A 922,746-nucleotide genomic window follows, 5' to 3' on the forward strand; every position below is an offset into this window, starting at 1 on the left:
TTATGAAAAAATTAATTTCATCATTATTTATTATAACATTTTTGAGTATAAATGCATTTGCTCAGCATGGAGGTGGAGTTGCTTTATTTGTGCCATTAACAGGAAGTTTTGCCTTTGCTGATGTGAGAGGATTGGATAATAAAAAAGTTGATATATTAAAAAGCAGCAGTTCATTTGATTTTGGTGTATTGCTTCAGCCTGGATATTTTTATGATTTCGGGGGATTATTGGGTATTGATGTATTAGCTGATATAGGATATTACAGAAGTTCTTATAAATATATAAATTCTCAGGAAGGTAAAATAGTTTCTTATGCATTTGACACTTTAAATACAGGTGCTATGTTTAGAGTTACTTTTTTGGTATTATCTTTAGGTATAGGGGCAGGAGCAAAAATACCATTGGCAGCTAATTTGAATGATGGTAATTATAGTGCTAAATTAAATTATGATGAAATAAAAAAGTCATTTACATCTGCAGTGATACCATATCTTAAATTTACTATAGATTTTAAATATAATTTAAGCAGTTTTGCCGCTGTTGCAGCAGGTTTATATTTCAATTATGATTTTGCTATGAATTATAAGCATCCTAGTTATTCAAGATATAATATACATTCTTTTGATTTCGGAGTACAAATAGGTACTTATTTAGTTGGAACTAGTTATTAATTTATTGTCAAAATTTTATATTATAATACATAGGGTATAAATATGCTGAAAGAGCTTTTACAGCCTGAGATTGAAGATTTGATAGAAGAAAAAGAATGGGAAGCATTAAGCGATATACTTCCTCTATGGCAGGAGGTAGAAACTGCTAATCTTATAACTTCATTAAAAAATGATGATAAATATAAAGTTTTTAGCATATTACCAAAAGATTATTATTATAAAGTATTTCCAGAACTTGCTCCTGTAGATCAGCAGAGAATCATAGATAATATGCAGGAAGCAGATATTAAAGACTTGCTAGAAAATATCAATCCTGATGACAGAACATATTTTTTAGCATCTATTCCTGAAACTATGTCCGAAAGTATATTAAAACTTTTGGGAAGTGAAGAAAGAGAAATAGCTTCATGGCTTTTAGCATATCCGGAAGGAAGTATAGGACGTTTAATGACTCCAGAATATATAAGCATTAAACCGGATTGGACTGTAAGCGAAGCATTTGAGTATGTTAGAAGTAATATAGAAGAATCAGAAACCTATACCACTTTATATGTTACAGATGCAAGAAGAACATTGATTGGCTCTATTGCTTTAAGAAAATTATTTTTTACTGATAAAAATACATTAATATCAGAAATAACTAATAATTGTCCTTATATATCAGCTTATGAAGATCAGGAGAATGCTATTGATATAATAAAAAAATATAATCTCCATTCTCTTGCCGTTGTTGATGATAGGCATTCTATGATAGGAATTGTTACAGTAGATGATATAATGGATATAGCAGAAGAAGAGTATACTGATGATTTTCACAAAATGGCAGGTATAACATCTAGTGAGGATCAGTTTGATGATAATTTAAAAATTACTCCAATATCTACTCTTTATAAGCAGAGGATATTATGGCTTTTAATATTGGTATTTATTAATATATTTTCAGGAGGTGTTATAGGAATATTTCAAAATACTCTTCAGAAGCATATAGTTTTGGTTGTTTTTTTGCCTTTGCTTATAGGAAGCGGAGGAAATGCAGGAAGCCAGTCAGCTACTCTTGTGATAAGATCTTTGGCTATTGGAGATGTTGTATTAAAAGATTGGTTTTATATGCTTTCAAAAGAGTTGTTGGTAGCATCTATGTTGGGTTTGAGTATGGCAGTTGGTGCTTATTTGTTAGGTATAATAAGGGGAGGATTAGAAATAGCGGCTATTGTGTCTATATCAATGTTTAGTATAGTTTTTATTGGAAGTGTTATAGGGCTTTGTCTGCCTTTTATACTTACAAAATTTAATATAGATCCTGCTATAAGCGGTGCACCAATGCTTACTTCTATATGTGATATAGTTGGAACAGCTTTGTACTGTTCTATAGCTACATTGGCTTTTATAATATTTTTTTGATTTTTTTTAAATAATTGTTAAATTATCATTAATATGTTATATTATACAAATAAAATATGTTTGACTATTTATGCTTTTATATTACATTTAATATATAATATGAGGTTTATTATTTATGAGAGAAATTGAGATTGAATTACATGAGGCTTCTGCAAAGAATAATGTATTAGCAGTTGAAATATTATTAAAAAATAAAGATATAGATGTTAATTTAAGTAATATATTAGGATTAACTCCATTAACACATGCCTGTAAAGCAGGATATAAAGAGATAGTTGAATTACTATTGAAAGCAGGAGCAGATCCTAATAAGGCAGATCAATTATATATAACACCTTTGATGAATGCGTGTGCAAATGGGCATAAAGATATAGCCGAAATATTAATCAAAAATGGTGCTTTGGTAAATTTGAGTAACTGCAATAATGAAACTCCTTTACATTATTCTTGTTCTGAAAATCATTTTGATATTATAAAACTTCTTGTGGAAAATGGTGCTGATGTTAATGCTAAAACAGATATTAATATAACCCCTTTAATGTATTCATGCCAGAAATCAAATTTTGAAGCTGTTAAATTTTTAATAGATAATCATGCTAATTTAAATGATGTAGATATATACGAAGAAACTGTATTATCCTATGCTATATCAAGCGGCAATATAGATATAGTGGAATATATATTAAATAAGGGTGATATAGAAATACCTAAATATTCTTTAACAATAGCAGCAATTAGCGGCAATTTGTCATTAGTTCATTATATACATTCGAAATTAGGCGGAAATAAGCATAATGTATTTTCAAGTGCTTTCATATCTGCAGCTTATAATGGGCATTTAGATGTTGTAAGATACTTCTTTGATAATTCCAAGAAAAAAGCTCCTAAAGCATTGGCTATAGCAGCATCAGCCGGACATAAGGATATTGTTAAGTATTTTCTTATGAATAAAGTACAGCCGGATGGCGTTACTGATAATGGAAAATCTGCTTTGATATTGGCTATAGAAATTGAAAATAAAGAAATTATAGACTTATTAATAAAGCATAATGTTAATGTAAATCAGGCAGATGATGATTATGTTACTCCTCTTATGTATGCATGTTATATTGGAAATATTGAGATAGTAAAGACTTTACTTGATAATAATGCAGATATTTCTTCTGTAGATAGTATAGAAAGAAATGCAATTATTCATGCCATTATAGCAGGTAATATAGATATAGTTGAACTTCTTTTAATGCATGGAATGAGTTTAAAAGGAGACGGAGAATCTATAACACCTTTAATGTGGGCTGTTATATATGATAATTTAAAGTCTGTAAAGTATTTGATACAAAAAGGAATAGATATTTATCAAACAGATATTAATGGCTGGAATTGCTTTATGTTTGCATGTGCTAAAGGTTATGATGATATTGTTAAATACATTTTAGAACTATATCCTGATATAATTGATAATAAGAATAAATTAGGTGAAACAGCCTTAATGATAGCTGCTGATAATGGAAAAATAGAAATAGTAGATTATCTTCTAAAAAATAATGCTTCTATAAAAGAACAGAATGTTAATGGAGATACTGCTTTATATATAGCTTCTTCAAAAGGCTATTTTGAAATATGCGAGCAATTAGTTAAATATTATGAGATAAATGATTTTAGCGGAAAAGAATATGATGTTGCTAAAGAAAAAGGATACAGCAGTATTATCAATTTATTCAATAATAAACTTAAATCATAATTTAATTAATATATTTTGACATTTTAATCTAAATATTATATTATCTAATACTAATAAATTTAATTATTAGGTTAGTAGTATATGGCTAATAAAGAAAGATTAGGAACTATAGGAATATTTTTGACAGCATTAATTTGGGGATATAGTTTTGTTGCTGTTAAGGTTGTAGTTAGAGAAATAGAACCTTTTTACCTTGTAGGAATAAGAAATTTTGCCGGAGGAATTTTTCTATCTCTCGTATTTTTCAAAAGAATGAAGAATATTTCAAAAAAGGATATTATATTATCAATACCTGTTGGAATAGCATTATTTTTAGGATTCTTTTTGCAGACTATGAGTTCTAAATTTATAACAGCTTCAAAGGTGGCATTTTTTACAGGTTCTTATGTTATATTTATACCATTTTTTTCTTGGATAGTATATAAAAAAAGCCCTCATATTTCAGCATTTATAGCAGCAGTGATTACAGTTTTGGGTTTATATTTATTGAGTTCTTTCGATGGGTTTTCAGGAATAGAGATTGGTGATTTATTTGCATTGATTTGTGCTGTTGTATTTGCTGTACATTTAATGCTTATAGATAAAATGCTTGAATATGTAGACGGTGTTATAATGGCGGCTCTTCAACTTATTATAGCTGGAATAGTTTCTCTTTCTGTAGGGGTGGTGACTTCTACTCCTTTCAATTTTAATGTTTCTAGTGAGGCTATTTACTCACTTATTTATTTAGCCATAGGAGCTACAGGTATTGCTTATTTGCTTCAAACAGTATCTCAAAAGTATGTAAATCCTAGTAAGGCTGGAATTATACTCAGTTTAGAGTCTTTTTTGGGAGCATTAGGAGGAGTGATTTTTATGAAAGATCCAGTTACAATAAATTTTGTTATAGGCGGTGCTTGCATGATTGCTGCTGTATTTATATGTGAGATAGGAAGCAGCGTGAAAAAAGATGCATAAATTAGTCTATATAATCATTACAACTAAATTAATTTTTATATTTAATTCTGACTATTTAAGATTATATAAAAATGTTAATCCTTTATATGCTTAGCTCTTAATAAATTTATTATGCAGAATTTTTTATTTATATTATTTTTCAATAGGTTTAGAATATCATAAAAACTATATATTGTTATCAATAGTATAATTTTTAGTATTGTTTTTTTAGATTTTGATACTAGTATATACATTTTTTATTTATGTTTTTGTATTATATATAAATTTTGTTTATAAAATATTTCAGTATGTGGATATTATAATACTAATTCAGACTATTATATTATATATAACATATATTTTGCTTATAGGCTACTACTTTAAAATATTTAAATGTATTAAATTAAAGCCTAGTCGGGTATGCTATTTATACAGCAAAAAAACTTTAAAATTAAAATTACATATTTAGATAGTAATAAAATATTGATTGTATATTAATTAAAATTAATTATTTTTCATAAAAATTATACTTATGCCTAGTATATGTTTGCAAAATTCTAATTTATGTATTAAAATATATAGATAGTAATTTATTTTTTAAGAGGTTTTTATTATGGCATCATTTATGGATAATTTAAAAGAAAAAGTAAAATCTAATCCAAAAACTATAATCTTAGCAGAAGGATATGATGAAAGACATGTTAAGGCTACTGTTATATTAAAAAAAGAACAGTTAGTTAAAGGAATCATATTAGTAGGAGATACTGCTAAAATAGAAAGTCTAGCTAAAGAAAATGATTTAAAATTAGACGATGGTTTTGCAAGAATTTTTGATCCAAAAAAAGAAGCTAAATCAGAAGAATATATTGAAATGCTTTTCAAAGCTAGAGAAAAGAAAGGTATGACTAAAGATCATGCTAGAGATTTAATTACAAATCATTCTATATACGCAGCCGCTGCAATGATAGCTGATAATGATGCTGACGGTATGGTAGGCGGTGCTGTTTATTCTACAGGTGAAATGCTTAGAGCTGCTTTATTCTTAATAGGCTTAAAACCAGGAATTAGAACTTTATCATCTACATTCTTCCTTGAAAGCCCTGATAAGTCTTTATTTACAAATGGTATATCATGTTTTGCTGACTGTGCGGTTATACCTGAACCTACACCTCAACAGCTTGCTGATATTGCTAAAGCTACAGCTGAATCTTATAGGAATATGACAGGTAATGAACCTAAAGTTGCTTTACTTTCATTCTCTACTAAAGGTTCTGCTGAACATGAATCAATTGAGAGAGTTAGAGAAGCTAAAAAGATTTTGGATTCTCAAGAAGTTGATTTTGTTTATGACGGCGAAATGCAGCTTGATGCAGCTATGATTGAAAAAGTTGCTGCTCAAAAAGCTCCTGGTTCTCCTATTAAAGGTGATGCTAACGTATTTATATTCCCAGAATTAAACTCAGGAAATATCGGACACAAAATAGCTCAGAGAGTTGGTAAATGTACAGCTATAGGTCCTATGCTTCAAGGTATTGCTAAACCTGCTAATGACCTTTCAAGAGGATGTTCTGCTCAGGATATTGCTGATTTAGCTGTTATAACTTCTTTACAAGCTAAATAATTATAAATAAAACTTTATTTAAATAATAATATTATTTAAGGCTGTCAATTATTTATTGGCAGCCTTTATTTTTATATTAAAATAAATTTTTTTATATTGATATGATGTTTAAGATTAAAAAAATAGATTAATGCAGTATTACCTTATTTCTTCCAAGGTGTTTTGCTTCATACATTGCAGTATCCGCATTTTTTATTGTTTCTGCTATAGGTTTTTTAGATGTTCCTTTGTGTTCTGCAATACCAACACTTACTGTTACATTTATGATAGTAGATTCATAACTAAATCTTTTCTTTTCTACAGTTTTTCTTATTCTTTCAGCTACTATATAGGCTTGCTCTTTTTTAGTATTAGGACATATAACTATAAATTCTTCACCGCCGTAACGAATAGCTATATCACTTTTTCTAAGCATATTAATATTCTCAGATGTGTTACTTAATAATCTTCCTATTTCATGAAGAACAACATTGCCACAATCATGACCATATATATCATTAATATCTTTGAAATGGTCAAGGTCCATAAATATAATAGATATACTGTATTTATATCTTTTAGCTCTTTCTACTTCTTCTTCTATAATTTTATTGAAATATCTTACATTAAACAATCCTGTTAAAGGATCTATAGTAGATTGAGCATGCAAAGTATCTATTTCTTTCATTAATTTTTTTATTACTTTGTCTTTTTCTATAGAAGATTTCTTTTCTACCTCATTGATAGCTAAATTCATATTGCGCATTCGTATTTTTATTATTGTTTCATATATATCATATATATTAATAATTCCAATAGGGTAATGATCATTATTTACTATTACTAAATAATCTATTTTATTTTCTTTCATTATATCAAAAGCAACTGATATATCGTCTTCAGGATGCGCTATTACAAGGTTTTTATTCATAAAAGTTGATATTGCTTTATTAAAAATATTTTTTGAATCTTTTTTATTAATATTTTTTAATATATTTACTAATAATTCATTATAGTTAATTATTCCAACTATTTTATCAGAATCATTAATAACAGCTAATATCTTATTAGAAGATTTAGATACAAGAGAAGCTACCTCTACTAAAGTAGAGTCTTTCTTTATTACTTCGATTTTGTTTTCCATTATCGATTTGATAATACTTCTATACATCAAAAAAGCCTTGGCTAAGATATAAAATATATCTTATATTAACATATATATCCTTTTTTTTCAATCTATTTTTTGTATATATTAGTTATATATTAAAATAGTAAAATTATATTTTTTATCTTGATTTTTTTATTTTATAAAGTATCATATTAAAAAAGTTTTCATAATTTTTGAGATTTGAATGAAAAAAATAAATATTCTTATAGTGTTAGTTTTTATATATTCAAAGATTGTTTTTGCAGATATAAATACTATTTTTAATATGGATATATATGAAAGGAATTTACCAATTAATACTAATACAGGTATTTATAGTAATGAACTTTTTATAGAACAAACTGCTTTGGGGGGATTTAATTATATAAGATTTAATTTAGAGACTAGACTATATTATAGATTATATTTTTATAAAAATGCAACAAATTTTTTATTTAAAAATACGAAAGCTGATTTTGGCATAGAGAATAATTTTTCATTATCTTCCGATATGGTTGGAGTATATGTAGATATTAAACCATTATCATTTTTAGGTATCAGAGTAAGCGGATATGCAGACTTTATGTTTAATGCTATGAATTTTGGTTATGCAGGATTTGATAGTAAAGATGTAAGTTATTCTTTCAATGAATTATATGCTATGGAAAAGGGTAATGCATTTGGGTATATAATAAATGTTGCACCATATTTTATATTTAAATTTAATAATTTTATTTTAATAAATAATCTAAATATGTCTTATGTTAATGTTGGGGATAAAAAATATTATTATGATCCTAGAACTTCAATATTACATGCAAAAAGTGAGTTTGAATTGATTAATGATTTTTATCTTTTGGGAAAGATAAGCATGTTCTATATAGGCGGATATTACGGGCTTACTTACCTAATTAATTCAAAACATTTATCTCATAAATTTGGTATAGCTGGTATTATAAATTTCAATTTTTTGAAAGAAACTTTAATTTTTAATATTGGGGCTTCGGCAGGACTGCATGTCGGACTTCCTCATTATAATAATACGACATTTATAGAATTAAAAATGTCATTAGGTTATAAGATACTATAAGATAGAAGAGTGTTATGATAAATAGAAAATTGTTTCCTGATAAATATTTATTAATAATATATATAGCTTTACTTGTAGCTGGATTAGTTGCTATATATGGGGCGCAAACAATACATGAGCCTAATACAGCATATTTTTCTAATCATTTGAAATTATTATCATTTATGCTTATTTTTACTATTATTATGATGATAATTCCGGATTTCTTTACATTTTTGGATAAAATGGTTCCTTTAATTTTACTTTTTACATTACTGCTTCTTGCATCTGTATGTTTATTTGGTATAACTGTTGCAGGAAGTTATGCAAGAAGATGGCTTCTTCTTCCATTTGGAATTACAATACAGCCTTCAGAAATAGCAAAGATAACTTGCAGTATATATTTTGCAAGTGTTTTAAGTAAGAAAGGAGAGAAATTAATTGATATAAAAAGAGGGTTATTTCCTCCGTTATTAATTTTAATAATAGTTTCAGGACTTATTTTAGTAGAGCCTGATTCCGGTACTGCACTTCTATTTTCTATAGTTGGTTTTGCTATATTCTTTTATGGAGGCATACCTTTAAGATCAATACTTCTTTCAGGTATTTTGTTATTAATTCTTTTTGCTATATTTATTTTTAATACCCCTTATATGAAAAGCAGAGTTGTATCATTTTTAGATCCTCAGAGTCAGCCTGAAGAAGAGGTTTATCAAATTAGAAGGGCAAAATTAGCATTTAATTATGGGGGCGTTACAGGAATTCCAGATGAATATATAGCTGATGTTAGTACGCATTTGCCTGCTGCTTTAACTGACTTTATATATGCTTCTGTTTCTCAAAGATATGGATTGGTTGGGAATTTGATTATATTACTTTTATTTTTATCATTTACTATTAGGGGATTTATAATATCGTCGCGTACTAATGATCTGTTTTTGAAAAATCTTTCATTTGCCATTACCATGTTCATTAGTGTGCAGGCATATTTAAATATAATGGTAGCTACTCTTATGCTGCCTACTACAGGTATGACGCTTCCTATCATTAGTTATGGAAGAAATGCTTTAGTTGTTAATATGATAATGATAGGTATCTTATTAAAAATAACTCAAAGGAGAGAACAATGAATGTAATTTTATGCGGCGGAGGAACTGCCGGACACATAACTCCTGCTATTTCTATATATGATTATATGAAAAAAGGAGGGCATAAACCAAGACTTGTTGTTGCTCAAAAAGATTATCCATTGATACCGAGCAATTATGATTTTAATACTATAGATATTAATTCTCCAGGAAATTTTTTAAAGAAAATAGTATTTATATTAAAATTTATACCAGCTTTGATGAAATCATATAGTATAATAAAAAGGCATAAGCCTGATTGTGTAATAGGTATGGGAGGATTTGTATCATTTCCTATGCTTTATGCAGCAAAGAGTAAGAATATACCTATATTTTTATGCGAACAGAATTCAATACCTGGTAAGGTTAATAGAATATTCTATAAAGATGCTAAAAGAGCATATTTAACTTTTTCAAAGACTTTAGAGTTTATGCCTAATGGAAAAGTTTTTGGAAACCCTGTTAGAAATGATTTCTTTGTGGTTCATAGAGAAAGTGCAAGAACTGTTATGAAATTAAAAGAAGATGATAAACTTTTAGTTGTTATGGGAGGATCGCAGGGTGCTTTAAAATTGAATGAATTATTTTTTGAATGCATAAAAGATATAAAAGAAAAAGTTAATAATTTATATATAGTATGGCTTGCAGGTCCTAAATGGGCTAATGATATAATTGCTAAAGTGAATAATGCCAAATTTGAAAATGTTTTTGTACATAGTTATTATAGAGATATGGCAAATTTACTACATGCAGCAGATTTTGTTATATCTAGAGCAGGAAGCAGTTCTATCAGTGAAATATTAGCTGTAAATGTTCCTTCATTATTAGTACCTTTTCCTTATGCAACAGATAATCATCAATATTTTAATGCTTTAGATTTGCTTAATAAAGATATGGCATATTTGATAGAAGAATCTGATTTGGATAAGGAAAAATTGGAGAATATTGTTGTGAATAATTTGAATAATGAAGACAGATTAAAAAAGATGAGAGATAATATTAAAAATAATTGGAGTGCTAGAGCTGTATCTTCAATAGTTGATGATATAACTGGAATTCTAGAACAAAATAATTAATCAAAAAATAATGAAAAATTGAGGAATATATGTTTACAAAGAGAAAAGAAAAGATACATTTTATAGGAATCGGCGGAATTGGAATGAGTGCTATAGCAAGTGTATTAAATGCTATAGGTTTTACTATAACAGGAAGTGATTTAGCTAAAACAGCAAAAACAGAATCTTTAGAATCTTCAGGAATAAAAGTTTATTATGGGCATAAAGCACAAAATATTGAAGATGATGTTACAGCAGTAGTAACTTCATCGGCTATAAGTCCAACTAATGAAGAAATTATAGAAGCGAAATCAAAAAAGATAACAGTTATATCAAGAGGTGAAATGCTTGCTGAACTTATGCGTTTAAGATATGGTATAGCTATATCAGGTTCGCATGGTAAAACTACAACAACATCTCTTATAAGTCAGATAATGATGCATGCCGGACTCAATCCTGTTTGTATAATAGGAGGAAATCATTTTAATTTGAAAAGCAATGCTGCTTGCAATGATTTAAGCAGTGAGTATATGGTATGTGAGGCAGATGAGAGTGACGGAAGTTTTTTAAGGCTTTCACCTGTTATTAATGTAGTTACTAATATTGATAATGATCATTTGGATTATTATGGAAATGTAGAGGCTTTAAGAGTTGCTTTTTTAGAGTTTATAAATAAAGTACCTTTTTACGGCTGTTCATTTTTATGTTTTGAAGATAATGTGGTAAAAGATTTATCAAAGAGTGCTAATAAAAAATATTATTCTTATGGTTTTTCAAAAGATTATGATTTTTACGTTGATAGAGATTCTATTAGAGTGGAAGCGCCTATAACTTATTTTACTGCTTATCATAATAGTGAATGTTTAGGAGAGTTTTCTGTTCCTCTTATAGGAATTCATAATGTATTGAATTCTTTAGCTTCTATAGGGGTTGGTATTCATTTAGGTATAGATATTGCTGATATAAAAGAAGGATTAAAAACTTTTGAAGGCGTTGGAAGGAGATTAAATAAGCTTTACGATAAAGAGATAACTTTATTTGATGATTATGCTCATCACCCTACAGAGATAAAAGCTACACTTTCATCTGTAAGAAATGCTTATAAAAATAGAAGAATAATAGCTGTATTTCAGCCTCATAGATACAGCAGGACAGAACTTCTTCTTAATGATTTTGAATCTGCATTTAATGATGCTGACGAAGTTATTATTAGTGATATTTATGCTGCAGGAGAATCACCTATACCTGGAATAAGCGGCGAGATTATATGTGATGTTGTTAGAAAACAGAATAATCATGTAAGATATGTTCCAAATATAGAAGATGTATTGCCTGTACTTGATGATATAAAAAAAGATGGCGATATAATATTGACTTTGGGAGCAGGCAATATAGTAAGGATTAGTAATGAATATGCAAGAAAATTACAAAATGGTTGAGAACTTTCTCAAAGAAAGAAATATAGAATATTATATAAATCAAGCTTTTAGTAAATTCAGCAGTTTTTATGTAGGCGGAAATATTGATTTGTATATCATTGTTAAAAAAATATCTGATTTTTTAGATCTTGCTAATTTTTTATATAAGAATTTTATTGATTATTTTGTTATGGGTGATACTAGTAAGGTTATAGTTTCTGATAATGGGTATAATGGTATAATAGTTTCATTGGAAGGGGAGTTTGAATCTTTTGAGTTTTTGGAAGATGGTGTTTTGAAATCTAATAGTTCTGCTATTTTAGAGAGACTTTCTCATGAATCGAGAATTAGAAATTTTTCAGGATTAGAATTTGTGGCTTTAGTTAATACTAGAATAGGGGCTGCTATATATGATAAATTGGAATCTTTTGGAATATCTTTGCTTAATTTTGTTAAATCTGTAACATTGTTTAATAAACAGGATTGTACTGTAACAGAACTAAGTAAAGATGAATATTTAGCTTTAACTGATAAGGAGAAAAGATTTATAATTATATTATCAGCTGTATTGGTATTAGAAAAAGATAGTCCTGAAAGTATTGATAATAGAATAGATTGGTTTAGATATATAAGAGGTTCTGTTGCTCCTACAGAGGCCAGCATAGGTCCTGTATTTGAAGATTTTTATGATATTAAGGCTTATGAGATGGTAGAGAGGGTAGGCGGACTTGATATGCAGTTTGGGGCTATGAAATGGCATAAGCGATTTCCTAATTATATTATTAATGAATCTTTATATAATTCTGAAACTGAATGCAGGGCTGAAGATGTTATTAATTTAATAGAAGATACTAGAAAAAAAATAGAACAGCATTATGCTTTTAATCCAAAAATTAATATTGTTTTACTTAGTTAATAATTGAACTATTTAGATTAAAAAATAAAAGGGCTTAAAAAATAAGCCCTTTTTTTATTGTTTATAATTATTATTTATTATTATTTTTTATGCCAATGTATAGAATTCACATATAGTACAGATAAATTTGTCAAATCTTTATCATCTTCTATTTTTGCAGATAAAGTATAATATATATCATCTACTTTCCACAAAGTAAATTTTTCATTTAATGAAGTTACATTATATTCTACATCTATTTTGTATTCATTTTCCGTAAAATTTTTATTTGTATTATTTTGATAATCTCCGTAAAGCGATAGTAATGCTTCTTTATCTTTTGATGCTCTGTATACATAAGCATTATTCATATAATCGAATGTAGATTCAGCAATATTTTTGTTTACTATGAAATATTTTCCATTTTGTCCATGTTCAGGAGGTGCAACTGTTATGCCTATTCCCAAAGGGGCAAATGAATTTGGAGAATCAACTTGAACATAATCTAATACGCTTTCAGATGTATTAGCTTTTTTTTTATCAGTATTATTTGAATTATTAGAGCATGAAATACTGAATAAGATAATAAATAGAATTGTAATTAAATGTTTAGTTATCATATGTTATCCTTTTTCTAATTTAGTGTTTATTAATTGAAAGTTTTCATATCTGATAAATAATTTTTGAAAATTGAAAATATTATATAATCTATTTTTACTTCATCTTTCAAAAAGTTATCATACATATAATCTACTATTTCTAAATCAGTATTGATTTCATTTATACAAATATCATGTTTATATTTTAGAAAATCATATAAATCTAATATTTCTATAATTTTAACAGGATAGTATATAAAAGCTGTGAAATTAAATATATCTTTAGAATCAAAACTTATTAAATATGGATATTCAAAATGAGGTCTTTTAGATTTCATAGCTTCACATAATGTTATTGAAAGTCCATGTCCGTATCCATAGTATTCATGATGAACTCCAACAGCTAAGTTTATATCCTGATTATTAGATATAGAGTATTTTATATAGTTATATGATTTAATAGAATGTGAATATAATTCATTATTTATGTTAATATTTTCTGTAGGTAAATAATTAATTATTTCTGTTAATGTAATATCATGAAGAAGTGCTGCAATAGACATATTTACAATTTCGCTATAATCAAATTGTCTTATTCCTAATTTGAATATATTATCTAATTTTGAAATGTCTTTTATAAATTTATTTTTCTTTGATATTTTTATATAATAAGGCATATAATCGTTTTTCCATTTAGCTCTTATTTTTGAAAGCATTCCCATACTTATATTCTTATTATAGAATATCATAAATTCTATTGTATTAATAAATAATCTATTGCTGTGATCTATTATATTACATCCTGTGAATCCAATTACATCAGAGAACATATCTTCTTTTTCATAATTTTTATTTAGTAATACGAAAGCACTTTCAGCAATACTCTTCATTAATTCTTCATAGTTTGTATTATATTTCTTACTTTCATAAATATTCCTATGACTTTCAGTATTTTCAGATATATTTCCTATTACATTTATTCTTATCATAAGACCTAATCTTATTAATATTTCTCCTACAAGTTTTGCAGCTTTGCAGGTGAATTTATCTCTATTTTCTTCTATTTCTAGTTCTATTATTAAATTTTTTATATTTTCAACTCTTTGGTATTCATTCATAGATAATATATTTTCGAGTATAGCTTCCTGAGCTTTTTCTGTATTTTCTATAGGATCTTTACAATTTGTAAAAATAGAGTAGAAATAGTCTTTACTATTTAATTCATTAGGATCAATGAAGAATTCTATCATATCTAAATAAGATTTATATATATAATATTTGGATCCGGCAAATAAAGTATTTTTTTCTAAATTATTATTAAACAAATAATCAATTTTATTATATGGTATAACATTAACTACACCATTTTCATTTTTAGAAATAATTTATATTTTATCTTTTAGTATTACTTCTTTATAATCTTTTATTTTTTCTAATGGTATTGTTACATAGTTATCTAAATTAATTTCCATTTAATTACCTATATTAATTATTATTCATTATTATTATACATATATAAAATAATAAAACAAATATTTTGGTGAAAAAAATTTGGAAAATGCAAAAAAATTATTATATTATAACAGTATTATTTATTATTAATAAAAATTGGAGAAGCAATGTATAATTATATATACACTCAAGAAGATTTCAGCATATTAAATAGTTATAAAAATATTTCTATATCATTAGGTAAATATCTTGGTGATAATGTTGAAATAGTGATATATTCTTTTGAAAATGATGATTGTCCTATAGTTTTTATAGTTAATGAATATTTGCATAATAAAAACATTGGCGATGCTATTTCCGATAAAGACAGAAGCATATTAAATGAAATGCTTGATAAAAATAATAATAAATTTTTTAAAAATAATTTTATTGAAACTGTTACAGGTGAATGTCATAAAATAAATTATACAGTTATAGAAAATTCTAATGGTATTCCTATAGCTATGATGGTTATAAGTTGGAAATTTGATATTTCTTTGGTTAATACATTAAAAGTGTTTATACCTGATAATATTAATTCAGATGTAAAAGATACTAAAAAAAGTAAGTCAGAAGATATTATTGTAGACTCTCTTAAAAAAGTTATAGGAACAGTAGATAAAGATGAAGTAGGTCCTTCCGTTTATAATAAAACAATAATAAAAAAATTATATGCACAGGGTATATTTGAGTTTAAAGAGTCAGTTCAATTAGTAGCAAATTATTTGAATATTTCGCATCATACGGTGTATTTGCATCTTAGAAGTATAAAGAGATCTAAAAAAAATAGCAAATAATTTTTATTAAAAATAAAAAATATATGAATATATCTTTTATATATTATTTTATTATTAAAAAAATATTTAAAATAAAAATTTTAATTATTAGAATGAGGATGAAATTTATTATATACTTCAAATAATCTCGAATTTGTAACATGAGTATATCTTTGTGTGGTGGCTATTGTTTCATGTCCCAATAATTCCTGAACTCCTCTGATTTCAGCATCATTATTAAGTAAATGAGTAGCGAAAGTATGTCTTAATGTATGAGGTGAAAAATCTATAGATATATTTGCATTTCTTATTAAGCGTTTCATAGATGTTCTTATGCTTCTGTCGCTTATAGGCTTTCCGAATCTGTTTATAAATATATAATCATTATTTTCAGAATATTCTCTTTGTATTATTCTTCTTTTTTCCATATATACATCCCAATTTTCATATATTATAGGAAGTATTGGTATATCTCTTACTTTTGATCCTTTACCGCATATTCTTAATGTTTCTGAGCCTTTTTTTATCATGCTTAGTTTTAATGAGGCTAGTTCTGATACTCTTAATCCTATTGCATACATAAATAAGGCCATCATTTTATCTCTGATAAGTGTAAAATCCCCTCCATCATCTATAGCTAATATGTTGTCTATATCATCTATAGATAAAAATTTAGCTATATGTTCCTCCCTTTTCGGACTTTTCATATCTACTATTCTGTTCTTATCTGAATATCCATTTCTTATTAAATATTTATAAAATTTTTTTATTGATGATAAATGCCTTGACATAGTGGAGTTAGTTAGAGATTTTTCTTTTAAAAATGTTAAATAATCTCTTACTGTATAATGATTAGCCTCATCTAATGGAATGTTTTTATTATGTAAGAATTGAAAATATTCTTTTAAATCTTTGTTATAACTATTGATAGTATGAGCAGCGAAATTTAAAGTTTGCAAATAATCACTGAATTCTTCCAACAAAACATATATTTTTTCATCATTGAAAACATAATCATTTTGCATATTCATAATAAAAACCCCATAAAAATATATCTTTTAAGTTATTATCGAAAGTTTAAATTATAAATTTATGAAGTATGTTAACTTGATATAAAAAAATTATTGATAATCATATTATTATTAAAAAATAAAATTAGGTTAATTTATATGTTTTGATATAAAATTATAAGTATTTATATTAAAGTAAAAAAAATCATTTTTTGATTGCTTTTTTTATAAAAAAAATTGATTTTAGTTAGTTAGTTTACTATACTAATTAATATACAAAATAATATACGAGGTATTTTATTATGATAAATTTAGAAAAAAAGTTAATGGAATTTTCTCTTAAATTGATAGATGAAAAAAAAGCTAAAATCATTGTACCTGTAACACCAGAAACAGGATATTGGTTTGGCGGCGGAAATATGATAGAAGATAAAGAAGGTAATTTATATATTTCAGGAAGATACAGAAATTCTGGAGATTCAAGAACAGGTTTGGATTTAGGAGATAGGGGAGCTGAATTAGCAATATTTAAATCTTCAGACAAAGGAAATACTTGGACAAAAATAAAAAGTATATTAAAAAAAGAACTTCCTAGAGGTGTTTTATCTATAGAGGGTACTGCTTTAAGATTCAACAAAGATAATGAAGTTGAGCTTTATATTTCTTCCGAGAAATCTGAAAATAAGTATCCTGATCATCTTAAAGAGTATTTAAAACCAGGCACTGGTGTATGGGATATTGATGTTATAGTAGCTGATAAAATAGAAAATTTAAGTGCTTCTAATGTAAAAGAACTTATTAAAGGTGAAGATTCAAGATTTATACATTTGAAAGATCCTTTTGTATATGATAGTTATAATGGTGAAAAATATTTAATGTTCTGTACACATCCTTATAACTGGACTAGTTCAAATACAGGCTATATGTTAAGAAGAGGTGAGAAACTTAATTTTGAGGCACCTGTATTCTATTTCTTTGAAAAAGGTCATACTTGGGATATTGCTATGACTAGAGGAACTTGTGTTGTTGATATGCCTCAGATTGGAGTATTAAAAAACAAAAGAATAAGTTTATTTTTCTATGACGGCGGAGAATGTGTTAGAAATTTAGATGAGCATGAAAAAGCTGTAAAAAGACCTAGAGGATATTCATGTGAAGAATTAGGCGGAGTTGCTTATATAGAAAACGGATCATTCTCACATATTGAAAGAATAAGTAAAGAACTTCCTCTATTTGTAAGCCCTTATGGTACAGGATGTTCAAGATATGTAGATGTACTAAGAACTAAAGATGGTATGTATGCAACTTGGCAGCAGTCTCAGGATAATAAATCTCAGCCTTTAGTTATGAATTTCTTAAGCAATGCTGAAATAGAAGATATATTGAAATAATAATTATAATTTATTATGGAGTAATATTATGAAAAAAGTTTTATTAGCTGTAACATTTATTTTTATATTTAGTTTTTTAATATCATGCGGTAAGAAAACAAATGAAAATGCAGGTAAAATAAGAGTAGCATATCACCCAAATGTAGGAGGAGCTTCTGCAATAATTACAGGTATACAGCAGAATTATTTTAAAGATGAAGGTTTGGATATAGAACTTGTTAAATTTACAAGCGGACCTACAGAAATAGCAGCTATGGTTTCAGGAGATATACAAATAGGTTATATAGGTTTTGGAGCACATACATTGGCAGCAGAAGGAAAAGTTCAAATAATAGCTACTGACGGAATAGCTGTTGTAGAAGGTATTAGAACATTAAAAACTTCAGGCATAAACTCTGTTGAAAAATTAAAAGGCAGAAGTTTAATAACTCAATTAGGTACATCAGGAGAAACTATTATAGATCAGGTATTAGCAGGAACAGGAGTTAATAAAACAGATATAAATATACTTAATGCTGAAGTTTCAAGTGCTGTTGCATCATTCTTGGCTAATAAAGTTGATGCTATATCTGTATGGCCTCCTTATACTGTTGAAATAGATAATAGAATTGGTATAGAGAATTTGTATATTATAAAACCTCAGGATGTAGGAGTTGATTCTACTGCAAGCTGGATAGTAACTCCTAACTATTTGGAAGCTAATACTGATACAGTTATAAAATTCACAAGAGCATTATATAAATCAATGGATTATAGAAAATCACATTTAGATGAAGCTATTACAAATGTATCAAATCTTATAGGTTTAGATATAGCTACAGTTTCACAAGAGAAATACAGTTCTGACTGGATGGATTCTCAAACAATGAAAAGCAGAATAAATGACGGAAGCATAAGTAATATTTATAAAAAACAAATAGACTATTTTGTACAGAATAATAGATTAAATTCTGAGCCTGTTCCTGTAGACAAATATGTAAGAATCGACATTATAGAAAAAGCATTAAATTGATTAATTAATGGTAAAGTTTATAGTTAAAATATGTGTATTTTAACTATAAACTATTAAATTTTGAATAATTTTATTTTATATATGATATAGTTTTTATTATATATTAAGAGGTATAAAAATGAATAGCAAACCTATGGGTAAAAAGAAATATATATTTACCGCTGCTTCTATTATTATAGCTTTATTGATATGGCAGTTAGTATCTTCTTCTGTGGCAGGGGCAGTTATTGCAAGTCCTGCTGATGTATTAAAATCATTTGTAAGAGAAATTAGCAATGGTAAATTGTTGAATCATATAGGTATAAGTTTATTTAGAGTATTGTCCGGTTTCGGATTAGCTTTCGTTGTATCAATACCTATAGCATTTTTAATGGGTTGGTATCAGCCTGTTCAATTATTAATAGAACCTGTAATACAATTTGTTAGGAATATACCTGCTTTGGCATATATACCTTTAGTTGTAGTTGCTCAGGGAGTTGGAGAAAGTGCTAAAATAACAGTTATATTTATATCTACTTTTTTGGTAATGATTGTAACAGTTTATCAAGGTGTAAGAGAGGTTGATCAAACTTTAATAAAAGCTGCCAGAGTTCTTGGAGCAAAAGATAAAGATATTTTCTTAAAAGTTGTAATACCCGCTTCAGTACCATATATATTAGTTGGTATGCGTTTAGGATTAGGTGCTTCCCTTACAACTCTTATTGCTGCTGAATTAACAGGATCTAGTTCAGGATTAGGCCAGATGATTCAGGAAGCAAGTCTTTACTTTAGAATGGATATAGTTATGCTTGGAATAATACTTATTGGTATTACAGGTTTAATATTAAATTTTATAGTAAGTTTAATAGAAAACAAGTTAACTATATGGCAGGAAAAGAAAAAAAGATAATAATTAAAAAATTTATATATTAAAAAAATTATATAAAAGAGATTATAATATGTCAAATAAAGAAGTAAAAGTAAAAATTTCTAATGTTAGCAAAATATATAAAGGAACTTCTAAAGATGTTCATGCTTTAGATAATGTAAATTTAGATATATATAAAAATGAATTTGTATGTGTAATAGGTTCTTCCGGATGCGGAAAAAGTACATTGCTTAATATACTTGCAGGACTTGATACACCAAATTCTGGAAGCATAGAAATAGATGGAAAACCTATAGAAGGTACAGGAGTTGACAGGGGTGTAGTATTTCAGCAGTATGCATTATTTCCTTGGCTTACCGTTGGAAAGAATGTTGCTTTTGGATTGGAATTGCAAAAGAGATCAAAGTCAGAGATAAATGATATAGTTGACCATTATTTGAAGGCTGTTGGTTTAATAGATTTTAAAAATTCATATCCTAAAGAACTTTCCGGAGGTATGAAGCAGCGTGTAGCTATAGCTAGGGCTTATGCTGTCAATCCAAATATACTTCTTATGGATGAACCTTTTGGAGCATTAGATGCGCAGACAAGAGCACAATTACAAACAGAGCTTTTAAATACTTGGGATAATGAAAAGAAAACTTGTTTCTTTATTACTCATGATGTAGATGAAGCTGTATTTTTGGCTCAAAGAGTTGTTATAATGAGTCCAAGGCCTGGAAGAATTAAGAGTATAGTAGAAGTACCTATTGCCTATCCTAGAGTACCTGAAACTAAATTATCTGCAGAATTTAATGATATTAAAAATCAATTATGGCAATTAGTATATCAGGAATATTTAGAAGCTAAAAAATAAAGGAATAATATAAAATGAAAAGGATATTTGAATTAAATTATACTGATACATTCAATATGGATACAAATACATTGATAGAAACTATTAGGAATTCTGAAGGCAGAACATTAATGGCTGAATCTTTAATATATAAAAGACCATTAATAGAAAGAGTTACTGATCCTGAAATCTTGGCTGCTATGGGAGTTGATTTAATTACATTAAACATATTTGATTTACTTAATCCTTTTATATATGATTTGGATGAAGTTGAAGCTGATGAATCTATGCCTTTAGTTGAAAGAACTTTTAAAGGACAGCTTAAATTATATGAATCTTCAAGAAAGAAAAATGATCATATACAAAGAATAAAAAAATATACAGGAAGATTTATAGGAATCAATCTGGAACCTGTTGGAGAAGGCGTTGATTATCCTGAAGGTTTAAAAGCTACTAAAGATAATTATAAAAGAGCATTAGATTTTGGAATTGATTATATAGTATTGACAGGCAATCCGCATACTAAAGTATCTATGGATACAATAGCAAAAGCAACAGAGGAATTGGCTTCTATTGCTAAGGGTAAAATGATGATTGTTGCTGGTAAAATGCATGGAGCAGGAGCCGGAAATACTGATACATTGGCTACAGTAAAACAAATTGCTGATGCTGGTGCTGATGTAATAATGTTTGGAGCACCTGGAACTTTGCCTGGTTATACTGTGGAAAAAGTTCATGAATTAATAGATGAAGCTAAAAGATTAGGAATGCTTACAAAAACTGCTATAGGAACTGCTCAGGAAGGTGCTCCTATAGATACAATAAAACAGATTGCATTAATGTCAAAGATGGCAGGTGCTGATATAATGCATATAGGTGATGCAGGAGTGGGAGGAATATCAAGTCCTATGAATGCTATGGCTATATCATTAGTATTAAGAGGAGAGGTACATACATATAGAAGAATGGCTTTAAGAAGATAATAAAATTATATTATTAACAATAAATTCTTTTTTATACGAATAAGTTTTAAAAAAATAATTAGAAGGAGAATAAAAATGAAAAAAACTATGTTTATTTCTATTTTATCAATGGCAGTGATATCTTTAATAATATCCTGTTCAGGAGGAAATAAAGCTCCTGCTGCTTCAGCAGATGGTACACTTGATAAAATAAGAGTTGCTTATCTTGCAGATTTTGCAGGAACTTCTTCTGTTGCTATAGCTCAGGAAAAAGGTTTTTTTAAAGAAGAAAATTTAGATGTTGAATTAGTTAAATTTTTAAATGGACCTTCTGAAGTTGCTGCTATGCTCTCTGGAGATATACAATTTGCATATATAGGACATGGTGCACATTCTCTAGCTATTCAAGGTAAAGTTAATGTATTATTCCCTAATGGTTTAGGTAAATCTGAAGAAATTATAGTTGGTAAATGGGCCAATGTTAATGATTTAGCAGGATTAAAAGGAAAAACTATAGGTACTCAGCTTGGTACTTCTGGAGATATAGTATTGGATATTGCATTAAGAAAAGTTGGACTTTCCAAAGAAGATGTTAATGTTGTCAATATGGATGTAAGCGGAATAGTATCTTCTATGATTGGTAAAAAAGTAGATGCAGTTTCTTTATGGGCTCCTTATACTTTTGAAATAACTAAACAGCTTGGAGATGAAGCTGTTGTAATTGCTTCTATTACAAATTATTTAGATGAAGCTGTATTTCCTAGCAGTTGGATAGTTACTCCTGATTATCAAAATAATAATCAAGACATAGTGAATAGATTCTCTAAAGCTATATTTAAAGCTATGGATTATAGAAGTGAGAATATGGATGAGGCTGTTGAAATTGTAGCTAAATTAAATGGAACTCCTGTTGATTCTGTTGCTTTAGAAAAAGAAACTGCTATATGGCTTACTTCTTCTGATATAAAAAATTCTTATACTGATGGAACAGCTGCTAAATGGTATCAAGCTCAGCAGAAAATATTTTTAAACTCAGAAGTAGTTACTGAAGAAGTAGATGTTAATAATTATGTACAGATAAATTATATAATTGATAATGTGCTTAAATAAAAAAATATTTTTCATATTTTCATATTGAAATTTTTTATAATTAATAAAGAATATATAATAAATTTTTTATTGATATAAGGTGGTCTGCAATATGAATAAGAAGAACATTATATTATTATTATCTATTATTATGATGCTGATTGTATCATGTGAGGAAAAAACAGAAAGTACTGTGCCAATACAAAAATATCCAATAAGAGTTGGATATATGCCAGATTTTTCTGGAAGTTCTGCTGTTGCTATAGCAAAAGAAAAGGGTTATTTTGATGAAGAAAATTTAGATGTTACATTGGTTGAGTTTTTAGATGGTCCTTCTGAAGTAGAGGAGATGCTTTTAAAAAATTTAGAATTTGCTTATATAGGACATGGTGCACATGCTTTAGCTATTGAAGGTAAAGTTAATGTATTATTTCCTAATGGTTTAAGCAGATCTGAACAAATTATAGTAAGAAATGCTTCTCAAATAGAATCTATTAAAGATTTAAGAGGTAAAAAAGTTGGAACACAATTAGGAACTTCTTCAGAAATTTTACTTTATTTGGCTCTTCAGTCATTAGGTATTAAAGCAGAAGAAGTAGATATTATAAATATGGATGGAAATACTATAGTATCATCTATAGCTGATGGTACTATTGATGCTGCTTCAGTGCAAGCTCCATATACTTTTGAAATATTAAATAATACTGAAAACAATGTAAAGTCTATAGCTACAACTGTTGATTATTCTGATGTAGGTTCTTTTCCTAGCAGCTGGATAGTTACACCTTCTTATCAAAGTAATAATACAGATATAGTTAATAGATTTTCAAGAGCTATACTTAAAGCTATGGACTATAGACAACTTAATATGAGTGAAGCTGTGCAATTGGTTGCTAACATGAATAGTAAAACAGTTGAAGAAGTTGATTTAGAAAGAGAAACAGGAGTATGGTTTTCTGGTAATGAGATAAAGCAAGCATATATTAATGGTGATGCTGGTAAATGGTATAAAACACAGCAGAATATATTTATTTATACTAAAACTATTACAAATAATATTGATATTAATAATTATGTGCAGTTAAAATACATGGTTGATAATGTATTTAATGAATAAATAGTTTTTATATTAAATTTATAAGCGGTGTATAATTAAATATGCATCGCTTTTTTTTAATGCTATTGTAAAATATAACTTTATATAAAGATAAAAAATGAAAAGATTAAAAGCAAAGAATTTAAAAGAACAAAATTATATTGATATAGTAAAATTATTAAAAATAGGAAATTATTCAAGAGCTGATTTAGCTTATAATTTGGAATTAAGCAAAGCAAGTATATCTGTATTAGTAGAGGATTTAATTAATATGGGTATAATATATGAGAAATGTGATGGAGAATCATCTTCTCTTGGCGGTAAAAAACCTATATTATTAGATATAAATAAAAACATAGGATATTTTATAGCAATTCATTTTAGGAGAGAATTTTGTAATATTGCTATAGTTAATTTAGAAAATGAAATTATAGAAGAATGTTCATTAAATGTAAATATAAATGATGATTATAAAATAACATTTAATCCAATAATTAAAAAGATTAAAGAATTAAAAAATAAATATAAAAACAAAAAAATATTTTCTATAGGAATATCTGTACCTGGTAAAATAAGTAAAAAAAATAATAATATGCTCGTAGATTGTATGGGAATACCTGAATGGAAAAATATACCATTAAAAGAATATATAGAACAAAATACTGATATAGATGTTATAATAGATAGATATGCATGTGCTATGCTAACATACGGTATGCTTGAAGAGATGAAAAAATCTATGCCTATACAAACTTCTTCCGTATATGTTTATTTGGGAAATTGGATTGGTGTATCTGTTTCTAATAATGGATCAATTTTATACGGAACTCATGATACAGCTGCTAACTATTCTCATACTATAGTAACTGATTCTAATTATATTTGTATGTGCGGTAAAAAAGGCTGTTGGGAATCTGTTGCTAGTATAAATGCTTTTATGAAAGAACTTCAAAGTAAAAGCAATAAATATAAAAATGTAAGTTATGAAGAAATTATTAAAAATCATATTAATGATGATATTGTAATTGAAACTTATAAGAAATTTTCGGCTTATTGGGTATCAATAGGAATATATAATATAGTTAATACTTTTGACCCTGAGACTATATTTATAGGCGGAGAAATGCTTTATTTAGGTGATGATTTTATCAATGAAATAAAAAATAATATTAAAAATAAATACAATTCATATAACTTCCTTACAGAAATAAATTTTATCAATAATTTTAAAGATATAGAAATATATGCAGCTGCTTCTGTAGCTATATATGATTTTTATAATTATAATCTTTATAAATATTTATCTAAGTAATATATTTTTTATATAATATTGATATTTTCTCTGTATTATGTTAATATTATTATGTAAACTATATTATGATAATAAGATTATGATAACTAATACTGAAGAAAATATTAAAGATAAATATTTAAAAGAAAATTTGATAGCATATATTGGAAATAAGAGAAGACTGCTTTCATTTATAGAAAATACTATTTCTGGAATTTTAGAAGAGGATGGTAATATAAAAACTGCATTGGATTTATTTGCAGGAAGCGGAAGTGTTTCAAGACTTTTAAAAACTTTAGATTTAGAAGTTTATTCTAATGATTGGGAATATTATTCTTATATTTTAAACTATGCTCATTTATCGATTAATGAAGAAGAGCTCTCTAATATGTTTATTCATACAGGCGGGGCAGAGAATACAATAAATATGATTAATAATATTAAATATATAGATGATGATGACAGATATATATCAAAATATTATGCTCCTTCAAATGATGAAAATCCTGATTTAATAAATGAAAGACTTTTTTATACTCATTACAATGCTGAAAGAATTGATATTATAAGACATAATATAGAAATGCTTTATAAAAATAAAGTAATAAATCAAAAAGAATATTATTATTTGATAGCTTCAATTATATATGAATCAGCTACGCATACAAATACTTCAGGAGTTTTTAAAGCATTTCATGCAGGTTTCGGAGGAAGGAATAAAGATGCATTGCATAGAATAATGGCTCCTATATCATTAAAGCCAATACCTTTATATAATGGCAAAAAATGTTATGTAAGTATGGAAGATGCAAATAAGTTTGTTATTAAAAATAAAGATAAGCATTTTGATTTGGTATATTTAGATCCTCCATATAATCAGCATCAATATGGAAGTAATTATCATTTACTTAATACTATAGCTTTATGGGATAAGCCTGCAATTAATAAGAATATATATATAAACGGTAAAAAAACAGATAAAGGCGGAATTAGAAAAGATTGGGTAAAAACTAAATCAATGTACTGTTATAAAAAAACAGCAAAGGATACTTTAATAAATTTATTAGATAATATAGATTCTAAGCATATAGTTATGAGTTATTCTACTGACGGAATAATAGAGTATGATGATTTAATTTCAATACTTGAAAATAGAGGTAAATTAGATATTGTTACTTCTGAATATACTAAATACAGAGGTGCTAAAAGATCTATAGTTAATAAAACCAAAAATATAGAATATTTATTTGTATTAGATACTTCAAAAACAAATTACAGCAGTGTTAATAAAAAATTAAGATACATAGACAATATAAGATTGAAAATGGACAGTCCTTTGGATTGTTCTAAAGATAATCTAATATTTGATTATGATAAAGATGATGTTATAGTATTAAATTTAAAATATTCTGTTCATATAATAAATAAAGATGAGATATGTGATAAACTTAAAAATAAAAGTTTAGAATATATAAAAATGTTTTCTATTTTTTTGGATAAATACATTAAAGAAGATAATATCAGTGCATTGAAGATTTATTTTTATCATATTAATGCAGCCATACTTGCTAATGATATAAGGCTTATAAAATATTTTGGTGAATATATATTGCAAGTTTACAGCAGATTATGTTCAAGAAAATCAAATGAATATATTATTGATATTACAAATAGTATTTTAGATATTTTATCATATTCAAATGATGAAATAAGCATTATTTCTAGAATAAAACAGAGAATTATTTATAATATAAAACATTCTAATATTTCCGAAATTAATAAAAATAAATTACTTATTAGACTTGAAAAATAATGAAAAAATATTATATTTATTCATATAGAATAAGGTTTTATGGAAATATAATTTTTTTTAATAGTAAAGTAAAAATATATGAATAATATTTTAATAAATGTAATTATTATCATCATATGCAGTTTTAATTTTTTACTTGCACAAAATTATAATGATGATATTAATTCTATGCTGAGAATATTTAATGAAATAAGGGATAATGAGAATTTATACTCATTTGAAATTGATGATAGATTAAACAGTATTGCTGATACTAGATCAAAAGAGCTTGCTATCAATTTTTCACATATAAGACCTAATAATACAAAGTATGATGAATTGCTTTATGAAAATAGGATAATTGTTTTTTCATCTGATGAAAATATAGCTTACAGATTTAAAAATGCTGAAACAGTTGCTAGTTATTGGATGAATTCTAATAAATATAAGGTTAATATCTTAAGCAATAAATTTACCCATATAGGAGTGGCTCATTATGCTATTAATGGAGAGGATTTTTGGGTAGTTATATTTGCTCAATTGAGAAGGTAATTTAATTATTATTTAATTCTAATATAGTGTCTAGTATTTTCTTTCTTAATAATTCTATATTTGTATTATTTTTTGCACTTATAAAAATTGCATCATCATAAGAAGTTAATATTTTATTTTTTTGTACTTCATCTATGCTGTCAGATTTATTAAATATCACTATTCTTTTTATATGAGAAGCATCTATTTCTTTTATTATGCTTTCTACATGCAAAAGCTTTTCTTCTATATTTTCATCGCTTGCATCTGATAAATGCAGAAGTAAATCCGCTTCAACAACTTCGGATAATGTAGATTTAAATGAAGCAACTAAAGTATGCGGAAGTCTGTCTATGAATCCTACAGTATCGCTTATTATAACTTCAACAGGAGTATCATCTGTTAAATATAATTTTCTAGTATGGGTATCTAATGTTGCAAATAATTTATCTTCAACATAAACAGATTCTTTGCAAAGCAGATTAAATAATGTACTTTTTCCTGCATTAGTGTATCCAACTATTGCTATTCTAAAAGTATTTTCTCTTCCTTTTCTTCCTGTACTTGCAGATTTTTCTACTTTGCTTAATTGAGATTTTAATTTATGTATACGCTCTCTTGCTCTTCTTCTGTCATATTCAAGCTGTTTTTCTCCGGCTCCGCCTCTTAATCCTATACCTCCTTTTATTTGGCTTAGATTAGTTCTTTTACCTTTTAATCTTGGATATTCAAATTCTAAAAAAGCTAATTCCACCTGCATCTTTGCTGTCATAGTTTTAGCACGTAATGCAAATATTTCTAATATTATTTCTGTTCTTGTGAGAGCCGTTATATTAGAGCCTTCTTCTATAGCATTTACCTGAGAACCGCTAAGCTCATTATCAAATATAAAATATTCTACATTATCAATGGTGGCACTTTCTTTTAAACTTTCCAATTTTCCTGTGCCAATATAAGTTCCTGCTGTTATTTTAGGCTGTATGAATGAATATTTATTTACAACTTCATAACCAGCAGTATCGCATAGCATAGCAAGTTCATTTAGAATATTATCTATATTTATTTTGCTGTTTCTATATTGTCTGCTGTCTGTTACAAATATTATATACGCTTTTTTTAGATTATCATTATTCATAAAAAATTACCTAATACCATTATTTAATAACTAATGAATTATAAAGTTCTATTGTTTTATCTGATAAATACTGTTTTTTACTCAAAACAAAATTTATAGATTCCAACACCACTTCTAAAAATGCATTATCAAAATCAGTAAAAATTTTCTCTCTTATTTTATCAGCAGCAGGTATATTTCTTGTGGGCTCAAGATAATCGGATGCATATATTATCTTTTCAAGCATAGTCATATTTCCATGTCCTACTGTATGACTTTCTATTGCATCTAAAATTTCCCTGTCATTTATTGAGAATTCTTTTTCAGTGATTATAGAACTTACTCTTGCATGAAGCAAAGCACCTGTTATATAATTAGGATATTCTTTATTATCATTTTCAAGTATTATTTTACGCATTTCATCATCTTTATATCTTTTTCCCAAATCATGGCATAATGCAGCGATAGAGGCTTTATTTGTATCAACATTATATTTTTCTGCTATTTGAATGGAAAGATCTCTTGTAGAAAATATATGTTTTGATCTGAATGGTAAATATTTTTCTATATATTCAGCTATTTTTTTTTCCTGATCATTGTATTCTTTCATAATAATTTATTCCTGTTTATGATTAATTATTTTTTATTATACTGAAATTATTTTGTAATTTCAATATTATTTACTCTGCAAATAGGCATGAAACAGAATGATTTTCTGAAATCTTTTTAGTATTTGGAATATTGTTTTTGCATTCTTCTTTTGCATATATGCATCTTGTATGGAATCTGCATCCTGAAGGAATATCTGATGCATTAGGAATTTCTCCTTTGATAGGAAGTTCTTTTATTATATTAACTCTTCCTGAAGAAGCATCTGGTACTGCCGCAATTAAAGCCTTTGTATAAGGATGTTTAGGATTATCTATTATTTCATCAGCGTCTCCAATTTCTACAATATTACCTAAATACATAACTGCTATTCTATCTGCAAAATATCTTGCTGTTGATAAATCATGAGTAATGTATATATAGCTTAAATTCTTTTCTGTTTGAAGTTCTTTCATCATATAAAGTATTTCAGCTCTTGTAGACAAATCTATCATAGAAACAGGCTCATCAGCAACAACTAGTTTAGGATTAAGTATCAAAGCTCTAGCAGTTGCTATTCTTTGACGCTGTCCACCTGAAAGCATATGAGGGTATCTTTCCATAAACTCTTCCGGAGGATTAATCTTTACATCTTTCAAAGCCTTTATAACCATTTCATCATAAACCTTTTCATCTCCCTCAATATTATGAATATATAAAGGCTCTTTTAATACATCTTTTATTTTAAATCTTGGATTCATAGAGGCATAAGGATCCTGGAATATCATCTGAACATTTCTTCTGTATTTAGCTGTTTCTTCTTTATTAAAGTTATTAATATTTTCATTTTCAAATATAATATTTCCTGAAGTAGGGTTTATCAATTTCATTACAAGCTTACCTATAGTAGTTTTTCCGCTTCCGGATTCTCCTATTATGGCAAGTATTTCTCCTCTTTTTACTTCTATACTTATATCATCAACTGCTTTTATTTCCTTTGATTTTTTAATCAAGCTTTCCACTATATTAGTACGAGGATAAAAATATTTTTTTACATTTTCAAGTTTTAATATTATATCATTCATAATTTTTCTTCTTTTTTATTATTAATTATATTTAGTTATTAATAAGATGGCATGCACATAAATGTCCGTTTCCTATATCTTTTAATATAGGCTCTTCATTTTTGCATTTATCTATTCTTTCTTTACATCTGTCATAAAACATACAGCCTTTAGGAGGATTAAGTAAATCCGGAGGAGTACCTTCTATAAACTCCAATTTGCTTACAGCTTTATTTAGTCTAGGAGTAGCAGCTAAAAGTCTTTTTGTATATGGATGTTTAGCATTTTTATATATATCTTCATTGCTTGCAAGCTCTGCAATCTTTCCTCCGTACATAACGCATACCTTATCTGAAATTTCAGCTTCTAATGCCAAATCATGCGTTATAAAAATAAATGACAAATCAAAATCTTTCTTTAATTTTTTTAATAAGTTTATAATCTGTGCCTGCACTATAACATCTAATGCAGTAGTAGGTTCATCAAGTATAATTAGTTTAGGTTTCAAAAATAGGGCAGTAGCTATAACAACTCTTTGCTTCATACCTCCTGAAAGTTCATGCGGATATCTCTTTGCAACATCAGCATGAAGTCCTACATATCCTAAATATTCTTCTATAAGTTTACTAGCCTCTGATTTGCTCATATCAATATGTCTGTTTATAGTTTCTATCATTTGGTTTTCTATAGTGTATACAGGAGTGAGGGAATTCATTGCACCTTGAAAAACCATAGATATTTTAGTCCATCTTATATTTTTTCTTACATACTCTTCTTTAAGCGGAATAATATCTTCATTATCGAGTATTATTCTTCCTCCTTCATATTTACCAGGTATAGAAGGCATTCTTAAAAGAGATGTTCCAAGACTAGTTTTACCGCATCCTGATTCACCTACAATACCTAAAGTTTCACCTTTCTTTATTTTAAAACTGATATCATTAATAGCCTTTACTAAACCTTTTGAGGTATGATAGTACATTTTTAAATTTTCTACTTCTAGTATATTTTCCATTGATAGTCCTATTTACAATAACATATTATGTTAATTATAATATAATATTAATATTTTTACAATTGACTTTTATTAAAATGAATTATTAATAAATCATATAATGAAAATGTACTCCGTTTTCTTCCTGAATATCATTATATAATTCTACGAATCCTAATTTTTTATAGAATTCACATGCATAATGACTAGATTTTACTGTGTACTTATCTGAATTTAAAATATTTTTTGCTTCTTCAAATAAACTGCTGGCTATACCCAATTTGAAATATTTGTCGTCCACAAAAAAAAGAGAAATATGATCGAAATCAGTTATTTCAAGCATTCCTACTATTATATCATTTTCATTTTTAGCAATGAGCATCAAAGAGCCTTGCATAAAAAATCTTAGCCTCATATTGTTAGTTGATATAAAAGTTAATACATTATTAATACCTTCATTGGTATCTAAATTGGAATTGTATTTTAAGTATATATTTTTGGCGAGAAGAGAAATATCATCAAGATTTTCAATTCCCGCCTTCTCAATTTTAAACATTGTATTTTTTATTGAAATGCTTTTATTAATCTTTGGAAAGGTAAATGATTAGTATCTTTTACAAATGAGCCATTTTTATAATATCTTAAATAAGGTATTAAATCATTGCCCCATACTGTTTCTTTGAAATTCATAAAAGGTTCATATAAAGGACTTTCATTATACATACAAATAAAAATAGTTATATCAATATCAGCATTATCTTTATTTGCATTTAATTCTCTTTGTAAGCCTTTCCAATCTCCGCACCAATCCTGAGTGAATATAGCCAAAACATTTTCTGAAGATTTTTTTATATCATCGCTTACTTCTTTAGTATCCATTATATGCTGCATTTCTTTATCATCAATGGTTTTAAAAGTTAACATTAGTTTCTCCTTAAAATATAAGTAATCTAATAATAATACAGTAAAATATATTTTTTATCAAGGAAATATTTCTAATTACGATATTTTATTCAATAGGGGGATTTTTATGAAAAAAATTATTATATCTATTATTGTTTTAAATATGATTAATTCTTTTTTATTTGCTGGAGATTTTCTCGATGATCAAAAAAGATATAATAGAGTTAGAACTGCCATAAAAGAAAAAGATAATATTGTAAAAAATACATTAAAAAATAATAATATAAAATTAGAAGAATTAAATATATTGATAACTGTATATAAGCAGGAAGATATACTTGAAATATATGCTAAAAATAAATCTGACAGTACATATAAAAAAATAGCTTCATATAATGTAGCAGCAAAATCAGGTATATTAGGTCCCAAGAGAATGGAAGGAGATTTGCAGGTTCCTGAAGGTTTTTATTATATAGACAGATTCAATCCTGCAAGCAGCTATTATCTATCATTAGGTATTAATTATCCAAATGAATCCGACAAAAAGAAAAGTAATGCATCAAGATTAGGAGGAGATATATTTATTCATGGTGCTAATGTTACAATAGGATGCATGCCTATGACTGATGATAAAATAAAGGAAATATATTTATATGCAGTTTATGCAAAAGATAATGGTCAAAATAAAATACCTGTTTATATATTTCCTTTTCAAATGACAGACAGAAATTTTGATTATTATAAAAAATATTATAATGAATCTTTAATTAATTTTTGGGATAATATAAAAAAAGGATATGATATATTCCAAAATTCAAAAAAAGAATTAAATATAAAAATAGATTCTAATGGAAACTATGTATTTTAAATTCTTGCAATTTTTCTATAAAAATATTACTATATAACAGATAATAATTATATAATAGCGAATGATTTAAATGAATAAAAATACTTCTTTTGTAGGTGCATATAGTTTCTGGTCATACTTACTGATTGCCATTGTATTTTTTAACTATTTGTTTTTTAGAACTTTAGTAATTGATAATAATTCTTTTATATATCTATTTACATTTATTTTAAATTATATTGTATTAATATCTTTTTTTCTTTTGGTATTTTATAAATTTTATAATTGTATATTTAATTCAGAGGTTTTTTTAGCTGTATTTGGTATATTGTTTCTAATATCAGGTACTTTAAGACTTTATGCCATAGAAATTAGTATTTATAATTATATAGAATTATTATATTTTTTATCAATATTGATTCTTACAATAAAAATTTTACTTACTATAATAAAATCAAATAATATAATGGAATTAGATAGGGGAATATATGTTTTTATACTTGTTTCATTATCTTCATCTAATATTAATTATATTTTAATATCAGCTAATAAAATAATAGATACAGATATTTTTCATTATATATCTACTTTTATATCAGCTTATATGAGTAAATTATCATCTTTCTCCTTTCTGGTATTAATGATAGCTTATATATTGATTTTTATAAAGAAAGTTGTTATGAAAAATATTAATAAATCATTCTTTTTTATTATCATGATGGTGATATTATCAATAATAGCAATATTAGTATTTGGTAATTCATTCTTTTTAATTATAGTATCTTTTTTTGGTGCATTAGGTATCGTTATGTATTTGCCTTTTACTATTTATCTTGTAGTAATTATAATGTTTTTAATGACTTTATTTACATCTTTTATGAGTTCTTTGGTATCTAAATATTATTATCCTTCATTGATAATATTTACTTTATTTATGCTTGCAGGACTTGATATAAGTAATTTTTCATTAAGATTAATTTCTATATTTGCCATTATGGAAATGCTTAGTATGTGTAAAGATAAAAAAGATGATACTGAATATTTGACAAATAATACTCTATAATATATTATTTCTATAATTTTAAAATTATGATTTTGGAATATAAAACTATTGAATATGAAAAAAGAGATTATTAAAGAAGAAAAAAATATAAGTCTTGATGATATAGAAAAAATTGCTGAATTTTTTAAGAGTGTATTAAAAGACGGTGATATAGTTATAATGGAAGGAAATCTTGGATTCGGTAAAACTACATTTGTAAGAATATTATCAAGATTAATGGAAAGTGAAGATATTGTCAGCAGTCCTTCATTTACTTTGATAAACGAGTATGATATAATTTTGAATGGCGAAGAAAGTATTTTGAGGCATGTTGATTTATATAGACTTGAAAAAGAAGATGAGCTTGATGATATAGGTTTTAAAGATAAAATAAGAGAGAATGGCATTACTATGATAGAATGGGGTAATAAGTTTAAAGATTACTTTGAGGCTCCATATTATTTATTTGAGATAGAAATGTATGAAGAAAATAATAGATTATATAGGATTAGTTTAATTTCATGAAAAAATCATTTATATTATTCATAATGATATTTACTTTATTAATATCTTGTTCTAAAAAAGTAGATAAGAATGTTATAGTAAATGCTGTAAGTACTATTTCATCTGTTAATGTTGTTATTGGAAATACTATAGATTATGAAGTTCGTATACTTTCTAAAAATAATATAGAATATAATTTTGAGGATTTATCATTTGATGACAGAGATAATAAATGCAGAATTATATCTGTTGAAAATAAAACTAGAGATTCAGGAGAATATAAAGAGAGAATCATAAAATATAAATTAGGTTTTTATGATGTAGGACAATTTGTAGTATATCCATTTAAGATTTCATATAATTATAATAATGAATATAAAGAACTTAACGGCGAAGATATAACTATATTGGTATATCCTTTCTCTGACGGAGAGACTTTACCTCCTATGAAAGGTACTATTGGTATACCTATGCCTAAATATGTATGGGGATTTGCTGTACTTATAGTTTTTGCTATTATTGGAATAATAATATTAATTTTTGCTGTAGTAAAATATATAGAAAGAAAATTCAATGAAAAAGTAAATATAAAAGAAGATACAGAAGCATTGAATGCATTAAAAGTAATTGACTGCAATACCTACTATAATGAAAATAAATATGCAGAATATTATTTTGAATTAACCTTTATATTTAAAAGGTATCTTACAAAAAGATTCAGATTCAATATAGAAGACATGACTACTAGTGAGATTAATCAATTATTTAAGGAAAATGTATTTAATGAAAGCGAATATATAATAAAAATGTTTGAAGAATCTGATTATGTGAAATTTGCAAGACAAATTCCTGAACTTCAAATAATGCAGAAAGATTATGATTTCTGTGTTGATTATATAGTAAAAAACGGTAATTTATATACCGCATTAAAATTAGAAGAAAAAGAAAATAAGAAGTTAAGAAAAGAAGAAAAGAAAAGATTAAGAAAAGAGTTAAAAGAGCAGAAAAAACTTCAAAAGAAAATGGATCATCTGCCTGAAAATAGTTAAGAGTAAAATATGAATGAATATGATATAAAAGATACTATAGCGGCATTATCAACTCCATATTCAAAGAGTGCATTGGCTATAATAAGAATGTCAGGAAGTAAGGCATTAGAGATAGCATCAAAAATATGTTTCTACGCTAATAATGAAAATAAGAATATAAATAATTTTGAACATAGAAAAAGTTATTATGCTTTAATAAAAGATGAAAATAATATACCTGTTGATGAGGTTATAGTATTATCTTCTTTATCTCCAAATACTTTCACATCTGAAGACACAATAGAATTTATATCACATGGAAGTATTGTTGTAATAGATGCTCTTATGAATCTTTTAATAAAAAATGGAGCTAGGGCAGCTAATAGAGGAGAGTTTACATATAGAGCTTATATTAATGGAAGAATAGGAATAAGTGAGGCTGAGGCTATACATGATTTGATAGATTCTAATAATAAACTTATGGCTGAAGCAAGTATATATAAAATGAGAGGCAGGCTTACAAGAGAGATAGATAAACTTAGAGAAAATATCAAAAATTCTCTTATGCTTGTTTATGGAGAATTAGATTTTCCTGAAGATGAAACAGAAAGTTTTTCTTATGATAAGCTTATAGAAAATTTTGAGATTATAAAAAAAGATATAGAAAATATTTTATCAAATTCTAAAAGAGTTGAAAATCTTATTAATGGAATAAAGGTTGCTATATTAGGCAGAGTTAATGCTGGTAAAAGCAGTATATTTAATATGATATTGGATAGAGAAAGGGCTATTGTTTCAAATATTGCAGGGACTACAAGAGATTTTTTAAGTGAAAATATCTATATTGAGAATATCCCTTTTTATTTGATGGATACTGCTGGATTTCATAAAAAGGCTGATAATGATATTGAACTTGAAGGCATTGAGAGGGCAAAAAAATGTGCTTATGAATCTGATATTATACTTGCAGTTTTTGACGGAAGCGATATAGAAAATGAAGATGATATTAATTTAATAGAGTTCTTAAATACATTAGAAAATAAAAATATTATATATATACTCAATAAAAGCGATGAAGATAAAAAATTTAATAAAGAAATAGATAATGCTAATATCATTAATATAAGTACAAAAACAAAAGATGGAAAAGATAAGTTAATATCGGCTTTGAAGGATTATATTTCTGATTCTGATATAGATATATTTAATAAAGAAACTTATGTCAATAATAGAGAAAGATGCTATTTAGAAAATGGACTTAAACAGATTGATATATGTATAAAAAAATCATTGGAGTCTTATTCATTGGATGAAGTTGCTGAAGAGATGAATATATTGAATAATATACTTGGAAATGTAAGCGGTAAAGTTGATGCTGAAGAAGTAATTAATGAAATATTTGCTAATTTCTGTATAGGTAAATAATAATATGGTATAATATAAAATAAGTAATTATTTACGATAATATATATAATCATATTTGATAAATTTCAAAAAAAATGTATATTTAAATTGATAATAATATCATAATGAAATACTTACAAGGAGTTTAGTTGCCAATATGAAGAAATTGTTATTAATTATAAGTATTTTTATATCGATTAATTTATCACTTTTGGCAGCAAGCGGATTTGAAGCAATTATAAATATACCTTCCGGTTTATCTGTGGGAATACCTATGGGAGACAAGGAACGTGAAGTAGGCGTAGGATTTGATATAGGAATCACAGCTCAGTTTGGATATGTAATAGATTTTAAAAATAATATAGGGCTTAGTATATTAGCAGAAACAGGATATAGTTATGATACTTATTCATATTCAATATCTTCTGATAGTACAAAAAAAATTGTTAATAATTCTGGCTTTCATAGTTTTCAAATAGGTTTTTTACCAAAAGTAAATATTCAAGATTTTTCTATAGGTGTTGGAGCAGGATTAAAAATACCTATAGCTGGTGTTGAAGAATTAAAAACAGTCACACATGGTACTAATTATACTATAGTTGGAAGTACAGTAAATATGGTAGATATAGTTAATAAATATGATAAGATGAATGTAATACCTTATATTAAATTAACATTGGATTATTCTGTATTTAATAATTATAATATAGGCGCCAATTTTGGTTTATATTTTGATTATGAATTTGGTGTAAGGCAAAAAATTGATGAAAAAAAATATATATCTACAGATTCATTTGGTCTTGGTTTACAGGTAGGATTAAGATTTAGTCCTTTTAATGGACATCAAGTTAGCTTAAATCAAAAAGATAAAGAAGAGTAAACACATTATATTATATAATCATCAGCAATTTTTCTAAGTCTTTTGTTTCCAAGCACATGGAAATGTCTTAACTTTCTTAGAGTTTCACTTGAAAATGTTGTAAGAGGAACATAAACTATTTCAACAGAATTCTTTTTGGCAAATTCTTTTAATATGCTTGAAGGAGGAGTAGGGGCAACATATCCTAAATATTTATCAACAGAATATATTATGGCAGTATATAGAAGTAAGTCAGCATAATTTCTAACTATTCCCTCTTTTTTTAATTGAGGATATATTCTCCAAACATCATGAGGAGCCTGAGGAGGCATCAAAGAAGCATAACCTCCAAAATAACATTTAGATATTCCAGGTCCTACTAAAGTGTTTCCTGGTTCAGTAGAGTATAATATTAAATCACTGTCATCATGTGCTTCACTATACCAAACTATATTCCAATCATAATCTTCATCATGTTCATCATCGAATATTACAACCATATGTCCTATATTTCCTTTTATTTTTGGAATTTCTTTGACATATATTTCATTTTTATAATAGTTCCTTATAGTTTCACGCATATCAATACCGTCTTTAATGCTTACAGTAAAAGGTTCTATTCTAGCTTTATCCTCTGTAAGCATATTTCTTATTTTATCTCTAAGTATATTCATATGCTTTTCCATAAGTATATCTTCAGGTACATGTGATAAAAGATTTGTTCTTCTATTCCAAACATCTTCCCATTCGCCTTCATATTTTTCACTAGGACGAGTTGTAACATTTACTTTCTTGAAAGATGTTTTCCATATATTATCATACTTATGGAGTTTTATCTTTTTATCTTTAAGCATTCCTTCCATGCCATTTGTGCTTGGATCTCTATTTAATTTAATAGTAGGATAGTTTTCATCTTCTTCAGTATAATGCGGATAATATTCCATACCTTCCATTACTTCCAAGGCATAATCATTGTTAATCATACATTTTGCTGCTGTAAGCATATCTATATAGTCTGGTATGATATAATTATCAAGAAGACATAAGTTTCTTAAATACTTCATCATGTTTTTTTGCTGAAGTAATGATATAGGAAGTTTATATCTCATCTTTGCTTCTTTGAATATTGTTTCTATTATATTAATTTTATCAAAATTTTCTAATTCTCCGTTTCTATATAATTCATACATATAAGTTGTGAACGGAAACTCTCCAAGCATTTTATTTAATGATTCTTTATGTACATTATATATTTTAGGTTCTGAATATATATATTCTTCATCATCTTCTGAAAATTTTTTATTTATTATTTCTTCTTTTGCTTTATTATCTAATTTTTCATCGTCTAGTTTTTGTAATATAGATACAATATTTTCCCAATGAGACATTCCTATAACTAGAAGAATTTTATTATATTTTTTAGATAGTTCATAAAGATTTTTAGCCATGAATATTTCTCTCTCTTCATCTGTTTCATCTTTATGAAATATATAATTTGATTTTACTTCGGTATAGAATTTCTCAATGCCTATATTTTTCATAACATAATCATCAGGCATAAGATAATGTGAATTTGTATTTATTGAAGTGATATCTTTATCTATTGGGAAGAATGGTATTTCTTCATCAATAGCTAAACGAACAGCCTCTATTATGGAATCACATGGATCTATAGGTATATAAACAGCTTCATTTTCTATTTCTCTTATTATCAAACTTACAAATGGAAGTCTGCTCACGGCTTCTCTCAAAGAATCAGCAAAATTGGCAGGATGTTCTACCGCTACAATATCCGGTTTAAATTTTTCAAAAGCCTCTCTTACAGCTAAAGAAAAATAAACCCTTGAATGTATAGAAGGGATTGCCAATATATTTTTATACCTTAAAGCCTTAGAATCTATATTATCTATTATTTTTTTATCCATTCATATTCCTTTAATAATTAAGGAATGAATCTATTATACTATCAAGTTCATTAGAATCTTCCAAATAATGAGAACATACATTACAAGTTTCAGTAGGTACTTTATCACTTACAAATAAATCTGTTTGGAAAGAATAGCATGAAGGACCCGGTAATTTTCCGCTTATAGCACAAACCTGCATACTTATAACATTTTCAGGCCTTGTATACCAAGTAGGCTTAACTTCTTTCAATGCTTCTACCATATACTTACCCCATATAGGAGCAGCAACTCTACCGCCAACCTGATTATTTCCTAAAGAGTATTTAAATGAGTCGAATCCAATCCATATACCTGTAGCAAGTTCAGGAGTATATCCTACAAACCAAGCATCTTTCCAGTCATTAGAAGTACCTGTTTTTCCGGCACCTCTTCTTGTGAATTTAGCTTCATACATAGCACTTGTAGCAGTACCGCCTCTTAATACTCCCATTAATATATCACTTATAATGTATGCAACTTCTTTGCTTACAACTTGTTTAGGACCGCCTCTCAATGTTATTTTTTTCTTTAAGTCATCTTCGAAATTATCCATAACTATTCCGTATCTGTCAGTAACATATCTTATAAGTATAGGATTAACTTCTTTTCCTTCGTTAGCAAATTCAGCAAATCCTGTTGTAAGTTCTAATGGTGTGAATAATCCTGTACCTAAACTTAATGTTAAATCAGGATTAAACATTCTTTTAGATTTATCAGAATCAGGTTCAGCTTTAAATATAGGCTCTACATATCTTATAGTGTTTGTTATTCCTACATAATTGAGTACATTAACAGTAGCTATATTTAATGATGCAGACAATGCATATCTTAAACTTACATCACCTTTGAAATTTCCTGAATAGTTTTTAGGTATCCAAACTTCTCCGTCTTCTCCTTCTTCAGGCACAAAACCTATAGGAGCATCACTAACAATAGTTGAAGGGCTATAATTAGTAACATCCATTGAGGCAGCATATACGAAAGGCTTGAAAGCACTTCCGGCCTGTCTTCTTGCCTGAGTAGCTCTGTTGAATTGGTTTCTTGCTGTAAATCCTGAACCTCCAACCATTGAAACAATATATCCGTTTCTAGGGTCTATTGAAACTAAAGCTCCTTCAATTTGTCTTGAAAGTTCTGCTTCATCAGCTTTCATTACTTCCATAGTAATGTCATTAACTTCTTCCATTCCAAATATATCAGACATCAATGCCAAAGGTAAAGTAGTATATTTATTTAAAGTATCTCTTACTGCAATATTAAATTTATTATAAGCTGTATTTTCAGGAAGATTAAATAATATAGAAATCATTTTCATTTTATCTATAGTTTCTCTATTATATAGATTAACTATATCCATAGAACCGCCTTCATATTTATTATTATATTCTGTAAGTGCCTCTGTTAATAATTTCTGAGCAGCTTCCTGTTTTTCTATATCTATAGTTGTGTATATTTTAAGTCCGTCTTCTTTTAATGCTTTTTCTCCATATCTATCTACTAATTGTCTTCTAACATATTCAGTAACATAAGGAGCTCTGTCTATTGATGCACTATAAGCTGTTGAACCTCTTCTTCCGATTTTTCCTGTATATGATTCCCAGAATTCTTTATGTGCCTGCTTAGCTTCATCTCTAGTTATGAATTTTAAATCAGCCATTCTATTAAGAACAACTTTATGTCTAGCTATTGATATATTAGGGTTATTGATAGGGGAGTATGCATTCGGAGCAGGTGGAAGTGTGGCTAGCATTGCACATTCTGCTAAATCTAAATTTTGTACATCTTTGTTAAAATAAAATCTGCTTGCTGCCTGAACTCCGTATACAGAGTGTCCGAAATATATTTGATTGAAATATAAAGTAACTATTTCTTCTTTAGTAAGTCTTTTTTCTATTTGGAAAGTAACCCATATTTCTTTTAATTTTCTTGTTATTGTTCTTTCTGTAGATTTTAATACAATGTTTCTAGCAACCTGCTGAGTTAATGTACTTGCACCTCTTGCTCTTCTTCCAGTTAATATGTTTCCTATTGTACCTCTGAATATTCCTATAATATCTATTCCGAAATGCGACATAAAATTATTATCTTCCATAGATATTATTGCTTCTATTAATTGAGGAGGTAAATCTTTATATTCTACTAATGCTCTTTGCTCTGTGAAAAATTCTGATATTACTTCACCTTTTATATCATAAATTTTTGTAGGTATTGTAGGCTTGTACAATTCTACGGCTTGAACATCAGGCTGCAGAACTATGTCAGCAACCAAAATAGAAAATATGACAGTTATTATTAAAAATATTAATGTCATTGATACTATATAAAATTTTTTAAATTGTTCTATATTTATACTATTATATTTATCAGATATTTTTTTTAATATTTTTTTCAATTTACTTATCCTAATATATATTTATGATATTATACAAATAATTATTTAATTAATCAACATATTTTTTTATCATATTTTTATAAAAAAACACTCTATGAAATTTGAGTTCATAGAGTGAAAGTAATGGGTTTGTATATATATCTTAAGAGCGCAACAAATGACGTTTGTAGCTATACTATATATAACATAATAAATAAGAAACAGTAAAAATATATTTAATTTACCATGTTAAAAAGTAATATATCATCATCAGATGTTTTTAAGCATAAAGTATTATTGTTATAAGATATATAATTAGCTTTATTAAGAAGTTTTAAATATTCATCTTCAGCTTGCATATCAGCTTCAGGACCTGCCATTAAAGTTGATATTCCTGTTTTACTCATTGTTATTTTACCATCTTTTATTTCAAATGGTATATTGTAGTTATTAACTCCAGATTTTCCAACAAATGAATTATTAGTTATAGATAAAGTGATTTCTGTGCCTTCAAGCATATTTGATAATTTGAATTCTTTTCCTGAATACTCATTAACGTCAAAATAATCTTCTACGAATCTTAATATTGTAGCGTCATTAGCTATTATAATAAGTTCTTTTCCTTTTAAGTACATATATTTAGCATTCTCCATATATTTTGAGAAATCTGCTTCAGCATTCATATTTTCTTCAGGGCCTGCCATTCTAGTTGTAGCTAAACCATTAAATTTAACTTCGCTACCGTTTATATTAGTGTATGAAGTTTTGTAAGTATTAACACCAGAAAAACCATTTACTTGATTCTCTTTACCATAAAAAGACATAGTTATTTCAACATTAGGGTATTTATAGAAATTTCTCAATAAAAATGTTCTTCCTAATAATTTATTGCCTGATATAGAATCATCTTTGAATATTAATTTTTCACCTGATTTTGTAGTTATTTCTAAATTTGTTATTGATAATGTAATATTAGATGCTTCTGAAATTAATTTTGAGAATTCTTGTTCAGCTTTCATATTTTCTTCAGGACCTGCCATCATAGTAGAGCCTAATGCACCTATTGATATTACATTATTGTTAGTTAAGGTATATCCTGCAAAGTATCTATTAACACCAGAAAAACCATAAACTTTATTAGTGTCAAATCCTATTGTTATTCCAATTTCTGGGTATTTATTTTCAAGTATAAATTCTCTGCCGTATAAATCATTATAATTTAGACTTCTTTTTGTAAAAGTTAATTCTTTATTTTCAGTAGTTTTTATTGTTAATTTATCATTTTCCAATGAAACAGAATTAGCTTTTCCTAAATCACTTAAAAATTCAGATTCATTTTTCATATCTTCTTCATTTCCAGCCATTAAAGTAGCTCCTATATTTGTACCTAAAATTATTTGATTATTGCTTATAGTAAATGATGTAAAATATCTGTTTATGCTAGCATTTCCATAAACATTGCAGTTTTCAAATCCTATCGTTATTTTAGGATTGCTTGTAAGATAGTATTCATTACCGTTTAATGCTTCAAATATATTTGTATTTTTACTATTTTTTTGAGAGCATGATAGTAATAAGAAAAGAGATGATAGTAATAATAATAGTGTTTTTTTCATTTTAGTATCCTTATAATTTGTATTATAAAAAAAAGTTATCATAAAATAAAACAATGGGCTTATGATTAGGAAAATCACAAGCCCATCAATAATAGTGTTAGGAGTCTGATAATAATGAATAATTGCTTTATTAAATAATAACTTATTTTTTCTCCATTAGTAAAACAACTTATAATAAAAATACATATATAATTATTATAACCAAGTATAATAACTATAGTAAAATAAGTTGTATTAATTATTAAAAAAAATATATTTATGTATTTTCCTGATATATTAAAAATAATATAAAATTATAAAAAATTAATTGAAAAATAAGAAAAAATAAGTTATCATATTACAGTTTACATAATAAAATCCGATAATTAATATTGCAGGTGTTTATGTGTAATATAAGAGAAGCACATATAGAAGATGCTGAAAATGTTGTAAAATATATTGTAAAAGTGTCTGAAGAAACGAATTTTATGATGTCTGATTCTACAGAAATAGAATTAGACGTAAAAAAAGAGGAGGAATTTTTACAAAATATACAAAAAAGCATAATAACCAAGATGTTTTTATATGAAATTGACGGTGAAATTGTCGGTATATGTAACTTAAAGGGTATTGATAGAAAAAAAGTAAAGCATAGAGTGAATTTAGGTATAAGCGTGTTAAAAAAGCATTGGGGCGAGGGAATAGCTAAGAAACTTATTAATTATGCTGTAGACTATGCTAAAAAAAATTCTATAAAAAAAATAGAATTAACAGTAAGAATTGATAATGAAAGAGCTTTGAAACTTTATAAATCTCTTGGTTTTTTTATAGAAGGTGAGATAAAAGACTTTTTTTGTATTGATAATGTTTATTATAATTGCTATATGATGGGGTTATTTATTTAGTTTGATACTGTATAAAAAAATTTGTACACTGTATTGATACTGTAAATAATATGCGATTGATAAAATTTATTATAATGGATTGTAAATTAGTTAACATAATACTTGACTATTTTATAATAATATGTTAACTTTATTGAAGTCTTAAATATTATCGTTTTTAGAAGAAAAAAGATTAGGAAAAAATTTATAAGATTGGAGTTCTCAAGATGCGAAAGTTTCTAATGGTATTTTTGGTATTATGTTTACTTATACCTGCGGCAGCTTACGCTCAAGATAATACCCAGATACCAATACCTACAATAGGATTAAATGTTACTCAGGCTCAAACACCTCAGCAAGTTAGCTTGGGACTTCAGATATTATTTCTTTTAACAATATTGTCGTTATCTCCATCTATAATAATAATGACAACAAGTTTTATAAGAGTTTCAATAGTATTAAGTTTTGTTCAAAGAGCATTGTCATTACAAGAAACACCCCCTAGAGCTTTAATAATGGGGCTTTCTTTGTTTTTGACATTTTTTATAATGATGCCTACTTTAACGCAGGTAAATAATGAGGCTCTTCAGCCTTATTTGAATGGTACTATAGGAGTTAATGAATTATACAGCAGAGGTATACAGCCTATAAGAATGTTTATGTTTAATTCTTTACGCGGTGAGAATGGTATGAAAAGTTTGGATTTGTTCTTGAGTATAAGTAATACAGATATAAGACTTAGAGAGATTCAGACAGTTGATGATTTAAATAGAATACCAACTATAGTGGTTGTACCCGCGTTCATTATTAATGAACTTACAATAGCATTTAAGATGGGAATATATTTATTTATTCCATTTATAGTTATAGATTTGGTAGTTGCTTCCATACTTATGGCAATGGGTATGATAATGCTTCCGCCTATTATGATATCTTTACCGCTTAAAATAATTTTATTTGTTGCGGTAGACGGATGGAAACTTTTGATACTTCAGATAGTACAGAGTTTCCAATAATATAGAAATATATTTTGCTGCTTTATATAGTTAATAAATTTAAGGAAATTTTATGAGCGATACTTCAATTATTGTTTTAGTGCAGGAAACTTTATGGGTATTTATGCTATTATCAGCTCCTGTATTGGGTGTATCAATTATTGTTGGATTGATAATTTCAATACTTCAAGCTACTACAAGTATTCAGGAGCAGACTTTAACATTTGTACCTAAGATGATAGCTATGTTGGCAGTTATATATATGCTAGCTTCTTGGATGTTGAATTATACAAGTGCGTTTACAGTTAGACTATTCAGTATACTTCCATCTATAGCTAGATAATTTTTATTTGGTGTAGAAAATAGTTTAGAGAATCGATTAGGAATTAATAATGGATAATTTTGTGAATTTCTTTCAAATTTACCTACTCATTATGGTAAGATTTGTAGCTATACTTATGGTAGCTCCATTATTTTCTTCTAATGTTATTCCTAATACTATAAAAATGGCTTTGGCTTTTATTGCTACAGCTGCTATATTTCCATTAGTTGCTAATGTTAATGTTCAGGCAGCTCCTACTTTTGTTGAATACTTTTTAACATTGGTAAATGAAGCATTAATAGGAATATTGATAGGATTTTTAATGTCAATAATATTTGCCGCTTATCAAGTTATGGCAAATTTCTTTGAAATACAAATGGGATTCGGTATATCAGAAACTGTTGATCCTATATCTCAGGTTACAGTACCGGTATTAGGACAATTACAGTCTTTAGTTGTTATATTATTATTTATAGCTATAGACGGACCTAGCTGGGTTATTAGAACTTTATTCTATAGTTTTAAGGCTATGCCTATATTAAGTGAAGCTTCAAAAGCAGTATTCACTTCATCATTTAATGGCGTTATAGACAGAATGATATATTATATGAGTTCTTTATTTTCTGTGGCTCTTTCTTTAGCTTTGCCTATAATGCTTACTCTGTTTTTATTGTCATTAAGTTTGGGATTATTAGCTAAGGCGGCACCTCAGATGAATATTTTAATGTTAGGTTTTCCTATGCAGATAGCTGTTGGTGTGGCTGCTTATTATATTTTGATACCAGTACTAGTTTCTAACTTTATGAAAGTATTGGAAACTACTATAGCAGATGTTAATAATATAATAACTTTCTTATCCGGAGGAACAGTATGATTAAAAAAATACTTTCTTCTATATTTGAATTGTTCATTATATTCAAAGCTAAGCTATACAGAAAATATTTGCGTCTTACAGGAAAAGGATATGTATTGACATTATTTGCTGCTCCTGAAGATGAAGGAAGAACAGAACTTCCTACAGAAAGAAAGAAAAGAAAAGCTAGAGAGGAAGAGGGACGTGTTGTTAACTCTGCTGAAATAAATCAGACTTTAGTTTTAGCTGTTTCAATAGCTGTAATAGCTTTATTAACTACATATTTTACTCATACAGTAGCACAGTTTTTTATCACTGTATTGAATAAAATTTCTAATGCTGATGCTTCAATAAATAATACAGCTTACACAGATATGTTATTAGAGATATTCGTTCTTCTAGCAAAAACTGCAGGTATAATTATGGCAGTTGCTTTAGTAGTTGGTGTAGGTGTTAATTTAGCTCAGACTCAGTTCTTATTTACTACAAAGAAGTTAAAGCCTAATTTCAAAAGAATAGCACCTACTTGGTCTAACTTCAAAGAAAGAGTATTTATATCATCTCAAAACTTGATGAATTTGGCTAAAATACTTTTCAAAATGATAGTAATATCTCTTCTCACTTTTACTACTATATATGGAAAACGTACAGAATTATTTAATATGATTAATATGGGTTTAAGTCAGGCTATGAATTTATTTTTCTTCATAGTTTTAGAGATGCTTGCTAAGGTAATTATATTTATGATAATAGTTTCTGCTTTTGACTATTTCTTCCAAAAAAGACAATACATTAATAGTTTGAAAATGACAAAGCATGAAATGAAAGAAGAGTTCAAAGAAATGGAAGGAGATCCTTTGGTAAAAAGTCAATTGCAGGAGATGGCTAGAAAGATAGTAAGCAGAACAATGCTTAAATCAGTACCTGAAGCGGATGTAGTTATTACAAACCCAACTCACTTTGCAGTTGCTTTGAAATATGAGAATGGAGATTATGCCCCTATAGTAACAGCTAAGGGAGCAGATCATATAGCATTAAAAATAAAAGAAATAGCTAGACAAAATGATGTTCAAATAGTTGAGAATAAACCTTTAGCCCGTGAATTATATTATAATGTTGAATTAGGACAATATATACCTGAAAAGCTATTTCATGTTGTGTCAAGGATACTTGGCGAGGTATATAGAATACGTAATGAAAAAATGGCAAGGGCTATATAGGAGGAATAAAAAGTGGCGACAATGAATGGTACTAAATCAATTTTAGATAATATAAAACTTCCTGCAAATTTGAGCAGACATAGCGATATCATGTTTGCTATAGGTGCAGTTATGGTAATTATGATGCTTATCATACCATTACCATCATTAATATTGGATTTCTTACTTATAATAAATATTATAGTATCATTATTAATATTACTTATGGTGCTTAGTATAAGAAGTGCAAATGATTTCAGTGTATTTCCTTCAGTGCTTCTTGTTATGACAGCATTCAGACTTGCTTTAAACGTATCTACAACTAGAGCTATTCTTACTGAAGGAGCTAATTTTGGAGGTAAGGTAATAACTTCATTTGCTGACTTCGTAGTGGGCGGAAATATTGTTGTAGGTGTTGTAATATTTATCATTCTTATAATAGTACAATTTGTTGTAATCACTAAAGGTGCTACAAGAGTATCAGAAGTAGCAGCAAGATTCGCATTAGATAGTATGCCTTCAAAGATGATGGCTGTTGAAAGCGAACTTCAGGCAGGAGCTATCACAGATAAAGAGGCAGAAGAAAAGAGAAAAAAGATTAGAGGTGAAAGTGATTTTTACGGTACTATGGACGGTGCTTCAAAGTTCGTACAAGGAGACGTTATAGCCGGTATAATAATCACTGTTATAAATATAGTAGGCGGACTTGTTATTGGTATGACAATGAGAGGAGAGCCTTTCACTCAGGCAGTTAATGCTTATACTCGTTTCACTGTTGGTGATGGTTTAGTAAGTCAGATACCTTCATTCTTTATGAGTTTCGCTACTGGTTTATTAGTAACTAGAAGCAGCAGTGAGGATAATTTGTCTACTCAGATTGCAGTTCAGGTATTTGCTAAACCTAAGAACTTATTCATTGGTGCTGGTTTTGCATTCTTCCTAATGCTTTTACCTGGATTCCCAAAAATAGCATTATTTATAATAGCTTTAGCTTTATTCCTAGCAGGATATGCTTTAAAGAAAGAACAGCAGGAGCTTGGACTTAATGAAGACGGTACAAAAACAGATGCCGGAGAACAGGTACATCAAGGTCCTTTAGATGTTACTCCTTTCTTGAAAGTAGAGAAGATAGAGCTTTCGGTTGGTGCTTCACTTATTCCTTTGGCATTAGAATCTGAAGGCGGTGATTTAATAAATAGAATAAGTCAGATTCGTAGGGAGCTTGCTTTAGAGGTTGGGCTTGTAGTTCCTCCTGTTCGTATTGTGGATAACAGTGTAATTGAACCTGATGAATATACAGTAAGTATTAATGGTACAGAAATGGCAAAAGGATTCGTTCGTCCTAATATGCTTTTAGCTTTGAATGCCAATTCTCCTGATGGTCCTTCTCCGGACTGTGAGAAAGTAAGAGAGCCAGCATTTGGACTTCCTGCTTATTGGATTAAAGTTGATGAAAAAGATATGGCTGAGAAAAAAGGCTTTATGTTGTTCCAGCCTACATCAGTTATTGCTACTCACTTCAGTGAAACTATTAAGAGAAATGCTAATCTTCTTATTGGACGTGAAGAAGTACAGAATATGCTTGATCTTATTAAAGATGATCATAAAGCTCTTGTATCTGAAGTACTTGCTGCTAAACCTCATAATGAAAGTCCTCTTGGATATATACAGAAGGTATTGCAGAATCTTCTTCAAGAGGAAGTGCCTATCAGAAACAGTGTTGCTATATTAGAGGGTGTTGCTGATGCTATATCAATTATGGGCAGCGAGCAGGCTACTGAATTAGTAAGAAGCAGATTGGCATCTCAAATATCTCAGATGGTTGCTGATCAGGATAGAAATATAAGAGTTATTACTTTAAGTCAGCAGCTACAAAATAATATAGCTCAAAACCTTGCTAATACAGGCAATTTACAGGGTTCACAGATGATAGCTATGAGTTTTGAAAGTATGCAGAACTTAATTAAAAATATAAAAGATGCTGTTAAACTTGTAAGCGATTCAGGGGTTGATGATATAGTATTTTTAACTTCTCCTATTATTAGAAGACCTTTGTATCAGTTTATAGCAAAAAATGTTGGTAAGTATAAAGTTATAGCAACTACCGAAATAGCACAAGGATATAATGTACAGGGTATTGCTAGTATAAAATAATGAATGATGAATGCCTTATTGGGCGATTAAGATATAAATAATATATTACTTGGAGTTATAAAATGAAAACTATTAAAATTTTTGGAAAAAACAGAGAAGAAATTGAAAAACAGGCTAGAGATAAGTATGGCGAGAGTTATTTCATAATTAGTGTAAGAGAGAGCAAAAGAAAAAACATATTTGGAATGATTAAAAAAGAGTTTGAAGTTTCTATCGGTATATTGGAACAATATTAATAAATTGTTTAAATATGAATAGAGGAGATATAAAATGGTAGATATACGCACTATTAGAGGGAAGGATAAAACAGATGCTTTTGCCAAAGCTAGAGTTGAATACGGCGGTAATTTTGTTATTTTAACTAGTAAAGATGTGAAAGTGGGCGGATTTTTAGGGCTTGGAATGAAAACAGAGCATGAACTTAGAATAATGCTTAATAATTCTATTTACGATAGAAAAAATAATTCTATGAATGAAGATAAAGATTCTTATTCAGAAGATGAAGATGAAATGCATAGAAGTAAACTTTTAAGCGATAGAATAGAAATGAAAAAACATTCATCTGAAACTATAGATGCAAGCGAAATGGCAGATAGAATAGTTTCTATAACTAAGGCTTTAAAGGAAAAGAGTGCAAATAGAAATAACAGTTTTTCTAATAATAATACATCTCGTCCTAGTGTTCAGGAAAATTCTTATAATACAGAAAAAGATGATATACCTGAAGAACTTTTAAATGATAATAGCACTAATAATAGTTCAAAGTCCAATGTTATTGAAGAAAAAATAGAAGATAATAATATCAGAGAAAAAAGTGTTGATACTTTTATTCCATTGCCTAATTTTAGTAATAATCAATATTCTAATTTTCAAGGTTCAACATTTGCAAATATGAGAAATCCTATACTTTCGGATTATTCTAATAACAATAGTTTTTCTCCTATTAATAATTACAGCAATTTTGCAAATAACAATATTCTTAATAATAGTGTTCCTAATAATAATAACAATAATAATAGCTTTATGAATAACTTTAATAGTAATGCTATATATAATAATCCTAATACATCAAATAATAATCAGAATAATATTAATAATCAAAATAATATAAATAACCAAAACAATATTAATAATTCTGTAGATGATAATGTAAAAAAATTAGTTCAGGAACAAATAAGAGATATAATAAAAGAGTATCTTGAAACTAATATTCCTAATATAAATTTAAATAAAAATAACTCCAATAATTCTAATATAAATAATGAAGATTCAAAATATCAAAATAAAACTTCCTATTCATCTGATTCTGAAGATGAAATAAAAAATGCTATAGAAGAAATAAAAGAATCAAGAAGAGAATATAGTGAGTATATAGATAATAGAGCTCATAAATATAATAGAGAAGAAAATAGCATAAGAGAGAGAAAAAATAATATTAGAGATTATTTTGAAGATGAAAGCAAAGATATAGATTATGATGTTTCAAATGATGATGTTGAAGATAATTCTGATGTAAATGTTGCTGATGGAATGGAAGAAAGCTTCAATTATTTAAGAGACAGAGAGTTTCCAGAAGAAATATTACTTGAATTAAGAGAATATTTACTTACTTCAAGTAATGCTAGATTCTTCCAATCTAAAGATGTTATCAGAGAAGAGGTAGAAAAATATTTTGCTGAAAGGTTAATACTTTCTAATGGTATAGAAGTAGGAGCAAAAAAGAAAATTATAGTATTTGTAGGACCTACAGGTGTAGGAAAAACTACTACAATACCTAAAATAGCAGCACAGTATTTAAAGTCTGGTAAAAAAGTTTCTTTTGTAACTATAGATAATTACAGAATAGCAGCAGTTGATCAGCTTCAGAGATACGCAAGTATAATGAAAGTACCGTTTACAAGTGCAAGTACTCCTGAAGCTTTGAGAGCAGAGATTAGAAAGATGGATAATTCTTCTCTTTTATTTATAGATACTATGGGACGCTCTCCTAAGGGTGCTGAAGATATAGTTGCTATGTCAAAATATTTCACAACAGTTGGAAGATTTGATATGGATATTCAGCTTGTTATGAGTGCTACTGCAAAATATAAAGATGCTTTGAAAATATTGAATGGATTTAAGCCTACAAATTATAAAGGAGTAATACTTACAAAGGTTGATGAAACCGATTATTTAGCTTCTTCAATTTGTGCAATTACAAAGAAAAAACTTCCTATTACTTATATAACTCATGGACAGGGTGTTCCTAAGGATATATCTACTGCAAAAAAATATGGTTATAAAATAATGGAAGGTTTATTCGGACATTAAATAAAATTTAATAAAAAAAATAAAAAATAATTAGGAAAATTGTAATATATTATGAAAGATCAAGCTGATGAATTAAGAAAAATGATGAGTGTAAAAGATAGACGCCCTCAGCGTATAATAAGCATAGCCAGCGGTAAGGGCGGAGTAGGTAAAACTAATATAGCAATTAATTTATCCATAGCATTGCAGCAGCTTGGACAAAATGTAATTTTAGTTGATGCAGATCTTGGACTTGGTAATGTTAATGTTATACTTGGAAATATGCCTGAATATAATTTGTATCATGTTATTAAAGGTGTAAAAAAGATACATGAGATTATAATTGAAACAGATTATGGCATAAGATATATAGCAGGAGCTTCCGGATTTTCTTCTTTGGCTAATCTTTCCGGAAGAGCTTTAACTAAATTAGTTAATAGCATGGATTCTTTGAATGATGCTGATATAATAATAGTTGATACAGGTGCAGGAATTTCTGATAATGTTTTGTATTTCTTGCTTTCTTCAGATGAAAGTATAGTAGTTACAACTCCTGAACTTACAGCTATATTAGATGCTTATGGTGTAATAAAGTCTATTGCTCCTGAAAATGCTAATGCAGATATAAAAATATTGGTTAATAGGGTTACTAAGGCTTCTGAAGGTAAAGAAGTAAGCGATAAGATTATTATAACTAGTAAAAAATATTTAGATATGGATGTTAAATATTTGGGACATGTTATGGAAGATAAAACAATTCCTTATGCAGTTTCTCAACAGCTTCCATTCTATCAATATGATAATAAATGTCAGGCTTCTATGTCAATACATAATATAGCTAAAAGAATAATTGATATGGAATATGATGACGGAAGAGAGACAAAAGGTTTTGGTGGATTTATGGAATCTTTATTGTCTTTTGTAAGTAAGAAATGATAAAATGAACAACTCAATATTTGCAGAGGGAATTTATGAACAATATAGTAGAAAAAATTAAACAGTATTTTTCATCTAATTTTGGAAAATTGGATGGTATAATATCTATTTTATCATTTGTTATAACACTTATATTATCTATACTATATAAAAATAGAATAGATATATCTTTATTTAAAGCTTTATTGGCAGGTATTATAACTTTAGTAATATTGTTTTTTATAGGAATATTATTGAAAAGATACTTGGGAGATATTATAGAAAGCAGTAATGTTAATACTGGTATTGATATGGATTATAATGCAATAGATGATAATTCTGTTATTAATAATACAAATGATAATCCTCTTGATACTAATCTAGATGCTATTAATAATATTGATAGTTCTAGCGGAGATTTTAATCCAGACAATATAACAATATCTCCAAATTCTATAAATGTTGATAGAAAACCTAAAGTAAATACTAGTAGTTCAGGTGATGATATAGGAGATATAGTATTTGGAAAACCAGCTGCAAGCAGCAGTACAAGTTACAGCAGTTCAAGCAGCAGTATGTTTCCTGATAAAAAAGTTTCAGATAGTGAAATGTTAAAAGAAGTTCAAGAGGATCCTGAAAAAGTTGCTAAAGCTGTTAGAACTATGATGGCTAAAGATGAAAAAGATGATAAGTAAAAATATGATAAGTAATTAAGTAAAAAATAAAAAATTTAATAGTTAGAGTGAATATTATGAAGATGAATAAAAAAGACAAAGATAAAATACCAAATATTACTAATGAGAATGAGCAGGAATATTGGCTTGAGTTTAAAAAGACTCTATCGCCTTATATAAGAGAAGCTCTAATTATTAAATATTCTCCTTTAGTAAAATATGTGGCAAGTAAGATATCTGTTAATATGGGTTCTCATAAACATATTGAATTTCAGGATTTAGTAGGATTCGGCTCTTTTGGACTTATGGATGCAATTGATAAATATAATCCTAACAGGGATATTAAGTTTAAAACTTATGCTGTTACTAGAATCAGAGGGGCTATATATGATGAGCTTAGAAAATTAGACTATCTTCCTAGATCAATTCGTAAAGATGTTAAAGAAATAGAAAAAGCAAGAGAAATACTAGAAGCAAGACTAAGCAGAAATATAAAGCCTCAGGAAATAGCAGATATGCTTGGAATACCAATAAGCAAATATAATGAGACTATGAAAAGATATATAGAAGCTTCTCCTACTTCATTAAGCGATGTTTGGTATGTTGGAGACGATTCTGATGAAATATCTGTAATAGATACATTAAAATCTAATGATAAAACTAATCCGGAATATTTAGCAGAGAGAGAAGATGTTAAAAATAAAATAATAGCTGCTTTGAAAAAACTTCCGGAGAAAGAACAACAGGTTCTAATATTATATTATTATGACGATCTTACTTTAAAAGAGATAGGCAAAGTTTTAGAGGTATCAGAAAGCAGAATATCTCAGCTTCATACAAAAGCTATACAGCAGTTAAGATATAGTCTTTCTGAGATAAAAAAACAATTATTATAAGAATAGGTGATTTTTATGAATGAATTAAAAAGAAAAATATTGCAAAGTGATTTTTATAAAAATATTTATAATAATAAAAATACTCGTTCTGTAGAATTATCAGTTGTTTCTTTAGAAAGAGGAATGCAGGAAGCAGCTGCTATATTTCAATGTCCTATTTATGAATTAAGTTATAAAGTTCTTGAGGACGGAAGCAAGGGATTTTTTAATATAGGTGCTAAGCCTTTTTTAGTAAGATATACTCATATTACTTATGATAAATCTGATATAGGAGTTTCTACTTCTAATAATTATGATGATTCATATTTAGAAGGAAATGTACAGAAAAAAGTAGTATTTAATAAAGATACTGAAGTAATTGTAAGAGTTAAGAGAGACGGAGTATTCTTAAAAGTTAATCCTCCTGCAGGTGATGGAAAGAGAATAGAAGATATTACATTATTGGAAGAAAAACTTATAGATGCTGGTATAAAAGAATATGATTCTCATTTAGCTAAAAAAATGTTAGATGAGCAGACAGGACAATATGAAAAAATAGCTGAATGGGATATAGGTAAATCTGCAAATAATGCCAAAATTAGCTATACAATAACAGAAGATAAAATGCGTGCTTATGTTACTGTTACTAAGCCTAACAAAGGCGGAAGAGAAATGGATTTGCAGGATGTTAAAGAACTTCTTGAAAACAGCGGCGTAACTTTTGGATTCCAAGATGAAAATGTATCTAAATGTTTAGAAGAAGGTACTTTTAATATTCCTATACTTGCTGCAGAAGGACGTCAGCCTGTAAATGGACAGAATGCAAAAATAGAATATTTAGTAAATGTGAATAAAAAAGTTATACCTAAATTTATAGGTGAAGATCAAAGTATAGATTATAAAGATTTAACTATTGTTGAGAATGTAGAACAGGGTCAGAAATTAGCTAGAAAGATTCCTGCTACGGACGGAGAAGTTGGAAGAACTGTATTGGGTGTTAAAATAGAAACTAAGAGCGGAAAAGATATCGAAATTAAAGAAATAGTTGGTGATAATGTAGAGATGTCAGAGGATGGAGAGTATGTAATAGCATCTATAAGCGGACAAGTTGCTCTTAGAGGAAAATTATTAAGTGTAGAACCAATATTTGAAGTATCAGGAGATGTAGGTCCTGAAACAGGAAATATTAACTTTATAGGAAGTGTTGTTGTTAAAGGAAGTGTAAGCGATAATTATTCTATCAAAGCTGAAGGTAATATTGATGTTCATGGAACTGTTGGAAAATGCGATCTTGAAGCTAAGGGCGATATTATGGTTAAACTTGGTATTCAAGGAAATGAAAACAGCCATGTAAAAGCTGGAGGAGATGTTATTGCCAAGTTTATACAGTTCTCTAATATTGAAGCAGGAAATAATGTTGTAGTTACTGAGGCTATACTTAATTCAAATATCGATGCTGATAATAGAATAATACTTATAGGTAAGAGAGCTTCAGCAAGCGGAGGAAGATTAAGAGCTTTGAGAGAGGTTAATGGTAAGGTATTAGGTTCTCAAGCAGGAGCTAAAACATTCATAGAAACTGGAATAAGTCCTGCAAAAAGACGTGCAATAGATGATTTAGATAAAGAAAAAGAAGAGTTAGATATCTCTATAGAAGAAACTGAAAGAAATATTAAATCTCTTGAACAGGCTGGAAAGCTTAAAAAACTTGATGATGATAAAAAAGAACAGCTTCAAAGTTATAAAGAGCAGTTAGAACAGGCTAATACTAGAAGAGAAGAAATAGTATTAAATAGAGAAGCTTTAATTCAGGAAATGGAAATAGAAAAAGTTGAATCTACTGTAAGTGCCGGTAAAGAGATGCTTCCTGGCGTAGAACTTGTTATAGGAAGTGCTGAGTTCTCTATAAGACAAAGTTATAAAGCTATTACATTCTTTGAGCAAGATGGTATGATTCAGACTGAAAAATATAGAGGCGAACCTAAGAATGAAAAAAAGATAGATGATGAGTAATGATAATTAGGAGATAATATGGCTTTAAAAATAAATGATTTTTACAGAGCCGCTATAGATTGTGCAATTGATGTTGATCCTAGAGGAAGGGAAGCTGTAGAAAAAGAACTTAATAGTATAAAAAAATCTTATGATAAATTAGATGATAAAAAGAAAGAATATTTTGATAAAGATACATTATTTAATCCTTATTCTGATACTAGGATTTTAAATATTGCAGAAGATAAAGATATAAAGAAAATTATCTGCGGTATAGATATGCAGACATCTGAATTATTACTTGCAGATAGATTGAATGAAAAAAACTACAATATAGATTTAGTTATAACACATCATCCAAATGGATACGGATTTGTTAATTTTTATGATGTTATAGCTATGCAGTCTGAAAAAAATGCTTTGCATGATGTAACTATAAATGTTTCTGAAAGGTTAACTAATAAAAGACTCAATGAAGTAAGCCGTTCTGTTTTTGCTTCTAATCATTATAGAGATGTAGACTCAGCAAGACTTCTTAAATTGAATTATATGTGTATGCATACTGTTGCTGATAATTTTGTTGAATCTTTTTTAACTGAAAATATTAAAAAAGAAAATCCATATACATTATCAGATATTATTGATTTATTATACACAATAGATGAGTATAAAATATCTGCAAAAAGATATAATCCGCCTAAAATTTTTAATGGTTCTAATAAATCTAAAGTTGGAAAATTTATAGTAGATATGACAGGTGGAGCTTCTTTTGATGTTGGTATGATTGAAGCTTTATCAAAAGCCGGAGTAAGTACTATTGTTATGATGAATATATCTGACAGACTTTTAGATGAATGTAAAAAATATTATATTAATATTGTATGTGCTGGTCATATATCAAGCGATAGTTTGGGAATCAATTTATTATTCAAAGCTATAAAAAATAAAACTAAAGAAAATTTTGAAATTATACCTGCTTCAGGATATATTTTTGTAGAGCGATAGACTCTATATTATAAAGCGAGTCATTATGCCAAGATATATTAATGTATTATTTGATCTTGATGGTACAATTACAGATTCAGCACCTGGTATAACAAATGCTGTTTTATATGGAATAAAGAAAATAAATGAAGTATACAATTCAAATATAGATATTCCGGATTATTCTATTTTAAGAAAATTTATTGGTCCTCCTCTTGATGTTAGTTTTAGAAAATATTGTTTAGATGATGAAAAATTATCTTTTGATTTTATAAAATTTTACAGAGAGGATTATAATGGTAATGAGGGATTATTTAACTGCATACTTTATGATGGTATATACGATTTGATTAAAACTCTTTCTGAAAATAATTATAAAGTTTTTTTAGCTACTGCTAAACCTAAAGAATCAGCTTTAAAAATAATAGAACATTTTTCTATGACAAAATTTTTTACTGATTTTTATGCTCCTATACTTGGAGGAAAGATTAAAAATAAATCAGATGTATTAAAAGAAGCATTGGAAAAAGAACATTTTGATAAAGATAAAACTATAATGATAGGTGATAGAATCGATGATATAGATGCTGCTAAAAACATAGGTATAGATTCTATTGCTGTTAAATATGGTTTTGGAAATGATGAAGAGTTTAAAAATGCTTCATATATAGTTAATAATACAAAAGAAATATTTGACATATTAAGTAAGTAATATTTCTTCTAATACAGACTGGCTTTTTATTGTTCTGTTTATATGATTGAATATTGATTTATTCATTATGTATTTTACATTATCTATTGAATCATTATATATTTTTTTTAAATCTTCATTTTTTATTATTTCTATTAATGATGTATGCTTTATAATCCTCATAAATGCTATATCATAATCCATTATATTTATAGAGTCTTTAATTAGATTTCTGCATTTTTGACATATTAATCCTCCTTCCAATATAGAATAGTACGATATATCATTATTATTTCCGCATATTGTACATTTATCTAAATGAGGAGATATACCTGCTATATGTAGAGTTTTCATTTCAAATGCTCTTATTAAAATATTGATATATATTTTTTTTATTTTATCATCATTATAATGTTCTTCTAAACTTTCTAATGCATCTAATGTTTTTTCCATTAAAACAAAATATCTATTGTCAAAATCTTTAGCACAGTACAATAATACTTCTCTAATATAAAACACTGCTAGAGATGAGTATATTGATTTTTCTAGTATTTTATAATTCTTTATAATAGAGGATTCTTTTAATATTGATAGCTGATTTTCTTTTTTTTCGTATATATTTATATTTAATTTTGATATGCTTTCCAAATCTGAACCGAATGCTTTTGAATTATTTTTTGCTTTATGACATATTGCTTGCATTATTGAATTTTCTGTAAGAAAAGATGCTATTATAGAAGAAGTTTTATATTGATTATATGATAATATAAAAGCATTAGTATTTTTTATCAATATTATTCCTTAATTATTAAAAAAATAGGGCAGGCTTTAATATTATTAAAACCCGCCCCGCTATGCCATCAGCAGCAATTAAGCTGGATTTATAGCATTGCTTGGACAAACAGCTTCACAAGCAGCACAATCAGTGCATTTGTCTGGATCAATCACATAGATATTTCCTTCACTAATAGCATCGAATGCACACTCAGGAAGGCATGATCCGCAAGCTACACAATCGTTATTTATAACACGTGGCATAATTGACCTCCAAAAAATTAAACTGTGAAATAATTATAACATAAATTAATAATGAAATCAATATCTATTATTTATTAAAAAATTAGAAAAAATATTATATTCTTCTATTTTATTACTTTTAATATATCTATATAATGTGAACTATGTTTTTATTTGCATATATTTTTATACATACTAGTTTTTATACTAATTAAAATTACTGATATGTATTGTAAATTTTTTCAATAGATGTTATAATATAACTTAATACAGTAATATCGTAATTAGAAATTCTTATAAAACTACAATATTACTATCTTTGTAATAATTTAAGGTTAATTTTATTTAAACAAATTTATATTTAATCAATTTTAAGGAGTTAAAAATGGACAAGAAAAAAGAATTTAAAGTGGCAGTTGCAGGATACGGACATGTTGGAAAGGATACTGTAAAAACTATTATAGAGAATAATTCTATAATGGAAAAAAGAACCGGAATAAAATTAACCATTAAAACCATTTTTAGCAGAAATATAGATAAAGTAAAAGATGATAAGTTTTTGGATAAAGTGGAAATAAAAACAAAAGATTTGAATGATATTTTGAATGATGATGATATTGATATAGTTATAGAAGTACTTGGAGGAATGGACACAGCAAAAGAGCTTCTTATGAAAACAAAAAAGCCTGTAGTTACAGCTAATAAGGCATTGCTAGCTAATTGTTTTGGCGAGCTTATAAAAGACAGAAAAACTGATATAGCTTTTGAGGCTTCTGTTGCTGGTGCTATACCTATAATAAAAGCTATGAAAGAGAGTTTGGTTTCTGATAGAATGGAAAATGTTTACGGAATATTAAATGGAACTTGTAATTATATTTTAACTAATATGACAAAAAACAATTTAGATTTTAAAGATGTTCTTAAAGATGCTCAGGATAAAGGATATGCTGAGGCTGATCCTACATTTGATATTGACGGAATAGATACAGCTCATAAATTATGCATACTTTCATCTATAGCTTTCTGCAATGTTATAAGTTTTGATAAGATCTTTATAAGAGGTATAAGAAATATTATATTAGATGATATTGTATTTGCTTCAGAGATGGGGCTTACTATAAAATTAATAGCTGAAGCTGCTTTGGATGAAAATAACAATGCATACATATATGTTATACCTACATTGCTTAATGATGATAATATGCTTTCTAAAGTTGATTATGCTTTTAATGCTATAACTGTAGTAGGGGATCGTTCTGGAGATACTGTTTTCTATGGTTCTGGTGCTGGCGGAAGACCTACAAGCAGTGCTATAGTTTCTGATGCTGTTACTTTAGCCAGAAATAGTTTAATTACAGATGAGCTTAGAATACCTATACTTGGATTTGTGGAAGAAAATAGAGCTCTTAAAGTAAAAGATTTTAAATATAAAAATGAAACTTTCTATGTAAGATTCAAATCAAATAATAATAATTTGCTTGCATTCAATGAAGCTTTTTATGATATCAATATAGAGAAAAGTATGGAGAGAAATGGAAACTTCATGTTTGTACTTAAAAATGTAAATATTAATTCTATAATTGAATCTATAGAAAAAGTGGAAAAGATAGATGATATATTTATTGCTAAAATAAAATAATTAAAAAATAATATTAATAAACAAATAATGTAATATATAATTATTTTTTATATATGCATTATTTGTTTTTTATTTTTTAAAATTATTTTGAAAAACCCGCCCTTTATACTTTTTTATTTTTAACAGAAAATAAAATGCTTATTGTTTTTTTACTTTCTCTATAAAAAGCATACCCACCCAAATTTTTATTAACTTTTTAATTTTTTTAACGCACGTTAAACGAATCTATATTTATAATTTAAATTGCAATTATTATTGAGCTATATTTATAATTTTGCTTACCGTGCGGTGATAAAAATAATGAAGTTAAAAAAATTGGGTGGGCAGCTAAAATATGAATAGAAATTCAAAAGAAAAATAATACTAAAATGACAGGATATAGTAAAAAGCATATAGGGTGGGATTATAGAATAATTCAATAAGGAAGTTTTTAGCTTATTTGTGTATACTTGTATAGGGTTTTTTAAATTATTGTTATAAAAAATTGACATAAAACAAAAACTAATATATCATATCAAAATATATGGAGGCAGATGAGTCCCGGTGGGCTCCGCGCTCTTCAAAAGCGTTGGACGTTATAACAACGTCGGCAGGTTCAACTCCTGCCTCTTCCGATAAAATTACAAATCATTTCGGAATAATTATGAATAATAAATTTAATCTAATACAAACTAATGCTGTATTAGAAGATGAATCTATAAAACCATATTATAAAATTATTTCTCGCCCAATTGCAGCAGATATTATAAGAGAAACATTAGAAAAATTAAGAACTCAATTAAAAAATAATCCTGAATTACAATATGATAAGAAAGATATAATTAAGTTATGTGAAATTGAAATAAAAAAGAAAGCAAATCTGCCAATAAAAAAAGTTATAAATGCTACTGGAACTATAATGCATACAAATTTAGGAAGATCCCCAATAGATGCAGAAGTTTGGGATAGCGTAAGAGAATTAAATATTAACAGTAATAATCTTGAATATAATATTAATAATGAAGCAAGAGGAATAAGAGGAGAATTTGTATACTCTCTTTTAAGTAAATTAACAGGTGCAGAAGATGCTTTGGTAGTTAATAATAATGCTGCTGCAGTATTTTTAATATTAAAAACTTTAGCAAGTAATAAAGAAGTAATAGTATCAAGAGGCGAACAGGTACAAATAGGCGGAGGCTTTAGAATACCTGATATATTAAAGGAAGCATCAGCAAAACTTATAGAAGTCGGCACTACTAATATAGTGGATATTAAAGATTATGAAGAAGCTATAACAGAAAATACTGCTATGATACTTAAAGTGCATACTTCAAATTTTAAAATAAGAGGCTTTGTAAAATATCCTTCATTAAAAAAGTTAAGAGAAACTATACCTGATAATATAGCATTAGTTTATGATGAGGGAGCCGGAATATTTGATGAAAGTATGAGCGAAGAGGAACATGTAAAATCTGCATTAAAAAGCGGTGCTGATTTGGTATGCTTTTCAGGCGATAAAATGTTTTCAAGTGTTCAGGCTGGAATCATAGTAGGAAAGAAAAAATATATAGAAAAAATATACAAACATCCTTTAATGAGAGCTTTCAGATGCGGAAAAACAGTACTGTCAATATTAGAAAAAAGTATCATAAAAAGATTGAATACTGAAGCTAATTTCAAAGGATACTGTGAAACTTTATTGAGTATAGATAAAGAAATAATAAAACAAAAGGCTTTAAAAATTATAGAAAATATTGACGGCTTTGAAGTTGTTGAAGAATATATAGAAACAGGAGGCGGTGCTATGCCTGATAATTTTTATCCGTCTTATGCGATAAGTTTTAAGCCTAAAAATATAAAGTCTGTAATTAAATTTATGCATAATTTAGATGTACCTATTATACCAAAAGTAAAAAAGGATTCAGTGCTTATATATATAATAACTATAAATGATGAAGATATAAATTACATAAAAGAAGTTTTAATAAAAATAAAAGATAATTATTTTTAAAGTTAGTTAGCTAGTAATAAATAAAAAACTAATATAATTCTTGGTATAAAGTACATATGTGTTTGCTGATTATTTATAATAAGGATATAAAAGAGATATATGAAAAAGAGATTTATTTTAATAACTTTGATATTTATTAATATCATTAGCTGTAATGACAGTAAAAATAAAAAAGATGTGTATAGTTCAGAAATTAATAATTCAGTAACTAACAATATAGAAACCAATTATATCATTGATAATACTTCTAGTGATAATAAAAATATTTTAGAAACTAATAATTTATATACAGATGATATTTATGATGGATATGCATCTAATGAAGATGATATATATGAATTACTTACAAAATTAAATGAATATGAATTACTTGCTATTGAAGAACTTGAATCTGTAAAAGATACAGATTCTTTAGATGCTTGGCAGTCAGAATATACTAAGGAATCGCCATTAATATTTGCATGTCAATATTTTCCTACAGAAGAAAAGGCCATTGAATTGATTTCTTACGGAGCAGATATAGATGAACGTGCTGATTATGGATATACTCCATTAATGGAGGCTTCTTCTAGAGGATATTTAAAACTTGTAAAAGAATTAATAAAAAATGGTGCTGATGTTAATATAATGCGCTATGAACAAGATGATGCTTTATCATGTGCTGTACTTTCTACTAATAAAAACAGTACAAAAATAGTTGAGGAATTGCTAAATGCTGGTGCTGTTGCTTACAGAGATTATCCCATTCCAGATAGCGAAGATGAAACAGTAACTATAATAGATAAGTTCTTTGATTATAGTTGTGATGCAGAAAAGTTTAAACTTCTTGCAGAGGCTGGTGCTGATATTGAAAACTCTTATTTTGGTATACCAGTAATAGCTATGGCTGTTCAAAAGGATTGTATTGATATAGTAAAATATTTAGTATCTAAAGGTATTGATCCTGCTATGAATTATACGGATTATAGAAATATAGAATTTTCATTGCTTAATGAAACATTTGATAATAAAACTACTGATATAGCTGAATATTTAATAAAGAATGGAGCTGATGTAAATTCTCAAAGTACAATGGATCCTTACAGCAAAGAAACTCAAAACTTAATATTTACCGCTATTGAAGAAGATAATATAGAATTGGTAAAATTACTTATAGAATATGGAGCAGATACTTCAGCAGTAAACAAAGAAGGTAAAACTATTTTTGATATAGCTAAAGAAAAAGGTTATAATGAAATAGAGCAGCTTAAAAAATAGTAAAAATAAGAATTGTTTCTAAGTTATAAATTATTAGCTTATAACTGATGAAGTAAGTTTTTATCTATTTATATGTGATTTTTTCCATTATCAATAATAAGTAATTTTTTATATTAGAATGATAAATATGAAAATTGTGAGCGTCTAAACAATAAATAGTGAACAATTTTTATTAATAACAATAAAATGAGAATATAGCAATAAAAAGTGAGCAATAAATTTATTTATTCACTCTACTCAGGCGAGGCGAATATAACAATAATAGGAATTATATTATGAATAAAATAATAGGAACTGCTGGGCATGTTGATCATGGTAAATCAGAATTAATAAAGGCTTTAACTGGAATTTCTATGATGAGGCTTCCTGAAGAACAGAAAAGGGAAATGACTATTGATTTGGGATTCGGTTTTTTCAAGCCTAATGATGATATTACAATAGGTGTAATAGATGTACCCGGACATGAGAGATTCATAAGAAATATGGTTGCTGGTATGTGGAGCTTGGACTTAGTTATGCTTGTAGTTTGTGCTAATGAAGGCTGGATGAATATGACTGAAGAGCATGCTAAAGTGGCTTTATCTCTTGGCATAAGAAATATAATATGCGTAATTAATAAAATTGATTTGGTTGATGATGATAAATTAAAAGAAAGCGAAGAAGATATTAAAAAAAATCTGTATAGAATATTCAATAAAGATATAGAAATAGTAAAAGTATCAGCCTTAAATAGTATTAATATAGACTTTTTAAAAGATAGAATAACTGATATATTATCAAATGAAAAATATGAAGATGATATAAAAACTCATATTTATGTAGACAGAGTATTTTCTATAAAAGGAGCAGGACTCACAGTTACAGGAAGTCTTAGAGGCGGTAATATAAAAAGAGATGATACTTTGATACATTATCCAAGCAAAAAAGAAATTTCAATAAGAAATATTCAGTCATACCATGAAGATAAAGAAATTGTTTACTCCGCTTCAAGAATAGCTATTAATATAAAAAATATAAAGAAAGAAGAAATAAGAAGAGGGCATTTATTATGCTGTAAGGAAGAAAAAGTATTTTCAACAGATGAAATAATATTAGAGCTTATAAATACAAACGATGCAGAATATCTTAAAAAAATAAAGAACGCTGAATTTGCTGTAGGTACAGAATGCTTGATTGCTCAAATACTTCCTATTTACAAAAACAAAACATATTCTGATAAAGATAATAAAAATAATAAAGAAATAGATAATAGATTCATAAGGTTAAAATTTAATGAGCCTATATCAGTGTTTTGGAAAGAACGCGGTATATTAATAAGCCATGGCGGAAGCAGTATAATAGCAGCAGGCAACGTATTTTGGGGAGAAAAAACTAATCCTTTCATAAGAAAAAGAATAATTGATAATGCCGGCAAGTTTTTGGGAGAAGTAAAAATAGAAAAGTATAATGATTTATTTATGTCAGTGAATGGTTATACTGAAGCTAATGGAGAGATTCCTGATTATACTATTAAAGTTGCAAATTTCTTTGTTAAAAAAGATTATTTAAATAGTTTATTAGAAAGATTAAAAAATCTAATAGAAAATAAAAAAGAAGGCATAAGTTTTGAAGATATAAGAAATTATTTAAATATTAATAATGCATTTACAAAAGTATTTATAGATTATTCAGTTGAAAATCAAATATTAATGCCTTTTAATAATATATACAAAAAATATAATGAAGAAATTACTTTAAATAATTCCCAAAAAATATTGTTAGAAAAATTAAAAAAAGAAGATTTAAACGGATTAGATGAAAAAACTATAAGAACATTTACTAATGGTATGAAAGATATAAAAGTATTATCAGCATCAAAAAAGGCTATGTATCTTGATGAAGGAATATATTATCATATAGATGTTTATAATAGAATAAAAAAACTTATTCTGCAAAATACAAAAACTAATGATATTATCACTATAGCAGCAGTAAGAGATAAAACGGGACTTTCTAGAAAATATGTACTTCCTATATTAAATGCATTTGAAAGAGAAAAATTAGTGAGAAGAGAAGGCAGCGAAAGAATAGTTCTTTGATATTTATTTTATGTTTCATTTATTAATAGTATATACCTAAACAACCGTATTTTGTCAATTTTTTATTGTTCTTTTTCCTGCCGCACGCCACAGGCGGACTTCGTCAAAGAACCATACTAAGTACGCCTGCGGCGAAAGTGCAAATGTAAAATTAGTACTAAATCATACTGACTTTGTTTTACATGTAATATAAATTATTAATTTAAGATAAAATATAGCCCTTTTGCTTCTTTGTGGCAACAAAAGAAGTGGGGGTGTGGGGGCTAGTCCCCACAAATAATAAAACTAAGAAAATAATTTTGACAAAATATAGTTGTTTAGGTATATATTAAAACTTATTAGAATGCACTTTAAAAAAATTTTCTAATGACATAAAATATATAAAAATATTTCGGAGATTAAAATGGATATTAAAGATGAAATAAAATCTGAATCTAATTTTGATAATTTTTTGGCATTAGATATTAGAACAGGTACTATAATAGAAGCAGAAGATTTTCCAAAAGCTAAAAGACCAGCATACAAATTAAAAATTGATTTTGGTAAATTGGGTATAAAGGTTTCATCAGCACAAATAACTAAATTATATAAAAAAGAAGATTTGATAGGAAGACGCATAATTGCTGTAGTTAATTTTCCAAAAAAACAGATAGCTAACTTTTTTTCGGAGTGTTTAGTTTTAGGTGCTGTAAAAGATAATGGAGAAGTTGTATTATTAACTACAAAAGAAGAATGTGAAAACGGTACGGTTATAGGATAATATTGTTTATACTAAAATTGTCTTACATATAAGATAATTTATTAAATTCAAGTTCAAATGTAGCCTTTTTGCTTCTTTGTGGCAACAAAAGAAGTGGGGTTTGGTGCAAAGCCCCAAATATAAAAACAAAAATATAAATTTATTTTTGACAAAATATAGTTGTTTAGGGATATATAAATTATAATATGGAGAATATATATGGGCTTGCTTAATAGAGAAGATATTGAAACATTACAATCATTTAATACAGACGGCGGCGGGTATTTCTATAAAATGCTGAATTATCTGGAAGAGTTTATTGAAAATGGTATAAAAGAAAATAAGTTCACATTAGAAGAGTCTAGGGAAGATTTAGATATTGCTTTATGGTATTCTTATGCCTGTAACAATATAGGTGATTATGAGCATTATTATATGTCTAAAGAGTTTATGAAATACTCTGAGAAAAATGCTAAAGGATGCGGAACTTGGTATTATAGGCATGCTGTGGCGTTGATTTACTGCGGAAAATTGGAAGATGCATTAAAATACTCTGAGCAAGGTGTTATTGAAGAGCCTGATTATCCTTGGGGCTGGCTTGAGCTTGCTAAATTAAGACTTCATTTCGGAAATAAAGAAGGTGCTGTTGAAGCTAATAATAAGGGATTAGAGCTCGTACCAGGTGATTATGAGTTTTTAAGACAGGCTGAAGAAATAGAAAATTATTATTCTATAGAAGCATTAGAGTATCATTACATTAATGAAGAGAGCGATAAAAATTTACTCAAAGGACTTGATTATGGCGAAGAGAAATTAAACGCTATAGCCTATATATTATGCGATGAGGAAAAATTGCAGGCTATTAAAGATATTATTAATCCTATAGATTGGGAAGCTGATCATCCTTATTGTACTTTTAAATTTTATGTTGCTGATGATTTGGTTGATGGTGTATTTTTAATGAATGAAGCTGCTATATCAAAATTGAATAAAGAATTAATAAAACAATCTATAGAAGAATTAAGAGATGTAAAAGAAAAAATAAAAAATGAAGAAAATTCTAAATTAATATTTGTAAAATTTAATATTGATTATACTATTGAGGCAGGATTTAAAAACGAAGAAACAGATAAAACTTTTTCAATTAGAAAAATGTTTAATAAAGATTCTGAATATAAAAAAGTTGCAGATGAAATTTTTGATTCTTATGGTATGCCTTTAGAGCCTTATTTAGAGGAGCTTCCTAATATTGTTACTTTGTATAAAAAAGAATATGGATTTTTATATTATGCTGAATGCTGGATAAATGAAGATAATATAGTAAAGCATACTGGAATAGTTGGAAGCAGCGGAGAGGTTAAAGAATATGAATGCAGTAATCCAAGAGAATATAAAAATTTTTTAGATGATTTTTATAAAGAGTATGATGATTATAAAGTAATTGATAATGAAGATTTATATTATTTGATTTTGCAATTTGAAATAGAACCTTTTGAAAATGAGTTACCTGAAAAATATGCTAATGTTTTAAATAAAATAGGAAATGTTTTAAATTCAGTTTTGAGCTGGAATGGTCTTGGTTCTTTAGATTCTTGGAATGCCGGAGAAACTGAAAATATAAAAGGAAAATATGTTATTAATTTCTTTTCTGTAGTTGTAGATGTTGATATTGCATTCAGACTCATATTAAACGAAGTTGTAGAAGAAATTAAAGATGATATAAATTGCGATCATATAAAAATGGCATATGTACCTTATATAGATAATGGAGAAGACTTTACTTTGATATATTCATCAGATGACAGCACAGATTTTTCTATTTGATTTGAATTTTTAATAAAAATTAAGTATAAAATTTTTTACTATTATGATGAAAAATTTTATACTTTATTATTATTTAGTTTGTATATACTAAAAATTTTTAAGTTTGTCAACTGATGTACTTTATATAAATGTTATCTACTTTTTTGTCGCACATACTCTGCGGACTTCGTCAAAGAATCTTATATCTTCGATAAACTTGGATACACTTTGCAAAAGTGCAAGTATAAAATTAATACTAAATTATTTATTAGTAGTTATACTTGATTATAGTAATAAAATTATTTTTTACGCTTTCCATTTGGATTTTTGGAAGTTACATTTTTATGAACATTTTTCTTTTGAGGCTTTAATTGTTTTAATTGGTTTATTTTTTCTCTTATTTCAATAGCCTTTTCAAATTCTAAGCTGTCTGATGCTTTTTTCATTTCTTTTTCAAGCTCTTTTATATAATCATCGCTTTTCTGTTCAGGGTCAATTTTTACTCTTTCATTAAATCTTCTAAAGTCGAAATGAAGCTCATAAGATGTTTCAACTTTCTCCTCACGTTCAATGATATCCTGTATTTTTTTGATGATTGTTTTAGGAGTGATATTATGTTCTTTATTATACTCCATCTGTATTGTTCTTCTTCTTTCAGTTTCTTCTATAGCAACTTTCATAGCATCGCTTATAGAGTCTGCAAACATTATAACTCTTCCGTTAGCATTTCTAGCTGCGCGTCCTATAGTCTGTATTAGAGTAGTGGTATTTCTTAAAAATCCTGTTTTATCTGCATCAAGAATTAATATTAATGATACTTCAGGTACATCAAGCCCCTCTCTTAAAAGGTTAATACCTACAAGTACATCAAAAGCACCAAGTCTTAAATCTCTTATTATTTCAACGCGTTCTACAGTTTGAATATCTGAATGAAGATAACGAGTTCTTACTCCATTTTCATTTAAATATTTTGTAAGGTCTTCAGCCATTTTTTTTGTAAGTGTAGTTATGAATATTCTTTCATTGTTTGATACAGTCTTTTTTATTTCTTCAAGTATTCTGTCTATTTGTCCGTCAATAGGGTATACTTCAATTATAGGATCAAGCAATCCTGTAGGACGAATTATTTGTTCTACAACCTGAGAGCTTTTCTTTAATTCATATTCTGCCGGTGTGGCACTGATATATATTGTATCATGAGTAAGTTTTTCAAATTCTTCAAAATATAAAGGTCTGTTGTCTAGAGCTGAAGGAAGTCTGAATCCATACTTTACTAAAGTCTCTTTTCTGCTTCTGTCTCCAAAAAACATTCCTCTAATCTGAGGTACACTCACATGCGATTCATCTATAATAGTTAAAAAGTCTTCAGGAAAATAGTCTATTAAACAAGCAGGTCTGTCTCCTTCTTTTCTTCCAGATAATGGACGTGAATAATTTTCTATTCCTGCACAGTATCCTACTTCTTTAAGCATTTCTAAATCATATTTTGTTCTTCCGTATATTCTTTCTGCTTCTACTAATTTTCCTTCTGATTTAAATTTATTATACTGCTCATCAAGTTCTTCTTCTATTAATTTTATACCTGCAGCTAATTTATCTCCTCCTGTAACGAAGTGCTTTGCGGGATATATTACAACTCTGTCTTGTTCTGCTAGTTTCTGTCTTGTAATTGGATTGATTTTTATTATACGCTCAACAGTATCACCGAAAAATTCTACTCTTATAACCTCGTCAGAATAAGCACTCATTATTTCTATAGTATCGCCTATAACTTTGAATCTTGCTCTCTCAAGTACATCTTTAACACGTTCATATTGTATAGATACTAATTTTTCAATTATTTCATCTCTGTCATATTCACCGTCTTTTTCTATGGCAATGTATAATTTTCTATAATCTTCAGGAGATCCCAAACCGTATATACAAGAAACAGAAGCCACTATTATAACATCTCTCCTTTCAAGAAGCGAAGTTGTTGCTTTAAGTCTTAATCTGTCAATTTCATCATTAACAGAAGCATCTTTGTCTATATATAAATCTTTTGCAGGAACATAGGCTTCAGGCTGATAATAATCGTAATATGAAACAAAGTATTCAACAGCATTATTAGGAAAAAAATCTTTAAGCTCTCTGTAAAGCTGTGCTGCCAAAGTTTTATTGTGAGACATTACTAAAGTAGGGCGGTTAGCTTTTTCTATAACATTTGCTATAGTAAATGTTTTTCCGCTTGCTGTAACTCCAAGAAGAGTTTGATATTTATTATTATTTTCAAGTCCTTTAACTAAGGAATCTATTGCTGTTACTTGATCGCCTGAAGGCTTGAAATTTGATTCTAATTTGAAATCCATATATTAATTATACTATATTTTATATATTTAGTAAATTATTTAAAAAATTTTTTAAATTTAGATTTAAAAACATTAAATTCTCTGTATATATTTATATAATAAGGGTTAAAGTTTAAATCTTTATTTAAAGAAAGTTTTTTAATATATAATTTAGACCAAACAATAAAATGTAATGAGTGAAATCTTATTTTTTTATTTATATTATCATTATGGTAATTGCAAAATGGAATATTATTTTCAAAGAATATTTTCTTCATTTCGTATCTATTTTTTTTAAGCATTTCAAAATCAGGCCCTCCATAAACAATAGCAGAATCAAATATTGAATCATTTTCTATTTCTGATAGATCTCCAATAGGTAATTGATAATTTGAAAAAAATTCTCTTGAAAGATCCATATCTGAAATACTTCCTGCAACGCCATTATTTACTCTGTTTGGATCATCATAATACATGCTTTTTAATTTATTTATTTCTTTTTCATCAGTATATTTAAATAATAAATACTTTGAAAACTCTTCTAATACTTTTATATCTTTTATATACATTGTTAAAGCTAAATTATGTGCTAAAGATACATCATATTTTAGAAATGGTTTTAAAGCTTCATTTAAATCAGAAAAAAGTAATATATCACTATCAATATGAAAGCATTCTGTTAAATTATATTCTTTCATAAAATCTTTTAATATAATCCATCTTTGCATACAGAACATTTCATAATTAGGATTACTTTTACCAAGATGTATATATTTATTTTGAAAATTTATAGATTCTTCTTTTTTAACTTTTTCTACATCTACAAAAGTTGAATATTTAGAATATTCTTTATACTTTCTATCTGATATTAAAAATACATTTGCATTTTTATTTGTTTCTTTTATTTTTCTTAATGTATATACTAGATATTTAGCGAATCCCGTATGTATTATAACTATATTCATAATAGAAATAGCCTTTTAATAGAAATTAACAGTTCTGGTAAGTACAACAGTTTTATTATCAAAGTCTGTAACTTCAGCCTTAAATGTATATTTTCCTCTTTTAGGAACAAAGACTCCGCCTCTATAGAAATGCGAATCTACTCCATACACTTCTTCAAAAGTATAATTCGGAGATATATAATATACATTATCTCTTTTTATGAAGTATGTAAAATCATAATCTCTTACTAAATCTTCATTCATAAATATTTTAACTCTTTTAAGTCCCATAGGTATTCCGCCTAATAAGTCATAAGCTTTAACGAATAATTTTATTTCACCGTTATAACTCATAGGCATTTTATCTTTTATTTGTATGAGTCTGTTTTCTGTTCTTAAATATATACCATGAATCAATGGTGCCTGAGTAGAGCCTTTATCTATACTTAAATATTCTAATGGGTCAACTACTAATCCTTCTTTCATGTTTTCTATAGTTAAATGTAAATGTGCTCCTCCAGATCTTCCGCTGTTTCCTGTAAGAGCCACAACATCTTTTTCTGTAACTTTAGCATAAGATTTTTCTATAGTGCCAGGTTCTATATGGTAATAATAACTTCTTAAATTATCAGGGTGTTCTATCATAAGTACATTTCCTACACCATAAAGAGGGCGTGTAGGATCTTCATCTTCATCTATATAATAAACTATCTCTCCGTCTTTTACAGGGTATATTTCCATTTTATGTCCGCCGAAATCTACTCCGTTATGAAAATGGTCTGTTCTAAACTCTCCGAATGTGCTTGTTATTCTTATTCTGTTAGGATCAATAGGAACCCTTGCAAATAAGAATGAAGATATCACAAATAATAATAATATATATTTTTTCATAGTTTAACCCTTTTGTATGTATAAATCATTTTGTCTGTTACAATCATATATTCATTTTCTAAATTTGATATATCAAGATTGTATACCCAACCATCTAAATATTTTTCAAATACAATTTCTTTTGTATGATTATCATATATTAAAACTATACTTTTAGCATCTTTTGAAACGCTCATAATAGTAGTATTAGTTTCGCCATTTAATTTCATGTTGATAGCATTTTGCATATCATATTTTTCTAAATTAATTCTTTTTATTTCATTACCTTTGTTTAATGAATATAATATGATATCTCTATCAGCAAGCATGAATGCTGTCATTGATTTTTCACTTATATAACTAGATACATGCCTTCTTCTATTAAGTCCTGTATCCAAATACCACATAGTATTGCCATTAGCATCGTAAAGTGTAATATATTCAGGTCTTATTCCGCTTACAGCTAATGCGAAACTTCCGTATTCGCTTATTGCTACAGATTTTACTATGTTTATTTCACTTAGAATAGTTGATATTGCAAAAGATAATTCTCCGTTTCTATTTATGTATGCTATATCTCCGCTTGAAAAACCTGCTATATAATCACCTGTATACAAAGCGAAAGCACCATCTGTGATTATTTCACCATATTGTATATGTTTGCTCAATGGGTTATTATTAAAATCGAACATTTGTATTTTTGAATTGTCGCTTGAATGATATATTATTCTTTGAGCATAAGGAGCTATTTCCGGATAAATAGAAGTATTAGTACGCCATATAATACCGCCCATATTATTATAGGCATCTATATAATTTCCATATCTTTTATATATAATAAAATTTTGATTATTTAAAGTAGCCAATTCACCTCTTGATAGATTAGTGCTGTATATAGTATCTCCATTAAAATCAAAATAATGAATTATACCTTCAGGTTTTGTAAAAAAGTTATGTTTGAATATACCATCTATATAAAAATTTTCATCATGTGAAGGAGTATCCAAAGAGTCACTTTTTTTACTCCAAACATTTACTGTATTGTATTCTTCATTGAGTCTATTAGTACCAAAGAAAAATATAAATAGAACTATTAATATTAAAGCACTTATTATAGTAAGATATCTAATTAATAATGGTTCTATCTTATGTATATTTTCTGATTCTATTATTGATTTCTCTTTTATTTTCATCTATTACAACAGCTCTCTAATTATTAATTATAAATATAGTCTTTATTTTATTTGAGTAAGTACTTTAGTATTAAATGAAACAGGTTTTTCTAGAATACTTAGAGGATCAAATGTCATATTTCCTGCTCTCATTTCCCAATGACAATGAGGACCTGTAGACATTCCTGTAGAACCTATTAATCCTATTACTTCGCCTTTTTTTACATACTGTCCTTCTTTTGCTATTAATTTGGACATATGGAAATATGAGCTGTATACTCCTTCGCCATGATCTATAACCACACAGTTTCCTCTAACAAATAATTCTCTAGATACTCTTACAACGCCATTATTGGCAGCTATTATAGGAGTTCCGTTTGTATTAGCTATGTCGAATCCCTGATGATATCTTGCATAGTCTTTAGTATATCCTCTGAAGGCACCGAAGCCTGATGAATATCTTCCCTGAGAAGGCATTATATAAACTTTATCTGCATAATTAGTAGGGGTATAACTTATATAAACTTTACCGTTTAATAATTCTTTTTCCTCTCTGGATTTTTGAGGATTGCTTATAATATTTTTCATAGTAGAAGTTACACCCGGTATTTGTTTTGGTTTTGGTGGGGGAGGAGTAAAGTCTAATTTTATATCTATTGCTACATTTAATACAGTGTTATCTTTTAATTTTATATCAGATATAAATTGATATTTTTTATCCTGAGCACCTACATATATACCGAATACACTTTTATAAACTTTCATGTTTCTATCAGCATCTTTTACTTCAAAAAACTTTACTATAGGTCTTGCACTGCCCATAAGTTTTGAGTTTTCTATTTTTACTTCATCTTTGGAAGCTATGAATATAGTTGACACTTTACCAGCATAGAATGGGAAAGGATCTGCATATATTTTTATATCATTATCATATTTCTTAAAATCTTCCAAAGAATCAAAGGCATTATTATTTCTAGAATACATAGCTCCGCTTATTAATACAGCATTATTATTGCTTACTTTAATTTTTGTATTTGGAGCAAGATAATAATATTTATTTCCTAATTTTATTTCAGCAAATGCATTTTTTTCAGTTTCTATAATATCATTTGCTAATATTTCATTAGAAGTTTTTATATCAATATTTTTGCCGCCTCTGCTTAGAGAAGTATTACCTAAATATTGAATTGTATTTTGAGAGTATAAAGATAATGAAATTAAAAATATTATGCTGATAATATATTTCATAAAACCTCCGAGATTATTATTATATATTAAGTTATTTATTTTATATAGTTATTTTTTATATGAAGACTTATCTAATTTTAATAGATGTTCTTTTATATCTCTATTAGTAGGGGCAAGCTCAAAAGCCTTTGTTAAAAATTCTTTAGCTCTTTCAAAATCATTTTTTTTGAGGAAAGCCCAGCCTAATGAATCCAAATAAGCAGGATTATTAGGATCTATTGATAATGCTTTTCTAATTTCTTCTATTCCTTCCTCTATATTTGTTTCTGTATCTGCTAAAATAAAACCTAAAGAGTTTCTTGCATTAGCACTGTTAGGATCGAGATTAACAGCTTTTTTCAAATGATCTATAGCTTTTCTTATATTGCCTTTCTTATAATAAACATATCCTAATGCAGCATGTATCTGAGTATTTTCAACACCGGAAGATAAAGCATCTATAAGTTCAAATTCGGCTAAATCATACATTTCCTTAACAGCATATATATATCCTACTATTATATGAGCCTGCATAAGTCTTAGAGGATTATCCAATCTTCTCATTATTTTATCAAATACCTGCAGAGTATTATCATAATCTTGAATTTGGGCATAGGCTAATGCTAGATGGTATCCGGATTCAACATCATTTTTTTCTGAGAATATTTTTTCTAAAGAGTCTATTGCTTCTTTATAATTTTCATTTCTAAAAAATTTTATTCCGTCTTCTAATTTGCTTCTGCTAGAGCCTATACTCATATATAATCCCTCATATATATTTGATTGTTGCTATATTGTATATTTATAATGTAAAAATCTCAATATATTTTAACTAAAACTTTAATAAAAAAATTATGTAAAGTTGTATAGTATGATTATGAAAAAAATTACATATATTTTTCTATATTTTTATGCGGAGTATTATATTAAAAATCTATTATTTTTAAAGTTTAAAACTTCATTACATATGCCCGCCCTTTTTTTTATGGCTTTAATATGTATTCTAATCTTTATTATTTTACAGCTTAAATAGTATTGTTAATAACCCGCCCTTGCTTTTTATAGAATTGCATATTTATTAACACGCGGTAAACAAGTACTACTTTATAAGTATTTTTTATAATATAACTAGTTTTTATTTTTTATTTTACTCTGCGCGTGCTGTATATATCTATTTTTAAAATAGTATTTATTTTTAAGTTATCTATTATTATTAGTTGTTATCATTTAGTTTTAAGCTGTCTATTGCTTTATTTAGTTTCTTTTTGAGTTTTTTTCTTTTTATCTCATTATAATTTTCAGACATATAAAGATTATTATTATTTTCTAGATTTTCTATTTGAGTTTTTCCCATTTTAAATATTTCTTTAAGCATATTTTTGGCATCATTGTAGCCTTCTTTAATACGCATTTTAGCGCCTTCAAGTGAAAAATCCATAGCTCCGTTAAAGAAGTTACCTATATCATTACTTGGTACGATTTCATAAACTTTGCAATTACTGAATTTCTCTCTTGTACTTTCTTTGTATAAATTAATAGCAATTATCTCATCGCAATTTTCTTCATAAAGAGGTTTTAAAGGCAGATTATTGCCTTTTAATATTTCAACTCCTCCGTCTATATAATCAACACCTTCTATAGTCTGCCTTCCAAATATTACAGGTATTGCACTTGTAGCCATCATTATTTCTTTTATTTCTTTTGCTGATTTGTTATTTAATTTGAAATATTCAGCATCGATACTTTTTAAACTTACAGCTGTAGCATATATTGGATATTCATAATTTATGATGATATCTATATTTAAATATTTTTCTATTATTTCTATTAATCCTTTTCTGCTGAATATACCGTTTGAAGATATGTAATTATTATTTATATCCATCTTCTTTTTTGAGAGTATTTTATCTTCTATTTCATTAGTCCAAATATATTCTGCTATATCATAATTATTTTGTGCTATAAGGCATGCATTAAGAACGCCTACAGAAGTTCCGGATATTGCTTTAATCATTTTATCTATTTCATATTCTCTTAAAGCTTTCCATACACCTATTTGATAGCTTCCAAGTCCTCCGCCTCCGCCTAAAACTAAACCTAATTTTTTCATAAAATCTCCAAAATATAAAAATTAAATTTTACTTAGATATACTCCCCAAAAATCATTTATAAACTCTAAATAATCTCTTTTATTTTTATCAGTAATTTTTTCAAGTTTTTTATTCGTTTTGTCTTCATATTCCTTTATTTTTTTATATTGGAATTGAAGTTTTTCTTTGTATTTAAATATTTCTTTATTTGATGAATATGAATCAAAATATTTATTTAAATATTTTAATGTGTTCTCATAATCTCTCTTTATTAGATATATTTTGGCTATTTCTTTATAACATAAAGGTGCTTCAAAATTTCTTACTTCTTTTATTAAAATTTTGTATAAACTTTCTATTTTTATATGACGTGCCTCTTTATTATTTTTATCCTTGTATAATATAGAATCGCATTCTGTCATCGCTTTTTTATATTTTTTTTGTTCAAAATATTCTCTGGCTAATTCTATGGATTTTTTTGAATCTGAATATTTTATTGGAGCATTAATATTTTTTGATATCATTTTTAATTCATTAATAATAAGTATAATAATATCATAATTTGTAATTTCAGCATTATAATCAAAATTTGATATATTCATTCCATATTCATTTATTAAGTCTATTTTTATATCTTTTATGTTTATTTGAGGATTTATTTTTATTATTGAGTTTATTATATAACTTTCTTCTTTATCTAATTTTTCTATCTTTTTTATTCCGCTTAATATTGGTATAATATATTCATAAGTTTTAATGCTGCTTTGAGTATTCAAAAAAATCTTATTTATAAAGTTAGGTTTTTCTAGTAATTTGCAGTATATATCATTTACTCTTATCTTTTGATTTATATCCACATTAAAATCAAATAATATGGATTTTATCATATAAATATTTTCTTTTGGTATATTATTATCTGTATTATTTATACTAGAAATTTTTGTAAATAAATCATTGCTCAGACATATAATTTTTTCTATATTATCCATATCAATGTATTTTATATTATCAAATTCTAGGATATTTGAAGCAGCTTTGAATTCCAGTAATTGAACTTTTTTTTCTAATGAGTCTATTCTGTTTGATTCTTTATTAATTTTATTTAATATAACATTGAATGATTCTCTTACATTATTACATATTGCTATTAATTCTTCTTCAATGTTTTTTTCTATATTATTTAATTTGTTATTTAGATATATAAGTCCCTCATAAGTAATTTTATTCTGATTTGCCAAGTATTCTATCATTTTTAATGAGGCATTTTTTACTATTGCATAATTATAATCTATTTCACCTCTTATTTTTCTATTTTGTCCTGTTATGGAATTAAATATATTTTGTAAAAAACCTTGTTTAGCTAGATATTCTGTTCTGGATTTTCCGGCGCTTAAAGATGATACAGCCTCTATAATAAGTTCTGTTAATTTAGTTGAATTATTTTCATAATCCTTTATATTATTGAGTATATATTCTTGTATTATAGTTTTATCTTTTTCATCTATTTCATTTTCATAAGGTATAGTAAAATCCATAATATCTCCGACTATATAGTATCATTATATATTATACAATTTATTTCATTTTAGTACAATTATTAAACTTTTATTTTATAATATATTTTGTTTTTCATGTTTTATATTGATTAGTATTATGGCAGATATATAGAATTATATTAATTTAATAATACTGATTTTTTATTTAATTAATTAAATAATTTTAATATAAAAATAGTTTTAAATTAAAATATATGTTAGTATTAGTTTGAATAATTTAAATTTTTTTATTAAATATTATTCGTTACTTTATAGTTAGATAATATCTTATTTGTATTATGAATACTTAAATTCCAGTTTTCATCTGAATTATTTAGTTCATATAAATGTATATCATCATTGAAATTTTTAAAAATAATATCATTTTCAAATGAAAAATTATGTTTTATATATAGAATATATATATTATCATTATTATATATCATCCTTATTTGTTTTAGCAGATTAAAAATTTCTTTTATATCAAAAATACCAGAATTCAATAAATTTGATTCTATATATACTAATAATATTTTATTATTTTTTGAAGATAATAAATCTATTAATCTATTTATTCTTCTATCATATTTTTCTTTTAATCTTATATACTCATCATTAAAATCTTTTGATTCTATAAAATCATGATAAAAGTGCAGTAAATTTTTCGAATTAGCATATGATACATTATTATTTGTTGATTTTGCTAGATAATGGAAATCTTCTTTACTAAAAAAGTTATCAAATTTATTTATTATTATTTTTAAATTATTTATAACATTATTAATAGACCATTCTGGACCTGGTGTAAGCCAGTCAAAAGGTGACGAAAATTGTCTTAGATTATTTTCTTTTAACATTTGAGCACAAAAACAATTTTCACCTATACTTATAATATAATCATATTGGTAAATTTTATTATAGTTTATTATTTTATAATTATTTTTTGCTAAATAGTTTTCTAATATTGTTAAATCAGACTTTATAGACTTAGTTTCATCTTTTATTTTATTAATTTCTATTATATTGTATGCTAGTAACCTTATAAAATCTCTCAGTGATCTAAATGGTATCCACCAAATGATTTTATCTATAATCTTTTTTTCATAATTTTGCATATATATATATCCTATATATAAAAAATACCTATATTGTTTAATAAACAATATAGGTATTTTCCATTTTTAAATAAAAAAAGTTTAGTGTTGTGTTGTGTTGTGTTGTGTTGTGTTGTGTTGTGTTGTGTTGTGTTGTGTTGTGTTGTGTTGTGTTGTGTTGTGTTGTGTTGTGTTGTGTTGTGTTGTGTTGTCATTCTATATTCCATATTAGATTTATTATAATATAACATATAAATTTTAATAATGCAATTTTACTTTACCCACTTTTCTATTTTTATAACCCAAGCATTAGTTTGATTTGCTGCTTTAAGTCCTACTTCACTGTCTTCAAATATAATGCTTTCTTTTTCTTTTATATTAAAATGCTCCATACATTTATAAAATATTTCAGGATCCGGTTTCTTTTTTTCCACATCATTGCCTGTTAAAACTAAATTAAATAATTTTTCAAGATTGAACTCTTTTAATATGCCGTAAACTCCATTTGGAGATGCTGTTGTTGCTAAGGCAGTGTATTTTTTATTTTCTTTTTTATTATAGTTATCAATTAAAGTTTCTAATATGAATGGGTGAATTTGTATGAGATTAAGATTTTCTAAATATATATTTTCTTTTAAATCATGTACGGATTCTATTAATTCATTATTTTTATTTTCATCGTTTGTTATTTTATTATTTAATTCTAAAATATTTTTTGTAAATACTTTATAATGAAGTCCGAAACATTTGTTATAGTAATAATCTTTATCTAATTCTATATTAAATTCTTTAAATGCATTGTAATAGGAATAATAATTTAAATTTGCACTATCTATTATAGTACCGTCCATATCAAATATAAGTAATTTTATGCAGTTATTATCAAACATTTCTAAAACCTTTTATATAAATATTTTTTATTATAACATATAAAATAAGGAATTCCAATTTATACTAAAAATGATATAATATTTTTATTAGTTTACTACTAAAAGTAAGGATAAAGTAATTTTAAGAGTAATATATATTTATGAAAAATACAAAATCTAGAATCGAAAAAATTATTAAACTTCTTTCCGAAGGTCTTTATGAAAGGGAAGAAATTGTATCTTTGACTTTACTCAGTGCAATAGCAGGAAAGCCGATATTTTTGTATGGTCCTCCTGGAACTGCAAAAAGTTTTATAGCGAAAAGAGTATCATCTGCATTTAAAAATTCAAAATATTTCGGTTATTTAATGCAGAGATTTTCTACACCTGAAGATATATTCGGTCCTATTAGTTTGGAAGAATTAAAGAATGATAAATATATAAGAAAAATTGAAGGATATTTGCCTGATGCTGATTTTGCATTTTTAGATGAAATATGGAAAAGCACGCCTGCAATACTTAATACTCTTTTAACTATAATAAATGAAAGAGTTTTTAAAAATGGAAGTGAAGAAGTAAAAGTACCATTGAAAGCATTGATTTCAGCAAGTAATGAAACTCCTCCTGAAGGTCAAGGACTTGAAGCATTATATGACAGATTTATCGTTCGCTTAATAGTTAATAATATAAAAAATAGAGATAATTTTGAAAAGATACTTGAAAATACTCAATTAGATTCTTATATAGATATAGATGATGATTTGAAAATATCTGCTGATGAATGGATAAATATAAGGAAAGAAGTAAATAATATAAAACTTTCAAAATCAGTTATTGATATAATTCATAATATAAAACTTTCTATAGAAAAATTTAATGAGGATAATAGAGATATAGCAATATATGTCTCAGATAGAAGATGGCAGCATATTTCATATTTACTTAAAACTGCTGCATATTTAAATGATAAAAATGAAGTTGATATTTATGAAACTATTTTAATTTATAATTGTTTATGGAGTTTGGAAGAGCATATTGAAGTAGTAAAAAAAATAGTAGAGAATGCTATAAGCTTATGCTATGATTTGAATAATCAGAATATTAATGAGTGGAGAGAGAATTTTAAGAGTGTTCAGAAAAATATAGATGATGAGTTTTATAATTTAGAAAAAACTTATGATACAGAAAATATTGATGATAAGCCTCATATGGCAAAAACTTTATCTATCAATATTGATGAATATGGCAATAAGGGTGAAACTATTATTTATATACCAATAAAACAATTAGGTAAAAAAGGTTATTTTTATCCTTTAGACATAGGAAGAAATCAAACAAGAAAATTTAGATGCAATTTTAACGGCACTGATAAATGTACTATTGAAATAAATTCTGCAACTGCATCGAATGGATTTGTATCAGGTATGCTTTCTAAAAATTATGAGTTTCTTGCTGAGGCTGAGCCTGATTTTTATATGAAAAAAGTCAGTCCTAAAAAACTTGAAAAAGAAAAAAAAGATGCCTATTTAAAATTAATAAAGTCTTTAATATCTACTATTGAAAATATTATAGTTAATTTTAAAAATGATTTTAATAAAAATAAATATTCAAATAAAAGTATATTTATATCAGATGATAGCTTCAATTTTTTTACAGAGATGTTTAATTCTTATATAGAAAATCTTGAAAGTGAAAAATTAGATGCTGAAAGACTTAAAAGTGAAATAGAACAGCATGAAACAATTTAATAATGATTCTTATAAAGATGAAATAAAGAAAACAGAAATAATGGCTAAAGGAGTTTTTAATACTGCTTTCAATAATATTGATAATGATCAAAGACTATCAGAAGAATTAGAAATAAAAATTACTAAATGGAAAAAAGATTTAAATGTATTTATAAATGATAATAATCCATACCATGATAATAAAACAGAATTGAATATTGCATTAAAAAAATTAAAAAATAGTAATATTAGCAGAGAAGATATATTTAATGATTTAAATAGCTTAAATGCTTTATCAATTGATACTAATTTTTGGAAAGAAAGATTATTAAATTCAGATAATCTAAATATTTTAAAAAAGAATATCATTTCTGTATGGGAAAAAACTTATAATAAAAAAAATAATGATTGGCTTGTTTCTACTGTAAAAGATAGAAGAGATAAATTTATTTCTGATATAGAATCATGGATTAATTTGCTTAAAAAATTAAAGTATATGTCAAATATATTAAGGATAAAAACAGGAGTATTATGGGATTTTAGAGTAGGGGAGCTTGAAGAAGCAGATATATCATTACTTAAAAGATGGGTTGATTTTATAAATGAATATAAGGATATAGAAGTCATTTGCGATAGTATAGGCAGGAGAATTGATATAGAAAAGTCATTAAAGAATGTTGAGTTTAAAAACACTTACAGCAATACAAATAAAAAAATAAGTTCCAAAGAAGAGATAGTTGGAATATACTTTGCTAAAGATATAGAAAATGTTATACCTGAAGAACTTTCTTTATTATGCAATGAAGAAAGCGAAAAATTATTCAAATTAAAATATATAGAAAATAGACTTATGTGCTTTGATAAAAGTGCTTATGTGTTTAATGATGAGAGAGATAATATTGTAAAGGCAGGATATAGAGAAGGTAAAGGAGATATGATTATATGCATAGACACAAGCGGTTCTATGAAAGGTATTAATGAATATATTGCTAAGGCTACTATGTTTAAAATGGTTATGCAGGCTTTATCTGAAAATAGAAATGCTTATCTTATTAATTTCAGCACTGAGATATATACATGCAAATTTACTAAAGAAAATGGAATTGAAGATTTAATAAAATTCTTGAAGCTAAGTTATCATGGAGGTTCTGATATATACAAGGCTCTTTATGAGGCAAACAGAATGATGAATACATCTAGTTTCAGAAATGCTGATGTGTTAGTGTTATCCGATTTTATAATGGAAGATATACCTAATAATTTAGTAACTATGTGCAGCAAACAAAAAAATAACGGCAATAAATATTTTGCTGTATCTATAGGAAAATTTCCATTTGGATATTCGTATAGAAAAGTATTCAATAGACATTGGATATTTGATATAGATAATGGTTTAAAATCTATATATTAAATAATTATTTTATTCTTGTCCAATTACTCATAATAAAAACATTATCTTTTATATTATAATGTTCTATATAATTGAAGTTCTTTTCAAAATTAGCATTAGGGTCTGGATTTGCTGTTACAATAACATCCACGCCTTTACTGTCTTTAGGATAATTAGTTATTATTTGTCCTGTAAATGGATTTTTAGGATTATCTAAATGCTTAGCAGCTAAATATGGAACATCTGCTATAGTCATAAATGTGTTATTAGATACTATATTTCCTTTTGAGTTGAAATCCTTAAAATAAAGCATAGAATTAAATGCTTTAAATCCTGTCATATTATTTTTATCAAATTCAGATGGAGAGAAATATCCTGAATGATCAGAAACTATTATTATTTTTGTATTATCATATATATTATTTTCTTTTAAATATTTAAAGAAATTTGAGAGTTCTCTAAAAGAAGCAACTGTAGAATAATAACTTCTTGCTGAAAAATCACTTCCAAAATATTTCATATCTTCATCTGGAATATCTTGAATATTTAATGAAGGTATAAAATTAGTATTATAATTAAAAGGTTCATGTGTTGTATCACTATGTATAATAGTAAAATAATTACCTTCTTCATTTATTTTAGTTAAATTTGTTAAAGCTTGTAATAGAGCATATTCCTGTATGCTTTTGCCAACTACAGCTAAATTTCTTCCTGCATTAGGTATAAACCAATCATTTTTTGAATATAATTTATCTCTCAAAAATACTGGAAGCATTCTAAATAATGAAAATCTTACAGCCCTATTTTTATTATTTTTTATGATATCATTAGTATTTATATTATTATTTAAATTATCGTTAAGCAAATTATTTAATTCTTTTTCTATCATATTATTATTTTGATTATATGCTTTTATGTTTGTATAATTCTTGAATATAGTAAGATCAGGAATCCAAGAGAAATTTGCAAAACATGGATCAAATGTTACAGAATCATAACCAGCATCATAAAATAATTGAGGCATCATGAGAAGTGCTTCATTATGTTTATCTTTAAGATTATATTTTCCATCCAATTCAAATGGGGCATATTCATATCCTCCATATAATGCTTGTATGCTTCCAAAAGTTGCAGCTCCAAAAGCAGTGGTATTTGGATACCATATAAAGCCATCAAATTCATCTTTTATATCATTAAATCTTTCGAATACTATATTTCCAAATTCAGGATTTCCTCTATCTAGTATTATAATAAATATATTAGTTCCTGTTTTAGAAAAATTGAATATATTATCATTGTTATTTAAATTATTATTTATAGATGATATTTCTAATAATTTTTTCTGTTCATTATTTATTTTTACAAAATCAAATAATGATACAGCAAATAAACTTATTGTTATAATTATTAATATATTAAACATTAAATTTATTAATTTCTTTTTTATTATTATAAATGTTAAAAACAAAGCTAATAATATAAAAGCGATATTTATAATTATTTGTTTTAAATTTGGTATGAGTAAATATTCCAATTCAAATTTAAAATTGCTAGATATATTTCCATAGTCCATTACCATTACAAAAGTATTAATCAATGATATTAATACTATAAATATTGAAATAAAAGTTATATTGTTTTTAAATTTTTCAGAAAATAAAAAATATATGAATATTGGGTATACAATAAATATACCTGCATATTTAAAAAATACATTAAATATTATAGTAAATGGATTTTCAAATTCCTGTCCTGAAGATGCTATTAAAGAAGTCAAAATAAATAAACCGGATAATGTTGTTATGGTTATAAGTGATGATATAAATATTTTTAATCTTAATTTGCTTTCTATTTTTATAAAATCTAATATATTTTTTTTATTTATTAATATCAGTAATATTATAATTGAAATAATAAACCATATAAGCAGCAAATCTTTATAAGTTTTAACATGTATAATAAATAGTTTTAAGAAAGGATATTCGGTTGCTGACTTAACTATTAATGTATTCCTTAAAAAATATAGAATAGTCATTATTAATATAAAAATAGTATATAGAGAATATATTATCTTAGCAGATAAAATAAATATTTTATTATTTGATATACTGCTTATTATATTTTTTATTTTTTCAATATTTATCAAAACTATATTTTTAAAAAATGAGAATGCACAGTTTATAGTCCAATATAATAAAAGTATTGCCGGAGAACTATATAAAAATACTAAAAAGAATAAACTCATTAAAAATATCGGTATTGATTCTTTGAATGTTAATTTTTTTGAGTATATAAATGTAGATGCTAATGAAAAGGCAGTCATTATAAACGGAAGTAAATTTATATAATAATTTCCAATATGTATAATTTTATCAGCTTCTCCTAGGCTTTTAATGAGAAAAAAACTCTCGGTTTCAGCTCCTGTAAGACTAGTAAAAAAATTATATCCTGCTAAAAAGAATGGTATTTGTATTAATAAACCTAATACTCCTCTGAAGGCATATATTGTTTTGTATCCATTTATTCGCTGACAAGTTCTAATTAATAAATAAGCCTGATCTCCTTTATATACAGCTTTAATATTATTTATCATAGGCTTCATTTTCGCCTGCATATCTCTTTCTTTCTGCTGCCATTTTTCTGCTATATTGTATAATGGAAGAGACAATATATTTATAATTAAGCTTACCAATATTACGCTTACAGTATAACTGCTTTGTGTTTCTACCTTAAAGTAATAGAATATTGTTTCTAATATAAATTCAATAGGGTATATAGTTAAACTGTAAAGTATATCAGAAAACATTAAAATGCTCCGTAAAAATTAATTTTTTTGAGTTTATGATAGTTTTTACCAAGAAATGAAAAATGAGTGTATGTATTGTTATACTTGTTTTTGAATAATACATAGAATATATAGTATCACACTATGAAATAAAGTCAATAATTATAAATCTACATATTTTATACTATAATTTTTATAAGTATCTTTTGGAAGCAGCATATTTATTAATTTATTTATCTTTTCTGATTTTTCTGTGGAAAATATAATTGTTTTAGAATTTTCTATTTTGTTATCAGATAATAAATTATTATTTTTTAAATATTCTTTGGCTGATATTGCTGTATGATATGAAGGATCTATTATATTATTTATAGAATTTATAATACCATTTTCTAATAATTTTTTTATATCATTAATTATATGAGGATAATGAGTGCATCCTAATATTAAAGTATCTGAATTTTTATCTATATTTTCTAAGTAGTTTTTTAATATTTCTAATCTGTTTTCATAACTATACCAATCATTTTCTATCATAGGACATAAGTCTTTGCATGCTGTTTGAGTGACTTTTGCTTGTTTATTAAATTCTATTATTTTATTTTTATATATATTAGAATTAACTGTAAACTCTGTAGCCATTATTGATATATTATTGTTTTTTGTTTTATCCAATGCATCTATTACAGCATTTGATATAACTTCAATTACAGGTATATGATATTTTTGTTTTAAAATATCATAAGAGCAAGCTGTTATAGTATTGCATGCTATAATAATCATTTTGCATTTTTGCTCAACTAAAAAGTCAGTCATTTTTAATGTTAGGTTTATTATTTCTTCTTTAGATTTATCACCATATGGTATATTGGCATTATCACCTATATATACATAATTTTCATTAGGCATCATTTCAATTAATTTTTTTAAAACAGTTAAACCTCCTAATCCTGAATCAAAAACTGCTATAGGCATATTTGATGAAAGAGAATCAATATTCATAGTCTTATCCTCAAAATTTATTTAGTAAATTATAATTATTATATATAGTATTTCTATAAAGTCAAATATATTGTGATATTATATCTATATTTTGTAATAAATTTACTTGTATATAAGTAAAAAATAATGTATAATGAAAGAATTAAAATTCATAAAGAATAGGAGTGTTTTGATGAATAGTAGTATTATAGAAGCTTTGCAAATAATGCTCATAGGTATGGGTGTTGTTGTATTGTTTTTAATTATATTAGTTTTCGTTATGAAATTTGTCGCTGGTATAGTAGCACAAGTAGATAAATTAATGCCTCCTCCTAAGGAAGAAATATCTGCTGCTCCACCAGTTATATCATCAAGCAATGATAAAATGGTAGCTATTGCCATTGCTTTAGCACATGTTCATAGCAGTAAATCTAAATAATTAAATTGTAATTTTTTTATCAAGTTATAAGGAGAAATAATAATGGCTAAAAAAGAAATAAAATTTATGCTAACAGCATTCAGAGACGGTTTCCAATCCGTTTATGGTGCTAGAGTATTATCTAAAGATTTTATGCCGGCTGTAGAAGCATTCGTTAAAGCCGGAGTTACATATTTTGAATCAGGCGGCGGTGCAACATTCCAAAGTGCATTCTTTTACAATAATGAAAATGCTTTTGATGTAATGGATACTTTCAGAAAAACTGTAGGTCCTGATGTAAACTTACAAACTTTAGCAAGAGGTGTTAACGTTGTAGGTTTGGAATCTCAGCCTAGAGAAATGATTAAACTTCATGCTGATTTATTCAAAAAGCATGGTATTACAACTATTAGAAACTTTGACGCTTTAAATGATGTTAATAACCTTATTTTCAGCGGTAAATGTATTAAAGAAGCAGGACTTAAACACCAAGTATGTGTTAGTATGATGGCTCTTCCTCCTGGATGTGAAGGTGCACATGATGCTGAATTCTATGGAAAAGTATTAACTCAAATTAAAGATAAAGTAGACTTTGATTCTGTATGTTTCAAAGATGCTTCAGGAACAACAACTCCTCAGGTAGTTTATGATACTATTAAAGAGGCTAGAAGAATATTAGGTAAAGATGTACATATACAAATGCATAGCCATGAAACTGCAGGTATAGGCGCTGTTCAGTACAGAGCTGCTTTAGATGCTGGTGCTGATTGTATAGACCTTTCAGCTGCTCCTGTATCAGGCGGTACTTGTCAAACAGACTTAATAGTTATGTGGCATGCTTTAAGAGGTACTGAATATACTCTTAATGTAGATATAGATAAAATCAGAGAAGCTGAAGAAGTATTCAAAGATTGTATGAAAGATTATTTCTTACCACCTGAAAGTAGAACAGTAGAGCCTATGATTCCATTTGCTCCTATGCCTGGTGGTGCTTTAACAGCTAATACTCAAATGATGAGAGATATTAATGTTATGAACAGATTCCCTGAAGTTATTAAAGCCATGACAGAAGTTGTTAAAAAAGGAGGTTTTGGTACTTCAGTAACTCCTGTATCTCAGTTCTATTTCCAACAAGCATTCAACAATGTAATGCAAGGTGAATGGAAAAAAATTGCTGATGGTTATGGAAAAATGGTATTAGGTTATTTCGGTAAAACACCTTCTACTCCAGACCCAGAAATCGTCAAAATAGCTAGTGAGCAATTAGGTTTACAGCCTACTACTGAACTTGCTATGGATATAGATGATAAAAACCCTAAAAAAGGTAGAAAAGCTGCTGAGCAGGCTTTAAAAGATGCAGGTATCACAGATCTTTCTGATGAAAATGTATTCATTGCTGCTGCTTGTAAAGAAAAAGGTATTCAATTCCTTAAAGGCGAAGCTAAACTTGGTATTAGAAAGAATGCCGGCAGTGCTTCTGAAGGTGTTAAAGCTACAAGTAATGAAGTTACTGTTACAGTTGGCGGTTCAAGCTATGGTGTAAAAATAGAAAATGGAAAAGCTATAGTTGATGGTGTAAGCTATGATTATACTATTAAAGACGGTATAGTTGCTGGTGCTGCTCAATCTGCTGCTCCTGCTTCTGGCGGTGCTGCTACTCCTGTTACTGCTGGTTTACCTGGTACAGTATTAAAAATAGTTGCTCCTGTTGGAACACAAGTTCAAGACGGAACTACTATATTAATAGTAGAAGCTATGAAAATGGAAGTTGAAATAAAATCTTCTGCAAGCGGAGTAGTTAAGGAAGTTAAAGTTAAACCGGGTGATGCTGTAGTTGCAGGTCAGGAATTGGCTATAGTTGGCTAATATATAGATGCTGATTTTAAGGAGATAAAAATAATGAGAAAAATATTTTTAGTATTTGCACTTATCTTTATGACAGCATCTGTGGTGCTTCCTCAAGAAAGTGCTCAAGAACCTCTTAATATAAAAGATTCGCTTATTTCTTTAGTGAGAAATACTGCTTTCGGAGGTTTATTTCCTAGAAGCGAAAAAGAAATGGCAGAAGCTCAGGCTAAAGCTGAAAAGAGTAAACAAGAAAAATATCAAACTAAATTAAATGATATTAAAGTAAAATCTGCTCCATTATGGCAGAATGCTATAATGATTTGTGTGGGCTTACTTTTAGTTTATCTTGCTATAGCTAAAGGTTTTGAGCCACTTCTTCTTATCCCTATAGGTATGGGAGGAATTTTAGCTAATATTCCTATTGCAAATATTGCTGCTTTGCCTATAGTAGAGATTATGAATGGTATACCTGTTACTATAAGCAGCGGAGGTTTTTTAGGTCAGATATATACTTTTGGTATCGAATCTGGTTTATTCCCATTATTCATATTCATTGGTGTTGGAGCTATGACAGACTTTGGTCCGCTTATCGCTAACCCTAAAACTGCTTTATTAGGTGCTGCTGCTCAAATAGGTATATTTGGTACTTTATTAGGTGCTATGATAATATCTACATACATACCAGTAATTTCTTTCACATTGAAAGATGCTGCTTCAATAGGTATTATCGGTGGTGCTGACGGTCCTACTGCTATATTTACAGCTTCAAGACTTTCTCCTGGATTATTAGGAGCTATTGCTGTTGCTGCTTATTCATATATGGCTTTGGTACCTATAATACAGCCTCCTATTATGAAATGGCTTACTACTGAAAATGAAAGAAAAATTGAAATGAAACAGCTTCGTCCTGTTAGTAAAAGAGAAAAAATCATTTTCCCTCTTACTGTTATAATACTTGTTGCTTTATTATTACCAGATGCTGCTCCTTTAATTGGTGCTTTAATGTTTGGTAATTTGATTAAAGAATCTGGTGTTACTGAAAGACTTTCTAAAACTGCCCAAAATGAGTTAATTAACATAGTTACAATAATGTTAGGTTTATCTGTTGGTAGTAAATTAGCTGCTGATAAATTCTTACGTTTTGAAACATTGGGTATATTAGTATTAGGTTTAGTAGCATTCTCAATGGGTACAGCAGGCGGAGTACTTCTTGCTAAATTAATGAACTTATTCAGCAAAGACAAAATCAATCCTCTTATCGGAGCTGCTGGAGTATCAGCTGTTCCTATGGCTGCAAGAGTTGCTAACAAAGTTGGACAGGAATCTAACCCTCATAACTTCTTACTTATGCATGCTATGGGTCCAAACGTTTCAGGAGTAATTGGTTCTGCAGTTGCTGCTGGTGTACTTTTGGCTATATTAGGTTAATAAGTATATCTAAATAAATGAAAGGAAGCTCAATTATTTGGGCTTCCTTTTTTATTGCAAATTATAAATTGAGTGTATATTTTTATTAGAATTCTGTACAGAAACCTTTATATTTCTCTATATATCCTACAGGGTTATAAGACATCTTTGCTTTTCTAAGTCCTAAATCTCCTACATCTTGTTCTCTATTTACAAATTTAAATCTTTCATAATCATTTATATTGTCTTTTAAATTTTCTAAGAACATTCTGTTTATTGCTTGATATGTACCTTTATAATTTCTATCTCCTCTTTCAGAATGAACTACTATAGTATCTCTCATACTTAAATCAGCTATTGTGTATGCTACTATTTTATTATCTATATAAATGGCTCCTCCAGATATATTATTTATTATATCCCAATTACCAAGTAAAGTTTTTATCATTATAGTATCAGCTTCGGCTCTTACTTCATGGGTTAATAGTTTAGTACTGTCAAAAGTTTCACATTCTTCTGCATTATTTTCATTTAAAGCTGCATTGTTTTTTTTCTCTTCTTCTTCCCATTTAGCCTCAAAGTCAAGTATATCATTTATTACAGTTTTATTATCTATTGTAACATATTTGAATTCATTTTTAAGAAATTGATTATATAAATTTTTCTTATTATGAAATTTTTTACCAGGTAATGTTACTAATTCATTAAAATCATATAAGTATTCCCATTCATCTCTAGTTTCTTTTACTTTTATTTTAGTTGTTTTCTCCCAAAATAAAGCAAGTTCTTTAGGTATTCTTATTATAGTTTCGCCTGAAATTTCACAAGGGCTAAAATCAGTGCAGAAGTTTGTATTAAACCAATCGCCTACAGGAGCCCAATATATAGTATAAGGTGATTTTTGTCTTATCCAAACTAGCTTTTCTGTAAATGCCCATTCAAGCATATATATATCTTTTAATCCTAACAAATTCATAAATGTATAATCAGCAGATTGCTCCGGAGTGATAGAAAAATATTTATGATAAAGTTCCTGTTTTTCTAATGAAATAGGTTCAAAATTAATCATGTATTAAAAATCCTTATTTTATAAATTTATTGACTATAAATTATATATTAAAATGAATTAATGTAAATGATTTAAATTATAGCTTTTCCCATTTCAAATGCCTTATTTAAAAACTCTTTTTTTTCTTTGATATCACCTATATTAAATACTCCTCCTGCAATTAAATAACCTAAATCTTTCCAGCCTAAATAATTTAATAGATATTTATAATATTCTATAACAGGTTTAGAATTATTATCATCATTTCCTTCTGCTGCCATAAGCATAATGCATTCTTTATATGGTGTTTTATAATTTGGATCTATTTCAGTAACAGCGAATATTCTATCTATAAAGATTTTTAATTGAGCAGAAAAAGCCCAATAATACATAGGGGAAGCTAATATTAATATATCGGCTTCTTTATAATGAGGGTATATTTTATCCATATCATCTTTCTGAGAGCATGGGCTATCAGGGTTTTTACCTCCTTTTAAACAGCCTTTACAGCAATGTATATTCATTCTATCTAAATCGAATTTTATTATATCATTTCCATTAAGTTTTGCTCCTTTAGTAAATTCCTCTATCAAAGCAGAAGTATTGCCGTTTAATCTAGGGCTTCCATTTAAAATTAATATTTTTTTCATTTTTTAACTCCTATATAGTAAATTATTATTGATATTATTATTTTAGTATTATATATTATAATTATCAAGTACTAACAAAAATGTTATATACTAACTAAAAGTAAAGTATAAAATTATAATAAAGGATAATATATGAAAAAAGATAATAACAAACTGAAAGAAAAATATATGGAAGATACAGGTTTTGCTTATACTATGTCATTGATATCAGGTAAATATAAAATGATAATATTATATATATTGTCAGAATTAAATGTTGTAAGATATAATGAATTGAAGCGAATTATATCAAACATTTCTCATAAAACATTAAGTTTAACTTTAAAAGAATTAGAAAAAGATGATTTAATTACTAGAAAAGAATACCCTCAAATACCTCCTAAAGTAGAATATAGCTTATCTAAAAGAGGAAAATCATTAATACCAATATTAGATGCTATATGCGTATGGGGAGAGAAAAACAGAAAATAATAATTTTTATGTCATATAAAACTACAAAAAATAAAGGAATTTATTTTCTTTCTTTTTTTATTTGTAGAATTTCATTGAAATAATTATAAATATAATGTACTATTATGTTAAGTTAATTATGTTAATTATGTGATAAATTCAAAGGATTTTTCTATGGCTTCAGTTGTTACTTTCGGAGAAATAATGCTTAGGCTTTCTCCTCCTTCAAATTTAAGATTCGTGCAAACCAATTCATTTGATGTGAGATTTGGAGGCGGTGAAGCAAATGTTTCTTTTGCTTTGTCTAATTTCGGAGTTGATACTTCATTTGTTACCAAACTCCCTAATAATGATATAGGGCAGGCATGTATTAATGAACTTAGACGATATGGTGTGGATGTATCAAATATAGTTTTAGGCGGAGATAGAATAGGTATATATTTTCTTGAAAAAGGGGCAAGTCAGAGAGGTTCAAAAGTAATATATGACAGATCTAATTCTTCAATATCTCAATGCACTAAAGAAGATTTTGATTGGGATAAGATTTTTGAAGGAGCCAAATGGTTTCATCTTACAGGTATAACCCCTGCTCTTGGTAAAAATGTTGCTGAAGTCTGTATAGAGGCATGTAAGAAAGCTAAAGAAAAAAATATTACTATTAGTTTAGATTTAAATTATAGAAAGAAATTATGGACATCAAAAGAAGCTAATGAAACTATGAGTAAATTAATGCCTTATGTTGATATATGTGTAGCAAATGAAGAAGATGCTGAAAAAGTATTTGGTATTAAAGCAAAAGACAGTAATATTATAGAAGGTAAATTATCTCATGAAGGTTATAAAGAGGTTGCTAAAGAATTATTAGATAGATTCAAAGTAAAAAAAGTTGGAATAGCTCTTAGGGGTTCTATATCAGCAAGTGAAAATCTATGGTCTTGTATGTTATATAATGGAAAAGATTATTTCTTTTCAAAAGAGTATTTAATAAAAATAGTAGATAGAGTAGGAGGCGGAGATAGTTTTGCTGCCGGACTTATATATTCACTTTTAAATGGTAAAGATGACAGAGAGGCATTAGAATTTGCTTCTGCTGCCAGCTGTTTGAAACATTCTATTGATGGTGATTTTAATGTTGTTAGCGTTGATGAGGTTATGACTGTTTATAATGGAGATGCATCTGGAAGAATACAAAGATAAATTAACAAAGCTCAATAATTATTGACTTATCTAAATAATTAGAATTAATATTATTTATGTCTGTTGTGAAAAAATATAAATTATTATCTTTGTTTTTTATAGATGCATTTTGATAGCACATTTTTAAATTTTCATTATAAGTCTTATTATATAATTCCATAATATCTCCAAATTCTATCATTATATCTATATTGTATTTTGAGTTTATTGTGTCTTGATTAAGATCACAATATTTGAAATTTTTTAATTTGGTATTTATTTCTGATATTAATTTTTTTATCATATAACCTCCATATGTTTCATATATTTAAAAGATAAGAATATTTTTTGTATTTACAATATGTAATTATCATATTTTTTATTATAAATTTTTATCTTATTAAAGAATTATCTTTATTCTTGACAATTTATATTATTGTACTAAAATAGGATTATAAATATAATTAGGAGTATTAAAATGAAAGAAGCAGTTATAGCTATAGATATTGGCGGTACCTCTATGAAAGGTGCTGTTATAGAGGAAAACGGCAATATTTTATATAAAGATAATTTTGATGTAAATCCTAGTCATACAACAGAAGAACATAAAAAGATTATTACAGAATTTGTAGAGAAATTGAAAAGTAATATGCCTGATGGTTATAAAGCAGTTGGTTTAGGAATAGACTGTCCTGGGGTTATGAATAGAGAAACACTTCATATGGGGGGAGCTGAAAATATACCTGGACTTAAAGGATTAAAATTTTCTGATATAGGTAATAAATTTAATATTCCTACAAAGACAGCTAATGATGCGAGTATGGCAGCTTTAGGTGAGGCAAAATATGGAAGCGGTAAAGAAAAAGATTATCAGTCTGTAATGTTTGTCACACTTGGAACAGGTGTTGGAGGCGGATTTGTACTTAATGGAAAATTATTTACTGGTTCTTTGGGAGGAGCCGGAGAGATTGGGCATGTATTTGTAGTGCCTGACGGTGATAAATGTAATTGCGGATCAAGCGGATGTATAGAAAGATATGCTTCAGCTACAGGTTTCATTGCTATGGCTAAGCAGAAAATACATAAAGGAGTTATTCCTACTACTTTAACTTATGAAGAATTAGATAAAGGTAAGGCTAAGGCTTTATTTGATGCTGCCAAAAAAGGCGATGCATTAGCTAAAGAAACTATAGCAGAATGTTCTTATTATTTGGGAATGTCTATAGCACAGGCTTTGAATATGCTTGATTTGGATTTGGTTCTTATAGGAGGCGGACTCTGTAAAGATTTTGATATGATGATAGAGCATATTAATAGAGGCGTGAGAAATTATGGACTTAGAATGATGGTTAATAATCTTGAAATAAAGCCTGCTTCTTTAGGAAATGATGCCGGCGTTTTAGGCTGTGCTGCTTTATTTTTCAGAAATAATTAATATTTATAATTGACTTTTTTTCATATTATGTTATTATAAATTAAACCGATTATATTGGTAAACTTTTCCATAATAGCAAAATGTTCTTAATTATTCTTTTTAGAATATAGAAAAGACATTGTTACTAATTTAGTAATCAAAGCGTTATGATTTTTATAATACTAATGTTTATATATGAAATTTATGGATAGGGTGCCTTAATCGGTACTCTATTTTTATTTTAAAGGATATGATTATGTCATTACCAGTTATGAAAGACCTTTTAGAGGCAGGCGTACATTTCGGACACCCAACTAGAAAATGGGATCCTAGAATGAAACCTTTTATTTTCCAAGAGAGAAATGATATCTATATCATTGACCTTATGAAAACTTTAACTTATGTTAAAAAAGCTCATGAAGCAGTAAAAGAAATGGCTAGAAACGGCGGAAATGTTCTTTTCGTTGGTACTAAAAAACAAGCATCTCAAAGCATAAAAGAAGCTGCTGAAAAATGCGATATGTACTATGTTAATAATCGCTGGTTAGGCGGTATGCTTACAAATTTTGCTACTATTAAAAAGAGTATTGCAAGACTCAAAAAGATAGAAAAAGAAGAAGTTGATGGTACTTTTGATAAACTTCCTAAAAAAGAGGTTATACTTCTTCTTAAAGAAAAAGAAAGATTAGAGAAAAACTTTGCAGGTATTAAAGATATGGAAAATTTACCTGATATGCTTTTCGTAATAGACCCAATGCAGGAAGCTATTGCTGTAAGCGAAGCTAGAAAATTAGGAATACCTGTTGTAGCAGTTGTTGATACTAACTGTAACCCTGAAGTTATAGATCACCCAATACCTGGTAACGATGATGCTATAAGAGCTATCAGCTTATTTGCAGGTGTTGTTGCTTCTGCTGTTATAGAAGGACAAAATGAAGCAGGAAAAGAAACATTAGCTAAGCATGACAGTTCTTCTGATGAATCTTCTGAAGAAGTTTATGATAATAGTGCTACAGAAGCTGCTGAGGCTGTTGCTGAAAAATATGGTGTTTCTCAAGAAGATGATCAGTAATTAATATAAATTGTTAATAATAAAATATTTAATATAAAAGGAAAAATTAATGGCAAATATTAGTATGGATACTATTAAAGAGCTTAGAGAACGTACAGGCGTAGGTATAATGGACTGTAAAAAAGCTCTTCAAGAAACTGACGGCGATATGGATAAAGCTATTCGCCTTCTTAAAGAAAAAGGTGCGGCTGTTGCTGCTAAAAAGAATGAACGTACTGTTAAAGAGGGTTCTATAGGTTTTTGCGTTAATGATGATAAAACAAAAGTTGCTTGTATAGAACTTCAGTGTGAAACTGACTTCGTTGCTAAAAATGAATTATTCATCAATTTAGCTAAAGAAATTGCTAATACCGCTATGGGATTAGATGATGTTTCAGTAGAAACAGTTTTAAATGCTAAAGGTTCTAATGGCGATACTATTCAAGGTATGATAAATGAAGGCATACAGAAATGGGGTGAGAAAACTGTACTTGCTGAGGCTAAAGTTGTAAAAACAGATGGTTTCTTCGGTACTTATGCACACTTCAATAATAAACTTGTTGCTATAGTAGAATTTGATGTAAAACCTAAAGGTAAATGTCAGGAAATAGCAGATCAAATAGCTATGCATGTTGCTAGTGAAAGACCTTTGGCTTTGAATAGGGAAGGAATAGATCCTAATGCTGTAAAAGAGCAGAGAGAAATATTTGAAAAACAAGTTAGAGATGCTGGAAAACCTGAAAATATGATAGAAAAAATTGTTGAAGGTAAAATGAGCTCTTGGTACTCTGAATCTGTTCTTATAGATCAAAAATTATTTACTGATAACAAAATATCTATTAAAAGTTTAATAGATGAAGTTTCTAAAGAAGCAGGTTCTACTGCAACTATTAAAAACTTTGTAATTGTTTCATTAGGTTTATAATTAAATAATTACTAAAAATAAAAAATTAAGCGGATTGTTATTTTTATAGCAGTCCGCTTTTATTTTATATAATAATTAGTTTTAAACCAAAAATAAAAAAGGTTATGATAAAAATCATAACCTTTTTTAATAGAGTATAATAAATGAGTTATTAATTCATTAATCGCTGAATGATATAACACCTTCAATAATAGCCTCAAATCTTTCAGGTTCGATGATCATTACTGTATCATCTACTTTCAAGTTAGGTGCAAAGTCTCCTATACTTATTAAGAAAGAGTGAGCACTCTTATATTGTCTTGCATATTCCATAAACTGATCAACAGTTTCCTGTCTCATAGGATATCCTGAAGTATCTAATGCAAATGTACTCTTATATGACTGACCTTCAGAACCAAATTTCTTAATTGTTACAAAGAATACTAATGTATCAGATTTTTTAGTATGATCTGTAACTACATATCCGTTCAATGTCAATATTCTATAGAAGTATTTTTCTAGATATTCTATAATATCCATTTCCAATGCAGTTCTGAATGCATTATTAGCAATAATAGAACTATATGTTTTTAACTTCTGATCAACATCTAAATATATATTTCTTATAGACTTAATTATTTCCCATTGTTTAACGGCAGCTTCAAACTGTTTATTTTTTACCAAAGTTTCAGCATATCTATATCTTTCATCTACAACTTTTTCACTTGCTATATTTTCTTTAGTTAAAACTTGTCCGTAATATTCTCTAGCTTTACTATAATTGCCAAGTTCATAATAAGAATTAGCAAGATTCAAAGATATTGCATCTTTATCTGATATTTCATTACTTTCATAAGCTATTTCCAATTCTTTTATTGCATTTTGGAAATCTCTGCTTGAAGATAATATTTCACCTAAAAGTAAATGGTATTCAGGGTTTGTATTATCCAAAGCTATAGCTTTTTCTATTTGCTGCTGAGCTGCATGATATGAACGAATCTTATAAAAACAAAAAGATAGCATATATAATAATTGAGGATTACTATCATTTTGTGCTACAGCTAATGAAAAATATTTTTGAGCTTGTACCCATTCTCCATAATTATAACATACAAGTCCAGCTTTATATAATGAATCATAATCCTGATCTCTAATTTTAGTTATCATATCATATTCATCTATAGCTTTTTTACTGTTTCCTGTTTGTTCATATATTTTTGCTAAGAATTCTCTTACAGCTAATTCACTTAATTCTTTAGTAAAATAAGCCCCATCTATCATATTCTGCAATGCTGCCATAGCCAATATATATTGCTGCTGTTTATAATACATATTAGCAGTCATCCATAATATATTAGCATCTTTTTTATATTTAGGGTCTAAAGTATTAATCTCTCTCATGGCTACATCATAATTTTGTTCATTATAAGCCTGAACGATTTTTTTCAGTTTAATAGGGTATGATCCGCTCTTAATAACATACTGAGTGGCAAAACCTAATAAAACAATTAAGACTAATATTACAATTAATGAAGCTTCCACGGTTCTTATCCCTTTTATTCATAATATATAACTGGACTTCCAGTTTCTTCTGATTCATTTAAAGCATCTTTGATTTTCTTCATCATAGTGTCTTTTACAACAAATACAGATATTTTATTTGACATATTATTAGAAAAATCAAATCCGCTAACAGCCATAGATACGTTAATATCTACAGATTCATCATTGTATTCAAAATTATAATTTTTTAACGCTTTAAAATATCTTTTTGTAGCTTTCCAAGCCTCTTCTTCATTTGCAAAAATCACAGAATATATGATGCCTTCATAAAGTAAGCATTGATTTTCACCTATTCTGGCATTTTTCTTTATGGCTTTTATAAGTTCATCTTCTAATTTTTTATAAGCAGCATTTCCATATTCTTCTCTTATAGAACTGCCGTTTGATATTTTAAAAGCTATTATTCCTATAGCATGTTTATATCTTTGTGAAAATGCTATTATATTTTTTATAGTGCTTGAAAATATTTCATATTCTGATTTATTTATTCTAACAATTTCATTATCATTATTTTCATAATTATCATCATTATTTTCTTGTACTATATTATCCTCTATAGTATATCCTAAATTATATAATATAGTTTTATACATAAATATCATAAGTTTTTTTAAATTATATGATAATTGTATTGATATAAAGAATAATCCTATAGCTAATATACTGCTGTAAAATGTATAATCTCTCTTGTATAATAATTTTTGTATTTCAGGAACATAGCTTAATGATAATATTAATATTATAGAAGTAACGGCAAAGAAAAGTAAATTTTCTATTGTTCTAGAAACTCCGGTATAACTTTTAGTAGGCTGCATTAATACTATTATAAAAGCATATAATATAGAAATTCCAATCCATATCCATACCCAAACATCAAGAGCATATAATAAATATACAAAGAAATTTTGAGTATTAGGAGATATCAATAATATGTATATAGGTATAATTACAGCACTATATATTAAAGTACATATCATAGCAGCAAAGAAGCCGTATATATATGATTTAGATAAGTTTATTTGTTTATCTTCCATAATAGTTCCTAATTTTTGCGCCATATTGCATTATTAAATTTAAGTTTTGGCTGTCCAAAAACTTTCATCATTTTCTCTAATTCTAATTTATTAGAATAGATAGCATATTCAAGTCCTTTTCTGCCTTTACTTATAGCTGCAATAAAACTTTCTTCTGTTATAGAAACGGCATTAGCTCCCAACATGAAATATTTAAACACATCTGTTCCATATCTAGGAGATTCTGCAAGCCATAATAATTGCATTTTATGACTATTATGCAAATTACAAGCCACTCTGTTAATAGTATCGGCAACTTTTTCCATACCTTTTAATGCATACTTATTATTATTTGAAAAATATACAGCATTTGCATGGGCAGAATTAATATTATGTATATCATTTTCATTAGATATTCCTTTAATTATTATAGGTATATCTATTTCTTTTATCATTTTTGATAATTCTTTTTCACTTCTTACATATATTTTGTCATTTGAATTTATATTATAGCAATATGAGAAATCTATTCCTACAGCACAAGCACCATTCTTTTCAGATTCTCTTAATCTTTGAAGTATAATATCCTGACTATTATTACCATCAATCATGATAATACCTCTTTTTTTTCCTTTAACAGTTTTTACTGACAATTCAAATAACTCCTCATTATTAAAGTCATTCAATATAGCTAATATTTCGCAATTAGAAGCACTATCCATTACTGTTTCATAATATTCTCTTATATCCATTATACCATCTATTACTTCTGATAAATTATGTATAGTGTCTATTATCACAGGCTGAGAAACATGCATGTTAAATAAAGTTGTTTCTAATTTTACTTCTTTTTCCTCATGTATAATACTTGGATTAAATGAATAATTAGAAAGTCCTGTTTTTTCATCTATATTATCTTTGAATAGGTAATTGACATTATGTTTTGATGCTAATTTTTCCTGAGCTATTCTTTTTATTTCTTCTACAGTTATGCTTTTTTCATCTGTAAGTCTAAAATGAACTGCATTTATAGCTTTATTTGCTATTGCCACAGCCTCATCTCTTGTTTTTCCTACAGTTATAACATTACCAGCTTTCTCTAAATTGTTTGTAGGTGTTACTAATATATCTCCTGCTTTGGTTTTTATGAATACTTCTTTCACACCTTCTATTTTTTTAGCATTTTCTACACCATCAATAGATTCTATTATTCCTATACCTGGAAGAAATGCTTTTTCAACAGAAACTTTATCCCATTTAGGTTTTAAATCACTTGGAGGATTACCTAATGCTATTTCTATAGCATTTTTTATTAGATTTACACCTGTAGCAAGAGGGTAGGTATAAGCACTCATAAATCCGCCTGATAATCTTGCCGCAATTTCTCCAACCATAGCACCATTTTTTGTTACTTTTATATCACCTTTAGCAGCACCTATTTTTAAATTTAATGCTTTTATACCAGCTTTCATAACATTGATTGCATCATCTATCTTTTCTTTTTCTAATGCAGAAGGCATAATATGACCTGTTTCTATAAAAAATGGTGGAAATTCTATTATTCTATCAGCAACTCCTGTAACATGTATTTCATCATTATATATAAGCATATCGATAGATAATTCAGGTCCATCCATAAACTCTTCCATTATTACTTCTCCTGAAGGCGAAGCACTTTTTGCCCTATTAAATGCACTTAATATGTCACTTTCATTAGACACTTTCATTACACCGCGGGCTCCCATATTATCAGCAGGTTTAACAACAACAGGAGTATTTAAATGTTTATATGCTTCCATTGCTTCTTCATAATTCCATACAGGAAAGAAATTCGGCTGAGGCACATTATTTTTTTTGAATCTTTCACGCATTCTTATCTTGTTTGAAGCAGCATAAGCATCTTCAAATCTATTTCCAGGAAGTCCTAAGGCATTAGCTACAGCAGCTACAGTAGTAGAAGCATCTGTACCTACCGTAATAACACCATGTATTTCCATTTTCTGACTTAAATCTCTCGCAGCTCTTACACTTCCATCAACATCTCTTGTGGATACTACCATAGGATAATCTGCTATTTTCATACCATGTGCATCTTTATTATAATCGAATACTATTGTATAAAGTCCCATTTCCTGAGCTATTTGTATTGCTGGTACTTGAAGAAGTCCTGCACCTATTATTATTATACGTTTGCCTTTCATATCAATATTGCCTTTTATAATTAATTTAAAATATTCCTATATAGTGTTATTAGTATCGAAATTTTAATACCAAACTAGAGGATTTTTAATTATATAATATAAATATTATTGAACTATATACAATTAATGATATAATTTTTTGAGGTCGTATTTTCAGCAAAGGCTGTTTTTATAATGATTAAAAAAATATATTATTATTTTATTTTCTTTGACAGTTTCATGTAATAATAAAATTACAAATCACTAGTTATTAATTATTTTATTTATAATAAATTAATACATTTTCTTATTAATTATACTTTATAATTAAAAAACTATATAATCATTAATGACATTATTCATTATAAAATAAAAATATTTGATAAAAAAATTGACAATGAATTATTTATTTACTATACTATAATTATATATGTTACAGTACACGCAACTATAAAAGAGATTTAAATTTATGAATAGTAAAAAACCAAATATAATATTAATCACAGCAGATCAAATGCGTGCTGATTCTATAGAATATATCAATGATGAGGTAAAGACTCCCGTATTAAATGAATTAGCAGAAAATGGAAGCGTATTTACCAATTCTTTTTGTACAAGTCCTGTATGTACTCCTTCAAGAGCTTCTATTTTTACAGGAAGATATCCCATGAATATAGGAGCTTGGAATATAGGAACAGAATTAAATGAAGATGAAGTAACTTTAGCAGACTATTTAAAAGAAGATAATTATTTCAATGTTGCTTCAGGTAAAATGCATTTCAGACCTCAGCTTAAAAATCTAAATTGGGAATTTGAGGATGTACCAAAAAGAGATAGAGTAAGAGAAAGAGATAAAACATATTATGGATTTGATATAACGCATATAACAGAAGATGATAAGCAGGGAGAATATTTAGATTTTGCTAATAGTCATGGATGCAATTTAGAAATAGGTAAAGGAATAGATGGAATCAATCCTATACCAGAAGAATTGCATCAAACTTATTGGACAGCACAGAAAGCTATTGATGAGATAGATAATTTTAATTTTGATAAACCATTATTTATGTGGGTAAGTTTTGTAGATCCTCATCATCCATTTGATCCTATAAAGAAATATTATGATATTTATAAAGATATTAAACCAAAAGAACTTAATAGTAAATTAAAATTAGATAAAAAAAGACCAGAGCATTTGACTAAACAGGGTGATAGAGGATATTGGCCAGGAGGCGGAGAAGAACATCATTATAGTGAAGAAGAAATAAAAGAAATAAAAAAACTTTATTATGGAATGATAAGTTTTATAGATTCTCAGATAGGAAGGATAATAGATAAATTAAAAGAGAAAAATGAATTTGATAATACAATAATAATATTTACAAGTGATCATGGAGAATATTTAGGAGATTATGGTCTTTTGAAAAAGGGACCTTTTATGTATGATTGCTTGATAAAGGTACCATTATTATTTTATGGTAAAGGTATAGTAAAAAATAGAAGTGATGAAATAATAGAAAATATTGATATACTGCCAACAATATTAGATATGTTAGGAAAAGAAATTCCTTATGGTATACAAGGTCATAGCATAAAGAATATTTTAATAGGTGAAGATAAAAATAAAACATATAAAAAAGGTGCTGTAATTACTTATGATGCTCATGATAGGGGTATATTTATAAAGACATACAGAACTAAACAATATAAACTTTCAATATTTTTAGATGAAGAATATGGAGAGTTTTATGATTTAGAAAAAGATCCTAATGAAGAAAATAATTTATTTTTTAATAAAGAATATGATGAAATAAAGAATAAATTATTATTAGAGATGTGTCATAAGATGATAGAATGCAGCGATCCATTGAACAGAAGATATGCTAGTTGGTAATTCTTTTATTTATAATAAATTAATAATTTTAAGGAGATATCAAAATGAGAAAAACAGTGAAAATTATTACTTCATTAGTTTTAATTGCATGTTTGTTTTTATTAGCTTCATGTGCTAATAAGGGATCATCATCTTCTGGTGATGCAACAACATTGAAAGTGGCTGTAATGCCATTTTTAAACTCTGTACCTATTGAGTATATGATTAATAACAAATTAGATGAAAAATATGGTTTTAAAATTGAAACTGTATATTTCCCATCAGGCGGTCCTATGAATGAAGCATTAGGTGCTGGTTTATGGGAAGTTGGTACATTAAGTGCTGCTTCTGTATATTCTTTGGCTAATTATAATGCTCATGTTGTAGCTGATATAGGACACTCTGAAGGCGGTATAGAAGTATTAGTTAATCCTGATTCTGATATATTAACAGTTAAGGGCGTTAATAAAGATTTTCCAGAAGTTTATGGAGATGCTGCTACTTTAAAAGGAAAAACTATAGCCGTACCTACTGGAACAATATCTCATTTAAATGTTATACATTGGCTTAGAGCTATAAATGTTGATCCTAATACAGTTAATATAGTTCATATGGAATTCCCTCAGGCATATCAAGCTTTAAAAGCTAAAAAAATAGATGCTGCTGCTTTGAATCCTCCAACTTCTTTCTCTGCTGAAGCTGATGGAATGAAAATAGTTTCAAGTTTAACTACATTAAATATACCTCAGTACGATTCAATAATAGTATCTGATGAAGCTTTCAATAATAAAAAAGATACTATAGTGTTATATATTAAAGCATTCTTAGAAGCATGCGATGCATTACAGGCTGATCCTAATATGGCTGCTCAAGAATTATTAAATTGGTATACAAAAAATGGATCTACTTCTACTTTAGAAGCTTGTCAGTCTGAAGTTCAAACTCGTCCTTTTGTTACAACAGAAGAAATCAAAAATATAAAAACAGGTGATTCTGTAAGAATAACAGCTGACTTCTTTGCAAGCCAGTCTTTAATAACAGAGGATAAATTAACTGTTGTTGACCAAAATGTAGATACTGAATTATTAGGTAAAGCATTAAATTGAACAATAATTACTTAAATTAATTAATAAAAAAGGACTATGTATATGGAAGAGAATATAGAAAATATTTCATTAAAAGAAAAAGAAAAAATCGTCATAGCCAATAAAAAGAAAGAGAAAAGCAAATTTTTTATTATATCTGTAATATCTGTTGTAGTATTTCTTATAATATGGCAGTTAATAACAGATGTATTTAAATTATTTCCTTCATATTCTCTTCCAAGTCCTTATACAGTTTTTAAATCTTTTATTTATAAACTTACAAATAAAGCACCTGATAATGGTACATTGTTTCAGCATATATTAGCATCTTTGCAAGTGGCATTAACCGGTTATTTTTTAGGAGCTGCTATAGGAATACCTCTTGGAATATGTATGGCTTGGTTCAAAAAATTTAATTTAGTAGCAACTCCATTATTCGACCTTATAAGACCAATACCAACTATAGCATGGATACCTATGATGATATTATGGTTTGGAATAGGATTAGGAGCAAAATCAGCAATAGTATTTATGTCAGCATTTGTACCTTGTGTAATTAATACTTATAGCGGAATAAAAGCAACTACTCAAGTACATTTATGGGTAGCACAAACTTTTGGAGCTTCAAGAAGACAAATGCTTAAAGAAGTTGCCATACCAACAGCTTTACCTTATATATTTACAGGACTTAGAGTATCTCTAGGTTCTTCTTGGACTTCTTTATGTGCAGCTGAAATGCTTGCAGCAAGCAGAGGTTTAGGTTTTATGATACAGTTAAACAGACAGTTAGCAAGAGCAGATTTAATAATAGTGGGTATGCTTACAATAGGAGCTGTAGGAGCAATTTTATCTGTTGGATTAGGCTATTTAGAAAAAAAATATGTTAAAAGATAATTAGGGGTAATTTATGAAAAATAAAGAAAAAAAGAGATTAAAATTATCTGATTTTGAAAAAACTATTTGGGCTGTTATATCTATAATAGGATTTTTAATTGTATGGCAATTATTAACAACTTATACTCCTATAAAAATTACCACACCTAAACCATTAGAGGTATTTAAATTTTTAGTATGGAGTTTAACTCATAATATAGGTCAGCAAACTATATTGGGACATATATTAATAAGTATATTCAGAGTATTAACAGGTTTTGCTATAGGTGCTGTAACAGGTATAATATTAGGAATATCTATGGGTGTTAATAAATATGCAAGAGCAATAATAAGACCATTCTTTGAAGTGTTCAGACAAATTCCTCCTATAGCTTGGATACCTATGGCTATACTTTGGTTTGGAATAGGCGAAGTACCTAAAGTATTTATAATATTTATTGGTACTTTTGTTAATGTTACTTTGAATGCTTATGCAGGAAGTTCTCAGGTTAATCCTACTTTAATAGGAGCTGCTAAAATGCTTGGCTCTAATGAGAGAGATATATTTTTGCATGTTATACTTCCGGCTTCTGTACCTCAAATATTCAATGGTATGCAGGTAGGTTTTTCAGTAAGCTGGATGGGTGTATTAGCAGCTGAAATGGTTAGTTCTTTTGCTGGTGTAGGTTGGGTTATAATAAGAGGTTCTGATACGGCAAATATACCTCAAGTTTTAGCTGGTATGATAGCTATAGGTATAGTTGGTTTATTATTATCTTCTTTAATGAGATATATAGAAAAGAGATTAACTATTTGGAATTCTACTGGTATATAATAATTAATTTGAGGCGTCAATATGGAAAATAAAACTATTATAAAAATGAATCATGTTAATAAAGTCTTTTTCAGTGAGCATGGATATAAAGAAGTTATAAAAGATATAAGTCTTGAAGTGAAGGAAAATGAATTTGTTGTATTATTCGGACCTGGTCAATGCGGAAAGACAACATTGATAAATTTAATAGCAGGACTTGAAACAGCAGAAAATTCTGATATAGAAGTTAATGGTAAAAAGGTAACTGAACCTCATCCGGAAAGGGGAGTTGTATATCAAACTACTGCTTTATTTCCTTTTTTGACTGTTATGGAAAATGTAGAGTTTGGGCCTAGAGCAAGGGGAATACCAAAGAAAGAGAGAAGAGATAAAGCAAAATATTATATAGATTTAGTAGGACTTAATGGATTTGAAAATAGTTATCCGAATCAATTATCCGGAGGTATGAGGCAGAGGGTAGGAATAGCCAGAGCTTATTGCAATGAACCTGTTGTTATGCTTCTTGATGAGCCTTTCGGACATTTGGATGCACAAACTAGGTATATGATGGAAGAAGAAATTGAAAAGATTTGGCAGAAAGAAAAAAGAACTGTTGTATTTGTTACTAACAATATAGAAGAAGCTGTTTATTTGGGTGACAGAATAATACTTCTTACAAACTGTCCTACGGTTGTAAAAAAAGAATATATTATAGATTTGCCTAGACCTAGAAGATTAACTGATCCTAATTTCCTTAAAATTAGAAATGAAATAAATGATAATATGGATATAACTTTATAACATAAAAAGGATATATTTATGACAAATGATACTAGAGAAGTAAAAGTAAAAGTTTCAAGATTAACAAAAAAATTCGGTGATTTATTGGTTTTAAATGATATATCATTTAATGTTATGAAAGGTGAGTTTTTATGCATAGTAGGACCTACTGGCTGCGGTAAAACTACATTTTTAAATAGCCTTACAAAGTTATACAAACCAACTTACGGAGCCATACAGATAGACGGCGAACATGTTGACTTAAAAAAACATGATATAGCATATATATTTCAGGAATATTCCACTATGCCTTGGCTTAAAGTAGAGGAGAATGTTAAGTTCGGATTAAAAATAAAAAAACTTCCTCAAGATGTTATCGAAGAGAGGGCAGACAGAGTAATAAAAATGGTTGGGCTTGAGAAGTTTAAAAACTTTTATCCAAGCGAGCTTTCTGCTAGTATGCTTCAAAGGGTAGTTATAGCTAAGGCATTTGCTGTGGAGCCTGAATTGCTTTTGATGGATGAACCTTATGGGCAATTAGATGTTTCTTTGAGATTTAAATTAGAAGATGAGCTTTTAAATATATGGAAAACTTTGGGTACTACAATTATATTTATTACTCATAATATAGAAGAAGCTGTTTATTTAGGTGAAAGAGTTTTAGTGTTGACTAATAAGCCAACTTCTATAAAAAAAGAAATACATATAGATTTGGAACATCCTAGAAATATAGCAGATCCTAAATTTGTTGAATATAGAGAAGAAATAACAGAACTTATAAAATGGTGGTAATACAGATAAATTTCATTATAAATTTATCTAATTAAATAATAAAATTGAAAAATAGAGTAGGGTAGAGTTACAATAAATTTTCTCTAAATATTACTTGTGTTTCTATATAGGTATATCTTTTATCAGGTATAGTTTTTGTAAGTAAATATTCAAATAAAACTTTTATTGCTCTGTATCCTTGCTCTTTTGGATTTTGTGTTATTGAAGCAACTATACCTCTGTCTAAAAGTCCTTCTTTTACAACATCTGAACAGTCATAAGTTATGATTTTTATTTTATTATATAAACCTAATTCTTTAATAGCATTAATAACATATTTACTAGTTTCTGCACCAGGGCATATAACAACATCGGTATCCATATGTTTTAATAAGTTATTTTTACTTTTATCAAAATTAAGATTATTATCTTTTTCCATTTCTATTATTGATTGTACATTTACATTTTTATAATCAGAATTAAGTCTGCTTACTAAACTGTCAACACGCTTTTTATTTCCAAGCATTTTATTGAAATTATTAGAAAAAACTAGTAAATTAATGTTGTTTCCATTTGATATAATATTTAAAAGTGAAGCGGCTATTTCTCCGGCTAGATCATAATTGCATCCTACATAAGCTATGCAGTCTTTACTATCAACAAAAGAATTTAAAAGCACTATTGGAAAATTATTATTATAAAGTTCAGATATTTTATTTTTTACTCTCTCATCATTTATGGCAACTATAGCCATAGCATTAGCTCCTTCATTAATAGCTTCTTCAATGAGTTCTAATTGATTATCAGCATCAAAGTCTTTACATCTTTTTATAATAATAGACATTCCAAATTCTTCTATCTCTTTTCCAGCTATTTCTATACCTCTAATGACATCTTCAAAAAATAAATTATTATAAGTATTAAGAACTGCAGCTATTTTAAATTTCTTCTTTCTAATGGCTAATGATTTGGCTATTTTATCTGGTTTATAATTTAATGACTTGGCAATATCCAATATTTTTTGCTCTACGTCATGATCTATGCGTCCTCTGTTATTTAAAGCTCTGTCAACTGTTCCTATTGAAACTCCTGCTAATTTTGCTATTTCTCTTATGGTAGCCATTTAAATTCCTTTTTATTGTATAATAAAATAATAAATATTTTTATTTTATATGTCAAATATTTTATTAAAAAAATAATTGTTGTAAGTATAATATTTTTATAGTATATTATATATTATAAATAGATAATTCGGAGTTATAAAAAATGCTTGCTTCAGAAAATGATAAGGATATAAAAAAAGAATTATGGGCTGCTTCTGATAAATTAAGAGGTAATATAGACGCTTCGGAATATAAGTATGTAATACTTGGACTTGTATTTTTGAAATATATATCTGATAAATTTGAAATAAGATATAATGAGCTTGTAAAAGAAGGCTTTGATATGCAAGATGAAATAGCAGCATACAGAGAAAAAAATATATTCTATTTGCCTGAGGAGTCAAGATTCAATTATATATCATCACATGCACGTTCTGATGAGATAGGTGCTATTATAGATGAGGCTATGCTTAAAATTGAAGAAAATAATACAAAATTGAAAGGCATACTTCCCAAAAATTACAGCCGTCCTGAACTTGATAAAAGAAGGCTAGGGGAGATAATAGATTTATTTTCTAATATAAAAATAGCCAATAAAAATAAAAAAGATATATTGGGAAATGTGTATGAATATTTTTTATCGCAATTTGCAACTGCCGAAGGAAAAAGAGGCGGAGAGTTCTATACGCCATCGCCAATAGTTAAACTTTTAGTTGAAATATTAGAACCATATAAAGGTAGAATATATGACCCTTGCTGCGGAAGCGGAGGAATGTTCGTACAGAGTGCAAAGTTTTTGGAGGCACATTCTGAAAGCGTAAATAATATATCAGTATACGGACAGGAAAGCAACCCTACAACTTGGAAGCTATGTAATATGAATGTAGCAATACATGGAATAGACGGCAATTTGGGAAGGAATAATGCGGATACTTTTTTTGAAGATTTGCATAAAAATTTGAAAGCGGATTATATATTAGCGAATCCTCCTTTTAATATGTCAGATTGGGGAGCAGATGCTTTAAAAGATGATTATCGCTGGAAATGGGGCATTCCTCCAAATGGAAATGCGAATTACGGCTGGCTTTCTCATATAGCGTCAAAATTATCAGAAAGCGGTAAAGCTGGTGTGGTATTAGCAAACGGCTCTCTTTCTACTCAAACATCAGGCGAGGGTTTAATAAGACAGAATATGATAAAAGATGATTTGATAGAATGCATAATATCTCTTCCTACTCAATTATTTATATCAACTCAAATACCTGTTTCATTATGGTTTTTGAATAAGGATAAAAAGCAGAAAGGACATATACTTTTTATAGATGCAAGAAATTACGGTAGAATGGAGAGCAGGGTTCAGAGGGTTTTAGATGATGATGATATAGAAGCAATAGCAAAAACTGTTCATAGCTGGCAGAAAGGCAAAGGCTATAAAGATATAAAAGGATACTGCAAAAGTGCTTCTTTGGAAGAGATATCAAAAGAAGATTATATACTTACAACAGGCAGATATGTAGGGCTTGAAGAAGAGGATAATAAGGAAGAAGATTTTGATGCGAAGATGAAAGTTTTAACAGAAGAATTGGGCGAATGTTTTAAAGAAAGCAGGAAATTGGAAAAGATAATAAAGGATAATTTAGAGGAAATAGGCTATAGTATTAAATAATTTATAGCAGTTATATGAATATAGGATTTATTATGCCATTAAATGTTGAAACTTTAGAAAAATCTATAAAAGCATTAGAAAAATCTATTAATGTATATTACAGCTATAAAGAAGATGAAAATAAAGATTTGATAGATACAATATCGTTAGGAGTAATACATAATTTTAAAATAGCTTATGAGAACAGCTGGAAATTAATGGCTAGATGGCTTGATGAAAATATTTCAGCTGATACATCACATAAAACTACAAAAAAGGGATTATTCAGCCTTGCAGGCGAATATTTTTTAATAGATGATGTAAATATGTGGATAGAATTTCATAATGCTAGAAATAATACATCGCATAGATATTATGGGATTTTATCTCATGAAGTTTTAGAGTATGCATTAAAATTTCCAAGTTATGCAGAATATCTTTTAAATAATTTAAAGGAAAAAGTATAATGCTATCAATACCATATAATGATATAGAAATAATAAATAAAATTTTATCTTATAATATAAAGTCTGGTAAAGTTTATGCTTTTGGTTCGAGATATAAGTGTACTAATAGAAAATTTTCGGATTTGGATTTAGCTATTGATTTAAATAGGAAGATGAGTATAAATGAAATAGAGAATTTGAAATATGATTTTGAAGAAAGCGATTTAAGTTATAGGGTAGATATTATAGACTATAATAATATAAGCGAAGAGTTTAAGCAAATAATAGACTCAGGCAGCGAAATAATTTATAGCAGGAGTTTTTTATAATAATGAAAGAATTAAAAGAAGATTGGCAGGAAGTCAGGCTAGGTGATTTGGGTGAGATTGTAACAGGTAATACTCCACCAACAAAGAATACAGAATATTTTGGAAACGATTATAATTTTGTAACACCAAGTGATTATAAAAATTTAAATAAATATATTTCTCATACTGAAAGAGGAATTTCAAAATTAGGGGAAAATAAATTTAAAAATAAAATGCTTCCACCTAATTCAATAATGGTAACTTGTATCGGTTCAGATATGGGGAGAATATTAATTAATAAAAATAGAGTATTAACTAATCAGCAAATAAATTCTATTATTGTTAATCCTGATAAATATTTTTATGATTTTATATATTATATGTTGGTTAATAATTCTAGTATTATTAAAGCTTCTGTAAGTGGAACTGCTGTACCAATTTTAAATAAATCTGATTTTTCAAATTTAGAATTTAAAATACCTAATTTAGAAAAACAGAAGAAAATCGCCTCTATACTCTCATCGCTTGACGATAAAATAGAACTCAATAATCGTATGAATAAAATACTAGAAGAAACGGCACAGACTATTTTTAAGGAATGGTTTATTAATTTCAATTTTCCTAATGAAGAAGGTAAACCCTATAAAAAGAGCGGCGGCAAGATGATAGAAAGCGAGCTAGGGGAGATACCGGAGGGTTGGGAGGTTACTACATTAGAAAATATATTAAAAGTAATAAAAGGCAAAAAACCAAAGGAAACTCATATAAAAAAAACTGACTTATTAAATTCTCAATATCTTACAATAGATTGTTATAATAATTCAAATATAGAATATACTGAATATGTAGAAAAAATGTATGTTGATAAATTGGATATAATAATGGTAATGGATGGTGCAAGTTCAGGAAAATTATTTTATGGTAAAAATGGTATATTATCGTCTACAATGGCTAAATTTTATGTTGAAAATAAAAATATTAATGAAATTGTTTTTTTCTTTCTAAAAAAAATTGAAAATGAAATAATGTATCATACAACAGGTTCAGCAATACCTCATGCTAATAAACAGTTTATATTGAATAAAAAAATAGTTTTACCTCCAAAACAACTATTGAATCTAACAAATTATATTAAAACAATAAGAGAAAAAATCATTAGTAATATAGAAGAAAACAAAAAACTTGCCTCTATTCGTGATAGTATTCTGCCTAAACTTATGAGCGGGGAAATTCGTATAAAATAGGAACTTTATTTTACATAAAATGCTATAATTATTTGACTTTATACAAAATAAATATACACTATATAATATAGCTGTTAAAAAATTATTTTGAATATAAAAAATCTGCTAATATTATACTGCCTTTTAGTATAAAAATGCAGTCTTTTTGCTTCTTTGGGACACCAAAAGAAGTGGGGGGCGGGGCAAAGCCCTGCAATTATACCAAATTTAAAAAATTACTTTTTATAAATTAAATAATTTTCAGCATATATCGGAGTTTATTTATGAAGTATATATATGAGTCGGATTTTGAAGAAAATATTATAGACATGATTAAAAATCTTGGCTTTGAATATTATTCAGGCAGTGAGATACGAGAACAATTCCAATCTATGAATAGCAATAGAAATGTTGTTATTACCGAAATTTTATATAAAGCCCTTAGAAAAATTAATACTAAAGCTAATGATAAAGCCATTGATGAGGCTGTGAAATCTATTCTCGATCTTAAGGAATTAAATTATATAGATAAAAATAAAACCTTTCAAAAATATCTTTCTTTCGGAATTGAAGTTAATTATTTTGATAATGAAAATAAATCCACTTATATAAAATTAGTTGACTATAAAAATATAGATAATAATTATTTTTGGGTTGTAAATCAGCTTTCTATTAAAGATGTTGAAGATAAAAGACCTGATGTGATAATATATTTGAATGGGCTTCCTGTTGTGTTTATGGAGCTTAAAAATCCTGTGAAAGATGATGAAACTATAGATGAGGCATATACTCAAATAAAAAATTATATGGAGAATTGGATATCTAATCTTTTCTATTATAATGCTTTTTGTGTTATCACTGACGGAGTGCATGCTGAAGTGGGTACTATAACGGCAGATAAAACAAGGTTTATAGCTTGGAAAAGAGAAAGCGAAGATATTGATGTTATAAAGAAAAATTCAGATATAAATCAGCAGTATAAAACCTTAATAAATGGAATGCTTCAAAAGGAAAGATTTTTGAATATTCTTCATTATTTTGTTTTTTATATAGAGAGCAATGAAAAAGCAAAAATAAAAATATTAGCAGCTTATCATCAGTATTTCGCTGTTAATAAAGCAGTTGAAAAGATAAAAGAAGCTTATAATAAAAAGTCAAGGAAAGCTGGTATAGTTTGGCATACTACAGGCTCTGGAAAATCTTTTACTATGCTTATGGCAGCAAAGGTTATATCTCAAAATTTGGACAATCCTACGATAGTTATAATTACAGACAGAACAGATTTGGACGATCAATTATTTTTAACATTTTCAAGTGCTAGAAGTACATATTTAAATAATACACCTGAAAAAATAGAATCGAGACAAGATTTAATAAAAAGATTAAAGGGTATTAATTCAGGCGGTATAATATTTACAACACTTCAAAAATTTGAGCAGTATGACGAGGCATTATCCGAGAGAAGCAATATTGTATTGATGGTAGATGAGGCACATCGCTCGCATGACCTTGAAAAGTCCAAAATAAAAGACGGACAAATAAAATACAATATGTCTAAATATATTAATGATGCTTTCCCAAATGCTATAAAAATAGGCTTTACAGGAACTCCTATAGAATCAGATGACAGAAACACAAAAGATGTATTCGGTGATTATATAGATTGTTATGATATGACGCAGGCGGTTGAAGATGATGTTACAGTGCCTATATATTATGAGGGTAGGGTGAATCATTTAAAACTTGATGAAGAGATGTTAAAAAAAGCTGATGAAGAATACACGATGATGCTTGAAAATAATGAAGCCACTGAGGAGGCTATAGAAAAATCCAAAAAAGAACTTTCAAAAATGGATGCTATACTCGGTGCTGATGATGTTATAGATTCTTTATGCAAGGATATAATAGCACATTATGAAAAAAGGAAAAATGTTTTAATAGGAAAGGCATTTATTGTGGCATATTCTCGTCCTATAGGAATAAAAATATATAAAAAGATATTAGAACTTAAACCTGATTGGGAGAATATGATAAAGCCTGTAATGACAACATCAAATAAAGATCCAGTAGAGTGGGGGAAAATGCTCGGAAGTAAATCGCATAGGGATAATTTAGCAAAAGAGTTTAAAGATAAAACTTCAAACTTTAAAATAGCTGTTGTTGTTAGTATGTGGCTTACAGGTTTTGATGTTCCGCCGCTTGACACGATGTACATATACAAGCCTATAGCAAATCATGATCTTATGCAGACAATTTCTAGAGTTAATAGAGTTTGTAAGGATAAAGATGCAGGACTTTTAGTTGATTATATTGGTATAGCTGATAATCTTAAAAAAGCTATGAAAGATTATACTAAAAGAGATATAGATAATTACGGTGATATGGATATAGCCAAAATGGCATTGCCTAAGTTTAAAGAAGCTCTTGAGTATATAAGAAACATTTTCAAAGATATAGATTATTCCAGCTTTTATACTTGTTCAAGCAGCGAAAGAATGGATATTATACTAAAATTATCTGATCATATATCATCACTTGAAGAAGCAGGAAAGAATGATTTTTTTGATAAGGCTGTACAATTAATGAAGGCTGAAAAATTATGCAGAAGTATAATAACAAGAGAAGAATCTGTTGAAACGGCATTATATGAGTCTGTTAAAGTTATAATAAATAAAATTGAAAATCATCAAAAACTATCAATAAAAGATATTAATCAAAGAATAAATAAAATACTTGAAAACAGCATACAAAGCGAAGGTATTATGAATATATTTGAAGGCAATGAAGATTCTAAAGAGTTTTCATTGTTTGATAAAAAATATTTAAAATCAATAGCAAACATGAAGTATAAAAATATAGCATTGGAAGTATTGAATAAATTATTGAATGATAAAATAAAGGCCACTTTAAAAGTAAACATAATACAATCCGGAATATTTTCTGACAGAATTAAAAAGATAATGGAAAGATACAATAATAATGCTATAGATAATATTGAGGTAATAGATGAGCTTTTGAATCTTTCTGATGATTTGGATAATATAGAAAAAGAGGCAAATGATTTAGGGCTTACAAATGAAGAAAAGGCTATATATGATGCTATGCTTATTCCTATAAATTCTGATTATAATAAGGAAGAAATTAAAACAATGGCTAAAGAATTGGCTGTTATAATAGAAAAGAACTCTGAAGATATAGATTGGCAAAGCAAGGAATCCACAAGATCCAAAATGAAAATGGATATAAAGAGATTTTTGAAAATGCATAAATATCCTAAGGAGTTTGAAAATACAGCCTTAGATAATATATTAAGACAGGCAGAGAATTACGAGATATTAAAGTATAGCTAATAAGGTATAGTATTATGGGTAAATTTCAATAATTAAAAAGCATATATAAATGTATCCAAAAATAGTAAAAATACTGTTAATTTACAAGCTATAATATATAAGAACTATAATATATATAATTATTATATGATTTTGATTATAAATTAAAACTTATAAGTATATGAATATTATTGGTATTATTTTTGACAGAGTTTTTATATAGAATATAATAGATTTGATTTTTAGTGTGTATAGCTTAATATGCATGGTTTAAATAGTTTAATTAATAATAAGTTTATAATATAGAGCTATTATTATATATACTAATAATAGCGCATAGAATAGTAATATAGTTATAATGTAATAGTATAACTTATCAAAATAATCAAAAATTATATATCTAATAATAAATACCCCGGAAAAACAATAAATTTATATTCCGATAATGTGTATTATGTTAACTTATATATATTATTTTTTTATTGTATATGATAATACATTATATACCAAATATATATACGTTTATATGAGATATTAATATTATTGATGTATGGTAAATTTTAGTTTGACATAGCTCATATATTTTGATAATAATTTTATTAGTAATAAATTGAAGTTTTTTATTTTTTATAGTATAATCTAGCATTAATATATAAAATAATAATACGGATATGTACTAATGAAGAAAATAATACTTTTTTTAATATTAAGTTTAATGATTATATCATGCAAGAATGACGGCGGTTCTATATATGCTATGGAACAAAGATATAGAAATTTTTTGAATATACTTCCTGATGATGTAAAGAATGATTATACTTTAAACTCCGACAAATACGGTAACATGTATAAAGAATGGATTAATGAGTTTAATACTTGGACTGATAATATACTTAATGAAGAAGCTAAAAGAGAACAAGAAATATCAGCAAGAATAACACCTGATAAAATAGAATATGCTCTTGAAACTTTAACTAGTAAAGACTATGAAAGAAATTTACCTGTAGATCTTATGGCTAAAGTAAAAGCTCATACAGATCAATTATCTTTGAAAATAGACGAATTACAAAAAGATGAGGCTTTCTCAAATTCTATGATTAAATTAAAAAAAGATGAAGCTGTAGAGAATTTTACAACAGAAGATACTATATTCTATTATGTTTGGAATTATTTAATAACAATAGAAAGACCAAGACGATTTCAGTAATTATTATTTATTTTTATTTTCTTCTATAATATGCAGTATTTATATTAGTCTGAATACTTACTTTATTATTTAAAATAAATTTATCAAATTTAGTTAGAATGAATATTATATATTGATTAAATATTTTATAATTTTTATTTCCTAATAGGAATTCTAATTTTACTTTATATATAAAAAATCTAAAAAATTTTGTCTGCCCTAGCCTATTTTTATTATATAGATAATAAGTAATATTAAGAATATCCTAAAAAGCTGCTTCCAATTCTTATCATATTAGATCCATGTTTTATTGCAAGTTCATAATCAGATGACATTCCCATAGAAAGTATTGATAAAGGATTATTATATTGATTATTAATAGATTTATATATAGTATTTAGCTTTTCAAATTCTTCTTCAATAAGTAGTGAATTCTCACTATCTTTGCCTATACCCATTAATCCTTTAATAGATATATTAGACATTTTTATAATATTTTTATATACATCTAAATAATCGTTCAAATTAAATCCGCCTTTCTGATCTTCATCACTTATATTAAATTGTAATAATATATCCTGAATCTTATTATTTTTTAATGCTTCTTTATTTATACATTCAGCTATTTCAATAGAATCTACACTCTGTATTAAATCAGCGTATCTTACTATATATTTTACTTTATTTGATTGTATTCGTCCTATAAAATGCCATTTAACATTATTTTTAAATTGGGCAATCTCCCCTGCTCTATCTCTCAAGCTTTGAGCCTTACTTTCTCCAAGCGGTAAATCTATATCTAATGATAAAAATTCTTTTATGGTGTCAATAGAAGAATATTTACTAACAGCTATTATATTTATATCATATTCTATATTATATTTTTGCTTCGCTATATTAATATTATTTGATATTTGATTGTATCTTTCTAAAATTTCATTTCTATTCATAGTTACTTCCTTAAAGTCTTATTATATTATAAAACTTTTAATTTTTTTTTCAATTAATCGACTGAAAAGGAAAAATAAAGTAATAAAGTAAAATAGTAAAAATACGATTTATTATATGTTGTATATATTGAAATTTTATCTGATTCATGTTAAGTTAACATAATATATTAACAAAAATAAATTATGGAGAAAAAATAATGAGAGTTCAGGAAAGAAGAAATAGAGAAATGAATTTAAACAGTCTATTAATGACATCTCAGGATGCTTCTATGAAGGTAGCTGTTTCATCGTCTCCATTTGCTGCAATGCTCGAAGAAGAAAAGGAAATTAAAAGATATTCTTATGAATTAGATGAATTAAAAAGACAGATATATGATGCCGGAAATATGCTTGAAAAAAGTGCAAATATGAAAGATTTCCAGAAATTTAGAGATTTAATAAGATCATTAACAGATAAATTAGTAAAAGATGCCTACAGAATAAGAATTGTATCTTCATACATGAGAAGAGGACGTGAATATCAAGTGGTTTCTAAGATAAATGAAGAACTTGATTCATTGTATAGATTAATAATGTCAGAACAAAAAAACCATATAGCTATAGCAAATAAGGTTATGAGACTTAAAGGTTTAGTATTAGATTTAATGTCATGAATATATTAGCATTTGATACAGTATCCAGCAGTTTTTCAATAGCCTTGCAAAAAGATGATAATTCTATTATTGAATACAATAAAGAAGATGTAAGAAATCATAATGAGGAAATACTTCCTGTCTTAAATAACTTTCTAAAAGAAAATAATATCTCACTTAATAAAATTGATTATATAGTACTAGGAATTGGTCCTGGATCTTTCACAGCATTAAGAATAGCATTTGCAACGGTAAAAACCATTTGTTATGCTAAAAATATACCAATTATAGGAATTTCAAGTTTAGATACACTGTATGAAAATATAAAAGATTATGATGGAATAAAGGCTAGTATGATAGATGCCAGAAAAGGAAGTATTTATACAGACATATATTCTGGAAATAAAAAAATAAAAGAAAATTTAGATTTAACTTATGATGAATTTATAAATATAATTAATTCTATAGAAAATGATAATAAAATTCTTACTTTATGCGGTGACGGATTTTATAAAAATAGAGATTATTTTTTAGATAAATTAATAAATTATAAAATAAATGATTTAGATAAATCTTTTAATATAATAAAAGCTTCCAACAGTATAAAATTATCAATTCCCAAAATAAAATCAAATAATTTTGATAATATTTTCAATTTATTGCCTCTTTATTTGAGAAATAGTGAAGCTGAAAATAAAAAAATAAATGAAAAGTAATATAAAAATTATCTAATTATTAAAAATATATAAAAAATATCCGATAATTATTAAGATATATGAAAAATATATCTTGACTTCATAAAAAATATTGTTATTATATATATGAATTATAATATATTTGTAAAATAATTGTTGGAGTTTGAAAGTGAGAAAATTGCAATCCTTGAAAGTTAAAATCCCGTTCTTTGTAATGCTGCTTGTTACTATTATGACAATAATATTAGTAACATTAATAATCAATATAGGCTCTCAAGGAATAAGAAGTTCAGCTATATTTGGCTTTGAATCTACTACAAAAGTTTATTCAAGAATGATTAATGTATGGTTAGCACAAAACATATATCTTTCTGAATCAATAGCTGGAAGTTTCCCAGAATTTAGAAATTATATAGTATCAAGAACACCTGAAAATAAAGCTATAGTTGATGCCACATTAGTAAATGTTGTTAATAATAACCCTAGCATTGAAGGTATGGTATTATTAGACGGACAGGGTAATGTTATAGCTGATAGCTTAGGCGGTCAGATAATGAGTGTAGCTAGAAATTTCAGCGGAACAGAGTTATGGCAGAAAATTATGGCAGGAGAATCTTCAATGCATTATACAGTAGATCAGTCTCCAGCAGATTCTACTAAATGGGTTATTAAAATATTCTCTCCTTTAAAAGATGGAACAGGAAATATTATTGGTGCTTTATCAATTATGGTTGATTGGCTTAAGTTTATAGATAAAGAATTAAATTTGGTTAAATTAGGAAATACAGGGCACCCATTCATCGTAGATAAAGACAGATGGGTAATTGCTGACCCTATTCCTTCACATGTTAGAAGTGAAGTTTTAAGAAATGCTGATTATATTAAATATGCTGTAGAAAATGAATCGGGATATTATGAATTTAAATCTCCTTTTAATGATAAGGATTCAATAGCTACTTTCTATAAAGAGCCTATATCCGGCTGGTCTGTTGTTATGAGTATAGAATCAGCAGAATTATTTGCCCATATTACTTCAATGAAAAGATATGCTATTATTGGAACTATTGTTATATTAATAGTAGCTTCATTCTTTATAACTTTCTATATAGGCAGAATAACAAAAATATTGCATTTGTTAGCTGTTGATTTGAGCAGATTATCAACAGGAGATTTGACAATAAGTGCTCCTCCTGGATTTGAAAAGAGAAAAGATGAATGGGGTGAAATTGCAATAGCCATAAATGAAATTACTGATCAATTAAATGAAAAAGTAAGAATAGTATATGACGGAGCTTATACAGTAAAAGCATCTGCTAATGAGGTTGCTCAAGGTAATATAGACTTATCAAATAGAACAGAAAATCAGGCTTCAGGACTTGAAGAAACTGCTTCTTCTATGGAAGAGATTGCTTCTACAATTAAATCATCTGCTGAACATACTTTAGAAGGTAATAATATGATGATTAATTCTAAAAAAGCTATTGAAGAAGCTGGAAGAATCATAGAAGAAAGTACTCAAAATATTGAAGCTGTATATGAATCAAGTTCTAAAATTAGCGCCATAACTAAAATAATTGAAGATATAGCATTCCAAACTAATATACTTGCTCTCAATGCTGCAGTTGAAGCTGCACGTGCCGGAGAACAAGGAAGAGGTTTTGCAGTTGTTGCTTCTGAGGTTAGAAATCTAGCTCAAACAACTCAGACTTCTGTTAAAGATATTACTACTTTGGTAGCAGATTCTGAAGAAAAAATTGCAGCTGCTACAGAAACTGCAAGAGAATCTAAAGAAATATTCCAAAATTTAAGAGTTCAAATAGAAGAAACTGCAAAAATTATGCAGGATTTAAGTTCTACTGCTATGGAACAGCAGGCAGGAGTTGATCAAGTTAATATTGCTATTACTCAAATGGATATGACTACTCAGCAAAATGCTGCTTTAGTAGAAGAAGCTACAGCTGCTTCTGAAGCTTTATTCTCTCAAGCTGAAGAATTATTATCTGCTATGGAATTCTTCAAATTAAGAGGTTCTAATTATAAAAAGAATATAGCTAAAGTTGAAAGAAAAAAAGCTTCACCTACTACAGATTCAAAAGCAGTTCAAGAAAATAAACCTGCTACAAAATCTGAATTCAAAAAACCAGAATTAAAAAGTCCTATAAAAAAACATCATGAAGAAAAAATGCCTGCTCCAACTCCAGCTAAAACAGTAAAAGATAATGAGTTTGGCAACACATTTGATACTTCTAAAGATACTTCAGATGGTTTTGAATCATTTTAATCTTTATTAAATAATAAATAAAAAAGCGATAGAGTTTATTCTCTATCGCTTTTTTTATTTGCACTATATCATTTTTATATTTCTCTTATAATAGATTGAACTATGTTATCAAAATTATTATCTGTACATTTAATTGATACTAATTTATTTTCATTGATACTGAGTTTATATGCCTTATCATAATAGTAAAGCATATTAAGCACACATTCATATATATTTCCATTATCAAGTAATTCTAAAGATTCTTTTAATCTTTCTCCGCCTAAACGTTTTTTTATTTTTAGAATAGATTCTTTCAAATCATCAATACTATATTTTCCATATGTATTAACAATATATTCTGCTCTGCATTCTTTAGGAATGTCTAAATATATAATTTTTTCTGCTTCCCTCATTTTATTAAATAAAGATTTAGGTATTGCCCTTCTTCCTATAAGCAAGCTTTCATCTTCAAACCAAAGAGTAGAATCAATATCATATTTTAATAGTTCATAAGATAGATTATTTTCGAATTGCTCTTGAGAAGGCTGTTCTCCTTCATTTATCCAGCCAAAAGCAGAGCCTTTATGTTTAGCTATTTGTTCTAAATCTATTACATTATATCCTATAGATTTTAATTTATTTAATATTAATGTTTTTCCGCTTCCTGTTCTGCCTGTAAGTAAATATATTTTATAATCTCTTTCAAATGAATCTAATACATAATTCCTATATCTTTTATACCCGCCTTTTAATACATAAACTTCATATCCATAACTTGAACAAAGCCAAGCTGTTGATTCGCTGCGCATTCCGCCTCTAAAACAATGCATGAGTATTTTATTAGTAGAATTATATTTCTTAGCTATTTCATCAATAGTTTTTAATATACTAGTCATTCTAACAGATACATATTCTAATCCTTTTAATATCGCTTCTTTCCTTCCTATTTGTTTGTATATGGTGCCTACATCTTTTCTTTCTTCATCATTGAATAAATATACATTATGAGCATTTGGAATATGGGCATGATTATATTCTATTGGAGAGCGTACATCTATTATTGGTAATTCATCATAATTTGCAAATTTCAAAAATTCTTCTATATCAATAACTTTAACCATAATAACCTCTTATATAATTATGATAAATATAATATAGAAAAACTTAAAAAAGTAAAGACATTAATTTATAACATAGCTATATAAAAACCAATAATGGCAAAAAGATCCCATCAATACAAATATATGGAAAATATCATGAGTGAATTGCTTAGTTTTATCATTGCATTTTTTACCTAAAGCATATAAGAAAGCACCTATAGTATAAAATATTCCTCCCCATATAAGCCAATTTAAATGCAAAATATCGAATCTATTCATTAATGGTTCGAAGGCAAATATGATTATCCAGCCCATTAATATATATAAAACCAGTCTTAAAACTATATTTTTATATTTCATTACTGTATTAGATAATATTCCTATTAAAGCACATGACCATATAACTGATAGTATTAATATTCCTACATTTCTAGGAAGTGAAAATATACAAACAGGAGTATATGTTGCGGCTATGAATATGTATATTCCTATATGATCAAATTTTCTAAATATCTGTTTGACTTTACCATCAGGAAAGAAATGATATAAAGAGCTAAATGTATATAAAAATATTATACCAAGACCATAAATAATTATAGGTATAGAATTAACTTTTGTCTTTACAAGCATAAGAACAAGTCCTGCAATACCAAGTAAAGCTCCTATGCCATGGGATATTGCTGAGTATAGCTCCCCTATCTTTTTTGATTTATTAGATTTGTTTTGTATATCTATATAAAAAGCACTTTTCTCCATTTATATTCTCCTATACTTATAATATTAATCAATAAATAAAAAATATGAATGGAAAAAAATAACTATATTATTATATTATTAATAGCATATTATAACTATATAATAAAATTAATAATACATTTATTACATGTCTTAGAATAATTTTCCTATAATTTCTAACTCATTCCAATCGATTTCATGTTCTGTAGGTACAGGGTAAGAATTCCAATCTACATTTATGGCTGGTATCCATTCTTTGCCTGTGCCATAGCCATTTTTTCTAAGCCAATGCGATAATCTATCTTTATAATCTTCTCCATAGGTTTTTGCTATATATAAATTACCGTCTTTAAATGCCAAACCTATAGGAAGATAAATACTTGTATCAGAGAAAGTAGTTCTATTAAAATAATTATTCATATATAATGTAGAATAATCTTTTTTGTTTAAAGCATCTTCGTATAAATTAAATGAAGGTAAGCTTTCTATAATATAAGTTTTCAATGTAACATTTTTGTAATAAAATGCTTCATTAGATTCTTTCATTAAGAATAATTTATATTTTATTTTAGATTTATAACCATAAACAATATAATCCATATCTGCATTTTTATCAAATCTATAAATGTTTTGATAAATATCAGATGCTGATTTATTGGCTACATACTCTCTCCAATATATTACATTATTATTTAAATAAATTTCTGGTACAGTTAAACATGATAACATAAAAAAAAATAATGGAGACAATAAAAATAATTTCATAATCAACTGCAAATATTACATTATTAAGATATTATATGATATACTATATGAAATATTTATCAACTAATTTTATAATTTAATAATACATATTTTTTTTATGTCATTTTATTAAAAATAATACTTGCAATAATATCAACTTAAAAATAAAATATAGTAACTTTAATTATTATAATAATTTATCAGTAATGAAGCGGAGAGTATATAATGATAAAAAATATAGCTCATATAAAGTTCAGGGGATCTAATATTGGAAAATTTGAACATTTACATATAGAAAATATTAAAATAAAGGATGCTTGCGTTATAGAAACAGATGAAGGTATAGAAATAGGACATGTACTTAATTTTGAAGATATAGATGTAGATTTATTGGAAGAAGATAATAATAATTCAAATTCTGAAAGTACTGCAGAAAATAATGATGATATACAAGAAGATAATGAAGCTATTAATGAAGAGGAAATATCTGAAGAATTAAAAGACATTGCTGCAGAAGAAGAAAATAACAATATAAAAACTAAGAATAATAAAAATAAAATATTTAATATCCTAAGAATAGCAGATGATAAAGATTTAGAGCAGTACAAAACTAATATGGAAGATGCTGCTGAAGCTTTTAAGATATGTAAGGAAAAAGTAAATAATCATAATTTGGATTTAAAATTAATAAGTTCTTATTATTTTTTGGACAGAGCCAAACTTTTATTTGAATTTATAGCTGAGGAAAGAATAGATTTTAGGGAATTAGTTAAAGATTTAGCAGCACATTTCAAAACTAGAATAGAATTAAGACAGATAGGTGTAAGAGATGAAGCAAGATCTATAGGCGGATGCGGAATATGCGGAAGAGAATTATGCTGTAAAGTAATAAAGGGTAAATTTGAGACTATAACAATAAAAATGGCAAAAGAACAAGGTATGCTTTTAAACACAATGAAAATATCTGGACAATGCGGAAGACTTATGTGCTGTCTTGCTCATGAATATAAAGCTTATTGTGCTCTTAAAAAAGATTTGCCTAAAGTTGGTACAAAATTAGTATTTAACAATGTACCAGCTGTAATAAAAGAATTGAATCCTTTAAATAAAAAGCTGTTAATAGAAACAGAGGATAAAAGGCTTATATATATTAGTGTAAGCGATTTAAAAACAAATGAGGAAGGTTTTTTAATAGCTAATATAAAAGCAGAATAAATATTAGAGTATTTAGAATTTTGATTATATATAGGCATTGATTTTAATTTATTAATTCAAGCCTGAATATAGCAATAATGAAAAAAATTAAATGGAGCTAAAATATGTCAAAAAAAGTTATGTTAAGCGGAATACAGCCAACTGGTTCTCTTCATATTGGGAATTATCTTGGAGCTTTGAAGAATTGGGCTGATATACTTAATGATTATTATGGATTTTTTTGTATTGTTGATTATCATGCTATAACTGTTGAATATGATGTTACTCAAATGCAAAAAAGAATAATGGATGCAGCAGTTGAATATTTAGCATGCGGTTTAGATCCTAATAAATGTTCTATATTTGTTCAGTCAGATGTTAGAGCACATACAGAATTAGCTTGGATATTTAATTCTATTATACCTGTAGCTGAACTTGAAAGAATGACTCAGTACAAAGACAAATCAAGAAAGAATGTTGAAAATATTAATGCAGCACTTCTAACCTACCCTTCTTTAATGGCTGCTGATATTTTACTTTATCATCCTGATATAGTGCCTGTAGGAGAAGATCAGGAGCAGCATGTAGAGCTTACAAGAATGATAGTAAGAAAGTTTAATAATAGATATGGAGAATATTTCAAAGAACCAGATACTTATCATGGAAAAGTTTTGAGAATATTAGGTTTGGACGGACAAAATAAAATGAGTAAGTCTTTGAATAACCATATAGCATTATCTTTAACTGCTGAAGAAACAGAAAAATTAATAATGCAAAAGGCTATGACAGATACGAATAGAAAACTTAAAACAGATCCTGGTAATCCTGATATATGTAATGTTTATAGCTATCATAAAATATTTTCAAGTGAAGATGAGCAGAAAGAAGTTTGCGAGGGCTGTAAAAATGCTTCTATAGGATGCGTACAATGTAAGAGAATGCTTGCAAAAAATATCAATAATGAATTGGCACCTATAAGAGAAAATATCAATAAATACTCTAATGATAAAGATTATGTTTATGATGTACTTAAAGAAGGTGCAAAAAAAGCTTCTGAAGTAGCTGAAAAAACATTATATGAAGTAAGAAATTTAATGGGTTTAGTTGATTATAAAAGAAAATAAATAAAAATGTAGGGGGTTATATAAAGCCCCTTTTTATAAACTTAATTATTAATTTTGTATTATCTAATTACTATCAATTATTTTTTGAAAATATATCTATTAATATTTTCCACATGTTCTTCGTAAGTAACAGAAAATGCATGTTTTCCTGTTCCGTCTGCCACAAAGAAAATATAATCAGTATCTGCAGGGTTCAACGCTGCTTCTATAGCCTTAGCACCAGATGAACATATAGGTCCTGGAGGAAGTCCTGTGTTTTTATATGTATTATAAGGGTGTTCCATTCTTAAATCAGCATATTTTAGATTTGGTTTTTCTATATAATCACCTTTTACCAAAGTCATGGCATATATTGTTGTAGGATCAGCCTCCAATCTTTTATCTATTTTCAAACGATTATAATAAGCAGATGATATTAATCTAGGATCATCAAGAGGTCCCATCTCTTTTTCTACTATTGAAGCCATAGTAAGTATTTCATGTACATTTCTTCCCATTTTTTTAGCTCTTTCCTCTAAATCAGGAAATTGCTTAAAAAGTGAGTCTATCATATGCATAACTAATACTTTAGTTGGATTGCCTTTAACTATATAATAAGTGGAAGGGAATATATAACCTTCTATACTATCAGAAGGAATATTATATTTTTTTAATATCTCTTTATCATGACAAACTTCTAAGAACTCTTTTTTAGTAGTAAAGCCTTGAGATTCTAAATAAGTACCTATCTCATAAATATTTTTTCCTTCAGCAATAGTAAGTCTTACCATAGCCTGTTTTCCGCTATTAAGATGCTTCATGATATCTATCATATTCATGTTTCTGCTGACTTCATAATATCCGCTTAAAAGTTTTCTATCATATTTTAAATATTTAGCAAAAACAAGAAAGATTTTAGAATTTCTTATTAATCCTTGAAGTTCTAATTTTTTTGCTATACTGGAAGCACCTTCGCCTTGTTTTATTTCAAAGTATACTTTTTCATTATCTCCCCCAACAGGGCTAATCATATACTGAATGAATGCCACAGATGAAGCAGACACTATAGCAGCAAGGATAATTAATATAATAAATAGTTTTTTCATAATTTTCTCATTTTCTATTATGTAATTGTTTTTAGATAAAACAAATGATAATACAATATGTAATAATTTTTGACATAATTATTTTTCTATATTTTTATGTATATCATTTATAGATATTTCTTTTTCTTCTCCGCTGTCCATGTTTTTTAATTTGCACATACCTCTTTTGAATTCATCTTCTCCAAGTACAACGGCATATTTAGCATTTCTCTTATTAGCAGATTTAAATTGACTCTTAATTGATTTTACAGCAAAATCATAATCACAGCTTATATTATTAGCTCTTAAAGTCTGCATTATTTTTAACACTTCATTTTCAGTTTCTTTAAATGCTACAATAAAGGCATCAAGTCTATCATTTATTATATTGTTCTGATTTTCTAGTACAAGAAGCAGTCTTTCAATACCCATAGCACTTCCAACAGCAGGTACATCTTTTCCATTATTGAAGATTCCGATCAAATTATCATATCTTCCGCCTCCAAGTATGGCACTTTGAGCTCCTAAAGCATTTGTCTGAACTTCAAAAGCAGTTTTTGTATAATAATCTAATCCCCTAACAAGCATAGGATCAACAGTGAAATTCTGTCCTATTCTTGTAAGCTCTTCACATAATCTATCAAAATGCTCTTTACATTCATCGCATACATAATCATAGAATTTTGGTATGTCTTTTATAGTTTCTTTACATTTTTCATTTTTACAGTCTAATATTCTAAGTATATTACCCTCATATCTTTTCTGACATGTTTCGCAAAGTTCTTCTTTTCTGCTTCCAATAGCCTCTTTTAAAGCATTATTATAAGAAGGCTTACATTTAGAGCATCCTACAGTATTTATTAGCAGATTAACATTGTCAATACCAAATTCCTTTAATACATTTATATTTAGAAGTATGATTTCAGCATCTATCAAAGGAGATGAATTTCCTATACATTCAACCCCAAACTGATTAAATTCTCTATATCTTCCCTTTTGAGGACGTTCTGCCCTATACATAGTACCCAAATAAAATAACTTATTTATAGCAAACTCATTTTGCATAGAGTTTTCAACATAAGCACGAGCCACAGAAGCAGTACCTTCAGGTCTTAAAGTAAGAGATCTTCCGCCTCTATCCTCAAAAGTGAACATCTCTTTTCCTACTATATCAGTACCCTCTCCTATTCCTCTAGTAAAAAGGTCTGTATACTCAAATAAAGGCGTTCTTATTCTGCCATATCCATAAAGTTTTACTATATTTTTTATTTTATTTTCTATATATTCGAGTCTTTTTGAAGAATCATAGAAAAAATCATTTGTACCTCTAGGTTTTTTGATATCCAACATATTTACTAGTCCTAATTATTTAATTTTTTAATTTAAAACTTCTTGAGTTTTGCTGCTTCCTGCCTTAGATGTACTCTTTGGAGGATCATATATAGGTTTTGAGTTTTTTACAGCTCTAATACCTGTTATTTTTTCTTCATAAGAAGGCATAGCTGATAAATCTTTAAACATCGTAGAAGAATAATCTAATATTTGAGTATTTCCTGCCTTTGATGAAAGTGTTTTTGAGAATTCATCTAATTTAGCAGTATCTGCTACTCCTATTCTGCTTCTCCAATAAAGAACAGTAGGATAATATCTATGATCTTCAGCTAAAGATGCTCCAACCTCAGCGAACATCTTATCTGCCTCATATAAATCATTATAAGCAAATAGGTTGACAGCACCTAAATAAAGTCTTGTTCTCATCAAAAGGTTAGAATTATCTTTCTTATTATAAGCAAATGTTAAATCTGATTTAGCCTGAGCTGCGAATTCTGATGACTTTCTTCCCTCATTTAAAAATCTTGAATAATATGAAACTCCTCTGTAATATGTATATTCTTCTACGGATATTCCCATATATTCATTATAAGGATTTGTATTAAACCATTCTGTTGCCACTTTTGAAGGTCTTGATAATACATCTCTTATTATATTTCTAGTATTTTCTGCATTTCCATCATATTTATTAGCAGGAACATTTTCTTTTCCTACTGTTAATGAAACATCTTCTTTTTTTTCTTCATTATCCAATAAATCTTCTTCTATAGGTTCTATATTTTCTACTGTTTCATTTGTAGGAGCAGTTTGATCCTGTATTATTATAGAAAATAGATTATATTTGTCTTTTTCAACCTTTACAGCATTAGTATACAGTTTGTCTCCGAAAGATATATAAGCTTCATACATTCCTTCAGAAACTTCTATAACAAAATTGGTAGAAACTTCTGTATTAAATGAATAATCCTCTATATCTACTCCTATAGGTCCGTTATTAGGATTTTTATCTATTAATATTGTTAATGGATATAAAGGTTTATCTTCTATTTCTGTCTCTATATTTGTAGGCTGAGGTATATCTTTCTGTTCCTTTGTACCTCTTAATATATTTGTTTTATATTCAATAGTTTTAGGGTCATCTATAACTATTTCATCAACTATTTCTTTTTCTATAGAAGGTATTCTTCTATTTGAAACATTTTCAGGAGTTTTTTCTCTTTTAGCTATATTCTGAAGCTCATCTAATTCTTCTTTTTCTTCAGGTGCTATTTCTGTATTTACTAAATCTTCATCTTTTTCTATTTCTTCTTCTATTTCATCTATTTTTTTAGTAGGAGAATATCTTTCAAAAGTATCAAATTTTTGTGCTGTAAACACAGAAAGTCCGTCTTCTTCTGGAAGTATAGGAATAGAATTTGTTATTAATGTATAAACGTCCATATTGGAAGTAGTCCATTCATAAACTTTCTGAGTCATATTTTCAGGAGATTTCAATTTTTTCATCATTTCATTTATAGTTTTATTTTCACCTGTAAAATAATCATATATTTTATTATTAGGATTCTTTGATAAAATATTCAAAGTTTCATAGTAACTTTCATAAACCATAGGAGTAATATAACTTAAATACATACTCCAATATATTGCTGTAGGATAATTAGGGTTTGAAGTTTTACAATTATCAGCATAATATTTAAATATTCTTGCTGGAAGTTCCTTATCTCCTGGTAATATTGTAAGTATTCCGCCCAAATATAGGAAAGCTCTATCATTGTAAGAATATACAGGGTCATTAGGAAGTTCTAAAGCTTTTCTAAAATCACTTGCTGCCCTATTAACTTCTGTTCTAGCACTTCCAAATTTAACAAATGATAAATATCTGCTTACTCCTCTGTAAAAATCAAATACATATTCATTTACACCATATTCATCAGAATATGAATTTTTCTTAAACCAATCTATAGATTTTTTAGGAGATTTGTTTTGTAAATCTTCTATATAATCTGGAAATGTTATGCTATTTTGAGAAAATAAAGGGAAATATAGTAGCAATATAAATGCAATAACTTTTTTCATTGTTATCTCCGAATATTTTTTAACTATTCTTTAAAATATCGACATCTGTTAAAAAACTTAACTTATTTTACTATAAAAAAATATAATATCAAGTATAATAAAATATTTTTGTGTGCTATTAAATTAAATATTATTAATTGTTGTTATTATCAATAAACTGCTAAAAAATAGCTGATAACTTTCTTTTTTTACTGTTAACTGCTAGTTTATGGATTTAAAAAATTAATTATATTATTAAATAGTATCAAAACATTTTTAATGTATATAATTATATATTCTAATATTTTATCATATATTTGCAATATTCATTAGTTTTATAATTGTTAATATTATGTATATATTATAAAAAATTAATGGAATTTTGTAGTTTACATAAGAAAATATTATGATAATATATAAAAAATCTGAATTTTAAGAGAATTTTACCATCCTGAGAAATTAAAACATTTAAATACTATTGACATATACATTAACATAATATAGAATTATGTTAATATACTATATTTACGGAGTTTTTTTATGACCCCTGTTCTTCAATTAATACTAACATTCGTTGTTCCTCTATTACTTATCGGTATATACGGCGTAATCAATAGAAAAAAAAATTACGGCAATAATGATTTTAATGAAATGTTTGCTGAAGAAAAAGCTGTTTTGGAAGGTATTGTAGAAGAAAAGATTTCTGAAGTTAGAGATAATGCTATAGATCTGGAAATAGCTGTTAAGAAAGCTGGATTTATAAGCAAGTCTATGGAAGAGGATCTGGCTAAATTAAATAAAAGGATTGAGTCATATAAAGACTATAAAGCTGCAGTATCGCAATATCAAGAGCAGGTTGATTCTCTTGAGGAAGCTTATTTGGAAATACTAAATAAAGTGGATACTGTATTAAAAGAACGTAATACTATAGAAAAGACTTATAAAAGAATATCCGATGTTAAGGCTAAAATGACAGAATTGGAAAAGAATGTCGGATCTATACAGGATAAATTGATAGAATCTTATAATTCTAAATTAAATGAGTTTGAAAGCGAGCTTTATAAGAGATTTGATGCTCTTACAACTAATCTTTTAGCCCGTGATGCTCATTACAGCACTATGGCAGAACAGGAAAAAGAGAAAATATCTGCTCTTACTGAAGAATTCAAACTTCATGTTGCTAAAAAAGAAGAATTATTTACAAATCAGCTTACTCAGCTTGCTGAAAGAACAGCCCGTCATAATATAGAACAATTGGCTGAACTATTTGAGAAAGGCAGAGATGAGCTTATAAACAAATATTCATCATTCGCTGATGAGATAGATGTTAAATCTAAAGATATAGAAAATCGTTATGAGACTTTAAGTCAATCTAAAGATGGACTTGAAACAGAATTAAATAATTTAAGAGATACTATACATGACAGACTTAATTCTATAACTGAATCAAGCGTATTAGAGTTCAAAGATGAAATGGAAAAAACTAAAGAGATGCTCTACTCTACTCTTAAAGAAGGACTTGAGAAAATAAGTCAGGATAAAGAGGAGTTTTTAGATTCTATAGAGCAGAAAGCACATTCTTTAGAGAAGTCTATAGATGATATAAAAGATAAAGCAGATTATATAAGCAAAGATTATGCAGAAAAAGCACATCAATTAGAAAGCGAGTTCTCTGTATTAAAAGATGATATAAATAACAGATTTATAGCTGAAGTAGAAAATTTCTCTAATCATATCAAGAATGTACTTGAAAATGAAGATGACGGAGTAATAACTCTTTACAGAAATAAAACTAAAGAACTTAATGATTTAATCATATCTATAGATGGTATGAGTGAAGAAACTATGCTTAAAGCTGAAAGCAGATTTGAGGATATAGTTAATGATATAGATAAGTTGAAAGATGATATATTAACTAGAGCTCAAGATGATATGGAGTACTCTATAGATAAAGCAAGAAGTTCTTTAATAGCTGAAATCAATGAGCTTAGAAATGATGTTGAAACTGAAACTAATCTATTAAAAGACAAAATAGATGAAACTCATTATCAAACTTCTGAGATAATATCTATACTTAATAATAAGCAGGAAGAAATACTTGATTCTTTAAACTTACAAAAAGAATATTTATATAAAGATTTAGAAACTCAAGCTAATGAAAGAGTTAATGAAATAGAAAAATTATTCTCTTCTGTAAAAAGTGAATTAGAACAGAATATTGATTCATATATTAAAAACACTTCTTCTGATTTGACTGCTATTGATGAGAAGTTGTCTAATTTAAAAGAACAGTATGATAAAGCTTCTTCTGATATAGATACTCTAAGTAAAGATACAGAATACAATATAAAAGAAAATTTAGAAAAACGTTTAGAGATATTAGAAAAATCTTCTGTTGAGATTAATGGATTAGTAAGCAGAGCTAATGAAAAATTGGATACAGGAATAAAAGATACTGAAGAAAAAATAGATGATATAAAGAAAGAAATTTCTAGTTATAGTGATGCTTATATAGAAAGCTTAAAATCTCACTTGAAAAATGTTTTAGATGATTATGAACAAACAAAAATGAAAGCTATAACAGACAGTATTGATTCTGTTATAAATCAGGTTGATGAAAGCGAAAAAAGACATGATGAATTAATAAGCAATATAGAAAATTCTATTGATGATTTCAAAAATAAAATGGATTTGGCTATAAATGAAAATGTCAAATTCAATGAAGAAAGCAAGAAAGAAGTTGTTGATATGCTTCATAACGAACTTCGTCAGGCTACAGATGCATTCGATACTCTTTTGAATGAAAAAAGAGATAGCATGAACAAGATAAAAGATGAAATTGAAGATATAATGCATAGAGTAGAAAACGGCAGAGATACTTTTGAGCGCACTATAAATAAAGTATATGAGAATGCTGAAGATAAAGAAAAAGCATTAATGTCTGATATAGAAGATAAATATAACTCATTAGATAAGAAAATAGATGGCGTATTAGATGAGAGAAGAGCTGATTTGAATGCTATCAGTGCTGAATACAATGCTATGCTTGAAAAGTATTCTAATAACTTAAAAGATGACTATGAGGAATTAAAACACCATGCATCTTTAATGAGCGATGAATATAAAATCCGCATAGAGAATTTAGGTGAAAGAATTAATGAGATAATAGATAATGCTAATAATATGCAGTCTATCATTGATTCTAAAGCTTCAGAAATAGATTCTTATATAGTTTCTAAAAAAGAAGAAATAGATAGAAAGAGCGGTGATATATTTGCTGGTGTAGAAGAAAATGCATCTAAAAAATTAGATGAGCTTAGAGAATTAATAGATAATGCTATAAACAGATATCAAGATGAAATAAAAGAAATAGAAACATACAGACTTGATGAAAAACAGAATATCATTGAGGATATAGAAAATATTGGAATTAACATAAGAAAAGATTATGAGGAATATACTAATCTTCTTGAAGACTTCTATAATAAAGAAAAAGATTCATTGAATGATTATGCCAATAGCTTAAAAGATGAAATAGAAAAAGCTAGAGAAGAATCTGAAGCTAAACATCTTACTAATGAAGCTAATTATATAGATGAATATTTGAATAAAACATCTTCAAAAATAGATGAAGAAGTTAATCGTTTGAATGAAGAATTGAATAGTTCATTTAATACTTTATATAGCGGATTTTCTAAAATATTAGCTAAAATAAGAAAATCTAACACTAAAAAATTATTGCAGTATATTGCTAAAATCAAAAGACATGCTAATAAAGTTATATCTAATACAGCAGCAGAAGTTAGAGATAGTCTTGGCTTAACATTGGAAGATTTGAGAAATGAGTTTATATCATTGAAAGACAATGTTGATGAGAGATTAAGAGAAGAAGCTGATAAATTAATTTCTAATAATGAAAATGTACTTGCTATATTAGATGATCATAACAATAGATTAGAACAGATTAATGATTTAAGCAATACTATAGAAAATATTAAAGAAACTTTATTAGAGCAGATTAATGACTTAAATTCTCATTTGTCTGACACTAATGAAAACTTCAATAATATAATAGACAATATAAAATCTTCTATAATAGACAGAGATGAATTGATTGAACTTCAGAACAGTGAAAAAGAGTTCTTGAAAAATCAAATAGATGATATTAAAGAAGAATTTGAACTTTTCAAAGATCAAATGTTAAGAACTAATGAAGTAGAAATACCTGCATTATTCGATGAAGAAAAAGAAAGAATAGAGAATATGTTTGATGAGTTCAGCAAAAATTTACTTATGAGACTCACAGACAATGAAAGTGATATACATTATATAAAAGATGTTTTATCTGAAGAGAGAAGTCATTTAATATCTCAAATAGAAATTTTAAGAAAAGATGTTGATGATATTAAAGATGATAATAGAGTTACAGTTTTATCAGAAGAAAAGGCTGTACTTGAAAATTCATTAACTGCTTTAAGAGATGACTTTGATAAAATAATCGATTTAGAAAATGATTTCGTTACTCTTAAAAATAGAATGGAAGGAATAGACAGCGGATTAAAAGACGATGTTAAAGACTTATCAGATAAATTAAGAGATTTGAAAAATAATTTAGAGGAAAAAATAGAAAAAGACTCTAATGGATTATATAGAGACTTAGAATCTCTTAATAATGATTTTGAAACTGTAAGAAAGAATATGTCTTCATTCTTTAATAAAGATGAAATAGAAGAAATGCTTAATAATGAAAAAAGCAGATTAGATTCTATATTCGAAAGCTTAACTTCTAATAACGAAAACTTTAAAGATAGATTAGAAAAACGTATAGCTTATTTTGAAGATATGTGGTCTGATAATACAAGAATAAAAGCTATATATGCTTCTGATATAAGAGAAGAAGTTGAAAATATAAGAAAAGAAGCTGATATTAAATATGACAATCATATTGCTGACTTGAAACAAAAAATGCAGTTAATAGAACAAGATATATATGATTGGAAGAACGGCAATTTAAATACTTTACTTGCTCAGTTAGATGAAGCTAAAAAAGGAATAGAAGAATTTATCAATACTTCAGAAGGAAAGAAAAATCAATTCCTTATTGATATGGTTAATGATATAGAGAAGAAAGAAAATGAAATTTATTCACGCATAGATAATAAAATTTTAGAAGCTGAAAATAAACTTTCTTCTATAGATGAAAAACTAAACAAAGCTATAGGAAATAGTTTAGAAGAGATACATAATAGAATAAATGAGTCTGTTGCAAAATATGATGAAGAAATCAAAAGAATTGAACATCATAGAGAAACTGAAACTGAAAATATAATATCTGATATGGAAGATTTAGGCAACAGCATAAGAGAAGATTATGAAGAATATTCTATTATGATAGATAAGATATATGAAGATGCTGTGTCTGAATTAGAAATACATCTTGATAATATTAAGAAAGAGATAGAAAGAGCAAGAGCCGAATCTGAAGAAAAACATCTAAGTAATGAGAAAAATTATATAGATGATTATTTATTAGATTATTCAGAAAAAATTGAATCAAAAGTTAATGATAAGTTGAATATATTAACAGAAAGCAAGGCTCAATTAGATGATATGGTAAAAGAGTCTTTCAATGCTCTTAACACTAACTTGAATGATGTTATAAATAGATTCAATGAAGAAGCTAATAATCAAATACATTCTGTTATAGATAGATTAGAGCAAGAAGCTGCAGAAAGATTGCATAATGAACAGAAGTATATAGCTGAATTGGAAGAACAGTTGAGAGCTATTAGTGTTAAAATAGATAATGAGCTTTACAATATTTCTTCAAAATTAGATAATGAAATATCTGATGTTAAAACAAAATATAAAGATTTGAGTAATGATTTTGATGAAGCATTAGATACTATAAAAGCTTCTATATTTGATAGAGATGAGCTTATAGAATTACAGAATTCAGAAAAAGAGATGTTAGCTGAGCAAATTGAAACTTTGAAAACAGAATTTGATTCTTTCAAAGATGAACTTTTGAAAGCTAATGAGGAAGATATACCTGCTCTATTTGAAGAAGAAAAACAAAAGATAGAAAAAGCATTTGAAGATTTTACATCTAATGTTTTAGAGAGAATGAATAATTCTGAAAATGATATGAATTATGTTAAGGATGTTATAGTTGAAAATAGAAATACATTCTTAGAAAAGATTGATAATATAAAAAGAGATATAGAATCTATCAAAGAGGATAATACTATAGCACAATTAGCTTTAGATAAACAGTCATTAGAAGATTCTTTCAATACTATCAAAGATGATTTTGGTAAATTAGCTGATTTAGAAAATGCTTTGTCTCAATTGAGAGATAATGTTGAAGATATAGATTTGAATTTCAAAGATGATATAAAAATCTTATCTGAAAGATTTGAAGAATTTGAGAATAAAGCTGTAACTGATGAGAGATTTGATAATTTATCTTATAATATAGATGAAATTAGAGATAATTTAAAAGATTCTATAAATAAATCTTCTGAATTAGAAAATAAATTCTCATCTATAAAAGAAAATCTTTTGAATGCATTAACTAAAAATGAGAATATAGAAAATCTATTTGCTGATGAAGTAAAAAAATTAGATTCTTTATTTAATAATATAAAAACAGATAATGCAGAGTTTAGAGAGAGATTAGAAAAACGTATCGACTATTTTGAAGATACTTGGTCTGACAGCGGAAGAATTAGAAGTCTTTATGCTGCTGATTTGAGAGATGAATTAGAAATAATAAAATCAGAAACAGATATAAAATTAGAAAATTATGTTAATGATTTAAAATCTCAAATAGAGGCTGTTAATAATGATGCTTCTGCTTGGAGAGATGAGTATATTAATAACTTAAAAGAGAAAATCGATTCTATGGATAAAGATATATCCAGTTGGAAAGATGAACGTATCAATGAGTTATTGGATCAATTATCTAATGCTAAAGAAAGTATAAAAGATTATTTAGAATCTTCTGAAGGTAAAAAAGAAGAATTCCTTTCTGATATACTTGCAAAAATAGAGGATAAAGAAAATTCTATATATAACAAAATAGATGCTAAAATAGAAGATATAGAAAGCAGATTATCTGCTATTGACGGAAAAGTATCTGATGATATATCAAGAGGTTTAGAAGAAGTAGAAAATATAGTAAATAAAGCTATAAATAAATATGATGAAGAGATAAAAAATATTGAACATCATAGAGCTGAAGAAAGCAGTAAATTATTAGATGATATACAATCAGGATATGATTATTATTCTAAACTTATAAATACTACATATAAAGATTCATTATCATCTTTAGCAGATTATACTAATAGAATAAAAGCTGATATAGAAAAAGCTAGAAAAGAGGCTGAAAATAAACATTTAAATAATGAGAAAAATTATATAGATCAGTATTTGAAAGAGTATTCTGCTAAAATAGATGATAGAGTTAATGAAAAAATTAATGTATTAAATGACAGCAAAAATAAATTAGATGATATGATAAAAGAGTCATTCAATACTCTTAATGTTAATTTAAATGATGCTATAGCAAGATTCAATGAGGAAGCTGATTCAAAAATCAATAGCACTATTGAAAAATTAGAAAAAGATGCATCTGAAAGATTCTTTAGTTACAAAAATTATCTATCTGAATTAGAAGATAATTTAAGAGCCATCAATGCAAAAATAGATAATGAAATATATAATGTATCTTCAAAATTTGATAATGATATATCTGATTTGAAAAACAAATATAAAGAATTAAATATAGATTTTGAAGAATCATTAGATATGATAAAAAGTTCTATACTTGACAGAGATGAACTTATAGAGCTTCAGACTTCTGAAAAAGAGCTTTTAGTAGAAAGAATAGATGAGCTTAAAAATGATTTTGAAAGCTTCAAAGATGAGGTATTAGCAGCAAACAGAGATGATATACCTACTCTATTCGATGAAGAAAAAGAAAGAATAGAAAAAGCATTTGAAGAGCTTACTAATACTTTATTGGATAGAATGAATGATTCTGAAAGAGATGTCAATTATATTAAGGATGTAATTTCTGAAGATAAGCTTACTTTATTAGAAAAAATAGATAATTTGAAATCAGAGATTAATGCTTTAAAAGAAGATGATACTATAACTCAATTAGCTTTAGAGAAACAGGCTTTAGAGGATTCATTCAATTCTATAAAAAATGATTTCTCAAGATTAGAAGAATTGGAGAATCATTTATCTCAATTGAAAAATAGCATGAATAATGTTGATTTAGATTTAAAAGATGAAGTTAAAAGTTTAGCTAATAAATTTGATTCTTTTGAAAATAAAATCAGAGAAAATGTGAACAATATAAACGATAATATTGGAGATTTAAATTCTGATATTAATGTAATTAGAAATGCTATAAATGATTCTATAAATAAATCATCTCAATTAGAAAATTCTATATTAAGAGATAAAGAAGCATTAGAAAATAGATTGTCTTCTATAAAAGAAAATTTGATGTCAATATCATCTGATAATAAAGTTTCAGATACTTTATTTAATGATGAAGTGAAAAAGTTAGAAAATCTATTTAATAATTTCAAAAATGACAGTATAGAATTCAGAGACAGATTAGTTAAGCGTATAGAGTATTTTGAGGATACTTGGTCAGATAATGCTAAAATCAGAAGTTTATATGCTGCTGAGATGAGAAATGAATTAGAAGAAGTTAAGAAAGAAACAGAATTAAAATTTGAAAATTATCTAAATGACTTACTTAATAGAATAGAAACTATTGATGAAAATATTTCTAGCTGGAAAGACGGCAGAATTAATGAACTTCTTTCAGAGTTGGAATTAGCTAAAAATAATATATCAAGTTATTTAGAATCAACAGAGGATAGAAAAGAAGAATTAATTTCTGGTGTTCTTTCTAAAATAGAAGAAAAAGAGAATGCTATATATAATAAAATAGATTCTAAAATATCAGATATAGAAAATAAATTATCAGTTTTAGATGATAAAGTATCTAATGACACAGCTAATAAATTAGAAGAAGTAAAAGAAATAGTAGATAATGCTATAAATAAATATAATGATGATATTAAAAATATTGAGCATTATAGAACTGAAGAAGGAAATAAACTTTTAGAAGATATAAAATCAGGATATGATTATTATTCTAAATTGATAAATTCCGTTTATAAAGATTCTTTAGCTTCTTTGGCAGAGTATACAAATAGAATAAAAACTGAAATAGAAGATGCTAGAAAAGAAACAGTATATGGCAGCAATATAGATAAAAACTATATAGATGAGTATTTGAAGGATTATTCTGATAAATTAGAAAGCCAGATTGCAGATAAAATAAATATATTAAATGAAAGCAAGAATCAATTAGATGATATGATGAGAGATTCATTTGCTACATTGAACAGCAATTTGAATGATGCTATAGCTAGAATAAATGAAAATGCTGACAACAAAGTAAATGCTGTAATAAGAAAACTAGAATCAGAAACATCAGAAAGATTGCTTGATTACAAAGAATATATTGAAGAATTGGAGAATCATTTAGCTTCAATAAATAGCAAAATAGATAATGAAATATATAATGTATCTTCTAAATTAGACAGTGAAATATCAGATCTAAAAAACAAGTACGATGCTTTGAATGTGGATTTTGAAGAAACATTAGATTTGATTAAGAGTTCTATTTTAGATAGAGATGAGCTTATAGAACTTCATAATTCTGAAAAAGAACTTCTAGCAAATAGAATATATGAACTTAAAGAAGAATTTGATAATTTCAAAAAAGAAGCTTTGAATGCTAATAAAGAGGATATCCCTGCTCTATTTGAAGAAGAAAAACAAAGAATTGAAAATGCATTTGAAGAGTTTACAAATAATCTATTAGAGAGAGTAAATATTTCAGAAAGCGATATAAACTATATAAAAGATGTTATTTCTGAAGATAAAATTACTTTATTAGAACAAATAGATAATTTGAAAGCTGATATAGATTCATTAAAAGAAGATGATGTATTCACTCAATTAAGTTTAGAAAAAGAAGCATTAGAACAGTCATTTAATTCTATAAAAAATGATTTTGCAAAATTAGAGGATTTGGAAAAGCATTTATATGAATTAAGAGATAATATGGAAGATGCTGATGTTAATTTAAAAGATGAAGTATCTAGCTTGTCTTCTAAATTTGAAGATTTAGAAAATGCCATAAAAGAAGATAGAGAAAATATAGAAAAAGAATTTACTTCAAGCTTAAATAATGTTAATGCTGATATAGATAATATTAAGAATGATATAATTAATTCTATAAATAAATCATCAGAATTAGAAAGCACTATATTGAAAGACAAAGAGGAATTAGAAAATAAATTATCTGCTATAAAAGATAATTTACTTTCAATGACTGGAAGAAGCGAAACTATAGAAACATTGTTTAATGAGGAAGTTTCTAAATTAGAAGAATTATTTGATAAAGTTCATAATGGAAATATAGAGTTCAGAGACAGATTAGAGAAACGTATAACTTATTTTGAAGATACTTGGTCAGATAGTACAAAGATAAGAAGTTTATATGCTTCTGAAATGAGAAATGAGTTAGAGGAAATTAAGAAAGAAACTGAAATCAAGTTTGAAAATTATCTAAATGATTTGAATAATAAGATAGATGCTATAAATGATGATATATCTATCTGGAAGGAAAATAATATTAATGATCTATTAGCACAATTAGAAAGTGCCAAAGAAGATATTTCTGCTTATTTGGATACAACAGAAGATAAGAAGAATAAACTTATCACAGCAGTTTTATCAAAAATTGAAGAAAGAGAAAATGCTGTTTACAGTAAATTAGATGAAAAAATAGCAGAAATAGAAAATAGATTATCAGAAACAAATTCAAAACTTAATGATGATATAGCAGTAAACTTGGATAATCTTAATAATATGATTAATGATGCTATGGCTAAATATAATGAAGAGATAAAGAATATAGAAAATTATAGAGCTATAGAATCTGATAAATTATTAGAAGATTCCAAAAAACTCATTGAGGATATAAAAAATGGTTATGAGCATTATTCTAATTTAATAAATGAAGCTTATAATAATTCTGTTAATTCTTTGACAGATTACTCTAATTCAGTTAAAGCTGAAATAGAAAAATCAAGAGAAGAATCAGAATCTAAACATTTAGCTAATGAGAAAAATTATATAGATGAGTATTTGAAGAACTATTCTGACAAATTAGATAGCAAAGTATCAGAAAAAATTGATAGCTTCAATACTGCTAAAGATAGTTTGGATAGATTAATAAGAAAATCATTCCATAAGTTAGAATCAAATGTTCAAGATGCTATATCTAAATTTGAAAAAGAATCTAATAGCAAAGTTTTAGAAGTTATTAAGAGATTAGAAAAAGATGCTAAAACAGTTGTATTTGATAAAAATGAATATAGCGTTTATCTAACAGAACAATTAGGTATCATATACAAAAAGATAGAAGATGAAGTATCTAAAATCAATGAAAAAATAGACAGTAATTTGTCAACTGTTACAGAAAAGTTTGATTCTAATATAGTTTCATTGAATAATTCTATTTATGATGATATTAATTCTATAATTGAGAAATATGAATCTTTGAGTAAAGATTTTGATTCTTCATTAGAAGTATTAAAAGACTCAATATTAGATAGAAATGAATTATTAGAAACACAGTCTTCAGAGAAAGAGCTTTTAGTTTCAAAAGTAGATGAAATTAAAAAAGAATTTGAAAGCTTCAAAGAAGATATACTAAATACTAATAAAGAATCTATTCCTGCTCTATTCGATGAAGAGAAGCAGAAAATTGAAAATGCTTTTGAAGAGTTTAGTGAAGCATTATTAGACAGAGTAAACAATTCAGAAAGCGATATCAATTATATTAAAGATATAATATACGAAGATAAGTCTTACATCTTAGATAGAATAGACAATTTGAAAAAGGAATTATATTCTTTAAGAGATGATGATACTATCAATAGATTGACTTTAGAAAAGAATGCTTTAGAAGAATCATTTAATTCTATAAAAGATAATTTCTCTAAATTAGAGGATCTTGAAAATAATTTATATCAATTAAGAGATGATATGGCAGATGTTGATATAAACTTAAAAGATGAAGTTAAAAATTTAGTTTCAAAGGTAGAAGAACTTGATTCTAAAATAAGAGAGGATGTTTCAAGAGATTTAGAAGATTATTCAAATGATTTGAGTATGCTTAATACTAATGTAAGCACATTAAATGATTATATAGAATCTATCAAATCTAATATGCAGGATTCTTTGAATAGAGCTTCTGAGATAGAAAATAGTATATTGAAAGATAAAGAAGAATTAGAAAATAAATTATCTGCTATAAAAGATAATTTACTTTCTGTATCTGGAAAGAATGATAGTATAGAATCATTATTTAATGATGAGCTTCAAAAGCTAGAAGGTCTTTTTGATAAAGTAAGAAACGATAATATAGAGTTTAGAGAAAGACTTGAAAAGCGTATAGAATATTTTGAAGATTCTTGGTCTGACAGTGCTAGAATAAGAGGATTATTCTCTTCTGATATAAGAGATGAAATAGAGAATGTTAAGTCATACACAGAATTAAAATTTGAAAATTCTATTAATGAATTAAAAGAAAAAATGGATTCTATGAATGACGACATCGCTGTTTGGAAAGATGAACATATTAATGATATGAATGCTAAGATGGAATCTATAAATGCTGACTTGGCTTCATTTAAAGATGAATATTTGAATGAGCTTAAATCAAAAATAGATTCTATGGATAGCGATATATTAAGCTGGAAAGATGGAAGAATCAATGAATTATTAGCTCAGTTAGAAGAGGCTAAAAATAACATTGAAAATTATATAGATAATTCAAATGTTAAAGCTGAAAAATTATTATCTGATATTTTATCAAAAATAGAAGAGAAAGAATCTCATATCTATAATAAATTAGATGAAAAGATATCTGATATAGAAAGCAGACTATCTGATACAGATTCAAAACTTAATAATGAAATAAGCAGTAATTTAAATAATCTATATAATACTCTAAATGAGGCTAAAGCAAAATATGATGAAGAAATAAAGAATATAGAAAATTACAGAACAGATGAAAACAGTAAATTATTGGAAGATTATCAAAAGCTTATTGATGAGATAAAATCAGGTTATGAGCATTATTCTAATTTGATAAATGAAACTTATAATAATTCTTTGAATTCTTTGACAGACTACTCTAATTTGGTAAAAGAAGAGATAGAAAAAGCTAGAGAAGAATCAGAATCTAAGCATTTGAATAATGAGAAAAACTATATAGATAATTATCTAAAAGAATATTCTGATAAATTAAATAATGAAATATCAGAAAAGATCAATATGCTCACAGAAGCTAAAGAACAATTAGATAATATGGTAAAAGAATCTTTTGATAATTTAGAAAATAGCTTTAATGATGCTGTAATTAGATTTGAAGAAGAAACAAGCAATAAAGTTCTAGAAGCTATTGATAAATTAGAGCAAGAGACAGAAGCTGTACTATTCAAAAAATATATGTCAGCTTTAGATGAGAAGATACATTCTGTAAATGAAAAATTAGATAATGAAACTTCTAATTTAAAAGAAAAATATGAAGCTTTAAGCTCTGATTTTGATGATGCTGTTGATATTATAAAGAATTCTATAATAGACAGAGATGAATTGATATCATTACATAATGAAGAAAGAAATGCTATCATAGAAAAATTCGAAAATCTTAAAAATGATTTTGAATCTTTCAAAGAATCATCATTAAAATTTGATAATGAAGATGTACCTGCTTTATTTGAGAATAAGAAAAAAGAGATAGAGCATATATTTGAAGAGTTTACAAGTGCTGTAGTTGAGAGAGTTGATATAACTGATGATGAAGTTAATAAATTAAAAGATGCTATTGTTTCTGATAAATTAGATTTATTAGAAAAGATGGATAATTTAGAAGTTGAAATAGAATCAGTTAAGAAAGATAATACAGTAGAACAGTTAGCTTTAGAAAAGAAAGCTTTGGAAGATTCTTTCAATGCTATAAAAGCAGATTTTGCTAAACTAGAAAATTTAGAAAATAACTTGTATCAATTAAAAGAAAATATGTCAGATGTTGATGTATTGTTAAAAGATGAAGTTAAAGCTCTATCAAGCAGATTATCAGATTTTGAAGAGAGAATAAAAGATGATATAGTAAGAGATTTAGATGAATATTCTATAGAATTAAATAATCTTACTGATAATGTAGGAAAATTAAATTCAAGAATAGATGATGTTAAATCACAAATAGAAGATAGCATTAATAAATCTTCTGAATTGGAAACTCTTATTTCTAGTGAAAAAGAAGAATTAGATAATAAACTATCTACTATTAAGGATGAGTTAGTATCTAAGTCTGAAAATGATGATACTATAGAGAAATTATTCACTCAAGAAAAAGAAAAATTAAATGAACTTTTCAATCAAATAAAAGATGATAATAAAGAGTTCAGATATAGATTAGAGAAACGTGTTGCTTATTTTGAGGACACTTGGTCAGACAGCAGCAGATTGAAAAATATTTTCTCAACTGATATAAGAGAACAATTGGATAATATCAGAAATGATAATGAGATTAAATTTGAAAATTCTATAAATTATTTGAAAGATAAAGTAGAATCTATAGATAATGATATATCTAATTGGAAAGAAAACACTGTTGATGAATTAGTTAAACAATTAGGTGAAGCTAGAGAAAGCATATCTAATTATTTGAATGATTCAGAGATAAAAGGAAAAGAATTAGTAGATAATCTTTTATCTAAAATAGATGAAAAAGAAAATAGCATGTATCAGACTTTAGAAGATAAAGAGAAAAACATGTATCAAACTTTAGATGATAAAGAAAAGAGTATGTATCAAACTCTAGATGATAGAGCAAGAAACATGTATAAATCTTTAGATGAAAAAGAAAAGTCTATATATGAAATCTTAGATAATAAAGTACAGGAAATAGAAAGCAGATTATCTCTTATTGATTCTAAATTGAATGATGATATAACTTCTAACTTAGAAAATCTATATGATATGCTAAATGAAGCAGTAGCTAAATATGATGAAGAGATAAAAAATATTGAGCATTATAGATTAGATGAGAATAATAAGATTTTAGATGATATTGATAATGTAGGAAAAGAAATAAGATCTTCTTATGAAAATTATTCTAAGCTTATAGAAGAGGTTTATAATAATTCTCTTAATTCATTAAAAGATTATTCTAATTCTATTAAAGATGAGATAGAAAAATCAAGAGAAGAAACAGAAGAAAGACACTTGTCTAGTGAGAGAGAATATATTGATGAGTATTTGAAAGGATATTCAGAAAAATTAGAATCTCAAGTATCTGATAAGATAAATATATTGAATAATGCTAAAACTGATTTAGATAATATGTTAAAATCTTCTTTTGATGATTTAGAAGCAAGATTTAATGAATCTATGACTAAGTTTGAAGAATCTTCAAATAACAGAGTATTCAAAACTTTACAAGATATAGAGAAAAAAGCTGATGATGTAATTTATGGAAACAATTATATCTACAAGATAGAAGATAAAGTAAAAGACTTCTATGGTAAAATAGATACTAAACTACTTCATTTTGCTGATAGATATGATACTTTAGAGAAAAAGATATATGATTTAGAGAGCAATCAAAATTATATATTCAGACTCGAAGATAAAATTAGAGATTTGAATGAAAAGCTAGATGATAGAATAACAAATGTTAATGAAAGATATGATAATTTAAGAAAATCTTTTGATGATAAATTTGTTCATATAGAAAGTGCTGTATTGAATAATGAGCAAGTTCAGAAATTGAGAGATGATTTCATTATTTTCAAAGATGATGTATTGAAAGCTAATAGAGATAATATACCAGAGCTATTCAATAAAGAAAAAGAAAAATTTGAAGAGTTATTTAATTCGTTCGCTAATGATATAATATCTAAATTAGATACTTCTAATGCTAATATAGAAGAGTTCAAAAATACTATGTATGATGAAAAGAATTCTATATTAGAAAATATGGAATCATTTAGATATGAGTTAGATGAATTAAAGAACAATGATTCTATTGAAGCTTTAGAAGCTGAGAAAGCTAGATTAGAAGATACTTTCAATTCTTTCAGAGAAGAATTTGAAAGACTTTATGATTTGGAAAGTGAAGTTTATAATTTGAAAAGTAATTTAGATGGTGTTGATTCTAATTTAAGAAGCGATGTTGATAAATTATTTGATGAAGTTTCTGAGTTTAAATATGCTTTAGAAGAAAAAATAGATATTTTAGAAGATAATACAGTTTCTAGAGATTTATTTGATGATGACAGAGAAAAATTATATTCTTTATATGATGAACTTGAAGCAGGAAATAAAGACTTTAAAGATTTAATGGATAAGAGAATAAGTTATTTTGAAGATACTTGGTCTGATCCTAATAAGGCTTTAAAACTTTATGAAAATGCTTTAACACCTGAAGTAGATAATTTGAAATCTGAAATACTTTCTAATGTAAAAGATCAAGTAAATGAAATAGAAAAGAACTTATCTGTTTGGAAAGATGATAATTTGTCTCTTCTTTTAGAGCAATTAAAAGAGGCTAAAGAAAATATCGATAACTTTATAGAAAGTTCTAAAGACAAGAAGAATGGTATTATTGCCAAAATGATATCTTCTATAAAAGAGGAAATATTAGGCAAAGAAAGTGAGATAAATACTCGTCTTGAAGAAAAACTTTCTTCTGTTAATGAAAGAATTGCTGATTTAGAAAATAGATTAACTTCTGATGTTAGCAGATTTAATAATATGATATCTGAAGCAGTTGATAAATATGAAGATGAGCTTAAGAATATAGAATCTTATAGATTAGAAGAAAATGAATCTATAATGAGAAATTTGGAAGATATTGGAAGAAATATAATTTCAAATTATGATAATTATTCTAAAATGCTAGATTCTGTTTATGAGAATAATAAAAATGCTTTAGATGAGTATTCAAACAGCTTAAGAATAGAAATAGAAAAAGCTAGAGTTGATACTAATAAAGGTTATATAGATGAATATTTGAGTGAATATTCTTCTAAAGTAGAGGCTGATATAAAAGAAAGACTAGAAGAGCTTGAGAAAAATAAATATAATTTAGATGTTATGATAAATGATTCATTTAATAATTTGAATCAAAGTATTAATAATGCAGTATCTAAAATGATAGAAGATTCTGATTCTAAATTAAGAGATGTTATAGATAATTTAGAAGTTCAGATAAATGATCTTATAGCTAATAAAGAAGAAGAAATAGTTAGCAGAATATCAGCTTATGAAACAGATCTAAAAAATGAACAGTATTCTTCACTTGAAGATATTAAAAATGAGTTATTAGGTCTTTATAATGAGTTTAAAGAGAATGTTAATTATGATAATTTGAAAGATATATCTGAAAAATTAGATAGTATAGAAACTTCATTGTTAGAAGTTAATACTCAATTAGAAAATAAAGCTAAAGATATTTCTGATAGAATAGATTTAGAAAAAGAAGAATTATATGCTTCTGTTAATAAATTGTCTTCAGAATTTGAAGATTTCAAATCAAATATAGATGACAGATTCAAAACTCAAGTAAGCGATTTTGTATCTAATAATGAGCATATATTATCACTCTTTGGTGAATATAGTGAGAAAATTTCTTCTGTAACTAATATATTGGAAGACATAGAAAATGTTAAAGTATCTTTAATTGAAGAAATAAATAAAGTAAAAGAAGAAATAGATAATAAATATTCAAGTCTTACTAAAGATTTTGATAAATCAATAGATGATATAAAAGATGCTGTATTAGATAAGAATAATATACTTCAATATTATATAAATGAAAAAGAATTGTTATGGAAAGAGATTGATGCTTTGAAAGCTACTTTTGCTTCAATGAAAGATAATATATTGAATGCTAATGAAGCAGTTGCTAAATATGCTCCTTCTATCATTGATAGTGAGAAAGTTCGTATACAGTCTGTTATAGACGATGTATTTGAAACTTTAAGTGCTAAAATAAATAATAATGAAGACAGTATTTCTAATTTAGAATCTTCTTTCTCTGAATATAAATCTCTTATATCAGATGCTATAGACGGATTTAAAGATGAAATTTCTTCTATAAGAAATAGTAATAACTATGATGATTTAATTGAAGAGAGAAATAGATTGGAAGAATCATTTAATTCTCTTAAAGATGATTTCTCAAAAATAGAAGATTTGGAAAAAGATTTACATCTTGTTAAAGCTAAGTTAAAAGGTGATGACAGCAGCTTGATTGATGAAGTTATGAGACTTTCTGATGAGCTTGAAATCTTGAAAGATAATGTATCAAATATGAATAATACAGATAATAATGTAAATGATAATAATGATATTGATGCTATTTATGAAGATTTCAAACAGTTAAATGAAAGTTTAGAATCATTCAAAGAAACTGTTATTCCTCAATTATCTACTTTTAGTAAATTGGAAGATAAGATATCAGAAAATAGAGAGGAAATCTATAAATATATCAATAGTATAATGTATTCTTTACCTGAAGCTTATATAAGCAGAGAAGAGATATCTAATTTAGAAAATAAATTATATGATATATTTAATAACTTCAATGACGGCATAGTATCTATAAAGAATGATTTAGTCTCTAATATAGAGAAAGACACTAAAGATTTCAAAGATAGAATAGAAAAGAGAATAGAGTTCTTTGAAGATGCATGGTCTAGTGAAGAAAAATTAGTAGAATTATACGGCAATATAATAGCTGATAATTTTGATGTATTAAAACAAGGTTTAGAATCACAATTCAATGATTCATTTGCTGAGTTCAAAGACAAAATAGATAATATGCAAAATGATTTGAATAGCTGGAAGTCTTCTAATCTTGATGCTATAACAGAGACATTGGATAATGCTAAAGATATAGCTGCTGACAATACTGATTATTCTGAAATCAAGTCTATGATAGAAACATTGAAAGAGGATATATATAATAAACAATTAGAGTTAGAAAATGACTTTAATACTAAATTAGAAGAAGGTATTTCAAATATAGAATTACAGATAAATACATTCGATGATAGAATTAAAGATTTAGAGTATAGTCAGGATACATTAGGTTCTGATTTAGCTCTATACAAAGAAAAATTGGATTCTATATTAAATGATTATGAGGACAAAGTAAAATCTAAAGTTATTAATCTTCAAAATAGTTTGAAAACAGAAGAGAAAAATACTATAGATTATATAGAAAATAATATAAGTTCTATAAAAGATGATATTAACAGTTCTAGCAAAGGAGTAGAATTAAAAATAAAAGCTTTAGAATCTTATATAAGTAAAATAAATAATGATCTTAATACTAATACATTGAAACTTTCTAATGAATTAGCTAAGGATAAAAAAGATCTGCTTGATACTATAGATGGTTTGAGAAAAGAGGTTTATAATAAAATAACCGAGGAAGTATCAAATAAAGATTCAGAGCTTTTGAAAGACTTCGAAGAGTTTAAAAATGAAATAATAAATGCAGTTCCTAATATGGATGAGCTTGCAGAACTTTTCGTATCTGAAAAAGAAGATATAACAAATGAGTTTGAGGAGTTAAAAAATGAGCTTCTCAGCACTCAATCTGACAATAAAAATTTTGCTCAAATGTTTGAAGAAGAAAAAGCAAAATTGATAGATGAGCTTGATCATTTCAAATCAGCTGTAAGAGTTGAGTATATATCTGCTGAGGAAAGATTCGAAGCACTTAAGAAAGATTATATGAATAACTTGAATAATCTTTTAGATGTTGAAAAAGCAGATTTGGAATCTTCATTTGAAGAGATAAGAAAAGAACTTAATAATATAAAAGACAGTTCTTTATCAAAAGAAGAAATAGAGAAACTTATAGATAGCTATAAGAATGAAATAAGTTCTTCTATTAATAATAAAAAAGTTGAAGTTTCTGAAAATGTAGAAGCTGGAAATGTTGATACTTCTTATGTAGAAAAATTGATAGAAGATGAAAGAGCTAGAATAAATGAAACATTAGAATCATTTAGAAAAAATATAGAGGAAAACTACTCTACTGTTGAAGCAGTTGCTGAAGTTCTTTCTAAAGAGCAGGATGCTGTTGAAGCTAAGTTATTGGGTATGAAAGAAGATATACTTAGCGAAATGCCTACTTTAGAAAATATAAGTCAGATATTTGTAGATGAGAAAGAGAATCTAAAAGAAGAACTTAGAGATGAATTTGTATCTTTAAGAGATGAAATATTAGGTTCTGTTCCTACTAATAATGATTTAGCTAATATGGCTCAGCAGTACGGTGCTAAAATTAGAGATGACTTCCAAATATTAGAGCAGGATTTCTCTGAAAGCATAAAAAGATACAAAGAAAATTTATCTAATGAAATGCTTGGATTTAGAAATGAGTTTAATGACAGAATAGCTAATATCAGAGATTTGGCAGAGGCTTTACAGGCTGAAAGAGATAGATTGATGGCTGAAATAGATGATATTAAACTTAAATATGAAAGCGGAAGCATATATTCTAGTGAGGCTTTAAATAACATAGAGGGCGACAGAGATAGACTTGTAAATGAATTTATAAACTTTAGAAAATCCATAGTTGAACTTATCAAAGAACAAGATGAAACTATGTCTATGTTTAATAAAGAGAAAATTAATATCATTGACAGTATAGAAGCTTTGAAAAATCAAATTTCATTTGATACTATAAGCAGAGATGATGTTGCTGCTATGATTGAAGAAGAAAGAAGACAGGTTACTGAAATGTTTGAAAGCATACAAAATGATTCTATAGATACTGATTTGAGATATCTTACAGATTCATTCAGAGATGATATCATAAAAGTATTTGAAGAATCTAATGATGAGTTCAGAAAACGTGTAGAAGCTAGAATAGTTCATTTTGAAGATGCTTATGCTTCACCTGATAGAATAAAAGAATTCTATAAAGATGCTATACTTTCTGAAGTAGACAGCTTGAGAAGTGATGCAGAACAGATACTTATAGATTTAAATGATAAGGTAGAAAATGCAAAAGAACAGATAAATGTATTAGAAAATGATAGAGTAAAAGACATAATCAATAAAATAGATGAAGCAGAAAATGATATTAATTCTTTAATAAATACTATAAAAGCTAATATTAAAGAACAAGAAAATGAGCTTAGAATGTTGAGCCAATCTCAGAAACATATATCTCAGGAAGTAGAGACTGTTCGCAGAGAGAGAGAAGCTCTTATGGATATGGTTAAAAACTCTGATATAAACATAAGAAACAAGCTCGACAGTTTAACAAGTGCTGTAGCAGAAGCAGCAGAGATTGCTTCATCTAAGATAGCTGAAAAAGAAGCAGCATTCAGCAGTAAAGTAAAAGAAGCTGAAGAATATATTAATTCATTGTCTGATAAAATTACATTAGAAAATAACAGTGCTTTAGATAAAGCTAGAGAAGATATTAATAATTTAGTTGCTTCTTTCAATGAATCAGTTATAAAAGAGACTAATGATTTGGCACCTCATATAACTAATACAGTTCAGAATTTCATTAATAATGAAATGAAAAAATTTGATAAATTCTCAGATGTTAGAAGTGCTATAGAAGGCATTGAGAATGATATTAATAACAAGATAACTGAAGCATTCAATAATATGAACAAAGAACTTGAAGATAATATTGTTGAATTTAGAAAGAAAATAGATACATATCAGGAAGAGTTTATCAGTGAATTAAAGATGTCTGTAAATGTAGAGGGTGAAAAAGCTGTTGATGAAATTAAGTCTTTACATAATGATGAAGTTGCTAAATTAAAAGAGATGTATTTAACTACTGAAAAATTCTATACAGATAGACAAGAGAAAAACCATGAAGACTTCTCAAAATTATTTGAAGAAACTTATAAAGACTATAATGAAAAAATAGAATCATTATATGCTCAATTAGATGATACTAAACTTCAAATAAGTACTTCTGTTGAAGATGTTGTTGCTGATTTGAAACAGGCTTTAAGCATAAAAGATGAGTTCTTAACTTCAGTTGAAAATAATAAAGAAAAACTTGAAGCTGTTGAAGAGCAAATGAATAATTTACAGAATGAATTTGCTCCTTCAGTAGAAAAATTGAAAGACATAATAGAAGAAAAGGCATTAGAATTACAAGAGAAAATCAATGAATACTCTCAAGATATAGAACTTCAAGGAGATAAGTTCAATTCTAGATTGGAAGAGTTATCTAATAATGCTAAATCTACTATAGAAGATAAGGTAACTGAATTTGATTCTATAATAGAAAATATTTCTAATAAAATGGATACTTTATTAGAAGAAAAGAATTCAGAGTTCGATGCATTAAAAGCACATTATGAAGGACTTTCAGAATCATTGACAGCATTGAAAGATACTATATCAGAAGCAGTTAATGAAAGAATAGAAGAAGCAAATAGCATTATAGAGGAAAATGTTCAGACTATAGAAGAATCAGCTAATGAAAAATATGAAAAATACATAGCAAGACTTAATTCTAATTTAGAACAAACATTGTCTCTTTTAATGAACGATGCTAAAGAACATATACAGAAAGCTAAAGATGAAATAATTAAAGCTCATACTGATAATTTAGATGAGTATGATCAGAGAATTACAAATATGAAAGATATTGTTTCAGCTTTAGAAGAAGATATAACTAAATATTCTTCTGAGATAGATGCAAGACTTGAAAGTATTAATTTAAGCTATGATGAAAAAACAAATGTTATACTTAAAGATTTTGAAAATAGAACTGATGATTTGAAATTGAAATTAAATGATGCATCTGAATCTATTGACAAAATGCTTGATTTAAAAACTAATGATATTTCTTTAGAGTATGAGGCTATGAAATCAAAAATAGATGATATAGCTAAAGATATAGAAAAATACATGAATACTGTTAAAGTATTTGATAATGCTAAAGAAATGGCAGATTCTATAAGAGATGATGTTTCTAAGTTGAATGCTTTGGTTGAGGATACTAAAGCTACAACAATTGAAATGAATAAGACTATGTCCGAATTTGACAGTTTAAAGAAAATGCATCAGGAAATATTAGGATATGCAGAAAGTCTTAGAAAGGAAAAAGACAGCTTGAAAGATACTCAGGAAAAAGTAAATATGTTAATGGAAATGTCTGGTGAAATTCAAGAGAGATTCGTTAATATAGCAGAAAATAATGCTATGATAGAGCATGCTGAGGAAGGAATACAGGTTGTTATAGATATAGCATCTCAAATAGAAAATAAACTTTCATTCATTAAGGATAAGGAAGAGTATGCAGATGATATATTACAGCAAATAAGAAAAGCTGAAGTAGAAACCGAAACTATTTTAGAAAGAGTAGATAGTATAAAAGAAGCTATGGTTGAAGTTGAAGATACTAGAAAGAACTTTATGGATAAGATTTATTCTTTAGAAAGAGATATGGCTAAAATAGATAAGAATGATAAAAAAGTTCAGTTGTTTATTTCTAAATTAGAAGAGATAAATGATATAATAGATGCCATACAGGATCAAAGAGAAAATCTTGTTCGTATGAAGAATCAGTATGATGATTATGATAAGAACATAGTTAAGAATTTGGAAAGAGCTGAATATTTTGTAAGATATTTAGAGACTTTACTAGATAATGCTGATAAATATATGTCTGATAAAGGTTCTAAGACTTCTAAAAAAGGAACAGCTGCTAAAATAGATAGTAAGAAAGAAGAGTTTATAATTAGAATGTATAAAGAAGGTTGGAAACCAGATGAGATAGTTAAAAATAGTTCATATTCAAGAGATGAAGTTGAAAGAACTATAAAAGCATGGAAAGATAAGCAATCCAGAGGATAATTTTAAATGGTTTGATTGTTCTCCTTCTAAAAATTAGAGTCTATAGGTTATTACTTATAGACTCTATTTTGTATATTATTATAAAATATAAACTTTATATATTTATATTTTAATTTATGATATGATTAATAATAATTTTTTTAGACTATATAAGATTATAAAAGATATATAATACTAGTTAGTAAATTAAGAATTAATTATATTCCCCACCACTTGGAAGCATCTGCTTGATATGCCCATTGATAAGAATTGCCTGATCTAATCCAAATTTTTGCTAATCCATTTCCGCCTGTTTGTTTAAATATATAAAGTCCATTAACAGAATATACGGCTTCAGTATCAAATGAAGCATCTGTATAATTTGTAACCACTACTACAGCATTAAAATTAGTTTGATATCCAAAATATTGAACGCCCCACCCTCCTGCTGCAGTAACTTTTCCACCAGCAACATTTCCTACAGTTGCTGTATCAGCTGTTAATGTTGTTCCATTTCCATTTCCTTCAGGTCTTGGTACAACAGGCAATGCTGAATAAATTTTAGTTTCTATATATTTTTTATCAACTAAATCGTTAGTACCATACGCAGTAACAGCTACATAGTATAATGTACCATTATTAAATGTGTAATTTGGAATTTCTATTACATAATTTGTTCTTGTGTGGTTAGATCCTGCTACTGTTGGATATGCTCCAGAAGAATTTTTTATAGCATTATCAGGCTGAGTAAAACTAGCAGAATTACCAGCATATATATTGAATCCTGCAAAATCAGAAGCTATTACCCCTGACCAGAAGCTTATACTTACTTTATTATTACCAGGTATGGCAGAAACACTGTATGGAGAATTATATTCATCCACTATAGTGATAAGTTCTTCATTACAAGAAATAAATAAAAAAATTGCTATTATATTAAATATAAATATTTTTTTCATAATTAGTAACTTAGTATGTTGGCACTAGTTTGTCTGCAATAATCAACTGTTATACTGCTAGTACCATTTACACTCCTTACATATATTTTACCATAATAGGCATTATTTCCGTCTGTTATTTTTATCAAATAAAGTCTGTTGGCTTTTACTTGTAAATCAACGTTTCCATATCCATTTTCAGGGGGAATAACAACATCATTCAAAGAATTACCAGATACTGCCATCATACTTGTACCACCAACATTTTGAAAATATAAATTTCCGCCGCTAACAATTAATCTGGCTAAATCTCTACCTTCCATACTTATATTATTATTTGGGGTAACTGTTTGATTTAATGCTTCAGGTCTAGGTGTACCCATCTTAACAAAATTATCATAGTAATAGTAGCTTTCTAATTGAGGAGTTATTTGATAAGCTGATACCCAAACATATACTGGTATTCCGTTGTTTAGATCAGATTCTTTTAATGTATATACATCTGTACCATTGGTTGAAAAATATGAACCTACTTTAATGGTAAATGAATATTTTTTTATAACAGTAGATGTTTTATCTGATATTGTAGGCAATGCTTTTTGCTGATTATACAATCTGTATTTTCTAGGATCTGTACTGTCTCCAAAATATATATTATATCCGCTGAATGAAGGTTCATTGTTTTGAGCTTCAAATTCAACAGTTAATTGATTATTTCCTGGTATAACTTTTGTTATATAAGGCTGATTTAATTCAAGAGTTATACCTGTAACATCTGGAAGTCCGCATGAAATTATTGGAAATGATAATAATATAGTAAATAAAAATAATTTTAATATATTCATTTATACATTATACACTAAAATATAAATTATATCAATATTTGTTTGCTTATTTATTTGTACTTCCAAATCCGCCTTCACCTCTTTGAGTATCAGAAAGAGAATCTACTTCTTCAAAAGATACTTTCTCAACTTTAGCAAAAACCATTTGAGCTATTCTGTCACCATGATTTATTGTAAATGGAATATCAGTTAAAGATGCTAATATTATTTTTAATTCTCCCCTATAATCGCTGTCTATTGTTGCTGGTGAGTTTAAACAAAATATGCCGTTTTTTAATGCCAAAGAACTTCTGCTTCTAATTTGTGCTTCATAACCTTCTGGTATTTCTATGAAAAGTCCTGTTGGTACTAATACTATATCATTTTTATTTAAAGTAATTGGATTATCTATATTCGCATGTAAATCAAGCCCAGATGAACCAACTGTTTGATACTTAGGCAAAGGGTTTGATGATTTATTAATAATTTTTATTTTAAGCATAATTTTCTCCAAAATGATCTAAATTAGAAATGGCTTATTATAATATTATTATCTGAACAAAAAAGCAAGTATCATTATAATAATTAATGCTGTAATACCCTGTACAAAAGTTGCCAAAGTTCTAGCTTTATATGCATCATTTATTTTTAAGCCGGATAATTCAACAACTATCCAGAAATAACTATCATTGGCATGTGAGGCTATCATAGAACCTGCACCTATTGACATCAATACTAATATCTGAGATATAGGAGTATTAAATCCCAATGTACCTAATAAAGGAGCAAAAAGTGATGCTACAGTAACTACTGCTATTGTAGAAGAACCTAACATTATTTTTAATGCTGATGCCATAATAAATGGTAATATTAGTCCCATATTTAATGATCCGAATATATGTCCTAATTCTGGTATTATTTTAGCTAGTTCAGTAGATTTTAATACTTCTGCAAAAGCGCCGCTGGCACCAACTATAGCCAATATACTTCCTGATGATCTTATACCATCACCTATCCACATAGATATTTCTTCTTTATTAAATTTATGAGTTAATAAAAGTGAGAATAGAAAACCTATGAATAATGCCATAGATGGTTCACCCAAAAATATAAATATGTTTTTGATGATTCCGCTGCCTACTCTGAAAGAATCAAATCTAACTATACTTCCTATAGCCATTAACAATATTGGTACTACTATAGGAGCTAAAGCTTTCCAAGTAGGAGGAAGTCCTCCAATATCGCTTATTAGAGTCTCATAAGTAGGTGATTTATCCGGATAATTAGGTTTTTTTATATATTTTGATATAAATATTCCGTATATTGCACCAACTAAAGAGGTTGGAATGGCAACTATTAAACCAACTATAATGATTGTTAATAAATGAGCCTCAAGTCCGAATAGATTTACAACTGCAGCAGGTCCTGGAGTTGGAGGAATTAAAGCATGAGAAGCGTAAAGTCCTGTAGATAAAGCTACAGATAAAGCCACAGGAGAAGCACCGCTTTTTTTAGCAACTGCTTTTCTTAAAGGTGTAAGTATTAAGTATCCTGAATCACAGAATACAGGTATTGATACTATGAAACCCAATATATTCATAGCCAATGCAGGATGAGAATTTCCTACTATTCTTAATACTATTTCTCCTAATTTTAAAGCAGCTCCTGACATTTCTAATATATTACCTATTACACTGCCCAAAACTATTATTATACCAACACTTGCAAGAGCATTACCAAAACCCTTTCCTATTAAAGCGGATATTTCTGTTATGTAATTAGTATCATTATTAGATGGAACATGAAGTGTAAAAGCTAGAAATATCGCCACTAACAGCATAGCTATAAATGGATGAATCTTAAATTTAATCGTTAAAACCATAACGACAATAATAGATATTGCCAACATAGCTATTACAAAATAACTAATCATTAGATATCCTTATGTTTGGTTTTTTTATATGAAAAAATATTAATCATCTTCTGGAACTTCAGCGTGAATATATCCTTCTTCAAAGAAATATACTAATTCTTTTTCTGCTTGTTTAGCTGTTTCTTCCATTCCATCTTCATATTCTATTTCTAAAATTAGATTTGCACCCTGAAATGCTCCAAGTCCCATAATATTAAATACACTTTTAGCATCAGCCCTTACACCATTATAAAGTAAAAATATTCCTATATTTGAATATTCATTTTTACTTGATATTTGTGATAAAACTCCTGCTGGTCTTAAATGCATTCCGTTTTTGCTTTTGATTGTAACTACATTTGTTAATGTCATTAGATATCCTGAAATTTATTATATTACTATTATAGTATATTTAGTTATATTTTTCAAGATTTTTTTATATACTGAATAATTATTTAGTAATAAATTAGGAATAAAATTTATTTATAATTCCCGCCCTCTATATTTTTTACCTATTATAAAATAATAATTTAATAATCTTTTTTACTATTATTTATTAAAAATATAGCACCCACCCTAGTTTTTATTAAATTTATGATCTTCTTGACGCACGGTGAATAGGCTATTATAGTTTAGCAAAATTTGAATTATAAATCAGCTTTATTTTTTAGATTCATTCTGCGTGCGGTGAATAAATTTTTAAGTTTTATTTTATAGTAAAAATTCTAAATTTAAAAATCGCTTGGGAGGGCATGCTTTTTCTTTTGTAGCTTTAAAGAATAAGAGAATTTTATGTTCAAATTGAAACAGAAATATTAAAGGGCGGGGAATATAAGAAAATTTGTTTATTAATATTAAATATTGATAAAGTCTTTTTTTATATAGAATTCATGTTATAATATTTTAACTTTTTTGTAAGGATTTTTTATGGCTAATAATTCTATAGAAATAAGAGGTGCTAAAGAGCATAACCTTAAAAATGTATCACTTTCAATACCTCATAAAACCCTAACTACTTTAACAGGAGTATCAGGAAGCGGAAAAAGTTCTCTCGCATTCGATACTATTTTTAAAGAGGGACAAAGAAGATATTTAGAATCATTATCAGCTTATGCAAGACAGTTTTTAGGCGTTATGGCTAAGGCTGATGTTGAACATATTGAAGGACTATCCCCTACTATTTCTATAGACCAAAAAAGCGTAAATAAAAATCCTCGTTCTACTGTAGGTACAGTTACAGAAATCTATGACTTTTTTAGACTTCTTTTTGCAAGACTTGGGGTCCCTTACTGCTCTAAATGCGGACATAAAATTTCTAAACAAAGCGAAGACCAAATTGCACAAAGCGTATTAAGAGAATTTGCAGAGAAAAGAATTTTAGTGCTTGCCCCCATTGTAAGAGATAGAAAGGGAGAGTATAGAAAAGAAATTGAAGAAGTTAAACTTGCAGGATATCCTAGAATAAGAATTGATAATATAGTTTATAAATTCGATGAAGATGAAATTCCTGAATTAAAAAGATATGAGAAACATACTTTAGAAATAGTTATTGATAGAATAAAAGTTGAAGATAAATACTTGTCAAGAATTACTGATGATATTGAAAGAGCTATAAGAATAACAAAGGGGTTAGTAGCATTCTATGAAGAACATGAAAAAAGTGAGGAAGTACTAGAAACACAAACTCCTGAGAGTACTGAAGAAGATACAAAAACAAAAAAGAAAAAAATCAAAATGAGTAAACAGTTTGAAATAGATAAATATTATAAATTGTACACAACTGAAAGATCTTGTGCAAATTGCGGACACTCTATTGCAGATATTGAACCTAATTTATTTTCATTTAATAACCCTATGGGAGCATGTACAGTTTGCGGAGGTCTTGGAGTTGAGCATGTATTTACAGAGAAGCATATTGTAAAAGATGAGAATTTAAATATTTATGAAGGTGCTTTATCATGTTTTGTAGATGATCATATCGGTTTTGATATGGAATATGGTACTGATGAACTTGAAGTTATTGCTAAGACTTATAAAATAGATTTAAAAAAGTCTTGGAAAGATTTAACTAAAACAGAAAAGAAATATTTACTTTATGGTACTGATAAAGAAGTAAAATGGAGAAAAAGATTCTGGTATCATAGCAAACTTGTTGAAGAAAGAGTTCCCGGAATTTTAGACAGATTAAAATACGATTATGAAACTTATAAAAATAGTTATTATGCTAATTTTATGGACGAAGTTCAATGCCCTAAATGTAAAGGTAAAAGAATTAATGAAGATGCTTTGTCAGTAAAATTCAATGGAAAAACTATAGCTGATTTTTCTTCAATGACTATAGAAGATTTATATGATTATTTCACTAAATTAAAATTAAAACCAAATGAGGAAGTTATAGGTGCTCCTATAGTAAAAGAAATTATTTATAGATTAACATTTTTGGTTAAAGTTGGATTAACCTATTTAACAATAGAGCGTTCCTCTCCTACTCTTTCAGGAGGGGAATCTCAAAGAATAAGATTAGCCTCACAAATAGGAAGCGGGCTTGAAGGTGTATTATATGTACTTGATGAGCCTTCAATAGGTTTGCATCAATCAGACAATAAAAAATTAATTGAATCGTTAAAAACGTTAAGAGATAAAAATAATACTGTCATAGTTGTAGAGCATGATAAAGAAACTATGGAGGAATCAGATTATTTAATTGATATAGGTCCTAATGCCGGTGTTAATGGAGGTGAGGTTGTTGGCATTGGTGATTATGAAGAGTTTATAAAATCGGATAGATCTTACACTGCTAAATATTTACGCGGCGATGATGATATAGAAATTCCTAAACAAAGACGCGAAGGAAACGGAAAGTTTTTAAAAGTAATTGGAGCTAATCAATTTAATCTTAAGAATATAGATGTTCAATTTCCTTTGGGGGTATTTATTGTAGTTACAGGACTTTCTGGAAGCGGTAAATCTACTTTAGTTGAAAATATTTTAATGCGTGCTTTGCATAATCATTTTTATGGTAAGACTCTAACTCCGGGAAGTCATGAAAGAATAGAAGGACTTGAAAATATTGATAAGGTTATAGAAGTTGATCAATCTCCTATAGGAAGAACTCCAAGAAGCAACCCAGCAACTTATACAAAAGTTTTATCGCCTATAAGGGATTTATTTGCTGCTACTAAACTTGCCAAAATGAGAGGATATGATAAAGGAAGATTTTCATTCAATGTTAAAACAGGAAGATGTCCTACTTGTGAAGGTGCAGGAGTTATAGAATTAGAAATGCAGTTTCTTTCCAATGTATTAGTGCCTTGTGAAGAATGCGGCGGAAAGAGATTCAATGCAGAAACTTTAGATGTTAAATATAAAGACAAAACTATTTATGATGTTCTTGAAATGAGTGTCTCAGAAGCGATTGCTTTTTTTGACGGTATAACTTCTATTACAAGAATATTAAAAATAATGGAAGATATAGGACTTGGATATATAAAATTAGGTCAGCCATCAACTACTCTTTCAGGTGGTGAAGCTCAAAGGATAAAACTTGCAAGCGAACTTCATAAAATATCTACTGGAAACACTTTATATATATTAGATGAACCTACTACAGGACTTCATTTTGAAGATATAAAGAAATTATTAAAAGCATTAGATGGGCTTGTTGAAAAAGGCAATACTGTTTTAGTTGTAGAGCATAATTTGGACGTTATTAAATGTGCGGATCATATTATAGATATGGGGCCTTTAAGCGGAGATAAGGGAGGCAGAGTCGTTGCTGAGGGTAAGCCTGAAGATATAATTAATGTAAAAGAATCTCTCACAGCAAAAGAACTCAAAGAAATATTAAAGCCTTCAAAAAAGAAAAAAGAGAATATCAAAACAGAAGAAACAAAAAAAGAAGAAAATACTTCATTAATAATAAAAGGTGCTAATAAGCATAATCTTAAAAACATAAGTTTAACACTTCCTAAAAACCAAATCAATGTTATTACAGGAGTATCTGGAAGCGGAAAAACTTCTCTTGCATTCGATACTATATTTAAAGAAGGTCAAAGAAGATTTGTTGAATCGCTTTCTACTTATGCAAGAAGATTTTTAGGAAGATTTGAAGATGCTAATGTTGAAAAAATTGAAGGATTAGCTCCAGCCATTGCAATTGATCAGAAGAATGTAAGCAGGAATCCTCGCTCTACTGTGGCTACCGTTACAGAGATTTATGATTATTTCAGACTTATTTTTGCAAGGCTTGCTAAACCTCATTGTCCGCATTGTAATGATAAAGATACTTTAAAAGCTGAAACTCCTTCTATACTTGCAACTGAAATTATTGATACTATGGATTTGCATAAACTTGTTATAATATCACCTTTATATCATAGTTCATTTAATCATAGATTTACTTTTGATGATAATGATGCAAAAGATATTAAAAAGATTATAGAAAAAACCAGAGAAGCTGGATATGTAAGAATGCAGATCAACAATAATGATTATGTTATAGATGATATTACAGAAGAAGATATTAAAGAATTATCTAAAGAAGAAATATATTCTGTAGGTATAGTAATTGATAGAATTGTTGTTGGAAAGGATAAAAGAGCTAGGATTGCAGATGCTATTGACAGAGCAATGGATTTATCAAATGGAGTAGCACATATAAAGGCATCTCATGGAATAATAGTAAAAGAAAGTTTCCATACAAAATTTCCGGCCTGTTTGCTTCATGGAATTTTATTTGATTTTGAAGTTACGCCAAGACATTTTTCATTTAATTCACATTGGGGATATTGTGAGGAATGTAAAGGACTTGGAAGCAAACCTACATTTAGTATAGATTTAGCAATAAAAGACAGTACAAAACCATTATTTGATGGTGCATTAGATACTGCTATTCATAATATGTTTTCTACTCCGGGAAAGCATTATACAGATTCTTTAATGAGATTTTTAAGAAGAAATGGAATAACAAAAAAAGATTTATATTATACTCCTTTCAATGAATTAGATCAAAAAGTTATTGATATATTCTTTTTTGGAGGCGATTATTCTGTAGGAAATATCATAACTTCATGGCATTCTAATAATGATGTTACAAGTGATGATTATTCAGAATGGAAGGATAAATCACTTGGTAAATTTTTTATTGATGAGGAATGCGATTCATGTCATGGAGAAAGGTTAAATGAAATAATAAGATCTTACACTATAGAAAATAAAAATATAAGCCAAGTATGTGCAATGACAGTTGAAGAAGCTATTCATTTCTTTGATGAACTTCCAAATCTTTTAAGCGAGAGAGAAAATACTATATCAAAAGAAGCAATAAAAGAAATTAGAACAAGATTAAGTTTCTTAGATAAAGTAGGACTAGGATATTTATTCTTAAGCAGAAAATATGCAACACTTTCAGGCGGCGAGGCACAGAGAATAAGACTTGCTAGTCAATTAGGTTCTAAACTTACAGGGGTACTTTATGTATTAGATGAACCTACTGTAGGACTTCACCCAAGAGATACGAATCATTTGCTTGATACTTTAAAAGAATTAAGAGATTTAAAAAATACTCTTGTAATAGTAGAGCATGACAGGGATACTATGAAGGCTGCTGATAATATTGTAGATATGGGGCCTTATGCTGGTGCTTTTGGAGGCGAAGTAGTTTTCCAAGGTAAATACGATGATATATTAAAAGATGATAATTCACTTACAGGAAATTATTTAAGTGAGAGAAAAAAAGTATTTGAGAAAACTGCTGTAAGAAATGAAGAAACTGAATGCATAAAATTAAAAAATGTTTCAACAAACAATTTAAAAAATATTGATGTTGATATACCACTAAAAAAAATAGTAGTTGTTACAGGAGTATCAGGAAGCGGTAAGTCATCATTAATAATAGACACTCTCTACCCTGCTCTAAAAAAACGAAGACTTAATCAATATTCAAAATTTGAAAGCGTTGAAATACCTAGCATCGTTTCAGACACTATATTAGTTGATCAAATTTCAATAGTTGGTTCTATTAGAAGTACATTGGTAAGTTATAGTAAAGTGTTTGATAAAATAAGAAATATATTTGCTAAAACTCCTACAGCAAAAGCAAAGGCATTCGCACCTGGAAGATTTTCATATAACGGCAAAGAAGGAAGATGTAATATTTGCGAAGGTAAAGGAATAAGAAAAATTGCAATGCACTTCTTATCTGATATGGAGATTGTTTGTGAGGCTTGCGGAGGTAAAAGATACAATGACGAAACTTTATCTGTAAGATTCAAATCTTTAAACATAGCCGAAGTATTAGAATTAACAGTTGATGAGGCAATAGAGTTTTTTGACTTTGACAAATCAGTAACAAAAACACTTTCTATAATGAGTGAGGTTGGACTTGGTTATATAAAACTTTCTCAAAGGCTTGATACTTTCTCAGGCGGTGAATTACAGCGTTTGAAACTTGCTACAGAGTTAGCTAAAAAACAAGGCGATGAGCATATAGTATACATTTTAGATGAACCTACAACAGGGCTTCATTTTGATGATGTTAATAAACTTCTCATAGCTTTAAATAAATTAGTAGAGAAAGGACACAGTGTTATAATAATAGAACATAATCCTGATGTTATAAAAGCTGCCGACTATATAATCGATTTAGGATTAGAAGGCGGTAGTAATGGAGGAGAAATCATTGCTAAAGGTACTGTTGAAGAAATTCTAGAAATGAAAAAAGGCTACACTTGGAAGTATATTTAATTATTATATAGTGTATAATTAACAAATTTAGTAAGCATGTAAAGCTACATATATAAAAACAAAAAGTATTTGTTTCAGTATCATTTAAGTTTTATAAATTTCAATTCCTAAAATCAATTACTTTAAACTTAAAAGAGGATAGTTAAATTAATAACTACCCTCTTATTAAAATTACACAAATATTTTTATTATTCAAATATAGTTTTGTATTCGTCTTTCAAATAAGGTTTGATTTCTTCTGTTGGTATTAATACTCTAGTCTCACCTATTGCATAAGGTCCGATTTCGTATATTCCCCAAGTAAATACTAAACCTTTTGATGTCAAATAGAAATTGTTATTTTCTAATGAAAGTTCATCTAATCCGGAATAAGAATTAGCATCTCTTCCTTCCATTTTAACAAGTTTGTCTTTTACTAAATTGATTAAGTCAGTATTTTTTAAGTCTGTTATTAAATCTGCTATTTTTAATTGATTTCCTGTATCTAATGAATATACACTGTTTACTGTAGCATAGTTTCCATGAGCACCGCCTGTGTATTCATAAACCATTTTATTTATAGATACAACTTTTTCGCTTAAATAGTCTATGCCGTATTGAGAAGAATAATTTTCTATATGTGATATATAATCAGATTTTACCCACTCATCATATATAGGAGTCATTTTATTGCTTATTAAACTTTGAGCTGTTAATAATTTACCCAAATCATTGAAAGTGCTTGCATCAGTTATTCCAAAATCTTTGTTAATGTCTAAATTAATTTTATCTATATTTGCAGATTTGCTGTCATTTTTTAAAGCAAATATTGCTGTTTTAAATTGGAAGAATCTTTGACCATTAGTTGATGATTCGGGAGAAACATTTGAATAACTATATTCAATTATTCTAGCACCTGTTACAGGAGTTTTTGCTGCTTTAAAAGTCATTTCTTTTCCGTCTATTTTAGCAACAAAAGGATATGCAGTGCTTGGGAAATTTCCTTCTAATGTTTTATTGTCATAAGAAGTTGCTGATATATTTCCTTCATCAAGCTCGCCTGCTTTTGTAACATTGAATGTGTTTAAATTTTGATTGATGTCTCTGTAATATACTACTCCAAAATTTCCGCTTTCATTCTGTGCTATTTCAGAGTTGATATATTCTCCGGTATCAGCTACTAAATATACAACTTCATAATTATTAGCTTTTTCATTTTCACTAAGCTGTAATGGTGTAATTTCTGCAGTATTGTTCTCAGTTGCTGTTTCTTGTTTAGCATTATTAGAATTACCGCATGAAACAAAAATAAATAAAGTACATAATGCTGTTAAAAAAATTGCTTTCATTTTTACCCTCTTTTTTACATATTACTCCCAAAAATATATTATATGTAATAACAAAAAATATAATTTTTAGTAAAATAATATTTTGAAAATAATTGCTCGTAATTTTTATAATTGTTTGGAATATTAGATAAAAGCTCAATGATTCGCTAAAATAAATGAAATTAATGTTTATACTTTTTATTTTTTATAATATAAATATTTATAACAATAAAAAATTACTAAATAATTGAGACTATCCTAAAAATATAGTTTATAATATATTGGAATTAATTTAAAATTAAATAATATTAACTTTTTAAATATTTTATTATAAAATATTTAATTGAAAAAACTTCAATAAATATTATTATAGCTAATAAACTTCTGCTATTAACATAGTTTCCACTATAGCTGTTTGTTCGTTAGGTTTAACAATTTTAAATTTATATCCTAAATTTAAATTATCTATCATAGGTTTTATATCAAAAAAGTCAGAATAATTATGATATATACTTATCAATAATACAGGTTTTTGTTTCTTTATTGTATTTATAGCGCCTTTTAAAAATGGCTGTTCAAAACCTTCTAAATCAGTTTTTATTAATCCAATTTCTAGATTATTTTCTTCAACATAACTATCTAAACTAATTATATTAATAGTTTCATCAACTTTATTATAACCCTGAACTTCTTTAGTATTATTTAATGAAATACCTGTAGTTACTGTTTCAATATGAGATATTTCTATTTTATCATTATTTTCACCTAAAGCTAAATTTACAGGTATAATATTTTTTTTATTATTTAGTTTTATAGTTTTTAACATTAATTCATAGTTTATTTTAATTGGTTCAAAACTATATACATTTTTATTTGTATATTCAGAAAGAACTATTGCAGAATCTCCAATAAAAGCTCCAGCATCTATTATATTTTTTTCTTTTACATTATTAATATTTTTAATTATTTCTATTCCATGTTTATCATAAAATACGCATATTTCAAAATGATTAATTGGAAGTAAATAATTTTTATATATATAACACTCATCATCTATTTTATTTGTCATATTTTGCATATATCTAATAATATTTACACAGTTTTTAGCATCATTTCCAGTTAAATATACTTTATCATTAATATTTTCAAATTTTTTTATGCGATCAAAAATGATTTTATGAACTATTTCTATACTTTCATCATCTAATTTATGAATTAAATTTATATATTTATTCCAAAAATTTTTATCATTTATTATTTCTTCTCTGAATATTTTTACTATATTTTCATCCCATGTTTCTAATGAATTATCAATATTATTTTCACATATAGAATTAAGACATAATTTAATATTATTCCTTAATTTTTTAAAAGGAATCCACCATACTATTTCATCTATCACTTTTCTATTCATATATAAACTCCAAGTAAAAAATTGCAATAAAGATACCCTATCAATAGAGATAGGGTTAAATATATTATTAAAATTATATTATTTTTATTATTTAGAATATTGGCTTGGCTTGGCTTGGCTTGGCTTGGCTTGGCTTGGCTTGGCTTGGCTTGTAGGAATAAGCCTATTGTTACAATAGGATCGATTAACATATTGCTATTATATACTAATAACTTAAAATATCAAGTTAATAAATTTCAGCTATTAAAGTAGTTTCTAATATAATGGTATTATCTATAGGTTTTACTATTTTAAATTTATAACCTAAATTTAAATCTTCTATCATTGGTTTTATATCAAAAAAATCAGAATAATTATGATATATACTTATTAGTAATACGGGTTTATGCTTTTTTATTGTATTTATAGCACCTTTTAAAAATTCTTGCTCAAAGCCTTCTAAATCGGTTTTTATTAATCCAACTTCTAAGTTATTTTTATATACAAATTCATCTAGCGTAATCATATTTATAATCTCTTCATTAGTGTAAACATCATTATTGTTATTAATTAATGAGTTGCATCCATTTACAGCATTTTGAGGGTCATAAAATGATGTTATTTTACTATTTTCATTACCTAAAGCCAAATTCACAGGTACTATATTTTTTATATTATTTAATTCTATCGTTTTTAACATTATATCATATGTATTTTTAAATGGTTCAAAACAATAAACATTTTTGTTTGTATATTTAGACAACATTATACCTGAATCACCAATAAATGCTCCAGCATCTATTATATCACGATTTTTTATATTATGTAAATTATTTATATATTCAATACTCAATTTACTGTAAAAAATACACTTTTCAAATTTATTAACTGGTAATACATAATCTTCATAAAGATAACATTCATCATTTATTTTTATAATTTTTGATAAATATTCATTATACATTTTGACAACAGATTTCAATTCTTCCCCATTGATAATTGACTTATAACTATCAATATTATTAATTATTTTGAATACCTTAATTATTATATTTGATATAGTTTCTATACTATCTTTATCTAGATTTTTCATAAGAATTTTATATTTTTTTATAAAATTTTTATCTTCTTTTAATGATTTTATAAATTTTTTTACCCATTCTATATCATATGCTTCCATTGGATCATCGTCTAATTTATTATTCAGATATATTCTAATATTATTTCTTAATTTTTTAAAAGGTATCCACCATACTATTTCATCTATCACTTTTCTATTCATATATAAACTCCAAGTAAAAAATTGCAATAAAGATACCCTACCAATAGAGATAGGGTTAAATATATTATTAAAATTATATTATTTTTATTATTTAGAATATTGGCTTGGCTTGGCTTGGCTTGGCTTGGCTTGGCTTGGCTTGGCTTGGCTTGGAATAAGCCTATATTTAATGAGTTAAAAATTATTACCATATATTTATTATATATAATAATATAAAAAATATCAAATTAATAATTTTTATATGATATATTAAATATATTCATCTATATTTTTACTAGAAGTTTTCCATGGTATTTCATATTTTCTATTTTTTATATCACAATATTTACATAATGGTATTGGTTTAGCAATAAAATTTAATAATTCATCATAACTATTTGCCTTATGTATATCAATATTATCATTTTCCATTGTAGATATATTTTTTTAAAAAATTATTGAAATAATTAATATAACATGCTATTGGATAGGTAAAAAGTTTATTCATAAATAATGTTTTATTATTCATACTATAAATTTAAATTGATTTGATTATTACTCCTACTTGTTGATGATTGGATATTGCTATATATTCATATGTAATATTATATTTTTCACAAAATTCCTTAAAAGCTTTATATTCATGATTTTGCCAATTTGGATAATTAAAATATTCATCAAAAATTATTATTGTACCAACAATAATTCTATCATATATATTATCAAAAATTATTTTTGTGGAGGAATATAAATCACAATCTATATGTATGAATATGATTTTTTCTTGATGTTCTTTTAAAAAATCAGGTAAAGTTTTATCAAAATAGCCTTTCACTAAACAAACATTATCATTGACTTTTGGCATATTTCCACTTAAATCAAAATATCCTTTATTAAAAGTCCAACCTTCCCAGTTATTTGGTAACCCTTCAAATGAATCAAAACCATAAAATTTATTTTTTTCCATAATTGATGATAATCTATTTATTGAAGTTCCATTAAAAACTCCAAATTCTAAAAAAAGATAATTAGTATTTTTGTATTGAAACAAATAATTATAGAATATATGTTCATACATATTAACAATATTATCAAAAAGAATAGCATTTAATGCATATTTTTTTATATAATGTATTGTTTCTAATGTAGCCTCTTTTTTTAAATTGTATATAATTTCTGTATTTTCTTCTGTTATTTTAATTTTATTATCTTTATCTATAAGATAATTCAGATATATTCTAATATTATTTCTTAATTTTTTAAAAGGTATCCACCATACTATTTCATCTATCACTTTTCTATTCATATATAAACTCCAAGTAAAAAATTGCAATAAAGATACCCTACCAATAGAGATAGGGTTAAATATATTATTAAAATTATATTATTTTTATTATTTAGAATATTGGCTTGGCTTGGCTTGGCTTGGCTTGGCTTGGCTTGGCTTGGCTTGGCTTGGCTTGGAATAAGCCTATATTTAATGAGTTAAAAATTATTACCATATATTTATTATATATAATAATATAAAAAATATCAAATTAATAATTTTTATATGATATATTAAATATATTCATCTATATTTTTACTAGAAGTTTTCCATGGTATTTCATATTTTCTATTTTTTATATCACAATATTTACATAATGGTATTGGTTTAGCAATAAAATTTAATAATTCATCATAACTATTTGCCTTATGTATATCAATATAATCATTTTCCGTTGTAGGTATATTTTTTCCAAAAAATTTATTGAAATGATTAATATAACATGCTATTGGACAGGTAAAAAGTTTTCCATTTTTTAAAGAAGGACATGAATTAGCAAACCAACAAGTTACAAAACTTTCTAAAGCATCTTGTTTACCATCTACATCAATAGTATATTTATAACTAGTTTTTATTATATCTTTACCTTCTCCATTTGAAACATTTATTTTTACATTATAATTATTACATAATTCTATTATTTTATCCCAGTCTATTTTTATAGGATATTTTGTAGCTTCAATTACAATATTATTTTCTTTTAATGATTTCCAAAAATTATCGTCTTTATTTACTAGTAATACAGCATTTGTAACTAATTGTATTTCAGAATCTTTAAAATATTTTCTAGACATAGTAAAAAAATCAGGACAATTTGGATGTAATAAAGGTTCTCCACCCATTAATCTTATTCTTTCTATGTTTCCATTTGTTAATGAAGATAATTGTTTTATATCTTTTTCAAAGATTTCAATATCTAAAAATTCCTTTTCTGCAATTTGTGAAAAATGTGTACATGATTGACAATTTAAATTACAATGTTCTACAAGATGGATTTCTACTCTATGAAATTTTATTCTAGGTGTAACTCTTCTAAACATGTTCATTATTTCATCTTTTGTATAAAACTCTGTATTTAATAATCTAGATACATCCTCCAAAAAATATCTTATAGGTCCTCTCCATTTTTTAAAAGGTATCCACCATACTATTTCATCTATGATTTTTTTATCCATTTTATATTACCCTCTCCATAAAAAATTGCAATAAAGATACCCTACCAATAGAGATAGGGTTAAACATATTATTAAAATTATATTATTTTTATTATTTAGAATATTGGCTTGGCTTGGCTTGGCTTGGCTTGGCTTGGCTTGGCTTGGCTTGGCTTGGCTTGGCTTGGCTTGGAATAAGCCTAATTTAATCTTGTTAAATGTTACTATCATATGTCCAATTTTATATCATAATAAAATAATATACAACTAAAATATATTATTTATTACCAAATACCTATTTTTTTTCTAATGTCATCTCTTTTTTTTCTTCCAGGAATCCACCATAAAATTAAATTAATAGCATTTCTTATAACGGGTAATAGTTTATCACAAGTAGAAACTTTTCTTTCTATGTATCTTAACCTATTTTCAAGATCATATTTTTCATCTTGGCATGTTGATATTGGAAATACATCTGGAAATAATTTTTCATAATAAGTTTTTATTACTTTAAATAGATCCCTATTTTCTTCTCTCTGTACTAAAAAAGATAAATGCACCATAGGAATTTCAGATACTATAATTTTTTTATTGTTTTTTCTTGAATAATCAAAACAATAAAATTCGTCATGGGCTTTCCATTTATCTTTTAAAGATTTATCTTCTATATCATTCCAAAAATTCTTTTTAAATAAAATACAATTAATAGAGAACTGCTGAGTATTGTCTGCTTCATAATATTTGTTAGTATTGCAGCTTGCAATATATTTATCATATTGCAAAGTTGTTTTTATATGAATCCATCTAGCTATATAAGCAAATTCTATTGGAGAAGCAAAAACTGTATCTTTTATTTCATCTTTTTTATTAACTAAAAAGGTTTCCATATTATTTTTAATATCATAAGATAAATTATCAGCATTATATTCTCTATCTGAATAATATTTTTTAGCAAAATAATTTCTAGCATATAGTTTATGATACTCTTCTTCTAAATCCATATTTTTAATAATTCTTTTAAATCCAAATGGATTATTATTAACTAATGAAGAAACATAAGCTAAGTTATCTTTATATTTATTATAAGAATCATTATAACAGTCTAATAATTTTTCTAGCCAATTTTTTGTAAGCGGAAATACATCATCATCCATTTTACATACATATTCATAATTTTCTAATTCTTTACTATTTATTAAATCTTTTATTCCATAATATGCTCTTTGCGCTCCATATGGTCCTATGACTTTAAAATTGTTAGGATATAATCTTTCATACCTTTCTGCTACCATTAAAGTTCTTTCACAATCATATGATTCCCATCCATTCATTAAAATAAAAATTTTATAATTTTCAGACATGAATCTTGAATGCATATATAAAGCAATTTCAAGAGATTCATAATCCCAACATGCTAATACAATTATTGCTGTTTTTTCTACATAATTATTTTCCATTTTATTATATTCTCCAGCATAAATTAAAATTTAAAATTATCCATAAAATTTAATACTCTTTCTACGGCATTATCCATATTATAATATTTATAATCACCCAATCTTCCAAGAATATATACATTATTTAATTTATTTATTTCAGTTAAATATTTATTATATAAATTTCTATTTATGTCATTTTCAATTGGATAATATCTATCGTTTCTATTTATATCAAACATTTCAGAATATTCTATTGAGATAATAGTTTTATTAGAATATTCATCCAAGAAATGCTTATGCTCTATTATCCTAGTAAAATCATAATTATTTGGGTAATTAATAACTGATGTCTCTTGATAATATTCTTTATTTATAGTGATATTTTCAAAATATATAGATCTATAAGGTAATATCCCATATTTATAATTAAAAAAATCATCTATCGAGCCAGTATAAAATATATATTGAAAATCTTTATTTTTTATATCAGAAAAATTAGTATTTAGATTTATATGTATATTTTCATGATCTATTAATTTTTCTATTAATTTAGTATACCCATTTGATGGTATTCCTTGATATATGTCCTGAAAATATCTATCGTCATTTGAAATATATATTGGTACCCTAGAAATTACAGAAGCATCAATATCATTAGGAGATATCCCCCATTGTTTAATAGTGTAATTTTCAAATATGTTTTTATATACATATTGGTAAATAAATTTTATATCTTTATCATCATTTTCTTTAAAATCTAAAATAGATATTTTTGAACCATATTCATATTTATCCAATAATTTTGATATTATTCTGTTAGATATATTATGTGGAAATATTTCTTCTATAGTTTTTAAATTAAAAGGAATTGTTACTTTACTACCTTCTACTACAGCTTTAACTTTATGGAAGTAATAATTCCAAGATGTATATTTAGATAAATAATCCCATACTTTTTTATTATTTGTATGAAAAATATGGGCTCCATATTTATGAATAGTTATACCAATTTCGTTTTTGTAATCGTAACAATTACCAGCTATATGATTTCTTTTGTCTATTAAAAGTACATTTTTATTATAACAATTTGCTAGTATGTTTGCAAGGCATGATCCTGTTATTCCAGCTCCCACTACTAAACAATCATAATGCATATATTTACCTATAATTATAATTAAGTTTATTAATTATAATTTAATTTTTAAAAAAAGTCAATTATATTGATATATACATAAATAATATACTATTAATTAACTATATTATTTATAAAAAATATATCAATCAAATAATAAAAGATGTAATTTTTTAATAATTATTAACATAATTATAATTATTGGAAATTGATTAAATATATGGAGATATTGTGTATATGAATAGAGAAATGCATATATGTACTATAGCTAGCGGACACAATTTTGCAATATATGCTGCTACATTATTAGTATCTATACTTGAAAATTCTGATAAAGATGATTTTTTTATTTTTCATATAATTACTGCAGATATAAGTGAAGATGATAAGAATAAAATAATTGAACTAAAAAATATTAAAAATTGTGATATAATTTTTCATTATATAACAAATATAGAAAAGTATAAAAAATGGGTAAATGATTCCAATGGATGTGTATTAGAAAGATGGTCATATCATATATTTTTTAAATTAGAAATAATGAATGTTCTTTCAGATTTAGATAAAGTGCTATTTTTAGATGCAGATACTATAGTTCTTAGGAATCTTAGAGATATATTCAAAATTGATATAGAAAATTACTATATTGCTACAGTTTGCGGTATAGAATTATCTGTTATCAATTATATAGGTGAAGAGGGTTATATAATAAAAAATGGACATAGTACAGTTGAAAATTTTAAGGAAAATATGCATATTAATAATGATTCATCAATACAAAGAAATGTTAAACATAAAAACGTAGAAACTTGGTTTAGTACAGGATTTATGTATATGAATTTAAAATATTTAAGAAATATTTTAAATGAAAATAAAATTGAAGAATTAATAACAAATTGTATTAATAGTGGAGAAATTTTTGGAGATGAAGTAATATTTAATTATTTTATAGAAGATGATAAAATATTAAAGTTGAATGATAATTATCATGTAACAAATGCAATATGGTTAAAAGAAGATTGTTTAGATATATATGTTGCTCATTTTGCTCCAAAAATGTTTAACTTATTTAATATGCCAAAAACAAAAAATCAAATATATTTAAAAGCATTAAAATATTTTTCACAAACTCTTTGGTTTAAAGAAGATCCTATTTACTATATTAATATGCTGTTAGAAGAAAAAAGTAATTACTATGAAAAATTATTTGATATAAAATTATTTGCTATAATTGATATGATAGTATGGTTTATACCGTTTAGAAAAAAAAGAGATGAAATAAGGAAAAAAATGGTAGATAAAATAAAAAACATAAAATATTTAATAAATTAATTTAACTATAATATTCAATCTAATATGCTAAATATTATATTAACAGATTAGATTGAATATTATTTATATTAAAATTTAAAATATGATACTTCATTAACTATATTTTCTGTTTTTTCAAGTATATTTTTACTTTCATTTACTCCCTGTTCTGCTATATTAGAATTTGTATAATTAATATTATTAAGATTATTAACAGCTGTATTTATTTGGGACATACTTTCTTCTTCATTTTTTATTGCCTTTAATATATCAATTAATATACCAGATATTTCATTTGCAAAATTTTCTATTTCATCTAAAGCATTTGAAGATTCTCTTACAGTAGTTTCTCCTATCTCTATTTTTTTTGTAGTTTCATTTACTATACTGCTTATATCTTTTGCTGCATTACTAACATTAGTGGATAAATTTCTTACCTCTGAAGCAACAACTGCAAATCCTTTACCCTGATCACCAGCACGTGCTGCCTCTACAGAAGCATTAAGTGCCAATATATTAGTTTGAAAAGCAATGGATTCTATTATAGAAGTTATATTTGCTATTTTTTTACTATATTCAGCTACTTCTATAACATTTTTAGATGTGTTTTTTATAGCATTAACTCCTTTCATTGTTGATTCCATCATATTATCGCTCATTTTTTTAGCATTGTCTGTATTTACTACCGTTTCTTTAATAGATGAAAATACAAATTCTATAGAACTTGTTAATTCTTTCAAAGATGAAGATTGTGCTGTAACCCTTTGAGATAAGTTTTCATTTCCATCAGCTATTATTTCCATAGAACTATTAATACTATTTATTTCTTTTGTCATACTATGAATTGTGCTTCCTAATTTATTTTGCATAGTTTTTATTGCTCTTACTAAACTTCCTGTTTCATTTTTCTTTTCTAATTCTTTTTTATTGAATGAAGCATTGAAATTACCTTCTGACATAGATTCTATAATATTTATAGTATTGTTTAAAGTTGTTGATATAGGTTTGGCTATTATAGTGACAAGTATAGATTCTATAGATATTAAAAATAAAAAACCTACTATCATTACAATTATAAGTCTTAGAACATTCCATTCTAAAATATCTATATCACCTTCTGCTATTAAATACCATGGTGTATTTTTTATATTTGTAGTAATATATATTTTTTTATTTTTAATGAATGAAAATGAATCAGTGCCTAATATATCATCTTTATAGTTTGCAAATATTTCTTTATTAAAAATATTTTCTTTCAATATTGCATTTTTATCTTTATGATAAAAGTAAATTCCTTCTCCATTTATTAAACTTATATTATAATTATATAACATAGCATTTGATAAAGTATCATTCGCTATTTCATTAAATATTATATCTACACCTAATATACCTCGTACACTTCTATCAGGATTATAAATAGTTTTACTAAATGCTATTGCTAATGATTCAGTAACAACATCAATATATGGATTTGATATAAATATATTTGTGGTTTCTAATGCTTTTATAAACCATTCTCTTGTGGTCTGATCATAATCTGATGGTAAAGGTGCACTATTAAACATTACTCCGCCGTCTTTATATGGAACAGTTGTGGCAAAATATATATTTGCTATATTACTATCTCTTCTAACAATATTAGACATTATAGTAGGAAAATTATTTGTATAATATTCTGCTTCCAAATATGAAGAGAATATTTCCATTTGTTTTTTTATAGCGTACATATTGTTATCCAATATATTTGATAATAATTTTGCATTATCTTTTGATACTGTAATAAACTCACTTTTATATTTTGGTATATATAAACTTAAAACTACTATAAATATAACCATTATAGAAATTGCATATGGTATTATGAAGCTCAAAATTAACTTATTTTTTTTATATATTTTTGTCATAAAAAATCCTTAAATTAGTGATATTTAAAATAATAAATAAGATATATGGGTACAATAATTGAATGTTGTAATCATAATAAAATATATTTATATACATAATTTGAGTATACTATAATGATTATATTTGTCAATGTTAATAATCATTTTTTTATTATTAACATTAACAATATTTTGATTATAAAATTATAAAAACTTGTTATATTTATATTTTTATATTAGAATAGATAAAATATAGTTTTTATATAAAATTGGAGCATAAATAATGAATAATACTAAAGAAAAATTGAAGGATCTTATAAAAAAACAATATTTAATAATAGATGGTGCAACAGGTACAGAACTTCAAAAAAAAGAAATAAAGAAAGAATCTTGGATTATAAATGGAAATAATATAGAAGGCTGTAACGAAATATTAAATATAACCGCTCCAAATATCATGAAAGAAATACATATAGATTATTTGAATTCTAATGCTAATATAACAAAAACTAATAGTTTTGGTGCTATACCTTGGGTTTTAAGCGAGTATGATATTGCCGATAAAGCCTATGATCTAGCAAAAAGTGCTGCATTAATAGCTAATGAGGCAAAAGAAGAATATTTAAAAAATCCAAATTCAAAAGGAGATTTAAATAGAGATATATTTATTGCAGGCAGTTTAGGACCTGGAGTAAAACTTCCAAGTTTAGGACAAATTAGTTTCGATGAAATGTATAATGGATATATAGAAGCTGTAAGAGGTTTAATAGACGGAGGAGTTGATATAATACTTCTTGAAACTGCACAAGATGTTTTGCAATTAAAAGCTGCAATACTTGCAGTTAATGATACAGCTAAAAAAATGGATAAAGAAATTCCAATAATGGTTTCTGTGACTATAGAAAAAGAAGGCACTATGCTTTTAGGTACAGATATAGAAACAGCATATACTATACTTTCAAATTTAGATATTTTTTCTATAGGTATGAATTGCGGTACTGGACCTGATATGGCAATGCGTCATATAAAAAGACTTTCAGAAATATCCTGTATTCCAATATCAATACATAGTAATGCAGGACTTCCGGAAAACAGAGGCGGAAAAGCATATTATAGTATGACGCCGGAAGAGTTTGCTGATATTAACAGTAAGTTTTTTGAGTTAGACGGACTTGCATTTATAGGAGGATGCTGCGGTACTACCCCATTTCATATAAATGCATTAGCAAATAAAGTAAAAGGAATAAAGCCTAAAAAGCCGGCATTAGAAAAACAAAGACCTTATATAGCTAGTTTATTTAATGTAGTAAGCATAAAACAAAATCCTGCACCTTTAATGATTGGTGAAAGAAGTAATGCTACAGGAAGTAAAATATTTAGAGAGCTTATGATTGCAGGAGATATGGATGGTATGCTTGATGTTGGTATAAAACAGGTAAAAGCAGGAAGCCATGCAATAGATGTAAATGCTGCTTGGGCTGGACGTGATGAAGTAGAAGATATTACAAAAATTATTTCTGCTTATGTTAAACAAATTTCTTTGCCTTTAGTTATTGATGCAATAAAACCTAATGTTATAGAAGCTGCTTTAAAAGTATATGGTGGAAAACCAATAATAAATTCTGCTAATATGGAGCAAGGTGAAGAAAAATTTGATGCTATATGTTCATTGGCTAAAAGATATGGTGCCTCTATTATGCTTCTTACTATAGATGAAAAATCAATGGCCTTAACTTGTAAAGATAAATTGAGAATGGCTGAAAGAATGTATGACAGGGCTGTAAATATACATAAAATACTTCCTCATGATATAATATTTGATCCTCTTACATTTACACTTGCTAGCGGTGATGAAAATAGTTTTATGGCAGGAGTTGAAACTTTAAATGCTATAAAAGAATTATCAAATAAATATCCTGAATGTTCTATAAGTTTGGGAGTATCAAATATATCTTTCGGACTTAAAGAAGAAGCAAGAAAGATAATGAATTCGGTATTTTTGTATGAAGCCATTAATCATGGGCTTACTACTGCAATCGTCAATGTGGCTCAAATACTTCCGCTTTCAAAAATAGATGAAAAAGAAATAGAATTAGCAAGAGAATTAATATATAATAAAAACAATACTAAAGAACCTTTAATAAATTATATAAATCATTTCTCTGATAAAAAAGAAAAGAAAGAACTTAATAAAGAAGAAAATGTAAAAAAGCCTATAAGGGAAGCTATAAGAGATGCTATGCTTGACGGAGAATGGAAAGATATGCAAAACTTACTCAATGAGGTAAAGGAAAATAGCGAAGAGTTTGGCGGTGAAAAGAAATTTGCACAAGCTATAATTGATGAAATACTTCTTCCTACTATGGCTGATATTGGAGTAAAATTTGGTGAAGGAACTATACAGCTTCCTTTTGTACTTGGATCTGCTGAAGTAATGAAAAAGAGTGTTGACTTTTTATCTGAATTTTTAGAGAAAAAGAAACAGGAAAAAACTGCCAAAATAATACTTGGTACTGTTGCAGGAGATGTGCATGATGTTGGTAAAAATCTAGTTGAAATCATTATAAAAAATAATGGATTTGAAACTGTTAATATTGGTACTAAAGTGCCTATAGAAAAATTTTTGGAAGCCTATCAGGAACATAATGCAGACTGTATAGGGATGTCAGGACTTTTAGTAAAATCTACAGAAGTGATGAAGGATAATCTAGCCTATATAAGAGAGAAAGGATTAAAAATACCAATTATACTTGGAGGAGCTGCACTAACAAAAGATTTTGTTGAAAATGACTGCAAAAAAGTTTACGGAGATACTGCTAAAATATTTTATTGTAAAGACGGATTCGATGATATTTTAGCAATAAAAGAGATAATAGCTGACAGAGATAAAGAAAATAATAATTAAAGGACACTAAAAGCAATGCCTGAAATAAATCATAAAACTCATGAACATTATATAAATAAACCTCCATTTTATGGAAGAAAAGTTTTTGAATTTAATAAAGAAATAGAAAAAGAAGCTTTTGATATGATTAATAAAGTTAGACTTTTCAGAGCTGGTTTTGGTTATTCTGCTAAGAACCAGGATATGGAAAAGTATAATGAGATGATTAAAACAAAAGTAGAACCTAAATACGAAGAGATGAAAAACAATATCATAGATAATAATTTAATAGAACCTGTTATGATTTACGGATTTTATAAAACTATTACAGAAAATGATAAATTATATATATATGATGTTGATTTTTATACTAATGAATTAAAAAATGAAAAGATAGAAATTCCTTTAGAGCGTATGGAAAATGAGCCTTACAATTCAATAGTAGATTTTTTTGATAAAGAAGAAGATACTATAGGTTTTACTCTTGTAAGTCTTGGAGCTAAATTTCATCAATTTTTGAAAGGCTTATATGATAATGATGAATATAAAGAATATTATTTTTATAATGCAATAGGAACAAATATTATAGAAAATTATGTTGATATACTTCAAGAACACATGGATAATTTGCTTAATTTAAAAAACAACAGCAAAAGAAAACATGTAGGATGCAGATATTCTTTCGGATATAAAGCACTTACAAATATGTACGGCAATAGGATAATATTCAATCAATTAAAACCTGAAGAATTCAATGTTACTCTTACAGAAAGCTACATGATGGATCCGGAGCTTAGTACTTGTGCAATAGTATCATTTTGTGAGGATTCTTATTATTTTGCCAATTAATCTATTTGATATTTTTTAATAAATTAACAACAAAATCATAATTATTCATACTCATTATATGCATTTTTTTATGTTTCTTAAGCATGTTATGAAACAAATCGGATGATAATTTTACAGCAACTCTTTTTTCTTCTTCAGGAGATTTATTACTTGCTTTTTTTAATTTATTAAGCCAATCTTCCGGTATATAAGCACCTGGAAGTTTATAGTATATAAAGTATGCTGTTTTATAGGTTAATACAGGGAAGAAACCAGGTACCAATATAGGTTTATTTTTTAGAGGAAGCTCATCTATCCATTCCAATAGAAGTTCTAATCTCTCAGCTTCATATATAGGCTGAGTGAAGATAGCCTTTACTCCTGAATTTGCTTTTTTAGCAAGTCTAACTTTCAAACTGTCATTATTTTTTGCATAGCTGTTTATTACGCAAAAAGAATATATAGGTTTTAATGGTTCTTTAAAAGCAAACTCTCCTAAACTTTTTCCTTTATTTAAATCTTTTATTATAGCTATAAGTAATTCAGAATTTCCCTCAAATACTGATTTAGCCTGTTTTTGATTTCCTCCATTAATAGGATCTCCTGTAACAGCAAGAACCATTCTTATATCAAAATAATTTGCCCCTATTAAATCATTTTGCAAAGCTATAGAATTTTTATCTCTCATAGTTTGAGTTGCTATGAAAGGTTTATTATTATTAAGTCTTTGCTGCAATTGCAATGCGGCCAGTATAGATGATATTTTTAAGTTAGCAAATGGGGAATCAGTTACAACAAAAGCATCTATATAATCTGAAATTTTAGCATCATCAATTTTATCTTTTATATAACCCAAATCAAATTTAGCCTGCGGAGATATTTCTAATGTAAATGTATATTCATCTTTATTTTCTAGTTTATCTATGAAATTTTCTACACTATTATCACTCATACTGCAATCCTCTATATTATGTTAATATCGTACTAAAAAAATAAAAAAAGTCAAATAAAAAAATCATATTGAAGTTATATAAAAAAGTTATATACTATGCATAATTAGATTTTTTAGGATATAATATGAACGTAAGTGATGATGCAACTTTAAAAGAAACTGAAAGACAAAATAGAAAGTTTAAAGAATTAACAGAATCAAGAGTTGAATTTTTAGTTATAAAGTTGGGCATACCTACAATTATTAGTATGCTTACAACATCTTTTTATAATATGGCAGATACATTTTTTGTAAGCAAGATAAATACTCAATCAACCGCTGCTGTTGGAATAGTATTTTCTATGATGGCAATAATACAGGCTGTAGGATTTTTTTTCGGACATGGATCAGGTAATTATATATCTATAAAATTAGGGGCAAAGGAAACAGAAGAAGCTTCAAAAATGGCTGCTACTGGTTTTTTATCAGCTATGATAGCAGGTTTTATTATATTAATATTTGGAATAATTTTTATTAAGCCATTAGCCTATATATTAGGATCAACAGAAACTATACTTCCATATTCAATAAGTTATATGAAATATATTTTAATAGGTGCTCCATATATGACTGCTTCATTAGTTTTGAATAATCAATTAAGACTTCAGGGTAATGCCTTATTTGCTATGATAGGTTTAATAACAGGAGCTATTTTGAATATAATACTTGATCCTATATTAATATTCCATTTTTCTATGGGTGTAAAAGGTGCTGCCATAGCAACTATAATAAGTCAATTTTGCGGTTTTTGTGTACTTTTGGTTGGTACTAATGTTTGGGGATCTTTGCCTATAAAATTAAGAGATTTTTCACCTAGTTTACAAAAATACAAAGCTATCATAGTAGGAGGACTTCCTAGTCTTTGCAGACAGAGTATATCTAGTTTTGCAACAGCATTCTTGAATATAGCTGCTGGTCAATTTGGTGATGCTGCTATAGCTGGTATGTCTATAGTAAACAGAGTTTCTATATTTGCTAATTCTGCAATCATAGGTTTTGGTCAGGGTTTTCAGCCCGTATGCGGATTTAATTATGGAGCAAAAAAATATGATAGAGTTATAAATGCATTTTTTTTCTGCATCAAAATATCTACATTAGTGCTTTTCATTTTTGCTGTTATAATATTTGTAAATTCATCTCAAATAGTTCATTTATTTAATGATAAAGATATTTCTTTATTTAATGTAGCAAAAGATGCTTTACATTATCAGGCATTAAGCTTACCTTTATGGGGAGTTATAACATTATCAAGTATGATGCTTCAAACTACTAGAAAAACTATAAGGGCTTCTCTTTTAGCTTTGGCAAAACAAGGAATATTCTTTATACCAATAATATATATATTTCCTAGAATATTTGGAATAACAGGTATAGAAATTGCTCAGCCTTTTTCTGATTTTCTTACTTTTTTATTAGCAATACCTCTTGCTTATAGTATAATAAAAGAAATGAAATCAGAATTATTAAAATTAAAAGATACAAACACAAATTAACATAAAATTAATGCTTGCAGTTTTCTATTATCAGTATATAATGTAGACTATGGAAATAAAAGATTCTACAAGAAGTGCTTTAGTTAGAAAAGGTAATGAACTTTTTAATCAAAAAGATATAGAAGGCGCTTACCGATGCTATCTTACAGCTTCCTATTATGGAGGCATAGAAAAAGTTGCTGATTATTATAACTTTGAAAAGAAAAATATAATAAAAGCTATGCAGCTTTATAAATTCATTATGAAAGAAGATTCTAATCTTGGCGGAAATGTAAGAGCTAAGCAAAAGCTAGATAAATTGGCAGAATCTGTTGCTAAGGTTCTTAGAAAATGGCTGAAAGAAGATGAAACTTTCAATAAAGATAATAATAATGATAAATTAGAATTAGACAGTAAAAATGTATTTCTTCCTAACAATTACAAAAAAAATAGTTTAGAAGATATTCTAAAAGCAAAAGAAAAAATAGATTCTAAAAATAATGATTTACAAGTTAATGATAAAACTGTAAATTCCGATTTCTATTCTAAAAACATCAACATAAAAAAACCTGTATTTGAACAAATATATACAAATAAACAAAATAAAAAATAAACATTATAATTAGGAGTTACCTATGGAAAAAAATGTAGTTGAAATTGAGAATGCTCTTGCTTCGTTGTCATCTAAGTTTTCAAAAAATGATACATTAGTGATAATATTAGCTGCTGGTCATGGTAAAAGAATAAGAAGTTCTACTTCTAAAATGCTTCATACCATATGGGGAGTTCCTAGTATTGAAAGAGTTAGACTTGCTGTAAAAAATGGTATGCCTAAAAGCAATATTACTATAGTTGTTGGAATAAAGGCTCTTGATGTTGCTAATGCAGTTGGAAAGCAGGCTAACACTAATTTTGCTTATCAGGAAGAACAAAGAGGTACAGGTCATGCTGTAAAAGTTGGTCTTGATAAGAGTGATTTAAAGAATATAAAATATTGTTATGTAATATATGCTGATATGGGACTTATTGACTCTGAAACTATGAAAGAATTTCATGAAGAATTTTTGAAATCTAAAACTGATATGATAGTTATGACTGCTATGTATGATGGTCCTAAAGGAAGCAACTATTATGGAAGAATACTAAGAAGCAGAGGTCTTACTTACGATGGTAAAAAAAGTAAGTACAGACAAGGCTCTCAAGGTAATGTTATAGGTGTTATTGAATATAAAGATATACTTGCAATGAAAGATGAAGATAAGCTTTTCAAAGTTTATAAAGATGAAAAATTCTCTTATGAAAAAGATGAGTTATTAGATAATTTTAATGAGTATGTTGCTGGTATATATGGTTTTAAAATGAAGCCTTTAGAGGAACTCATACAAAAATTAGAATCTAATAATGCACAAAATGAATTATATCTTACAGATTTAATAGAAATTTTTATTAATAATAATTTATCAATATCTACTTATATGCCTAAAGACAGCAGAGTAGTTTTAGGATTTAATGATAAAACAGTTCTTAAAGAGATGGAATCAATAGCCAGATCTAATGTTTATAATAAACTAAAAAATATAATCACTATATATGATGGAGAAGACTTCTTTATAGATGATAGTGTTGTAGATCAGATATTGGAAATAGATAAAGATGAAAAACCTCTCGATATATATATAGGAAAAGGTGCTTATATAGGTAAAGGGGTTAAAGTTAATTATGGAGTTACAATATCACATGGGGCAAAAATAGAAGGTAATGTATATCTTGGAGAACATGCCTATATAGGAGATAATGTATTACTTTCTTGTTTAGAGAATCAGAAACTTATATTAGATGATAATGTTAAGATATACTCTGGAAATCAGATTAAGGGTAATGTATATATAGGAAAAAATACTACTTTAGAAAGAGGTGTTAATGTTACAGGAAGCGATAATCACCCTGTTAATATTGGTACTAATGTTCTTATTAAAGGAGTAAGCTATTTATACGGCTCTATTGTTGATGATAATGCTTATATAGAACATTGTATATTTTATTATTCACATATAAAAGCTTTACTTGATGATAAAGGTAATGTAATAAAATGCAGATTTATAAGACCTAAAGAAGAAGGACTTGAAGCTGTAAGCAAAATAGAAGATGCTAAGAAATCTAAAAAGAAATAGTGTATTAATATTTGTTATAATAATACTGTTATTTGCAAGTTTAAATGCACAATATCAAAAAGAAATAAAAAAAGATGCTCCTCCCCTTACAGAGCATTATGTTAGAATGAGCGGATTTGAATCGCTTTATACTTGGTCTATAGCTTCTTTAAGGGAGGAACCATATATTAGTGAGTTATTTATAGATGGATACAATAATGTGCATTTTGCTTACTATGATAATATTCTCAATACTGCTGTATATGTTACAGGAAAAGAAGGAAATTTCAGCAGAACTATATTAGATAATAATAGAGATCTTGGTAATTTGATAAGTATAGCATTGAACAATAGTCATGTACATGTTTCATATAATAAAGCAAACAAATTATTATATGTTAATAATAATTCCGGAACTTTCAATAATTATACTATGGATATAAGGCAAAATAGAAAAATTGTTGATTTAAAATTAGTTATGTCAGCATTCAATTATCCTACCCTATTTTTTGTAGATAATAGAGGCATATTATCTGTATCAAGATTTTATAGAGATAATTTCTTTTCAGACTTCATTTATACAAATAGAATAGTAGACAGTGTTTATCCTGTTGCAGAAAAAGATGGTTATGCACTTTATATGCATGAATATCAAACAGGAAATATATTATATGGCTCTAGAAAAACTAATACAGCATTTAAATTCTTTGATGACAGAGCAATAGTAACTAATTCTAGTATTTATTCAGTTGCATATGAGGAACATAACAGATTTAATATAGTTTATATAACCAAAGATAATCCTCAAACTATTAATTATACTAGATTTTATGATGGAGTATTTACTAATGGTACAATAGTTACTGAAGATGAAAATATAATTTCATTGGATTCAGCATTGGATTATGCAGCGCAGATAATGGTTTTATATACTAAAGAAAATGGAAATAAATATCTATTTATGGACAATAGAGTCATAGATTTATCTGTTTTGGGAACAAGTATAGGAAATGTAAGACTAAAATCTGCCCAATATCCATATTTTTATATACTATATTATAATGATATATTTGATGAACTTAGAATTACTAAGATCAATATAAGTGATATTGAAAAATTAAAATAAACCGATAATTGATTTAACATTTTTATATTATAAATGTTATAAAAATAAGTATATAATAGGATTTTTTTATGAGTGATGAGCAACCAAAAGTATCGTTTATAGAGAAAAACCCAAGAACTTGTCCTGTATGTAGGAATGAATTTTATCATGAAATGCTTCTTACAGGCGGTGGAAGGTTAATTGCTGGAAAATTAAGAAATGATTTAAGAAGAACTTATGAAAAAAGTAAAAAATATGGTACAGTTTACCCTTTAATATATGTAGTAGTAGTTTGTCCTCATTGTTTATACGCGGCTTTTCAAGAGGATTTTAATTTAATAGATCATAAAAAAGTAGAAGAAGCAGCAGATACAACAAGACAAAGAGCTTCATATATGAAAGAATTTTTTGGAAATGATGTAGACTTTACAAAACATAGAACACTTTTGGAAGGTGCGGCTAGCTATTTTTTAGCTTTAGATGGATATCGTTATCATGGAAAAGATACTGCTCCTACTTTGAAAAAGGCGTTATGTTCATTGAGATTAAGCTGGACTTTAGAAGATTTAGCAAATGTTTATCCTAATGAAAATTACGATAGACTTATTCCTTTCTTCCAATATAAAGCTAGTGAACTATACTCTGCTTCTATAGAATGTATGCAAAATGGAAAAGAGAATTTTGAAAAATTAAAATCATTTGGTCCGGATATAGATAATAATTTTGGATATGAAGGTATGCTTTATATGGCAGCATTGCTTGGAATGGATGCTTCTAAATTTATACCAGATCCTAAAGTTAAAGCTGAAACTCTTGTACAAGCTAAAAGAAAAATAAGTAAAATATTTGGATCTGGAAAGAGCAGTAAATCAAAACCTTCTGCTTTACTTGAAAAAATAAAAGAACTTCATGTTGCTATTACTGAAGAATTAAATCATCTTAATGAAGAATATGGTATAGATGTAAGTTAATGAAAAAATTAAATGCTTATTTATTAAAAGAATTCCTATCTTTCTTTTTTGGTTCTTTGCTGCTTTTTGTTGTATTGGTTACAATAGCAGACTTAAGCAGCAGATTATCTTTTTATACAGAACATCCTGAATTAATTAATTATTTTATTACTTACCATTTAGCCAGAGCTCCGCATAATACATATTATATATTCCCTGTTGCTTTGATGTTTTCTTCTACTTATGTATTAGGTACATTTGTAAAAAACAAGGAAATGCTTGCTATTGAAAACTCCGGTATTAGTTTATTTAAATTTTCTATGCCTATGTTTATTATTGTAATTGGGCTATGTTTGTTTCTGGTATTTTTCTGGGAATTTGTAGCAGCTCCATTAAATAAAGTATCTTTTGCAGCAAATGATGCTATGCGAGGTCGTGAACAAGTATCTAAAAGCGGACCTTGGCAGCTTTTTGGTGGTAATAATCATCTATATTTTATAGAAACTTATTTTTATAAAGAACAATATATGCAAAATACTATTATAGTAAAACTAGATGATGACGGCGGAATTCAATTCAGAGTATCTAGTCCTCATATACAATGGAATAATGAGGATAGAAAATGGTATGTAATGGATGGGATATTGACTACATTTAGCGAAAATAAAGAAATAAAAGTAGAAAAAGTAAATAATTATCCATTAGATCTCTTAGAAAGACCGGAACATTTTTATGGAAGACCGCCTTTAGATGCTATGAGTTTGAGTGAAGAATCACATATAATAAAACTTCAAAAAGAAGTTAATATGAATACTTCAAAATTAGAAACTGATTTGCATTATAGAATATCATATTGTTTTTCTGGTTTTATTATTGTTCTACTTGCATCATTATTCTCTAAATTTTCAACTCAAAGTGTTTTAGTTGTAAGTTTAGTTATGGTTATAATAGTTGCTTTGTTATATTATTCTATACTTATGGTTTTCAGATCTATGGGAGAAGCAGGTGATATTAATGCATTCATTGCTGCTTGGATGCCAAATATTATATTCGCTATACTTTGTATATTAGCATTTAAAAAATTCCATTAATACAAATTACAAATCATTTAATTTATTTTCATTTCCATAATAACAGCATTAAATTGATTATTATAATATTTTTTTCTAACAGCTATTTCTTTAAATCCGTTTTTTAAATAAAACTTTTTAGCATTTATATTATTTTCATGTAAATCTAATTTTATACTTTTTATATTGTTTTTTTTAGAATCATTAAACATATATGATAATAATTTATTACCATAGCCATTATTATTTGGATATGTTGCTATAAATATTATATCAATATCTGGCTCTAATAAAAAATAAATTAAAAAACCAGTTATTTGATTACTATCTTTTATAATAATTACTTTATGATATTTATCTTCTATATACTGTTTTATATAATCTTTAGATAGATGTATATATTCGCTTTTTGAAGATATAAAAAAAATTGAATCAATTATATTATCATCGATATTATCTACGATTTCTATATTTTCCATTTTTATTAATAAAATAAAAAATGAATAAGAGAGTAAATTACTCCCCTATTCATTTTACTATATTGATTTATTATAATCTGCTATTTATTTCATTGAATAATTCTTGTTTTTTTGTTTTTACGTATTCAATTATATCTTCAACTTTCACTTCAACACTTTCCTGTGATTTTCTAAGTTTGAATTCAACTACTCCTTTTTGAAGTGATTTTTTACCTACTATTATTCTTATAGGAATACCAATCAAATCGCAGTCATTAAGTTTAACGCCAAGTCTTTCTTTTCTATCATCAAACATAGTTTCAACACCAATAGAATTTAAAGTATTGTATATTTCTTCTGCTTTTTTGAATGAATCTTCAGTTTCTTTATCAATAGCAACAACTATAGCCTCATAAGGGGCAACACTTATAGGGAATATTATACCTTTATCATCATAATTTTGTTCTATAACAGAAGCCAAAGCTCTATTAACTCCAATACCATAACATCCCATTATAGGAGTAATCTCTTTATTATTTTCATCTAATACTTTGAAATTAAAAGCCTCAGTATATTTATCTCCAAGTTTGAAAATATGTCCTAACTCTAAACCTTTTTTCTGATAAAGAGTTTCTCCGCATTGAGGACATCTATCACCTTCTTTAGCTGTTCTAAAATCCCCCCACACATCGATATTAAAATCTCTTTCTATATTAACATTTTTTATATGGGTATCATCTTTATTTCCACCTACTATTGCATCGGCTACTGATTTTATAGAGTTATCAGCAAATATTCTAATTTTCTTTTTTAATCCTATAGGAGAAGCAAAACCTACTCTAGCACCTGTAACTTCTTTTACAGTTTCTTCATCAGAAAGTTCTATATCTAGTCCTCCTAATGCATTAGATAATTTAGTTTCATTAATTTCTAAATCGCCTCTTATAGCAACTAGTATTATTTCATCTTCTTCAGTTTTATAAATTATACTTTTAATAAAATTCTTTGAAGATGTATTAAAGAATTTTTCTAAATCATTTATAGTTTTTATATCAGGAGTATGAACTTCTTCTAATGCTTTATCTGTATAAGATTTAGCAGCTTCCTCTTCTTTTACATTAGCTTTTTCAACATTAGCTCTGTAATCGCATTTAGAACAGAAAATTATTGTTTCCTCACCTACTTCACTTAATACCATAAACTCTTCGCTTCCTTCTCCGCCCATTGCACCGCTGTCTGCTTTTACGCTTACAGTATCGAGTCCCATTCTTTTGAAAATTTTTGTATAAGCACCGCTCATATCATTATAAGTTTTATCAAGACATTCTTTAGTGATATGAAATGAATAAGCATCTTTCATTGTGAATTCTTTAGAGCGTATAACTCCGAATCTTGGTCTTATTTCATCTCTGAATTTAGTATGTATTTGATATAAAGTTAGAGGAAAATCTTTATATGACTGTATTTCATTTTGAGCTGTTATAGTGAAAGCCTCTTCATGAGTAGGGCCCATTGCCATATCAACATCATTTCTATCTTTTAATCTGAATAATTCTTTTTTAAATCTTTCCCATCTTCCTGAAGGTGTTAATAATTCTTTTGAAACAAGTATGGGCATTATGCATTCATTAGAACCTATTGCATCCATTTCCTCTCTTATTATATTAGATATTTTATTCAATACTCTAACTCCAAGAGGTAAATACGAATAAAGTCCATTTGATATTTTTCTTGCAAGTGCTGCTCTTAACATTAATTTATTTGAAGCTATTATTGCATCACTAGGTGCTTCTTTCAATGTAGGCATAAATAATTTTGATAAACGCATAATATTTCCCTTAAAAGATTAAAAATTTTTTATTAATGATATATTATAAAATTAAAATTATCAACTATAGTATATATTTTATTTAGACATTGAATTAATTATCCAAGCTGTTTCTTTTCTTATTTCACTATCCATATTAATAATATTATCTATAGTTAATGGAACATTAATTTTTCTGTCGCATACTTTTGATACTATATTAAATATATCAGTGAAACCTATTTTCTTTTGTAAGAATGAATACACACATATTTCGTTAGCGGCATTTAAAACACAAGGATAAAGTCCGCCTTTCTTTCCGCATTCATAAGCCAATCTAAGCATTATAAATTTATCAAAATCCATTTTATAAAAATTGATTTCTGAATGTTCATATAGTTTTAATTTTTCAAAAGGTGTGTTTCTAATTTCAGGATAAGTTAATGCATGCTGTATAGGAAGACGCATATCATTCTTACCAATCTGGGCATAAATTTCTCCGTCATTCATTTCTATCATAGAATGTATTAAACTTTGAGGGTGAATGATTGTCTCTATTTTATCATAATCCAAATTAAATAAATGATGAGCCTCTATAACTTCAAAGCCCTTATTCATCATAGTAGCACTGTCTATTGTTATTTTACTTCCCATAGCCCAAGTTGGATGTTTTAAAGCCATTTCAACTGTAACATTTTTTAATTCTTCTTTTGGAGTTCTGAAAAAAGGACCTCCTGAAGCTGTTATTATTACTTTTGAAAGCGATGTTTTAGGAAAATGTCTTAACATTTGAAATATCGCTGAATGTTCGCTGTCTATGGGTATTAAGCTAGAATTATATTCTTTTAATAATTGATTTATTATATCTCCGCCTACAACTAGAGTTTCTTTATTTGCTAATGCGATTGTTTTTCCTTTCTTTATTGCTTCTACTGTAGGTAAAAATCCAGCATATCCTGTAAGAGCATTAACTAATATATCGAAATCAGTATGCTTTACAAAGTCAGCTATAGTTCCCTCATATATATTTAGATCTTTTGCACAGTCATAATCTTTAAAAATATTCTCTGCATTCTTATCAGATATATTTACAGTTTTAGGTTTGAACTCTGCACATAAATTGTTTAATATATCTATTTTACTATTTGCAGACATTCCTACTATTTCAAAGTCATTATTAAACTCTCTCACAACAGAACATGTATTTGTACCAATAGAACCTGTGGCTCCTAACAAAAGAATTCTTTTTTTCATAATACTCCCAAATATTATAATAATAGTATAATATTCTATACTATTATTATAAATTAATAAATAGCTCTAATAATTAAAAAATATTGTTTTATGTATTTTTTTTAATAGCCGATAATATACCAGAATAAGTATAACTAAACATAACTATTGAAATTTATCATTAATTATATATAATATTTATTCAAATTAATTGAAATTTTTAAAAAACGGATTATTACTAAATGTCAAATAAGAAATTTAATTTAAAAATAGTTACATTAGCTTCTTGGGTATTATTATTTTTTGCTTGGATTTTCTTTTATGCCGTAACCCAAACTCCTACCCCTGTTTTTTGGGGAGTATTAGCATTTACTTCTATAATAACTATTATAACATTAATAGTAGATAGGAAACAGATAGTATCCTTTTTAAAGATGCGATTTGTTCATAAAGCTTTTTTTGGAATACTATCGTTAATAATAATTCTTGCTATACTTGTAGGTTTATATATTATAAGTATAAACTTCCCTATAAGATTTGACTTGACACAAAATAAATCATATACAGTATCTCAGCAAACTATGGATGTTCTATCAAGAATAGACAGTCCTCTTTCAATAGTAGTTTTAAGATCTCCTAGTACAGATCCAACTTCAGCAGATTGGAGAGCTGATTTATTATTGGAACAGTATAAAAGAATAAATAAACATATAAGTGTTGAATATATTAACCCTATAGAAAAACCTTCTGCTAAAAGTAAATATCAAATGACTCAGGTTGGGGAAATAGTATTTACTTACGGACAAGGTAAACAAGTTAGAGTATATAGAAAAGATTTAACAACTCAGTCAAAAGTAACTTCCGATCCTTTATTCGTTGGAGAAGAAAAATTTACTCAGTCTATATACACTTTACTTGATACAGAATCTTATACTGTTTACTTCACTGTAGGACATGGTGAAAGACAGATTCAAGATAGAGGCGGTGAAGGTTTATCTTATGTAAAAACTTATTTGGAAAATGAAAATTACAAAGTTAAAGAATTAAATATAATACTTGAAAATATTCCTACAGATGCATCACTTATAGTAATAGCAGCACCTGTTGAAACATTCAGTGATTTTGAAATAGAAAAATTAAATAACTATGTAAAAACAGGTGGAAAACTTCTTGTATTATATGATAGTTTTATGGATAGAAGTAAATTTAACAGCAATTTAGGTAATTTCTTATCTGATTGGGGATTCAAAACTAAAAATGACTATATAATAGATCCTGCTTCAAGTGTTGTTATACCTGTTAATATAGTACCTCAATATACTTCTCATCCTATAACTCAAACATTAAAAGAAGGAAATGTATTTGCTTGTTTGGTTGTTGCTAGAAGTATATTAAGCGGTGAAAATAAATATAACGGCAGCTTTGAAAATATAATAACAACTACTCCTCAAGGTTATGGAAAAGAAGAAGCTACTTTTGATTTATCAAGAGCTAGATTCAATCCTAGAACAGATATACAAGGACCTGTGCCTTTGGCTATAAGCGGTACTTATGAGATAGAAGGAAGAAAAGATCCTGCAAGAATAGTAGTATTTGGTGATGCTACATTTGCATTGAATGCATATATCAATCCTGAACAAGGACAGTCTGTAGATATTGCTTTTGCCGGAAATAAAGACTTATTTATGAATACTGTTGCTTATCTATTAGAAGCTAGACAGAAAATTACTATAAGACCTAAAGAAGCAAGTATTAAAAATCTTACTCTTACAACAACTCAAACTAACTTTATCAGATATGTTGCTCAAATAGGTTTGCCTTGTTTGTTCGGTATACTTGGTATATTAATATGGTTCTTTAGAAGAAGATAAAATAATATATTACAATGAAGGCTATGCATAAGTTAATATAGTATGAATAATATAAAACTTTTATACAAAAAATATTCATATTATATTAACTATGCTTTATTAGTATTTATAAATGGCATTGCAAGTGTATTAAATTATGTATCTTCAATATATGTAAACAGAAGTTTATCAATATCTGATTTTGCACATTATAACGGTATTATCAATATATATTCAATAATAGTTCTAACAGTATCAAGCTTTAGTTATTATATTATGCATCATTATAAAGATGATGAAGATGCTAAAGTTTATTGGGCTTACGGCTACATTATAGCATTTATAATATCTTTATTATATATATTATCAATACCATTAATAGATATACTATTTAATATAAAAAGCTACCCATCTCTTTTTATAATATCAATTGGAATATTCGCAACGATTTTAGGTATAGTTTCTCAGTCAATATTAAAAATTAATAACTATATAGCCTATGACTATACAGCAAGTTTAATAGCAATATTAATATCCAAAATTTTATTATTAGCATATTTTATTATTACAGGATTGACATTATTCAAATCTATTATAACAGTTACTTTATTCTGCGTACTATATTTAATAATCAATTTAATAGAATTGAAAAAAGTTAATCTACCCTATTTTATACCATTAAATAAAATAAAAATGTATTTCTCTAAACAAAATCTATCAGTATTTTTAAGCTATATAATACATATTGTAATAATAAATTTTATATTCAATTGGATATCATTAAGCGATGTACTTATGGCAAACAGATATTTGGATAAAACAAGTGCAGGCTACTACTCTACTATATCATTAATAATAAAAATGTTTTTCTATATAGGAACTCCTGTTGCATCAGTTATGTTTTCTTATATTTTAATAGCTAAAAAGGATAATAATAAAAATAAAGAAAGAAAGATAGTTTATTATTCCATTGCACTTTTTGTATTTGCATCTATTTGTTTATCAGCATTTTTAATTATATTTGCAAAACAAATAGTATTAATACAATTTACAAATAGATATGAAGCCATTATTCCATTGATTCCGCAGGCTGTAATATTTGGATTTTCCTTAGGATTTACAGTTATTGCCTTCAATTACGGACTTGCTTATAAACTTTTCGCACCATTTTACGGATACTTAATTATATTTGCTTATGTATATTTTTCATTAAGAAACGGACTTAGAACCTTTGAAAATTTCATGTTCATAATGAAAATATTTTTTATAGCATTACTTATATATAATATCTTAATCATATTAATACATAGAATAATATTAAGAACTAATGAAAACTAAAATAGTAATTAAAAAATATTATAAAGCTAGTTATAAAAATTATTTTTAGAATCTACCACCTTTTTCAGAAATCAACTTCGTTATTTTACTATTATTTTTAGTTATTGCATAATATAATGCTGTGTTTACATCTTTATCTTTAGCATTAAGATCAGCTCCAGCTTCTATCAATAACTCAGCTAATTCTGTATTATAATCAAAAATTACCCACATTAAAGTAGTAATATTTTCTAATTGTATATTTCTTGAATCATCTTTTATAGATAATCTAGTATTAACATTAGCACCAGCTTTTATTAATAATTCAGCTACTTCTTTATCTACATTAAATGTCAAAGGAGTAAAATCTTTTAAATATAATCCATCTGTCTTGAATGATACTTTTGTATTTACATCAGATTTTCTTTTTATAAGCATTTTTGATAAATCTGTTTTCTCACGCTGTATAGCATGTATTAAAGCTGTAAATCCCGAATTGTCTTTTATATTAACATTAGCACCTTTTTCTATAAGTAACTCTGCTATTTCATATCATTCATAAATAATAGATAAAATTAAAGGTGTAGCACTGCTTTCTTTCTCTTTTTTATTGAGATCTGCACCTTTTTCTATTAGCAGCTTTGCTATTTCATCTTGCTTATAAATGATAGATAACATCAAAGGTGTAGCACCATCAATAATATCTAAATTTATATTGACTTTTTTATTATTTAAAAAATCTAAAACTTCTTCTTTATTACCATTCGCTATATATGATACAAATTCTTTTTTATCTTTACTAAGTTCTGGATACAGTGCATTGAAGCTAAATAAAGTATACAATATTGCCATCAATACAATTTTTTTCATATAAACCTCTTTTTAAATTATATACAAAATATACTAATTACATTGTTTTGTCAATTATATACTTCATTATGGTATGTAATTTTACAATGATCACATTTAATTATTTAGGCTATTTTAATAGTAGTAATATTTGTATATTTAACTTTTTAATGATTTACAAATAAAAAATCTCTATCAGCTTTAGCTCATAGAGATTTTAAAACTATATATTTTTTATTATTTAGCACCTTTGGTTATAAGTAACTGCTCTATTTTAGCATTATTTTTCTCTTTCGCATAATCTAATGCTGTTTTTCTGCTTTTATCTTTAGCATTTATGTCAGCTCCGGATTCTATCAATAACTTAGCTATTTCAGAATTATCATTAAAAATAAACCACATTAAAGGTGTAGCATTTTCTAATTTTATATTTTTTCCAGCATGTTGAAAAGAGAATTTAATATTAATGTCTGCACCAGCATTTACTAATGATTGAGCTACTTCTTTATTTTCATTAAGTATTAAAGGAGTAACGTTTTTCATATATACCACATTTTCATTTAATGATACTTTTGTATTTACATCAGCTTTTTTTTCTATAAGTATTTTTGATATTTCTATTCTATTATACATTATAGAATATATTAAAGCTGTGAATCCTGACTTGTCTTTGATATTAAGATCTGCACCTTTTCCTATAAGCATTTTTGCAATTTCATCTTGCTTAAAAATAATGGAAAATATTAATGGTGTAGCACTATTTTCTATCCTGGCATTTATATTAATTTTCTTATTATCTATAAAATTTGAAACTTCTTCAATATCACCGGATGCTATATACGATAAAAACAGTGATTCATCTTCAGAGTTTGCTGGATACAATGCATTAAAACTAAATAAAGTATACAATATTGCCATCAATACAATTTTTTTCATATAAACCTCTTTTTAAAAATATTGGAAAAATATATATTGTTATATTATTTTGTCAATATGATTATTTGAAATTGAATAATTTTAATATTTTAAAACAATAAAAAAGCTGACAACTTATTGTTATCAGCTTTTAAATAATTTTATTATTAATAATAAAAATTATGATTTCTTTCTCTTTAAATCGATTTGTCTTTGAATCTCTTTTAAGTTCTTAACATATATGGTATTAGTTCTTATATCAATTTTACCTGTTTTTACCAATGTGTTTAAAACTTTCTGTACATCAACTACTTTTACACCGCACCAATTCGCTATATCATTTATAGTAGCATTTAATTCCTGAGGTTCATAATAATGATCTCTAGGTATGTTTTGAAGTTCTGCTAAAAGTAAAAGACAATCATAAACTCTCAAATCAGTTTCATTTAATTGAAGTATTAAAAGTCTTCTTTTAGCATCGAATATTCTCTTAGCGAATGTTTTTGAAAGTTTTAATGCCATTATAGTATTATTAGCCAATATGCTTTGGAAGTTTTCTTTTCTCAACTCTAAAAGTACTGTTGGTTCATTAGCTATAGCTGATGCACTTCTTGTAGTATCTTCTAATATAGCCATTTCACCAAAGAATTCTCCTGCATAAACTATGTCTAATAATTTTTCAACATCTTTTATAACTTTGGTAATTTTTACAGAACCGCTTTGAACTAAATAGAATTTATCACCTTTTTCATATTCAAGAAATATGACATCATCAGTATTATATTTTTTAGTATGAGAACTTAAATTATTGTCCATATTTGTTCCTTAATTTCTTTTTATATAAGATTATAGTCTTGAAATACTAGCATTTGCTTCTTTTGAAAAATTATCCATAGGAGGCATTGAAATAACTTTCTGATAATAAGCTTTTGCTTTCGTTTTATTTCCGCTTGCTTCGCAGCTTTTAGCCAAAAATAGTATAGCCTCTTTAACATTTGAAGATTTAGGATATTTTTTTATCGCTGATAATAATACAGTAGAAGCATTGTCGTATTTATTTATATTATAATAGCATTTACCCATATAAAATATTGAATTTTCAGCAACAGCAGTATCCGAACTTTTAATTAAATTATTGAATGCCTTTAATGAATTAACATAATCATTATTGTTATATAATTCAACAGCTTTATTATATGCAGGATCATTAATTGTAGCTTTAGTCTGAGCTTTAGCATTTGAAACAGGTGCATTTGAAACAGGAGGTGCTATATCACTATCATCTGTAATATCTAATTCATCTTTACATTCTTCGATTTTTTCTTTTACAGTATTATAAAATGCTGAATCTTCATCTGCATATTGTATATATCTTTTATATGCATAAAGAGCATTTCTGTATTTTTTATTTTTGAAATAGAACTCACCTATTCCATATAATCCTTCTAAAGGATCCTGTCCCTCTTCACTTATATCATTTTCAACAAGTTCTCTTACTCTTTTATTGATTCTTCTAAGCTGATTTGAAAATACCTTTAACATTTTTATAATGATTGGTTTATTTTTTTCAACCAAACTTTCAAATTCTTCATAAGTAATGATAATAACAACACAGTCTGTTAAGCACTGAACAGTATCTTCCTGCGGATATGTACCAAGTATACTTTTTACCCCAAAAAACTCGCCTATATTAATAAGTTCCCTAGTTTCATAACCTGTTTCTTCTGATAAAAATATACTTTGAGCCTGACCTTGTTTCAAAATATAAACTCTGTCTGAGGTATCGCCTGTAAAATATACTATAGAACCTGCTTTATATACTCTTGTTTGCATTAACTTTTTTCCTCAACTAATAATTTAATTATATCTAAAGTTTTTTAGAATAAAAAAAGATTATTTTATTATTTTATTCTATCACTTATAATACTTTTTTCAAGTTATTTTTTTTATTTTCTTAGCTTATTTGTCATATCTACTGTTTCAATATCTATGTCTTTTGATCTAATATTTAGATCATCTATTATAATTTTTATTTCTTCATCAGGCATATTCTGCCCAAATTTAGCTTTTGCCGTAATATTTTTAACTTTTATAACTCCTATAAGCATATTATTTTGAGCATAATCAAACATTTTATTATCTATAGATAAATTATCATTATTAGGCTCATATTTTTTTACTATTTCATATAAAATTTCTTTTCTTCTTGATATATCATCTATAGTTTCAAATTTGCCTTCTATAAAAACTGAAAAGAAAAACTGTGTAGGTATCATTTTTCCATTCAAAAATTCGGAAGGTATATAAGAATATGGTTTAGAAGCAGTAAAAGATACTTCAGGATTATTTTTTAAAATTTCATATTTCCTTCCGGCCATAGCTCCATGAAAATATATTTCATTATTTTTATAGCAAAAACTTATAGGTACAGCATAAGGTATATTGTCAGGAAGAGCCATAACTCCGAATTCTATACTATTAAGCATGCTATATATCTCTTCTTTATCTTCAAATATAAAATCTTTTCTTCTCATATACAAATTACCAAAGCATAACCTTTTATAATATAAATTATAATTGTAGACTAAATTAATAATTTTTATTATAATATATATAACGGTTTATTATGTTTTTTCTTTATAATTTAATTAATATAATTACAATTGGAGTTCATTTACTATGAAAATAGCTGTTTCACAATTAGAGATAATACCATCCATGCCTTGCGATAATACAGTAAGAATCATAAGTTTTATAAGTAAAGCCAAAAAAGAGAATGCTGATATAGTAATATTTCCAGAATTATGCATTTCAGGATATATGATTGGAGATATGTTTGAAAGCGAGGGATTTATAAGAGAATGCGAAGAACTTGGTGAAGAGATAATAAAATCTTCAAATGGAATATATGTTATTTTTGGAAATGTTGCTTCTGATAGGAAAAAAAAGAATTTTGATGGAAGAATAAGAAAATATAATGCTATGTTTGTAGCTAAAGACGGTAAATTAATACATAATAATACCACTGAATACCCTTTTATAATAAAGTCATTACTGCCTAATTATAAAGAATTTGAGGATCCTAGACACTTTTTCAGTTTAAAAGACTTGGCTTTTGAGAATAATACTGATATAAAAAATTATTTAAAGCCATTAGAAATAGAATGCAATGGTGAAAAAATTAAATTAGGTTTAACTATATGTGAAGATGCTTGGAGCAAAAACTATTTATTTTCTCCAATGGATATTATTAATACTAATAAAGATGTAGATTTATTTATCAATATATCAAGCTCTCCTTATACTTTGGTTAAAGATGCTAAAAGACATAGCATGTATGGAGAAATTGCAAGTAAACATAATACTCCTCTTGTATATACTAATAATGTAGGAATACAAAATAATGGAAAAACAGTATATACATTTGACGGAGGAAGCTCTGTTTATGATAATAATGGTAATTTACTATTAACAGGAAAAAGATATGAAGAAGATTTGTATTTCATTGATATAGATGTGAAAAATAAATCATTTGGAAAAACTATAGAGATAAAAGAAGAAAATGAATATAAATTAATATATGATACTGTTATTTATGGAATAAGGAAATTTATGAAGTCCATAGGAATTAATAAGGTTGTTATAGGAGTATCTGGGGGTATTGATTCTGCATTATCATCTGCAATGTATGTAAATGCAATTGGAAAAGATAATGTATTACTTGTTAATATGCCTAGTAAATTTAATTCTAATACAACTAAAAACCTTGCTAAGACTTTATCTGATAATTTAGGTTGTGCTTATATGGTTGTTCCTATACAAGAGTCTGTAGATTATACTGTAAAACAATTAGAGACCTCCCCTATTATAAAAGAAGGTAAAGAAGATCATCTAAAATTATCATCTTTTGTTATAGAGAATATACAGGCAAGAGACAGATCTTCGAGAGTATTATCTGCTATAGCAGCTAGTTTTGGAGGCGTATTTACATGCAATGCTAATAAAACAGAGACTATGGTTGGATATTCAACTATGTATGGAGATGGTGCTGGATTTTTTGCTTGCTTAGCTGATTTATGGAAATATCAAATATACGGATTAGCTAATTATGTTAATAAAGAAGTATTTAAAAAGGAAATTATCCCTGAAGGTACTATAAATATTGTTCCAAGTGCTGAACTTTCAACTGCTCAGGCTGTAGATGAAGGTAAAGGAGATCCTATAAAATATGATTATCATGATTATTTATTTAAATTTTTAATGGAATCTTGGAACAGAGCAATATTAGAAGATATACTAGAATTTTATATAGAAGGAAATTTGGAAGAAAAAATAGGATGCCAAAAAGGAATATTAAAAAAATATTTCAAAAGCGGTGCCGAATTTGTAGACGATTTAGAAAGATGGTGGAAGCAATACATGGGAATGGGTATATCTAAAAGGATACAAGCTCCTCCGATACTTGCTGTAAGCAGAAGAAGTTTCGGATTTGGAAATAGAGAATCTCAAAACAGGATATATTATACAGCAAAATATCTGTCCTTAAAAAACAAAATTTTTGAAATTAATTAAAAAAACTTTAATTAAATATATTTTTACTGTAAAATTATTGTGTAATAAAAATTTTACTTGCAAAAAGCAATAATAAATGTTATATTTATATCGTAATATATAATTTTTTAGAATGTTGGGAAATTATAAAAAGTGGCTACAACTATTATAGACAATAACATAAGGCAGGACATCCTCGACTATTCTGCAATATTAGAAACAACTGTAAAAGATATTCATTCCTTCCTTGAAGAAGTTGGAAGAGTATATAGCTTTATAGGTGAAAAGTTTCCTATGATTGAACAGGAAATGAAAAATGAAAAATGAAAACGAAAAAGCTAATAAGCTGCTTTCATATTTTACCAACAAAGAAAAAGGCGAAAAAAACTTTTCAAATGATTTAGATGAAAACCAGGAAGACTTTTTTAGATCATTTGACAGAATGCAAAGCTTTATATCACAGGATAATGAACTTTCCGACTCATTAGTTGAAGACGTTGGCAGAACAAGTAATATTATGGATTCCATAGAACAAATTAGGATGCTTGCTGACCAGATTAAAGTTTATTCATTAAATGCTATCATCATATCTTCTAAATATGGTGCAGGCGGTAAAGCTTTTGGAGAAATATCCAAAAACATAATAAAAATGTCTGAAACATCAAATGAACAAGCAGATCAAATGAACAGAATCGGTAAGGAATTATTTGTAAGGTTTGAATCATTTAAAACTGAAATATTGAAAACAAATGAATTGCAAAGACAAAATTTTACCATTATGAGAGAGCAGCTCGATAAAGAGCATAATAATATGGTTAATTCCTTTGCAGTATTTTCTAATATAATATCAGATATAATATCAAGAGTTGATAACACTTATGATTTTATATTTGAAGTAATGATGGTGCTTCCTCGTGAAGATATAGTAAGACAGCAGACAGAACACATAATAGAATCTATGAATTCTATAGTTTATGAAAATAGAAATTTCATTGAGTATTATGGAAAAGAAGTAGAAACTATGGATGCTGCCGATCTTGAAAAAGAAGAAAATCAAACATTGGAGCATAAACTCCTAGATTTGCTTACTTTTGACGATGTAGTTTTAACTTTAATTATAGAAAACTTTAAATCTATACATGAGGAAATCGATCTTACTAACTCAGATATTTATAAAAGCCTAAAAGGTTTAAAAGATGCTTTAACAGATATTACATTAGATAGAACTACTATAGTGGAATATATGATTGGAGGCGAAAGCGGAAAATCAGAATTCCCATTCACAGTTTCAGAATCATTATTTAATGAATATATGGGTTTTATAAAACTCTATTTAGAAAACTTTAAATTATTTCTGACCAATAAATATAGAATATCTGATAGTAATATAGCCATAATAGACTCAATAGAAGAATTGGAAAGTATGTTCTTAGAAACAAAAAACATTGCCAAAACTTTTAACTCTATTAACTTTTTAGCTAAAATAGAACTTGAAAAGAATAGTAATATATTTAATAATTCTCAAACTTTCTCTATAGAAAGTGTGGAATCAATAGCTACTAACATTACAGATACAGTAGACGGATGTTTAGAGCAATTCCATAATATTAAATCTGCTATTTTTAGTTCTATTAATAAGTTTAAATCCAATATTAATCAGCAGTCAAGCGAACATTCTTTTATAGAATCTATGACAGACAGCGTAAGTAAACGTTTGGATGAATCTAAATATATTATTAATAATAACATAAAAAGATTAGATAGTTATGCTGATGAATTATTTGGACTTATAGATAAAACGCTAATAGATTTAAGCTCTTTAAGTACATTGCTTACAAAAATTAATGAAATAATAGAAATTTTTAATAGTATGAGAAATGTTATAAGAGATAAAAAGAATGAATATTACAATTTGTTGGGTATAGAAAATTGGAAAATAGAAAGTGATAAATATTTGGATATAGTTAATTCTTATACAATCAAAAAAGAAAGAGCTATTGCTAATAGTATTTTATCTGGAGAAGATGCGCCAAATGTCGATATAAGTATAGATGTAGGTGCTGATAGCGGTGACTTTACTATGTTTTAATAAAAGTAATGGAGGTATTTATTTATGTCAGTTATAGAGATAAATGATAATCTTAATATAAGAACTATGAGTAAATATTTTAAGAATGTCATAAAAAGTGCTAATTATAACGAAGATATGACTGTAAAGTTTAATTGTGAGGGTGAGGCTCATGTGGATTTAGCAGGACTTCAAATACTATATGCTATGAAAAAAGAGCTTGCTAAAAATCAAAAAAACCTTATAGTAGAAGGTATGGATAATTTATTTGTAGAATATTTAAATATAATTAATGATAAAAATAATTAATGATTAAGAGGTTAAATCTATGGCTAAAACAATACTAATTGTAGACGATTCTAATACAGCTAGAGCATCTGTTGAATATACTTTGAAGAAAGGCAGCTATACTGTGGTGTCTGCAGATGATGGTACTACAGGATTGGAGGTTCTTGGTAAAACACCAAATGTTGATATGATAATAACAGACCTCAATATGCCAAAAATGGACGGTATAGAATTTATTAAGCATGTGAGAAAGGTAGATCAGCATAAATATACCCCTATTCTAATGCTTACAACAGAATCTCAAGATGAGAAAAAAATGGAGGGTAAAGCTGCAGGTGCTAGTGGTTGGCTAGTAAAGCCATTTAACCCAACTCAGCTTTTAGATGTAGTAAAACGTTTTTTAAATTGATTTCTAACCATCTTATTATATAATAAGGATTTTACAAAGGTAGAGGTGCTATATGTTTGATAGTGATGAATTTATTTCGATATTCTTAAGTGAAGCCAATGAAATTGTAGAAGGTCTTGAAAACGATCTTGTTTTGTTGGAAGATAATAAAAGTGATGAAGATCTTTTGAATAAAATATTTAGAAGTGCTCACACTCTTAAATCTTCAGCAGGTACAGTTGGTTTTACAATTATGAGTGAGTTAAACCACGTCGCTGAAAACTTGCTAGAAAAAGTTAGAAGCGGTAAATTGGATGTTACTCCTCAAATGATTACAGTATTACTAGAATTCTTGGATACTGTAAAATTAATGCTGCAAAATATTGTAGATGGTAAAAGTGAAACTGAAGGTGTTACCAATATAGATTCACTAAAAGCTAAAATAAAAGCTATAGCTGATGGTAATGATGTAAGCACAGCTGCAGCTACACCAAAAGCATCTCCTGAACCTAAAAAAGAAGAACCTGCAAAAGAAGAAGCTAAAACTGAAGAAAAAAAAGAAGATACAAAAACTGAATTACCTGCTTCTTCAGGCGGTGAAAATTCATTCCATATCGAAATGGGATTTAAAGCTACTATTTTTGATAATGGTATAGACCCTCTAATGTTCTTAAATGACCTTAGAGCTATAGGTACTATAAGCAACTTAAGAATAGAATGTAATAGCTTACCTACTATCTTAAATCTTGAAGATCCTTATGTTTGTTATACTCAATTCTCTTTGGATTTTGAAACTAATGCTCCTGAAGAACAAGTTCAGAACATTTTCTTATTTGTAATAGATGATAATGATATTAATATTATAAATACAAAAGCTGATATAAAAGATGATGAGGAAGCAAATAAACCAGCAGAATCTAAAAAAGAAGAACCAGCAAAAGAAGAGGCTAAAGAAAATACAGCTGCCAAAACAGAAGAAAAACCGGCTGAAACATCTGCAGCTGCTAGTAAACCTGCAGCCGCTCCTAAAGCAGGTACAAAAGTTCAGGCTCCTTCAACAGTAAGGGTTGATACAAGAAAATTAGATAGCTTAATGAACTTAATCGGAGAGCTTGTTATAGCTCAATCAAGAATAATGCAGCTTACTCAAAGTTTGGATATAGATAATGGATTAAAAGAGGCTGTAAGTTCAATGGATAGAACTTCCAGACAAATACAAGAAGAAGTTATGAACATCCGAATGATGCCTATTGGTCCTATATTCACTCAGTTCCACAGATATGTTAGGGACTTGAACTTAGAATTAAATAAAGAAGTAAAATTAGTTCTTAAAGGTGAAACTACAGAGATAGATAAAAATATGTTAGAGCAGTTATCTGACCCTCTTAAACACATTATAAGAAACTCTATGGACCACGGTATAGAAAAAACAAAAGAAGAAAGAATAGCCAGAGGTAAACCTGAATATGGTACAATAACAATGTCTGCTGCTCACCAAGAAGGACATGTTGTTATAGAAGTATCAGATGATGGTAATGGATTAAATAAAGAAAAAATCTTTAATAAAGCTGTTGAAAAAGGACTTCTTTCAAGAGACGGTAAATATTCTGATATAGAAATATACAGAACTATTTTCTCTCCTGGACTTTCAACTGCTGAAAAAATAACAGACATATCAGGAAGAGGTGTTGGTATGGATGTTGTTAGAGCTAATGTTGAAAAAATGAAAGGTAAAATAGAAATTAAATCTACTGAGGGACAAGGCAGTACATTTATAATTAAACTTCCTTTAACATTGGCTATTATTGAAGGTATTACTTTTGCTTTAGGTAAGCAAATATATATTATGCCTTTGATTTCTATTATAGAACAAATAAAAGTAAAAAATGAACAGGTAAAACCTTTTGAAGGCAAAGGTGAAATGATAAAAATAAGAGATGAATATTTGCCTTTAATTAGATTGCATAAAGTATTTGAAATAGATACACAAGTTGATAATATAGATGATGGTATAGTTGTTGTTGTTGAAGCTGGATATAGAAAATGTGCTATATTTGTTGATGAGCTTTTGGATCAGCAGCAAGTAGTTATTAAATCTTTAGATTCAGCATTCAGTAAACATGCAGGAATAGCCGGAGGTACTATACTTGGAGACGGAAGAATAGCCCTTATTATAGATATACAAGGACTAGTAAATATGTCTTTACAAGGAAAAATAAATAACGGCGTAAAATAAAGGATTTTAATATGTTAGATAATCAAAAAATTAATGCAGCTAATATACCTCAGGTTGGAGGTACATCTTTAGAACATGATGAAAACATTTCTATTGAACCTAGTCAGCAATTTTTAGTGTTTAAAATTGACAATGAGGAGTATGCTCTTGATGTATTAAGCATTGAAGGTATTGTAGGTGTAACTAATATAACTCCTGTTCCTGGAAGTCCTAAATTTATGAGAGGACTTATGAATTTAAGAGGTAATATTCTTCATATAGTTGATATAAGAATAAGATTTGGCTTGGATAGAAGAGATGATCATTCTATTGAAGACGATGTTATTATAGTTATATCTACTACTAATAGAAAATTTGGTATATTGGCAGATATGGTAAGTGATGTTATTACAGTTTATGAAAGCCAGATGACAGAAACTCCTATTGATAATATGAGAGGACTTCAAATTTCTAATGTTATTAGATTAGAAAATAAGATTATTATGGTTCTTCCTATAGAAGAAATAATAAAATCTAATGAACCAACAAATCAAACAGTATAATATCATTGAGGTATAAAAATGGAAGATATGAATGAGCATATGCCGGCTCTGAGTGATGCTGAGTTTAATGAATTAGTTAAAATTATTTATGACAAAACTAGAATACAAATGACTAGTCATAAAAGAGCTTTAGTAACTTCTAGATTAAGTAAGAGACTAAGAGCTTTAAAAATGGATTCTTTCAGAGAGTATATAGATTTTGTCAAAAATGCTAAAGATGAAGAATTAACTAATTTTGTTAATGCCGTTACTACAAATAAAACTGACTTTTTTAGAGAAAATAAACATTTCGAGTATATGAAAAGTACATTTCTTCCAGATTGGGAAAAGAATTTTAAAGCTGGTAAAGTAAAAAATCTTAGAATATGGTCAGCAGCATGCTCAACAGGAGAAGAGCCCTACACTATACAAATGACTTTGCATGAATATTTTGGTGCTAATTATGATAAATATGATATAAAAGTTTTAGCTAGTGATATAGATACCAATGTATTAGCACATGGAAGAGCAGGCATCTATAAAGAAGAAGCTGTTGAACCTATACAAGATAATATACTTAGAAAATATTTTTTAAAAGGCACAGGTGATAAAGAAGGATTATTTAGAGTTAAAGATATATTAAAAAAGAATTTATTTTTTAGACAGTTAAATTTTAAAGATGAAGATTTTGATATTCATACTCAATTCGATTTAATATTTTGCAGGAATGTTATTATTTATTTTGATAAAGAATTCCAAAAGGAATTATTTAATAAATTTCATAAATATTTGAAAGAAGACAGTTTAGTATTTATAGGACACTCAGAAACATTATTTGGTGTGTCTGATAAATTTAAATATGTAGCAAGCAATATTTATAAAAAGATTTAACTAGGGGTGTGTAATAATGATTGATTTTCCAGCAGCAGCCAATAGCAATTTTAAAAGAATCACAATATATATAGGTGGTTATTATGCTTCAAAAGAACCTGCTGTAATAAAAACAGTTCTAGGCAGTTGTATATCAGTATGCCTGTTTGAGAATAAATTAAAATTTGGAGGTATGAATCACTTTATGCTTCCTGAAATGAGAGAATGGGAAAATCCTGCTGAAGATTATAATAATACTAGATATGGTGTTTTTGCTATGGAGGTTCTTATAAACGAAATCATTAAATTAGGGGGAAAAAAGGAAAACCTTACAGCTAAAATATTTGGAGGCGGGCATGTACTTTCAGGTATGACTAGTAATATTCTTCAGGTACCTGATAAAAATATACAGTTCGCTAAGAAATTTTTGGCAGATGAAAAAATACCTATAGTAAGTGAAGATATAGGCGGTTCTTGGCCTAGAAAAGTATTTTTCTTTAATACTGAGAATAGAGTTCTTATGAAAAAATTAGAAGGTAAAACTAAAGAATTCTCAGCTGAACAAGAAATTAAATATTCTAAAAATTTACAGCATAAACTTGAAGAAAAATCAGACATTACATTGTTTTAATATATTAATAATTAAGGATTTTTTATGGCTACAAAAATTAAAGTATTAGCTATTGACGATAGCGCATTAATAAGACAATTACTTACTAAAATTGTAAATTCAGATCCTGCTTTGGAAATGGTGGGAACTGCTGCAAATCCAATTTTAGCTGAAAATAAGGTCAAAAATCTTAAGCCTGACATTATTACTTTAGATATTGAAATGCCGGAAATGGATGGTATTACATATCTTAAAAAGCTTATGCTTAATAATCCTATTCCTGTAATAATGTTTAGCTCGCTTTTAGATAAACATAGAGAATTAGCTTTAGATGCTTTAAATATTGGAGCTTTTGATTATGTAATAAAACCTTCCGCAAACGTTAGAGATGGTGTAGAAGAATTAGCTACAGACTTAGTTGAAAAAATAAAGAATGCTTATGCAAACAGAGCTAAGTTTTATAGAAAACATGGTGTTAATGTTCCAACAGAACCTGCTGCTGCAGCTACAGAAAGAAGTTCTATTAGTTTAGAAGCACCAAAAACCGCTGGTTTTAAAGTTTATCAAAAAAATACTGCCGATATTATACTTCCTCTTACACCTTCAAGAGAAACTCCTATGGATAAAATAATTCTTATAGGTTCATCAACAGGCGGTACAGAGGCTTTAATAGAATGTCTTAAAAATGTTACCCCTTCTGCTCCTCCTATAGTTATTGCTCAGCACATGCCTGAACACTTTACTACTTCATTTGCTAAAAGATTAAATAGTATTCTTAAAATCGATGTATTTGAATCTGAAGATGGTATGAGTATAGGAAGAGGACAAGCTGTACTAGCAAGAGGTGCTAAACATACTATGATTAAAGTTAGAGGCGGTAAGTATTATATAGAAGTAAGAGACGGAGAACCTGTTACAAGACATAAACCTTCTGTAGATGTACTTTTCAGAAGCGGTGCTGTATATGCTAAAAACAAAGCTATAGGTATAATACTTACAGGTATGGGTGATGATGGTGCTAATGGTATGAAAGAAATGAAAGATGCCGGTGCTTACAATATAGCTCAGAACGAAGAAACTTGTACTGTTTTTGGAATGCCTAGAGAAGCAATTGCAAGAGGCGGTGTTGATGAAGTTTTACCATTAGATAAAATACTTGCTGCTGCTCTAAAAAGAGTATAAATAAAAATGAACACAAATATAGATTTATATGAATATATAAATAAATGGGTAAGCGGTTCTACAGCTTACCCATATTATAAAATAGAAAAAAAAATTGATTTTATATCCAAGTTAATATCATCTCATAAACAATTTAATAATATTTCTATTATTCCTACTGGTTCAAAAAGAAATAGGACTGATGTAACTTATATGGAATATCTTAATATATTTCTAATATTAGATAATAATGATGCATTAGATACTAGAAAATTTAAATCTTCTATCTTAGAATTAATAAAAAATAATGATTTATATTCAAATAAAGTTAATGTTACATCATCATCTTTAATTCTAGAATATGAAAATGAAAAAATAGTATTGATACCTTCATTTAAAAACTTGGATAATAATGTTGAAGGTGCTTTAGTAACTGACTCTAATGGGAAAAATGAAATATTTTATCCTAAATTAGACAATAAAAATTTTGATAAGAAAGAACATGATTGCGGATCTAATTTTATCAATTTGGTAAAATTATTTAAACATTTATTTTTAACTTTTTCTTCTGAAATTAAATATATTAATGAATTAACTCCTACTATAACAGAAGCTCTTATATGGAATTTACCAAATGAATACTTTAATTTTAAAGATTATGATGATGCTATATTAAAATCTATTGAATATATTTATCAAAGAATAGCTAGTGATGATTATATGTCGCTTTCTGAAATTAATGATATAAAAGTTTTATTTTCATCTAGAAATAATATTGATAGAAAAGAATTATTAAAAGCATTGTACAAATTAAAACAATTTATACATGAAAATATATAAAATTTTAATTTTTTTCTTATAACTTCTAATAGTAATATTGAATTAATTTAAACTAATGATATAATAATTGCGTTTAATTATAATTTTTTTTATAATAAATTTCTTAGGAGAAATATATAAAATGAAAAAAATACCAGAAATTTTTGGTAGTATGGTTTTTAATGACAATGTTATGAAGGATAAACTTCCTAAAGACATTTATAAAAAACTTATAAAGACCATAAAAAATGGAGAGCGTTTAAATTTAGAAGTTGCCAATGTTGTAGCTCATGCTATGAAAGAATGGGCTATAGAAAAAGGTGCTACTCATTTCACTCATTGGTTTCAGCCTATGACAGGAATAACAGCTGAGAAACATACAAGCTTTATTACTCAAACCGATGACGGATCCATTCGTATGGAGTTCACAGGTAAAGAATTAGTTCAGGGAGAACCTGATGCTTCTAGTTTTCCTTCAGGCGGACTAAGAGCTACTTTTGAAGCTAGAGGATATACTGCTTGGGATCCTACATCTTATGCATTTATAAAAGACGACACATTATGCATACCTAGTGCCTTTTGTTCATATAGCGGAGAATCTTTAGATAAGAAGACTCCCCTACTTCGCTCTATGGAAGTTATAGAAAAAGAAGCTAAAAGAATATTAAAGTTATTCGGACATAATGATGTTAATCGAGTATTCACTACAGTAGGTGCTGAACAAGAATATTTTTTAATAGACAGAGATTTGTATTTACAAAGACCTGATTTAAGATATTGTAAAAGAACATTATTCGGTGCTTGTCCTCCTAAAGGTCAGGAATTAGAAGATCATTATTTCGGTGCTATTAAACCTAGAGTACTTGCATTTATGAAGGAACTCGATAATGAGCTTTGGAAGCTTGGAATAGTTGCTAAAACTGAACATAATGAAGCTGCACCTGGACAATATGAATTAGCTCCTGAATTTACACTTACAAATATGGCAACAGATCAAAATCAGATTACTATGGAGCTTATGAAAGTAATAGCTGAAAAACATAATTTAGCTTGTATACTTCATGAAAAACCTTTCACAGGAGTAAATGGAAGCGGAAAACATAATAACTGGTCTATTGCTACAGATACAGGTATAAATCTATTAGATCCAGGAGACAATCCTTCTAAAAATAAAAGATTCTTATTATTCTTAATTGCTATAATAAAAGCTGTTGATGAATATCAGGATCTTTTAAGAATAACTACTGCAAGTGCTAGTAATGATCATAGACTTGGTGCTGCTGAAGCTCCTCCTGCTATCATATCTATATTTCTTGGAGATGAGCTTACAGAAATACTTGAATATATGGAAAGCTCTAAAAAATATAAAGGAAAAGAAAGAGTTGAAATGGAAATGGGTGTTAATTCATTAGCAAGACTCACTAAAGATACAACTGACAGAAACAGAACTTCTCCTTTAGCATTTACTGGAAATAAATTTGAATTTAGAATGGTTGGATCTAGTCTTTCAGTATCTGGTCCTAATATCATTTTGAATACTATAGTAGCTGAAGCATTATCACAGTTTGCTGATATTTTAGAAAAATCTTCAAATTTTGATAAAGATGTTGAAGAACTAATAAGAGAAACTTTTAGAAAACATAAAAGAATAATATATAATGGAAACAATTATTCTAATGATTGGGTTAAAGAAGCTGAAAAAAGAGGCTTGTTTAATTTAAAAACAACTCCTGAAGCATTACCTCATTTCATATCTAAAAAGAATATTGAAGTATTAACAAAACATAAAGTTTTAACAGAAGCAGAAATACATTCAAGATATGAAATAAGTATGGAAGAGTATATTAAAGAAATTAATATAGAAGCTCTAACATTAATAGATATGGTACATAAGCAAATACTTCCATACTCAATGGAATATGTAGGCGAGCTTGCAAATACAGCTGATAAAAAAAGAAATTTAAAATTAAAATTTGATGTTGAAAAAAAATTGATTAATAAACTCAATGATTTAATCAAAGATCTTGATTCTAAATTAGAAAAATTAGAAGGATACACTCTAGAATCTAAGAAAATTAATGATATAGCCAAATCAGCCAAATTCTCAAGAGATAAAATATTCGCTTGTTTAGAAGATATGAGAGTTACAATAGATGAATTAGAAAGAACTGTATCAAAAAAATATTGGAAACTCCCAACTTACGGCGATATGTTATATAGTTTATCATAAACTAATAAAGGGCATAGATTATATAATTTATGCCCTTTTATTTTTTACTTTATTCGTTCATAATAGATAATGAATTATTTAAATGATCTATAAATTCTTTATTAAAATTCTTAGGAGATATTATCTTAAAAGAACCAAGCCAAGGACTTAAAAATATTCTAAGCTCTGTAAAAGATGAGAAATCAAAATTAATAATTATAGAACCATCATCTAATATTTTTTTTATCTTTTGATTGAATCCATAATCTCTATTTTTAAAATAGTGTGCAACATCTGAATTGAAATGAACTGTTGTTCTAGTTAATTTATTATCACTCCAGTATATACTTCTTTTCTTCTCTATCAATTTAATTAATTTTTCTCTATTATTAATTCTGTATTTATGTTCTTTATCATATTCTTCTTTTTCTCTATTATTATTAAATTTTAATTTCTGAATTATTTCAATATCAGATATATTGCTAATAGAATATGTTTTTATCTTTTTATATTTATGATCATAAGCGACTAAATACCATATACCTTGAAAATAATAAATAAGATATGCTATAGCTTTAACTTTATAATTAATATTACCGCTTTGAATATAATAATTAAAACTAATATCATTTAAATCTTTAACACAATAAAGCAATTTTTCTATATTTTCACTATTGCCTGATATATTATTTATTTCATTATTTGAAATTATAATAACATCATAATATTCATGATCTACATTCTGCGGAAGTAATTTTGATATAGTTGAATGAGGTATGAGAGATAAATTTGAACTCACTTTTTTCATAAATACAGAAAATAATATATCTACATTTTTTTTAAGATCATCATTATCAAAATTTAGTCCTCTTCTTAATTTTTTTAAATCTTCTTTTTTTACTATATATCTGTCATTTTCTAAAATTAAATCTATTTGTAAATATCTTTGTATTTCTTCTATATCTCTCTGCACAGTTCTCAAAGACATATTATTATGATGCATAAGCTTATTTTTATCTACAAAGCCATCTAATAATAATGAAGTATATAATTGAAATAATCTCTCAAATTTTTTCTTATCAGGCATATAATATTCCTTTTAAAATACGCTATGTACAAATTCTTTAACAGCATTACCATTAATATTAAATTGTTCATTATTGATAGTAAAATATCCGTCTAATACACCTTTAGTAGTTTCCATATCTATCCTACTAAAGCTGCCAAAAGATTCATATAGATAATTTCCTGTAACTGTAAATACAAAACTAAAGCCTTCTTCTTTAGAATAATAATCTATAACGTCTTTATACTCATGAGATTCAAAATTCTTATATACATACCATTTATTATTAAATAAAAATTTAATCATCCTAGAATTTTGCGACTCAGGTTTAGAATCATAAATAAATACAGGAATAGGTTCAGTAGTATAAGAAGTATAAACTAAAGCTGATATTATATTATGTGTATATCTGGAAGGATTTTCTCCTACTGTGTTAATAGCTATAACTGAACTTGTATCTGTTATAGCATTTTCACTTCCAGGAACAATTAAATATCCGCTTGGAAGACCATAATAAAATGCTGTATATAATGCTTTATTATATTTCCAATTTACCATAGATGATGAAAAATTAGTGAATTTGAATGAAAACTTTGCATTAATCAAATTGCTTATAGAAGATTTTATATTTATTTTAGTATTATAAAAATTAGGAATTTCAATATCTAATTCACCAACATTTTTTCTAAATTGAGCCCTTACAAAATTATCATAAAAATCCAAAAAGTCTTTTTCATTTTCTTTTATAATAAAAGACTGAGAATCTCCATCAAGTATATTAAAGGCATAATAAGAAAAATATCTTTTCAATCCGTACTTATAAAGCTTCCAAAATATTATATGATTATCATGAAACAAATACAAATATAAATTTTCTACCATATTATCATTTATATGTATAGATTTTGGAATATTAGTAAAATCCCCGGTATAATATACACCATTATTATTAGTAATAGTAAGCACATTACCATCGAGTACGGGAGTATCATTTCTCATATATGATTTTGAAGGCACTACTCTATAATTAACATGTATGAATATAACTACAAATAATAAAATAAATAAAGCCGCAGCTATAAAAACAATATATTTTCTTATATAGCTTGAAGAATATTCATAATAATTATCATTTGCTATAAGCCTCTTTTTTATACGCATAATTTTTCTTCTGTTGCATTATCTTTTATATTATCATTAATTTCTAAAGCCTTTTTAATATCGGCTTGAACTTCTTCTTCTGTTCTATTTTCTATAGATGTATCTAATAATTTACTTAAAGCGAATAATGCAACTTCTATCTCATCATCTTGCGGTCTTCTAGTAGTTATTTTCTGAAGAGCCAAACCAGGAAGTATTGCAAGTCTCATAAGAGGAAAATTATAAAATTTAAATCCTAATTTTAGTATTTCATAAGATATACCGGAAACTATAGGAAGTAAAATTATATTAATAGCTAAAACAGTTAAATTTCCTATTATTTTAGGCGGAGTATATGAAGCATATATATATGTATATACAAAATAGCTTGTAAACATATAAAGTAATATAGATACAGTTAATACTAAAAACATAAATGTAGTACCGCATCTAGGGTGTATAGTTGTATAATCTCTAATATTTCCAGTATCAGGATCAAGCCCATGCTCATAGGCATTAACAACCATATGTTCTGCTCCATGATACTCAAATACTCTTTTTATATCCTTAAAGAAAGATATTATAAGAAGATATAAAACAAATATTGATAGTTTTATACATCCTCTTACTAAATTAAATACTACAAAGTTACTTTTCTCATCTATACCTATAAGAGTAGTGATAAAATAAGGCAAAGCTATAAAAAGCCCTACAGCAAATGCTAAAGATACAAGCATGCTCAAAGTCATAGCTATACTATCACTTTTTTCTGATTTAGGCTTATTATCTTTTTTATTATTTTCTTCTTCAATACCAGCTGTATTTGCAGAAAATACCAAAGTCTTATAACCTAATTTCATCATATCTACAAAATTTACAATACCTCTGATAAAAGGCATTTTACTTAATTTATTTTTATTTTCAGGTATAGAAGCTTTTATAAAATCTATCTGTTTATCAGGTTTTCTAACAGCAACTACATAATGACTTCTATTTCTAAGCATTATACCTTCTATAACAGCCTGTCCACCTACTCCTTCCTTAATTCTATTTTCATCTAATTTTTTACTCAAATTATACACCTCATCTATTTTAAAGTTAAAGTAAGATATATAATATACTAAATATGATATTCTTTCAAGCATAAAAAAATATTGAATTTGTAAAAATAATTTATATATTATATAATATGAAACTCTTACTAATATTAATTATTAATTTTATTATACTAGCTTTTATTTCTTGTAAAAGTACAGATATGCAAATGAAAGAAGTAGTAGAATATCATAATAAAAAAACTGTAGAAGTAGAAAAACCAAAAGTAACTACTTTAAAAGATAGAGCAGGATACTATAAAAGTAAAAGTCCATATTTCACATTTGATGCAGATTTAAAAGAAAATGGATATGCTTATGTAGTATTAAAAGGCTGGATGGTTTATAGAGGCTATGTGAAAGTTGGGGATCCATCATCTGAAGCAACAAAGTTTAGACTAGATATTGATAATGTTACTTATGTACTGTTAGAGTTTAAAGATTTAAACAATGCTAAAGCTTCTATAGTATTAGAAAATGTAGTTCAGCAAGTACTCCCAATGACAAAGATACAGCAATAATAATATTAAAAAAATCCTTCACTTTTAGCATCTTTGCTCATAAGTTCTGTTAATGTATCTTGTATATTCGCATCATTAAAAAGTATATTGTATATTGCTTCAGTTATAGGCATATAAATATTGTTTTTCTGAGCATACTCATAAGCTGCAGTAGTAGCATATACTCCTTCGGCAACCTGACCATGATTTTCAGATATTACATCTTGATATTTTTTTCCCTTGGCAAGTTCTCTTCCTAATCTATTGTTTCTACTAAGTCCGCTTGAACATGTTACTATTAAATCGCCTATTCCAGAAAGTCCGTACATAGTATCTATTCTAGCACCTTTACTCAATGCAAATCTTACTATCTCATGCAAACCTCTTGTTATAAGAGCCGCTTTTGTATTATCGCCAAGTTTAAGCCCATCAACTATACCGCCGGCAATAGCTATTATATTTTTTAAAGCTCCGCCTATTTCAACACCTTTTTGATCTGTAGAGTTATATATTCTAAATTTAGGAGGTACTGTCAATGTATCTCTTACATATTCGGAAACACCTTTCTCACCTCCTACAACAACTGCAGTAGGTACTCCTTTTGCAGCCTCTTCTGCATGAGAAGGTCCTGAAAGAGTTAATATAGATAAATCACCTGATATTATGCTTCTTGCTACCTCACTCATAGTTTTTCCTGTTTTTCTATCAAGCCCCTTAGTTGCAGATACTAATATTTGATCATTACTTATATAAGGCTCTATATTTATACAAGCATCAGCAAAAGCAAATGACGGAGTTACTATTATAACTATTTCACTGTCATTTACAGCTTCTCCTACATCTGTTGTAAATTTTATACTCTTATTTAATTGTATATTTTCTAAATAATTATCATTTCTATATGAAGTGCTTAATAATTTGTAACTGCTCTCACTATGCACCCATACTTTAACATTATGCTTTTCTGAAAATATATTAGCAAGTGCAAGTCCCCATCCGCCGGCACCTATGATTCCAACATTTATCATAATATACCCCATAATCCATTTTTATAATATAGTATATATAAAAAATAACTATTATCAATATATAATTGTAAAAATATTATGTAAACTATTTATTTAAATGATTTTTCAAGTAAAATGCATATATTATTAAGTAAATCTTCTTTTTATTTATCTTATTATTATCCTTAACCCAGCAGAATATAACAGAAACTAAAGCACCTGAAAAAAATTGGGAAGTTATTTTTGTATTTTCAATATTATCTTCTTTCATAGTTTCACCTAAATAGTCTATAAATATTTTATGTAATGATGAAACAAATAAAATAGTATTATTATGATCTATTAATGATACATTGAAATATTGTTTATTATCATCAAAGTAATTAAGAACTTTTTCTAATATCTTTCTATAATTTTTTTTGAAATCGTATATTGAATTGTCTTTTTTTAATTCTTTTATGATATCTTGTTTTATATCTTCTATGATTGAATTTAATAATTCTTCTTTATTATTAAAATGATCATAAAATGTAACCCTATTTATCATAGCATTATCGCATATTTCTGTTACACTTATATCTTTTAATGAATTAGTTTTTAAAAGTTCAAGCAGAGATTCTTTTAATAATTTTTCTGTTTTTAATATTCTTAAATCTTTTCTTACATTTTTCATAAATAATAAAAATATATTTTATCTATTAATTTAATAATACAATAAAAATAAACTTTGTCAAAAGTATAAAAAATAACCTTGCATATAAATAATATATGCAAGGCTCTAATATGATAATAAAAATTTATATGAAGGACAAATGTCAAATTAATTGTTATATAATACTATAGACTCATAAGGTTTTAAATTTAAAGTATTATTAAGTTCTGCATCATCATAATTTGAAAGAATGCATTTTGAACTCTTTATATCAAAATCAATATTGCTTAAATCTATAGTGCACTCATTACCATAAAAATTATTTATTACTAAAAGTTTTTCATTGTTATATTCTCTTATAAAAGCAAATACATTTTTATCATCTTTTAATATAGGTATAGTTTTGCCTTCTGAAATAACTTTATAATCTTTTCTTAATTTTATTAATTTTTTATAATGATTAAATATAGAGTTTTCATCTTTAATATTATTGTCTGCATTAATCTCTTTATAATTATAAATAACTTCTATCCAAGGCTTAGCATTTGAAAATCCTGCATTCTCTTTGTCATTCCATTGCATAGGAGTTCTAGAATTATCTCTTGATCTACTTTGAAGTATTTTATATATTTCTTTTTCTTCTATACCATTATTTTTAAGTATATTAAAATAGTTTATTGATTCAACATCTTTATATTGATTGATATTATCAAAATAAGCATTAGTCATACCTATTTCTTCACCTTGATAAATATAAGGAGTACCTCTCAAACAATGCATAACTGTAGCTAGCATTTTAGCAGATTCTTTATGATATTTTTTGTCATCGCCGAATCTTGATACTATTCTAGGCTGATCATGATTGCACCAAAATAAAGCTGACCATGCATTATTATCCTGCATTCCTTCCTGCCAAGTAAATAAAAGATTTTTTAACTCTTGAAAATCAAAATCCATTAACTGCCATTTATCATTATTTTTATAATCAACTTTCAAATGATGAAAACTAAATACCATACTAAGTTCATTTTCTTTTTCACCTGAATATTTAATGCAGTTTTCTATACTTGTTGATGACATCTCACCTACAGTGATAGCATTATCATATTTTCCGAAAGTATTTTTATTTAACTCTTTTAAATATTTATGTATATTTATTCCGTCAGTATAGAGACGTCTTCCGTCACCTTTAAAATCATCTTCAAAAACTTTAGGCTTTGATATAAGGTTTATAACATCAAATCTGAATCCGTAAACTCCTTTTTTTATCCAGAAGTTAACTATATCAAAAAGTTCTTTTCTTACTTCTTCATTATCCCAATTCAAATCAGCTTGACTAACATCGAATAAATGCAAATAATATTCATCAAATTTTTCTACATATTGCCAAGCATTGCCTCCGAATTTAGATACCCAATTTGTAGGAGGTTCTTTTTTTCCGTTAACTACTCTGCCCTTTTTGAAAATATAATAGTTTTTATATTTTTCTTCTCCATTCATAGCCTTCTTAAACCATTCATGCTCTGTAGAAGTATGATTGAATACCATATCAAACATTATATCTATATTTCTTTTTTTAGCTTCTTTTATAAGTTCTTCAACATCTTCTATAGTTCCATAAGAAGGATCTATATTATAATAATCAGCAACATCGTATCCATTATCTTTTTGAGGAGAAACAAAGAAAGGAGTACTCCAAATAATATCTACTCCTAAATTTTGTAAATAGTCCAATTTTGATATTATTCCTTTTATATCTCCTAGTCCGTCATTATTACTGTCCATAAAAGATTTCGGATATATTTGATAAACAACTTTATTTTTAAAATTCATAATTCATTCCTGTTTTAATTAGATTTATAATAAATTCTTGAGTTATACCTAAACAATTACATTTTGTCACAAATAAATTTATATTTTTGTTTTTATATCTGGGGCTTTGCCCCAGACCCCAGTTCTTTTATTGGTATAAAAGAACCAAAAGAACTGCATTTTTATAGGTTATACCCTATATTTAATAAGCATGTTTTTAATATAAAGCTCTAGCAATTGCGTTTTTTGCTACTTTTTTGTGCGGCAAAAAAGTAGATAAAATTTATATAAAGTGCATCAGTTGACAAACTTAAAAATTTTGGGTATATACTAAGAATTTTAAGTTTATCAATTTTTTTATTGTTCTTTTTCCCGCCGCACGCCACAGGCGGACAGAGTCAAAGAACCTTATATCCTCGATAAACTCGGATACGCTTCGCGAAAGTGCAAGTATAAAATAGTACTAAATAATACTAAAATTATACTATATGCAAGATAATTTATTAATTTAGAGTAAAATATAAATCTATTTTTTACAAAATATAATTGTTTAGATTATAACGGCAGCTAAGTAACATAATATTTAACTGCCGTATATATAATAAAAACCTATAAATATTTACCCCGCTTTGTTATTTTATTTCTATAATTTTTCCTTCACCGTTTTTTATTATAGTATTTTCCTTTAATAAATTAATTTTAGTTCCGTCTGTGAACACTACAGGAGACACTAAAGATTTTCCATGATTTTTTACGTATTCTAAATCAACTTTAGCTAATTTGTCTCCTTTTTTTATTTTATCTCCAACTTTTACAAAAGATTCAAAACCTTCTCCATTAAGCTCTACAGTATCCATACCTATATGAATAAGTATTTCATTTCCATCTGCTGTTTCTATACCATAAGCATGTTTTGTAGGGAAAGCAGCTATTATTTCACCATCGCAAGGAGAAGTTACCATACCATCAGCTAATTCTATTGCAAAACCTTCACCCATGGCACCGCTTGAAAATGCTTCATCTGCTATATCTGATAATTTATAAACTTTTCCATTCATAGGTGAAACAAAATTATCATCATCTAAAGTTATACTTTCTGTAGTTGATGCATTATCTGAAACAGTTTCTGAAATATCTGTATTATCAGTTAAATCTTCTGGTTTTAATTTTTTCTTTCCTACTATAAGTGTTAATACTAATGGTATAGCTATAGCAAAAATCATAGCAACAGCAAACATTAACATATGCTTTGGCTGTATTGAAAGTATTCCCGGTATTCCGCCAATACCAATAGATGTAGCCATAACCTTAGAACCAACTGATATAATTGCAGCTACACAAGAACCTATTAAACCGCATATAAACGGAAAACCATATTTTAAGTTTACACCGAATAATGCAGGCTCTGTAACTCCTAAATAACATGATATAAATGCCGGTATATTTATTTGTTTAGCCTTGTTATTTCTTTTCTGAAGTATAGACATAGCAACTACTGCAGAACCTTGAGCTATATTTGATAAAGCTATCATAGGCCATAACATAGTGCCGCCGAACTGACTCATAAGCTGTAAGTCAATAGCATTAGACATGTGATGAAGTCCTGTTATTACTAAAGGAGCATAGAAAAATCCAAATACACCAGCAAATAAAACTCCAAACTTTGATGTTAAGCCAGTATATACAACATAAGAAACAGCCTCACCTATTTTCCAACCTATAGGACCAACAACAGAGTGTGCTATAATAACTGTTGGTATCAATGAAGCAAAAGGTATTATAACCATAGAAACATATTCAGGTACAATCTTTCTCCAAAACTTCTCTAAATAAACTAAAATAAATCCTGCCATTATAGCCGGTATAACCTGAGCCTGATAACCAACCATAGGCATTTTAAAAATTCCGAAGTCATAAAATTTAGGGTCAACAGTACCAACTAAATAAGCATTAACAAGCTGAGGAGAAACCAATGTTATACCTAAAACAATACCCAAGATTTGAGTAGTACCCATTTTTCTAGTAATAGACCATGTGATACCTACAGGAAGGAAATGGAAAATTGCTTCACCTATTAACCATAAAAAATCATTTGTTCCAGACCAGAACTGAGATATTTGAGTTAAACTCTTTGTACCCTCTTCAAAAAATTTTATATCTGATATTACGCTTCTAAAACCTAATATAAAACCTCCACATATAATAGCTGGAATAAGAGGTGAAAATATTTCGGCTATGTTAGACATTAAACGCTGCAAGAATGTTTGATTGCCTTTAGCTGATTCTTTTACAGCATCTTTGCTCACTCCTTCTATTCCTGAAATCTTAACAAATTCATTATAATATTCTGAAACCTCATTACCTATTATAACTTGAAATTGTCCTGATTGAGTGAAAGTACCTTTAGTAGATTTTAAATTTTCAATAGCTTTAATATCTGCCTTTTTAGTATCTACCAAGACAAAACGCATTCTTGTAACACAATGAGTTATTGCTTTAACGTTTTCTTTACCGCCAACATATTTTAATAATAAGGTGGCGTCTTCGGTGAATTTTCCCATAATATGCCTCCATAGCTTTTATATATTTATATCATCATTAACTTGTACGTACATACTAACATATACGTACAAGTTTGTCAATTATCTTTTTTATATTTTTTATTAATTTTAATAATTGATAAATACTTTTAGAAGATTATAATTACATCATAAGGCATGGTAATTATGGGATTATTAAATGATTTCACTAAAAAACTTATTCCTAATTTTTTATATACCTAAACTACTAAATTTTTGTTTTTATATTTTGGGCTTTGCTGCGAAGCACACAGTCGTGCCAAACCCCACTTCTTTTGGTGCTACAAAGAAGCAAAAATGCTACATTTGGGCTTTATTTAATAAATTATATTACATGTAATACGATTTTAGTATGATTTAGTACTAATTTTACACTTGCACTTTCGCGTAGCGTATCCGAGTTTATCGAGGATATAGGTTCTTTGACTCTGTCCGCCTGTGGCGTGCGGCGGGAAAAAGAACAATAAAAAATTGACAAACTTAAAAATTTTAAGTATATAATATATTTTCAAGAAATTATCTTCTTGCAAAATCTCTGAATTTAAATTTATCTGGTCTATGTCTTGCCGATGTTAGCTGAAAAACTCTGGTATCAGATAAAAATGTTCTAGATTCTACATTTATTATCATATCATAATCTTTTAAATCTAAAAGTTTTTTATCATTATTATTTATTTTTTCACATGATATTTCTCTTTCAGCATAGGATATCTTTAATTGAAGATTTTTTTCTATATGCTCGTATAAAGAATCTTTTAAAATATTTTCATCTATAAATGGTATAATCGATGCATTGATAAAGTCTATATCAAGTATAATATTTTCTCCGTCTATATTTCTTATTCTCTCTATAGCCCATACTTTATCATCATCATTTAATTTTAAAGCAGTTTTCACTAATGAATCAGGTTTTATGCATTCACATCTATGCACTATAGTTTCTACTTTACCATACATTTTTGAAGCAACTTCTTTAAAACTGAATATTCCTCCGAATTCAAAATTGTATATATTTGAATTAATTACTATAGAACCTTTGCCTTTATGTTTTTGAATGCATCCATTATTAGATAATAGCTGCAATGACTTTCTTATAGTGTCCCTTGAAGCATCATATTCTTTCATCAAATCATATTCGCTTGGAAGTATATCACCTTTTTTATAGTATCCAAATCTTATTTTATCTAGCAAACTATTGTAAATCTCTTCGTACTTAGATGCCATAACAACCTCTATTTTCAATTGAAATATTATAATATAAAAACTTATGTTTGTAAATATATGTTTTCATAGCCTTAATTTACAAAAAATAAAAAATGTAGTTTATCATACAATAGTAATTTTATTGTACTTGATAAAAAAAACAAAAATAATAAAATATATACAATATTTTTAATAGGTGTTAGAAAGTGTTAAGGAAATTGATATATATTATTTTTTTGCATTCAATTCTTTTTAATTTTTTTATTTTTGCACAAACTAATGAATCAGCTATATTAAATTACACTCAATATATGGAAAGAATAAAATCCATAATACCAGAAATGAAATTAACTGCATCTCAAGAAAGCAATGCCTATAATAATTTAACAAAAGCAAAAAGCTCCGGAGACGTTAAATTTGATTTGCAGGCTGGTGCTATAGGAATGCAAAGCCATTTTGATGAATACAATTTTTTACCAACATCAGATTTTAATTATAATGGGTTTAGAATAGGTGCAGGATTCAGCGGACTTGTACCATACTCTGGAACTAGATGGTCTGTAGAAATTAAACATGACAGTTTTTTCGGCGACTTTAATACAGGAGATATTTCATTACCGGTTGATACGCCTCTAGGTACAATAAATGGAAAACTTCCAAATTTAAGTACTAATGATTTTAAATACTATTATCCAAGCATAAAAATTCAAATAGCTCAGCCTATTTTAAGGGATTTTTTTGGTAAATTGGATAGATACCCTATAAAAGATGCAGAATATCAGCTTACCATAGCAAAATTAAAAAGAATAATAGACGACAACAGCGTATTAACATCTTATCAGAAAATTTATTATCAATGGATAATGGCAAGAAAATTAATAGATTTATATGATGATATGATAAGAGAAGCAAGAAGTTTTGAAAATCAAGTATACAGAAGATATACAAGCGGAGTTATAGATAATGACTCATATCAGAATGCAAAAAGACAAACATTAAAATATATAGAAGCAAGAGATAAATCTGAATTAATGCTTAAAAAAATAATGAGAAATATTCAATTCTTTATACCTGAAGAAAATATACAGCCAAATGAAGATGATTGGAATCAGACATTAGAAACCTCTATAAATGCTAAAATAGATATAGTACCATTTTTAGAAAGTGCTCAGGGACAAATGGCTTATCAATTAAAATTAAGAAGCGAATATGCTATTTCAGTAATGAAAAATAATGCTCTGCCTGATTTATCTATAGTAGGAAGCGTATCATTATCAAGTTTAGATGACAGCGGATATTTTAAATCTTTTTCTACCATGACTAATGTTGATTATTTTGTAGGGCTTATGTTTTCCTACCCCATAGGCGGACGTGATGCTAAAGCTAAAATGGAAGATGCTTATGCTGCTTTGAATGCTGTTACGGCTGATTTTGATAGGGGAACAGAGATTTTGACGTTCAGATAGGTACTTATTATGATGAGTTTGAGGCATACAAAAAAATGCTAGAAAATAAAAAATTGGAAGTTAATGCTATAGTATCAAGAATAAATACGCAAAATGCTAAATTCAGACAAGGAAGACTCCCTATAGATGAAATAATAAATGCAAGGCTTGATTTAGCACAGGCAAGAGCAGAACTTCTTAATTTGCAGTATTTAATAATAAGCACTGTTATGGATTATAATTCTCTGGTGCTGCTTAACAATTAATATTTTTTATTGGAATTAGAATATGGATAGAATAATAGAACTATTTGCAAAAAACAGATTATTAGTTAATGTTATTATTTTGGTTACTTTAGCTGTTGGAATATACTCTTATCTTAATATAGAGAAAGAAGCTTTTCCATCAACTAACTTTGATGTTATGATAGTTCAGGTTATATATCCGGGTGCTTCTCCGGAAGACGTTGAGCAATATGCAATGATTCCATTAGAAGATGAACTTCAGACTATAGCAGGTATTGATGAGTTTTATTCTATAATGATAGAAAATGCAGGAATACTTACTATAAGAATAGACATGAATCTTAAAGACTCAAGAGCTGTAAAAGATGAAATATTCAGACGGCTTCAGAATGCTCCTAATGTATCTAAAGATGTTCAGGAGATAAAAATTTTTGAAGCTAATGCAAACAGACTTCCTATATATAATTTGGGAATAAGATTCAAGAAAGGAATGGAAGGAAGCGAAAAAGAACTTTATGATATATCCAAAAGATTTGAAAAAGAATTAAAATATGTAGACGGAGTTGCAAATATTGAAGTTTACGGAAGAACAGATCCAGAAATTCAAATATTAGCAGATCCTCATAAATTAAGCGAATATTATACTTCATTATCAGAAATCATACAGGCATTATCTTTGAGAAATATACGTTCTACAAGCGGAAGTATGAAGCCTGATGAAAATGCTGATTTAGAAGAAAAGAACAAATTACTTGTAACTACAGGACAATTTCAAGATCCTCTGACTATTACAAATGTTATTATACGATCTATATTTAATGGTCAGCCTATAAGAATCGGAGATGTTGCAAGAGTTGAAGAATTATTCGTAGATAAAAGCGTATATATGAGAGTTAATAGTCAGCATGGATATTCCATAAACATAATAAAAAGAGAAGATGCTGATATATTAAAAACTATAGATAATGTTAATAAATATTTTGAGAATAACAAAGCAACAATACCAAACAATATTGAAATAGTTCCTATGGCTGATAATTCAAGAACTATTAATGATTTACTTAATGCAGTTTCTTCAAATATCATAACAGGATTCATAATAATATTTATAATACTTATAATATTTTTGGATTTTAAAAGTGCTATATTTACTTCACTTGGAATGCTTATAGTTATTGCTGTTTCTCTTATTTATATGACATACTTTGGAATAACTTTCAATATAATTTCTTTAGGCGGAATTATAACAGTTTTAGGTATGATAGTTGACAACTCAATAGTAGTTTCAGAAAATATTTTTAATTATCATCAAAGAGGAATAAAAGGACTTAATGCCACAAAAAGTGCTGTAGGGGAAGTATTTATGCCTATGCTTGTTTCTACTCTTACAACGGTTGCATCTTTTGCTCCTATAATATTCGTTACAGGAACTATGGGAAGATTAATCAATCAATATCCTAGAGTTGTTATAGTAGCATTAGTTGTAAGTATATTTCAGGCTGTTTTACTTCTTCCTAATAACTTAATTACAAAAGAAGAACTTACAGGAGAACATAAAAGAAAAAGATTTAATTTCAAAAATCCTCTTGATTTTGATAAGGATAAATTATTCGATAAATTAAAAATACCTTTTGTTAAATTTTTAAGATTAACATTAAAATTTAGATATATTGTATTAATGTTTTTTGTAGTTACATTGCTTATAACATTAGCTATAGCTAAAGTAATATTTGCTAAGTTTACTTTAGTTTATGATACTAGTGCTGACGTTATAGTTGTTAATATTGATTCAGGAATTGGAAGCTCTCTATACAAAACAGAAAAATATCTTCAGCAGGTAGAAAATATTATTTATGATACAATAGATACTAATGATATAATAGCAGTATACAGTTTATTAGGTAAGCAATTAGATAAAAACACTGTAGAAGTGTCCGAAGAAATGGATAATCTTGCGGGAATTATGATATATTTAGTTCCTGCTAATAACAGAAAAAAAATTGCTTATGATATAGCAGATGATTTAACTCTTGCCATAGAAAAAAGCGGAATAAAAGATGAATTGGAATTAATCACAGTAAATACTAAACTTCCTATAAACCCAGGAAAAGCAGTAGATATAAAAATAATAGGCAATGATACTGCTATGGTTAAAGAAGTAAAAGATAAAATGAAAGAACATCTTTTAAGTTTAAATGGAATAATAAACTATGATGATGATGATAAAATCGGACAGGAAGAATTAAGAGTAATATTTGATTATGACAGAATGGGAGAACTAGGTGTTAATGTTGCTTATGCTGCAAGAGAATTAAGAGCGGCTTATGCTGGAATAGTAGCTACTTCAATTCAGCAGTTTGAAAATAAATTAGACTTCAGAGTAAGATTAGATAAAAAATATACTTATGATACAAATGTACTTAATAATCTTTATATACCAAATACATATAACAGACTTATACAATTAAAAGATATAGCACATATATATATTACAAACAATCAATCAAGCATAAGACATTATAACGGTAAAAAATCTATAACGATGACAGCAGATATTGAACAGGGAAAAAATACTGCCATACAAGTAACATATGCAATGCAGAATTATTTTAATTCTATATCAAAAGATTATCCTAATATAAGCGTAGAGTTTGCAGGAGAGGTAAAAGAGACTAGAGGCTCTATAATAGGTATTGCTTGGGGATATGTTGTTGCTATCATTGCAATATATGTAATACTTCTTCTTCAATTTAATAAATTTGTTCAGCCTTTCATGATTTTGGGTATAATACCATTTGGAATAATAGGAGTTATACTAGGATTTGCAGCACATAGAATGCCTATGTCTTTTGTTGGTGCTGTAGGTATAGTTGGGCTTGCAGGTGTAGTTGTAAATAATGGTATTATAATGGTGGACTTAATAAACAGAATACTTGAACAAGGAAACATACATACAAAAGAAGATGTACTCAATGCTGTAGTAGAAGGTGCAGGCGACAGATTCAGAGCAATATTTCTAACAACAGTTACTACAATATTCGGACTTCTTCCAACTGTTTATGGTATAGGCGGAAGTGCTGATTTGATAGTACCTATGGTTATGGCTATGGCTTACGGACTTTTATTTGCTGCACTTTTGACATTGATATTTTTACCTTGTCTATTTATGATATCAGCGGATTTGAAACTTATAAAAATAAATTATAAAAACTGATTGAATATTTATAGTTTTATAGTATATACCTAAACAATTATATTTTGTCAAAAATAAATTTATGTTTTATTTTTATATTTGGGGCTTTGCCCCAAACCCTACTTCTTTTGTTGCCACAAAAAAGCAAAAAGGCTATATTTTAGTTTTAAATCAACATTTTATCTTACATATAAGATAAATCATTAATTTTGTACAATAATAAGTAATCAACTGCCCATATAGTTGGCGTTTGGTAATATCAATTAATACCGTGTGTAAAGGTGCTGCAGTTTACGGTTGACAAAATATAATTGTTTAGGTATATACAATTAAAAAATGAGTTTGCTCATATTAATATAAGCAAAATTATTAATATTATTTAATACTCTAGTAAATTGCTATTAAGTATTGCTCCGAGTTCATATCTGTTATTGTCGCTGCTGTAATTATATATATAAAATGTTAAATAATCATATTTATAATCAGCCATTTTTTGCCCTACATATAAAAGTCCATTAGCAGGTATGGAACTTAATATATGAACTTCTTCTAAATTTTTATATTTTAAAATGTCATCAAAAATTTCATCTATCTTTTTAGTAAAAATATAATAACATCTTTTATTCACCAAACTTTTATGAGAATTCTCTTCCAATATAACTTGATGCGTTATTGTGATGATATTGCTGTATGAATAATCGAATCCTTTATTAAGAATAAGATTTTTATCATCTTTATAAACTTGTTCTATATCATTAATATTTGATTGTCCTGATAGTATCATACCTATTGGGTGATTAATATTATCTATTCTCAGAACATTTGATTTACTTTCTATAAAACTTTTTAATTCAGGCTCATCTATTTCTACATCTTTGAATCCCCAAGATAATGAGTCTTTTGGCTTTGGGAGAAAAACAAAATTATATCCGTATTTCTCTAATATATAAGCAATAGAAACAAGTATGCTGTTAGGAGCTATTGCATAAAGAACTATTTGATAATCTTTAGTTATATTTTTTTCTTTAAACTTTGATAATATAATATTTTTTAATTTCTTTATAACATTATCTATTTTATTTTCTTTTTCATTTTTGTATTCTTTATATTCTTTATCTAAATCTATTTCCAAATCAATAGGAGGCATTTCTCCGAAGTTCTGAGCATTTCCTCTTATAGAATGAAATATTTTCACTCTTTTAATATTATCATCTTCAGTCATATAATCAAAAATTTTATTATTATCTTTCATGCTTTACTCTCTATACATGTTTTATAAATTAATCAAAATAAACTATTTACAAATAATATAAAAAAATATATATTATAGAAACATTTTCGTAATAATTTTAACATAAAATAGAATAAATTGATATTGGAGATAAAATGAAAATATTAGGTATAGACACTTCATGCGATGATACTTCTGCTGCTATAGTTGAGGACGGAAAAAATGTACTTTCTTCAGTATTAAGCTCATCAATAGATGCACATAAAGAATTTCAAGGAGTAGTTCCTGAAATTGCCGCAAGAAAACATTTGGAAGCCATACTCTATGTAATAGATAAAGCATTAAAAGATGCAAATACCACTTTAGATGATATAGATTTATTTGCAGTTACAAACAGACCGGGACTTTTAGGATCTTTGCTTGTTGGAGTAGCAAGTGCAAAATCATTAGCATTTTCTTTAAACAAACCCTTGCTGGCTTTGGATCATATAGCTGCACATATTTACTCGCCTCATCTTACTAATGATATAGAGTTTCCTTATATAGCATTGGTTGTATCCGGAGGGCATACTATAATAACAGAAGTGCATGATTACGGTGAATATAAAGTTGTAGGCACTACTTTAGATGATGCTGTGGGCGAAGCTTATGATAAAGTTTCAAAATTTTTAAATCTAGGATATCCGGGCGGACCTATAATAGACAGATTAGCTAAAGAAGGAAACAAAGAAGCAATAAAATATCCTATTGTATTATTAAACGGCATAGATGAATTTAACTTCTCATACAGCGGACTTAAAACTGCATGCGTTTATTCTACAAAAAAATATCTTAAAGAAGGATACGAAGCAACTAATGAAAATATAGCTGCTGCATTTCAAATAAGTGCAATAGAGCCTTTATATATCAAAACTTTGAAATATGTTGAAAAAAGCGGTATTAAAAGAGTTACATTATCCGGCGGAGTGGCATGCAATAGTTATTTAAGAGAGAGATTTGGAAACTCTAAAGACTTTGAATGTTATCTGCCTGCTTTAAAATACACAACAGACAATGCTGCTATGGTTGCAGGGCTTGCTTATCATATGAAAGATAAACAGGATTTTGCTGATTATAATTTAGATTGTTTTTCAAGAGTTTTGAATAAAAAATATAATAAAAACAAAAGTGCAAAATAAAATTATAATTAACTAGAATTTATTTACTAGCTTTATTATAAAATAGACTTATTTAAAAACTATTTATAAATAATTTTTTAAGTTTGTCAACTGATTCACTTTATGTAGAATTATCAACTTTTTTGCGGGCTTCGCCAAAATTGCTGACGACACCTGCCGCAGGCACGCTTTGCGAGGTGGACTTCGTAGGCATGCTTCGCGAAAACGCAATTACTAGAACTTTATATTTTAATGATGTTTATTAAATGTATGATATATACTAAAAATTTTTAACTTTGTCAAAATTAGTTTTTATATTGCTATTATTTTCGGGGGCTAGCCCCCGACCCACCCAGTTCTTTTGTTGACACAGGCGAAGCCCGCCTACGGCGAGAACCAAAAAGACTGCATTTTTAACATAATTTTTAGGTATTACCATACATTTAATATATATTGTAATAATATAAGGTTTTAGCACTTGCGTTTTCGCGAAGCGTACCTGCGGCAGCAACTTTTTTGTGCGACAAAAAAGTTGATAATACATTTACAAAATATAAAAATTGACAAAATATAGTTGTTTAGTTATACACTGATTATACTAATAATTATATAACTAATTTTATAAATAAGTTTTGAAACAAGTCTAATAATTAAAATTTATGCAATAAAAAAGAATGATAACTAATTATTATATAATCAATTATCATTCTTTTATTTTATTTAATTAAAATTATATTCCGAATCTTTTCATTATAACATCAATATTTCTTAGATAGTATGCATAGTCAAAGCAGTCATCAATTTCCTGAGAGCTTAAATATTTTGTAATATCCTCATCTTTGTGAATATTCTCTCTAAAATCTTCGTTATTGAGCCATCTTTTCATTGCATTTCTTTGTACCCATCTGTAAGCATTATCTCTATCAATGCCTTTATTAACTAAACTTATTAAAATTCTTTGACTGAAAATTAAACCGCCTGTCTTTTCAATATTTGCTTTCATAGCTTCAGGATAAATTAAAAGCTTATCTACTATATCAATGAATTTATTAATAGCATAATCAACAGCAATAGTAGAATCTGGAAGTATAACTCTTTCTACTGATGAATGGCTTATATCTCTCTCATGCCAAAGTGTAATGTCTTCCATAGAAGCTAATGCATTACCTCTTACTATTCTTGCTAAACCTGATATTCTTTCGCAAGTGATAGGGTTTCTTTTATGAGGCATAGCAGATGAACCTTTTTGCTTTTCACTGAAATATTCTTCTGCTTCTCTTATATCTGTTCTTTGTAAGTTTCTAATCTCTGTAGCAAATTTCTCTAATGAACTAGCAACTATTGCTAAAGTTGTAAGATACTGTGCATGTCTGTCTCTTTGTATTATTTGAGTAGAAACTTTATCAGCTTCTATACCTAATTTTTTACAAACTATTTCTTCTATTCTAGGATCAATATTACTATAAGTACCAACTGCACCGGAAAGCTTACCAACTGAAACCTGTTTTTTAGCTTCCTCTACCCTTTTTATATTTCTTTCATTTTCATCATACCATAAAATGAATTTTAACCCTAATGTCATAGGCTCAGCATGTATACCATGAGTACGTCCTATACAAGGAGTATATTTATGTTCTTTTGCTCTTCTTAATAAAACTTCTGATAATCTTTTTAAGTCATCTAATATTATTTCAGCAGATCTTTTCATCATAACAGCCAATGCAGTATCTTTTACATCGCTTGAAGTCAAACCTTTATGTATATATTGTCCGCCCTCTCCTACATTTTCCTGAACAGCAGTTACAAATGATATTATATCATGATTAGTTTCTTTCTCTATTTCAGCAATTCTCTCTACTGTGAAAGTTGCTTTTTCTTTAATATTTTTTACTGCTTCTTGAGGAATCTCTCCTATTTCAGCCATAGCCTCACAAGCAGCAATTTCAACATCAAGCATAACCTGAAACTCATTTTGCAAGCTCCAAAGTTCGCCCATCTCTTTTCTAGTATATCTCTTTATCATAAATTATTATCCTTAATATAAAATATTGAATTATTATAGATAGAATTATAAATTATTTCAATTATTTTTTAATAGTTGTAATTTATAAAAAAAGAATTAAAATTATTGCATCAAAAATATGTTTTTAATATATGGAGTAATTAAAAATGGAAATTTATGATTTAAGAAGCGATACCATTACAAAACCAAGCGAAGAAATGCGTAAAGCAATATATAATGCTGAATGCGGTGATGATGTGTATATGGAAGATCCTACAGTAAATAAAATTCAGGAAATGGCAGCAGATATTACAGGAAAAGAAAAAGCAATATTTGTTTCTAGCGGTACTATGGGTAATTTAATACCTATGATGGTATTAGGAAGAAAAACAAAGCAGATACTTTTAGAGGAACAATCTCATATAATACATTATGAAGTTGGAGGAGTTTCTTCTTTAGCAGGCTTAATACCATTACCTGTTAAAGCTGATAAAGGAATATTAACTAAAGATATTATAAAAAATTATTTGAATAATCAAGCTACTTATGCAACAACAGTTAATATAGTAGAGATAGAAAATACTCATAACAGACATGGCGGAAGTGTTTATCCTATAGAAGTATTAAAAGAACTGCATGATTTAACTAAATCAAAAAATGTTCATCTTCATATGGATGGAGCTAGAGTTTTTAATGCCTCTATAGCAAGTAAAGTATCAGTAAAAGAAATATCATCACATACAGACTCAATTACTTTCTGTTTATCTAAAGGTTTGGGAGCTCCAATGGGTGCTATGATATGTGCAGATAAAGATTTCATTGATGAAGCTTTCAGAATGAGAAAATTAATAGGCGGAGGTATGAGACAAATTGGACTTATGGCTGCTGCCGGAATATATGCATTAGAAAATAATATACCTTCATTGGAAGAGGATCATCAAAAAGCAAAAAAAATAGCAAAAGCAATATTAGAATCTGGAATGGGAACATTAAATTTAGAAGATGTAGAAACTAATATAGTTATAACTAATACAAAAAAACTATCCGCAGAAATATTACCAAAACTTTTAGAAAAAGGTATTAAAGCAAATTCTTTTGGTGATTATAAAATAAGATTTGTTACACATAGAGATATAAGTATGAAAAAAATAGATGAAGTCTGCGAGATTATAAAAAATTTAAAAATATAATTAATAAATAAAAAAGAGTATGACTAATATAAATAGCATACTCTTTTTATATTATTTATTTAAAATTCTCATCTAATTTAAAATATTCTAATTCAGATGATAAATTATTAGTTCCATTAACAACATCTTTTCCAAGTAATGAACTGTCATTAACCAATTCAGCATTTTCCTGAGTAATTTTATTTAATTCATTCATAGCCATATTAATTTGTCTTACACTTTCTTCTTCTTCGGCTGTAGCTTCATATATATGAACTAATATATCCGAAACTTCTTTTGCAGAATTTTCTATCGCTATAAGTATATCTAAAGATCTTTTTACAGACTCATATCCAATTTCTATTTTAGATACAGTATTTTCTATTATGCTGGTAATACTTCCTGCTGCTTCATTAACATTCTGAGCTAAACTTCTTATTTCTGAAGCTACAACAGCAAATCCTCTGCCCTGTTCTCCAGCTCTTGCTGCCTCTACAGCTGCATTAAGTGCTAATATATTTGTTTGGAAAGCTATAGATTGTATTAACTTAGTAATATTTGATATTTCCTTACTAGATTCTGAAATTTCAGTCATATTATTAGATATTTCATTAACTGCTGATACACCGCTTTGTGTAGATTCAGTAACTTTAGAACTCATATTCTTAGCATCATAAGAGTTTTTTGATGTATTTGAAATAGCCGTAAGTAAATTTTCTATAGAACTAGTTATTTCTTCAACAGCCGCAGCCTGAGAAGATGTTCTGTCGGATAAATTATCTATACCTCTTGATATTTTTTCAGATGAATTATTAATTAATAATATATTTTGCTTTAATTCAGAAACTATTGTAAACATAATATGCTGCATATCATTAATTGAATTTGCCAAAGTACCTGAAACATCTTTTCTTTTTAAATCTTTCTCCTCAAATTGGCTGTCAAATCTTCCGTCCTGCATTAATGTCATTATTGTAATAGCCTGATATAAATTATTTGATAATGGTATTACTATTCTAGCAACCAAAAGGAATTCTAATACTATAAGTAAGAATATACATAAGAAGAAACTTAACATAAGGAATCTAAATTGAGAATAAAATATTTCAGCGCTTCCTTTAAATACTAGTATCCAAGGAGCATTATCTGTTTTTTTAATAGAATACCATTCATTACCTATTATATCTAAATCACCTATATGAGATGATAAATTATTTTTAAAATCGGCAAATATAGAATATGTAAATAAATTATTAGTTTCATTTAGGATATAATTTTTATTATCATGGGTCATAAAAATACCCTTATCAGAAACTATATAAATTTCATCTTCAAAATTTTTTTTTAAGCTTTCAGTAATTGTATTTATATTTGCAAAATCTATTGCACATACACCTTTTAAACTGCCATTAGTATAAACAGCCTTTCCAAATGTAACTGTAAGCTTATTAACAGCAAAATCAATATAAGGGTCACTAATCATTATATTATTAGTGGCAACAGAATCTTTATACCAATCCCTAGAAGTTTGATCATAAGTAAGAGGATAAACTTCCAAGGTATTCATAAAGACCCCGCCTTGAGGATATGGTGTACTATTTCCAAAATATACATTCAAATAACCTTCATTAAGTTTCTGAACGTTAGTAATAAAATTACCAAATTCTACCCAATTAGGGTTGGATGATAAATAAGCATCCATAACATAAATAGTATTTTTTAACTCTTCAACATACCCTTCTGTTCTAGTTTTAGCCTCTAATGCTTGAAGATTTTTTTCTTTTAAAAACCTAGATTTATACAAAGGCTTATAAAAAATATATATAAGAACAAATAAAAACAGAAGAAATATTATAAAAGGAGCTAAAAATTTGATCATTAATTTATTTTTCATAATGGTAACCTTTATAGAAATTTAGTGTCCATTTTAAATATATAAAATAATGTCCTTAAAGTCAAAAATAATGATAATTTTTTGTACAAAATTCTTCAATTTTAACGATTTGATATTACTCTTATGTTTTCTCCATAAGACCATATGTTATTATTATCTTTATAATCAACAAATACCAATTTTGGAGAAATAAGCATATTTAAAGCAAAAAGAGAAAAAGAAAAAATATTATTTATATTAGGCAAACTTCCCTCTAATATATTTGCTCTAAGCATTTCATTATTTACAGGAAGTTTATAATTACTGTAATTAAATTCTATAATATTTAATCCTGCTTTTTCTATAAATTTTATAAGATTATTCATATTAAAGTTAACAATATGTTCAGTAGATAAATATCTCATAAGCATATCATAGCTACATTGATCTTTCATAGGAGAATTAGGTACTTCAATATATAGATAGCCATTAGGTTTGAGCATATCCTTAATTTTTAATAATATTTCTGAAGGATTTTTAAAATGCTCTATTACATGTGAAAGCATTATGATATCATATTTATCTTCACTTTCTAAAAAGTTTGGCTTTAAATCAATATTATATTTATTTTTAGCATAAAGTCTGGCATTATCATTAAGTTCATATCCATAAACATCACAGCCATATTTTTTGAATATATTTAATAATAATCCGTCAAAAGCACCTATCTCACAAACTTTTTTGTTTATACAATCAATATTATTTCTTACAAAATTAAATTGAGATAGGCTTCTAGCATAACGCATTTTGCTTTTAGCTTTTTCAAATAATTTATTTTTTATATTATTATGATATTCATTTTTATATAGAAGATATATTTCTTCATCTGTGGGCTGTTCTATAAAATAAAGTCCGCAATCACTGCATTGATAAACTCTTTTATCATTCTTCCATACATTATTTATGATGCCTATTTCAGTATAATTATTACCGCCGCAAACCTCACATATCATAAAAACATACTCTATTATTCAAAAGAAAGCTCAATTCCGCATTTAGGACATTTAGTCATATCTTCTGTAATGCTGGATCCGCAGTTAGGACATTCATAAACTTCTATCTCTTCAACAACCTCTTCAGAAGTAGTTTCATATTCATCATCAGAAGCCTCTACAACTTCAACAACATCTTTCATTACAAGCATTAAATTATCAACAATATCTCTTTCAAGATTAGTTTTTTCCATAATATCTTCAACAGACATATTATATAACTCTTCTATAGAATTTATATTATTATCTATAAGAGTTTTTATAATTGCTTCATCAATACCCTGTAATGAATATAAATTACTTTCAAATACTTCTGCTGTTTCTAATTCTTCATCAGCAGCCTGAACTTCTTCTGTATTATCTGAGAATATTTGATTTAATGGAACTATATCTTTCAATAATTCAGGATTTTCTTTAATATCTGTTTCTGTTTTTATATCGAAATAATATCCTGTAAGCTGAGAAGCTAATTTCACATTATATCCGCTTTTACCCAAAGCAAGAGAAAGCTGCTCATCTGGTATAATAATCATAGCTTCCTTTTTTTCTGGGTCTGTAATAATGATTCTAATAGGCTTAGCAGGAGTAATAGCTTCAGCAATATACTCTCTTATATCTTTAGACCATTTTACAACATCTATCTTTTCGCCTTCTATTTCCTTAATGATAGATTGTATACGAATACCTTTCTGACCAATACAAGCTCCTATAGGATCTACTTCAGGTTTATTTGAAGCAACTGCTACTTTTATTTTTAACCCAGGCTGCCTTACTACATTTTTAATTTCTATAGTACCGTCAGCAATTTCAGGTATTTCTAATTCAAACAATTTCTTTATAAAATCAGGTTTTGTTCTAGTAAGAAGTATTTTAGTATGAATTTCCTTACCTTTTTCATCTTTACCGCCCTGAACTTTATATATGTATGCTCTTATTCTATCTCCAACTGTATAATGTTCTCTAGGAGACTGATCTTTTTTCTGTAATTCGCCTTCTGTTTTTCCTAAATTTATATAGATAGTTCCTCTATGTTCTCTTTGGAAATATCCATTTACAAGCTGATTTTCTCTTCTTTTAAACTCATTGTATATAATATTTTTCTCAAGTTCAGAAATCTTTTGGAAGAATGCTGTTCTAGCTACTGTACTTTCTATTCTTCCGAATGCTTCAACTTGGTCAACAAGTATTAAAACTTCATCGCCCAAATTAATATCCTGATCTAATTTCTTAGCCTCTTCTAAAGATATTTCTTTATTTTTGTTTCTAACTTCTTCTACAACACTAGCACCCTTATATACTGTAGGATTGTTTTTATTGTCAAAATGAATATGGAATTTTATATCATCTCCGTATTTCTTCTTTAAAGCTAATTCCATGGTAGATGCTATAACTTCTTTTAAAAGCTCTACACTAATATCTTTTTCATCAGAAAGCTGCTGTAAATAAGTTCCAACATTTTCAAACATTTTGACTTCTCCATTTTTTATTTTTTACTAAGCATGTTATAGTATATAAATATTAACAATTTAATCTTGCTTTTATGATATCTTTTTTTAATATTTTTATATTTTTTTCATTAATAATATTATCTTCATCAGTTACAGTTATAATAATGTAGTCATCTTCAGACTTTTTCAACATTGCATAAGCAGTAATAAACTCCTCACCGCTTCTGTATTTTATTTTTATAGGCATATCCTCAAATAATTCATATCTATCATTGAATTTCCATCTGAATCCGGCAGAAGAAACTGTTATAGTATAATCACCCTCATCATAACCATTAGATTTTATACAATCCTGAATCTTTCTAGTAGTTTCTATACAATGAGTATGAGATACACTTTCCTTTTTCTTGAAAATAACAGCATATACTTTTTTATTATCAGAAATAGCTCTTACTTTCAAATCAAGCAGATATATATTATTTTCCTCTAAAACATCTTTTATACCATTAAATAATAAAGCTTCATCTATGATATTATTATCTATTTTTTTATTTGATTTTTCTTTATTTTTTAATTTCTTTTTCTTAGGCTCTCTGCCATATTCTTTTTGTTTTTGAGGTTTAGTTTTATTATTATTCATACAAATGCTGTTTATTATTATTTTCCTAAATATAAAAAAAGAGTGTCAGTTTTTGCTGCCAAAAACCAACGCCCTTCATTACAAATATTTTCGGAAGTAATCTTATTTTACCCTACTAATGATTTTTGTCAAGTATTTTAATAAAATTTATTATTATGTTAATATTAATTAATTGACTTTTATTATTTTCTATTTTATTATAAAGAAATAAACTATGAATAGAATTATTAAATAATTGGTAAAAGATGGTATTTTATATATTAACAATTATATTCTTTTTGTATGTGGTATCTATAGCTATAAAAATGCTGCTAGAGAATAGACCTCCATATTCATTTATAGCTTGGCTTACTGTTTTAGTATTTTTGCCTTATGTAGGAGTAATATTTTATATATTTCTTGGAATGGATTGGAAAAAATCAAAAAAGAAAATTTCAGCTAAACTTCCTGAAGATATGATAAAAAATTATTTTTCTTCACTTCTAAAAGAACAAATGAAAATACTAGATAATATGCAGGGTAATTACAGCAAACATATAAATTTAGTTAAACTCGCAATAAAAAGCGGATATTCCCCTATTACAGTTCAAAATGAAGTTTATGTATTTGATGAAGGAGAAAAACTATTCGATGCTATAATTCAAGATTTAAAATTAGCAGAAAAAACTATACACATGGAATATTTTATATGGAGAAGTGATGAACTTGGAAATAGAATAAAAGATGTTCTAATAAAAAAAGCAAAGCAAGGGGTTGAAATAAGGCTTATATTTGACGGAGTTGGATCATTAAAGAGAATAAGCAAAAAATACAGAAGAGAATTGAAAAAAAATGGAATAAAATTTTTATATTATCATGATCCTTTTTCTATATTATGGACTAGATTTGTAAATTACAGAAATCATAGAAAAATAGTTGTAGTTGATGGTGTTGTTGCCTATATGGGAGGAATGAATTTAGGACAAGAATATATAGACGGAGGAAAACATTTCAATTCATGGAAAGATGTGCATATGAGAATAGTTGGAGATTCATGCAATCTTATACAGAATGTTTTTGTATGCGATTGGTATAATGCAGGAGGAAGAGACTTAGAAATTTTCAATGTAGAAGAAAATAAACATAAACATTTAAGAAGAATAAAATATGCTAATAAAGAGTTAAACGAGGAAAAAGTTTCAATTATAAGAAAAGATTTATTTCCTCAGTCTTTTACAGATAAATTTCTGCCTGTTCAAATAATAACATCTGGTGCAGATTCAAAATGGGATAGCATACAAAAAGTTTATTCTAAAATGATAGAAGAAGCTAAAGAAAGTATTTATATAGAAAGTCCTTACTTTGTACCTGATGATGGATTTTTAAGGACTTTAGAGAATGCTGCATTATCCGAAGTAAATGTAAACCTTATGATAACAGGAAATCCTGATAAGTTAGTTGCATGGTGGGTAGCTCAGACATATTTTGAAACTTTACTCAATGCAGGCGTAAATATCTATTTATATGAAAAAGGTTTCTTGCATAGTAAATTCTGTGTAATGGACGGAAGAATAGTATCATGCGGAACTTGCAATATGGATATAAGAAGCTTTTATTTACATTATGAAATGAATGCTGTTATATATGATATTGATATAGCTAAAAAATTTGAGGATATATTTAAAAAAGATGTGCTCGATTCTCATAAAATAACGATAGAAGAATATTCTAAACAGCCTATGCTTGTAAGACTTAGAAATTCAGCTTGCAGAATTATAGCTCCTGTTTTATAATATGGCATATTTTTTATACGGTAAATAATTATGATGAAGAAAATAAAAATATCAGAATTAGATAATCAAGCTCTTTTTGAATTGGGACTTTCAAAAGAGAGACATATTCTTTTTGTAGATGATATAGGTATAAAAAAGGATAATATACCAGCTCTAAATGAACTTCTAAAAACTAGACAAGATTTCTTTATTAACATATCATCAGAGAAAGATGAAAGCAATAAAAATTATATAAGCGGTAATGATCTTCTTACAGCTTTGTCTGAAATGAGAAACCTTATATATCATGCATCTCTAAAATATCCTCTAAAAAATATTTCTATATTTGCTAAGCTTATCAATTTGAGAAGTTTGCATCTATACGGTGATTTGCCTAAAGATATGGAATTAAAGCCTCTTGATAATATAGAAAATTTAGAAAGTATTTATATAGAAAATGGACTTACATTAAGACAAGATGTTTATTTATCTATGAAAAGCACAATAAGAGAAATAGGTGCCGGAATATTCAGAATGGAATCTTTTGACAAGAATCCTAATCTTAAAAAAATAGCAGTTCTTACAGGAGTTTCTCATGAAGAAGAAATGCCTAAGAAACTTCCTGAACTAGAAGAGCTTTATATTGAAAAAGGGAAGAATATAAGATCATTTAATTTTATATCAGAAATGAAAACACTTAAAACTTTGGAATTAAATAATATACCTACATTAAAAGAAATTCCTGATTTAAGTAATTTAGAAGATTTAACAAAGGTTATTTTAACTAATCTCAGAAGTCTTGAAAATATGGATGCTATATTAAATCACCCTAGAATAAGAACTTTAATATTAGAAAATATAAAATGCTTTAATATAGACATGCTTTCAAAAGAAACAGCTCCTAGATTAAAATATATATCAGTTGTCAGCGATGATAAAAATTGGGATAAAAGAACAAAAAAGCTTCTAGAAGAAAAAGGATATAAGGACTATAATGATAATTAGTGCCTTTGAATTTGATATACAAAAAGATAAATATAAAAATTTAGAAATAATAAATAATCATTTAAAAAATATAAAAGAAAAATCTGATTTAATAGTACTTCCTGAACTTTCATCTAACGGTTATTTATTTGAAAATAGAGATGAATTAAAAAATACTGCTGAAAATATAAAATACGGTATATTCATAAATAATTTATCTGAAATATCAAAAAAATATGATACTTCTATAATTGCCGGATTTGCAGAAAAATATGAAGATAAAATTTATAATTCTGCTGTGATAATAGATAAAGGAAATATTAAAGGTGTATACAGAAAAATACATTTATCCGATTTTGAAAAAAGATTCTTTGACTCTGGAGATATAAATAACGCGGATTTAATTTTTAATATAAACGGTGTTAATATATCGGTACAAATATGCTTTGATTTATGGTTTAATGAAATATCAAGAAGGCAAATATTAAATGGAATTAATTTAATATGCGTACTTGGTAATTTCGGCTCTAATACTACTTTTGAAATAGCTAGAATAAGAGCCATAGAAAACTTAACTCCTATAGTATTATGCAATCGCATAGGCATAGAAAAAAATTCTATTATGGAAGCATCTTTCATAGGAAAAAGTTTTGTATGCGATGAAACAGGAAAATTACTCACAAATATAAACGAAAATCAAAACAATAAAATAATAACTGCTGAAATAGAAATAAAAAACAAAAGACAAAATATAATATGCTCTGATTTTATAGAAGAAATAAAAAGACATTATTAAAAAAGAATGAGCCTGATTTTATATAATCAAGCTCATCCAATAAATAAATTTTGAATCTTTTAGAATATTATAATTTGAAATAACTTACAACATCTATTAACTTTTGGGCTTCACTGCTTAATGTTATGCTGGCTTCTTTTGACTGCTCTACCAAACTAGCATTTTCCTGTGTACTTTCATCCATTTTTAGTACTGCCTGATTAACCTGATCAACACCGCTTTGCTGTTCCACTGCTGTTGTAGAAATGTCTTTCATTATATTAGCTGTATTTTCTATTTTATCTTTTATATCCACAAATATTTCTTGAGATTTTCTTGCTGCTTCTGTTGCTACTCTTATTTTCTCATCTGAATCAGCTATCAAAGAAGTAATATCTTTAACCGAAGTCTGAGTATTTTGTGCTAAAGTTCTAACCTCAGAAGCTACAACAGAGAAACCTCTGCCCTGCTCTCCTGCACGTGCTGCTTCAACTGATGCATTAAGTGCTAATATATTAGTTTGAAAAGCAATATCTTCTATCAATTTTGTTATATTAGTTATCTTTCTGCTTGCTTCATAAACGTCTTCCATACTTTTTGTTGTGCTGTCTATTATTACTCCTGCTTCTTCTACGGATCTTTTAGAATCATTCATCATATTATTTCCTATTACAGATTTTTCTGCAGAATTTTTTATTGTAGATGCCATTTGCTCCATAGAACTAGCTGTCTGCTCTAATGATGATGATTGAGATTGAGTTCTTAAAGCCAAATCATTATTTCCGCTTGCTAATTCTTTTGATGTTAATTCTATATTATTAGAAGAATCAATTATATTACATACTATATGTTTTAATTTTTCTATAGTATTATTAAATCCATTAGCTATTATTCCAAATTCATGATTTTGATATTTGTTAGCCAAAAATTTACTTGGTGCTGATACTGTTAAATCTCCGTTTCCAAGTCTGTTCAAATCGCTTGCTATTCTAGACAATACTCTGGATATATTCTTATTAACATACATTATAACTATAAATGATGTAATAAGAAGTAATAATATACTTAATACAATAGTTATCATTATAAGAGTATTTCTATCAGAATAAAATTCACTGTCAAGCATAGTAACACATAGTATCCAATCCATATTATCTAGTCTTGAAAAAGCCATTATTTTTTTACCTTCATCCTCATAATGTAAAGCACCTTTTCTCTGTGAAGCTGCTGCTGATAAAGCGTTTTTAGATCCTATAGATATAGTATTAACTTTTTTCACTTCTTTATGAGCTACTCTTCTTCCTTCTTCATTAACTATGTATATATTACCTGTTTTTCCTATAGTAATTTCAGAAAAATATTTTTGAACAAAAGAATCCCATCTTAATTCAGCATATAAAACTCCAGCAGGTCTTTCATTAGTATCAAATACTCCTGCCAACACACCTATAACATAATTTCCTGTAACTGATGACAAATAAATCTCATCTTCAATAGCATACCTATAATTATTATTTTTAAGCTCTTTCCATATAGTTTTTTGACTTACAGTATTCAAATGTTCATTAGAAGCAGTATCCAAAACAACTCTTCCATTTAAGTCTATTAAAGCAAAAGCTGAAAAATGAGATTCTAATTCTTTTAAAAGTTCTGTGAATTCAGCATTTGCTATAGATAAAGTATCCTGATTCGGATTCTCAAAATAATCTAAAAATTCAGATTCTTTTGATATAACAGAAGTTAAATCTGCCTGATCCCCAATCCATATAGAAACTAAATCTCTATATCCGTCAGCTGTTTCCATAAATCCGCTTATGGCAGTTCTCTCCATAAATATTGCCGAAGCAGATATTATTACTATCATAAGCACTATAAGCATTATAGCTACAGAGGATATAATAGTAAAAGGCATTTTAAATTTCAAAGTTTGCATAAATTTCATAAAATAACCCCCATATATAACTCAATTATTATAATAATAGTATATGATATTTTTTTAAAAAAATCTATATTATTGTAAATATTTTTTACTAAAAACTTTAAAAAACTATTATTTTTTACATAAAAAGTAAATATTTAGTAAATTTATATAATATTTGTAAATTATTTTTATTTTTATTTTTTATATTTTTCTTTGACAAAATTGATATAATTGTATATCATAAGAGTATTATCAAAATTAAGGATTCAATATGTATAATATCAGCCAATTAAAAGATTTTTTAAAAGAAAAAAAAATGGATGAAAAATTTTCTTCTATTTATGGAGGTGATGCATACAGTATATCTGAAGCATACAGCAGATTAAGTGATACAATAAAACATTTTGAAAGCATAGAAAAATCTCAAGAAATATACGTATTTAGTGCTTCAGGAAGAACTGAGCTTTCAGGTAATCATACAGACCATAATAATGGATGTGTATTAACAGCATCTATAAATTTGGATAAATTGGCAGTAGTTTCAAAGAGAGATGACAATAAAATAGTAGTTTATACTGATTATTCTAATACTCCTGATATAATAGATATTAACGATTTAAACATAAATAAAGATGAGTACGGAAAATCTAATGCTTTAACTAGAGGCGTTTGTGCAGGAATAAAAAATAAAGGCGGCAATATAGGCGGATGTACAGTAACTTTAAATAATAAAGTTCTTATAGGAAGCGGATTAAGCAGTTCAGCAAGCTTTGAATCTTTGATTGGTGAAATACAGAATGCTCTATATAATGAAGATAAAATAAGTAAAGTTGATATAGCAAAAATTGGGCAGTATGCTGAAAATGTTTATTTTGGAAAGCCTTGCGGACTTATGGATCAAATGGGATGTTCTGTAGGCGGTATTATGTCTATAGATTTCAAAGATAATGATAATCCTATAATAGAAAAAGTTGAATATGATTTTGAGAGCAAGGGATATGCTCTTATGATAGTTGATGCTAAAGGAGATCATAGCGGACTTACAAATGAATATGCTGCTATAAGAGAAGAAATGAATGCTGTTGCAAATTATTTCGGAAAAAAAGTATGCAGAGAGATAACTAAAAAAGAATTGATTGATAATGCTTCTAAATTAAGAGCAGAAGTTGGAGACAGAGCTGTAATGAGAGCTTATCACTTCTTAGAGGAAAATGAAAGAGTAATTAATCAAATAAATGCACTTAAAAAAGATGATATAAATACATATATAAAACTCATGAATGAATCAGGACTTTCAAGCTTTATGTATTTACAAAACTGCTATTCTGTTACAAGTTCAAAAAATATGGGAGTAGCTTTAGGACTTACTCTAACAAAAGACTTCTTAAAAGGAGAAGGTGCTTGCCGTGTACATGGAGGCGGATTTGCTGGAACTATACAGGCTTTAATACCTGTAAATAAATTTGAAGAATATAAAAAATATATGAATTCAATATTCGGAGAAGGAAGTGCCGTAAAAATAAGAGTAAGACAATCTCCTGTTTGTGAAATCTAAAAAATCATAACTGATAATTATAACTAATAAGACAAGGCTAATTTTCTAGTCTTGTCTTTTTTATATAATTAATTTCTAATTCAAAATTAATTTTTCCAAGGAACTGTATTGTTTAGCCAGCCTCTATCATTCCAATAATTAAAATCATTCTCAGTGAAATTTTTCTTTTTATGCAATGATTTTATTATTTTAAAAAATATCTTAGTCTTTATAGAAGGCTTAACTTTACCATATTCTCTTTTTATTTTTTCTGCAGCTAAATCCATCTTTTTTGCAATAGAATCTTTTATTTCATCTTTGACATTATTCCAAGTAACTTCTCTCACTGCAAATCCATAACTATATGTTTTTGCTACTCCCCAAAAGAAAGTACTATCAGCCATATCTTTACAAGTATTTTTCATTCCTCCGCCAGCAGCAGTAGAAATACATATAGCCTGTTTTTTGAACATTGATTCATTTGGTCTATGCACAATCCATCTATAACCATAATGATCCAAAAAAGCCTTCATAGCACCTGTTACATGATAAACATACACAGGACTTGCCAATATGATTATATCAGCATTATCCATAGAATCTGTAATAGGTTTAAGTTTTTCATAATGAGGACATAAAGTTTCAGATTTTATAAAACAATTATTACAGCCTACACAAAAAGAATTAAAATCTCTAGGAAGAAAAAATTCTGTAACCTCTCCTCCTAATCTGTCATAAAGCATTTTTGTTACATTATATGTTGAGCCTTTATGATTCTGTCCATGTATGACTGTAATTTTCATTTTTTATATTTCTCTAAAAGATTAATCTCTTTTTATCTCTCTAGGAAAATCATACTCTTCTAAAGGAAGCAATTTAGGAGCTTTTTCTGATATATCTCTAAGTTCTTTTGAATAGAAATATTCTGTTCCTGAAATCTTTTTAGATATATATTTTCTTAAGCTTGAAATATATATTGTAACTCCAGGGAAAAATCCTTCCATAGAAGTAATGCTGCTATGTGATAGTTTTTCAAATTCAGCACTCATTTCATCTCTTTTAGCCTCTAATTGAGCTGTTTCTCTTACAAGATTTGTAATTCTTCTAAGTATATCTTTTATTCCTTCTCTTTTATTAGGCGGTATTCTTTGTATAAAAGCTTTTGGATTTTTAAAATACTCTGTACCTAAAAGAGATTTAATCTTGCTCATCTCTTCTTTATTAGTTTTTACTGTAGCAACAATATTTTTAAACTCTGCATCAGCTTCAGCATCTCTACCAACTGTAATAGTAGTTTTTGATTCACTCATAGAGCCTATACTTTTAGCCCAAACACCATTCAAAGCCTTTACGTTTCCTCCAATAATAACGCCCTTACCTTCCAATACAATAACTCTATCATTTCCAGCTATTTCAGCATTAACAAGCTGCTGAGATAATACATCGCCTTTACATATTATGTTAGCATTTCTAATGAATTGAGAATACATCTTTCCATTAACATGTATTGTACTATTAGGACCGCCTATTATACCTCCGGAAACTATTAAATTACCGGCACATTCTATATATGCATCTTCAATATTTCCATGCACATATATATCTCCTTCTGTCTTTATAGAAAATCCAGGAGCAACATTATCTCTAATAATAAGAGAACCATTAACCTCTATATTTCCTGTTGATAAATCTACCTTATCTATTTCAGCAACAGTACTTACAGATAAAGTATTATTATGATTGCTTAATATTCCTCTTATTCCGCTCCTAATAGTAATACCATCATTATCAACGACAACATTTTTTCCTAATTTATAACAAGGATCATCATCATAATGAGCTTCCATAAGAACATCATATATATCAAGTCCGTCAATAGAAGGTTTTTCCTCCATAAAGTGTGCTATTTGAATTCCAGCCTCTATATTATGAATAAATCCTCTTTCTTTAAAGTCTATAGCACCTGTTTCTGATTCCTTTCCGCTATCTAAAGTAAAATCATAATCAAGTATAACCTTTTGAACATTACCATCTATAGGTTTTCTGCCCTCAACAAAGACACACATAACGCCTTCATCATATTTTAAATTATGAGCTACAAGTTCAGCTATTTTATCATAATTAACCATTAATTTTATAGGTATTTCAGATATAATAGTTTGTATTTCCTCTAATATAAGCTGCTTTTTCTGATGCTTTTGAGGAGGAAGCACCATTACACCTCTCCATTTATCTCCAACATTAATAACAGGTATTACTGAAACAGATTTAAGTTCATCATAAAACACATATCCATAAACAGTACTTTTATAAATTCCTGTCATCTTATCAAATTTTACATTTTTACTAGCTTTTACACCTTCTCGTTTTGAAATTGATTTTAATATGGCATCTCCAGGACGAACATAATTTTTTAAAAGTTCCTCATATAAATTTTGATCATTGCTATCAACATCTACAATTTGATCGTATATTTCTCTTGTATTGATAAGATTATCATAATAAAATTCATAATTGTTTGGATCAATTGATAATGTTTGGTTTATAACTTCTTTAGCCATATATTCTCCTTACAAAACAAATCAGTAAACTCAACTTTTTTTACATAAGAAGAGCATAACATCTCCTCTATTAAATAATTTAACATATTTATCAAAAAAAGTCTTAATTATTTTATTGGGTTTTTTCTCTATAGGTATAGAGCCCCAAGAAAAATCACTGATTATCTTAAAACCTATACTTTCCATATATTTTGACAATGTAGTCTTTGAAAATAGCCATAAATGCTGCGGCATTACAGCCCTCCAAGCTCCCCCATATTTTTTAGCAAACATACCATCCGCATTAGGAGTTGTGATTGCTAAATATCCGCCTTTTGCAAGTATTCTATAAATTTCTTTAAGTGTATCTGCAGGATTAGGAACATGTTCTATAACATGTGAAAAATGTATGAAAGAAAAATAATCGCTTTCAAATCCTACATCAAGCAAAGTTTTTTCATGCACTGTTATACCATAATTCTTCCTAGCATACTCAGCAGACGATGAGCATATTTCAATACCTTGTGCATTATAGCCTTTAGTCTTTAAGTAATTTAACATCATACCTGTAGCACAGCCTATATCAAGAACATTTTTATTAGGAAGTTTGCTTTCTATTTTTTCAAAACCTATATCTTTCATAGCAAGCTTCATAAGACCAAAAAAGTTTTCTTGATTGGCTACCTCATATTCAAAATAATTGTCGCTATATATATCATTTATTTCTTCCTGACTCAATACAGGATATTGATATATAAGTCCGCAATCTAAACATTTATTATAGCTTACTAAATCTGTTTTTATATAAACTTCAGATTTAGTGCTTCCGCAAAATTCGCATTCTTTGTTTTCCACTGTATAACTCTCCAATATTATATTCGGAAAAAAAGATTGTTTCTTTACATATTACACAAAATATAATATATTGTATTTGAGACTATTTATTATTAACTGTTAAAATTATTTCAGTATTAACACCAACTACTTCATCTGCAGCAGGAATTTGAGATAATACTACATCATTTTCATACATATCATCTGTTATACTTACCTTAGGCAGAAGGCTTACATTTGTCATAGTATTTAAAACCTCATTACTAATTATACTAAGAGCTTCTTGATACTTCATACCTGTAACATCCGGCATTTTCATAAGTGCTTGTTCAGCAACATTAACTACCAAATATACAGTTCTTCCTCTTTTAACCTTTACTCCGCCTTTAGGCTCCTGACTTACAATAGTACCTAATGGGTAATTATTAAAATAATGTGTCTGCACATTAAGATTCATACCCTCTTTTTCTAATAAATTAAATGCCTCAAATATTTCTTTTCCTTGAACATCTGGAAGTTCAAAAGATTCTCCTCCAGACTTAACAACTATAAATACTATTAAAGTTACAACAACACCTTGTAAAACAAAAAGTAAAACAGCAAAAAGTATCAATCTTCTAAATACTAAAAATGACTTAGGATCGCTGATTATTCCATCGGGTAGAATTTTATTTATGATTTTTTTTATAAAAGATATTAATTTATTAAAAAAGTCCTTTATTTTAGCCATAATTTACAATCACACTCCACTTTTAATTAAAATATTCTCCAACAACTAGTTTATTTCCGCATAAAAACTCTTTAACTGTCTGTCTTTTTTTACCTTCTCTTTGAAGTTCTTTTATAACATATAAACCATTAAGAGCATTTATATAAATACCATTATTATTAACATCTACTATTTTACCAAAGTCAGAATCTTTATTATCTGATTTACATACACATTCACTATTAAAAACTTTTATAGAAACATTTTTGTAAAAACAATAAGCAGTAGGCCATCTTACAAAAGCTCTAGTCATATTATGAAGGCTAACAGCATCTTTGGAAAAATCAAGTTTTCCATCTTCTTTTTTTATTTTACTGCAATATGTAGCTAATGAATCATCCTGCTTTATCATATTAGATATATGCTTATCAGTATCTTTAAAAAACTCTTTAAGCAAATATACTCCGCTTTCTTTTATTTTATCATATAAATCGTTAAACTGCCAATCCTTATCTATGTTAACTTCATGCTGAAGTATAATATCCCCTTCATCAAGCTTAATATCCATTTTCTGTAAAGTGGTTCCGCTCTTTTCAAAACCATATAATAAAGCATGTTCAACAGGACTAGCACCTCTAAGTACAGGCAAAAGAGAACCATGAATATTAAGAGGCATTATTTTAGGTAATGATAATGTTCTTTTATTTAAAATTTTACCATAAGCCACTACTATTAAAAAATCAGGTGATAAATCTGATAAAATATTATAGAAATCATCTTTATTTATACTTTCCGGCTGAAAAAGATTGAGTTTTTTATCCAATGCAATTTCCACTACTGGTGAATTGATAATATTACCTTTTCTATCTTTTTTAGTATCTATAGGTGCTATTACACCATTAAGATTAACATTATCTAATTCCATTAATTGTAAGATACAATCTCTTGTAAAATCGGTTGAACCTGCTACTATAACGTTATACATGATGTAATTGATTATATATTTTTATTGTTAAAAGTCAAATATAATTATGAAATAAATTATATTATGTTATTCTTCTATAATCTCAACACCTTTTACATCTGATAGAAATTGTATAAATAAATCTAATACTATAGGATCTACTGCTATTTTATTTTCTACAAACATATGCTTCATAAATAATACTACTTCATCAGGATTTTTATTTCTTCTTCCTTCCATAAAAGTTAAAGTATCATATATATCTACAACTTCCAACATTTTAGCAGGAAAATATGCAAAACATTCAGCATTTATTATATCTTCAGGTTCAAAAGACATAAGAAAATCAACTTTATGTTTAGGATCATTTATCTTTTTATCAAAAAAATTCTTCAATATTCCGCTTCCATAACCATAACATTCATGGTGTAAACCTACAGGCAAACAGGCCTCTTCTCTTTGATTTAATACATATTTCAAAAAGTAATATGCCTTAGCAGTATGGAAATCCTTGAAATCCCCATCTTTTATAAAATCATCTGTAGGAACAAAATCAACCATATTCAGCATAGCAATGTCATGATAAAAAGCAGCTGTAGCATAATTTACTATTTCAGAACCGGTAAATTTTCTTATTCCAAGTTTATATACATTTTCTAATTTTTCTATAGTTTTTACAAGATTAAATCTATTCAAGATAGTTTTATATTTTTCAAGATAAATACTCTTATAATCTTGTCTTAATTTGCTGCTTAATCCTTTATTAAATATATTATTATAATAGTATAAAAATTCTATCATCAGTATGCAAACTCTATTACTATGACTCAATATATTACCATCATCAAGCATATCTAAATTATCAAATATATCTCTATAAAAATATTCTTTTTCCAAATATGTTACTATAGAATTCATTATACTAGAAATCATAATCTCGGTTTCTGTATTAATCTTATCATTACTGCTTTTACCAGCACTTTTTATATATTTTAAATGTCTTATAAAATCTAATCTTCCAACAATACCCATACCTGTTAATAAACGTTCTATATTTAATGCTATTTCAGGTGTTACTTTAGGCGTTTTAGATTCTAATTTTAATTGATCCAGATATGGTTTTAATATATAAAGTCTATTACTAGTTTTCTCTTTAATCATTCTATTTAAAAGAGCATCATTAGCAGATTTTAATTTATCATTTTTTGAAACACAATTTTTATAAATATGATAAAAATATTCATATTCATTATATTTATTATCATCAGAACCTTCGACTACATTATTTTTATTTGTTTGAGGATTATTCAAATTAAAAAACTTATTAGAAAATGATGATATGTAATATTTGGCATCTTTCAATAAGACATTATCTTTTTCCTGTAAAATAATATCTATAGAATTACCTGGAACAATTATACTTATACCTTTAGGATTTACACAGGTTAATTCTATATTTTCTTTGATTATCATTTCTTTTACTTCTATGAGTTTATTAAGATTAATCTCATAGTATTTATTCATAGCCTTAAACATAATTTACTTCCCATTTTTATTTTTTATATTAATTAATTTTCCATTTCTTGTAAAATTTCATCTATATGTTTAAGTTGCCTATCTGCTGTCTTATTATAATCTATTTCTCCAAGTGCTATTTTATATGCTTTATCAATCAAATTATCCATTTCCAATTTAGCTTTATTTTTCATAACCTTTTCTGCTAATTCTTTAGTAATTGCCCATCTTTCTTTAGCCAAATTATAGAAAAATACTGCATATTCAAAACTTTTCTTTATATCTTCATCAAATTGAGAATTATAAAAATAATAATTTTCTTTATCATAAAGTCCAGCAAGATAAATATAATTTTGAGTTATAAGATAGTTAAACTGCATATGCATAAGATCTTTATATCTTGTATAAGCCTCTTCTGTTGTTATAATAGTTAAAGCCCTATTCACAAAATCAAAAGGGGCTTCTAATGCTCTTTCAAGATAATCAACATTTCTAAGTAAGTCATATTCAGCATAGTATGAAGTCAAAGAATATAGCCTGTAATAATCCTCGGCGTATACTATATAACCATAGTCTTTTTTCTCTACTATAGTAGATTCTTTCATACCTATTTTAGGATATAGGTTTATACTAAATATAAAAATAAATAATAATATTATTCTCTTCATGATTCGCAGCTTATAATTTAAATTATCACTGCTTTCATTAACGGTATAAATAGTATAATACTTTATTAATTATTATTCTGCTTTTCTTCGGCTTCTTTTAATATCTCAAATATAGCATTATTATTATTATCTCTTGCTATATCAATAGGATACTTTCCAATATTATTTCTAACCATAACATCAGCACCTGATAATACTAACTCACTTACTATATCAACATCTCCTGAATTAACAGCCTTATGTAAAGGAGTATCTCCATTTTGATCTTGTATATTAAGATTAGGCTTTTTTTCTAATAACATTCTTACAATAGGAAGTTTTGAATATTCAGAAGCTATATGTAAAGCTGTATCACCATATTTATCAATAGCATTAATATCTACTTTCTGTGTTAATAAAATTCTGGCAATATTTTCAGCACCGCTTTTAGCAGCTATCATTAAAGGAGTGTAGCTTGATATTCCAGCATAGTTTATATCCGCACCAGCCTCCACTAATATCTGAAGTAAATCAACATTATCATTATTAATAGCATATTCAATTAAACTCTCGCCGTCTTTAGTTACAACTGAAAGATTAGCTTTATTAGCTATTAATAACTTTGTAAGCTCAACATCATTATTCATAACAGCAACAGTTAAAGGACTAAGCCCATTACTATCTTCTACATTGATATTTGCTTTATTTTCTATTAAAAGATTTATCATATCATTTCTGCTTGATTCTATAGGGCTGTTCATAGCATATAAAAGAGGTGTTTTTTCTTCATAGCTTTTAGCATTAACATTGGCTTTATTTTCTATTAAAACTTTTGCAAGTTCAATATCTCCATTATTAGCAGCATACATTAAAGAAGTCCATCCGTCATTGTCTGCTGAATTTACATCGGCTCCATTTGTAAGAAGCACTTTTACAGTATCTATATATGAATTTCCTGCCGCTATTATTAATGCATTTTTTCCATTAATAAGTCTATTTAAAGTATTTTTATTTATATTTGTAATTATTTTACCCATAACTTTAGCACTGTCTGCAGATTTCTGCTGAACTAATACTAAATCAACAGGAGATGAACTTGTATTATTGAATTTAGAGCCGGCTGCAGCCATTATTATATTACCATACATATCGCTTTCACCAGCATCTTCTATTTTAGCACCTTTAGATACAAAATAATCTACTAATGCAGGATTAAGCGATAAAACAGCATTATAAAGTACAGTAGTTCCATCAGCATTTTTATAATTGATATCTGCCCCATTATCTATTAAATAACGAACTATGCTTTCATCACTATTAGCAATCGCATAACTTAAAAGAGAAGGTTCTCTTTTTAAATCAAATGAATTATCCAATAAAAGTTTTATCATAGTTTTATTAGTTTGAGCAACGGCATAATACATAGGATATTTTTCCACATCATTACCCGTATAAGAACCATATACATTAGCTTTACCTTCTTTTATAAGAAGTTCAGCAATTTTTGTATTATTATTGCTTATAGCTAATATGAGAGGAGTAATTCCTAAATTATTAGCTATTTCTGCATCAGCTTTATTTTCTATTAGAAATTCTACAGCTTTTATATTGTTATTTTGTACGGCATAAAATAATGGTGTTTGATTATTATTTCCTGTTTCATTAACATCAGCACCATTATTATTAACCATTTCTTTTACAATACTATCTCCGTACTTTTTCTTATATATTTCCTCACTGTATATTTCATAGTTTCTAACCATTTTCTCCATATCAGATTTGCCCTTTACAAACAAGAACAAACCTACAAGTATACCAGCACCTACAAGAAGTACGAATACAATAGCACAAGCTACTACAGCTACTTTAAATATATATTTTTTATTTTCTTCAGCTTCTTTAGCTTTATCTATTCTTTGAATACTAGAATTTATATTATTATTTGAATTGTCTTGATTATTATTAATCAAATTATTGTTTTCATTATTACTGTTATTATTATCCAAATTATTGTTATTATTATCTAAATTTTCCATAAACAAATTATTCCCCAAAAATTAATTTTCGAATATAATAACATATTTTAAATAAATTAAAAGAGAGTAATATAAAAAATATATATACTACCCTATTGTAATACAAAACTTCTAGTCTCTATATAAGGAGTCTCATCTGCAATATAAGATTCTATAACAACAATATAATTTCCTTTAGGAAGTGATGCTAATTCCTCTTTTTGTATAGTAAGTTTGAATACATCATTTTCTAAAACTGCATTATACTCTCTTTCGCCTCCATTTTGTAATTGAAGTAATACTTTTACTGTTGTATTAGGATCTGGCATTTCTAATGCATTGTCAGGATAATTATATGAAGAAACATAAATATCTATATTCATATCATTGTTTCTGTTTGCTATAGCAGGCATATCAATATCTTCTATTCTGCTCATTTTGGTAGATAATCTATCTATCCAATAATCAGCAGTATAGCTATAATCTTTAAAAGCTGTTAATTCTATATAATTTGCCTTTGAATCTATTCTTGAAATAAAGAAAGGACCATTTGATATATAAGCATGTCCGTATTTATCTATAAAATCAATGGCAGCTTGATATCTCTTTACTGCATCTTCTTTAGTTATAAAATCTTCTATTCCAGCAGGTATATACTGAGAATCACGCATTTCTATTAATTTTTCTTTTATATCTGATACACATGTAGGATTTTTAACATCTATGGAAGTTAAAGACTGATCCTGTGAAATAGTATAAACATTTCCAGATTTAGAGCCTTCAAGAACAATTTTCATTATAGCTTCATTTATCTCGAAAGGAATAACAGTATTTCTATTAGGATTGCCTATTTTAGGACTTACAGCAGCAACAGCAATTTGTCTGTCCATATCCATAGGCCAATAATAATTTCCGTATAAAGTAAAACTTCCGTCCTCATTTATAATGCTTCCTACAGCTCCGTCCATAGCAGAAAGATATCTTCCAGCCATAGCAGAATCATAATATTTATCGTTTTCATTAGTCTTTGTTATTATATTAGCAATGAATACGCTTCCATACATCAAATCAACCAAAGATGAATCTATGCCATGATGCCATTTAAAACTTCTAGGCTTAAAATCACATTTCACATAAGCAGTAAGATTATCCGATTTTGTGTAAACTAATTCGCCTTTATCATTAACTTTAACTGTTAAACCCTCTTCCCATTTCTGAGTATAAGGATTATACATTGTTGCATTTTGAGGAACATTAACAGTACCAACAGGTATTCCATTATTTCCTGCTCTCACTCCTATTTCTAAACTGTTGGTGTCAGCTTCACCAAGTATGAATTCTGTCTTAGCAGTGGAAGGCGATTCAAATGTAGCACCTGCATCAGAACAAGGTCCTATCATTATAGCAGAATAAGCATCAGAAAATCCTCCTACTCCTACAGGATCCCAAGGACTTATAAATAATGAACCTTGGGCAGAATGCTGAAGAACTCTTAATACTTTTTCACCATTTCTATTTGGTTTTATATCAGCACTTCTTATAGACCAATCATTAACCCCGTCACCTACTCCGTAAAGCATTCTTCTATTGAATCTTTCTTTATTCGCTACAAAAAACTGAGTCTGAGAATTTAAATATATTCTGACAGCATCTTCAAGTCCAATCTCCTGCAAACGCATATTACCATTCCAATATTCATCGGCAGTCAAAAACCAGCCGTTTGAATTCTTGTCGCTTATTCTTGAAGCTTCTTTATTATCATAATTCCAAAACTCAGATACATTAGCACCAGGCATATAATTGCCTTCCCTTACATACATCTGTCTTAATGTAACATCCCACCAAGCACGAGTAGCACCTGCTCCCCAAGCCTCTGTTATAATATTCCATTCATAATCTTTTGGGTCTGAACCGTATACAACTTGAGTAGATTTATTTCTGTCATACAATAATTTCTCAACTTTTATTCCTGTTTTTTCTATTAAATCAGATATTGCATTACCAGCTGGAAGTCTTCCTGTAGGATCATCAACTCTTATAACAAATTTAATAGTTACTACTTCTCCATTATATTTCCACCATCCATTTTCTTTTACTAATTTTCCTCTATTCTCTGGTAAATTAGCAGCTTTTTCCATAGCTTTATTTATATCATTAAGAGCTTTTTCCTGATTACCGTTTTCTGTCATACCCATTTTTGAAGGTATAAGATTATATCTATAAGTACCCGGCTGCCCCGGTGTTGCTTGTGTAAATGAAGGCTGTCCTGCCCCTCTTAAAATTTCATCAACAAGCTTTTTTCTATCAATTAAGAAGTTCATAGCAAATCTTACTTCTTTTATAGCTAGAGGATTAAAATGAGTTTTTCCGTCTCTTGTTGTAACTGTGTATGGAGCTTTATTTGGTACGGGATTAAACAATAATGACCATGAACCTGAAGGTACTGCATAAGTATCAAGTTTCTCTAAATCACTTTCGCCTAATGATAAATATGTACTTCCGTCTATTCCGCTTGCCATTAAATCTGCTCTGCCGTCTGCCACATCTTTAATAGCTATTGTCATATCTGTTCTTACTTCATATATTATTTTATCTATTAATGCTCCGCCTCTGTCTATTTCTTTTTGCTCTATTTCTTCCTGACTATTAGAACATGATAATAATATTATAAACAGTATTAATATTGGGAATTTATGTAAAACTTTATTATTCAATTTCATTATTTAGCCTCATTACTATATACAAATTAACATAATATACAATAATAGTATAAACAATAAAAGTCAATAAAATAATATGAATTAAAATGATCAAAATATTAAATTATATATTATAATAAAACGTAATCTCAGTTTATTATATATACAAGCCGATAAAAAGTAAATATTTTATTATTTTTATTAAAATATTTTTTATTAGTAGTATATGTACAATAAAACTTATATAAAATAAATAAAATATATTCTTGACAAATATCAAAAAAAAATTAGAATACCTAATTAAACCCAAAATTTAATTTTGAAATAAAGAATCGCGGAGAAAAGATGAAAGTAATAGATATAGACAAAAAACCTCAAAATGAAAAAATATTTTTTGGAGATTTTGGGCATTATTTAAGAATAGATTCAGTAAGCCATGAAGTAGCTAGAAAATTAAAAGAAGCAAGTGAAGGAAATACTTGGTTTTCAAAGGAAGTTGACTATAAATCTGATAAAACAAGATTCTCTTCATTGCCAGAAGATGCACAGAGAGCCTTCAAACTCAATATAGCATATCAAACTTTAATGGACAGCGGAGTTACAAGTGGCTTTTCATCAATATTGAATAGAATAGTTACAAGTTCAATATGGTCTATTTTATATGCAAGAATAGCTATAGAGGAAAATATACATGCTGAAAGCTACTCTTACGGACTTTCTGAAGTATTTGGACATGAGGCAACAGATACATTAGATTTAGTTTATAATGATGAATTTGTTAAACATAGAATGGAAAAAGAGGTAGAATTATTCGGAAATGTTGATGAATTATGTAATTTAGAAAATTCTCCTGCAACATTAGATGAGAAAAAACAGGCAGTATTAAAATTATTAATAGGAATATATTTACTTGAAAGTGTAAAATTTCCATTTTCTTTTCTTGTAACTTTTACAATAAATAATAATTATGACAATGCTATAGCAGGATTCACAAAAACTATTAAATTAATAGCGCATGATGAATTAAACACTCATGTACCTACAGGTAAAAATGTAATGAATATACTTAGAAAAGAAAATGAACAAGGTTTTACACATTTATTTAAAAGCGGTTGGTTTAATGAAACAGCTAGGGCAATGGCAGAATTTACTGTTAATGAGGAAATTAAATGGGCTAAATATCTTTTTGATGGATATCAAGTAGCAGGTATTAATTCCTCAGTAAGCGAACATTTCATCAAATATTGGGCTGGTGTAAGATTAAGGGATTTAGGGGTTGAATCGCCTTATAATGAAAAAAAATCAGACGTTATAGATTGGTTTAACAGCTATAGAGATATAAACAAACAAAATGCAGCCTTACAGGAAACAACTAACACCTCTTATCAAAAAGGTGCTTTGAAAAACGATTTATAATCTATACTTAATTTTTTATAATAAAATAATTATCAGGGTAACATTATGATAGAACTTACAAAAGATAAAAAACATATAATCATTAAAAGGGACGGCAGAGAAGAACCTTTCAATGAAGAAAAATTAAGGAAAGTTATAGATTGGGCTACAGAAGGTAAAGAGGCTTTCACTAATCAGCTGCTGGAAGGACTTAATATAAAAATTAATGATAAAATGAAAATAGAAGTATTATATGATGAGCTTATAAATACTGCTGTTAATATGATAAGTCCATTATATCCTATGTATGATACAATAGCAGAAAAACTTTATTTAATGAAAATATATAAAGAAACATGCGGACTTAAAAAAATAGGTTCATATCCTCATATAAAAAATTTCTTAAAAAAAGGTATAAAATATAAAATATATGATAAGGATATAATTCAGCTTTTTACAGATAAAGAATTAGATAAAATAAATTCTATGATAGATCCTAACAGAGATTTATTATTCACATATAAAGGCTTAGCAATATTCTATAAAAAATACTGTAAAAACATAGGAAATAAAAAATTAGAGCTTCCTCAAATAACATATATGGTAGCTGCTATGTTTTCATTTTATGATGATTATTATAAAGGCGAAAACAAAGATAAATTAGAAATAAGCAAATCTGAAAGACTTAAATATATAAAAAGAACTTATGATATGCTTTCAAGACATGAAGTTACTTTTGCCACTCCTAGAATAGCAAATAGTATGACAATAAAAGCACAATTAGCCAGCTGTATATTAAATACCCCTGCCGATGATACTTGGAGCTTGAATCAGACAGATGGAAATATGGCATTATATTCCAAATTTTCAGGCGGCATAGCTTATGATGCTTCATATATAAGGGCGTCAGGTTCTACAATACAAACTAATAGGGGACGTTCTGACGGACCTATACCTTTTATAAAAAGAGTAGAACAAACTATATCATCATTTAATCAGGGAGGAGTTCGTAAAGGTGCATGCGTTGTTACTTTTCCTTGGTGGCATTTAGATGTACTTGATTTGATTATGCTTAAAGATGCAGGCGGTACTGAAGATACAAGGGCTAGAAAGTTAGTTTACTCTATTAGAATAAGCAATATATTTAGAGAAAGAGTTAATAAAGACGGATATGTAACTTTATTTGACCCTAAAGAAACTCCTCTTCTAAATGAAGAATACGGAGAAAAATTTAATGTTGCTTATATATATTATGAAAGTAAATCATCTATAAGAAAAAAGAAAATAAAAGCAAAAGATTTATTATTTCAAATATTAAAAGTAAGACAGGAAACAGGAAATTTATATTTAACCTTTGTAGACAACATCAATGAACAGAATATGGTTAATAGATTCGTAGGAGCTTCAAACCTTTGTCAGGAAATAGTAATACCTTCCTATCCTTCTAAACTCATAAAAGAAAAATATGTCATTAATGAAGACGGAGAATATGAAATAATACAGAGAAAGAAAAGCGGTGAGATAGGTATATGTAATTTGGTTTCTGTAAATTTAATGTCTTGGGTAAATTTCTCACCTGAAAAGAAAAAATCATTCTGCTACACTCTTTTAAGAGGATGCGACAATATTATAGATACTCAATTTTACCCTGTTAAAGAAGGAGAAATTGCAAATAAAAAGAACAGACCTATAGGAATAGGAGTTATAAATTATGCTAATCTTTTAGCTTCAAATAAAATAAAATATACTGATAAAGAAGCTTTAGAGTTTACAAATAAAGTTTTCGATGATTTATATTATCATATATATGAAGCATCTAATATACTAGCAAGAGAGAGAGGCCCTTATAAAACTTTCAATGAATCTAAGTGGAAAGAAGGATTAACTCCATTTCATATATCATTATTAAATAACAATAAAAAGAATAATCTTAATGTAAGTGTAGATAAAGAGAAATGGGATAAGCTGGCAGAAAATATAAAAAATAATGGCGTAAGATTCTCATTCCATGGAGCAATAGCCCCTACTGCTACATCTGGAAAAAGTGTATCAGCTACAGAAAGTATAGAACCTATAGTAGATTTATTCTTTATAGAAGAAGGAATACAAACACTTCCTAGCTTAGTACCTAATATCAAAAAAAATAGAGAGTACTATGAAAGATGCTGGAATATTCCTGCTAAAACTATAATAGAACTTGCTGCTGTAAGACAGAGATATATAGATCAGTCTCAGTCATTGAATTTATATTATGTAAAACCTGATTCTGCTAAAGAGCTTTGGGACGATATTCAGTACGCTATGGATTTGGGATTGAAGACTCTTTATTACATGAAAACTCCTAAATCTAATTTTGAGCTTGAAGAAGTTTGCGAATCCTGCACATAAAAAGTAAACATAATTAAGCTAACATATCAACAAAATATGTTAACTTAATATATTTTTATAATATTCTTCTATAATATATATCCCCGTATAGTTTATAAAAAAATATCAAAATTTAAATTAAATTTCAATTTTTGTATTGACATAATGTTTTTTTTAGTATATAAGGTGTGCGTTAATTTTCACAATTAACAAAAAATTATTTCGGAGTGAATCAATATTATGAAAAAAATTTTGATTTTCTTAAGCCTTATAAGTATGTTAATACTTATTTCCTGCGGAGGCGGTGCTTCAAGTGCTACTGATATAGTTATAACAGGTTCCTCTTCAGTTTCTCCATTGATGTTCAAATTAGCAGCAAAATTTGAAGAGCTTAATCCTGATTACACTGTAACAGTAGAAACATCAGATTCTACTATTGGAGTTCAAGACACTATAAACGGCAACAACAATATAGGTATGGCTTCAAGAAATTTGAAAGAAGATGAGTTAACTGGTTTGGACAGCTATTTATTATGTCAAGATGGTATAGTAATAATCGCTAACAAAGATTCTGAAATTACTCAGATAAGCGAAGAAGAATTATACAATCTTTATATGAATAATACTGCAATAGGCAATATAACTAAATCTATTTCAAGAGAAGACGGATCAGGTACTAGAAGTGCATTTACTGATTTAACTTCTGTAGGAAAAGAAAATCCATTACCTTCCACTGTTGAAATATTGGATGGAACAGGAAAGGTAAAAACTTCAGTTATGAGCGATGCTTCAAAAATCGGTTATATCTCTTTGGGTTCTATTGATGATACAATAAAGCCTTTAGCTTATAAAGCAAAAGGACAAAATGAATATGTATCTGCTTCAGTAGAAAATATACAAAGTGATACATACAAACTTTACCGTCCTTTTTACGTATTCACAAAAAAAGGAGTTGAACTTGATGAAGGGACTAAGGCATTCTTAGACTTCATTAATAGTGAAGCAGGGAAAACGGTTATAAATGAAAATGGCTATGTAGCCAACTAATTAGAAAATTGATAAGTCGATGTACAATGATTTTGTATATCGGCTTTTTTTATTTTCTATACAACACAATCAATAAAAACAACACAAAACAAAAAATTAATAATTAGGATATATATTTTGAATAACAATATTAATAAACATATACGAAGTGAAATACTAGATAATATTATGAAATATGTATTTTTTGTATGTTCTATATTTTCAGTTATAGTTGTATTTTCAATATGTATTTTTATATTTATCTACAGTCTTCCAATATTTAAAGAAACAGGATTTTTAAAATTCGTTTTTGGAATGAATTGGTCGCCTTCATCAAAACATTTTGGAATATTTCCGATGATAGTAGGCTCTGTATATATAACTATTCTTTCTACCCTATTAGGAGGAGGATTCGGATTCTTTACAGCAGTTTATATATCTATGTTTGCACCAAATAAATTAAAAGTGATATTATCTCAAGTAATAGATTTGCTTGCAGGAATTCCTTCAATAGTTTACGGCTTTTTTGGAATGTCTGTATTAGTACCATTTCTAAAAAATATTTCTCCAAACGATATAGGCGAAGGAGTACTCGCTAGTTCTATAATACTTGCCGTGATGATACTTCCAACAATAACATCTATTACAAAATATAATTTAGAAGCAGTTTATAAATATTACTATGACGGTGCAAGAGCTTTAGGAAATACACATTCTCAAGCTGTATTTGGTGTTATAGTAAAGGCTGCTAAGTCTGGTATATTTTCGGCTATAGTTCTAGGTATGGGAAGAGCTATAGGAGAAACTATGGCGGTTATGATGGTGGCTGGAAATGCTCCTTTTATACCTCAGGATTTATTCTCATATTTCAGAACTATGACTATTAATATAGCTTTAGAAATGGGATATGCTACAGGTATACATAGATCCGCATTGATTGGAACAGCTTTTGTATTACTTTTATTTATACTTATTATAAATATAATATTATCTCTTTTGAAAAGAAATAATTTATATTTTTCATTTTCATTTACTAGCCTTTTTAAAAAGAATAAAGAATTAAAAACTGATATTAATAACTTTTCTTTTAAAAATTATGAAATGAAAATGCAGACAATAAAAGGTGATATGCTCAAATATATTTCAATATTTGCAACTGCAGTATCAACTTTATTTCTAGTATTTATAGTAGTATTTATACTTGTAAGAGGACTTCCTCATATAACATTAAATCTATTATTTGGAAAGAGTAATAATTCACAGATGACGCTTCTTCCTGCAATAGTTTCTACTTCAATGATGCTTTTTATGTCATTAATAATAGCCATTCCATTGGGAGTATTTGCCGCTATTTATTTGACTGAATATTCAAAAGCAAAAAGTAAATTAATAGCTTTAATAAGGATATTCACCGACAGCTTATCAGGAATTCCATCAATAGTGTTCGGGCTTTTTGGTATGCTTGTATTTGCTAATTTGTTTGGTATAGGAAGAAGTATATTAGCAGGTTCTTTGACATTAGTTTTAATAATACTGCCATCTATAATAAGACAGACAGAAGAAACTTTGATGTCAATTCCTGCAAGTTTAAGAGAAGGAAGTTTGGCACTTGGAGCATCTAAAGTGAGGACTATATTTCAAATAGTTCTTCCATGCGGATTTTCAGGAATCATGACTTCCGTTATTTTAAGCATAGGAAGGATAGTAGGAGAAAGTGCCGCTTTAATATATACAGCTGGTGCAGTACGATATATGCCTAAAGGTTATTTGAGTTCAGGAAGTTCATTTTCAGTTATGATGTGGATGTTTTCAAGTGAGGGTTTATACATTAATCAAACTTTCGCTACAGCTAGTATATTACTTATTATGATTATAGTTCTTAATGCTTTATTATTCTTTGTAAATAAAAAGTTAAAAAAGGATTATTAATTTTAAGACTATATAAAAAAGGATAAAAAATGAATAATGAAATAAATAATGAATTAAACTTTGATTTTGATACGGATAAAATTATTAAAGTTAAAGATTTAGATTTATATTATGAATCTTTTCAGGCTTTGAAAAAAATAAATATAGAAATAGACAAAAACAGCGTAACAGCTTTTATAGGACCTTCAGGCTGCGGAAAATCCACACTATTAAAAACTTTCAATAGAATGAATGATCTCGTACCAAAATGCCGAGTTGAAGGAAATATAGAAATAGCAGGAGTTGATATATACAATAAACATATAAATGTATCATATTTAAGAAAAAATGTGGGAATGGTATTTCAGAAATCAAATCTCTTTGCTATGAGCGTTTATGATAATATAGCTTACGGACCTAGAACATTCGGAATCAAAAAGAAATCTCAATTAGATGAAATAGTTGAATACAGTTTAACAAAGGCAGCTATTTGGGACGATATAAAAGACAGATTAACAAAAAATGCTTTAGGACTTTCAGGAGGACAGCAGCAGAGATTATGTATCGCCAGAGCTTTATCTGTTAATCCTAAAATACTTCTTATGGACGAGCCTACAAGTGCATTAGACCCTATAAGTACTGGTAAAATAGAAGACCTTATAAATGAATTAAAAAATGAATATACTATAGTAATAGTAACTCATAATATGCAGCAGGCTATGAGAGTATCGGATAAAACTGCTTTCTTCCTATTCGGTGAAATTGTAGAGTATACTGATACAGAAGAAATATTCTCTAAACCTAAAGATGAAAGAACTGAAAAATATATTACAGGAAGATTCGGTTAATTAATAATTTATTATCATTGCTGAATATAAATTTTATTTGTAAATTAGGCAATTATAAAACAATAAAAAACGGAGATAAAAATGAAAAAATTTGATGAAGAATTAAATAAATTGATAGAACATGTTACTGAAGCTAGTGACATGATATTAGAAGCTTTAAGAAACTCTACTAAAGCTTTAACTGACGGAGATATTGAACTTGCAAATCAAGTAATAGAAAATGACAGAAACATAAACAGAATATCATACAAAATAGAAAGCTCATCTTTAAAAATGCTTTTATTAGAACATCCTGTTGCTACAGATTTAAGAATAGTATCATCAGCATTAAAGATAGCTACAGATTTAGAGAGAATCGGGGATCAGGCTAAGGATATATGCGACTTGCTTAGATTCTTATTAGAAGGAAATATATATAAGAGGAATCTTAATATTATAATAGAGATGTCAAACATAATAGAATATATGATAACTAATTGTCTAAATGCTTTCAAAGAAAAAAATTCTGAACTTTCAAAAAATGTTATAGCAAAAGATGATGAGGTTGATAAGCTATTCTATAAAATGCGTGATTCTATGGTTGAGCTTATTAAAAGCGGTACTGAAAATGCAGATCAGGCTATATATTTAATGATGATAGCTAAATATTTTGAGAAGATGGGAGATCATGCTGAAAATATAGCTAAATGGGTTTACTATTACAGTACAGGCGAAAGATTTAAATAATAATTGTTTATACTAAAAATTTTTAACTTTGTCAATTTTTTGTTGTTCTTTTTCCCGCCGCACGCCTGCCATAGGCACGCTTCGCGAGGCGGACTTCGTCAAAGAACCAAAAAGTGCAAGTATAAAATTAGTACTAGATAATACTAAAATTGTCTTACATGTAAAATAATTTATTACATTTAAGTTCAAATATAGCCTTTCGCGAAGCGTATCCGAGCCTGTCGAGGATATAGCTTCTTTGTGGCAATACCATAGGCACTTCCTTAGGTCGCAAAAGAAGTGGGGTGCAGGGCAAAGCCATGCAAATATTTAAAATTTAAAAAAATTATTTTTGACAAAATATAGTTGTTTATGTATATACTGAAAATTTTTAAGTTTGTCAATCTAGGCACTTTATATAAAATTATCTACTTTTTTGCCGCACAAAAAAGTAGCAAAAAACGCAATTACTAGAACTTTATATTAAATATATACTTATTAAATATGGGATATAACCTAAATTTAGACTATAAATGCAGTTCTTTTGGTTCTTTTATACCAATAAAAGAACTGGGGTGCGGGGCAAAGCCCTGCAAATATTTTAAATTTAAAAAATTTATTTTTGACAAAATGTAGTTGTTTAGGTATATTAAAAAACTCCTAACTTCATATAGTTGTTAGGAGTTATTTTTTATATTTTAATTTAAATATATTTTAATTATGATAATAATAATTTATCGCTTAAAGAACCGTCAGCAGTTTCAAATTTCTTGAGCAAGTCAGCTATCTCTAAAGATTTTTTCTCTTCACCTGAAACATCATATATAATATTACCGTCATTCATCATTATAAGTCTGTTTCCGTAATGAATAGCATCTTTAATATTGTGAGTAACCATAAATGCTGTGAGTTTATCCTCTCTGATGATTTCTTCTGTTAAATCTAATACTCTTTTAGCTGTTTTTGGGTCAAGTGCTGCAGTATGTTCATCTAATAATAAAAGTCTTGGTTTTTTAAGAGTAGCCATAAGCAAAGTTAATGCCTGTCTTTGTCCGCCTGATAAAAGCCCTACTTTTGACTGAAGTCTATTTTCAAGTCCCAAATCAAGTCTCTTTAATTTTTCAACATACTCTTCCCTTTCTGCTTTAGTGATACCCCATCTTAAAGTTCTTCTTTTACCTTTTCTTTTAGCAAGTGCCAAATTCTCTTCTATACCCATATTAGAAGCGGTACCAACCATAGGGTCTTGGAAAACTCTGCCGAAAAGTCCTGCCCTTGCATACTCTTTCTTATCTGTAATATCTACTCCGTCAACTGATATAGTACCATAATCAACTTCATAAACACCAGCAATCAAATTGAGAAGAGTGGATTTTCCTGCTCCGTTTCCACCTATAACTGTTACAAAATCTCCGTCATTTAATTTAAGATTAACACCTTTAATGGCTTTTTTCTCTGTGATAGTGCCTCTATTGAATGTTTTATAAACTTCTTTTAATTCTAACATAAACTCCCCCAATTATTATTTTCTTTTTCCGCCTACTACTCTTGTAACTTTTCTATTAATTACAGGCACTGAAAGAGCAATTGCAACTATTATAGCAGTAAGAAGTTTTAAATCTGTAGCCTTTAATCCCAATTGAAGAACTATAGCTATTATTATTCTATATATTATAGAACCCATTACAACAGAAGCAAGTTTATACCAGAATGAGAATCTGTTTCCAAACACAACCTCCCCTATTATAACAGAAGCAAGTCCTATAACTATAGTACCAGTTCCCATACCTACATCAGCATATCCCTGACTCTGAGTAACCAAAGCACCGGATAAAGCAACCAAAGCATTTGATATCATAAGTCCTATTATTTTCATAACATTAGTATCAACACCTAATGCCCTAATCATTCTTTCATTATTACCAGTAGCCCTTATAGCACATCCCATTTCTGTACCGAAAAACCAATACATCAAAGCTATGATTATTACAGAGAATATAAATCCTACAAGTAAATCTGATAATACTTTACTTAATGAAAGCATATTTTGAATAATAGTTAAAGAAGTATCCATTCCCAAAAGCGGTATATTAGGTCTGTTTCCCATAACTCTAATATTAATAGAATATAATGCAATCATTGTAAGAATTCCAGCTAATATTCCTGGGATCTGCAATTTAGTATTTAAAAAACCTGTTGCAAATCCAGCCAAAGAACCTGCCAAAAAAGCAAAAAACAAAGTTATAAAAGGATTCATACCATTCGATATAAGTATTGCACTTACTGCACCGCCTAAAGCAAAACTTCCATCAACAGTCAAATCTGGGAAATCCAAAACCTTAAATGTAATATAAACACCTAGAGTCATTATTCCCCAAATGATACCCTGAGATGCTGCACCTTCTATTGCCAAAAAAATCCCTTCCATTATACAAACCTCTATTATTGCTGATTAAAATATATGATAATTATTATAATAAAAATTGGGGGCAGAATCTTTATTAAATATTAAAGATTCTCCCTCAATTCTTATATTTTATTTAATTTTAATATTTATTACTTATTATATAATGATTCTGGTATTGTTATGCCAATGCTATTAACCATATTAGTATTAACTACCAAATCAAAAGTTTTTAATGTTTCTATAGGCATAGTTGCTGGCTGTTTTTCACCTTTTAATATAGCAACTGCCTGAGTAGCTGTTAATTTTCCAAGTTCATAATAACTTATAGCATAAGTAGCAGTACCTCCTAACATAGTCATGCCGCCCTCACCGCAAACTACAGGAAGTTTAGCAGGCTCAGCAACTAAAGCAACTGTAGCCATACCTGCTGCAATCATATTATCAGTTGGTGTATAAATAGCTTCTACTTTTCCAACAACACTTTGAACAACCTGCTGTATTTCATTAGCAGATGTTACTGTTGCATCTATATATTTTATACCCATAGAATCTAATTTCTTTTTTGCTATATCCATTTGGAATACTGAGTTCTGTTCGCTTGAACAATATAAAAGTCCTACTGTTTTTAAATTAGGAGTGATTTCATTTAATAATTCAATTTGTGCTTCTACAGGAGTTAAATCAGAAGTACCTGAAACATTTCCTCCAGGAGCATTATTATCAGCAACAAGTTTTGCTGCTGCAGGATCTGTAACAGCTGTAACAAGTATAGGTATATCTTTTGTCATATTTGCAACTGCTTGTGCTGCAGGTGTTGCTATTGCCAAAATCAAATCGCTTTTATCATTAACGAACTTTTGTCCTATAGTTACACAGTTTGCCTGTTCGCCTTGAGCATTTTGATAATCTATAATAATATTTTTTCCGTCTTCATATCCTGCTTCTTTAAGTCCGTCAACAAAACCTCTGTAAGAAGCATCTAATGCATCATGCTCTATTAACTGAAGAATTCCTATTTTAAATATTTTATCTCCTGCTGATGATGCATTAGAATTAGATTTTTCTGATGAACATGAAATCAATATCATTGATGTTATGATAAATAAAGAATATAGATATTTTTTCATAATCAAACTCCTATTGTTAGTAAAAAAATTATTAAGAAACTACATACAGTAATTATACTACATATAATAATAATGTCAATTAATAATTATCACATTATTAATAAGTAAAAATGTTTTTTCAAGGATACAGTATAATTATTATAAAATATTTTATTGACTTGTATAATATAATTTTTGTAACATAAATATGAATTTATTTTTTATAATCACTATGTATCCATCGTAATGATAACTTCTTGATTGTACTGCTTTTTATATCTGGCTTTCTAGTATATTAGTTAGTTACATTTTTTAATGAGTTTATAGCTAGAAATAATAATCGATTTTTTTTATTTTATTAAAAATAATATAATATTTTTATGCTTTAAATATAAAATAACTTGATATAAAAAAAATATTATATATAATTTGCTGTCAAAGAATATGGGAATGAGGGTGAAAATCCTTCGCTGGCACGCAACCGTAAAGTTTAGTTTTTTATATAAATAAAATAACTAACGAAGTCGGATACCATTAAAATAGGCGAGTGCACTGAAAAATTCTTTAAGCACTCCTCTATTAAATACTCAGTAATATTTAATTTAAATAAAGGAGCATCTATTATGCAAAAACAAATCAAATTTTTTTTAACACTTTTAACGGTGTTAATTTTAGCCGTATCATGTGCTAAAAACAATCCAAATGACCCTAATAATAATAACGGATCTGGAATAATCACTACAGTATATTATGGCAGTAAATCTATTGTTGTTAATACTGCAGATCAAGACAAATTAAAAGAATTATGGATAGGATTAGTTAAGAATCAATTTATTTATTATGCAACAGATTATGCATATAAATCAGGAAAGTTTGACTCTGAAGGAAATTATCATGATATTAGCAGTGATTATCAAAATCCTAAACCTGAAATTAGAACTAAATATATAAAAAATATCGCTTATCAATACAATGGAAAATTTTATCTTGCAGGCATATATTGGGATAATGAAAATCAAGGTATGCCTAATGCTTATCGTCTAATCGCTTTCGATGATAAAGGTGCAGAATTAGCATGGTTCGGCGGCGGAAGCAATCCTAATAACATACCAAATGAAAATACTGTATGGACTAGATATAAAGATGGTTCTGGAAAAGATGCTATATGGGGATATATAGAAAAATTCTAATATATTAATTTCAATTTTTTCTATAAAAATAATTAGTATAAAATTTATAATATACTGCAATATTAAAATTTAGTATTTCATAAAATAGTATAGCATTTGAAATAGTAAGTACACTAACATTCACATTTATTAAAATTCATAAAAAATAAAGGAGCATTTATTATGCAAAAACAAATTAAAATTTTTTTAACACTTTTAACAGTGATAACTTTAGCAATATCATGTGCTGGAAACAATCCAAATAATCCGACAGCAGGAACATCTTTATGGAAAAACAATATAAATTACAACTTATTAATCAAAGATTGGTATAATCCAAATTATCAAACAGAAATTTATAAAATAGAAGAAAGTGGAAACAATAAAATAGACTTTAATGTACTTAATCCTCAGGGAGATATTAGCTACTCTATTTCTGTATCAGAAATAATTTGGAATAATGATAATACATCTGGTATTATGTACGGAATATATACAAAGATAGACGAATCTTTTCAAGCTGGGGCTCTTAATAAATGGTATGCTATATCATTTAAAAATTTAACTAAATCTTCTTTATCCATATCTCAAGCTTGGGTTCAAGATGGAACTCCTTCTGGTATTTTTTATACTGAAACTCTTGAAGAAGCAAAAACTAAATTTACAGAAGAAAATAAGGCATTTTCAGTTTATTCAGATTTAGTACCTAAAACAAAATAAACAATAAATTAATAATCAAGGTATAATCATCATGAAAAATAAAATCAAAATTTTAATAAACATATTTATAATATTAATTATATCTATTTCATGTGCTCCTAAATCTGTAACTGATCCTAGACAAGAAACAATCAATGAAAATTCAAAAGTAAATGTATCAGCTGTAGAAATTGGAAATGGATATAATGGAACTATTTATTATGGTAATAAAGCTTATACAGGTGAAATAACTCAGTCAAAAATTGAAGAGATATGGAAAACTATGGTTAATAATAAAACTATATATGAAACATCATCATATAGTACAGTAACAGGACAATTCAAAGATGATGCTAATTATTATGAAGATAAATGGAATAATGGAACAAGCCCTAGAACTGTTTTTAAAAGATGTATGGTATGTACATATAATGGTAAAAATTATATAGCCGGAGTATATTGGGATAATAAAACAGGCATCGGAATGCAGATAAGATATAGACTTATAATAGTTGATGAAGAAGGAGCTGAACAAGCTTGGTATGGCGGTGGAAGCGATCAAAATACTATACCAAATGAAAAAACAAGCGATTGGGTAAAGTATTGGTGGCCTTTTGGTTATATAAAACTTCAATAAAATAAAATTAAAAGTGTATTCATATGAAAAAGTATATCATAGTATTATTTATATTCACAAATTTATTATATTCACAAAGTTATTTGATAAGAGAATTAAAAGGCGGTATTTGGGTTACTTCTCAAGTGGAAATAACAAATGCATCTCAAACTAATCAGACTAATAATATTTCTGATCCCAAAACTCCTATCAAAGCAAATAATCGTATAATAACATCTGAAGAAATAGACAGAATGGGATATAAAAATGCTCAGGAAGTATTAGCTAATCAGCCGGGATTCATTAACAAAGGCAATTATATGGGAAATGAAGTTGTTGATCCTGCTGGTGCAAATGGAGATAATATAAAAATATATATTAATGGCATACTTATGAATACAGCTAAAGGAAATGCTGATGCCGGAGTTGATTTAAGAAGAATACCATCGAATTTGATAGAATCCATTGAAATAATAGGCAATTCTATATATATAACAACTAAAAGTCCTGTTCAGGATATACTTTTAATATCATTATGTTATGGCGCTTATAATACAGTAAGACCATCTATACTATTTTCAAAGAACATTGATGAACATCAGGTATTTACTTTTACTGCTGATTCTTATTATAGTGATGCAAATTATCATTATGATTTTATTAATTCTTCAGGAGACAGAGTACAAGGAAATTTCAGAGATAATAGACAATTTATAGTTAATTCATCTGCCAACTATAAATATACATTTGATAATAAAGATTATATAAATGTATTTGCTAATATATCTTATTCAAGCTCTGCTGCCCAATATCAAATACCGCCTATAAATAAAACTGATTCTTGGTTTACTTTTACTACTCTAGCTTCTTCAATATCATATAATGGATTTTCAGATATTTTAAATTATAATGTTACTTTATCATATTTATTTGATTCATTTGTAGACAGACCTTATTTTCAGAATGGTAAATTTGTATCAGATTATAAATCGCATGCTATAGCTTTAAATACAACTTTAGAAAGAATGGACGAATTTTTACCAAACACTATTACAATGTATAATAAATTAACCCCTGAATACAGATATGATATTCTCACAGAAGATACAAATGCTATAGAAACTAATTTTTATTATTATCCTCAAAGACATTCTATTTCAATAAAATATGATATGCAATTATCTTTCGGATATTGGGATAATAATACACCTATATTTACATTGCTTCCTAGCATAAAGTATGAATATCAAAATGAAATATTTACTAATCAAAAAAATAATAATTATTTAGCATACAATGTAGGATTTAATTTAAATTTTTATAAAGGCTACTCATTGTATTTTGGCTATATGAGTGATTATACCTCACCTACTTTTAATGATCTTTATTACGGCACTTTCAGTAATCCTAAATTATTGCCTGAAAGCTATAATCAACTGCTCACTAAATTAACATTAGAACCTATAACAAATTTAAAAATAGAAGCCTCTTATGCTTATACAACATATACAAATAAAATAATTTGGCTGTATGCAGTTCCTGAAAATGTAGATACAGCAACTTCACATATATTTACTTCAAGTATAGGATATGATATACCATTTGCTCAGTATCATAAGATAAAAACAAAAATAGGTTATTCTTATCAGCTTGCCTATATGGGAGAAAATCAGCTCCCTAAAATAGGTTTGCCGGAACATGTTGTTACAGCATTACTCGGTTATGATTTTATACCTAAAAATAAAGTATTAAGTTCATTATCTTTAAATATTTACTATACCTACTCTGCTCCAAGACCTTTATCAGATTATAAACCAATAATATATTCTGAAGTATTTCATGATTTTAATATATCATTCTACTCTATATGGTTTAATCATTTGATATTCTCTATGCATTTTAAAAATATTTTTAATAAAACTCCTATACTTTCTACATATTCTGTTGCCAAACCTTTTACTTGGGAATTTGAAATAGGATATAATTTTTAATAAAAATATTTTGCAATTTTAATTTACTTTAGTATAATCTTTTATATATAAAAAATATAATGAGTTTCTTATGTTAAAAGATATATCTAATTATATAAAATACAGAATTGACAGAATGCTTAATAAAGGGCTTTTCTATCAATTAATGCTTTTAGTTTTTGCAATAATAATTCTGCTTTTAATAGTATCAATATTTATAATAGTGTTTTTTAAGTATCCTCCTAAAGATGCATTTTGGGATAGCTTGATGCAGTTTATAGATACGGGAAATATATCTTCTGTAGAAGGCAATACTGGTGTAGTAATAACTTTTTTAATGGTAACTTTTGTAGGTGTATGCGGCTGGGGTTCTCTTATAGCTATGATCAATAAAGCTTTGCAAGATAGAATAAATAATCTAAGCAAAGGTAATGCATTTATAATGGAAAAAAATCATGCTATTATATTAGGATATGGAGAAGAAGCTCTCACTATAGTAGAGGAATTTATAAAAGCAAAAGTTAAAACTATAGTAATATTATCTGAACATAATGTTGATGTTATAAGAAAAAGAGTTTCATTTATAAAAGGATATAAAAAAACTAATATTATAATAAGAGAAGGAACTACAAGCAGAATAGAAAATATAAAATTATTAAATATTTCTAAATCATCAAGCATATCAATAATAAATAATGATGATACAGAATCACTTAATATACTTCTAGCTTTAAAAAAGATTGTAGAAGAAAATGAAGAAAATAAAATTGATAATAAAATTAATATATGCGTATTAGTTCATGAAGAAGATACTATTGAAATAATAAAATCAATAGAAAATAAAAACTTTGTTATTCATGTAATTTATAAATATGAAATTCTTTATAAACTTATAGCACAAAGTATAATTTATACAGGACTAAGCAATGTTTATGAGGATTTATTTTCTAATGACGGAAATGTATTTTATATAGAAAATGATCATGATTTTGATAATTGGAAATTTGAAGATGCTGCTTCAAAATATTTTGATAAGGGAATGATATTGCTTGGAATAACAAAAGAAGATAGAAGTCAAATTTTAATACCTAATTATGATTATATAATAAAAAAAGAAAACAGACTAATAATATTGTCAAAAAATAACTATGATAACCCTATAAAAGAATATCCTGATATAAAACCTAATATTATTAAATATAAAAACAATATTTTATTAATATGCGAAGAAAAAAGATACACCGAAATAATAAAAGAAATTTCGGAATATATAGAAAATAATAATATAACTATGTTAAGCTATGATTTGATAAAATCTCAAAAAAACAAATATAAATTCATGCTTGAAAAATTAAAAAAAGAAAATACAACAAAAATAGTATTAATTTCAGAAGATAATATCACAGATGTAAAAAGCATTAATATACTTTTAATAATAAGAGAAATAATAAAAAAAGAAAAATTAAATATAGCAATCTTATCATTATTAAACTCTATACAAAAAAGAAATTTAATATATTCGGATGATGTAAGAGACTTTATAGTAAGCGGTAAACTTATAGGTATGCTTATGGCTCAGGCTTCTATAAGCTCAAATATATTATATATTTTCTACGGACTTCTAAGCAGAAATGGAAAAGATATTATAATGTCTCCATATTCAGATTATTTTAATGAATCCAAAAGTTTTAAAGATGTATATTTTAAACTATTAAAGAAGAAAATAATTTTAATAGGAATTAAAAGATACAATGATATTATTTTAAATCCTAATTATGAATGTATGCTTGATAATAAAGATGAAATTGTAATTATAACAAATTATGTATTAGAAGAAGAAAATGAAGAATTAATTTTTTAATATATTTAATAGATACAAATATAAAAAACTTATTCAAGCACTTTTATTATATCATTATAATTGTTTCTTTTAGCATAATATAAAGCATCATTTCCATGCTTATTTACTATAGATTTATCAGCATTTGCCTTAATTAAAAGTTCTACAACTTGAATATGTCCTTCCATACATGCTAATATAAGAGCTGTATTTCCTACATCATCTTGTATATTTACATTAATATTTTTAGCAATAATAGCTTTTATAACATCCTCATCTCCGAATATTGCAGCATCTAAAAATGTTTCCTCATCTTGATTTAACGGATAAAGTTTATTAAAAGATATAAAAGTTAAAGATATAATCATTAATGGTATAAATATGATATTTTTCATAATATAAATACTCCTATATTTTATTATCGGAGAAAAATTATTTATAGTTAAAAAATAAAAACTATTCTCAAATAATTATTCAAGAATAGTTTTATAAAAGATGTGGAGGTTATGGGGATCGAACCCACGACCTACTGCGTGCAAGGCAGTCGCTCTCCCAAACTGAGCTAAACCCCCGATTATATATTTTAAAGAACCTGAGCGTGTGGGCCTGGGAGGAATTGAACCACCGACCTTTCGATTATCAGTCGAACGCTCTAGCCATCTGAGCTACAGGCCCTTTAATTTATTCATCAACGATATGTAATAGATTATACCATATTCAAAAAAAATAGCAAGTACTTTTTTTATATTTTTTTATATAATTAATAAAACTTCATAAAATATGTTGTAAAAAAACTATTTATATTATACTATATAAAACATGATTAATAAAAATAATTTTTTTTCTAAAGATAATAATTCTTTAACACATAATAAAATTTTAGTTATTGGCGGAGAAATACTATTAATTGCTATAGTATTCAGTGCTTTTTTCTATTTTTGTTATTTAATTAGAGATATAATAAATCCTATAATATTATTTATTATTTTAATAGTTGCTCTAATACCTTTTTGGAAATATATATGGGCAAAAACTTCAATAGTATTAATATTAGCACTATTCACACTATGGGTAATTAAAGAAGCCGGATATTTAGTGGCGCCGTTTATTTGGGGTATATTCATTGCATATATGTTTGATCCTTTAATAACAAAAATGCAAAATAAAATTCCTAGATTAGCCGCTGTATTATTAATATATATTCCATTACTGATATTAGCAATAATATTCGTTGTATTTATACTTCCTAGAACTATAGAACAAATTGAAGTAATATTGAAAACATTACCTCAATATGTAGATAAAATATACAATTCTATATCAGATATGCTTATATCATTATCAGAAAAATTAAATAGAACAATAGGAAAAAGTTTTGATATAAATTTAGAAATAGATTCAAAAGCTATAAATGACTTTTTATTTGGTAATAGCGGTGTAATAACATTGATGTATAGAAAAATTATAGATTTCAGATTTCAAAATATAAACAGTATAACAACAATATTCAGTATAATATTTTCATACTTTGTAATACTTCCGTTTGTTACTTTTTATTTAATGCTTGACTTTCAAAATATAAAAGATAGAATCATAAAAATAATTCCTATGAGATGGCAAAGCTCTGTAAGTAATATAATAAAAAATTCAAATTATATTATAAATAGTTATGTAGTTGGAATGACTATATTAGCAATATCATTCTTTATAATTAGTTACATACTGCTCTCTGTAACAAATACTAAATATGCTTTTATATTAGCCCTACTTAGAGGAATTCTAAACTACATACCATTTATAGGACCATTTGCCGCATTTATATCAGCATTATTTATAGGTATAATCACAGAACCTGTATGGTGGCATGGAGCTTTAAAAATGTGTATAATATATGGCATCATACAAATATTAGATTCAGGAATAATGGCTCCAAAGATATTAGGAAAGTCAGTAAAGATACACCCTATAGCTGTAATGTTCAGTACTATTATAGGAGGCGTACTTTTTGGATTCTTAGGAGTATTATTTGCTGTTCCATTCTGCGGAATTATAATCATAACAATAAAGAACTTTTTTAATAAATATTATCATTCAAAATTTTACACTTTAACTAAAAGAGGCGAATAAATGTTAGTTTACCTAGTACCAATATTTATAATACTTCCATTATTTCTAATGGCTATTATGATATTTCTACCAACCTTTATAGGAAAAAGAATACCTCCAGCTTTCTCAAAAGAAAAAACTCAGGTATTTAATATTAAAAGAAATGAATTATACAATTTAATTATAGATTATGAAAACTACCCTGCTTGGTTAAAATATATATCAATAGTACATCTAGAAAAACTAGATAATGATAAATTAAAAATAATGCAGACATATTCAAATAGAAGAACATATCAGGAATTAATAGAGGTAAGAAGAATAGAAAACAGCGAAATATCAATAGTAAAAACAGAAAATGAATATACAGCTCTATGGACATATATATTAGAAGATACAGAAAATGGAAGAACTAGACTTACAATAAAAGAAACTATGTATGTATATCATCCTTATTTAAGATTTATGCTTAAATATGTACTTATAGATGAAAATGGTAAAAGTGACTTTTTCAGAAGAGTAAGAGCTTTTATTAGTAAAAATAAGTAAAAAATTATATTATAATTTTATTAAAGCGATAAACTAGCAGCTGATAACTTTAGTTATCAGATATCTTTTATAGAGTTTATCATGATAGATAATAATAAATTATTATAGCTTTATTAGAAAATACTTATATTACTCAGATAAATTCTACGTGCTCCATATTAAAATTAAACGCTTGTTATTTAGGCAATGCCATCTTTTAATGTAATTAATATTAATAATTTTATATGACAAATGAATATTTACAGTATTTTAAGATTTTATATAGAAATACAATTTGACTATAAATATGTAACAAAATTATAATAATCTAATCAGTATAAAAATAAAAAGCCTGAATTTTAATTGAATCCAGGCTTTATTTACACAAAATTATTATACATACATATTATCATTAAGTGTTAACTTCTTATTTTCTTCAACAGACTCTAAGACTATGCAGTTAGCTCCTATCACAGCATTTTTACCTATAATAGTATTGCCTCCGAATATAGAAGCATTAGCATATATTGTAACATTATCACATACTGTAGGATGTCTTTTCTGACCTTCTAAAGATCTTCCATTTGTTAATGATAATGCCCCTAATGTAACACCTTGATATATTTTTACATGATTACCAATCACAGTAGTTTCACCTATTACTATTCCTGTACCATGATCTATAAAGAAATAATCATCTATTAATGCTCCTGGATGTATATCTATTCCTGTTTTTGAATGAGCGAATTCAGATATAGTTCTAGCTATTAAATATTCTTTCTGATTATAAAATATATGTGCTATTCTATAATGAAATATAGCCCTAAATCCTGGATAAGTAAATATTATTTCATCATAAGATTTTGAAGCAGGATCCGACTGATAAAAAAATTCCAAATCATGTTCTAAACTTAATGTAATATCATCTATCTGTTCTATAAAATCTAGCAAAGCAGAATCATCAGTAACTATTTTCATATAAAGCTTAGCTATATTTTTTTTTACAATATCTCTATTAGGACTTTCCCTAAAAAAATTAGGAAAAACATAATCTCTTATAAGTTTAACTATATCCTTAATATCCTTTTGATTAGGAAGTTCATTGAAAGTTTTAAGTTTCATAAAATTTTACCTTAATTCCAAGAGTATCTTTCACCTGTATCAGGCAGTATACAAAGCATTTTTATTATATTATCTTTTTTAGTTAAATTTTTGTATAAATCTATTGCAGCATAAACATTTGCACCTGAAGATACTCCAACAAGCAGCCCTTCATTAAAACATATATCTCTAGCCGTATTTATAGCATTCTCATCAGATACATCTACTATTTTGTATATAACATTTAAATCTAAAATTTCAGGTATAAAATTAGGACCTATACCCTGTATTTTATGGGCAGATGTACGACCTTTGGTAAGTAATGGAGATGCTTCAGGTTCTACACCAATAACTTTTGTATTTTTATTTTTATCTATTACATACTTTCCTATTCCTGTGGCTGTACCTCCTGTACCAATACCTGCAAATATATAATCAACATCTGGAATATCGCTGAATATTTCAGGAGCAGTTGTAAGATAATGAGAATCAACATTAGATTTATTAATAAACTGACCAGGTATAATAGAATCTGGAATTTTTTTATTTAATAGCTCAGCTCTTTTTACAGCAGCATCCATTCCGCCATCAACTAATTCTAGTTTTGCTCCATAGTTTCTTATAAGCTTTCTTCTTTCTTCAGACATAGATGAAGGCATAACTATTATAACATTTAATTTTAAATACTTACCAATAGCCGCCATAGCAATACCAGTGTTGCCTGAAGTAGGTTCTATTATTGTTGATCCTTTTTTTAATTTACCTTCCTTAAATAAATCTAATATTATTTGTTTAACTGCTCTGTCCTTTATTGAACCAGCAGGATTATTCTTTTCTACTTTTCCATATAACTCTATGTTTTTACCTAAATTAAATTTATCTTCTATATTTTTCAACCTCAAAATTGGGGTATTTCCTATCATATCAAGTATATTATTATATATCATAATGTCTCCCAAAAAATATATATTATTTACTAATATATATTAATAAATAAATAAAAACAATAGTATATAAAAAAACATTTTCTAAAAATATAAAGTTATTTATTTAATATTTTTAATAATTTCTTTTAAAATTCTCCATATCCTATCAACTGAAGATATACTTAAATATTCTCTAGGTGTATGAACATTATAAATATTAGGTCCCATACTAATAACATCAGTATCTTTCAATGCTTTTTTTAATATTCCGCATTCCAAACCAACATGCACAGAAGCCACCTGAGGATCTTTACCTGTAATTGTTTTATATGCCTTTATAGCAATATCCCTTACTTTCGAATTAGGATCATATTCCCAAGCAGCATATCCATCTCTATATATAAAATTAGAATTTGTAATAGAAGCTAAAGTCTTAACTCTTGATACTATTTCATTTGATGAGCTTTCTACAGAACTTCTAATGAATATAGTAAATGTCAATTTATTATCCTTTTCTTTAAGTACTCCATTATTAGAACTTGTCTGAACTAATCCTTCTATATCTTTACTCATATAAAGAACTCCATCTGGAGAAAGCATCATAAAACTTATAACATTATTACTTAATTCTTTTTTATAACATTCTTTCACATTTTCAGCATTTGAAATAAGTATTTTTATATTAGGATCAGCTGTTCTATATTCAAATTTTATATTCTCATAAAGTTTTTCTATAGTATTTTTTACTTTATTTACATCTTTAGCAGTAATAACAGCATAAGCACTTTTAGCTATTGCATTATGAACAGAACCGCCTTCTATATAAGCTATATTTATATCATCTTTTACAGAATCTAAAACTCTTCCTAATATCTTTATGGCATTGGCTCTCTGTTTATCTATTTCCATACCAGAATGTCCACCTTTAAGTCCTGTAACTTCTATTTTTAATGCCGAATTATTATTTGCTTCTTTCTCTATATTAAATTCTGCTACAGTATTAATACCGCCAGCACTACTTACCCAAAATGTACCTTCTACCTCAGAATCTAAATTTATAAGAGTTTTACCATTTAAATGTTCATCAGTAACTGAAAATGCTCCTGACATACCATCTTCCTCATCAGATGTAATAAGAACTTCTAATGCAGGATGCTCTATGTCTTTTGAATCAAGTAAAGCAAGGCCATAAGCAACGGCAATACCATCATCTGCCCCTAAAGTAGTATTATTAGCTCTTAAAACATCTCCTTCAACTATTAATTCTATAGGGTCTTTATCAAAATCATGTTTTGACTCACTAGTCTTTTCACAAACCATATCCATATGTCCCTGTATAATAACAGGAGGTATATTTTCATAACCCTTTGAAGCCTCTTTTTTAATTATTACATTATTTTCTTTATTCTGATATACTTCTAAATTTCTATCTTTTGCAAATTTTACTAAAAAATCACTTATCTGCTTTTCATGTTTAGATCTTCTAGGTATTTTACTTATTTCCTCAAACCATCTAAAAACTTCTTTAGAATCAAGATTATCAAAATTATTTAAGAACATATAAATTTCCTCCAAGAACTGCTGTTATAATACAATTTTTAATATTAATATATTACTTTACAATAAAAAACAAGGGATATTTCTCCCTTGTTTTATTTAATGATTTATATCATTTTTTATTTTTCGTTATTTTCTAAATAAGCATAGAAAAACTTATGTTTTCCTAAAGTATCAAATTGCACATCCTTCAAGTTAGGATTTACAAGCACAGGCAAAGTATAGAAATATAAAGGTATGATAGGCATTTCAGACATAAATAAATCTTCTGCTTTATGAAGTATAGGCATTCTCACATTATTATCACCTGTAGAAGAAGCCTGTGCCAATAATGCATCATACTGAGGATTATTATAACATTCCACATTTTGAGCACTATGACTCAAGAACATACCTAAAAATGTCATAGGATCATCATAATCTCCAACCCAAGCATTTCTAGCAACTACATAAGATTTATCCAAACGAGTCTGCTGAAATACTGCCCATTCTTCACTTGATATTGTGCTGTCTATTCCTAAATTATTTTTCCACATTTGCTGTACAGCTTCAAATATAGAAGTATGCTCTCCAGGGTTAGTTTTAAAATCTAGTACAGGAAAACCTTGTCCATCAGGATATCCTGCTTCTGCTAATAAATTTTTAGCTTCTTCTATATTTTTTGTATAATCTTCTGGTTTTACACTATAATAATCGCCGCCATTAGTTCTGAAACTTCCATTAACATCTGATATCAAACATGGTACAACTGCGGCTGCAGGAATCTGTCCGCCTCTTGTAACCTGTTCTACTATATAATTTCTATCTATAGCTAAAGATAAGGCTTTACGGACTCTTGCATCTTTTAAAGTATCATTAGTATTATTCAAACTATAATAATAAAGAGCTAAATAAGGTTTTATTTGTAAATATCCTTCCTCTTTTAAAACATCCATATCCTGGGTAGGAACTCTGTCAGAGAAATATATAGAACCCTCTTTAATACCTGCCACTACTGATGTTGCATTATCCATTAATATAAATATTAGCTTTTTAGGTACTATATCTGAAACATTCCAATAATTAGTATTAACTTCCATAACTATTCTATCATCAATTGATCTCTCAGTCATTTTGAAAGGACCATTTCCTATATAAGTTTCAGGGCTCATAGTCCAAGTATCAGGATTAGCTTCTATAATATCTTCTCTTAAAGGAAAATAAACAGGATATGCCATAAGCTGATCAAAATATGGAATTGGTGCTTCCAATGTTACTTCTAATGTATTATCATCTAAAGCTTTAACACCTAATGAATCTACAGGCATTTCACCGGCTGTAATTTTTTTGGCATTTTTCAAAGGCTCCATCTGATAACTATAATTTGCAGCAGTTTTAGGATCAGTTGCCCTTCTCCAGCTATAAACAAAATCATTTGCTGTTACAGGATTTCCGTCTGACCATTTAGCATTGCTTCTAATATGAAATACATATTTAGTTCCATTATCACTAATATCCCAGCTTTCAGCAACTCCGCCTACTATTTTACCTTGCTTATCTTTTGCGGCAAGTCCTTCAAAAGCATGAATTATATACATACTTCCATCTATAGCAGAATTCAATGTTGGATCTATAGTTTGAGGCTCTGGTCCAACATTAAGTCTTAATACTCCTTCTTCATAGCTAGTATTTCCGCCTCCGCAAGAAATGGCAAATACAAGTATAACCAAACAAAAAAATGCATATTTAAAAAATTTAGTCATAAATAAAACTCCAAAAAATAGTTGATATATTTTATCATAGCATAAAATTTCAGTCAATTACATCTTGCTTGATATAAAAATATTATTATATTAATATTTTTATCTAATAGTATTTTTTTATATATAGTATTTGCTATTTTTATATAATGAGGTATATTAATATAGTTTTAAAAAAAATATTTTATTTGTTTTCAATTTAATTAGAGAGAGGTTGTATTTATGTTGGGTAATAATAAAAGCGGTATTGGAAATAATAGTTTAATATTTAAATTTTTAATACCATATATGGCGGCATTATTTATAATTTGTGTAACAATATATATTGCATATTTTCCTCAGTATAAAACAAGATTTTTAAATTCCAATAAATATAATACATATAATATTTCATCGGAAATAGAAAATAATATTTCTGCTTTATACGGAAAAATAAATATATTTTACTCTTATGTAGAAAAGGAAGTAAATAGAGATAACTTATTAAACGTATTTAAAAATATTATAAACAATGAGCCTGATTTAATAAACATATTTTATGCTGATACAATACCATACAAAGATGGTGGAACGGTATTAAATACTGTTGGTCAGCTGCCAAGTGACTATGATCAAACATCAAGAGAATGGTATAAAAATGCTATAGCTTCAAGGGAAATAGTAGTATCTGAACCTTATGTAGATGTTGTTAGTAAATCTATTGTAGTAACTTTTTCAAAAACTATATATGTTAATGGTCAAATCGGTGGTGTAGTAGGAATAGATGTAGATTTTTCTAAAATTATATCTTCAGGTTTAGAAGAAGCAAAAAAATATAACTATAATTTAAATATCATAAATAAAGATGGATTGTATATATATAATCAAAATGAAAGCTATATATTAAAAGAAAATATTTTCAACAATAAAGAAATATCTCAGCACAAAAATGATATTATAAATAATAATAATTATGGATGGATAGATAAAAAACTATCATATATATCATCAAAAATAAAAAATAGTAATTGGAATATAATTGTTAGTTTAGATAATAAAGAATTAAATTCATCATTATTAAAATTACTTATATTAATAATATCTGTATTTATAATATTATCAGCAATAGAAGCTACATTAGTCATAGTTATAGCAAAACCTATATCAAATACTCTGGATAATACTATTTCAATAATAAAATCTATGTCAAAAGGAAATTTCAATACACATTTTGATGAAAAAGAATTAAATAAAAAAGATCAAACCGGAGATGTAATAAGATCTCTTAATGATATGCAAAATAAACTTGGTGATATTATTTATAGTATGAAAGATAATATAAATGGAATTAACAACTCTGTAAATATTATTACTAATGGAAATATAGATTTATCTGACAGATCCACATCACAGGCAAGCTCTTTAGAAGAATTAACAAGATCAGTAGAATTTGTATTTTCATCATTGAAAGAGACTGCTGAAAATGCAGGGAATGCCAAAAACATGAGTGAAAAAGTATCAAATGCTACAAGAAACGGAGTAAATGCAATAAATGCTACATCAGCAAATATGGCAGAAATATCCGAGGCTAGTAAAAAGATTTCAGATATTACAAAAATAATAGAATCAATAGCCTTCCAAACTAATATATTAGCTTTAAATGCATCCGTTGAAGCTGCAAGAGCTGGAGATCAGGGAAAAGGTTTTGCTGTAGTTGCAAGCGAAGTTAGAAACCTTGCAATAAATGTTGGAAATGCTGCTAAAGATATTACAGCAATAGCAAATGAAACTATTGAAAAAATACAAAATGGAAGTGCATCTGTTCAGGCTTCATCATATATACTTAATCAAATAGAAACATCTGTTAATGATGTACTAACATTGTTAACAGAAATATCAAGTGCTATCATAGAAGAAGAAAACAGCCTATCACAAATTAATACTGCTGTTATAGAAATTAATAGAATAACTCAGGATACTTCTAAAATAGCAAATGAAGGAGCAAATGCAAGTAAAGATGTACTTGATAAATCAAATAATATAGTTGATCAAGTTTCTTATTTCCATTTTAATTAATAAAAAATAAGTTTTATCTATATATTATTTTATTTACTGAAATAAATCGAAGTAAATATAATGTAATAGATAAAACTTTAAAATATATGAATTTAATTATTTTTTATAAAATATAATTATTATATAATATTAAGAATTTATTATAAAAGTTAATCAATACTTTTTTTAGTTTTTGATAATAAAGTAATATCAGATATTCTCATATTTTTATCAACAGCTTTGCACATATCCCATATTGTAAGAGCAGCAACACTAACCGCAGTTAAAGCCTCCATCTCTATACCTGTTTTATAACTGCATCGGCAATAAGATTTTATAACTATTCCATCTTCTTCCAAAATAAAATCTAAAGATACTTTTTCTATATTGATATTATGACATAAAGGTATAAGCTCAGAAGTATGTTTAGCCCCCATAATGCCGGCAATCCTAGCAACAGATATGACATCGCCTTTCTTTATATTATTTTCTTCTATCAATTTTAGCGTTTCTTTTGATAAATATATTTTTCCTGTAGCTTCTGCAGTTCTTTTTACAATATCTTTATCTCCAACATCAACCATATTGGCATTACCGCTTTCATCTATATGTGTTAATTTATCATTCATTTTTATAACCTCAATTTTTATTTAATTAACCGCCTATCATACTTAATGATTCAGCATCGCTATAAGCACCATTTTCAGGCTTTCTTTCAATACATTTTATTATAGAGCCTCTTATATCATCAAAGTCAACTTTGAACTTTATATTACTATGCAGACAGCTTAGTAAATATCCGTCAGATAATAATCTTATTCTATTGCAGTATTTACATCTTGCAGGTCTATCATAATCTATAGAATCAAGTTTCTGACTGTTAAGATTATAGTACTGAATAGTTTGAAGTTTGGCATTTATACTTTCAGCATATTTTTTTAATAATGGCAATTCTTCTTTGCTTTTGTCATCATATACAACAACATTAATCTTTAATTGAAAGCCTAATTCAGAAGCTTTTTTTATACCCTTCATAGCATCATATAAATTTCCGCCTCTTGTAATATATTTATATCTTTCACTGTCTAAAGTATCAAGAGATATATTTATTGAATCAAGCCCTGCATTTTTTAATTTATCAGCAATGCCGTCAAGCAAAACCGCATTAGTAGTCATAGCTATTATCTCTACTTTATCTATAGTCCTAATCATAGCTACAAGCTCATCAATATTTTTTCTTACTAAAGGCTCGCCTCCTGTTATTCTTACTTTTTTTACTCCTAATTCAGAAGCCTCTTTAACTACATTATATATTTGTTCATAAGTTAAAATTTGACTATGTGTTTTTTTTATAATACCTTCTTCAGGCATACAATATACACATCTTAAATTGCATCTGTCAGTAACAGAAACACGTATATAATTAATTTCTCTATTAAAGGAATCTAACATCAACTACACTTCCCTTGACAATATCCGAAATTCCAATATCTATTTTTAATATACCATTAGCCTCAGAGAATGATGATATCATAGATGAATTATTATATTTTATAAGTTTAACTGATAATTTAGTATTATCAAAAAATAAATTAACAGGTATATATTCAAGTCTTTCTGTATCTTTTCTTTTAAAATCTTCAGTAATTACAGCCTTTATATAATTAGTATCATAATTTATACCTAAGCAATTTAATATATAAGGCTTAACCATTATTTCAAAAGTCATAAAAGAAGAAACAGTATTACCAGGCAAAGCAAACACTGCCTTTTTACCTAATTTACCAAAGAACAAAGGTTTTCCAGGCTTCATAGCAACACCATGAAATATTTGATTAACTCCAAGCTCTAATAACTCCTTATGAACATAATCAAAATCTCCCATAGATACACCGCCGCTTATAAGAACAATATCATTCTCTTCTAATGCTTTAGACAATATTTCTTTTATCTCTTTTTCATCATCATTTACTTTCCCATAAAATTTGCTGCTGCAAGATAAAGCTGAAGTTCTAGCAACAAGCATTGGGGCATTAGCATCGTATATCTGTCCTTCTTTTAAACTTTCTCCTATATTTGCTATTTCATTGCCTGTAGATATTACAGCAGTATTTATTTTCTTCTTTACTTCTATATTACTATAACCGAACCCTGCAAGTATAGCAACATCTTTAGGTAAAAGCATTTTTTTATCTAATGCTTTATCTCCGGATTTTTTATTATTGCCTTTTTTTATTACATTATTTGTTATTTCTTTTTTAGTGAAATTAATAATTGTTTTGCCATTTTCTTTTTTTTCTTTTTTTTCTTCTACCCACTCTACTCTCTGAACTGCATCGCAATTTTCAGGAATCATAGCACCTGTCATTATTTTTACACATTCTCCACTTTTGACTTCAATTTTATCGCAAAGTCCTGCATATATAATTTTATCTTCAATTAAAACATAACTATTTTTATTTTCATCTTCTTTTTTATAAGCATATCCATCCATAGAAGATTTACTAAAAGGAGGATCATCATTCAAAGCATAAACATCATCAACTAAAACTCTATTATAAGAATCAAGCACTGATATTTTTTCATTACCATAATCTTCAGAATTTTTTAATACCAATTCCAAAGCTTCATTCGGATGTAAAAAAGTTCTAGCCATATAAACTCCTATTATTGCTAATAAAATTACTTGCTTACAAATATTTATTAAATAATTTAATGTATACTAAAAATTTTTAAGTTTATCAATTTTTCCTTGTTCTTTTTCCCGCCACAAAAAGAACCAAAAAGTGCAAGTATAAAATTATTACTAAATCATACTAAAATAGTCTTACATGTAAGATAAATTATTAATTTAAGCTAAAATATAAAATATAGCCCTTCACCTGCCAAAGGCCGCTTCAAAAGAAGTGGGGTATGGCAGAACTGTGTGCTTCGCAGCAAAGCCACATATATAAAACAAAAATATAACTTTATTTTTTGACAAAATATATTTGTTTCAGCATATAATAAATTAATTTTTTATCTTTCTTCTATTTTCTGCTTTTGCCCTTACAAGTATAAGTTCTGCTGCTATACTTATTGCTATTTCTTCTGTAGTCTCTGCACCTATTGGTATTCCTATTGGTGCATGAACTCTTAATATCATTTCATCAGTATAATTTTCTTCATTTTTTAATCTGTCATGCAATGTCTTTATTTTATTTTTACTTCCTATCATTCCAATATATAATGCATTAGTTTTCAAAGCATTTTTTTCAACTATATAATCATGAGAATGTCCTCTTGTAACTATTACTATATAATCTTTATCTCTAATATCTATTTTATTAAAAACACTTTCATAATCTTCTACTATTATTTTACTAGCATTAGGAAATCTGTCTTTATTTGCAAACTCTTCTCTATCATCTATAACAATACAATTAAAACCTAATTTATATAAAACTTCAATCAAATCATAAGATACATGTCCGCCGCCGAATATATAAACATTGCTTTCTTTATCTTCAATTTCTTTTTTTAAATTGTTTATTATATCTTTATTATCATTTAAATATATAAATGACATCTCAGCACTTCCGCCGCATACCATACCTATTCCGCCTGCTTCCTGAGAAGTTAAATTATATTTATTAGTGGTTGTTTCTTTTTTATTTAAAAATGTATAAGCATCTTTTATGGCTTCAAATTCTAATAAACCTCCTCCTATAGTTCCAATACTTCTCTGTTTATCGCCATCTTTATAAATTAACATAAAAGCATCTAATGTTCTTGGGGCAGAGCCTGAAATTTTAAGTATTTTTATTAATTCTGTATCTATACCAGAATTTACTAATTCTAATGCCTTATCTAATATTTGCTTATTATTCATTTATTTTTCCTAAAACTAACAATGACTTAAATAATATTATAATAAATTTTTTGTAATTTTTAAATAAAATTCTAAAAAAAATTTATATTTATATTGAATATTTTATTTTTTTGTATAAACTTCTAAATAATAATAGTTTTTTAAACTGTATAAATTAGAATTGCATTATGGAAAAAAAGTATTTCAAATTAATTTCATTAAACATATCAAAAGATACAGGTACAGTAAAAACTCCTGTAGAAAGCATCACTTTAGTAGAAGATAAAGGCGTTCTTAATGATGCCCATTTTGACAAATTAAAAGACAGACAAGTTTCTTTACTTGCTATTGAAGATATAGAATATACAAATGATAAAATGAAGGCTGATCTCAAACCTGGTGATTTTGCTGAAAATATCACAACTAAAGATGTTGAGCTTTATAAACTGCCTATAGGAACAAAAATGTATATAGGAAATACTATAGTAGAAGTTTCTAAAATAGGTAAAGCATGTCATCATGGATGCGATATAAAGCAATTAGTAGGAGACTGTATTATGCCTAAAAAAGGAATATTTGTAAGGGTTATTAAAGGCGGAGAAATAAAACTTGAAGATACTTGTTATTACTGTGTCTGACAGAGCTTTTAAAGGCATTTATGAAGACAAATCGGGTGCTGTTATAGTAAAAACTCTTGAAGATAGTTTAAAAGGAAAAATCACAAATATAGAAAAAATCATAATACCAGATGAATATGATACTATATTAAATACTTTAAATGAAAACAAAAATAAATTTGATATTATAATAACCACAGGAGGAACAGGTTTATCTCAAAGAGATGTAACGCCTGAAGCTACAGAGGCATTTTGTAAAAAGGAAGTTAGAGGAATATCAGATTATATAAGGCAAGAATCTATAAAAGATACAATATTTGCCACTCTATCAAGAGGATATGCTGGAATTAATGATAATGTGTTTGTAGTTAATTTTCCTGGAAGCAAAAAAGGTGCTGAATATTGTACTAATTTAATGATTCCTTTACTAGAACATATTGTTAGTATGATTAAAGGTGAAGGACATTAAATATTTTTATAAATAATAAAAACAAAATAAATTTAAAGGTACTACTATGAAAAAAATAATATTTATAACTTTATTAATATCTTATTTATTTGTATCATGCGGTTCTTCAAATACTGCAGATAATGCATCACAAACTAATACAGAAAATAAAGAGATATTAGTATTGGCTGCTGCAAGCTTAACTGATGTACTTACAGAATTAGCTAATAACTATAAAACAGAAACAGGAACAACCGTTACATTCTCTTTTGCTTCATCAGGAGCATTACAAACACAAATAGAAGCAGGCTCTCCAGCCGATATATTCTTTTCTGCAGCACAAAAACAAATGGATGCTTTACAGGAAAAAGATTTAATTGATACTAATACAAGAAAAGATTTGCTTGAAAATAAAGTAGTATTAATATCTCCTACAAATTCAACTTTAAATATAAAATCTTTTATAGATATGACAAATGCTAATGTTACTAAAGTAGGATTAGGTGAGCCAAAAAGCGTACCTGTAGGACAGTATTCTGAAGAAATACTAAGTAATTTATCTATATTAGATGCAGTTAAACAAAAAGCTGTTTATGGTTCAGATGTTAGAAATGTACTTTCTTGGGTTCGTACAGGAGAAGTTGACTGCGGTATAGTTTATGCCACTGATGCTCAAATAGCAAATGATATTAATATAATAGCAGAAGCTCCTGAAGGTACTCATAAAAAAGTTATTTATCCTATAGCTGTAGTAAAAGCTTCAGAAAATAAAGAAGAAGCTCAAAAATTTATAAACTATATTTCTACAGATACAGCTGCTGAAGCATTTAAAAATTATGGATTTACTGTAATTAAATAAGATTATGGAATATACTCCATTAATATTATCTATAAAAACGGCATTATATTCTACAATAATAACTTTTTTTGTAGGAATATATGCCGCTATTATAGTAGTAAAAATCAAAAAATTTTCATCTATATTTGATATAATATTCACACTTCCTCTTGTACTTCCTCCTACTGTTGTGGGATTTTTTCTTTTATTATTTTTCGGAAGAAATTCTTTTATAGGAGGTATAGTTTCTAAATTAGGATTTCCTTTTGTATTTACATTAAGAGGTGCAGTATTGGCTTCATTTATAGTATCATTTCCGCTAATGTATAGAACAGCAAAAGGAGCATTCGAGCAAATAGATAAAAATATAATCAATGCAGCAAGAACATTAGGCAAATCAGAAAATTGGATATTTTGGAGAGTAATACTTCCAAACACTTGGCATTCCATACTAGGAGGAACTATACTATCATTTACTAGAGCTTTAGGCGAGTTTGGTGCTACTATAATGATAGCAGGAAACATACCAAATAAAACTCAAACAATGTCATTAGCCGTATATACTGCAGTTCAGGCTGGGGATAGAGAATTAGCTTTTAAATGGGTTATGATAATTGTATTAATATCATTTGTAAGTATAATGATGATGAATGTTATATTACCTCTTTCTGATACTATAAAAAAGAGATTATAAAAATTATGAGGTTTAATATTGGGTTTAATAGTTGATATAAAAAAGAAGCTATCTAATTTTGATTTAGATTTGCAGTTTGAAGTAAAAAGCGGAGTATTCTCTATTTTGGGAGCTTCAGGCAGCGGCAAAAGTATGGCTTTGAAATGCATTGCAGGAATCGAAAAACCAGACAGCGGATATATAGAATGTAATGGAAATGTTTTTTATGATTCTAAGAAGCGTATTAATATAAAGCCTCAAAAAAGAAATGTAGGTTTCTTATTTCAAAATTATGCTTTATTTCCAAATATGACTGTTGAAGAAAATATTAAATGCGGAATAAGAGATAAAAAAAGTAATATTGATATTGAATATATTATGAAAAAGTTTTTCATAAATCATATAAAAAATAAAATGCCAAGAGAAATATCAGGAGGAGAACAGCAAAGAACTGCATTAGCAAGAATATTTGTATCATCTCCAAATATATTAATGCTTGATGAACCTCTAAGTGCTTTAGATTATCATATAAAATGGGAATTAGAAAAATTTATTTCTTCAACTATAAAAGAGTTTGACGGCACTACTTTGTTTGTATCGCATAACAGAGATGAAGTATACAGATTATCAGATAATATAGGAATAATAAATAAAGGTAAATTCGATATAATAGATTCTAAATATAATCTTTTTGAAAATCCTAAAACTTATTTCTCAGCACTTCTCACAGGTTATAAAAATTTTTCAAAAATAAAAATATTAGAAAATAAAAAAATAGAATGCATTGATTGGAATATCATTTTAGAAATTAAAAATAATAATTTAGAAAATATAGAAAATGCTAACTATATTGGAATGCGTCCTTATTCTTTTTTTGACTATGATGATAATAAAAAAGATAATATATATATAAAATCAAAAATAACAAATATTACTGAAGATATGTTTTCTTATATTATAACTTTAATGCCTCATAACAGCGAAAATCAAATAACTTGGAGATTAGATAAAGATAAATATAAAAATGATTATGAACTTGGAAAAGAAATAAATTTATCATTTAATACTGATGATATAATATTTTTAAAATAAATAAAAGCGGTAAGATTAATAAAAATCAAACCGCTTTTATTTAAATACATCATTAATTATAAAAAATTAGTCGTCGAATTTTTGTCTCATAATCTGTCCGTTTCCTGTTACCATAAGCTCCATCATATTATTTAATTTTAACTTATAATTGCCCCACTCTTTTTCTGCATCTATTACAGCAGCCTGAGGATAAGCATTTTTTACAGCCTGTATAACAGCAGGAGGAAAAGCAGCATCAGGTATAGGAGCATATTCACTGTCTATATTCTCCCAATCTCCATTACCTAAAAAGTCTATAGATACACCATTAGACAATTGTACATCGAATTTTCTTCCGTCTCTTTCAACTTTCCAAATTTGGGCACCCGGAAAAGCTCTTTGTATAAATGCACTGGCTTGCTGAGGTAATGCTGAAGGCGGAACTACCATATCTGCAAAAAGACTAGAAGCTGATAAAATAAATAATGATGCTAAAAAGATAGATAATTTTTTCATGATTTACTCTCCTTAAATATTGATATATGTAAATTATCTTTACAATTATAAGTATAGCATTTTTATATTATTTGTCAAGTTTCTTTACAATATTTTTACTTGTTTTTTACATTATTTTTTATTTTTTTTATTAATTCTTTTAAATCTTTGGGTAAAGGAGCTTTTACTTTAATTATTTCATCAGTGATTGGATGATAAAATTTTAAACTATATGCATGTAAGGCCTGTCTATTGAAAAAACCTTCCGGAATAATACCTTTTTCTATAAAATCATCAAAAACTTTAGGGCCGTATTTACCGTATATTTTATCACCTACCATAAAAAAGCCTTTAGAATATAAATGCACCCTTATCTGATGCATTCTTCCTGTATAGAGCCTAGCCATAACAACAGCATAATCTCCTATTCTTTTTATGGTTTTAAAAGAAGTTTTTGAATATTTTGAACCTTCTACATTTTCTTTATGGAGCGTTTGAAATCTTCTGTAATATTCATGCCCACTTTCAAGCATATAGCCTTCAACGGTGAATTTATCTTCTATATCTTTGGCATTTTCTATCACAGCAATATATGTCTTTTCTATAGAATTTCTTTTATACTGCTTTCCATTTACTTTTCTTCCAGCAAGCATAGCACAAAAATTCGATGCTGATTTACTGCTTCTTGAAAGAACTACGCATCCGCTTGTTTCTCTATCTATCCTATTTAGCATATTTATATTGCTGTTAAGCATATTTTTAACAATAGTATGAAGCGTATTATGATAATATTTACCAGAAGGTATAACAGGTAAATTAGCTGGTTTATTTGCTATTATTAAATCACCGTCATCATATACTATAGAAACATTTTTATCTACTTCAGGCTCTTTCATTCCTATAATATGATAAGCTATCTCATCGCCTTTTTTTACAGTTCTAGTATATTTTACTTTGCTATTATTAAGAAGAACTAAACCCTGACCTATCAAATCCTGCCATTTATTTCTTGAATAATAAGAAAATCTATCTCCCATATATTTATCTATTCTTGTATTCTCTTCAACATCTTCTTCTATACGGCATTTCCTTATTACAGATTTTTTATATAATTCACCTATATTTTCATGTAATTTATTTTTTTTCTTTCTCATAAATATGATTATACTAATAGAAAAAAATTTGTCAAAATATATACTGAAAATTTTTAAGCTTGTTAATTTTTTTATTGTTCTTTTTCCAACCGCATACGCTCTGCAGACTTCGTCAAAGAACCTATATCCTCAACAAGCTCGGATACGCTTTGTGAAAGTGCAAATATAAAATTAGTACTAAATAATACTAAAATTATTTTACATGTAATATAAACTATTAATTTAAGCTAAAATATAGCCTTTTTGCTTCTTTGTGGCAACAAAAGAAGTGGGGTTTGGGGCAAAGCCCCAGACATCAAAATAAAAATATAAATTTATCTTGACAAAATATAATTGTTTAGGTATATATTGAATATTTTTTATTCAAGTATATCTTTACCTGTATATGCTATTAACATCAATATATAAACAGCACTGCTCATACGATTCAAAACTTTAATAATATCTTCCCTTTCATTTTTTAAAGCATTATAAGCTATTAATTCAGCCTCTCTTACTAAAGTTCTTATTAGATTAAGTTTTATAACTGCATAAGGCATATCACAATTGATAAATACATGATCACATCCGAAATACTCTTTAGGGTGATGAGATATTTTTCTAATCTCATCATCTGTTAAACCAAATATGGTATCTAATTCTAAACTTTTATTTGTAACTTCTGAATATAATATTGCATGAATAAGTTTATGGTACTTTTTTAAATATTCCAATAATTTATATTCTTGCCTTTCTTTAAACTCATACTCTATATCTACTATTAAAGCAAGCAAACTATCTAATTTACCTCTTAATATTATTCTAGGATGATTTTTTTCCACCAATACATTATCATATAAATGAGTATAATTTTCAGGTTTAGTATCTAGTCTTTTATTAGTTTCATAATCTATATAGTATTCAATATTTTCTATTTCTTTTATACCATACGATTTAGGATTTGATGTAAAGCTTCCAACATTACAATTATTAGTTTTTATTTTGATTTCTATATTTTTAGAATCTAAATATTTTCTTGCAGAAAGAGTTAAAAAATCTCCCTCTTCTATAAAATATTCTGATACATCTTTATCAAGTATATCATTTATAATCATTTCTTCTGTTATAACTCTCATAAACAAACTCTATATTAATTTTATAATAACACTATTTCCATTTATCAAAAGATTTATTCATATAATTTATCACATCTATATCATATATATTATTGAGCATATTGATATCAAAATCATCAATACTTCCAAAATACTGAGAACTTCCATTTTTTAAAACCAACAATTTATCAGACAAATTCAAAGCTGCATTTATATCATGAAGCACAGCTATAATGCATCTTGAACCATTTAAAACCCATTCTTTTAAACTATCAATTAATTCTATCTGGCTATTTAAATCCAAATGATTAGTAGGCTCATCCATAAGTATTATACTAGGATTTTGAACAAAAGTCCTTGCCAAAAATACTCTCTGCAATTCTCCGCCTGAAAGTTCTGTTATTAATTTATCTTTCAAATGCATTATCTTTAATTTTTCCATATAGTAAATTACAAACTCTTTATCCTCTTTTGTAGGCATTGATAATAATTTGTCTTTATAGCTTGAATACCTTCCCATCATTATAGTATCATAAGCAGTATATCCAAAATATATTGCTGATATCTGACTCATCATAGCTATTTTTTTATAAACATCTATTTTTTTTATATTTTCATCATCGATAAGTATTTCGCCTTTATCAAAATCTATTATCCTACATAAAGATTTAAGCAAAGTAGTTTTTCCGCATCCGTTAGGACCTATAATACATAAACTTTCATTTGCATTTACTTCAAAAGATATATTTTTTAAAACTTCTTTTTTATTTGAATAGCTTAAATATAAATTTTTAACTTCAATCATTTTATTTGTTTTATCAGCTTTATTTATATCATTCATAATAAATCACATTCCTTTATTATTGCTGCTTGATATAAATATATACAAAAAGAAAGGAGCCCCTATCACTGCCGTAACAATACCTATTGGGATATTAGAGCCTGAAACTACAATTCTTGAAAATATATCAGAAACATTTAATATTAACGCTCCCATTAAAGCAGACATAGGAAGTACAATTATATGCTTAGCACCAAATATTTTTCTTGTTATATGAGGAGATACTAAATCTATAAAACCAATTATGCCTGTAAATGCCACTAAAACCGCTGTTATAAACGATGAAATCAATATAAAAAATATTCTCATATCCTTAACATTTATACCAAGAGATAAACTTGTTTCATCTCCAAATGTCATTATATCTAATACGCTTGAATATTTAATCAGCAATAACAATGATATTAAAGTCATAAATATAATTATAAAAATATCCAATTTATTTCTTACAAATAAACTTCCAAGCTGCCAAAGTATTATTTGATTTGAATATTTTGGAAACATATATGATAAAAAACTCATTAAAGAACTTAAAAATAATGATATAACTATACCAGCAAGTATTATAGAATTATTACTCATATACTTATCTATTTTTTTTGATATAAATAATATAAAAGATATAGTAATAAAAGCGAATACCATTGATACGCCTATAAAAAAATATTGATTAAAAGATACTGTCATAATTATAAGCAAAGCAGCTCCAAGTCCGGCACCTGATGATATGCCTAAATTATATACTGAAGCTAATGGGTTTCTTAGTATTGACTGTATCACAACCCCTGTTATAGATAATGAAGCTCCAACAAATAATGATAATATAGAATGCTGAATCCTAATGCCTATGATATCAGCATTTATTTTATCTATATTCATAAGCTCGACATTAAAAATTTTATATAATAAAATAGCAAATACTTCTTTTGGATGTATGAATACGCTTCCTATACATATTGATAATACAGTAGAAATAATCACTAACAATAAAATTATAATAATTTTTTTTATCATTATAATTAATTCCTAATTATTTCAATATCTTTATATTCATTAGGATAAGCATATTTAGCCATCATAATCATAGCATTTACAATATTATGTGTAGGTAATGAAGATGAAGCTATATAATATACATCTTTATTTTTTACGGCACTTATATTCTGCCAAGATTTACGTCTTAATATTTCTTCTGTAGGGTTATCAATATAGTCAACGCTTGTAAATATTATATCAGGATTTGAAAATAATATATTTTCTTCCGAAGTGCTTATCCAAGAATTTTTATCTGAAAATACATTAGATGCTCCTATAATATTTATCATATCGTCTATATAAACATTAGTGCCGAATGAATATAAATTAGGCAAAGCAGCTATTTCAAAATAAACTTTCTTTTTGTTTTGTATGCTTTCTCCTATAGTTCTAATATTTTCTATATTTTTATTCATAATGTTAATAATATTAGAAGCGGCATCACTTTTATTCAAAACATTACCTAAAAAAGTTATATCATCTTCTATAGATTTTATGGTATCACTGCTAGGTATAACCGCAACGCATATACCTGAAGCTTTTATAGAATCTAACGAAGTTTTTCCAGAAAATACACTAAAATTATTAACAAAAACAATATCTGGTTTCATTGCTATGATTTTTTCTGAATCAGGATTAAGCATATCAAAAACAGGTATATTAGATACATCTATATTATTAGTATATAAAATTTCTTTGGAAGTAGAATCAAAAGCAATTATCTTATCTGAAATACCTAATGACAATATAATATCTGTAGCTGATGGTGTTAAAGATGCTATATTTTCTATTTTTTCAGGCAAGATAATATCATTTCCAGCCCTATCTTTTATAGATAAGTTATTATTACTTTTATCTGCATTAATGCATGAAAATAAAAATATACTAAAAAAAATAAATAAAAATATTCTAACAGTTTTCATAATTTTTTAATTGCAGAAGTATAAACTAAAGAATTGTTATTGTCAATTATTAATTTTCTGTTTTAGTATTGCTGTCATTTATTATATAATCTGAAACTTCATTTGATAAATTTTCTATAAATAATATTCTTTCATTAAGAGTATTTACAAAATAGTTATAAAATACCACTGTAGGTATGGCAATAATAAGTCCAGCCGCAGTAGTAAGCAAGGCATTCGCAATACCTGAAGCCAAAGCAGACGGGTTTCCGCTTCCTGCAACTGATATTACAGCAAAAGATTGTATCATACCAAGTATAGTACCTAAAAGTCCAAGCAATGGAGCAACTGTTGATATTGTAGAAAGAGCAGATATAAATCTTTCAAGTCTTGGAAGTTCTTTATTGGAGGCACTTTGCATAGATTCCTTAGGCATATCAGAATTTTTAAGTCCTGACATTATAATATTTGCTAAAGGGGATTTTGATGTTTCACATAATGCAATAGCTGCTTTTAATTCTTTATCTTTTATTAAAGAAATAAGCTTAGGTGCTAATGAATTATCCTGTGATTTTATTCTAGTAAAATAAATAAATCTATCAACTACTATTGTTAATCCCAATACTGAAGATATAAGAAGTCCTATCCAACAAATAGCCATAGCCGAATTAAGCAAACTCTCAGATCCAAATATATTATCCATATATATAAATGCCCCATTAAAATATCATTATTTGTTAAAACATTATAATTGCAAGAATATAAAAAATCAATATTTTAAAATATATTTTAAAAATAAATATAAAATTACTTGACATTTTTTATTATTTATAATAATATTATTGTCAATAGTAAATGTTTTTAGGAAAAAATAAAAATGTATAACGTAAATTCAATCAATTACAATTTATTTTTCAATAATTCTTCAAGGCGTTAAGCCTCTAATTTTCTTTTCAATAATTTAAATCTCGTAAAAAAATAAAAACAAAATAATATTAACCATTAATATATAGGAGTATTGTATTATGATAAAAGTATCCGTTATAGGTGCAACAGGATATGCAGGTGCAGAATTAATAAGATTATTATTATCTCATAGTAAAGTAGAATTAAAAAATCTTTCTTCAAAAAGTTTTGTAGGAAAAAATATCAATGAGATATATCCTAATTTAAATAAAAACTTAGATAAATTATTATTAGATGAAAATGAAATATTTGAAGATACTGATGTTGTATTTGCATCATTGCCTGCAGGATTAAGCGATGATATTGCAAATAAATGTTTTGAAAAAAATATTTTGTTTATAGATTTAGGTGCTGATTTCAGATTGGACAACGAAGAAGATTATAAAAATTGGTATGGTAATGAATATAAATATAAAAATCTTCATAAAGAAGCAATATACTCAATACCTGAAATAATTAAATATGATAATGTATATAACAAAAAAGAATTAAAGAATGCAAAAATTATAGGTAATCCAGGCTGCTACCCTACTTCTATAGGTTTAGCATTAGCCCCAGCATTGGTAAATAAATTCATAATAAAAGATGATATTATAATTGATTCTAAATCAGGTGCGACAGGTGCAGGAAGAGAATTGAAATTGAATACTCATTATACTGAATGTAACGAAGCCTTTGCTCCTTATAAAATTGCCGAGCATAGACATACCCCTGAAATAGAACAGACATTATCAAATATATACGGCGAAGATATAAAAGTTACTTTTGTTCCTCATTTACTTCCATTAAATAGAGGAATAGTTTCAACAATATATACTAAATTAGAAAATAAAAATCTCAAATTAGAAGATATACATAATACTTATAAAGAGTTTTATAAAGATTCAGCATTTGTAAGAGTATTAAATATCGGAGAGATAGCGAATTTAAAATATGTTAAATACTCAAATTATTGTGATATATCTTTGCATATGGATGCAAGAACTAATAAATTAATAATAGTATCAACAATAGATAATATGGTAAAAGGAGCGGCAGGACAGGCAATACAAAATATGAATATAGCTTTAGGCTTAGAAGAATCCGAAGGACTGAATTTCATTCCTCCAGCTTTCTAAAAATATAAAAATTGTGAACGCTTGGCATACACTTAATGTGAACAATTTTTAATAATAATAAAGAATATAACAAATTGATTTAATAAATAACAATTGATTTTATAAATAAATAGGAGATTATAAATGGATAGTTTTAAACAAATTGAAGGCGGAATATGTGCTTCTGAAGGTTTCTTAGCAAACGGAGTACATGCTGGTATAAAAAAGAATAGCGAAAAAAAAGATTTAGCAATAATTTATAGTAAAACTTTATGTTCTGCTGCTGCGGTATATACTCAAAACAAAGCATGCGGAGCAAATATCACAGTAAGCAAAGAACATTTAAAAGACGGAAAAGCAAAAGCTGTTATATGCAATTCTGGAAATGCTAATACTTGTAATAAAGACGGTGTAGATAAAGCAAAAGAAATGTGCAAACTAACTGCTGATGTATTAGGTATTGATGAAAAAGATGTTGCTGTTGCTTCTACAGGTGTTATAGGCGTACCATTACCAATAGAGCCTATACAAAAAAATATAAAAGAACTTATAGAAAATGCTGCTCATTCTGCAGAGCATGCTAAAAATGCAGCAAATGCCATAATGACTACTGATACATTTATGAAAGAAATTGCTTATGAATTTGAAATTGACGGAAAGAAAGTTCATATAGGCGGAATGTCAAAAGGAAGCGGTATGATTCACCCTAATATGGCTACTATGCTTGCATTCGTAACTACTGACTGCAATATATCAAGTGAAATGCTTCAAAAGGCTTTAAGCGAAGATATTAAATACACATATAATATGATTAGTGTTGACGGTGATACTTCTACAAATGATATGTGTGTTGTACTTGCAAATGGTGAGGCTAAAAATACTTTAATCGATAAAGAAGATGATAATTATAAAATATTTTGCAAAGCATTGAATATGACTAATACTTATTTAGCAAAACAAATGGCTAAAGACGGAGAAGGTGCTACAAAATTAATAGAATGCGAAGTAATCAATGCTGAAAGTTTAAAATTGGCTAGAAAGATAGGTAAATCTGTAATAACTTCAAATTTAGTAAAAGCAGCTATGTACGGATGCGATATGAATTGGGGAAGAATTTCATGTGCTATAGGTTATACCGATGCTGATTTTGATATAAATAAAGTTTCTATAAATGTTGGTTCAAAATACGGTGAAATGAATGTATATAAAGACGGATACGGTGTAGAGTTTGATGAGGATGAAGCTTTAAAAATATTGAAAGAAGATGAAATAAAAATCACAATTAATATGAACTGCGGAAATTATAAAGCTACAGCTTGGGGATGTGATTTGACTTATGATTATGTAAAAATTAATGGCTCTTATAGAAGTTAAAAATTATATGTATTTATATAGATAAAAGGAAATAAAAATGGAAAATATTTCAAATAGAGATAAGGCTCTAATACTTAATCAGGCATTACCATATATACAAAAATATACAGGAAAAACAGTTGTAATAAAATACGGCGGAAGTGCTATGGAAAATCCTGAATTAAAAAAGAAAGTTATGAGCGATGTTGCTTTGCTTTCTACTGTAGGAATAAATGTAATAGTAGTTCATGGAGGCGGTAAAGATATTACTGCTATGCTTAATAAAATAGGAAAAGAATCAAAGTTTATAAACGGCTTAAGATACACTGACAGCGAAACTGCTGAAGTAGTAAAAATGGTCCTTGCAGGCAAAGTTAATAAAGACCTAGTTGCTTCTCTTGAAAACTGCGGAGGTAAATGTCTTGGTATATGCGGTATTGACGGAAAGATGTTTAAAGTAAGCAAATATAAAGGCGATGATGATTTGGGATTTGTAGGCGATGTTGATCATGTTGATACAGATTTACTCAATACAATTATATCAAATAAATATATTCCAATAGTTGCAACTATAGGATGCGATGATGAAGGAAATGTTTATAATATTAATGCTGATACTGCTGCTGCAAGAATAGCTGAAAGTTTAAAAGCTGAAACTCTAATATATATGACTGATACACCAGGGCTTTTAAAAGATAAAGATGATGAAAATACTTTAATAAGTCAAATTAATATTAAGGATATAGATAACTTAATAAAAGACGGCACTATATCAGGCGGAATGATACCTAAAGTTAGGCATTGTATAGATGCTGTAGAAAATGGGGTGTCAAAAGTATTTATAATAGACGGAAGATTATGCCACTCATTATTAATAGAAATGTTCACCGATGAAGGTATAGGAACTATGTTTCATAAAGATTGATAATCTTAAAAAATTGTAATTGGGAGTAAAAAAATGCCTTGTAAGAAAAACAATAAAAATAATAATCAAGATAATGAAAAATCAAAATTAAAAAAAGAATATATTAATAATAATAAAAAATATGTTGCTAATACTTATGGAAAATTTGATATAGTTTTAGAGTCTGGAAAAGATTGTAAATTAAAAGATATAGAAGGAAAAGAATATATTGATTTAGGAAGCGGTATCGGAGTTAATAGCATTGGTTATAGTAATAAGAATTATATAAATGCTGTAACTAATCAATTAAAAACTCTTCAGCATACATCAAACCTTTACTATACAAAACCTTATATAGATTTAGCTAAAAAGCTATGCACTATTACAAAATATGATAAAGTATTTTTCTGCAACTCTGGTGCTGAATCAAATGAAGCTGCTATTAAATGTGCTAGAAAATATTCTTTCAATAAATATGCTAATAATGATAAAAATTATAAAAGAAACAAAATAGTAACTTTAAAAAATTCTTTTCATGGCAGAACTATGGCTACAATTTCAGCTACAGGACAGGATGTTTTTCATAATTACTTTTTCCCATTTTTGGAAGGTTTCGAATTTGCAGAGGCAAACAATTATGAAGATACTATATCAAAATTAAAAGATAATGCCTGTGCTATGATGATGGAGCTTATACAAGGTGAAGGCGGAGTTATACCTCTTGATAAAGAATATGTTCAGAAAGTACAGAAATACTGCGAAGAAAATGATATACTTTTTATAGTTGATGAAGTGCAAACAGGTGTAGGAAGAACAGGAAAATTCTTATGCTCTGAGCATTTTGGTATAAAGCCTGATATCACTACATTGGCTAAAGGTTTAGGAGGAGGACTTCCTATAGGTGCAATGCTTATGAGCAAAAAATGTTCTGATGTATTTGTTCCTGGAGATCATGCTTCTACATTCGGTGCTAATCCTGTTGTTGCTGCCGGTGCTTTGGAAGTACTAAATATAATAGATAAAAACTTATTAAAAGAAGTTGAAAAGAAATCCAAATATATAAAAAGCAAATTAACAAAACTTGATAATGTTGTAAGCGTAGACGGTATAGGTTTAATGCTTGGAATAGGTTTGAAAGAAGGATTAAATGCAAGAGAAATAGTAGAGAAATGCATATCAAAAGGAACTATTCCATTAACTGCTAAAAATAAAATAAGACTTCTTCCACCTCTCACAATTAGTGATAAAGAATTAGAAAAAGCCGTTTCGATACTTTGCGAGTGTTTAGGATAAAGATAATAGACCTGCTTTATAATGATGTTTTTTACATTATGAAGCAGGTTTATTTATCATAACAAATTATGCTGATATATCTCTTTTATTAAAAATAATCACAGACAATATATTAGTTACTATTCCAATAATAAATAAGCATATAGTGACAATTAAAAATATATTAAAATCATCGCTGTATTTAGAAGGATTAAACAAAGTTATAATACTTAAATATTTAAAAAACTCTGCCTTCTCTCCTACCCTTGATATCATTTGAAATAACATAAATAATATACAAAGTCCAGCACCTGCCCAAAGAGAAATATTTGTAGAAGAAAAACTTACAGAACTCAAAAAACATATTCCTAAAAAAGAAAGCCATAACCCCAAAAGCCCAATATTTATAATTATGATTTTTGTAATATCAAGTTCGCCTTTAAACATAATCTCGCTTGTAAATATAATGAGCATAGTTATATATAAATTTAATATAAATATTTCTATAACAGCATTCAATATTTGTGTAGATATTATTTTTATTCTTGAATTTGGTGTAGCAAATAAATATGCTATGCTTCCTTTATCAATGTATCTTATTACTAGTCTATTAACCAATAGCACAATAAAAACTAATGGAAAAATAATAAGAAGAAATGAATATAAATAATCAATTAAGAAGTCAGTTAAATTATTTGAAAAATTATTCATTCCAAATAAGGCAAACATTTGAGGCATACTCTCAACCATAGAATTCAAACTATCAACGAGTTTAGGATCAAACATAGAAATAATAATTGCTCCATACATAGTTAATACTGCAGCAAATATTAATAATATTTTTAAATTTGATTTGAATTCTTTTTTAAGTAAAATTAAATTAATCATGTTTACTCCATTATTCAATAGAAATTATATCTTTTGAATTTTTATTTATTATAAAAATGTAAAAACAACTCCTCCAAAGTCTGACTTGAAGAATTAATATCTAATATATCATAATTGCTAAGTTCTTTTATAAAACTATTAACTTCATTATTAGCAATAACAATTTTTACAATATTATTATTCAATTCACATTTAAAACTAATTTGATTTTTAAAATTTTCAGCATCTTTTTCTGTTTTAAAAATCACTTCAAAATTCTTATTCTTTTTGGATTTTAATTCCTCCATATTTTCTATAGCAATTAGCTTACCGTCTTTTAATATAGCAGTTCTGTCGCATGTCTTTTCTATCTCTTCAAATATATGAGATGACATAAAAATTGTAGTGCCTTTTTTCTTTTCTTCTAAAATTAAATCAATAAACTTTTTCTGCATCAAAGGATCAAGTCCGCTTGTAGGCTCATCTAATATGATAACTTCAGGCTCATTCATAAAGGTACATACTATACCTATTTTTTGTTTAGTACCTTTAGACATTTTATTTATTTTTCTGTTAGCGTCTAATTCAAAAATTTCAATAAGCTCTTTCATTCTATTTTTATTTTTTATTGATTTCATATCAGCAATAAAATTTATAAAATCATCGCCTTTCATCTCGTCCATAAAAGCGATTTCACCAGGCAAATATCCAAGTTTTGATTGTATATTTTCTCTTTTATCAAAACAGTTCATATTTAATATTTCTGCATTGCCTTTATCAGACTTTATAAATCCCATTAACTGTCTTATAGTAGTAGTCTTACCTGCTCCATTAGGACCAAGCATTCCGAATATCTCTCCTTTATTCACCTCAAAGGATAAATCGAATACTCCTCTCATAGCTCCATAATCTTTAGTAATATTATTTACTTTTATTACGGACATAAATATCCTCCTAGAATTTATAAATATTCTTCCTTGTATGAAATCTGCTTAAACATCTTCATCCATTTAGAATACTGTTTTATCATGTCATCTTTATCTATTTTGATGCTCATATTTTTTCTGCTTTGCAAATAACCTTCTGATGTATATGTTATCATTTGTATAATGTCTTGCATATTAACATCATCTTTAAATTTAGTTGTATCAATATTTTTAAAATAAGCAGCTATATCAATTTGCTTTTTATCTCTATATTTATTTACTATCTCTTTTACATCTTCACTTTCATCAAAATATCCCTGAAGAATAAAATCAAATATAGATTTATACTTCTCCATAATTTCTAATTTTTTATAAAAAGAATATTCCATAAGTTCAAAAAAATCTGTTATTTTATAAAAATCTGAATCTGCAACTACGCTTTCTAAATATTCATAAACATAATCATAAATATATGCATATAAATTCTTCTTGCTCTTAAAATGATATAAAAGCAAAGATTTTGATATATTAGCATTATTAGAAATATTTTCTAAAATAGCATGCTTATATTCATGTTTTGCAAACTCATCAATAGAAGCATTGATAATAGCTTCTCTTTTATCTTCTGGTATATTGGCATTTTTACTCATAATTCACTTAACAAATAATAGTCACATACTGACTGACTAAGTTAGTCAGTATATTTTTATTATAATACATAATAAAAAATTGTCAATAGAAAATTAAAAACTTTATCATACTGTACATACGGATATATAATAAATTAACATGCTAAGGTTTTTTAAATATCAAAAATATTATATATTGCTTATAGTGTAAATATAGTATAATATAGTATTATGAGTAAAGTATTAAAACAATCAAAAGCAGTTCTTGTTGCTGCATTAATGTATAATGATATAAATATATATAATTCAGTATTAAAAAAACTTATAGATAATTTTGGTAATACTGAAGTTATAAGCGATGAATATTTATTTTCCCATTCTGCTTATTATAGAGAAGAGATGGGAGAATCTTTGAATAAAAGGTTTGTAGTTTTTAAAGATATGATAGATAGAGATTATATTGCTGATGTAAAAAAAATAACAGACAATATAGAAAAAGAATATTCAGATGAAAATAATAATAGAAAAATCAATATAGATCCTGCAATATTAACATTAGAAAATTTTATTCTAGTTACAAATAAAAATTTCACACATAGAATATATTTAAAAGACGGAGTATTTGCTGATTTAACTCTAATATATAAAAAGAAAAAAGGATATACAGAATTAGAATGGACTTATGCAGATTATTCAAGTAATGAAACTAAAAAGTTTTTAAATAAAATAAGAGAGCTTTTCTACAATAGACTTATAGAAAGCTCTCCATTTGGTTCTAATTGGAAATAATATTTTAAGAATCTTGTATTCCAGCAATTCTTACAAATTCTTTATCCCATACACCTATATGCTCTATTAAAAGTTTAGCTAAAAGATCTGAAAAATCAATAGCTACCTGACGCCAATCACTGCTGGATTTAAATGACTTATACTGATCATCAATAGCTTTTTCAAATTTTCTATGTTCTTCAAAATGTTCTTTAATCTTATGGTACTTATCTTTATTAGCAACCTGTATTTTCTGCTCTTCAGCAAAGTGGTATTTAGTATAATTAATAGCACCTTTAAATGCTTCATCAACATCTTCTTTTACACCATTATATAAAGCTGAATGAACTTTATTAGCATATTCTATAATTTGAACATGCTGACCATCTATAGTTTTATTATGAGTATAATACTGATCAAGCCACTCTAATTTCTTAGCACCTACTTTAAAGAAAGCCATAGCATTAGATAATTCTTCCATTTGTTCTTCAAGTTCTTTAGATGATTCATGCATAGATGAAACCAATGAACTATTTCCTTGAGTTTGAGCATCCATATTAGACATAGCATTATTTATACTGTCTATACCGATTAACTGCTCCTTAGTAGTATTAGCCATATCAGCAATAACTCTTGTTGTCTCTTCAATTTTATTTTCTATATCCTCAAATAAAGTTCTAGACATATTAGCAGAATCTGTTGCCTTTTTTACCTTCTCATTACTTTCTGTAATAAATGAAGTAATGTTATTAACAGAGCTTTGAGTTGTCTGAGCCAAATTTCTAACCTCAGAGGCAACAACTGCAAATCCTCTTCCCTGCTCTCCTGCTCTGGCTGCCTCTACAGAAGCATTTAAAGCTAGTATATTAGTTTGGAATGCTATATCTTCAATAAACTTTACTAATCCGCTAATCTTTTGACTATATTCAAATGCCTGACTAGTGTTTTGAGCAGTTTCAGAAATAATACTTCCAGCTTCCTCTACAGCATTTCTTGCATTTATCATCATATCATTAATAATAGCTGCATTTTCTGCTGTTTTTTTAATAGTACTTGAAATTTCCTCTGTTGCTTCTGCTGTCTTTTCCAAATCTGATGCCTGATTCAAAGTTCTAGTAGCTAAATCTTTATTTGAATATGATAGAGAATAAGCTGTTCTTTTAGTTAAAGCAACATTTGAATTTGCCACATCTATAATATCTCTTATAGATGTTTTCATATTATCAAAACTTTTTATTAATTCACCGATTTCGTCTCTTCTTCCAAAATATTTATTATTTACCTCAAAAGTTAAATCTCCTTTAGATATTAAATTAGCCAATCTTAAAGCCTCTTTAAGAGGAGATGTTAATCTTCTCGTAAATCCTACGATAATGATTGTTACAATAACTATTATGGCTATTCCAAATAATATTGAGAATATAATAGTTCTTCCCAATGAAGAATATAACTCTTTTTCTAACATGGTTATTATAATATACCAATCTGTATTATCTACATTGTAATATGACATTAAATATTTTTGCTTATCCATATCATCCTTATAATGCATTATACCATTTTTATTTTTAAAAACTTCATCATAAGGAATATTATTTCCTGCGGTAGTTAAAATTTTAGTACTATCATTATGAGCCAATATTTTTTTATTGCCGTCTATTATAGATATTCTTCCAGTTTCTCCTATTTTCACATTTAGAATATATCCATTAATTAAATCTCCCCAATCTACGTTTCCAGATAATACTCCTATAACTTTTCCTGTATTATCTTTTATTCCAGCCCATACTCTATATGTAGGATTTCCTGTGGCAACTGATTTACTTACGCTAGCCTCACCTCCGGAATTATATCCTCCGGCAACAAACTTTTTCCAACCATCATCATTTCTATCCATAGTTACATTATTAAGAATTCCATTTTCAGAATCTATTATGGCATTTCCATTTAAATCTAACAATATAAAATTAATAAATGATCTTTTAGAATTTTTAAAATATTTTAAAGCTTCCTCAGCGCTGAGTTTTAAAGTTTCATCTTGAGTATTAAGTAAAAAATTTATTAATATATCAGAAGTAACAAAATTAGCCATAGAAGAATGATTATCTTCCAGCCAAAGATTGATCAAATTTTTATAAGAAACTGATGTGGACTCAAATCCGCTCTCAACAGCATCATCTATAGCTTTTGTACTAAAAAACAATGCAACACCAACACTAAGTAATATAGATAAAACTATAGCTGTTACAAACAACACAGGTATTTTGAATCTTAAACTATATATTTTCATACTTTCTCCCGAAGTAGATTATTAATTTTAATGTACAAATAAAATAATAACACTTATAAAAATAATTTCAACATAAAACATTTTTCTTATAAGTATTAATTATTAATAAGTATATAATATTACATTTCCTTTAATTAATTATATAATTAAAAGATAATAAAAGTTTTTTATATTACAAAATATTTTTATTAATAATATCGTATATAATATAAAATTTTATTACTATATTCCAACCATTTTTACAAATTCTTTATCCCAAACCCCAATATGCTGAATAAGCCACTTACTCAAGATATTTGCCATATCCAAAGCCGTATTTTTCCAGTCATTTGAAGTATTTAGTTCATCTATTTTTTTAGCTACTAAATTTTCAAAACTTCTATGCTGTTCAAAATGTTCTTTTATTTTTTTATATCTATCTGCATTTTCTTTTTGTAGTTTCTCTTCATCTGAAAAATGATATTTTGTATAATCCAATGTCATATTAAATACATTTTTTACTCTTTCAACATCTTCTTCATATATAGCAGAATATATATCATTAATAAAATTTAATAATTTTTTATGCTGTTCATCTATATGTTCATTATTAGTATTGTAATTTTCAGACCAATCCAAATGATGAACACCTGTTTTAAAGAAACTTATAGCACTAAAGAAATTATTAGTTTGCTTTTCCAATTCTGAAGAAGAATTTTTCATAAGCTCAACTAAATCGGCATTATCTTTAGTTTTGGCATCTATACTAAGCATAGAATTATTAATTTTAGAAACATCTTCCTGCTGTTTATTAATCTTTACAACTACATCTTTCATTATATTTGTAGTATTTTCTATTTTTTTCTCTATCTCAACAAATAATTTTTGAGACATATTAGCAGAATCAGTAGCTTTCTTAATTTTATCATTACTATCTTCTATTAAGGAAGTAATATTCTTAGCTGACTCTGATGTATTCAATGCCAAATTTCTAACCTCAGAAGCAACAACCGCAAATCCTCTGCCCTGCTCTCCTGCTCTTGCCGCCTCTACTGAAGCATTCAAAGCCAATATATTAGTTTGAAATGCAATATCCTCAATAATCTTTATTATATCACCTATCTTCTTACTCGATTCAAAAACAAGTTCAGTATTTTTAGCAGTATCAAATATTATAGAACCTGCATTATTTATTTCATTTCTAGCATCTATCATACCGTCACTCATAGATTTCATATCATTAGTTGATTCATCTATAGAGAGAGAAATATTTTTCATAAATGATGTTGTAGCATTTATATCGGAGACTTGAGATATAGTTCTCTCTGACAAGTCTTTATTTGAATAATATAAACTATAAGCTGTTCTTTTTGTTTGAGATATATTTGAATTTACAACTTTAATGATATCTTTTATAACTTTTTTCATCTTATTAAAGCTATTTAAAATATCCCCTATTTCATCTTTTCTATTCAAATGCTTTTTAGATATTACAGTAGTTAAATCTCCATTTGCAATATTATCTGCTTCTTTAACAATCTCTTTAATAGGAGATGTTATATATTTTGAAAATATCCAAATCATAATAATAGATAAAATAATCAAAACGACGGCTATGTATATAGGATGTCTTAACATATTATTTACAGGATTATAAAGTTCGCTTTCAGCTATAGTGGCAACTATATACCAATGAGAATATATTATAGGACTGAAATACATCATATAAAGTTTATCATCAGTATCTTTATAATGCTTAATAGATTTTTTTAATACAGTCATATCATCAAGAGCTTTAAAATCTTTCAAGCTATTTAGAATTTTATTTTTATCTTTATGAGCAATGATATTCTTATCCTCATCAACTATCATTATATTTCCTGTATTTCCTATTTTAGCAAATGAAATACAATGCTTTATAAAATCTGACCAATCTATATGAGATGATAAAACTCCTATAACATTTCCATTATTATCTTTAATATCAGCATACATTTTATAAACGATATCGCCTGTTATTGAAGATTTAACAATTCCCATTTTTGCTGTATTATTTTTGTATAAAGTAAAATCTGAATCATAACCATTATTATAGTTGATCAAAGAATCATTTTCCGAATCAAGAAGAACTTTACCTTCTCTATTTAAAATTGTAAAATGCAATGATGCATTCCTATAATTTTTAAATCCTATTAAAGTATTGCTTGCCAACTGAGCATTATCTTCATTAACAGATAACAAATAATTGACTATACTTTGATTAGTTGCAAAGCTTTCAATTATTGATTTTTGATGTTCTATCCATAGATTAGCTGTACCCTCATAGGCAGCAGCAGTAGTTTCAAATCCATTTTGAGCCGCTATATCAACAGACTTCAATGATATTAAAAACATTATAACTGTTATCACAAATATTGATAATGTAATAGAAAGTCCCATAATAAGCGGTATTTTAAATGTCAAACTATTAAGTTTCATTTTGTAACCCTTATTATAAAATTTGAACTACATTCTACCATAATTGTAAAATAAAATCAAATTAGTACTATTTTAATAGGTTTAAAGCATCCTTAGGTAAATTATTAGAATGTACAAGCATAGCTAAAGCAGATTGAGATTTTATTGAACTTATAGCCTCATAAATAGAAGCCTCGGCTACATCTCTATCCATTTTTTTACTGCCATAAGCAATAGTATTTTCATAAGAATTCATAAGCCCCTGAATATATGTATTAAACCTATTTTTATAAGCTCCTAAATCGGCTCTTTGTTTAATAACATATTCAATAGCATTATCTATCATTCCTATAGTTCTATTTGCTTTACTTACAGAAGATACAGAAATATAACTATTAAATTCATTTTTTAATTTTAAAGAACTTGCTGTCATTGTAGCAACATAAATTCTTTTTCTCTGATCTCTGCTTGGACCTATATGAATCCACATACTTGCAGAAGCATTAACTGTATTTGAAAATCTTCCTGTCAATATATTTAAAGTATTGAATTGTGCCTGACTTGCTACCCTATCTATTTCATCTATTAAACTTGATACCTCTGCTTGAATATATGATCTGTCAGAATTATTATATATTCCATTTGCAGATTTTACTGCTAATTCTCTAATACGCTGCAATATATCTATTGTTTCTCCTAGATATCCATCGGCTGTTTGTATAAATGATATTCCGTCTTGAGTATTTTTTTCTGCACGAAGCATATATCTTCCTTGTACTAAAGGACCTTTCTCGCTTGCAAATAAACTAGGAAATTTTTTCTTATGTTCAGTAGAATTAACTTTTAAATATCTGTTCGCCCTAATCGCATTGACATTATTTGTTATTATCATAAAAACCCCAACTATTTTATAAATGTAATAATATTTACTACATTATCGGTATTAATTAAAAATGCAAAAATAACATTTTTATTAGATAATTTTATATCTACTTGAACAAATAAGAAATATGAAAATAAAATAAATTTATAAACTAATATATTTTTATGAAATTAATATTTTTATGTTTATAATATTGTAAGATTATAAAAAATAAATTATTATTGATAAAATGAATAATATAAAAAAATTAGCTATACTTCATCCTACTTTCGGATATAACGGCGGTGCTGAAAATGTAATACTTGCATTCTCAAAATACTGTCATAGTTTAAATATAGAAATAACTATTTATACTTATAGATTAAGAGATGATGTACCAAATTATATAAAACAGATAAAAACAGATATAAAATTAAATCCTTTTACATTTAATAAAACTGCCAAATTTCTAATAAATGAATTAATAAATTATGATGCCGTTTTAATACATAATTTTCCAGCAACTATATTCTTTGGACTTGCTTCAAAGTATGCTCAGAGGAACAATATTAAACTTCCTAAAAGCTTTTGGTATTGCCATGAACCTAGTGTGAGGCTTTATGGGCATGATGATGAAAGCTATAAAAAACTTCAAAAGACTTGGGATATAATTGCAAGATATACAATGTACTTAGACAGATTAGGTGTAGGCAAAATAGATTATATAATGTCAAATAGTATAAGAACTAAAGAAGCAGTAAAAAGAGTTTATAACAGAGAAGCTGAAGTTATATACCCATGCATAACTGATACAGAAAATATTATACCTATTAATGAAGGAAAGCATTTTGTATATGTGGGAAGAATTGAAAAATCTAAAAATTTGGAAAATGCTATTATAGCTTTTAAATCATTTATTGAAAAGATAGAAGATAAAGAATTAAAATTTATAATAGCTGGAAAAGGCAGACATGAAAATAATTTAAAAAAACTCACAGAAAAATTAAATATGAATAATAATATTATATTCAAAGGTTTTGTAAGTGATGAAGAAAAAAAAGAATTATTAAATAAAAGTTATGCCTTAGTAATGCCTGCTATAAATGAACCATTTGGACTCACCGTAATAGAAGCATTATACTCTTCATGCATATCCATAATATCCAATAAATCAGGAGTATATGAAGTAGTTAAAGATTTATCTATCAGCTGCAATATGGAAAATACAGATGAAATAGTAAATTCTATGTCATTAGCATACAAAGATAAAAATATAAAAAATGAGATTATAAACTCATCAAAAACTATATTAGATATCTTTACAGTACCATCATATAGTGAAAATGTGATAAAATATATAGTAAATCACTTGTAATATTTCTAATATGTATTATAGTTATAATTGACTATGTACCATTTTATAGTTAAATAGTTAGAATTTATTATGGAGAGATTATGAAAAATTATACATCTATACCTAGTTCATTTTTTGAAACAGTGCAGAAAATGCCTCAAAGCCCTGCCTATAGATATAGAGATAATAACGAAGAAAAAGTTACAATTACATATAAAAAACTTTATGATAAAGTAAATGCTATAGCTAAAGCATTCGATGTTAAAGGATTATCAAAAAAGCATGTTGCAATATTTTCAGAAAATAGAATAGAATGGTTTATATCTGATATGGCACTTTTAGCATTGGGTTCTGCTGATGTTCCAAGAGGTATAGACTCTACATCTGATGAATTAAATTATATAATAGAACATAGTGAATCTGAAGCTGTTCTAGTAGAAAATGAATATGTTTTTAAAAAGATAGAAAAACATCATAAAGATTTATCATTAATAGTTTTTCTTGATAGTTCTAAACATGATCCTGATAACAATATTTATTCTTTTGAAAAGTTTTTAGAACTTGGTGAAGAAAGTTTAAATGGCGATGAAGAGTTTGCTATAAAAAAAGCATCAAAATTAACTAATGAAAGTATAGCAACTATAATATACACTTCCGGAACTACAGGAAAGCCAAAAGGTGTTATACTTACACATGGAAACATACTTCATAATGTAAGAGTTCTTCCGGATATAATAAAATTACATCCTGGAGAAAAACTTCTTACTATACTTCCTATTTGGCATATATATGAAAGAACAATATCTTATGTAACAGCCGTAACAGGTTGTTTTACAGCCATCACAAATAAAAGATATTTAAAAAATGACTTTACAGAAGAAAAGCCTGATATATTTATTTCTGTACCAGCAATATGGGTTAATATATATAATACAGTAATGAAAAATATAGATAGAAAAAGTGCATTCGCTAGAAATCTTGCAAAATTCTTTATAAAAAGATCTATAAAATATATAAGAAGCCTAAGATTTCAAAATGACTTAATTTATTTATTAGGCGATGAAAATAAAAATGATAAAAAGGCAGAATACAGCATAGGTATGTTTGACCCTATTTATCATAAAATGGCAACAAAAATGGTATACAGTAAAATAAAAGAATTAACGGGCGGTAAAATGCGTCTTACTATATCAGGAGGCGGAGCTTTACCTATGTACATAGAAGATTTTATTGAGGCTGTAGGAATAAATTTAATTGTTGGTTGGGGTATAACAGAAACTTCTCCGGTTGTTACATTGAGATCACCTTATAAAAATTATAGAGGTACTTGCGGTACTCCGATTCCAGAAGTAAAAATTGAAGTTAGAGATAAAGAAGGAAATATTTGTAAAGACGGAGTTATGGGAGTATGCTATATAAAAGGTCCGAATATTTTCAAAGAATATTACAAAGATCCTGAATTAACTAAACAGGCAAAAATTGACGGTTTTTTCAATTCAGGAGATTTAGGAACATATACTCAGCAAGGTGAAATAGTTTTAACAGGAAGAGCAAAGGAAACTATAGTTCTTCTTACAGGTGAAAATGTAGAGCCTCAGCCTATAGAGAATAAAGCATTGGAATCTCCTTATATTTCTCAAATTATGCTTGTAGGACAGGATAAAGCTTCAACAGGTGCAATTATAGTAATAAATAAAGAAAACATAAAAGAACATTTTGATAAGCAAAAAATTCATTATGATGAAAATACTCTTGCATCTTCAAAAGACGTTTATAAATTAATGAGAGAAGAGCTGGATAATTTAATTAACTATAGAAACGGATTCAGACCTTATGAGGCTATAGCAAAAATGATAATAACAGATGAAGAGTTTACAATAGAAAATGGGCTTTTAACTCAGTCCTTGAAAATAAAAAGAGCAAATGTTATGGAAGCATATAAAGATAAAATAGATGCTTTATATGATAAAGTAAAATAATTCCTAATATATCCATAAACAATTATATTTTTATTTTGATATATGGGGCCTTGCCACCGTTGTGTATTCCCACTTCTTTTGCCGACGCTATGCGTGCCTACAGCAGGCGTGCAGCGGGAAAAAGAACAACAAAAAAATTTACAAAGTTAAAAATTTATTTTTTTATAAAATATAGTTGTTATGTATGTTTATAATTTTTGTACTCTCTATACAAATATTTAAAAAAATTATTTTTAATATATAATTAAAATAAAAATTTAGGAAAGTAAATAATGTTTATAACAAGCAAAAACACAATAGTTGAAGCTATTTCAAAAGATTTAGTTCAAACTTTATATATAAAATTTCCTGTTTCAAAAAGAGAAAAAGATATTATAAAATTGGCTGAAAAAAAGAAAGTGCCAATCAAAAATGTTGATAAAAATGAAATGGAAAAAATTGTAGGCAAAATTTATTCAATAGCTGCTGATATAAAAGAAAATGTTGAAATAGGTATAGACAGTTTTATAGAAAAAGCATTTGAAAAAAGAGAAAATCCTTTAATATTCATACTAGATTCTATAACCGATGTTCATAATTTAGGGGCTATAATAAGAAATGCTTACTTTTTTGATGTTGCAGGAATTATAATGCCGAAAGATAATTCAGCACCAATCAATGAAAAAGTTTATGAAATATCAGAAGGAGCTGCTTATCATTTGCCAATATCAATAGAAACTAATTTAAATAGAGTTATAGATTTGATGAAAGATAAAGGCTTTTGGATATATTATGCAAGCGAGAAAGGAGAAACTTCATTAGAGGATTTCAAATTCAATTCTCCTACTGCAATTATATTGGGCAATGAACATAGCGGAGTAAGAGATATTTTGAAAAAAAACTCAGACGGAAGTATTATTATAAATGCTGTAAATGATTTTGATTCATTAAATGTATCTGCTGCTTCTGCTATTATAGGCTATGCATACTCTATTTATAAATAAATATTATTAATTATATTTTATGAATATTGATTAATATTGTTATATAATAATGTATATATTTATTTTTTTACTTGCAATAATAGTAAAAAAGTATATATTAAATATATAGGATATAAAATTTAAGGCATAATATACGGAGATTTAAAAATGCCTATAGCACCTTTAGACTTGCAACAATTATATATGCAGCAATCGCATATAGGACGTATGGAGCATACAAGAATGGCTGCCAAAACTATTGCTATGCAGTCAGAAGATAGAGATATACACAGAGATTCATATATAAAAGATTCAACTGTTGTAAAGTCTGAAAATATATCTGATGAAACTAAGGTTAAAGAAAAAAAAGATGAACAAAGACCTAAAGATCAAGGATATATGTCCTATAGAAAAAAGAATAAAAAAAGAATGACTGATAATACTGATGATAAAGAAGGAAACAATACTATAGAAATAGAAGAGGTTTCAGCAACCGAAAATACTAAAGGTTCAAGAATAGACTTTTTAGGATAATTAATCTACTTATGCAAATTGTAATATCTATAATCATTAATATAGTTATATTGGCAGTTACTCTACCGCTGTTTTATATTTATATAGTTTCTAAAGCTAGAGAAAGATTGGAAAAAGAAACTATGTCTAAAGCAAGAGAAGAAATAGAGGCACTGGTAAAAGAATTTAATAATATAGCTTTATCGAGAATATCAATACTAGAAGATTCTATAGTAAGAGCTAATAGATTGGTAAAAGAATTAAATAACTTTCAAAATGATAAAAAAGATAATAATATTAAAAATAATAATGCTGTAAAAGAAGAAATAAAAACAGAAGAAAATATAGATAAAATAACAGAAGAAAAAAAACTTGATATTTCAGTACAAGAACCTAAAAATATAGAATCGAATAATAATAATAATAATAATAATAATAATAATAATAATAATAATAATAATATAGTAATGAACAATGAAGAGAAAAATAAAAAATTGGATATAAGAGTAGATGACAATAATACAAAAACAAACTCTAAAACAGAAAAGACAGAAAAAATAGAAAAAGCAGAAATAAAAGAAGAGAAAAAAGAAATCAAACCCAAACCCAAAAAAAATAATATAGATACTGCTGCTAAAGCAATAGATGATGAAGCAAGAAGAGAAGTTATAGAAAAATTAAGAAGCAAACTAGACAGAACAATAAAAACAAATATGGCTATATATGATAAACCTATAGAAGACAAAACTATAGCATTTGTCAATGATCCATTAGATACTACAGTAAAAGATTCTAATAAAAATGATGATATAATTAAGCTATATAAACAAGGTTTCAGCAAAGAAGAAATAGCAAAAAAATTAAATTGTTCTATAACTGAAATAGATATAGTAATAGATTTGAACTTAGATTAATTATTATATTTTTATCTAATCATAAATTAATAATATAAAAAAAACCGCTCATTAAAATTAATTAACAAGCGGCTTTTTAAATATATGGCAAACTTATGCGTCTGTTTTTACAACTTTTTTCTTATAAATTGTATCAACTATAACACCCAAAGCATTATCACCAGATACGTTACAAGCAGTACCGAATGAGTCTTGAGTGATGTATAAAGCAACCATTATAGCACTCAAAGGGCTATCAGGACCACCAAGACCAACCATATAAAGGAATGGTAAAGCTGTCATTATTGAACCGCCAGGAGCACCAGGAGAAGCTATCATAGCGATACCAAGCATAGCAATAAATGGAAGTATAGTTCCATAAGTTATAGGTATCTGATTCATTAAACATACCGCTGTAGCACAGGCTGTGATTGTTATCATAGAACCAGCCATGTGAATATTAGCACAAAGAGGTACTACAAAATTTCTTATCTGTTCAGATATACCATCTTTTTCTGCACATTGTAAGTTAACAGGTATAGTAGCAGCTGATGACTGTGTACCTAAAGCTGTAGCATATCCTGCTATTTGGTTTCTCATAAGCATAAAAGGATTTTTCTTTCCTATTGAGCCAGATACTAAGAAAGCTATTAATAAATATAATAAATGCATTATTATTACTACTATGAATACTTTCCATAATATTCCTAAGATTACAAAAGTTTTTCCTGATCTAGTCATATCTACAAAAGTACCACAAATATATAAAGGTAAAAGAGGAATGATAGATACTCTCAATACTTTATCTATTATAGTTGATAACTCTTTGAAAACATTATACAAATAATCTCCTATTTCTTTACCTCTCATAGAAGATATTCCAAGTCCTATAATGAAAGCAAATAAAACTGCTGCCAATGTATCTAGAAGTGGGGTAACAGTTATAGATAAATAAGGGCTAACAGAATTTCCTGCTGCTGCTGCAATTCTTTGAATATCATCAGCACTCATGAAGCTAGGAAATAAATTGAATGCCACTAAAAATGATGCTGAACCTGCTATTAAAGTAGATCCATAAGCTAAAGCACAAGTTACAAGTAATAAGAAACCAGAGCCTTCTTTTAAGTCTGCTATACCCATAGATACATAAGAAACAATCATCAAAGGTATTACAAATTTTAGGTAGGAACTGAATATTCCCGAAGCTGTAACGATAATTCTGGATATTACTTCTGGTATAAAATGCTGCCCGAATAATATACCGAGTAAAATTCCAATAATCAGTCTTGGAACTAGACCTAGTTTAAACTTTTTTTCCATTAGTTTCTCCTAATTAGTAGTATATATTATATAATATATACAAAAAAACTAATATGTAAATAGATAGTACATTTTTTTGATAATATTATATTTAATAATATTTTAAAAACATACAATATTACTATATACAATATTAAAAACAGCAAAATATTACTATAAAAGATTATTTATATGAAATAATAAATATAAAAAAACTATATTAAATCATTATTTAACATCTAAATCAGATGTACAATTAGGACATTTTACAGCATTAATATTTATACTAGAATAACAATAAGGACATACTTTTTCTTTAGATTCTTTTTCATCTTTTTCTTTTTTAACAGTTTTTTCCTGTATCTTATTGAATAATTTGATAATTATAAATAAAGATAAAGCAGTTATTATAAAACTTATTATGGCATTAATAAATACACCTATGCCTATTACCACAGCTCCGGCATTTCTAGCAGCCTCTATTGAATTATAATTTCCCAAAGTATCAGTACCTTTTTTTATAACTATAAATATATTTGAAAAATCTATACCGCTTAATATCATACCTATTGGAGGCATTAATATATCATCTACAAAAGAATTAACTATCTTTGTAAATGCTGCCCCTATAACTAAGCCTACAGCCATATCTAATATACTTCCTTTCATAATAAATTTTTTAAACTCTTTTATCATAATAAAATCCCGATAATTTTTTATTTATATTATATATCAAAAATAAAAAAGAGGCAGTATAAAATACTGCCCCTTATTTTTCAATAAACCTCGTATATATATTTTATAAATCAGTTTTCCATTTTTATTATCTGTAATAATAGTATCTCATTCTGTAGCTATTTAATTGTGCTAATTGTTCATCTGTAAGAACATCTAAAACAGCAACATCTTTTTCAATTCTGAGATAATCTATTTCTTTTTCTAAATCTTTCTTTTGATTTATTAAATCTTTAATTAAGTTTAAATCAATATCTATTTTCTCTCTTTCTAATTTGAATTTATAATCAATATTTCTTTTTTGGTATTCTAAATCATTGATTTTTAATTCATACTCATAAAATATTTTGCTCATTTCATCGATTTGCTGATCTGTTAAATATATACCAGCATTTCTGCACATTCTATATATATCACCTCTTGCTCCAGGTCTATGTCTAGGAGTTGGAGGAACTGGTTCTCTGTCTCTTGGAGCTGGAGGAACAGGCTCTCTATCTCTTGGAGCAGCTTCATATCTGTATCTAGGCTGATTAGCAGTATCTGGAGCTGGTGGCTGTGCAAAAGCAATTGATGATATTATACTAATTATAAAAAGTGATAATAATATTTTAGTTTTCATGTTTTAATCTCCTTAATAATAATATAAAATATCTCGTTTTTTCTTGTTATATTAGACGAACATTTTATATAAAAGTTCCCGAATAACTTACAACAAATAAATTTTTTTTAAATAAATCATTAATTTTTTATTTTATTAAACAAATTGAAATCTTTATATTAAATAATTCATAATAATAATTTTGAGTATTTTTATTTTTATAAACTATTGACTTTTTTAATTTCACATGTTAAAGTCCGAAGTCTTTTATATTTCTATAAAGGATAATATTATATAAAAGGTTTTATTATGAAGAAAATCATCATTATACTATTATCAATCATTTATTTTAATCAAATATATTCCCAAACTTCAAATCTTATATCTAAAGAACTTCTGAAATTTAATAATATAAAAAGCATTTCTGTATTGGCAGATATTGGAAACATAGAAGTAAAAAAGAGTCATAAAAATTTAATATATATAGAAAATGTTATATATGATTGGATAAAAACAGAAAACAATGACGGAGTATTAAAAATATCATATAAAGTACCAAATCCTCAGTCAATAAAAAATATGAATACTTCAAAACATAAAATTATTGTAATGGTATCTGATAATATAAAAGAAAATAATTTTCATGCAGGCACAGGTAATTTAATAATATCTGATTTTAATTGTAGTAGTTTATTTTTATCAAGCGGCACAGGTAATATTAATATAAACAATGTAAATACAGAATCTTTAATAATTGAAGCAGGTACTGGAAAAGTAAATGCTAATAATTTAAAAGTAAATAATAATACAGAAATACATATAGGTACAGGAGATATTACATTAAACTGCGAAGTATATAACAAAATATTTTTGGAAGGCGGAACAGGAAATGTAACTATGAATATTAACGGAAATAAAAATGATTATTCTGTAAATGGAGAATCCTTTGTAAGAAAAATTTTTGTTAATGGTGAAATTACAAAATCAGAATTTTTTGAATACGAATTTAGAAACGGCGGAAGAATTAAACCAAATAGAGATATGATAAAACAATATAATAATACTAAAAATATAATCAATATAGACGGTAGCATTGGAAATATTTATATTAATTTTAAAAAGTAATTTATCATTTTTCATTATAAAAAATAAAAGAGACCTAAAAATATTTAAGCCTCTTTTTATTTTTTAATATTTGTACTAACTCTCTACATATCTAATTTTTCTAATATAAGAGTTAAATCTTTTTTATCTATTACAATATTTGCTTCTTTTTTTAGAATCTCTTTAGCACAGAAAGCAGCTTTATTTTTAGCGTATTTAAACATACTCAAATCATTAGCCCCATCACCTACAACTAAAGTATCATCATAAGAAATATTTAAAAGCCTTTGCAATGTTAAAAGCATATTTCCCTTGCTGTCAGAAAACATCATCTCACCGCCAACTTTTCCTGTAAGAACATTATCTTTAACATGAAATATATTTGAAAACTCTGCATCCAAATTTAATTTCTTAGCAAATGGAACAGTAGCATTTTTAAATCCGCCTGAAAAGCATACGCATTTATAATCTCTCTTATGCAGCTCTTCAATAATTTCTTTTGCTCCGTTCATTACAGGAAGCGAATTGCAAATTTCATTAACAGTTTCTAATTTGATGCCTTTTAGTAAAGCTACCCTACTTTGCAAACTCTCAAAGAAATCTAATTCTCCTCTCATTCCTCTTGCTGTAATTTCAGAAATCTCTTTAGCAAAATTAGTTTCCTTTGCAATAATATCCAAAGTTTCGCCGTCCATTAAAGTAGAATCAAAATCAAAAACTGCTAATTTCATTTTTATTTATCCTATTAATTATAAACTATATTCAGCTGTAAGTCTTACATATTTAGGATCTTGAACGCCTTCTATATTAGAAATTTTTGTTATAACGTCATTTCCAATAACTCTATCAACGTTTATTGCCATTATAGATGTACTGCTTCCTTTAATATTTTCAGATACGCTCATTGAACCAATATTGATTCCATCGCCTGAAAGAACTGTTGCAACTTTAGCTATCATAGCAGGCTGGTTTATATGAGGTACTATCAATATATGAGGCTGAGGTTTGATTATAACATCATAATCATTAAACTTAACTATCCTTGCAATATTCTTAGCTATCAATGATACTGATACGCTTGATGTATCTTTATCTGTTGTCAATTTTACTTTAAGTATGCTTGTGAAAGTTGAAGGAGCTTCAGACTTGATAGTTTTTACTTCAATTCCTCTCTGTTTAGCAAGATAAGGAGCATTAACGTAGTTAACATCTTGGAACATATAAGATAATGCACCTTTTAATATAGCAACCTCAAGAGGCTGAATATCTAAATTAATTAAATCTCCCTGAGCTGTTATTTCAAGAGATTTTATTTTTCCATTTGCTGTCTGCATTATCATTTCGCCAGCATTCTCTGAAATTTTCATGTAATCTTTAACAGGCTCTAATTTTTCAGGATTAAGAGAAGGTATATTCACTGCTGATTCAGTATATCCTCCAGATAATACCTGTTTTATCTGCTTAGCAACATCTAAAGCAACATTGATCTGTGCTTCTTTTGTACTGGCTCCAAGGTGAGGAGTAAGTATCAAATTATCCTTTTTATATTCAACTAAAGGACAAGTTTCTATTTTAGGCTCATTTACAAATACATCCACTGCAGCTGCTGCTATAGTGCCATTTTCTAAAGCATTTTTTAAATCCTCTTCATTAACAAGTCCGCCTCTTGAACAGTTAATAATTATTGCAGTATTTTTCATCTTGCATAAATTATCTTTATTTATTATATTATTAGTTTCAGGAGTTTTTGGTATATGAAGAGATAAATAATCAAGTTTAGGTAAAAACTCATCTAAAGAAGTTTCATAAACAGCACCAGCTTTCTGAACTATTTCTTCTGTAGCAAAAGGATCATACACAATAACTTTCATACCAATAGCCAAAGCAATATGAACAACCTTTCTTCCTATTCTTCCAAATCCCATAACACCTAAAGTTTTTCCTAAAAGCTCATTACCTGTGAATTTATCTCTATTCCATTTAGCATCTTTAGTGGATACTGCAGCAGGTACTATATTTCTTGATACAGCAAGCATTAAAGCTATAGTATGTTCTGATGCTGCAATAGTATTTCCGTCAGGAGAGTTTACTACTATTATCCCTTTTTCTGTAGCAGCTTCAACATCTATATTGTCCACTCCTACTCCTGCACGTCCTATGATTTTTAAATTCTTTCCAGCTTCTATAATTTTTCTAGTTACTTTAGTTTGGCTTCTAACCATCAAAGCATCATATTCACCAATAACTTTAACTAATTCATCTTCACTCATAGTAGGAAGAAATACAGCTTCAGAAACATCAGCTATTATATCCTTGACGCATTCATTTACCTTATCAGTTATTAAAACCTTCATTTTTATCTCCTTTTGTTACTATGCTCGAAAAAGTATAAAAACTCATCAATGTTAAATTATTGAATCAACTTTTCTCGCTTTATAACTATTACTAATAAAAAATAAAATATTCTAATATAATGAGAAAGCATTATATTAGAATATACCTAAACAAATATACTTTATCAAAAATAAATTTATATTTTTATATCTGGGGCTTTGCCCCAGCCCCACTTCTTTTGTTGCCACAAAGAAGCAAAAAGGCTACATTTGAACTTAACTTTAATTTATATATAAAATAATCAAAACTATCTATTATTATTATTATTTATTTAATTCTTCAATTAACTTTTTAACTCCGCTTCCTAATTCAAATTTATAACCTAATTTCAAAATGCTAGCTTCTAATGCTCCCATAGCCATTATTACATCTCTCTCGCATACAAATCCAAGAGTACCCATTCTAAAGATTTTATTTTCTAAATTGCCCTGTCCATTAGCAACTATTATATCATAATCTTCTTTCAAAGTTTTTCTTATATCAGGCACACTTATTCCTCCAGGAGGAAGTATTGAAGTGATAGCATGGCTTGCATTATTATCATCTTCCACAAGCAATTTTAATCCTATAGTTCTTACAGCAGCCCTTAAAGCAAGAGAAAGTTTTTTATGTCTTTTATTAACATTTTCAATACCCTCTTCTTTTATCATTTTTAAAGCAGTATGTAAAGAAGTTATAAGACTTACTGCAGGAGTAAAAGGAGTTGTATCTTTAGCTAAAGACTTTTTATGTTCAGTCCAGTTAAAATAAAAACTAGGATATTTACATTTTTCATGCATTTTGAAAGCATCTTCGCTTGCGGTTAAAAATGAAAGCCCCGGAGCAATCATAAATCCTTTTTGTGAACCAGATATTGCAACATCAATATTCCATTCATCAGTTTTAAACTCCATAGCACATAAACTTGTTATACCGTCTACAACTGATACAGCACCATGTTTTTTTATAATAGAACATAATGTTTTCACATCATTAGCAGCACCTGTTGAAGTTTCGCTATGTGTAAGAGTTACAATTTTTATATCTTTATCCTTATTCAAAGCTTCCTCAAGCATTTCAGGAGTTATAACCTTACCTGCTTCAACTTCTATTTTTGTAACTGCAGCTCCTCTGCTTGCTGCAATTTTTGCCCATCTTGCACCAAAATTACCAATAGATAAGCATAATACTTTATCGCCCTCATTAATAAGGTTTTCTAAAGCAGCACACATTGCTCCTGTTCCGCTTGCTGTAAATAGATATACATCATTCTTAGTTTGAAACACATATTTTAAATCTTCGTATACTTCTTTTAATATATTTGAAAATTCTTTGCTTCTATGCGCCATAGGATGTTTTGCCATTTCTATCAAGGCTGATTCAGGTACCGGTGTAGGACCCGGTATCATCAAAAAAGTTTTATCTTTCATTATGCAGTCTCCTTAAAATTATCAATAAAAAATAAAAAATATTTCATACATTATAGTACATATATTATTTTTTACAATACTGTATCTAGTAATATTTATATAAAAATTATTTCATTTACATATAAAACAATAATTTTCATATAAAAAATTATTATTTTTTGATATTGCTAATATTTCTAATAAAATTATATATTAATTATGTTAGAACTTTTTAAAGCGACAAGAAAAATACTCACTTTAAGTTAATAATTTTTTATATGCAATATACATTTCAATAAAAATATTTTAATATAAAACTTCTTGACAATACATTATCTTTTATATATTATTTAATATCTAATTTTATCATATTAAGTAATTGACAACTTAGTTTATTAAATAAGGAAAACATATAATGAAATCATTAAAAAAAGAAATTATATACCCTATTATATTTGCACTTCTTTCTATATTATTTTTCTACAGCAATTTAACTTTCTCTTATCTTCAGATGGGAGATGTTATTCTTTGGGATATAAAAAATATAAAAGATGCAATATTCAATGGAAATTTATATTTCTGGAATAATGCTTATTTTACAATAGCAGCACCATCAACAGTGCCTATTCATCCAAAATCTTTACTAATAGCATTACTTCCTAATAATATATACCCTCAGGTAAGTATAATGTTTCATATTACTGTAATGGGATATGGTTTATTTTTATTTTTAAGAGAAAAGAAATTATCAATAAAAGCTTCTATGTTCGGCGCTATAGCTTTGATGTTCTCAAACGCTATAATAACATTAATATTGCCTGGACACCTAGGAAAATTTGAAACTTACTGTTATTTTCCATTTGTATTGTATTTCCTTTCAAAAGCTATGAATACTGAAAAATGGATTCATTTTCTTTTTACAAGTGCTTTTTTAGGAATAGCATTTTTAGGCGGAGCATTAGATGTAGCTATGTACTTCGCTTTATTTTTATCTTGTTATTTTTTATATTTACTTTACTGCAAAAAGAATGATAAAAAAATAATGGACTTTATAAAAACAGACATAAAAAAAATAATTCTTCTATGTGTTAAATTTGCCTTAGTAGCAGTATTTTCCTTTTTAATGTCTATACAAATTATAATGATAACAAGAAACACTCAGGATATGGGAGCAGCAGGAGTTACAGATAAAAATCAATTATGGGAATGGGCTACTAGATGGTCATATCCGCCTGAAGAAATATTGGGATTCTTTATGCCTGGATTCTTTGGATACTATTCAGGTAGTCAGACTCATCCTTATTGGGGAAGAATAGCTAATATGCCTGGAGAGCCTAAAACTTCAAACTTCTCTTTAACTTCTGCCAATATTGGTTATATCACTTTCATCTTTATAATATTTGCAATATTTATAAGCAGAAAAAAATACAGTGAAAAATATTTCTGGATTGGAACTGCCCTATTCTTTTTGATAGCAAGTTTCGGAAGATATTTCCCTGTTATATATGGAGCTTTATTTCAAATACCAATATTTCAAGATGCAAGAAACCCTAATAAATTCATAGAAATTATACCTATTCCATTTGCAATTCTTTCATCATTTGCATGCGATTATATATTCAAAGCATTGGAAGCAAAAAAAGAGGATAAACTCTTAAAATATTTAGAAGATGATTATAAATATATAAGCATAGCTCAAAAAATTATGTATGTAATAACAATAGTATCTGTTGTACTTGCATTAATAACAATATTAACAAATGGAATGATATATAATAGTTTTGTAGCAGATTGGAAAGAAGCTAATGCTACTTTAATATCAAAAAATATATTTATGTCATTTATAAGATTAGCTTTAATATCTTCTGCTGTACTTCTTTTAATTAATAATGCCATTTCATTGAAGGAAATAACTATAAAAGATAAATTCATTTTAATAGTACCATTAATAGGATTTATATTGTTTTCTGTGTATGATTTAGGACATATAGGTTTTCTCATCATAGGAAGTATTATAGTATTTTTCTATATTATTATAGCAAACAAAGAACAACTATTTTATAAATATCTCCCTTATATGTTTATGGCTGTATTATTTTTGGATTTAACTCAAAGCGGAAATATCTTTATAGTAAAATCTAATTATGATCAGATGTATAATTCTACTCCTATAGTTGATCATATATTAAATGAAAAAGGCAATGAAACAACAATGCCTATACTTATTCCTTATCTATATAGATACACTACTCACACAATGCCTTATTACAAAATACCTTTAACTGAGCCTCCTGCAGCAAGCAGATTATCAAAAGATATTACAGATGTATTTACAGCTTTCAGAATAAATGATTATGTTGGTTATCAGCCTAGACTTATGGATCTTTTAGGAGTGAGATATATTCTAAGTCCTACATATTTGGATCAGTCTATTCTTTCAAACGATTTAACAAAAATTACTGAATATCAAGATCAATTCTCAGCAGCTGTTTTATATGAACTTAAAGGCTATAGAAATAAATACGAGTTTGTAAATAATGCATATAATGCAGTAGACTTCAATGATGGACTTGGAAGAATTACAATGCCTAATTTCAATTTAGCTAATGAGGTTGTTTTATTAAATAATTCAAATAATAATATCACTTTAAATAATGCTAATTCTATATATACTGCTGAATTAATTGAAGAAACTGATAATAAAATAGTACTTAATGTAAAAACTCCTGAACCTGGAATCCTAGTATCCAAAGAGCGTTATAATACTGATTGGTCTGTAACTGTAAATGGAGAAAAGAAAGAGCTTTTAAATGCTAATCTATTATTTAGAGGTGTTTATGTTGAACCAGGAGATAATAATATAGTATTTGAATTCACGCCTTCAATGAAATATTTATACAGTACAATAATCTGCTGGATAATATTTATAGCCCTTTCTCTTGTAAATATAGTTTTATATTTAAAAAAACAAGATAATTAATAAAAATATATATTTTATGTAAAAACAGTTTTAATATTTTCATATTAGAACTGTTTTTTTAAATTTACAGCAAACATATACGATAATATGTAAGTAATAATCATAAAAATAAATATCTTGTAAATAAGAAGTAAAATATTTGTAAAAAATATTGACATATAATAATAAATATGATATACTAATTATATAAAAGGAGGAGGAGGTTATTTATGAAAATACTAAAAGTAATATTAACAATTATCATAATCTCTTCCTGCAGTTTATTCGCAGATGATTGGATTGTTTCTCCTGAACAGCTGCCTCAAAGGGCTAAACAATTTATAGCTCAAGTATTTCCTGATGCACAAATATGGTATGTAGAAATGGATGATGGAAAATATGAGGTAGAACTTTCCAACGGCATAAAAATAGACTTCTTAGGAAACGGAGATTGGAAGGAAATAGATGCCGAATATATTGGAATACCATATAATGTATTTCCTGCCAATGTTGCAAACACAATAAGAAACACATATCCGCAAACCGTTATAATAAGTGCTGAAAAGAAATGGGGTACTTATGAAATAAAGCTTAATAATATGATGGAGCTTTATATATCTTCTGACGGTCAGCTGATAGGACAAAAATTCGACGATTGATTTACTTTCCATCCCATATACAATGCAGGGTATTAGATTTCTAATACCCTGTAATTTTTTAACAATCAAAATTCAAAATAAATTAAAATGAATATCTATAAAGTTATAAAGCATTAATATTGTCAGTCCTTATAATACTTGCTGTAATATTCATAGCTTTTAATAACTCTCTCTACATAATATTCAGTTTCTTCAATATCAATGAATCTTCCTGTACGATACATATTATTAGTACCATACTCTGCTTTCCATCTTCTTCCGCGTCCTGAACCTGCATTATAACTTGCTGCTACTAATATATAATTGCTAGCCTTTTGACTGCTGAATAACCAGCCTAAATGAGAAACTCCTAAATTAATATTCTGCTTAGGATCTGTTAAATCTAAAGGATTATATCTATATCTTGCCTTTTTATTTTCAGCTGCTGCTGTTGTAGGCATTAACTGCATAAGTCCCATAGCTCCAACCCAAGATTTAGCTTTAGGATCAAATAAACTTTCTTCACGCATTATAGCATATACAAAAGCAGGCTCTATTTTATAATATTTAGCTTCAGGTACAACATATTCATCAAAATATCTAGGATAAACTCTCTTTCTAAACTCATCAGGAAGCAAATCAACATTATCACTGTAAGGATATCCAAAATATTTTCCTATATTTGCTGATACTTGTATAAGCCTTTTTGTATTTCCTGAATCTTTAAATATTTTTTCAGCAAAATAAAATAAAGGATATGTTACCTGTGTCTTTTTAAATATTTTATCGAATTCAGTATATGCATTATCATAATCGCCATAATAGTATAATATTATTGCTTTATTAACTTCTCTTCTAGTCTGAAGTGATAATTCATTAAATAAATCATCCTCGCTTCTATTAGCGTATAAATCTTTTACAAATCTATTATGCATAAGAATATTTTTAGCCAATGCCCTAGCCTCTCTTGTTATATTATCTTCTTTACCTGTAGCAATATAATTTAAAAATTGTATCTTATTAAGCATCTGCATAGATTTAGTAAAATTAGAATCAGCATAATATCTTTTAGCTTCATTTAAATAATAAGTATTGCTAAGCTGAACATTAGCTATCATTTCATTATTGGCAAGACTCAAAGCACCTTTTATAAAATAATGGCTTTTACTTGTAAGAAGTGTTTTCATTAAATATTCATCTCTTTTTTCAATATCTCCAAACTCTTCAGCAGTCCACATATTCCAAGATAATGCAAAATCATGTCTGAAACTAGGATATCTTGCTTCTAAAGCCTTAGTAGCAAAATAAGTTTCTGTTTTATTATTTAATTTGAATGCCTTTCTTAAATATGATTTTAATGCAAGCTCTGTATATCTGCTTTTAGGAAATCTCTTCATTACATTAGTAAGATAAGTTTTTGCCTGAACTAAATTATTTCTATTCAAACTCAAAGTAACAAAACTATTATATATTCTAGGAACATAATCATCTCTAGGATATTCTTTCAAAAAAGTATTATAAAGTTCTATTGATTTTTCATAATTTTTTAATCTATTATAATTATCTGCAGAATAGTAAAGACCTAATCTTCTATGAGATTTATTGTTAAGATTTGATAAATACTCATCGAATAAAGCCGCAGCATCTCTTCTGTCTCCAGACTTCTGTTTAATTCTAGCCATATAATATGTAGAACTTGCTTTATAAGCATTATTATCATATAAATACTGAAAATGCTTTAAAGATGCTTTTCTATATCCTGCTTCATAAAGTATGGTTGCTGTTTTAAATTTTAAATTATTTGGAAAAGATGAAATATCTTCAGGGAAATTATTATTATAATATATAGCAGCTTCGCTTAATCCGAATCTGTTTAAAAGTTCATAAGCTATCATTCTAGCCTTATTGGTATCATCAGTATCTCTTAAAGCTCTTATTCCAACAAATTCTTTAATCCATTTTTGAGATTTACCATTAAAAAAATTGCTTATAGGATAATCATCTCTATAAAACTCAGTAAGAGCCTTATATTGCTCTGCATAAGGATATAATGATGAACGCGGATATTCTTTCATTAGTAAGGCATATAAATCTATTGCTTCATTATACATATTAGTTAGCAAAGCACTTTTAGCTCCGTAATATATAGTATAATCTCTAATGATCATATCATCTTCTGTATTCATAATATTTGTAAATTGATTGTATGCTTCTAAATATTTTCCTCTATTATGAAGTTCTAATGCCGTACCATAATTGATTTTATTTTTTGATATAATATTCTTTTGTAATGATATATCCTGAGCACCCAACATGGATGTCATTACAATAACAATGATTTCAAAACAAAGTGTAAATATTAAAACTCTTTTATTAAAAATTTTTAAAATAGTATTTTTCATTTAATATAAGCCTGAAATAGTTTTTATATAGCAGCTATTATTGTATTACTTTTTTGATTTTTTGCAAATAAATTTTACATTTCGATTATATACTGAAAATTTTTAAGTTTGTCAATCGATGCACTTTATATATAATTATCAACTTTTTTGCCGCACAAAAAAGTTGCAAAAAACGCAATTGCTATAACTTTATATTAAAAAATACTTATTAAATATAGGATATAACCTGAATTTAAAGTAAAAATGCAGTCTTTTTTGTTCTTTTGGCCACAAAAAGAACTGGGGGAGTGGGGGCTAGTCCCCACAAAACATAAATTTAAAATTGCTTTTTTAACAAACTTAAAAATTTTCAGTATATTTCAAATATGTTTATAAAATAATTACATATTAATCTTGATAATATTTACTGTAATGTTCATAACTATTAATAACTTTCTCTACATAATATTCAGTTTCTTCAATATCGATGAATCTTCCTGTACGATACATATTATTAGTACCATATTCGGACTTCCATCTTTTTCCGCGTCCTGAACCTGCATTGTAACTTGCCGCCACTATTATATAGTTGCTTGCATTTTCATTTTTAAATAACCAGCTTAAATGTCCGATACCTATATTAATGTTTTGTTTAGGATCGGTTAAATCTAATGGATCGTATCTGTATCTAGGATTTCTATTTTGCTCTGCAGCTGTAGCAGGCATTAACTGCATAAGTCCCATAGCCCCAACCCAAGATTTAGCCTTTGGATCAAATGTACTTTCCTCACGCATTATAGCATATACAAATAATGGATCTATTTTATAATGCTTTGCCTCTGGAAGAACATACTCATCAAAATATCTAGGATAAACCATTTTTCTAAACTCATCAGGAAGCAAATCTGTATTATAAGTATAAGAATAATCAAAGTATTTTCCTATATTAACAGATATCTGCATAAGCCTTTTAGTATTTCCTGAATCTTTAAAAATCTTTTCAGCAAAATAAAATAATGGATAATTTACTTTTTCAGCTTTCTTAAATATTTTATCATATTCTGTGTATGCATTATCATAATCGCCATAACAGTATAACAATATTGATCTATCAACTTCATTAGTAGTTTGTAATGATAATTCATTAAATAAACTATAATCAGTTTTATTTGAATATAGCTCTTTTACAAAATCATTTTGCATAAGAATATTTTTAGCCATATCTCTAACTGATTTCATAAAATCATCTTCTTTTCCAGTAGCAATATAATTTAAAAATTGCACCTTATCAAGCATTTCCATAGATTTAGTATAATTTGAATCAGTGTAATATTTTTTAGCTTCATCAAAATAATAAGTATTGCTGATTTCAACATTTTTAATCATATCATCATTAGCTAAAGTCAAAGCACCTTTTACAAAATAATGATTTTTACTTGTAAGAAGTGTTTTCATTAAATATTCATCTCTTTTTTCAGTATCTCCAAATTCTTCTGCACTCCACATGCTCCAAGACAATGGAAAATCATGTCTGAATTTTGTATATCTTTTCTCTAATGCTGAAGTTGCAAAATAAGTTTCAGTTTTATTTTTTAATTTAAATGCTTTTCTCAAATATGATTTTAATGCCAATTCAGTCTGCCAGCTATTTGGAAATTTATTCATAACATTAGTTAAATAAACTTTCGCCTGAACTAAATTATTTTTATTTAAACTTGTATTAACAAAATTATTATATATTCTAGGAACATAATCATCTCTTGGGTACTCTTTCAAAAATGTATTATATAATTCCATTGATTTAGCATTATTTGTCAATTTAGCATAATTACCTGCGGAATAGTAAAGCCCCATTTTTCTATATGTTTTATTATTAGCATTAGTTAAATATTCATCATACAATTTAGCTGCTTCTTCCCTATTTCCTTCTGATTCATTTATTCTAGCCATATAATAAGTTGAATTTCCCTTATTATAATTATTAGAGTATAAATATTCAAAATGCTTTAATGCAGATTTTTTAAATCCTGACTCATAAAGTACTGAAGCAGCCTTATATTTTAAACCATTATCAAATAAAAATATTTCATCTTCATAATTATCATTATAATAAATAATAGCCTCAGTATTTGACAATTTAGTTATAAGTTCATAAGCTATCATCTTAGCTTTATTAGTATCATCAGTATTTCTTAAAGCTCTAATACCTACAAATTCTTTAATCCAATTTTGTTTCCTACTATTAAAAAAGTTGCTCACAGGATAATCATCTCTATAAAACTCGGCTAATGCTTTATACTGTTCAGCATAAGCATATAGCGGCGAATTTGTATATTCTTTCATTAATAATGAATACAAATCTATAGCTTCATCATACATATTGGTACTTAAAGCACTTTTAGCTCCATAATATATAATATAATCTTTGATGATTGCATCCTCATCTCTATTCATTATATTAGTAAATTGATTATATGCTTCTAAATATTTTTCTCTATTATATAATTCTAATGCAGTGCCATAATTCATTTTATTTTTTGAAGTGATTTTATTTTTTAATGAAATATCCTGTGCGGTAAGCATAGAGGCAATTACAGCAATAATAACAGCAAAACAAATAATAAATAATATGAATCTTTTAAAAGCTTTATTTTTCATTTACACAAAACCCAAATATAATTTTTTATATATAAATTTTATTTTATTATTTTTACAATTTTTTGCAAATCAATTCAATATATTAATCATAAAAAATAATAGTAATTTATCAATATTTTTGTATATTAACTATAAACAAATTATGGAGAAATATATAAAATGGATTTAATAGAATTAAGAGATAAACAAAAAAAATTCTTTCAAACATCAAAAACTTTATCATATAATTTCAGAATAGAACAATTAAAAAAATTAAAATCAATGTTAATAAAATATGAAAAAGATTTTATAGATGCATTATACAAAGACATGCAAAAATGCGAGTTTGAGGCTATAGCTTCAGAATTTTATATGGTTATAGAAGAAATTAATCTATTCATAAAAAATTTAAGAAGATGGATGCATCATAAAAAAGTAAAAAAGAACATGATAACAATGGATGCTAAGACAATGGTTATAAATAAGCCATTTGGGGTATCATTGATAATATCGCCTTGGAATTATCCTGTTCAATTAACTTTTCTTCCGCTTGTAGGAGCAATAGGTGCAGGAAATACCGCTATAATAGCACCTTCTCAATTAACTCCTTGCGTTTATGATGTAATTTATGATTCAATAAAAAATACATTTGATGAAGAGTATATTGCAGTTATAGATAAAACTGTGCCTCCGGAAAGTACAACAAAAATAGAATATGATAAAATTTTCTTTACAGGCTCTCCAAGAGTTGGAAAAATTATCATGGCAAATGCTTCAGAGTTTCTCACTTCTGTAACTTTAGAGCTTGGAGGAAAATCACCTGTAATAATAGATGATATAAAAGGAAATAATTTTAATAAAGCTGTAAAAAGAATTATATGGGGTAAATTTTTAAACTCCGGTCAAACTTGTATATCTCCTGATTATATATTATTAAGAGAAGATTTAAAAGAAAAATTTCTAACTGCATTCAGTAAAGAAATAGAATTATTCAATAAAGAAAGAAAACTGCATAGAATTATAAATGAAAATCATTATAAAAGAATAAAATCATATTTGAATGACGGAAAAATAATTTACGGCGGTGAATACAATGATAATAATTTATCTATTTCCATTACAATAGTAGAACCTAAAGATTTAGAAACTAATATAATTAAAGATGAAATATTCGGAAGTGTTTTCCCAATACTATATTACAAAACAAAAGAAGAAGCAAGAGATATAATAAATAAAGTTTGTTCAAAGCCTCTTGCTATGTATGTATTTTCAGAGGATATTGCTTTTAATTATTACTTTATAGAGAAAATGAGTTACGGATGCTGTGCTGTTAATGATACTATAAGTCAGATACTTAATCCTAATGCACCTTTCGGAGGAATCGGCAATAGCGGTATAGGACAGTATCATGGCTATGATAGCTTTAAATGTTTTTCAAAAGAAACAACTATTCTAAATAAAGGTTATAGTTTTGAAATTGATACCAGATATCCGCCTTATGATAAAAATATAAAATCATTAAAATTTTTATACAATCTTACAAAGAAATAAATTTAATAATAAAAAAGGCCTATATTTAATATCAATATAGGCCTTTTATTTTTTATGGTATTTATACTAAATTAATTTCCCCATACATCGGGTTCAAACTCTTTATTAACTCTATTATAATCTACGATATCAACTCCGTTATAATAGAATTTTAAAATCTCTTTATAATCTTTTTTTACTTGTGCCATACCGTAAGCACCCCACTGACACATACCTACTCCATGTCCACTTCCTTTTCCAGTGATTATAATACCGTTATCAACTTTTTTAATAGTGAAGTTAAGTGAAGGTACTAATCTAGGAGAAAGAGTAGTTCTGAAATCTCTTGAAGTAATATCATTATTATCTATTTTTATATTAGTAGCTTTTCCAGATTTAGGATCAGTACTTATACCTATAGAAGATTTTTCAGTAGCATGTACAGAATAATTAGCTAAATCATTATTAAGCTCATTATAACTCAAAGCATTAGTCCAAGGCTTAATCTGAGCATTGCAGTAAGGACAAGCAACACCGCCCAAATAAGGAACAGCAACACCAAATACATTTTCAGCACTATCAGTATGTCCGCCGCATAAAGCACTGAAATATGTAGCTATAACTTTTCCTTTATAAACAGCAATCTCATATCTAGTTCTATCAACTGCCTGTTCTACAGACCAATTCATTTTTTCTTTACCATTATAAACTTGATATTTTGTAGTATTATCAACATCAAAAGGAAGTTTATTAGCATTTTTTAATATATGATACATAGCATAAGTTCTAGCTGCTACTGCCTGAGCTTTTAAAGCTTCCATAGGCCAATCAGGAGACATTTCATGAGGAAGTACTCCTTTAACATAATCTTCAATATTAAGTTCATTAACAACTATCATTGTATCATTATATGGAATAAACATTAAAGAACCATAATATTCAATACCATTTAAAGTAAATCCATCCTGAGTTTCAAATACTATACCTTCTTTATAAACTCCTACTTCATTAACTTTTAATCCTAATCTGTTTTCAACTACCATTACAGTTTCATTGGTAAGAGCAGATATAATTTCACTTTCATATTTATAATTGTATGCTTTATATGGTCCTTTGATATTAATAGTATATGGTGCTTTTACATCTGTTAATTGTACTCTTATAATATTTTGATTTGCAAATGCATATATACTATTCATAGCTAATAAGACTAGCAATAAAAAGAAATACTTTTTGACTCCCATAATTTTAACGCCTCCTTGCGATATATAAATTTATTCGTCAAAATTATCGGTTATTTCAAAACTTCCTTTATTTATTTTAATTCTATTTCTTTTGATTCTTTAGTATTCCAGTCCATTTCAAATTTTTTCCAATTATTTGAATCAAATATATTATTCTTTACATAGTAGAAATAATTAAAATTATATGAATACTTCAATTGAGATTTTATTTCCCAATCATTAAGCTCTATTATATACATACCATTTGTTTTATAATCATTTGTTATTAGTTTATTGTTAAAAGTGTTTTTTACACCATCTATATGTTTTACTGCTAAATATGGAGTATCCGCTATAGTCATAAAGTTAGTATTTATTTCTATATTACCTTTACTATTGAAATCTTTATATAAAAGTAAAGCATTATACCAAGTAGCAAATTTCATGTTTTCATTAGTAAAAAATTCTGTATTAACTTTTCTGCCATGATCTGATACAACTATTATCTTTGTATTATCATAAACCTGATTTTCCTTTAAGAAATTTATAAAATCAATCAAAATATTTATAGCAGATACATTTACATAAAAATGTCTGGCACTATTTTCATCCTTATAAATATATAAATCCTCTTCTGGTATTGGTGTAGTAGAATAACCAGGCAAATAATCTGAATTAAAAAACTGCTGTTCATGTGTCATCATATTATGCATTATATTATAATAATTACCATCTTCTTTTATATTAACAAAATCTTTTGTAGCAGAAAGCATTGCATAATTGTATATACTGGAATTAATAGAAAATTTAGAAATGTATGGTAAAAACCAATTTTTATCGCTATAAAAATCATATCTTAAATTAATAGGCATCATTCTAAATAAAGAGAATCTTATAAATTTGTTCTTTTTATCAAAAATAGAAAATTCAGATATATCGAAACTATCTCCTCCTAAATATTTACTTAAACTATAACTATACACAGCATTATCATTATATGCTGAAATATTAGTATAATCCTTAAATATACTTAAATCAGGAATATCATAAAAATTTGCATAAACTGGATCAAGCAATACAGACTTATAACCATAATTTTCTAAAGACAGCGGTATTGTTAATAAAGCCTCATTATGTTTATCAACTAAATTATTAGTACCATCAACAGATAACTCATATGGTAAATAATCATATCCGCCATAAAGTGATGCTATAGTTGCCGTATAATCAGAAAAAGATACTGTATTTGGATAAAGAACAAAACCATCTAGTTGTTTCTTATATTCAGGAAATCTTTCTAAAGCATCTATCCAATATGATGGTATAGCCCTATCTAATATAAATACAAAAATATTTTCTCCGTTCTTTGATAAAGTAAATAAATCATTTATATTTTGATTATTATAAGTATCATCTGACTTTGTATGTAATTTATATATTTTAGAAGCATCATAGGCAGATATAAAAATCAAAACCAATATTAATATTAAGTAAATATTGAGAATAATATTTATTTTTTTAATTCTTAAAATAATAATAAATATGCTAACAAATATTAACATATATAAAATATTAAAAAATATATCTTTCATAGATGCTAACAAATAACTTGTATCATCAAATATAAAGTCAGCATTAATATTAACATAATTTCCTGTCATAATAAAAGTATCTATTAAAAACAAAATGGATATAAATAAAAATATCAATGTTAAATAATTTTTTATCTTTTTAGAAAATAAAATATATAAGAACATTGGATAAAAAAAGAAAATACCAATAGAAACTACAAAATTATTTAATATAAAATAAAAAGGTGTATTAAATTCCTGAGGAGATGCACCTATCAATGAAGATGGTATAAAAATACCGGATAATATAGTTATTAATGAAGAAGACAATAACATTAATTTATGAGTATTAGTTTCAAATATAAATTTTAAATTTTCTTTATTATAAAAAATAAAATTATAAATATTTCCAATATTGATTATAATAGTGAATATTAATAAAAATGTATATATATTAATAGAATAATTTTTAGGAGAAAGTCTATAATATAATTCTACATTCTCATCTATATTTTCTATTTTATCTTTTAAATCAACATTCACAAATATAGTAGAAGTTCCTCTAAAATATACACTATCTACTATATCTGGTAATTTATCTGTATTACCTTGAAATGTAAATAAATCACTATTAATAAATATTTTGCTATAATATTTAACCTTAGCAAAATATGCATAATTATTATTTCTATTTTGTATAAAATTAAAATCTCCTAAATAACATTTTCTTTCAACATTAGCTAATATTAATAATAAACTAAATAAAACTGTTATAAATATAAAAAATACATTATATGCCTTTAATAATTTAAATTTATTTTTTACTAAAACTTCATACAACTTAAACTCTATTATAATATTCTTTATAAATGAGAATAAACAGTTAATAGTCCAATAAAATAAAAGTCCTGATGGAGAAGTATATAATAATACTAAAAATATTAATGAAACTGCATATAATGGTAAGCTCTCTTTTAACTTTAATTTCCTAGCATATACGAAACCTGCAAGCAAACTAAATAAAGTCATCAAAAAAGGAAGTAAATTTATACTAATATTTCCAATCTTTATTAAAGCATCTGGTTTAGATAAATCTTTAATAAATAAAAAGCTCTGACCATTTAATCCAGTTAAACTATGCACAAAATTATATGCTGCTATAAAAAACGGTATCTGTATTAAAAGCCCTAATGTACCTCGAAAAGCATATATTGTTTTATAACCATTTATTCTCTGACAGGTTCTTATTAATAAATATCTCTGATCTCCTTTATATACAGCCTTAATATTATCTATCATAGGCTTCATTTTATCTTGAATAGCTCTTTCTTTAGTCTGCCAAGATTCTGCTATGTTATATAAAGGCAGAGATAAAAAATTGATACATAAACTGAGTAAAAATAAACTAATACCGCTGCTTGATCTAAATTCATTATTAAACAAGTAGTATAATATTTCTATTATGAATTCTATAGGATATATTGTAATATTATAAAGCATATCAAAAAACATAAAGATACTCTCAATAAATTAATTTATTAAACTTTATAATATTTCCTATATTGGATAAAAATATCATAAAAAAAATTATTAAATTTTGAATGCGGTTATTATTAATCATATATTTCTTCTTTAATCAATTATCATTTTTTAGAACCATTTTAGATACAAAATAAGCTACAATTATAGCTGTTATACCTCCTACCAATTTTGCTACTATCATAGGAAATATCATATTTCTATATTCTCCTCCAGCGTAACCTGCAGTAAATCCTAAATGATCTCCAAATGTAAAAGCAGCACTAACGGCAAAAGCACAATTTATAATTTTTGCCTGATTATTCATATCTTTCATTATATTAAACATAGGTATATTATTAGCAAGAGTTGCAACCAAACCAGCCGCACCTATATCATTCATACCTAATTTTTTACCAACAGCTTCCAAAGGTTTTGATGCCACTTTAGTAAGTACAAATACAAGCGGAAAAGCACCTGCCAAAACAAAAGCTATACTTGCAACTGTAGTTACAGCATCAGATATAGGAGACATTGTAACTGTTTTATTATCTATAGTAAATTTTATTATTTGAATTCCTGTTAATGCTTCTATCACAGCAAGAACTAAACCTATAGTAATTAATATAACTAAAAATTTAGAAAACAAATCAAATATTTTTATTAGAATATCTCTTATAAATATTAATCCTAAAGCAAGAAATATTGATACTATAATTATTGGTATAAGATTTTTTATTAAAAATATGATTCCATACCCTGCAGCAAGTCCGCCAACAAAAGCACCTATAGGTATAGTAATCATACCAGAGGCTATTCCTAAAGCTAAATATTTATGATCTTCTTTATTAATAATACCAATAGCAACAGGTATACTAAAAACTATAGTAGGTCCCATCATAGCTCCAACTATAAAAGCTGAAAATTTTCCGGCATTTATATCCTGAGCAAACTCTAATGCTAAAGGAGCACCGCCCATATCATTAGCAAGTATTGTTGTTGCAAACATTGAAGGGTCTGCACCTAAAGCAGTATATATTGGAATGATAATCGGTTTTAATAATGCTGCTATTACAGGAGCAAGACATATAATACCAATCATAGATAAAGCCAAAGCTCCCATAGCATTGAACCCAGCTTCAAACTGTTCTCCAAGGCCAAATTTATTGCCAATAATTTTATCTATAGCTCCAATGACCATAAATATAATCATCAAATATAGTATTATTTCATTTATACTCATAATTATATCCTATAAATTCAGTTTAATTAAAATGAAAATAGGATAAATTTTTATGAAGTCCGGATATATGATATCTCATATACTCATAAGATTTATTCATAATTCCCCATAAAGACCATATATAATTATGTATAATTTGTGCTTTTCTCACTCTAGTATCATCTAAACCATTATATGATTTTAATAATTTAAGACGTCTTTCATCATCAATATCAGATTCACATACAAAACTAGCTATATCTAAATAATTAGAAGTAAAACCAGAATATTCAAAATCTATTATCTTTACATCATTTCCATTATACAATATATTGCCAAATAATAAATCTAAATGACATAATACCTTTTCATCTTTATCTAATTCTTTTGCTGCTTTATGAATAAATTCTTTTTCTTTTTCTGTAACCAAACTTATAGGTACTAATTCTTCATATTTTTTTATTTTATTAAACATAAGTAATGGTACAAATCCAGGATTATCCTTTAATTTAATTTGATGCAGCTGTTCTAATCTTTTCATAAAAAGAGATAAAAACTTTTCATCTATATCATCAAATTCTAAATCTTTATATCCATCTAAATAATTAGTTATTTTAATATCATAATCAAAGAACATACTTTTAGGAGCAATATCTTCAGAAACTAATGACATAATATGTTTTTCTGCTGGTCTGTCAATAAACTTTTCTGTACCTAATCCAGGAATCCTTATTACTTTTTTATCACCATTAAAAGTTATTTTATAATTATAATTAGTAAGTCCTTTTAATCTAATCGCTTCACCATTATCAGAACATTGTTTAGCGATATCTTCAAAAGTTAATGTATTAGTCATGATTGCATCTTTGAAAGAATCAACTTCTGTTACAATATCTTCTGCCTCACTGATATAAAAGTCTATTCTATTCAATGCTCTAAAAACAGCATATTCCCAATATTCATCATCTGTACAATTATCAAGTTCTTCTTTTATAGTATCAACATATTTACCAGCAAAATAGGCAATTCCTGTCTCACCATATCTTCCGCTAGTAGCATCTTTAATAATCTTTATAAGCTTTTTTTCTTCATCAACAATATATTCCCAAACTATAACATTATTAATTTCTTGTGATAAGAATTGACATTCATTAGGTTTTATATATTCAAAAAAAGATTTTTTTATATATAAATCTCCATTCATTATTATGGTACCATTAGTAATTTCATCTTTTACCAATTTTAATGAAGCACTGCTATTTTTAGAAGCAAAATCTGTAGATACTACCTTTTTAAACCCAAGCTTTTTTTGTAAAGGATCAAATAATTCATGTTTATAGCCTGTAACAACAGTAATATCATCTACACCGCCTTCTCTAAGTATATCGATAGCATTTTCTAATATAGTTTTTCCATGTATCTCTAATAATGGCTTAGGTTTTACTAAAGTCATAGGCAAAAGTCTTGTGCCTCTACCGGCTGCAAGTATTATAGCTTTCATAAAATATTTTCCTTAATAATGAAAATTTTTCATATTATATCAAAAATCAATTATATTATCAAATAATTTTATATTATTTTTTATAAAAAATACGTATATATATAATAATTTTATAATATTCTGTACTTTTTAATTATTTAGTAATATTATGAATAAAATTCAAAATATAATTATTTATTCCAAGAAAAATTATCTATTAAAATTTATATTAGTTCATTTAATATAAATTATAATTGACAAAAATAAAATTAAATATATACTTCAAAACTGTATAAAAAATATTTATACATACTGCACTAACATTAATTAAATTTTCACTGAAAATAATTTTATAGGTAAATCAAATTGAAAAATATAAATAAAAAAAAAAATGGATAACATTTTCTATATTGGTATTAGGAGCAGGAACATTCACTAAAGCTGCCTATTTAAAAGATGGTTTTTATGTTCCTATGCAGGAATATATGAATGTAACACACACACAAATTGGTTTAGCTATGTCAATATATGGTATAGTACAAGCATTTGGAAACTCATTATCAATTTACATATCAGATAGGTTTTCAAAAAAAATTCTAGTTCCATTCGGTCTTATTGGGGTTTCATTAACAGGTTTTTATCTAGCTACATTTCCAAATTATATTGGAATTTTAATAGCTTGGGGATTATTTTCTTTATTCGCTGAAGTTATATCTTGGCCTGTAATATTAAAATCTATTAGATTATTAGGAAGAGATAATGAACAGGGAAGACTATTCAGTTTTTTAGAACTTGGAAGAGGTATTGTAGATGTTTCTGTTGCTTTCATTGGTCTTAGAATATTTATATTATTAGGTTCAAATGCTTTAGCATTAAGAAGTACAATCATATTTTTTTCAATAACTGTTATGATAGCTGGAATTTTATCATATTTTTTACTTGAAAATGATTCAATCAAACTAGAAGATGAACATGGTAATAAAATTTCCAAAGATAGAGTCGTATTAAATGGAATTATAAAAGTATTAAAAAATAAAGAAATATGGCTTGTTTCTTTAACTATATTCTCTGTATATTCCGTGTACTGCGGTATAACATACTTCATACCATTTTTAAAAGATATATATGGGGTACCATTAAAATTTCTAGGAATTTATGGAATTATTAATCAATATGGATTAAAAATAATAGGAAGTCCAACTGGAGGAATATGTTCTGATAGAATATTTAAATCACCAACTAGATATATTAGAATCGCATTTATATTGTCAGCAATAACAATTATAACATTCATACTATTACCGCATGAACATATGAACAAATATTTTTATCTAGGTATGATATTAACATTAAGCTATGGAATAATTATATTTTCTATGAGAGCCATATATTTTGCCCCAATAAATGAAATAAAAGTTCCCAAAGAAATAACAGGTACTGCTATGTCTGTAGCATGTATGATAGGATATTTTCCTAGAAGCTTTATTTACACTTTATATGGATATATATTGGATAACAATAACAGTATAAAAGGCTATAATATTATATTTTTTATAATGGCATGCTTTTCAATACTAGGAATATTAATATCAACTATTTTACTAAGAAAAATAAAAAAGCTAAATCATAATAACTAAAAATTATAATTACACATTCATTATAATTTATGAAATAATTTTAATATTTCAATACTTCACTTAATTTATTTAATAAATCATCATCATTATCACATGCATTAATAATATCTTCTCTTGTCATTAATCCTTCTAATATAGCATCTTTTGCTGAATCTATTTCAACTATAAAATTAGGTATTTTAGTTAAATATAAAGGATAATCATCAATTAAACTATAAACTATATCTTCCCAAAATTCTTCATCTTTTGCAAATGGTAACCTTTCTGATACTGCTTTAGCCATATCACCTACTAAATACATCATTCCTGTATCACCATATCCAGAAGTAGATTTCTTAATAACTTTAATAATTCTGTCGTCTGAATCTCTTGATATATATCCATCTTCTTCACCTTTTACTATCTGTTTAGATATTATTTGAGAAACATTTGGTTTTATATATTTAAAAATATTTTCTTTTATATAAATATCTGCATTAATAATTAAAGAATCATCAAGAATATCCCTTACTAAATTAAGTGAACTACTGCTATTTTTTTTATCGTACACATTAGATACTACTTTTTTCAAATTATATTTATCTACATAATAATCAAATGATTCATTCATATATCCTGTAACTATTGTAATATCATATATATTATTAGAATGTAAAAATGCTATATTTTTTTCTAGAAGAGCCTCACCATTAACTTTAAATAATGGTTTTGGTTTTTTTAAAGTAAAAGGATATAATCTAGTTCCTTTTCCAGCTGCAAGTATTATAGCTTTCATAAATATAAATTCCTTTAACACAAATTATTAATTTAATTCCTCAAGCATTTTACTTAAAACTAAAGCTCCATTTTTAGCGGCCTCACCTCTGCATTTGTAAGCTTCATCCTTTGCCTTCAAAATATTATCTTTTAATGAAGTATTATTTATGGTATCATTTACTATATTTGATATATTAACAAAATTATTCTCATCTAAAGAAACTGTTATTTTAGGTAAAGTTTTTAATGTCCATGATTCTTCTTTTAATTCAACAGCATCATAACCTCTTTTATCAAAAGTAAAACTAGGTATTATAGTAGGTTTCTCAAAAAGAAAAGCATAATCTAATATTACTCCTGAAAAATCAGATATCATAACATCAGCCCTTGATAATGAATAAATATTATCTCTATTAAAATCCCATTCTATATTAGAGTTATCCTTATATTTATTTTTTAATCTTTCAAGCATATCTTTTTCTACTATACTAGATTGAGGATGAGGACGTATAATAACATAATATCCGTTTTCTAAAATAGGATCTATTACTTTTTCTCCAAATCTTGTAAGAAGTCCATTCATACCCCAAGAAGGAGCTATTAAAACAGTTTTTTTATTTTCTACTTTAGTAATAGACTTTAAAGCTTCTTCTTTCTTTTTATTAAGTTCATCTAAATAAGGACTTCCTATAATTTCTAATTCTTTTACTTTGGTTCCTCTAGTTTCTTCTAGTTCTCTTATATCAGCTATCTGATTTTCTCCGCTTAATAATGCAGCATCAAAAAAATCTAAAGAATATAAACAATACATAGCAGCTTCATTTGGGGCATGAAATATATGCACATACTTCTTTACACCTTTAGAGCGTTTTAATTGAAACACATCCAAATTAGGAGTTGTCATTAAACAAATATCTGCTTCTATAAAATTCAACTTAGCATAAGCCATATTGCCAACACCAATAAACTCTGTATGAAGTAAATCATTCTTTATTTCAAATATAGGATCATCTTCACTTGAACTATAGTATATTACAGGTATTTCTAATTTTATTAACTCTTCTATAATAGGCTTAAATACATTACAATATCTTTTATCTTCACCATAAATTATTATTCTAGCCTTTTTAGAAGCTTCTGTATCTATGGATTTATTTTTAGAAAATGACATAGTTTTTAATTTTATCAAAAGAGCTTTGGATAAAAAGAAAAGTGTTCCTATTATTCCAAAAAGTGCTGAAAAAAGTAAACTTCCTGTACCAGGATCTATATATCCGAATACATTACTTTGTAATAATATAAATAATGCAAATATTGTAATTAACATGTTTATTCCTAAAATTTACTATTAATATACCATAAATTATATAATACTTTAATACAAAAATCAAACTACTATATATTTTATATAACTATTAACTTATAATCTTTTATATAAAAAATAATAATTTTATAATATACATTAATATGAATCAAATATAAATTCAACCTCTTTAACAATATCTTTATCCTCTAGATCTGTTACAAATTTTTTCCAATTATTAGTGTCAAATATATTATCTTTAACATGATAAAATTTTCTAAAAGAAAACATATTTGAATATTGTAACCCTCCTGCCATTCTTTAGAAAATATAATATAAGCTCCATTAGTTTTGTAATCATTAGTTATGATTTTATTATTGAATGGATTTCTAATATTATGTATATGTTTTGTTACTAAATACGGCACATCAGCAACTGTTGAAAAATTAGTATCTATAATTAATTCACCCCTAGAATTAAAATCTTTATATATTAATAAAGCATTAAATAAATTAATAGTTAATTTATAATCATCATTAATGTCATAATTATTAAGTCCATAGAGAGGAAATCCATGATCAGAAACAACTATTATTTTTGTATTATCATATAAATTATTATCTTTTAAATAATTTATAAAATCAACTATAACATTCATAGAAGCAATATTAACATAATAATGTCTAACAGAATTATCATCTTTATATAAAAATATATCATCATCATTAACTTTAGAAGCTGATATTCCAGGCAAATAATTTACATTAAAATAAGATGGAAAATGAGTTGCCATATTATGTAATATATTATAATAATTTACATCATCATGAATTTTTACTAATTTTTTGGTATATGATAAAAGTGTATAATAATAAATACTAGAATTAATAAAACTATTTACATTAAAATTGAACCATTTTTTATCATCATAAAATACGTATCTTAAATTAATTGGAAGCATTCTAAATATTGAAAATCTTATGGATACTTTTTTTAAATATAATTTGCTGTTTTTCTTCTCTATTTTTATATGATTCAATATTCTTTTCAACATGATAATCATTATAGGATGATATATTACTATAATTTTGAAATATACTTAAATCTGGTATATCCGAAAAATTAGCATATGCAGGATCCAATATTGAAGATTTATATCCATAATTTCCCAATACTAATGGTATCATTAATAAAGATTCATTATGCTTTTCTTTTATTATATAATTACCATTTGTACTCATTTCATATGGTAAATAATCATATCCACAATATATAGAACCTATTCCTAAAGTTGTACTACAAAAAGAAACATTATTTTTATAAAATACAAAACCATCAAATTTAGTTTTAAATTCGGGGTATTTATTAATTGCATCATACCAATAAGATGAAACTGCTCTATCTAATATAAAGACAAAAATATTTTCACCATTCTTAGACAAATTAAACATTTTATTATCATCTATATTATTATTAACATTTATTTTTTCTAATTGTAGCTGTTCTGTTATTATTCCTCTAATATTAAATACAGACACAGAAAATAAAGCTAATAATATAATAAAATAAATATTAATAAAAAACATAAGTCTTTTTTTCACAATAGATAATGTAAATAATAAAATTACAGATAATATTAATATTATATTAAATATTATTTGATTAGTAGATGCTTTTAATAATTCAGTATTATCAAATATAAAATCCGCATCAATATTTACATAATTACCTGTCATAATAAATGTATTAATTAATACTATCCCAGAAATAAAAATTATAATTAAAGTTAAATAAGATTTAATTTTATCTGAAAATAATAAATATATAAATAAAGGGTAAAATAAAAATAATCCTATACTTATTGATAACGTATTTATAATTAAATAATATGGCTGCATAAATTCTTTAGGGGAATCATATATTAACGATGTAATTATAAATAATCCTGATAATATAGTGATAACTAAACATGAAACAATAATTAATTTATTTCTATATTTTATAAAAGAATATTCTATATCCTCAGTTTTTAAAATAAATTTATAAATAATTTTAATGTTAATTATAAAAAAAAGTAATAATAATATAATATAAATATTAATTGAATAAGATTTAATACTTAAACTATAAATTATCTCTATATTTTCATCAATATTCTCTATATTTTTATTTAATTCAACAATTGCAAATTTTGTATTAGCCCCTGTAATTTCTATATTATCTATATATTTTGAAAGCTTGTTAGTATTTATTTTTAAATCAAATATATCACTACTTCTAAATATATTACTATAATACATTACTTTGGCAATATATTTAGTATTAATAGAATCTTCAGAATTAGGTTTAAATTCAGATAAATATCCCTTTCTCTCTATCTTAGATAAAACAATAAGTAATACAAACAATACTGTAACAATAATAAAAAATATATTATAAGCCTTTAATAATTTATATCTATTTCTTACAAATATTTCATATAATTTAAACTCTATTATTATATTTTTTATAAAAGAAAATAAACAATTTATAGTCCAATAAAACAAAAGTCCTGATGGAGAATTATAAAGAAGCAATAAAAATATTAATGATACTACATATAAAGGTAAACTCTCTTTGAACTTTAATTTTCTAGAATAAACAAAACCAGCTAATAAACTAAATAAAGTCATTAAAAATGGAAGCAGATTAATACTTATATTACCAATATGAATTAAGGCATCTGGCTTAGATAAATCTTTGATAAATAAAAAACTCTGACCGCTTAATCCTGATAAACTATGTACAAAATTATATGCCGCCATAAAAAATGGTATCTGTATCAAAAGTCCTAAAGTACCACGAAAAGCATATATTGTTTTGTATCCATTGATTCTTTGACAAGTACGTATTAATAAATAACGTTGATCTCCTTTATATACAGCCTTTATATTATCTATCATTGGCTTCATCTTATCCTGAATGGCTCTTTCCTTAGCCTGCCAAGATTCTGCTATATTATATAATGGAAGCGATAAAAAATTTATACATAAACTGAGTAAAAATAAACTTACTCCATAACTTGATTTAAATTCTACACTGAATAAATAAAATAATATTTCTATAATAAATTCTATTGGATATATTATAATATTATAAATAATATCAAAAAAGATCATAATACCCCCAAGATATTAACTTTTCTGAGTTTATGATTTTTTTGATAAACAAATGATATGTTTTTTCTATGTAATAAAAAATATATATAAAATTTAAGGACTGTTGATTGTTGATTGTTGATTGTTGATTGTTGATTGTTGATTGTTGATTGTTGATTGTTGATTGTTGATTGTTGATTGTTGATTGTTGATTGTTGATTGTTGATTGTTGATTGTTGATTGTTGATTGTTGATTGTTGATTGTTGATTGTTGATTGTTGATTGTTGATTGTTGATTGTTGATTGTTGATTGTTGATTGTTGATTGTTGATTGTTGATTGTTGATCATAAGTTTTCCATATATCAATTTTTTATATTCTAATATTAATTTAGAAATATTGCAATTATAAAAAAACATTAAATATTTTTAACAAAAAGAATTATATATTTTTGTATATATTATAATATTATTCCCACATACGCTCATCAAATTCTAATGGTATTTCCTTCATACTTTTGTCTTTTTGCATCTCAAATTTAGACCAGTTATTTATATCGAATATATTATCTTTTACTCTATAAAATTTCATATTATTTCCTTTCCAAGGCAAAGCCATCATATAAATACCATTATTTTTATAATTGTTAGTTATTAACTCATTATTGAAATAATCTTTTATATTTGGAATATGATTAACGGTTAAATATGCAATGTCACCAGATGTCATAAAACTATTATTTATTTCTATCTCACCTCTTGAATTGAAATCTTTAACCATTAATAAAGAATTATACCAATTTACAAAAAGATTTGTTGAAGAAGAAGTATTAACAAACCACCCATGATCAGAGGCCACTATAATTTTTGTATTATCATAAACATTATTGTTTTTCAAAAAATCTAATAATTCAATTATTAGATTTAATGCAGCTCCGTTACAATAAAAATGTCTAACACTAAAATCATTTTTGTAATTTTTCAAATCATCTGAATTTACATCAGTAGTACGGAAATTAGGTAGAAAATTAGAATTATATGCTCCTGTTTCATGTGTAATCATATTATGCAATAAATTATAATATCTTTCTTTTTCATCTGTAACATTAATATTTTTTTTCAAATATGACATAATAGCATAAGTATAAATACTAGAATTAATTCTATTATTATTCATAAACCAGTTTTTATCACTATAAAATGAATGTCTTAGATTAATTGGAAGCATCCTAAATATAGAAAATCTTATAGTCAAATACTTGCTTGTATTATCATTTTTAGAATTTACGTTGCCAATATAATCTTTTATTGCATTATCTTCAAATGAAGAATTAGCATAAGCACTTACATTTTGATAATTACTAAATATAGTAGTATTTACCATATCATAATTACCGTTAATAAAAAGAGGTTCCAAAATACTTGTTTTATATCCATATTTCTCTAATGCCAAAGGTATTGTAAGAATAGCTTCATTATTTACATCTACTCCATTACTTGTTATACCTTTTGGTGATGTAAAACCATCAAATAAGTCTTTTTTCTTTAGATTATATGCTGAATAATTATATCCGCCATATATAGATGACATACTAGAACTTGTATTTAAACCTAAAGATACAGTATTAGGATAAATAACAAATCCGTCTAATTTTGCTTTATATTCAGGAAATCTTTCTAAAAGATCTAACCAATGTGATGGTATTGCTCTGTCTAAAATCAAAACAAATATATTTTCACCATTTTTTGATAAATTAAATATCTTAGAAGTATCTATATTATCATTATTATAAGCACTTATTTTCTTTAATTCATTTTGACCTATAATTATATTCTTTATATCAAATATAGAAACTGAAACTAAAGCAATTATTATTATAATATATATATTCATTATAAATATAAATTTTCTTTTAATCATTAAAAATAAAAATATAGAAATGATTAATAATATTAAAAATAAATTTAATATTATTTGATTTGAAGATGCTTTTAATAGATCAGTATTATCAAATATAAAATCCGCATTGATATTAATATAATTACCCACCATAATAAATGTATTAATTAATACAATTGAAGCTAAACAAACAAATATTATAGTCATTATATTTTTTATCTTATCTGAAAATAATATATATATAAATAATGGATAAAATAAAAATAATCCTAAACTCATTGATAAATCATTAAAAATCAAATTAAACGGAGATCTAAATTCTTGCGGAGAATTACCTATCAGAGAACTAGGAATAAAAAGTCCAGACAATAAAGATATAACCAAACATGATAATAAAATTAAATATTTCCTATTTTTTATAAAAGACTTTTCTACTAAAAAAACATTTAAATTAAATATATTATTAATTCTTTTTAAATTAAAAAATATTAAAAGAATTAATAATAATACATAGTATGAAATAAAAGTTTGTTTGATAAATAATTTATAATAAAGATTTATAGTACCTATATTTTCTATACTATCTTTTAACTTAACTGTACCATATCGGCTTCCTCTGTATTCAAATGTTATATCAATAACATTGCTGTCAAGTTTATTATTATTTACTAAAACTCCATATATATCACTATTTCTAAAAACTTTACTGTAATAACCTAAACTAATATTATATGTATAACCATCTATAAGCTTAAAATCTGTTAAATAACATTTTCTTTCTATATTACCTAAAGAAATTAATGATATTAATAATACTGTAATAATGATAAAAAATATATTATAAGCCTTTAATAATTTATATCTATTTCTTACAAATATTTCATATAATTTAAACTCTATTATTATATTTTTTATAAAAGAAAATAAACAATTTATAGTCCAATAAAACAAAAGTCCTGACGGAGAATTATAAAGAAGCAATAAAAATATTAATGATACTACATATAAAGGTAAACTCTCTTTGAACTTTAATTTTCTAGAATAAACAAAACCAGCTAATAAACTAAATAAAGTCATTAAAAATGGAAGCAGATTAATACTTATATTACCAATATGAATTAAGGCATCCGGCTTAGATAAATCTTTGATAAATAAAAAACTCTGTCCGCTTAATCCAGTTAAACTATGTACAAAATTATATGCCGCCATAAAAAATGGTATCTGTATCAAAAGTCCCAAAGTACCTCGAAAAGCATATATTGTTTTGTATCCATTGATTCTTTGACAAGTGCGTATTAATAAATAACGTTGATCTCCTTTATATACAGCCTTAATATTATCTATCATTGGCTTCATCTTATCTTGAATGGCTCTTTCCTTAGCCTGCCAAGATTCTGCTATATTATATAATGGAAGTGATAAAAAATTTATACATAAACTGAGTAAAAATAAACTTACTCCATAACTTGATTTAAATTCTACACTGAATAAATAAAATAATATTTCTATAATAAATTCTATTGGATATATTATAATATTATAAAATATATCAAAAAAGATCATAATACCCCCAAGATATTAACTTTTCTGAGTTTATGATTTTTTTGATAAACAAATGATATGTTTTTTCTATGTAATAAAATATATATATAAAATTTAAGGACTGTTGACTGTTGACTGTTGACTGTTGACTGTTGACTGTTGACTGTTGACTGTTGACTGTTGACTGTTGACTGTTGACTGTCATTTTATCTCCTTATTTTTTGACTTATTAATACTAATATGAATTCATAATTTTTGCAATTTGCTTAAATATAAAAATATTATTTCCTCATATATTAATTAAACTACAATTATATTAATAATTGATATTATAGTTTTTACAAAAAAAGATTTAAATAATAATTATTACTATTTAATTCGATTTATTATAATATTAATTTATAAATATTGCAATTATTTTAAATATAAAAAAAAGATATAAATATAAAATATTATATTTATATCTTTAATAATATTTGTTATAGAAACTAATTATTTGGTATAAATTTTACCATTATGTTTTTCTTTTATTTTAGCAACGGTGTCAGAAATCATATTAACTGATTCCATAATATCAGCAAATACATCAGGCTTTATAGATTGTGCACCATCACATAAAGCATGCTCAGGATCATTATGTACTTCTATAATCATACCATCCGCACCAGCAGAAATAGCAGCCAAAGTAAGAGGAAGTGCCATCCAAGATTTTCCGCTTGCATGCGAAGGGTCTCCAATAACAGGTAAATGACTTAATCTTTTTATTGCAGGAATTGCTGAAACATCAAAAGTATTTCTAGTATAAGTTTCAAAAGTTCTTACACCTCTTTCGCATAATACAACATTATCATTACCTTGATTAAGTATATATTCTGCACTCATAAGCCATTCTTCTATAGTACTTGATAAACCTCTTTTTAAAAGTATAGGCTTTTTTAATTTTCCTACTTCTTTTAAAAGCTCGAAGTTCTGCATGTTTCTTGCCCCTATTTGAATCATATCCACAGTATTTTCAAAATCTTCTAAATGTCTTATAGATACTATTTCACTTACTATAGGAATACCTACTTCTTCTTTAGCAAGCTTTAATATTTTAAGTCCGTCAAGTGCTAATCCCTGAAAAGCATAAGGTGAAGTTCTAGGTTTAAAAGCTCCTCCTCTAAGTATTGAAGCCCCAGCAGCTTTCACACTTTTAGCAATATTAATAACCTGATCCTCACTCTCAACAGAACAAGGACCAGCTATAATAACAGGTTTACCCTCACCTATTTTTACACCGCTTACATCTACTACAGTATCCTCTTTTTTGAATGCTCTATTAGCTCTTTTGAATGGCTCCTGAACTTTCAATACTTTAGAAACGCCAGGCAAAGAAGCTATTAATTCTCTATCTATCTTTGAAGTGTCTCCAACCATTCCTATTACTGTATAATCTACTCCGACACTTTTATTTATACCAAGACCTGCATTTGTAAGTCTTTCTATAATATTGTTTACATGTTCTTCTTTAGCATTTGGTTTCATTACTACTATCATAATATAATTCTCCTTAAAAATAATTTTAAAATTTTATGCATAAAAAATAGATAAAGCTATAAACAGTAAGCTACTATTTGTAACTTAAATAATTAATAAAATATATGTGTGTGTTTAAATTAGAAAAATAGATACTCTGGCGCCTTAAACGCCATAATAGAAAAAGTAATAAGCGTAGATGCTTTTGAAATTATTTGAAACAATAATACCTTTCATAGTAATTAATTATATACAAATTATAAAAAAAGTCAAGAAATTATAAAAAAATAATAAGCATTCATAAAAATAAATTTATAAATGCTTATTATTTATATATTTTAAGCTAATGACAAAGCAACTTCCATCATATTAGTGAAAGTTTTTTCTCTTTGCTCTGCAGTTGTAGCCTCTCCTGTAACTAAAGAATCAGAAATAGTTACCATACAAAGAGCATTAACATCGGAATAAGCAGCATTCATATATAAAGCAGCTGCCTCCATTTCAACAGCCAATACCCCCATTTTTGCCCATTTAGGAGTGGCATTATTAGCACCATAAAACACATCAGATGAAACTATATTTCCAACATGATAATTTATTTTCATTTCATCAGCTTTATTAACAGCCTTTCTTAATAATTCATAACTAGCTATAGGTGCATAAGTTCCAGGAAGTTCATACTGTGCTGCATAATTAGAATCTGTACAAGCTCCCATTCCTATAACTAAATCACCAATATGAAGTTTATCAACTAAAGCACCTGCAGTACCAATACGAATTAAATTCTTACAGCCATAAAAATGTATAAGCTCATAAGAATAAATACTGCATGAAGGCATTCCCATACCTGTACCTTGAACAGAAACTTTCTTTCCTTTATATGTACCAGTGAATCCAAACATATTTCTAATAGAATTATATTGTGTGACATTTTCCAAAAAATTTTCTGCTATAAATTTAGCTCTTAAAGGATCTCCAGGTAAAAGTATAGTTTCTGCAATATCGCCTTTGTTTGCTGCTATATGAGGTGTAGCCATAATATTATTCTCCTTTATTATTTTTTATTATTATAAATATTAATCTTTTTTATATCAAGCAAAATAAATTTAGTAATATTTTTTTAGTTAATTAATCAGTTATATTAATATACTTACATATTTTTTATATAAAAAATTTTAATACTTCATTAAACTACAATAGAAATATAATTTTGTTTATTATAATTTAAATTATTTTCTCAAAATAAATTTAATAGTTTTTTATTAATTAAAAATTGACTTATAATTTTTTTTATAATATTATTTATAAAATAAAATCTAATTAATAAATATATACTAAAGGAGCTATTCAATTAATATATGAAAATAAGATTAGCAAATATTGAAGACGCTTCACAAATTCTTTCAATATATTCTCAGTATATTGATACAAGCATAACATTTGAATACAAACTTCCAACTTTAGAAGAGTTTAAAAATCGTATAGAAAATATTATAAAAAAATATCCTTATTTAGTATGCGAAGATGAAAACAATAAAATAATAGGATATTGTTATGCTAATAAATTTCTTGAAAGAGAAGCATATAATTGGAGCTCTGAGCTATCTATATATTTAGATAAAAATAATATTAATAGAGGAATAGGAAAAAAATTATGCTCTATTATTATTGAAATTTTAAAATATCAGGGAATCAAAAATATTTATTCAAAGATTACAGTACCTAATACAAAAAGCGAAAAACTTCATCATTCATTAGGTTTTAATCTAATAGGAACTTATAACAATATAGGATATAAAAATGGCAAATGGCATAGTGTTAGATTATTTGAAAAAGAACTTATTTTTGATTATGATAATCCAAAAGCTATAATACCAATAAAAGAAATAGACAAAGAAAAAATAATATTTTTTATAGAAAATTATAAATAAAATGGAGGAAATATATTTATGGAAAAAAGAGAATTAACAGAAGAAGAAAGAAACGTAATAATTTTTAAGGGAACTGAATATCCTTTTACAGGTGAATACAATGATTTTTTTGAAGAAGGTGTTTATTGCTGCAAACAATGCGGTGCAGAATTATATCGTTCTGAAGATAAATTCAAATCACATTGCGGCTGGCCTAGTTTTGATGATGAAATAGAAGGAGCAATTAGAAGAACATTAGATGAAGACGGATACAGAATAGAAATAACATGCAATAGCTGCGGAGGACATTTAGGACATGTATTTGAAGGAGAACATCTAACAGAAAAAAATACAAGACATTGCGTAAATTCAATCTCTTTAATATTTAAACCTAAAAAATAATTATGATTCTAAATAAAAAAAGGACTTATATATTTTTATATAAGTCCTTTTATTTTTTATATATTTATAATATAAAAATTTATTTTTTATTCAATTCATTATACTCTTTCAATAACAGTGAAACAACACTTCCCAATGCTAAAAGTCCTAAAAGGTTTGGTATAACCATAAGCCCATTAAAAGTATCTGCCAATGACCATACTAAATCAACTTTCAATGCTGAACCTAATAACACGAAACCTACAACAAATACAGCATAAACTTTGGCAGCTTTAACACCAAATAAATATTTAATATTCTGCTCTCCAAAGAAATACCATCCTATTATTGTAGTGAAAGCAAAGAAAAATAAACATACGGCAACGAATATAACACCAAAATAACCGAATCCCAATCTGAATGCTTCCTGAGGCAATCCAACACCTTTTAATATTTCAGGTATATCAGCAGCAGATGTTAAAGGATATATTTGTGTCTGCAAAATATTTGAAGTTAATATAACTAAAGCAGTTAAAGTTACAACGATAAAAGTATCGAAAAATACACCTATCATAGCAACAACACCCTGTTCGCATGGATGTTTAACTTTAGCTAAAGCATGAGCATGAGGAGTAGAACCCATACCTGCTTCATTAGAGAATAAACCTCTTGCCACTCCGAAACGCATAGCCTGCTGAACACCTATTCCCAAACCTCCGCCTATAACAGCCTGAGGATTAAATGCAGATGTAAATATTAAAATTATAGAAGAAGCTAAATTCTCAATATTCATTAAAATTATTATCAAAGAACCTATTATATAAAATAAAGCCATTATAGGTACAATCTTTTCAGCAAATGAAGCTATTCTTTTTAGACCTCCTATAAATATAAAAGCAGCTATTAAAGCACATATTATACCAACATATATAGGCTTAATCTGAGGAAATGCATTAACAAAAGCACCGCTTATAGAATTTGACTGCACCATATTTCCCATAAAACCTAAAGCTAATATAATAAATATTGCAAATAAAACAGATAATATTTTACCAAACCATCCTTTATAAGCTGCCTGAATATAATAAGCAGGACCTCCTATAATATGACCGTCCTCTGTTGTAGTTTTATATTTTTGTCCCAAAGATGCTTCTACAAATATAGTAGCCATTCCTAAAAAAGCAGAAACCCACATCCAAAATATAGCACCAGGACCTCCTGATATTAAAGCTGTAGCAGCCCCAGCTAAATTACCTGTACCAACCTGTGCTGCGATTGCTGTTGCTAAAGACTGAAAAGAACTCATACCTTCTTTACCTGCGGATTTACCCATTAATGAAAGACTTCCGAATGTTCTATCCCACCCATCTTTAAATTTGAAAATTTGTACGAATTTAAATCTTATAGTGAAATAAATTCCGCTTCCGCATAGTAAAATTATTAATAAATAATCCCACAAAAAACTGTTAACCTTCGCTACTATAGATGATACAGTATCCATAATAAACTCCTATGATTTTTTATTTTATATTACAAAAAAATATTTCTGTCATTATCAAAATTAGTAAAAAAGTTACTAAAATATATTGCATCATTATTAAAATATTATATTGATACAAAAATTATTAATAAGCAGTTCACAATTCTTAACAATATTACTTTCCATATAATTGAATAAATTTATTAAATTATTCGCGTAGTATTATATCATAAATAGTATTTTTTTGATATAGTATAACACATATTAATATAATAAAATATAAATAATAGTAATTTTCATTATAATAAAAATTAATTGATTTAATTTAAAAATTAATTTTTTACAAAAATATATAAACATATCAATACGCAATACAAATTTATAGTATTATTTTAATACATAATATGATTTTATGTATATAAAAATTATACAATTATTCCAATAGCCATATAAAAATAATCATAAAAAATATAATTACAATGTATTAAAATAAAACATTTCAAACCTATTAATTGGCATATTTTTTGCATATATAGAAGTGTACAGCAATTAAATGCTGAAATAAAATTATTTAATTAAAACTTAAATAATTAATCTATAAAGGAGTTAGGCGGTTTTAAACCGTTAATTAATTAGAATATGGATTATAATAAATATACAATAAAAGCCCAAGAGGCAGTAAATGAAGCTGCTAATATAGCTAATGGCGAAGACCATAATGAAATAAAAAGCGAACATTTACTTTTAGCATTATTAAAACAAGAGGACGGACTTATTCAGCCATTAGTAGAAAGAATAGGTGTTCCTATAAACACATTGATAGATAAAACTCAAAGATTAGTTGATGAAAATGTAAAAGTTACAGGCGAAAATGTACAGTTACATCTATCTACTAATGCCGGTAAAGTTTTAGCAAAAGCAGAAAAAGAAGCTAATGCTTTGAAAGATCAATATGTATCTACAGAGCATATATTCTTAGCACTTGTTGAAGCTGACAATAAAGCAGGAGATATGCTTAGAAAAAGCGGAATAAGTAAAAAAGAAGTTTTAAGTGCATTAAAAGATTTAAGAAAAGGACAAAGCGTTAATAGCCAAGACCCAGAAGCTAAAATGCAGGCACTTGATAAATATTGCCGTGATTTGACAGCATTAGCAGAAGCAGAAAAAATTGACCCTGTTATAGGACGTGATGAAGAGATAAGACGTGTTATGCAGGTATTATCAAGAAGAACAAAAAATAATCCAGTGCTTATAGGTGAGCCTGGTGTTGGTAAAACTGCTATTGTTGAAGGACTTGCTAGAAGAATAGTTTCTCAAGATGTACCTGAAGGACTTAAAGATAAAAGATTATTAGCTTTGGATTTAGGTGCTTTGGTTGCAGGCGCTAAATTTAGAGGAGAGTTTGAAGAGAGATTAAAAGCTGTTATTACAGAGATAGAAAAATCTGAAGGCAACATAATATTATTTATAGATGAGCTTCATACTCTTGTAGGAGCTGGTGCTACTGAAGGTGCAATGGACGCTTCTAACCTATTAAAACCTGCATTGGCAAGAGGTGAATTAAGAGCAATAGGTGCTACTACTTTAGATGAATACAGAAAATATATTGAAAAAGATAAAGCACTTGAGAGAAGATTCCAACAAGTTTATTGTAAAGAACCTAGTGTTGAAGATACTATTTCAATACTTAGAGGTTTAAAAGATAAATACGAAGTTCATCATGGTGTTAGAATAAAAGATGATGCATTAGTTGCTGCTGCTGTTTTATCTAACAGATACATAACTAATAGATTTTTACCAGACAAAGCTATTGACTTGGTAGATGAAGCTGCAAGCCAATTAAAAATAGAGATAGACAGTCAGCCTACTGAACTTGATAAAATTGAAAGAAAACTTTTACAGCTTAATATAGAAAAACAAGCTCTTTCAAAAGAAAATGATGCAGCTTCTAAAGAAAGGTTAGAAAAGTTAGAAAAAGAATTATCTGAACTTTCTGAAGAACGTAATGCTATGAAACTTCAATGGGATAACGAAAAAGGAAGAATTGAAGAGACAAGAAAAATAAAAGAAGAACTTGAGGCTTTAAATATAAAAGAAACTCAATATACAAGAGAAGGAAATTTAGCAAAAGCTGCTGAAATAAAATATGGTAAAATACCGGAATTACAGAAAAAATTAGAATCAGCAGCTAAGGCTATGGAAGAAGCTAAAAACTCTGATAAGAAAAGACTTTTAAGAGAAGAGATTTCTGAAGATGATATAGCTAGAGTAATATCTGTATGGACTGGAATACCTGTAAGCAAAATGCTTGCAAGTGAAAAACAAAAATACTTACAGCTTGAAGAAGTATTACATAAGAGAGTTGTAGGACAAGATGAGGCTATAACTTCAGTTGCTGATGCTATTAGAAGAAACAGAGCAGGACTTTCAGATGAAAATAAACCTCTTGGAAGTTTCTTGTTCATAGGACCTACAGGAGTTGGTAAAACAGAGCTTGCTAAAACACTTGCTGATTTCTTATTTAGTGATGAGCATGCTTTAACAAGAATCGATATGAGTGAGTATATGGAGAAATTCTCTGTTACTAGACTTATAGGAGCTCCTCCAGGATATGTAGGTTATGATGAAGGAGGACAATTAACAGAAGCAGTTAGAAGAAGACCTTATTCTGTTATACTATTTGATGAGATAGAAAAAGCTCACCCTGATGTATTTAATGTTTTACTTCAGGTATTAGATGATGGAAGACTTACTGACGGACAAGGAAGAATAGTAGATTTCAAAAATGCTATTATCATAATGACAAGCAATTTAGGTTCTGATCTTATTCTTGAAGCTAACGATACTAATGATATCAAAGAAAAGATTCAGGAATTACTAAAAATGTCATTTAGACCAGAGTTCTTAAACAGAATAGATGAGATAATAACATTTACTAGACTTGACAAAAAATACATTGCTGAGATAGTAAGAAATCAAATAGCAAGAGTTGCCAACAGACTTAAAGACAGAAGAATAACTTTAGATGTAAGCGATGAAGCTATAGACTATATTGCTGATATTGGTTATGATCCTCAGTTTGGAGCAAGACCATTGAAAAGAGCTATACAAAACTTTATAGAAAATCCTTTAGCTAAAGAAATGCTAGCAGGTAAATATTTAGAAGGAGATACTATAAAGGTAAAAAAATCTGGAGATAGTTTAGTATTTGAAAAATAAATAATTTAATAATAAATAAGGCTATATAATTTTTTATATAGCCTTTAATCATTTTTATATTTTAAAATATAATTTAATGATTCTTTTATTTCTTCTATTTTTATATCTTTATAATTAAAATAGTCTTTTATATTTAGTTTAATCATATTATCAATTTTTAATTTTAAATAATTATCTATAATTTTAATACCTGTTATAGAAATATCATTATATAATTCATTTCCAAGATATTTATTTAATGAGTTAATATAATAAATACTCATAGAATTTCTAAAATTATCTCTGAGTTTTCTTATGGAAATAAACCAGCCTAATTTTTTAATCATTTTTTTAAATTCGTCCAAATAAATAATATCATATATATTTTTTTTATCTCTTAAAGGAATTATAGGATAAATTTTATTTTTAGATTCAAATTCATTTTCAGAAATTGTATAAAAGTTATATATTTTAGAAAGTATAGAAAAAATACTTTGATCATGTCTATTTTCAATAAATATATCTGCATTTTTAATTTTGGAAGGACTATCATCAGCTAAAGAAAAATCATCATAATAAACTTGAAGCCATTTTTTTAAAAATTCTATATTCATACTATTTTTTAAAAATAAAAAATAAGTTGTAAAAATTTGAGGGGTATCTGTAATATTTTGATTATTTAATACATTTAAATAATTAAATAAATCTGATTTTGTCCACTTTTTTTCAGGTGAATTTAAACCTAATTTAAAACATAATCTACTATTATCTATAACCAAATCCAAATATTCATAAAATCTATCAATACCTTCTTTATTGAAATGACAGCCTATATCAGCATAAACTAATATATCATTATCATTCATAGATTCCAACGTTTTAAGAACAATAAATGGTTTCCAACACCAATATCCAAATCCTCTGCTATATACTAATTTAGAACGGAATGCTTTTTCAAATTTTTCATTGTAAGGTAAATTATATTCATTATAAATAAAAATTTCATCGAATATATTAAAACTCTCTGCTTGTTTTTTAAATCTAATTGCGGATAAATATAAATCTAAATTATGGAATGCACATAAATATACTTTTCTATCTTTATACATTATACATCCCATAAACATAATAAAAAATTAATTTTTTTATTATAATAAAATATTTAAAGATATTAAAAAGTTTAATTACTTGACTTGACTTGACTTGACTTGACTTGACTTGACTTGACTTGACTTGACTTGACTTGACTTGACTTGACTTGACTTGAAGTATATTAGCTAATGCATAAATATTCAACATCATTTATATATTATAACTTAAAGTGAAAAAAAGTCAAATCATATAAAAATACTTGCTAAAATTAATAGCAAGTATTTTTTGATTAAAAAATAATGAACAATAAAATTATTTTAAGCATATTCAATTTCTATTAATGATCTCAATGCACTTTTGGCTTCATTTAAGAATCTAGGATTAGGATCAACTTTATAATCCTCGCCTATTTTAAATATTTCCATACCGCTTTCAGATTTCAATTTTAAGAATATTGTATAATCTCCTGGGTTTGAAGATATAGCATTTTGAAGACATAATAAATCCATATCATCAAATATATTTTTATTCATATACAATGCTAATTGCTTTTTACCGCTGTTATTATGTTTTACTGCTATGCTGTTATTAGGTCTGCTTGTAAATGGAGCATTGGAAACAACATTATCAGATCTTTTAATATCATTTTCTTTATTAGAAGTATTTTTAAATGGAGCATCGTTCTTATTTACGTGAACTTGTTTATTTTCAGGTGCCATTTCAGAAGATGCTTCTCTTTTTATATTATCTCTTTTTACTTCTTTAAGTTTGAGATTCTTATCTTTTAAGAAAGAATCTAATAATTTTATATCAACAATATTATTATATATTTTATCTGAGAATCTATTTTTATCTCTTCTGCCTTTTATCAATATTCCTGTTTGTTCCTCAAGCATATCTTTATATTTTTCTATCTGACTATTAGCTGTGATATAAAATACATATTCAGTAAATATATCAATAACCTTTAATGTGATCATAGGAGTGTTTTTCTTTGTAGTAGTTTCTGATGCAGACATAACAACACAAGGAAGTAAAAACTCATCTTTATCTTTAAGATTATCAATATCTAAAGTATTGTGGAAATATTTATAATCAATTTTAGTAATGTATCTAGCAAAAGGATGATATCTTAATGAAAAGCCTAAAACTTCTTTCTCATTTTCCATTAAAATATTAGAAGCATATTCCACTTGTTTTTCTATCACCAAAGAAGCACTTCCGCTGTCATCTTCAGACATAGAATCAAATAACATAGTTTGACCTGATAAAGTTTCTTTTTGATAATTAGAAGCATGAGCAAGTATCGCATCAAGAGAACTAAGCAATGCACTTTCAGTATGTCCGAATTCAGAGAAAGCTCCACATTTTATGAGAGTTTCATAAACTTTTCTATTAACTAAATGAACATCAACACGTTTTACAAAATCTTCTAAATTCTTGAATTGTCCGTTTTTTTCTCTCTCTTCCTGAATAGCCAAAGCAGCATGAATACCAACACCTTTAACAGCATGTAAAGCATAAACTATCTTACCATCTTTTTGAGAGAATAAAGCATCGCTTTCAAATACGCTTGCTGTAACTATCTCTATATTTTTCTGTTTAATTTCATTAAGATATAGAGAAATTTTATCAGTATCAGCTATAACAGTATTGAGTAAAGCCACATAATATTCCATAGGATAATGAGCTTTAATATAAGCTTCTTGATAGGCTATTAATGCATAACAAACAGAGTGAGATTTATTGAATCCGTATTCAGCGAAACCTTTCATTGTATCAAATAAATAAGTTAATAACTCTTTATCATAACCTCTTTCAAGTCCGCCTTTAATGAATTTCTCTTCCATAGAGTTCATTTTCTCTACGATTTTTTTACCCATAGCCTTTCTTAAATCATCAGCTTCTGCCGCAGTGAATCCTCCTATAACTCGGCTTATAGCCATAATCTGCTCTTGATATATTAATACTCCCTGACTCTCTTTAAGTATAGGCTCCAAATCAGGGTGCTTATATACTATTTCTTTTCTTTTATTTTTTCTATCGGCATAGTCTTTATCCATTCCAGAGTTCAATGGACCAGGACGATACAATGCTACGCTTGATACTAAGTCATCAAAACCTGTAGGCTGAATATTTATAAGCATTTGACGCATACCAGGACTTTCAAACTGGAAAACTCCGCCTGTATCTGCTTTTCTAAATATATCATAAACAGCTTCATCATCTAAAGGAATTTTATCTATATCTATTTCAATACCATATCTATCTTTTATATCTTTTATTGCATCTTTTATGAGTCTTAAGTTTTTAATACCCAAAAAGTCCATTTTTATAAGTCCGGCACTTTCAACATAAGTCATTTCATATTGACAAGCTCTAGTGCCTGTTTTAGAATCCTGATAAACCGGTGCTAAATCCATTATAGGATGAGATGATATAATAACACCAGCAGCATGCAAACCTACATTCCTTACTAATCCGTCAAGTCTTGTAGATATTTCATACATGTTTTTTAATTCTCTATTGCCTTCTATTTCTTTAACCAAAGCAGCACAATCAGGATGATCATATATATCTACTACTCTTTTTACATCATCAGGTATGCTTTTAGCAAGTCTGTCAGCAGTAGCTAAATCTATACCCATAACACGGCAAACATCTCTTATAACAGAACGTCCTCCCAAAGCTCCGAAAGTAGCTATTTGAGAAACATTATCTTTACCATATTTCTCTTTTACATAATCTATTATAACTTCACGCTTATCGTCTTGGAAGTCAACATCTATATCAGGCATGCTTTTTCTTTCAGGATTTAAAAATCTTTCAAAAAGCAAATTATAATCAAGTGGATTAACTTTTGTAATTCCTGTAGCAAATGCAACGATTGAACCTGCGGCACTTCCACGTCCTGGGCCAACCGCAACATCATGATTTCTAGCATAGTTAATGAAGTCCTGAACTACAAGGAAATATCCTTCAAATCCCATCTTTCCTATAACACCCAATTCCATTTCAAGTCTATCCATAGCCTCTTTTGGAATATTATTGTTATAATATTTATTCAAACCATCCATACACATATTTCTAAGTGCTGTAGTTTCTGTCTCACCATTAGGAAGCTCATAATTAGGCATATAATAAGTCTTAGTCATTATATTTAAATCTTGGCATTGTTCTGCTATTTTTAAAGTATTTTCAAATGCCTTAGGAAGCTTAGCAAATGACTTCATCATCTCTTCTTCTGTTTTTAGATGGAATTCATTGCTTGGGAATTTATATCTTCTTGGAGAATCTAAAGTAGCTTTAGTCTGTATAGCTAAAAGTATTTCATGAGCTTTAGCATCTTCTTTCGATACATAATGCACATCATTTGTAACTACTAATTCTATATTATGATGTTTAGCTAACTGGTATAATGCACTATTTAAAGCCTTTTCTTCAGGTATATTATGATCCTGAAGTTCTATATAAAAATCATTGCCAAAAATGGATTTATAATATTCAGCTAATTTTGAAGCCTGCTTATAATCTTTTTTTCTTATAGCAATAGGAATTTCTCCGCCCATACAAGCAGACAAACAAATTAAACCTTTATTATATTTTTCTATCAACTCATGGTCTACTCTCGGTCTATAATAGAAACCTTCAGTATATCCGAAAGTAACTAATTTACATAGATTATTATAACCCTCTTTATCTTTAGCAAGAAGAATTAAATGCATAGCACTTTTTTCTTCAGAGTTTTCTATCTTTTTATCAAATCTTGTTTTAGGGGCTACATATACTTCGCATCCAATTATAGGTATAATACCTTTATCCTTAGCTTCAGAGAAAAATTCCATAGCACCGAACATATTACCATGATCAGTCATAGCTATGCCAGGCATACCTAATTCTTTGGCTCTATCTATTAAACCAGGTATAAGTCTTTTAGTTTTATCCTTTTTAGAATATAAAGACTTAATACGGGCAGCGCCGTCAAGTATTGAATATTGTGTATGTACATGCAAATGAACAAATGACATATTAAACCCCTATTTGATTATATTATTCTATATCATTTAAGTTAAATATCAAGTTAAATTTCCTAAAATATATAAATAGTTTTTATTTATTCACTATAAATATTTACGGTACTTAATTCATAAAATTAATATATAGTATTTAAAAATATAAATAATTTTTTATTTTTAAATTTGACAATTTATTTATTAATACTATAATTTAAAATAGAATTGTTTTTTATTGAAATAAAACTCAATTATGTTATAATTAAATTATAAAAAATAATATTCAAAAGGAAATAAACATGGCTACAACACCTATAAAATTTATGGACGTTAGGTTCATCAATCCATTTATCGTATCTTTGGTATCAATATTTAAAGAGATGGCTGGTCTTACAATGGAAAAAGGTACTTTAGTTAAGGGACAAGGCCGTAAACTTTTCTCCGGATATGGTGTTGCTATAGGAATTGTCGGCGATGTTAATGGTCAGGTACTTTACGAATTTCCTGAAAATTTTTCTCAGCTTCTTACTGAAAATCTTACAGATAAAAAACGCGGAGAATATGATTCTGAAGATGATTTTGAAGATATGATGAGAAGTGTTATAAACGAAATGGGAAACACTATAAGCGGTCTTGCTATAACTAAATTAGCTGAAGAAGGTATTAGCTGCGATATCACTCCTCCTATACTTTACTTTGGAAAAGAAATACAAATTATACCTAAAAACTTACAAACTATAATTATTCCTTTCCAATCTTCACTTGGATTTGTCAGCGTTAATATTGCTATGGATGCATAATAATATTAAATGATAAAAAACATTATTTATATATCAATTATAATATCTTTATTATTATCATGTACTAATACTGTAAACAGCAATATTTCACAAACCAATGATATAGCAATAAAGCCTAATATAAGCGATAAATACAAAATCACTCCAAATGCTCTAAGATTAAAACTATTATCCGAATATACAGAAACTCATTATGGAAGTAAACTAATATATTTAGATAATCCTCAAATAATAGTTGTTCATTCTACAGAAACACCAAATCTTAGTATAGCTGTAAACATATTTAAAAATGACGTTTTAATAGGAAGGCCTGATATAGAAGCAGGAGGAGAAGTAAATGTTGGAACTCATTTCTTAGTAGATTTTGATGGAACTATATATGCAAATACTCCTATTGAATATATAGCCAGACATACGGTAGGTTTTAATTATACATCTATAAGTATAGAAAATATAGGGTATGCTGATAAATTAACAAAAGAACAACTTGAAGCAAATGTACAATTAATAAAATATATAAAAAGTAAATATAAAAGCATAAAATATATAATAGCACACTATGAATATAAAGATAAAACCTTGCCGCATTATTCGCTGTATAAAGAATTAAATACTAAATATATAAATCCAGGAAAAAGGGATCCTGGAACTAATTTTATGCAGGAATTAAGAAAAAGAATTTAATAAAAAATATAAGGCTTATTATTTATGGAAATACTACTAGTTTATTTATTTGAAATATTTATAATTATTATTCTTATTATGCTCTCTGCTTTATTTTCTGGAAGTGAGACTGCATATACATCTATTGATGATGTTACTTTAATGCGTTTGGTCAGAGAGAAAAAAATCAAAGAAGAAGATAAAAAATATTGGGAAAAGTCAAGTTCTATGATACCTACCCTACTTGTTGGTAATAACATAGTTAATATATCAGCAAGTTCCATTATAACTGTATTTGCTGTAAGGCTTGCTGACATTCTGCCGCATGTATCAACAAATGTGATGGTTACAATATCAACTGCCACAATAACAATACTTATTATTATATTCGGAGAAATACTTCCTAAAGTCTTAATGAGAGTTAATGCTGAAAAAATGATGCCTTATCTTCTATATTTTATGAAGTTTTGTCATTTTATATTCAAGCCTATAACTTTCTTAATGGATAAAGTAACTACTTTTATAATGAATTATTTTGTACCTAAAAGATTAAGAGATGCTGAAAAAAGAAGTGCTTTATCAAGTATGGAAGATATCACTACTATAATACATTTGGGGCATAAAGAAGGAATAATAAAAGAATATACACATGAAATGCTTACAGGAGTAATAGATTTTAGAAATAAAACTGTAGAAGAGATAATGACGCCCCGTGTTGATATGGTATGTATTGAAGCTGAAACAGATGTAAATGAAATAATAAAACTTACTGTAGAATCAGGACTTTCAAGATTTCCTGTTTATGAGGAAACAGTAGATCATATAATAGGTATATTCCATACAAGAGCTTTATTTAAAGAATATGTTAAAGGCGGCGGAAAGATGAACAAAGTAAAAAAGAAAGCAATAGATTATATAATGCTTCCCTACTTTGTACCTGAAACTAAAACTATAAGCAGCTTATTTAGTGATATGCAAAAGAAAAAACTTCAGATGGTAATTACTATTGATGAATACGGCGGAACTGCCGGACTTGTTACTATGGAAGATATAATAGAAGAGATAATGGGTGATATAGAAGATGAAAGTGATAAAAAAGAAGCTGATGTAATAAGATTTAAGGGAAAAAGAATTATAATAAATGGAAATGCTTCTATAGAAGATGTCAACAAAACTTTAAAATTAGAATTAGAGCATGAAGAATATCAAACTATAGCAGGATATGTTATTGATATGCTTGATCATATACCTGAAACAAATGAGAGATTCATATTAAAAGGATATAGGGTAAGAATAATGAAAGTTGAAGACAGAAGAATAGTTGAAATGGAATTTACTCCTATAAAATTTGCAAGAACAAATGAAAGTGATAATATTGATATACAAGAGACATCTGATTCAGAAAAAAATGATTTAGAAATTTTAAATGAATAAGATAATAATAAAAAATAATTACTAATTAGGAAAATAAAATGATAAAAAAAATAATCGTTGCTTTATCTTTAATACTATTATATTCATGTGCTGATAACAAGCAGGAAGAAGAAAAAAAGCCTCAACCTCCTCAAAGTATCAAATTAGTATTTACAGGTGATATAATGACGCATCCTACTATTGTAGAGGCATTTCAAAGCAATGATGTTTTAATAGATTTGAAAGATTATTTTCAAGGTGATATTGTATTTGCAAATTTAGAATTTGTTGTTAATACAAATAAACCTCCTATGCCTTATCCTGAATTTAATGGTTCATTAGATTATTTACAGTATTTCTTTAATTACTTCAATACTTTTTCAATAGCCAATAACCATGCTTATGATCAGGGAGCTCAGGCAGAAGCTGAAACTGTAGCTGAACTACATAGAAACAATAAATTAACTTTAGGAGGATCAACTAATTCTCCAAGCATAGCACCTATCATAACAAATATTAATAATGTACCTCTTTTTATATCAGCATATACTATGCTTGATAATGGACTAAGTCATAAAACAAATAAAAATGATCATTTCTATTTTATGAATTTCTTTCCTAAACAGGAAGATCTAGTAGAAAAAGTAAAATCTGATTTAGCACTTGCTACAAACAATGAAATAAAAATAATATCTCTTCATTTCGGATTGGAATATACAACTGCTCCTGAAGAAAAAACAAAAGAAACTGCAAGAGCTTTGATAGAAAATGGAGTTGACATAATAGTAGGGCATCATCCTCATGTACCAAGACCTGTAGAAATTTATGAAGGAACTAATCATAGCGGTATAATAATATATTCATTAGGAAACTTCATTGCAAATCATAAAGGAAGATATCCTCATCTTGATATAGGTACAGTTGTATCATTAGAGATAAATGAAAACAAAGAGATTAATTTTTCTTATCTACCAACTTATTATGCCTTCTTTAGGAAAAATGGTTTTGAAGTAATAATGAAGCCTATAAAAGAAGATCCCAATATTAATATGCCTACTCTAGCAAGCAATTATGTATATAACACTTATGATACTAATGCTATAAAAAAAGGTTATGAACTTATACATGATTTTTATTCGCCTCTTACAAATGAGAGTGTAAAAACTATGTTTGCTGATAACATAACTAATAACAGCATTGTATCTAATAATAGTTTAGCGCATAATTAATATTTATAAATATTTTATTTATTTCCTATAAAACTTTTAAGGATTATTATGCAAAATATAATGCCTCCCATATGGTTTGTAAACAGCAGTTCTTATAATAAAGTATTTATAAATTATTTTAATAAACTTTCAAATGATGACAAAGAAGAATATAAAAAACTTTTTGAAGAGCCTATAATATTTAAAGGCTTTTATGGTAATAACTCGATAAATAAAGATATCTTTTCAAATAATAAAGAACAGAAATATTCTTTAGAAAAACTTAGGAAAGATTTTAATTCCGGAAAGAAAATTGATTTCTTATTTTTCTATGGTCATACTAATGATAAAAAAGAAGTTACTAAATCATCATTAAGCCAATGGTATATTAAAGATTTTAGAGATAATGATTTGGTATTTAATTGTATGGAAAAATATATGATGTACAATAAGGCATTATTATTTGATGATAAAGATATTGCTAATGAAATTTTGAATAATAATCAGCCGAAAGCTATAAAAGAACTTGGAAGAAAAGTTAAAAATTTCAATGATGAAATATGGGATAAAATGAAATACAAAATAGTATTTACAGGCAATTATTATAAATTCTCACAAAACACTGATTTAAGAAATTTTTTAATAAGTACAAAAAACAAAGTATTAGTTGAAGCAAGTCCCTATGATAAAGTATGGGGAATAAAAATGAAATATGATGATGAGAATATAGAAAATCCTTTTTACTGGAAAGGAGAGAATTTATTAGGCTTTGCTTTAATGGAAGTAAGAGATGAAATAAAAAGAGTATATAAAAATTATGATTTGATAGATTGGAGTAAATTTTATAATTTAATTAAATAATTTAACTGTTTTAGTATCTTGGTATAAAAATTTATTAACATGTTTTTATATTTCAAACATATTTATTAAAAATGATTATACATATAAATAATCATATATTTAAAAAGTTCCATATATATTGTACATGTAATATATATGATGTGGATTTATTTATTAGGATAATTATACTTATATAAGTCTATTGTATATATTTTTCAATAGCAAATATTATAAAAATAGGAAGATAAAATGAAACTTGATTTTGAAAAATGGTTAGATGAAAAATATGAAAATAAATTATTATCTCACATAGACACTAATTCTGAAGCTATAAAAAATATATTTGAAGAATCCATAATATGTTATAAATCATGTGCTTATAGAGCATCAATAGTTATGGCTATTATAGGTTTTAATATGATAATGAGAGATAGATTATTAAAATATAAAAATTCTCTAGAATCTCTCGATCAATCTATACATTTTGAAAGTAACAATTTAATTGATGATAATGCTTGGGATAGAGCTTTAGGAAATTTTATAATTAATAATAAAAAAAATTTTGACAAAATATTTCCAAACAAAAGTAGTTGGAATAACAGTTGGATACATTATAGAGATATGAGAAATATAGCTGCACATGGAAAAGGGTTTAAATTGCACTATAGTGATATAGAATCATTATATTCTTGGATAATTCAAGCTTTTAATACTTTATATCCAATTACAGCATTAGAAACACTAATAGAGGATATATTTATATTTTTTGATATATCAAAAACTCCAGAAAATAAATCTTATGATTATATAATTAATAATTCTTTGCATATTTCAACTGAAGAAGAATTAGAAAAGATATTTAAATGTTTATATGAAATATATATTGATAATATAAATAATAAAAAATTATGTGTAAAAATTATTAACATGTTATCAGATTTGTTTAAGAAAAAAGAAAAAATATTTATAAATATTATAATAAAATTTATTAAGTTAACATCAGAATGTGATATTAATGCAAGATATACTATAAGTGATTTTTTAGTAAATCTACTATGTACAAATACAATTATTTCAATGAATATAAAATATGAAGATAAATATTATTTTTTAAAAAATGGATATTTTTCAGTTATAGATTATGATAAATTATATTATAATCATATAATAAATGAAGAATTATTATATGATGGTTTAAGTAAGAGTTCTTTTGAACATTTAGAAAAAAAAGACATAATTTCTATATCAAAATTTATAGATGTGGAAATAAAAAGAAGGTGTGAATTATTATTTACTAGTAATTCATTTAATAGAACAAGAGAAATAATATCTAAAATACCAAAAAATTTTATTAATGAAGAACATGCTACAATATTAATTCAAGCTTATAATGATAATCCACAGGTATCAGATACTTGGGATTTCAAAGATTTTAAATATTATATAGAAAAAAAAATTTCCAGATATGGAATTTAATAATATTCAATAAAAATAAATGATTATATATTTTTTAATAATTTGTACATATTATAACAATAAATTAATTTTTCTATTTTGTGAGTAATTTTATTATTTCTTCATTTTTTCCGTATTCTCTAGCATAATACAATGCATCATAATTACCTCTTTTTATACTTTTATCAGCACCAGCATCTAAAAGCATTTTTGTCATTTCTAAATTTCCGCTATGACAAGCCCACATCAATGCGGTCATACCATACTTATTTTGAACATTAACATCAGCATTATTTTTAATAAGCACTTTTACAGCATTAATATTATTATAAGAAGCGGCTTCTCTCAATGCAGTATCATAATCATAATCTTTATATGCATCACTATCAATCAGCTTTTGTAAAAAAACTTCATTAGTAGAATAGTGTGCAGCATTTATCAATGGAACATTAAGATTAAGCAAAGTTGATTGATTAAGATCACAAACTTTCAAACTTTTATCCAAAGAATCAGAACCATTTTGAAGTAAAATATCTGCTATATCCTCATGTCCATATGTATAAGCATAAATCAAAGCATTTGCATTATTTCTATTTCTTTTATTTATATCAGCTTTATTGGCAATCAAAATTTTTACAGTTTCTTTATAACCTTTCATAATAGCATACATTAAAGGTGTTTCTTCATTCTCATAATCTCCATCATAAGCTATATTAACATCAGCTTTATTTTTTATTAATAGTTTTACCATTTCAATATTTTCTTTTCTATTATATTCTAAGGCACAAAATAATGCTGTCCTTCCTCTAAAGCCCTGATAATCAATATTAGCACCATAACTTAAAAGTAGTTTAACCATTTCCATATTATTATTATCAACTGCAAGTATCAATGCAGTATCGCCATCACTTACTACAGTATTAACATCTGCCTTATATTTCAAAAGAAGCTCAGCCATTTCTATATTATTATCCATAACTGCAATCGATAATAATGAAAAATCTTCATAATCAAGATTATTTATATCTCCATTATATTTCTTAAGAATATTCTCAGCTTCTTTAACATTACCTTCATTCACATATTCTCTTAATCTTTCATAAGCTTTAGTTTTATTATCAGTTTGACTGTATAAGCACAGACTAAATAAAAATAAAATAAATATTAACTTTTTCATAATTCACAAACCTCTTTAAATTATTAAACTTTTATTTATCTTTTAAAATACCATTATCATAGGAGCTATAAAAGAAAAAATAAATGAGTAAATACCATAAATATAAATGAAGCTATATATTTTATTATTTCCAATCACTGCCTCATTTATATTAATATTATTTTTAAATATTTTTATTATAGACTTTATATTTTGTACTATTATATATATTAAATTAATAGCTATTACAGCATTAAGAACTGTAATAGAAATTTCATTTATTTTATTTTCAGAAATAATTACTCTGTATATGCTTGCTCCTAATACTAATATATTAAATAATAATGCTATTATTGGAAATATTATATACATTGCTTTTGTTATTACTCCAGCTTTATAGTCAGCTCTTATAAAGTATAAAGTAATAATAGATAAAATTAATAATACATTATAAATTATAAAAGACTTAGTATTGTCAAAAGGTCTTATAGGTTCATATAGTAAGGCAAAAAATGAAACAAATATTAAAAATGAATATAAAAATAATAATCCTCGAGAAATATATATTGATAAAACAGTTTTGAATCTCTTTTGCACAAAGAAAAATATAAACGGTATTAAAGTAGATAAATACACAATAAAAATCAAAATCAGTTTTAAGGCTAAGGTATTTCCATGTTCTTCAGAAAAAACAGATAACATTAAACCAAAAAATACTAATACCATCAATACCAAAAATTCTAGCAATTCTACCAATTCTACCAATTTAATAATTAAGAATAATATTGTTGCTAATAAAATTTCTGATGCTACAGAAAACAGTATTATATCTCCTAATTTAGTAAAACTATTATATGTATTATTCTTTATATTAAAATTGTTATCAGATAAAACTATTATAATAAAAAAGATTATAGAAGATAATATACTTTTATTAATCATTATATTAGATTTAAAAAATTCAAGCATATCAGGTATTTCATCTTTTAATGGTGCTGAAGTAAATATGCCAAGCAAAAATAAAAGTAAAAATGACAAAAATATTATTAGTATTGTTCTTTTATTAATATTTTCTAAATTACTATCTATAATAAATAAAAATGAATAACAAAAAAAGTAAAATACTTGATAATAAAAACTATTAATAATAATTAAATTGTCAGCATTATGATCAATATCATATAATAATATTTGTATACTTATAGGAAGAGAAGAAATTAGTATTAATACAAATACTAATATATGATATAATCTTTTTTTACTGATGTAGTTCATAAATCTCTCACACTTTTATTTATTTTTTAAAAATATCATTATAATAGGAGCTATAAAAGAAAAAATAAATGAGTAAATACCATAAATATAAATGAAGCTATATATTTTATTATTTCCAATTACTACCTCATTTATATTGATATTGTTTTTTAATATCTTTATTATAGACTTTATATTTTGTATTATAATATATATTAAATTAACAACTATTATCGCATTAAGAACTGCAATAGAAATTTCATTTATTTTATTTTCAGAAATAATTACTCTGTATATGCTTGCTCCTAATACTAATATATTAAATAAAAATGCTAGTACTGGAAATATTATATACATTGCCTTTGTTATTACTCCAGCCTTATAGTCAGCTCTTATAAAGTATAAAGTAAAAATGGATAAAATTAATAATGCATTATAAATTATAAAAGACTTAGTATTGTCAAAAGGTCTTATAGGTTCATATAGTAAAGCAAAAAATAAAGCGAATATTAAAAATGAATATAAAAATAATAATCCTCTAGAAATATATATTGATAAAACAGTTTTAAATCTCTTTTGCACAAAGAAAAATATAAAAGGTATTATAGAAAAAACAAATACAATAGACATAAAAAGAAGTTTTTCAATTAATGATTCAAAATCAGGTGCTATATCAGTTCTAAAAATAAATTTATTATATAAAAAAGCAATAAATACCCAAAATATAAATGCAATAATTGCAGCTATTGTAGAAAATACAATTATATCTCCTAGCTTAGTAAAACTATTATATGTATTATTTTTTATATTAAAATTATTATCAGCTAAAAGTATTATAATAAAAAACATTATAGAAGATAATATACTTTTATTAATCATTATATTAGACATAAAAAAATTAAGCATATCAGGTATTGAATCTTTTAATGGTGCTGAAGTAAATATACTAAGCAAAAATAAAAGTAAAAATGATAAAAATGTTATTAGTATTGTTCTTTTATTAACATTTTCAAAATTGCTGTTTATACTAAATAAAAATGAATAACAAAAAAAGTAAAAAACTTGAAAATAAAAACTATTAAAAATCATATTGTAAATTAATTTTTCAAGATCATATGTAGTATCAAATAATAATATATATACATTCGCTGGAATAGAAGAAATTATCATTAGTACAAATACTAATATAAAATACATTATTTTTTTACTGTTCGAATTAATTAACTTATTTTCAGACATTTTTCATAACCCCTTATAGGTATTTTTATAAATACTTAAAAATGGATTATAACCTATAATTATAAATTGTAAAGTAAATACTTAAAATAGTTATATTTTATAAAATACTTTTTAAGTATATACTGAAAATTTTTAAGTTTGTCAATTGATCCACTTTATATAGATGTTATCTACCTTTTTTCCGCACACGCTCTGCGGACTTCGTCAAAGTATCTATATCCTCGACAGGCTCGGATACGCTTCGCGAAAACGCAATTGCTAGAACTTTATATTTTAAGAATATGTATTAAATATAGTGTAATACCATAGTTTTAGGTCAAAAATGCAGTTGTTTTGGTTCTTTTATACCAATAAAAGAACTGGGGGTTCGGGGCAAAGCCCCAAATATAAAACCAAAACATAAATTTATTTTTGACAAAATATAGTTGTTTAGGTATATACTAAAAATTTTTAAACAGAAAATAAAAAAGTGCATACATATATAATGCATACACTTTTTTATTATTTATTAATAACTAAGATAATATTCTAAATCGCTTGGATTAGTCATGTGATGAAGCGCTGAACTATCATCTCTAGCTGAAGCAATATCAATGGCTGTTTTTCCTTCTTTGTTTTTAATATTATAATCAGCTCCCATATTTACAAGAACTCCCACAATAGCATAATTATAACTTGCAGCTGCAATCATTAATGGAGTATTTCCTTCCTTATTCTTTTTATTTATATCAGCACCATTTTTTATCATATAATAACAAAGATCTGCTACACCGCCGTACTTGTTGGCATTTACTAAATATGTTAAAGGAGTATCCCCTGTTGCTGAACATACGGCATTTAAATCAGGCTTCAAATCAATAATATTTTTAGCTAAACCAATATTACGATACTTAATTGCTATTATTAAAGGAGTATATCCATATCCGTCTTCTAAATTTATATCAGCACCTTTTTCTACTAGGAATTTAACCATTTCTTTATCATTTCTAGCAGCAGCTAAATTAAGAGGTGTAATATTATCATATTGTTTATTTAAATCGGTATCGTCTTTTATAAGTTTTTCTAATGCTTTCATATCTCCTTTTGATACAGCATTCATTAATTCATCATATCCGTCTATATTGTTTGAATCTTCGCTTAATAATAATTTTTCTATTTCATAATATTTTTTATTCTTTGCTGATTCTATAGCTTGTTCTATAGTTGTATTAGTATTAAGATTAAAAACATCATTATCTATTAATAATTTAGTTATATCATAATTACCATAATCAATAGCTGGACCTATATAATCATCGCTTGAGTTTAAATTGGCACCCTCATCAATTAAAAGTTTAGCTATTTCTATATTGCCATTTTCAGCTGCTACTTTCATAGGAGAGTTAATCCAAAGTCCATCTGCAAATATTTGAGCATTTACATCTTGTCCTATAGATATTAAATATTTAACCATTTCTATATTATTTTCTTCTATGGCATCAGGAATTAAGCTTGATTCCAAATCAATATCTCCGCTTTCTACAAGTATTTTAAGCATATCAAGATTATTGTTGTCAATAGCAATATCTGTTAAATAATAAGGATATTCAAAACCATAATCTCTGCCTGCATCAAGTCCTTCATCAATTAAGATTTTACTCATTTCAACATTATTATTTTCAACAGCATAATAAAGCATATCAATACCGTCTTCTGTTTCCATATCATTTGCTCTAGCATTAACATCTGCACCTTCTTTTATAAGTTCTTTTGCCAAATCATTATATCCGAATTGTACCGCCAAAAACAAAGGAGTAGAATCTTTATTTACTTTATATATATATTTATCACTAAAATTTGTATATTCAGTGATTTTTCCTTCTAGTCCTTCCTCTGCTAATAATTTTGATATTTCATATATTGGTGCTTTATATTTATATTCATTGAGTATTTCATCTATTTTACTATATCCTGTAGGTATAGGATCTAACTCTGTACCTTGAATATATTCATTAGTATATGTAGTTTCATTAGCATTAATATCAATATCTGTATTATGATTTTCATTTGTACTTGTTGGATTGATATATACTTGTTCATTTGTTTGAGTTTGATTAGTTTGAGTATTTTGTTCTGATTGATTTGTTTCTTTGTTTCCGCCGCCGCCGCATGAAATTATAGCAATCATTAAAGTGAATGCTGCAATTATAGAAATAAATTTTTTCATAGTAAACCCTCTGTATGTATTGTTATTTTTAGGCATTATAAATTAGAATAATTAAAATTTCAATTATGTAATATTTCAAGAATAAAAAAGTGCATACATATAATGCATACACTTTTTAGAATTAAGATTCTAACTATTATTCAAGAAGTCTTATTAGCTCTCTGTTTTTTCCTTTTATTTTGGCATAGTATAATGCATCTTTTTTCTCATTAGTTTTTATTCTTTTATTAGCACCAGCATCTAAAAGCATTTTTGCTATTTCTAAATTTCCGTTCATACAAGCATTAATCAATGCAGTTATACCATATCTATTTTGCAGATTCACATCAGCATTATTTTTGAGAAGCACTTTTACAGCACCTGCTTCATTAAGTGAAGCTGCCACCATTAATGCAGTATTGTCATCAAAAGTTCTGCAATTTACATCTGCACCATTATCAATTAACTTCTGTAAAAACGCATCATCATCTAAATGTATTATTGCAGTAACTAATGGAATACTCATACTAAGGAAAGTTCTTTGATTAAGATCGCAGCTTTCCAAAGTTTTATCTAAAGAATCAGAACCATTTTGAAGTAAAATATCTACTATATCTTTATGCCCGAACATATAAGCATAAAGCAAAGCATTCGCATTATTTCTATTTCTTTTATTAACTTCAGCTTTATTTGCAATCAAAATTTTTACCGTTTCCTTATAGCCTTTCATAGCAGCATACATTAAAGGTGTTTCTTCATTTCCATCGAATCCATGATATAATATATTAACATCAGCTTTATTTGCAATTAAAAATTTTACCATTTCAATATTTTCTTTAGTATAATAATCTAAAGCATAAAATAATGCATTACCTTCTAAATCGCATTTTTGATTAATATCAGCACCATAACTTAAAAGAAGTTTAACCATTTCTATATTTTTATGATAAATAACTGATAGTATTAACGCACTCATTCCTTCGTATGACGGAGCATTAACATCTGCTTTGTATTTCAAAAGAAGCTTAGCCATTTCCATATTATCATTCGTAACTGCATACGCTAATAATGTATAATTTTCATCATAATAATGATTTAAATCAACATTATATTTTTTTATAATATTTTCAGTTTCTTTGATATTGCCTTTGTTTACATAATCTTTTAATTGTTTATAAACTTCACTTTCATCAGCAGTTTGACTGTATAAACATAGGCTAAATAAAAACACACTAAATAATATAAGCAATTTCTTCATAATAGTACCATCCATATGTATTGTTATTTTAACATATCATAAATTAGAATAATTAAAATTTCAATTAGAAATATTTTTAACAATAAAAAAAGTGCATACATATAAAAAATATGCATACACTTTTTATAAAGACTATAACTATTTTGTGAGTAATTTTATTATTTCTTCATTTTTTCCGTATTCTCTGGCATAATACAATGCATCATAATTACCTCTTTTTATACTTTTATCAGCACCAGCATCTAAAAGCATTTTTGCCATCTCTAAATTTCCGTTACGGCAAGCCGACATCAATGCTGTCATGTCATAGTAATCTTGAACATTTACATTGACATTATTTTTAAGAAGCACTTTTACAGCATTAGTATTATTATAAGAAGCTGCTTCTGTTAATGCTGTTTTCTTATCATAATTTTTATAATTTACATCTGCCCCATTATCAATAAGATTTTGTAAAAAAACTTCATTGGTAGAATACTCTGCAGCATTTATTAATCTATAACTAAATAAAGTTTCTTTATTAAGAAGCTTACAACCTTTCAAACTTTTATCCAAAGAATCAGAACCATTTTGAAGTAAAATATCTGCTATATCCTCATGTCCATACATATAAGAATAAATCAAAGCATTGGCTTTATGAATATTTTTTTTATTTATATCGGCTTTATTTTCAATTAATATTTTTGTTGTTTCTTTATAGCCTTTCATAGCAGCATACATTAAAGGTGTTTTTTCATTTTTATAATCGCCATCATAAGCTATATTAACATCTGCTTTATTTTTTATTAATAGTTTTACCATTTCAATATTTTCTTTTCTATTATATTCTAAAGCACAAAATAATGCTGTTCTTCCTCTAAAGCCTTTATAATCAATATCAGCACCATAACTTAAAAGTAGTTTAACCATTTCCATATTATTATTATCAACTGCAAGTATCAATGCTGTATCTCCATCACCTACTACAGTATTAACCTCTGCCTTATATTTCAAAAGAAGTTCAGCCATTTCTATATTATTATCCATAACTGCAATCGATAATAATGTAAAATCTTCATAATCAAGATTATTAATATTGACATTATGTTGTTTAAGAATATTTTCAGCTTCTCTAATATTGCCTTCATTCACATATTCTCTTAATCTTTCATAAGCTTTACTTTTATTATCAGTTTGACTATATAAATACAGACTAAATAAAAATAAAATAAATATTAACTTTTTCATAATTCATAAACCTCTTTAAATTATTAAACTTTTATTTATTTTTTAAAAATATCATTACAATAGGAGCTATAAAAGAAAAAATAAATGAGTAGATACCATAAACATAAATAAAACTGTATATTTTATTATTCCCAATCACTGCCTCATTTATATTAATATTATTTTTAAATATATTTATTATAGACTTTATATTTTGTATTATAATATATACTAAATTAACAGCTATTATTATATTAAGAACTGCAATAGAAATTTCATTTATTTTATTTTCAGAAATAATTACTCTGTATATGCTTGCTCCTAATACTAATATATTAAATAATAATGCTAATATTGGAAATATTATATACATTGCTTTTGTTATTACTCCAGCTTTATAGTCAGCTCTTATAAAGTATAAAGTAAGAACAGATAAAATTAATAATGCATTATAAATTATAAAAGACTTAGTATTTTCAAAAGGTCTTATAGGTTCATATAGTAAAGCAAAAAATGAAACAAATATTAAAAATGAATATAAAAATAATAATCCTCGAGAAATATATATTGACAAAACAGTTTTGAATCTCTTTTGCACAAAGAAAATTATAAAAGGTATTATAGAAAAAACAAATACAATAGACATAAAAATGAGTTTTTCAATTAAAGATACTAAATTACCTGCTATATCCATAATTCTAAAAATAAATTTATTATATAAAAAAATAAAAAATACCCAAAATACAAATGCAATAATTGCAGCTATTGTAGAAAATACAATTATATCTCCTATCTTAGTAAAACTATTATATGTATTATTTTTTATATTAAAATTATTATCAGCTAAAAGTATTATAATAAAAAAGATTATAGAAGATAATATACTTTTATTAATCATTATATTAGACATAAAAAAATCAAGCATATTAGGTATTGAATCTTTTAATGGTGCTGAAGTAAATATGCTAAGTAAAAATAAAAGTAAAAATGATAAAAATGTTATTAGTATTGTTCTTTTATTAACATTTTCAAAATTGCTGTTTATGCTGAATAAAAATGAATAACAAAAAAAACAAAAAAGTTGAAAATAAAAACTATTAAAAATCATATTGTAAATTAATCTTTTAGCATCATATTCAGTATCAAACAATAATACATATATATTAGCAGGAATAGAAGAAATTAGCATTAGTACAAATACTAATATAAAATACATTATTTTTTTACTGTTTGAATTAATTAACTTATTTTCAGACATCTTTCATAACCCCTTATAGGTATTTTTTATTAATACTTGAAAATGGATTATAACTTATAATTAGAAATTGTAAAGTATTTGCATATTAATATAATTATTTAATTGGAATGTACAGCTATTTTTATACAATTATCTTTTTTATTATCAAAGATATCATATCCTTTTAATATATCATCTAATTTTATTCTATGAGTTATAAGAAAATCAGTATTCAATTTTCCTTCTGATATTAACTTTAAAATTTCATCACTATGAACAGCATCTACTCCGCCTGTTTTGAATATCAAATTTTTTCCATACATTATATTTAAAGGCAGTATTTGAGGCTTTTCATACATAGCAACTAAAGCTACAACAGAATTAGGTCTTGCAATTTTCCAAGCTAATTCAAATGTATTTTCTCCTCCTGCAGCTTCTATAGTACCGTCAGCAAGTCTGCCGTTATTTACATCTTTTATATATTCTTCTATATTTTTAACTTTATTAGGATTTATAAAAAAGTCAGCTAATTTATTTTCTTTTGCAATATTCAATCTATCTTCATTTATATCAATAGCTATTATTTTTTCAGCACCGAAAACTCTTGCACTCATCATGGCACAAAGCCCCACAGGTCCAGAACCTATTACAGCAATTGTATCATTATTTTTTATTTCACAAAGCTCAGCACCGAAATATCCGCTTGCTAAAATATCACCCACAAATAATGCATTCTCATAAGTTACATTTTCAGGAAGTATATTCAATGCCATATCAGCATAAGGAACTTTCACATATTCAGCCTGACATCCATTTATACGGCAGCCTATTTCCCATCCTCCTTTTTCGCAATTATTTATAAAACCATTCTTACAATAATAACATTCGCCGCAGAATGTTATGCAATTTGCTGAAACTCTGTCGCCTTTCTTTAATTTTTTTACATCGCTTCCTACTTCTATAACTTCACCTACAAATTCATGTCCAAGCACTATATTTTCTTTTGCTCTTGGTACCGCTCCGTTTATTATATGAAAATCGCTTGTGCATATACTAGATAATGTAATTTTTACTATAGCATCTTTACTATCTATAATTTTTGGATTTTCTATTTCCTTTAATTCTATTTTTTTATTTCCTAAATATACTAAGCCTTTCATATTTACTTCCTAATTCATTTTTATTTATAAAGAAATATAATAATTTAATAATATACTCTTATAAAACTTTTACAATAATATTTTATCATAAACAAGAAGAAATTATAATTCTTTGTCATATAAATAAAAATCTATATCAAATTTACTTGTAAATGGTATTGAAAAATGTTTCTCTTTATTTTTATGCATTTCAAAATGTTCATAAAATTTATAATTACAATAAGTATCAGTATATAAATAAAAATCGTTAATATTGTTTTCTTTTAAATAATAATTAAATTCTTGAAAAAGTTTTTTTCCTATACCAAGTCCCTGACAATCTTTGCTTACTGCAAAAAATGAAAGTTCAGCATCATAATTTTTGTTAGCTTGTTTGTATAGATTATTATTTATTGATTTTATTTTTTTATATACTAATAAAGAAATTATACCTTCAATATTTTTTGAAATTTTAGATTTTATTTCTTTTATTTTATTTTCGTATATATTATTTTGTTTTGAATTGATTATTTTACCTATTAAAAAACCAACAGGTATATTATCTTTTAATGCTATTTTAGCAAATGAAGCTGTATTAAGAAACGAATATAAATTTAATTCAGCTATAAGTTTGGCATTTTTTTCTGATAACATATCATCGAATCCCCAAACTTTTATCACAATATCAGTTAAAAACGTCAAATCATTTTCTATATATTCTCTGAAGATAATTTCATCATTCATAATTTAGTATATTAATAATCAAAAAAATTATTCATATCATTGAAAATTTCTCTCATACTTCCTCTTAAAATTTTGGCATTAGGAAGAGATTGAATGAATTGAGAGCCATAAGTTTTTGTATAAAGCCTCTTATCAAGAACAAATACAACACCTCTGTCATCTTTGCTTCTTATAAGGCGTCCGAATCCCTGTTTAAACTTTATAACAGCGAAAGGCAGAGCATAATCTAAAAATGCATTTCCTCCATTTTCTTCTATATATCTGTATCTTCCCTCACTTATAGGATCGGTTGGTACAGCAAAAGGCAGCTTTGGTATTATAACAACTTCCAAATTCTTTCCTGCAACATCAACTCCTTCCCAAAATGAATCAACTCCGTAAAGTACATTGTTTGAAGAAGCTTTGAACATATCAAGAAGAGTATGTCTATGTATTGAAGCTGTTTGTGCTAAAGCATTTATATTTTTACTTTTTAATTTTTCAGATGTATTTTCATATACATTCATAAGAGATGAAAAAGAAGTAAATAGTATAAAAGCTCTTCCTCCTGTTACATCGCATACTTTAAGTAATACTTTTGAGGTAAAATCATTAAATGTATCAGAAGCAACATCAGGCATATCTGTTGCAATATAAAGTCTTGCATTATCCTCATAATTGAATGGAGATTCTAAATATATTTCTATCTTTTTATTTTTTTCTATAAAATCAAAACCTAATCTATTAGAAAAGAAATTAAAACTCTTTGAAACTGTTAAAGTAGCAGAGTACATTGCCACAGTATCAAATCTTGAATATAAGAAGTCATTTAAATTTTTTGCTACAGTTACAGGAGTTAAATGCCAATTAAGAATAAGATTTCCTTTTTTGGTTAGTCTTGTTTCTACCCATCTTATATATTCATCTTTTTTATAATCTATAGCAGCATTTAATGATACTAATTGTCTTTTAAGTCTTTCTAAATAAGCATTAGACATCTGGGCTATTTCTTCATAATCAAAATCTTTTTCAATAGCTATATCAAAAAACTTCTTATATAGTTTATCACATATATTAACAAGAGAAGTCATAGAAAGCACCATTTCTCTTAATGGTTTTAATCCTTCATTCTGCCAATGAGAAGTCATTACGAGTTCAGGGCTTATTCTGAATTTATAACCTAATCCTTCTTTAGTCTGAATATTTTTATGACAATATGTTATGAATTCTTTTGATTTATCTTCAACAACATTTCTTACTCTTGATGTTAAATCATGTGCTTTATTTATTAAATCAAGTATCTCATCGTATTCATACTTTTCAATTAATGCTCTTTTTTCATTAAGCATATTATTAATACTTTCTATCACTCCAAGTCTTTTATTTTTCTTAATTCTTGAAAGATAGAAAAGTGCTTTTAATATTCCGTTTTTACTTCCCTCATCTCCGAAATAGCTTGATGCGGAGTTCTCAAAATTATGTGCCTCATCAATTAGAACTTTTGTGTATCTTGGTAGGAGGCTGTATCTTCCTGCTGTTTCTGCATAAAGGGATAAATCAGCACAAAGTATATGATGATTAACTATCAATAACTGTGCTGCATTTAACTGCTTACGCATTTTATAAAAATAACAGTCTTCCAAATATTCGCATTTTCTATGAGTGCATGTATCAGTATCGCAGCAAACCATTTCCCATAATTCGCCTTTAGGTTTATATCCTAAATCTGTTATAGAACCGTCTTTTGTTATATTAAGCCAATGATCTATATCCTCAAAGAAATTTATCTGCTCTTCAAAATCAAATTTATCATGATCATTTAAACCGTCTTTAACTTTTTTTATGCATACATAATTATTTCGCCCCTTAACCAAAGCATATTTTACACTTGGAGCAATTCCTCCTATAATAGAAGGTATATCCTTTGAAATAATTTGTTCCTGAAGATTTATTGTATTAGTAGAAATGACTATTCTAGTTTTATTTTCTTTTAACCATAATAAAGCTGGTATTAAATAAGCAAAAGATTTTCCAATTCCTGTTCCTGCTTCAGATATTAAATGTTTATTATTATTGAATGCTTCTATAGTAGCTTCAACAAGTTCTGTCTGTTCCTGTCTGTATTCGTACTTTTTTAATAATTGGCTTAAAGTACCATTTTCAGTAAACATATATAAAGCTTCAGGAGCATCTATAGTTTTTACATTTTCAGATTTTATAGGCTTTACAACCTCATAATAATCTTCAACATCATTATTAACTATATAAAAACCTACTCCTGCATTATTACCGAGTTCGCTTGCTATTGCTAAATCTGCTCTTGAAGGGGTAAGCTGTCCGGAAGGGTGATTATGAATAACAGCATCAAATTCCAATGACAATGATATTATAGCAGGTACAGAATCTTTATTTCCTCTAGCCATTACCTCTATATAGTCTAATATACCATAGGCATTAAAATTTATTCCAAAATATACTTCATTTCCATAAGCATCTACTATTGCTTTTCTCATATAATTAATTGCATCTATGGAAAATACATTATCTATTTCTTTGCCATAATTATTACTCATATTAGTATAATAATATAGTATATATTGAAATCTTTGTCAATTATTAAAAATTACAATTATAAAAAAATCAATATTTTATAAAAAAGTTAGAATATTATAACTTTTTTATAAAAATACTGTAATTTTGATTTGTAATATTTAGTTATTCATTGTATAATATATACATTAAAATTTGAAAATAAAATAAGAGGAAAATTACAAATATGGCTGCAGAAAAAACATATAGCTCGAAGAATATTCAAGTTTTAGAAGGACTAGACCCTGTTAGAAAACGTCCTGGTATGTATATAGGATCTACAGGTGCTCAAGGTTTACATCACTTAGTATATGAGGTTGTAGACAATAGTATAGATGAAGCTATGGCAGGATATTGTAAGAATATAACTGTTACTATAAAGAAAGACAATATAATACAAGTTGAAGATGACGGAAGAGGTATTCCTGTTGATATGCATCCGAAACTTAAAATTTCTGCTTTAGAAGTAGTTATGACAAAATTGCATGCCGGCGGTAAATTCGATAATGAAACATATAAAGTATCAGGCGGTTTGCATGGTGTAGGCGTATCTGTAGTTAATGCTTTAAGTACGGAATTGATAGCTGAAGTTAATAAAGACGGTAAATTATATAGACAAGTATATCATAGAGGAATTCCGGAAGAGCCTGTAAAAGAAGTAGGAACAAGCAAAAAAACCGGAACTACTGTAACATTTAAAGCTGATGATGAAATATTTGAAACAACAGTATATGACTATAAAATATTAGCTAACAGACTTAGAGAATTAGCTTTCTTAAATAGAGGAATAAGGATTACTCTTAAAGATGAGAGAGAAGCAGAAGTTGTAAGCAATGAATTTTATTATGAGGGCGGAATAGAAATGTTCATAACTCACCTCAATGAAAATAAAAAAGCATTGCATGACAAGCCTATATACCTTCATAAAAATGAAGATAAAACAGATGTAGAAGTTGCTATGCAGTATGTTGATGCTTATAATGAAAATATATTCACATATTGTAATAATATTAATACTACTGAAGGCGGTACTCATTTAGTAGGATTTAGAACTGCTTTAACAAGAGTTTATACTGATTTCGCTAAAAAACTTGAATTAGATAAGAAAAATAAAATAACATTTATGGGTGAAGATACAAGAGAAGGTTTAGTTGCTGTAGTATCCGTAAAAATACCTAATCCTCAATTTGAAGGACAGACAAAAACTAAATTAGGTAATACAGAAGTAAGAGCAGTGACAGAAAAACTTGTAGTTGAAGGATTGAATGATTATTTCTCACAAAACCCTAAAGTTATAAAAGCTATATTAGAAAAAATAATATCTGCGGCACAGGCTAGAGAAGCTGCTAGAAAAGCTAGAGATTTAGCTAGAAGAAAAAATGCATTAGAAAGCGACTCATTACCTGGAAAATTGGCTGACTGTTCAGAACAGGAAGTAGATAAATGCGAAGTATATCTTGTAGAGGGAGACTCTGCAGGCGGTACTGCTAAAGGCGGAAGAGACAGACATTTCCAAGCTATTTTACCGCTTAGAGGTAAAGTATTAAATGTTGAAAAAGCAAGACTTGATAAAATAATAGATAATGAGAGTTTAAAACCTATAATAGCTGCATTAGGATGCGGTGTAGGTGCTTCATTTGATATATCAAAAATAAGATACGGCAGAGTCATAATAATGGCCGATGCCGATATTGACGGTTCGCATATAAGAACTTTGCTTTTAACATTCTTCTTCAGATATATGCGTCCTTTAATAGATTTAGGACATATATTTATAGCTGTTCCTCCGCTATACAAAATAAGTTTTGATAAGAAAAACTTTTTGTATGCATATTCTGATGAGCAGAGAGATAAAATATTAGCTGAAAATAAAGACAGAAAATATGATATACAAAGATACAAAGGTTTGGGTGAAATGAATGCTGATCAATTATGGGAAACTACTATGAATCCTGAAACTAGACTTATGTATCAAGTATTGACAGAGGATGCTGAAAAAGCAGATCAATTATTCTCTATGCTTATGGGTGATGAAGTTAAGCCTAGAAGAGATTTCATTGAATCTAATGCAAGATATGTTAAAAATTTAGATGTTTAATTATATCTTTTAATTCCATATTTGTATTTTTCTTAAGCAGCTTTATTTCAAATGTGAGTCAATTACATATAAAAAAGGAGACAAATTATGGATAATAAATACGATTTAATTATTGTAGGAGGCGGACCTGGAGGAATTGCTGCTTCAGTTGAGGCTTCCATATTAGAAATTAAAAAAGTTCTTTTATTAGAAAAAGGTGATAATCACTCCACTACTATAAGAAAATTTTATAAAGATGATAAAAGAGTTGATAAAGATTATAAAGGCGAGGCTTTAGATCTAAAAGGAAACATAAAATTTGAAACTGCAACTAAAGGCGATGTATTAGATCTATTCAGTGAATGCTTATTTGGAAACTATATAGAAGCTATGTTTAATACTGAAGTTGAATCTATTAAAAAAAATGGTGAATATTTAGAAGTGAATACTTCCGATAATAAACAATATTTAGCTAAATATGTTGTAGCTTCTATCGGTAAAATGGGAAGACCTAATAAACCTGATTATGCTATACCGGCTAGTTTAAATAATGTAGTAAATTTCAATATTTATAAATGTAAGGAAAATGAAAAGGTATTAGTAGTAGGAGGCGGTAATTCAGCAGTTGAGTATGCCTACTTGTTAGGAAAAGATAATAATGTTACAATAAACTATAGAAAAGCTGAGTTTACAAGACCAAATGAAAAAAATTTGGAAACTATTAAAGAAGATATATCAAGCGGAAAAGTAAAAGCAAAACTTGGAATTGATATAACTTCAATAGAAGATAAAGAAGGAAAAGTATTAGTACATTATACTGATGGTACAGAAGATACTTATGACAGAGTAATATATGCATTAGGAGGAGTTGCCCCTGTAGATTTCTTGAAAAGATGTAATATAGAATTAGATGCGAATGGAGTACCTATTGTTAATGAAAATCATGAAAGCTCTGTTCAAAATCTATTCATAGCAGGAGATATATTATATAAATCAGGAGGCTCCATTGCTAAAGCATTAAATGCCGGATTTGATATAGTCAAATATATACATGACTTAATAAAAAAGTCCGGTAATTAATAATTAATATATTTAAGGAGTTAATTATGTTAAAAGTATTAGTAGTTTGTGCTAATGGAACAGGTACTAGTTTAATGATGAAGGAAAAAGCTCAAATGGCTTTGATAAAATTGGGAGTAGAAAATTTATCAATTGACCATTGTGATATGAATCATTGTAAAACAGGAGATTATGATTTAATTTTCTGCCCTAATAACTTCCTTGATAGTTTCAAAGAGGCTGAACAAAAGGGTGCTAAATTAATCGGAATAAAAAATATATTATCTGAAGAAGAGTTCAAACAAAAACTTGAATCTTCAGGATATTTAGACGAGTTAAAACATAAATAATTATTTATTATTATTATTGCTAGTGATAAATATTTGACAGCTTCCTTCATAAATTACTGGCTGCTTGTTTATAAAAACTTAATAACATAATTAATATATGATTTATATTAGCAATAATAAGCAACAATTTAATTGCTGCATAATTCAAAATATATAACAAATTTATTAATTGTATTATGCAGCAATATATTTATTTTTCTATATAATAGAATTCATTTGAAGGTATTCTATTTCCTATCAATTTTTTATCAAAATTATATAAGAAATTATAATAACTATTCAAAGCAAATTTCATTTTTTCACCGCTGTAAAAAGTTAATCCCATTCTATTAATACCATAAACAGCAGCTTTAGCATTAATTATCATAGATGAATCTTTTATCAAAGTTTCTATTTCATTTTTATTATTTATTATATATTCAGTAGATTTTTGATATTCTTTAAGCACTTCCTGAACTAATGCTCTATTATGATTAATAAAAGTATTTTTTGCAATTAAAACAGCTACAGGATAATTCTCAACATATTTAGACATTTCAACAACTATATGTACATCTTTATTTTCAAGCATTGCTGAAGATACAAAAGGTTCTGGTAATATTGCAATATCTGCATTTTTTGATGCAACTGCTTTTGCTAAATCAGGATTACTCAAAGAATAATTGATGTTAACCTTAGGCAGATTTTCTTTTGATATTAAATACTGAAGCATTAAATCTGGGGCTGCCAATTTAGTACCGCAGTATACGGTTTTATTTTTTATATCATTTATAGTTTGTATTTTATTATTTGCTGATACTATAAAAAGCTTAGTTTCAGATATCACAGCAATAACTTTATAATCTAATTGTCTGTTAAAAATTATAGCCGCCATATTAGCAGGAATTGCCGCTATATCAGCCTCCCCTTTCACTATTAATGAAAGCATATTATTAGGAGCATTTACAAAATGAATATTTACTCCTTTATAATCTTTCATCATTTTTAATCCGCCTATTCCTGTAGGGCCGCTAAGAAGATACATTTCCTGAGAATAAAGACTGCCTATAAAAATAAAAATCATTATCAATACTAATTTTATGTTTTTCATTTTATTTTCCTATTTAATTTTTTATAAATATAAGTTTTTTGATAGTATATAATCATAAACTTTTTCTTTCACAAAATACCTGAATCCTTTTTTTTCTTTTATTCTATTTCTAATAAGGCTTGATGATATATCTATACGAGGAGCCATTATTACTTTAATATTATATTTATCAATATTTTCTTTATACAGATTATTATCATCTTCCCTATTTACAACAGTTATATTAGATATTTCAGATATTTTTTCAGGTTCTCTCCATTTATCAAAATCTTTTACTAAGTCTGCTCCTATTATAAGTCCTATTTTTCCCTCAATATCATAATTTTTATATAGATAATTTAAGGTATTAATAGTATATGAAACTCCGTCATTATTAAGTTCATATTCATCTAATAAAAATCTTTCATCATTTTCTATTGAAAGTTTAAGCATATTGAGTCTGTCCTCATTTGATGCTTCACCGCTTATATTTTTATGAGGAGGAATTTTTGCCGGTATAAAAATTACTTTATCATAATCGCAATTAGTTATAACAGTATCAGCCAATATTAAATGTCCTAAATGAGGCGGATCGAAAGTACCTCCTAAAATAGCTATTCTCATAACTTATAAAACCTATATTTTATTTTTTAATATATTTTATATTTAGATTAATAATTTGCAATAAGAATTTATAATGCATTATAAAAATAAAGCCCGTTTAATTATTTAAACAGGCTTATTTATTATTTTAATTAATACTATATTAATTTTTTATTAATCATCAGGATATAGAAGTTTATAATCTTTTTGTTTTCCAGCCTGAACATAATCTTCTGGAACAACTTTCCAATTATTAAGTTTCTCTACTGTGATAGGACCATTTTGCTCTTCAAACCAATTTATTATATAATATCTCAAATCCTTATCAGTAGATTTCAATACCAAATCCATATTCTGTAATGTTTCTAAATCTATTCCAGCACCTTGAGTAAGATGTCCGCCGCCGCCGCTTCCTCTGTAAGAGTTAATTGCTACTTTATATTCTTTATCCAATTCAAAAGGACTTCCATCAGAAAGAGATTCTATTATCACTTTCTCTCCATTAGGCTTTGTTACATCAACAGTATAATTTAACCCAGCAACACTTTCATAATTATATGAAGGTGTTACAGTATCATAAGAATTGTATCTGTTATTAAATATTAATTCACCATTAGCATCTTTCTTAAAAGCTATTAGATGATCATTAATATTATTCATAGTATTAAACCATCTTCCATAAGAATATTCCATAGCATCTTTAATCTGCTTACCTGTTAATGTCATAACATAAAAGAAATTCTCATAAGGATATAAATTGAACATATCTTTTACTTTTATTATACCATTATTCAAAACAGCATCCTTACTTAAAGGAGCAGCAAAAGAAATATCAGCCTTTTCACCTAGTTCTCTTTCAGCTATTGTAAACTGTAATTTATGTATTAAACTTAGGAAATAACTATCTCCGAATATAGCCTCATCTGAAACTAATTTTGTATTTAAATTACCTATATCTCTGCTTACCCATTTTTCTATATTAACTCTTGCATCAGCAAACTTTTCTAAAAATTCTTTATCTGCTTCAAATTCAGAAACATCTAATAAATTTCCATTAAATTTTATATCCCAAGTTTTATTATCTTCATTATAACTCATAGAAACATCAATAGAAGCTATATATCTTGCAGAATTTACTCCTCCATATATAGGTACTATTTTTCCGCTAGGACTTTTTACTTCTTTAGTTTTTTGTTTTGAAGTTTCATCATAACCTAATCCGCTCCATCCCTGATGATCATGCCCTACAAGTATAATATCAAAACCATCAACTTGCTCTGCTACTAATTGACTAGCATTTTCATTTTTATATGTTTCTTTATCATCTGTATGATTAGCTCCGGCATGGAAAAGCCCTATAATCATATCAGGTTTTTCTTTATCCTTTATAACTTTAATCCACTTCTTGGCAGATTCCACCATATCTTCAGTAGCCAATCCTTCATATAAAACTTTAGGAAGCTGTCTATCTATTGCCGGCTCTGTAAGTCCAAGTACTGCTATCTTCACTCCATTCTTTTCAACAATACTATAAGGTTTAAAATAAGGTTCTTTAGTTTTTTCATCTATTAAATTAGCAGCCAATAAAGGAGCTTTTAATTCTTTTACAAGTTTATCATAAACACTATGACCTGCCTCAACATCATGATTTCCAACACCTATAACATCATAATCCATATAATTTAAAACTTCTGACCATATATGAGGTTCATTAGTTGCAACAAAATTATAGTAATAAACTGTAGGCTGTCCCTGTAAAGAATCCCCATTTTCTAATAATAAAATAGTTTTACCCTCATTTTTTAATTGCTTTAAATAAGAGGATACATGAGCCATAGAAGTATCTTCTTCTTCATCTGTAATAAAATTATATGGGAAAATCATTCCATGAATATCTGTTGTCTGAACTATTGTAAAATTAATCTCCCCTTCAGGATAAACTCTATTCTTATCATTGGAATTGCAAGATACATTTGATAATAACATTGACAAAAAAATACTCATTATTATGAAACCTCTTCTCATATATTTCCTCCAAATTTACTTATATATTATTATAATATATATTAGATTAAAATAAATATGGAAATATGCAAAATTACTCTATTTTCAAAACTTTTTTAACTACATCTATATTAGCTATTATAAAAGTTATAGAGTTAAAAATATAATATAATGTAAAAGCAATAAATATTATAAAAACACTTCTTTTAATGGTTGTTCTTGTTTTACTGTCTTTATCTTCTGTCCAAAATAAATCTATGATATCTTTCTTTTTCTTTTTCTTTAAAGATTTATTTTTTTTATTGTCTTTATTGTCTTCCTCCTGTTTTTTAGGAAGCAATCTAAAAATCAATGATATTATAATATATATAATACATGCCAATATAACGAAATTGAATATCAAATAAAAAGTCATTATCTGCTCAATGTCGTTTAAATTAAAATTTTCCATTAAATACAATTCTCCTATATTATTAATATAACAATTATATATTTAAATTTTACAATTAATTATTTATTTTTTACAATAAATAATAATAATAAAATATAATTATTATTTATTTTGTAAAAAATTATATTATGTTATAATTTACAAATACTAATAAAAAATGTTTTTATAAAAAAATATTAAGGAGTAAATATCATATGAGTAATGAAAATAAATCAAATACTTTAATAGAAAGAAAAGATGTAAAAATAGAAGATACTTGGGATTTAACTTTATTATATAAAAATGATGAGGAGTTTGAAAAAGATTTTAAAGCAATGGAAGATTTTTCAAAAGAATCAGCAAAGTTCAAAGGTAATCTTTCAAAATCAGCATCTGAATTAAAAAATATATTAGACTCTATAATGAATGCATCTATTATATTAGATAAATTAGGTTCTTATGCTTTTCTAAAACAAACAGAAGATTTAACTAACAATGATTCAAATATAAAAATAGCAAGATTTTCAAAATTAGCTTCTGAATTTTCTGCTAATTTAAGTTATTTTGATCCTGAATTAATGAGCATTGATGATGAAAAAATGAATAGTTTTTTAAAGGATGAGGTACTAAAAGATTATTTAATTTATTTAAGAAATATACTAAAATATAAACCTCATACATTATCAGAAAAAGAGGAAAGAATATTAGCATTGCAGGGAGAATTAGCTTCAACTGCTTCAAATGTATTTGATACTTTGAATGATGCTGATTTGAATTTCGGAGAATTAGAATATAACGGAGAGAAAACTACATTAACTCATGCTACATTCTCAAGTTTCCAAGAAAGCCAAGATAGAGAATTAAGAAAAAACAGCTATAATCAATTCTATAAAGAATATGATAAGCATAAAAATACTTTTGCTGAACTTTATGCAAGTCAAATCAAACAGGATATATTCGATGCTAGAATAAGAAATTACAATAGTGTACGTGAAATGGAATTATTCGGCGATGATATACCGGTAAGCGTTTATGACAGTTTAATTAAAAGCGTACATAATGCATTACCTGCTTTGCATAGCTATTATGAATACTGTGCTAATAAATTGGGAATTACAGATTTCAGGCAGTATGATAAATATGCACCTGTAGTTAAAGACGTAAAAATACATCATACATTTGATGAAGCTATAACAGTTTTAAGTAAAGCATTATCACCTCTTGGAGAAGAATATGTATCAACTCTTACAAATGGACTTAATTCAAGATGGGTTGATAAATACGAAAATAAAGGAAAAACAAGCGGAGCATTCTCTGCAGGCTGCTATACATCAGAACCTTATATATTGATAAACTTCAGAGATGAAAGCATTGAATCAGTATTTACATTAGCACATGAAGCAGGACATAGTATGCATAGCTATTACAGCAGAAAAAATAATCCTTTCCAGCATCATGATTATAGTATATTTGAAGCTGAAGTGGCATCTACTTTCAATGAAAAACTTTTATTTAATTATTTTATGCAAAATGAAAGTAAAAAAGAAGTGAAAGCATTTTTACTTAATAAGGATATAAATGGATTTGTTGCTACAGTATTCAGACAAACTATGTTTGCCGAGTTCGAGCATATTATTCATAAAGAAGCTGAAGAAGGAAATCCAACAACATTGGAGCTTATAAGAACAGTTTATAAAGATTTACTTAAAAAATATTTTGGAGATAAAGCTGTACTTGAAGAAACAAGCGATTTAGAGGCTTTGAGAATACCTCATTTCTACCGCTCATTCTATGTTTATAAGTACGCTACAGGAATGTCTGCTGCTGTTGCTTTATCTAATGGAGTACTTGAAGGCAATGCTAAAGGCGACTACACAAACAGAGATAATTATTTGAAATTCTTAAAAAGCGGAGGAAGCAGAACTCCTATAGAGAATTTAAAAGTTGCAGGTGTTGATATGACTAAGCCTGAAGTTGTAGAAAGTGCTTTGAAATTATTTGCTAAAGAAGTAGAAGAATTAAAATCATTAAATTGATTTAATTAATTATTAATTTTTTAAGGCTGGCATTTTTTATATGTCAGCTTTTATTTTATATGCTCTTCTATTTTTTTAAATTTAATATATACTAATACAAATAATTTTAAGGAGAACATATGGAAGTTTCAGATAGAAGCTGGGTTGTTGCTTTACTTTTTGCAATATTTCTTCCTGTTCACAGATTTTATGTAGGAAAAATAGGAACAGGTATATTATACTGGCTTACTGCCGGTGGTTTTGGTATATGGTACATTGTAGATATTGTATTGATACTATTAGATCAATTTACTGATAAAGAAGGAAGAAAATTAAGAAAATAACAAAATAAAAAAGGTTAGTATTTTATAACACTAACCTTTTTTAATATTAAATAAATAATTAAAAATCTATTTTATTATAACACCTTTTTGAGGTATATTTAAAACTTTTATTTCACAGTCTATTTTCTTTTTATTGAAACTGCTTTTCATAGCTTCAGAAACTTTTTTAATTATCTTTTCATCGTTTTTTACAAGAGAAAGTATTGAAGAACCTGCACCGCTTATTGTAACAGAATATGCCCCTGCTGCTTTAGTATTCTTAAATAAATCTTTTAGCCCAGGTATAAACTTAGCTCTGTAATCCTGATGCAGTTTATCATCTGTAGCAACCTCAAGTAAATCTAATCTATTTGAGGATAATGCAGAAGTAAGAAGTGCAGCCCTTGAAATATTAAATATAGCATTTTTAAAAGTTATTTCTTTAGGCAAAGCATTTCTTGCAGTTTCAGTACTCAAATAAAAATTAGGAATAGCAACTATTGCCTTTAAATCTTTAGGTGGTTTTATTTTAACATATTTAAAATCTTCATCTTTACGAACTACACCAGATATAATACCTCCCAATATTGCAGGCGATACATTGTCGGGATGTCCTTCAAGCTGAACTGACATATTCAATATATCATTTTCAATTGATAGTTTGTTTCCAAGTATATAATTAGCAGAAAGAAGTCCTCCTATTATAGCTGCAGAACTGCTTCCAAGTCCGCGTGAAAGAGGTATTCTATTTATACATTTTATTATATATCCTTTATCAGGCTTTGATTTTAATCTTTTGTATACTAATTTCATAGCATCAAGTATCATATTATTGTCTTTTGATATCTCGCTTTCACCTTCTCCGCTTATTTCAAATTCTATTTTTTTTGAATCATCATTAGAATATATATGTATTTCATTATACAAATCTAAAGCAAGCCCTACACTATCAAACCCAGAACCAATATTCGCAGATGTAGCAGGTATTTTAAAAGTTACGAGTTTTTTATTTTGCGATTTATTCATTATCATATTCCTATAGCTTTTCTTATTTCTTCTATATTGTTATCAACTTTTATAGGTTCATTGCAAATTTTTATTGCATTATCAGGATCTTTAAGCCCGTTTCCTGTTAATACAGAAACTACAGTATCACCTTTATTTATTTTTCCAGCTTTACGGCTCTTTATTATACCAGCAAGAGAAGCAGCAGAAGCAGGCTCAGCAAATACACCTTCTTCTGTTGTAAGCATTTTATAAGCCTCTAATATCTCATCATCAGTAACAGAATCAATAAAGCCTTCAGATTCATTAGCAGCATTAACAGCAAGTTTCCAGCTTGCAGGATTTCCTATTTTTATAGCAGTAGCTAATGTCTGAGGATTCTCTATTATTTTGTTTTGTACTATAGCAGCAGAACCTTCAGCCTCAAAACCTATCATCTTTGGAAGATTATTTATCTTTGCATTTTCTTTATATTCTTTAAAACCCATCCAATATGCAGATATATTTCCTGCATTTCCAACAGGTATTGCCAAATAATCAGGGGCTTTTCCTAAAACATCGCAAATTTCAAATGCAGAAGTTTTTTGTCCCTGAAGTCTGAAAGGATTAATAGAGTTTACCAATGTAATAGGATATTTATTAGTAATATCAACAACAGCCTTTAAAGCCTCATCAAAATTTCCTTTAATAGCTATAACTTTAGCACCATACATCAAAGCCTGAGCTAATTTACCTAAAGCAATATTTCCATCAGGTATAACAACTATACAGTCTATACCGCTTCTAGCAGCATAAGCAGCAGCAGATGCAGAAGTATTTCCTGTAGAAGCACACATTATAGCTTTAGTATCTCTGCCTTCAAGTGCTTTAGCAACAGCCATTACCATACCTCTGTCTTTAAAAGAACCTGTAGGATTAAGTCCGTCATATTTTAAATATAATTCTATATCCAAATCTCTTCCTATTCTTTCAGCTTTTATTAAAGGAGTATTTCCTTCATGCAAGGTTATCAATGGAGTTTTATTTGTAATAGGTAAATATTTTCTGTATTCTCTTAAAAGTCCTTTCCAAGATTTCATAGTTTTATCCTTTTTAATTTAATTAAAAATTATCTTTGATAGTATTTAATATAGAATATAATATAAACAATAATTTTTCAAGTTATTAATTAACATAATAATAATAAATTTATAAAATACTTATTTAATAAAAAACAAGAGAATTAATATTTTTTAATTCTCCTGTTTTTAAGATAGGTATAAACATGTATATAAATATTTGATATTTCTTAAATTATTTATTCATCTAAAGTTATTAAAACCTCCCTAGGCTTACTTCCATTTTCAGGTCCAACAATACCCTGACGCTCCATTATCTCTACTATTCTAGCAGCTCTGTTATATCCTATTTTCAAGCGTCTCTGTAAGAATGAAGCGCTAGCTTTACCTGTTCTAGCAACCAACTGAACTGCATCCTCCCAAAGCTCTTCATCAAGTATATCTTCTTCATCAGTATTTCTATCATCTGCATCACTTCCTTCTAAAGCAGCTATAAGACTCTCATCAAACATAGGAGACATCTGTCCGGATAAATAATCAACAACCTTTTTAACTTCATTATCAGAAACAAAAGCTCCCTGTACTCTGTCAGGCATTTGACTTCCGGAAGCACAGAATAAAGCATCTCCTTTACCCAATAACTGTTCAGCACCGGACATATCGATTATGATTCTTGAGTTAGTTTTGTTAGGTACTTGGAATGCTATTCTTGTTGGAAGATTAGCCTTTATAACTCCTGTAACAACATCTGCAGAAGGTCTTTGTGTAGCTATGATTAAATGTATACCAACCGCCCTACTCATACCAGCCAAACGAGATATTAAATCTTCTACCTCTTTTGAAGCAACAACCATTAAGTTATGAAGCTCATCTATTACAAGAACTATATATGGGAATAACTCTAAAGGCTCTCCGTTAAATTCTGTTTCTCCTTCTTTAAGTAATTGTCTTACCTTTTCATTATAGGTTTTAACATTTCTAACAAAGAATCTTTCCATTCTCTCATATCTTTTTTCCATTATATCTACAATGTATCTTAATACTATTGTGGCTTTCTTCTCATCTGAAACTACAGGAGACATCAAATGAGGTATGCCGTTATAAATAGAAAGCTCTACTCTCTTTTTATCAACAAATATAAATTTAAGTTCATCAGGTCTAAACTTATATAAAAGTGAAAGTATTATTGTGGATAAGCAAACACTCTTACCAGAACCTGTAGTACCGGCAACTAATAAGTGAGGAGCCTCTGACATATCAGATACAACATTATTACCATAAATACCTTTTCCAAGTACGAATGGTATATCAAGTTTTGATTGTCTGAAATCAGTACTTTCCAAAACATCTCTTAAATAAACAGCACTTCTAACTTTATTAGGTATCTCTATACCTATAACAGAACGTCCAGGTATAGGAGCAATTATCCTTACACTTTCAGAAGCTAAAGCCAAAGCGATATTATCTGTAAGGTTAGATATTTTTGAAACTCTTATTCCTGATGCAATCTCAAGTTCATATCTAGTAATAACAGGTCCTCTTGATACTCCTGTTACTTTTGCTTCAATATTAAAATCCAATAAAGTATGCTCAAGCTGCATTGCTGTTTGTTTAATGGACTCCATCATAGCACCATCATTTACAGGTATTGATCTATTTAATAAATCAAAAGGCGGATGCTTATAATGTTTATCAACATATTTAGTATCAAAATTAGATTGTATACGTTCTGTATCTAAATTTTTAATTGATTTAGTACCTATAACGGATTTCATAGGCTTTAATGTATCAACTGTTTTTTGAGATTCTATATTGATAAATCCTGCTTCCTCCTGAGGTGCATTACTTATATGAGTTTCATTATTATATTTATCATCTTCTTTATTATCTTCATTTATTTCTTCTGATTCTTTTAATATATGGGTAGTAACTGCATTATTATTTTCTATATTATTTTCTATATCACTATTTTCTTTTATATTATCTGAAGCATTATTTAAATTATTAGATTCTAATAAGTTTTCATTAATAATATTATTTTCAGTATTTACACTTCTAGTTTTTAATCTTATATCTTCTATATTAGAATCAGCATTATAAAGCTCTTCTTCGTCCAAATCAAACTCATCTATTTTACTGTCAGTATAATTATTATGATGATTATTATAATTTGGTATATGATCAGCTCTATTATATTCTCTTTTTGAAGCATATCCCATAGCAAATTCAAATGCTTCTTTTTTCTTTTTACTGCTGTTTATACTGTTTCCAATATTATTTGAAGTTAAAACATATTCTTTTTTTTCTTCTTCTTTTTTAGTTTCTACAATATTATCAATATTATTATGTACTTCGTATACTTCATTCAATTCATTTTCTTTATTTTTTTTATTCTCTTCAATTAATCTCTGAAGCTTTTCAAAACTATCCTCTGCCTCAGTATTTTCATTGACATTTGTTTCTTCTTCTTTTTTATTTATATCAGAATAATCATAAATATAATTTTCATAATTATTAACACTATTAGCTCTTATATATTGATCTTCAACATTATATTTGGCATAATTATCAAATGAATCATCATAAGCAGCCCTTTTGAAATCTGACTTTTTCAAATAGTTAATATTATAATCTAATCCTTCAAATTCCTGATAATCATTATTTTCTGCTTCTTCTAATTCTTCATTTTTTTTTTTATTTATGAAGTCATTATAATAACTTCTATAAAACTCATCTTCCATTTCCATACTGCTTTTATGATTTATATTATTTCTATTAGCTTTTTCTTTTCCAAATACAACTTCTGCTAAAGTAAGACCCAAATCTTCTTCTCTATTTTCTAATGCATTTACATTTATTCCGCCGTTAAAATGCATATTTTTTAATTCATTTGTAATATTTTCAGTTTCTTTACTAAATGAATCAGTTTTAGTAAAAAAGCTATTAGCAGAGTTATTTTTTCTCAATAAATTTTCTCTGTATTTTTTTTCATCAAAATTATAATTATTATTTTCTACTTTCTCTATAAATGGTACAGTTTTAAATTCTAATTCTGAAATTTCTTTAGTATCAAATAAAGGTATATAATCTCTAGAATATGTTTTTTCTTTATTATCAGTTTGAAGAGAAGTTTCAGTATTTTTCATTGATTTTATTTCTAAATCTTTTATTCCATTAACTACTTTTTGCTCTATATCTTTTATCTTATCAAAATCTACATTTCTCACCATATCTCTGAAATAATTAACCAAGTCCATTATAGAAAGTTTAGCAAAAATTATGGCAGTTATTACAAGTCCTGCAATTACTATCATAATAGCACCAGTCTTTCCAAATATTGATACTAAAGAACCACCTATAAACTCGCCTAACATACCGCCTTTATTATAAAAATCTAAACTTCCTAAGAATATGTTTAATAGTATGCTAAGAAGTATCATCAATATAGAAGATGATAATGCAGATATTAATATTCTATCAGTAGAGTTTTTTAATATGATATTAACTCCAGCATATATAAAAAATGCAGGTATAACATAAGATGCAAAACCAAATGCTAAAAATGAATAGCTTGATATATAAGCACCAAATATACCTAATAAATTTTTAATTTCATTATTGGAGTTTAAATCTTCCATATTCATACTGAAATATGAAAGAAGTAATATTCCAGCAAATAAAAGGCATAAGAAACCTACTATATCAAAAAAAGGATTTCTATTCTCATATTCTTCATGAATGTAATCATCAAAATTTTCATTTTCTGATTTTTGTTCAAATTTCTTTTGTTCAGCTCTTTTTTGTATTGTTAATTTTCTTTTAAATAATCCCATCATAATAAAACTCCAATACCTAAAAAATCATACCTGCAAAAAGTAGAAGAAAACTGCCATTCCGGCTATAAGACAATAAAATCCGAAATAGAAAAGTTTTCCTTTCTTCAAAAATGAAAGAAGGAATTTCAATGCTATAATACCAAATACAAATGCTGTAAAAAATCCTACTAAAGCATAAGTAATATTGAAATCAGCAATATCTTTTATTGATAATAATAAAGCACCGAATATGGCAGGCAATGATATTAGGAAAGAAAATCTTCCTGCCAAATCTCTATTTAATCCTAAAAATAAAGCAGCACTTATAGTCATACCAGATCTTGATATACCCGGAAATATTGCTATTGACTGTGCTAATCCTATTATAAATGCATTTCTATAAGTCATAGTAAATACATCTTTTAAATCATTGCTGTAAGTATTTTTATCTAATTTTCTAGTGAGAAGAAGTATAGAACCTGTGATAATAAGATTAAGTCCTATTCTTTGTAAATCCAAATTACTTAAATATTGTTCTAATAATAAGCCTACTATAGCAACAGGTATAGAAGCTATTATCACCATTAAAGATATTCTAAAGCCTTCGCTATTTTTGCTTGCATATTTAACATCTTTAAGTCCTGAAAAGAATCCCACAATGGCATTTATTATATCTTTACGGAATATTAAGCATGTAGCTAAGAATGTACCGAAATGAAGTGCAACTTCAAATGATAATATGTTTTCTGCATGAAAATTTAGAAAATATTCTGTTATTCTTAAATGACCGGAACTTGAAACCGGCAGAAATTCTGTTATAGCCTGAACAAAACCAAGTATTACAGCTTTAATCATTAAACTACCCCATTGTTTACATAATATCTGTATAATTTTCGGATAGTTTAAAAAAAGCAATAGTAAAAAATTATGTCAACTATATTATGATAATCTATTATGATGTATTATAATTGCAGCATCACTCTAAAGTAGTTTCAACAACCACATTATATTCATTAGAACTATAGCTTTCTTCCAATATATAAGCTTCATTTGTCAATTTTACTGCTCTGTTAACATCTATATCATTGCTTCTCAATACTCTAAATAATGATTCATAAGCTCTTTTTAAAGCATTTTGAGTAAGCATCTGTTTTGTATAAGCACTGAGATTTCCTGAATCAGGCATTTGTATTGAAGCATTAGCCCTGAAAAATTTATCCTCTACACTTCCCTCTTTCTTTAATCTTTGTAATATTTCTATAGTTCTGTTATATACGCTACTGTCTTTTACCTTTATCTCAACATAGAAATTATCATCTTCTTTATATTCTTTTATATTAGCTATATCTTTATTATCAAAATCTATCAAATTATTATCCTTTAAAGATACTGCTACTATATTAAAATCTGTTCTATTTATTATTGATGAAGTTTCCTTAGCTATATAATAGTATATAGAATCTATTGCCTTTGTCCTGCTCGCTTCAAAACTTACATCAGTATAAACTTTTGAATAGAAATTACCTTTTTGCATATTATTTCTTGAACATGCAATTAAATAAAATAATAATAAAATAATAATGAAATACAGCTTGTTTTTTTCCATAAATTATAATAAATTATCCCTTTATAATATTAATTATTTTAACTTTATTATATTAAGAATTGTAAAATAAGTATACGGAGATTTTATATTGAATATAAAGATATTTATATTATTGTTGGCAGCCATTATAATTTTATCATGTAAGAAAAAAGAAGATAATTTTCTAGAGGATATGGCATCTTTAGATAAAGCATATATGGACACATTATTAATAATTAGAGATGTTAATAATCCAAATAGAAAAGAAGCTATAGAAAAATTTATAGTTATATGGAATGATTTTAAAAAACAATACTATAATTCAAATACAGAAGATCCTCAATGGAAAGCAGATTTTGACTCTTTGCAGGATATACTTATAAGATCCCATTATTATATATCTAGCGGAGAAGATGAAAGTGCAGGATATTCTATACTGCATGATATAAAATATGTACTTTCAGATTTAAGAAAAAGAAATAATGTTAATTGGTTTTTTGATAATTTAAACTCAATATATAAAATAGCATATAGAATAGGAGAACTCTCAAAAATATACGCAGGCTCTAATACTACACTTTCACCTGAAGAGGAAGAAAAATTAATAGTAGTATATTATCTTCTTGATGCTGCTGTAAAAAATACTATATCAGAATTCGACAGAAGCAATATTCATCTTCTTCATTTATCTCAGCAGCAGCTTGGAACTTTGAAGCATAATATAGAAACTATAGACGACTTAGTTAAATCAATAGGAAATGATTTGTTTTCAAAGAAATACAGTAATCTTTCTAATATATCAGAAAATATTTTGAATATATACTTCAACTCACTTCAGATAATAAGAGGATAATTAAATCATAGTGAAAGGATTTTGTATTTTAAATAAACCTGTAGGCATAACTTCTTTTGATGCCATAAAACAGACAAAGATAATATTAAAGCAAAAAGAAAATATACTAGAAAAAAGAGTTGGACATGCCGGTACATTAGATCCATTTGCTGACGGCGTATTAATATTGGCTTTCGGAAGATATACTAAATTATTTTTCTTATTTGATGATTTTAATAAAGAATATATAGCATCAGGAATATTTGGAGAAAGCAGAGATACTGATGACATAGAAGGCAATACAATTAAAACTTCAAATAATAATAATAAATTAAGTTTTGAAGAATTAGAAAATATTATAAAAACAAATTTCAAAGGTAATATAAAACAAAAGCCTCCAATATATAGTGCCAAAAAATAAATGGAAAAAGAGCTTATGATTTAGCTAGAGATAATAAAAGTTTTGAATTGAAAGATGTTGATGTTTGTATAGAAAAAATAGAATTATTAGAATATGATTATCCATATTTCAAAATAAAAACCTCAGTAAGCAAAGGCACATATATAAGGTCAATAATAAGAGATATAGGAGAAATTACAGGAAATCTAGCCTATACAAAAGAATTAAAGAGAGTTTCTATAGGAAATTATAATATTGATATGTCTTGTAATATTGAAGATATAAATAAAAATAAAATATTATCATTCTTTTATATGTTTAAAAATTTTGATAAAACAATAATAGAAGATGCCTCAGATATAAGGCAGATATTATGCGGAAATACTAAAACAATAGAAAAAATAAAAGTAAATAATAAATATATGGCATTAACAGATAATAAAAATAATCTTCTTGCTATAATAGAAAAAAATATTGAAGACAAAAATAATAAATATGCTTTTATAGATATTGAATAAATTTTGATTATTTTAGCGATAATACCATTTACATATTCCAATAATTTAAAATGAATTAACATAACACAAAATCAATATTTGATTTTTTTTTCAATAGGTATATTATATTATTTAGCAAAAATTCTATAAATAAAGGTTTCTGTCATATATTATGAATATATTAGTTATAAACGGCCCTAATACAAATATGTTCGGTGTTGCTCAGACTAAAATCTTTGGAAATATTACATTAGGTGATATTGAAAATAAAATTAAAGAAGCGGCATTGGGCAGTGCAAAAGTATCATTCTTTCAATCAAATCATGAAGGTGCTATTATAGACAGAATACATAGAGCTTATGATGAAAGTATAGATTATATAATAATAAATGCTGGTGCTTATGCTCATACATCTATAGCTATAAGAGATGCTTTTTTGGCAACTAATATACCATTTATAGAAGTTCATATGAGTAATATTTATGCAAGAGAAGATTTTAGAAATAAAAGCTATTTATCAGATATAGCATTGGGCGTTATTACAGGATTTGGTGATAATAGTTATATATTAGCCTTAGCCCATTTATTATCAATAGAGAAAAGAAATAATAATTAAATATATTACGGAGTTTGAAAATGTGTAAATTAACTTTAACTGAAAGCGGAGAAAATAAAAAATTTAATTATGATGCAAGATTAGAAAGATTATTAAAATTAACAAATCAAAATCTTCTTATCACTAAAAATGAAAATATATTCTATCTGACAGGATTTAAAGGAAGTGCGGGTTGGCTTCTTATAAGTAAAGGCAAAAAATATTTATTTGTAGATTCAAGATACTGTGAGCATGCTTCCAAAGTTACTCATAAAACTACTGTTATACTTGTAGCAGGAACTTATCATGACGCTTTAGCTGAATTCTGTAAAGAAAATAATATTAAAGAAATATACACAGCCAAAAACGGACTTTATCTTTCTGACTATGAAAATATAGTTGCTTCAATGGTTAATAATTCAATAAAAATAGGAATAAGCAAGGTAGATGTAGATACTATAAGAAATATAAAAGAAAAAGAAGAAATAAAAATAATAAAAGATAATCTAAACAGAGCAGAAAAAGCAATGACTAAAATGCTTGCTTTTGTAAAAGAGGGAGTAACAGAACAAGAATTAGCAGCAGAATTGGAATATCAAATGCGTAAGGAAGGCGGAGATAAAACAGCATTCGATACAATTTTGCTTTTCGGAGAAAGAACTTCTCTTCCTCATGGAGTCCCTTCTGAAAGAAAATTAAAATTAGGCGACAATATACTTATGGACTTCGGATTATCAAGAGACGGATATAAAAGTGATATAACAAGAACTTTTTTCTTCGGCAAAGGAAATAATTTCGAAGAAATGACTAAAATATATAATATAGTAAAAGAAGCACATCATAAAGGCATAGAAGCAATACATTCAGGAGTTTCAGGAAAAGAAGTAGATAATGCTGCAAGAGAAATAATAAAAAATAACGGATACGGTCAATATTTTGGACATGGATTGGGACATAGTGTAGGACTTGAAATACATGAATCTCCTAGACTTTCTCCTCTTGTTGATCATACTTTAGAAGGCGGATGCGTAGTTACAGTTGAGCCTGGTATATATGTACCTAATTTAGGCGGTGTGAGAATAGAAAATATGGCAATAGTAACTAAAAACGGAGGAGTTTCTATAAATGATACTCCTACAGATTTAATAGTTTTATAAATTAAATTATATAAAAAAGGCATATACTTGATAATATATGCCTTTTTTATTTATATTTTAATCAAAATATATATTTACTAAATTTAGGTCCGAATCTATACCCTAGTTGAAGTCCTATATCTAAATTTCCATAACTGTCGCCTGATGAAATGCCTGAAGATTCTATAACCTTATCCCATTTGAATCCCCAATCATAACCAATATAAAGCCCTATATTCAAAGCCATAGTTTCATTAAAGAAAATAGAATAATCAAAAGTACCTTTTATATATGTTCTAGGCTGAATTTTATTTTCTAATTTTGATTCTGAATCATAATATTTTAGTACAGAATAAGAACCAACATCAAATTTTACTCCTGTATTAATACCTATAGAAAAACCTTGTATATTAAATTTAGGATAAAATCCTATATAAAGATCATGTACAGAACTTTTAAAATTCATGTCACTGCCTTTTGAATAATTAAATCCCGTAAAGCCATATCCCAAAGAACCAAGCAAACTAAAACCCATATTCTCTTTTATATTAAACATATATCCTATATCAGCTTCTATACCTATTTGAAAATTTCCGGAACTTTTAAACTCTTTTGAAGCCGGATTATATAAAGTTATGCCTGCTCCTATAGGTACATTTGCTATTATCTCAAATCCTCCAATTTCAGCATATGAAGTCTGACTTAACAGCATAAATAAAAAGCTTACAAATATTGTTTTATATGATTTAAACATGATTATTGCCTCGTATTATTTTAATCGCATTTATTACTAAATAATATTATAATTATTATAGTATTTTATATAATTGTCAAGATACATTTTTAATCTTAAGAAGCATAAAAATTTACTCTAATATATCTTGAATATACTATATAATTATAACAAAAAATAATATTTATACTTTAATAATTGATATTTTATACAAATAATTTATTATATTTGCAATTAAAATTTAATTTTATATAAGGATTTTTTATGAATGATATTTTAAATTTAATGAAAGATTTAACTAATGCATTCGGACCTTCAGGTTTTGAAGATGATGTTATAGAAGTTATAAAAAAGAATACTTCATTTATAGATAATGAAAGAGATTCAATAAACAATTTATATTTAGGGCTTCAAAAAATAGACAGTTCTAAACCTATAGTAGCATTGGATTGTCATATAGATGAAATAGGATTTATGGCAGAACATATAAATGATAATGGTACTATATCTTTTATACCTTTGGGAGGATGGCATATACCAAATATAGTATCAAATTCTGTTGTAATAAAATCTTCTTCAGGAGAATATGTTAAAGGAGTTATAGGCTCAAAACCTCCTCACTTTATGACAGATGAAGATAAAAGACGCTTACCTACTTTGCAAGATATGTATATTGATGTAGGCACTAGAAGCAAAAAAGAAACTGAAGAAGTATTCGGCATACAAATAGGAGACCCTATAGTTCCTGATGTTGATTTCAGATATGATGACAGAACTAAAAGTATATGTGCAAAAGCAATAGATAACAGAGTTGGTGCTTTATGCGTAATAGAAACTTTAAAAGCTTTAAAAGATGAAAAATTAGATGTTAATTTAGTGGGAATGATGACAGCTCAGGAGGAAGTTGGTACTAGAGGTGCTGCTGTTGCTGCCAATAAAGTAAAACCTGATTTAGTAATAGTATTTGAAGGATCTCCTGCTGATGATACTTTCTACTATGGAGATAGAGCTCATGGTGCTATAGGAAGAGGTTCTCAGCTTAGAGTTATTGACGGAGGTATGATAACAAATCCTAGATTAAATAAATACACAATAGAAGTAGCTAAAAAAAATAGTTTGGCTCATCAAGTTATAGTTCGTGAAAAAGGTTCTACTAACGGAGCTGTTTATCATAGAACTAATTTAGGTTCTCCAAGCGTAGTATTGGGTGTTGCAACAAGATATGCTCATAGTCATTACTGTTATGCTTCTTATGATGATATAATTGCTTCTGTAGAAATAGCAAAAGCATTGATAAAAACTTTAAATAAAGAAAAAATTAAAGAATTTTAATAATAATTAATAAATATATAAAATAAAAATGGTATTAAGTTTTTAAACCTAATACCATTTTTTATAGTTTAAATTTTATAATTTATTTTTTTACTATCTCTTTAAATTTTGAAACATCAAACATTCTAGTAGTTTTACTCTTTTCAAGTGAAGCCCTTATTATAAGCATATTACAATCAAGAAGATTATCATAAACATAATCAGATTTTAAAACTATAGAACTTAATCTATTTTCACTTGCTTTGCAATCCAAATTATCAGGCAAATCATCATCAAATCTGAAAAATGCTTTATGTTCAGCAAATACAAAGTCTTTACTATTCCAATCTATTATTATTTCTTTAGTATTATTTTCTTTATTAACTTTAACAATTAAATATGTATCCTCACTCCAAGATGATAATTTGTATGCTAGAAGTTTATAAATAATAATATTGCCGTTTTCTTCTACTTTCCAATCATTTTCTTTTATTTGATAAACATTGGGATCCATAATATCTTTATCATCCATAAATAATACCTCCTGTAAAATCGCTATTAATATTCATTATTATATAGTTATATTTACTTTATACAATATTTTTAAATTAATGTAAACCTTTTCATATATATTTTTCTAATTTTATTCTTCTCTTTATATCCGTAATATACGCATGATATTATACCATCATTTTCAATACACCAAGGATATCCGCAGTCTGTGCTTTTCATATCAGAATCTATTATAATTTCTTCATTGTTTGCTTTATAATTAATTTTATTTATATCAAATATATCATCTATATTGTCTAAAACAATAGCTCTCACTCCATAAGGTTTTAATCTGTATCCATAAGTAAGAACTAATTTTCCATTATTTAAAATCAAAGTATTAAGAGGATATCCTTTAATATCTGTAAACAAAGGTTTTGAAAAAGTTTTGCCTTTATCATTTGAGTAGCTTATAGAAGTAATTCCGTATTCATTATTAACATGAGTTCTTATAAATGCTATTATATTATTTTTATAATTAAGCAAAGAAGGCTCAACATATTCTATTTTTGATTTTTTTCCGTTTATCTTTTTAAACTCTGTTTCGCATAAAAAACTTTTTAACTTCCAATTAATTAAATCTTTAGAGGATATTATATGACATTGATATTTGCAGTTATTTTTATTGATATTTTTTTTATAAGCATATGTAGGAAGAAATATTTCATCATTAATTTTGCATATACTTCCTCTAACAGCAAAATGCTTCATATTATTAGCTTCTATGACATAAGGTTTTGAAAAAGTCTTTCCATTATCATAGCTTATACATACTCCTATTCCGCTTAAAAGAGCTATTGTATTATCATATTCTATAAAAGTATAATCTTTGAATAATTCTTTTTCATTAATAGGGTGAAATGTATATCTGAAATAGTATGCCATTATAGTTTTTTCATCTATTCTAAAAAGCTGTGCATCCTGTTTTGCTGCTTCATCATATTCACCAAATTCAAATACTTTCTCTACTCTATTATTCTTTATATTTACAATTGCAAGCATAGCTTTACTTAATGAATGCAGATGAGAATAATGCCTTTTTATTTTTGGAGCTGTTCTGAAACTTATCATACATCTGTTATTATCGAGTTTAATAATGCTAGGAAAAGCAGGATATAAATTTTCATTTTCAAATATAACATTTTCATTTAAAATATTAATTCTCATAAAAAAACCTTATCTTTTATAGAATAATTTTCGGTATAAAAAAACCTGCATATACAAAAATATATACAGGTAAAAAAAATATGATAGATATTAGTTAGAATCTCAATGTAATACCAATTCTAGGAAGAAATAAAGCTCTTATATTAGCAAAAGGTTCATATTGCTTAAAGCTTGAAAGGTGAGATATTTCAAATAATGAAGAAGTCCAAGGAGCAACATAGTAACCTATATCAAATAATGAAATATCTATACCAACCTGTACAGGCCAATTAGCACCTGTTTTAGGGAATAACTGTATTCTCCATCCAAGTTCAAGCGACATATAAAATCCGCCATGTGAATATATATCCGAAAGTCCTCCTTCTTTCAATGCACTTCCGCTTATAGAAAGTGCTGTACCTCCGAATCTAGGAGATAAGAAAAATCCGAATGGGGCATTTCTCCAAAAGAAAAATTTAACATTCAAAGACCATGGTACTGTAGTAAAACTAATATTATATTTATCCATCTTTATTTCACCAACTGAAAATCCTATATCAAGACCTACAGTCATAAAATCAACAGGAGCAAAATCATAGCTGAAACCTAATCCAAAAGCATAATGTTTAAGTTTAGTGTCAATATAATTATTAGCCTGACCTTGAGTCATATTATTAATAGTTTCCTGAAATGTAGGTTCAAGTACTCCAATACCTATATCAAATAAACCTGCATACAAAGTAGGTCCGAAATTAATCCCAAATAAACTTCTGCCATGCATATAATCTAAAAATGCATTTCCTGTAGGCTCTCCTATATTCTGAGAAAATAATGATGCAGTACTTAAACTAAAAATAATCATCACTAAAGAAATAAACTTCTTCATAAAAATCTCCGTTACAAAATTACATAGCGGAATAATATATTAAATTACAAAAAAATCAATATAGCATAATATCTAATATATAAAAATAATAATATAAATATAAAAAAAATTGAATTCCATTTGCATAAATTATTAATATCAAATACATTTTAATAGTAAAATATTTTAAGGATACTTTTATGAATAGAAAAAATAGAAAAATAGTAAATCCCAAAAGAAGAAAAAAATATCATAATAAACATAAAAAAAATAATAAAATAAAAAACTTACAGGAAAATATAGCAAACAAAGCAAAAGAATATATAAACGATGAAAATATACAAAAAATAAAAGATACTGCGGGAAAAAGTTTTGAAAAAGCAAAAAATTTTACATCAGAAAATATAGATAAATTTCAAAAATATTTAGATGAACAGGATTTTAAAGGTAAAATACAAAATATAGCAAATGCCGGAATGGATAAAATAAAAGAGCATTCAAAAAAGAAATATATAAGCAGATTCTTAATTTTTCTTCATAAGCATTATATACTAAACTTTTCTATTTTATTTATAATTGCAATATTAGTATTCAGAAATATATATATCACTCATAATAGAGAAATAGAAAAAAATTTAAATTATTCAATTACTAATTATGCCCCATCATTAGATAATATAATAGTGGCTAAAGAAGATTATTACACAAATATGATAATAAGACAAATATCAAGTAATAAAACTGCCACAAATAATATAATATTAAAAAGCTCATCTATTAATGATTTAGAAACATCATTAAAAAATGTACTTGATAATTATAATAGAAATCTTGAAACTTCATTAAATGAAACTATAAAATCATCTAATAGAGTTATAAATTTTTGGTTTGCATTTTTAAGTGTAATAATAATAATATTCACTCTTGTAGGAATAATAATAAATAATAGGATAATAAAAACTTCCAAAAAAAGAATTAGTAAATTTAATAGAGAATACAATAAAAGATTAAATACAATGAAAAAACAAGTAATGGAGTTTAAAAAACTAAAAAAAGAAAGTGAAAATAATTTGCAAATAAATAGCCTTTATAATTTAGCAAATACAGCATTTGACAACAAAGATTATAATACTTCTATATCTTATTATAATAAAGTTTTAGAATTAAATAATAGTTTTATACATGCAATTTATAACAGAGCAATAGCTTATTATTATGTTAACAATCATACTAAATGTGCATTTGAACTTATAACATTATACAATAATAATAAATCAAATGAGATAAAGAATTTAATATTAAAAAATATAATAGAACTTGCAAATGATAATATAGAAATAGCAATTCTATTCTGCGATAATGAAAATATAGATTATAAATCATTGCAGCAGAAAGAAGAAAAGCAATCATTATTCGAAAGGATTAAAAATATTATATCCTAAAAATTTATAATATTATTTAAAAATATCATTAGTGGCATCGTACCAAAATACGAAATCTAAATACTCCATAGGTATTTTCTCGCTTTTTGAATATTCCACTAAGTTTGACTCGCATTGAAGATAATTATTTTTTGTAAGGCTTGTTTTAGGAGTCATACCTTCAGGCAAAATACTTAATTTATCCATTACACGCATTATATGTCTGTCAAGTATAGCTATCTTTTGTCCGAATCCTATATTTCTAAGAAAATGACTAGCCTCTTTAAGTCCGTAGCCTTTTACTTCTTTGGCAAGCTCATTTCTTAATTCTACCATTGTATCATTTTTTAAAGCTTCATTAATTCTATCTTTTAATATAAACTTTTCATTTGGAAAGTATAATTTTCTAGCCAATACTATATTTTCAGCCTTCATATTATGAAATCTTACATGCTTTATTAAAATATTAGCTACTTTTTCAGCACTTCCTTTGAAAAGCAAATTATTATTATATAAATCAATTATAGCAGCTGCTCCGCTTCTAGCCTTTGTTTGAGGAGTACATATACAAAATGCAAGTTCAGCAAATAATCTTTTATCATTATCTCTTTTAAAAACTCTTTCAAAATATTCAAGCCTTCTTTTCATTCTCTCATGAAGAACTTTATCTTTGTATATTCCCATCAAATGTTTAGCATATTCCTTATCCATAATCAGCCCCTATATCGAATTATATAAAAGTATATAGATGATACTATTATATAAATTAAATTTCAATATATAAAATATGCTTTATATATTGAAAAAATTAAAATTATTAAACTATAATTTTTTAAGTTTTAATTATACAGTATATATTAACTATTTTTATGTATGTATAATATTAAATTATAATATAATAATATACATTTAAAATAATTAATAAAGATAATTTAATAATAAGCATAAAAAACAATTATAAAATAAAAATATATATTAATTTTATACAATAAAAAATTATTTTTTAGTTATTATATTATATTGATTAATAAGGAATTATTTTTTATTAATTAATACTATTTTTTTATATTAAATCTTGACATCATATTTTTGTATAGTATAATAAGAAATACGGTATGTTAATATAAAGAGGTATAATATATGACTGAATTGACAGATAAACAAAGAGATATTTTTAATTTTCTGCAAAAATTCACAAATGAAAACGGCTATCCTCCTACTGTTAAAGAAATCATGGTTCATTTCAATTTCGCTTCTCCTACTGCAGTAACAACACATTTGACAGCATTGGAAAAAAAAGGATATGTAAAAAAAACAGGCAAAAGAGCAAGAGGCAGCGTACCTATAGACACTTCAGGTAAAGGAAATCATAATATGATAAAAATACCGCTTCTTGCAAATGAAGTTAAAGCAGGTCTTTTAATGGATGTTGCAGATGAAACTGTAGAAGAAACTTATTCGCTTCCTAAATCTATAGCACAAGATGAAAATAATTTTCTTATGAAAGTAATCGGAGATTCTATGATAAATGCCCATATCAAAGAAGGAGATATGGTATTAGTTCATCCTTCAAATGAGGCTGATAACGGAGATATTGTAGTTGCCAAAATAGATGATAATGGAAATGAAGAGATAACTATTAAAAGATTTTTCAGAGAAAAAGACTGTGTTAAATTAGTATCTGAAAATAATAATTATCCTCCTATAGAAAGAGAAAGTATATCTATAGTAGGTAAAGTAATAGGACTTATAAGATTAAAAATATGATTGATATAATAAAAAAGGGGGCTTTATAAAAGCTCCCTTTAATTTTGCATTTATATAAATATTATCTGTAATTTGTAAACTGTAAAGGTATAGGATAATCTTTTCCTTTAATCATAGTAATAACAGCCTGCAAATCATCTTTTTTAGCTCCTGAAACTCTGATCTGTTCATCTTGTATGCTAGCCTGAACTTTCAATTTCATATCTTTTATATCTTTAACTATCTGCTTAGCTAAATCTTTATCTATACCATGAACTATTTCATTGATCTCTCTTATAGCATCTCCGGCTGCTTTTTCTTTTTTCTTTTCTCTTAAACACTTTTGATTTAAGCCTCTTTTAATGAATTTCTGAAATAAAATATCTCTAACTTGATTAAGAACAAAATCTGCAGGTGCTAATATAGTTATTGTTTTTTCGCCTTTATTTAATTCAATTTGTATATTCTGTCCTTTGAAATCGAATCTATTATCTATTTCTTTAACAGCAACATTAACACAGTCATCTATAACCTGCATATCAACCTCAGAAACTATATCAAAACTTGGATCTTTTGCCATAATTTAAACTCCTTTAAAAATATAATATTTATAACTCTGCTATAGAATTATATTAAATTCAAGCAATAATTTTTATATAAAAGCAATATTACTTTTCGGTATTTAATAATTTTTTATAAAGTTTAGTATATTCCAAAACGGTTTTATGAAGAGAATAATCTTTGCCCATAGCATTAAATATAAGCTTATCCCAAACATCTTTCTTATTATAATATATATCGAAAGCTAAGTCCATAGTATCAACGAAACTTTTTACAGAATATTCATCGAAAACAAATCCTGTAGCTTTATTAACACTTTTATTTCCGCTGTAATTGATAACTGTATCTTTAAGTCCGCCTACTGCATGAACTATAGGAATACTTCCATATTTCATACTATATATCTGATTAAGTCCGCAAGGCTCGAAACGGCTAGGCATTAAATACATATCGCTTCCTGCTGTTAATCTATGTGCTAATGATTCATCAAAGGTAAATAGTATCTTTATATTTTTAGCTCTGCCTGCTCTTTTAGTGAATTCATTTTCAAAATCTTTGAAATAATTATTCTTACTGAATAGAAAAATAAAATTAGCATCATAAGTAGAAATTTCAAAGAATGAAGAATATATCAAATCAAGTCCTTTCTGAGGATCGAATCTTGATATCATAGTTACAAGAGGATAATTTTTATTTGAAAAGCCTAGTTCTTTATATAAAGAATTTCTTATTAGTTTTTTCTTTTCTACTGAATTAATATCATAATTATTTTTTATAAGTTTATCAGTTGCAGGATTCCAAGATTCATAATGAATTCCATTAAGTACTCCGTATAATTTATGAGATATTCCCTCAAGAAGACTATTCATTCCGCATCCGAATTCTTCTCCCTGTATCTCTTTAGAATAAGAAGGACTTACTGTTGTAACTATATCTGAAAGTATAATACCAGCTTTAATGAAACTTACATTTCCATAAAACTCCAATCTGCTATGCACAAAAAATTTCCAAGATACATTAAGAAGTGTATATATATCCACAGAAAAATTTCCCTGATAAGCTAAATTATGAATAGTAAACATTACTTTTAATTTCTTCAAAGCATCTTCATTATTATAAACTTCTTTTATATAGAGAGCTATCAAAGCTGTCTGCCAATCATGAATATGAACTATATCTAATTTGAAATTTTCTTTTTTATATAAATAAATTATTAATTGAACAGCTGCCTTTGAAAAGAATATGAATCTGCTGGCATTATCTGAATAATCAATGCCATTTTCAGAATATAATCCGTCTCTTTTAAAGAAATTATCCTGTTTTATAAAATAGATATTAACATTATCATTCTCAGGATGCTTTATTCTGGCTACTTCAGTTTTTATTATTTCTTTTCCATGCTCTATTTCAAATTCAGCTATGATATCTTTTTTGCTTACTAATTTATAATTCTGTTTATATAAAGGTATTACCAAAGATGCATTAACATTAGAAGAGCCTACTTTAATGGAAGATAATTCCAGAGGCAGACTTCCGGCAATATCTCCCAAACCTCCTGTTTTAGAAAATGGATATGCTTCGCTGGATACCATAAATATATTCATAAATTACTTCCATAAATATTTTTAGTATACTATAGTTATATATCTTTTGGGCTGAAAAATCAAGTAATTTATTTTTATAATATAATGACAAAGTAATATATAATTTTTTACCATAAATTTATAATATTGTTATTATTTAATAAGTATAAAATATAACAGGAAAAAACATGAAATATTTTAAAGAATTAATAAAAAATTACAAAGTATCTAAAGAAAGTCAATTAACAAAGGAATGTTTGAATACAGAAATAAAAGGAGCAGCATACGATTCAAGATTAATAAAGAAAAATTATTTATTCGTTGCAATAAAGGGATTAAAAGATGATGGACATAAATATATAGAAAGTGCTATAAATAATAAAGCATCAATTATAATATATGATAATACTGCTGATAAAGAGTTTATAAAAAAATTACAAGATAATTATAAAGATGTACATTTTGTTGCTGTGAAAAATCCTAGAGAATGTTTAGCATATATCTCAGCAAAATTATTCGATGAGCCTACAAAAAAAATAAACACAATAGGCATAACAGGAACTAATGGAAAAACTACTACAACATATTTATTAAAATCAGTACTTGAAGCAAATAAAAATAAAACAACTTTAATAGGCACTATCAAAAATATGATAGGTAAAACAGAAATAAAAACTAATCTCACCACTCCTGAATCTATTGATTTAGAAAGTATATTCGATAAATCATTAAAAAAAGGTATATCTCATATAGTTATGGAATCATCATCTCAGGCACTAGCTATGAACAGATGTGATTATTTGAATTATGATACAGCAATCTTTACTAATATCACAGAAGATCATCTTGATTATCATGGAGATATGCAGAATTATCTTAAAGCAAAATTAAAATTATTTTCATTATTAAAAGAAAGCAGTAAAAAGAAAAAATTAGCAATAGTTAATATAGATACTGATCATTTTAAACAAATATCTAATTATATAAAAAAACTTGGAATAAAAATGGTTACTTACGGAATTAATGAAAAAGCTGACTATTATGGAAAAGTTATTTCATTAAATTCTAAAAATACAGAATATGAATTCTATGCTAAAGGAAAACTTATATCAAAAGTAAAATTATCAATGCTTGGAAGATTCAATATTTTAAACTCGCTTTCAATTTTAGCTTATGTTTGTGAAAATAAATTGGATATAGAAAAGTCAATAAAGGCTATGAGAAAAGTACAGGTAGAAGGAAGATTCGAAATAGTAACTAAAGAAAAACATCCTTTTATAGTGGCCGTTGACTATTCACATACACCGGACAGTTTAGAAAATATTTTAGTAGAAGCTAAAAAATTAAATCCAAACAGAGTTATAGCAGTATTCGGATGCGGAGGCGACAGAGATAGAAAGAAGCGTCCTATAATGGCGGAAATAGCTGAAAAATATGCTGATATAGCTATACTTACAACTGATAATCAAAGAACTGAAGATATTAATCAGATAATGAATGATATTGAAAAAGGATTCAAAAATAATAATTATAAAAAAATTATTGACAGAAAAGAAGCAATATTTGAAGCAGTAAAAGAAGCTAAAGAAAATGATATAATAATAATAGCCGGAAAAGGACATGAAACTTATCAAATATTCCCTGATAAAACAATACATTTCGATGACAGAGAAGAAGCAAGAGAAGCTTTAAAAAAGTATTATCCTAATGTTTAAAAAAATATGAGCAGACAAATAATTAAATTATATTGCCTGCTCATTTATGTATATGAATTATATAATTACATTCCAAACATACCAAGTATAGAAACAAGTATATAGTCAGTTATAAGTATTATCATAAAACTATAAACAACGCTTGTAGTAGTAGCCTTACCTACTCCCTCAGCACCGCCTGAAGTTCTAAATCCATAGAAACAAGATATAAGCATAACTTCAGCACCGAATATAGTAGACTTTATCAAACTTCCTATAAAATCCCCTACACTAATAACGGCAATAGCTCTATCAAAATAATGCATAGGATCGCTTCGTAAAACAAATACTGTAACAACAGCACCTCCCAAAACCCCTATAACATCCGCAGAAACTGTAAGCATAGGAAGTGATATAACAGCAGCCCAGAAACGAGGAACGGCAACATATTCTATAGGATTAGTATATAAAGTTTTTAAAGCATCCAACTGCTCACTTACCTGCATAGTACCAATCTCAGCAGTAACAGAACTTCCAACCCTTCCTGCAAATATCAATGCGAGAAGCATAGGAGATAATTCCTTAACCATAGCTTTACCAACCATAGAACCTACAAATTGAGATATACCTTTCAATACACTGTCAAGAACTACGGCTATCTGTAATGACATAACCATTCCTGTACAAAGTACCGTAACAGCAGCAACAACAAAAGAATCAACACCCATTCTTATTATCTGTTCTTTTAAAAGTTTAAAAGAAAATGTAGGTCTGAATGTATATCTAAATACTTCTATCATAAGAGTGGCAAATTCACCTAAAGTTGCTAAAAAATATGTTATCTTATTTTTTACGCCCTTTCGTAATTCTATTTTCATATCAAATAATTCCATAATAAAATTACTCCTTTAATTAAGACTCGCTATTATTATAAATATTTTCAAATCTTGTTTGATCAGCTATAAAATGAAGCGGTATACCATCATGTATAGCACCATTTCTATGTTTTGCAAGTATAACTTCAACTTGATTAGTTCTTTCATCTATTACTTCATCATCTTTACCTTCTTTATTAGGCTTTTGTCTATGCAAAAACATAACTATATCAGCATCCTGCTCTATAGATCCAGATTCCCTTAAATCTGAAAGTCTAGGCTTATCTTGTCTTTGTTCAACTGCTCTTGATAACTGAGCCAAAGATATAACAGGAACATTAAGCTCTTTTGCCAAAGCTTTAAGCCCTCTTGAAATATCAGCTATTTCCTGCTCTCTTGTACCATTTCTTCTTGTATTCAAACCAGAATGAATTAACTGAAGATAATCAACAACTATTAATTTTAAATCTATTTCTTTACCGGTTGTTTTACTAATTTCAGCAAATTTATATTTCATTTGCCTAGCCTTTCCTCTTATTTCCATAATAGTTAATTGGCTTGAATCATCTATTAATAAATTTGCCTGAGATAAGCTATTAAAAGTTTGTCCAAGTTTAGTCCATTCCTGTTTTTCTAAATCTCCGGATCTTATTCTTGATAAACTTATTCTAGCCTTACTTGCAATTAATCTTTCTACAAGCTGCATTCTGCTCATTTCAAGAGAAAAAAAACCAATACCAAAATTTGAAGTTTCAATATTAGTAATGACATGTTCTATTATATTTAATGAAAAACTTGTTTTACCCACGGAAGGTCTTGCAGCCAATATTATTAAATCTGATGGCTGAAAACCATGTGTAACCTTATCAAGTGCTATAAAACCAGAAGGCACTCCTGTAACAGTACCTTTATGTTTTTTTCTGCTTTCTATAGAAGTTAAAGCTTCATAAAGTAAATCTCTGATATGAATAAAATCATTATCAAGTCTTCTTTGAGTAACTTCAAAAATTTTCTTCTCAGCAAAATCGGCTATTTCCTTAGTTTCAGCATCTTTTGCTTCATAAGCTGATTTTTGTATATCCTGAGAAACAGTTATTAAATCTCTTAATAATGACTTTTCTGCAATGATTTCAGCATAATATTTAGCATTCTGATGAAAAGGGGTTCCATCTATAATACGAATCAAATATGCTTCATCATTTTGAATGATTTTTTCAAATAAACCATTTTCTTTAAGATATCTCAAAGTTGTTTCTGCATTAATAGCTATACCTCTATTATGCATTTCTAAAATGCTTTCATAGAGCATACGATTTCTTTCACTGTAAAAATCGGTAGATTTTATTTTGGATATAGCAACAGATACAGCCTGAGAGTTTTGAAGCATTGCACCCAATAGAGACTCTTCAGCCTCTATTGAGCAGGGTGTATTATTCATTAAATATTATGCCTATTAATTGGATGTTAGCTTTTTAATTAAGCTTCAACTGCAGCAGTATTTTCTTCTTTAACTTCTTCTGCAGCTGCGTTTTCATCTACATTAACAACTTTAATTTTGATATTAGCATTAACGCTATGATATAATTTGATTTCAACTTCAAAATCGCCTAGTTCTTTTATATGTTTTTCCATATGAACATCGCGTTTGTTTATATCTATTTCTTTTTCTTTTAAAGCATCAACTATAGTTTGCTGACTTACTGAACCATATAATTTGCCGTTTTCAGCAACTTTCATAGGTATAACTACAGTAATATCTACAATTTTACCTTTTAATATTTCTGCTTCCATTTTTCTTTTAGCTCTTTTCTTTTCTAAGCTTTTTTGCATTTGAGCTAAAGTTCTTAAATTAGCAGCATTTTTTACTACTGCTATATTTCTTGGAATAAGGTAATTTCTTGCATAGCCGTCTTTCACTTTACATATATCACCTTCATAACCTAATGATATAAAATCTCTTTTTAAGATAACTTCCATTTGCCTTCTCCTTGATTTACTCTATTAAATAATATAATAAATTTCACTTTATAATTTCCATATTATAACATATTTTACATACAATAGCAAGTATTAAAAATAATCAATATAAAAAATAACATAAATACTACTATATAGTATATTGCTAAACTTTTAAAAAATGTTATAATAAATTAGAATAATCTAACAAAAGGAGTTAAAAAATGAAATATTCTATTGTTTATACAAGTAAAAGCGGAAATACTGAAAAATTGGCTTTAGCTATAAAAGAAGCTGCTAATGGAGAATGTCTTCAATGCGTAAAAGCTGATGCAGCAGACAATAATAAAGTTAATGATTCAGATATAGTATTTGTTGGTGCAGGAAGCTATAAAGGTACTTGCGATGAAGCTGCTGGAAAGTTTATGCAGACATTAAAAAATAAAAAAGTATTCTTATTTATGACTGTTGGATACGGTGATAATCAGGCATATTATGATAAAATGCTTAATCCTGCTAAAACTTTCTTGGATTCTTCAAATACTGTAATAGGAACTTATGCTTGTCAGGGTCAATGGATAGACGGACAAAAGAAAAATTTAGAAAACATGCTTGAAAAAGCTGCAAGCGATGATGAGAAAAAAGTTGTTCAGGCTAAATTAGCAAATTATGATAATGCTATGGGACACCCTAATGCTGATGACTTAAACAAATTAAAAGAAGTTGTTAAAGCTATTAAATAATATTATTAAAAATAAGCTCTCGATAAAATTAATTATTGAGAGCTTTTATATTATTAATTATATTCTATTTAAATCCACAGGTAATTCCAAAACTCTTACAGCATTTTCTAAAGCGGTTCTCATAATATCTTCTTTGCTTTCTCCCCTAACCTCTGCTAGTACTTCTACTGTATAAGGAATAAAAGAAGGTTCATTAGCTCTGCCTCTAACCTTTTGAGGAGTAAGATAAGGAGCATCTGTTTCTATTGTAAACATATCTTTAGGTACATATTTAACAGCATCTCTTATGAAATCATTTTTCATATATGTAGAAGAACCTGAAAATGATAATATATATCCCAAATCCAAAGCATTTTTTGCATCTTCAACATTTCCGCTGAAACAATGAAATATTCCTCTTTTTGGCAAGTCTGCATCTCTAAGAACTTTAAAAGTATCTTTGAAAGCATCTCTGCTGTGAATCAATATAGGCAAATCAACATTTTTTGCTGCCTCGCATAAAGCTCTAAAAAATTCTTTTTGCTCATTTTTATTATCATCATTATGATAATAATCAAGTCCTATTTCTCCAACAGCATATATTGATTTATTTTTTTTCTCTAATGTTTTTTTATTCAAATTTTTTATTTTTAATTCAAACGCTTTTAAAGTATCTTCATCATTTTCATTGGCATAATCAGGATAATATCCCATACTGAAAAATACTCCTTCAGCATCAGATAATATAAACATACGTTCATCTATATCATTTGGATGAACTCCTATATCTACAAAATAAAATATTCCTGCCTTATTAGCACGTTCTAAAACTTCTTCTAAGTCTTTACTCTTTTTGGATATATATGTAAGATGGCAATGACTGTCTATCATTATGTTAACTCCAATTATAATCTATTTTTTATTATTCTTCTAAATTATCGCCTGAAAGTACATGAAAATGAACATGAAATACTGTCTGGCCAGCTCCTGCCCCACAATTATTCATTATTCTGAAAGATTCTAAACCTTGTTCTTTTGCAACTTCTTTTATAGTTTCAAGAACTTTATTCATTATAAACTCATCTGTTTCCAATATATTTTTAACATGAGGTTTAGGAACAACAAGTAAATGCACTTTTGCTTTAGGATTTAAATCTTTAAATACCACACAGTATTCATTTTCTTTTATAAACTGTGAAGGAATTTCTCCTTTTATAATTTTACAAAATATACAATCTTTATCAAAATATTTATCTTCATTATAATTACTCATAATAATTCTCCTAATAATCAAAATATAATTTCATAATTAAAAAACTATTGCAATATAAATATAATAAATCAAAATTAAAAATTAATCTATATTATAATAAAAAAATAAATTATATTATTAGTAATTATTATCAATAAGTATTGAAATTAATTTTCATAATATATATAATCAATCTATAAAAAATAAAAACAAAAGGTATAAAAATGATAGAAAATTATTCACCTGTATCGTTGGCATTATTCGGAGGCGGTATTACTTTTGCATTCACAGCATTGGGATCTGCTCTTGTATTTTTCTTTATGTCAGAAATAAAACCTAAACTATTAGCAACTATGTACGGATTTGCTGCAGGAGTTATGACTGCGGCTAGTTTCTGGTCATTACTTGCACCATCAATAGAATTATCAGAAAATACTAATCTTCCTAATTGGTTAATACCAGTAGCAGGATTTTTATTAGGAGCATTTTTTATATGGGTATTGGATAAAGTAATGCCTCATATGCATATAGTAAACGGAAACGAAGAAACAGAAGGAGCTAAGGTTCAATTATCAAAAAGCATACTATTATTTTTAGCTATAACACTTCACAATATACCTGAAGGTTTAGCAGTAGGCGTAACATTCGGAGCTTTTTCTGTTGGTGACAGCGGAGTAACATTCAATGCTGCATTAGCATTAGCACTTGGCATAGGTTTACAGAATTTCCCTGAAGGTGCTGCAGTTTCTCTTCCTCTAAAAACAACAGGGGTGTCAAAATTAAAATCTTTTTCACTTGGTGCAATATCAGGAATAGTAGAGCCTATTGCTGCTGTTATAGGTGCTTTGGCTGTTACAAAGCTCACTGTTATACTTCCAATAGCTTTGGCATTTTCTGCCGGTGCTATGATGTATGTTGTTATAGAAGAACTTGTGCCTGAAGCTGTTGCTGAAGAACATAATCATTTCGGCGTATTCGGTTTTATATTTGGATTCGCTATAATGATGGTTTTAGATGTGGCTTTAGGGTAATTAAATATAATTTATAATTATATTTTACTTTTTAATTCCTCTAATATACTTAACATAGCTTTTTTATCTTTATATAATAAAGTTTTGTCATAAGGGTGAAAAATTATATCTTTTTCATCTGTAGACATATTTTTATACATATCCAATTCTTTTATTGGAAAACTACATAAAATTGGAAGACCTTTTATATTCTCAATTTTTATTGAGCCAGAATCTGTATTTTTTATTTCATTATTAATTTCTATAATTAATCTTAATTCATTTTCAAATTTAAAATCATTCCTTTTATCAAAAAAATCCCACACATTTTCATTTTTACTTTTTATTTTTTCTTTATCCATATAGTATAATGAACCTAAATATATTTCTACATTATGATTATACAATATAGACATAATACTTTTTATAAAATCTTTAATATCTATAGTCATTCTAAATTTTGTTTTACTGCCATAAATCTTCCACCATGCATAAGCATTTTCATTACCTATACTATAACTAAAACAAGAAATATAAAGTTTATTCTTTATATCATATTGATTTTCATTGTCATCTTCAAATAAATAAGGATGCGACATTGTGATACATCTATTTTCAATATCTTTTACCAAATGTTCAAATTCCAATATTCTTGATATTTTAGCCGTTTTATTAAATCTATTATTCAAATTTTGAAGAAGTTTTTCTAAATTATCATATGATGTTTTATCACCATGTTTATTTTCTATAAAGTATATTGATAAAGATTTATCCTTATATATTTTTATCGGTGATATCAACAAAGTTTTTTTATATATTAATCTTTTTTCTAAATTTTTTAAAAATTCTTTTTCATCTTCTGTTTTAGGCTCTAATTCTGTAACTTTTAATAAATTATCATATACTTGCTCATCAAAATAATAATCAGTTTTAATTATTTTATCTATTATATATTCAATAATAACTCTTAATTCAAATACAAGATAATAACTACCACATTCAGGATATTCTATTTTTTTATCAAGTTTATCATATATTTGATTTATTACATATGTAACTTTAATAAAAGAATTTTTATACTTTTCTATATTATCAAATATGTAATCTAAATTTTTTATGGCTTCTTCTTGAACATTATAATCATTGGTTATAAAATTACAAAAATATTTAAAAATTTCATTATTTTTATCTATAAAAATTAATAATGATGCTATATTATCATGTTCATAATATAATACTTCTTTATTTACTGTTCCTTCTAATTTTATATTAATATCATTACTAATATCAGTTAATAGTTTAAACTGCTCATTTGTATCTTTTATACTCATCATATCATTTATTTTTTTTATTAATTCATCACAATATTTTTTTAAATTATAACTATTATTGATATTGTTATGTTCTGTAATTTTTATTTCTTTTTTTCTTATTTTTTCTCTAATTTCATATATTATATCTAATAAATCTTTATTATATAAATTATCAAATATTATACTATCCTGCCATTGTGAAATTATATTATAATGACATATTCCTATAAAATTAGAATTAAGTATTAATTTTAATAAATCATTCATCAAATCTAATTTTATAACACTATCTATTAATAAAGTTGATATATGTGTTATACCATTATTTGATTTATCTAATGTAGCTTTAAAATATTCTAAAATTATTTCTTTTATTTTGTCTGTATACTTAATTTTATTATCTACAGAATTATATAAATTAATAGTAGATACAAGAAAATAATATTTATATGATGGAAAATTAATAGCATTTTCTATATCAATATGTTTTATACATAAATCTAATAAATAATATTTATCTATATTTAATTTTTTTATTATTGAATTAAAATTAAAAGTTTCAAATTCTAAATCTACATAACTAGGTCTTCCAACTGGATATTTTATCGAAATACGATCTGATATAAGAATTTGACAAGGACATTCCTTGATAAAATAATAAGGATAACTTAATAGTTCTATAATAGATTTATCATCAATAAATCTTTTTAAATCAATGTCAAATCCAAATACTTTTTCTAAATGTAAAAGTATATATTTAGGAAATTGTATATTAATATTCTTAAAATAGTTTCTTATTATTTCTTTTTCTTCATTAGAAAAATTATAATCATATTTTCTTATTGCTATTAAATAATTATATAAATGCAATATATAAAAATTATTCCAATTATCTATCAAATATTTATAAACAATATTAAGATCAACTTCTTCTTGATAGAGAAAATCAAAATTAAATATTTCGTATATATAAAAGATACAAAATGGATTAAAAATAGGTATACTAAAACTATCATCTATAATCTTATTTTTATCATCAAATGATAAATATTCATATTTATTATTTAATTTATAAAAATCCATTTCAGTAATAATACATTTATTATCAAATTGTTTTAATATAAATCCAATATCTTCTTTAATAGCTTCAAAATTGAAAAATTTTTTTATACAATTTATTTTTTCATTTTCTTTATCTTCTTTATACTTTTCTATTTTATACCTTAACTTTTGTAATTTTTCTATATTTTCTTGTTTTACTTTTAAAATATTATTAATTTCTTCATCATCTTCTTTTATATTATAAATTGGATCATCACTAGAAAGTATTAGACTAATTCTATATTTTTTTACTTTTTTTGAGCATTTATCATATTTTTCCTGAGAATCTATATAATTTATAATTATTTGAGAATATAGAAAACTATCTTCTCCTTCGTAAACTTCAAATATGTCAATAATATAATTAGAAATGGTCTTTTTTAATTTTGATAAATCTATTTCCTCATCTTCTATCTTTAATTTAAAATCTGTGTTTATCAAATGAAAGGCAATATATTTAAATAAAAAATCTTTTTGTTTTGGTTCTAATTTTTCAATACAGCCTTTTTGATGAATTTTTTTTATAAGCATAAATTGAATGAATAAATAATATGAATAATTATTTGATAAAATATCTTTTAACCAATTTGGAAAAGTATAAGAAAATATTTTTATTTCAAAATCTATATCATTTATTTTATCTAAAATATTTAATATTAATTTTATAGAAATAACAGAGTCAATATCATAATTATTAATGTTTCTATTAAAATTAGATAATATAAATAATATAATATCTTTATTTACATTATCGATATTTTCTTCTTTTTTCAGAAGAAATCCTATTTGTTTTGATAATTCCAATACTAATTTATTACCTATATTTTTTGTTTGGTCTATGAAATAGATTATTTTATATAAATTATCTTCTATATAAGATATATTTATATCAATATACTTAATCATATATATAGATGATTGTATTTTTTTTCATCCTCTTTAGTATGATTAGATTCCAACATATTTAGTATTGCCAATAATGAATTATTTACATATTCTATGATTTTGTTTTTATCTATATGTCTACTAACGCATACTATATAATCAAATAAATCAAAAATATCTTGTGAATCTATATTGTCTTTATCTAAAATATTTTTAATTTCTGATTCTAAACTATTTACAATTATATCTATTATATCATTAAAAAAGTTAGCTTCTGTAATAGTATCAGTTTTTCCATAATAGTATGTTGTAAAATATGGTAATTCTAATTTTTTTCTTAAATAAAAAAAATAATTGAATATCTCTTTCTTTTCTTTTTTTGAAAATGAGTCATCATCTAAAATTAAAGTTTTTAAATAACAGGATACATTTGGATATTTAGACTCTAAAAATTCTTTTCTATTTATAAATTGTAAAACCTTATTTGTCATATACAACCTTATTTTTAATTATATGCTATCAAAATACCTTTAATTGCAGCTATAATAAATATTATAATTTTATCAATCTATTTAACATCAATTATATTATTATATTCTATAAAAAATGTCAGTAATTTTTTAATAAAAACAAATAATTTATTAAGTATTTTAAATTAACAAAAAATATTATATAATAATTGCAAATAAATTCTAAAGGTTAATAATGATTGTTTATATAATATTTGCTATAATAGCTGTAATTGTACTATCATTGATAATAATAGCTAATCACTTTGTTAATAAACTTCTAATAAAAACAAATAAAAAACTATTTGAAAGAAAAGAAAGCAGTAAGGAAGAAAGCGAAGAAAAAAAACGTATAAAAGAACAAAGAAGAATATGGTTTGAAAGCTCTCAAAAAGATGTTTATACAACTTCAAGCGATAATTTAAAATTGCATGCTCATCTTATAAATAATAACAGCAATGTATATGTTATAATAGTTCACCCATATGAAGCAAGAGGCTCTTATATGAAATATTTTATAGAAAAGTTTTATAATATTGGATTTAATATACTAGCAATAGATTTAAGAACTCATGGAGAAAGCGAAGGAAAAATATATTCTTTGGGATATTTAGAGAGATTAGATGTACTTGCTTGGATAAAATATATAAATGATAATTATAATAATAGTCAAATAATTCTTTACGGAATTTCCATGGGAGCAAATGCTGTTATGATGTGCTGTAATGAGGATAACACAAATAATGTAAAGGCAATAATAGAAGATGCTGGATTTACAAATGCTTATGAGCAATTAAAAAGAAGATTAGATATGGCATATAAATTTTCTTTTCTTCCAATAGTTGAAGCAACATCATTAATGGCAAAAATAAGATTAGGTTTTTCATTCAAATATATTGATGTAAAAAAAAGAGTGGCAATGTCAAAAATACCTATTCTTTTTATACATGGTGATAAAGATGAGCTTGTAGATTATAATATGGTTAATAAACTTTATGATGCATGTTCATCTGAAAAAGAAAAACTCATTATAAAAGATGGTCATCATATATCTGCTGTTTTCAGTAATGAAAATTTATATTGGAATACAATAAAAAATTTTATAAGTAAATATATTAGTTAAATAAAAAAGCAGGATAATGAATACCCTGCTTAAAATACTATTTGGAATATATTAATTATCTACAAAGTAGAAGCTGAATTGTCCGCCTATATCAACAGCACCATAATCATTTTTATTAAATCTTGAATCATTAACTCTTCCAGGTCCGAAATCATATCCAACATAAAGTCCTAATCCTAAAGCTGTTTCATCACTAAAGAAGAATAAATAATCCAATGTTAATTTAAGATAAGGAATTACTGACATTTGATATTTATTTTTAATATCATTTAAAGTATAATAGCTATTAGAAGTTTCAAATTGATTATATGTAGTATTATAATTTTTAGTAGATTCTCCTCCAGCCAATGGAATTTTTACTCCTGCTCCTAATCCTATAAAGAAGTTATATATATTAAATTTAGGAAGTATACCTATGCTTAATGTGTCAAAGTAATATGTTGTTTTTACATTTTGATATTGTCCTGCAGCACCGGCTTGCTTGCTTTCATTAAAGGCATAAACATCTCTATGATAAGCTAAATCCAATGCTATAGAAAATCCCATATAATTATCAAAACCATTATATATACCAGGAGTTATTCCAATACCCCATTCAAAACCAGCATCAGTACTCAGTTTACCGTCGCTGCTATTAACTCCCAATTTATGTTCCTGATAACTTTGAGATATAGATGCTCCTAATGGTATATATATTCCTATACCGGCATTAAAATCTGCGAAAACAGTGCTGAATTGCATTATAAAAATACTAATAATTGCGATAAGTATCTTTTTCATAAACACTCCTTTATTAATTATTTATAATTATATTATAATACATTGTAAATAAAATGTCAAGAAAAAGTAAATAATTTTTACTAAAAAAGATAAATATCACAAATAAAGTAAAATTTATTTATCAACATAATCTCTAGGTATACCAGGAAGTATATAATCAAATAAAGCATAATTAGCCATATATAAAGTATCTCTGTCATTTGGATTTATAGTATTAACAGGAACTCTATATGTTTTTATATATCTGTATGAATCAATTATACCTTTATCAAAATTATTATATAAATACTTCATCACAGTATAGTAATCACCTGAAGAATTAGTAGTATATGTGAATAAAAGCTTAGTATCATTTCTAGCTTTTAAATATCTGTTTATATCATTATTTCTAGCCGGAGATAAGAAAATATCCATATCATCATAAGGCTTATCTCTGTTCGTATCTATTCCTATATAATGCATCAAAGGTATTTTTCCATTGGCATTATCAAATGATTTTACAGCCAAACTTTCTAATGATGTATAGAAGTTAGTTTCTGTATTAAGTTTTATAGAAGGCTTACCAACATCTAAAATAGAAGAAGGAGAATATTGGAACTCTCTTATTTTTATAACATCATTATTCTGGAATGCTTCCAAATATGCAAAAGGAACAGTAAATAAATTAGCAGCAGAACCTGTTATATATATTTTTTCAACTCTTTCTGCATCTTTAATTATATCAGATGAAAGCATAGCACTTTGAATAGATTTTAATGAATTTCTTCTATCCCTTGGTTTTGCTACATTTGTAAAGCTATTCAAATATGTATTAAGTTTTTCTCTATCTATCAAAACAGCTTTTTTTACTTCGCTGTCTCCTATAACATAACTATAAGCTGCATATTTATTATCCTCATAAGCATAGAATATAAACATAGTATTAGTATTTTCATTTGAGAATATTTCATAAGCATCTTTTATATTATTATCAAAATTACTTTCAGGTACACGTATCTTATTTAATAATCCATATATATAAGCTGAATTAGTTTTGTATAATGAATAGAATCTATTTGCAAAAGATGCCACAGTTTCCGCTTCAAATATATATTGATTTCCATAAATATAATTCATAGTTGTGAATATATCATTTTCATTAGTTGCATCTGTATTCATTATAGTATTTGCAACAGTCAATACTTCGTTTGTATTTTGCATTCTATTTAAGAAATTAGTTACTGTATCAATAGGAGTATTAGCATATATTAAATCATAAAGAACAGCAACTTCTAAAATTTTATCTTTATTTTCTCCGTCTACTCTAGTTGCAATATAATTCAAATATCTTACAGATTCTTTAGGATCATTTTTAGCTTTTAAGAATCTTGATAAAGTTCTAGGTGTAAAATACTCGTCTATAAGATCATAATTATTATTAGTATACAAATACATAAAATGCAATGCTCTATTAGCACCTTTAACTGCACCATCTTCTCCCATTCTTCTATATACAGGAAGCATAGATTTTATAAATCTGTAAGCATTAGAATCGCTTATATTAGTATATGAACTTGCAAAGAATTTATAACCTTCTTCAGAGAATAAATATGCGGTATTTGTATCTTTAACTGCATATCTGTCTTCAACAATCCTAGCATAATTAAGCATCTTTTCATTATCACTCTGAGAATAAGCAATAACATTTGACATCATAGTTATGCTTGGAGAAGCACTTGAAGAATAAGAATTATAAAGTCTAGTTTTAAACTCATAAGCTGCATTTGATAATGAAGATACACTGTAATCAGGTTTTCCATATACAGTAAATATATTATTATCATAGCCTTTCATACTAACTTCCAGAGAATTAGAAGATAATTTCCTGAAATAATTAGTATAGAACATTATTCTTGAATCTTTTCCGCCTTTTCCTACAACTAAAGCTATATTATTTATATCTCTTAAAACTCTTCTATTATTTGTGAATGTTTCATTATCGCAATAAACTATATATAGATTCTTTTTCATTATGTTAGATATATCAGAAGCACTCGCACCTGTTATATCTGTAACTAATGGAACATAAGAATTAGTAGCTATATCTTTTAATTCTATGAATCTAAAACTTCCTCTTCTTCTCCTATTTGTAGAAACTGTATTTGTAGAAGTCATATTTGTAGACATATCATTTGAATACATATTATTAGTTTCTTCAGGATTATAGGAAACATTCATATATAAATTTCTATTATCAAAATTATTTAATTCATTATCTTCTGGCAAATTATTATAACTATAAACATTATTAGTAACATTAGTATTGCTTGCCATAGTCATACCGCTGTTTATTTCTTTCTCAGCATTTCTAGTAGTTCTGAAGAATGCTATTAATTTACTATCTATATAAGCAGTTTTTGCAGGAAGCATATATTCTGTTGAATCATATAATTCTCTTACAAATATATTTCTATTGCTTATAACAATAGGTCTAAATCCTATATGAGTAACATAGTTTTTAGTTTTAGGCATAGAATTAGTCTGCATATAGAATGAAGTTCTTCCATTTTCTCTAACAAATCTATATCCTAAATAAGTATCCCAAATAAGAGTTTCATCTTTACGCATAGATTTATCAATATCTTCAGCTTTAACATCACATATAACTATAGGCTCTATAGGAGTATTAGAGAATTTATCTATTGCCTCCTTTTCGTAAGTAGATATTTGCTTAAGCATAGCAGATTCCATTTTACTGTCATAAGGAGTATCTACAGCATTCAAATACATCTGATATGAATATAAAGCCTTTTCATAAAGTTTGTAATATTCTCTAAGATAATAATTGTTCTCACCCAAAGTATAAAGTCTCTTATCTAAGAATTTCCTTCTCATATCAATGGCATCAAACATGGCAAGTATATTAATGCTGGCATCAGGATAACTGTCTTTCAAAAACTCTATAACTTTATATTTAGCTTGTCTTAATATAAAGTTATTATCCTCTACAAATGTTATCATGAATACGCTTTCTCTCAATCTTTTAAGTATTCTAAATACATACTGCACAGGATAATCCAAACTATCCGGATATCTGTTTCTATACTTAGAACTGAAATCAATCAAAGTAGTAAGTATTGCAATTTCTTCAACGGCAAAAGCAGAAGTCTGTGCCTTTGAGAATGCTGACATATATTCTCTAGCTGCCTCTTCTATATATCCAGCTAATTCATAAGCTTTAGCCAAATTATATCTTATAATAATTTCTGTTTTCAAATCCACAGGGAAATTAGAGTTAGATGATAAAATATATTTATACCTATCTATAGCATCTTTAAGCATAGATAATCTTTGTACATTAACATCATGATCTCTCATATCTGTAGGATCATCTGATTGTTTTTTTCTATAATTGACACTGTTATCTGCTGTAAGTTTGAAAGCCATAATATAATTGAAAGCAGCTATATGAGAATATAATAATAATCTGTCTTTTGTGCTTACAACATTATTTGTTGATAATATCTGAAGTGTTTTAGTAGTATTAAATAATTCTATAAAAAATTCTCTTCTAATAGAAGTTAAATCATTTTCTGATAAATATCTTAAATATAAAGATGATAAACTTAAATAGTTTTTAGCATCGTTTTCAGCATTCTGATATTGAAGACTAGGATTATTAGCTAAAGTCTTTGCATCTAAAGTTTTCTGATATTCTTCTATTGATGTTTTAAAAGACATTATAGAATTTGACTGATCACCCTGTCTGTAATAAAGATATCCTTCATTATTGTAATATGTAGCAAGCATTAAAGGCTGAATAGATTTTTTAGGTTTATCTTGTATAATATAATTACGGTATGAAGATAAAGCTTCTCTAGCCTCAGAATATCTTCCCATTTTCTCATACAATTCCTGATATATAGAATATAACATCTGCTGTTTATCTACGTTTAAAGGCTCTCCAGGTATATATCCTCCGAAAGATGCAAGTCCTAAATTTACAACGTTTATATTAGCACCATACAAAGTTATACTAACATAATTAGGAGTATAAACAGAAGAATCCAAACTATCTATTTGGGCTTTTACACTATCACAATAAGCTAAGGCATTATTATAATCTTCTAATTTTAAATAACATGCAGCAAGTAAAAGCTGATTAAGTTCATTTTTATTAACATCATCTTTTGTAAGTTTATCTCTTTCTAGTAAAGACTCTATAGCCTTTTCATAATCTTCTTGTTCTATAGCAGCAACTGAAGTATATCCAACTATTTTATATACACTTTCTTTATCACCTAATTTCTCAAATAAAGCACGGGCTTTCTCATATTCGCTATAAGCTCCTTTTATATCATTGTTCATCCATAAAGAATAACCATAAAAGAAATGATACCAAGCCTTACTTTTATCTGATCCTACTTGATTTAAAAGACTTTCTGCTTCCTTATATTCATTAACTGCATCTGAATATCTTCCATTTATTAAATAAGAATTTGCAAGCATTATAGAAACTACATTAGGCTTAGTTCTTACTTTACTTTTTGCCATTATTAATGAATCTATAATTTCTGAATCCAAATTCTGAGTTTGGAATGCAAGCATATTATATCCCATATATTGACCATTAGTAATTGCATTATCTTTATAAGCCGGTACTAACTCTATTACACTTTTAGATGTTTTTTCATCTTGAAGAACCTGCATTCTTAAAGCCTGAGCAAATGTTAACATCTCAGCCTTTTTCACATAATAATTCTCTTCATCAGGATATAAGAATATTGCAAAATTAATATATGATACAGCCTTTTCAACTATAGTATCAAAAGCCATATTCAAATATAGATAAAATCCGTCTTCTCTTTTTTTCTCACTTACAACATATCGTTCCGGACTATACTGTTTTGATACAGCTATACCATAATATCTATTAGCCAAGTAATAATAGGCATTAGCAAGTTCAGCATGTGCCTCATGAGAAGAATATCTAGTTGATAAAATATTTCTCTCTCTCTCTAATATAGTTTCTTCAAGGGATTCTATTGTACTGTATGCTCTAAGTCCGCTCTCTATAACTCTTGATGAAGAAGAAGTATCATTAGGATTATATTTTAAAGTTTCATTATAATTATCATAAGCAGCGGCATATTTACCCTCATTGTATGCTTTATCTGCCAAAGATTTATAATAATTAGCTAATGTATCTTTACAATACTGTGCCTCATAAGTAGAATCAAAATTTTTTCCGCCTGAACTCAATGCTTCTTTAAACAAAGCATAAGAGCCGTCATCTTTCTGAGCCATAAGTACTTTAGCATTAGCATAATAACCCAATGCAAGCATTATATCGTTTTTAGATTCAACATAAGGCTTAAATAAATTAGTAGCATCATCATAATTTCTAGAGAGTATAAGTCCGTCCAAATATATAAGTCTGGTAGCAACAGCTAAAGGAGCATAAGGATGTGCGTTTTCTATTATAGTATCATAAGAAATTTTTGAATCTCTTATAAAATCTTTTGCAATCTCTAATCTATCTGAAAATAATAAATCTCTTCTTTTATAAGGATTATTATAAATATCTTCATCTTCAGGATATTTGTATCCATTATCTTCAACTGAATGAGCATATAATTTAGCTATTGGAATATATAAGTCTTTATTAATATTTAAATTAATAATTTCACTAAGAATTGCAAATGTATCTTTATTATTTTTATTAGCTTTATATTTTTCATTAGCAGATATATATCCTGTCCAAGCTATTAAATTAGTAATTTCCAAATCATTATTAGTAAGAAAATATTCATTTGTATATGATTCTATATCAAACCAATTATTATTAGTATCAAATTTTGTATCTATCTTTGATGTTAAAAATCCTGGAAATGTATCTAAATATTCAGATGTTAATACTTTTTTGGCATTATTATATTCATTCATATTCTTATTAGTATATGATGAAACCATCATATTAAAATAAGCTTTGGCAACATTATTCTGATCTTCAGAAAAAGGGAAATATTCAGCAAATCTTTCTATAACATCAACTTTTCTATTATATGGAAGTTCTACAAAACTATTATACATAGCTGCTGAACTATCATCTTTTATAAAATATTCCTTAGTGGATCCCATTGTAACTATACTTGTGCCATCTTCACTTACAACATAAGTTCCAACCAAAGCTGAAGGATAAGCTACATTAAAAGTTGTTAATTGAGTATCTTCTGATAAAACATAATATTGATGAGTCGCCAAAGAATAAGACATTAAACGTCTTTTATCATAATAAGTTAAATTTCCATCTCTGTCAGAATCTTTTTCTATCTCAAAGAAAATAATAGTATCATCATTATAAAAAGTAGGATTAAACTTGAATGTTTCTGTATCTGTAAGTATAGTTAAATTAGTTTCATTGTTTGTATTATGAGTTAAATCTAATATAGCTAATTGAGAATATTTATCTCCTATTTTAGAAGTTATGAATGCTATCTTTGTATCATCAAAAGAAAATGTAGGAGAACTAGCTTCAATATCAGATAATTTTTGAACATCTTTACCATTAGGTTTTACAGCAAAAAGTTTCTTTATTCCTCCGTCCCTATCCGAAACAAAAGCTATAATATTACCTTTATGAGAAACCACAGGATCAGTATCATAACCCTTATAATCAGTAAGCCTTACAATACTTTGCTCTAAGTTTTCTAAATTATTTTTTGAAGTTCTTATCCCAAGATTATAAAGTTTATATAAATAAATATCTCCGAAAGCATCATCTCTAGTTGAAGAAAATACTATATATCTTGATTTATCATCAATAGAAACAGATGTATCTATTGCAGGACTTCTAGTTAATCTATAGGTTTCTAGTGTGTATGAATCTACGGCAAAAATATCAGTATTTCCGGCATTTTCTCTTGAATAATAAATCCAAGTACCTTCTCTATCAATAACAGCATCCAATGCCGGATTTACTTCTCCAGACGTTAAAGAATATCTTTTATATTCTCTTAAAAAAGGTCTGCTGCTAAATGCAGAATCAGAACTTTTCTGACTTGATGCACAAGCAAACAGAATAAAAGAAAATAAAATTAATATTTTAAATTTCATATAACACTTTAATCTCATACTCTTCCAATATAATAATTTATTACTATTACCAAAACTAAAACATATGTAAAGTATTATACAAAAAAAACAAATAAAATCAATCTAAAATATTAAAATGAAGCTACAGCATCATCTACGCTTTCATATACTTCAAATAAATCTTCTAATTCTACTGTTTTCAATATTTTCTTAATTATATCAGGAACGCAAGCTAATACCAATCTTCCATTTTTATCTTTAATTTTTCTCATTATAGAAATGAACACTCTTATACCGCTTGAACTTAAGTATTCTATACCTGATAATTCTAATATCAAATTAATAGAACCTGATTCTACTAATTGCTCTAATTCAGCTTCAATAGATACAGATAAATTAACATCTAATTTACCTACTAAACTTACAACCTTAACTTTTCCTTTATCCTCTATGTTTAAACTCATATATTTCTCCTTAAGAATAATTATTTTTTAAGTATAACAAATAAAAAAAAATATTCAATATACTTACATATATAACAATAATATAATAAAATTGTAATATTTATTTTTCTTAAAAATTGATTATTATGATAAAATTCCTATCATAGCTTTTTTTTCCCAATTGATATCAGATGATTGAGGACAAGGAAATGTATTCCATTTAACATTCTTTTTTGCAATCCAATTTTCTTTATCTTCAAAAACTCCGTTAAATTTCATCCATTTATTTAGTTTGGTATAATAGGAAGGTTTATAGGCATAAGTATAATATAATTTATTATTTTCAACTATATATCCTTCCATAAAAGTTACCTTTATAGAAGGATATCCGGAAAAAACAAGCATAAATTTGTTTAAATAGTCTGTATTACTATAAACAGCCATATTATCATGTTTTGCCTGAATAAAATTTAATCTTTTCTTTTTATTTATAATAAGATCACCGTCTTCTTTGAATAGATAATCTCTATCCGCTTCCTTTACAACTCTATTTTGTACTAATTTAATCCAAGCATTATCATAAGAAATAACTGTTTTATTATTAATAAAAAATAAAACAGTTAAAACTAATAGTATAACTAATATAATAGAAATATACGACATTATATTTTTTTAATATAACTCTCCTGCATATTCTCCATCAGCCCAGTTAACATCTTCAGGCTGAGGTACAGGATAAGAATTCCAATCAGCATCTGCATTAGCTACCCATCTTTCATTAGTAAAAGTAGAATTAGCTTTTTTCCAAGAATCTAATTTGCCTTGATAGCTTTTTATATATTTTGAATATCTCATTATTTTTCCGCCCTCTATAGAATAACCTTCAACTAAGTTAATTCCTAAAGCTGGGGCACCATCATAAAACATTGATATAGGTACTTGATGTGTATAATAAGCATGTGTATCTGATCTAGCACCCATAAATTTATATAGCTTAACAAGTAAAAGAGGAGATCTTCCTGAAACTAATTCTAAATCTCCTCCAGGTCTTCCTTCATATAATGCACCTTTCATATCTATAGTTTTTTTAAAAATGAAATTAGCCCAATTCTTAGAATAATCACTGTCTTTTGTTATATTTTGTGCATTTAAAAAATTAAATGAAAAAACAAATAAAAATATAAACAAAAATACTTTCTTCATAACTGTATTCTCCTATTTTTTATATGTATATTAAATCAAATAAAAAATATAAATGTAAAATATACTTTTCTATATTATCGGAATAATACAAGAACAATAGAAAAATTTAATATATTTATTCAGAAAAAACTCTTTGCATTATAATGTCTGATATATAAGAAGCCAATTCCTCTACAGATATAAAACAATCATTAACTATCCAATCTGTAAGAACTGATATGAATGCACCAGAATAAAAACTAACCATAACCCTTATAACATTCTCTTTATTAGGGCGTATAGTCTTAAAATCTTTTATACCTTCTATAACATAAGAAGCCAAATATTCTCTTAAAATACTTGTAACGCTTCCGTCTTTATTATTTTGAAATATTATTTTTAAATACTTTCTATTCAAATAGAAATATTGAAGTATTTTTTCCATTATATCAACATGTGAGTCTTTTAATTTATTTTCTATTTTATATCTTTTCAAATCTTCTAAAAACTTAGCCTCGTATTCATCTAATTTTGATTTTAATAATTCATATTTATCATTATAGTAAGTATAAAAAGTACTTCTATGCATATTAGCTTTTGCACAAATATCGATAACTCTTATATCTTCAAAAGGCTTTTCTTCCAATAAAAGACCTAGAGAATCTTCAAGCAACTTTTTTGTTTTTTTTACTCTGGCATTGTTTTTATTTGAACTGCTCTTCATAAAATGTCCTAGATTTTGATAAATAAAAAATATTAATAGACTTGTGTATATTATATTATAATCTTATAAAATGTAAACTATTTATATTTTATAATTATAAATATTTTAATAAAAAATATAAATTAATTTCATAATAAACAACAATATAATATTTATGTCTATAAAAATAGTCTTATTTAAGACTATATGTAAAATATGTTCATCATGAATATTATCTGATTAATAATTTTTTTTATTAAAAATATAAATTCATAACAAAATTTGCTATACTATAATGTATAATATATATAATGGAATTGTAATATAATGAAAAATTTGATATATTTCTTTGCCAATAATAGAATGTTGGTAAATATTATAATATTTGTCTCTATTATGATAGGTCTATATTCATACTATAATATAGATAAAGAGTCATTTCCATCTACAGACTTAGAATTAATGATTTTACAAGTTATTTATCCTGGAGCTTCACCATTAGATGTAGAACAAAATGCCGTAATACAAATAGAAGACCAATTAAGGACTATATCTGGAATAGATGAATTCACTTCTATAATAACAGAAAATGCAGCTATAATATTTGTTCAGTTAGATATGGAAATAGATACAAGCAAAGCTAAAGATGAAATATTTAGAAAAATGCAAAGCGTACCGGATATGGCTGCTGAAGTTCAAACTATAGAAATAACAGATATAAACCCAAAACTTACTCCAATATACAATATAGGTGTGCATTTCAAAAAAGGATATAATGGAGATGAAAAAGTTCTATACGATTTCAGTAAGGAATTGGAAAGACAATTAAAATATGTTGATGGTGTTGCTGATATAAGGGTTCAGGGAAGAGCTGATCCAGAAATAAAAATTCTAGCCGATCCTAAAAAACTTCAGGAGTATTATATTTCTCTAACAGATATAGTAAATTCACTTTCTGCAAGAAACATAAGAGCTACAAGCGGTGATTTAAAAAAGCCTATTTATATGGATTTAGAAGAAAATGAAGAAGAAAAAACAATAGTTACAATGGGACAATTTGAAAATCCTACAGAGGCTACTAATGTGGTTGTACGCTCTACTTTCAATGGACAAAGAGTAAGAATACAGGATTTGGCAAAAGTTGACAGCAGCTTTGTTGAAAAATCTATTTATGTGAGGATAAACAGTGTTGAAGGATATTCATTAAGCATATTAAAAAAAGAAAATGCTGATATAGTAAAAACTACAGAAAATATAAATGCATTTCTTAAAAATAATCAAAATTTAATACCTGAAAATATTGAAGTTACAACTATGGGAGAAACTTCAAGAATGGTATTGGCTCTTACAAATGTTGCAACAAGCAATTTAATATTTGGTTTTATTATAATATTAGTGGTTCTTTTAATATTCTTGGATTTCAAAAGTGCCCTATTTACAAGCATAGGAATGATAGTTGTAATATTTATAACTTTCTCATACATACATTTTTCTGCTTTAACATTCAATATAATATCTCTTGCCGGAATAATTACTGTTATAGGTATGGTTGTTGATAATAGTATTGTAGTGTGCGAAAATATATATGACTTTCAAAAGGCTGGAAAAACAGGTATTGAAGGAACAGTAGAGGCTGTAAAAGATGTTGTAAGTCCTATAATGGTTGCTACTATGACCACTGTTGTTGCTTTTATGCCTATGCTTCTTACTAAAGATGTTGTTGGAAAATTGATTGCTCCTTTTCCTAAAGTTGTTGTAGTTGCTTTGATTGCTAGTTTATTTCAGGCTATATTTCTTCTTCCTAATAATTTGCAGGATAAAACTAAGAAGAATTCTAAATTTAATTTACTAAAAAAGATAAAAAATCCATTAGATTTTGATAAAGAAAAATTATTCAATGCTATGAAGAATCCTTTTAATAAGGCTTTGAAAATATTATTAAAATTTAGATATCTTGTAGTTTTATTTTTTGTAATACTTTTGATATTTTCATTCTTCTTAGCAAAAGACAGTCTTAAAAAATTTATACTTATATACGATACAAGCTCAGACAGTATAATGATAAATATTGACTCAGGAATAGGAAACTCTATTAAAAACACTATGAAATATGTTGAGCAAATAGAAAATGCCATATACAAATCTGTTGATCCTAAAAACTTAGTTGCAGTAAATAGCGTAGTTGGAAAACAGGTTAATCAAAACATAGTTGATATATCAGAGGAATCAGCAAATCTTGCCGGCATTACAGTTTATCTTATACCTTCTACTGAAAGAAAAAAAACAGCGTATGATATAATGGATGATATAAATGCCGAATTAAAAAAAACAACTTTAAGACAAGAGCTTGATGCTTTAATGGTATCAGTTAAACTTCCAATGGATCCTGGAAAAGCAGTTGATATAAAAATAGTAGGTAATGATATTAATCAAACTAGAAAAGTAAGAGATGAAGTGAAAGCATATTTACTTAGTTTAAGCGGAGTTATAAATTATTATGATGATGATAAGATAGGAAAAGATGAATTAAGAGTATTATTCGATTATGATGAAATAGCTCAATTAGGTATGAATGTTGCTAATGTTGCTAATGAACTTAGAACAGCATACAGCGGAACAGTTGCTACATCAATTCAAGAGCTTGATTATAAATTAGATTTTAGAGTTCAGTTAAACAGAGATTATATATATGACACAAATGTACTTAATAATTTAGTAATACCAAATACTTATAACAGACTTCTTTATTTGAAAAATGTTGCTAAAATAGTTGAAACAAATGGTGTATCTGCAATAAGGCATTATAATGGACAGAGATGTATAACAATCAATGCTGATTTAGTTCAAGGACAAAACACATCTATACAAGTAATGTTTGCCATACAGAATAAATTTAAAGATATAAGCCAAAGATATCCAGGTGTTATAATAGGATTCGGAGGAGAGGCAGATCAGACAGTAGGTGCTTTAGACGGACTTACAGTTACATTATTTATAGCAATAGTTTTGATATATTTAATATTATTATTACAATTCAAAAAATTTGCTCAGCCTTTAATGATAATGTTTTTAATACCATTCACATTGACAGGAGTATTTATTGCATTCTATCTTCATGGCATGCCTATGTCATTTATAGGTTTTATAGGTATAGTAGGATTATGCGGTGTGCTTGTAAACGACGGTATTATAATGATAGACTTAATAAACAAAATAATAGAATCCGGAAAAACAAATCCTGATGCTTTGAATAATCCTAAAAAGTTTGCATTTGATTCCATAGTAGAAGGAGCCACTCAAAGGCTTTTACCTATATTCTTAACTACAGTAACTACAGTTGGAGGATTAATGCCTACAGTTTATGGTATAGGAGGAGATGCTGACTTAATAGTGCCTATAGTGATGAGTTTAGCATACGGGCTTATATTCTCAACATTAATAACATTGATATTTTTGCCTTGTGTATTTATGATAGCTGTGGATTTGAAACTTATCAAATTAAAATAATTTGTTAGTAATTGTTAATTAATATATTATAGTTTTTCTTTTAACTTATTTAAAAATACTTTTGAAGCTTCGGAAAATACCTGATTTTTTTTCCAAACTACTCTAAGCTCTATTTCCAATTTTGGTTTTAAATATACAAAGCATAAATCACTTGTATTTGTTGTATTAACTAATTTATCTATAGTCAAAGCGTATCCTATACCCTCTTCAACCATTAAAGCAGCATTATAAATTAAATTATAAGTTAATATAATATTTAATTTATCAAAATCATTTCCTATCCATTCATTAAATTTTGATGTCTGAATTTTATTATTAAAAAATATTTTAGGGCATATTATAGGTATATCAAAAAGATCCTTTTTTTCTATAAATTTATTTTTAGATAAATGAGAATCTTTCCTCATTAATAAACCATAAACCTCTTTATAAGGAATATCTATATAATCATATTTAGATGAATCTATATTTCCTATTAAAATTCCAAAATCTAAAAGTCCCTTATCAAGTTTCTCTGTAATTTCAGAATATGCACCGCTATGAATATGGTATATTATATTAGGATGAGATTTTCTAAGATTTTTTATTATATTAGCAATTAATTTAATATAATATGTTTCAGCACTCCCTATATAAATATCTCCGGCTATAATATCTTCTGATGATTGAAATTCCTTTCTTGTTTTATCTATCATATCAATAATTTCTTCTGCTCTTTTCTTAAGCAAAATACCATCTGATGTTAATTTTATACTGTAATTACTTCTTATAAATAATTTTTTACCGATTTCTTTTTCTAAATTATTTATTTGTCTTGAAAGATTAGGCTGTGTAAGGTTTAGAGAATTTGCTGCTTTTGTTATGCTTCCTTCTCTTGCGGCAGTTAAAAAATATTTTAAAGATTTTATATCCATTTAAATACCTATTTTATTTTTTTGTATAATATCATAAATGCCAATATTTAGTAATACTTTTTTATTATAACTAATTATAAGATATAAGTATTTGATATATTTTAATAATAACTTAAAATTAGCACATAAAACAATTAATAATAGAAGGGAGGATATTATGACTATATCAGAAGTAAGTGAATTAACAGGTTTATCAAAAGATACTTTAAGATATTATGAAAAAATAGGTATAATACCAGAAATAGGAAGAAGCAAAAGCGGAATCAGAAACTACAATGAATATAATCTAAAATGCATAGAGTTTTCAAAATCAATGCGTGATTTAGGCATATCTATAGACTCCATAATAAAATATATTAAACTTTCAAAAAAAGGAAAAAATACTATAAACGAAAGAAAATCAATACTTATAAATGAAAGAGATTTGATGCAAAAACATTTTAATGAAATGAAAATAAGATTAGAAAAATTAAATAAAAAGTTAGAAGAAAAAGATTTCTTTAATTAAAAAATATTTTTTCATATTGCTATTAGAGTTAACTCCAATGTTATAATTATAATCTATAAAAGGAGCATAATGTATATGAATATAAAAGAATTTTTAAAAGATTATAGTTCAGGCAAATCAATAGATATGTTTTCTAAGGAGTTTATAAATATAGCAAATAAAATGAAGGAAACAGAAAAACTATTATGGCAGTATAATAATACATTTCAAAGCTATATAAATAACAAAGATATATTAAATAAAATTTTTGAAACTAATATTGATGAATCTGTTATTATAATGCCTAATTTTCATGTTGATATAGGCAATATAGAGTTTGGAAAGAATATCTTTATAAATAAAAACTGCACTATAATGGATATAGGCGGAGTAATTATAGAAGATAATGTACAGATAGCGCATAATGTGAGTATAATAACTCCTAATCATGATTTTAATAATAGAAATATATTAATTCCAAAACAAATCACAATAAAGAAAAATGTATGGATTGGTACAGGTGCTATTATACTTCCTGGTGTTACCATCGGAGAAAATGCAATAGTTGCTGCAGGTGCTGTTGTCAATAAAGATGTTGAAAGCAATACTATAGTAGGAGGCAATCCTGCTAAATTAATAAAACGTTTATAAATTAGACTTGTTTCTTCAAAACAAATATTTGAACTATTTCAATTTTTAGTATTTTTATAACTGGGGCTTTGCCCCATACCCCACTTCTTTTGGTGACCCAAAGAAGCAAAAGGACTGCAATTTTACATATTAAAATTAAATATTACATAACATATCAAACATTGTTTCATAAATAAAATTAATTAAAAATTATATAACTAGTTTTGTCAAGTACTTTTGAAAAAGTCTATTGTTTTAGCTTTAATTAATAATAAAAAAATTGGTATGTTCTTAAAATAATTAAGGCATACCAATTTTATTTTCTTTTATTTATTACAGATCATTTAATAACTATCATTAACTATATTTAAACTTTATCCATTTACCGCTTAAATATCTAAAAGTAAATATTATAGCCTTAACTATCCAATCAACAAACATAGCTATCCAAGTACCAACCATACCCATTTTGAAATATAAGGCAAATACATAAGCCAACACTATCCTGCATAGTACCATTGAAACCGAAGCTACTATCATAGGAAACTTTGCATCTCCTGAAGCTCTAAATACCACAGGCAGAGAATAACCTAAAGGCCATATAATCATCATAATAGCATGATACCATGATAATTTATAAGTATATCCTGTAGCCTCTGCTGATAAATGATATATATTAAGTATTATAGGCAAAATGGCAAGCATAATGGCACTAGTTATAGTTTGAGATACATAAATAATAGCTATGATTTTTTTAGTATAATATTTAGTTTGATTATAATCATTAGCACCTACGCATTGAGATATAATAGTTGTAAGTCCTAATCCTATAGCCATACCAGGAAGAACCTCCAAACTAGCTATAAGAGTAGATACAGAATTTGCCGCTATTGATGCAGTTCCGAATGTAGATATTAAACTTAATATAAGAAGTCTTCCTAAATAAAACATTCCGTTTTCTATACCATAAGGAATACCTACTGATAATATTCTTTTTATTGTGTTTAAATCCATCTTATACATAATTTTATTTTTTATATATATAAGATTATTTTTATTAAGTCCCAATATTATAATTATTAAAGCCGAACCTATTCTGCTAATTAGTGTAGATATTGCCGCTCCTGCTATACCCATTTTAAATACATAAATTAAAATAGCATTCCCTATAACATTTAATATATTCATAGATATCATAATCTTCATTGATATTTTTGAATTGCCTATAGTTCTAAACATTGAAGCCCCGCCATTATAAACAGCTAAAAATGGTATTGAAGCTGCAACTATCAGCATATAAGTATTTGCCTCATTTCTAACTTCATCGGTAATACTTCCAAACAATGCTCCAAATATAGCATCTTTAAATAAATACATGATTAATGTTATAAATACAGAAAATAATAATAAAAATCTTATAAGCTGATTAATAGAGTCATCTGCCTTTTCAATATTTTTAGCACCTATATGCTGACCGCTAGCAACAGCCCCTCCAGTAGCAACAGCAGCAAATATACTTATAAGAAATGCTATTACAAAATCCACTAAAAATACTGCAGATACAGCAGACTCCCCTACACTAGCAACCATTATAGAATCTATAAGCCCCACTAAATATTCTAAAAATACCTCTATAATAAGCGGAACAAATAATTTTATAAGATATTTATTAGAAAACATATAATTAGTTTTTATATTATTATTTAAATCCGAATAACTTATATCACTCACTTTCCAACCCTCAAAAAATTAATTTAATTATTCTTTAATAAAATAATCAAACATTCAATCCCATATTGTATGCTTCCTTCATAAACTCTTTATCGTTAACTTCTCCTTTATTCCAAACGCTATGTGCTAATATAAAGCCTTTCTCTTTCACATCTTCCAAACAATCTAAAAAGCCTCTGAATCCGTCAATAGTTCTAAGCATTTCATCTTTATTTTCAGTAGCAGCAGTAGCTATAAAATAAAAATCTTTATTCTTAATCTCCAAATATTTAGTAACGCATCTGTCTATAAATGTTTTCATTTGAGCATTCATTGTATAGAAATAAACAGGTGTAGCCATTACTATTACATCAGCTTCAAGCATTTTATCCAATATATCTTTCATATCATCTTTTTGTACGCAAGGCTTATTATTTTTATAGCAAGTTCCGCAGTCTTCACAATAACCTATATTCTTATCTTTTAAAAATATTTTTTCAGCATCATGTCCTGCTTCCTTAGCACCTTTTAAAAATTCATCGCATAATGTATCTGAATTACCTCCTCTTCTTGGACTAGATGATATTATCAATACTTTTTTACTCATTTATAACACCTCATTTTTTAATTAATTTTGAAAGTATTATAGTATTAGAGTGCACTCCAATGTCAAATGATTTTATAGAGTTTTTTTATAAAATGTTAAAAAATTATATAAATAAATATTATAAAAGAATAATAAGAAATAAAAATTAAAAGCATATATAATTAAATATAAAGCATATCATCAAAAAATATTTTTTAATAAAAATTACAAAAAATTAAAAATTATAATAATTAGCTATTGACATTGGAGTCAACTCTAATGATACAATCAGAATACAATTTGTTAGTAGATACAAAAAAAGGAGGGTTATTATTTATGAAAAACATTATCATAACTTTTATACTATTTATAGGATTATTTACTATGAACGCTTTCGCACAAACTACAAGAATAAAATTAACTTTTGGCAGCAATGAAATCTATGCTTTAATAACAAATTCAAAAGCAGGAAATGATTTTTTATCACTCCTTCCTTTGAATATTAAGGCAGAAGATTATAACAGCACAGAAAAAATATTTTATTTAAGTAAAAAACTAAATACTCAGAATGAACCGGACGGAATAAATCCTAAAGCCGGAGATATTACTTATTATGCTCCTTGGGGAAACATTGCTATATTTTATAAAAATTTCAGATACTCAAATAATTTAATTTATTTAGGAAAATTTGAAAATGCATCAGATATATCAAAACTTTCAAATATGAAAGGAGATTTTGATATACGCATTGAAAAAGCAAATTGATATTTTATTTAATGATTAGGAGATATTATGAATACTATAAAATTAAATAATAATGTTGAAATGCCTATTCTAGGATTTGGAGTATACAGAGTAGAAGATTATGAGGAATGCAAAAAAGCATGTATTTATGCCATTGAAGCAGGATACAGACATATAGATACAGCATCAATATATCTTAATGAAAAAGCTGTCGGAGATGCCATAAAAGAAAGCGGAATAAATAGAAAAGAAATGTTTATCACTACTAAATTATGGATACAGGATGCAGATTATGATAAGGCAAAGAAAGCATTTCAAATATCTATGGAAAAATTAGGATTGGATTATTTGGATTTATATTTACTTCATATGCCTTTTGGTAATTATTATGCTGCTTGGAAGGCAATGGAAGAATTATATGAATCCGGATATATAAGAGCTATAGGATGCTGCAATTTATATAAAGATAGATTAATTGATTTTGCAGCACATAGTAAAATAATGCCAGCAATTAATCAAATAGAAACTCATCCATTCTTTCAAAGATGGGAAGATCAGGATTTAATGAAAGAATATAATATCACATTAGAATCTTGGGGACCTTTGGCAGAAGGAAAAAATAATATTTTCAATAATGAAATATTAAAAACTATAGGCAAAAAATACAATAAAACTGTAGCTCAAGTTATTTTAAGATGGCTTACTCAAAGAAATATACCAATTATTCCAAAGAGTATACACAAAGAGAGAATAATAGAAAACTCTAAAATATTCGATTTCACATTAGATGATAATGATATGAATATTATAAAAACTTTGGACAATAATAAAAACATAATATTTCTTAATGATGATGCTGACTTTATAAAGCAATTATTAAAATTGAAATATTAAAAATTAATAAAAATTAAGGAGATTATTAAATGAAAAAAACTTTAAAAATTATTTTATCTTTATCTATCCTAGTGATAGTATTTTCATGCATAGCAAATTCACAAAGTAAAGGAGAAAGTTTAACTATGACAGAAAAAGCAAAAAACAAATATAATGAATTATTAAAAAGAGATGCATCTATAACAAAAACTAATGATGCAGATTTAGAAAGCATATTCAATAATTTTTTATATGCTGATGTTTATAATCATGGAACATTGGATCCTAAATTAAGAGAACTTGTAACATTAGTTTCTTTAACTGCCTCACAAGGTACTGATATGATAAAAGATCATGTAGAAATAGCTTTGAATGTTGGAGCTAGTCCTATAGAGATAAAAGAAGTATTGTATCAATGTTCACCTTATGTTGGATTTCCTAGAGTATTTGCTGCATTAGAAAAAGCAAATGAAGTGTTCAAAGAAAAAAATATTTTGCTTCCTATAGAATCTCAATCAACAGTTACAGAACAAACTAGATTCGATAAAGGATTGGAAACTCAGGTAAGCATATTCGGAGATGCCATACATGCTGCACATTCAAATGCCGCACCTAATCAGAAGCATATACAGAATTTCTTATCAGCTAATTGTTTCGGAGATTTCTATACAAGAACAGGTTTAGATTTAAAAACTAGAGAGCTTTTAACATTCATAATGCTTATTTCGTTAGGAGGAGCTGAACCTCAGGCAACAGCACATGCTAATGCTAATATATCGATGGGCAATACTAAGGATATGATGCTTGAAGCGGTAACTCAATGTCTTCCTTTTATAGGCTATCCAAGAACATTGAATGCTATAGCTATAATTAACAATCTAAAATAAAAATATATTATTAATAATGATAAAATATTAAAAATTTTAGTTTATTAAAATTAGTTTTTTATTTTATTCTGGTGGCTTTGCCCTGCGAAGCACACAGACGTGCCAAACCCCAGTTCTTTTGCGACCAAAGGAAGTGCCTGTGGTATTGGCACAGGGGAAGCCACCTCACGAAGTGCGCCTTTGCCAAGCGAGAAGCTATATCCTCGATAAACTCGGATACGCTTCGCGAAAGACTGCATTTTTATAGAAAAAAATAATTTATTTATCAATAGTTTTAAAATAACTATATATCATAAAGCATAATAAATAAAAAATGCAAGATAGGTGTATATTTTTAAAAATAAAACTTTAAGAATAATAAAATAGGAGGATCAAAAATGAAAAAAATAATTAAAACAATATTAATGTCATTGCTTATTTCAAGTACATTATTAATCGGAAGTTTAAACGCTCAAAGTTCAAAAACATTAATAGTATATTTCTCTTGGGGCGGAAACACTAGAACAGCCGCTAACATGATAAAGAATATGACTCAAGCTGATATGTTTGAAGTAAAAACTGCTGAAAGCTACCCTACTTCTTATAATGATATTTTAGATAAAGCAAGAGCAGAATTAAATGATAATGTTTTGCCAAGATTAAGTGCTAATATAAATAATTTAGCCAACTATGACACTGTAATATTATGTTACCCTAATTGGTGGGGCACTATTCCTCAGGCAGTGAAACAATTATTATCAACACATGATTTCAGCGGTAAAAAAATTGCTCCTTTATGTACTCATGGAGGCGGCGGTATGGGAAGAAGTTTAAGCGATATAAAAAGTTTATGTCCTAATTCTACCATACTTGATAATTTGAGCATATCAGGAAGAAACGTTAATAACTCAGAAAACAATATAAAAACATGGCTTCAAAATATTAATATACTATAAGATTTTTATTTACTGTCATTGATTAATTATTAATTAATTGATGACAGTACAAATTAATTAATAATTTCTAATAATATTTAAATAAAGGAGATTTTATGAAGAATTTAATCTTTATACTTTTATCAATAATTATATTATCATCATGTAGTAATAAAAATAATTCTGAAAAAACAATAAAAACAGATTATATAGTTTCTAATATTGAAAATTCAGAAATTAATAATAATGAAAAACAAACAGTAAATATAAATTATACTCAAAGCGGTTCAAAAATATTAATAGCATATTTCACTTGGTCAGATAACACAGTAGTAGAAAATCCTGCCTCTATTGATGTAGATGCTGAAACTTCTGCAAGCGTACTTTCTCCAGGCAATGCTGAATTAATAGCCACTTGGATACAGGAAGAAACAGGAGGAGATTTATTCAGTATAAAAACTCAAAATAAATATTCAAGCGATTATGATGAATGTTTGAATCAAGCTAGAAAAGAAAGGGATAATAATGAAAGACCTGCACTTACTGAGAAAGTTAATAATATAGATGATTATGACGTTATATTTTTAGGCTTTCCAAATTGGTGGTATACATGTCCTATGGCAGTATTTACATTCGTTGAAAGCTATGATTTATCAGGAAAAACTATAATACCATTTTGCACACATGGAACAGGAGGACTTTCAAGAACAATAAGAGATTTAAAAAAATTACTTCCAGCTAACTGCAAAGTATTGGATCCTATAGGAGTATACAGACCAGAAGTAAAAAATTCAAAGAATAAAGTTGTGGATTGGGTGAGAAAATTGGATTATTAAAAAATGATAATTATAAAATTATAAAAGGAGAAAATTATTCATGAAGAAAATAATTAAAATAATTGTAGATATAATAATGACTTTGCTTTTTTTCACTCTAATGGCATATCATTTTACAGGAGATGCTATACATGAATATTTAGGTTTCTCACTTTTTATATTTTTTATACTTCATCATATACTTAATTTTAATTGGTATAAAAACTTGCCAAAAGGAAAATACAATTTTAACAGAGCATTAAACACATTTATTAATACTATGCTTTTTATATGTATGGCAGGACTTATGATAAGCGGTATACTATTTTCTCAAAGGGTATTAGGTTTTCTTAATATTCATAATAGCGGAATGTTCACAAGAAGACTTCATATGATTTCAAACTCTTGGGGATTTATATTTATGTCCGCACATTTAGGAATGCATTGGGGTATGTTTATAAATATGAGTAAAAAATTTATAAATATAAAGAGACAGATATCTATAGCAATAGCTTCATTAATAGCATTGTATGGAGTTATTTCATTTATTAAAAGAGGCTTGTATAATAAAATGTTTTTGCTTGTAGAGTTCGCTTTCTTTAATTATGAAGAGCCTGTAATACTTTTCTTTATGGATTATTTATCTATAATGGGATTATTTATATTTATACCTTACTATTTACAAGTATTGAATAATAAATTAAATAAAAAATAACAATTAATACAATCTAATTATAATATAAATTATTTTATTTAATGTTATATTTTATAACATTCATTTAATAAAATTATATGCCCCCATTATTAGGGGGCATAAAAATAAATGCTTTCTATATAATAAAACCGCATATTTAAAAATATGTAAAAAAATATTACTATTTGACATTATAAATAATATTGCTATAATGCTATAGTATTATTTATGTAGAATATCAATAATTTGTATGGATAATAAAAAATGAAAGTTATAAAATTGCTAAAAAGAATAAATAAAGAAAAAGAATTAGATATATCAGAATACAAAAATAAATATGTAGAAACTAAAAAAGATAAACTTCGTTTTGATAAAATGCTTAAAAAGTCTGTTTCAATGGGACTTGTAATGAAAAAATCTAATACTTTAAAACTTACAAATGAAGGAAAAGTATATTTAGAAAGAGAGTTAAAACAAATAACAGAGAAAGAAAAAGATATATTAAGAGATAGAAAATCAAAATCTAAAGATAAAAAAGGTGATAAAGGCGGTAAAAAAACAAGCATACCTAAACCAGAAATAAAAGTCGATATTAACAATGCTAAGAAAGATGCTGAGATAATAGCAAAAGCATATAATGTACCTACTGAATTCCCAAAAAAATGTATTGAAGAAGCTAAGCTATTACCAGACAGTATGGAAAATGTAGAATTAGAATTCGACAGAATAGATTTAAGAGATATAAGAACTGTAACAATAGACGGAGCAGATTCAAAAGATTTTGACGATGCTATAAGTATAGAAAAATTAAATGACGGTTATAAATTAGGCATACATATTGCTGATGTTAGTCATTTTGTAGTTATGGGAAGTGCTTTAGACAGAGAGGCAAGAAAGAGAGGAAACAGCGTTTATTTAATTGATACTGTTTATCCTATGTTTCCGCATGAGCTTTCAAATGGAATATGTTCTTTAAATGAAGGCGTAAGCAGATTCACAATGACAGTATTCGTAACAATAGACAATAAAGGTAATGTAAAAGAAAGTACTTTTCATAAAAGTGTTATAAAATCAAGCAGAAGATTAACTTATGATTATGCCCAGGATGTTTTGGACGGTATAGAACAAGATGAAGATTGGCTTGTAGAATTATTAAAGAATGCTGATGATGTAAAAAAGATACTTCTTCAAAAAAGAATAGACAATGGAAGCATAGAGTTTAATCTTAATGAAACTCAAATAATATTGGATAAAGGCGGAAATCCTAAAGACTTTTTCATTGGCGAGAGAAAAGAAACACATAAAATAATAGAAGAGTTAATGCTTATTGCTAACTGCGAAGTAGCTAAGAGATTAAAAAATATAAAAGGCTCTATATACAGAGTACATGATAGTCCGGATCAAGAAAAGCTAGACACATTCACAAGAATAGCATTTAACAGAGGATATAGACTTACAAGAGATGCAGACGGTAATTTGGATTTTCATTCATTTATAGAATCTATAATGGGAAAGCCGGACGAAAAATTACTACTTACCCTACTCTTACGTTCTATGAAGCAGGCTATATACGATGTTAATAATATAGGGCATTTCGGATTAGGTTTTGAATATTATACTCATTTTACTTCACCTATAAGAAGATACACAGACTTACTTACTCATAGACTTTTAAAACAGTCATTAGAGGGAGTAAATAATTTAAAACCTACTATGCAACAGTTTTATACTAATTCAGCTCAATGGTGTTCAAAGACTGAAAGAATAGCAGTTGAATGCGAGAGAAGTTTGGATAAAGTAAAAGCGGCAAGATTTATGAAAGATAAAGTAGGAAATGAATATAACGGAATAGTAAGCGGCATTACAAATTTTGGTATGTTCGTTGAAATAGAAGACAGAGGAATAGAAGGATTAATAAGATATGCAACTTTAAAATCACATTACAGATACGATGAACATGAACAGGCAGCCTACAGCGAAGAAGATGCTAAATGGTACACGTTGGGAGATAGAATAAGAATAGTAGTTTATAAAGTTGATGTAAAAGAATTATTCATTGACTTCATACCAGCAAGCGAATTTGATAATAGTTTTGATGACAACGATATAATAGACAGCAGAGATTTTTTGAAGAAAAAGAAAAACAAAAAAGAAATATATTCAAAAAAATCTCATAAAAAAAGAAGTTCAAGAGATAGAACTGACAGAAAAGATAAAAAACATAGAAAAAAATCAAAAAAGAGAAGATAATATTTAATTAATAAAAAATAATAAAAGGCTTTCTTAAATTAATAAGGAAGCCTTTTTATTTATATTAAAGAATTATTCCAACTTTACTTTTATAGTTAATTTAGTATAATAAATCTATGAGGAATATTAATGTTTTAAATGACTATTTTGTGAGATATTTATTATCATCACCGTACAGTAATCCTATGCTGCTTGACTTTATAAATTCTATAATGCTTGATTCTAATATGAAAACTTTTAGGTCGGTAGAGATTTTAACCCCGTTCAATTATAAAGAAAATTACGAAGATAAAGAAACTATTGCAGATGTAAAGGCATTACACAAAATGGTGCAGTTGTTATAATAGAAATTCAACTTCAAGGGAATTCAAGATTTCCAGAGAGAATATTATATTATTGGGCATCTAATTACAGTAAGTTATTAAAGCATGGAGAAAAGTACGATGCTTTAACTCCAGTAATAAGTATAAATTTACTCAATTTCAATTTAGATGATAATGACTCTGTACATTCTTGTTATATGATTTATGATAGTATTAATAAAAGATTATTAACAGATCATTTACAAATACATATATTAGAATTAAAGAAGTTTCAATATAATTCATTGGAGCCTGATTTAAATTGCTGGCTTAAATTTTTTACAATGAAAGAAAAAGATAATAAGGAGGTTATTATGTCAGAGTTAGTAAAAGAAAAGCCTATAATGGAAGAAGTACATAAAAGATACAATAACTTTATTAAAGATAGATTAATGATGAATGAGTATGATAAAAGAGAAGCATATCTATACGGAAATCAAATAATGCTTGAAGAAGAAAGAAGATTAGGAGTAGAAGAAGGAATTAAACAGGGTATAGAACAGGGAATAGAACAAGGCGAAAAAAATAAAGCAATATCCATGGCAAAAAACATGAAAGCCAGGGATATGGATATAAATCTTATCAGTGAATTAACAGGCTTGAGTATAGAAGAAATAAAAAACTTGTGAGTACCTTATATTCATAATAATGTCAAGAGATATTTACGAACAAGTTTTTTATGTATAAATAAAAAACTTGTGGTCATGTAATAAGACAGAGTCATTTGCTAGAACAAGAGTAGACAAAGTTTTTATATAAAAAATAAAATATTTAAGCAATAATAAAAGGCTTTCTTAAATTAATAAGGAAGCCTTTTTATTTATTTTTATACACAAAAAAGGCTTCTCATAATACTATGAAAAGCCTTCTCTTTTATATAAACTTTTATTATGGCACTACATAACCAACTTCTTCTTCACCATACATATCTCTATATTGAACCTTAACATTCAAAGCCCTAAACTGTCCTGACTGAGCTAAATTTCTAAAACTGTTATAGTATATGAAATATCTTCCAAAATTTATATTTTTCATTCTATTAAGCTCAGCAGTATAATTTATAGAATAATCAGCATCTATAATATAACCGTAAGTATTCTCAGTCATTAAATCTAAGAAATAATTAGATTTATTTGTACCGATATAAACTTGGTTTAATGAAACTGCATTGTTTTTAGCAAAACTTGCTACATCATTAAAGTTCATCATATCAAATACTCTGTCGTCAGGACTAGTTACTGAAAAATGTATAATAGCAGTTTTCTTAAAACTATTTCCTGAAAGTCTTATAGCTTCATAATAAGCATCATCCAAAGCAGATATTCCGCCTGTAAAATGGAAAGCATTAGCATTTTCAAGTATTCTTAAATTTCTAGCATCATAATTATCAGACTTGTAAACCTGGTCATTATAATGTATAACTAAAACTTCATCATTATTAGTTAAGCTCATAGTAAAATTACTAATCTCTTCTTTAATTCTGCTCTCATAAGGTTTAGCAGCAAGACTATCTTCTATTAAATACACGAATCTATATTCATGCAATTCAGGAGCATCATAAAAACCAACTTTATGAGCAACACCTGCATTCTCTGTAACAAAGAAATTTTCAGGAGTTAATCCAACTACAGGGTTCATAGCTCTATCTCTCACTGTAACAGAAGCTACAACAACAGGGAATCTATTTAAATATTCTCTGTCTACAAATACATCTAAATTAGCGTAATATTCTTCTTTTCTAGTATATACATCAATTCTTCCAGACATAAAATCAGTAAGATATATATTTCCATCAGGTCCCTCAGCAATAGAAGTAGGAGTTACTGTATATCTTTCGGAATTATTAAATATTGTAAAATCTGATTCAGCTATATTATAATAAAAAACCTTACTTCCATCAGCTATATAAAGATTTCCATCTTTAGCAAAAGATAAACCTCTAGGCTCATTAAATAAATTATGCTTTATACTCTGAATATAATTTCCGCTCAAATCAAATTGCTGTATTCTTTTATTACCCATATCAGCAACATAAATATATTTGTCATCAACCGCTATGCCCGCAGGAGAAAAGAACTCTCCATTATTTTCACCAAGTTTTCCAAAACTATATAAGAAATTTCCTTCTATATCAAATATAACTATTCTATTATTTCCTGTATCAGAAACATATAAATTTCCTTCTCTATCAACAGCAACAGATGAAGGTCCAAGAAGCTGACCATTACTTACACCGGATACACCAATATTTGTAATATAATTATGATTAGCATCATATTTTAATATTTTATCTTTTTTAGTATTGGCTATATATATATATCCGTTTGCATCTATATCAAAACCTCTAGGATTTTCTAATTTTTCATAAGGATAAACTTTTGCTGCAAACTGAAGTAAATTTCTCCACCAGCTAGTCTGCTGTTTTTCTAATCTTTTTCCATGGGATATTTTACCTATTAGATTTCCATTAATATCAAATTTCTTTAATGAAGAATCACTATAATCCAAAACATATAAACTTCCATCAGACATTACTTTTATTTGTATAGGCTGATTAATATTTTTTCTAAAATTAAGATTTGTAGAGAATGCTTTCAAATAAATAAAATTACTCAAAATATTTTCTCTCTCTTCATTAACATTTGCAGAATCATATTTATTAATTTTAGAAAGTATTATAGGATCTTCATAACCCATTCTCGTAATATTAAGCCATTCATTAATAGCTAAGGACATATATCCGGCTTTGTATAAAGACTTACTATACCAATATCTTATGAACTTATCAGTAGGATTTGTATTAAGAGAGTTTCTAAAACTAGCTATGGATGCATCATATCTTTCCTGATTATAATAATGCACCCCTCTCAATAACTCTCTGTATGAGTCATAAGTTTCTGTGTTTACATAATACGGAGTTTTGTCGAAAGTGTATGAAAGCGATATAGTCATTAAAAATAATACTATAACCGCTAGAAGTTTTATTCTCATAAATCCTCTTTTATAGTTTGTGATATTTTTGCTTTATAATAGTGAACAAAAGCCCGCTATCGGGATCGAACCGACGACCCTCACCTTACCATGGTGATGCTCTACCTGCTGAGCTAAGCGGGCAAATTTGTAAAATATTATAAAATTACAGAATAAAAAAGTCAAGCAAACAACATGAAATTCATTATGTTAACTTTACTTTATATATCCTATAATGTTTTTAACATATTTTTGAGTTTCCTCTATATTAGGGATTCTCTGTAATCTGTCTACCAAAGCAGGTCCGGCATTATAAGCAGATAAGGATAAATCAAGTCTTCCATCATATCTGTTTAACATCTGTGATAAATATCTGCTTCCAGCCATTATATTAGTGTATGGATCTTTAAGCATTTCTGTATCAGTAATACCTAAGCCAACACCTGTTTGCGGCATTATCTGCATCAAACCAACAGCACCTTTATGACTTACAGCATTAGGCACATAGTTTGATTCCTGCTTTATAACCGCTTTTATTAAATTTTCAGGCAAAGAATATTTCTCTGCTGCCTCTTTAATTATATCATCATATTTAGTAGGGAAACTTTCTACTGAAGCTTTTTTATAAGCATTTATAGCTTTAGCAAAATTATTTGTATTACTATCATAAACACCAAATGATATATTTCCTTTGAAAGCATCAGAAGAAGTATCTCCATTAATTACTTTTCCATTATCTAACTTTTTATTTGTATCATTAACTATAGAACCATCAATATTATTGACTTTGTTTTCTGCCATAGCTTCATTTAAATGTTCAGCAAAAGGTTTAGTAGGAATCTGAGTATTAATAGGAGCAAAACCTAATTTATTAAAAGTATCCTGAATCTCGCCTATTCTGGCATGTATTCTTTGTATTGATTCTATCATAATAATACCTCTTAATATTCATAAGCATCACTAGAAACATATTCTTTCTTCCATTCATCTAGCTTAGCTTGTTCTTCTTTATTCATTAATTTTTTATATTCTAATAATTTCTTTTCTTTTAAAAGCTCAACGGCTCTTCTCTGCCTTGATGCCTCTTGTAAAACTTCCTGCCTTTTTCTAAGCTCAACACTTATTTCTGCCATATTATCTTCATGAATAGCTATCTGAGAATTTAAAGCACTTATATATTCTCCAAGATAAATACTCATATTAAGCATTTCTTCACTGTCTTCCATACTATCAACGATTCTTATACCATCATTGATTTTTGAAATGCAATCATCTTTTCCATCACGCTCTTTATTATATAAAGCAGAAACTTCAGCTACTTCAGCTTGTTTTTGCTTTTCTATATTTTTTCTAAGTTTATATAAAGGCTCAAGCTTAAAATCAAATCTCTTCATAATATTACCAACAATTTATATTATATTTTCTCTACAGTATCACAACATCATTAGCATATTCTACATTGTCGGAAATATCTGTTCTATCAGCTGCTTTTTTTACATCGCCGCTGTTTACTAAATCCTCTTCTATCTCTTCCTGTGAATAGAACATAGATAAAAGAGCTTCTTTACTATCAGCAAAACTTGAAACCTCATATACATCTTGCTGTAAATATCTATCCATCATAGGCTTATAATCAATGGCTCTGTCAACTTCAGGCATACTTCCTTTAGCATAACCGCCTATCATTATAAGTTCTTTAGCTTCATTATAGTCAGCACTCATCTTTAAAAATTCTCTTGCTGCTCTTTTATGCATATTAGATACTACTTCATTCATAATCCTAGATATACTTTTATTTACATCAATAGCTGGGAAATGTCCTCTATTGGCTAAATCTCTAGATAAAACTATGTGTCCGTCTAATATACCTCTAACAGCATCTGTAATAGGTTCATCCAAATCATCACCTTCTACCAATACATTATAAAATGCTGTAATAGAGCCTTTGCTTGAAGTACCTGTTCTTTCCAAAAGTTTAGCAAGTTCAGAGAATACACTAGGAGTATAACCTCTAGTGGTAGGAGGCTCACCTCTTGAAAGTCCTATCTCTCTTTGAGCCAAAGCAAAACGTGTTACAGAGTCTACCATAAACATAACATTTTTGCCTTTATCTCTGAAATACTCAGCTATTGTAGTAGCAGTGTATGCAGCTCTTACTCTCAAAAGCGGAGCATCATCACTTGTAGCAACAACTAATATACTTCTTTTTAATCCTTCTTCTCCTAAATCTCTTTCTATAAAATCTCTTACCTCTCTTCTTCTTTCACCAATCAATGCGATAACATTTACATCAGCATTGGTATTTCTAGCTATCATAGATAAGAGTGTAGATTTACCGACACCTGTACCGCTCATTATAGCCATACGCTGTCCCTGTCCAACAGTTAAAAGCCCGTCTATTGCTCTTACACCTGTTTGTATATGTTTATTTATTCTAGGTCTATTCATTGGGTTTACTGCTGAATGAGAAACAGGAATAGGAGTTTCATAAAAATTATGCCCGCCTCCTGCAAGCGGTTTTCCTCTTGCATCAAGCACTGTTCCTAATATTTCATCACAGCACATAACAGATAATGGTCTTTCAAAAGAATAAACCATATTTCCAAAAGTTATTCCATTAACAGGTCCGTAAGTAGCTAAAAGTACATCTTGATTTCTGAAACCTATAGCTTCAGCATCAAGATAACTATTGTCATTCATATATATACGGCACATATCGCCAAGTTTGCAAAAAGGTCCCTCACTAATAACCAATGAACCTATAACTTCTTTAACTTTACCGTAAGATTTTAATAAAGCTACATCATCAACTACTTTTCTGTATTTATCAAATGTCTTTTTTACTTCTTTATCAAAATCTACATTTTCATCTTTAATCATAATATCATACAGCCCTAAAATAAATTAAATTATAGTAAAATTAGAAACCTTTTATAGGTTCTACTTCTTTAATAGCAGTTTCTATTTCATTCAATTGAGTATTTATTCTAGCATCAATATCACCGAAGTCTGTTTCTATCATACATCCGCCGACATCAACATTAGGGTCTTCCAATACTGTTACACCCTCAATCTTATCAAGCATTTGATAAAACTCATCTTTATGTCTTGCAGAAACTTCCAAATCATCAATATTAACTCTGATAGTGATTTTAGTTCTGCCTTTAATTCTTCTTAAAGCTTCCTGTATATTTCTTATAACTATACCTTTGTCTCTTTCAGTAAGCATTTTTACAACACGCTTAGCTATAAGAACAGCAACCTCAATAACTTGAGCCTCTGCTGCATCTATTATTTCATTTCTTTTATTAATAGTTTCAGCTAAGATTTTTTTCATCTTTTCTGTTAATTTTATTAAATCATTATTGCTGTCAGAAAAAGATTTTTCAAAACCTTCATCATAACCTTTAGCATATCCTTCTTTATAAGCAGCATCTTTTATAGATTCTGATTCGCTTTGTATTCTTTCTTTTTCAGCATTAGCATCTTGTATTATTCTTGAAGCATCAACTTTAGCCTGTTCAGAAATAACATGTGCCTCATTTTGTTTAGATTTAAATATTTCAAAGGCTTGTGTTTTAGCATCTTCAATGATTCTGTCTGCCTCATCAACAGCCTTTCTCCTCATATCTCTTAAATCTTCTTCCCACTGAGCTCTAAGTCCTGCAATCTCAGCTTCAATCTCTTCAATAGAAGGACCTCTGTATTCCTCTTGAGACTCTTCATAATCTAGTTCTTCCTGAGATTTATGATGAGGTACAGCAATATTAACTTTTTGAGTAAGTTCAACAATACTTCTGGATTTAAAAACCTTTTCTGGCATAATTTACTCCCAATTATTATTATAATTATTATCCTAAAAAATCACACAACCATTTCATCTTCACCGGCACGAGCAACAACGATATCACCTTGCTCTTCAAGCTTACGAATGATATTAACGATTTTTTGCTGAGCCTCTTCAACGTCTTTAAGACGAACAGGTCCCATAAAGTCCATATCCTCTTTAAGCAATGCAGCAGCACGTTTGGACATGTTTCTGTAAACTTTATCCTGAGCATCTGTATCAACACTCTTAAGCGCCTTAGCCAAATCGCTTGAATCAACCTCACGAAGTACCTTCTGTATAGCTCTGTCATCAAGCAATACGATATCTTCGAATACAAACATACGTTTCTTGATCTCTTCTGCAAGTTCCGGATCGTCTTCCTCCAAACTCTCGATAATACTTTTCTCAGTAGATCTATCAACACTGTTAATAATTTCTACTATAGAATCGATACCGCCGGCAGAAGTAAAGTCCTCACTAGCAAGAGTAGAAAGTTTTCTTTCAAGTACCCTTTCAACCTCTCTTAAAACCTCTGGAGATGTTCTGTCCATTATAGCAATACGTTTAGCTACATCAGGCTGAATCTCTGTAGGCAAAGCTCCCAATATACTAGCAGCTTTTTGTGCTTCCAAATAAGCCAAAATAAGTGCTATAGTTTGAGGGTGTTCACCTTGTATAAAGTTAAGCAAGTGAGCAGGGTCTGTACGGCGTATAAAATCAAAAGGTCTAACTTGTAATGAAGAAGTTAATCTATTGATTATATCGCTAGCCTTCTGACTACCCACAGATCTTTCAAGCAAGTCTCTTGCATAATCTATACCGCCTTGAGTTATGAAGTCCTGAGCTATCATCATCTCTTGGAATTCTCTAAATACAGCATCCTTGTCAGCAGATTCTATATTTTCAAGTCTGGCAATATCAAATGTTATCTGCTCTATTTCTTCCTCTCTCAAGTGCTTAAATATCTCACTAGATGTTTCCATTCCTAGAGATACTAAAAATATAGCAACTTTTTTACGGCCGCTTAGCACTCGTTGTTTTTTATCTTTTTCTTTCTCTGCAGGCATAATTTATACTCCTAATTTTTATTATACTCAATTTTATTATTTACATTAATTAACTTTAATTAGCTTTTATCATCAGCCATCCAAGTACGCAACAACTGAGCAACATCATCAGGTCTCTCATGACTTACTCTTATAACCTCATCCATAAGTTTCTTACGAGCTGCATCTTCTAAGCTCATTTCACTTATAGGTTCTTCATTAGCATTCATCATAGCTTGTCTGCGCATTTCCATTTGCTTACGTTCAAGCTCTTCTTCTCTAAGTCTGCGTCTTCTAGCAAGCTCTTTCTGTATAGCTCTTATTGCTAATGCCAATACGAACAATATTAATAAAGAAATCATTGTTATTATCAATGTTTTTCTTATAAATCTATCTCTCATAAGTTTAGCATCTTCAGCATTGAATCTATCCCAATGGTCAAACTGAATATGTGTTACGCTTACTTGGTCGCCTCTTTTCAAATCATAACCTATAGCAGCTTGTACTAAAGATGTAACATTTCTTATTTCCTCAGCTGTTACAGGATGATATTCTCTTACATAAGAAGTTCCATTAGTTATTATAGGATCTCCGTTTTGATCATAAGACTTAGTCCATCTTCCATCCAAAGCAACTGCTGCTGATATTTTTCCTATTTGATAGCTTCCCTTTTTAATAGCTTCATATCTTTTACTTAATTCATAGTTATCTTGAGAATCAGTTTTTGTATATGTTTGCCATCTATCACTTTTATCTTTATATCCAGGAGGTACATTTTCTTCAGCTCCTGCTGCACCTTGAGGTATAAACTGCTGTCCTTTCCAATCCTCTGTAACTGTACGAGTTGATACCTGAACCTTATTAGTAAATTGGCTATCATCATAAGGTGTTGCAGGGTCATCTTCTTTTAATATTATTGGAAGAACTAAATTATTTGTTATACTTACATCGTCCCAAATAAGTTCTAATGCTATTGTTGTTTCTACTCTGTTTGTATATATTCTTCCTAATGTTTGTCTTATTTTATTTTCTATTTTCTTTCTTTCTCTATCAACTATTTTCAACTCTTCCTGAGCTACTTTCAATTTCAAATTAGCTGCCTCATCTGTAAAATCAGTTAATACATATCCTGTACTATCTGTAATTGTTACAAATTCAGGTTTTAATTTATCAACACCCATAGCTATTAACTGCTGTAAGCCTCTTACTGTTTTAGGATCTCTTAATACTTCCTCTTTGAAAGGCTGTGCTTTAATAACTACTGATGCTGTAACAGGTGAATCTATGTCTGTTAAATATTCCTTCTTAGGGAAAGCTAAATCAACTGTAGCTTCCTGTACAAAATCTAATTTAGTTAAAAGCTGAGTTATAGCTTTAGTTAAAGATCTTCTTTTATTAATATCAAGCTCAACATCTGTTATACCTATACGAGGAGCATCAAATAATTCCCATCCGTCAACTCCTGTAGGCATTCTTCCCTCTTTTACCAATTCTAATTCTGCTTTAGCCTTATCAGCTTCGCTATTGAGGGTAATAAAACCATTTCTGTATTGGTATCTTATGTTATTAGCATCTAATACTGCTATAACATTTCTAGCATCTTCCTGAGTCAATGCCTGCTGAAACAATAATGTTCCTGTTCTTCTTGATGTGAGCACTATTGTTGCTATTATTGCCCCAAGACCTATTACTAAAATACCTATTAACACGGCTTTTTGCAATGTTGTTGTCTTAGAAAAAATATTCTTTATTTGACTTGTCAATTTATTTATAAAGTCCTGCATTAGAAACCACCTAATAAAAGTTATCTTTAGAATTTATCGGATATAGTTATGTTTACTTTATAAAAAATTTAAGGGTTTACATAACTATTTTTCTTTTTTATGAATATTAGTTTACATAATTATTTTTGTCAACAAGTAAACATAATATTTTTTGAATTTATATTGGACTTTTTAGTTTTTTTTGTTAAATTGCATCTTTTAATATTAATGTTATTATAGCCTAACATTTTTTTATGAAACTTTCAATTAAATTCAAAGAAAACATTACACTTTGCTCTCTTACCTCTTGCCTATCTCCAGAAAATATATTTTTATAAGCCTTAATATATCCATGAGCAGCCAAACATATCCATACTAATCCTACAGGCTTTTCAACACTTCCTCCAGAAGGTCCTGCTATTCCGCTTATTGCTATTGATATATCACTTCCCATTATTTTTCTGCTATTTTCTGCCATCTCCAAAACACATTCTTCACTAACTGCACCATATTTTTCTAATGTTTCATTACTTACATTTATCATTCTATGCTTTATTTTATTTGAATATGTTACAAAAGAGCCTTCAAAACATTCAGATGAACCTGATACTGATGTTATATGTGCTGCAAATAATCCGCCTGTACATGATTCTGCTGATGTTACTTTCAATCCTCTTTGTATTAATAATTCAACAACTTCTTTTGCTTTATCATAATTCATATTAAAAACCTTAATTTTAAATATATATTAATAAACATAATAAATAATAAAAAATAAAATTCATTTAATTTAAAATATTATATATTAATAGCTCATTTTTTTAATAATTTTAAAAAACTAAAATCAAAATATAAAAATTATGAACTAAAAAGAATTATTTTTAATCATTAGAATTGAATATTTAATTTATATTACAAAAAGAAATTCAAAAATTTAATAAATATTTATTTAATATTATAAAAAGATTTTATTTCTTCAGCTACTTTATCAATATCATTTTCATTAATTCTTCTATGCTCTTCTCTTCTAAACCAGGTAAGCTGTCTTTTAGCAAAATTTCTTGTACGCTTTTTAATAAGTTCAATAGTTTCATCTAAACTCATAGATTCATTTATCAAATAATCATAAATCTCTTTATAACCTATAGCCTGCATTGATGTATAACTATTATCTATTCCCATATCAATAATTTTTTTTACTTCATCAAGCAAGCCTTTTTCAAACATTATGTCAACTCTTTTATTAATATTATCATAAAGAGTTTCTCTATCAATATCAATAACATAACTCAAATAATCCAAATCAATAACCGGTTTTCTTAATTTTTTTAATTCTGAAAATTTTTTTCCAGTGTTATAATAAACTTCTAAAGCCCTTACAACACGCCTTGCATTAAATCTATCTATATTCTCTGCAGCTTCTTTATCAATATTCAAAAGCTCTGAATATAAACTTTCAAGTCCGTATTTATCTATTCTATCATAAAGTTCTTTTCTAATTTTCTGAGAAGCTTCTTGATTGTCATTTTCCTCATCAAAAATACCATATTTTATAGCATCTATATAAAATCCAGTGCCTCCTACACCAAATATTGGTATATTATCTATACTATTTATCACATCTTTAAATATATCAAGGTATTCTTTTATATTGAAATTGACAGAAGGTTCTAATATATCAACCATTTTATAATTGTATTTTTTTATTTCTTGTTGGGAAGGTTTGGCAGAGCCTATATCCATATATCTATAAACTTGTATGGAGTCTATAGATATTATGGCGGCATTATTGAAATAGTTATCTATTAATTTATGAGCAAAACTGCTTTTACCTGAAGCTGTTGCTCCTGATATAAATACAATATTTTTCACTATTTATTATTCATCTTTTTTCTTTGAAGATTTTTTCTTTTTTTTAGATTTTTCTTCATCTTCAGAATAATCGTCATCATAATCATCATCTGAATCAGCAGCTATATATTCAGAATCGCTTTCTTCTTCTAAAGTATCATCTTCTGAAGCATATTCATTTTCATCATAAGCAACTTCAGAATGCTTAAAAGGTGCTTCTTCATCTACTGTCATATCAACACCTTCTTCATATTCATACTTAATTTTACCGTCAAGTATGTTTTTCATAACAGTAGGTATATATTTTCCGCCTCTGTATTTAGTTTCACCTTTAAGAAGAGTACCGCCGTTTTTAGCCAATTCAATCATAGCTTTGCTAAGTTCATAGCGATTACCCTTATATTCTATAAGTTTTTCTAACGGTATTATACCCATATATTAAACTCCATATAATTTAAATTTATAATTTTGAATTGATTGCTTCTTCTAATTTTTTATAAGCTTCTTCAACATCATCATTTTCTATAATGATATCGAATTTATCTTTATATTCTAATTCTCTTTTGGCATCCCAAATTCTAAGTTTTATACTTTCTTCTGTTTCAGTTCCTCTATCTTCAAGTCTTTTTTTTAGAATTTCCATAGAAGGAGGAGTTATAAATATATAATTAGCCTCTATTCCCTTGTTTTTTATATATAAGGCGCCTTGAATGTCTATATCAAGTATCAAAATATTATTTTCATCATCAGCTTTTTCTAATTCTTTGAAAGAAGTTCCATAATAATTATCATGAACTAATGCCCATTCTATAAAATCGCCTTCTGATATCATTTCCTCAAATTTTTCTTTATCTACAAAATAATAGTCCTTACCGTCTATTTCATTTGCTCTTTTAGTTCTAGTGGTATGCGAAACACTAAAAACTGCGTTAGAATGATTAGCCATATACTTTTTTATCAAAGTAGTTTTGCCGGCTGCCGAAGGGGCTGTAATAACAACGATATTGCTCATAATACACCAAATATAGAATTGCATCTAATTATATTATATTAATAAAAATATTTCAAGTTTTATATTAAAAATATTCATATATTAGTAATTAAAACATAATATAACAAAAAAACAATACATATAATACAAAAAAATAATAAATTTACTTAAAAATTTATTTTTGCATAAAACCGTTATATTAATTGATATTTATTTATTTTAATGTATAATAAGTCAAGTTTAAAAATCAAGGAGTAAATTATGTCGGAAATCAGAGTTCGTTTCGCTCCATCTCCAACAGGTTTTTTACATATAGGAAACGCAAGAACTGCATTATTTAACTGGTTATATGCTAAAGCTATAAAAGGAAAATTAATTCTAAGAATAGAAGATACAGATCAGGAAAGAAGCACTAAAGAAGCTGTTGATATGGCTATAAAATCATTAAAATGGCTTGGTATAGATTGGGATGAAGGTCCTGAAGTTGGCGGAGATTATGGTCCGTATTTTCAGTCTGAAAGATTAGATATATATAAAAAATACACTGAAAAACTTATGGAAGAAGGAAAAGCATACTATTGTTTTTGTACTTCTGAAGAATTAGAAAAAAAATCTAATATGCAGAGAACTCTCAATCAGCCTATTATTTATGACGGCAAATGTAAGGATATACCTTTAGAAGAGGCTAGAAGAAGAGTAGCAAACGGAGAACCTGCTAAAATAAGATTCAGAGTACCAAAAAATCAAATAGTAACTTTTGATGACTTTGTTAGAGGAATAGTAAAAACTAATAGTGATGAAATAGGAGATATCATTATTGTAAGAGAAAATGGATTCCCTACATACAACTATGCAGTTGTTATAGATGATATGCTTATGAAAATTACGCATGTTATTAGAGGTGAAGATCATATATCAAATACTCCTAAGCAGATACTTATTTATCAGGCATTAGGTGCTGAAGTACCTAGATTTGCACATACTTCTTCAATACTTGGTAATGACAGAAAAAAATTATCAAAAAGACATGGCGCTGCTACTTTAATGGAATATAAAGATGAAGGCTTCCTACCTCAGGCTATGAGAAACTTCTTAGCTTTACTTGGATGGACTCACCCAGAAGCTATGGAAACTATGGTTGATGATGATATGATCAAAGCTTTCAAATTAGACAGATTCTCTAAAAGCCCTGCTATTTTTGATACAGCAAAATTGAGACATTTGAATGCTTGGCATATAAAAAATACAAATTTAGATGAAATTACAGAGTTATTTATACCATATTTGGTTAATGGCGGTTTCCTAAAAGAAAATTACACAGAAGAAGAACATGCTTGGGCTAAAAAACTTGTTTCTGTTATAAGACATAACTGTGTTGTTTTATCTGACATCGTAAAATATGTTCCTGTATTCTTTGAAAATGATTTTGAGCTTACTGATGAAATGAAAGAAATGGTAAACAAAGAAGAAAGTAAAAAACTTCTTCAATTCATCAAAAATGATATAGAAAATACTGATGAAATTACAGATGAATACATGAAAGCTTTAATCAAAAAAGCACAGAAAGAAACAGGATTAAAAGGTCCTAATCTATATCACCCAATAAGATATGTATTGACAGGAAGTGCTGCCGGAAGTGAATTATCACATATATGCGAACTTCTAGGCAAAAAAAATGTTCTTTACAGATTATCTAAGTATATTTAATAATAATTGGGGTAAAATATGATTAATGGTAAACCTTTAATACTTGCTGTAGATGATGAAGAACCTATTAGGGATCTTATAAAATACACTTTTGAACCTCATGATTTTGAAATTGTTACAGCAGAAAATGGTAAATCAGCAATAACTATATTAGAACATAATCCTGTTGATGTTATCATCACAGATTTGCTTATGCCTTCTATGACTGGACTTGCTCTTATAAGAGAAATGAAAAAGAGAAAAAGTTCTATACCTATTATAATAATTACAGCTTATGGTAATACTGAAATGGTAAAAGAGATTATAGCAGAGGGAGTATTCAGACTTATAGAAAAACCATTAGATTTTGATATATTGATTCCTATAGTACATGAAGCTATAGAATACAAGAAAGATCAGGAAAATAAATAAAGAATAATAACTAACAATAATAAAAGGCTTGAGTTTAATTAAAAACCCAAGCCTTTATTATTTTTAATTTTTAAGTAATTAATAAAATTATTCAATAACCTCTTCTATTTTCTCTCCGGCTTCATCTAAAGCTTTTTCTGCCTTTTCACTAGCTTTTTCTATCTTGTCTCCTGCTTTATCAATTGAATTTTCTATTTTGTCAGTAACTTTGTCTATACTTTTTTCAACTTTATCTTTTTCACATGATACAAAAACAAATGATAAAATAATAAAAGCAATAAAAATAATTTTTTTCATAATATTAACTCCAAAATAATTATAATATTCACTCTGCTAAAGAACAATAAATAATAGCCCAATATGTATTCTTAGCATTCTTATATATTCCAATACCTATATGTGTGTAATCCATATCTAATATAGAAGATGAATCATTTGGATCTTTAATCATAGCTTTAAAAATACCGCTTGCTGTTTCATATCCTGTTCTTATAGATTCACCATAATATGCTACCATTATACCATTTTCTGAAAATACAGTATGCATTTCACTTCCGTCCGGTCTTTTAGATTCAAAAACCTTTGATATCTCCTCTGCCCTAATAGCTGCTGCTTTTTGCAAATCTTCATTTGTTTCATATGCCTCAAGTCCTGCTTTTTGCCTTTCTTCATTTATTAAATCAAGAAGTTTTGCTGACTGCTCCGGATCTTGAGAAAATAAAGGCAATGCTAAAAATAAAATACTAAATGTAATAAAAATAATTTTTTTCATAAGAAAATCCTGAAAAAGTTTATATATAATATAAAATCATTATCAAACATAATCGTAAAACATTTTATACAACTTTTTTATATTATATATCCTCCGCTTTTTTCTAAAACTTCAGCATATTTTTTTACACCAGTATTAACATTCATAAAAGGCTTATCATAACCAGCTGCTCTAAGTTTTTTCAAATCGGCCTGAGTATATTTCTGATATTTGCCTCTCAAAGCATCTGGAAACGCTATATATTCTATTGAAGCTGATTTATAAACTTCTTTTAATGCCTTAGCAATTTCTACAAAACTCTCAGCATTTCCTGTACCGCAATTAAATATTCCAGATTTATTAGGATTCTCAAAAAAGAAATTATTAACAGATACAACATCATCTATATGTATAAAATCTCTTAAGAAATTCTCACTTCCTTCAAATATTTTCATTCTCTCGCCTGCTTTTATCTGATTAAATAAATGAAAAGCAACAGAAGCCATTCTTCCTTTATGATTCTCCTGAGGTCCGTAAACATTAAAATATCTAAGTCCAACTACCTGACTATTTACTTTATTTTCTTTGAATAATTTATTTAAATATCTGTCAAAATGATACTTTGAAAAAGCATAAACATTCAAAGGATATTCATTCTTTTCATCTTCTTCAAAACCATTCTCACCATTTCCGTATACAGAGGCACTTGAAGCATAGAAAAGTCTTATTTTTTTATCCAAACAAATATGTAGAATATTCTTTGTATATTCATAATTATTTTTCATCATATATTTGCCGTCTGTTTCCATAGTATCAGAACAAGCACCCTGATGAAATATTGCTTCAACTTTATTATTATTTACAAATGAAGTTAAATAATCCAAATTAAAATCTTCTTTGTCTATATAATCTCTGAATTTAATTCTATTTAGATTCTTATGTTTAGAAGCGTTTTTCAAATTATCAACTACAAGTATATCGTCAATCCCTAAATTATTTAATCCCTTTACTATATTAGAGCCTATAAATCCGGCTCCTCCTGTTACTATAATCATATTACCCCTCCGAGTTTTATTAATTAATATTATTTTTTAACTATTAATTTTTTTTATAATATTAGTAGTAGAATATCCATCAACAAAGTCAATAAGTACTGTTTCTTTTGAATATTCTCTGCCTACAACATCTTCTATTTTATAATCTCCGCCCTTTACCAAAATATCCGGCTTTACTATTTTTATTAATTCAAGCGGTGTATCTTCATCAAATATAGATATATAATTAATACATTCTAAAGCAGCAAGTACAATGGCTCTGTCAGTTTCATTATTGATAGGTCTGTCATTTCCTTTTAAACGCTTTACAGAATCATCACTATTAAGCCCTAGAATAAGCAAATCACCAAGCTCTCTAGCCTTTTGTAAATACTCCACATGTCCTCTATGAAGTATATCAAAACAGCCGTTTGTAAATACTATTTTTTTATTTTCTTCTCTATATTTGTTTAATACAGTATCTAAATTATTTCTTTCTATGAGTTTTTTATTTATCATTATTGATTTATTCCAATTTTATATTTATTTGATTAATTATATCATGTAACATATTAATAACAAGAATTAAAATATTATATTCAATCTTTATATTCTAAAAAAGAAATAAGCTCTATATGATAAGTATCAGCAAACATATCTATAATATTTAAATCTGATAAATTATAATACTCTTTTAATAGATTAATATCGCGGGCAAAAGTCATAGGGTCGCATGAAACATATATAATTTTTTTAGGCTTAATCCTTATTATTTCTTCTACCACATTTTTATTCATTCCTTCTCTAGGAGGATCTAATATCAAAGCATCAATATCATAATCAATATTTTTTAATGTTATTAAAGCATCTTCATTTTTTATTTTTAAATCATATTTATTTGCTATTAATACAGAATCTTTATTTATCTCTGAAGCTATAAATTTATAATGATTATTAAAACTTTTTATTTTATTTTCTAAAGCAGATGTAAAAAATCCGCTTCCAGCATAAAGCTCAACTATACTACTGTCATTATCACTTAAATATTTAATAACATTATACTGAAAATCATCAAGAAGATATAAATTACTTTGGAAAAATGTTTTATGCCCTATTGGAATATTACCATACTTAGTTTTATATAGTATAGTATCACTTCCGTAACTTTTAATATTTTTATTATGCTTTACTGTTATTCCTTTAAAATATTTTTCAAAACATTTTATATTTATTTTTTTATTAAGTTCAATAAATGCAAGAGCTTCATTATTATTATTTTCTATAGAATAAATATTTCCTGTGATATTATTTTCAGATGCAAAATTCTTTATCTTATCAAATAAACTTTCTTTTAAAATAACACATTCATCAATATTTACAAAATCATTGCTTTTAAATCTATAAAAACCAATTCTGCCATTATCAGCTATCATATTAACTCTAAGCCTATAATTAATATTTTCACCGTAAATCATTTTTATATCATTATTAAAGTCAATATTTCTAATAGCATTTAAAACAACATTCTTTTTTGTATCTAATTGTTTATTATATTCTATATGATTAAATAAACATCCTCCGCAAATACCGGCATATTTACATTTTGGGTTTATTCTAAACTGAGAAGATTCTATTATTTTATTTATAGATGCATAAGAAAATTTTTTACTTTCTTTAGTTATAGTGATATCTAATATATCGCCTTCAACACTATGAGGTATAAATATAACCTTTCCATTTTCATCTTTTGCAATTCCATATCCGCCATAAGCAGTATCTATAATTTTAACTTCCATAAATTTATATTAAAGTTTCTCTATTTCCTCTATAGTTAATCCTGTATTTTCACTTATAAATTTATTATCTAAACCTGATTTTTTAAGACTTTTAGCTATAGATATGGCTTTATTTTTTTCTCCTTGTTCAATACCCTGTTCAATACCCTGTTCAATACCTTCTTTTATACCTTGCTGAATACCTATTTCTATACCTTCTTTTTTTCCTTCTTCTCTCTCATATTGAAGCATAGCAGCCTGTCCATAAAGAAAAGTGTCTCTTTCATTATAGGCAGACATCTCTTTTTCATCGGCTACAAATCTTTTATATTTATCCATAACTTTTGACATTATATCATTACCTCCTATTAACTTATTAATGCTTTTTTCTAAATCTTTAGCAGTGAAAAAATCAATCCAAGATAAAAGTTTATTCTTATTATAATCATCTATACTAGCATTTTTTAATATTTCTGCAAATCTCTTAATCTCTATAAAATGTATTTGAAAATCATCTAATTTAAGACTAGGATTATTAATATCTGATAATTGAAGACATTTATGCTCTCTTTTTATATCACTTTCACTTCCTATTTTTAAATTAAAATTCAAGAAACTAATACTAATCATTTGACTTATATTAATATAATTTTCATTCTCTTTTAATTCAGAAGATATATTTTTAGCTATATAATATAAGATTCTTTTTATAAAATTATTATTTCCTATCAACTGTATTTCAATAAGTATCTTTTTACCATCTTTAGTTTTTGCTTTAACATCAAGTATAGACTCTTTTAAATTTTCATTTTCTGCTAAATTGTAAGGATTAATAATTTCAAGATTACTTACAGATTCAAAACCCACATCATTTAAAACAGCATTAACAATATTTTCTAATATATCTTCATCGCCTTCAGTACCGATTAGATATCGTACAAATAAATCATTAAGTCTATTAATCTCTTTCATAGTACTATTATAATAAAAACATAATAAATTGTCAAAGAAATATAATTATTATAAACTTAGAAATAATCAGAAAAATAAACCTGCTCTTTAGGTATAATAGATTCTAATAAATTTATTCCTTTTATGCTTGATTCTATTCTTCCTATTCTATACAGATAAGAAGGAGATTTATAACTCATAAGCATCGTTGTAAGAGTTTGAATATTCATTCTTATAATGTATCTGTCTTTTCCGTTTCTTTTATATTCTTTATTAAGTCTTTTACAAACGGTATTTTTATTCTCGTCCCAATAAATTAAAAAGCTACCATTATTCCATTTAGCCATATTATCTTTTATTATTAAATTGATTTTTTTATTTTTAGGCTTTCTCAAAAACGGATAATCATTAATAAACCCTTTGACATCAGTAATTCTTGCCATTATATAAGGTCTTATAGTTTCTTTTATTTCACTGTCCTCAAGCAAAAATGCAATAGGCTCATTAGTATAATTATATCCATGAACTTTATCCACCATAGAGAAATGTGCAGATATATAATTCCAAAGTCCAAGCCTAGCCTCAAAATTAAGATAAACAAGTTCTTTTATATGAAATATATCATTTTCTATTACATAAACTAAAAAACCTTTAGCCTCTTCTTTTTCATTATAATATATTGCAACTATTGTATCATCTACATCCCATCTCCAATACTCTTCCCATTCTAAATCACCCCTAATCAAAGCACCATGCCTTGTATGAGAAAATTCATTATAAAGCTCTATTAAATCCTCACTGTCAGAAGCAACTCTCTCTACCCTCCCCTTATTAGTTATAGTTTTTGGAAGCTGAGTATCTTTTATTTCAAAACTCATTTTATCAGAAATGATCTCCCAACCTTTTCTCCTATAGAATGGTATTGAATAAGGATATAATACAGATATAGTCTGACCTTCTTTTTTCATGTTCTCAATACTCTTTATCATCAAATCATTCATAAGTCCGAGATTAGAATATTCAGGATAAGTGGCAACACCTGTAATACCAGCCATTTTATATATAACGCCATGTATATTCATTCTCATAGGATAAACAGCAATTTGAGAAGCAAGCTTTTCACCGTCAAACCAACCCAAAACTTTAGCCTTGCTTAATACAGCAGATTTAGCCTGTTTTATTTCATCAATCTCATAACCAAGATTTATAAGTTCATTATTGCTCACTTGAAATGCATATCTTAATAGATTATTAAAATCATCTAAATCTTCTAATGTTAAATATCTTATTCTAAATTTATTTTTCTTTTTTTTGATTATACTTTCTTTAGAATCTTCTTTACTATGATGAATACTCATAAATTTTACCTATATTTTACATAATACATAGTTAATATAATAAAAATATTTATAATTGTCAATTTATAAAATTATGAAGCTATATAATTAAGATTTTAATTATTATGAGAATTTTCTATATTAGCCATAAATAATTCATCTGAAGGAAGAACCAAATTTTCAACATTATCTTCTTTACCCTGACATAATTTGAAGAAATCACAAAACTCACAATGCCTTCCAACCTTTTTATCAAAAGCTCTGTCATACCTTATATCATCAACTATTTCGTCAAACCATTCTCTTAAATAATTAATAGATTCAGGAGTAAATTCTATAGTATCTAATTTATCATCTTCAAAATGATAATAAGAACCGCTAGTAACCTTACATTTAAGCCCATCCAATATACAAGCATATAATTTCAGCTGTATGGTTTTTCTATCTCTCTCCTCATTATCCTCGCCTACATCATAATACTTTGTAGTTTTATAGTCTACAATCTGTAATGTTCCATCAGCAGATAAATCTATTCTATCTATCCTTCCAAATAAAATATAATCTCTTACTCTATTTTCCATATAGCTTTCTATTTTATAAGGTACTTTCTGTCCAAATGAATTAAAGAAATTAGAAAGCATATAAAGTCCTCGCTCTCCAAGTTCCTTTTCTTCTTCTCTGCTATTAAAAAAAGCCCTTATACCGCTTCTTTTCCATACATTTCTGAATATATTATATAGATTATCTAAAGTTCTTTCTTCTGCACGCTGTTCATAAAATTCTTTACATGCCAAATGTATAGCATTACCGAATATAAAGTAAACATTAACACTTCTCTTTTGCTTTTTAAAAGGCTTTTCTATATAAGTATACCTATACTTTCTAGGACAAAGCAAATATGTTGACATACTGTATTCACTAAATCTCTGTAATTTTTTAGCTTCCATAAATTAAAATTATTATTAAATCTATATATTAATAATATTTATTATTATTTTTCTGCTGTATTGTTATTTTCAGTTTCAGCAGAAGTATATTTATTAAGTAATTCTTTTATATCAGTATCAGTAGTAATATCTACAGGCTTTTTTCCTTCTATATCTGCTATATTAGCATCTGCTTTATTTTTCAAAAGTATTTCTACCGCTCTGTAACTATCAGAAGCTGCCGCAAAATGCAAAGCTGTCCAACCATCATCATCTTGGAAATTAACATCTGCTTTAAATTTAATCAATGCTGATATAACTGTTACCTGATTATTCATAGAAGCCCACATTAATGGAGTAGTTCCTGTATTATCACCAACATTAACTATATCTATACCCGCACTTCTTGCAGCAGAAGAATCTAATATCACAGAAACAACATTAGCGTTTCCTCTTGCTGAAGCAATATGTACAGCCATAGCATCATCTATACTGTCTTTAGCAAGAACATCAGCACCATAACTTAAAAGCATATTAACTATATCAGCATATCCATAATATGAAGCAAGCAAAAGAGGTGTCTGACCATCAGCATACCATTTATTATCTCCATCCATTAATATAGTATCAACAGGAAGTACAGGGTTCATATCAATCCACTTTTGAGATAATAATTCTTTTAATACTGCTGTATTATTAGCTTTAACTGCCACATGTAATGCAGACCATCCTTCAGAATTTGTACCATTAACATCTGTACCTTGTTTTAATAATTCTCTAATTTTATTAATATCACCTTTTTCTATATAATCAAAAAATTCATTGTTGGAGTTTGTAAGTATATTATTTTGAGAAGTTTCTGAATTTGTGATGTCTTGTGAATATAACATAAAGCTAAATAAAAACAAACTAACCGCAACAAATACTTTTTTCATAGAAATACCCTCAATTCTATTATAATTTCTATAAATTATAGTATATATTTAAAAATATACAACAATTTATATAATAATTTTCATATTACAATACTTGATATATTGTAATATATAAAATAATATATCTAATATTTTAAAGGAGATTTTTATGGATAACTATAATAAAGCACACTATAAAGTTTTAACAAGTAAAATCAATTCTTTTTATTTAACTATTTTTTGTATTATGTTAATTAGTATTGGTAATAAAGCATATTCACAAACTACAAACACCAATGACATAAAAAGATACGGACAATTATCAGCATCTTTAGAGATGGTTGCTTATGGAAGAATGAGCGATTTAATAGAACAAACAGGAAATGAAGATACTTTAGGTGTTTTATTATACGGAGATTTGCATTATATAAAACAATATAAATATGCATCTATAGAAGCAGCATTCAATGCCAGATTTTATGAGCCATTATCTCATAAAGCAAGATTTTATAAAGATATGTCTCCTCCTGTATTTGACTTCTCTAAAATGAATATATTTGTTAATTTTAAATATGTAGGCATAAGGGCAGGAGTTTTAGAACCATATACAAAAAACATACCTATGACATCATATTTTCCAACATTATTCTATTATCATACTGTAAGCAGCAATAAAGCAACGGTGCTTTCAGGACCTAGAGATATGCCTATAGGCTATGATACTCAGTTTATACCAAGATACGATACAGGAATAATGGTAGAAGCTAATTTCTTCGGAGTATTTATAGGTGTAGGTATGGTTAATGGTGAAATGGGGCTAGATGCCAATTCCTCTAAAGGTTTAATGGCTAAAGTAGCCTATAGTAATGATTATATAAATACAGGAGTTGCCGGAATTGTTACAGAAATAGGCTCAATACCGATAAAAGAATGGGGAGACAGTGTTAATGCATTTTTCTATTTCAAAAATGGAAGAGATGGAAGATTTACTGTAGGACTAGAAGGTTTTTGGTTCAGACATGGAATAAGAACTCATAATCAATATTTTCCAGGTCAGGAAAATACAAATGATCATCATTATAATGGAGGATATTATACTGATTTTTCCGTACAAACATTCAATGGAAATGAGCCTTATTATGGTATGAGCGGATTTATATTTTTTGAAGCTAGAAGATTATGGAAATTTGATATAACTGCTCATTTTGGAATACATGATAATAATATATATTCTAATGCTGAAGATATTTACCAGCTAAAATATAGAGCTTTCTTAAGAATAACATTCAATATAACTGATGATTTTAAAATAATGATTTCAGATACATTTACTTATGATCCTGTTTATAAAAATAATTATCAATATTATGAATTAGAGGATAGATATCAAGTTGGAGTTATTTCTTATGAGGCAAAAAATGGCGGACATTATACTGTAGATAATGATTTTTATTTGGGTATGAGTTTCAAATTTGGCGGAGTATGGGGAAATAAATAAAACTATTTTAAAATAATTATAAATTAAATCTTTATTTTTTTATTATATCATTTATAATAATCAGTATGAAAAATATAGATTTAAATAATGTAAATAGAATAGTATTCAAATTCGGTACGAATGTTTTGAGGAATGATGAAGGATATATATCTTTAGCTAGAATATATTCGTTTATAGAAGCTATAGCAAAGTTTCACAGAATGGGAAAAGAAGTTTTAATAGTTACTTCAGGAGCTGTGGGATTAGGTGCTAAAAAAATTAATGTAACAGATTTAGATGAAGTTGCTTTGAAACAGGCTTGTGCTGCCATAGGGCAATCTCAGCTTATGTCTATATATGAAGACGGATTTTCAAAATTCGATATAGTTACTGCTCAAATACTTTTAACTGAAGAAGATTTCTCCAATAGAAGAAGATATTTAAATTTGCACTCTACTTTGAGTATGCTTTTAAAATATAAAGTTGTGCCTATAATAAATGAAAATGATACAGTATCAAGCGATGAGCTTAAACAATTATACGATGTTACTCAAATAAGTTTTTCAGATAATGATAAACTTTCAGCATTAGTAGCAAGCGAATTAGATGCTGATTTACTTATAATACTTTCAGATATAAATGGGCTTTATGATGATAATCCTAAAACTAACCCTAATGCTAAATTTATACATGAAGTATTTGAAGTTACAAAAGAAATAGAGAATCTAGGTCTTGATGCTTCAAAAGGCGGAAGAGGCGGAATGAAAACAAAGCTTCAGGCTGCAAAAATAGTTACAAGATCAGGATGTGCATTGTTTATAGCTAATGGAAAAAGACCTAATGTTCTCAATGATATTTTTGAGACAAAAGATAAAACAATATTCTATCCTGTTGAAGAAGATAATGAACTTTCAACTAAAAGAAGATGGATTGCTTATGCTACAACTATAATAGGAAAATTAATAGTTAATGCTGGAGCTAAAAAGGCTGTTTTAGAAAAAGAATCAAGTCTTTTACCTATAGGAATAACAAAAGTAATTAATAACTTTAAAAAAGGCGATATAGTAAGTATAATAGATGAAAATGGTACAGAGTTTGCAAGGGGAATAGTTAATTATAATTCTGATGATGTTCAGAAAATAATAGGACATCACTCTGATGATATACTTAAAATATTAGGCTATAAAAATTATGATGCTGTTATTACCAGAGACTATATAGTATTATTATAATAATATATTTTTTATTATTATATATTTTTTAATTGCAAAGTAGCATCTTCAGGAGTAATAGAATTAATAAATACTCCGCTTCCTAACTCATATCCTGCCAATTTACTCATTTTAGGCATTATATCTAAAAACCAATGGCTGGAATCTTTGTATTTATTTTCAAGTGTAGGCAAAAGAGTATGAAGTACATAATTAAAACCAACTTCACCCAAAAGCTTATACAATCTGTCAAATACATCTTTTAATATACTTGAAAAATCTAAAATATTAGAACTAGAAGTATGTATAATACTATCAGAATGATCTTTTGGAATTACATATATCTGATATGGAGATCTTGAAGCAAATGGAGATATAGCTATAAAGCTTTTATTTTCGCATATCACTCTTTCATCTAATGATTTCTCTTCTTTTATTATATCGCAGTATACGCATCTTCCATTTTTACCATAATAGTCTAATGCACCGCTTATCTCCTCATACATCTGAACTGGTATAAAAGGAGTGGTTATAATCTGAGAATGTGAATGATAAAGACTTGCCCCTGCTTCCGGCCCAAAATTTTTAAAATACAGACTATACATCATATCCTCATTTTTTCCTAAATCTTTAAGCCTCATCATAACAGCTTTAAAAATGTAGAAAAAATCTTCTGTTTGTGCATGATAAAAATTAAAGTAATGATTGGGATGTTCTATAATAACATCATGAAAACCCTTAGAACTGCTGGCATAAAAAAGTTCATTCTCTTTAGGCAATTCATTTTTATGGGTTTCAGATATTATAGGATATTTGTTAGGTACGATTCTAACCTGCCAAATTTCCTCCTGTTCAGCATAAACAGTATAAACAGGATCCGGAGTTTTCATTTCATGTCCTCGGCAAAAAGGACAGCTAAGTTCAGAATTAGCAACATGTCTCTCAGTTGAATTTACATAATCGCTAGGTCTTCCTGTTCTCTCGGATGAAATGATTACGGACTGTTTTGTTACAGGGTCTTTACGGATATGGGGCATAAAATATCAACCTATAAGTCTTTTTATCTTATCTTTAATCTCTGTAAGATTACCTGATTTTAATATGTAACCATCAGCATTCCAAACAGAAAACTCATGTCTATAATTATTATATGCTGTACATATTATAATAGGAAGCTCTCTATGTTTTTCTCTAACCTTAGCCAAAAAATCTAACCCATCCATTTTAGGCATTTTTATGTCTAATGTTATTAAATCAATATGAGGAGTACCTTTATCAAGCATTTCTAAAGCTTCTTCCCCACTATCGGTGGATACTACATCATATCCCTCATCTTTAAACTCTTCTTCAAAAAGAGTTCTAATGCTTTTTTCATCATCTAAAACTAAAATTGTCTTCTTAGGCATAATGTTCTCCAAGTATCTTATACTCATATTATAATAATTGAGTTAAAAAAGTCAAATAGAATTTTTTAATTTGATTATTACAATATTATCTTTTATAAATAAATAATTGTAAAAAAGCAGTATTTTATACTACAATTCTTACTTTTTTTCACTTTCTATAGATTTATTATAACTTGCAATAACGCTTTCTATAAGTCCGCTTCTAAGTCCTTTTTCCTCTAAAACCTCAACTCCTTTTATAGTAAGTCCTCCAGGAGTACATACTCCGTCTTTTAATTGTGCCGGATGTTTTCCTGATTCTAATACCATAGCACCAGTTCCTTTAAAAACTTGCGACGCCATTTCTATAGATGTTTTTCTATCTATTCCCATAACAACTCCTGCATCACTCATAGCTTCTATTAATATATACATAAATGCAGGAGAACAGCCGGCCATAGCATTATAAGCATGTATTTGTTCTTCTTTAATTACCTTAACCATTCCAACACGTTTCAATAACTCAACAACACCGTTCTCAACAACTTTATTTTCTGTTTCAACAACTGATATAAAACCATTGCAAGTTTTAACAGGGGTATTAGGCATTATCCTCACTATTCTGCTTCCGCTGAAATATCTTGATAAATCTTTTTTTGATACAGAAGCTGCAACACTTACGATAGTGGCGCCAACCTTAATAGAAGATGATATCTCAGCAGCAATAGCCGGAATCATATAAGGCTTAACTGCCAAAAATAAAATATCAGCCTCGCTTGCAGCCTTTCTATTATCATTATAAACTTTTATTCCAAGATTCTTTTCAAGATAATCTTTCTTTTCCATAGTTTTTACGCTTGCTACAATATTGGTATACTCTATTCCAGATTTGATAAAGCCTTCTATTAAAGCTCCGCCCATAGCACCTGCACCAATAAATCCTATTATCATATTAACTCCTTTTCATATAAAAATTCAAACTTATATAAAATAATACCAAAATATTAAAAAATGTAAAAATGATATTTTATTAAACTTTGATAAATCATCATATTAATTAATATTTTTTTCACATACTTTATTCATATAACATTTATTACAATCAGGATTATTTTCATGGCAATAATCTCTGCCTAATTTCCAGCATACAAAATCTATTTTTCCAGGAAATTGAGGATTCAATTCTCTTGCCTTATAAATAACTAATAATTTCTTTTTATCATTTTCTAATTGATTATATCTTTCAAATTCTATAAATCCAAGTCTGTACATAACTCTAATAACATGAACATCTGCAGAAATATCTATACTGCTATAGTCATTCATTTTTATTTTAAATTGATTTGCCAATGTATTAGCTGCCATATTAGCAACCTTCTGACCGCATCCTCTAAATTCTAAAAATTTATAAACTATTGAAGAACTGCTTGGATTATCTTTCCATATTTTTGAAGCATCTCCATCATAATATTTTATTATTCTCTCAATTGCATTATAAAATATTTCCGCCTTATCATTATTAAATCTATGAAGTTTATTTTTATTAAAAAAGTTTTTATAATAATCTAAACCTTTTTTATTTAATTCATATATATCAAAATTATTTAAATCTTTATATATTTTATACGGTATAATCCATGCTTTTTTAGAACTAATCTGAACATCCATCAAGCATCCTAAAACAAATGCATGAGGATATTCTTCCAACTTATTTAGAAATATATTTGCATCTTTATCATCTAAAAAATGTAGTTCTTTCATATTACTAAATATTTCGTCAGACTCATTTAAAAGCAGTTCTAATCTTTTATCCATTTTATAATCCATAATATCTATTCAAATAGAATTAAGTTTATTAATTGCTTCTTCTATTGACTCTATTTTAGAATCATATTTATTAATATTTTCTAATCTGTTTATACCATTACAAGCCTGCCATAAAGAAATTAAAGCTACATAATCCTCAGCTTTATTTTTTACATTATAATTATCGAAATTGCACATTATCTCAGACAATACATACTCAAAATCTATGATAATAGATTCATATATTTTTTCAGACTTCTCAAAATCTTTTATATCTTCAAAACATAAAGCCGTTTTTATTAAATCAGGGCCAACCAAAGCTTTATAATCAGACATAACATTGCAGGTTATATAGCTTTTATGATACATAACATCTGCTCTATTCTGTAAATCCCCATATATATCATAAAAATCACTGAACACATCGAATATATATCTATATATAGAAGAAGTTATATATATACTTAATTTATCAGCCAAATTTGCTATTTTAAAATTCAATACAATATTGCTAGTTATAATTAATATAAACTCATGCATTCTATTTAATAAAATAGTAAGCTCTTCTTTAAGTCCTCCAAAATATAATGCATATACAAATCTTAAAAAATCTCCATATAATAAAGCATTATTTACAGTTAAATCAAAACTTATATTATCCATAGCACTTATATTCTTATTATTAATTAATCCTTCTATAACTCTTAAAACACTCCCATCATCTTCATAATAAAAATTATAATTATTAGAAGTGAATAATGCTATGGCCTGTAGTTTACGTTTAGATGAAAAATCTTTTATATAAGAAGTTAATACAGACTTGGCCAAAAAAACATTTCCCGATGATAATGGCTTCAATATATCAGCATATTCACCATTAAATAAATTTTCCTTTAATTGTATTAATTCTTCCTCATTCATAATTTACCCCTAAATAATTTACCCCTATATTTACAACATATATTATACTATATATTTGTAAATATTTATATAACAATAATAAAAATTAAATATATACTTTTTATTCATTTTGATATAAAATAAACCGCATTAAAAACTAATAGGATATAAAAATGGAACTTTTAGCACCTGCCGGAAATAAAGAAAAATTGGAAGTGGCATATCATTATGGAGCTGACGCTGCATATATAGGCGGAGCATTATTTAATTTAAGACATCAAAGCAAAAATACAACTATAGATGAACTTGCCGAGTGTGCACAATTAGCTAAAAAATTAAATAAAAAAATGTATTTAACTTTAAATGCTTTCCTGCATGAGTATGATAAAAATAATTTAAAAGCATATTTAAAAGAAATACAGAATCTAAATATAGATGCATTCATAATATCTGATTTAGGAGTACTTGGAATAGTTAAAGAAACAATACCTGAAGCAACTATTCATATAAGCACTCAGGCATCCGTTACAAATAGTTATTCATGCAAAATGTACGAAAGTTTGGGGGCAAGCAGAATAATATTAGCTAGAGAACTTTCTTTAGATGAGATAAAAGAAATAAGAGATAATACTGATTTAGAATTGGAAAGTTTTGTGCATGGTGCTGTATGTATGTCATATTCAGGAAGATGCCTTCTTTCTAACTTTTTAAATAACAGAGATGCTAACGGAGGAGAATGCTCTCAAGTTTGCAGATGGAATTTCAAAACATATATAGAAGAAAAAACAAGACCTGGAGAGTTCATGGAAATTGAAGAAGGAGAAAATCACACTACAATATTAAGCAGCAGAGATTTACAAATGGCTGAATATCTTCATTTACTTCAGAAAGCAGGTATCGATTCTATAAAAATAGAAGGCAGAATGAAAAGTGTATACTATGTAGCTAACACTGTGAGAGTTTATAGGATATTATTAGATTTGCTTGATAGAATAGGATATGATTCATACCCTGAAGCAATAAAAAAAGAGCCTATAGCAAGTTATTTGAAAGAGCTTGATACTATAAGCAGAAGAGAAAGCGATACAGGATTCTATTTCGGAAGAGATAATATAAAACCTACATTAAAAGGATATTTAAAAGGCAGAAGACTTATGGGTATGATTTCTGATGACAGCGAGGAATATGCAAAAATTACAGTATACAATACTATAAAAAACGGAGACGATTTAATATATATAGGAAAAGATTTTATAAATCATAATGATAATAGATTCAAACTATTTATAAAAACAGAAGAAAATGAATTTGTAGAAGTTGATAATATTAGAAATATAGATAACGCCTATATAAAATCAGGAGTACATGATTTCAAAAAATATGATATTATCACTGTTGAAGAAAATTAACAATAAGCAGATAAAGTTATGGTACTAGGTATTGACTTCGGAAGAAAAAAAACAGGTACTGCTTTTATGGATATGGATATCAAAATTCCTTTTCCATGCAGGCTCATAGAAGAAAGCAATGCAAGAAAAGTAAAACGTGCTTTAATGGATATAATAGAAGAAAAAAATATAGACACTGTTGTTTTTGGGCTTCCTTTATCAGATGAAGGAAAAGAAAGCGATTGGTGTGCTGAAATAAGAAGATTTTCCGAGTTTCTTCTAAAAAGCGTAAAAGTTGATATTGTATTTGTTGATGAATATGGTACTTCTAAAGAGGCTGATTTTATATTGAGAGGAAAAAAGAAAAAAGTTAAAAATAAAGCTAATGATTTAATTGCCGCAACTTTAATATTAGAAAATTATTTAAATGTTCTTAATATGAATAATAAAAACCAATGATATAACTATTTACTATTTTTATGATTAGATAGTTATATATATTAATAAAAACTATAAAAAGGTAATAAAACATGAATAATAATATAACTAAAAAATATATAACATTATCATCTATAATTGTAATTTTGATAATAATATTAATCGCAATAACTTTTATGAAAAACAGAGGATATTCATTGCCTGAACTAAAAAAGATAAATTCAAATATATCTGAAATAACTATAAAAAGAGGGGCAAATGAGACTATATCTATAAAATATAATGATAACAAATGGACTGTAAATGATAAATATAATGCTGATGATAATTTAGTAACTTCAATTACAAATGCATTAAGTACTATACAGCCTATAGAAATAGTTTCAAGAGGAGATGATAACAGCATATCAAAATATAAATTATCCAATGAAGAATCATTAACTGTTTCAGCTTTAGATAATTCTTCAAAAGAAGTAAGAAATATAAAATTTGGTATGAAATCAACTTTTGGAAATAGTGTATATGCTAAAATAAATAATGACAATAATATATATCTTCTTGGAAATACTTCTACAAATCCTAAAGATATATTCGATAAAACAGAAAATGATCTAATAAATAAAACCATATCACAAATTCGTAATGATGATATAGAACAAATCACTATAGAATATAATAATAATTCATATACATTATCAAAAAACACAAATGATACCAATAATACTTGGATAAAAAATTGGAATAATAATACAGTACAAGGAAATGATATTTATACAAGCGTATTCACTTTGGCAAATTTAAATGCTGACGGCTTAATAACTAATGATAATATAAATAAAAATACATCATTATATAAAATCAATATACAGGCTTTGAATGGAAATATATCTTATGAAGTATTGAATAAACTTGATGACAATAATTATGAAATAGCAAATAACAATGATAATAACAGATATTATATGACAGAAAATTCATTTAATAGTTTCAAAGAGTCTATTGATAATATCATTAATTAATTTTTCAATATAAGAAATAAAAGGGGCTTAAAACAAGCTCCTTTTTTTAATGAAAAGAGTTTAAAATTACATAGTAAAAGATTCGCCCAAATAAACTTTACGTGCTAATGGATTGTTAATTATTTCATCAGGTGTTCCCTTTACCAATATTTGTCCATTACCCATTATATATGCTCTATCTGTGATTCTCAAAGTTTCGCGTACATTGTGGTCTGTAATCAGTATTCCTAGTCCTTTTTCTTTTAAAGAAGCTATGATGTTCTGTATATCTATAACGGCAATAGGGTCAACTCCGGCAAAAGGCTCATCTAATAATATGAATTTAGGATTAACAGTCAATGCTCTTGCTATCTCGCATCTTCTTCTTTCTCCTCCGGAAAGAGTATAACCTTTTTGTTTTCTTACATGGTTAATATTAAATTCATTAAGAAGCATATCTGTTATATCCATTCTATCCTTAGCAGATAATGCCTTATTATATTCCAATATACTAAGAAGATTATCCTCAACGGACATCTTACGAAAAATAGAAGCCTCCTGAGGTAAATAACCTATTCCTAAAGTAGCTCTTTGATGCATATGAAGTTTTGTAATATCAAGATCATTAAGATATACATTTCCGGCTGTAGCTGTAACGAACCCTACTGTTATATAGAAACTAGTTGTCTTTCCTGCCCCATTAGGCCCTAAAAGTCCAACAACTTCACCTTGTTTTACATTATAAGAAATATCACCTATAATTTTTCTTTTTCCGTAATATTTTGTGAGATTAACCGCTCTTATTTCATAGGGATTTGATTTATCATAATTAAAGAAATTTTCCGCTGTTATAGGATTATTACTATTATTAGAGGGTATGATATTTGTATCATCTTTTTTTTTGAAAATATTAAGAAATTTACTAAACATATACCCTCTCTTTATTTATTATTATTTATTTTTTATTGTACATTTATATCAAGTCCGCCTGAATGCTTTTCAGTATTTAAAGTATTCATAGCTTTATCAAATGTATAAAGGTTTCTTCCCTCTAAATTACCGCCGCCTAGCATTTTAATTTTTTCAATAATATCAGTGAATAATTCTTCTTCTTCAAGCTGTTCTTGTATAAACCAATCTAAGAACCTAGATGTAATATAATCTTTATTCTCCATAGCTTTTCCAACCAATTCATTTATGCATGAAGTTACATACTCTTCATGTTTTAATATAGTTTCAAATAAATGCTCTACTGAATTGAAATCGCTTTGAGGTGCATGCATATCGCTTATAACAGCCTGTCCGCCTACTTTATTTATGAAATCTCTAAATTTTTCAAAATGTTCTAATTCTTCTTTATAGTGTCCATATAAAAAGCTGCTGCATCCTTTCAAGCTTTTTTTATCGCACCAGCCAGCCATATTGAAATAAAGACTAGCAGAATATAATTCTTTATTTAATTGAATATTTAATAATTTAATAGTATCCTCTTTTATTATAGACATAATAAACTCCTTTTTAATATTTTATAACCTCTAACTATTCTATAATATGTTTTAAAATTATCAATAAAAAAATATTATATTTTTATAAAACTACTCGCCGGTACTCGCCGTACGGGCAAACCGCACCGTATTTCTTAATATTTCGGATAGTACACTGTAGGTGCGGCTGATTACTTTTCATTATACAATATAAAAAGCTATAATATTATATAACTAATTATAGAAATAAAATGTATTAATATTATAATTGACTTGTACGAGCTGTTACCGCAGGTACGCTTCGCGCCACCAACCTGCACTGTATTGCTTAACCTTTAAGATAGTACAATGTATGCGACCGAAGTAAGTACCCAGACGAAGTCCACCCGCAAAGCGTGCCCTTGGCAAGGTGAGGGTATGCGGCATCGTACTTTTCATTATACAATGAATTATAATAATAAAAAGCTAAAAAATATTATAATACAATCTCATAAATAAAAGGCAAACAAATATAATAAAAACAAATTCCGCTTAAATTCTAATTAATAAGATTCTTAACTTCGTCCCAGCTTAATTTATTAATATCGCCCATAGAATCGCCAACTACAGTATCAATCAATAAACGTTTTTTGTTTTGAAGTTCTAATATCTTCTCTTCTATAGTGCCTCTTGTGATTAGCTTATAATTAGTTACAACGCGTTTCTGCCCTATTCTGTATGCTCTGTCAGTGGCTTGATCTTCTACTGCTGGATTCCACCATAAATCATAATGCATTACAGTGTCCGCCTGAGTGAGAGTAAGTCCTGTACCTGCTGCTTTAAGGCTAAGTAAGAATATAGGTGCCTCTCCTGCATTGAATCTATGAACTAAATCCATTCTGTCCTTTGTAGCTCCGTCCAAATAAAAATAATCTATTCCTAATTTCTTGAAAGCACTGCGCATAAGATTAAGCATTCTAGTAAATGAACTGAATACCAATACACTATGTCCGCCTGAAATGGCTTCTTTAATCATCTCTATAAACATATGGAATTTACCGCTTGTATGACTCTCGCCCCTCAAATCATCATGCATTAATCTTGGATGGCAGCAAACCTGTCTTAATCTTGTTAATGCTGAAAATATTTCTATATGTGATTGAGCAAAACCTTTACGTTTAACAGTTTCAAATATTTCTATTCTAGCCGCTTCAAGTATGGACATATAAAGTTCTTTTTGGTCTTTAGTTAAATCGCAGTAGCTTACAACTGTATGTTTTGGAGGCAAATCTGTAAGTACATCGGTTTTTAATCTTCTTAATATGAAAGGTGCTATTCTAGTTTTTAAATTATCTAATGCCTCGCTTGAACTATCCAAACCCGCAAGTATAGGAGCTTCATAATCTTCAACAAAATCTTTATGTTTACCCAAAAATCCCGGCATAAGAAAATCAAACATTGACCACATCTCGCTTATACTGTTTTCTATAGGCGTACCGCTTAGAGCAAGTCTTTTTAATGATTTCAAACTCTTTACCATTTTGGCATTCTGAGTATTGGCATTCTTTATATGCTGTGCCTCATCAAGTATAAGATAGTTAAACTCATTTTCACTTAATGCCTTTACATCGCGTCTTAATGTAGAATAAGATATTACTGCAACATCATAATTGCTTACAGCCTTAATCTTCTTCATTCTAGTTTTTAAATTACCAGACAAAACTATAACCTCAAGAGAAGGAGCAAATTTCTTAATCTCGCATTCCCAGTTGGCAACGCATGAAGTAGGAGCAACAACTAATGAAGTGAGTTTATTACCATTTTCTTTTTCTTTCAATATTGTAGCTATAGTCTGAAAACTTTTACCAAGTCCCATATCATCGGCAAGTATACCATTCAATGACATATCAGCCAATTTTCTAAGCCATTTATAACCTATTAATTGATAGCTTCTGAACTCGCCTACTATATCTTTAGGAGGTGTTTCATCATACTCAACACGCTTTATATTTGCTATAGTATCAACAGCATTATCATCTAAATCCAATTCTATTCCGCTATGTTTCTCAAGCATATCAGCGAAATAAGGAGCACTGAACATAGGAAGCAAATATCTGTTATCTTCTTTCTGTTCTATAGGATTTTCTTTGAACATCTTGGCTATATAATCAATTACTTCCAAATCTATAGGCACAAATGAACCGTTCTGAAGTCTTATATATTCTTTATTTTCAACCTTTACAGCTCTTACTATTTCTGATAAATCATGAAGCTCTTTAACTCCTTCAAATGAAAAATTAATCTCAAAGAAATTAATATCCTTAGTTAAAGAAACTCTCATCTTAAGAGGCTTAACATTTAATTTTAATGATTTAAAAGATTCACTATAATAACAAGTCCAGCCCCTATCTTGAAGAGAAGGAAGTATTTTATAACATAAATAGAATATCTTCTCATCATCTGAAGTAGCAAATGTATAATCTCCTACTTTTTCTAAATATTTTGATAAAGTTCTGCAGAAATATTCTTCTTTTTCAGTATCTCTGTAAATCTCTGTAACCTCATTATCAAACATATTGCTGCTTGTAAACTTTCCTGAATAAGGATCAACTGTAAAAGAACCATATTTGAACTTTATAGTAGAAAATACATTAGTTCCGTCATAATCCAAAAATACCAATGCCTGAGCAGGAAAAGCTAATATATCATTCTCTTTTATATCTTCAGGAAGTTCTATATTATCAAAATCTTTTTTAAGGTTAGGAAGAACCCTTGAACAGAAATCTTTTATATAATCTTTTTTTACTACTATACTGTCTTTAAAAATATTCTTTTTTATTCTAGGGTATGAAGGATTAGTCTCATAAAAAATATCTTTATAAAGCACAAAATCGCAGTTTTCTCCGAATGTATAAACTCTATTTAAATCAACATCTTTAATACTAAGATTAAGCACTAAATCCTTATTTTCATTATAATAGCTTTCTAGCTGTAAATTTAACACTTCATCGCTGAATGTAATTACTCTGCTTTCAAGTCTTATATTAGGAACGTCTTTTAAAAGCGACAAACATTGATATGCATTATAATCTTTGAACCATAATTTACCGTTTTCCTGTATCTGCTTAGCTTCTGCATATAAATTATTCAAAAATCTTATTAATTTTGCCTCTGCCTTGCTGAAATCTTCAAGCTCTATTACCTTTTCATCATCTTCTATATTCTGTTTCTCTCCGATAACACATGAAAATAAAAAACTTTCAAGCTCGCCTACCCTATACTCTTTCTTATTTTCTAAATCTATTAATTTTAAAGAAAGCCCCAAAGTTCTTTCATTATTGTTATCGCCCCTTAAAGATAATAACACAGATAAACTATAATACTCCCTATAAAGATTATCCCTGTAATTATCCATCAAAGGAGATCTTGTATAATAAAGCCAATCTTTACGGGAAGGATCCATTATTTCTGATGATTCTTCCTTCCTGTTTCTGTCTATTCTTTTATTATCGCTCTCTGTAATTATAACGCTGTTTGCTATAGTCTTAATAGATGCCTTCGCCAGCTCATCATTTTCTTTAGCATTAGCATTCAAATTTAAAAAAGGATTATCATTTTCCTTAATTTTCTTTTTAGACTTACCCCTAGTATTCATTTCCATAACCTTACTATATTTATACACATTATTTTGAGGCTTTTATAATAATAGAATTATTAAAAAAGTCAATATTATATATTGTATAAAAAAACATGATTTTTGATAATATGTAAAAAAGAATAGTTTTTTATATATTATGATAACTAGATTATGTTAACATTATATGTATTTATAGTTGTTTTTTGTATTTTTATTGGAATATACTCAAATCTTTGAAATAATTTTTAGCGTCATTATAGCCCTGTTCTATCCTTATTTCAGCACCTTTTGGAGAGAAATCAAGCACACCCCGAAAAAAATTGCCTAAATCTTTGGAAGGATACATCTCATAAATATTGACATTATCCTTCTTTTTCACAGGCTTTTTATAATCCAAATGAATCACTATTATATCGGTACAATCCTCATAAAGATAAAGAGGCTCTATAGGGCAATCATCTGTATAACAGCCATCAAGATAGAATTTATCATCAATCTTTTCTGTAGGAAATACAGTTACAAGAGCAGATGTAGCTAATAGTATTTTCTTTATTCTTTCAGTAGAATTGCCGTTTAATTTAAAATATTTTGATTTTATAAAAAAAGGAGCATTATACTCTGTACAGGAAGCATATATATTAAAATGATAATTTGATAAAAGATTAAGATCAATATATTTATCTATAACTTCTATTAATCCTTCTCTTGAAAATATACCGAATATAGAAGATTTTTCAATCTTGAAATAGTCCTTAATTTTTTTTGGAGTAAGAATCTTTGTTTCTATTTCTTTTATCCATACTTTTTCAGCTGCTTCATAATCATTCATAGCCATAAGGCAGGAATTCAAAGCACCTACAGAATTTCCGGAAATGGCACTCACTTTATCATATATACCAGACTCTTTGAAATATTTCCATACACCTATATGATAGGCACCTCTGCCTCCTCCTCCGCCTAGTACAAGTCCAATTTTTTTCATAACTCAAGTATACTCATTTAATTAAAAAAATGCTATTGCATATTAAATATACAATAGCATAATATTTAAGCAATAATTAATTGATTAATTACCGCCATTATTCTGATTAAGTGAAGACTCAAGTCTCTTTCTTTCTCTTTCAGCCTGCTGCAATTCTGCCTGCATTTGATAATATGAAGCAAGTCTCTGCTGTCTGTATTCTTCTATACGGTCTTTTTCATCGTCCATTCTTCTTTTATTATCATCTAAACGGCTTTTTGTCATAGTGATGCTATTTTCCACAATACCTCTTGTTTGAGAATAAGGAGTTACAAAATCACTCATAACATAAGCAACTCCTGTATCCGGCACATCATCTCCTGTGGTATCATTAGAGAATAATTCTTCTATACCGTCCATCTGAGTATCTATTTTATTCATAAATTTTTCTTCATCAACCTGTAAGAAACCTTTTTTTACTTTAGCCCAATCCTCTCCAGCATTTCCTCTATTTATTCCTATCTGGTCAAGAAGAGCCAATTCCTCGCCATACTCTGTTTCATAAGCATCAGCAACTATCATTCTTACTCTTTGTGATAAAGTGCTTACAAGCGTATTTCCGCTGAATACTCCTACATAATAAAGTTTCTTTCTAAGTGCATCATCTGACATATCCATATTGAACTCTACACCCAAAGTAGTAGCCAAATCATTTAAATCGGTTCTATTCATAGTTTCAAGTCCGTCTCTAATATCTCTGGATAAAGGTCTTTGAGTAGTATCATTAAGAAGATCTATAACTTCATTATAAGCCCTTATAAAATTAGCTATAGCATTAACTACTCCCTCTTTGTCAACTTCAATAGTAGTAGCAAATGCTTCAGGAGTAACTTTTTTGGCTGTGATATTAAGTCCATTAACTACATCATTAAATTCATTGCTTTCGCTTAATACATCAACTCCGTCTATAGAAGCCCTAGCATCAGTTGCCTCTGATACCAAATAGTTAGGAGCATCTTCCTCTTTACCCATATCTTCAACTAATAAATCTTTATAAAAGACATTATATCCGGCATTTTTATTTATAAGAACAACCTCTGTTATAACATCACCCGGCTCAAACTGTCCGCCTATAGGTATATTAAGTCTCTGCCATGAAGAACTTATAGTAGGCAAAGCAAAGAATTTTTCTACTTCATCGCCTGCTTGATTGATATATTTAACTCCTATAATTTCAGAGTTAAATCCTGTGGCATCTATTGGTTCAGGAGCTTCTGCTTCAACTCCTTCTTTTGCCTTTCTTTCCTCTTCTAAAGCTTCTTTATATTTCTTTATATCTTCAAAAGTTCTTGAACTGTCTGCTGGTGATAAGCCTTCTCCGTATAATTCAACATCTTTATATATTACACTGTCTACTTTATTGAAAGTTAATCCTGTATCAGGTATAGACAAATCAACTGTAGGAGGCATAATAGGAGCTTCTTCATCATCTAAAGTATCAGAAACTCTAGCTGTTATAGATAAAGTAATATTTTCATTAGCTTCTGCCTCTCTATGTAATGGAAGTGATAATTTATTCTCGCCTTTAAGTACTATAAAGTCATTTTTAACCATATAATTAGTAGTTAAATTATCTGATTCATCTTCCCATTTACTCAAAAGCTGTTCATTAAATATATGTCCCAAATGTCTGTAAGGACGTCTAGTGAACATATTGAGTTCTTTCAATATACCTGATTCATCGCTTACAACTTCTACTATATTTTTAGATCCTGTTTTAACTAAATCTATAGTAAGAACTTGTAAATTTCTTGATTTTTGAGTTATTGTAGTTCTTATTTTCTTACCGAAGGCCTTATCTATAGCTTTTTGTAAATTTACCAAGCTTCCGCCCGCAAAATCTATAGTAGTCTCTTCCTCTCCTATCTTAAGAACTATCTTTCCTGCCGGCAGAGTATCAGCCATATTGAAAGCCTTTGATGAAAATTTCTGACTAGCCGCTATATCTTTAATTGCTATATCATAAGTTGTAGTATTTGCTAATCTATTGGCTGTAACTGTAAAGTAATCCGGTATACCTTCACCTGTACCTACATAATTTTTGAAAGGAGAACGGAAGCCGTAAAGCTCTTTTGAGGCTGTAGCAAGTGTATCTAATCTGGCTTTTAAATCTTCATATGCAGATATTTGTCTTTGATAATCTCTTGCATTATCTGCCAAATTAGAAAGCGTGGTGCTTCTTTTATTTACCTCTGCTTCTACTGCATTTTTATATACTTCATCAAGAAAAGCTTCACTTGTTGCCATATAAACACCTCTCCTTATAATAATATATATTAATAAAAACTAAAATTCTAATCTCTTCGTAAAATAAATCTATTTTTAAATTATCGGAACAAGGAAAAAAATAATGAGAATAATATTTTTTATTAAGCAGTATTACTTTTATATTGATTTTTTATCAAATATAGTATACTATTGTATGGTAAAAACAATCAAGGAGAGATTTATGGAAGTTTCAGACAAGAGCTGGGTTGTCACATTAATTTTAGCAATATTTTTACCAGTACACAGATTCTATGTCGGCAAAATAGGAACAGGTATATTGTATCTTATTACATTCGGCGGATTAGGTATATGGTACATTGTTGACATAGTGATGATCATACTGGACAAATTTACTGATAAAGAAGGAAGAAAACTTAAAAAATAAGTAAATTTGTGAAATCGATGAAGGTTAGTATTATTATGATACTAACCTTTTTTATTAATTATTAAAAATATATTCAAAACTTTATTTCACAATATATTTTATTTAATATCATCATAATAAACATTTTCAAGCTTTTTTATGAAATCTTTATTTTTCCTGTAATTAGCCTTATCATTTTTTAATTCTTTATAAAGCTCTTTTATATCTAGAGTTTCTAACATTGACTGAAGTTTCTTTTTATAATTTCTGTTCTTACATTTATTATAAAATATTAAAACACTTTTTGTATGTTTAAAAGAATCAGCATTTTCAAAAATATCTTCAAAGTATTTAACATTATCAATATTCCAAGAAGTTAAATCACAGTTAAAATATTTTGCATTACTAAACATCTCACTCATATCAATAACTTTAGACACATTCCATTTACTTAAATCGGCATTAAAATATTCAGCATTTTTAAACATGCATTTCATATCAGTTACATTAGATACATTCCAAGTTTCTATGCCGTCAAAATTCTTTCTTTTACTATCTTCGAATAAATATGACATATCAATTATATCGCTTGTATCTATATCAGAAAGATTTATATTTTCATCTTTAATATAATCCAATAATCCGAATTTATATTTAGGCTTGTATTTCATTATTGTTTACCTTTATTTATATATACTGAAAATTTTTAAGTTTGTCAATTTTTTATTCAACTTTTTCCCGCCGCAAAAAGTTGCAAAAAGTGCAATTATAAAATTAGTACTAAATAATACTAAAATTATTTTACATGTAATATAAATTATCAATTTAAGTTCAAATATAGCCCTTTTGCTTCTTTGTGGCAATACCACAGGCACTCCCTACGGTCGCAAAAGAAGTGGGGTGCGGGGCAAAGCCCTGCAGATATTTAAAATTTAAAAAAATTATTTCTGACAAAATATAGTTGTTTAGGTATATACTGAAAATTTTTAAGTTTGTCAATTTTTTATTCAACTTTTTCCCGCCGCAAAAAGTTGCAAAAAGTGCAATTATAAAATTAGTACTAAATAATACTAAAATTATTTTACATGTAATATAAATTATCAATTTAAGTTCAAATATAGCCCTTTTGCTTCTTTGTGGCAATACCACAGGCACTCCCTACGGTCGCAAAAGAAGTGGGGTGCGGGGCAAAGCCCTGCAGATATTTAAAATTTAAAAAAATTATTTCTGACAAAATATAGTTGTTTAGGTATATACTGAAAATTTTTAAGTTTGTCAACCACGAGCTGTGGCACCTCCCGCACAATATTGCATACTCTTATCAAATGTCCGCTATACGTGCGGCTGATTACTTATTATTGCACAAATATCTGGTTTTACATTACATTAAAAAAATATTTTACTACTATGTGTTAATATTTTATATTATTCTTTTTACCGTCCCACTACTTCCAAGTAGTATTTAGTATGCTTATCATAATAATATCAAACAAAAATACAACTTTAATTTTTAATAATCTTTATAGGAAGAAGCCTTTCTAATTCTGTCTTTGATACCTGAGTGTTTCCTGTTATAAGACTAAGCACCTTTATATTATCTTTATCATTCAAGGCATTATAAATATATTCTAAACTATAATCTTTATTGTAACTACTTAAAGGATATATAACATTTACATGATTCTCGCATACGAACTCTTTTTCTTTAACTATTGCAGACTTTATATTTATATTTTTATGAGAGCCTGTTACCCTATTAACAGCTATAACATTATTTTTTATTGTTAAATCTTTTGGAATATTTCTTATATACTGAAGTTTTCTTTTATTAGGTATAAGTATTTTTCCATCAACTATATTAGATGAATATATCAAAGGTATAGAATTATTTTTATCATCAGTGAGATTTTCTTTATATTTATTCCAAGCAATGCTTCCTGTTTTTACCTCATAACCTATTTCTTTTAAACTTATAGTATCTTTATACGCTTTATTTAAAAATGCTTTATCCTCTGTAAATATTGTAATATCATTTTTTGAAAATATATATTTTTTATTTTTATGACTATTAGTTTTTTTTAGTATTAAAAGCATAACCTTTTGATTAGCCATATAAAAATTATCAGAGCCATCTACAATATGCAAATATTCAACACTGCTTATGTTCATTATATATTCTCTTAATTTACTGAAAAAAGCCCCATTATTCATAGAAGGAGGCACCACATAAGCTAAATATCCGCCGTCTTCTAAAAGCTCCAAGCCTAATTTTATAAATATAGAAAATATGTTAACTCTTCCGCTTATTATATCATTATGTTTTTTCTTTAATTCTTTATCAGGCTTAAACTCAAAATACGGAGGATTGCCTATAACATAATCATATTTAATAGATTTTTTAGTATCAAGCTTCAAAGTATCCAAACATTTTATATCTGCATTCTTTATAAGTTTTTTGGATATAGAAACTAAACTTTCATCAATATCAAATCCGTATAATTTATGACTTTTAAAATATTCATTGCAAGATAAAAGAAACTCTCCACTTCCGCAGGCTGGATCAAGTATTTTTACATTATCTTTTTTTTCTGAAATAGATACTAATTCTTTTAAAAGCAAATCTCTTATAGTTTTAGGAGTGAAGTACTGCCCTAATTTTTTTCTTTTTTCTATATCAGTATTTTTAAGATAATCAAAACTTTCTTTTGTATACTCTTCTTGCATATATCTCTCTTAATCTTTACAAACTATTACAAAACTCTATAACATTATTTTCGCATTTTATTCTATCTTCATGTATAAAATAATCTATTTTAGCATTCTCATTTATAGTCTTATTCTGCTCATAAGCTCGCCTAACATAAACATTAAATCCCCTATCAAATTTATATGCAAACAAATTATTTTTACTTTCTTTTTTCATTTTATTTTTAAAATTATCTTCAAGTTTTTTTATCTCTTCAAAAAAAGCTATCAATTCATTTCTTTCATTCATAGGAAGAACATCATCTCCTATAAAGAAAGTAACATCTCCCCTGCCGTAAGAACCAAATATATAAATAGCATTAGCCTTGGGTAAATTACTATTCCACATAGGTTTTGAAGAGCTTTCACTGCTGTATTTTATTTCTATAGCTATAATTTTTTTAGACGTAAAGATTAGAAAGTCCGGAAAATTCTGACTTCCATAAGGCTGACGTACGAAGCAATTCTCCATACTTTTATCTTCTAAAGCATAAATATTATCAATTACTTTATCAGAACTCTTATCTAAAATATCATTTTTTATAGAAGAAAGTATATTTTTCATTTCTTTATCGTCATGCATTCGTCTATTAAAACCATGACGTTTCAAAGAGGTTTCAAATCTATCTTCAAATTCACTGCCCTCTTTACTTTTAAGCCATTCTTTCTTATTTTTCTGTATATCTATAAAAATATCATTAAGCATTTTTTTAATATAATTATAAATTAAAATATTGTCAAGTATTATACTTCATACTAATTGTTTCCACAACCAAATATCAGGTTTTCCTATACCATTAGCATCAGGAAAAATGCCTGCAATTTTATATCCGTTTTTCTGATAAAATTCATAAGGATGATTATTAATATTTTTTATATTATTTAATATATATGATATATCAGTATTATTAAAATCAAATTGATGCAAATTAGTTCTAAAATCTTCATCATCTGAACCAAGCATTATATTAAGTACATTTTTTGATTTAGCCTCTCTTTCAATCTCCTTTAATAACTTAGAACCTATACCCATATTCCTGTATCCGTACTTTACTATCATAGGATGAAGTTCACATGTTATATTTGAGTACATCTCCAAAAGTCCTGCATATCCTATCAATATATTATTTTTTATATACCCCAAAGAAATAAAAGACTTATTAATCAATTCAATTGTATCGTCTATACTATAAAAACCATTAAATGCTTCTGTCATCATTATTGATATATCTTCAGCATAGTTAATATTTTCTTTGATATTTATAAACATAATCAAAAGCCTTTTTTCATATATTGACTGTTATCATCATTAAATATATAATCTCTAAAATATTTATCAATAATAAAAATAAAAATTATGAATAAAATCATTGTAATAATATCTTTAATCATACTATTAGCAACATCTTGTCAAACTTTGAATATCATTATACCTAATGATGTAAGAAAAATGCTTGCTAAAAATATTGATGAAGATAGAAGTCAAAATCCTCTTTATAGAGAGTTCAGAGCAGCTTGGATATCATCAGTAGTGAATATAGACTGGCCTTTGAAAGGAGGAAGCGAATCCGAACAGAAAAAACTCATTGTAAAACATTTAGATACATTATATGAAAATAATTTCAATGCTTTATTTATTCAGGTAAAGCCGGATGCAGGAGTAATATTTAAATCAGAAATAAATCCTGCCACAAGATATTTTTCCGGTTCAAAATCAAGCGATGAAAAAGATGATTACCCTTTCAAAACTGATATGCTTGAATTCATAATAGAAGAAGCTCATAAAAGAAATTTAGAAGTTCATGCTTGGTTTAATCCTTATAGAATGTCTTTTACTTATGATAAAACTAAAAGCTATGAAGAACAATTTTCAAAAAAGAATTTTATTCATACATATGTTTCTAATAATCTTAAGCCTATATATTGGTATGATAACAGACTTTATTTAGATCCTGGAGAACCTATAAGTGCAAAATATATAACAGATTCAGTAATAGAAGTTGTTGAAAATTATGATGTAGACGGCATACATTTTGATGATTATTTTTATCAGAATGCTGCAAGAGGAAAAACTTATAAAGATTGGCCTGATGAAGTAAGCGCTGAAAAATATGGAGCTAAAAGAGGATACGATATTACAAATAAATCTGATGATGGTTATGGAGTGAATGGACTTTATGCTTGGAGAAGAGATAATATCAATAGACTTGTAAGCGATTTATACAGAGAAATAAAATCAAGAAAACCTTATGTAAAATGGACTATTTCACCTGCAGGAGTTTGGAGGAATAAAGATAAATTAGCAGAATATCCTGGAAGCAAATATGGAAGCGAAACAAGATCATATAATCCTAATTTTGATGCTTTGCATGCTGATGTTCTTTTATGGATGCTTAACGGCGAAAAAACAGCTACTTTAAATAATGCCACAAAAAAAGACGGATTAAATAGAATGTATATTGATGCTATAATACCGCAAGTATATTGGACTTCAGAACATAAAACAGCACCTTTCGATAAAATAGTTAAATGGTGGGTTGGTGAAGCAAAAAAATCAAATAATGGAAAACTTGCAGACATATATATAGGACATGCTCTATACAGAATGGGAAGTGCCACAAATATAGAACCTTGGCATGATATTGATTTGATGTCAAGACAAATAAATTATATAAGAGATGTAGGAAAAGGATATATTAAAGGATCAGCATTCTTCACAATGCATAATATGTATAGAAAAGACAGAGATACAGGAAATTTCGGAAATGATGCTATTGAATATGTAAGAGAAAATAATTATATATTCAAAGCAATAGTACCAACAATGAACACTATGAAAGATATAAGTAAAGCTCCTTTAAAATTAGAGAATCCAAGTATTAAAAAAGTTTTCGGAGGAATTGAAATAACATTCACAGATCCTAATGAATACAGACTCGATAAATACGGACATCTTCTGCCTTCATATTCTTCGTACTATGCTGTATACAGAGAAACTATAGGAGAATCAGGAATAGAATTAATAGATAAAATAAGAAGAACAGACTTCAATGCAAACTCAAAAGTAACATATAAAGATAAAACAGCAAATTCAAAGCAGACTTATATATATTATGTTACAGCATTGGACAGGATACATAATGAAAGCGAATACCTTACTATAATAAATGATTGACAAATATAATCTAATAAATATACTTATATAATATGATATTAGAAAATTTATATTATACTGATTATTATAAAAATCATTGGAATAAATATGGTATTCTATTTGAAGATAAATATTTTGAAAGTGATAAAAAAACTATATTAAATGATGATTATTATATTATACATAAAAAATATTCAGGATACATTCATCAAAAAGATATTATAGGATATGAAAGAAGTTTGTACACTAATCATGATAATAAACTTATTTACAATTATAAAAGTGATGATGCCAGAATGTTTAAAATAATAAATCATAATAATCATGAATATTTTATTTTTAATAGAGATTTATCCGGTTTTTCTATAATCGATTTAAATAAAACTAATAAAGAATTTAACTTCTATTATAATAAACCAATAAACAAAAACGGCGTAATTGTTTTTATGAATGCTGAATATTGTAATGATAAAATTCTTTTTTATATATTCTATTTATCAAAAGCAGATAACGGAGCATTTAAAAGAGTATTCAATTATTTATTATATGACTTTTCTAATGGAATACAAAAGAATCAAAATTATGTTAACTTTGTAGATATAAGAAAATCAATATTAGATTTATACGATTATGAATTATATTTTACTTATAAAGCATATTTTGATAATAACAGCATAATAGCAGAAGATTTATCTAACGGGAAAAAATTTAATATTAATATATAAACTAATTCAAAGCCTTATTTCTCATTAATATTAAAGCTAAATCATCAATTCCATTTTCTTCATCACTATACAATGAATAATATATTCCATTAACGTTCCAATAGACTATATATTCTTTTTTATTATTTGTTTGTATTGTTATTTCTATATTTGTTTCTTCATCAATATTTTTTCTTTCTTCTTTAAGATTATCAAAAAATGAAAGTAAATCATTTAAATTCTTTGAAGCTCTGTAATAATAGTTAATATTATTATAATCAAAATTAGATTCTGCAATAGTTTTATTAACGATAGCATATTTAACATTCATAGCATGCTCAGGAGCCGGCACACAGTATCCTAAAACAGTAAAAGATTTTGTAGAGTCCACCGGTACAATATCAAACTTTTCACTATTATTTTTATTGGAAGAACATGATATAAATAATAATATACTAAAAATTAAAAACAAAGATTTTATTATATGCATAGTTATCCTTATATTAAATAATCTAATTAAGATTAAATCATATTCAATAAAAAATCAATTATCTGCTTCTAAGTTTAGGGTGAAGTATCTTATCCAAAGCAAAACCCAAAAATGCAAATGACATACCTAAAATAGCAATCAAAATTCCCGGAGGTATTATCCACCACCAAAGCCCAGAAAGCACAGCAGAACCTTTCATAGCATCATGCAAAATCTGTCCCCAAGTAACTATAGAAGCATCTCCAAGTCCAAGCAATGATAAAGAAGATTCATAAACTATAGCAGAAGGTACAGCCAAAGCCATAGAAGCAAATGAAAAAGGCAAAAGTAAAGGAGCCAAATGATTAAATATTATTCTAAAATGTCCTGCTCCTATAGTGCGTGCTGCCTCAATATAAGTTTCTTCTTTAAGCTGCATAGCCATAGAACGAACTGTCATAACCGAACCAGTCCAAGAGAAAAATATCATCATCGTTATCATAGTCCATATACTAGGCTTGAATATAGCACTCATAACTATCATAACAGGAAGTACAGGTATGCCTATAAATATTTGATAAATAAACTGCATAGTATTATCAACAAATCCGCCGAAATATGCAGATACTATTCCATACATTACTCCTATTATAACAGATATAAAACTTGTAGCTATTCCGATAAATAATGCCCATTTCAGTCCGGATACTAAACCAGAAAATATATCTCTTTTCATATTATCAGTACCCATTATACCAGACATAGAGCCTACCAATACTATATATGGATCTTCAAAGCTTGCATTATCTCCTGAAAATTTTCCGCTCACTTCAAATTTATAAATGCCTTTCAATGCCTGAAAATTTTTAGCCATATCATCTTTTTTTGTATTAAAAAGTATTTTCATAGGATTGGTTGTAAGAGTATCAATCTGTCTTGCTAATATTCTAGGAACTGACTCTCTGTAAAATCTGAATATTCTATTTTTTGAATCATTGAATGATGATATTCTTAAATCTCCGTTTATATTATGTAAACTATCTGAAAGTGTAATTACTGCCCCATCAGGTCTTGTTACATTCCAAATGAGTCCTGTAGCACCATTAACATTAGCATGAAAAATTAAATCCACTGGAGCTTTATCAAATTTATAATCATATTCAAATACTGCTTTATAATTTAATTCTCCATTTATATTATTAGTTTCAACACTTATAGGTTTTATATCTGTTGTGATAGCTGATTTTTCTTTCTGAAAAAAATTAATCCATTCAGGAGCAGCTGAAGCCGGATTATCCTGCCAATATGTTATATCTCTCCATCTTTTAGGTGCTTCTTTATAAGTTAAAAGCAAAGGCTCAAGTAATGATACCATAATAGCTAAAACAAGTATGCATAAACCAACAACACCTGTTTTATCTCTTTTAAACTCATTAAAAAATTCTATTAAAGGAGCAAGTTTTTTCTTGATTTTATTCATATCTCTATCCATTACATCTTGCCTCCGACTTTTATTCTAGGATCTAAGAATCCGTAAGATATATCAAGAACAACTAATCCGAATTGATAAAGTGCTGTAGTTATAGCTAAATTACCCATCAATACTGGTATATCATTTTGCTGAACTGATATCCAATAAAGATTTCCCAAACCAGGCCAAGAAAATATACCTTCAAATATAATTGATCCTGCAATAGAACCAAGAAGTCCCAATAAAGTTATAGTAACTATTGGAGGAGCTGAACTTCTTAAAGTATGTCCAAGTAAAACAGACTTTTCAGATATCCCTCTTGCTCTTGCTGCCATTATGTAATCTTCCTGCAATGTTGATAAAACTATATTTCTTACAACAAATGAAAGTCCCCAAAAACCTATTAATGTTAATGTAAGCAAAGGCAAAGACATATGCCATAACATATCCAAATAATACATTATGCCTGTAGGTGTTGGTATGGAATGCACTCCTCCAGATGGGAATAATTTAAACTTATAAACAAATATCATTATAAGTATCATAGAAAGCCACCAAGTGGGCATACCGTAAACTATCATAGTTATAATGCTTGTAGTTCTGTCAAATGCCCCGCCTGCTTTTCTAGCCTTTATAAGTCCTATTATCAAACCTATTATCATTTGTATAACTGATGCTGTTGTAAAAAGTATTATAGAACGAGGAAGTGCCTCTCCTATTATCTTTATAACATCTCTGTTACCGTTTGAATCCATCATTATAGAAGATTTTCCGAATTGGAAAGTTATTGTATTAATACCCCTTATAAATATTCTCTCTCCTATGCTTCTATTAAGCCAATATATATCATAATAATATGCCCTTCTCTCTTTTATAAAATTCTCCACATCTTCAGTACGCATATTACTAAGTCCTCTCACTTCGGCATTTATATTTTCTTCAATTTGCGCCTTGAGAGTTTTTTCACTAACGGTATTAAATATAGCAGAAGACATAAACATAAGTATTACAAACATGATTATGCCTTTCAATATTCTTTTAATAACAAAATAAGTAAACATAATATAATCCTTTCAAGCATTATACTAAAAATAATAAAAATTGTAAAGTATTATTATGTTAATTTAATTATGTTAATTTTCTTAAATTTTAAATACTACGCACGGTGAGTTTATTAAAAATATCAATTAAATTGCATTTAAAAAACTGCCTATATAATAAAACAATATCAATCGTGCGTTAAAGAATTTTTTTAACTTAATAAAAACTTGGGTGGGTGCTAAAATTTCTTATTCAGCAGTAAATATAAATAAAACTATAATTGCAAAATTAAAATATAAAAAATAAAGGGCGGGGTATGTAATTAAGCTTTAAAACTTTATTTCAATCCCCACCATATTTTCTTATTAACTTATATTGAATTTTTTAATTATTATTTTTTTATTGCGTACTTAGAAAATATAAAATCCCACCCTAGATTTTTTTAAATTTAGAGCTTACTTACCGCCCTAAAATATATAATATTTAGATATCAGCAATACTCAGTTTTTTCATTAAACGAAGCTGACTTACCACTTTCGATATGCTCGTCCATAAGAATATTAACTATTTCATCAGCACGATTATTTTCTTTATTAGTGGAATGCCCTTTCACTTTTATAAACTCTATATCATGCTTTTTAGAAAGTTCTATTAATCTTAACCAATATTCTTTATTTTCAACAGGCTTCTTATCACTTTTTACCCAATTATTTTTCTGCCAAGAATATATCCATTTAGTCATACCATTAACTAAATATGCACTGTCACTATGAAGCTTTATACTATGAGAATGCTTTAATCTCTCAAGTGCCTTAATAGCCGCCTTCATTTCCATTCTGTTATTTGTAGTATTATCCTCGCTTTCACCTATCTCAAGACGAAGATTATGCTTTTCACTTATAAGTATTGCTGCCCAAGCACCAAGCCCAGGATTTCCTCTGCATCCGCCGTCTGTGTATATAATAATATTATCTTTTGTCATGAATTTTCTTAAGTTTATTTGATATTATAAAAAATTATGAAGCCATCAAATCAATCAATTTATCATTTATTGATTTCACCAAATTTTCTTTAGTATAATCTTTCTTTGATACTGTAAAACCTGATGCTTTAGGATGTCCGCCGCCGCCGAAACTCTCTGCCACTTCTCTAATATTTTTAGAACATCTGCTTCTAATACTGACTCTAAAGTTATCTTCATTTTCATGAATTATAAAGCCAATCAATACATCATCCATCTGAATAATAGTATCAGAAGCGCTAACAGCAAGCTCTTTCATATTAGTACCGCAAATCTTATCTCCCAAGCATATGTATCCTATTTTATTTTTATCATCTATAACCATACTTCTATATATTTCCATTAAAGCAGCAACATCATTTTTAGTATATCTCTTTCTAACAACATTTCCAAGATTTTCCTGTATTATACCTACTTTCATTAATTTAGAACCATAAAGCAAAGTTCTATCTGTTGTATTGCTGAATATAAAACTTCCTGTATCTGTACAAATACCGCAGTAAAGAAGTGTTGCTATATTATGATCAAACTTTTCTAAATAATCCTGAAATATATCAACTATTATCTCACAAGTAGCACCTGCAGTAGTATCATCATAAAACATAGTAACTCCATTAATATTTCTAACTTTATGATGATCTATGAATATTACTTCATTGTATTCATTTAATACTTCAGAAATCCAACCAATTCTATCTATATCACCTGAATCTAAAACAACTAAAACATCTTTTTCAGGCAAAGTATCTTCATTAACTTCAAAAATTACTTCATCAACAAAAATAAGATTCTGCAAATCTCTCTGCTTTTTATCTGTATTTACAACACAAGCATTCTTGCCAAATATATTTTTAATGATTAAAGACAAAGCAAGCCCAGAACATATACAATCGCAATCCGGATTTCTATGCCCTGTAATAGTAACATTATCAGCTTTTGAAAGCCTTTCTATTATTTCTTTTTTTGATACATTTAATTTAGCTTGTTTATCTTCTTCATTATAAGACATTGATAAGTCCTTAATTTATTATTATTAAGATTAATTTTCTTCAGGAATTTCTTCCGGTATATCCAAATTTTTTATATCTGTTAATACTTTATTAGTTTCTATTAGATTTTTATCATAATGGAATGTCAAATTTGGAACATACCTAATAGTAAGCTGTTTTTTAAGATAAGAAAATATTACTCCCTTAGCACTATTAAGGCCGTTAAGAACTTCATTTTGCTTATCTTCACGCAAGCATACAAAATATACTTTAGCATTCTTTAAATCTTTAGCTGTATCTACTTTAGTAATAGTTACAAGATTATTTTTTATTCTAGGATCTTCTATCTCTCTCATTATAATCATAGAGAGAGTCTGCTTAATATTCTCATTAACTCTAAGTATTCTATGTGAGGACATAACAGTATTTACTTATTTTCTTACTTTACTATAGAATTATTAACGGCATTAGTTAGATCGTCAAGCTCATCTTTAATGAATACTTTATCTATATCAACTAAAATAATCATTTGTTCATTAGCTTTAACTAAACCCATTATATATCTGCTGTCTATTCCAACATGCATATCTATATCTTCTTGAATATTTTCATTATTTATAGTAAGTACATCTGATACAGAGTCAACAACCAAACCATATTTTTTATCGCCTATTGCTACAACTACAATTACGCAGTTTTCAGGATTCATAGGCTCATCAAAATGGAATCTTGCTCTTAAATCTATAACAAGAATTATAGTACCTCTCAAATTAATAATACCTTTCAAATAATCCGGACAATTTGGGATTGGAGAAGGCTGCATAAAGTTTAATATTTCCTGAACTTTTAATATATCTATTCCGTATAATTCGTTATTTATTTTAAATACAAGTATTTGATTTGATATGGCACTGCTCATGTTATCTCCTTTAAATCATATTATGAATTATAATATATAATGTACATAAGTCAAGTAATTTTATTATTCTTTTTATCCATTTTATACTATATTCAATAAAAATACAATAATATTAAAAACTAATATATTTCATTATTGATTATAAAATATAAAAAATACATATTAATAATACTAATTTACATACATAAAATCAATTATAATAAATAATATTGATTAATTAATATATTTAATTTATAATATAAAAATACAGTTTCAATAAAAATTATTAATCATTATTAACGATAATATTATTAACTATAATAAAAGAGAATTTTATGGCTAAATTATTAATATCAAGCGATTTGCATCTTAGTGTTCAGGAAAAAGAATATTCACTTTCTGTACTAGATGAAATAATAGAATATGCAAAAGATTATGATGCTTTAATGCTTCTTGGCGACACTTTCAATACTTTTGAAGATTTGCAAGGATTAAAAGATGTATTTTCACAAAAAATAGAAGATTATCAAAAAGATGTATATTTACTTAAAGGCAATCATGAAAACCTAAAAGCTAAAGGCATAACATTAAATAAATTAAAATTCCCCGACAATGTTATAGTTATAGAAGATATAAGTTTTTTTAATATTGACAATTTGGATATTATAGCACTACCCTACAGTGAAAAATATATTATAAATAATGATATAAATAAAAAAATAGAAAGTTTAAATGCTGATAATAGAATAGTAATAGCTCATGGTATAGTTGAAGGCACATTATGGGCTATAGAAGAAAATGAAGAGGCAGCAAGCATACCTATAGATATAATAAAAAAGATAGACCCTAATATCGCAATAGTAGGACATATACATAAACAAATGGAAGTTAATATTGAAAATATAGAAATAATATATACAGGCTCAGCAAGAGTATGGAGAAAGACTAAATCAGAAATGGGTATAAGAAGATGCTTGGCTATTGATACCGAAAACAACTCTATAAAAAAAACATTTATAAATATAAAAAATGCAGGAGTATATAGAGTGTATGAAAGCAATATTTATAATATATCAAATATAGAACAAAAAGCACCTGAATGGGATATAAATGATATTATAGATGTAAATATTTATGGAATAGCTGAAGATGAAAATGAACTTGAAGAAAAAATAAATAATATAAAAAACAAATATTCAAAATATGTAAGGGACTTTAATATAAAAACTTCGGACATATTTTTACTTGAAAATGCATATAATGAAAGCATCATAAAAGAATTCTTATCAATAGCAGATGAATATGAATTTAATACTAATAATGAAGAAGATTTAGAAATAGTTGAAATTGCAAAAAGAATAGGCATAGAAAAAATATATACTGCCCTACAAAATAACAAAAGATAATAATTAAGAATAAAAAACGGAAAATTAAAATGATATTAAATTTAAATAAATTTGGAAAGTTTAGAAATAAATCCTTTGAAATATCTGATAATCTTACATTGTTTTACGGAGAAAATGAATCTGGTAAAACTACTATATTTGACTCTTTGATGTTATTATTTTCAGAAAACAAAAAAACTTCATCTTTCGCCAAGCAAATAAAATTGAGATACGGTGATGACATAGATATTAATACAGAACCAGAAATAGATGAAAATATAAAACTTCATCCTCAGTCATATAATAATTTATATTCAATAAGACAAAGCGAAATAATATTTGAAATGTCAGACAGCAAAAAAGATTCCAAAGATTGGGAAAGCGAAATAAAGAAAAAATTATTTGCTTCGGATATAGATGTAGGAAAAATAATATCTGAAGTAAAAGCAGAATATGCTGGAAAATCTCAAACTGCAATACCGGCACAATTAAAAAATACAAAATACAGAAATGAAGAAATAGAAGAAGAACTTAATGCTTTATACAGTAAGGCTAATACAGAAGTTAATAAAAAAGATAAATTAAAAGAACTTGATGAATTATTAAAAGAAAGTAATAATATATTAAAAGAAAAAATTGATGAATACAATAAATTAATCGCCTTAAGAGAAGAAAAAAATAAAGCAAAAGAGAAAAATCATTTACTTAATATAAATACAATGATACATGAATTTAATAAAAAGGATCAATTCATAAAAGATAATATCAATTTAAGAGATGATCATTCAAAAACAATAAATGCTCTAAGCACAAAAATAGATGAAAGTGAAAATAGAATATCATTTTTAAAAGGAAAAATAGAATCTCTTCAAAAATCTTCTGAGGAAAGAAATAAAACAGATTATCAAAGCATGATGCTTAGAATAGATAAAGCAATAAAAAAAATAGATGAATTAAAAGAAAAAAATAACAAAATACCAAAAATCGCATTTTTAGCAGGCGTCATTTTGGTATCAGCATTACTTAGTTTATATTTTAAAAATCCGTATTGGTTTTTAATAATACTTCCTTCCATACCTTTTTTACTTATAAAAGAAGGAAAAAATGATAAATTTATAAATGATATATTAGATTCACTTCCTGAAATTGATATAAACTCTGACAATTTAGAACTATCCACTTTAAAAGATATATTGCTAAGAGAATTAGCTAAAATAGAACTAATACTTGAAAAAAATGATGATGAGGAATTAGAAAATTATAAAAAAGAATTGGAAGAAGCAGCAAACAATTTAGAAAATCATCATAAAGAATTAAATAATTTCTTTAATAAGCTCAATGTAAAAAACAAAGAAAATTATTATGAAATAAAAAGTAATTTTGATAATGTATATAAAAGCACTGAAGAATTATTTAAAAAATTAATGATAGAAGCGAAAAAATTCGGTTTAAAAGATATAGATACATTAAATGCCAACTGTAATAGAATATTAAAAGAACTTGATGAAAAAGGCATCAATCCTGATGATTATAATGAAATGGAAATGAAAGCATTAGAAAATAAATTAAGAGAGTTAGAGAAAGAAATTAATTCTATAAAAGAAAATATGAATAAAGTTATATCCAATGCTTCATATATTCAGGGAGAACTTAACAGCAGCGATGATGTGCATAAAAAAATAGTTAATCTTGAAAGTGAGTTTGCAGAAAATAATGAAGAGATAAAAAATTTAAATAAGAGAAAAAAAGCCTTAGAATTGCTTGAAAATATGCTTTCAAAAATAAATAAAAAAAATGATGATATATTCAATTCTCTTTCTAATGAAGCAGAACTTTTATACAATCATATAACAGGAAAAAATTTATCAGATGATGTGATTTCAATGTCAGGATTCGATAAAAATAAAATAATGGTAAAAGATAAACAGAACGAAATGAGAAATGTAGAATTATTATCTTCTGCTACAAAAGATGCTGTTTATATAGCTATGCGTCTTTCTATACTTTCAAAAATACATGAAACAGGAAGATTAATACTATTAGATGATCCTTTTATCACATTTGATAATAAAAGAACAAAAGAAGCATTATCATTTATAAGAGAATATTCTAAAAAATATAATATTCCTATAGCAATATTCACAAAAGATGTATTTATAAGAGATATTATGAAAAATTATCAAGAAGCTATTATACATGAGTTATCTTAATTAATTACCTTTAATAGTATTGTATTTTTATCAATTTCTTTATAAAATATATATAGTAATCTTATACAAATATCGGCGGAATTATGAAAAGAATAGGTATATATATAGACTTAGAAAATGTATCGCATCTAAGCTATGAAGTTAATTTTGAACAAATGTTTAATAATATATTTTCTTTTTATAAGAATAATTTAAAAGACAAAGAAATAGTTTATTCTATAAAAAAGGCTTATGGAGATGCTAAATCTATAAAAAAATACTCAAAAAATTTAAGAGATATGCATATAGATATAGTTTATTCTGTCCCTGTTAATAAAGCCAAAAATATGGCTGATATGATATCATCAATAGATGCCTTTGAAGATTTTGTAATAAATAAAAAAATTGATATAGTGATATTCGTGAGCAGAGATGTTGATTATACTGTAGTTATGGATAGACTTTCAAGATATGGTGCTATTGTAGGAATAGTTACAGTGTTTGATAATTCCAAAAGAAATATATTTAAAACTTCATGCAATCATATATTTAAAATTGAAGATTATAAATTAGCAGAAAAGCATGAAACAGAGGCGAAAAAAGAAAATACAATAGATAAAACAGAATTTCTAAATTTCTTTTATAAAAGAGTATTGGAAATATATAATGTTGAAAATACTCAGACAGTAAAAATTTCTATATCTGATATATGCAATAAAATAAATGAAGACTTTAATTTAGACAAAGGTAAAAGTGCAATAGAACAAACTCAATTCAAAAAAATTAAAAATGTACTTAAATATTTAAATAATAATGGAATAGAAACTGAAATAAAAAATGATGATTTTGATATTAATGATATAGATGTATTTAAAAATGTAATGTCTAAAATTTTAAATATAAATAGCTGTGAAATTAGTGAGAAAAACTTTATTTTATCTTTTAAAGAAATAATTTCTAATTATGAAGAGAATACTATTATATCTCTTGCAAATACAATGAATGAAATTAATAAAAAATTCAAAATAGGCAATAATTCGAGTGCGGTAAAAAATACAAGATTTAAAAAGCCAAGTAAATTTATAGAATATCTAATGAAAAAAAACATTCCTATTGAACTTGCCAATAAAGGAAATAGTTTTAAAATGAAAGATAAAAATCAAGTATTAGAAATACTAGAAAATATATATAATGAATAATATGAGGAAATGAATATGTCAAATATAACAGTTATCGGAATGGGTTTGATGGGCGGATCTTTAATAAAGGCATTAAAGCTAAGTAATCAAGATTATCATATATATGCTATAGATACAAATAAAGAAAATATAGAATCTGCTTTAAAAGATGGTTATATTGAAAAAGGCTCATATAATTATGATAATATAAAAGAACTTATTGAATTATCTGATATAATTATGATATGCACAATTCCGTCAATAGCAATAGATATAATAAATAAATATAAACATTTAATAAATAATAATCAAATACTTTCTGACTTTTGCGGAGTAAAAACTGATATTTTCAATAATACTAAAGATAAAAAATATGTAGGGCTTCATACTATGGCAGGAAAAGAAAAAGGAGGATACATTAATTCTTCCGAAACTCTTTTTAAAAACTCAAATGCCATAATAGTAAATAATGAAAATGCCAATGAAAATGATATAAATATAATAGAAAAACTTTCAAAGGATATAGGCTGCTTAAAAATAAAAAAAACAACAGCACAAAAACATGATGAAATGATAGCTTTTACAAGTCAGCTTATGCATATAGTGGCATGCGGCATAGTTAATCATGATCATTTTTTGCCTTCGCTTGGTTTTGAGGGAAACAGTTTGGGAGATCATACAAGAGTCGGTACGATAGATGCTAATATGTGGAGCGAATTATTTTTATACAATAGTGATTATTTGTATGACTCTTTAGATAAATACATAAAATGCTTAGATGATTTTAAAAATGCATTAAAAAACAAAGATAGAAATGAATTAAAAAGACTTATGCAGCATTCAAATAATACAAAAAAAGAATGGCTCGATTTGAAAAATAATGACTTGTAAATATAAAAAACTAAATTCAGAATTATAAACTTATAATAAGTTAAAAAATTATTAGCAGCAATATAAACTATAAAAAATTAAATCTCTAGCATTTTATATGCCAGAGATTTAAAACAATATTCTTTAATTATTAATTATTTTATAATCATTTCTTTTGTAAAGCTATTTAAATTTTTATGTCCGTCTTTGGTTACAACTATCAAATCTTCTATTCTCACCCCTACCTTTTTATCAGCACAATAAATACCAGGCTCTATTGAAAATATCATACCCTCTTTTAATAATGCCTGATGAATAGAACTAACATCTCCATATTCATGAACATCCATACCTATACAATGTCCTGTTCTATGAGTAAAATATTCTCCGTAACCATTTTCTGTTATACAAGAACGTGCCTCATTATCTATATCTGAGAATTTTAATCCTTCTTTTACTTTATCAATGGCTCTTTCATTAGCAGTTTTTACTATATTATATATCTTTTTAGCTTCTTCATTAGGCTCTCCAAAAAATATAGTTCTAGTCATATCAGAACAATATCCGTTATGCATACAGCCCATATCTATAACTAAACAGCCATTATCACCTATTACAGTATTGCCTGTAGAATAATGAGGATTAGCAGCATTCTCGGCAAAAGCTATTATAGGTGTAAATGAAAATCCGCCGTCTGCTCCGTTTCTTTTATATATAAGTTTTAATTCTTCTAAAGCATCAATTTCTTTCATACCTACTCTTACAAAGTCAATAATATCTTTCATGCTTTTATCATTGATTTCTGAAGCTTTAATCATCTTTTTTATCTCTTCTTCATCCTTTTGCATTCTTACATAATCTATGCATGAAGAAGCATTTATATATTTTTTAGCTATATCAAGTTCCATCATCTCAAGTAAAAAATTAGATGTCATAACCTTATCTATACCAATATTTTTATCTTTATGTACAAATTTAGATAATTTTTTCACCGCACTTTCTGTATCAGAATAATATAAAATATCTATATCTTTATTATTTAATGGGAAAAGCTGATTATTAATAAGATGAACTTCATTGTCCTGATTGATATAAAGTCCTAAAAATCTTTCACCTGAATGTATATTAATATTTGTAAGATAATATATTGACATTCTGTCTGTTATAACAAATTGATAAATATCTTTTTCTTTCATAGCGTTAATAACTCTGTTTAATCTATTAGTATTCATAAGAATAATTCCTTTTATAAAAATCAAAAAATTATTAAGATATATTATATACTGTAATGTATTATTTGTATATAAACTATTTATTTTTTTCAGGCAAACTAAGCAAAGTTAAAGCAGTCAATGTTAGTAACACGCCTACAACAGAAAGTACAGTAGGTATTTCATGATAAAAGAATATTCCAAAAAACATTGCAGCTATAGGTTCGCCTGATGCTAATATAGAAGCCTTTCCAGCATCCATATGCCCCAAAGCTATAGTAAAAAATGCATAAGGAAATACTGATGTACAAAGAGAATGAAAGAGCATAAATACTAACATACCAGAACCATTTTCTACTACAACATTTGAAAGTGCTTTCCAATCAGTAAAAGGCAATGATATTACAGCTATACTTATTAATGCATATAAAGTAACGGTGAGAGTATTATAATTTTTTATTATAGCAAGTTTAGAAAATATACTGTAGAGCCCGTAGAAAAAAGCACCCATAAAACCTATAAATATACCAAAATATGTCCACTTCATAGTTTCATTAGTTTCAAGTACTCCGCTTGCGAAGAAACATCCTAGTAATGCTAGTATCATACAAATAATTTTTTTTACTGTTATCTTTTCTTTGAAAAATATATTAGCAAATATCAAAACAAATATAGGAGATAAACTCAAAAGTACCGCAGATAAAGATAATGATAATTGCTTTACAGCCTCATTATAACAAATATTAAGTCCTAATATTCCAAGTATGCCAGCTGAAACGAATATCCATAAATCTTTTAATTTTATTTTTATTAAAGACCTGTCATATAAAAATACGCATATAAAAAATATTATGCTTGCTACGATAACTCTTGAAGAAACAACAGTAAAACTATTAATATTCAATTCCATAAGTCTTCTTATAAATATTCCGCCGCCTCCCCAAAATATACCGGATAATATAGGAAGAATAGGTATAAACTTTTTCATAATGAAATAAGACTCCATAATATAATAATTCAGAATTTGAATAAATATTATATACTAAAAATAATTTTTTTTAATATAGAATTTCTAAATATTTTTTATAGTTAATTGTTTTTTATTAATTCCTTATATTCTAAAAATGTAAAGTTTAAAAATAATGTGATTAAAAAACATTGGATATATTTATAAAATTAAGAATAGTAATTTATATATGATAATTTTTATTATAAATAAAGAAAAATCGTTAAAAAAATAAACCGCTTTTGTGGGATGAACAAAGCGGCTTATTACAAATATAGTTATTGGGGGGTAGTCCAATCAACTAAATATATTATCGGCCGCTTGGCAATTAACTTTAGTATTTTTATAAAAAAATATTAAATATTGATTTTTTTTTATTACTTGTTATCATAGCAATATTAATTCACAATTAAGGAGCAGAATATGAAATCAAAAAATAATGTATCAAGAGAAAGTTTTACATTCAAACAAAATGAAAACGTAAAAAAACAAGTATCAAATATTATATCAAATTTCAATAATGTAAATAAAAATCAAAATTCAAATACTAAAAAAGATAAGTAAAAATGGATTTTTCATCTTTAATAACTGTTATAATATTTATTTTACCTGGATTTATTATTATAACTGTTAAAAATTTATACAGTTATGTAAAAAAAATAAATACTTTTTCAAAAATACTTCAATCATTAATTGCTACAATTTGTATATGGTATATTATTATAATATTATCTAATTATAATAGCAATTTAAACAATATTTTTAATATATTATTAAAATTAGAAAAAACTAACTTTTTAGAATATAAGTTCCAAATTTTTACTTTTTTTATTATAGTTTATTTAGTATCTTTTATATTAGGATTAGTAATAGGATATTTGCTTCATAGATTAAAATTTATAGAAAAATTATATAATAAAATATATTATAAAATCTTTTCAAAAAAACCTACTAAACATATTTTTGAACATATATTTTATGAAGCTAGTTTAGATAAAAATAAGAATATATATGTATTCATAAAAACTATAAGCGGAGAATATATTTTTGGATTTGTAAAAGAAGCAAGTGATAATATAGATGATAGAAGTATATGTATATATGATGTGCATCAAATTAGAAATAAACAATTAATAGAAACACTATACAAAGAAAATAATTTTATTTATATAAAAGAAAATTCAATAGAATATATTTATATATTAAATGATATTTCAGATTTAGAAAAAATATGCAATTATTTAATTAACAAATAAAAATAATTACTTATTCATAAAAATAATATAAAAAACCGTTAGCATTCAAATTATAAATACTAACGGTGATTTTATACATAAGTAAATATTTTTTAAGTCTAATATATTAAGCAAGTGCTTTTTTAGCTACTTCAACTACAGCTTCAAATGCTTTATAATCATCAATAGCTAAATTAGATAAAGCTTTTCTGTCAATAATAACATTAGCTTTTTTAAGTCCGTTAATGAACTTGCTGTAGGATATACCTAAAGGTCTGCAAGCTGCATTGATTCTTAAAGTCCATAAACGTCTCATCATTCTTTTTTTCTGTCTTCTATCACGATAAGCGTATTTTAAGCCTCTTATTACAGCTTCTTTAGCTTGTTTCATTTGCTTACTATGAGAACCATAGTAACCTTTAGCCATATTTAATATTTTTTTAACTTTTTTCTTTCTTACTACACCGCTAACTGCTCTCATTCTAGTCTCCTTTATTATCTGCCGTAAGGCATTAATCTTGGCATTTCTAACATATTAGTATCATCTGCTATTCTAGCTTTACGATACTTTCTTTTAGTGTCAGGTCTTTTGCTTAAGAATTTGTGGCTACCAAATGCATGAGCAAATTTTACTTTACCAGTCTTAGAAAATCTAAAACGTTTTTTTGCACCGCTTTTTGTTTTTAATTTTTGTTTCATAAACTAATATCCTTTTAATTATATTTACTGTATGCTCAAACTATATGTATGATAAGTACATATAGGTAGTGGGCTTTTATTAAAAATAGCTACTATGCTTCAATTTTATAATTAAAGCAATAATTATTATCCTTCATTAGTTTCAGAAGATTCCTTTTTATTAGCAGAACCTTCAGAATCCGTTTTCTTAACTTTTACTGGGTTAAGTACTGCAGATAAATTCTTACCTTCTAATTTAGCAGGCTTTTCTGTAGCAGCTTCATTCTCTAAATCTTGTATAATCTTATTGATAAGGTCATAGCCGAATTCAGTATGAGCCATTTCCCTACCCCTAAACATTATAGTAATCTTAACCTTATTGCCTTCATCTAAGAATTCACGAATATGCTTCATTTTAAAGTTGTAATCATGTATGCTTATCTGAGGACGCATCTTGATTTCTTTAAGCTGAACTGACTTTTGCTTTTTCTTAGCTTCTTTACTCTTCTTCTGAATATCAAATTTATACTTACCATAATTGATAATCTTACAAACAGGAGGTTCTGCTGTAGGAGCTATCTCCACTAAATCTGAACCTTCACTTTTTGCCAATGCAAGAGCATCTTTAATACTCATTACACCAAGACTCCCTCTCTCATCATGCACAACTCTAACTTCTGGTGCAGTAATAAATTGATTAATTCTCTCTCCTTCTTTTTTTACTGTTGCCATTATTTATCTACCTCATTTAGTAGTAAATATAGAATCATTCATTCTCTCCTTAGATTCTTTTTTGAGTTTTTCTATGAACTCATTTAAATCCATATCTTTAATTTCTTGTGAAGAACGTGTTCTAATAGATAATTTTCCGCTAGAAACTTCTTCTGCTCCTATTATAACTGTATATGGAGTTCTTTGCAAGCGATATTTTTTAATCTTAGTACCTAAATTATCATTAGACTCATCAACTTCTACTCTGAATCCTGCATCTTTCAACGCCTTAGCTACTTCATTAGTTCTATCAATTTGAGGCTTTTCATTAAGTACATTAACTACAGCTACTTGTAAAGGTGATAACCATAATGGGAATTTACCATTATAGTGTTCAACTAATATACCTATAAAACGTTCCATAGAACCAAGTATAGCTCTGTGAAGCATTACAGGAGTATGTTTTTTACCGTCTTTACCTTCATAGCTAATCTCAAATCTCATAGGAAGTGAGAAGTCAACTTGTAAAGTACCGCATTGCCAGTTTCTGTCAAGAACATCTTTAATATTAAAGTCTATCTTAGGACCATAGAAAGCTCCGTCACCTTCATTAATTTTATAGCTTATCTTTAATTTGTCTAAAGCATTGATTAATGATTTAGTAGCAAGCTCCCAAATCTCATCGCTTCCGATAGATTTTGCTGGTCTAGTAGAAACAAATATTTCAAAGTTCTCAAAACCAAAGTCTTTATATACAGATAAATAGTATTCAATAGTATTAATAATCTCGTCGCCTAACTGTTCTTCAGTACAGAATATATGAGCATCATCTTGAGTGAAAGCTCTTACTCTGAAAAGTCCATGCAAAGCTCCTGAAAGCTCATGTCTATGAACGAAACCTAATTCAGCAACTCTTAAAGGCAAATCTCTATAACTATGTATATTAGAATTATAAACAATCAAGCCTCCTGGGCAGTTCATTGGTTTTACAGCATATTTAGTTTCATCAATTTCTGTAAAATACATGTTTTCTTTATAGTTATCCCAGTGTCCGCTTCTATGCCATAATTCTTCATTAAGTATAGCAGGAGTTTTTATTTCAACATATCCGCGTTTATCATTTTCATTTCTTATATATGATTCAACTGCTTTATAAATAATCATTCCTCTAGGATGCCAGAAAGGAAAACCAGGACCTTCATCATGGAAACTGAATAAATTCAACTCCTTACCTAATTTTCTGTGATCTCTTTCCTTAGCTTCTTTGAGTTTTTTAAGATATTTATCTAATGATTCTTTACTTTCAAAAGCTGTACCATATATACGGGAAAGCATTTTATTATTAGAATCCCCTCTCCAATAGCTTCCTGCAACAGACATAAGCTTATATGCTTTTAAATAACCTGTTGAAGGAACATGAGGTCCTCTGCAAAGGTCTATAAAATCACCTTGCTCATAGAAAGATACTGTATCAGCATCTATACCTTCTATAATTTCAACTTTATAAGGTTCATTAGCTTTCTTGAAATATTCTATAGCCTCATTTTTATTCATTACTTTTCTTACTACAGGGATATTTTCTTTGATGATTTTTTTCATTTCATCTTCGATTTTTGGTAAATCTTCTTCAGTGAAAGGCTTTTCAGCATCAAAGTCATAGTAAAAACCGTCTTTGATAGCAGGTCCTATAGTAACTTGAGTATTAGGATAAAGTCTTCTAACAGCCTGAGCCATTAAGTGGCTTGTAGAGTGTCTTAATATTTCAAGTCCGTCATCTGAGGTGGTTAGTATCAATTCTAAATCGCCGTCTGTTTCAGGCGTATATGTAAGGTCAACTTGTGTTCCATTAAATTTAGCTGCTACTGCATCTTTGGAATCTTTTTTAGCATTTTGTTTAAGGAAGTCTAATAAAGACTCTCCGTTGGACAAATCATAAGACTGTCCTAAATAATTAATTTTTGACATTATAACACCTCTTGAATTGATACTTTACTATTTATATTAAAAAAATAATACAAATAGTTAAACTATTATAACATATTTATTCTTAATAGTCAATGAATTTTATATGATTTTTAATTCATAATAATTAAACATTAAATATTACAAATAATGTTGACTTTAATAACTTAATTAATATACTAAATTAATGCATTTAATATATAGATAAATATTAAAATATTATAATTAAATGTTTGTTTATATGAAACTATATAATTTTATATAGATTAAATAATATATAATATATTAGGAGATTTAATAATATGTTTAACAGTTTAAAAGTAAGAATGCCATTAATAATTATATCAACTATAACTGTTATGATAATAGGACTGTTATTAACATTAATAAATCTCTTTTCAAAATCAATTACAAATGTAGCTATAAATGGTTTTGAAAATATATCTGACAGATACGCTAAAAGTTTAGATAACTGGTTCGCTGACACTAAAAGCAATATAAAAATGTATTCTAGAAATAAAGCAATAATTAATTATTTATCTAATACAACAGAATAAAATAAAAATATAGCATACGATGAATTATTATATGAATTTGACATGGTAAAAGATGCATATAATAGCTTCAATATTTTAGATTTAAATGGAAACACATTAATATCAATAAATAACTCTAATATAAATATGAAAGAAGATAATGCATGGAATAATTTAAAAAATAGAAACTATGATTTTGCAATAACAGAAAATATACTTATGAATGATTCTTCTGTACCTTATATGATAATATATTCAGGAATAAAAAATGATAAGGAAATACTATTGGAGTTTTTGCTATATCACTTAAATGGGATTAAAATAACTTTGAAAATGTTGTAAATATAGGAGAATCTGCAAGACTATTTTTAATGAATGATGATAATAAATTAATAGCTCATAAGGATCCTTTAAGAATTGGAAAAGAAGGTTCAGAAGAGATGAGCAAAAAAAACAGAGGAGATGTCAGTAGAGGAAGCATTAGATATAAAAGCTTAACAACAGGAACAAAAACTGTAGCAGCATTCAATAACCTATCTGAAGTGCCTTTTACATCAGCAATAAGCGTAAACGAATCTGAATTTAATTCTCCTATAAAAACTATAACACTTATATCAATAATCACTACAATTATAATATTAATTATAACATCTGTGATAATAGTATATTACATTACCACTAGGATAACTAATGTATTGAAAGAGTTATCCCATTCTATTGTAGATTTTAGTTTAGGTAATTTATCATCAGAAATGCCTTCTTGGATATTTTCAAAGAAATACAGTAATAATGAAATAGGAAAGATGTCTAATGATTTTTATAATATGCAGAAAAAACTTATAGATATTTTAAAAAGTATAAATAATATATCAGCTGCAATATCTGATAAATCTTCATCTATTTATAAAGAAAATGAATATCTATTAAAAAGAGTTGAAGAAGAAGCAGCAAATCTGGAAGAGACTGCATCATCTATGGAAGAGTTCGCATCAGGAATCAAAAATTCAACTCAAAGATCATCAGATGTATCAAATATAATGGAAGAAGTACAGGTATCTTTAGAATATGCCGCAGGTATTGTTAATGAAACTGCATCAAACATAGAAATAGTTAATGAGTCAAGCGCTAAAATAAAAAATATTACAAAGATGATAGAAAATATATCTTTTCAAACAAATATACTTGCATTAAATGCTGCTGTTGAAGCCGCTCGTGCAGGAGAACAGGGAAAAGGTTTTGCAGTTGTTGCTTCCGAAGTAAGAAATTTAGCACAGAATGCTCAAACATCTGTTAAAGAAATAACTGACTTAATAGATGATTCTGTAGAAAAAATAAATAAAGCTACAGATTCTGTAAGAGAATCAAGAGAAATATTTTCTCAATTAGAAGAAAAAATAAGAAATACAGTAAAACTTATATTAGATATCACTTCAACTATGCAGGAGCAAAGTATAGGAGTTGAGCAAGTTAATAAAGCAATTTACAATATGGATATTAACACTCAAAAAAATGCTTCATTAGCAAATGAAACTTCAAATTTATCTAGTGAATTACTTAATAAATCTGAAGAATTAAATGAACAAATTAGCTTCTTTAAATTTTAATTTATATATATAAAAAGTTACTATTTTTATTGAAAATTTATTATTTTTACTATATTATAATTAAGTACTTTTTATAATCTTAAAAAAGAATAAGGAGAAAAATATGGTTAAATTCTCAGACTTAGGTCTTGTTAATAGTAGAGAACTTTTTAAAAAAGCTATAGGCGGAGGTTATGCTATACCTGCATTTAACTTCAATAATATGGAACAACTTCAAGCTATAGTACAAGCATGTGTAGAAACTAAAAGCCCTGTTATAATTCAGGTTTCTTCAGGCGCTAGAAAATATGCTAATCAAACATTATTAAGATATATGGCTCAAGGTGCTGTTGAATATGCTAAAGAATTAGGTGTTAATGTACCTATAGTTTTACACTTGGATCATGGCGACAGTTTAGAACTTTGCAAAAGCTGTATTGAATATGGTTTTTCTTCTGTTATGATAGATGGAAGCCATTATGATTATGATAAAAACGTTGAATTAACTAGAAGCGTTGTTGAATATGCTCATAAATATGATGTTACTGTTGAAGGTGAATTAGGAGTACTTGCTGGTGTTGAAGATGATGTTGTAGCTGAACATCATACTTATACTCAGCCTGAAGAAGTAGAAGATTTCGTTAAAAAAACAGGAGTTGACTCTCTTGCTATTTCTATAGGTACTAGCCATGGTGCTTATAAATTCAAACCTGGTCAAAATCCTCAAATAAGATTAGACATTCTTAAAGAAATCGAGAAAAAAATTCCCGGATTCCCTATCGTACTTCACGGTTCTTCAAGCGTACCTCAAGAGTATGTTAAAATGATCAATGAAAACGGCGGTAAATTAGATGATGCTATAGGTATTCCAGAAGAGCAATTAAGAGAAGCTTCTAAGAGTGCAGTTTGTAAAATCAACATCGACAGCGACTCAAGACTTGCTATGACTGCTGCTATTAGAAAAGTATTCCATGATGATCCTAAAGAATTCGATCCTAGAAAATATTTAGGACCTGCTCGTGATGAAATGAAAAAACTTTATATGCATAAAATAATTAATGTATTAGGTTCAAACGGCAAAATATAATAAAAATTAAAGGAGATATTACTGTGGGAAAACAACATAGAAAAGTAGTTAAACGCAAAAGAGCATTAAGAAGAATCAAAAGACAAAAAGATGCTCTAAATGCTAAAACTAAATAATCATTGAAAACAAATATTTAAGGGCATGAGTTAATTCTTATGCCCTTAATTTTTTAACTAATCAAAATAAAATATCTTAATAATCAATAGGAAACAATATGAAAAAATATATATTAATATTATTATTCTCTATAATAGTATCATGTGCAAAACCAATAGAAAAGTCGCCTCTTGCTCTTCAAACTGATTTCGGAAGAAAAGATAATGCAGTTGCTAGTATGTACGGAGTTGCTTTAACAGTAGATAAAGATTTAAAAGTTTATGACCTTACTCATGAGATACCTGCTTTTAATATTTGGGAGGCTGCTTTAAGACTCGATCAAACTGCTAGATATTGGCCTGAAGGTACTGTATTTGTAAATGTTGTAGATCCGGGAGTTGGTACTGATAGAAAATCTGTTGTTATGAAAACTACTAACAATTACTATTTTGTAACTCCTGATAATGGAGCTTTGACTTTTGTAGCTGAAAGTTTAGGCATAGAAGAAGTAAGAGAAATTGATGAAGCTGTAAACAGATTAACTAACTCTCAGGAATCATATACTTTTCATGGAAGAGATGTTTATGTATATACCGGTGCAAGATTAGCTTCAAAGCAAATAACTTTTGAACAGGTTGGAAAATCTTTAGGTACTAATATTACTAAAATAGAATATCAAAAAGCAAAATTTGAAAACGGAAAATTCTCTGCTAATATTCCAATACTTGATGTACAGTATGGAAATGTATGGTCATCACTTCCTCGTCAATTAATGCTAGATAATGGTGTACAGGTTGGAGATATTTTGAATGTTTCTATATACAATCAAGGAAATTTAGTATGGAATGGAGATGTCAAACTTGTTAATACTTTCGGAGATGTACCTGAAGGCGATAATATGGCTTATTTCAATTCAGAGCTTAATTTCTCTGTTGCTGTAAATATTGGTAATTTCTCTGATAAGTACAAAGTTTACAGCGGTCCTGAATGGAGTATGGAAATAATAAAAAAGTAATATATTATAAAAAAGCTAAATATAAAATTGTTAGTATCGCTAAGTTTATCATATATAATACAAAGCTAGCTAACAATTTTTATTAGCAATAATAAAAATAATAGATTTTAAATATTAGAAAGCTAAGTATAAAAATTGTGAGCGTCTGCTAAGTTTACTTGGCAAACACTAGCGAGCGAACAATTTTTATTAGCAATAATAGGAACGACTATGGCAAGAAGAAAAAAGAAAAAATCATCTCCTTTATTTATATTATTCATTTTATTAATAGCAGCAGGATACTATTATTATAATGATATATACAATAAAAAAGAAATATCAAAAACAGAAAAGCCCAAAAAAGAAACTATTACAAGATACAATAGAGATGATTGGGGAGATTGGGCTGATGAAGATAATGACGGACTTAATACAAGGCATGAGGTATTAGCAAGAGCATCATTAGTAAAACCTGTAATATCTAATAACAGAGTAATATCAGGAAAATGGTATGATAAGTTTACAGGAAAATATTTTACTAATGCAAAAGATTTAGATATAGATCATTTAGTGCCTTTAAAAAATGCACATATCAGCGGTGCTAGTAATTGGAGTAAAGAAAAGAAAAATGAATACTACAATTATATGAAAAACGAAAATCATTTGGTAGCTGTATCAAAAGGTGCAAATCGTTCTAAAGGTGATAAATCCCCGGTAGAATGGCTCCCTCCTAATGAAGAATATCAATGCGAATATGTAAGAGAATGGTATAAAATCAAAACCGATTGGGGGCTTACAATAGAAGAAGGTTTTGATGAAGTTTCAAACAGAGTATGCAAAGGAAAATAATTTTTTATTAATATAATTTTTTTAACTTTACTATAAAATAGTTTGAAATGTTTATACTAAAAATTTTTAAGTTTATCAATATTTAGCCTTTTAATTTTATTGTTTGTGGTTGCTTTGCCCCCACACCCCAACTTCTTTTGTTGCCACATACGCAGTACGCCTTCGGCGAGAAGCAAAAAGGCTATATTTAGTCTTAAATTTAATAAATTATTTTACTTATAATACAATTTTAGTATGATTTAATATTAATTTTATACTTGCACTTTCGCGAAGCGTGCAGACGAAGTCCACCTGCGGTGGCGGCAGCAACTTTGACGAAGTCCGCCTGTGGCGTGCGGCGGGAAAAAGTTGAATAAAAAATTGACAAAGTTAAAAATTTTCAGTATATAGTCAATAACTTGTATATGCTTATCAAATAACAGTATTTAAGAAAATCATACTCATACATAATTGTAATAAAAACTAATAATTTATTTATTATAATCTTCTATAAGCTGTTCAAAAAATCCTTTTTCAACATCAATAAGTTTTACTCTGCTTGTTTGATTAAATTTCTGTGCATCTGATTTATAATTATAATAATACTCTTCATTGTATACTTCTGAAAAATTAGTAGCTGATGCTGATATAAGATTAGATTTACCTGTAGAAAATTTATCTAAATATAATTCATTATTTTCTATAATAAATGTGTAATAATATGTTTTACCGCGATCATATTGTTCTGCTGTAATATAGTTTCCTGATACAGCAATATTAAAATCGCTTAAATATGTATATTCATAAAATGCATCTTGTAAAGGATAAAACCCTGATACAAATGAAGCTTTATTATCCTCTTTTTTCCATATAGTTATATAATGAAAATATTTATCTTCCTCACTTGTAAAATCATCAGGATAATCTATATATTCCTGATTTAATATAGGAGATGATATAAACATATATTTATTATTAGTATCAGATTTAACAATAGACTCAGAAGTTGGTTCATAATAAAAATCGGTATTAGCTAATTTAAAATTCTGAGCTGTTTTATTTAATATTTTTACAATCAAATCATAATAATTATTTCCTGTAATAACAGTACCATTCAAATTTGTAGGACTTAAAACAGGAAAGTTATTTATTATTTCATCTCTTTCATCAGTATAATAACTATAATAATTCCAAATGTTTTCTAATTCTTGATTGTCTTGAAAACAATTAATATTAACATCAGCATTTTTTTCCAATAAATAATCAGCAATATCATAATTCTCTAAAAATGCACTATACATTAAAGGAGTTCCTATAGAACCATCCCTAATTCTATTTAGAGAATTAATATCAGCACCAAGATCCAGAAAATATTTTACTAAATCAATATCCTGATTATGTATGGAAGTAAATAATAAATCACTTTGTAAGTTATAATCAACTTTTTCAAAATTATAATCGTATAATATATCAAGCATTTTTTTAATAATATCCGAATTACCATTATTAACCATTAAGTCATATACATCTTTATAGTCGAAATATATTCCAGAGTCTATCAAATAATAAGCAATATCTGAATATTCTTTACTGCTAATATGATCATGAGATGTTTTTTTAAGATAATCATAAGATAATGTTTTAAATATTTTTTTACTTGATAAATCAATGCCATGCTCTACAATCCATTTTATTAAATCATAATAAATAATAGAGTCTGTACTGTATTTTATAGCAAGCATTAATGCATTATTACCATCTTCATCTTCGGCATTTATAGTTTTTATAAGTAAATCTCTTATAGGCTTTAATTTTTCTTTTTCTTTTTTTATTAACTCTCTATTTTCTTCATCATTTACATAGTTCCCTAATACTAATAATCTATTAATTCTAAATAGAAGTATTTCATCAAGTTCTTCTTCTGTATATGATTTTATAGGGTATATATTTTTTCTTACTATAACATCACTTTTATTATTAACATTATTAGTAACTATATTATTTTGATTAGTAATAACTGTATTAGTATTTTGTGCTGATGTATTTGAATTTGTATTAATATTAGAGTTTATATTGTTTTCTTTCTTTTCCTCACTATTAGAACAGCTCATTAGAACAATTAAACTTATTATAATTAATACAAATTTCATAATACCTACCATATCTATAATTGTTTTCAAAGTATATATTATACCTAAACAACTATATTTTGTCAAAAATAAATTTATATTTTTGTTTTTATATCTGGGGCTTTGCTGCGAAGCACACAGTCGTGCCATACCCCACTTCTTTTGCGACCGAAGGAAGTGCCTGTGCTATTGCCACAAAGAAGCAGGCACAGCCCGCCTTCGGTGAAAGGCTATATTTGAACTTAAATGTAATAAATTATTTTACATGTAAGACAATTTTAGTATTATTTAGTACTAATTTTATACTTGCACTTTCGCGAAGCGTATCCGAGCCTGTCAAGGATATAAGGTTCTTTGACGCTGTCCGCCTGTGGCGTGCGGCGGGAAAAAGAACAACAAAAAATTGACAAACTTAAAAATTTTTAGTATATAATACTTTTATTGTCAAGTTTATTGATTTTTATTTATATCTTTTAGACTCTTTTCAAGCATTATAAATTTATTATCAAAGAATTTAAACATTCCTATATAATCATCATCTGTCTGCATAGTGTTGCCGTCTTCAATATTTAAATTATTTTCTATGACGCTTCTTGATAATATCATCAATACTCTGATTATACTTTCAACCTCTCTTAAAGTTTTATAAGCCATAATCTCATACTTACCGAAATTTTTAAGCCCTTCAGTATAAGCATGATTTCCATTATTATCTGAAAAAACATCAACTCTCACCCATAAACGAGTTGGAAAGTATTTATCATTTTTTATATATTCATTCATCTCAAATAAATATGTATCTTTAGAGCATACCTTACTAAAAGTTAAAGCAATATCTTTGAAATTAGTATTCTCACTATTAACCTTAATTGATAAAAATGATTTATGACTAAGTATTTTTTCTCTTGTAGCATCATCTATATCATTATAATTCATCAATATTTCAGCTTCATTGTCAGGCACATTGAATGGAGCAAGTTCATATTCAAAATCTATTGCTTCAATATTAAATATATTTTTATTATTATGACTTACTACAGTTATATCTATATTCCAATCTTTTTTTAATTGTAATGAAAAATCATTGAACATTTTATCATCTAGTAATATAAAAGCTATTACAGAATTATTTTGTATTAAATTATTCATTTTTAAGCCTTTATATATTTTTTATAGAATCTATTATCACAGCGAATCCCATACCCAATGAAGCTTTTATTAACATTGCAGTATCATATTTCAAAAACTCTTTTACTTTCTCTACAGAACTTTGAGCATTTTCAAAATAATATTTCTCGCAATTAACCGTATCGTAAATATCCTTTGAATGCTTTCCAACTGCAATAACAGTATCAATATTTTTTAATTCATTTATAATTTTTCCTATATCTTTATGATAGCTTGAATTTTCAGTTTCTGTTTCAAGCATGTCACCTATTACAGCAATCTTTTTTGATTCACTTCTTTGAGATAAAAACTTAATCATATTTTTTAATGCAGCAGGATTTGAATTGTAACAGTCATTTATTACATTACAGCCTTTTATATTGATTATTTGCATTCTGTTTTTTTGAGATTCATAAGTTATCAAAATATCCGCACATTTCTGTAAATCAACATCATAAAGTTCAGCCGCCTTTAATGCTGATAATACATTATGCAAATTAAAATCGCCGATTAAATTATGTTTAAAAGTTATACCATTATACTCAAATGTATTATCATCTTTTTTTATTATTTCTTTTATATCAGCTTCTATTATATTTTTTATATTGTTTCTACTAGCCTCTTTTTCTAATATATCAATACAATTAGTATTTTTGTTTATTACAGCATTAGCATTTTCTCTAGTATGATTAAAAAGCTCTGATTTAGCATAGGCAATATTTTCTATAGAACCTAAATATGCAATATGTACAGGCTCTACATTATTTATTATAACAGTATTCGCCTCTATAGCTTCAGATATTCTTAATAATTCATTTTTATGATTCATACCAGCTTCAATAACTGCTATCTCATAACTATTATCTAAATTAAATATTGTTTTAGGCACTCCTATTTCATTATTTAAATTGCCTTCTGTTTTCAATGCTTTATATTTTGTAGATAAAAAGAGATGAGTTAATTCTTTTGTAGTGGTTTTTCCGCAACTTCCTGTTATTGATATCACAGGTATATTGAATCTTCTTCTATATTCTCTAGCGAGTTTTATAAAGAAAAGTATTGTATCATCGGCATAAAAAACTACCGCATCATCTGGAAGTTTTATACTTGCATCGCTTAAAATAAAATATCTGCATCCTTTATTATAAGTTTCTAATGCAAATTTATTTCCGTCAAACTTTTCGCCTTTAATTGCTAAAAATAATTTATTTTCATCAAAATTATCTCTGCTGTCAGTTGATATTTCTAATTCTTTATTTAAATTTAAATCTTCTATATTTTTAAAACATTTAGAGTTTAATTCTTTTGTTACTGCAATTATATCTTTTAATAAAGTATTACCCATAATAATATTTCCAATTAATTTATTTTGTTAACATAATTAAACCATATAAACAAATATTTGTAAACATTATATTTATCTATTTGTAATCATAATAGGCACACTCTCATTATGAAGCCTATCTAAAGCAGTAATATAATAAATATAAGTTTTCTTAGGATTTGCTGTTTTATCATTATATACAATATTAGAATCAGAATTGAAATTAGTTCTTCTTATTTTATCAATCAAAACTATATAATCTTCTTCAACATCTTTTCTGTATATGGAATAATAAACACTTGTACCTTCTACAGCACAATTATATTTATCAGTTTTATATTCTCCTGAATCTGTGAAAGTGATTTCTACACTACTGAATTTATTTGTTATATAAATATTAGTTAAACCTGAAGGCAAAGTATTTAAATATTTCATAGTGTTCATAGTAGGTATTATAGATTTAAAAGGATAACTATTTTCTTTTAAATAATTCAAAGCCTTATAACCAAAACCTTTTGTATGAATATCATCTTTATACATATTTCTCATAGTAAAAAATACAGAACCTTTTATATAATTTCTGCCATTAGTTCTTATATAATCAACCTGTCTTGACATCAAATCTATATCCTGCCAAGGCTCTACATTAGTATCCCTGCCCATTTTATAAAGGGGATGTCCTACATATAAATCGGCCAATTTACCATTAGTGAACTTTTTAGCCTGTTCAATCCACCAGTCAGCTATAATATCGAAAGGAGCTGTTTCATGCTTATCACTCCAATAAATCTGAGGTATTATAGCATCAACATACATTTTATTTATTCCGTCTTTTTCTGCAGCACTTTTTAATGATTCAGTTTTCTCTCCGTTAAGCATCCATAAAAGAACATCGGCATGCAAAGCATCAAAATTAGGATTATAAGACTGAGTATCGCTTCCATATTCATAACCATTATAATCTGAAAGTTTTTCTTTATTTCTCCAAACTCCTGCAGGCGATATAGTCCATTTTACATAAGGCTTTCTTGTTTTTATTTCTTTATATATGGAACTTACAAGAGTATTAATGTTATTTCTCCTCCAAGCATAAAGCCCATTAACTCCATAATCATCATAATTAGTATTAGAAGGATCATAACCTTGACTAGATGCATATTTTGAAGAGCTTGCTTCATCAGGCCAATATTTGTATGTTTTATCATCAATCATATTCTGATAAAAATAATCATCAAAATGCACCCCGTCTATATCATAATTTTCAACAACTTCCATAATAGAATCTATCACATACTTTGCACTTATAGGTTCGCCCGGATCTAAATAAAGTTTATTATCATACCAATGAATAGGTGTTAAATTGTTGGAATAAGCATATACATGAATAAAATTCTTTTTTGAAAACTGCTCTGCATAGCTTTTATTAGTATCATAAGTTACGGCTATTCTATAAGGATTAAACCAAGCATGAACTTCTAAATTTCTTTTATGTGCTTCATCTATAATAAATTTAAGCATATCAGTTTTAAAAGGATAATCATCAGTTTCATTAGTAGAATCTTTTCCGAAAAAATATCTGGTAGTAGGATTTATTTTTGAAGGAAATATTACACCGGCATCAGGCTTAACCTGTACGAATACAGCATTGAAATTATTATTATATAATGTGTCTAAATATTTCAAAGCAAGTTTTTTCTGTTCTTCTTCACTTTTTCCCTCAAGAGGCCAATCCATATTATTTACAGTAGAAAACCAAGCAGCTCTAAATTCTCTATATAAAGGATTTGAACTTCTATCCTCATTAATATCTTTTATGAGCATAGTTTTTAAATTATCAGGAATGATTATTTCTTTTTTTTGACATGATAAAATATAAAATATTGATAAAAATATAAAAATGAATAGCTTTCTCATAAAATCATACCTTATAAATAAAGGGCTCGTAAATTTATAAATTCACCAGCCCCATTAAAATTCAGTATTAATTAAAAATTATATTAAGAATGAATAATATTTAGTGTTTCCATCAGTATCCATTACCTCAATAGTAACAGAACCAGCATTAGCATCTTCTATATTCACAGTAAATACTTCATTCATAGAATCTAACATACCATCATCAGGAACAATATATTTCCATTCGCCTGTTATAGTAGAATATCTAACAGTTTTTATGAAAGATAATTTATCTTCTACTCTGAAAGTGATTTTTCTATTCGCTCCGCTTCCTGTAACATTGAAATCCAAAACTTCAGGAGGATCATTATCATATTTTACATTAAACACTTCTAAAGTTTTAGTTTTAGCAATGCTTATAGGATTATCATATCTGTCGCTTGCTGTTATTCTAAAGTCATAAATGCCTGAAGGAAGTAAATAAGCTTCAAATTTAAAATATGAGGTAGATAAATTATCAGCTAATTTTCTGTAATTTTTCTCACCTTTTAATCTATACTCTAAATTATATATAAGTTTATCACCATTAGGATCAGTTCCCTTCCAATAAATCATAGCCTCATTTTCTTCTAACTGAGGATTTTTAGCTGTTTCAGTAGAATCATTCTGCTGAAGATAATGAGTAGTAAGTCCTCCATTTAAAACCTCAGGAGAAAGATTGTTTTCAACATAACTAAAATCCATAGAATTAAGTACCGGAGTAGTTTCTGTATCAGAAGTAGTCATTGTAACTTTGAACTGTAAAAATCTGCCATAAGGTACATCTATTTTTCCATCGGCACCTACAGCTGCAAAACTGCTCCAAGTATTATCAACTCTTGCCACATTTCCTGTTCTCACTTCAATAGATATAGAAGAACCATCAGGTATAGTTGACATTGTACTTAAGCTTCCTAATTTACTTAAAAGTTTTAAATCCAAACTATCGCTTGTAAAAGTACCTTGATTAGGATAAGTATGCTTTACTCTGTATATCTCACCTGTTTTTGATATTGCAAAATAAAGTCCGTCATCAGAAACTGCAAATGTTGAAAGAATTTTATTTTTTAATCCGCCTATATATGATAAAAGTCCGTCATTTCCGCCAATTTTATATATATCAGCAGTATCGCCTGTTACAAAATATACATTATTATTTTTATCGCTGCTTAATGCTAAAACCAATGTTTGATTTAAGAAAAATAATCTCTGAACTGTACCATTAGAATCAGCTTTATATAAAGAGTTTCTGAATTCTTTTTCACTTTCATCAGGTCTTTTATCTCCGTCTATTATAGAAGGAAGTATTAAATAAGCAGGCTGTCTTGTAGAAGTTCCGAAATATAAATTACCTATATTATCCATAGTTATAGCATAAACTTCATTTTCTGCTGTATCATATAATACATTATATGAAGGACTTTCTAAATTTGTAGATAAATCAATAACCAATACAAGTCCTCTTCCAGCTGTACCCACATAAAGTTTATTGCTATTTTCATCATATAATAAGGACATAGCATGCTGTTCTTCTGTTTTTAATATTTCTTTAATATTACCGTCAGATGAAATTCTCAATACTCTTGCATTATTTCCGCCTGCTGCTGCAAATAAATTTCCTTTGTCATCAAACTTCATATCCCATATATATGTATCATCTAAAGTTTTTCTCCAAAGCTCATTACCTTGACTATCATATTTTATTATTTTAGCATAAGGTCCTGTAGCTGCATATACATTTCCTTCACTGTCAGTAATAACTGCAGTAAATGCATTTTCATTTTTCTCTGAAGCAAATAATGTAAAGTTAGTATCATCAGCAGTTCTTTTATAAAGTTCAGCACCGCTTCCGCTTATAGCAGCAAACAAACTTCCGTCATTAGCAGGATACATTTTCCATATATCTTTACCAGCAATTATACCATTTTGTTCTATTATAGGAGCTAAAGTTAAGCTACCCTGTTCTGTAAGCATTATTCCGTCATAAACACCATTATCATAAAAACCTTTCTTTCCGCTTGATAATGTTCTAGTAACAACTCCGAAAACATTAGCAGAAGATAAGATTAATACTATCTGCAAAGTAATTAGAATCTTAGCAATTTTCATATTTTCTATCCCCTTCATTCTTATATCTATTTTTTATCATAAACATTTCATCAATATAAAATCATCAATTTAACGATTTTCGTATTTTCTAGCACCTTCTATTATTATATCCAATTTCATCAATCCTAATATAGAACTATCCATTTGATAATTTCCATTAATAGGAGTAATAACAGCCGCTTTATCTGATGTAGCATTTTTAGCCATTGCTCCATACTTAGAAGGAGGAAGTGTAGGATATAAGTCCTTACCTATTTGAACCCCTCTTGATGAAGAATAAAGCCATACTTTCAAAGCACTGTCATCATAACTTTTTCCATATATACGCTGAACATCATCTAGACTTCTTATCTCATATTTGCTAGGCATAAATAACTGCTCTGCATAATTAAATATATATTCATTAGCAGCATATATGCTATATACATCAGTTTTTAAATTAACAGGAAGTTTTACAGGTATATCAACATATTGTTTTTCTTTTCCATAAGGAGTATATCCCAATCTTAAATGTATAGTTTCTCCGGCAACTGCTCTAGGCTCTACCAAAGTTATATCATTCAAAAAAACATATTCAAGATTGTTTCTTTTTATAGATAATTTTATTGATTTTATTCCAACTCTATTAAAATTATTACGTATAAAGAAACTAACAGGAGATATTACTTGAGATATAGCATCTTTAAATGCATCAGCAGAAGAATAGGATAATATTCTGTTACTTACTTTATAAGGCTCTTCAAAATAATCTGTTTCTATTTCATAGCTTATGCTAAATACACCCTCTTCATTTTCTCCAGCAGCAGAACTTATAGCATTATATAATGACATAGAAAGTATATCTGTAAAAACTGCCGTATCATTCAATATTCTAAAATTAAAATCTCTTTTAAGGAAATCTGTATCATCTAATTCTATTTTTATAGGAACCATCATATTTTCAGGAATTTCTCCATAAACACCAGATACTCCAAATACTCCGTCATAAATAGTATATCCTAAATAATTAGAATAAGCATATCCAAGTTTGAATGAAGATTCATAAGAAGACAGCATATGATTAATATAAGCTCTTGATACAGGTGCTCTTAAGCTTCCTTTTGACCACATAGAATGACCAAAAATAACAAATTTCTCATCGTCTGTATGAGTAACTGTACCTATACTTGCTAAAGAAATATCCCCGTCAGCAAGAATTAATGCAACTGAATCTCCGAATAAAAATTTTTTTGCCTGATTTGTATCAGAAACAGAGCCTCCAGACTGCATTGGATAAAATCCATTTTTATTAAAAGAAGAAGAATATGTATCAAATGCTTTTGTACTTACACCTGAAAATATTAAAGGTGTTTTAAGAGCATTATTATCAGTAAAGGCTAATGCAGGAGGCTGTAAATTAGTATCATTATATAATTTAAACATTTCTTCTATAGGTGTAACTCCGGCTATAGGATCTTTAGAATACCCCCAGCCAAAAGATAATGCCCCTGCTAATTTTCCATTAAAATATATAGGAGAACCGCTCATACCAGCTACAATTCCAGAATGCTCCAAATCAAGCCCTTCGCATCTTACAAGTATGGCATCACTGTTGCGCCATCTTTTTTTTAAGATAGATACTACTGTTACTTTAAAAGGCTCTACATTAGTTCCATGTGCAACTGTATATCCAACACCTTCCATTCCCTCATAAATTTCGTCCATAGATATAATTTCAGGATTTTCTGGAGGATAAGGCGGTAATTCTTCATTTGTCTGTGAAAATAAATTGAATGTTAATGTAACTAACAATGTAAAAATAAATATTAATTTTCTTCTCATAGTTCCCATCATATTGTGAAATTATTTATACAAATTTAATACAAAAAACTATATTTTAATATAAATAGTAAAATCATAATACATCAATTTTTAATTATATACAAGCATAATTATTAAATAAATTTTTCTTGACAAATAATATATATATATTAATATTATATTAAATAGGTATATAAAAAGAGGTTTAAAAAAGTGGTAGAAGCAAAAATACTTAATTTAGCAATTACAGATAAAGGTTTTGTAGTTATTCTAAAACCTGAAAAATCTGATAAAGTTGTACCAATATCAATAGCATATTTAGAGGCTCAGTCTATAATGTCCAGCCTTATAGGATATAAAATAGAAAGACCTCTTACACATGATATAATATACAGCATATTCCAAAACTGCAGTATAAGACTAATCAATGTAATAATAGATAATGTACATGCAGATACTTTTTTTGCTAAGTTAGTTATAGAACATAATGGAAAAAATATATTTATTGATTCCAGACCTTCCGATGCTATAGCACTTTCTCTTAAATCTAAAGCACCTATATTTATAGAAGAGCATGTTATAGAAAAATCTGGTATTCTATTAGAAGAAAATGATAATCTTATGAAAGTAAAAGAAGGAATACCTTTCACTTATCAAAAATTTGAAAGAGATGAGCTTAAAGAAAAAAATGCTGAAAATATATTTATAAAAAAAGAACCTGAAGAAATTAATAATGCAGATAATCAGCAGTCAAATATAAATACAAACAATAATAAAAAGAATAAAGAAGAATTACAGAAATTACTGGATCAGGCAGTAAAAGAAGAAAGATATGAAGATGCTGCTAAATACAGAGATGAACTTGATAATTTAACAGAATAATATAAAATTTTATTTTCTATTTATTTATATTTTATATATTATATAAATATGATAATTATAGAGGCTATATGAAACACTGTATTAAAGTAATTTTATTTTTAATATTATTTAGCTATTCAGTAATATATTCAAAACCGTCTGATAAAATAAAATTTGAAGCGGGAGAACTTACAGAATTAGAATATGATTTCTTTACAAAAGTGGATAATGGAGAAACTAATGATTTAGAACTTCATTACGACGGTTTTATAATCGCTTCAGGAATTACTGATGAGGAAGAGTTTAAATTCTATAGACAAAAATTAGATGATATAAGAAATTTTGCTAAAAAAGAACTATCTTCATATACTAAAGAAGGAGCTTATGCATTCGGTAAAAGGCTTTTAAATTGGCTTTATACAAGCGGAACATTAAAACAATATTTTGAAACATCTACACTATTTCAGGATTTAATATATAAAGGAGAATATAACTGCTTAAGTTCAAGTATATTATATTCACTATTATATAAAGAATTCGGATTTAATGTTACTGGAGTATTAACTTCAAGTCATTCTTTCTGTACTGTATATGCAGACGGCAAATCTATAGATGTAGAAACAACATTATCTAAGGGATTCGATCCTGGACAAAAAGAAATAAGAAATACAGGAAATTCTACAATAGTTACTTTCGTACCTCAGGGAAATTATAGAGATAGAAATAATGTAGATATACTTACTTTAATAGCAACATTATACCCTAATTCTATTTCATTAAAAAAGATAGAAAAAGATTTAGAAAAACAATTAGTTATGGCTAAAAAAGCATATTATCTTTCTCCAAATACAAAAATGTATAATGATAATTTAGTTAATGCTTATAACAGATTAGCTTTGGATTATCTAAATAAAAATAATTTTGAATCTGCCTACAAAACTTTGGAAGAAGCTTATATGTTCGATTCTAATAATGCTATGACTAAAAATAATAGAATACATTATTATAATACTATAGGTACATCTTATTTGAGTAAAAAAGATTTTCCAAATGCCATAGAAATATATAAAACAGGAATATCTGATATAGGTGAAGGTGCAGATGTATTAAAAAGAAATCTTAAAGTGTCTTACTATAATTATGCTGTTACAGAATACAATCAAAGAAGATATAATAATGCTAGTGTAATATCTGAAGAAGCTTTAAAATTATTTCCAAATGACAGAGATTTTATAAGATTATTATCATCTATACCGAAATAATATAAAAATAATTCCGAATATATTGTATGAAATTTTATTTTACAATAATAATATTTATTCTTATAACTAGCCCTTATAGTTTTGCTCAAAATAATTATAATCTTAATATAAAATTTAGAGTAATTGAAAAATTTGATAAAATTCTATCATCAGATAATAAAGAATATGTATTTTATATAGATGCCAATTATATTTTCAGCGATGAAGGTAAAACTATATACAGCAACAATATATACAATATTCAAAATACATTAAATGATTTAGAAAGACAAGAAAATGAAGCAGCAACTCAGGCAGAAAAAAATTCTATAAATCAAAATATTAGAATATACAAGGCATTGCTTACATATAATACACCGCCAAAAAAATTTATTACTTTGCTAATAAATAGACAAATACATCAATATATATCTAAATACCCATCTAGTTATATAGACGATATGTTAAATAATAATTTACAGGCTTTTTATGATGATATAAGAAATAATATAGTATATAATGAAAAATATACAGGTAAATTTACTTCTATAAAATTTCTTACAAAAGATAAATTCAAATATTATACAGGAAGAACATAAAATTATAAATTGAATTGAGACTTTACTTTTTCAATATTATACCTTGCTGTACCGCCTTTTACCTTAACCATCTCTTCAGATACGCTGGAAGCAAATTTTAATATATTATTAATATCAAGCCCTCTCAATATAGCATAACTTAAAGCAGCACAGAATGAATCTCCAGCACCAACTGTATCAATAACATTAACTTTGTTTGAAGGATTAAAAATATACTCGTTATTATATAATACACTCGCCCCAGCTGCTCCAAGAGTAAGAAATATATAATCAATATTAAAATCTTTATTAATTGCTTTAAGCAGCACTTCATTATCATTCTGTAAAGAAGGATAAAAAAGTTCTTTTATCACAGCAAGCTCATCATCATTAATCTTTAATATATTTATAAACTCTAAAGATTCTTTTATTTTTTCTTTTGTATAATAATTTTTTCTGAATGTTACATCACATACTCTATATTTAGCATTAATATTTTTGAATATAGTTTTTAATGTATTATAAGACTTTTCATTTCTCTGTGATAATATATTAAAATAAAATAAGTCATAATTTTCTTTCAAAGCATTTTCTATATCATTATTATATTCTATATTATCCCAAGCAGCATTTTCATGTATTATATAATCAGGTATTTTCTTTTCATTAAGAAATACAGTAGCTTTACCTGTATCATAATCTTTTAATATCTGTATTAAAGATTTATCTATATTTTCATTATCAATAAATGATACAGCATCTTTAGAATAATCATCATCACCTAAAGCAGTTATGAATTTTAACTTATCATCTTTATTCAAAAGTCTTGAAAGCTGAAGAGAATAATTAAAAGGAGCTCCTCCTATAACAGAAACATTATCATAGACATCATATAAAAGTTCTCCGAAACTTACTATTTTAAACATAAATAAACTCCTATTTATTATTGATTCTCTTGTTCTTTAATAGGTGCTTTTAATGATAATCTTATTATAGAATTATTAGTAACTAATGTGCCTGCCTGAGGTGAAAAATCTGTTATATACCCTTCTCCTTGTATCATTATTTTAGCATTATTATTTGATACAATATAGGATATGCTATTTAATGCATCTCTTAAAGAAAGATCTGTCAAATTTGGCATAATATTATTTGTAATATTACTTGAATGCGGTATCAAACTTAAAAAGTCATTAGTATTTATTGTATATATCTCTCCGTCAATTAATCCTAAGTAAGGTATGATCTGATTAGCAATCTTAGCAAAAAGAGGAGCTGCCACTCTACCCGCTCCCTGAGATCCTTGTCCTTGAGGGTCATCAAGCAGTACGAGTATAGATATTTTAGGATCTTCAAGAGGAAATCCTCCTACAAATATAGATTGATAATATTTTTCTGGTTTTTCAGATTCATTATTTCTATAAACCTCTGTTATTGCAGTACCTGTTTTACCAACAACATCTATATTAAGCAAATTAGCTCTATGCCCTGTAGAACCAGATTCAACACCTTTTCTAAGTAAAACTCTTGCTATTTGAGAATACTGTTCATCTATGATTCTAGTTCTTTTTAAATTATTTGTTGCACTGATTTTTTCTATACCATCATAAAATGAATCAACAACATGCATAGGTACTTTCCAACCGCCATTCAAGAGAGGTAAATAGGAAGCAGCTATCTGCATAGGAGTAACACTCAAATCGTAACCTATTGCTAAATAACCTTTTGAAAATCTATGCCATTTATTTAAATGGTGATATATTCCGCTCCATTCATTTTTGTAAGGTCCTACACCTGTAGGTTCTCCAAAACCAAATCTCTTTAAATAATCATAAAAAAACTTATTATCTATTCTTTCAGCTATAGTTACAACAGCAAAGTTGCAGCTGTATTTTAATATATCATTAAAAGCCACATCTCCATGCGGATAATCACAATGTATTCTTGTTTGTCTGCTGTAATCATAATATCCTTTACAATGAAAAACTTCATCGCTATTAACTACGCCTTGCTCTATAGCAGCTAATTCAGCAAATATTTTCATTGTACTTCCAGGATATATGGTACTCATTATACTTCTGTCCATTCTTTCATTATTAACATATATAAATGGATTATTAGGATCAAATGAAGGATAAGAATAATCAGCTACTATAGCACCTGTATTAACATCTGATACTATTACAGTTACAGATTGAGGAGATTTTTCAGCTACTGTTTTTAATACTTCATTTCTTACTATAGTCTGAACATCTCTATCTAAAGTTAATACTATATCTTTTGGATTATCATTTTCTGAAGACAAAAGCGCCTCATAAGTTGCTTCAAGTCCTGCATATCCTTCGGTTTCTGTTTTATTCATATATCCTATTACATGAGCAAATACATCTTTATAAGGATAAAATCTTTTATAACTTTCTATGCCGTAAATACTTTTAACATTATATTTATCTTTTATTTCTTTTATCTTCTTATAAGAATCTAAATTAATATTCTGCGCAAGCATTATGGTTCTTCTTTTAGTATTAAGAAGTTCAGCAAATTTTTCTTTTGTAATGTTTATAATATTGAATATTTGAGAATAAGCTTCATTAATATCTGTTTTATCATTACCATCTAAAGAAACAGACTCAGTATCCAAATAAATTGTATATGCAGGAATATTTATTGTAAGAGGACGCATTTTAGAATCATATATTGTTCCCCTTGGTCTATCAAGCCCAACTAATGATGATAAAGATTTTCTTTCTTTGATAGTTAAATTAAATAATTGAATAAATATAGCTATTGTTCCTATAAAAAAACAGAGAAGGAATAAATATAATCTTTTAACTCGGCTGTCATTCATAGTTAGGAAAATGAGGCGGCGAACGGATTTGAACCGATGATAAGAGTTTTGCAGACTCCTGCCTTACCACTTGGCGACGCCGCCATATTTTTAGATGTTATTAATAATATAATACAATTAATAAAAAGTCAATAGACATAAAATAATAAAATTACTAATATTTAATATTTTTATATAAATAAAAATGATAAAATAATATATATTACTACTATAAATAAATAGCTGACAACCATATTCACATATAAAAAATATTGTTTTAAATATCTGCTAACTTACTCTGTATCTCAGCAGATAGTAATTTTTTATTGTAATTAGTAGGCTGTCAGCTTTCATTTTTATAAAAAAATAATTATATTAAAAAACTATTAATTTATAAATATAAAAATTTTTATTATCAAAATTAATTTTGTTCTAAATGAGCATAGAAAAACTTATGGAATCCCAAAGGATTGTATACAACATCTTTTAATTTAGGATTAACAAGCAAAGGCTCTGTAAAGAAATAAAGAGGTATAGCTCCCATATCTTCTTCTATAAGTATTCTCTCAGCTTCATGCATAGCCTGCATTCTTATATTATTATCATCTGTAGACATAGCCTGTGCTATAAGCTCATCATATTTTTTATTGCTGTATCCGCCGTTATTTTGAGTATTATAACTAGTAAATAAACTCATCATAGACATAGGATCAGAATAATCTGCAGACCAATAAAGTCTTCCTATCATAAAATTCTTCTCTAATAAAGTCTGACCAAGCAAAGCATTATCTATTTGAGTAATAGTAGAATCGATATTAAGATGCTCTTTCCACATTTGCTGTACTGCTTCAAATATTTCTACATGGTTGCCAGGATCAGTTTTAAACTCTATAACAGGGAAACCTTCTCCATTAGGATATCCTGCTTCAGCCAAAAGCTGTTTAGCCATTTCTACATTTTTAGCATATCCGTCTTTTGATATATCATAAAAATCTCCTCCGTTAATTCTGAAATCACCATTCACATCATTAACAGCATAAGGAACCCATCCGCCTGCAGGTTTTTGTCCGCCTTTTGTAACCTGTTCTACTATATAATTTCTATCTATAGCAAGTGATAATGCTTTTCTTACTCTAGGATCTTTTAAATATTCATTAGTAACATTAATAGGATAATAATATGTAGCTATAAGAGGCTTAATCTGTACTAAACCTTCATCTAAAAGTGTAGGTATATCCTGCTGAGGAGGTTCATAAGCCATATGTAAAGATCCGTCTTTTATTCCTGCAACAGCTGCTGCTCCGTTTTGCATAAATACAAATGTTATCTTTTCAGCAACTATTGTATCAGCATTCCAATAATTAGGATTTTTTACCATTATTATATTTTCATCTATATTTCTTTCAGACATCACATAAGGACCATTACCTATATAAGTTTCAGGGCTTAATGTCCATTTATCTCCATACTGTTCTATTATATCCTTTCTTAAAGGTGCAAATGTAGGGAAAGCAATTACTTCCAAGAAATAGGCTGTAGGTGCTTCTAATTCTACAACTAATGTATGATCATCAAGAGCTTTTATTCCTAATGAATCAACAGGTAATTCACCTCTTGTAATAGCCATAGCATTTTTTACAGGTTCATGCTGGTAACTATATTCACTTGCCACTTTAGGATCAACCTGTCTCTGCCAGCTATATACAAAATCTTCAGCCACAACAGGTTTTCCGTCTGACCAAGTAGAATTAGTTCTTAGAAAAAATGTATAAATTTTTCCGTCATCGCTAATTTCCCAACTCTCAGCTACACCAGGAACTATTTTATTATTTCTGTCTCTCACTGTTAATCCCTCAAATACATGAGAAATATAAATTACACCATATATTTGGGCATTTAAACTAGGGTCTATAGTTTTTGGTTCAACACTTAAATTTACTATTATACCTTTATCATTAGCATTGTCTTTTTTTGAACAAGAAGATGCAAATAAAAGTACAAGACAAATACCCATAATAAAAGATAGAAAAATCTTTCTACTTTTCATAATAAACTCCATTAAAAATTAAAATTAGTAAATTAATTTTATATAATTTAACAAAGTTAGTCAATTAAAAAAAAATAGGAAAAATTATAAATACAATTAAATATTTTTTATTTGATTTACACATTTTCCGGTATTTTTGAATTCAAATATATTATCAATAGAAATACTTACCATATTAAGCAATGCTTCATCTGTATAAAAAGCAAAATGAGGAGTTATTATAACATTATCCATTTTGAATAATTCTTCAATAATTTCATCTTTTAAAACTATATCTTTTATATTTTTATTAACATATTCTATTTCATTAGTGTATACATCTAAAGCAGCTCCGCCAATATGTCCGCTTTTCAAACCATCAAGCAAATCTTTATTATTAACTATTCCGCCCCTGCTTACATTAATAATATAAACTCCTTTTTTCATCTTATTAATAGAATCTTTGCAAATCATATTTTCAGTTTCTTTATTGTATGGTATATGATATATTATGGCATCGCTATTTTTATACAATTCATCTAAACTCACATACTTTGCATATTGTTTTATTTCTTCTTTTTCTGTTCTTGAATATACAAATATATTTTTAGGTGAAAATCCTTTAAGATGCTTTACAGTTAAAGAACCAATCCTGCCTGTACCTATAACACCAATATTTAAATTTCTAATCTCTTTAGCAACAAGTCCAGTCCTAGTATAATTTCTATTATAACCATTTATAAGGAGATTATTATAATTCTTAACAATAGAAAGCAAAGAAAGAATTGTAAACTCACTTACTGAATTAGGAGAATATGAAGGAACATTTGCTATTTTTATACCTATTTTATTAGCATAATCTATATCTATATTATCATATCCAACTGATCTAGTGCTCATATATTTTACACCATATTCTTTCAATTTATCAAGTACTTCAGAAGTTATGGCATCTCTTGCATTGAAAACTACAGAATCAAAACCTTCAGCATCTTTAACATTATCAATATTTAAATGATGTTTATGTAATGTGAATTTTGTATTATATTTTTTTTCCATTAATTTGAAAAATTCTGATTCATCATCTAAAAAAGAATATACAACTATGCTCATAAAGTTTCCTTTAAAATTAAAAAAATAATCATGAATATATAATAAACTTATATAGTTTTTTAAGTATAGAAAAACTTATAGAAAAAGTTTGATAAATAAATTAATCAATTAATATTCAATAAATCAAGTTTGAAAGAAAAATACATATATTATAGCAATAAATACAAATATTATAATAGCACCCAATCCAAACATCATTAATTTAAATGTATTAACTTTAGAAAAGAGTTTTTCAAAGAAACCCTTATCTTCATCTTCAACGCTAGGTTCAGTATATACATCTTTTTCAGGATTGAATAATTTTAATTTAATAGGTTCAATTTCTTCTATGAAACAGCAATATCCGTCTATTAATTTTAATAAAATTTTTATAGATTTTTCTTCAACAGTTTTTTCTAAAACCTCAGCAGGAACTAAATATTTAGAGTATTTATCTTTTTTTCCTTTAAGTTCAAGATATATTATATTCTCTTCTACTGTATTAGAATTTATAGTAACCATAACCTTATCTCCAGGAACTATATCATTTATAGATTTTCCGCCTATAGGATCAACTACAAATGAGGCATTAATAAGTTTATAAGTAGGAGCATGAACTTCTTCAGTTGAAGTATTTTCAGATGATGTACTATCACTAGTATTTTGATATGCTGCATGCATAGAATCTGTAGCTTCCATTTCTTTATTAACATCTTCTATAGCCAAACGTACAGAATTAATATCAATAATACTGCTGTTTATATCGAATGTACCTATATGAAAATCCATAAATCTATTCATAGCACTTGCAAATACATCAATAATAGAAATACTATTGTTATTGCTTTGATATATTATAATATTATTAATATTTTTACCTTCTTCAAATATATTTGATATAATATCATTAAATTTATCAAAGTATGTATTTTTTTCATTGTTTAATTTATTGTAAATTTTAATATGTTTATATAATTCTAACAAATCAGTATAAGCATTTAAAAAAATTAAAAGTTTTTTATCATCTGAAATAACAAATGCAACATCTATCAAACTGCTGCTATATTTATCTATAAAGAAAACAAGATATATGTATTTGTTTAAATCACTATACTCAGCCAATATTTTAATAGCCAACACTTCATCATTTTGATTTATTTTTTGTTGTGACATAAATTTATACCTATCATAAAAAATTCTAGCCGTTATTATACCATAACTAAGATAATAAACAATACCAAAACATCATTATGTCAAAAAATAATTATTAAAATAAATACTTGATTTTTTTATGTTTAATTATTATAATTGCTTATTCTAAATTAATAAATTTCAATAAATAGATTTTAAGAGGATTTTTATGTCTGAAAATACAAATAAATTGCAAAAAAATGCAGAATTAATATTTACATATATATATAATAATAGAATAATATTTATATCAGGATTTGTTTTAATAATTGTAATCATAGCTGGAATTCTGCTATATAAAGCAAATATAGAAAGTCAGGATGCTAGTAGTAATGTAGAATTTGAATCTGCTTTAGCTTTATATAATGTATATCAAAATGCACAATTACCAGCAGAACAATTAAATGACCCTGCTTTAATAATAGATATCACTTCAAGATTTCAAAAAGTATATAATGCTGCTAAAGGTAAAAATCTTAAATTGAGAAGTGCTTATGCATTAGGATGCGTTTATTATGATATAGATAATTTTAAAGAGGCTGAAAAATACTATCAGGAAGTAGCAAATTCAAGAGGTTTTTATTTACAGGAAACAGCAATGTATAATTTAGCTAATACTCAAATAGGATTAAGTAATTATACTCAGGCTGCATCTACTTTAGAAAACTTTGTTAAAGTATATCCTAAAAGTTATTTGCTTCCTCAGGCCACTTTGACATTATCTGATGTTTATTTATCACAAAATGATAAAACAAAAGCTTTGAATGTATTAAAGTCTTGGGCTACTAAAAATACTAATAATATTGAATATCTTTCTTTATTTAGAGAAACTATTTCATTAATAGAAAATAATGTTTACTAATAAAATCATTCACTATTAATACTGCAAGGAAAAAAAATTGGATAAGAATGCTCCTCTTATAGTCCAGGGCGATGGTACTATTCTATTAGATGTAAGTACTAAACATTTTGAAGAAATAAGAAATTTCATGTTAGTATTTGCTGAATTAGTAAAAAGTCCTGAATATATACATACATATAGAATAACATTAGTCTCTTTATGGAATGCTGCTAGTTTGAATTACACATCAGAGCAGATACTTAATTTCTTGAGAAAGTATACATCTTATGAAATTCCAAAAAATATAGTAAAGCAGATTGAAACTAGTATAGAAAAATATGGAAGAATAAAAATAATAAAAGAAGATGATAAATACTATCTTATAAGTGAAGATAAAAATATCATAGATGAAATTCTTCATTATAAATTAATGACTAAATATATAAAGTCAGAAATAAATAAAAATAAATTAGAAATAGATGCTACATACAGAGGACATATAAAACTTGCACTTATAAATATAGGATACCCTGTTCAAGATTTAGCAGGATACAAAACAGGCGAAGAATATCATTTCCATATGAGAGAAAAATTAGCTTCAAGCGGAGATGATTTTGCTTTAAGAGATTATCAAAAAAATTCTGTAGATGCATTCTATGCTGATGGAAAACCTGAAGGCGGTGCAGGAGTTATAGCTCTTCCATGCGGTACTGGTAAAACCGTTGTAGGTATTGCTGCAATGTATAAAACTCAGACAAAAACTCTTATAATAGTTACTGGTGTTACAGCATGCCGTCAATGGAGAGATGAAATACTAGATAAAACAGATATTCCTCCTGAAGATATAGGAGAATATAACGGACTTAATAAAGAAATCAAACCAATAACTATAGCTACATATAAAATACTTACATACAGAAAAAATAAAGAATCTCCATTCGTGCATTTTGAATTATTCTTTCAGCATAATTGGGGATTAATAATATACGATGAAGTGCATTTGCTTCCTGCCCCTATTATAAAACTTACTAGTGAAATTCAAAGTATGAGAAGATTAGGTCTTACTGCTACTTTGGTAAGAGAAGACGGACTTGAAAAAGATGTATTCTGTCTTATAGGGCCTAAAAAATTCGATATACCTTGGCGTGAATTAGAAGAGAAAAAATTCATAGCTGAAGCATATTGTTATGATATAAGAATACCATTAGATGATTCTCATAGATCTGATTATGTTATATCAAGTGATAAAGTAAAATTCAGAATAGCAAGCGAAAATGTTCTTAAATATACAATAGTCAAAAAGATTATAGAAAAGCTTGAAGGAAAAAATATCCTTATAATAGGTCAGTATTTAGATCAATTAAACGAAATGAAAAAAAGAACAGGATATACTATAATTACAGGAAAAACTCCTCAAAGTGAAAGAGATGTCATATACAAAAAATTTAAAACTGGTGAAATAAAAATACTTATAGTAAGTAAAGTTGCTAATTTGGCTGTTGACTTGCCTGATGCTAATGTTTTAATACAGATTTCTGGAACTTTTGGTTCAAGACAGGAAGAAGCTCAAAGATTAGGAAGAGTTCTTCGTCCTAAAAAAGGTGAAAATAAAAGCTACTTCTTTTCAATCATAACTACAGATACTAAAGAAGAAGATTTTGCTCATAAAAGACAATTATTTTTGACAGAACAAGGATATCATTACGAATTATTAGATAAAGATTCATTTGAAGAATTAGAATTTAATAATTAAAAAAGTTTAACGAATAAAATAATTTACTCGTTAAACTTTATTAAATTACAACGTATTTTATACTATTGAATCAAGAAAATAAATCAGTCAATCTGAAATCAAAAATCATAAATATTAAAAAACTATAAACAAATCTTTTACTTATCTCTTCTTTGTTTTCGCTCTTTTGAAAATCAATAGTTATGTCTACCGGCTCATCATATTCTGTATCAGCATCTACTTTTGCAGATATAGTAAAAATATCTCCGTCATTTGCAGGAAATGTATATGTTATAGTCTCATTATACCCCACTACATCATTGGTATACATATCATATTTTTTAGCAAAAAACTTGAAAGCTCCGTAACTTGCCTCTATGTTTTTTATTTTCTTTATTTCCTTTTTCAAATTATTTTTATCTAATTTTATAACTGTTAATTGATTTATAGGCTGTACTAATTCATAATCCTCAAGCTGTTTTCTCCATTTATTTATAGTATCATCATCCATTTCTGCAGGAGTTGCTAAACTTATAAAATTATCAGCATTAATTTTTACTTCTTCATCTTCACAGTTTGAATAACTTCCATCAGCTGAATATCTGAAAGTTGTTATAAAGTTTTTATCTTTATCATGCAAATTCCATATTAAAGCAGATGCAAATCTATTCATTAAATAATTATCAATAAATACTTCTTTAAATAAATCATAACTGTATATATCACCGTCTATTAATGTAATACTTAAAATACGGGAATTATGATTAATAAACTTCTGTACTTCTTTTCTTAATTCTTTTATTTCTTCTTTTAACTCTTTATCAAAGTTTTGAGGAGTCTTTTTTAATTCTTTATTATTTTTTATATCGAATAAAGTTAAACTATAATCACTATTAACAATTAATTTATAATCATCATTTAATATTTTTTCACCTTGAGAATTAAATCCGTAATTAGGTGTGCATCTTAATCTAAATTCAGTATAACCAATATTCATTTTTTCAATCAATTCATTAATCATTCTTCCAGCTTCGCGTCTAATTTCTGCTGTCTTTGTATCTGAATATATCTCATATAATAAACTCTGAGCATATCTGCTTTCTATATTGAATTTTATCATTATAAGAAAAACTTTTGAATCAATACCTAATGATATTAATTCAGATATCTCTTTTAAAGCTTCATCTCCTCCGTACATAGCATAAAGAAAACCAGCAATCTCTGTGTTTTGATTTTCTAAATAAACATCTCTAACAAACTTTAAAAATGATTCAAAGTCAAGCAAATTAACTATATTATCAATTTTTTCTAATCTGTTAATTGTTCTTTTTAAAGATAAATACTCTGAATATATATATTTTATAACTGTAATATCTACTTCTCTTGATTTATCTTTTACTAAAACATGGCAATCCTTTATAAACTCAAGTTTCTTATCTTCTTTTTTAGCATTGTATTTTTTCTCTGCATACTTTTCTGCTTTTTCTATAGTTGTAAAATTATAATCTTTTGTAACAAATGAAAGCTCTGATGAAAAATCACTTTCAATTCTTTTTCTTAATCTTACAATTCTTTTATTTTTGTCTTTTGCAATAAGATCATATATTTCTTTAACATTAAATTTTGTTATAGTTATATAATCTTCTTTAGGATAAAAGGCTTGCATATATACTTTAAGCCTTGTATGCAATTTTTCCTCATCATCACAAAAAATGCCAACTTCTTTTAAATTATCTAAATTCCAATGTTCTAAAGACTCATAACAATCATACTTATAAGCAAATCTAAATAGTCCTGCTGCAGTTATTACTTTTTCTGTATTCCATTTATCAAGAGGCTGATTAAAACTTTGTGCCATATAAAACATCATATCCATATTTTCTACATTAGACACATTCCAACTATTTAAAGGCTGATTAAATTTAGTACATGAGAAAAATGTCTTTTCCATGTTTACAACATTAGAAGTGTCCCATTTATCAAAAGGCTGATTTAATTTATCGCATTGCCTAAATAAAGAATCCATATTCGTAACATTAGAAACATCCCAATCATTAATATTCTGATTAAAAACATCACAATATGCAAACATACTTGATAAATCTTTAACTTTAGATGTATTCCAAGTATTTAAAGGCTGATTAAACCTTTTTGCCCTAATAAACATATTAGACATATCTTCAACATTAGAAGTATCCCATTTATCCAAAGGCTGATTAAAAAATTCACATTCCTCAAACATGCCTCTCATATTTTTCACTTTCGATGTGTTCCAGCTATTTAAAGGCTGATTAAACTCTTTGGCACCGCAAAACATAAAGCTCATATCTTCGACATTAGAAACGTCCCAATTATCCAAAGGCTGATCAAAATTAGAACAATAAGCAAACATATTATTCATACTTTTTACTTTGGATACATTCCAATTACTTAAATCATGATCAAAATCTATATTTGAGTATCTTACCAATGCATTATATCCCATATAAGCAAACATCATATCCATATTTGTAACATTAGAAACGTCCCAATCTTCTATGCCTTCAAAATCTTTTCTTTTACTTTCATAAAAAAGTTTACTCATATCTGTGATAAGACTTGTATCAACACAATTAAGTTTTATACCGTCAGTAAATACTAGTTTTTTTAATTCTGTTTTTGTTTCTGGTTTATATTTTTTCATAATCTTCTCCCAACTATATTTAACTCAAATCATTCTGCTAATATACTATAGGCTGCATAAATAATAATTAATAATGTTATACGGATAACATTATTAATTATTTTATATAATCAAAATAAATCTGCTAGTCTGAAATCTAAAATTATAAATACTAAAAAAGTATAAACAAATCTCTTGCTTATCTCTTTTTTATTTTCAGCTTTTTTGAAATCAATACTAATATTTATTAAATCATCATATTCTACATCCTCATCAACTTTTGCAGACATAGTAAAAATATCTCCGTCATTTGCTGTAAATGTATATGTTATAGTGTCATTATCTCCTAATACATCATTGGTATGCATATCATATTTTTGAGCAAAAAACTTAAAAGCTCCGTAGCTTGTATCTATATTTTTTATTTTCTTTATTTCTTTTTTCAAATTATCTTTATTTAATTTTATAGATGTTAATTGATTTATAGGCTGTGATAATTGAGAATCTTCAAGCTGTTTTCTACATTTATCTATAGTTTCATCGTCCATTTCTATAGGAGTTGCCAAACTCATGAAATTATCAGCATTAATTTTTATTTTTTCATTTTCTGTGTTTAAATATTTTCCATCGTTTGTATATCTGAAAGTTGTTATAAAGTTTTTATCTTTATCATACAAGTTCCATATTAAACCAGAACCAAATTTATTCATTAAATAGTTATCAATAAAAACTTCTTTAAACAAGTCATAACTCAATATATCACCGTCTATTAACATAATACTTAAAATATGTGAGCTATGATTAATAAACTTATCTGCTTCTTTACCCAATTCTTTTATTTTATCTTTTAATTTTTTATCAAGATTTTGAGGTACTTTTTTTAATTCTTTATTATTTTTTATATCAAATAAACTTAAAGTATAATCATTATTGACAATTAATTTATAATCTTTATTTAATTCTTTTTCACCTTTAGAATTGAATCCCAAATTAGGCATACATCTTAATCTAAATTCAGTATAACCTATATTAATTTTTTCAAGTAACTCATTAATCATTTCTACCGCTTCTTTACGAATTGCACTTTTAGTTGAATTTAGATATATTTTATATAATAAACTCTGAGCATATCTGCTTTCTATATTGAAGCTTATCATTGTAAGTAGATTTTTTGATTCAATAGTATTCATTAATTCTGATATTTTCTTTAAAGCTTCATCTCCTCCATACATAGCATAAACAAAAGCAGTGATAACTTCATCTTGATTTTTTAAATAAATCTCTTTAGTAAAATTCACAAATGATTTTAAATCAAGTAAATTAACCATATTATCAATTTTTTCTAATTTTTTAATAGTTTTCTTTAAAGACAAATATTCTGAATATATATACTTTATAAGATTGATATTTACTTCTCTTGATTTATCTTTTACTAGAACAGGACAATTCTTTATAAATTCAAGTTTCTTATCATATTTTTTAGCATTGTAATTTCTTTCAGCATACTTTTCTGCTTTTTCTATAGTTTTGAAATTATAATTATTTGTAACAAATGAAAGCTCTGATGAGAAATCACTTTCAAGTCTTTTTTTCAATCTTACAACTTTTTTATTTTTATCATCTGCAATAAGCTCATATATTTCTTTAACATTAAATTTTGTTATACTTATAATATCGTCCTTAGGATAAAATGCCTGCCTATATACTTGAATTCTTGTAGGTAATTTATCCATATCCTTATCATCACAAATTATACTTATAGCTTGTAAACTGTCTAAATTCCAATTTGCTAAAGATTCATAATGATCAAACTTGCGTGCATAGGCAAACAACAACATTACACTAATGACATTTCTTGTATCCCATTTATCAAGAGGCTGATTAAATTCTTCTGTAAAAGCAAACATATGCTCTATATTTGTTACTTTAGACATATTCCAGCTATTTAAAGGCTGATTAAATTTACCGCATGCTCTAAATGCAAATTCCATACTTTCAACATTAGAAGTATCCCATTTATCTAAAGGCTGATTAAAATTTTCACAGTCCTCAAATATATGTTGCATATTTTTCACATTAGATACGTCCCAATCATTAAGAGGCTGATCAAAAGCTTTACAATAACGAAAAGTCTTTGATAAATCTTCAACATTAGATACATTCCAATTATTTATATTCTGATTAAATTTCAAAGCCACATTAAACATATTAGACATATCTTTAACATTAGAAACATCCCATTTGTCCAAAGGTCTATTAAATGCTTCACAGTTATGAAACATATCGCTCATATCTTTCACTTTAGATACATTCCAATTATTTAAAGGCTGATTAAACTTTTTAGCACCAAAAAACATGCCAGACATATTTTCCACATTTGAAACGTCCCATTTATTTAAAGGCTGATTAAAATATGTACAACCAGCAAACATATAAATCATGTTTTTCACTTTTGATACATTCCAATTATTTAAATTAGAATTAAACTCTGTCATTGAATATTGTCCCAAAACATTGTAGTGCATATATGCAAACATATAAGACATATTCTCAACATTAGAAGTATCCCACTCTTCTATGCCATCAAAATCTTTTCTTTTACTTTCATTAAAAAGGTCGCTCATATCTGTAATAAGACTTGTATCAATATCACCAAGTTTTATACCGTTGTTGGTGAATACTAATCTTTTTAATTCTTCTTTTGTTGTTGGTTTATATTTTTTCATAATTAATATCCTCATTATAAATTTTAATATATGTAAATAGTAGCATTCAATTAACTACAAATAATAATACTTATTTATATACTAAAAATTTTTAAGTTTGTCAATTTTTTTATTCAACTTTTTCCCGCCGCAAAAAGTTGCTGCCGCAGGCACGCTTCGCGAAAGTGCAAGTATAAAATTAATACTAAATCATACTAAAATCGTCTTAAATGTAATGTAATTCATAAAATTAAAGCCAAAATGTAGTCTTTCGCGAAGCGTATCCGAGCCTGTCGATGATATAGCTTCTTTGTGGCAACAAAAGAACTGGGGTGCGGGGGCAAAGCCCTGCAAATATTTTAAATTTAAAAATTTATTTTTGGCAAAATATAGTTACTTAGGCATATAATTAAAATAAATCTGCCAATCTAAAATCCCATATAATTAATACTAATAAAGTATAAACAAATCTTTTACTTATCTCTTTTTTGTTTTCATTCTTTTTAAAATCAATAGTAATATTTATTTGCTCATCATATTCCCCCTGAATTTTTGAAGTCATAGTAAAAATATCTTCGTCATTTGATGTAAATGAATAAGTTATAATACCATCATATCCAATTACATTGCTAATATGCATTTCATATTTTTTAGTAAAATATTTAAAAGTACCATAACTTGCTTCTATATTTTTTATTTTATTTATTTCTTTTTCCAAATTATTTTTATCTAATTTTATAACTGTTAATTGCTGTAAAGGCTGTGCTATTTCATAATCTTCAAGCTGTTTTCTCCATTTATTTATAGTGTAATCGTCCATTTCTATAGGACTTGCTAAACTTATAAAATTATTATCATTAATTTTAACTTCTTCATCTTCACAGTTTGAATAACTTCCGTCGCCTGAATATCTGAAAGTTGTTATAAAATTATAATCTTTGTCGTATAGATTCCATATCAAAGATGAAGCAAATTTATTCATCATAATATTATCAATAAAAATGTCTTTGAATATATCATAACTATATTTATTACCGTTTATTAATGTAATGGCTAAAAGATTAGAATTATTTTTAATAAACTTTTTTATTTCTTTTCTTAATTTTGTTATTTCTTTTTTTAAATTTTCATCAAGGCTTCTAGGAATCTTTTTCAATTCTTTATGATTTTTTATATCAAACAAGCTCAAAGAATAATCACTATTCAAAATTAATTTATAATTATTACTTAACTCTTTTTCACCTTTGGAATTAAATCCAAAATCAGTAGCATATCTTAATCTAAATTCATTATAATCAATATTCATTATTTCAATAAGTTCATTAATTATTTTTTCTGCTTCAAGTCTAACTTCTGTTTTCTTTGTAGTCATAAATATTTCATATAATAATTTAAGTGCATATTTACTTTGATTATTTAATTTAATTATTATAAGTGAAAGTTTTGTGTCAAGTGATTTTTTATATATATTTTTTAAAGCCTCATCTCCTCCGTATATTCCATAAACAAAAACGGATGTTTCTTTGTTGGTTTCATCATAAATATTTTTGATAAACTTTATGAATGATTCTTTATCAAGCAAATTAACTATATTATCAATTTTTACTAATCTTTTAACATCTCTTTTGAGAGACAAATATTCCAAATATATATACTTTATAACTTTAATATTAACTTCTCTTGATTTATCTTTTATTAAAACCTTATAATTATTATTTATAAAGCTCACTTTTTTATCATCTTTTTTATTATAATTATTTTCAATATATTTTTCTGCTTCTTCTATAGTTTTGAAATTATAATCATCAGTAACAGATGAAAGTACCAAAGAAAAATCACTTTCAAGTTTTTTTCTTAATCTTACAATTTTTTTATTTGTATCTTTTGAAATGAAATCATATATTTCTTTGACATTATCTTTTGTGATATTTAAATAATTTTGATTATAACCATAAAATGCCTGAAGATATGCTCTGATTCTTAAAGGCAATTTTTCTTTATCATCGCATAAATCAGTCATATTTAACATTTTATTTAAATCCCAATTTGCTAATGATTCATAACAATCATAGTTTTTAGCATACTTAAACATTGAGTCAATTTTTTTTAAGTTTTTTGTATTCCATTTATCAAGAGGCTTATTAAATGAAACAGTATCACAAAACATAGCTTCCATATTTTTTACATTAGATACATTCCAGCTATTTAAAGGTTGATTAAAAGCTTTGCATTGTACAAACATCTCATGCATGTTTTCAACATTTGAGGTGTCCCATTTATATAAAGCCTGATTGAATTTATAAGCTCTTCTAAATGTACCTTCCATAGTTTTGACATTAGATACGTCCCAATCATTAAGAGGCTGATTAAAAACTTCACACTCACAAAACATATAACTTAAATCTTCAACTTTACTAACATTCCAATTATTTATATTTTGATTAAATGATTTAGCATAATTAAACATAAAACTCATAGTTTTAACATTTGAAGTGTTCCATTTATATAAAGGCTGATTAAATTTCATAGCAGCCTGAAACATACCGCTCATATTTCTTACATTAGATACATTCCAGCTATTTAAAGTCCGATTAAACTCTATTGCCCAAAAAAACATAAAAGACATATCCTCAACATGAGAAGTATCCCAATCTTCTATGCCTTCAAAATCTTTCCTTTCACTTTTATAAAAAAGATAGCTCATATCGGTAATAAGGCTTGTATCTACATCACTAAGTTTTACAGTGTCTGTAAATACTAAATTTTTTAATTCTTCTTTTGTTGCTGGTTTGTACTTATTCATAAATTTGCTATAATTATATTATAATAGTGCAAAATATTATAAATTGCAAAAAACAAATTAACTATAAATTTTAAATGATTTATTTCTATAAAAACTAATACAAATAATTTTCTAAATTTTTATGATTAATGATAAAATTGCAATTTATTAAATTATATTTTTTTTTATTTATAAAAACTTGTCACTAAATAATACTTAACTGTTTATTAATATCAGTTAATCACAAATATTATTATTATAATTTATTTATTTCTTCTATACTCAAGCCTGTTACTTTACTTATAATATTAACATCTATGTTTTCTTTTTTCATATTTTTAGCTAATGAAGATTTTTCTTTTTCAATACCTTCTTTTATACCTTCTTCCTTTCCTAATCTTCTTTCTTCATCAAGCATTATTTGATTACCATATAAGTATGCTTCTTTCTTTTCATATTCCATCATCATTAATTTACTTTTGACAAAATTATTATATTTCTTTTGTACTTCTTCCATTATAGGTTTTTCTTTTACTATTTCAGACATAGAAGCCTCCAAATTTTTGCTTGTAAATATTTTTAACCAACAGTTTAAGTCTTTAGTTAATATGTTTTTCTTAAATTTTTTTAACTCTATTATATGTATTTGTAAATGATCAGTTAGCAACTTTTTATTATTCATTTCATAAAGCATATAACAGGAATGTATATTTGTACTTTTATCTAAATTGAAATTTAATAGATTAATACTTATTACAGGTGTAAGTTCATCATATCTTTCACCATGCTTTAATAGCTTACTGTAATTAGCTGCCCAATAATAAAGTATTCTTTCTGGGAATCTTGAATTACCTTGTAATTGTATTTCTATTATAACTACTGCTCCATTTTGAGTAATACATTTTACATCGACAATAGTTTCCTTCAAGTTTTTATTTTTCTTTAGATTAAAAGGTGTTAAAATTTCAACTGAGCGGAAAGTCTTCATATTGGCATTAATCATTATAGAATTGATAAAGTCTAAAAGTATAGACTCACTACTTCCCTTATCAGTAAAGAGATATCGTACAAAATAATCATTTCAACGAACTTTACAAAAATATATAGAAAGCGGTACAAGGCTTTATTTTTATTGCGAATCAAAATACAAGCAGGAAAGAAACTATTTGAGTGATAGTTATTCACACTTGTACCGCATTTCGAGCTTATTAAAATTAAAGAACAATTACTATTGTTTTTCTTTAGAGCATACAACTCCTTAGAAGATAGTATTATACCTCTATCAGCTTTCATATTTTCTTTCCTTCAATGCTTACAAAAGTTTCTCAGGCTTTTGTTTGTGGTGCATCTTTCTATTTGATTCGCATTAACTAATATACACAAAATAATTTTAAAGTCAACAAAAAAACATTTTTTTTAAAAATTTAAAATACTGCTGTAAAGAGTGATTTTTAGTAAAGTATATATAAAAGTATACCTAGATAAAAAAGTCCCTAAAAATAAGGCTCTACGCTTCAAATAAAGGCATTGTAATAAATACTTCAAGCTGCGATTTGCATTATATTATCGCAACAGCTTTCAAATATTTTTTTTATTTCAGCAATTATTCAAAAAATAAAAATCGGCATAAGTCAGTCAGTTAGTTTAAAGTCTTTAAATAATCATTAGGTTAATCTTTAAATATGTCTTTAAATATCTTTAAACTCATACTCCAAAATGGTGTGTAAGCATACTCCAAAATGGTGTATCGGCATACTCCAAAATGGTGTGTCGGCATACTCCAAAATGGTGTGTAAGCATACTCCAAAATGGTGTGTAAGCATACTCCAAAATGGTGTGTAAGCATACTCCAAAATGGTGTGTAAGCATACTCCAAAATGGTGGTTTAACTTATATATATATGCAGTTTTTTTAAGCCTTTTTAATATCCGTTTCTCTCGGCAGATGATTTATAATGTCATTCATCTTGTTAGTTAAATCTTCAAACATATTTTTTATTGCAAGGACTTCATCGTTTTTAGAATTACAAAAGTCTTTTTTCGTACTATTAGCAAAAGGATGATTTTCCATAGCTTCTTTTATCATTCCAGCCAAAACATAAATATATCTTGATACGGTTGTATTAATATTTTGATGACCAAGCATTTTTGATATAACATAAACATCGGTTCCATTTTCTGCCATGTCAGTTGCAAAACCTCTCCTTAATGAATGACAAGTAACTTTTATATTTGTCTTTTTTGAAATGCTTGTCATTATATCAGTTAGAGTTTTTGTTTTAAAAATATCTCCATTTGATTTTATAAATAGCATGCTATGTTGTTTGTTTTTCTGTTGCAGTATTTCTTTTCTTAATTTTAAATATTCAATTAATTTATTTTTAATAGGATCAGAAAAAGAAATAATTCTCGGTTTATCCCCTTTCGTTTTATAAATAGTTATGGTATTATTAGAAAGGTTTATATTTTGTATGTCTATGCAGGCAAGCTCTTTTCTGCGTATGCCTGTATTAGACATCAGCAAAAGTATAAATATATTTCTATCATCTGTAAAACTTCTATTTTTATTTTCAGCTATAGCTTTTGTAATAGATAAAGTTTTATCTGCTTTAATTAATAGCTGATTTTTTACAATTATCTTTGGAGTTTTAAGCTCATCAAAAATATCAAAAAAAGTTTCTGTACTTATTTTTTTTAATTTAAGTAAATACTTGAAATAACTTTTTACAGCCATAATTCTGCAGTGAATAACATCTGCACTTAATTTTTTATCAGCTTGATAAACTATATAGTCTTCAATCAACTTTCTATTTACTTTATTATACAATACTATAGTATTGTATAATAGTATATCTTTAGACTGTCTATTTTTATAATAAAAATATAAAAAATCATAGAAGTTTTTTATAGAACTAGAATAAGTTTGTATAGTTGCTTTTGATTTATAAAGTTTTATATATTCAAAATATTGAATTATTAAATTAGAATTATTATTGTCATATAATTTTAGATATTCTAGTGTTTTCATAAGAAACAGCTCCATTTTTTTATTATAAAAAGTTGGTTACGTTTCTTTATAATAAAAACAGAGCTGTTTTGATATATAATTATTATCGTCTTAAATAAATTAAGATTAAATATTTTTTAGATTTCATTTTATCCTTCCTTCGATATTTCCTTATATTTTTTTATATATGTATGGGATACAAAATATTTTTTAATCTGATAAAAAAATATTTTTACTAAATAAAAAAGGAGGTAAATTATGACTTTTAATTTAGAAAAAGCTATTAGAGCAATATTTGTTATAGTTAATACCGTAATTGCTCTAATAGACATATTCAAAGATTAAGGTTAATACCTTATTAAAAGCACCAAATATAGAGCAATATATTTGGTGTTAAAATTATAATATTAAAATAAATAATATCAAGGAGTTGTATATGGCTAATGAATTAGAAAAAAAAGAAGAGTTAAAAAAAGCACCCAAAAAACTGCACTGGGCTTTTACAGCCCCAGAAGAATGTATTAATGAAATGAAAGACTATGCAAGAAAGTACAATATGTCTTTAGGCGAATATATAGAGGCTATTCATAAAAGATATTTAGAAAGCATACAAAAAAAATAATTTTATAAAAAATAGGGCGGAACTTTTTAAACTCCGCCTTAAAACATTTTATTGTTAGTAGAAAATGGCAGATTAGAAGTAATATTGGATTAGCAATTTCAAACTTTGATTTATGAAATAATAGCTATAAAAAACATCAAGCATCCATAAGCTAATTTAATAAAATAATATACTGATGTTTTTTCTTTAATAAGAGCTTTTAATCTATCTCTAAATGTTCCTTCTTTTTCATTCATAAACTTGTTATAGTATTTTAATATTCCAATAAAAGTAAAAAACACCATAGCACCTATTAAAAAAATTAATATTAATTTAAACATATTTACTCCTTATAATTTTTAATATACTGTTAAAGAATTATTAACTTCTACATTATCAAATCCGTCTTGATATATAAACTTTATATAACATGATGCAGATACATCGCTAAAATCTTTTTGAGATATATCTATATCTGTAGTTCCGCATAGATTTACAAAAGGATCATTGCTTATATTAAATACACTAAAAAATAAACTATCAATTATATAGCTTCTGTCACTAGATAAATTTTTATTAAAAAATGGTATTGCTGTTATTCCATTATATAAAGCATTTACTTGTATTTTAGGCAAATAAAAAAAACTTGCTAAATCTTTTGGAAATGTAACAAAAGATAAAGTATTGTTGTTTATCTTTTGAATAGGTAAACAAGTAAATAGTTCATAAACAGCTAAAATCATTTCCTGTTCGCTAATGTTTATATTTATTTCAGATATTTTTTTAATTTTATTGAATAATATCGACTTTGATGATGAACTTCCTTCATTTCCTAAACCATCAATTCTTTCTTTTAACTCATTTATACTAGAATGTAAATCTTTGATATTAGAAACAGGAGCTTCATTAGCCTGACCGCCTTTTAATTTTTCTACATTTGTTATTATTTGATTAATATCTTCAGCATATACAGTTTCTTCATTCTGCTGTGCAGATACTTCTTGATATTCTGTAGGTTTTTCAAGCATAATAAAACTCCTATTGTTTTTGTTATTTATTTTTATATAAGTAATAATTTGTGCCTACTTGTGCATTGTACCAAATCTGCCATTCTCCTATTTTTATAATACTTTCCTGATACCTCTTCATTAAATCCTGACGATTTGTTGCTGACTTTATAATAAATATTTCTGGCGGTGTAGAAAGCGGTACTTTGACATATTTTATTTTTGTACTGCATGAAGTTAATACTATTAAAATACTTATAAAAATTATTAGATATACTATTAAATGTTTCATATTCTGTCCTTGTCAGCTTTTCTTGGTCTATGCTTTTAATCATAGTATCAGAATTACTAAAACTATTTTGGAACTTTTCATTTTCTTTAATAAACAGTATCTCATTTTGAAGTGTTTGAGTTTGAAGCTCTAAACCTTTAATATTCTCCTGATATTGTGCAATCTCTTTTTCCTTTTGCCTTATAGTATTATTTTTATATGCTATAACTGAAAAGCATACAAAAACTACTAAAGCAATAATAACAGCAGCTATTATTCGCTTGCCTAACTTAGTTCTAAAAAAACTAAAAAACATTGTCGATGTAATCATTCTTACTCCTTTTATTCTTTATTATTATTTTTTTTATCATCATCATTATGATTATTGTTTTTTAATATCTTTAGAAAGCCTCTTAAATCGCTTCCCATACTGACACTGCTTAAACCTAAAACTATAATAAGCAATGCAACTCCCCAATCCTGAGCAGGAGTTAATCCTTTTATTACTATTAAATAAAATACAACAACCCATCCTAAAACAAAGCTGATTATGCTTGTATATATGCTTACTTTTTTATTGGCATTATGTTTGTCTATAAAACTCATTTATCTAACTCCATTATATTTTAAATTGTCGTGAAATATGCCTAGAAGAAACTTCTGCAAATATTCAAGATTTTCTAAAACTATTTCACTGTCTTTAATAGTTGTTTCAGTAAAGTTATTATAGATAAATACATCATAACTTTTTAATCTGTCAGCAGCAGGAATATTTTTAAGATTTTTCAAAAAATCCTTACGTTTCTCATATTGTGCTTTATGATTATTGTAAATTGATTTGTAAATATCTTTAACTTTGTCTAATATAATCATATAATAGAAGTTGCAGATATTTTCTAATGCCAATTTTTTTATACTTATAATATCGCTTTTAGATAAAGATGTATTATATATATCTATAATTTCTATTCTTTTTTCTTTTACATATTTTTCAAACTCGGACTTGTTTTTATTAAGTATATGATTATGTGCTATGTAGCTTATGATGTGACTTTGTACTTTTAATGTGCTTTGACTTATTATACTGCTGTATTCTTTATAAACTGTAAGCGATGTAATTTTATCATCATATTTAAACTTATTTTCATCTTTATTATCACCATTATAATAAGCTAATATTTCACTGTTATTTTTAGATTCTAATACAGCTAGTTCTTTTGGGGATTCAAAAGCATTAGATACTATTTTATTTTGATTCTCTATAGGTTTTTCTATATTAGCTTTATTATTTCCAAACTCTATAGTACCATCTTTAAGATTTGCTTTTAAGTTAGCTTGTTTATTATGCATAATAAGTTCTTTAACCCATTTCCCTATAATAAGTATTGTTGTACAAATACCTATTATAGATAAGGCAGTCAATATATCAGCCATTTGAACCCTCTAATATTTTTAATATTCTTTCAAATCTTTTCTGCCTATCCTCAAGTCCGTTGTATCCGCCGTTAATAAGTTTTGTAACTCCTTTAACATCGCCTTGAGAGGCTAAAATACCGCATCCTTTTTCCTGCCAAAATAATAAAGCAATCTCTACAGCATTATTAGACTCTTTTGCCAAATCTGGATTATTAACTAAATCAGCATTTATTTTTTTTCCGTAATTTCTATAATTATTTTTTCCAGTAAGCTGTATTATTCCTCTTCCTCTATATTTATAGCCTTCATCTTGGCCATTACCTAAACGTCCTCCGTAAACAAAATTAGCAATAGATTCAGCTCCCTGAAGACATAGTTTTTTAGCATTTTCTAAACTACCAACTCTTTTTTTGAAAACATCAAAAAGCCTTTGAGGAGTATATCTGAAGCTCTCTTCAAGCCTTTTATAATCATTACTTTCATGCGTAGTTTGTGCTAAAAACATAGCAGCTTCTTTTTTATCCGTAATATTGTATTTTTGAAAAGCATTATTTAATGGCATAAGCCATTTTATATTTATACCGATTTTATTTAATATATTTTCATTAAACATATATCACTCCTCTTTATTTTCTATATTGCTGTCGCTTTGCGTGCCTAAAAATCCCGCTATACTCCAGTATAGCGGCGGCTCATACTCGCTTATTATTTATCTTTCCTCTTTTTTTAATTCGTATACTTTTATATATTCAGTATTTGATTTCGGTTTTGCTATTTGAAGCGTCACTTCTCTTTGCTTTAATACTTTAATTTCTGTTTCTATATTCACTATAGCTTCGCTGTATTGATACGATGTATTCGCATGCATTGATATGTTATCTCCGTTATGCACAACTTTACCTTCATGTTCTTTTAATATTTTAAGAACACCATCTTTCATAGCCTCAATATTTTCGCTATTCTTTTTCTCATCATTTTTTAGCTTAATATATTTTTCTATTAATGATATTTCTTTTTTATTTAATTCTGTTATACTTTCCTTTGACATGTTTTATCCTTATATTGATATTCATACACTTATATAAAAAAATATAAGGATAATTCATTGCTTATATAAAAAATTATAAAATATATGGCATTATTTGTATCATTGATTCTTGAAGCTCTTTTTTTATATTATTCAGTTTTTGGGAAACATTACTCTGAGACATTTTTAATTCTTTTGCTATTTCTTTTTGTGTATATCCTTTTGACAGCAAAGAAAGCATTTTTCTTTGATCTTTTTTAAGTAATGCTATTATTATTCTTTTACTGTCTCTATCTTCTAGTTTTGAAAGGCCAAAAGTATATATAACATTTGATAGATCTATTTCAAATGCATTGAATGTAGCATCAGAATAAATATCATTATTATTTTTTTTATTTCTTATTATTTTTTTCATATCATCGCATAACTGTATGCATTTATCTCTATTACTGCATAAATTACAAGTTTTAGTATTTTTTTTCATTTTTTATCTCCATAAATTATTTATGTGCTCTGCAATTTTTATAGCATCATGAGTATTACAAATATTTGTAATATTTAATTCTTTTTTGGCTGAATCTATATCATGTTTCAATTCAATATATTCTGCATAATTATAGCTGTATGCTATATCTTCTACTGACATATTATCTATTGCAATAACTCCTAAACTTGTAATCATAATGCCTCCTAAAAATTATAATTGTCTTAGCTTAATTACATTATCAAATATATTGAGTTTGAGTATTTCACACTTGCAAGGCTTTATATAATAAGTGCCGTTTTCTCTTCTATATTCAAACTCTACTATATCAAATAACTTTAGAAAATCTAAAGTTTCATAATATTCAAATGTATAATACTCTTTTAATAAGTATCTGCTTTTCATTATTTCATTAGATAAACTGATAGTGTCTTCTTTTCTTTTTAGTAATGTTTCAAACTCCTCATGTGCATTTATTCTATGCCTTTTTTTAGCTTCCTCTTCAAAGTCAGTATTTTTGTATGTAGATTTTAATAGATCATATTTAATACTGCAGCTTGATAAATATTCACCTTCTTCTACCGTTTTATCAACTCTTCCCATGCAGTATTGTTTTATTTTATATTTAGCTTCATTACTGCGAAATCTTGTACTAATAAAATCTATTTTATTGTCATATATCTCTAATCTTCCTTGCTCTAAAAATGAAAGTTCTCCTATTAAATCAAGTGTAGTTTTTTTATTATCATTATCAAGCAAAATAGCTATTTCTCTTGAACGTTCTTCTTCAATCTGCCAATTTTCTATATTATAATTTTCTTTAATGTATGCTATGTTCTCATAATCTTCTAAAATCTCACGCATTAAAGTTAAAGATTTATAAGGAGGAATATCTATTTCTGCATATATTTCATATAAATTATCATTAGTATCTGTTATAGAATGTACTTGTTTATGTCCCCTAAAAATTAACTGACCTTTTTCTTTATCTAATGTCCATACTCTTTGGCTTCCTTTTCCATCATTATAGTCTTTGAACTCTGGAATAAATATTTCTAATTCTCCACTTATTACAGTTCCTTCACGTTCTATTATTTCATTTTCGCTTTCTGGTGTTTCTATAAAATATATATGCGGCTTCAATTTATTACCATCAAGTTTGTCATTTCTATTAACAATACTTTCTATAGCATGTCTTGATGTATCGCATATTTCAAAAACTACTTCTGGTATTAAATCAGGATTTAATATATCAGGAGTATAATATTTTATAGGTTTTAATTTTACTATAATGCCATGTCCAGCTGCTAAAGTTCTGCAGGTGTCAATAGTATCTTCCCCGCTTTGAACATTCTCTGGGAAGTTTTTTAAGTCTGAATATTCTTTTTCACTGAAAACATTTTTAGGAAGTTCAGTAGAAAAAGAAGCTCTTATATCCGATGCTGTTATTGTTACAGTTTCTAAAAAAGCATAGTCAGGCTTTTGAATAAAACCAGAGAATATAATTTTTGAATCAAAAAAATCGCTGCCGTCAAACACCTGCCTGACTAAAAATCTATTGCCGTATAAATTAATAAAATCATCAAAAAGTCCGTCATCATTTCTTAATGTAACAGACATCTCATTTGTTTGAATAGTATCAAATGCAAGCGAATCCCCTTCTATATCCGCTGTATCTATCTCCTCAACTCTAGGTTCTATGTATATATTATTTAATTCAGTAATTAGACTATTATTACTATCAAGCCATTCACGTGTGGAGAATAATCTTTTTATATTTATAATAATATTTTTCTTGCTGTAAGGAGTTTCAAAGTTATTAAAATGTATAGCTATATAATTTATTTTATTTTCTGTATATTGATAATAAGATTTATTTTGCTGATAAAGAGCTTCTAAAGAAAATACTTCTATATATCCTCTGTCATTGTCAACACTGATAGAACCTATATTAAATAAATTATATAATTCATTTTCTTCTATATTAAATAATTCATTAAAATAAGAATCTTTGTATAATGAATATATTTCATTAATACTTGCAACCCATACACCTCCAGAAGGTGCGAATATTAATCTAGTATCAGGACTAGAAATATCAAGTTCTATAATATTAGCAAAACTTTTAAGCATTCATATAACCTATTTCTGCATATATTCTATAACTGCTGAACCATTTTCTCCATTATTCATTCTTGTTGGATTACCATCCATATATCCGCTAACACCTCCAGCTCCTACAATAATTTTAATTTTATAAGAAACTCCTAACATATCTCTATTTATATCTACTATAGCAGCGGACCCAGAGCCGCCTCCTATAGAACCTTTGTTACCAATGTTATGGGCTATACCATCACCTCCGTTTCCGCCGCTTGCTAAACATTGGCTATTTAAAATACCGCCTCGACCAGGTGTCCCCTTATATCCATCTGAACCTTGATATAATTTACCTTGTCCGCTAGCTTGACCTGCTAATCCTGAACCTGTTGCTAATCCTGTCATTTTTCCGCAACCACCGCCGCCGCATGTTGTTATAGCTGCATCATTTATTAATACCTGAGAATTGCCTCCATTGGTAGCATTATGATACCCATTATCTCCTGTTTCTATTATGGTCATACCAGCACCACCACCGCCTGAAGTTATATGTACAGTTATGCTATTAACATCACTTGGAAAAGTAAACTCATGTGTACCAACGCCAAAGTTTACAGTTTTTCTTTTTAATGTTAATCCTTTCCTTTGAAAGTCATTAATATTCCAATATTTTTTCTCTACATAACCGCCTAAACTAGCATCATATTTCATTGACAATCTTAAATATTTCTCTATTATGATATTATTATCATTTTTTACATAAAATCCTCTATTTTCATAATCATAATTTGGAAAATCTTCATTTCCATTACTGCTTCCTGATGCTATTTCTACTGTCAAATAATCATTATTACTATCTTCATTATCCCTATGAATAACAAGTTTTATATATCTTAAATCTCTATTGCTATCAGTTATATTATCAATTAATTTTATAATTTGATTTGTTTCAAATAATCTTCCTTCAAACTCACAAATACTACCTGCTAAAATATCTGGAAGTTCTCTGTCTGTATCATTCCAATGATTTAATTTTATGCCGTCGAAGGCCGTGTGAAGCATACGCATTTTCTGCATAATAATATTCTGCAGTCTATAGCTGTTTAGTAAATTGCTTGGATTTTCTTCTGGTTCTTTAATTAACTTAAACATTAATACACCTCATTATTATACATATCAAAATAATTTATTATTGCTATGCTCAAACTCGGCTATAATCATAAAGCAAATAAATTTGCTTTATGCCTCGTTCTCGCTTTATTTTTAATAAACTTCATTATTATACATATCAAAATAATCTATTTCATAATATCCATTTTTGGTTATTACTAATGGAATATATTTGCTTATTCCTTCATTGTTGATCAAATAAAAACCGCCTAATTCTTCATTATAATAACAGTCTAAACTGTTTACTATTTGTGCATCTAGGTTTCTTCCGTTATTAATTAATTTTAATAGTATATATTTGCTGCTCTCATTATTTGTATTATCTTCCAATATAATATGATTTTTAGCTTCATATATTGAATAGCAAAACATACATATAGAACCTTTTCTTATAAATGGCATATTACTACTATTAGAAAAATCTATTTTTATTCCTTCAAATGCAGTATGCAGAAATCTTGTATGTTTTAATAATTCATTCTGTCTTTTATAGGCATTTTCAATAGTAATAGGTATGCAGGAAGGTTCATAAACGAGTTCAAACATATTATTTAATCTCCCTGAATGTTAATTCTGTATAATACTGATATAAATCATTTTTTGATTTTTTAAAATCTATTTTGTCATTAGTACATACATAGAGTCCAGATTTCATATAATATTTAGCTTTTGATATAGTATTATCTTTTACAATAGTTTTTGATTTAGCAGCGGTTGTTTTTTCTATTGTTTCTGTAATTATATTTGTTCTGCTTGCATATTTAGATAATCCGTATTTGCTTATATTATATCTTGCTGTTTCTATCTCCGAATTACCATTTTCTATAATCTCATCAGGACTTATTGTTTCTTCTATCCAAACTTGAAGAGCAAAAGGTTCAAAATTACTAATATCAAAAAAGTTTATTATTTTCTCTTTGTCATCATTAGTCAGATATGGAAAAGATACTTTCCAAGTATCATAGCTTTTAGCAGGAAGTTTTCTATGAAAATAATGACCTGTTAAAGAAAAATATTGATTATGAGTATAATTTATAGTATGCGTTTTGGTTTTATCATGCGGAGGAAAATCTACTCCTTCACCTAGTATTAAATATCCGCATTCAAGTATATTACCATCTTTATTTTCTTTGATAAAAGTTATTTTTACTTTTATAAACTCTACAGCAGCTATATTATGAATAGCCTGTTTATTTATAATATTAATATTATATATTAAAGTATTGTTTTTTATATCAATTATTTCTAATCTTATTTTATCAGCATTAGTATTAAATACAGCTATTTCATTTATAATGCCGTTTCCTGATAGTGTTAAACTTCCTTCAGTTTCACTTGCAAACTTTCCAACTTCAAGAGTTTGATAATTAAACATATTAGAAATAGGAAAAAAATCATCTTCACTAGAGAAAGTATATTCAAAATTATTAAAAATATTATCCCATAATAGCCTCATAATATTCCCCTTTGTGATACTACCTTGACTCCACGTTTGCTTAAATTAAGCATTGTGCTTGCAACTATCTTGCCGTCAAGCATTAAATAAACAGGCTGATTGAAACTTGTTTCTGACTGTGTATTTACTTCATATATTCCATCATTATTTTTTGAAGCTTCAAAAATCTGGCTTCCTATTTTTGAAAGTATTCTGTCTTCAAGAGGTATAACCGCTTCATCGCTTGCTCCCTCTCCGATTACAGCATTAATTCCTCCGTTTCTCCTCTCGACAAGTCCTCCTCTTGCCAAGTATTTAGGTTCTTGCGGTTTAGCTTGGGATAATGTTGACAAGTTAACAGATCCAGCTGCTATAATTCCAAGCAAAGTTGCATAAGCAACTAAGTTGGCAGGGAAAGGAACTGCCATTGCTGAAGCTAAAGCATTTATGCCTGCTTGTGCTATAGATGCTGTTGCCTGAGCCAAAGACATTTTCCAGCTTTCCATTTGAGAATTATATTCAAGCCTCATCTTTTCATTATTGTAGTTTTTTTCTACTTCCATTTGTTTGGCTTTGGCTTCTTCTTCTATTTGTATTTTAGCTAGTTCTTTTTGTTTTTCTTCAAGCTCAGCTTTTATTCTCTCTTGTTCATAAAGTCCTAGAGCAACTTTTTGCCTATTTTGTAATTGCTTTATTTCTTTTAATAAACTCTGCTTTTGAGAGTTTTCCATTATTCCTATAGCTTCAAGTCTTGCTTTTTTTTCTTCTTCTATCGCTTCTAATGCCGCTTCTTTTCTTTCCTCATTTTTTTCTATTTCAAACTCTATAGCCTGTATTTTCATTTCTTGTATAGAAGAATAAAAATCACTTGTATAGCCGATTGTGTCATTAAGCATTTGAAGCCAATTAGCACTAAAATAGCTTGCGAGGCTTTGAGTAGGAGTTTTCCAAAGCTCTCCGAACTTCTCTTTTAATATTTCTACTTGTTCAGTTGTAAGTTCTAATTCGTTTGTTATGCTCTCTATGCCGCTTCTTACTATTTCACTTTTCTGTCCTTGCTGTTCAGCTTCACTTACTTTCTCACCAAACTCCTCAGCAACTGCAACGCCTCTTTCATAAGCTGATATACTGTCTTCTATTTCTTTTACTAATTCTGAGAATCTATCAGTTTTTATGCTGTCTAATGCGTATCCATAATTATCACTTAAATACTTTATCTGATTAGTATTCAAGTTTAATACTGTGCTCATTTCTGTGAGTATAGCACCTACTTTATCTTTTTTAGCTTCAAGAGCTTCAGCATCACTGATTTCAGCTCCCATATTACGAAGGTTGCTGACTCTTCTGTTTTCTTCTGCCTCTGCTTTTTTTAGTAAAGCTAAATAATCTTCATAACTTTTTGTTTTATCTTTAGTAGATTTAGATAAATTATTATTCGCTTCTATCTCTTTATCTGTTATACTAATGCCGTCTATTGAAAGAGCTTTTCTTTCTCTAATATTTGTATTTAATTTAGTAATCTCAGTATTTAATGCCTCCTGCTTAGACTTCCATTTCTCTACTTCCTTTCTAGCTTCTTCTAATTTATCAGCAGGAACTGCTCCAGCACCATCTAATACATTTAAATCCTGATAGATTCCTTTCTCAAAATATTCTTTTGCCTTATTATACTCTTCAGTTACTTTTTTATAATTTTCTGTTGCTCTAGCTAGTTTTTCAGCTTCATCTGAAGTCATAAAATCTTCATCTTTAGCTTTTCTAGCATCTATGACGCTGTAAGCATCAAGCATTTTTGTTTTTAAGTTTGGAAATAAAGAAGTAAGTTCTTCTGTTAATTCATTTAATCTTTTTGTTTCCTCTGCATCAAGATTTTTTGCTTTTGCTAAATTATTATATTCTCTAAATAGTAAAGCTATATTATCAGCTTCTCTATTTAATCCCATTAAATCAGATGTATCTGCAGTAGAATTATCATAAAGTTCTTTTTTTAATCTTCTTATTTCTTGTCCTGTTTTATAAGCGTTTACTGCTAATGCTGCAAGACCTGCACTAACTGCTGTAACAATTCCAATAGGAGTAGCAACCATTACTGTATTTAATGCTTTCCAAGCTGTGCTTAATCCTTGAATAGAACTTGCTGATGTCTTTAATGTAGATACCGCATTTTTAAAATCTGATATAGTTTTCTTAGCTTCTGTTAATCCTTTTCCAAGTCCTACTATACCTTTTAATGCAGGACCGAAACCTGCTGCTAAAGAAACAAATCCTACACTTACAGCCTGCAAAGGTGCAGGCAAGTCGCTGAATGTTTTTATTAAAGATATAATAGTAAGAATCATTTTTTCAGCAATAGGAACTGCTTTATCTCTTATAACAGGAAGTAAATCTTCATTAACAACAGGAAGAAGGCTGTTTCCAAGCTCTATTACTAAAGCACTAAGTTCTGCTTTTATTTTTTCAAACTGTCTTGCTGGACCGTCATCTATTTTTTTGAATGCCTCAGCTGTAGCACCTGCTGAATTATTCATCTTATCCAAAGCATCTTTGAACTTACTAGCATTCTTTCCAGATAAAGCCAAAGCAGCATTTCCTGCCTCAACACTGCTGAACATACTAGAAATATCTTTGTTATTTTTAGCAGCGGCTTCGCTCATCATTTGAAGAGCTTCCTGAAGCGTACCGCCTTCTGCTATAAAGTCTTTGAAAGTTTTTCCTGTCAATTCTTCAAATGCAATAGAAGCAGCTGTACCTTCTTTATTAAGCTCAACTAGTGCCTGCCTAATCTGTGTTGTTGCAACAGATGTAGGAGTACCCTGTGCAGTCATTACAGCAATAGCAGCTCCTATATCTTCAAACTGAACCCCTAATGCTGAAGCGGTAGGAATGACATTAAATAAAGATTTTGATAACTGAGTGAAATCAGTTTTTCCTAGCTTTACAGTTTGAAACATTATGTCCGAAGCTCTATTAACATTAAGAACTTCTGTTCCATAAGCATTTGTAACTGAAGTAAGCCCATCCACTGAAGTTTCTAATTCAGCAACTCCTGCAATAGCCGCCTCTCCTGCAGTTTTTAAGAACTCAAATACATTTTCTCTAGGAACTCCTGCAGAAAGTGATTGATATAAAGCAGGTACTACTTCCTCTGGTACTTTTCCAATTTCTTTAGAAAAAGCCAAAGTTTCCTGCTTTAAAGATTCAAAACCTTCATTGCTTAATTTAGGAAGAAGTGTAAGAACCTCACGCATTCCATTATCAAAATCAGTAGCTTTTTTAGTTGCTAATGCAAAAGCTGTTGTTCCTGCCGCTATTGGAACAGTTAAACTTTTAGTAGCTAAAGAACCGAACTTATCAAAAGATTTTCCTATCTTATCAAAACCTCTTTCTAAGTCGGTTGTTTTATCTTTAAGTTTTCCGAATGCTTCAATAGCTTGGGAAGCATCTGCATATATACTAACATTTAAGCTGCTCATTTATTTAATTATCCGTTATTATTGTTTCTATTTCCCAAAGCCCTTGCTTTTCTCTTTTTATAGTTTTATTTCCCTGCTTTGTTTCCGTTACATTATTATCTGCCTTTGTTTCTTCTTCAACTTCGATTATGTAAGGTAAATTTAATGAAGCTGTATAATAGAGCAAAAGTCTTTGCAAACTCATCTCCATCATACAGTCTTCTGTCCAGCCATAACTATGAGCTAGATGTGCCAACAATTTTATTAGTTCTATTTTTATTAGTTTTCTTTTTTTTTATTTTTTGTATTAACCTCTTTTGTTTCTTTTGAATCGGTACCTGCATGAAGATAAGATTCAAATATCATATTCAGTAATTTTAATAATTGATCATAATTAAAATCTTCTAATATTTTTTCTCTATCTACATTTACATTTTGTCTTTCTATAATAGGAATTGCTATTTCATCAATCAATATTTCAGAATCAATACCCTCACCATTTCTCAATGCCTTAAAATAATTATTTACTTTAAGAGCCATTTTAAGAGGTAGATTATTAACATCAATTTTATAATCTCCAAGCGTTGCATAAACTGCTTTTTTATTACTAAACTCTTCTAAATCTGTAATTGCTATTTCCATAATTATTATTCAAACTTTCCCAAAAAAAAAAGATTATTGGGAAGCTTTACTTCCTCCTAATTTTTTATTAAGCTGCCACATTAATAACAATGTCTAATTGTTTATCTTCATTGCCTGCTTTCTTAGCTGTTATCTTCAATGTTACAGTTCCAGCAGCCTTACCTGTAATAGTGAATACTTTATCAGCATCATTGTATTCAACATCAATAAAGCCTTGTTCTTCTGGCTCTATTAAATATGTTATTTCATCAGCATTGCTTGTAAGATTTATTGTAGGTTTTTCTCCAACTCTTAAATCTAAACTTTCTTTGTTAGCTGATAAGGTGAGGGCTTCTACCACATTAATTGGTATGCTAAGTTCCATGTCTTCATTACCTGCTTTTTTAGCTATGACTTTTAATATACCATTACCTGCTTTTTTTCCTGTTACAGTAAATACTTTATCTGCATATTCAGCATCAAAATAATCCTGTCCATCTGGCTCTAATATTTTATCTATAGTATCAGCGTTACTTGTAAGATTTAAAGTAGGTTTTTCTCCAACCCTTAAATCTAAACTTTCCTTGTTAGCTGATAAGGTGAGGGCTTCTACCACATTAATTGGTATGCTTATTATTTTATCTTCACATCCAGCTTTTTTAGCTATAATTTTTAATACAGCCTTGCCTGCTTTTTTTCCTGTTATAGTAAATATCTTATCAGTGTCATTATATTCTGCATCAAAATAATCTTGCTCAGTAGGTTCTAAGCTATAATCTATAGTATCAGCATTGCTTGTAAGATTTACATTCGGTGCTTCACCAACTTTCAAATCTAAACTTTCCTTGTTTGCTTCTAAAGTAAGTTCATCTTTTATAACTTCATCTTCTTCATCATCGCTGACTGCTTGTTCATCTTCATAACATGCAAGCTGTTCTCCGCTTTTCTGACTGCCTGCTAAAGTTGCTGAAAAACTCAATTTTCCTATTAATACATCCTGTGCTTTATCTGAAGGGAAGCTAAACTCTAAACCGCCTGCTATTGAAGCCTGTGGTAAATATATTCTTAATTGTTTACCTTCAGCATTAGTATTAACTATCATTATGCATTTAGGTTTTATTTTAGAACTTTTTCCGCCTGTTGTCATACGAACCATTTTAGGCATTATTCTAGTATATGTTATAATTAAAGTATCTGTGCTAGGAGATATTTTACTATCTGTAATTTTTATTCCATTAGTTCCTATTTTTTCGTAGCTTGATTCTTCTATGAGAATATTTCCCATAGAGTTTTTCTTTTCTACTTTAGTTATTGTAACTTCGCTTCCATCTGCATTCTTAAATGGAACTTTTATTTCTTCACCTCTTTTATATGTATCTGATTCTACTATATACTCTTTTGTAACTTCTGTTTTACCATCATATTCGTCTATATTATCAATACCACCTCTTGCCATAGCATAGTTTTTAAAATTAATTTCTAAGCTATCAAGTGTTAATTCTATTTTATGTTCTGTTTGTAAAGTGGTTATAGTTCCTGCATTGTCGCTTTCTATATCCGCTGTAGACATAGTTTCTTTTAGAGCAATGCTGCGTGCCGCTCCTATGTCTATAAGGTTATCAAATCTATCTCCAATTAGAACCTTTGCACTTCCGTATCTTACTGTTCTTCTTGTTTGTACTTGTGTTTGAGTCATAAAGTCTCCTTATAATTAATATTTATATAATATATTTACTATGCTTACAGCTTGATAAAAATCTTCAGTATAATTATGTGTTTCATTTGAAACGCTGCATCCGCATATTTCTGTATCATCAATAATAGCTGTTAAATTGGTAAAATATTTGCCTATTGCTCTTTGTATATTCAATGCTTTATTCAAATCATTAGAATATACGGCTATTTGATAAACATTTCTGCCATATTCAAAATCATAATGCGGTGTACTGCTTATTAAAGAATAAACTATATATGTTTTATTGTTATCTATTTGAGAATCAGAAACGAAATCTAAATAAACTCCGTCTGCCTCTCCTTTTGTTATTTCTCTAAGTATTGTATATATAGCATTCTCAATCATTTCTTGTTGTTTGCCTTATCTATTGCTTGCTGTATTTTTTGTTTTATATATTCTTCTATAACATCCTTTTTACTTTCAAAAATAGGAATTAAAAGAGGCTGAGGAGGCTGAGAAACTGTCCCATATTCAGGGAAGCGTACATAATATCTATCTCCCTGTTTTTTATACCATTTTATTTTATTCTTAGATGGAACTCCGCCGCCTTTTTTTTCTAATGTTCCCACCTTTATAGCTACGGAAGTGTCGCTTCCTTTTGATGATTTTCTTTCTTTTACATCATAATATTTATCTTCACTCCAGCCTCTGCTTTTTGCCTCTGCATTAGCTTCTTTTGCTATTTCATTTCCTGCTTTCCTAGCCCCTGCTTTTATAGCCTTCTTAAAATCGCCTCCTAGTTCTTCTAAAGTTTTTCTAAATTCATCAAGTCCTTTTATACTTATAGAAGTTTTTCTGCTAACACCTGACATATTATTCGCTTTTATTATTTACCAATTTTTTTATTGTAAATATGCATTCTGTATTTTTATATGAAACATTCTCTCTATAAATCACTTCATAAATATCAGTTTCACGGTTTATTTTGGCCATCATTCCTTTAGTATCAAACTCTTTGAAATAATGAGTATGTACTTTTAAAGTTCTTTCTAAATCTTTTCTTTTACCTTGCTGTATATCTTTATATGTTATATCTTCAATTGAGCATTTTACTTTTCTTAATTCTTTTAATTGAGTTTTTCCTGTTCCGTTTCCATTATCTATATATTGACTGACATAAAAAGTTATAGTGTGTATAAGTTTGCCAACTTTCATAAAGTAATCTTTTTCCTTGCTATAGCCAATAATCTATGTACACCTTTCAAAGCTGTATCCTCACTTTGACTGGCTTCTCCTGTTTTGCTTTCAAAATAATGAGTAGCAAGTCCAAGAATTGCATACTTAACTTCAGCAGGGCAATCAATTCTTTTGTATTCTGTTTCATTAACTTTATTACAATAGCCGATTGCACTGTCTAAAGCCAATTGCAGTATATCATCATCATAGTCAATGCCTTCTAAGTTCAGAAACTTTTTGAACTCTGACAAAGTAACTACTCTGTCATCATCTTGCGACAGCATACCTTCGGTACCTGTTTCGACTACATTAGCAACATCAATGTCTATAGTGTTATCAATATCTTCAGTCTTGCTACTCATATATAAAAGCCTTAAGCTGCATACGCTTGATCATTTGGTAATAATCTTACAAAAGCCTCTTTTTTAATAGGTGCTCCATCTCCCCAATATCCTACTTGGAATCCTACTTGATTTGTTTTACTATATAGTTCATGCAGAACTTGAAGCTCCATAGATAAACTATCCATTATCCAATAATAATCTAAGTTTGCTAAGAATCCAAAATATTTTGTAGCTTCCAACTTATCTTCTATAAAGTCATTTTGTACAACAGGTATTCCAAGAAGAGTACTAGGCTGTCCTACCAAAAGACTTTCCTGCCAAATAGGGCGATCTTGTTTGTCTTTTAATTTTCTTAATGCTGCAACAGCTTTTCTATTAATCATCCATACAGCTCCGCTTTGGTATCCGCTTTTTAGTAGACTTACTGCATCTACTAATCCGTCATAAGTTATGGCAGCACTTGCAGTTCCAACCTTTATATCTCTATCAGTTGGAATAGCAGCTGCATTATCTGACGTCTGGGCGAATATACCCAAAGGTTTTTCTGTACCATTACCATACAAATAATTATATTCTAAAGTAGCAGATAATTTATATGTTATTCTCTCTTTTACAAAAGCCTGAATATCTATATTGCTTTGCATTATTAATCTTTTACTAAGTTTAACTAACTTAGTAAGTTGATTAGATTTCATCTCCCTTTTGCCGAAAGCCATAGCTTCATCTTCTTCAACTTCCGCTATTTCTGAAGTCCATGCTAGGTTATTTAAATCACTATCAAGTGTAGGTATTCCTATGCTTGAATACCCGTTCATAGCAGGAAGTATATGTGCTTTTTTTCTTATTTGTACTGCATTATCAAGGTCTTTTATAATGTCTTGTACTAGATATTGCGGGGCCACCGTGTACCCCCCTTTTTCCGCAACTCCTGCCTGAAGTGATTCTCTTATCTCCTTATTGTTCCCTGTTCTAAACCATCTAGTAACTTTAGCTCTTAATTCAGCTTCGTTATCATCAGAGGATGCATTATCTAAATTATCAGCTATATTTCTTTTATTCATAGAAGAATTAGTTTGAAGCGATAGAAGTCTGTCATATCTTTCTATCTCTTTGTTTCTATTTTCTACAACCTGCATTAAAGTCTCTATATCATTATCTAACTTTGATATATCATCTTTTTTAATTTCTCTCTCTTCTATACTCATAGAAGCATACGCATTTCTTTTTTGCATAAGTTCATCAATGCTTGTTAAAGATGAATTATTTTCATTTTTTAGTTTTTCTATTAAAGCTCTTAATTCTTCTGGTGTCATAATTTGATACTCCTTATTTATTTTTTATTTTTAGATATTGTATTTTTCGCTTATATTCCTTACTTCTATCTTCAAAGCCATCATTCTCTACAGGTATAGCTTTATCAGGAGGTTTTGGAATATATGCATCATTATTTTGATCTCTAACATTTGTTTCCGTATAAGCAGGAAATGTTACTAATGATATCTCATGCACAGTGATTTCGTTTATTTCACGAATTGGCATTCCATATTTTTTTAATGTTTCTTTGTTGTCAATCCAGTTTTCTCTTACTGCTTTAAAGCCGAAAGACATTTGCTTTATATCGCCTCTGTCTACGCTTTCTTTTAAATCCCTTGCCCAAGTAGTATTTGGTAAAGAAACTTCAAAATATAAACCCTTATCATCTTCTCTTAAAATCAATGTGCCAGCACTTTTTCTGCCAAGTACATATCTTGTGTCATGTCCCCAAAGACATACTTGATCGTTTTCTAATAATGATTTAGTAAAAGCACCTCTGTTTATACGCTCTCTAAATAAATTCCCATAAAGCGGCTCACTTAAAGAATTATATACAATAGCATAGCCTCTTAATTTAAGAGGTTCACCTTCGGTGTCTGTGCTTTTTTGGATATCAATATCTATACTTCTAATTTCATTATTATTCACTGGCATTTTTATCTTCCTCTTCTAATTTTTTATTTTTATCATTATTATTTATATTAAAGTTTTGATTGTCTTTAGTTTCTTCGTATACACTTTTTATTGGTCTTATTTGCTGAGAAACGAAATACTCATCTCCGTATTCATCTTCTACTTCATTAAGGTTTTCTTGGCTTCTCCATTCATCTCTAGTAAGAACACCATTATTGAATTTGATTTGATTTGCTTGCTGTCTTGTAAGAGTATCTCCTCTCAAAAGTCCATCCAAATTAAACTCTATATTATATTTTTTTCTTTCTAATCCGCTTAATAAATATCCGTTTAATGCTTTTTCTATACGAACGCACCACGGCCTTATGGTGTGCGTTACAAACTCTATACTTTGATGTTCTATATTATTATTTGTACTTCTGCTTAAATCGCCGATTAGATGAGGAGGTACACGGAACACTCGGCATATTTCTTCTACCGAAAATCTTCTGCTTTCTAAAAATTGAGCATCTGACAAGTTCATTGTTATAGGGTCTATTTTCATTCCTTCTTCAAGGACAACGATGCCTTTTTCCCAAGCTTCTCTGAAACTTTCTTTGAGATTTTGTTTAGCTTCTTTGCTTAATTGCTGCGGATGTGAAATTATAGGAACTTTTTTAACACCATTAGAAAAGAAATCTAATGCAAAATTATCTTGATAAAGTCCTGTAGTTATTTGCTTACGCATCATAGCTATCGGACTGTACCCTATTACTCCGTTCCATCCAAGCCCTGCTATATGCATAACTTGTAATGGAGATAAAGTGATTATTTTTCCGTCATCATAATATTCAAACATTTTATTTCCGTTTGAATCTCTATATACTTTAATTTTATTAGAATCTATTAAATAAAGTTCTGTTACTCTATTAAAATTGTCTCTTACTACTTCTACAAAACCATTGCCCTGCAAAAGTATTTGAGTTATTAGGCTTTCTATAAATGATACTGATGTGCATTCTGCATTAGGTGAGTCATGTAATAATCTATATAAGGAATGATCTTTAGCTTTTATTTTATTATTGCCATTTACTTTATATACAAAAAGAGGTAAGGTTGCTATTGTTTCAGCTATAACTCTCACACATGCAAATACTGTAGAGAAAGTTAAAGCTGTATTCGGATTGACTGCTGATAAAGTTTTATCATTTTGAATAGACAAAAAGTTATTACTGTCAATATGACTGAAATCAGGAAACAGCCACTTTTTTATATAATTCCTTATATTTTTTATAATAGGCATATATATATAAAAAAATATAAGGAAATATAAGTATTATTTAATTATATTATGCTATTTTTTCATTAATAATATCCTCTTGTTTATCTTGATATGCTTTACTTACTCTTTTTACTGCTGTATCAAAATATTCATCATCAAGCTCTATTCCTATAAACTTTCTATTAGTATTAATACATGCAACTCCTGTACTGCCTCCGCCCATAAATGGATCTAATATCGTATTATTTTCATCTGAAACTAATCTTACTAAACGCTCCATTAAAGCAATAGGCTTCTGAGTCGGATGCTGATATTGATACTGTTCTCTGTTACAACGCATAATAGATGTTTCTATTTTTCCTTTCTTTACCGTTTGAAATAGATAAAGACCGCTTTTATGACTTTTAAATTTTTTAACTATTAAATGATGTTCTCTTTTTTCTTCATAATTAAACTCTTTTATTCCTGTCTCTATATATTTAATAACATCATCTTTATATTTGCTGTTTAATGCACTCCTTAATCCTTTCCAAATATCTATTATTCTATCCAATTTATTTTTATTAATTTGATATTCCAAATAATCAACATGTGATTTTCTTAAATTAGCATTTCCAAAACTGCGAAAAGAAATATCTTCATGTATTCTTAAAAAATTATGTAAAAAATTAGATGCATTATTTTTTTCCCATACAGCAGTTTCTTTAAACTTAAAACCTAATTTGTCAAGCATTAAGTTCCATCTAAAAAATGCATCTCCTCTTCCAAAGAATGCTATCATAGAATTATTTTTTAATAATCTTTTCCATTCTCCAAATACTTTATCTTCATTAAAAGGTATATCTAGTTTATGCTTTAAATATAAATACGGAGGATCTGATATTACAGCATTTATAGAATTGCTTTCTAATTCTTCCATAACCTCTTCGCAATTCCCTTTTATTAAAGTACAGTTTCCAATAACAACTTTTCTAAACATAAAAGCTCCTGAATTATTTTTTTATTATAGTTATAAAATATTATATTACTTATTATTAATGTAGATTTTTAACTAAAATATACTGTTAGGAGTATGAATGCCTGATAAAGCTAAAAAAGCCACAAAAAACGCCAAAAATAAGCCAAAAAAAGCCGTTATAATACCAAATCCGCCAGAATATTTTAGTGGGTATTCTTTAAAAAAATGGGAGGAACTTGCTCCTATTTTTGATGAAAAAAATATGCTTGGAGAAGCTGATTTATCAGCATTTGAACTTTTATGCCTACATTATGGTGATGCTATGAATCTTTATAAAGCTATGATTAATGAAGGCGGTTCTATAGCAGGCTATTTAGCAGGTAAAAACTCTCAAACTATGGGTGAATATTTAGCATATCATAAAGCCATAACAGCATATACAAAAATGCTTACTGAGTTTGGTTTAACTCCTGCTTCCAAAAAGAAAGTTCCTACACCTGATACTATAGAAGAGGATGATCCGCTTGAAAAAATGATAAATGGTTAAATATGATGTATACTTATAAAGAATATATCAATAAAGTTATAAATAAAGAATTACCAGTCTGTCAAGCTGCTTTTTTATCTGTGAAAAGGCATTTGGACGATATAGAAAAATCAAAAAATAATGATTATCCTTTTTATTTTGATGATAACGAAGCTAAACGTCCTATTATGTTTATACAATCTTTAGTACATACAAAAGGAGAATGGGCAAATCATAATATTATATTAGAATCTTGGGAACAATTTATAATAGCAAGCATATTCGGATGGAGGAGAAAGGAAAATAATTTAAGAAGATTTAAAAAGGCTTATGTTCAGGTAAGTAGGAAAAATGGAAAAACAACTTTTGCATCTGGCATTGGTAATTATTGTTTTTTCTGCGACAGTCCTGCAGAGGCTGGAGTTGAAATATACTATATAGCTACTAAAAAAGATCAAGCGAAAATTGCTTGGAGTGAAAGCGAAAGGCAAATAAGAAAAGCAAAAGCTCTTAATAAAGAAGCGATTACATATAAACAAACTTCTACAATTACAAAGAAAAAAGATACTGCCTCAAAATCAAAACCATTAGGACAGGATAGCAATACTGAAGACGGATTAAATCCGCATTTAGTTATAGTAGATGAATACCATGCACATCCTGATAATGAATTATTAAATGTTCTTGAATCTGGAATGGGAGCTAGAAGGCAGCCTCTTATATTTATAATTACTACTGCTGGATTTGATAAATCTTCAGTATGTTTCTCTGAATATGAATATGCAAAAAAAATATTAGATGGTTCAAATACTAATGAAGAATATTTTACAATAATATATGAACCTGATGACATCAATGATATTTGGGTATTTATGTCTGAATATAAAGAAAAATTAAATAAAAATGAAGATATTTCAAAGCAGGAAAAATTAATAAATAAAATTATTTTTCAAGCTAATCCTAATATAAATGTTTCTGTAAAAGACAGTTACCTAAAATCTAGGCTTTTAGAAGGACTAGATAAACCTATTCAGAGAACTGATATACTTACAAAGAACTTGAATGTTTGGACACAGGCGAGTGAAGTTTGGATTTCTTCTGACAGGTGGCTTAAATCTTATTTACATCAAAATATAAATATAAATGAATTAAAAGGCAGAAAAGCCTGCATAGGTTTGGATTTAGCAACAACAAGAGATATAGCGGCCTATGTTTTATGTTTTGATTCTATTGATAATGGTCCATATATACTTCTGCCTCGCTTCTTTATGCCTAAAGAAAATATAAGGCAGCGTTCTAAAGAGGACAGAGTACCTTATGAATTATGGGCTTCTCAAGGTTTAATTACTTTAACAAATGGTGATATAATAGATTTTGATGTTATAGAATCTTCAATCTTAAATGATGCCAGAAATTTTGAAATTATAGAAATAGCTTATGACCCTTGGAAAGCTATTGAAGTAGTTACTCATCTAAAAAAAGAAGGTTTTAAGATGACTGAGATAAGACAATCTTTTGCAGTTGGTGGTTTATCTGAAGGAACTTCTTTATTTGAAAAAACTATAGATGAACGCAAACTTCTACATGGCGATAATGCGGTTCTTAATTGGATGATAAGCTGCTGTGAAGCTAGAACGGATGGAAGAGATAATTATCTGCCTACTAAGCCTGATAGAAGAAGATCATATAAAAGAATAGATGGTGTTGTAGCCTCTATTATGGCTCTTCATAGAGTGATTAAAAATCATTTTGAAGATACGAAAAGTATTTATGAAAGTGAAGGTGTATTTACCTTATAATCTGGATACTTTATATATACTGTTGCATTATATTCTATTATATCTGCATATAGATTATCATTATTTAATAATTTCATTATTTCTTTTGTAGTATCTTCATTATTGTTTTTTATTATTGTTAATTCTTTTTAAATTGCCAAATTGTTAAATTGGTTATTTTTATAATTTTTTATAAATAAATAATATAATTCAAAAAAGGAGATTTTAATGGATTCTAGAAATGGTATTACTATTAATTTTAATCAAGATATATATAGATGGATTGTAAAAATGGTTGAAAAAGCTAAGGCAGATCCTCTAAATTATTCTAATTCTACATTTGGAGGTTTTGTGCAGGCTTGTGTTGCAAAAGCTAAAAAAGAGTACGAGGAAAAAGAAAGCGAAATACAAAAATTAAATAAAAGAGTATTGGAATTAGAAAATAAAATTAAAGAATTAGAAAAATGATATTGATACCCCCTAATAAAAAAGTTATCGCCATGTATAAAAGACTCCCCACTCGTTGCACCACTTAAAAGCTTGTAGAGATTTTACCCACCCCCGCCAAGCAAATATAAATCACTTATAATTTTATTAAATAAAAAAATTAAAAAAAATTATTTTTTTTATGAAATTACTATTGACTTTTTGAATAATATCGAGTATAATCAAAATATAAACAACAATGGAGGTGATGCTATGTGAATATTATTGAACTGCTAACCGCAATTACTAATTTGTTGACAGCTATAATAATTGCGGTTACGACTTTTAAGAATAGGAAATAATTCTTAAAAGTGTCCAAACGGGGTGGGTTCACATTCCCGCTCCCTTTGGATATTATAAAATATATATATAAAGGAGTCAAGTATGTTAGAAAAAATTACTTGGGTAATATCCATAAGTGCTTTATGTATAAGCATATTTAATTTAATAATGGTGTTAACAGTATGGAAAAAAAAATAACAGAAAATAGAGGCGGTAAAAGAGAAGGTGCAGGACGTCCTTTTGTAGATAAAGAGAAAGGAAAAATGCATACACATGGTATTACTATGCATGATGATATCTGGAAAGATATAGTAAATGAAGCTAAAAAATTAGATTTATCAGCAAGTCAATATATAGTAATGCTGCACCAAAAAAACATGAAAAATTAAACCACTGCGTAAGCCTTTACGGCAGTATAATTAGTGTTGCGATAATTTATGTTGAAAAAATAATATTAAATCATAAACCATCTTTTTTTATATTAGAAAATGTAGAAAGGTTTGGTAAATCTAAATTAAAAAAAGATTTTACTAACAAAGTAGAAAGTTTATACAATATACAATATATTATAGTATCTCCAGATCAATTGGGTATACCACAACATAGACCTAGAATATTTATAATTGGTCAAAAAATAACTAATTCCATCATAAAAGATATCAATAAATTACAATACAAAAAAGTAAAGAAGAATTTTTATAAAATTAAATATCGTAATGTAAAGTACGTTGAAGAAAGCAAATTATCTATATTAAAGTTATGGCAAAATATTATTAATGAATTACCAAAAGATGAAAATATTTATAGTCCATTATGGAGTACAGAATATATGGCTACATATCCATTTATGGATAAAGCTACCATAAACTATTCAAGTTCAGAACTAAATAATTATAATGGAATATATGGTACTAGTTTGAAAGATTTAACAAAAAATGAACAAATAAATTTACTACCTAAATATGCTAGAACTAATTCTGAAAAATTTCCAAATTGGAAAATAAGATTTATAAAAAATAGTAGAGATTATTGTTTAAAAAATAATAATGTATTCTCTAAATATATAAATAAATTAAGTAAATTAAGTTTAAGTCATCAGAAATTAGAATGGAACATAAAAAATAATGATTCCAGAAATTTGCATGACTATATAATACAATTTAGACCATCAGGTATTAGAGTTAGTAAAAAAGATAGATTTCCATCTTTAGTATCTATTAATTTAACACAGATACCTATAGTCTCTAGTGATGGAAATAATTTTAGATACATAACTACAGAAGAAGCATTAGCATTACAATCTTTCCCAAATAATTTTATTTTACCAGAAGATTATTCGAAAGCATTTAAAGCATTAGGTAATGCTGTTAATGTGGATATAGTCTATCAGATAATGAAATATATAACTAAAAATTAAAATAAATTAATTATCATAATCAGCATTATTTATTTTTATAACTTCATCATTAAATTCTTTCAAACGTCCTATGCCAATAGTAGTTTCTAACTTTATTGGTCTATATTTAAATATAGTATTTCCAAATGTAAATTTGTATCCATTTTGTATTCTAAAACCTGTAAAATCAACATTAGAATCAAATATAACATCTTTAAATTTTGTGCAGTCATTACTTACAGTATATTCATTATCCCTTATATATACATTTTCAAATGATACATTTTTACAACATTTAACATTTTCAAATAAAATTTCACCTCTAAAAATACCAAAGAATACAACATCATCTTCAAATATAACATTTTTTAATACTAGGTTATTTATAAAGAGTCCAATACTAACTTTGTTTTTAAATTTAGTATTAGAAATAAGTATTTTTGAAATAATAGGAGTATTTTCTAAATTCTTTTTATCAAGTTTTTCTTTTATAGTATTTGATAAGGAAAATTCTTTATCAACTATCTCATATTCTGAATCTGGTATTGAATTAGAATATTTATCCCTATATATAATTACATTAGGTATTAATTCTATACACATAAATATCTCCTTTCCTCTTATATAGATATAATATACGATAACCTTTATTATCGAAACTAATAATTTATTAACCTTATTTCATTTGCATTTACATTTATTTATATATTATTAGTATATTAAACAATAAATGGATTTATCAAATTAGTTATTATATGAATATGCTGTATGTAAATTAAAAACAATTTCAGGTATAGAACTATTTGATATTTTTTTTGCTTTTTCCAAAAATTGTACGGACTCATTACGCTTTCCATTTTTTAATAAAATTAAACCTATATTATTTAATAGAAAGTAGTTATTAGATAAGTTATATACTAAATTAAAAAGCTCCATAAAGTTATCTTTATCAATATAAAATAAAATCATACCTAATCTAGCATAACTAGAAGCTTTTATTTCATTATCATCTTGATTCTGTTCTATAATATTTCTGTAGTATTCTTTAACATTATTCCTAATTTCTTCAGTTATAATATCTGTATGATTATATTTACATAGATACTCTGATGGTGGATAATCTTTAATACTATTATTACAGTATAAATGACTAAAAAAATAATCAGCAGCAACATCATAATTTTCATTTTTTAAATTTTCTAAAGCCTTATCATAGTAGTTCATTTTATAAACTCCTTTTATAATAATTAATATATAAATATTATAGTACATAGAATGATGTATTTAATATAAATATAGCTAAACAAACTTAATATTCTTACAATTTTCATAGTATTATTACATTAAATAAATGATATGAAAATTGTAGGAAGAATTATTGATTACTAAATTAAAATACATTTTTAGTTATTATCCATAATATTTGATATTGCTATTTTACGTACATATTGCCCAACACTTAAATTTTCTTTCTGAGCATAAGTATTAATAAGATTATACATTTCTTTGGTAAGCCTAAACATAACCCTTATATCAGCTTTCTCAGTACCTTGTATTTTTCTACCAGCTCCCTTTCTAGCTCCACCTCTTGGCATAAAGATATCCTTTTATTTGATATAATTATAGTATATAGTATTTATTTGAAAAAGTCCACTTTATTCAATAAAATATGTATGTATGAATAAGGTTGACATTATTTATGATATCTATTATTATATAAACGATTGTCAATTTTAGGAATTATGAATATGAATACTAGTTGTTTGGAATTATTTTTATTATATTATAAAGAGGATCAAAATATAAATCAAGATAATTTTTTTCACTATTTTGATATTTTGTATAATAAAGCATTAGAAGAAATAAAAAATAGATTAAATAATTTACCTATAAATAAAAAAGAATATAGTTTGGAACAGATATCAAAAGAAGTATTTAATCTAAATATTGATGGTGCTGAGAGATTGAATATGTATTATAAAGTTCAATTTGAAGCAATGATATATGTATTTAAAGATTATTATAAGATTATATCAAATAATTTTAGAGATTTAGAAAATTTTTATAATAATATAAAATTTCATGGAGCATTACAATATTATCTATATTTGTATGGAAATATTTTATGTATTTTGGGAGAATTTGAAATTAGAAATGGTATAAAACCTATTAGAGAATTTGTTATAAAAAATAGAGTAGATAGTTTTGAAGTTTTTAATAGTTCATTAAATTTAAAAAATGATAATATACCATTATCTCCTCTATTATCATTTAATAGTAGTGTATTTTTGATAAGACAATCAATAGAGTTAAAATTAAAAAACATGTTAGGTATAGATTATATTTTAGATATAGATAATAAGGAGTTAGTAAAAATTCCTGGTGATTCATTATTGGACTTTGTTTTTAATAATAAAAATATAGAAATTCCAGATACAATCCAAAAGGGAATTTTAAAAAAAATTCATGAATGGACACAGTTATTTATACATGGAGGATTTATTATCAATATTTGGCAGATACATATAGCTCATATAATATTAAAAGATTTATTTCAACCCAATTCTTATGAACATGATGATAAAAGGATATTTAGTATATATGGATCTGTAAAGATGAAAAAAAATTATTATGATAATCAATTAGATAAAGAAATTATAGATTATTTGAAGAAAACATATAAATACGTATCAAATAAGAATATAGAAATAATCAAATTAAAAAATCCAGAAGCTATAATATATTAATAAAAAATTAAATTATTTAATGTTTATCATTTTTTAATAAATAGAAATATATATCTTTTTTTGATAACAGTAATTATCGCAACTTAAATATTATTCTGCCTCCAAACTTTTTAAATATATTCCTGTTATAGCTATAGAGCTATGATTTAATGCCTGTCTAATAAGTTCTATATCTTTGGTTTGTTTGTATAGGGTAACAGCGAAATAATGCCTTATATCATGTATAGAGTAGGCGGCTTTTATTTTACCTTGATTATATAAACGCTTTGAACTTCTATAAAATATGTTCCTTATTACTTCAGAGCTTTTATTTTTGAAAGGATTATTAAAAGAAAGATTATTCTGTTTTAATAATTTAATAACTTTGTCAGTAACTTTCCAGCTTATTTCTTTGCCTTTTGAATATGAATAATATTTGTTATTTCTTATTTCTAGTTTAGGTAAAGCACCAACACGCACACCGCATTCCATTATAAAAATGATGGCCACTTTTATAAGAGGATTTGATATATCTTTAATTATTAATTCAATTTCTTTTTTAGTTGGTACTTCCAAACGTTTCTTATTTTTTACAGGCGGACGAGTTTTTGTCCCTCGAAAAGGATTTTTCATAAACGGATACCTTCTTTCTAAAAAAGAAAAGAAAGATGAACAGGAAGAAACTAATGCACGTACACTTAAATTAGAAAGCTCACTAGAATTAACTTCTGTTATAAAATCATCAGCTTCTCTTGCTTTAATAAATAAAATATTTTTGTTATTAATTTTGCAGTATTCCTCTAGTTTATTAAGTCCATTTTTATACTGTCTTTTTGTGTGATTGCTTTTTGTTTTTGAACACTGCTTAAAAAAGTTTTCTTTCTCTGTTTCATAATCTATCTGTTTAATAAGCTGCTCTTCTTTCATATAGTCAAGTATATTTAAGTAGTTAGCTTGTTTGTAAAGAAGTTCTGCTTGCTCTTGGCTTATTATATTATTATTTTGTAATATTAATTCTTTATATTTTTTAGAAGCCATGTTTATACCTTTTTATAAATTAAAGACTTATTTTTAGTCTTCATTTATATAAAAAGAATATAAACTTTTATAACTCCTAATTTAATTTTATTACTATATCACAAAGTAAAGCAACAATATTTGATAAAAAGAAACAAAGTAAATAGAACGCCTTAGCAATGTCATTTTTAGATGTTATACTAATAAAAATACATATAACACTGAATATTCCAAAACATATAGAGCCGATTTGATAAACCATCATTTTATAACCTTATTCAATATATTTTCTACTGCCTGCATATAAAACTCTAAACTATGATTACACTCTAATCTTTCATTATTAATAGTTACAAACAGTTCATTTTTATTTTTTAGTTTTTTATAACTAACATTAATATTTTTATATTTATATTTTAATACTCCTAAAATATCATTCATTCTTCTGAACTCATCATTTACATCATTATAATTAATAATAACTTTAATCATCTGTTTTTATCTCTTTAATGTATTTATTGACAAGTCTGTATCCTAAGCATTGTAAAATCTTTATATAATGTAAAACTTCATTTAAATAATTACTTGAATATAATTTTTTACTGCTTCTACTATATAAAATAAATCTTTTTGTTTTCTTTTCATATATCAAAAAAAAATCTCTGCTTCTACCATTAGCATAAAAGTTTTTTATAGTAAAATAAAAAGATACAGACTGTTTTTTTATATTATCCATCACAACTATATCTTTTTCATAAGTAAAAAATAATCTAGTGAATATTTTTGATATTATTCTTTTTTCTTTATTATTCTTAATCATTTTCCTCTTCAAAATCAATAGTTATTGGAATACCTCTGAGTAATGCTTTACTTAGGCATTTTCTGCATATATTTTTTATAACTTTTCTATATTTAGTTCTGCATTTTTTATCTTTAACTCTTATTGTTATTTTACATGAAATTAAAGCATTATCATATTGTTTTTTATTTAATCCGCATATACAGCAAATCATTTTATACCTCTATTATTTTTGATTCTTGAATATTTTTTATTCCTTTCATTCTTTTTTATATATGTTGTTTTCATTACTATTATTAAGTTCTTCTATAATTAAATGTATTTTTTCCCTGTCTTCTTCAGATTGTTTAAACTCCCATGAATAAGGCTCTTCTAAATCGATAAGTTTAATAAAATGCTTTTTAATAATCAAAAAGCATTTTATTGCCTTCGCTATCCACTTTATCACCGTCTGCATCATAGTCCCATCTGTTTATATTATCAGCATCTACACTTAATGGATCTTCTTCATCCTCTTCATCTATTCTATCATTTGAATCATCTTCACCGAAAGATATTATTCCATTATCTTCTTCTAATGTTTCTTCAAAAGATTTATTTTTTCTTTTATCAATTTCTTTTTGTATATCTTCTCTGTAATGATCAAGCATTGTTACTTTTTTTAATTCTTCCAATTCTTCAATAGTAAGTTCTGATAGCCTTCTTCCTTGTGTTATTTTATTTTCAAGTTCACGGCTACGATTAAACTTTCTGCCGTGTAAAATATGTTTTGCTGTTTCTGTAGTATTATAGAAATCAGATAATTCTTTATCTAATGAAATTATTTTTTCAAGTTCTTCGTCTGTAAGTTCATTATATGCTCTGCCGTTTGTTATAGCTTTTATTTTATTTTCAAGTTCTATTTTTTTTGATGTCTCATTATTTTCTGATTTAGTCATACTTAAATCAAAAATACCTCTTCTGTTTAATTCATTTTTTATATAATCTTTATATCCTTGCTCTAGCTCATCATTATTGTACAACTCAATTAATCTATCATTTGTATATAAATTTAAATATACACCTTTACTAGAGCCATCTAGAGGATTTCTTGAATAGTCTTGGGAATAAGATTTGTTATCTAAACGTTTTTGAATTTCTTCTTCTATGTATTTTTCATCAAGAAGTGTAGTTTCTTTTAATTTCTCCAAATCCTCCATTGTGAATGTTTCAAGCATTTTATTTAAAATAGGTTGTGCTGTTTCAGTATATTTATCCATAGATAACTTTTCTTTCATAACAACAATCTCTTTTTCCATTAATGCTATGTATTCTAATTCATAATAAGTAAGTTCTGATAAATCTCTTCTTTTTTTTATTTTTTCTATACTATCAAGTAAACTATCAATATTTTCCCTATAAATTTTTTCCCTAATAGAGTTAACATCTAAATTATTTATATTACTATTTTTTGATATAAATCTCTGTATAGCATTCATAACAGCATTAGCTTCTTCTTTATTATCGGACGTAAATGTTATCCCAAAACGCCCTTTATTTTCTATAAAGTTTACCTCTCTCATTCTTTATTTCCTCTTTTATTTTCTAATTCTCTTTTTTTAATTATTGCTTTATCTATCATAATTAAAAATACACTTGCTGGTATATTTTCTTTTTTACTTACAAAGTCTATAAACTCAGATAATAAATATATAATATCTTCACCATTTATATTTTTTATATCAATTAATACTTTTCCTTCTGATGCATCTTTTTCCAAATGTATATATTCTTTATTATCTGTTTCCATAACTAACCTCATCAATAATCTTTCTTTTTATTTCCAAAAGCTCCGTCTTCTTTTGCTGTTTTTCTGCTATGACATCTTCTGCATAGAGCCTGCAAGTTGCTTTTATCATAAAACAAAGGATCATCTTCGCTTTCTACTCTTTTTATATGATCCACATGTTCAGCAAAGTTATGGCACTCAGCAAAGTTTTTACAAAGCGGATTTTTATTTAAAAAACTTTCTCTCAATGCTCGCCATTTTTTACTTTGATATCTTTTATATGCTTTTTCATTACTTCGCATTATAAACACTCTTCACTTTTGAACATCTTATTTACAAGTTATCAGCATTGTTAACAGCTTATAAACATAGCATTATTCATTATTAGCTATCTCATCTTCTATATCAGTTAACACTGATTCAAACTCTTCATAGCAGTACGGAGTCTGTCCATCTATACATATTTTAAATGCTCCATCTTCTAAATCTATATAGCAGTTACATAAATCGTTATTAATTTCTAATCTGTTTCTTTTAATCTCCATATCATCTTTTAATACAGGATATTGTTCAGCTATTTTATTTGATACAGCTTCTAAAATAGCTATTTTTGTACAAACATAATGTTCACGCAATTTTTTTAAAAATATCATTTTTTATCTCCTTATTTACAATTTGTAAAATTAAAAAATAAATCTGTTTTTATATTATTGTCTCTATATATGATTTTATAACAAAGTTCTTTATATGCTCCTTCAATCGTATCTAAACAATCTGAAGATAAAATAACCATTTTATTTTTTTTATCATCTTCAATAATTAAATGATAGCTTTTGATTAATAATTGATTATTCTCAAACTTATCTTTATATATGCGGATAGGTTTTTCAATAAGAAATAAACTATTATCAGTTAATATTTTAAGCATATAAACTTCCTCTTTTAATAAAATCTTATATAAATAATCAAAATAATATTTTGACTATTTAAGCAGTTATTAATTCTTTAAACTTCTGCATTTCAAGTTCTATAATATTCAAGTTCTTTAATCTGCTTGTAAGTCTTCCCTTAATTTCCTCAATATTATCTTTCCTTGCTTTTATATTTAAGCTGCTCATTAAACCGCCGTAGCTTTTATTTGATGTTAGTATCACTGTTTTTTCTAATGCTCTTATTTTATCAAATAGGTTATAATAGCCTTCAGCTGCATAATGAAAGCCTACGCTGTCAATGTCATCTATCATAATAATATCTGCGTATTTTACATTGTCTATTTTTGCATCTATGTTAGATTTTAAATCTCTATCCTGTGCATTTTTATTGAATAAGTTTTTATGCATATCTTCAAAACTAGATGCTCTCATATACAATGCCTTGATATCATTAATAGCATATATCTGCCATAACATTTTAAGCATTGTGGTTTTACCTGTTCCGCTTTCTCCTTCAATATACAATGAGTTCATACTACCTAATTCTAAATATTTTTTTATGGTATTTACTAACTTTTGATTATTAAACCTATCTGCAAAAATATCTAATGTCATATCATTATCTAATTTATTAAATACATTATTGTATCTTTTTATTATTGTTTCTAACTCTTCTATTTTTCTTTTTATCCTGCTTTTTTCATCACTCACACAATAACATGCAACAGGAACTATATCTTTAGTACCTTTCACAAATCCATACTCGTCACAATTTGTACATAAAGGATCTTTGCCGTCTCTTGCTGTTTCATATAATTTCTGCAAATGCTTTTTATAATTTAGCAGGCAATAGCTGCTATCCGCAGTTTGCAATTTTAGCATACGCTTCATTTATATTTCCTCCTTTTTCTAATTCATTTAATAAAAACTCTAATTTATCAAGCCCTCGAGGTATTAAATATTTTGTATTTTCTTCTCTTTGAGTTTTATTATCTTTGTTATAATTGTTATCATTATTTTTTGGATTTTCATTTTTTTGGCATAAAGCCATTCTTAATAAGTCTTGAAGTTTTAATGAATATCTTTTATTTAGTGATAATTTTAAGAAATTAAACTTTACTATAGATAAGGCTTCATCAAAATTATCATGCACACGTTTTTTGAATATATCAATTAAAAAGCTAGTATATACTTTATGATATTTATGATTTATTTTAACGCCTATTAATTCTTTATGAAGCTCATTATATTTTTCTAAAAACTCCGCTTGCTTTTTATCCTCTTCTTTTTCTTCTGGAGTTTTTTCTTCTTCGCTTTTTTCTTTTTCATCTTTGATTAATTTCGGAGGCTGTAAAGGTTCTGTGTTTACATCTTCATTAAACAAGCTAGGCTCATCATATTTCTGCTCTACAGGTGTATCCATATTTCGTATTGCTCTGTCTTCTTCGACTATCATTTCTATTGCTTTTTTTAATCCTGAGAAATTATATACTGTTCCCGTTCCTGCAAATCTATCGCCTATGTAAACATTTCTGCTTGAAAAAGTTAAATATCCTTTTGCATACAAGCTCTGCTTTTGTCTGTAATAATGTTTTTCTGCAGGATTTATTTCTTTATCTCTGATTTCTTTATCTTTCTTCCAGCTCAAACTCATTACAGCAATAATAAACTCAAACTCGCTTGCTGTGAGTCCTAGTCTTTTTCTGTAATAAATTAATGTATTCGGTATTGATGTAAAGCCTCTGTCAAGCATGGCATCGCCGTACGTTGCTATTAAATATTCACTTTTTATTTCTCTTTCAGTCTGCATTCTCTTCCGCCTCTGTAAATAATTTTTTTGCTAGTTTATATAAATTATCAAGATGATTTGTATTGTTATTTTTATCAAGCTCTATAGCCATTTCTATAGTTTTTATTTTTCTGTTTTTTGCCAATTTTTTAAGATTAATCTTTTTTATTCTTGCATATTCTGCATATAGAATCTCATATCTTAATCCTATTAATTTATTATTTCCAAAGCTCACTTTATAAATATACTCATAAAGTTTTCTTCTGATGTTGTTATCAGATATCTGCTCTTCATTAAAGTTTGATAAATCTTTTTTATTAAATATTTTTTTTATAATATTTTTAAAAAATGATTTAACTCCTTTTTCCTGAACTATCATTTTGAACTTCTCCCCATAACTATATTTTTAAAAAATATACCTCCTTCTGCAGTAACAAAAATTATTACATCAAATAACGATGCTGAAGATTTTGCAAAGTATAAATTTCTACTGCATTTATTTTTGATATTTTTTAGCAGGAATGCTAATAGATAAAATAGACTCTGTTTTTTATTATAAAAGCTGTAACCAAACTTTTTATTTATGATTTTCGATATTTTGAGAATTTGATTTTGTTTTAAATCTAGTATGCGATTAACACATACTAGATTTTTTATTATGTCGTTTTTTATTTTGAAAGAAAATTGTGAAACTCGTACCGCTTTCAATAATCTTTGAAAAGCAGTTAAAATAATCATTTAAAGGATTGAAATATTTTTTTGTATTTAAATTATTTCTCATAAATATATTATACTGAAAATTACTAAGTTTGTCAAAATTAATTATGTGTATTTATTGTTTATAAAGCAGGCACAAAACATGATGCCTACTTTATAAAACATAAAAAATTAAAATAAATCTGTCAATCTAAAATCCCAAATCATTAATACCAATAAAGTATAAATAAATCTTTTACTTACTTCTTCACCATTTTCATTAGTAAAATAAATATCTATTTTTACTCTGTCATGAAAATCAGTGTTTGAATTAACATTAGCATATATACTAAAAGTATCTCCATTCTTTGATTTTAAAGAATAACTTGAAACAACATCATAGCCTACATACTCAGTATACATTCCATATCTTGCACCGAAAGCTTTGAAAGTACCATAAGCTATTTCTGAATTATCTATTTTTTCTAATTCGCTTTTCAAATTATCTTTATCCAATTTTATAATAGTTAATTGCTGTAAAGGCTGTGCTATTTCATAATCTTCAAGCTGTTTTCTCCATTTATTGATAATTTCATCGTCCATTTCTATAGGACTTGCCAAACTTACAAAACTATTATCATCAATTTTTACTTCTTCATCTTCAAAGTTTGAATAACTTCCGTCACCTGAATATCTGAAAGTAGTTATAAAATTAGAATCTTTGTCATATAGATTCCATATTAAAGATGAAGCAAATCTATTCATAATAGCATTGTCTATAAAAATCTCTTTAAACAAATCATAACTGTATTTCTCACCGCTTGCTAATAAAACAGCCAAAAGAGAAGAAGTATTTTTCATAAAGGAAGGAATTTCTTTTCTTAATTTTGTTATTTCATCTTTTAAATCTTCCGGAAGGTTTTGAGGTGCTTTTTTAAGTTCCTTATTATTTTTTATATCAAAAAGGCTCAAAGAATAATCACTATTCAAAATTAATTTATAATCTTCATTTAATACTTTTTCACCTTTAGAATTAAAGCTGAAATCAGGAGAAAATCTTAATTCAAACTCATTATAGCTAATATTCATTTTTTTAATAACTTCATCAATCAAATTATAAGCTTCATAACGTACTTCAGATTTTTTTGTATTAGAATATATTTCATGTAATATTCTAAGCGCATATTTACTTTCTATATTCAATTTGATTATTAAAAGAGAAAGCTTAGTATCTTTTTCTTTTTTATATATATTTTTTATAGCCTTATCTCCGCCATATATACCATAAATAAAAGCGGCTGTTTCTTTATTAGTTTCATTATAAATATTTTTAATAAACTCTATGAATGATTCTTCATCAAGTAAATTAATTATATTATCAACTTGTGTTAATATTTTAATGTCTCTTTTGAGAACCAAATACTCTAAATATATATATTTTAAAACTTTATTTTCAACTTCTCTAGATTTATCTTTTATTAAAACCTTATAATTATCATTTATAAAGCTAACTTTCTTATCATCTTTTTTATTATAATTATTTTCAACATACTTTTCTGCTTCTTCTATAGTTTTGAAATTATAATCATCAGTAACAGATGAAAGCTCTTTGCTATACTCTGTTTCTAATTTCTTTTTTAATGCCATAACTTTTTTATTTGTGTCTTTTGATATCGAATTATATACTTCTCTAACATTTTCTTTTGTGATAGTTATATAATCTCTTGATACTAAATCATATTCTTCTGATATAAAATCATATTCATCATCATCATATTCTTCATTATTTTCGATAGGTACATAAACTTTGTGAGTACCATAAAATGCCTGCATATATACTCTAAATCTTAAAGGTAATTTTTCATAGAATCTTTCATAGTTAGCACAGAAATCACTAATATCTGATACTTTACTTAAATCCCAATTTGCTAATGAATCATAACAATCATAGCTGTCAGTATACTTAAACATTGAGTACATTTTACTTAATTTTTTTGTATTCCATTTATCTAAAGGCTGATTAAAAGAATCAGCAGAATAAAACATCGCTTCCATAGTTTTTACATTAGATACATTCCAGCTATTTAAAGGCTGATTAAATTGTTTACAGCGGCAAAACATTTCATGCATATTTTCAACTTTTGAAGTATCCCATTTATCAAGCGGTTGATTAAAAGAAAGAGCAGAATGAAACATCGCTTCCATAGTTTTCACATTGGATACATCCCAATCATTAAGAGGCTGATTAAATAAATCACATGCATTAAACATATAACTCATATCTATAACTTTACTAACATTCCAATTATTTATATTTTGATTAAAAGATTTAGCAAGACTAAACATACCTTTCATATTTGTAACATTAGAAGTATCCCATTTGTCTAAAGGCTCATTAAAACTAAAACATTCTCTAAACATCCATGACATATTCTCAACATTAGAAGTATCCCAATCTTCTATGCCTTCAAAATCTTTTCTTTGGCTTTTCTGAAAAAGCTCGCTCATATCTGTAATAAGGCTTGTATCTACATCACTAAGCTTTATACCGTCTGTAAATACTAAATTTTTTAATTCTTCTTTTGTTGCTGGCTTATGTTTTTTCATTAATTCCTCCTAATTTTAATACTGATATACACTGAAAATTTTTAAGTCTGTAAATCATTTTATTGTTCTTTTTCCCGCCGCAAAAAGAACCAAAAAGTGCAAATATAAAATTCATACTGAATCACACTAATTTTGTTTTATATGTAATATAAATTATTAATTTAAGCTATAATACAGCCCTTCGCCGAAAGCGGGCTGTGCCTGCTTCTCGCCGTAGGCGGGCTTCGCCTGTGGCACGCCAAAGGCACTTCCTTCAGTCGCAAAAGAAGTAGGGTACTGCACTCTGTGTACTTCGTAATGGCAAAGCCCTGCAAATATTAAAAATTCATTTTTGACAAAATATAGTTATTTCAGTTTACTTAAAATAAATCTGTCAATCTAAAATCCCAAATCATTAATACTAATAAAGTATAAATAAATCTTTTACTTACTTCCTCACCATTTTCATTATCAAAATTAATATCAATTTTTACTCTGTCATGAAAATCAGTTTTTGAATTAACATCAGCGTCTATAGTGAAAGTGTCTCCATTCTTTGATTCCAATGAATAACTTTTAACAACATCATAACCTATATACTCGCTATACATTTCATATCTTTCACCGAAAGCCTTGAAAGTACCATAAGCTATTTCTAAATTATCTATTTTTTCTAATTCGCTTTTTAAATTATCTTTATCTAATTTTATGACAGTTAATTGATTTATTGGCTGTGCTATCTCATAATCTTCAAGCTGTTTTCTCCATTTATCTATAGTTTCATCATTCATTTCTATAGGGCTTGCTAAACTTACAAAACTATTATCATTAATTTTTACTTCTTCATCTTCACAGTTTGAATAACTTCCATCGCCTGAATATCTGAAAGTTGTTATAAAATTAGAATCTTTATCATATAAATTCCATATCAAAGATGAAGCAAATCTATTCATAATGGCATTATCAATAAAAATCTCTTTGAATAAATCATAACTGTATTTTTCACCGCTTGCTAATAAAACAGCTAAAAGAGAAGCAGTGTTTTTCATAAAATAAGGAATTTCTTTTCTTAATTTTGTTATTTCTTCTTTTAAATCTTCATTAAGATTTTGAGGGGCTTTTTTAAGTTCCTTATTATTTTTTATATCAAAAAGACTCAAAGAATAATCGCTATTCAAAATTAATTTATAATCTTTATTCAATTCTTTTTCACCTTTAGAATTAAATCCTAAATCAGATGAATATCTTAATTGGAATTCATTATAACTAATATCCATTTTTTCCATTACTTCATCAATCAATTTATCAGCTTCATAACTAACTTCAGATTTTTTTGTATTTGAATATATTTCATATAATATTCTAAGTGCATATTTACTTTCTATATTTAATTTAATTATTAATAGTGAAAGTTTAGTGTCTTTTTCTTTTTTATATATATTTTTTACTGCCTCATCTCCTCCGTATATGCCATAAATAAAAGCGGCTGTTTCTTTATTAGTTTCATCATAAACATTTTTAATAAATTTTATAAATGATTCTTTATCAAGTAAATTAACTATATTATCAATCTGCACTAATTTTTTAACATCTCTTTTAAGGAGCAAATATTCCAAATATATATATTTTAAAACTTTATTTTCAACTTCTCTTGATTTATCTTTTATCAAAACTTTATAATCATTTATAAAGCTAACTTTCTTATCATCTTTTTTATTATAATTATTTTCAACATACTTTTCTGCTTCTTCTATAGATTTGAAATTATAATTATCTGTAACAGATGAAAGTTCCTCACTAAACTCGCTTTCTAATCTCTTTTTAAATGACAAAACTTTTTTATTTGTGTCTTTTGAAATAAGATCATATATTTCTTTGACATTATCTTTTGTAACAGTTAAATAATCTTTATAAGAACCATAAAATGCCTGAAGATATGCTTTAATTCTTAAAGGAAGTTCTTCATACCTTTTAAAACATAAATTACTCATTTCTGATACTTTATTTAAATCCCAGTTTGCTAATGAGTCAAAACTATTATAACCTTCAGCAAAGTCAAACATTCCAAACATTGTTTTTAATTTTTTTGTATCCCATTTATCCAAAGGCTGATTAAAAGCTTCAGTACCGCGAAACATACATTCCATAGTTTTTACATTGGAAACATTCCAGCTATTTAAAGGCTGATTAAATTTTAAAGCCTCATTAAACATCTGATTCATATTTTCAACCTTTGAAGTATTCCATTTATCTAAAGGCTGATTGAATTTAAAAGCACTTCTAAACATACCTTCCATAGTTTTTACTTTAGATACGTCCCAATCATTAATAGGCTGATTAAAATTAACGCATATACTAAACATATAACCCATATCTTCAACTTTACTAACATTCCAATTACTTATATCTTGATTAAAAGCTTTAGCATAATTAAACATAGCCCTCATAGTTGTAACTTTTGAAACGTCCCACTTGTCTAAAGGCTGATTGAAACTTTCTGCTACCTGAAACATACCGCTCATATTTGTTACATTAGATACATTCCAGCTATTTAAAGGCTGATTGAATTTTTTACAATTATCAAACATTCTAAATGTATCCTGAACATTAGAAACGTCCCATTTATCTAAAGGCTGATTAAAATCCTGACAATAATAAAACATAAAACTCATATGCTTAACTTTAGATACATTCCAATTATTAAGATTGTGATTAAACTTAGCTTTAGAACGGTTTTCATAACTATCATAACTCATATGGGCAAACATATAGGACATATCCTCAACATTAGAAACGTCCCAATCTTCTATGCCTTCAAAATCTTTTCTGGTGCTGTTATGAAAAAGCTCGCTCATATCTGTTATAAGACTCGTATCTACATCATAGAGTTTTATTCCGTCAGTATATACCAATTGTTCTAATTCTTGTTTTGTTTCAGGCTTGTATTTCTTCATCAATTTCTCCTCATAATAAGTTTACATAATTATAATACAGATTTATAGTATAATATATATTTTATAATTTTTCTATATTTAAAAAGAATTTTACTTATTGTATCCGTAGTTTTACAAAAACAAATAACAATTAAAATTACATATTATAACGGACAATTTTTATTTTATTAATACATCATATTAGTACTATTGATGTAAATGTATAATTATGATAATTATTTTAATTTTTTATAATTCTAGTCTATTTATGTTTGGCATTATCTATTATTTTTTTATAAGGCATTAAAATATATTCATTCATTTTATTTTTCATTTTCTTCTGAACTGAAGGAATGGATATTAAAGCACCTACTAATTTCATCTGAAGCATTTTCATTCTCTGCTTCTGAGGGAAATCATATATATTATGTTTCTTATAATATTTATGATCTTCTTTCATAAGCCCCTGCATTACATATATTAAATCTCTGAATATTTTCATGCCTCCTACCCCATAGAAATTTTTAGGACGAGTGCATTTATTATCTATGGCATATTTCATGATAGAAGATAATTTTTCTAGTTCATTATATATATCTTTATTATAGTCATTAGCGATATGAGTTAAAAAATTTCCTCCTACTTCTGCACGCGATTCTATAAGTGTCTGCAAATTATATTCGCTGTCATAATCACCGCTTATAATATATCCTATAGGCATTCCCTCTGTAACTGTTCTATGTCCATTGCAAAATTGTCTATCTTCATAAAGTTTAAAGCTTGAATGTGTATAGTGATTTTCTATAGTAAATGCATATATAATGGCATCAGCCTTTTGTATCTCATTTCGAAGAAAATCATCGAACCCATCTTTGTAAACGCATTTTCCTGTAATAGCACATCCGAAACAGCCTAAACATCCGCCATGAAAATTATACTCTCTTATATTTATCTCTCTTGTTTTATATGGAAAAATATTTTTAAAATCTTCTATAATATTTATTAAATTCTCATCATCTTTTGAAGTATTGCTTAATATTAAAACATCTTTACTGCCGTCTTTATTTTCAATATTATTATTAAATCTTCTTTTGTATATAATTTTATCTTCGTATTTTAAATTAATGTTTTGTGTATATAGATTATTTTCTATAAAGAATATTAAATAATTAAAAAAGTTTATAGCATCATCCTGCCCTTCTTTTTTCATCAAGTCTTCCATATCAGCAGAAAGTCCTTTTATATATTTAAATCCTAAATCCAAACAATTTTCCTCTAAAAACTTATGAGCAGTTACATCATAAAAATGTTTTGATGTAGAAAACTGCGTTGCAAATTTATCTTTAACTTCTATATTATTTTCTTTTAATAATTCTATAAATCTATGAAGCTGATAAGGAACTAGAAAAGTATATACAGGATAAGAAAAAATTATCACATCTGATTTTTCAAATGCATCTTTTATTTCATTAAAATTCTTTTCATAATATCTTATTTTCTGCCCTACATTCAAAAATTCAAATTTATGTTCTATAAATAATTTCTCTAAAAATAATAATGTCTGTAATGTTATGCTATTATTTCCTTTAGGGCTTCCATTGATAACTAAAATATTCATAAATACAGTACTCCAAAATATAATAACTTAAATATCACTTTATATAATAATATTAAATTAAAATAAATACAAATTATAAAATAAAGGCTGCCTTATATTTTAAGCAGCCATTATAATTATATTTTAACGTATTTAATTTACTATTTATTTTTATGCTCTACATTAAGCCCGTAATTATTAAACTTAGCTAAAACTATATCCATCTCGCTATCAGATAGAACCTTATAATCACCAATACTTCTAACACCAATATACAATCTAGCTAAATTCTCAACTTCCATCATAACATGATAAGCCTTTTCCAAAGTTTCATCAGCAGCAAGAAGTCCATGATTTTTTAATATGCAAGCCTTATAACCTTTCATAACTTTTGAAATATTGTCGCATAATTCCTGAGTACCATAAGTAGCATATTCGGCACAAGGAATTATTTTTCCTCCGGCAACTCCCACCATATAATGTATAGCAGGTATGCAGTCTACATTTAATATAGAAACCATAGATGAATAAACAGCATGATTGTGTATTACAGCATTAAAACTAGGATTATCTTTAAGTATTGATAAATGAAATCTCCATTCACTTGAAGGTTTTTTATTTGGTTCTGGATTTCCATTTCCGTCTACAAAAACAATATCATCTGGAGTCATAATCTCATAAGGCATACTTGTTGGAGTGATAAGCATACCGTCTTTATATCTTAAACTTATATTTCCTGATGTGCCTTGATTAACACCGTCTTTTCTCATATTTAAACAAGCATCTATAATTTGCTGACCTAAATCTTTTCTATTATCAGACATTTTATCTCCTTGAAATATTTATTTTATAAAAGAGTAATCATTTATAATAAAAAATGATATTTATAGATTATAACATATTTATAATATTTTAATATATACTGAAAATTTTTAACTTTGTCAACTGCGAGCTGCAGCACCTTTCCGCACGGCACTGTTTCATCTTATCAAATGTCCACTATACGTGCTGCTGATTACTTATAATTATGCAAAATATATAATATATCATTACTAATAAAAAATACTTATTTACATTAACAATAAATAGTAACAAATTAAAAAAATATAAATATTTAAGTATAATTTTATATAAAAAATTTTTATAATTAAAATGCAGCTGCAGCAGAATCAGTTCTTCCATCGCATCCAGCAAAGTAAACATCTTTATTATTTTTTAATATAACTTGTCCCCTTCCAAAATATCCGAAATTTGTAATATGAGGCTTTTTAGTAACATTATGCCCCAATGATAAAAGTTCTGAAAATAATTCATCATCAAAATTGTATTCTAATTCTATATTCTTTTCCCCTACCCATTGCCATCTAGGTTTATCCAATGCTGCCTGTGGATTTAAATCATGATCTATTAAATTACTCATAACCTGTAAATGTCCCTGAGGCTGCATGAAAGCTCCCATAACACCTAAAGCCGCATAAGGTTTTGAGTCCTTACATATAAATGCTGGTATTATTGTATGATAAGGCTTTTTATGTGGTGCTATAAAATTATCTGAATTTGGATCTAGTGAAAAATTAGCACCCCTATTTTGCAATGCTATGCCTGTTTCAGGAATCACTATACCTGAACCGAATGCACAGTAATTACTTTGTATATAAGAAACCATATTTCCATCGCTATCTGCAGTTGCTAGATACACAGTATCGCCTGATGAGAATATATGATTTATAGGTTCTAATGCTTTATTTATTCTTATCAATGAAGCTCTTTTAATAGCATATTCTTTTGAAAGCATTTCTTCAATAGAAGTTTTCATGTGATAAATATCAGCAACATATTTTTTTGTATCTATGAATGCCAATTTTAATGCCTCTATTTTATAATGAGTGCTTTCTAATGGTGTTAAATCTTTTAAATCAAAATTAGATAAAATATTCAAAGCCATTAATACTGTAATGCCATGTCCATTAGGCGGAATCTCATAAATATCATAACCTCTATAATTAGTAGTTATTGGAGTAACAAATTCAGGATAATATTCATTTAAATCTTCTTTAGATAAATATCCTCCATACTTTTTCATAAATGCATCTATCTTTTCAGCATACTCTCCTCTATAAATACATTCTGCATTTGTGTTTCCTATATCCTCTAAAGTTTTAGCATGATATGGAAGTTTGACTATTTCACCAAGTTCAGGAGTTCTGCCATTAAAAGTAAATGTATCAAACCAATATCTAAACTCTTCTTTTTTTAATTTATCAGATTCTTTTAAATATACATAATAAGATTCTTTCCAATCGAGAGCCACTTGAGGCTGAACAGCATAACCTTCTTTAGCATATCTAATAGCAGGTTCAAGTACATCTATAAGTTTTAATTTACCGAACTTTTTTACAAGTGTTGCCCAAGTTGCTGGTATTCCTCCAACAGTTACAGGCAAAAGTCCGTAAGTAGGCATTTTATCAAGATTAAGAGATAATATTTTATCAACATCTAAATTCTTTGGAGAAAATCCGCTTCCATTGATAGCATACAAATTATTTTCAAAATTTATTATAGCAAAAGCATCGCCTCCCAAACCATTTGAAGTAGGCTCAACAACTGTAAGTGCAGCTGCTGTTGCAATTGCCGCATCAATAGCATTTCCGCCTTTCTTTAATATTTCAAGTCCTGCCTGAGATGCTAGTATATTACTTGTAGAAACTATATTTCTTCCAAAAACTACATTTCTCTTAGATGAGTAAGTATTATCATAAAAATCCATAATAAAATCCAATACTTTATTTTTATTTACTTAGTTAAGTATAATTAAATGATTAGATTTTGTCAAAATATTTTTTAATAATGTTTGATTAAAACTTAAAAAATTATTTTGGTATGAAATATATTATAAATATTAATAATGAATAAGAATTTAATTATTAACTTTTTGTATATACCTAAACAACTATATTTTGTCAAAATAAATTTATATTTTTGTTTTTATATCTGGGGCTTTGCCCTTACGAAGTACACAGAGTGCAGTACCCCTACTTCTTTTGCGACTGAAGGGAGTGCCTTTGGCGTGCCACAAAGAAGCTATATCCTCGATAAACTCGGATACGCTTCTCGAAAGGCTGCATTTTGATTTTAATTTAATAAATTATCTTACATGTAAGACTATTTTAGTATGATTTGGTACTAATTTTGTACTTGCACTTTTTGGTTCTTTTTACGGCGGGAAAAAGAACAACAAAAAAATTGACAAACTTAAAAATTTTCAGTATATACTAACAAAATATAATTATAAAAAATTTTATATATTCAATTTTTCTAAATAATCTTTAGCTTCATTATCATAAATATTTATATCCAAAACTTTTTTATAACATTCTTTCGCTTTTTCTTTATCATCAATTTTTAAATATAATTTTGCCATTTCTTTTAAACTATCACAATGATATGAATGTGTTTCAAAATATTTCTTATGAAGCTCTATTGACTTTTGATAATATTCTTTTGATTTTTCTTTTTCATTAATCTCATCATAGATTTCTGCAATTGAATCATAACAGTATTCAAGATCCGCATTATCATATAAAGCATATTCATAATATTTTATAGCATTCTCTGTATCTCCTATTTTTCTATATGAAGCTGCTATTTCTAATGCCTTAGACCAACCGATATGATCAGTTCCTTCATTTTCCATTTCTGCTTTACTTTCTTTGATAAGCATTTCTATATATTCTTTATAATATAAAACAGCTTTATCTTTATTACCAATAGTCATATACAAATCGCATAATAATCCTAAATAATATCCTGAATCATCTGTTTTTAATTTGTTTTCGTATATATCTATAGCTTTTTGATAATATTCTTTCGCTGTATTTTCTTGATTTATTTCTTTATAAAGATCAGCAATCTTTACATAATAATTTGTACAATCTATATTATTATAGGTATCTAATTCTATTATTTTTTTATAAATTTCTATAGCTTTATCTTTTTCTCCTATGTGAATATATAAATTGGCTATATTCTTATAATCTTCTTCGTTAAGATAATAATTATAAACCCTACTCATAAGAGCATTTCTGTCATCAAATCTTGAAAGTTTGCTATATAAATCTATAAGCAATATGCAAATTTCTTCGAAAGTGTTTTGATAAATATTTTCAATATTGATAGCCTTTTCATAAAAATATACAGCTTTATCATAATCCCCTATTATGTTATAAAGCTCTCCAAGAGAACTATAATAAGTTTCATTTTCTCCATTTAGTTCTATTAATTTATTATATGTTTCAATAGCCTTATCATATCTAAATACTTGAGAATATAAAGAAGATAATTTCTCATAAATATCAGACTCTATATTTAAATTATTAGAGATATATTTTTCATACACTTCAATAGCCTTATCATATAAATTTAAATTAAATTTATATATAGAAAAAAGATCATTATAATAATTTAAATTATGAGACTCTTCTTCTATAAGTTCATCAAAAGCTGTTATTAAATATTTATAATCATCTATACCATTAAGACTATATGGAATAAGTATCAATCCATTTCCATTAGATTCTTTTTTTATAAAATCTTTATATAATTCGATTGCTTCTCTATACCTACCTAGCTTTATATATGTTTTTGCTAAATGATTTATGCATGGAGATTCTTCATTATATAAATAACTTCGATTATTAATATCTAATGCTTTTTTGAAATTTTCTATAGCCTTATCATAATTTTTTATTTTTTTATATGATAAAGCCAAATACATATAATCATATTCATTGAAATCATATTCTTTGTCTATTTTCTCATAATACTCTATAACTTTATTATATTTTTTTAATTGAAAATAATTCTCTGAAATATATCGTATATAATGATAAATACTATTTTCTCTATCAACAATATTAGTATTATTTATCATCATAGCTCTTTTATAAAAACGCAATGACTTCTTATAATCTTTTGATATAAAATAAATTCTTCCTAATAAAAACCAATAAGCAGAATCGTTGGTATTTAATTTTAATGTTTTTTTAATAATTTTTTTAGACTTATCATATTTGGCTTTTTCAAAATAAGATTTAGATAAAAAATACCAATATTTATCATTATCTTTTTCTAATACAGCAGCCTTTTTAAATATATCTATACATTCAAATTGCCAAGTTGAATAATAAGCCATACCTAATAAAAATAAAGCTTTATTATAGTCTTCATATTCAGTTAATGATTCATTAAACATACTAATAATTTCAGTTATTTTCTCATAATCTTCATCCAATGAATGGACAATAAAATCATTAATAATTTTCTCTATTTCTTCCAAAGAATATAATTTTCCCATAACATACCTCTAACATTAGTAGTATAACAAATATAAATAATGTTTTCAATATATTTTCATATTGCTAGTAAAAAATTATATTATTATGAAATATTTGTACATTTAATTTAAATATTAAGAATAATTGCTATTATATAAAAATAAATAAAAAATCAAAATTATTTATTATGTTTACTAATCACTTTGTTAAAAAATCTGTCAATAAAATATTCTATATAGCCTAAGAAATCAAAAAACAAAGTTATAAAAAATACATTTCTTAATACTGTTTTAAGTCCGTATTTATCTATATCAACAAAAAAGTAAGGATAATAACTTCCATCGGAAAAAGGACTTCCTATTCTAGCTCTTATAAGTATAAAAGCAAAATATACAAATGGTATTATAAGCCAAAGCAAAGGATCAACTATTTTATAAATGCCTTTCTTATCAAAAATAATATAATCAAAAATAGTCATAATTGGAAGTATATAATGAAGTATAATATTTCTTATATAATAAAGTCCCTTATAATCATCTGCTGTAGGACTTAATAAAAAATGATATACTAAAAATGTAACAGTTATTGACATTGTAACTGCACCTTTAAATCTTGGATAAAATGTTTCTTTTTTCTTTATAATATTAATAATATCCAAAATAAAATAAACTATCACAAGTATATTACTTTGATATGTGAAATAGTATGCTGTTTCTATATCAAGTTTAAAATTATCATAAAAAAATCCATGAAGCACAGCGAAAGAACCAATTATAATTATTATTATTTTGTATATTATAGAAAAATTAGTTTTTGTCATATTAATTCCAATAAATATAATTACCGCAAATATTTATTATCAATTCTTTATTAACTAAAGTATCAATCCACTTACTTGGAATATTATCTATACCATAATACAAAGCAGCAAGTCCTCTAGTAACTGCTGCAGTAGTATCAGTATAATCTCCCAAATTAACGGATTTTAATACTGCATCTTTATAGTTTTAAGTATTTAATAATATAGTAAGATAATTTATTATATATAAAAATTATAATAAATATGATAAAAGTATCAATAGATAAAAGTAATGTATAAAAAAGAAAGCGTATCTAAAAAATTTAGATACGCTAGGGTTAGTGAATTTCTTATTAATTTAATTACTTAGCAGGAGTTAATTTAGTTAAAGCATCTTCTACTAATGCAACCCAAGTAGCACCGCTTACACCGTCAACATAGATGTTGTTAGCTTTGATCATTTTGTCATAAGCAGCTTTTCCTCTAGCAGGACCAGTGCTGTGTGCACATTTTGTTAATACAACTTTTGTTAATTTACCGCCAGCAACAGTAACTTTAGCTTGATAGTCACCTTTAGCTGTTTTGTAAGTAGCTTTATAGTTTCCTAAGTATGTACCATCAGGTACTTTAGCCAAGTCAACTTTTCCTTGAGCAAATAGGAACAAGCTAGCAGCGAAAAGAACTGTAACTACCAAAAATAAAACTTTTTTAAGACTCATACATCTTCCCCTTTTTAATATAGTTGCTTATTAAAACTTCATAAGTAAGAAAAAGTAAAAAGTTTGTAAAACTAATTTAACATTTTTTTTATATTTCCATCTCTAAGCAGTCCCAATAAGTTATTATATTCTACAGTTGTCTTTATTTGACAGTATCTATCATCAACAAAACTTGAATATTCTACTTTTATATATTTTTCTACTATATTTTTTAACTCATCATTTTCACATTTTTTATTTGGAAGTTCTTTAGCAAAGGCATTTTCTATTTTTACTTTTGATAATGCTAAAGCAGCATTAAAAGCACTAGTCTCCATCTCATCTTTAGTTACAGCATAACCATTAGGATATCCTATAGAAGTGGCTATAAATTTATTTTCATTAACCCAGCCCTCATTAAAATTTACATTATTATTGATAGAAACTGTCTTTTCAGCAGATTTGCATGATACAAGCAAAGCCAAAACGATTATAATTATATAGCCGTATTTCATATACCCTCCAAATTTAAAATAGTTCATCAAAATATTCGTCAAAATTTTATTTTTTTTAAGTATATAATTATACATAATTATTAATTTTAGAGTATAATAGTTCCGAATATATAAAAAAATATATAAATATTAGCAGCGGGAATTATTATGAAAAAGTTATACATTATATCTATAGTATTTCTTTTATTATGTGCAAGAGGCTTCACTCAAGTATACACATTTCAAATCGGAGAAAAACTAAATAACTCATATATTTTATCAGAAACAAATTATGCAATCATAATAGAAAAAAATAGCGCCAATTCTGGAAAAACTTTTGACATAATATATAAAGATGCCAGATTAACAGGCTATAAAGATGCCGGAAATATAAAAATACTTCCTAATGGAACTTTAATTGCCACTATGTTAAAAACTTCTCTTGGTAAAGATATGTGGGTTGTAATATATGGAAATATTGAACAGGAATTCGATTCTATAGAAAGAGAAATATACTCAGGAAACAATTCTATAATATTTACCAGATTAATGGATTACGGAGTAGCTGTTATAAATGGAGAAGCTAAAGTACAGTATTCTGAATTATATGACAGTGTTATTAATGATAATTCTTATGCTTTTTCTTATTCAAGGGACGGACAGTATTTTGTAAATATTAATGGAGAAGAAAAACAAGTATCCTCTAAAGCAGACAGACTTAAATTCTCAAATGACGGAAACAATATAGTATATGTTATAGAAAATGAAGGAAATGCTGTTATATTTACAGGAAGTACTGACAGCGAAAATTTTGTATTAGTAGATGATTTAGCTTCATTCAATAATAATAGTATAGCTTATGCTGTAAAAATGCTTCCTCAAACGATGACTAATGATACTAATACCATGATGACAAATGGTACTAATATGATGATGAATGATACTAATTCAATGATGACTAATGATATAATAACAAATACAACAACTGTTACAAATTATAATTTATCTAATGTAAGTGTATATACAAATGAAGAAGGAGTAACAGTAAAAGGACAATCAAATACTATAGCTTTAATGGTTGTAACAAATGTAATAACAAATATAAGATACAATGAATTACCTGATCTTCCTGCAGCAGCTGATTCTACAAATTCAATTATTACTAATGAATTTATTATGACAAGTGTTGTAGCTAATGGAAGAAATTACGGAGAATTTAATTCAGTAACTAATATGTCATTCTCACCTGACGGAAAAACATTAGTATTTGTAAATATTAATAGTAATAATACTATGCAGTTATATGTAGGCGGTAATATGACTACTAATTATGATATGATACATAATTATAAATATTCTGATGACAGTAAAATATTAGCCTACTCAGCACAGACAAATAATGTATCATTTTTAATAGTTAATGGTAAAAGACTTCCTAGAAATTTTGATAAAATAAATGATATATATTTCTCTGAAAATAATAGTTTGGTTTATAATGCTTCTATAAATGGAAGAGAATATATAATGGCTAATGACTTTGAAAGCCCTTCTTATAATAGAATAACTTCATTTAAGTTTTTAGGAGATTCATTTGCATTTACTGCTGAAAGACTAGGCAAACATTATTACTTTATATTAAATAAAAATAACTCTGTAAGAAGAGAATTCGGCGGATATGATTATGTATCTGCTATGGATAATAATCAAACAGATGCTTTATCAATAGTATCTGACGGAAAGAATGTTTTTATAATAAAAAATGGAATGATAGTAAATAATCAACAATAGTTATTATAATCTTCTACCTATATTTTTAATGCGTAAATCTTTTATTAGGTTTACGCATTATGTTTTTAAACCTATTTCTTATAAAAAATTATAACTTGACTTAATTTTGATTATAGTTAAAATAAAAAAATAAACTTGAATTTTATTTATATTAATTTCAATATAAAGTAGTTAATGAATGAATAATAATGATAAAATAAGAATCATACCTCTTGGCGGAGTACAAGAAATAGGTATGAATATGACTGTTATAGAATATGGAAATGAAGTTTTAATAGTAGACTGCGGATTTATGTTCCCTAGATATCACATGCTTGGTATAGATTATGTGATTCCTGATACTTCATATTTAGAAGATAAAAATATCATAGGACTTATACTTACTCATGGGCATGAAGATCATATAGGAGCAATACCTCATTTCCTTAGAAAATTTCCTGATATTCCTATATATGGTTCAAGACTTACTTTGGCTTTTTTAAGAGCTAAATTAAATGATTATAAAAATGAATACAAAGATACAAAATTATATGAAGTTGAGCCTAGAAATAAAATACAGTTAGGAATGAATTTCGATATAGAGTTTATAAGGGTTAATCATAGTATACCTGACGGTGTAGGAATAGCTATAACAACACCTCTTGGAGTTATAATACATACAGGAGATTTCAAAATAGATTTGAATCCTACAACAGATAAATTTATAGATCTATATAAATTTGCTGAATATGGAGAAAACGGAGTTCTTCTTATGCTGGCAGATTCCACAAACTGTCAGAGAGACGGATTTTCTATGAGTGAAAGTGTTGTTCAAAACAATATGACTCCCCTTTTCGACTATTCTGACGGTATGATTATAGTTGCCGTATTTGCAAGCAGTATAGAAAGAATACAGGATTTAGTAACCGCAGCAAAAGTTAATAATAAATTCGTAGCATTTTCAGGAAGAAGTTTAATAAAGTTCACAAAAATTGCTCAGGATATGGGATATTTAAATCTTTATGATATAGTTATACCTATAGACAAAATAAACAGATATCCTAGAGAAAAAATAGTATGCATAACCACAGGAACTCAGGGAGAGCCTTATTCTTCTCTATCACTTATAGCTGCAGAAGCTCATAAGCATATTAAAGTAGAAGACGGCGATATGGTTATATTTTCATCAAGCGTTATACCTGGTAATGAAATGGCTGTTACTAGAATGATAAATAATCTGTTTGATCTTGGTGCTAAAATGGTTGGCGAGGATAAAAAACTTCTTCATGTATCAGGACATGCTTCAAGCGAAGATTTAAAATTGATGTACAGATTAGTAAAACCGAAATATTTTATTCCAATACATGGTGAGAAAAGACATTTAATCACTCATATAAAATTAGTTGAGAATTTAAATGGATTAGATACAAAAGGATTCCTTCTTTATAATGGAGATGTACTTGAAATAGATGAAACTTTAGAAGCAAAAATCACAGAGCCTATAGAAATAAGAAATATATATGTTGATGGCAAAGGCGTAGGAGATTTGGAAGAAAGTATATTCTATGATAGAGAACAATTATCTCTTAACGGCGTAGTAGTTGCCAATGTTGTAGCAAAGAAAAACTCTACAGGGCAATATGATATAAAAGTTGATTTAGAAAGCAAAGGTTTTACATATACAGGCGGAGAAAAAGAAGGTATAATAAATAAAACAGAACAGTTAAGAGAAGAAGGAATAAGTTCTGCAATAGAAGCAGTTAGAAAATTATTAAATAGAAATAAAAGAACTCCTTCTACAATAAAATACGAAGTGAGAGAAGCTCTTCGTAAAAAATTTATTCAGATAATAGGCAGAGAACCTGTAATATTTGTATGCCTATATATGGATCATGTTTATGTAGAGCAATCATATAATATTAACGATGAAAATAATAATGCTGTTAAAAATAATATAGAAAATATAGAAAACAATAATGATGAGGAGAAAACAAAATGTCATACGAAGAAGAAAAAGAGAATCAAGAAAACAGTAACGAAGAAGAATACATCGCAAATAAAAAGACTGAAATCAAAAAAGAAAAAAGCGGCAAAAGAGAGTTAATATTCACAATATTAATAATAATATCAATAATTGTAGGTGCAGCAAGCATATTTTTAAAAAATGAAAATAATAATATAAATATAACAAGTAATATTAATTCTACTATACAAGCACAAACCGCATTAAAAGATGGAATAGCCATAATAGATCTTAGCGGAGTAATAACCCATGTAAGCAGAAAAAACGGTTTGGGTATAGAATATCCTTCTGTAACAGAAAAACTTATTTCAGATTTTGAATATTATTTTAAACATCCAAAAGTTAAAGCTATTGTACTTCAGGTTGATAGTCCTGGAGGTTCTTTAACATCATGCGAAGAGGCTTTAAAATATTTAAAAGATTTAAAAAAGAAATACCCTAAGCCAATAGTAGCATCTTTCAGATCAATGGCGGCAAGCGGAGGATATTATATATCTATGATAGCTGATAAAATATATGCTAATGAATCTACTCTTACAGGAAGTATAGGGGTTATATCTCAATTCTTTAATGTTTCAGAATTGATGGATAAATATGGAATAAAAATGTATACAATAAAAAGCGGAAGAAACAAAGATTCACTCTCACCTTTCAGAGAGCCTAGAGAAGATGAGCTTGCATATTGGCAAGATATGACAGATGAATTTGTAGGACAATTTACTAATGTAGTTGAACAGTCTAGAGGAGATAAAATAAAAGGAAACAGAGAAGATATATTTGACGGCAGAGTATTCAGCGGAAAAAAAGCATTGGAAGTAGGACTTATAGATTCTATAGGAACTTTGAATGATGCTGTAAAAGATGCTGCTGAAATGGGAGGTATAGAAGACGAAGAGCCTTATATAATAAAGAAACCTAAAGAAAAAAATGATGTATTTAATTTATTATTTGCAAATATTTCAGAAAGTATTAAGCCTAAATCAAGCCTGCCTTTCCCTTATGATGAAATAATGAGTACAAAATATATAGGAGTGCCTATGTATATTTATATTCCTAATTATAATGGAGTAAATTAATGCAGTTACATGAAGCTATATACTATTATATATTAAGACCTAAAGAGGCCATAAAAAAATCTATAACATTTGAATATTCTTTTTTTGTATATTTATTAGCAGCTTTAAGCATATCCATATCTGCAATATATGTAATTGATAATAAATCAAATATATTAAATTTATTTATATTTACTTTCGGAATAGCAGCGTATATGGCAATATCAAATATAATAAAAATAGCTGTTATTAATCTCACAGTATCATTATTTTTCAAAACAGATAATAATAATACTAAAACATTTATAAATAATTGTTTTGGTATATTTGGTATATTTGTATTTATATTGCCTATAACATTGTTATTTTCAAGATTTAAATCTCTTTACTTTATACAAGTTATAATGTTTTTTATATTAGGATTATATTATATGGTATTAATGTTTAATAATATAAAACATTCATTTAATATAGATAGTTCATTTAAAGCATTTTTAGTTCTAATTGCTCCTATAGTATGTGACTATTTGACTTACATATCATTAGGAATATTAATCTTTGGAACTATTATTAGTTATATATAATTATGAAAAAAATTAATAAATATATTATACTTGAAACTATAGGTCCTTTTCTAGCAGGAATTTTATTTTTTACATTTATATTTGTAATTCAGCTTTTACCGGAATTAATAAGACTTATTTTTAATAATGGTGCTCCTTTGTTTATGTCTTTGGAAGTATTTGTATATATGCTTCCTTTCAATATTGCTATAACAATACCTATGTCTATACTTATGGCAAGCATAATAGGATATGGAAGACTTTCTTCAGATAATGAAATAATAGTAATGCGTGCTCTAGGATTTCCTCATATGAGGATATATATGCCTATTATAATATTGGGAGTTTTTACATTTATTTTCTCATTATTTTTTAACAATGTAATTATGTCTGAATCAAATTACAGATATAGAGCTTTAATATCATATATGGTAAATATTAAACCTTCTATTGCTGTTGGAAAATTGGAGTTTTCTGATATTCCGGATATGGGACTTTCAATAGGATCTAAATATGCTGATGATACAAGTATGTCAAATGTTGTAATATATGACAGATCCGATACCAAAAGAGTTATAACTGCAAAATACGGACTTTGGAAAAATAATGAAGCTAATGCTCAAGTAGTAACTTTAACTTTATATGACGGTGTAGTACAAGAAATGCCAGGATATGGTTTTATATCAAATGATTATACAGTGTTTGATTCTATGGATATAAATATTGTAAGAAATGTCAGCACATTAAGCTCTCATGAAAGAGGACTTAGAGAAATGCCTGCTTGGAAAATAATGGAAAAAATTAATCAAACAAAAATAGATGCTGATAAATCTGTGAATGAACAAATAAATGGAATGATAGTAAATGCCTACAATAATATAGATACTAATGCTGTAAGTATAACTTCATTTTCAAATGAATATATACAAACCAATTCAGCAGAATTAACATCTTTAAGAGAAAAAGCAATGGAGGAAGCAGTACCATATTTCTATTATGTAGAATTTCATAAGTTTATTTCAATACCTGCTGCATGTTTATTTATGGTTTTAATAGGTGCTCCTTTAGGTATAGTAGGAAAAAGAAGCGGTAAAGGATTCGGATTTGGATTATCTGTAATAGTAGTTGTTATATATTATTTGCTTATTACAGCTGCAGAATTAATAGCCGGAGGTAAAAAAGTATCCCCTCTTATTGCTATGTGGTTTCCAAATATAGTTCTAGCCGCGATGGGAAGTTTTCTTATGATAAGATCTTTCTTCAGCAGAGGAAAATAAAAATTATAAAAAATGTCTTATATATTATTAGTGCCTAGTACTTAAAGTTACTAGGCACTAATAAAATTTATATATTTAAATTATTATTTCATAGAATCAGCTATATTTTCTTTTGCCTTATCAATACCTTCAGCTGCTTTTTTCAAACCAGTCTCTATAGATTTAGAAGCATCATCCATAGCTTTAGAAGGATCTACTTTTTCCATAGCATTTTCTACAGCTTTAGAAGCATTATCCAATGTTTTCTCTGTAACATTTCCTGCTTTCTTTACACTATCCTGAGCAGCTTTTGAAGCATCATCTATTTTTTCATTGATAGCATCTGTTGCCTTATCAATTACGCTTTTATCCTTCTCACATGAAAAAGCAAATATTGATAAAATAATAACTAAACAAAATATAATATTTTTCATCATATAATCCTCATAATTTTTTACGTAATTATAATAATTAATATATATTTGTCAAGATATAGGCGAATTAGATATATAAACATTAACTTTATATTTATTCTTCATATTTTTTGAATTATATATACTTGTAGCTTTTGCAAGTCTGTCATTAAACTTTTCAACTAAAAAGTCAGCATCATCAACCTTAGGTGCCAATATTACCTCTTTCAATGCCTTATTATCAAATATATAGAGATAGTTTTTATAAGAACGTTTCATGTTATCATCTATATGTAAAGGATTACTGCCATATTCTACAAGCTGTATTATACGCATTTCCTGCTCTTCTATAAAAGATGAGTCCTTTATTAAATATTGAATATTCATAAGAAGCTGATATGATAATGATAATTCTTCTGAATTAAATTTTTTTATAATTTTAAAAATAGAATTAAATATATAACCTATATTATTTTTTAAATTATCATAAACTTTTTCTTTACAGCTCCAAACATCATATTCTTTATTTAAATCAATAATAATATTATCATAATCAGATTCACAAGGATTGAATATTATTTCATTATTCTTAGAATTATAGTATAACACAAAATATAAAGGTAAAGTTTGTTCATTATAAAATTCTATATTAGAATAATTATTTTTATCATAAGAAAATGAAAATAGTATGCTGCTATTTAAATTATTAAAAGATGTATCAAAAAATGATTTATCAAATACCAAGCAGCATCCTGTACCTTCTTTGTTATCATATTTACCATATAATCTGTACATAGTTAAAGAATCTTTGCATCTGCTGAAAGATGTCTGCAATGCAATAAAATTATTAATATTACCATATTTTGAATTTAATTTATTATTCCTAAGAAGCTGCATCAATATTTTTCCTTCTTTAGGATCATTTGCATTTTTTATGCTTGTCATTCTAAGTTTATTTTTTTTCAAATATGTATTATATTTTGAATTATCTAATTTATCATATCGTTTATCAAAAGCCATATCATCGAAAACATCTATGCCTGTATAATGTGATATCTCATTAATTTTATCATCATCTTTAACAGAAACCAAATACAAAAATATATACTGCAATATCCAAAGTTTTTTTAACTTCGATGTATCTTTAATATCACGCACTATAAAATTAAAATATTCTTCTTTTGTTTCAGTCCAAAAACTATTTTCATTCAATATTATATTAATAATTTTTTCTATATTTATGTATTCTATGAATCTTGATATTATATTGAATATATTAACATTTCTTGATTCTTTAATATCTAAAAGCAAAGTTAAAGCATAATCATATTCTTCTAATCCTATCAATGCCTCTGATTTCAAAAAATATATCCTATCATATATTGTATCATTTTGCATAACATTCAATTCTATATACTCTTTATTTTTGACAATAGTATCGCCTTTTGAATTATTCTCATCTAAAATAGAAAGTGCTTTATCAAGATATTCTATAGCCTCTTTGTATTTTTTTATATTTATAAGTAAACTAGCTTTATTTAAATATACCACTTCCAAAGATTTATTTATTTCAACAGCCTTATCATAAATTGTAAATGCCTCATCTATTCTCCCAAGTTTCTCTAAAACCATAGCAACATTTAAACAAGCATAATCATATCCTAACTCTAAAGCCTTATTAAAATAAAATAAAGCATCTTCATATCTCTCCAATTTTGAATATATAATCCCTATATTAAAATAACATATCTCAGATTTTTCATTTATTTCTAATGCCATATTAAAAGCATATAAAGCTTCATCAAAAGCCATTAATTTTGCTAATATTATACCTTTATTTATAAAAGCTTTTTCATATATAGGATTTATTTCTATGGCTTTATTGTAATACTCTATTGACTCCTCATATCTATTCAAATAATATAATGTTAATGCAGTTTTATAACAGCTTCTTGCAAAATACCTGTCTCTATAATTTATATCAAATTCTTTATAATCCTTTTCAAAATAACTTATTATCTTTAAATATATTCTAAGAGCAGAAGAATATTTTTCTAAATTAAAATAAAATCTTGCCTGAATGAACATACTATCTATTTTATCTTTTAGCATAAATAATTCCCAAATTATTAGTATATAATTTTATTATAAACTATTTTTTAATTATATAAAATATAAAAATACTATTGACAATTTTTTTATACATGTTAATATTACTATATAAAGTAATACCACTAATAAAAATATTAAAATTAAGGATTTTATAAATATGAAAAATAGTAATAAAGGTTTTTTCGGTAAATTCGGAGGAAGATTTGTACCGGAAGCATTGGAAAAATTATTAATTGAATTGGAAGAGGCTTTCTTGCATTATATCAATGATAAAGAATTTCTAAGCGAACTTGAAGAATTAAGAGCTGATTTTATAGGAAGACCTACTCCATTAATGTACGCTAAAAATTTGTCAGAAAAGATTGGAGGGGCTAAGATATATGTAAAATTAGAAGGTCTTGCTCATACAGGTGCACATAAGATTAATAATTCTATAGGGCAGGCATTGCTTGCTAAAAAAATGGGCAAGAAAAAAATTATTGCAGAAACCGGAGCTGGTCAGCATGGACTTGCAACTGCTGCCGCCTGTGCAAAATTAGGACTTGAATGCTCCATTTATATGGGTGAAATCGATGTGAAAAGACAGCAGCCTAATGTGGCTTCTATGGAATTATACGGAGCTAATGTGGTATCCGTTACTAAAGGAGGAAGAGGACTTAAAGATGCTGTTGATATGGCATTGGAAGATTGGGTTAAAGATTTAAAAGATACACATTATTTACTTGGAAGCGCTGTAGGTCCTAGCCCTTATCCTGATATTGTAAGGACTTTTCAATCTGTAATAGGAAGAGAATTAGATAAACAAATACAAGAAAAAAATTTAAATGTTAAAGCCTTGATAGCATGTGTAGGCGGCGGTTCTAATGCTATAGGATTTTTCGAGCCTTTTATAGAAAGAGAAAATCCTAAATTAATAGCTGTAGAAGCAGGCGGAATAAGTATGAATCTAGGAGAGAATGCTATTAGAATGCAAAATCCTTATGCTAAAGATGTTGCAGCTCAGGGATATATGAGTAAATTCATTCTAAAAGAAAATGGTGAAATATCTGAAACTATGTCAATATCTGCTGGATTAGATTATCCTGGAGTTGGTCCTCAGCTTGCATATTTATGTGAATCAGGAAGAATAGAGTTCACTTATGCCACTGATAAAGAAGCAATAAATGCTGTAAAAGAATTTGCTAGTCATGAAGGTGTTATATTTGCATTAGAAAGTGCCCATGCTGGTGCTAAGGCTATAGAATATGCCAAGCAATATAGTAAAGATGATGTTATTATAGTTAATATGTCAGGAAGAGGAGATAAAGATATATTCATAACTTCACCTATATTTAGACCTAATAAATGGAAAGAATTCTTAAAAAGTGAATTAGAAAGATTAGAGAAAAACATAGATATTCACAAATTTTAACCTCACAATTATATATTACTTAGGTTTTTGTTTATTATTATTATTTAATATTCAAAAACCTATTTTTTTATTATATGTACATTAAAAAATAGCTGATACGAATAAATATATAATGATATAGTATAGTTAAGTTAAGTTAATAAAATTATATTATAAATGTTTTTTATTTGGATATAACTTTTCCATCTATATTAGAGAAATGAACATTTCCAAAATCTCTGCTGTCATAACCATAATCTCTATTATCTGATAATACAAAATATTCATTGTAGCCTATAATATAAGGACCAAAATTATCTCTTGTAGATACTTCATTATTCAATATTCTTCCATCGAACTCTACATTAGCCCAAGGTTCATTCAAAACTTCTCCATTTATATAAACAACCTTATTCCTTATCTCTATTGTTTCATTTGGAAGTCCGACAACCCTCTTTATTAAATATCTAGTATTCGATATGTTTACATTTCCAAAAGTTATAAAATAAACAAAATAAGAAGCGAATCTTTTGAGAAAAAATTCTTTTTCAGTTCTGGGATCTATCATAAATACAATATCTCCCCTTTTAGGTCTTGAAAAAACAATAGTCTTTCCTGTAAGAGATGATACAAAAGGTTTTAATGCTATGCCGTATCTTAATTTAGATGTTACTAATATTTCATTAGGCTCTATAGTATTCATCATAGTAGAGCTTTTCATTCTATCAATTCTTATAAATAAAGTAAAAATTCCAAATAAAATAAAAGCAATAATAAATCCTAATATTAATCTAGCAACTACTCTATAAAGTAGGCTATTGCTCCTATAATATATAAAAATAAAAGGTTTTAATACAGCCTTGAGTGCATTAATTTTTTCTTTTTTTATTTCTTCTCTATCATAAGAATAATTCATCTATAATTGATGACCTCTGTAAATTAAAATAATTTTTTATGATTTTTTAGCTTGGTGCTCACTATTTTCTAAAGCAGCAGGAACAGCAGGAACTACAATATATCCATATTCACCGCTTCTGCATAAATCCATTATTACTTCATTATCTAATGTAGGACCTTGAACATCTTCTCTTAAATATTCAGGTAAATCTATAACATGATATAAAGGATCAATACCATCAACATTAACTTCAAATAATCCTTCTATAAATTCCAAATCTTTATTTAATCTATCTAACATTTCATCTTTTTGATTTTCTTCTATTCTTAATCTTGTTTGATATAAAAGAGCTTCTAATTCTTCTCTGTCTGTAGTCATTATTATATCCTTAAAAATTATAATTATAAACATAATATACTATAATAAATAATTTTTCAATAGTTTATATATTTTTTTAATAGGCATTAATATATAAATAACTATAATTCAAAATTATTAAAAATCATAATTTTTGTATTTTAGGTATTTAAATTTTAGGTAAAAAGATGTATCATTTTTTTAAAATTAATTAACATAATATTAAATTAATGAGTAAAAAATATACTAAAAAATACCGTTATTTATACTATTGATAAAAATTTTTTGTTAATATAATATTAATATATTAATAATAATTCTTAAAAGGTAAAAGGTTTATTTATGAATTTTTTAGAAATAGAATTAAACAAAGATAAAAAAATAATAAGCGAAGATTTTAAATATAGAAAAAGATTAATAGTTGTATTTATAATATCAATATTAGTTGCCGCTTTATTATTAATAAGATTATTCTATTTACAAATAATACAAAATGAGCATTATGACAGCTTAGCAAGAAATAACAAAGAACAAATAATACCTATAGATGCCTATAGAGGAGAAATTTACGATAGAAATGGCATTATAGTGGCAGAAAATATAAAAACATACACAATGTACATGATACCGGTATATTTACCTAAGAATTATTTTGAAAGAGAAGAATTATTATACAGAGTATCTAAAGTATTTAATATAGATTTAGGACATATAAAGTCTAGTTTGGAAAAAGTATCAAAAAACAGCTATGAATCAGTAGAAATATCAGAAAATATATCAATGTCTCAAATGAGTTATTTAGCTGAAAGATCTGAAGAATATCCTGGAGTATATTATGGCAGTAAATCTATAAGGCATTATCCTCTTGGCGAAACTATGACGCATGTATTGGGATATATAGGAAACATATCTCAGGAAGAATTTGAAAGCAAACAAGCTGAAGGATATAGAAGAAACAGTGTTATAGGTAAAGAAGGTGTAGAACAATTTTATGATAAAGAGCTTAGAGGTATAGATGGTTATGAGCAATGGATAGTAGACTCAAGAAACAGAGTAAAAGAAACTATAACTCCTGCTATAGGAAAGCCTATACCAGGAAAAAAACTTATATTAAGTATAGATTCTAAAGTACAGAAAGATGCAGAAGATTTAATAAAAGGACAAGTAGGAACTATAATAGTATCAAAACCTACAACAGGTGAAATATTAGCTATGGTTAGTTCTCCTTGGTATGATCCTAATATTTTTATAGGTAAAATAGACAGACAAAAATATGCTGAACTTATTAATAACCCTGCCAATCCATTCTGGAATAAAGCTATAAGAGGAAGATACCCTCCTGGTTCTACATTCAAATTAGTAACTTCTGTAGGAGCATTGGCTGAGAAAAGAATAGGAGTAAATACTACAAGATACTGCGGCGGCGGTATGCTTCTTGAAAATAGATTCTATAGATGTACAGGTCAGCATGGTTATGTAAATATGTATAAAGCTATTCAGTTCTCATGCAATACATATTTCTATAACTTGGCTTATGAATTGGGACCTAACTTCATTAAAAGATATGCTGAAATGTTAGGTTTCGGAGATACTACAGGTATAGATTTACCTGGAGAAAAAGTAGGGGTTGTTCCTAGTGCCGATTGGAAAAGAAGAAAAATCGGAGAGTATTGGTGGGATGGAGACACTATTCAATACGTTATGGGACAAGGATATATGTCTGCTACTCCTATAGCTGTACATATGGCTACTTCAGCTATAATAAATGACGGAGTAATGTACAGACCGCATGTTGTTAAAGAAATAAGAAGTTCTCAAACAGATGAAGTTATATACAATAATGATAAAGTGATAATAAAGAAATTAGATATAGACAAGAATATATTTACAGTAGTTAAAGAAGGTATGAGAATGGCTGTAACAGGAGGTACTGCAAGAAATGGTGCTTGGTCTCCTAATATTAAGTTAGCAGCTAAAACAGGTACAGCACAAAACGCACAAGGTAAAGACCATACTTGGGTTACAATATTTGGACCTTATAATCCTAGACCTACTGATGATATGATAGCAGTTACAGTTATGCTTGAGCATAGCGGCGGCGGCGGCGGTACTACTGCTGGACCTATTGCTACTGCAATGCTTCGTTCTATATTAGGCGGAGAGGATGCTGTAGAGGCTAGAAACGTTATATATGCTAGAATGCAGTATATATATCAGCAGATAAGACTTGCAAGAGAAAAAATGAGAGCAGAGGCAGAAGCTCAGGAAAATGGAGAAACATTAGAAAATATTGACGGAGAACAGCAAAAAGAAACAAAAACTGAAGAAGACGAGAGGATAAAATATGAATGATAAAAAAGAATTAAAGAAATTATTTGTCTTCGATTGGAAAATATTAGCAGCTGTAATATTTTTAATGGTTGCTGGGGCTATTGCGGTATATTCATCAACATATTCCCCTGAATCAGGAAAAACTAGCTGGATGTTCTTAAAGTTTATATTCTTCTGTGCAACTGGTATAGTATTAATATTTATAAGTATGTTTATAAATTATACTAAATTGGCAGAACATAGAATGTCTTTATACATACCTATGTTAGGAATTTTAGTATTAGTATTGATACCAGGAGTAGGAACTACAGTAAACGGCAGCAGCAGCTGGTTATTCGGTATGCAGCCTTCTGAGTTTGGTAAAATAGTTGTTATAATCTTCTTAGCCGGTTATTTAGATCAAATAGGAGATAAAATAAAAGAAATAAAATATTTTGCTTTGGCAGGACTTTTTATTTCAATACCTATAGGTTTAGTATTGCTTCAGCCTGACTTAGGTACAGTGCTTGTATATTGTTTTATAGTATTCATAATGCTTTTTGTGGGCGGTGTTCCTACAAGATATATTATAGCATTAATAAGCATAGGTGTTATAGGACTATCTATACCTATGTTTCTTGAATATAAAAGAATGTCTGATGATATAGATAATCTGCTCTTTAACTTTTTATCTCAAAGAATATACATAGGTTATTTAGCAGGTATATTTTTATTTGTATCTGCCCTACTCCTTACATTGAATTTTTATATGAATAGTAAATATGTAGGATTATTATCATTTACTTTTTTTGTATTATTTTTATGTATGGGAGCAGCATTAACTTTTGATATAGGATTAAAAGAGTATCAGAAGCAAAGATTATTAGTATTTATGAATCCTCAATTAACCAGATTAAGTTCCGGTTATAATATTATACAATCGCTTATAGCTGTTGGAAGCGGAGGATTATTTGGAGAAGGATTTTTGAATGGAAGTCAGTCTCAGTTAAACTTCATTCCGCAGCAGGTAAATGACTTTATATTTTCTAATATATGCGAAGAATGGGGATTTATAGGAAGTTCTCTGGTAGTTTTGGCTTATGCTGTTATATTTATAAGAGGAACAATGGCGGCATATTTTGCTAAAGACAGACTCGGAGCTTTAATAGTATCCGGAGTAATAGCTATGTTATTATGCCATGTTATTATTAATATAGGTATGGTAGTAGGAATGATGCCTATTACAGGATTAACATTGCCTTTTATAAGCAGTGGTGGTTCATCTATATGGACTTTCTCTATATCAATAGGTTTAATATTTAATGTAGAAGCAAGAAGGTATGTTCATTAAAAGTTTTAGTTATGAAAAATAATATTTTGACAGAAAAAATTTTAATAGTAGATTCCAATATAGATTATGCTAAATTCCTTCAAAACTTTTTGAAAGAATCAGGATATTTATCATATATAGCCTTATCTTATGAAGAGGCAATTAATATGTCTTATGATAAAATACCCGATTGTATATTGGTAGATTATATGCTTCCTAATGCAGGAGCCTGCAGACTATCTCAGCATATAAAAAATGATAATATATTAAAAAATATCACTATACTTTTTTTAACAGCAACTAACAGTAAATCAGAATTTCTAAAAGCGTATGAATGCGGTGCGGATGGTTTTTTCTTAAAGTCATTAGATACAGATATTCTATTATCAAAGGTAAAATCGTACATAAGATTAAAAAAGGTTATAGAATCTAATATAATGTATATGAATATGCTTAAACAGGATATTGAATATGCATCAAAATTGCAGAAGTCTATACTTTCTTATGGAAATACATCAATACCTAAAAACGATATATCTATTTTTCACTATGCTCCTAATGAAGTTTCCGGAGATTACAGCGGAATAAAAAGTATAAATGATGGTTGGTATGCCATACTTTTAGCAGATGTTTCCGGACATGGTGTGGCTGCTAGTATGCTTACAATATTGATAAAATCTTTTTTTGATTCTCATATTGTAACTAATTCGCATAATACTTCCCCTGCTAATTTCATAAAAGAGTTAAATCAATTCTTTATAGAGGAAAATTTCGATAAAAATCTGTTTGCTTCTGTATTTTATGCTACATATAATAATGAAACAGGTGAATTAATATGTTCTTCTGCCGGATCTCCTAGGCCATTATTCAAATCTAAAGATGAAATAGAAGAGATTGATATAGGCGGCCCTTTAATCGGTATGACAGAAGATATCGAATACACTGAAACAAAAATACAGTTAAATCATAATGATATATTATTTATATTCACAGACGGCGCTTATGAAATCTTTGATAAAGATGGAAAAATGTTCGGAGATGAGCTTTTAAAAAATGTATTTATAAAGCATTCGCATAAAGATGTTAATGTAATAAAAGATAGCATAATAAAAGAATTAAAGTCATTTTCAGACAATATATTATCTGATGATATAAGTATGATAATATTAAGAAGAACTAATTAAATAAAAAGACAAATCATACATTATCAATCAATATAAAATATATTATATCACAATAACTGCATCTTTTTATAAAAAAATCAAATTTTATTTACATATTTAATTGACATGTAAAAATATTTTTCTATACTAAGTTAATAAATAGAGCATAGGAGTATTTAAATGAACAATGAAGTAAAAGTAACACACACATTAGCAGACCCTTCGCCGTACGGTTTATTTGGTCTTGCTGTAATCACATTTGTGGCATCTACACAAAAGTTAGGAATCACAACAGGTGTTTCAGGTTTAATACCTTGGGCAATATTCTTGGGATGTATTCCTCAATTTGTAGCTGCTATTGTAGATTTCAAAAAAGATAATGTATTTGGTGCAACTGTATTCGGATCTTTCGGATTATTCTGGTTTGCAGTAGCCGTTGTTTGGCTTATATCTGTCGGAGTATTCGGAGAAGATATGAAGAACACCCTTGATATGAAACAATTCGGAGTTGTATGTGTAGCATATTTATTTCTTGTTGTACCTTTGACTTTTGGTGCTGCTGAAGCTCATAAAGTTCTATTCTTTATATTTATTGCTGTAGATGTATTATTAGTAGCTATGGCATTAAATTATTTTGGTATAGCTCCTAAAGAAACTCAACTTGTAGCTGGAATATCTGAACTTGCTGCTGCTTTAATAGGTTTTTATGGATGTGCTGCTGGAGTATTAAATAAAAACTTAGGAAGAGTGGTATTACCTGTTGGAAAACCGCTAGGAATATTCAAAAAATAGTATATATAGTATATTTTTAGTAAAAAAGGGCCGTATATAATTATTATATATGGCCTTTTTTATATCATATTTTTATATAAATAATAAAAAAATATGATAACTAAATATTTTATTATTACGATAATAATTATGATAACAAAATATTAGTTGACATATTATTGTTTTTTCTATATTATGTTATCATAATATTTATCTATTGCAATAAGGTGATTAAAGGTTATGAAACTAAAAATAGGAATTTTAACTATAGTAAATTTAATAGCATTTATAGCACTATTATATATGTTTGATATATTTGGTGTTGTTAATTATTATACTTTAATGCGTAATAAAATAGCACCTAATGTACCGGGTTTTTTAACAAGATTCACTCAAAAACCTAGAGTAGAAGATATGACTCTTTTGGCTAGAGAAGATCTTAATAAAATGAGAGAATCATTCAATTTAAGAGAAAAAGATTTGCAGGCTCAGGAATCTTTAATAGCAAGCAGAGCAATAGAATTGAACACTCAATCTGAATTGATAGAACAAGACAGACAAAATCTTTTAAATGCTTGGTCTAATTATCAAGCTACTATGGATGAATCTTCTCAGTATCAATTAGTATTAACTGACCTTGCTAATAAAATCAATAGTATGCCTCCTCAAAGCTCTGTGGCATTACTTAATCAGTTAGCTGCTAATGGTTCTGATGACTTAATCATAGATGTATTATTAGAAATGGACTCTATAGCTGCTGCTGAAGGAAGAAACAGTACTACTTCTTACCTTTTAAGCTTAATGGATCCGAATGTTGCTGCTAGAATATTAGAAAAATATGAAGCAAGATCTAATCCTGGAAATAATACAGTACCTTCTTCACCTAATGACTTCCCTAATTATATGCCTGATAATAATGACGCTATGTTAAATGAAGGCATAATGGATATGGGAGCATAAAACTTTATATAAAAAATAATGAGCCGTTTCTAAATATTTAGAAGCGGCTTTTTTATTTTAACTTAAAAATCAATATTGACAAATAAAGGCTTATAGGGTATAACTTCATTTATGATAATTGGAGGTTTTATATATGCTGAGATTAGCATTAATGTTTGTTATATTATTTTCTTTTAATCTTTATTCCCAAAAGATTGATGATAAGCCTATGAAAATAAATAAAAATTACTTTACTGATGAAGGTAATTTAAAAAATAAAAAAGACTTATCTGTTTATGCCATTAGAAAAATTAGATTTACAGATAAATCATCTTATGAGATGATAATATTGAAAAATAATTATTGGTATTACTACTCTTTATTTCAAATAGAACAAAATAATAAATACAAATATATCGGTACTATTGCTTTTAAAAGTTTTAATCAAACAGAAGGACTAATTGGAAATATAGTTTATAAAGATAATTTTTTCACTGTAGAGCATACTGTTATGTCAAATCTAAAAATGTATATAACATTTAAATATCATGATGATAAAAAAATATATTTAGATAAAGCTAGTATGATTGTAGAACTCGTTGATAATAGTTCAGCAGCAAGTACTAATGAAGCAAAAACAACTGCTAAGCAGGTTAATGGTAATGTAGTGCCTAATAAAATTTTATACGAAGATGTTACAATGGATACGATATCAAAATTATTGAGTCTTGATATATAATTATATTTTGTAAAAAATTACAGAGATATAATAAAAAATACAATTCTCTGTAAAGATATTATAATAGACACAATATAAAATCATTAAACATAGAGCTGCAATATTATGAGAGCATTTTTAGCATTAAACTTAAATCAAGAAATAAAAAATAAATATTCTAATATACTTAGAATAAATGAAAATATAGCAGAATTAAAAAAAGTATCAAAAGATAAAATGCATATAACATTAGTATTCTTTGATAATATAAAAGAAGAGCAAATAGAATTAATAAAAAAAGAAGTGATTAACTCCTCACCTACTCCATTTAATATAAACTTTGAAAATATTTCTTACTTCACAAATAAATTCAAAGACATAAATGTAATATTCGTAAAAGCAGTAAGCGAGGAATTAAAAAATTATGTCAAAACTTTAAGAAGCAATTTAGATAATATAAACAGTCTTAAATATGACAAAAAAGATTTTAAATCTCATATCACATTAGCAAGAGTTAAAAAAGTTTATGATAATGAAAAATTAAAAGAAAATATTGAGGAAATAGAATTTAGAGCATCATCTTTTATAGCTGATTCTATCACTTTATATTCAAGCGATTTTTATAATTATACAGAAATTTTCACTATCAATTTTTAATTATATCATTCTATCAATCATTTACATTTTTATTAATTAAAGTATAATCTAATAAATAAACATAATAATAAATTTTTATAATTACAAAGGTAAATAAATTTATGAATAAAATAAATAGAATATATATAGGCTATCCTCCATTTGAAAGCGACAGAGGAGTAGCATTATTATCACAGAACAGACAATTTCAATGGTTTAAAAGTCCTACATATATTTATCCTGTTGTTCCTGCTACTGCAGCCACTATGATAAAAAATGCAGGATATCAAGTAGATTTTATTGATGCCATAGCTAGAAATATGACTACTAAAGAATGGTATCAATATTTAGATTCTAATACACCTGATTTATTATTTTTTGAAGTAAAAACTCCTGTTATATATAAGGCTTGGAAAATAGTTGATGATCTAAAAGAAAAATATCCTAATATGATTGTTGTTATTGCTGGAGATCATGTTACTGCTATGCCTGATGAAACTATGAATAACTGTAAAGTGGATTATTTACTTACAGGCGGGGACTATGATTTCTTGCTTTTTAATTTAATAGAATATTTAAACGGCAAAGCTCAATTAGAAAAAGGCATATATTACAGAGAATCAAACACTATAAAAAATACAGGATTCTTTGAATTAAGACATGATTTAAAAAGCCTCCCATTCATAGACAGAGATTTAACCGAGTGGCAGAGATACGCCTATGATAATGGAAACTTCAAACGCATACCAGGAACTTATATAATGGCGGGAAGAGACTGCTGGCATCATAGATGTACTTTCTGTTCTTGGACTGGCATATATACAAATTTCCGTGCTAGAACTGCTGAGAATGTTGTTGATGAAGTGGATTTCCTTTACAATAAATACAATATAAGAGAGATAATGGACGATACAGGTTGTTTTCCTGTAAAAAAATGGCTTAATGATTTCTGTAATTATATGATAGATAAAAAACTAAATAAAAAAGTTAATATAGACTGCAATATGCGTTTCGGTGCTTGTAATGAAGATGAATACAGACTTATGAAAAAAGCAGGATTTAGATTTTTATTATTTGGCTTAGAATCTGCAAGTCAAAATACATTAGACAGACTCATAAAAGGAAATAAAGTTGAAGAGATACTTCCTTCTTGTAAAGCGGCATCTGATGCAGGATTATCTCCTCATATCACAGTAATGCTTGGTTATCCTTGGGAAACAGAAGAAGATATTGAAAAAACTTATGAGCTTACAAAAAAACTTCTTTTAAAAGGCTATGCTAAAACTATGCAAGCTACAATAATAATTCCATATCCTGGTACTGAATTATTTAATCAATGTAAAAGAGAAAATTGGCTTACCACAGAAAATTGGGAAGATTATGATATGCGTACTGCTATAATGAAAACTGATGTAGGCGAAGAAAAAATCAAATGCTGGATACAAAAACTTTATAATCTTAGCTTTACTCCGCAATTTTTAATGCATAAAGTATTATCAATTAGGGATTTAGATGATATTAAATATTATTTAAGAGCATTTAAAAAAGTTTCAAAAGGTCATTTAAAAGACTTTGCATAATTTTGTTTTTATTATAAAATAGATAGAACTATTAATCATAAATTTTTATTAATAAATTAAAATAAGGAGTTATTTATGGCTAGAGTTAAATTTATGGAATATGAAGAAGCTCAAGGAAAAGTAAAAGAAGCTTTCGACTATCAATTAAAAAAAAGCGGCAGTGTTACAAATATGAAAAAAGCATTATTAAACGACTATGCTACTTATGAAGCATTTATGGGTTGGTATGTTTCATTTGACAGATTAGTAGAAGTTGTAGGTAAAAGAGCTGCTATGATATTAGCACATTCTGTTTCTACTACTAACGGATGTATGCTTTGTTCTTTATTCTTCATCAGAGATTTAAAAGCTATAGGAGATGATCCTAAAAATCTTAAACTTGATGAAAAAGAACAATTATTATCACAATTAGGTATGCAAATGGTTAAAGACCCTAATGGTGTTACTGATGAACTTATGAATAATCTTAAAAAACATTTCAATGATTCTGAAATAGTTACTATAGTTGGTTTTGCTGCTCAAATGATGGCTACTAACAATTTCAATGCTGTATTAAAAATAGATTTAGATGAATCTTTGATACCTATACAAGGCGAGTTTGAAAAAGAAACTTGGAGAGCAAAAAATAACTAATATATTTAATAATAATTAATTATATAAAAAACAAGGGGATTAATTCTCCTTGTTTTTTTATTATTTTATTACATATATTTTTTATGATAAACTTTATCTATATAATTATTTAGATAATTTTTTTAAAGCTTCTTCTTTATTATTCTTAGCCTTTTCATAATTAGAATCTATTTCTATGGCTTTATCATAATCTTTTAAAGCTTCTTCATATAATCCAATACTATATTTAGCAAATCCTCTGTTATTATATGCCTCTGCAGATTTAGGATTTAATTCTATAACCTTATCATAATTTTTAATTGCCTCTTCATAATCCGACAAATTATAATATGAAAGAGCCCTATTATAATAAGCATTTATATGATTAGAATCCAATTCTATTACTATATCATAATCTTTTATAGCCTCATTATGAAGACCCATATTATTTTTTGCCACTGCTCTATTATAATATGCATCAATATATTTAGGCTCTATATTTATTGCTATATTAAAATCTTCTATAGCATCTTCATATAATCCCAATGCACTTTTTGAATTGCCCCTATTATTATATGCATAAAAATATTGCGGAGATAATTCTATAGCTTTATCAAAATCCTCTATAGCTTCTTTATAAAGCTCCAAATTATATTTTGCTGTTCCTCTATTATTATAGGCATCTGTATATTCATCATATATTTCTAATGCCTTATTTATATCTATTATAGCCTCATTATACAAACCTAATCCTATTTTACATGCTCCCCTATTATTATAAGCATAAGAACTATTTGAATTAGAAATTTCTATAACTTTATTATAGTAACTAATAGCTTCTTCATAAAGCCCAATACTTCTTTTAGCATCACCTATTCCATTATAGGCATATACTTCTGTATCATCCAACTCCAAAACTTTTTTATAATCTTCTATAGCTTCAATATATTTTTTTGACATTAATTTTATAAATGCCCTGTCTATATAAGCATCTATATTATTACTATCTAAAATTATAGCCTTATCAATATCTTTTATAGCCTCTTCATAATAACCCAAATTACCTTTAGCATATCCTCTGTCATCATAAGCCTTTGAATGAGTAGGTACTAATTCTATTACCTTATCATAATCATTTATGGCTGCCTCATAAAGTCCCAAATTAGATTCACAGTTTGCCCTATTATAATAAAGCTCAGCATAATTTTCATCTATTTCTATACCTTTACTATAATAATTAATTGCTTCTTCATAAAATCCCAAAGCCTGTTTAGTAATACCTAGATAATTATATATTTCAGAATTATTTCTATCTTCTTCTAAAGCTTTAATAAATAATGCTGCAGCTTTTTCAAACTGAGTTTCTCTAAATAATTGCAAACCTTCTTCAAAGTATGACATTACATCTTCCTTTATTATGAATAAAAATTATTTATTATTGCTAGCTATAAACTTTTTATTATTAATAAAAATTGTTCGCACCCAATCTCTGACAAGTAAACTTGTCAGACGCTCACAATTTTTTATTTTGAAAGTAGCTAGTAACTAAAGTTATTAGCTGCTTGTGTTTATAGCCTTAAAATTAGTACTATTTATTACAATAATAAATACAAATAAATTTATCAAACTATAACAAAATAACTTTTTATATAAATTTAAATTATTGCTAATAAAAATCAATTATTTTATTCTATTAAAAATAAACTTAATAAATTTTATAACATTCAAAAATTATTATTTTGATTGAGTATTAAAATATTTTTTCTTATTTCTAAATCTTAAACGAATAACTCTAAATAATGCCTCTGCTATAATATTTTTAGACATCTTTGATTGTCCGCTTCTTCTTTCATAAAATATTATAGGTTCTTCTTCTACTTTATATCCATTGCTTTCAAAAGAATAATTCATTTCTATCTGAAAAGAATATCCTGCTGAAAGTATATTATCAAAGTTCATATTTTTTAATACAGATACTCTAAAACATTTAAATCCGCCTGTAATATCCATAATTTTAGAACCTAAGACAAATGAAGCATATCTATTTCCATAATATGAAAGGAAAAGTCTTCTTAAAGGCCAATTTACAACACTTATTCCATTGCAGTATCTTGATCCTATTAATAAATCTAATTTTTCATTTTCCATTCTTTCTATAAATTTAATAACAAAATCAGGATCATGAGAAAAATCAGCATCCATTTCTATTACATAATCAGGATTATATTGAAATGAATGTTTAAATCCAGCGATATATGCAGGTCCAAGTCCTTCTTTCTTTTCTCTTTTTAGTAAATGTACTCTATTATTAGATAAATATTTTTCTACTATACCAGCAGTACCGTCAGGGCTATTATCATCTACAACTAAAATTTCTATATATTCAGGCAATGATAATACTTTATTAAGCATTTTTTCTATATTATCTTTTTCATTATATGTAGGCAATACTATAATGGCTTTCATTTTATATCTGATTCTCTCCTATTTCTTTTTTCTGTCCTTGTTGTTTTTTGCACATTCTTCTTAATATAATTATCTATATTGAACATAATATATTTTACATACCTTACATATGATGTTCTAGGATCTATTATATTTTTGTATGAAAATATTTCATTATTATTATCTATAGTATAGAATACAATATCTCCAAATAAAATAATATCATTATCATCTATTGCATTATCCATACCCATTAAATTAATTTTTATTCCAATAGATATAGATGAATCTATGATCTTATATCCTACTATATACGAATTCTCATAATCTAATTCCATATCAAGAGAATCACTCAAATTCTTAAAAGTCTTTATTTTTACTTCTTTATTTCTATATTTTACAATGATATTTTCTTTTATATCTCCATCTTCAAAAGAGAAATTAATATTCTGCATCTGATTGAAAGGCTGTTTTATTTTTAAATCTGTTAATATTTGTTTAGCTTTTTTTATTTCTTCATCTGTCATTTCTACAGGGCTTGCTAATGATAATTGATATTGTTTATTTAATTTAATTTCTTCATTGTTATCTATTGCATAGAAAGTATTTGCTTTTCTATCATATTTAACTTGTCTTAATATTTTATCATTCTTATTATATATGGTCCATATAAAAATATCTGCTAATGTACTCATAATATAATTTTCTTCAAATATTTTTTTCCAATCATCAGATGACCATTTTTTTCCTGTCATTAATGCTTTATTAAGCCTTGATGCCTGAAATTTATATGTAGCTTTTATATTATTTTTTATACTAAAGAATTCATCTAATAAATTTTTACTTATATTATTAGATTTATCTATTTTAGTTATATATTCTTTTTTCTTATTATCAAATATTTTATCTATATCTAATTTTTCATTTATATATAATGTGAAAGAGCATGAATCATCTTTTAATAATTTCTTGCCCTCTTTATCTATTCCAAAATCAAGTATTATTTTATCAGATAATTTATCCTCAGAAATATCCAATTTTTTAGCAGCAGCTTTGAATGCTAATTTTGAAGTATTCTTTATCTGATAATATTTGAAATTATTTGATATATAATCAATAAGAATAAGAGAATAAAGACTTCCATTAAATGCCAATGTAGATATTGCATAATTAGCAAGAGATATTCTTCCTGATTCACACCATTCTTTCAGATTGTATCCAACTTTTTCTATTTTATAATCTGATTCATATACTAAATATGGAATCATTACATATTTATAAGTTGTGTCAGCACCTTCAAATATCCATCTGTCATATATAGTTTTTATTACATTAATAAAAGAATTAAAGTCAAAATACGAAATTATTTTATCTAAATCTTTTATTTTTGTAGGAGCTTTGAGCCTTGAATATTCTAAGTATATATATTTAATTATTATTATAGGTATAGTTTGATTAGAATTTTTGCTTTTTACACCATATAATAAAGATTCATCTAAACATAATAGATTCTTTTCAAATTTCTTATTATAATTTTTATTTACGAAATTAACTATACTATCAACATCTTTAAAACCTGAATTAATAATTTTTTTATTTTTCCATCTTTTTAAGATATCTCTAGCTAAATCATTATCCAAACTTTTTAAATATTCATAAGATTCTTTTTTCTTACGGTTAATTATTTTTATTGCGGACTTTCTAATACTTGCAGATTTATTTTCTAAAAGTGAGCATAATATTTTACTTGATCCAAAATCTATTTCTTTGCTATAAAGCTCATTTAAAAATGGTATAAAGTTCTTACTGTTTTTTGTAACTCTTTTAACAAAATTTTTATTTGTAAATAGACTTTCGAAATATTCTGAATTCTTTTTGATAAGAGAATAGAAGAAACTATTAAACTCCCTATTTTTTATTTGAACTGCAAATGAATCATAATATGATATTCTATCATTATAAGAATAAAAGAATATATAAGAAATGATAATATCAGCTAAAGTTACATTAAGATTAGTCAAATAATCTAAACTTTCCTGATATGTTGTTGCAAATCCTTCTTTTCTTATTAACATTAAATAAGTTAATGCTTTATAGCTATTAGTTTTAAGTATTATATTAAGAAGTTTTTTAGATTTTTTTGAGTAATCTGATAATAACAAAATATAATATATTCTGTAATTATTCAATATGGATTTCTTTATAAATTCTATATCATTATTACTAGGTGCTCTTTTTATATGATATGGGGTATAGGGTTTCAGGGCACTAAAATAACCAAATGCTGATTTCTTTACATGGAATTTCTTTATTAAATCATATCTCTTATCATCTTCATATATAATATCATCATTTATTACAGTAATACTGTTAGGTGTTCCTAAATGTTCAACTACATTATATTTAACATAATAAGAATCATATATTTTCTGCATTAACAAATCTATTTTTTTATCTGCTATTTTTAAATTAGCTTTTTCATCTTCATTTTTTAGAAGAATTGCTGTTAATATTAAATATATTCCGCAGTTATTACTAGTCTCTAATATTTTATATAATGAATAAAAATATTCTTTATCTTTATTATAAGTATAATTAGCCTCTCTTAGAAAATCCAATGCATATATATCATTTTCTACTATTCCTCTATTGATAACGCATATTTCTTTTTCTAAGTTGTATCCCTCATATCTTTTACTAAATAGAGAACTATTAAATTTTTCCATAAATTACTCTTTAATATATTTTACAAATCATCTCTATTATACTACTATTTAAATAAATAATAAATACTATATTAATTTACATGTTTTTAACAGCCAATTGTCCGCAGCCTGCTAATATTTCCTGTCCTTGTTTAAATCTCTCAACAACTTCTATTCCATTATCTTTTAATATGGATTTAAATCTTAAAATAATATCCTTATTAGGTCTTTGTAATTCAGGAGCATGTTCCACAGGATTCATAGGTATAACATTAACTTTAAAAGGAAATTCCTTCTTTAAATTTACTAGCCTGTACGCATCATTAACTGAATCATTGACATCTTTAATAAGCACCCACTCAAAAGTAATCATTCTTTTACCATTTCTACTATATCTTTTAAGTATTGCCATAAGATTTTCTATAGGATATCTTTTATTAATAGGCATGATTTTATCTCTAACATCATTTTTTAATGAATGTAAGGAAACAGCTAATCTGCAGTCTAAATCTCTTTCTATTAGCTGTTTTATACCTGCCACTTCCCCTGAAGTTGATATTGTAATATGCCTTATTCCTAAATTAAAACCTTTGAATGAATTTATAGTATCTATAGCTTTAAAAAGGTTTTTAGTATTTGCTAAAGGCTCACCCATACCCATAAATACTATAGAATTAACTTTTTTTGTTACAGCTCTCATAAGTAGAAATTCAGCAAGTATCTCATCAGCTGTAAGATTCCTTGATAGCCCCATACTTCCTGTAGCACAGAAAGCACATCCATAACCGCATCCTACCTGAGATGATAGACAAAAAGTTACTCTGTCCTTTTTATTTAAAATAACAGATTCTATTTTTTTCTTATCATACAATGAAATTAACAATTTTTGTGTACCATATTCATCTTCTGATATAGTTTCTATTTTTGAATTGTGAATAAAGTAATATTCATCTAATAAATTTCTCAAATTTTTAGGTATATTGCTCATCTCCTCAAAACTTACTGCATATTTTTTATATATCCAATTAAGTATTTGAGAAGCATGAAATTTAGGAAAATTATTTTCTACACAGAATTTAGATAATTCATCTTCTGAAACATTCATTATAGATATTTTTTTAGCCATATTATAATAGTTAATAACCTTTTTTAATCTTAATTAAATAAAAAAATTATAATAGCTGATAACATATTATTCATAAGCTATCAGCTAACTAGTATTACAAATTAATTATATTATAAAATATTTTTGTGCTTATAACCTATAAGCTATTATTTAACCCCTCAGCAGCTTTTATTAGGAGTGCTTCCTGAATTACCACTTGAAGAACTAGAGCCGCCTTTATTTTTATAATCATTAACGTAGAATCCTTTTCCTTTAAAGATTATACCGCTGTTTAAAGATATCATTCTTTTAGCTTCACTTCCGCATTCAGGGCAAGTTGCTTTAGCTTCAGCGGTTATAGATTGAAATTCTTCAAATTCATGTCCGCATTTTTCACATTTATATTCATAAGTAGGCATAATTTTTTCCTTTTAAACTAAAAATTAAATTATAGTTTAATAATATATTATTTAAACAAAAATCTGTCAAGCGAATTTATTTCTACATTATTGTATTATTATTTTATTCTTACAAATCAAGATAAATTTTTATACTTAATAAAGTAATAATACTACTGCAGTTATAATTAAATTCTTTTTTTAATCAAAATCAATAATATTACTAAAGATTATTAATGTAAGCAGTTATAATTTATACATTTAAAATAAAATTATTATTAAATATATTTTTCATTATATTCATTATAAAAAACTATATAATCAAAGTACGGCTTTATTTATTTCATTAAATTTTTCTTTTAAAAGCATCATATAGTCATGATATTTATTTGCAAGATTATCATCAGGTTCTATGATTGTATTGCCAATCAAAGAATTTCTTATATCATCTAATGAAAATTTTTTCCCTAATAATAAAACAGCAGATACAGCAGCACCAAGAGAAGCACCTCCTGAAGGAAGTATTCTTATAGGGCATTTCCAAATATTTGCTATTATTTTTAATATTTCTTTATCCTTTGCAGGACCTCCTGTAACAGCAAGATCTTTTTTATGCGAAGAAGTAAATTGCTCAGAGTATAAAGCTACTAATCCCAAAGAACTTAATACTATTCCTTTATAATCATTATCAAAAGAAGGAGCTGAATGATATCTTTTTATAGGGAATGCTCTGCTTATAGGAACTGATTCATTTTCTTTCTGCCATAGAACAAGAGGCATATTATCAATATTTTTTTCTAGAGATTCTGTAATTTCTTTATAATCTCTAGTATATAATTTCATGACTTCATCCCATAATATAGCACCATTAGTTCGGCAGAATATCATAAAAGGATTTCCTATTCCATCATACATAGCATTTGATACTCCAGAATAATCTCTGCTGTTCTCATCAATATCAAGCATATAAACAAAACTAGTTCCTAATGATAATATATCTCCTTTATATAAAACCTTTGTTTGAGGATTATCACCGCTTCCTATACCAACTATACATTCGCTGTCAAATCCATATTTTTCTATAAAATATTCACTTATATATCCCGCAAAACTAGAAGGATCATTTATACTTCCTAATTTTTCTTTTAAATCATTTGATACAGTATTTAATAAAGTGTCATTCCATTCCCTTTTTGTATAATCCATTAAACTCATTCCTGATGCGTTTCCAAAATCTACAGGTATATTATCTTTTGCTGTTAATATTGATGCTATAAATGTATTTAATAAAAATATTTTGTATGTGTTTTTTGATAAGTCTTGATTATTATCAAAATTATATTTTATTACAGCACCTGTAAATCTAAGAGGAGAATTTGAGGCGGTTATTTTTATCATATTATCCTTTCCGCCTACTGCATTTCTCAATTCTTCAGCTTGTTTTTGAGTGCATGAAGTTCTCCATATAGGAGCATAATCATAGGAATATGAATCATTTAATATTTCAGCTAAACTATTATTTACAGATGATTTTTCTCTTAATTTTTCTATATTAGATTTATATTTTTCTGAAAGATAAACATGTCCATGCTGCTGAGCTGATATTTGTATTGCTTTTATATTTTTAGTATTGAATTGTTGTTTAAGCTGTAACAGAGCTTTATCTAATGCCGCTAAAAAAATATTTATATCCTGTTCAGCTTTTCCTTTTATATTTGAATCTATTAACAATGTATTTTTATTCATTTTTGAATATTTCATTTCTTCCAGTGAATTGAATGCTATAGAAATATTTAATTCATTTTTATAATTTTCACAGTTTATAATGCTTAAAGTGATACTTTGTGTACTTAAATCTATACCTAATGTATACATACTATTATCCTTAAAAATATTTATTAAATTATTTTATTAAAAAATATATATTAAAGATATAAAAAATATATATGAAAAAAATATTTTTTTTAATTGATTTTTATGTATTTTTGGTATTTATTAAAAACTATATATTGTTTAGAAATATTTTATATGTAATTTTGAACTGATATTTTATTATTTAAGCATATATTATTTTTTGGCATGTTCAAGCATTTCTTCAGCATGCTTTATACTTGCTTCTGTGATTTCTTTTCCTGTTATCATTCTTGCTATTTCATTGACTCTCATGTTATCATCAAGCTCTTCAATAGTTGAAGTAACAATATCATCGCCTTCATTCTTTGTAACTTTAAAATGATTATTAGCATATATTGCAATTTGAGCCAAGTGAGTAACGCTAAGAACCTGTTTTCTTTTTGATAATGCAGCTATTTTCTCTCCTATAACTTCTGCAATCCTTCCGCCTACTCCCACATCTATTTCATCAAATACACAAGTTTCGCAGTAATCGCCTAATGAAAGTACATTTTTTAATGAAAGCATTATCCTAGATATTTCACCTCCTGAAGCAATTTTTCTAAGAGGCTGGAACATACTTTGTTTATTTGGTGCTATTATAAATTCTATATTATCAATACCTGTAGAATTAGCCTTTATATTAGAACCGTCTATATTGAGTATACCATCATCATCTTCATCTAAAGTTATTTCAACATCAAATTTCGTAGATGACATACCTAAATCATTCATCTCATTTTCTATTGCTTTTATAAAATCTTCTTTTCTATTATGCCTTATATCAGATATTTCTTTTGCAAGTATAGAAGTTTTTTCTCTTAATTCTTCTATTTCCTTTTTTAAGTTTTCAATATCTTCTTCTGAGAAATTAAGAGAGTCTAATTTTTCTTTGGCTTCTTTAGCATAGGATATTATTTCTTTTATATTAGAGCCATATTTCTTTTTTAGGTTATTAATGAAAAAAAGTCTCTCATTAAGAGATTGAAGTTCTTCAGGATCGAATTTTGTTTTTGATCTTATTTCTGTTAAAACAGTTTTTATATCTTCAAGATTTAATGTTATTCCTTCTATTTGAGAAGCTATATCTGAAAGTCTGCTGTCATATTTTGATACGCTTTGTAATGCAGAAATACTTCTTGTTAATTTTGTATATGCACCTGATTCGCTTCCAAATATATCTTTATTAATAGAAGAAAGTGATGAGGCTATACTTTCAGCATTTGACATCATAGTAATATCATTTTTTATATCATCATCTTCATTTGGCTTTAATTTAGCTTTTTCTATTTCATCTATAGCATATTCCAAAAATGATTTTTCTTTTAATATATTATTTTTATTTTGAGATATTTCATTATGCTGTTTTATTAATCTTGTAAGCTTATTATAATGATTTTTATAATTTTCTAATTTGTCATCAATATTTAAATAACTGTCATAAAAGTTTAAATGATTTGCAGGATTAAAAAGAGACTGATGTTCATGCTGTCCATGTATATCTACTATTAAGTCTCCAAGCTCTTTTAATTCAGCAACTTTAACGCCTACATTATTTATAAATGATTTACTTTTTCCGTCTTTAGTAATTTCTCTTTTTATATTAAGCTCATCATTATTAATTTCTATATTCCATTCTTTTAATTTGTTTTTCACAATATCTGCAGATGATTGAAGAGAAAAATTTCCTGAGACTATTAATCTGTCTCCATTAGCTCCAACCATTCTAGTAGAGCCTTTTTCACCTGTTATGAGTTCTAATGCACTGATTATAATACTTTTACCAGCACCTGTTTCACCTGTAAGTACATTGAAACCGCTGCTGAAATTTATTTTTAATTTATCTATTAAAACAAAATTTCTAATTTCTAGATATTTAAGCATTATCTACCCCAATTAAGTTTGTTTCTAAGTATATCATAAAACAATCTATTTGCACTTTGAAATATATAACAGCTTTTATTACTTATTTTAGCTTTTATTTTATCATCATTTTTAAATTGACATATATCATATCCGTCTATAGTTACCATAGCCTTCAATGATTTTTCTGTTAATTCTAATTCTATATTATCACATTTAGGAATAACAAGCGGTCTGAAAGTCAATGAATGAGGCGCTATAGGTACAAAAGATATTGCATCAATTGTAGGTGCAAGTATAGGACCTCCTGCACTTAAAGCATAAGCAGTTGATCCTGTAGGAGTTGCTATTACAACACCATCTCCAACTATAGAAGATATTAATTTTCCTGATATTATAATATTTACGTATATTGCTCTTCCATCACATTTACTTAGAACTAATTCATTAACTGCAAGATGTTCTTTACATATATCTTTTTCTTTTGAATAAATATTGACAGATAATAATGTTCTAGGTTCTATTTCATACAATGTCTTTTTATTTTCAAAATATTCTTCTAATATTAAATAGGCCTCTTCAGGAGGTATTTCTGAAATAAAACCCAATGTACCATTATATATAGGAAGAACTGATATATCATATTTTATAGCTATTTTTAAAGCGGAAAGTAATGTTCCGTCTCCGCCTATAGAGATAAGCATTGATACATTTTTTAATTCTTTTGCTGCTTTTTTTATATTGTTGTAAGAAGATATATCATAATCTATTATTATAGATTCTATATTATATTTTTTTATTATACTATTTATTTTTTTTAAAATACTATCAGTATCAGTTCTAAGAACATTAACTATAATTCCTATTTGTTGCTTTTCCCTATTATTCATAATTATAAATATTAATTAAATTACAAAAAATTTCTATTAATTATAACAAACAGTTATCAATATATCAAGTTTTATATTGATAATTTTTTATTTTTATAATAAACTATCTATTATGATTATATTTAGTTTGATTTATTTTCTATTAAGTTTTATTTTTACATTGTTATGCATTACTATTGCATTTTCAATTTATCCTTTTATAAGATTATTCTCTAAAAGAGCCGCTTCAGGATATGTTCATAATATGGCTAAATTTTGGGGAAGAGGTATTATCAAAATGGCATTTATTTCTTTTAATATAGAAGGAAAAGAAAATTATGATCTAAATAAAACTTATTTGCTGACTCCTAATCATCAAAGTGCATTTGATATATTCGCATGCTTCAGTATATTTAAAAATTCATTTGCATTTGTTTCAAAAGATACTTATGGTAAAGTACCTTTAATAGGTTTTGGTATGTCTCTTTCAAATTATATATTTGTAAAAAGAGGTACTGTAGGTGCTGTAAAATCTATAGATGATATGGAAGACAGATTAAAAAATAATATAAGTATAGTCATTTATCCTGAAGGTACAAGAAGCGCTACAGGAGAAATAAAAAAACCTAAAAGAGGAATATTAAAAATAGCAGAAAGATGTTCAGATATACCTGTTCTGCCTGTTGTCATATATGGTACTAAAGATATTATGAAAGCTAGAAGTATAAAAATTACACCATTCAAAAAAATCACTGTGAGATTTTTAGAACCCTTCTACTTTAAAAACATAAATGGTGATGATAATGCTAAATTAGATTATTGGTATGATATTATGACAAAAAATTATAATGAAATAAAAGATAAATTAATTTCAAAATAATTTCTTTAACTATGTTAAAAATCGAGCCGCAGTCATAGTATATATAACAGCGGCTTAGGAGTTTTATGTATTTATAATTTTTTCGAGAATATCTTAAATAGTATTATCGTATTAAGTAAGATATACTAAATAATTATTTATGTCAATATATGATAAAATATTTTAAATACAATTAATAAAAACTTGTATTCATTCTAACTAATATTTTAAGTATAATCTATGTCATATCAAAATTTAATATTATTATTTGCAATATATCTAAAGGAAAAGAGTTTATTTTATTTATTGTTATTCATTATTATATTTATTATTTGTTATTCATTCATATATTACATATATAATAAAAAAATGTACATTATTTTTATGTTATACTTGAAAAAAATATTCTTCATATTATAATATATAATAATATAAACATATTATGTGTTTATATTAAACAAAAAATCACTTAAAAAATTAGGAGTATAAAAGTGAATATTAATAATAACGCTTCTCAATTAAAAAAAGATATTTTAGTAAAAATTGCTTTAATGTTTATTGAGGATAGACTTATAGAAGATATTGACAGATTACCTATAGAGATAATACCTAGAGATAGCAAATCTATAAGATGCTGTATACACAATGATAGAGAAATCATCAAAAATAGAATTATGGCAAGACTTGGAATAAGTGTTGAAGGTAAAGAGGATAGCGGAATACCATTATCTGAATATGCTAAATTAGCATTAGACAGAGATAAACCTACTTGGCCTATGCTTACAGTATTAGATGAGGCTTGTAATGCATGTGTAAGAGCTAATTTTATGGTTACAAATGCTTGTCAGGCTTGTTTGGCAAGACCTTGTATGGTTAACTGCCCTAAAGATGCAATAACAATATTAGATGAAAAAAGAGCACATATAGACAGCAGTAAATGTATAAACTGCGGATTATGTTTAAAAAACTGCCCTTATCATGCAATCATTTATATACCTGTACCTTGTGAGGAATCTTGTCCTGTAGGCGCTATTAATAAGAATGATCAAGGAAAGGAAGTAATAGATTATCATAAATGTATATTCTGCGGAAACTGTATGAGAGAATGTCCTTTCAGTGCTATGATGGATAAAGGACAGCTTTTAGATGTACTTAAGCATTTAAAGGCAGATGAAAAAGTTAATGTAATGTACGCTCCTGCTATAGCTTCTCAGTTTAATGCTAAGCCTGGACAATTAAAAAGTGCTTTGCTAAAAATAGGATTCAATAAAGTTTGGGAAGTTGCTTTAGGTGCTGATGTTACTTCTGACAGAGAGGCAGCAGAATTTGAAGAGAGAATGGAAAAAGGCGATAAGTTAATGACTACTTCATGCTGTCCTGCTTATGTTAAAGCAGTTAGAAAACATGTACCAGAACTTATTCCTTGCGTATCTGAGACTAGAACACCTATGCACTATACAGCTGAAATGATGCATAAAGATGATCCTGAAGCTGTTAATGTATTTATAGGACCTTGTCTTGCTAAAAGAAGAGAAAGTATAGATGATGAGCTAGTAGATTATTGTTTATCTATGGAAGAGCTTGATGCATTATTCGTAGCTACAGGTACTGATGTGGCAAAAGAGCCTGATTTGGAAATAGAGGCTGTTCCTACTGCTTCAGGAAGAAAATATGCTGTAAGCGGAGGTGTTGCTGAGGCTGTTAAAGTAAGATTAAAACATCCTGAAAAATTGAAAGCTGCTGTTATTAACGGACTTGATAAAGAAGGTATGAAACAGTTAAAAGGTTATGGAAAAGTTCAGTCAGGAGAAACTCCTGTTACAGCTGATACGCCTAATCTTGTTGAGGTTATGGCTTGTAACGGAGGATGTGTTGGAGGACCTTGTGTAGTGAAAAACCCTAAGGCTGCTGCTGTTCAATTACAAAGATACGCTTCTACAGGTACGGAAGTAAAAAAAGACTAATAAATTTATATAAAATTTAATAAATAAGGTAAAAGTCTAATTTCTGGGCTTTTACCTTTATTTTTTATAATTATTCTATTAATAACTTTTCTATGTTTTTCAAATTTCTTGCTTTAGCATAATATAAAGCATCATGTCCATTTTTATCTTTTATAGTTTTATCGGCACCATGTTCTAATAAAAGCTTAACTATCTCAACATAATTTATATTGTCATTACCAAGTATAGTAACCTCAAGTAATGCAGTAAAAGATAGATGATTTACATGATTTACATCTATATCAGTATTTTCAAGAAGGAATTTTACTGTACCTAAATGTCCTTTTTCGCATGCTGGTATTAAAGCATTTCCTCCAAAAATATTTAATACATTTCTAGTATCAGCCTTTTTATATGTGAGTTTTACTATATCAAGCATTCCATTTGCACCTGCATATAGAAAAGGTGAATTTAATTTTGCATCTTGTATGTTAACATTAGCATCATTATCAACTAAAAGTTTTACCATTTTTACATCATTTTTATATGTAGCTATCATTAAAGGAGTTCTTCTTTTTTCATCTTGTAAATTTACATTTATACCCATTTCTATATATTCTTTTACAGATTTAATATCTCCGCTATGTACAGCAGAAAAAAAGTCGCTTCTAGTATCTGCAAATAAAGCAGTATTTATATATAAAATAAAAGCAAATATAAAAAATAATTTCATAATTACTCCTAATATGTTTAATTAATTTATTATTTAAATATAACAAATCTTTTTTTGATTAGTTTTATTAATATAGTTTAATTATAGTTTTTACAACTATATAAATATACATTACAAGTTAGTTTTTTATTATATTTTTAATAATGATATTTAAAAAATATCCGAATAATTATTAAAGAAATATAATAGTAATTGGGACTTGAAAGTGCATTATATAGGTTTTTTAATAGCTTTTATTTTATATTTTACAGCCAACTTAAATGCTGTTGTTTATGATGTTTTTTCTGATACAAATAATATTTATTATAGTACATTAAATAATTTTACCAATAGTTATATATTATATGACAGTGACTCGGCACTTAACTACTTAACAGGAGACACTGCACTTGATTCTAGTATTTTACAAGGACTTATATACAGTAAAGATATTAAAAGTATAGAAGGTGCCAATGGCGGAGATGCTGTATTTTTTCATAATATTAAATCTTATATAAAACTTGATTATTATACAGGAGACGGTACGCATAACTTTGAAGATACTATGACAAGTTTTACTTTAGAATTTTATTTGAATCCTTATAAAATAAGAATGAATTCTCAAGTACTATCAAAAACAGCTATATATAATGAAAACGGTGTTACAAAATCTTCAGGTATAAAAGCCAATATTGTTAATGGAAGATTAGTTTGGCAGTTTAACAATTTATTCTCTTATAATGGTGTATATACAAATGTTATGTTAACTCAAGGAGAATATTTAAAAGAGAATGAATGGAGACATCATAGTGTAAGTTTCAATGCTTCTACTGGAAAATTAGTAAAATATATAGACGGACTTGAAGAACAGGTAGTATATTTAACTAGTACAGGCGATGAAACAGGTTCTCCTTATACTATAGAATTTGATAATATAAAATTGGATCCTTTATATTTAGGAAATGGTTTTATAGGCGGATTAGATGCTTTTTATTTTACACCTCGTTATAAACAGACTTTTAATTTGTATCCTTATACAGCAGATGGTGAAATAATAAGTAAGGTTATAGATTTTGAAAATAAAAATACATTTATTGACTCTATAAATTATATTGGAAATTCTACAAATGGAAGTTATATAGATTTATATTATAGAACTTCAGATTATTATTTTGCCCCTGAAGATGTTAATATAGCTTGGGAGCCTTTAAAAAATCATACTAATATGATGACCAATACAATGACTAGATATATTCAAGTTAGAGCTGTATTAAAGAGTAATGTAGATAGAAATGTTACACCTGTATTAAATAATGTTTCTATAAACTATCATAACCCAAGAAAACCTTTAGTACCATCTAATTTAACAGCTACTGCAATGAATGGAACTTCTGTTATGTTAAAATGGAATGGCTCTCATGAAAATACATCAGGATATAAAATTTATTATGGAACAAAATCAGGAGTATATAATGAAGCACAATATACGCCTATAATAACAGAAAATGTAAATGAATATATAATAGAAGGACTTGAAGAAGGAAAGGTTTATTATTTTACCGTTACAGCTATAGGCGGAGAGGGCGGAAATATAGAAAGCAGTTTTTCTGAAGAAGTTTATGTAAGACCAATTCAATAAAAAGGAGTATGAACGTGTCTACTAATACTAAAGCAATGAAATTAAGTAATCTTGCCGAAGAATTATTAAAAAAAGGAGTAAATGAAGAGGCTATAGAAGCCTTGAAAAGAAGTATGAGATTAAGTACTTCTGATGATATGAAAGCATATTTACAAGTTGCTGTTTCTTTATTTGAAAACGGCGATTATGAACATGCTAAAATATTTTTAAATACCTTTTTAGAATATTGGATGGCAGCTGAAGCATATTTCATCTTAGGAGCTATTGCTAAAAAAGAATATAGATTAGAAGAGGCTTTTGAACTTTATAGAAAAGGCATAAATTTATATACTTCCTCAAACCTTAACCCTTATTATGAGTTTTTATCTTTATGTACTCTTCTCAAAGAAGAAGATAAAGGATTGGAAACTGCTAAAAATGTACTTAAAATAAATTCTAAAGATAGGGTTGCTTTGGTTTATATGGCTAATTATTTCTTTAGAAATAAACTTTATAAAGAAGCTATGAATTTTTATAAAATATTAGTAGATAATAAATTGGCTGATCATAATGATTATCATTATTATGGTGTTTGCTTACATGAAATTAAAGATTATAAAAAAGCAGAAAATATGTATTTACAGGCTTTAGCTATGTATCCTGCTGATACTCCTGAAGTTTTAGCTCTTAAAAATCTTAGAAGCAAAACTTTAAGAGATAATTACCCTAATTTAAAAGAAAGCAAAGAAAAATATACAAAGAAAATAAAAGAAAATCCTGAATCTAGTGATTATTTCCATTTAGGTAATATCGAATTTATTGATGGAAATTATGAAAAGGCTGCGGAATTCTATTCTAAAGCTAAAGAAGTTTACGAAGAGCAGGTGTGCATTTTATAAAATATCTGCAATTATCTTATATATCTTTTCTATTAGATATAATTATATTATTTTTTATTGATATATAAATCTAATACATTAAAAATGTATAAATATAATTTTATAATACAAAATTATTGCATTTAATTTTTTTTGTAGTATAATGCAAAAATATATTATGAATAAAATTATTTGTATTTTCTCTATTTTAATTATTTTAATATCATGTAATATTAAAAAAGAAGAAGAAAGTAAACCTGTAAATACCAAAATAAGAGTTGGGTATTTATATGAATTTGCTGGAGCCTCTGCTATCGCAATAGCCCAAGAAAAAGGATTCTTTGAAGAAGAAAATTTAGATGTAGAATTGGTTGAATTTTTCAATGGACATGCTGCAATTTTATCTATGGTTTCCAAAGAGATAGACTTTACATATATAGGACATGCTGCACATTCTTTAATTATAAATGGTAATGTGCAAATATTAATACCAAATGGAATAAGCAAAGGCGAAAAAATAATAACAGGAAAATGGACAGGCATTAAAACTGTTGATGATTTAAGAGGAAAAAACATAGCAACTCATTTTGGTACTTCAGGTGCCACTATGCTTAATGCTGTATTGGAAAACAACAATATAAAATTAGAAGATATAACTTTAACAAATATCAATATTACTAATCTTGCTGATGCTTTAATAAATAAAGAAGTTGATGCTGTATCAATATGGGATCCTTATACTAGAAAAATTATTGAACAAATTCCAGATGATTATAAAGTATTAGCTGATATTATAAATTACCGTGATGAAATTATATTAACAAGCAGTTTCGTATCAACGTCAGAATATATTAATAATAATCCAAATACAGTAAAAAAATTTTCAAGAGCAGTATTAAAAGCTATGGATTATAGAAAAAATAATATATATGAGGCAGCAGAACTCACAGCAAAACTTACTGGAAATGATATAGAATCTGTAAAAAAAGAAATATATACAGGAATATGGTTTTCTTCATCAGATGTAAAAGATGCATGTGATTCAGGAGAAATGCTTAAATGGTATGAAGTGCAACAAAATATATTTTCAGATTCTAATATTATTAGAGAAAAAGTTTCTGTAACAAATTATATACAATTATCAATGCTCACAAATATATTAAATAGTTTATGATACTACTTTAGCACCTATACTTCTAAATTGCTCTATAAAATTGAATGATGATTTATTGATAGACTCGGCATCATCTATAATTATATCATTATCAGAAACAGCAGAAGCAACGGCAAGTGCCATAGCTATTCTATGATCATTATGAGAAGTGGTATTTCCTCCCTTAAGTCTTTCAACACCTTCTATTAATATTTCATCTTCGCTTACTTCTATATTTGCCCCTATTCTTGAAAAACTATCCATTAAATCATTCATTCTATCGCTTTCTTTATATCTTAGTCTTCCTGCATTATATAATCTTGTTCTTCCTTTTGCAGTAGCGGCAAGAGTTGTTATTATAGGACCTAAATCCGGTATATCAGACATATCTATATCAAGAGCATTTAATCTGTTTGTTTTTTTTATTGTGATAGAATTATCATCATTATAAGAAACAGAAGCCCCCATAAATTTCAATATATTAAGAATTTCTTTATCACCTTGTATAGAATATTTATTAAGACCATATAATGTAGTCTCTCCTCCCAAAGCACCAGCAGCAGCAAAAAAAGCAGCATGGGACCAATCTGATTCTACTTCATAATCAATACCTGAATATTCCTGATTTCCATATACTTCTATTATATTATTATCATGCCTTAAAGTTTCTATATTGGCTGCTTTAAGAGTTTTTAAAGTCATCATAACATAAGGTTCTGACTCTAATTCTCCATCTATAATAATATTAGAATTACCATCAAGCAAAGGCAATGCAAATAAAAGTCCGCTTAAAAATTGACTGCTTAAATTACCTAATACTTTAAAATTTGATGCTTTTAACTGTCCTGATATTTTTATAGAATCTTCTGAGTGAATGAACTCAAGTCCCTCTTCTTTCCATATCTTTTTATAAACATCAATAGGTCTTGAAAATAATTTTTTAGAACCTGTAAAAGTACATGTTATTCCAAATGCTGACATTATAGGAATTAAAAATCTCAAACTGCTACCTGATTCTTTAACATCTATAACTAATTCTTTTTTATATTCTTTCTTTGGAAAAACTTTAAGATTATCATCAATAATTTCTAAATCCGCAAAATTTGATACAGCATTTTTTGTAACTTCTACATCAACACTTACATTATCAATCCAGCGTTTTATAATGCTTGGAGTCTTAGCTAATGATGATGCTATCAAAGCTCTATGTGCATCACTCTTACTCATTTGAATATAAATAGAGCCGAAAATTTCTGAAGGTTTAATAGTTAAAGTCATAATATAACTCCAATAATTATAAATTACTGTAATATCGAATCAACAAAACTTTCCGCATCAAATTCTTTAAAATCATCAACTTTCTCTCCAAAACCGCCATAGTATATAGGCAGAGATAAATAATGGGCTATACTTATTGCTACCCCACCCTTAGCTGTACTATCTAGTTTTGAAACTATAGCACCTTGTATATCCAAAGCATTAGTAAATACCTTAGCCTGTTCTATTCCATTATGACCTACATTTGCATCTAATACTAATATTGGTACAAATTTAAACTCTGTAAATCTCTCTGTAGCTATCTTTTTCATCTTTTCAAGCTGTCTTACCAAATTCTCCTGATTATGAAATCTTCCTGCAGTATCAACTATAACTATATCAGCATCTGTAGCCTTTGCTTTATCCAATGCTGAAAATAATACGCTTGCAGGATCTCCAGCTTGCTGACCCTTAACTATAGTTACTGAAAGTCTATTAGCCCATTCTTCTAATTGTTCTATGGCAGCTGCTCTGAATGTATCTGCTGCCGCTAATATCACCTTATGATCGTTCTTTAATATATTAGCTAATTTTGCTATTGAAGTTGTTTTACCCACTCCATTAACACCTACTATAAAAAGTATAGTTTTACCATTAAGTTCTATTTTTCTTGAAATGAATTTAGATATTAAAATTTCTCTTAAATATTTTTTAGCTTCAGAAGGATCTTTTATATTTTCTTTTTCTATTACATCTCTAAGTTTTGAAATAATATCTTTTGTAGTTTCAACACCAGCATCAGCTGTTATTAATATATTTTCTAAACTTGCAAAAAATTCATCATTGATTGATGAAGTATTAAATAGTGATGATAGTGAAAATTTACTTTTAGAACTTGTTAATGAAACTTTAGGTTTTTTAGATTTTTTCATTAACACCAAAACTAAAATCAAAAGTACTACAAGTACACAGCATGCTATTATTATAATATTCATATACGGCATAGTAGATTGCATTTATCAATTTCTCCAAATATAAAATTTATTTAGAATATTATATAAACTATTAAGATTTTTTCAAGGTATAAAAAAAGCATTGATAATAAAATATTATCAATGCTTTCGCCTCTATAAAAAAATTAACGAATCAATTATTTTTTAATTAATTAAAAGCTTGGAATGCACTAGCTGTAGCGTTACATAAAGGACATTTAGCTGGAGCTGAACCTGCTTCAACATATCCGCAAACAGGGCATAAATAATAAACTGTAGGTAAAGTTTTTTTAGCATTTAAATCCTGCATAGTTTTGTTATATAATTCAGCATGTGTTTTTTCAACTGAAGCTATTCTGTTCATTAAATCAGAAACATTTTTATTGTTTTCAGAAGCAGCAACTTTACTGAAAGCAGGATACATTTTTGTATATTCATAAGTTTCACCAGCTATACCGCTTTTTAAATTATCAACATCAGTACCAGTTTTAATAGCATTGATTTTAGCTGTTAATGCTTTAGTTGATAATTTAGAAGATAAAGCCATATCGTTTAAAAGCTTAGCATGTAAAGCTTCTGCAGCAGAAGCTGCTTTAAATAAAGCTGCAACACTTTTGTTTTGAGCTTTTTTAGCATACTCAGCATAGCTAGCAGATGCATTCATCTCACCATTATAAGACTGCATCATACCATCTAAAGTAGATTTAGCTGTTTGTCCATATACAAGACCTGCAAAAACGAATAAGAACAAAATAAATAAACTTGATTTTTTAATCATCTTTTTATCCTTTTTTTTAATATAGAGTTTTTTGTTTTTTTGTTTATATGCGAGGCAACATATAGCTAATATAACCTTTAATACATAAAAAAAGTAAAAAATAAATTTTTTTTTTACAAAAAAAATATAATATAGTCAAATAATGTTAACATATACTAACTTTAATATAAAAAATAATCATATAAAAATAAAAAAGGCAGTAATTTTTTACAATCACTGCCTTTTGTTAAAATATTATATAAATTATTTTTTACTTTCTCATTTTTTCAATAGCTTTTGCTAATATAGATATACCCTTATCAATATCTTCGGGTTTAGAATTAGTGTAATTTAATCTTAAAGTACCTAAGCCTCTTTTAGCTTCATAGAAAGGTTCTCCTGCTACAACAACAACACCATCCTCAGCAGCTTTTCTTGAAAGCTCAACAGCATCTATTCCCTTAGGAAGTGTAGCCCATATAAACATACCGCCTTCAGGGTGAGTCCAATGCATATCTTTAGGTAAATATTTATCCATAGCTTCAAGCATATAATTACATTGTCTTCCGTATAAATCTATTATTTTTTTGATATGCTCATCATAATCGTTATCTTCTAAATACTGACTTACAACTACCTGAGCAAATGTTCCTGTATGTAAATCTATAAGCTGTTTATAATCTTTCATCTTAGCATATAATTCTTTTTGTCTGCAAGCAATCCATCCTAATCTCATACCAGGCGCTACAGTTTTTGAGAATGTACCAAGCAATATAGCTTGTTCTCCTAAATATGTGCCAAATGATTTTTGATGTTCTCCTTTAAATCTCAATTCTCCGTAAGGATTATCCTCTACAAAGAATGTATCTTTACCTTTCATTATTTCTGCTATTTTCTCTCTTACAGCATTTGTATATGTTATACCTGTAGGATTTTGGAAATTAGGCACAGAATAAAAGAATTTATGATTATATTTATTTATAGCTTCTTTAAACTCATTTATATCAGCACCGTCTTCATTCAAATTAACAGTATGAATCTTAGGATTATATAAGTGAAATGACTGCAAAGCCGCCAAATAAGACGGATCTTCAACTAAAACATCATCATCAGGATCTATTAAACATGAAGAAATAATATCTAAAGCCTGTTGTGAACCATTAGCTATAAGTATGTCGCTAGCTTCAATTTCGATACCTTGTTTTTTATATCTATTTGCAATAAACTCTCTTAAAGGACCATATCCCTCAGTGCTGTTATATTGTAAAGAATAAGCACCTTTAGTTTCTAAAACTTTATTTGCTGCCGCTTTAATCTCTTCTACAGGAAATGATTCAGGATTAGGCAAACCGCCAGCAAATGATATTAAATCACCTTTAGCTGCAACTTCAAGCATAATTTTTACAAAACTGCTTTGAAAATCTTCTTTTAATGCTCTTTTTGATAATCTTAATTTCATAATAATATCCATTTAAAAAATTTGTTATATATTATACACTACTATTAATAATAATGCTATATCATTTTTTGATTTTTTATCAATATATTTTCTTAAAATAAATATATAAAAAAAGGGAGATTTTTTAAATCTCCCTAATTTTTATCTAACTAAAATTTTATTATATCTTCCAATCAGGGAAACGTTTTATAACAGCAGAAATAATATCTGTTTTATAATGCTGTTCCAAATTAACTAATTTTTGGAATTCTCCGAATATGATTTTTACATCATCTTCCGACTCATTTTCTATAAATTTAAGCAGATAAGCCTTATCAAATACCAAATCATATACAACCTTCAAAAGTTTTCTAGCCTGTGCAGAAGTTTCTTTTTTATCAACCATTTTTGATAAATGAGGTATTATACTAAGCAAACCTATCATAAGAGAATTTTTATTAATATTTATATCTCCTGCAGTTTCATCATAATACTCTCCGTCAAGTATCTTCTGAGCAAAATAAACAAATGACTCAGGACATTCTCTATAATGAAGAAATATATCATCTATAGTCTTAGCAAGCATATCAGTTTTGCCGTCTTCAAATAATTTATTTACTATAAGATAATTATTTTTAACCTGAGGAGAATAAAGCATTTTAAGTATTATATTATAATAATCATCTCTTCTGCCATCCCAAATAGCTTTTATAAATTTCTCTCTATAATTTGAAGAAGGAAGCACCTCATAAACATGAGTATAATCATCAATATTTTTAACTATATCTGAAAGCAAAGGTATACTGCTGTCAACATTAGACTGACTTCTCAAATATATTGTACTTATTATTCTCTCATCATTAGGAGCTTTTTTATCTTTAGAAATATTAACAAAATAATTATTCATCTCCTTAGCTTCTTCAGAGTTTAAATTAGGAGTATAAGTTAAATATTCCATATATATTTGATATCTCTCAAAGAAATTATCAGTCTTATTGAATTTAGATAAACTTTCAGCATCATAAGTTTCAGCTTCCTCATTATAAAGGAAAGTATTTTTATCAAACTTAACTGTAGTAGAAGCTCTTACAGATTTTTTAGCACTCTCTAACCATTTAGTATAAGCAGATTCAGCAACTACAACATCAGGTTTTGAAGTTAATTCCTGTTTTAAATCTTTTGTAGTTATTGTCTTTTTATATTTTAAGATAATAGTTAAAAGTTCTGTAGGATTTTCTTCTGCTATCTTTTTTATTTCATTAAGTTTATAAGCCTTATAAACATTAATATCATCATTAGGCAATGTTGTAAGAGATTGTATTGCCATATCAAAAGTCATTTTTCTAACATCTTCCTGAGATACAAATTTTATATTAACATTATTTATATCTATTGACTTTATTTTACCAACACCGAAATTTCTATGTATAACATATTTATCAACATCATATTGTATATACTTTTCAAATATTTCTATACAATCCTTAGGTTTTTTATTAACATTTGTAATAGATGATATTTCTTCTATTTTTTCAAAAAGAGTATGATTTGGATATAAAGCCTTATAAACATCTACAAGTCTATGTCTGAAAAATTTAGCTTTTTTATTATTTTGTGCAACTATATCCTGCTCATAATTAAGCAAATTTTTAATAGTTTTTAAAGCATCATTATATCTGTTATTCTCAAAATAGTAGAAAAATATTATTTTCCATACATCTATCATTATATTAGAATCAACAAGAGTCTTTAAAGCATTTTCATATTTAAGTAAATAATTATAATTATCAGGCTCATACTCCAATACTTTTTTAATATCGCTTTCTGCATTATTTCTTTCTCTAATAAGATTTCTTTCAAAAGCAATTTTATAATAATGCACAGCACTGTTTATATCTCCAGCTAATTCTTTTGTATGTGCTATTTTTTCAGGGAGTTCAGGATTAGATACATCAAAACGTATAAGTCTTTCCCAAATTTCTAATGCCTCAGAATCTCTATTAGTACTTTGATAATAGCTAGCCAAATATCTTAAAGCATAATCGCTTTCATAATATTCATCTAAAATTTTTTGGGATACGAATTCAACTATATTCCACTTTTTAGCATTTTTAAAAATACCTAAAAGTTTTTCTAAACTCATTTCTGAATAATTTTCTATTTTTAAATTTAAAAATCCATTTGCATATAAAGCTGATATATGATTAGGATTTTTATCTAACTGCATTTTAGCTGTTTCTATAGCGGAATTTATATCATTAGTATCATTTATATCATTGAGAATACCGGATAAATCAACAAAATACTTAGTAGTATAATTAAGAAGCGGTCTTCTCGTAAATGTTTCTTCTGAAAATACATTTTCTAATTTTTGTAGAGCTTCTGACATATTATCACTCCTTATCTAATATTTTTATGTAGTATTGCAGCAAATCTTTATCTATTACAGCCATCTTTCTGCCCCACACCTTAACCTCTTCAACATCAGAATCATTTTGCCTCATAATAAGATATGTAGTTAAAAATGCATACGAAGATAAAAGTTTAGGTGCTGTAGTCTCTCTCAGCTTTATTTTTCTGTAATCTGCCTCTAATCTGGATATGTTTCTTCTAAGATCAAATTCTTCCTGTTCATTTAATGGTCTTTTCACATCCAATATGTTCATAAGTTCGCCATAAGCACTCATCCATAATATTATCTCTTCCTGACTATTATTATGGATTCCCCTTTTTATTATTATATCTCTAATTTCTCTAACTACTTCTATGCTGATATTTTCAAATTCTATACTTAAAGGATCATAAAATAACGCTTCTCTTATATACATTTTACACTTTTTTTCATCGCCTAATTTATCATAAATCATAGCAATATAACTGAGAGTTCTTGAATTATATGGTTCTATAGTATTTAAATATTCATAAGATTTTAATGCTCTAGAATAATCCTTTAACTCTATAAAAGCATTAGAAAGTAAATGTAATTCCTCCGTGCCTTCAATATCATTGGTGCTGCGCTGCATTATTAACTCTATAATTTTATTATATACATAATAGTGTATAGCGTTAATTGATATTAAATTCTCATCATAAGACTTTCCATGTACGAATACATTGAATTTCTTATAGGTAGAATCCAAAAGTTTGCAGTATTCTATACAATTTCTCTCTACGCTTTTAAATTTATCAAGTCTGTTAATCCAAAATTTAACACAGGATATATTTTCATACAGATTTGCACATTCAAAATCTTTTGACATAATCCTATCAAAATCTTCCATAGACTCCGTAAAAAGACCCTGCTTTAATTTAGTTTCTATAATGTTGAAAATATCCTTAACAGACTCTTTTCTAGAAAATAATTCCTCTTCCATTATATTTAAAATAAACTACTCCCTTAAAGCTAAAAAACGTACAGAGATATATACGCATATTCTTATAATATAATCAAATAAACATAAATTGTCAAGAGAAAACAATACTCTTTAGAGTAAAAAAACGATAAAAAATATATTAATTATGATATACGAGCTCTCCGGATTTAAAAACCATACCGCATAAATTATTATCCATAGTATAAAGTAAGAAATTAAGATTATTACAATTCCATACTATAATATCCGCCTTTTTTCCAATCTCAATACTTCCTATTTCCTCTCCCCTTTTAATGGCACATGCTGCATTTATAGTAACAGCATTTAATATCTCTTCAGGAGTAAGCCTATATATAATATATGCAAGCTTCATTATAAACTGCATATTCAAAGAAGGACTAGAACCTGGATTATAATCTGTAGCCAATGCTATAGGAACTCCTTTATCTATCATATATCTAGCTCTTGCATAAGGCATATTCAAATAAAAAGAAGCATTAGGCAAAAGCACAGCTATAACACCTTGATTTTTTATAACATCTATAGATCTGTCATCAGACATAATCAAATGCTCTGCACTTATAGCTTTGAATCTTGCTGCCAAATACGAACCTCCGCTTGTTTCTAATTGATCCGAATGAACTTTAATGCCTAGATGATGTTCCTGAGCTGCATTAAGAACCTTATGAGTTTCTTCCATATCAAGTCCGCAATTTTCACAAAATACATCGCAAAACTCTGCTATGCCTAATTTTGATATTTCTGGAATCATTTCATTACATATTAAATTTATATATGAAGCCCTATCATTTTTATACTCCTCAGGTATTACATGTCCGCCCATAAATGTACCTACTATATCTATTTTATGATTATCATTAAGTTTTTTCATAACTTTTAATATTTTTATTTCATCTTTAATAGTCAATCCGTAACAGCTTTTACCTTCTACTGTAGTAGTTCCATGATGAAGCATTTTATCTAATATAGGTATTGATTTCTTATAAAGTGCATTCTCTGTCTGACTTCTAGTATCTTTTACAGTTGATAATATTCCATAACCTGATTTTATTATATCAGAATAGCTCATATGACCGCTTACTATATTATACATCTCATCTTCTCTTGAACCGCCGTATATAAAATGAGTATGACAATCAATCAAACCTGAAGTAACCAATGATCCATTAGCATAAAATGTTTTTTTAGCTTTTTCTTTAATAGAATCACCAATATATTTTATGATGCCATCTTTTATGCCTATAGAAACATTATTATATAATTTTATCTTTCCTTGATTTTTACCATATAATGATGTAGTGCCTTCTGCTGTTGCAATAGAACCTATATTTTTTATAATTACATCTAACATAATACACTCACAATTTAGTATATATTATATATTAACAGAAAAGTTGTATAAATTGTAAGATGTTATTAATATAATAATTAACAATAAAATAATAAATAATTTATCAACTATTTTAGAATTAATTTTTTTATTGATAAATCTTCCTAATATACCGCCGCCTATTCCGCCTATAATCATTACTATTAAATAATATATATTAACTTTTAAGGCATCTCCGTCAGCAACACTTATAAATACATTTGAAATCTGAGAAAATAATATAATATAAAGAGAATTTTGAGCTGCAACTTTAGAATCCATACTAAAGAAAAAATATAAGAAAGCTATATTAAAAGGGCCGCCTCCTATCCCTAAGAATGATGATAAAAGTCCAAGAACTAAACCTATCAACACGCATAAAAATATATTTTGTATATGCATAGATTTTATTTTTTTATCACCCATATTCTTTAATGTAAATATTAAAGTAAAAAATGTTAATAATATTAAAATGGCTGATTGAAAAATACCTGCTATATTTTCACTATTAAAAAATGCTATAACATAAGAAAAAAGCATTTTTCCAAGTATTCCGCCTATAATACCTCCTAAAGCTAAAGGCGTTGCTACTTTAGAATCGACAAGACTATCATGTTTTATCTTAGAAACCACAAATGTATATAAGCTCATAGATAAAACTGTACATGAGGATAAAAAACTTATCTTACTTACTTCAAGCACATTCAAAGAATCAAGTACAGGCTTTATTATAATACCGCCGCCTATTCCGCAAATAGCACCTATTACAGATGCTAATAAACTTACAATCAAAAAAAATACTATCATTTTTATATACCAAGATATTCCATCAATTTACCATAATCTGCATTTAGTATAAGATCCCCAGGAAAATCTATAGATAATAATAACTCTATAGAATCTTTAAAATCCCCTATTTTGTATTTTGAATGAGCGTCAGATGTTATTACAATATTAGTTTCATATTTTTTGCATTTTAAAGCTACTTCACGGCATATCGGAGCGCTTCCTTTTCTAACTGTAAAAGATGATGAATTAATCTCTATTAATTTATTATATTCTTTGCATAATTTAACTATATATTCAATATCAAATTCAAATTTAGGATTACCAACATGACCTAAACAATCTATATGAGGATTTTTTATAATTTCCGCATATCCATTTGTATGATCTTTTTTGCTTAAAGGCTGTATTGAATCCTCATGATATGAAGCTATAACAAAATCTAAATATTCTAATATATTTTCACTTAAATCTACTTTTCCGTTATAATCTAAAATATTAGCCTCGCATCCTCTAAGAAATCTGAGTCCATTAATATAATTAGGAAGACTATGCATAGCTTTAAAATGCCCTGATTTAGCTCCGTCGCTGGAAGCTGGACCATGATCCGTGATGGCTAAAGCTAAAAAACCTTTCTCATTAGCTGAATTCACCATTTCATCAACTGTACTATAAGCATGCTCGCTTACTAAAGTATGAGTATGCAAATCGGCTATTATATTCATAATAAATACCTTATTATAACTTTGACTTAGCTATTTTTTCTATTAATTCTATTGTATTATCTATGCCTATAAAATCACTATTCAAACAAGCATGATAATTTCTAGCATCTCCCCAATTTTTTCCTGTATAATAATTATAATGTTTTGCTCTTAACTTATCTCTTTCTTTTAAGATTTTTTCTATATTCGCACTATCTAATTTATATTCTTCAACAGCTCTTTTTATTTTGTTTTCCATATCAGAATAAATAAATATATTAATACAATTATCCATTCCTTCCAATATATGATTTGCGCATCTTCCAACTATAACGCAAGAATGTTTGGATGCTACTTCTTTTATAACATTACTTTGGGCAAAAAACATAGTATCCTGTAAAGACTCTCCATTACCAAATACCATATTTCCGGCATAAGAACCTGTTATTGCAAAATTAAAAAGAGAAGCTCCTGTTAATTTTTGTTCATTTTCTTTAATATATTCCGGAGAAAATCCTGTTTTATCTGATGCCATTTCTATTATAGCTTTATCATAAAAAGGTATATTCAAATCCTTAGCAACCATTTCTCCAATATATCTTCCGCCGCTGCCGAATTCTCTGCTGATAGTGATAACAATATTTTTACTCATAAGCATATACCTCCTCTTATATTCATGTTAATAGTTTACCAATATTATCTGTATTTGTCAAATTTAAACAACTTCTTTTCTTATATTATGTATAAATATTTTTATATTATTAGTATTAAATTAAAAAATAAAAGACTATATTGCTACATTTTATATAATACAATTTCAATAAAAATTAGAAATTATTTATGCTGAAAAGAGTAGATAATTAATATATAATCCAATTAATGAAATCAGAAGAAATCAGAAAAAGTTTTTTCTCTGGCATTTTCATCTTGCATTACACCTATATCATATAAGTACCTAGTAACAGCCAATGAAAAACCGCCTTTAATAGGAGTTTTAGGGTATAATATTATTATAGGTATTCTTTTTTGAACGGATATCATAACCTTTTCTTCATCGAACAAAACAGGACCTAAAAGAACTAAATTTATATCAAGAGAAAATTTCGCAGTTACCTTTTTTACTTCTCTATACAAGTTGATAGCCCAATCTATATTTTTTACTTTATTTACTATCAAATACATCTTATCTGTCATATTATTGACATATATCATTTTCATAAGTCTGTAAAGATCTGTAAGAGCTGTAATTTCAGGATTGGCTACAAGTATTATATCATCAGACATTTCATAGAAGCGCATCATAGGCTGAGTAATTCCTGCAGCATAGTCTATAATAACATAATCATATTCCTGTGATAATACTTTCAAATCTTTAGCTAAATTAGATAAATTGAAATCATTCTCAAACTGAACAAATCTTTGTATATTAACTCCGGCACTTATAACATCTATACCATATTCACTTTTTATAACACAATCTTTTAATGTCAAAGTACCTTCAAAATATTCCTGCAGTTTAGACTGAGGCTTTACATGAAGCAATATAAATACATTAGAACAGTTAATATCTATATCAAAAACTAAAACCTTATATCCTCTAGAAGCTAATTCAGCAGAAAAATTAACAGAGCATAAAGTTTTACCTGCTCCTCCCTTTCCGCTAGAAAATGATATTATTCTTCCCATAATTATTGTCCCGTATACAATTTTAATACTTGAGCCACTTTAAGACGAACATTTTCATCCCAATCTAATATATGCGGCTTTAAAGCTTTAATTACAGTAGTTTTATCGGAATTTTCTACATTTTTTGCCAACTCTTCAAGAGCCTCAAGTCTTTTATCAACCTCTTCGCTTTCTAAAAGTGCAAAAATTTCATTCATAGTTTCTTCCTTAAAATCTAATAAATAATACTATACTTAGTATATATTATACATTATATAATATTTTTGTCAAAATAAAACTTATTTAATTAATTGTAAAATATAATACTGTTAATATTTATATTTTATATAAATTAATTACATTTGAAAAGGCTTTTCCTTAGTAAAATCAGGATTGTAATTGTCAGAACTTTCCATTTCCTGAACAAGCAAATTTTCAAAACCTAAATCCAAAGCATAATCAACTAAATCATCATACTCTTTTTTATATAATTTTCGGTTTATACTCTCAAAATTGCAGGCTTTAAATTTAGGATTATATTGCGACATTAAAGATATTGTGGTATTTAAAAAACCCCTCTCTTTAAGTTCTATTAACACATCATAAGAATCTGATTCATTATTTGGAAGTATTAAATGCCTTATTATTATACCTTTTTCAGCAATGCCTTTTTCATTAACAATTAAATCGCCTACTTGTTCTTTCATTATTTCTATTGCATTTATTGCAGTATTAAAATAATTTTCAGCCTTAGAATATTTAAAAGCTTTGTCATCAAAAACATATTTTAAATCAGGCAAATATATATCAACAATACCATCCAAACAATCTAATAATTCTTTAGTATCATAACCATTAGTATTATAAACTATAGGAAGATTAAGACCTTTTTCAAAAGCTATTTTTAAACCTTTTAATACAGGATAAATAACATGAGTTGCACTTACAAGATTAATATTTTCTGCACCTTGTTTTTCTAAATCCAAAAAATAATCTGACAATGTTTCAATATCAATTATCTCACCTACTCCGTCTGAACTTATTTGATGATTCTGACAAAACACACAGCTTAAATTACAGCTTGAAAAAAACACCGTACCGCTTCCGCCTTCGCCTACAAGCATAGGCTCTTCACCGAAATGCAAAGTATGAGAGGCAGTTTTTATATGATTGGTATCTTCAAAAATTTTGCATCTTCCTATTTTGTTTTTATTGCGATTAACATTGCATATATGTCCGCAGCAAATACACTTGTCATAAAGAAGTTCTGCCTTTACCAAAGCTTCATCTATATTTTTTAAATGTTTTTCATTATAGTTCACAGTATAATCCCAATATTTTTTATATACTAAAAATTTTCAAGTTTGTTAAAAACATACTTTTAAATTTAGGTTATTTGTGGGGACTAGCCCCCACATCCCCAGTTCTTTTGCGACCGAAAAAAGTACCTTTAGGTATGACACAGGCGAAGCCCGCCTGCGGCGAGAACCAAAAAGACTGCATTTTGACTTAAATTTAGTAATTTATCTTACATGTAAAATATAATTAGTATGATTTAACACTAATTTTATATTCGCACTTTTTGGTTCTTTTTGCGGCGGGAAAAAGAACAACAAAAAATTGACAAAGTTAAAAATTTTTAGTATAAATTAAAAATAATATTTTTTAATTAATCAAATTTTATTATCATTTATTATTTTCTAAATATTTAATAGCCCATTCGCTCATCAAAACAGGAGGCTGATATAATTTTGATTCATCTATCTCAAATTTACTATTATGATGAGCTATATTCTTTTCTGTAGCAGTTGAAAATAATATAAAAGCTCCGTCAATCTTCTCTAAATAATCCGCAAAATCTTCACCAGCCATTGATAAACTATAATGAGATGCTTTTTTAAATCCAAGTTCATTACAAACTTCATTTAACTGTTCATATATTTTTTCATTATTAACAACAGGTGCACCTCTTCTTTTTATAACAACTTCAGCCTTAGCTCTGTTAGCTGCTGCAATTGATTCTGCCACCTCTTTTATTCTCTCTGTTATAAATGCTCTATTCTCTTCACTGAAAGTTCTGAAAGTACCTTCAATATTTACTTCAGTAGGTATAACATTATACTGAGTTCCGCCATGAATCATACATATAGATATTATTACAGGATCTGTTGCAAGTATCTCTCTGCTTTTGATATTATAAATACCCTGTACTATTTGGCTTGCTGTAAGCATAGGATCAATAGAAAGATGAGGATATGCTCCATGTGCACCTTTTCCTATAACTTTAATAAATACTCTGTCATTAGAAGCCATTAAAGGCCCTTCTTTCAATACAAACTCTCCGCTTGGTGTACCTGCTGCCAAAGTACCTATATGAGTACCTACTATAGCTTTAACTCCTTCAAGAAGTCCTGAATTAAGCATATTATGTGCACCAACTGCCAATTCTTCCGCAGCCTGAAATACCAATCTTACCTTTCCTTTCAATCTTGATTCATTTTCTTTTAAATAATGAGCAGCACCTAAAAGACATGCAGTATGTGCATCATGTCCGCATGCATGCATATTACCATTTTTAGAAGCGTATTCACATCCTGTTTCTTCCTGTATAGGCAAAGCGTCCATATCTGCTCTTATAGCAACTACATTATCACCGCTTCCTATATCGCAAACTAATCCGCTGTCAAGTGAAGATTCTTTATATGAAAGTCCTAATTCTTTTAATTTATTTATAACATAATTTTTTGTTTGAGGAAGTTCTGTACCAACTTCAGGAATTTGATGCAAATCTCTTCTCATAGAAACTATAATATCATTTAATTTTTTGTAATCCATTTTATCTGCCTTAATAATTATTTTTTATTAGTATATAGATATTAACTATTAAGTCAATAAGTAAAAAGTTTATTTTAATAAATAATAAAGAAATATATTTAGTACTATTTAAGACTAAGTATAAAATTAAAGCCTGCCATAAAATATGACAGGCTTTTTAATTTCAAAATATTAATTTTTAATTTCTATAAGGAGATATATCCCTTAATCTTTTAACAATCTTTTCTATAGCATCAGCAGTATACATTATTTCTTCCATAGTGTTGTCCAATGATAAAGAAAATCTTGTAGAACTATGTGCATATTCAAAAGGCACGCCCATAGCTTGAAGTACGGGGGAAGGTTCTAATGTACCAGATGAACAGGCACTTCCGCTTGAAGTACAAATTCCATATCCGTCTAATAAAAGAAGTATGGCTTCGCCTTCTATATTTTTAAAACTAATATTTGCTGTATTGCTTACTCTATTAGCACCTCTACCATTTATTTTAACATCAGTTATTCTTTTTAAAACTTCATCTTCTAAAGTATCTCTAAGTTTAGCTGTATGCTCCATAAACCTAGGAAGTTCTGCTTTAACCATAGAAGCAGCTTTACCCAAACCAATAATATAAGGCACATTCTCAGTACCGGCACGGCGTCCTCTTTCCTGATGGCCTCCTGTTTGAACAGTTCTTAATTTAGTACCCTTTTTGATATATAAAACTCCAATACCTTTAGGTGCATGTATTTTATGACCTGCTATTGTAAGCATATCAATATAAGGTTCATCTTTCATATTAAGAGGTAATTTACCTGCAGCCTGAACAGCATCAACATGGAATACTGCTCCTGCATTTTTTACTATCTGTCCTATCTCTTTTATAGGATAAATAACTCCTGTCTCATTATTGGCATACATTATAGATACTATAGCTGTATTTTCATTAATAGCATTTTTTAATTCGTCAATATTTATATTTCCGTCATTATCAACAGAAAGATAAGTAACTCTATAACCATGTCGCTCTAAAGATTTGCATGTCTCTATAACTGCCGGGTGTTCTATTTTTGTAGTTATAATATGATTCTTAGTAGGATATGCTTCTATAGTTCCTCTAATAGCCATATTATCTCCCTCACTTCCGCAAGAAACGAAACATACTTCTATAGGATCGCATCCAAGAAAATCAGCAACCTGTTCTCTTGCTTTCTCCATCTCCTTATGTACTGCTCCTGCCGGAGTATACATACTAGAAGGATTAAAGTATTGATCTTTGAAATAAGGAAGCATAGCCTCCAATACTTCAGGATATACTCTAGTTGTGGCATTATTATCCATATATATTATTTTTTTCTCTTCCATATATCAACTCCGTATCAATCAAACACCTACAACTTCTAAATCTTTAGAAACAAGTTCCTGCAATTTAGGCTCAACAAAACCTTTCAAAGTATTTTTTGAAGAAGCACAAGCTGAACAAGCTCCTTTAAACTCTATCATAACTTTATTACCGTCAACATCTACAAGTCTGCAGCTTCCGCCGTCCATTTTTAGCATAGGATTGATAACTCTCTCCAAAGCTTCTTCTATCTTCTTAATCTTCTGAACTGTAGTCATCGGAGCATTTTTAGCTTCTCTCTCCATATCTGCCAATTCTTCATTAAGAATATCTTCGATCTTAACCTTACAAGCTCCGCATCCGCCGCCAGCTTTAGTGTAGAAAGTAACTTCATCTACAGTTTTTAAGTTATTTTCTCTGATTGCTCTTTTTATTTTAGTATCTGTTATACCAAAACATTTACAAATAATAGCTCCTTCATCATGCTCATCATCTTCTGTAGCGATTCCTCTGTAATTGTTAATGGCTTTTTCTAAAGTTTCCATTCCCATAACAGAACAATGCATCTTCTCCTCAGGAAGACCTCCTAATTCCAAAGCTATATCTCTGTTAGTAATTTTTGAAGCTTCATCAAGAGTTTTACCCTTAATCATCTCCGTTAATATACTGCTGCTTGCTATAGCTGAAGCACAGCCAAATGTTTGAAATTTAGCATCTTCTATAACTTCAGTATCTTTATTTATTTTTAATGTTAATTTTAGTGCATCTCCGCACACGATACTTCCTGTCATAGCTTCTGCATCAGGGTTTTGTATTTCCCCTACATTTCTAGGATTAATAAAATGATCCTTTACTTTATCTGTATATTCCCACATGTTCCTACCTCCATCTAAGTTAATCATTTAATATAAATATATTAAATAATTTTGGGATATAAAAATAATATTTTTTATTTTTTAAATTATTTATTCATTTCATCTAATATTTGTTTTATAGCAACTTGACATCCGCCGCATCCAGTACCGGCTTTAGTTGCATTAGAAACTTCTTCTACTGTTTTTAATTTTTTTGATTTGATAGCATCTCTAATTTGATTCTCAGTTACTGCCATACAAAAACATATTGTCTTATCAGCCATTTTTAGATTCTCCTATTATCTAATTAATTTTAAGAAAATAGAAAAATATGAATATCACATTAATCTATTTTATAACCTTCCATTGTTAGAATATTATAACATTTTAATAAATAAATATCAAGCATATTTTATATATATAATTGATTTTTTAATATACGGGTATATATTGTATTTTTTAATTAATTTTGATTGACTGTTTCTATCAAAATTGCTTCTGATTTATTGCTTTCTATATTTTCCAAATCTATCATTCTGAAATTATCTCTGACAGCATAGAATCTTATATTAGCATTAGGAGGAAGATCATTATTTTTTTCATATAAAGATAATATTAAATCAAATTTCTGATAAGAATAATTTTCTTCAAGAATTTTTTTTAAAGACATAAACATTTTTAAAGAAAGATTAAGAACTTCTTTAACATTCAAACTATTTGAAATATATATCTCATTATTTTCCCATTCAAAATCTGTTAAATTTTTTCCAACAAAAGAAGTTCTGCATAAAGTACAGTCTGTTTCATTACTTATAACCCAATATTTTTCATTTTCAGAATTTTCTCTTTCAAATATAGAATAATAATTTTTTAATTCTATATTTGATAAATCTATATCAGAAATCAATTCTTTCATCTTTGCATTAGTAATCAATATATTAACCTCTTTAATTGATGAGATATTTTTTATATATTATTTTATTATAAAAAAGATTTTATTTATTTTCTGAGTCTTTATACAATTCATCAGCAATATATTTAACTATCTTTTCTCTTACATCTCTGCCGTAATAATCGAATTGCTTTTCTCTCATTTTTACTAGATTCTCTCTATTATTAGCAACAAGTAAATCTATTTTATTAAATATATCATCTGTAGAACTAGTATCATATCCTAAACCATTATTATCAATATATATAGGGTTTTCTTCTTCCTGACCAGGTAAAGCTCCCATAGATACAATAGGAATTAAACAGTTAATAGCTTCTATAATAGCTGTAGGACCTGATCTTGTTATTAATATATCATTCTCATGAAATAATCTAGGTAATTCTTGAGTGTATCCCATTATAATAGGTTTATTTTCTCTAGAAGAATAAACTTTGTTTAATTTATTAAATGTTTTTTCATTTCTTCCGCATACAACAGTTACTTCGCATTTATATCTTTCATATAAACCGTCTATTATATACATAAGTCTTTTAGTTCTTTCAGAATTATTAAGCAGAAGTATTTTCAATGTATTATTAATATTTGTATTTTTTATTACTTCTTCTTTAGTTTTATATAAAGCATTAAATCCTTCTCTAACAGGCAAGCCAAATGTAATAATTCTTTCTTTATCTACTCCATTTTTCATCATATATTCAGAAGCTTCATAAGAAGGGCTTATAATTTTATCAGCTCTGTTATCAAACCATAATTTGCTTATTGTAATTAAATCTGTTATTATAATAAAAAATTTTGTATTTATCTTTTTCTTTTTTAAAATACTTAGAAGGCTTCCGCTAAACATTGGGTGAACATTAACTATTATATCAGGTTTATATTCTTTTAAAAGCTTTAAAAATTTTCTTTTAACATGAATGGCATTATTTTTATTTATAATATCTCTATTTTTAAAAGAGAACCTAAAAATTTTATACCATAATTTAGGAGCATATTTTATACAGCTATTATAAAGTCTTTCAGCAGCCATAAGATCAGGACCGCCAAGTGTAAAGCCATTTACAACCTTACATTCTATTTCTTCTGAGTATAATGATTTGAAACCTTGTAAAAGTGAAGTGTGAACGCTTTTATGACCATGACCTGTATATTCTGATGATATAATAAGAATCTTTTTCATAATATACCTTCTAAAAATTAATATTACTTAGAATAATTAGTATGAATTATACTTTAATTAGTTCATTTGTCAATAAATATTTGAAATATTATTATATATAATAATATTAAAATCAATAAAAAATCCTAATACCATAAAGATATTAGGATTTTTTATTTCAAATAATTATTTATTTAATTAATTGTTTATATTGTCAAAAGGATTATAAGTCAAAGAAGTAGGCTCTGCTTTAGAAATATAATTTTGTGTTTCTTTCTTGTTTTGAGCTTCCATGTATTCTCTTCTTGACAATGAAATTCTTCTCTTGCTTTGATTAACTTCTCTTACAACAAAAGGATAAGTTTCTCCTACTTTAACTACTTCTTCTAAAGTACTTCCTTTAGGAATTTCAACTTGAGAAACATGCATATAACCTTCCAAATCATCTTCCAAAGAAACAATAGCACCAGAATCAACTATAGCTTTTACAGTACCATCAACTATAGAACCTTGAGGATGTGCTTTTTCAAATAATCTCCAAGGGCTGTCTTTAGTATGTTTATAGCTTAATTTAATTCTTTGTTTATCTCTGTCTATAGACATGATAACCATATTAACTTCTTCGCCTTCTTTTACATAATCTTTCATATTAACGATATTGTTTCTCCAATCAAAATCGCTTATATCACATATACCTTCCAAACCATTAGGAAGTTCAAATACAGCAAAGTTTTTAATGATTCTTTTTACTTTACATTTTACAGCAGATTTAACAGGGAAATCTTTTTCAACTGTATCCCAAGGATTTTCTTTAACTTGTTTTAATCCTAAAGTAAGTTTTCTCTCAGCAGCATTCATATCAAGTATTTTGCACTCTAAGAAAGCACCTTTTTTAACAAAATCACTAGGATTATTAACATGAGAATTCCAGCTTAAATCTGAAACATGAACAAGTCCTTCTATACCATCAGCAACTTTTACAAAAGCACCGAATTTTTTAACATTAGTAACTTCTCCATTGATAATATCGCCTATATGATATTGCTCTACAAATTTACCCCAAGGATCTTCATCCAATTGCTTAAGACCTAAATCAACTTTACGATTTTCTTTATCAATGTGAAGAACTTTGAACATTCTTTCTTCACCTTTTGATATTACAGACTTAGGATTTACAACTTTATCCCAAGACATATTAGGTATGGCAAGGAATCCATCAAAACCTGGTGTAATTTCAATAAAAGCACCGAATTTTTCAATATTTTTTACTTTACCATTGATTATATCATTTTCTTTAAGATTATTTAAGAATGTTTCTATTCCGGCATTTTGAGTTTCTTCTAATAATACTCTTCTAGAAACAACAACATCTCTTCCGTTTTTCTTGATTACTCTAAACTCATACTCTTTACCTATATAATCAGCTTCTTTAATTCCTCTTGCTAAATCTATTTGAGAAAAAGGACAGAATGCCTGATGTCCCATTATAGATACTTTAAATCCGCCTTTGATAACTTCTTTAACAACACCTGTAATTGCAGTATTATTTTTTACAGCATTATCTATTAATTCCTGAGATTTTCTCTTATCTATTTCACTCTTAGACAATATAACATAACCTTTATCATCTTCGCCTGAAACAATAGCTTCTATTTCCTCTCCAATAGTAGGTTCTTTATCAAATTCACTTCTTTTAATTTTACCTTCAGATTTAGAATCAAAATCTATAAAAACATCAGTATCATCAAACTGAACTACTTTGCCTTTAACGATTTTTCCTCGGCTTAAAAATGTATTATCACTTTCCTCTAAAGCCTTGCGAAATTCAATTTCATCATTTGATAAATTTTTATTATCTTCCATTGTTCCTTCTCCCTCCTGTACTTTGACAGGTTAAAAAATAATCTAATATTTAATTAGACTTTATATTAAAAATCACATTAGCGATTTTTTCAACCACTTCATCAATAGTCATACTTGTAGTGTCTATTATATTTGCATTTTCAGGCACCACCAATGGACTATCCTCTCTATTCGAGTCAAACTCATCTCTTTTTCTTATACTTTCCCTAACCTCTTCATAAGTAATATTTTTACCTTTAGATAATTCCTCATTATATCTTCTTTTAGCTCTTTCATCTAAAGATGCATCCATATAAAACTTATATTTGGAATTAGGAAATACTACACTGCCTATGTCTCTACCATCTACAACATAATTACCGCCTTCTGCTATTTTTCTTTGTAGAGATACCATATTCTGTCTTACAATGCTTATAGAAGAAACCTTAGAAACCAGATTAACAACTTCCATACTTCTTATAGCTTCTGTTACATCTTCATTATCTAAATATATTCTTCCATCATTATCAAAATTAATATTTAAATTATTAAGAGCTGATATGACTTCACTATTATTATTTATATCAATATTATGTTTTATCATATATAGGGTTACAGCTCTGTACATAGCACCTGTATCTAAGTATTTAAAAGATAATTTCTTCGCTAATAATTTAGCTATTGTACTTTTACCTGCCCCTGAAGGACCATCTAGAGTTATTATTTCGTATGTACTTGACACCTATAACCTTTTTAATTAATATAATTTTCTGTACAGTATATCATAAATAATTATAATTTGCAAATATTTATCTTAATAAAAAACAAACTTTATTAGATTTTTTAAATATTTTCTAATAAATAATTCATACTATAAAGCTAAAAATGGAAATAAATACCAAGCAATATATTTGTATCAGTATAAAATCTAGAATAAGATGCAGATAAATCTCTTATCATAGTATTGTAATTAATATTCATTGAACTTGAATATGTAAAAAAGGCTGATACCTTTCTATTGCCCAAAAAGTACCATTCTATAGTTTTTAAAGTTCTGAAAAAATTTAAATAACTTACAGAAGTTTCTACATTTTTATCATATCCCATAAACTCATATAAATTTAAAAATATTGATAATATAGGAATTTTACTTTGAACCATAAAAAAAGTACTTAATTTAGGAAAATCAATAGTGCTGAGATTAATAGAATAATCTTCAAAAACTAGATCATTTATATCTGTTATACCATCATTAACAGAAGTTATGCTATAAAAACTATCAGAAATCTTGACACTAGTAATACAATATAAATTAAATGAAAATATAAACAAAATACATAATATGTATTTATAAATATACATTTTTTACAAACCCTAATAATTCAACAAAATTAAATATACATTAAGGATATATAATATAATTATTTTTACAATATGTAAATATCAATTTATTCAAAAGATTTATATTTCTTTACAGAAAAATTAGCTACTCTCTTGAATTTAGTCATTATTCTAATAATTCCATAAAAAAATCCAAGACCATAAAAAAAATGTGTTATAAAAAACATAAAAGGATATACAAATATACCTCGAATTTTTGATATAATACCTTTATCAGAAAAAGAATATAAAATTCCTGCTAACGATGTCATTATTATGTAAACTAATAATGGAAGAAAATAAAATTTTAATACACTTAATTGAGAAAAATGATAAGCACATAATACTATAGGGGTTAAAATTACATAATTAGCAAATAATGAAGGCAATATAAATATTAAATTTTTAATATTAAAATCTCTAAATAATTGTTCAAATCTGCCCCTACCATAATTAAGCAGCATTTTTATATAAGATTTTAAATTTGATCTAGGAGGCCTTTGAACTATTATTTTAGGATTATATATTAATTTATAACCAAGGGATAATATTTTATCTATTAAAGCATTCTCTTCATTAGGGTATAAATTTTCATTGAAAAGTCCTGCCTCAAATAATACATTTCTCCTTACAAATAAATTGCAAAGTATAACATCTCGGTCGCTTCCTTCTTTTACATCATTATTATCAAATCTATATCTATTAGCTATAGGACCTACTGCATAATAGGCTCTCATACATCTATCTATATACATTTCAACCAAAGAATTAACTTGATGTACAGCAGGACCTCCTACTATCGCTATTTTTTCATCAGACTCAAATATGATACTAGCTTCCTTAATATTATCCGGACTTACAATAGAATCATTATCTATAAAATATATAATATCCCCTAAAGACTGCTTAATACATTCATTTCTCTGAACAGTAGGATGAGTTCCTTCTGCCTGAAAAATTTCAATATTCTCCTTAGGGTAATTAGATAGATATACCCCTTCTAAAGTCTTTTCTATGTTTTCACCAACTCGGTGCGGTATTATAATAGTAAATTTCAACAAATTCTACATTCCCATATATCTGATATATGCTGTTCTTAATTGAGCAGCCATTTCCTCAGGACTTGTAGGATTGCAAGGTGCCCAAGCTCCTGTTTCTGAAGAAGCATTGAATTTTTGTTTTTCTTTACTTCTCATAGGAGGGAAAAATTCTATATGATAATTCCATATATCACTGTAATTAAAACCATCATTTACAGGAGCACTATACATACACATCATATAAGGAAATTTCATATCGAATAATAAATCCAATGTAGAAGTAGCTTTTTTCAAGGCATCTGCTAGAGATAAACTTTCTTCTTTATTAAAATCAGTAATAGAATTTTTCTGTTTTTTAGACATTATCATTATACCATAAGGATATTCTGATGCAAAAGGCAAGAAACATATAAAATGATCATTTTCAAATATAACTCTCTTATTATATTCAATTTCCTGTTCAATCATATCTAAAAATAGATTTCTGCCATTAACACTATAATAACTAGAAGCCATCTCAATTTTTCTTTTAACTCTCAAAGGAATCCAACTGTAACCGTATATCTGTCCATGAGGATGAGGCATTGTTACACCAACTACCTCGCCTTTATTTTCAAATGGCATAATATATTTTATCTTTTTATTTTCTGATATAACTTTCATTCTTTCCTGCCATAAAGCCACTAATTTAGCAATATGATCTACAGGAAGCTCAGGTAAAGTAGTATTATGATCTGGAGAGTATAAAATAACCTCGCATTTACCTATAGATGGAGCTGTTCTAAACAATTTTCCATTATCAACTTCATCAGGATAAGGAGGTTCAAAAGATAAAGCAGGAAAGTCATTATCATAACAAAGAACCTCATAACTATCTGGTACTTTTCCGCTGCCAGGACAAAATGGGCAATAGTCTTTAGGCATCTGAGGACGTGCCTGCCTATGACTAGCTATCATAACATAATCTCCAAGCAATGGATTATAACGCAATTCTGCCATATTAATTCTCCTTAAATTTCATTTAATAAAAATATAGTTTTAATTTATAGGTATATTATATACCTTTTTTAATAATAAACAATATATAAAACAAGTATAATTCAAAAATATAAAATTATTATTTAATTGCTGATTTACTATATACTAAATAAATTTATTTTTATGTCTTTGTATATGTATAGATAGTTTTAGACTGATATTTTTATTATTGATAATAACTTTGTAAAATTACTTCTAAACATTAGAACTTATCATTTTATATTAAGTTTTAACAATAAAAATATAAAAATCGTTTATTTTTTATTATTATAATATATAATCTAATAATCAAAAAAATAGGAATATTATAATTATGAAAAAGAAAATTGCTCTGCTTTTATGCTCAACAGGAAATGAGGCATTCGCTGTTGGAAATATAATAATAGGAGCTAAAAAATACCTATTTCAAAATTTAAAAGATGAAGAATATGATATTATATTCTATACAAATAAATTAGAACAAAATGATGAAAAAGCTTTAAAAACAATTTTCCCTAGAATAATCATAAAAATATATGAATCCCCATTCTCCAAAAAGATGATGGAATTAAATGAATTAAATAATTTTAGCGTATTTACATATGCCAGATTTGAAGCTTTTAAATTGCTTGATGATTATCAAAAAATATTCTACGTTGATACTGATATTGTAATACAAAAAGATATTTCAGAAATACTTAATATTAATACAGAAATGGCTATATGTTATTTTACAAATGGAATGGCAGTATCAGGAAATTTTAATGAAGAAAATATTAATTTAGTAAAAAAATATGATTTAAATAAAGTATCAATAGCTGCCGCTGTTTTTTTAATAAATGATAATTTGAAAGATTATAATAAAATGTATAAATGGTGCTATGAAAAATCAGAAGAATATCAAACCAATGATCAATCAATACTTTGCCTTTTAATACAGGAATTCAATATAGAAGTTTATGATTTAACAGAAAGTTATGGAGCATATCCTAATTCAAATATAGCTAATGAAGCACATATAGTACATGCTATAGGACCTGCTAAATTTTGGAGAGGTACTTACAATAAATTCTGGGAAGAAAATAATAAAATATGGATAGAAGCCGGCGGAAATCAAACTTATGAAGAAAGCAATGCTAAAAGAAAAAAAATAGATAAAATTGTTTGGTGGATACCAACTTTCAAATTACGCGATAAAGTTAGAAGATATTTATTAAAAAAATCAGGATTAAGCGGAAGATAAAATATGTTTAATACTCCTATATTATTAATTATTTTTAAAAGAAAATATACTGCATTAAAAGTTTTAGATACAATAAGAAATGTAAAACCCAAAAAATTATATATAGCAGCTGATGGCTGGAGAAATGAAGAAGAAAAAACAAAATGTATTGATACAAGAGAAGCTGTATTAGAAGCTGTAGATTGGGAATGCGAAGTAAAAACTTTATTTCAAGATAAAAATTTAGGATGCTGTTATGGTCCTGTAAATGCTGTAAATTGGTTATTTGAAAATGAAGAACAAGGAATAATACTTGAAGATGATGTTATAGCTGAAACTTCTTTTTTTTATTATTGCGAGAAATTACTTAACTATTATAAAGATAATGAAAAAATTATGCATATTTCTGGTGATTCTCCTTTAGATAGGAAAGTTGGAGATGCTAGTTATTATTTTGCTACTGTTCAACATTGCTGGGGGTGGGCTACTTGGAAAAGAGCTTGGAAATATTTTGATGTAACTATGGAAAGTATAAATTTTGAAGATGTAAAAAAAACAATTAGAAAAAGATACAAAGATTTTAATATAAAAGATTACTGGCAAAGATGGTTTCCTAGAATAAAAAAAGAGCATTCTTCTGTATGGGATTATCAATGGACTTACTGTATTATCTCAAAAAATGGAATATGCATTAATCCAAGTATAAATTTAACTTCTAATATAGGATTTGGAGAAGATTCTACCCACACTACAAATGAAAATGATGAAAATATAAATAGTAAAACATACCCTATGGATACTGAAAATATTATTCATCCTAAAGAAATAAAATGTGATGAAAGAGCTGATTTTGAAATAGCTATTAAAAGATTTAATATAAAACCTTTCTCTTTAACATCTAATATAACCAGAGAAGTTAAAAGAATTATAAAACAAATAAAAAACTTATTTATCAAAAAATAATTTGCAAATTAATAAAATTTAATATATATTAATAAATATTATGAAAAATGTATACTGTAAAATATATCTTGTATCTATAACAAGCCAAGCCAAGCCAAGCCAAGCCAAGCCAAGCCAAGCCAAGCCAAGCCAAGCCAAGCCAAGCCAAGCCAAAAATTAAAAACATTAAATATATTACATTTATAATTTACATAAAATCATTACCAGCATACATAAAAATTAATATATACATATATCTATATAATAATTATATTTCATATTCAATATCAGCTGTTACATCAATTTTAGAAAATGAAAAATTAGTATTCAATTTAATAAATGCTGAAATAAAGAAAAAAATATTAGATATAAAAAATATAAAAGAATGCGAAATTAATTTTTATACTCCAGACATAAAAATGTACGATGAATGGTTTGAAAAATATTCTTGTAAAGCACATTTATCTGCGGCTATGTTTTACAGATTTTCAATATCAAATATCATACCATCTAATATATATAAAATATTATATTTAAATTCAGATTTAATAGTTACTGGAAGTTTAAAAGAATTATAAGTCAAATAAAATGGGATAATAAACATAAATGATTAAAATGAATATTTGCTTAGCATCTGATAACAATTATGCTCCGTATATGGGTACAGCTATTGCATCTATATTAAAAAATAGTTCAGAAGATGAAAAAATCATATTCCATTTAATAGATGGCGGAATAACTAAAGAAAATAAAGAAAAAATAATTTCATTAAAAAATATAAAAGAATGCGAAATTAATTTTTATACTCCAGACATAAAAATGTATGATGGATGGTTTGAAAAAACTTCTTGTAAAGCACATTTCTCTGCTGCAATGTTTTACAGACTTTCAATAGCAAGTATTATACCATCTAATATAGATAAAATATTATATTTAGATTCAGATTTAATAGCTACTGGAAGTTTAAAAGAATTATTTTTAATGGATATAGAAAATCATTATGCTATAGTTATTAAACATAGCACCAATGAAAAAAATAAATGGTCAATTGATGGTATAAATGATTATTTCAATTCTGGGGTATTATTAATTAACAATAAATTATGGATAAAAAATAATATAGAAGATCAATTTAACAAATTCTATAATAATAATTATAAAACTTGTTTTGGAGATCAAGATGTTTTAAATAATGTATTAATTGGAAAAGTAAAATATGCTGATATGCGATATAATGTTTATGCTGAAAAAGGATATTATAATACTGAAAATGATATAGAAAATCCTATTATTATACATTACCTTAGCCCTGAAAAGCCATGGAAAGAAAACTGTAGAGGAACATTATTCATAGATGAATTTTGGAGATACTATCAATATACACCTTGGTTTAGAGATGAGCCTATAACAGCTTTTCAAACTATATTAAAACAAAAATTTTATGATTATGATGATGTACGTTTAAAAGGAAACTGGATAAAACTATTTGGTATTTACAGCAGTGATAAAGTACTTCAAATAGTTATATTTGGAATACAAATTAATATATCTATAGATTATAAAAAAAGACGAGATTTAGGAAGACTCATACCAATAAAAAAATGGCGTGATAGATTCAGAGAAAAATTTAGATAATTAAAAAAGGAGTAAAAATGAATAAAATAATAAATGATATAGTTTGGTATATACCATTCAAAAAATTAAGAAATGCTTTAAGAAATTATTTAACTAAATTAGCAGAACCTCAACAAATAGAACATGAAGCTTTATTATATCTTTTTAAAAATAAAAATATGGAGTTGACAGTTCAATATTCAAATTTTCAAGGAATGAAATATATAGATACTACAAATTTCGGAGCTATATATCATAAACTATTAGGTTCATATGAAGAACCTATAGAAAATTGGATCTATGAAATAAAAAATAAAAATTATGATGTTATAATTGATATAGGATGTTCTGAAGGTTATTATGCTGTTGGATTTGCTTATAAAGGTTTTGCAAACAAAATCATAGCTTATGATATAGATACTAGTGCAATAAATATGGCTAAAAGATTACAATCTATAAATGAATTAAAATCAGAATTAATATTTATAAATTCAGAATGCACATTTAATGATATAGAAAATATAATTAAAGCATCAAAAAAAGTATTAATTTTCTGTGATATAGAAGGCGGAGAAGTATATCTTTTAGATAATGAAAAATGTAAAGCTTTAAATAAAGCAGATATAATATTAGAATCACATGATCTATTTTTTAATGAAAATAGATATGTAACAGAAACTATTAAAAAAAGATTTCAAAATACACATAAAATAGAAATGATACAAGATTATAAAAGAGATGAATCTAAATATCCTATTATCAAAGATTTAACAATAGAACAAAAATATAAGATATTGTATGAAAATAGAGGCGTAGACAATATGATATGGATGCGTTTAACTTCTGATGAACACTTATAAAAAATATACAAATAAATTCTTTATATTTCAAATACAAAACAATATTTTAAGAACAATATTATACTGAAACTTATATTATGATTGCAAATAATAAAATATAAAAAACATAAAGGTTTCAAGTTATGGAAAAGAAAAATTAGCAGTAGTTTTATGCTCAACATCCAACCAGATGTTTGCTGTTGGAAATGTACTAATAGGATTGAAAAAATATTTTTCATTATCTTAAAAAGATTATGATGTAATACTATATATAGGCGGTACTATAAATCCAAAAGATGAAAATGCTTTAAAACAAATATATAGAAATATCATAATAAACCATTATAAATCACCATTAGAAAAAAGTATGAAAAATGCTAACTGTACATTGATGTGGAGTTTAATGACTTTTGCTAGATATGAAATCTTTGACTTATTGAATAAATACAATAAAACACTTTATTTAGACACGGATGTACTAATACAAAAAGATATAATAAAATTATCAGATATAAATAAAGATATTTTCGTATACTATGCAAAATATATTAATATAAAAGTAAATATAGTCTTTTTAACATAAAACTCTAATTCTCAATATATATTTCTTAATATAATTAAATATAATAATTTTACTATAATATAATTGAGTTTTTTCTTAATTGTTTAAGTATAAATTGAGGAAATATTTTAGTAACAATTTTATATTTTAAAAATATATTTTCAAATTCTTTTATGCTTTTCTTATTAAGTAAACAATTATACATATTTTTTAACATTGTTATAACAGGACATACATTATTTCTATCTAATACAATATTTATCATATTATTAGAAAGTTCTCTATAAAATATTTCTTTATTCTCTATCTTATCATATAATTTATATAATTCTATAAGAAATCTATCCAAAGCATATCCTATATTTTGATAAGATTTTTCATAATATATATTAAATATTCTATCAAACATAGCAGTATAATTCTTTATATCGGCATATACAGAACGTTTTGAACGACCAGCAGAAGTTAAAATCTTTCTATCATAATATTTAGCATTATTATTGACTGACATATTTGGAGTATAAATAATACTTTCCAATAAAAATACTAAATCCTCAAAATAATTGGAATTAATAAATGTAATATTATTTTTTATTAAAAAATCCTTACGCCAAATTTTACCCCAAACTTCCCAAGGCCATAATTTATCACTATAAAGTCCTTTTTCAGAATATAAATAAAAATATGAAGGAAGAGTATAATCAATTACATAATCATCTTTTATATTACCATCAATGACAATATTATAATCCTCTTTTTCTCTAAATATAGTATTAGTATAAGATATATCAGAATTATATTTTTTAGAAGTAGAAAATAAATCATATAAAAAATTTGGGGAATAGAAATCGTCATTATCTATAAATGCCAAATACTCACCTACAGCTTTTTTTATACCAATATTTCTATTTTTGCCTATCCCTTGGTTTGTTTCATTTCTTAAAACAACTATTCTATTATCTATTTTTTTATACCTTTCTAATATTGAATGGCTGTTATCTGTAGAACAATCATCTATACAAATTATTTCTATTTCTTTTAAAGTTTGATTTATTACACTGTCAAGACATTTTTCAATGTATTTTTCAGCATTGTATACTGGTATTATCACACTCACTTTTATCATAATTTTACACCGTTAATATTTTAAAACAAAATATGATAAACCTATTAAGATTAATAGGTATATGTGAGTAATATTTTTTAAAACTATTGCTTGCTTGCTTGCTTGCTTGCTTGCTTGCTTGCTTGCTTGCTTGCTTGCTTGCTTGCTTTTAATGATAAAAAGCTATTAAATAAATGACAGACATAATTAATCATATATAATATTATACATTATAATTATAAAAAAACAAGCAGAGTCTATTTTACAATATAATTTATAAATTCTCATTTAATTTAACTTAAAAATAACAATATATAAAAATACTTGATGTTATTTAAATATATTTTATAATATAATGAATATTTGGAAAATTAAAATGAATCATCAATATAAAAATTACAACATAAATCTAGTTATTATTTTTAATGATATAATATAATTTCATTTTCGGAGAATAATATGTCAAATATTTATAATATAAAAAAGTTAGCAGTAGTTTTATGTTCAACTTCAAATCAGATGTTTGCACTTGGTAATACACTAATAGGTCTAAAAAAACATTTTTCAATGCAAGAAAATGAATATGATATAATAATTTATACTGATGTAAAAATAAATATAAAAGATGAAAATGCATTAAAAAAGATATATCCAAATATTATTATAAATATATTTAATTTTGAAAATAAATTTACTAAATCTTTCCTTAGCTCTGAAAATGTATCATATTATTCAATAATGGCATATTCCAGATATGAGATATTTACTTTTTTGAATAAATATGAACAAATATTGTATATTGATACTGATATTTTAATACAAAAAGATATAATTCAATTTACATCTATGAAAGATAAAAATATATATGCATGTAAATATAAAGATATACTTAAAGATAATAAGTTAAAATATTCTGAATCTTTCAACTCAGGTATGATGTTATTTAATAGTAATATTGAAAATGCAGATAAAATATACAATGAATTATATAGGTACTCTATTGAAAGTCTTAATGCTGATGAGGTAGTTTTAAATACTGTATTAGCTAAATTTAATGTAACTTTTGGATATTTAGATAGCAGATATAATTGTTTTAATGTAAGTGATATTGAATCACAAAAAAATGCGTATATAATACATGCTTCCGGAAGTAATAAATTTTGGGATTTAGAAAATAATGATGAATGGAACGAAAATAATAAAAAATGGATTGAACTTGGTGGAATAAAATACGACAAAGAATTGATTAATAAAAAAAAGAAACTTATAGAAAAACTTTTATGGTTTATACCTAGTATAAAATTAAGAAGTAAACTAAAAGTGAAATTGGGTAAAAAATTTGGATTTAGATGGACTTTATAATTATGTATAGTGTATGTCAATGTGAAGAATGTAAAAGCGGTAAATATAATCCTTTAGATTATATTATAAAAGATGAAGATATTAAAAAGTTAGATGAAGAAAGACCATTAGGAATATCTGGTCATTTAAGAGTAAAAAATGAATCTATGTCTATCGCTCAATCTATAGATTCATGTATAGATGCTTTAGATGAACTTATAATAACATATAATACATCAGAAGATAATACAGAAGAAATTTTAAAAGAATATCAAAAAAAATATCCTGACAAAATAAGACTTTATCATTATCAACCTAATATTATTAATTATATATCTACAAAAGAAGAATTAGAAGAATTTAAATCAAAAAATATGTCATATGAAACAAACAGTATACATAGTTTAGCTAATTATTATAATTTTGGATATACAAAAATTAAATACCAATATTATATGAAAATAGATGCTGATCAAATTTATTTTACAGAAAAATTATTGGAAACAAGAAAAGCATTACTTTATAATTTATATAATATAAAAGAAATACCAAATATAAAAGAAATATTAAAATATATCAACTATATTTCATTTATGGAAAAAATAGCTTGGATTATACCATTGAAATCTTTAAGAGAAAAATTTAGATTTTGGTATAAAGCAAAATTATATAGAAATATTATTACTAATTTAGGTACTTTTGAACTTGTTATTTTACATAAATTAAAGAATAATAATAAATGTTCTTTTGTATTAGGAGGAATAGAAAGCATATTATATGATGATAAAATTAGTGTTGTATTCAGAGATTTGAATATAAATAAAAAAAGAATGGATATAAAGATCTTTATGGGATGTGTAGGAGACCATACTATATGGATGCCTACTTCAAAAGAAAAATACTATACAGTTAATGGATCTCCATCAGAAGGAATATCTACTAATGGGTTTATTTCAGAAATAGGTTTGTATTGGGTGCATGTAGGATTGATAAAAAGAAAAAAATATATTGATGATAGAAATTTAGTAGTACCATTGGAAAATATTAATAAGATAAACTACAATGATATAAAAAAATTTCATTTTGATGCCATAAATGAAAACACATCTAGAACAATTTCATATTGGGCTAAAACATTTTTAGATTATGATAAAAAATATATAACCAAATACTTTATCGATAAATATTTTAATGATATTTTAGAGTATGCATTAAAAAATTATAAATGACAAAAATACTTACTCTATACTATATCCAAAGGAATCTTTTTATCAGGCTTAGGAAATTCTTTGTTAAGCATTTCTATATCTTCATCTGTTAATACAATATTCTGACTCAAAATATTCTCAGAAAGACGTCTTCTGCTCACACTTTTAGGAATAGGTATATAATTAGCAACTTGCATAATAAATGCCAATGCTATTTGAGCAGCCGATGCATTATGTTTCTTAGCTATTTCAAGAACCGTATTATTTCTAAAAATATTTTTGCTTAGCTCCCCTGCTCTTCCTAAAGGGCAATAAGCCATTAATGCTATATTTCTCTTTTTCATATATGGAGCCAAATCAAATTCAACACCCCTAGAACCTAAATAATATAATACCTGATTAAGAACACATTTATCTCCGTCTTTTAATAATTCAAGTTCCTTCATATCATCTGTATCAAAATTTGAAACACCCCAATCTTTTATTAGTCCTTCCTTTTTAGCTTCTTCCATACATTCAACAGTTTCACTTAAAGGTATTCTTCCTCTCCAATGAAGCAAATACATATCTAAATAATCTAATCCCAAACGTTTCAATGATTCTTTTAAACTGTCAAATATTTTATTTCTTCCAGCATTATGTGGATATACTTTAGAAACTATAAAAATCTCATCTCTATTTATATTAACTGTTTTTAAAGCCTCTCCTATTATTATTTCAGCCTCGCCATTTCCATACATTTCAGCAGTATCTATTAACCTCACACCATTATTCAAAGCAAATACTATAGATCTTATTTCTTTCTCTTTTTTCTCTTCATTCTCTCCCAATCCCCAAGTTCCTATACCAAATTTAGGTATTTTATTATTAGATTTTAATAATGTATAATCCATAAATAATCCTTAAAAATTATTTTATTTATTATTCTTTACTTATATATAAAGTCCTAGAAGGGAAAGCAAATCCAACACCTAATTTATTAAACTCATCTATTATTTTATAATTAATATCCTCTACTATTTTAACAAATTCTGCATAATCAGGTATAGTTACATGATATATAACCTCAAAATTAAGAGAAGAATCAGCAAATTCTATAAATCTTGCACTATAAAATTCTGTATTATTAGTACTTTCTATTACTGACTGTATGATACTAGGTATAACTTTTAATTTTTCTAATGGAGTAGAATATTCAACACCTAATACCATGTACTGTCTTCTCTTTTCTAATATTCTATAATTTTGTATTCTTGAAGAAAGAAGATTAGTATTTGATATTAAAAGCTGCTCTCCTGTATTTCTTCTTATACGAGTAGATTTTATACCAATATATTCAACAACACCTTTATCTGCATCTACTTGTATGAAATCACCTTTCAAAAAAGGCTTATCAAATACTATAACGAAATAATTGAAAAGATCAGCTATTATACTCTGTGCAGCAAAAGCTACAGCTACACCTCCTACCCCAAGTCCTGTTATAAAAGTATTAACATTAACACCCAAATTTGAAAGTATAGTTAAAAATCCTATTACCCATACCAACACTTTTAATATTGTAACAATACCATCAGATATAACAACATCTTTTTTCTTTGACAAATAATTATTAGTAAAATTAGTAATCACATCGCATATAAACAATGTACTAAAAACTATTATAAAAACTACAACTACTTTTCCAAAATATCCGCTGGCTTCTTTTGGGAGATTAAGTCCTATTCTTGCTATTGCTAATGAAGATATAAATATAATCGGTTTTGTTCTGCTTTTAATACTCTTTGTTAAATCTACAACAAAAGGACTTTGAAATCTAGTATTTAATTTTAATAAAATTTTTAATAGAAATATTAATGCTAAACGCATAGAAACTATACTAATAATTAATATTCCTATGGCTATTAAATACTGAAATAATGTATTATTCCAAAACACTGTATCTTTAAGATATTGCATGTATTCTCCAATATTACTAATTTTAATTATATTAATTTTACTATATAATATTAATTTTTCAAATATAATTTGACATAAAATGAATAGTATATTAGTATTATAACAATAAAAAAATAATGGAGTCAAATAATGAAACAAATTATTAGTATTATTATCGTATCTATTTTATTTATCGCTTGCGGAGGTCAAAAAACAGAAACTGCTGCACCTGCTGACACAAATACAAATGCTGCATCAACAGAAGCTGGAACATTAACAATAGATTTCCAAGCTATTATAGGAGATACAAATAACAATGTAATAAGCAGTAATTCATATTTAAAAGTAACAGGTACTTACGGTGATATAGACGGAAAAATAGATGCTACTACAGCTGCCTCTACTCCTTCTAGAACACCTGATCTATTAAACAAATACAGATCAACAGATAATAATGTATTAAATAATAGAATGGAAGTAAGTATGGGACAGTTTTTACTATTCGGTACTGCTAATGCTGCTAGATATATAGATGACGGTATGTCTGGTTCTGGAATAGCTCAAAGAACTGTTGAAGGAAAAACAGGTCCTAAAGTTACAGGTACAGGCATTACAAAAGGAGATGACGGAGTTATAACAATAAGATTTGTACATGCTGGCGGTAAAACAGTAGATCCTTATGTTTTCGAAATGAAATCAGATGCTAATGGAATTTTCAAAATAGGCGGCGGCACTGAAAACTTTAAAAGAACTGAAGCTGTAGTTACAAATGATTTTGATTTCAATACTGATGCTGCTTCTTTAATAGTTGATAAAGCTAAAGAAGGTACTCCTTATTGGAAAGGAGATTTACAAGCTACTTTTGAAAATAATATAATCAAAATTACAGGTACTTTAACTGAAACAAAATAATATTTATTTAATATGAATTATAAAAGAGCATGGTATTTTTACTATGCTCTTTATTTTTAAAATAATTTTAAGGAAAATCAATTATGAATATAAAAAAAGTAAAAATAGAAATATATATACCTGAAGAATATACTCAAAAACTTAGAGAAGCTTTAAATGATATAGGTGCATTAGGTGTCGGAAATTATGATAATGTAATGTCTGTAACAAAAATCACAGGTTATTGGCGTCCTTTAGAAAATGCTAATCCATTTGACGGAAAAGTTAATGAAATATCGAAAGCTCCTGAAGATAAAGTAGAGTTTTCAACAGATGCTAAAAACATAGAAAATATTATAAAAGTTATGAAAGAAGTTCATCCTTATGAAGAGCCTGTAATAAACATTATTCCGATTTTAAATGATAGATTTGATGTTAATTTGAATTATTAATAAAAAATAAACTAGACTTTTATAAGCTATATATAAAAATCTAGTTTATCATAATTCATTACAAAATTTTTAAAATCAATTTTTTATTCTGCTGCAGGCTTTACCATCCAATTTTTGCCTTTTAATATTCTAGATAAAAGCATTCCAGCTCCTACATCATTTGTAGCATTTATAGTTGTTGCCGGAGCATCTGTTATAGTACCTATAAGCACCATAATAGGAATAGCCTCTGGCGGAAAATTGAAAGCTGATATTATAAATATTTCACCAACATATCCACCGGCTGGTATTGCTCCCATCACTGAAGATGCTAAAACTGATACAATTATAGCCGTTATCATATTCTGAGGCTCAAGAATATTTACATTAAACATAGAACACATAAATGTTATTTTTAATATAGTTATCAATGTAGCCCCTGCTTTATGCAAATTGCATCCCATTGGTATTGTTAAATCATTAATATCATCTGGTATACCTATTTTTTTACCAGCTATTAGATTAGTAGGTATTGTAGCAGCTGAAGAGCATGTTCCAAGCGATACCAATGAAGGCGGTATAATATATTTCCAAAATAATTTTACTCCATTCATACCTGCAGATAAATATGCAAATATTGTATTTGAAGCAAAATAGAATATTGCAGCTGCAATAAAATATATTATCAAAGCTCTAGATAACGGTCCTGATATTGCAGAACCATTTGTACCTACAAGAGAAGCAAAAAATGCTCCCAATCCTATAGGTGCTATGTACATAACATATGAAACAACTTTTGATATTATAGTTGTTAATGATGCAAATAAATTTACAACAGGTTTTCCTGCTTCTCCAGATTTTACAACAGCAATACCTACAATTATAGCAAATACTATTAAAGCCATTAAATTTTGTCTTGACCATAAAAGAGGAAAATCATTTACAGTAAACATACCAAGTATATTTGAATTACTTGTAATATTACTTATTGTTTCATTCATAGCTATATCTACACCCTCAGCAGGATTAAAAATTATAGTTATAACAAGCATATAAATAGCTGCTAAGGTTTCTGTAACTATAAAAATTAAAATCATAATAAATAAAACTTTTCCTATCTTACTTGTATTTTCCATATTTGCTATCGAATATACAAGAGAAACAAATATCATAGGAACTACACAGCAATAAAGTAAATTCAAAAATATATCAGCAATAGGCTGCAAAACAACTGCCTTTTCTCCAAAAACTACTCCGATTATAGAACCTACAATCATTCCAAAAATTAATATAAACGAAAACTTATAATTTTTTAAAATATTCATATTCTTTTTCTGAATCAACAAATTTATTAAATACAATATACGATTTTTTATATGAATTATAAAAAATCGTATATTGTATAATTTTAATTATTACTTACAATTCTATTTTTAAACCAATCTTTTCCTTCTACTATTCTAGAAACCAACATTCCTGCAACATTATCACCAACAGAGTTTACCATAGTAGCAGGAGGATCAACAAGTATACCTATAGTAGCTATTAGAGGGAATGCCTCTGGAGGGAATCCATATATAGAAACTATAAGCATTTCACTAATAAGTCCGCCGCCAGGTATAGCACCATTAGCCATTCCAGCAAGAGTAACAAATATTATAGAACCTATCCAAACATCAATACCTGTAAAGTTCATACCAAATACACCATAAAGGAAAGCTATTTTTAATATACCGCTTAAACAAGTACCATCCATATGAGCTGTTGCTCCTATTGGTAAAACAATATTTCTTACATCTTCGCTAACACCTATTTTTTCAGATGCTTCTAAGTTTATAGGCAATGTTGCTATAGAACTCTGAGTTGATAAAGATGTAATCATAGGAGTTATTAAATACTTCATAGATTTTACACCATATTTTCCGGCAGCAATATAACCGTATATAGGGAAGAAAATAAAGAAATATAAGAATGCAGCAGGATAATAAACTGCACAAGCTCTTGCATAAGTACCTATCAATTCAGGTCCGAACTTTCCTACCAAATTGGCAAAATAAGCACCTAAACCTATAGGAGCATAATACATTATAATACTAACCAATTTCATTAAGGCTAATGTTGCAGCTTCAATGACTGGAATTATAGGTTTAGCTTTCTCTCCAACCAACTTTATAGAAAAACCAAAGAATAAAGAAAATACTATAAGAGGAAGCATATTACTTATAGAAAGCAAATCTTTAAAATCTGTAACTGTTACCATTTTTACCAATTGCTCTGATATTTTAGGAGGATTAGGATCTTCCACTTGTGTAACAGGCATAGTAAAACCTTCTGCAGGATTAAATACTCTTACTGTTATTATCATAACAGCAGCTGCAATAAGTCCTGTAATAATAAATACAATAAACATTGAAGCTACTATTTTACCTAATCTTTTCATATTATCCATTTGAATAATAGAATTGGTAATAGACAAAAATATTAAAGGAACAACTACAGTAAAAAGAACATTAATAAATATATCACCAAAAGGCTTTAAAACTGCAGCTTTCTCTTTAAGTATTATACCTAATATACTTCCAACAATTACTCCAGAAACTAAGAGTATAGGAAACCTATAATTTTTCCAAAAAGAACTTTTCATATTTCCTCCTTTTTATTATTTATAATTTTTATTTTTTAATTGTGAACTTACTTTATTTACAAATTCTTCTATATATTTAAAATCTGTAGCAAGATTTACTCTTATAAAGCCTTTGCAATTATCAGAGAACCATTCTCCAAAGTCTATAGCTATTTTACAATCATCCTGTATAAACTCTTTAACTCTATCAGGATTAACAACTTTTCTTAAATCCATAAAAGCCAAATATGTTCCTTCTAAAGGAGTTGTTATTATATCAGGAACTTTTGCTTTCAATTCATCTCTCATATATTCATAATTGCGTTTTAATGTTTTTAATAATCCATCAAGCCAATCTGATCCGTATTTATATGCTGCCTCTGTAGCAACCATACCTAAAAGACTTAATTCTGTTCTATTAACTGTATTAACATATTTGTTATATATATCTCTCATTTTTTCATCTGGTATAACAATATGAGAATTTAAAAGACATGCTAAATTGAATGTTTTTGAAGCAGAAGTTAAAACAATCAATTTATCAATATATTTATCTTTATTTTTTATAGAAAGTGCTGAAATGAAAGGTCTTACACCTAAATTTATATCCTGGTGAATTTCATCAGAAATAATATATACATTATGCTTTTTACATATATCGAAAGTTTTATCTATTTCCTCATCAGTCCATACTCTTCCGGCAGGATTATGAGGATTACAAAATATCATCAATTTAACATTATTTTTTACTATATCATCTTCTAATTTATTAAAATCTATGCTAAATACTCCATTATCATTTTTAAGTTCGCATTTTACTAATTTTCTTTCATTGTCCTTAACAGCATTATGAAAAGGATAATAAACAGGAGTAAGTATAACAACGCTATCTCCTTTATTAGTGAAAGCATTAACAAGCCAATACAAAGCTGTAACAACACCAGTAGAAAAAGATATCCATTCTTCTTTCAAATCAATATTATATCTGCTTTTCTGCCAATTGAAAAATGCTTCAAAATAACTATCCCATAAAACTGTATAACCAAAAACTCCATGAGCTACTCTTTTATTCAAAGCATCAAGAACTTCATCAGGAGCTTTAAACTCCATATCAGCAACCCACATAGGTAAAAGTCCATCAACTTTAAATCTCCTATCTTTTAAAGTTTCCCATTTTTGAGAGTTGGTTCCTTCTCTAGTTACCAAATATTTGCTGTTAAATTCTTCTACGGTCATAAAATAATCCTTTATAATATAATTATGGTATATATATTAGTATATATATTTATTAAGAGATATCAATAAAATTAGTATTTTATATTAATTTATTTTATAAAGAATAAAAAATATATGAAAGTTTTTATATTTTAAATTGAATAATATAATCTATATAGAAAATATATCTTTTATAATATAAACAAAATCATTCTTTGGAAACTTATTCATATTTATTACATTTTCTATTGCATCAGCGAAATACAATTTATTTTGACTAGGTAAATATGATATGCTGAATATTTGTGCATTGCTGTTTAATAATTTTTCTTTTGTATATCCATATTCAGACATTTCGATCATTCGGCTTGGTATATTATCACCATAGAAAAGAAAAACGGCATGATTATATAATTTAGCTTTTACTATTTTGTCTTTATCGTTATCATCTTTTTTGAAAAGTTTTTGATTATCATCTACATATAAATCAAATATTTCATTAAGTTCATTTCTTATATTGTTTAGAACAGCCTCTCCGTCTTTATCAATATCAACTAGAAAAAAATAGTAAGCATGTATTATAATAGATTTTTTATTTTTTATAACATCAGCATTTATAAAAACTCTTGATGAATTAATTGAATACATACTATAACCAAAATATCTTAATCTGTCTATTATATTTTCTTTGCTTACTGTTTTATTTATATTATGCTCTAATATAGAATTATTTTTTATGAATAATAATTTTCTTTTATTAATATTAGAAGCATCAATATATAAAAATACGAGTGTTATTATTTCAAGTATTATTAAAATTATAGTTATATATATTTGATTATTGTTATAGATTGAAAAGAAAATTAAGTTGGCAAACGCTATGGCTATTACACCATAAACGCTTGCCCTTAATAACTCTTTTTTGAAGGAGAACAGCTTATTATTGTTCATTATTACTAATTTATTTGATGAATTTATTATCTATAAGTAGTTACTTCTTGATAAGCTCTTACAGCTCTATCAATTACAGCCTTTGTAAAGCTAAGAGATAATTCTGCTTCAGCAATGGCGTTCATTACATCTGATACATCAACCTGATCCGGTCTAATACCAGCTTGAACTATTATATTATCTCTGTCAACCTGCTTCTGATTTACAGCATCAATAGCATCGCTTAACATTGTACCGAAATTGCTTATTAAATCATTGCTTGAACTTCTTCTTAACTGCTGAGCAGGTCCATAATGTCTAGGGTCAGTAGTTTTTAGTACGAATCCGTAATTATCTCCTACATTACCTGTTCTTGTATTGTTCATACTATAAGCATTCATTACATTATTAATATTCATAAAAATATCCTTAAAATATTATTGCTGTCGTAAAAAATTAATATCTTATTATATTCAAAGCACTTCCAAACATAGTTTTAGCTGACTGAATCATAGTAGAGTTTGCCTCATAAGCTCTTGAAGCTTCCATCATATCAACCATTTCTGTAACAGGGTTAACGTTTGGCATTTCTACATAACCAGCTTTTTCACCATATTTGATAGCATCAGGGTGAGAAGGATCATATACGAATCTAGTTGCAGTTTCCATATCCTTTTCTATGCTGAATACTCTTACTCCTGTACCAACATTAGGCTGTAAAGCATCTGGTAAAAATGGGCTTCTGTATTTATTGCCGTCATCTCTAGGCTTGAATATTACTCTGCTTCTTCTAAAAGCTCCGCCCTCTGTAGTTCTTGTTGTATTAACATTTGCTATATTATCAGCTATAACATCTAATCTAGTTCTTTGAGCAGTTAAACCGCTTCCTGATGTATTTATAATTGAAAATATTCCCATTTCTGTTACTCCTTTAAGAATTTAAATAATACTAATCAAGCATTACCTATCATTCTTCTGATTTCTCTATATTGAGCATTAACTATTTGTGTAAACATTTGATATCTTAAAGTGTTTTTAGCTTCTTCAGCCATTTCTTTATCTATATCAACATTGTTTTTATCATTTCTATAGCTAGTATCATAATCTACTGTAATAGTAGGTGAAACTTGTTTATAATCCATAGGCATATGAAAAGGAAAATGTCTTGAATCAGTTCTTTTAGCTTCCATACCATTATAATTTTCACTATCTAAAGCTCTAGCAAGCTGATATTCAAAAGTTACATCGCTTCTTTTGAAATTAGGTGTAGATACATTTGCTATATTATCGGCTATAACCTCAGCTCTAAGTCCATAAACATTTAAAAGCTTCTTGGCTACTGTCATAGTTTTAGCATAGGTTGTATCAGCAAACATACTCATAGTTATAACCTCTAAATTATAAAATTATACTTATGAATATTGTCGGTTTAATGAAAAAGTGCTTTAATATTTTTTTAGGATTATATTATGTAAATTATATAGGTATATACCTAAACAACTATATTTTGCCAATTTTAATTTTATTGTTTGTGGTGGCTTTACCCACCACTCTGCGTACTTCGTAACATCCACACTTCTTTTGCCGACACTGTGCGTGCCTTCGGCAGGCGAGAAGCTTATATCATCGATAAACTCGGATACGCTTCGCGAAAGGCTACATTTGGATTTAATTTAATAAAATATCTTACATGTAATACAATTTTAATATAATTTACTACTAATTTTATACTTGCACTTTCGCGAAGCGTGCCTGCGGCAGCAACTTTGACGAAGTCCACCTGCGGTGTGCGGCGGGAAAAAGTTGAATAAAAAAATTGACAAACTTAAAAATTTCAGTATATATTAATTTAACAATCAATATCGTAAAATACTATTTTATAAAATGTATTATAATTAGATTAAATTTTATATTTTTATTTGAAATACAAACTATTCATAACTTCTTTAGCGAATGATATTAAATTACTGCTTACTATAACAGTTGATGATATTGTAAGTATGATAGATTCTTCACCCTTACCCACTACAGTTATGGCATTAAAGAAATCATTTTTATTTATCTTTGAAATGAATATATACTCTGCAAATAGATCATTATATTTTTCTCTTTGTCTTATGGATATAGGTGTAATTATAGAGTAAAGCTCCCCTCTTCTGCTTCTAAATCCGTCAAAAAGCTCTTTTATAGCAGCTTCATCATATTTTTTATCGCTATAGCTGATGATTATTGATATTCTCTTATCAGGACTTTCTATTTTTAATAAAGATCCTTCTATAGAGGCATCGAAATTTTCCGGAACTAATAAATTAAATCTGTCAGGATTAGCCTGTATTGCTGTTAATCTTCCTGTATCAAATTTTGAATTATCTATTAAATATTTTATATTATTTATTCTGTTTATTATGTTTGAATCATTTTTATTTATAGTTAATGCTCTGTCTAAAATATTTAAAGCATCATCATATTTATATAATGCCCTATAAGCTACAGACATATTAATCATAGATAAAACATCTTCATTATCTATAGATATTGCTTTTTTATATTTTTCTATAGCCTCATTATGTTTTCCTTCTATAGAAAGAAGAATTCCATACTGTCCGTAAACACTAGAATCAGCATTTCCGAAAGATATTAGCTTTTCTATTACATTCTTTGCTTCTTCATATTCATAAGTGCTTATAAGTGCCTCTATCTTATTTTCAAGTAAATCCTTATCATCTTTTATAAAATTAAGAGCATTATCAATCAATTCTATTACTGATTTGAAATCATTTTCTTCATAATATATATCTATTAAAACTAAATATCCATATTTATATTGATTATCTTTTTTTATAAGTTCTAAAGCTAATTTTTTGGCATAAGAAATATTATTTATATCTATAAGTTTGTTAATTTTTTCTGCAATAATATCATTATTTTCTTTTATTATATCTTTAATATCTTCATCTATTGCTGCATTATCATAGATATTATTAATATTTTCAGTCATATTATCTCCAATTAACTATAGTAAAACCTTTATCTTTATTTTTTAAAGCATGCTCTTTTAATCTATTATCAGGATTAACGCATACTTTAGTGTCGGCAAAATCAAAAAGAGGTAAATCACTTATAGAATCACTATAAGCTATATTTTTATCGCTATGATGAGGAAAAAAATGTTCAGTAAATAATCTGTATCTTTTAGCCTTGCCATAACAATTCTTTCCATACATATATCCTGTGTATTTTCCTCTGAAAGTCCATAATTCAGTGCCCATACATCTGTCAAAACCTAAATTCTCTGCTATATATTTTGCATAAATCTCAAAACTAGCAGTTACTAAAATCAATGTATAGCCTTGATTTTTTAATTTCTTTATTTCATCTAAGGCATCTTTATAATATAATTTAGGAACAATTTCATCAGCAAATTCTTTACCTATTTTATCACCGAATTCTATATCTATATTTTTGAATATATGCGCTATTTGGTATTTTATGCTTTGATTATCTATTATTTTTAAACAAAACAATAAAAAATAAGGTATCAAGGCTATATAATGCATTATACTTGAAGGATTCTTTTTTAAATAGAACATCATAAATGGAAATATGGAATCTTTATTTAATATAGTTTTATCCAAATCGAAATATGCAACTCTCATCATAAAATGTATTCTACTACAAAAAAATCATTTGTCAAAGGAATTTTAAGATTTTAACTTATAATTAACAAAAAAATTATGTAAACTAAAAAATCGCTTGACTATAAATAAAAAATTTAATATTATATATTAGATTTAATATTAATTAATAATAATTGTAAATAACTTTTATAGATATATAATTTAGGAGATAATATGCTAAGAGAATTAGTTATATACGGAGATGAAAGATTACAGAAAGTATCTGAAAAGATAGAAAAGATAGATGATGAAATACTTACTTTAATAGATGATATGTTTGAAACTATGTATAAAGAGAGAGGAGTAGGACTTGCTGCTGTTCAGATAGGAGTATTAAAGAGACTCGTAGTTATATCTGTTCCTGATTTTGATGATGAAGAAAAACCTGATTTCAAATTAGCCTTAATAAATCCAGAGATAATATGGCATAATGATGAAACTGAAAGTTTAGAAGAAGGATGTCTTTCTTTCCCTGAAATAAGAGATGATGTTGCCAGATATACTCAAATTAAAGTAAAATATTTAGACAGAGACGGTAATGAACAGATACTTGAAGCTGAAAATTATATAGCTAAAGTGCTTCAGCATGAAATAGATCATACAAATGGAATATCTTTTATAGACAGATTGGAATCATATCAGAAAAGAAGATTAAAAAGAGAATTGAAAGAACTTAGAAACAATACCGTTAGAGGCATAAAAAAAGTTAATAACAGAGAAATGTTAAAAAATAGCTGATTAATTATGATAAAAAATATAATATTCGATTTAGACGGAACTTTAGCTGATTCTATATCAGACATATATAATTGTGTAAATACTTCATTAAAACATTTCAATTTACAAGCTATATCCATTGAAGATACTCATAAATTCGTTGGAAATGGAGCAAAACTTCTTATAAAAAAAGCTGTTAATAAATATAGTAATAATGAAGAAATTGAAGAAGAAGTATATAAATTCTATATAAAATACTATGAAGAACATTGTGTAGACAACACTAAAGCTTATGACGGAGTTTATGAAACTTTAGAACTATTATATAATAACAATATAAATATGTTTGTAATAAGTAATAAACCTAACAAAATGGCTATAAAAACAGTAGAAAAATTAAATATAACAAAATATTTTAAAGCAGTTATAGGAGATGGTGTTTATCCATACAGGAAGCCTGATGTTAATATATGGCATAGCTTAAAAAAAGATTATGGTTTAATAGAAGATGAAACTATTATGGTTGGAGACGGAATACCTGATTATGAATTTGCATGCAATTCAAGTATAAAATGTTTGTTAGTTCTATATGGAATAACTGATAAAAACATTTTGTTAGAATTAAATAACAATTATTATTTAAATTCATTCAATGAGATTGCCGATTATATAACTAAGAAAAAATTTTAATTAAAAAAAATTATATACTTGACAATACTATAAAATATTTGTATATTAGAATAAATTATTTATTAGTAATAAACAAGTATTAATTTAACAGTAACAATATGAAAAATAACAAATTTAAGTACACCAAAATACGTAATAACAATAATATTATCTCTTATATGGAAGATATATTATTCAAAATCAAGTCTAAATTTATAAAATCAAATAATATTCAAAGAATAAGAACAACTTATGTTCATTCTACAAGATATACAGGAAATGATAAAAAAAATAATATATTCTTAACAATAATTAAAAAGTTTTCATTAGCTGTAGTGTCATTATCACTATTTATGATTTTAGCTAATTTTTTAATAATAAATATGCGTCATACTTCCAAAGAAGTGGTTGTAGAAGATAAAATGCTTGCTAATAATGCATATTCTAAAATATTAGATGAAATATCTCCTGAGCAAGTAAGTTATAATACTTCAAGCATATCTGAAGTACCTACAGTAACATCAGCAGTAACTTTAGAAAATGCCACAGATATATTTTATAATTCTATAACTTCTGATAATACTTTAGTAGGAGACGGTACTATAGGTATGAAATATGATGAATATATTATAGAAGAAGGAGATAATCTTACTACAATATCAAGGAAAATAGGTGCTAACTTAGATACTTTGGTTAGTGTTAATAAAATCACTAATGCTAATAGATTAAGACCAGGACAAAAAATTGTAATACCAAATCGTAACGGATTATTATATACAATAAAAAAAGATGAATCTATAGAAGAAATAGCTGAAAGATATGATGTATCATTAAACAGAGTTCTTTCTTTCAATAAAATAAGTGATCCTAATGATATTGAAGTTGGAGATGATATATTCTTACCAGGAGCTAAATATACTTTAGATGAAAGAATAGATAAATTTGGACAGATGTTCAGTATTCCTACAACTATAACTAGAATAAGCAGTGTATTCGGATACAGAGTACACCCTATAACAGGTGTTAGAACTAAACATATGGGGGTTGATATACCTGGAAGACTTAATACTCCTGTATATGCTGCTAGAAAAGGAAAAGTAATATTTGCAGGATACAGCGGCGGTTATGGTAATTTAGTAATAGTTCGTCATGATAAAGGTTATACTACATATTACGGACACCTTAATTCTATAACTACAAGAGCAGGTGCTACTGTAGGTGTTGGTGTAATGATAGGAAGAATGGGAAGCACAGGAAGATCTACAGGAAGCCATTTACATTTTGAAGTTAGAAGAAATGGTGTGGCATTAAATCCTGCTGATTTTATACCTATAAAGAAATTCTTAAGAGGAAGAAGATAATAAATATTTAATAGTTAATAAAATTAAGGGATTCTTATATGAGAGTCCCTTATTTTTATATTTTATAAATATTAGTATTTGAAATAAATTTTTATTTTTGTATAATGTTTTGCTATGAATGATATTATTAAAGTAATAAATATATTAAATGATATACCAGAACCTTTTTCTGTAGATGGAATAATAAAAACTTTTGAAGCAAGCTCTAAAGATTTTATAAAAAGTTTTGCTGTTTATTTTTATAAGGAAGGCAGTGAAGAAGCCAGATTATGGTATACATCTAAAAATAAATTAGTTATTAATGATAAAAAAAATAATAGAGAATATACTTTATTTGCCAGAGGTAATAAATTTGGTTATATAATAGTTAATGCAGATAAAAATAAAGATGAAATGGAAGTACTTATAAATTATCTGTCAATAATATTATATAGTGAAAAGCTCTCATTTTTGGCAAATAGAGACAAACTTACAGGTTTATACAATCGCGGATATATAATAAAATATTTGCAGGAAAAAGAAACTACAAATGAAATATATTCTATAGTAATAGTAGATTTAGATAAATTCAAACATTATAATGATACTTACGGACATAATATAGGAGATCATGTATTAAAATTAATTTCAAAGGTAATGAAAGATTCTTTAAAAAATATAAAATATAAATCTGTATTGGCAAGATATGGAGGAGAAGAATTTATTATAGTAATTGATATTAATAATAAAAATGATCTTTTTAATGCTATGGAAGAAATAAGAAACTCAATAATAGAAACTGATTTATCTACAGAAGAATATTCTCTAAAAGCAACAGCATCTTTAGGAGGTGCTATAAAAGAGGAAAATACAACTTTAAGAACTTTTATAAATAAAGCAGATCAATCATTATATAATGCTAAAGAAACAGGAAGAAATAAATCCGTTATATTAGATTTTTAAATTAATTTTTATTGTAAACTAGAAATAATAGTCACTTTTATTTAGCTTTATTAAATTAAAGCTAAATAAAAGTGGGAGATTATTTATGAAAAATACTATATAATATAACCATTCATAGAAACTATAGTAAAAAATAAATATAAAAAATTAAACATCTCTAAGGAGCACTATATCTTTATATTTAATAGTTGTATTTCCTCTAGGTATAACAGTTCCGCCTTCCCTCTTTATCATAACTATTAAATTATTTTTAGGCAAATTTAAATCTTTTAATTGCTTATCTTTCCAAGGATGACGATTATTAATATGTATCTCTCTAAGACTAATATCATAATATTTAGTTTTTTTAGCATTAAGTATAACAACATCCCCCTGCTCTATTACAGTTTTACCATGAGGAATAATAGTACTATCTCCCCTTTCTACTGTTACTATAATAGATTCTTCAGGAAGTTCTATTTCCATAATAGGTCTTCCCACCCAATGATGTGTAGGAGGTATTTTTACCTGTATAAGCTCCATATCTGAATCATCAACATAGTCGTTGAAAGTTTTAAGTACATCTTCATCAGAGTCTACCAAATCAAGCTTTTTAGCTATTATAGGAAGCAATGTACCCTGAAGCAATACAGATATTATAGCTAGGAAAAATACCACATGAAATATATCATAACTTATAGAATTATTATTAACTATTACAAATATAGCAAATACTATTGAAGCTGCTCCTCTAAGTCCTGCTGCCATAACAAGAATCTGTTTTTTAAATGATATTTTAAATGGTGTTAATATGGCAAATACAGCTATAGGTCTTGCTGCTAATGTTACAAATAATGCCACATAAATAGAAGTTGGTGCTACACTTAATATTCTTGAAGGAAAAGATAAAAGTCCAAGTAAGAAAAACAGAACCATTTGCATAAGCCCAGTGACACCGTCAAAGAAATGAACTAAAGCAACTTTATTTTTAATCTTTGTATTTCCCAAAACTATACCAACTACATAAACAGTTAAATATCCGTTTCCTCCTATAACAGAAGAAAGAGAATATGAAAGCAATGCCACAGCAAGTACAAATATAGTATCAAGTCCATTAATAGGAAATCTGAACCTTTTTAACATATTATAAGCCATAAAAGATACAGCTGCTGCAACTGCCAAAGCAAAAACTATTTGAGAAAAAACCATATAGGCAATAGCTAAAGGAGATGTAAGAGTCTTTCCTATAAGCCCTAAAAATATAACTGTAAGCATATAAGACATGGGGTCATTACTTCCGCTTTCAAGCTCAAGCAATGAAGCAAGTCCGTCTTTAAGGTTTAAACTCCTAGAACGAAGTATTGAGAACACTGAAGCAGCATCAGTTGATCCTACAACAGAACCTATTAAAAAACTTTCAAAAAAATTTAATTTAAGCAAATAATGGCATAATAATCCTGTAATCATAGATGTTATAAAAGTACCTACAAATGAAAGAAGAAATGCCTGCTTTGCTACAGGTTTTGCAGCTTTCCAATTAGTGCCGAATCCTCCGTAAAACATAATGAATATCAATGTTATAGTACATAGTTCTTCAGCAATTTTATAATCATTAAACTCTATTTTTAAAATACCATCTGTACCAAAAACCATTCCCAAAACTAAAAAGAGTAAAAGAGATGGTACACCTACTTTAACCGAAATTTTGCTTACTATTATGCATAGTATAATTATTATAGAAGATAACAATATAGATGAATTCATAAAAACCTATTATTAAAAAATATATTTATATAAAGTATATAAATATATATGGTTTTTAAAAAAATACAAATATTATTTTTTAATTAGTAATAAAAATATAATTGAATATATTATTTCAATTTTATTTACAAAAAACTAATTGATTTACAATTGATTTTTTGTTTGTTATAATTTATCATTCCATAAAAAATAACAATACATATATAGAGTACTATATGAAAAATATTATTTCTATAATTGCAGCATTTATTTTAATGACTGCTGTAATTTCATGCGGAGGCGATAACAGCGGTAACAAAGAAACAAGTCAATCAGAAAAAAATGCTCAAACTAATCAAACATCACAATCTCAAAATATTCAAACTAATACTTCACAAACAAATAATCAAAAAGAATTCTTTGATATGAAATATGTTTATAAAGGCATTAGAGTAGATAAAGCTAAATTTGATGAATATCTTAAAAATGAAAGAGAAAATGATGAATATGCAAAAAGGAATTTTGATTTTCTTAATAGTAAATTTGCAAATGATGATGAAAGAAAAAAATATTCTATAGAGTATATATCAAATGTTAATTATGAACCTTTTGTAATACCATTATATAGCTATGATAGATATAATGAAGACTTGACAGAATATTATGTATCTGAATATTTATATGTTGATCAAAATTTAGCATTAAAAAAAGCAAGAGAGGAATTATTAAAATTAAATAAAAAAGATGCTGATGTTTATTTAGCTTTGTTCTTATCACATTTTGCTATAGATTCGCTTTACTATTTTGAAGAAGAAAAAAAGTATTTAACAGAATGGAAAAAGGCAGGCGGAACTAATATAGCTATGATAATAACAAGTTATGATGATGATAATGCTTACAGCAATAAAATGAAATTAGTTGATTATATAATAGAAGCCCCTAGTTCTTTAAGGGCAGAGAAATTAGTTATTGATGCCTATAATAATGGTTTTTATAAATATATTGTAAAAAATGAAGGCTATATAGATGTATTTAATGAAAATAATTATTCTTTAACTTCAATTGTATATGATGGTACAGCAAATATAGCTTCATTAATGATAGTACCAGAAATAGTTAATACAAATATAATAAACAAATATATAAGAACTTATATAAAAAATAGGTTAACAGATGATAATATAAATGAGTATTTAGCATATTATGATCTTGATACCTATGATGCCTATAATGGATGGAACGATCTTAATTTACTTGAGTTTAAGAAAAATACATTTTTAATTGAAAGCACTATGAACGGACCAGTAAATATACATTATTATAATCCTGAGTTCATAAAAGATAATTTATATGCTTCATTTGAAGAGATAAAAAATTATAATTTCAGACTTGGCAATATAAATAATATAGAATCTGCCAAAATTAATTTAATTTCTACAAATGATTTGAAAGATTATACCAAAGACTCTAAATTTATAAGTTTTGGTAAATTTAATGAAGAAGAATATTCAGATTATGTAAGAGAAGCAATGTATTCGCGTTGGTCTTTGTATTCTCCATCTTTCTTCTTATGTGATATCAATAATGACGGAAAAGAAGAATTAATGGTTTCAAGCGAGTATCACTATACAGGAGGAAGAGGCGGTGTAGTACATTATACTTTACTTTTGAAAGATAATTTGGAAGTAGATTTTGATTCAGAAATGGGAAAGCTCATCAATAATAATGATTTTCAAAATTTAGAATGTATTCAAAAAATATATACTGAATACGGTAAAAATAAAATGTTTTTATTAAATGAAACTGCTAATGAGGCTTTGGATATATTCGTTGATAATAATGAAATAAAGAATGCTGAACATTTTAATTATATTACATATAGTTATCATCCTAAATTGGAATGGAAAGGAAGTATACTTGATGGAGTACCTGAAGGAGCTTTAAAAACTGATGCAAGTTTTGATATGTCTAAAGCAGAAAATGCATCAGATAAAGCAATAGTGTCAGACAGAACTTTGAGAATGGCTGATAAACTTATAAGCGATACATATTTTGCTAAAAAAGCTACTTTGGATAAACAAGGTCAGGAAGAATTATTGGAGCAAAGAAGATCAGAAATAAAAGCTATTCAGGAAGCAAAAGGAGATATTAAAGCAATAGAAGCTGATATGCTTAAAAATATACAATAATTTTAATAGTTTTAATAAAAGGCAAGCATTATATGTATGCACTTTTTTTATTGTAAAAATATCCAAATTTAATAAACTTTACTTTTATAATTATTTTTTGTATAATAATATTATGAAAGATTTAGATAAATTAAAACAAATATTAAATGAACCTGTTACAATCGAAAATTTAAATAGAATTAATGATTATTTTGTACGCTATTTATTTTCACATACGGGTAATGAAAATATAGCTTTAAATTTTATTAATGCTGTATTTAAAGATTTAAATTTTGAAACTTTTCAAAAAATAGAAATACTTAATCCATTTAACATAGCAGAAAATTATGATGAAAAAGAATCTATAGTTGATATAAAAGCTACTACAGAATCAGGAATAACGGTTTTAATAGAAATACAATCCAGAGGCAATGAAGATTTTATAAAAAGAGCTTTATATTATTGGGCTTATAATTATAGTTCTAGTTTAAATAGAGGTTCTTTTTATGATGAATTAAAGCCAACTGTAAGTATAAATATTACAAACTTTATACTAACAGATGAAGATAAAGTACATAGCTGCTATATATTAAAAGAATTAAATAATAATAAAATCTTAACAGATCATTGTCAGTTACATTTTGTAGAATTACCTAAATCCAATTTAAAAAATATTTCTGAAATAGAAAGTTTAGATAATACACATAAAGAATTCATTTCTTGGGTTAAGTTTTTTAAGGGGGAAGATATGTCTATTTTAATGAAAGAAAATACTATATTTGAAGAAGTAGAAAGGAAATGCCGTACTTTTGTTAATGATAGTCCTGTAATGGATAAATATAAAAAACGAGAAGTAGATACATATTTCTTGAATAAGAGTATGGAGTTAGATATAAGGAAGGCTAAAGAAGAAGGTATTAAAGAAGGTATTAAAGAAGGTATTAAAGAAAATCAAATATCTATGGCAAAAAATATGAAGAAAGACAAAGTAGATTTTAATATTATTTCTAAATATACAGGATTGAGTATAGAAGAAATAAAAAAATTATGAGCATATAACAAATTCACAGAAGTCGGACAGAGTCATTTGTTATATATTTTACCGAAGGTACATATAGTGAGCAAATAATTTTTGATGAATAGATTAAAGAAATAGAAAAATTATAATAAATATAAAAGTTATAATAAAAAAGTGCATGCATTATATACGTATGCACTTTTTTTATTGCGAAAATATTTTATAATTGAAATTTTAATTATTTTAATTTATTATAAAAAATAACAATACATGCAGAGGGTAAAAACATGAAAAATATTATTTCCATTATCTCTATTTTTGTTTTAATGGTTTCAATAATTTCCTGCGGAGGCGGAAACAAAGAGACAGAACAAACAGAAAATACTCAAACTAATCAAACAGAAACTAATAAAGTATATGTCAATCCAACAAGTACAAATGAAAATCATAATACAGATATTGATATTAACTTTGATACAACTAAATATACCAATGAATATATTCAAGGTACAGAAATGGATCCTATGCCTACAGGATATAAAAAAATAGATGAAATACTCAATGAACATAAATATAAAGCACCAATATACGAAATATCAGAATTATTAGCAGAGGAAGGACTAGAAGGAAAAATTACTGAAATGACAAATTTTGGTGATAAATATATATTTAAAGATTCTACTCCTTTGTTTTTAGCAGTACAATTCGGATATAATGATTTAGCAAAAGAGCTTATAAAAGAAGGTGCTGATGTTAATGCCAGAGTAGATAATATGGAAACAGAAGGCGGTATTGATATGCTTTACTATGCTGTTATAAATAATAATCCTGAAATGACTAAAATCTTAATTGATAAAGGACTTGATAAAAACAGAGATTATGGTTATGAATATTCTACTTATTTGACAGATATTGCTATTGGCAACAACAATCTTGATATACTTAAACTTCTTGTAAAAAGAGGAGATTCAAAAGAAACTTTAATTCCAAAAGCAGTACAAGAAAATAATATAGAAATGGTTAAATATTTATTATCTATAGGACAAGATATAGATGCACAAAGATTTTTTGACGGTTTTTGGGTTGATTCTCCTTTGAAAGTAGCAGCTGAAAACGGATATATAGAAATGGCTAAATTTTTAATTGATGAAGGAGCAAATTTAAACTCAGCTGATGATTATATGCTTTATGCATATAATAATTATGATATAACTAAATTATTAGTAGATAATGATGTTTTTAATCTTAATACTAATACAACTAGAGAAGAAGCTATAAAATTAGTAAAAGACGGCAAATATTATGAAATAGAAAAATTATTATTAAGTGAAGATTCAAATAATATAGACGGATATGATGAATTAATGAATGCTATATCTAAAGGTGATATGAAAGCATTAGAAAAACTTGTAAAAGATGATACTGATTTGAATAAACAATATGATAAGATTACGCCTCTTGGTTTAGCTGCTGCTAGAAATGATAAAGAGATGGTTAAATTCCTAGTAGAGAAAGGTGCTGATATAAATTTAGAAGACGGATACGGATATACTCCTTTAATAATAGCAATGAAGTATCGTAATATTGGTTTAGCTAAAGATATTATTGATTTGAAGCCGGATTTAAATGCTATATGTTCAGCAACAGGAGATACTCCTTTAACATATTTAGTAGATAAAGTGAAATTTGGATCAGATATTTGTTATTATTTGATAAAAAATGGTGCTGATGTAAATAAAAAAAATAATAACGGAGATACTCCATTAATAGTTTCCGTACAAAATTTTATTTTAAGTTATGGTATGTTAGGAGTTCTTATAAATATGGGTGCTGATTATAACATTAAAAACAAAGAAGGAAAAACAGCTATGGATATTGTTATAGAAAAAGATGACAAAGCAACACTTCATCATTTAAATAATCCTGATGATTTAGAATACTATCTTACTATATAAAAAATAATAAAATAAAAAAGTGCATGCATTATATATGTATGCACTTTTTTTATTGTTAAAAATATTTTTTAATTGAAATTTTAATTATTCTAATCTATAATGCGAAAACGACAATACATACAGAGGGTACTATATGAAAAATGTTATTTCTATAATTGCAGCATTTATTTTAATTACTGCTGTAATTTCATGCGGAGGCGGAAACAAAGAAACGGATCAAACATCACAAAACAACAATACACAATCTCAAAATATTCAAACTAATACTTCACAAACAAATAATCAAAAAGAATTCTTTGATATGAAATATGTTTATAAAGGTATTAGAGCAGATAAAGCTAAATTTGATGAAAAGCTTAAAAAATTAAGAGAAAATAATGAATATGCAAAAAGGAATTTTGATTTTCTTAATAGGAAATTTTCAAATGATGATGAAAGAAAAAAATATTCTATAGAGTTTATATCAAATGTTAATTATGCTGCATTAGATCTAGAATTCTTAATAAGCTGGGGAAGCTGGGGGATATATAGTGAAGTTGAAGATTATTATGCTGTTGGATATTTATATGTTGATCAAAATTTAGCATTAAAAAAAGCAAGAGAAGAATTATTAAAATTAAATAAAAAAGATGCTGATGTTTATTTAGCTTTATTCTTATCTCATTTTGCTTGCGATTCGCTTTATTATTTTGAAAAAGAGAAAAAATATTTAACAGAATGGAAAAAAGCAGGCGGTACTAATATATCTATGATGATAGCAAAGTATGATGATGATAATGCTTACAGCAATAAAATGAAATTAGTTAATTATATAATAGAAGCTCCTGATTCTTTAAGAGCAGAAAAATTAGTTGCTGATGCTTATAAAGATAATTTCTATAGATACATTGTAAAAGATAATGGATATATAGATTTATTCAATGAAAATAATTATTCTTTAACTTCAATTGAATTGGAAGGTACAGCCCGTTTATCTTCAGTAAAAATAGCAGAAGAAATAGGCAATACAAATATAATAAACAAATATATAAAAACTTATATAAATAATAGATTAGCTAATGATGATATACAAGACTATTTAGAATATTATCAAAATTATTACAATATTAATGCCGTTTATTGTTATGACGGTTGGAATAACCTTAATTTACTTGAGTTTAAAAAGAATACATTTTTAATTGAAAGCACTATGAAAGGATTAGTAAATATGCATTATTATAATCCTGAGTTTATAAAAGATAATTTATATGCTTCATTTAAAGAAATAAAAAATTATAATTTCAGACTTGGAGATATAGATAAAGTAAAATCTGCTGAAATTAATTCAATTTCTACAAATGATTTGAAAGATTATACTAAATACTCCAAATTTATAGATTCAGGCAGCTTTGATATAAAACAATATTCATCTCATGTAGCTAGCAACATGTATTACCCTTTGCATAGCGTATCTTTCTTCTTATGTGATATCAATAATGACGGCAAAGAAGAATTAATGCTTTCAGGAGAATATACGAGTTCTGCAGGAAGAGGCGGTATAGCACATTATACTTTACTTTTAAAAGATAATTTGGAAATAGATTTTGATTCAGAAATAGGACAGTTTATTAATTATCGCAGTTTTCAAGATTTGGGATGTACTCAAAAAATATACACAGAAAATGGTAAAAATAAAATGATTTTATTGGATACTCTTAATAATGAAGCATATGATATATTTATTGATAATAATGAAATAAAGAATGCAGAAGTTTTTGATTATATTACATATAGTTATCAGCCAAAATTGGAATGGAAAGGAAGTATACTTAATGGAGTACCTGAAGGAGCTTTAAAAACTGATGCAAGTTTTGATATGTCTAAAGCAGAGAATGCATCAGACAAAGCAATAGTGTCTGACAGAACTTTGAGAGTAGCTGATAAACTTATAAGCGATGCGTATTTTGCTAAAAGGGCTACTTTAGATAAACAAGGTCAGGAAGAATTATTGGAGCGAAGAAGAGCAGAAATAAAAGCCATTCAGGAAGCAAAAGGAGATATTAAAGCAATAGAAGCTGAAATGCTTAAAATTTTGGGTATACAATAATTTTTAATAGTTTCAATAAAAGTGCTTGCATATTTTTTATATGTATGCACTTTTTTATTAATATTTTATAATTGAAATTTTGATAATTTTAATTTATTATACAAAAATCAAAATACATATGGACGGTTTACTATGAAAAATGTTATTTCTATAATTACAGCATTTATTTTAATGATTGCTATAATTTCATGCGGAGGCGGAAACAAAGAAGCAAATCAAACATCACAAAATACCAACTCTCAAACTTCATCAGACAATCAAACTAAACAAACAGATAATCAAAAAGAATTCTTTGATATGAAATATGTTTATAAAGGTGTTAGAGTAGATAAAGCTAAATTTGACGAAGAGCTTAAAAATTTAAGAGAAAATGATGAATATGCAAAAAGGAATTTTGATTTTCTTAATAAGAAATTTGCAAATGATGATGAAAGAAAAAAATATTCTATAGAGTTTATATCAAATGTTAATTATGATCCATTTAGTGAAACATTCAGCACTTGGGATAAATATAATGAAGATTTGACAGATTATTATGCTGATGAACATTTATATGTTGATCAAAATTTAGCATTAAAAAAGGCAAGAGAAGAATTATTAAAATTAAATAAAAAAGATGCTGATGTTTATTTAGCTTTGTTCTTATCTCATTTTGCTTGCGATTCGCTTTATTATTTTGAAGAAGAAAAAAAGTATTTAACAGAATGGAAAAAAGCAGGCGGTACTAATATATCTATGATGATAGCAAAGTATGATGATGATAATGCTTACAGCAATAAAATGAAATTAGTTGATTATATAATAGAAGCTCCTGATTCTTTAAGAGCAGAAAAATTAGTTGCTGATGCTTATAACAATGGTTTCTCTAGATATATTGCAAAAAATAATGGATATATAGATTTATTTAATGAAAATAATTATTCTTTAAGTTCAATTGAATTGGAAGGTACAGCTAAAGTAGCTTCAGTAAATATAGTACCGGAAATACTTAATACAAATATAATAAATAAATATTTAAAAACTTATGTTACAAATAGACTCAGCGATGATAAATTATATTTTGATGATGCGGAGTATTTTAGAAATTATTATGATCATAATAATGAAGATGCTTATGACGGATGGAATGGACTTAGTTTTCTTCAGTTTAAAAAAAATACATTCTTAATTGAATCAAGAGTAAATATGCATTATTATAATCCTGAGTTTATGAATGATCATATATATGCTTCATTTGAAGAGGTAACAACTTATAATTTCAGACTTGGAGATATAGATGAAGTAGAATCTGCTAAAATTAATTCAATTTCTACAAATGATTTGAAAGATTATACTAAAGGCTCCAAATTTATAAGTTTCGGTAAATTTGATGGAGAAAAATATTTGGAGTATATAGATGAAACAATGGGTTGGCGTATATATTTTCCATCTTTCTTTTTATGCGATATCAATAATGACGGTAAAGAAGAATTAATGCTTTCAGGGGATTATGATTATGGCGGAGGAAGAGGCGGTACAGTGAATTTTACTTTACTTTTGAAAGAGAATTTGGAAGTAGATTTTGATTCAGAAATAGGACAGCTTATTAATAATAAGGATTTTCAGGATTTAAATAGAATTCAAAAAATATATACTGAAGACGGTAAAAATAAAATGTTTTTGTTAAATGAAGCTTCTAGTGAGGCTTTGGATATATTCATTGATAATAATGAAATAAAGAACGCAGATTATTTTAATTATATCACGTATAGTTATCAGCCTAAATTAGAATGGAAAGGAAGTATACTTGACGGAGTACCTGAAGGAGCTTTAAAAACTGATGCCAGCTTTGATATGTCTAAAGCAGAAAATGCATCAGACAAAGCTATAGTATCAGACAGAAGTTTGAGAATGGCTGATAAACTTATAAGCGATGCATATTTTGCTAAAAAGGCTACTTTGGATAAACAAGGTCAGGAAGAATTATTGGAGCAAAGAAGAGCAGAAATAAAAACTATTCAGGAAGCAAAAGGAGATATTAAAACAATAGAAGCTGAGATGCTTAAAATTTTAAACATACAATAATTTTTAATAGTTTTAATAAAAGTGCATGCATATTTTTTATATGTATGCACTTTTTTTATTGTTAAAAATATTTCTAATTGAAATTTTAATTATTCTAATTTATAATGCGAAAACAATAATACATACATGGGGTACTATATGAAAAATGTTATTTCTATAATTACAGCATTTATTTTAATGATTGCTATAATTTCATGCGGAGGCGGAAACAAAGAAACAAATCAATCAGAACAAAATACTCAAACTAATCAAACATCACAAAACAACAATGCACAAAATACTCAAACCAATACTTCACAAACAAATAATCAAAAAGAATTCTTTGATATGAAATATGTTTATAAAGGTGTTAGAGTAGATAAAGCTAAATTTGATGAAGAGCTTAAAAATTTAAGAGAAAATAATGAAAAGGCAAAAAGAAATTTCGATTTTCTTAATAGGAAATTTGCAAATGATGATGAAAGAAAAAAATATTCTATAGAGTTTATATCAAATGTTAATTTTAATTATTATCCATTTAGTGAAACATTCAGCAGTTGGGAGATATATAATGAAGATTTGACAGATTATTATGCTGATGAATATTTATATGTAGATCAGAATTTAGCATTAAAAAAGGCAAGAGAAGAATTATTAAAATTAAATAAAAAAGATGCTGATGTTTATTTAGCTTTGTTCTTATCGCATTTTGCTTGCGATTCGCTTTATTATTTTGAAGAAGAAAAAAAGTATTTAACAGAATGGAAAAAAGCAGGCGGAACTAATATATCTATGATAATAGCAAAGTATGATGGTGATAATGCTTACAGCAATAAAATGAAATTAGTTGATTATATAATAGAAGCTCCTGATTCTTTAAGGGCGGAAAAATTAGTTGCTGATGCTTATAACAATGGTTTCTCTAGATATATTGCAAAAAATAATGGATATATAGATTTATTTAATGAAAATAATTATTCTTTAAGTTCAATTGAATTTGGAGGTACAGCTCATATAGCTTCAGTAAATATAGTACCGGAAATACTTAATACAAATATAATAAATAAATATTTAAAAACATATGTTACAAACATACTCAGCAATGATAAATTATATTTTGATGATGCGGAGTATTTTAGAAATTATTATGGAATTGATTTGATGGAGTATTATGACGGATGGAATAGACTTAGTTTTCTTCAGTTTAAGAAAAATACATTCTTAATTGAAAGCACTATGAATGGACCAGTAAATATACATTATTATAATCCTGAGTTTATGAATGATCATATATATGCTTCATTTGAAGAAATAAAAACTTATAATTTCAGACTTGGAGATATAAATAAAGTAGAATCTGCTGAAATTAATTCAATTTCTACAAATGATTTGAAAGATTATACTAAAGGCTCCAAATTTATAAGTTTCGGTAAATTTGATGGAGAAAAATATTTGGAGTATATAGATGAAACAATGGGTTGGCGTATATATTTTCCATCTTTCTTTTTATGCGATATCAATAATGACGGTAAAGAAGAATTAATGCTTTCAGGGGATTATGATTATGGCGGAGGAAGAGGCGGTACAGTGAATTTTACTTTACTTTTGAAAGAGAATTTGGAAGTAGATTTTGATTCAGAAATAGGACAGCTTATTAATAATAAGGATTTTCAGGATTTAAATAGAATTCAAAAAATATATACTGAAGACGGTAAAAATAAAATGTTTTTGTTAAATGAAGCTTCTAGTGAGGCTTTGGATATATTCATTGATAATAATGAAATAAAGAATGCAGATTATTTTAATTATATCACGTATAGTTATCAGCCCAAATTGGAATGGAAAGGAAGTATACTTGACGGAGTACCTGAAGGAGCTTTAAAAACTGATGCGAGCTTTGACATGTCTAAAGCAGAAAATGCATCAGACAAAGCAATAGTGTCCGATAGAACTTTAAGAATGGCTGATAAACTTATAAGCGATGCATATTTTGCTAAAAAGTCTACTTTGGATAAACAAGGTCAGGAAGAATTATTGGAGCAAAGAAGAGCAGAAATAAAAACTATTCAGGAAGCAAAAGGCGATATTAAAGCAATAGAAGCTGAAATGCTTAAGATTTTGAACATACAATAAAATAAATCAATCCCTTATATTTTAATATTAAACTATATTAATAATATAAGGGATTAATTATGCTAAAATATATAAAAAAATTCAATCTATTATATTTTTCAAATCCTTTATTATAGTATCTATATTCGATAACTGCAAAGCAGAATAATTCTTCAATTTATTTGCTATATATAAAAGCTTCTTAGTTTTCTCTATATGATCATAACTAAATAATATGCCTATAGGTACATTTAAAGCATTAGCTATTTTATTTAAATTTGTTATAGATATATTTCTTTTTCCTACCTCAACACTTTGAAGATATTTAGCTGATATTCCTGACATTTCTGCTATTTCAGATATTGTTTTAGTCTGTGATTTTCTTATAGCTCTTATATTATTTCCTACAGAAGATATAAGTTCATCATCATCTCTCAGTCTCTCTTTATTAGCATTATTTTCTTCTTTACTATCACTTAGAATATTATTATAAAAAGGTTTCTTCAAATTCGTAGTAAGCATACTCAAACCTCCGCATTATGTCTGTATTTATCAAACATACCATCTTCTCTAAAACTATAAAAAGAATTGCCAGCAACTATAATATGATCAAGCATTTTTATATCCACCATTAAAAATGCTTTATATAAAACCTTTGTAATTTCAATATCTTCTTTTGAAGGTTTGGATATACCAGATGGGTGATTATGAGATATTATAACATAACTTGCTCCTAGTGATAATGATTTTTCTACTAAATCTCTTGGATATATAGTGGCAGAATCTATTGTGCCTCTGAATATATGATCCATAGATATGAATCTTTTATTACATCTAAACATATAATAGAAAAAGTTTCGAATTTTAATTTTCCTAATTTTATAATAAGATAATTAATTAAATCTTTTTTCTTTATATGAGGAGAAGCAATTTTTAAACTGCTGAGTAAATAATATTCCAAAATAGAAGGAATACTTTTTATCAGATTAATCTTTTTTGAATTAAGACCTTTAACTTTTGACAGTTCCTCTTCTGAAGCATTGACTATATTATGCAGATTGTAGAAATTATAATAAAGCTTTTCTACTATAGTATTCGCCTTATCTAAAGATATGCCATTGGATATAATTGAGGCTAATATTTGCTTTTCATTTGTTATATCGGCATTGGGATTTTCTAAGGCATTACTAAATTTTGTATTATCATTATAAAAATCATTATACATACGCATTTCCTTAATAAATTATAGTATAGCCTTAGTTAAACAAATTATTTTTTAAAAATAAGCCATTTGTTAAAGAAAATAAACAGTATATATTTAACTTTTATAACTTTTTTAAAAAAATTATCATTAATATAAAAAAATTATAATTTTATTTTTTAGTTTTATTAACATGTTGTTTTTAATAGTACTATTTATATTTTATAATATTTGAAATTTACAGACTATTATTCTATTGATCATTGAATATAAAAACGCCCAAGACCTTGCCTAAACAAAGCCTTGGACTAAACACTATATTAAAAAACTATCCTATGGATCAAAACTATATAATACCTGCTATTCTTCCAGCAATCTGATAGAAAGCAAAACTTACTACCCAAGCAACTGTCAGTGTATAAATCATTAAGAAAGGTATCCATTTATTACCTATCTCAGAACCTATAACGCCAATAGAAGCAAAACAAGGGAAATAAAGCAGTACAAAAAGAAGTAATGTATATGCCACTACAGGATTAAATACAGGGTCATTCTGTAATGATTCAGTAAGAACTGTTTCATCTCCATCTTCTATAGATTTAATCTGTGCTATAGTAGAAACTAATACCTCTTTAGCAGCACCTCCAGCAACAAGCCCAATACCTATTCTCCAATCGAAACCTAAAGGCTTTAATACTGGTTCTATAAATGTACCTATCTTACCAGCATAACTATTTCTTAAACCTTCAGAAGCAACTAATCTGTCATATTCAGCAGTGATAACTTCTTCATCATTAGCATCCAATCCTTGACTAACAGCCAATGATTTAGCTTCCTGCATAAGTCTTGCATTATCCTCATCAGTAGGCTTATATTGAGGGAATGTCATTAAAGCCCATATTATAACAGAAGCAGCAAATACATAAGTACCGGCTTTCTTAATATACATCCAGCCTCTGTCAAACATATGTCTTAATACAGCCTTAGCTCTTGGTATTCTATATGGAGGAAGTTCCATTACGAAAGGAGTTTCCTCACCTTTGAAGAATGCTTTTCTGAATATGAATGCCATTATAAATGCCATCAATACACCAATCATATATATACTAAACATCACAGAAGCAGCCATTTTAGGAGCAAAAAAAGCACCTATAAACAATATATAAACAGGAAGTCTTGCACCGCAGCTCATAAATGTTGTAATCAATATTGTAACTACCCTATCCTTTTTACTTCTCAATGTTCTAGCTGCCATAACTGCAGGTATTGTACATCCGAAACCTAAGAAAAGAGGTATGAATGACTGACCATGCAAGCCTAATTTATGCATTATCTTATCCATTAGGAAAGCAGCTCTAGCCATATAACCGCAGTCTTCTAAGAATGAAATTCCTGTGAATAATATCAATACTAATGGTAAGAATGATAGTACTGCCCCTACACCGCCTATAACACCGTCAACAACAACAGACTGTATCAAACTGCCTTCAGGAAGCAAGCTGCCTACAAAACCAGATAATGCCCCTATTCCTGTTTCAAGCCAGCCCTGAGGATAAGCTCCTACAGTAAATGTTACTTTAAATATCAGCCATAATACAACTAAAAATATTGGAAGTCCAAGCCATTTATTCAAAAATATTACATCGGCAGCCTCTGTAAAATTGAATGCCTGTATATTATCTTTATGAACAGCTTCCTGTAAAGCTCCTCTTATATATGAGTATCTTTTATCAGCCATTATAGAATCTGTTTTTGCATTCATAGAAGTTTCTAATTTTATTATCTCTTTATTTAATACTTCTATTACCTCGCCGCCATTATTACATTCTCTTCTTATAGAGTGAATTGCCCTTTCATCTTTTTCTAAAGTTTTAATAGCAAGCCATCTCTTATGAAGCTCGCTTATATCTCCATGCATAGTATCTACAATATTCTTGATAGAGTTTTCTACTTCCTCTCCGTATCTTATAGCAGAATCTCTATGAAGCTTATTTCCGGAAGTATGCATCTTTTCTATTTCATCTAATATTCTTACAACGCTTTCATATTTATTTCCATGAACTTTCATCACAGGGAATTTAAAAAGTTCACTTAAATTCTTTTCATCTATTTTAATACCATTCTTTTCAGCATGCTCATACATATTAAGTACGCATACAATAGGAATACCCAACTCTACAAGCTGTAATGTAAGATAAAGATTTCTTTCTAAATTTGTAGAGTCTATAACATTTATTATAAAATCAGGCTTCTCATTAAGAAGAACATCGCATGCCACTACCTCATCTTGAGAATAAGCACTTAAACTATAAACACCAGGCAAATCTATTAAATCATAAGTGTATCCATTATAAAGCATATTAGCCTGTCTTTTTTCTACTGTTACACCCGGATAATTAGCAACTTTATAATTAGCACCTGTTAAAGCATTGAATATAGTTGTTTTTCCAGAATTCGGATTTCCTGCTAAAGCTATCTTGAATTTAGTATTATTAGAAGGAACTTTTATTTTCTTTGCTATATCAGATTTACTTTCAATTAAAGTATCATCTTCATCTTTCACATCTTTATGTTCTATAGGCTTTAATACTCTTTCCTTTTTTATTTCTACATTTGATTTAGCAACTTCTATTCCATTAGCCTCTGATTTTCTAAGAGAAATTTCATAGTCCATAATATGAACTTGTATAGGATCACCTAAAGGTGCTTTTCTAACTACCCAGCCTTTTGCTCCAGGAGTGAATCCCATTTCTATAATTCTTTGTCTAATCTCACCATCAGTGGCCACTTTATCAACAACAAAACCTTCTTCAATATCTAATTCTGTTAGTTTCATAAATAACTATCTCCTTTATATATTTTACAACAGAAATTAATAGACACTTACAAAGTGTTTGTATATTCTAACATTTAAAATAAAATTGTCAATAGAGTAAAATATATTTTTGTTATTTTATTACACAAAAAGTAACAAATCATCAATTATTTTTTACTTCCTATAACCATACTTATAGTAGAAAGTATTATTAAAATAGAACCTATAATAATATTAATTGTCAGAGACTCTTTATATATAAAAATAGATGCAACAACTGTAGTAGCAGGTTCAAACATGTTAAGTATAGATGCTAAAGAAGAACCCAATCTCTTAACTCCGTAAAGTAAAAGTCCAAGAGAAAATATTGTACATACTAAAGATATTACAGCAAAATTCCAAAACACATATAAATTATTAAGAACTTGTAAAGAACCTGTAAACATTCCAGCTATAAAAAAAGCAATAGATACAAATAAAGACATATAGAAAAGCGAAACCATGGTATCAACTTCAGAAAAGCTGCATTTTTTGTTAGCTATTATATAAGATCCGTAAGTAATAGTAGTTATTAATGCATATATTACCCCTAAAAATGACTCTACTTCTACAACCTGAGTAAGAAGTACTATTCCAACAACAGCAAATATTATAGAAAGAATTTTTAATATATTAGCTTTTTCTTTAAACATAAATATCATCACAAGCAGAACTATAACAGGATATCCAAAATGTATCATATTGCTTAGTCCGGCAGATATATATAATAATGATTGAGATAAAAAGAAGAATGTAAGACCAAGCCCTATTATACTAAATATAAATAATTCTATAAACTGTCTTTTTGTTATTTTAAAACTTTTTTTAGTAACAAGAATAATTATAAATAAAAAAATTGCTGTTAGAAAATATCTGTAAAAAACTATAGAAAGCGAAGAGTAATTATAGGCAATAATATTCTTAACAAAAATAGGAAGAAATCCATAAGCAATAGAGCCTATTATAACTAATAAAATATTTAACATTGAAGTCCTCTATAATAATAAATGTAATAAAATAAATATTTAGAATAAAAATAAGAATAAAAAATCATTTAAATAAATGAAAAAGAAAATTATAACTGCATATGATAACCCTAAAATAATTATAGTTGTTTAATAATATATTATATTTTTAATAAATCAATATAAATAATAGCATTATTTTTTATAATTTTTTTTGAGCTTAATACATACTTCATAATTTAATTTATAAAATTCTTCTTTTGAATAAAAATTAGAATATTTTTTTTGATACATTAAATCCACATTACAAATATCGGGTCTATTGTCATATATAGAGCATTTATTATCTTCTGTTAAATATATACATTCCCCATTGCCATTATCATATTTTTGAAGCTGCGGTACATGTTTAATATTTTTACAGCATATACCGCAGCAATCACAATCAAATTTCATTATAATTTGCAAGTCTCTAATAATCTTGTAGACTCTTCACTAATAGAGCCATTATCTGTTAATATAGGAGTATCTAATATAGCTTTAATAGTCTGAGTCAATTTTATATTGCTTGCCACAACTTTTTTAGCATCTTCACTATATGAGCTATAATCAGTTCCAAACTCATCAATAACTTCTTCTAAATTATCAATAGCTTTACTGTATAATGAATCAACTCTTATAAGAAGTCTTTCAAACATTTGAGCTCTTCTTCTTATAAAATTAGTAGATACTCTTAAAGTTTCAAGCTCTTCTGATATTTTATTTGCTTCAGCTAAATTAGAATATGCATCATCAAGTTTTTTAGAAGAAGCCCCCAAAGTAACAAATCCCATAACAGCAAGAGCAGGACCAGCAACAAGTCCTCCTAAAACAGCCATTCCTCCAGCCATTCCTAATCCTCCTGCTGCCAAAGATCCTCCACCTAAAAATGCTAAAGTAGCATTAGTAGCAGCAACTCCAGATAAACTAGCAATAGCAGTACCTGTTGAAGCAGCTCCAAATGCCATAGTTGCACTATAAGCACCAAAAGCAGCCAAAGCACCAGCACCAACTCCACCTATTCCTCCAGCTAACATGGATGTTACCTGTAAAGAAGATTCTTTTAATTCATCAAAATATGCTTTATCAAATTTTAATTTATTTATCTCATCAATACCTACAGAATCTGATATATCAACATTTTTTAGTTTTTCAAAAGAATCAATAAATCTTTTAATAGAAACATCAAATACATAAATTTTTTCTCTTCCCAAAGCCTCTAAAGAATAGAATGTAGCCTCTCTAGATTTATCCAAATTATCTTTTGCTGTATCTATAGTTGAATTAGCTAAAGCATTAATATCATTAGCTTCACTATTATTCATAAAACCTTTTACTCCTGCACCAACTCCTGCTGCTGCAGTACCTATTGCTATTGCTCCTAAAATAAATGGTATTGGCATATTATTACTCCTTTTGAAATTAACCTATCTCTACTAAATCTCTTATACTTTTATAAACACTTGCATTAGCATATACAAGGTTATCTATTTCTTTACCTACAATATCACTGATTCCAAGTTTATTTTTTAAATATTTAAAATAAGAATTAAATTTTTTATCAGTGGATGTTGTTAAAGTTAATAGTTCAAAATATATAATTTTTTTTAATATATTATCATTTATATTTTCCAAACATTGAGAATACCTGCTCCAAACTTTTTTTACAACTATTTTCTCTTTAAAATCATAATCATTATTTCTTACTATCTCAGATATATACTCTTCCAATTCGCTAATAAAAGACAATAATTCAGATATCTCATATTCATTCAAATTTGATATTTCAGCAATAGATTTTTTTATATTAAAAGATAATACAGAATCTATATCATCTTTATTATAATAATCATAATCTTGCAAAGTAAAATAGTTATTATATATTTTTGAAATAACATACAACTGAGCTATAAATGATTTTTTTATTTCAATATTTTCAATGTAACTTAAATACATAATTATATCCTTTCATTAAAAATAAATTCATTAGTTCTTTCATTTAAAACTAATACGGTATTAATCATATCTTTCATTTCTTCTACTACTGAATTATCAACCTTACATTTTTTAGCTACTGCATTCACAACTTCTTTTTCATAATCATCATATTGGTTATTGCATAAAGCACAGGATATGATTTCAAAAAGAAATTTTTTAGCTTCTTCTTGCCTATAATCAGGATCAAAATTATCATCTATTATTTTTTTAAAACGGGTTATTATTTTTTCTTTTTCTACACCTAATATTTTATTTAAAGTGCTTTCAGGACAAGGTCTGCCGAGCATTTCAAAATATATTAAATCTATTTGCTTTCTCTCATCTTCATCTATCTCATTATCAACAGCCATAAAAGCAGCTAAACTTCTTGCCACTTTCTTTTTTTCATCTTCATCATATATATTTTCACATAATTCAGAAAGAAACATATAATCTCCTTTTTTATATATTTTTTATTATTTAAATTGTTAATGTATCAATATCGCTATTCATAAAATCATCTATTTCTTTAAATGAATTGAATTGTGATTTTTTACCAAGTTTATTTATTATTTTATTATTGCCTTCTATAAATGAGTCTATATCTCCAAGTTCTAAAGCACTATTCATCTGATTTATGGCATCGTTAAAAACAGTAATATGATCTATTAAATATTCAGATATAATACTCTCTAATCTTTCTCTATATTCTCTAATCATTTTTATTGCTTCAGCACATTCAGCTTCTATTCTTAATCTTCTTTCATGAGCAAGTTTTGCTTCTTTAAAAACATTCAATACTTCTTTATAATATGCACTGCTGAAAGCATATCCAACCATACTTCCAACTAAAGCTCCTACAACAGGTATAGGAATAGCTGCCTGAAATGCAACAGCAAACATACTTGATGACATCATTCCAACACCTTTTTCTCCAAGCTCCTCAAAACATTGAACTCCATCTATTTCTCCGCTGAAATATCTTTTGAAAGTTTTTCCTACCTCCAAAGTTGTAGTAACTAACATAGCAGGCAAAGATGTTTTTGATACATTTTGAAGCATAGCATTTTTAGAATTCTGCATAGCTCCTTTTATAACACTTCCTGTAAAAGCTGTACCATAGCTTACAGCTGCAGCTTTACCTGTATCAAGCGCCACATCTTTTATAGCATCTTCAGGCTCCTTATCTCCATTAAAACAAGCCACACAATTTCTTATTATAGATATACCGCCTCCAATGGCAGCACCCATTTTTGCCTGTTCTAAACCAGCTCTATGTCCTAATTTTACAATATCCTTTGCTGTGGAAACTTCTGGGTTTACTCTAGCTTCCATAGATTCATCGCTAGATACTGTACTTTTCCGAATATTTTTACTTATTTTTTCATATTTTTTAGCTTCTTCAATCTTTTTTCTGCTATGTCAAATTTTCCATCTTGTTTTAATCTTTCAGCCTGTTCATAGCATGATTTTGCTTTTGCTTCTGCTTCTATTTTTATACCTTCATATTGTTCTGAAGGCACATCCATAGGAACATCATTATCTAAATATTTTTGATAGTCTTTGGAAGCTAATTTTTGCAATGCACTAGATGAATCATGCCCTACAAATTTCATTTGAGATTGTTCAATAATATTACCATGTTCATCATAAGTAACATGATCGTATAATTGATCATTTACCCTTCCTACATCATCTGTTCTTACAACTCTTTGACCATTTTTATTTATGATATTTTCAGCATTTTTTCTTGCTACATGTTTAACTTCAGCAGAAAATCCAGCCTGCTGTTTTAAATTAGAATATTCATTTTCAGGATTTACTTTATATTGAGAAATATCTTTTAATCCCTTAGTTAATTGTTTACCAGCTTCATTATCAACACCACTATAGGCAACAAAATGTTCTTTTACAGCAGAGCCATATCTATCAACTACTTCAGAAGCAGCATTTCCTAAAATAACATTATCAAAAGATTTTTCTTTGTAGTTTTTATCTTTTTTATCTTTTTTATCTTCATTATCATATAGCATATTATTTCTCCATTAAGCATATTATATAAAAAAATAATAATAAATCAATAAAACAACAAAAAAAATATATAAATACATAAATAAAAAAATTAATCATTTTAATAAATTTATAAGTATATAAAATATTTCTCAATATATTTTAAATACTTATTTTAATAATTTACATATTTAAAAGAAGTATTTTATATTTAGTATTGATTTGCATAAAAATATCTATTATAATAAATATATAATAATAAATTAAGGATTTTTATTGTGAAAAAATATATACTAACCATATTATTTTGTGCTATGTTTTTCTATTCATGTTCTTCAAAAGAATCAAATATTTCAAATGATAATTCACTTGTAATATATTGTCCGCATCCTTTAGACTTTATAAATCCACTTATTGATGATTTTAAAGCTAAAAATCCAGGTATAAATGTTGATGTTATAGCAGCTGGAACAGGGGAACTTATAAAAAGAGTTGAATCTGAAAAAAATAATCCTTTAGGAGATATACTTTGGGGAGGAAGTTTAAATCTTATAAGAAATAAAATAGAACTATTTGAAAATTACACTTCCACTAATGAAGAAAATATCGCTGAAGCATACAAAAACACTGAAGGAGCTTTAACTAGATTTACAACTATGCCTAGTGTTATAATGGTTAATACAAATCTAGCAGGCAATATAAAAATAGAAGGCTATGAAGATTTACTTAATCCTGAATTAAAAGGAAAAATAGCTGCTGCTGATCCTTCTGCTTCTTCATCTGCTTTTGAGCATTTGGTAAATATGCTTTATGCTATGGGAAAAGGAGATCCTGAAAAAGGATGGGATTATGTAAGCAAATTATGTGCTAATTTAGACGGAAAATTATTAAGCGGTTCTTCTGCTGTTTATAAAGGTGTAGCTGACGGTGAATATACTGTTGGTTTAACTTTCGAAGAAGGAGGAGCTAATTATGTGTCATCAGGTTCTCCTGTTAAATTAGTATATATGAAAGAAGGTGTAGTATTTAAAGCAGACGGAATATATATAATAAAGAATGCTAAAAACTTGGAAAATGCTAAAAAATTTGTAGACTATGCTACAAGTTATGATGCACAAAAAACAATTAACGATAACTTAAACAGAAGATCTGTAAGAGTTGATTTACCTTCTTCAACTATACTTCAGTCTGTAGATACTATTAATATAATCAAAGATGATGAAACTGTAGTTGATCAAAACAAACAAAATTGGCTAAACAAATTTAAAGATATTTTTACTAGTATATAATTATTTAATATAATATTTATATTTTGTTCTTTAAAAGATTCTTCATTTTTAATAAAAGATGTACAATATTTTTATGCATCTTTTATTAAAAATATCTAATATTTTCAAATTAACAATTCAAAGGAGTTCATCATGAAAAATTTTATTATTTTCTGTATGTTAATGCTGTCAATGACTTTATTTTATTCATGCTCTTCAGGAGATTCAAAAAATGCTAATTCATTAGTAATATATTGTTCTCATCCATTAGATTTAATGAATACTATTTTGGATGATTTTAAAGCTAAAAATCCTGATATTAATGTTGAAGTGGTTACTGCTGGTACAGGAGAATTATTAAAAAGAGTAGAAGCTGAAAAGATGAATCCATTAGGAGATGTTCTATGGGGAGGAACATTAAACAGTGTTAAATCAAAAACAGATTTATTTGAAAATTACACTTCTACTAATGAAGCAAATATTTTAGATGAATTTAAAAATACAGAAGGACCTTTTACTAGATTTTCAGCAATACCTAGCATATTAATGGTTAATACAAATCTAGCAGGCAATATAAAAATAGAAGGCTACGAAGATTTACTTAATCCTGAATTAAAAGGAAAAATAGCTGCTGCTGATCCTTCTGCTTCTTCATCTGCTTTTGAGCATTTGGTAAATATGCTTTATGCTATGGGAAAAGGCGATCCTGAAAAAGGATGGGATTATGTACAAAAATTATGTGCTAATTTAGATGGTAAATTATTAAGCGGTTCTTCTGCTGTTTATAAAGGTGTAGCTGACGGTGAATATACTGTTGGTTTAACTTATGAAGAACCAGGAATAAGCTATATGTCTTCAGGATCTCCTGTGAAAGTAATATATATGAAAGAAGGTGTTATATCTAAACCTGACGGAGTATATATTATAAAAGGAGGTAAAAATTTAGAAAACGCTAAAAAATTCATAGACTACTGTGTAAGCTTAGATGCTCAAAATATGCTTGTTGAAAAACTTAGCAGAAGATCAATAAGAAGCGATGCTGTTGTTACAGATATGGTAAAACCTATGTCTGAAATATATTCTATTACTGATAATGCTGATGTTGTAGAGGAAAGCCGTCAAAAATGGTTGGATAAATTTAAAGATATTTTTACTAGTATCTAATATTTATAAATAAAAATAAAAAAGGATTGATATCATGAAAAAAATTATTCTAATATGCAGTGTACTATTTCTATCACTTGCACTATTCTATTCTTGTTCTTCAAAAGAATCTGAAACTCAAGGCGGACAAGCTGGTAATTCACTTGTAATATATTGCCCTCAACCATTAGAATTCATAAACCCATTAGTAGATGATTTCAAAGCTAAAAACCCTGGAATAAATGTTGATATTATAGCAGCCGGAGTTGGAGAACTTCTTAAAAGAGTTGAATCTGAAAAAGATAATCCTTTAGGAGATATACTTTGGGGTGGAAGTTTAAATACTGTAAAACCTAAGGTAGAATTATTTGAAAATTACACTACTACTAATGAAGCAAGCATAGCAGATGCATATAAAAATGTTGAAGGTGCTATTACTAGATTCACTGCTATACCAAGTGTTATAATGGTTAATACAAATCTAGCAGGCAATATAAAAATAGAAGGCTATGAAGATTTACTTAATCCTGAATTGAAAGGAAAAATAGCATTTGCTGATCCTTCTGCTTCTTCATCTTCTTTTGAACATTTGGTAAATATGCTTTATGCTATGGGAAACGGTGATCCTGAAAAAGGATGGGATTATATAAGCAAATTATGTGCTAATTTAGACGGTAAATTATTAAGCGGTTCTTCTGCTGTTTATAAAGGTGTAGCTGACGGTGAATATACTGTTGGTTTAACTTTTGAAGAAGGCGGTGCTAATTATGTATCTGCTGGTTCTCCTGTTAAATTAGTATATATGAAAGAAGGTGTTATAATCAAACCAGATGGAATATACATAATAAAGAATGCTAAAAACTTAGAAAATGCTAAAAAGTTTGTAGACTATGCTACAAGCTATGATGCTCAAAAAACAATAAATGATAAATTAAATAGAAGATCTGTAAGAAATGACTTGCCTCCTTCTGCTATACTTCAGTCTGTAGATACTATTAATGTTATTACAGACGATGAAGCTGTAGTTGATCAAAACAAACAAAATTGGCTAAACAAATTTAAAGATATTTTTACTAGTATCTAATAAATAAAAACCACACAAAGAGTATAAATAGTTTTACACTCTTTGTATTATATTAATAAAAAAAGGAAGGAATTATATTTATGAAAAAAATTGTTCTAATATTCACATCATTATTATTATCAGTATTTCTATTTTATTCTTGTTCTTCAAGCGAATCAGGTGCCAAAAGCGGTAATTCACTTGTAATATATTGCCCTCACCCATTAGAATTCATAAACCCATTAGTAGATGATTTCAAAGCTAAAAACCCTGGAATAAATGTTGATATTATAGCAGCTGGAACAGGAGAACTTCTTAAAAGAGTTGAATCTGAAAAAGATAATCCTTTAGGCGATATACTTTGGGGCGGAACTATAAGTATGGCAAAACCTAAAATTGATTTGTTTGAAAGCTATACATCTACAAATGAAGAGAACATAGCAGAAATATATAAAAATACTGAAGGTGCTTTAACTAGATGTACTGCTGTTCCTAGTATATTAATGGTAAATACTAACTTGGCAGGCGATATAAAAATAGAAGGCTATGAAGATTTACTTAATCCGGCATTAAAAGGAAAAATAGCATTTGCTGATCCTTCTGCCTCTTCATCTTCTTTTGAACATTTGGTAAATATGCTTTATGCTATAGGTAAAGGCGATCCTGAAAAAGGATGGGATTATGTACAAAAATTATGTGCTAATTTAGACGGTAAATTATTAAGCGGTTCTTCTGCTGTTTATAAAGGTGTAGCTGACGGTGAATATACTGTTGGTTTGACTTTCGAAGAAGGCGGTGCTAATTATGTATCTGCTGGTTCTCCTGTTAAATTAGTATATATGAAAGAAGGTGTTATAATCAAACCAGATGGAATATATATAATAAAGAATGCTAAAAACTTAGAAAATGCTAAAAAGTTTGTAGACTATGCTACAAGCTATGATGCTCAAAAAACAATAACTGATAAATTAAATAGAAGATCTGTAAGAGGTGATTTACCTCCTTCTGCTATACTTCAGTCTGTAGATACTATTAATGTTATTACAGACGATGAAGCTGTAGTTGATCAAAACAAACAAAATTGGCTAAACAAATTTAAAGATATTTTCACTAGTATCTAATAAATAAAAACTATGCAAAGAGTATAAATAGTTTTATACTCTTTGTGTTTATAAATTAATAAATAAAAAAGAGAGGTTATAATGAGTGTATCTATATCTATTGAAAATGTAGTAAAACGTTATGAAAAGTTGACAATAATACCTGATCTTTCATTAGAGATAAAAAATGGAGAATTTTTTACTCTTCTTGGACCATCAGGATGCGGTAAAACAACTCTCTTACGTATGATTGCCGGATTTAATACAATAGAAGGCGGAGAAATAAAATTTGATAAAGATGTAATCAACAATATTCCTGCACATAAAAGAAATATTGGTATGGTATTTCAAAACTATGCAATATTTCCGCATATGACTGTTAGAGAAAATGTTGAATACGGATTAAAACTCAGAAAAGAAAATAAAGAATCTATGAAGAAAAAAGTAGATGAAATGCTTCATGTTGTAAAAATAGAAGAATATCAGGACAGACTTCCTGAAAGATTATCCGGAGGACAGCAGCAGAGAGTAGCTTTAGCAAGAGCAATAGTTATCACTCCAAGTGTTTTACTTATGGATGAGCCTCTTTCTAACTTAGATGCTAAATTAAGAATAGAAATGAGAAGTGCAATAAAAGATATACAAAGACATGTAGGTATTACAACTGTTTATGTTACACATGATCAGGAAGAAGCACTTGCAGTATCTGATAGAATAGCTGTAATGAAAAATGGAGTTATACAGCAGGTTGGAAGCCCTGTAAGTATTTATACAAGACCTTATAATGTATTTGTTGCTACTTTCATAGGACATTCAAATTTATTCTATGCAAGCATAAAAATGGAAGGAAACGATACATATATTTTATTTAGATGCGGATATAAATTGAAAATGGATAATTTATTAGATGTTAAAGACGGAGATGAAGTTGTTGTTGGAATAAGGCCTGAAGAATTTTTTGTTAATTCTGAAAATGATGAAGGAATCAAAGCAAAAATTTTATCTAAAACTTTCCTTGGAAAATATACTAATTATTTCTTACATTTCAATGATAATGAAGTTATTCCTGATCAGCCTAGCATAGAATATTCACAAGACTCATCATACACAGATAGAATGTATGAGAAAGATGAAGTTATAACTTTAAAACCTAATGCTAATAAAATAAATGTATTTACTCCAGATATGGAAAAAAGTCTTATTAAAGGAGTAAAAAAATATGAATAAACGTTTAAAAATAGATTTTTGGACTTATATTACTTTAATAATAGCTGTAATTTTTGCTTTATTTTTAGTATATCCATTATTCTCTTTGTTTATAAGTAGTTTTAAAGATCCTGAAACAGGAGCTTGGACTTTAGATAACTTTTTACGTTTCTTCAGCAGAAAATACTATTATCAGGCTCTTGTAAATAGTTTTTCTGTAACTATATGCGTAACTATATTGGCTATAGTAATAGGAACTCCTATGGCATATTTTATGAGTGTTTATAAAATAAAAGGTAAAACTTTTTTAGAAATACTTATAATAATATCTATGATGTCCCCTGCATTTATAGGTGCTTATTCTTGGATACTTTTGCTAGGAAGAAGCGGAGTAGTAACTAAATTTTTTGCTGGATTTGGAATTTCCACTCCTACAATATATGGTTTCGGAGGAATATTATTAGTATTTACTTTGAAATTATATCCATTCATATTTATGTATGTTTCAGGTGCTTTAAGTAAAATAGATGTTTCTTTAATGGAAGCTGCAGAAAGTTTGGGCTGTTCTCCTTTTAAAAAGGTCGTTACAATAGCTATGCCTTTAATAACACCTACTATATTGGCTGGTTCATTATTAGTATTTATGAATGCATTGGCTGATTTTGGTACTCCTATGCTTATAGGTGAAGGATACAGAACTATGCCTACTATGATTTACTCTGAATTCGTAAGCGAAGTAGGAGGAAATGCTAACTTTTCTGCTTCAATGGCTAGTATTATGGTATTTATAACTGCTATGATGTTTATAGCTCAAAAATACTTTGTTAATAAAAAATCATTTACTATGAGTTCTATGAATCCTATAAAACCTAAAGAAATTAAGGGAGTTATGTCTGTATTAGTACATATATTCATTTATTTCATAGTATTTTTATCTATAATACCTCAAATAACTGTTATATATACTTCATTCTTAAAAACAAACAGAGCAATATTTGTTAAAGGATTCTCTTTAAATAGTTATATTTCAATATTCTCTTCTCTTGGAACTTCTATAAAAAATACTTACCTATACGGAATTATAACTATATTTATTATTGTTATAATGGGTATGTTTATAGCATATATTTCAATAAGAAGAAAAAATATTTTAACAAGTGTTATAGATACAATAACTATGTTTCCATATATAATACCTGGATCTGTTTTGGGTATAACACTTCTTTTAGCTTTTAACAAACCTCCTATAATATTAAGCGGAACATCTATGATAATAATAATGTCATTGGTTATAAGAAGAATGCCTTATACTTTAAGATCAAGCTCTGCCATACTATATCAAATAAGCACGAGTATGGAAGAAGCCTCTATAAGTTTAGGAGCTTCTCAAGTAAAAACTTTCTTCAAGATAACTGCTATGATGATGCTTCCCGGTGTTATTTCAGGAGCTATATTAAGCTGGATAACAGTAATTAATGAATTGAGTTCTTCTGTAATATTGTATACAGGAAAGTCAAGAACAATGGCTGTTTCTATTTACCAAGAGGTTATAAGGGCTAGTTATGGAACTGCTGCTGCTTTATCTACAATATTAACCTTGTCAACTATAATATCTCTTTTAATATTCTTCAAATTAACTGGTAAAAAAGAAGTAAGTTTATAATATACAATTAACAATCTATATGGGATCATAGGATAAATATCTTATGATCCCATTTTTTATATTATCTAAAATTATAATTTTCTACTTTATTATATTTACATTTTATGTTATTATTAAGTTTTAATAAAAAAATATTTTACCTATATTAGATTTTTAAGGAGTTTATTACTAATGGGAGCAATGGACTTAGTATTCAAATTAATATTCGGCTCTAAAGAACAAAATGACGCTAAAATATTAAAACCTATAGCAGAAAAAACATTAACCTTTGAAGAAGAGATAAAAAAATTAAGCAATGAAGAACTTACAAATAAAACAAAAGAATTCAGGGAAAGAGTAGAAAAATACATAGGATGCAAAACAGAAGAATTAGATTTAAGCAAAGAAGAAAATAAGAAAAAACTTCAGAATATATTAGATGAAATACTTCCAGAGGCATTTGCTGTGGTTCGTGAGGCTAGTATAAGAACTACAGGAATGAGACACTTTGATGTTCAGGTTATGGGAGGAGCAGTACTTCATCAGGGAAGAATTGCCGAGATGAAAACAGGTGAAGGTAAAACACTTGTTGCTACCCTTGCTGTTTATCTTAATGCTTTAACAGGATTAGGAGTGCATGTTGTTACAGTAAACGATTACCTCGCTAAAAGGGACGCTGAATGGATGACTCCTATATATTCTATGCTTGGTATAAGCGTAGGAATACTTGATAATACAAGACCCCATTCACCTGAAAGAAGAGCCGTTTATAACTGCGATGTTGTTTATGGTACTAACAATGAGTTTGGATTCGACTATTTAAGAGATAATATGGTAACTAGAAAAGAGGATAAAGTTCAAAGAAAATTCTACTTTGCCATAGTCGATGAGGTAGACAGTATTTTGATAGATGAAGCTAGAACTCCTCTTATCATATCAGGACCTGCGGAAAAAAACATAAAAATGTACTATGAAATTGATAGAATCATACCTATGCTTAAACAGGCTGAAGTTGATGAGAGAATGCGTGAGGTAGCAGGCACTGGTGATTATGTACTTGATGAAAAAGATAAAAACGTATACCTTACAGAAGAAGGCGTACACAAAGTAGAAAAACTCCTTAATGTTGAAAACTTGTACGGAGCTCAAAGCAGTACTATAGTTCACCATGTTAATCAGGCATTGAAAGCACATAAAGTATTCAAAAAAGACGTTGATTATATGGTTACCGACGGAGAAGTTTTGATTGTAGATGAGTTTACAGGACGTGTACTTGAGGGAAGACGTTACAGCGACGGACTTCACCAAGCAATAGAAGCTAAAGAAAAAGTTGCTATACAAAATGAATCTCAAACTTATGCTACAATTACATTCCAGAACTATTTCAGAATGTATCCTAAACTTTCTGGTATGACAGGTACTGCTGAAACAGAGGCTGAAGAGTTTTATAAAATATATAAATTAGACGTTGCTGTTATACCTACTAATAAGCCTATAGCAAGACAGGATTTATCAGACAGAATATACAGAACAAGAAAAGCTAAATTTGAGGCTTTGGCAAAATATATTAAAGAACTTCAGGATGCCGGAAAACCTGCTCTTGTAGGTACTGTATCAGTTGAAATGAACGAAGAATTATCAAAAGTATTCAAAAGACATAAAATTAATCATGAAGTATTGAATGCTAAAAACCACTCAAGAGAGGCTGCAATAATAGCACAGGCAGGAGAGCCTGGAGCTGTTACACTTGCTACAAACATGGCAGGCCGTGGTACAGATATTGTGCTTGGAGGAAACCCTGTTGCTAAAGGTGTTGCTGAAATAGAGCAAATACTTGTACTTATGAGAGATAAAGCTTTCAAAGAGAGAGACCCTTACAAAAAAGAGGAATTAACAAAGAAAATAAAATCAATAGACCTTTATAAAGAGGCTTTTGTAAGAAGCGTAATATCTGGAAAAATAGAAGAAGCTAAAGAATTAGCTCAAAAAAATAATGCCGATGAAATGATAGAAAAGATTGACAGAATAATTCAGATAAATGAAAAAGCTAAAGTTGATAAGGAAAGAGTACTTGCTGCAGGCGGTTTGCATGTTATAGGAAGTGAAAGACATGAGGCAAGACGTATTGATAATCAGCTTAGAGGTAGAAGCGGAAGACAGGGAGACCCTGGACTAAGCGTATTTTTCTTATCTCTTGAAGATGATTTAATGCGTTTATTCGGAGGTGAGAGAGTTTCTAAAATGATGCTTGCTATGGGAATGGGCGAAGAAGAAGAGCTAGGACATAAATGGCTTAATAAATCAATAGAAAATGCTCAGAGAAAAGTTGAAGGCAGAAACTTTGATATAAGAAAGCATTTGCTTGAGTATGATGATGTTATGAATCAGCAGCGTATGGCTGTTTACGGCGAGAGAGATTATATACTTTACTCTGATGATATATCTCCTAGAGTAGAAGAAATTATATCTGAAGTTACTGAAGAGACTATTGAAGATATAAGCGGAAATAAAAAGAATGTTGATGCTTTAGAAGTAACTAAATGGCTTAACAGTTATTTGATAGGTATAGATGAAGATGCGGCAAATAAAGCTGTAGAAGGCGGAGTTGATAATGCTGTGAAAAATCTTACTAACCTATTATTAGAAGCATACAGAAAAAAAGCATCTGAAATAGATGAAAAAATATTCAGAGAAGTAGAGAAAAACATATTCCTTTCAATAATAGATAACAGATGGAAGGATCATTTATTTGCTATGGATAGTTTAAGAGAAGGTATAGGACTTAGAGGATATGCTGAGAAAAACCCTCTTACAGAATACAAACTCGAAGGATATAAGATGTTTATGGCTACTATGAATGTTATACATAATGAGCTTGTAAACTTGATAATGAGAGTAAGAATAATACCTAATTCATTTGATACTATTGAAAGAGAAAGTGCATTTGACGGAGGCGTTGAAGAAAAAAGCAGTGCTAGTGCTATGAATGGAGGAAATGCTCAAGCTATTCAAAGCAAAGTAAAAAATGCACAGCCTAATGTTAAAATGGCTCAGAAAATAGGAAGAAATGATCCTTGTCCTTGCGGAAGCGGAAAGAAATATAAGCATTGCCATGGAAAGGATAATCCTCAGTAAATAAAAACAAATAAATTAATATAAAACAAAAGGTATATATAATTGATTTTATATATACCTTTTTTATATTTATGCTTATATAATTTTTATTTCATAGGTAAATAAGGCGAACGTCCTGCAAAACCATAATCAGCAATTTTTCTAGTCAAATCAGAAACGCTTCCATTGAGTCTAGGGGCATATCTGTTATTATTTCCTATAGAATCCAAACACCATTGATATATCTCTATATCTCCGTTAGGCTTAACTATACCTACAGGATCATATTCATAAAAATATTTTAGTCCATCAACAGCGAATTTCACATGACTATTTAAATTATCAGTATCAGCATTAGCCTCCCATCCAAGCTCAACTGCTCCCCATTCTTCAGGAGCTGGTATTCCAAGAATAGCTTTCCATTTAGTAGGAACAGCAAAAGCAAATACAAGTTTAGAATAACTATCTATAGCGATTAAATAATTATCCGTATTTACACCTGCATTTCCTGTAAAACGGTAAAACCAAAACCTTTTTAGTCTAGAACTTTTATTATAGCTATTAGTTGCATTGAAAGTAGGATTCATGTTTTTATACATAAAATATTTTACTCTTCTAACAGGAAAACCAGCAGCTTTTGTATTAGTACCGTTATAATAATATTCATTTCTTAAAGAATCATTTAATTTCCAAGTATCATCTTTTATAAGCATATATCTAGGTTCATTTTTAAGTCCGAAAGAAGCGGCTATAACATAATCATTATCAAGATTAAGAGTAAAGCCTCTATAATTAGGATCATTCCATTCACCGGTTTTAAAAGGGTCATCTTCAGGATTCAAATTTCCCTCTCCCCCAATATCTGGTTCTTCAGTACCTGTGCCATTTTCTTTATTTTGCATTTGCTGATAATAATATCTAGGATCGAATTTGCTTGAACATGCTCTTGATATAACAAGAACCATAATAATAGTTAATATGGATAGAATAATAGTTTTCTTCTGAACTTTTTTTATTATATTTTTCATAAATAATTTCTCTTTATTAAATTAATAATAAAAGTATATATCAAAAGAAATATAAGTAAACAATATATAGTTTAAAATAAGAGATATAAAAAATATTATTTTAATATAGTAAGCTTTTCATTAAAAATAACATTTTGACCTTTATCATTTCTAACAGTTAAAAATAAATTTTGAACGTTATTACCTAAATTCAAAATATAAATATATCCATTATATTTTTCAGAATTAACTTTCAAGTACTGACTTGAAGAAGAAGAATTAATTGTTATAGTTTCATTTATAGTTTCGGAAGATACTGCATCTATAATTAAATTGTCTTTAGATTTGTCGGTAATTGTAACTGTAATACTTTTATCTTTATTTTGATAACTTCCAGCCCTATTGGAAAACTTTATTCCTGCTCCAGCAAAGGGAGAATTACATGAAATTATAAAAATAGAAATCAGTATTATAGAAAGTTTTTTTATCATAGTTTTAATCCATATTATTTTATATAAAATATTATATATCAAAATAAAATATTGTAAAGTGTTATTAATAAAATCAGATTTTTAATATAATCTGCTTTATTATTATAAATTAATAATTAGGTAAATGAACTATATCACAAAGATAAAGTTCATTTCCTATTATATTGAATATATTAGTATTTTAATCTATATATTAATTTCATTGTTCCTGTTTTTTTCTCTTCACCTATTTCAGTTGATTTAAATGTTATAGTAAAATCTTTACTGCTTCCTTTAGTAAGTTCAAATCCTGTTGTATATTCTATAATTCTATCAGCATTATCACCATATATACTGTCAAACACAAAGGCATCTTTTGATTTATCATACTTCAGTTTTACTATAGGTTTTTGAGTATCTATCATAGCACTAGGCCATTCAGAAGTCCAGACATTTCCGCTTGAGTAAACTGTAACATTAGCATCAAGCAATAAATAAATATCTTCTTTTTCAGTATATTCTATTTTCAATTCTTTAGGCGTTGAAGTTATAGTTTTAGTTTCCCCAACTTTGACACTGAATAAACTAGAAAACAAAGTAGTTTTATCAAATTTATTTATAGTTTCAAAATTATCCATAACTCCGGAAGAAGTATTGTATCCAAATCTTATATCATAAGATATGCCGGCTAAACCTTTTTTATAATCTATACCTCCAAAGAAATAATTAGCGCTTACAACATCAACATTCTGTATCTGAATTTGTTCTGCTGTTACAGTCATACTTAATTTTTCATCTACTTTAATAGGCATATAAGGAGAGCGTCCTTCTGTTTCTGTTGCTGAAGCTATTGGTCTTTTCAAATCTATAACATTATTTTTAACTCTTGGTGCATATCTGTTTTTAGCTATAGAATCTAAACACCAATCAAATATTTTAATAGTTTTATCAGAAAGAACTACACCTACAGGGTCATATTCATAAAAATATTTTACACCATATGTATTATTAAAGTATATAGGATTATTTGAACTAGAATCAGCCTCCCAACCCAATTCAACAGATCCCCAAGCTATAGGCATATCTTTTATAATAACACTTTTCCATTTTATAGGAACACCGAATGCAAATACAAGTTTAGAATAGCTGTCTATACATATTAAATAATTATCAACAACATTTCCAGCTGAAGATCCTATTAGATGATAAAAATAAAATCTTTTTAATCTATCACTTTTATTGTATGAACTATTAGGATCGAATGCAGGATTTTTTCCTTTATATAAATAATAAGTAACATCATTAATAGAAAAACTTCCTGCCTTACATGATAATTTTCCGCCATTTTTATAACTATTTTTGGCAGGATCATTTACCGCCCATGATCCTTCTTCAAATCTATAACTAGGCCTATTATTACCGTCAAAATCTGCTCTTATAACCAAATTATCAAGATTTAAATTAAATCCGCCGTAATTAGGATCATTCCAGTCCTTACCGCCGGAAGGGTCAAAAGGATCGTCTTCAGGTGATAAATTTTCACCGCCGCCGCCTATATCAGGATTATCAGGAATATCACCAGAAACTGATGAACCTCTATTATTATAATAGTATCTTGGGTTAAAATAATTTCCGCATGAAATAATAAATGTAATTAATACAAAAAATATGATTAATAAAAAAATTATCTTTTTCATAAATTTACAAACCATTTTAATTTTTATTATATATAAGATATAGGCATCAGGATATTATCCAATGCCTATATTTATTTATCTTTACTCTACAGATTCAAATTTCAAACTATAAGTAACCTCAACCTCTTCTCCGTTTGAAGCATCATTACCTTTCATCCATTTGTATCTTATAGTAAGATCTTTAGTTTCACCTCTCTTAAGAGTAAAATCAGGTGTATAATAACTTATAGTTGTAGAAAGTCCGTCATTATTCATAACAGAGTTTGCAATATCCACAACAAACTGCTCATTATCAGCATCATACTTTAACTTTAATTTAGGCATATCTTTAGAAGCAACCTCTCCGCTTCCTCCTTTTCCAAAGTTATCAGTATCTATGCAAGTTATACCAATAGCTTTAAGTGTATTATATTTAAATATACGCGAAGCTAAATCTATACATACATTTTCATTTATATTTTTAATCTCAAAAGATTTACTTGAATTAAAATTAATATAGTTATTTTTATCTATTTTCTTAACTTCATTTACATATATCATACCTGTAAGACTGCTATCTCTAGGATCTAAATGTTCTATATCAGTTAAAGTACCGTCAGAAATTTCACTATTATAAGCAGAAGCAGATATAGTATATGTAAAGTATCCGTAATCTCTAATATCATCATATTGAGGTTTTAATGACCAACTTAAATATCCTTCAGCACTTCTAGCACTTATATTTTTAAAGCTTTTAGCCATTATTGTTACATTATCTTTTACAGTTGCTTCAACTTTAATAGGCATATAAGGAGATCTTCCAGCAACACCTTTTGAAGCTATAGGTCTGCTTAAATCTATTTTATTTCCTTCTACTCTTGGTCCGTATAATTTATTATTTCCTATTGAATCAGAACACCATTGATAAATTTCTATAGTACCATCTTCATGAACTATACCAACAGGATCATATTCATAGAAATATTGTATGCCGTCTGTTTTATTGAAATATACTTCGCCTCCGGTTTCATAAATTTCATAACCTGATTCAACAGCTCCCCAAGATATAGGCATGTATTTTATCAAAACATTCTCCCATGCCATAGGTACAGCAAAAGCAAATACCAATTTTGAATATTTATCTATACATATTAAATAATTATTTACATCCTTTCCAGCAGAACTTCCTTTTAGTCTATAGAAATAAAATCTCTCCAATCTGCTGCTTTGATTATATTTACTATCAATACTATAATTTGGATTTTTTCCTTTATATAAATAGTAAGTAACACTTCCTATACTAAAATTTCCTGCTTCACATGATAAATTTCCGCCGTTTTTATAAGCATTACTAGCAGGATAAGGATCCCAAGTACCTTTTTCTAATCTGTAAGTAGGTCTGTTATTACCGTCAAAATCTGCTCTTATTACAAGATTATCTAGGTCTAAAGTAAATCCACCATAATCAGGTCTATTCCAATCTCCGGTTTGAAATGGATCGTCTTCAGGTGCTAATCCCTCTCCACCTCCACCTAAATCTGGATTATCAGGAACATTACCCTCACTTGATGATCCTCTATTATTATAATAATATCTTGGATTGAAATAGTTTCCGCATGAAATAATAAATGTAAATGATACAAATAATATAATTAATAAAAAAATTATCTTTTTCATAAAAATCTCCAAATTTTAATTTGGTTATATATACATTAAAAATATAGGCATCAGAGTATTATCCAATGCCTATATTTATTTATCTTTACTGTACAGATTCAAATTTCAAAGTATAAGTAATTTCAAACTCTTCACCATTTGAAGTATCATTACCTTTCATCCATTTGTATCTTATAGTAATATCCTTAGTTTCACCTCTCTTAAGAGTAAAATCTGCAGGATAAGAACTTATAGTTGTAGAAAGATCATTATTACTCATAACAGAATTTTCAGTATCCACAACAAACTGTTCATTATCAACATCATACTTTAATTTCAAAATAGGTGCTGAAACAGCTGCCATATTTCCGCTGCCTCGTTGTCCAAATTTAGCAGTATCGGCAAAGGATGTTTCTTTATTGTATTTATCAACACGAGAAGCTAATTCTATAGTAGCACCTTTTTCTATACTCCTTACCTCAGCTACTATTTGAGAAGAGAAGTTAACTTGACCTCCAACAGATATATCTTTTGTTTCACTTAAGTATATCATACCTGTAGTAGATTCAGATCTAGGGTCTAAGTTTTCTATATTCTGTAAAACTCCGCTTCCCATTTCATTATTATAAGCGGTTCCTGCTATTGTATATGTAAACCAAGCATTATTTTGAATATCGCCTCCAAAAATTCCTGCCCAATATACTCTACTTTTTACACTCACATTTTTCAAGCTTTTAGCCATTATTGTTACATTGTCTTTAGTACCAGCTTCTACTTTAATAGGCATATAAGGAGAACGTCCTGCAACATCTTTTGAAGCTATAGGTCTGTCTAGATTTATTACATTACCTTCTACTCTAGGACCATATCTATTTCCAGCTATTGAATTCAAACACCAATCATATATTTTTATAGTGTTATCAGGAAGAACTATACCTACAGGGTCATATTCATAAAAATATTGTACGCCATCTGTATTATTGAAATATATAGGCTTACCTGTTTCACTATCAGTTTCCCAACCTAACTCAACTGCCCCCCAAGCTATAGGCATCCATTTTATAACAGCCCATTCCCATTTTGTAGGAACGCCGAAAGCAAATACCAATTTTGAGTAGCTATCTATACATATTAAATAGTTATCAACAGGTTTTCCTGCAGAACTTCCAACTAAATGATAGAAATAAAATCTTTCCATTCTGCTGCTCTGATTATATGAACTATTAGGATCATATGTAGGATTTTTCCCTTTATACATATAATAAGTAACATTACCTATAGTAAAACTTCCAGCAGCAGATGATAAATTACCGCCATTTTTATAGCTGTTTTTGGCAGGATTATGTGAAGTCCAAGTACCCTTTTCTAATCTGTAAGTAGGTCTGTTATTACCATCAAAATCTGCTCTTATTACAAGCTCATCAAGGTTTAAAGTAAATCCGCCGTAATTAGGATCATTCCATGGTTTATCTCCATTATCATTATTAAAAGGATCGTCTTCAGGAGATAACCCCTCTCCTCCTCCGCCTATATCAGGGTTATCAGGAACATTACCCTCACTTGATGATCCTCTGCTATTATAATAATATCTTGGATTGAAATAATTTCCGCAAGACATTAAAAATATTGATATTATAGAAATAAATAGTAAATAATATATTTTCTTCATAATTTACTCCTAATTTATCCTTTAAATGCTAAACCTAAAGTTAATCCGAAATCTAATGAATTGATAAAATATGATGGTAAAGGTGTATCAGTAGTAAAATTAGGTCTTACCTGATGCATCAAATCAAGCAAGCTCTGAGGCATAGTTATGTAACCTGGAGAATATACATTAAATCTAGTGTAAGCTCCCAATATTACCTCAACTCTGTCATTTACAGGCTGATTATATTCAAGCATAAATTTTATACTAAACATTACAGGATTCATATTTTTTATCATGAAATCAGTTACTATTATTTCACCTATTTCAGGAGCCAAAGCACTATTATCATCAGCATAAGCCAAATATTCAGGTGATAAATCAGCTATTAATTTTCCTCCTAAATGCAAGCCTAATGCAAGTCTGCTGTTAAAAAAATATGCTTTTGTACCTACTCCGAAACTTATCACAGGAGCATAGCTTACATTAATAAACATATTAACTGTAACACCTTCAATGGTATTACCAGCAACCTGTCCTGCAAATCCGTTTCCAACTCCTATAGAAGCAAATACGCTCATTCCGCTGAATTTATCAGGACTCATACTAAACCATCTTTCAGCGCCAAATAAATATCCAAGTTCAGCCTCTCCGTCCATAGTGTAACCTACTGAACCCTTCATATATGCTGCACCCAATTTATCCAAATCTTCAGCACTTATAGAAGGCAATGTAGCAGAACCATTGAAGTTTGCCTTTAATGCCCAAATAAATCCTTCATCAAAAGTATAAGCTAATGAAAAACTAGCCAGTAGTAAAATGTTAATAAATACCTTTTTCATAATAAAATAATTTTCTCCTATATAAAAAATCGACATAATATTCAAAATGTTTATATTGAATTGTACTATCTTTTAGTTTTTAGTAAATACTGTTTTCCTATGGTTTTACAAAAAATTTACTATTATGTTTCTTTATTTTTAAAAAATACTACATATTGAACATAAAAATTAGACATTTAATAATTTTTGTATTAGTTTTTTTAGACATTTTTGTAAGAATGTTTATTTTAACATAGTTAATTCATACTATTTGAGTATATTTATTTTTTAATGGTGTCTTTATAAGATTTGATTGTTTTATAAGGAGGCTTCAATTGAAAATTTATTATGTTACTATACCAGTTAACATAATCAAATCTATTAACTTCAGCCATTATTGAATGTTTCTCATCTGAATGTATATCATATTTTGGAAACATCATCGCTATAGTCTGAACAATGTAATAAGAAAATATATTTTTTAATGTTTCGTTATCTAAAGATGAATTTAAAAACTGATAAGTACTTATTATAGAAATTGATTTGCAAGGTTTTATATTATTATTTTCAACGACTATTCTATCTACAAATCCTCCGTCTGCAATAGATTTAGCACTCATTCCTCTATAATTCGAAGTTAATGGCATATTCACTATCACTATAGAGCTATCTTTAAATTCATTGGCAATTATTCTCCAATATAAAGACGTAAATATAAATAATCTTTTTGCATCAAGAAGCTCATTTCTGCCTTTTACAGGAGTATTCCAAACATTTAATATGCTTTGTTCATAAGAAGGTGCAATGTTTTCAGCTATCTGTTTTAAAGGTGTTCCATATTCATATCCGAATAATTTTTTTATATTAAAACTAGTTTCATTTGAAAGAGAATATAATATATCTTTCTCCAATTGAGAATAATCTATATTTTTTATATCTATAAAATCTCTTTTGAATATATCTGCATTTTCTGTTATTATTTTTCTATTATCTTCATAGAATTTATTATCATCTATACCATTTTTCAAATTATATTTTATTTTATATTCTAATATATCATAGGTAAGTTTTGACAAATCATCATCAAAAATATCAAGAAAATCACCAGGAGTAAAACCGACAATACTGTCATCTTTAATATAAGTGATGTTAACATTATATACTTTATCTTTATTTAGAGGTTCATTACTTTTTTGACATGATAAAAAGAATATCAAAAATAAAAATACTATATTACTCAGGTATTTCACCGCTAACACCCATAGCTTCAACTTTTTCAGTATCTATATAATACTTTATTTCTCTAGCCCTTACAACACTGTCTTTTTGTTTCAAATAAGGACTTTCACCCCAAAGCCTTAAATATTTATCTTCATCAAAATATGTAGCCCAAGCACTTTGAGAATTCATATCTTTACCTTCTACATGTACATTTCCATTAGCTCTGAGTTTTTCTTCATCATTAAACATCTGCATAGTTACAGAGGTAATCTTAATACTTCTATCCTCTACATAAGCTTTAGGATTTCCGCTTACTGTTGCTACTTTAGTATCAGGGTCAAGATGAAGCAAATCTCCTTCTAATGATAAACTTTCATCATAATCAATCATAACAACATCATTATGAAATATAACATCTTTAAACTTTTCATCTTTTTTATATTCTATCCATTCCCCAAAAGCTATAATTCCTCTGTCTGGTATTCTAACAGAAGGATCCTGATACATATAAATATGCTCATTCTCTATTTCATATTCTATATATCCGCCTTTAAGTATCATATTTTCTTCATAAAAGTAGGCTGTAACATTTCCATAGGCATATAAAGTACGTGTATTATTATCCTTTCCGCCGTACTCATTCAAAAATAATCTGTCTGCCACTATGATATTATAATTACTTACATTACCATTTTTTTTATTTGTTTCAGAAGAGTTTATATAATTATTAGTTTGAAGCACATATATCTTTCCTCTTCCCATAACATTAGCAGCCGATTTTTTAGCATTATACTCCAATATTTCACCTTCTAATCTATCAGCCCCTTGATAAAGCCTAGGATTTCCTGTAAGAACGGCAGTTTCAGCATCCATATCATAAATTAAATTATCAGCATATCCGTCTGTTTTTCTTTTAGTTTCTCTATCAACATGTGTTAAATGTACATTACTGCTAGCCTTGGCTATTGGCGTATTAAAGTCTCTTTCCATAAATGAGCTTCTTATAGTCATATTATTTGTAGGAGATCTTAAAACAGGATTATTTTTAACATAAGCATATCTAGTTTTTCCATTATAGCTTGCATATCCGCCTGTTATTGTAGAACCATTAGTTTTACTTAAAAGTTTAACTCCTCCGCTGAATGTAGCTAATTCTGTTTCTTGATAAAATGTCATAACATGGCTTGTAATTACAGCGGATGAATCTTCCATTTTGGAATTACCAGTATATTGAAAAACCTTTTTCTTGTTATTGTATGTAAACTTATCAGCACTTCTTCTAGATTGAGCAATTAATGACAATGCCAATATAAATAATATAACAGTAACAAAAACTTTATTGACCTTCAGCAACTGGAACTCCTATAGCATCACCTTCATCAACTTCATTATATATAGTAATATGTTCTAAACTCATATCACCTTCCATACTGCTTCCTGTAAGCCAACTGCCATTTTCTTGTTCTACTCGAATAGGAACAGGGCTTTTAAATTGCTGTTTCTCATTATCCCATTGAAGATACTCAGTATAAAGTATTGTATTATTTGATGCTTTAACGATAACATTTGTATATATTTGAGTGAATAATGTTTCCTGATTTACTGTAATAAATTCACCTGATACGCTGGCAGCTACAGTATTATTAGAATCATATGTATAAGTTCTGCTTTCATAAAGTTCTACAACTTTCTTTTTATTATAAAATTTGGCATTAGTAGCAAAAGAATCTAATTGTTTAAAATTAGTATCATAGTTTTCTCTTCTGAAACCATAAAATTCCATATCTGGAGGAGGTACAAAATCATCTTCTTGTTTAAATTCTTTACCAAGATCATTAAAATTAGTGCATGAAACACATAAGAGTAAGAATAATATATTAAATTTGACTAATAATTTCATTATAAATACCCTTAGATTTAAGTATCATATCTATTACTACTCTAACAGCACCATATCCCCCTCTTTTATGAATTATAACATCAGCAACTTTCAAAGCTTCATGATGGGCATCTTTAGGAGAAAAAGATATTCCCACATATTTCATAACACTTAAATCTATTAAATCATCGCCTATATAAGCTATCTCTTCTTTCTTTAAACCATATTTTTCAATTAAAGTTAAAATAATAGGCATTTTATTTTCTTTACCAAGTATTAGATCTTCGAATCCATGTTTTCTAAACTTATCAAATCTTGTTTTTATGGCATTAGAATTACTTCCGGAAATAACGGCAACTTTAATACCAGCTTTTAATGCTAAAACTACCCCCATACCATCTTGAGTATTAAAAAATTTACTTTCAACACCATTATCATCAAATATTAATCTTCCGTCAGTCATAACTCCGTCTATATCGGATACTAGAAGCTTAACTTTCTTTAACTTATTTTTATTAAATAGATATGAAATATAATCTCTGATATTCATTTTAAGAAACTTTTATTAAGGTATTGGATAAAACATTTTGGGGCTTACAGGACTCGAACCTGCCCACCCGGTTTAGGAAACCAGTGCTCTATCCTGATGAGCTAAAGCCCCTTATATAAAGAAGCTATTTAGTTTTATAAAAATCGGAGAGTGTGGGACTCGAACCCACATGGGTGTTAGCCCGGCGGTTTTCAAGACCGCTGCTCTACCAATTGAACGAACTCTCCAAATAGATATGGATTGTATTATAACATATATAAAATTTATTTCAAGTTTTTTTTTTAAATTTCATTCATCTTTAAAAAATGCCCTTCGAAAATAAAGACCATGGGCTGGTGCTGTTACAAATGCTTTTGCTCTGTCCTCACTTTTCAGTATATCTTCTATAAAGTTAATAGGCTTTTTTTTCTTCTGCCCCTCTACTAAAGTACCAACGATTATTCTAACCATATTATGAAGGAAAGCATTGCCTCTAATAATAAAATATATAGTATCTCCTTTTCTTATAGCTTTAACTCTCTCTAAATATCTAAATTTAGAATCATTCTCATCTTCTGTAGAACAAAATGATGTAAAATTATGCTCCCCTATTAAATATCTTGCATATTCATTAATTAACTTCTCATCTATAACATTTTTTCTATAGAACCAAGCATATCTCTCATAAAAAGGAAAAGAAGTACTGCTGTTATGAACTATATATAAATATTCCCTAAAAGTAGCTGAAGCCCTAGCATTAAAACTATCCGGCATCTCTTCAGCTTTTATTATTCTTAAATCTCTATCTAAATATGAATTCAAAGCTATATGAACCTTATTAATAGGAACCAGCATTTTAGGTACTCTAAAATTAGCCACCTGTCCTAAAGCATGAACTCCTGCATCCGTCCTTCCGCATCCATATATAGTAATTTTTTCACCATATACTTTCTGAACGGCCTTATATATTTCACCCTGAACCGTTCTTAAATTAGGCTGTATCTGCCAACCGTAAAAATCTGTACCGTCATATTGTATTGTTATCTTTATATTATTCATATTTTCTAAAAAATAAAAGCCTATATAATATTTTATACAGGCTTTCATATACTAATAAAATTTTAATTATTATAAATCTGCTGGTATTGTAACACCTAGTTTATTTGCTGCATTAGTATTAATTTCTAATACAGGATTTTGCATATATTCTATAGGCATGTCAGCAGGGTTAGATTCACCTTTTAATATTTTTACTGCCTGAGTAGCTGTTAATTTTCCTAATTCATAATAATCTATACCATAAGTAGCAAGTCCACCCGCATTAAGCATAGCAGCCTCTCCGCATATTACAGGTATATTAGCAGGTCCTGTAACACCTATAACATTTGCCATACCAGCTGATACCATATTATCTGTAGGTACATATATAACATCTACTTTACCTACTAAACTCTGAACTACCTGCTGTAAATCATTAGGAGTTGTTACTGTAGCATCTACATATGATAAACCTAATTCATTTGCTTTTGCTTTGGCAATATCTATTTGAAATTTAGAATTCTGCTCACTGGAACTATACAAGAAACCTACATTTTTAGCATTTGGAATTAACTTCTTCAATAATTCCATTTGTTCTTTTACAGGTGTTAAATCAGAAGTACCTGTAACATTTCCGCCAGGCATTTTATTATCTGCAACCAATTTTGAATCTGCAGGATCAGTAACTGCTGTTATAAGTATAGGTATATCTTTAGTTAAATTAGCTACAGCCTGTGCTGCAGGTGTTGCTATTGCTAATATCAAATCTACTTTATCATTAATAAATTTCTGAGATATTGTAACACAATTTGCCTGTTCACCCTGAGCATTTTGATAATCTATGATAACATTTTTACCATCTTCATATCCGGCTTCTTTCAAACCATCAACAAAACCTTTATTGGCCTGATCTAATGCATAATGTTCAACAAGCTGAAGTATTCCTATTTTTTTTACTTCACTATTCAAAAGTGAAATATTTTCATTATCTTTTTTTGACGAACATGATGCAATAAATAATATTACAATAGATAAAGCAATAAATAACTTTTTCATTATTATATCTCCTTTAAAAATCATATAATTACTATTATTAGTATAATATAATACAGAAGTAATAAAGTCAAATAAAATTTACAAATATATATTCATCATAATTGAATTTTATTGAAAATAATATATTTTATGATATCATCATTTATAATATTTTAATTTAATATGGGGAATAAAAATTGATTAGACATTCCAGACCTACTATAAGAAAAAAAGATTTAGAATCCGCTTTAAAAGTAATGATTAGCGATAATCTTGCTACAGGAGATGTTATACAAGAATTTGAAAGAAGTTTTGCTAATTATTTCGGCAAGGGTTTTACAGCAATATTTGTTAATAGCGGAACTGCTGCATTAGAACTTATATTAAGACATTTAAAAGTTGGTGAAGGCGATGAAGTTATAATGTCATCTTTTCTTAATGCCTCACCTCTTCAAGTAGTTACAAGTTTAAAAGCTACTCCTGTTTTAATAGATATAGACGAAGACAGTTTTCAAATATCTATGGATAATGTTATAGAGGCTATCAATGAAAAAACTAAAGCAATTATAGTTTCTCATATGTTTGGAAATTGTGCGTTAATTGATGAGCTTGCTGATATAAAAGTGCCTGTTATAGAAGATGCTTCTCATAGTTTGGGAGGCAAATACAGAGATACTTTACTTGGAAGTTTCGGAGATTTTGCATACTTCTCTCTTTCTGCAACTAGAATGATAACTTCAGGCGGTGCAGGAGGAATGATACTTACAAAGAAAAAAGGAATGGATGCTATAAGAGATATAATTCACTATGATAAAAAAGAAAATTTTATAAGAAGATTCAATTATTGCGCAACTGATCTTCAGGCTTCAATAGGTATAGAAGAACTTAAACATCTTGAAAGAATGGTTGAAGTAAGAAGTGATATAGCTTCGTTTTATGATAATGCTATACTTGAAAGCAATTTAATGAAATTATCTACTCATGATAGTGAAAGCCCTTCTCATTATAGATATGTATGTATGCTTAACGGCAGTATGAATATATACGATGCTATAAAAATGTTTGAAAGACATAATGTAGAAGCGGCAAGACCTATATTTAAACCTCTGCATCAGTATCTTAATTTACCTAATGAAAATTATCCTAATACTGAGAATGCATATTTAAAAAGCATATCATTGCCTATATACCCTACTTTGCAAAAAAATGAAGCTGAGCTAATTTGCAAACTTATAAAACAGATAAGATGATGTATAATATACTTTTTAGCGATTATATGGGAAAATCCTATGGAAATATTTGAATATGATTTTATGCGTAAAGCTTTCCTAGTAGGTATTATGCTTGCTGTGATAATACCTTGCATAGGAGTTGTTGTAGTATTAAAAAGACTTTCTATGATAGGAGATGCTATTTCACATACTTCGCTTGCTGGGGTTACATTCGGTTTAGTTTTTAATATAAACCCTATAGTCGCATCAATCATATTCTGCATATTGTCTGCATTATCAATAGAGTTCATAAGAAAGAAAATAGCTAAATATGGTGAGATGTCTATATCAATTATAATGTCTTTGTCTATAGGAGTGGCAGGGCTTCTTTCAGGATTTGTAGCTAACAATTCAAACTTTAACAGCTTTTTATTTGGAAGTATTGTTGCTATAAGCGATTTTGAATTGAAATTGGTAATATTGATAAGCTCAATATCAATACTAATTTTCATCTTCCTATACAAAGAAATTTTTTATATAACTTTTAATGAAAGATTAGCAAAATTATCTGGTGTGCCTGTAAATAGGATTAACTTCATTTTTACAATATTAACTGCTATTACTGTATCAATATCAGCAAGAGCAGTTGGGGCATTAATAGTTTCATCAATGATGGTTGTTCCTGTTGCATGTTCTATGCAGGTAGCTAATAGTTATAAAAAAACCATTATTTTTGCTGTGATATTCAATCTATTTTTTACTATATTAGGAATATTTATTTCATATTATCAAGGCTTAAAACCAGGAGCAACTATAGTACTAATAAGCATTGCTACTTTTATAATTATAATTTTATTAAAATCAATACTATCATCAAAAAATAGTGCGGCATAATTATTTATTAAATATTGAATTTTAATTACATATGCCCACCCTATAAATTTATAGTCTAATTTCTAATAACACATTACATTTCTTTTTTGCTTTTTCCGTAATTGTAACACCCACCCTAAGCTTTATTTAAATTTAAAATCATCTAAGCGCACGCAAAATGAAATTTAAAATATAGATTGATTAAAAATAGAATTTAAATTATATCAAAAAACGCATAAACCGTGCGTTTAATAAAATTCTAAATTTAATCAACACTTGGGCGGGTGCTGGAAATTCTAATTAGACAAAAAATATAATGAAGATAAAAATACAAAATAAAGCAGTAAAAAATAAAGGGCGGGGAATTAAAATAAAATTAAATAAAAAAGGCTTAAATATTAATAATATTCAAGCCCTTTCATTATTTCTAATTTATATTATTACTCTGCTGCTCCGAAAGAAGGCAAGTACCAAGTAATACCTGTAGTAGATGCAAAGCTAATAGGAACTCCTCCCTCATTATTTACATCCATCTCAAAATACCATTCTAAATCTTCAACAGGAGTAATATAAAGTTCTGCATAAGCTGACCAAGCTAAAGAATGATTAAGTTTAGAACCTTTTCTACCATCATCATAAATAGAATAACCTAATCCAGGCTCTAAATAAAGAGAAACTACATCACTGCTTGCCTCTAAAGCTAAAGTAGGAAGTATAGATAAAGTATAAGTTTCTCTATCAAGTAAATCAGCTGCAGTTGTTGTAGGAATAACAACACTGTCTGATAATACTTCATAACTTCCAGTAGATTTACCTTTAGCACCTAAAGAAGTATCATAAGTTACTTTGATGAAAGGATTAAGAGTAACATTTCCAACCATAGCTCCGAAATATAATCTGAAATCAAAACCAAAAGAAGAAGCTGTATATGTTTCTGATGCAGTTTTAGTTTGATTCATACCATATTTAACTATTAATCTTACTTGATTGAGCAAATCTATTCCTGTATAGTATCTGATTTGAGGATCTAAACTAATACCCATATAATTACCATAAGTATTATCTAATTTATCTTTTACAGCTACTTGAACAGGAACTACTATTCTTAAATTATTAGCTAAAGCATTAACAGCTAAAACAGGAGTATGTACATCTAATTTATATACTTCAGAATAAGTATAATTATAACCAAGTCCTATACCTATTACATCAGAAGTATAACCTATACCTGCTGAAACTGTAGCATCTAATTTAGTCTCTGCTGAAGAAGTTAAAATAGATCCCCAATATCCTGTATTAGCTCTGAAACCAACAGTACCTTTAATACTGTCATTTCCTAATACAAAACCTAATTGATCCATTCTTGCTCTGAATTGATTTCCGTCTGTAAGAAAATCAATCCAATCATTGTTGTTGCCGTACATACCAAATACTAAAGAATTTGTAATTGATAATAAAGCAATCATCATTAATAAAATCTTTTTCATATTTCATTCTCCTAAAAAAATTGGGAGAATTATATATTTTATTGACAAAAAAATCAAATTTATTTTACAATTTATTTTAATAAAATTAACATGAACAAATATGATCGCTATTAGGATGTTTATGCTTATGAGAAAGTTCATCATATATTTGTTTCTTTTCAAGTTCAACTAAAGAACCTTCTTCAAAACAAAATATTCTATTAGATATATTAGATGTTTTCTCTACATCATGAGTAACCATTATTATAGTTACTTTTTTTTCTTTATTTAAATCCTGTAAAATTTTATATATCAAATCAATAGTTTCTCTATCAACTCCATTAGTTGGTTCATCAAGTACAAGTAAGTCAGGTTCAGATATTAATGTTCTGGCTAAAAAAACTCTCTGAATTTGTCCGCCGGAAAGCTTAGATATCATTCTGTTTTTATATTTTTCCATACCCAAAAGCTCTAATGCTTTAATAACCTTAACATGATGACTTTTATTTGGAAATTTAAATAAACCTATATCAGCAAAATTATTGGACATCACTATTTCATAAACAGTAGCAGGAAAATTTATAATCTTTGAATATGCATTCTGTTCTAAATACCCTATTCTTTTCCAATCTCTGAATTTATTTATATCTTCTTCATAAAGTTTTATGCTTCCTCTAAATTGACTTATCTCTCCTAAAATAAGTTTTAATATAGTGCTTTTTCCAACTCCATTGGAACCTATTATAGATACAAAATCTCCTTTATTTACATCAAAACTTATACATTTAAGTATATCATCAGAAGTGTATCCGAAATGCACATTTTTAAATTCTATAATCTTACTCATAATATTATTTTAATTAAGTCCATTAGTTAAAGAGATAAGATTTTCTTCCATTACAGAAAAATAATCTTCTCCAGCATTAATATATTCTTCGCTTAAAGATTCTATAGGATTTAATGTAAGTATTTTTACGCCTGTCTCTTTTGCTATAGAATCTACTAGCTTAGAACTTGAAAAATCTTCATAGAATATAGCTTTAACATTATTATTTTTTATAAAAGCTATAGTATCAGACATAGCCTTAGGATCAGCTTCATCTCTTGCAATAGCAACTTGATTCAATGAATATTCTTCGCAAAAATGTCCGAAAGCAGGATGAGTTACCACTAAATTAGTACTTTTCATATTTGATAAAACATATTTAAAATGATTATCTAATTCATCCAATCTATCAGCATAAAAATTATAATTAGAATTATAATAATCCGCATTAACAGAATCTATCTCTATTAATGCATTTTTTATATTCTCCATTTGTTTCTTAGCCTTAATAGGCGAAAGCCAAAAATGAGGATCCAATCCGTCATTATTTATATTAAAAGCAGTTTCCACATATTTTAATTCTTTTATACTGTCTTTAACTGTATCAACCCAATGCTCCATACCGCCGCCATTATAAATAAACAAATTCGCCTTTGTTAAATTAGCCATATCTTTTGAAGTTATTTCAAAATCATGAGGCTCTGATCCTGTAGAAGTCATATTATATACATCAGCTTTATCTCCGCATATTTTTTTGGCAAAATCATACATCGGATAAATACTAGCATAAACCTTTAACTTATTTGAAGAATCTTGATTTTGATTATTTCCTGAACTATTACTGCATCCTATTAATAATGATAATATAAAAATGATTGTTAAAATTTTTTTCATTAATTTTCATATCCTTACATTCAAATTATTATATAATATTCTGTAATTATATATGAGAATCATCAAATTTCAATATGTTTTATAGTACTAACATTATAAAATAATATATAAAATTACATTATCAAATATAAGAACTTTTTACCGAGAATATTAATAATATTATAAATTAAATCTAGGATAATTATGAAATATATTGTACATATTTTAATAGCAGCATTATTTATATTATCATGTTCTACAGCAAAAGTTACTCATATAGAAGAACCAAAAAATGACTCTCTTTTTGGAAGAAAATTTAAATTGGTGAGTATATATCCTGATATGGATATTACCATAGAATTTACACAAGATACAATATATGGTTTTTCTGCTGTTAATAATTATTCGTCTTCATACACTATTGACGGAGATATATTTAATATATTGTCTATTTCAATGACTAAAAGAGCAGGTACAAGCGATAAAATTGCCGCTGAAATTGAATATCTTAATATGCTGCAAAATGCTACTTCTTATAAAATTAATGGAAGACAATTAATAATATATACTTTATTATCCAGTGAAAATTTGGTTTTTGAAGAATTTTAAGTTATATTGTATAATGTATATAGGATATTTTAATGATAAGAAATTTTATTTTAATATTAAGTTTTACTATAATAATGTTTATAACTTCCTGTGCTACAACATCTCAATCAATCAATGTATCCACAAGCACATTAAATGGAAAAACTTTTCAGCTTACAAATATGTTTGAAGGAAGAGGAATTACAATATCATTTTATAATGAAGAGTTTTACGGTTACAGCGGATTCAATACATATCTAGGAAAATATGAAATGCGAAGAGGCAATATGATAATATTCACAGATATGGTTGTTACAAAAATGGGCGGAACATCAGAAGCTGTAGAAGAAGAAAAAAAATATATAGAATTGCTAAGCAAAGCATCTTCAATAGAACTTACAAGCAATACACTTACAATAAATACTTTAGATAATGATACTCTCATATTTAAAAGAATAAAATAAATGAAAAATAAAAAACTTATATATTTAATATTAGGTATTATTATATTCATAAGCTTATGGTATTTTACCGCTTTAAAAATCAATTCTGAAATATTGTTTCCAAATATACAAAATATATTAGCAAAGTTAATAGAAATAATATCTGAAAAATCATTTTATAAAGATTTATTATCAAGTTTGCTTAGAGTATTAATAACATTTGCTTTATCTTTTTTGTCGGCATTTATAATAGGAATATCAGCAGGAATATTTTTACCTCTTAGATATACATTAATACCAATAATAAATTTCATAAGAACAATACCTACTATACCATTAATATTAGTTGCTATAATATGGTTCGATAATAATACAGTACCTATATTCGTTTCTATGCTTGTAATTTTTCCTATAATATATGATTCTATAACTAATGGAATAATCAATGTAGATAAAAAATTAATAGAGATGTCTATATCATATAATGTATCTATAAAAACACAGATAATAAATCTCTATATACCGTATATAAAACCATACATATTTACCGGAATATCTCAATCTATGGGAATTACTTGGAAAAGTATATTAGCCGCAGAAATATTGGCTTTACCTGCTTTAGGAATAGGTACAAAACTTTATGAATCTCATTTATATTTAGATAGTGTGAGTTTATTTGCTTATTGTCTTATTGCAATAATATTTAATGGTATATTTGAAATCATTATAAGGATAAATAATGACAAATAAAAAAAATGACTATATATTCAGATTAGAAAATATAAATCTTTCTTATAATAATTTGATAATATTTAAAAACTTTAATATAGATTTCCATTTAAATAAAATCAATATAATATTAGGTGCTTCAGGCTCTGGAAAAACTTCTCTATTGAATATAATATCATCTAAAATAAATAAAGATGATAAAGCATTCGTATATCAGGAGCCAAGACTATTAGATTTTTTGACTTCATATAAAAATATAGAATATGTATTAAAAGACAAAATAAAAAATAAAGATGATATGGAGAAAAAAATAAAAAATGCTTTGGAAATTACAGGGTTAATAAATAATATATACTCAAAACCTAATGAACTTAGCGGAGGAATGAAGCAGAGATTATCCTTAGCAAGGGCTTTAGCTTATGATTCAAATTTCATATTTATGGACGAGCCATTACAAGGACAGGATATAAAAAGAAAAAAAGAACTTATTGATATAATAAAAAATATACAGTCACAAACAAATAAAACTTTTTTCTATGTTACTCATGATGTATATGAAGCAGTTATGCTTGGAGATTATATATATATATTATCAAATAAAAATAACTTTACTCAATTAATATTTGAAACATATATTGAAAATGATAATACAGAAAATCAATTACAGTATCATCAATCTCAGCAAGCAAAACTGACAGACATACTTATAAATAATTAATTATGCTACTGATGTAGTTTTAAGTAAATAAACAACATAAGCTATATAAACAATTAAGAATATACAGCCCTTTAATTTACCTAAAGTCTTTCCTTTTGCAGTGAAAGCCAAAAGTAATAAACCTGCAAACACCATAATAGAGAAATCCATTAAATAATTTTGTGTTTTACTTAATACAATTCCTCCAAATTTGAATGAAGCCATAGATGATATTCCAAGAACTCCTCCAACATTGAATATATTACTTCCTACTATATTTCCTATAGATATATCAGCTTCTTTTTTGATAGCGGCTATTACACTTGTAACAAGTTCAGGTATGCTGGTTCCCACAGCAACAACTATAAAACCTATTATATGCTCGCTTAAGAAATTTCTAAATATTCCTGTAACACCTTTAATAAATATATCAGAACCAAATGCTAAAGCCAATATAGCTACTATTATTTTAAATATAGCTCTAAATATAGAATGTGTTTTAGTTGATGATGATACTTCCTTTTCAAAAGCAGCTAATTCATCTTTATCTTTTGATATTACGCTATATAAATAATAGACATATATACATAATAAAATAAGAAGTATTACTCCTTCAATTATAGATATCTTATCACCTGTTAAACTTTTAGTTTCCATATTAAAAAGCATAATTCCTAAAGCAGCATACATTATAAACATAGAAATCATAGAAACATAATACGATTTTTTACCGGCAGACATACTCATAAATAAAGCAGATACTCCAAGTACAAAAACCACATTAAATATATTGCTTCCTATTACATTACCTACTGCAATAGCACTCTCACCTCTTAAAGCTCCAAATAAACTTACAAAAAGCTCCGGCATAGATGTACCCATAGCAACAACTGTAAGACCTATAACTATAGGCGGAATTTTAAGCTTATTAGCGATCATAACACTTCCGTCTACAATATATGTTCCGCCCAAATATAATAGCAGCACACCTGCTACCGTAAAAACTACATTCAATACAATATTTTCCATCTAATTATATTCCTTTAATTTAATTATTCAGTTTTATTTTCTGTATTTTCTGCATTACTTGTGTTTTCTGTATTATTTGTATTTTCTGTTTTTTCTATATTATTTTCAGAATTTTCTGATGAAGATGCTTCAGAATTATTATCTTCTATTTTATTTTTATCTTTTTTATTTAATGCTGATACTATAAATACTATTATAAATATTAATAATATAACAAGAACCAATGCTGTAGAAAGCCATAATGGAGAAAGAACCCATATCCAGCTCCAAGTAACGGCATTGAATAATTTTAATATTACAAATATTATTCCCAAAAAAGCAAAAAATATAACAGCTATATTTAATATTGAAAATTTATTAGCTACAGCTATTTCTGATGTATCGGAATTATCTTGTGATGAACTGCTTGAAGCATTATCAGAAGCTTTCTTGTTTTTGAAAAACATAGAATCGAATGCCAAGGCAAATATTACAAGTATAACTTCTATTAATAATATACTCAATATAAAATACCAGTTTAAATCAACTAATACTTTTGATAATTTTAATAATGATAAAATAATTATAAATACAGGCAGTAATCTTGAAGAAAAATTTAATAAATTCTTAATAAGATATAAAGTTGCCATAGTAAAAACATTTTTCACTTTTCCCATAATATAAATCCTATAAAAAATATATATAATAATATATATTATTTTCATTAAATTTTAAATAAGTATTTATAATATTTTTACTTTAAATAAAGATGGTATGGGGCAATAAATAATCCCATACCACAATTATGAATTTATTTAGGGTTACTCTGATTTCACTTGTATAACTAATATTTTAAATGCTTCTATAGCTTTCAATGAATGAGGAGCATTGGCAGGAATTAAAATAGATTGTCCTAATGAAGTTTCAAATGAATTTCCATCAATCATTATTTCTGCCTTTCCTTCAATCACTGTAACTAAAACATCTCCTGTGCTTGTATGTGTAGGAATTTCTTTACTTTTATCAGCTGATATTATTGTCATAGCCAGACTTTTTCTATCAACTAATGAAAGCATAGATATATCTTTAATCGCTACTAAATCTTTTAAAGCAACTACTTTTTTATAATCTATATTGTTAATATAATTCCCCATATATAAAAACCTTGACTCATTTATTATTATTATCTAACTTATATATATAAAAATCTGTTGCTGCAGCAACAAAAAAGATTTTTTTATAAAAATATTCACTATTAACTAACAATAAATAATCATGCTTTTAATTTTTTAGCAGCTTCTATAAATCCTACAAATAAAGGATGAGGATTAGTAATTCTTGATTTTAATTCAGGATGAAACTGAACTGCTATCATAAAAGGATGATCTTTTATTTCTACAATCTCAACCAAATCAGCATTTTTCATTCTTCCTGTTACAATAAATCCAGCTTTTTCCATTACATCTATATATTCATTATTAAATTCATATCTATGTCTATGTCTTTCACTAATTTCAGTTTTACCATATAGTTTATTAGCCAAACTTCCCTCTTTTATATCACAATCAAAAGCACCAAGTCTCATAGTACCGCCTTTCAATATGCTTTTTTTCTGTTCTTCCATAATAGTAATTATAGGATTTTTAGCATTTTCTTTAACTTCTATTGTGTTGGCGTCTTCTAATTTTAATACATTCCTTGCAAACTCAACGCTCATAAGCTGCATACCTAAACATATTCCTAAATAAGGTATTTTATTTTCTCTAGCATATTTGATAGCCTGTATTTTACCCTCTATTCCTCTCTCTCCGAATCCTCCAGGTATTATAAGCCCATGAATATTTTTAAAATACTCTGCTATATTATCTTTATTTTCTAATTCTTCAGCTGAAATCCATTCCATATCAACATTAATATCATTATATATTCCGCCATGATTCAAAGCCTCTATCAAAGATATATATGCATCTTTCATAGATATATATTTTCCAACTATAGCTATTTTTACTCTTTCATTTGTTGTAGAAATCTTTTTTTGCCTGATTATTAACTCTGTCCAATCTGTCAAATCTATTTTTGCAGTCTGCAATTTAAAATGTTTGCATACAACATCTGAAAGTCCTTGTGCTTCAAGCATTATAGGCACATTATAAATATTAGGCTCATCAAAATTTTCAAATACATTTTCTTTTGGAAGATTGCAGAATAATGCTATTTTAGATTTATGCGATTCCTGTAAATGCTTACTAGTTCTGCATACTAATATATCCGGTATAATACCGCTTTGCATAAGCTCTTTTACACTATGCTGAGTAGGTTTTGTCTTTATTTCTTCAGATGAACTAATAAAAGGAATCAATGTTACATGTATATATAAAACATTATCCTGACCTAATTCTGTTTTTATCTGTCTTATAGCTTCAATATAAGGTAATGATTCTATATCACCTATAGTTCCGCCTATTTCTGTTATTACTATATCAGTCTTTTTTGTATCATTTTCTCTGTATATTCTTCTTTTTATTTCATTAGTAATATGAGGTATAACCTGAACAGTTTCACCTAAATATTTACCCTCTCTCTCCATATTTATAACATGCTGATATATTTTGCCTGTTGTTACATTACTGAATTTATTTAAATTTTCATCTATAAATCTTTCATAATGCCCTATATCCAAATCTGTTTCTGCCCCGTCGTCAGTAACAAAAACCTCACCATGCTGAAATGGGCTCATAGTACCAGGGTCAAGATTTATATAAGGATCAAATTTTTGTATAGTTACACTTAATCCTCTAGCCTTTAAAAGTCTTCCTAATGAAGATGCTGTTATTCCCTTTCCTAAACCAGATACAACTCCACCTGTTACAAATATGTATTTAGTATTCATATAATCCTCAATTAATTTTTTTATTTTTATTTATTATTATCAAACCTTTTAACATTATCATAAATTATTATTAAATCAAGTAATTATTAATTTTTAATTCAATCTATTTTAAATATTTTTCAAACCAATCGGTAATTTCTTTCAATCTTCTTACTCTATGCTTAGGTTTTCCGCTTCTTGAAAGTTCATGATTCTCACCTTTAAACAAACATATCTTAGATTCAATACCATAATATTTCAAAGCAGTAAACATTTGAAATGCCTGACTCTGATAGCATCTGTAATCTTCTTCGCTATGTATGAATAAGGTAGGAGTCTTTGCATTATTAGCATATTTTAACGGTGACTGTTCCCATAACTTATCAAAACCGCTGCATACATCTCCGCCTAACTCATCAGGATTGAAATAATAACCTATATCAGTAGTTCCAAAATCATCTATCCAATTTGATATAGAACGCTGAGAGGCTGCACATTTAAATCTGTCAGTATGGCCTATTATCCAATTAACCATAAATCCGCCGTAAGATCCGCCTGTTACTCCTATTCTATCTTTATCTATATTAGTATATTTTTCAAGAACAATATCAGTAAACTTCATTATATCTTCATAATCTATAGTTCCGTATATTCCTCTTATATCAGCGAATGCATTTCCTTTTCCTTCACTTCCTCTAGGATTGCAGAAAAATACAAAATAACCCATATTAGCCCAAACCTGCATTTCATTAAAGAATATTTCTCCATAAGCAGTTTTTGGTCCGCCATGTATATCAAGTATTGCAGGATATTTTTTATTTTCATCATAATTTATTGGCTTTAATACCCAGCCGTCTATTTCAAAATTATTAGTAGTTTTGAATGAGATTTTTTCCGGTATTGATAAACTTTTTTCTTTTAATATATCTTCATTGAAATGAGTTAATTGTATTTCTGTTTCATTATTAATACAATATATTTCTTCAAGTTTCAAATCTCTAAAAGCTATAAAATATATATTATCATCATTAGAAATATCAAAATAATTAACCGCTTCTTGTTTATTAGTTATATTTTTTACATTTCCTTTTAAATCCAAGCATTTTATATGAGCATTTTCATTTTCTGTGCCTACGAAATATATTTGATTTTTATAAACTCTAATATCCTTGCCGCCTCCGAAAGAACAATCAGTTCCTATCATATTTCCAAGTCCATTATCATAATGATATATAAGATTAATATTTTCATCTATAAAATAAAAACTGCAATTTTCATTGAGTCCGTATTTTTTCATGTCTGTCATAACAGAGATAATTTTTTCTTTATTATCATCATCGATTATAAAATCAGCAAAGTATATTGCATATTTATTAGAATCTATAATAATTTTTTCTTTTATATTATTAATGTCTTTTATATCATATAAGCGAAGTTCTGAAGTGGTAGGAGCTTTATCTTTAAAAGAATTTATAATACATAATACTTTGCCGTCTTTATATTTAAAAGAATTAACATTACTGTATTCATCTGTAATAGCAGTTAATTTATTTTCTTTTTTATTATAATGATAAAGTCTGTCTCTTTTCTTATTTGTTACTCCAACATTATTAACCCAAAAAGGAATTTCATCAAATACTTCATAATCAATTTCTTCTTTAGCCCATTCTAAATAATCATCTTCTTTTCTTTTTTTATTTCTATTAATATCATAAACGGCTTTTAATAAAAAATTATTTTCATCTATAGAATACAAATCTATTATTTCAAGTTCAATATTAAATAAACTTTCAGCTTCTCCTCCGTTTATATTAATAGAATAAATTAAAGAATAATCAATAAAGTCTTCATCTTTTTTGCTTTTCAATTCTTCATCTCTTAATGATGATTTAAATATCACAGTATCATTATCAAGCCAAGAAACTAGAGAAGCATCTTTTACAGAAGTGAGTTTATAAATTTTATTTTTATCAATATTATAAATAAAAGCATCTGAAATATAATTATTATTCTCATAATCCTGATTGCTTTTAACAAACAGTAAATTTTTATTATCTTTTGAAAGCTCTATATTAGATAAAAAATTGAATTTCAAAAAGTCCTTAATATTTAAATTTTCCATATATAAATCCATTATTAAAATTATTTATAAAAACATATTAATAAAAATTAACTTCAATACCTAATATATTTTTCATATAATTATTCCAAGAATTTTCTGATAAAACATTAGAAGTATGTATAAATTGATTAGTATATAATTTATCATCAACTTTTGAAAAAATAGGTAAATAATGTTCCAAATCTTTACGCATATTTCTTAATATCGCATTAGATATTTTATCAGGCATAGAAACAATAACATAATAATGTATATTGCTTTCTAATTTATTTGATGAATATTCTCTTATAAATGTATCTCTTGCTTTTTGTATACAATCATAGATGTATGAATGTCCATTTTCTGGTTTTCTATATACAAATTTTGAAAAGAAATCTTTTCTTTCTTCTTCTGTTTGAAGTGATAAATATTTTTTATTATAATTTTTTACTTCAATAAAAACAATTATATTATTAACATATACAATAAAATCAACATTCTTCATAAAATGAGTATAATTAGAATTCTCATCATCTATTTTTCTTACAGTGATATTAGAATTATTATCATAAATCATTTTAAAATTACTTTTTTCTTCAAATATTTCCATAATCAATTTTTAAATGCTTTTTCTATAGATTGTAGATGCTGTTCTTCAAATTTATCTTCTATTGAATTATGCTGTATATTATTTAAATATTCACTGCTTTCAATTAATACACCATTCTTTTTATCTTCATCAAAATAAAAAGAATGAAACTTTATTTTATCATTTTCTTTTCTTTGTAATTCAAAATCTTCTATAATAAAATTATTATGTGTAGCTAAAAATATTTGAACGCCTAATCTTGATAAACTTAGTAATATTTCAACTAAAACTCTTGTAAGTTTAGGATTTAAATTTGATTCAGGTTCATCAAAAAGAAGTATAGTATCTTTATCTATCTCACCATTTTTTATAAGAAGCCAAAGCAAAGCAAGTTTTTTATGCCCTTCTGCCACCATTGTAAACTGAACTTCACCAAAATCTTTATACTTAATAAAAAATACTTCATCTTTTTGGATAACGATTCCGCCTATTGCATTTTCTATTTTTTTTGTAATATCTTCTAAATACGGATCTAATTCTCTTAATTGAGGCACAAAAGCCTTATTTAAAATATCATAGTAGACAGATTCAAAAGATACTTCCCTTTTATTGTATAATGAAATAAAACCTTTTGAATTAGTTAAAATATCTTTGCATGGTATGTATGTAATTTTTTTATTAAATGGAAAAATATTCATTTCTTTTAAATAAAGATTAAACGAGTCAATAGTAGAAGCCTCATCTAAATTATTAGCATATTCATCAACTAACATTGAAAAAGGTTTAAAAAATATATGTTTATTAAAAATAATTTCCCAGATTTTTAAAGGAAGATAATTACCAGATACAGAATCTATATTATCTAATGGAAAATGACTGCCAGATAATGCAGAATAATATGTTGGATTTTTTACATCATAGAAAGATTCATTTAAACAATAAATAGCTTTAAGTAAATGAGTTTTGCCTGTTCCATTCTTGCCAATAAATATGTTAACTCCTTTACTGAAGTCTGTATAGCAATCCTTAAATACTGTGAAATTATTTATACGAACATTTTCTACATACATATTAAAATACTCCATTATCAATATCGGAGTTAACATTATTAAAAATTATATTACCTACTCAAATTTGAATAATCATAAGCAATGTTAGCAGCAACACGGCAATTATTATAAACTAGCTCTTTATTGGCTTTAAGACTCTTATTTTCTGTTACACTATGAAGCTTAGCCAATATATAAGGAGTAACATCTTTTCCTGATATGTTTTTATCTCTAGCCTCTTTTACTGTTTCATCTATTATTTTATTTATATAATCTTTATCCATTTCATATTCTTCAGGTATAGGATTACAAACTAAAACTCCTCCGTTTAATCCTAATTTCCATTTTGTATCAAGTATATTAGCTATATCTTTTGTAGTATCTATTTTATAATCAACTTTGTATCCGCTCTCTCTTGTATAGAATGCTGGAAAATTTTCTGTTTTATAACCAAGAACAGGTATACCGAAAGTTTCAAGATATTCTATAGTAAGCCCTATATCAAGTATTGATTTTGCTCCCGCACATACAACGGCAACATTTGTTTTGCTTAACTCCTGCAAATCTGCTGATATATCAAAAGTTTCCTGAGCATATCTATGAACTCCTCCTATTCCTCCTGTAGCAAATACTTTTATTCCTGCAAGAGAAGCACCTATCATAGTAGTTGTTACAGTAGTAGCTCCGTCTTTTTTTAATGCAAGCATAACAGGCAAATCTCTTCTGCTTGATTTAGCTATATTTTTATTGGAGCCCATATATTCAAGTTCCTCTTTATTTAAACCTACTTTTATTCTTCCTTTTATTATTGCAATAGTGGCTGGTACTGCATTATTTTCACGTATATTTTTTTCAGAGTTTAAAGCACTTTCCACATTTTCTGGATAAGGCATACCATGTGATATTATTGTACTTTCTAATGCCACAACAGCTTTTTTCTCATGCAAAGCCTCTTTAACTTCTTCGCTTATATCCAAAAATTCTTCTAAATTATTCATATTTATTCTCCAATATTTAATTAACTATATTAATTTTTTATTATCTTTTAATCTTGAAAATATCTTCTACTCTTTTGGCAACCTTATCAAAATTAGTATTATCATTTACAGTTTCTTCACTCTCCAAAGCAAACATAGCCATAACAGCAGCAAACTTCACTTTATAATCCAAATCATAATCATGAAATATAGAATATACAATTCCAGCCATAAAAGCATCTCCTGCCCCTGTAGCATTTACAATATTCACCTTTGGAGCTTTAAGATAATATGCTTCATTAATATTATTATAAGTGCCGTAACATATACCTAAAGCACCGAATGTTATATAAATTTCTTTGACGCCTTTTTCTAAAAATATTTTTACAGCCTCTTTTCCTTCTTCTATAGTATTTATATCTCTGTCAAGAAGAAAAGATGCTTCATTAGAATTAAGCTTCAAAGCATAAATATATTTTTCTAATCCTTTTATATGTTCTGATTTTTTTATTGAAACGGCATCGGTAAGAAGTTTTTTATTTGGAAAGTTTTTTATAATGTATTCAAATATATCCCTATTCATAACGGCATCTATAGTAATAAAACTTGAATCTTCTATAATATCTCTTATACTCTCTAAATACTCAATATTTATATTCTCATCTAAAGTATCCATATCGGACATGGCTATTTCCATATCTCTGTCATTATTCATAATAGCTATATATGAAGTGCTGCTTCCATTCCTTACTATATAAGAAACATCAACACCTAATGATTTAATATTATTGAAAAGTATATCTCCAAAAATATCATTTCCTATAGAAGTAATAAATTTTATGTTTTTTAATCCTATATTTGATAAGTTATTAATAATATTTCTTTCTACTCCGCCTGTACATACTTTTATTTTTCCGGGATTAGATTCTTTTAAAAGTATTCTGCTTTTTGAGAATCCTTGTATATCTATATTTGAACCGCCAATAGATAATATATAATTTTTCATTTAACGCCTTTTATAAAACTACAATAATTATAACAATAAATTAATAAAATAATAAAAAATTAATTCATATCTACTCTGTCTAAAATACTTCTGGCTAAAGATCTGGAATCTGCATTTTCTATATCGCTTGCTAAAGATATTCCGTAAGTGATGCGTGTTACTCTGCCATTAAAATTATTATCTTTTAATGTTTTATAAATATATGATGCTGTTGTATCAGCTTCCAAAGATGCACTGAATGCTATCATTATTTCTTCTATACTATTGTTATTAACTCTTTCTATAAGTTCTTTTATTCTTATGTCGCTTATACCTATACCTTTTAGAGGAGATATAAGGCCTCCTAATATATGATAAACTCCATTATATTCTTCTGTCTTTTCTATGGCAAGCATATCAGGATATGATTCCACAATACATATTTTATTATGCTCTCTTTTATCATTACTGCATATATCGCAAATATCATTATCGCTCAAACTGTAGCATACTTGGCATAATTTAATATTTTCATGTAAAGAAGACAAAACATCTGAAAATTCTTTTAAATATTCATCATCACAGTCAAATAAATACAAGGCAAGCCTCATTGCTGTCCTTGTACCTATTCCTGGAAGTCTTGATATTATTTGTGTGAGTTTATCCAAAGATTGTATATTATTCAAAATGATTATTCCTTTTTATTGTCATCATCATTTTTATTATTCATGTTATTCATCATATCATTCATCTTTGATATCATATCAGGAGTTATAGAATCTAAAGATATATTTATTTTTCCGTCTTTATACTCCACAGAAGTCATTTTACTTATATCATTAAACATTTGATTCATATCTTTAAAATTCATATTAAATAAATTAGGCTGAGGCTTAGCTTGTTCTCTTTCATTATCAGAATCCTCTTCCTCTAATTTTTTTCTTAATTCATTTACTTTAGAAACAGCTTCATTAATACTAGAGCTTATCATTTCTTCTAATAATTCTTTCTGATCCTTTGCTAAAAGAGTTTCATCTATACTAAAACTAGTTATATTATATGATTTATTCATAGTCAAAGATACTAGATTTCCTGCCGAACTATATTTTATACTATTTTCACTCATAATTTTATACTCCTTATTTATTAATATGCTATAATATATATTCTTTTTAATAATTTATCAATAATAATAAAATTATATAAATTTGACTTTTTTATTCTAAAAATATAACATATAAAATATTATATTTAATTAACCTTAAAAGAAAACTATAGATAAGAATGTTTACAAGAATAATTATATTTTTGATATTATTATTTCCATCTATATTGCTGCCTCAGCAAATAAAAAAAGAAATAGGCGAAACTTACGAAAAAGAAAATATAGCTGTCTTTGAAATACAAAGCACATCATCAGGATATGGCGAAGAATTAGGCCCTAAAATGACAGCATTAATAGAAAATTCATTAACAAGAATGAATAGGTTTAATATAGTAGATAGGAAAAATTTAGATAAATATTTAAAAGAAATGGAGCTTCAATTAACTGGCATAACTGAAAAACAAGTAATTGAAGTTGGTAAAATATATGGATATTCAAAAGCAGTAACAGGTAAAATAGTATCTGCTAATGTTACAGTAGAATATAATGATGACGGCAGTTTCAGTTTATATTCTACTGTTGATATGGTGCTTCAAATAGTTGATGTAGAAACTACTAAAATACTTTACTCTTCACAATTACAGGGTTATGACTATTACACTACTAGTAGTTATCCTTCTTATTCTTTAAGGCAAAGTCTTATAGATAATGCCTGCAATAATTTAGCATACAAAGTAGAAAATAAAATGAGGAGTATATTCAAGATAACATTAACAATAGCAGATGTAGATGGAGGAAATGTAATACTTCTTGCTGGAAAAAATCATGGAGTAAGTTCAAAAACTAGATTTAAAGTTTATTCTAAAAAAGATGATATAATACTTCCATCTGGAAATGTAATAACCGGAGGATATAATTATAAAGGTACTTTGAGAGTAAAAGAACTTAATAATGAATATTTAATAGCAAAAATATCTAGGGGAAATAATATACAGCCGGGAGATATTGCTAGAGAAACAGTGATAGGAGATTTTGGATTTGGACTATTCTTAAATTATGCATCTTATAATATACAGGCTACAGAAAGAATATACCAAAGCAGTTTCAGGCCGGATGCTGGAAAAATAAAAATCTCATTAAATAAAAATGAATATGCTTTAGGACTGCATTTAAAAATAGGATATAATGGTGTATTATTCTCTCCAAATTTAAGTATAGGTATATTATTTGGAGACTTTTTAAAATCAAGTTATGCTGTAGATACTAGATTTAATTTCGATATTAATATAAATTTATATCAGGAAGTTTTAAGATTAGTAATTTCACCCTATATAGGTATGGGATTAGCATTTACAACCATAGGAGAAGTATATGGAGGAAATTACTATACTGATAATTACGGATATTTACCAAATGGCTCTAAAATAGATTCTAGAGATATTATGTTTGGTATAGGTGCTATAGCTTCTCTGCAGTATAATGTTACAGATACTATAGGATTAAATTTAGGAATTGGATACAGATTTTATACTAATCCTATTAATTTAGGCGTTTTTAGTGATGGTAAGGAAGTTTCTTTACCTGAAAAGATTAAAACGGTTAATCTTACAGGATTAGAATTTACATTTGGAGCATTTTTTATATTATAATGAGTACAAAAATTATATTAATATTATTTATCATATCAAACACATTCTTCGGTGCTTTTTATTTTTCAGATATAGCTAAAGAATACGGCACAAATGAAAACAAAAATACAGAAGAAAAAACTATAATAGAAACAAATGAACAATTAAAGACTGATTATAATATAAATACAAACAGTATTGAATCATTCTTCAGTATGGAAGGAACAAATATTATAAAGCAAAATGGTGTTGTAAGTTCTCCTGTTATATTAGAAGATTCTTATAAAAGCAACCCATTCAGATATACAGAAGTAACATTTATTTTAACAGCATTTTTTTCATATACTTATGCTACTTATTTGACATTAGGTTTACAGTCTATAGAAAATGCGAATGTAGTTACAACAACGGGAAGAAATAGGTATAAAAGTTTATGGATATCATCTATGCTATTTGAAATTACTGCTGGAATATTCTGCGGTGCTGCTGTTGCTTATGATAGTTATCAAAGAGTTTACGGTAAAAAGAAAAATGATGGATTTAGTTTCAGTTTTGTACCTTTTTATGAGCCTATAAATCAAGATGCAGGATTTGTATTTTCTTTGAATCATCCTCTATAATTGAAACTTCAAAATATATTATTTTTTTAATATAAAATTAAATATTAAAGATATATCATTAATATTTAATTTTACAATATATTTGTATAAACTTAACCTTTGGAAGTGATTATCTTTTTCTTTTTTAATTTTGGAAGTAAATTTTTATTTATAAGAAGTAAATAAGTTATGAAACATAGAGCTATCATCAATGCTAATATTAAAGCTCCCCTTATATTAAGGTAATTGTCATTTTCTTTTATTGATGATGATAATACGGATTGAGTATTTTTTGTTTCCTCATCATTTTTTATAATCTTTATAATTTTCTCATTTTTACTGCCGTCTAAATATCCGAATGTCTTTGCATAAGATAGTATATATTCTTTATCTGTTTTGAGTCTTTCTATATTATTTGATATTTGAATTTTTCTTCTATTTAATTCTTCAACTTTCTTTTTTTTACTTTCTATAATAACTTTTTTAGCATCTAATGTAAGAAAACCTTTAGGACTAAAAACAAATACATATACCATAAAAGCTATTCCAACTAATATGATACCATAGAATATTTTAGAGCTGATTCTCACATTGAAATACATACAATTATTAACCTTATTAAATATACAACTTATTATCGGAAGTAATTTATTAAAGTTAATAGTCTTATAAATAAATATTATTTCACAATGTATATTTATACAGTATTTTTAATATCTAAAATACTGTAATTATATTCTATTTTATACTACATAAAGTATTTACTGCATTTTTTATAAAATTTCTATTATGGCTTACTATTATCAAAGCGCAATTAAGAAAATATAAAGCCTCTTTCAAATGCTATATGGAATATATTAATATGATTAATGAGTTTATCCAATAAATATTCTTTATATATAGAATTATTAAACATTGTTTCAATAATATAATTTAATAATACACTATTACCTGATATCTTTTTTCATTATAAGTTTTGGTTAACATATTTATTACATATATATTTCTCATATAAAAAATGTCAATAAAAAAGACATGCCAAAAAAGCATGCCTTTTTAACTTTTTGAAATGAAAATAATTATTTAAAATTAATTAACCTTTTTTTCCTCCCATATCCATATACTGACTGTACATAGGTGAAGGAAGTCCAAAACCTCCTGCTACAGGCATAGTTTCACCTGTTATAAAAGATGAATTATCGCTTGCAAAAAACAGTACTGCATTAGCTATATCTTCAGGTGATGCAGGTCTGTTTAATGGTACATTCTTCAAAAATGATTTTAAAAATTCTTCTGACATACTTTCCATTGCTGCATCTGTTGCCACAAAGCCGGGTAACACAGCATTGCATCTTATATTGTTTCTAGCATACTGTACTGCAATGTTTTTTGTGAGGAAATTTATTGCTGACTTTGATATGCCATAAGCCAATCTTGACATATCAGGAAAAATGCCTCCTACTGATGATATATTTATTATGCTTCCGCCTCCTGTTTTAATCATTTGCTTAACAGCAGCCTTTGAAGGAAGATAAACACTCTTTAAGTTTTCGTTAACTATTTTAAAAAAGGCTTCAGTGTCACCATTAACCAAATCAAAATCTTTGCTAGTATCAGTAGTACCGAAATTATTTACAAGTATATCTATTCTATTTTCTTTTTTTATAACATCTTCAATCATAGAAGTAAATGTTTCTTCTTTAGTGGCATCAAAATATACAACATCAGCTTCTCCTCCGTTTTTTATTATATCATTTGCCACTTCTTTTCCTGCATCAAGTCTTCTTACAGCTAAATAAACTTTTGCACCATTTTCTGCAAGCTTCTTTGAGCATGCTAAACCTATACCCCTTGTAGATGATGTTACTAATGCTATTTTTTTATCTAAAAGTTTCATAACCATATATCTCCTTTATATTTTGTAATTACATTAAATCTAATAAATATTTTTATAATTAATATAACTATTTTGAATATATAGTTCTGTATTTCATAAAAAATACCATAGCAATAATAAAAGTTATAACTTCTGTAATAGGCATGACATACCAAATGCTATCTTTTACAAATATTAAAGGCATTATAAATATTAAAATACCACTTACTATAAGTCCTCTTAATACAGCAATTATAAAAGAAGATGAAGGCTTCATTATTGCCTGAAAATAGTAAGTAGCATATACATTGAAAGGCAGTATTAAAAATGATATAAAATAGGCTCTCATAATATTTTTTGATATAGACAAAGCTTCTTCTGAAGGCTTCATAAATGCTTTCATTAAAAAATCTGTATTAAAGTATGTAAACAAAGTATATACTATGCTAAGAACCAAAGCTGAAAATATACTGCATTTTACTGCTGATTTTATTCTCTCCATTTTACCAGCACCTAGATTTGTTGATATTATAGGCTGAGCTGCCTGCCCTATTGCATAAGCCGATGACTGAACTAATATATTAATATTTATTATTACAGAATAAACTGCCAAAGCTGATGTTCCGAAATATTTCATTATCTGCCTATTAAACATTAAAGCTAATATTCCCATCGCTATATCTATAAAGAATGTAGAAAAACCAATAGAGGCAATATTCTTTGATAATGAAAATACTCCATTAACTTTTTGAAATTTCAAAGTATTTTTTTTAGTGAATAAATGAGATATCAATATAGAAGCAGTAATCACTTGTCCTATAGCTGTTGCAAGCCCTGCACCAAATATACCCATATCGCATATAAATACAAAGAAATAATCACCGAATACATTGAAAATACCTCCTGCCATAACTCCTAAAGTGGCTTTCATAGGTGCATTATCGTTTCTAAGAAATGCAGCAAAAAACTGACTGTAAGCAAATAAAGGAAGAATAATTTTTATAGGAAGAAAGTATCTTTTAGCTAAATTTAAAAGAACTTCATCAGCACCGAAAAAATAAAGTATATTATCTTCAAATATTAATGATAATATCCAAACTATGAATATGACAGCAGATAAAGCTATAAAAGAAGCAGTAAAGAAATTATTTTGTTTATCATACTCTCCGGAGCCTTTTGCTTTACTGAAAAGTACAGAGCCTCCTATACCAAAAAGGAGTCCTATACCATATATTACATTCCATATAGGAGCAAATACAGCCAAAGCAGCAGCTCCATTATCCCCCTCATATTGTCCAACCATAGCAACATCAACTATAGAATAAATAGCGGCTATCAATGCACTTCCAAAACTAGCAGATAAATATTTAAAAAATATTTTTTTTACATCTGTTTTTAGCATATCCATAAATAAACTCCAATATTAAAGTTTAAAAACAAAAAAGGCTGAATAAGAAATCTAATAATTAGACATCTTATCCAACCTTTGGTATTTTTCTCTCCAATAAGTCCTCCGATGAACTTGGCATGTATTATATCATATACAATTTACAAGTCAAATTTTGGACTAATCTTTTTTTACAAATACTAAATTTTATTTCAGTACTTCTCATATTTATTTATTGATATTTTTTGTATAATATATTATATTAGTATAGTATAAAGTGTATTATTGTAAAAAATATAAATAAATTAAGAAGATTAAATTTATGAAAAAGTTTTTATTTACATTTATTTTAATGTTAATATTATCAGCATTAGCCTATTCTTTCCCATACAAAATGTACACAGGTATGACTGGTGCATTACGTCTTGGTGGAACTCTTTATCTTAACAATGACAGAATAGGTACATCAAAATATACTTTATCAAGTCCATTAATGATAAATTTCGGAATACTAAGAAACTTGGATATATTTGCAAGAGTAGTACCTATAACTTATGTACCTGAAATAGGCGTAGGTGTAGAAGGACAGCCTCAATTCTCTATAATGCCTAGATTTCAATTTTTTAATGGGTTTATAGGGGCAGTTGAAGTATTATTTCCTGGATCGTCTAAACAGAAATTTGGGCTTAATCCTCAGCTTCATTATTTAATAGGTTTAGGAGACTTTTTTACAGCTTTCTTTAATTTTGAACTTCCTATGTATTTCGATGATCCAAGAGGAGTTGTTGAATCTATAAGATTGAAAACTGCTTTCGGTGTTTATCCCGGAGCATTGTTCGGATTCTCTTTAGCTGGTATATATTTAGAATATCATTTCGCTTATGACTTTTATAATAGTGCTTTGCTATATCTTAATCATTTAGGAATAGGTCTCTATTTAGTATTAAACAGCGATGCAAGCCTGTCTCTAAACTTTACACCGTATTTGGAGCAATTATCAACAGGATTCTATTTTGGAATAGGTGCTTCTATATCATATACATTTGATTTCAGCAAATTCCTTAGATAATCAATTGATATAATTAAAAATATAGAACTCTATAAAACTATTTTATATTTTAATATAATTTAGTTTTACAAAATAATAAATATATTAGAAAATAATAAGTCTAGAATAAAATACATACTCAATTAGTTTATTTATAAAATTTAATATCTATATTTTATTATAGTCTATGCAAATATGAAATAAAAAAATATTTTTAGAACATAAAATATATGCTGAATGATTTTATATATTGACTTTTTTTATATTTTTATATAATCTACTTCAATGATTAAATACTATATTTTTTTAATAATGATAACAGTAAATACTCTATACCCCTTAGTTATAGTAGAAGAGAAATTAAATAAGAAGAGTATGTACCTTTGGCAGAATTTAGAGTACACTCTAACATATACAGGAGATGCTGATAAATTCAAACCTGAAGGTATTAATACAAATGCTATAAGCGATTTTGAAGTGCTTAATGAAAGAGTAGAAATAGAAACTATTCATAAAGACAATGAAATTCCAACTATGAATTATAAAATAATATATACTATGAAGCCTTTAAGAAATGGCAAATTAAAAATACCTGAGTTGGAAGCAAGATATTATAATGTAGAAAGAGGAAACAGTTTAGTACCTAAAGAACAGATGATAGATGAACATAATATAAGAGTATTCAGTTCATGGTTCCTATTAATAATGATAGGACAGTGGATTGTAATAATACTTATAGCACTTTTAATTTATAAGTTCATAAAAGATCAGCATAAATTAAATAAAAAGAACTTTGCAAATAAACAAACATCATAATTTTAATATATATACAAAGAACTATGAGGAATAACATATGACAGATAATATCAATAACAGTGAAAATTCAAATGAAATAAGCAGTGAAATAGCTAATGCCAGCAAGGATTTACAAGCCATATCAGAAGCTTCAAAAATGGCTCTTGATGTTGTAAATGCTATAAAAAATGAAATAAAAAAAGTAATTATCGGACAGGAAAACATGCTCGATAAACTTCTATTAGGAATTATATGTGATGGGCATGTATTGTTAGAAGGAGTACCTGGACTTGCAAAAACATTAACTGTAAAATCATTGGCAAGCACAATAGATGCAAGTTACAAAAGAATACAGTTTACACCAGATTTGCTTCCTGCTGATATAGTTGGTACTGAAATTTATGACATAAAAAATTCAGTATTTCTTCCTAAACAAGGACCTATATTTTCTAATATAATATTGGCGGATGAGATAAACCGTTCGCCTGCTAAAGTACAGTCAGCACTTTTAGAGGCAATGGGAGAACATCAGGTTACTATAGGAGATAAAACATACAGACTTCCTGATGTATTCTTAGTATTAGCAACTCAAAACCCTATAGAACAAGAAGGAACCTACCCTCTTCCAGAAGCTCAGGTTGACAGATTTATGCTTAAAGTTATAGTAAAATACCCTACTAAAAGTGAAGAAAAAACTATAATAAAAAATATGTCATCTTCAAAACCTGCAGAATTAAAGCCTATAACTACAATAGAAACTATAGAAAAATTAAGAAAATTAGCCAATCAAATACATATAGAAGAAAGATTGATTGATTATATAGTAAACATTATAGATGCCACAAGAAATCCAAAAGATTATAAACTTCAAAGCGAATACATAGAATACGGAGCTTCTCCAAGAGCAGGAATATATTTAACTAAAGCAGCAAAAGCAAATGCTATGATGCAGGGCAGAGGATTTGTAATGCCTGAAGATATAAGAGCTGTTGCTTATGAGGTATTAAGACATAGAATAAGCGTAAGCTATGAAGCACAGGCTGAAAATGTTAATAGCGATATGATTATAGAAAACTTGCTCGCGAATATCAATGTGCCTTAATAATTTTAATTTATAAAATATGATTGATTATAAAGCCTGGTTATTAAGTAATCGGGCTTTTTTATTATAAAAATTTTTATTAAATCAAAATTTCATTATTGTCAGTTATATCATGCTTTATAATATCTAAAGTATCAGAATTAAAAGGGTATATTTTTAAACGTACATTATTGATTATCTTTTTTTTCTTAAACAAACGTCTCTCATTTATTTCATCTTTCTTCTTATTTGTACTATTATCTGTTTCAGAACAACTTTTAGAATCAATATTATTTTTATACACTAAATGAAAGTTTATATTTTCTATATCATTAGAATAAGCAAGAAAAATAGCTCTTATTCTCAAATATGCACCTAAAAACTGTTGATGAATCCATTTTAAATCATCATCATGAATATCATTTTTTAATTCTATTATATGTAAATCAAATTTATCATTATTATTTTTATTTATGATCACAGCATCAGCACATTTTTTCATATTTAAATGGCTGAACTTTCTCTCTCCTTCTATATCTGAACTACAAATAGATTCAGAGCTTAATTTTACATGGCATTCCATATTTGATTTTTCATCTTTTATAATAAAAATATCTTTTATTACATCAATTTTACACATTGTATTATTAAATAGATATTTTTTTTCACCTTTTTTATTAACTATAAAATCAGAATTATAAAGTTTATTAAAATCGTCCATAATCATTAATCTTAATTTATTGCATCATATTCTATAGAGGCATTATTTATATATTTATGAAATGTTTCTATATAAAATCCTGTTTCTCTATCGCCTTTCAATTCTTTTACGGTTGTAATATCATTGTCATCAGTATCAAATTGATATATTCTAATTTTGTCTATATATATGGTGTCATTTTCAGTATATGAATACTCTTTTAATATTTGATTTTTTTTATCCTCATCTTTCATGCTATGAAGAACAGCCATATTATTTATATGTTCTAATATAGTGTCGCTGTGAGTAGATATTATTATATTTCTTTTTTTATTAACTAGATTTATTAATACACGAGCTAATTGTTTCTGCAATTTCAAATGCAATGATAATTCAGGCTCCTCTATAAATAAATCGCCTAAAATAGGATAATATTTTAAAAGTAAATATAATGGAGCAACTTCCGTTATAACAGCAGAGCATAAATGCATAGGTACTTTTAAATCTTTGTTATTAGGCTGATAGTACATAGCATTTGTTTCTCTATTAAGATTTATTTTACCTTTTAGTATGTTATTTTCAAATATTTCTATTATATCTTTATAATTATCATTTTCTCTAAAATTATAAGATAAATCTATTAAACTATTAATAAAATCTATAATAGGTTTTTGAAATATAGTTTTTTCTTTTTTATCTTTAATACTAAATTGATGCATATTTGATATTTTTGATAATTCTTTATATGTTAATAAAAAACCAGTTCTTGATGTAGGTAAAAATTTTAAATCATAGAAAGTATTTTGTAATATATTACTAATAATATTTTTAATTAGGAATATATAATCAATATTTTCATATTTAAAACCAGTCATAAAATCATTTTTTTTGTTAATAGCTACATAATTTTGAATAATTAGAACATCAAATAAACAATTTGAATAATCAAAATATATACTTTCTAAATTTATTACATTATCCTCATCATTAAAAATAATTTGTAAAATTTCTGTTTTATATTTATTTAATAATTGATTTAGAAAATTATAAAATATATTAAGCTCATTTTTTGACAGTAAATGTTTATTATCAGAATCTGAAAAAAAATTCAATATATTTTTACCATGATTTATATTCTCATTTATTTTTATATATTTAGTAACTATATTTTGCATTTCTTTATATTCTTCCAAGCTGTAAATAAATTCTTTATCCTGAAAGATAATATTTACAATATCATCACTATATTTCATCAAGCCGTATATTAATGTCATTAAATAACTTTTTCCGCTGTTATTATCACCTATAAACAATATAAGATTAGAAAGTTCTATTTCTGCCTCTTTAATCTTACCGAAATTTTTAATTATTAGCTTGGAATATGACATTTTCAAAATACCTTTTTTAATTTGTATTATTTTATAATAGAATTTTATCTTTAACAAGTATTTTAATATATACATAAGTAAATATATTTTATCAAAAATAAAATTATATTTTTAATATATGGGGCTTTGCCCCATACCCCACTTCTTTTGTTGTCACAAAGAAGCAAAAAGACTGCATTTTTGACCTAAAATTATGGTATTATCATTATTAAATACATATTCTTAAAAATTAAGCTGTAATATGTGCATTTTCGCGAAGCGTGTAAAAAAAGTAGATAATATTAATATATTTATATAGTTTTGAAATAGTTTTAATGTAAAAAAGCATTTAAATAACTTAACATAATATTTTTTATATAAATTCTAATAAAGCAATTTTTGTAATTACCGAAGATATAATATAATAAATTTATAAGATAATGGAGTGTATTATATGGTACGTTCTTTATGGACAGCTGCAAGCGGTATGAATGGTATGCAGTTCAAAACTGATACTATAGCCAATAACCTTGCAAATGTTAATACTATAGGATATAAAAAAGTTAGAGCTGATTTTGAAGATTTAATATATCAAAACTTAAAAATACAAGGAACTCCTGCTACAGAAGACACTGTAACACCTGTAGGACTTCAAACAGGACTCGGTGTAAAAAGTGCTGCTACTCAAAAAATGTTTGATCAAGGTTCTTTACAGGCAACAGGAAATAAACTTGATTTAGCATTAGAGGGAGAAGGATTCTTCCAAGTATTAATGCCTGACGGAAGTGTTTCTTATACTAGAGACGGTTCTTTCAAAATTGATGCTAACGGTCAATTAGTTACTTCTAATGGATACAGATTAGTTCCTGAAATAGTATTTCCTGAAAATTTCTTGGTAGAGCAGATAAGCATATCAAGAGAGGGTGTTGTTTCTGTGAAAATAGGTGATGAAAATGATCCTGTAGAAATAGGACAAATTACACTTCATAGATTCATAAATCAGCCTGGACTTTTATCTATAGGTGATAACTTATATAAAGAAACTATAGCAAGCGGACCGGCTTTTGAAGGCGAACCAGGTGCTAATGGATTCCCAAGAATTCACCAAGGTTTCGTTGAGATGTCAAATGTTAAAGTTGTTGATGAAATGGTTGATATGATAGTGGCTCAAAGAGCTTATGAAATGAACTCAAAAGCAGTTCAAACTAGCGATAACTTACTTGCTACTGTTGTAAACTTGAAAAGATAATTAAAAAAATAATATAACTAGTAAATATAAAAGGAGGCTTTAAAGGCCTCCTTTTATATTGTTTATAAAATAAATAATATTTTAAAATATTTCTTTTCTATATATAGCACCATATGAACTATTTTCTTTCACATAAAGACTTACCATAGTATCATATTCATATTTTATTTTCTCTGCATAAGATTCGCCGTATATATCATAAGCATTGCCTGCATTATAATATCTAAGAGACTTCACAATATCACCGTCGAATTTATCCAAAATTTTATCTATGAATCTTACACCAAGCACAATATTATCTCTAGGATCATACCTATTTAATTTAGGATCAACATCCTTATTTGCAATAGGTGTTATTTGGCAGTATCCGTAAGCATTTTTTCTTGAAAGTGCTGTAGGTATGAAGCTGCTTTCAACTTTAATTAGAGCCACCATTAATAGCGGATCAACATCATAATTACTGCAAACATCGAAAACATCTTTTATGAACCAAAAATCCTGACTATAATGATTAGATACATCCTTAATTAATGTTACCCAATCATTAGATGGAAAGGAGTAATCATTGATGTTCAAACTATGCGTCTCAAGATTGAGATTGCAAAGAAATAAAACTAATATTATAACTATTCTTTTCATAAACTTCCTGTTAAATTTTAATATCCTATAGTTGTAGTATAAATTACCTATAAATAAAATCAATATAAAATTATATTTAAAAATTAACATTTTTTTTTAAAATGTCAGTTAAAAAATATATTTTTTTTACAATAAAGATATAGTGTATAAAAACATCTATAATGTAATAGTTCCTTCAAAACAATATCTTGCTTCACCCTTCATAAAAACATTATCATTTTCATATCTTAAAATCAAATCACCGCCTAAAAGATGATTAAGTATAATATTATCAGTTCTTCCGCTTATAAAACCAGCAACACATACAGCCGAAGCACCTGTACCGCAGGCTAGAGTTTCTCCGCTTCCTCTCTCCCAAGTTCTTTGCTTCACCTCTCCCCTATTTATTATCTCTACAAATTCTACATTAGTTCTATTTGGAAATATGCTATTATTTTCCATATAACTTCCTATAGAACTAATATCCATATTATGAAGATCATTTACAAATATTACAGCATGCGGATTACCCATAGATACTGCTGTAAAATAATAAGTTTTATCATTAAATATTATAGGCTCATTAATAATAGGGGTTTTATCTATGGTAGTAGGTATTTTAAGCCCTTCTAATATCGGAGAACTCATACTAATCTCTACAGTATCAACCTCTTCATCTTTTAAAAATAATTCTGCCTCCAATATACCTCTTAAAGTTTCTATTTTCATAGGATTATTTTTACTAATCCCCCTATCATAAGCATATTTAGCAACGCATCTTATACCATTACCGCACATTTCAGATTCGCTTCCGTCATAATTAAACATTCTCATCTGTACATCAGCTTTATCACTCGGCATTATAAGTATTATACCATCTGCACCTATAGAGTAATGCCTATGACTTAATATAGGAGAATATTTAATAGCATCTTCAACTGTAAATTTTTCTTTGAAACAATTTATGTATATATAATCGTTTCCTGTGCCATGCATTTTAGTAAATGATAAATCCATAATAAACCCTTAAATATTTTTTATATTCTATAGTTTATATATTTTATAATATAATAGAAATTAAGTAAATATTTTATAAAAATACAGCTAATACCTTTTAACTTTATAAAAGGTATTAGCCTTAGAGATTAAAATTTGATAATTTATTTAATATTTATTTATATATATCCAAGTTTTATTAATTATTTTATGTCTTTCTCATCAAAGCCCAATGCTTTAGCAACCCCAAGTCCATAAGCTTTATCAACATTCATACAATTTTTTATATGTCTTAATTGTACTTCTTTAGTAACACCATTCATATCTCTTGCTGTATTTTCAAATAATACTTGTTTTTGTGCATCTGTCATAAGATTGAATAAAGCTCTTGCATCTGTGTAATAATCATCATCATCTTCTCTATGATCATATCTGTAAGCATCGCCGTAAATTTTTAGAGGCGGTTCAGCATATTCTTTCTGCTCTTTCCATTCTCCCTGAGAGTTTGGTTCATATTCTACTTTAGAACCATTAGACTCTACTCTCATATATCCGTCTCTATGATAAGTATTAGGTTTAAATTTTGGAGCATTTACAGGTATGCTTGAATAGTTAACACCTAATCTATATCTTTGTGTATCAGTATATGAGAATAATCTTCCCTGAAGCATTCTGTCTGGTGAGAATCCTATACCAGGAACTATTGTAGAAGGACTGAATGCTGATTGTTCTACTTCTGCAAAATAGTTTTCAGGGTTTCTATTTAATTCTAATACACCTACATCAATTAATGGATATTCTTTTTGAGACCATGTTTTTGTTAAGTCAAAAGGATTTCTCTTGCTTGCATTAGCCTGTTCTTCAGTCATTATTTGAATCTTCATATTCCATCTAGGGAAATCTCCTCTCTCTATAGCTTCAAATAAATCTTTTTGAGAACTTTCTCTGTCTTTTGCTATGATTGCTTCAGCTTCCTGGTCTGTTAAATTTTTAATTCCTTGCTGAGTTTTGAAATGGAATTTTACCCAATATCTTTTTCCTTCTTTATTTATAAAACTATAAGCATGACTGCTGAAACCATGCATATGTCTGTAACTGTAAGGTATTCCTCTGTCGCTCATATCTATAGTTATTTGGTGAATAGCTTCTGGTAAAGAAGTAAGAAAGTCCCATTTATTTTGAGCACTTCTCATATTAGTTTTAGGATCTCTCTTTACAGCATGGTTCAAATCTGGGAATTTTAAAGGATCTCTGAAATAAAATACAGGAGTGTTATTTCCAACTAAATCCCAGTTTCCTTCTTCAGTATAGAATTTAATAGCAAAACCTCTTATATCTCTTTCAGCATCTGCCGCACCTCTCTCACCTGCCACTGTAGAAAATCTTACAAATAAATCAGTTTTCTTTCCAACTTCAGAGAATATTTTTGCCTTAGTATATTGTGTAATATCATGAGTTACTGTAAATGTACCATAAGCACCTGAACCTTTAGCATGCATTCTTCTTTCAGGTATAACTTCTCTATCAAAATGTGCCATCTTTTCCATAAACCATACATCTTGTAAAAGCATAGGTCCTCTGGCACCTGCTGTCATAGAATGCTGATTATTTTCAACCGGAGCACCGAATTCAGTTGTTAATTTTTTATCTGACATATTAAAAACTCCTTAATAGTATTTATTATCAATAAATATATTATACTAAATAAATATTTTATTTCAAGCCTATTGATAAAAATTATTATAAAATATTAATAAATTATTAATAAAAAATATTAAATAATAAAAAATCAAAATAAGTATTGACTAATAATTAAAAAAAATATATATTTAATAATAAATATTACTAATAAGGATTATATATTATGAGTAACAGAAAAGAGACAACTATACTTCTAAATATGGGAGGACCTAGAAATTTTGATGAAATAAATACTTTTTTAGTAAATATGTTTAATGATTATTATATACTCAATATAAAAAATAGTTTTATAAGAGGTATGATAGCCAAAAAGATAGTAAACAAAATAAAACCTGATGTAATAAAGCATTATGAAGCTATAGGAGGAAAATCACCAATAAATGAATATACTGAAAAACTTATAAATAAATTAAATGAGTTAGACAAATCAAAAGATTATAAATACATAATGAACTATACTCCGCCTTATTCTTATGATGTATTAAAAGAGTTAAAAGAAAATAATATAGATAATATTACATTATTCAGTATGTATCCTCAATATTCAGAAGTTACAGTAAAATCATCTTTAGAAAATGTTTATAAAGCTATGAAAAAATTAAAATATAATCCTAAAATAAATATAATAGATAGATACTATGACAATGAATATTATAATAATTCAGTTGTAAACTTAATAAAGAATAGTATAGCTGATAAAAATGCAGAAGAATACATATTAATATTTTCTGCTCATTCAATACCTAAAATGTATGCTGATAAAGGCGATCCTTATGAATATGAATGCAATTATAATGTTCAAGTATTAAGAGAAAAACTCAATAATGCAGGATTAAATTTCAAAGATATTGTTCTTTCTTATCAGTCAAAAATAGGAAAAATTGAATGGCTGGAACCATCAACTATAGATACAATAAAAAAATATAGCGGCGAAAAATTAATAATATATCCTTTAGCATTCACAATAGATAATTCTGAAACAATTTATGAAATAGATATTGAATATAGAGAAGAAGCTATTAACAAATATAATATTAAAGATTTTATATTATGTCCATGCTTAAATGACAATACAGATTTTGCTGAAAGTATAATAGAAATATCAAACAGTTATAACAAACAGAATTTAAATATTCATTATAATAAAAAAATAGTTTAAAAAATACATATAACCTTTTTATATTCATTAAGTTTTATAATAAGAATAAATTTTAAAGTAAATTATGTTGTAATAAAATATTTTATAATTAAAATATTTTTACTTTCATTATTTACTTTAAAATTATTTATGATATAACATTACAAGATAAAAATATCGTTTCTGGAGCTTTTATGGGAAAACTTATTGTAAAACTAAAAACTATTTATTGTATTATAATAATGTCATTAATTTTAACAATGATAACAGGAGTTAGTATGTTTGCAGCGGTAGCTATAGATAGAACTACTCCAATAGGGGAAAATACAAGCAGAGCAAATTATGAAGCAATAACAGTTACATTCAATCAGCAGATGGTCGCTTTGCAGGCTATTAAAGAAGTAACTAATCAATACTTCAATTTTAATGTAGATGTTAAAGGTACATATAAATGGCTATCTATTAATACTTTAGCATTCTATCCTAGCGAACCTTTACCAGATAATACAGCTATTGAAGTTACACTTAAAAAAGGAATAAAAAGCGAACTTACAGGCGATATATTAGAAAATGATTATACTTGGACTTTTAATACTTTAAGACCTATAATGCAAAAAAGTTCTCCTTATGACAGACAATCAGAACTTCCTACAGATGTTAATATAGTTGTTTATTACAATATGCCTATATATCTTCAAAGTGCAAAAGAAAAAATACAATTAATAGCAAGCAATAATAATACTGCTATAGATTTTGATGTAAGATATGCAAAAATAGAAGATTTAAGAGAATGGGAAACTAATTCATATGAGTTGGAACAAGTATTAGTTATAAAACCTAAAAAAGCTTTAGCTAAAAACGATGAGATAACAGTATATATAGAAGAGGGACTTGCTGCTGTTAATGGTAATTTAGGCACAGCAAATAGTTCAAGTTTTAATTTTTCTATACATGATGAATTCTATTTTAAAGGAAACAGTGAACAAACAGTAACAGCATCATATTCTCCTGAAGCTCCTAAATTAGAGTTTAGTACAAGAGTTGAATGGGCTGACTTAATAAGAAATATGGAAATCACTCCTGAAATTCAACTTCCTACAGAAGAAGAAATTCAGCAGAACTCTTGGTCATCTAAAAGTTTTTCACTTTATCAATTAAGATTCAATCCAAATGTTACATACAATATAAAAATCAACGGAAGTTTAAAAGACTCTTACGGACAGACTTTGGCTCAAGAACAAAATATCACTTTAAATGTTACTGATTATAACCCAAGCGTTTCTATACCTTCAGGAATGGGAGTTGTTGAATCTTATGAAGGAATAAAACTTCCTGTACAGGTAATGAACCCTAATACTATTAATATACAAAGCAGATATATTGACAAAGAAAATATCATACCTTTCCTATTTGTAAATAAGCAGGTATACAGATATGATGAAACTCCTGAATTTAGAAGATATACAAATCAGTATAAAAATTTATTCGGATACAATAATACTTCAGAATATACTCCGGACGTTGAAAGAAACAGATATATTACAACAGCATTATATTTAACTAATTATATGGACAATAAACAGTATGGACTTTTATCTATAAAGTTTGATAGTAAAACAGGATATCAAAGTCAGTACGATTATTCTACATCTTCACAGATACAAATAACATCTATGGGATTAACAGGTAAATTCTCAGGCGATTCAAACACTATATTTGTAACTGATTTAAAAACAGGAATGCCTGTTGAAGGAGCTGAAGTAGAAATAAGAGATGATTTCAACAGAGTTTTAGCAAGAGCTACTACAGATGAAAATGGAATAGCAACTACTAAAGGCTTCAGAGAATTAGGAATAAAAAGAGCAAGCAGATGGGATACACCAAGACAATGGGCTATAGTTACAAAAGGCGATGATGTATCATTCATAAATAGTGATTGGGGTACTGGTGTTTCACCTTGGAGAATGGATATAAGTTATGATTATTCACCTGCTGATAGAGATTATAATGGTTCTATGTTCACAGAAAGAGGACTTTATAAACCTGGTGAAGAAGTACATATAAAAGGTGTTATAAGAGAAAATATATTAGGAAACTGGAAAATAGCTAGAGATTTCAAAACAGGATTATACACTGTTAATAATTCAAGAGGAGAAGAAATACATAAAGGAACAGTTACTTTAAATGAATATGGTTCTTATTTAATTGACTTCACTCTTCCTGCTGATGCTCCTACAGGATATTACAGTGTAAATGTTGAATTCAAAAGCGATTCAAATAAACAAAGCGATGAAGAAAAACAAGAAGGCGTAAAAGATCAAACATATAGTTTATCTCAAAGCTTCAGAGTAGAAGAATTTAAACCTTTAGAATATGAAAGCAGACTTTGGGTTGAAGATAAGAATTATTATTTAGGCGACACTATGCCTATTAAGATGTCAGGCTGGTATTTATTCGGCGAGCCTATGATATCTAATCAAGTAGATTATAATATATCTATGAATGAAACTTTCTTCACTCCTCCTAATAATGCAGGATTCAGATTCACTAAATTGAGCTGGTTTGAAGATGAGTATTATAATAATTATTATTCTATGATAGCAAATGGTACAGGTGCATTAGATGAAAACGGTGAATATGCTTATGCTCCTACTATAGATGCAAGCCGTTCAATACATGCTGCTTATGTTACTATAGAATCAACTGTATCAGGTGAAGATTCTCAAAGAGTAAGCACAACTAAAAGCGTATTAGTTCATGGAAGCGATTATTATATAGGTATAAAAAGACAAGGCTATTTCTTAGAAACAGATAAGCCTACACAATTAGAATTCATTGCTGTTGATCCTGAAGGAAACAGACTTGAAGGCAAAAAAATAGAAATTCAAGTTATAAGAAGACATTGGGAATCTGTAAGAAAAGCTATAACAGGCGGAAGATTTGAATGGGAATCTAAACAAATAGACGATGTTGTTGAAACTACTACAGTTACAACAAAAAAAGATCCTGTTGCCTACAGCTTTACTCCTACAAATTCAGGACTTTACATAATATTAGCAAGAGCAAAAGACTCTAAAAACAGAGAAGTTGCTTCTGATGAATATATGTATGTTATAGGTAAAGATTATGCTCCTTGGGCTATGTTCGATGATGATTTGTTAGAGCTTATCACTGAAAAAGAAGAATATCAGCCTGGCGAAACAGCTAAGATAATGATAAAATCTCCTTATGAATCTGCTACTGCTTTAGTAACAGTTGAAAGGGAATATGTAATAGATTCTTATGTTACAAATATTGAAGGTTCTACTGCTTTAATAGAAGTACCTATAAAACCTGAATATTTACCTAATATTTATGTAGGTGTTTCACTTGTTAAGGGAAGAGTTGAAAATGAAGCATATACTAATTATGCTACTGATGAGGGAAAACCTTCATTTAAAATAGGTTATGCAGGACTTTCAGTATCGCCTCGTGAAAAAGAACTTAATGTAAAAATAACAAAATCTGCTGATACTTTAGAGCCTCGCGATGAAATGACAGTAGATTTATATGTAGAAACTAAAGAAAGCCAACCTATGGAAACAGAAATTATGTTAAGCGTGGTTGATGTTGGAGTATTAAATTTAATAGGTTATAAAACTCCTAACTGGTTCAATACTTTCTATGGACAAAGACCTTTGAGTGTAGCAAGTGCCGACACAAGAATACACTTAATAGGACAGAGAAACTACGGAGAGAAAGGAGATACTCCTGGCGGCGATGGTATGAGAGCTGCTAATGATATGATGGCTAAAGCTGAAGCTATGGGTATGGATGTATTCAGCATAAGAAAGAATTTCTTGACAACTGCATTCTATCAAGGAAGAGTAAAAACTGATGCTAATGGTAAAGCTACAGTTACATTCAATTTACCTGATAATATTACATCATTTAGAATAATGGCTTCTGCTATAAATAAAGATGGTTATTTCGGTGCTTCTGATGATGTTGTTGTAGTTAAGAAAAATATCATGCTTATGCCTACCCTACCTGAATTTGCTTATGTTGAAGATAAATTCAAAGCTGGAAGTATAGTATACAATTATTCTGATCAGGATTTAGAAATAGAAGTTCAGGCTGTTGCTTCTAATGCTACAATAGAAAACGCATCTCAAATAATTACTGTCCCTAAAGGCGGTAATGCTGATGTAAGATTCGATATTATAGCTACAAACAGAGGAGAGGCTAAAGTTACAATACTTGCTAAAGGCGGAGAATATACTGATGCTGTAGAAAAAGCATTTGAAGTTAATATTCCTATGACTACAGAATCTGTTGCTCTATTCTCAAGCACTACAAATAACAATACTGATTTAATGCTTAGAATACCTAATATAACAGAAGCATATAAAGGTGCCGGAGATTTAGAAGTTTATATGTCTCCTAGTGCATTCAGCGAACTTACAGGCGGTATAAATTATCTTATAAATTATCCTTATCTTTGTTTGGAACAGCAGTTATCAAGAGTTTATCCTATAATAACAAGTAAGAGATTATTAGTAGACATGAAGCTTACTGATATATCTGAAGAAAATCTAGATAAAACAGTTCAGGATTTCTTAAAAATGATGCCTACATATCAGAGTCCTGACGGAGGATTCTCTTACTGGCCTAGCAAAACTTGGGTATCTCCATGGCTTACTGCTTATGCTGCTGATGCTATGATTAAGGCTAAAAAAGAAGGATATACAGTTGATGAAAACTCTTTAAAACTAGCATTAGAATACATCAATAATTATGCTAAGAGCGGAAATGCTGAAAAACCTAGCTTCTGGCAGGATGAATATATCAATCTTTCATCTATAGCTTATATTGCTGCAGTTCTTTCTGAAGGTGGATACAATGCTAATGATGTAAAAGCTATAATAGACAGAATATATCCTCAAGTTAATAATATACCTTTCTATGGACAGGTTCAATTAATGAGAGCTATGTACTATAACAAATATGATAATAAGGCATTAACTGAAGTTAGACAGTATATACTTAACACTATTAAAGAAGATCCTAACACAGCACATTATGAGCTTGAAGCATATTATTCTAATCTTTATTGGATACACTCTTCTTCAGTAAGAGATACATCTGTTGCTTTATATGCTTTAATAGAAACAGGATATGACAATGCTATTAATGAAAAAGTAGTTCGCTGGTTAGTTCAATCAAGAAAAAACGGCAGATATTTAAATACTCAGGACAATGTTTCAGTATTTGCTGCTATGAATATGTATTATAAAAAATACGAAAATGTTAAACCTAATTTCAAAGCAGAGTTTATATATCAAGGTAAAACTTTACTTGAAGAAACATTTACTGTAAGAACTCAGCCTAGCCTAACTAAAAAATATACTTTAGATGAGTTTATGAATGAAAGATTAAGTAATTCAAATACTAGATCTGCTTTAGCTAACATAAAACGCAATGGAGACGGAAGACTTTATTATGGTGTTAGACTTACTTATGCACCTCGTGAGTTAGCCGTTAATAGAGATATGGGTATAAAAGTAGAAAGAAGATACGAAACTAAAGACGGCAGAGTATTAGACTTAACTAAAGATAAATTCAAGCAAGGCGAAGAATATGTTGTAGTAGTTAAAGTTACAGCTCCTTATGAAAGACATTTTGTTGTAGTTGATACTCCTATTGCGGCAGGTATGAGAATATTGAATGCAAGCTTTGCTACAGAAAGCAGTGAAGTTAAAAACTTAACTGGAAATGCCGGCAAACCTACTTGGTGGTGGGGCGGATTCAATCACACTGAAAACTATAATGACAAAGTGTTATTATTTGCTGATATGCTTAGTGACGGCGAACATGAGTATAGATATGTAGTTCGTGCTGTTACTCCTGGTGAATATTTACTTCCTGCTACTAAAGCTGAAGAGATGTATAACCCTGAAGTATTTGGTTATGACGGACAGCATAAAGTTGTTATAGAAGCTAAATAAATCTAAACAATAATTTTATAAAATTAAAGGCGGTATCTTTCTATGAGGTATCGCCTTTTTTATTAAAGAGAAACATAGTATTATAAAATATTAAAAATTTAGTACTATAAAATGTTTTTTTTATAATATTGTATTATATATTTATTTTGAGGATATATAAATATGTCATTAGAATTATATATTGATGAATCAGGAAATACACATACTAATTGGGCAGATAATAGTCAACCATATTTTATTTATGGCGGATGGTTAATTGAATCTTCAAAAAAGTATGAAATAGAATCTTATTGTAATAATTTAAATATATCAAAATCAAAAGGAGAATTAAAATCTTCTAGTATATTTAAACATAATAAAAATTATTCAATATTTATAAAAATATTTAGTGATATGATTTGTAAATATAATGCTATACCATTTTTTAATATATGTAATAAAAGATATCTAGTCTCATCTTACATCGTAGAAACATTTTTTGACCCATATTACAATTCATCTTTAAATTATGAAATTTTAAGCTCAAATATTTATATGATATCTCAATTTAAACAATCATTAGCTTCATATATATTATTAAATGATAAATATAATATAATTGATGATTTTTCTGAGGTTATACAAAATAAAAATAATATTGATTTAAATAAAATGATAAATATTAAAGATAAATTGATGGAATTATTTTATGATATAAAAATTGTCTATAATTCTTTAACTAATTTTAGTAATCTAAATTTAGAAGATATGTTAGAATCTTTTAATAAAGAAAAACATGTACAATTTTTTAATAGCATACTTTTACCAGTTATGAGTTCTTTATTTATGAATTTAACAGATTACTTACATAAAAAAAATATAAAAGATGAATTATATATTTATTATGATAGTCTTTCAAAATATGAAAATTTTTTTAAATATGTTGAAGAGAATTACTGGAACATTAGTGAAATAAAATCTATAAAAATAGATCCTAATACTACTATATCTTTAGGATTTGAAAATTTGAAATCAATAAAACCAATGGATTCAAAAAATGAAATTTTAATACAATTGTCAGATTTATTGTGTGGTTTTACTTATAGAGTATATAGAAATTTTATAGAAAATAAACATATTGATAATAATATAAAATATTTTTTTGAATTTATTAAAAATAATATTAATAATTTAATAATAATTAATGAAGATACAGAAAATATCAAATTATTTTATAAAATATTTGGAAACGATACATTAAAAAATTATAATGATTATGATGTAATTGTAAACTATTTTAATTATTTTATTAAATAAAATATACTTTAAATTTAAATTAATTTTTTATATATAATAAAAAATTTCTTGATTAATATATAATTAGCTATATAATATTTGCAATAAAAAATCGGTTTTGTATAAAGGTTCAAAAATGAAAACAGAAAATAAGCATATTATAATAAGCGGTGAATTAGCATTAATTTTAGTTGTGGTTATGAATAGTTTTGGAGTTGTATTAATGCTCTACTCAGGTTCTGGAATATCTGCTATATCAAGTGTGCCTTATGCTTTTTCTGAAGTTATAAAAAATATATCGCTTGGAACTTTTACATATATTTTTCAAACCTTACTTGTATTAGTACTTATGATATTAAGAAAAAAATTTGTAGGAGAATATTTATTTAGTTTCGTTGTAGGATTTTGTTTCGGTAAGTTCGTGGATATACATGCTGCTTGGATAAATCATCTACCATTAACAATAACAAGCAGAATAATATATTTCATAATAAGTTATTTTATATTGGCATTCGGAATAGCTTTATCAAACAGATGCGGACTTCCTATAATACCAACAGATTTATTCCCAAGAGAATTATCAGATATAATAAAAATACCTTATGCAAAAGTAAAAATAACATTCGATGTAATTTGCCTCTTAACAACAGCAATACTTACATTTGTTTTCTTAGGTCATATAAAAGGACTTGGAATAGGTACTGTACTTGCCGCTTTCACGATGGGTAAATCTATTTCTTTTATAGGCAAACTTCTAGATAAAAAAATAGAATTTATACCGTATATAAAAAAACTATTGCATAAAGAAAATAATGCATGAATTTAAAATTTTTCATTTTCATCATTAGATATTATTCTAACTTCAGCATTTAAAGTTATGCCTTTCTGATTATAAACTTCTTCCCTTACTTTTCTCATAAGATTTAAAATATCTCTTCCTGTAGCATTATTATAATTGACTATAAAATTTGCATGATAAGGAGAAACCATAGCACCTCCTAACCTAGTTCCTCTCATATTAATTGAATCTATAACCTTACCTGCTATCATATTAGTTTCATAATCATTCAAAAAAGTACTTCCGGCAGAAGGATATTTAAATTGATTTTTATTCTTTCTGTCTTTATAAAACTTTTTCATCTCAGGCTTAATCAATTTTTTTGAGCCCTTATTTAGTTTAAATCTAACATCTACAATTACATATTTCTTATCCTGAAAAATACTTCTTTTATATGCGTACTCACAATCTTCAACATTTATATGCATATATTCAAAATTATCATCTATTATACCAACTTTATCTATAAACTCGGATACAGAATGTTCATAACATCTCGCATTCATATAAGCAGCACCTCCTATAGTACCAGGAAGTCCTGATAAAAACTCTAAACCTGTGAAAGCATTTTTATAAGCATATTTAACAACATCAGAAACTTTGGCTCCTGAATATGCTAAAATATTATGAGATGTATGCTCTATACGAGAAAAAAATCCCATATGAATAATTGGAAATTCTATAACTTTATCCAAAAATAATACATTGCTTCCACCTCCTAAAATCATATACCTTTTATTATTATCATTAAGATATTTAATCAAATCTATAAAACCATTAATAGTCTCAGGCATATAAAATTCCAAAGCCTTAGCACTAACTCTAAAAGTATTAAATTTTTTTAAAGAAACATTCTCTTTACTTAAAACACCATTAAAAGATTTAACCATTTCAATAATTCCTAATAAAATATTTATATAAATAAAACTAATAAAAACTATTAAAGTAATTTTATAAATTATACCAATGAGGTTTTTCTATCAAAGAAGTATTTACAAACATATCTTTAATATCCGCATCTTTATTTATTTTCCAATCATTCAAATCCTGATTAAAATTATAAGCATTCTTAAACATACAAGTCATAGATTTTACATTACTAACGTTCCATTTATTCAATGGATGATTAAAATTTTCCGCTCCAAAAAACATATAAGCCATATCAGTAACATTAGAAACATTCCAATTATTAATATCTATATTAAAATTCTTTATATTATGAAACATAGATCTCATATTAATGACATTAGAAGTATCCCATTTCTCTATGCCAGAAAAATCTATCCTCACATTATAGCTCTCATATTCACTATAGGAGCCTTCAAAACATGCAAAATTAGGCTTATCAAAAAGCATAGACATATCTGTTATCAATGAAGTGTCTATATCTCCTAAATATATATTATTATTTTCTATTAAACTTCTTAATTCAATTTTGTTTGTAGGTTTATATTTACTCATAATTTTTAATTACTTTGATTATTTTCTTCTGAAGAATTATTTTCAGTATTTTCATTACTTTCAGCTATAGGCGCTTCATTATTAGAAACTTCTTTTGCATCATGATTTTCTTGTTCTTCCTGATCTGTTTCTTCTACTTTAGGCATAAACTTTTCATCTCTTTTAAATACATAAATCTCTTTGAACTTCATCTCTTGTTTAAGAAGAATTTCTTTTTCTTTAACAAGTTCAAGCATAGCTAAAAAGAATGTAACAAGCTGCCTTTTAGTAACTCCGTCTTTAAATAAAGTAATAAAAGGAAAGAATGCTGTTTCGGATAATTTTATTCTTATCATATCAATAGCATTATCTATATGGAAATTAGACATTCCAGAAAGAACCGCCAAATCTGTTTCCGGAACAAACTGCACCTTAGTGAATGCATAAACCAAATCATAAAGCGTAATATCCTTCCAAGCTACCTCATTATCATCTGTATTTACAGTTTTGAAGAATTTTACTCTTTCAGTATCCTTTCTTTCAAATATAGTATCTGATGTATCCTGAAGTTTATCAAGCTCTTCAGAAACCATTTTATATCTTTGAAATTCAAGCATCTGCTCAACTATTTCAAATTTAAGCTTATCTGTAAATTTATCATCATCCATATCATGAGGAAGAAGCATTTTAGACTTATAAAGATGAAACTCTGAAGCAACAACTAAAAAGTCTCCTGTGGAATCCAAATTTAAAGCAGCCTGAGCCTTCAAATATTCTACAAACTGATCTATAATTTCAAGTATAGATACTTCATATATACTTTTCTCACTTCTTTTAAGCATATCAAAAAGTATAGATAATGGCCCTTCATAATCTATACTAGATAATGAAACTGTAAACTCCTTATAATCTGGTTTACTGTTTTCTGTTTCTTCTTTGGCTGAAGTGTCTGCATTTATAGCATTATTATTTTCTTGCTGTGTTTCGTTTATATTCTCTTCCATAATGGATTATAATATATTATAAAAATATAAAAATTCAAGTATATAATTTTCAATTAATATTGACAATAAATGAAATTCTAATATTATTTAAACAATGAAACAATATAAAAAATAAAATATTTAATAAGGGGTAATATATGAAAAAAATAAATATAGGTTTTATAGGTGCAGGTAAAATAGCAGAAAAAATGGCACAAACTATTTCAAAAATAAAAGAAGCACAATCTTATGCAGTAAGTGCAAGAGATATAAAAAGAAGCAAGGCATTTGCTAAAAAATACGGATTCAAAAAATTTTACGGCTCTTATGAAGAAATGCTAAAAGATGAAAATGTTGATTTAGTATATATAGCAACTCCGCATTCACATCATTATGAACATATAAAATTATGTTTAGAAAATAATAAAAATGTTATATGTGAAAAGGCTTTTACTGTTAATACAAAACAAGCTAGAGAAGTTTTAATACTTGCTAAAAAGAAAAAACTTTTACTTGCTGAAGCTATTTGGACTAGATATATGCCTAGCAGACAAATAATCAATGATACTATAAAAAGCGGTATAATAGGAAAAGTTACTTCATTAACTGCTAATTTAGGCTATGTTATAAATAAAGTACCTAGATTAATAGAACCAGAACTTGCCGGAGGAGCTTTACTTGATGTTGGAGTTTATACTATAAATTTTGCTTTAATGGTATTTGGTAACAAAATAAAAAAAATAGATTCTAGCTGTGTAAAAACTAGTAAAGGCGTAGATGAACAGAACTCTATTACATTAACTTTTGAAGACAATAAAATGGCTATATTAAATTCTACAATGTCAGCATTAACTAACAGAGAAGGCGTTATAAATGGCGATAAAGGTTATATGGTTGTAAAAAATATAAATAATCCTGAAAGCATAACTGTTTATTCATTAGACAGAAAAATTGTAAAAACAATAAAAGTACCTAAACAAATAAGCGGTTATGAATATCAAATAATTTCATGCATCAATGCTATTAATAACGGCAAATTAGAATGCGAAGAAATGCCTCATGAAGATATTTTGAGAGTAATGAATATAATGGATACTTTGAGAAGAAGCTGGAAAATAAAATATCCTTTTGAAAAATAATTTTATTTAATACATTAATAAAATAAAAGCCGCTAATATTTTTTATATTAACGGCTTTTTTATTTATATATATTTTTTAATTAATATCATAAACATATATACTTTCTTCTATATCTTCATCATCTATTTTCAAAGTATTTTTTGTACCGGAATCTTTAAATCCGTTTTTCTCATAAAATTTTTTAGCATCTTCATTTTTCTCAAAAACACAAAGACATATATTGGTATATCCAGACTCTTTCATGTATTTTACAGCCTGTTCCAACAACAATTTACCTATTCCAGAACCTTGATATATAGGGTGAACATATAATGATATAATCTCTCCATATCCTTCCATATTGCATCTGCTTTTTCCATGAGATATAACAGCTATAGGCTTTCCATCAATATAAGCTAAATGTGCCTCTCTTGTCTTATTATTAATACCCTCCTCAAACTCCTCGCACCAATCATCTAAATATATTCTTTTAAGATATGAATCAGGTATAATATTTTTATAAGCATCTTTCCAGCATATAGCATGAAGTTTGCTTATATCAAAAACATCTTCTAATCCTGCTTTTTTTATAGTTATATCCATTTAATTATACCTCTGCATTTTAATAATAATCATTACTATTAAATAAATTATATATCTATAATAAGTTATTTTCAATTATTTATTTTTATTTTTGATAAAAAATTACAAAGTGCTGAGATTTCTTAAAGCATTGCTTATCAAATCTTCTGTAGTCATATTATCTTTATTTTCTATTGCAGACAAAGCCTTAACAGCTTCATTATTTGAAAAACCTAATGATATCAAAGCTTTTATAACATCGCTTTCATTATCATTACTAATAACAGACGGTGAAATATTGATATCTATCTTTTCTATCTTATCCCTTAACTCAAATAAAAGTTTTTCTGCCTTTTTAACTCCCATACCGGATACTTTTTTTAGTAAATTTATATCCTTATTAAAAAGTATATGCATCAAATCATTTATAGAATAAGTAGAAAGAACTTCCATAGCCAATTTAGGACCTACCCCTGAAGCAGACATCAGAGTAGTGAACATATTTTTTTCTTCTCTAGTTAAAAAACCATAAAGTATCATAGCATCTTCTCTGTGTATAAGTTTGGTATAAAGCCTTATATTATCATCATTTTTTACATCTAATTTTTTTGATACTATAATCTCATAGCCAACACCATTACAAAGAAGAGCAATGACACCTTCTGATATTATTTGAACTTTACCTTCTATAAAAGCAAACATTATAAACTAGGCTCGTATTCTAATTCTTTTATAGTTTCAAGCATTTTATCTGTAGTTACTTTAGATTCATCATATTCTACTTCAGCACAAGCATTTTCTAAACTTACATTAACTTTGCTTATACCGTCTAAAGCACTTAATTCTTCAGTAACTGCTTTAACACAATTTTGACAGCCCATACCTTTTATTTTTATAGTAATATTTTTCATTTTAGTACTCCTTTGTTATAATTATCTAACAATTATATACTACATAAGGGTATTTTTCAATTATTTTTTTCTATTTTTTCAATATTTTTAGATTCTTCTTCTTTATACAAATTAAATACAACAGTCATTTCTGTACCGACATTCTCTTCACTTTTAATATGAATGTCAGCATTATAATAATTACATATATTTTTTACTATTGTAAGTCCAAGACCTGTACCATGAACTTTCAAATATTTATTATTTTTAACTCTGAAAAATCTTTCAAAAACCCTATTCAAATACTGAGGTGCGATACCGCATCCTGTATCTTTTACTGAAAATATAGCTTTATCAGAATTATTCTTTAAATATATCTTTACTTTACCGTCATCATCAGTATATTTTATAGCATTATCAACTAAATTATTAACTACTTCAGTAATTTTCTCTTTATTAGCCATTATAACAGCAGATTCTATATCTAATTCTACATCTATATTTCTCTGCTCGGATTTTATTCTATTGCTTTCAAATACATCAAGAACAATATCTTTTATGTCTATTTCTTCATCAACAGTTTCTTTCCAATTAGCTTCTATTCTGCTCAATGTAAGCATATCAATAACTAAATCTTTCATTCTTAAAGCTTCATTATTTATTCTTTTTATAAAATCTGCCTGATTCTTTCCGCCTCCTGTAGCAATAAGAAGTTCAGAATATCCTATTATAGAAGTGAGAGGAGTTTTTAATTCATGGGAAGCATTTATAAAGAAGTCCTGCTTTTCTATCTCAACCTTTCTTATATCTGTAACATCTTCAAATTTTATTAATGCAGATATATTTTCATTATTTCTTATAGGTATGATGCTTATTTCTATATCCATAGTATGTTCTTTAACATCAAATTTTGAAAATCTGCTGAACTCTATGGCATTATCTATTTTTTCTATTACATCATCATCTTTTATTATTTCATTGAGTTTTCTTATATTGCTGTCAGAAATTTCAAGCAAATCTAAAGCATACTGATTAATAAAAAATATCTCCTTATTTTTATTAACAGCTATAATACCCTGTGCTATATTCTCAAGTACATAATTAAGCTTTTCTCTTTCAGTCTGATAACCTGTGATATTTTCATTCAAACTAACAGCAAGTTCATTTATATCATAAAGAATAGTATTTATATCATTGTATCCCGTTAAATTTTTAGGTGTTGGAGATTTATTATTATATATATTATCCAGGGTTTCTTTTATCATATAGAAAGGAATCATAATATTACGGCTCATCAAAGGAAGAACCAAAGCCATAATTATAATAACTATACCTATAACCATTACGGCTGTAAATAAGAAGCTTATCAAATATTTATTAACTGACTCTATAGGAATTGAAACTCTAAGTATATAATCTCTTTTATCATCAGCTTTAATTTTTTTGGATACATACATATAAGGAGTTTTCTGACTAATAGAGGTATTTATAGAAAAAGCCGGCTTATTTTCCATACTATGCAATGCCTCTATAACATCGCTTCTATTTGTATGATTCCCCATAGGATTTTTAGAGGTATCTGTCATCGTATCAGCTACTACAACCCCATTTGTAGATATTATGCTGATTCTTAATTCTTCTTTATCTGACTGCAGTACAAATTTTCTAAAAGCATCTTCAGTTTGCACATCATATAAATCAATCTCTTTTTCAAGCATTTCCATAATATTTACTATCATAACCTGACTGTACATAATATTATTATATTGCACAGTAAACAGTATACCTATAAACATTAAAGCACTTGATAATATCAAAATGAGTAATGATTTATAAAATATGTTCTTAATCATCTTTAATCAAAATTATTGTACATCTGTTAATTTATATCCCATACCTCTAACGGTTATAATGTTTTCTTTAGTTAAATCAAGCTTTTGTCTTATGGATTTTATATGCATATCAATAGTTCTTGTTTCCATAGTATGATCAACACCCCATACTTCTTCAAGCATAGTTTCTCTGTCAACTACATTATTAGCATTTTCCATTAAGAGTTTAAGCAAATCAAATTCCTTTTGAGTCAAAATAACCTGTCTTTCTCCTACAAATACATTTCTCTTTTTAACAACAAGTTTTATATCCCCAAAAGTAAGCTCTTCAGCATCTAATCTAACATCTTTCTTTCTTAAATTTGCTTTTATCCTGGCAAGAAGTTCCAATACAGAAAAAGGTTTAGGCATATAATCATCCGCACCTAAATTAAGCCCTGTAACAATATTTATCTCGCTAGTTTTAGCTGTAAGCATTATTACCTTAATAGGAAGATGGGCATAATCTGTTCTAATAATTTTTAATATTTCTGTACCTTCTATATCAGGAAGCATTATATCGAGCAATACTAAATTAGGAGTTTGTTTTTTTAACGCTTCAAGCATATCATTACCATTTGAGAAACATTCTATAGTATATCCGGCCTCTTCAACGGTATATTTAATAAGATCTCTGATATTATCATCATCTTCTACTGAGTAAATAAGTTCTTTATTCATAAAATACTACCAAAATTAAAATTATTTTATTGTCAAATTAAATACTTTTTATATCATAAATATAATAAAAAAATACATTTTGTCAAAATATTTTATTCAGACTAAAATAACTAATTTATTATTAAATATAATAACTTCTATATTTTACATTATGTAAAAAAATAAACATTTAAATATTGACTTATAATATTTTTATATTAAAATCATTTATATATGAAACAAGAAATAACACCTATATTAGAAAATTATTTAGAAACTATCTACAATCTAGAAGTAGAGAAAAATTTTAAAGAAGCTATTAGAATAACAGATATAGCAGATTTAGTAGGACGTTCTAAAGCCAGCGTTAATACGGCAATAAAAACATTGTCAAAATTAGGGCATATCAAACATGAACATTACGGCGATATAGAACTTACTGACAGCGGAAGAGCTATAGGAAAAGATATTGCTGAAAGACATGCTATATTCTATTATTTCCTCACAAAAGTATTAAATGTGGATGAAAAAATAGCTGATGAAGAAGCTTGTTTAATAGAACATGCTATGAGCAAAGATACCGTACATAAATTTAAAGAGTTTCTTTGCGGATACTGCAAAAAAGAAAATATATTTAATAAAGAAAATTAAAATATTAAAAATTACAAACTAGTGCAGTATACAATTAATAAACTATATTATAAAATAATACAGGATAAATTTATAATATGAAATAAAAATAATAAAGACTAAATAGATATGTTTATCTATTTAGTCTTTATTTATTAACATCTCATTTATTATAAAATCTCGTCTCTTATCATATCCTCGAAAGTCTGTCTTTTTCTTATAATATAATGTTTTTTATCATCAATCATAACCTGAGGTATAAATAGTCTTGAATTATAATTGCTTGACATACTAAATCCATAAGCACCAGCATCAAGTAAAGCCACATAATCGCCCTGCTCTAATACACTGCTTTCCCTGTCATATGCAAAAAAATCTGAGCTTTCACATATAGGTCCTACAAAATCATAATTTGAAACATTATCTTTTTTAACTAAAGGATATATTTCATTATAAGCATCATACATAGCAACTCTGACATAATCATTCATACCGCCGTTTAGTATAACATATTTTCTTCCAAGTTCTTCTTTAATATACTCTACCCTCATTATCAAAGCACCGGATTCTGCCACAAAATATCTTCCTGGTTCTGTAGTAACTCTCAAATTCATTTCTTTTAATAAGTTAATGCTTTCAGCTTTAAATTTATTAAAGTCAAATCCTGAATGGTTTCTATTATATCTTACTCCGTAACCTCCGCCTATATCAATATCTGTAATATTAAATCCCATACTATTAATTTCACCAATCAAATCTCTCATAACTAAAATAGCTTTATAAAAAGGTTCTGCATCTGTCATTTGAGAGCCTATATGCATTGATAAAGATTCTATTTCTATATTACTTAATGATTTAAGCAATTCAGAATTCTCTCTGATAGTTTTTATGCTTATACCGAATTTGTTTCCATTAACTCCTGTAGTAATCTTTTCATGAGTATGGGCATCAACATTCGGATTAACTCTTATTGAACATTTAACTTTCTTTTTGAGTTCTTTAGCTATATTATTAATTCTTATAGCCTCAGGAATAGATTCTATATTAAAACGTTTTATATTAAGTTCTATTGATTTTCTTATTTCTTCCTCTGTTTTTGCAACTCCAGAAAATACTACATTCTCAGCCTTTCCGCCTGCCTTTATATATTTTAAAGTCTCTCCTATAGATACAACATCAGCACCTATACCCTCTTCAGCCATCATCTTTAATATAGATAAATTATTTTCTGCTTTAATTGCATAAACTATTAATACATCATTCAAAGGTGAAAATACTTCTTTCAAAAATCTTATCTTATTAAGTATATCATTCTTTGAATAAATATAAAAAGGCGTGCCGTAAATTTCAGCAATCTCTCTAATATCAACGTTTTCACACATCAATATATTATTTTCATAAGCAATCATTATTCATTTTCTCCTAATTGTTTATTTATTTTTTAATTTAAAATTTCTGTTATATTCACAGATATAATTCCCTCATCTGCTAAAAGAGGTAAATTATCTTCTAAAATTTTTAATGTTTCTTCGCTTTGGTAATGCCCTATACCAACTGCTATGCCATACTCTTTAGATAATTTTATTAACTCCCTCCACTGCTTCATTATAGAAGAGTAATCCCTTTCATTATCTAAGAACACAGATCTCCTAGCAGTTTTTACTCCATATTCAATAGCCATATCATATATTAAACTATCAGACACAGTATAAGAATCTACAAAATATTTATCGTTATTTTTAGCATAATCAAGCATATATGAAACCACACTTTCATCAGAGCTTGCAACAGAGCCGGTATGATTATTCATTCCATTTGCATAAGGTACCTTTGAAAATGAATAATCCAATAATCTGAATACTTCATCTTCATTCATTCCTTTTCTTATTAAAGTCTGCTCTCCGAAATAATCACTGCCTTCCATGGGTATATGCAAAATAATATTAACATTATTGCTATATGCGGCATAAGAAAAATCTGTGCTATGATAGGAATCAGGAAGAACTGCAAAAGTTATATTGTATTCATTAGCTAAATAAAAATATCTGTCAGAATTATCTAAAGTATTTCCGCTGTCATCTATTATAATACTTATACAATTACTATGTTCATTTATTTTATTTAAAATAGGCTTTGCGGTATCCGGTGAGTTTACATCAGCCAAATGAAATATATCACTTGAGGGCTTCTCTGTTATATTTTTTTGAAGAATTGTATTATTATTTGAAATGTTAGAAATATAATCTGCATATTCAAAACTAATATTATAATTTTCTTTAACCTTTATAAAAGTAAAGGCAAATATACAAAGTATAATAATTGAAAGTACAAATATAAATATATTTTTCATAAAATTATTAATGTAAAAAATAATTCATTAATGATATCTTAAATAGTAATAAAAGTCAATTATTTATGCACCATATATTCTGCACTCACAACAGCATGTTCTTTGCATTTGGGACATTTTGGAGATAATTTTTTTAAAATTTTCTGTATAAAAGATTCTTTTTTAGAATCAATTTTTACTATTATATTTCCATTTTCATCTTTTTCTGCTTCTTTAGAATCTAAAGAAATAAAAGAAAGTTCTGAAGGAACATTTAATTTCTTATCAGTAGTAAAAAAATATCCGCAATTTCTGCATCTGTAATGAAAAGGAGGTTTATCTTCAAACATACTATAATCCTTTTTATATTAACAAAATTATATATCTAATACCAATAATTTATCCTGCTCTGTATCAAAATGATCTGCCATATAAATAGCATAACTATCTTTTTTTATAACACTTCCTTGTTTTACTCTATTATGCCCCACAACTTGATTATATCCTATCCATGCATCTTCCGATAAATCCATGGCATCAGCCCATAATATACCGGCAAACTTACTTCTTCCTCCCCTCCTAAATGAAGCTATATTGCAGTCATCTTTATCATTATTATAAACTATATTTACAATATCATAAATATTATCAATATTAATATCTTTTAAATCGTATTTCTGCTTTATATATTCAATCCAACCATTTGTAATTCCGGCATGAGTAAATATATAATTATTTTCCATATGTATTGTTTTAAAAATATCAGAATTATCATTAAATATTTCATGCATTTCTTTAGCATAAGTTTTTCTGTATCTGCTTGCTGTAGGATACCCCACTATATACTGAAAATCATGATTGCCTATAAGAAGAATAACTTTATCATCATGATTCTTTTTAAACTCTATTACATCTTTTAAATTATTAATTATCTGCTCATCAGTAAAAGTAACCCAGCTGTCATCACTATAATCTCCCATAAAAATCACTCTATCAAACTTATCAAACCTTCCTTCAATAAGTTTTTTCCAGCAGCTTTTTCCATGTAAATCACCTATAACAGCAGTTTTCATTAAAGTCTCCTTACCATTATATTTATATGCTGATAATCAATAACAGAATCTTCAGAATCCTTTTCAAGAACTTTATTAATATAAATAGTTTCAAATTTATTCTGTAAATATTCTTTAAACTCTCTTATTGTTTCCCAATATTCTTCATTATTATGAGAAGTATTAATTTTATTTTTATGTTCAAAGTTATCTTTTATTTTATATGCTATATTATCAATAATCTTCTCTTCTATCTCATAAATTTTACCTATATTCTGAACTATATTTATTGTTCTATAAAGATCCAAACTAAAATTAGATGTATTTGAAATCATATATATATTTATAGAATAATCCGAAGATTTTCTCTTGTCTTCTAATATAAAATCCAAAGTTTTAATGGATTCGTCTATAAAATTCCTATTAGTTTCTATATCATACTGAACATTTAAAGGCTCTATACCTATAATTTTCTTTATAAATAGTGAATCAAATTGATTATAAAAATATTTTTTCACATTATTAAAGAATAAATGTATATAAAAATATTTCATTTCTCTGTCTTTTACAATATCTATCAACTTGTATAAGAAATTGCTTAAATCATTTTCATTTATATTTACTTCATAATGAGAGGATAACTTTCTTATAACATCTGATATATTATTATTAATAACATCAACAATTTCTGTTTTATCATCATTTTTTACATATATAATATTATTATCCAAATTTAAAGAAGGTAAATGAAGAGAATCTCTTTTTTCTTTCAATATTTTTATTTTATTTTCTATATCTTCTTTTATAATATCTTTTTTATCATTAGGGGTTAAAAATAATATTTCTTCTTCTATATATTTATTACCTTCTGATTCCTGCTCTTTTTCCAGCTCTTCTATTTTTTCTAAAGTATAAAATTCCTTTTTCTCCAATACCTCTTCTATTCTTTTTAAGTTATTTTCTCTATCAGCACCATAAACATATAATGTAAATTTATATCCGTATTTTATATCAAGCCCCATCATCTTTATAAAAGATTTGGCATTAACCCTCTTTCCATTCTTGTTCTCTATCTCTATTTTATCCTCAATAGTCCTAAAAAAATCAACAATGGAATTAACTGTTTTATTATCGCTTACAATAGAATTTCTACATTCAAACTCTTTGGATATAAAATCATTATTTTCCATACAATATCCTATATATTTTTTTCTTCTATAACTATAATTATATACAAATATACAGACAAATCAATTAGTTATGTATAAAAACATATTAAAAACTATATAGCATTACTATATATATACCTATATAGGATATATAAAATATCTATATAAAGATAAAATAATTTAATTAATTATAGACAACATAAATAAAATACCTTTAAAAAGTGCTATTTTTTAATATTTTTAAAATTAAAAATTTAATTAAAAATGCTTTATTTATTTTAAAAACATATATAAGTATTTATATCGTACAAATCAAACATAAAAACCCTTGAAATTCTAAATAATATTGTTTATAATAATAAAAAATAAAAAATAACAGAGTAAAAACAGAAAAATATGATTGATTTTAATTTAAAAGATATTAGAGAAAAAATTTTGAAACTAACACAAAGCCAATTTGCTAAAATGTTAGGCGTGCGTCAAGATTATATTTCTAGATTGGAACGAAATGCTAATAATATAACTCTTGACTTATTGGATAAGCTTGCAGAAAATACTGGACTTACTATTGATGAACTTACAAAGTATAAAAAGAATTCTTTTGAAAGTGAAAATCCATATCTTTATGAGAATCTTATTAATGTACAAGTCATCATAGATAAAATTAATGAAGAAATAAGTACAGTAGATAAAAAGAATAATGAAAAAATATCAGAAATAACGGCTGATGTTTACAATAAAATTAGCGATACTTTTGATATTGTGGTTTATGGAAGATATAGTTCTGGAAAAACTTCATTTATAAATGCAATATTCGATAAAAATATAGATACAAATCCTTATTCTGAAGAAACCAGCAATGATGAATATTATTTGAATGATGATTCCAAACTATTTAGAATAATTGAATATAAAGAAAATCTTCTTGATACTAGAAAGTACAATAATCAAAATATGTTTATATATTTATGTGATATAAATGCTTTTTCTCAGGAAGATATTACTAATATAAATGCTTTAGCAAATTTTATAGATGATTTCAGCAATATATCTATAATATTCTCAAAAGCTAATATTTTTGATGAAAACGAATTAGACAGTGTTATTGATAAAAAATTCGAAATATTAAAAAACTTTATAGAATCTTCAAACAATATTAAAAAGATAGATTATAGCCTATTGAGAAAGAGATTCTTCCCATTTTCGATAAATAATAATAATCTAGTTAAGCAGATAAAAGATGATTTTGCTGAAAATATAAAATATGCTTACTATAATAGAATATTAACAAATATTAATTTTATTACAGAAATAATAGATAATAAAAATAACTTCCAAGAAAATGATAAATTAGAAGTTAATTTAAATAAAATAAAAATATCAGTTAAAGAAACATTTAATGAAATTTATAAAAATACTCTTAATATAGACAGCATAATTCAATCAATTGATAATAATAATGTATACAGAAAAAAAGATGATATAAAGGTATTATGCAACAGTATAAATTCTAATTTAGATACACAATTATATAATATACTTGCTATTACAAAAGAAGATTTTGATATTAAAGAACCAAATAAAATAAAAACAAATTTGATAAATCTTTCTATAGGTATTATACCTTCATTCAATTTATTAAAAAACAGCACAATGAAAATAATAAATATAGTAGGAGTATCTTTATCATTCCTTCCTAGTGTTGTATTTATATTATCAGGGTTTATGTCTTTTTCTGGAAATTGGAAAAAAACACTTTCTAAAAAAGTTATTAAAGCTTATGAAGAAGAAAATGTGGTATCTAAATATAATAAAACAATAGATGAATATTTCAATAATTACTTGGCTAATTTAAAAGAAACAGATACTAAAACTAAAGAACTTCTTCAATATCAAGAAGATGCAAAAATATACAAAAATATAAAATCTATATTACTTAATTTTTCATCTTATATAGAAACAGAAAAAAATAAAAAATAAAATAATTTTAATACAAAAAAAGAGCAGGTTTATTTTTACCCTGCTCTTTTTTATATTATAAATTTTTTATTTAACTATTAGTATTATTAGTATAAACCATCCAAGTACTATCAGGTAATTGATAATAAGAATTCTCTATAAGTTTTTGTACATTCCTTCTATATAAAGCACTTTCTACTTCTTTTATATTAGCCATACTAAGTTTAGGATCAGATAATATCAAATATTCGGCTATAGTTCTTCTGTCAGTATTTTCTTTTTCCATTATTTCTTTTATATATTTTATTCTCTCTTCACTGTATGTTGTTTTTGGTTTTGAAACATCGAATGCTATATATGATAAGTATCCTCCGTTATTTTCACCTATATAGTAGTTAGTTTTATACAAATTTATTTCATCTTGATTGAACATGCTTCTTATAAGTGCCTCTTTATATCCTTGAGCTAATTCATCAGAAACATTTGTGCTCACCATAATAAGATTTAAATCTTCCTCACTTGAAAGAGTAGATATTTGATATGCACTTTCATCTATCTGTCTGTATCTTCCTAAAACCTGAGCTTCTATCAAAGTCTTTCCTCCAAGCACCCTCATCTCAGGCTCCTGTACCAATATAAGCTTTGAACAGCTTGTAACAAATAATAAAATGAGTAAAATAAATATCATATTATAACATTTCATAAAACAAATATCTCCTATTTTTACTGTATTAATTTCCGCCTTCTAAATATGATATAACATCAGAGAAAGGCATAGGCTCAAGTCCGAATTTATCTCCTTCAAATGCTATGAGCTGCTGTTTCTGCTGATTAGGTTTATCCAAGTTTTGATCTCTAAAATAGAATGTAGTAAATACTTTATTAGCAGATATACTAAACTCTACCGAATTAGGATCATAACCGAATTGTACAATATTTTCAACAGTAGATATACCTGGGTTAATAGGTCTTATCATCTCTATTAAGAACTTAGAAAATTCTGTGGACATTTTACTTATACCCACAAAGAATGTAGTAGGTCTTATATTATTCAAAGGACTTACACCAACTCCGGCAATATCTGCTGTAAGATTAACCAATAATTTTTCATCATTAATCTTTTCTCTATTTTCAGGAGCAAGCAAATATTTAAAGTTTATATCACTTGCTAAAACACGCATATCATATTTTATAGTACTTGTATTAAAGCTTCCCAAATCAACATTGAGCCAAGGTAAATGTATAGCTCCTCTTCTTGGTGCTGTATTATTTGAGATAGATGTTAAAAATAAATTATCATCAAACTTTTCTCCGCCTATATATATAGATGATTTCAAATCCTGTATTGTAAGTCCATGCCCTTGAACTTTAACATAAGAAGAAAAATCTCTTAATCTTATACTATCATCTATAAAAGGAGTAACTTTTAAATATACTCTTAATTGTTCAAAAAATACATTCGGAATCTGTTCTATAAGAGGAGTATATCTTGTAGCTGTAGCAGTAACTTCATTATCTGTAGGAGTCAAATCAAAATGATAGTCTATATTAGAAGTAAGACCTTTTAATACTATAGACATCTTATCTGGAGAATCCATATTAGCAAAGAACTTATCAGTTTTAAAAACACCGTCTGCTATATTATTTTTCAAATTACCATTAACATTGAATAATCCGCCTATTTCAATTCCAAAAGGTAAATATAAATTATCTGTATCCAATCCTACATTATAATTCAAGTCAGCATTTTTTATAATAGGAGTAAAATAACCATTAACATGTACTAACAATTTATTAGTAGGACTTTGTAAATTAAATTCTCTAATATCAGCATATAAATTTTCTCCGAAATTAACATCCGCATCAACCTTCATAGTAACATCTTGAAGTTTGTACTGTTTTTCTGTTACATAAAAAGTACTGAAATTTGTAACTGTTGCAAATTTATCATCTAATGACAAATTATATCCTAAAGCACTAGTCATTTTTATATCATCTTCAAAAGGCAAACTATCAAGAATCTCTGACAATTTAGTAGAAAGCCAATTCTTCATAGCATAAGGAGCTATTCTTAAAGTTGATATATTAACAAAACCTCCCTTTAATCCTAAACCTTCTAAATCAAGATTGGATCTAAAATTAAGGAAATTATCTAAATCAAAATTAAGTTCAGTAACTTTTACATCCTGACTAAGCAAATCAGCATTAGCAAGCACATTAAGTTTAGCAGTAGCAGTAGAAGAAACTTCGCCATTTAAATTATAAGAGAAATTTCTTATTATTCCATTTACTGTTGTATTAATATCATTTATCATCTGTCCGAAAACATGAACATCTAAATTAAGAGAACCTCTTGCAAGTCCTCCTGAGAAATTAGCAATAGGCAATGATGTTACATTTATATTTAAATCTGTAGGATCATCAAACTTTACTGCACCATTAACTTTTATATCAGAATTAATATATTTTGAAGATACATTATCAATATAAAGAACAGTATCGCTTTTCTTATTAGGATCATTAATAGCAGGAAGAACTCCTAATGCCCCATCCAAAGATGATAAAACTCTAAATGATACATCTGTATTGCTAAATCTATATAATTTTAATGCTGTTACTCTATCAATAGTTGTATTATGATCTAATTTTATATCTTCTCTTGAAATATTATTAGGATTAAAAGTAAAATTCAATTTTGTTCTTGAATTAAGATTATTTACAGCTATAGTATCTCCCATAGAGAAATTTATTTTATCAAGCACAACATTAATTGTATTAGTTAAATTATTTATAGTGCCGCTGCTTTTATCTGCATCCACATTGACCATACCGCTCATATTTATACCTAAAGAAGGTACAAACATAGCCGCTAAACCATTTATTTTATCTAAATTAAGTCTTGCATATAATGTATCTAAATTAACCCCTATATTTCCGCTGAATATTTGATTTGCAGAAGCTATAACCTTTAATATTTCATCATTCAAAAGTTCTGAAGATAAATTTTCTATAGATACGCTTTGAGTTCTTATATTATATCTGGCAAGAAAATGTGCCGCAAACTGCATATCATCACGTTTTTTACCATTATAACTAAAATTAGGATCGTCTATTTCAAAATCGAATGTTATTATTATCTCATCTTTATTTTCTGTACCATCAGGATTTTTAGGATATGATACATCCAAATTAAATAAAGGATTATCATTAAAGAAAATACTGCTGTCATTATACGCTAAGCTATTACTTATAAAACTTTTCAAATAAATATCTTTCAAAACCTCAGGAGCAGATATACCCATCACCTGAGATAATGAAAATCTTTTTGTATGCAAGTCCAAATGAAGATTATAATTACTTAAACTAGCTATAAGTCCGTTATTAGGTACATTAGTTAAAAATGATTTGCTGTCTGCTTTTAATGCTAAATTATTTATTCTAATATTTTCCACATCAGCTTTTAATTTAAGAAAATCAAGTTTGCTGAAATCAAAAGGCTCTTTATTAGTATCTTCTTCTTTAGGCTCTGACGGAGGCATATCCGGCAAATTCCAATTTCCGCTTTCGTCTGTAAACATATAGACATATAAATTATCTATACTCAAATCCTGAACATGAAGCTTTAAAAAGAATAAAGAAAAAAGTGAAAATTTTAATCTAAAATTATCTATCTTTATATTTTCTTCATTATTAAAGTTATCAGAATTATAAAGCACAACATTGCTCATTTCTACTTTTGGAAATAATAATCCGTATTTAAAATCGCCTATTTCCAATTTTCTATTAGTAGCAGAATATACTATATTTTCAATAAGATTTTTCATTCTTTCATTATTGAAATATATTCTAGCTCCGGCAATGCCTACAACAATTAAAAAAAGAAGTATCAAAGGTATATATCTTTTTTTGAATCTTCTTTTTTTCTTATTGTTATCTTTATTCTCTTGTTCTGATGATATTTCAGTTTTTTCTTTTTTCTTAAAAAAATTCTTCATAATAAATCTTCTATAACAATATATTTTACATATTTATAAAACAATTTTACACTTAAAAGGTAGTATATTATAAAACATATTCTTTATCAATAGCAAATAAATATTTAAAAGTCATTAATTATTCATAATATCCATTATCTTCATAAGTGTTATCTTCATCATTATGATAATATGTATCATTTTCATAAGTATTATCCTGATAATAATAATCATTGTACATATTTTCATTGTTATTTGTATCTTCTTCATTACTATAATAATAATATTCAGAATTATAATCTTCAGGTCTTATAATTATAACATTATTAGTATTATTGAAATTACTTTCTAAATTTTCTTCAAATTGTTCTTCCGGTATATTATTATTATTTAAATAATTATTGCTGTAATTATAATAATCCATTTCATAGGTATTAGTATTATTGTATAAATCATATCCATAATTATAATCGCCGCTTATTTCATTTGATATGCTCATATTAAACTCATAATTTCTAGCCTTTGAAATACCTTTTTTCCATCCCTCTTTAGTTAAATCTCTTTCAAATATGAGATAATATCTGCCTTGAGACAAACTTATTTCCTGCTCATCATCAGTCTGAGGCATAGTAATAATTTTACCCAATATATCATTAGAAATACTTATATTAATAGCCTGTGAATCTATTAAAAAATAAGAAAGCTTAACACTTGATTTAATAGGTATGCTGAAATTGTAATAATCTCTGTCATAAGAATAATCTATAGCACCTTTATATGTTTGATTAAACTCTATAGTTTGAGCTTCCTGAGGTTTATTATTAGGTTCATGTTCAATATATTTATCATAAGGCTTAGCTATAATGCTTACTCTATATGGTATATTATTAACTGCATTAGTAGAAGCCAATATAAAATAATATGACATATAAGGATAAAGTATAAGCTTATCAACAGTCTCTCCGTCTCCTGTATTGTTAATATCTTTCATAGTTATCCAATTACCCTTTTGATCATAAAGTCTTATGCTTGCATCTATAGCAGGAACTCCTGAAAGCTCTATAGAAATAGAATATGTATTAAAAGAACTATTAGTTATTTTATATGCATCTGTTTCAAGATTTTTTAAATCCCCAGTTTTCAAAGTAGGATTATAAGTTTGGCTATAGTATCCATCTATTGTATATAGTCTGTTATCGCTATTAACATCTATAATCTGAGCTGCAGAAATTTTATCATTAGGCTCTTTTTCGTCGGTTTCTTTATAGTCTCTTTTTTTAATTATAAACATATAATCAATATTTTCTTTTACATTATCTTTTGGAGCTATTGATATATAATATTTATTTTCATCTATATTATTTTCAGAAGCTTCAAAATATATATTCTTCATTATCTGAGTTGTATATATCATTTCTTCTTCTTTTTTATTTTGATTATTGTTATTGCTGCTTACTGCTTCATTAGTATTACTATCATTTGTAATTGGATTTGTTTCAGTATATGGCACTTCATCCGGTTCATTTATCACTTTTATTATATTATTCTTATAATCATATAAAGTCATTATAACAGGAGAATATGTAGAATTGGAAACATAAAAATCTATGATGCTTGCTTTACCATCAAAAGTAAAATAATAATAATCTGTATTATCCCCTTCCAATTGCCCAATTATACCGTCTTTATTAATTTTCTGGGCTGTTTCAAAAGTATTATTACCGCCTGCTTTTTTTTCTAATTTATATTGTGAAGAACTGCATGATGCTATAATAATCATTGCAATATTAATAATAATTACAAAACCAATTTTTCTCATTTTATCTCCGTTATAAAAAACAATATACAAAATTATACATTATTCTATAATAAAAAGATACTTAATATTTTTATATATTTCAAAAAAAATAAAATAAAAATAGAAATAGCTATTGACATTTTTATTTATGTATGGTATTATTTTTTTACGTTTTCAAATTAATATGGGTAGGTGGCCGAGCAGTCAATGGCAGCAGACTGTAAATCTGCCGACGTGAGTCTACGGGGGTGCGAATCCCTCCCTGCCCACATTCTTTTTTTACGAATATTTATCTTAAAAAGAGGTATCGCTTTGGCTATAGAATTTAATAATGAATATATATCTATAGTTATGGAAGCTAACCTATCTGCTCCCGAAGAAATAAAAACTTTTGTAGAAGATTCTGATGAAGCATGTAATATAAGAATGCCTGTTGTTGTTCTTGATATGAAAAATGTAAAAGAAATTAACAGTGCAGGAATAGCTAAAATACTTAAACTTTATAAAAACCTACAATCACTTAAAGTTAAACTATTTATGATTAATGTGGATGACTCTATAAAGCCTACTATAAAAAGCTTAATGATGTTCAGTTTAATAAAATATTTTGATGATCCTAAAGATTTTAGTATATAATATCATATAAAATATTGTTTTCATATACAATTAAAAATTTTAATACTCAGCATTTGAAAATACTTAAATTTATAAAATATCTATATAGCAAATAAATATCTTAATAAAAAATTTAATTATTATAAAATGGGCTATAAAATTAATTATAACCCATAAAAAATCAATACTTACTTTTCTACTTCTTTTTTGTATTTAATCAAACCTTCTTTCAAAATTCTCATAGCTTTTTTAAGATCATCTGAATTAAGTACATAGCACATTCTTATCTCATTTCTTCCTAAACCTTCAGTAGCATAAAAACCTTCAGCAGGAGCAAACATAACAGTTTCATTATCAATATTGAAATCCTTAAGAAGCCAAATAGCAAAATCTTCAGCATCTTTAACAGGAAGCTGAGCTAGAACATAAAAAGCCCCCTCAGGTTCTCTCATAAATACTCCATCCATTTTTGTAAGTTCTTCAAAAAGAATCTTTCTTCTATTATCATACTCATTTCTAGTAGCCTCAAAATAATCAGAAGGCAAATCATATAAAGCAGATGCACCTATCATTTCAAGAGTAGGAACTGATAATCTAGCCTGACATTCTTTAAAAATAGCTTCCATAAATTCCTTATTCTTACTTATTATACAACCTATTCTAGCACCGCATGCAGAAAACCTCTTTGAAATAGAATCTATTATAATAACATTCTCCGCTATGTCATTATAACTACCAAAACTTATTGCTTTTCTATCACCATAAACAAACTCTCTATATACTTCATCACTTATAATGAAAAAATCATGCTTTTTAGCTAAATATGCTATATCATCCAATTCCCTTTTTGTAGATACAACTCCTGTAGGATTAGAAGGATTTGAAAATAAATATCCCTTAGTTTTTTTAGTAATGCTTTTTTCTATTATTTCGCGGCTCGGTAAATGAAATCCGTCTTCTGCATAAGTCCTTACCACATTTCTTTTAATATTAAGTATATCATAAAAACTATTATAATTAGCATAATAAGGTTCTGACACTAACATTTCATCGCCTTCATCAAATATTGCAATTAAACTAAGAAGTATAGCCTCACTTCCTCCGCTAGTTATTATTATTTCATCTTCATTATAATGAATACCTAATCTTTCATAATATTTCTGAATTTTGCTAATAAGTTCTTTAGTACCTCTTGAATGCTCATATTTTACAGTTTTTATATCGCAGTTAGCAATAGCATCAAAAAATACCCTAGGTGTTTCTATATCAGGCTGACCTATATTAAGGTGATGTATTTTTATTCCTCTCTTAGCAGCTTCTTCAGCATAAATATTTAATCTTCTTATAGGAGAAGCTTTAAGCTGCTGTACTCTTCTAGATAGATACATGATAAACTCCAATTCATTGTTGTATATAATAAAATTTTAACTATATTCTATATAAAAAATAAAGGAGCTATAAGATAAATTACAGCCCCTTTTTCATTCTCTTAATCTTTCTAAGACTATTATTTATCTATTTCCCTATATTTAATTAAGGCCTCTCTAAGTATATGCATTGATTTTTTCAAATCTTCAGAATCTAAAGCATATGAAATTCTAACCTCATTTTTTCCTAATCCTTCAGTGGCGTAGAAACCTTCCGCGGGTGCGAACATAACTGTTTCATTATTTATATTGAAATCTTTTAAAAGCCATATGATAAAGTTTTCTGCATTTTTAACAGGAAGTTTAGCAAGAACATAGAAAGCTCCCTCAGGTTCATGAGTAACTACTCCTTCCATAGTAGCAAGTTCTTCAAATATAATTTTTCTTCTATAATCATATTCTTTTAAAGCTTCATCAAAATAGTTGTCTGGTAAATCATATAAAGCAGCAGCTCCAACCATATCTAAAGTAGGAAGTGATAATCTAGCCTGACATTCTCTGAATACAGCTGTCATTAATTTTTTATTTTTACTTATAAGACATCCTACTCTAGCTCCGCATGCAGAAAATCTTTTTGATATAGAGTCTATAATAATAACATGATCTGCTAAATCTTTATAAGTACCGAAACTTATTGCTTTTCTATCACCATAAACAAATTCTCTATAAACCTCATCGCTTATAATAAATAAATCATATTTCTTAGCAATATAAGCAATATCATCTAACTCTTTTTTAGTATATACAACACCTGTAGGATTTGAAGGATTTGCAAGCATAAATGCTTTTGTTTTTGGAGTAATATGTTTTTCTATTTCTTCTCTGCTAGGAAGATGGAATCCATCCTCTGCATAAGTTCTAACAGCATTATATTTAATATTATAAAGATCATAAAAACTTTTATAATTAGCATATAAAGGCTCAGATACTAATATTTCATCTTCTTCATCGAATATAGCAAGCATAGCAAAAGATATTGCCTCAGAACCTCCACTAGTGATAACTATATCTTCTTCTTCATAATGAATGCCTAATTTATCATAATATGCTTGAATTTTATTAATAAGAGGTTTAATACCCCTTGAATGTTCATATTTAAGCGTTTTTTCATGAAATTTAGAAATTGCTTCAAAAAATATTTTTGGTGTTTCAATATCAGGCTGACCAACATTAAGATGATATATTTTTATACCTCTTTTAACAGCATCTTCAGCATAAGGATTCAATTTTCTAACCGGCGAAACCTTTAATCTCTGAATTCTTCTAGATATATCCATAATGACTCTCCATTAATTATTCTAAATAGTAATTTTTTAGCTAATTAAATATATATGAAACAATAAAAATTGTCAATATATTTTATTTAATTATTAATAAATAAATAAAAAAAATCATAAAATAAACATTATTTATAAATAAAAATTACACTATTATATATATAAAATAGTTTATAAAGTGAAATTTGGTATCATAATTATAGAATTATAAAAACCATTAATTATTTTTTAATCATAAATAATAAAATATTACCAAATATTGATAAAAGATGTTTTTTGATATAGAATGAATGACAAAATAAAAAATGAAATTTAAATATGCATATAAAAAAAATTGTAACAATAATAATAGCAGCTATTTTATTATATATTCCGTTATATCCTTTTGGCGGAAAGCCTATTCCAATAGAAAAAGTTAAACCTTATTATACTATTAAGGATACTGCTAAAATAGATGTATTTATATATACAAATTTAGGTAATAATACAAATTACAATTATTTATGTTTTGCAATAGCAGATGCAGTTGCTAGTCAGATAGAATATAACAAAACCTTGAGACTTCAATCAGAAACAAATTATACAATAACACCTGTAAATTTTGAAAGAGCATATAATTATAAAGTATTTCAATTTACTAATATAACATACACAAGCAGAACTGAAGGAACTAATATAATAATATCAACAAATTATGAATATACAACTTATACTAATTGGGGAAATGTAAGGAGTAATGTTCAGTTAATTACACCTCAAACAGAAGGTTTTTTCCTAGAAACAAATGAAATGTTATTTGATTATAATGGAACTAATGTAATATTAAGAGGTACTAATGATTTTATTCAAAAAGTTGATATAGGAAGAAATTATTATGAATATTTCGGAGATGATATAAAAAAATATGTATTCACTAGAAATTCGGATATTGCTATATTTGGAACTGTAGAATATAACAGACCTAATATAAGTGTAGTAACATATATAGCATATATAAAAGAAAGAAAAATAACTTCATATTCTATAACAATACCGGAAGCAAAAATTGATGAGCAAATACCAAATTATGCATTAGAGATAGCTAATAGAATAAGTTATTTGGATAAAACAGGCGTCATAGCAATAGATGTTTCTCCAGAAGATGCATTTGTTTATGTAGATGATGTATTTATAGGTAAAAGCGGACAAACTCTATATGTACCAGCATTAACAACGAATAGCCATAGATTTACAATAAAAAAAGAGGCTTATGACACTATAGATACTATGCTTTCCTTTGAAAAACCAAATGAAAATATAATGCTTAATTTTAAATTAAAAGAATTAAGTAAAAGTGCCAGAGTACAGATTAATATACCAGGTGAAGAAGAAAGCTCTGTTGTAATCAATGGAGTAAAAGAAACACCTACAAATGTAATAAATAGATATTTTGGATTTGGTACATATTCTTTAAAAATAACAAATAAAAATTATTTAGATTATTATGGTACTTTTACAGTAAACAGCACTAATTCTTTAATTCTTACACCTAATATGAAGAAATTTAAAGAACCAACATTAGCCGATAAAATATTTAAAAATTATGAAAGAAACACAAAAATATTTTTAGGATTAACTATAGCAAGTGCAATATTTACAGTAGGAACTTATATATATGCAAATGAAGTATTAGATTCAGCAGTAGTTAATCACTATAATCAATATAAAGATCTTGCCCCTAGCGACAGACCTCCTTTAAATCTAAATAATTATAATACAGCGGTAAACGTATATATAGCTGGAATGGTTCTAACAGGAGCATTCGCTTTAACTGCAGGCGTATATTATATGCTTTGGATAAATGAAAATAATTTTGCTGTTGAAGAGCTTTCATTTAATGCAGGATACAGCGGAGTTAATCTGATGTACTCATGGCGGTGGTAGCTGCAATAATAACTTAATAATAATTAATAAAATTTTCAATTATATTTGACAAAACATTATTATTTACTATACTACTTATAATAATATAATTTTAGGAGTTATAATATGCTTAATATAATTTTTATAGGAGCTCCCGGAGTTGGAAAGGGAACTCAATCTGCTTTAATTGAAAAAGATTATTCTATATCACATATTGCTACAGGTGATATGTTAAGAGAAAACATTGCTAATGGTACTGAGCTTGGAAAAACAGCTAAATCATATATGGACAAAGGTGAATTGGTACCTGACAGCTTGGTTATTGATATGCTTAAAGACAGAATAAAAAAAGATGACTGTAAAAATGGTTTTATGCTTGATGGTTTCCCTAGAACTATAGAACAGGCTAAAGAATTATCAAATATATTAGAAAGTCTTAATTATAAAATAAGTGCGGTTATAGATATATTTGCTTCAGAAGAAATAATAATAGACAGATTATTAAAAAGAGGACGTGCTGATGATAATGAAGAAACAATCAAAAACAGATTAAAAGTATTTGAAAATCAAAGCAAGCCTGTATTAGATTATTATAGCGACAAAGCAAAAATAATAAAAATAGAGAGTATCGGAACTCCTGAAGAAGTATATGCTAAAATAAAAAAAGAGTTAGATGTATTATAATTTACAATTATTATATTTTTACAGGGCTATGATTATAAATCATAGCCTTTTTTATATGTAAATTATTTTTATGATATATATTCCGACAATATAAAAAAGCAATATTATCAAAATTATTATTTACGGGTTTATATATGTCTGAAGAAAAAGATATAAATAATAACAATGAAACTGAAAATACTGATGCTGTACCTAGAAAAGCTGTTAAGAAAAAAATGATAATAAAGTCTAAAAATAAAGAAAATATCAAAGACTTAGATTTATCATCTTATGGAGCAAGAAGACAGGCCAGAATATATGCCGTTATGTCTTTATATTCATATGAGATTAATGATAGAAAAGAAACAATTAATGAAATTCTCAGCTTTGATTATGACAAAAAAATACCTGAAAATATATCTGAATTCACTAGAACTCTAGTAGAAGGAACTATAAATAATTTAGAAAGAATAGATAATTTAATAGAAAAATATTCTAATAATTGGGATATAAAAAGGATACAATATGTAGATAAATCAATTATTAGAATGTCAATATATTCGCTAATATTTTTGAAAGATATACCAAAATCTGTAGTTATAGATGAAGCAGTAGAAATTTCAAAAATTTTTAGTGATAAAGATTCTTATAAATTTGTAAATGGGATTTTAGATGGTATACAAGAAAAAGACATACAATAAAAGATTGGCCAAATATAAAAACATACAAATGATAGTTTTTATATTATCTGTAGGCGCATTAGGTTTAATAGCTATAATATCATTGAATGTAGCAATAATACAGGGAAAGGTAAAATTAAATTCCCAAATTGTAGATGATTATACATTGGCTAAAGAATATTATAATAACAAAGATTATAATAAAGCTAAATCTATATTGAAAAAAGAAATAAGAAATACCATAGATCCTAAAAAAGAATATGAAGCTAATATACTTCTAGGAAAAATATACAATGAAACAAAAGATTATGATAATGCAATAAAAGTTTTTAATACTATGACAAATTCATTGTATCTAGATGAACAGTTAAAACATAATTTAGCTATATCATATCTAAAAAAAGAAATGTATGATGAAGCTTTAGTATCATTAGAAACTTCATTATCAATAAACAGCAATTATATACCTAGCCTTCTAACATTGGGAAGATTTTATATGGAAAGAGATTTGCCTAGATTGGCTAAGGGATATTATGAAAGAGTTTTAACTTTAGAAGAAAATGATGAAGCTTTATTTTATGTTGGATTAATAGCACTTAATGAAGGTTTCCAAAGTGTAGCTTATGATACTTTAACTAAATTAGTAAGAAGAAGCAAAGGAGAATATGCTGATAAAGCTGCTACAATATTGGGAGATATATATGTAATCTCAGGAGATACAGACAGTGCTATAGAGATGTATTTGAAAAGTTTAGTTAATTCGGATACAAAACCTGACTCTATAAAAAGACTTGTAAAAATATATGAGCAGGTTGAAGATTATGATGGTATAAAAAAAGTATATGAGCAAATATTAGAGCAAAATCCTAATGATGTTGATACAATACTTGCATTAGGTGAATTATATGAAAAAGAAAATGCTTATGACAGAGCAATAAAATATTATCTAAAATTGGTAAAAATGAAAGATTATACCAATACTTATGGTGCTACAGGTTTGCTTGCTAATGCATACTACAAAGGAAGTATGTTAAAAGAAGCTGAAGCAAATTATAAAAAAATAATTATGGCTAACAATAAAGATGATTTATACAAAACAGCTTTAGAAAGACTTGGAGATATAACATACAGACAAAAAGATTTTATGCCTTCTTTGAGATACTATCAGGAAATATACAAGCTAGAAACTAATAATACTATATTCATGCCTAGACTTGGAGAATTGGAATTATACTATGGAAATTCAGACAAAGGAATAAAATTATTAAAGGAATCCATTGCTGAAGATGTAGGAAATGCCTTCCCTAGCAGAACATTAGCTATTTATTATGAGAGTATAGGTAATAATAATGAGGCATTAAATTATTATAATTATACACTTTCAAAATATCCTAAAGATAGAGAAAGTATATACAGAGCAGGAATGCTTTATTACAAAACAAAAAATTATGAAAAATCAAAAGAGTCTTTGCTTATAGCAGCTAATGATGAAAATAATACCACATTAGTAAGGGAAAATGCTTGGATAACATTAGCTACAATGATGGAAGAAATACGTTCTTATAATGATGCTTCTTCTTATTACAGACAATTAGTAGAAATGTCGCCTAGTGTTGAAAATTACATGCTTTATGGAGCATTCTCTTATAGAAGACTTCAATATAATGAGGCTATATATGCTTATAATGAAGCTTTAAATTTGGCAACAACAAAAAAAGATATGTTTGATATTAATTTAGTTTTAGGCAAATGCTACTACAGAATGAATGAACTTGATAATGCTGAAGAAAGTTATAGAAACGCTTTAAGCTACAACAGCGGTGATTCTCAGGCAAAAGATGGTTTAAGACAGGTGCTTACAAAGAAAGAGCTTATGTATAATAATTAATATCAAAAATTAAATAGAATAAAAAAGAAAGCAGGATATTCAAAAAATATTCTGCTTTTTTTATTATTGTTATGCTCGTCTACGACTACAATGAGCTAGTGAGTAAACTCACTAGCTGGCTACGACTCGCTTTTATATTTTTATTCTAATATTTAAAAATTATTATTTATTATTATTGTTATGCTCGCCCATCTGCACTTAATTCGCTAAAGACTTAACTTAATAAATTAAGTTACACGCTTGTGTCCCTGTGAGGAGGGCTTCAGATCGCTTTTTATTAAAAATATTATTAAGTTTTAAAGTGATAAACTCGCTAGCAATAATAAAAAATAAACTATCAGATAATAACTTTAGTTGTAATCTATTTATTTAAAATTCATAAATAAAAAAATAATCTTTTAATATAAAAATTGTGAATATACTGCAAATTAGTTTGCTATAGATTGAATGTGAAGAATTTTATAAGAATAAAAAAAGCCGTACTAATTATCAGTACGGCAACAATGAACCGGTGACGGGTTTCGAACCCGCGAGTGCAGGAATGAAAATCCTGTGTGTTAAACCTCTTCACCACACCGGCATATATTAAAGAACTTTTGATTGATGTGAGCCAAGAAGGGTTCGAACCTTCGACAACCGCCTTAAAAGGGCGATGCTCTACCGACTGAGCTATTGGCCCGTTTGTTTTCACATTCATTCAAATGTTTGTATATAATACAATATTATTAATTTTTTGTCAAGCCCTAATTATATTTTTTTTCATAACTAATTAAATATATTCCAAGGATTATAAGAAGGAAGATCAGCCTCAACATATATTTCTTCATCTCTTGTGGGATGCGGAAATCTAAGACTTTTAGCAAATAAAGCTAAAGGCACATCATTTCTATCATACTTTATATAACTTCCGTATTTCCTATCACCATATATAACATGCCCTATATTAGCTAGCTGTACTCTTATTTGATGAAATCTGCCTGTTTCTAATTCTACCCTTAATAAGCTAAGATTTTTTATTACATCTTCTTTTATAACATTATATTTTAACTTAGCTATTTTAGCATTCTTTGTATTTTCAAAAACAACCTGAGCTATATTACCCAATTTATTTGTTTTTTTTATAAGATAATTTTCAAGCTTAGCTTCTTTTTCTAAAAGTATTCCATTAACAACAGCATAATAAGTTTTTTCAAATTTTCTATCTCTTATAGCTTCGCTTAATCTTGATGCTGCCTTTGAAGTCTTAGCAAAAACTATAATTCCGGATACAGGTCTATCTAATCTATGAACAAGCCCCAAAAATACATTACCTTTTTTATTGTACTTTATCTTTATATAATCTTTAATATTCTCAAAAAAAGAAACATCTCCTGTTATATCGCCCTGTGTAGGTATATTAGGAGGCTTTACCGCCACTATTATATGATTATCCTCATAAATAGGATTAATATAATTACTCATTTCTTTTTCTATATCCATATTATTTACCATTATAATTTTAATTCATAAGAAGTTATATATTATTATATAGTGTTTAATTAGATTTATTATGATTTAATAAAGGGGGGAATGTGCCGAGTCAGGGAATCGAACCCTAGACACAAGGATTTTCAGTCCTTTGCTCTACCTACTGAGCTAACTCGGCAAGTGAAAATTATTATAGCACACAAATAAGAAATGTCAAGCACTAATGCAAAAATTATTACAAAAAATATTTTTTTTGGTTTATAAATTATATATTTTGACAAATAGCATTATTAAATATATAATGTACAGCAAATTTTCATTATTTCTGATTATATATGCAGTCAGAATATTATAATTTTATCATTTTTTATATGCAGGTAATATATGACAAAGAAAAAAGACAGAATAATAACATTTTCACTAATAGTTGTAATTATAATACTAATAAATGCAATAGCAAATCAATTTACCCCTATGATAGATTTAACTAAAGATAAAGTTTACTCTCTAAGCAAAGAAAGCAAAAATTTAGTTAAAAATTTAAAAGAGCCTATGAGTGTAAAATTTTTTGTTACACCTAATCTTCCTCCCCCATTTTCTACTTATGAGAAATATATAAAAGATTTATTTGAAGGATATAAAGCAGCAGGCGGAAAAAATATCAGCTTTGAAGTGATAGATGCTTCAAAACATGGAGATTTAGCTAGTCAGTACAGAATAAATCCTACTCAAATAAGCGTATTAGAAAAAGATCAGACTCAAACTAAAGTGGCATATATGGGACTTTCTTTTATATACGGAGATTCTATAGAAACAATACCATTCGTACAATCAACTGAAGGTTTAGAGTATAATATAGACACCATAATAAGAAAGATGATGGATAAAAATGACAGATTAGCAAGATTAGAAAATAATTTGAATGTTTATTATGTGTCATCAAAAGAAATATACGATCTTCTTCCTATAGGAGCAATGGAGCTTATACCAGATTCTATTATGCAGGCTGTTGCCGATGCTAATAAGGATTTAATGAATAAAGTAAGATTTATAAATGTAGATATGTCTAATCCTACTGCTGAAAATGAAGAATTATTAAAAAAGCTTAATGTTAAAAAAATTGAATGGGACGATATAAAAGATCCTAATGGAAATATAGTAGCGAATAAAGGAAGTGCTTATTTTTCATTGATTTTAGAAAACGGAGACGATATAAGACAGCTTTCAACATCATATATATTGTATGGAGCTTTCGACGAAATAAAAAATGAAATATCAAAAAACATAGACAGTATGCTTGGACTTAAAGCAACTATAGGATATGTTCAAGGACATGAAGAGGCTAATTACATAACTATACCGCCTCAATTCGGAGGAAATCCTAATGATGCTTATGACAGCGTAAGCCAATATGTTACAGAAATACAAGGAAATTATAATTTTGAAGCTGTTGATATTGCATTAAATGATATACCTTCAAGTATAGATGCTTTAATAATAGCAGGAAGTAAAACTGCATTCAGCGATTATGAATTATATAAATTGGATCAGTTTATTATGAGCGGAAAACCTGTATTATTCATGCTTAATGGAGTACAAATTAATCAAGATGATCCTAATGCTCAAATGTACGGACCTAAACTTATACCTGTTACAAACAGACTTAATGAAATACTTACTAATTATGGATTCACTGTAGCAGAAAATATGATATTTGATGATAATGCATATAAGGCTCAATTACAGCAGGGTATGCCTGAACAGAAAATGTACTATATACCTTTGATAGCTTCTGAAAATATAAATGCTAAAAATGATATAACTAAGAGTATTAATTTACTTCTCACACCTATATCATCAGAAATCGTAACAAATATGAATAATACAGATATAAAAGTAACACCTCTTATTTATACTAGTGATAAAAGCTGGGTTGAAACAGATAACTTTACTTCTTCTATGACAGGAATGCCTCAGGATTCAAGCAGATTATCAAAAAGGCTTTTGGCTGCTTCATTTGAAGGAAAAATGAATAGTGCATTTGCCGGAAAAGATATACCTTCATCAACAAATGCCCAGAATAATATTAACAGCGGTATAAACAGAATTAATTCTACAACAAGCGGAAAAGTGATAGTTGTTGGTTCTTATGAAATGGCTAAAAACAGTGCATATGAGGCTAATAAAATATTCTTAATGAATTTAGTTGATTATATGGCAGGCGACAGCGGACTTATGAGCATAAGAAGAAAAGGAGCTGTATTTAATCCTCCTTATCAAGTACCTGAAACAGTTAAGCTTTTTGTAAGAGTAATAAATATAGTTATGCTTCCTGTTGCTGTTATAGTATTCGGACTTATGTTATGGAGTTCCGACAAGAAAAGAAGACAGAATATATTTGAGAAGTTTAACAGAAAGGCAGAATAATTGTAAAGCTTTATAATTATTTGTAACTTTGACAATTTAAATTCTTTTGTTATAATAAAATTATGAGCAAAACAAAAGATATTAATGTACTTAACGATTATTTTATGCGTTATATGTTTGCAAAAGAAGGACATGAAGGTATTTTAAAAAATCTCATTAATTCTGTAAGATTGGACTATAATCAAGAGCCATTTGAAGAAGTAAAAGTTTTAAATACTTTTAATCTAAAAGAAACAATTAATGATAAACAATCTATAGTTGATGTAAGAGCTGTTACTAAAACCGGTGAAACTGTTTTAATAGAAATACAAAGAATAGGAAATCAGTCATTTGTTTATAGAAGTTTATACTATTGGTCTAAAGCTTATGTTGCCAATTTGAGAAATAATGAAAAATATAATGATTTAAAACAGGTTATAGTGATTAATATTTTAGACTTTAATCTGTTAAAAGATATCAATAAAGAACATAGCTGTTATGTTATAAAAGAACTTGAAACTAATCATATACTTACTAATCATCTTGAGATGCATTTCCTTGAATTACAGAAATATTTATCTAGTAATTCAAATCTCAAAGATGAATTAGATGCTTGGTTTTATTTTTTAACAAGTAAAGAAAAAATGGAGGATATTATGGAAATATTAGTTAAAAAAAATCCTATAATGAAAGAAGTTTATGATGAGTATAACAAATTTGTAAATACAAAAGATTTATTTGATAATTATGCAGAATATGAAAAGAATTATTTTGATATTTTAGCTTTAAATGAAGAAAGAATAAAAGGCAGGGAAGAAGGTATAAAAGAAACTAAAATATCTATGGCTAAAAATATGAAAAATAAGAATATGGATTTAAACCTTATTAGTGAATTAACAAATTTAAGTATAGAAGAAATAAAAAAATTATGAGCATATAACCAATTCGCCGAAGGCGGACAGAGTCATTTGTTATATATTTTAAGCGAATAATTTTTTATAAATAAATTAAAGAAATAAAAAACTTGTGAGCGTTTAGTAAATTTATTTACTAAACTATAAATGGCAAACAAGTTTTTTAGTAAATATAAGAAATAGAAAAATTATAATAAAATAAACTATAGAATTAATAAAAATATGGCTAAGAAAAATAATACTATATTCGTATGTGATAATTGCGGAGAAAGCACTATTAATTGGATGGGCAAATGTCCTTCATGCGGTTCTTGGAATAGTTTAAAACCTTTCACAGAACCTTCTCAGGATACTAATAAATCCATAAGAGAAAGAACTTCAACATCATCAAGTTCTGACAAGGCTTCATTAACTCCGCTAAAAAAAATAAAAACTAATGATAGAACTAGAATATCAACTAATATAGATGAACTTAACAGAGTATTAGGCGGCGGAATAGTACAGGGAAGCGTTATATTAATAGGAGGAGAACCTGGAATCGGTAAATCTACCCTACTATTACAAACTGCCTCAAACATTGCTAAAAATGAAAAAGTTTATTATTTCACAGGAGAAGAATCTCTTGAACAAATAAAATTAAGAGCAGACAGACTCACATTAGAAGATTCTGACTTTTTAATATCTTCAGAATCTAACTGCGATAATATAATAAACACTTTATTAGATGATACTCCCTCTCTTGCTATAATAGACTCCATACAAACTATATACAGTCCGTCTACAAACAGTATAGCAGGATCGCCGGCACAAATAAAGAACTGTGCTTGGGCTTTGATGCAAACTGCCAAATTAAAAAACATAACAATCTTTTTAGTAGGACATATAACTAAAGAAGGTACTATAGCAGGCCCTAAAATATTAGAGCATATTGTTGACTGCGTATTATATTTTGAGGGCGATGATAAAGGGATATACAGGATATTAAGAGCCGTAAAAAATCGTTATGGTGCTGTTGATGAAGTTGGTATATTTGAAATGGCAGAAAAGGGCTTAATGGAAGTAAAAGACCCTTCAAGAGTATTTACTAGAGGAGTTAATGAAACTGTATTTGCTGGAAATGTTGTAACTCCTGTAATAGAAGGAAGCCGAGTATTTTGCGTAGAACAAGAGGCATTAGTAGGAAGCAGTGCATTCGGATATCCTAGAAGGCTTACTATAGGTTATGATCAATACAGACTTCTTATTATAATAGCAATACTGGAAAAAAGAGCACATCTCAATCTTTCAAATCAAGATGTATACATAAACGTAGCTAATGGGCTTAATGTAAAAGAGACTGCAAGCGATTTAGCAATAGCAATGGCAATAGCTTCAAGTATGTCAGGAATATCTATTCAAAGGACTACTGCTTATATTGGAGAATTGGGGCTTTCAGGAGAGGTAAGACCTGTAAGATTCATTGAAAGAAGAATAAAAGAGATGCAGAAATTCTCTCTTAAAGAAGTATACATATCTAAAAGAGCTGTAAAAGAAATTAAAAATCCAGGCGACATAAAAATAATAGGCATAGATCATATTTCAGAAGCCGTAAAAAGGCTTGGTATTGGAAATTAACATAATAAAAAAACACTTGGGCGGGTGTGCTTTTTCTTATAAAAACAATAAATATAAATAAAATTATAATATTAAAAATCGGCCTTAAATAATAAAGGGCGGGGTATGTAAATAAATTTTTTATATAAAAATTATTATACACTTAGTCCTAATTTATTTATATCAATATCTTTAAAACTATTGTCTATTAACATTTTTACAGATTTAACACCAAGTTTCTTTAATTCATCAACTGTTTCAAAATAACAATTATCTATATTATTACATTGATGAGCATCTGAATTTATTGTAAAAGATACATTTTTTTCTAACAATTTTTTTATAGTATTTTTATTAGGATAATGAGCATTCAAATTATTTTTGTTCATAAGTTTAGTATTTATTTCAACTATAGAGCCATTTTTTTCAATAATATCTATAACCTCATCTACTTTTTTTGTATACCAATCTTCTTCTTCTGTAAAATATTCTTTATTTAAATTATATTTTCTAACCAAATCCAAATGTCCTATAATATCAGGTTTTTGAGTTTCTATCATTTTTATAACATTATCATAATATCTAAAAATAACTTCTTTAATATCACCAAAATGCTTTATAGTTTCATTAAAACTATCTCTAGACATATCTATAGGAAAATAAGAATTATTACCATCATCAATATAATGTACTGAACCTATTCTATAATCAAGCCCCATTTCTTTATCAGTATCTTTATTTAAATTTGAATAATAATCACCTTCTATACCTAAATATACCTGTATTTTATCTTTATAAATATCCTTTGCCTTTTTTATATTCTCTAAATATTTAATAGTATTTTCTTCAGACATAGAAGTATCATCTATATAAAAATGAGAATGTCCTGAAAAACCTAAGCTTATTAATTCTTTATCTATAGCATATTGTATATTTTCTTCAACTGTATTTTTACCATCACAATATTTAGTATGTGTATGCAAATTAGATATATATTTCATTTATATTTCCTTATAATATATAAAATAAACAATAATAAAAATATATATTAAAAAATATATTTTTAAATACAAAAATTAAAATATTTGACAAAATAATAATTTAATATATAATTGTCTTCGTTAATATCTAAGCTCGGGTGGTGGAATAGGTAGACACAACAGCTTGAGGTGCTGTCGGGTAACACCGTGCTGGTTCAAGTCCAGTCTCGAGCAAATCCACTTTTAATATCATCTAATAACTATTCAGTGTCTGAATCATTCTTTTCATCAGTTTTTTCTATTTTATTTACTATAACCTTATCTATTCTAGCACCGTCCATATCAACAACTTCCAAATTTAAATTCTTCCATTCTAAAGATTCGCCTTCACTAGGTACATGCTGAAGTAATTCTAAAATCAAACCGCTTATAGTATTATAATTATTTGAAGCATTTTCATCTTCTATTTCAAAATACTCTAAGAAATCATACATAGGACATTGCCCGTCTACAAACCAGCCTCCGCTCTTTCTCTTTCTAATATCCTTACTGTCTTTTCCTTCTGTTACAGAACCAACTAAAGCCTCAAATATATCGCTTTGAGTAATCATTCCGTCTATATTACCAAACTCATCAGATACAAGACCTATTTTAGTATTATTCTTTTTCATCTCTTCAAGAACTAAATAAACTTCCATGTTATTATGAAAGTAATTAGCTTTCTTCACAAACTTTTCTATTTTAGCCTTTGAAGTATTTAATTTATCGAATATATCAGTTACTCTTACAACTCCTACAATATTATCCAAATTTTTATCAACAACAGGATAAGCAGAAAAAGAATGTTTTGATACTATCTTTTTTATCTCATCATTACTCATATTTATATCTAAAAATACCATATCATTTCTATGTGTCATTATAGATTCTATTTTTCTATCTCCCAAAAAGAAAGCCCTCTCTATAATATTCTGTTCTATCTCCTTAACTTCTCCCCCTTGTCTGCCCTCTTCTATCATAGATTTTATTTCCTCTTCAGTAACAGGACTTTTATCATCTTTTATACCCAAAACTCTTGAAACAAGCAATGCGCTATTTGATAATATCCACACAAAAGGAGCACCTATCTTTGCAAGTATTGTCATAGGAGCTGCAACCACTTTTGCTATTCTTTCAGGCATTACCATTCCTATTCTTTTAGGCACAAGCTCTCCGAATATCAATGTAAGATATGTTACCAATGCTACCACCAATACCTGAGCTATTAAAGAAGCATAATTTAATGGTACATTTATTTTTACAAGTAAATTTGAAACTTCTTTGGCAACTGTATCGCCTGAGTAAATACCTGTTAATATACCTATTAAAGTTATACCTATTTGTATTGTAGATAAAAATTTGTCAGGATTATCTGCTAAAGCTAATGCAGTCTTTGCACCTTTATTTCCTTCTTTGCTGTCTTTCATAAGAGAAGATTTTCTAGCAGAAATTACTGCAATTTCCGACATGGCAAAAATACCATTTAAAAGTATTAACACTATTATTATAATTATATCCATTTTGATTTATCCTTAAAAATAAAAAAATATTTATTAGATTAAAAAAATTGAAAAAGAAAATAATACGATTTTACAGAGGTAAGTATTAAAATATTTATATAAAAAGAGTAAGTACTGAAAGTATTATCCTTAATAATAATTAATTTTTGTGATATTCATTATAATATAATTTATATAAAACTTCAAGTGTTTGTAAATAAAATTTTACTATATAGTATTATAATATAGTCATTTATTTATACTTTATTTCGTATATATAAAAATATTATAATATTTGCACTTTCGCGAAGCGTGCCTGCGGCGAAAGTGCAAATGTAAAATTAGTACTAAATCATATAAACTTTGTTTTACATGTAATATAAATTATTAATTTAAGATAAAATATAGCCCTTTTGCTTCTTTGTGGCAACAAAAGAAGTGGGGTGTGGGGGCTAGTCCCCACAAATAATAAAACTAAGAAAATAATTTTTGACAGAATATAGTTGTTTGGGTATATACCTAAACAACTACATTTTCTCAATTTTTTATTATTTTTGAATGTAATTATAATTTATAAATAATATAAAATATTAAGACATAGTAGTAAAATATGTTTTATCTGTAATATAAATTGTTAATTTTGTACAATAACAAGTAATCAGCCGCACGTATAGTTGGATATCCATAATAATTTGTAGTACCGTGCGGAAAGCCTGCACGAAGTGTACCAGAGTATAGGCGAATATTTGACAAACTTAAAAATTTTCAGTATATTATAAAAATTGAATTCATAATAAAAGGAAAATTTGATGAGCGATAAAAAAGCAAAAGCTATTTTACTATTATCAGGCGGATTAGACAGTATGCTTGTAGGAGCTATACTAAAAAGAGAAAATATTGATGTTCTTGCTTTGAGATTTGTTACAGGATTGGAATATGCTGTTATAAAAGAAGAATTACTTGAAATATACAGTGAAGACCCTGCTAAAAAGGCTGCTGATTTTCTTAATATACCAATAAGATTTGTATCATTAAAAGATGTTTATTTAGATATGTTTTTAAATCCTAAATACGGATACGGAAGTGCTATTAATCCATGTTTGGACTGTCATATATTAATGCTTAAAACTGCTAAAAAAATAATGGAAGAGGAAGGTTTTGACTTTATAGCTACAGGAGAAGTTAAAGGACAAAGACCTATGAGTCAGAAATCGCAAGACTTAATCAATGCTATAAAAGAAAGCGGACTTGATGGAAGATTATTAAGACCATTATCTGCAAAACTTCTGCCTATAACAAAAGCTGAAGAAGAAGGATTGATAAACAGGGAAAATCTTTATGATATATACGGTAGAAGCAGAAATGTACAAATGAAACTAGCAGAAGAGTTTGGAATAACAGACTACCCTATTCCAGCTGGTGCAGGCTGTGCTATAGTAGATAAAGGATATGCAAGACGATATAATGATCTAATAGCTAATAATGGAAAAGATATACTTAACATAGAGCTTATGCAGTATTTGGCTATAGGCAGACATGTAAGAATGAATAAAAATGTTAAGCTTTTACTTGGAAGAAATGAAAAAGAAAATGATGCCTTAGAAAAAAGAAAAAGAATAAACTGCATAGTATTAAGACCTAATTATAATAGAGGACCTTTAGGCTATTTAGAAATATACGATGATAATGCAGAAAATATTGATGCAGATACAATATATAAATCTGCTATGATAATGGGATATTTTTCAAAAGAAGAAAATGAAACTTTATCTATAACAGCATCATATTATAATGACTGCGATGATAAAGAATATAAAAGTGAGATAATAGAAATAAACAATAAAGAATCTAAAAACACAAAATTTGAACAGATAGTTTAAAATAATAATACCCTTTCAAATTATTCATTTAAAAGGGCATCACTATAACTTTTAGGATATTTTTATTTAACTTACTTTCTTATCGGAATAAATGTAACTATCTTTATATGCTGGAATCTTTTTTATTTCAGCTAAAGCCTTTTGAGCTTCTTCTCTAGTTTCATATCTGCCTATTTTTAATTTATACATCATTTTTCCATCAGACATAGTTTCTTCTTTGATAAAAGCTTTTGGGAATTTAGCTTTTAAACTATCTCTAGCAGAATAAGTATTATCTTTGTCATAACCTACAGCAACTTGTATGAAGTATATAGAATCTGCTGAAGAACTTCTGCTATAAGGCACAGTGCTTTTTTCAGTAGTTGTCTGCTTAACAGGAGGTATACTAACCATTTGCTGAGGAGGAGTGTATGTAGTGTTAGGTGCTAATCCAGCTGTATCTTTTTCTTTAATATTTTCATTGATTGCATCTAATTCAGAAGCCAAATTCTGAGTATATTCATTATATCTGTCTGCTGAAGTATTACCTTCTCTGATAATGCTGTTATTATTAACTGCAGCATCATATTCGCTTAATGCTGTAATATCATCATTAGGCATATCAGCTGTACTTGTTTCTGTTGCTGCCATATTTTCGCCGTCCTGAGCATTTCTCATTAAAGCTGCAATAGAATCATCAGTATTATTTGCATGAACAGGTTTTGAACCGCCTAAATGAAACCCTAATACAAATATAAATAAAATTAAAGCAACAGAACTAATAGAAAATATTAATAATCTTATAGGGGTAAAATTAACTATATAAAGAGTTTTTCTTCTGCCAATATTGTAATTAATAGAAGATCCTTTTTCTTCTGTGTTTGGATTTTGATTTAACTCCATAATACCTTCCTAATTTTTTAGAGATTATAATTAAATTATTATAATCTTTCATGTTGTTTATTAGAATATCGGCATTGAGTCTATTATTTTTAACATCTCTTTGCATTTTTAATCTTTTTCTTGCTTCAGTTTCTGAAATATTTCTAGTTTTTTTCATTCTTTTGATAATATCAGAAGTTTTTGAATTGACATATATTAAACTGCTGCACATAAAACGAATTTTACTTCTCATAATAAGAGCAGCTTCTATTACAACATCTTTATCTGTACTTTCTACAATTTCTTTTACTTTATTTTCTATATATGGATAATTAAGTTCCTGAAGTTTTTTTAACTTTTTAGCATTGCAAAATACTATGGATCCTAACTTTTTTCTGTCTATATTATTATTTTCATCTAATATAGATGATGAAAATTCTTTTACTATATTATCTTTATTATTAATTAAAGCCTCATGCCCTATCAAATCGGCATCAATATATAATGCATTCATTTCCTCAGCAAGCATCTTAGAAAATGAACTTTTTCCGGAGCATATAAGTCCATATACTCCTACAATATTTCTTTCCATAATATTTTTACTATTTATAATTAATTAACAGCATTAGCATTTGTATTAGTACTTTGAACTGTGTTTGTTATATAAGGCATTACTATTTGATTTAAATTTACTTTATTCAAAAGTCTTCCGTCTATAAGTTTAGCCAAAGAAACATTTTCATCTGCTGTTATAACCTTTATCATACCTATAGCACTATTATAACCTCTAGTAGATAAATCAGTTCTAGCTGCTGATGTATCATAAAGAATCAAATTCATATTATTAGTTATACCCTGCATTCTTCCAGCATTTATGTATATATTATCATTATGAATTTTTATAACTTTAGAATAGAAAGGAACGCTATTATTTATAACTCTTCCTGCCATAACAGCTGCCCCCATTATTTTTTCTCTGCCTCTAGTCATAACAGTGAAATTAGTAACAACTTTCTCACTCTTAACATCAACTAAATCAAGCATGATAGTAAAAGTATCATTATTCTGAAAAGCAGAACCTCTTAAAAAATAATCAACTTTTCTATTATTAAGTTGTTTATATAAATCTATTGTATCATAATAATTTGTATACATCTCTAATACTTTAAATCTTCCAAATTGAGGAAGTACATAAGCCAATGTCTGATATAAAGATGTATTCAAAAATAAAGGACTATCTTTTTGTGCTGTAATAGTATCTGTTATAGCAACTGTGAATCCAGGAGTTTCAAGATTATACTGTTCTATTCCCCATGATTTTGAAACTATATTTTTATCTAATTTTCTTTTATAACTATCATATTTATATATAATAGATTTCTCTTCAGGGTTAACATTTCTTGCTATTTCTAATTCCTCTAAAGATTTCTCTTCCAATCCCATTCTTCTATAAACATCAGAAAGCATCAATCTTGCATAAGTATTAGCAGGATTTAATTTAAGCATATGTTTTAAATATGCCTGAGATCTTATATTATCTGCAAGTCTTGTATAATAAGATGCTAAATTTCCATAATATAAAGCAGCCCTATCCCTCTCATAATCCACAGTAGGATTAGTATGTAGTAATACTCTTTCATAAGCAAGTCTGCCGAGTTCATCTTCAGGCTTAGTTCTAAGGTAATTTATATATGCATTTTTGGCTCTAACATAATTATTAGCTCCCTCATAAACATTACCTATATAATAGTATTTAGAATTATTTTTAAATCCTGTATCAGGCATATATTCCAACATAGCTATTGCTTCATCATATCTGCCCAAAGAAATAAATACATTAGCCTTCAATATTTTAGCATCATTATAATTTGTATAATAAAATAAGGCATTATTAATTTCATCTAAAGATCTATTATATTCTTTATTTAAATAATAATAATTTGCTAAATGGTAATAAGATTCAGCCATTCTAGGATTATTAGTCATATTCTCATTAAATAAACTCAAAGCTGCAGCATTATTTCCATTAGCAAGATGCAAGTATGCCAAAGCAACAGTAGCTTCAGGTCTTACTCTGTCAAGAACTCTGGCTCTTTCATACATATTCATAGCTGTTTGATAATATCCGGCTCTCTCACTTAAAACGCCTTCACCATAATTAGCTATATAATTTTTACTATCTAATTTTTTTATATCACTTACTGTTGTTCTAGCTTCTGAATTTCTATTATTAATAAGCTCCATAGTTAGCTTTCTTTCGAGCAGTCTATAATTTCTTGAATGATAACGCTCTGCATCAGCTATTAAAGTTTCAACCATAGCAAAATTGTTAAGCTTTATATAATTATCTATCAATAAAAGATATGAATCTAAATCACTAGGCTTAACATTAAGAGATTCTAATATTCTTATAGAACTTTCATAATTTCTTTCATTATACAATTTCAAAGCATTTTCTAAAGTATTTTGAGAAAATGCATGAAAAGTAAATATTTGAAAAATAAAAAGACTTAATAATAATCTTTTTTTAAAAATATTTTTCTTCATATTTTAAATTACACCTTATCTCATAGTATTTCTTGCCTGTATTTGACGTCTCAAAAAAGCAGGTTTTTCTAAATCATTGTCAACTGTAGAAGTTTCACCAAATATAGACATTTTAGAACCCATTTTATTATGTTTATCCATATAATCATCTGATACTATATCAAATGGTCTTTTATGATAATCAGAATGAGGATTATTATGCTTTTCCTCATCTTCAAAACGCATCTCTTCTGATATTTTTTCTACTGCTCTACTATTAATAGTAGAATTTTTTGTTTCATATCTATGAGTATATTCTGAATTATTATTAACTATAGTTCTGTTAAATGTTTCCATAACATTGGCATTATAGTTATTATTTTCCTCATTAGTAATATTAGCTTTATCTTCTTCCTCAATAAATCTATTTGCTTTAGCTATTAAAGGTTTCTTAAGATTTCTAATATTATTTTCAAATTTATATTCTTTAGTTTCCTGAACATCATTCTTATTTGAAGTTAATACATTTTCTTTAACCTCTTCTTTTTCTTCTTCTACTGCTATTGTTTCTTTTTCTACCGCTTTCTCAGCTGTCTTAATATTTTCTGCCTCAGATTTACTAATTTCATTAACTTCTACTTTAGACTGAACACTTTCAAGTTCAACTTCTTTCTCTTCTTCAGGTTCTTTTACTATAGTATTTATATTATCTATTTCACTAATATTTTCAGCTGCATTTTTTGATACAGTTTTACTTTCAGCAATAATCTTTTCATTAATTTCTACTTTATTTATTTCTGATTTATTGTTTTGTATATTTTCTTCTTTTTTATCGTTATTTTTTTCTTCAACTTTGTTTTCTACAGCAGGAGATTCAACTTTATTAGTAACAGCATCATTAGAAGAATTAGAATTATTATTTATAACTTCATCTTTTTTATTATCTGTTACAGACTTGTTTATTATATCATTTGCATGTGAATCTACATCTTTATTTTCAGAATCATTTTTTGAATTAGCATCAAATCCTGTAGCAACTATTGTAACAATAATTTCATCTTTTATATCTTCTTTAGGACAAACACCAATTTTTATATTAGCATTATCATTAGCATAATTATTGATAATTTTACTAGCTTCTCTATACTCTTTCATAGCAAAATCTTTAGGACAAACTATATTAGCAAGTATACCTCTAGCATTTTTGATGCTTGAAACATCTAGAAGAGGATTTTCAAATGCATTAGTTATAGCTTTTTGAAGTCTGTCATCTCCTTTACCTACTCCTATACCCAAATGAGCTCTTCCATTAGATAGAGAAATCATAGTTTTTACATCGGCAAAGTCAACATTTATGAATCCTGTTTGAGTAATTATATCAGAAATTCCTTGTACTCCTTGACGAAGTATATCATCTACAACAGATAAAGCTTCTTCATAGCTGTAATCGTCCATATCAACCATATCATAAAGGTTTTCATTAGGTATTATGATAAGAGAGTCAACAACTGAAAGCATTTTATCTATACCAGACTCAGCACGGCTCATTTTTAATTTACCTTCATATTCAAAAGGTTTTGTAACAACACCTATAGTCAAAGCTCCAGCTTTTTTAGCAGCCTCAGCAACTACAGGGCTTGCTCCAGTTCCTGTACCGCCTCCGAAACTGCTTGCAATAAATACTAAATTAGCTCCGCTTACAACTTCTTCTATATTAGCTATATCTTCTCTTGCAGCTTCAGCACCTTTTTCAGGATCAGTACCGGCTCCTAGTCCTTGAGTTACTCTATCGCCCAAAACTATTCTTGTAGGAGCATTAGAACGGGATAATGCCTGAGCATCTGTATTCATGGCAATAAAATCTACATCTTTTAAACCTTCTTCTATCATTCTGTTTACAGCATTACATCCGCCGTTGCCGACTCCTATTACTTTTATTACTGTATCCAATGATGAAGAATCATTCTTAAATGCCATTTTTTCGCTCCCTTTCATATTATCTGCCAATTGTATGCGATAGTTAGGATTCATTGCAGCTCCCCTTGCTATATAATAAATTTCTAATTTAAATTCATTTAAATTAAAAATAAATTTATAATAAACATATTTCAATAAACATAATTATATTAACATAATTGCCAAATTCTGCAAGTAGTAAAAATAAAAAAATATGTTATTATGTTAATCGGATTTTTTTAACTTTTAATTATAAAAAATATTATGTTAATTATATTTTTATTGTTTGTATTATTCTTATTTTAAATATATACTAATAGATAACTAATATTACTTATAAAAAATAATAATGATAAAAAACAAAAATAATAAAAGAGAATATTTATGAATATACATATACATACTTTTGGATGCCGCCTAAATCAATATGAAAGCGAAAAAATTTCATATGAGTTAAAAAATTTAGGTGCTAACATAACAGAATTAGATAATGCTGAGGCTATAGCTATAAATACATGCACTGTTACTAATGACAGTGATAAAAAGCTTATGTCATATTTAGAAAAATTGGGAGATATACAAAATAAAAAAGTATTTCTAATAGGATGCTATGTTTCAAAAAAAGATAAAGATTCTTCTATATTTAAAGACAATATCGTTCTTATACCAAATGAAAAAAAAGAAGAGGCTTCTGAAATAATATTCAATACTTTACATAATAATTCCAACAATAAAATAGATAATCCTATATTCTTTCCTCAGGAACAAAGCAGAGCCTATTTAAAAATACAGGATGGATGCAATGTTTTTTGTACTTATTGTATAGTATCAAGAGTACGCGGAAGTCATAGAAGTGTTGAACCTTCAAAAATATACGATGCTGTAAAAATGGCTAATGATTTTAATTATAAAGAAATAGTTTTAACAGGTTTAAATCTTGGTTCATACAACTATAATAATGAAATAAACTTCACAAAAATACTTCAAAATATATTAGAGTATTCATCTAAATATGGAATAAGAATAAGACTTTCATCTATTGAGCCTATTTATTTTGATGATGGGCTTATAAGTCTATTTAAAAATGATGATATACTATGTCCGCATGCACATATACCTTTACAGTCTGGAAGCAATAAAATATTACAGCTTATGAACAGAAGATACACAAGAGAAGATTATCTAAATATCACAGAAAAACTGTATAAAACTAATTCAAATATGTCTATAAGCAGTGATGTAATGGTGGGCTTTCCTCATGAAGATAATAATGACTTTAATGATACTTATGATTTATGCGAAAAATCAAAATTTATAAAGATTCATATATTCAGGTATTCCAACAGAGAAAATACTCCTTCATCAAAGATGGATAATCAAGTTGGGTACAGAACTAAATTAAAAAGAGCTAAAACATTGAATAATTTAAATAACAAACTTAAAGATTCATATTACAAAAATGCTGAAGGAAGAGATTTAAAAATAGTAATAGAAAAAGCCTTACAAGATAACAACTATATTGGAACGAGTGCTGAATATTTAAAATGCAAAATTCATAGCGAAAATGCTTTAAGCAAAAAGGATCTTGTATCAGCAAAGGCATTGAAATATGAAAAAGGTATTATGATTTGCGAGTAAATCTAATATTAATAAATAATCCTGCTTTTAAGTTTTTCATTTAATAAAAAATAATTTAAAAGCAGAATTTTATATTAATAATTACATTTAATTAATAATAATATCTATATTATTACATATCGTTTAATATATTATTAATAATATCTGTTAATTTATCAAATTCTATTTTTAATTTATTTTCATCTTCTATTTGATTTTTAAAAATTGAATGAATAATTTCTATTATTATATCAATTAAAAAATAACCCATATTTGATTTTTTATATATACAATCTGTACATCCAAATAATAATTTTAATGAATCATATGAATAATTACTATAATCATTAAAAATATCATATATCACTTTTAAATTATTATCTTTTTGTAACTCTTCTAAAAATTGTTTAAAACCATTATTATTAATATTATTTATTTCATCACAATAATAACAATTAAAAACACCTTTAAGCATAATAAATTCTATTAATTCTGAAACATATATAAAACCTGAATGAATATTCAAGTATATAGTAATTACCTTATCAATAAAATACTTGCTGTCTTCAATAATTTCAGTAAATAAATATAAAATAATACATACATTTTTTAAATTATTCTTATAGAAATATTGATTATATATTTTATCAAAAATTGGTACACATAATAATTCATCATCTATACTAGATATATTATTTATTTTAAGTAAATTATTTAATACTTTAAAAACTGCTTTAGAATCATATAAAGAATATAACAATATATTAATATGATATATATAATTCCAATCATTAAAAATAGTATTCCATATATTAGTATTATGTTCAAAATACATATTTAATAATTTTATTTTTGTATCTACATCATTATTTTCTATTAAATCAGAATTAATGATTTTATTTAAGATATAAAAATCTACAATATTATGGTTTTTCAAAACTTTAACAATATCTGAAATATTAGACTTATTAATTATATTCTTAAAAATATTTAATTTAATAAAATCATCTATGATTGCATTTAACTCTGTTCTGCCATTTTCAAAAAATATATATGAATAAATAAATGCTGAAAAAATGATAGAATTAGGAATATTTAATTTTTTTAATATATCTATTTTATTTTCAATTAAGTTTATATCTACACAATTTACTTTATATATTGAATCAATAACTTTATACATAAAAATCATTTTCATAATATTAGTATTTACATTACTATTTTCATTTAAATAAAAATATTTATTTATAATTATATCTAATGCTAGTATTTGCAATTCTCCACCATTTAAACTAGATTTTTTAATATAATTAACTATAGAATCAGGATCTATTTTATATATATTTTTTATAAATATTGTCCAAACATATATACCAAATATTTCTCTTCCAGAATAATCTAATGCATTTGAAATTTCAATATAATTTTCTATAGATAATTCATCTTTTTTTATAATATCTAGTAAACTATTAGAATAAGTTAATGTCAATCCTGATTTTTCATAATGATTATTAAATAAATATTTTTCCATTTTTATAAGCAATTCTGTTTTATCTGAAATTAATTCAATATCCTTATTAAAAATATCTGCCAATATTGTATAATTATTTTGATTTATATGAGATAAAGTATCAGATAAAGCTAAAAAAGCGATTATTTCATCATCATTTTTTAATTTATTATATTTTTCAATAAAACCATTTATATTATTTTTTAATACATAATCTATACTATTATTTTCTATATCATCTACTAAATATTTAATATATTTATTTTTGTATTTATTTTTATTATTTTTAATAACATCTTTCATATTGAAAAACTCAATTGAATTATTTAATATATTATAAATATATTCTCTTAATTTATCATTTTTTAATATATCAATATATAATACTCCAAGAGGATATTCTACCATAACAGAGTTAATACTATTTGTAAGAGAATATAATAATACATTATTTCCTCTTTTTAATAATAAATACCTATCATGCATTTTTACATTGTTTATCGTTTTTAATATTACATTAGTATTTGTTAATTCAAATAATTTATAAATATTTGACAATTGAGATGATAAATAATCACTATTTTTTGAAGTAGTAATTATTGTAATATTTCCAACAAGTCTATTAATCAATACCATCATATTTTGAGTAGAATTCATATTATTATCTTTATTATTTAAATCATCAAATGCATCAAAATACGGATCTATAAAAATTGCCTCATCTGATTCTTTAACAAGTTCTATCATCTTATTCACACATTCTGTACTATTTATCTTTTCAAACCAATAACTTTCTGATGCATTAAACTTTGTATAATCACATCTATCATTTATAAATTTATCTTTTATGTATTGATTATAAATGATATAATCTTTTAATTCAGTATTATTTATTTTATCAATATAACTTATTTTTGAATGTATAGTATTATCTTTTAATGATATATTTCTTAAATCTTTATTTTTTTTACTTAGAATATCAGTTATACTCAATATATTTTGCATAATATGCATTTTTAAATCTATCTCTAATAATAGGTGATAATTTTCATAATATATAGATTCTCCAGTTTCATCAAATATTTCTAAACTATACCCAGTTGGCAGCATTGATACAGTAATATTTTTTAAATAATCAATATTAACAATGTTAATAATACTATCAAAAATTATTTCATCATAAGAATAAATGATAAGCCTTGCTATATTACCCAACACACTATCATCAAATGATAAATGGACTTCAGATGAATATATATCTATATTTATTTTAATAGGAGTATTATAAAATAAAATATTATTCTCCATAATATAAAAAGTTCCAATAGGTATAGAATCATTATAAAAAAATGGAGCAGCATATTTTTTTAATTTTTCTACAATATTACTCATATCAATATTACCAAAGTCATAATCATTAATAAATAATTTTTTAAATTTATGTAAACTAATAAAAGAATATAAATTTTTTGATTTATTTAATTTAGCCTCTGATATATATTTTATATCCATATCATTACCATTTTGTTTAAGTAAATCAAATGAAAAAATATTATCATTGATATATTTATTAATGAATTCATTATATTCATTTTTATCTAAAATACTAAAAGATATTTCTATTTCAGAATCATTAAAAACAGGTAATTTATCTAAAAAACAAAAATTATCACACTTTATTACAAATCCAAAAAGAAATATTTTATCATTACCTAAAATTAAGTTATAAATATAACAAATATATTTTTTTTCCATATAACAATCCTAATTTAATTAATAACAATTATAAATGATATTAATAAAAATAAACAATATATAGTACACAATACTACAATTATAGTAAATAAAATTTATAAAAGATATTTTTATGCTATAAAATAATAAAACACAATAATTACAAATTAGAAATTACATAGAATATGATAATAAATAAAGAACTTAATAATGAAAGAAAACAAAATATTTTAAATCTCCTAAATAAATGCAAAGAAACAGATAAAAGTTCAAACAATTAGCATCAGAAAATTATAAATATAAATTGAATACTAATATAAATAAGTATGAATTCAAACTTCTATATAAAAATAATTATTTTTGGCATTATCTTATAAATTAATAATCAATATTATTATTTTTTAAAAACTCTATTGCAGGTTCTATATTTTCAGCTGCTAATTCTTTCATATTATCCATAATTGCATTTATTTCATATTCATCATTATTTTTTAAAGCTGTTTGATAAGATTTATTAAAATACTCTAATGCTTCGCTGTTTAATTTATTATAATTTTCTATATTGTTTTTTTCTTTTAAAGCCAATCTTGATTTTACTTCGCCTATATTATTATAAGGCAAAGAAAGTTCAGAATTTATTTCCAATGCCTTATAAAAATTTTCCAATGCTTTATCATATTCCTTTAATCTCACATAATAGCTTCCCAAATTATTAAAAGCATAATCATGTTGTTCATTTAATTTTACAGTCATTTTATAATCTTTAAAAGATTCTTCATAATTTTTCAAAGCATCATTAGCAATGCCCCTATTATAATATGCCTCATCAAAATTGGGATTTAACTCTATAGCTTTGTCAAAATCCTTAATAGCTTCTTCATACAAACATAAATCAAGTTCAGCATTTCCCTTATAACTATATATTTCATAATTATCAGGCTCTAAATCTATAGCCTTATTATAATCATCAATAGATTCTTTTACTAATCCTGCATTATGTTTGGCAATGGCTATCTTATAATAACAATCATTTCCAAGTTCTATAGCATTAGTATAATTTTCTATAGCCTCATCATATTTTTTTAATATTTCATATACAATAGCTTTTAAATAAAATAAATAAGCTCTATCAGAATCTGAATCTATATTATATAAAGCTTCATCAAAATCTTTAATTGCATCATCATATAAATTCAAATTAATCTTTACCATAGCCCTTTCATAATAAGCATCTATATAAAGTTTATCCAATTCCAAAGTTTTATTATAATCATCAATAGCCTCTTCATAATGTTTTAAATCATACTTAGCATTTCCTCTGTAAAAATACGCATCAGGATAATCAGGATTGAGTTTTATAAATGCATCAAAGTTATCAATAGCTTCTTCATATCTTTCTAATTCTAAATAACATATACCTAAACTATAATAAACAAATATATTATCAGAATCAATAATATTATTAAAATCTTTTATAGCTTCTTCAAATAACTCTAAATTCTGTTTGCATAAAGCCATATTATAAACAGCTTCTTTATCATTAGGATTTAACTCTAAAACTTTATTGTAATCTTCTATAGCTTTATCATATTCTTCCAACTTAGAGTATGTTAAAGCCCTATTATAATAAGAATCAATATCATTTTTATTTAACTCTATAACTCTATTATAATCATTTATAGCATTTTCAAACATATTTAAATTAGAATAAGCTAAAGCCCTATCATAATATATATAACTCTCATTAGGCAAATCATCTAATGCAATACTAAAGTCTTTAATAGCCTCTTCAAATAAATTCAAATTAAATTTTGACAAACCTCTATAATAATAATATATATAATTAATTTCATCATACTCTATTAATAGTTTATTAAAATCATCAATAGCTTCATTATGACTATTAATTTTAGCATAAGATAAAGCCCTAATAAAATAAGCATCTTTAAAATCAGGATCTAATTCTAAAGTTTTATTAAAATCTTTTATAGCCTCTTCATATAATCCTAAATTATATTTAGAAACTCCCCTGCTATGATAAGCATTTCCATATTTATCATTAAGCTCTAAAGTTTTATCAAAATATTTTAAAGACTCTTTATACATTTTTAAATTGCATTTAGAAGTACCTATATTATAATAAGCACTTATTAAAATATTATGCATATTATCAATTTCTTCATCGCTTGTTTCATCATCATCACTGCTGTAAATAATAAATTCATTATCAGAATAAAAAACTAAATCTTTATTATAAATATCAATTATTTTTTCTAAGTTATAAATAGCTTCTTCATATCTTTTTTCTATAAAAGCATTTTTTCCTAATTCAAATAACTGCTGTATTTCTTCTTTTATCATTTATTTATCCTGAATAAAAAGTTCTAATTTGTATATTAGAATATTTTAATAATTTTTCAAGTAAAACAATAATTAAAAAATAAATACTAATAATAAAAAGCAATTTTCGTTAAACTTTTAGGAGTAACCGATTCAGAGCTTAATGCTATATAATAAAAAAATCACCGTAAAAGAATTAGCCAAAAATATAACTAATATAACAAATTATAATAAAAATTCTTTATTCTAATTAATTATAAATTCTCTCAGCTATTGTTTTATTATTTTCTCTTTTTAGCTGAACTTTATAAATTTTATCCGAAGAATATTTGAAATCCTCTCTGTAATGAGCCCCTCTGCTCTCATCTCTTTCAAGCATACTTAAAGCAATCATCTTAACACTTTCAAGAATCAAATAAATTTCTATAGAACCATCTTTAATATTTTCTTTTATACTGTAATTGCTTCTAATCTCATAAATATTTCTTAAAAAAATTTCTATTTTTTCTTTGCTTCTCACAACTGATAAATTTTCACTTACTAATTCTCTTATTTTATCAAGTACTTCATTTTTTGTAAGCGTATTTTCTTTATCATCTTTTGAAATATCATCTATCCAATCATTAAACTCTTTTTCTATACTATTTAATTTTTTATTATTATGAAATTTATTATTTTTAATATATTTATAAGCATCTTTAACAGCATTGTTTCCAAATACCAAAGCTCCGCCCACAGAATTTCCGCCTAGCCTATTAGCCCCTTCTATACCAGATGATAATTCTCCAATAGCATAAAGTCCATTAACACCGGTAAATCCATTGCTGTCTATTTTTATGCCTCCATTACAGCTATGAGCAAAATGGGTTATTAAAGTTTCATCTTTAAGTAAATCAATATTCATTTCTTTCTTAAGCCAATCCAAATAAACAGTATAAAATTCTTCTTTGTCTTTATACAAATCTTCAGAATATTTTAATTTTACTCCGCTGTAAGGTATTTTTAAATCTATTTCACTGCTTTCAAAATCTATGCTGAAAGGAGCATAAGCACTTCTTTCAATCCATAATTTTTTATTGTTATCATTGTTTATTCCGTCAAAAATTAATTTATTATCTTCATCATACATGCCAATACAATATTTTAAAGTATGCTCTCCAAACAAAACATTATATTTAGGTTTTAAATATGCAGGTATAAATTGAATAAACTCCATATTTTGTGCATAAGCTCCAGCATCTAATGCAGTTATATGACAAGTACCATTAATTTTTTTGGGATACAAGCTATTTTTATAATTTCCTGCAATTCCTCCTGCAGCTAAAATTATCACTTTAGATTTTATAAAGAAAAATTTATCTTTATTTTGAAATATAGCTCCATAAACTTTATCATTATTTTTTATGATTCTTATTAAAGAACTTCCTTCAAATATTTTAAGTCTTTTATTTTTTCTGAAAATTTTATTAGCTCTTTTTCTAGCCCCATTCCAATCATTAATCAAAAAAATATTTCTTGAGTATTTAGCAAAACAAGCAGGTCTTGAATCTTTTCTAAGCCAAGGTTTAAAACCGATTCTTTTTAGAAGATAAACATCTCTTTTAATATTCTTAATATAAGTTTTTATAAGCTCTGGATTTTCAACACCTTTACCCATATTAGTTATATCTTCATAATATTTATCATAATCATTTTCATCTTTTGTTGCCTGTATGCCTAATGTAGCCTTTAAAGGAAAATAAGAAGCTCCAAAACAAATCTTAGAAGAATCAGCAATGCATACTCTTTTAAAAACTTTCAATGCTCTTTCAGCAGCAATAAGTCCAGCTATTCCTCCGCCTACAATCAATACATCACAATAAAATTCTTTGTTTATATTCATATTATCACTCTTAGATAATTTTTATAATTGAATATACTAAAAATTTTTAAGTTTGTCAATTTTTTGTTGTTCTTTTTCCCACCGCACGCCACAGGCGGACTTCGTCAAAGAACCAAAAAGTGCAAGGATAAAATTAGTACTAAATAATACTAAAGTTGTCTTACATATAAGATAATTTATTAAATTAAAAAATTATTTTGAAAAAATATAGTTGTTTGGTATATATTAACATTTCATTATATCATTACAATATTAGAATAATTTTATAAAATAATCATTCTGTAAGTAATATATCAGCACTTCTATTTTTATATAATGCAAAAGATACTATCAAAGTAGCTATCTCGCTTATAGGCAGAACCAAAACCAAACCTATAAATCCGAAAATATTTGGAAGAGTTAATACCAATACAACAGGAAGAATCATACTCCTTAAAGCAGCAACAATTGCAGAAGCCCCAGCCTTTTGAACTGAAGTATAATATGCACTCATTATGATATTTATTCCAACCCCTATGAATGTAGGTATAGAGGTTCTTACAAAAAATAAAGCATCATCAAAAGTTTGATTATCAACATCTTTTAAAAGCGTATTAACAAGAAGACTAGGATTAATTAAAAGTATAATAGAACTTAATACCGATATAAAAGTAATTAAAAATACAGATATCTTTAAAAAATCTTTCATTCTGTTTTTATTTTTAGCACCATAAGAAACACTTACTAAAGGCTCTAATGCCTCGCCTATTGAATATGCAAGCATTATAAAAAACATTATTGCATAATTAGCAACTGAATATACTAGTATGCCTCTGTTTCCTGAAATATTATATGCTGTTATATTAAAAAGCCAAGGAATGAGTCCTGATGAAAAATTGCTTAAAAACTCAGAAAATCCATTAAATGCAGCTTTTAGTATATATATCCAGCCTCCATAAATTTTTATTATCTTTAATCTGCAATTAGGTTTGAAGAAATATAATAATCCCATTAAAAAAGCTATCATCTGAGATATTGCGGTAGCCCAAGCAGCTCCGGCAATTCCAAAATTAAAAACTATAATAAAAAGAGGATCTAAAACCATATTAGCTAAAGATGATACTATAAACATTGCAGAAGCAAATTTAGGGGAACCATTAAGCCTTACAAACTGACTTAAAACATAAGCCATTCCCCAAAAAAATGTTGCAAATAGTACACCCTCTACATAATCCAATGATAATTCATAAACCTCACCATGGGCACCAAAAAAAGGAAGAAGACTTTCCCTAAATATATACGCTATAATCAAAGGAAAACTAGCTATAGTAAGAACTACAATCAAAGTTTGAGTAAATATTAAATTGGCACGTCTTATATTATTCTCACCTATACATTTTCCGGCAAGAGCAACAGAACCTATAGTAAGCATTACATAAATACCGAAAGACAAAGCAGTTATAGGCCATACTATATTTATTGCAGTAAAAGCCTCTGCCGATATAAAATGTGCTACAAAAAAACCGTCTACAAATACGGCAGCACTTCCCATTATCATACCTAATATGCTGGGTATTGCAAATTTTGAAAATAAATTAATACTGCTGTTTTCTATTAAAGTTTTATTATTAAGTTCCATTAATTATTCCTTTAAAATAAAAAGAAAAAATATTATAAGGATTATAAAAACATATACTAAAGAAAATTATTAAGATATAAAATAAACAACAAATTATTAATAGTATGTTTTTTGACTAAATATATTATATTCATATTATTATTTTATGTCAAGCTGATAATATATAATACTATATTTATAATTAATTAATAATAATATATAATAATTCTATATTATTAAAGGAAATCAAAATGGAAACAATAAAATATAATGAAAAATATATTAAAGAAGTTATGAATATATGGAATGATACTATAAAAGAAGGTATATATTTTCCACAAATAGAAACATTAAACAATGAAGAAGAAGCTCATAAATATTTCAGCTCACAAGACTATACAGGAATTTCTATATACAATGAAAAAGTTCTAGGAGTGTATATACTTCATCCAAATAATATAGGAAGATGCGGACATATATCAAATGCCTCCTATGCTGTAAGTAAAGAATATAGAGGAAGAGGAATTGGAGAAATATTGGTAAGAGATTCTATTAAACAGGCAGCTAAATTAGGATATAAAATACTTCAATTTAATGCTGTAGTAATATCAAATACAAATGCTCATAAATTATATGAAAAAATCGGATTTAATAAAATAGGCATTGTAAAAAATGGATATATGAATAAAAACAATGAATATAAAGATATTGTACTCTATTATATAGATTTGTAATTAAATATTATTAATGATATAAAAAAACAAGGATAATAATTATTAATTACTATCCTTGTTTATAATTTTCAATTAAATAGTCTTACGCTTTTTTTAAAGGTACAGGAAGGCTTTTTACTGAATTTACTTTTTCATCAGTAATAGCTTTAGTAGGACATTTAGCTATACTTTCATTTGTAACAGCATAATCCTCATAATTAACTATAGCAAGATAATTATCAACTTTCATACCGCCTTCTTTAGTATTTTTAACACATATATTACAACCTATACATGCTTTGTCGCAAGCTTTTTTAGCAATAGGACCTTTATCTTTAGATTTACAGTAAACATGTATATCTTGAGAAACAGGGTGAATTTCGATAAGTTTCTGAGGACAAGCTTTAACACAAGCACTGCAAGAAACACATTTATCTTCAACTATAACAGGCATTCCTGTTTCTTCATCTTTAATAATTGCACCAAAATCGCAAGCTTTCATACAATCATAAAAGCCAACACATCCATAAGAACATTCTTTATTTCCGCCAGCCATAACAGCAGAAACACAAGTAGGAGCACCTTTATAAACTCTATTAGATTTAGCTATTCCATTATGTCCATGGCAGAAAATATATGCTCTTGTTCTTTCTTTTTGTTCAGGAGCTACTTTACCTAAAAAATCAGCAACTTTAGAAGCAGTATTAGCACCTCCTACAGAACAGCCGTCTACAGGAGCTTTATCATCAACTAAAGCCTTAGCAAACTGAGCACAACCTGGGAAACCGCATCCTCCGCAGTTAGCACCTGGAAGCATTTCAGTAAGTGTTGTAACTCTTTCATCAACTTCAACTTTGAAAATTTTTGAAGAAAATATCAATAAAACAGCCAATATCAAAGCAATTAAGCCTGAAGATATTGAAGCTACTAAAACAGATGTCATCATTTTTATTATCCTTATTAAATACTTCTAACACTTAATAATCATATTTTTATTATTCCGGAAAAACCATAGAAAATAAGTGCAAGTATACCTGCTGTAATGAAAGGCATAGCAGGTCCTTTAAAAGCTTCCGGTATATCTGCAGTCATCAAACGTTCTCTTATACTAGCCATTATAACTAAAGCTAATGTAAAACCAACGCCTGCACCTAAAGCAAATACTATGTTCTGTATAAAATTGTATTTATATAAAACACCGAATAAAGCTAATCCCAATACGCAGCAGTTAGTAGTAATTAATGGAAGGAAAATACCTAAAGCCAAATATAAACTTTCACTAGTCTTTCTTACTACCATCTCAACAAACTGCACTAAAGCTGCAATTACTATGATGAAAAGTATAGTTTGTAAAAATTCGATTTTAAAAGGAACTAATATATAATACTGTATCATCCAGCTAACAGCAGCAGTTAAAACTAATACGAAAGTAACAGCAATACCCATACTAATTGCTGAATCTAACTTATTGGATACACCTAAGAACGGACATATACCCAAAAATTTAGTTAAAACGAAATTATTAACTAAAACAGTAGCTATAAATAATAAAATTAAATTAACCATTAGCTTTTCCTCCTCTAGCATCTATAGCTCTTTTAATTGCAATTAATGTTCCTAAAGTAAAGAACGCACCAGGAGCCATAATCATAACAACCCAAGGAGTAGTAATTTCATTATATGCATTCAAAGCGAAAGGCATAGCAGACTCAAAGAAACCTCTTAAAGTACCTACTATATCAAAACCTAGCCAAGTACCATTACCCAAAACTTCTCTAATAGAAGCAAGTAATGTTAAAGCAATAAAGAAACCTACGCCATTACCTAAAGCATCAAAAATACTAGGTATAATACCATTTTTATTAGCAAAAGCCTCTGCTCTTCCCAATATAATACAGTTTACAACTATAAGCGGTATATATGGACCTAATGCCAAAGATAATGTATAAAACTTAGCTTTCATAACAATGTCTGTCAAAGTAACGAAAGCTGCTATAACCACTATGTATCCCATGATTCTAACTTCATTAGCATAAATCTTCTTAATAAGAGATATTAAAGCAGACGAGCAAACCAAAACGAATATAGTAGCTACTGACATACCTATAGCATTCATTACGCTGCTTGTAACTGCTAAGCTAGGACACATACCAAGAACCTGAACGAAGGTAGGATTATTTTTCCAAACACCTTCCATAAATACTTGAGAATTTTTCATAATAATTTAACCTTGATTTAATTAAGATTACACTTAATAATTCTACCATAAATTATAATTTTTTCAAGTGAAATTATGATTTACAGCGTTTTAATTATTATTTTAACATACATAAAATTATGTACTATACTCATATTTTATTATATATATATTACTGCTTATTGTCATTTTTTATCTTAAAGAAGGACATAGCATCTTCTAATTTGATGGATAATTCCTCTAATTCTTCAGAAATTTCGCTTACATCTTCTGCTAATTTAGTGTTATTTTTAGAACTATCTTCTATATTTATGATATGAGAATTAATAGAATCTATACCATCTTTTTGTAATTTTAAAGCACTGCTGAAGCTGGAAAGCAAAGAATATGCTTTTTCTATTTTTCCTTTCATATCATTAAATAATTCTTTAGACTGATTAGTAGATTTTGCTGCAAGTTCTATACGTTTTTGACTTTCTTCGATAAGAGAAGATATATCTTTAACCGATCCGGATGTACTTTGAGCTAAATTTCTAACTTCATTTGCTACAACAGAAAAACCTCTTCCATTTTCTCCGGCACGCGCCGCTTCAACAGAGGCATTCAAAGCTAATATATTTGTTTGAAATGCAATATTTTCTATAACATTTGTAATATCTTTTATTTTATTACTAGCCTCACTAACAGAATTAGCATTATCAGCGGCCTCTGTAATACTGCTGTCTGCCATATCTATAGAATTATTGGCTTCTTTCATTATATCAATAAGTTCATTGGCATAATTAGTAGTTTCTAATACAGAATTTCCTATATTATTAGTTATACTTGAAGTTTCCTGCATTTTATAAGAATTGCTCTCTGTTTCCGCATGAAGCTTACTATTTTTTGATGATATCTCGCCGGCTTTATCCTTGGCATCAACGGCTATACTATTAGCTACCTTAACGGCCTCTATTAATGCAGCTTTCATATTATAAAAACTACACATTAAACTGCCTATTTCATCTTTTCTAACATTGCATGAAATATTAGTATTATTATTGTCTATATATCCTTTAGATATATTATCAGCCTCATTTACAACCATATTTAAAGGTAAAATTATAGATCTTGCTATCAATTTACCAATACAACAAATTATAACAGACATAATTACAGCTATAATTATAACTATCTTTGTAAGTTTGTTTTTATCACCATAAATTTCATTCTGACTATAGCTCACTATTAAATACCAAGGAGTATTATTTATAGGATTAAATAATGCTATTTCAGATACATTATCATCATCTACATATTCCAAAATACCTTCTTTAGTATCCAATACATATTGAAAGAATTTATCCTCTTTTTCTCTTATAGTTTCAGGTTTTCTTTCATAAGCTGATGTGCCTATTATATTACTTTCATAGATGTATAATTTATTAGTATCATTATGGGCTATTATATTTCTATTTTTATCTATTATCATTATAGAGCCTGTTTCCCCCAATTGACTAGGCATAATGTAATCTGCTATAAATTTCATCCAATTAATAGAACTATTTAAAACTCCTACAACCCTTCCATTTTCATCTTTAACACCTTTCCATATAACACATATAGCATTAAGAGGATTAGCCGAAGAAGGCTGAATTAAATCTCTTCCCGCAAAATCGAATCCTGTATCTCTGAATCTAATCCAATCCGGAGAATCTTTACCATAATTTATATGAAGTAATTTTCCGCCTATAGAATCAAGTATTATGTTAGCATTAAAATTAACAAGGGAATAATTATAAAAAACTTGAGTATCAGCAACCTCTCTCGTAAATTCTTTCAATGATTCTTCTGCTGCCAATTTATTCTCTTCGGTGGGATTAACAAGATATCTTGATAGATTAGGGTCTTTAGAATATAAATCCATAACTAATCTTTTTTCAGTAAGATACAAATCTATCATATCTGAATATGATTTTGCCGCAACTCTTAATCCCTTTATAGCAGTATCTTCTATAGAATTGGAACTTATTATTGTAATTATTAATACAATAATTGACATACATAATATAAACATAATAGAAATTATAAAAGGTATCCTAAAAGAAAGATTATTTATTCTCATAATAATAAAACCATGCTAAAAAAAATTTAGATATTTTTCAAAAAACTAATTAATTTTTATATGCTATAATATAATCGAAAAATGGAAAAAAATCAAATTCCAAATTTAAATAATTTAATTATAATACATAAACAACACTATCAGTAATAACTTATATACAAAATAGATACTTAACGTAAATAAAAATCACAAATAATAAATTAAAATTAAAATTTGATTACTTAAATATGTAATTCAGAAAAATAATATAAAATTTTAAGAAAGAATTTGTAAACATACAGGTTTAGAATGAAAGTATATTTAAAACTTATTTACATACCCCACCCCATAAACTTTAAAATCTATTTAGAATAGTAAAATGCATTATCTTTTTATATATCAACTTAGAAAAAGCACACCCACCCAAATTTTATTTAAATTAACAATTTCCACACCGCACGCAGAGTAAGGCTATAAATATATGCTAATTATCAATTCTAATTTTTATTATATTTGAAATTTTACTAACCGTGCGTAGATAGCATTTTTTAATTTAAAAAATCTAGGGTGGGCAGCTATAATCTCTAAATAAAACATTAAAAAAATTGTAAGTAAAAATGTTAAAATATATGACAAACCTAAAGGGCGGGGAATGAGAAAAAATTAAAAAACTTATTTACTGTATTTTTTGAATATGCTTTCCATTTCATCATTGCAAACTATCATCAACTCTATATCTTTACTTATAGATAGATCTGCCCCATTTTTTAATAGAAGCTCAAATATGTAGGCATTTTTCTTTTGGGCGGCTATAACTAATGCAGTATTTCCTTCAGGGTCTGTAATATTAATATCAGCATTATTTTTTATAAAGAATTCGGCAAGTTTCATATGGTTTTTCTTAATAGCAACCATTAGAGGAGTATATCCATATTTTCCTCTTTTATTAATATCTGCATTATTATCCAATAACATTTTTGCAATTTTTCTCTTTTCAACAAGAGTTAAAGGCGTATCTCCAAAATCATCTTGAAAGTTAACATCTATTCCTTTTGATATATATTTAGCTACCTTATTGATTTCTCCATCTGAAACAAAATCAAGAAATCTAGAATTTCTCTTATATTCTTTATCATGATAGATTGTAAAAATGTCAAACATATCATAATTTTCATTTCTGCTAACATAATATAAGACTCTTCTTCCATAAGCATCTCTTGCAAATACATCAGCTTTATTTTTTATTAAAATTTTTACTATATTAATATGATTATGCATAGCAGCAAGAATTAAAGCATTAAAACCAGATTTACTTTGAATATTGATATCAGCATTATTTTCTATTAATAAATTTAATATTTTTTCAGCATTATAAGAAGCAGCATACATTAAAGGTGTAATGCCATCATTATCAATAGCATTTACATCAGCCCCTCTTTTTATAAACTCTAAAGCTATATCAAAATTATTATCATTATTAGAAATATATTCTAAAGCGGTATTATTTGAACAACTTTTGAAATTAACATCAGCATTATGTTCTAATAATATTTTTATTATTTCTTTATAATGATTACGTGAAGCTAAAAGCAATGCATTAAATCCGTCTGTCCCATATATGGTATTATTAATGTCAACTCCTTCAGAAATATATTGCAAAACATCATGTATTTTATTTTCAATAACTGCATATAAAAATTTTATTTCTTTAGACGAAGCATCTAGTATCAATTTTCCTATTTTCTCTTTATAATGATTTTGATTGTATGCCATATCTAATGCAGTTTCTCCATATTTATTTTTTAATGTTAAATCAGGATTATACTTTAAAAGAAGCTCAACCATTTTCACATTACTTTCATATACAGCATACATTAAAGGAGTTTCTTTTCTGTGATCTGACAAATTAACATCAGCATTATGCTCTAACAATATTTTTACCATATCATAAGAATCATAATCACAGGCAATTATCAAAGGAGTTTTATCCAATTTATTTTGTACATTTGGACTTGCATTATATTCAAGTAAAGTTTTAAGCATATCAATATTTCTGCCTTCACATGCATATAATAAGGCAGTATTTTTTTCATTATTACTTATTTCTGTATCAGCATTATGCTCTAATAAAGCTCTTACAAAATCAATTTTTCTAGAATAAGAAGCATATATTAATGCTGTAGAACCTTTATTGTCCTTTGCATTTATATCTGCTCCATACTCTAATAATATTTTTATTATTTCTGTACTAGGTTTATCATTTTTTATAAAGGCAGAATATATTAAAGCTGTTTCTCCTTTTTGATTTTTATAATTAGGGTCATAGCCATTTTCAAGTAATATTCTTACTATTTCAGCATAATTTTGACTGCAGGCTATCATCAATGCAGTTAAATGATTATTTTCTAATTTAGTCTCTATATACATATCTGCTTTGTGTTTAAGAAGAATTTTTACCACATCTGCTCTGCCATAAATACATGCATATATCAAAGCTGTATAATTATCTTTGTTAGTTATATCTACAGAGGCATTATATTCTAATAAAAGTTTTACTATATCAGTATTTCCTTTATAAGAGGCAATCATTAAAGGAGTATATCCATCTTTATTCTTAAAATCAATTTCAATATCTTTTTTTTCAATAACATTTTTATTATTTTCATGCTCAATTAATATTTTTGCTATTCCAAATACATCTATATTTATATAATTATTTTTATCCAATAAATATTTTATTTGCTGAATATCTCCATCTTCTACAGCATTGAAAAATTCAATTTTTTCTTTATTTGTAAACATCATAAACCTCTAATATATATTACCTCACTATAGTATAGTAAAATTAATAATTTTAGTCAATTCAATTAAAAATATAATAAACATAATATATTTAATTAAAGCTTGGGTGGACATCTATAATTTCTTAATAAAGCATCAAAAAAAATTTATCAAAAATCTCAAAGCAGATAAAAGATATAAATGGCGGGGAATTAAAATAGATTTAAAACCTATTTACACACCCCACTCTTTTATCTTTATTACTTTATTTTTTAATCATAACTTTTATTTGTTTTATAAATAAATTAGAAAAAGCATCCCCGCCCAAGTTTTTATTATAAATATAAATTTATTAAGCGCACGGTGAATACATCATTAAAGAGGGAATAAATAAAAAAATATAATTTTTTATTTACATAGTAATACTCTGGATGCGTAATTAAAATAAATTTATAATAGATAATATATATAAGAAGCTAAGTTATTTTAGATTAACATAATAGTATTAACATAATATTAGGGTATATTTTTTTATAAAACTGAAGAAAAAAATTTTTATTTAACTAAAAAAAAATTAATAATTAAAAAGCGATAACCGATAATAAATGTGTGTTCAGGGAAGAATACATACAAATAATTCATGGAGGAACCATATGGTTATCAACAATAATATAAGTGCTATAAACGCACAACGCACTTTAAAATTCCGCCAAGTAGATCTTAAAAAAGATTCTGCTATGATTTCTAGCGGTATGAGAATCAATCAAGCTGGAGATGATGCTTCTGGTTTAGCAGTTTCTGAGAAAATGAGAACTCAGATTCGTGGTTTACGTATGGCTGAAAGAAATACTCAAGACGGTATATCTTTCATTCAAACTACTGAAGGATACTTAGAAGAAACTACTAACATTCTTCAAAGAATTCGTGAATTAGCTATACAAGCTGCTAACGGTATCTATACTGACGAAGATAGACTTTATGTACAAATCGAAGTTTCTCAGTTAGTAGACGAAATCGACAGAGTTGCTTCACAAGCTCAATTCAACAAACTTAACATGTTAACAGGAAGATTCGCTAGATCTACAGGTGAAAACACTCCTACAGCTTCTATGTGGTTACACATCGGTGCTAATATGGACGAAAGAAAACGTGTTTATATCGGTACTATGAACAGCCAAGCTCTTGGACTTAAAAACCCAGTAGGACCTGCTGTTACAGCTACATTTATCAGTGTTTCTAGCCCAGCTAAAGCTAACTCTGTTATCGGTATGGTAGACGAAGCTCTTCTTAAAGTATTAAAACAAAGATCTGACTTAGGTGCTTATCAGAACAGATTAGAAATGACAGCTCAAGGCTTAATGGTTGGATTCGAAAATATGCAGGCTTCTGAAAGCAGAATTCGTGATACAGATATGGCTGAAGCATCAGTTAAACTTGCTAAAGATCAAATTCTTAACCAAGCTAACTTGTCTATGCTTGCTCAAGCTAATCAGTTACCACAAGGTGCTCTTAGATTATTACAATAATTAATATTCAATTAGTTTTGTAATATTAACCATATTATAAAGGGGGACATTCTTAATTGAATGCCTCCCCTTTTTATTTTTAAACTTCTTATAAAATTTCAATAATAATATTAATCATATATTTATTACCATATTAAACTGCTTTGATATCTCACGTTTTATGGCACTTAAATACTGAGACACTGCCGACTGAGTTACATTAAGCATTTTGGCTAATTCCTCCTGACTTTTTCCTTCTGAAAATAATTTCATTATCATTTTTTGTTTAGGCGTAAGTATGGCTATTATTAAATTTGAAACTCTGCTGTACTCACTCTCTGTCAAAGCATTTGCATATAGTATATTATCTAAATCATCATTCGTTAATATACTTTCTCTGCTGTCAGTTCTATCAGAGTTAATTTTCCTAGTACCTAAACTCTTATTAATTTCTTTCAAAACATCATTACAAAGTTTTTTACAAGTATCATATTTAGAACATAAATGACACATTATATCAATACTCCTTTAAAATATATAATATTCTCTCTAAAACTTCTGGTTTATAATTGCTTATATCAATATCATCTAATTTGCTTATTGCATTATTAATATCAACACGCATTATAACCCATTCCTCCCAATTAGTTTTTTTGTTATAAAAATAATCATCCTCCTTTATATTATCTAATATGTTTTTTATAAGTTTTTTGTAATAGATTCTGTTTTGAAATTTTCTCATTAACTTCCCCTTTATACAGTATATCTAAATACTGTATAAATATCTTATATATCCAAAACGAATTTATTTCAACCAATTATAGTATATATTTGTATATTATATTAACATATTATAAGATTATAATATAAATACTATACATTTTATACGAAAAATATAAAATTTATTTGCATTCTTAAAAATAAATAGATAATTATATGATTTTATCTATATAAGAATAAGCTTTTAATTTAATAATATAATTATAAAATAGAATAAAATAATAAGACAATATAAATAAAAAAGCCTGCAAAATTATATACTGCAAGCCAAATATTTTATAAATCAATAAAAATTTTAATTAGCTGATTGAGAATAAATAGCAGCATTTTTTACCTGCCTGTCTTCCAAAAATAATAATATCAGCTATTGTATTTCCACCAAGTCTATTAGCACCATGTATACCGCATGTAACCTCTCATGCTACATAAAGTCCTCTTTCTTTAGCACTTAAATCAGGATTTATACCAGATTATCGATACATGTTTGTAATAATATTTTTATATTGAATATTATTTATATAACTCAAAGTACATCTAGAAAAAATAAAATTTAAAAAACTATTTACATACCCCGCCCTCTATACTTTTTTATATAAATTTGAATTTTTAATTTTATTTATATTTGATACTTACATAGAAAAAGCATGCCCGCCCAAGCTTTATTTAAATTTAAGACTTTGCACAAAAAAAGGAAGCAGATATTCCTGCTTCCTTATAGATTTCAATTTTCTAATCGATATTAAGAGTCAAGAAAATCTTTTAACTCTTTTTTCTTAGACTGAGCTCTTAATCTTCTTATAGCTTTTGCCTCTATCTGACGAATACGTTCTCTAGTAACCTTGAATACATATCCAACCTCTTCAAGAGTATGAGAATAACCATCAACAAGCCCAAAACGCATTCTGATAACTTTCTGTTCTCTGTCCGGCAAACTGTCAAGTATAGAATCGATTTGCTTTCTTAAAATTTTGAAAGTAGTAATATTCTGAGGACTTTCAAATTCTTTATCTTCTATAAGTTCACCTAAGATAGTATCCTCTTCATCGCCTATAGGAGCATTCAAAGATACAGGGTCTTTAGCAACATTTCTTACGCTTTTTACCCTACTTTCAGGCCAGCTTAATGCTTTTGCAATCTCCTGAATAGAAGGCTCTCTTCCATGCTGCTGCATATACTGTCTTAATACCCTCTGAACTTTATTAATCTGCTCTATCATATGAACAGGAACCCTTATAGTTCTAGCCTGATCGCTTATAGAACGAGTAATTGCCTGACGAATCCACCAAGTAGCATATGTAGAAAATTTATATCCTTTTTTATATTCAAATTTATCTACAGCCTTGATAAGCCCTATATTTCCTTCCTGAACTAAATCGAAGAAATGAAGACCTCTATTAACATACTTTTTGGCTATAGCAATAACAAGTCTTAAATTAGCCTTAACAATATGATCTTTAGCCTGAGCAATTTTTCTTCTTGATGAGTCTATTTTACGCACCCATTCTACCAAAGTTTCTTTATCAATACGAACTTCATCATAAATATCAGCCATACGAACCTGTGCTTTATGGAAGCTAGTTATAACAGCCTCTATAGCTTCAGGAGTAATATTAAACTCATCTACAAGTCTTATATATATGTCCTTGTTTCCAGATTCTATCTCTTTATAATAATTTTCAAAATCTGATATTTCTTTATAGTATCTTTTTTTAAGCTTTTCAAAATACTCTTCTATCTGATTTATTCTGTGTAAATAGAACTTTAACTTTTCAGCTATTCTGTCTATTTCCATTCTGTTTAATCTTACTTTGCTTAAAAGTTTAACTATACTGTCTTTAACTTCCTCTTGTTCTTTAGTAAGAGCTTTTATTGTTTTTTGAGTAGTAATCTTTTTTATTCTCTTATCCAAAGATAAATATTTTTCAGCTAATGCTACATACTCTTTTTCAAAGTTTTTATATTTTCTTTCTAATTTTCTTTTTTCCTGAGTAGAAACATTATATATTCTAGGAGGTTCTAGTATTTCATGTATAGAAACTTTACCTATCTGTACATTTTTGATTGTATTTAATACTTCCCCTACTACAAGATGAGTATTTAATATTATATTTTCAATTTCAGATTCTCCGGATTCAATCTTCTTTGAATAATCTACCTCATCATCATGAGTAAGCAGACTAACCTTTCCAATTTCTTTAAGATAAAGTCTTATAGGATCATCATTATTTCCAACTTTATCTTCTACATGTATAAATTTAGCAGCATCATCAATTTTATTTTGGTTTTTAGAAAGGCTTTCAAACTCTCTTTTGTCTTCAACGATAACAATTTTTCTTGCAGCTAATAATTGAAAAAGTATATCCATTACATCAGTATCCATATTATCAATGGCACCGTTGATCTCTTTAAATGTAAGATATTTATTAGTATTTCCTTTTTCAAGTAATTTTCTAATCTTTTCATTATTTTTAATCAAAAGATCGCAATCTTCTTCTGTCATCATAAATCACTTCCTTGATGTAATTTTTCTTTTTGCTTATTAAGTAAACTAATTTTACGTGCTGCTTCATAAATATTATCTAAATTATCCAAATTTATATTATTTTGTAATTCTTTTTTTTCGGAGTCTATGCAGCCGCTTTTAATTTTAATAATAAGCTCCTCCAATTTTTCATATATATTTTCACTATATAGTTTCTTCTTGCTTAAAATCTGATTAGCTATATACTCATTACCTAATATATTAAGAGCATCTTCAACACTTGCTTCTTTATTAAGAGTTAAGAGCCTTATATAAAATTCTCTTGTTATATCTTTCTTAATAAGATCAACACTAATTTCTCTTTCAGCCTCTTTAATTAAAGAAGGATTCAAAGCAAGTAAATATATCAAACTATTTTCATAGTGAAATTTATTATCTATATTTTTTACTTTTTTATCATATTTTATACCGGAAGCATACTGATTTGCATTATATGTATTTAAATAGTCTTTGTTAAAAGCTTCCCTATCAACATTAAGTTTAGAAGCTACGTATGAAATTATCATCTGTTTCTCTGTTTCACTTTTCACAGCGTCTAAATATTTATAAAAACTATTAATAACATTTAATTTTTCTGCTATAGATAAAGAAGAAATATCTTTTTTTATTTCAGTATCTATAACAAAATCATACCAATTAAGTTTATTATTATACAATATATCAAACCGGCTTCTACCATAAACTGTAAAAAATTCATCTAAATCTTTAGTTTCTTGTATAGAAAGTATAGTAAGTTTTAAATCAAACTTCAACAGTGTAATTACAGCCATTTTAGCAGCTTTTATGCCTGCTTCATCGCTATCTAATGCTAATACTACATTTTTAGTGTATTTTTTTATCTCTTTTGCATGCTCTTCTGTGATTGCAGTACCTAAAGTGCCGACAACATTCTTTATACCCATTTTATGGCATGCTATAGTATCCATATAGCCTTCAACCAACATTATTTCATCTTGCTTCATTATGTATGATTTAGCAATATTTATACCATATAATGAAGATTTCTTTTTAAATATGAGGCTTTCTTTGGAATTTAAATATTTAGGTTCTTTACCGTCTATACTTCTGCCTCCGAAACCTACTATTTCCTCTCTTTCATTTATTATAGGAAACATTATTCTATTAACAAAAGTATCATAATAATGATTAGGATTATTCTTGCTTACGCTTACTAAACCTAATATATTCATATTATTTACTGTAATTTTGTTCTCGGCTAATGCATTCATTAAAGCATTCCAACTAGGAGGCGCATACCCTATTCTAAATTCTTTTATAATGCTGAATGGTATTTTCCTTGATTTTAAGTATTTTTCAGCATCTTTATAAAAATAATCACCATTTTTATCTTTTAAAAACAGGCTTTTTCCAAAAAAGTTGCATGCTATTCTGTTAATTCTTCTGCTTTCTAAATATATTTTATCTTTTTGGGTAGTTTTAGCAGAAAAGAAACCGCTTACATCAACTGAAAACCTATTGCCTAAATACTGTACAGCCTCTTTAAATGACTTGTTTTCTTTTTCTTTAAGATATGTAATAACATTGCCTTTAGCACCGCATGTAAAGCATTTATATATACCTTTAGCATCATCAACAGACATAGAAGGATTTGTTTCCTGTCCGTCTTTATGAAAAGGACATTGAACGGTATATTGACTTCCGCCTCTATGTATTACTTTATATCTATCCCTTAATATATCAATAAGAGATACTCTAGACAATAGATTATTTAATTTTTCAATAAATAAATTATCCACAATAAATAAGCTCAAACATTAAATATCCGTATATTAATCGGATATAAAAATATTAAAAATTACAATTATCCCCATAAATAAATATCCATAAATATAAAAATATTTTAAAAAAAGTCAAGTATTTTTAATGATTATTGATAAAAATAATATGATTCAAAATCAATTTATTTTATATATTTATCACTTGACAAAATTCTGTTTTTTATTATTATAGTGTGAATATGTTTTGCGGAGACTTATCGTGTTTAGTTATTTTCAAAAAAGTCAGAGAAGAAGAAGGATCTTAAATAACATAAAATCAAGAAGGATTATAATAGATAAATTTAATATTCCATTGGGTATAGTACCTAGCGAATATGTTTACCCTATAGAGGGTACAAAAATAGAATTAAAAAATACTGATAACGGAGATATGTATTCATACAAAATATCCGTTTCAGCTGAAAAAATATTTTCATTATATATGAAATTATTAAAATTATTTCCATCTTATGGAACTATGATCATAGAAAGAATTAGCGAAGATGTAAACAGAGATTTCGATGTTCTTATGAGTGATCCGGATGTTTCATTAAATGAGATAAGGAAAGTATTTAAAAGATATAATGAATTATGGGTTGAGTGCGGATTTGTAGGATTCGGTGTAATAGATGAACTTACAGAGTTTGAAATATTTATTAATTTAGATAAAGAAATAGAAATAAACACTTCATATAAAAATATGAAAAAAATTAATCGTATACTACATTCATATAAACTTCTTAATGATAAAGTTTCTTTTATAAGCGACTATGAGCATATGCATTATTCCCTATCATCTATAGTTGCAGATGAAGGCTGCTCTGAAGCAGATGAATATGTTTTTGATTATTATGATATTATAAATAATCTTAAATCTACTTATGGGTTTACAACTATTAATTTAAATGACAATAATAATATAATAAAAACGCCGAAATGGTGGAATGTTACAGTTAAGGGTTTGGGTAAATGTCAGAAGAGAACTTTTATATCTACATATTACATAGTGGCAAATACAATAGAAGAAATGGAAACTCTAATAGATGAAAAAATGAACAATATGAATGTTGATTATTATTATATATACGATTTCTATAATGTTGATCCTAATGATTATAATTATGAAAGCGTAAATGTATCTAATATTCATAATATATCTTTTGAGAAAGCACCTTTTGGTATATGGGGACAATCTGATGTATTTATATGCAAAGCTAAAAATATAGCTTCGTATTATATTAATAAGAATTATGCAAGAACATACTGATTACAATTTCAAAAATGCTTTAAAAATAAAAGAACATATTAAATATCAATTTAAATATTGTCCTTACTGCGGTGAAAAAGATTCTTTTATTTTTAACGATATAAAAATTTTTCAATGCTCAAAATGTAAAAGAACTTATTTTACGAATCCTGCATCTGCTGTAGGAGTTGTTATAGAAACTCCAAATGGAATAGTATTTGTAGAAAGAAAATTTGAACCTAAAAAGGGATATATAGATATGCCTGGGGGTTTTTGCGAGCCTTATGAAAGAGCTGAAGATAGTGCTGTCAGAGAAGTTTTTGAAGAAACTAATATAAAATTAAATAAAGTAAATTTTCTTATTAGCGGATATAATGAATATATATATGATGGTATAATGTATATTACAACAGATATATTCTTTTATTCAAATCTAGATTATATCCCAGAGACAGCTGCAAATGATGATGCTTCAAAAGTTCTTTTTATAAAAAGAGAAAATATTGATTTAGAAAAAATAGCTTTTGAATCTGCAAAAGAAGCTCTTTCTTATTATATAAATAATTTTTAATTTTTTTTATTAACAATAAGATTTAAATATTTTGATTATGACGAATAATAAAAAACAAATTATAGAAATAATATTAGCTTCTTTAAGTGCTGTTTTAATAGCAGGATTTATTAGAATATTTTTCTTTGATACTTATATTGTTACTAATAAATCTATGGAGCCTACATTTTTTGAGGGTGATCAAATACTTCTTTTAAAAAAGAATTTTATCTTTAATAGAGTTAAAAATTTCGATGTTATAGTATTCAATTATAATGATACAAATCTTGTTAAAAGAGTTATAGGAATAGAAGGCGATAAAGTAGAAATAAGAGACGGCGGACTTTATTTAAATGATGAACTAATAGAACATAAATATTATATATTTTCAAATGAAGATAACGGACTTTATATTTTAGGAAATAATCAGTATTTTGTTTTGGGTGATAATATAAAGGTTAGCGAGGACAGCAGGTATTTTGGTCTTATAGATGAAGAAGATATAAAAGGACAAGTTATACTTATATTTAGCCCCAAAAAAAGATTTCAGCTATTTAATAATATTTTTCATCATAATGATAATAATATTTCTGAATAAATTTATTATACAAATATCACCTGAACTAAAAACATATAAATTACAGTACCTGCCCCTATACTTATAAGTACATTTCTTTTTATTATATGCAAAACTACTATAACTGCTATAGATATTAATTCAGGTATGGCATAAGGAAATTTTATAATATTAATATCTTTAAGACAATACACTACAAGAAGTGCTATCATAGAATAAGGAAGTACTTTACCTAGAAACTGAACATATTTATTTTCAGATAATGATTTATTTATTATAAGAAAAGGAAGAAACCTAAGAAAAGCAGTTCCAATTACAATCATCAAAGCAGTTATTAACATTTCTGTATTATTCATATATTTTTCCATCTTCATTATTATTATATTTATAAACTATGCTTATAGATATAAAAATTAACACCATAGCAAGTATTATAAATATATTAGTTTTAAATATTAAAATCGGTATTGAGCATAAAAGCCCAATCAAAGCACCTCTATGATCCTTACTTTCAAGCCATTGTTCTGTAAATATCACAACGAATAAAGCAGTTAAAACAAAATCAAGCCCTTTAGTATTGAAAGTTATAAAAGAGCCTATTAAACAGCCTAATAATGTACCTATATTCCAATACATATGATTTATGAAAGACACAAAGAAAAGAAATGCATTTTTATTTATATTTTCTGGTATATCGGCAGAGCATAGTATTGAAAAAGTTTCATCGCTTAGAGCAAACATCAAATAAGGCTTTATAATTCCTGTATTTTGAAATTTTGACACAAGAGATATTCCATAAAACCCTACTCTTGAATTAACTATTAATGTAAGTATAAAAGCGTATAGAGGATTAAAAGGTGCTAAAAATAAATAATTAATAGCCGTATACTGCATGCTTCCGCAATAGGCAAATAAACTTAAAAAAACAGCAAGCCAAGTATCAAGCCCTTTAGCTTTCATAAGTACTCCATAAGCCATACCCAAAAATATATACCCTACAAGAACAGGTATAGTATAAGGAAATGCATATTTTAATGCTGAAATCAAATCATGTTTTTTAGTATTCATATTATAACTTTGATTTTATATTCTTTACTTTGTTTTCATCAGTATATTTAATGCTAAACTCAGGAGGTCTTAAAGCAGCACCCATAAATACATTTTCATTTCTGTATTCCATTAAACTATTAACTGTTTTATTTGATGTCATATGATATTCATTAGCTTTTACATTGTCTTTTATATATTCAATATTTCTTTCATTTATTCCGCTTCCTGGCATTATTATTATTTTATCATTGTATTTTTCAACCAATTCTTTTAATTTTATTATGCCACTCATAACATTAGCCTCGCCTCCGGAAGTGAGTATTCTCTCAAAACCAAGCGATATAATATCTTCGCATGCTTCATTTAAATCACGGCTTACATCTATTGCCCTATGAAAAGTAGCCTTACTGCTTCCCCATAAATCTAATAATTTAGAACATCTTTCTTTATCAACCCTGCCCTCTTTTGTAAGTATGCCGAATACTATTCCATCAATTTTTAATTCTTTCATGAGTTTTATTTCTTTTTTCATTATTTCAAATTCAATATCATCATAGCAAAAATCTCCGCCCCTAGGACGAACCATTGCATATATTGCAGCATTTACTTTTTCTCTTGCTAATTCTAAAACGCCATAACTAGGAGTAGTGCCTCCCTCAAACATATTGCCGCAAAGCTCAAGTCTGTCAGCTCCGCCTTTTTCAGCATTTATGCAAGACTGAACAGAATCAACACATATTTCTATTTTTGTATTCATAATAATGCCTTTTATAAATTAATTAAAACATATAGATTATACTAGAAATTTGCCAATTGTCAAAATATACTATATAATACCCGCCTCATCTATTTATAATAAGGACTAGGTTTATGAAAAAATTATTTATAATGTTACTGCTCAATATAATGTACATATCTGCTTTTGCCGACACCATCAATATAACGAAGCATTTATTTTTTACTCTTGAAGGAAGCATTGATAAATACCCTATTACAATAAATATACATATTGAAAATCCTGATAATATTACAGAAAATAAGAAGTCTTATATAGACGGATATTATAAATACAATAATTTTAATACTCCAATACCTATAAACGGAGAAATGGATAAAAATACTATTAAATTTACTGCCTTTGATTATGATAATTCTAATAAAAAAGAAGAATTCAGCTTTAAAATAAATAATAGTCAGTTAAATAATATTATTAATTTAGGAAACGGAAAAAAGAGTATTGATTTAAAAGGAAGCTGGAAAAATAATAATAAAAAATTAAGCTGTAATATAGATACTATAAAACCTTTAGGGGATAAAATACATACTGTTTATGATATATCTGTTTCTAAAGAATATAAAGATAATACTTATGGTTTATCTGCACTTTATATAGAAAATTTAAAATCATCTATATATGAAGGTGAAATCATAAACAAAATAAACAATACCAATGAAATGATTAAAAAGATTAATGATGATATTGCTAAAGTAAATCTTAATGAAGAAGAAATTTTTCACGAAGTTAATTTTTATAATTTTTATAACAAATTTTTTAATGATAATATTTTATGTTTTACAAGCAGTACAGAATACTATTATGGAGGAGCATATCCTGATACTGCAATATCACATTTGACATTAGATATTAATAAATTAGAAACAAAAATATTAACTTTATCAGATTTCGTAAATGACAGCGATAAATTTAGAAAAACTTTGCAAAGCGAAATTGATAAACATTATAAAGAAATTGGAGAAGATGATTTTACTATTGATGTAATAAATAAATCTGATAGTTTTTATGCTGAAACTTTAATGTCAAGAAATGTTGCAATTAACAGATATTCTGACGGCATCAGTTTGCATATAAGGTTTGAGCTTCCTCATGTTGTTAGAGCACTTGATGATTTTGAAATATCTTTTGAAAAATTAAAACCTTATTTAAAAAAGAATATTTATTAATTATTTACCGCTTTAATAATAAATAATCAAAACTTTACTTTTATAGTTATTTTTTGTATAATAAAATTATATGAAAGATTTAGACAAATTAAAACAAATATTAAATGAACCAGTTACCATTGAAAATTTAAATAGAATTAATGATTATTTTGTACGCTATTTATTTTCACATGAAGGCAATGAAAATATAGCTTTAAATTTCATTAATGCCGTATTTAAAGATTTAAACTTTGAAATTTTTAATAAAATAGAAATACTTAATCCTTTCAATATTGCAGAAAATTATGATGAAAAAGAAAGTATTGTTGATATCAAGGCTACTACAGAAACAGGTATAACTGTTTTAATAGAAATACAATCTAAAGGAAATGAGGATTTTATAAAAAGAGCTTTATATTATTGGGCTTATAATTATAGTTCTAGTTTAAATAGAGGTTCTTTTTATGATGAGTTAAAACCTGCTGTAAGTATTAATATTACAAATTTCGTTTTAACTGATGAGGATAAAGTACATAGCTGTTATATATTAAAAGAATTAAATAACAATAAAATTCTAACTGATCATTGTCAGCTTCACTTTGTTGAACTTCCTAAATTCAATTTAAAAAATATTTCTGCAATAGAAAATTTAGATAATATACATAAAGAATTCATTTCTTGGGTAAAATTTTTTAAGGGGGAAGACATGTCTATTTTAATGAAAGAAAATACTATATTTGAAGAAGTAGAAAAGAAATGCCGTATTTTTGTTAATGATAGTCCTGTAATGGATAAGTATAAAAAACGAGAAGTAGATACATATTTCTTTAATAAGAGTATGGAATTAGATATAAAAAAGGCTAAAGAAGAAGGTATTAAAGAAGGTATTAAAGAAAATCAAATTATAATAGCTAGAAATTTAAAAAAATCTGGTTTAGATATAAACTTCATAAGCGAAAACACAGGACTAAGTATAGAAGAAATAAAAAAATTATGAGTGTATAATAAATTAGCAGAATGCGTACAAGTCATTTGCCAGACATAAACATAAAATAATTTTTATAAATCAAAAAACATTTAAATTATAAAAGAGCTTTTATATATAAAAAATCATATATAAAAGCTCTTAATTTTTTATTCTTTTTTTAATAATTCGGCTACTATCTCATCAAGTTCTTCAGGCTTTACTCTAGGATCATAGCGTCCAACTATATTTCCTTGCCTGTCTATTAAAAACTTACCGAAATTCCATCTTATTTTATCAACGCCTTCTTCAGTAGGCTTTTCTGTTCTTAAATAAGTAAATAAAGGATCAGCATTCTTGCTATTAACTTTAACTTTGTCAAATAGCTTGAAAGTAATGCCGTATTTCTCCTTTCTAAACTCAGCAATTTCTTCAATAGGTTCTTTAGCCTGTCCGCCGAATTGATTACAAGGGAAGTCTAATATTTCAAAACCTTCCTTTTTGTATTTTTTGTATAAATCCTGCAACGCAGAATATTGTTTTGTGAATCCTCATTTAGTAGCAGTATTAATTATAAGTAATACCTTTCCCTCATACTTTTTTAATTTAACATCTTTACCTTCAGCATCTTTCACTGTGTAATCATATATGCTCATCTTATCCTCCGTTTATAATAATATTTTATGGAAAATAAAAAGGCATAGTACATTAATTAAATATTAATTACCATGCCTTATATATTTCAATTATAACTTAATCAAAAATTATAAAAGAGCTTTAGCAGCATTTAAAGCAGCATCATAATCTGGTTCATTAGTGATTTCAGGAACATACTGAACATATTTAACAACATTGTCTTTGTCAAGTACGAATACAGCACGAGTAAGAAGCTGTAATTCTTTTAATAAAGTACCAAATTTTCTTCCGAAATCTTTTTGATTGTAGTCAGAAGCTACGATATGAGAATCAGCATTAGCAGCAGCACACCATCTAGCTTGAGCGAATGGTAAGTCAACTGATACTGTTACAACTGTTACTCCTTTAAGAGAAGCAGCTTCTTTATTAAATCTTTTAGTTTGTACATCACATACTGGTGTATCCAAAGATGGTACAGAAGAAATGATTTTTACTGTATCACCTGCATCTTTTAAAGACCATGGACTTAAATCTGTTTTTAATACTGTGAAATCTAAAGCTTTAGCTCCAACTGTTAATTGAGAACCTTCTAAATTTTGTGTTGCACCTTGAAATGTAACTGTCATATTTAACTCCTTAAACAATTATTTATTATGTTAAAATGAAAATAATTATTAATTTAATTATTTAAAGAAAATATATAATTATTAAAAAAAAAGTCAATAAAAAAATATTACAATTATATTCTTTTTGAGGATTCTAGTAATTTTAGTCTTATTAAAAATTCTTTATTGTATTTTATATTTATATCAATATCTTTTTTTGTGAAAGGATGAACAAAATGAATCTCCTTAGCTATTAAAGCAAAACCTTTCATTTTGTAAATATCAGCATTTTTTGAATATATTTTATCTCCTATAATAGGATGTCCAATATATGAAAGATGCACTCTTATTTGATGAGTTCTGCCTGTTAAAGGTTTTAATTCAAGCAAAGTATGTTCATTCAATCTTTTTAAAACCTTGTAATGAGTTATTGCTGATTCTCCGCCTTCTTTTATAGACAATGGAATTCTCCTATTAGGATTTTTTTTGTCAATACCTATGGATATATCTATTGTACCATTTTCTTTTTTTACTTTTCCATTAACTATAGCATGATATACTTTATTAATGGTTTTATTTTTAAATGCATCTTCAAAGTATTTTTTTGTTTCTTCATCTCTTGCAAGAATAACTATTCCTGAAGTAAATTTATCTATTCTATGAACTAAATATAAATTATCAATATGACTATATTCTTTTTTTATAATATTGATTAAATTATCATCAACTTCAATTCCTGCTTCTTTATCAATAGCGATAAAATAATTATCTTCATAAATAATTTTCATTTTATATTCACTTCATAGTTTTTATAATTTTTCTATAATCAAAGATATTCTAGTAAAAAAATAATTTACATTCCTCAAACTTTCAGCAATAAGAAATATCAATTTTTCTCTAGTTTCTCTTTCTCCCCTTTCGCACATAAGTATAGTTGCCGATAAAATGGTTTGAAGTATGCTAGCCTTTTTTTGATACTCTTTTACAAGATTCATAGTTTCATTATACAAATCATCTATATTATTCAAATTATTATTTATGTTATTATATGTGTTTGATAAAATATTTCTAAACTCTTCTAATGTACTTTTTAATTCTATATATGCTTTTTTTATATCAGTATCATTATCTTTTTTATATATGCTATTAGCAATATTCAATGCTTTTTCTCTTATATTATCAATAGAAAAATTTTCAATACTTCCCTCTTCTATTGAATCTATTTTTACAGCTTCCTTAGTTATTCTCTTTATTTTCATATTTGAATATTTATCTTTAAATTCATTGAAATATTCCATCTGACTTTCAAATACAAATTCTGTAGGAGGATAATTATCTATATTAGTATTATTTTTTATAGCATTGAAATAATATGATTCATAAGTTTTTAATTTATTAGTTTTATTCACCATATATTCATAAGAAAGAGCATGTTTAATATGTCTTTCATAAAAAGGATAGCTATTATCAAATCCCATTAATAATACTTCATCTAAACCAATATAATTAGCAAAATCTATCATAGTAGTTGCTACAGTGCTTGAAGTGGTAAGGCATGATAATTCAGTGAAACCTTGAATATATTTTATTATTCCTAAATCTTCAGAAGAAGTAAATCTTATAATATCAGCATTTATATTTCTAGGTATTATTTTATTTGCAGCTATATCCATAACTAAATATGGGAATTCTTTATTTTCATAAACAAAATCCAAAGAATTAAAAAATCCTCCGTCTACAGTAATTACAAAATCAGGAATTATACCATGTTTACATAATACACTATAACTAGTATCCACACATATAATAAAAAAGTTTTCTCTTTCTTTTTTTATATATTCTATGCTATGCTTTAATGTAGGACCAGGACATATAAGTAAAGCCTTAAAACCTTTAAATGCATTTTTAAAATGAATTATATCCAATGATTTTTTTATATATTCACTATTAAATATTATATTTTTAGTCCATATATTTTCAAAATACATATTAGTAAATATATTGGATATTTCCTTCTCCATTATATTTAATATATTGGTATAAAATATATTAGCATTATCCTTTTCATCTTTGGTAAGCGATGGAAGAAGAACTAAATTAATACCATTTATACTTTTATAATCAATGATTTTGTTTATATAATTAATACTGTCCTCTTTATATACAAAAAATATATTATTATTATCAGTATTATATATATTATAATATGAGTATTTAAAAACTGCCACATCTTCTATAACAACTATTATTTTAAGAGTCTTTATGATTTCTTTACTGAAATAGTTATCAATATTTTCAAGCAAATATTTTAAAATATATCCTAAGCCATATCCATATATTATTAAAAGATTTTTATTTTTATTTATATTTTCTAATGCTCTTTTACATTCATTATTTATATTATATTTACTATGTAAAGCTCTTCCATTTTTAGAAATTATTGTAATATTATCTTTATTTTTCTCTATTTTGTATGAAGCGTCTAGTTCGCTTTTTTCTTCTTTTAACAAATTATGCAGTTTCACAGATATATTCATTTAATTATAATAACAAAAAAAATATAAAAATCAAATATATAGCAAAATATATAATAAAAAAATAATTGACAATATTGATAATTATTATAAATTATAGGGGTATAACATTTATGGGGTATTTTTATGTCAACTTCACCATTAGGATATAATACAAAAACAGGTAAATCATATAAAGTAATGGTTATAGATGATTCTAGTACTATAAGAATAGCTGAAAGAAAGATATTATTATCAGAAAATTTTGATGTAATATTGGAAGCTGACGGTGCTATGGATGCTTTAACAAAGCTTAGAGAAGCAGTAGATAAACCGGATATAATAATGATGGATTTTGAGATGCCGCAGATGAACGGAATTGATTTGCTTAAAAGAATAAGAGCATTAAATATAGATGCAAAGATAATAGTTGTTACTTCTTATGCCAATAAAGGCGTATTAATGGAATTCTTGAAATTAAAAGTAGACGGATATATTGTAAAACCAGTTCAGCGACAAACGGTAATGCATCATTTAGCTAAGGTAATAGGAAGAGAAGATTATTTAAGATAATATTCATCTATTTAAATCTTTAATTTATTTTTATAATAGTATCCGAAATCTATTTTCAGAAATAAAAAACTGCAGTAATTCAAATATAATTATATATTTTCTTCTTTATTATAGTATATTGATATATTGATAATTTTACGATAAAATGTTATAATTGTAGGAATATTTTTTTAAGGATATAAATATATGGCAGTAAAAAAGAATAAAGAAGATAATTCGGAAGAAAGACAATATTCCACACTGACAAAAGATATCTTGAAAAGAGTAGATCATATTTCAATAGAAAATGAATTAAGAGAATCTTATTTAACTTATGCTATGAGCGTTATTGTATCTAGGGCATTGCCTGATGTTAGAGACGGTTTAAAACCTGTTCATAGAAGAATCCTATATGCTATGTATGATGCTAATCTTACTCATGATAAACCATATAAGAAGTCTGCAGCCACTGTAGGTGAAGTTTTAGCACGTTATCACCCGCATGGAGATGCTGCTGTTTATGGTACTATGGTAAGAATGGCTCAGGATTTCTCTATGCGTTACTTGCTTGTAGACGGACAGGGAAACTTCGGTTCTATAGATGATGACCCGCCTGCAGCAATGCGTTATACTGAAGCTAGAATGACGCGTTTTGCTGAAGAAATGCTTAATGATATAGAAAAAGAAACTGTAAAATTTGTACCAAACTTCGATGATTCCAGAACTGAACCTTCTGTATTACCAGCAACAGTACCTCAGCTTTTAGTTAATGGAAGTATGGGTATTGCTATAGGTATGGCTACTAATATGCCTCCTCATAATTTAAAAGAAGTTGTAAATGCTATAGTTTATTATATAGATCATCAGGATGCAGAAATTAAAGATTTAATGCGTTATGTACAAGGTCCTGACTTCCCTACTGCTGGAATTATATACGGTAAAGAAGGAATAAAAGAGGCTTATACCACAGGAAAAGGCAGAATTAAATTAAGAGCCAGACTTGAAGTAGAAGAAACTAAAAGAGACAGAGAAGCTATAGTAGTAAAAGAACTTCCTTACGGAGTTGTAAAAACTACTTTGCATGAAAAAATAGCAGATTTAGTTAAACAGGGAAAAATTGAAGGTGTAGCAGATATAAGAGATGAATCAAGCAACAGAGCAGGTATTCGCCTTATAATAGAGCTTAAAAAAGGCGTTGCTACACAAATAGTACTTAACCAATTATGGAAGCATACTGATTTAGAAACAACTTTTGGTATAATAAATCTTGCTTTGGTAAATGGAGAGCCTAAAGTATTAAATTTAAAAGAACTTATCAAATATTTTGTTGATCACAGAGTTGAAGTAATCACAAAAAGAACAGAATATGATTTGAATCAAGCCAAAGCTAAAGCACATATATTAGAAGGCTTATTAATAGCACAGGCTAATATTGAGGAAGTTATAAGAATAATAAGAGAAAGCGAAAATACCGATGCTGCTAGAACTACTCTTATGAATAGATTTAAACTTTCTGAGAAACAAGCTCAGGCTATATTAGATATGCCTCTTAAACGCTTAACTGCTTTAGAAAAATTAAAAATAGAACAAGAATTACAGCAATTAAGAGAATTTATAGCTTATTGTGAAGATTTGCTTGCTCATCCTGAAAAAATACTTGCAGTTATTAAAGATGAACTTAAAAAGATATCTGAAAAATACGGCGATGACAGAAGAAGCGAAATAATAGGTAAAACAAATGATACTGAAATAGATGAAGAAGATTTGATACATGATGAAGATGTTGCTGTATCTATAACTACTCAGGGATTCATTAAAAGAGTACCTGCTTCAAGTTATCGTACTCAGGGAAGAGGCGGCGTAGGTGTTCAGGGTGGAAAATCCCAAGGAGAACATTATATAGAACATTTATTCGTTGCTTCTACTAAAGACTATTTATTCATATTTACAGACAGAGGTAAGGCTTTCTGGATGAAGGTGCATGAAATACCTGCTTTAAGTAAGATATCTCAGGGAAAAAGTATTAAATTTATACTTAATTTAGCCCCTGAAGAAAAGATTACAAGCTACTTTACAGTATCCGAATTCGATCCTAAACAATCAATAATTATGGTTACTAAAATGGGTACTATAAAGAAAATGGAATTAAAGCATCTTGAAAACGCTAAAAAGAGAGGAATACTTGCTTTAACATTAGAAAATAATGATGAATTAGTTGCCGTTTCACCTGTACAAACTGGAGATGATTTCATCATGACTACTGCTGCAGGACTTGCTTTGAGAATCACTGAAGAGAAAATCAGAAAAATGGGAAGAGCTGCTGCCGGAGTTAAAGGAATATCTCTAGATGATGATGATATTTGTGTATCAGGAAATGCTATACATAAAGGAGAATCATTAATAGTTATTACAGAAAATGGTATAGGAAAGAGACTTTCTTCAAAACAATTTAATGTTAAAGGAAGAGGCGGTAAAGGACAGATATATATCAAACCTGATAATAAAACAGGAAATGTTGTCAGCGTAAAAACTGTAGGAGACAAAGATGAAATAATGGTTGTTACTACTGATGATATGACTATAAAAATCAAAGCAGATTCTATACCTGAACTTGGAAGAAATGCTAAGGGTGTAAAAATCGTTAATATTTCTGATGGTGCTAGAGTTAGCGATTTAGCTGTTGTTCCTGCTGATAATGAAGAAAAGAAATAAAAAATAATTTTTATTACTGTATATTTTAAGCCTGTATGTATTTATATATACAGGCTTAATTTTTTTAAAAAATTTGTAATTTTCTAAATTTTTGTTATATTAGTAGTATAAGTGAATATGTATTCAGAAAAATTTGGAATAAAAGATATTTTATTTCTTAAATCTTTAATTTTAATTAATTACAATTTTTTATGTTAAAGAAAAAAATTACTTATTAAATATATAAAAATATAGATAATATTAATATGTTATTTTTTGGGGTTAAATTATGGATACTACACTAGAACTTCCCTATGAGGCAGAAATATTTATAAAGAGTAAATTTCTTAAAGCGCAAATAGTAGAAATCGAAAAAGAAGATAATATCTTCAAAGTAGAACTTGATAATGAAGTATTCATCACATTCGATGAGAATGGCAATTGGATATCTATTAACAGCCAAACAAGGCTTCCGGAAGATGTCATTCCTGATGTAGTTCAGAATAAAATAAGTAAATTAAAAAGATTTGAAACAAAATATAAATACGAAAATTTAGATATTAATGAAATAAGGAAAATCATTAATTCGTATAGAGTAATATTAGATCATTATTTGGAAATGCATATATACAGCAATTAATTATTTCAAACAACGAACTATTTTGCCATTAGACATCTCATAAACATTATTAGCATAAGCTGCTATATTATGAGCATGTGTAACCATAACTATACTAGTTCCTTGTTTATTAATGGTTGTAAGTATCTCCATCAAAGTTTTTGTAGTTGCAGGATCAAGATCACTTGTAGGCTCATCTGCTATTAAGCATTTACATCCATAAGCCAAAGCCCTTAATATAGCAACTTTTTTCATTTCACCGCCTGACAAATTAGATGCTTTAGAATATATCTTATCTTTAAGAGAAAATAATTCTATATTTTCTTTAGTTTGATTTATTTTTTCTTCTGTAATTTTATGTTTAAAAGCCAAAGGCATTAATATATTATCTATAACACTTATTGTTGGTATAATAACAGGATATTGAAATATATATGAAAAATATTCTCTTCTAAAACTTGCAAGAACATCTTCATTAGCTCCATTCAATTTGAAAGAGTCATAATATATAGTTCCGCTTGTAGGTTTAAGTATGCCGCCTATTATACTAAGGAGCGTACTTTTTCCGCTTCCTGTATGCCCTACAAAACTTATAAAATCGCCTTGATTAATATCTAAACTAATATCTTCACAGGCATTGCATTGATTAACTCCCAAAGGGAAAACCTTTGATACATTGATTATTTTTATATTCATAGTGTTCCCCTCAAATCGTCATAAGGATCTTTGTGTAAAAGTATAGAATTAGAAATAAAAGCTCCGATCATAAATCCTATTATTAATGCAGCATTTGCCAATAATACTACATAAGCCCCATTGATTACATCGGAAAATTCTATTAAAGTTAATATGTATGAACTGTATCTTAAATATAAGATAAGCATTTCTATAATACAAATTAAAAATGATACTAAAGGATACAAAAGGCTTATCAATATAGCTAATTTTCTTATAGCTAATTTAGTAGCTCCAAATATACGCAAAGTAGAAAACATTCTGCTGTTCTTTGAAAATATATATGAACTAGATATTGCAGAATATAATACTCCTATTATTAATATTCCTATAAATAAAGCATATATAGAAAACTCTCTAAAAAAAGGTATATTTTCATTTAATAATATTTCATATTTCCATACCAAGCTGAATATAGAAGTTACAGCCATAAGCTGAGATAATGAAATAAATATGATTATTGAAAAAACAATACTTCCTTTAATAAGTTTTGAAGCATATCCTATAGTCGAATTATACACAATAAAAACCTTTTATTTTTTTTAACCTATTAGTAGTATCTTTGTAAAATATAATACAGGTACTTCTGAATTCAATATCGATATTATTTACAATTACTTAAGCAAATTTATTTTTTGGTATTAATTAGTAATTATCTTAATGTTCCAAATTTTATTGTGTTAAAATTATCTACTTCTTCTATCAAAGGTATAGGATATTCAGACATATCTTTTCCTTCTCTTAAAGTATTGTATATAGTTAAATTGCTTTTTTTCCAATCAGATAATCTTTGTTTGTATGCTTTAGTATATCCTGCGGTCATTTCCAATTTACCATTATTCAAAATAAAGCCTACAAGCATATTTACTTTATCATCAGGTATAGAACCTTTTACATCATAAGCGACATAATTTAACGGCATTTTTTCATAATAATAAGCATTAGTCGGACTTTCTGCATATAAAAATATTCCAGTACCTCTTTTCATACCATTTATCTTATATTCTACATTTCCATTTTCTTTGAATGTATATAAATATCCGTTAGGAGCTAATACACTTTTACCCTTAACCGCTTTTATCCACACGCTATTATATTTGCTTTCGGAAACCTTAACATTAGATGCACAAGATGTTATTATAAACAACAAAACTACTATACTATAGAATTTCAAAATAAAAGTCCTTGATAAAATATTTTCTATATTCTCGGCATAAAAATTAATTACCATATAAAATTATATTTATGATATTTTTCATAGTCTTTGCATTATAAACTATTGCTATTTAATAAAATAATATTTATTATATATTAACATTTTTAATACCTTATATAAACGGTAAAAGTAATATGCATAATAATGAATCAATATATAGTGAATTAATAGAAAGATTTTCAAAAAGCGAAGAATTTTTAAATTTCGATATTAAAACAGTTAAAAGTTTAACAGGACTAAAAGGCGGAAGTGATTCTTTATTTTTTGCTTCTCTTTTCAATAAAAATGAAAGTATTTTAATAATTAAAGAAAATGAAAGCGATGCTATGCTTCTAAGCCAGTCTTTAAATTTTTATAATATACCTAATTACTATTTTCCTGATTATGATACAGTTCCTTTTACCAAAATGTCGCCTGTTAGTGATATAGCACAGGATAGAATAAATATTTTATATAAATTAATAAATAAAGAAAAATGTATAATAATAACAACTGTAAATGCTGTAACTAGAAAATTACCTAATAGAGATGATTTGAAAAAACTGCCTATACATTTAAATGTAGGCGATAAATTGGATTTGGATAATTTAAGATTAACATTATACGATTTGGGATATGTTATAGAAAGAGAAGTTGCTGAAAAAGGTACGGCTTCTGTTAGAGGAAGTATAGTAGATATATTTTCTGTTGAATATAATAACCCTATTAGAATAGAATTATTTGATGATGAAATAGAAAGCATAAGATTATTTAATATAGAAGACGGAAGATCTTTTAAAAGTGTAGAAAATATAATCATTTATCCTGTAAGAGAAACTATTTACAGTGATTCGGCGGTGAGTGAATTTCTAAATAATAATGAAATCGAAGATGAACTTAAAGACAATATAATAAAAAGAAAGTATTTCGCCGGAAGTGAAAATTTACTGCCTATTTTTTATAAAGATTTAGAAACTATATTTGATTATTTTGATTATGGTTATGTATTCATTGATGATGCTTTAAAATTAAAAAATAAATTTATTAGTATAATAGACACTATAAAAGAAAATTTCAATGATATAGATAATATGTTTACTATAATAGAAGATATTTATAAACTATATATAGACAATAATTATTTTTCTGAAATAGTAAAAAAAGCAATAAATATTTCCCCTTTCATAACAGATATAGATATATATAAATTTCATTTTGAAGAAGGTATTTCTTTTAAATCCAGATTAACAGATTTTCTTGATTATGTTAAAGAATATAGAGAAAAAGATTATTTAATCATTCTATCTACAGGACATAATGATCAGGCATTGAGATTTTATAAGATAATGCAGGATTTATCTCCTACTATTATAACTGAAAATGATATTGAAGATACAGAAGATATTAAAGATAAGGAAGAAAATTCTGATAATAAAGAAATAAACAATGATATTAAAGAAAACGATGATAATAATGAAGATAATAAAGAGATAATTCTTGAAGATACTAATAAAAAAGAAGAAATAAAAAAAGATTATTCAAAAAATGAAAATAATTTTTATATAATAACAGCACAATCATCATCTGGCTTCATAAAAGATGATATAAAAACAATATTCATAGCAGACTGGGAAGTATTCGGAAGAAAAAGAAAAAAGGTAAGAAAGATACCTAAAGTCAATAAAAACTTAATAGAAACATTTGTAGATTTGAATGTAGGAGATTATGCTGTTCATGTCAATTATGGTATAGGAAAGTATTTAGGTCTTACAAGAAAAATGTCCAATGGAAAAGAAAAAGACTATATAACATTGGAATATGCCAAAGGAGATAAACTTTATATACCTGTAGAACAGATGAACTTCGTGCAGAAATATATATCAGGGCATGGTGAAGCTCCTAAATTAACTCAGTTAGGCGGAAGTGCTTGGGATAAAATAAAGAGCAAGGCAAGAGAAGATGCATTAGCTACTGCAAGGGAATTAATAAAACTTTATGCTATAAGATCTAATATCAGAGGAAATGTTTATGGGCCTGACACTCAATGGCAGGACGATTTTGAAGCTTCGTTTCGTTATGAGGAAACTGTTGATCAGTTAAGGGCTATTAATGATATAAAAGATGATATGGAAAGCGGAAAGATGATGGATAGACTTGTATGCGGTGATGTTGGATTTGGAAAAACAGAAGTGGCATTCAGAGCTGTATTTAAAGCTATAATGGCAGGAAAGCAATGTGCTATATTATGCCCTACTACAATATTATCACAACAGCATTATAATAACGCTAAAAAAAGATTTGAAGATTTTCCTATAAAAATAGAAGTTTTAAATAGATTCGTTACAAGCAAACAAGCAAAAAGAAATAAAGAATTATTAAAAGAAGGTTCATGCGATTTGATAGTAGGAACTCATATGCTTTTATCAAAAGATATAGAGTTTAAAAATCTAGGACTTATAGTTATAGACGAAGAGCAAAGATTCGGAGTTAAGCATAAAGAGGCATTAAAAAAATTAAGATTAGAAACTGATGTTCTTACTCTTTCAGCTACTCCTATACCTAGAACTTTAAATATGGCTTTAACAGGAATAAGAGATATAAGCATAATAGAAACTCCTCCATTAAATAGAATACCTGTAAAAACTTTCGTTACTGAGTTCAGCGAAGATGCTGTTGTAAATGCTATAGAGAGAGAATTGAAAAGAGAAGGACAAGTATTCTATCTTTATAACAGAATAGATACTATAGAATCATTCGCACTTATGATAAAAAAACTTTGTCCTAAAGCAAGAATATGCGTTGCCCATGGAAGAATGACAGGACATCAGCTTGAAAAAATAATGGGCGATTTTATTAACCATAAATATGATATATTAGTATCAACTACAATAATAGAAAATGGAATAGATATACCTAATGCCAATACCATACTAATAGATAATGCAAATAAATTAGGATTATCCGAACTTTATCAATTAAGAGGAAGAGTTGGAAGAAGCGACAGAGAGGCTTATGCTTATATGTTCTATCCTAGTGATTTAGCATTAACAGAAGTTGCATATAAAAGACTTGAAGCTATATCCGAGCATACTGATTTAGGGGCAGGATTCAAAATAGCTATGCGTGATTTAGAAATAAGAGGAGCTGGAAATATTTTAGGCAAAGAGCAATCCGGTATGATATATCAGGTTGGCTATGAATTATATACTCAAATGCTTGAAGAAGCTGCAAATGAATATAAAGGTGAAATAAAAGAAGTAACATTCGATACAGTTATAGACTTAAAACATAATTTATTTATTCCTGATTCTTATATAGCAGATTCAAAAGAAAAAATATCCGCTTATAAATTAATAATGCGTTCTCAAAGCGATGAAGATATTGAATATTCTAAAGAGTTTATGATTGATAAATATGGAAAACTTCCGAAAGAATTGGAAGATATTTTTGATATAGCAAAAGTAAAAATCATATTAAAAAGAATGAGAATATTATCTGTTATAGAAGGGCATTACAATATATATCTTAAACTTGATAAACTTTCAAAAATAGATACTGATAAACTTATAAATTTAATCAATACAAAAAATTCAGGAGTTTATTTTGATAAGGATAATCTTAATCAATTAATAATACCGGTTATACATGAAAAAGAAAATGATATTGAATGGAAATTAGAAAAAATAAGAAATGTTATTCTGGCAATAGAAAGTGAAAATTATACAGCAGATACTGATTCTAAAAATGAAAATAATGAAAGCAATACAAATAAAGAAGATAATAAAAAAGAAAACTCTAAAATGAGCATAGCAGAAGCTAATCTAAAAAATAATAAAACAAATAAAAAAAGAACAATATCAAGAAAATCTCCCAAATTAATAAAAGTAAATAAAAAATAATATAGTTATTTAATTTATTTAATCTATATTAAGTATAATAATATGCTACAAATTATACTTAATATAGATTTTTTTTATATTTTTTGATTGAAATTGATTATTTTTGATTGATTTTGATTGATTTTTATCGTTTTTTTGCTATAATTATTAGCATAAGGATAAAAGAAAGGGATAATAAAAGTGCTGAAAGTAAGCAGATATGAATTAATTTTTGAAGTTATAAAAGAAAAAAAGAATATCAAAATTGAAGAATTGATTGAAAGGCTTAATGTTTCAGAGGCAACAATTAGAAGAGATTTAACATTTCTTGAAAAAGCAGGAAAGATAAGAAGAGTTCATGGCGGTGCTATATTAGTTGATACACAGGAAGAAAGTTTAATATACAAAAAAGAAATATACTCAGAAGAAAAAGAAAAAATAGGAAAGTTTGCTGCTTCATTAGTTGAAAGCGGTAGTACAATATATTTAGATGCGGGAACAAGTGTTTTTGCTATGATTAAATATTTAGCTGGAATAGAAAATATAAAAGTAGTAACTAACGGACTAAGCCATATAGAAGAGCTTTATAACAAAAAAATAGAAACATACTTAATAGGCGGAAAAATGAAAATGCTTACAGGTGCTTTAGTTGGATCTAGTGCTGTTTTATCAATAAAGAATTTTAATTTTGATTTAGCATTTATGGGAGCAAATGGAATAGATATTAACGGCTACTCTACTCCTGATAGTGAAGAAGCATTAATAAAAAATGAGGCATGCACTAAAGCAAATAAAACATATTTTCTATGCGATGAATCTAAATTCAACAAAAAAAGTTTTGTAAATTTTTGTAATTTAGAGGATTCATATTTAATAACAAATGCTAAAGAAATAAATGAAAATATAAAAAATAAATTAAAATACTTATATATTGTTAATTAATAAAAAGTGAGGGATTATTTATGATATATACTTTAACATTAAACCCGGCTATAGACTATTATATAGACATGAATAACTTTGAAGAAGGAGAATTAAACAAAGTTAATAATGCCTATACATTAGCCGGAGGAAAAGGAATAAATGTTTCTAAAGTTTTAAAAAATTTTAATATTGATTCTGTTGCTTTAGGATTCTGCGGAGGCTTTACAGGAGATTATATAAAAAAGCATATTAAAGAATACGGAATTAAAGAAAACTTTATTTATTTAGAAGAAGATACAAGAATCAATATAAAATTAAAAACAAGTAAAACAGAAAGTGAAATAGCAGGAAAATCGCCTAATATTTCAAAAGAAAAAGTTAATGAACTTTTAAATTATATAAAAAATAATATAAAAGAAAATGATATATTAGTATTATCAGGAAGTGTTCCTAATTCTATAGAAAGCAGTATATATAAAGATATAATATCAAGTGCAAATAAAAATATGAAGGTAATACTTGATGCAAGAGATGAGGCATTCAAATTCGGATTAAAAGAAAAAGTATTTCTCACAAAACCTAATAAAAAAGAGTTAGGAGAATATTTCAATAAGAAAATAGAATCTACAGAAGATATCATAAAATATGCTAGAGAATTAATAAAAGAAGGAAGTGAAAATGTTATAGTTTCTCTAGGCAAAGATGGTTCCGTACTTATAACAAAAGATGAAGCATATATTGGAAATGCTCCTGAAGGAAAATTAATAAGTTCTGTAGGTGCGGGGGATTCTATGGTTGCAGGTATAGTTTACGGCATAAGCAATAATTTAAATATAATAGATGCTTATAAATATGCTATAGCAAGCGGAAGTTCTACTGCATGCTCTGAAGGATTGAGTACATTTGAAAACATGAAAAAATTTCTAGAAAAAGTAGAAATAAAAAAAATTAATTAAAGTTTATATAAATGGAGGCTAAAAAATGCTAAAAGATGTTATAACTTTAGATTGTATTAATATTGATCTAAAGGGAAAAACTAAAATGGAAATTATAGATGAAATGGTAGATATTCTCTATAATAATGGTAAATTAAATGACAGAGAAAAGTATAAACAAGAAATACTAAAAAGAGAATCTCAAAGCTCAACAGGTATGGAAGAAGGAATAGCAATACCGCATGGTAAAACTAATGCAGTAAAAATTCCTACTGTTGCAATAGGTATTTCAAAACAGGGTGTTGATTATGAATCATTAGACGGAAAGCCTTCTCATTTATTTTTTATGATAGCAGCTCCTGAAAATTCAAATGATTCTCATATAGAATTATTATCAAAAATAACTACTATGCTTCTTGAAGATGATATAAGAGAGGCACTTCTAAATGTAAAAAGCAAAGAAGAAGTTTTGGATATATTAATAAAAAATGCTGAAAAAGATAATGAAAACTCATCATTAAATCAGGAAAGCAGCAGCAGTAATAATTCATATCAAGTATTAGCAGTAACAGCTTGCCCTACAGGAATAGCACATACTTATATGGCTGCTGATGCCTTGCTTAAAAAAGGTAAAGAACTCGGCATCACTATCAAAGTAGAAACTAACGGTTCAAGCGGTGTTAAAAATGAACTTACAAAAGATGAAATAAAAAATGCAAAAGGTATAATAGTAGCTGCTGATAAAAATGTTGCTATGGAAAGATTTGCAGGAAAGAATGTTGATATAGTAGGAGTAAAAGAGGCTATAAAAGATCCTGAAAGATTAATAAACAATGCTGTAAATCAAACTGCTCCTATATATCATAGCAATGAAGACAACAGTCAGGCTTCAAATAAATTTGCTAAGAAACCAAAAACAGGTGTATATAAACATTTGATGTCAGGGGTATCAAATATGCTTCCATTTGTTGTAGGCGGAGGTATATTAATAGCATTTTCATTTATGTTCGGTATTAATGCAAGCAATCCAAATGATCCTTCATACAATGCATTTGCCAAACTTTTAAATGATATAGGCGGCGGAAATGCATTCTTCCTAATGGTTCCTGTAATGGCTGCATTCATTGGTATGAGTATAGCTGACAGACCAGGATTTGCTCCTGCTATGGTTGGAGGATTAATATCATTAAATAGCGGCGGCGGATTTTTAGGCGGTTTAATAGGAGGTTTTTTAGGCGGATATATAACTCTTTTATTTAAGAAAATATTCAGCAAATTGCCTGAAAGTTTGGAAGGAATTAAGCCTGTTTTACTATATCCTTTATTCGGTATATTCTTTACTGGTGCAATAATGTATTTATTCATTGTTGATCCAATAGCTGCTATTAATTCAGGACTTTCTGATTTCTTAAAGAATTTAGGAACAGGAAATTTAATATTCTTAGGTGCTTTACTTGGTGCTATGATGTCAACTGATATGGGAGGCCCTATAAATAAAGCTGCTTTCACTTTCGGTATAGCTATGATAGCTTCAGGACAATATGCTCCTCATGCTGCAGTTATGGCTGGCGGAATGGTTCCTCCTTTAGGAATAGCATTGGCTACTACAATATTTAAAAATAAATTCACAGCCGATGAAAGAGATGCTGGAAAAACTTGCTATGTTATGGGACTTTCATTTATAACTGAAGGAGCGATACCATTTGCTGCATCAGATCCTATAAGAGTAATTCCTTCTTGTATAATAGGTGCTGCAATCTCTGGTGCTTTGACTATGGCTTTTCATATAGAACTTAGAGCTCCTCATGGAGGAATATTTGTTCTTCCTATAGTTAATAATCCTATAATGTACTTACTTGCTATTGTGATAGGTTCTGTAATCACTGCTGTTTTACTTGGATTTATTAAGAAACCTGTAGAAAATTAACATATATCTTCTTAAAAAAGGCTGTATCCTTAAATAAAGATACAGCCTATTTTTATATTTTAATAAAATAAAACTATTCTAAATAACAATGATGGAATTTATGAAATCCTAGAGAATCATAATAAACATCTTTTAATTTAGGAGATACAAGTAAAGGTTCTGTATAATAATATATGGGTATTATAGCTTCTTCTCTCATTAGCATTTCCTCTGCTTTATGCATAGTCTGCATCCTGAATTTCTGATCTCCTGAAAGCATAACCTCATTTATCATATCATCATAAGCCTTATTACTATAAACACTGTAATTATTAGGAGAATAACTCAAACATAAAGCCATAAAGTTTACAGGATCATCAAAATCTCCATTCCAAGCTCCCCTAGCCATAGTTATATTTCTATCATATCTTGTCTGCAAAAATACAGCCCATTCTTCCTGAGTTAAAGTTACATCAATACCAAGATTTTCTTTCCACATCTGCTGAACAGCTTCAAATATTTTTACATGTAATCCAGGATCTGCTTTAAACTCCATAACAGGAAAACCTTCTCCATTAGGATATCCTGCCTCAGCCATCAATTTTTTGGCTTCTTCTACATTCTTAACATATCCGTCTTTAGTTATATCTATATATTCTCCTCCGTTTTCTCTGAAATCTCCTTCATAGTCTGATATTCCGAAAGGAACTAAAGCCCCCGCAGGTTTCTCTCCGCCTCTTGTAATCTGCTCTACTATATAATTTCTGTCAATAGCAAGAGATAATGCTCTTCTTACTCTTACATCTTTTAATATTTCATTAGTTAAATTTAAGCAGTAATAATATGATGATATTCTAGGCTTTATTACTATAAGTCCTTCATTTTGAAGTGTCTTTATATCCTGTCTTGGGAAAGATCTTGCAAAATGCAAAGAACCAGCTTTGACACCTGCAACAGAAGCAGTTTCATTTTCCATAAGAACAAATGTTATTTTATCAGGAACTATATCTTCTATATTCCAATAATTAGTATTTTTTACCATTACAAGGCTTTCATCTCTGTTTCTTTCTATAAGTTTGAAAGCTCCGTTTCCTATATAAGTATCAGCATTTAAAGTCCATTCATCTCCGTATTGTTCTATAATATCCTTTCTAAGCGGATAAAATGTAGGGAAAGTTAAAAGTTCTAAAAAATATGCTGTAGGAGCTTCTAACTGAACTTCCAAAGTATAATCATCTATTGCTTTTATACCTAAACTTTCTTTAGGCATATCTCCTGCAGTTATTGCTTTAGCATTTTTTACAGGCTCATGCTGATATCCATATTGACTGCCTGTAGCAGGATCAACAACTCTTTGCCAAGAATATACAAAATCACCAGCAACAACTGTTTTTCCGTCTGTCCATTTAGAATTAGTTCTAAGCTTGAATGTATAAGTAAGTCCGTCTTCGCTTATCTCCCAACTCTCAGCAACTCCTGGAATCAATTTTCCATTCATATCCTTCTCTAGCAATCCCTCAAATGTATGCATCAAATAAAATATTGCATCTGAAGTTACATTTATACTAGGATCTATAGTGTTTGGTTCAGGTCCTGTATTAATAAATATAGATATACCATCTTCTGATTTATTATTAGAACATGATATTATAAATGATATAAAAATCATAAATAAAATAAATATTTTTTTCATTGTGATTAACTCCTAACAATTATATTAAATGTAAATCAATCTTCTAAATATGCTTTCACAAAACTATGCTGTCCCATAGAATCATACAAAACACCCTTCAATTTCGGTGATACTAATATAGGTTCAGTAGAGAAATATATAGGTATTATTGCCATATCATTAATTAATAATTCTTCAGCCTTATGCATAGTCATCATTCTATGAGATAAATCAGTAATTAATGTAGCTGTCTTTATCAAATCATCATACCTTTTATTACTATAAAGACTATTATTATTAGGAGATGTACTTAAAAATACAGAAAGGAAATTTATAGGATCATTAAAATCTCCATTCCAGCCTCCGCTTGCAATTTCAAAATTTTTATCGAATCTTTGATTAAATAAATCTGATAATTCTAATTCTTCTATATTTACTTCAATACCTAAATTTTCTTTCCACATTTTTTGTATTGCTTCAAATATATTTTTATGTACTCCATAAGTAGTTTTTAAAGTCATTACAGGAAAACCATTTCCATTTGGATACCCAGCAAGTATCATAAATCTTTTTGCTTCTTTGATATTATTCTCATAATTTTTTTGATCTATGTCTATATAGTCTCCGCCATTTTCTCTAAAATCTCCAAAAAATCCAGGTATACCATAAGGTACAAAAGCAGCAGCCGGCCTTTCTCCATTTTTAGTAATATTTTCAACTATATAATTTCTATCAATTGCAAGTGATAATGCCTTTCTTACATTTATATCAGATAATGCTTTATTAGTTGTATTTAAAAAGTAAAAATATGTTGATATTCTAGGAACACTATGTATATATCCGGCTCTTTGCAATGATATTATATGCTCTATAGGAAAGTTTCTTGAGAAATGGAGCAATCCGTTTTTCATAGAATTTAAAGAATATTGCGGATCATTTTTCAATATAAACTCTAATCTGCTTGGTATAACTTCTTTATTATTCCAATAAAATTCATTTTTTTCCATTATAATAACTTCACCTATTTTTCTATCTACAACTTTAAATGGACCGTTTCCTATAAAAGTATCAGGATTTTCAGTCCAATTATCTTTATATAGATTTATTATATCCTCTCTCAAAGGATAAAATGTAGGATAGGATAAAATTTCAAGAAAATAAGTTAATGGCATATCCAAAACTATTTCTAATGTATAGTCATCTATAGCTTCTACACCTAAATATTTAGTTTCCATTTCACCATTAAGAATATTTTTAGAATTATTAATAAAATTATATTGATATGCAAATTTACTTTTAGTATTAGGATCAAATAGTCTTCTGAAAGAATAAACAAAATCTTTTGCTAAAACAGGATTGCCGTCAGACCAATAAGCATCTTGTCTAAGATTAAATGTATATACAAGACCATCAGAACTTATATTCCAACTTTGAGCAGCTGCCGGTATGATTTTACCGTCTTTATCTTTACTTACTAAACCTTCAAATATATGATTCAAATATATTAAACTGTCACCTGTTACATTTTTACTAGGATCCATAGTATATGGTTCTTGTCCTATATTTATGAGCAATGAAAAATACTTGCCTGAAGGAGCACTATGATTAATAGTTTCTTCTATTTTTGTACAAGATATAGTTACAGACATCAAAATAATTATGAAAATATAATATTTTTTAAACATTCTATTATCCAAACAGTATTTTATTTAAACTAAGTATATATTTTATAACATTTAATGTCAAACAATATTATTTTATTAGTTTGAAATATTCTATAATATTTTTTAATTCTTCTGATTCCTCAGAAAGTGATTTAGAGTTTTCAGAAGCCTCATTTACAAATTTATAATTGCTGTTTGATTTATGTTGTTCATGTAGCACTTCTGATTTAGAATAATAAATTTTTCCTTTTACTGCTTCAATAATATCATTTAAATATTTTATAGTCTTGCCTTCATCTGTATTCATATCTATAATTTTATCATCAGTAAATATATAATCTGATTTAACTTTAGTTTTATTAAAAAAATTTATTACAGGTATTACTTTCTTATTTATGATATTAGGTACTATAATTATTATTAAAATAATCATTATAGAAACCATAATTCCAATCATTATAGCAATTTTATAATTATTTTTTAATACCATAATTGACGGTATCGCTACTTCAATTCCCCAATATACATTATCAAATAGATTAATAGGTTTTATAACATGAAAATATCTATTTAAATTTTTAAAATTATATTTTTCTACTATTAAACTTTCATTAGAATTAATTATATCTAGTACATTGTAATTATTATAAGGATGATATAAATTAGTAAAATTTTCACCTATAATTTCAATATCATTATTGCAGTAAATAATATTTCCTCTTTCATCGAATAAAGTAGTTGTAATATTTTCTCCTTTATTGAAATTCATACTATCTGAACTTACATCCAAACCAATTACTCCTATAATTTCATCATCATTTGAAAATATAGGCATCAAACAAGTTTGTACTTGCTTGTATCCGTTTTGTGTCTGAATAGTATATATAGGAGTTATACACATCTCTTTTTTTTCTATTGTATCATCTATAAATGATAATTTTAAATATAAATTTTCAGCGCTGAATCTTGATATATTACCATTTTCATCTTTGGCCATGTATATTCCAAATTGTCCGTTTATATTTTTATATAGACTATTATTTTTATACATACTGTCATTATCAATAACATTTGGAAGAAATATTAAAAAAACTGCCTCAACATTTTTACTTATTTTTTTAGAGAATTTATACATAAAATTTTCGTATATATTTCTATTTTTTATATTACTGCTGTATAATTCTTCAGCAACAAGTTTTATACTTTTCATATAATTTAATTCATTATTAATTAAATCTCTCATATTTAATAATTCAACTTCAGATATATGCTCTACCGTTACTAATGAATCTTTTTTAGAAATATTAAAAGTATGTATAATGGCCACAATGCCTGATATAACTATTATTATTATTGTAGGTATTATAACAAATAAACTTGCTTTTATATTTAAACTATTTTTGCTATTCATAATATTATAAAATTTAATCCCAAAAATATTTTTTATATTTTTATTCTCTTAGTCTAAAATATTTTATTATTTTTTGTAAATCCCTTGACTCTTCTAAAAGAGACTTTAAATTTTCATTTACATTACTTACAATCCTTGAATTTTGATTTTGTTCCATTTCATTGTTATTGCTTAAGTCATTAATTTTATATACAAACTCAGATATATTATTTGAGTTTTCAGAAATTTTATTAGCACTTCCTTTTACAGCAGTAATCAAATCATTTAAATATACTACTGTATTATCAATTTCTCTGCTCATATCTCCAATTTCATCATTCATATTTAAATAGTTTTCAGAAACGCTCCAAGATATATCGCCTTCCTTTATTTTTGTAATATTATCATTTAAATTATTCATTATTGATAATACCCTTTTATTAATAATAAATGGTACAGTAATAAATATTAAAATAATTGTTACCGCTATAATAATCCATATCATTATTATAATTTCATAATGATTAAAGAATTCTGCCTTACTATCAACAGCTAATTCTATTCCCCAATATAAATCATCAAAAATATGAAGAGGCTTATAAAAATTGAAATATTTACTTGAATTTTTTTTATTATATGATTCCTTCAAAATAGTATTATTAGAATATATTGTATTTTCTAAATCACTGCTTTTATATACATCTGATAAATTAGTAATGTTTTCTCCTATACTATATATATCTGTTGTACAGTACATAATATCACCATTTTCATTAAATAGCGATATTGTAAATCCGTTTGTATCTTCATAAAAAATTATATTCTCTAAAGATATTTTTAATGAGGATACAGCCGCAACATTACCATCTTTGGAAAATATTGGTATTGAGTATGTATACATAGGCATATATTTTCCAAGTATAGGATAATAATTCAATTTTGTAATATAAGGTTTTCTAGTTTCTACAATGGTATCAAAATAAGTGAACTGCAAATCTGACATATCCATATTGATTCTATCTATATTATTTTTATCTTTAAAAAAAGATATTCCCAATCTGCCTTCAATATCTTTATAAAGAGGATTATTAATATACATATTATCGTTATCAACAGCATTATCCGAAAAGATTAAAGATACAGAAACAGCATTAGTACTCATTTCATTTGCAAGACTATTCATTAGATATTCATATAAACTTCTTTGTCTTACATTATAATTATATAGATTTTCTACAGAATATTTTACATTATTAAGATAATTTAATTCCAAGTTAATAATACTTTCTATTTCATATACTTCTTTTTCAGCCATTTGAGATATTATAAATAATGTCATTTGTTTTGTCATTTTATATGTATATATTGTATTTATAACACCAAATACTAATATTATTATTGTAATAGGTATTAAAATAAATAAACTTATTTTTATATTTAAACTCACTTTATTATTCATAATATACTGTATTTTTCCTCATTACTGCAATTTAAAGTATTCAATAACATCTATAAGTTCATTAGCCTCCTTGAGTAGTGCCTGAGAAGCTGCTGTGGCCTCCTCTACTAAAGCTGCATTCTTTTGTACAGAAGAATCCATATTTGTAATTGCAAAATCCACCTGCTCTATTCCCTTCTGCTGCTCTTGAGAAGCTACATTAATTCTATCCATTATATTAGAAGCACTATCCATTTTTACAGATATATCTTCAAATATTTCCTTAGATTCTTTTACACTTTTAGAAGCTAAATTAGTTTTTTCATTACTGTCAGTTATTAAAGCTGTAATACTTTTTACTGATTCCTGAGTATTCTGTGCTAAATTTCTTACTTCACTAGCTACTACAGCAAAACCTCGTCCCTGATCTCCAGCACGAGCCGCCTCTACTGAAGCATTAAGTGCAAGTATATTAGTTTGAAAAGCGATATCTTCTATAAGTTTAGTAATATCCATTATTTTAGTGCTGGCTTCATATACATCATTCATTTTATTAACACTATCCTCTACTATAGCACCAGCCTTATTCAAAGATTCTTTGGCATCTGATACCATAGAAGTACTTTCTGCAACACTCTCTGCAGATTCCTTTATAGTACTAGCCATTTGATTCATAGATGCTGCTGTTTCTTCCAGACTTGAAGCCTGAGATTCTGTTCTCTGTGCTAAATCATTATTACCTTCTAAAACTTGATTTGCTTCGGTAGAAACCCTTTCAGCAGCACTTTTTACTGTTCTTACAACTTTATTCAAATTATTAACTATATTATCTAAACTCTTAGCTATATCTCCCCATTCATCATTCATATTAATAAATGTAGGTGATATTCTGAATGATATATCTCCATTAGAAATTTTCTGCATATCTTCTGATAAGAATACTATTATTCTTACAACCTTATTTCTAATTATAATAGGTATCATTATAGATGCTATTATAATAATAAGAAGAGATATAATTATCATAACATTTCTTATAATATTACTGTCTTTGAAAATATCTTTATTAGAAGCCATTATTTCAAGTATCCAATATTGTCCGGTTGATACTTCTAATGGTACAAAAAAATATGTTGCTTTTCCTTTATAATAACTAGTATAATTTTCAAATGATACTGTACCTCCGCTGGACAATTTCTCAAATACATTATAATTTTTATATTGAGAATATAAATCATACATATTCTTACCCAAATTTTCAGTTTCCCCAGCATCATACAATACATTGCCATAATGATCATACAATAATCCTTCTGAATTTTCAAAAGGTTTTATATTATTCATAGTAGGATTTAATGTTTCTATTTTTATGTCGGCAGTTATAACACCTATAGGTTTATTTTGATACATTATAGGTATAGCCCAAGTATACATTTTTACTACATCATTATTTCCTAAATCAAAATCATATATACCTGATAAATACTCTTTCATTTTTGATATAGGCTCTGTATAATAATCAGCATTTATATCATTAGCAGATAAAGCCCTCTCCTCAATATTATTTCCAGATGATCTTGATATATAATAAGTTTGCTGTCCTTTTGTTAAAGGATAAACATTGCTGTATGCCGCATCATTACCAACTATATTAGGCTCAAAAGCAAGCATAACACCAACTACTGTTTGAGGAAGTATTCCAAAAAAATTTTTAGTTACAATCTCATAAGCATTTCTATCCATAACACCTGAATTATACATATTTTCTATTGTATATTTTAATCCAGTTATTTGATAGAGATCTTCTTTCACTACAGCAGTTAATTGATTCCCTTCTCCCTTTGCAACCTCTTCTAATATTTTATATGATAATTTAGTACTAGCATTCTGTACATAGATAATATTAACTATATTTGATATTGCTATCATTATCAATAATGGTATTAATATAATTAAACTAATTTTTATTTGAAGACTTACTCTTTTAAACATAAATAAACCTCTATATCAAATTAATTTTTAATTCATAAAATATAATTATTAATTATATAATTTATTAAAATAGTATTGATACAGTTAAACAAATTTTATATTAATAAAAAATAACCATAATATTTTTATGCGAATATTATACATAATTCAGATATATATTTCAATTATAAAAAATAAATTAAATAATTTTTTTATAATTAAAATCTTATTTGAATTAAGATTTCAGCTTAAAATATTCTATAGCTTTAATTAAATCATTAGCCTCACTGAGAAGAGATTCAGAAGCAGAAGTAGCCTCTGACACTAAAGAAGCATTTTTCTGTACAGATGAATCCATATTATCAATAGCCATATTAACTTGATCAATACCTTTTTCTTGTTCCTGTGATGCAGTATTAATCTTATCCATTATATTGGAAACATTATCCATCTTTTCTAATATTTCATTGAATATAGTCTGTGATTCTTGTACACTGCTTGCCGCTAATTTTATCTTATTATTACTGTCTGTTATCAAAGAAGTAATATTTTTTACTGATTCCTGAGTATTCTGTGCCAAATTTCTTACTTCACTAGCTACTACAGCAAAACCTCGTCCCTGATCTCCAGCACGAGCCGCCTCTACTGAAGCATTAAGTGCAAGTATATTAGTTTGAAAAGCTATTCCTTCTATAAGTTTGGTAATATCCATTATTTTAGAGCTTGATTCATAAACAGCATCCATTTTGTTTACACTATCTTCTATTATAACACCAGCTTTATTTACGCATTCTTTTACATCCATTACCATAGATGTACTTTGCGATACACCTTCAGCTGATTCTTTTATAGCACTAGCCATTTGATTCATAGATGCTGCAGTTTCTTCCAAACTAGAAGCCTGAGTTTCTGTTCTCTGAGATAAATCATTATTTCCTACTAAAACTTCATTTGCTGCATTTGAAACTTGTTCTGCTGATTTTTTTACAGTAGAAACTACATTTCCTAAATTTTTTAAGGTGTTTTCTAATCCTCTTGCAATATCACCCCATTCATCATTCAATTGTAAAAAGTCCTTTGAAATATGAAAAGATATATCGCCGTTAGATATTTTAGTAATATCTCTAGCTGTATATCCTATTAATTTTGTTACTTTTCTCTTTATTATAAAAGGAACTATTACAGCACTTATTATAACTATTAATGCTGATATTATAAACATTATATTTTTTATTATATTTGACTCTCTCAATATAACATCATTAGGAGCAGTTATTTTTAATCCCCAATATTTTCCTTTTGATATTTCTACTGGAGTAAATGAATAAGTGTAGAATTTTTTTAATGTTCCGCTGAAATTCTCAAATAGTAAATTTTCTCCGCTTATTATTTTATTGAATACATTATGTTTATTGTAGTATGGGTATATTTCATCAAGTGTTTTAGATATATAATCGGCTTTATCACTATCATATACTATAGTTCCTGCATTATCAAATAATGTAATTGTTGTTCCTTCAAAAGGTTTTATTTTAGATAATGAATCATAAAGAGAATTCGCAAATACTTCCAAACATATTACACCTATTACTTTATTTGACACTTTTATTGGCAAAGACCAAGTATAGAATAAATCTTTATCATTAACAGGTGATTTATATACATCGGATATATATGTTTCTCCTGTACTTAAAGCTTTTGTATATGACTCATTTTGAAAAATCTTCATATCAAAATATGAAGCTTGAATTTTAAAGTTGTTGTTTCTTGATAAATAATAATTAAAACGTCCATTTGCAGGACCATATTTTTCTGAATTAGTATAATCTGCATCATTGCCTATCATATTAGGCTCAAATGCTATAAGCAAGCCATTAACTTTTTGAGGAAGTTCATCAAAAAAACTATATAAAAGTCTTTCATAAAATGGTCTGCTTAAGGTACCATCATTATATAATCCTCTTATAACCCTTTCTAATCCAACAAGAGAATATAAATCCTCATTCATATATGATAATAATTGAGCAGCTTCTCCTTTTGAGCTCTCTTCTAATACTCTGTGTGATAAATTCTTACTGGCAGATTTTACATATACAATATTTATAGAATTTGAAATAATAAGCATAATTAGTAAAGGAACTAATATAGCCAAACTAATTTTTATTTGAAGACTAAATTTCTTAACCATAATCAACCCTATAAAACTTATTTTTTATCTTCATAATAATTATTATACATTTTATATTTGCAATTTCAATAACAAAAAAATTTTATTTATCATTGTTCAAAATATAGCTATAGATATCATTATTTTAATAAATTATTAATTTTATTCTCTATTTTATGTAGAATAGTCGATTATATTGATTTATAAAATAAAACACATTAAATATTAATTAATTAATTTCAGCACATTATTTATCTAGAAATTAATAATGAACTGAAAATTCTATTTTAATCATTTTTTAAATTAAAATATGCTATAGCTTTTAATAAATCATTAGCCTCGCCTAATAAAGACTCTGAAGCTGAAGCAGCTTCAGATACTAAAGCAGCATTTTTCTGAACAGAAGCATCCATATTACTGATAGCTGCATTAACTTGATCAATACCTTTTTCCTGTTCCTGAGCTGCAATATTAATTCTATCCATTATAGATGAATCTCTATCCATTTTTTCTAATATTTCATTGAATATAGTTTGAGATTCCTGTACACTGCTTGCAGCTAATTTTATCTTATCATTACTATCTGTAATTAATGAAGTAATACTCTTTACTGATTCCTGAGTATTCTGTGCTAAATTTCTTACCTCACTAGCTACTACAGCAAAACCTCGTCCCTGATCTCCAGCACGAGCTGCCTCTACTGAAGCATTAAGTGCAAGTATATTAGTTTGAAAAGCTATTCCTTCTATAAGTTTGGTAATATCCATTATTTTAGCGCTAGCTTCATATACATCATTCATTTTGTTTACGCTATCTTCAATTATTACTCCAGCCTTATTCAAAGATTCTTTGGCATCTGATACCATAGAAGTACTTTGAGAAACACTTTCTGCAGATTCCTTTATGGCACTAGCCATCTCATTCATAGATGCTGCTGTTTCTTCCAAACTAGAAGCTTGAGTTTCTGTTCTCTGGGATAAGTCATTATTTCCTACTAAAACTTGATTTGCTGCTGTAGAAACTTGCTCTGCTGAATGCTTTACCGTATTTATTATATTATTAAAGTTATACATAGCTTTAGTCCAGCCTCTTGCTATATCTCCCCATTCATCATATCTTTTTTCAAATCCCTTAGGTATCTCAACAGTTAAATCTCCTTGAGACATAGAAGTAATATCATTAGCTAAAACCTTTATTAAATTTGATACTTTTGTTTTAATTATTATAGGAACTATTATAGAAATTATAATAATTATCATTAAAGATATTGAAATCATAACATTTCTTATAATATTACTTTCTCTTAATACTTCATCATCAGGAGCTGTTACTTTTAATCCCCAATATTTATTTTTTGTTATTTCCATAGGAGTAAATGAATATGTATAATATTTTTTCAATGTACCGCTGAAATTTTGGAATAATACATTCTTTCCATTTATAATATTTTCAAATACATTGTGAACCCTATAATAAGGATATATATCATGAAGTTCTTTAAATATATATTCTTTTTTATCACTATCATAAACAATAAATCCAGAATTATCAAAAAGTGTTGTTGTTGTACCTTTAAATAATTTTATATTTTCTAATATATCGTAAATAGATTCTATAAGAACATCTATAGAAATTACACCTATAGTTCTATTTCCTGATTTTATCGGTACAGACCAAGTATAAATCATAGCATTATTATGCAAAGGAGAACTATATACATCTGTAATATATAATTCTCCGCTTTTTAAAGTTTCTGTATAATGCTTTTCCTGAAATATTTTATTATCAAAATAATTACCTTTAATAGTATCATTATCTCTTGATAAATAATAATTGAATCGTCCGCCTGAAACACCATATTTCTCAGAGTTTATATAATCATTATCATTTCCAATTATATTAGGTTCGAATGCTATTAATAATCCATTTACTCTATTAGGTAAATTATTCAAAAAATTGTATGATGTTTTTTCATAAAAATTTCTATCTAAAATATTATCATTATAAAATCCAGATAAAGTATTAGCTAAACCCATTATATGTTCAGCATCTTTATACATAAAAGACTTTAACATCACTACTTCATATTTAGCTTTATTGTCAAGTACACTATATATAAGTTTTATAGTTGATTTTCTTACATAGATAATATTGACAATATTTGATATTATAAGCATTATTATTAAAGGCAATAATATAACTAAACTAATTTTTATATTTAAATTTAATTTTTTTAACATAATAAATAATCCTAAAACAATTATCAAAATATAGTATAGTATAAATAATACCATTTTTCAATATTAAATTAATTATGCTATAATATTTATTAATAATAAAATATATTCAATATTTATAAATAATAATTATTATAAAGAACTGCTTTTAAGTAATCTTTTGAATGAAATAGTGAATAATGTTACAGTTGTACAAACAGCCAAAAAATCAGCTATAGGCTCTGCTAAAAGTACTGACATTACTTTATTTTCCATAAATATAGGCAATATAAATATAAGCGGTATCAATAATATTACTTTTCTTAATATAGCTAAGAATGCGGATATTTTAGCATTTCCCAAAGCGACAAATGTTTGCTGGCATGCAGTTTGCGCCCCAAATATTAGTGAAGCTGCCATATATATTTTTAAAGCCCAAATAGCATAATTAATTAATTCCTCATCGCTTGTAAATATTCTAACGAAAAGATAAGGAAAAAATTCTGATATAAACCACATTAAAAAAGAAAATGAAAGACAGCTTATTAAAAGTATTTTAAAAGCTGACTTAACCCTATTTAAATTATTTGCTCCGTAATTATAACTTATAATAGGCTGAGCTCCTTGAGTAAGTCCCATTATCGGAAGAAAAGAAAATTGCATAATACTGCTTAATATTGTCATAGCACCAACAGCTAAATCACCGCCATATTTTAAAAGCGAAGTATTGAAAGATACAAATAAAATACTTTCTGTAAACTGCATTATAAACGGAGAAAACCCTAAAGCTAAGCATGGCAGTATTATATTAGGAGATATTTTGAAATTTTTTAATTTCAATTTTAATATCGTTCTCTTAGATGTCATAAAAGAAAGTATCCATATACATGATATAGCCTGAGATATAATAGTGGCAAGTGCTGCTCCTCTAACATCCATATCAAATACAAATATAAATATAGGATCTAATATTATATTGGTAACTGCCCCTATTAAAACTGTAAACATACTTGTTTTTGCTTTTCCCTGAGCAGTGATAAAAGCATTGAGTCCTAAAGCTAATTGAACAAATATAGTACCCATAGAATATATTCTTAAATATCTTAATGCATATATGATAGTATTTTCACTCGCACCAAAAACCATAAGGAGAGGCTTTGAAAATAATAATAATATTATAGTTAAAGTTATTGAAATAATTATCAATGTCATAGCACAGTTACCGACTATTTCTTCTGCTTTATCATAATCCTGCTTTCCCATCATAATAGAAGCACGTGGAGAACCTCCCATACTGATAAGATATGCAAATGCAGATACAGCCATTATAACAGGCATCGTTACTCCTACACCTGTTAAAGCCATTGCCCCTATATCAGGAATATGTCCTATATACATTCTGTCTACAACATTATATAGCACATTTATTATTTGAGCTGCTATGGCAGGAAGTGCTAATTGAAAAAGCAATTTTCCTACAGGTTTATTAGCAAGATCATTTGATTTTGAATTATTATTTAGAACTGCTTCATTACTCATAATTATTCCATTATTATTTTTTTATAATATATCATACAACTTATATATCATAAACCTATTTATATTTTAGTCAAACTTTAAATTATTGACTTTAAAAGTTAATGTTATATCATTAAATTATTATATGTTAGGATATAAAAAATGAAAAACTTATATATATTAATTATTTCAATTTTAATTTTATCATGTTCTAATAAAGCTAACGATCAAAAAGTATTTACAATAGTTCATATGAATGATACGCATTCAAAAGATAAAGAATTTATTACTGTATCAAAAGAAGATGGAAGTACAAACAGATACGGCGGTGCTGCCAGAAGAAAAACTTTTATTGACAATGTAAAAAAAGAAAATGAAAATGTCATAGTAATGCATGCAGGAGATACTATTACAGGAAGCGTATTTTCTATAGTTTATCAGGGTATGGATGAAACAGAACTTATGAATGATATTGGAGTTAATGTATCAACATTAGGCAATCATGAATTTGATTTTGGAATAGAACAATTAAATAATATTATGAGTAATAGAAATTTCCCTACAATAGCCTGCAATGTTAAAGTAAAAGCAACAGGAGAAAATTATGTTCCGCCATATATAATAACAAATATTAAAGGCGTACATGTTGCTATAATAGGTGTTTTGCAAAGCGAAAAAATGAATATAATTCAGGGACTTGATTATATAGATATAGAAGAAGAAGTATCATCTTTAAAAAAACTTTTAGAAGAAATACCATTAAATACCACAAATGATATAACAATTTTATTAAGTCATGCAGGATTTGATACTGATAAAAGAATAGCACAGGAAATACCAGATACTTTTAATATTATAATAGGAGGACATACTCATACTCTATTAAAGAACCCTGTTATTATAGGAAAAACAACAATAGTTCAGGCAGGACAATATGGAGAGTATATAGGCACTATTGATGTAATATTCAAAAATGGTAAATATGCTTATCCTAAATATACACTTACTAGATTAGATGAAAATATAAAGGAAGATGAAACTATATTGGCAAAAATAGAAGAAATGCAGCTTGAAGTTGATAAAGAGTTTAATATTGAAATAGCAAAACTTCCTTATGAATTAACTGATGAAAATGTTAGAAATAAATCCACTGCTTTAGGAAATTTTGTTTCTGATATAGTAGCTTCATCTCAAAATGGTATTGATATAGCATTAATAAATTCAGGTTCTTTGAGAGGACAGCTTCCAAGCGGAAAAGTAACATTAGGAAATATGTATGAGTTTTTCCCATTCGATAATTTAATAATACTTACAACTTTAAACGGAAAAGATTTAAAAAATATATTAGAATTATCAGCCTCAAGAAAAGGAGAAGGTGCATTTTTACAAGTTTCAAAAGACTGCATTATTAATTTTGACAGTAATGGAAAACTTTTAGAATCATCTATAAAAGGAAGAACTATAAATGACAATGAAAAATATGTGGTTGCTGTTGCTGACTATATATTTAACGGAGGCGAAAAATATATCGATGAAAGCGGAAAGCCTTTATTTCAATATGGTGAAAATGTTATACATACAGGACTCGATATAAGAGATTTAATAATAAAAACTTTAAAAGAATATAAAAATGTTCCTGAAAATGCTATTGACAATACAGAACGTATAATATTTAAATGATTTTTTATAATAAAAGAGGGGCTGTAATAAACAGTCCCTCTTTTTTTGGTTTTAATTAATAATTATTTTTTTAAAGCAGCATTTAATTCACTATATCCTGCATCTTTAAGATAGTTTACATTTTTAAATCCATTATCAAGCAAATACTGAACTGTTTTTCCTGAACGTCCGCCGCTCTTACAATAGAAGAAATATTTTTTAGTTTTATCTAATGATAATATTTTTTTGCTGTAGCCTTTAGCTCTATAGTCAATATTCATAGCACCTTTTATAGTTCCTGTTTCTTTAATTTCCTGAGGTGTTCTGACATCAACTAATATTATATTAGGATCAGCTTTCCATGATGATATAAAATCATTAAGAGCTAGGCCGTTTTTATTAACAACTTTTACATTGTCAAGTTCGTATACAGCCTCATTAGTTTTTGCTGTTTGTGCATTACATACTATTGTTGTTAATAATAATGCGATAATAATAAAAAGATTCCTTTTCATAAGGTTTACCCCCGTATAGTATTTATTATATTAGACGAATACAACATATAAAAGTTCCTTACAATATAATTTTTTATTATTTTTTTAGGAAAAATTTAATTTTTTTTGTATTTTTCATAGTTATTTAATGATTTGAGGCAATAAATTTAAATATTTTAATTGGTTTTATAATAAAAAAAAGGGGCTGTAATGAACAGTCCCTTTTTTATTACGGCATCATTTTTTATTAATCTATTTCTCTAATAACCTTGAAGAAATTATCAATAGTTGACTGAGATATAAGCTTTTTTTCATAATAGTCTATTATATTATTTTTAAACAAAGCAGAATCTAGGGCATCTTTATTATTTTTATCTATTTTATGAATTTGTTTATCATTATCATCGAATAAATCTTCTATTGTAACAAAATTAGAACTTATATCTTCAAGCTGAGTTATTCTTAAATTTGTTCCTTCTGCTAACTCTGTAAATTGATCTGCTGAAATATCGCTGTCAATTAATAGTATAGGCTTATCAGAAAGTTTACATAATGAATCTATTATATCATTTTTCTTTCTTTCATCATTAGGTCTTCCAACGCCATTAATAGGCATGAATGCTGTGTTTATTTCTCTATTTTCTATATGCTCCATTAACAATTTAAAAGCTGTAAGATAATTATAATCTGTAATACCTTCAACATATACTATTTTGGTATCTCTCATAATATCTATATGCTTAACACCAAATGCATTTATAATTTTTTCTAATGTATCCACTTTACCATAAGTAGCAGAGAAGTCATTTTCTATTTTTACTCCTATTCCGTCTTGTTTTGGCTCTACTATTTTTAATTCATCTAAATAATGAATATCTGCAAAATAAGGAATCTGAGTAGATGTGATTATAGTAACACCATTATCTTTTGCAAACTCTTTCAAAAATTTTCTTAATTCTTTTATTAAAGGGACTGATAAATGCTGTTCAGGCTCATCAATTATTATTATATCACCTTTCTTTAATTCATTAGGATTTATTGTATTGAAAAATAAACTGAAAAACCAATTAAAGCCTTCTGATTCATTTTCTAAATTTGTAATACCATTTTTAGTTTCAAAATATATTTTTATAAAGTATTCGTCCAATGCTATTTTAAATTTATATTCATTATTTGATTTATATAGTTCATTGAATTTCTTTGATACAGTATTGTCAAAAAGTTTATTTATTTCATTTTCTGTCTGTTTGGCAAAAGCAACATCAGATAATATATTAGTATAGTTTTTTATTAAATTATTATACATCTCCATATTATCTGCGGCTTTGAATAATGAACGCAAAAAATGCGATTGGGTTATAATATTTCTGGTTTTATCATGATAATGTCCATTACTAGCATAACATCCTACAGTAAGTTCGCTGTTTTTTATATTTTCTCTATGAACATATACATTTATATTTACAGACTCGATTTCTGCTAAAATTTCTAATAGGTATTTTACATCATTTTTATTAATCTGATTTTCATCAATATTGAATTCACGATACCCAGTATTTTTATTTTGTTCATAAGATTCATCATCAAGCAAACTTATTAATAATTTTAATTTATCTATATTTTCATTTTCTTTATATTTAGAAATTATATCCATTATTTTTGATACGGTATAATTTAATATATCTTCATAAGCATATTCTGTCTTTGATTTATTATCATATTTATAATTATATTCATAAACAAAGTATATACTGCTGCCGTATTTTGAACTAACATTATTTGTAGCATTATATATATAATCCAGTATTTTTAATAAATAATTTTTACTTAAAATAATATCTGCATTAATTTTATTTTCTTCTAATTCCCATACAAGTTTATCTTTATATTCATCTTTTTCGCTATATCCAGTTTTTTTTATCCTAATAGTTTTACATTTGCCTTTATATACAAGTCCGCTGTCTGCTTCAATAAATATTTCTAACTCTGGTTTACACCCTATAAAACCATCTATTTTAGGATTATCTTTTCTACCGTTTATGCCACCTTTAAATGATTTTTCTATTGCTGATAGTATATTACTTTTACCAGTGCCGTTTGCTCCTATTATGCTTATTAATGCTCCTTGCTCTATATCACCATTAAGATATAATCTGCCGTATTTTACTTCATCTTCTTTCTTTTCTGAATTATATTCTGCCTCCTTGCCTACAATTACAGGATTAATGTTTCTAAAGTTTTTAATTGTTAAATATCTTTTCATAAGTTTTTCCCTAAATTTTTATTACTTATCTTTATTTGATAATCTCATTCTAAAACCTTGAGATTTATATAAACTCATAAGCGGAGATATAAATTCATAATCTTCTTCAGATAATTTTTTGTCCGGATCAGTAGAAAGTTTTTTGCATTTCATCAAATAATCTAATATAGGATCAAAAAAATTATCTTCTGTAAGCATATATATAAAATCCTCTTTTGTTTTATTTTCTGTTTTTAATAATGATTTTATCTTCATCCTTTTATCCTCCTCAGTATTACTTGTATTGATGTTCTCAACGATATTATTCATTATATAATAAATAACATTATTACTTCCTATGTTTTTAGTGTTTTGTATATAATCAAATAGATTTAATATTTTTGTGTCTATTGTACTTCTGTTGCCCTCTTCGTACATATCTATATATTTATATAAAGTAGGCCTTGATATTTTAAGATATTCTGCCAGATCAGATATTCTCAAATCTAAATCTCTTATTTTTTCTCTTAATAATTTGTTTTCCATTTTTATTTTCTCTTTTATTAAATTAAAAATTAATATTCCATAGACATAATACAATTTTTCTAATAGATAAAATATAGCGTGCTTATAAAATCAATAATATATCTATAATATAAACCATTTACATAAAATGTCAATTATATATTTACAAATAATGTAAAATAACAATATATAAAAAGTATAAAAACAAAAAAGGTTCGCAATAAGTATAAAACTAATTGCAAACCTTTTATATTATTTTTTATTAATCACTAAAAATTATTTAGCATATTCTCCAACTGACTCTTTAACATAATCCATACTTGCAGCAGTATTCATACTGTCTTTAGCAGAACGAACGAAGAACTCTAAACGATTTACAGTATTAACTTCGCTTGCTCCTGCATCCATATCCAAATAAAGAAGATTCAATTGAGGATATCTAGTTTTAAGTCTAGTTTCAATACCTCTAGCTATGATATGGTTAGCAATACAACCGAAAGGCTGAAGACAAAGTACATTGTTTACACCCTCTTCAGCGAAAGTTGCTATTTCACCAGGTAAAAGCCAAGCCTCTCCGAATTGGTTAGTCATAGCAGTAACTTTAGCAGCATTTTCAGCTATTTGTCTTATATGATGTGCTGGTCTGAAGCCTTTGAATTTAGACATCATCTGATTTATAGAATCTATTCTCATATCAATAACTTTTTCAGATATTTTAGAGCCGTAATAACCTAAGAATGATACATCTCTGGCATTAGTTTCTTTATTAACCTGTTCGCTTATAACTTTCTGTACAAAGAAGTCAAATACAGGAGGAACTATAACCTCAACACCTTTAGCCATAAGCCAATCGCAAACATCGCCATTAGCAAAGTTATTATATTTTACATAAATCTCGCCTACTAATCCTGCTTTAGGAAGCATTAAATCATCATTAGTTTCAATAGCATTAAACTCTGCTATAGCCTGTTTTAATAATTTATCAGTAGCTTTAAGAGCGAAATCTTTAGGGTGTAATGCTATATATTTATTGGCAAGAGCTAAAGACTCACCTTTTTTAACTTCTCTAGCAGCACAATAATAATACATTGTAGATATAGCATCAGCATAAGGCATAGCTATAATACCCTCTTTCATCAAATCAATTTTTGAAAGTTCGAATCCAGGTTGGTCATTGATAACTGTTAAACCAACTGTAACAACCGGAACATCAGGATAACCTGCATTTATTAATCCTCTCTTTATAAGAGAAGCATAATTACTAGCTCTACATTGTCCGCCTGTCTGAGTGATACCAGCAGCTATATTTTTAGGATCATATTTTCCGCTTTGAACGGCTCTTATAATATCTCCTATTACTATTGTTGCAGGATAACATATATCTTGGTTAGCATATCTTAAACCTAATTCCACAGATTCAACATCAGGTTCAGGAAGAGCTATTGTATCATATCCGCTTCTTTGAAGTAAAGTTAAAATCATAGGATCATAGAATTGTCCGAATTTAGGTACGAGTATTGCACGTCTGTCATTTTTTTCATATCTTTTAATGATAGTTCTATTAGACTCTTCACTTGGTGCAAAGTCACCTTTCATCTTCATACTTTCTATCATAGAACGTATTCTAAGTCTTATACTTCCAGGACTTGATATCTCATCTACTTTTACTAAAGTAGGGCTCTTTCCATAAGCATTAAGTATAGATTTTATTTCATCTGAAGTAGTAGCATCAGGACCGCATCCGAAACTGTTAATTTGAACTACCTCAAGCTTCATATCTTTTTGTTTGCAAGCCCATAAAGCAGCTTTAAACATTTTATTAGGGTAAGACCATTGAGTCAATACTTGAACATCAGCAAGAGATTCATCTATATCCAAACCATCTTCAGTAATAACATTAATACCAAATGAAGCAATAGTTTCAGGTATCTTATGGTTGATTAATGGGTCAATATGATAAGGTCTGCTTACTATAAGTATAGTAGGAGTCTGAGTTTCTTTTGCATGTTCTATTATTTTTTTGCCCTCAGCTCTTAATTCCTCTTTAATTCTTACCTGCTCTTTTAAAGCCATTTTGAAAGCTCTGTCGAAATCTTTTTTATCTATTCCAAGCCCTTTTACAAAATAAGCTTTACAGCCTTTATATAATAAATCTTCATTCAAGAAAGAAATTGTCGGAGCATCGAAAGGAATTCCGTATTTAGTTAATGGACTTATAGAACTGTCTATTACGTCAGGATATCCTGTAACTACCGGACAGTTATAACTATTAACACTTCCATCATCTTCAGCTTTTTCCAATACTACAGATGGATAGAATATTCTGTCAACTTTAGATTCTATCAAATCATATATATGTCCGTTAGCTATTTTAGCAGGGAAACATATATTATCGCTCATAACAGTACCAGAACCTTTTTCAGCTATAGCCATACTTGATGGTGATGATAACTGAACTCTGTATCCGCATTCTACAAGTATAGTAGCCCAGAATGGAAAGTTTTGATACATATTAAGTACGCGAGGTATACCTATAGTACCTTTTATTTCATCTGAAGCAGGTGCTAAAGGTCTGTCGAATAATAAAGAAAGTTTTTTCTGAGTGATATCCATTCCGTAATTTCTTTCTTTATTTCCTTTATTAGAAAATATTCTTTCGCATTTATTTCCTGTATAGAATGATTTATTATCTTTGAATTTTAATCTAGTAACAGTACAAAGGTTTTCGCATCCTTTACAAGTAAGCTGTTTTCTTTCATAATCATTAGCTTCCTGTAAATTATCCAAACCTATAAATGTAGTATCTTCTTCTTTAGTATTGTATGTATCTAAAGCTAGCAATGCACAACCATAAGCTCCCATAAGTTCGGATATATCAGGACGAATAACTTTTTTATCTAAAAACTTTTCTACAGAACGAAGAACTGCAGCATTTTTGAAAGTACCGCCCTGAACAACTATATGATCGCCCAAAATAGAAGTATCAGTAATTTTTAATACTTTAGTAAAACAGTTTAAAGTAACACTCTTAGCAAGTCCTGCAGAAATATCAGCAACTGAAGAACCCTCTCTCAAAGACTGTTTTACTTTACTATTCATAAACACTGTACAGCGGCTTCCCAAATCGCAAGGTCTTGCAGATTCGCATGCAATATTAGCAAAGTCAGCAACTTTATAACCCATACCGCGTGCAAATGTTTCTATAAACGAACCGCATCCTGAAGAACAAGCCTCATTAATTTCAATATTTTCTATAATACCGTCTTTAATAAATATAGCTTTCATATCCTGTCCGCCTATATCAAGTATGAAGCTGACATCTTTATCGAAAGCCTTAGCACCTCTGTAATGCGCCATAGTTTCAACGATACCTTCGTCCATATTGAAAGCAGCTTTTATTAAATCTTCTCCGTAACCTGTAACGGCAGTTCTTGCTATATTAATTTTTATATTTTTCTCATCTAATTCTTTTTTAATTTCTGTAAGTCCTTCAGTAACAGCACCAACAGGATTACCATTGTTATTTCTATAATGTCTTAATACTACTTGTCCGTCCTCATCAATAATAACTATTTTTGTAGTAGTAGAACCGGAGTCTATACCTAAGAATGTATTTTTTCCATTAACAGTGGATACATCAGCAGCTCTTACTTTATCTTTGCTATGCTCTTCTGACCATTCTTTATATTCTTCCTGACTATTAAATAAAGCTTCTCTTGTTTTTGAATTAGTGATTTTTACTTCCGCTGAAATATTTTCTACTAATTTGTATAATTCAGAAACTTTTATTGTAGTTTGTTCTTCTTTTTCACCGAAAGCAGCACCTATTGCAGCAGTTAATTCTGGGTGATCAACTGTATACATATCATCTTCTGAAGCATCAAGAAGTGCCAAGAATGTTTTTCTTAATTCTGGAAGGAATGTTAAAGGACCGCCTGTAAATAATATTTTAGGCTTAATCTCGAAACCTTTTGCAAGAGTATTAACAGTTTGAACAGCAACAGCTTGGAATATACTTTTAGCAATATCAGCCTTAGGTATATCACGGCTTATAAGAGTCTGTACATCTGTTTTAGCGAATACTCCGCATCTGCTTGCCATAGGATATATAGAAGTAGATTTTTCAGCCAATACAGAAAGTTCAGATGGATGAACATTAAGAAGAGTAGCCATCTGATCTATGAATGCTCCTGTACCGCCTGCACAGTTACCATTCATTCTTATATCGGCTTTGAAGTTATCATCAAATACTATGATTTTAGCGTCTTCTCCTCCTATATCTATCAATGTTCTTCCATAAGGATAAATCTTTCTGATAGCTGTTGAAGAAGCGATTACCTCTTGAATAAAGCTAATGCCTGTTTTTTCACAAACTCCCATTCCTGCTGTACCTGTCATAGCAAGAGAAAGTTTTAAATCCCCATGCATAGCCTGTAAATTATCAAGTATAGACAATAATGTATCTTTTACATCAGCATTATGTCTGACATAAGTTTTAAATATCATATTGTCATTATCATACACAACCATTTTTGCGGTAGTTGAACCAATGTCAATACCTGCTTTGAAAATTTTTTCCATAATATCTCTCCTAAAAGTAAACTATTTATTCCAGTATCATATTGTACATATTAACAAATACTATCTTAGTTTTATGATTTTTTATATTTTCTTCCGGTATATGACCGTAAGAAAGAACTATTATAGTATCATCTTTTTTTGCATAATGAACATTATCTCCATTTATGCCTATAATACCAGTACCCCTTATACCTTTAATGACTTCAGTTTCAAAACGAATATCATTACTTAAATTAATAACAGATACTCTCTCTCCATCCATTATATCTGATTTATCGAGTAAGGCTTCATCTATTGTTATTGAATCTCTGAAATTTAAATCCGTCCTTGTAACTGTGAGTCTATTTATCTTGGATTTTATGACACTCCTCATCATATATTAAATCCATATCGTATATTTTTTTACAAATATTTTACTTATTATATTAGAAAATGTCAATATTACAATTTTAAATATTTATTAATAATAGTTATTATATACCATAACTATTTTTATAACAACAACACATATTATACATATAATCAAAAAGGACTTATAAAAGCATTAAATAAATTTCCATTCAAGTTTCCTTCTACAATTATATCCATCTTAAAAACATTTTTATTTCCTAATCTATAATTAACATAATCATCTTTTTCATGAACTATAATCTCCAAAAAATCCATTTTACCCATAAACTCTTTAATAAAAACTTCCTTATCAATAGTATTTCCTCCATTCTTAGAAGAAATATTATTACCCTCTCTTATAATTTTTCTTGCAGAATAAGTTTTTACTTTATCATCGAACTCTTTTTTATTTAAAAATACATCTCTTAAAAATAAAGCAGCCTTATTTTTATCACTTTCATTAGAATCATCAAAAGCAGCAAGAACTTTTTTATTATCAAGCCATTCAATTTCTTTATCAAAAGAACCTATCATTCTATTATATAAGAAGCTTCCAAGAACTTCATCATTATAATAAATAGGCTTTAAATATTCTTTAAGTATTTTATTTAAATCCTCATCTTTGTAATTATTATCTATAATATCAGCAAGTAAAAACTCAGCAACCTCATCACCCTGCTCTTTTTCGTATCTGACTTTTAATTTTACAACAGATTCTCTCTTTATTATCTTCTTATAGTACTCCAATTCCTTTTCATAAATCTTCATTCTTACAACTATCTTTTTATTCTTTTCTATATAGCCTGTTTCTATATCCTTATAGGCAATACACATAATAAGAACATTAATTTTATCATCATCTTCCGTTCTTGCTCCAAAAAAATCAGGAGACCCTATTATAAATGCGGCATCTTTGTATTCTTCTAAAAACTCGCTTTCCTTTTGCAAATAAAACATAATAAAAACCCATAATTGTATTATAAACTGACTTTTTATTTTAAAACAAATAACAATAATTGTCAAAAAAAAATATCATATATTGATAATAAACATTTTTTATTATAAAATTACGCAAAAATATATTAAAGGAGTTGAAAATGAAGAAAGACATTTTCACGAGCTCTATAGGAGTTATAATAGCCGGTGCTATTATAGGTGCTATAGCTGCTTGGCTCTCTGTGATGGGCAATCCTGCTAATATGGGTATATGTATTGCATGCTTTACCCGAGATTTAGCCGGAGCTGTCGGATTGCATAGAGCAGCTGCTGTACAATATATAAGACCTGAATTAATAGGTCTTGTTATAGGTGCATCAGTTTCAGCAATTCTCTCTAAAGAATTCGTTCCTAAGGGAGGAAGTTCGCCTATTATAAGATTCTGTTTAGGCTTCTTTGCTATGATAGGAGCTTTAGTTTTTCTTGGATGTCCTTGGAGAACTTTGCTTAGAGTGGCAGGAGGAGATATTAACGGAATATTCGGTTTAATAGGCATCATTATAGGCGGAGGAATAGGAGTTTTCTTCTGGAAACAAAATTTCTCTTTAGGTCAGCCAAAAGCTTATAAAAATAAGTTAGTAGGTTTCTTACCATTAGTTATATCAATAATGCTTTTAGTTCTATTATTGAAACAAACTAAATTTTCTGAAGGCGGACCAATATTCTTCTCTGAATCAGGACCTGGAAGTATGAAGGCTCCTATAATTATAGGTTTAATAGCTTCAATAGTTATAGGTTTCATAGCTCAAAAATCAAGATTCTGTACTGTAGGCGGACTTAGAGACGGAATATTTATGAAAGATTTCCATATGACTAAAGGTGTTATAGCTTTTATCGTTGCTGCTTTTATAGTAAACATAATAACTAACAGATTTAGTTTTTCTATGGAGAATCAGCCAATAGCCCATACAAATATTTTATGGAATACTGTATCAATGATTCTTACAGGTTTAGCATTTACTTTAGGTACAGGATGCCCTGGAAGACAAATGATACAATCTGCGGAAGGTAATATGGACAGTTTCATATTCGTTATAGGTATGTTAGTTGGTGCAGGATTTGCTCATAACTTTAATTTAGCAAGTTCAACTGCCGGTCCTACTGCTTATGGAATGGGAGCTGTTATTTTAGGTTTGGTATTTTGTATAATAATTGGTTTTACAATGAAAGAAAATACCGCTAATTGATATATTTCTTGTACAGCCGTGTGCTGCCGTAATATAAAAGGAAATATACCGCAACAAATTTTTGGAAGTAATATAATAAGCTTTGCCTCTGCTTTGTATTCTTAAAACTTAATAAAAGTTATGATAATACAAGGCAGAGGCAGAGATTATAAAAAAAATTTAGATAAAAAATATAATGCTTATTATAATAATAAGAATTTTTCTAAATAAAACTTCCATAATTTTAAAAAAATACTATAAATTACTCATCTTTTAACTAATTTTAATATAAAAAGGAAATTGCTATGCCGGATACTATAAAAGTAGATACTAGAGGAATGTCATGTTCTCAAGCCTCTTTTCAGGCCAAATGTGCCGCTATTAATACTACAGAATTAAATACTATTATAGAAGTTTTGGTAAGCGGACATTCAAGCTGTGAAAGTGTCATAAGAGGATGTAAAAAATACGGTTATGAAGGTACTTTCAAAAATATAGAAAATGAAGATATACTTGTAACCTTAACAAAGGTAAAATGATATTTTAATTATAAACACTAAAATTTTTTAAGTCTGTCAATTTTTTTATTCAACTTTTTCCCGCCGCAAAAAGTTGCAAAAAATGCAAGTGTAAAATTTATACTAAATAATACTAGTTTTGTCTTACATGTAATATAAATTATCAGTTTAAGCTAAAACATAGCCATTCGCCTTGCCGTAGGCACACTTCGTGAAGCGGGCTGTGTATGCTTCTTTGGGCTATACCATACCTAAAGGTACTCATTTCAGTTGCAGGCACTTCCTTCGGTCGCAAAAGAAGTGGGGGCTTACCCTCACCGTAGGTGGGCTTCATTCGGGTACGCTTCGCAGTGGGCAAATAACCAGATACAAAACAAAAATATAAATTTATTTTTGACAAAATATAATTGTTTAGGTATATACATATAAATTTTATAAAACATCATTATTCTATTTACTGTCATTATTATAATAAAAAATAAGTTAAATAAAAAAGGAGGCATTAAAGCCCCCTTTATATTCAAAAAGCCAATTCAATTATTTATTAGCCAATTCATGAGCATAAGCCATTCTAAACATATCAACTTCATTAAACTGTTTAGTAATAAATTGTATACCTATAGGCATATTGTTTTTATCTACACCGCAAGGTACGCTCATAGCAGGAAGTCCTACCAAGTTAATATTAGAAACATAACTATCAGCCAAGAAACTTAAAGCACTGTCAGTTTGATCTCTTGTACCTAAAAGACCTGCTGTTACAGGAGAAGTAGGAGAAACAATAACATCAACATTTTTGAATGCATTATCGAAGTCCATTTGCATTAACTTTCTTACTTTTAATGCATGCTGATAATGGCTATAGAAAAATCTTTTACCAGTCATTAAAGTACCGAATAATATTCTAGCTCTAGTTTCAAAAGCAAGTCCTACACTTCTTGAAGTATAGTAATATTCATCTAAATTGAAATCGCCTTTAGGGTGATACCCGTATCTTATACCGTCATATCTTCCCATATTAGAAGCTACCTCAACATCCATAACTGCTGTATAAACTCTTGAACCATATTTTGCATTAGGTAAGCTAATATCAACTATTTCAGCACCCTGATCTTTTAATTTACCTATAGCATCCATAACATTTTCTTTTACATCAGCAGCTATTAAATCTGTATCATAATACTCTTTAGCAAGTCCTATTTTCATTCCTTTAATATTTCCATCTAAAGCGGCAACATAATCAGGTACAGGTATATTTAAAGTAGTAGATTCTTTAGGGTCAAAACCAGCTATAATTTTAGTCATTAAAGCAGCATCTTTAACATCTTTAGTCAATGGTCCAACTTGGTCTAAGCTGCTTGCCATAGCAATACATCCTAATCTAGGAACTCTTCCATAAGTAGGCTTAACACCAACTATACCGCAGAAAGAAGCAGGCTGTCTTATAGAACCGCCTGTATCACTACCCAAAGCACCGAAAGCAAAATTAGCAGCAACTGCAGCAGCAGAACCGCCTGAAGAACCGCCAGGAACATGAGCTCTATTTTTAGGGTTTCTAGTAACTCCATAGTTAGAAGTTTCTGTAGTACCGCCCATAGCGAACTCATCCATATTAGTTCTTCCTATAATAATAGCACCATTATCTATTAATCTCTGAACTGTTGGAGCTGTATAAGGAGCTTTATAACCTTCTAGCATTTTTGAAGAAGCTGTCATTAAATGATCTTTATAGCATAAATTATCTTTAATAGCTAAAGGCACACCTAATAAAGGCAAATCTTCACCATTATTTATTCTTTCCTGTGCTTTTTTAGCTTGTTCTAATGCTTCTTCTTTGAAAATTTCAAGATATGCATATATTTTATCATCTCTTTTATTGTCTTCTTCTATATTTTTAATAATAGAATCAACTAATGTAGGAGCGTCTATTTCTTTATTCTTTAATTTTTCTCTTATTTGAATTATAGTCAATTCATTTAACTCCATAGTAAAAAACCTCTCATATTAAATAGAAATATAATAAAAGTTATTAATTTGAAAGATTATATCATATATGTACGTTTTTTGCAAAAAATAAATATATTTTTTAAATTATATAATAAAAAAATAGAGAGCCTGCAAAATACAGACTCTCTATTTATTAAAATCAATTATAATTACTGAGCATTATCAGTAGCTTGAGTATTATTCTCATCTGCATTTTCATCTTTAGGAGGATTAATTTCAGGTGTTATTCCTACAGGAACATCAGCAAAATCAAAATAATTTTCATAATATGATTTTTGGAATCTATTAGCTATAGGCTGCATTCTGAAATTATCTACATAAGAAGCTACAAAGTTAATGTTTTTACCGCCATAAGTAGCGTAGTAAACAGCTAAAGAAGTATTAGCAGCTTTATTGATATAGTTACCATATCTCATAGAAGTAAAATCATCAAAAGTAGAATATCTGCTGTTATGGAATCCGCCGTATTTAGTATGGAATCCGCCTAAAGTTCTGCTGAATAAACCTCTAGACATTACATAACCAGGGTGAGCATATTCTTTGCCTTCGTTTCTTGATTTATACTGTTCTAAAGTGTAATCGCCTTCATAAACAGCACTTACAGCAAATAATTTATCCTCATGGAAGAAGAATTTATAAGCCCATTTAGTTTGTTTTCCTGCTAAAGTAGCATCATCATTGATGTTATCAGCTCTAACTATCATACATTTAAATTCATTAGTAAGCACATAATTAAAATATAATATGCCAGAATCTCTTGTGAAAAGTTCTGAAACATCATTAGTAGTGAATTTAACATTTATCCAATTCATAGTATGAGTATTATACCATACTAAATCAGGATCTGGATACTTACTAACATAAAATGTACCGCTTATAGGCTCAGCAGCAGCTGAAGAGAAATTAGAAGCCATTAATATCTCATTAACTTCATCTGGAGTAATTCCATAAGGAACCATATTGTGGAACATGTATGGAACTGTTTCATAAGCAAAAGCAGAGATACTTACAGCTACAAACAAAAACATAACTAGTAATTTTTTCATTTTGTTCTCCAAGATTTTTATTATTCATTATTATACTATTATTGAATAATAAAATCAAATGCATTATGTTTACTTATAGATATTTTTTTATGCTTTTATTAAACATAACTTAATAATAAAGTTATATATATTGACTTTTTGTAAAAAATAATTTATCATACTTTGATTAAAAATACATACTTCGCTTCTATGATAGAATAATTCAGAGAAGCTTTGTCCAAGGAGTTAAAAACAATGAGAGAATATGAAATATTATTCGTAACAGAAATCAATGACGCTGTGCATCAAAATGCAAAAGATCATGTAAAAACTATTCTTCAAAATTATCATGCTGAAATATTTAATGAAGCTGATTATGGTATTCATAATCTAAGCTACCCTATACGTAAAGTTAATCAGGGTAAATTCTACTATTATCATTTTAGATGCGACGGAAACAGCTTAGCTGGAATTGAAAAAGAATTACGTTATGAACTTAGCATATTAAGATTTATAATAGTTCGTCTAGATGAAATAATTCAGAAAAATAAAAAAGAAAATAATAAAGAAAATGTTAACAATGAAGAAGCTTCTAAAGAGGCTTAAGCAGGTTTTATTATGGCAACAGATTTTAACAGCGTAACTTTAATAGGAAGACTTACAGCAGATCCTGTATCTAAATATTTACCTAGCGGAAGTGCTGTTGTAGAGTTTTCTATAGCAAATAACTATTATGTAAGCAGTAAAAATACTACTGAAGTTAATTACTTTGATGTAGTTGCTTTTGGTAAAATAGCTGAAACTGTAAGCAAATATCTTACAAAAGGTAAGCAAGTTGCTATAATGGGTACTTTAAGACAAGAAAGATGGCAGGATAAAGATACTAATGCAGCAAGATCTAAAGTAAGAATCATTATGCAGTCTATGCAAATGCTTGGTACTTCCGGTAATGCTGCTGCTGGTATGGATACAGCCTATTCTCCTTCTGCTTCAAGCGGAAGTGTAGATTTGGGCAGTTTTGAAGATGATGATGAAGTGCCATTTTAATGATTAACCAATGTATAATTTTTTAGGAGATAAAACAATGGATTTAGAAAATACAGAAAATGTAGAAAATAATAATAACAATGAAGAAGAAGTTAAAGCTAAAGGTGAAAGAAAAGCTCATTTCAATAAAGAATTAAATGAAAAAGACGGAAGAAAAAAATTCTTTAAGAAAAAAGTATGCTACTTCTGCAAAAACAATATTGATGTTTTAGATTATAAAGATATTAAATTATTAAAAAGATATGTTAAAGATAGTGGTAAAATCATACCTAAACGTTTAAATGGTACTTGCTCTAAACATCAGAGATTAGTTACTAAAGCTATTAAAAGAGCTAGAAATATAGCACTTTTACCTTATGAAACTAGATATTAATTTTTAAATAATTAAAAATATTTACAGCCGTTATAATATAAATTATAGCGGCTGTTTTTTTATTTTTTACAATATACATATATACTGTATTTACAAAAATAAAATATATTTGTTATATTTAATTAAGAACAAAACTATGATAAATATATATGATAAAAAAGGATAATCAATGAATATAAAAATATTAAGATACATAATAATTACAATTTTCATTACAGCATATATATCTTTTGCTCAAAATAATAATCTACTAAATTTAAACCAATTTGATTCATTAAATAAAAACCCTGAAATTAATTTTAGTTTAGATACAAACAATAACAAATTAATAGTAAAAGCAATCATACCAAATAATTATTATGCATATTTAGAGTCAAAAATAGCAAATAAAATTTTATTCTTTGCAGACAACAAACAAATAAATACAACTTACCCAAAAGGCGAAAAATATCATGATGATACTATAATAAAAGGAGAACAAGAGTTTATATTAAATGATATTGATATAAATAAAATTAACTTTATAAAAGCAACATATCAATTATGTTCAGCAAAAGATAATGTATGCTTACAGCCTCAAAGTAAAGTGATATATGGAGAAGAAATTGATATACCAAATAATATTATAACAGATGAAAAACCAGAGAATGCTACTTCTATAGAAAACTATATAAAAGGAAGCGACAATATATTTATAACTTTAATTTTAATATTTGCTGCTGGACTTGCATCTGTACTTTTGCCTTGTACCTATCCCCTACTATCAATTACGGTATCTATTTTAGGAACTACAACAGATGAAAAAAACAATAAAAAATCAAGTGTATTAGCTTCACTTTTATTTGCATTAGGTGTAATCACAACTTATACTCTTTTAGGTGCTGTAGTTTCTGTGGCTGGATTTGCTTTTCATAAAACTATTCTATTTGGAAGTATTGGATATAATCCTATTGTTTTAACCATATTAGTATTATTATTCTTATACTTTACATTTTCAATGGCTGGATTTTATGAGATTAAAGCTCCTTCATTTTTACAGTCTGCAAAAACAAATGCGTACGCTAAAAAAAATCAATCAATATTCCATAAATATATAATGGGACTTCTTGCTGGAATAGTTGCCACTCCTTGTGCTGCTCCTATAATAGCGGTTATATTAGAAATAGGTTTTCTTAATCCTGTATTTGCTACTCTATACATGGCCGTTTATGCTTTGGGGTTCGCTTCTGTATTATTCATTCTTGGTACATTTGCTTCAATACTTACAAAAATGCCTAAGGCTGGAACTTGGATGGTATATGTTAAATATATTTTCACTTTCCTAATGATGATAATAAGTTTCTATTATGCTAATATACTTTTTGGAGTTTTAGGATTTAATAAAATAAGTTATATACTTGCCTCAGTTACAATATTAGTATTTGCCGTATTAGTTTACATAATTAAAAACAAATCTGCTATGTTAAGTGCATTAGAGATAAAAATATTCGTTTCTGTAGTAATTATATCAATAGCATTAGGCTGTACTTATGGATTTATAAAACAAAAGAATGAAGTTTCAAATATGATATCATACAATGAAGCATTAGAGCTTTCAAAACAAAACAACAAACCTATACTAATAGATTTCTCTGCTGTTTGGTGTGCGAATTGTTATGAGCTTAAAGAGAAAGTATTCGTAAATGAAGAACTAAAAAAATTCATAGATGATAATTTGATTTTCACTGAAGTTGATGTTGATAAATACAAAAATATTTCTGATGAGTATAATGTTAAATGGCTTCCTTGGATAATAGTTATTGACAGCAACAAGAACATATTATACACAAAAAATTCATTTTCAAGTTTCGATGACAAAATGGCTTTGAGTATAAAAGAAGATTTAGAGAAAGTAATTAATAAATAATTTTATATAATGATTATATTTATGTAAAACTAAATGATATAGAAAATTTATTACTTTGCCATATGTACTAAAAATTTTTAAGTTTGTCAACTGATGCACTTTATATATAATTATCAACTTTTTTGCCGCACACGCTCTGCGGACTTCGTCAAAGTTGCTGCCGCAGGCACGCTTCGCGAAAACGCACATACTACAGCTTAATATTTTAAGAATATGTATTAAATATGGTGTAATCCACTAGTTTTAGGTTAAAAAGGCAGTTGTTCGCGAAGCGTATACGAGTTTATTGAGGATATAGGTTCTGGTTGTAGTGGCATTCCGAACGGTATTGAAAAACATTATCAAACACCATCTATAAGTGCGGCTGAACACATTAAATATTTACTTATTACTAGCCATTATAAAATCAATAAAACTTTTACCAAAATCTGTTATTTTCATAATTTCAAATGGCCTAGTATCATATTTATTCATACCATCATCATATAACAAACATTTATATGTTAAATTTTGCAAATAAAAAATATATTGTTCATTAGTTAATTGAGTAAATTTATCTCTAATTTTAGAATGTATATAATTTCTATCAGGTTTTATATTTTTATAAAATAAATAAAATTCATTTAAAATAGCTATCTCTATATCTGAAGTTTTGGATATTATATCAAGAAATGTATTTAACAATTCGGTATCCAATAAATTTTCATTATAAACTTGATTAACAAGAATATCTCTAAATATTTTCATTTTATATTCAGATTTATTTTTTACAACATTTTGCAATACTAAATCCATAGAATATAAAAAATCTTCTCCTGCTTCTATATTATCAACTGGAATATTTAATTCTTTCAACCTTTCAATAAATAACTCAATAAAATCTTCCAATTGTTTTCTCTTCAATCTATCATTTAAATTCAAAAAGTATGATAAAATATCTCCACAAGGTAATTTTGATAGCAAAATGTTTGCAATATCACTCCATACAATTTTACTTACATCTTTTTTATTATCTTCCATAATAAAATCCTTTTTATATTTTTTCAGCTATTAAATTAAACAAATTATTTTCATCAGACTTCATTTTATAAAATTTTATAGTATCATCTTTAACTAAACTTTTTATTAACTTAATATCATCATCACTTGAATTCATTCCAAAATAAATAGCCTTAATTGGTAAATAAATATATTCCTCTTTTGTATTAGCAATAATCCTATATTCATTTTCATACTGCCAATTTTTATGCTTTAAATAAAATAATGATATAAAATAACTTTCCAAATTTAATGCGTAATTATCAAATATATGTTCATACTCACCTAATACAACACTATTAGTATATCTAACTTTTTTCAAAATCATATTATTATATTCATTAATATTGCTAATATCGTAAGCTACACAAATTCCTTTATGTTCATTAGCATAATGACTCCACATAAGAAAATTATTATATTCACTACTTAAAGAGTATATCTTAATATCATTCGTATATTCTTCTATAGCTTCAAAAGCTTCTTTATTCAATTTTATTAAAGGGTCAGCTGGGTCATTAAAATAATTAAAATTACTTAATCTAATATTATTAACTTTATTATTATTATTTGATATTAGTTTTAATAAATTAATATCTATTTTTTTGTATTTGTATAATAAGTTATTATCAATGATGTAATTATTATTTTTTAGTTTAAAATCTTCTATAAATATTATTTTCAACAATTCATCAAATATATTTTTAAATTCTTCATTACTGTTCTTATAAATTATCATAATAATATCAAATAGTATTTTTGTAGATGAATTATACATCTTTAAACCTTCTAAAAAATCATTATATCCATCTTGATAGTTATTAAGAAAACATTTATATAATCCTCTATGATAATAACATATACAATTCATTTTATCATTATCAATTTGATTCGTAAAATATATTTCTATCATTTCTAAAGCTTTTTTATAATTTTTTTTCAAAAAATATATAAGAGATTTATCATAATATGATTTAAAATAACCTTTTCTAATTGATATATTATAGTATTTTAAAGCCTTTTCATATAATTTTTTCTTATAGTATAAATTTCCTTTTAAAGCATAGGCTTTAGAAAAATCCTCTGCTAAATTTATTGCCTTATTATAATATTTATTAGCTTTATTAATTTTATTTATAGATGAATATTCTAACCCTATACTACAATATATATTATATAACAAATTTGTATCAATAATGTTATTAGTTTCAAAAATATTAATAGCTTGAAAAAAATCTTTTAATGCCATTTTAAATTTATAATGAAATGAATAAAATTTTCCTCTTTCAAATAATGTTCTAATATAAAGTTTTTTATAAACAATATCAGATTTATCATATATAGAATCAAGATATTCTAAAGCTTTATTAAAATATGGTAAAGCTTCGGAATAATTATTATAATTAGATATTGCTTTACATATATAGAAATTATGCATTATATCTTCCTAAATATTATTTATTTTCTATAATTTTTATCTCTTCATCACTCAACCCATAAAACCTAAAAATCAATTTAATATCATTACATTACAATTATAAATTCACATAAAAAATTATCAACCCACTATATATACCCTAATTGGGTAAACAACTACTAATAAAAAACGTTATAAATTTAATATGAGTTAGTCAGCCTAGAAGTGAATAAACAAAGTCCATAATTCATGAGATTGGCAAAAGAACAACATAAAAATTGACAATTTAAAAATTATTAGTATAATGCCTAAAATATTTTAATACAAAGAAAGTTAAAGGAAAGTTTATGAAAAAAATTATATTAATTACAGCTTTAAGCATTTTAATAAGCTGTAGTAACAAATCTAATAACACACAAAACAATACAACAGCAAACATAACAATCACTAACAATACCACTCAAAATACAAATCAAATTATAAGTCAGCAAACAACTCCAACAAGAAAGAAAAAAATAGAATTTAAAAATATATATCCTATCAAAGCATATACAGAAGCAGAAATTGATGAGATATTATACAAAACTATTGATGCAGAATTAGCAGATTATGGAATATCCGATAATTCCAAAAAAGAAAGAAGAGAAGAAGAAAAACAAAAAATGCAGAATATTAAAGATTTACTTTTGGAAGATATAAATAGCGAAGATGAAGATGGAAACAGTATATTGACTTTAATGCAGAAACTTGATTATAAAAATTATGCTTATAATGATTTAGTGAAATGGCTTGTTGAACATGGCATTAGTTTAGATGATACTGAAATACTAAATTATAATTATACTGATGAGATTATAGATTATTTATTAGATAGCGGAGTTAATTTTGATTATCAAACAGTACATAATAAGATTAACTCAGAAAATAATAATTATAATTTAATATCAAAATTAATTAGAAAATTAGAATCTGCAGGTTATTATTTTTCTGATATAGATTATAAATTGCAAAGCGACTTATTATTTAAAGCTATTTTAAATGATAATTTAGATTTAGTAAGATTATTTTTAAAACTTGGTGCTGATATCAATTCCATAAACAGAATGAGTGATGGTTATGTGGGAACTCCTCTAATGTATAGTGCCTATTATGAAAAGTATGATATTATGGATTATTTAAAAGAGAAAAATGCTGATATTACTATTCACTGCTTTCAAGATACAGAAGAATTAGAAAGTATTCATACTGATGATCCTCATATATCTTTTGTATTGATGGAAAATTTTCCTGTTTTAAGTCCTACAAATTTAATTAATACTGTTATCACTGGAAATAATAATGAAGATTTGATGATAAGAATATTAAATAAAATATCTCAAACTTTTAAATATGCAGATACTAGCTATATTTATTCACCTGCCTCACAAACTGAATTTACAAACAATAATGAAAAATATATTTTAATACAAAGTCGTATATTAAATGAAGAATATGTACAAAATCTTATATCAATGGAAAAATATGTACATGATTTTGAAGTAAACGATAAATATTTTAATTATGCAACTATATGGAAAAGAGATAAAAACGATGAAAATAAAGCACAGTTTATAACAGGATTTTATCCAATACAAAATGATTATTACTCACAAATTTATGATATTGCTTCATCAGGAAATTACATTACAATAGAAGCAATCAATGATGACAGTGTATATTATTATACATTTATAATAGAAAATAATGATTTTTATTTTGATAAATTTTCTTCTAAGTATGATCTGTCAGATGAGAACGAAGAAAAGCATTATTATAAGATAGATGCTGCTAAATTTAATCACACAAGCAGAATAAAAGCTATTGATTTAGAAAGAGGTTTCTTTAATAATTTAATAGAAGAATACAATAAATAAAAAACAATAAAGGGCTTTAAGTCAATTAAAAATTCAAAGCCCTTTATATTATGTTACCTAATAAAAAAATTAAATTTCCTCGCCGTTCTCTATTTTTGTAAGCAAGTCAACTCTTCTGGCATGCCTTCCGCCTTCATATTCAGCATCAAGCCATTCTTTTACTATCATCTTAGCCAAATCAACACCCACTACCCTAGCACCGAAAGCTATAATATTAGAATTATTATGCTGTTTGGAAAGTTTAGCAGAATAAGGCTCACTGCAAACTGCAGCTCTTATACCTTTTACTTTATTAGCAGCAAGTGAAATGCCTATACCAGTTCCGCATATTAAAACACCGCATTCGCATTCTTTGCTTACAATAGCATCTGCAACTTTTTTTCCATATATAGGATAGTCAACACTTTCTGTAGTATGCGTACCAAAATCAGTAACAGTATGTCCTAATTCTTCTAAATATTTTATTATCTCTTTTTTCAAATCAACAGCTGAATGATCACAGCCTATAGCAATTTTCATAGTTTTTATT

At 26.9% G+C, this 922,746-nt stretch carries 759 protein-coding genes, 12 tRNA genes and 7 pseudogenes; 312 read left to right on the forward strand and 466 right to left on the reverse strand.

Annotated elements, in window-relative coordinates:
* Positions 1 to 2 precede the first annotated feature (2 nt).
* The 5 genes from BHYOB78_RS05705 to pta all read left to right on the forward strand — a co-directional run bounded on the left by BHYOB78_RS05705 (position 3) and on the right by pta (position 6,370).
* Positions 3 to 671, forward strand: a complete 669-nt coding sequence (locus BHYOB78_RS05705; protein ID WP_012669854.1) for a hypothetical protein — start codon at positions 3 to 5, stop codon at positions 669 to 671.
* Positions 672 to 713: 42 nt separating this feature from the next.
* Positions 714 to 2,072, forward strand: a complete 1,359-nt coding sequence (mgtE, locus tag BHYOB78_RS05710; RefSeq protein ID WP_020063473.1) for a magnesium transporter — start codon at positions 714 to 716, stop codon at positions 2,070 to 2,072.
* A gap of 115 nt (positions 2,073 to 2,187) precedes the next feature.
* Positions 2,188 to 3,813 carry an ankyrin repeat domain-containing protein gene (locus BHYOB78_RS05715; RefSeq protein WP_020063474.1) on the forward strand — a complete coding sequence of 542 codons (1,626 nt, stop codon included), beginning with the start codon at positions 2,188 to 2,190 and terminating at the stop codon, positions 3,811 to 3,813.
* Positions 3,814 to 3,894: 81 nt separating this feature from the next.
* The gene (locus BHYOB78_RS05720) at positions 3,895 to 4,770 is read left to right on the forward strand and encodes a DMT family transporter (RefSeq protein ID WP_012669857.1); all 876 of its coding nucleotides are present in this window, start codon (positions 3,895 to 3,897) and stop codon (positions 4,768 to 4,770) included.
* Between the two features lie 592 nt (positions 4,771 to 5,362).
* Positions 5,363 to 6,370 carry a phosphate acetyltransferase gene (gene pta, locus BHYOB78_RS05725; RefSeq protein WP_012669858.1) on the forward strand — a complete coding sequence of 336 codons (1,008 nt, stop codon included), beginning with the start codon at positions 5,363 to 5,365 and terminating at the stop codon, positions 6,368 to 6,370.
* Between the two features lie 127 nt (positions 6,371 to 6,497).
* On the opposite strand, the gene BHYOB78_RS05730 is transcribed toward pta, so the two are convergent.
* A complete protein-coding gene (locus BHYOB78_RS05730; RefSeq protein WP_038369802.1) occupies positions 6,498 to 7,520 on the reverse strand; it encodes a diguanylate cyclase in 1,023 nt (340 codons plus the stop codon).
* A gap of 181 nt (positions 7,521 to 7,701) precedes the next feature.
* On the opposite strand from BHYOB78_RS05730, the gene BHYOB78_RS05735 reads away from it, so the two are divergent.
* From BHYOB78_RS05735 to BHYOB78_RS05755, 5 genes are read left to right on the forward strand one after another with little or no spacing between them, the layout of a single operon-like run.
* On the forward strand, positions 7,702 to 8,586 hold the full coding sequence (locus BHYOB78_RS05735) for a hypothetical protein (protein WP_020063475.1): 885 nt from the start codon (positions 7,702 to 7,704) through the stop codon (positions 8,584 to 8,586).
* 14 nt (positions 8,587 to 8,600) lie between these two features.
* On the forward strand, positions 8,601 to 9,695 hold the full coding sequence (locus BHYOB78_RS05740) for an FtsW/RodA/SpoVE family cell cycle protein (RefSeq protein ID WP_012669861.1): 1,095 nt from the start codon (positions 8,601 to 8,603) through the stop codon (positions 9,693 to 9,695).
* Positions 9,692 to 10,768, forward strand: a complete 1,077-nt coding sequence (locus BHYOB78_RS05745) for a UDP-N-acetylglucosamine--N-acetylmuramyl-(pentapeptide) pyrophosphoryl-undecaprenol N-acetylglucosamine transferase (RefSeq protein ID WP_012669862.1) — start codon at positions 9,692 to 9,694, stop codon at positions 10,766 to 10,768. Before BHYOB78_RS05740 ends, BHYOB78_RS05745 begins: the two co-directional genes overlap by 4 nt.
* Positions 10,769 to 10,797: 29 nt before the next feature.
* A complete protein-coding gene (murC, locus tag BHYOB78_RS05750) occupies positions 10,798 to 12,186 on the forward strand; it encodes a UDP-N-acetylmuramate--L-alanine ligase (RefSeq protein WP_020063476.1) in 1,389 nt (462 codons plus the stop codon).
* Complete coding sequence (locus BHYOB78_RS05755; RefSeq protein ID WP_020063477.1) at positions 12,155 to 13,081, forward strand: UDP-N-acetylmuramate dehydrogenase; 927 nt, start codon at positions 12,155 to 12,157, stop codon at positions 13,079 to 13,081. The genes murC and BHYOB78_RS05755 overlap by 32 nt, the downstream gene beginning before the upstream one ends.
* A gap of 80 nt (positions 13,082 to 13,161) precedes the next feature.
* Here the strand turns inward: BHYOB78_RS05755 and BHYOB78_RS05760 are convergent, their stop codons facing one another.
* Entirely contained in the window at positions 13,162 to 13,680 is a 519-nt protein-coding gene (locus tag BHYOB78_RS05760; protein WP_012669865.1) for a hypothetical protein, read from the reverse strand.
* A 29-nt stretch (positions 13,681 to 13,709) separates the two neighbouring features.
* A complete protein-coding gene (locus tag BHYOB78_RS05765) occupies positions 13,710 to 14,984 on the reverse strand; it encodes an HD-GYP domain-containing protein (protein ID WP_239650858.1) in 1,275 nt (424 codons plus the stop codon).
* A gap of 294 nt (positions 14,985 to 15,278) precedes the next feature.
* Between BHYOB78_RS05765 and BHYOB78_RS05770 the strand changes: the two genes are divergently transcribed.
* Entirely contained in the window at positions 15,279 to 15,947 is a 669-nt protein-coding gene (locus BHYOB78_RS05770; protein ID WP_028331238.1) for a helix-turn-helix transcriptional regulator, read from the forward strand.
* Between the two features lie 80 nt (positions 15,948 to 16,027).
* On the opposite strand, the gene BHYOB78_RS05775 is transcribed toward BHYOB78_RS05770, so the two are convergent.
* Positions 16,028 to 16,957: a tyrosine-type recombinase/integrase gene (locus tag BHYOB78_RS05775; RefSeq protein WP_012669868.1), complete on the reverse strand. Its 930-nt coding sequence runs from the start codon at positions 16,955 to 16,957 to the stop codon at positions 16,028 to 16,030.
* A gap of 281 nt (positions 16,958 to 17,238) precedes the next feature.
* On the opposite strand from BHYOB78_RS05775, the gene BHYOB78_RS05780 reads away from it, so the two are divergent.
* The 10 genes from BHYOB78_RS05780 to BHYOB78_RS05825 all read left to right on the forward strand — a co-directional run bounded on the left by BHYOB78_RS05780 (position 17,239) and on the right by BHYOB78_RS05825 (position 27,824).
* A complete protein-coding gene (locus tag BHYOB78_RS05780) occupies positions 17,239 to 18,327 on the forward strand; it encodes a sialidase family protein (RefSeq protein WP_020063478.1) in 1,089 nt (362 codons plus the stop codon).
* A gap of 28 nt (positions 18,328 to 18,355) precedes the next feature.
* The gene (locus BHYOB78_RS05785; RefSeq protein WP_012669870.1) at positions 18,356 to 19,339 is read left to right on the forward strand and encodes an ABC transporter substrate-binding protein; all 984 of its coding nucleotides are present in this window, start codon (positions 18,356 to 18,358) and stop codon (positions 19,337 to 19,339) included.
* A 118-nt stretch (positions 19,340 to 19,457) separates the two neighbouring features.
* Positions 19,458 to 20,228: an ABC transporter permease gene (locus tag BHYOB78_RS05790; protein ID WP_012669871.1), complete on the forward strand. Its 771-nt coding sequence runs from the start codon at positions 19,458 to 19,460 to the stop codon at positions 20,226 to 20,228.
* Between the two features lie 49 nt (positions 20,229 to 20,277).
* The gene (locus BHYOB78_RS05795) at positions 20,278 to 21,063 is read left to right on the forward strand and encodes an ABC transporter ATP-binding protein (RefSeq protein ID WP_012669872.1); all 786 of its coding nucleotides are present in this window, start codon (positions 20,278 to 20,280) and stop codon (positions 21,061 to 21,063) included.
* 14 nt (positions 21,064 to 21,077) lie between these two features.
* A complete protein-coding gene (locus BHYOB78_RS05800; protein WP_020063479.1) occupies positions 21,078 to 22,025 on the forward strand; it encodes a DUF7916 family protein in 948 nt (315 codons plus the stop codon).
* 75 nt (positions 22,026 to 22,100) lie between these two features.
* Positions 22,101 to 23,114: an ABC transporter substrate-binding protein gene (locus tag BHYOB78_RS05805; RefSeq protein ID WP_020063480.1), complete on the forward strand. Its 1,014-nt coding sequence runs from the start codon at positions 22,101 to 22,103 to the stop codon at positions 23,112 to 23,114.
* 91 nt (positions 23,115 to 23,205) lie between these two features.
* Positions 23,206 to 24,210: an ABC transporter substrate-binding protein gene (locus BHYOB78_RS05810; protein ID WP_020063481.1), complete on the forward strand. Its 1,005-nt coding sequence runs from the start codon at positions 23,206 to 23,208 to the stop codon at positions 24,208 to 24,210.
* A gap of 97 nt (positions 24,211 to 24,307) precedes the next feature.
* Positions 24,308 to 25,501, forward strand: coding sequence for an ROK family transcriptional regulator (locus BHYOB78_RS05815; RefSeq protein WP_020063482.1), 1,194 nt, complete (start codon positions 24,308 to 24,310; stop codon positions 25,499 to 25,501).
* Positions 25,502 to 25,580: 79 nt separating this feature from the next.
* Entirely contained in the window at positions 25,581 to 27,293 is a 1,713-nt protein-coding gene (locus tag BHYOB78_RS05820; RefSeq protein ID WP_020063483.1) for a DNA adenine methylase, read from the forward strand.
* Positions 27,294 to 27,371: 78 nt separating this feature from the next.
* Entirely contained in the window at positions 27,372 to 27,824 is a 453-nt protein-coding gene (locus BHYOB78_RS05825) for a CAP domain-containing protein (protein ID WP_028331239.1), read from the forward strand.
* Between the two features lies 1 nt (position 27,825).
* Here the strand turns inward: BHYOB78_RS05825 and hflX are convergent, their stop codons facing one another.
* The 6 genes from hflX to BHYOB78_RS05855 form a co-directional block, all read right to left on the reverse strand.
* Entirely contained in the window at positions 27,826 to 28,938 is a 1,113-nt protein-coding gene (gene hflX, locus BHYOB78_RS05830) for a GTPase HflX (RefSeq protein WP_020063484.1), read from the reverse strand.
* Between the two features lie 19 nt (positions 28,939 to 28,957).
* The gene (gene yqeK / locus BHYOB78_RS05835; RefSeq protein WP_020063485.1) at positions 28,958 to 29,527 is read right to left on the reverse strand and encodes a bis(5'-nucleosyl)-tetraphosphatase (symmetrical) YqeK; all 570 of its coding nucleotides are present in this window, start codon (positions 29,525 to 29,527) and stop codon (positions 28,958 to 28,960) included.
* Positions 29,528 to 29,597: 70 nt separating this feature from the next.
* Positions 29,598 to 30,593, reverse strand: coding sequence for an ABC transporter ATP-binding protein (locus tag BHYOB78_RS05840; protein ID WP_028331240.1), 996 nt, complete (start codon positions 30,591 to 30,593; stop codon positions 29,598 to 29,600).
* Positions 30,594 to 30,621: 28 nt separating this feature from the next.
* Positions 30,622 to 31,584, reverse strand: a complete 963-nt coding sequence (locus tag BHYOB78_RS05845) for an ABC transporter ATP-binding protein (RefSeq protein ID WP_012669883.1) — start codon at positions 31,582 to 31,584, stop codon at positions 30,622 to 30,624.
* 85 nt (positions 31,585 to 31,669) lie between these two features.
* A complete protein-coding gene (locus BHYOB78_RS05850) occupies positions 31,670 to 32,119 on the reverse strand; it encodes a GNAT family N-acetyltransferase (protein ID WP_020063486.1) in 450 nt (149 codons plus the stop codon).
* Between the two features lie 8 nt (positions 32,120 to 32,127).
* Positions 32,128 to 32,487: a hypothetical protein gene (locus BHYOB78_RS05855; protein ID WP_012669885.1), complete on the reverse strand. Its 360-nt coding sequence runs from the start codon at positions 32,485 to 32,487 to the stop codon at positions 32,128 to 32,130.
* Between the two features lie 106 nt (positions 32,488 to 32,593).
* Here BHYOB78_RS05855 and BHYOB78_RS05860 point away from each other — a divergent pair, with 106 nt between their 5' ends.
* The 6 genes from BHYOB78_RS05860 to BHYOB78_RS05885 all read left to right on the forward strand — a co-directional run bounded on the left by BHYOB78_RS05860 (position 32,594) and on the right by BHYOB78_RS05885 (position 38,171).
* Positions 32,594 to 33,334, forward strand: a complete 741-nt coding sequence (locus BHYOB78_RS05860; protein WP_020063487.1) for a L,D-transpeptidase family protein — start codon at positions 32,594 to 32,596, stop codon at positions 33,332 to 33,334.
* Positions 33,335 to 33,404: 70 nt separating this feature from the next.
* Entirely contained in the window at positions 33,405 to 34,376 is a 972-nt protein-coding gene (locus BHYOB78_RS05865; protein ID WP_020063488.1) for a WESB_1763 family membrane protein, read from the forward strand.
* Between the two features lie 54 nt (positions 34,377 to 34,430).
* Positions 34,431 to 34,880: a tRNA (adenosine(37)-N6)-threonylcarbamoyltransferase complex ATPase subunit type 1 TsaE gene (gene tsaE / locus BHYOB78_RS05870; protein ID WP_020063489.1), complete on the forward strand. Its 450-nt coding sequence runs from the start codon at positions 34,431 to 34,433 to the stop codon at positions 34,878 to 34,880.
* The gene (locus tag BHYOB78_RS05875) at positions 34,877 to 35,908 is read left to right on the forward strand and encodes a hypothetical protein (protein WP_020063490.1); all 1,032 of its coding nucleotides are present in this window, start codon (positions 34,877 to 34,879) and stop codon (positions 35,906 to 35,908) included. Before tsaE ends, BHYOB78_RS05875 begins: the two co-directional genes overlap by 4 nt.
* A 9-nt stretch (positions 35,909 to 35,917) precedes the next feature.
* Entirely contained in the window at positions 35,918 to 37,312 is a 1,395-nt protein-coding gene (gene mnmE, locus BHYOB78_RS05880; protein ID WP_020063491.1) for a tRNA uridine-5-carboxymethylaminomethyl(34) synthesis GTPase MnmE, read from the forward strand.
* A 136-nt stretch (positions 37,313 to 37,448) separates the two neighbouring features.
* Positions 37,449 to 38,171, forward strand: coding sequence for a hypothetical protein (locus BHYOB78_RS05885; protein WP_020063492.1), 723 nt, complete (start codon positions 37,449 to 37,451; stop codon positions 38,169 to 38,171).
* A gap of 5 nt (positions 38,172 to 38,176) precedes the next feature.
* On the opposite strand, the gene BHYOB78_RS05890 is transcribed toward BHYOB78_RS05885, so the two are convergent.
* From BHYOB78_RS05890 to BHYOB78_RS05900, 3 genes are all read right to left on the reverse strand, one after another.
* Positions 38,177 to 40,075 (reverse strand): conjugal transfer protein TraB, encoded by a 1,899-nt coding sequence (locus BHYOB78_RS05890; protein WP_020063493.1) that lies wholly within the window; start codon positions 40,073 to 40,075, stop codon positions 38,177 to 38,179.
* 10 nt (positions 40,076 to 40,085) lie between these two features.
* A complete protein-coding gene (locus tag BHYOB78_RS05895; RefSeq protein WP_012669893.1) occupies positions 40,086 to 42,488 on the reverse strand; it encodes a penicillin-binding protein 1A in 2,403 nt (800 codons plus the stop codon).
* Positions 42,489 to 42,703: 215 nt separating this feature from the next.
* Positions 42,704 to 44,083, reverse strand: coding sequence for an META domain-containing protein (locus BHYOB78_RS05900; protein ID WP_028331241.1), 1,380 nt, complete (start codon positions 44,081 to 44,083; stop codon positions 42,704 to 42,706).
* Between the two features lie 383 nt (positions 44,084 to 44,466).
* Between BHYOB78_RS05900 and BHYOB78_RS05905 the strand changes: the two genes are divergently transcribed.
* The 14 genes from BHYOB78_RS05905 (at position 44,467) to BHYOB78_RS05965 (ending at position 58,910) form a co-directional block, all read left to right on the forward strand.
* Positions 44,467 to 44,967, forward strand: coding sequence for a GNAT family N-acetyltransferase (locus tag BHYOB78_RS05905; RefSeq protein WP_020063494.1), 501 nt, complete (start codon positions 44,467 to 44,469; stop codon positions 44,965 to 44,967).
* Positions 44,968 to 45,173: 206 nt separating this feature from the next.
* Positions 45,174 to 45,962, forward strand: a complete 789-nt coding sequence (fliP, locus tag BHYOB78_RS05910; RefSeq protein WP_028331242.1) for a flagellar type III secretion system pore protein FliP — start codon at positions 45,174 to 45,176, stop codon at positions 45,960 to 45,962.
* A 52-nt stretch (positions 45,963 to 46,014) separates the two neighbouring features.
* Positions 46,015 to 46,284: a flagellar biosynthesis protein FliQ gene (fliQ, locus tag BHYOB78_RS05915; RefSeq protein ID WP_012669897.1), complete on the forward strand. Its 270-nt coding sequence runs from the start codon at positions 46,015 to 46,017 to the stop codon at positions 46,282 to 46,284.
* 49 nt (positions 46,285 to 46,333) lie between these two features.
* Positions 46,334 to 47,137: a flagellar biosynthetic protein FliR gene (gene fliR / locus BHYOB78_RS05920; protein WP_020063496.1), complete on the forward strand. Its 804-nt coding sequence runs from the start codon at positions 46,334 to 46,336 to the stop codon at positions 47,135 to 47,137.
* On the forward strand, positions 47,134 to 48,336 hold the full coding sequence (gene flhB, locus BHYOB78_RS05925; RefSeq protein ID WP_012669899.1) for a flagellar biosynthesis protein FlhB: 1,203 nt from the start codon (positions 47,134 to 47,136) through the stop codon (positions 48,334 to 48,336). The genes fliR and flhB overlap by 4 nt, the downstream gene beginning before the upstream one ends.
* A gap of 21 nt (positions 48,337 to 48,357) precedes the next feature.
* Positions 48,358 to 50,469, forward strand: coding sequence for a flagellar biosynthesis protein FlhA (locus BHYOB78_RS05930; RefSeq protein ID WP_020063497.1), 2,112 nt, complete (start codon positions 48,358 to 48,360; stop codon positions 50,467 to 50,469).
* A 62-nt stretch (positions 50,470 to 50,531) separates the two neighbouring features.
* Positions 50,532 to 50,705, forward strand: a complete 174-nt coding sequence (locus tag BHYOB78_RS13580) for a hypothetical protein (protein WP_008725115.1) — start codon at positions 50,532 to 50,534, stop codon at positions 50,703 to 50,705.
* A gap of 34 nt (positions 50,706 to 50,739) precedes the next feature.
* Positions 50,740 to 52,779, forward strand: a complete 2,040-nt coding sequence (locus BHYOB78_RS05935) for a flagellar biosynthesis protein FlhF (RefSeq protein ID WP_012669901.1) — start codon at positions 50,740 to 50,742, stop codon at positions 52,777 to 52,779.
* 51 nt (positions 52,780 to 52,830) lie between these two features.
* Complete coding sequence (locus BHYOB78_RS05940; protein ID WP_012669902.1) at positions 52,831 to 53,694, forward strand: MinD/ParA family protein; 864 nt, start codon at positions 52,831 to 52,833, stop codon at positions 53,692 to 53,694.
* A gap of 35 nt (positions 53,695 to 53,729) precedes the next feature.
* Positions 53,730 to 54,368 carry a hypothetical protein gene (locus BHYOB78_RS05945; RefSeq protein ID WP_012669903.1) on the forward strand — a complete coding sequence of 213 codons (639 nt, stop codon included), beginning with the start codon at positions 53,730 to 53,732 and terminating at the stop codon, positions 54,366 to 54,368.
* Positions 54,369 to 54,424: 56 nt separating this feature from the next.
* Positions 54,425 to 55,243 (forward strand): RNA polymerase sigma factor WhiG, encoded by an 819-nt coding sequence (whiG, locus tag BHYOB78_RS05950; protein WP_028331243.1) that lies wholly within the window; start codon positions 54,425 to 54,427, stop codon positions 55,241 to 55,243.
* A 15-nt stretch (positions 55,244 to 55,258) separates the two neighbouring features.
* On the forward strand, positions 55,259 to 57,235 hold the full coding sequence (locus BHYOB78_RS05955; RefSeq protein WP_012669905.1) for a FapA family protein: 1,977 nt from the start codon (positions 55,259 to 55,261) through the stop codon (positions 57,233 to 57,235).
* Between the two features lie 18 nt (positions 57,236 to 57,253).
* Entirely contained in the window at positions 57,254 to 58,219 is a 966-nt protein-coding gene (locus BHYOB78_RS05960) for a hypothetical protein (RefSeq protein ID WP_020063498.1), read from the forward strand.
* Positions 58,220 to 58,244: 25 nt separating this feature from the next.
* Positions 58,245 to 58,910 carry an HAD-IA family hydrolase gene (locus tag BHYOB78_RS05965; protein ID WP_012669907.1) on the forward strand — a complete coding sequence of 222 codons (666 nt, stop codon included), beginning with the start codon at positions 58,245 to 58,247 and terminating at the stop codon, positions 58,908 to 58,910.
* Here the strand turns inward: BHYOB78_RS05965 and recO are convergent.
* Together recO and fdxA are read right to left on the reverse strand one after the other, a co-directional pair.
* Complete coding sequence (recO, locus tag BHYOB78_RS05970) at positions 58,899 to 59,681, reverse strand: DNA repair protein RecO (RefSeq protein WP_020063499.1); 783 nt, start codon at positions 59,679 to 59,681, stop codon at positions 58,899 to 58,901. The genes BHYOB78_RS05965 and recO overlap by 12 nt on opposite strands.
* Positions 59,682 to 59,759: 78 nt before the next feature.
* On the reverse strand, positions 59,760 to 59,927 hold the full coding sequence (fdxA, locus tag BHYOB78_RS05975; RefSeq protein ID WP_012669909.1) for a 4Fe-4S ferredoxin: 168 nt from the start codon (positions 59,925 to 59,927) through the stop codon (positions 59,760 to 59,762).
* A gap of 364 nt (positions 59,928 to 60,291) precedes the next feature.
* Between fdxA and BHYOB78_RS05980 the strand changes: the two genes are divergently transcribed.
* The 7 genes from BHYOB78_RS05980 to BHYOB78_RS06005 all read left to right on the forward strand — a co-directional run bounded on the left by BHYOB78_RS05980 (position 60,292) and on the right by BHYOB78_RS06005 (position 69,433).
* Positions 60,292 to 61,545, forward strand: a complete 1,254-nt coding sequence (locus BHYOB78_RS05980) for a homoserine dehydrogenase (RefSeq protein ID WP_020063500.1) — start codon at positions 60,292 to 60,294, stop codon at positions 61,543 to 61,545.
* 525 nt (positions 61,546 to 62,070) lie between these two features.
* Positions 62,071 to 62,160: transfer RNA gene (locus BHYOB78_RS13585), tRNA-Sec, on the forward strand.
* 28 nt (positions 62,161 to 62,188) lie between these two features.
* The gene (gene selA, locus BHYOB78_RS05985; protein WP_020063501.1) at positions 62,189 to 63,535 is read left to right on the forward strand and encodes an L-seryl-tRNA(Sec) selenium transferase; all 1,347 of its coding nucleotides are present in this window, start codon (positions 62,189 to 62,191) and stop codon (positions 63,533 to 63,535) included.
* Positions 63,536 to 63,634: 99 nt separating this feature from the next.
* Complete coding sequence (locus BHYOB78_RS05990; RefSeq protein WP_020063502.1) at positions 63,635 to 64,792, forward strand: ankyrin repeat domain-containing protein; 1,158 nt, start codon at positions 63,635 to 63,637, stop codon at positions 64,790 to 64,792.
* A gap of 275 nt (positions 64,793 to 65,067) precedes the next feature.
* Positions 65,068 to 66,870 (forward strand): selenocysteine-specific translation elongation factor, encoded by a 1,803-nt coding sequence (gene selB, locus BHYOB78_RS05995; RefSeq protein ID WP_020063503.1) that lies wholly within the window; start codon positions 65,068 to 65,070, stop codon positions 66,868 to 66,870.
* Between the two features lie 403 nt (positions 66,871 to 67,273).
* A complete protein-coding gene (locus tag BHYOB78_RS06000; RefSeq protein ID WP_012669914.1) occupies positions 67,274 to 67,630 on the forward strand; it encodes a tRNA-binding protein in 357 nt (118 codons plus the stop codon).
* Positions 67,631 to 67,828: 198 nt separating this feature from the next.
* Positions 67,829 to 69,433, forward strand: coding sequence for a tetratricopeptide repeat protein (locus tag BHYOB78_RS06005; protein WP_020063504.1), 1,605 nt, complete (start codon positions 67,829 to 67,831; stop codon positions 69,431 to 69,433).
* A gap of 278 nt (positions 69,434 to 69,711) precedes the next feature.
* Here the strand turns inward: BHYOB78_RS06005 and uvrB are convergent, their stop codons facing one another.
* The 10 genes from uvrB to BHYOB78_RS06055 form a co-directional block, all read right to left on the reverse strand.
* On the reverse strand, positions 69,712 to 71,760 hold the full coding sequence (gene uvrB / locus BHYOB78_RS06010) for an excinuclease ABC subunit UvrB (RefSeq protein WP_020063505.1): 2,049 nt from the start codon (positions 71,758 to 71,760) through the stop codon (positions 69,712 to 69,714).
* A gap of 35 nt (positions 71,761 to 71,795) precedes the next feature.
* Entirely contained in the window at positions 71,796 to 72,704 is a 909-nt protein-coding gene (locus BHYOB78_RS06015; protein WP_020063506.1) for a hypothetical protein, read from the reverse strand.
* Positions 72,705 to 72,719: 15 nt separating this feature from the next.
* A complete protein-coding gene (locus tag BHYOB78_RS06020) occupies positions 72,720 to 73,574 on the reverse strand; it encodes a M23 family metallopeptidase (protein ID WP_020063507.1) in 855 nt (284 codons plus the stop codon).
* Positions 73,571 to 74,746, reverse strand: coding sequence for a TP_0783 family beta-propeller protein (locus BHYOB78_RS06025; RefSeq protein ID WP_020063508.1), 1,176 nt, complete (start codon positions 74,744 to 74,746; stop codon positions 73,571 to 73,573). The genes BHYOB78_RS06020 and BHYOB78_RS06025 overlap by 4 nt, the downstream gene beginning before the upstream one ends.
* A gap of 42 nt (positions 74,747 to 74,788) precedes the next feature.
* Complete coding sequence (locus BHYOB78_RS06030) at positions 74,789 to 75,973, reverse strand: M23 family metallopeptidase (protein ID WP_012669920.1); 1,185 nt, start codon at positions 75,971 to 75,973, stop codon at positions 74,789 to 74,791.
* A gap of 48 nt (positions 75,974 to 76,021) precedes the next feature.
* Entirely contained in the window at positions 76,022 to 76,711 is a 690-nt protein-coding gene (locus tag BHYOB78_RS06035) for a tetratricopeptide repeat protein (RefSeq protein WP_012669921.1), read from the reverse strand.
* A gap of 454 nt (positions 76,712 to 77,165) precedes the next feature.
* Positions 77,166 to 78,062, reverse strand: coding sequence for a patatin-like phospholipase family protein (locus BHYOB78_RS06040; RefSeq protein ID WP_020063509.1), 897 nt, complete (start codon positions 78,060 to 78,062; stop codon positions 77,166 to 77,168).
* Positions 78,063 to 78,083: 21 nt separating this feature from the next.
* A complete protein-coding gene (locus BHYOB78_RS06045) occupies positions 78,084 to 79,577 on the reverse strand; it encodes a tetratricopeptide repeat protein (RefSeq protein WP_020063510.1) in 1,494 nt (497 codons plus the stop codon).
* Between the two features lie 251 nt (positions 79,578 to 79,828).
* Positions 79,829 to 80,692, reverse strand: coding sequence for a DUF1796 family putative cysteine peptidase (locus BHYOB78_RS06050; protein WP_012669924.1), 864 nt, complete (start codon positions 80,690 to 80,692; stop codon positions 79,829 to 79,831).
* A 251-nt stretch (positions 80,693 to 80,943) separates the two neighbouring features.
* Positions 80,944 to 81,561, reverse strand: a complete 618-nt coding sequence (locus BHYOB78_RS06055) for an HAD family hydrolase (RefSeq protein WP_020063511.1) — start codon at positions 81,559 to 81,561, stop codon at positions 80,944 to 80,946.
* Between the two features lie 140 nt (positions 81,562 to 81,701).
* Between BHYOB78_RS06055 and BHYOB78_RS06060 the strand changes: the two genes are divergently transcribed.
* Together BHYOB78_RS06060 and BHYOB78_RS06065 are read left to right on the forward strand one after the other, a co-directional pair.
* The gene (locus tag BHYOB78_RS06060) at positions 81,702 to 83,288 is read left to right on the forward strand and encodes an AAA family ATPase (protein ID WP_020063512.1); all 1,587 of its coding nucleotides are present in this window, start codon (positions 81,702 to 81,704) and stop codon (positions 83,286 to 83,288) included.
* Positions 83,275 to 84,678 carry a VWA domain-containing protein gene (locus BHYOB78_RS06065; RefSeq protein ID WP_020063513.1) on the forward strand — a complete coding sequence of 468 codons (1,404 nt, stop codon included), beginning with the start codon at positions 83,275 to 83,277 and terminating at the stop codon, positions 84,676 to 84,678. The genes BHYOB78_RS06060 and BHYOB78_RS06065 overlap by 14 nt, the downstream gene beginning before the upstream one ends.
* A 4-nt stretch (positions 84,679 to 84,682) precedes the next feature.
* On the opposite strand, the gene BHYOB78_RS06070 is transcribed toward BHYOB78_RS06065, so the two are convergent.
* Both BHYOB78_RS06070 and murI read right to left on the reverse strand, forming a co-directional pair.
* Positions 84,683 to 87,463, reverse strand: a complete 2,781-nt coding sequence (locus BHYOB78_RS06070) for a YidC/Oxa1 family membrane protein insertase (protein WP_020063514.1) — start codon at positions 87,461 to 87,463, stop codon at positions 84,683 to 84,685.
* Positions 87,464 to 87,604: 141 nt separating this feature from the next.
* Positions 87,605 to 88,444 (reverse strand): glutamate racemase, encoded by an 840-nt coding sequence (murI, locus tag BHYOB78_RS06075; protein ID WP_012669929.1) that lies wholly within the window; start codon positions 88,442 to 88,444, stop codon positions 87,605 to 87,607.
* A 172-nt stretch (positions 88,445 to 88,616) separates the two neighbouring features.
* Between murI and BHYOB78_RS06080 the strand changes: the two genes are divergently transcribed.
* The 3 genes from BHYOB78_RS06080 to BHYOB78_RS06090 are packed head-to-tail and all read left to right on the forward strand — an operon-like array spanning position 88,617 to position 92,117.
* Positions 88,617 to 88,862, forward strand: coding sequence for an OadG family protein (locus BHYOB78_RS06080; protein ID WP_020063515.1), 246 nt, complete (start codon positions 88,617 to 88,619; stop codon positions 88,860 to 88,862).
* A gap of 42 nt (positions 88,863 to 88,904) precedes the next feature.
* Positions 88,905 to 90,707, forward strand: coding sequence for a biotin/lipoyl-containing protein (locus BHYOB78_RS06085; RefSeq protein WP_012669931.1), 1,803 nt, complete (start codon positions 88,905 to 88,907; stop codon positions 90,705 to 90,707).
* A gap of 33 nt (positions 90,708 to 90,740) precedes the next feature.
* Positions 90,741 to 92,117, forward strand: a complete 1,377-nt coding sequence (locus tag BHYOB78_RS06090) for a sodium ion-translocating decarboxylase subunit beta (RefSeq protein ID WP_012669932.1) — start codon at positions 90,741 to 90,743, stop codon at positions 92,115 to 92,117.
* A gap of 85 nt (positions 92,118 to 92,202) precedes the next feature.
* On the opposite strand, the gene BHYOB78_RS06095 is transcribed toward BHYOB78_RS06090, so the two are convergent.
* Both BHYOB78_RS06095 and BHYOB78_RS06100 read right to left on the reverse strand, forming a co-directional pair.
* Positions 92,203 to 93,165 (reverse strand): DUF2156 domain-containing protein, encoded by a 963-nt coding sequence (locus BHYOB78_RS06095; RefSeq protein ID WP_020063516.1) that lies wholly within the window; start codon positions 93,163 to 93,165, stop codon positions 92,203 to 92,205.
* A 71-nt stretch (positions 93,166 to 93,236) separates the two neighbouring features.
* The gene (locus BHYOB78_RS06100; protein WP_020063517.1) at positions 93,237 to 93,794 is read right to left on the reverse strand and encodes a flavodoxin family protein; all 558 of its coding nucleotides are present in this window, start codon (positions 93,792 to 93,794) and stop codon (positions 93,237 to 93,239) included.
* A 132-nt stretch (positions 93,795 to 93,926) separates the two neighbouring features.
* Here BHYOB78_RS06100 and BHYOB78_RS06105 point away from each other — a divergent pair, with 132 nt between their 5' ends.
* A complete protein-coding gene (locus BHYOB78_RS06105) occupies positions 93,927 to 94,265 on the forward strand; it encodes a winged helix-turn-helix transcriptional regulator (protein WP_012669935.1) in 339 nt (112 codons plus the stop codon).
* A 153-nt stretch (positions 94,266 to 94,418) separates the two neighbouring features.
* On the forward strand, positions 94,419 to 95,441 hold the full coding sequence (locus BHYOB78_RS06110) for a sugar kinase (RefSeq protein ID WP_020063518.1): 1,023 nt from the start codon (positions 94,419 to 94,421) through the stop codon (positions 95,439 to 95,441).
* A 1-nt stretch (position 95,442) separates the two neighbouring features.
* On the opposite strand, the gene BHYOB78_RS06115 is transcribed toward BHYOB78_RS06110, so the two are convergent.
* On the reverse strand, positions 95,443 to 95,724 hold the full coding sequence (locus BHYOB78_RS06115; protein ID WP_012670063.1) for a hypothetical protein: 282 nt from the start codon (positions 95,722 to 95,724) through the stop codon (positions 95,443 to 95,445).
* A gap of 174 nt (positions 95,725 to 95,898) precedes the next feature.
* Here BHYOB78_RS06115 and BHYOB78_RS06120 point away from each other — a divergent pair, with 174 nt between their 5' ends.
* The 3 genes from BHYOB78_RS06120 to tsf all read left to right on the forward strand — a co-directional run bounded on the left by BHYOB78_RS06120 (position 95,899) and on the right by tsf (position 98,810).
* On the forward strand, positions 95,899 to 96,855 hold the full coding sequence (locus BHYOB78_RS06120) for an ROK family protein (RefSeq protein ID WP_020063519.1): 957 nt from the start codon (positions 95,899 to 95,901) through the stop codon (positions 96,853 to 96,855).
* A 235-nt stretch (positions 96,856 to 97,090) separates the two neighbouring features.
* Positions 97,091 to 97,906: a 30S ribosomal protein S2 gene (rpsB, locus tag BHYOB78_RS06125; protein ID WP_028331245.1), complete on the forward strand. Its 816-nt coding sequence runs from the start codon at positions 97,091 to 97,093 to the stop codon at positions 97,904 to 97,906.
* Positions 97,907 to 97,955: 49 nt separating this feature from the next.
* Complete coding sequence (gene tsf, locus BHYOB78_RS06130; protein WP_012670059.1) at positions 97,956 to 98,810, forward strand: translation elongation factor Ts; 855 nt, start codon at positions 97,956 to 97,958, stop codon at positions 98,808 to 98,810.
* Positions 98,811 to 98,969: 159 nt separating this feature from the next.
* Here the strand turns inward: tsf and BHYOB78_RS06135 are convergent, their stop codons facing one another.
* Genes BHYOB78_RS06135 through BHYOB78_RS06145 form a run of 3 tightly spaced genes read right to left on the reverse strand, consistent with a single transcriptional unit; the run spans position 98,970 to position 103,566 of the window.
* On the reverse strand, positions 98,970 to 100,331 hold the full coding sequence (locus tag BHYOB78_RS06135; protein ID WP_012670058.1) for a tetratricopeptide repeat protein: 1,362 nt from the start codon (positions 100,329 to 100,331) through the stop codon (positions 98,970 to 98,972).
* Positions 100,332 to 100,345: 14 nt separating this feature from the next.
* On the reverse strand, positions 100,346 to 101,386 hold the full coding sequence (locus tag BHYOB78_RS06140) for a hypothetical protein (RefSeq protein WP_020063521.1): 1,041 nt from the start codon (positions 101,384 to 101,386) through the stop codon (positions 100,346 to 100,348).
* Between the two features lie 8 nt (positions 101,387 to 101,394).
* A complete protein-coding gene (locus tag BHYOB78_RS06145) occupies positions 101,395 to 103,566 on the reverse strand; it encodes an alpha-hydroxy-acid oxidizing protein (protein ID WP_020063522.1) in 2,172 nt (723 codons plus the stop codon).
* Between the two features lie 448 nt (positions 103,567 to 104,014).
* Between BHYOB78_RS06145 and BHYOB78_RS06150 the strand changes: the two genes are divergently transcribed.
* Genes BHYOB78_RS06150 through BHYOB78_RS06175 form a run of 6 tightly spaced genes read left to right on the forward strand, consistent with a single transcriptional unit; the run spans position 104,015 to position 109,762 of the window.
* Positions 104,015 to 105,439: a sulfatase family protein gene (locus BHYOB78_RS06150; protein WP_020063523.1), complete on the forward strand. Its 1,425-nt coding sequence runs from the start codon at positions 104,015 to 104,017 to the stop codon at positions 105,437 to 105,439.
* Between the two features lie 44 nt (positions 105,440 to 105,483).
* Entirely contained in the window at positions 105,484 to 106,524 is a 1,041-nt protein-coding gene (locus BHYOB78_RS06155; RefSeq protein ID WP_012669978.1) for an ABC transporter substrate-binding protein, read from the forward strand.
* Positions 106,525 to 106,566: 42 nt separating this feature from the next.
* Positions 106,567 to 107,397, forward strand: a complete 831-nt coding sequence (locus tag BHYOB78_RS06160; protein ID WP_014487861.1) for an ABC transporter permease — start codon at positions 106,567 to 106,569, stop codon at positions 107,395 to 107,397.
* Positions 107,398 to 107,410: 13 nt separating this feature from the next.
* Positions 107,411 to 108,211, forward strand: a complete 801-nt coding sequence (locus tag BHYOB78_RS06165) for an ABC transporter permease (RefSeq protein WP_020063524.1) — start codon at positions 107,411 to 107,413, stop codon at positions 108,209 to 108,211.
* 21 nt (positions 108,212 to 108,232) lie between these two features.
* A complete protein-coding gene (locus BHYOB78_RS06170) occupies positions 108,233 to 108,991 on the forward strand; it encodes an ABC transporter ATP-binding protein (protein ID WP_020063525.1) in 759 nt (252 codons plus the stop codon).
* Between the two features lie 18 nt (positions 108,992 to 109,009).
* On the forward strand, positions 109,010 to 109,762 hold the full coding sequence (locus BHYOB78_RS06175) for an ABC transporter ATP-binding protein (protein ID WP_020063526.1): 753 nt from the start codon (positions 109,010 to 109,012) through the stop codon (positions 109,760 to 109,762).
* 67 nt (positions 109,763 to 109,829) lie between these two features.
* On the opposite strand, the gene BHYOB78_RS06180 is transcribed toward BHYOB78_RS06175, so the two are convergent.
* Entirely contained in the window at positions 109,830 to 110,864 is a 1,035-nt protein-coding gene (locus BHYOB78_RS06180) for a LacI family DNA-binding transcriptional regulator (RefSeq protein ID WP_020063527.1), read from the reverse strand.
* A 143-nt stretch (positions 110,865 to 111,007) separates the two neighbouring features.
* Between BHYOB78_RS06180 and BHYOB78_RS06185 the strand changes: the two genes are divergently transcribed.
* The 6 genes from BHYOB78_RS06185 (at position 111,008) to BHYOB78_RS06210 (ending at position 119,002) form a co-directional block, all read left to right on the forward strand.
* A complete protein-coding gene (locus BHYOB78_RS06185; RefSeq protein ID WP_020063528.1) occupies positions 111,008 to 112,510 on the forward strand; it encodes a type I restriction-modification system subunit M in 1,503 nt (500 codons plus the stop codon).
* A 32-nt stretch (positions 112,511 to 112,542) separates the two neighbouring features.
* On the forward strand, positions 112,543 to 112,956 hold the full coding sequence (locus tag BHYOB78_RS06190) for a nucleotidyltransferase substrate binding protein (RefSeq protein WP_239649053.1): 414 nt from the start codon (positions 112,543 to 112,545) through the stop codon (positions 112,954 to 112,956).
* Entirely contained in the window at positions 112,956 to 113,264 is a 309-nt protein-coding gene (locus BHYOB78_RS06195; protein WP_020063530.1) for a nucleotidyltransferase domain-containing protein, read from the forward strand. The genes BHYOB78_RS06190 and BHYOB78_RS06195 overlap by 1 nt, the downstream gene beginning before the upstream one ends.
* A 2-nt stretch (positions 113,265 to 113,266) precedes the next feature.
* On the forward strand, positions 113,267 to 114,487 hold the full coding sequence (locus BHYOB78_RS06200; RefSeq protein WP_020063531.1) for a restriction endonuclease subunit S: 1,221 nt from the start codon (positions 113,267 to 113,269) through the stop codon (positions 114,485 to 114,487).
* A gap of 263 nt (positions 114,488 to 114,750) precedes the next feature.
* Positions 114,751 to 117,816 carry a type I restriction endonuclease subunit R gene (locus BHYOB78_RS06205; protein WP_020063532.1) on the forward strand — a complete coding sequence of 1,022 codons (3,066 nt, stop codon included), beginning with the start codon at positions 114,751 to 114,753 and terminating at the stop codon, positions 117,814 to 117,816.
* Positions 117,817 to 118,474: 658 nt separating this feature from the next.
* Positions 118,475 to 119,002 (forward strand): hypothetical protein, encoded by a 528-nt coding sequence (locus tag BHYOB78_RS06210; protein ID WP_020063533.1) that lies wholly within the window; start codon positions 118,475 to 118,477, stop codon positions 119,000 to 119,002.
* A gap of 233 nt (positions 119,003 to 119,235) precedes the next feature.
* Here BHYOB78_RS06210 and BHYOB78_RS06215 read toward each other — a convergent pair whose 3' ends face one another.
* Positions 119,236 to 119,931 carry a YggS family pyridoxal phosphate-dependent enzyme gene (locus tag BHYOB78_RS06215; RefSeq protein WP_020063534.1) on the reverse strand — a complete coding sequence of 232 codons (696 nt, stop codon included), beginning with the start codon at positions 119,929 to 119,931 and terminating at the stop codon, positions 119,236 to 119,238.
* Positions 119,932 to 120,128: 197 nt separating this feature from the next.
* Here BHYOB78_RS06215 and BHYOB78_RS06220 point away from each other — a divergent pair, with 197 nt between their 5' ends.
* The 3 genes from BHYOB78_RS06220 (at position 120,129) to BHYOB78_RS06230 (ending at position 123,539) form a co-directional block, all read left to right on the forward strand.
* Positions 120,129 to 120,584, forward strand: a complete 456-nt coding sequence (locus tag BHYOB78_RS06220) for a YaaR family protein (protein WP_012669990.1) — start codon at positions 120,129 to 120,131, stop codon at positions 120,582 to 120,584.
* Complete coding sequence (tsaB, locus tag BHYOB78_RS06225; protein ID WP_012669991.1) at positions 120,581 to 121,279, forward strand: tRNA (adenosine(37)-N6)-threonylcarbamoyltransferase complex dimerization subunit type 1 TsaB; 699 nt, start codon at positions 120,581 to 120,583, stop codon at positions 121,277 to 121,279. Before BHYOB78_RS06220 ends, tsaB begins: the two co-directional genes overlap by 4 nt.
* Before the next feature lie 148 nt (positions 121,280 to 121,427).
* Positions 121,428 to 123,539, forward strand: a complete 2,112-nt coding sequence (locus BHYOB78_RS06230; RefSeq protein WP_020063535.1) for a methyl-accepting chemotaxis protein — start codon at positions 121,428 to 121,430, stop codon at positions 123,537 to 123,539.
* Between the two features lie 74 nt (positions 123,540 to 123,613).
* Here the strand turns inward: BHYOB78_RS06230 and mnmH are convergent, their stop codons facing one another.
* From mnmH to BHYOB78_RS06245, 3 genes are all read right to left on the reverse strand, one after another.
* Positions 123,614 to 124,642: a tRNA 2-selenouridine(34) synthase MnmH gene (mnmH, locus tag BHYOB78_RS06235; RefSeq protein ID WP_020063536.1), complete on the reverse strand. Its 1,029-nt coding sequence runs from the start codon at positions 124,640 to 124,642 to the stop codon at positions 123,614 to 123,616.
* A gap of 60 nt (positions 124,643 to 124,702) precedes the next feature.
* Complete coding sequence (trhA, locus tag BHYOB78_RS06240) at positions 124,703 to 125,377, reverse strand: PAQR family membrane homeostasis protein TrhA (protein WP_020063537.1); 675 nt, start codon at positions 125,375 to 125,377, stop codon at positions 124,703 to 124,705.
* Positions 125,378 to 125,509: 132 nt separating this feature from the next.
* The gene (locus BHYOB78_RS06245; RefSeq protein ID WP_020063538.1) at positions 125,510 to 126,121 is read right to left on the reverse strand and encodes a hypothetical protein; all 612 of its coding nucleotides are present in this window, start codon (positions 126,119 to 126,121) and stop codon (positions 125,510 to 125,512) included.
* A gap of 204 nt (positions 126,122 to 126,325) precedes the next feature.
* Here BHYOB78_RS06245 and BHYOB78_RS06250 point away from each other — a divergent pair, with 204 nt between their 5' ends.
* Both BHYOB78_RS06250 and trpS read left to right on the forward strand, forming a co-directional pair.
* On the forward strand, positions 126,326 to 127,315 hold the full coding sequence (locus BHYOB78_RS06250; protein ID WP_012669996.1) for a PSP1 domain-containing protein: 990 nt from the start codon (positions 126,326 to 126,328) through the stop codon (positions 127,313 to 127,315).
* Positions 127,316 to 127,419: 104 nt separating this feature from the next.
* The gene (gene trpS / locus BHYOB78_RS06255) at positions 127,420 to 128,418 is read left to right on the forward strand and encodes a tryptophan--tRNA ligase (protein WP_020063539.1); all 999 of its coding nucleotides are present in this window, start codon (positions 127,420 to 127,422) and stop codon (positions 128,416 to 128,418) included.
* Between the two features lie 77 nt (positions 128,419 to 128,495).
* Here the strand turns inward: trpS and mltG are convergent, their stop codons facing one another.
* The 3 genes from mltG to BHYOB78_RS06270 all read right to left on the reverse strand — a co-directional run bounded on the left by mltG (position 128,496) and on the right by BHYOB78_RS06270 (position 132,890).
* Complete coding sequence (gene mltG, locus BHYOB78_RS06260; protein ID WP_020063540.1) at positions 128,496 to 129,503, reverse strand: endolytic transglycosylase MltG; 1,008 nt, start codon at positions 129,501 to 129,503, stop codon at positions 128,496 to 128,498.
* A 78-nt stretch (positions 129,504 to 129,581) separates the two neighbouring features.
* A complete protein-coding gene (gene hisS / locus BHYOB78_RS06265) occupies positions 129,582 to 130,832 on the reverse strand; it encodes a histidine--tRNA ligase (RefSeq protein WP_020063541.1) in 1,251 nt (416 codons plus the stop codon).
* Positions 130,833 to 130,859: 27 nt separating this feature from the next.
* A complete protein-coding gene (locus BHYOB78_RS06270) occupies positions 130,860 to 132,890 on the reverse strand; it encodes a PDDEXK family nuclease (RefSeq protein WP_020063542.1) in 2,031 nt (676 codons plus the stop codon).
* Between the two features lie 519 nt (positions 132,891 to 133,409).
* Between BHYOB78_RS06270 and BHYOB78_RS06275 the strand changes: the two genes are divergently transcribed.
* The gene (locus BHYOB78_RS06275) at positions 133,410 to 156,908 is read left to right on the forward strand and encodes a SpiroCoCo family coiled-coil protein (RefSeq protein ID WP_020063543.1); all 23,499 of its coding nucleotides are present in this window, start codon (positions 133,410 to 133,412) and stop codon (positions 156,906 to 156,908) included.
* A 197-nt stretch (positions 156,909 to 157,105) separates the two neighbouring features.
* Here the strand turns inward: BHYOB78_RS06275 and BHYOB78_RS06280 are convergent, their stop codons facing one another.
* Genes BHYOB78_RS06280 through BHYOB78_RS06300 form a run of 5 tightly spaced genes read right to left on the reverse strand, consistent with a single transcriptional unit; the run spans position 157,106 to position 160,933 of the window.
* Complete coding sequence (locus BHYOB78_RS06280) at positions 157,106 to 157,846, reverse strand: hypothetical protein (protein WP_020063544.1); 741 nt, start codon at positions 157,844 to 157,846, stop codon at positions 157,106 to 157,108.
* A 2-nt stretch (positions 157,847 to 157,848) separates the two neighbouring features.
* Positions 157,849 to 158,670: a hypothetical protein gene (locus tag BHYOB78_RS06285; RefSeq protein ID WP_020063545.1), complete on the reverse strand. Its 822-nt coding sequence runs from the start codon at positions 158,668 to 158,670 to the stop codon at positions 157,849 to 157,851.
* 46 nt (positions 158,671 to 158,716) lie between these two features.
* Positions 158,717 to 159,151, reverse strand: a complete 435-nt coding sequence (gene dut, locus BHYOB78_RS06290) for a dUTP diphosphatase (RefSeq protein WP_028331247.1) — start codon at positions 159,149 to 159,151, stop codon at positions 158,717 to 158,719.
* A 48-nt stretch (positions 159,152 to 159,199) separates the two neighbouring features.
* Positions 159,200 to 160,582 (reverse strand): GntP family permease, encoded by a 1,383-nt coding sequence (locus BHYOB78_RS06295; RefSeq protein ID WP_020063547.1) that lies wholly within the window; start codon positions 160,580 to 160,582, stop codon positions 159,200 to 159,202.
* 39 nt (positions 160,583 to 160,621) lie between these two features.
* On the reverse strand, positions 160,622 to 160,933 hold the full coding sequence (locus BHYOB78_RS06300) for an HPr family phosphocarrier protein (RefSeq protein ID WP_012670006.1): 312 nt from the start codon (positions 160,931 to 160,933) through the stop codon (positions 160,622 to 160,624).
* Between the two features lie 555 nt (positions 160,934 to 161,488).
* Between BHYOB78_RS06300 and uvrA the strand changes: the two genes are divergently transcribed.
* The gene (gene uvrA / locus BHYOB78_RS06305; RefSeq protein WP_020063548.1) at positions 161,489 to 167,305 is read left to right on the forward strand and encodes an excinuclease ABC subunit UvrA; all 5,817 of its coding nucleotides are present in this window, start codon (positions 161,489 to 161,491) and stop codon (positions 167,303 to 167,305) included.
* Positions 167,306 to 167,493: 188 nt separating this feature from the next.
* On the opposite strand, the gene BHYOB78_RS06310 is transcribed toward uvrA, so the two are convergent.
* The 8 genes from BHYOB78_RS06310 to glf all read right to left on the reverse strand — a co-directional run bounded on the left by BHYOB78_RS06310 (position 167,494) and on the right by glf (position 176,340).
* The gene (locus BHYOB78_RS06310; RefSeq protein ID WP_020063549.1) at positions 167,494 to 168,633 is read right to left on the reverse strand and encodes an RsiV family protein; all 1,140 of its coding nucleotides are present in this window, start codon (positions 168,631 to 168,633) and stop codon (positions 167,494 to 167,496) included.
* Between the two features lie 352 nt (positions 168,634 to 168,985).
* On the reverse strand, positions 168,986 to 170,026 hold the full coding sequence (locus tag BHYOB78_RS06315) for an FkbM family methyltransferase (protein ID WP_020063550.1): 1,041 nt from the start codon (positions 170,024 to 170,026) through the stop codon (positions 168,986 to 168,988).
* Positions 170,027 to 170,252: 226 nt separating this feature from the next.
* Positions 170,253 to 171,287, reverse strand: a complete 1,035-nt coding sequence (locus BHYOB78_RS06320; protein WP_020065025.1) for an FkbM family methyltransferase — start codon at positions 171,285 to 171,287, stop codon at positions 170,253 to 170,255.
* Between the two features lie 249 nt (positions 171,288 to 171,536).
* Positions 171,537 to 171,698 (reverse strand): hypothetical protein, encoded by a 162-nt coding sequence (locus BHYOB78_RS13590; RefSeq protein WP_161794885.1) that lies wholly within the window; start codon positions 171,696 to 171,698, stop codon positions 171,537 to 171,539.
* Positions 171,699 to 171,804: 106 nt separating this feature from the next.
* Positions 171,805 to 172,572 (reverse strand): class I SAM-dependent methyltransferase, encoded by a 768-nt coding sequence (locus BHYOB78_RS06325; protein WP_081339489.1) that lies wholly within the window; start codon positions 172,570 to 172,572, stop codon positions 171,805 to 171,807.
* Positions 172,573 to 172,826: 254 nt separating this feature from the next.
* A complete protein-coding gene (locus BHYOB78_RS06330) occupies positions 172,827 to 173,768 on the reverse strand; it encodes a radical SAM protein (RefSeq protein WP_020063552.1) in 942 nt (313 codons plus the stop codon).
* Between the two features lie 263 nt (positions 173,769 to 174,031).
* Positions 174,032 to 175,204 (reverse strand): hypothetical protein, encoded by a 1,173-nt coding sequence (locus BHYOB78_RS06335; RefSeq protein ID WP_020063553.1) that lies wholly within the window; start codon positions 175,202 to 175,204, stop codon positions 174,032 to 174,034.
* A 23-nt stretch (positions 175,205 to 175,227) separates the two neighbouring features.
* A complete protein-coding gene (gene glf / locus BHYOB78_RS06340) occupies positions 175,228 to 176,340 on the reverse strand; it encodes a UDP-galactopyranose mutase (protein WP_020063554.1) in 1,113 nt (370 codons plus the stop codon).
* A gap of 215 nt (positions 176,341 to 176,555) precedes the next feature.
* Here glf and BHYOB78_RS06345 point away from each other — a divergent pair, with 215 nt between their 5' ends.
* Positions 176,556 to 177,650 (forward strand): glycosyltransferase family 8 protein, encoded by a 1,095-nt coding sequence (locus tag BHYOB78_RS06345; protein ID WP_020063555.1) that lies wholly within the window; start codon positions 176,556 to 176,558, stop codon positions 177,648 to 177,650.
* A 68-nt stretch (positions 177,651 to 177,718) separates the two neighbouring features.
* On the opposite strand, the gene BHYOB78_RS06350 is transcribed toward BHYOB78_RS06345, so the two are convergent.
* Positions 177,719 to 179,536: a methyl-accepting chemotaxis protein gene (locus BHYOB78_RS06350; RefSeq protein WP_020063556.1), complete on the reverse strand. Its 1,818-nt coding sequence runs from the start codon at positions 179,534 to 179,536 to the stop codon at positions 177,719 to 177,721.
* A gap of 262 nt (positions 179,537 to 179,798) precedes the next feature.
* Between BHYOB78_RS06350 and BHYOB78_RS06355 the strand changes: the two genes are divergently transcribed.
* Together BHYOB78_RS06355 and BHYOB78_RS06360 are read left to right on the forward strand one after the other, a co-directional pair.
* Positions 179,799 to 182,420: a homocysteine S-methyltransferase family protein gene (locus tag BHYOB78_RS06355; RefSeq protein ID WP_020063557.1), complete on the forward strand. Its 2,622-nt coding sequence runs from the start codon at positions 179,799 to 179,801 to the stop codon at positions 182,418 to 182,420.
* Between the two features lie 15 nt (positions 182,421 to 182,435).
* On the forward strand, positions 182,436 to 183,248 hold the full coding sequence (locus tag BHYOB78_RS06360) for a vitamin B12 dependent-methionine synthase activation domain-containing protein (protein ID WP_020063558.1): 813 nt from the start codon (positions 182,436 to 182,438) through the stop codon (positions 183,246 to 183,248).
* A 1-nt stretch (position 183,249) separates the two neighbouring features.
* Here the strand turns inward: BHYOB78_RS06360 and BHYOB78_RS06365 are convergent, their stop codons facing one another.
* Positions 183,250 to 184,179: a methylenetetrahydrofolate reductase gene (locus BHYOB78_RS06365; RefSeq protein WP_020063559.1), complete on the reverse strand. Its 930-nt coding sequence runs from the start codon at positions 184,177 to 184,179 to the stop codon at positions 183,250 to 183,252.
* Positions 184,180 to 184,304: 125 nt separating this feature from the next.
* Between BHYOB78_RS06365 and BHYOB78_RS06370 the strand changes: the two genes are divergently transcribed.
* The 6 genes from BHYOB78_RS06370 (at position 184,305) to BHYOB78_RS06395 (ending at position 190,986) form a co-directional block, all read left to right on the forward strand.
* Positions 184,305 to 185,711: an MATE family efflux transporter gene (locus tag BHYOB78_RS06370; RefSeq protein WP_012670015.1), complete on the forward strand. Its 1,407-nt coding sequence runs from the start codon at positions 184,305 to 184,307 to the stop codon at positions 185,709 to 185,711.
* 49 nt (positions 185,712 to 185,760) lie between these two features.
* Positions 185,761 to 186,303 (forward strand): hypothetical protein, encoded by a 543-nt coding sequence (locus BHYOB78_RS06375; RefSeq protein ID WP_012670016.1) that lies wholly within the window; start codon positions 185,761 to 185,763, stop codon positions 186,301 to 186,303.
* A 22-nt stretch (positions 186,304 to 186,325) separates the two neighbouring features.
* Positions 186,326 to 187,861 carry an NTP transferase domain-containing protein gene (locus BHYOB78_RS06380; RefSeq protein ID WP_012670017.1) on the forward strand — a complete coding sequence of 512 codons (1,536 nt, stop codon included), beginning with the start codon at positions 186,326 to 186,328 and terminating at the stop codon, positions 187,859 to 187,861.
* Entirely contained in the window at positions 187,836 to 188,966 is a 1,131-nt protein-coding gene (locus tag BHYOB78_RS06385; protein ID WP_012670018.1) for a hypothetical protein, read from the forward strand. The genes BHYOB78_RS06380 and BHYOB78_RS06385 overlap by 26 nt, the downstream gene beginning before the upstream one ends.
* Positions 188,967 to 189,034: 68 nt before the next feature.
* Complete coding sequence (locus BHYOB78_RS06390) at positions 189,035 to 189,916, forward strand: DUF2225 domain-containing protein (protein ID WP_012670019.1); 882 nt, start codon at positions 189,035 to 189,037, stop codon at positions 189,914 to 189,916.
* The gene (locus tag BHYOB78_RS06395) at positions 189,916 to 190,986 is read left to right on the forward strand and encodes an LptF/LptG family permease (protein WP_012670020.1); all 1,071 of its coding nucleotides are present in this window, start codon (positions 189,916 to 189,918) and stop codon (positions 190,984 to 190,986) included. The genes BHYOB78_RS06390 and BHYOB78_RS06395 overlap by 1 nt, the downstream gene beginning before the upstream one ends.
* Positions 190,987 to 191,003: 17 nt before the next feature.
* On the opposite strand, the gene BHYOB78_RS06400 is transcribed toward BHYOB78_RS06395, so the two are convergent.
* The 3 genes from BHYOB78_RS06400 to dxr form a co-directional block, all read right to left on the reverse strand.
* Complete coding sequence (locus tag BHYOB78_RS06400; protein WP_012670021.1) at positions 191,004 to 191,444, reverse strand: GNAT family N-acetyltransferase; 441 nt, start codon at positions 191,442 to 191,444, stop codon at positions 191,004 to 191,006.
* A 70-nt stretch (positions 191,445 to 191,514) separates the two neighbouring features.
* Positions 191,515 to 193,251 carry a proline--tRNA ligase gene (locus BHYOB78_RS06405; protein WP_020063560.1) on the reverse strand — a complete coding sequence of 579 codons (1,737 nt, stop codon included), beginning with the start codon at positions 193,249 to 193,251 and terminating at the stop codon, positions 191,515 to 191,517.
* Positions 193,252 to 193,329: 78 nt separating this feature from the next.
* Entirely contained in the window at positions 193,330 to 194,484 is a 1,155-nt protein-coding gene (gene dxr, locus BHYOB78_RS06410) for a 1-deoxy-D-xylulose-5-phosphate reductoisomerase (RefSeq protein ID WP_020063561.1), read from the reverse strand.
* Positions 194,485 to 194,705: 221 nt separating this feature from the next.
* On the opposite strand from dxr, the gene BHYOB78_RS06415 reads away from it, so the two are divergent.
* Together BHYOB78_RS06415 and BHYOB78_RS06420 are read left to right on the forward strand one after the other, a co-directional pair.
* Positions 194,706 to 196,334: a GldG family protein gene (locus tag BHYOB78_RS06415; protein ID WP_020063562.1), complete on the forward strand. Its 1,629-nt coding sequence runs from the start codon at positions 194,706 to 194,708 to the stop codon at positions 196,332 to 196,334.
* A gap of 42 nt (positions 196,335 to 196,376) precedes the next feature.
* Positions 196,377 to 197,651 carry a lipopolysaccharide biosynthesis protein gene (locus BHYOB78_RS06420; RefSeq protein WP_020063563.1) on the forward strand — a complete coding sequence of 425 codons (1,275 nt, stop codon included), beginning with the start codon at positions 196,377 to 196,379 and terminating at the stop codon, positions 197,649 to 197,651.
* Between the two features lie 45 nt (positions 197,652 to 197,696).
* Here BHYOB78_RS06420 and BHYOB78_RS13910 read toward each other — a convergent pair.
* The 6 genes and pseudogenes from BHYOB78_RS13910 to BHYOB78_RS06450 form a co-directional block, all read right to left on the reverse strand.
* A pseudogene (locus BHYOB78_RS13910) lies at positions 197,697 to 198,179 on the reverse strand (ankyrin repeat domain-containing protein); the annotation flags it as partial.
* A gap of 3 nt (positions 198,180 to 198,182) precedes the next feature.
* The gene (locus tag BHYOB78_RS13915) at positions 198,183 to 198,500 is read right to left on the reverse strand and encodes an ankyrin repeat domain-containing protein (protein WP_012670028.1); all 318 of its coding nucleotides are present in this window, start codon (positions 198,498 to 198,500) and stop codon (positions 198,183 to 198,185) included.
* A gap of 216 nt (positions 198,501 to 198,716) precedes the next feature.
* On the reverse strand, positions 198,717 to 199,415 hold the full coding sequence (locus BHYOB78_RS06435; RefSeq protein ID WP_012670029.1) for an ankyrin repeat domain-containing protein: 699 nt from the start codon (positions 199,413 to 199,415) through the stop codon (positions 198,717 to 198,719).
* Positions 199,416 to 199,574: 159 nt separating this feature from the next.
* Positions 199,575 to 200,210: a Crp/Fnr family transcriptional regulator gene (locus BHYOB78_RS06440; RefSeq protein WP_012670030.1), complete on the reverse strand. Its 636-nt coding sequence runs from the start codon at positions 200,208 to 200,210 to the stop codon at positions 199,575 to 199,577.
* Positions 200,211 to 200,240: 30 nt separating this feature from the next.
* Positions 200,241 to 201,227, reverse strand: coding sequence for a cyclic nucleotide-binding domain-containing protein (locus tag BHYOB78_RS06445; RefSeq protein ID WP_012670031.1), 987 nt, complete (start codon positions 201,225 to 201,227; stop codon positions 200,241 to 200,243).
* Between the two features lie 113 nt (positions 201,228 to 201,340).
* Positions 201,341 to 201,928 (reverse strand): pyridoxamine 5'-phosphate oxidase family protein, encoded by a 588-nt coding sequence (locus BHYOB78_RS06450; protein ID WP_020063564.1) that lies wholly within the window; start codon positions 201,926 to 201,928, stop codon positions 201,341 to 201,343.
* A gap of 145 nt (positions 201,929 to 202,073) precedes the next feature.
* Between BHYOB78_RS06450 and nadE the strand changes: the two genes are divergently transcribed.
* From nadE to BHYOB78_RS06505, 11 genes and pseudogenes are all read left to right on the forward strand, one after another.
* A complete protein-coding gene (gene nadE, locus BHYOB78_RS06455; protein WP_012670033.1) occupies positions 202,074 to 203,966 on the forward strand; it encodes an NAD(+) synthase in 1,893 nt (630 codons plus the stop codon).
* Positions 203,967 to 204,098: 132 nt separating this feature from the next.
* A pseudogene (locus BHYOB78_RS06460) lies at positions 204,099 to 206,034 on the forward strand (chemotaxis protein).
* A gap of 24 nt (positions 206,035 to 206,058) precedes the next feature.
* Positions 206,059 to 206,322, forward strand: a complete 264-nt coding sequence (locus tag BHYOB78_RS06465) for a hypothetical protein (RefSeq protein ID WP_012670035.1) — start codon at positions 206,059 to 206,061, stop codon at positions 206,320 to 206,322.
* Positions 206,323 to 206,341: 19 nt separating this feature from the next.
* The gene (locus BHYOB78_RS06470; RefSeq protein ID WP_008725288.1) at positions 206,342 to 206,710 is read left to right on the forward strand and encodes a response regulator; all 369 of its coding nucleotides are present in this window, start codon (positions 206,342 to 206,344) and stop codon (positions 206,708 to 206,710) included.
* A gap of 52 nt (positions 206,711 to 206,762) precedes the next feature.
* Positions 206,763 to 208,925: a chemotaxis protein CheA gene (locus BHYOB78_RS06475; RefSeq protein WP_020063565.1), complete on the forward strand. Its 2,163-nt coding sequence runs from the start codon at positions 206,763 to 206,765 to the stop codon at positions 208,923 to 208,925.
* A gap of 11 nt (positions 208,926 to 208,936) precedes the next feature.
* Positions 208,937 to 209,467, forward strand: coding sequence for a chemotaxis protein CheW (locus BHYOB78_RS06480; protein ID WP_012670037.1), 531 nt, complete (start codon positions 208,937 to 208,939; stop codon positions 209,465 to 209,467).
* Between the two features lie 18 nt (positions 209,468 to 209,485).
* Positions 209,486 to 210,337, forward strand: coding sequence for a CheR family methyltransferase (locus BHYOB78_RS06485; protein WP_012670038.1), 852 nt, complete (start codon positions 209,486 to 209,488; stop codon positions 210,335 to 210,337).
* 16 nt (positions 210,338 to 210,353) lie between these two features.
* Positions 210,354 to 210,947: a chemotaxis protein CheD gene (locus BHYOB78_RS06490; protein ID WP_012670039.1), complete on the forward strand. Its 594-nt coding sequence runs from the start codon at positions 210,354 to 210,356 to the stop codon at positions 210,945 to 210,947.
* A 24-nt stretch (positions 210,948 to 210,971) separates the two neighbouring features.
* Positions 210,972 to 212,108, forward strand: a complete 1,137-nt coding sequence (locus BHYOB78_RS06495; RefSeq protein ID WP_020063566.1) for a protein-glutamate methylesterase/protein-glutamine glutaminase — start codon at positions 210,972 to 210,974, stop codon at positions 212,106 to 212,108.
* A gap of 6 nt (positions 212,109 to 212,114) precedes the next feature.
* Positions 212,115 to 212,927 carry a nucleotidyltransferase-like protein gene (locus BHYOB78_RS06500; protein ID WP_012670041.1) on the forward strand — a complete coding sequence of 271 codons (813 nt, stop codon included), beginning with the start codon at positions 212,115 to 212,117 and terminating at the stop codon, positions 212,925 to 212,927.
* A 121-nt stretch (positions 212,928 to 213,048) separates the two neighbouring features.
* Entirely contained in the window at positions 213,049 to 215,136 is a 2,088-nt protein-coding gene (locus tag BHYOB78_RS06505) for a glutamine synthetase III family protein (RefSeq protein WP_020063567.1), read from the forward strand.
* A gap of 49 nt (positions 215,137 to 215,185) precedes the next feature.
* On the opposite strand, the gene BHYOB78_RS06510 is transcribed toward BHYOB78_RS06505, so the two are convergent.
* The 3 genes from BHYOB78_RS06510 to BHYOB78_RS06520 are packed head-to-tail and all read right to left on the reverse strand — an operon-like array spanning position 215,186 to position 218,394.
* The gene (locus BHYOB78_RS06510; protein WP_012670043.1) at positions 215,186 to 216,202 is read right to left on the reverse strand and encodes a helix-turn-helix transcriptional regulator; all 1,017 of its coding nucleotides are present in this window, start codon (positions 216,200 to 216,202) and stop codon (positions 215,186 to 215,188) included.
* Positions 216,203 to 216,214: 12 nt separating this feature from the next.
* Positions 216,215 to 217,342, reverse strand: a complete 1,128-nt coding sequence (locus BHYOB78_RS06515) for a hypothetical protein (protein WP_012670044.1) — start codon at positions 217,340 to 217,342, stop codon at positions 216,215 to 216,217.
* The gene (locus BHYOB78_RS06520) at positions 217,333 to 218,394 is read right to left on the reverse strand and encodes a DUF1385 domain-containing protein (protein WP_028331248.1); all 1,062 of its coding nucleotides are present in this window, start codon (positions 218,392 to 218,394) and stop codon (positions 217,333 to 217,335) included. The genes BHYOB78_RS06515 and BHYOB78_RS06520 overlap by 10 nt, the downstream gene beginning before the upstream one ends.
* Positions 218,395 to 218,510: 116 nt before the next feature.
* On the opposite strand from BHYOB78_RS06520, the gene BHYOB78_RS06525 reads away from it, so the two are divergent.
* Positions 218,511 to 218,936 carry a hypothetical protein gene (locus tag BHYOB78_RS06525; protein ID WP_020063568.1) on the forward strand — a complete coding sequence of 142 codons (426 nt, stop codon included), beginning with the start codon at positions 218,511 to 218,513 and terminating at the stop codon, positions 218,934 to 218,936.
* 5 nt (positions 218,937 to 218,941) lie between these two features.
* Here BHYOB78_RS06525 and BHYOB78_RS06530 read toward each other — a convergent pair whose 3' ends face one another.
* The 5 genes from BHYOB78_RS06530 to treR all read right to left on the reverse strand — a co-directional run bounded on the left by BHYOB78_RS06530 (position 218,942) and on the right by treR (position 226,189).
* Entirely contained in the window at positions 218,942 to 219,943 is a 1,002-nt protein-coding gene (locus BHYOB78_RS06530) for an NAD(P)H-dependent glycerol-3-phosphate dehydrogenase (RefSeq protein ID WP_028331249.1), read from the reverse strand.
* Positions 219,944 to 220,028: 85 nt separating this feature from the next.
* The gene (locus tag BHYOB78_RS06535) at positions 220,029 to 220,595 is read right to left on the reverse strand and encodes a TetR/AcrR family transcriptional regulator (protein ID WP_239650869.1); all 567 of its coding nucleotides are present in this window, start codon (positions 220,593 to 220,595) and stop codon (positions 220,029 to 220,031) included.
* A 147-nt stretch (positions 220,596 to 220,742) separates the two neighbouring features.
* Positions 220,743 to 222,407, reverse strand: coding sequence for an alpha,alpha-phosphotrehalase (gene treC, locus BHYOB78_RS06540; protein ID WP_020063569.1), 1,665 nt, complete (start codon positions 222,405 to 222,407; stop codon positions 220,743 to 220,745).
* 611 nt (positions 222,408 to 223,018) lie between these two features.
* Positions 223,019 to 224,947: a PTS system trehalose-specific EIIBC component gene (treP, locus tag BHYOB78_RS06545; RefSeq protein ID WP_020063570.1), complete on the reverse strand. Its 1,929-nt coding sequence runs from the start codon at positions 224,945 to 224,947 to the stop codon at positions 223,019 to 223,021.
* 534 nt (positions 224,948 to 225,481) lie between these two features.
* On the reverse strand, positions 225,482 to 226,189 hold the full coding sequence (treR, locus tag BHYOB78_RS06550) for a trehalose operon repressor (RefSeq protein WP_020063571.1): 708 nt from the start codon (positions 226,187 to 226,189) through the stop codon (positions 225,482 to 225,484).
* A 185-nt stretch (positions 226,190 to 226,374) separates the two neighbouring features.
* Here treR and BHYOB78_RS06555 point away from each other — a divergent pair.
* Both BHYOB78_RS06555 and BHYOB78_RS06560 read left to right on the forward strand, forming a co-directional pair.
* Positions 226,375 to 227,879, forward strand: a pseudogene (locus BHYOB78_RS06555) (TolC family protein).
* Between the two features lie 22 nt (positions 227,880 to 227,901).
* Positions 227,902 to 231,072, forward strand: coding sequence for an efflux RND transporter permease subunit (locus BHYOB78_RS06560; protein ID WP_020063572.1), 3,171 nt, complete (start codon positions 227,902 to 227,904; stop codon positions 231,070 to 231,072).
* A gap of 358 nt (positions 231,073 to 231,430) precedes the next feature.
* Here the strand turns inward: BHYOB78_RS06560 and BHYOB78_RS06565 are convergent, their stop codons facing one another.
* A complete protein-coding gene (locus tag BHYOB78_RS06565; RefSeq protein WP_020063573.1) occupies positions 231,431 to 232,303 on the reverse strand; it encodes an SAVED domain-containing protein in 873 nt (290 codons plus the stop codon).
* A gap of 134 nt (positions 232,304 to 232,437) precedes the next feature.
* Here BHYOB78_RS06565 and tsaD point away from each other — a divergent pair, with 134 nt between their 5' ends.
* A complete protein-coding gene (tsaD, locus tag BHYOB78_RS06570) occupies positions 232,438 to 233,460 on the forward strand; it encodes a tRNA (adenosine(37)-N6)-threonylcarbamoyltransferase complex transferase subunit TsaD (protein WP_020063574.1) in 1,023 nt (340 codons plus the stop codon).
* A gap of 709 nt (positions 233,461 to 234,169) precedes the next feature.
* Here the strand turns inward: tsaD and purB are convergent.
* Positions 234,170 to 235,462 (reverse strand): adenylosuccinate lyase, encoded by a 1,293-nt coding sequence (gene purB, locus BHYOB78_RS06575; RefSeq protein ID WP_020063575.1) that lies wholly within the window; start codon positions 235,460 to 235,462, stop codon positions 234,170 to 234,172.
* 146 nt (positions 235,463 to 235,608) lie between these two features.
* On the opposite strand from purB, the gene BHYOB78_RS06580 reads away from it, so the two are divergent.
* The gene (locus BHYOB78_RS06580) at positions 235,609 to 236,631 is read left to right on the forward strand and encodes a threonine aldolase family protein (RefSeq protein ID WP_012669973.1); all 1,023 of its coding nucleotides are present in this window, start codon (positions 235,609 to 235,611) and stop codon (positions 236,629 to 236,631) included.
* 55 nt (positions 236,632 to 236,686) lie between these two features.
* Here BHYOB78_RS06580 and BHYOB78_RS06585 read toward each other — a convergent pair whose 3' ends face one another.
* The 4 genes from BHYOB78_RS06585 to BHYOB78_RS06600 form a co-directional block, all read right to left on the reverse strand.
* Entirely contained in the window at positions 236,687 to 238,504 is a 1,818-nt protein-coding gene (locus BHYOB78_RS06585; RefSeq protein ID WP_020063576.1) for a methyl-accepting chemotaxis protein, read from the reverse strand.
* Between the two features lie 101 nt (positions 238,505 to 238,605).
* Positions 238,606 to 239,496, reverse strand: coding sequence for a class I SAM-dependent methyltransferase (locus BHYOB78_RS06590; protein WP_020063577.1), 891 nt, complete (start codon positions 239,494 to 239,496; stop codon positions 238,606 to 238,608).
* A 14-nt stretch (positions 239,497 to 239,510) separates the two neighbouring features.
* Positions 239,511 to 241,001: a transcription termination factor NusA gene (nusA, locus tag BHYOB78_RS06595; RefSeq protein ID WP_012669970.1), complete on the reverse strand. Its 1,491-nt coding sequence runs from the start codon at positions 240,999 to 241,001 to the stop codon at positions 239,511 to 239,513.
* 52 nt (positions 241,002 to 241,053) lie between these two features.
* A complete protein-coding gene (locus BHYOB78_RS06600) occupies positions 241,054 to 241,623 on the reverse strand; it encodes a ribosome assembly cofactor RimP (protein ID WP_012669969.1) in 570 nt (189 codons plus the stop codon).
* Between the two features lie 245 nt (positions 241,624 to 241,868).
* Here BHYOB78_RS06600 and cls point away from each other — a divergent pair, with 245 nt between their 5' ends.
* From cls to BHYOB78_RS06615, 3 genes are read left to right on the forward strand one after another with little or no spacing between them, the layout of a single operon-like run.
* Complete coding sequence (cls, locus tag BHYOB78_RS06605; protein ID WP_020063578.1) at positions 241,869 to 243,395, forward strand: cardiolipin synthase; 1,527 nt, start codon at positions 241,869 to 241,871, stop codon at positions 243,393 to 243,395.
* A gap of 30 nt (positions 243,396 to 243,425) precedes the next feature.
* The gene (locus tag BHYOB78_RS06610) at positions 243,426 to 244,379 is read left to right on the forward strand and encodes a leucine-rich repeat domain-containing protein (protein ID WP_020063579.1); all 954 of its coding nucleotides are present in this window, start codon (positions 243,426 to 243,428) and stop codon (positions 244,377 to 244,379) included.
* Positions 244,369 to 245,154, forward strand: a complete 786-nt coding sequence (locus tag BHYOB78_RS06615; RefSeq protein WP_020063580.1) for a carbon-nitrogen hydrolase family protein — start codon at positions 244,369 to 244,371, stop codon at positions 245,152 to 245,154. Before BHYOB78_RS06610 ends, BHYOB78_RS06615 begins: the two co-directional genes overlap by 11 nt.
* 67 nt (positions 245,155 to 245,221) lie before the next feature.
* Here BHYOB78_RS06615 and BHYOB78_RS06620 read toward each other — a convergent pair whose 3' ends face one another.
* Positions 245,222 to 247,075, reverse strand: coding sequence for a methyl-accepting chemotaxis protein (locus BHYOB78_RS06620; RefSeq protein ID WP_020063581.1), 1,854 nt, complete (start codon positions 247,073 to 247,075; stop codon positions 245,222 to 245,224).
* A 250-nt stretch (positions 247,076 to 247,325) separates the two neighbouring features.
* On the opposite strand from BHYOB78_RS06620, the gene BHYOB78_RS06625 reads away from it, so the two are divergent.
* Positions 247,326 to 248,609 (forward strand): galactokinase, encoded by a 1,284-nt coding sequence (locus BHYOB78_RS06625; protein WP_020063582.1) that lies wholly within the window; start codon positions 247,326 to 247,328, stop codon positions 248,607 to 248,609.
* 86 nt (positions 248,610 to 248,695) lie between these two features.
* Here BHYOB78_RS06625 and BHYOB78_RS06630 read toward each other — a convergent pair whose 3' ends face one another.
* The 9 genes from BHYOB78_RS06630 to BHYOB78_RS06670 form a co-directional block, all read right to left on the reverse strand.
* A complete protein-coding gene (locus tag BHYOB78_RS06630) occupies positions 248,696 to 249,391 on the reverse strand; it encodes a flavodoxin family protein (RefSeq protein ID WP_020063583.1) in 696 nt (231 codons plus the stop codon).
* Between the two features lie 21 nt (positions 249,392 to 249,412).
* Entirely contained in the window at positions 249,413 to 251,149 is a 1,737-nt protein-coding gene (locus tag BHYOB78_RS06635; RefSeq protein ID WP_012669962.1) for a flagellar assembly protein A, read from the reverse strand.
* Positions 251,150 to 251,179: 30 nt separating this feature from the next.
* Positions 251,180 to 251,983 carry a class I SAM-dependent methyltransferase gene (locus tag BHYOB78_RS06640; RefSeq protein ID WP_020063584.1) on the reverse strand — a complete coding sequence of 268 codons (804 nt, stop codon included), beginning with the start codon at positions 251,981 to 251,983 and terminating at the stop codon, positions 251,180 to 251,182.
* Between the two features lie 82 nt (positions 251,984 to 252,065).
* Complete coding sequence (locus BHYOB78_RS06645; RefSeq protein ID WP_020063585.1) at positions 252,066 to 252,692, reverse strand: PASTA domain-containing protein; 627 nt, start codon at positions 252,690 to 252,692, stop codon at positions 252,066 to 252,068.
* Positions 252,693 to 252,714: 22 nt separating this feature from the next.
* Positions 252,715 to 253,656: a methionyl-tRNA formyltransferase gene (fmt, locus tag BHYOB78_RS06650; RefSeq protein ID WP_047108682.1), complete on the reverse strand. Its 942-nt coding sequence runs from the start codon at positions 253,654 to 253,656 to the stop codon at positions 252,715 to 252,717.
* Between the two features lie 66 nt (positions 253,657 to 253,722).
* Positions 253,723 to 255,171 carry a hypothetical protein gene (locus BHYOB78_RS06655; protein ID WP_020063587.1) on the reverse strand — a complete coding sequence of 483 codons (1,449 nt, stop codon included), beginning with the start codon at positions 255,169 to 255,171 and terminating at the stop codon, positions 253,723 to 253,725.
* A gap of 32 nt (positions 255,172 to 255,203) precedes the next feature.
* On the reverse strand, positions 255,204 to 255,818 hold the full coding sequence (locus BHYOB78_RS06660; protein ID WP_020063588.1) for a DUF8513 domain-containing protein: 615 nt from the start codon (positions 255,816 to 255,818) through the stop codon (positions 255,204 to 255,206).
* 65 nt (positions 255,819 to 255,883) lie between these two features.
* Positions 255,884 to 257,833 carry an ankyrin repeat domain-containing protein gene (locus BHYOB78_RS06665; protein ID WP_020063589.1) on the reverse strand — a complete coding sequence of 650 codons (1,950 nt, stop codon included), beginning with the start codon at positions 257,831 to 257,833 and terminating at the stop codon, positions 255,884 to 255,886.
* A gap of 92 nt (positions 257,834 to 257,925) precedes the next feature.
* Complete coding sequence (locus BHYOB78_RS06670) at positions 257,926 to 260,532, reverse strand: ABC transporter substrate-binding protein (RefSeq protein ID WP_020063590.1); 2,607 nt, start codon at positions 260,530 to 260,532, stop codon at positions 257,926 to 257,928.
* Positions 260,533 to 260,856: 324 nt separating this feature from the next.
* Here BHYOB78_RS06670 and BHYOB78_RS06675 point away from each other — a divergent pair, with 324 nt between their 5' ends.
* The 6 genes from BHYOB78_RS06675 (at position 260,857) to phoU (ending at position 268,781) form a co-directional block, all read left to right on the forward strand.
* Positions 260,857 to 261,927, forward strand: coding sequence for a ribonucleotide-diphosphate reductase subunit beta (locus tag BHYOB78_RS06675; RefSeq protein ID WP_012669952.1), 1,071 nt, complete (start codon positions 260,857 to 260,859; stop codon positions 261,925 to 261,927).
* A gap of 45 nt (positions 261,928 to 261,972) precedes the next feature.
* On the forward strand, positions 261,973 to 264,294 hold the full coding sequence (locus tag BHYOB78_RS06680) for a ribonucleoside-diphosphate reductase subunit alpha (RefSeq protein ID WP_012669951.1): 2,322 nt from the start codon (positions 261,973 to 261,975) through the stop codon (positions 264,292 to 264,294).
* A 219-nt stretch (positions 264,295 to 264,513) separates the two neighbouring features.
* Positions 264,514 to 265,320 carry a substrate-binding domain-containing protein gene (locus BHYOB78_RS06685; protein ID WP_028331251.1) on the forward strand — a complete coding sequence of 269 codons (807 nt, stop codon included), beginning with the start codon at positions 264,514 to 264,516 and terminating at the stop codon, positions 265,318 to 265,320.
* Between the two features lie 117 nt (positions 265,321 to 265,437).
* Positions 265,438 to 267,228, forward strand: coding sequence for a phosphate ABC transporter permease subunit PstC (gene pstC, locus BHYOB78_RS06690; protein ID WP_028331252.1), 1,791 nt, complete (start codon positions 265,438 to 265,440; stop codon positions 267,226 to 267,228).
* 29 nt (positions 267,229 to 267,257) lie between these two features.
* Positions 267,258 to 268,055 carry a phosphate ABC transporter ATP-binding protein PstB gene (pstB, locus tag BHYOB78_RS06695; protein WP_012669948.1) on the forward strand — a complete coding sequence of 266 codons (798 nt, stop codon included), beginning with the start codon at positions 267,258 to 267,260 and terminating at the stop codon, positions 268,053 to 268,055.
* Positions 268,056 to 268,136: 81 nt separating this feature from the next.
* Entirely contained in the window at positions 268,137 to 268,781 is a 645-nt protein-coding gene (gene phoU / locus BHYOB78_RS06700; protein ID WP_020063591.1) for a phosphate signaling complex protein PhoU, read from the forward strand.
* A gap of 697 nt (positions 268,782 to 269,478) precedes the next feature.
* On the opposite strand, the gene BHYOB78_RS06705 is transcribed toward phoU, so the two are convergent.
* The 3 genes from BHYOB78_RS06705 to BHYOB78_RS06715 form a co-directional block, all read right to left on the reverse strand.
* Positions 269,479 to 270,267 (reverse strand): ABC transporter ATP-binding protein, encoded by a 789-nt coding sequence (locus BHYOB78_RS06705; RefSeq protein WP_012669946.1) that lies wholly within the window; start codon positions 270,265 to 270,267, stop codon positions 269,479 to 269,481.
* Positions 270,268 to 270,282: 15 nt separating this feature from the next.
* The gene (locus BHYOB78_RS06710) at positions 270,283 to 271,188 is read right to left on the reverse strand and encodes an ABC transporter permease (RefSeq protein WP_020063592.1); all 906 of its coding nucleotides are present in this window, start codon (positions 271,186 to 271,188) and stop codon (positions 270,283 to 270,285) included.
* A gap of 128 nt (positions 271,189 to 271,316) precedes the next feature.
* Positions 271,317 to 272,294, reverse strand: a complete 978-nt coding sequence (locus BHYOB78_RS06715; RefSeq protein WP_020063593.1) for an ABC transporter substrate-binding protein — start codon at positions 272,292 to 272,294, stop codon at positions 271,317 to 271,319.
* Between the two features lie 602 nt (positions 272,295 to 272,896).
* Between BHYOB78_RS06715 and BHYOB78_RS06720 the strand changes: the two genes are divergently transcribed.
* The 5 genes from BHYOB78_RS06720 (at position 272,897) to BHYOB78_RS06740 (ending at position 278,588) form a co-directional block, all read left to right on the forward strand.
* Positions 272,897 to 273,463: a hypothetical protein gene (locus BHYOB78_RS06720; protein ID WP_020063594.1), complete on the forward strand. Its 567-nt coding sequence runs from the start codon at positions 272,897 to 272,899 to the stop codon at positions 273,461 to 273,463.
* Positions 273,464 to 273,625: 162 nt separating this feature from the next.
* Positions 273,626 to 274,162: a hypothetical protein gene (locus BHYOB78_RS06725; protein ID WP_020063595.1), complete on the forward strand. Its 537-nt coding sequence runs from the start codon at positions 273,626 to 273,628 to the stop codon at positions 274,160 to 274,162.
* 31 nt (positions 274,163 to 274,193) lie between these two features.
* Positions 274,194 to 274,778, forward strand: coding sequence for a hypothetical protein (locus tag BHYOB78_RS06730; protein WP_020063596.1), 585 nt, complete (start codon positions 274,194 to 274,196; stop codon positions 274,776 to 274,778).
* A 23-nt stretch (positions 274,779 to 274,801) separates the two neighbouring features.
* The gene (locus tag BHYOB78_RS06735; protein WP_020063597.1) at positions 274,802 to 276,748 is read left to right on the forward strand and encodes a TonB-dependent receptor plug domain-containing protein; all 1,947 of its coding nucleotides are present in this window, start codon (positions 274,802 to 274,804) and stop codon (positions 276,746 to 276,748) included.
* 70 nt (positions 276,749 to 276,818) lie between these two features.
* Complete coding sequence (locus BHYOB78_RS06740; protein WP_020063598.1) at positions 276,819 to 278,588, forward strand: CASTOR/POLLUX-related putative ion channel; 1,770 nt, start codon at positions 276,819 to 276,821, stop codon at positions 278,586 to 278,588.
* Between the two features lie 29 nt (positions 278,589 to 278,617).
* On the opposite strand, the gene BHYOB78_RS06745 is transcribed toward BHYOB78_RS06740, so the two are convergent.
* From BHYOB78_RS06745 to BHYOB78_RS06755, 3 genes are all read right to left on the reverse strand, one after another.
* The gene (locus BHYOB78_RS06745; protein WP_020063599.1) at positions 278,618 to 278,962 is read right to left on the reverse strand and encodes an ankyrin repeat domain-containing protein; all 345 of its coding nucleotides are present in this window, start codon (positions 278,960 to 278,962) and stop codon (positions 278,618 to 278,620) included.
* Positions 278,963 to 279,065: 103 nt separating this feature from the next.
* Positions 279,066 to 279,139, reverse strand: a tRNA-Ala gene (locus BHYOB78_RS06750).
* A 29-nt stretch (positions 279,140 to 279,168) separates the two neighbouring features.
* A tRNA-Ile gene (locus tag BHYOB78_RS06755) sits at positions 279,169 to 279,242 on the reverse strand.
* A 144-nt stretch (positions 279,243 to 279,386) separates the two neighbouring features.
* Between BHYOB78_RS06755 and BHYOB78_RS06760 the strand changes: the two genes are divergently transcribed.
* Positions 279,387 to 280,694, forward strand: a complete 1,308-nt coding sequence (locus BHYOB78_RS06760) for an AI-2E family transporter (protein WP_012669937.1) — start codon at positions 279,387 to 279,389, stop codon at positions 280,692 to 280,694.
* Positions 280,695 to 281,222: an SRPBCC family protein gene (locus BHYOB78_RS06765; RefSeq protein WP_020063600.1), complete on the forward strand. Its 528-nt coding sequence runs from the start codon at positions 280,695 to 280,697 to the stop codon at positions 281,220 to 281,222.
* A gap of 372 nt (positions 281,223 to 281,594) precedes the next feature.
* On the opposite strand, the gene epsC is transcribed toward BHYOB78_RS06765, so the two are convergent.
* From epsC to BHYOB78_RS06785, 4 genes are all read right to left on the reverse strand, one after another.
* Positions 281,595 to 282,323: a serine O-acetyltransferase EpsC gene (gene epsC / locus BHYOB78_RS06770; RefSeq protein ID WP_012670065.1), complete on the reverse strand. Its 729-nt coding sequence runs from the start codon at positions 282,321 to 282,323 to the stop codon at positions 281,595 to 281,597.
* Between the two features lie 11 nt (positions 282,324 to 282,334).
* Positions 282,335 to 283,249: a PLP-dependent cysteine synthase family protein gene (locus BHYOB78_RS06775; protein WP_012670066.1), complete on the reverse strand. Its 915-nt coding sequence runs from the start codon at positions 283,247 to 283,249 to the stop codon at positions 282,335 to 282,337.
* A 99-nt stretch (positions 283,250 to 283,348) separates the two neighbouring features.
* Entirely contained in the window at positions 283,349 to 284,788 is a 1,440-nt protein-coding gene (locus BHYOB78_RS06780) for an aminoacyl-histidine dipeptidase (protein ID WP_020063601.1), read from the reverse strand.
* Positions 284,789 to 284,904: 116 nt separating this feature from the next.
* The gene (locus BHYOB78_RS06785) at positions 284,905 to 286,527 is read right to left on the reverse strand and encodes a peptide ABC transporter substrate-binding protein (protein WP_020063602.1); all 1,623 of its coding nucleotides are present in this window, start codon (positions 286,525 to 286,527) and stop codon (positions 284,905 to 284,907) included.
* Positions 286,528 to 286,746: 219 nt separating this feature from the next.
* Between BHYOB78_RS06785 and BHYOB78_RS06790 the strand changes: the two genes are divergently transcribed.
* On the forward strand, positions 286,747 to 288,579 hold the full coding sequence (locus BHYOB78_RS06790; protein WP_020063603.1) for a methyl-accepting chemotaxis protein: 1,833 nt from the start codon (positions 286,747 to 286,749) through the stop codon (positions 288,577 to 288,579).
* 149 nt (positions 288,580 to 288,728) lie between these two features.
* On the opposite strand, the gene moaC is transcribed toward BHYOB78_RS06790, so the two are convergent.
* The 4 genes from moaC to BHYOB78_RS06810 form a co-directional block, all read right to left on the reverse strand.
* On the reverse strand, positions 288,729 to 289,187 hold the full coding sequence (gene moaC / locus BHYOB78_RS06795) for a cyclic pyranopterin monophosphate synthase MoaC (RefSeq protein WP_012670070.1): 459 nt from the start codon (positions 289,185 to 289,187) through the stop codon (positions 288,729 to 288,731).
* A 25-nt stretch (positions 289,188 to 289,212) separates the two neighbouring features.
* On the reverse strand, positions 289,213 to 290,010 hold the full coding sequence (locus BHYOB78_RS06800; protein ID WP_020063604.1) for a GTP 3',8-cyclase MoaA: 798 nt from the start codon (positions 290,008 to 290,010) through the stop codon (positions 289,213 to 289,215).
* Positions 289,994 to 291,214 carry a molybdopterin molybdotransferase MoeA gene (locus tag BHYOB78_RS06805; protein ID WP_020063605.1) on the reverse strand — a complete coding sequence of 407 codons (1,221 nt, stop codon included), beginning with the start codon at positions 291,212 to 291,214 and terminating at the stop codon, positions 289,994 to 289,996. The genes BHYOB78_RS06800 and BHYOB78_RS06805 overlap by 17 nt, the downstream gene beginning before the upstream one ends.
* 354 nt (positions 291,215 to 291,568) lie before the next feature.
* Positions 291,569 to 292,429 (reverse strand): XdhC family protein, encoded by an 861-nt coding sequence (locus BHYOB78_RS06810; RefSeq protein WP_020063606.1) that lies wholly within the window; start codon positions 292,427 to 292,429, stop codon positions 291,569 to 291,571.
* Positions 292,430 to 292,596: 167 nt separating this feature from the next.
* On the opposite strand from BHYOB78_RS06810, the gene BHYOB78_RS06815 reads away from it, so the two are divergent.
* From BHYOB78_RS06815 to BHYOB78_RS06835, 5 genes are read left to right on the forward strand one after another with little or no spacing between them, the layout of a single operon-like run.
* Positions 292,597 to 293,046, forward strand: a complete 450-nt coding sequence (locus BHYOB78_RS06815) for an MOSC domain-containing protein (RefSeq protein ID WP_020063607.1) — start codon at positions 292,597 to 292,599, stop codon at positions 293,044 to 293,046.
* Positions 293,018 to 293,494, forward strand: coding sequence for a MogA/MoaB family molybdenum cofactor biosynthesis protein (locus BHYOB78_RS06820; RefSeq protein WP_020063608.1), 477 nt, complete (start codon positions 293,018 to 293,020; stop codon positions 293,492 to 293,494). The genes BHYOB78_RS06815 and BHYOB78_RS06820 overlap by 29 nt, the downstream gene beginning before the upstream one ends.
* Before the next feature lie 46 nt (positions 293,495 to 293,540).
* Complete coding sequence (gene modA / locus BHYOB78_RS06825; protein ID WP_020063609.1) at positions 293,541 to 294,332, forward strand: molybdate ABC transporter substrate-binding protein; 792 nt, start codon at positions 293,541 to 293,543, stop codon at positions 294,330 to 294,332.
* Between the two features lie 4 nt (positions 294,333 to 294,336).
* The gene (gene modB / locus BHYOB78_RS06830) at positions 294,337 to 295,005 is read left to right on the forward strand and encodes a molybdate ABC transporter permease subunit (RefSeq protein ID WP_020063610.1); all 669 of its coding nucleotides are present in this window, start codon (positions 294,337 to 294,339) and stop codon (positions 295,003 to 295,005) included.
* Between the two features lie 18 nt (positions 295,006 to 295,023).
* The gene (locus BHYOB78_RS06835) at positions 295,024 to 296,076 is read left to right on the forward strand and encodes a sulfate/molybdate ABC transporter ATP-binding protein (protein ID WP_020063611.1); all 1,053 of its coding nucleotides are present in this window, start codon (positions 295,024 to 295,026) and stop codon (positions 296,074 to 296,076) included.
* Positions 296,077 to 296,142: 66 nt separating this feature from the next.
* Here the strand turns inward: BHYOB78_RS06835 and BHYOB78_RS06840 are convergent, their stop codons facing one another.
* The 7 genes from BHYOB78_RS06840 to BHYOB78_RS06870 form a co-directional block, all read right to left on the reverse strand.
* Positions 296,143 to 296,571: a PepSY-like domain-containing protein gene (locus tag BHYOB78_RS06840; RefSeq protein WP_020063612.1), complete on the reverse strand. Its 429-nt coding sequence runs from the start codon at positions 296,569 to 296,571 to the stop codon at positions 296,143 to 296,145.
* 95 nt (positions 296,572 to 296,666) lie between these two features.
* The gene (locus tag BHYOB78_RS06845) at positions 296,667 to 297,704 is read right to left on the reverse strand and encodes an RluA family pseudouridine synthase (RefSeq protein WP_020063613.1); all 1,038 of its coding nucleotides are present in this window, start codon (positions 297,702 to 297,704) and stop codon (positions 296,667 to 296,669) included.
* Between the two features lie 359 nt (positions 297,705 to 298,063).
* Positions 298,064 to 298,819 carry a cobalamin adenosyltransferase family protein gene (locus BHYOB78_RS06850; RefSeq protein ID WP_020063614.1) on the reverse strand — a complete coding sequence of 252 codons (756 nt, stop codon included), beginning with the start codon at positions 298,817 to 298,819 and terminating at the stop codon, positions 298,064 to 298,066.
* Between the two features lie 31 nt (positions 298,820 to 298,850).
* The gene (locus tag BHYOB78_RS06855) at positions 298,851 to 299,639 is read right to left on the reverse strand and encodes an ABC transporter ATP-binding protein (RefSeq protein WP_020063615.1); all 789 of its coding nucleotides are present in this window, start codon (positions 299,637 to 299,639) and stop codon (positions 298,851 to 298,853) included.
* 6 nt (positions 299,640 to 299,645) lie between these two features.
* Positions 299,646 to 300,653 carry a FecCD family ABC transporter permease gene (locus BHYOB78_RS06860; RefSeq protein WP_020063616.1) on the reverse strand — a complete coding sequence of 336 codons (1,008 nt, stop codon included), beginning with the start codon at positions 300,651 to 300,653 and terminating at the stop codon, positions 299,646 to 299,648.
* 5 nt (positions 300,654 to 300,658) lie between these two features.
* Positions 300,659 to 301,597, reverse strand: a complete 939-nt coding sequence (locus BHYOB78_RS06865) for an ABC transporter substrate-binding protein (protein ID WP_020063617.1) — start codon at positions 301,595 to 301,597, stop codon at positions 300,659 to 300,661.
* A gap of 49 nt (positions 301,598 to 301,646) precedes the next feature.
* Positions 301,647 to 302,279 (reverse strand): MotA/TolQ/ExbB proton channel family protein, encoded by a 633-nt coding sequence (locus BHYOB78_RS06870; RefSeq protein WP_020063618.1) that lies wholly within the window; start codon positions 302,277 to 302,279, stop codon positions 301,647 to 301,649.
* A 322-nt stretch (positions 302,280 to 302,601) separates the two neighbouring features.
* Between BHYOB78_RS06870 and argC the strand changes: the two genes are divergently transcribed.
* The 4 genes from argC (at position 302,602) to BHYOB78_RS06890 (ending at position 307,189) form a co-directional block, all read left to right on the forward strand.
* A complete protein-coding gene (gene argC / locus BHYOB78_RS06875; protein ID WP_020063619.1) occupies positions 302,602 to 303,660 on the forward strand; it encodes an N-acetyl-gamma-glutamyl-phosphate reductase in 1,059 nt (352 codons plus the stop codon).
* Positions 303,661 to 303,783: 123 nt separating this feature from the next.
* Complete coding sequence (gene argJ / locus BHYOB78_RS06880; protein ID WP_020063620.1) at positions 303,784 to 305,013, forward strand: bifunctional glutamate N-acetyltransferase/amino-acid acetyltransferase ArgJ; 1,230 nt, start codon at positions 303,784 to 303,786, stop codon at positions 305,011 to 305,013.
* A 37-nt stretch (positions 305,014 to 305,050) separates the two neighbouring features.
* Complete coding sequence (gene argB, locus BHYOB78_RS06885) at positions 305,051 to 305,917, forward strand: acetylglutamate kinase (RefSeq protein ID WP_020063621.1); 867 nt, start codon at positions 305,051 to 305,053, stop codon at positions 305,915 to 305,917.
* A 33-nt stretch (positions 305,918 to 305,950) separates the two neighbouring features.
* Positions 305,951 to 307,189, forward strand: coding sequence for an aspartate aminotransferase family protein (locus BHYOB78_RS06890; RefSeq protein ID WP_020063622.1), 1,239 nt, complete (start codon positions 305,951 to 305,953; stop codon positions 307,187 to 307,189).
* A 66-nt stretch (positions 307,190 to 307,255) separates the two neighbouring features.
* Here the strand turns inward: BHYOB78_RS06890 and BHYOB78_RS06895 are convergent, their stop codons facing one another.
* Genes BHYOB78_RS06895 through BHYOB78_RS06905 form a run of 3 tightly spaced genes read right to left on the reverse strand, consistent with a single transcriptional unit; the run spans position 307,256 to position 309,611 of the window.
* Positions 307,256 to 308,056, reverse strand: coding sequence for an ABC transporter permease (locus BHYOB78_RS06895; RefSeq protein WP_020063623.1), 801 nt, complete (start codon positions 308,054 to 308,056; stop codon positions 307,256 to 307,258).
* A gap of 41 nt (positions 308,057 to 308,097) precedes the next feature.
* On the reverse strand, positions 308,098 to 308,979 hold the full coding sequence (locus BHYOB78_RS06900) for an ABC transporter ATP-binding protein (protein ID WP_020063624.1): 882 nt from the start codon (positions 308,977 to 308,979) through the stop codon (positions 308,098 to 308,100).
* A gap of 17 nt (positions 308,980 to 308,996) precedes the next feature.
* Positions 308,997 to 309,611, reverse strand: a complete 615-nt coding sequence (locus BHYOB78_RS06905) for a TetR/AcrR family transcriptional regulator (RefSeq protein WP_020063625.1) — start codon at positions 309,609 to 309,611, stop codon at positions 308,997 to 308,999.
* 210 nt (positions 309,612 to 309,821) lie between these two features.
* Between BHYOB78_RS06905 and BHYOB78_RS06910 the strand changes: the two genes are divergently transcribed.
* Complete coding sequence (locus BHYOB78_RS06910) at positions 309,822 to 310,379, forward strand: DUF4416 family protein (RefSeq protein WP_028331256.1); 558 nt, start codon at positions 309,822 to 309,824, stop codon at positions 310,377 to 310,379.
* 4 nt (positions 310,380 to 310,383) lie between these two features.
* Here the strand turns inward: BHYOB78_RS06910 and BHYOB78_RS06915 are convergent, their stop codons facing one another.
* The 3 genes from BHYOB78_RS06915 to BHYOB78_RS06925 all read right to left on the reverse strand — a co-directional run bounded on the left by BHYOB78_RS06915 (position 310,384) and on the right by BHYOB78_RS06925 (position 315,976).
* Entirely contained in the window at positions 310,384 to 312,648 is a 2,265-nt protein-coding gene (locus BHYOB78_RS06915) for a methyl-accepting chemotaxis protein (protein ID WP_012670095.1), read from the reverse strand.
* A gap of 222 nt (positions 312,649 to 312,870) precedes the next feature.
* Positions 312,871 to 315,105 carry a methyl-accepting chemotaxis protein gene (locus tag BHYOB78_RS06920; protein ID WP_020063626.1) on the reverse strand — a complete coding sequence of 745 codons (2,235 nt, stop codon included), beginning with the start codon at positions 315,103 to 315,105 and terminating at the stop codon, positions 312,871 to 312,873.
* A gap of 67 nt (positions 315,106 to 315,172) precedes the next feature.
* Positions 315,173 to 315,976, reverse strand: coding sequence for a flagellin N-terminal helical domain-containing protein (locus BHYOB78_RS06925; RefSeq protein ID WP_012670097.1), 804 nt, complete (start codon positions 315,974 to 315,976; stop codon positions 315,173 to 315,175).
* A gap of 220 nt (positions 315,977 to 316,196) precedes the next feature.
* On the opposite strand from BHYOB78_RS06925, the gene BHYOB78_RS06930 reads away from it, so the two are divergent.
* The 5 genes from BHYOB78_RS06930 to BHYOB78_RS06950 all read left to right on the forward strand — a co-directional run bounded on the left by BHYOB78_RS06930 (position 316,197) and on the right by BHYOB78_RS06950 (position 321,668).
* The gene (locus tag BHYOB78_RS06930; RefSeq protein ID WP_020063627.1) at positions 316,197 to 317,321 is read left to right on the forward strand and encodes a glycosyltransferase family 4 protein; all 1,125 of its coding nucleotides are present in this window, start codon (positions 316,197 to 316,199) and stop codon (positions 317,319 to 317,321) included.
* A gap of 80 nt (positions 317,322 to 317,401) precedes the next feature.
* Positions 317,402 to 319,279 (forward strand): AMP-dependent synthetase/ligase, encoded by a 1,878-nt coding sequence (locus BHYOB78_RS06935; protein WP_020063628.1) that lies wholly within the window; start codon positions 317,402 to 317,404, stop codon positions 319,277 to 319,279.
* A 272-nt stretch (positions 319,280 to 319,551) separates the two neighbouring features.
* On the forward strand, positions 319,552 to 320,262 hold the full coding sequence (rlmB, locus tag BHYOB78_RS06940) for a 23S rRNA (guanosine(2251)-2'-O)-methyltransferase RlmB (protein WP_012670100.1): 711 nt from the start codon (positions 319,552 to 319,554) through the stop codon (positions 320,260 to 320,262).
* 147 nt (positions 320,263 to 320,409) lie between these two features.
* The gene (locus BHYOB78_RS06945; RefSeq protein WP_012670101.1) at positions 320,410 to 320,775 is read left to right on the forward strand and encodes a hypothetical protein; all 366 of its coding nucleotides are present in this window, start codon (positions 320,410 to 320,412) and stop codon (positions 320,773 to 320,775) included.
* An 11-nt stretch (positions 320,776 to 320,786) separates the two neighbouring features.
* Complete coding sequence (locus BHYOB78_RS06950; RefSeq protein ID WP_020063629.1) at positions 320,787 to 321,668, forward strand: DUF6115 domain-containing protein; 882 nt, start codon at positions 320,787 to 320,789, stop codon at positions 321,666 to 321,668.
* A 93-nt stretch (positions 321,669 to 321,761) separates the two neighbouring features.
* On the opposite strand, the gene BHYOB78_RS06955 is transcribed toward BHYOB78_RS06950, so the two are convergent.
* The 3 genes from BHYOB78_RS06955 to BHYOB78_RS06965 all read right to left on the reverse strand — a co-directional run bounded on the left by BHYOB78_RS06955 (position 321,762) and on the right by BHYOB78_RS06965 (position 324,300).
* Entirely contained in the window at positions 321,762 to 322,967 is a 1,206-nt protein-coding gene (locus tag BHYOB78_RS06955; RefSeq protein ID WP_020063630.1) for a dicarboxylate/amino acid:cation symporter, read from the reverse strand.
* A 207-nt stretch (positions 322,968 to 323,174) separates the two neighbouring features.
* Complete coding sequence (mscL, locus tag BHYOB78_RS06960; RefSeq protein ID WP_012670105.1) at positions 323,175 to 323,642, reverse strand: large conductance mechanosensitive channel protein MscL; 468 nt, start codon at positions 323,640 to 323,642, stop codon at positions 323,175 to 323,177.
* A gap of 127 nt (positions 323,643 to 323,769) precedes the next feature.
* Positions 323,770 to 324,300 (reverse strand): Spy/CpxP family protein refolding chaperone, encoded by a 531-nt coding sequence (locus tag BHYOB78_RS06965; protein WP_020063631.1) that lies wholly within the window; start codon positions 324,298 to 324,300, stop codon positions 323,770 to 323,772.
* Between the two features lie 288 nt (positions 324,301 to 324,588).
* Between BHYOB78_RS06965 and BHYOB78_RS06970 the strand changes: the two genes are divergently transcribed.
* Positions 324,589 to 325,404 (forward strand): DUF4097 family beta strand repeat-containing protein, encoded by an 816-nt coding sequence (locus BHYOB78_RS06970; protein WP_020063632.1) that lies wholly within the window; start codon positions 324,589 to 324,591, stop codon positions 325,402 to 325,404.
* 83 nt (positions 325,405 to 325,487) lie between these two features.
* Here BHYOB78_RS06970 and serB read toward each other — a convergent pair whose 3' ends face one another.
* From serB to BHYOB78_RS06985, 3 genes are all read right to left on the reverse strand, one after another.
* Positions 325,488 to 326,114, reverse strand: coding sequence for a phosphoserine phosphatase SerB (gene serB, locus BHYOB78_RS06975; protein WP_012670108.1), 627 nt, complete (start codon positions 326,112 to 326,114; stop codon positions 325,488 to 325,490).
* An 18-nt stretch (positions 326,115 to 326,132) separates the two neighbouring features.
* Positions 326,133 to 327,737, reverse strand: a complete 1,605-nt coding sequence (gene serA / locus BHYOB78_RS06980) for a phosphoglycerate dehydrogenase (protein WP_020063633.1) — start codon at positions 327,735 to 327,737, stop codon at positions 326,133 to 326,135.
* 303 nt (positions 327,738 to 328,040) lie between these two features.
* Positions 328,041 to 329,186 (reverse strand): pyridoxal-phosphate-dependent aminotransferase family protein, encoded by a 1,146-nt coding sequence (locus tag BHYOB78_RS06985; protein WP_020063634.1) that lies wholly within the window; start codon positions 329,184 to 329,186, stop codon positions 328,041 to 328,043.
* 394 nt (positions 329,187 to 329,580) lie between these two features.
* On the opposite strand from BHYOB78_RS06985, the gene BHYOB78_RS06990 reads away from it, so the two are divergent.
* Together BHYOB78_RS06990 and BHYOB78_RS06995 are read left to right on the forward strand one after the other, a co-directional pair.
* The gene (locus BHYOB78_RS06990) at positions 329,581 to 332,145 is read left to right on the forward strand and encodes a hypothetical protein (protein WP_020063635.1); all 2,565 of its coding nucleotides are present in this window, start codon (positions 329,581 to 329,583) and stop codon (positions 332,143 to 332,145) included.
* Between the two features lie 209 nt (positions 332,146 to 332,354).
* On the forward strand, positions 332,355 to 332,783 hold the full coding sequence (locus BHYOB78_RS06995) for a PepSY-like domain-containing protein (RefSeq protein ID WP_020063636.1): 429 nt from the start codon (positions 332,355 to 332,357) through the stop codon (positions 332,781 to 332,783).
* A 122-nt stretch (positions 332,784 to 332,905) separates the two neighbouring features.
* Here the strand turns inward: BHYOB78_RS06995 and BHYOB78_RS07000 are convergent, their stop codons facing one another.
* Positions 332,906 to 335,164, reverse strand: coding sequence for a lytic transglycosylase domain-containing protein (locus BHYOB78_RS07000; protein ID WP_020063637.1), 2,259 nt, complete (start codon positions 335,162 to 335,164; stop codon positions 332,906 to 332,908).
* Between the two features lie 387 nt (positions 335,165 to 335,551).
* Complete coding sequence (locus tag BHYOB78_RS07005; protein ID WP_020063638.1) at positions 335,552 to 337,801, reverse strand: lytic transglycosylase domain-containing protein; 2,250 nt, start codon at positions 337,799 to 337,801, stop codon at positions 335,552 to 335,554.
* A gap of 159 nt (positions 337,802 to 337,960) precedes the next feature.
* Between BHYOB78_RS07005 and BHYOB78_RS07010 the strand changes: the two genes are divergently transcribed.
* The gene (locus tag BHYOB78_RS07010) at positions 337,961 to 339,331 is read left to right on the forward strand and encodes an aldehyde dehydrogenase family protein (protein ID WP_012670115.1); all 1,371 of its coding nucleotides are present in this window, start codon (positions 337,961 to 337,963) and stop codon (positions 339,329 to 339,331) included.
* Between the two features lie 71 nt (positions 339,332 to 339,402).
* Here BHYOB78_RS07010 and BHYOB78_RS07015 read toward each other — a convergent pair whose 3' ends face one another.
* From BHYOB78_RS07015 to BHYOB78_RS07030, 4 genes are all read right to left on the reverse strand, one after another.
* A complete protein-coding gene (locus tag BHYOB78_RS07015; protein WP_012670116.1) occupies positions 339,403 to 340,509 on the reverse strand; it encodes a SpoIID/LytB domain-containing protein in 1,107 nt (368 codons plus the stop codon).
* A 116-nt stretch (positions 340,510 to 340,625) separates the two neighbouring features.
* The gene (locus tag BHYOB78_RS07020) at positions 340,626 to 343,616 is read right to left on the reverse strand and encodes a YidC/Oxa1 family membrane protein insertase (RefSeq protein WP_020063640.1); all 2,991 of its coding nucleotides are present in this window, start codon (positions 343,614 to 343,616) and stop codon (positions 340,626 to 340,628) included.
* Between the two features lie 124 nt (positions 343,617 to 343,740).
* Positions 343,741 to 344,865 (reverse strand): ethanolamine utilization protein EutH, encoded by a 1,125-nt coding sequence (locus tag BHYOB78_RS07025; protein ID WP_012670118.1) that lies wholly within the window; start codon positions 344,863 to 344,865, stop codon positions 343,741 to 343,743.
* Between the two features lie 22 nt (positions 344,866 to 344,887).
* Positions 344,888 to 346,345 carry a sugar phosphate nucleotidyltransferase gene (locus BHYOB78_RS07030; RefSeq protein WP_020063641.1) on the reverse strand — a complete coding sequence of 486 codons (1,458 nt, stop codon included), beginning with the start codon at positions 346,343 to 346,345 and terminating at the stop codon, positions 344,888 to 344,890.
* Positions 346,346 to 346,734: 389 nt separating this feature from the next.
* Between BHYOB78_RS07030 and BHYOB78_RS07035 the strand changes: the two genes are divergently transcribed.
* A complete protein-coding gene (locus tag BHYOB78_RS07035; protein WP_020063642.1) occupies positions 346,735 to 347,961 on the forward strand; it encodes an MFS transporter in 1,227 nt (408 codons plus the stop codon).
* Between the two features lie 40 nt (positions 347,962 to 348,001).
* Here the strand turns inward: BHYOB78_RS07035 and BHYOB78_RS07040 are convergent, their stop codons facing one another.
* The 8 genes from BHYOB78_RS07040 to deoD all read right to left on the reverse strand — a co-directional run bounded on the left by BHYOB78_RS07040 (position 348,002) and on the right by deoD (position 359,150).
* Positions 348,002 to 348,736, reverse strand: a complete 735-nt coding sequence (locus tag BHYOB78_RS07040) for a sugar phosphate nucleotidyltransferase (RefSeq protein WP_020063643.1) — start codon at positions 348,734 to 348,736, stop codon at positions 348,002 to 348,004.
* Between the two features lie 27 nt (positions 348,737 to 348,763).
* On the reverse strand, positions 348,764 to 350,044 hold the full coding sequence (locus BHYOB78_RS07045) for a CDP-glycerol--glycerophosphate glycerophosphotransferase (protein WP_020063644.1): 1,281 nt from the start codon (positions 350,042 to 350,044) through the stop codon (positions 348,764 to 348,766).
* A gap of 194 nt (positions 350,045 to 350,238) precedes the next feature.
* A complete protein-coding gene (locus BHYOB78_RS13770) occupies positions 350,239 to 351,075 on the reverse strand; it encodes a sulfatase-like hydrolase/transferase (RefSeq protein WP_051089233.1) in 837 nt (278 codons plus the stop codon).
* Positions 350,984 to 353,179: a membrane protein insertase YidC gene (yidC, locus tag BHYOB78_RS07050; protein WP_244269309.1), complete on the reverse strand. Its 2,196-nt coding sequence runs from the start codon at positions 353,177 to 353,179 to the stop codon at positions 350,984 to 350,986. Before yidC ends, BHYOB78_RS13770 begins: the two co-directional genes overlap by 92 nt.
* On the reverse strand, positions 353,166 to 353,507 hold the full coding sequence (locus BHYOB78_RS13510; protein ID WP_145945202.1) for a hypothetical protein: 342 nt from the start codon (positions 353,505 to 353,507) through the stop codon (positions 353,166 to 353,168). The genes yidC and BHYOB78_RS13510 overlap by 14 nt, the downstream gene beginning before the upstream one ends.
* Before the next feature lie 118 nt (positions 353,508 to 353,625).
* The gene (locus tag BHYOB78_RS07055; RefSeq protein WP_065203214.1) at positions 353,626 to 356,619 is read right to left on the reverse strand and encodes a YidC/Oxa1 family membrane protein insertase; all 2,994 of its coding nucleotides are present in this window, start codon (positions 356,617 to 356,619) and stop codon (positions 353,626 to 353,628) included.
* 471 nt (positions 356,620 to 357,090) lie between these two features.
* A complete protein-coding gene (gene aroF, locus BHYOB78_RS07065; protein WP_012670125.1) occupies positions 357,091 to 358,134 on the reverse strand; it encodes a 3-deoxy-7-phosphoheptulonate synthase in 1,044 nt (347 codons plus the stop codon).
* A 317-nt stretch (positions 358,135 to 358,451) separates the two neighbouring features.
* The gene (deoD, locus tag BHYOB78_RS07070) at positions 358,452 to 359,150 is read right to left on the reverse strand and encodes a purine-nucleoside phosphorylase (RefSeq protein ID WP_012670126.1); all 699 of its coding nucleotides are present in this window, start codon (positions 359,148 to 359,150) and stop codon (positions 358,452 to 358,454) included.
* 321 nt (positions 359,151 to 359,471) lie between these two features.
* Between deoD and BHYOB78_RS07075 the strand changes: the two genes are divergently transcribed.
* The gene (locus tag BHYOB78_RS07075) at positions 359,472 to 360,044 is read left to right on the forward strand and encodes a GNAT family N-acetyltransferase (RefSeq protein ID WP_012670127.1); all 573 of its coding nucleotides are present in this window, start codon (positions 359,472 to 359,474) and stop codon (positions 360,042 to 360,044) included.
* An 18-nt stretch (positions 360,045 to 360,062) separates the two neighbouring features.
* Positions 360,063 to 360,425 carry a methionine-R-sulfoxide reductase gene (locus tag BHYOB78_RS07080; protein ID WP_012670128.1) on the forward strand — a complete coding sequence of 121 codons (363 nt, stop codon included), beginning with the start codon at positions 360,063 to 360,065 and terminating at the stop codon, positions 360,423 to 360,425.
* Positions 360,426 to 360,504: 79 nt separating this feature from the next.
* Here the strand turns inward: BHYOB78_RS07080 and BHYOB78_RS07085 are convergent, their stop codons facing one another.
* Complete coding sequence (locus tag BHYOB78_RS07085) at positions 360,505 to 361,905, reverse strand: alanine/glycine:cation symporter family protein (RefSeq protein ID WP_012670129.1); 1,401 nt, start codon at positions 361,903 to 361,905, stop codon at positions 360,505 to 360,507.
* A gap of 618 nt (positions 361,906 to 362,523) precedes the next feature.
* Between BHYOB78_RS07085 and clpB the strand changes: the two genes are divergently transcribed.
* Complete coding sequence (clpB, locus tag BHYOB78_RS07090; protein ID WP_020063647.1) at positions 362,524 to 365,103, forward strand: ATP-dependent chaperone ClpB; 2,580 nt, start codon at positions 362,524 to 362,526, stop codon at positions 365,101 to 365,103.
* Positions 365,104 to 365,147: 44 nt separating this feature from the next.
* On the opposite strand, the gene BHYOB78_RS07095 is transcribed toward clpB, so the two are convergent.
* Both BHYOB78_RS07095 and dnaE read right to left on the reverse strand, forming a co-directional pair.
* Complete coding sequence (locus tag BHYOB78_RS07095) at positions 365,148 to 366,191, reverse strand: hypothetical protein (protein ID WP_020063648.1); 1,044 nt, start codon at positions 366,189 to 366,191, stop codon at positions 365,148 to 365,150.
* A gap of 300 nt (positions 366,192 to 366,491) precedes the next feature.
* Entirely contained in the window at positions 366,492 to 370,202 is a 3,711-nt protein-coding gene (gene dnaE / locus BHYOB78_RS07100) for a DNA polymerase III subunit alpha (protein WP_020063649.1), read from the reverse strand.
* Between the two features lie 284 nt (positions 370,203 to 370,486).
* Between dnaE and BHYOB78_RS07105 the strand changes: the two genes are divergently transcribed.
* From BHYOB78_RS07105 to BHYOB78_RS07130, 6 genes are all read left to right on the forward strand, one after another.
* The gene (locus BHYOB78_RS07105; protein WP_008726787.1) at positions 370,487 to 370,987 is read left to right on the forward strand and encodes a chemotaxis protein CheX; all 501 of its coding nucleotides are present in this window, start codon (positions 370,487 to 370,489) and stop codon (positions 370,985 to 370,987) included.
* Between the two features lie 9 nt (positions 370,988 to 370,996).
* Complete coding sequence (locus tag BHYOB78_RS07110; protein ID WP_012670133.1) at positions 370,997 to 371,671, forward strand: peptidoglycan recognition protein family protein; 675 nt, start codon at positions 370,997 to 370,999, stop codon at positions 371,669 to 371,671.
* Positions 371,672 to 371,695: 24 nt separating this feature from the next.
* Positions 371,696 to 373,084 carry a hemolysin family protein gene (locus BHYOB78_RS07115; protein ID WP_020063650.1) on the forward strand — a complete coding sequence of 463 codons (1,389 nt, stop codon included), beginning with the start codon at positions 371,696 to 371,698 and terminating at the stop codon, positions 373,082 to 373,084.
* A 38-nt stretch (positions 373,085 to 373,122) separates the two neighbouring features.
* Positions 373,123 to 374,292, forward strand: coding sequence for a CapA family protein (locus tag BHYOB78_RS07120; protein ID WP_012670135.1), 1,170 nt, complete (start codon positions 373,123 to 373,125; stop codon positions 374,290 to 374,292).
* 48 nt (positions 374,293 to 374,340) lie between these two features.
* The gene (gene ybiA, locus BHYOB78_RS07125) at positions 374,341 to 375,132 is read left to right on the forward strand and encodes a riboflavin biosynthesis intermediates N-glycosidase (protein WP_012670136.1); all 792 of its coding nucleotides are present in this window, start codon (positions 374,341 to 374,343) and stop codon (positions 375,130 to 375,132) included.
* Positions 375,133 to 375,360: 228 nt separating this feature from the next.
* Positions 375,361 to 376,587, forward strand: a complete 1,227-nt coding sequence (locus BHYOB78_RS07130; RefSeq protein WP_020063651.1) for a hypothetical protein — start codon at positions 375,361 to 375,363, stop codon at positions 376,585 to 376,587.
* 73 nt (positions 376,588 to 376,660) lie between these two features.
* Here BHYOB78_RS07130 and BHYOB78_RS07135 read toward each other — a convergent pair whose 3' ends face one another.
* From BHYOB78_RS07135 to BHYOB78_RS07180, 10 genes are all read right to left on the reverse strand, one after another.
* Positions 376,661 to 377,743, reverse strand: a complete 1,083-nt coding sequence (locus BHYOB78_RS07135) for an ankyrin repeat domain-containing protein (RefSeq protein WP_020063652.1) — start codon at positions 377,741 to 377,743, stop codon at positions 376,661 to 376,663.
* 42 nt (positions 377,744 to 377,785) lie between these two features.
* Positions 377,786 to 378,997 (reverse strand): hypothetical protein, encoded by a 1,212-nt coding sequence (locus BHYOB78_RS07140; protein WP_020063653.1) that lies wholly within the window; start codon positions 378,995 to 378,997, stop codon positions 377,786 to 377,788.
* Positions 378,998 to 379,012: 15 nt separating this feature from the next.
* Positions 379,013 to 380,215 (reverse strand): hypothetical protein, encoded by a 1,203-nt coding sequence (locus BHYOB78_RS07145; RefSeq protein WP_020063654.1) that lies wholly within the window; start codon positions 380,213 to 380,215, stop codon positions 379,013 to 379,015.
* A gap of 508 nt (positions 380,216 to 380,723) precedes the next feature.
* A complete protein-coding gene (locus tag BHYOB78_RS07150; protein WP_020063655.1) occupies positions 380,724 to 382,421 on the reverse strand; it encodes an ankyrin repeat domain-containing protein in 1,698 nt (565 codons plus the stop codon).
* 136 nt (positions 382,422 to 382,557) lie between these two features.
* Positions 382,558 to 383,658, reverse strand: a complete 1,101-nt coding sequence (locus BHYOB78_RS07155) for an ankyrin repeat domain-containing protein (protein WP_020063656.1) — start codon at positions 383,656 to 383,658, stop codon at positions 382,558 to 382,560.
* A gap of 138 nt (positions 383,659 to 383,796) precedes the next feature.
* On the reverse strand, positions 383,797 to 384,885 hold the full coding sequence (locus BHYOB78_RS07160; protein WP_020063657.1) for an ankyrin repeat domain-containing protein: 1,089 nt from the start codon (positions 384,883 to 384,885) through the stop codon (positions 383,797 to 383,799).
* A 31-nt stretch (positions 384,886 to 384,916) separates the two neighbouring features.
* Positions 384,917 to 386,122, reverse strand: a complete 1,206-nt coding sequence (locus tag BHYOB78_RS07165; protein ID WP_020063658.1) for a hypothetical protein — start codon at positions 386,120 to 386,122, stop codon at positions 384,917 to 384,919.
* 98 nt (positions 386,123 to 386,220) lie between these two features.
* Complete coding sequence (locus BHYOB78_RS07170; protein WP_020063659.1) at positions 386,221 to 387,261, reverse strand: alcohol dehydrogenase; 1,041 nt, start codon at positions 387,259 to 387,261, stop codon at positions 386,221 to 386,223.
* Between the two features lie 102 nt (positions 387,262 to 387,363).
* The gene (locus BHYOB78_RS07175) at positions 387,364 to 387,984 is read right to left on the reverse strand and encodes a GNAT family N-acetyltransferase (RefSeq protein ID WP_020063660.1); all 621 of its coding nucleotides are present in this window, start codon (positions 387,982 to 387,984) and stop codon (positions 387,364 to 387,366) included.
* Positions 387,985 to 387,995: 11 nt separating this feature from the next.
* On the reverse strand, positions 387,996 to 390,536 hold the full coding sequence (locus tag BHYOB78_RS07180; RefSeq protein WP_020063661.1) for a helicase C-terminal domain-containing protein: 2,541 nt from the start codon (positions 390,534 to 390,536) through the stop codon (positions 387,996 to 387,998).
* 203 nt (positions 390,537 to 390,739) lie between these two features.
* On the opposite strand from BHYOB78_RS07180, the gene gyrB reads away from it, so the two are divergent.
* The 3 genes from gyrB to BHYOB78_RS07195 all read left to right on the forward strand — a co-directional run bounded on the left by gyrB (position 390,740) and on the right by BHYOB78_RS07195 (position 394,038).
* The gene (gene gyrB / locus BHYOB78_RS07185) at positions 390,740 to 392,650 is read left to right on the forward strand and encodes a DNA topoisomerase (ATP-hydrolyzing) subunit B (protein WP_020063662.1); all 1,911 of its coding nucleotides are present in this window, start codon (positions 390,740 to 390,742) and stop codon (positions 392,648 to 392,650) included.
* A gap of 87 nt (positions 392,651 to 392,737) precedes the next feature.
* Positions 392,738 to 393,709, forward strand: a complete 972-nt coding sequence (locus tag BHYOB78_RS07190) for an NAD(P)-binding domain-containing protein (RefSeq protein WP_012670149.1) — start codon at positions 392,738 to 392,740, stop codon at positions 393,707 to 393,709.
* Positions 393,710 to 393,735: 26 nt separating this feature from the next.
* Complete coding sequence (locus BHYOB78_RS07195) at positions 393,736 to 394,038, forward strand: PTS sugar transporter subunit IIB (RefSeq protein WP_012670150.1); 303 nt, start codon at positions 393,736 to 393,738, stop codon at positions 394,036 to 394,038.
* Between the two features lie 190 nt (positions 394,039 to 394,228).
* Here the strand turns inward: BHYOB78_RS07195 and BHYOB78_RS07200 are convergent, their stop codons facing one another.
* The 4 genes from BHYOB78_RS07200 to BHYOB78_RS07215 form a co-directional block, all read right to left on the reverse strand.
* Positions 394,229 to 395,128, reverse strand: a complete 900-nt coding sequence (locus BHYOB78_RS07200; RefSeq protein ID WP_020063663.1) for an ABC transporter substrate-binding protein — start codon at positions 395,126 to 395,128, stop codon at positions 394,229 to 394,231.
* Between the two features lie 21 nt (positions 395,129 to 395,149).
* Positions 395,150 to 395,731, reverse strand: coding sequence for a nicotinate (nicotinamide) nucleotide adenylyltransferase (nadD, locus tag BHYOB78_RS07205; RefSeq protein WP_012670152.1), 582 nt, complete (start codon positions 395,729 to 395,731; stop codon positions 395,150 to 395,152).
* A gap of 153 nt (positions 395,732 to 395,884) precedes the next feature.
* On the reverse strand, positions 395,885 to 397,735 hold the full coding sequence (locus tag BHYOB78_RS07210; RefSeq protein ID WP_020063664.1) for a bifunctional metallophosphatase/5'-nucleotidase: 1,851 nt from the start codon (positions 397,733 to 397,735) through the stop codon (positions 395,885 to 395,887).
* A 73-nt stretch (positions 397,736 to 397,808) separates the two neighbouring features.
* The gene (locus tag BHYOB78_RS07215; RefSeq protein ID WP_020063665.1) at positions 397,809 to 398,165 is read right to left on the reverse strand and encodes a hypothetical protein; all 357 of its coding nucleotides are present in this window, start codon (positions 398,163 to 398,165) and stop codon (positions 397,809 to 397,811) included.
* Between the two features lie 194 nt (positions 398,166 to 398,359).
* Here BHYOB78_RS07215 and pepF point away from each other — a divergent pair, with 194 nt between their 5' ends.
* Together pepF and BHYOB78_RS07225 are read left to right on the forward strand one after the other, a co-directional pair.
* Positions 398,360 to 400,180 carry an oligoendopeptidase F gene (gene pepF, locus BHYOB78_RS07220; RefSeq protein ID WP_020063666.1) on the forward strand — a complete coding sequence of 607 codons (1,821 nt, stop codon included), beginning with the start codon at positions 398,360 to 398,362 and terminating at the stop codon, positions 400,178 to 400,180.
* Positions 400,181 to 400,299: 119 nt separating this feature from the next.
* Positions 400,300 to 400,503: a TM2 domain-containing protein gene (locus tag BHYOB78_RS07225; RefSeq protein WP_012670156.1), complete on the forward strand. Its 204-nt coding sequence runs from the start codon at positions 400,300 to 400,302 to the stop codon at positions 400,501 to 400,503.
* Between the two features lie 66 nt (positions 400,504 to 400,569).
* On the opposite strand, the gene thrB is transcribed toward BHYOB78_RS07225, so the two are convergent.
* From thrB to BHYOB78_RS07250, 5 genes are all read right to left on the reverse strand, one after another.
* Positions 400,570 to 401,508 (reverse strand): homoserine kinase, encoded by a 939-nt coding sequence (thrB, locus tag BHYOB78_RS07230; RefSeq protein ID WP_020063667.1) that lies wholly within the window; start codon positions 401,506 to 401,508, stop codon positions 400,570 to 400,572.
* A 2-nt stretch (positions 401,509 to 401,510) separates the two neighbouring features.
* The gene (thrC, locus tag BHYOB78_RS07235) at positions 401,511 to 402,566 is read right to left on the reverse strand and encodes a threonine synthase (protein WP_012670158.1); all 1,056 of its coding nucleotides are present in this window, start codon (positions 402,564 to 402,566) and stop codon (positions 401,511 to 401,513) included.
* A gap of 218 nt (positions 402,567 to 402,784) precedes the next feature.
* Complete coding sequence (locus BHYOB78_RS07240; protein WP_028331260.1) at positions 402,785 to 406,381, reverse strand: DNA translocase FtsK; 3,597 nt, start codon at positions 406,379 to 406,381, stop codon at positions 402,785 to 402,787.
* Positions 406,382 to 406,405: 24 nt separating this feature from the next.
* The gene (gene uppP / locus BHYOB78_RS07245) at positions 406,406 to 407,215 is read right to left on the reverse strand and encodes an undecaprenyl-diphosphatase UppP (protein ID WP_012670160.1); all 810 of its coding nucleotides are present in this window, start codon (positions 407,213 to 407,215) and stop codon (positions 406,406 to 406,408) included.
* Between the two features lie 121 nt (positions 407,216 to 407,336).
* Entirely contained in the window at positions 407,337 to 407,966 is a 630-nt protein-coding gene (locus BHYOB78_RS07250) for a hypothetical protein (protein WP_020063668.1), read from the reverse strand.
* Between the two features lie 88 nt (positions 407,967 to 408,054).
* Between BHYOB78_RS07250 and BHYOB78_RS07255 the strand changes: the two genes are divergently transcribed.
* The 4 genes and pseudogenes from BHYOB78_RS07255 (at position 408,055) to BHYOB78_RS07270 (ending at position 411,426) form a co-directional block, all read left to right on the forward strand.
* On the forward strand, positions 408,055 to 408,798 hold the full coding sequence (locus BHYOB78_RS07255) for a hypothetical protein (RefSeq protein ID WP_020063669.1): 744 nt from the start codon (positions 408,055 to 408,057) through the stop codon (positions 408,796 to 408,798).
* A gap of 10 nt (positions 408,799 to 408,808) precedes the next feature.
* A pseudogene (truB, locus tag BHYOB78_RS07260) lies at positions 408,809 to 409,695 on the forward strand (tRNA pseudouridine(55) synthase TruB).
* A gap of 151 nt (positions 409,696 to 409,846) precedes the next feature.
* Positions 409,847 to 410,290, forward strand: coding sequence for a type II 3-dehydroquinate dehydratase (aroQ, locus tag BHYOB78_RS07265; RefSeq protein WP_012670164.1), 444 nt, complete (start codon positions 409,847 to 409,849; stop codon positions 410,288 to 410,290).
* A gap of 20 nt (positions 410,291 to 410,310) precedes the next feature.
* Positions 410,311 to 411,426: a M24 family metallopeptidase gene (locus BHYOB78_RS07270; protein ID WP_020063671.1), complete on the forward strand. Its 1,116-nt coding sequence runs from the start codon at positions 410,311 to 410,313 to the stop codon at positions 411,424 to 411,426.
* A gap of 61 nt (positions 411,427 to 411,487) precedes the next feature.
* On the opposite strand, the gene BHYOB78_RS07275 is transcribed toward BHYOB78_RS07270, so the two are convergent.
* Positions 411,488 to 412,159 carry a hypothetical protein gene (locus BHYOB78_RS07275; RefSeq protein WP_012670166.1) on the reverse strand — a complete coding sequence of 224 codons (672 nt, stop codon included), beginning with the start codon at positions 412,157 to 412,159 and terminating at the stop codon, positions 411,488 to 411,490.
* Between the two features lie 243 nt (positions 412,160 to 412,402).
* On the opposite strand from BHYOB78_RS07275, the gene BHYOB78_RS07280 reads away from it, so the two are divergent.
* Positions 412,403 to 413,470 (forward strand): M42 family metallopeptidase, encoded by a 1,068-nt coding sequence (locus BHYOB78_RS07280; RefSeq protein ID WP_020063672.1) that lies wholly within the window; start codon positions 412,403 to 412,405, stop codon positions 413,468 to 413,470.
* Between the two features lie 82 nt (positions 413,471 to 413,552).
* Here BHYOB78_RS07280 and BHYOB78_RS07285 read toward each other — a convergent pair whose 3' ends face one another.
* The 3 genes from BHYOB78_RS07285 to BHYOB78_RS07295 all read right to left on the reverse strand — a co-directional run bounded on the left by BHYOB78_RS07285 (position 413,553) and on the right by BHYOB78_RS07295 (position 416,033).
* Complete coding sequence (locus BHYOB78_RS07285; protein WP_020063673.1) at positions 413,553 to 413,981, reverse strand: hypothetical protein; 429 nt, start codon at positions 413,979 to 413,981, stop codon at positions 413,553 to 413,555.
* Between the two features lie 71 nt (positions 413,982 to 414,052).
* Positions 414,053 to 415,168, reverse strand: coding sequence for a sialidase family protein (locus tag BHYOB78_RS07290; protein WP_020063674.1), 1,116 nt, complete (start codon positions 415,166 to 415,168; stop codon positions 414,053 to 414,055).
* Positions 415,169 to 415,262: 94 nt separating this feature from the next.
* Entirely contained in the window at positions 415,263 to 416,033 is a 771-nt protein-coding gene (locus BHYOB78_RS07295) for a hypothetical protein (protein ID WP_020063675.1), read from the reverse strand.
* 179 nt (positions 416,034 to 416,212) lie between these two features.
* Between BHYOB78_RS07295 and BHYOB78_RS07300 the strand changes: the two genes are divergently transcribed.
* Positions 416,213 to 417,454 (forward strand): tetratricopeptide repeat protein, encoded by a 1,242-nt coding sequence (locus tag BHYOB78_RS07300; protein WP_020063676.1) that lies wholly within the window; start codon positions 416,213 to 416,215, stop codon positions 417,452 to 417,454.
* A 12-nt stretch (positions 417,455 to 417,466) separates the two neighbouring features.
* On the opposite strand, the gene BHYOB78_RS07305 is transcribed toward BHYOB78_RS07300, so the two are convergent.
* Positions 417,467 to 418,144: an N-glycosylase/DNA lyase gene (locus tag BHYOB78_RS07305; protein ID WP_012670172.1), complete on the reverse strand. Its 678-nt coding sequence runs from the start codon at positions 418,142 to 418,144 to the stop codon at positions 417,467 to 417,469.
* A gap of 429 nt (positions 418,145 to 418,573) precedes the next feature.
* Here BHYOB78_RS07305 and lexA point away from each other — a divergent pair, with 429 nt between their 5' ends.
* On the forward strand, positions 418,574 to 419,200 hold the full coding sequence (gene lexA / locus BHYOB78_RS07310; RefSeq protein ID WP_020063677.1) for a transcriptional repressor LexA: 627 nt from the start codon (positions 418,574 to 418,576) through the stop codon (positions 419,198 to 419,200).
* A 61-nt stretch (positions 419,201 to 419,261) separates the two neighbouring features.
* Here the strand turns inward: lexA and BHYOB78_RS07315 are convergent, their stop codons facing one another.
* On the reverse strand, positions 419,262 to 419,759 hold the full coding sequence (locus tag BHYOB78_RS07315; RefSeq protein WP_012670174.1) for a YajQ family cyclic di-GMP-binding protein: 498 nt from the start codon (positions 419,757 to 419,759) through the stop codon (positions 419,262 to 419,264).
* Positions 419,760 to 419,847: 88 nt separating this feature from the next.
* On the reverse strand, positions 419,848 to 421,344 hold the full coding sequence (locus BHYOB78_RS07320; protein ID WP_020063678.1) for a glycogen synthase: 1,497 nt from the start codon (positions 421,342 to 421,344) through the stop codon (positions 419,848 to 419,850).
* A gap of 167 nt (positions 421,345 to 421,511) precedes the next feature.
* On the opposite strand from BHYOB78_RS07320, the gene BHYOB78_RS07325 reads away from it, so the two are divergent.
* Positions 421,512 to 423,038: a UDP-N-acetylmuramoyl-L-alanyl-D-glutamate--2,6-diaminopimelate ligase gene (locus BHYOB78_RS07325; protein ID WP_028331261.1), complete on the forward strand. Its 1,527-nt coding sequence runs from the start codon at positions 421,512 to 421,514 to the stop codon at positions 423,036 to 423,038.
* Positions 423,039 to 423,103: 65 nt separating this feature from the next.
* Here the strand turns inward: BHYOB78_RS07325 and BHYOB78_RS07330 are convergent, their stop codons facing one another.
* Genes BHYOB78_RS07330 through rplI form a run of 3 tightly spaced genes read right to left on the reverse strand, consistent with a single transcriptional unit; the run spans position 423,104 to position 425,869 of the window.
* Positions 423,104 to 423,910, reverse strand: coding sequence for an MlaE family ABC transporter permease (locus tag BHYOB78_RS07330; RefSeq protein ID WP_012670177.1), 807 nt, complete (start codon positions 423,908 to 423,910; stop codon positions 423,104 to 423,106).
* A 19-nt stretch (positions 423,911 to 423,929) separates the two neighbouring features.
* Positions 423,930 to 425,330 carry a replicative DNA helicase gene (dnaB, locus tag BHYOB78_RS07335; RefSeq protein WP_020063679.1) on the reverse strand — a complete coding sequence of 467 codons (1,401 nt, stop codon included), beginning with the start codon at positions 425,328 to 425,330 and terminating at the stop codon, positions 423,930 to 423,932.
* Between the two features lie 38 nt (positions 425,331 to 425,368).
* Positions 425,369 to 425,869 carry a 50S ribosomal protein L9 gene (gene rplI / locus BHYOB78_RS07340; RefSeq protein WP_012670179.1) on the reverse strand — a complete coding sequence of 167 codons (501 nt, stop codon included), beginning with the start codon at positions 425,867 to 425,869 and terminating at the stop codon, positions 425,369 to 425,371.
* A gap of 203 nt (positions 425,870 to 426,072) precedes the next feature.
* On the opposite strand from rplI, the gene BHYOB78_RS07345 reads away from it, so the two are divergent.
* Positions 426,073 to 426,591: a flavodoxin family protein gene (locus BHYOB78_RS07345; protein ID WP_012670180.1), complete on the forward strand. Its 519-nt coding sequence runs from the start codon at positions 426,073 to 426,075 to the stop codon at positions 426,589 to 426,591.
* A gap of 57 nt (positions 426,592 to 426,648) precedes the next feature.
* On the opposite strand, the gene BHYOB78_RS07350 is transcribed toward BHYOB78_RS07345, so the two are convergent.
* A complete protein-coding gene (locus BHYOB78_RS07350; protein WP_020063680.1) occupies positions 426,649 to 427,461 on the reverse strand; it encodes a TatD family hydrolase in 813 nt (270 codons plus the stop codon).
* Positions 427,462 to 427,492: 31 nt separating this feature from the next.
* Entirely contained in the window at positions 427,493 to 427,843 is a 351-nt protein-coding gene (locus BHYOB78_RS07355; RefSeq protein ID WP_012670182.1) for a histidine triad nucleotide-binding protein, read from the reverse strand.
* A 203-nt stretch (positions 427,844 to 428,046) separates the two neighbouring features.
* On the opposite strand from BHYOB78_RS07355, the gene BHYOB78_RS07360 reads away from it, so the two are divergent.
* Complete coding sequence (locus BHYOB78_RS07360; protein ID WP_012670183.1) at positions 428,047 to 428,853, forward strand: ZIP family metal transporter; 807 nt, start codon at positions 428,047 to 428,049, stop codon at positions 428,851 to 428,853.
* A gap of 17 nt (positions 428,854 to 428,870) precedes the next feature.
* On the opposite strand, the gene BHYOB78_RS07365 is transcribed toward BHYOB78_RS07360, so the two are convergent.
* On the reverse strand, positions 428,871 to 432,152 hold the full coding sequence (locus tag BHYOB78_RS07365) for a hypothetical protein (RefSeq protein WP_020063681.1): 3,282 nt from the start codon (positions 432,150 to 432,152) through the stop codon (positions 428,871 to 428,873).
* Positions 432,149 to 432,622: a hypothetical protein gene (locus tag BHYOB78_RS07370; RefSeq protein WP_020063682.1), complete on the reverse strand. Its 474-nt coding sequence runs from the start codon at positions 432,620 to 432,622 to the stop codon at positions 432,149 to 432,151. Before BHYOB78_RS07370 ends, BHYOB78_RS07365 begins: the two co-directional genes overlap by 4 nt.
* A gap of 214 nt (positions 432,623 to 432,836) precedes the next feature.
* Between BHYOB78_RS07370 and BHYOB78_RS07375 the strand changes: the two genes are divergently transcribed.
* Positions 432,837 to 433,763: an alpha/beta hydrolase gene (locus BHYOB78_RS07375; protein ID WP_020063683.1), complete on the forward strand. Its 927-nt coding sequence runs from the start codon at positions 432,837 to 432,839 to the stop codon at positions 433,761 to 433,763.
* 51 nt (positions 433,764 to 433,814) lie between these two features.
* Here BHYOB78_RS07375 and BHYOB78_RS07380 read toward each other — a convergent pair whose 3' ends face one another.
* From BHYOB78_RS07380 to BHYOB78_RS07405, 6 genes are all read right to left on the reverse strand, one after another.
* Entirely contained in the window at positions 433,815 to 434,543 is a 729-nt protein-coding gene (locus BHYOB78_RS07380; protein WP_020063684.1) for a hypothetical protein, read from the reverse strand.
* 114 nt (positions 434,544 to 434,657) lie between these two features.
* Positions 434,658 to 441,638 carry a PD40 domain-containing protein gene (locus tag BHYOB78_RS07385; protein ID WP_028331262.1) on the reverse strand — a complete coding sequence of 2,327 codons (6,981 nt, stop codon included), beginning with the start codon at positions 441,636 to 441,638 and terminating at the stop codon, positions 434,658 to 434,660.
* Between the two features lie 110 nt (positions 441,639 to 441,748).
* The gene (locus BHYOB78_RS07390; protein WP_012670189.1) at positions 441,749 to 442,081 is read right to left on the reverse strand and encodes an STAS domain-containing protein; all 333 of its coding nucleotides are present in this window, start codon (positions 442,079 to 442,081) and stop codon (positions 441,749 to 441,751) included.
* Between the two features lie 123 nt (positions 442,082 to 442,204).
* The gene (locus BHYOB78_RS07395; protein ID WP_012670190.1) at positions 442,205 to 442,723 is read right to left on the reverse strand and encodes a hypothetical protein; all 519 of its coding nucleotides are present in this window, start codon (positions 442,721 to 442,723) and stop codon (positions 442,205 to 442,207) included.
* 9 nt (positions 442,724 to 442,732) lie between these two features.
* The gene (locus BHYOB78_RS07400) at positions 442,733 to 443,263 is read right to left on the reverse strand and encodes a hypothetical protein (RefSeq protein ID WP_020063686.1); all 531 of its coding nucleotides are present in this window, start codon (positions 443,261 to 443,263) and stop codon (positions 442,733 to 442,735) included.
* 115 nt (positions 443,264 to 443,378) lie between these two features.
* Positions 443,379 to 443,966 (reverse strand): TetR/AcrR family transcriptional regulator C-terminal domain-containing protein, encoded by a 588-nt coding sequence (locus BHYOB78_RS07405; RefSeq protein WP_012670192.1) that lies wholly within the window; start codon positions 443,964 to 443,966, stop codon positions 443,379 to 443,381.
* Positions 443,967 to 444,272: 306 nt separating this feature from the next.
* On the opposite strand from BHYOB78_RS07405, the gene BHYOB78_RS07410 reads away from it, so the two are divergent.
* Positions 444,273 to 447,452, forward strand: coding sequence for an efflux RND transporter permease subunit (locus tag BHYOB78_RS07410; protein ID WP_020063687.1), 3,180 nt, complete (start codon positions 444,273 to 444,275; stop codon positions 447,450 to 447,452).
* A 26-nt stretch (positions 447,453 to 447,478) separates the two neighbouring features.
* Here BHYOB78_RS07410 and BHYOB78_RS07415 read toward each other — a convergent pair whose 3' ends face one another.
* Positions 447,479 to 448,366: a LysR family transcriptional regulator gene (locus BHYOB78_RS07415; protein WP_020063688.1), complete on the reverse strand. Its 888-nt coding sequence runs from the start codon at positions 448,364 to 448,366 to the stop codon at positions 447,479 to 447,481.
* Positions 448,367 to 448,523: 157 nt separating this feature from the next.
* Here BHYOB78_RS07415 and BHYOB78_RS07420 point away from each other — a divergent pair, with 157 nt between their 5' ends.
* Both BHYOB78_RS07420 and BHYOB78_RS07425 read left to right on the forward strand, forming a co-directional pair.
* Positions 448,524 to 448,874: a MerR family transcriptional regulator gene (locus tag BHYOB78_RS07420; RefSeq protein WP_020063689.1), complete on the forward strand. Its 351-nt coding sequence runs from the start codon at positions 448,524 to 448,526 to the stop codon at positions 448,872 to 448,874.
* Between the two features lie 75 nt (positions 448,875 to 448,949).
* Positions 448,950 to 449,504 carry a sugar O-acetyltransferase gene (locus tag BHYOB78_RS07425; protein WP_028331263.1) on the forward strand — a complete coding sequence of 185 codons (555 nt, stop codon included), beginning with the start codon at positions 448,950 to 448,952 and terminating at the stop codon, positions 449,502 to 449,504.
* A gap of 336 nt (positions 449,505 to 449,840) precedes the next feature.
* Here BHYOB78_RS07425 and BHYOB78_RS07430 read toward each other — a convergent pair whose 3' ends face one another.
* Together BHYOB78_RS07430 and BHYOB78_RS07435 are read right to left on the reverse strand one after the other, a co-directional pair.
* Positions 449,841 to 451,214, reverse strand: coding sequence for an MATE family efflux transporter (locus tag BHYOB78_RS07430; RefSeq protein ID WP_020063691.1), 1,374 nt, complete (start codon positions 451,212 to 451,214; stop codon positions 449,841 to 449,843).
* Positions 451,215 to 451,260: 46 nt separating this feature from the next.
* On the reverse strand, positions 451,261 to 451,800 hold the full coding sequence (locus tag BHYOB78_RS07435) for a flavodoxin family protein (protein WP_020063692.1): 540 nt from the start codon (positions 451,798 to 451,800) through the stop codon (positions 451,261 to 451,263).
* 315 nt (positions 451,801 to 452,115) lie between these two features.
* Between BHYOB78_RS07435 and BHYOB78_RS07440 the strand changes: the two genes are divergently transcribed.
* The 8 genes and pseudogenes from BHYOB78_RS07440 to BHYOB78_RS07475 all read left to right on the forward strand — a co-directional run bounded on the left by BHYOB78_RS07440 (position 452,116) and on the right by BHYOB78_RS07475 (position 459,947).
* Entirely contained in the window at positions 452,116 to 452,544 is a 429-nt protein-coding gene (locus tag BHYOB78_RS07440; RefSeq protein ID WP_012670200.1) for a cyclophilin-like fold protein, read from the forward strand.
* A 27-nt stretch (positions 452,545 to 452,571) separates the two neighbouring features.
* Positions 452,572 to 453,417 carry an aldo/keto reductase gene (locus BHYOB78_RS07445; RefSeq protein ID WP_020063695.1) on the forward strand — a complete coding sequence of 282 codons (846 nt, stop codon included), beginning with the start codon at positions 452,572 to 452,574 and terminating at the stop codon, positions 453,415 to 453,417.
* Positions 453,418 to 453,446: 29 nt separating this feature from the next.
* On the forward strand, positions 453,447 to 454,283 hold the full coding sequence (locus BHYOB78_RS07450; protein ID WP_020063696.1) for a carboxymuconolactone decarboxylase family protein: 837 nt from the start codon (positions 453,447 to 453,449) through the stop codon (positions 454,281 to 454,283).
* 377 nt (positions 454,284 to 454,660) lie between these two features.
* Positions 454,661 to 455,218, forward strand: a complete 558-nt coding sequence (locus BHYOB78_RS07455; protein ID WP_020063697.1) for a flavodoxin — start codon at positions 454,661 to 454,663, stop codon at positions 455,216 to 455,218.
* A gap of 95 nt (positions 455,219 to 455,313) precedes the next feature.
* A complete protein-coding gene (locus BHYOB78_RS07460; RefSeq protein WP_020063698.1) occupies positions 455,314 to 456,033 on the forward strand; it encodes a flavodoxin in 720 nt (239 codons plus the stop codon).
* Between the two features lie 40 nt (positions 456,034 to 456,073).
* The gene (locus tag BHYOB78_RS07465) at positions 456,074 to 456,727 is read left to right on the forward strand and encodes a DUF4405 domain-containing protein (RefSeq protein WP_020063699.1); all 654 of its coding nucleotides are present in this window, start codon (positions 456,074 to 456,076) and stop codon (positions 456,725 to 456,727) included.
* Between the two features lie 243 nt (positions 456,728 to 456,970).
* Positions 456,971 to 458,956 (forward strand): ribonuclease R family protein, encoded by a 1,986-nt coding sequence (locus BHYOB78_RS07470; protein ID WP_020063700.1) that lies wholly within the window; start codon positions 456,971 to 456,973, stop codon positions 458,954 to 458,956.
* Positions 458,957 to 459,072: 116 nt separating this feature from the next.
* Positions 459,073 to 459,947: pseudogene (locus tag BHYOB78_RS07475) on the forward strand (Rpn family recombination-promoting nuclease/putative transposase).
* A gap of 259 nt (positions 459,948 to 460,206) precedes the next feature.
* Here BHYOB78_RS07475 and BHYOB78_RS07480 read toward each other — a convergent pair.
* The 12 genes from BHYOB78_RS07480 to gmk form a co-directional block, all read right to left on the reverse strand.
* Positions 460,207 to 462,309: a 6-bladed beta-propeller gene (locus tag BHYOB78_RS07480; protein ID WP_012670208.1), complete on the reverse strand. Its 2,103-nt coding sequence runs from the start codon at positions 462,307 to 462,309 to the stop codon at positions 460,207 to 460,209.
* A gap of 50 nt (positions 462,310 to 462,359) precedes the next feature.
* Positions 462,360 to 462,432 (reverse strand) — tRNA-Thr (locus BHYOB78_RS07485).
* A 72-nt stretch (positions 462,433 to 462,504) separates the two neighbouring features.
* Positions 462,505 to 463,218 (reverse strand): lytic transglycosylase domain-containing protein, encoded by a 714-nt coding sequence (locus BHYOB78_RS07490; RefSeq protein ID WP_020063701.1) that lies wholly within the window; start codon positions 463,216 to 463,218, stop codon positions 462,505 to 462,507.
* 11 nt (positions 463,219 to 463,229) lie between these two features.
* The gene (locus tag BHYOB78_RS07495) at positions 463,230 to 463,682 is read right to left on the reverse strand and encodes a flagellar FliJ family protein (RefSeq protein WP_012670210.1); all 453 of its coding nucleotides are present in this window, start codon (positions 463,680 to 463,682) and stop codon (positions 463,230 to 463,232) included.
* Positions 463,683 to 463,713: 31 nt separating this feature from the next.
* Positions 463,714 to 465,168 (reverse strand): FliI/YscN family ATPase, encoded by a 1,455-nt coding sequence (locus tag BHYOB78_RS07500; protein ID WP_012670211.1) that lies wholly within the window; start codon positions 465,166 to 465,168, stop codon positions 463,714 to 463,716.
* Positions 465,169 to 465,208: 40 nt separating this feature from the next.
* Positions 465,209 to 466,111, reverse strand: a complete 903-nt coding sequence (gene fliH / locus BHYOB78_RS07505) for a flagellar assembly protein FliH (protein ID WP_012670212.1) — start codon at positions 466,109 to 466,111, stop codon at positions 465,209 to 465,211.
* A 41-nt stretch (positions 466,112 to 466,152) separates the two neighbouring features.
* The gene (fliG, locus tag BHYOB78_RS07510; protein ID WP_020063702.1) at positions 466,153 to 467,184 is read right to left on the reverse strand and encodes a flagellar motor switch protein FliG; all 1,032 of its coding nucleotides are present in this window, start codon (positions 467,182 to 467,184) and stop codon (positions 466,153 to 466,155) included.
* Positions 467,185 to 467,243: 59 nt separating this feature from the next.
* Positions 467,244 to 468,947, reverse strand: a complete 1,704-nt coding sequence (gene fliF / locus BHYOB78_RS07515) for a flagellar basal-body MS-ring/collar protein FliF (RefSeq protein WP_020063703.1) — start codon at positions 468,945 to 468,947, stop codon at positions 467,244 to 467,246.
* A gap of 220 nt (positions 468,948 to 469,167) precedes the next feature.
* Positions 469,168 to 469,647, reverse strand: a complete 480-nt coding sequence (locus BHYOB78_RS07520) for a CinA family protein (RefSeq protein WP_020063704.1) — start codon at positions 469,645 to 469,647, stop codon at positions 469,168 to 469,170.
* 224 nt (positions 469,648 to 469,871) lie between these two features.
* Positions 469,872 to 470,798 (reverse strand): tRNA (adenosine(37)-N6)-dimethylallyltransferase MiaA, encoded by a 927-nt coding sequence (gene miaA / locus BHYOB78_RS07525; RefSeq protein WP_012670215.1) that lies wholly within the window; start codon positions 470,796 to 470,798, stop codon positions 469,872 to 469,874.
* A 6-nt stretch (positions 470,799 to 470,804) separates the two neighbouring features.
* Positions 470,805 to 471,212 (reverse strand): DNA-directed RNA polymerase subunit omega, encoded by a 408-nt coding sequence (locus BHYOB78_RS07530; protein WP_012670216.1) that lies wholly within the window; start codon positions 471,210 to 471,212, stop codon positions 470,805 to 470,807.
* A gap of 25 nt (positions 471,213 to 471,237) precedes the next feature.
* Positions 471,238 to 471,789 carry a guanylate kinase gene (gene gmk, locus BHYOB78_RS07535; protein WP_012670217.1) on the reverse strand — a complete coding sequence of 184 codons (552 nt, stop codon included), beginning with the start codon at positions 471,787 to 471,789 and terminating at the stop codon, positions 471,238 to 471,240.
* 240 nt (positions 471,790 to 472,029) lie between these two features.
* On the opposite strand from gmk, the gene gltX reads away from it, so the two are divergent.
* Together gltX and BHYOB78_RS07545 are read left to right on the forward strand one after the other, a co-directional pair.
* Positions 472,030 to 473,475, forward strand: coding sequence for a glutamate--tRNA ligase (gltX, locus tag BHYOB78_RS07540; RefSeq protein WP_012670218.1), 1,446 nt, complete (start codon positions 472,030 to 472,032; stop codon positions 473,473 to 473,475).
* A gap of 18 nt (positions 473,476 to 473,493) precedes the next feature.
* On the forward strand, positions 473,494 to 473,886 hold the full coding sequence (locus BHYOB78_RS07545; protein WP_012670219.1) for a response regulator: 393 nt from the start codon (positions 473,494 to 473,496) through the stop codon (positions 473,884 to 473,886).
* A gap of 87 nt (positions 473,887 to 473,973) precedes the next feature.
* Here BHYOB78_RS07545 and BHYOB78_RS07550 read toward each other — a convergent pair whose 3' ends face one another.
* The 9 genes from BHYOB78_RS07550 to BHYOB78_RS07590 form a co-directional block, all read right to left on the reverse strand.
* Positions 473,974 to 474,183 (reverse strand): hypothetical protein, encoded by a 210-nt coding sequence (locus BHYOB78_RS07550; RefSeq protein ID WP_020063705.1) that lies wholly within the window; start codon positions 474,181 to 474,183, stop codon positions 473,974 to 473,976.
* Between the two features lie 28 nt (positions 474,184 to 474,211).
* A complete protein-coding gene (locus BHYOB78_RS07555; RefSeq protein WP_012670221.1) occupies positions 474,212 to 474,658 on the reverse strand; it encodes a CAP domain-containing protein in 447 nt (148 codons plus the stop codon).
* Positions 474,659 to 474,735: 77 nt separating this feature from the next.
* Complete coding sequence (gene rfaD, locus BHYOB78_RS07560; RefSeq protein ID WP_020063706.1) at positions 474,736 to 475,692, reverse strand: ADP-glyceromanno-heptose 6-epimerase; 957 nt, start codon at positions 475,690 to 475,692, stop codon at positions 474,736 to 474,738.
* A 36-nt stretch (positions 475,693 to 475,728) separates the two neighbouring features.
* Entirely contained in the window at positions 475,729 to 476,190 is a 462-nt protein-coding gene (gene rfaE2, locus BHYOB78_RS07565; RefSeq protein ID WP_020063707.1) for a D-glycero-beta-D-manno-heptose 1-phosphate adenylyltransferase, read from the reverse strand.
* An 80-nt stretch (positions 476,191 to 476,270) separates the two neighbouring features.
* Positions 476,271 to 477,467 carry a class I SAM-dependent RNA methyltransferase gene (locus BHYOB78_RS07570; RefSeq protein ID WP_020063708.1) on the reverse strand — a complete coding sequence of 399 codons (1,197 nt, stop codon included), beginning with the start codon at positions 477,465 to 477,467 and terminating at the stop codon, positions 476,271 to 476,273.
* Positions 477,468 to 477,476: 9 nt separating this feature from the next.
* On the reverse strand, positions 477,477 to 478,418 hold the full coding sequence (locus BHYOB78_RS07575) for an Rpn family recombination-promoting nuclease/putative transposase (protein WP_020063709.1): 942 nt from the start codon (positions 478,416 to 478,418) through the stop codon (positions 477,477 to 477,479).
* 56 nt (positions 478,419 to 478,474) lie between these two features.
* The gene (locus BHYOB78_RS07580; RefSeq protein WP_020063710.1) at positions 478,475 to 479,755 is read right to left on the reverse strand and encodes a GNAT family N-acetyltransferase; all 1,281 of its coding nucleotides are present in this window, start codon (positions 479,753 to 479,755) and stop codon (positions 478,475 to 478,477) included.
* 95 nt (positions 479,756 to 479,850) lie between these two features.
* Complete coding sequence (locus BHYOB78_RS07585; protein ID WP_012670227.1) at positions 479,851 to 480,681, reverse strand: RecB family exonuclease; 831 nt, start codon at positions 480,679 to 480,681, stop codon at positions 479,851 to 479,853.
* Positions 480,682 to 480,725: 44 nt separating this feature from the next.
* A complete protein-coding gene (locus tag BHYOB78_RS07590; protein WP_012670228.1) occupies positions 480,726 to 481,595 on the reverse strand; it encodes an ankyrin repeat domain-containing protein in 870 nt (289 codons plus the stop codon).
* A 226-nt stretch (positions 481,596 to 481,821) separates the two neighbouring features.
* Between BHYOB78_RS07590 and BHYOB78_RS07595 the strand changes: the two genes are divergently transcribed.
* Positions 481,822 to 483,072 (forward strand): hypothetical protein, encoded by a 1,251-nt coding sequence (locus tag BHYOB78_RS07595; RefSeq protein WP_012670229.1) that lies wholly within the window; start codon positions 481,822 to 481,824, stop codon positions 483,070 to 483,072.
* A gap of 65 nt (positions 483,073 to 483,137) precedes the next feature.
* Positions 483,138 to 484,283, forward strand: coding sequence for a glutamate 5-kinase (gene proB, locus BHYOB78_RS07600; RefSeq protein ID WP_012670230.1), 1,146 nt, complete (start codon positions 483,138 to 483,140; stop codon positions 484,281 to 484,283).
* Positions 484,284 to 484,300: 17 nt separating this feature from the next.
* Here the strand turns inward: proB and BHYOB78_RS07605 are convergent, their stop codons facing one another.
* The 5 genes from BHYOB78_RS07605 to BHYOB78_RS07625 form a co-directional block, all read right to left on the reverse strand.
* Positions 484,301 to 485,299: a galactose-1-phosphate uridylyltransferase gene (locus tag BHYOB78_RS07605; protein ID WP_020063712.1), complete on the reverse strand. Its 999-nt coding sequence runs from the start codon at positions 485,297 to 485,299 to the stop codon at positions 484,301 to 484,303.
* Between the two features lie 6 nt (positions 485,300 to 485,305).
* On the reverse strand, positions 485,306 to 485,668 hold the full coding sequence (locus BHYOB78_RS07610) for a response regulator (RefSeq protein ID WP_012670232.1): 363 nt from the start codon (positions 485,666 to 485,668) through the stop codon (positions 485,306 to 485,308).
* A 138-nt stretch (positions 485,669 to 485,806) separates the two neighbouring features.
* On the reverse strand, positions 485,807 to 486,598 hold the full coding sequence (gene proC / locus BHYOB78_RS07615) for a pyrroline-5-carboxylate reductase (protein WP_020063713.1): 792 nt from the start codon (positions 486,596 to 486,598) through the stop codon (positions 485,807 to 485,809).
* A 102-nt stretch (positions 486,599 to 486,700) separates the two neighbouring features.
* Complete coding sequence (locus BHYOB78_RS07620; RefSeq protein WP_020063714.1) at positions 486,701 to 487,462, reverse strand: iron-sulfur cluster loop; 762 nt, start codon at positions 487,460 to 487,462, stop codon at positions 486,701 to 486,703.
* A 21-nt stretch (positions 487,463 to 487,483) separates the two neighbouring features.
* Positions 487,484 to 488,374, reverse strand: coding sequence for a hypothetical protein (locus BHYOB78_RS07625; RefSeq protein WP_012670235.1), 891 nt, complete (start codon positions 488,372 to 488,374; stop codon positions 487,484 to 487,486).
* Positions 488,375 to 488,526: 152 nt separating this feature from the next.
* On the opposite strand from BHYOB78_RS07625, the gene BHYOB78_RS07630 reads away from it, so the two are divergent.
* The 3 genes from BHYOB78_RS07630 (at position 488,527) to BHYOB78_RS07640 (ending at position 491,198) form a co-directional block, all read left to right on the forward strand.
* Entirely contained in the window at positions 488,527 to 489,762 is a 1,236-nt protein-coding gene (locus BHYOB78_RS07630) for a peptidase U32 family protein (RefSeq protein ID WP_020063715.1), read from the forward strand.
* A gap of 18 nt (positions 489,763 to 489,780) precedes the next feature.
* A complete protein-coding gene (ruvX, locus tag BHYOB78_RS07635) occupies positions 489,781 to 490,200 on the forward strand; it encodes a Holliday junction resolvase RuvX (RefSeq protein ID WP_012670238.1) in 420 nt (139 codons plus the stop codon).
* A 71-nt stretch (positions 490,201 to 490,271) separates the two neighbouring features.
* On the forward strand, positions 490,272 to 491,198 hold the full coding sequence (locus BHYOB78_RS07640) for a DUF4340 domain-containing protein (RefSeq protein ID WP_012670239.1): 927 nt from the start codon (positions 490,272 to 490,274) through the stop codon (positions 491,196 to 491,198).
* A gap of 66 nt (positions 491,199 to 491,264) precedes the next feature.
* Here the strand turns inward: BHYOB78_RS07640 and lptB are convergent, their stop codons facing one another.
* The 5 genes from lptB to fliD all read right to left on the reverse strand — a co-directional run bounded on the left by lptB (position 491,265) and on the right by fliD (position 499,545).
* Positions 491,265 to 492,107 (reverse strand): LPS export ABC transporter ATP-binding protein, encoded by an 843-nt coding sequence (gene lptB, locus BHYOB78_RS07645; RefSeq protein ID WP_020063716.1) that lies wholly within the window; start codon positions 492,105 to 492,107, stop codon positions 491,265 to 491,267.
* Positions 492,108 to 492,139: 32 nt separating this feature from the next.
* Positions 492,140 to 492,682, reverse strand: a complete 543-nt coding sequence (locus BHYOB78_RS07650) for a ferritin (protein ID WP_012670241.1) — start codon at positions 492,680 to 492,682, stop codon at positions 492,140 to 492,142.
* Between the two features lie 517 nt (positions 492,683 to 493,199).
* Positions 493,200 to 496,295 carry a DEAD/DEAH box helicase gene (locus BHYOB78_RS07655; protein WP_028331265.1) on the reverse strand — a complete coding sequence of 1,032 codons (3,096 nt, stop codon included), beginning with the start codon at positions 496,293 to 496,295 and terminating at the stop codon, positions 493,200 to 493,202.
* Between the two features lie 193 nt (positions 496,296 to 496,488).
* Positions 496,489 to 497,259, reverse strand: a complete 771-nt coding sequence (locus BHYOB78_RS07660) for a patatin-like phospholipase family protein (protein ID WP_020063718.1) — start codon at positions 497,257 to 497,259, stop codon at positions 496,489 to 496,491.
* 84 nt (positions 497,260 to 497,343) lie between these two features.
* Positions 497,344 to 499,545, reverse strand: coding sequence for a flagellar filament capping protein FliD (gene fliD / locus BHYOB78_RS07665; RefSeq protein WP_020063719.1), 2,202 nt, complete (start codon positions 499,543 to 499,545; stop codon positions 497,344 to 497,346).
* Between the two features lie 202 nt (positions 499,546 to 499,747).
* On the opposite strand from fliD, the gene BHYOB78_RS07670 reads away from it, so the two are divergent.
* Positions 499,748 to 499,951, forward strand: coding sequence for a TM2 domain-containing protein (locus BHYOB78_RS07670; RefSeq protein ID WP_020063720.1), 204 nt, complete (start codon positions 499,748 to 499,750; stop codon positions 499,949 to 499,951).
* Positions 499,952 to 500,049: 98 nt separating this feature from the next.
* Here BHYOB78_RS07670 and BHYOB78_RS07675 read toward each other — a convergent pair whose 3' ends face one another.
* From BHYOB78_RS07675 to BHYOB78_RS07695, 4 genes are all read right to left on the reverse strand, one after another.
* On the reverse strand, positions 500,050 to 500,601 hold the full coding sequence (locus BHYOB78_RS07675) for a BspA family leucine-rich repeat surface protein (protein ID WP_020063721.1): 552 nt from the start codon (positions 500,599 to 500,601) through the stop codon (positions 500,050 to 500,052).
* Between the two features lie 832 nt (positions 500,602 to 501,433).
* Positions 501,434 to 502,654, reverse strand: a complete 1,221-nt coding sequence (locus tag BHYOB78_RS07685) for an HsdM family class I SAM-dependent methyltransferase (protein ID WP_020063722.1) — start codon at positions 502,652 to 502,654, stop codon at positions 501,434 to 501,436.
* A 16-nt stretch (positions 502,655 to 502,670) separates the two neighbouring features.
* A complete protein-coding gene (locus BHYOB78_RS07690) occupies positions 502,671 to 503,381 on the reverse strand; it encodes a hypothetical protein (RefSeq protein WP_020063723.1) in 711 nt (236 codons plus the stop codon).
* A 45-nt stretch (positions 503,382 to 503,426) separates the two neighbouring features.
* Positions 503,427 to 503,945, reverse strand: coding sequence for a GNAT family N-acetyltransferase (locus tag BHYOB78_RS07695; protein ID WP_020063724.1), 519 nt, complete (start codon positions 503,943 to 503,945; stop codon positions 503,427 to 503,429).
* Between the two features lie 87 nt (positions 503,946 to 504,032).
* Here BHYOB78_RS07695 and BHYOB78_RS07700 point away from each other — a divergent pair, with 87 nt between their 5' ends.
* Together BHYOB78_RS07700 and BHYOB78_RS07705 are read left to right on the forward strand one after the other, a co-directional pair.
* Positions 504,033 to 505,850 carry a glycoside hydrolase family 10-like protein gene (locus tag BHYOB78_RS07700; RefSeq protein WP_020063726.1) on the forward strand — a complete coding sequence of 606 codons (1,818 nt, stop codon included), beginning with the start codon at positions 504,033 to 504,035 and terminating at the stop codon, positions 505,848 to 505,850.
* A 32-nt stretch (positions 505,851 to 505,882) separates the two neighbouring features.
* Positions 505,883 to 506,554, forward strand: a complete 672-nt coding sequence (locus tag BHYOB78_RS07705) for a hypothetical protein (protein ID WP_020063727.1) — start codon at positions 505,883 to 505,885, stop codon at positions 506,552 to 506,554.
* A gap of 1 nt (position 506,555) precedes the next feature.
* On the opposite strand, the gene BHYOB78_RS07710 is transcribed toward BHYOB78_RS07705, so the two are convergent.
* From BHYOB78_RS07710 to BHYOB78_RS07740, 7 genes are all read right to left on the reverse strand, one after another.
* Positions 506,556 to 507,023: a hypothetical protein gene (locus tag BHYOB78_RS07710; protein ID WP_020063728.1), complete on the reverse strand. Its 468-nt coding sequence runs from the start codon at positions 507,021 to 507,023 to the stop codon at positions 506,556 to 506,558.
* A gap of 58 nt (positions 507,024 to 507,081) precedes the next feature.
* Complete coding sequence (locus tag BHYOB78_RS07715; protein ID WP_020063729.1) at positions 507,082 to 508,494, reverse strand: ABC transporter permease; 1,413 nt, start codon at positions 508,492 to 508,494, stop codon at positions 507,082 to 507,084.
* Entirely contained in the window at positions 508,494 to 509,534 is a 1,041-nt protein-coding gene (locus BHYOB78_RS07720; RefSeq protein WP_020063730.1) for an ABC transporter permease, read from the reverse strand. Before BHYOB78_RS07720 ends, BHYOB78_RS07715 begins: the two co-directional genes overlap by 1 nt.
* A 470-nt stretch (positions 509,535 to 510,004) precedes the next feature.
* Complete coding sequence (rnhA, locus tag BHYOB78_RS07725) at positions 510,005 to 510,496, reverse strand: ribonuclease HI (RefSeq protein WP_012670256.1); 492 nt, start codon at positions 510,494 to 510,496, stop codon at positions 510,005 to 510,007.
* 34 nt (positions 510,497 to 510,530) lie between these two features.
* Entirely contained in the window at positions 510,531 to 511,544 is a 1,014-nt protein-coding gene (locus tag BHYOB78_RS07730; protein ID WP_012670257.1) for a DHH family phosphoesterase, read from the reverse strand.
* A gap of 30 nt (positions 511,545 to 511,574) precedes the next feature.
* Positions 511,575 to 511,943, reverse strand: coding sequence for a 30S ribosome-binding factor RbfA (gene rbfA / locus BHYOB78_RS07735; protein WP_020063731.1), 369 nt, complete (start codon positions 511,941 to 511,943; stop codon positions 511,575 to 511,577).
* Between the two features lie 20 nt (positions 511,944 to 511,963).
* A complete protein-coding gene (locus BHYOB78_RS07740; RefSeq protein WP_012670259.1) occupies positions 511,964 to 512,443 on the reverse strand; it encodes a chemotaxis protein CheW in 480 nt (159 codons plus the stop codon).
* A 314-nt stretch (positions 512,444 to 512,757) separates the two neighbouring features.
* Between BHYOB78_RS07740 and BHYOB78_RS07745 the strand changes: the two genes are divergently transcribed.
* The 4 genes from BHYOB78_RS07745 to BHYOB78_RS07760 all read left to right on the forward strand — a co-directional run bounded on the left by BHYOB78_RS07745 (position 512,758) and on the right by BHYOB78_RS07760 (position 518,065).
* Positions 512,758 to 513,828: a metallophosphoesterase family protein gene (locus BHYOB78_RS07745; protein WP_020063732.1), complete on the forward strand. Its 1,071-nt coding sequence runs from the start codon at positions 512,758 to 512,760 to the stop codon at positions 513,826 to 513,828.
* A 29-nt stretch (positions 513,829 to 513,857) separates the two neighbouring features.
* On the forward strand, positions 513,858 to 516,017 hold the full coding sequence (locus BHYOB78_RS07750; RefSeq protein WP_020063733.1) for an ATP-binding protein: 2,160 nt from the start codon (positions 513,858 to 513,860) through the stop codon (positions 516,015 to 516,017).
* Between the two features lie 83 nt (positions 516,018 to 516,100).
* A complete protein-coding gene (locus BHYOB78_RS07755) occupies positions 516,101 to 517,195 on the forward strand; it encodes an NYN domain-containing protein (protein WP_020063734.1) in 1,095 nt (364 codons plus the stop codon).
* A 15-nt stretch (positions 517,196 to 517,210) separates the two neighbouring features.
* Entirely contained in the window at positions 517,211 to 518,065 is an 855-nt protein-coding gene (locus BHYOB78_RS07760) for a prephenate dehydrogenase (protein WP_020063735.1), read from the forward strand.
* Positions 518,066 to 518,199: 134 nt separating this feature from the next.
* Here the strand turns inward: BHYOB78_RS07760 and BHYOB78_RS07765 are convergent, their stop codons facing one another.
* Both BHYOB78_RS07765 and BHYOB78_RS07770 read right to left on the reverse strand, forming a co-directional pair.
* Positions 518,200 to 519,276 (reverse strand): M24 family metallopeptidase, encoded by a 1,077-nt coding sequence (locus BHYOB78_RS07765; RefSeq protein WP_020063736.1) that lies wholly within the window; start codon positions 519,274 to 519,276, stop codon positions 518,200 to 518,202.
* 76 nt (positions 519,277 to 519,352) lie between these two features.
* Positions 519,353 to 520,243 carry a DMT family transporter gene (locus tag BHYOB78_RS07770; protein ID WP_020063737.1) on the reverse strand — a complete coding sequence of 297 codons (891 nt, stop codon included), beginning with the start codon at positions 520,241 to 520,243 and terminating at the stop codon, positions 519,353 to 519,355.
* A gap of 441 nt (positions 520,244 to 520,684) precedes the next feature.
* On the opposite strand from BHYOB78_RS07770, the gene BHYOB78_RS13595 reads away from it, so the two are divergent.
* Together BHYOB78_RS13595 and BHYOB78_RS07775 are read left to right on the forward strand one after the other, a co-directional pair.
* Positions 520,685 to 520,825 (forward strand): hypothetical protein, encoded by a 141-nt coding sequence (locus tag BHYOB78_RS13595; RefSeq protein WP_012670266.1) that lies wholly within the window; start codon positions 520,685 to 520,687, stop codon positions 520,823 to 520,825.
* Between the two features lie 2 nt (positions 520,826 to 520,827).
* Positions 520,828 to 521,517, forward strand: a complete 690-nt coding sequence (locus tag BHYOB78_RS07775) for a DUF6338 family protein (RefSeq protein ID WP_012670267.1) — start codon at positions 520,828 to 520,830, stop codon at positions 521,515 to 521,517.
* 106 nt (positions 521,518 to 521,623) lie between these two features.
* On the opposite strand, the gene rplT is transcribed toward BHYOB78_RS07775, so the two are convergent.
* From rplT to thrS, 4 genes are all read right to left on the reverse strand, one after another.
* Complete coding sequence (gene rplT, locus BHYOB78_RS07780; RefSeq protein WP_012670268.1) at positions 521,624 to 521,977, reverse strand: 50S ribosomal protein L20; 354 nt, start codon at positions 521,975 to 521,977, stop codon at positions 521,624 to 521,626.
* A 14-nt stretch (positions 521,978 to 521,991) separates the two neighbouring features.
* The gene (rpmI, locus tag BHYOB78_RS07785; RefSeq protein ID WP_008725923.1) at positions 521,992 to 522,195 is read right to left on the reverse strand and encodes a 50S ribosomal protein L35; all 204 of its coding nucleotides are present in this window, start codon (positions 522,193 to 522,195) and stop codon (positions 521,992 to 521,994) included.
* Positions 522,196 to 522,321: 126 nt separating this feature from the next.
* Entirely contained in the window at positions 522,322 to 522,906 is a 585-nt protein-coding gene (gene infC, locus BHYOB78_RS07790; protein ID WP_012670269.1) for a translation initiation factor IF-3, read from the reverse strand.
* A gap of 12 nt (positions 522,907 to 522,918) precedes the next feature.
* Positions 522,919 to 524,850 (reverse strand): threonine--tRNA ligase, encoded by a 1,932-nt coding sequence (gene thrS, locus BHYOB78_RS07795; RefSeq protein ID WP_012670270.1) that lies wholly within the window; start codon positions 524,848 to 524,850, stop codon positions 522,919 to 522,921.
* A gap of 299 nt (positions 524,851 to 525,149) precedes the next feature.
* Here thrS and BHYOB78_RS07800 point away from each other — a divergent pair, with 299 nt between their 5' ends.
* The 6 genes from BHYOB78_RS07800 to BHYOB78_RS07825 all read left to right on the forward strand — a co-directional run bounded on the left by BHYOB78_RS07800 (position 525,150) and on the right by BHYOB78_RS07825 (position 529,992).
* Positions 525,150 to 525,404: a hypothetical protein gene (locus BHYOB78_RS07800; RefSeq protein WP_020063738.1), complete on the forward strand. Its 255-nt coding sequence runs from the start codon at positions 525,150 to 525,152 to the stop codon at positions 525,402 to 525,404.
* Positions 525,405 to 525,446: 42 nt separating this feature from the next.
* Positions 525,447 to 525,725, forward strand: coding sequence for a hypothetical protein (locus BHYOB78_RS07805; protein ID WP_020063739.1), 279 nt, complete (start codon positions 525,447 to 525,449; stop codon positions 525,723 to 525,725).
* Positions 525,726 to 525,754: 29 nt separating this feature from the next.
* Positions 525,755 to 526,987 carry a methyl-accepting chemotaxis protein gene (locus BHYOB78_RS07810; protein ID WP_012670273.1) on the forward strand — a complete coding sequence of 411 codons (1,233 nt, stop codon included), beginning with the start codon at positions 525,755 to 525,757 and terminating at the stop codon, positions 526,985 to 526,987.
* 103 nt (positions 526,988 to 527,090) lie between these two features.
* On the forward strand, positions 527,091 to 528,053 hold the full coding sequence (locus BHYOB78_RS07815; protein WP_020063740.1) for a class II fructose-bisphosphate aldolase: 963 nt from the start codon (positions 527,091 to 527,093) through the stop codon (positions 528,051 to 528,053).
* A gap of 214 nt (positions 528,054 to 528,267) precedes the next feature.
* A complete protein-coding gene (locus tag BHYOB78_RS07820) occupies positions 528,268 to 529,164 on the forward strand; it encodes an SAM hydrolase/SAM-dependent halogenase family protein (RefSeq protein WP_020063741.1) in 897 nt (298 codons plus the stop codon).
* A 210-nt stretch (positions 529,165 to 529,374) separates the two neighbouring features.
* Complete coding sequence (locus BHYOB78_RS07825) at positions 529,375 to 529,992, forward strand: GmrSD restriction endonuclease domain-containing protein (protein WP_020063742.1); 618 nt, start codon at positions 529,375 to 529,377, stop codon at positions 529,990 to 529,992.
* A 470-nt stretch (positions 529,993 to 530,462) separates the two neighbouring features.
* Here BHYOB78_RS07825 and BHYOB78_RS07830 read toward each other — a convergent pair whose 3' ends face one another.
* From BHYOB78_RS07830 to BHYOB78_RS07855, 6 genes are all read right to left on the reverse strand, one after another.
* Positions 530,463 to 532,121, reverse strand: a complete 1,659-nt coding sequence (locus BHYOB78_RS07830) for an ankyrin repeat domain-containing protein (protein WP_028331267.1) — start codon at positions 532,119 to 532,121, stop codon at positions 530,463 to 530,465.
* 429 nt (positions 532,122 to 532,550) lie between these two features.
* Positions 532,551 to 533,249 (reverse strand): DUF4261 domain-containing protein, encoded by a 699-nt coding sequence (locus BHYOB78_RS07835; RefSeq protein WP_020063745.1) that lies wholly within the window; start codon positions 533,247 to 533,249, stop codon positions 532,551 to 532,553.
* Positions 533,250 to 533,259: 10 nt separating this feature from the next.
* The gene (locus tag BHYOB78_RS07840; RefSeq protein WP_020063746.1) at positions 533,260 to 534,612 is read right to left on the reverse strand and encodes a UDP-N-acetylmuramoyl-tripeptide--D-alanyl-D-alanine ligase; all 1,353 of its coding nucleotides are present in this window, start codon (positions 534,610 to 534,612) and stop codon (positions 533,260 to 533,262) included.
* A gap of 72 nt (positions 534,613 to 534,684) precedes the next feature.
* Entirely contained in the window at positions 534,685 to 536,505 is a 1,821-nt protein-coding gene (locus BHYOB78_RS07845) for a glycoside hydrolase family 10-like protein (RefSeq protein WP_020063747.1), read from the reverse strand.
* 78 nt (positions 536,506 to 536,583) lie between these two features.
* Entirely contained in the window at positions 536,584 to 538,635 is a 2,052-nt protein-coding gene (locus tag BHYOB78_RS07850; protein ID WP_020063748.1) for an NHL repeat-containing protein, read from the reverse strand.
* A gap of 69 nt (positions 538,636 to 538,704) precedes the next feature.
* On the reverse strand, positions 538,705 to 540,465 hold the full coding sequence (locus BHYOB78_RS07855) for a SpoIVB peptidase S55 domain-containing protein (RefSeq protein WP_028331268.1): 1,761 nt from the start codon (positions 540,463 to 540,465) through the stop codon (positions 538,705 to 538,707).
* 183 nt (positions 540,466 to 540,648) lie between these two features.
* On the opposite strand from BHYOB78_RS07855, the gene BHYOB78_RS07860 reads away from it, so the two are divergent.
* From BHYOB78_RS07860 to BHYOB78_RS07870, 3 genes are all read left to right on the forward strand, one after another.
* Positions 540,649 to 541,317, forward strand: a complete 669-nt coding sequence (locus BHYOB78_RS07860) for a bifunctional nuclease family protein (protein WP_012670283.1) — start codon at positions 540,649 to 540,651, stop codon at positions 541,315 to 541,317.
* A 68-nt stretch (positions 541,318 to 541,385) separates the two neighbouring features.
* Complete coding sequence (locus BHYOB78_RS07865; protein ID WP_020063750.1) at positions 541,386 to 542,558, forward strand: tetratricopeptide repeat protein; 1,173 nt, start codon at positions 541,386 to 541,388, stop codon at positions 542,556 to 542,558.
* A gap of 26 nt (positions 542,559 to 542,584) precedes the next feature.
* The gene (locus BHYOB78_RS07870; protein ID WP_012670285.1) at positions 542,585 to 543,136 is read left to right on the forward strand and encodes a hypothetical protein; all 552 of its coding nucleotides are present in this window, start codon (positions 542,585 to 542,587) and stop codon (positions 543,134 to 543,136) included.
* A 2-nt stretch (positions 543,137 to 543,138) separates the two neighbouring features.
* Here BHYOB78_RS07870 and BHYOB78_RS07875 read toward each other — a convergent pair whose 3' ends face one another.
* From BHYOB78_RS07875 to BHYOB78_RS07900, 6 genes are all read right to left on the reverse strand, one after another.
* Entirely contained in the window at positions 543,139 to 544,041 is a 903-nt protein-coding gene (locus BHYOB78_RS07875) for a carbohydrate kinase family protein (RefSeq protein ID WP_012670286.1), read from the reverse strand.
* A gap of 17 nt (positions 544,042 to 544,058) precedes the next feature.
* The gene (locus tag BHYOB78_RS07880; RefSeq protein ID WP_012670287.1) at positions 544,059 to 545,963 is read right to left on the reverse strand and encodes a penicillin-binding protein; all 1,905 of its coding nucleotides are present in this window, start codon (positions 545,961 to 545,963) and stop codon (positions 544,059 to 544,061) included.
* A gap of 13 nt (positions 545,964 to 545,976) precedes the next feature.
* Positions 545,977 to 546,047 (reverse strand) — tRNA-Cys (locus tag BHYOB78_RS07885).
* A gap of 316 nt (positions 546,048 to 546,363) precedes the next feature.
* The gene (locus BHYOB78_RS07890) at positions 546,364 to 547,989 is read right to left on the reverse strand and encodes a peptide ABC transporter substrate-binding protein (protein WP_020063751.1); all 1,626 of its coding nucleotides are present in this window, start codon (positions 547,987 to 547,989) and stop codon (positions 546,364 to 546,366) included.
* Between the two features lie 96 nt (positions 547,990 to 548,085).
* Positions 548,086 to 549,081 (reverse strand): D-isomer specific 2-hydroxyacid dehydrogenase family protein, encoded by a 996-nt coding sequence (locus BHYOB78_RS07895; RefSeq protein WP_012670289.1) that lies wholly within the window; start codon positions 549,079 to 549,081, stop codon positions 548,086 to 548,088.
* A 123-nt stretch (positions 549,082 to 549,204) separates the two neighbouring features.
* Complete coding sequence (locus tag BHYOB78_RS07900) at positions 549,205 to 550,233, reverse strand: hypothetical protein (protein WP_020063752.1); 1,029 nt, start codon at positions 550,231 to 550,233, stop codon at positions 549,205 to 549,207.
* Positions 550,234 to 550,420: 187 nt separating this feature from the next.
* On the opposite strand from BHYOB78_RS07900, the gene BHYOB78_RS07905 reads away from it, so the two are divergent.
* The gene (locus BHYOB78_RS07905) at positions 550,421 to 551,113 is read left to right on the forward strand and encodes a tetratricopeptide repeat protein (protein ID WP_012670291.1); all 693 of its coding nucleotides are present in this window, start codon (positions 550,421 to 550,423) and stop codon (positions 551,111 to 551,113) included.
* A gap of 37 nt (positions 551,114 to 551,150) precedes the next feature.
* Complete coding sequence (locus BHYOB78_RS07910; protein WP_020063753.1) at positions 551,151 to 552,845, forward strand: DNA repair helicase XPB; 1,695 nt, start codon at positions 551,151 to 551,153, stop codon at positions 552,843 to 552,845.
* Positions 552,846 to 552,915: 70 nt separating this feature from the next.
* Here BHYOB78_RS07910 and BHYOB78_RS07915 read toward each other — a convergent pair whose 3' ends face one another.
* From BHYOB78_RS07915 to BHYOB78_RS07935, 5 genes and pseudogenes are all read right to left on the reverse strand, one after another.
* Positions 552,916 to 555,507, reverse strand: a complete 2,592-nt coding sequence (locus BHYOB78_RS07915) for a BspA family leucine-rich repeat surface protein (protein ID WP_020063754.1) — start codon at positions 555,505 to 555,507, stop codon at positions 552,916 to 552,918.
* 110 nt (positions 555,508 to 555,617) lie between these two features.
* On the reverse strand, positions 555,618 to 558,212 hold the full coding sequence (locus BHYOB78_RS07920; protein WP_020063755.1) for a BspA family leucine-rich repeat surface protein: 2,595 nt from the start codon (positions 558,210 to 558,212) through the stop codon (positions 555,618 to 555,620).
* Positions 558,213 to 558,600: 388 nt separating this feature from the next.
* Positions 558,601 to 560,994 carry a BspA family leucine-rich repeat surface protein gene (locus BHYOB78_RS07925; protein WP_020063756.1) on the reverse strand — a complete coding sequence of 798 codons (2,394 nt, stop codon included), beginning with the start codon at positions 560,992 to 560,994 and terminating at the stop codon, positions 558,601 to 558,603.
* A 235-nt stretch (positions 560,995 to 561,229) separates the two neighbouring features.
* Positions 561,230 to 562,054, reverse strand: a pseudogene (locus tag BHYOB78_RS07930) (Rpn family recombination-promoting nuclease/putative transposase); the annotation flags it as partial.
* Positions 562,055 to 562,884: 830 nt separating this feature from the next.
* Positions 562,885 to 564,000, reverse strand: coding sequence for a tyrosine-type recombinase/integrase (locus tag BHYOB78_RS07935; RefSeq protein WP_020063758.1), 1,116 nt, complete (start codon positions 563,998 to 564,000; stop codon positions 562,885 to 562,887).
* 415 nt (positions 564,001 to 564,415) lie between these two features.
* Between BHYOB78_RS07935 and BHYOB78_RS07940 the strand changes: the two genes are divergently transcribed.
* Positions 564,416 to 564,601, forward strand: coding sequence for a hypothetical protein (locus BHYOB78_RS07940; protein WP_013114691.1), 186 nt, complete (start codon positions 564,416 to 564,418; stop codon positions 564,599 to 564,601).
* 110 nt (positions 564,602 to 564,711) lie between these two features.
* On the opposite strand, the gene BHYOB78_RS07945 is transcribed toward BHYOB78_RS07940, so the two are convergent.
* The 25 genes from BHYOB78_RS07945 to BHYOB78_RS08065 form a co-directional block, all read right to left on the reverse strand.
* Positions 564,712 to 564,921 carry a hypothetical protein gene (locus tag BHYOB78_RS07945; protein ID WP_020063759.1) on the reverse strand — a complete coding sequence of 70 codons (210 nt, stop codon included), beginning with the start codon at positions 564,919 to 564,921 and terminating at the stop codon, positions 564,712 to 564,714.
* An 18-nt stretch (positions 564,922 to 564,939) separates the two neighbouring features.
* On the reverse strand, positions 564,940 to 565,608 hold the full coding sequence (locus tag BHYOB78_RS13660) for a GAT domain-containing protein (protein ID WP_020063760.1): 669 nt from the start codon (positions 565,606 to 565,608) through the stop codon (positions 564,940 to 564,942).
* 32 nt (positions 565,609 to 565,640) lie between these two features.
* Entirely contained in the window at positions 565,641 to 566,189 is a 549-nt protein-coding gene (locus BHYOB78_RS07955; RefSeq protein ID WP_020063761.1) for a hypothetical protein, read from the reverse strand.
* A gap of 11 nt (positions 566,190 to 566,200) precedes the next feature.
* Positions 566,201 to 566,464, reverse strand: coding sequence for a hypothetical protein (locus tag BHYOB78_RS07960; protein ID WP_020063762.1), 264 nt, complete (start codon positions 566,462 to 566,464; stop codon positions 566,201 to 566,203).
* The gene (locus BHYOB78_RS07965) at positions 566,465 to 567,292 is read right to left on the reverse strand and encodes a hypothetical protein (protein WP_020063763.1); all 828 of its coding nucleotides are present in this window, start codon (positions 567,290 to 567,292) and stop codon (positions 566,465 to 566,467) included. It abuts the gene before it with no gap.
* Complete coding sequence (locus BHYOB78_RS07970; protein WP_020063764.1) at positions 567,285 to 567,887, reverse strand: glycoside hydrolase family 19 protein; 603 nt, start codon at positions 567,885 to 567,887, stop codon at positions 567,285 to 567,287. Before BHYOB78_RS07970 ends, BHYOB78_RS07965 begins: the two co-directional genes overlap by 8 nt.
* Before the next feature lie 96 nt (positions 567,888 to 567,983).
* The gene (locus BHYOB78_RS07975) at positions 567,984 to 568,322 is read right to left on the reverse strand and encodes a hypothetical protein (RefSeq protein WP_020063765.1); all 339 of its coding nucleotides are present in this window, start codon (positions 568,320 to 568,322) and stop codon (positions 567,984 to 567,986) included.
* A 73-nt stretch (positions 568,323 to 568,395) separates the two neighbouring features.
* A complete protein-coding gene (locus BHYOB78_RS07980; protein WP_020063766.1) occupies positions 568,396 to 568,785 on the reverse strand; it encodes an ArsR family transcriptional regulator in 390 nt (129 codons plus the stop codon).
* Positions 568,786 to 568,788: 3 nt separating this feature from the next.
* Positions 568,789 to 568,983 carry a hypothetical protein gene (locus BHYOB78_RS07985; RefSeq protein ID WP_020063767.1) on the reverse strand — a complete coding sequence of 65 codons (195 nt, stop codon included), beginning with the start codon at positions 568,981 to 568,983 and terminating at the stop codon, positions 568,789 to 568,791.
* A gap of 15 nt (positions 568,984 to 568,998) precedes the next feature.
* Positions 568,999 to 570,918, reverse strand: coding sequence for a hypothetical protein (locus BHYOB78_RS07990; protein ID WP_020063768.1), 1,920 nt, complete (start codon positions 570,916 to 570,918; stop codon positions 568,999 to 569,001).
* A gap of 9 nt (positions 570,919 to 570,927) precedes the next feature.
* Positions 570,928 to 572,037 carry a hypothetical protein gene (locus BHYOB78_RS07995; RefSeq protein ID WP_020063769.1) on the reverse strand — a complete coding sequence of 370 codons (1,110 nt, stop codon included), beginning with the start codon at positions 572,035 to 572,037 and terminating at the stop codon, positions 570,928 to 570,930.
* Positions 572,038 to 572,148: 111 nt separating this feature from the next.
* Positions 572,149 to 572,601 carry a hypothetical protein gene (locus tag BHYOB78_RS08000; protein ID WP_020063770.1) on the reverse strand — a complete coding sequence of 151 codons (453 nt, stop codon included), beginning with the start codon at positions 572,599 to 572,601 and terminating at the stop codon, positions 572,149 to 572,151.
* Position 572,602: 1 nt separating this feature from the next.
* Positions 572,603 to 573,511, reverse strand: a complete 909-nt coding sequence (locus BHYOB78_RS08005) for a hypothetical protein (protein ID WP_020063771.1) — start codon at positions 573,509 to 573,511, stop codon at positions 572,603 to 572,605.
* Positions 573,508 to 576,963, reverse strand: a complete 3,456-nt coding sequence (locus BHYOB78_RS08010) for a phage tail tape measure protein (protein ID WP_020063772.1) — start codon at positions 576,961 to 576,963, stop codon at positions 573,508 to 573,510. Before BHYOB78_RS08010 ends, BHYOB78_RS08005 begins: the two co-directional genes overlap by 4 nt.
* 4 nt (positions 576,964 to 576,967) lie before the next feature.
* Positions 576,968 to 577,198, reverse strand: a complete 231-nt coding sequence (locus BHYOB78_RS08015) for a hypothetical protein (RefSeq protein WP_239650827.1) — start codon at positions 577,196 to 577,198, stop codon at positions 576,968 to 576,970.
* Between the two features lie 23 nt (positions 577,199 to 577,221).
* Entirely contained in the window at positions 577,222 to 577,584 is a 363-nt protein-coding gene (locus BHYOB78_RS08020; protein WP_020063774.1) for a hypothetical protein, read from the reverse strand.
* A gap of 67 nt (positions 577,585 to 577,651) precedes the next feature.
* Positions 577,652 to 579,259: a hypothetical protein gene (locus BHYOB78_RS08025; RefSeq protein WP_020063775.1), complete on the reverse strand. Its 1,608-nt coding sequence runs from the start codon at positions 579,257 to 579,259 to the stop codon at positions 577,652 to 577,654.
* Between the two features lie 15 nt (positions 579,260 to 579,274).
* Complete coding sequence (locus BHYOB78_RS08030; protein WP_020063776.1) at positions 579,275 to 579,643, reverse strand: hypothetical protein; 369 nt, start codon at positions 579,641 to 579,643, stop codon at positions 579,275 to 579,277.
* Positions 579,640 to 580,110 carry an HK97-gp10 family putative phage morphogenesis protein gene (locus BHYOB78_RS08035; RefSeq protein ID WP_020063777.1) on the reverse strand — a complete coding sequence of 157 codons (471 nt, stop codon included), beginning with the start codon at positions 580,108 to 580,110 and terminating at the stop codon, positions 579,640 to 579,642. Before BHYOB78_RS08035 ends, BHYOB78_RS08030 begins: the two co-directional genes overlap by 4 nt.
* A 1-nt stretch (position 580,111) precedes the next feature.
* A complete protein-coding gene (locus tag BHYOB78_RS08040) occupies positions 580,112 to 580,453 on the reverse strand; it encodes a phage head completion protein (protein ID WP_020063778.1) in 342 nt (113 codons plus the stop codon).
* Entirely contained in the window at positions 580,450 to 580,836 is a 387-nt protein-coding gene (locus BHYOB78_RS08045) for a head-tail connector protein (RefSeq protein WP_020063779.1), read from the reverse strand. The genes BHYOB78_RS08040 and BHYOB78_RS08045 overlap by 4 nt, the downstream gene beginning before the upstream one ends.
* 11 nt (positions 580,837 to 580,847) lie before the next feature.
* Positions 580,848 to 582,131 (reverse strand): phage major capsid protein, encoded by a 1,284-nt coding sequence (locus tag BHYOB78_RS08050; RefSeq protein ID WP_020063780.1) that lies wholly within the window; start codon positions 582,129 to 582,131, stop codon positions 580,848 to 580,850.
* 13 nt (positions 582,132 to 582,144) lie between these two features.
* Complete coding sequence (locus BHYOB78_RS08055) at positions 582,145 to 582,786, reverse strand: HK97 family phage prohead protease (RefSeq protein ID WP_020063781.1); 642 nt, start codon at positions 582,784 to 582,786, stop codon at positions 582,145 to 582,147.
* On the reverse strand, positions 582,773 to 584,047 hold the full coding sequence (locus BHYOB78_RS08060; protein WP_020063782.1) for a phage portal protein: 1,275 nt from the start codon (positions 584,045 to 584,047) through the stop codon (positions 582,773 to 582,775). Before BHYOB78_RS08060 ends, BHYOB78_RS08055 begins: the two co-directional genes overlap by 14 nt.
* A gap of 46 nt (positions 584,048 to 584,093) precedes the next feature.
* Positions 584,094 to 585,005, reverse strand: coding sequence for a DNA-methyltransferase (locus tag BHYOB78_RS08065; RefSeq protein ID WP_020063783.1), 912 nt, complete (start codon positions 585,003 to 585,005; stop codon positions 584,094 to 584,096).
* 97 nt (positions 585,006 to 585,102) lie between these two features.
* On the opposite strand from BHYOB78_RS08065, the gene BHYOB78_RS08070 reads away from it, so the two are divergent.
* The 5 genes from BHYOB78_RS08070 to BHYOB78_RS13435 all read left to right on the forward strand — a co-directional run bounded on the left by BHYOB78_RS08070 (position 585,103) and on the right by BHYOB78_RS13435 (position 589,473).
* Positions 585,103 to 585,531 carry a P27 family phage terminase small subunit gene (locus BHYOB78_RS08070; RefSeq protein ID WP_020063784.1) on the forward strand — a complete coding sequence of 143 codons (429 nt, stop codon included), beginning with the start codon at positions 585,103 to 585,105 and terminating at the stop codon, positions 585,529 to 585,531.
* A 5-nt stretch (positions 585,532 to 585,536) separates the two neighbouring features.
* Positions 585,537 to 587,309: a terminase large subunit gene (locus tag BHYOB78_RS08075; protein ID WP_020063785.1), complete on the forward strand. Its 1,773-nt coding sequence runs from the start codon at positions 585,537 to 585,539 to the stop codon at positions 587,307 to 587,309.
* 207 nt (positions 587,310 to 587,516) lie between these two features.
* A complete protein-coding gene (locus BHYOB78_RS08080; protein ID WP_020063787.1) occupies positions 587,517 to 587,756 on the forward strand; it encodes a hypothetical protein in 240 nt (79 codons plus the stop codon).
* Between the two features lie 482 nt (positions 587,757 to 588,238).
* The gene (locus BHYOB78_RS08085) at positions 588,239 to 588,445 is read left to right on the forward strand and encodes a hypothetical protein (protein WP_020063789.1); all 207 of its coding nucleotides are present in this window, start codon (positions 588,239 to 588,241) and stop codon (positions 588,443 to 588,445) included.
* Positions 588,446 to 588,489: 44 nt separating this feature from the next.
* Positions 588,490 to 589,473 (forward strand): DNA cytosine methyltransferase, encoded by a 984-nt coding sequence (locus BHYOB78_RS13435; RefSeq protein ID WP_275041426.1) that lies wholly within the window; start codon positions 588,490 to 588,492, stop codon positions 589,471 to 589,473.
* Between the two features lie 6 nt (positions 589,474 to 589,479).
* Here the strand turns inward: BHYOB78_RS13435 and BHYOB78_RS08095 are convergent, their stop codons facing one another.
* From BHYOB78_RS08095 to BHYOB78_RS08105, 3 genes are all read right to left on the reverse strand, one after another.
* Complete coding sequence (locus tag BHYOB78_RS08095; RefSeq protein WP_020063791.1) at positions 589,480 to 590,055, reverse strand: hypothetical protein; 576 nt, start codon at positions 590,053 to 590,055, stop codon at positions 589,480 to 589,482.
* Between the two features lie 141 nt (positions 590,056 to 590,196).
* Positions 590,197 to 590,676, reverse strand: coding sequence for a hypothetical protein (locus BHYOB78_RS08100; RefSeq protein ID WP_020063792.1), 480 nt, complete (start codon positions 590,674 to 590,676; stop codon positions 590,197 to 590,199).
* Positions 590,677 to 590,855: 179 nt separating this feature from the next.
* Complete coding sequence (locus BHYOB78_RS08105) at positions 590,856 to 591,047, reverse strand: plasmid mobilization protein (RefSeq protein ID WP_020063793.1); 192 nt, start codon at positions 591,045 to 591,047, stop codon at positions 590,856 to 590,858.
* 153 nt (positions 591,048 to 591,200) lie between these two features.
* Here BHYOB78_RS08105 and BHYOB78_RS08110 point away from each other — a divergent pair, with 153 nt between their 5' ends.
* Positions 591,201 to 592,199 carry a hypothetical protein gene (locus BHYOB78_RS08110; protein ID WP_020063794.1) on the forward strand — a complete coding sequence of 333 codons (999 nt, stop codon included), beginning with the start codon at positions 591,201 to 591,203 and terminating at the stop codon, positions 592,197 to 592,199.
* A 90-nt stretch (positions 592,200 to 592,289) separates the two neighbouring features.
* Here the strand turns inward: BHYOB78_RS08110 and BHYOB78_RS08115 are convergent, their stop codons facing one another.
* The 24 genes and pseudogenes from BHYOB78_RS08115 to BHYOB78_RS08225 form a co-directional block, all read right to left on the reverse strand.
* A complete protein-coding gene (locus tag BHYOB78_RS08115) occupies positions 592,290 to 593,216 on the reverse strand; it encodes a tyrosine-type recombinase/integrase (protein ID WP_020063795.1) in 927 nt (308 codons plus the stop codon).
* Between the two features lie 76 nt (positions 593,217 to 593,292).
* Positions 593,293 to 593,460 (reverse strand): hypothetical protein, encoded by a 168-nt coding sequence (locus BHYOB78_RS13775; protein WP_020063796.1) that lies wholly within the window; start codon positions 593,458 to 593,460, stop codon positions 593,293 to 593,295.
* The gene (locus BHYOB78_RS08125) at positions 593,457 to 593,687 is read right to left on the reverse strand and encodes a hypothetical protein (protein WP_020063797.1); all 231 of its coding nucleotides are present in this window, start codon (positions 593,685 to 593,687) and stop codon (positions 593,457 to 593,459) included. The genes BHYOB78_RS13775 and BHYOB78_RS08125 overlap by 4 nt, the downstream gene beginning before the upstream one ends.
* Entirely contained in the window at positions 593,680 to 594,015 is a 336-nt protein-coding gene (locus BHYOB78_RS08130; RefSeq protein ID WP_020063798.1) for a hypothetical protein, read from the reverse strand. The genes BHYOB78_RS08125 and BHYOB78_RS08130 overlap by 8 nt, the downstream gene beginning before the upstream one ends.
* Positions 594,008 to 594,208: a hypothetical protein gene (locus BHYOB78_RS08135; protein ID WP_020063799.1), complete on the reverse strand. Its 201-nt coding sequence runs from the start codon at positions 594,206 to 594,208 to the stop codon at positions 594,008 to 594,010. The genes BHYOB78_RS08130 and BHYOB78_RS08135 overlap by 8 nt, the downstream gene beginning before the upstream one ends.
* 45 nt (positions 594,209 to 594,253) lie before the next feature.
* Positions 594,254 to 594,406: a hypothetical protein gene (locus tag BHYOB78_RS13600; RefSeq protein WP_020063800.1), complete on the reverse strand. Its 153-nt coding sequence runs from the start codon at positions 594,404 to 594,406 to the stop codon at positions 594,254 to 594,256.
* Positions 594,396 to 595,556 (reverse strand): hypothetical protein, encoded by a 1,161-nt coding sequence (locus tag BHYOB78_RS13780; RefSeq protein WP_020063801.1) that lies wholly within the window; start codon positions 595,554 to 595,556, stop codon positions 594,396 to 594,398. The genes BHYOB78_RS13600 and BHYOB78_RS13780 overlap by 11 nt, the downstream gene beginning before the upstream one ends.
* A complete protein-coding gene (locus BHYOB78_RS08145; protein ID WP_020063802.1) occupies positions 595,553 to 595,783 on the reverse strand; it encodes a hypothetical protein in 231 nt (76 codons plus the stop codon). Before BHYOB78_RS08145 ends, BHYOB78_RS13780 begins: the two co-directional genes overlap by 4 nt.
* Positions 595,784 to 595,794: 11 nt before the next feature.
* Complete coding sequence (locus tag BHYOB78_RS08150; RefSeq protein WP_020063803.1) at positions 595,795 to 596,064, reverse strand: HNH endonuclease; 270 nt, start codon at positions 596,062 to 596,064, stop codon at positions 595,795 to 595,797.
* A 72-nt stretch (positions 596,065 to 596,136) separates the two neighbouring features.
* Entirely contained in the window at positions 596,137 to 596,415 is a 279-nt protein-coding gene (locus BHYOB78_RS08155) for a hypothetical protein (RefSeq protein WP_020063804.1), read from the reverse strand.
* Positions 596,416 to 596,426: 11 nt separating this feature from the next.
* Entirely contained in the window at positions 596,427 to 596,690 is a 264-nt protein-coding gene (locus tag BHYOB78_RS08160; RefSeq protein WP_020063805.1) for a hypothetical protein, read from the reverse strand.
* A 58-nt stretch (positions 596,691 to 596,748) separates the two neighbouring features.
* A complete protein-coding gene (locus BHYOB78_RS08165) occupies positions 596,749 to 597,585 on the reverse strand; it encodes a DnaA ATPase domain-containing protein (RefSeq protein ID WP_020063806.1) in 837 nt (278 codons plus the stop codon).
* Complete coding sequence (locus tag BHYOB78_RS08170; RefSeq protein ID WP_020063807.1) at positions 597,551 to 598,504, reverse strand: hypothetical protein; 954 nt, start codon at positions 598,502 to 598,504, stop codon at positions 597,551 to 597,553. The genes BHYOB78_RS08165 and BHYOB78_RS08170 overlap by 35 nt, the downstream gene beginning before the upstream one ends.
* A complete protein-coding gene (locus tag BHYOB78_RS08175) occupies positions 598,494 to 598,862 on the reverse strand; it encodes a hypothetical protein (RefSeq protein ID WP_020063808.1) in 369 nt (122 codons plus the stop codon). The genes BHYOB78_RS08170 and BHYOB78_RS08175 overlap by 11 nt, the downstream gene beginning before the upstream one ends.
* Positions 598,863 to 599,371: 509 nt before the next feature.
* Positions 599,372 to 601,786 carry a BspA family leucine-rich repeat surface protein gene (locus tag BHYOB78_RS08185; RefSeq protein ID WP_020063810.1) on the reverse strand — a complete coding sequence of 805 codons (2,415 nt, stop codon included), beginning with the start codon at positions 601,784 to 601,786 and terminating at the stop codon, positions 599,372 to 599,374.
* Positions 601,787 to 602,145: 359 nt separating this feature from the next.
* Positions 602,146 to 604,719, reverse strand: a complete 2,574-nt coding sequence (locus tag BHYOB78_RS08190) for a BspA family leucine-rich repeat surface protein (RefSeq protein ID WP_020063812.1) — start codon at positions 604,717 to 604,719, stop codon at positions 602,146 to 602,148.
* Positions 604,720 to 604,960: 241 nt separating this feature from the next.
* Positions 604,961 to 606,316, reverse strand: coding sequence for an NAD(P)H-dependent oxidoreductase (locus BHYOB78_RS08195; RefSeq protein ID WP_020063813.1), 1,356 nt, complete (start codon positions 606,314 to 606,316; stop codon positions 604,961 to 604,963).
* Positions 606,317 to 606,456: 140 nt separating this feature from the next.
* Complete coding sequence (locus BHYOB78_RS08200; protein ID WP_020063814.1) at positions 606,457 to 607,119, reverse strand: L-fuculose-phosphate aldolase; 663 nt, start codon at positions 607,117 to 607,119, stop codon at positions 606,457 to 606,459.
* 323 nt (positions 607,120 to 607,442) lie between these two features.
* Entirely contained in the window at positions 607,443 to 609,062 is a 1,620-nt protein-coding gene (locus BHYOB78_RS08205; protein ID WP_020063815.1) for a gamma-glutamyltransferase family protein, read from the reverse strand.
* Between the two features lie 531 nt (positions 609,063 to 609,593).
* Positions 609,594 to 611,648 (reverse strand): tetratricopeptide repeat protein, encoded by a 2,055-nt coding sequence (locus tag BHYOB78_RS08210; protein ID WP_020063816.1) that lies wholly within the window; start codon positions 611,646 to 611,648, stop codon positions 609,594 to 609,596.
* Positions 611,649 to 611,806: 158 nt separating this feature from the next.
* Positions 611,807 to 612,448, reverse strand: a complete 642-nt coding sequence (locus BHYOB78_RS08215; RefSeq protein ID WP_020063817.1) for a Pr6Pr family membrane protein — start codon at positions 612,446 to 612,448, stop codon at positions 611,807 to 611,809.
* A 1-nt stretch (position 612,449) separates the two neighbouring features.
* Positions 612,450 to 612,623, reverse strand: a pseudogene (locus BHYOB78_RS13520) (ADP-ribosylglycohydrolase family protein); the annotation flags it as partial.
* Between the two features lie 166 nt (positions 612,624 to 612,789).
* Entirely contained in the window at positions 612,790 to 613,146 is a 357-nt protein-coding gene (locus BHYOB78_RS08220; protein ID WP_012670305.1) for an FMN-binding protein, read from the reverse strand.
* A gap of 71 nt (positions 613,147 to 613,217) precedes the next feature.
* Complete coding sequence (locus tag BHYOB78_RS08225; protein ID WP_028331272.1) at positions 613,218 to 613,640, reverse strand: hypothetical protein; 423 nt, start codon at positions 613,638 to 613,640, stop codon at positions 613,218 to 613,220.
* Between the two features lie 147 nt (positions 613,641 to 613,787).
* On the opposite strand from BHYOB78_RS08225, the gene BHYOB78_RS08230 reads away from it, so the two are divergent.
* The 5 genes from BHYOB78_RS08230 to BHYOB78_RS08250 all read left to right on the forward strand — a co-directional run bounded on the left by BHYOB78_RS08230 (position 613,788) and on the right by BHYOB78_RS08250 (position 620,304).
* A complete protein-coding gene (locus BHYOB78_RS08230) occupies positions 613,788 to 615,407 on the forward strand; it encodes a TolB-like translocation protein (RefSeq protein WP_020063819.1) in 1,620 nt (539 codons plus the stop codon).
* Positions 615,408 to 615,585: 178 nt separating this feature from the next.
* A complete protein-coding gene (locus BHYOB78_RS08235) occupies positions 615,586 to 617,490 on the forward strand; it encodes a ribonuclease J (RefSeq protein WP_012670308.1) in 1,905 nt (634 codons plus the stop codon).
* Positions 617,382 to 618,485, forward strand: a complete 1,104-nt coding sequence (gene sppA, locus BHYOB78_RS08240; protein ID WP_020063820.1) for a signal peptide peptidase SppA — start codon at positions 617,382 to 617,384, stop codon at positions 618,483 to 618,485. The genes BHYOB78_RS08235 and sppA overlap by 109 nt, the downstream gene beginning before the upstream one ends.
* A complete protein-coding gene (locus BHYOB78_RS08245) occupies positions 618,485 to 619,048 on the forward strand; it encodes a hypothetical protein (RefSeq protein ID WP_020063821.1) in 564 nt (187 codons plus the stop codon). Before sppA ends, BHYOB78_RS08245 begins: the two co-directional genes overlap by 1 nt.
* A 2-nt stretch (positions 619,049 to 619,050) precedes the next feature.
* Complete coding sequence (locus BHYOB78_RS08250; RefSeq protein WP_020063822.1) at positions 619,051 to 620,304, forward strand: LptF/LptG family permease; 1,254 nt, start codon at positions 619,051 to 619,053, stop codon at positions 620,302 to 620,304.
* A gap of 83 nt (positions 620,305 to 620,387) precedes the next feature.
* Here the strand turns inward: BHYOB78_RS08250 and BHYOB78_RS08255 are convergent, their stop codons facing one another.
* Positions 620,388 to 620,720 (reverse strand): hypothetical protein, encoded by a 333-nt coding sequence (locus BHYOB78_RS08255; RefSeq protein ID WP_080638455.1) that lies wholly within the window; start codon positions 620,718 to 620,720, stop codon positions 620,388 to 620,390.
* Positions 620,721 to 620,768: 48 nt separating this feature from the next.
* Positions 620,769 to 622,808 (reverse strand): tetratricopeptide repeat protein, encoded by a 2,040-nt coding sequence (locus BHYOB78_RS08260; RefSeq protein ID WP_020063824.1) that lies wholly within the window; start codon positions 622,806 to 622,808, stop codon positions 620,769 to 620,771.
* Positions 622,809 to 622,965: 157 nt separating this feature from the next.
* On the opposite strand from BHYOB78_RS08260, the gene trpB reads away from it, so the two are divergent.
* A complete protein-coding gene (gene trpB, locus BHYOB78_RS08265; RefSeq protein WP_020063825.1) occupies positions 622,966 to 624,219 on the forward strand; it encodes a tryptophan synthase subunit beta in 1,254 nt (417 codons plus the stop codon).
* A gap of 163 nt (positions 624,220 to 624,382) precedes the next feature.
* Here trpB and lepB (BHYOB78_RS08270) read toward each other — a convergent pair whose 3' ends face one another.
* Both lepB (BHYOB78_RS08270) and gatC read right to left on the reverse strand, forming a co-directional pair.
* Positions 624,383 to 625,114, reverse strand: a complete 732-nt coding sequence (gene lepB / locus BHYOB78_RS08270) for a signal peptidase I (protein ID WP_012670315.1) — start codon at positions 625,112 to 625,114, stop codon at positions 624,383 to 624,385.
* A gap of 36 nt (positions 625,115 to 625,150) precedes the next feature.
* A complete protein-coding gene (gatC, locus tag BHYOB78_RS08275) occupies positions 625,151 to 625,474 on the reverse strand; it encodes an Asp-tRNA(Asn)/Glu-tRNA(Gln) amidotransferase subunit GatC (RefSeq protein WP_012670316.1) in 324 nt (107 codons plus the stop codon).
* Between the two features lie 321 nt (positions 625,475 to 625,795).
* On the opposite strand from gatC, the gene mrdA reads away from it, so the two are divergent.
* The 9 genes from mrdA to BHYOB78_RS08320 all read left to right on the forward strand — a co-directional run bounded on the left by mrdA (position 625,796) and on the right by BHYOB78_RS08320 (position 635,533).
* Entirely contained in the window at positions 625,796 to 627,805 is a 2,010-nt protein-coding gene (gene mrdA, locus BHYOB78_RS08280; protein ID WP_012670317.1) for a penicillin-binding protein 2, read from the forward strand.
* The gene (locus tag BHYOB78_RS08285; RefSeq protein ID WP_012670318.1) at positions 627,798 to 629,114 is read left to right on the forward strand and encodes an FtsW/RodA/SpoVE family cell cycle protein; all 1,317 of its coding nucleotides are present in this window, start codon (positions 627,798 to 627,800) and stop codon (positions 629,112 to 629,114) included. The genes mrdA and BHYOB78_RS08285 overlap by 8 nt, the downstream gene beginning before the upstream one ends.
* A gap of 11 nt (positions 629,115 to 629,125) precedes the next feature.
* Positions 629,126 to 630,277: a fused response regulator/phosphatase gene (locus tag BHYOB78_RS08290; protein ID WP_012670319.1), complete on the forward strand. Its 1,152-nt coding sequence runs from the start codon at positions 629,126 to 629,128 to the stop codon at positions 630,275 to 630,277.
* Positions 630,278 to 630,436: 159 nt separating this feature from the next.
* Positions 630,437 to 631,048 carry an acetate uptake transporter gene (locus BHYOB78_RS08295; protein WP_012670320.1) on the forward strand — a complete coding sequence of 204 codons (612 nt, stop codon included), beginning with the start codon at positions 630,437 to 630,439 and terminating at the stop codon, positions 631,046 to 631,048.
* Positions 631,049 to 631,267: 219 nt separating this feature from the next.
* Positions 631,268 to 631,987 carry a periplasmic-type flagellar collar protein FlbB gene (locus BHYOB78_RS08300; RefSeq protein ID WP_012670321.1) on the forward strand — a complete coding sequence of 240 codons (720 nt, stop codon included), beginning with the start codon at positions 631,268 to 631,270 and terminating at the stop codon, positions 631,985 to 631,987.
* Between the two features lie 133 nt (positions 631,988 to 632,120).
* On the forward strand, positions 632,121 to 632,705 hold the full coding sequence (locus tag BHYOB78_RS08305; RefSeq protein WP_038369809.1) for a hypothetical protein: 585 nt from the start codon (positions 632,121 to 632,123) through the stop codon (positions 632,703 to 632,705).
* Positions 632,706 to 632,810: 105 nt separating this feature from the next.
* Positions 632,811 to 633,341, forward strand: a complete 531-nt coding sequence (thpR, locus tag BHYOB78_RS08310) for an RNA 2',3'-cyclic phosphodiesterase (RefSeq protein ID WP_020063827.1) — start codon at positions 632,811 to 632,813, stop codon at positions 633,339 to 633,341.
* A 101-nt stretch (positions 633,342 to 633,442) separates the two neighbouring features.
* A complete protein-coding gene (locus BHYOB78_RS08315) occupies positions 633,443 to 634,900 on the forward strand; it encodes a B12-binding domain-containing radical SAM protein (protein ID WP_020063828.1) in 1,458 nt (485 codons plus the stop codon).
* Between the two features lie 75 nt (positions 634,901 to 634,975).
* The gene (locus BHYOB78_RS08320) at positions 634,976 to 635,533 is read left to right on the forward strand and encodes a carboxymuconolactone decarboxylase family protein (protein ID WP_012670325.1); all 558 of its coding nucleotides are present in this window, start codon (positions 634,976 to 634,978) and stop codon (positions 635,531 to 635,533) included.
* A gap of 105 nt (positions 635,534 to 635,638) precedes the next feature.
* Here the strand turns inward: BHYOB78_RS08320 and BHYOB78_RS08325 are convergent, their stop codons facing one another.
* The 8 genes from BHYOB78_RS08325 to BHYOB78_RS08360 all read right to left on the reverse strand — a co-directional run bounded on the left by BHYOB78_RS08325 (position 635,639) and on the right by BHYOB78_RS08360 (position 646,811).
* A complete protein-coding gene (locus BHYOB78_RS08325) occupies positions 635,639 to 636,913 on the reverse strand; it encodes a tetratricopeptide repeat protein (RefSeq protein ID WP_020063829.1) in 1,275 nt (424 codons plus the stop codon).
* A gap of 333 nt (positions 636,914 to 637,246) precedes the next feature.
* Positions 637,247 to 637,978 (reverse strand): polyprenol monophosphomannose synthase, encoded by a 732-nt coding sequence (locus BHYOB78_RS08330; RefSeq protein WP_012670327.1) that lies wholly within the window; start codon positions 637,976 to 637,978, stop codon positions 637,247 to 637,249.
* Entirely contained in the window at positions 637,975 to 640,683 is a 2,709-nt protein-coding gene (locus BHYOB78_RS08335) for a DUF4132 domain-containing protein (protein WP_020063830.1), read from the reverse strand. The genes BHYOB78_RS08330 and BHYOB78_RS08335 overlap by 4 nt, the downstream gene beginning before the upstream one ends.
* A gap of 76 nt (positions 640,684 to 640,759) precedes the next feature.
* Positions 640,760 to 641,788, reverse strand: coding sequence for a dual-specificity RNA methyltransferase RlmN (gene rlmN, locus BHYOB78_RS08340; RefSeq protein WP_012670329.1), 1,029 nt, complete (start codon positions 641,786 to 641,788; stop codon positions 640,760 to 640,762).
* A 158-nt stretch (positions 641,789 to 641,946) separates the two neighbouring features.
* Positions 641,947 to 642,186 carry an FmdB family zinc ribbon protein gene (locus BHYOB78_RS08345; protein WP_012670330.1) on the reverse strand — a complete coding sequence of 80 codons (240 nt, stop codon included), beginning with the start codon at positions 642,184 to 642,186 and terminating at the stop codon, positions 641,947 to 641,949.
* 300 nt (positions 642,187 to 642,486) lie between these two features.
* Complete coding sequence (locus BHYOB78_RS08350; protein ID WP_020063831.1) at positions 642,487 to 644,040, reverse strand: xylulokinase; 1,554 nt, start codon at positions 644,038 to 644,040, stop codon at positions 642,487 to 642,489.
* Between the two features lie 192 nt (positions 644,041 to 644,232).
* Positions 644,233 to 645,942: a DNA repair protein RecN gene (gene recN, locus BHYOB78_RS08355; protein ID WP_020063832.1), complete on the reverse strand. Its 1,710-nt coding sequence runs from the start codon at positions 645,940 to 645,942 to the stop codon at positions 644,233 to 644,235.
* The gene (locus BHYOB78_RS08360) at positions 645,942 to 646,811 is read right to left on the reverse strand and encodes an NAD(+)/NADH kinase (protein WP_012670333.1); all 870 of its coding nucleotides are present in this window, start codon (positions 646,809 to 646,811) and stop codon (positions 645,942 to 645,944) included. Before BHYOB78_RS08360 ends, recN begins: the two co-directional genes overlap by 1 nt.
* 244 nt (positions 646,812 to 647,055) lie before the next feature.
* On the opposite strand from BHYOB78_RS08360, the gene BHYOB78_RS08365 reads away from it, so the two are divergent.
* On the forward strand, positions 647,056 to 647,670 hold the full coding sequence (locus tag BHYOB78_RS08365; RefSeq protein ID WP_020063833.1) for a lysophospholipid acyltransferase family protein: 615 nt from the start codon (positions 647,056 to 647,058) through the stop codon (positions 647,668 to 647,670).
* Between the two features lie 470 nt (positions 647,671 to 648,140).
* Positions 648,141 to 649,613 carry a 4Fe-4S dicluster domain-containing protein gene (locus BHYOB78_RS08370; RefSeq protein WP_012670335.1) on the forward strand — a complete coding sequence of 491 codons (1,473 nt, stop codon included), beginning with the start codon at positions 648,141 to 648,143 and terminating at the stop codon, positions 649,611 to 649,613.
* A 70-nt stretch (positions 649,614 to 649,683) separates the two neighbouring features.
* Here the strand turns inward: BHYOB78_RS08370 and BHYOB78_RS08375 are convergent, their stop codons facing one another.
* On the reverse strand, positions 649,684 to 650,325 hold the full coding sequence (locus tag BHYOB78_RS08375) for an ankyrin repeat domain-containing protein (protein WP_012670336.1): 642 nt from the start codon (positions 650,323 to 650,325) through the stop codon (positions 649,684 to 649,686).
* 199 nt (positions 650,326 to 650,524) lie between these two features.
* Here BHYOB78_RS08375 and BHYOB78_RS08380 point away from each other — a divergent pair, with 199 nt between their 5' ends.
* The 3 genes from BHYOB78_RS08380 to BHYOB78_RS08390 all read left to right on the forward strand — a co-directional run bounded on the left by BHYOB78_RS08380 (position 650,525) and on the right by BHYOB78_RS08390 (position 653,974).
* Positions 650,525 to 651,943, forward strand: coding sequence for a fibronectin type III domain-containing protein (locus BHYOB78_RS08380; RefSeq protein ID WP_012670337.1), 1,419 nt, complete (start codon positions 650,525 to 650,527; stop codon positions 651,941 to 651,943).
* Positions 651,944 to 651,957: 14 nt separating this feature from the next.
* Positions 651,958 to 652,821: a tetratricopeptide repeat protein gene (locus BHYOB78_RS08385; RefSeq protein WP_012670338.1), complete on the forward strand. Its 864-nt coding sequence runs from the start codon at positions 651,958 to 651,960 to the stop codon at positions 652,819 to 652,821.
* Between the two features lie 157 nt (positions 652,822 to 652,978).
* The gene (locus BHYOB78_RS08390; RefSeq protein ID WP_020063834.1) at positions 652,979 to 653,974 is read left to right on the forward strand and encodes an ABC transporter substrate-binding protein; all 996 of its coding nucleotides are present in this window, start codon (positions 652,979 to 652,981) and stop codon (positions 653,972 to 653,974) included.
* Here the strand turns inward: BHYOB78_RS08390 and aroA are convergent.
* The 24 genes from aroA to galT all read right to left on the reverse strand — a co-directional run bounded on the left by aroA (position 653,969) and on the right by galT (position 678,696).
* Positions 653,969 to 655,231 (reverse strand): 3-phosphoshikimate 1-carboxyvinyltransferase, encoded by a 1,263-nt coding sequence (aroA, locus tag BHYOB78_RS08395; protein WP_012670340.1) that lies wholly within the window; start codon positions 655,229 to 655,231, stop codon positions 653,969 to 653,971. The two genes, BHYOB78_RS08390 and aroA, sit on opposite strands and share 6 nt — an antisense overlap.
* A gap of 23 nt (positions 655,232 to 655,254) precedes the next feature.
* Complete coding sequence (gene ftsY, locus BHYOB78_RS08400; protein WP_390114937.1) at positions 655,255 to 656,214, reverse strand: signal recognition particle-docking protein FtsY; 960 nt, start codon at positions 656,212 to 656,214, stop codon at positions 655,255 to 655,257.
* A 157-nt stretch (positions 656,215 to 656,371) separates the two neighbouring features.
* Complete coding sequence (locus tag BHYOB78_RS08405) at positions 656,372 to 656,980, reverse strand: rubrerythrin family protein (protein ID WP_012670342.1); 609 nt, start codon at positions 656,978 to 656,980, stop codon at positions 656,372 to 656,374.
* A 250-nt stretch (positions 656,981 to 657,230) separates the two neighbouring features.
* On the reverse strand, positions 657,231 to 658,418 hold the full coding sequence (locus tag BHYOB78_RS08410) for an aminotransferase-like domain-containing protein (protein ID WP_028331277.1): 1,188 nt from the start codon (positions 658,416 to 658,418) through the stop codon (positions 657,231 to 657,233).
* A 160-nt stretch (positions 658,419 to 658,578) separates the two neighbouring features.
* A complete protein-coding gene (locus BHYOB78_RS08415; protein WP_020063835.1) occupies positions 658,579 to 660,786 on the reverse strand; it encodes a transcript cleavage factor in 2,208 nt (735 codons plus the stop codon).
* Between the two features lie 4 nt (positions 660,787 to 660,790).
* Positions 660,791 to 661,771: a tetratricopeptide repeat protein gene (locus BHYOB78_RS08420; protein WP_012670345.1), complete on the reverse strand. Its 981-nt coding sequence runs from the start codon at positions 661,769 to 661,771 to the stop codon at positions 660,791 to 660,793.
* Between the two features lie 139 nt (positions 661,772 to 661,910).
* Positions 661,911 to 663,143, reverse strand: a complete 1,233-nt coding sequence (gene hutI, locus BHYOB78_RS08425; protein ID WP_020063836.1) for an imidazolonepropionase — start codon at positions 663,141 to 663,143, stop codon at positions 661,911 to 661,913.
* 24 nt (positions 663,144 to 663,167) lie between these two features.
* A complete protein-coding gene (locus tag BHYOB78_RS08430; RefSeq protein ID WP_020063837.1) occupies positions 663,168 to 663,968 on the reverse strand; it encodes a TSUP family transporter in 801 nt (266 codons plus the stop codon).
* 2 nt (positions 663,969 to 663,970) lie between these two features.
* Positions 663,971 to 664,672, reverse strand: a complete 702-nt coding sequence (locus BHYOB78_RS08435) for a phosphatase (protein ID WP_012670348.1) — start codon at positions 664,670 to 664,672, stop codon at positions 663,971 to 663,973.
* Positions 664,673 to 664,685: 13 nt separating this feature from the next.
* Complete coding sequence (locus tag BHYOB78_RS08440) at positions 664,686 to 665,303, reverse strand: cytidylate kinase-like family protein (protein WP_028331278.1); 618 nt, start codon at positions 665,301 to 665,303, stop codon at positions 664,686 to 664,688.
* A gap of 233 nt (positions 665,304 to 665,536) precedes the next feature.
* Positions 665,537 to 666,337, reverse strand: coding sequence for an AAA family ATPase (locus tag BHYOB78_RS08445; protein WP_012670350.1), 801 nt, complete (start codon positions 666,335 to 666,337; stop codon positions 665,537 to 665,539).
* A 2-nt stretch (positions 666,338 to 666,339) separates the two neighbouring features.
* Positions 666,340 to 666,534, reverse strand: a complete 195-nt coding sequence (locus BHYOB78_RS08450; RefSeq protein ID WP_012670351.1) for a hypothetical protein — start codon at positions 666,532 to 666,534, stop codon at positions 666,340 to 666,342.
* 138 nt (positions 666,535 to 666,672) lie between these two features.
* Positions 666,673 to 667,638 (reverse strand): radical SAM protein, encoded by a 966-nt coding sequence (locus BHYOB78_RS08455; protein WP_020063838.1) that lies wholly within the window; start codon positions 667,636 to 667,638, stop codon positions 666,673 to 666,675.
* 364 nt (positions 667,639 to 668,002) lie between these two features.
* The gene (locus BHYOB78_RS08460) at positions 668,003 to 669,151 is read right to left on the reverse strand and encodes a M20 metallopeptidase family protein (protein ID WP_020063839.1); all 1,149 of its coding nucleotides are present in this window, start codon (positions 669,149 to 669,151) and stop codon (positions 668,003 to 668,005) included.
* 178 nt (positions 669,152 to 669,329) lie between these two features.
* The gene (nifS, locus tag BHYOB78_RS08465; RefSeq protein WP_020063840.1) at positions 669,330 to 670,496 is read right to left on the reverse strand and encodes a cysteine desulfurase NifS; all 1,167 of its coding nucleotides are present in this window, start codon (positions 670,494 to 670,496) and stop codon (positions 669,330 to 669,332) included.
* Between the two features lie 18 nt (positions 670,497 to 670,514).
* Positions 670,515 to 671,348 carry a Fe-S cluster assembly protein NifU gene (gene nifU / locus BHYOB78_RS08470; RefSeq protein WP_012670355.1) on the reverse strand — a complete coding sequence of 278 codons (834 nt, stop codon included), beginning with the start codon at positions 671,346 to 671,348 and terminating at the stop codon, positions 670,515 to 670,517.
* 86 nt (positions 671,349 to 671,434) lie between these two features.
* Positions 671,435 to 671,611 (reverse strand): (2Fe-2S)-binding protein, encoded by a 177-nt coding sequence (locus BHYOB78_RS08475; RefSeq protein ID WP_014487483.1) that lies wholly within the window; start codon positions 671,609 to 671,611, stop codon positions 671,435 to 671,437.
* A 179-nt stretch (positions 671,612 to 671,790) separates the two neighbouring features.
* Positions 671,791 to 672,243, reverse strand: a complete 453-nt coding sequence (locus BHYOB78_RS08480) for a hypothetical protein (protein WP_012670357.1) — start codon at positions 672,241 to 672,243, stop codon at positions 671,791 to 671,793.
* A 79-nt stretch (positions 672,244 to 672,322) separates the two neighbouring features.
* Positions 672,323 to 673,456 carry an MGDG synthase family glycosyltransferase gene (locus BHYOB78_RS08485; RefSeq protein ID WP_012670358.1) on the reverse strand — a complete coding sequence of 378 codons (1,134 nt, stop codon included), beginning with the start codon at positions 673,454 to 673,456 and terminating at the stop codon, positions 672,323 to 672,325.
* 177 nt (positions 673,457 to 673,633) lie between these two features.
* A complete protein-coding gene (locus tag BHYOB78_RS08490; protein WP_012670359.1) occupies positions 673,634 to 675,298 on the reverse strand; it encodes a S1 RNA-binding domain-containing protein in 1,665 nt (554 codons plus the stop codon).
* A gap of 49 nt (positions 675,299 to 675,347) precedes the next feature.
* Positions 675,348 to 676,019: a (d)CMP kinase gene (gene cmk, locus BHYOB78_RS08495; protein ID WP_012670360.1), complete on the reverse strand. Its 672-nt coding sequence runs from the start codon at positions 676,017 to 676,019 to the stop codon at positions 675,348 to 675,350.
* A gap of 137 nt (positions 676,020 to 676,156) precedes the next feature.
* Positions 676,157 to 676,639, reverse strand: a complete 483-nt coding sequence (locus BHYOB78_RS08500) for a hypothetical protein (protein ID WP_020063842.1) — start codon at positions 676,637 to 676,639, stop codon at positions 676,157 to 676,159.
* A gap of 86 nt (positions 676,640 to 676,725) precedes the next feature.
* The gene (locus BHYOB78_RS08505) at positions 676,726 to 677,718 is read right to left on the reverse strand and encodes a glycosyltransferase (protein ID WP_028331279.1); all 993 of its coding nucleotides are present in this window, start codon (positions 677,716 to 677,718) and stop codon (positions 676,726 to 676,728) included.
* Positions 677,719 to 677,721: 3 nt separating this feature from the next.
* Positions 677,722 to 678,696, reverse strand: coding sequence for a galactose-1-phosphate uridylyltransferase (gene galT, locus BHYOB78_RS08510; protein ID WP_012670363.1), 975 nt, complete (start codon positions 678,694 to 678,696; stop codon positions 677,722 to 677,724).
* A 352-nt stretch (positions 678,697 to 679,048) separates the two neighbouring features.
* On the opposite strand from galT, the gene BHYOB78_RS08515 reads away from it, so the two are divergent.
* The gene (locus BHYOB78_RS08515; RefSeq protein WP_020063843.1) at positions 679,049 to 679,957 is read left to right on the forward strand and encodes a glycosyltransferase; all 909 of its coding nucleotides are present in this window, start codon (positions 679,049 to 679,051) and stop codon (positions 679,955 to 679,957) included.
* A 3-nt stretch (positions 679,958 to 679,960) separates the two neighbouring features.
* Positions 679,961 to 680,899, forward strand: a complete 939-nt coding sequence (locus BHYOB78_RS08520; RefSeq protein ID WP_020063844.1) for a hypothetical protein — start codon at positions 679,961 to 679,963, stop codon at positions 680,897 to 680,899.
* Positions 680,900 to 680,917: 18 nt separating this feature from the next.
* On the opposite strand, the gene BHYOB78_RS13850 is transcribed toward BHYOB78_RS08520, so the two are convergent.
* Complete coding sequence (locus BHYOB78_RS13850; protein ID WP_020063845.1) at positions 680,918 to 681,052, reverse strand: hypothetical protein; 135 nt, start codon at positions 681,050 to 681,052, stop codon at positions 680,918 to 680,920.
* 77 nt (positions 681,053 to 681,129) lie between these two features.
* Between BHYOB78_RS13850 and BHYOB78_RS13440 the strand changes: the two genes are divergently transcribed.
* The 4 genes from BHYOB78_RS13440 to BHYOB78_RS13445 all read left to right on the forward strand — a co-directional run bounded on the left by BHYOB78_RS13440 (position 681,130) and on the right by BHYOB78_RS13445 (position 683,914).
* A complete protein-coding gene (locus BHYOB78_RS13440; protein WP_226989574.1) occupies positions 681,130 to 681,456 on the forward strand; it encodes a glycosyltransferase in 327 nt (108 codons plus the stop codon).
* A gap of 28 nt (positions 681,457 to 681,484) precedes the next feature.
* Positions 681,485 to 682,513, forward strand: a complete 1,029-nt coding sequence (locus tag BHYOB78_RS08525; RefSeq protein WP_020063846.1) for a glycosyltransferase family 8 protein — start codon at positions 681,485 to 681,487, stop codon at positions 682,511 to 682,513.
* Between the two features lie 17 nt (positions 682,514 to 682,530).
* The gene (locus tag BHYOB78_RS08530; protein WP_020063847.1) at positions 682,531 to 683,352 is read left to right on the forward strand and encodes a 50S ribosomal protein L11 methyltransferase; all 822 of its coding nucleotides are present in this window, start codon (positions 682,531 to 682,533) and stop codon (positions 683,350 to 683,352) included.
* Positions 683,353 to 683,614: 262 nt separating this feature from the next.
* On the forward strand, positions 683,615 to 683,914 hold the full coding sequence (locus BHYOB78_RS13445) for a glycosyltransferase (protein WP_226989575.1): 300 nt from the start codon (positions 683,615 to 683,617) through the stop codon (positions 683,912 to 683,914).
* A gap of 52 nt (positions 683,915 to 683,966) precedes the next feature.
* Here the strand turns inward: BHYOB78_RS13445 and BHYOB78_RS08540 are convergent, their stop codons facing one another.
* Positions 683,967 to 685,019, reverse strand: a complete 1,053-nt coding sequence (locus BHYOB78_RS08540; protein WP_020063849.1) for a glycosyltransferase family 2 protein — start codon at positions 685,017 to 685,019, stop codon at positions 683,967 to 683,969.
* Positions 685,020 to 685,457: 438 nt separating this feature from the next.
* On the opposite strand from BHYOB78_RS08540, the gene BHYOB78_RS08545 reads away from it, so the two are divergent.
* Positions 685,458 to 686,360: a glycosyltransferase gene (locus tag BHYOB78_RS08545; protein WP_020063850.1), complete on the forward strand. Its 903-nt coding sequence runs from the start codon at positions 685,458 to 685,460 to the stop codon at positions 686,358 to 686,360.
* A 2-nt stretch (positions 686,361 to 686,362) separates the two neighbouring features.
* Positions 686,363 to 687,568: a glycosyltransferase gene (locus BHYOB78_RS08550; protein ID WP_038369820.1), complete on the forward strand. Its 1,206-nt coding sequence runs from the start codon at positions 686,363 to 686,365 to the stop codon at positions 687,566 to 687,568.
* Between the two features lie 14 nt (positions 687,569 to 687,582).
* Here BHYOB78_RS08550 and BHYOB78_RS08555 read toward each other — a convergent pair whose 3' ends face one another.
* On the reverse strand, positions 687,583 to 688,440 hold the full coding sequence (locus BHYOB78_RS08555) for an aldo/keto reductase (protein WP_020063852.1): 858 nt from the start codon (positions 688,438 to 688,440) through the stop codon (positions 687,583 to 687,585).
* 28 nt (positions 688,441 to 688,468) lie between these two features.
* A complete protein-coding gene (locus BHYOB78_RS08560; protein WP_020063853.1) occupies positions 688,469 to 689,506 on the reverse strand; it encodes a mechanosensitive ion channel family protein in 1,038 nt (345 codons plus the stop codon).
* A 129-nt stretch (positions 689,507 to 689,635) separates the two neighbouring features.
* Here BHYOB78_RS08560 and BHYOB78_RS08565 point away from each other — a divergent pair, with 129 nt between their 5' ends.
* A complete protein-coding gene (locus BHYOB78_RS08565) occupies positions 689,636 to 690,397 on the forward strand; it encodes a hypothetical protein (RefSeq protein ID WP_020063854.1) in 762 nt (253 codons plus the stop codon).
* Positions 690,398 to 690,480: 83 nt separating this feature from the next.
* The gene (locus BHYOB78_RS08570; RefSeq protein ID WP_020063855.1) at positions 690,481 to 690,828 is read left to right on the forward strand and encodes a YqfO family protein; all 348 of its coding nucleotides are present in this window, start codon (positions 690,481 to 690,483) and stop codon (positions 690,826 to 690,828) included.
* Between the two features lie 83 nt (positions 690,829 to 690,911).
* Here the strand turns inward: BHYOB78_RS08570 and BHYOB78_RS08575 are convergent, their stop codons facing one another.
* From BHYOB78_RS08575 to BHYOB78_RS08615, 9 genes are all read right to left on the reverse strand, one after another.
* On the reverse strand, positions 690,912 to 692,132 hold the full coding sequence (locus BHYOB78_RS08575) for a dicarboxylate/amino acid:cation symporter (protein WP_020063856.1): 1,221 nt from the start codon (positions 692,130 to 692,132) through the stop codon (positions 690,912 to 690,914).
* A gap of 83 nt (positions 692,133 to 692,215) precedes the next feature.
* Complete coding sequence (locus BHYOB78_RS08580; protein ID WP_020063857.1) at positions 692,216 to 693,451, reverse strand: dicarboxylate/amino acid:cation symporter; 1,236 nt, start codon at positions 693,449 to 693,451, stop codon at positions 692,216 to 692,218.
* Between the two features lie 15 nt (positions 693,452 to 693,466).
* Positions 693,467 to 694,666 (reverse strand): MalY/PatB family protein, encoded by a 1,200-nt coding sequence (locus BHYOB78_RS08585; protein WP_020063858.1) that lies wholly within the window; start codon positions 694,664 to 694,666, stop codon positions 693,467 to 693,469.
* Between the two features lie 150 nt (positions 694,667 to 694,816).
* Entirely contained in the window at positions 694,817 to 695,596 is a 780-nt protein-coding gene (locus tag BHYOB78_RS08590; RefSeq protein WP_020063859.1) for a hypothetical protein, read from the reverse strand.
* A 26-nt stretch (positions 695,597 to 695,622) separates the two neighbouring features.
* A complete protein-coding gene (gene fliE, locus BHYOB78_RS08595; protein ID WP_012670384.1) occupies positions 695,623 to 695,994 on the reverse strand; it encodes a flagellar hook-basal body complex protein FliE in 372 nt (123 codons plus the stop codon).
* Positions 695,995 to 696,031: 37 nt separating this feature from the next.
* A complete protein-coding gene (flgC, locus tag BHYOB78_RS08600) occupies positions 696,032 to 696,493 on the reverse strand; it encodes a flagellar basal body rod protein FlgC (protein WP_012670385.1) in 462 nt (153 codons plus the stop codon).
* 35 nt (positions 696,494 to 696,528) lie between these two features.
* A complete protein-coding gene (flgB, locus tag BHYOB78_RS08605) occupies positions 696,529 to 696,957 on the reverse strand; it encodes a flagellar basal body rod protein FlgB (RefSeq protein ID WP_012670386.1) in 429 nt (142 codons plus the stop codon).
* A 533-nt stretch (positions 696,958 to 697,490) separates the two neighbouring features.
* Positions 697,491 to 698,573 carry a tetratricopeptide repeat protein gene (locus BHYOB78_RS08610; protein ID WP_020063860.1) on the reverse strand — a complete coding sequence of 361 codons (1,083 nt, stop codon included), beginning with the start codon at positions 698,571 to 698,573 and terminating at the stop codon, positions 697,491 to 697,493.
* Position 698,574: 1 nt separating this feature from the next.
* The gene (locus BHYOB78_RS08615) at positions 698,575 to 699,234 is read right to left on the reverse strand and encodes an HAD family hydrolase (RefSeq protein WP_020063861.1); all 660 of its coding nucleotides are present in this window, start codon (positions 699,232 to 699,234) and stop codon (positions 698,575 to 698,577) included.
* Positions 699,235 to 699,426: 192 nt separating this feature from the next.
* Here BHYOB78_RS08615 and def point away from each other — a divergent pair, with 192 nt between their 5' ends.
* From def to BHYOB78_RS08635, 4 genes are all read left to right on the forward strand, one after another.
* On the forward strand, positions 699,427 to 699,990 hold the full coding sequence (def, locus tag BHYOB78_RS08620; RefSeq protein WP_020063862.1) for a peptide deformylase: 564 nt from the start codon (positions 699,427 to 699,429) through the stop codon (positions 699,988 to 699,990).
* A 6-nt stretch (positions 699,991 to 699,996) separates the two neighbouring features.
* Positions 699,997 to 700,659 (forward strand): HAD family hydrolase, encoded by a 663-nt coding sequence (locus BHYOB78_RS08625; protein ID WP_020063863.1) that lies wholly within the window; start codon positions 699,997 to 699,999, stop codon positions 700,657 to 700,659.
* Positions 700,660 to 700,757: 98 nt separating this feature from the next.
* Positions 700,758 to 701,999 carry a M23 family metallopeptidase gene (locus tag BHYOB78_RS08630; protein WP_020063864.1) on the forward strand — a complete coding sequence of 414 codons (1,242 nt, stop codon included), beginning with the start codon at positions 700,758 to 700,760 and terminating at the stop codon, positions 701,997 to 701,999.
* 114 nt (positions 702,000 to 702,113) lie between these two features.
* Complete coding sequence (locus tag BHYOB78_RS08635) at positions 702,114 to 702,941, forward strand: GGDEF domain-containing protein (protein ID WP_020063865.1); 828 nt, start codon at positions 702,114 to 702,116, stop codon at positions 702,939 to 702,941.
* Positions 702,942 to 703,088: 147 nt separating this feature from the next.
* On the opposite strand, the gene BHYOB78_RS08640 is transcribed toward BHYOB78_RS08635, so the two are convergent.
* The gene (locus BHYOB78_RS08640; RefSeq protein WP_020063866.1) at positions 703,089 to 704,684 is read right to left on the reverse strand and encodes a potassium/proton antiporter; all 1,596 of its coding nucleotides are present in this window, start codon (positions 704,682 to 704,684) and stop codon (positions 703,089 to 703,091) included.
* A gap of 215 nt (positions 704,685 to 704,899) precedes the next feature.
* On the opposite strand from BHYOB78_RS08640, the gene BHYOB78_RS08645 reads away from it, so the two are divergent.
* The 6 genes from BHYOB78_RS08645 (at position 704,900) to BHYOB78_RS08670 (ending at position 716,066) form a co-directional block, all read left to right on the forward strand.
* Positions 704,900 to 706,852 carry a lysozyme inhibitor LprI family protein gene (locus BHYOB78_RS08645; protein WP_020063867.1) on the forward strand — a complete coding sequence of 651 codons (1,953 nt, stop codon included), beginning with the start codon at positions 704,900 to 704,902 and terminating at the stop codon, positions 706,850 to 706,852.
* A gap of 112 nt (positions 706,853 to 706,964) precedes the next feature.
* Complete coding sequence (locus BHYOB78_RS08650) at positions 706,965 to 707,882, forward strand: Rpn family recombination-promoting nuclease/putative transposase (RefSeq protein ID WP_020063868.1); 918 nt, start codon at positions 706,965 to 706,967, stop codon at positions 707,880 to 707,882.
* Between the two features lie 254 nt (positions 707,883 to 708,136).
* Positions 708,137 to 709,804, forward strand: a complete 1,668-nt coding sequence (locus BHYOB78_RS08655) for an ankyrin repeat domain-containing protein (RefSeq protein WP_020063869.1) — start codon at positions 708,137 to 708,139, stop codon at positions 709,802 to 709,804.
* 133 nt (positions 709,805 to 709,937) lie between these two features.
* Positions 709,938 to 711,890, forward strand: coding sequence for a lysozyme inhibitor LprI family protein (locus BHYOB78_RS08660; protein WP_020063870.1), 1,953 nt, complete (start codon positions 709,938 to 709,940; stop codon positions 711,888 to 711,890).
* Between the two features lie 132 nt (positions 711,891 to 712,022).
* Positions 712,023 to 713,954 (forward strand): lysozyme inhibitor LprI family protein, encoded by a 1,932-nt coding sequence (locus tag BHYOB78_RS08665; protein WP_065203240.1) that lies wholly within the window; start codon positions 712,023 to 712,025, stop codon positions 713,952 to 713,954.
* Positions 713,955 to 714,092: 138 nt separating this feature from the next.
* Positions 714,093 to 716,066 (forward strand): lysozyme inhibitor LprI family protein, encoded by a 1,974-nt coding sequence (locus tag BHYOB78_RS08670; protein ID WP_065203239.1) that lies wholly within the window; start codon positions 714,093 to 714,095, stop codon positions 716,064 to 716,066.
* An 81-nt stretch (positions 716,067 to 716,147) separates the two neighbouring features.
* Here the strand turns inward: BHYOB78_RS08670 and BHYOB78_RS08675 are convergent, their stop codons facing one another.
* The 11 genes from BHYOB78_RS08675 to BHYOB78_RS13800 form a co-directional block, all read right to left on the reverse strand.
* Positions 716,148 to 716,567 (reverse strand): helix-turn-helix domain-containing protein, encoded by a 420-nt coding sequence (locus BHYOB78_RS08675; RefSeq protein WP_012670399.1) that lies wholly within the window; start codon positions 716,565 to 716,567, stop codon positions 716,148 to 716,150.
* Between the two features lie 2 nt (positions 716,568 to 716,569).
* Positions 716,570 to 716,857, reverse strand: a complete 288-nt coding sequence (locus BHYOB78_RS13785) for a JAB domain-containing protein (protein ID WP_239650880.1) — start codon at positions 716,855 to 716,857, stop codon at positions 716,570 to 716,572.
* On the reverse strand, positions 716,830 to 717,270 hold the full coding sequence (locus tag BHYOB78_RS13790; RefSeq protein WP_239650881.1) for a Mov34/MPN/PAD-1 family protein: 441 nt from the start codon (positions 717,268 to 717,270) through the stop codon (positions 716,830 to 716,832). The genes BHYOB78_RS13785 and BHYOB78_RS13790 overlap by 28 nt, the downstream gene beginning before the upstream one ends.
* A gap of 322 nt (positions 717,271 to 717,592) precedes the next feature.
* Positions 717,593 to 720,082, reverse strand: coding sequence for a ferrous iron transport protein B (feoB, locus tag BHYOB78_RS08685; protein ID WP_020063872.1), 2,490 nt, complete (start codon positions 720,080 to 720,082; stop codon positions 717,593 to 717,595).
* Between the two features lie 146 nt (positions 720,083 to 720,228).
* A complete protein-coding gene (locus BHYOB78_RS08690; protein ID WP_012670402.1) occupies positions 720,229 to 721,086 on the reverse strand; it encodes a DMT family transporter in 858 nt (285 codons plus the stop codon).
* 174 nt (positions 721,087 to 721,260) lie between these two features.
* The gene (locus BHYOB78_RS08695; protein WP_012670403.1) at positions 721,261 to 721,521 is read right to left on the reverse strand and encodes a YkgJ family cysteine cluster protein; all 261 of its coding nucleotides are present in this window, start codon (positions 721,519 to 721,521) and stop codon (positions 721,261 to 721,263) included.
* Positions 721,521 to 722,507, reverse strand: a complete 987-nt coding sequence (locus tag BHYOB78_RS08700) for a hypothetical protein (RefSeq protein ID WP_012670404.1) — start codon at positions 722,505 to 722,507, stop codon at positions 721,521 to 721,523. The genes BHYOB78_RS08695 and BHYOB78_RS08700 overlap by 1 nt, the downstream gene beginning before the upstream one ends.
* A 19-nt stretch (positions 722,508 to 722,526) precedes the next feature.
* Entirely contained in the window at positions 722,527 to 723,060 is a 534-nt protein-coding gene (locus BHYOB78_RS08705) for a hypothetical protein (RefSeq protein WP_012670405.1), read from the reverse strand.
* Positions 723,061 to 723,062: 2 nt separating this feature from the next.
* Positions 723,063 to 723,530 carry a tellurite resistance TerB family protein gene (locus BHYOB78_RS08710; RefSeq protein ID WP_012670406.1) on the reverse strand — a complete coding sequence of 156 codons (468 nt, stop codon included), beginning with the start codon at positions 723,528 to 723,530 and terminating at the stop codon, positions 723,063 to 723,065.
* A gap of 31 nt (positions 723,531 to 723,561) precedes the next feature.
* Complete coding sequence (locus BHYOB78_RS13795) at positions 723,562 to 724,416, reverse strand: hypothetical protein (RefSeq protein WP_244269310.1); 855 nt, start codon at positions 724,414 to 724,416, stop codon at positions 723,562 to 723,564.
* A 41-nt stretch (positions 724,417 to 724,457) separates the two neighbouring features.
* Positions 724,458 to 725,114, reverse strand: coding sequence for a hypothetical protein (locus BHYOB78_RS13800; protein WP_244269311.1), 657 nt, complete (start codon positions 725,112 to 725,114; stop codon positions 724,458 to 724,460).
* A gap of 255 nt (positions 725,115 to 725,369) precedes the next feature.
* Here BHYOB78_RS13800 and BHYOB78_RS08720 point away from each other — a divergent pair, with 255 nt between their 5' ends.
* From BHYOB78_RS08720 to secA, 7 genes are all read left to right on the forward strand, one after another.
* Entirely contained in the window at positions 725,370 to 726,380 is a 1,011-nt protein-coding gene (locus tag BHYOB78_RS08720; RefSeq protein ID WP_020063873.1) for an ABC transporter substrate-binding protein, read from the forward strand.
* A 132-nt stretch (positions 726,381 to 726,512) separates the two neighbouring features.
* Positions 726,513 to 727,523, forward strand: coding sequence for an ABC transporter substrate-binding protein (locus BHYOB78_RS08725; RefSeq protein ID WP_020063874.1), 1,011 nt, complete (start codon positions 726,513 to 726,515; stop codon positions 727,521 to 727,523).
* Between the two features lie 34 nt (positions 727,524 to 727,557).
* Positions 727,558 to 728,586: an ABC transporter substrate-binding protein gene (locus BHYOB78_RS08730; RefSeq protein WP_065203238.1), complete on the forward strand. Its 1,029-nt coding sequence runs from the start codon at positions 727,558 to 727,560 to the stop codon at positions 728,584 to 728,586.
* A gap of 80 nt (positions 728,587 to 728,666) precedes the next feature.
* Entirely contained in the window at positions 728,667 to 729,686 is a 1,020-nt protein-coding gene (locus BHYOB78_RS08735) for an ABC transporter substrate-binding protein (RefSeq protein WP_065203237.1), read from the forward strand.
* An 81-nt stretch (positions 729,687 to 729,767) separates the two neighbouring features.
* Entirely contained in the window at positions 729,768 to 730,892 is a 1,125-nt protein-coding gene (locus BHYOB78_RS08740) for an ABC transporter ATP-binding protein (RefSeq protein WP_020063876.1), read from the forward strand.
* Entirely contained in the window at positions 730,885 to 732,534 is a 1,650-nt protein-coding gene (locus BHYOB78_RS08745) for an ABC transporter permease (RefSeq protein ID WP_012670413.1), read from the forward strand. The genes BHYOB78_RS08740 and BHYOB78_RS08745 overlap by 8 nt, the downstream gene beginning before the upstream one ends.
* A 171-nt stretch (positions 732,535 to 732,705) precedes the next feature.
* Positions 732,706 to 735,648, forward strand: a complete 2,943-nt coding sequence (gene secA, locus BHYOB78_RS08750; RefSeq protein ID WP_012670414.1) for a preprotein translocase subunit SecA — start codon at positions 732,706 to 732,708, stop codon at positions 735,646 to 735,648.
* A gap of 86 nt (positions 735,649 to 735,734) precedes the next feature.
* Here the strand turns inward: secA and BHYOB78_RS08755 are convergent, their stop codons facing one another.
* From BHYOB78_RS08755 to BHYOB78_RS08820, 14 genes are all read right to left on the reverse strand, one after another.
* Positions 735,735 to 736,655 carry a hypothetical protein gene (locus tag BHYOB78_RS08755; protein ID WP_012670415.1) on the reverse strand — a complete coding sequence of 307 codons (921 nt, stop codon included), beginning with the start codon at positions 736,653 to 736,655 and terminating at the stop codon, positions 735,735 to 735,737.
* Between the two features lie 95 nt (positions 736,656 to 736,750).
* On the reverse strand, positions 736,751 to 737,125 hold the full coding sequence (locus BHYOB78_RS08760; protein ID WP_012670416.1) for a hypothetical protein: 375 nt from the start codon (positions 737,123 to 737,125) through the stop codon (positions 736,751 to 736,753).
* A 173-nt stretch (positions 737,126 to 737,298) separates the two neighbouring features.
* Positions 737,299 to 738,801 carry a hypothetical protein gene (locus BHYOB78_RS08765; protein ID WP_020063877.1) on the reverse strand — a complete coding sequence of 501 codons (1,503 nt, stop codon included), beginning with the start codon at positions 738,799 to 738,801 and terminating at the stop codon, positions 737,299 to 737,301.
* An 81-nt stretch (positions 738,802 to 738,882) separates the two neighbouring features.
* Entirely contained in the window at positions 738,883 to 740,457 is a 1,575-nt protein-coding gene (locus BHYOB78_RS08770) for a hypothetical protein (protein WP_012670418.1), read from the reverse strand.
* Between the two features lie 85 nt (positions 740,458 to 740,542).
* Positions 740,543 to 742,105, reverse strand: a complete 1,563-nt coding sequence (locus BHYOB78_RS08775; RefSeq protein ID WP_020063878.1) for a hypothetical protein — start codon at positions 742,103 to 742,105, stop codon at positions 740,543 to 740,545.
* Between the two features lie 14 nt (positions 742,106 to 742,119).
* The gene (locus BHYOB78_RS08780; RefSeq protein ID WP_012670420.1) at positions 742,120 to 742,926 is read right to left on the reverse strand and encodes a hypothetical protein; all 807 of its coding nucleotides are present in this window, start codon (positions 742,924 to 742,926) and stop codon (positions 742,120 to 742,122) included.
* A 260-nt stretch (positions 742,927 to 743,186) separates the two neighbouring features.
* Entirely contained in the window at positions 743,187 to 744,155 is a 969-nt protein-coding gene (locus BHYOB78_RS08785; RefSeq protein WP_020063880.1) for a hypothetical protein, read from the reverse strand.
* The gene (locus BHYOB78_RS08790) at positions 744,139 to 745,479 is read right to left on the reverse strand and encodes an LptA/OstA family protein (protein ID WP_020063881.1); all 1,341 of its coding nucleotides are present in this window, start codon (positions 745,477 to 745,479) and stop codon (positions 744,139 to 744,141) included. Before BHYOB78_RS08790 ends, BHYOB78_RS08785 begins: the two co-directional genes overlap by 17 nt.
* Complete coding sequence (lptC, locus tag BHYOB78_RS08795; protein ID WP_020063882.1) at positions 745,463 to 746,026, reverse strand: LPS export ABC transporter periplasmic protein LptC; 564 nt, start codon at positions 746,024 to 746,026, stop codon at positions 745,463 to 745,465. Before lptC ends, BHYOB78_RS08790 begins: the two co-directional genes overlap by 17 nt.
* Complete coding sequence (locus BHYOB78_RS08800) at positions 746,004 to 746,555, reverse strand: KdsC family phosphatase (RefSeq protein ID WP_012670424.1); 552 nt, start codon at positions 746,553 to 746,555, stop codon at positions 746,004 to 746,006. Before BHYOB78_RS08800 ends, lptC begins: the two co-directional genes overlap by 23 nt.
* Before the next feature lie 38 nt (positions 746,556 to 746,593).
* Positions 746,594 to 746,666: transfer RNA gene (locus tag BHYOB78_RS08805), tRNA-Arg, on the reverse strand.
* 33 nt (positions 746,667 to 746,699) lie between these two features.
* Positions 746,700 to 746,782 (reverse strand) — tRNA-Ser (locus BHYOB78_RS08810).
* Positions 746,783 to 746,843: 61 nt separating this feature from the next.
* Entirely contained in the window at positions 746,844 to 747,593 is a 750-nt protein-coding gene (truA, locus tag BHYOB78_RS08815) for a tRNA pseudouridine(38-40) synthase TruA (RefSeq protein ID WP_012670425.1), read from the reverse strand.
* 69 nt (positions 747,594 to 747,662) lie between these two features.
* Entirely contained in the window at positions 747,663 to 748,628 is a 966-nt protein-coding gene (locus BHYOB78_RS08820) for an ABC transporter substrate-binding protein (RefSeq protein ID WP_020063884.1), read from the reverse strand.
* A gap of 176 nt (positions 748,629 to 748,804) precedes the next feature.
* Between BHYOB78_RS08820 and BHYOB78_RS08825 the strand changes: the two genes are divergently transcribed.
* Complete coding sequence (locus tag BHYOB78_RS08825; protein WP_012670427.1) at positions 748,805 to 749,857, forward strand: DegT/DnrJ/EryC1/StrS family aminotransferase; 1,053 nt, start codon at positions 748,805 to 748,807, stop codon at positions 749,855 to 749,857.
* A 39-nt stretch (positions 749,858 to 749,896) separates the two neighbouring features.
* A complete protein-coding gene (locus BHYOB78_RS08830; protein WP_012670428.1) occupies positions 749,897 to 750,712 on the forward strand; it encodes a metal ABC transporter permease in 816 nt (271 codons plus the stop codon).
* 419 nt (positions 750,713 to 751,131) lie between these two features.
* On the opposite strand, the gene BHYOB78_RS08835 is transcribed toward BHYOB78_RS08830, so the two are convergent.
* From BHYOB78_RS08835 to BHYOB78_RS08845, 3 genes are all read right to left on the reverse strand, one after another.
* Positions 751,132 to 752,178 carry a variable surface family protein gene (locus BHYOB78_RS08835; RefSeq protein ID WP_012670429.1) on the reverse strand — a complete coding sequence of 349 codons (1,047 nt, stop codon included), beginning with the start codon at positions 752,176 to 752,178 and terminating at the stop codon, positions 751,132 to 751,134.
* Between the two features lie 85 nt (positions 752,179 to 752,263).
* Positions 752,264 to 753,004, reverse strand: a complete 741-nt coding sequence (locus BHYOB78_RS08840) for a metal ABC transporter ATP-binding protein (protein ID WP_020063885.1) — start codon at positions 753,002 to 753,004, stop codon at positions 752,264 to 752,266.
* Positions 753,005 to 753,013: 9 nt separating this feature from the next.
* Positions 753,014 to 753,877 carry a metal ABC transporter substrate-binding protein gene (locus BHYOB78_RS08845; protein ID WP_012670431.1) on the reverse strand — a complete coding sequence of 288 codons (864 nt, stop codon included), beginning with the start codon at positions 753,875 to 753,877 and terminating at the stop codon, positions 753,014 to 753,016.
* Between the two features lie 183 nt (positions 753,878 to 754,060).
* On the opposite strand from BHYOB78_RS08845, the gene BHYOB78_RS08850 reads away from it, so the two are divergent.
* The 4 genes from BHYOB78_RS08850 to BHYOB78_RS08865 are packed head-to-tail and all read left to right on the forward strand — an operon-like array spanning position 754,061 to position 756,334.
* Entirely contained in the window at positions 754,061 to 754,465 is a 405-nt protein-coding gene (locus tag BHYOB78_RS08850; protein ID WP_012670432.1) for an META domain-containing protein, read from the forward strand.
* Between the two features lie 32 nt (positions 754,466 to 754,497).
* Positions 754,498 to 754,908 (forward strand): META domain-containing protein, encoded by a 411-nt coding sequence (locus BHYOB78_RS08855; protein ID WP_012670433.1) that lies wholly within the window; start codon positions 754,498 to 754,500, stop codon positions 754,906 to 754,908.
* The gene (locus tag BHYOB78_RS08860) at positions 754,909 to 755,637 is read left to right on the forward strand and encodes an ABC transporter permease (protein WP_012670434.1); all 729 of its coding nucleotides are present in this window, start codon (positions 754,909 to 754,911) and stop codon (positions 755,635 to 755,637) included.
* Positions 755,627 to 756,334: an ATP-binding cassette domain-containing protein gene (locus BHYOB78_RS08865; RefSeq protein ID WP_012670435.1), complete on the forward strand. Its 708-nt coding sequence runs from the start codon at positions 755,627 to 755,629 to the stop codon at positions 756,332 to 756,334. Before BHYOB78_RS08860 ends, BHYOB78_RS08865 begins: the two co-directional genes overlap by 11 nt.
* Here the strand turns inward: BHYOB78_RS08865 and BHYOB78_RS08870 are convergent, their stop codons facing one another.
* The 11 genes from BHYOB78_RS08870 to BHYOB78_RS08920 all read right to left on the reverse strand — a co-directional run bounded on the left by BHYOB78_RS08870 (position 756,335) and on the right by BHYOB78_RS08920 (position 767,017).
* Positions 756,335 to 757,342 carry a calcium/sodium antiporter gene (locus tag BHYOB78_RS08870; protein WP_020063886.1) on the reverse strand — a complete coding sequence of 336 codons (1,008 nt, stop codon included), beginning with the start codon at positions 757,340 to 757,342 and terminating at the stop codon, positions 756,335 to 756,337.
* 23 nt (positions 757,343 to 757,365) lie between these two features.
* Positions 757,366 to 757,998 carry a hypothetical protein gene (locus tag BHYOB78_RS08875; protein WP_020063887.1) on the reverse strand — a complete coding sequence of 211 codons (633 nt, stop codon included), beginning with the start codon at positions 757,996 to 757,998 and terminating at the stop codon, positions 757,366 to 757,368.
* A gap of 144 nt (positions 757,999 to 758,142) precedes the next feature.
* Positions 758,143 to 758,475, reverse strand: coding sequence for a cupin domain-containing protein (locus BHYOB78_RS08880; RefSeq protein WP_012670438.1), 333 nt, complete (start codon positions 758,473 to 758,475; stop codon positions 758,143 to 758,145).
* Positions 758,476 to 758,594: 119 nt separating this feature from the next.
* Positions 758,595 to 760,211, reverse strand: coding sequence for a CTP synthase (gene pyrG / locus BHYOB78_RS08885; protein WP_012670439.1), 1,617 nt, complete (start codon positions 760,209 to 760,211; stop codon positions 758,595 to 758,597).
* 103 nt (positions 760,212 to 760,314) lie between these two features.
* Positions 760,315 to 762,312, reverse strand: coding sequence for an alpha/beta hydrolase family protein (locus BHYOB78_RS08890; RefSeq protein WP_028331280.1), 1,998 nt, complete (start codon positions 762,310 to 762,312; stop codon positions 760,315 to 760,317).
* A 37-nt stretch (positions 762,313 to 762,349) separates the two neighbouring features.
* Positions 762,350 to 762,901 carry a hypothetical protein gene (locus tag BHYOB78_RS08895; protein ID WP_012670441.1) on the reverse strand — a complete coding sequence of 184 codons (552 nt, stop codon included), beginning with the start codon at positions 762,899 to 762,901 and terminating at the stop codon, positions 762,350 to 762,352.
* Between the two features lie 2 nt (positions 762,902 to 762,903).
* Positions 762,904 to 763,950 carry an AAA family ATPase gene (locus BHYOB78_RS08900; RefSeq protein WP_020063889.1) on the reverse strand — a complete coding sequence of 349 codons (1,047 nt, stop codon included), beginning with the start codon at positions 763,948 to 763,950 and terminating at the stop codon, positions 762,904 to 762,906.
* A gap of 50 nt (positions 763,951 to 764,000) precedes the next feature.
* Entirely contained in the window at positions 764,001 to 764,927 is a 927-nt protein-coding gene (locus BHYOB78_RS08905; RefSeq protein WP_012670443.1) for a pseudouridine-5'-phosphate glycosidase, read from the reverse strand.
* 40 nt (positions 764,928 to 764,967) lie between these two features.
* Positions 764,968 to 765,912, reverse strand: coding sequence for a carbohydrate kinase family protein (locus BHYOB78_RS08910; RefSeq protein ID WP_020063890.1), 945 nt, complete (start codon positions 765,910 to 765,912; stop codon positions 764,968 to 764,970).
* 59 nt (positions 765,913 to 765,971) lie between these two features.
* Positions 765,972 to 766,577, reverse strand: a complete 606-nt coding sequence (gene recR, locus BHYOB78_RS08915) for a recombination mediator RecR (RefSeq protein ID WP_020063891.1) — start codon at positions 766,575 to 766,577, stop codon at positions 765,972 to 765,974.
* A gap of 5 nt (positions 766,578 to 766,582) precedes the next feature.
* Positions 766,583 to 767,017 carry a YbaB/EbfC family nucleoid-associated protein gene (locus BHYOB78_RS08920; RefSeq protein ID WP_012670446.1) on the reverse strand — a complete coding sequence of 145 codons (435 nt, stop codon included), beginning with the start codon at positions 767,015 to 767,017 and terminating at the stop codon, positions 766,583 to 766,585.
* Positions 767,018 to 767,175: 158 nt separating this feature from the next.
* On the opposite strand from BHYOB78_RS08920, the gene BHYOB78_RS08925 reads away from it, so the two are divergent.
* Positions 767,176 to 768,645: a CsgG/HfaB family protein gene (locus BHYOB78_RS08925; protein WP_020063892.1), complete on the forward strand. Its 1,470-nt coding sequence runs from the start codon at positions 767,176 to 767,178 to the stop codon at positions 768,643 to 768,645.
* A complete protein-coding gene (locus BHYOB78_RS08930) occupies positions 768,645 to 769,244 on the forward strand; it encodes a hypothetical protein (protein ID WP_012670448.1) in 600 nt (199 codons plus the stop codon). Before BHYOB78_RS08925 ends, BHYOB78_RS08930 begins: the two co-directional genes overlap by 1 nt.
* A 92-nt stretch (positions 769,245 to 769,336) precedes the next feature.
* Here the strand turns inward: BHYOB78_RS08930 and BHYOB78_RS08935 are convergent, their stop codons facing one another.
* The 3 genes from BHYOB78_RS08935 to BHYOB78_RS08945 all read right to left on the reverse strand — a co-directional run bounded on the left by BHYOB78_RS08935 (position 769,337) and on the right by BHYOB78_RS08945 (position 772,507).
* Positions 769,337 to 769,825 (reverse strand): FtsB family cell division protein, encoded by a 489-nt coding sequence (locus BHYOB78_RS08935; RefSeq protein WP_012670449.1) that lies wholly within the window; start codon positions 769,823 to 769,825, stop codon positions 769,337 to 769,339.
* Positions 769,826 to 770,316: 491 nt separating this feature from the next.
* Positions 770,317 to 771,120 (reverse strand): 7alpha-hydroxysteroid dehydrogenase, encoded by an 804-nt coding sequence (gene hdhA / locus BHYOB78_RS08940; protein WP_028331281.1) that lies wholly within the window; start codon positions 771,118 to 771,120, stop codon positions 770,317 to 770,319.
* A gap of 67 nt (positions 771,121 to 771,187) precedes the next feature.
* Complete coding sequence (locus BHYOB78_RS08945) at positions 771,188 to 772,507, reverse strand: MATE family efflux transporter (protein WP_028331282.1); 1,320 nt, start codon at positions 772,505 to 772,507, stop codon at positions 771,188 to 771,190.
* A 301-nt stretch (positions 772,508 to 772,808) separates the two neighbouring features.
* Here BHYOB78_RS08945 and BHYOB78_RS08950 point away from each other — a divergent pair, with 301 nt between their 5' ends.
* The 3 genes from BHYOB78_RS08950 (at position 772,809) to BHYOB78_RS08960 (ending at position 775,431) form a co-directional block, all read left to right on the forward strand.
* Positions 772,809 to 773,555 (forward strand): hypothetical protein, encoded by a 747-nt coding sequence (locus BHYOB78_RS08950; RefSeq protein WP_020063894.1) that lies wholly within the window; start codon positions 772,809 to 772,811, stop codon positions 773,553 to 773,555.
* A gap of 291 nt (positions 773,556 to 773,846) precedes the next feature.
* The gene (locus BHYOB78_RS08955) at positions 773,847 to 774,350 is read left to right on the forward strand and encodes a BatD family protein (protein ID WP_020063895.1); all 504 of its coding nucleotides are present in this window, start codon (positions 773,847 to 773,849) and stop codon (positions 774,348 to 774,350) included.
* A 37-nt stretch (positions 774,351 to 774,387) separates the two neighbouring features.
* Entirely contained in the window at positions 774,388 to 775,431 is a 1,044-nt protein-coding gene (locus tag BHYOB78_RS08960; RefSeq protein WP_020063896.1) for an AAA family ATPase, read from the forward strand.
* A gap of 79 nt (positions 775,432 to 775,510) precedes the next feature.
* On the opposite strand, the gene BHYOB78_RS08965 is transcribed toward BHYOB78_RS08960, so the two are convergent.
* Together BHYOB78_RS08965 and BHYOB78_RS08970 are read right to left on the reverse strand one after the other, a co-directional pair.
* Positions 775,511 to 776,131, reverse strand: coding sequence for a hypothetical protein (locus BHYOB78_RS08965; protein ID WP_020063897.1), 621 nt, complete (start codon positions 776,129 to 776,131; stop codon positions 775,511 to 775,513).
* Positions 776,132 to 776,142: 11 nt separating this feature from the next.
* Complete coding sequence (locus tag BHYOB78_RS08970) at positions 776,143 to 777,498, reverse strand: AAA family ATPase (protein WP_020063898.1); 1,356 nt, start codon at positions 777,496 to 777,498, stop codon at positions 776,143 to 776,145.
* A 433-nt stretch (positions 777,499 to 777,931) separates the two neighbouring features.
* Between BHYOB78_RS08970 and flgG the strand changes: the two genes are divergently transcribed.
* Positions 777,932 to 778,726 carry a flagellar basal-body rod protein FlgG gene (gene flgG / locus BHYOB78_RS08975; RefSeq protein ID WP_020063899.1) on the forward strand — a complete coding sequence of 265 codons (795 nt, stop codon included), beginning with the start codon at positions 777,932 to 777,934 and terminating at the stop codon, positions 778,724 to 778,726.
* A gap of 81 nt (positions 778,727 to 778,807) precedes the next feature.
* Here the strand turns inward: flgG and BHYOB78_RS08980 are convergent, their stop codons facing one another.
* The 3 genes from BHYOB78_RS08980 to BHYOB78_RS08990 form a co-directional block, all read right to left on the reverse strand.
* Positions 778,808 to 779,365 (reverse strand): lytic transglycosylase domain-containing protein, encoded by a 558-nt coding sequence (locus tag BHYOB78_RS08980; RefSeq protein ID WP_020063900.1) that lies wholly within the window; start codon positions 779,363 to 779,365, stop codon positions 778,808 to 778,810.
* 156 nt (positions 779,366 to 779,521) lie between these two features.
* The gene (dapF, locus tag BHYOB78_RS08985) at positions 779,522 to 780,361 is read right to left on the reverse strand and encodes a diaminopimelate epimerase (RefSeq protein WP_012670458.1); all 840 of its coding nucleotides are present in this window, start codon (positions 780,359 to 780,361) and stop codon (positions 779,522 to 779,524) included.
* A 182-nt stretch (positions 780,362 to 780,543) separates the two neighbouring features.
* Entirely contained in the window at positions 780,544 to 781,995 is a 1,452-nt protein-coding gene (locus tag BHYOB78_RS08990) for a catalase (RefSeq protein WP_012670459.1), read from the reverse strand.
* Positions 781,996 to 782,204: 209 nt separating this feature from the next.
* Between BHYOB78_RS08990 and hemH the strand changes: the two genes are divergently transcribed.
* The 4 genes from hemH to BHYOB78_RS09010 all read left to right on the forward strand — a co-directional run bounded on the left by hemH (position 782,205) and on the right by BHYOB78_RS09010 (position 791,261).
* The gene (gene hemH, locus BHYOB78_RS08995; RefSeq protein ID WP_020063901.1) at positions 782,205 to 783,200 is read left to right on the forward strand and encodes a ferrochelatase; all 996 of its coding nucleotides are present in this window, start codon (positions 782,205 to 782,207) and stop codon (positions 783,198 to 783,200) included.
* Between the two features lie 173 nt (positions 783,201 to 783,373).
* Complete coding sequence (locus tag BHYOB78_RS09000) at positions 783,374 to 789,166, forward strand: Ig-like domain-containing alpha-2-macroglobulin family protein (RefSeq protein ID WP_020063902.1); 5,793 nt, start codon at positions 783,374 to 783,376, stop codon at positions 789,164 to 789,166.
* Positions 789,167 to 789,328: 162 nt separating this feature from the next.
* On the forward strand, positions 789,329 to 790,462 hold the full coding sequence (locus BHYOB78_RS09005; protein ID WP_020063903.1) for a DUF3800 domain-containing protein: 1,134 nt from the start codon (positions 789,329 to 789,331) through the stop codon (positions 790,460 to 790,462).
* 115 nt (positions 790,463 to 790,577) lie between these two features.
* Positions 790,578 to 791,261, forward strand: coding sequence for a DUF6198 family protein (locus tag BHYOB78_RS09010; RefSeq protein ID WP_020063904.1), 684 nt, complete (start codon positions 790,578 to 790,580; stop codon positions 791,259 to 791,261).
* Positions 791,262 to 791,263: 2 nt separating this feature from the next.
* Here BHYOB78_RS09010 and murB read toward each other — a convergent pair whose 3' ends face one another.
* The 3 genes from murB to BHYOB78_RS09025 form a co-directional block, all read right to left on the reverse strand.
* Positions 791,264 to 792,169: a UDP-N-acetylmuramate dehydrogenase gene (gene murB / locus BHYOB78_RS09015; protein WP_012670463.1), complete on the reverse strand. Its 906-nt coding sequence runs from the start codon at positions 792,167 to 792,169 to the stop codon at positions 791,264 to 791,266.
* A gap of 61 nt (positions 792,170 to 792,230) precedes the next feature.
* The gene (locus BHYOB78_RS09020) at positions 792,231 to 792,740 is read right to left on the reverse strand and encodes a BspA family leucine-rich repeat surface protein (protein WP_012670464.1); all 510 of its coding nucleotides are present in this window, start codon (positions 792,738 to 792,740) and stop codon (positions 792,231 to 792,233) included.
* 5 nt (positions 792,741 to 792,745) lie between these two features.
* Complete coding sequence (locus BHYOB78_RS09025) at positions 792,746 to 793,723, reverse strand: segregation and condensation protein A (RefSeq protein ID WP_012670465.1); 978 nt, start codon at positions 793,721 to 793,723, stop codon at positions 792,746 to 792,748.
* Between the two features lie 137 nt (positions 793,724 to 793,860).
* Between BHYOB78_RS09025 and BHYOB78_RS09030 the strand changes: the two genes are divergently transcribed.
* Positions 793,861 to 794,841 carry a Gfo/Idh/MocA family protein gene (locus tag BHYOB78_RS09030; RefSeq protein WP_020063905.1) on the forward strand — a complete coding sequence of 327 codons (981 nt, stop codon included), beginning with the start codon at positions 793,861 to 793,863 and terminating at the stop codon, positions 794,839 to 794,841.
* A 76-nt stretch (positions 794,842 to 794,917) separates the two neighbouring features.
* On the opposite strand, the gene BHYOB78_RS09035 is transcribed toward BHYOB78_RS09030, so the two are convergent.
* The 5 genes from BHYOB78_RS09035 to BHYOB78_RS09055 all read right to left on the reverse strand — a co-directional run bounded on the left by BHYOB78_RS09035 (position 794,918) and on the right by BHYOB78_RS09055 (position 798,845).
* Positions 794,918 to 795,424, reverse strand: coding sequence for a GNAT family N-acetyltransferase (locus BHYOB78_RS09035; RefSeq protein ID WP_012670467.1), 507 nt, complete (start codon positions 795,422 to 795,424; stop codon positions 794,918 to 794,920).
* 102 nt (positions 795,425 to 795,526) lie between these two features.
* A complete protein-coding gene (gene ruvA, locus BHYOB78_RS09040) occupies positions 795,527 to 796,105 on the reverse strand; it encodes a Holliday junction branch migration protein RuvA (protein WP_012670468.1) in 579 nt (192 codons plus the stop codon).
* Positions 796,105 to 796,314, reverse strand: a complete 210-nt coding sequence (locus BHYOB78_RS09045; protein ID WP_012670469.1) for a cation transporter — start codon at positions 796,312 to 796,314, stop codon at positions 796,105 to 796,107. Before BHYOB78_RS09045 ends, ruvA begins: the two co-directional genes overlap by 1 nt.
* A 56-nt stretch (positions 796,315 to 796,370) precedes the next feature.
* On the reverse strand, positions 796,371 to 798,146 hold the full coding sequence (locus BHYOB78_RS09050; RefSeq protein WP_020063906.1) for a sensor histidine kinase: 1,776 nt from the start codon (positions 798,144 to 798,146) through the stop codon (positions 796,371 to 796,373).
* Positions 798,147 to 798,158: 12 nt separating this feature from the next.
* On the reverse strand, positions 798,159 to 798,845 hold the full coding sequence (locus BHYOB78_RS09055) for a response regulator transcription factor (RefSeq protein ID WP_012670471.1): 687 nt from the start codon (positions 798,843 to 798,845) through the stop codon (positions 798,159 to 798,161).
* A gap of 213 nt (positions 798,846 to 799,058) precedes the next feature.
* On the opposite strand from BHYOB78_RS09055, the gene BHYOB78_RS09060 reads away from it, so the two are divergent.
* Positions 799,059 to 799,475, forward strand: a complete 417-nt coding sequence (locus tag BHYOB78_RS09060) for a metal-dependent transcriptional regulator (RefSeq protein ID WP_012670472.1) — start codon at positions 799,059 to 799,061, stop codon at positions 799,473 to 799,475.
* 149 nt (positions 799,476 to 799,624) lie between these two features.
* Here the strand turns inward: BHYOB78_RS09060 and lysA are convergent, their stop codons facing one another.
* The 5 genes from lysA to BHYOB78_RS09085 are packed head-to-tail and all read right to left on the reverse strand — an operon-like array spanning position 799,625 to position 804,025.
* A complete protein-coding gene (gene lysA / locus BHYOB78_RS09065) occupies positions 799,625 to 800,863 on the reverse strand; it encodes a diaminopimelate decarboxylase (RefSeq protein ID WP_020063907.1) in 1,239 nt (412 codons plus the stop codon).
* A 32-nt stretch (positions 800,864 to 800,895) separates the two neighbouring features.
* Complete coding sequence (locus BHYOB78_RS09070) at positions 800,896 to 801,804, reverse strand: divergent polysaccharide deacetylase family protein (RefSeq protein WP_020063908.1); 909 nt, start codon at positions 801,802 to 801,804, stop codon at positions 800,896 to 800,898.
* Between the two features lie 59 nt (positions 801,805 to 801,863).
* Positions 801,864 to 802,133, reverse strand: a complete 270-nt coding sequence (locus BHYOB78_RS09075; RefSeq protein WP_012670475.1) for a hypothetical protein — start codon at positions 802,131 to 802,133, stop codon at positions 801,864 to 801,866.
* Between the two features lie 27 nt (positions 802,134 to 802,160).
* Positions 802,161 to 802,856 carry a metallophosphoesterase gene (locus tag BHYOB78_RS09080; RefSeq protein WP_020063909.1) on the reverse strand — a complete coding sequence of 232 codons (696 nt, stop codon included), beginning with the start codon at positions 802,854 to 802,856 and terminating at the stop codon, positions 802,161 to 802,163.
* On the reverse strand, positions 802,856 to 804,025 hold the full coding sequence (locus BHYOB78_RS09085; protein WP_012670477.1) for an HPr family phosphocarrier protein: 1,170 nt from the start codon (positions 804,023 to 804,025) through the stop codon (positions 802,856 to 802,858). The genes BHYOB78_RS09080 and BHYOB78_RS09085 overlap by 1 nt, the downstream gene beginning before the upstream one ends.
* Positions 804,026 to 804,400: 375 nt before the next feature.
* On the opposite strand from BHYOB78_RS09085, the gene BHYOB78_RS09090 reads away from it, so the two are divergent.
* Positions 804,401 to 805,984: a helix-turn-helix domain-containing protein gene (locus BHYOB78_RS09090; protein WP_020063910.1), complete on the forward strand. Its 1,584-nt coding sequence runs from the start codon at positions 804,401 to 804,403 to the stop codon at positions 805,982 to 805,984.
* Between the two features lie 70 nt (positions 805,985 to 806,054).
* Here the strand turns inward: BHYOB78_RS09090 and BHYOB78_RS09095 are convergent, their stop codons facing one another.
* The 3 genes from BHYOB78_RS09095 to BHYOB78_RS09105 form a co-directional block, all read right to left on the reverse strand.
* Positions 806,055 to 806,666, reverse strand: coding sequence for a hypothetical protein (locus tag BHYOB78_RS09095; protein WP_020063911.1), 612 nt, complete (start codon positions 806,664 to 806,666; stop codon positions 806,055 to 806,057).
* Between the two features lie 28 nt (positions 806,667 to 806,694).
* Positions 806,695 to 809,958 (reverse strand): AsmA family protein, encoded by a 3,264-nt coding sequence (locus BHYOB78_RS09100; RefSeq protein WP_020063912.1) that lies wholly within the window; start codon positions 809,956 to 809,958, stop codon positions 806,695 to 806,697.
* Positions 809,959 to 810,076: 118 nt separating this feature from the next.
* Positions 810,077 to 811,756: a hypothetical protein gene (locus BHYOB78_RS09105; protein WP_028331285.1), complete on the reverse strand. Its 1,680-nt coding sequence runs from the start codon at positions 811,754 to 811,756 to the stop codon at positions 810,077 to 810,079.
* Positions 811,757 to 811,921: 165 nt separating this feature from the next.
* Here BHYOB78_RS09105 and BHYOB78_RS09110 point away from each other — a divergent pair.
* A tRNA-Tyr gene (locus tag BHYOB78_RS09110) sits at positions 811,922 to 812,004 on the forward strand.
* Between the two features lie 43 nt (positions 812,005 to 812,047).
* On the forward strand, positions 812,048 to 812,371 hold the full coding sequence (locus BHYOB78_RS09115) for an STAS domain-containing protein (RefSeq protein ID WP_020063913.1): 324 nt from the start codon (positions 812,048 to 812,050) through the stop codon (positions 812,369 to 812,371).
* 167 nt (positions 812,372 to 812,538) lie between these two features.
* Here the strand turns inward: BHYOB78_RS09115 and BHYOB78_RS09120 are convergent, their stop codons facing one another.
* Positions 812,539 to 813,738: a pyridoxal phosphate-dependent aminotransferase gene (locus BHYOB78_RS09120; protein ID WP_012670484.1), complete on the reverse strand. Its 1,200-nt coding sequence runs from the start codon at positions 813,736 to 813,738 to the stop codon at positions 812,539 to 812,541.
* Between the two features lie 119 nt (positions 813,739 to 813,857).
* On the reverse strand, positions 813,858 to 815,054 hold the full coding sequence (locus BHYOB78_RS09125) for a pyridoxal phosphate-dependent aminotransferase (protein WP_012670485.1): 1,197 nt from the start codon (positions 815,052 to 815,054) through the stop codon (positions 813,858 to 813,860).
* Between the two features lie 318 nt (positions 815,055 to 815,372).
* On the opposite strand from BHYOB78_RS09125, the gene BHYOB78_RS09130 reads away from it, so the two are divergent.
* From BHYOB78_RS09130 to BHYOB78_RS09145, 4 genes are all read left to right on the forward strand, one after another.
* Positions 815,373 to 816,977: a PEGA domain-containing protein gene (locus tag BHYOB78_RS09130; protein ID WP_020063914.1), complete on the forward strand. Its 1,605-nt coding sequence runs from the start codon at positions 815,373 to 815,375 to the stop codon at positions 816,975 to 816,977.
* Positions 816,978 to 817,082: 105 nt separating this feature from the next.
* Positions 817,083 to 817,640 carry an adenylate kinase gene (locus tag BHYOB78_RS09135; RefSeq protein WP_012670487.1) on the forward strand — a complete coding sequence of 186 codons (558 nt, stop codon included), beginning with the start codon at positions 817,083 to 817,085 and terminating at the stop codon, positions 817,638 to 817,640.
* Positions 817,641 to 817,774: 134 nt separating this feature from the next.
* Positions 817,775 to 818,320 carry a transcription antitermination factor NusB gene (nusB, locus tag BHYOB78_RS09140; RefSeq protein WP_020063915.1) on the forward strand — a complete coding sequence of 182 codons (546 nt, stop codon included), beginning with the start codon at positions 817,775 to 817,777 and terminating at the stop codon, positions 818,318 to 818,320.
* On the forward strand, positions 818,292 to 820,187 hold the full coding sequence (locus BHYOB78_RS09145) for a tetratricopeptide repeat protein (protein WP_020063916.1): 1,896 nt from the start codon (positions 818,292 to 818,294) through the stop codon (positions 820,185 to 820,187). Before nusB ends, BHYOB78_RS09145 begins: the two co-directional genes overlap by 29 nt.
* A 506-nt stretch (positions 820,188 to 820,693) precedes the next feature.
* On the opposite strand, the gene BHYOB78_RS09150 is transcribed toward BHYOB78_RS09145, so the two are convergent.
* The 4 genes from BHYOB78_RS09150 to BHYOB78_RS09165 form a co-directional block, all read right to left on the reverse strand.
* Positions 820,694 to 820,767: transfer RNA gene (locus BHYOB78_RS09150), tRNA-Glu, on the reverse strand.
* 26 nt (positions 820,768 to 820,793) lie between these two features.
* A tRNA-Lys gene (locus BHYOB78_RS09155) sits at positions 820,794 to 820,866 on the reverse strand.
* Positions 820,867 to 820,952: 86 nt separating this feature from the next.
* Entirely contained in the window at positions 820,953 to 821,666 is a 714-nt protein-coding gene (locus tag BHYOB78_RS09160) for an RluA family pseudouridine synthase (protein WP_020063917.1), read from the reverse strand.
* Between the two features lie 93 nt (positions 821,667 to 821,759).
* Positions 821,760 to 821,832, reverse strand: a tRNA-Phe gene (locus BHYOB78_RS09165).
* Positions 821,833 to 822,038: 206 nt separating this feature from the next.
* On the opposite strand from BHYOB78_RS09165, the gene BHYOB78_RS09170 reads away from it, so the two are divergent.
* The 3 genes from BHYOB78_RS09170 to radA all read left to right on the forward strand — a co-directional run bounded on the left by BHYOB78_RS09170 (position 822,039) and on the right by radA (position 826,588).
* Positions 822,039 to 824,081, forward strand: a complete 2,043-nt coding sequence (locus tag BHYOB78_RS09170) for a GldG family protein (protein ID WP_020063918.1) — start codon at positions 822,039 to 822,041, stop codon at positions 824,079 to 824,081.
* A 62-nt stretch (positions 824,082 to 824,143) separates the two neighbouring features.
* Positions 824,144 to 824,992: an Rpn family recombination-promoting nuclease/putative transposase gene (locus tag BHYOB78_RS09175; RefSeq protein ID WP_020063919.1), complete on the forward strand. Its 849-nt coding sequence runs from the start codon at positions 824,144 to 824,146 to the stop codon at positions 824,990 to 824,992.
* A gap of 204 nt (positions 824,993 to 825,196) precedes the next feature.
* Positions 825,197 to 826,588, forward strand: a complete 1,392-nt coding sequence (gene radA / locus BHYOB78_RS09180; protein ID WP_020063920.1) for a DNA repair protein RadA — start codon at positions 825,197 to 825,199, stop codon at positions 826,586 to 826,588.
* A 134-nt stretch (positions 826,589 to 826,722) separates the two neighbouring features.
* Here radA and BHYOB78_RS09185 read toward each other — a convergent pair whose 3' ends face one another.
* On the reverse strand, positions 826,723 to 827,568 hold the full coding sequence (locus tag BHYOB78_RS09185; RefSeq protein WP_020063921.1) for a histidinol-phosphatase: 846 nt from the start codon (positions 827,566 to 827,568) through the stop codon (positions 826,723 to 826,725).
* Between the two features lie 131 nt (positions 827,569 to 827,699).
* Between BHYOB78_RS09185 and BHYOB78_RS09190 the strand changes: the two genes are divergently transcribed.
* Positions 827,700 to 827,781: transfer RNA gene (locus BHYOB78_RS09190), tRNA-Leu, on the forward strand.
* A 26-nt stretch (positions 827,782 to 827,807) separates the two neighbouring features.
* Here BHYOB78_RS09190 and BHYOB78_RS09195 read toward each other — a convergent pair.
* Entirely contained in the window at positions 827,808 to 829,106 is a 1,299-nt protein-coding gene (locus BHYOB78_RS09195) for a hemolysin family protein (protein WP_020063922.1), read from the reverse strand.
* Positions 829,107 to 829,894: 788 nt separating this feature from the next.
* Here BHYOB78_RS09195 and BHYOB78_RS09200 point away from each other — a divergent pair.
* Entirely contained in the window at positions 829,895 to 830,965 is a 1,071-nt protein-coding gene (locus BHYOB78_RS09200; RefSeq protein WP_020063923.1) for a thiamine biosynthesis protein, read from the forward strand.
* A gap of 66 nt (positions 830,966 to 831,031) precedes the next feature.
* Here BHYOB78_RS09200 and BHYOB78_RS09205 read toward each other — a convergent pair whose 3' ends face one another.
* Genes BHYOB78_RS09205 through ftsZ form a run of 4 tightly spaced genes read right to left on the reverse strand, consistent with a single transcriptional unit; the run spans position 831,032 to position 836,383 of the window.
* Positions 831,032 to 831,847 carry an SPOR domain-containing protein gene (locus tag BHYOB78_RS09205; RefSeq protein ID WP_020063924.1) on the reverse strand — a complete coding sequence of 272 codons (816 nt, stop codon included), beginning with the start codon at positions 831,845 to 831,847 and terminating at the stop codon, positions 831,032 to 831,034.
* Positions 831,798 to 832,418, reverse strand: coding sequence for a dephospho-CoA kinase (coaE, locus tag BHYOB78_RS09210; RefSeq protein WP_012670497.1), 621 nt, complete (start codon positions 832,416 to 832,418; stop codon positions 831,798 to 831,800). The genes BHYOB78_RS09205 and coaE overlap by 50 nt, the downstream gene beginning before the upstream one ends.
* A 20-nt stretch (positions 832,419 to 832,438) precedes the next feature.
* Positions 832,439 to 834,373, reverse strand: coding sequence for a tetratricopeptide repeat protein (locus BHYOB78_RS09215; protein ID WP_020063925.1), 1,935 nt, complete (start codon positions 834,371 to 834,373; stop codon positions 832,439 to 832,441).
* Positions 834,374 to 834,388: 15 nt separating this feature from the next.
* A complete protein-coding gene (gene ftsZ, locus BHYOB78_RS09220) occupies positions 834,389 to 836,383 on the reverse strand; it encodes a cell division protein FtsZ (RefSeq protein WP_020063926.1) in 1,995 nt (664 codons plus the stop codon).
* Positions 836,384 to 836,692: 309 nt separating this feature from the next.
* Between ftsZ and mtaB the strand changes: the two genes are divergently transcribed.
* Entirely contained in the window at positions 836,693 to 837,946 is a 1,254-nt protein-coding gene (gene mtaB / locus BHYOB78_RS09225; RefSeq protein ID WP_020063927.1) for a tRNA (N(6)-L-threonylcarbamoyladenosine(37)-C(2))-methylthiotransferase MtaB, read from the forward strand.
* Positions 837,947 to 838,058: 112 nt separating this feature from the next.
* On the opposite strand, the gene BHYOB78_RS09230 is transcribed toward mtaB, so the two are convergent.
* From BHYOB78_RS09230 to BHYOB78_RS09245, 4 genes are all read right to left on the reverse strand, one after another.
* A complete protein-coding gene (locus BHYOB78_RS09230; protein WP_020063928.1) occupies positions 838,059 to 841,190 on the reverse strand; it encodes a VPA1262 family protein in 3,132 nt (1,043 codons plus the stop codon).
* A gap of 357 nt (positions 841,191 to 841,547) precedes the next feature.
* Entirely contained in the window at positions 841,548 to 843,530 is a 1,983-nt protein-coding gene (locus tag BHYOB78_RS09235; RefSeq protein ID WP_020063929.1) for a tetratricopeptide repeat protein, read from the reverse strand.
* Positions 843,531 to 843,759: 229 nt separating this feature from the next.
* Positions 843,760 to 845,391, reverse strand: a complete 1,632-nt coding sequence (locus tag BHYOB78_RS09240) for an FAD-binding protein (RefSeq protein WP_020063930.1) — start codon at positions 845,389 to 845,391, stop codon at positions 843,760 to 843,762.
* A gap of 274 nt (positions 845,392 to 845,665) precedes the next feature.
* The gene (locus tag BHYOB78_RS09245) at positions 845,666 to 847,009 is read right to left on the reverse strand and encodes an MATE family efflux transporter (RefSeq protein WP_012670506.1); all 1,344 of its coding nucleotides are present in this window, start codon (positions 847,007 to 847,009) and stop codon (positions 845,666 to 845,668) included.
* A gap of 230 nt (positions 847,010 to 847,239) precedes the next feature.
* On the opposite strand from BHYOB78_RS09245, the gene BHYOB78_RS09250 reads away from it, so the two are divergent.
* Positions 847,240 to 847,722: a GNAT family N-acetyltransferase gene (locus BHYOB78_RS09250; protein ID WP_020063931.1), complete on the forward strand. Its 483-nt coding sequence runs from the start codon at positions 847,240 to 847,242 to the stop codon at positions 847,720 to 847,722.
* Between the two features lie 82 nt (positions 847,723 to 847,804).
* On the opposite strand, the gene BHYOB78_RS09255 is transcribed toward BHYOB78_RS09250, so the two are convergent.
* The 5 genes from BHYOB78_RS09255 to BHYOB78_RS09275 all read right to left on the reverse strand — a co-directional run bounded on the left by BHYOB78_RS09255 (position 847,805) and on the right by BHYOB78_RS09275 (position 854,783).
* Positions 847,805 to 848,647, reverse strand: coding sequence for an RnfABCDGE type electron transport complex subunit B (locus BHYOB78_RS09255; RefSeq protein ID WP_012670508.1), 843 nt, complete (start codon positions 848,645 to 848,647; stop codon positions 847,805 to 847,807).
* A 38-nt stretch (positions 848,648 to 848,685) separates the two neighbouring features.
* Complete coding sequence (gene rsxA / locus BHYOB78_RS09260) at positions 848,686 to 849,267, reverse strand: electron transport complex subunit RsxA (RefSeq protein WP_012670509.1); 582 nt, start codon at positions 849,265 to 849,267, stop codon at positions 848,686 to 848,688.
* Positions 849,260 to 849,919 carry an electron transport complex subunit RsxE gene (rsxE, locus tag BHYOB78_RS09265; RefSeq protein ID WP_012670510.1) on the reverse strand — a complete coding sequence of 220 codons (660 nt, stop codon included), beginning with the start codon at positions 849,917 to 849,919 and terminating at the stop codon, positions 849,260 to 849,262. Before rsxE ends, rsxA begins: the two co-directional genes overlap by 8 nt.
* Before the next feature lie 151 nt (positions 849,920 to 850,070).
* Positions 850,071 to 852,002, reverse strand: a complete 1,932-nt coding sequence (locus BHYOB78_RS09270) for a methyl-accepting chemotaxis protein (RefSeq protein ID WP_020063932.1) — start codon at positions 852,000 to 852,002, stop codon at positions 850,071 to 850,073.
* A gap of 651 nt (positions 852,003 to 852,653) precedes the next feature.
* The gene (locus BHYOB78_RS09275) at positions 852,654 to 854,783 is read right to left on the reverse strand and encodes an ankyrin repeat domain-containing protein (RefSeq protein WP_028331287.1); all 2,130 of its coding nucleotides are present in this window, start codon (positions 854,781 to 854,783) and stop codon (positions 852,654 to 852,656) included.
* 632 nt (positions 854,784 to 855,415) lie between these two features.
* On the opposite strand from BHYOB78_RS09275, the gene BHYOB78_RS09280 reads away from it, so the two are divergent.
* Positions 855,416 to 856,288, forward strand: a complete 873-nt coding sequence (locus tag BHYOB78_RS09280) for a flagellin N-terminal helical domain-containing protein (protein ID WP_020063934.1) — start codon at positions 855,416 to 855,418, stop codon at positions 856,286 to 856,288.
* A gap of 114 nt (positions 856,289 to 856,402) precedes the next feature.
* Here the strand turns inward: BHYOB78_RS09280 and BHYOB78_RS09285 are convergent, their stop codons facing one another.
* The 4 genes from BHYOB78_RS09285 to dnaG all read right to left on the reverse strand — a co-directional run bounded on the left by BHYOB78_RS09285 (position 856,403) and on the right by dnaG (position 861,346).
* Complete coding sequence (locus tag BHYOB78_RS09285; protein WP_028331288.1) at positions 856,403 to 856,780, reverse strand: helix-turn-helix domain-containing protein; 378 nt, start codon at positions 856,778 to 856,780, stop codon at positions 856,403 to 856,405.
* Positions 856,781 to 856,784: 4 nt separating this feature from the next.
* Positions 856,785 to 857,009 carry a hypothetical protein gene (locus BHYOB78_RS09290; protein ID WP_012670516.1) on the reverse strand — a complete coding sequence of 75 codons (225 nt, stop codon included), beginning with the start codon at positions 857,007 to 857,009 and terminating at the stop codon, positions 856,785 to 856,787.
* 777 nt (positions 857,010 to 857,786) lie between these two features.
* Entirely contained in the window at positions 857,787 to 859,550 is a 1,764-nt protein-coding gene (gene rpoD, locus BHYOB78_RS09295) for an RNA polymerase sigma factor RpoD (RefSeq protein ID WP_012670517.1), read from the reverse strand.
* Positions 859,547 to 861,346: a DNA primase gene (dnaG, locus tag BHYOB78_RS09300; protein WP_012670518.1), complete on the reverse strand. Its 1,800-nt coding sequence runs from the start codon at positions 861,344 to 861,346 to the stop codon at positions 859,547 to 859,549. Before dnaG ends, rpoD begins: the two co-directional genes overlap by 4 nt.
* Before the next feature lie 241 nt (positions 861,347 to 861,587).
* Here dnaG and BHYOB78_RS09305 point away from each other — a divergent pair, with 241 nt between their 5' ends.
* Genes BHYOB78_RS09305 through lepB (BHYOB78_RS09315) form a run of 3 tightly spaced genes read left to right on the forward strand, consistent with a single transcriptional unit; the run spans position 861,588 to position 863,761 of the window.
* Positions 861,588 to 862,634 carry a hypothetical protein gene (locus tag BHYOB78_RS09305; protein WP_020063936.1) on the forward strand — a complete coding sequence of 349 codons (1,047 nt, stop codon included), beginning with the start codon at positions 861,588 to 861,590 and terminating at the stop codon, positions 862,632 to 862,634.
* A complete protein-coding gene (locus BHYOB78_RS09310; protein WP_012670520.1) occupies positions 862,618 to 863,184 on the forward strand; it encodes an NUDIX domain-containing protein in 567 nt (188 codons plus the stop codon). Before BHYOB78_RS09305 ends, BHYOB78_RS09310 begins: the two co-directional genes overlap by 17 nt.
* A gap of 37 nt (positions 863,185 to 863,221) precedes the next feature.
* Positions 863,222 to 863,761 carry a signal peptidase I gene (lepB, locus tag BHYOB78_RS09315; protein ID WP_020063937.1) on the forward strand — a complete coding sequence of 180 codons (540 nt, stop codon included), beginning with the start codon at positions 863,222 to 863,224 and terminating at the stop codon, positions 863,759 to 863,761.
* Positions 863,762 to 863,766: 5 nt separating this feature from the next.
* Here lepB (BHYOB78_RS09315) and BHYOB78_RS09320 read toward each other — a convergent pair whose 3' ends face one another.
* Genes BHYOB78_RS09320 through BHYOB78_RS09330 form a run of 3 tightly spaced genes read right to left on the reverse strand, consistent with a single transcriptional unit; the run spans position 863,767 to position 865,547 of the window.
* Positions 863,767 to 864,096, reverse strand: coding sequence for a branched-chain amino acid transporter permease (locus tag BHYOB78_RS09320; RefSeq protein WP_020063938.1), 330 nt, complete (start codon positions 864,094 to 864,096; stop codon positions 863,767 to 863,769).
* Positions 864,089 to 864,808: an AzlC family ABC transporter permease gene (locus BHYOB78_RS09325; protein WP_020063939.1), complete on the reverse strand. Its 720-nt coding sequence runs from the start codon at positions 864,806 to 864,808 to the stop codon at positions 864,089 to 864,091. Before BHYOB78_RS09325 ends, BHYOB78_RS09320 begins: the two co-directional genes overlap by 8 nt.
* 1 nt (position 864,809) lies before the next feature.
* Entirely contained in the window at positions 864,810 to 865,547 is a 738-nt protein-coding gene (locus tag BHYOB78_RS09330; protein ID WP_020063940.1) for a copper homeostasis protein CutC, read from the reverse strand.
* A gap of 113 nt (positions 865,548 to 865,660) precedes the next feature.
* Between BHYOB78_RS09330 and BHYOB78_RS09335 the strand changes: the two genes are divergently transcribed.
* Both BHYOB78_RS09335 and BHYOB78_RS09340 read left to right on the forward strand, forming a co-directional pair.
* On the forward strand, positions 865,661 to 866,752 hold the full coding sequence (locus BHYOB78_RS09335; protein WP_020063941.1) for a hypothetical protein: 1,092 nt from the start codon (positions 865,661 to 865,663) through the stop codon (positions 866,750 to 866,752).
* A 70-nt stretch (positions 866,753 to 866,822) separates the two neighbouring features.
* On the forward strand, positions 866,823 to 867,728 hold the full coding sequence (locus BHYOB78_RS09340; protein ID WP_012670526.1) for an Rpn family recombination-promoting nuclease/putative transposase: 906 nt from the start codon (positions 866,823 to 866,825) through the stop codon (positions 867,726 to 867,728).
* A 137-nt stretch (positions 867,729 to 867,865) separates the two neighbouring features.
* Here BHYOB78_RS09340 and BHYOB78_RS09345 read toward each other — a convergent pair whose 3' ends face one another.
* From BHYOB78_RS09345 to BHYOB78_RS09365, 4 genes are all read right to left on the reverse strand, one after another.
* On the reverse strand, positions 867,866 to 868,351 hold the full coding sequence (locus BHYOB78_RS09345) for a glutathione peroxidase (protein WP_080513319.1): 486 nt from the start codon (positions 868,349 to 868,351) through the stop codon (positions 867,866 to 867,868).
* Positions 868,352 to 868,459: 108 nt separating this feature from the next.
* A complete protein-coding gene (gene tpx / locus BHYOB78_RS09355; protein ID WP_012670529.1) occupies positions 868,460 to 868,957 on the reverse strand; it encodes a thiol peroxidase in 498 nt (165 codons plus the stop codon).
* A 113-nt stretch (positions 868,958 to 869,070) separates the two neighbouring features.
* Complete coding sequence (locus BHYOB78_RS09360) at positions 869,071 to 869,724, reverse strand: RluA family pseudouridine synthase (RefSeq protein ID WP_012670530.1); 654 nt, start codon at positions 869,722 to 869,724, stop codon at positions 869,071 to 869,073.
* Between the two features lie 21 nt (positions 869,725 to 869,745).
* Positions 869,746 to 871,473: a motility associated factor glycosyltransferase family protein gene (locus BHYOB78_RS09365; RefSeq protein ID WP_012670531.1), complete on the reverse strand. Its 1,728-nt coding sequence runs from the start codon at positions 871,471 to 871,473 to the stop codon at positions 869,746 to 869,748.
* 123 nt (positions 871,474 to 871,596) lie between these two features.
* Here BHYOB78_RS09365 and BHYOB78_RS09370 point away from each other — a divergent pair, with 123 nt between their 5' ends.
* From BHYOB78_RS09370 to BHYOB78_RS09380, 3 genes are all read left to right on the forward strand, one after another.
* Positions 871,597 to 872,022 (forward strand): response regulator, encoded by a 426-nt coding sequence (locus BHYOB78_RS09370; RefSeq protein WP_012670532.1) that lies wholly within the window; start codon positions 871,597 to 871,599, stop codon positions 872,020 to 872,022.
* A 186-nt stretch (positions 872,023 to 872,208) separates the two neighbouring features.
* On the forward strand, positions 872,209 to 874,713 hold the full coding sequence (gene gyrA, locus BHYOB78_RS09375) for a DNA gyrase subunit A (RefSeq protein ID WP_012670533.1): 2,505 nt from the start codon (positions 872,209 to 872,211) through the stop codon (positions 874,711 to 874,713).
* 268 nt (positions 874,714 to 874,981) lie between these two features.
* Positions 874,982 to 875,332: a PepSY-like domain-containing protein gene (locus tag BHYOB78_RS09380; protein WP_020063942.1), complete on the forward strand. Its 351-nt coding sequence runs from the start codon at positions 874,982 to 874,984 to the stop codon at positions 875,330 to 875,332.
* On the opposite strand, the gene BHYOB78_RS09385 is transcribed toward BHYOB78_RS09380, so the two are convergent.
* The 3 genes from BHYOB78_RS09385 to BHYOB78_RS09395 form a co-directional block, all read right to left on the reverse strand.
* Positions 875,333 to 876,007 (reverse strand): ABC transporter ATP-binding protein, encoded by a 675-nt coding sequence (locus BHYOB78_RS09385; RefSeq protein WP_012670535.1) that lies wholly within the window; start codon positions 876,005 to 876,007, stop codon positions 875,333 to 875,335. It lies immediately after the preceding gene.
* Positions 876,004 to 876,567, reverse strand: a complete 564-nt coding sequence (locus BHYOB78_RS09390; protein ID WP_012670536.1) for a hypothetical protein — start codon at positions 876,565 to 876,567, stop codon at positions 876,004 to 876,006. The genes BHYOB78_RS09385 and BHYOB78_RS09390 overlap by 4 nt, the downstream gene beginning before the upstream one ends.
* A gap of 131 nt (positions 876,568 to 876,698) precedes the next feature.
* Complete coding sequence (locus BHYOB78_RS09395) at positions 876,699 to 877,220, reverse strand: hypothetical protein (protein WP_020063943.1); 522 nt, start codon at positions 877,218 to 877,220, stop codon at positions 876,699 to 876,701.
* A gap of 176 nt (positions 877,221 to 877,396) precedes the next feature.
* On the opposite strand from BHYOB78_RS09395, the gene mfd reads away from it, so the two are divergent.
* The 4 genes from mfd (at position 877,397) to BHYOB78_RS09415 (ending at position 884,905) form a co-directional block, all read left to right on the forward strand.
* The gene (gene mfd, locus BHYOB78_RS09400; protein WP_020063944.1) at positions 877,397 to 881,140 is read left to right on the forward strand and encodes a transcription-repair coupling factor; all 3,744 of its coding nucleotides are present in this window, start codon (positions 877,397 to 877,399) and stop codon (positions 881,138 to 881,140) included.
* A 180-nt stretch (positions 881,141 to 881,320) separates the two neighbouring features.
* Positions 881,321 to 882,061 (forward strand): DeoR/GlpR family DNA-binding transcription regulator, encoded by a 741-nt coding sequence (locus BHYOB78_RS09405; protein ID WP_012670539.1) that lies wholly within the window; start codon positions 881,321 to 881,323, stop codon positions 882,059 to 882,061.
* A 20-nt stretch (positions 882,062 to 882,081) separates the two neighbouring features.
* Positions 882,082 to 882,999: a 1-phosphofructokinase gene (pfkB, locus tag BHYOB78_RS09410; protein ID WP_012670540.1), complete on the forward strand. Its 918-nt coding sequence runs from the start codon at positions 882,082 to 882,084 to the stop codon at positions 882,997 to 882,999.
* A 25-nt stretch (positions 883,000 to 883,024) separates the two neighbouring features.
* Complete coding sequence (locus BHYOB78_RS09415) at positions 883,025 to 884,905, forward strand: PTS fructose transporter subunit IIABC (RefSeq protein WP_020063945.1); 1,881 nt, start codon at positions 883,025 to 883,027, stop codon at positions 884,903 to 884,905.
* Between the two features lie 73 nt (positions 884,906 to 884,978).
* Here BHYOB78_RS09415 and BHYOB78_RS09420 read toward each other — a convergent pair whose 3' ends face one another.
* The 8 genes from BHYOB78_RS09420 to BHYOB78_RS09455 form a co-directional block, all read right to left on the reverse strand.
* On the reverse strand, positions 884,979 to 886,577 hold the full coding sequence (locus tag BHYOB78_RS09420; protein WP_020063946.1) for a peptide ABC transporter substrate-binding protein: 1,599 nt from the start codon (positions 886,575 to 886,577) through the stop codon (positions 884,979 to 884,981).
* 35 nt (positions 886,578 to 886,612) lie between these two features.
* Positions 886,613 to 888,241, reverse strand: coding sequence for a peptide ABC transporter substrate-binding protein (locus BHYOB78_RS09425; RefSeq protein ID WP_020063947.1), 1,629 nt, complete (start codon positions 888,239 to 888,241; stop codon positions 886,613 to 886,615).
* Between the two features lie 67 nt (positions 888,242 to 888,308).
* Complete coding sequence (locus BHYOB78_RS09430) at positions 888,309 to 889,631, reverse strand: PDC sensor domain-containing protein (protein WP_012670544.1); 1,323 nt, start codon at positions 889,629 to 889,631, stop codon at positions 888,309 to 888,311.
* A 40-nt stretch (positions 889,632 to 889,671) separates the two neighbouring features.
* The gene (locus tag BHYOB78_RS09435; protein WP_020063948.1) at positions 889,672 to 891,069 is read right to left on the reverse strand and encodes a PDC sensor domain-containing protein; all 1,398 of its coding nucleotides are present in this window, start codon (positions 891,067 to 891,069) and stop codon (positions 889,672 to 889,674) included.
* Positions 891,070 to 891,090: 21 nt separating this feature from the next.
* Positions 891,091 to 893,040, reverse strand: coding sequence for a methyl-accepting chemotaxis protein (locus BHYOB78_RS09440; protein WP_012670546.1), 1,950 nt, complete (start codon positions 893,038 to 893,040; stop codon positions 891,091 to 891,093).
* 214 nt (positions 893,041 to 893,254) lie between these two features.
* The gene (locus BHYOB78_RS09445) at positions 893,255 to 895,207 is read right to left on the reverse strand and encodes a methyl-accepting chemotaxis protein (RefSeq protein ID WP_020063949.1); all 1,953 of its coding nucleotides are present in this window, start codon (positions 895,205 to 895,207) and stop codon (positions 893,255 to 893,257) included.
* Between the two features lie 266 nt (positions 895,208 to 895,473).
* Positions 895,474 to 897,426, reverse strand: coding sequence for a methyl-accepting chemotaxis protein (locus BHYOB78_RS09450; protein ID WP_020063950.1), 1,953 nt, complete (start codon positions 897,424 to 897,426; stop codon positions 895,474 to 895,476).
* A 129-nt stretch (positions 897,427 to 897,555) separates the two neighbouring features.
* The gene (locus BHYOB78_RS09455) at positions 897,556 to 898,941 is read right to left on the reverse strand and encodes an MATE family efflux transporter (protein ID WP_012670550.1); all 1,386 of its coding nucleotides are present in this window, start codon (positions 898,939 to 898,941) and stop codon (positions 897,556 to 897,558) included.
* Between the two features lie 141 nt (positions 898,942 to 899,082).
* On the opposite strand from BHYOB78_RS09455, the gene BHYOB78_RS09460 reads away from it, so the two are divergent.
* Positions 899,083 to 900,600, forward strand: coding sequence for a bifunctional metallophosphatase/5'-nucleotidase (locus tag BHYOB78_RS09460; RefSeq protein ID WP_012670551.1), 1,518 nt, complete (start codon positions 899,083 to 899,085; stop codon positions 900,598 to 900,600).
* Positions 900,601 to 900,662: 62 nt separating this feature from the next.
* On the opposite strand, the gene BHYOB78_RS09465 is transcribed toward BHYOB78_RS09460, so the two are convergent.
* The 6 genes from BHYOB78_RS09465 to BHYOB78_RS09490 form a co-directional block, all read right to left on the reverse strand.
* Entirely contained in the window at positions 900,663 to 901,094 is a 432-nt protein-coding gene (locus BHYOB78_RS09465; RefSeq protein ID WP_012670552.1) for a rhodanese-like domain-containing protein, read from the reverse strand.
* 226 nt (positions 901,095 to 901,320) lie between these two features.
* Entirely contained in the window at positions 901,321 to 903,336 is a 2,016-nt protein-coding gene (locus BHYOB78_RS09470) for an AAA family ATPase (protein ID WP_012670553.1), read from the reverse strand.
* 21 nt (positions 903,337 to 903,357) lie between these two features.
* On the reverse strand, positions 903,358 to 903,861 hold the full coding sequence (locus BHYOB78_RS09475; RefSeq protein WP_012670554.1) for a helix-turn-helix transcriptional regulator: 504 nt from the start codon (positions 903,859 to 903,861) through the stop codon (positions 903,358 to 903,360).
* A 255-nt stretch (positions 903,862 to 904,116) separates the two neighbouring features.
* A complete protein-coding gene (locus BHYOB78_RS09480) occupies positions 904,117 to 908,421 on the reverse strand; it encodes an acyl-CoA dehydratase activase (RefSeq protein ID WP_012670555.1) in 4,305 nt (1,434 codons plus the stop codon).
* A gap of 25 nt (positions 908,422 to 908,446) precedes the next feature.
* Positions 908,447 to 908,797 (reverse strand): aspartate 1-decarboxylase, encoded by a 351-nt coding sequence (locus tag BHYOB78_RS09485; protein WP_020063951.1) that lies wholly within the window; start codon positions 908,795 to 908,797, stop codon positions 908,447 to 908,449.
* 146 nt (positions 908,798 to 908,943) lie between these two features.
* Positions 908,944 to 909,768: a DUF2262 domain-containing protein gene (locus BHYOB78_RS09490; RefSeq protein ID WP_020063952.1), complete on the reverse strand. Its 825-nt coding sequence runs from the start codon at positions 909,766 to 909,768 to the stop codon at positions 908,944 to 908,946.
* Between the two features lie 140 nt (positions 909,769 to 909,908).
* Here BHYOB78_RS09490 and yedE point away from each other — a divergent pair, with 140 nt between their 5' ends.
* Both yedE and BHYOB78_RS09500 read left to right on the forward strand, forming a co-directional pair.
* On the forward strand, positions 909,909 to 910,994 hold the full coding sequence (yedE, locus tag BHYOB78_RS09495; protein WP_020063953.1) for a YedE family putative selenium transporter: 1,086 nt from the start codon (positions 909,909 to 909,911) through the stop codon (positions 910,992 to 910,994).
* A gap of 284 nt (positions 910,995 to 911,278) precedes the next feature.
* Positions 911,279 to 911,512 (forward strand): sulfurtransferase TusA family protein, encoded by a 234-nt coding sequence (locus tag BHYOB78_RS09500; RefSeq protein WP_012670560.1) that lies wholly within the window; start codon positions 911,279 to 911,281, stop codon positions 911,510 to 911,512.
* A 516-nt stretch (positions 911,513 to 912,028) separates the two neighbouring features.
* Here the strand turns inward: BHYOB78_RS09500 and gatA are convergent.
* Together gatA and BHYOB78_RS09510 are read right to left on the reverse strand one after the other, a co-directional pair.
* Entirely contained in the window at positions 912,029 to 913,477 is a 1,449-nt protein-coding gene (gene gatA / locus BHYOB78_RS09505) for an Asp-tRNA(Asn)/Glu-tRNA(Gln) amidotransferase subunit GatA (RefSeq protein WP_012670561.1), read from the reverse strand.
* Between the two features lie 170 nt (positions 913,478 to 913,647).
* A complete protein-coding gene (locus BHYOB78_RS09510; RefSeq protein WP_020063955.1) occupies positions 913,648 to 914,544 on the reverse strand; it encodes a hypothetical protein in 897 nt (298 codons plus the stop codon).
* 234 nt (positions 914,545 to 914,778) lie between these two features.
* On the opposite strand from BHYOB78_RS09510, the gene rpsF reads away from it, so the two are divergent.
* The 4 genes from rpsF to BHYOB78_RS09530 all read left to right on the forward strand — a co-directional run bounded on the left by rpsF (position 914,779) and on the right by BHYOB78_RS09530 (position 917,849).
* Complete coding sequence (gene rpsF / locus BHYOB78_RS09515; protein ID WP_012670563.1) at positions 914,779 to 915,129, forward strand: 30S ribosomal protein S6; 351 nt, start codon at positions 914,779 to 914,781, stop codon at positions 915,127 to 915,129.
* Between the two features lie 12 nt (positions 915,130 to 915,141).
* Complete coding sequence (locus BHYOB78_RS09520) at positions 915,142 to 915,570, forward strand: single-stranded DNA-binding protein (RefSeq protein ID WP_012670564.1); 429 nt, start codon at positions 915,142 to 915,144, stop codon at positions 915,568 to 915,570.
* A 37-nt stretch (positions 915,571 to 915,607) separates the two neighbouring features.
* Complete coding sequence (gene rpsR, locus BHYOB78_RS09525) at positions 915,608 to 915,943, forward strand: 30S ribosomal protein S18 (protein ID WP_012670565.1); 336 nt, start codon at positions 915,608 to 915,610, stop codon at positions 915,941 to 915,943.
* A 169-nt stretch (positions 915,944 to 916,112) separates the two neighbouring features.
* Positions 916,113 to 917,849: a protein-disulfide reductase DsbD family protein gene (locus tag BHYOB78_RS09530; RefSeq protein WP_020063956.1), complete on the forward strand. Its 1,737-nt coding sequence runs from the start codon at positions 916,113 to 916,115 to the stop codon at positions 917,847 to 917,849.
* 381 nt (positions 917,850 to 918,230) lie between these two features.
* On the opposite strand, the gene BHYOB78_RS09535 is transcribed toward BHYOB78_RS09530, so the two are convergent.
* Together BHYOB78_RS09535 and BHYOB78_RS09540 are read right to left on the reverse strand one after the other, a co-directional pair.
* Positions 918,231 to 918,869 carry a hypothetical protein gene (locus tag BHYOB78_RS09535; protein WP_020063957.1) on the reverse strand — a complete coding sequence of 213 codons (639 nt, stop codon included), beginning with the start codon at positions 918,867 to 918,869 and terminating at the stop codon, positions 918,231 to 918,233.
* Positions 918,870 to 918,882: 13 nt separating this feature from the next.
* Positions 918,883 to 920,325: a DUF2971 domain-containing protein gene (locus BHYOB78_RS09540; protein WP_020063958.1), complete on the reverse strand. Its 1,443-nt coding sequence runs from the start codon at positions 920,323 to 920,325 to the stop codon at positions 918,883 to 918,885.
* 326 nt (positions 920,326 to 920,651) lie between these two features.
* On the opposite strand from BHYOB78_RS09540, the gene BHYOB78_RS09545 reads away from it, so the two are divergent.
* Positions 920,652 to 922,217: an ankyrin repeat domain-containing protein gene (locus BHYOB78_RS09545; protein WP_020063959.1), complete on the forward strand. Its 1,566-nt coding sequence runs from the start codon at positions 920,652 to 920,654 to the stop codon at positions 922,215 to 922,217.
* Between the two features lie 69 nt (positions 922,218 to 922,286).
* Here the strand turns inward: BHYOB78_RS09545 and rpiB are convergent, their stop codons facing one another.
* On the reverse strand, positions 922,287 to 922,736 hold the full coding sequence (gene rpiB, locus BHYOB78_RS09550) for a ribose 5-phosphate isomerase B (RefSeq protein ID WP_028331291.1): 450 nt from the start codon (positions 922,734 to 922,736) through the stop codon (positions 922,287 to 922,289).
* Positions 922,737 to 922,746 lie beyond the last annotated feature (10 nt).

The sequence above is a fragment of the Brachyspira hyodysenteriae ATCC 27164 genome, from assembly GCF_001676785.2.
GTDB classification, from domain to species: domain Bacteria; phylum Spirochaetota; class Brachyspiria; order Brachyspirales; family Brachyspiraceae; genus Brachyspira; species Brachyspira hyodysenteriae.

What these genes read in the sequence shown, in the direction of transcription:
- BHYOB78_RS06745 (WP_020063599.1), bottom strand. Translation starts at nt 278,962, where the DNA reads ATGAAAAATATCATATTTATACCATTAATGATTATATCTTTAACTTTT.
- BHYOB78_RS07655 (WP_028331265.1), bottom strand. Translation starts at nt 496,295, where the DNA reads ATGAATACTAGGGGTAAGTCTAAAAAGAAAATTAAGGAAAATGATAAT.
- BHYOB78_RS09460 (WP_012670551.1), top strand. Translation starts at nt 899,083, where the DNA reads ATGAAAAACTTATATATATTAATTATTTCAATTTTAATTTTATCATGT.
- BHYOB78_RS09480 (WP_012670555.1), bottom strand. Translation starts at nt 908,421, where the DNA reads ATGGAAAAAATTTTCAAAGCAGGTATTGACATTGGTTCAACTACCGCA.
- BHYOB78_RS07880 (WP_012670287.1), bottom strand. Translation starts at nt 545,963, where the DNA reads ATGAATGACAGCCGAGTTAAAAGATTATATTTATTCCTTCTCTGTTTT.
- BHYOB78_RS07140 (WP_020063653.1), bottom strand. Translation starts at nt 378,997, where the DNA reads ATGAACTACATCAGTAAAAAAAGATTATATCATATATTAGTATTTGTA.
- thrB (WP_020063667.1), bottom strand. Translation starts at nt 401,508, where the DNA reads ATGAATAAATCGCAAAATAAAAAACTCGTAACTTTTAAAATACCTGCT.
- BHYOB78_RS06620 (WP_020063581.1), bottom strand. Translation starts at nt 247,075, where the DNA reads ATGAAATTTATGCAAACTTTGAAATTTAAAATGCCTTTTACTATTATA.
- BHYOB78_RS05790 (WP_012669871.1), top strand. Translation starts at nt 19,458, where the DNA reads ATGAATAGCAAACCTATGGGTAAAAAGAAATATATATTTACCGCTGCT.
- treP (WP_020063570.1), bottom strand. Translation starts at nt 224,947, where the DNA reads ATGGGAAAATTCACCGAAGACGCCACCTTATTATTAAAATATGTTGGC.
- BHYOB78_RS09060 (WP_012670472.1), top strand. Translation starts at nt 799,059, where the DNA reads ATGAAACAAGAAATAACACCTATATTAGAAAATTATTTAGAAACTATC.
- BHYOB78_RS06480 (WP_012670037.1), top strand. Translation starts at nt 208,937, where the DNA reads ATGTTAGATAATCAAAAAATTAATGCAGCTAATATACCTCAGGTTGGA.
- BHYOB78_RS05930 (WP_020063497.1), top strand. Translation starts at nt 48,358, where the DNA reads ATGAATGGTACTAAATCAATTTTAGATAATATAAAACTTCCTGCAAAT.
- BHYOB78_RS06070 (WP_020063514.1), bottom strand. Translation starts at nt 87,463, where the DNA reads ATGTTTTCTGATATACTTTACAGTTTAACTATATACCCTATTGAATTT.
- trpB (WP_020063825.1), top strand. Translation starts at nt 622,966, where the DNA reads ATGAAAAATAGTAATAAAGGTTTTTTCGGTAAATTCGGAGGAAGATTT.
- BHYOB78_RS07425 (WP_028331263.1), top strand. Translation starts at nt 448,950, where the DNA reads ATGAATATAAAAGAATTTTTAAAAGATTATAGTTCAGGCAAATCAATA.
- uvrB (WP_020063505.1), bottom strand. Translation starts at nt 71,760, where the DNA reads ATGGATTTCAAATTAGAATCAAATTTCAAGCCTTCAGGCGATCAAGTA.
- BHYOB78_RS06150 (WP_020063523.1), top strand. Translation starts at nt 104,015, where the DNA reads ATGAATAGTAAAAAACCAAATATAATATTAATCACAGCAGATCAAATG.
- mnmH (WP_020063536.1), bottom strand. Translation starts at nt 124,642, where the DNA reads ATGGTTAAAGTTATTGATATAGAAGAATTTTTGAAATTTGCAAATTAT.
- BHYOB78_RS06855 (WP_020063615.1), bottom strand. Translation starts at nt 299,639, where the DNA reads ATGAATGATATAAATAAAGCTGATAAAACAAATAAAATGATTGAAGTT.
- BHYOB78_RS06000 (WP_012669914.1), top strand. Translation starts at nt 67,274, where the DNA reads ATGGATATTAAAGATGAAATAAAATCTGAATCTAATTTTGATAATTTT.
- BHYOB78_RS06055 (WP_020063511.1), bottom strand. Translation starts at nt 81,561, where the DNA reads ATGTTTGATAATAACTGCATAAAATTACTTATATTTGATATGGACGGT.
- BHYOB78_RS08255 (WP_080638455.1), bottom strand. Translation starts at nt 620,720, where the DNA reads ATGATGAAAAATATTATATTTTGTTTAGTTATTATTTTATCAATATTT.
- BHYOB78_RS06085 (WP_012669931.1), top strand. Translation starts at nt 88,905, where the DNA reads ATGGCTAAAAAAGAAATAAAATTTATGCTAACAGCATTCAGAGACGGT.
- BHYOB78_RS08345 (WP_012670330.1), bottom strand. Translation starts at nt 642,186, where the DNA reads ATGCCTACTTATGAATATAAATGTGAAAAATGCGGACATGAATTTGAA.
- BHYOB78_RS05955 (WP_012669905.1), top strand. Translation starts at nt 55,259, where the DNA reads ATGAATGAATTAAAAAGAAAAATATTGCAAAGTGATTTTTATAAAAAT.
- BHYOB78_RS07870 (WP_012670285.1), top strand. Translation starts at nt 542,585, where the DNA reads ATGAAATTTTATTTTACAATAATAATATTTATTCTTATAACTAGCCCT.
- BHYOB78_RS05980 (WP_020063500.1), top strand. Translation starts at nt 60,292, where the DNA reads ATGGACAAGAAAAAAGAATTTAAAGTGGCAGTTGCAGGATACGGACAT.
- BHYOB78_RS06525 (WP_020063568.1), top strand. Translation starts at nt 218,511, where the DNA reads ATGAAACTCTTACTAATATTAATTATTAATTTTATTATACTAGCTTTT.
- BHYOB78_RS09000 (WP_020063902.1), top strand. Translation starts at nt 783,374, where the DNA reads ATGGGAAAACTTATTGTAAAACTAAAAACTATTTATTGTATTATAATA.
- BHYOB78_RS13915 (WP_012670028.1), bottom strand. Translation starts at nt 198,500, where the DNA reads ATGAAAAAAATTGTATTGATGGCAATATTGTATACTTTATTTAGCTTC.
- BHYOB78_RS07285 (WP_020063673.1), bottom strand. Translation starts at nt 413,981, where the DNA reads ATGGATGATAAAGATATTATGGATCCCAATGTTTATCAAATAAAAGAA.
- BHYOB78_RS07710 (WP_020063728.1), bottom strand. Translation starts at nt 507,023, where the DNA reads ATGCATATAATAAAATCTTTGTTTTTAATTTTTAGTATATTATTATTT.
- BHYOB78_RS06565 (WP_020063573.1), bottom strand. Translation starts at nt 232,303, where the DNA reads ATGAAAGATAATAATAAAATTTTTGATTATATGACTGAAGATGATAAT.
- ruvX (WP_012670238.1), top strand. Translation starts at nt 489,781, where the DNA reads ATGGTACTAGGTATTGACTTCGGAAGAAAAAAAACAGGTACTGCTTTT.
- BHYOB78_RS06530 (WP_028331249.1), bottom strand. Translation starts at nt 219,943, where the DNA reads ATGATAAATGTTGGAATCATAGGTGCCGGCGGATGGGGACTTGCACTT.
- BHYOB78_RS07550 (WP_020063705.1), bottom strand. Translation starts at nt 474,183, where the DNA reads ATGAAAAAAATTATTTTTATTGCTTTTATTATTTTATCATTTGTTTTT.
- BHYOB78_RS07815 (WP_020063740.1), top strand. Translation starts at nt 527,091, where the DNA reads ATGGTTAAATTCTCAGACTTAGGTCTTGTTAATAGTAGAGAACTTTTT.
- cls (WP_020063578.1), top strand. Translation starts at nt 241,869, where the DNA reads ATGGTATTTTATATATTAACAATTATATTCTTTTTGTATGTGGTATCT.
- BHYOB78_RS08800 (WP_012670424.1), bottom strand. Translation starts at nt 746,555, where the DNA reads ATGAATATCAGAGATTATATTTCATATCTATTTAATAAAAATAAGTTA.
- proB (WP_012670230.1), top strand. Translation starts at nt 483,138, where the DNA reads ATGAAAAATATAGATTTAAATAATGTAAATAGAATAGTATTCAAATTC.
- mtaB (WP_020063927.1), top strand. Translation starts at nt 836,693, where the DNA reads ATGAATATACATATACATACTTTTGGATGCCGCCTAAATCAATATGAA.
- BHYOB78_RS06995 (WP_020063636.1), top strand. Translation starts at nt 332,355, where the DNA reads ATGAAAATACTAAAAGTAATATTAACAATTATCATAATCTCTTCCTGC.
- BHYOB78_RS06030 (WP_012669920.1), bottom strand. Translation starts at nt 75,973, where the DNA reads ATGAAATATATTATCAGCATAATATTTTTAATTTCATTATCTTTATAC.
- def (WP_020063862.1), top strand. Translation starts at nt 699,427, where the DNA reads ATGCTAAGAGAATTAGTTATATACGGAGATGAAAGATTACAGAAAGTA.
- BHYOB78_RS07835 (WP_020063745.1), bottom strand. Translation starts at nt 533,249, where the DNA reads ATGAATAATTTAATACAAAATAATTCTGTAATAGCTTTTATATTACTA.
- fliQ (WP_012669897.1), top strand. Translation starts at nt 46,015, where the DNA reads ATGAGCGATACTTCAATTATTGTTTTAGTGCAGGAAACTTTATGGGTA.
- BHYOB78_RS08220 (WP_012670305.1), bottom strand. Translation starts at nt 613,146, where the DNA reads ATGAGTCTTAAAAAAGTTTTATTTTTGGTAGTTACAGTTCTTTTCGCT.
- BHYOB78_RS07490 (WP_020063701.1), bottom strand. Translation starts at nt 463,218, where the DNA reads ATGATAGAATCAATACAAAGAATACATGCCAGAATAGGCGAGATTCAG.
- BHYOB78_RS07755 (WP_020063734.1), top strand. Translation starts at nt 516,101, where the DNA reads ATGAAAAGAATAGGTATATATATAGACTTAGAAAATGTATCGCATCTA.
- BHYOB78_RS09185 (WP_020063921.1), bottom strand. Translation starts at nt 827,568, where the DNA reads ATGAAATATATATCTAATTTGCATACACATACTAAATATTGTGATGGT.
- mscL (WP_012670105.1), bottom strand. Translation starts at nt 323,642, where the DNA reads ATGATAAAAGAGTTTAAAAAATTTATTATGAAAGGAAGTATATTAGAT.
- BHYOB78_RS08550 (WP_038369820.1), top strand. Translation starts at nt 686,363, where the DNA reads ATGTATAGTGTATGTCAATGTGAAGAATGTAAAAGCGGTAAATATAAT.
- BHYOB78_RS07170 (WP_020063659.1), bottom strand. Translation starts at nt 387,261, where the DNA reads ATGAAAGGCTTAGTATATTTAGGAAATAAAAAAATAGAATTAAAGGAA.
- BHYOB78_RS09085 (WP_012670477.1), bottom strand. Translation starts at nt 804,025, where the DNA reads ATGGAAAATAATGATTTTATATCCAAAGAGTTTGAATGTAGAAATTCT.
- BHYOB78_RS08820 (WP_020063884.1), bottom strand. Translation starts at nt 748,628, where the DNA reads ATGAAAAAGTTATTTATTGCTTTATCTATTGTAATATTATTTATTGCA.
- BHYOB78_RS06805 (WP_020063605.1), bottom strand. Translation starts at nt 291,214, where the DNA reads ATGGCTAGAACTTTTTTACATCCGAATGAAGCTTTGGAATTGGTATTA.
- BHYOB78_RS05940 (WP_012669902.1), top strand. Translation starts at nt 52,831, where the DNA reads ATGAAAGATCAAGCTGATGAATTAAGAAAAATGATGAGTGTAAAAGAT.
- gltX (WP_012670218.1), top strand. Translation starts at nt 472,030, where the DNA reads ATGTCGGAAATCAGAGTTCGTTTCGCTCCATCTCCAACAGGTTTTTTA.
- BHYOB78_RS07180 (WP_020063661.1), bottom strand. Translation starts at nt 390,536, where the DNA reads ATGAGTAATAATTATGGCAAAGAAATAGATAATGTATTTTCCATAGAT.
- BHYOB78_RS05735 (WP_020063475.1), top strand. Translation starts at nt 7,702, where the DNA reads ATGAAAAAAATAAATATTCTTATAGTGTTAGTTTTTATATATTCAAAG.
- BHYOB78_RS08320 (WP_012670325.1), top strand. Translation starts at nt 634,976, where the DNA reads ATGGCTAGAGTTAAATTTATGGAATATGAAGAAGCTCAAGGAAAAGTA.
- BHYOB78_RS07420 (WP_020063689.1), top strand. Translation starts at nt 448,524, where the DNA reads ATGACTATATCAGAAGTAAGTGAATTAACAGGTTTATCAAAAGATACT.
- gatC (WP_012670316.1), bottom strand. Translation starts at nt 625,474, where the DNA reads ATGACTACAGACAGAGAAGAATTAGAAGCTCTTTTATATCAAACAAGA.
- BHYOB78_RS08065 (WP_020063783.1), bottom strand. Translation starts at nt 585,005, where the DNA reads ATGTTTAGAAAAGTTGTTATTGGAAACTGTACTTTAATAAAAGGGAAT.
- yedE (WP_020063953.1), top strand. Translation starts at nt 909,909, where the DNA reads ATGAAGAAAGACATTTTCACGAGCTCTATAGGAGTTATAATAGCCGGT.
- BHYOB78_RS09385 (WP_012670535.1), bottom strand. Translation starts at nt 876,007, where the DNA reads ATGAATATAAAAATAATCAATGTATCAAAGGTTTTCCCTTTGGGAGTT.
- BHYOB78_RS07495 (WP_012670210.1), bottom strand. Translation starts at nt 463,682, where the DNA reads ATGAAGAGATTTGATTTTAAGCTTGAGCCTTTATATAAACTTAGAAAA.
- recN (WP_020063832.1), bottom strand. Translation starts at nt 645,942, where the DNA reads ATGCTTAAATATCTAGAAATTAGAAATTTTGTTTTAATAGATAAATTA.
- BHYOB78_RS06850 (WP_020063614.1), bottom strand. Translation starts at nt 298,819, where the DNA reads ATGAGAGTTATAACAGAAGAAATGATTATAAATGATATACTTGATAAA.
- BHYOB78_RS08865 (WP_012670435.1), top strand. Translation starts at nt 755,627, where the DNA reads ATGACAAATAAAAAAAATGACTATATATTCAGATTAGAAAATATAAAT.
- BHYOB78_RS08325 (WP_020063829.1), bottom strand. Translation starts at nt 636,913, where the DNA reads ATGTCATACTTTGAAGAAGGTTTGCAATTATTTAGAGAAACTCAGTTT.
- BHYOB78_RS07575 (WP_020063709.1), bottom strand. Translation starts at nt 478,418, where the DNA reads ATGAAAGAGATTAATAGACTTAATGATTTATTTGTACGATATCTAATC.
- lepB (WP_020063937.1), top strand. Translation starts at nt 863,222, where the DNA reads ATGACGAATAATAAAAAACAAATTATAGAAATAATATTAGCTTCTTTA.
- tsaE (WP_020063489.1), top strand. Translation starts at nt 34,431, where the DNA reads ATGAAAAAAGAGATTATTAAAGAAGAAAAAAATATAAGTCTTGATGAT.
- BHYOB78_RS06345 (WP_020063555.1), top strand. Translation starts at nt 176,556, where the DNA reads ATGAATAGAGAAATGCATATATGTACTATAGCTAGCGGACACAATTTT.
- BHYOB78_RS06970 (WP_020063632.1), top strand. Translation starts at nt 324,589, where the DNA reads ATGAAGAAAATCATCATTATACTATTATCAATCATTTATTTTAATCAA.
- fmt (WP_047108682.1), bottom strand. Translation starts at nt 253,656, where the DNA reads ATGTATAACGTTATAGTAGCAGGTTCAACCGATTTTACAAGAGATTGT.
- BHYOB78_RS06390 (WP_012670019.1), top strand. Translation starts at nt 189,035, where the DNA reads ATGAGTGATGAGCAACCAAAAGTATCGTTTATAGAGAAAAACCCAAGA.
- BHYOB78_RS08200 (WP_020063814.1), bottom strand. Translation starts at nt 607,119, where the DNA reads ATGTCTGATAATAGAAAAGATTTAGGTCAGCAAATTATAGATGCTTGT.
- BHYOB78_RS08910 (WP_020063890.1), bottom strand. Translation starts at nt 765,912, where the DNA reads ATGAAAAATTATATATTATCTATTGGCGGTTCAAATATAGATATACAA.
- BHYOB78_RS07955 (WP_020063761.1), bottom strand. Translation starts at nt 566,189, where the DNA reads ATGATTACATCGACAATGTTTTTTAGTTTTTTTAGAACTAAGTTAGGC.
- BHYOB78_RS07975 (WP_020063765.1), bottom strand. Translation starts at nt 568,322, where the DNA reads ATGTCAAAGGAAAGTATAACAGAATTAAATAAAAAAGAAATATCATTA.
- BHYOB78_RS07545 (WP_012670219.1), top strand. Translation starts at nt 473,494, where the DNA reads ATGATTAATGGTAAACCTTTAATACTTGCTGTAGATGATGAAGAACCT.
- purB (WP_020063575.1), bottom strand. Translation starts at nt 235,462, where the DNA reads ATGATAAAGAGATATACTAGAAAAGAGATGGGCGAACTTTGGAGCTTG.
- BHYOB78_RS06215 (WP_020063534.1), bottom strand. Translation starts at nt 119,931, where the DNA reads ATGAATAGAAATGAAATTTTAGAAAGATACAATCAAATATCAAATAAT.
- BHYOB78_RS07360 (WP_012670183.1), top strand. Translation starts at nt 428,047, where the DNA reads ATGATAGAAAATTATTCACCTGTATCGTTGGCATTATTCGGAGGCGGT.
- BHYOB78_RS08575 (WP_020063856.1), bottom strand. Translation starts at nt 692,132, where the DNA reads ATGAATATTTTAAAAAATTATAAGTTTTCGTTTATATTAATTTTTGGA.
- yidC (WP_244269309.1), bottom strand. Translation starts at nt 353,179, where the DNA reads ATGATCTTTTTTGATATTATTTATAATATTATAATATATCCAATAGAA.
- BHYOB78_RS07325 (WP_028331261.1), top strand. Translation starts at nt 421,512, where the DNA reads ATGAAATATTTTAAAGAATTAATAAAAAATTACAAAGTATCTAAAGAA.
- BHYOB78_RS07705 (WP_020063727.1), top strand. Translation starts at nt 505,883, where the DNA reads ATGATATTAGAAAATTTATATTATACTGATTATTATAAAAATCATTGG.
- BHYOB78_RS06785 (WP_020063602.1), bottom strand. Translation starts at nt 286,527, where the DNA reads ATGACTAAATTTTTTAAATATGCATTTTTTTGTTTGGTTATACTTGTA.
- BHYOB78_RS07080 (WP_012670128.1), top strand. Translation starts at nt 360,063, where the DNA reads ATGGAAAAAAGAGAATTAACAGAAGAAGAAAGAAACGTAATAATTTTT.
- BHYOB78_RS09050 (WP_020063906.1), bottom strand. Translation starts at nt 798,146, where the DNA reads ATGATTAAGAACATATTTTATAAATCATTACTCATTTTGATATTATCA.
- BHYOB78_RS07045 (WP_020063644.1), bottom strand. Translation starts at nt 350,044, where the DNA reads ATGTTAATTACAATATTTGCATTATTTATATTATTACAAAGTAATGTA.
- BHYOB78_RS05875 (WP_020063490.1), top strand. Translation starts at nt 34,877, where the DNA reads ATGAAAAAATCATTTATATTATTCATAATGATATTTACTTTATTAATA.
- flgG (WP_020063899.1), top strand. Translation starts at nt 777,932, where the DNA reads ATGGTACGTTCTTTATGGACAGCTGCAAGCGGTATGAATGGTATGCAG.
- BHYOB78_RS08700 (WP_012670404.1), bottom strand. Translation starts at nt 722,507, where the DNA reads ATGCCAATACCATTTATTTTAGGAGCAATAGCAATAGGTACTGCAGCA.
- fliR (WP_020063496.1), top strand. Translation starts at nt 46,334, where the DNA reads ATGGATAATTTTGTGAATTTCTTTCAAATTTACCTACTCATTATGGTA.
- BHYOB78_RS06985 (WP_020063634.1), bottom strand. Translation starts at nt 329,186, where the DNA reads ATGAAAGATAAAACTTTTTTGATGATACCGGGTCCTACACCGGTACCT.
- BHYOB78_RS13510 (WP_145945202.1), bottom strand. Translation starts at nt 353,507, where the DNA reads ATGATCAACAATCAACAATCAACAATCAACAATCAACAATCAACAATC.
- yqeK (WP_020063485.1), bottom strand. Translation starts at nt 29,527, where the DNA reads ATGAAAGAATACAATGATCAGGAAAAAAAAATAGCTGAATATATAGAA.
- BHYOB78_RS06535 (WP_239650869.1), bottom strand. Translation starts at nt 220,595, where the DNA reads ATGAAAAATGTAAGAAAAGATTTAAGAATATTAAAAACAGAAAAATTA.
- BHYOB78_RS07390 (WP_012670189.1), bottom strand. Translation starts at nt 442,081, where the DNA reads ATGAGTTTAAACATAGAGGATAAAGGAAAAGTTAAGGTTGTAAGTTTA.
- BHYOB78_RS09465 (WP_012670552.1), bottom strand. Translation starts at nt 901,094, where the DNA reads ATGAAAAGGAATCTTTTTATTATTATCGCATTATTATTAACAACAATA.
- ftsZ (WP_020063926.1), bottom strand. Translation starts at nt 836,383, where the DNA reads ATGAATCCTAACTATCGCATACAATTGGCAGATAATATGAAAGGGAGC.
- pepF (WP_020063666.1), top strand. Translation starts at nt 398,360, where the DNA reads ATGAGTAATGAAAATAAATCAAATACTTTAATAGAAAGAAAAGATGTA.
- BHYOB78_RS06610 (WP_020063579.1), top strand. Translation starts at nt 243,426, where the DNA reads ATGATGAAGAAAATAAAAATATCAGAATTAGATAATCAAGCTCTTTTT.
- BHYOB78_RS08475 (WP_014487483.1), bottom strand. Translation starts at nt 671,611, where the DNA reads ATGGCTGATAAGACAATATGTTTTTGTATGGCAGTAACTGAGAATCAA.
- BHYOB78_RS05845 (WP_012669883.1), bottom strand. Translation starts at nt 31,584, where the DNA reads ATGGAAAATATACTAGAAGTAGAAAATTTAAAAATGTACTATCATACC.
- BHYOB78_RS09275 (WP_028331287.1), bottom strand. Translation starts at nt 854,783, where the DNA reads ATGTTTACAAATAAAGAAAAAATTGAATTTTTCAATGCTGTAGAAGAT.
- BHYOB78_RS07365 (WP_020063681.1), bottom strand. Translation starts at nt 432,152, where the DNA reads ATGATTAAGTATATTGATATAAATATATCTTATATAGAAGATAATTTA.
- BHYOB78_RS07370 (WP_020063682.1), bottom strand. Translation starts at nt 432,622, where the DNA reads ATGACAAATAAGGTTTTACAATTTATAAATAGAAAAGAATTTTTAGAG.
- thpR (WP_020063827.1), top strand. Translation starts at nt 632,811, where the DNA reads ATGAGAGCATTTTTAGCATTAAACTTAAATCAAGAAATAAAAAATAAA.
- BHYOB78_RS08525 (WP_020063846.1), top strand. Translation starts at nt 681,485, where the DNA reads ATGATTAAAATGAATATTTGCTTAGCATCTGATAACAATTATGCTCCG.
- BHYOB78_RS09045 (WP_012670469.1), bottom strand. Translation starts at nt 796,314, where the DNA reads ATGAAAAATATTACTATAAAAATAAAAGGTATGGGCTGTCAAAATTGT.
- BHYOB78_RS06110 (WP_020063518.1), top strand. Translation starts at nt 94,419, where the DNA reads ATGGCTTCAGTTGTTACTTTCGGAGAAATAATGCTTAGGCTTTCTCCT.
- pstB (WP_012669948.1), top strand. Translation starts at nt 267,258, where the DNA reads ATGAATAATGAAATAAATAATGAATTAAACTTTGATTTTGATACGGAT.
- BHYOB78_RS08835 (WP_012670429.1), bottom strand. Translation starts at nt 752,178, where the DNA reads ATGAAAAAGATTTTATTAATGATGATTGCTTTATTATCAATTACAAAT.
- BHYOB78_RS07415 (WP_020063688.1), bottom strand. Translation starts at nt 448,366, where the DNA reads ATGGATATAAAATCTTTAAAATATTTTTTAACTGCCGCAAGAGAAGGA.
- BHYOB78_RS07460 (WP_020063698.1), top strand. Translation starts at nt 455,314, where the DNA reads ATGAAGAATTTAATCTTTATACTTTTATCAATAATTATATTATCATCA.
- BHYOB78_RS06470 (WP_008725288.1), top strand. Translation starts at nt 206,342, where the DNA reads ATGGCTAAAACAATACTAATTGTAGACGATTCTAATACAGCTAGAGCA.
- BHYOB78_RS08375 (WP_012670336.1), bottom strand. Translation starts at nt 650,325, where the DNA reads ATGAAATTATTTTTTATATTTGCTTTTATTTTATATATAAATACTGCT.
- BHYOB78_RS07395 (WP_012670190.1), bottom strand. Translation starts at nt 442,723, where the DNA reads ATGTCGTATATTTCTATTATATTAGTTATACTATTAGTTTTAACTGTT.
- fliF (WP_020063703.1), bottom strand. Translation starts at nt 468,947, where the DNA reads ATGCAGGACTTTATAAATAAATTGACAAGTCAAATAAAGAATATTTTT.
- BHYOB78_RS06655 (WP_020063587.1), bottom strand. Translation starts at nt 255,171, where the DNA reads ATGTTTAAGGCTATGAATAAATACTATGAGATTAATCTTAATAAACTC.
- BHYOB78_RS06790 (WP_020063603.1), top strand. Translation starts at nt 286,747, where the DNA reads ATGTTGGGTAATAATAAAAGCGGTATTGGAAATAATAGTTTAATATTT.
- BHYOB78_RS08830 (WP_012670428.1), top strand. Translation starts at nt 749,897, where the DNA reads ATGGAAATATTTGAATATGATTTTATGCGTAAAGCTTTCCTAGTAGGT.
- BHYOB78_RS07770 (WP_020063737.1), bottom strand. Translation starts at nt 520,243, where the DNA reads ATGAAAAAGTTTATACCTATTCTTCCTATATTATCCGGTATATTTTGG.
- trpS (WP_020063539.1), top strand. Translation starts at nt 127,420, where the DNA reads ATGTCAAAAAAAGTTATGTTAAGCGGAATACAGCCAACTGGTTCTCTT.
- flgB (WP_012670386.1), bottom strand. Translation starts at nt 696,957, where the DNA reads ATGAGTATGTTTGCTGATACAACCTATGCTAAAACTATGACAGTAGCC.
- rfaE2 (WP_020063707.1), bottom strand. Translation starts at nt 476,190, where the DNA reads ATGATAAATAAAAAACTCATAGAAAGAAATAATTTAGATACTGTATTA.
- BHYOB78_RS06120 (WP_020063519.1), top strand. Translation starts at nt 95,899, where the DNA reads ATGAAAGAAGCAGTTATAGCTATAGATATTGGCGGTACCTCTATGAAA.
- BHYOB78_RS07840 (WP_020063746.1), bottom strand. Translation starts at nt 534,612, where the DNA reads ATGGGTAATACTTTATTAAAAGATATAATTGCAGTAACAAAAGAATTA.
- BHYOB78_RS08840 (WP_020063885.1), bottom strand. Translation starts at nt 753,004, where the DNA reads ATGAGTAAGATTATAGAATTTAAAAATGTGCATTTCGGATACACTTCT.
- BHYOB78_RS08860 (WP_012670434.1), top strand. Translation starts at nt 754,909, where the DNA reads ATGAAAAATAAAAAACTTATATATTTAATATTAGGTATTATTATATTC.
- BHYOB78_RS08335 (WP_020063830.1), bottom strand. Translation starts at nt 640,683, where the DNA reads ATGGAAAAATTTAATAGTTCTCTATTTAGTAAAAGATATGAGGGATAC.
- whiG (WP_028331243.1), top strand. Translation starts at nt 54,425, where the DNA reads ATGAAGATGAATAAAAAAGACAAAGATAAAATACCAAATATTACTAAT.
- BHYOB78_RS08285 (WP_012670318.1), top strand. Translation starts at nt 627,798, where the DNA reads ATGAATGATAAAAAAGAATTAAAGAAATTATTTGTCTTCGATTGGAAA.
- BHYOB78_RS08305 (WP_038369809.1), top strand. Translation starts at nt 632,121, where the DNA reads ATGCTGAGATTAGCATTAATGTTTGTTATATTATTTTCTTTTAATCTT.
- BHYOB78_RS08670 (WP_065203239.1), top strand. Translation starts at nt 714,093, where the DNA reads ATGAAAAATGTTATTTCTATAATTACAGCATTTATTTTAATGATTGCT.
- BHYOB78_RS06490 (WP_012670039.1), top strand. Translation starts at nt 210,354, where the DNA reads ATGATTGATTTTCCAGCAGCAGCCAATAGCAATTTTAAAAGAATCACA.
- BHYOB78_RS06445 (WP_012670031.1), bottom strand. Translation starts at nt 201,227, where the DNA reads ATGCAAACAAGAGTATATAAAGCAGGTTCTATAGTATATTTTACAGGC.
- glf (WP_020063554.1), bottom strand. Translation starts at nt 176,340, where the DNA reads ATGCATTATGATTGTTTAGTAGTGGGAGCTGGAATAACAGGATCATGC.
- lysA (WP_020063907.1), bottom strand. Translation starts at nt 800,863, where the DNA reads ATGATTGCTTATGAAAATAATATATTGATGTGTGAAAACGTTGATATT.
- BHYOB78_RS09530 (WP_020063956.1), top strand. Translation starts at nt 916,113, where the DNA reads ATGAATATAAAAATATTAAGATACATAATAATTACAATTTTCATTACA.
- BHYOB78_RS08165 (WP_020063806.1), bottom strand. Translation starts at nt 597,585, where the DNA reads ATGAAGCGTATGCTAAAATTGCAAACTGCGGATAGCAGCTATTGCCTG.
- BHYOB78_RS08655 (WP_020063869.1), top strand. Translation starts at nt 708,137, where the DNA reads ATGAAAAATATTATTTCCATTATCTCTATTTTTGTTTTAATGGTTTCA.
- BHYOB78_RS05705 (WP_012669854.1), top strand. Translation starts at nt 3, where the DNA reads ATGAAAAAATTAATTTCATCATTATTTATTATAACATTTTTGAGTATA.
- BHYOB78_RS08740 (WP_020063876.1), top strand. Translation starts at nt 729,768, where the DNA reads ATGAGTGTATCTATATCTATTGAAAATGTAGTAAAACGTTATGAAAAG.
- BHYOB78_RS06050 (WP_012669924.1), bottom strand. Translation starts at nt 80,692, where the DNA reads ATGCAAAATTATGAAAAAAAGATTATAGATAAAATCATTTGGTGGATA.
- BHYOB78_RS07215 (WP_020063665.1), bottom strand. Translation starts at nt 398,165, where the DNA reads ATGGAAAATTTTAATTTAAACGACATTGAGCAGATAATGACTTTTTAT.
- BHYOB78_RS07905 (WP_012670291.1), top strand. Translation starts at nt 550,421, where the DNA reads ATGTCTGAAAATACAAATAAATTGCAAAAAAATGCAGAATTAATATTT.
- BHYOB78_RS06375 (WP_012670016.1), top strand. Translation starts at nt 185,761, where the DNA reads ATGGAAATAAAAGATTCTACAAGAAGTGCTTTAGTTAGAAAAGGTAAT.
- rbfA (WP_020063731.1), bottom strand. Translation starts at nt 511,943, where the DNA reads ATGTCCTCACATAGAATACTTAGAGTTAATGAGAATATTAAGCAGACT.
- flhB (WP_012669899.1), top strand. Translation starts at nt 47,134, where the DNA reads ATGATTAAAAAAATACTTTCTTCTATATTTGAATTGTTCATTATATTC.
- infC (WP_012670269.1), bottom strand. Translation starts at nt 522,906, where the DNA reads ATGGCAACAGTAAAAAAAGAAGGAGAGAGAATTAATCAATTTATTACT.
- BHYOB78_RS06635 (WP_012669962.1), bottom strand. Translation starts at nt 251,149, where the DNA reads ATGGCTAAAGAAGTTATAAACCAAACATTATCAATTGATCCAAACAAT.
- serB (WP_012670108.1), bottom strand. Translation starts at nt 326,114, where the DNA reads ATGAAATTAGCAGTTTTTGATTTTGATTCTACTTTAATGGACGGCGAA.
- BHYOB78_RS09280 (WP_020063934.1), top strand. Translation starts at nt 855,416, where the DNA reads ATGGTTATCAACAATAATATAAGTGCTATAAACGCACAACGCACTTTA.
- BHYOB78_RS07130 (WP_020063651.1), top strand. Translation starts at nt 375,361, where the DNA reads ATGAAACTTGATTTTGAAAAATGGTTAGATGAAAAATATGAAAATAAA.
- BHYOB78_RS07675 (WP_020063721.1), bottom strand. Translation starts at nt 500,601, where the DNA reads ATGAAATACAAGCCTAAATATAAATTCGGATTATTGGATTATATTAAA.
- nifU (WP_012670355.1), bottom strand. Translation starts at nt 671,348, where the DNA reads ATGTGGGAATATACAGATAAAGTAAAGGATCATTTTATTAATCCTAGA.
- BHYOB78_RS08095 (WP_020063791.1), bottom strand. Translation starts at nt 590,055, where the DNA reads ATGTGTATAGAATTAATACCTAATGTAATTATATATAGGGATAAATAT.
- BHYOB78_RS07410 (WP_020063687.1), top strand. Translation starts at nt 444,273, where the DNA reads ATGAAAAATTTGATATATTTCTTTGCCAATAATAGAATGTTGGTAAAT.
- BHYOB78_RS06840 (WP_020063612.1), bottom strand. Translation starts at nt 296,571, where the DNA reads ATGAAAAAATTATCTATCTTTTTAGCATCATTATTTATTTTATCAGCT.
- BHYOB78_RS07830 (WP_028331267.1), bottom strand. Translation starts at nt 532,121, where the DNA reads ATGAAATTTGTATTAATTATAATAAGTTTAATTGTTCTAATGAGCTGT.
- nifS (WP_020063840.1), bottom strand. Translation starts at nt 670,496, where the DNA reads ATGGAAGAGAAAAAAATAATATATATGGATAATAATGCCACAACTAGA.
- rpsF (WP_012670563.1), top strand. Translation starts at nt 914,779, where the DNA reads ATGAGAGAATATGAAATATTATTCGTAACAGAAATCAATGACGCTGTG.
- BHYOB78_RS08935 (WP_012670449.1), bottom strand. Translation starts at nt 769,825, where the DNA reads ATGTATTTCAATGTGAGAATCAGCTCTAAAATATTCTATGGTATCATA.
- BHYOB78_RS07160 (WP_020063657.1), bottom strand. Translation starts at nt 384,885, where the DNA reads ATGAAAAAGTTAATATTTATTTTATTTTTATTTAGTCTGTATTTATAT.
- BHYOB78_RS08365 (WP_020063833.1), top strand. Translation starts at nt 647,056, where the DNA reads ATGGCTAAATTTTGGGGAAGAGGTATTATCAAAATGGCATTTATTTCT.
- rlmB (WP_012670100.1), top strand. Translation starts at nt 319,552, where the DNA reads ATGTTTATAACAAGCAAAAACACAATAGTTGAAGCTATTTCAAAAGAT.
- BHYOB78_RS07280 (WP_020063672.1), top strand. Translation starts at nt 412,403, where the DNA reads ATGAATGATATTTTAAATTTAATGAAAGATTTAACTAATGCATTCGGA.
- BHYOB78_RS08500 (WP_020063842.1), bottom strand. Translation starts at nt 676,639, where the DNA reads ATGTATATTTATAAATACATATTATGTATTTTGTTTATATTTTCATTT.
- BHYOB78_RS09145 (WP_020063916.1), top strand. Translation starts at nt 818,292, where the DNA reads ATGGTATACAAGAAAAAGACATACAATAAAAGATTGGCCAAATATAAA.
- BHYOB78_RS08125 (WP_020063797.1), bottom strand. Translation starts at nt 593,687, where the DNA reads ATGATTAAAGTTATTATTAATTATAATGATGTAAATGATGAGTTCAGA.
- BHYOB78_RS08145 (WP_020063802.1), bottom strand. Translation starts at nt 595,783, where the DNA reads ATGGAAACAGATAATAAAGAATATATACATTTGGAAAAAGATGCATCA.
- BHYOB78_RS09320 (WP_020063938.1), bottom strand. Translation starts at nt 864,096, where the DNA reads ATGAATAATACAGAAATGTTAATAACTGCTTTGATGATTGTAATTGGA.
- BHYOB78_RS08625 (WP_020063863.1), top strand. Translation starts at nt 699,997, where the DNA reads ATGATAAAAAATATAATATTCGATTTAGACGGAACTTTAGCTGATTCT.
- BHYOB78_RS09215 (WP_020063925.1), bottom strand. Translation starts at nt 834,373, where the DNA reads ATGAAGAAAAATATTTTTAAAAAAAGATTATTATTAAGTCTTTTTATT.
- BHYOB78_RS06485 (WP_012670038.1), top strand. Translation starts at nt 209,486, where the DNA reads ATGGAAGATATGAATGAGCATATGCCGGCTCTGAGTGATGCTGAGTTT.
- BHYOB78_RS07970 (WP_020063764.1), bottom strand. Translation starts at nt 567,887, where the DNA reads ATGTTTAATGAAAATATATTAAATAAAATCGGTATAAATATAAAATGG.
- BHYOB78_RS06080 (WP_020063515.1), top strand. Translation starts at nt 88,617, where the DNA reads ATGAATAGTAGTATTATAGAAGCTTTGCAAATAATGCTCATAGGTATG.
- BHYOB78_RS07595 (WP_012670229.1), top strand. Translation starts at nt 481,822, where the DNA reads ATGTTAATTAGTATTGGTAATAAAGCATATTCACAAACTACAAACACC.
- BHYOB78_RS06005 (WP_020063504.1), top strand. Translation starts at nt 67,829, where the DNA reads ATGGGCTTGCTTAATAGAGAAGATATTGAAACATTACAATCATTTAAT.
- BHYOB78_RS06365 (WP_020063559.1), bottom strand. Translation starts at nt 184,179, where the DNA reads ATGAGTGATAATAGTGTAGAAAATTTCATAGATAAACTAGAAAATAAA.
- BHYOB78_RS08480 (WP_012670357.1), bottom strand. Translation starts at nt 672,243, where the DNA reads ATGAAAGAATTGATTTCTGATATAGATTTATCAAATATAGAATTAAAA.
- BHYOB78_RS05810 (WP_020063481.1), top strand. Translation starts at nt 23,206, where the DNA reads ATGAATAAGAAGAACATTATATTATTATTATCTATTATTATGATGCTG.
- BHYOB78_RS07960 (WP_020063762.1), bottom strand. Translation starts at nt 566,464, where the DNA reads ATGAGTTTTATAGACAAACATAATGCCAATAAAAAAGTAAGCATATAT.
- BHYOB78_RS06035 (WP_012669921.1), bottom strand. Translation starts at nt 76,711, where the DNA reads ATGAGTATAGGCTCTAGCAGAAGCAAATTAGAAGACGGAATAAAATTT.
- BHYOB78_RS06180 (WP_020063527.1), bottom strand. Translation starts at nt 110,864, where the DNA reads ATGGCTACCATAAGAGAAATAGCAAAATTAGCAGGAGTTTCAATAGGA.
- BHYOB78_RS05825 (WP_028331239.1), top strand. Translation starts at nt 27,372, where the DNA reads ATGAATAATATTTTAATAAATGTAATTATTATCATCATATGCAGTTTT.
- BHYOB78_RS06510 (WP_012670043.1), bottom strand. Translation starts at nt 216,202, where the DNA reads ATGCCTGATAAGAAAAAATTTGAGAGATTATTTCAATTATATACTTCA.
- BHYOB78_RS06360 (WP_020063558.1), top strand. Translation starts at nt 182,436, where the DNA reads ATGCCTGAAATAAATCATAAAACTCATGAACATTATATAAATAAACCT.
- BHYOB78_RS08710 (WP_012670406.1), bottom strand. Translation starts at nt 723,530, where the DNA reads ATGTTTCTTTCTGAATTATGTGAAAATATATATGATGAAGATGAAAAA.
- BHYOB78_RS07805 (WP_020063739.1), top strand. Translation starts at nt 525,447, where the DNA reads ATGGTAAAAGATGCATATAATAGCTTCAATATTTTAGATTTAAATGGA.
- BHYOB78_RS06670 (WP_020063590.1), bottom strand. Translation starts at nt 260,532, where the DNA reads ATGAAATTGAATAATAAAGTTTTACATAAATTCCCAATATTAATACTG.
- BHYOB78_RS06330 (WP_020063552.1), bottom strand. Translation starts at nt 173,768, where the DNA reads ATGGATAAAAAAATCATAGATGAAATAGTATGGTGGATACCTTTTAAA.
- BHYOB78_RS05890 (WP_020063493.1), bottom strand. Translation starts at nt 40,075, where the DNA reads ATGGATAAAAAAATAATAGATAATATAGATTCTAAGGCTTTAAGGTAT.
- BHYOB78_RS06495 (WP_020063566.1), top strand. Translation starts at nt 210,972, where the DNA reads ATGGCTACAAAAATTAAAGTATTAGCTATTGACGATAGCGCATTAATA.
- pta (WP_012669858.1), top strand. Translation starts at nt 5,363, where the DNA reads ATGGCATCATTTATGGATAATTTAAAAGAAAAAGTAAAATCTAATCCA.
- BHYOB78_RS06045 (WP_020063510.1), bottom strand. Translation starts at nt 79,577, where the DNA reads ATGGATTTTACTATACCTTATGAAAATGAAATAGATGAAAAAGATAAA.
- BHYOB78_RS06185 (WP_020063528.1), top strand. Translation starts at nt 111,008, where the DNA reads ATGCTTGCTTCAGAAAATGATAAGGATATAAAAAAAGAATTATGGGCT.
- BHYOB78_RS06370 (WP_012670015.1), top strand. Translation starts at nt 184,305, where the DNA reads ATGAACGTAAGTGATGATGCAACTTTAAAAGAAACTGAAAGACAAAAT.
- BHYOB78_RS07700 (WP_020063726.1), top strand. Translation starts at nt 504,033, where the DNA reads ATGAATAAAATCATTGTAATAATATCTTTAATCATACTATTAGCAACA.
- treC (WP_020063569.1), bottom strand. Translation starts at nt 222,407, where the DNA reads ATGAATTTTAAAAATAAAGTTGTTTATCAAATATATCCGAAATCTTTT.
- BHYOB78_RS07500 (WP_012670211.1), bottom strand. Translation starts at nt 465,168, where the DNA reads ATGATTAAAGATGAAAATGTAGATTTTGATAAAGAAGTAAAAAAGACA.
- feoB (WP_020063872.1), bottom strand. Translation starts at nt 720,082, where the DNA reads ATGAAACTAACAGAATTAGATATTGAAGAAGGTTTTGTTGTTGATAAA.
- BHYOB78_RS06775 (WP_012670066.1), bottom strand. Translation starts at nt 283,249, where the DNA reads ATGATATATAATAATATACTTGATATGATAGGAAATACCCCAATTTTG.
- BHYOB78_RS07210 (WP_020063664.1), bottom strand. Translation starts at nt 397,735, where the DNA reads ATGAGAAGAGGTTTCATAATAATGAGTATTTTTTTGTCAATGTTATTA.
- BHYOB78_RS07745 (WP_020063732.1), top strand. Translation starts at nt 512,758, where the DNA reads ATGGCTAAATTATTAATATCAAGCGATTTGCATCTTAGTGTTCAGGAA.
- BHYOB78_RS06735 (WP_020063597.1), top strand. Translation starts at nt 274,802, where the DNA reads ATGAAAAAGTATATCATAGTATTATTTATATTCACAAATTTATTATAT.
- BHYOB78_RS08205 (WP_020063815.1), bottom strand. Translation starts at nt 609,062, where the DNA reads ATGGATTTTTATGATAATACTTACTCATCTAAGAGAAATGTAGTTTTT.
- BHYOB78_RS06685 (WP_028331251.1), top strand. Translation starts at nt 264,514, where the DNA reads ATGAAAAAAATTTTGATTTTCTTAAGCCTTATAAGTATGTTAATACTT.
- BHYOB78_RS06325 (WP_081339489.1), bottom strand. Translation starts at nt 172,572, where the DNA reads ATGAATAGAAAAGTGATAGATGAAATAGTATGGTGGATACCTTTTAAA.
- BHYOB78_RS09105 (WP_028331285.1), bottom strand. Translation starts at nt 811,756, where the DNA reads ATGAGAAAAATTGGTTTTGTAATTATTATTAATATTGCAATGATTATT.
- BHYOB78_RS08960 (WP_020063896.1), top strand. Translation starts at nt 774,388, where the DNA reads ATGACAGATAATATCAATAACAGTGAAAATTCAAATGAAATAAGCAGT.
- BHYOB78_RS07590 (WP_012670228.1), bottom strand. Translation starts at nt 481,595, where the DNA reads ATGAAAAAAGTATTTGTTGCGGTTAGTTTGTTTTTATTTAGCTTTATG.
- BHYOB78_RS08770 (WP_012670418.1), bottom strand. Translation starts at nt 740,457, where the DNA reads ATGAAAAAGATAATTTTTTTATTAATTATATTATTTGTATCATTTACA.
- BHYOB78_RS07935 (WP_020063758.1), bottom strand. Translation starts at nt 564,000, where the DNA reads ATGAAAACACTAGAATATCTAAAATTATATGACAATAATAATTCTAAT.
- BHYOB78_RS05795 (WP_012669872.1), top strand. Translation starts at nt 20,278, where the DNA reads ATGTCAAATAAAGAAGTAAAAGTAAAAATTTCTAATGTTAGCAAAATA.
- BHYOB78_RS07900 (WP_020063752.1), bottom strand. Translation starts at nt 550,233, where the DNA reads ATGTCACAACAAAAAATAAATCAAAATGATGAAGTGTTGGCTATTAAA.
- BHYOB78_RS06115 (WP_012670063.1), bottom strand. Translation starts at nt 95,724, where the DNA reads ATGATAAAAAAATTAATATCAGAAATAAATACCAAATTAAAAAATTTC.
- BHYOB78_RS06335 (WP_020063553.1), bottom strand. Translation starts at nt 175,204, where the DNA reads ATGGAAAATAATTATGTAGAAAAAACAGCAATAATTGTATTAGCATGT.
- BHYOB78_RS09125 (WP_012670485.1), bottom strand. Translation starts at nt 815,054, where the DNA reads ATGGATATATCTAGAAGAATTCAGAGATTAAAGGTTTCGCCGGTTAGA.
- BHYOB78_RS08155 (WP_020063804.1), bottom strand. Translation starts at nt 596,415, where the DNA reads ATGATATTTTTAAAAAAATTGCGTGAACATTATGTTTGTACAAAAATA.
- rpoD (WP_012670517.1), bottom strand. Translation starts at nt 859,550, where the DNA reads ATGATGACAGAAGAAGATTGCGATCTTTTGATTAAAAATAATGAAAAG.
- BHYOB78_RS09130 (WP_020063914.1), top strand. Translation starts at nt 815,373, where the DNA reads ATGCATATAAAAAAAATTGTAACAATAATAATAGCAGCTATTTTATTA.
- dapF (WP_012670458.1), bottom strand. Translation starts at nt 780,361, where the DNA reads ATGGATTTATCATTTACTAAAATGCATGGCACAGGAAACGATTATATA.
- BHYOB78_RS06105 (WP_012669935.1), top strand. Translation starts at nt 93,927, where the DNA reads ATGAAAAAAGATAATAACAAACTGAAAGAAAAATATATGGAAGATACA.
- BHYOB78_RS06895 (WP_020063623.1), bottom strand. Translation starts at nt 308,056, where the DNA reads ATGATTAATTTAATTTTACTTAAAAAAGAATTCAAATCAAATTTAAAA.
- BHYOB78_RS09270 (WP_020063932.1), bottom strand. Translation starts at nt 852,002, where the DNA reads ATGAGAATAAATAATCTTTCTTTTAGGATACCTTTTATAATTTCTATT.
- BHYOB78_RS05990 (WP_020063502.1), top strand. Translation starts at nt 63,635, where the DNA reads ATGAAAAAGAGATTTATTTTAATAACTTTGATATTTATTAATATCATT.
- BHYOB78_RS06725 (WP_020063595.1), top strand. Translation starts at nt 273,626, where the DNA reads ATGCAAAAACAAATTAAAATTTTTTTAACACTTTTAACAGTGATAACT.
- BHYOB78_RS05780 (WP_020063478.1), top strand. Translation starts at nt 17,239, where the DNA reads ATGATAAATTTAGAAAAAAAGTTAATGGAATTTTCTCTTAAATTGATA.
- BHYOB78_RS06175 (WP_020063526.1), top strand. Translation starts at nt 109,010, where the DNA reads ATGACAAATGATACTAGAGAAGTAAAAGTAAAAGTTTCAAGATTAACA.
- BHYOB78_RS08855 (WP_012670433.1), top strand. Translation starts at nt 754,498, where the DNA reads ATGATAAGAAATTTTATTTTAATATTAAGTTTTACTATAATAATGTTT.
- BHYOB78_RS06295 (WP_020063547.1), bottom strand. Translation starts at nt 160,582, where the DNA reads ATGATTAGTTATTTTGTAATAGCTATGTTGGCAATATCTATTATTGTC.
- BHYOB78_RS08530 (WP_020063847.1), top strand. Translation starts at nt 682,531, where the DNA reads ATGAATAAAATAATAAATGATATAGTTTGGTATATACCATTCAAAAAA.
- BHYOB78_RS09175 (WP_020063919.1), top strand. Translation starts at nt 824,144, where the DNA reads ATGAGCAAAACAAAAGATATTAATGTACTTAACGATTATTTTATGCGT.
- BHYOB78_RS07015 (WP_012670116.1), bottom strand. Translation starts at nt 340,509, where the DNA reads ATGAATAGTATATATGCATTTGCAAATCAAAATATTATAAGAGTACAA.
- BHYOB78_RS06920 (WP_020063626.1), bottom strand. Translation starts at nt 315,105, where the DNA reads ATGAAACTTAATAGTTTGACATTTAAAATACCGCTTATTATGGGACTT.
- BHYOB78_RS07115 (WP_020063650.1), top strand. Translation starts at nt 371,696, where the DNA reads ATGGAAATACTACTAGTTTATTTATTTGAAATATTTATAATTATTATT.
- BHYOB78_RS06060 (WP_020063512.1), top strand. Translation starts at nt 81,702, where the DNA reads ATGAAAAATACAAAATCTAGAATCGAAAAAATTATTAAACTTCTTTCC.
- BHYOB78_RS07530 (WP_012670216.1), bottom strand. Translation starts at nt 471,212, where the DNA reads ATGGGTATAATACCGTTAGAAAAACTTATAGAATATAAGGGTAATCGC.
- BHYOB78_RS08050 (WP_020063780.1), bottom strand. Translation starts at nt 582,131, where the DNA reads ATGACACCAGAAGAATTAAGAGCTTTAATAGAAAAACTAAAAAATGAA.
- BHYOB78_RS07605 (WP_020063712.1), bottom strand. Translation starts at nt 485,299, where the DNA reads ATGCCCCATATCCGTAAAGACCCTGTAACAAAACAGTCCGTAATCATT.
- BHYOB78_RS09010 (WP_020063904.1), top strand. Translation starts at nt 790,578, where the DNA reads ATGAAAACAGAAAATAAGCATATTATAATAAGCGGTGAATTAGCATTA.
- BHYOB78_RS09380 (WP_020063942.1), top strand. Translation starts at nt 874,982, where the DNA reads ATGGATACTACACTAGAACTTCCCTATGAGGCAGAAATATTTATAAAG.
- BHYOB78_RS05805 (WP_020063480.1), top strand. Translation starts at nt 22,101, where the DNA reads ATGAAAAAAACTATGTTTATTTCTATTTTATCAATGGCAGTGATATCT.
- BHYOB78_RS08100 (WP_020063792.1), bottom strand. Translation starts at nt 590,676, where the DNA reads ATGAACTACTATGATAAGGCTTTAGAAAATTTAAAAAATGAAAATTAT.
- BHYOB78_RS06845 (WP_020063613.1), bottom strand. Translation starts at nt 297,704, where the DNA reads ATGAGAAAGAAAAAAAATAAATTACATGAAAATATAGGTGAATTATAT.
- treR (WP_020063571.1), bottom strand. Translation starts at nt 226,189, where the DNA reads ATGGCATCTAAGTACGAAGAGATTTACAATAGTTTGCTAGATAAAATA.
- BHYOB78_RS13770 (WP_051089233.1), bottom strand. Translation starts at nt 351,075, where the DNA reads ATGTTGAAAAGAATATTGAATCATATAAAAATAGAGAAGAAAAACAGC.
- BHYOB78_RS07660 (WP_020063718.1), bottom strand. Translation starts at nt 497,259, where the DNA reads ATGAAAAAAATTGGACTTGTACTAGGCGGAGGAGGAGGCAGAGGTGCC.
- BHYOB78_RS09255 (WP_012670508.1), bottom strand. Translation starts at nt 848,647, where the DNA reads ATGATGACATCTGTTTTAGTAGCTTCAATATCTTCAGGCTTAATTGCT.
- BHYOB78_RS06435 (WP_012670029.1), bottom strand. Translation starts at nt 199,415, where the DNA reads ATGAAAAAAATTGTATTGATGGCAATATTGTATACTTTATTTAGTTTT.
- BHYOB78_RS06155 (WP_012669978.1), top strand. Translation starts at nt 105,484, where the DNA reads ATGAGAAAAACAGTGAAAATTATTACTTCATTAGTTTTAATTGCATGT.
- BHYOB78_RS06815 (WP_020063607.1), top strand. Translation starts at nt 292,597, where the DNA reads ATGGAAAAAAAGTATTTCAAATTAATTTCATTAAACATATCAAAAGAT.
- aroA (WP_012670340.1), bottom strand. Translation starts at nt 655,231, where the DNA reads ATGACTTTAACTATTAAACCTTCAGAAATTTTCGGCTCTATTTATATT.
- BHYOB78_RS08005 (WP_020063771.1), bottom strand. Translation starts at nt 573,511, where the DNA reads ATGAGGCTATTATGGGATAATATTTTTAATAATTTTGAATATACTTTC.
- BHYOB78_RS05815 (WP_020063482.1), top strand. Translation starts at nt 24,308, where the DNA reads ATGAAAAGATTAAAAGCAAAGAATTTAAAAGAACAAAATTATATTGAT.
- phoU (WP_020063591.1), top strand. Translation starts at nt 268,137, where the DNA reads ATGAAAAAATTTGATGAAGAATTAAATAAATTGATAGAACATGTTACT.
- ybiA (WP_012670136.1), top strand. Translation starts at nt 374,341, where the DNA reads ATGCAAAATATAATGCCTCCCATATGGTTTGTAAACAGCAGTTCTTAT.
- BHYOB78_RS05745 (WP_012669862.1), top strand. Translation starts at nt 9,692, where the DNA reads ATGAATGTAATTTTATGCGGCGGAGGAACTGCCGGACACATAACTCCT.
- BHYOB78_RS07915 (WP_020063754.1), bottom strand. Translation starts at nt 555,507, where the DNA reads ATGAAAAAATATAAACCAGAAACAAAAACAGAATTAAAAAAACTAGTA.
- BHYOB78_RS07135 (WP_020063652.1), bottom strand. Translation starts at nt 377,743, where the DNA reads ATGAAAAAGTTAATATTTATTTTATTTTTATTTAGTCTGTGCTTATAC.
- BHYOB78_RS07305 (WP_012670172.1), bottom strand. Translation starts at nt 418,144, where the DNA reads ATGGATAAGGAATATGCTAAACATTTGATGGGAATATACAAAGATAAA.
- BHYOB78_RS07385 (WP_028331262.1), bottom strand. Translation starts at nt 441,638, where the DNA reads ATGAAATTTAAAATATTAATTTTATTTTCTTTTATTCTGTTTGCTTGT.
- BHYOB78_RS05715 (WP_020063474.1), top strand. Translation starts at nt 2,188, where the DNA reads ATGAGAGAAATTGAGATTGAATTACATGAGGCTTCTGCAAAGAATAAT.
- BHYOB78_RS08850 (WP_012670432.1), top strand. Translation starts at nt 754,061, where the DNA reads ATGAAATATATTGTACATATTTTAATAGCAGCATTATTTATATTATCA.
- BHYOB78_RS09240 (WP_020063930.1), bottom strand. Translation starts at nt 845,391, where the DNA reads ATGAATATAAACAAAGAATTTTATTGTGATGTATTGATTGTAGGCGGA.
- BHYOB78_RS09080 (WP_020063909.1), bottom strand. Translation starts at nt 802,856, where the DNA reads ATGAAAACTGCTGTTATAGGTGATTTACATGGAAAAAGCTGCTGGAAA.
- BHYOB78_RS08295 (WP_012670320.1), top strand. Translation starts at nt 630,437, where the DNA reads ATGAACAATGAAGTAAAAGTAACACACACATTAGCAGACCCTTCGCCG.
- BHYOB78_RS07155 (WP_020063656.1), bottom strand. Translation starts at nt 383,658, where the DNA reads ATGAAGAAATTGCTTATATTATTTAGTGTGTTTTTATTTAGCCTATGT.
- dxr (WP_020063561.1), bottom strand. Translation starts at nt 194,484, where the DNA reads ATGAAAAAAAGAATTCTTTTGTTAGGAGCCACAGGTTCTATTGGTACA.
- BHYOB78_RS08630 (WP_020063864.1), top strand. Translation starts at nt 700,758, where the DNA reads ATGAAAAATAACAAATTTAAGTACACCAAAATACGTAATAACAATAAT.
- rpsR (WP_012670565.1), top strand. Translation starts at nt 915,608, where the DNA reads ATGGATTTAGAAAATACAGAAAATGTAGAAAATAATAATAACAATGAA.
- BHYOB78_RS09430 (WP_012670544.1), bottom strand. Translation starts at nt 889,631, where the DNA reads ATGAATAGCAAAAATAGTTTAAATATAAAAGCAAGTTTATTTGTTATA.
- BHYOB78_RS08665 (WP_065203240.1), top strand. Translation starts at nt 712,023, where the DNA reads ATGAAAAATGTTATTTCTATAATTACAGCATTTATTTTAATGATTGCT.
- BHYOB78_RS08000 (WP_020063770.1), bottom strand. Translation starts at nt 572,601, where the DNA reads ATGTTTGAACTCGTTTATGAACCTTCCTGCATACCTATTACTATTGAA.
- BHYOB78_RS06450 (WP_020063564.1), bottom strand. Translation starts at nt 201,928, where the DNA reads ATGAGAAGAAAAGATTTTATATTTGAAGATAAAGAAGAGATATATAGC.
- BHYOB78_RS06210 (WP_020063533.1), top strand. Translation starts at nt 118,475, where the DNA reads ATGAAGAAAATAATACTTTTTTTAATATTAAGTTTAATGATTATATCA.
- BHYOB78_RS08905 (WP_012670443.1), bottom strand. Translation starts at nt 764,927, where the DNA reads ATGAATAATTTAGAAGAATTTTTGGATATAAGCGAAGAAGTTAAAGAG.
- BHYOB78_RS08150 (WP_020063803.1), bottom strand. Translation starts at nt 596,064, where the DNA reads ATGCGAAGTAATGAAAAAGCATATAAAAGATATCAAAGTAAAAAATGG.
- BHYOB78_RS09500 (WP_012670560.1), top strand. Translation starts at nt 911,279, where the DNA reads ATGCCGGATACTATAAAAGTAGATACTAGAGGAATGTCATGTTCTCAA.
- BHYOB78_RS09090 (WP_020063910.1), top strand. Translation starts at nt 804,401, where the DNA reads ATGATTGATTTTAATTTAAAAGATATTAGAGAAAAAATTTTGAAACTA.
- BHYOB78_RS09420 (WP_020063946.1), bottom strand. Translation starts at nt 886,577, where the DNA reads ATGAAAAAAATATTTATTTTATTTATGATTTTTATATCATTTATAATA.
- argC (WP_020063619.1), top strand. Translation starts at nt 302,602, where the DNA reads ATGATAAAAGTATCCGTTATAGGTGCAACAGGATATGCAGGTGCAGAA.
- tsaB (WP_012669991.1), top strand. Translation starts at nt 120,581, where the DNA reads ATGAATATATTAGCATTTGATACAGTATCCAGCAGTTTTTCAATAGCC.
- BHYOB78_RS07270 (WP_020063671.1), top strand. Translation starts at nt 410,311, where the DNA reads ATGTGTAAATTAACTTTAACTGAAAGCGGAGAAAATAAAAAATTTAAT.
- uppP (WP_012670160.1), bottom strand. Translation starts at nt 407,215, where the DNA reads ATGATTAAAGCTGTAATACTTGGTTTTGTTCAGGCTATAACAGAATTT.
- BHYOB78_RS09365 (WP_012670531.1), bottom strand. Translation starts at nt 871,473, where the DNA reads ATGAATATATCTGTGAAACTGCATAATTTGTTAAAAGAAGAAAAAAGC.
- BHYOB78_RS07855 (WP_028331268.1), bottom strand. Translation starts at nt 540,465, where the DNA reads ATGGGAACTATGAGAAGAAAATTAATATTTATTTTTACATTGTTAGTT.
- BHYOB78_RS09415 (WP_020063945.1), top strand. Translation starts at nt 883,025, where the DNA reads ATGCTAAAAGATGTTATAACTTTAGATTGTATTAATATTGATCTAAAG.
- BHYOB78_RS08070 (WP_020063784.1), top strand. Translation starts at nt 585,103, where the DNA reads ATGCCTGATAAAGCTAAAAAAGCCACAAAAAACGCCAAAAATAAGCCA.
- radA (WP_020063920.1), top strand. Translation starts at nt 825,197, where the DNA reads ATGGCTAAGAAAAATAATACTATATTCGTATGTGATAATTGCGGAGAA.
- hflX (WP_020063484.1), bottom strand. Translation starts at nt 28,938, where the DNA reads ATGAATAATGATAATCTAAAAAAAGCGTATATAATATTTGTAACAGAC.
- BHYOB78_RS06630 (WP_020063583.1), bottom strand. Translation starts at nt 249,391, where the DNA reads ATGAAAATTACAGTCATACATGGACAGAATCATAAAGGCTCAACATAT.
- BHYOB78_RS07820 (WP_020063741.1), top strand. Translation starts at nt 528,268, where the DNA reads ATGAAAAAATATATATTAATATTATTATTCTCTATAATAGTATCATGT.
- BHYOB78_RS08315 (WP_020063828.1), top strand. Translation starts at nt 633,443, where the DNA reads ATGAATAAAATAAATAGAATATATATAGGCTATCCTCCATTTGAAAGC.
- BHYOB78_RS06600 (WP_012669969.1), bottom strand. Translation starts at nt 241,623, where the DNA reads ATGAATAATAATAAAACTAAACCTCAAAAACAAAAAGAATATGGCAGA.
- BHYOB78_RS06710 (WP_020063592.1), bottom strand. Translation starts at nt 271,188, where the DNA reads ATGGAAGGGATTTTTTTGGCAATAGAAGGTGCAGCATCTCAGGGTATC.
- BHYOB78_RS07995 (WP_020063769.1), bottom strand. Translation starts at nt 572,037, where the DNA reads ATGTTTAAGTTAATTAAAGAACCAGAAGAAAATCCAAGCAATTTACTA.
- BHYOB78_RS07250 (WP_020063668.1), bottom strand. Translation starts at nt 407,966, where the DNA reads ATGGAAAAAAACAAGCTGTATTTCATTATTATTTTATTATTATTTTAT.
- BHYOB78_RS06310 (WP_020063549.1), bottom strand. Translation starts at nt 168,633, where the DNA reads ATGAAAGCAATTTTTTTAACAGCATTATGTACTTTATTTATTTTTGTT.
- lptB (WP_020063716.1), bottom strand. Translation starts at nt 492,107, where the DNA reads ATGTTTAGTAAATTTCTTAATATTTTCAAAAAAAAAGATGATACAAAT.
- BHYOB78_RS06930 (WP_020063627.1), top strand. Translation starts at nt 316,197, where the DNA reads ATGAATAATATAAAAAAATTAGCTATACTTCATCCTACTTTCGGATAT.
- BHYOB78_RS06760 (WP_012669937.1), top strand. Translation starts at nt 279,387, where the DNA reads ATGATTAATAAAAATAATTTTTTTTCTAAAGATAATAATTCTTTAACA.
- BHYOB78_RS06065 (WP_020063513.1), top strand. Translation starts at nt 83,275, where the DNA reads ATGAAACAATTTAATAATGATTCTTATAAAGATGAAATAAAGAAAACA.
- BHYOB78_RS07945 (WP_020063759.1), bottom strand. Translation starts at nt 564,921, where the DNA reads ATGTTTAAATTAATATTAATTTTTTTAATAGGTGCTATGGTGTTTTTT.
- BHYOB78_RS09485 (WP_020063951.1), bottom strand. Translation starts at nt 908,797, where the DNA reads ATGATGAGGAGTGTCATAAAATCCAAGATAAATAGACTCACAGTTACA.
- BHYOB78_RS05885 (WP_020063492.1), top strand. Translation starts at nt 37,449, where the DNA reads ATGAAGAAATTGTTATTAATTATAAGTATTTTTATATCGATTAATTTA.
- BHYOB78_RS06945 (WP_012670101.1), top strand. Translation starts at nt 320,410, where the DNA reads ATGCCTATAGCACCTTTAGACTTGCAACAATTATATATGCAGCAATCG.
- BHYOB78_RS05785 (WP_012669870.1), top strand. Translation starts at nt 18,356, where the DNA reads ATGAAAAAAGTTTTATTAGCTGTAACATTTATTTTTATATTTAGTTTT.
- rsxE (WP_012670510.1), bottom strand. Translation starts at nt 849,919, where the DNA reads ATGAAAAATTCTCAAGTATTTATGGAAGGTGTTTGGAAAAATAATCCT.
- BHYOB78_RS07295 (WP_020063675.1), bottom strand. Translation starts at nt 416,033, where the DNA reads ATGAAGAAGTTTATTTCTTTAGTGATGATTATTTTTAGTTTAAGTACT.
- BHYOB78_RS07585 (WP_012670227.1), bottom strand. Translation starts at nt 480,681, where the DNA reads ATGGAAGCTAAAAAATTACAGAGATTTAGTGAATACAGTATGTCAACA.
- BHYOB78_RS08515 (WP_020063843.1), top strand. Translation starts at nt 679,049, where the DNA reads ATGAAAAAGAAAATTGCTCTGCTTTTATGCTCAACAGGAAATGAGGCA.
- BHYOB78_RS06955 (WP_020063630.1), bottom strand. Translation starts at nt 322,967, where the DNA reads ATGGAAAAAAAGTTTAAACTAGGTCTAGTTCCAAGACTGATTATTGGA.
- BHYOB78_RS06195 (WP_020063530.1), top strand. Translation starts at nt 112,956, where the DNA reads ATGCTATCAATACCATATAATGATATAGAAATAATAAATAAAATTTTA.
- BHYOB78_RS07020 (WP_020063640.1), bottom strand. Translation starts at nt 343,616, where the DNA reads ATGTTTTTTGATATGCTTTATAATATTACAATATATCCTATAGAATTC.
- BHYOB78_RS09445 (WP_020063949.1), bottom strand. Translation starts at nt 895,207, where the DNA reads ATGGTTAAGAAATTTAGTCTTCAAATAAAAATTAGTTTGGCTATATTA.
- BHYOB78_RS08705 (WP_012670405.1), bottom strand. Translation starts at nt 723,060, where the DNA reads ATGTATTTAAGTTACATTGAAAATATTGAAATAAAAAAATCATTTATA.
- BHYOB78_RS07040 (WP_020063643.1), bottom strand. Translation starts at nt 348,736, where the DNA reads ATGAAAGCTATAATACTTGCAGCTGGAAAAGGAACTAGATTATATCCT.
- BHYOB78_RS08460 (WP_020063839.1), bottom strand. Translation starts at nt 669,151, where the DNA reads ATGGATTACAAAAAATTAAATGATATTATAGTTTCTATGAGAAGAGAT.
- uvrA (WP_020063548.1), top strand. Translation starts at nt 161,489, where the DNA reads ATGGCTAATAATTCTATAGAAATAAGAGGTGCTAAAGAGCATAACCTT.
- BHYOB78_RS08105 (WP_020063793.1), bottom strand. Translation starts at nt 591,047, where the DNA reads ATGCCAAGAGGTGGAGCTAGAAAGGGAGCTGGTAGAAAAATACAAGGT.
- rpiB (WP_028331291.1), bottom strand. Translation starts at nt 922,736, where the DNA reads ATGAAAATTGCTATAGGCTGTGATCATTCAGCTGTTGATTTGAAAAAA.
- BHYOB78_RS08555 (WP_020063852.1), bottom strand. Translation starts at nt 688,440, where the DNA reads ATGGATTATACATTATTAAAATCTAATAATAAAATACCTAAATTTGGT.
- BHYOB78_RS08875 (WP_020063887.1), bottom strand. Translation starts at nt 757,998, where the DNA reads ATGGGAAAAGTGAAAAATGTTTTTACTATGGCAACTTTATATCTTATT.
- BHYOB78_RS08760 (WP_012670416.1), bottom strand. Translation starts at nt 737,125, where the DNA reads ATGATAAAAAAACTTTCTATAATACTGATTTCTATTTTTATAATTTCA.
- BHYOB78_RS09545 (WP_020063959.1), top strand. Translation starts at nt 920,652, where the DNA reads ATGAAAAAAATTATATTAATTACAGCTTTAAGCATTTTAATAAGCTGT.
- BHYOB78_RS09435 (WP_020063948.1), bottom strand. Translation starts at nt 891,069, where the DNA reads ATGAATAATAAAGTGAGTTTAAATATAAAAATAAGTTTATTTATTTTA.
- BHYOB78_RS07290 (WP_020063674.1), bottom strand. Translation starts at nt 415,168, where the DNA reads ATGAGAATTAATATTTTAAATGAAAATGTTATATTTGAAAATGAAAAT.
- BHYOB78_RS06170 (WP_020063525.1), top strand. Translation starts at nt 108,233, where the DNA reads ATGGAAAATAAAACTATTATAAAAATGAATCATGTTAATAAAGTCTTT.
- BHYOB78_RS07685 (WP_020063722.1), bottom strand. Translation starts at nt 502,654, where the DNA reads ATGCAAGAAGAGTATACAAAAGAAAGTTTTGATTATCTTAAAAATACT.
- BHYOB78_RS09535 (WP_020063957.1), bottom strand. Translation starts at nt 918,869, where the DNA reads ATGGAAGATAATAAAAAAGATGTAAGTAAAATTGTATGGAGTGATATT.
- truA (WP_012670425.1), bottom strand. Translation starts at nt 747,593, where the DNA reads ATGAATAATATAAAGATAACAATACAATATGACGGTACAGATTTTTAC.
- BHYOB78_RS07940 (WP_013114691.1), top strand. Translation starts at nt 564,416, where the DNA reads ATGGCTAATGAATTAGAAAAAAAAGAAGAGTTAAAAAAAGCACCCAAA.
- murI (WP_012669929.1), bottom strand. Translation starts at nt 88,444, where the DNA reads ATGAATATTGATTCTCTTTCATCAAATATGCCTATAGCAGTTTTTGAT.
- gmk (WP_012670217.1), bottom strand. Translation starts at nt 471,789, where the DNA reads ATGAGCAATATCGTTGTTATTACAGCCCCTTCGGCAGCCGGCAAAACT.
- rpsB (WP_028331245.1), top strand. Translation starts at nt 97,091, where the DNA reads ATGTCATTACCAGTTATGAAAGACCTTTTAGAGGCAGGCGTACATTTC.
- BHYOB78_RS08615 (WP_020063861.1), bottom strand. Translation starts at nt 699,234, where the DNA reads ATGATGAGAGTTGCATATTTCGATTTGGATAAAACTATATTAAATAAA.
- BHYOB78_RS08010 (WP_020063772.1), bottom strand. Translation starts at nt 576,963, where the DNA reads ATGAGCAGCTTAAATGTTAGTATATATGCAGATGCTTCCCAAGCTATT.
- BHYOB78_RS09030 (WP_020063905.1), top strand. Translation starts at nt 793,861, where the DNA reads ATGAAAAAAATAAATATAGGTTTTATAGGTGCAGGTAAAATAGCAGAA.
- BHYOB78_RS07690 (WP_020063723.1), bottom strand. Translation starts at nt 503,381, where the DNA reads ATGCTTAATGATATTTTTATAGATATACAGAAAAATAAGAAAGAATGG.
- BHYOB78_RS06890 (WP_020063622.1), top strand. Translation starts at nt 305,951, where the DNA reads ATGCCTTGTAAGAAAAACAATAAAAATAATAATCAAGATAATGAAAAA.
- BHYOB78_RS13775 (WP_020063796.1), bottom strand. Translation starts at nt 593,460, where the DNA reads ATGATGGTTTATCAAATCGGCTCTATATGTTTTGGAATATTCAGTGTT.
- BHYOB78_RS07715 (WP_020063729.1), bottom strand. Translation starts at nt 508,494, where the DNA reads ATGGATAGAGATATGAATAAAATCAAGAAAAAACTTGCTCCTTTAATA.
- BHYOB78_RS07085 (WP_012670129.1), bottom strand. Translation starts at nt 361,905, where the DNA reads ATGGATACTGTATCATCTATAGTAGCGAAGGTTAACAGTTTTTTGTGG.
- thrC (WP_012670158.1), bottom strand. Translation starts at nt 402,566, where the DNA reads ATGAAATCTTGGAAAGGACTTTTAAGAGAATACAGAAAATATTTACCT.
- BHYOB78_RS08580 (WP_020063857.1), bottom strand. Translation starts at nt 693,451, where the DNA reads ATGAAAAGTTCTTTTTGGAAAAATTATAGGTTTCCTATACTCTTAGTT.
- serA (WP_020063633.1), bottom strand. Translation starts at nt 327,737, where the DNA reads ATGAAGGTTTTAATAACTGATAAGGTAAATGAATGCGTCAAGGATATA.
- BHYOB78_RS08170 (WP_020063807.1), bottom strand. Translation starts at nt 598,504, where the DNA reads ATGCAGACTGAAAGAGAAATAAAAAGTGAATATTTAATAGCAACGTAC.
- BHYOB78_RS06800 (WP_020063604.1), bottom strand. Translation starts at nt 290,010, where the DNA reads ATGTTAGATTCCTTTAATAGAGAAATTAATTATATACGTGTTTCTGTT.
- BHYOB78_RS08930 (WP_012670448.1), top strand. Translation starts at nt 768,645, where the DNA reads ATGAGTACAAAAATTATATTAATATTATTTATCATATCAAACACATTC.
- BHYOB78_RS09540 (WP_020063958.1), bottom strand. Translation starts at nt 920,325, where the DNA reads ATGCATAATTTCTATATATGTAAAGCAATATCTAATTATAATAATTAT.
- rfaD (WP_020063706.1), bottom strand. Translation starts at nt 475,692, where the DNA reads ATGATTATAGTAACAGGAGGAGCCGGATTTATAGGCTCTAATATAGTA.
- BHYOB78_RS08445 (WP_012670350.1), bottom strand. Translation starts at nt 666,337, where the DNA reads ATGGGAAGAATAATATCATTTTCTAGCGGAAAGGGAGGAGCAGGTAAA.
- BHYOB78_RS07520 (WP_020063704.1), bottom strand. Translation starts at nt 469,647, where the DNA reads ATGAATTATGATAAAGCAAAAGAAGTTGTTGAATTATTAATACAAAGA.
- selB (WP_020063503.1), top strand. Translation starts at nt 65,068, where the DNA reads ATGAATAAAATAATAGGAACTGCTGGGCATGTTGATCATGGTAAATCA.
- BHYOB78_RS06645 (WP_020063585.1), bottom strand. Translation starts at nt 252,692, where the DNA reads ATGGCTAAAATAAAGGACTTTTTTAATAAATTAATATCTTTTATAAAA.
- BHYOB78_RS09335 (WP_020063941.1), top strand. Translation starts at nt 865,661, where the DNA reads ATGAAAAAATTATTTATAATGTTACTGCTCAATATAATGTACATATCT.
- BHYOB78_RS07240 (WP_028331260.1), bottom strand. Translation starts at nt 406,381, where the DNA reads ATGATGGGATTATTTAAAAGAAAATTAACAATACAAAAAAGAGCTGAA.
- BHYOB78_RS06765 (WP_020063600.1), top strand. Translation starts at nt 280,695, where the DNA reads ATGTTAGTTTACCTAGTACCAATATTTATAATACTTCCATTATTTCTA.
- BHYOB78_RS06025 (WP_020063508.1), bottom strand. Translation starts at nt 74,746, where the DNA reads ATGAAAATAAAAGAGAAATCAATAATAGAATCAGAAAATATACATAAG.
- BHYOB78_RS06320 (WP_020065025.1), bottom strand. Translation starts at nt 171,287, where the DNA reads ATGAATAGAAAAGTGATAGATGAAATAGTATGGTGGATACCTTTTAAA.
- nadD (WP_012670152.1), bottom strand. Translation starts at nt 395,731, where the DNA reads ATGAGAATAGCTATTTTAGGAGGTACTTTCGATCCGCCTCATTTAGGA.
- rnhA (WP_012670256.1), bottom strand. Translation starts at nt 510,496, where the DNA reads ATGACAAAAGATAATATTATTATATACACAGACGGCGGATGCAGAGGA.
- pyrG (WP_012670439.1), bottom strand. Translation starts at nt 760,211, where the DNA reads ATGAATACTAAATACATATTTGTAACAGGTGGAGTTGTATCTGGTTTA.
- BHYOB78_RS08025 (WP_020063775.1), bottom strand. Translation starts at nt 579,259, where the DNA reads ATGACTCAAACACAAGTACAAACAAGAAGAACAGTAAGATACGGAAGT.
- BHYOB78_RS05755 (WP_020063477.1), top strand. Translation starts at nt 12,155, where the DNA reads ATGAATATGCAAGAAAATTACAAAATGGTTGAGAACTTTCTCAAAGAA.
- BHYOB78_RS07330 (WP_012670177.1), bottom strand. Translation starts at nt 423,910, where the DNA reads ATGGAATTATTTGATATGAAAATAGAATTACGAAAGGGCGTAAAAAAT.
- BHYOB78_RS07625 (WP_012670235.1), bottom strand. Translation starts at nt 488,374, where the DNA reads ATGAATGAGGAAGAATTAATACAATTAAAGGAAAATTTATTTAATGGT.
- BHYOB78_RS05760 (WP_012669865.1), bottom strand. Translation starts at nt 13,680, where the DNA reads ATGATAACTAAACATTTAATTACAATTCTATTTATTATCTTATTCAGT.
- BHYOB78_RS09520 (WP_012670564.1), top strand. Translation starts at nt 915,142, where the DNA reads ATGGCAACAGATTTTAACAGCGTAACTTTAATAGGAAGACTTACAGCA.
- BHYOB78_RS07965 (WP_020063763.1), bottom strand. Translation starts at nt 567,292, where the DNA reads ATGGCTGATATATTGACTGCCTTATCTATAATAGGTATTTGTACAACA.
- modB (WP_020063610.1), top strand. Translation starts at nt 294,337, where the DNA reads ATGGAATATACTCCATTAATATTATCTATAAAAACGGCATTATATTCT.
- BHYOB78_RS05945 (WP_012669903.1), top strand. Translation starts at nt 53,730, where the DNA reads ATGAACAATATAGTAGAAAAAATTAAACAGTATTTTTCATCTAATTTT.
- thrS (WP_012670270.1), bottom strand. Translation starts at nt 524,850, where the DNA reads ATGTCAAAAATTAATTATTTAGGACAGTCTTATGATTTGTCCAACGGA.
- rlmN (WP_012670329.1), bottom strand. Translation starts at nt 641,788, where the DNA reads ATGGCTAAAAAAATATCTATAATGAATGTTTCAGAAGATGAATTATCT.
- BHYOB78_RS06280 (WP_020063544.1), bottom strand. Translation starts at nt 157,846, where the DNA reads ATGAAAAAAATATTTATATTTAATATAATAGCAATTTTTTTATTTATT.
- BHYOB78_RS08130 (WP_020063798.1), bottom strand. Translation starts at nt 594,015, where the DNA reads ATGATTAAGAATAATAAAGAAAAAAGAATAATATCAAAAATATTCACT.
- moaC (WP_012670070.1), bottom strand. Translation starts at nt 289,187, where the DNA reads ATGAATGATAAATTAACACATATAGATGAAAGCGGTAATGCCAATATG.
- clpB (WP_020063647.1), top strand. Translation starts at nt 362,524, where the DNA reads ATGGATTATAATAAATATACAATAAAAGCCCAAGAGGCAGTAAATGAA.
- BHYOB78_RS09360 (WP_012670530.1), bottom strand. Translation starts at nt 869,724, where the DNA reads ATGAAAATTATTTATGAAGATAATTATTTTATCGCTATTGATAAAGAA.
- BHYOB78_RS08235 (WP_012670308.1), top strand. Translation starts at nt 615,586, where the DNA reads ATGAATAATAATGATAAAATAAGAATCATACCTCTTGGCGGAGTACAA.
- BHYOB78_RS08415 (WP_020063835.1), bottom strand. Translation starts at nt 660,786, where the DNA reads ATGTCAGAAGCTCTACAAAAATTAGAAAATGTATTTTCAGAAGAAACA.
- mgtE (WP_020063473.1), top strand. Translation starts at nt 714, where the DNA reads ATGCTGAAAGAGCTTTTACAGCCTGAGATTGAAGATTTGATAGAAGAA.
- BHYOB78_RS06250 (WP_012669996.1), top strand. Translation starts at nt 126,326, where the DNA reads ATGATAAAAAATATAGCTCATATAAAGTTCAGGGGATCTAATATTGGA.
- BHYOB78_RS06865 (WP_020063617.1), bottom strand. Translation starts at nt 301,597, where the DNA reads ATGAAAACTGTTAGAATATTTTTATTTATTTTTTTTAGTATATTTTTA.
- BHYOB78_RS06660 (WP_020063588.1), bottom strand. Translation starts at nt 255,818, where the DNA reads ATGAAGAGAATAATATTATTATTTATTTTTATATTTAGTATAAACCTA.
- BHYOB78_RS07200 (WP_020063663.1), bottom strand. Translation starts at nt 395,128, where the DNA reads ATGAAAAACATAAAATTAGTATTGATAATGATTTTTATTTTTATAGGC.
- BHYOB78_RS09490 (WP_020063952.1), bottom strand. Translation starts at nt 909,768, where the DNA reads ATGTTTTATTTGCAAAAGGAAAGCGAGTTTTTAGAAGAATACAAAGAT.
- BHYOB78_RS08225 (WP_028331272.1), bottom strand. Translation starts at nt 613,640, where the DNA reads ATGAAATACGGCTATATAATTATAATCGTTTTGGCTTTGCTTGTATCA.
- BHYOB78_RS07760 (WP_020063735.1), top strand. Translation starts at nt 517,211, where the DNA reads ATGTCAAATATAACAGTTATCGGAATGGGTTTGATGGGCGGATCTTTA.
- BHYOB78_RS06165 (WP_020063524.1), top strand. Translation starts at nt 107,411, where the DNA reads ATGAAAAATAAAGAAAAAAAGAGATTAAAATTATCTGATTTTGAAAAA.
- BHYOB78_RS05960 (WP_020063498.1), top strand. Translation starts at nt 57,254, where the DNA reads ATGGCTTTAAAAATAAATGATTTTTACAGAGCCGCTATAGATTGTGCA.
- BHYOB78_RS07610 (WP_012670232.1), bottom strand. Translation starts at nt 485,668, where the DNA reads ATGCCTAAGAAGACAATTTTAGTTTTAGATGATGAAAAAAGCATTAGA.
- BHYOB78_RS06715 (WP_020063593.1), bottom strand. Translation starts at nt 272,294, where the DNA reads ATGAAAAAATATCTATATTCTTTATTTATCATAACATCAATGATATTG.
- BHYOB78_RS13660 (WP_020063760.1), bottom strand. Translation starts at nt 565,608, where the DNA reads ATGCTTGAAAAACCTACAGAATATCAAGAAGTATCTGCACAGCAGAAT.
- BHYOB78_RS05820 (WP_020063483.1), top strand. Translation starts at nt 25,581, where the DNA reads ATGATAACTAATACTGAAGAAAATATTAAAGATAAATATTTAAAAGAA.
- BHYOB78_RS05865 (WP_020063488.1), top strand. Translation starts at nt 33,405, where the DNA reads ATGAATAAAAATACTTCTTTTGTAGGTGCATATAGTTTCTGGTCATAC.
- BHYOB78_RS08725 (WP_020063874.1), top strand. Translation starts at nt 726,513, where the DNA reads ATGAAAAATTTTATTATTTTCTGTATGTTAATGCTGTCAATGACTTTA.
- proC (WP_020063713.1), bottom strand. Translation starts at nt 486,598, where the DNA reads ATGATAATAGGATTTATTGGTGCAGGTGCTATGGGCGGAGCTTTAATA.
- fliP (WP_028331242.1), top strand. Translation starts at nt 45,174, where the DNA reads ATGCGAAAGTTTCTAATGGTATTTTTGGTATTATGTTTACTTATACCT.
- BHYOB78_RS08390 (WP_020063834.1), top strand. Translation starts at nt 652,979, where the DNA reads ATGAATAAAATTATTTGTATTTTCTCTATTTTAATTATTTTAATATCA.
- fliG (WP_020063702.1), bottom strand. Translation starts at nt 467,184, where the DNA reads ATGCCTGCAGAGAAAGAAAAAGATAAAAAACAACGAGTGCTAAGCGGC.
- BHYOB78_RS08730 (WP_065203238.1), top strand. Translation starts at nt 727,558, where the DNA reads ATGAAAAAAATTATTCTAATATGCAGTGTACTATTTCTATCACTTGCA.
- BHYOB78_RS08635 (WP_020063865.1), top strand. Translation starts at nt 702,114, where the DNA reads ATGAATGATATTATTAAAGTAATAAATATATTAAATGATATACCAGAA.
- BHYOB78_RS06870 (WP_020063618.1), bottom strand. Translation starts at nt 302,279, where the DNA reads ATGGATAATATATTTGGATCTGAGAGTTTGCTTAATTCGGCTATGGCT.
- BHYOB78_RS05740 (WP_012669861.1), top strand. Translation starts at nt 8,601, where the DNA reads ATGATAAATAGAAAATTGTTTCCTGATAAATATTTATTAATAATATAT.
- BHYOB78_RS08195 (WP_020063813.1), bottom strand. Translation starts at nt 606,316, where the DNA reads ATGAATATTTTAGTTATCAATGGAAGCCCTAAAGGAAATAATAGCATA.
- BHYOB78_RS06560 (WP_020063572.1), top strand. Translation starts at nt 227,902, where the DNA reads ATGGATAGAATAATAGAACTATTTGCAAAAAACAGATTATTAGTTAAT.
- murB (WP_012670463.1), bottom strand. Translation starts at nt 792,169, where the DNA reads ATGGTTAAATCTTTTAATGGTGTTTTAAGTAAAGAGAATGTTTCTTTA.
- BHYOB78_RS08560 (WP_020063853.1), bottom strand. Translation starts at nt 689,506, where the DNA reads ATGCAATATCTTAAAGATACAGTGTTTTGGAATAATACATTATTTCAG.
- BHYOB78_RS06475 (WP_020063565.1), top strand. Translation starts at nt 206,763, where the DNA reads ATGTTTGATAGTGATGAATTTATTTCGATATTCTTAAGTGAAGCCAAT.
- BHYOB78_RS07620 (WP_020063714.1), bottom strand. Translation starts at nt 487,462, where the DNA reads ATGGATAAAAGATTAGAACTGCTTTTAAATGAGTCTGACGAAATATTT.
- BHYOB78_RS05850 (WP_020063486.1), bottom strand. Translation starts at nt 32,119, where the DNA reads ATGTTTAAAATTGAGAAGGCGGGAATTGAAAATCTTGATGATATTTCT.
- BHYOB78_RS07470 (WP_020063700.1), top strand. Translation starts at nt 456,971, where the DNA reads ATGAAAGTTATAAAATTGCTAAAAAGAATAAATAAAGAAAAAGAATTA.
- BHYOB78_RS08260 (WP_020063824.1), bottom strand. Translation starts at nt 622,808, where the DNA reads ATGCTAAAAGATAAAATAGATAGTATGTTCATTCAGGCAAGATTTTAT.
- argJ (WP_020063620.1), top strand. Translation starts at nt 303,784, where the DNA reads ATGGATAGTTTTAAACAAATTGAAGGCGGAATATGTGCTTCTGAAGGT.
- BHYOB78_RS05935 (WP_012669901.1), top strand. Translation starts at nt 50,740, where the DNA reads ATGGTAGATATACGCACTATTAGAGGGAAGGATAAAACAGATGCTTTT.
- BHYOB78_RS08640 (WP_020063866.1), bottom strand. Translation starts at nt 704,684, where the DNA reads ATGAATTCATCTATATTGTTATCTTCTATAATAATTATACTATGCATA.
- BHYOB78_RS07000 (WP_020063637.1), bottom strand. Translation starts at nt 335,164, where the DNA reads ATGAAAAATACTATTTTAAAAATTTTTAATAAAAGAGTTTTAATATTT.
- BHYOB78_RS06285 (WP_020063545.1), bottom strand. Translation starts at nt 158,670, where the DNA reads ATGAATATATTAAAATTATTTTTATTTACTATATTATTATCATTTCCA.
- mnmE (WP_020063491.1), top strand. Translation starts at nt 35,918, where the DNA reads ATGAATGAATATGATATAAAAGATACTATAGCGGCATTATCAACTCCA.
- flgC (WP_012670385.1), bottom strand. Translation starts at nt 696,493, where the DNA reads ATGGGAATATTTTCAATTATAAATACATCAGGAAGCGGTTTAACTGCT.
- BHYOB78_RS07095 (WP_020063648.1), bottom strand. Translation starts at nt 366,191, where the DNA reads ATGTATAAAGATAGAAAAGTATATTTATGTGCATTCCATAATTTAGAT.
- BHYOB78_RS07190 (WP_012670149.1), top strand. Translation starts at nt 392,738, where the DNA reads ATGGATAATAAATACGATTTAATTATTGTAGGAGGCGGACCTGGAGGA.
- BHYOB78_RS09135 (WP_012670487.1), top strand. Translation starts at nt 817,083, where the DNA reads ATGCTTAATATAATTTTTATAGGAGCTCCCGGAGTTGGAAAGGGAACT.
- BHYOB78_RS06275 (WP_020063543.1), top strand. Translation starts at nt 133,410, where the DNA reads ATGACCCCTGTTCTTCAATTAATACTAACATTCGTTGTTCCTCTATTA.
- BHYOB78_RS06585 (WP_020063576.1), bottom strand. Translation starts at nt 238,504, where the DNA reads ATGAAAAATAAATTAATGATCAAATTTTTAGCTCCTTTTATAATATTT.
- BHYOB78_RS07985 (WP_020063767.1), bottom strand. Translation starts at nt 568,983, where the DNA reads ATGATTACAAGTTTAGGAGTTATTGCAATAGATAATATGTCAGTAGAA.
- fliD (WP_020063719.1), bottom strand. Translation starts at nt 499,545, where the DNA reads ATGGCAACAAGTGAAGCTTTTCTTGATGAAGTATATAAAAATGCAGTA.
- gatA (WP_012670561.1), bottom strand. Translation starts at nt 913,477, where the DNA reads ATGGAGTTAAATGAATTGACTATAATTCAAATAAGAGAAAAATTAAAG.
- BHYOB78_RS05800 (WP_020063479.1), top strand. Translation starts at nt 21,078, where the DNA reads ATGAAAAGGATATTTGAATTAAATTATACTGATACATTCAATATGGAT.
- BHYOB78_RS08035 (WP_020063777.1), bottom strand. Translation starts at nt 580,110, where the DNA reads ATGTCAGGTGTTAGCAGAAAAACTTCTATAAGTATAAAAGGACTTGAT.
- BHYOB78_RS08590 (WP_020063859.1), bottom strand. Translation starts at nt 695,596, where the DNA reads ATGAACAATAATAAGCTGTTCTCCTTCAAAAAAGAGTTATTAAGGGCA.
- BHYOB78_RS13790 (WP_239650881.1), bottom strand. Translation starts at nt 717,270, where the DNA reads ATGTATAATGATTTTTATAATGATAATACAAAATTTAGTAATGCCTTA.
- BHYOB78_RS07105 (WP_008726787.1), top strand. Translation starts at nt 370,487, where the DNA reads ATGGCTACAACACCTATAAAATTTATGGACGTTAGGTTCATCAATCCA.
- BHYOB78_RS08780 (WP_012670420.1), bottom strand. Translation starts at nt 742,926, where the DNA reads ATGAAAAAGGTATTTATTAACATTTTACTACTGGCTAGTTTTTCATTA.
- BHYOB78_RS07400 (WP_020063686.1), bottom strand. Translation starts at nt 443,263, where the DNA reads ATGAAGAAAGTATTTTTGTTTATATTTTTATTTGTTTTTTCATTTAAT.
- dut (WP_028331247.1), bottom strand. Translation starts at nt 159,151, where the DNA reads ATGCTTAAAATAAAAATTATTAATAAATCATCAAACCCTTTGCCTAAG.
- BHYOB78_RS08610 (WP_020063860.1), bottom strand. Translation starts at nt 698,573, where the DNA reads ATGACTGAAAATATTAATAATATCTATGATAATGCAGCAATAGATGAA.
- BHYOB78_RS08160 (WP_020063805.1), bottom strand. Translation starts at nt 596,690, where the DNA reads ATGCTTAAAATATTAACTGATAATAGTTTATTTCTTATTGAAAAACCT.
- BHYOB78_RS08965 (WP_020063897.1), bottom strand. Translation starts at nt 776,131, where the DNA reads ATGGACGATTTTAATAAACTTTATAATTCTGATTTTATAGTTAATAAA.
- pfkB (WP_012670540.1), top strand. Translation starts at nt 882,082, where the DNA reads ATGATATATACTTTAACATTAAACCCGGCTATAGACTATTATATAGAC.
- BHYOB78_RS07355 (WP_012670182.1), bottom strand. Translation starts at nt 427,843, where the DNA reads ATGAGTAATTATAATGAAGATAAATATTTTGATAAAGATTGTATATTT.
- BHYOB78_RS08980 (WP_020063900.1), bottom strand. Translation starts at nt 779,365, where the DNA reads ATGAAAAGAATAGTTATAATATTAGTTTTATTTCTTTGCAATCTCAAT.
- BHYOB78_RS07110 (WP_012670133.1), top strand. Translation starts at nt 370,997, where the DNA reads ATGATAAAAAACATTATTTATATATCAATTATAATATCTTTATTATTA.
- BHYOB78_RS07740 (WP_012670259.1), bottom strand. Translation starts at nt 512,443, where the DNA reads ATGAGCAGTGCCATATCAAATCAAATACTTGTATTTAAAATAAATAAC.
- BHYOB78_RS06680 (WP_012669951.1), top strand. Translation starts at nt 261,973, where the DNA reads ATGATAGAACTTACAAAAGATAAAAAACATATAATCATTAAAAGGGAC.
- fliE (WP_012670384.1), bottom strand. Translation starts at nt 695,994, where the DNA reads ATGAATATTAATAATGTAATGAATGCTTATAGTATGAACAATACAAGA.
- BHYOB78_RS06420 (WP_020063563.1), top strand. Translation starts at nt 196,377, where the DNA reads ATGAATAATATAAAACTTTTATACAAAAAATATTCATATTATATTAAC.
- BHYOB78_RS08110 (WP_020063794.1), top strand. Translation starts at nt 591,201, where the DNA reads ATGAATACTAGTTGTTTGGAATTATTTTTATTATATTATAAAGAGGAT.
- BHYOB78_RS07380 (WP_020063684.1), bottom strand. Translation starts at nt 434,543, where the DNA reads ATGAAAAAGATACTTATCGCAATTATTAGTATTTTTATAATGCAATTC.
- BHYOB78_RS06400 (WP_012670021.1), bottom strand. Translation starts at nt 191,444, where the DNA reads ATGGAAAATATAGAAATCGTAGATAATATCGATGATAATATAATTGAT.
- lexA (WP_020063677.1), top strand. Translation starts at nt 418,574, where the DNA reads ATGACTGAATTGACAGATAAACAAAGAGATATTTTTAATTTTCTGCAA.
- fdxA (WP_012669909.1), bottom strand. Translation starts at nt 59,927, where the DNA reads ATGCCACGTGTTATAAATAACGATTGTGTAGCTTGCGGATCATGCCTT.
- BHYOB78_RS08060 (WP_020063782.1), bottom strand. Translation starts at nt 584,047, where the DNA reads ATGCCTATTATAAAAAATATAAGGAATTATATAAAAAAGTGGCTGTTT.
- BHYOB78_RS05900 (WP_028331241.1), bottom strand. Translation starts at nt 44,083, where the DNA reads ATGAAAAAAACACTATTATTATTACTATCATCTCTTTTCTTATTACTA.
- BHYOB78_RS06625 (WP_020063582.1), top strand. Translation starts at nt 247,326, where the DNA reads ATGTATAATATCAGCCAATTAAAAGATTTTTTAAAAGAAAAAAAAATG.
- BHYOB78_RS08745 (WP_012670413.1), top strand. Translation starts at nt 730,885, where the DNA reads ATGAATAAACGTTTAAAAATAGATTTTTGGACTTATATTACTTTAATA.
- BHYOB78_RS07345 (WP_012670180.1), top strand. Translation starts at nt 426,073, where the DNA reads ATGAAATATTCTATTGTTTATACAAGTAAAAGCGGAAATACTGAAAAA.
- BHYOB78_RS06415 (WP_020063562.1), top strand. Translation starts at nt 194,706, where the DNA reads ATGTCAAATAAGAAATTTAATTTAAAAATAGTTACATTAGCTTCTTGG.
- mrdA (WP_012670317.1), top strand. Translation starts at nt 625,796, where the DNA reads ATGAATTTTTTAGAAATAGAATTAAACAAAGATAAAAAAATAATAAGC.
- BHYOB78_RS13595 (WP_012670266.1), top strand. Translation starts at nt 520,685, where the DNA reads ATGAAATCAAAAAATAATGTATCAAGAGAAAGTTTTACATTCAAACAA.
- BHYOB78_RS08900 (WP_020063889.1), bottom strand. Translation starts at nt 763,950, where the DNA reads ATGTATGTAGAAAATGTTCGTATAAATAATTTCACAGTATTTAAGGAT.
- BHYOB78_RS07165 (WP_020063658.1), bottom strand. Translation starts at nt 386,122, where the DNA reads ATGTCTGAAAATAAGTTAATTAATTCAAACAGTAAAAAAATAATGTAT.
- BHYOB78_RS13580 (WP_008725115.1), top strand. Translation starts at nt 50,532, where the DNA reads ATGAAAACTATTAAAATTTTTGGAAAAAACAGAGAAGAAATTGAAAAA.
- BHYOB78_RS07150 (WP_020063655.1), bottom strand. Translation starts at nt 382,421, where the DNA reads ATGAAAAAATTTATTTCTATAATTGCAGCATTCACTTTAATGATTGCT.
- trhA (WP_020063537.1), bottom strand. Translation starts at nt 125,377, where the DNA reads ATGGAGAAAAGTGCTTTTTATATAGATATACAAAACAAATCTAATAAA.
- BHYOB78_RS08755 (WP_012670415.1), bottom strand. Translation starts at nt 736,655, where the DNA reads ATGAAAAATATAATAAAAAAAGTTCAGAAGAAAACTATTATTCTATCC.
- BHYOB78_RS07980 (WP_020063766.1), bottom strand. Translation starts at nt 568,785, where the DNA reads ATGAAAAAAAATACTAAAACTTGTAATTTATGCAGTAATAGAGATAAA.
- tpx (WP_012670529.1), bottom strand. Translation starts at nt 868,957, where the DNA reads ATGACAGTTACATTTCAAGGTGCAACACAAAATTTAGAAGGTTCTCAA.
- BHYOB78_RS08045 (WP_020063779.1), bottom strand. Translation starts at nt 580,836, where the DNA reads ATGAGTAGCAAGACTGAAGATATTGATAACACTATAGACATTGATGTT.
- hdhA (WP_028331281.1), bottom strand. Translation starts at nt 771,120, where the DNA reads ATGAAACTTTTAGATAAAAAAATAGCATTAGTAACATCATCTACAAGG.
- BHYOB78_RS08405 (WP_012670342.1), bottom strand. Translation starts at nt 656,980, where the DNA reads ATGATTAAAAAATCAAGTTTATTTATTTTGTTCTTATTCGTTTTTGCA.
- BHYOB78_RS09100 (WP_020063912.1), bottom strand. Translation starts at nt 809,958, where the DNA reads ATGAAGAATTTTTTTAAGAAAAAAGAAAAAACTGAAATATCATCAGAA.
- BHYOB78_RS09330 (WP_020063940.1), bottom strand. Translation starts at nt 865,547, where the DNA reads ATGAATACAAAAATAGAAATATGTGTTGATTCTGTTCAGTCTTGCATA.
- BHYOB78_RS06380 (WP_012670017.1), top strand. Translation starts at nt 186,326, where the DNA reads ATGGAAAAAAATGTAGTTGAAATTGAGAATGCTCTTGCTTCGTTGTCA.
- mltG (WP_020063540.1), bottom strand. Translation starts at nt 129,503, where the DNA reads ATGAAAAAACTATTTATTATATTAATTATCCTTGCTGCTATAGTGTCT.
- BHYOB78_RS08945 (WP_028331282.1), bottom strand. Translation starts at nt 772,507, where the DNA reads ATGGATATGCTAAAAACAGATGTAAAAAAAATATTTTTTAAATATTTA.
- BHYOB78_RS08895 (WP_012670441.1), bottom strand. Translation starts at nt 762,901, where the DNA reads ATGGAAATATTTGAAGAAAAAAGTAATTTTAAAATGATTTATGATAAT.
- BHYOB78_RS08990 (WP_012670459.1), bottom strand. Translation starts at nt 781,995, where the DNA reads ATGTCAGATAAAAAATTAACAACTGAATTCGGTGCTCCGGTTGAAAAT.
- BHYOB78_RS07720 (WP_020063730.1), bottom strand. Translation starts at nt 509,534, where the DNA reads ATGTTTACTTATTTTGTTATTAAAAGAATATTGAAAGGCATAATCATG.
- BHYOB78_RS08115 (WP_020063795.1), bottom strand. Translation starts at nt 593,216, where the DNA reads ATGGCTTCTAAAAAATATAAAGAATTAATATTACAAAATAATAATATA.
- BHYOB78_RS08520 (WP_020063844.1), top strand. Translation starts at nt 679,961, where the DNA reads ATGTTTAATACTCCTATATTATTAATTATTTTTAAAAGAAAATATACT.
- lepB (WP_012670315.1), bottom strand. Translation starts at nt 625,114, where the DNA reads ATGAATTATTCTTATGATAGAGAAGAAATAAAAAAAGAAAAAATTAAT.
- BHYOB78_RS06730 (WP_020063596.1), top strand. Translation starts at nt 274,194, where the DNA reads ATGAAAAATAAAATCAAAATTTTAATAAACATATTTATAATATTAATT.
- BHYOB78_RS05965 (WP_012669907.1), top strand. Translation starts at nt 58,245, where the DNA reads ATGCCAAGATATATTAATGTATTATTTGATCTTGATGGTACAATTACA.
- BHYOB78_RS08190 (WP_020063812.1), bottom strand. Translation starts at nt 604,719, where the DNA reads ATGAAGAAATACAAGCCTGAAACAAAACAAGAATTAGAACAATTGGTA.
- BHYOB78_RS07730 (WP_012670257.1), bottom strand. Translation starts at nt 511,544, where the DNA reads ATGTCTTATAATGAAGAAGATAAACAAGCTAAATTAAATGTATCAAAA.
- BHYOB78_RS07765 (WP_020063736.1), bottom strand. Translation starts at nt 519,276, where the DNA reads ATGAATACTAATAGATTAAACAGAGTTATTAACGCTATGAAAGAAAAA.
- BHYOB78_RS09205 (WP_020063924.1), bottom strand. Translation starts at nt 831,847, where the DNA reads ATGGAGTTAAATCAAAATCCAAACACAGAAGAAAAAGGATCTTCTATT.
- BHYOB78_RS06015 (WP_020063506.1), bottom strand. Translation starts at nt 72,704, where the DNA reads ATGAATATAGTTATAATACATACGGGATTCGCTAAATATCTAGTATAT.
- BHYOB78_RS07850 (WP_020063748.1), bottom strand. Translation starts at nt 538,635, where the DNA reads ATGAAAATTGCTAAGATTCTAATTACTTTGCAGATAGTATTAATCTTA.
- BHYOB78_RS07925 (WP_020063756.1), bottom strand. Translation starts at nt 560,994, where the DNA reads ATGAATAAGTACAAACCAGCAACAAAAGAAGAATTAAAAAATTTAGTA.
- BHYOB78_RS07405 (WP_012670192.1), bottom strand. Translation starts at nt 443,966, where the DNA reads ATGAAGAGCAGTTCAAATAAAAACAATGCCAGAGTAAAAAAAACAAAA.
- BHYOB78_RS07445 (WP_020063695.1), top strand. Translation starts at nt 452,572, where the DNA reads ATGAATACTATAAAATTAAATAATAATGTTGAAATGCCTATTCTAGGA.
- BHYOB78_RS08485 (WP_012670358.1), bottom strand. Translation starts at nt 673,456, where the DNA reads ATGAAAAAGATTCTTATTATATCATCAGAATATACAGGTCATGGTCAT.
- BHYOB78_RS06900 (WP_020063624.1), bottom strand. Translation starts at nt 308,979, where the DNA reads ATGTCCGTAATAAAAGTAAATAATATTACTAAAGATTATGGAGCTATG.
- ruvA (WP_012670468.1), bottom strand. Translation starts at nt 796,105, where the DNA reads ATGTTTGCTTTTATAGAAGGTAAAGTTCAAATAATATCAGAAGGTGTC.
- BHYOB78_RS07465 (WP_020063699.1), top strand. Translation starts at nt 456,074, where the DNA reads ATGAAGAAAATAATTAAAATAATTGTAGATATAATAATGACTTTGCTT.
- BHYOB78_RS08020 (WP_020063774.1), bottom strand. Translation starts at nt 577,584, where the DNA reads ATGGAAATAGCAATTACAGATTTAGAAGAGTTTAGTAATAAAAAAGCA.
- murC (WP_020063476.1), top strand. Translation starts at nt 10,798, where the DNA reads ATGTTTACAAAGAGAAAAGAAAAGATACATTTTATAGGAATCGGCGGA.
- BHYOB78_RS06810 (WP_020063606.1), bottom strand. Translation starts at nt 292,429, where the DNA reads ATGAATAATAAGCAAATATTAGATAAGGCATTAGAATTAGTAAATTCT.
- BHYOB78_RS08845 (WP_012670431.1), bottom strand. Translation starts at nt 753,877, where the DNA reads ATGAAAAAAATTTTAACAATCATTTTTATATTATCATTATTAATAGGA.
- BHYOB78_RS09005 (WP_020063903.1), top strand. Translation starts at nt 789,329, where the DNA reads ATGTCATTAGAATTATATATTGATGAATCAGGAAATACACATACTAAT.
- BHYOB78_RS08675 (WP_012670399.1), bottom strand. Translation starts at nt 716,567, where the DNA reads ATGCTTACTACGAATTTGAAGAAACCTTTTTATAATAATATTCTAAGT.
- BHYOB78_RS08955 (WP_020063895.1), top strand. Translation starts at nt 773,847, where the DNA reads ATGATAACAGTAAATACTCTATACCCCTTAGTTATAGTAGAAGAGAAA.
- BHYOB78_RS06590 (WP_020063577.1), bottom strand. Translation starts at nt 239,496, where the DNA reads ATGATATGTGAGGTTTGCGGCGGTAATAATTATACTGAAATAGGCATC.
- BHYOB78_RS06705 (WP_012669946.1), bottom strand. Translation starts at nt 270,267, where the DNA reads ATGTTAGAATTAAAAGAAGTTTATAAAACATTCAATAGAGGCACTATC.
- BHYOB78_RS06440 (WP_012670030.1), bottom strand. Translation starts at nt 200,210, where the DNA reads ATGGACAATAATTTAAGTTCTCATACTAAAAAATATAATACTGATGAT.
- BHYOB78_RS08435 (WP_012670348.1), bottom strand. Translation starts at nt 664,672, where the DNA reads ATGAATATAATAGCCGATTTGCATACTCATACTTTAGTAAGCGAGCAT.
- BHYOB78_RS09285 (WP_028331288.1), bottom strand. Translation starts at nt 856,780, where the DNA reads ATGTGTCATTTATGTTCTAAATATGATACTTGTAAAAAACTTTGTAAT.
- dnaB (WP_020063679.1), bottom strand. Translation starts at nt 425,330, where the DNA reads ATGAATAATACACCCTGCTCAATAGAGGCTGAAGAGTCTCTATTGGGT.
- BHYOB78_RS06270 (WP_020063542.1), bottom strand. Translation starts at nt 132,890, where the DNA reads ATGAAAAAAGTTATTGCATTTATATTGCTACTATATTTCCCTTTATTT.
- BHYOB78_RS08075 (WP_020063785.1), top strand. Translation starts at nt 585,537, where the DNA reads ATGTATACTTATAAAGAATATATCAATAAAGTTATAAATAAAGAATTA.
- BHYOB78_RS07195 (WP_012670150.1), top strand. Translation starts at nt 393,736, where the DNA reads ATGTTAAAAGTATTAGTAGTTTGTGCTAATGGAACAGGTACTAGTTTA.
- BHYOB78_RS09310 (WP_012670520.1), top strand. Translation starts at nt 862,618, where the DNA reads ATGCAAGAACATACTGATTACAATTTCAAAAATGCTTTAAAAATAAAA.
- BHYOB78_RS06500 (WP_012670041.1), top strand. Translation starts at nt 212,115, where the DNA reads ATGAACACAAATATAGATTTATATGAATATATAAATAAATGGGTAAGC.
- BHYOB78_RS07895 (WP_012670289.1), bottom strand. Translation starts at nt 549,081, where the DNA reads ATGAGCATAGTTGTATATTCTTTTTTAGATGATGAATCAGAATTTTTC.
- fliH (WP_012670212.1), bottom strand. Translation starts at nt 466,111, where the DNA reads ATGCCAGAAAAGGTTTTTAAATCCAGAAGTATTGTTGAACTTACTCAA.
- BHYOB78_RS08490 (WP_012670359.1), bottom strand. Translation starts at nt 675,298, where the DNA reads ATGGAAGATAATAAAAATTTATCAAATGATGAAATTGAATTTCGCAAG.
- BHYOB78_RS09325 (WP_020063939.1), bottom strand. Translation starts at nt 864,808, where the DNA reads ATGAATACTAAAAAACATGATTTGATTTCAGCATTAAAATATGCATTT.
- BHYOB78_RS07455 (WP_020063697.1), top strand. Translation starts at nt 454,661, where the DNA reads ATGAAAAAAATAATTAAAACAATATTAATGTCATTGCTTATTTCAAGT.
- BHYOB78_RS05775 (WP_012669868.1), bottom strand. Translation starts at nt 16,957, where the DNA reads ATGAATATGCAAAATGATTATGTTTTCAATGATGAAAAAATATATGTT.
- BHYOB78_RS07010 (WP_012670115.1), top strand. Translation starts at nt 337,961, where the DNA reads ATGGATTTAATAGAATTAAGAGATAAACAAAAAAAATTCTTTCAAACA.
- BHYOB78_RS08215 (WP_020063817.1), bottom strand. Translation starts at nt 612,448, where the DNA reads ATGACAAAAACTAATTTTTCTATAATATACAAAATAATAATAATTATA.
- BHYOB78_RS07450 (WP_020063696.1), top strand. Translation starts at nt 453,447, where the DNA reads ATGAAAAAAACTTTAAAAATTATTTTATCTTTATCTATCCTAGTGATA.
- BHYOB78_RS07480 (WP_012670208.1), bottom strand. Translation starts at nt 462,309, where the DNA reads ATGAGAATAAAACTTCTAGCGGTTATAGTATTATTTTTAATGACTATA.
- BHYOB78_RS09250 (WP_020063931.1), top strand. Translation starts at nt 847,240, where the DNA reads ATGGAAACAATAAAATATAATGAAAAATATATTAAAGAAGTTATGAAT.
- lptC (WP_020063882.1), bottom strand. Translation starts at nt 746,026, where the DNA reads ATGAAATTATTAGTCAAATTTAATATATTATTCTTACTCTTATGTGTT.
- BHYOB78_RS08545 (WP_020063850.1), top strand. Translation starts at nt 685,458, where the DNA reads ATGTCAAATATTTATAATATAAAAAAGTTAGCAGTAGTTTTATGTTCA.
- mfd (WP_020063944.1), top strand. Translation starts at nt 877,397, where the DNA reads ATGCATAATAATGAATCAATATATAGTGAATTAATAGAAAGATTTTCA.
- BHYOB78_RS09425 (WP_020063947.1), bottom strand. Translation starts at nt 888,241, where the DNA reads ATGTTTAAAAAATATTATATTTTCATAATTATTTTGATGTCTGTAACT.
- BHYOB78_RS08690 (WP_012670402.1), bottom strand. Translation starts at nt 721,086, where the DNA reads ATGTTAAATATTTTATTAGTTATAATAGGCTCTATTGCTTATGGATTT.
- BHYOB78_RS05730 (WP_038369802.1), bottom strand. Translation starts at nt 7,520, where the DNA reads ATGTATAGAAGTATTATCAAATCGATAATGGAAAACAAAATCGAAGTA.
- BHYOB78_RS07055 (WP_065203214.1), bottom strand. Translation starts at nt 356,619, where the DNA reads ATGATCTTTTTTGATATATTTTATAATATTATAATATATCCAATAGAA.
- BHYOB78_RS07570 (WP_020063708.1), bottom strand. Translation starts at nt 477,467, where the DNA reads ATGGAAGTTAAAATTATAGATACTGCTTATGGCGGATATGGAATTGCA.
- BHYOB78_RS07750 (WP_020063733.1), top strand. Translation starts at nt 513,858, where the DNA reads ATGATATTAAATTTAAATAAATTTGGAAAGTTTAGAAATAAATCCTTT.
- BHYOB78_RS06935 (WP_020063628.1), top strand. Translation starts at nt 317,402, where the DNA reads ATGAAAAATTATACATCTATACCTAGTTCATTTTTTGAAACAGTGCAG.
- BHYOB78_RS06395 (WP_012670020.1), top strand. Translation starts at nt 189,916, where the DNA reads ATGAAAAAATTAAATGCTTATTTATTAAAAGAATTCCTATCTTTCTTT.
- BHYOB78_RS06300 (WP_012670006.1), bottom strand. Translation starts at nt 160,933, where the DNA reads ATGACATTAACAAATGTAGTTACAATCAAAAGCAAAAACGGAATGCAT.
- BHYOB78_RS07440 (WP_012670200.1), top strand. Translation starts at nt 452,116, where the DNA reads ATGAAAAACATTATCATAACTTTTATACTATTTATAGGATTATTTACT.
- argB (WP_020063621.1), top strand. Translation starts at nt 305,051, where the DNA reads ATGGAAAATATTTCAAATAGAGATAAGGCTCTAATACTTAATCAGGCA.
- BHYOB78_RS06040 (WP_020063509.1), bottom strand. Translation starts at nt 78,062, where the DNA reads ATGAAAAAATTAGGTTTAGTTTTAGGCGGAGGCGGAGGACTTGGAAGC.
- BHYOB78_RS07025 (WP_012670118.1), bottom strand. Translation starts at nt 344,865, where the DNA reads ATGAGTATAAATGAAATAATACTATATTTGATGATTATATTTATGGTC.
- deoD (WP_012670126.1), bottom strand. Translation starts at nt 359,150, where the DNA reads ATGGCTACACCTCATATAGCAGCAAACAAAGGCGATATTGCAGAAACT.
- modA (WP_020063609.1), top strand. Translation starts at nt 293,541, where the DNA reads ATGAAAAAAATAATATTTATAACTTTATTAATATCTTATTTATTTGTA.
- BHYOB78_RS08420 (WP_012670345.1), bottom strand. Translation starts at nt 661,771, where the DNA reads ATGGAAGAGGAATTATTTTCTAGAAAAGAGTCTGTTAAGGATATTTTC.
- BHYOB78_RS09070 (WP_020063908.1), bottom strand. Translation starts at nt 801,804, where the DNA reads ATGAAAAATATATTTATATTTGTACTTTCAATTATTATACTTTGTATA.
- BHYOB78_RS06405 (WP_020063560.1), bottom strand. Translation starts at nt 193,251, where the DNA reads ATGCGTTTATCAAAATTATTTATGCCTACATTGAAAGAAGCACCTAGT.
- BHYOB78_RS07990 (WP_020063768.1), bottom strand. Translation starts at nt 570,918, where the DNA reads ATGCTTAAAAGTTTTGCTAATATTATAGAACTTGATATTTCTAGTCCT.
- dnaE (WP_020063649.1), bottom strand. Translation starts at nt 370,202, where the DNA reads ATGTCATTTGTTCATTTGCATGTACATACACAATATTCAATACTTGAC.
- BHYOB78_RS08890 (WP_028331280.1), bottom strand. Translation starts at nt 762,312, where the DNA reads ATGGAAAATTTAAATATTAAGGACTTTTTGAAATTCAATTTTTTATCT.
- BHYOB78_RS06095 (WP_020063516.1), bottom strand. Translation starts at nt 93,165, where the DNA reads ATGATTAATTTTGAACCTATTTCATTAGAAAAACAGGAACTTTATCAT.
- BHYOB78_RS08300 (WP_012670321.1), top strand. Translation starts at nt 631,268, where the DNA reads ATGAAACTAAAAATAGGAATTTTAACTATAGTAAATTTAATAGCATTT.
- BHYOB78_RS09035 (WP_012670467.1), bottom strand. Translation starts at nt 795,424, where the DNA reads ATGGATATAACTATAAAAAAAGCAGGATTAGAAGATGTTTTTGATATA.
- gyrB (WP_020063662.1), top strand. Translation starts at nt 390,740, where the DNA reads ATGGCTGCAGAAAAAACATATAGCTCGAAGAATATTCAAGTTTTAGAA.
- BHYOB78_RS08950 (WP_020063894.1), top strand. Translation starts at nt 772,809, where the DNA reads ATGAAAAAGTTTTTATTTACATTTATTTTAATGTTAATATTATCAGCA.
- BHYOB78_RS08430 (WP_020063837.1), bottom strand. Translation starts at nt 663,968, where the DNA reads ATGATAGTATTTTTTTTGATTGTAAGTTTATTAGCATCTGTAATAGGT.
- BHYOB78_RS08360 (WP_012670333.1), bottom strand. Translation starts at nt 646,811, where the DNA reads ATGAATAATAGGGAAAAGCAACAAATAGGAATTATAGTTAATGTTCTT.
- BHYOB78_RS08085 (WP_020063789.1), top strand. Translation starts at nt 588,239, where the DNA reads ATGGAAAAAAAAATAACAGAAAATAGAGGCGGTAAAAGAGAAGGTGCA.
- selA (WP_020063501.1), top strand. Translation starts at nt 62,189, where the DNA reads ATGAATAATAAATTTAATCTAATACAAACTAATGCTGTATTAGAAGAT.
- BHYOB78_RS08775 (WP_020063878.1), bottom strand. Translation starts at nt 742,105, where the DNA reads ATGAAGAAAATATATTATTTACTATTTATTTCTATAATATCAATATTT.
- BHYOB78_RS09455 (WP_012670550.1), bottom strand. Translation starts at nt 898,941, where the DNA reads ATGAGTAATGAAGCAGTTCTAAATAATAATTCAAAATCAAATGATCTT.
- BHYOB78_RS06355 (WP_020063557.1), top strand. Translation starts at nt 179,799, where the DNA reads ATGAATAATACTAAAGAAAAATTGAAGGATCTTATAAAAAAACAATAT.
- BHYOB78_RS07630 (WP_020063715.1), top strand. Translation starts at nt 488,527, where the DNA reads ATGGAACTTTTAGCACCTGCCGGAAATAAAGAAAAATTGGAAGTGGCA.
- BHYOB78_RS06910 (WP_028331256.1), top strand. Translation starts at nt 309,822, where the DNA reads ATGAGTAAAGTATTAAAACAATCAAAAGCAGTTCTTGTTGCTGCATTA.
- BHYOB78_RS08040 (WP_020063778.1), bottom strand. Translation starts at nt 580,453, where the DNA reads ATGAAAGTTGGCAAACTTATACACACTATAACTTTTTATGTCAGTCAA.
- tsaD (WP_020063574.1), top strand. Translation starts at nt 232,438, where the DNA reads ATGAAAATATTAGGTATAGACACTTCATGCGATGATACTTCTGCTGCT.
- BHYOB78_RS09195 (WP_020063922.1), bottom strand. Translation starts at nt 829,106, where the DNA reads ATGGATATAATTATAATAATAGTGTTAATACTTTTAAATGGTATTTTT.
- BHYOB78_RS06780 (WP_020063601.1), bottom strand. Translation starts at nt 284,788, where the DNA reads ATGTTCTTAAATAATTTTGATAATCTTGATTCTAAAGAAGTTTTTAGA.
- sppA (WP_020063820.1), top strand. Translation starts at nt 617,382, where the DNA reads ATGTCATACGAAGAAGAAAAAGAGAATCAAGAAAACAGTAACGAAGAA.
- BHYOB78_RS06580 (WP_012669973.1), top strand. Translation starts at nt 235,609, where the DNA reads ATGGAAATTTATGATTTAAGAAGCGATACCATTACAAAACCAAGCGAA.
- BHYOB78_RS06515 (WP_012670044.1), bottom strand. Translation starts at nt 217,342, where the DNA reads ATGCGTATAAAAAAGAGGCTTATAGCAAATGATAATTATTATGAATAT.
- BHYOB78_RS09510 (WP_020063955.1), bottom strand. Translation starts at nt 914,544, where the DNA reads ATGAAAAAATTACTAGTTATGTTTTTGTTTGTAGCTGTAAGTATCTCT.
- BHYOB78_RS06740 (WP_020063598.1), top strand. Translation starts at nt 276,819, where the DNA reads ATGTTAAAAGATATATCTAATTATATAAAATACAGAATTGACAGAATG.
- BHYOB78_RS09450 (WP_020063950.1), bottom strand. Translation starts at nt 897,426, where the DNA reads ATGTTAAAAAAATTAAATTTAAATATAAAAATTAGTTTAGTTATATTA.
- BHYOB78_RS08230 (WP_020063819.1), top strand. Translation starts at nt 613,788, where the DNA reads ATGAAAAAGTTATACATTATATCTATAGTATTTCTTTTATTATGTGCA.
- BHYOB78_RS09235 (WP_020063929.1), bottom strand. Translation starts at nt 843,530, where the DNA reads ATGATAAAAGAAGAAATACAGCAGTTATTTGAATTAGGAAAAAATGCT.
- BHYOB78_RS08440 (WP_028331278.1), bottom strand. Translation starts at nt 665,303, where the DNA reads ATGAGTAAAAATATTGTTATCACTATCAGCAGAGAATTCGGCAGCGGC.
- BHYOB78_RS08210 (WP_020063816.1), bottom strand. Translation starts at nt 611,648, where the DNA reads ATGGGAAAATTATATTCTTTGGAAGAAATAGAGAAAATTATTAATGAT.
- BHYOB78_RS06615 (WP_020063580.1), top strand. Translation starts at nt 244,369, where the DNA reads ATGATAATTAGTGCCTTTGAATTTGATATACAAAAAGATAAATATAAA.
- BHYOB78_RS06720 (WP_020063594.1), top strand. Translation starts at nt 272,897, where the DNA reads ATGCAAAAACAAATCAAATTTTTTTTAACACTTTTAACGGTGTTAATT.
- BHYOB78_RS06200 (WP_020063531.1), top strand. Translation starts at nt 113,267, where the DNA reads ATGAAAGAATTAAAAGAAGATTGGCAGGAAGTCAGGCTAGGTGATTTG.
- BHYOB78_RS09475 (WP_012670554.1), bottom strand. Translation starts at nt 903,861, where the DNA reads ATGGAAAACAAATTATTAAGAGAAAAAATAAGAGATTTAGATTTGAGA.
- BHYOB78_RS09025 (WP_012670465.1), bottom strand. Translation starts at nt 793,723, where the DNA reads ATGGAAGAGAATATAAACGAAACACAGCAAGAAAATAATAATGCTATA.
- BHYOB78_RS07825 (WP_020063742.1), top strand. Translation starts at nt 529,375, where the DNA reads ATGGCAAGAAGAAAAAAGAAAAAATCATCTCCTTTATTTATATTATTC.
- BHYOB78_RS07030 (WP_020063641.1), bottom strand. Translation starts at nt 346,345, where the DNA reads ATGAAAGCTATAATACTTGCAGCCGGTAGAGGCACAAGACTTTTGCCT.
- BHYOB78_RS08570 (WP_020063855.1), top strand. Translation starts at nt 690,481, where the DNA reads ATGAATATAAAAAAAGTAAAAATAGAAATATATATACCTGAAGAATAT.
- rplT (WP_012670268.1), bottom strand. Translation starts at nt 521,977, where the DNA reads ATGAGAGCAGTTAGCGGTGTAGTAAGAAAGAAAAAAGTTAAAAAAATA.
- BHYOB78_RS08410 (WP_028331277.1), bottom strand. Translation starts at nt 658,418, where the DNA reads ATGAAATTAAGATTATCAAAAAGAGCATTAAAAGAAGATTTTCAAAGC.
- BHYOB78_RS08650 (WP_020063868.1), top strand. Translation starts at nt 706,965, where the DNA reads ATGAAAGATTTAGATAAATTAAAACAAATATTAAATGAACCTGTTACA.
- BHYOB78_RS09245 (WP_012670506.1), bottom strand. Translation starts at nt 847,009, where the DNA reads ATGGAACTTAATAATAAAACTTTAATAGAAAACAGCAGTATTAATTTA.
- BHYOB78_RS06965 (WP_020063631.1), bottom strand. Translation starts at nt 324,300, where the DNA reads ATGAAAACTAAAATATTATTATCACTTTTTATAATTAGTATAATATCA.
- ftsY (WP_390114937.1), bottom strand. Translation starts at nt 656,214, where the DNA reads ATGCCGTATATGAATATTATAATAATAGCATGCTGTGTACTTGTAGTA.
- BHYOB78_RS06675 (WP_012669952.1), top strand. Translation starts at nt 260,857, where the DNA reads ATGAAAGTAATAGATATAGACAAAAAACCTCAAAATGAAAAAATATTT.
- BHYOB78_RS08030 (WP_020063776.1), bottom strand. Translation starts at nt 579,643, where the DNA reads ATGATTGAGAATGCTATATATACAATACTTAGAGAAATAACAAAAGGA.
- BHYOB78_RS09120 (WP_012670484.1), bottom strand. Translation starts at nt 813,738, where the DNA reads ATGTATCTATCTAGAAGAGTACAGCAGCTTAAAGCTTCTCCTATAAGA.
- BHYOB78_RS07225 (WP_012670156.1), top strand. Translation starts at nt 400,300, where the DNA reads ATGGAAGTTTCAGATAGAAGCTGGGTTGTTGCTTTACTTTTTGCAATA.
- nadE (WP_012670033.1), top strand. Translation starts at nt 202,074, where the DNA reads ATGAAAATAGCTGTTTCACAATTAGAGATAATACCATCCATGCCTTGC.
- BHYOB78_RS08330 (WP_012670327.1), bottom strand. Translation starts at nt 637,978, where the DNA reads ATGAAAGCCATTATAGTATTGCCTACATATAATGAAAAAGATAATATA.
- BHYOB78_RS08970 (WP_020063898.1), bottom strand. Translation starts at nt 777,498, where the DNA reads ATGTCATATTCCAAGCTAATAATTAAAAATTTCGGTAAGATTAAAGAG.
- BHYOB78_RS08350 (WP_020063831.1), bottom strand. Translation starts at nt 644,040, where the DNA reads ATGTATACATTAGGTATAGATTTAAGTACACAAAGTATCACTTTAAGC.
- BHYOB78_RS07175 (WP_020063660.1), bottom strand. Translation starts at nt 387,984, where the DNA reads ATGAATGATGAAATTATCTTCAGAGAATATATAGAAAATGATTTGACG.
- BHYOB78_RS07580 (WP_020063710.1), bottom strand. Translation starts at nt 479,755, where the DNA reads ATGAGTATTCATCATAGTAAAGAAGATTCTAAAGAAAGTATAATCAAA.
- BHYOB78_RS08870 (WP_020063886.1), bottom strand. Translation starts at nt 757,342, where the DNA reads ATGGAAAATATTGTATTGAATGTAGTTTTTACGGTAGCAGGTGTGCTG.
- BHYOB78_RS09075 (WP_012670475.1), bottom strand. Translation starts at nt 802,133, where the DNA reads ATGTTTGAAGATAAACCTCCTTTTCATTACAGATGCAGAAATTGCGGA.
- BHYOB78_RS07435 (WP_020063692.1), bottom strand. Translation starts at nt 451,800, where the DNA reads ATGAGTAAAAAAGTATTGATAATATCATCTAGTCCAAGAAGAGGAGGT.
- BHYOB78_RS06350 (WP_020063556.1), bottom strand. Translation starts at nt 179,536, where the DNA reads ATGACAAAAATATATAAAAAAAATAAGTTAATTTTGAGCTTCATAATA.
- BHYOB78_RS08585 (WP_020063858.1), bottom strand. Translation starts at nt 694,666, where the DNA reads ATGACCGTAGAAGAATTTAACAGCAAATATTTGGTAACTAGAGAAGGA.
- BHYOB78_RS05860 (WP_020063487.1), top strand. Translation starts at nt 32,594, where the DNA reads ATGAAAAAAATTATTATATCTATTATTGTTTTAAATATGATTAATTCT.
- BHYOB78_RS13795 (WP_244269310.1), bottom strand. Translation starts at nt 724,416, where the DNA reads ATGGAAGCTAGAGTAAACCCAGAAGTTTCCACAGCAAAGGATATTGTA.
- BHYOB78_RS06860 (WP_020063616.1), bottom strand. Translation starts at nt 300,653, where the DNA reads ATGATAAAAAAAATTATTATAATTTTATTGTTAGTGATTATTTCTACT.
- BHYOB78_RS07075 (WP_012670127.1), top strand. Translation starts at nt 359,472, where the DNA reads ATGAAAATAAGATTAGCAAATATTGAAGACGCTTCACAAATTCTTTCA.
- BHYOB78_RS09370 (WP_012670532.1), top strand. Translation starts at nt 871,597, where the DNA reads ATGTCAACTTCACCATTAGGATATAATACAAAAACAGGTAAATCATAT.
- BHYOB78_RS07865 (WP_020063750.1), top strand. Translation starts at nt 541,386, where the DNA reads ATGAAACACTGTATTAAAGTAATTTTATTTTTAATATTATTTAGCTAT.
- BHYOB78_RS06465 (WP_012670035.1), top strand. Translation starts at nt 206,059, where the DNA reads ATGTCAGTTATAGAGATAAATGATAATCTTAATATAAGAACTATGAGT.
- BHYOB78_RS08245 (WP_020063821.1), top strand. Translation starts at nt 618,485, where the DNA reads ATGCAGTTACATGAAGCTATATACTATTATATATTAAGACCTAAAGAG.
- gyrA (WP_012670533.1), top strand. Translation starts at nt 872,209, where the DNA reads ATGGCAGTAAAAAAGAATAAAGAAGATAATTCGGAAGAAAGACAATAT.
- BHYOB78_RS08175 (WP_020063808.1), bottom strand. Translation starts at nt 598,862, where the DNA reads ATGATAGTTCAGGAAAAAGGAGTTAAATCATTTTTTAAAAATATTATA.
- BHYOB78_RS06990 (WP_020063635.1), top strand. Translation starts at nt 329,581, where the DNA reads ATGAAATCATTAAAAAAAGAAATTATATACCCTATTATATTTGCACTT.
- BHYOB78_RS06190 (WP_239649053.1), top strand. Translation starts at nt 112,543, where the DNA reads ATGCCATTAAATGTTGAAACTTTAGAAAAATCTATAAAAGCATTAGAA.
- BHYOB78_RS07145 (WP_020063654.1), bottom strand. Translation starts at nt 380,215, where the DNA reads ATGTCTGAAAATAAGTTAATTAATTCGAACAGTAAAAAAATAATGTAT.
- aroQ (WP_012670164.1), top strand. Translation starts at nt 409,847, where the DNA reads ATGAATATATTAGTTATAAACGGCCCTAATACAAATATGTTCGGTGTT.
- BHYOB78_RS07120 (WP_012670135.1), top strand. Translation starts at nt 373,123, where the DNA reads ATGATAAAAAAAATAATCGTTGCTTTATCTTTAATACTATTATATTCA.
- aroF (WP_012670125.1), bottom strand. Translation starts at nt 358,134, where the DNA reads ATGATAGTAGTAATGAAACCAAATGCTAAAGAAGAACATGTAAACAAT.
- rplI (WP_012670179.1), bottom strand. Translation starts at nt 425,869, where the DNA reads ATGGAAGTTATCTTAAAAAGAGATTTTATATCATTAGGTTATGAAGGT.
- BHYOB78_RS07810 (WP_012670273.1), top strand. Translation starts at nt 525,755, where the DNA reads ATGAATGATGATAATAAATTAATAGCTCATAAGGATCCTTTAAGAATT.
- BHYOB78_RS07890 (WP_020063751.1), bottom strand. Translation starts at nt 547,989, where the DNA reads ATGAAAAGTAGAAAGATTTTTCTATCTTTTATTATGGGTATTTGTCTT.
- hutI (WP_020063836.1), bottom strand. Translation starts at nt 663,143, where the DNA reads ATGTTAGATGTAATTATAAAAAATATAGGTTCTATTGCAACAGCAGAA.
- BHYOB78_RS06145 (WP_020063522.1), bottom strand. Translation starts at nt 103,566, where the DNA reads ATGAAAGGCAAACGTATAATAATAATAGGTGCAGGACTTCTTCAAGTA.
- BHYOB78_RS09020 (WP_012670464.1), bottom strand. Translation starts at nt 792,740, where the DNA reads ATGAGTAAATATAAACCTACAAACAAAATTGAATTAAGAAGTTTAATA.
- BHYOB78_RS07800 (WP_020063738.1), top strand. Translation starts at nt 525,150, where the DNA reads ATGTTTAACAGTTTAAAAGTAAGAATGCCATTAATAATTATATCAACT.
- BHYOB78_RS06100 (WP_020063517.1), bottom strand. Translation starts at nt 93,794, where the DNA reads ATGAAAAAAATATTAATTTTAAATGGAAGCCCTAGATTAAACGGCAAT.
- BHYOB78_RS09160 (WP_020063917.1), bottom strand. Translation starts at nt 821,666, where the DNA reads ATGGATATAGAAAAAGAAATGAGTAATTATATTAATCCTATTTATGAG.
- BHYOB78_RS08250 (WP_020063822.1), top strand. Translation starts at nt 619,051, where the DNA reads ATGAAAAAAATTAATAAATATATTATACTTGAAACTATAGGTCCTTTT.
- BHYOB78_RS08565 (WP_020063854.1), top strand. Translation starts at nt 689,636, where the DNA reads ATGAAACAAATTATTAGTATTATTATCGTATCTATTTTATTTATCGCT.
- BHYOB78_RS06315 (WP_020063550.1), bottom strand. Translation starts at nt 170,026, where the DNA reads ATGAATAGAAAAGTGATAGATGAAATAGTATGGTGGATTCCTTTTAAA.
- BHYOB78_RS08540 (WP_020063849.1), bottom strand. Translation starts at nt 685,019, where the DNA reads ATGATAAAAGTGAGTGTGATAATACCAGTATACAATGCTGAAAAATAC.
- hisS (WP_020063541.1), bottom strand. Translation starts at nt 130,832, where the DNA reads ATGTTGGATATCAAAAAACCTAGAGGTACAAATGATTTTTTCTATGAT.
- BHYOB78_RS08645 (WP_020063867.1), top strand. Translation starts at nt 704,900, where the DNA reads ATGAAAAATATTATTTCTATAATTGCAGCATTTATTTTAATGACTGCT.
- BHYOB78_RS06665 (WP_020063589.1), bottom strand. Translation starts at nt 257,833, where the DNA reads ATGGAAAATTTAGATAATAATAACAATAATTTGGATAATAATAACAGT.
- BHYOB78_RS09290 (WP_012670516.1), bottom strand. Translation starts at nt 857,009, where the DNA reads ATGAGAAAATTTCAAAACAGAATCTATTACAAAAAACTTATAAAAAAC.
- BHYOB78_RS08185 (WP_020063810.1), bottom strand. Translation starts at nt 601,786, where the DNA reads ATGAAAAAACATAAGCCAGCAACAAAAGAAGAATTAAAAAATTTAGTA.
- BHYOB78_RS07375 (WP_020063683.1), top strand. Translation starts at nt 432,837, where the DNA reads ATGATTGTTTATATAATATTTGCTATAATAGCTGTAATTGTACTATCA.
- BHYOB78_RS08290 (WP_012670319.1), top strand. Translation starts at nt 629,126, where the DNA reads ATGAAAAATAATATTTTGACAGAAAAAATTTTAATAGTAGATTCCAAT.
- BHYOB78_RS09440 (WP_012670546.1), bottom strand. Translation starts at nt 893,040, where the DNA reads ATGTTTAAAAGAGTAAGTCTTCAAATAAAAATTAGTTTAATTATATTA.
- BHYOB78_RS08450 (WP_012670351.1), bottom strand. Translation starts at nt 666,534, where the DNA reads ATGAATGAAATTTTTGCACTTTTAGAAAGCGAAGAGGTTGATAAAAGA.
- BHYOB78_RS09200 (WP_020063923.1), top strand. Translation starts at nt 829,895, where the DNA reads ATGAGCGATAAAAAAGCAAAAGCTATTTTACTATTATCAGGCGGATTA.
- BHYOB78_RS06925 (WP_012670097.1), bottom strand. Translation starts at nt 315,976, where the DNA reads ATGATAATAACAAATAATGTCAATGCGATTAGGGCGAACAGATATTTA.
- BHYOB78_RS07315 (WP_012670174.1), bottom strand. Translation starts at nt 419,759, where the DNA reads ATGGCAAAAGATCCAAGTTTTGATATAGTTTCTGAGGTTGATATGCAG.
- BHYOB78_RS07640 (WP_012670239.1), top strand. Translation starts at nt 490,272, where the DNA reads ATGAATAATAATATAACTAAAAAATATATAACATTATCATCTATAATT.
- BHYOB78_RS13785 (WP_239650880.1), bottom strand. Translation starts at nt 716,857, where the DNA reads ATGGATCATATATTCAGAGGCACAATAGATTCTGCCACTATATATCCA.
- BHYOB78_RS08135 (WP_020063799.1), bottom strand. Translation starts at nt 594,208, where the DNA reads ATGATTTGCTGTATATGCGGATTAAATAAAAAACAATATGATAATGCT.
- BHYOB78_RS07005 (WP_020063638.1), bottom strand. Translation starts at nt 337,801, where the DNA reads ATGAAAAATAAAGCTTTTAAAAGATTCATATTATTTATTATTTGTTTT.
- BHYOB78_RS06245 (WP_020063538.1), bottom strand. Translation starts at nt 126,121, where the DNA reads ATGAAATTATTTTTATTGTCTCCATTATTTTTTTTTATGTTATCATGT.
- secA (WP_012670414.1), top strand. Translation starts at nt 732,706, where the DNA reads ATGGGAGCAATGGACTTAGTATTCAAATTAATATTCGGCTCTAAAGAA.
- BHYOB78_RS07670 (WP_020063720.1), top strand. Translation starts at nt 499,748, where the DNA reads ATGGAAGTTTCAGACAAGAGCTGGGTTGTCACATTAATTTTAGCAATA.
- BHYOB78_RS08080 (WP_020063787.1), top strand. Translation starts at nt 587,517, where the DNA reads ATGGATTCTAGAAATGGTATTACTATTAATTTTAATCAAGATATATAT.
- rpmI (WP_008725923.1), bottom strand. Translation starts at nt 522,195, where the DNA reads ATGAAACAAAAATTAAAAACAAAAAGCGGTGCAAAAAAACGTTTTAGA.
- BHYOB78_RS07320 (WP_020063678.1), bottom strand. Translation starts at nt 421,344, where the DNA reads ATGAATATATTTATGGTATCCAGCGAAGCATATCCATTTTCTAAAACA.
- BHYOB78_RS13800 (WP_244269311.1), bottom strand. Translation starts at nt 725,114, where the DNA reads ATGCTATATGATAATGAAGATAAAAAAGATAAAAAAGATAAAAACTAC.
- BHYOB78_RS09470 (WP_012670553.1), bottom strand. Translation starts at nt 903,336, where the DNA reads ATGAAAAGATATTTAACAATTAAAAACTTTAGAAACATTAATCCTGTA.
- BHYOB78_RS06160 (WP_014487861.1), top strand. Translation starts at nt 106,567, where the DNA reads ATGGAAGAGAATATAGAAAATATTTCATTAAAAGAAAAAGAAAAAATC.
- BHYOB78_RS08695 (WP_012670403.1), bottom strand. Translation starts at nt 721,521, where the DNA reads ATGAAATTTGATTGTGATTGCTGCGGTATATGCTGTAAAAATATTAAA.
- BHYOB78_RS07695 (WP_020063724.1), bottom strand. Translation starts at nt 503,945, where the DNA reads ATGTTTATAAATATCAAAGAAAATATTAACTATGCTGAAGATATATCA.
- BHYOB78_RS09170 (WP_020063918.1), top strand. Translation starts at nt 822,039, where the DNA reads ATGACAAAGAAAAAAGACAGAATAATAACATTTTCACTAATAGTTGTA.
- BHYOB78_RS13590 (WP_161794885.1), bottom strand. Translation starts at nt 171,698, where the DNA reads ATGGAAAATGATAATATTGATATACATAAGGCAAATAGTTATGATGAA.
- BHYOB78_RS06915 (WP_012670095.1), bottom strand. Translation starts at nt 312,648, where the DNA reads ATGAAAATATATAGTTTAAGATTCAAAATACCTGTGTTGTTTGTAACA.
- BHYOB78_RS08880 (WP_012670438.1), bottom strand. Translation starts at nt 758,475, where the DNA reads ATGGGGAATTATATTAACAATATAGATTATAAAAAAGTAGTTGCTTTA.
- BHYOB78_RS08735 (WP_065203237.1), top strand. Translation starts at nt 728,667, where the DNA reads ATGAAAAAAATTGTTCTAATATTCACATCATTATTATTATCAGTATTT.
- BHYOB78_RS07275 (WP_012670166.1), bottom strand. Translation starts at nt 412,159, where the DNA reads ATGTTTAAATCATATAAAACAATATTTGTAAGCTTTTTATTTATGCTG.
- BHYOB78_RS08055 (WP_020063781.1), bottom strand. Translation starts at nt 582,786, where the DNA reads ATGCCAGTGAATAATAATGAAATTAGAAGTATAGATATTGATATCCAA.
- BHYOB78_RS06020 (WP_020063507.1), bottom strand. Translation starts at nt 73,574, where the DNA reads ATGAAAAAATATATATTATTATTATTTGTGATATCTTCATTCTTATTT.
- BHYOB78_RS09230 (WP_020063928.1), bottom strand. Translation starts at nt 841,190, where the DNA reads ATGGAAAAAAAATATATTTGTTATATTTATAACTTAATTTTAGGTAAT.
- BHYOB78_RS06385 (WP_012670018.1), top strand. Translation starts at nt 187,836, where the DNA reads ATGCTAAGAAATCTAAAAAGAAATAGTGTATTAATATTTGTTATAATA.
- coaE (WP_012670497.1), bottom strand. Translation starts at nt 832,418, where the DNA reads ATGGAAAGAAATATTGTAGGAGTATATGGACTTATATGCTCCGGAAAA.
- BHYOB78_RS05720 (WP_012669857.1), top strand. Translation starts at nt 3,895, where the DNA reads ATGGCTAATAAAGAAAGATTAGGAACTATAGGAATATTTTTGACAGCA.
- BHYOB78_RS08925 (WP_020063892.1), top strand. Translation starts at nt 767,176, where the DNA reads ATGTTTACAAGAATAATTATATTTTTGATATTATTATTTCCATCTATA.
- BHYOB78_RS07875 (WP_012670286.1), bottom strand. Translation starts at nt 544,041, where the DNA reads ATGTTTAAAATAGTAAGTTTCGGAGAACTTTTATATGATGTCTATGAT.
- BHYOB78_RS09095 (WP_020063911.1), bottom strand. Translation starts at nt 806,666, where the DNA reads ATGAAATGTTATAATATGATATTTATTTTACTCATTTTATTATTTGTT.
- BHYOB78_RS05770 (WP_028331238.1), top strand. Translation starts at nt 15,279, where the DNA reads ATGTATAATTATATATACACTCAAGAAGATTTCAGCATATTAAATAGT.
- BHYOB78_RS06505 (WP_020063567.1), top strand. Translation starts at nt 213,049, where the DNA reads ATGAAAAAAATACCAGAAATTTTTGGTAGTATGGTTTTTAATGACAAT.
- BHYOB78_RS07920 (WP_020063755.1), bottom strand. Translation starts at nt 558,212, where the DNA reads ATGAAAAAATATAAACCAACAACAAAAGAAGAATTAAAAAGATTAGTA.
- nusA (WP_012669970.1), bottom strand. Translation starts at nt 241,001, where the DNA reads ATGTTTGAAAATGTTGGAACTTATTTACAGCAGCTTTCTGATGAAAAA.
- BHYOB78_RS05855 (WP_012669885.1), bottom strand. Translation starts at nt 32,487, where the DNA reads ATGTTAACTTTTAAAACCATTGATGATAAAGAAATGCAGCATATAATG.
- BHYOB78_RS06905 (WP_020063625.1), bottom strand. Translation starts at nt 309,611, where the DNA reads ATGAGTAAAAATGCCAATATACCAGAAGATAAAAGAGAAGCTATTATC.
- BHYOB78_RS07845 (WP_020063747.1), bottom strand. Translation starts at nt 536,505, where the DNA reads ATGAGAAAGCTATTCATTTTTATATTTTTATCAATATTTTATATTTTA.
- BHYOB78_RS07775 (WP_012670267.1), top strand. Translation starts at nt 520,828, where the DNA reads ATGGATTTTTCATCTTTAATAACTGTTATAATATTTATTTTACCTGGA.
- BHYOB78_RS09340 (WP_012670526.1), top strand. Translation starts at nt 866,823, where the DNA reads ATGAAAGATTTAGACAAATTAAAACAAATATTAAATGAACCAGTTACC.
- BHYOB78_RS08660 (WP_020063870.1), top strand. Translation starts at nt 709,938, where the DNA reads ATGAAAAATGTTATTTCTATAATTGCAGCATTTATTTTAATTACTGCT.
- BHYOB78_RS06950 (WP_020063629.1), top strand. Translation starts at nt 320,787, where the DNA reads ATGCAAATTGTAATATCTATAATCATTAATATAGTTATATTGGCAGTT.
- BHYOB78_RS07300 (WP_020063676.1), top strand. Translation starts at nt 416,213, where the DNA reads ATGAATAGAAAAAATAGAAAAATAGTAAATCCCAAAAGAAGAAAAAAA.
- BHYOB78_RS06205 (WP_020063532.1), top strand. Translation starts at nt 114,751, where the DNA reads ATGAAGTATATATATGAGTCGGATTTTGAAGAAAATATTATAGACATG.
- rsxA (WP_012670509.1), bottom strand. Translation starts at nt 849,267, where the DNA reads ATGGTTAATTTAATTTTATTATTTATAGCTACTGTTTTAGTTAATAAT.
- BHYOB78_RS07555 (WP_012670221.1), bottom strand. Translation starts at nt 474,658, where the DNA reads ATGAAAAAAATTATTTTTATTACATTTAGTATTTTATTTTTAGCATTG.
- nusB (WP_020063915.1), top strand. Translation starts at nt 817,775, where the DNA reads ATGTCTGAAGAAAAAGATATAAATAATAACAATGAAACTGAAAATACT.
- BHYOB78_RS13780 (WP_020063801.1), bottom strand. Translation starts at nt 595,556, where the DNA reads ATGAGAGAGGTAAACTTTATAGAAAATAAAGGGCGTTTTGGGATAACA.
- BHYOB78_RS06090 (WP_012669932.1), top strand. Translation starts at nt 90,741, where the DNA reads ATGAGAAAAATATTTTTAGTATTTGCACTTATCTTTATGACAGCATCT.
- tsf (WP_012670059.1), top strand. Translation starts at nt 97,956, where the DNA reads ATGGCAAATATTAGTATGGATACTATTAAAGAGCTTAGAGAACGTACA.
- BHYOB78_RS07650 (WP_012670241.1), bottom strand. Translation starts at nt 492,682, where the DNA reads ATGTCTATAATAAAAGAGGATACTATTAAATTATTAAATATTCAATTA.
- galT (WP_012670363.1), bottom strand. Translation starts at nt 678,696, where the DNA reads ATGGCAGAATTGCGTTATAATCCATTGCTTGGAGATTATGTTATGATA.
- epsC (WP_012670065.1), bottom strand. Translation starts at nt 282,323, where the DNA reads ATGAAACTTAAAACTTTCAATGAACTTCCTAATCAAAAGGATATTAAG.
- BHYOB78_RS08765 (WP_020063877.1), bottom strand. Translation starts at nt 738,801, where the DNA reads ATGAAAAAGATAATTTTTTTATTAATCATATTTTTTGTATTAATTACA.
- BHYOB78_RS06220 (WP_012669990.1), top strand. Translation starts at nt 120,129, where the DNA reads ATGAGAGTTCAGGAAAGAAGAAATAGAGAAATGAATTTAAACAGTCTA.
- BHYOB78_RS07350 (WP_020063680.1), bottom strand. Translation starts at nt 427,461, where the DNA reads ATGATAGACAGTCATTGCCATCTTACATATATATCCAAAAAGAGTAAA.
- BHYOB78_RS08920 (WP_012670446.1), bottom strand. Translation starts at nt 767,017, where the DNA reads ATGAGTGAAAATAGTATAAAATATAGTTCGGCAGGAAATCTAGTATCT.
- hemH (WP_020063901.1), top strand. Translation starts at nt 782,205, where the DNA reads ATGAGTAACAGAAAAGAGACAACTATACTTCTAAATATGGGAGGACCT.
- BHYOB78_RS09055 (WP_012670471.1), bottom strand. Translation starts at nt 798,845, where the DNA reads ATGAATAAAGAACTTATTTACTCAGTAGAAGATGATGATAATATCAGA.
- BHYOB78_RS05905 (WP_020063494.1), top strand. Translation starts at nt 44,467, where the DNA reads ATGTGTAATATAAGAGAAGCACATATAGAAGATGCTGAAAATGTTGTA.
- BHYOB78_RS06140 (WP_020063521.1), bottom strand. Translation starts at nt 101,386, where the DNA reads ATGGAAGATAAACAAATAAACTTATCTAAATCATATATATACGGCTTC.